The organism is Agarivorans sp. MS3-6 (assembly GCF_054112545.1).
On the sequence record NZ_CM134202.1, the window covers coordinates 3,402,672 to 4,055,000 of the forward strand.

596 protein-coding genes, 10 tRNA genes, 1 pseudogene and 1 other annotated feature (1 of these 608 cut by a window edge) are annotated in these 652,329 nt (G+C 44.5%); of the genes and pseudogenes, 370 read left to right on the forward strand and 237 right to left on the reverse strand.

What is annotated here, in order from left to right; genetic code table 11:
- Positions 1 to 161, reverse strand: partial view of a MotA/TolQ/ExbB proton channel family protein gene (locus tag ACVFI8_RS15660; protein ID WP_248712655.1) — the 5' portion only. The gene continues 580 nt to the left of window position 1, outside the view; only the first 161 of its 741 coding nucleotides appear in the window; its start codon is at positions 159 to 161; its stop codon lies off the left edge, out of view.
- A 4-nt stretch (positions 162 to 165) separates the two neighbouring features.
- On the reverse strand, positions 166 to 936 hold the full coding sequence (locus ACVFI8_RS15665) for a TonB family protein (RefSeq protein WP_457871871.1): 771 nt from the start codon (positions 934 to 936) through the stop codon (positions 166 to 168).
- A gap of 191 nt (positions 937 to 1,127) precedes the next feature.
- Between ACVFI8_RS15665 and hutX the strand changes: the two genes are divergently transcribed.
- Together hutX and ACVFI8_RS15675 are read left to right on the forward strand one after the other, a co-directional pair.
- Positions 1,128 to 1,646, forward strand: coding sequence for a heme utilization cystosolic carrier protein HutX (gene hutX / locus ACVFI8_RS15670; protein ID WP_457871872.1), 519 nt, complete (start codon positions 1,128 to 1,130; stop codon positions 1,644 to 1,646).
- Positions 1,643 to 2,155, forward strand: coding sequence for a pyridoxamine 5'-phosphate oxidase family protein (locus tag ACVFI8_RS15675; protein ID WP_248712652.1), 513 nt, complete (start codon positions 1,643 to 1,645; stop codon positions 2,153 to 2,155). Before hutX ends, ACVFI8_RS15675 begins: the two co-directional genes overlap by 4 nt.
- Before the next feature lie 366 nt (positions 2,156 to 2,521).
- Here the strand turns inward: ACVFI8_RS15675 and ACVFI8_RS15680 are convergent, their stop codons facing one another.
- Both ACVFI8_RS15680 and ACVFI8_RS15685 read right to left on the reverse strand, forming a co-directional pair.
- The gene (locus tag ACVFI8_RS15680; protein WP_457871874.1) at positions 2,522 to 4,153 is read right to left on the reverse strand and encodes a methyl-accepting chemotaxis protein; all 1,632 of its coding nucleotides are present in this window, start codon (positions 4,151 to 4,153) and stop codon (positions 2,522 to 2,524) included.
- Between the two features lie 249 nt (positions 4,154 to 4,402).
- Positions 4,403 to 5,437 carry a DUF2157 domain-containing protein gene (locus tag ACVFI8_RS15685; RefSeq protein ID WP_457871876.1) on the reverse strand — a complete coding sequence of 345 codons (1,035 nt, stop codon included), beginning with the start codon at positions 5,435 to 5,437 and terminating at the stop codon, positions 4,403 to 4,405.
- 172 nt (positions 5,438 to 5,609) lie between these two features.
- Between ACVFI8_RS15685 and ACVFI8_RS15690 the strand changes: the two genes are divergently transcribed.
- Entirely contained in the window at positions 5,610 to 6,368 is a 759-nt protein-coding gene (locus ACVFI8_RS15690; protein ID WP_248712649.1) for a hypothetical protein, read from the forward strand.
- Here ACVFI8_RS15690 and ACVFI8_RS15695 read toward each other — a convergent pair.
- Positions 6,365 to 7,261, reverse strand: a complete 897-nt coding sequence (locus ACVFI8_RS15695; protein ID WP_371923137.1) for a pyridoxal-phosphate dependent enzyme — start codon at positions 7,259 to 7,261, stop codon at positions 6,365 to 6,367. The genes ACVFI8_RS15690 and ACVFI8_RS15695 overlap by 4 nt on opposite strands.
- A 1,110-nt stretch (positions 7,262 to 8,371) precedes the next feature.
- Between ACVFI8_RS15695 and ACVFI8_RS15700 the strand changes: the two genes are divergently transcribed.
- The 3 genes from ACVFI8_RS15700 to ACVFI8_RS15710 all read left to right on the forward strand — a co-directional run bounded on the left by ACVFI8_RS15700 (position 8,372) and on the right by ACVFI8_RS15710 (position 12,372).
- Positions 8,372 to 8,932: a hypothetical protein gene (locus tag ACVFI8_RS15700; protein WP_248712647.1), complete on the forward strand. Its 561-nt coding sequence runs from the start codon at positions 8,372 to 8,374 to the stop codon at positions 8,930 to 8,932.
- Positions 8,933 to 9,041: 109 nt separating this feature from the next.
- Entirely contained in the window at positions 9,042 to 9,512 is a 471-nt protein-coding gene (locus ACVFI8_RS15705; protein WP_248712646.1) for a methyltransferase family protein, read from the forward strand.
- A 196-nt stretch (positions 9,513 to 9,708) separates the two neighbouring features.
- On the forward strand, positions 9,709 to 12,372 hold the full coding sequence (locus ACVFI8_RS15710; RefSeq protein WP_457871877.1) for a family 14 glycosylhydrolase: 2,664 nt from the start codon (positions 9,709 to 9,711) through the stop codon (positions 12,370 to 12,372).
- 19 nt (positions 12,373 to 12,391) lie between these two features.
- Here ACVFI8_RS15710 and ACVFI8_RS15715 read toward each other — a convergent pair whose 3' ends face one another.
- A complete protein-coding gene (locus ACVFI8_RS15715) occupies positions 12,392 to 12,886 on the reverse strand; it encodes a GNAT family N-acetyltransferase (protein ID WP_457871878.1) in 495 nt (164 codons plus the stop codon).
- Between the two features lie 238 nt (positions 12,887 to 13,124).
- On the opposite strand from ACVFI8_RS15715, the gene ACVFI8_RS15720 reads away from it, so the two are divergent.
- The 3 genes from ACVFI8_RS15720 to ACVFI8_RS15730 all read left to right on the forward strand — a co-directional run bounded on the left by ACVFI8_RS15720 (position 13,125) and on the right by ACVFI8_RS15730 (position 17,359).
- On the forward strand, positions 13,125 to 14,426 hold the full coding sequence (locus tag ACVFI8_RS15720) for an anaerobic C4-dicarboxylate transporter (protein WP_457871879.1): 1,302 nt from the start codon (positions 13,125 to 13,127) through the stop codon (positions 14,424 to 14,426).
- Between the two features lie 327 nt (positions 14,427 to 14,753).
- Entirely contained in the window at positions 14,754 to 16,643 is a 1,890-nt protein-coding gene (locus ACVFI8_RS15725; protein ID WP_248712642.1) for a DUF294 nucleotidyltransferase-like domain-containing protein, read from the forward strand.
- Positions 16,643 to 17,359, forward strand: coding sequence for a 3'-5' exonuclease (locus ACVFI8_RS15730; protein ID WP_248712641.1), 717 nt, complete (start codon positions 16,643 to 16,645; stop codon positions 17,357 to 17,359). Before ACVFI8_RS15725 ends, ACVFI8_RS15730 begins: the two co-directional genes overlap by 1 nt.
- An 81-nt stretch (positions 17,360 to 17,440) precedes the next feature.
- Here ACVFI8_RS15730 and ACVFI8_RS15735 read toward each other — a convergent pair whose 3' ends face one another.
- Positions 17,441 to 19,018: a BCCT family transporter gene (locus tag ACVFI8_RS15735; RefSeq protein ID WP_457871880.1), complete on the reverse strand. Its 1,578-nt coding sequence runs from the start codon at positions 19,016 to 19,018 to the stop codon at positions 17,441 to 17,443.
- A 321-nt stretch (positions 19,019 to 19,339) separates the two neighbouring features.
- A complete protein-coding gene (locus ACVFI8_RS15740) occupies positions 19,340 to 19,615 on the reverse strand; it encodes a DUF6471 domain-containing protein (protein WP_248712639.1) in 276 nt (91 codons plus the stop codon).
- 113 nt (positions 19,616 to 19,728) lie between these two features.
- Between ACVFI8_RS15740 and ACVFI8_RS15745 the strand changes: the two genes are divergently transcribed.
- The 13 genes from ACVFI8_RS15745 (at position 19,729) to edd (ending at position 32,991) form a co-directional block, all read left to right on the forward strand.
- Positions 19,729 to 20,133: a DUF2170 family protein gene (locus ACVFI8_RS15745; protein ID WP_248712638.1), complete on the forward strand. Its 405-nt coding sequence runs from the start codon at positions 19,729 to 19,731 to the stop codon at positions 20,131 to 20,133.
- On the forward strand, positions 20,130 to 20,825 hold the full coding sequence (locus ACVFI8_RS15750) for a PspA/IM30 family protein (RefSeq protein ID WP_248712637.1): 696 nt from the start codon (positions 20,130 to 20,132) through the stop codon (positions 20,823 to 20,825). The genes ACVFI8_RS15745 and ACVFI8_RS15750 overlap by 4 nt, the downstream gene beginning before the upstream one ends.
- Positions 20,826 to 20,900: 75 nt before the next feature.
- On the forward strand, positions 20,901 to 21,869 hold the full coding sequence (locus ACVFI8_RS15755; protein ID WP_248712636.1) for an ion channel: 969 nt from the start codon (positions 20,901 to 20,903) through the stop codon (positions 21,867 to 21,869).
- Between the two features lie 5 nt (positions 21,870 to 21,874).
- A complete protein-coding gene (locus ACVFI8_RS15760; RefSeq protein WP_248712635.1) occupies positions 21,875 to 22,522 on the forward strand; it encodes a YjfK family protein in 648 nt (215 codons plus the stop codon).
- Between the two features lie 11 nt (positions 22,523 to 22,533).
- On the forward strand, positions 22,534 to 22,947 hold the full coding sequence (locus ACVFI8_RS15765) for a DUF350 domain-containing protein (protein WP_248712634.1): 414 nt from the start codon (positions 22,534 to 22,536) through the stop codon (positions 22,945 to 22,947).
- 8 nt (positions 22,948 to 22,955) lie between these two features.
- On the forward strand, positions 22,956 to 23,555 hold the full coding sequence (locus tag ACVFI8_RS15770) for a DUF1190 domain-containing protein (protein WP_248712633.1): 600 nt from the start codon (positions 22,956 to 22,958) through the stop codon (positions 23,553 to 23,555).
- A gap of 2 nt (positions 23,556 to 23,557) precedes the next feature.
- Positions 23,558 to 24,724, forward strand: a complete 1,167-nt coding sequence (locus ACVFI8_RS15775; RefSeq protein WP_248712632.1) for a glutathionylspermidine synthase family protein — start codon at positions 23,558 to 23,560, stop codon at positions 24,722 to 24,724.
- 194 nt (positions 24,725 to 24,918) lie between these two features.
- The gene (locus ACVFI8_RS15780) at positions 24,919 to 25,683 is read left to right on the forward strand and encodes an exodeoxyribonuclease III (RefSeq protein WP_248712631.1); all 765 of its coding nucleotides are present in this window, start codon (positions 24,919 to 24,921) and stop codon (positions 25,681 to 25,683) included.
- Positions 25,684 to 25,869: 186 nt separating this feature from the next.
- A complete protein-coding gene (locus tag ACVFI8_RS15785; RefSeq protein ID WP_248712630.1) occupies positions 25,870 to 26,805 on the forward strand; it encodes a cation diffusion facilitator family transporter in 936 nt (311 codons plus the stop codon).
- Between the two features lie 333 nt (positions 26,806 to 27,138).
- Positions 27,139 to 28,140 (forward strand): LacI family DNA-binding transcriptional regulator, encoded by a 1,002-nt coding sequence (locus tag ACVFI8_RS15790; RefSeq protein ID WP_457871881.1) that lies wholly within the window; start codon positions 27,139 to 27,141, stop codon positions 28,138 to 28,140.
- A 47-nt stretch (positions 28,141 to 28,187) separates the two neighbouring features.
- A complete protein-coding gene (locus ACVFI8_RS15795; protein WP_457871882.1) occupies positions 28,188 to 30,626 on the forward strand; it encodes a GH36-type glycosyl hydrolase domain-containing protein in 2,439 nt (812 codons plus the stop codon).
- Position 30,627: 1 nt separating this feature from the next.
- Positions 30,628 to 31,176 (forward strand): gluconokinase, encoded by a 549-nt coding sequence (locus ACVFI8_RS15800; RefSeq protein WP_248712627.1) that lies wholly within the window; start codon positions 30,628 to 30,630, stop codon positions 31,174 to 31,176.
- A 3-nt stretch (positions 31,177 to 31,179) separates the two neighbouring features.
- Positions 31,180 to 32,991, forward strand: coding sequence for a phosphogluconate dehydratase (edd, locus tag ACVFI8_RS15805; RefSeq protein ID WP_457871883.1), 1,812 nt, complete (start codon positions 31,180 to 31,182; stop codon positions 32,989 to 32,991).
- A gap of 113 nt (positions 32,992 to 33,104) precedes the next feature.
- Here edd and ACVFI8_RS15810 read toward each other — a convergent pair whose 3' ends face one another.
- Both ACVFI8_RS15810 and ACVFI8_RS15815 read right to left on the reverse strand, forming a co-directional pair.
- Complete coding sequence (locus ACVFI8_RS15810; protein ID WP_248712625.1) at positions 33,105 to 34,529, reverse strand: peptidoglycan DD-metalloendopeptidase family protein; 1,425 nt, start codon at positions 34,527 to 34,529, stop codon at positions 33,105 to 33,107.
- A gap of 87 nt (positions 34,530 to 34,616) precedes the next feature.
- Complete coding sequence (locus tag ACVFI8_RS15815; protein ID WP_248712624.1) at positions 34,617 to 35,066, reverse strand: Fur family transcriptional regulator; 450 nt, start codon at positions 35,064 to 35,066, stop codon at positions 34,617 to 34,619.
- Positions 35,067 to 35,522: 456 nt separating this feature from the next.
- Here ACVFI8_RS15815 and ACVFI8_RS15820 point away from each other — a divergent pair.
- Positions 35,523 to 35,598 (forward strand) — tRNA-Phe (locus ACVFI8_RS15820).
- A 100-nt stretch (positions 35,599 to 35,698) separates the two neighbouring features.
- Here ACVFI8_RS15820 and ACVFI8_RS15825 read toward each other — a convergent pair.
- Positions 35,699 to 36,262: a helix-turn-helix domain-containing protein gene (locus ACVFI8_RS15825; protein ID WP_248712623.1), complete on the reverse strand. Its 564-nt coding sequence runs from the start codon at positions 36,260 to 36,262 to the stop codon at positions 35,699 to 35,701.
- A 104-nt stretch (positions 36,263 to 36,366) separates the two neighbouring features.
- On the opposite strand from ACVFI8_RS15825, the gene ACVFI8_RS15830 reads away from it, so the two are divergent.
- The 4 genes from ACVFI8_RS15830 to bfr (ACVFI8_RS15845) all read left to right on the forward strand — a co-directional run bounded on the left by ACVFI8_RS15830 (position 36,367) and on the right by bfr (ACVFI8_RS15845) (position 39,713).
- Complete coding sequence (locus ACVFI8_RS15830) at positions 36,367 to 37,560, forward strand: benzoate/H(+) symporter BenE family transporter (protein ID WP_457873831.1); 1,194 nt, start codon at positions 36,367 to 36,369, stop codon at positions 37,558 to 37,560.
- A gap of 76 nt (positions 37,561 to 37,636) precedes the next feature.
- Positions 37,637 to 38,323, forward strand: coding sequence for a monofunctional biosynthetic peptidoglycan transglycosylase (gene mtgA, locus ACVFI8_RS15835; protein WP_457871884.1), 687 nt, complete (start codon positions 37,637 to 37,639; stop codon positions 38,321 to 38,323).
- A 443-nt stretch (positions 38,324 to 38,766) separates the two neighbouring features.
- The gene (gene bfr, locus ACVFI8_RS15840) at positions 38,767 to 39,246 is read left to right on the forward strand and encodes a bacterioferritin (RefSeq protein WP_248712620.1); all 480 of its coding nucleotides are present in this window, start codon (positions 38,767 to 38,769) and stop codon (positions 39,244 to 39,246) included.
- Positions 39,246 to 39,713, forward strand: coding sequence for a bacterioferritin (gene bfr, locus ACVFI8_RS15845; protein ID WP_248712619.1), 468 nt, complete (start codon positions 39,246 to 39,248; stop codon positions 39,711 to 39,713). Before bfr (ACVFI8_RS15840) ends, bfr (ACVFI8_RS15845) begins: the two co-directional genes overlap by 1 nt.
- Positions 39,714 to 39,757: 44 nt before the next feature.
- Here bfr (ACVFI8_RS15845) and ACVFI8_RS15850 read toward each other — a convergent pair whose 3' ends face one another.
- Both ACVFI8_RS15850 and ACVFI8_RS15855 read right to left on the reverse strand, forming a co-directional pair.
- On the reverse strand, positions 39,758 to 40,429 hold the full coding sequence (locus ACVFI8_RS15850; RefSeq protein WP_457871885.1) for an HAD family hydrolase: 672 nt from the start codon (positions 40,427 to 40,429) through the stop codon (positions 39,758 to 39,760).
- A gap of 103 nt (positions 40,430 to 40,532) precedes the next feature.
- Positions 40,533 to 41,900, reverse strand: coding sequence for a pullulanase-associated domain-containing protein (locus ACVFI8_RS15855; RefSeq protein ID WP_457871887.1), 1,368 nt, complete (start codon positions 41,898 to 41,900; stop codon positions 40,533 to 40,535).
- A 226-nt stretch (positions 41,901 to 42,126) separates the two neighbouring features.
- Here ACVFI8_RS15855 and ACVFI8_RS15860 point away from each other — a divergent pair, with 226 nt between their 5' ends.
- The gene (locus ACVFI8_RS15860) at positions 42,127 to 43,170 is read left to right on the forward strand and encodes an NADP(H)-dependent aldo-keto reductase (protein WP_457871888.1); all 1,044 of its coding nucleotides are present in this window, start codon (positions 42,127 to 42,129) and stop codon (positions 43,168 to 43,170) included.
- 32 nt (positions 43,171 to 43,202) lie between these two features.
- Complete coding sequence (locus ACVFI8_RS15865; RefSeq protein ID WP_457871889.1) at positions 43,203 to 43,817, forward strand: uracil-DNA glycosylase family protein; 615 nt, start codon at positions 43,203 to 43,205, stop codon at positions 43,815 to 43,817.
- Here ACVFI8_RS15865 and ACVFI8_RS15870 read toward each other — a convergent pair.
- A complete protein-coding gene (locus tag ACVFI8_RS15870) occupies positions 43,814 to 44,644 on the reverse strand; it encodes an AraC family transcriptional regulator (protein ID WP_457871890.1) in 831 nt (276 codons plus the stop codon). The genes ACVFI8_RS15865 and ACVFI8_RS15870 overlap by 4 nt on opposite strands.
- A gap of 114 nt (positions 44,645 to 44,758) precedes the next feature.
- On the opposite strand from ACVFI8_RS15870, the gene ACVFI8_RS15875 reads away from it, so the two are divergent.
- A complete protein-coding gene (locus ACVFI8_RS15875) occupies positions 44,759 to 45,232 on the forward strand; it encodes a YHS domain-containing (seleno)protein (protein ID WP_457871891.1) in 474 nt (157 codons plus the stop codon).
- 36 nt (positions 45,233 to 45,268) lie between these two features.
- Here the strand turns inward: ACVFI8_RS15875 and ACVFI8_RS15880 are convergent, their stop codons facing one another.
- The gene (locus ACVFI8_RS15880) at positions 45,269 to 45,568 is read right to left on the reverse strand and encodes a 4a-hydroxytetrahydrobiopterin dehydratase (protein WP_248712612.1); all 300 of its coding nucleotides are present in this window, start codon (positions 45,566 to 45,568) and stop codon (positions 45,269 to 45,271) included.
- Positions 45,569 to 45,607: 39 nt separating this feature from the next.
- Positions 45,608 to 46,531 (reverse strand): hypothetical protein, encoded by a 924-nt coding sequence (locus tag ACVFI8_RS15885; protein WP_457871892.1) that lies wholly within the window; start codon positions 46,529 to 46,531, stop codon positions 45,608 to 45,610.
- A gap of 289 nt (positions 46,532 to 46,820) precedes the next feature.
- Here ACVFI8_RS15885 and ACVFI8_RS15890 point away from each other — a divergent pair, with 289 nt between their 5' ends.
- Together ACVFI8_RS15890 and ACVFI8_RS15895 are read left to right on the forward strand one after the other, a co-directional pair.
- Positions 46,821 to 49,019 carry a malate synthase G gene (locus ACVFI8_RS15890; RefSeq protein WP_457871893.1) on the forward strand — a complete coding sequence of 733 codons (2,199 nt, stop codon included), beginning with the start codon at positions 46,821 to 46,823 and terminating at the stop codon, positions 49,017 to 49,019.
- A 42-nt stretch (positions 49,020 to 49,061) separates the two neighbouring features.
- A complete protein-coding gene (locus tag ACVFI8_RS15895) occupies positions 49,062 to 49,685 on the forward strand; it encodes a hypothetical protein (protein ID WP_457871894.1) in 624 nt (207 codons plus the stop codon).
- Between the two features lie 45 nt (positions 49,686 to 49,730).
- Here the strand turns inward: ACVFI8_RS15895 and ACVFI8_RS15900 are convergent, their stop codons facing one another.
- The gene (locus tag ACVFI8_RS15900) at positions 49,731 to 50,855 is read right to left on the reverse strand and encodes a DUF481 domain-containing protein (RefSeq protein ID WP_457871895.1); all 1,125 of its coding nucleotides are present in this window, start codon (positions 50,853 to 50,855) and stop codon (positions 49,731 to 49,733) included.
- A gap of 164 nt (positions 50,856 to 51,019) precedes the next feature.
- Complete coding sequence (locus ACVFI8_RS15905; RefSeq protein WP_248712607.1) at positions 51,020 to 51,490, reverse strand: WbuC family cupin fold metalloprotein; 471 nt, start codon at positions 51,488 to 51,490, stop codon at positions 51,020 to 51,022.
- Positions 51,491 to 51,642: 152 nt separating this feature from the next.
- On the opposite strand from ACVFI8_RS15905, the gene ACVFI8_RS15910 reads away from it, so the two are divergent.
- A complete protein-coding gene (locus ACVFI8_RS15910; RefSeq protein ID WP_457871896.1) occupies positions 51,643 to 52,053 on the forward strand; it encodes a GFA family protein in 411 nt (136 codons plus the stop codon).
- Between the two features lie 7 nt (positions 52,054 to 52,060).
- On the opposite strand, the gene ACVFI8_RS15915 is transcribed toward ACVFI8_RS15910, so the two are convergent.
- Entirely contained in the window at positions 52,061 to 53,080 is a 1,020-nt protein-coding gene (locus ACVFI8_RS15915; protein ID WP_457871897.1) for a helix-turn-helix domain-containing protein, read from the reverse strand.
- A 237-nt stretch (positions 53,081 to 53,317) separates the two neighbouring features.
- On the opposite strand from ACVFI8_RS15915, the gene ACVFI8_RS15920 reads away from it, so the two are divergent.
- On the forward strand, positions 53,318 to 54,190 hold the full coding sequence (locus ACVFI8_RS15920) for an EamA family transporter (protein ID WP_457871899.1): 873 nt from the start codon (positions 53,318 to 53,320) through the stop codon (positions 54,188 to 54,190).
- Positions 54,191 to 54,267: 77 nt separating this feature from the next.
- Positions 54,268 to 54,471: a hypothetical protein gene (locus ACVFI8_RS15925; RefSeq protein WP_248712603.1), complete on the forward strand. Its 204-nt coding sequence runs from the start codon at positions 54,268 to 54,270 to the stop codon at positions 54,469 to 54,471.
- Here the strand turns inward: ACVFI8_RS15925 and ACVFI8_RS15930 are convergent.
- The 4 genes from ACVFI8_RS15930 to rsmC all read right to left on the reverse strand — a co-directional run bounded on the left by ACVFI8_RS15930 (position 54,468) and on the right by rsmC (position 58,774).
- Positions 54,468 to 54,746, reverse strand: coding sequence for a late competence development ComFB family protein (locus tag ACVFI8_RS15930; protein WP_248712602.1), 279 nt, complete (start codon positions 54,744 to 54,746; stop codon positions 54,468 to 54,470). The two genes, ACVFI8_RS15925 and ACVFI8_RS15930, sit on opposite strands and share 4 nt — an antisense overlap.
- 75 nt (positions 54,747 to 54,821) lie before the next feature.
- Entirely contained in the window at positions 54,822 to 56,294 is a 1,473-nt protein-coding gene (gene glgA, locus ACVFI8_RS15935) for a glycogen synthase GlgA (RefSeq protein ID WP_457871901.1), read from the reverse strand.
- A gap of 92 nt (positions 56,295 to 56,386) precedes the next feature.
- Positions 56,387 to 57,607 (reverse strand): glucose-1-phosphate adenylyltransferase, encoded by a 1,221-nt coding sequence (gene glgC, locus ACVFI8_RS15940; RefSeq protein ID WP_248712600.1) that lies wholly within the window; start codon positions 57,605 to 57,607, stop codon positions 56,387 to 56,389.
- Positions 57,608 to 57,742: 135 nt separating this feature from the next.
- Positions 57,743 to 58,774 (reverse strand): 16S rRNA (guanine(1207)-N(2))-methyltransferase RsmC, encoded by a 1,032-nt coding sequence (gene rsmC / locus ACVFI8_RS15945; protein ID WP_457871902.1) that lies wholly within the window; start codon positions 58,772 to 58,774, stop codon positions 57,743 to 57,745.
- A gap of 318 nt (positions 58,775 to 59,092) precedes the next feature.
- Between rsmC and dapA the strand changes: the two genes are divergently transcribed.
- A complete protein-coding gene (gene dapA / locus ACVFI8_RS15950) occupies positions 59,093 to 59,965 on the forward strand; it encodes a 4-hydroxy-tetrahydrodipicolinate synthase (protein ID WP_248712598.1) in 873 nt (290 codons plus the stop codon).
- 84 nt (positions 59,966 to 60,049) lie between these two features.
- Complete coding sequence (locus ACVFI8_RS15955) at positions 60,050 to 60,874, forward strand: diguanylate cyclase domain-containing protein (RefSeq protein ID WP_248712597.1); 825 nt, start codon at positions 60,050 to 60,052, stop codon at positions 60,872 to 60,874.
- A gap of 57 nt (positions 60,875 to 60,931) precedes the next feature.
- Here ACVFI8_RS15955 and ACVFI8_RS15960 read toward each other — a convergent pair whose 3' ends face one another.
- From ACVFI8_RS15960 to thiB, 5 genes are all read right to left on the reverse strand, one after another.
- Positions 60,932 to 62,437 (reverse strand): hypothetical protein, encoded by a 1,506-nt coding sequence (locus tag ACVFI8_RS15960; RefSeq protein WP_248712596.1) that lies wholly within the window; start codon positions 62,435 to 62,437, stop codon positions 60,932 to 60,934.
- A gap of 271 nt (positions 62,438 to 62,708) precedes the next feature.
- Positions 62,709 to 63,047 (reverse strand): hypothetical protein, encoded by a 339-nt coding sequence (locus tag ACVFI8_RS15965; RefSeq protein WP_248712595.1) that lies wholly within the window; start codon positions 63,045 to 63,047, stop codon positions 62,709 to 62,711.
- A 66-nt stretch (positions 63,048 to 63,113) separates the two neighbouring features.
- A complete protein-coding gene (thiQ, locus tag ACVFI8_RS15970) occupies positions 63,114 to 63,815 on the reverse strand; it encodes a thiamine ABC transporter ATP-binding protein (protein WP_248712594.1) in 702 nt (233 codons plus the stop codon).
- Entirely contained in the window at positions 63,809 to 65,371 is a 1,563-nt protein-coding gene (locus ACVFI8_RS15975) for an ABC transporter permease subunit (RefSeq protein WP_457871903.1), read from the reverse strand. Before ACVFI8_RS15975 ends, thiQ begins: the two co-directional genes overlap by 7 nt.
- Positions 65,372 to 65,381: 10 nt before the next feature.
- Positions 65,382 to 66,365, reverse strand: a complete 984-nt coding sequence (gene thiB, locus ACVFI8_RS15980; RefSeq protein ID WP_457871905.1) for a thiamine ABC transporter substrate binding subunit — start codon at positions 66,363 to 66,365, stop codon at positions 65,382 to 65,384.
- Positions 66,366 to 66,414: 49 nt separating this feature from the next.
- Between thiB and ACVFI8_RS15985 the strand changes: the two genes are divergently transcribed.
- The gene (locus tag ACVFI8_RS15985) at positions 66,415 to 67,227 is read left to right on the forward strand and encodes a phosphotransferase family protein (protein ID WP_457871906.1); all 813 of its coding nucleotides are present in this window, start codon (positions 66,415 to 66,417) and stop codon (positions 67,225 to 67,227) included.
- A gap of 41 nt (positions 67,228 to 67,268) precedes the next feature.
- On the opposite strand, the gene ACVFI8_RS15990 is transcribed toward ACVFI8_RS15985, so the two are convergent.
- Positions 67,269 to 68,111 carry a 23S rRNA (adenine(2030)-N(6))-methyltransferase RlmJ gene (locus tag ACVFI8_RS15990; protein WP_248712590.1) on the reverse strand — a complete coding sequence of 281 codons (843 nt, stop codon included), beginning with the start codon at positions 68,109 to 68,111 and terminating at the stop codon, positions 67,269 to 67,271.
- 109 nt (positions 68,112 to 68,220) lie between these two features.
- Positions 68,221 to 69,606 (reverse strand): aminotransferase-like domain-containing protein, encoded by a 1,386-nt coding sequence (locus ACVFI8_RS15995; protein WP_457871907.1) that lies wholly within the window; start codon positions 69,604 to 69,606, stop codon positions 68,221 to 68,223.
- Between the two features lie 112 nt (positions 69,607 to 69,718).
- Between ACVFI8_RS15995 and ACVFI8_RS16000 the strand changes: the two genes are divergently transcribed.
- From ACVFI8_RS16000 to ACVFI8_RS16010, 3 genes are all read left to right on the forward strand, one after another.
- Positions 69,719 to 70,312, forward strand: a complete 594-nt coding sequence (locus tag ACVFI8_RS16000; protein WP_248712588.1) for a LysE family translocator — start codon at positions 69,719 to 69,721, stop codon at positions 70,310 to 70,312.
- Positions 70,313 to 70,629: 317 nt separating this feature from the next.
- Positions 70,630 to 72,516 carry a DUF1800 domain-containing protein gene (locus ACVFI8_RS16005; protein ID WP_248712587.1) on the forward strand — a complete coding sequence of 629 codons (1,887 nt, stop codon included), beginning with the start codon at positions 70,630 to 70,632 and terminating at the stop codon, positions 72,514 to 72,516.
- 9 nt (positions 72,517 to 72,525) lie between these two features.
- Positions 72,526 to 73,872, forward strand: coding sequence for a DUF1501 domain-containing protein (locus tag ACVFI8_RS16010; protein WP_457871908.1), 1,347 nt, complete (start codon positions 72,526 to 72,528; stop codon positions 73,870 to 73,872).
- A gap of 68 nt (positions 73,873 to 73,940) precedes the next feature.
- Here the strand turns inward: ACVFI8_RS16010 and ACVFI8_RS16015 are convergent, their stop codons facing one another.
- Positions 73,941 to 75,158 carry a uracil-xanthine permease family protein gene (locus ACVFI8_RS16015; RefSeq protein ID WP_457871910.1) on the reverse strand — a complete coding sequence of 406 codons (1,218 nt, stop codon included), beginning with the start codon at positions 75,156 to 75,158 and terminating at the stop codon, positions 73,941 to 73,943.
- Positions 75,159 to 75,329: 171 nt separating this feature from the next.
- Between ACVFI8_RS16015 and ACVFI8_RS16020 the strand changes: the two genes are divergently transcribed.
- Together ACVFI8_RS16020 and ACVFI8_RS16025 are read left to right on the forward strand one after the other, a co-directional pair.
- A complete protein-coding gene (locus ACVFI8_RS16020) occupies positions 75,330 to 75,665 on the forward strand; it encodes a DUF2956 domain-containing protein (protein ID WP_248712584.1) in 336 nt (111 codons plus the stop codon).
- Between the two features lie 12 nt (positions 75,666 to 75,677).
- On the forward strand, positions 75,678 to 76,208 hold the full coding sequence (locus tag ACVFI8_RS16025; protein ID WP_248712583.1) for a GNAT family N-acetyltransferase: 531 nt from the start codon (positions 75,678 to 75,680) through the stop codon (positions 76,206 to 76,208).
- 65 nt (positions 76,209 to 76,273) lie between these two features.
- Here ACVFI8_RS16025 and ACVFI8_RS16030 read toward each other — a convergent pair whose 3' ends face one another.
- The 3 genes from ACVFI8_RS16030 to ACVFI8_RS16040 all read right to left on the reverse strand — a co-directional run bounded on the left by ACVFI8_RS16030 (position 76,274) and on the right by ACVFI8_RS16040 (position 78,446).
- A complete protein-coding gene (locus ACVFI8_RS16030) occupies positions 76,274 to 76,774 on the reverse strand; it encodes a hypothetical protein (protein ID WP_248712582.1) in 501 nt (166 codons plus the stop codon).
- A gap of 42 nt (positions 76,775 to 76,816) precedes the next feature.
- A complete protein-coding gene (locus ACVFI8_RS16035; RefSeq protein ID WP_248712581.1) occupies positions 76,817 to 77,530 on the reverse strand; it encodes a glycerophosphodiester phosphodiesterase family protein in 714 nt (237 codons plus the stop codon).
- Positions 77,531 to 77,612: 82 nt separating this feature from the next.
- Entirely contained in the window at positions 77,613 to 78,446 is an 834-nt protein-coding gene (locus ACVFI8_RS16040) for an ion transporter (protein WP_248712580.1), read from the reverse strand.
- Between the two features lie 187 nt (positions 78,447 to 78,633).
- Between ACVFI8_RS16040 and ACVFI8_RS16045 the strand changes: the two genes are divergently transcribed.
- Positions 78,634 to 79,224 (forward strand): NAD(P)H-dependent oxidoreductase, encoded by a 591-nt coding sequence (locus ACVFI8_RS16045; RefSeq protein WP_457871911.1) that lies wholly within the window; start codon positions 78,634 to 78,636, stop codon positions 79,222 to 79,224.
- On the opposite strand, the gene ACVFI8_RS16050 is transcribed toward ACVFI8_RS16045, so the two are convergent.
- Positions 79,221 to 80,105 (reverse strand): LysR family transcriptional regulator, encoded by an 885-nt coding sequence (locus ACVFI8_RS16050; protein ID WP_248712578.1) that lies wholly within the window; start codon positions 80,103 to 80,105, stop codon positions 79,221 to 79,223. The two genes, ACVFI8_RS16045 and ACVFI8_RS16050, sit on opposite strands and share 4 nt — an antisense overlap.
- A gap of 108 nt (positions 80,106 to 80,213) precedes the next feature.
- Between ACVFI8_RS16050 and ACVFI8_RS16055 the strand changes: the two genes are divergently transcribed.
- Positions 80,214 to 81,443 (forward strand): MFS transporter, encoded by a 1,230-nt coding sequence (locus ACVFI8_RS16055; protein WP_457871912.1) that lies wholly within the window; start codon positions 80,214 to 80,216, stop codon positions 81,441 to 81,443.
- A 101-nt stretch (positions 81,444 to 81,544) separates the two neighbouring features.
- Here ACVFI8_RS16055 and ACVFI8_RS16060 read toward each other — a convergent pair whose 3' ends face one another.
- The 7 genes from ACVFI8_RS16060 to ACVFI8_RS16090 all read right to left on the reverse strand — a co-directional run bounded on the left by ACVFI8_RS16060 (position 81,545) and on the right by ACVFI8_RS16090 (position 90,712).
- Positions 81,545 to 82,315, reverse strand: coding sequence for a class I SAM-dependent methyltransferase (locus tag ACVFI8_RS16060; RefSeq protein WP_457871913.1), 771 nt, complete (start codon positions 82,313 to 82,315; stop codon positions 81,545 to 81,547).
- A 35-nt stretch (positions 82,316 to 82,350) separates the two neighbouring features.
- Entirely contained in the window at positions 82,351 to 84,822 is a 2,472-nt protein-coding gene (locus ACVFI8_RS16065) for an EAL domain-containing protein (RefSeq protein ID WP_457871914.1), read from the reverse strand.
- A 532-nt stretch (positions 84,823 to 85,354) separates the two neighbouring features.
- Positions 85,355 to 86,569 (reverse strand): organoarsenical effux MFS transporter ArsJ, encoded by a 1,215-nt coding sequence (gene arsJ / locus ACVFI8_RS16070; protein WP_457871915.1) that lies wholly within the window; start codon positions 86,567 to 86,569, stop codon positions 85,355 to 85,357.
- Positions 86,570 to 86,576: 7 nt separating this feature from the next.
- Entirely contained in the window at positions 86,577 to 87,587 is a 1,011-nt protein-coding gene (locus ACVFI8_RS16075) for an ArsJ-associated glyceraldehyde-3-phosphate dehydrogenase (RefSeq protein ID WP_248712572.1), read from the reverse strand.
- 14 nt (positions 87,588 to 87,601) lie between these two features.
- The gene (locus ACVFI8_RS16080) at positions 87,602 to 88,096 is read right to left on the reverse strand and encodes a phosphatase domain-containing putative toxin (protein WP_248712571.1); all 495 of its coding nucleotides are present in this window, start codon (positions 88,094 to 88,096) and stop codon (positions 87,602 to 87,604) included.
- Between the two features lie 9 nt (positions 88,097 to 88,105).
- Positions 88,106 to 88,900, reverse strand: coding sequence for a metalloregulator ArsR/SmtB family transcription factor (locus ACVFI8_RS16085; protein WP_457871916.1), 795 nt, complete (start codon positions 88,898 to 88,900; stop codon positions 88,106 to 88,108).
- Between the two features lie 597 nt (positions 88,901 to 89,497).
- Positions 89,498 to 90,712: a serine hydrolase domain-containing protein gene (locus ACVFI8_RS16090; RefSeq protein WP_457871917.1), complete on the reverse strand. Its 1,215-nt coding sequence runs from the start codon at positions 90,710 to 90,712 to the stop codon at positions 89,498 to 89,500.
- Positions 90,713 to 90,876: 164 nt separating this feature from the next.
- Between ACVFI8_RS16090 and ACVFI8_RS16095 the strand changes: the two genes are divergently transcribed.
- The 9 genes from ACVFI8_RS16095 to ACVFI8_RS16135 all read left to right on the forward strand — a co-directional run bounded on the left by ACVFI8_RS16095 (position 90,877) and on the right by ACVFI8_RS16135 (position 102,870).
- Positions 90,877 to 91,782, forward strand: coding sequence for a LysR family transcriptional regulator (locus ACVFI8_RS16095; RefSeq protein WP_457871918.1), 906 nt, complete (start codon positions 90,877 to 90,879; stop codon positions 91,780 to 91,782).
- Positions 91,783 to 91,944: 162 nt separating this feature from the next.
- Positions 91,945 to 92,349 carry a YgiW/YdeI family stress tolerance OB fold protein gene (locus tag ACVFI8_RS16100; protein WP_457871920.1) on the forward strand — a complete coding sequence of 135 codons (405 nt, stop codon included), beginning with the start codon at positions 91,945 to 91,947 and terminating at the stop codon, positions 92,347 to 92,349.
- A 542-nt stretch (positions 92,350 to 92,891) separates the two neighbouring features.
- Entirely contained in the window at positions 92,892 to 94,499 is a 1,608-nt protein-coding gene (locus ACVFI8_RS16105) for a BCCT family transporter (RefSeq protein WP_457871921.1), read from the forward strand.
- 507 nt (positions 94,500 to 95,006) lie between these two features.
- A complete protein-coding gene (locus tag ACVFI8_RS16110) occupies positions 95,007 to 95,246 on the forward strand; it encodes a YdcH family protein (RefSeq protein WP_457871922.1) in 240 nt (79 codons plus the stop codon).
- 330 nt (positions 95,247 to 95,576) lie between these two features.
- Complete coding sequence (locus tag ACVFI8_RS16115) at positions 95,577 to 97,103, forward strand: sensor domain-containing diguanylate cyclase (RefSeq protein ID WP_248712565.1); 1,527 nt, start codon at positions 95,577 to 95,579, stop codon at positions 97,101 to 97,103.
- A gap of 195 nt (positions 97,104 to 97,298) precedes the next feature.
- On the forward strand, positions 97,299 to 98,069 hold the full coding sequence (locus ACVFI8_RS16120) for a ribonuclease H family protein (protein WP_248712564.1): 771 nt from the start codon (positions 97,299 to 97,301) through the stop codon (positions 98,067 to 98,069).
- A gap of 3 nt (positions 98,070 to 98,072) precedes the next feature.
- Positions 98,073 to 98,429 carry a hypothetical protein gene (locus tag ACVFI8_RS16125; RefSeq protein WP_457871923.1) on the forward strand — a complete coding sequence of 119 codons (357 nt, stop codon included), beginning with the start codon at positions 98,073 to 98,075 and terminating at the stop codon, positions 98,427 to 98,429.
- A gap of 441 nt (positions 98,430 to 98,870) precedes the next feature.
- The gene (locus tag ACVFI8_RS16130) at positions 98,871 to 101,549 is read left to right on the forward strand and encodes a nitrate reductase (protein ID WP_457871924.1); all 2,679 of its coding nucleotides are present in this window, start codon (positions 98,871 to 98,873) and stop codon (positions 101,547 to 101,549) included.
- A 70-nt stretch (positions 101,550 to 101,619) separates the two neighbouring features.
- Positions 101,620 to 102,870 (forward strand): EAL domain-containing protein, encoded by a 1,251-nt coding sequence (locus ACVFI8_RS16135; RefSeq protein WP_457871925.1) that lies wholly within the window; start codon positions 101,620 to 101,622, stop codon positions 102,868 to 102,870.
- 54 nt (positions 102,871 to 102,924) lie between these two features.
- On the opposite strand, the gene glgC (ACVFI8_RS16140) is transcribed toward ACVFI8_RS16135, so the two are convergent.
- The 6 genes from glgC (ACVFI8_RS16140) to ACVFI8_RS16165 all read right to left on the reverse strand — a co-directional run bounded on the left by glgC (ACVFI8_RS16140) (position 102,925) and on the right by ACVFI8_RS16165 (position 108,641).
- The gene (gene glgC / locus ACVFI8_RS16140) at positions 102,925 to 104,178 is read right to left on the reverse strand and encodes a glucose-1-phosphate adenylyltransferase (RefSeq protein ID WP_457871926.1); all 1,254 of its coding nucleotides are present in this window, start codon (positions 104,176 to 104,178) and stop codon (positions 102,925 to 102,927) included.
- 626 nt (positions 104,179 to 104,804) lie between these two features.
- The gene (locus tag ACVFI8_RS16145) at positions 104,805 to 105,260 is read right to left on the reverse strand and encodes a hypothetical protein (protein WP_248712559.1); all 456 of its coding nucleotides are present in this window, start codon (positions 105,258 to 105,260) and stop codon (positions 104,805 to 104,807) included.
- An 89-nt stretch (positions 105,261 to 105,349) separates the two neighbouring features.
- Positions 105,350 to 105,889, reverse strand: coding sequence for an acyl-CoA thioesterase (locus ACVFI8_RS16150; RefSeq protein ID WP_457871927.1), 540 nt, complete (start codon positions 105,887 to 105,889; stop codon positions 105,350 to 105,352).
- Positions 105,890 to 106,016: 127 nt separating this feature from the next.
- Positions 106,017 to 106,583, reverse strand: a complete 567-nt coding sequence (locus ACVFI8_RS16155) for a NapC/NirT family cytochrome c (RefSeq protein ID WP_457871928.1) — start codon at positions 106,581 to 106,583, stop codon at positions 106,017 to 106,019.
- A 49-nt stretch (positions 106,584 to 106,632) separates the two neighbouring features.
- A complete protein-coding gene (locus ACVFI8_RS16160) occupies positions 106,633 to 108,102 on the reverse strand; it encodes a multiheme c-type cytochrome (protein ID WP_248712556.1) in 1,470 nt (489 codons plus the stop codon).
- A 128-nt stretch (positions 108,103 to 108,230) separates the two neighbouring features.
- Positions 108,231 to 108,641 carry an NUDIX hydrolase gene (locus ACVFI8_RS16165; protein WP_457871929.1) on the reverse strand — a complete coding sequence of 137 codons (411 nt, stop codon included), beginning with the start codon at positions 108,639 to 108,641 and terminating at the stop codon, positions 108,231 to 108,233.
- Positions 108,642 to 109,055: 414 nt separating this feature from the next.
- On the opposite strand from ACVFI8_RS16165, the gene ACVFI8_RS16170 reads away from it, so the two are divergent.
- Together ACVFI8_RS16170 and ACVFI8_RS16175 are read left to right on the forward strand one after the other, a co-directional pair.
- A complete protein-coding gene (locus ACVFI8_RS16170) occupies positions 109,056 to 110,171 on the forward strand; it encodes a phosphoserine transaminase (RefSeq protein ID WP_248712554.1) in 1,116 nt (371 codons plus the stop codon).
- A 79-nt stretch (positions 110,172 to 110,250) separates the two neighbouring features.
- Complete coding sequence (locus tag ACVFI8_RS16175; RefSeq protein ID WP_457871930.1) at positions 110,251 to 111,429, forward strand: 3-phosphoglycerate dehydrogenase family protein; 1,179 nt, start codon at positions 110,251 to 110,253, stop codon at positions 111,427 to 111,429.
- Here ACVFI8_RS16175 and ACVFI8_RS16180 read toward each other — a convergent pair.
- A complete protein-coding gene (locus tag ACVFI8_RS16180; protein ID WP_457871931.1) occupies positions 111,426 to 112,097 on the reverse strand; it encodes a trimeric intracellular cation channel family protein in 672 nt (223 codons plus the stop codon). The two genes, ACVFI8_RS16175 and ACVFI8_RS16180, sit on opposite strands and share 4 nt — an antisense overlap.
- 97 nt (positions 112,098 to 112,194) lie before the next feature.
- Positions 112,195 to 112,899: an autoinducer binding domain-containing protein gene (locus ACVFI8_RS16185; RefSeq protein ID WP_248712551.1), complete on the reverse strand. Its 705-nt coding sequence runs from the start codon at positions 112,897 to 112,899 to the stop codon at positions 112,195 to 112,197.
- Positions 112,900 to 113,053: 154 nt separating this feature from the next.
- On the opposite strand from ACVFI8_RS16185, the gene ACVFI8_RS16190 reads away from it, so the two are divergent.
- The gene (locus ACVFI8_RS16190) at positions 113,054 to 113,500 is read left to right on the forward strand and encodes a DUF4902 domain-containing protein (RefSeq protein WP_248712550.1); all 447 of its coding nucleotides are present in this window, start codon (positions 113,054 to 113,056) and stop codon (positions 113,498 to 113,500) included.
- Here ACVFI8_RS16190 and ACVFI8_RS16195 read toward each other — a convergent pair.
- Together ACVFI8_RS16195 and ACVFI8_RS16200 are read right to left on the reverse strand one after the other, a co-directional pair.
- Complete coding sequence (locus ACVFI8_RS16195; protein ID WP_248712549.1) at positions 113,497 to 114,048, reverse strand: acyl-homoserine-lactone synthase; 552 nt, start codon at positions 114,046 to 114,048, stop codon at positions 113,497 to 113,499. The two genes, ACVFI8_RS16190 and ACVFI8_RS16195, sit on opposite strands and share 4 nt — an antisense overlap.
- A 208-nt stretch (positions 114,049 to 114,256) precedes the next feature.
- Positions 114,257 to 114,703, reverse strand: a complete 447-nt coding sequence (locus tag ACVFI8_RS16200; RefSeq protein WP_457871932.1) for a DUF6942 family protein — start codon at positions 114,701 to 114,703, stop codon at positions 114,257 to 114,259.
- Between the two features lie 141 nt (positions 114,704 to 114,844).
- Here ACVFI8_RS16200 and ACVFI8_RS16205 point away from each other — a divergent pair, with 141 nt between their 5' ends.
- Positions 114,845 to 116,578: a lysophospholipid acyltransferase family protein gene (locus tag ACVFI8_RS16205; RefSeq protein WP_457871934.1), complete on the forward strand. Its 1,734-nt coding sequence runs from the start codon at positions 114,845 to 114,847 to the stop codon at positions 116,576 to 116,578.
- Positions 116,579 to 116,800: 222 nt separating this feature from the next.
- Here the strand turns inward: ACVFI8_RS16205 and ACVFI8_RS16210 are convergent, their stop codons facing one another.
- On the reverse strand, positions 116,801 to 117,955 hold the full coding sequence (locus tag ACVFI8_RS16210; protein ID WP_457871935.1) for an aminotransferase-like domain-containing protein: 1,155 nt from the start codon (positions 117,953 to 117,955) through the stop codon (positions 116,801 to 116,803).
- A gap of 149 nt (positions 117,956 to 118,104) precedes the next feature.
- Between ACVFI8_RS16210 and ACVFI8_RS16215 the strand changes: the two genes are divergently transcribed.
- The 3 genes from ACVFI8_RS16215 to ACVFI8_RS16225 all read left to right on the forward strand — a co-directional run bounded on the left by ACVFI8_RS16215 (position 118,105) and on the right by ACVFI8_RS16225 (position 122,126).
- Complete coding sequence (locus ACVFI8_RS16215) at positions 118,105 to 118,998, forward strand: AraC family transcriptional regulator (RefSeq protein ID WP_457871936.1); 894 nt, start codon at positions 118,105 to 118,107, stop codon at positions 118,996 to 118,998.
- Between the two features lie 286 nt (positions 118,999 to 119,284).
- Positions 119,285 to 121,201: a methyl-accepting chemotaxis protein gene (locus ACVFI8_RS16220; protein WP_248712544.1), complete on the forward strand. Its 1,917-nt coding sequence runs from the start codon at positions 119,285 to 119,287 to the stop codon at positions 121,199 to 121,201.
- A gap of 88 nt (positions 121,202 to 121,289) precedes the next feature.
- Positions 121,290 to 122,126 carry a CvfB family protein gene (locus ACVFI8_RS16225; RefSeq protein WP_248712543.1) on the forward strand — a complete coding sequence of 279 codons (837 nt, stop codon included), beginning with the start codon at positions 121,290 to 121,292 and terminating at the stop codon, positions 122,124 to 122,126.
- A gap of 63 nt (positions 122,127 to 122,189) precedes the next feature.
- Here ACVFI8_RS16225 and ACVFI8_RS16230 read toward each other — a convergent pair whose 3' ends face one another.
- Complete coding sequence (locus tag ACVFI8_RS16230; protein WP_248712542.1) at positions 122,190 to 123,170, reverse strand: DUF4382 domain-containing protein; 981 nt, start codon at positions 123,168 to 123,170, stop codon at positions 122,190 to 122,192.
- A 334-nt stretch (positions 123,171 to 123,504) separates the two neighbouring features.
- Between ACVFI8_RS16230 and ACVFI8_RS16235 the strand changes: the two genes are divergently transcribed.
- Positions 123,505 to 124,413: a carbohydrate kinase family protein gene (locus ACVFI8_RS16235; protein WP_248712541.1), complete on the forward strand. Its 909-nt coding sequence runs from the start codon at positions 123,505 to 123,507 to the stop codon at positions 124,411 to 124,413.
- Positions 124,414 to 124,473: 60 nt separating this feature from the next.
- On the opposite strand, the gene ACVFI8_RS16240 is transcribed toward ACVFI8_RS16235, so the two are convergent.
- The 5 genes from ACVFI8_RS16240 to lhgO all read right to left on the reverse strand — a co-directional run bounded on the left by ACVFI8_RS16240 (position 124,474) and on the right by lhgO (position 128,641).
- Entirely contained in the window at positions 124,474 to 125,430 is a 957-nt protein-coding gene (locus ACVFI8_RS16240) for a YbgA family protein (RefSeq protein WP_248712540.1), read from the reverse strand.
- Between the two features lie 69 nt (positions 125,431 to 125,499).
- Positions 125,500 to 126,267, reverse strand: a complete 768-nt coding sequence (locus ACVFI8_RS16245; protein WP_248712539.1) for a S1/P1 nuclease — start codon at positions 126,265 to 126,267, stop codon at positions 125,500 to 125,502.
- Between the two features lie 57 nt (positions 126,268 to 126,324).
- The gene (locus tag ACVFI8_RS16250; RefSeq protein ID WP_248712538.1) at positions 126,325 to 126,798 is read right to left on the reverse strand and encodes a peroxiredoxin; all 474 of its coding nucleotides are present in this window, start codon (positions 126,796 to 126,798) and stop codon (positions 126,325 to 126,327) included.
- A gap of 413 nt (positions 126,799 to 127,211) precedes the next feature.
- On the reverse strand, positions 127,212 to 127,475 hold the full coding sequence (locus ACVFI8_RS16255) for a GTP-binding protein (RefSeq protein WP_248712536.1): 264 nt from the start codon (positions 127,473 to 127,475) through the stop codon (positions 127,212 to 127,214).
- Positions 127,445 to 128,641, reverse strand: coding sequence for an L-2-hydroxyglutarate oxidase (gene lhgO, locus ACVFI8_RS16260; RefSeq protein ID WP_248712535.1), 1,197 nt, complete (start codon positions 128,639 to 128,641; stop codon positions 127,445 to 127,447). The genes ACVFI8_RS16255 and lhgO overlap by 31 nt, the downstream gene beginning before the upstream one ends.
- A 151-nt stretch (positions 128,642 to 128,792) precedes the next feature.
- Between lhgO and ACVFI8_RS16265 the strand changes: the two genes are divergently transcribed.
- From ACVFI8_RS16265 to ACVFI8_RS16285, 5 genes are all read left to right on the forward strand, one after another.
- Complete coding sequence (locus ACVFI8_RS16265) at positions 128,793 to 129,551, forward strand: sulfite exporter TauE/SafE family protein (RefSeq protein WP_248712534.1); 759 nt, start codon at positions 128,793 to 128,795, stop codon at positions 129,549 to 129,551.
- 17 nt (positions 129,552 to 129,568) lie between these two features.
- A complete protein-coding gene (locus ACVFI8_RS16270; protein ID WP_248712533.1) occupies positions 129,569 to 130,111 on the forward strand; it encodes a lipocalin family protein in 543 nt (180 codons plus the stop codon).
- A 28-nt stretch (positions 130,112 to 130,139) separates the two neighbouring features.
- Entirely contained in the window at positions 130,140 to 130,877 is a 738-nt protein-coding gene (locus tag ACVFI8_RS16275; RefSeq protein ID WP_248712532.1) for a ferredoxin--NADP reductase, read from the forward strand.
- A 243-nt stretch (positions 130,878 to 131,120) separates the two neighbouring features.
- Positions 131,121 to 131,879, forward strand: coding sequence for an exosortase-dependent surface protein XDP1 (xdp1, locus tag ACVFI8_RS16280; RefSeq protein ID WP_248712531.1), 759 nt, complete (start codon positions 131,121 to 131,123; stop codon positions 131,877 to 131,879).
- A 141-nt stretch (positions 131,880 to 132,020) separates the two neighbouring features.
- A complete protein-coding gene (locus ACVFI8_RS16285) occupies positions 132,021 to 134,813 on the forward strand; it encodes a tetratricopeptide repeat protein (RefSeq protein ID WP_248712530.1) in 2,793 nt (930 codons plus the stop codon).
- 112 nt (positions 134,814 to 134,925) lie between these two features.
- On the opposite strand, the gene ettA is transcribed toward ACVFI8_RS16285, so the two are convergent.
- Entirely contained in the window at positions 134,926 to 136,590 is a 1,665-nt protein-coding gene (gene ettA / locus ACVFI8_RS16290; RefSeq protein WP_248712529.1) for an energy-dependent translational throttle protein EttA, read from the reverse strand.
- Between the two features lie 271 nt (positions 136,591 to 136,861).
- Between ettA and ACVFI8_RS16295 the strand changes: the two genes are divergently transcribed.
- Entirely contained in the window at positions 136,862 to 137,773 is a 912-nt protein-coding gene (locus ACVFI8_RS16295; protein WP_248712528.1) for a L,D-transpeptidase family protein, read from the forward strand.
- A gap of 44 nt (positions 137,774 to 137,817) precedes the next feature.
- Here ACVFI8_RS16295 and ACVFI8_RS16300 read toward each other — a convergent pair whose 3' ends face one another.
- Positions 137,818 to 138,081 (reverse strand): Lpp/OprI family alanine-zipper lipoprotein, encoded by a 264-nt coding sequence (locus ACVFI8_RS16300; RefSeq protein ID WP_248712527.1) that lies wholly within the window; start codon positions 138,079 to 138,081, stop codon positions 137,818 to 137,820.
- A 265-nt stretch (positions 138,082 to 138,346) separates the two neighbouring features.
- Positions 138,347 to 139,327, reverse strand: coding sequence for a ChaN family lipoprotein (locus ACVFI8_RS16305; RefSeq protein ID WP_248712526.1), 981 nt, complete (start codon positions 139,325 to 139,327; stop codon positions 138,347 to 138,349).
- A 305-nt stretch (positions 139,328 to 139,632) separates the two neighbouring features.
- On the opposite strand from ACVFI8_RS16305, the gene glyA reads away from it, so the two are divergent.
- A complete protein-coding gene (glyA, locus tag ACVFI8_RS16310) occupies positions 139,633 to 140,886 on the forward strand; it encodes a serine hydroxymethyltransferase (protein WP_248712525.1) in 1,254 nt (417 codons plus the stop codon).
- A gap of 338 nt (positions 140,887 to 141,224) precedes the next feature.
- Here glyA and ACVFI8_RS16315 read toward each other — a convergent pair whose 3' ends face one another.
- Entirely contained in the window at positions 141,225 to 141,557 is a 333-nt protein-coding gene (locus tag ACVFI8_RS16315; RefSeq protein ID WP_248712524.1) for a ribbon-helix-helix domain-containing protein, read from the reverse strand.
- A gap of 74 nt (positions 141,558 to 141,631) precedes the next feature.
- Positions 141,632 to 142,192 (reverse strand): DJ-1/PfpI family protein, encoded by a 561-nt coding sequence (locus ACVFI8_RS16320; protein ID WP_457871940.1) that lies wholly within the window; start codon positions 142,190 to 142,192, stop codon positions 141,632 to 141,634.
- A 342-nt stretch (positions 142,193 to 142,534) separates the two neighbouring features.
- Here ACVFI8_RS16320 and nrdR point away from each other — a divergent pair, with 342 nt between their 5' ends.
- The 14 genes from nrdR to ACVFI8_RS16390 all read left to right on the forward strand — a co-directional run bounded on the left by nrdR (position 142,535) and on the right by ACVFI8_RS16390 (position 156,068).
- The gene (nrdR, locus tag ACVFI8_RS16325) at positions 142,535 to 142,984 is read left to right on the forward strand and encodes a transcriptional regulator NrdR (RefSeq protein ID WP_248712522.1); all 450 of its coding nucleotides are present in this window, start codon (positions 142,535 to 142,537) and stop codon (positions 142,982 to 142,984) included.
- On the forward strand, positions 142,985 to 144,115 hold the full coding sequence (gene ribD, locus ACVFI8_RS16330; protein WP_248712521.1) for a bifunctional diaminohydroxyphosphoribosylaminopyrimidine deaminase/5-amino-6-(5-phosphoribosylamino)uracil reductase RibD: 1,131 nt from the start codon (positions 142,985 to 142,987) through the stop codon (positions 144,113 to 144,115).
- Complete coding sequence (locus ACVFI8_RS16335; protein ID WP_248712520.1) at positions 144,115 to 144,768, forward strand: riboflavin synthase; 654 nt, start codon at positions 144,115 to 144,117, stop codon at positions 144,766 to 144,768. Before ribD ends, ACVFI8_RS16335 begins: the two co-directional genes overlap by 1 nt.
- 66 nt (positions 144,769 to 144,834) lie before the next feature.
- Positions 144,835 to 145,947: a bifunctional 3,4-dihydroxy-2-butanone-4-phosphate synthase/GTP cyclohydrolase II gene (gene ribBA / locus ACVFI8_RS16340; protein WP_248712519.1), complete on the forward strand. Its 1,113-nt coding sequence runs from the start codon at positions 144,835 to 144,837 to the stop codon at positions 145,945 to 145,947.
- Between the two features lie 104 nt (positions 145,948 to 146,051).
- Positions 146,052 to 146,516 carry a 6,7-dimethyl-8-ribityllumazine synthase gene (ribH, locus tag ACVFI8_RS16345; RefSeq protein ID WP_248712518.1) on the forward strand — a complete coding sequence of 155 codons (465 nt, stop codon included), beginning with the start codon at positions 146,052 to 146,054 and terminating at the stop codon, positions 146,514 to 146,516.
- A gap of 21 nt (positions 146,517 to 146,537) precedes the next feature.
- Complete coding sequence (gene nusB, locus ACVFI8_RS16350; protein ID WP_248712517.1) at positions 146,538 to 146,954, forward strand: transcription antitermination factor NusB; 417 nt, start codon at positions 146,538 to 146,540, stop codon at positions 146,952 to 146,954.
- Positions 146,955 to 146,958: 4 nt separating this feature from the next.
- Entirely contained in the window at positions 146,959 to 147,936 is a 978-nt protein-coding gene (gene thiL, locus ACVFI8_RS16355) for a thiamine-phosphate kinase (protein WP_248712516.1), read from the forward strand.
- Positions 147,937 to 147,961: 25 nt separating this feature from the next.
- Complete coding sequence (locus ACVFI8_RS16360) at positions 147,962 to 148,441, forward strand: phosphatidylglycerophosphatase A family protein (RefSeq protein WP_248712515.1); 480 nt, start codon at positions 147,962 to 147,964, stop codon at positions 148,439 to 148,441.
- A gap of 390 nt (positions 148,442 to 148,831) precedes the next feature.
- Positions 148,832 to 150,427 (forward strand): ABC transporter substrate-binding protein, encoded by a 1,596-nt coding sequence (locus ACVFI8_RS16365; RefSeq protein ID WP_248712514.1) that lies wholly within the window; start codon positions 148,832 to 148,834, stop codon positions 150,425 to 150,427.
- Positions 150,428 to 150,485: 58 nt separating this feature from the next.
- On the forward strand, positions 150,486 to 151,496 hold the full coding sequence (locus ACVFI8_RS16370; protein WP_248712513.1) for an ABC transporter permease subunit: 1,011 nt from the start codon (positions 150,486 to 150,488) through the stop codon (positions 151,494 to 151,496).
- Positions 151,497 to 151,510: 14 nt separating this feature from the next.
- Positions 151,511 to 152,413, forward strand: coding sequence for a dipeptide ABC transporter permease DppC (gene dppC, locus ACVFI8_RS16375; protein WP_248712512.1), 903 nt, complete (start codon positions 151,511 to 151,513; stop codon positions 152,411 to 152,413).
- A 10-nt stretch (positions 152,414 to 152,423) separates the two neighbouring features.
- Entirely contained in the window at positions 152,424 to 153,404 is a 981-nt protein-coding gene (dppD, locus tag ACVFI8_RS16380; protein WP_248712511.1) for a dipeptide ABC transporter ATP-binding protein, read from the forward strand.
- The gene (locus tag ACVFI8_RS16385) at positions 153,401 to 154,435 is read left to right on the forward strand and encodes a peptide ABC transporter ATP-binding protein (RefSeq protein WP_248712510.1); all 1,035 of its coding nucleotides are present in this window, start codon (positions 153,401 to 153,403) and stop codon (positions 154,433 to 154,435) included. Before dppD ends, ACVFI8_RS16385 begins: the two co-directional genes overlap by 4 nt.
- Positions 154,436 to 154,538: 103 nt before the next feature.
- Complete coding sequence (locus ACVFI8_RS16390) at positions 154,539 to 156,068, forward strand: ABC transporter substrate-binding protein (RefSeq protein WP_248712509.1); 1,530 nt, start codon at positions 154,539 to 154,541, stop codon at positions 156,066 to 156,068.
- Between the two features lie 4 nt (positions 156,069 to 156,072).
- On the opposite strand, the gene dxs is transcribed toward ACVFI8_RS16390, so the two are convergent.
- From dxs to ACVFI8_RS16405, 3 genes are read right to left on the reverse strand one after another with little or no spacing between them, the layout of a single operon-like run.
- On the reverse strand, positions 156,073 to 157,944 hold the full coding sequence (gene dxs, locus ACVFI8_RS16395; RefSeq protein ID WP_248712508.1) for a 1-deoxy-D-xylulose-5-phosphate synthase: 1,872 nt from the start codon (positions 157,942 to 157,944) through the stop codon (positions 156,073 to 156,075).
- A gap of 34 nt (positions 157,945 to 157,978) precedes the next feature.
- Complete coding sequence (ispA, locus tag ACVFI8_RS16400) at positions 157,979 to 158,866, reverse strand: (2E,6E)-farnesyl diphosphate synthase (RefSeq protein ID WP_457871941.1); 888 nt, start codon at positions 158,864 to 158,866, stop codon at positions 157,979 to 157,981.
- Positions 158,863 to 159,084: an exodeoxyribonuclease VII small subunit gene (locus ACVFI8_RS16405; protein WP_248715646.1), complete on the reverse strand. Its 222-nt coding sequence runs from the start codon at positions 159,082 to 159,084 to the stop codon at positions 158,863 to 158,865. Before ACVFI8_RS16405 ends, ispA begins: the two co-directional genes overlap by 4 nt.
- A gap of 247 nt (positions 159,085 to 159,331) precedes the next feature.
- Here ACVFI8_RS16405 and pomA point away from each other — a divergent pair, with 247 nt between their 5' ends.
- The 4 genes from pomA (at position 159,332) to ACVFI8_RS16425 (ending at position 163,368) form a co-directional block, all read left to right on the forward strand.
- Entirely contained in the window at positions 159,332 to 160,096 is a 765-nt protein-coding gene (gene pomA, locus ACVFI8_RS16410) for a flagellar motor protein PomA (RefSeq protein WP_248712506.1), read from the forward strand.
- A 10-nt stretch (positions 160,097 to 160,106) separates the two neighbouring features.
- Entirely contained in the window at positions 160,107 to 161,018 is a 912-nt protein-coding gene (locus ACVFI8_RS16415; protein ID WP_248712505.1) for a flagellar motor protein MotB, read from the forward strand.
- 145 nt (positions 161,019 to 161,163) lie between these two features.
- Positions 161,164 to 162,624 carry a tRNA uracil 4-sulfurtransferase ThiI gene (gene thiI, locus ACVFI8_RS16420; protein WP_457871942.1) on the forward strand — a complete coding sequence of 487 codons (1,461 nt, stop codon included), beginning with the start codon at positions 161,164 to 161,166 and terminating at the stop codon, positions 162,622 to 162,624.
- A 240-nt stretch (positions 162,625 to 162,864) separates the two neighbouring features.
- The gene (locus ACVFI8_RS16425; RefSeq protein WP_248712503.1) at positions 162,865 to 163,368 is read left to right on the forward strand and encodes a glycine cleavage system transcriptional repressor; all 504 of its coding nucleotides are present in this window, start codon (positions 162,865 to 162,867) and stop codon (positions 163,366 to 163,368) included.
- Positions 163,369 to 163,410: 42 nt separating this feature from the next.
- On the opposite strand, the gene ACVFI8_RS16430 is transcribed toward ACVFI8_RS16425, so the two are convergent.
- Complete coding sequence (locus ACVFI8_RS16430; protein ID WP_248712502.1) at positions 163,411 to 163,815, reverse strand: CBS domain-containing protein; 405 nt, start codon at positions 163,813 to 163,815, stop codon at positions 163,411 to 163,413.
- 330 nt (positions 163,816 to 164,145) lie between these two features.
- Between ACVFI8_RS16430 and ACVFI8_RS16435 the strand changes: the two genes are divergently transcribed.
- Positions 164,146 to 166,854 carry a bifunctional acetate--CoA ligase family protein/GNAT family N-acetyltransferase gene (locus tag ACVFI8_RS16435; RefSeq protein WP_457871944.1) on the forward strand — a complete coding sequence of 903 codons (2,709 nt, stop codon included), beginning with the start codon at positions 164,146 to 164,148 and terminating at the stop codon, positions 166,852 to 166,854.
- Between the two features lie 45 nt (positions 166,855 to 166,899).
- Here ACVFI8_RS16435 and ACVFI8_RS16440 read toward each other — a convergent pair whose 3' ends face one another.
- From ACVFI8_RS16440 to ACVFI8_RS16450, 3 genes are all read right to left on the reverse strand, one after another.
- Positions 166,900 to 167,712 carry an N-acetyl-ornithine deacetylase gene (locus ACVFI8_RS16440; protein ID WP_248712500.1) on the reverse strand — a complete coding sequence of 271 codons (813 nt, stop codon included), beginning with the start codon at positions 167,710 to 167,712 and terminating at the stop codon, positions 166,900 to 166,902.
- A gap of 109 nt (positions 167,713 to 167,821) precedes the next feature.
- Positions 167,822 to 168,517, reverse strand: coding sequence for a type 2 periplasmic-binding domain-containing protein (locus ACVFI8_RS16445; protein ID WP_248712499.1), 696 nt, complete (start codon positions 168,515 to 168,517; stop codon positions 167,822 to 167,824).
- Positions 168,518 to 169,286: 769 nt separating this feature from the next.
- Complete coding sequence (locus ACVFI8_RS16450; protein WP_457871945.1) at positions 169,287 to 170,189, reverse strand: LysR family transcriptional regulator; 903 nt, start codon at positions 170,187 to 170,189, stop codon at positions 169,287 to 169,289.
- A 215-nt stretch (positions 170,190 to 170,404) separates the two neighbouring features.
- On the opposite strand from ACVFI8_RS16450, the gene ACVFI8_RS16455 reads away from it, so the two are divergent.
- The 11 genes from ACVFI8_RS16455 to ACVFI8_RS16505 all read left to right on the forward strand — a co-directional run bounded on the left by ACVFI8_RS16455 (position 170,405) and on the right by ACVFI8_RS16505 (position 185,581).
- Positions 170,405 to 171,193 (forward strand): (Fe-S)-binding protein, encoded by a 789-nt coding sequence (locus ACVFI8_RS16455; protein ID WP_248712497.1) that lies wholly within the window; start codon positions 170,405 to 170,407, stop codon positions 171,191 to 171,193.
- Positions 171,190 to 172,683: a LutB/LldF family L-lactate oxidation iron-sulfur protein gene (locus tag ACVFI8_RS16460; RefSeq protein ID WP_248712496.1), complete on the forward strand. Its 1,494-nt coding sequence runs from the start codon at positions 171,190 to 171,192 to the stop codon at positions 172,681 to 172,683. The genes ACVFI8_RS16455 and ACVFI8_RS16460 overlap by 4 nt, the downstream gene beginning before the upstream one ends.
- A 5-nt stretch (positions 172,684 to 172,688) precedes the next feature.
- Complete coding sequence (locus ACVFI8_RS16465) at positions 172,689 to 173,351, forward strand: LutC/YkgG family protein (RefSeq protein WP_457871947.1); 663 nt, start codon at positions 172,689 to 172,691, stop codon at positions 173,349 to 173,351.
- Between the two features lie 105 nt (positions 173,352 to 173,456).
- Positions 173,457 to 176,288, forward strand: a complete 2,832-nt coding sequence (locus ACVFI8_RS16470; protein ID WP_248712494.1) for an FAD-binding and (Fe-S)-binding domain-containing protein — start codon at positions 173,457 to 173,459, stop codon at positions 176,286 to 176,288.
- A 331-nt stretch (positions 176,289 to 176,619) separates the two neighbouring features.
- The gene (locus tag ACVFI8_RS16475; RefSeq protein ID WP_457871948.1) at positions 176,620 to 177,228 is read left to right on the forward strand and encodes a hypothetical protein; all 609 of its coding nucleotides are present in this window, start codon (positions 176,620 to 176,622) and stop codon (positions 177,226 to 177,228) included.
- Positions 177,229 to 177,796: 568 nt separating this feature from the next.
- Positions 177,797 to 178,192 carry a hypothetical protein gene (locus tag ACVFI8_RS16480; protein ID WP_248712492.1) on the forward strand — a complete coding sequence of 132 codons (396 nt, stop codon included), beginning with the start codon at positions 177,797 to 177,799 and terminating at the stop codon, positions 178,190 to 178,192.
- Positions 178,193 to 178,234: 42 nt separating this feature from the next.
- Positions 178,235 to 179,488 (forward strand): TolC family protein, encoded by a 1,254-nt coding sequence (locus tag ACVFI8_RS16485; protein ID WP_457871949.1) that lies wholly within the window; start codon positions 178,235 to 178,237, stop codon positions 179,486 to 179,488.
- 8 nt (positions 179,489 to 179,496) lie between these two features.
- Positions 179,497 to 181,134 carry an efflux RND transporter periplasmic adaptor subunit gene (locus ACVFI8_RS16490; RefSeq protein WP_457871950.1) on the forward strand — a complete coding sequence of 546 codons (1,638 nt, stop codon included), beginning with the start codon at positions 179,497 to 179,499 and terminating at the stop codon, positions 181,132 to 181,134.
- The gene (locus ACVFI8_RS16495) at positions 181,131 to 184,253 is read left to right on the forward strand and encodes an efflux RND transporter permease subunit (protein WP_457871951.1); all 3,123 of its coding nucleotides are present in this window, start codon (positions 181,131 to 181,133) and stop codon (positions 184,251 to 184,253) included. The genes ACVFI8_RS16490 and ACVFI8_RS16495 overlap by 4 nt, the downstream gene beginning before the upstream one ends.
- 58 nt (positions 184,254 to 184,311) lie before the next feature.
- On the forward strand, positions 184,312 to 184,857 hold the full coding sequence (locus ACVFI8_RS16500) for a copper resistance protein CopA (RefSeq protein WP_457871952.1): 546 nt from the start codon (positions 184,312 to 184,314) through the stop codon (positions 184,855 to 184,857).
- Positions 184,858 to 184,912: 55 nt separating this feature from the next.
- Complete coding sequence (locus ACVFI8_RS16505) at positions 184,913 to 185,581, forward strand: cytochrome b/b6 domain-containing protein (protein ID WP_457871953.1); 669 nt, start codon at positions 184,913 to 184,915, stop codon at positions 185,579 to 185,581.
- Between the two features lie 70 nt (positions 185,582 to 185,651).
- On the opposite strand, the gene ACVFI8_RS16510 is transcribed toward ACVFI8_RS16505, so the two are convergent.
- From ACVFI8_RS16510 to ACVFI8_RS16525, 4 genes are all read right to left on the reverse strand, one after another.
- Entirely contained in the window at positions 185,652 to 187,460 is a 1,809-nt protein-coding gene (locus ACVFI8_RS16510; RefSeq protein ID WP_457871954.1) for an ABC transporter ATP-binding protein/permease, read from the reverse strand.
- A 179-nt stretch (positions 187,461 to 187,639) separates the two neighbouring features.
- A complete protein-coding gene (locus ACVFI8_RS16515; protein WP_457871955.1) occupies positions 187,640 to 188,212 on the reverse strand; it encodes a hypothetical protein in 573 nt (190 codons plus the stop codon).
- A gap of 250 nt (positions 188,213 to 188,462) precedes the next feature.
- Positions 188,463 to 190,430, reverse strand: coding sequence for an alkyl/aryl-sulfatase (locus tag ACVFI8_RS16520; RefSeq protein WP_457871956.1), 1,968 nt, complete (start codon positions 190,428 to 190,430; stop codon positions 188,463 to 188,465).
- Positions 190,431 to 190,644: 214 nt separating this feature from the next.
- Positions 190,645 to 191,316, reverse strand: a complete 672-nt coding sequence (locus ACVFI8_RS16525; protein WP_457871957.1) for a hypothetical protein — start codon at positions 191,314 to 191,316, stop codon at positions 190,645 to 190,647.
- Between ACVFI8_RS16525 and ACVFI8_RS16530 the strand changes: the two genes are divergently transcribed.
- Positions 191,315 to 191,494 carry a hypothetical protein gene (locus tag ACVFI8_RS16530; RefSeq protein WP_457871959.1) on the forward strand — a complete coding sequence of 60 codons (180 nt, stop codon included), beginning with the start codon at positions 191,315 to 191,317 and terminating at the stop codon, positions 191,492 to 191,494. The genes ACVFI8_RS16525 and ACVFI8_RS16530 overlap by 2 nt on opposite strands.
- Positions 191,495 to 191,604: 110 nt before the next feature.
- On the opposite strand, the gene ACVFI8_RS16535 is transcribed toward ACVFI8_RS16530, so the two are convergent.
- Together ACVFI8_RS16535 and ACVFI8_RS16540 are read right to left on the reverse strand one after the other, a co-directional pair.
- Positions 191,605 to 192,162, reverse strand: a complete 558-nt coding sequence (locus ACVFI8_RS16535; protein ID WP_457871960.1) for a VC2662 family protein — start codon at positions 192,160 to 192,162, stop codon at positions 191,605 to 191,607.
- A 154-nt stretch (positions 192,163 to 192,316) separates the two neighbouring features.
- Positions 192,317 to 193,279, reverse strand: a complete 963-nt coding sequence (locus ACVFI8_RS16540) for an AraC family transcriptional regulator (RefSeq protein ID WP_457871961.1) — start codon at positions 193,277 to 193,279, stop codon at positions 192,317 to 192,319.
- A gap of 133 nt (positions 193,280 to 193,412) precedes the next feature.
- Between ACVFI8_RS16540 and ACVFI8_RS16545 the strand changes: the two genes are divergently transcribed.
- Positions 193,413 to 194,243, forward strand: a complete 831-nt coding sequence (locus ACVFI8_RS16545) for an SDR family oxidoreductase (protein ID WP_457871962.1) — start codon at positions 193,413 to 193,415, stop codon at positions 194,241 to 194,243.
- A gap of 185 nt (positions 194,244 to 194,428) precedes the next feature.
- Here ACVFI8_RS16545 and ACVFI8_RS16550 read toward each other — a convergent pair whose 3' ends face one another.
- Positions 194,429 to 195,313, reverse strand: a complete 885-nt coding sequence (locus ACVFI8_RS16550) for a LysR family transcriptional regulator (RefSeq protein WP_248712477.1) — start codon at positions 195,311 to 195,313, stop codon at positions 194,429 to 194,431.
- A 101-nt stretch (positions 195,314 to 195,414) separates the two neighbouring features.
- Between ACVFI8_RS16550 and ACVFI8_RS16555 the strand changes: the two genes are divergently transcribed.
- From ACVFI8_RS16555 to ACVFI8_RS16585, 7 genes are all read left to right on the forward strand, one after another.
- Entirely contained in the window at positions 195,415 to 195,693 is a 279-nt protein-coding gene (locus ACVFI8_RS16555) for an MATE family efflux transporter (protein ID WP_457871964.1), read from the forward strand.
- A gap of 3 nt (positions 195,694 to 195,696) precedes the next feature.
- Positions 195,697 to 195,918, forward strand: a complete 222-nt coding sequence (locus ACVFI8_RS16560; RefSeq protein WP_457871966.1) for a hypothetical protein — start codon at positions 195,697 to 195,699, stop codon at positions 195,916 to 195,918.
- Positions 195,919 to 195,969: 51 nt separating this feature from the next.
- The gene (locus ACVFI8_RS16565) at positions 195,970 to 196,215 is read left to right on the forward strand and encodes a hypothetical protein (protein ID WP_248712475.1); all 246 of its coding nucleotides are present in this window, start codon (positions 195,970 to 195,972) and stop codon (positions 196,213 to 196,215) included.
- Positions 196,216 to 196,734: 519 nt separating this feature from the next.
- Positions 196,735 to 197,253: a TetR/AcrR family transcriptional regulator gene (locus ACVFI8_RS16570; protein WP_248712474.1), complete on the forward strand. Its 519-nt coding sequence runs from the start codon at positions 196,735 to 196,737 to the stop codon at positions 197,251 to 197,253.
- Positions 197,250 to 198,293, forward strand: a complete 1,044-nt coding sequence (locus ACVFI8_RS16575; RefSeq protein ID WP_248712473.1) for an alcohol dehydrogenase family protein — start codon at positions 197,250 to 197,252, stop codon at positions 198,291 to 198,293. Before ACVFI8_RS16570 ends, ACVFI8_RS16575 begins: the two co-directional genes overlap by 4 nt.
- Before the next feature lie 331 nt (positions 198,294 to 198,624).
- The gene (locus ACVFI8_RS16580; protein ID WP_248712472.1) at positions 198,625 to 200,112 is read left to right on the forward strand and encodes an L-fucose/L-arabinose isomerase family protein; all 1,488 of its coding nucleotides are present in this window, start codon (positions 198,625 to 198,627) and stop codon (positions 200,110 to 200,112) included.
- Positions 200,113 to 200,271: 159 nt separating this feature from the next.
- On the forward strand, positions 200,272 to 201,432 hold the full coding sequence (locus ACVFI8_RS16585; protein ID WP_457871967.1) for a PQQ-dependent sugar dehydrogenase: 1,161 nt from the start codon (positions 200,272 to 200,274) through the stop codon (positions 201,430 to 201,432).
- Positions 201,433 to 201,657: 225 nt separating this feature from the next.
- Here ACVFI8_RS16585 and ACVFI8_RS16590 read toward each other — a convergent pair whose 3' ends face one another.
- Positions 201,658 to 201,906: a DUF3297 family protein gene (locus tag ACVFI8_RS16590; protein WP_248712470.1), complete on the reverse strand. Its 249-nt coding sequence runs from the start codon at positions 201,904 to 201,906 to the stop codon at positions 201,658 to 201,660.
- Between the two features lie 236 nt (positions 201,907 to 202,142).
- On the opposite strand from ACVFI8_RS16590, the gene ACVFI8_RS16595 reads away from it, so the two are divergent.
- Positions 202,143 to 202,451: a hypothetical protein gene (locus ACVFI8_RS16595; RefSeq protein WP_248712469.1), complete on the forward strand. Its 309-nt coding sequence runs from the start codon at positions 202,143 to 202,145 to the stop codon at positions 202,449 to 202,451.
- A 141-nt stretch (positions 202,452 to 202,592) separates the two neighbouring features.
- On the opposite strand, the gene ACVFI8_RS16600 is transcribed toward ACVFI8_RS16595, so the two are convergent.
- Positions 202,593 to 203,471 (reverse strand): NAD(P)-dependent oxidoreductase, encoded by an 879-nt coding sequence (locus ACVFI8_RS16600; protein ID WP_248712468.1) that lies wholly within the window; start codon positions 203,469 to 203,471, stop codon positions 202,593 to 202,595.
- Positions 203,472 to 203,836: 365 nt separating this feature from the next.
- Positions 203,837 to 204,421 (reverse strand): TetR/AcrR family transcriptional regulator, encoded by a 585-nt coding sequence (locus ACVFI8_RS16605; protein ID WP_248712467.1) that lies wholly within the window; start codon positions 204,419 to 204,421, stop codon positions 203,837 to 203,839.
- Positions 204,422 to 204,697: 276 nt separating this feature from the next.
- Here ACVFI8_RS16605 and ACVFI8_RS16610 point away from each other — a divergent pair, with 276 nt between their 5' ends.
- Genes ACVFI8_RS16610 through ACVFI8_RS16620 form a run of 3 tightly spaced genes read left to right on the forward strand, consistent with a single transcriptional unit; the run spans position 204,698 to position 206,784 of the window.
- Positions 204,698 to 205,312: a glutathione S-transferase family protein gene (locus ACVFI8_RS16610; protein ID WP_457871968.1), complete on the forward strand. Its 615-nt coding sequence runs from the start codon at positions 204,698 to 204,700 to the stop codon at positions 205,310 to 205,312.
- Positions 205,313 to 205,329: 17 nt separating this feature from the next.
- Positions 205,330 to 205,800: a nuclear transport factor 2 family protein gene (locus ACVFI8_RS16615; RefSeq protein ID WP_457871969.1), complete on the forward strand. Its 471-nt coding sequence runs from the start codon at positions 205,330 to 205,332 to the stop codon at positions 205,798 to 205,800.
- A gap of 30 nt (positions 205,801 to 205,830) precedes the next feature.
- On the forward strand, positions 205,831 to 206,784 hold the full coding sequence (locus ACVFI8_RS16620; RefSeq protein WP_248712464.1) for a pyridoxamine 5'-phosphate oxidase family protein: 954 nt from the start codon (positions 205,831 to 205,833) through the stop codon (positions 206,782 to 206,784).
- On the opposite strand, the gene ACVFI8_RS16625 is transcribed toward ACVFI8_RS16620, so the two are convergent.
- A complete protein-coding gene (locus ACVFI8_RS16625; protein ID WP_248712463.1) occupies positions 206,781 to 207,743 on the reverse strand; it encodes an integron integrase in 963 nt (320 codons plus the stop codon). The two genes, ACVFI8_RS16620 and ACVFI8_RS16625, sit on opposite strands and share 4 nt — an antisense overlap.
- 388 nt (positions 207,744 to 208,131) lie before the next feature.
- Positions 208,132 to 209,172: an IS110 family RNA-guided transposase gene (locus ACVFI8_RS16630; protein ID WP_457871970.1), complete on the reverse strand. Its 1,041-nt coding sequence runs from the start codon at positions 209,170 to 209,172 to the stop codon at positions 208,132 to 208,134.
- 116 nt (positions 209,173 to 209,288) lie between these two features.
- On the opposite strand from ACVFI8_RS16630, the gene ACVFI8_RS16635 reads away from it, so the two are divergent.
- From ACVFI8_RS16635 to ACVFI8_RS16650, 4 genes are all read left to right on the forward strand, one after another.
- The gene (locus ACVFI8_RS16635) at positions 209,289 to 209,714 is read left to right on the forward strand and encodes a hypothetical protein (RefSeq protein ID WP_457871971.1); all 426 of its coding nucleotides are present in this window, start codon (positions 209,289 to 209,291) and stop codon (positions 209,712 to 209,714) included.
- Positions 209,715 to 209,837: 123 nt separating this feature from the next.
- A complete protein-coding gene (locus tag ACVFI8_RS16640) occupies positions 209,838 to 210,107 on the forward strand; it encodes a hypothetical protein (RefSeq protein WP_457871972.1) in 270 nt (89 codons plus the stop codon).
- A 384-nt stretch (positions 210,108 to 210,491) separates the two neighbouring features.
- Entirely contained in the window at positions 210,492 to 210,848 is a 357-nt protein-coding gene (locus ACVFI8_RS16645; RefSeq protein ID WP_248712051.1) for a hypothetical protein, read from the forward strand.
- A gap of 102 nt (positions 210,849 to 210,950) precedes the next feature.
- Positions 210,951 to 211,997, forward strand: coding sequence for a transposase (locus tag ACVFI8_RS16650; RefSeq protein ID WP_457871973.1), 1,047 nt, complete (start codon positions 210,951 to 210,953; stop codon positions 211,995 to 211,997).
- 113 nt (positions 211,998 to 212,110) lie between these two features.
- On the opposite strand, the gene ACVFI8_RS16655 is transcribed toward ACVFI8_RS16650, so the two are convergent.
- Positions 212,111 to 212,305, reverse strand: a complete 195-nt coding sequence (locus ACVFI8_RS16655; RefSeq protein ID WP_457871974.1) for a hypothetical protein — start codon at positions 212,303 to 212,305, stop codon at positions 212,111 to 212,113.
- Between the two features lie 87 nt (positions 212,306 to 212,392).
- Here ACVFI8_RS16655 and ACVFI8_RS16660 point away from each other — a divergent pair, with 87 nt between their 5' ends.
- Both ACVFI8_RS16660 and ACVFI8_RS16665 read left to right on the forward strand, forming a co-directional pair.
- The gene (locus ACVFI8_RS16660; protein ID WP_457871975.1) at positions 212,393 to 213,052 is read left to right on the forward strand and encodes a hypothetical protein; all 660 of its coding nucleotides are present in this window, start codon (positions 212,393 to 212,395) and stop codon (positions 213,050 to 213,052) included.
- An 86-nt stretch (positions 213,053 to 213,138) separates the two neighbouring features.
- Positions 213,139 to 213,525, forward strand: coding sequence for a hypothetical protein (locus ACVFI8_RS16665; protein ID WP_457871976.1), 387 nt, complete (start codon positions 213,139 to 213,141; stop codon positions 213,523 to 213,525).
- A gap of 468 nt (positions 213,526 to 213,993) precedes the next feature.
- Here ACVFI8_RS16665 and ACVFI8_RS16670 read toward each other — a convergent pair whose 3' ends face one another.
- On the reverse strand, positions 213,994 to 214,293 hold the full coding sequence (locus tag ACVFI8_RS16670; protein ID WP_457871977.1) for a type II toxin-antitoxin system RelE/ParE family toxin: 300 nt from the start codon (positions 214,291 to 214,293) through the stop codon (positions 213,994 to 213,996).
- A complete protein-coding gene (locus ACVFI8_RS16675; RefSeq protein ID WP_017019247.1) occupies positions 214,290 to 214,532 on the reverse strand; it encodes a type II toxin-antitoxin system ParD family antitoxin in 243 nt (80 codons plus the stop codon). Before ACVFI8_RS16675 ends, ACVFI8_RS16670 begins: the two co-directional genes overlap by 4 nt.
- Before the next feature lie 440 nt (positions 214,533 to 214,972).
- Here ACVFI8_RS16675 and ACVFI8_RS16680 point away from each other — a divergent pair, with 440 nt between their 5' ends.
- From ACVFI8_RS16680 to ACVFI8_RS16705, 6 genes are all read left to right on the forward strand, one after another.
- The gene (locus ACVFI8_RS16680; protein ID WP_457871978.1) at positions 214,973 to 215,281 is read left to right on the forward strand and encodes a hypothetical protein; all 309 of its coding nucleotides are present in this window, start codon (positions 214,973 to 214,975) and stop codon (positions 215,279 to 215,281) included.
- A gap of 398 nt (positions 215,282 to 215,679) precedes the next feature.
- Complete coding sequence (locus ACVFI8_RS16685; protein ID WP_457871979.1) at positions 215,680 to 216,675, forward strand: branched-chain amino acid aminotransferase; 996 nt, start codon at positions 215,680 to 215,682, stop codon at positions 216,673 to 216,675.
- Positions 216,676 to 216,890: 215 nt separating this feature from the next.
- Positions 216,891 to 217,439: a histidine phosphatase family protein gene (locus ACVFI8_RS16690; protein ID WP_457871980.1), complete on the forward strand. Its 549-nt coding sequence runs from the start codon at positions 216,891 to 216,893 to the stop codon at positions 217,437 to 217,439.
- A 129-nt stretch (positions 217,440 to 217,568) separates the two neighbouring features.
- Positions 217,569 to 219,434, forward strand: coding sequence for a vWA domain-containing protein (locus ACVFI8_RS16695; protein WP_457871981.1), 1,866 nt, complete (start codon positions 217,569 to 217,571; stop codon positions 219,432 to 219,434).
- Entirely contained in the window at positions 219,418 to 219,996 is a 579-nt protein-coding gene (locus ACVFI8_RS16700) for a sigma-70 family RNA polymerase sigma factor (protein WP_248712447.1), read from the forward strand. Before ACVFI8_RS16695 ends, ACVFI8_RS16700 begins: the two co-directional genes overlap by 17 nt.
- Entirely contained in the window at positions 219,989 to 220,870 is an 882-nt protein-coding gene (locus tag ACVFI8_RS16705) for a hypothetical protein (protein WP_248712446.1), read from the forward strand. The genes ACVFI8_RS16700 and ACVFI8_RS16705 overlap by 8 nt, the downstream gene beginning before the upstream one ends.
- Before the next feature lie 58 nt (positions 220,871 to 220,928).
- On the opposite strand, the gene ACVFI8_RS16710 is transcribed toward ACVFI8_RS16705, so the two are convergent.
- The gene (locus ACVFI8_RS16710) at positions 220,929 to 221,660 is read right to left on the reverse strand and encodes a siderophore-interacting protein (RefSeq protein WP_248712445.1); all 732 of its coding nucleotides are present in this window, start codon (positions 221,658 to 221,660) and stop codon (positions 220,929 to 220,931) included.
- A gap of 93 nt (positions 221,661 to 221,753) precedes the next feature.
- On the opposite strand from ACVFI8_RS16710, the gene ACVFI8_RS16715 reads away from it, so the two are divergent.
- Positions 221,754 to 222,185, forward strand: a complete 432-nt coding sequence (locus tag ACVFI8_RS16715; RefSeq protein WP_248712444.1) for a MarR family winged helix-turn-helix transcriptional regulator — start codon at positions 221,754 to 221,756, stop codon at positions 222,183 to 222,185.
- Positions 222,186 to 222,212: 27 nt separating this feature from the next.
- On the opposite strand, the gene ACVFI8_RS16720 is transcribed toward ACVFI8_RS16715, so the two are convergent.
- A complete protein-coding gene (locus ACVFI8_RS16720) occupies positions 222,213 to 223,178 on the reverse strand; it encodes a magnesium transporter CorA family protein (protein ID WP_248712443.1) in 966 nt (321 codons plus the stop codon).
- A 33-nt stretch (positions 223,179 to 223,211) separates the two neighbouring features.
- Positions 223,212 to 223,862, reverse strand: coding sequence for a MarC family NAAT transporter (locus tag ACVFI8_RS16725; protein ID WP_457871982.1), 651 nt, complete (start codon positions 223,860 to 223,862; stop codon positions 223,212 to 223,214).
- A gap of 235 nt (positions 223,863 to 224,097) precedes the next feature.
- Between ACVFI8_RS16725 and secD (ACVFI8_RS16730) the strand changes: the two genes are divergently transcribed.
- Genes secD (ACVFI8_RS16730) through ACVFI8_RS16740 form a run of 3 tightly spaced genes read left to right on the forward strand, consistent with a single transcriptional unit; the run spans position 224,098 to position 226,975 of the window.
- Positions 224,098 to 225,921 carry a protein translocase subunit SecD gene (secD, locus tag ACVFI8_RS16730; RefSeq protein ID WP_457871983.1) on the forward strand — a complete coding sequence of 608 codons (1,824 nt, stop codon included), beginning with the start codon at positions 224,098 to 224,100 and terminating at the stop codon, positions 225,919 to 225,921.
- Positions 225,918 to 226,826 carry a protein translocase subunit SecF gene (gene secF / locus ACVFI8_RS16735; RefSeq protein ID WP_457871984.1) on the forward strand — a complete coding sequence of 303 codons (909 nt, stop codon included), beginning with the start codon at positions 225,918 to 225,920 and terminating at the stop codon, positions 226,824 to 226,826. Before secD (ACVFI8_RS16730) ends, secF (ACVFI8_RS16735) begins: the two co-directional genes overlap by 4 nt.
- A gap of 14 nt (positions 226,827 to 226,840) precedes the next feature.
- Positions 226,841 to 226,975 (forward strand): hypothetical protein, encoded by a 135-nt coding sequence (locus ACVFI8_RS16740; protein ID WP_256469280.1) that lies wholly within the window; start codon positions 226,841 to 226,843, stop codon positions 226,973 to 226,975.
- A gap of 233 nt (positions 226,976 to 227,208) precedes the next feature.
- Here the strand turns inward: ACVFI8_RS16740 and ACVFI8_RS16745 are convergent, their stop codons facing one another.
- From ACVFI8_RS16745 to ACVFI8_RS16770, 6 genes are all read right to left on the reverse strand, one after another.
- Positions 227,209 to 227,964 (reverse strand): DUF3943 domain-containing protein, encoded by a 756-nt coding sequence (locus ACVFI8_RS16745; RefSeq protein ID WP_016402904.1) that lies wholly within the window; start codon positions 227,962 to 227,964, stop codon positions 227,209 to 227,211.
- Positions 227,965 to 228,085: 121 nt separating this feature from the next.
- On the reverse strand, positions 228,086 to 229,021 hold the full coding sequence (locus ACVFI8_RS16750; protein ID WP_457871985.1) for a LysR family transcriptional regulator: 936 nt from the start codon (positions 229,019 to 229,021) through the stop codon (positions 228,086 to 228,088).
- 121 nt (positions 229,022 to 229,142) lie between these two features.
- Positions 229,143 to 229,796, reverse strand: coding sequence for a DedA family protein (locus tag ACVFI8_RS16755; protein ID WP_457871986.1), 654 nt, complete (start codon positions 229,794 to 229,796; stop codon positions 229,143 to 229,145).
- Positions 229,797 to 229,809: 13 nt separating this feature from the next.
- A complete protein-coding gene (locus ACVFI8_RS16760; RefSeq protein ID WP_457871988.1) occupies positions 229,810 to 230,901 on the reverse strand; it encodes a calcium:proton antiporter in 1,092 nt (363 codons plus the stop codon).
- Between the two features lie 111 nt (positions 230,902 to 231,012).
- Complete coding sequence (locus ACVFI8_RS16765) at positions 231,013 to 232,821, reverse strand: mechanosensitive ion channel family protein (RefSeq protein ID WP_457871990.1); 1,809 nt, start codon at positions 232,819 to 232,821, stop codon at positions 231,013 to 231,015.
- 59 nt (positions 232,822 to 232,880) lie between these two features.
- Positions 232,881 to 233,954, reverse strand: coding sequence for an alpha/beta hydrolase (locus ACVFI8_RS16770; RefSeq protein ID WP_248712435.1), 1,074 nt, complete (start codon positions 233,952 to 233,954; stop codon positions 232,881 to 232,883).
- A 253-nt stretch (positions 233,955 to 234,207) separates the two neighbouring features.
- On the opposite strand from ACVFI8_RS16770, the gene ACVFI8_RS16775 reads away from it, so the two are divergent.
- The 6 genes from ACVFI8_RS16775 to ACVFI8_RS16800 all read left to right on the forward strand — a co-directional run bounded on the left by ACVFI8_RS16775 (position 234,208) and on the right by ACVFI8_RS16800 (position 241,081).
- Positions 234,208 to 234,681, forward strand: coding sequence for a DUF302 domain-containing protein (locus ACVFI8_RS16775; RefSeq protein WP_248712434.1), 474 nt, complete (start codon positions 234,208 to 234,210; stop codon positions 234,679 to 234,681).
- 315 nt (positions 234,682 to 234,996) lie between these two features.
- The gene (locus ACVFI8_RS16780; RefSeq protein WP_248712433.1) at positions 234,997 to 237,033 is read left to right on the forward strand and encodes a methyl-accepting chemotaxis protein; all 2,037 of its coding nucleotides are present in this window, start codon (positions 234,997 to 234,999) and stop codon (positions 237,031 to 237,033) included.
- Between the two features lie 294 nt (positions 237,034 to 237,327).
- Positions 237,328 to 237,678, forward strand: a complete 351-nt coding sequence (locus ACVFI8_RS16785; protein WP_457871993.1) for a hypothetical protein — start codon at positions 237,328 to 237,330, stop codon at positions 237,676 to 237,678.
- Positions 237,679 to 237,714: 36 nt separating this feature from the next.
- On the forward strand, positions 237,715 to 239,796 hold the full coding sequence (locus ACVFI8_RS16790) for a protein-disulfide reductase DsbD family protein (RefSeq protein WP_457871995.1): 2,082 nt from the start codon (positions 237,715 to 237,717) through the stop codon (positions 239,794 to 239,796).
- A gap of 3 nt (positions 239,797 to 239,799) precedes the next feature.
- Positions 239,800 to 240,594: a DsbA family protein gene (locus ACVFI8_RS16795; protein WP_248712431.1), complete on the forward strand. Its 795-nt coding sequence runs from the start codon at positions 239,800 to 239,802 to the stop codon at positions 240,592 to 240,594.
- Positions 240,584 to 241,081, forward strand: coding sequence for a protein disulfide oxidoreductase (locus ACVFI8_RS16800; RefSeq protein WP_248712430.1), 498 nt, complete (start codon positions 240,584 to 240,586; stop codon positions 241,079 to 241,081). Before ACVFI8_RS16795 ends, ACVFI8_RS16800 begins: the two co-directional genes overlap by 11 nt.
- Positions 241,082 to 241,115: 34 nt before the next feature.
- Here the strand turns inward: ACVFI8_RS16800 and ACVFI8_RS16805 are convergent, their stop codons facing one another.
- From ACVFI8_RS16805 to ACVFI8_RS16815, 3 genes are all read right to left on the reverse strand, one after another.
- A complete protein-coding gene (locus tag ACVFI8_RS16805; protein WP_457871996.1) occupies positions 241,116 to 241,934 on the reverse strand; it encodes a substrate-binding periplasmic protein in 819 nt (272 codons plus the stop codon).
- A 90-nt stretch (positions 241,935 to 242,024) separates the two neighbouring features.
- Positions 242,025 to 242,558 (reverse strand): dihydrofolate reductase family protein, encoded by a 534-nt coding sequence (locus ACVFI8_RS16810; protein ID WP_457871997.1) that lies wholly within the window; start codon positions 242,556 to 242,558, stop codon positions 242,025 to 242,027.
- 44 nt (positions 242,559 to 242,602) lie between these two features.
- Complete coding sequence (locus ACVFI8_RS16815) at positions 242,603 to 243,235, reverse strand: glutathione S-transferase (protein ID WP_457871998.1); 633 nt, start codon at positions 243,233 to 243,235, stop codon at positions 242,603 to 242,605.
- A 416-nt stretch (positions 243,236 to 243,651) separates the two neighbouring features.
- On the opposite strand from ACVFI8_RS16815, the gene ACVFI8_RS16820 reads away from it, so the two are divergent.
- Complete coding sequence (locus ACVFI8_RS16820) at positions 243,652 to 243,981, forward strand: hypothetical protein (protein WP_457871999.1); 330 nt, start codon at positions 243,652 to 243,654, stop codon at positions 243,979 to 243,981.
- Positions 243,982 to 244,263: 282 nt separating this feature from the next.
- Here ACVFI8_RS16820 and ACVFI8_RS16825 read toward each other — a convergent pair whose 3' ends face one another.
- A complete protein-coding gene (locus ACVFI8_RS16825; protein WP_457872000.1) occupies positions 244,264 to 244,791 on the reverse strand; it encodes an isochorismatase family protein in 528 nt (175 codons plus the stop codon).
- A 374-nt stretch (positions 244,792 to 245,165) separates the two neighbouring features.
- On the opposite strand from ACVFI8_RS16825, the gene ACVFI8_RS16830 reads away from it, so the two are divergent.
- Positions 245,166 to 246,737, forward strand: coding sequence for an ankyrin repeat domain-containing protein (locus tag ACVFI8_RS16830; protein ID WP_457872001.1), 1,572 nt, complete (start codon positions 245,166 to 245,168; stop codon positions 246,735 to 246,737).
- Positions 246,738 to 246,884: 147 nt separating this feature from the next.
- Here the strand turns inward: ACVFI8_RS16830 and ACVFI8_RS16835 are convergent, their stop codons facing one another.
- Positions 246,885 to 248,345: a DUF3360 family protein gene (locus ACVFI8_RS16835; protein WP_457872002.1), complete on the reverse strand. Its 1,461-nt coding sequence runs from the start codon at positions 248,343 to 248,345 to the stop codon at positions 246,885 to 246,887.
- A 385-nt stretch (positions 248,346 to 248,730) separates the two neighbouring features.
- Between ACVFI8_RS16835 and ACVFI8_RS16840 the strand changes: the two genes are divergently transcribed.
- Positions 248,731 to 251,310, forward strand: coding sequence for a DUF294 nucleotidyltransferase-like domain-containing protein (locus ACVFI8_RS16840; RefSeq protein ID WP_457872003.1), 2,580 nt, complete (start codon positions 248,731 to 248,733; stop codon positions 251,308 to 251,310).
- A gap of 335 nt (positions 251,311 to 251,645) precedes the next feature.
- Here the strand turns inward: ACVFI8_RS16840 and ACVFI8_RS16845 are convergent, their stop codons facing one another.
- Entirely contained in the window at positions 251,646 to 252,521 is an 876-nt protein-coding gene (locus tag ACVFI8_RS16845; RefSeq protein WP_457872005.1) for a LysR family transcriptional regulator, read from the reverse strand.
- A gap of 129 nt (positions 252,522 to 252,650) precedes the next feature.
- Here ACVFI8_RS16845 and ACVFI8_RS16850 point away from each other — a divergent pair, with 129 nt between their 5' ends.
- On the forward strand, positions 252,651 to 253,721 hold the full coding sequence (locus ACVFI8_RS16850) for a linear amide C-N hydrolase (RefSeq protein WP_457872006.1): 1,071 nt from the start codon (positions 252,651 to 252,653) through the stop codon (positions 253,719 to 253,721).
- Between the two features lie 176 nt (positions 253,722 to 253,897).
- On the opposite strand, the gene ACVFI8_RS16855 is transcribed toward ACVFI8_RS16850, so the two are convergent.
- Positions 253,898 to 254,638, reverse strand: coding sequence for a substrate-binding periplasmic protein (locus ACVFI8_RS16855; RefSeq protein ID WP_457872007.1), 741 nt, complete (start codon positions 254,636 to 254,638; stop codon positions 253,898 to 253,900).
- A gap of 324 nt (positions 254,639 to 254,962) precedes the next feature.
- Between ACVFI8_RS16855 and ACVFI8_RS16860 the strand changes: the two genes are divergently transcribed.
- The 3 genes from ACVFI8_RS16860 to ACVFI8_RS16870 all read left to right on the forward strand — a co-directional run bounded on the left by ACVFI8_RS16860 (position 254,963) and on the right by ACVFI8_RS16870 (position 257,572).
- Complete coding sequence (locus tag ACVFI8_RS16860; RefSeq protein WP_457872008.1) at positions 254,963 to 255,502, forward strand: hypothetical protein; 540 nt, start codon at positions 254,963 to 254,965, stop codon at positions 255,500 to 255,502.
- 362 nt (positions 255,503 to 255,864) lie between these two features.
- Complete coding sequence (locus ACVFI8_RS16865; protein WP_457872009.1) at positions 255,865 to 256,719, forward strand: alpha/beta hydrolase family protein; 855 nt, start codon at positions 255,865 to 255,867, stop codon at positions 256,717 to 256,719.
- A 76-nt stretch (positions 256,720 to 256,795) separates the two neighbouring features.
- Positions 256,796 to 257,572: a phosphotransferase gene (locus ACVFI8_RS16870; RefSeq protein WP_457872010.1), complete on the forward strand. Its 777-nt coding sequence runs from the start codon at positions 256,796 to 256,798 to the stop codon at positions 257,570 to 257,572.
- A 51-nt stretch (positions 257,573 to 257,623) separates the two neighbouring features.
- Here the strand turns inward: ACVFI8_RS16870 and yjeH are convergent, their stop codons facing one another.
- A complete protein-coding gene (yjeH, locus tag ACVFI8_RS16875; RefSeq protein WP_248712417.1) occupies positions 257,624 to 258,886 on the reverse strand; it encodes an L-methionine/branched-chain amino acid transporter in 1,263 nt (420 codons plus the stop codon).
- A 202-nt stretch (positions 258,887 to 259,088) separates the two neighbouring features.
- Here yjeH and ACVFI8_RS16880 point away from each other — a divergent pair, with 202 nt between their 5' ends.
- On the forward strand, positions 259,089 to 259,751 hold the full coding sequence (locus ACVFI8_RS16880) for a YoaK family protein (protein WP_248712416.1): 663 nt from the start codon (positions 259,089 to 259,091) through the stop codon (positions 259,749 to 259,751).
- 8 nt (positions 259,752 to 259,759) lie between these two features.
- Here the strand turns inward: ACVFI8_RS16880 and ACVFI8_RS16885 are convergent, their stop codons facing one another.
- Entirely contained in the window at positions 259,760 to 260,635 is an 876-nt protein-coding gene (locus ACVFI8_RS16885; protein ID WP_248712415.1) for a LysR family transcriptional regulator, read from the reverse strand.
- Between the two features lie 135 nt (positions 260,636 to 260,770).
- Between ACVFI8_RS16885 and ACVFI8_RS16890 the strand changes: the two genes are divergently transcribed.
- From ACVFI8_RS16890 to ACVFI8_RS16905, 4 genes are all read left to right on the forward strand, one after another.
- Positions 260,771 to 261,187 (forward strand): DoxX family protein, encoded by a 417-nt coding sequence (locus ACVFI8_RS16890; RefSeq protein ID WP_248712414.1) that lies wholly within the window; start codon positions 260,771 to 260,773, stop codon positions 261,185 to 261,187.
- A gap of 40 nt (positions 261,188 to 261,227) precedes the next feature.
- On the forward strand, positions 261,228 to 262,220 hold the full coding sequence (locus tag ACVFI8_RS16895) for a glutathione S-transferase family protein (protein WP_457872011.1): 993 nt from the start codon (positions 261,228 to 261,230) through the stop codon (positions 262,218 to 262,220).
- Positions 262,217 to 262,987 carry a DODA-type extradiol aromatic ring-opening family dioxygenase gene (locus ACVFI8_RS16900; RefSeq protein WP_457872012.1) on the forward strand — a complete coding sequence of 257 codons (771 nt, stop codon included), beginning with the start codon at positions 262,217 to 262,219 and terminating at the stop codon, positions 262,985 to 262,987. Before ACVFI8_RS16895 ends, ACVFI8_RS16900 begins: the two co-directional genes overlap by 4 nt.
- A 117-nt stretch (positions 262,988 to 263,104) precedes the next feature.
- Positions 263,105 to 263,611 (forward strand): methylated-DNA--[protein]-cysteine S-methyltransferase, encoded by a 507-nt coding sequence (locus tag ACVFI8_RS16905; protein ID WP_457872013.1) that lies wholly within the window; start codon positions 263,105 to 263,107, stop codon positions 263,609 to 263,611.
- A 100-nt stretch (positions 263,612 to 263,711) separates the two neighbouring features.
- Here the strand turns inward: ACVFI8_RS16905 and ACVFI8_RS16910 are convergent, their stop codons facing one another.
- Positions 263,712 to 265,700, reverse strand: coding sequence for a methyl-accepting chemotaxis protein (locus ACVFI8_RS16910; protein ID WP_248712411.1), 1,989 nt, complete (start codon positions 265,698 to 265,700; stop codon positions 263,712 to 263,714).
- 416 nt (positions 265,701 to 266,116) lie between these two features.
- Here ACVFI8_RS16910 and ACVFI8_RS16915 point away from each other — a divergent pair, with 416 nt between their 5' ends.
- On the forward strand, positions 266,117 to 266,584 hold the full coding sequence (locus tag ACVFI8_RS16915; RefSeq protein ID WP_457872015.1) for a hypothetical protein: 468 nt from the start codon (positions 266,117 to 266,119) through the stop codon (positions 266,582 to 266,584).
- A 10-nt stretch (positions 266,585 to 266,594) separates the two neighbouring features.
- On the opposite strand, the gene ACVFI8_RS16920 is transcribed toward ACVFI8_RS16915, so the two are convergent.
- From ACVFI8_RS16920 to ACVFI8_RS16930, 3 genes are read right to left on the reverse strand one after another with little or no spacing between them, the layout of a single operon-like run.
- Entirely contained in the window at positions 266,595 to 267,308 is a 714-nt protein-coding gene (locus ACVFI8_RS16920) for a hypothetical protein (protein ID WP_457872016.1), read from the reverse strand.
- A 56-nt stretch (positions 267,309 to 267,364) separates the two neighbouring features.
- Complete coding sequence (locus tag ACVFI8_RS16925; protein WP_457872017.1) at positions 267,365 to 268,939, reverse strand: alkaline phosphatase; 1,575 nt, start codon at positions 268,937 to 268,939, stop codon at positions 267,365 to 267,367.
- Positions 268,940 to 268,943: 4 nt separating this feature from the next.
- Positions 268,944 to 270,476, reverse strand: a complete 1,533-nt coding sequence (locus ACVFI8_RS16930; RefSeq protein WP_457872019.1) for an alkaline phosphatase — start codon at positions 270,474 to 270,476, stop codon at positions 268,944 to 268,946.
- A gap of 564 nt (positions 270,477 to 271,040) precedes the next feature.
- Here ACVFI8_RS16930 and ACVFI8_RS16935 point away from each other — a divergent pair.
- From ACVFI8_RS16935 to ACVFI8_RS16945, 3 genes are read left to right on the forward strand one after another with little or no spacing between them, the layout of a single operon-like run.
- Positions 271,041 to 271,253: a hypothetical protein gene (locus ACVFI8_RS16935; protein WP_457872021.1), complete on the forward strand. Its 213-nt coding sequence runs from the start codon at positions 271,041 to 271,043 to the stop codon at positions 271,251 to 271,253.
- A gap of 38 nt (positions 271,254 to 271,291) precedes the next feature.
- Positions 271,292 to 272,134 (forward strand): signal peptidase I, encoded by an 843-nt coding sequence (lepB, locus tag ACVFI8_RS16940; protein ID WP_457872023.1) that lies wholly within the window; start codon positions 271,292 to 271,294, stop codon positions 272,132 to 272,134.
- Between the two features lie 27 nt (positions 272,135 to 272,161).
- Positions 272,162 to 272,653 carry an AAA family ATPase gene (locus tag ACVFI8_RS16945; protein WP_457872025.1) on the forward strand — a complete coding sequence of 164 codons (492 nt, stop codon included), beginning with the start codon at positions 272,162 to 272,164 and terminating at the stop codon, positions 272,651 to 272,653.
- A 5-nt stretch (positions 272,654 to 272,658) separates the two neighbouring features.
- Here the strand turns inward: ACVFI8_RS16945 and ACVFI8_RS16950 are convergent, their stop codons facing one another.
- The 3 genes from ACVFI8_RS16950 to ACVFI8_RS16960 all read right to left on the reverse strand — a co-directional run bounded on the left by ACVFI8_RS16950 (position 272,659) and on the right by ACVFI8_RS16960 (position 276,020).
- Positions 272,659 to 273,876: a carbohydrate porin gene (locus ACVFI8_RS16950; RefSeq protein ID WP_457872026.1), complete on the reverse strand. Its 1,218-nt coding sequence runs from the start codon at positions 273,874 to 273,876 to the stop codon at positions 272,659 to 272,661.
- Positions 273,877 to 273,950: 74 nt separating this feature from the next.
- Positions 273,951 to 274,577 (reverse strand): DUF3299 domain-containing protein, encoded by a 627-nt coding sequence (locus ACVFI8_RS16955; RefSeq protein WP_457872027.1) that lies wholly within the window; start codon positions 274,575 to 274,577, stop codon positions 273,951 to 273,953.
- A gap of 48 nt (positions 274,578 to 274,625) precedes the next feature.
- Entirely contained in the window at positions 274,626 to 276,020 is a 1,395-nt protein-coding gene (locus tag ACVFI8_RS16960) for an amidohydrolase family protein (protein ID WP_457872028.1), read from the reverse strand.
- Between the two features lie 223 nt (positions 276,021 to 276,243).
- Between ACVFI8_RS16960 and ACVFI8_RS16965 the strand changes: the two genes are divergently transcribed.
- The 12 genes from ACVFI8_RS16965 to pstB all read left to right on the forward strand — a co-directional run bounded on the left by ACVFI8_RS16965 (position 276,244) and on the right by pstB (position 286,421).
- A complete protein-coding gene (locus tag ACVFI8_RS16965; RefSeq protein ID WP_457872030.1) occupies positions 276,244 to 276,954 on the forward strand; it encodes a hypothetical protein in 711 nt (236 codons plus the stop codon).
- Position 276,955: 1 nt separating this feature from the next.
- A complete protein-coding gene (locus ACVFI8_RS16970; RefSeq protein ID WP_457872031.1) occupies positions 276,956 to 277,210 on the forward strand; it encodes a helix-turn-helix transcriptional regulator in 255 nt (84 codons plus the stop codon).
- Positions 277,200 to 278,489, forward strand: coding sequence for an ABC transporter substrate-binding protein (locus ACVFI8_RS16975; protein ID WP_457872032.1), 1,290 nt, complete (start codon positions 277,200 to 277,202; stop codon positions 278,487 to 278,489). The genes ACVFI8_RS16970 and ACVFI8_RS16975 overlap by 11 nt, the downstream gene beginning before the upstream one ends.
- 82 nt (positions 278,490 to 278,571) lie before the next feature.
- The gene (locus ACVFI8_RS16980; protein WP_248712401.1) at positions 278,572 to 279,195 is read left to right on the forward strand and encodes a helix-turn-helix transcriptional regulator; all 624 of its coding nucleotides are present in this window, start codon (positions 278,572 to 278,574) and stop codon (positions 279,193 to 279,195) included.
- On the forward strand, positions 279,192 to 279,647 hold the full coding sequence (locus ACVFI8_RS16985) for a hypothetical protein (protein ID WP_457872033.1): 456 nt from the start codon (positions 279,192 to 279,194) through the stop codon (positions 279,645 to 279,647). Before ACVFI8_RS16980 ends, ACVFI8_RS16985 begins: the two co-directional genes overlap by 4 nt.
- Before the next feature lie 30 nt (positions 279,648 to 279,677).
- The gene (locus ACVFI8_RS16990; RefSeq protein WP_248712399.1) at positions 279,678 to 280,217 is read left to right on the forward strand and encodes a DUF924 family protein; all 540 of its coding nucleotides are present in this window, start codon (positions 279,678 to 279,680) and stop codon (positions 280,215 to 280,217) included.
- A gap of 131 nt (positions 280,218 to 280,348) precedes the next feature.
- Positions 280,349 to 282,058 (forward strand): L,D-transpeptidase family protein, encoded by a 1,710-nt coding sequence (locus ACVFI8_RS16995; protein ID WP_457873832.1) that lies wholly within the window; start codon positions 280,349 to 280,351, stop codon positions 282,056 to 282,058.
- Positions 282,059 to 282,213: 155 nt separating this feature from the next.
- Positions 282,214 to 282,780 carry a DUF882 domain-containing protein gene (locus ACVFI8_RS17000; protein WP_457872034.1) on the forward strand — a complete coding sequence of 189 codons (567 nt, stop codon included), beginning with the start codon at positions 282,214 to 282,216 and terminating at the stop codon, positions 282,778 to 282,780.
- Between the two features lie 211 nt (positions 282,781 to 282,991).
- Entirely contained in the window at positions 282,992 to 283,807 is an 816-nt protein-coding gene (locus tag ACVFI8_RS17005; protein ID WP_248712397.1) for a phosphate ABC transporter substrate-binding protein, read from the forward strand.
- A 77-nt stretch (positions 283,808 to 283,884) separates the two neighbouring features.
- Entirely contained in the window at positions 283,885 to 284,820 is a 936-nt protein-coding gene (pstC, locus tag ACVFI8_RS17010; RefSeq protein WP_248712396.1) for a phosphate ABC transporter permease subunit PstC, read from the forward strand.
- Positions 284,820 to 285,662: a phosphate ABC transporter permease PstA gene (pstA, locus tag ACVFI8_RS17015; protein WP_248712395.1), complete on the forward strand. Its 843-nt coding sequence runs from the start codon at positions 284,820 to 284,822 to the stop codon at positions 285,660 to 285,662. Before pstC ends, pstA begins: the two co-directional genes overlap by 1 nt.
- Positions 285,663 to 285,671: 9 nt before the next feature.
- Entirely contained in the window at positions 285,672 to 286,421 is a 750-nt protein-coding gene (gene pstB / locus ACVFI8_RS17020; protein WP_248712394.1) for a phosphate ABC transporter ATP-binding protein PstB, read from the forward strand.
- Between the two features lie 67 nt (positions 286,422 to 286,488).
- On the opposite strand, the gene ACVFI8_RS17025 is transcribed toward pstB, so the two are convergent.
- Entirely contained in the window at positions 286,489 to 286,701 is a 213-nt protein-coding gene (locus ACVFI8_RS17025) for a DUF1289 domain-containing protein (RefSeq protein WP_248712393.1), read from the reverse strand.
- 40 nt (positions 286,702 to 286,741) lie between these two features.
- Positions 286,742 to 287,686: a tRNA-modifying protein YgfZ gene (ygfZ, locus tag ACVFI8_RS17030; RefSeq protein ID WP_457872035.1), complete on the reverse strand. Its 945-nt coding sequence runs from the start codon at positions 287,684 to 287,686 to the stop codon at positions 286,742 to 286,744.
- Positions 287,687 to 287,842: 156 nt separating this feature from the next.
- Here ygfZ and ACVFI8_RS17035 point away from each other — a divergent pair, with 156 nt between their 5' ends.
- On the forward strand, positions 287,843 to 288,088 hold the full coding sequence (locus ACVFI8_RS17035; RefSeq protein WP_248712391.1) for an FAD assembly factor SdhE: 246 nt from the start codon (positions 287,843 to 287,845) through the stop codon (positions 288,086 to 288,088).
- Positions 288,060 to 288,482 carry a hypothetical protein gene (locus tag ACVFI8_RS17040; RefSeq protein ID WP_457872036.1) on the forward strand — a complete coding sequence of 141 codons (423 nt, stop codon included), beginning with the start codon at positions 288,060 to 288,062 and terminating at the stop codon, positions 288,480 to 288,482. The genes ACVFI8_RS17035 and ACVFI8_RS17040 overlap by 29 nt, the downstream gene beginning before the upstream one ends.
- 67 nt (positions 288,483 to 288,549) lie before the next feature.
- Here the strand turns inward: ACVFI8_RS17040 and nadB are convergent, their stop codons facing one another.
- Positions 288,550 to 290,160, reverse strand: coding sequence for an L-aspartate oxidase (gene nadB, locus ACVFI8_RS17045; protein ID WP_457872037.1), 1,611 nt, complete (start codon positions 290,158 to 290,160; stop codon positions 288,550 to 288,552).
- 198 nt (positions 290,161 to 290,358) lie between these two features.
- Between nadB and rpoE the strand changes: the two genes are divergently transcribed.
- The 12 genes from rpoE to ACVFI8_RS17105 all read left to right on the forward strand — a co-directional run bounded on the left by rpoE (position 290,359) and on the right by ACVFI8_RS17105 (position 299,649).
- Positions 290,359 to 290,937: an RNA polymerase sigma factor RpoE gene (gene rpoE / locus ACVFI8_RS17050; RefSeq protein WP_248712388.1), complete on the forward strand. Its 579-nt coding sequence runs from the start codon at positions 290,359 to 290,361 to the stop codon at positions 290,935 to 290,937.
- Between the two features lie 23 nt (positions 290,938 to 290,960).
- Complete coding sequence (locus ACVFI8_RS17055; protein ID WP_248712387.1) at positions 290,961 to 291,497, forward strand: sigma-E factor negative regulatory protein; 537 nt, start codon at positions 290,961 to 290,963, stop codon at positions 291,495 to 291,497.
- A gap of 11 nt (positions 291,498 to 291,508) precedes the next feature.
- Positions 291,509 to 292,540, forward strand: a complete 1,032-nt coding sequence (locus ACVFI8_RS17060) for a MucB/RseB C-terminal domain-containing protein (protein WP_248712386.1) — start codon at positions 291,509 to 291,511, stop codon at positions 292,538 to 292,540.
- The gene (locus ACVFI8_RS17065; protein WP_457872038.1) at positions 292,518 to 292,973 is read left to right on the forward strand and encodes a SoxR reducing system RseC family protein; all 456 of its coding nucleotides are present in this window, start codon (positions 292,518 to 292,520) and stop codon (positions 292,971 to 292,973) included. The genes ACVFI8_RS17060 and ACVFI8_RS17065 overlap by 23 nt, the downstream gene beginning before the upstream one ends.
- Before the next feature lie 209 nt (positions 292,974 to 293,182).
- Positions 293,183 to 294,988, forward strand: coding sequence for a translation elongation factor 4 (lepA, locus tag ACVFI8_RS17070; RefSeq protein ID WP_371923074.1), 1,806 nt, complete (start codon positions 293,183 to 293,185; stop codon positions 294,986 to 294,988).
- Position 294,989: 1 nt separating this feature from the next.
- Positions 294,990 to 295,904 (forward strand): signal peptidase I, encoded by a 915-nt coding sequence (lepB, locus tag ACVFI8_RS17075; RefSeq protein ID WP_248712383.1) that lies wholly within the window; start codon positions 294,990 to 294,992, stop codon positions 295,902 to 295,904.
- 9 nt (positions 295,905 to 295,913) lie between these two features.
- On the forward strand, positions 295,914 to 296,588 hold the full coding sequence (gene rnc / locus ACVFI8_RS17080; RefSeq protein ID WP_248712382.1) for a ribonuclease III: 675 nt from the start codon (positions 295,914 to 295,916) through the stop codon (positions 296,586 to 296,588).
- A complete protein-coding gene (gene era, locus ACVFI8_RS17085; protein ID WP_248712381.1) occupies positions 296,585 to 297,484 on the forward strand; it encodes a GTPase Era in 900 nt (299 codons plus the stop codon). Before rnc ends, era begins: the two co-directional genes overlap by 4 nt.
- A gap of 3 nt (positions 297,485 to 297,487) precedes the next feature.
- The gene (recO, locus tag ACVFI8_RS17090) at positions 297,488 to 298,192 is read left to right on the forward strand and encodes a DNA repair protein RecO (protein WP_457872041.1); all 705 of its coding nucleotides are present in this window, start codon (positions 297,488 to 297,490) and stop codon (positions 298,190 to 298,192) included.
- A gap of 25 nt (positions 298,193 to 298,217) precedes the next feature.
- Positions 298,218 to 298,958 (forward strand): pyridoxine 5'-phosphate synthase, encoded by a 741-nt coding sequence (gene pdxJ, locus ACVFI8_RS17095; RefSeq protein WP_248712379.1) that lies wholly within the window; start codon positions 298,218 to 298,220, stop codon positions 298,956 to 298,958.
- A gap of 4 nt (positions 298,959 to 298,962) precedes the next feature.
- Entirely contained in the window at positions 298,963 to 299,337 is a 375-nt protein-coding gene (gene acpS, locus ACVFI8_RS17100; protein WP_457872042.1) for a holo-ACP synthase, read from the forward strand.
- Positions 299,338 to 299,352: 15 nt separating this feature from the next.
- A complete protein-coding gene (locus ACVFI8_RS17105; protein ID WP_248712377.1) occupies positions 299,353 to 299,649 on the forward strand; it encodes a hypothetical protein in 297 nt (98 codons plus the stop codon).
- An 88-nt stretch (positions 299,650 to 299,737) separates the two neighbouring features.
- On the opposite strand, the gene barA is transcribed toward ACVFI8_RS17105, so the two are convergent.
- Complete coding sequence (gene barA / locus ACVFI8_RS17110) at positions 299,738 to 302,515, reverse strand: two-component sensor histidine kinase BarA (RefSeq protein ID WP_457872043.1); 2,778 nt, start codon at positions 302,513 to 302,515, stop codon at positions 299,738 to 299,740.
- 94 nt (positions 302,516 to 302,609) lie between these two features.
- Here barA and rlmD point away from each other — a divergent pair, with 94 nt between their 5' ends.
- The 14 genes from rlmD (at position 302,610) to rpoS (ending at position 316,614) form a co-directional block, all read left to right on the forward strand.
- Positions 302,610 to 303,920 carry a 23S rRNA (uracil(1939)-C(5))-methyltransferase RlmD gene (gene rlmD, locus ACVFI8_RS17115; protein ID WP_457872044.1) on the forward strand — a complete coding sequence of 437 codons (1,311 nt, stop codon included), beginning with the start codon at positions 302,610 to 302,612 and terminating at the stop codon, positions 303,918 to 303,920.
- Positions 303,921 to 303,971: 51 nt separating this feature from the next.
- Positions 303,972 to 306,191: a GTP diphosphokinase gene (gene relA, locus ACVFI8_RS17120; protein ID WP_457872046.1), complete on the forward strand. Its 2,220-nt coding sequence runs from the start codon at positions 303,972 to 303,974 to the stop codon at positions 306,189 to 306,191.
- A gap of 22 nt (positions 306,192 to 306,213) precedes the next feature.
- Positions 306,214 to 307,026 carry a nucleoside triphosphate pyrophosphohydrolase gene (mazG, locus tag ACVFI8_RS17125; protein ID WP_457872047.1) on the forward strand — a complete coding sequence of 271 codons (813 nt, stop codon included), beginning with the start codon at positions 306,214 to 306,216 and terminating at the stop codon, positions 307,024 to 307,026.
- 134 nt (positions 307,027 to 307,160) lie between these two features.
- Positions 307,161 to 308,792: a CTP synthase gene (locus ACVFI8_RS17130; RefSeq protein WP_248712372.1), complete on the forward strand. Its 1,632-nt coding sequence runs from the start codon at positions 307,161 to 307,163 to the stop codon at positions 308,790 to 308,792.
- A 64-nt stretch (positions 308,793 to 308,856) separates the two neighbouring features.
- Positions 308,857 to 310,158, forward strand: coding sequence for a phosphopyruvate hydratase (gene eno / locus ACVFI8_RS17135; protein WP_248712371.1), 1,302 nt, complete (start codon positions 308,857 to 308,859; stop codon positions 310,156 to 310,158).
- A 142-nt stretch (positions 310,159 to 310,300) separates the two neighbouring features.
- Positions 310,301 to 310,585: a cell division protein FtsB gene (gene ftsB / locus ACVFI8_RS17140; RefSeq protein WP_248712370.1), complete on the forward strand. Its 285-nt coding sequence runs from the start codon at positions 310,301 to 310,303 to the stop codon at positions 310,583 to 310,585.
- Positions 310,586 to 310,611: 26 nt separating this feature from the next.
- Positions 310,612 to 311,316 (forward strand): 2-C-methyl-D-erythritol 4-phosphate cytidylyltransferase, encoded by a 705-nt coding sequence (gene ispD / locus ACVFI8_RS17145; RefSeq protein WP_248712369.1) that lies wholly within the window; start codon positions 310,612 to 310,614, stop codon positions 311,314 to 311,316.
- Complete coding sequence (ispF, locus tag ACVFI8_RS17150) at positions 311,313 to 311,792, forward strand: 2-C-methyl-D-erythritol 2,4-cyclodiphosphate synthase (protein WP_248712368.1); 480 nt, start codon at positions 311,313 to 311,315, stop codon at positions 311,790 to 311,792. The genes ispD and ispF overlap by 4 nt, the downstream gene beginning before the upstream one ends.
- A complete protein-coding gene (gene truD, locus ACVFI8_RS17155) occupies positions 311,793 to 312,848 on the forward strand; it encodes a tRNA pseudouridine(13) synthase TruD (protein WP_248712367.1) in 1,056 nt (351 codons plus the stop codon). It abuts the gene before it with no gap.
- Entirely contained in the window at positions 312,829 to 313,584 is a 756-nt protein-coding gene (surE, locus tag ACVFI8_RS17160) for a 5'/3'-nucleotidase SurE (protein ID WP_248712366.1), read from the forward strand. Before truD ends, surE begins: the two co-directional genes overlap by 20 nt.
- Positions 313,584 to 314,225 carry a protein-L-isoaspartate(D-aspartate) O-methyltransferase gene (locus tag ACVFI8_RS17165; protein WP_457872050.1) on the forward strand — a complete coding sequence of 214 codons (642 nt, stop codon included), beginning with the start codon at positions 313,584 to 313,586 and terminating at the stop codon, positions 314,223 to 314,225. Before surE ends, ACVFI8_RS17165 begins: the two co-directional genes overlap by 1 nt.
- Positions 314,222 to 314,800 carry a YqaA family protein gene (locus ACVFI8_RS17170; RefSeq protein ID WP_248712364.1) on the forward strand — a complete coding sequence of 193 codons (579 nt, stop codon included), beginning with the start codon at positions 314,222 to 314,224 and terminating at the stop codon, positions 314,798 to 314,800. Before ACVFI8_RS17165 ends, ACVFI8_RS17170 begins: the two co-directional genes overlap by 4 nt.
- 4 nt (positions 314,801 to 314,804) lie before the next feature.
- Positions 314,805 to 315,608 carry a peptidoglycan DD-metalloendopeptidase family protein gene (locus tag ACVFI8_RS17175; protein ID WP_457872051.1) on the forward strand — a complete coding sequence of 268 codons (804 nt, stop codon included), beginning with the start codon at positions 314,805 to 314,807 and terminating at the stop codon, positions 315,606 to 315,608.
- Between the two features lie 55 nt (positions 315,609 to 315,663).
- Positions 315,664 to 316,614 (forward strand): RNA polymerase sigma factor RpoS, encoded by a 951-nt coding sequence (gene rpoS, locus ACVFI8_RS17180; protein WP_248712362.1) that lies wholly within the window; start codon positions 315,664 to 315,666, stop codon positions 316,612 to 316,614.
- Positions 316,615 to 316,694: 80 nt separating this feature from the next.
- Here the strand turns inward: rpoS and mutS are convergent, their stop codons facing one another.
- On the reverse strand, positions 316,695 to 319,268 hold the full coding sequence (mutS, locus tag ACVFI8_RS17185) for a DNA mismatch repair protein MutS (RefSeq protein ID WP_457872052.1): 2,574 nt from the start codon (positions 319,266 to 319,268) through the stop codon (positions 316,695 to 316,697).
- A 168-nt stretch (positions 319,269 to 319,436) separates the two neighbouring features.
- Between mutS and recA the strand changes: the two genes are divergently transcribed.
- From recA to luxS, 22 genes are all read left to right on the forward strand, one after another.
- Entirely contained in the window at positions 319,437 to 320,489 is a 1,053-nt protein-coding gene (gene recA, locus ACVFI8_RS17190; protein WP_248712360.1) for a recombinase RecA, read from the forward strand.
- A 33-nt stretch (positions 320,490 to 320,522) separates the two neighbouring features.
- The gene (locus tag ACVFI8_RS17195; protein ID WP_457872053.1) at positions 320,523 to 320,972 is read left to right on the forward strand and encodes a regulatory protein RecX; all 450 of its coding nucleotides are present in this window, start codon (positions 320,523 to 320,525) and stop codon (positions 320,970 to 320,972) included.
- A gap of 141 nt (positions 320,973 to 321,113) precedes the next feature.
- A complete protein-coding gene (gene alaS / locus ACVFI8_RS17200) occupies positions 321,114 to 323,738 on the forward strand; it encodes an alanine--tRNA ligase (protein WP_457872054.1) in 2,625 nt (874 codons plus the stop codon).
- 37 nt (positions 323,739 to 323,775) lie between these two features.
- Positions 323,776 to 324,990 carry an aspartate kinase gene (locus tag ACVFI8_RS17205; protein ID WP_248712357.1) on the forward strand — a complete coding sequence of 405 codons (1,215 nt, stop codon included), beginning with the start codon at positions 323,776 to 323,778 and terminating at the stop codon, positions 324,988 to 324,990.
- A 108-nt stretch (positions 324,991 to 325,098) separates the two neighbouring features.
- Entirely contained in the window at positions 325,099 to 325,278 is a 180-nt protein-coding gene (csrA, locus tag ACVFI8_RS17210; RefSeq protein ID WP_137671596.1) for a carbon storage regulator CsrA, read from the forward strand.
- 278 nt (positions 325,279 to 325,556) lie between these two features.
- Positions 325,557 to 325,649, forward strand: a tRNA-Ser gene (locus ACVFI8_RS17215).
- An 11-nt stretch (positions 325,650 to 325,660) separates the two neighbouring features.
- Positions 325,661 to 325,737: transfer RNA gene (locus ACVFI8_RS17220), tRNA-Arg, on the forward strand.
- Positions 325,738 to 325,783: 46 nt separating this feature from the next.
- Positions 325,784 to 325,860 (forward strand) — tRNA-Arg (locus ACVFI8_RS17225).
- 53 nt (positions 325,861 to 325,913) lie between these two features.
- A tRNA-Arg gene (locus tag ACVFI8_RS17230) sits at positions 325,914 to 325,990 on the forward strand.
- 47 nt (positions 325,991 to 326,037) lie between these two features.
- Positions 326,038 to 326,114, forward strand: a tRNA-Arg gene (locus ACVFI8_RS17235).
- 46 nt (positions 326,115 to 326,160) lie between these two features.
- Positions 326,161 to 326,253 (forward strand) — tRNA-Ser (locus ACVFI8_RS17240).
- 11 nt (positions 326,254 to 326,264) lie between these two features.
- Positions 326,265 to 326,341, forward strand: a tRNA-Arg gene (locus ACVFI8_RS17245).
- Positions 326,342 to 326,395: 54 nt separating this feature from the next.
- Positions 326,396 to 326,472 (forward strand) — tRNA-Arg (locus tag ACVFI8_RS17250).
- Positions 326,473 to 326,822: 350 nt separating this feature from the next.
- The gene (locus ACVFI8_RS17255; protein ID WP_457872055.1) at positions 326,823 to 327,065 is read left to right on the forward strand and encodes an OadG family protein; all 243 of its coding nucleotides are present in this window, start codon (positions 326,823 to 326,825) and stop codon (positions 327,063 to 327,065) included.
- 19 nt (positions 327,066 to 327,084) lie between these two features.
- Positions 327,085 to 328,860 carry a sodium-extruding oxaloacetate decarboxylase subunit alpha gene (gene oadA / locus ACVFI8_RS17260; protein ID WP_248712355.1) on the forward strand — a complete coding sequence of 592 codons (1,776 nt, stop codon included), beginning with the start codon at positions 327,085 to 327,087 and terminating at the stop codon, positions 328,858 to 328,860.
- Between the two features lie 12 nt (positions 328,861 to 328,872).
- A complete protein-coding gene (locus ACVFI8_RS17265) occupies positions 328,873 to 330,006 on the forward strand; it encodes a sodium ion-translocating decarboxylase subunit beta (protein WP_248712354.1) in 1,134 nt (377 codons plus the stop codon).
- A gap of 481 nt (positions 330,007 to 330,487) precedes the next feature.
- The gene (locus ACVFI8_RS17270; RefSeq protein WP_457872056.1) at positions 330,488 to 331,093 is read left to right on the forward strand and encodes a beta-phosphoglucomutase family hydrolase; all 606 of its coding nucleotides are present in this window, start codon (positions 330,488 to 330,490) and stop codon (positions 331,091 to 331,093) included.
- A 9-nt stretch (positions 331,094 to 331,102) separates the two neighbouring features.
- On the forward strand, positions 331,103 to 331,534 hold the full coding sequence (locus ACVFI8_RS17275) for a YqaA family protein (RefSeq protein WP_457872058.1): 432 nt from the start codon (positions 331,103 to 331,105) through the stop codon (positions 331,532 to 331,534).
- A gap of 34 nt (positions 331,535 to 331,568) precedes the next feature.
- On the forward strand, positions 331,569 to 334,412 hold the full coding sequence (locus ACVFI8_RS17280) for a M16 family metallopeptidase (protein ID WP_457872060.1): 2,844 nt from the start codon (positions 331,569 to 331,571) through the stop codon (positions 334,410 to 334,412).
- Positions 334,413 to 334,498: 86 nt separating this feature from the next.
- Positions 334,499 to 336,076 carry a glutamate--cysteine ligase gene (gshA, locus tag ACVFI8_RS17285; protein ID WP_248712350.1) on the forward strand — a complete coding sequence of 526 codons (1,578 nt, stop codon included), beginning with the start codon at positions 334,499 to 334,501 and terminating at the stop codon, positions 336,074 to 336,076.
- A gap of 4 nt (positions 336,077 to 336,080) precedes the next feature.
- On the forward strand, positions 336,081 to 336,707 hold the full coding sequence (locus ACVFI8_RS17290) for a transglycosylase SLT domain-containing protein (protein ID WP_248715642.1): 627 nt from the start codon (positions 336,081 to 336,083) through the stop codon (positions 336,705 to 336,707).
- A 52-nt stretch (positions 336,708 to 336,759) separates the two neighbouring features.
- Complete coding sequence (luxS, locus tag ACVFI8_RS17295) at positions 336,760 to 337,269, forward strand: S-ribosylhomocysteine lyase (protein WP_248712349.1); 510 nt, start codon at positions 336,760 to 336,762, stop codon at positions 337,267 to 337,269.
- An 88-nt stretch (positions 337,270 to 337,357) separates the two neighbouring features.
- Here the strand turns inward: luxS and ACVFI8_RS17300 are convergent, their stop codons facing one another.
- Both ACVFI8_RS17300 and ACVFI8_RS17305 read right to left on the reverse strand, forming a co-directional pair.
- Positions 337,358 to 338,641 carry an HlyC/CorC family transporter gene (locus ACVFI8_RS17300; protein WP_248712348.1) on the reverse strand — a complete coding sequence of 428 codons (1,284 nt, stop codon included), beginning with the start codon at positions 338,639 to 338,641 and terminating at the stop codon, positions 337,358 to 337,360.
- A 72-nt stretch (positions 338,642 to 338,713) separates the two neighbouring features.
- Positions 338,714 to 339,505 carry a cytochrome C assembly family protein gene (locus ACVFI8_RS17305; RefSeq protein ID WP_457872063.1) on the reverse strand — a complete coding sequence of 264 codons (792 nt, stop codon included), beginning with the start codon at positions 339,503 to 339,505 and terminating at the stop codon, positions 338,714 to 338,716.
- A 143-nt stretch (positions 339,506 to 339,648) separates the two neighbouring features.
- On the opposite strand from ACVFI8_RS17305, the gene ffh reads away from it, so the two are divergent.
- On the forward strand, positions 339,649 to 341,049 hold the full coding sequence (gene ffh / locus ACVFI8_RS17310; RefSeq protein ID WP_248712346.1) for a signal recognition particle protein: 1,401 nt from the start codon (positions 339,649 to 339,651) through the stop codon (positions 341,047 to 341,049).
- Positions 341,050 to 341,139: 90 nt separating this feature from the next.
- On the opposite strand, the gene ACVFI8_RS17315 is transcribed toward ffh, so the two are convergent.
- From ACVFI8_RS17315 to hpf, 4 genes are all read right to left on the reverse strand, one after another.
- The gene (locus tag ACVFI8_RS17315) at positions 341,140 to 342,930 is read right to left on the reverse strand and encodes an alpha/beta fold hydrolase (RefSeq protein ID WP_457872064.1); all 1,791 of its coding nucleotides are present in this window, start codon (positions 342,928 to 342,930) and stop codon (positions 341,140 to 341,142) included.
- A gap of 113 nt (positions 342,931 to 343,043) precedes the next feature.
- Complete coding sequence (locus tag ACVFI8_RS17320; protein ID WP_248712344.1) at positions 343,044 to 343,481, reverse strand: hypothetical protein; 438 nt, start codon at positions 343,479 to 343,481, stop codon at positions 343,044 to 343,046.
- A 259-nt stretch (positions 343,482 to 343,740) separates the two neighbouring features.
- Positions 343,741 to 345,744: a 3-deoxy-7-phosphoheptulonate synthase gene (aroF, locus tag ACVFI8_RS17325; protein ID WP_248712343.1), complete on the reverse strand. Its 2,004-nt coding sequence runs from the start codon at positions 345,742 to 345,744 to the stop codon at positions 343,741 to 343,743.
- 16 nt (positions 345,745 to 345,760) lie between these two features.
- Positions 345,761 to 345,888 (reverse strand) — a sequence feature (Phe leader region).
- Positions 345,889 to 345,975: 87 nt separating this feature from the next.
- Positions 345,976 to 346,350 (reverse strand): ribosome hibernation-promoting factor, HPF/YfiA family, encoded by a 375-nt coding sequence (gene hpf, locus ACVFI8_RS17330; protein ID WP_248712342.1) that lies wholly within the window; start codon positions 346,348 to 346,350, stop codon positions 345,976 to 345,978.
- A gap of 488 nt (positions 346,351 to 346,838) precedes the next feature.
- Between hpf and ACVFI8_RS17335 the strand changes: the two genes are divergently transcribed.
- From ACVFI8_RS17335 to ACVFI8_RS17355, 5 genes are read left to right on the forward strand one after another with little or no spacing between them, the layout of a single operon-like run.
- A complete protein-coding gene (locus tag ACVFI8_RS17335; protein WP_457872067.1) occupies positions 346,839 to 348,611 on the forward strand; it encodes an extracellular solute-binding protein in 1,773 nt (590 codons plus the stop codon).
- A gap of 7 nt (positions 348,612 to 348,618) precedes the next feature.
- Entirely contained in the window at positions 348,619 to 349,713 is a 1,095-nt protein-coding gene (locus tag ACVFI8_RS17340; RefSeq protein ID WP_248712340.1) for a microcin C ABC transporter permease YejB, read from the forward strand.
- 1 nt (position 349,714) lies between these two features.
- Positions 349,715 to 350,767 (forward strand): ABC transporter permease, encoded by a 1,053-nt coding sequence (locus ACVFI8_RS17345; RefSeq protein ID WP_248712339.1) that lies wholly within the window; start codon positions 349,715 to 349,717, stop codon positions 350,765 to 350,767.
- 9 nt (positions 350,768 to 350,776) lie between these two features.
- Positions 350,777 to 352,348, forward strand: a complete 1,572-nt coding sequence (locus ACVFI8_RS17350) for an ABC transporter ATP-binding protein (protein WP_248712338.1) — start codon at positions 350,777 to 350,779, stop codon at positions 352,346 to 352,348.
- Between the two features lie 35 nt (positions 352,349 to 352,383).
- Complete coding sequence (locus tag ACVFI8_RS17355; protein WP_457872069.1) at positions 352,384 to 354,321, forward strand: transglycosylase SLT domain-containing protein; 1,938 nt, start codon at positions 352,384 to 352,386, stop codon at positions 354,319 to 354,321.
- On the opposite strand, the gene pdxH is transcribed toward ACVFI8_RS17355, so the two are convergent.
- The gene (pdxH, locus tag ACVFI8_RS17360; protein WP_457872071.1) at positions 354,322 to 354,975 is read right to left on the reverse strand and encodes a pyridoxamine 5'-phosphate oxidase; all 654 of its coding nucleotides are present in this window, start codon (positions 354,973 to 354,975) and stop codon (positions 354,322 to 354,324) included. It lies immediately after the preceding gene.
- 196 nt (positions 354,976 to 355,171) lie between these two features.
- On the opposite strand from pdxH, the gene ACVFI8_RS17365 reads away from it, so the two are divergent.
- The 6 genes from ACVFI8_RS17365 to ACVFI8_RS17390 all read left to right on the forward strand — a co-directional run bounded on the left by ACVFI8_RS17365 (position 355,172) and on the right by ACVFI8_RS17390 (position 361,319).
- Complete coding sequence (locus ACVFI8_RS17365; protein ID WP_248712335.1) at positions 355,172 to 356,191, forward strand: LacI family DNA-binding transcriptional regulator; 1,020 nt, start codon at positions 355,172 to 355,174, stop codon at positions 356,189 to 356,191.
- Between the two features lie 294 nt (positions 356,192 to 356,485).
- Complete coding sequence (locus ACVFI8_RS17370) at positions 356,486 to 357,319, forward strand: SDR family oxidoreductase (RefSeq protein ID WP_457872073.1); 834 nt, start codon at positions 356,486 to 356,488, stop codon at positions 357,317 to 357,319.
- The gene (gene ltaE / locus ACVFI8_RS17375) at positions 357,319 to 358,332 is read left to right on the forward strand and encodes a low-specificity L-threonine aldolase (protein WP_248712333.1); all 1,014 of its coding nucleotides are present in this window, start codon (positions 357,319 to 357,321) and stop codon (positions 358,330 to 358,332) included. Before ACVFI8_RS17370 ends, ltaE begins: the two co-directional genes overlap by 1 nt.
- A 15-nt stretch (positions 358,333 to 358,347) precedes the next feature.
- Positions 358,348 to 359,619: a CinA family nicotinamide mononucleotide deamidase-related protein gene (locus ACVFI8_RS17380; RefSeq protein WP_248712332.1), complete on the forward strand. Its 1,272-nt coding sequence runs from the start codon at positions 358,348 to 358,350 to the stop codon at positions 359,617 to 359,619.
- Between the two features lie 54 nt (positions 359,620 to 359,673).
- Positions 359,674 to 360,687, forward strand: coding sequence for a protein-methionine-sulfoxide reductase catalytic subunit MsrP (gene msrP, locus ACVFI8_RS17385; RefSeq protein ID WP_457872075.1), 1,014 nt, complete (start codon positions 359,674 to 359,676; stop codon positions 360,685 to 360,687).
- Between the two features lie 8 nt (positions 360,688 to 360,695).
- A complete protein-coding gene (locus ACVFI8_RS17390; RefSeq protein WP_457872077.1) occupies positions 360,696 to 361,319 on the forward strand; it encodes a sulfite oxidase heme-binding subunit YedZ in 624 nt (207 codons plus the stop codon).
- On the opposite strand, the gene ACVFI8_RS17395 is transcribed toward ACVFI8_RS17390, so the two are convergent.
- From ACVFI8_RS17395 to ACVFI8_RS17405, 3 genes are all read right to left on the reverse strand, one after another.
- A complete protein-coding gene (locus tag ACVFI8_RS17395; RefSeq protein ID WP_457872079.1) occupies positions 361,320 to 362,279 on the reverse strand; it encodes a sensor domain-containing diguanylate cyclase in 960 nt (319 codons plus the stop codon).
- A 161-nt stretch (positions 362,280 to 362,440) separates the two neighbouring features.
- Positions 362,441 to 362,896: a lactoylglutathione lyase gene (gene gloA, locus ACVFI8_RS17400; RefSeq protein WP_248712328.1), complete on the reverse strand. Its 456-nt coding sequence runs from the start codon at positions 362,894 to 362,896 to the stop codon at positions 362,441 to 362,443.
- Positions 362,897 to 362,951: 55 nt separating this feature from the next.
- Positions 362,952 to 364,826 (reverse strand): MOSC N-terminal beta barrel domain-containing protein, encoded by a 1,875-nt coding sequence (locus ACVFI8_RS17405; protein ID WP_457872081.1) that lies wholly within the window; start codon positions 364,824 to 364,826, stop codon positions 362,952 to 362,954.
- 165 nt (positions 364,827 to 364,991) lie between these two features.
- Here ACVFI8_RS17405 and dinB point away from each other — a divergent pair, with 165 nt between their 5' ends.
- Entirely contained in the window at positions 364,992 to 366,077 is a 1,086-nt protein-coding gene (dinB, locus tag ACVFI8_RS17410) for a DNA polymerase IV (RefSeq protein ID WP_457872083.1), read from the forward strand.
- Positions 366,078 to 366,087: 10 nt separating this feature from the next.
- Here dinB and ACVFI8_RS17415 read toward each other — a convergent pair whose 3' ends face one another.
- Complete coding sequence (locus tag ACVFI8_RS17415; RefSeq protein ID WP_248712326.1) at positions 366,088 to 367,551, reverse strand: aminoacyl-histidine dipeptidase; 1,464 nt, start codon at positions 367,549 to 367,551, stop codon at positions 366,088 to 366,090.
- Between the two features lie 403 nt (positions 367,552 to 367,954).
- On the opposite strand from ACVFI8_RS17415, the gene ACVFI8_RS17420 reads away from it, so the two are divergent.
- The 6 genes from ACVFI8_RS17420 to ACVFI8_RS17445 all read left to right on the forward strand — a co-directional run bounded on the left by ACVFI8_RS17420 (position 367,955) and on the right by ACVFI8_RS17445 (position 374,116).
- Positions 367,955 to 369,244, forward strand: a complete 1,290-nt coding sequence (locus ACVFI8_RS17420) for an NCS2 family permease (RefSeq protein WP_248712325.1) — start codon at positions 367,955 to 367,957, stop codon at positions 369,242 to 369,244.
- Positions 369,245 to 369,340: 96 nt separating this feature from the next.
- A complete protein-coding gene (locus tag ACVFI8_RS17425) occupies positions 369,341 to 370,570 on the forward strand; it encodes an alpha/beta hydrolase (protein ID WP_248712324.1) in 1,230 nt (409 codons plus the stop codon).
- Between the two features lie 74 nt (positions 370,571 to 370,644).
- On the forward strand, positions 370,645 to 371,040 hold the full coding sequence (gene crl, locus ACVFI8_RS17430) for a sigma factor-binding protein Crl (RefSeq protein ID WP_248712323.1): 396 nt from the start codon (positions 370,645 to 370,647) through the stop codon (positions 371,038 to 371,040).
- 106 nt (positions 371,041 to 371,146) lie between these two features.
- Complete coding sequence (gene proB / locus ACVFI8_RS17435) at positions 371,147 to 372,256, forward strand: glutamate 5-kinase (protein WP_457872086.1); 1,110 nt, start codon at positions 371,147 to 371,149, stop codon at positions 372,254 to 372,256.
- A gap of 9 nt (positions 372,257 to 372,265) precedes the next feature.
- A complete protein-coding gene (locus tag ACVFI8_RS17440; protein WP_457872088.1) occupies positions 372,266 to 373,519 on the forward strand; it encodes a glutamate-5-semialdehyde dehydrogenase in 1,254 nt (417 codons plus the stop codon).
- 69 nt (positions 373,520 to 373,588) lie between these two features.
- On the forward strand, positions 373,589 to 374,116 hold the full coding sequence (locus ACVFI8_RS17445) for a SixA phosphatase family protein (protein WP_457872090.1): 528 nt from the start codon (positions 373,589 to 373,591) through the stop codon (positions 374,114 to 374,116).
- 67 nt (positions 374,117 to 374,183) lie between these two features.
- On the opposite strand, the gene ACVFI8_RS17450 is transcribed toward ACVFI8_RS17445, so the two are convergent.
- Together ACVFI8_RS17450 and ACVFI8_RS17455 are read right to left on the reverse strand one after the other, a co-directional pair.
- The gene (locus tag ACVFI8_RS17450; protein ID WP_457872092.1) at positions 374,184 to 374,486 is read right to left on the reverse strand and encodes a hypothetical protein; all 303 of its coding nucleotides are present in this window, start codon (positions 374,484 to 374,486) and stop codon (positions 374,184 to 374,186) included.
- A 96-nt stretch (positions 374,487 to 374,582) separates the two neighbouring features.
- Positions 374,583 to 375,266 (reverse strand): hypothetical protein, encoded by a 684-nt coding sequence (locus ACVFI8_RS17455; protein WP_457872094.1) that lies wholly within the window; start codon positions 375,264 to 375,266, stop codon positions 374,583 to 374,585.
- A gap of 494 nt (positions 375,267 to 375,760) precedes the next feature.
- On the opposite strand from ACVFI8_RS17455, the gene ACVFI8_RS17460 reads away from it, so the two are divergent.
- The gene (locus ACVFI8_RS17460; protein ID WP_457872095.1) at positions 375,761 to 378,175 is read left to right on the forward strand and encodes a beta-mannosidase; all 2,415 of its coding nucleotides are present in this window, start codon (positions 375,761 to 375,763) and stop codon (positions 378,173 to 378,175) included.
- Here ACVFI8_RS17460 and ACVFI8_RS17465 read toward each other — a convergent pair.
- A complete protein-coding gene (locus ACVFI8_RS17465; protein WP_457872097.1) occupies positions 378,172 to 379,026 on the reverse strand; it encodes a LysR family transcriptional regulator in 855 nt (284 codons plus the stop codon). The two genes, ACVFI8_RS17460 and ACVFI8_RS17465, sit on opposite strands and share 4 nt — an antisense overlap.
- A gap of 133 nt (positions 379,027 to 379,159) precedes the next feature.
- Between ACVFI8_RS17465 and ACVFI8_RS17470 the strand changes: the two genes are divergently transcribed.
- Complete coding sequence (locus ACVFI8_RS17470; protein ID WP_457872099.1) at positions 379,160 to 379,882, forward strand: SDR family oxidoreductase; 723 nt, start codon at positions 379,160 to 379,162, stop codon at positions 379,880 to 379,882.
- A gap of 68 nt (positions 379,883 to 379,950) precedes the next feature.
- On the opposite strand, the gene ACVFI8_RS17475 is transcribed toward ACVFI8_RS17470, so the two are convergent.
- Together ACVFI8_RS17475 and exaC are read right to left on the reverse strand one after the other, a co-directional pair.
- Positions 379,951 to 381,291 carry a glycosyl hydrolase family 8 gene (locus ACVFI8_RS17475; protein WP_248712315.1) on the reverse strand — a complete coding sequence of 447 codons (1,341 nt, stop codon included), beginning with the start codon at positions 381,289 to 381,291 and terminating at the stop codon, positions 379,951 to 379,953.
- A 276-nt stretch (positions 381,292 to 381,567) separates the two neighbouring features.
- On the reverse strand, positions 381,568 to 383,088 hold the full coding sequence (exaC, locus tag ACVFI8_RS17480; RefSeq protein ID WP_248712314.1) for an acetaldehyde dehydrogenase ExaC: 1,521 nt from the start codon (positions 383,086 to 383,088) through the stop codon (positions 381,568 to 381,570).
- A gap of 244 nt (positions 383,089 to 383,332) precedes the next feature.
- Between exaC and ACVFI8_RS17485 the strand changes: the two genes are divergently transcribed.
- Positions 383,333 to 385,105 (forward strand): sigma-54-dependent Fis family transcriptional regulator, encoded by a 1,773-nt coding sequence (locus ACVFI8_RS17485; protein ID WP_248712313.1) that lies wholly within the window; start codon positions 383,333 to 383,335, stop codon positions 385,103 to 385,105.
- A 20-nt stretch (positions 385,106 to 385,125) separates the two neighbouring features.
- Here ACVFI8_RS17485 and ACVFI8_RS17490 read toward each other — a convergent pair whose 3' ends face one another.
- Both ACVFI8_RS17490 and ACVFI8_RS17495 read right to left on the reverse strand, forming a co-directional pair.
- Entirely contained in the window at positions 385,126 to 385,887 is a 762-nt protein-coding gene (locus tag ACVFI8_RS17490) for a substrate-binding periplasmic protein (protein WP_248712312.1), read from the reverse strand.
- Positions 385,888 to 386,108: 221 nt separating this feature from the next.
- Positions 386,109 to 386,192: transfer RNA gene (locus ACVFI8_RS17495), tRNA-Tyr, on the reverse strand.
- 167 nt (positions 386,193 to 386,359) lie between these two features.
- On the opposite strand from ACVFI8_RS17495, the gene ACVFI8_RS17500 reads away from it, so the two are divergent.
- Positions 386,360 to 386,890, forward strand: a complete 531-nt coding sequence (locus tag ACVFI8_RS17500) for a VC2046/SO_2500 family protein (RefSeq protein ID WP_248712311.1) — start codon at positions 386,360 to 386,362, stop codon at positions 386,888 to 386,890.
- Here the strand turns inward: ACVFI8_RS17500 and purU are convergent.
- The 3 genes from purU to ACVFI8_RS17515 form a co-directional block, all read right to left on the reverse strand.
- The gene (purU, locus tag ACVFI8_RS17505; RefSeq protein WP_248712310.1) at positions 386,887 to 387,723 is read right to left on the reverse strand and encodes a formyltetrahydrofolate deformylase; all 837 of its coding nucleotides are present in this window, start codon (positions 387,721 to 387,723) and stop codon (positions 386,887 to 386,889) included. The two genes, ACVFI8_RS17500 and purU, sit on opposite strands and share 4 nt — an antisense overlap.
- A 28-nt stretch (positions 387,724 to 387,751) precedes the next feature.
- The gene (locus tag ACVFI8_RS17510) at positions 387,752 to 388,213 is read right to left on the reverse strand and encodes a YchJ family protein (RefSeq protein WP_248712309.1); all 462 of its coding nucleotides are present in this window, start codon (positions 388,211 to 388,213) and stop codon (positions 387,752 to 387,754) included.
- 100 nt (positions 388,214 to 388,313) lie between these two features.
- A complete protein-coding gene (locus tag ACVFI8_RS17515; RefSeq protein WP_457872103.1) occupies positions 388,314 to 389,795 on the reverse strand; it encodes a DUF3369 domain-containing protein in 1,482 nt (493 codons plus the stop codon).
- 143 nt (positions 389,796 to 389,938) lie between these two features.
- Here ACVFI8_RS17515 and cobT point away from each other — a divergent pair, with 143 nt between their 5' ends.
- From cobT to ACVFI8_RS17535, 4 genes are read left to right on the forward strand one after another with little or no spacing between them, the layout of a single operon-like run.
- A complete protein-coding gene (gene cobT / locus ACVFI8_RS17520; protein WP_457872104.1) occupies positions 389,939 to 390,982 on the forward strand; it encodes a nicotinate-nucleotide--dimethylbenzimidazole phosphoribosyltransferase in 1,044 nt (347 codons plus the stop codon).
- The gene (locus tag ACVFI8_RS17525; RefSeq protein ID WP_457872105.1) at positions 390,966 to 391,766 is read left to right on the forward strand and encodes an adenosylcobinamide-GDP ribazoletransferase; all 801 of its coding nucleotides are present in this window, start codon (positions 390,966 to 390,968) and stop codon (positions 391,764 to 391,766) included. The genes cobT and ACVFI8_RS17525 overlap by 17 nt, the downstream gene beginning before the upstream one ends.
- Positions 391,767 to 391,768: 2 nt before the next feature.
- Positions 391,769 to 392,341 carry a histidine phosphatase family protein gene (locus tag ACVFI8_RS17530; protein WP_457872106.1) on the forward strand — a complete coding sequence of 191 codons (573 nt, stop codon included), beginning with the start codon at positions 391,769 to 391,771 and terminating at the stop codon, positions 392,339 to 392,341.
- Positions 392,322 to 392,774: a lysozyme inhibitor LprI family protein gene (locus tag ACVFI8_RS17535; RefSeq protein WP_457872107.1), complete on the forward strand. Its 453-nt coding sequence runs from the start codon at positions 392,322 to 392,324 to the stop codon at positions 392,772 to 392,774. The genes ACVFI8_RS17530 and ACVFI8_RS17535 overlap by 20 nt, the downstream gene beginning before the upstream one ends.
- Before the next feature lie 13 nt (positions 392,775 to 392,787).
- Here ACVFI8_RS17535 and ACVFI8_RS17540 read toward each other — a convergent pair whose 3' ends face one another.
- Positions 392,788 to 393,882: a ketoacyl-ACP synthase III gene (locus ACVFI8_RS17540; protein WP_248712303.1), complete on the reverse strand. Its 1,095-nt coding sequence runs from the start codon at positions 393,880 to 393,882 to the stop codon at positions 392,788 to 392,790.
- 256 nt (positions 393,883 to 394,138) lie between these two features.
- Between ACVFI8_RS17540 and ACVFI8_RS17545 the strand changes: the two genes are divergently transcribed.
- Positions 394,139 to 394,459 carry a hypothetical protein gene (locus ACVFI8_RS17545; protein WP_248712302.1) on the forward strand — a complete coding sequence of 107 codons (321 nt, stop codon included), beginning with the start codon at positions 394,139 to 394,141 and terminating at the stop codon, positions 394,457 to 394,459.
- 144 nt (positions 394,460 to 394,603) lie between these two features.
- On the opposite strand, the gene ACVFI8_RS17550 is transcribed toward ACVFI8_RS17545, so the two are convergent.
- The 8 genes from ACVFI8_RS17550 to ACVFI8_RS17585 all read right to left on the reverse strand — a co-directional run bounded on the left by ACVFI8_RS17550 (position 394,604) and on the right by ACVFI8_RS17585 (position 401,041).
- Positions 394,604 to 395,476 carry a type 2 periplasmic-binding domain-containing protein gene (locus ACVFI8_RS17550; protein ID WP_248712301.1) on the reverse strand — a complete coding sequence of 291 codons (873 nt, stop codon included), beginning with the start codon at positions 395,474 to 395,476 and terminating at the stop codon, positions 394,604 to 394,606.
- Positions 395,477 to 395,697: 221 nt separating this feature from the next.
- Positions 395,698 to 397,185 (reverse strand): carboxypeptidase M32, encoded by a 1,488-nt coding sequence (locus ACVFI8_RS17555; RefSeq protein ID WP_248712300.1) that lies wholly within the window; start codon positions 397,183 to 397,185, stop codon positions 395,698 to 395,700.
- A gap of 35 nt (positions 397,186 to 397,220) precedes the next feature.
- Entirely contained in the window at positions 397,221 to 397,799 is a 579-nt protein-coding gene (gene smrA / locus ACVFI8_RS17560) for a DNA endonuclease SmrA (protein WP_248712299.1), read from the reverse strand.
- 72 nt (positions 397,800 to 397,871) lie between these two features.
- Positions 397,872 to 398,015, reverse strand: coding sequence for a DUF3149 domain-containing protein (locus ACVFI8_RS17565; RefSeq protein WP_248712298.1), 144 nt, complete (start codon positions 398,013 to 398,015; stop codon positions 397,872 to 397,874).
- Positions 398,016 to 398,083: 68 nt separating this feature from the next.
- Positions 398,084 to 398,959: a TraB/GumN family protein gene (locus ACVFI8_RS17570; RefSeq protein ID WP_457872108.1), complete on the reverse strand. Its 876-nt coding sequence runs from the start codon at positions 398,957 to 398,959 to the stop codon at positions 398,084 to 398,086.
- A gap of 158 nt (positions 398,960 to 399,117) precedes the next feature.
- Complete coding sequence (locus tag ACVFI8_RS17575) at positions 399,118 to 399,951, reverse strand: SDR family oxidoreductase (protein ID WP_457872109.1); 834 nt, start codon at positions 399,949 to 399,951, stop codon at positions 399,118 to 399,120.
- Positions 399,948 to 400,613, reverse strand: coding sequence for a PilZ domain-containing protein (locus tag ACVFI8_RS17580; RefSeq protein WP_248712295.1), 666 nt, complete (start codon positions 400,611 to 400,613; stop codon positions 399,948 to 399,950). Before ACVFI8_RS17580 ends, ACVFI8_RS17575 begins: the two co-directional genes overlap by 4 nt.
- A gap of 209 nt (positions 400,614 to 400,822) precedes the next feature.
- Positions 400,823 to 401,041, reverse strand: a complete 219-nt coding sequence (locus tag ACVFI8_RS17585) for a DUF1127 domain-containing protein (protein ID WP_457872110.1) — start codon at positions 401,039 to 401,041, stop codon at positions 400,823 to 400,825.
- Positions 401,042 to 401,138: 97 nt separating this feature from the next.
- Between ACVFI8_RS17585 and ACVFI8_RS17590 the strand changes: the two genes are divergently transcribed.
- Complete coding sequence (locus ACVFI8_RS17590) at positions 401,139 to 402,077, forward strand: LysR substrate-binding domain-containing protein (RefSeq protein WP_457872111.1); 939 nt, start codon at positions 401,139 to 401,141, stop codon at positions 402,075 to 402,077.
- A 59-nt stretch (positions 402,078 to 402,136) separates the two neighbouring features.
- Here ACVFI8_RS17590 and ACVFI8_RS17595 read toward each other — a convergent pair whose 3' ends face one another.
- Together ACVFI8_RS17595 and adhE are read right to left on the reverse strand one after the other, a co-directional pair.
- Positions 402,137 to 402,877, reverse strand: a complete 741-nt coding sequence (locus tag ACVFI8_RS17595) for a DUF3108 domain-containing protein (RefSeq protein WP_248712292.1) — start codon at positions 402,875 to 402,877, stop codon at positions 402,137 to 402,139.
- Between the two features lie 126 nt (positions 402,878 to 403,003).
- Positions 403,004 to 405,667, reverse strand: coding sequence for a bifunctional acetaldehyde-CoA/alcohol dehydrogenase (adhE, locus tag ACVFI8_RS17600; protein WP_457872112.1), 2,664 nt, complete (start codon positions 405,665 to 405,667; stop codon positions 403,004 to 403,006).
- Between the two features lie 568 nt (positions 405,668 to 406,235).
- On the opposite strand from adhE, the gene ACVFI8_RS17605 reads away from it, so the two are divergent.
- From ACVFI8_RS17605 to ACVFI8_RS17645, 9 genes are all read left to right on the forward strand, one after another.
- Positions 406,236 to 407,864: an ABC transporter substrate-binding protein gene (locus ACVFI8_RS17605; protein WP_457872113.1), complete on the forward strand. Its 1,629-nt coding sequence runs from the start codon at positions 406,236 to 406,238 to the stop codon at positions 407,862 to 407,864.
- A 100-nt stretch (positions 407,865 to 407,964) separates the two neighbouring features.
- The gene (gene oppB / locus ACVFI8_RS17610) at positions 407,965 to 408,885 is read left to right on the forward strand and encodes an oligopeptide ABC transporter permease OppB (RefSeq protein ID WP_248712289.1); all 921 of its coding nucleotides are present in this window, start codon (positions 407,965 to 407,967) and stop codon (positions 408,883 to 408,885) included.
- A 9-nt stretch (positions 408,886 to 408,894) separates the two neighbouring features.
- Entirely contained in the window at positions 408,895 to 409,803 is a 909-nt protein-coding gene (gene oppC / locus ACVFI8_RS17615; RefSeq protein ID WP_248712288.1) for an oligopeptide ABC transporter permease OppC, read from the forward strand.
- Between the two features lie 15 nt (positions 409,804 to 409,818).
- Positions 409,819 to 410,793 carry an oligopeptide ABC transporter ATP-binding protein OppD gene (gene oppD / locus ACVFI8_RS17620; RefSeq protein ID WP_248712287.1) on the forward strand — a complete coding sequence of 325 codons (975 nt, stop codon included), beginning with the start codon at positions 409,819 to 409,821 and terminating at the stop codon, positions 410,791 to 410,793.
- 1 nt (position 410,794) lies between these two features.
- Positions 410,795 to 411,784, forward strand: coding sequence for a murein tripeptide/oligopeptide ABC transporter ATP binding protein OppF (gene oppF, locus ACVFI8_RS17625; protein ID WP_305883131.1), 990 nt, complete (start codon positions 410,795 to 410,797; stop codon positions 411,782 to 411,784).
- A gap of 1,001 nt (positions 411,785 to 412,785) precedes the next feature.
- Positions 412,786 to 413,187, forward strand: coding sequence for a hypothetical protein (locus ACVFI8_RS17630; protein WP_457872114.1), 402 nt, complete (start codon positions 412,786 to 412,788; stop codon positions 413,185 to 413,187).
- 95 nt (positions 413,188 to 413,282) lie between these two features.
- Complete coding sequence (locus ACVFI8_RS17635) at positions 413,283 to 413,573, forward strand: hypothetical protein (protein WP_457872115.1); 291 nt, start codon at positions 413,283 to 413,285, stop codon at positions 413,571 to 413,573.
- Positions 413,574 to 413,675: 102 nt separating this feature from the next.
- A complete protein-coding gene (locus ACVFI8_RS17640) occupies positions 413,676 to 414,479 on the forward strand; it encodes a hypothetical protein (protein WP_457872116.1) in 804 nt (267 codons plus the stop codon).
- 427 nt (positions 414,480 to 414,906) lie between these two features.
- Entirely contained in the window at positions 414,907 to 415,521 is a 615-nt protein-coding gene (locus ACVFI8_RS17645; RefSeq protein WP_457872117.1) for a hypothetical protein, read from the forward strand.
- 336 nt (positions 415,522 to 415,857) lie between these two features.
- Here the strand turns inward: ACVFI8_RS17645 and ACVFI8_RS17650 are convergent, their stop codons facing one another.
- On the reverse strand, positions 415,858 to 416,112 hold the full coding sequence (locus tag ACVFI8_RS17650; RefSeq protein WP_457872118.1) for a hypothetical protein: 255 nt from the start codon (positions 416,110 to 416,112) through the stop codon (positions 415,858 to 415,860).
- 134 nt (positions 416,113 to 416,246) lie between these two features.
- On the opposite strand from ACVFI8_RS17650, the gene ACVFI8_RS17655 reads away from it, so the two are divergent.
- Positions 416,247 to 416,672 (forward strand): hypothetical protein, encoded by a 426-nt coding sequence (locus ACVFI8_RS17655; RefSeq protein ID WP_248712281.1) that lies wholly within the window; start codon positions 416,247 to 416,249, stop codon positions 416,670 to 416,672.
- Positions 416,673 to 417,158: 486 nt separating this feature from the next.
- Here ACVFI8_RS17655 and ACVFI8_RS17660 read toward each other — a convergent pair whose 3' ends face one another.
- Together ACVFI8_RS17660 and ACVFI8_RS17665 are read right to left on the reverse strand one after the other, a co-directional pair.
- A complete protein-coding gene (locus ACVFI8_RS17660) occupies positions 417,159 to 418,142 on the reverse strand; it encodes a 3'(2'),5'-bisphosphate nucleotidase CysQ family protein (RefSeq protein WP_457872120.1) in 984 nt (327 codons plus the stop codon).
- Complete coding sequence (locus tag ACVFI8_RS17665) at positions 418,139 to 419,146, reverse strand: ecdysteroid 22-kinase family protein (protein WP_248712276.1); 1,008 nt, start codon at positions 419,144 to 419,146, stop codon at positions 418,139 to 418,141. The genes ACVFI8_RS17660 and ACVFI8_RS17665 overlap by 4 nt, the downstream gene beginning before the upstream one ends.
- A 272-nt stretch (positions 419,147 to 419,418) precedes the next feature.
- On the opposite strand from ACVFI8_RS17665, the gene ACVFI8_RS17670 reads away from it, so the two are divergent.
- Complete coding sequence (locus tag ACVFI8_RS17670) at positions 419,419 to 422,619, forward strand: diguanylate cyclase (protein WP_457872122.1); 3,201 nt, start codon at positions 419,419 to 419,421, stop codon at positions 422,617 to 422,619.
- A 119-nt stretch (positions 422,620 to 422,738) separates the two neighbouring features.
- Positions 422,739 to 423,749, forward strand: coding sequence for an MBL fold metallo-hydrolase (locus tag ACVFI8_RS17675; protein ID WP_457872123.1), 1,011 nt, complete (start codon positions 422,739 to 422,741; stop codon positions 423,747 to 423,749).
- Between the two features lie 189 nt (positions 423,750 to 423,938).
- Here the strand turns inward: ACVFI8_RS17675 and ACVFI8_RS17680 are convergent, their stop codons facing one another.
- Positions 423,939 to 425,318, reverse strand: coding sequence for a glycosyl hydrolase family 8 (locus ACVFI8_RS17680; protein WP_457872124.1), 1,380 nt, complete (start codon positions 425,316 to 425,318; stop codon positions 423,939 to 423,941).
- 384 nt (positions 425,319 to 425,702) lie between these two features.
- Between ACVFI8_RS17680 and ACVFI8_RS17685 the strand changes: the two genes are divergently transcribed.
- The 3 genes from ACVFI8_RS17685 (at position 425,703) to ACVFI8_RS17695 (ending at position 427,628) form a co-directional block, all read left to right on the forward strand.
- Positions 425,703 to 426,587 (forward strand): WYL domain-containing protein, encoded by an 885-nt coding sequence (locus tag ACVFI8_RS17685; RefSeq protein WP_248712272.1) that lies wholly within the window; start codon positions 425,703 to 425,705, stop codon positions 426,585 to 426,587.
- Positions 426,588 to 426,806 (forward strand): DUF6500 family protein, encoded by a 219-nt coding sequence (locus ACVFI8_RS17690; protein WP_248712271.1) that lies wholly within the window; start codon positions 426,588 to 426,590, stop codon positions 426,804 to 426,806.
- Between the two features lie 129 nt (positions 426,807 to 426,935).
- Positions 426,936 to 427,628: a cation transporter gene (locus ACVFI8_RS17695; RefSeq protein ID WP_248712270.1), complete on the forward strand. Its 693-nt coding sequence runs from the start codon at positions 426,936 to 426,938 to the stop codon at positions 427,626 to 427,628.
- 50 nt (positions 427,629 to 427,678) lie between these two features.
- Here the strand turns inward: ACVFI8_RS17695 and ACVFI8_RS17700 are convergent, their stop codons facing one another.
- Positions 427,679 to 428,056: a hypothetical protein gene (locus ACVFI8_RS17700; protein ID WP_248712269.1), complete on the reverse strand. Its 378-nt coding sequence runs from the start codon at positions 428,054 to 428,056 to the stop codon at positions 427,679 to 427,681.
- A 433-nt stretch (positions 428,057 to 428,489) separates the two neighbouring features.
- Positions 428,490 to 429,377: an NAD(P)-dependent oxidoreductase gene (locus ACVFI8_RS17705; RefSeq protein ID WP_248712268.1), complete on the reverse strand. Its 888-nt coding sequence runs from the start codon at positions 429,375 to 429,377 to the stop codon at positions 428,490 to 428,492.
- A 439-nt stretch (positions 429,378 to 429,816) separates the two neighbouring features.
- Between ACVFI8_RS17705 and ACVFI8_RS17710 the strand changes: the two genes are divergently transcribed.
- The 5 genes from ACVFI8_RS17710 (at position 429,817) to ACVFI8_RS17730 (ending at position 432,773) form a co-directional block, all read left to right on the forward strand.
- Positions 429,817 to 430,278 (forward strand): pyrimidine dimer DNA glycosylase/endonuclease V, encoded by a 462-nt coding sequence (locus ACVFI8_RS17710; protein ID WP_248712267.1) that lies wholly within the window; start codon positions 429,817 to 429,819, stop codon positions 430,276 to 430,278.
- A 188-nt stretch (positions 430,279 to 430,466) separates the two neighbouring features.
- Positions 430,467 to 430,808: a PBPRA1643 family SWIM/SEC-C metal-binding motif protein gene (locus ACVFI8_RS17715; RefSeq protein WP_248712266.1), complete on the forward strand. Its 342-nt coding sequence runs from the start codon at positions 430,467 to 430,469 to the stop codon at positions 430,806 to 430,808.
- Between the two features lie 31 nt (positions 430,809 to 430,839).
- Positions 430,840 to 431,124 carry a hypothetical protein gene (locus tag ACVFI8_RS17720; RefSeq protein WP_248712265.1) on the forward strand — a complete coding sequence of 95 codons (285 nt, stop codon included), beginning with the start codon at positions 430,840 to 430,842 and terminating at the stop codon, positions 431,122 to 431,124.
- 409 nt (positions 431,125 to 431,533) lie between these two features.
- Complete coding sequence (locus ACVFI8_RS17725) at positions 431,534 to 432,064, forward strand: serine O-acetyltransferase (RefSeq protein WP_248712264.1); 531 nt, start codon at positions 431,534 to 431,536, stop codon at positions 432,062 to 432,064.
- 334 nt (positions 432,065 to 432,398) lie between these two features.
- Positions 432,399 to 432,773 carry a PAS domain-containing protein gene (locus ACVFI8_RS17730; RefSeq protein ID WP_457872128.1) on the forward strand — a complete coding sequence of 125 codons (375 nt, stop codon included), beginning with the start codon at positions 432,399 to 432,401 and terminating at the stop codon, positions 432,771 to 432,773.
- A 191-nt stretch (positions 432,774 to 432,964) separates the two neighbouring features.
- On the opposite strand, the gene ACVFI8_RS17735 is transcribed toward ACVFI8_RS17730, so the two are convergent.
- Positions 432,965 to 433,333, reverse strand: a complete 369-nt coding sequence (locus ACVFI8_RS17735; RefSeq protein ID WP_457872129.1) for a winged helix-turn-helix transcriptional regulator — start codon at positions 433,331 to 433,333, stop codon at positions 432,965 to 432,967.
- A gap of 158 nt (positions 433,334 to 433,491) precedes the next feature.
- On the opposite strand from ACVFI8_RS17735, the gene ACVFI8_RS17740 reads away from it, so the two are divergent.
- Both ACVFI8_RS17740 and ACVFI8_RS17745 read left to right on the forward strand, forming a co-directional pair.
- Positions 433,492 to 434,166, forward strand: a complete 675-nt coding sequence (locus tag ACVFI8_RS17740; RefSeq protein ID WP_457872130.1) for a glutathione S-transferase family protein — start codon at positions 433,492 to 433,494, stop codon at positions 434,164 to 434,166.
- Between the two features lie 46 nt (positions 434,167 to 434,212).
- A complete protein-coding gene (locus tag ACVFI8_RS17745; protein ID WP_457872131.1) occupies positions 434,213 to 435,301 on the forward strand; it encodes an alkene reductase in 1,089 nt (362 codons plus the stop codon).
- A 93-nt stretch (positions 435,302 to 435,394) separates the two neighbouring features.
- On the opposite strand, the gene ACVFI8_RS17750 is transcribed toward ACVFI8_RS17745, so the two are convergent.
- Both ACVFI8_RS17750 and ACVFI8_RS17755 read right to left on the reverse strand, forming a co-directional pair.
- Positions 435,395 to 435,853: an invasion associated locus B family protein gene (locus ACVFI8_RS17750; protein WP_457872132.1), complete on the reverse strand. Its 459-nt coding sequence runs from the start codon at positions 435,851 to 435,853 to the stop codon at positions 435,395 to 435,397.
- Positions 435,854 to 435,914: 61 nt separating this feature from the next.
- A complete protein-coding gene (locus ACVFI8_RS17755) occupies positions 435,915 to 437,153 on the reverse strand; it encodes a nidogen-like domain-containing protein (protein ID WP_457872133.1) in 1,239 nt (412 codons plus the stop codon).
- Between the two features lie 293 nt (positions 437,154 to 437,446).
- On the opposite strand from ACVFI8_RS17755, the gene ACVFI8_RS17760 reads away from it, so the two are divergent.
- Entirely contained in the window at positions 437,447 to 438,013 is a 567-nt protein-coding gene (locus ACVFI8_RS17760) for an NUDIX domain-containing protein (protein WP_457873833.1), read from the forward strand.
- Positions 438,014 to 438,086: 73 nt separating this feature from the next.
- Here ACVFI8_RS17760 and ACVFI8_RS17765 read toward each other — a convergent pair whose 3' ends face one another.
- The 7 genes from ACVFI8_RS17765 to ACVFI8_RS17795 form a co-directional block, all read right to left on the reverse strand.
- Positions 438,087 to 438,587 (reverse strand): ureidoglycolate lyase, encoded by a 501-nt coding sequence (locus ACVFI8_RS17765; RefSeq protein ID WP_457872135.1) that lies wholly within the window; start codon positions 438,585 to 438,587, stop codon positions 438,087 to 438,089.
- Between the two features lie 7 nt (positions 438,588 to 438,594).
- Positions 438,595 to 439,599, reverse strand: a complete 1,005-nt coding sequence (gene alc / locus ACVFI8_RS17770; RefSeq protein WP_457872136.1) for an allantoicase — start codon at positions 439,597 to 439,599, stop codon at positions 438,595 to 438,597.
- A 156-nt stretch (positions 439,600 to 439,755) separates the two neighbouring features.
- Complete coding sequence (locus tag ACVFI8_RS17775; protein ID WP_248712255.1) at positions 439,756 to 440,580, reverse strand: MurR/RpiR family transcriptional regulator; 825 nt, start codon at positions 440,578 to 440,580, stop codon at positions 439,756 to 439,758.
- 46 nt (positions 440,581 to 440,626) lie between these two features.
- A complete protein-coding gene (locus ACVFI8_RS17780; RefSeq protein ID WP_455905859.1) occupies positions 440,627 to 441,349 on the reverse strand; it encodes an amino acid ABC transporter ATP-binding protein in 723 nt (240 codons plus the stop codon).
- Entirely contained in the window at positions 441,342 to 441,992 is a 651-nt protein-coding gene (locus ACVFI8_RS17785) for an amino acid ABC transporter permease (protein ID WP_248712253.1), read from the reverse strand. Before ACVFI8_RS17785 ends, ACVFI8_RS17780 begins: the two co-directional genes overlap by 8 nt.
- An 11-nt stretch (positions 441,993 to 442,003) precedes the next feature.
- Positions 442,004 to 442,672 (reverse strand): amino acid ABC transporter permease, encoded by a 669-nt coding sequence (locus ACVFI8_RS17790; RefSeq protein WP_248712252.1) that lies wholly within the window; start codon positions 442,670 to 442,672, stop codon positions 442,004 to 442,006.
- 57 nt (positions 442,673 to 442,729) lie between these two features.
- Positions 442,730 to 443,515 carry a transporter substrate-binding domain-containing protein gene (locus ACVFI8_RS17795; protein ID WP_248712251.1) on the reverse strand — a complete coding sequence of 262 codons (786 nt, stop codon included), beginning with the start codon at positions 443,513 to 443,515 and terminating at the stop codon, positions 442,730 to 442,732.
- A gap of 579 nt (positions 443,516 to 444,094) precedes the next feature.
- On the opposite strand from ACVFI8_RS17795, the gene ACVFI8_RS17800 reads away from it, so the two are divergent.
- From ACVFI8_RS17800 to ACVFI8_RS17820, 5 genes are all read left to right on the forward strand, one after another.
- Positions 444,095 to 444,820 carry a hypothetical protein gene (locus ACVFI8_RS17800; protein WP_457872137.1) on the forward strand — a complete coding sequence of 242 codons (726 nt, stop codon included), beginning with the start codon at positions 444,095 to 444,097 and terminating at the stop codon, positions 444,818 to 444,820.
- Between the two features lie 340 nt (positions 444,821 to 445,160).
- Positions 445,161 to 445,859 (forward strand): spondin domain-containing protein, encoded by a 699-nt coding sequence (locus ACVFI8_RS17805; RefSeq protein ID WP_248712249.1) that lies wholly within the window; start codon positions 445,161 to 445,163, stop codon positions 445,857 to 445,859.
- Between the two features lie 13 nt (positions 445,860 to 445,872).
- Positions 445,873 to 446,580 (forward strand): spondin domain-containing protein, encoded by a 708-nt coding sequence (locus ACVFI8_RS17810; RefSeq protein WP_248712248.1) that lies wholly within the window; start codon positions 445,873 to 445,875, stop codon positions 446,578 to 446,580.
- Between the two features lie 76 nt (positions 446,581 to 446,656).
- Positions 446,657 to 447,358 (forward strand): response regulator transcription factor, encoded by a 702-nt coding sequence (locus tag ACVFI8_RS17815; RefSeq protein ID WP_248712247.1) that lies wholly within the window; start codon positions 446,657 to 446,659, stop codon positions 447,356 to 447,358.
- Positions 447,348 to 448,841 (forward strand): sensor histidine kinase, encoded by a 1,494-nt coding sequence (locus ACVFI8_RS17820; RefSeq protein WP_248712246.1) that lies wholly within the window; start codon positions 447,348 to 447,350, stop codon positions 448,839 to 448,841. The genes ACVFI8_RS17815 and ACVFI8_RS17820 overlap by 11 nt, the downstream gene beginning before the upstream one ends.
- Positions 448,842 to 448,944: 103 nt before the next feature.
- On the opposite strand, the gene ACVFI8_RS17825 is transcribed toward ACVFI8_RS17820, so the two are convergent.
- Positions 448,945 to 450,495 carry a phospholipase effector Tle1 domain-containing protein gene (locus tag ACVFI8_RS17825; protein WP_248712245.1) on the reverse strand — a complete coding sequence of 517 codons (1,551 nt, stop codon included), beginning with the start codon at positions 450,493 to 450,495 and terminating at the stop codon, positions 448,945 to 448,947.
- 581 nt (positions 450,496 to 451,076) lie between these two features.
- Between ACVFI8_RS17825 and ACVFI8_RS17830 the strand changes: the two genes are divergently transcribed.
- From ACVFI8_RS17830 to ACVFI8_RS17840, 3 genes are read left to right on the forward strand one after another with little or no spacing between them, the layout of a single operon-like run.
- Positions 451,077 to 451,739 (forward strand): nucleotidyl cyclase domain-containing protein, encoded by a 663-nt coding sequence (locus ACVFI8_RS17830; RefSeq protein WP_248712244.1) that lies wholly within the window; start codon positions 451,077 to 451,079, stop codon positions 451,737 to 451,739.
- On the forward strand, positions 451,711 to 452,454 hold the full coding sequence (locus ACVFI8_RS17835; RefSeq protein WP_457872138.1) for a hypothetical protein: 744 nt from the start codon (positions 451,711 to 451,713) through the stop codon (positions 452,452 to 452,454). Before ACVFI8_RS17830 ends, ACVFI8_RS17835 begins: the two co-directional genes overlap by 29 nt.
- 42 nt (positions 452,455 to 452,496) lie before the next feature.
- Positions 452,497 to 454,458 carry a RecQ family ATP-dependent DNA helicase gene (locus tag ACVFI8_RS17840; protein ID WP_457872139.1) on the forward strand — a complete coding sequence of 654 codons (1,962 nt, stop codon included), beginning with the start codon at positions 452,497 to 452,499 and terminating at the stop codon, positions 454,456 to 454,458.
- Between the two features lie 39 nt (positions 454,459 to 454,497).
- Here the strand turns inward: ACVFI8_RS17840 and ACVFI8_RS17845 are convergent, their stop codons facing one another.
- Positions 454,498 to 454,890, reverse strand: a complete 393-nt coding sequence (locus tag ACVFI8_RS17845) for a ribosome recycling factor family protein (protein WP_457872141.1) — start codon at positions 454,888 to 454,890, stop codon at positions 454,498 to 454,500.
- Positions 454,891 to 455,340: 450 nt separating this feature from the next.
- Here ACVFI8_RS17845 and ACVFI8_RS17850 point away from each other — a divergent pair, with 450 nt between their 5' ends.
- Positions 455,341 to 455,721 (forward strand): STAS/SEC14 domain-containing protein, encoded by a 381-nt coding sequence (locus ACVFI8_RS17850; protein ID WP_457872143.1) that lies wholly within the window; start codon positions 455,341 to 455,343, stop codon positions 455,719 to 455,721.
- 88 nt (positions 455,722 to 455,809) lie between these two features.
- On the opposite strand, the gene ACVFI8_RS17855 is transcribed toward ACVFI8_RS17850, so the two are convergent.
- The 5 genes from ACVFI8_RS17855 to ACVFI8_RS17875 all read right to left on the reverse strand — a co-directional run bounded on the left by ACVFI8_RS17855 (position 455,810) and on the right by ACVFI8_RS17875 (position 460,310).
- A complete protein-coding gene (locus ACVFI8_RS17855) occupies positions 455,810 to 456,112 on the reverse strand; it encodes an AzlD domain-containing protein (RefSeq protein ID WP_248712239.1) in 303 nt (100 codons plus the stop codon).
- Entirely contained in the window at positions 456,109 to 456,831 is a 723-nt protein-coding gene (locus ACVFI8_RS17860) for an AzlC family ABC transporter permease (protein WP_248712238.1), read from the reverse strand. The genes ACVFI8_RS17855 and ACVFI8_RS17860 overlap by 4 nt, the downstream gene beginning before the upstream one ends.
- 37 nt (positions 456,832 to 456,868) lie before the next feature.
- The gene (locus ACVFI8_RS17865; RefSeq protein ID WP_457872144.1) at positions 456,869 to 457,693 is read right to left on the reverse strand and encodes an AraC family transcriptional regulator; all 825 of its coding nucleotides are present in this window, start codon (positions 457,691 to 457,693) and stop codon (positions 456,869 to 456,871) included.
- Positions 457,694 to 457,875: 182 nt separating this feature from the next.
- On the reverse strand, positions 457,876 to 459,588 hold the full coding sequence (locus ACVFI8_RS17870) for a cation:proton antiporter domain-containing protein (protein WP_457872145.1): 1,713 nt from the start codon (positions 459,586 to 459,588) through the stop codon (positions 457,876 to 457,878).
- A gap of 260 nt (positions 459,589 to 459,848) precedes the next feature.
- Entirely contained in the window at positions 459,849 to 460,310 is a 462-nt protein-coding gene (locus tag ACVFI8_RS17875) for a DUF2846 domain-containing protein (RefSeq protein WP_457872147.1), read from the reverse strand.
- Between the two features lie 281 nt (positions 460,311 to 460,591).
- Here ACVFI8_RS17875 and ACVFI8_RS17880 point away from each other — a divergent pair, with 281 nt between their 5' ends.
- On the forward strand, positions 460,592 to 461,089 hold the full coding sequence (locus ACVFI8_RS17880; RefSeq protein ID WP_457872148.1) for a fasciclin domain-containing protein: 498 nt from the start codon (positions 460,592 to 460,594) through the stop codon (positions 461,087 to 461,089).
- Between the two features lie 62 nt (positions 461,090 to 461,151).
- Here the strand turns inward: ACVFI8_RS17880 and nifJ are convergent, their stop codons facing one another.
- The 3 genes from nifJ to ACVFI8_RS17895 form a co-directional block, all read right to left on the reverse strand.
- Entirely contained in the window at positions 461,152 to 464,700 is a 3,549-nt protein-coding gene (nifJ, locus tag ACVFI8_RS17885) for a pyruvate:ferredoxin (flavodoxin) oxidoreductase (RefSeq protein ID WP_457872149.1), read from the reverse strand.
- Positions 464,697 to 466,391 (reverse strand): NAD(P)-binding protein, encoded by a 1,695-nt coding sequence (locus ACVFI8_RS17890; RefSeq protein WP_457872150.1) that lies wholly within the window; start codon positions 466,389 to 466,391, stop codon positions 464,697 to 464,699. Before ACVFI8_RS17890 ends, nifJ begins: the two co-directional genes overlap by 4 nt.
- Positions 466,392 to 466,759: 368 nt before the next feature.
- The gene (locus ACVFI8_RS17895; protein WP_457872151.1) at positions 466,760 to 469,168 is read right to left on the reverse strand and encodes a M48 family metallopeptidase; all 2,409 of its coding nucleotides are present in this window, start codon (positions 469,166 to 469,168) and stop codon (positions 466,760 to 466,762) included.
- A gap of 249 nt (positions 469,169 to 469,417) precedes the next feature.
- On the opposite strand from ACVFI8_RS17895, the gene ACVFI8_RS17900 reads away from it, so the two are divergent.
- The 6 genes from ACVFI8_RS17900 to ACVFI8_RS17925 all read left to right on the forward strand — a co-directional run bounded on the left by ACVFI8_RS17900 (position 469,418) and on the right by ACVFI8_RS17925 (position 473,548).
- A complete protein-coding gene (locus ACVFI8_RS17900; protein ID WP_248712230.1) occupies positions 469,418 to 469,801 on the forward strand; it encodes a VOC family protein in 384 nt (127 codons plus the stop codon).
- 103 nt (positions 469,802 to 469,904) lie between these two features.
- On the forward strand, positions 469,905 to 470,588 hold the full coding sequence (locus ACVFI8_RS17905) for a helix-turn-helix transcriptional regulator (protein WP_248712229.1): 684 nt from the start codon (positions 469,905 to 469,907) through the stop codon (positions 470,586 to 470,588).
- Between the two features lie 197 nt (positions 470,589 to 470,785).
- Positions 470,786 to 471,022 carry a hypothetical protein gene (locus tag ACVFI8_RS17910; RefSeq protein WP_248712228.1) on the forward strand — a complete coding sequence of 79 codons (237 nt, stop codon included), beginning with the start codon at positions 470,786 to 470,788 and terminating at the stop codon, positions 471,020 to 471,022.
- An 83-nt stretch (positions 471,023 to 471,105) separates the two neighbouring features.
- Positions 471,106 to 471,762, forward strand: coding sequence for a Bax inhibitor-1 family protein (locus tag ACVFI8_RS17915; protein ID WP_248712227.1), 657 nt, complete (start codon positions 471,106 to 471,108; stop codon positions 471,760 to 471,762).
- Positions 471,763 to 471,821: 59 nt separating this feature from the next.
- Entirely contained in the window at positions 471,822 to 472,568 is a 747-nt protein-coding gene (locus ACVFI8_RS17920) for an SDR family oxidoreductase (protein ID WP_248712226.1), read from the forward strand.
- Between the two features lie 56 nt (positions 472,569 to 472,624).
- Positions 472,625 to 473,548 (forward strand): arginase family protein, encoded by a 924-nt coding sequence (locus tag ACVFI8_RS17925; protein ID WP_457872154.1) that lies wholly within the window; start codon positions 472,625 to 472,627, stop codon positions 473,546 to 473,548.
- A 61-nt stretch (positions 473,549 to 473,609) separates the two neighbouring features.
- Here ACVFI8_RS17925 and ACVFI8_RS17930 read toward each other — a convergent pair whose 3' ends face one another.
- On the reverse strand, positions 473,610 to 474,179 hold the full coding sequence (locus ACVFI8_RS17930; RefSeq protein WP_457872155.1) for a lipid-binding SYLF domain-containing protein: 570 nt from the start codon (positions 474,177 to 474,179) through the stop codon (positions 473,610 to 473,612).
- A 164-nt stretch (positions 474,180 to 474,343) separates the two neighbouring features.
- Here ACVFI8_RS17930 and ACVFI8_RS17935 point away from each other — a divergent pair, with 164 nt between their 5' ends.
- From ACVFI8_RS17935 to ACVFI8_RS17955, 5 genes are all read left to right on the forward strand, one after another.
- On the forward strand, positions 474,344 to 475,342 hold the full coding sequence (locus ACVFI8_RS17935) for an AraC family transcriptional regulator ligand-binding domain-containing protein (RefSeq protein ID WP_457872156.1): 999 nt from the start codon (positions 474,344 to 474,346) through the stop codon (positions 475,340 to 475,342).
- A 216-nt stretch (positions 475,343 to 475,558) separates the two neighbouring features.
- Positions 475,559 to 476,206 carry a tetratricopeptide repeat protein gene (locus ACVFI8_RS17940; RefSeq protein ID WP_457872157.1) on the forward strand — a complete coding sequence of 216 codons (648 nt, stop codon included), beginning with the start codon at positions 475,559 to 475,561 and terminating at the stop codon, positions 476,204 to 476,206.
- A gap of 165 nt (positions 476,207 to 476,371) precedes the next feature.
- The gene (locus tag ACVFI8_RS17945) at positions 476,372 to 477,541 is read left to right on the forward strand and encodes a glycerophosphodiester phosphodiesterase family protein (protein WP_457872158.1); all 1,170 of its coding nucleotides are present in this window, start codon (positions 476,372 to 476,374) and stop codon (positions 477,539 to 477,541) included.
- A gap of 204 nt (positions 477,542 to 477,745) precedes the next feature.
- Positions 477,746 to 478,414: a tetratricopeptide repeat protein gene (locus ACVFI8_RS17950; protein WP_248712221.1), complete on the forward strand. Its 669-nt coding sequence runs from the start codon at positions 477,746 to 477,748 to the stop codon at positions 478,412 to 478,414.
- Between the two features lie 337 nt (positions 478,415 to 478,751).
- Complete coding sequence (locus ACVFI8_RS17955) at positions 478,752 to 479,711, forward strand: sensor domain-containing diguanylate cyclase (protein ID WP_248712220.1); 960 nt, start codon at positions 478,752 to 478,754, stop codon at positions 479,709 to 479,711.
- A 3-nt stretch (positions 479,712 to 479,714) separates the two neighbouring features.
- Here the strand turns inward: ACVFI8_RS17955 and ACVFI8_RS17960 are convergent, their stop codons facing one another.
- The 3 genes from ACVFI8_RS17960 to ACVFI8_RS17970 form a co-directional block, all read right to left on the reverse strand.
- Positions 479,715 to 480,242, reverse strand: a complete 528-nt coding sequence (locus tag ACVFI8_RS17960) for a hypothetical protein (protein WP_248712219.1) — start codon at positions 480,240 to 480,242, stop codon at positions 479,715 to 479,717.
- Positions 480,243 to 480,531: 289 nt separating this feature from the next.
- On the reverse strand, positions 480,532 to 481,815 hold the full coding sequence (locus tag ACVFI8_RS17965) for a hypothetical protein (protein WP_248712218.1): 1,284 nt from the start codon (positions 481,813 to 481,815) through the stop codon (positions 480,532 to 480,534).
- A 32-nt stretch (positions 481,816 to 481,847) separates the two neighbouring features.
- Positions 481,848 to 483,635, reverse strand: a complete 1,788-nt coding sequence (locus ACVFI8_RS17970; RefSeq protein ID WP_457872160.1) for a thrombospondin type 3 repeat-containing protein — start codon at positions 483,633 to 483,635, stop codon at positions 481,848 to 481,850.
- Between the two features lie 222 nt (positions 483,636 to 483,857).
- Between ACVFI8_RS17970 and ACVFI8_RS17975 the strand changes: the two genes are divergently transcribed.
- Positions 483,858 to 484,616, forward strand: a complete 759-nt coding sequence (locus ACVFI8_RS17975; RefSeq protein ID WP_248712216.1) for a helix-turn-helix transcriptional regulator — start codon at positions 483,858 to 483,860, stop codon at positions 484,614 to 484,616.
- 562 nt (positions 484,617 to 485,178) lie between these two features.
- On the opposite strand, the gene cspE is transcribed toward ACVFI8_RS17975, so the two are convergent.
- The 6 genes from cspE to ACVFI8_RS18005 all read right to left on the reverse strand — a co-directional run bounded on the left by cspE (position 485,179) and on the right by ACVFI8_RS18005 (position 495,082).
- Positions 485,179 to 485,391: a transcription antiterminator/RNA stability regulator CspE gene (gene cspE / locus ACVFI8_RS17980; RefSeq protein WP_248712215.1), complete on the reverse strand. Its 213-nt coding sequence runs from the start codon at positions 485,389 to 485,391 to the stop codon at positions 485,179 to 485,181.
- Positions 485,392 to 485,719: 328 nt separating this feature from the next.
- Positions 485,720 to 488,365 carry a polysaccharide lyase 6 family protein gene (locus ACVFI8_RS17985; protein ID WP_457872162.1) on the reverse strand — a complete coding sequence of 882 codons (2,646 nt, stop codon included), beginning with the start codon at positions 488,363 to 488,365 and terminating at the stop codon, positions 485,720 to 485,722.
- Between the two features lie 280 nt (positions 488,366 to 488,645).
- Entirely contained in the window at positions 488,646 to 490,142 is a 1,497-nt protein-coding gene (gene putP, locus ACVFI8_RS17990) for a sodium/proline symporter PutP (protein WP_248712213.1), read from the reverse strand.
- 48 nt (positions 490,143 to 490,190) lie between these two features.
- Positions 490,191 to 490,898: a hypothetical protein gene (locus ACVFI8_RS17995; RefSeq protein WP_457872163.1), complete on the reverse strand. Its 708-nt coding sequence runs from the start codon at positions 490,896 to 490,898 to the stop codon at positions 490,191 to 490,193.
- Between the two features lies 1 nt (position 490,899).
- Entirely contained in the window at positions 490,900 to 494,052 is a 3,153-nt protein-coding gene (putA, locus tag ACVFI8_RS18000) for a bifunctional proline dehydrogenase/L-glutamate gamma-semialdehyde dehydrogenase PutA (RefSeq protein WP_457872164.1), read from the reverse strand.
- 262 nt (positions 494,053 to 494,314) lie between these two features.
- Positions 494,315 to 495,082: a helix-turn-helix domain-containing protein gene (locus tag ACVFI8_RS18005; protein WP_457872165.1), complete on the reverse strand. Its 768-nt coding sequence runs from the start codon at positions 495,080 to 495,082 to the stop codon at positions 494,315 to 494,317.
- 247 nt (positions 495,083 to 495,329) lie between these two features.
- Here ACVFI8_RS18005 and ACVFI8_RS18010 point away from each other — a divergent pair, with 247 nt between their 5' ends.
- From ACVFI8_RS18010 to ACVFI8_RS18030, 5 genes are all read left to right on the forward strand, one after another.
- Positions 495,330 to 496,982 (forward strand): ABC transporter transmembrane domain-containing protein, encoded by a 1,653-nt coding sequence (locus ACVFI8_RS18010; protein ID WP_457872166.1) that lies wholly within the window; start codon positions 495,330 to 495,332, stop codon positions 496,980 to 496,982.
- Between the two features lies 1 nt (position 496,983).
- The gene (locus ACVFI8_RS18015) at positions 496,984 to 499,023 is read left to right on the forward strand and encodes an ATP-binding cassette domain-containing protein (protein ID WP_457872167.1); all 2,040 of its coding nucleotides are present in this window, start codon (positions 496,984 to 496,986) and stop codon (positions 499,021 to 499,023) included.
- Between the two features lie 4 nt (positions 499,024 to 499,027).
- Positions 499,028 to 500,353, forward strand: coding sequence for an HlyD family type I secretion periplasmic adaptor subunit (locus ACVFI8_RS18020; RefSeq protein WP_457872168.1), 1,326 nt, complete (start codon positions 499,028 to 499,030; stop codon positions 500,351 to 500,353).
- A 12-nt stretch (positions 500,354 to 500,365) separates the two neighbouring features.
- On the forward strand, positions 500,366 to 513,793 hold the full coding sequence (locus ACVFI8_RS18025) for a VCBS domain-containing protein (protein ID WP_457872169.1): 13,428 nt from the start codon (positions 500,366 to 500,368) through the stop codon (positions 513,791 to 513,793).
- A 189-nt stretch (positions 513,794 to 513,982) separates the two neighbouring features.
- A complete protein-coding gene (locus ACVFI8_RS18030; RefSeq protein ID WP_248712205.1) occupies positions 513,983 to 514,597 on the forward strand; it encodes a porin family protein in 615 nt (204 codons plus the stop codon).
- Here the strand turns inward: ACVFI8_RS18030 and ACVFI8_RS18035 are convergent.
- From ACVFI8_RS18035 to yidA, 17 genes are all read right to left on the reverse strand, one after another.
- Positions 514,570 to 515,802, reverse strand: coding sequence for an MFS transporter (locus tag ACVFI8_RS18035; RefSeq protein ID WP_457872170.1), 1,233 nt, complete (start codon positions 515,800 to 515,802; stop codon positions 514,570 to 514,572). The genes ACVFI8_RS18030 and ACVFI8_RS18035 overlap by 28 nt on opposite strands.
- Positions 515,802 to 516,455, reverse strand: coding sequence for a DapH/DapD/GlmU-related protein (locus tag ACVFI8_RS18040; RefSeq protein WP_457872171.1), 654 nt, complete (start codon positions 516,453 to 516,455; stop codon positions 515,802 to 515,804). Before ACVFI8_RS18040 ends, ACVFI8_RS18035 begins: the two co-directional genes overlap by 1 nt.
- A gap of 25 nt (positions 516,456 to 516,480) precedes the next feature.
- Entirely contained in the window at positions 516,481 to 517,233 is a 753-nt protein-coding gene (gene phnP / locus ACVFI8_RS18045; protein ID WP_457872172.1) for a phosphonate metabolism protein PhnP, read from the reverse strand.
- A complete protein-coding gene (gene phnN, locus ACVFI8_RS18050) occupies positions 517,230 to 517,838 on the reverse strand; it encodes a ribose 1,5-bisphosphokinase (RefSeq protein ID WP_248712201.1) in 609 nt (202 codons plus the stop codon). The genes phnP and phnN overlap by 4 nt, the downstream gene beginning before the upstream one ends.
- Positions 517,835 to 518,971 carry an alpha-D-ribose 1-methylphosphonate 5-triphosphate diphosphatase gene (phnM, locus tag ACVFI8_RS18055; RefSeq protein WP_248712200.1) on the reverse strand — a complete coding sequence of 379 codons (1,137 nt, stop codon included), beginning with the start codon at positions 518,969 to 518,971 and terminating at the stop codon, positions 517,835 to 517,837. The genes phnN and phnM overlap by 4 nt, the downstream gene beginning before the upstream one ends.
- 4 nt (positions 518,972 to 518,975) lie before the next feature.
- Positions 518,976 to 519,677: a phosphonate C-P lyase system protein PhnL gene (phnL, locus tag ACVFI8_RS18060; RefSeq protein WP_248712199.1), complete on the reverse strand. Its 702-nt coding sequence runs from the start codon at positions 519,675 to 519,677 to the stop codon at positions 518,976 to 518,978.
- Between the two features lie 26 nt (positions 519,678 to 519,703).
- Positions 519,704 to 520,558, reverse strand: a complete 855-nt coding sequence (gene phnK / locus ACVFI8_RS18065; protein WP_256469276.1) for a phosphonate C-P lyase system protein PhnK — start codon at positions 520,556 to 520,558, stop codon at positions 519,704 to 519,706.
- Positions 520,551 to 521,441, reverse strand: coding sequence for an alpha-D-ribose 1-methylphosphonate 5-phosphate C-P-lyase PhnJ (locus ACVFI8_RS18070; RefSeq protein WP_457872174.1), 891 nt, complete (start codon positions 521,439 to 521,441; stop codon positions 520,551 to 520,553). The genes phnK and ACVFI8_RS18070 overlap by 8 nt, the downstream gene beginning before the upstream one ends.
- A 2-nt stretch (positions 521,442 to 521,443) precedes the next feature.
- Positions 521,444 to 522,538, reverse strand: coding sequence for a carbon-phosphorus lyase complex subunit PhnI (locus tag ACVFI8_RS18075; protein ID WP_457872176.1), 1,095 nt, complete (start codon positions 522,536 to 522,538; stop codon positions 521,444 to 521,446).
- Positions 522,529 to 523,137: a phosphonate C-P lyase system protein PhnH gene (phnH, locus tag ACVFI8_RS18080; RefSeq protein WP_457872178.1), complete on the reverse strand. Its 609-nt coding sequence runs from the start codon at positions 523,135 to 523,137 to the stop codon at positions 522,529 to 522,531. The genes ACVFI8_RS18075 and phnH overlap by 10 nt, the downstream gene beginning before the upstream one ends.
- Positions 523,137 to 523,598, reverse strand: a complete 462-nt coding sequence (phnG, locus tag ACVFI8_RS18085; RefSeq protein ID WP_248712195.1) for a phosphonate C-P lyase system protein PhnG — start codon at positions 523,596 to 523,598, stop codon at positions 523,137 to 523,139. The genes phnH and phnG overlap by 1 nt, the downstream gene beginning before the upstream one ends.
- Positions 523,595 to 524,296 (reverse strand): phosphonate metabolism transcriptional regulator PhnF, encoded by a 702-nt coding sequence (phnF, locus tag ACVFI8_RS18090; RefSeq protein ID WP_248712194.1) that lies wholly within the window; start codon positions 524,294 to 524,296, stop codon positions 523,595 to 523,597. The genes phnG and phnF overlap by 4 nt, the downstream gene beginning before the upstream one ends.
- Before the next feature lie 9 nt (positions 524,297 to 524,305).
- Positions 524,306 to 525,094: a phosphonate ABC transporter, permease protein PhnE gene (gene phnE, locus ACVFI8_RS18095; RefSeq protein ID WP_248712193.1), complete on the reverse strand. Its 789-nt coding sequence runs from the start codon at positions 525,092 to 525,094 to the stop codon at positions 524,306 to 524,308.
- A gap of 69 nt (positions 525,095 to 525,163) precedes the next feature.
- A complete protein-coding gene (gene phnD / locus ACVFI8_RS18100) occupies positions 525,164 to 526,171 on the reverse strand; it encodes a phosphonate ABC transporter substrate-binding protein (protein WP_457872180.1) in 1,008 nt (335 codons plus the stop codon).
- Between the two features lie 27 nt (positions 526,172 to 526,198).
- Positions 526,199 to 527,023, reverse strand: coding sequence for a phosphonate ABC transporter ATP-binding protein (phnC, locus tag ACVFI8_RS18105; protein WP_457872182.1), 825 nt, complete (start codon positions 527,021 to 527,023; stop codon positions 526,199 to 526,201).
- Positions 527,024 to 527,304: 281 nt separating this feature from the next.
- Positions 527,305 to 527,892, reverse strand: a complete 588-nt coding sequence (locus tag ACVFI8_RS18110) for a sugar O-acetyltransferase (RefSeq protein ID WP_457872183.1) — start codon at positions 527,890 to 527,892, stop codon at positions 527,305 to 527,307.
- Between the two features lie 368 nt (positions 527,893 to 528,260).
- Positions 528,261 to 529,088, reverse strand: coding sequence for a sugar-phosphatase (gene yidA, locus ACVFI8_RS18115; protein WP_457872184.1), 828 nt, complete (start codon positions 529,086 to 529,088; stop codon positions 528,261 to 528,263).
- Positions 529,089 to 529,338: 250 nt separating this feature from the next.
- Here yidA and ACVFI8_RS18120 point away from each other — a divergent pair, with 250 nt between their 5' ends.
- A complete protein-coding gene (locus ACVFI8_RS18120) occupies positions 529,339 to 529,827 on the forward strand; it encodes a GNAT family N-acetyltransferase (protein ID WP_457872185.1) in 489 nt (162 codons plus the stop codon).
- Positions 529,828 to 529,981: 154 nt separating this feature from the next.
- On the opposite strand, the gene ACVFI8_RS18125 is transcribed toward ACVFI8_RS18120, so the two are convergent.
- Complete coding sequence (locus ACVFI8_RS18125; RefSeq protein ID WP_457872186.1) at positions 529,982 to 531,013, reverse strand: YcjF family protein; 1,032 nt, start codon at positions 531,011 to 531,013, stop codon at positions 529,982 to 529,984.
- Entirely contained in the window at positions 531,010 to 532,425 is a 1,416-nt protein-coding gene (locus ACVFI8_RS18130) for a YcjX family protein (RefSeq protein ID WP_457872187.1), read from the reverse strand. Before ACVFI8_RS18130 ends, ACVFI8_RS18125 begins: the two co-directional genes overlap by 4 nt.
- 682 nt (positions 532,426 to 533,107) lie before the next feature.
- On the opposite strand from ACVFI8_RS18130, the gene ACVFI8_RS18135 reads away from it, so the two are divergent.
- From ACVFI8_RS18135 to betA, 8 genes are all read left to right on the forward strand, one after another.
- A complete protein-coding gene (locus ACVFI8_RS18135) occupies positions 533,108 to 534,823 on the forward strand; it encodes a carbohydrate-binding module family 20 domain-containing protein (protein ID WP_248712185.1) in 1,716 nt (571 codons plus the stop codon).
- Positions 534,824 to 535,235: 412 nt separating this feature from the next.
- Positions 535,236 to 536,162, forward strand: a complete 927-nt coding sequence (locus ACVFI8_RS18140) for an RDD family protein (RefSeq protein ID WP_457872188.1) — start codon at positions 535,236 to 535,238, stop codon at positions 536,160 to 536,162.
- A 31-nt stretch (positions 536,163 to 536,193) separates the two neighbouring features.
- The gene (locus ACVFI8_RS18145; protein WP_457872189.1) at positions 536,194 to 536,451 is read left to right on the forward strand and encodes a hypothetical protein; all 258 of its coding nucleotides are present in this window, start codon (positions 536,194 to 536,196) and stop codon (positions 536,449 to 536,451) included.
- Between the two features lie 261 nt (positions 536,452 to 536,712).
- Positions 536,713 to 537,627, forward strand: a complete 915-nt coding sequence (locus ACVFI8_RS18150) for a hypothetical protein (protein ID WP_457872190.1) — start codon at positions 536,713 to 536,715, stop codon at positions 537,625 to 537,627.
- 384 nt (positions 537,628 to 538,011) lie between these two features.
- Entirely contained in the window at positions 538,012 to 538,323 is a 312-nt protein-coding gene (locus ACVFI8_RS18155; RefSeq protein ID WP_248712182.1) for a DUF1330 domain-containing protein, read from the forward strand.
- Positions 538,324 to 538,578: 255 nt separating this feature from the next.
- Positions 538,579 to 539,172, forward strand: a complete 594-nt coding sequence (betI, locus tag ACVFI8_RS18160; protein ID WP_457872191.1) for a transcriptional regulator BetI — start codon at positions 538,579 to 538,581, stop codon at positions 539,170 to 539,172.
- A gap of 47 nt (positions 539,173 to 539,219) precedes the next feature.
- Complete coding sequence (gene betB / locus ACVFI8_RS18165) at positions 539,220 to 540,674, forward strand: betaine-aldehyde dehydrogenase (RefSeq protein ID WP_457873834.1); 1,455 nt, start codon at positions 539,220 to 539,222, stop codon at positions 540,672 to 540,674.
- 72 nt (positions 540,675 to 540,746) lie between these two features.
- The gene (gene betA / locus ACVFI8_RS18170) at positions 540,747 to 542,444 is read left to right on the forward strand and encodes a choline dehydrogenase (protein ID WP_457872192.1); all 1,698 of its coding nucleotides are present in this window, start codon (positions 540,747 to 540,749) and stop codon (positions 542,442 to 542,444) included.
- 49 nt (positions 542,445 to 542,493) lie between these two features.
- Here the strand turns inward: betA and ACVFI8_RS18175 are convergent, their stop codons facing one another.
- Entirely contained in the window at positions 542,494 to 543,654 is a 1,161-nt protein-coding gene (locus ACVFI8_RS18175; RefSeq protein WP_457872193.1) for a 3-phenylpropionate MFS transporter, read from the reverse strand.
- 241 nt (positions 543,655 to 543,895) lie between these two features.
- On the opposite strand from ACVFI8_RS18175, the gene ACVFI8_RS18180 reads away from it, so the two are divergent.
- The 3 genes from ACVFI8_RS18180 (at position 543,896) to ACVFI8_RS18190 (ending at position 546,051) form a co-directional block, all read left to right on the forward strand.
- A complete protein-coding gene (locus ACVFI8_RS18180; RefSeq protein WP_457872194.1) occupies positions 543,896 to 544,612 on the forward strand; it encodes a substrate-binding periplasmic protein in 717 nt (238 codons plus the stop codon).
- A 100-nt stretch (positions 544,613 to 544,712) separates the two neighbouring features.
- Positions 544,713 to 545,579 (forward strand): bifunctional transcriptional activator/DNA repair enzyme AdaA, encoded by an 867-nt coding sequence (locus ACVFI8_RS18185; RefSeq protein ID WP_248712176.1) that lies wholly within the window; start codon positions 544,713 to 544,715, stop codon positions 545,577 to 545,579.
- Positions 545,572 to 546,051 carry a GNAT family N-acetyltransferase gene (locus ACVFI8_RS18190; protein ID WP_248712175.1) on the forward strand — a complete coding sequence of 160 codons (480 nt, stop codon included), beginning with the start codon at positions 545,572 to 545,574 and terminating at the stop codon, positions 546,049 to 546,051. The genes ACVFI8_RS18185 and ACVFI8_RS18190 overlap by 8 nt, the downstream gene beginning before the upstream one ends.
- Before the next feature lie 61 nt (positions 546,052 to 546,112).
- Here the strand turns inward: ACVFI8_RS18190 and ACVFI8_RS18195 are convergent, their stop codons facing one another.
- From ACVFI8_RS18195 to ACVFI8_RS18210, 4 genes are all read right to left on the reverse strand, one after another.
- On the reverse strand, positions 546,113 to 546,319 hold the full coding sequence (locus ACVFI8_RS18195; RefSeq protein ID WP_248712174.1) for a cold-shock protein: 207 nt from the start codon (positions 546,317 to 546,319) through the stop codon (positions 546,113 to 546,115).
- Between the two features lie 249 nt (positions 546,320 to 546,568).
- Complete coding sequence (locus ACVFI8_RS18200; RefSeq protein ID WP_457872195.1) at positions 546,569 to 547,228, reverse strand: tRNA-uridine aminocarboxypropyltransferase; 660 nt, start codon at positions 547,226 to 547,228, stop codon at positions 546,569 to 546,571.
- A gap of 92 nt (positions 547,229 to 547,320) precedes the next feature.
- Positions 547,321 to 547,686: a hypothetical protein gene (locus ACVFI8_RS18205; RefSeq protein ID WP_248712172.1), complete on the reverse strand. Its 366-nt coding sequence runs from the start codon at positions 547,684 to 547,686 to the stop codon at positions 547,321 to 547,323.
- Between the two features lie 178 nt (positions 547,687 to 547,864).
- The gene (locus ACVFI8_RS18210) at positions 547,865 to 549,475 is read right to left on the reverse strand and encodes a glycoside hydrolase family 43 protein (protein ID WP_457872198.1); all 1,611 of its coding nucleotides are present in this window, start codon (positions 549,473 to 549,475) and stop codon (positions 547,865 to 547,867) included.
- 91 nt (positions 549,476 to 549,566) lie between these two features.
- On the opposite strand from ACVFI8_RS18210, the gene ACVFI8_RS18215 reads away from it, so the two are divergent.
- Together ACVFI8_RS18215 and ACVFI8_RS18220 are read left to right on the forward strand one after the other, a co-directional pair.
- Positions 549,567 to 550,442, forward strand: a complete 876-nt coding sequence (locus ACVFI8_RS18215) for a helix-turn-helix transcriptional regulator (protein WP_457872200.1) — start codon at positions 549,567 to 549,569, stop codon at positions 550,440 to 550,442.
- 123 nt (positions 550,443 to 550,565) lie between these two features.
- Positions 550,566 to 552,002 carry a DUF2867 domain-containing protein gene (locus ACVFI8_RS18220; RefSeq protein ID WP_457872202.1) on the forward strand — a complete coding sequence of 479 codons (1,437 nt, stop codon included), beginning with the start codon at positions 550,566 to 550,568 and terminating at the stop codon, positions 552,000 to 552,002.
- Positions 552,003 to 552,109: 107 nt separating this feature from the next.
- Here ACVFI8_RS18220 and ACVFI8_RS18225 read toward each other — a convergent pair whose 3' ends face one another.
- Together ACVFI8_RS18225 and ACVFI8_RS18230 are read right to left on the reverse strand one after the other, a co-directional pair.
- Positions 552,110 to 553,162, reverse strand: coding sequence for an aldo/keto reductase (locus ACVFI8_RS18225; protein ID WP_457872203.1), 1,053 nt, complete (start codon positions 553,160 to 553,162; stop codon positions 552,110 to 552,112).
- 110 nt (positions 553,163 to 553,272) lie between these two features.
- Positions 553,273 to 554,619, reverse strand: a complete 1,347-nt coding sequence (locus ACVFI8_RS18230) for a hypothetical protein (RefSeq protein ID WP_457872205.1) — start codon at positions 554,617 to 554,619, stop codon at positions 553,273 to 553,275.
- A gap of 187 nt (positions 554,620 to 554,806) precedes the next feature.
- On the opposite strand from ACVFI8_RS18230, the gene ACVFI8_RS18235 reads away from it, so the two are divergent.
- The gene (locus ACVFI8_RS18235) at positions 554,807 to 557,164 is read left to right on the forward strand and encodes a helicase-related protein (protein WP_457872207.1); all 2,358 of its coding nucleotides are present in this window, start codon (positions 554,807 to 554,809) and stop codon (positions 557,162 to 557,164) included.
- A 19-nt stretch (positions 557,165 to 557,183) separates the two neighbouring features.
- Here ACVFI8_RS18235 and ACVFI8_RS18240 read toward each other — a convergent pair whose 3' ends face one another.
- Positions 557,184 to 557,720, reverse strand: a complete 537-nt coding sequence (locus ACVFI8_RS18240; protein WP_457872209.1) for a cytochrome b — start codon at positions 557,718 to 557,720, stop codon at positions 557,184 to 557,186.
- A gap of 206 nt (positions 557,721 to 557,926) precedes the next feature.
- Between ACVFI8_RS18240 and ACVFI8_RS18245 the strand changes: the two genes are divergently transcribed.
- The 9 genes from ACVFI8_RS18245 (at position 557,927) to ACVFI8_RS18285 (ending at position 565,805) form a co-directional block, all read left to right on the forward strand.
- Positions 557,927 to 558,589 carry a SanA/YdcF family protein gene (locus tag ACVFI8_RS18245; RefSeq protein WP_457872211.1) on the forward strand — a complete coding sequence of 221 codons (663 nt, stop codon included), beginning with the start codon at positions 557,927 to 557,929 and terminating at the stop codon, positions 558,587 to 558,589.
- Positions 558,590 to 558,594: 5 nt separating this feature from the next.
- The gene (locus ACVFI8_RS18250; protein ID WP_457872213.1) at positions 558,595 to 559,539 is read left to right on the forward strand and encodes a S1 family serine peptidase; all 945 of its coding nucleotides are present in this window, start codon (positions 558,595 to 558,597) and stop codon (positions 559,537 to 559,539) included.
- A 77-nt stretch (positions 559,540 to 559,616) separates the two neighbouring features.
- The gene (gene queA, locus ACVFI8_RS18255) at positions 559,617 to 560,663 is read left to right on the forward strand and encodes a tRNA preQ1(34) S-adenosylmethionine ribosyltransferase-isomerase QueA (protein ID WP_248712163.1); all 1,047 of its coding nucleotides are present in this window, start codon (positions 559,617 to 559,619) and stop codon (positions 560,661 to 560,663) included.
- Between the two features lie 41 nt (positions 560,664 to 560,704).
- Positions 560,705 to 561,829 (forward strand): tRNA guanosine(34) transglycosylase Tgt, encoded by a 1,125-nt coding sequence (gene tgt / locus ACVFI8_RS18260; RefSeq protein ID WP_248712162.1) that lies wholly within the window; start codon positions 560,705 to 560,707, stop codon positions 561,827 to 561,829.
- 103 nt (positions 561,830 to 561,932) lie between these two features.
- Positions 561,933 to 562,271, forward strand: coding sequence for a preprotein translocase subunit YajC (yajC, locus tag ACVFI8_RS18265; protein ID WP_248712161.1), 339 nt, complete (start codon positions 561,933 to 561,935; stop codon positions 562,269 to 562,271).
- Positions 562,272 to 562,298: 27 nt separating this feature from the next.
- Positions 562,299 to 564,152: a protein translocase subunit SecD gene (secD, locus tag ACVFI8_RS18270; protein WP_256469275.1), complete on the forward strand. Its 1,854-nt coding sequence runs from the start codon at positions 562,299 to 562,301 to the stop codon at positions 564,150 to 564,152.
- Positions 564,153 to 564,201: 49 nt separating this feature from the next.
- Positions 564,202 to 565,113: a protein translocase subunit SecF gene (gene secF, locus ACVFI8_RS18275; protein ID WP_248715636.1), complete on the forward strand. Its 912-nt coding sequence runs from the start codon at positions 564,202 to 564,204 to the stop codon at positions 565,111 to 565,113.
- A gap of 48 nt (positions 565,114 to 565,161) precedes the next feature.
- Positions 565,162 to 565,533: a rhodanese-like domain-containing protein gene (locus ACVFI8_RS18280; RefSeq protein WP_248712160.1), complete on the forward strand. Its 372-nt coding sequence runs from the start codon at positions 565,162 to 565,164 to the stop codon at positions 565,531 to 565,533.
- Positions 565,534 to 565,535: 2 nt separating this feature from the next.
- Positions 565,536 to 565,805: a hypothetical protein gene (locus ACVFI8_RS18285; RefSeq protein ID WP_457872218.1), complete on the forward strand. Its 270-nt coding sequence runs from the start codon at positions 565,536 to 565,538 to the stop codon at positions 565,803 to 565,805.
- Here ACVFI8_RS18285 and ACVFI8_RS18290 read toward each other — a convergent pair.
- Positions 565,802 to 566,338 carry a hypothetical protein gene (locus tag ACVFI8_RS18290; RefSeq protein ID WP_457872221.1) on the reverse strand — a complete coding sequence of 179 codons (537 nt, stop codon included), beginning with the start codon at positions 566,336 to 566,338 and terminating at the stop codon, positions 565,802 to 565,804. The genes ACVFI8_RS18285 and ACVFI8_RS18290 overlap by 4 nt on opposite strands.
- Before the next feature lie 456 nt (positions 566,339 to 566,794).
- Between ACVFI8_RS18290 and ACVFI8_RS18295 the strand changes: the two genes are divergently transcribed.
- Positions 566,795 to 567,163, forward strand: a complete 369-nt coding sequence (locus tag ACVFI8_RS18295) for a 2Fe-2S iron-sulfur cluster-binding protein (protein WP_248712157.1) — start codon at positions 566,795 to 566,797, stop codon at positions 567,161 to 567,163.
- Positions 567,164 to 567,330: 167 nt separating this feature from the next.
- Here the strand turns inward: ACVFI8_RS18295 and suhB are convergent, their stop codons facing one another.
- Positions 567,331 to 568,134: an inositol-1-monophosphatase gene (gene suhB, locus ACVFI8_RS18300; RefSeq protein ID WP_248712156.1), complete on the reverse strand. Its 804-nt coding sequence runs from the start codon at positions 568,132 to 568,134 to the stop codon at positions 567,331 to 567,333.
- Positions 568,135 to 568,305: 171 nt separating this feature from the next.
- Between suhB and trmJ the strand changes: the two genes are divergently transcribed.
- The 20 genes from trmJ (at position 568,306) to ACVFI8_RS18400 (ending at position 585,556) form a co-directional block, all read left to right on the forward strand.
- Positions 568,306 to 569,037, forward strand: coding sequence for a tRNA (cytosine(32)/uridine(32)-2'-O)-methyltransferase TrmJ (gene trmJ, locus ACVFI8_RS18305; RefSeq protein ID WP_248712155.1), 732 nt, complete (start codon positions 568,306 to 568,308; stop codon positions 569,035 to 569,037).
- An 88-nt stretch (positions 569,038 to 569,125) separates the two neighbouring features.
- The gene (iscR, locus tag ACVFI8_RS18310; RefSeq protein WP_248712154.1) at positions 569,126 to 569,599 is read left to right on the forward strand and encodes a Fe-S cluster assembly transcriptional regulator IscR; all 474 of its coding nucleotides are present in this window, start codon (positions 569,126 to 569,128) and stop codon (positions 569,597 to 569,599) included.
- A gap of 36 nt (positions 569,600 to 569,635) precedes the next feature.
- Positions 569,636 to 570,850, forward strand: coding sequence for an IscS subfamily cysteine desulfurase (locus ACVFI8_RS18315; RefSeq protein ID WP_248712153.1), 1,215 nt, complete (start codon positions 569,636 to 569,638; stop codon positions 570,848 to 570,850).
- A 31-nt stretch (positions 570,851 to 570,881) separates the two neighbouring features.
- Positions 570,882 to 571,265, forward strand: a complete 384-nt coding sequence (iscU, locus tag ACVFI8_RS18320) for a Fe-S cluster assembly scaffold IscU (RefSeq protein ID WP_248712152.1) — start codon at positions 570,882 to 570,884, stop codon at positions 571,263 to 571,265.
- Between the two features lie 18 nt (positions 571,266 to 571,283).
- Complete coding sequence (gene iscA / locus ACVFI8_RS18325) at positions 571,284 to 571,607, forward strand: iron-sulfur cluster assembly protein IscA (RefSeq protein ID WP_248712151.1); 324 nt, start codon at positions 571,284 to 571,286, stop codon at positions 571,605 to 571,607.
- 12 nt (positions 571,608 to 571,619) lie between these two features.
- The gene (gene hscB / locus ACVFI8_RS18330) at positions 571,620 to 572,138 is read left to right on the forward strand and encodes a co-chaperone HscB (protein WP_457872227.1); all 519 of its coding nucleotides are present in this window, start codon (positions 571,620 to 571,622) and stop codon (positions 572,136 to 572,138) included.
- Positions 572,139 to 572,143: 5 nt separating this feature from the next.
- Positions 572,144 to 573,997 carry a Fe-S protein assembly chaperone HscA gene (hscA, locus tag ACVFI8_RS18335; RefSeq protein ID WP_457872229.1) on the forward strand — a complete coding sequence of 618 codons (1,854 nt, stop codon included), beginning with the start codon at positions 572,144 to 572,146 and terminating at the stop codon, positions 573,995 to 573,997.
- 1 nt (position 573,998) lies between these two features.
- Positions 573,999 to 574,337, forward strand: a complete 339-nt coding sequence (gene fdx / locus ACVFI8_RS18340; RefSeq protein WP_137672809.1) for an ISC system 2Fe-2S type ferredoxin — start codon at positions 573,999 to 574,001, stop codon at positions 574,335 to 574,337.
- 11 nt (positions 574,338 to 574,348) lie between these two features.
- Positions 574,349 to 574,549, forward strand: coding sequence for a Fe-S cluster assembly protein IscX (gene iscX, locus ACVFI8_RS18345; protein WP_137672810.1), 201 nt, complete (start codon positions 574,349 to 574,351; stop codon positions 574,547 to 574,549).
- Positions 574,550 to 574,592: 43 nt separating this feature from the next.
- Positions 574,593 to 575,882 (forward strand): aminopeptidase PepB, encoded by a 1,290-nt coding sequence (gene pepB / locus ACVFI8_RS18350; RefSeq protein WP_457872230.1) that lies wholly within the window; start codon positions 574,593 to 574,595, stop codon positions 575,880 to 575,882.
- Between the two features lie 68 nt (positions 575,883 to 575,950).
- Positions 575,951 to 576,376 carry a nucleoside-diphosphate kinase gene (ndk, locus tag ACVFI8_RS18355; RefSeq protein WP_248712147.1) on the forward strand — a complete coding sequence of 142 codons (426 nt, stop codon included), beginning with the start codon at positions 575,951 to 575,953 and terminating at the stop codon, positions 576,374 to 576,376.
- Between the two features lie 157 nt (positions 576,377 to 576,533).
- A complete protein-coding gene (locus ACVFI8_RS18360) occupies positions 576,534 to 577,652 on the forward strand; it encodes a bifunctional tRNA (adenosine(37)-C2)-methyltransferase TrmG/ribosomal RNA large subunit methyltransferase RlmN (protein ID WP_248712146.1) in 1,119 nt (372 codons plus the stop codon).
- Positions 577,653 to 577,674: 22 nt separating this feature from the next.
- Positions 577,675 to 578,448: a type IV pilus biogenesis/stability protein PilW gene (gene pilW, locus ACVFI8_RS18365; protein ID WP_457872232.1), complete on the forward strand. Its 774-nt coding sequence runs from the start codon at positions 577,675 to 577,677 to the stop codon at positions 578,446 to 578,448.
- On the forward strand, positions 578,438 to 579,436 hold the full coding sequence (locus ACVFI8_RS18370) for a RodZ domain-containing protein (RefSeq protein WP_457872233.1): 999 nt from the start codon (positions 578,438 to 578,440) through the stop codon (positions 579,434 to 579,436). The genes pilW and ACVFI8_RS18370 overlap by 11 nt, the downstream gene beginning before the upstream one ends.
- A 25-nt stretch (positions 579,437 to 579,461) precedes the next feature.
- The gene (gene ispG, locus ACVFI8_RS18375; protein WP_248712143.1) at positions 579,462 to 580,553 is read left to right on the forward strand and encodes a flavodoxin-dependent (E)-4-hydroxy-3-methylbut-2-enyl-diphosphate synthase; all 1,092 of its coding nucleotides are present in this window, start codon (positions 579,462 to 579,464) and stop codon (positions 580,551 to 580,553) included.
- Between the two features lie 96 nt (positions 580,554 to 580,649).
- Positions 580,650 to 581,927 carry a histidine--tRNA ligase gene (gene hisS, locus ACVFI8_RS18380; RefSeq protein WP_457872234.1) on the forward strand — a complete coding sequence of 426 codons (1,278 nt, stop codon included), beginning with the start codon at positions 580,650 to 580,652 and terminating at the stop codon, positions 581,925 to 581,927.
- Between the two features lie 13 nt (positions 581,928 to 581,940).
- Positions 581,941 to 582,576, forward strand: a complete 636-nt coding sequence (locus tag ACVFI8_RS18385; RefSeq protein WP_248712141.1) for a YfgM family protein — start codon at positions 581,941 to 581,943, stop codon at positions 582,574 to 582,576.
- Complete coding sequence (gene bamB / locus ACVFI8_RS18390; RefSeq protein WP_248712140.1) at positions 582,569 to 583,759, forward strand: outer membrane protein assembly factor BamB; 1,191 nt, start codon at positions 582,569 to 582,571, stop codon at positions 583,757 to 583,759. Before ACVFI8_RS18385 ends, bamB begins: the two co-directional genes overlap by 8 nt.
- Before the next feature lie 84 nt (positions 583,760 to 583,843).
- Entirely contained in the window at positions 583,844 to 585,313 is a 1,470-nt protein-coding gene (gene der, locus ACVFI8_RS18395) for a ribosome biogenesis GTPase Der (protein ID WP_248712139.1), read from the forward strand.
- Positions 585,314 to 585,325: 12 nt separating this feature from the next.
- Positions 585,326 to 585,556, forward strand: a complete 231-nt coding sequence (locus ACVFI8_RS18400; protein WP_457872235.1) for a zinc ribbon domain-containing protein — start codon at positions 585,326 to 585,328, stop codon at positions 585,554 to 585,556.
- 41 nt (positions 585,557 to 585,597) lie between these two features.
- Here ACVFI8_RS18400 and ACVFI8_RS18405 read toward each other — a convergent pair whose 3' ends face one another.
- Together ACVFI8_RS18405 and xseA are read right to left on the reverse strand one after the other, a co-directional pair.
- A complete protein-coding gene (locus tag ACVFI8_RS18405; RefSeq protein WP_457872236.1) occupies positions 585,598 to 587,418 on the reverse strand; it encodes an alpha/beta fold hydrolase in 1,821 nt (606 codons plus the stop codon).
- Positions 587,419 to 587,628: 210 nt separating this feature from the next.
- Entirely contained in the window at positions 587,629 to 589,011 is a 1,383-nt protein-coding gene (xseA, locus tag ACVFI8_RS18410) for an exodeoxyribonuclease VII large subunit (RefSeq protein ID WP_457872237.1), read from the reverse strand.
- An 87-nt stretch (positions 589,012 to 589,098) separates the two neighbouring features.
- On the opposite strand from xseA, the gene guaB reads away from it, so the two are divergent.
- The 7 genes from guaB (at position 589,099) to ACVFI8_RS18445 (ending at position 596,104) form a co-directional block, all read left to right on the forward strand.
- Positions 589,099 to 590,559, forward strand: a complete 1,461-nt coding sequence (gene guaB, locus ACVFI8_RS18415) for an IMP dehydrogenase (RefSeq protein WP_457872238.1) — start codon at positions 589,099 to 589,101, stop codon at positions 590,557 to 590,559.
- A 72-nt stretch (positions 590,560 to 590,631) separates the two neighbouring features.
- Positions 590,632 to 592,212, forward strand: coding sequence for a glutamine-hydrolyzing GMP synthase (guaA, locus tag ACVFI8_RS18420; RefSeq protein WP_248712134.1), 1,581 nt, complete (start codon positions 590,632 to 590,634; stop codon positions 592,210 to 592,212).
- Positions 592,213 to 592,555: 343 nt separating this feature from the next.
- On the forward strand, positions 592,556 to 592,861 hold the full coding sequence (locus ACVFI8_RS18425; protein WP_457872239.1) for an aldo/keto reductase: 306 nt from the start codon (positions 592,556 to 592,558) through the stop codon (positions 592,859 to 592,861).
- A 17-nt stretch (positions 592,862 to 592,878) separates the two neighbouring features.
- On the forward strand, positions 592,879 to 593,103 hold the full coding sequence (locus ACVFI8_RS18430) for an aldo/keto reductase (RefSeq protein ID WP_457873835.1): 225 nt from the start codon (positions 592,879 to 592,881) through the stop codon (positions 593,101 to 593,103).
- Positions 593,104 to 593,208: 105 nt separating this feature from the next.
- Positions 593,209 to 594,396 (forward strand): MFS transporter, encoded by a 1,188-nt coding sequence (locus ACVFI8_RS18435; protein ID WP_457872241.1) that lies wholly within the window; start codon positions 593,209 to 593,211, stop codon positions 594,394 to 594,396.
- Between the two features lie 413 nt (positions 594,397 to 594,809).
- Positions 594,810 to 595,736 carry a transcriptional regulator GcvA gene (locus tag ACVFI8_RS18440; RefSeq protein WP_248712130.1) on the forward strand — a complete coding sequence of 309 codons (927 nt, stop codon included), beginning with the start codon at positions 594,810 to 594,812 and terminating at the stop codon, positions 595,734 to 595,736.
- Positions 595,733 to 596,104, forward strand: a complete 372-nt coding sequence (locus tag ACVFI8_RS18445) for a DUF423 domain-containing protein (protein ID WP_457872242.1) — start codon at positions 595,733 to 595,735, stop codon at positions 596,102 to 596,104. The genes ACVFI8_RS18440 and ACVFI8_RS18445 overlap by 4 nt, the downstream gene beginning before the upstream one ends.
- Before the next feature lie 139 nt (positions 596,105 to 596,243).
- Here ACVFI8_RS18445 and ACVFI8_RS18450 read toward each other — a convergent pair whose 3' ends face one another.
- Positions 596,244 to 597,251 carry an isocitrate dehydrogenase gene (locus ACVFI8_RS18450; protein ID WP_248712128.1) on the reverse strand — a complete coding sequence of 336 codons (1,008 nt, stop codon included), beginning with the start codon at positions 597,249 to 597,251 and terminating at the stop codon, positions 596,244 to 596,246.
- Positions 597,252 to 597,674: 423 nt separating this feature from the next.
- Between ACVFI8_RS18450 and ACVFI8_RS18455 the strand changes: the two genes are divergently transcribed.
- A complete protein-coding gene (locus ACVFI8_RS18455) occupies positions 597,675 to 598,499 on the forward strand; it encodes a LysR family transcriptional regulator (RefSeq protein WP_457872243.1) in 825 nt (274 codons plus the stop codon).
- Between the two features lie 39 nt (positions 598,500 to 598,538).
- On the opposite strand, the gene ACVFI8_RS18460 is transcribed toward ACVFI8_RS18455, so the two are convergent.
- From ACVFI8_RS18460 to queF, 7 genes are all read right to left on the reverse strand, one after another.
- Positions 598,539 to 599,570 carry an HlyD family secretion protein gene (locus ACVFI8_RS18460; RefSeq protein ID WP_248712126.1) on the reverse strand — a complete coding sequence of 344 codons (1,032 nt, stop codon included), beginning with the start codon at positions 599,568 to 599,570 and terminating at the stop codon, positions 598,539 to 598,541.
- A gap of 3 nt (positions 599,571 to 599,573) precedes the next feature.
- On the reverse strand, positions 599,574 to 600,080 hold the full coding sequence (locus ACVFI8_RS18465) for a magnesium transporter (protein WP_457872244.1): 507 nt from the start codon (positions 600,078 to 600,080) through the stop codon (positions 599,574 to 599,576).
- Positions 600,081 to 600,207: 127 nt separating this feature from the next.
- Positions 600,208 to 600,993, reverse strand: coding sequence for a flap endonuclease Xni (gene xni, locus ACVFI8_RS18470; RefSeq protein ID WP_457872246.1), 786 nt, complete (start codon positions 600,991 to 600,993; stop codon positions 600,208 to 600,210).
- Positions 600,994 to 601,027: 34 nt separating this feature from the next.
- Complete coding sequence (gene ppnN / locus ACVFI8_RS18475; RefSeq protein ID WP_457872248.1) at positions 601,028 to 602,386, reverse strand: nucleotide 5'-monophosphate nucleosidase PpnN; 1,359 nt, start codon at positions 602,384 to 602,386, stop codon at positions 601,028 to 601,030.
- A gap of 92 nt (positions 602,387 to 602,478) precedes the next feature.
- Positions 602,479 to 604,068, reverse strand: coding sequence for a GGDEF domain-containing protein (locus ACVFI8_RS18480; RefSeq protein WP_457872250.1), 1,590 nt, complete (start codon positions 604,066 to 604,068; stop codon positions 602,479 to 602,481).
- 113 nt (positions 604,069 to 604,181) lie between these two features.
- Positions 604,182 to 606,362 (reverse strand): tetratricopeptide repeat protein, encoded by a 2,181-nt coding sequence (locus ACVFI8_RS18485; RefSeq protein WP_457872252.1) that lies wholly within the window; start codon positions 606,360 to 606,362, stop codon positions 604,182 to 604,184.
- A 13-nt stretch (positions 606,363 to 606,375) separates the two neighbouring features.
- Entirely contained in the window at positions 606,376 to 607,239 is an 864-nt protein-coding gene (gene queF / locus ACVFI8_RS18490; RefSeq protein ID WP_248712120.1) for an NADPH-dependent 7-cyano-7-deazaguanine reductase QueF, read from the reverse strand.
- Between the two features lie 60 nt (positions 607,240 to 607,299).
- On the opposite strand from queF, the gene syd reads away from it, so the two are divergent.
- Positions 607,300 to 607,842 carry a SecY-interacting protein gene (gene syd, locus ACVFI8_RS18495; protein ID WP_248712119.1) on the forward strand — a complete coding sequence of 181 codons (543 nt, stop codon included), beginning with the start codon at positions 607,300 to 607,302 and terminating at the stop codon, positions 607,840 to 607,842.
- 7 nt (positions 607,843 to 607,849) lie between these two features.
- Here syd and ACVFI8_RS18500 read toward each other — a convergent pair whose 3' ends face one another.
- From ACVFI8_RS18500 to ACVFI8_RS18510, 3 genes are read right to left on the reverse strand one after another with little or no spacing between them, the layout of a single operon-like run.
- Positions 607,850 to 608,623, reverse strand: coding sequence for a Zn-ribbon-containing protein (locus ACVFI8_RS18500; RefSeq protein ID WP_457872255.1), 774 nt, complete (start codon positions 608,621 to 608,623; stop codon positions 607,850 to 607,852).
- Between the two features lie 2 nt (positions 608,624 to 608,625).
- Positions 608,626 to 608,913 (reverse strand): hypothetical protein, encoded by a 288-nt coding sequence (locus ACVFI8_RS18505; protein WP_457872257.1) that lies wholly within the window; start codon positions 608,911 to 608,913, stop codon positions 608,626 to 608,628.
- Positions 608,914 to 608,923: 10 nt separating this feature from the next.
- Positions 608,924 to 609,970, reverse strand: coding sequence for a DUF3549 family protein (locus ACVFI8_RS18510; protein ID WP_248712116.1), 1,047 nt, complete (start codon positions 609,968 to 609,970; stop codon positions 608,924 to 608,926).
- 128 nt (positions 609,971 to 610,098) lie between these two features.
- On the opposite strand from ACVFI8_RS18510, the gene ACVFI8_RS18515 reads away from it, so the two are divergent.
- The 4 genes from ACVFI8_RS18515 (at position 610,099) to ACVFI8_RS18530 (ending at position 614,059) form a co-directional block, all read left to right on the forward strand.
- Positions 610,099 to 610,416 (forward strand): YqcC family protein, encoded by a 318-nt coding sequence (locus ACVFI8_RS18515; RefSeq protein ID WP_248712115.1) that lies wholly within the window; start codon positions 610,099 to 610,101, stop codon positions 610,414 to 610,416.
- Complete coding sequence (truC, locus tag ACVFI8_RS18520) at positions 610,409 to 611,170, forward strand: tRNA pseudouridine(65) synthase TruC (protein WP_457872258.1); 762 nt, start codon at positions 610,409 to 610,411, stop codon at positions 611,168 to 611,170. Before ACVFI8_RS18515 ends, truC begins: the two co-directional genes overlap by 8 nt.
- A 420-nt stretch (positions 611,171 to 611,590) precedes the next feature.
- Positions 611,591 to 612,955 carry a carbohydrate porin gene (locus ACVFI8_RS18525; RefSeq protein WP_457872259.1) on the forward strand — a complete coding sequence of 455 codons (1,365 nt, stop codon included), beginning with the start codon at positions 611,591 to 611,593 and terminating at the stop codon, positions 612,953 to 612,955.
- A gap of 96 nt (positions 612,956 to 613,051) precedes the next feature.
- Positions 613,052 to 614,059 carry a MalM family protein gene (locus tag ACVFI8_RS18530; RefSeq protein ID WP_457872261.1) on the forward strand — a complete coding sequence of 336 codons (1,008 nt, stop codon included), beginning with the start codon at positions 613,052 to 613,054 and terminating at the stop codon, positions 614,057 to 614,059.
- 262 nt (positions 614,060 to 614,321) lie between these two features.
- Here ACVFI8_RS18530 and lamB read toward each other — a convergent pair whose 3' ends face one another.
- Positions 614,322 to 615,614 (reverse strand): maltoporin LamB, encoded by a 1,293-nt coding sequence (gene lamB, locus ACVFI8_RS18535; protein ID WP_457872262.1) that lies wholly within the window; start codon positions 615,612 to 615,614, stop codon positions 614,322 to 614,324.
- A 555-nt stretch (positions 615,615 to 616,169) separates the two neighbouring features.
- On the opposite strand from lamB, the gene ptsG reads away from it, so the two are divergent.
- Positions 616,170 to 617,603: a PTS glucose transporter subunit IIBC gene (gene ptsG / locus ACVFI8_RS18540; protein WP_248712110.1), complete on the forward strand. Its 1,434-nt coding sequence runs from the start codon at positions 616,170 to 616,172 to the stop codon at positions 617,601 to 617,603.
- A gap of 57 nt (positions 617,604 to 617,660) precedes the next feature.
- On the opposite strand, the gene ACVFI8_RS18545 is transcribed toward ptsG, so the two are convergent.
- From ACVFI8_RS18545 to map, 4 genes and pseudogenes are all read right to left on the reverse strand, one after another.
- Positions 617,661 to 618,038, reverse strand: a complete 378-nt coding sequence (locus ACVFI8_RS18545; protein ID WP_457872263.1) for a DUF3461 family protein — start codon at positions 618,036 to 618,038, stop codon at positions 617,661 to 617,663.
- Positions 618,039 to 618,239: 201 nt separating this feature from the next.
- Positions 618,240 to 619,277, reverse strand: coding sequence for a 2,3,4,5-tetrahydropyridine-2,6-dicarboxylate N-succinyltransferase (gene dapD / locus ACVFI8_RS18550; protein ID WP_248712108.1), 1,038 nt, complete (start codon positions 619,275 to 619,277; stop codon positions 618,240 to 618,242).
- Positions 619,278 to 619,312: 35 nt separating this feature from the next.
- Entirely contained in the window at positions 619,313 to 621,922 is a 2,610-nt protein-coding gene (glnD, locus tag ACVFI8_RS18555; RefSeq protein ID WP_248712107.1) for a bifunctional uridylyltransferase/uridylyl-removing protein GlnD, read from the reverse strand.
- A gap of 32 nt (positions 621,923 to 621,954) precedes the next feature.
- Positions 621,955 to 622,764 (reverse strand): annotated as a pseudogene (gene map, locus ACVFI8_RS18560) (type I methionyl aminopeptidase); the annotation flags it as partial.
- A 300-nt stretch (positions 622,765 to 623,064) separates the two neighbouring features.
- Here map and rpsB point away from each other — a divergent pair.
- From rpsB to tilS, 18 genes are all read left to right on the forward strand, one after another.
- Positions 623,065 to 623,799: a 30S ribosomal protein S2 gene (rpsB, locus tag ACVFI8_RS18565; RefSeq protein ID WP_248712105.1), complete on the forward strand. Its 735-nt coding sequence runs from the start codon at positions 623,065 to 623,067 to the stop codon at positions 623,797 to 623,799.
- Positions 623,800 to 623,896: 97 nt separating this feature from the next.
- The gene (gene tsf / locus ACVFI8_RS18570; RefSeq protein WP_248712104.1) at positions 623,897 to 624,745 is read left to right on the forward strand and encodes a translation elongation factor Ts; all 849 of its coding nucleotides are present in this window, start codon (positions 623,897 to 623,899) and stop codon (positions 624,743 to 624,745) included.
- A gap of 75 nt (positions 624,746 to 624,820) precedes the next feature.
- Positions 624,821 to 625,570 (forward strand): UMP kinase, encoded by a 750-nt coding sequence (gene pyrH / locus ACVFI8_RS18575; RefSeq protein WP_248712103.1) that lies wholly within the window; start codon positions 624,821 to 624,823, stop codon positions 625,568 to 625,570.
- An 11-nt stretch (positions 625,571 to 625,581) separates the two neighbouring features.
- The gene (gene frr / locus ACVFI8_RS18580) at positions 625,582 to 626,139 is read left to right on the forward strand and encodes a ribosome recycling factor (protein WP_248712102.1); all 558 of its coding nucleotides are present in this window, start codon (positions 625,582 to 625,584) and stop codon (positions 626,137 to 626,139) included.
- 68 nt (positions 626,140 to 626,207) lie between these two features.
- Complete coding sequence (locus ACVFI8_RS18585; protein ID WP_248712101.1) at positions 626,208 to 626,999, forward strand: isoprenyl transferase; 792 nt, start codon at positions 626,208 to 626,210, stop codon at positions 626,997 to 626,999.
- Positions 626,992 to 627,834, forward strand: a complete 843-nt coding sequence (locus tag ACVFI8_RS18590; protein WP_248712100.1) for a phosphatidate cytidylyltransferase — start codon at positions 626,992 to 626,994, stop codon at positions 627,832 to 627,834. Before ACVFI8_RS18585 ends, ACVFI8_RS18590 begins: the two co-directional genes overlap by 8 nt.
- Positions 627,835 to 627,840: 6 nt before the next feature.
- Complete coding sequence (ispC, locus tag ACVFI8_RS18595) at positions 627,841 to 629,043, forward strand: 1-deoxy-D-xylulose-5-phosphate reductoisomerase (RefSeq protein WP_457872267.1); 1,203 nt, start codon at positions 627,841 to 627,843, stop codon at positions 629,041 to 629,043.
- On the forward strand, positions 629,040 to 630,392 hold the full coding sequence (gene rseP, locus ACVFI8_RS18600; protein WP_457872268.1) for a sigma E protease regulator RseP: 1,353 nt from the start codon (positions 629,040 to 629,042) through the stop codon (positions 630,390 to 630,392). The genes ispC and rseP overlap by 4 nt, the downstream gene beginning before the upstream one ends.
- Before the next feature lie 26 nt (positions 630,393 to 630,418).
- Positions 630,419 to 632,848 (forward strand): outer membrane protein assembly factor BamA, encoded by a 2,430-nt coding sequence (bamA, locus tag ACVFI8_RS18605; RefSeq protein ID WP_248712097.1) that lies wholly within the window; start codon positions 630,419 to 630,421, stop codon positions 632,846 to 632,848.
- Between the two features lie 22 nt (positions 632,849 to 632,870).
- The gene (locus ACVFI8_RS18610; RefSeq protein ID WP_248712096.1) at positions 632,871 to 633,380 is read left to right on the forward strand and encodes an OmpH/Skp family outer membrane protein; all 510 of its coding nucleotides are present in this window, start codon (positions 632,871 to 632,873) and stop codon (positions 633,378 to 633,380) included.
- Between the two features lie 2 nt (positions 633,381 to 633,382).
- A complete protein-coding gene (gene lpxD / locus ACVFI8_RS18615) occupies positions 633,383 to 634,408 on the forward strand; it encodes a UDP-3-O-(3-hydroxymyristoyl)glucosamine N-acyltransferase (protein WP_457872270.1) in 1,026 nt (341 codons plus the stop codon).
- A gap of 14 nt (positions 634,409 to 634,422) precedes the next feature.
- Positions 634,423 to 634,878, forward strand: a complete 456-nt coding sequence (gene fabZ, locus ACVFI8_RS18620) for a 3-hydroxyacyl-ACP dehydratase FabZ (protein ID WP_248712094.1) — start codon at positions 634,423 to 634,425, stop codon at positions 634,876 to 634,878.
- Positions 634,879 to 634,890: 12 nt separating this feature from the next.
- Positions 634,891 to 635,679: an acyl-ACP--UDP-N-acetylglucosamine O-acyltransferase gene (lpxA, locus tag ACVFI8_RS18625; protein WP_457872273.1), complete on the forward strand. Its 789-nt coding sequence runs from the start codon at positions 634,891 to 634,893 to the stop codon at positions 635,677 to 635,679.
- Positions 635,679 to 636,821: a lipid-A-disaccharide synthase gene (gene lpxB / locus ACVFI8_RS18630; RefSeq protein ID WP_457872275.1), complete on the forward strand. Its 1,143-nt coding sequence runs from the start codon at positions 635,679 to 635,681 to the stop codon at positions 636,819 to 636,821. Before lpxA ends, lpxB begins: the two co-directional genes overlap by 1 nt.
- A 39-nt stretch (positions 636,822 to 636,860) precedes the next feature.
- Positions 636,861 to 637,457 (forward strand): ribonuclease HII, encoded by a 597-nt coding sequence (rnhB, locus tag ACVFI8_RS18635; RefSeq protein WP_457872277.1) that lies wholly within the window; start codon positions 636,861 to 636,863, stop codon positions 637,455 to 637,457.
- A gap of 62 nt (positions 637,458 to 637,519) precedes the next feature.
- Positions 637,520 to 640,945: a DNA polymerase III subunit alpha gene (gene dnaE, locus ACVFI8_RS18640; RefSeq protein ID WP_457872278.1), complete on the forward strand. Its 3,426-nt coding sequence runs from the start codon at positions 637,520 to 637,522 to the stop codon at positions 640,943 to 640,945.
- Positions 640,946 to 640,957: 12 nt separating this feature from the next.
- Positions 640,958 to 641,914, forward strand: a complete 957-nt coding sequence (gene accA / locus ACVFI8_RS18645) for an acetyl-CoA carboxylase carboxyl transferase subunit alpha (RefSeq protein ID WP_248712089.1) — start codon at positions 640,958 to 640,960, stop codon at positions 641,912 to 641,914.
- A gap of 57 nt (positions 641,915 to 641,971) precedes the next feature.
- Positions 641,972 to 643,297 carry a tRNA lysidine(34) synthetase TilS gene (gene tilS, locus ACVFI8_RS18650; RefSeq protein ID WP_457872279.1) on the forward strand — a complete coding sequence of 442 codons (1,326 nt, stop codon included), beginning with the start codon at positions 641,972 to 641,974 and terminating at the stop codon, positions 643,295 to 643,297.
- On the opposite strand, the gene ACVFI8_RS18655 is transcribed toward tilS, so the two are convergent.
- From ACVFI8_RS18655 to rcsF, 6 genes are all read right to left on the reverse strand, one after another.
- Positions 643,275 to 644,159 (reverse strand): GGDEF domain-containing protein, encoded by an 885-nt coding sequence (locus tag ACVFI8_RS18655; RefSeq protein ID WP_457872280.1) that lies wholly within the window; start codon positions 644,157 to 644,159, stop codon positions 643,275 to 643,277. The two genes, tilS and ACVFI8_RS18655, sit on opposite strands and share 23 nt — an antisense overlap.
- A gap of 81 nt (positions 644,160 to 644,240) precedes the next feature.
- Positions 644,241 to 645,386 (reverse strand): patatin-like phospholipase family protein, encoded by a 1,146-nt coding sequence (locus ACVFI8_RS18660; protein ID WP_457872281.1) that lies wholly within the window; start codon positions 645,384 to 645,386, stop codon positions 644,241 to 644,243.
- Positions 645,387 to 645,493: 107 nt separating this feature from the next.
- Entirely contained in the window at positions 645,494 to 647,194 is a 1,701-nt protein-coding gene (locus tag ACVFI8_RS18665) for a proline--tRNA ligase (protein WP_248712085.1), read from the reverse strand.
- A gap of 60 nt (positions 647,195 to 647,254) precedes the next feature.
- Positions 647,255 to 647,875: an acyltransferase gene (locus ACVFI8_RS18670; RefSeq protein ID WP_457872282.1), complete on the reverse strand. Its 621-nt coding sequence runs from the start codon at positions 647,873 to 647,875 to the stop codon at positions 647,255 to 647,257.
- Positions 647,868 to 648,584, reverse strand: a complete 717-nt coding sequence (gene tsaA / locus ACVFI8_RS18675) for a tRNA (N6-threonylcarbamoyladenosine(37)-N6)-methyltransferase TrmO (RefSeq protein WP_457872283.1) — start codon at positions 648,582 to 648,584, stop codon at positions 647,868 to 647,870. The genes ACVFI8_RS18670 and tsaA overlap by 8 nt, the downstream gene beginning before the upstream one ends.
- Before the next feature lie 5 nt (positions 648,585 to 648,589).
- Positions 648,590 to 648,967 (reverse strand): Rcs stress response system protein RcsF, encoded by a 378-nt coding sequence (rcsF, locus tag ACVFI8_RS18680; RefSeq protein WP_457872285.1) that lies wholly within the window; start codon positions 648,965 to 648,967, stop codon positions 648,590 to 648,592.
- Positions 648,968 to 649,399: 432 nt separating this feature from the next.
- Between rcsF and ACVFI8_RS18685 the strand changes: the two genes are divergently transcribed.
- The gene (locus ACVFI8_RS18685; protein WP_457872286.1) at positions 649,400 to 651,400 is read left to right on the forward strand and encodes a HAMP domain-containing methyl-accepting chemotaxis protein; all 2,001 of its coding nucleotides are present in this window, start codon (positions 649,400 to 649,402) and stop codon (positions 651,398 to 651,400) included.
- 37 nt (positions 651,401 to 651,437) lie between these two features.
- Entirely contained in the window at positions 651,438 to 651,998 is a 561-nt protein-coding gene (gene gmhB, locus ACVFI8_RS18690; protein WP_248712080.1) for a D-glycero-beta-D-manno-heptose 1,7-bisphosphate 7-phosphatase, read from the forward strand.
- The last annotated feature ends 331 nt before the right edge of the window (positions 651,999 to 652,329 follow it).

Below are 652,329 nucleotides of genomic sequence, written 5' to 3' on the forward strand. Positions count from 1 at the left end.
TGGTTAGAGATATGCACAACTGCTAGCGTTACGATGCGTTCGACAATAATTGCGCAAGCCAATATGGAGCAAAATACAATTGGCCAGCGTAAATCACCAAGTTGCTCGGCTGTAATAATGTTGCTTACAGCGGAAAGCTGCTCAGAAGATAAAATTTGCATAGGGTTAACTCAGTTTAAATTTAATGGGAATAAGCGCACGTGAAGCTTGCGCTTGGCCTTCTACGATCAGTGCTTTGAAACGCCATTTTTGCACTGCTTTGAGCGCGGCTTTATCAAGGCTTTTAACCCCTGAGCTGCTCGATATTTGCTGCTTGGTTTGCTGCCCTTTTTGGTCAATCCAAACTTCAACTAATACCGTTCCTTCTAAGCCTCGCTTTTTGGCTAGACGTGGGTAGATGGGAGCAGCAGGGGGCTGAGAAAATCTTGGTTGGCTATTCAGGCGAGGAACTTGCGATAAACCCTGTTCAGATTGAGGTTTGCTATCAAGTTGGCTTACTGATGCGTTTACAGCTTGCTCTTCAGTGATAGGCTGGCGCTTATCATCAGGCTTTGTTGCAGGCTTAATGGGGTCTGGCTGCGCCTTTTCTGTTTGTTGCGTTGGCGTCGATTGAGATTGGGCAAGCTGCGAGTCGCTGTTTGGTTGGTCAGTTGGCTTTTCACTGTTCTCTTCCTTCGATTTTTTTGGCGCTTCAGTCAACTTCTCAGAACGAGGCTTAGTGGCTGATTTTGTTTTAACAGCAGCCGTCTCAGGCTTAATTTCTGTGGGCTCAGGGCTAGCCGTTGCCACTGAAGTATTGATTGCCATTACTGCTATACTTGGTGCAGATGCCTGCCCCCCAGAGCTTGGGCTAAATACCTCGTGTTTAGGTTGCTTAGATATAACGTAGCCATGAATAGCGGCTGAAATCAGCACGGCCAAGCTAAGCTTCCTCATTCTTCACCCTTACACATTAATGCTAAAAACAGGCCTTAGAATAATCGTAAATCCAAACTTTGTAAATACAAATGATAATGATTTGCATTTGGTGTTTTGGTCGGTTAAGGTAATCTCAAGTTAAGTACTCCAACGCACTGCTGCGTTTAGGTAGATACGAAAAGAGTAACAATGATTGATAGGAGATTTTGATGGTGTTATCGCTGGCCGAGGTAATTGAGCAACACAGTGAACTTAGTGTGGCTCAGCTAGCTCAACAAGCTAAGTGCAGTGAAGCTGAAGTCGTTGCACACTTACCTGAACATTGGGCATGTTGGTTGCCACATGAGCAATTACAGTGGTTAATGTACGATTTACCTAGCTGGGGGCCGATGACGACCATCGTGCAAGTTGCTGGTTCGGTGTTTGAAATAAAAGACAACTTTCCATGTGGAAAGCCCGGCCACGGCTATTACAATCTAATGGATAAGCAAAGCCATCTTCATGGTCACCTTAAACTTGAAAATATCGCCAGTGTTGCTTTAGTGAGCAAGCCCTTGCGTGGGGTAGAAAGCTACTGTTTTCAGTTTTTTGATGATAATGGCGACACCATTTTTAAAATTTATTTAGGGCGGGACCGTAAACGCGTATTGTTGCCGAAACAAGTAGAGCGCTTTGAAGTTTTGAAACAGAATATGGCCCTAACGGAATTAGAGAACACATCGTTATGATTGATAAGAAGCAACGTTTAGCATCACGCCTTGGCCCTGAAATTGCCGAATTTATTGCTAGCCAACAAAGCATTTTAATTGCTTCTATTGGGGAAGATGGCTTTCCACATAGTTCTTATTCTCCTTTTGTTAGTTATCAGGGAGCATTTTACATTTTAATCAGTGATATATCTAAGCACGCAGATTACCTGCGTGCTCACGAAAAGGCCGCTGTGATGTTGATCGCTGATGAAGTTGATACTAAACAGATTTATGCGCGAAAGCGGCTAAGTTATGACGTTATCGCCAAGCAAGTTGATAGTGAACCTCGTGAACAAGTATTGGATTTGTTAGAGCAACGCCATGGCGAAATAGTGGGAAACTTACGCCAGTTAGCCGACTTTAGTTTATTTGCTTTATCACCCGTGAAAGGTCGCTATGTAAAAGGATTTGGTCAAGCTTTTGATATTCAGGGGCTTGATGATGTAGATTTTGTGCACTTGAAGGAAGGGCATAAAAAACGAGCCTAAGGGCTCAGGGTTTACACCCAATGGGGCTTAGCAGCCCTGGTACGTAAGTACTCTCTCCACACTCAGCGTAAGCTGAAACCTTGGGTCTTATTAGACTGTAGCTGCACTAGATTTAGTGCAGCTTTTTTTATGCTTTTTTTTGAGTCATTGGTTAGTCATACTCTCTTTGTATCAATACCGCGTAAGCATTAAGCTAGAAGTATATTAGATGGTGTCAGCACTAGGTTTAGTGCGGCTTTTTTATACTTTTTTTTGAGTCATTGGTTAGTCGTACTCTCTTTGCATCAATACCGCGTAAGCAGAAACCTTGGGTCTTATTAGACTGTAGCTGCACTAGATTCAGTGCAGCTTTTTTATACTGTTTATTTAGCCTGAAACTTTAAAACGACTGAGTTGTTGGTTAAGTGATTCAGCCTGCTCTAAAGCTCTTTGGGCGTTGGCTAAAGATTCGGTAGAGTTTTCTAAGTTAATTCTAGTTTTGTCCGCTAGCTCATTTAAGTTACGGTCAATGTCTTCGGTTACATGGCTTTGTTCTTCAGTAGAAGTCGCTGTAGATGCAGATACCTCGCTCACTCTAGAGGTGGATTCAAGGATTTGATTAAGTGCCGTTAAGGTTTGATTCGCTAAGTCTACCGTTCCCTCGGCGACAGTAGATCCTTTGTTGATTGCTTCAACAGCTTGAGTTACTCCACTTTGTAAAGCTTCAATCATTTTCTGAATATCTTCAGTTGATTGTTGGGTTTTACTGGCCAAACTTCTTACTTCGTCGGCCACCACCGCAAAACCACGGCCTTGCTCGCCTGCTCGGGCTGCTTCAATCGCGGCATTTAGCGCCAGTAAATTGGTTTGCTCGGCAATGCCTCGAATAACATCTAGCACTGAAGCAATGCGGTCAGAATCTTGAGATAAACTCTCAACAACATCTGAGGCATTTTGCACGGTATTTGAAAGTAAGGTGATGTGCTCTACGGATTTTTTAGTAACATTTTGCCCTTGTTCAGTTTGGCTATTCACAGTATTTACTTCTTCTGCAGCATGGTTGGCGTTATTAGCCACCTCGCGAATAGCGGCTGCCATTTCGGTCACCGCTGTGGCGATCATTTCGACCGATTGGTTTTGTTCCTTACTGACTTCTGTGGTTTGCTCTGATTTTTGACTGATGTTAATTATCGACTCACTGAGTTCATTAGACAGCTTATTAACATTGTTGATTAGGCCTTCTAGCAACTCGACAAACTGGTTGAAGCTGTTTGCTAACTCGCCTATTTCATCTTGTCGTTGTACTTCTAATCTTTGGGTTAAATCGCCGTCACCTTGTGAAATATCGTTTATTCGGGTGGTAATACGTGTAATCGAATCAACCAATATTTTAGGGCCATAATAGGCCAATAAAATAGATAGAATAACGGCTGTAATGGCTACAATACTCAGTGCATTAAGTTGATTATGTACCGTGGCTTTAGACTCTCGTTCAATGTCATTAGCTAATTGCTCAGCGGCTTCAGTCGCTGTGTTGTAAAGATCTCTTACGCTGTCGAAACTACTGAGGCTGAGCCCTTTACTTAATTCGATAGCTTGTTTGGTATTGTTTGCTTTAAGTAGGGTAAACACTTCTGAACTGTGCTTTTCCCACTGACTAAATCGCTGCCCAAAGCTATCGAGACCTTGGGTAGCGCTAGGATAAGCACTCAGCAAATCTTTAAATTTCTGCATCCGCTGCTGGGCTTGTTGGGCATTCTCTTGATAACTGGCCAAAAAGGCTGCTCGCTCTTCAGGTTTTGCTTCAATGGCCTCAAGTTCGGCAACCCTGGCTTGATAGAGGTCGCGATCAGCATTAAGTACCGAAGCTAATGCTGGTAATATGTTTTCTTCTACCGTAGCTAAACTGATAGAAGTACTTTTCCCTACGTTAAATCCGATCAGTGATACTGTTATTAGCAGTATTGCATTTACCGCAAATATCAGTGAATACCTAAATCTTAAACTCTTAACATTCATGTTTATAACCACTCACACATTTCATTATTAATGACATAAAAGTAAATAAAACAAAGTCATACCCTCGTAACTTGACTATAAGTTTAGATTGTTTTTTTTAGTTAGTGGGTTTTGTTAAGAGCTTTTCTTGTGAAAAAACGAATGGCTGAGTGGCTTTAACCCTAAAGAGGTAATCCATTTGGCAGTACTGAAAAATGGGAATGTTCAGCTAGCGTTGGAAACGTTTAAGGGCTAAAACTATGTCTAGAATTAGTGCGCTTTACTGGCTAACAGCTCCTGCAAAGCAAGCGGCAAGTAGGCACGAAGTTTACTGCTTAAACTAAGTTGGTGTTTCTGCCAGAGGATCCCAAGGTAAACGATGGCTAAACCGATAATGGTGAGAGAGATTGGAAACAACCAACTGTCTTGAAATACACTATCGGCTAAGTGGTACAAGTAGGCAAAGCTGCCAAAGGCGGCAAATACCACAAACACTTTACGGGCCAAAATTACCCCACAGAGCATCATTACTAAGTTTGTCACAAAGTAGCCAAGTTTAGCCAGTTCACTGTTTGAATCTTGCATCGTGAGGCCACACCAAAAAGTCAATACGCCAAACAGGTAAAGCCAAAAAGCGTAGTCACCACAGTGGCGGCTGCGAATATCCACCCAAAAAGCAATGAGTATCATAGCCAAGCCAAAATAGAGCGACACCAAGGCCCTAAATAGGTAATCGGGGCGATGCCCCGTTAGCATTGCCGCAATATCCATACTCATATACCAAAGGGTTACGGCGATAGGTAATATCATGAAAGGGTAGCGATAATGCCAGCTAAGGATCAGCCCCACCACTAAGGTGGCTACTTCCATGTAAATCCATTGCCACTGGATATAGCGATGGTAATCCTGATATTGGCTAGATGACGGCCACCAGCCCATAGCCTGTTGTAAGCCATATATCGCTAGCGGTGTTAAACAAATAACAAAGGTGGCGCAAAGGCCAGCAGGAATGACAAGCCCTTGATTTTTTAAGCGTTGGCACAGTATTAAGGCTAATACAGCATACCCCAAGCTAATACTAACGATTCCCCAACCACCAAAGCCTTCCCATGCAAGATTCATAAATAGTGTCATTGCGCCAATGGCAATTAAACCGCCGAAATAATACAGCAGATGGGTAAAGTTAAAACGCGGAGTATGGCTGTCTTGCTGCTGGAGAAACAGGTGCAAGCTATCGGCTTGTTGCTCACTAATAATGCCTGCTTGGGCGGCTTGCTTAAGAGCGTGTTGAGATATTCTAGCCATTGATTTACCAATCCTTTTCAACTTGGCTTTAGCTTGCCATTGTCGAGGCGTTAAAACCAAGTGTTTAGTCATAAAAATATCAGTGATGAAAAAATAGAACGGCCAAATTGAAATTGATAAAAGCCACTACACTTAAATAATGGTTAGTGATTAATCTGCAATTGGAGCCTTTATGAAGCGCTACTTATTACAGGTAATGATGACGGGTGTGTGGCTATTGGGGCATTCGGCGTCGGCCGAAGATCTGCTGGTGGGTAAAGTTTGTCCGGTGACTTATCAGCAACAAAACGTGGGTATACTGGTTTTCTCTAAAGCTTGGTACCACAGCGGTCGTCAGCAAGCTTCTTATATTGCCCGCGACAACGCGACAGGCGTTGGCATAGAAATACACCTATTCGCCAATACTGATGGAGAACTAGATTTAGATAATAAAGCACAATGCAGCCAATATCGGATCTTGCAAGTTCGCACCACAAATCGCCGTTTACTCGATGGTGAGCAGCGTTCACAAGTGGATGCTCCGAAGCAGTTACTGGAGCCATTTTATGATGCGGCACCGCTTGAGCATGGTTACGGGGTGCATGATACCCCAGAAGATAATCGAGATAAGCCTTGGCAGGGACGCCCTAAACGTTCATCTACCTTGGCCATTTACGACACGCCATTCGTGTCAGATGCCTTAGGTAAAGAAGGGCAAGATATTCAGGTTGAGTTTGAAACTTGCGTGGTCTGTCAGCGTGATGTGGGTTATGACAGCATTCTGTCTTGCGGGCGTTGGGGTTATGTTCGGGAGTTTTTAGATGAAAATACCGGCTGGGCAGAACCAGAGTTTAATGGAACCGAATGCCTAAATACGCCCACTGAAAGTTATCAAGAAACGGTCAATCTAGCTGAAGACTTCCAGTACAGCTATTGGTTAAATTGGCGCTAAGCACTTAACTGCGGATATTTTCGTTGGTAGCGCGCTAGCATACTCTGATTACCTAATAAGCCACCTTGGTGAATATACAGTGTTGGTGTGCTGTCAGTGTGGGCTCCAAGATAGCTCACTAAGCATTGCCAACCAATAGGATCATATAGTAAGTCAAACTCTATCGCCGTTTGCTGATTTAATGCTAGCCAAGTTTGGTAATGCTCTAGGTAGAGTTTGCCAAAGTGAAACTTTTTGGCGCGAGGCAATATTGTAGGGTGTGTGCTGATATCGCTATTTAGCAGACTAAATTGTAAACGTAAATAATCTTCATCGCCTACGCAGGTGCAGCTAAGCACATGAATGCTTGGGTTAAACTTACAAAAATATTCACTGAGGAATAACGCTGTGGTGCCGGTCCCTGCGGGAAGCATTACATTTAAGCGCGCAATACCGTGTTGTAACTGCCATTGTTCTATTTCTTGCGCCAGTAGCACCACACCTTCTCTGGCGTATTCACAGCGTCCGCCTTCTGGAACAAACAATTGCTGCTCGGTTAAACAGGGTTTAACCAATTGCTGCATAAAGTTATCAAGGTTGGCTATTTGTTTACCCAGTAAGTTTCGCACCTCAATAATACGAGCACCTAGCTCGATGGCTGCTTGATAATTACCGCTAGGGTTTTGTCGCAGCCAGCTAGGAATATGATCAACGTAAAACTCACACTGCCAATTCTTCAGCTTTGCTAAGGCCGCGAGTGAATACAATGAATTGGCCTGTGGCGAGCCACTGCTTACTACTTGAGTGACTTGCGGCTGTTCATTTACCAAGAAGTGATAGAACTTGCGTGCTTTATTGCCAGAAAAGCGTTTATCTAGCAGATCGTCTCTTTTTACGAACACGGGGTGTCCCATAAACTGGACTGATTCAATGGGGGAGGGGCTAAACACATTTTCACCATGTTATGGGTTAAAACAGCATTGCAGTCAGTGTACGTAGGCTCGCTTGCGCTTTAAAGTACAAATCGCTGCTGTTTAACAAGTTTTATGGGGCTGAAGCGACAAACGGTCGAGTATCTCAGAGAAATGTGAAATTACTGTGACGGATTTTTATCTGCCTAAAAGATCTTAACTTTGTTGAAGTGATCCGCCGGCGATCGCTTGCTCAGCCCAATGGTGACGGCAAAAAGATTCATTTTGTGGACTAGCTGATAGTCATCACAAATAAAAATAGATGCCTTTGTTGAATTTTCACTTGCCATTAAGAGTAACAACTGCCGCTAAACCCATAAGCGATATAATCAACTGATTTTGGCCGCTTTAACCAAACAGCTTTTCCCACAAAAACAGTGCACAAAGCTGTGGATAAAATTCGCTATGCTATTTGTACTGTGGCTTACAGCGTTATCAATTTCAGCGTCAATAATGTCACCCAAAATTAGTAAAAAATTCTTTTTTGTCGCTTCTCTGTCAACTAACGTTGACTTTTTTTGCTTCGTAAAAATAAGTACAAAATTCGAAAGTTGTTTGTATGCTTGTTTTGACAGTTAAGCCTTAAAATTTGATAGCCCAAAACACACCTTTGGCCCTTTTTGGCTTTAACTGACTGATTAAGAAGCGATACTACGCAAGTTAAAAACATAACAAGGCCTTAGTTTTTGTAAGTCGAAGAACGCATTTAGTGCATCATGGTTACTTAATACTCTTTTTATTAGCGCTTAGCGCTGTTCTACTAGTATGTTTTCCTTTGAAGAATAAGCTTTTTATTAGTTAGCGAATATTTTCTATTAATTCGATTGATTGGTTACACAGGCTCAGCAAATGTTAATAACTTGGTCTTTTGTGCATAAGTTTACCGAAAATGGCTATCTTCAGTGGTTTTTCGGATACCAGCAGAACTGCTGGGGCAGCGCTCGATCTTTGTTATAGGATCTTCTTTTTAACTTATGCTTCTTTGTGTTTGCTAGCGAGCAGATGTTGTTTGTTGCTTAACTCGGTTACATTATGTGGTTTAGAGGAGTGACAATGAAACACATTAAAAACCTGATTGCCCAAGGCAAGAGCAAACAAGAAATCTACGATTATGCGGTAGAGCAAGATTGGAATTTACGCCGAGTTACTCGAGTGTTAGCCAGCCAACCCGATAGCGAGGCACTTAACAAATATGCTAAACAAAAAGCACTATTGTTAGCGGTATTGCAGTTTATGGTGTTGAGTAAATTAGTATTTGGTTTAATGGCCGCAGAGCAAGTGAGTGTTCCTTTACTTATGGCCTTGTTGTTACCAGCGCTTATCCCTTTGCTGATTATATTTATGATTTTCAAAAATGCGCCAAATGGCTATTTGCTGTTAATGGTATTTGCAGGCTTTTCGGTTTATCAAAGTTTGCCTTATATTAATCAGTTAGAAGGCATCATAAATTTGCTACTAAGCGCGGTATTTGCAGGTTTTACTTACTATCTTAAAAGGCGTTTGTTTCCATTTCAAAATTTGTTTCACTCAGCCATTACCAGCCGCGGACATTACATTTTTCAAGTTGCGGAACCAAGCAACATTGACCCAGCAAAAGCTGAAGAGCATGATTAACTAAGGCTTGAGATTGTTTGGCTAATGTTTAACTTGCTGCAAGGTGAATAAACATTTTGGTTCTCGCATTGATGATTGCTTATCCTTTTTTCTCACACAAGGCTTCGTTATGCTAACACGCATGCAACTCTTAATTCCCCCTCCGGTTTGGTTAATGATGGCCATGGGCTTGGCTTATGTTTTTAGCTGGCTGAATCATCATTTTATCGCCATTTATTTTCCGCAGTGGCTGATAAGCTTACGCTGGGCTATTGTTACACTGGCATGTGGTATCGCCTCAATTAGCGTGTTTGGTTTTTTTAAGGCGCGAACCACTATTAACCCCCATCATCCTGAACGGAGTAAACACCTGTTGGTTGACGGCATTTATCGCTTTAGCCGTAATCCAATGTATTTAAGTTTGGTCATGTTGTTGTTAGCGTGGTGCTTGCATCTGCAAGCAATACTGAGTCTTTTCAGTATTGCCTGGTTTGTTTATGCTATTAACCAATACCAAATAAAGCCAGAAGAGGTAGCGCTTCGTGAACATTTTGGTGAAGCCTATCAGCAATACTGTGGCAAGGTTCGTCGCTGGCTATAAAGTGGTTTTCGGTTTTAGCGGGTTTTATCGTTGCCGCTTATCTCAGATCAACTTGGAAAATTGGCGACTTCGGTTACACTACAAATACACATAATGTGATCTATGTCTCCTTTTTGTCAGCTGAAAGGCTTTGCAGCCTTGCTGTTAAGCAGCGGACTAGGGATAACTAGCACAGTTTTTTTAGAGTAAGCTACTAATGGCTAATCCGATAACAGCGCGCAAAGCTTGGGTGAAGGGGTCTTTACCTCTGGCCGAATATGCCGCTTCTTGCACCGCAGCCCAGCTCCAGGGCTTATCTCCACAACTTCGTAACTTACGTCAAAATGGTGTTGACGCAATCGTTGTTCCTGTTCATTGGCGCTACATTGCTCCTTTTAGCGCAGAGCAATTAGAGGAAGAAGTTTATTGGTCTTCGTTGCAGCGTTTGTCTGCACATTTAGTCTCTCACGGCTTTAAGCTACAGTATCAATTGTTCTTTTCTTCTGATACTCAACAAGGCGTTGAGCAGCGTTTGCCCGATTGGTTTTGGGGTTCTATGCTGGCTAAGTTGCCCGCTGAGCAAAGTGCAGATGCGATTAAATATGTAAACCAATACGGCCGCGACAATACCCAAAGTCCCAGTATGTGGGCAGAAGCTGGCTTAATCGAAAGCTTTAGTCAGTGGATGCGCTGTTTTGCTGAGCATATGAGTGAGTTTGCTCCACGCTGTGAAGCTATTTTGCTGGGTCTTGGTCCGAACGGTGATGCCTGTTTACCATGGGGCGAACGCGATGGTCAGCCTATTTATCAAAGCTTTAGCCCTACCGCATTAGCGGCTTTAGCGGCCGACATGCAACAGCAATATGGCTCAGAGCAAGCTTGGCTAAGTTTGTGGGAGCTTGGTGGCGATACCCCCTGGCAGCAGCAACTTAGCGAAAATCTAAGTCGGTGTTATCAAGCTAAAACTAGCAATACTTGCTTCAAAGAATTCAACACTTGGTATGCCAAAAACTGGCAACGCTATGTGGGTAACATGTTGGAACAGGCGCAAGCTTGCTTTATTAACAGCTGGGCTGATAGTCAGTTATGTTTGAACCTTCCTTTACCTGAGTTAACTGCCAGCGACCATCCTTGGTTAGGTTGTTTAACGGGCGTAAATCCACAGCCATGGCTAGACCGCCCGCAATTGTTAGATTATCAGATTGAGCAATTAGAATTCTGGCATAAACAGGCTAATGGCCGTTTGCTGATTGTAGCCACTGGGGCAGAATCGAGCCATGCTACTCGGGTGAACCAGGCCTTGCTGACGGCTATACGTAAGTTAAAAATACCCGCTTTGGTACAAAATGCTCAGCCGCAAGCCCTGTCTAGTCACCCTGGTTGGGATCAGTTGTATCACTCGGTACTTCACGGTAGCGCTTTTCAAGGCTGGATCTTCAACGATATGTCGCAGCTCAACGAGCAAGCGATAGTTAAAGGGCGTTTGTCGCAACTTAACAAGTTTAAATATCAAGTCGCTGAAACCAAACAGCTTGGTAAAAAGCAATTTAGAGTGATGGGTCCGCTTCACCTTAAAGTGGCTAATCAAAAACAAATGCTCGACGAAGAGAATTGGAAGCAGTTTGAAGCCCAATTACGACAGTTACGTAGCATTGGAGTTACCGCCATTTCTACCGACATTTGGTGGGGATTAGTAGAAGGTGATAAACCCGGTAAGTTTGATTGGAGTTACTACGATAGAGTGGTGGCCTTGCTGAAACGCCTAGGTTTGCAATGGGTGCCGATTTTGTCTTTCCACCAAGCGGGCGGCAACGTGAATGACGACTTCATGCAAGCTATTCCGCTTTGGTTATGGGGCCGGTTGCTAGAAAGCAATGACCAGCTTAACTCGGTACAAGATTTACAGTACGTATCAGAAACGGGCGATGCTTCCATGGAGTATGTCTCGTTATGGGCTGATGAGTTTGTGATGCCCTATTACCAGCGCTTTATGGAAGCGTTTAAGCAGCACTACATAAACCAAGCCGGTTTAATGGACGAGATCAACGTCAGCTTAGGCCCTGCGGGTGAATTACGTTACCCAAGCTACAATTCGCATGATTGGGGTAATTACCCTAACCGCGGTACCTTGCAGTGTTACAGTCGTTTAGCTAAGCAGGATTGGTTAAATTATCTGAAGCAAAAGTACCATAGTATTGCCGCGCTAAATGGTAGCTTTGGTTTTACTTGGGAAAGCTTTGAACAGGCCGACATTCCTGATGCAGAATGGCTATTTAGTCATAAGCGTTATATCCATAACGCGTGGGCGAGGGAGTTTCTTACTTGGTATCACAAAGCCTTAGTGGCCCATGGCCGTCGTATTTTTGAAAACGCCTTAAGTGTGTTTGACGATGACGCGTTTGGCCAAGTGCCTATTGGTATTAAGATCCCAGGAATCCATTGGGTAGTGAGTGACCCTGAATTACCACGTGCAGCTGAAATTACCGCCGGCTTAATTGCTGTGCATCCTACGTTAAGCAGCACTAATCAGCAGGAATACTTGGGTTTACTTAAAGCCCTGTTGCCTGAAGGTAAGCAGTCTAGAGCTGCAATCCACTTTACTTGTTTGGAGATGATCAACAAAGACTACGAAGGCTACTCGCGTGCCGCTGACCTCGTTGATTGGATGGCAGATGCCGCCGATGAATGCCAAGTATCACTAATGGGTGAAAATGCCCTCGCTGGCGAGCTTTATGGCGAACAAGGATGGAAGCAAATGGCGCGAGCCTTAACGCGTGCGCCGGGTTACGATGGATTAACCTTATTGAGAATGCAAAACTTCTTTGACGACGAGCCCACGCCAATGCGTGAGTTAAGAAAGTTAATTAACCGCATTTCTTAATGCAGAGTTAGTAAACCAACTAAGCGCAGTAATTTAACTGCGCTTTTTTTGTGCTTAATTGTTGTTGAACAGCCGTAGCAGTTTTGGCAAAGCTGACGTAGTGCTTATGGTGAACGTAAGGCCCAAAAGGTGCGGTGAAGTGATAGCCGTGTTTTAAGTAAAACTGAACAGCTTGAGTATTACTTTTGCGGGTGGCTAAATTAATGTGCTGGTAACCCTTTATCAGCGCTAGTATCTCCAGTTCTTTTAACACCCATTTACCCACTCCGCGTTGATGCGAGTAAACCCGTTTAATTTCACAAGTACCTGGTTGTAGATAACGAAACCCTCCGCAGGCTATGGCTATCCCGTTACGCTTTGCTAATAAAAATATCGCTTTCTCATCGTTAAATTCGCTTTCGTTAAAGTATTCAAAGGCGGGTGTACCACTTAACGTTAATAGTGAAGCCGACAAGGCACCAATTAGTTTTTGGCTCTGTTTGCTATTAGGATCTGCTTGGCAAATTTCTATCATTATTTTGTCAAAAATTTAATCATTACATACAGATAATTAATGCTAGTCTTACTAACAAATATTGCATTTAAGTTAACGGCAGATGATATTTCCCTTACCAAATTATTGGTTATTAAGTCTGTTAAATTAATAAGATTTGGTGTTTAAGTCTGATTTTTCTTGTTTGTTTGATTTGATCATCTATTGGTTGGGTTGAGTTTGAAGTAAAGTGCGTCGCAATTAGAGCTTGGGAGGATTTATGATAACAATTGAGTTGCTGGTGGTATTAGCGGCCATATTTATAGGCGCACGTTTAGGCGGTATCGGTATTGGTTTTGCTGGTGGCTTAGGGGTATTAGTACTCACCTTAGGTTTAGGTATGGCTCCGGGCACTATTCCTATTGAAGTGATCCTGATTATTATGTCGGTGATAGCGGCGATTGCGGCTATGCAAGTTGCTGGTGGCTTACAGTACTTGGTGAACATTGCCGAGCGAGTGTTACGAAGCAACCCCAAGCAAGTCACCTTTTTAGCGCCAATTGTTACCTACATTATGACTTTATTTGCAGGTACCGGGCACACCGCATTTTCTACTTTGCCAGTCATTGCAGAAGTGGCAAAAGAGCAGGGTATTCGGCCATCTCGCCCGCTCAGTATTGCGGTAGTGGCCTCGCAAATTGCTATAACAGCTTCACCTATCTCTGCAGCCGTTGTACTGATGAGTGGCATGTTAGAAAGTAAAGGTGTGGGTTATATCAGCTTATTGATGATCTGTATTCCTGCTACGTTTATTGCCTGTATGATAGGTGCCTTTGTTGCTCAGTTTATGGGCAAAGAGCTAAAAGACGATCCTATTTATCAAGAACGCTTAGCGCATGGTTTAGTGAGCCGTCGTGATGCCACTAGTACAGAGTTACCTGCTGGGGCCAAGCGCTCAGTAATGATTTTTTTAGTTGCGATTGTGGCTGTGGTTTTCTATGCCACCGCCATTAGTGATGCGGTAGGGCTAATTGAGAATCCAAGCCTGCCTCGTAATGAAGCCATTATGGTGTTTATGTTAACCGCCGCCACCGCCATTGCGATGTTCTGTAAAGTAGATACCGGTGAAGTACTTAATGCCGCGACTTTTAAATCAGGCATGAGCGCCTGTATATGTGTATTAGGCGTAGCTTGGCTGGGCGACACCTTTGTATCGGGTCACATAGAAGAAATTAAATCGCTATCGGGAGGCTTGCTAGAAGGACATCCGTGGATGCTGGCGCTAATTCTATTCTTTGCCAGTATGCTGTTGTACTCGCAAGCTGCCACTACCGCTGCGTTAATGCCGTCGGCCTTTATGTTGGGCGTTAGCCCTGAGGCTGCCATTGCTTCGTTTGCGGCAGTAAGCGCGCTGTTTGTATTGCCTACCTACCCAACCTTGTTGGCGGCAGTTGAAATGGATGATACTGGCTCGACTCGCATTGGTAAGTGGGTATTTAATCACCCCTTCGTAGTGCCCGGTATTGTCACCATTGCTAGCTCGGTAATGATAGGCTTTGTCCTCGCTGAGATTATTTTGTAAAGCTCTCGATGTAAGCTTAGAGCGGCTAGCCAGATATCCGCGCCCATTACGGTTAATGCTTGTTTAGAATAAACATGCTTTAGCTATATTGGGCGCTTTGGGTTTGATGGTTTGGTTTTTCCTGTTTTGTGGCTAATTCTATTAGTTGAAAACAAGGCAATCGAACGTCCAACTAGACGCTATTTATCTTAGGTTTAGTCGGCGGCTTTTGGCGTGCAAATTGAACATTAATTATAGTGATTTGAGGGCCAAGCTAACTGCAACTCAGCCGCAGATGCCATATACTAACGGTTAACTATTTACGCTATCTTCAATATCGAGCGAATAATGAAAGTCGAGCTACTTGAGATTCGAAATTTCATCTGCCAATACCCGCCATTTGACAAGTTACCTGACGAAGCCTTAATCGAAGTGTCAAAAAGCGTCGAAATCTCATACTACCGCGCCGATAGCATGATCATTGAATTTGGCCATAAAATACATGATCTCTTTATGATCCGCAGTGGGGTCGTTGAGATATATCGTCGTACTGGTGAGCTTTATAACCGACTTGATCAAGGAGGCTTATTTGGGCAGATGGGACTATTAACTAACAATAAAGTCCGTTTTCCCGCTAAGTCTATTAAAGACACGCTGTTGTACTGCATACCGCAGCATATCTTTGAGGAGTTTTGTGAGCGCTATGATGTGTTTGCTGACTTTGTCGAAATTGAAGGGACTATTCGATTGCAGCAAGCAGTTGAAGAAAATAGCGACGATGCCAACTCACTCACCACCTCAAAGGTGAAAACTATACTCAGCGGCGAACCGGTGATGCTGGCATCTACCACGACTATTCAAGAAGTGGCCAAAATCATGTCTGAAGAAAATGTCTCGGCAGCGCTAATTAATAACCCTAATCTTGCTGATGAAGGGGGGGATAGCTTTGTGGGCATTATCACTCAGCGCGATTTATGCGCCAAAGTCATTGCGCAGGGTTTAGATGTTGATACCGAAGTGGTAGAGGTGATGTCTACCGAGCTTATCTCTTTAGATCATAACGCCTATATTTTTGAAGCCATGTTATTGATGCTTCGCTATAACGTGCACCACTTGCCCATTCTTAAGAATAAGCAACCCATCGGCTTGATTGAAGTTACCGATATCATTCGCTATGAATCTCAAAACAGCTTGTTAATAGTGAGCAGTATTTTTCAGCAAAACAGCATTGAAGATCTGATTTTATTATCGAGTCAACTTAAAGACTGCTTCGTGCGTATGGTTAACGAAGATGCTAATTCGCATATGGTGGGGCGGGCCATGTCGGAAATAGGCCGAAGTTTTAAGCAGCGTTTGCTTGAGTTAGCAGAAGAAAAATTAGGGCCGCCGCCGGTGCCTTATTGCTTCTTGGCATTAGGGTCTATGGCACGTGATGAGCAACTAATCGTAACCGATCAAGACAATGCCATTATTTTAAGTGACCAATATCAGGAGTCACAGCATGGTGACTATTTTAAACAGCTGGCTACTTATGTTTGTGATGGTTTAGCTGCTTGTGGTTACACCTATTGTACAGGCGATATCATGGCGACTAATCCTGAGTTTCGAAAAACCCAAAGCCAATGGGAAGAGTGTTTCTCTGATTGGATTGATAACCCCAATCCGCAGGCACTGCTTAATAGCTCGATTTTTTTCGATCTAAATGGTGTCTATGGCAGACCTAAATGGGCTGAACATTTAAATGCCTTCATCCTTAGAAAAGCCAAAAAGAACAATCGCTTTCTAGCTTGTCTTGCTAGAAATGCCTTAAACCGCACACCGCCACTCGGATTTTTTAAAGATTTTGTAATGGAAAAAGATGGTCGGCATAAAAATTCAATTAACTTGAAGCGACGTGGTACCGCGCCTTTAGCTGACCTTATTCGCGTGCATGCCTTGGCGATAGGTTCTCAATCGCAGAACTCCTTCGATCGCTTAGAAGACATTATTGAAGCGGGGATATTACCGCCATCAAAGGGTAAAGATCTTCAACATGCGATGGAGCTGATATCTTTAGTGCGTATTCGCCATCAAGCCTTAGACATAGAGAACGAACAAGAACCAGATAACAATATTGAGCCTGAAAATATGTCTGATTTTGAAAGGCGTAATTTGAAAGATGCTTTTCTAGTATTAAGTAGCGCGCAAAACTTTTTGAAGTTTCGCTATACGGCCAATAGTATGCAGCAGGGTAAATAATGCCCAATATCACTAATCAAGAAGTTTTAAATTGGCAAGCATTTTTAAAAATCAAGGCCTTGGAGAGCAAAGATAGCCGCTTACGTAAGTTTTATAATGTGGGCACTTACCAGGCGGAAACAAAGCTTAAGGATATTGATTTTGTCGCCTTAGATTTTGAAACGACCGGTCTAGATGCTAAAAAAAACAGCATAATTAGCATTGGCTTGGTGCCATTTACGCTACAACGAATAGCCTGTAGAGAGGCTAAACATTGGTTTGTCACCCCCCAAGACAAGCTCCAAGAAGACTCGATCGTCATTCATGGCATTACCCATTCTGATTTGCAGGGAGCGCCTAGTTTACTGCGTATTTTAGAGCAATTGTTGGATGAGTTAGCGGGTAAGGTTGTGGTGGTGCATTACCGCAGAATTGAGCGTGATTTTTTGCATGCCGCACTGCGTGGCTTGATTAACGAAGGCATCGTTTTTCCACTGGTAGATACCATGCAAATTGAGGCGGATATTCAAGCAGCTCGACCAAAAAAGATTATCGACTGGTTTAAAAAGCCTCAACCATTTTCAATTCGTCTTGCTAACAGCCGAGCGCGCTACAACTTGCCCATCTACCCTCCGCATGATGCGCTGACTGATGCCATTGCAACCGCTGAGTTGCTACAAGCACAGATCAATTACCATTTCAGCGCGGATACGCCAATTAACAAACTGTGGCTATAAGAGCGGCCGCTGCACAATATTGAAAATAAAAAAGCCGAGGACTCATCGTCACTCGGCTTTTATAGAGTAATGGTTAAGCGATTAACGCAACCGTTTTTCGGTACGTAAGCCCATTAGCAAGCTCACACACATCACCAGCAAAATAATGGTGAACGGTAAGGCCGTTGATATAGCGCCAGCTTGCAAGGCTTGAATGGCTTCGGTGCCACCCACCCATACTAGTGCCGCAGCAATTGCCCCTTCAATGGTCGCCCAGAATATACGCTGAGGAACCGGAGCATCAACTTTACCGCCTGATGTAATGCTATCAATCACTAATGAACCCGAGTCTGATGAGGTTACAAAGAACACCAATACCAACACAACGGCTAATAGTGACAAGATACTTCCCATTGGCAAGGCATCAAACATCTGGAACATAGCCAAGGGAACTTCTGTTAGGCCTTGCTCGCCTAAAGTGCCCACTTTGTTGACGATTTGGTCTATCGCAACGCCACCAAATACTGACATCCACAGTGTAGTAACAACCGTAGGTACGATTAAAACAGCGGTAACGAATTCACGAATAGTACGACCGCGTGAGATACGCGCTATGAACATACCAACAAAAGGTGACCATGAGATCCACCATGCCCAATAGAAAACAGTCCAGCCATGCATCCAAGCTTGGTCTTCACGACCGATCGGGTTACTCAGAGGAATAATGTTTTCAAGGTAGCCCATAATGGTCGTAGGCACGGTTCCCATTGATACTGCAAAGGTCACCAAGGCAACAAATACCACCAAGGCTAGTGCTAGCAGCATATTGATATTACTGATTACTTTTACGCCACCATCAATACCACGAACGACCGAAACCACCGCTAATAGGGTCACAAAAACTATGATGCCAATTTGCAGCAGTAAGCCGTTATCCATGCCAAATACATGGTGAAAGCCACTAGCGGCTTGTTGAGCCCCAAGCCCCAGAGAAGTAGCCAGACCAAATAAAGTGGCTAGCACCGCCAAAATATCCACAACATGCCCTGGCCAACCCCACGTGCGGTCACCCAGAATAGGGTAGAATACCGAACGCATTGAAAGTGGTAAGCCTTTGTTATAAGCAAAAAATGCCAGCGATAGCGACACAACACCGTAAATAGCCCATGGATGAAGGCCCCAATGAAACATGGTCGCACCCAGTGCGAGTTTGGCGGCTTCTGGTGTATTGGCGGTTACATTAAGTGGTGTTTCGTACCAACCTGTGAAATAAGCGACAGGCTCTGCAACACCCCAAAACATTAAGCCAATTCCCATACCTGCAGCAAAGAGCATGGCAATCCACGACATCATCGAATAATCGGTTTTGGCTTCATCGCCACCTAAGCGAATTTTTCCGTAGGGAGAGACAATCATGGCTAAGCAAAAAAGCACAAAAATGTTGGCTGACCACATAAACAAGCCGTCAAAGGCGCCAATGATTTGCCATTTGATCCCGTCTAAAGCGGCTTTTGAGACTTCCGGGTCAACCAGCAATATGGCAACTAAGAATACGCCTATCAAGGAAGCACTAATCCCAAAAACCGGGTTATGTACATCAAAACCCCACTTTTGAACGTTATCTTGTCCGACTGTGTAATCAGTATTATCGATACTATATTTATCTTTATTGGTATTCATTGGTCCTCGTTTAGAACAACTCCATAGGATTTTGTAAAGATAGTTTACATTATTAGACGATAATTTGCTGAGCACTCTGGAGGTAATAAGATCTCGTATTGCTGTTTAGCGCAAAGACAGCCGCTCATAGAGGTGGTTTTAGGCCCGATAGTGCCAAGAGTTTTTCGTTTTAATGCACTTTGAGATACCAGCGTCATAGGTCGATATTGTGCTGATTGCTCAATCACTAATGATATAGCGAACGATTAACGGTGATGGCTTCCACCAACTAAACATGCCGATGGGTTATAAGCTGCTGTGGATGAAGTAAACATCGTTTTACTATTTGTCTTTATTGGCGATGATGTCGCTCAGTGCCTGTGTTGGCATGTCTAAAATTTCTACTAATACAATAAATAAATCAGTGGGCAGGGTGCCTGCATACACCTTACTACGAAGATTACCTTCTTTCATTTCAATGTCTCGCTTGGCTAACTCATCCGACAAATATTTGTATTGAACCCCCTTTAATTGCATCGCCGATCGAATATATCGCTTAATACTGTCTTTATAAGGCTGCAAGGCTTGTCGATTTCTAATACTCTGTTCTGGGTTCATCGCTTTTTGACACTCATTCGACTGTAATCATATACAACGAATGTTAGTAAAACTTGACACAAGAGTCAAACCTGCTACATTTGTTAGCTATAACTAACACATAAGGAAACGTTATGTCGTGGAATTCAGCATCACTTGAATTACTTGCCCAGGCTCATCCTGATTGGACAGTAGATAATGACGGTGGTTGTTTGTGTATCACCAATGACGAAGGTATTGATGCCTTTGCTTACATTGGCGAGCAACAGATGCTTATTGAAGTTGTTTTATTTGGCTGCGATGCGGTAACAGACAGTGCCAAACTGAATGACTTGATTTTACGTACTCATCATTTACTGCCCTTGTCGGCGATTGGCATTAAGCACATTGGCGACAAAGATTACTACACCGCATTTGGTGCGCTTTCAACTAAGAGCCTCGATGCTGTAGTAATAGAAGAAATTGAAACCCTTTATTCGAATGTTAGTGAATTTATCGAATTGTATAGCGAATTTACCCAGTTGGAGACGTCAGTATGAGCTTAAAAAGAATTTGGAACGCACTTAGAGGCGCCACTAATGAAGGCCTAGAAGCTGTTGCTGATAGCCAGTCAATGCGTATTTTGGATCAAGAAATGCGTGATGCGAAAACAGAGTTAGAGGCTTGTGACCGAAACCTAACTACTATTATGGCTAAGCGCAAGTTAGCGCAAACCAAAGTAGAGAGCATTTCTGCTGACATTGATACTTACACTCAGCATGCCATTGCCGCGAGTGAAAAAGCTGATGAAGCTTTGGCCTTAGAATGTGCCGAGCGCGTGTCAAACTTAGAGGTGCAACTCGCTACCGAGCAAGAAATTTACAAGAGTTACTTAGGCACAGAAACGTCGCTTAAAACAAACATTGCTAAAGCGAAAGCCAGCGTTAAACGCTTAGGCATTCAAATTGATCAAGTAAAAGCGACAGAGTCTTTACAAAAAGCCCAAGTGGCAGGTTCTTCACACCATGTGGGTGCTAACTCTAAAGTGAAAACCGCCTTAGATAGCTTAGAGCGCATTAAAGAGAAGCAGGCTTTACGCAGTGCTGAGTTATCTGCCGCAGAAGAACTCGCCGCTGAAGATAGCGGTAGCAGCTTAGACGAGAAACTAAAGCAAGCGGGTATTGAGTCTGGCGGTCAATCTACTGGTAGTGATAAACTCAAGCAGATATTGGCCCAAAAACAGGCAAAATAAGTGCTGCTTTATAAAGTGCGCCGATTATTTTCGGCGCTTTTTTTTCGTGCTAATGGCACAGCAATAGCCCTCTCGGTGTTATTGTACGTTTTAATCTCATACTTCAGCTTATTGTTGGTAGGTGAGCACGCCTTAGTAAACAGTGAAACCTTTCTGTATTGGATGGTGGTGACTGCTTCTACCGTTGGTTACGGCGATTTTGGCCCTTCTACCCCTTTAGGGCGCTTAATTGTGAGTTTATGGGTGATACCTGTTGGCATCAGTATTTTTGCCATTGTTATCACCAAAGCCGGTTTTATTATCAACGATATTTATACTAAAGGAACACGAGGTCATCGCATGTTGAAGCTGACAAACCACACTGTCATTATAGGTTGGAACGGTGCTAGAACATTACGCTTAATTGAACTGCTAACCGCGGCAACTAACGGTTCTTCAGACTCGGTATTATTGTGTGTAGATAGTGATATCGAGAACCCCTTACCGGGTAAAGTTGAGTTTGCTCAAGTCGATTCTTATTCTCATGCCGAGACGATGGCGCGCACCAACATCACTGATGCGAGCCGTATCATTATTGATACCGACCAAGATGACGTCACCCTTACCAGTGCTTTATATTGTGCCAAACTCAATCCCAGTTGCCATAAAACTGCTTATCTACAAGATCAAACCATTGCTGATTTATTGCGTAGCCATTGTCCTAAAGTTGAAGTGATTCCTTCGGTATCAGTGGAGATGTTAGCGCGTTCAGCAATGGACCCTGGTTCTGCCCAAGTACACCAACAGTTGCTGGATACTACCCACGGTATGACGCAGTATTCGGTGCAGTATTTAGCCCTAGAACCGATTAAATTTGCCGATGCCTTTCACCATTTCAAAACTGATTTACAAGCTACTATCATAGGCCTGAAAGTGCTTGGCGACGCGCAACTACAACTCAACCCGAGTTTAGATTCCCAGTTAAACCAAGGCGACTCTTTGTATTATATTGCCGAGCGCCGCTTAACTGACGACGAGTGTTTTAATTTCAAGACAATTGGATAACAAGCATGTTTAAGTCTCTGTTTAAAAGAAATAAACCCGAACAAGATAAATACGCAGGTACGCCTAGCGTTATGGGCCTTAAGTTGGGCGGCAGTTTTGAGCTGGACGCCCTCGCACTGCGCTTGGTGATGGCAGACATGGTGGCGAGTAAAGTTGCAGAGACGCAAATTATTCAATCTGCTGGCATTGTTGATTTAGACGGTACCACGGTGTACCGCTTTTACACTGATGACGAAGGCTTTTTACAAGTGGTCGCTAATGGCGAAGGCGAAGCTGATGTGGTAGATGTTAAAATGTTCCATTACTACGACACCTTAGATATCGCTAACCAAAGCGAATGGGACCAGCTACTTAATACAAAAATTGGTGCAAGTACTTATCAGTTAGAAGGGCATACTTATCATCGAGTATGGACGTCTACCACTGATTACCATAATCCGGTGCATATGGAAGAAAAGACCTACCAAGACAATAGTGATTTTTCGACTACCGACCAATTCACCATGCTGTTTGAAAGAGAGTTGGCTAATGGAGAGATGGAATCACTGTTTTTGTCTGCCGAAGAAGTGCTAAATAATGATGCGCTGGAACGTTGTTTAGTAATAAGCACTGGCATGACTGTATCACCCACTCAAATTACTATTCACGGATAAAGGACCTGAAAATGGAATCGTCGGAATTACTCATCGCTGTTGCGAACTTTGCTATTTACTTCGCCGCATCAATTATTTTCTTAATGTTGTTTAAAGTTATTTACGTGCGTGTTACCCCTCATGATGAGTGGGAATTAATTAAAGAAGGTAAAAACACCAGTGCGGCTATTGCTTTTGGTGGCGCTGTATTAGGCTTTGCTTTGGCTTTGTCTGGTGCCGCCAGTAACTCAATTTCGTTTGTTGATTATGCCTTATGGGGTGTGATTGCGTTAGTGGCGCAAATTGCTGCATTTGTGATTGTTCGTTTTGTGTTTATTCCTGGCATTGTGTCGCGCATTGAAGCTAACGAAGTGAGCGCAGGCATTATGTTGGCCGCAACCAGTGTATCGGTAGGACTACTTAACGCAGCTTGCATGACCTACTAGGAGGCGCCATGAAACGTTCTAAGTTTATCAACTTGGCGGCGATGCGTAAGCTACCCGCAGCAAAGCCTTCGTTTTTAGTTAAACCCTTGGTCGTCGCTGTATCTGCCGCTATGTTGAGTGCCTGTTCAGAGCCTCAAGACGATGCGATAGTGATTGAGTCGGTCGATGACTGTGTGACTAAAACTACGCTTAATCAGCAGCAGTGTGTTGCGGTTTACCAAAACGCTGAAGCTGAAGCCGCGCGCACCGCGCCAAAATACAATAACCGCCAGGACTGTGAAGAGACCTTTGGTTATGAAGGCTGTCGCGCGAGTAGTAACGGTATATTCACACCGATTATGTATGGTTATCTGTTTGGTCGAATGATGGACACAAGTCGACCTTCATCGGTATACAAATATAACCAACGTGGTTCCTCTTACCGTGACTCAATTATTACCGCCGACGGTTCGGTGATTGGTAAAGCCGGTCAGAGAGGCTATAAAGTTAACCGTTCTGCTTATGACAGCAAACCTACCGTAACAAGAACGGTATCGCGAGGTGGGTTTGGCGCTAAAGCATCTGCTAAATCATCTTGGGGTGGTTCTAAATCTAGCTGGGGCGGTTAAACGTGCTGCGAGTTCCGATTCAAGAACGACTTAATTGGCAGCAACAAGCCAAAGAATACGGCTTTAACTACCACACCATGTACGGTGATAAGTACTGGGATGAGTCAGCTTATTATCAATTTACCCTAGAGCAAATAGAAACCGGAATTGAAGCGCCTACCGAAGAAATTCACCAAATGTGTCTTGAGGTAGTTGATAAGGTGGTGCACGACGAACAACTGATGCGCCGTTTTTGTATCCCCGAAAAACACTGGGACTTTGTGCGTCAATCGTGGGTAAACGGCGAGCCCTGTTTATATTCTCGTTTAGATTTTTGCTACGACGGTAAAGGTGACGCTAAGTTATACGAGAACAACGCTGATACCCCCACCTCGGTTTACGAGAGTGGCTTTTGGCAGTGGTTATGGTTAAAGGATAATGTTGACCAAGGCCGGCTGAACCCAGCTAGCGATCAGTTTAATAGCTTGCAAGAAAAGCTGATTAATCGCTTTAGTGATTTGCAGTATTTAACACCTGGTAGGCCGCTACATTTTGCCTGTTGTAAAGACACCGACGAAGACCGCGGTACCGTGCAATATATGGAAGATTGCGCCAAAGCCGCCGGTTTAGAGACCAATTTTGTTTTTGTAGAAGACATTGGTATTGATAAACAACAACGCTTTACCAACCTAAACGACGAAGTGATTAGCTGGATGTTTAAGCTCTATCCTTGGGAATTTATGTTTGACGAAGAATTTGGTGATAGTTTAGGCCAGCAAAATATTCGTTGGTTAGAGCCCGCTTGGAAAAGCATCATATCTAACAAAGCCTTGTTGCCAATGCTGTGGAAGATGTTCCCTAATCACCCTAATTTATTAGCGTCTTTTTTTGAAGACCAGTTATCACACGCTAACTTTAGTGCTGGCATTGTAAAGAAACCTATCTTCTCTCGCGAAGGTGCCAATATCTCGATATTACGGGGTGAGGATAAGATTGCTACTACCCACGGCCCTTACGGTGAAGAAGGTTATATCTACCAAGCTTTACATGAACTGCCTAAGTTTGGCGACAACTTCACCTTAATTGGTTCTTGGCTGGTCGACGACCAAGCCGCGGGTATCTCTATTCGTGAAGACAGTAGTTTAGTCACCCAAGATATGAGTCGATACCTGCCGCATATTATTTTGTAAGTTAACGCGAGTAGGCCGCTACATAAGGCGCGTATCTCACGCCTATTTGTTAAGTAGCCTACTAAGCAATCCACTAAGTTTTAAAGGTTTTTTACTGTGCTTTAAGCCTGCTACAATAGCGCTTATATTTAGCTCGTGACCAGCGCTTTAGGCTTGGACAGAGCACTACTAGTTACTATTTTAAGGAAGAGCGAATGCGCTTAGTATCGTGGAACGTGAATGGCATTAGAGCGGTAATGAAAAAAGAGTTTGTGGCCTCCTTAGACTCTATGCAAACTGATGTGTTGTGTTTACAAGAGACCAAAGCGCAAGACGACCAGGTCATGACAGCCTTAGCCGAGCTAGAGGGCTACCACATCTATAGTAATTCGGCAGTTAAGAAGGGTTACTCAGGCACCGCTATCTTAACTAAAGAAAAACCGATTAATGTTGAATACGATATGGGCATTGAAGAACACGACCAAGAAGGTCGAGTGATAGCCGCAGAATATCAGCAGTTTATTTTGGTGACGGTGTATACACCCAATTCAGGCAGTGAACTTAAGCGTTTAGCTTATCGCCAACAGTGGGACGCCGACTTTTTAGCCTACCTCAAAGGCCTAGAAGCCCGTAAACCAGTGCTGGTTTGCGGTGACTTAAACGTAGCCCATAAAGACATTGATTTGGCGCGACCTAAGCCTAACTACAACAAAAGTGCCGGCTATATGCAGGCCGAAATTGACGGTATTGATAACTTAACTGCAGCAGGCTTTGTTGATACCTTCCGCTTAGCGAAACAAGACCAAGTTAAATACAGCTGGTGGAGCTACCGAGCAGGAGCTAGGGGCCGTAACATTGGCTGGAGAATAGACTACTTCTTGGTAAGTGAAGCCTTTGCCAGCCAAGTCACTGATGCCGACATACTTAACGATATCATGGGGTCAGATCACTGCCCGGTTCAGGTTGATATCGCGCTATAAGTTCAGCGGGTTAGCGTTAGTTGAAAGTGAGCGGTGTTAATGTCGCTCAATTTTCTATTGGCTCTAATCCCGTTAATAGTAATAATTATCAATTAGTTAATCAGCTTAAGTGTTGCTTCATTGCTCGTATTTTTTGTCGAGAATCGGTAGACTGCGCAATTAACTTGCTTGATACCGGACATTATTATGGGACAGCTTGAAGTAAAAACTGTTCGTAAAGCCACATGGATAGGCTCTATTGCCAACGTGCTGTTGGCAATATTAAAAATTACGGTAGGTAAAATTACCGGAAGCCAAGCCTTAGTGGCTGATGGCGTGCACAGTTTCTCTGATTTAGTGACCGATGCAGCCATCTTATTAGGTTCTCGTTACTGGGCGGCCCCAGCAGACAAAGAACACCCCTATGGCCACGGTCGCTTTGAAACCCTAACCAATGTTTTCATTGGAGCCATATTAGTCATAGTGGGTTTAGGCATTGCTTGGGATTCAATTAATTCATTTTCTGAAGAAACCTCTAATCCTGGAGCATTAGCGTTATGGGCTGCAATTATTTCAATTGTAGTGAAGGAGGCTTTATATCGTTGGACCTTAGTTCAAGCTAAAAAGGTGAATAGCCGTGCGTTACATGCCAACGCTTGGCATCACCGTAGTGATGCTTTAAGCTCGTTACCGGTGGCTGTTGCAGTGCTGGCTAACTACTTTTTCCCGCACCTACATTACCTCGATCAAGTAGCTGCTTTGCTGGTGACGGCGATGATCTTAAAAGCCGCTTGGGAAATTATCTGGCCAGCGTTACAAGAGATCACCGAGAAAGAAGCCGACGAACAATTAGATCATAAGATTCAAAGCCGTGCCGCATTAATCCCAGATATTAAAGAAGTGCATGCTATCCGTAATCGTCGAGTAGGTAGCGCCATATTGGTGGATTTTCATCTGCTAGTAGACCCCCTTATGAGTGTGGAACAGGCCCATACTATTACAGAAGAATTTAAAGATCATTTAATGCAAGAACTCGACGAAGTCGTCGATGTCATCATTCACATTGAGCCGTTTAATTGTGCTGAACGTTTACTTAACCCTTGTTGTGATGAATGTGATGATGAAATGGCGCTAAGTAATTAATACGGTTCGAAACTAAGCAGGAAGCCTTGACGTCGTTTTCAGCGATTGTTCGGTGAAACCTTCTAAAGCAGATAAGAGAAGAGCGCTAAGGCGCTCTTTTTTTGTTTTACATTTACCCGCTAACTTAGTTTGAGTATGGATCGGCGAGCCAATTAAACCCTAAGGATTTTGATTATCGAAAACAGCCAACAGGATGAAACAAACCGAGCCCACATTTACTTTGTTTCATAGTTATTTGGAATCGGTTCCATTTTGGTTTTCCTTCGCTTGTTCCTCCTATTCAACTGCCGCAATCTACTCTCAATCAGCGAAAGCAAAAGAGGCTAGGAAGTTGTGGCTACAATCAAAGATGTCGCAAAATTAGCAGAGGTAGGGGTAGGCACGGTCTCTCGGTGCTTATCTGGCAATGGGGGCGTGTCGGACAAAGCGAAAACTAGAATTACTCAGGCGATGGCGCAACTAAACTACCGCCCAAATAGTATGGCGCGAGCGCTATCTACCCGTCGTTCAAACATTATTGGTGTGTGGTTGCCGTCTTTATCTGGGCCGTTCTACCACAAAATACTCCGCAGTATAGAGCAAGAGCTACGTAGTCACGGAAAGCACCTGATTTTAGCCAACGCAGAAGGGGCTAACAGCCAACAGGAGCGTCTTGAACATCTTAACTATCTAATTCATCGAGAATGCGATGGTGTATTAATGGTTTGCCCTGAAATTAGTGATGAAGCGCTGCTCAACGCGCAGGCGCACTATCCAGCCTTAGTGTTTATTAATCACCATGTGCAAGCCCTCGCGGGGCACTCTTTTAGTGTTGACCACTATGCGGGTGGGCGATTAGCGGCCGCAGCGTTATTAAGCTTGGGTCACCGTAATATTGCCTGCGTAAGTGGTCGGTTAAGCGCCCAAGATGGCTACCTTCGCCAGCAAGGGTTTTTAGATGAACTGGCGGAACAAGGCCAGCCTATAGCTGCCAACTTACTCATCGAAGGCAGTTTTGACTATCAGCGTTGCGCACACGCTATTCAGCACTTGTTAGACCAAGGTGAGACTTTTGATGCCCTATTTTGTGGCAACGACAAGGTGGCGTTAGTGGCTTTGTCGATGTTACAAGCCGCTGGAATCAAAGTTCCTCAACAGGTTTCTGTAGTCGGTTACGACGATGTCGATTTTGCTGCGTATACCACGCCAGCCCTGAGTACTGTTCGCATCCCCATCGAGGAAATGGCAAGCAGCGCCTGTAGGCAAATGCTTAATCAAGCTTACGGCTTAACTGGACAGATAAAGCAACATTTCAGGCCTGTTTTTGTAGAGCGGGCCAGCACTGCCAAGCGCTGATTGAATTAAGCCTGAAATGGCGCTATTAAAATAGTGAAGGACAATAAATGGCTAAATTTATAGAAAATGGGCAACGTTACCAGCTTGATGACCCATGCATCGCGCCTAACAGTGCAGGGTACTTATGGAATCGAAAAATGATGGTGCACATGAACTGCCGTGGTTTTGCAGTGAGCCAATATATGGATCCTGAACCACGAAAATATGCCCATGTGCCTAACCTAGCAGCGCAGAGCTTTATGCAGCCTGAACAGCCTTATTTTAGTCACCATCCTGGTCGTTTTTTCTATTTGCGAGATAATCAAAGCGGTGAAATGTTTTCAGCGCCGTATGAGCCGATGAAGGTTGCGCTAGATAAGTTTGCCTTTGAACCCGGTTTAGCCGATATCCGCTGGCACCTTGAAAAACTAGGCGTTGCGTTGGATATTTCCTTAAGTTTATCTGAGGAAGATGTGGTAGAGATTTGGCAAGTGAAGCTGAGTAACTTGACGAAACAGCCACGAGATCTGTCTCTCATTCCTTATTTTCCGGTTGGCTATGCTTCATGGATGAATATGGGCGGCCATTTTGATGCAGCTCTCAATGCTATTGTTTGTAGTAGCGTTACCCCATATCAAGTGGTAGCAGACTACTTCAAAAACCAACATTTTAAAGATATCACCTTCTTGGCTGCCGATCGCCAGCCCGATTTTTATGAAGTATCGCAAAGTGAGTTTGAAGGAGAGGGAGGCTTGCACAATCCTTCGGCACTGCAAGCAGGAAGAAATTTAGCCAATGGTGAAGCCCATTACGAGCTGCCAGCGGCGATTATGCAGTTTCATTATCCATTGGCTGCTAATCAGAGTCAGACGTTAAGGTTATTGTTTGGGCCAGCAAAAGATAAGGCCGAAATTAGTGCCCTTACTCAACGCTATTTATATCAACATGCTGGCGAGCAGCAGGCCTACCAAGCTTATATAGCCCAAGGGCAAGGCTGCCTAAATGTAGAAACGCCAGACCAACAGTTTAATCACTTTGTTAATCATTGGTTGCCTAGGCAAATCTTTTATCACGGCGACAGCAATAGGCTAACCACTGATCCGCAAACCCGCAATTATTTACAAGATGCGATGGGTATGGTGTATCTAAACCCTAGCGCTACCAAAGCGGCCATTATTACCGCACTGCAGCAGCAAAAGTTCAGCGGGGCGATGCCCGACGGTATATTGCTCACCGCAGATGCCGAGCTTAAATACATAAATAAGGTTCCGCACACTGACCATCCGGTGTGGCTGTCTATTGTAGTAAATGCTTACCTGCAAGAAACCGCTGACTATGCCTTTTTGCAATTACCCTTAGGCTGGGTTGATAAAGATGTGCAAAGCAGTGTATTTGAACACGTGAGCAAAGCCATGTTGTTTTTAAGTGACGCAAATGATGAACGCGGTTTACCCTATATTGCTCAGGGAGATTGGTGTGACCCCATGAACATGGTGGGTTATCAAGGTAAAGGCGTATCAGGTTGGTTAGCAGAGGCCATTTCTTATGCCTTACAGCTATGGGCTCCGATTTGTGAACAACAGCAACAGAGCGAATTAGCGACTAAATTGAGATTGCATGCCGAGCAGTTAAATAAACGGATTAATCACTACTTTTGGGATGGTGCGTGGTATGGGCGAGGCATTACCGATAATGGCCGTTTATTTGGCATTAACAGCGACAGCGAAGGCAAAATTTTTCTTAATGCTCAAAGTTGGGCCTTGCTATGTGGCGCGGCTAGCCAGCAGCAAAAGCAACTTATCCTACATGCTATTGACGAGCAGCTAGATACCCCTTATGGCGTAATGATGAGTGCGCCAGCCTTTACCACAATGCATGATGATATAGGTCGGGTCAGTCAAAAATGGCCTGGCAGCGCTGAAAATGGGTCGGTCTATAATCACGCAGCAGCATTCTATGCTGCCTCGTTATACGCCAGTGATGAAGCCGATAGAGCGTTTGATGTATTACGCAAAATGATCCCCAGTAATCATCAAGACGATCTAAAGAGGCGGGGGCAATTGCCGGTTTATCTGCCAAACTATTATCGCGGCGCATATTATCAATACCCACGAACAGCAGGCCGTTCAAGTCACTTATTTAATACCGGCACTGGAGCGTGGTTTTATCAGCAGACCATAGAGAAAATGTTTGGTTTAAAGGGGTGTGAACAAGGCTTAGGTATATGTCCGCAGCTACCGAGTCGCTGGCATCAAGTGAGTATTGTTCGCCACTTTCGAGGGGCGTTTTTTCATATCAACTATAGCCGTTCTAAGGCCTTGAGCGACAACACCATCAAGGTACAACAAACTTGGCCAAATGCAGCGCAAGGCGCTCATTTAGTCTTAAAACAAACAGAAAGGGGCGTAGTCGTTAGTGGGTTTATGCTGGCCGAACATTATTATTTAACAGTGCAGTTAGCAGCAGGTGGTGTCACTGACACAGCCCCAACCATGGCGGCTAAATGATATGAAAGCTAACGTCGCCAAGGTGTATATTGTCATGGGCGTTTCAGGCTCAGGCAAGTCAAGTATTGGTCAAGCTTTGGCAGAGCGCTTAGGCATAGCGTTTATTGACGGAGATGATTTACACCCCAGTGATAACATCAAAAAAATGTGCCGTGGTGAGCCGCTTAATGATAAAGACCGCCAGCCCTGGCTTAATCGTATTCGCCAGCAGGCTAGGCAATGTCTCGCTGAGCAACACAGTGTCGTGATTGTGTGTTCTGCCCTTAAAAAGCACTACCGAGATACCCTACGTCAAGCAGGTCATGAGGTAGTGTTCATTTTTCTAGATGGCTCTTTCCAGCTAATTAGCCAGCGTTTAGCGGGGCGTAGCGAGCACTTTATGCCCAGTGAATTACTGGCCAGTCAATTTGCTAGCTTAGAAGTGCCATCTACAACAGAAACTGATGTGCTTAGAACCGACATCAATGGCTCTGTTCGCCAAATAGTCAGTCGTTGTATTTCAGCTATTGCGCGGAGTGAGCAAGCCCATCAACCTTTGCCAAGAGCGTAACCAATGAATCCAATTATTCAACAAGTCACTCAAGATATTCGCCAACGTAGCCTTGCTTTGCGCCAAGCCTACGTCTCGAGAATGCAAGCTCAAGCTGAGCAAGGTAGCACTCGAGCTAGTCTCAGCTGCGGCAATTTGGCGCATGCTGTAGCAGCGTGCAACAGCGAGCAAAAAGGCCAGCTATTGGATTTTACTCGGGTAAACGTAGCTATTATTAGTGCTTATAACGATATGTTAAGTGCTCATCAACCTTATGCGAGCTATCCGCAACAAATTAAAGAAATACTCATTAAATTAGGGCATAGCGGGCAAGTAGCCGGAGGCGTGCCCGCCATGTGTGATGGGGTTACCCAAGGCCAAGAGGGTATGGATCTATCGCTGTACTCACGAGATCTTATTGCCCAAAGCACCGCTATTGGTTTAAGCCATCAAGGCTTTGATGCCTGCTTGCTACTTGGCGTATGTGACAAAATCGCGCCAGGTCAATTAATGGGGGCCTTAGCTTTTGGCCATTTACCTACGGCTTTTGTGCCTAGTGGGCCAATGCCTTCGGGGATCTCTAACCAAGAAAAAGTGGCTATGCGTCAACAGCACGCAGCGGGTGAGCTAGGCGACCAAGCCCTACAAGACATGGAGTGTAAAGCCTATCATGCGCCGGGAACATGTACTTTCTATGGTACGGCTAATACTAATCAGCTGGTGTTTGAAGCCATGGGGCTGATGTTGCCGGGTAGCGCCTTTGTTCCCACCAATTCTAATTTGCGTAATAAGCTAACCGATAAGCTCGCCAGCCACATGGTATCGATTGCTTTGGGAAGTGGCGATTATCGTCCTCTATATCGGATAGTCGATGAGAAGTGTTTAGTTAACGGGTTAGTGGCCTTAATGGCATCAGGGGGCAGTACTAACCATACGCTGCATATGATTGCGATAGCGCGCAGCGCAGGGATAATCCTAAATTGGGATGATTTTGCCAAACTGGCAAGCTGTGTGCCTCAATTAACCCGCATGTATCCCAATGGCCCGGCCGATATCAATGCTTTTGAACAAGCCGGAGCGGTTCCCTGCTTAATGCGTTTGCTCGCCCAGCGAAAGCTAATTCATATGGACGCCAGAACCATTTACGGCACGGTTAGCGACTACTTAAAGCAAGCTTGCTTGGAAGATAATCGCATAAGTTGGGTGCCAGTGCTCGCCTCTAAAGATCATGCAGTGATTGCCGCCGACGATCAGCAGTTTTCCAATAGCGGTGGTTTACAGGTATTAGCCGGTAACCTAGGACGGGCAGTGATTAAGACCAGTGCCTTAGAGGCCTCGCAGCGAGTGATTACAGCCTCTGCTCGGGTGTTTGATAGCCAGCATGATGTTGCAGAAGCTTATCAAAAAGGAGAGTTTAACCAAGATGTGGTGGTGGTGGTTCGTTATAACGGGCCATCGGCCAATGGAATGCCAGAGTTGCATAAACTCATGCCGGTATTGGCTAACTTACAAAACAAGGGTTTTAAAGTTGCATTAGTGACTGATGGTCGTCTGTCTGGAGCATCAGGGAAAATCCCTTCAGCTATTCATTTAAGCCCTGAAACGGCAAAGGGCGGCATATTGAGTAAGCTGCGAGACGGGGACATTATTCATTTAGATGCTAACCAAGGGATCTTAGATTGCAGGCTGACCGCGCAACAGCTACAACAACGAGAGTCGCAAGCTGATAGTAAACCAGACCAACATGTTGGCACTGGGCGTGAACTGTTTAGCCCATTTCGACGCTTAATTAGCAGTGCTGAAACAGGGGCCACGGTATTGTTTGACTCGTTTTAAGCTGAGGGAGGGCGGTTTATGGCAGCTAGATAGCTGAATGTTAGCTATCTAGCCCTTACAATCAATATAAAGCGATTTGGTTAAACGTACCGTTTTAAATAGTCCAGCTGGCCTTAACTAGACTCAATTAGCTGGTTCATATCAGTAATTAACTGATTGAAGGCGATACGGTCCTGCTTGTCGATAGCCGATGCCAACGGAATTTTAGCTTTCATCGGGTTGACTGCTCGACCATTGATGTGAAATTCATAATGTAAATGCGGACCGGTAGAACGGCCGGTATTGCCCGATTCGGCAATCACTTGACCACGAGTGACTCGCTGGCCTTTTCGCACTTTAAACTTGTTCAAATGTAAGTAACGAGAGCGGTACTTACCACCATGCTGAATCACGATATATTTGCCAGCGTAAGGGTGGTTTTCGATGCGAGTGATCACACCATCACCGGCCGCTAATACAGGGGTGCCAATAGCTACACCAAAATCAGTGCCGTTGTGTGGCGAAATTCGGCCAGTAATGGGGTGCTTCCGACGGGGATTAAAGGGCGAACTAACACGTTGCTTACGTTTTAATGGAATGCGCATAAAGGCGCGGGCTAAACTTTCGCCCTCTTTATCGTAATAGTTACCGTTACTAAATAGGTAAGCGCTATATTCGTTACCACGATTAAAAATACGCACCGCACTTATTTCACTTTGACCGGTGAGCGCCCCGTCAATGTACTGGCGATTTCTTACTACTTGAAAGACGTCACCAGCCCTAAAGTCTCTCGAAAAACGAATCTTGTCTTGAAACATTTGGGACACTTGGTCGACTTCGTTGGCATTTAATCCTGCTTTGCGTGCCGAGACGTAAAAGCTACCTTCAATGGTGCCGCTAATGGCTTGTTTTTGCCATTGACCTTCAATAGTGACGGTTTCATATTCAAAGCTGGTGGCATCCACTCTTTTAAACACGATTTGCTGAGCAGGGTTAAAGGCCAACTGTAAGGCTTGTAACTCTTGCTTATCGTGGTCAATGGTAAATGTAAGTTGGTGTCCAAGGCTTAAAGTATCTAACGCTAGCACCGATATATCGGCCTCTAGTACTTGATACATGGTGGTTTGATCAATGTTGAAGCGAGTGAAGATTTTGCCTAAGGTATCACCTTTTTTTATCGTGTAGCGGTAAGTTTGTACACTATTTTCTAATGCATTACTGGGTTCGGCCGCAGCCTGTGGGGCATCATTTTCTTTAGTGACGCTTGGCTCAGCGTGTTGTTTAAACTGTTCAGCACTGGGTTCTGTTTGGGTCGTTTTACTCGCTAATTCAATCGTCTTGCGAGAGCTTGGCGCTAACTCAAATACTTGGGTGTCATTATCTTGATTAAAGCTGTTTTGCGGAAGCTCAATCAATTGACGTGAGCTACTGGTTGTTGACTGCTGCGTTGGCCAAATACTGGCTATGGTGATGACAGCACCACAAGCCAATATAAGCTGCCAGTGTTTACTGGGTAGCTTGCTAGGTCGGCCAAACATTTGGGCTTTACTGTTGAACATACTATCTATTACCTATCACACACTGTCTTAATGCAGCTGTTGTTTTAGTGTTATTGGTGATGAACAGAGTCTTTTTGCAAGTTAATGTCATGGTGTTTGCCTGTGTTGGCAACCAGAACATAATCCTTGAAACTCGTAAGTTTGTGGATGCAAACTAAATCCCTGTTTACCCGCAAAGTTATCCAGTTCAGTTTTTAGTTGGTTGGATAAATCAAGTTGAGTCACTGATTTACAATCGGTACATATTAATAGCGGCTTAGGCCCAAAAGACGTATCTTGTTGGCTAACCAGATAGCGGCTGCTGGATTCTAAGTGCTGAATGAAATGATGCTGTAATAAAAACTCCAACGCACGGTAAACGGTAGGTGGTTTAGTTTTCGGTTGCTGTTTTTGCAGCTCGGCCAAAATGTCATAAGCGCTTAAGGGCTCATTACTGCGGTGTAGTAAGGCTAATACCGCCTCACGATTAGGCGTAAAGTTAAGCTTAAGTTCGCTACAGTAATCACTAACGTGTTGTATGTATTCTACTGTAGACATGAATTTCCGATTGAGAACAGTGAGTTGGATGTAAACCTTCAGCAGGTCTACAAATTTGAGCGTTACATTATAACAATGAGCTTAAGTTGGCAAGTCAGCTTTGTCATCTATATAGCAATTTGTGAGTGCTGGCTCACTATTTAAGCGCTTGTAAACAAATGACTATTTTCATTTCTGGTGTAAATTAGGGTTAAGCCTATAGCGAGTGTTAAATCCTTATTCACTGCCGTTGCCGTTCTATTCCACTAAAATTGATTTGCAGTCTTCTACACTGGCAAATTCTAACAGTAACAAGAACCGCGCTTTGAAAGCGCTGAGAGACGTGCGGGTGTATTGGTTTAGTTTTACTCAGATTGAGTGAATTTCACCTGCTTTGCTTGCTTTGTAAGCACTCAGTGCTAATTTTATAAAAATCGGTTGACTTGTTTGGGCTAAAAACGTTTAATAGCCGCCGTTGCCCGGATAGCTCAGTCGGTAGAGCAGAGGATTGAAAATCCTCGTGTCGGTGGTTCGATTCCGCCTCCGGGCACCACCTTTAAAAAGCCTGCATTTATGCAGGCTTTTTTCGTTTCAGGTTTTAAGCCTAGCCTATCCCTCACACCGTTATTGGCCTCGCCTTATCGTTGCAGTGATTAATTCACTGAGTAGTGGATCAGATCATTAAACACCACCGCTTGTTGACTGAGGTTGCGATAGCCATGTTCTTGGTCGCCGGCAAACCGTATTGCTTGTCCTTTGCTTAATGGTATCCACTGCCCTTTTATTAGCACTTCCATTTCACCGCTAATGACCACAATATGCTCGCTGACACCAGGTTCGTGGGCTTCAGATAAGCGCTCATAACCTGGTAATAAGGTTAACTCAAACATCTCAAAGCCATAATGGGGATCAAAGGGAAATAATGTGGCAACCAACATGCTGTCGCTGGCGGGCTGTTGGCGAAGCTGCTCGGCGCTTCTTACCTCTGAGTGTTGACTATCACTTAAGCTAGGCTCTATAAAATAAGATAGAGACGTATTAAACCCTCCGGCAATTTTCCATAAGGTTGCGATAGTTGGGCTCGACTCACCGCGTTCGATCTGGCCTAACATTGCTTTACTTACTCCCGTTTCTTGCGCCGCTTTGGTTAAGCTCCACTGTTTTTGTTGCCGTTTGGTTTTTAGCATTTGAGCGAGGTACTGATTGAGAGCTTGCACTTGAAGACCTTTGATTGACTAATATTTAATTCTTGTATGTTATAGCGCACAAGTGCTAGGCTTGTCCATGTTGTGCGTTATAGCGCACGGGTGGGTTAAAGGTAATTGAGCTTGTTAGGGAGGGCTTTAGCTTGCGACGTTTAATAAGTTTGTCACATATATCAGCGGGCTTCATTGCGGTTTTAGTTGGCTATAGCAGTTCTGCTGTAATTATCTTTCAAGCCGCTGCCGCAGTCGGTGCAAGTGAACAGCAAATCGCCTCGTGGTTATGGGCGCTTGGTTTAGGAATGGGGTGCAGTAGCATTGGCTTGTCACTTTATTATAAGCAGCCGGTTCTTACCGCTTGGTCAACACCAGGCGCGGCTTTATTGGTAACCAGTTTATCTGGTTTGTCGATAAACGAGGCAGTAGGGGCATTTTTATTTAGTTCGCTACTTATTACACTTTGTGGCTTAAGTGGTTTGGTAGACAAGCTAATCAAATGGATCCCTCAGTCTTTGGCGGCGGCAATGTTGGCGGGCGTGTTGTTGCAGTTTTGCTTACAGCTGTTTACGGCTCTTGAGAGCCAATTACTATTCGTTGGGCCCATGCTCGCGTGTTACTTGCTGGTTCGCTATGCCCTGCCACGTTACGTGATGCTGATTAGCTTAATGCTTGGTTGTAGTATCGCTTATGCCTTAGGTTTGTTGGATGGTAGCAAATTGAGTTTGGATTTAGCCCGCCCAGAATGGATTAGTCCGGTATTATCATTTCAAGCGATGGTTGGGGTCGGGTTACCATTATTTATCGTGACCATGGCTTCGCAAAATATGCCAGGCATTGCCGCGTTGCATGGCAATGGGTATCGGCCTCCAATCTCGCCACTTATCTCTTGGACCGGCATTACTGGGCTACTACTGGCTCCATTTGGCGGTTTCGCATTTAATTTGTCGGCCATAACGGCTGCAATATGTATGGGGAAAGACGCGGACGAAGACCCTAGCAGGCGTTATTGGGCTGCTGTTTGGGCCGGCGTTTTTTATGTTGCGGTCGGTTTATTGGGAGCAACTGTGGTGAGCGTATTCTCGGCTTTTCCTGAAGCATTAGTGATGGCGATAGCGGGCTTAGCTTTATTGAGCACGGTAGCCAATAGCTTGGCGACAGCTCTGGCTCAGCCTAATGGGCGAGATGCCGCTGTAATAACCTTTGTTGCTACAGCTTCTGGTTTTAGTATAGGAGGCATTGGTAGCGCCTTTTGGGGCTTGAGCTTGGGCTTATTGGTACATTATTTCGCCGCATATTTAGCGCGTTGTAAATGATTGAACGGCTTAATATCTTCATTTATTTAGTATAATTGGTTAACGTAGTGATACACGCTTAAAAATGGTTGCACAGATGCTAAAACGGCTGGGTAAAGGCTTGTTGTGGTTGTTTGTAGGTATAATGATTAGTGCTGAAATTATGGTTTTAGCACTGCGCTGGATAGACCCTCCTATTTGGGCATGGCGAATTCACCGCAGTATTTACCCTCCAAGTAGTTACCCTCAGCAAATTAACCATGATTGGCGGGGCATCGATGAGATCAGTCCAAATATGAGCTTGGCAGTAGTGGCTGCAGAAGACCAAAAGTTTCCCGTTCATTGGGGGATAGACTTCGCATCGATATGGCAAGCAGTGAAAGACAATCAGCAGGGCTCTAGGCTACGTGGCGCCAGTACCATCACCCAGCAAACCGCAAAGAATCTGTGGTTGTGGCCCAGTCAAAGCTATTGGCGTAAAGCACTAGAAGCGGGTTTCAGCTTAATGCTAGAACTTAACCTCAGTAAGTCTCGTATTTTGGAAGTTTACTTAAACATTGCCGAGTATGGGCCTGGTATTTATGGCGTAGAAGCCGCTAGTCAGCATTACTTTAAGCATTCGTCTAAACGATTAAGTCGTGAACAAGCGGCCAGTTTGGCGGCTTTATTGCCTAGTCCTTATCGCTATCAATTGTGGCCGCGTTCAGCCTATATCAATCAGCGCATTTTATGGATAAGCCAACAAATGCGCCAGTTAGGTGGTAACTATCTAGACTTGAAGTAATTCAATTAACATCAGCTAGAGAGCCGCTTGAAATAGCTGAACCGTATATTGTGCGGAGTGTTTCAAAACCAGTAATATCACAAATATGGATATAGCAATTAAGCCAGCTTTGGACAGGGTTTTTAAGAATTGAAATAGCATAATGACCTCACTTTTTGTTTAGCCATCCTTGGTGCTTATCTGTTTAAAATTATAAGTGATAGCGAACAGTAGAGAAACTGAAAAACTTGTTTTACATCAAACTGGCTTGCTGTTTTTTTGAACGTTTATTGATGGTGTGAGCCGCTTCAAAGTCATGATTATCGTCTTGTTTGGCGGTAAATAAAAATGATAACAATTATCACTATTGTTGCGTAAGTTGATGGAATGTAAATGTAATGTGTGTTTGCTGGTGCTTGGTATATACTCATTGATTAGATAATTGATGAGTAAGGAGCGTGCTAATGAAAGCTGAACCTACAATAATCGCCTTGTTAAATAAGGTGCTTACAAGCGAGTTAACCTCAATCAATCAATATTTTCTGCATGCCAGAATGTATCGCAACTGGGGCTTTGATGCGCTAAATGAAAAAAACTACAAAAAATCAATTAAGGATATGAAACAGGCCGACAAATTGATGGAGCGGATCCTGTTTTTGGAAAGTTTACCGCATGTACATATGCTGGGCAGCCTGCGTATCGGCGAGTCCACAGAAGAGATGCTGCAATGTGATATGGATTTTCAACTAGAGCAGTTGCCAATCCTCAAAGAGACGATAGCGGCTTGTGAAGCTGCCAGAGATTTTGTTAGCAGAGATTTAGTCGAAGATATTCTAAGTTATGAAGAAGATCACATAGATTGGATTGAAACCCAACAATATCAAATAGAAAAAATGGGTATAGAAAACTATTTAGCGGCGCAAATTACCGAAGGAGACGACTAATGAAGGGTGATAGTGAAGTCATAGATGCTCTTAATCGACTGTTAATGAACGAATTAACCGCGATGGATCAATACTTTATACACTCAAGAATGTATGAAGATTGGGGGATCAATAAACTTTATGAGCGCATTGATCATGAGTTTGATGATGAAAAAGGTCACGCATCATTACTTATTCAACGCATTCTTTTTTTAGAGGGAACTCCTGATTTGACTCAGCGAGAGCCACTGCGAGTAGGTAAAGATGTGCCAAGCATGTTAGAGAACGACTTAAAGGTAGAGTACGAGGTAGACGCTTTACTGAAAAGCACGATGGCTTTATGTGAAACTAAGCAAGACTACGTGACTCGGAATATGTTGCAAACATTGATCGACGATACCGAAATGGATCATGCTTATTGGTTAGAGCAACAGCTTGGAATGATCAAGAAAATTGGTTTAGAAAACTATATCCAAAGCCAGCTCTGATATCTAGTTAGGCCGACGGTGGATGCTGTCGGTTTTTGACAGTCTTAGTCTCGATGTTGGTGTGTCTGCCAATTTAGTATTGGCCAGCCTTTTTGTTTAGCTAAAAGACTAAGTTGAGGGCAAGGATTAACGGTGTAAGCTATGTCTACATGCTCTAGCATTGCTTGGTCGTTTATCGAATCGGAATAGAAATACAACGTAGTGTAGTGCTCGCGTTGTTCTGTTTGCCATTCTTGCAAGCGCATTACTTTGCCAGCTCTATAGCTGGCAATGCCTTCTATGTTAGCACTGTAGCGGTGATCATCCAGCACGAGATCAACACCAATACAGTGCTTAACTCCTAATAACTCAGCGGCAGCTTTTACGATGAAACTGACGGTAGCAGAGATAATTAAAATAGTTTTCTGCTGGGCCGTTAGCTGAGCTAATAATTGCTTGGCATCAGGATATATCAGCTGGCTTATATCTCGTTTAACAAACTCAATCACCAGCTTATCTATAAATGCTTTATCGAGGTGCTGTATGGGTTGCAGGCTAAATTGGATGTATTGCTGCAATTGCAATTCACCTAAGGCGTATAGCCTCATTAGCTCTGTATCTTTAGCGAGAAAACGGCTGTCTGTAATGAGACCTTTGTCCACTAGAAATTTGTGCCATAGCATTCCACTATCGCCAGCAATTAGGGTTTCATCTAAGTCGAATATATACAGTTCCAAAGCTTCCTCGGCTAAACGGCGTTACATGGCATGGACAGTTAATTAACACATTAAATCGTTTACAGCTAGGCAGAAAAAAGGCCAGCTTAGCTGGCCTTGATTGTTATGCAGTATCTTTCTTCAGATTTTCGGGTAAGCCGTCGGGTAGGGGGGCCCAACTGCGCTGTTGTGCTTCGCCATGAAGAACTTTGCGTAGTTTTTCATTCGCGGCTGCAGCGTAAATCTTCTCAGTTTTAATTTCTTCTTCTTTACGCTTGATGGCATCTTCCATATCAAACTGTAAATCTTTATAGCGCTTGCTTGTTGCTACGAAGACCAAACCAATCAATACCACTAGCACAGCGACTACGGCACCAAATAACCACCAAGCAATTCCTGACTGCTGAGGTTGACCGCTGCTTTCAGCTCGTTGTACTAACTCAACAATATGCGCACTCAACTTATTGTTTTGCTCACGCAGTTCGTCGCGTTGAGTTTGTAACTGGCTGAATTGTTCTTGCAGCTGTTTCTGTTGCCCAACATCGACATTGTTTTCAGTAATGGTTTTTTGTAGACCGAGCATTTGCTCATTAAGGCCTGCTAACTGCGTCTCTAATTGCTGATTGCGTTCAATCAGTTTTTGTTCCGCATTACTGCTACCAGCTTGCTCCACCTGGCTGTATAAGCTCTGGTTGGTTGCTGTTAGCGTTCTATTTTCATTACTAACTTTATCATTTAGTTGTAGTAAAGCTTGGTAATCAATCAGTTTACTATTTAAGTCATTCTGTAAACGCTGGTTGATTTTCTGCGTATCATTTAACGCAGATTGAAGTTTACTAATGGTTCGATTCTTCTTGTTTAAGTCGTCTTTGAGAACGGCTAAAGTTCGCTTCATTTCTGGGCTAGTCGTGCTTTTAGCTACCGCTTTTGGCTTAGGCTTAGGCTTCGCGACAGTTTTAGTTGCAGCAACCGTTGCGGTGGTAGCCGCTTTTGGCGCTTTTGGCACTGGCGGTGGCAATACCGCGCTAGCTTTTGTTGTGGTTGTTGCTTTTTTGGTTGTGCTTGCCGTATTGCTATATTTAGCGGGCAAAGACGTGTAGATCTTAGGGTCTTTCTCCACAATCCAAATGTTTAAGCCATGTTTACTTTTAATCCACTTCCACTCTTCAACACCCATATGGTGTGAAGCACCATTGGTAAGCGTGTAAGAAAATTGCTTAGCGTCGTTTCTTACTGGAATGGTAAATGCCACACCAAAGTCATCAAATTTGCTAGGCATTAATGGTGTATCGGGCGTAGTGCCCTTTCTTAAACGGAAATCGGTACGAGCGCCGACTTCTTTTCCGTTAACCATTTCTTCGCCAGCCCAAATGTGTAGGCCCCAACCATCGTAGTTGTTTGCTGTACTTTTGTAGTGCACGGTAACGTTAGCCGCAGTGGCAACTGTACTGATACACCAGAAAAGTAAAATAAATATGGATGCTCTTTGCACAATTACTCCATTAACTTGTTTAAGCTGCATGAAAGCATAATAACTAAAAAAACAGTAAAGAAGTAGCAAGTAGATCACCAATACAGTGTTAAATTTTAAAGAAAAATTGACACAGCTCCGATCTCTGAATCATTTCGGATAAAAATTGTACAATTTTTCATCTCTTTTAATTATGGGTTACGATGACTGATGATTCGCTTAGATTAAACCGATTGAGGAATAAGTAATGAAATATCGCCGTTTAGGACACTCTACTTTAGACGTCAGTGAAATTTGCTTAGGTACGATGACTTGGGGAGAGCAAAATACTCAGGCCGAGGCTTTTTCTCAACTTGATTTTGCGTTAGCTAACGGGGTTAATTTTGTTGATACCGCCGAAATGTATCCCGTTCCCCCTCAACAAACCACTCAAGGTGATACAGAAACCATACTCGGCCATTATATGAAGCAGCGTGATAATCGTGACGAGATTATCTTGGCGTCTAAAGTCGCGGCACCTTCTGGCAGTGATCGTGGCGGGTATATTCGTAGTGACATGACGTTAACTTGGAACAGCATTCATCAGGCGGTAGAAGATTCTTTGAATCGTTTACAGACCGACTATTTGGATTTATATCAGGTGCATTGGCCGGATAGGGCAACTAACTTTTTTGGTCAATTGAACTATTCACATAACGAGGATGCCGCTCAAACGCCGATTATTGAAACCTTAGAAGCATTAGCAGATTTGGTAAAAACCGGAAAAGTGCGCTACTTGGGAATATCTAATGAAACCCCTTGGGGAGCGATGCGTTACATTCAGTTGGCAGAAAAACACAATTTGCCAAAAATAGTGTCGGTACAAAACCCATATAATTTACTCAATCGTAGCTATGAAGTATCAATGGCTGAAATATCGCACCGTGAGAACCTACCGCTACTTGCTTACTCTCCCTTAGCGTTTGGTGCGTTGACGGGTAAGTATCTAAACGATCAATGGCCAGAAGGTGCTCGTTTAACCTTGTATAAACGTTTTGCCCGTTATGGCTCTGAGAGAGCCCAGAAAGCTATTCAAGCTTATGTTGATCTTGCTAAAGAGTTCGGACTTAGTCCTGCCCAACTGGCTTTAGCCTTTGTCAACCAGCGTAGCTTTGTTGCCTCTAATATTATTGGTGCTACCAACCTAGAGCAATTAAAAGAGAATATTCAAAGCAGTCAAGTAGTCATTTCTGATGATATGGAGCAACGTATGCAAGAGTTGGGTGACGAACACCGTATCCCTTGTCCGTAAAGAATGACTGTAAAACTGAAGCCAGAACGACGATGAATAAGGGCGCAGTCATTGACCCAATCCAGCCACTAACCGGGTTGTTAGCAGACATTCGAGCCTGTCGTTTATGCGCTAAGCAATTTGAACCTCGGCCGGTTATTCAGGCCTCGAAAGAGGCTCGCTTACTTATTATTGGTCAAGCACCGGGATTAAAAGTCCACCAAAGTGGAGTGCCATGGGATGATGTGAGTGGTAAACGCCTTCGAGAGTGGTTGGGCATTGATGAGGCAATCTTTTATAACCCGCAACATGTGGCGATTGTCCCCAGCGGGTTTTGTTACCCCGGTAAAGGCAAGCACGGGGATTTGCCTCCGCCCAAGATATGTTTTGCCACTTGGCATCAACAGGTCTTGGCTGCGTTGCCAGAAGTGAAGCTTACCTTGCTCATCGGTCAGTATGCGCAAGCTCTTTATCTACCTAATGCCACTCAACGCAAACTGACTGATAAAGTTGCGAATTTTGAACAGTTCAGCCAGCTGGGCATTTGGCCTCTACCTCATCCTTCGCCAAGAAATCGTCATTGGCTCGCTGCCAACCCTTGGTTTGAGCAAACCTTGTTACCCAAGCTAAAAATGGCGATTAGCGAGCTGCTGTTTAATAAGGCTTAATGTTCATTTAGTTGTTTTTCAAGCCATTGTTTGGGCGATAGTTCAATTCGACTCCGAAAGGCTCGGTTGAAACCCGATACGCTTTGGTAACCCACCGCCGTCGCTGTCCAAGCGATAGATTTACCACTTTTTAGTAGTTGCTGAGCATGGTTTATTTTCCAATCTACTAAGTAATCCCCTGGCGAGCTGCCAATCACTTTAGTAAAGGTTTCCATAAAACTGGTTCGTGACATGCCTGCTTGCTGGGCTAAGGACTCAATCGAATGAGGCGCCGCTGGACTAGCGTGTAGTAAGGCCAGCGCTAAAGAAAGTTTAGGGTGCATTAAACCAGCAATTATCCCTGTATCTGCTTGTTGTTGATTCAGATGATGACGCAGTAATAGGGTGATCAGAACTTCAACCAAGTGATCCATTATGACTAGCGCCCCTTCTTCTGGGGCGAACGCTTCAGCAAAGAGTAATTCGATGGTGCTAGACAATTGTGGCTGTTGCCCTAGCGCTAATACCAGTTGTGGAGGCAAGGCATTGGCTAAAGGGCTGCTAGTGTTGTTGCCATATCTTACGGTAGCGCACACCAGTTCAGCGGGTTGTTCATCATCGACTATCAGCCTATGTGCTAAGGGTTTAGGGAAAAAAATTAAACTTGGTTGGTCTACCGTTATTGTTTGTTTAGCATATTGAACTGATAGCTTTCCTTGTTTGAGCACATGAATATGACCCACCAACTCTTGGCTATTTTCAATGGTCGATAAACCACATAATTGACCAGAGTAAAAGACCCCTGCGGTTACCGAAAACTGTCGTAGCAAGGTGGATAAATGGTCCATCAATAACACTCCGTACTTTTCGCACCAACAAGCGGACGATTGTATCCCAATAGACCGGGCTAAGGCGTTAAATTTTCATCATCGCAGTTAGCGGTTACTTTATGGAGAAAGACAATGAACAAATTGAAAGCAGCTATTCGTTATACCACTCTTGTTACGGCCTTGGCGTTTAGTGGATTGAGTTTTGCCGCTGATGTCGGCATCAGCGTGGATAGTAATGACTTGGCGATTAAGGGGTATGATCCGGTAGCTTATTTTTCTAGCGGCCAGCCCACACAAGGCACGGCTGATTTTTCGGCAACTCACAATAACGCCATTTATCACTTTTCTTCTGCTAGCAATCGAGATGCATTTAAAGCAGAACCAGCCAAATACGCACCGCAATACGGTGGTTATTGCGCATTTGGCGTAGCCATGGAGAAAAAGTTTGAAACTGACCCAAATGCTTGGAAAATTGTCGACGGTAAACTTTACCTGAATCTAGATAAAAAAGTACAACAGCGCTGGTTGGAAAACACCCATGAATTGATTGTAGATGCTAACCAAAACTGGCCTGAAATAAAGCCGATTGATGCGGCTAAGTTATAGCTTTTAATTGCCACCGAAACAGAGCGCGTCGGTGGCTTAGTAGTATTGCTGGTAAAGCTCTTCTATTAGCTTAGCCAGTTTAAAGTCCCGTTCACTCACCCCGCCTAGTTCATGAGTCGTTAGGCTTATATCTACTTTGTTATAGCAATTGCTCCAATCTGGGTGGTGGTTTTGTTGCTCGGCGTAATCAGCCACTCTTCCCATAAATTCAAAAGCTTGAACAAAGTCTTTAAATTGGTAGTTGTTTGAAATGGCATTATCTTGGTATTGCCAGTTAGGTAAGTGTTTCAGAGCCCTCTGTATCGCTGGCTTACTAAGCACTTGTTGCTCTGCCATTGTCATCTCCAAAATGGTCGGTGTTCTATTGAGCCTAGGTTAGCTTGAGCGATATGCCAGTTTGACTAACATGGGCAATAGATAAATAGGCAACTGTATCGCCCCCATATAAATCATATATTCCGCCCCCAAAAAACTACCCGTAACGCTATAAGTGAGCAGTACATTGCGATTGGTAGCAGTGATAGCGCTAATTATTGCCAAGTCTTTTCCTTGTCGTAGATAAAGCCAAAAGCTACTAACAAATAGTAATGTGGATATGCTACTCGCAATTAGCAAATATTCTAATGCTAGGCTGGGACGGGCATTAAACACCTCTCGAAATGCCCCCATAAGGCCCAAAGGAAAGAAAAAAACCAATACGATGGTAAAAGGGCGAATTCGTATCAAGGCTTGCTCAATCAGTTTTGCCTTAATTAGCTTATGGCAAAGTAAGCTAACAATGATGGGAAGAAGGATAAAAATCGCTAAACGTTGACTGTATACCTGTAAATCCAGTGTTAGCTGCTCAGCGCCACTGAAGCGGCTAAAAATAAAGCCATTGAGCAGCAATATAAAAGGCATTAAAAGGGTCGACGCAATTGTCATCGCCATGCAGCGCTGCGCATCTAAACCTAAAGAACGCACAATGGCAGGGCTGGCGAATAAAGACCCGGTGGCGCAGGTAGCGGCTATTGCTAAATATAACTGGCTATTGATGTTTAGCAGCCAAACTAACAACATGACTAAAGCGGTAACCCCTAAAGTATGCCAAAGGGCGTATAGCCATACCGACACCTGGCACAAATCTTTTACTAAAGTCCCTATGTGTAGGCTGACAATGGTGAGCAACATTAAGCCAAACAATACGCTTGGTAAATAAGGCAGTAGCGCGTTTGAAAACTGAGGGAAGCTAAAACCGATGATGACACAGCTTGCCAGTAATTGAGTTGAATATCGAGAAATTAGCGCTAGCAAATCCATGCCTCTTTATGTAGTTAAATCATAGTATTAGATATTGAATTTTAGTATGTTGAGTTTGACGCTTCATACGACTTTAAACAAGTGTTTGAAAAATGTTATCAAAGAGTTGTATGATTGCAAATGCGACATTTGGCCAATGGTAAAGCCATACTGATATGTGGGATGCTAGCCTGACACCTATTTTGTATCTTTTTTGGGGTGCAAATTTATCTTAATACAGGGTTACATTAACTAAAACGCTAAGCATAAGCTAATGCTAAATAATAACTATAAATTAAGGGAACAATTGATGAGTAAGCTGACCAACAAGGAATCCAACTATCTACCACTAAAACACTTTCAAGTATCAAGTTTGCTGTACCAGTTTATAAATCAAGATGTATTGCCTGGTACGGGTGTCAATGAAGCGGCATTTTGGTCTGATTTAGAAAGCTATTTATTGCAGTTTACCCCTAACAATAAAATACTTTTGGCTAAGCGTGATGCATTGCAGGCTCAAATAGATCAATGGCACGCTCAACACCCTGCGCCATTTTCCGCCGATGTTTATCAGCAGTTTTTACGCAGTATCGGCTATCTTGTGGAGCAACCCACTCATGTTAGTTTAGACACTTCAAAAGTTGACCGAGAGTTGGCTTTATTAGCGGGGCCCCAATTGGTGGTGCCGGTAATGAACGCACGTTACGCCTTAAACGCCGCCAATGCGCGCTGGGGCAGCTTGTATGATGCTTTATATGGCACTGATGTACTTGACCAAAGCGGTGAGTTGGCACCAGGTGCAAGCTACAATCCCGCTCGTGGGGCCGCGGTGATCGCCTATGGGCGCGCATTCTTAGATGAACACTGTCCTCTGGCGCACGGTAGCCATACAGACGCCACAGACTACAGGGTGTTGTCTGGAGGTTTACTGGTTTGTTTAAAAGATGGCTCCAATACCACCCTAGTCGAAGCTTCTCATTTTGCTGGCTATCAAGGTGAAGCCGAGCAACCCAAGGTTATCTTACTTCAGCAGCATGGCTTGCATATTGAGATTCAGTTTGATGCTGAGCACCAAATTGGTTCACAGGATACCGCAAACATAAAAGACATTGTCTTAGAGTCAGCACTGACGACTATCATGGACTGTGAAGATTCTATTGCTGCGGTTGATGCTGCAGACAAAGTTGCGGTATATAAAAACTGGCTAGGTTTAATGTGCGGGAATCTAAGTGAATCGCTGACAAAAAATAATAAGACAATCACTCGCCAGTTAGCGCCAAATCGTCATTACATTAATGCCCAAGGGCATGGCTTTAGCTTAAGTGGCCGTTCTTTGATGTTTGTGCGTAATGTTGGCCACTTGATGACCAGTGATTTGATGCTTGATGCTGACGGCAATGAAGTTCCAGAAGGGCTGCTAGATGCAGTGTTTACCAGTTTAATAGCTAAGCACGACTTGCTCGGAAATAGCCCTTATCGCAATTCGCGAGAAGGCTCTATCTACATTGTGAAACCTAAGATGCATGGCCCAGAGGAAGTGGCTTTTAGTAACCAAGTTTTTTCTGCGGTGGAAGAGTTATTAGGTTTAGCCGCCAATACCATTAAACTAGGCATTATGGATGAAGAGCGCCGCACCAGTGTAAACCTAAGTGCGTGTATCGCTGAAGCGAATCAACGGGTGGTCTTCATTAATACGGGCTTTTTAGATAGAACCGGCGACGAAATCCATACCAGTATGTGTGCTGGCGCGATGGTGGCAAAAGGAGACATTAAAGAAAGCGCTTGGATTAAAGCCTATGAACTTAATAACGTAGAGGCCGGATTAGAGTGTGGTTTACTCGGTAAGGCACAAATAGGCAAAGGTATGTGGGCAATGCCGGAAATGATGGCTGCGATGATGCAGACTAAACAAGCGCATCCAAAAAGTGGCGCAAGTACAGCTTGGGTTCCTTCGCCTACCGCCGCTACCTTGCACGCCATACATTATCATCAAGTCGATGTATTTAGTATTCAGCAGCAACTAGTTGCACAATTGAACCAATCGAATAAGCAACGCTTGGCTGATTTACTCACCCCGCCTTTGGCGATAGAAACCACGTGGACAGAGCAACAGCTAATTGCCGAGTTGGATAACAACATTCAAGGTATTCTAGGTTACGTGGTGCGTTGGGTTGAGCAAGGAGTGGGTTGTTCAAAAGTCCCTGATATTAACGGCGTAGGTTTAATGGAAGACCGAGCAACTTTACGTATCTCTAGCCAGCATGTCGCCAACTGGCTGAAGCATGAGGTGGTGAGTGAAGCGTTAGTTAAGCAACGTTTTGAAGTGATTGCCGCTTTAGTTGACCAGCAGAACAGTGGTGACCCTCTATACCAAAATATGGCTGGTAATGTTGCCGATAGTTGCGCATACCAAGCCGCGCTCGATTTAGTCTTTAAAGGTTGTGAGCAACCAAGTGGTTACACTGAACCGCTGTTACATGCTTGGCGACGTAAGTTTAAAGCAAGCTAGTCCCTCAAAAAACGCCCTATAGAATGCCCCCAATATTTGTATATGCAATTATTGGGGGCGTTCAATTTATATATCATAGTGCTTGATTTTCCTGCACAAACGGCAGCGAATGTTCAATTTGGCTTACTAGGTTTAGCTACCGCTATATCAAACGGTAACGCAATGATTGTAAACAACAAGGTTGAAGACCCTGCATTAGACATCGCCCGTGAACTAGCGAATGGATTGAGTAATAGTTATCGCGTTAAAGTGATTGACGATGATTCACGAGTAGTAAACACGCCTGAATTACCCAATGTAATTAGCTTATACAGTGAATATGATTATATTTTGGATTTACGTACACTAAGCTGGAGTTCCATTTACTATCCTAGTGATTGGGATAACTACCGAGTGAGTTATCAAGTTCATGCGCGCTTAATTGACCGAGAAAAAGGCAATGTTATTGTAGAAGAAGTTTGTAACAATATGCCCGAGTATGAAGATACAGAAAAAGCGCCGTCTTACGCAGAGCTGGAAAAGGGTGATGCCTTAAAGCGAGAGTTAGCACGATCAGTGGAATATTGTGTCGAGCATATTAGAAATTTGGCGAAGCTGAGTAATACCACTAATGCTAATACTGTAAAAGTAGAAGATATTACGCCTACAGAAACCAAAACATTGTAATTTCTGGTTTGTTTTTCACATGGGGGGAGTAATTCTCCCCAAACATTAGAAGTCTAAGCCAATCCCAACGACAAGGCGGTAGTCGTTTTTAACGGGCGTAATGTCGTCAGCATCTGCTGTTGGCGAGTCGGTATAGTCCCAAATAAAGTCGATATCTAAATCTAAATCATCGGTAATATCAATAGCTAGATTAACCAAGTTGTGATGTTGATAACCACCGGTTTTTTGTTGTGATAAGGTCATTTGATAGTCGTGGGTTAACTCAATATCTTTAGTGATATCTATTTCGAAATTAGAGCCAAAAGATAAACCCAAGCTGCTTTCTTTATCAGAACTGCCAGAACTTACTTCTTGAAATCGCGTTTGTTGCCAAGATGGACCAATTGATAGCTCCCACTTTTTATCGTCATCATCCACCGCTATATAACCTACCTGTGAGGCCAGCTGGGACTGTAGCTTGATGTTTTTAAGCGGCGCATGGTAAAAGTCGGCCAAAATGGGGCGAAAAAACCAATCATGATGCTTGTATAAATCGTGAGACAAGGTGATGCGATGGTTACGTGCGGTGGTTTCACTGTTCGATTCAGAAATCACCCCAAGATAGGTAATGATCGTTCGATTTAATGCAGTTTTACGCTCGCTATTTAACTTACCATTGATTTCTAGGGTATTGGTATTACCACTCGCTATGTTGGCACTTAGGGTGGCTTTGTTTTCCCAGCGGTCGGCTTCGCTTTCGGCTACTCGATATACCGAAATTACATCGTAACGAGAGGCATGGTGCGTATCCTTGCCAACAATAGTAACTTTATCTTCATTCACCATTAAGCGGCCTCGTACCACGCCTAAACCCCGCAAGTTTACCTGATACCACTTTGCAGTGCGTAAGCGGTGGATGTCATCAATGTCTATGGTGAGATCATCGAGCTCGTCACTGTCGAACAATGCTTCCTTTTGGTATAGCTCTTCTAACTCTCCTTGAATCACTTCACCTGAATCTAGCTGGATCCAATCTTTATCTTCATCAAGATCGAGCGCACTGAAGTAGTCGTGCTGAAATTGCTCGCTGATCGACGGTATATTGTCCGGAAGGTCAGTTTGCTCGGTTTCTGCTCTCAATAAAGGGCTGAGAACGAAACTGAAGAGTAGCGGCAGAACAAAGGGGCGCATTAAATTTCCTGTACTCCATCAAGCAACATTGAGTTTAGTGCTTTGATAGTAGCGGCTTTTTATTGATTACGGAATATGCTGTTAAGCCAATTAGACTATTTGTTTGAAAAAGCTTTAGGCCGCATAGTCACCTAAAGCTCACTTTTTGTAATAGTTTTTGGTGACTATTTTACTTGGGCCTTACGCATCCATTCACGGTATTGATCGGCCTCTTCATCGCCTTCGGCGGGTGACCAAGGGGCAAAATCTTCCTTTGGAGTGGGGACGTAAGCGCCTTCTTTAATCTCTAAACCCACAGTTCCAGTTTGCATACAAGCATAACCATGCCAAGTGTTAGGTGGGATTTCAATCGCTCGGTTGGTGGCGGGTGACAAACTATGGCGCTGGGTAAGCTGGCCTTCATCATTAAAGATCAATAGATCTAATTGCCCTTTCAGGACCAAAAATAATTCCCACTTGTGGGCTTCGCTATGGCGATGTGGGCGCATGTAGGTATCTGGTTCGGTAGCGATGAATAGGCGCTGTACATTAGCGTCTAAGCTATCGTGCACATTGTGGTGGCTACGTTGGCGGGGCGCTGCTTTTGCATTGTCGCTAAAGGTCGAGAAATCCTTATCGCTAATGATTTTTAACATCGAAGCTATTCCTATCTAGAATGTTATTAGCGCTATATCTGGCGCTATAAATGAACTGACATAATGGTGGCACAATAAAGTTCACTCAACAATTGCTGATTTAAGGGGTAGAGTGAAGTATTAAGCCGATTGTTTACTGCTAGAGGAAAGTTATGACGATATATTCAGGGAAGTGCTTATGTGGCCAGATATCCTATCAAGTCACGCAATTGGAGCCGCGCATGGGGCATTGCCATTGCAGCATGTGTAGAAAGTTTCATGGCGCGGCATTTGCGACTTATGGCGAGGCGAAGGCTGAACACTTTAGCTGGTTGAGTGGTGTGGAAAAACTGCAACAATATAAAGCTCATAATGGCACCATTCGTCAATTTTGCGGGACTTGCGGTTCCAGTTTAACCTTCGCACCCGCCAATGACGATGGCCAGTTTATCGAATTTAGTTTAGCGACCCTAGACACTGATATTGCGCTAAAACCCGATGCACATATCTTTGTTGCCAATAAAGCAAATTGGAATGACATTTGTGACAACTTACCACAGTTTAAACAAGGCAGGGTGGAGTAGAGCCCCGCTAGTTAACGGGGGGGGTGTTTAAGCTTTGCAAGTATTGATGGGGAGTAATACCGCGTAAACGTTTAAAGGCGCGGCAGAAACTTTGTTGATTGCTGTATGCTAGGCGCTCTGAAATGTCTTCAATCTGATAACCTTTGAACAGATACTGGATGGCCTCATTACACAATACATAGCTAGTCATCGACGAAAAATTCCAGCCATGGGCTAATAAACGACGTTGTAATTGTTGCCGAGACATATCCAAACAGTCCGCTAAAAAGGCCACACTCGGTCTACCGTAATAGCGCGAGAAGTTAATCAGGGAATAGAGTGATTTTGCCATGTCGTGCGGTTGTGGAATATTCACTAATTCATCTAACTGGGCGTCATTTAAGCGCAATGGTGCTTGCTTTTGCCATTGGCTTTCATTGTTGGGCGCGATCACAGAGTTATTAAGCCACACTTCGGTTTGCGCTGTACCGACATTTACCTTACAACCAAAAAATGCTTCTAATCGAGATTTGTCCCTTGTAGGACCTGTTAAGTTAACTTGCAGTGGAACAAACTTGTCACCAAGATAATGGCGTAGCATGTTTACCATCATTAGGGCGACGCGAACACTGTCGTGCAAACGCCCTTGCTTGTGTACAAAAGGGTTAAGGTAACACCATTTAATAATATGACCCGATTGCAAACCGTGGAATGTACAACCTGACTGCAAACATGAGGTTCCATAGTTGATGCGACGAAAGGTGATCGCTAAATCAGGGGTATAATAAACCCAGTTGTTAAAGTGCTGAATATTCTCAAAGCGCAAGTAGGGAGATAACTTAAGCATAAATAGCGGGTCTTCGCTTAGCCGTTCAGCTAGCTCTAACCAGTGATTACACATAGTTTGAGGGACCAAGGACAGCGGTTCTTCCAGCAGTTTATCGGGGATCCCTAAGTCTTGACTGCTAATGCCGTATTCAGCCTTTAATCCATCAATGATCGGCTTGATAAAATTTAATCGAATAAACGAAATGTTAAAGTCTTTCATTACGTCTCACTTCTTACCTCTACAGTCTGAATCAATATTTGGGCTTTATGGATTCAAAGTGTCTATGTATGGCTATTGTAGGCTATCAACCAGGGTAATGGGTAAGATTTAATTGACGATCAAAGCCGAATGCTCAACGTTAAGGCGAGGGCGAGCTTTGACCCCGCCACCAACCAATAGTAGGCTGAAGCTTTGCGGAGAATGCTGAATCAAACGCTATGAGGTGATAGGGATTGTATGAAACCATTGGATGTGTTTTTCGCCTTGTTGGTGGCAACTATTTGGGGGGTAAATTTTTCGGTTATAAAATTTGGCTTAATGGAGTGGCCGCCGGTGTTATTTTCGGCGCTGCGTTTTGCCGTTGTTGCTATCCCAGCGGTGCTAATTGTTCCTTTCCCAAAAACAGCAGTGCGTAACGTACTGGCTGTTGGCGTTTTTCTTGGCGTGATAAAGTTTAGTTTGTTGTTTATCGCTATGAAGGTAGGAGCTTCCGCGGGCTTAGCCTCTCTATTGTTACAAGCACAGGTGATGTTCACCATTTTACTAAGCTATATATGGTTTAAGGAAAAAATCACCGTTTACCAGCTGCTAGGGATCATCATTGCCTGTGGTGGCTTCGCGTTATTTTTTAGCAACAGCTCGGAAAATTTAACGTTGCTTAGTATGCTCTTACTGCTACTTGCGGGGTTGTCTTGGGCGGTATCTAATCTTTTTATGAAACGAGCGGGTGGGGTTAATGTATTGCACTTTATGGTGTGGGTAAGCCTTGTTCCCCCCTTACCTTTGCTGCTGTTTTCTTATTTATTTGAATCAAAGCAACCAATAGCATTATTGCTGAACGCGCAATGGACTACTTGGTTGGCTTTGGCCTATGTCGGCTTTATTTCTACGCTGCTTGCGTTTGCTTTATGGGGGCGTTTGTTGACGAAATATAGTGCGGCAACAGTCACCCCTTTTGCTTTATTGGTTCCGGTGGTGGGAATGCTCACCGCCAGTTTGGCATTTAACGAACAACTAACGATTATAGAATGGATGGGAACCTGTTTCGTATTGTTGGGCCTAATCAGTTGTGTATTTGGAGCAAGCCTACGCACTTGGCTTGCGCGTTAGCCAATTCGCGTGATTAGCAATTGTAAGTAAAACCTTGAGGCTCTAAAGTGAGCATAAAAATAGCGTGGGATAATAAAATGTCAGGATTTAAAGAACTGAACAAGCGTAGTGCTAACTCGTTTCAGCAACAGCGCCAGGTGATTAAACAAGTACTAGCGGGTAAAACCAAATTGTGTGAAAGCTGTAAGCAACCTTTGTTTGTGGTTTTACCTAATCAAGAAAAAACACCCGGGGTCTATTGTGGCAAGGGCTGTACAGCGATTGAACTTGAAATATCTTAATCGCGGGGGCCTTTACGACGGTCCTGTTCGAGAAACTTAAGCCCTTCTTCAATCGCTACCTTAGTTTTTTCTACTAATAGCACCCGTTCTTCGTCACTAATTGCACTTAGTACATCAACGTCATGCCTGATGTAACGCGGTGGTAAGCGGTTAAGTACCAAGCAACATAAGTCTTGCAAGGTATCTAAATCACAGCGCTTTTGAATGTTTAAGGCATGTAGTTGTTCACCTACTAGGAACTCAGTAAAGTTATGAATTTCCTCTGATAAGCGCATGTAAATTCCTCAAATAAATGTATGTCTTCAGGTTACATAAGAATAGTCAGAGTCGCTAGACTCTGACAGATAATATTATTGTTGTTGAACCGGACTCACATTTAGCGCTTCATTATACAGCGCCTCGTATTGCCAAACAGACTCTTGCCAATGGAAGCGAGACTTCATTGCGCGGTGGCGCATTGCTTGAAATTCTTCGGGGTGCTCTAGATATAGCAACAATGCTCGGCGTAAGATATTGAGTAGATCTGCTGGCTCTGGATCATAGAAAATATGTCCGGTTGCTTGGCTTGGATCTTCATCATAATCGACAACCGTATCTTTTAAACCACCCACTCCGCGAACTATAGGTAAGGTCGCATAAGCCAAACTATACATTTGGTTTAAGCCGCAAGGCTCAAATAGAGAAGGCATCAGGAAGAAGTCTGCCCCTGCTTCAACTAAATGGGCTAGTTCATTACTGTAAGCGTGAATAAAGCGAAGCTTATCAGGCCATTGTTTTTCCAGCGCTTCTAGTTCGCCCACAATGCCACTATCACCGGTCCCAACAATCACAACTTGTACATTATGACGTAAAAACTGTTGTAGCGCTGGTAGCAATAAGTAGAACCCTTTCTGTTCCGTTAAACGGCATACCATCCCAAATATCGGCACATCAATCTGAGCAAGATTAGTTTTCACCTGCAAAGTATGACGACAGACCGCTTTGCCGCTGAGATCGCTGCTTGAATAATTGGTGGGTAATAAGTGATCAGTAGCGGGATCCCAATCAGAATAATCACAGCCGTTCAAAATGCCGACTAGGTCTGCTCTTCGCTGTTCGAAATAGTCACATAAACCGTGAGAGCCTAAGCGAGTGAGTAGCTCTTGTGCATAGTTAGGGCTAACAGCATTGATTTTGTCGGCGTAACGGATCCCTGCTTTCAGTAAGTTTAAGCAATTATAGCCATCCAATATTTGGTCAACTAGGCCATCAGCTAAACCTTCAAGAAGGTGAAACTGGTGTTTTTCAAAGATGCCTTGGAATGCGGCATTGTGGATAGTTAATACCGATTTACTATTACAAAAGAACGGGTGATGGGCATACTTTTGCTTGAGAAGATAAGGGATTAAAGCAGTGTGCCAGTCGTTACAATGAAAAATATCAGGCTTAAAGTCTAGTGCTTCAGCGACTTGAAAAACCGCCCTAGAGAAAAAAGAGAAACGTTCGCCATTATCATCATAGGCAAACTCGCCTTCGCTATATAATTGATCCCGTTCGAAATAAGCATGTTGCTGGATAAGATAAACGGGGACATCTTCAAGCATTAAACGATAAACAGAATATTCGATGTCATCATGATTAGTGTGTAAACGTAAGTCGAAGAGTTTTTCAGCTTCATCATGGCGCTTTAAGGTTTTATAGAAAGGCATGATAATTCTTACGTCTTGTCCATGTTCCTTTAGGGCAAGAGGTAAAGATTTAGCCACGTCAGCTAAACCGCCTGTTTTAGCAAGGCTTTCAACTTCAGAGGCTATAAATAATATCCTGACAGGATTGGCTGTCACAGAGAGCTCCTTAACTATTAAGGCACCTAGGGTGCCTTAAATAAGTTCATATTAGAGTAATTGCTTGTCTATTTACAAGGTGACTTGGTCAATTAAAAGCCAACTTTAGCGTTTTTCGGTATCACTACAATTCCTTCTGGAGATACCGTAAAACGTTTGCGATCTTCTTCTAAATTTTCTCCGATAATGGTTCCGGGGGCAATTTCAGCATTTTTGTCGATGATTGTTCGACGAATCTGACAGCCTTCGCCAATTCTACAATTAGCAATTAACACCGACTCGCTAATGACCGAGCCCGGGCGAACGTGGCTTCTGAAACCAAGTACACTGCGGTTAACCTCTGAACCTAAAACAAAACTACCCGCAGATATCAGAGATTGGCTGATACTTACTTTTTTGTCTCCTACATCCTTAAAGGTTGCTGGTGGCAATGGAGGGTAATGGGTGTGCAGTGGAAATTTAGGGTTGTATAGCGAAAATGGTGGCTCTTCATCTAATAAGTCCATGTGAGCCGCCCAATAGGCATCTAAGGTACCTACATCACGCCAATAGCCGCTAGTTGTCTCACCTGGTATGTCGTTTTGAGTAAAGTCGTAAGCGAATACATTACCCTTTGGGTAGAGCTTTGGAATGATGTCGTGGCCAAAATCATGCGTAGAATTGTCTTCTTTAGCATCATCGTAGAGTGATTCTAATAAGACTTTACGTTCAAATACGTAGTTGCCCATAGAGGCCAGTACATGGTCAGGGTCGCCAGGAATGGTTTTAGGGTTTACTTTAGGTTTTTCTTCAAAACCAATCATTCTCCCCTCTACGTCGACTTCGATGATACCAAATTGGTCGGCTTGCTCTTTAGGCACCTTAATGGCGGCTACAGTTAGGTCTGCTTCTTTACGGCGATGTTCATCTACCATTTGACGAACGTCCATCTTGTAGATGTGGTCGCTACCAAAAATACAAACGTGATCAGGCTCATTTATCTCAATAAATCGCGCATTTTGGTAAATGGCATCAGCGGTTCCGTCGTACCAGCGTTTACCCACTCGCATTTGAGCGGGAACCGCGTCAATAAAGCGGTCAGTAATGCCTGATAAGTGCCAAGCTTGGCGTAAATGGATATTTAGTGATTGCGATTTAAACTGAGTGAGAACATAAATTTTTAAAAAATCAGAGTTAACAAAGTTATTTAAGGCGAAGTCGATAAGCCGATAGCTCCCCCCAAAAGGAACCGCGGGTTTAGTGCGGCTATCTGTTAGCGGATAAAGGCGTGTGCCTTCTCCACCCGCGAGGATCATTGTAAGAATTCCAGCCATGGGACCTAGTACCTCTATTTAAATTTTAAGTTATGAAATCGTTTTCACGTAATCAGTCTAAGTTTCCAGATATTTGCTCTAATGTAAACAGCAGAATAGTCGTTTTAATAAATCCATAATGAAAATAGTGATTTTCTATATGCAACAACGCAAAATCTTGAATTTTTTGTTATCTAGCTTGCTTTCACAGCGAGAGAAGTGTTGCTTAATAATTGCTTCATACTGAAGAAAACTATTTGCCACTAACCATAATTCGCCGTTAGCGTTTAAATGCTGTTTTGCTTGAATAAGAAACGTTTCAGTTGTTTCATATTGCGTATCAATACCAGCATGGAATGGCGGGTTAGTAACGATAAAATCAAAGCGTTGACCCACCTCGCTTAATCCATCTGAAGCAAGTACTGTTCCATCTAGCGAGTTTGCTGCTAAAGTTGCTCGGCTGCTAGCTACAGCAAATGCACTAACATCGAGCAGCGTGATATCGATTTCATAACGAAGCGCCAAGCTTGCACCAATAACGCCCGCGCCGCACCCAAAGTCGAGCACCGAGCCTCGCATAGGCGGTAGTTGCTCAAGTAAAAGTTGGCTGCCGTCGTCTAGTTTCCCATGGTTAAATACGCCAGGCATAGATTTAACACTCAAGCTTTTATCGTCAGCGGGAATGGTGAACTCTGATTGCCATTGCTCGGCAACAAACGGAGGGGCCGCTTGGGTTAACTCTCCATGATAGAGCCCACAGCGGCGAGCACTATCAATTTTGTTCATCTTAACCCCAAATTCGGCAAGTAGTTTTTCACAACTCTTTACTCCGCCTCTATTCTCGCCAACCACAAAAATACTTGCGCCAATTTGCAGTTGCGGTAATAGCTGAGCAAATAGGTAGGCCGCTTCTTGTTTTGCTTTGGGCATAAACAACAGCAGGGCGTTGCTATCAGGGTTTATCACTGGGGTCGCTGAAAACTGACTAGTGAGCCTACGGTGTTGATTAGCTTGGTAGTAGCTGTATTGCCCATAGTGAGTACAGCATAGTTGTAAGGATTCAACCTGTTCTAATAGTGATAAAGGGTAGTTGTCGGCTAACTGACCTGCTACAACTAAGTGTTGTTGAGCAAATAAATTGTCATGACGGGCGAGTACTTGGCTGGTGGTATGTAGCGAGGTGTTCATAGTTAGGCTTTATCACGGTATTTAATGGTGGCAATAATAGGAAGTTTTCACAGAAAAGGCTATCTCATCGCAGTTACTATGGATTTATTTTTCAGGTTACTTGACTTTTAGTGCGTGCTAAGGAAACTAGCTAGTAAGATTTTCGTTGTTAAAGGACTGCACTGTGTTGCCACTTTCTTTAGAGTTAAAGAAGTATAAACGGCCCGAAATAAAAAACGGGTGGTTAATGGCTGGGTGTTATTAAAACGAAACAACATTTTTGAACCCGGCCACTGTGACCGGGTTTTTTTATTTTTGAAGTAAGTTGATGGAGCGGGCATGTTTAGAGGATCGATTGTAGCGCTAGTTACTCCCTTTACAGAAGGCGAGGTGGATTATGCGGCGATTCGCGAGTTAGTTGAATGGCATATTAATCAAGGGACTCACGGTATTGTACCAGTAGGTACGACTGGTGAAAGCCCCACTTTAAGCCATGACGAACATATCGCGGTGGTAAGAGCGGTAGTTGAACAAGCTAAGGGAAGAGTACCTGTTATCGCTGGCGCGGGGTCTAATAACCCGGTTGAAGCGATTGAATATACAAAGGCTGCTCAACAAGCTGGAGCCGACGCGACATTGCATGTGGCGGGTTATTATAACCGCCCAAATCAAGAAGGCCTTTACCAACACTTTAAGATGTTGCATGACGCGACCGATATTCCGATTGTTTTGTATAACATTCCACCTCGTGCGGTGGTGGATTTGAGCCCCGTGACCATCGCTAAGTTGGCTTTGTTACCCCGTATCGTCGGTGTGAAAGACGCTACCGGTGATTTATCACGACCGTTGTTTGAACGTCAATTAATCAGTGCTGACTTTTGTTGGTTAAGTGGTGAGGATGCAACCGCAGTCTCTTATAATTTGAGTGGTGGCCAAGGGTGTATTTCTGTCACCGCTAACGTTGCACCCAAGTTATGTTCGCAAATGCAACAAGCCACTTTAGATGGTGACTATGCGAAAGCGAGTGAGATTCAAGACAAGTTGATTCCTTTGCATCAGGCGATGTTTTTGGAGCCAAGCCCTGCCGGTGCTAAGTACGCCATGTCTTTGCTTAACAAATGTAAAGCCGAGTGCCGTTTACCCGTAACTGAGTTGTCTGACACCACCAAGAGCCGCATCCGCAAGGAAATGGAAACTCTTGAGTTGATATAGGCTTATCAAGCAACGTTAATTTAGGCTGAGCATGCTCAGCCTTTTTTGTGCCTGTTAAATAGCAAAACAATACGAGTAAGCGAAGTGAATAGCTTTGCTACACTCTATGTAAACACTGAAAAAGGACGTGGCGTGGCGGATGTAGATCTTGTGAGCTTTTTTCATAGTATTGTGGAAACGGATAGTGGTTATTGGTTGTTTCAGCCAAATGATGATCTCGTGACTGTACGTTACCCTTGGGTGGCCAATGAAACGGATAAAATGTCTTTAGAGCAATGGTTGCAGAAAATTGATATTCGGTGCCGGTCGGCTTTCCAGCAAGCGATGCATGCTAGCTTAAGCAATAACACGGCACTGGTTTGTCATTATTGCCATAGTGAAGATGAGTGGTTGCGCCTTCACGGTATGCCGGTTGAAATTCAGCAGCAACATTACTTGCTAGCCAGTGTATTACCCTTAACCATGCCGGTGATTAACGATGAGACTAAACTACGTGATCCGCAAAGTGGTTTGCTGTCTGCCCCTTTATTTCGTGAGTTGCTGATTCAAGCGATGCGTTTAAGCCAACGCAATCATGAACCCTTTGCCATTCTCACTTTGCATTACTCTAGCAATGACTCTTCGTTGGTGTGCGCTATTGTTGCCCAAGTTTTACAACAACAGTTGCGGCGTTCTGACAGTATCGCCCAATATAGTGATGGCGAGTTAATTGCTTTGTTATATGGGGCAAGCAGAGCCGCGGCCAACAGCGTGGCAGAAAAACTGACTTTACAGCTACAACAACAATTACAAGGCGTGTCTTTAGATAGTTTAAAAGTAGGGTGGGCCTACTATCCTGAGCATGGGGATAACGTAGATACTCTATTGGCTCATCGCTTAGATTCCGTAGAATTATTGTCGCCCTATTAATGTGTGGTTAAGCTTAAGCGTCGTCAGCGTTATCTGAGCGACGCTTAAGCTTAAGGCTTAACTTCCAGTTTTGGCATTGTGTGAGATGGTAGAGGTATTCTTTAGCATATTGAGATACAAATTATCTAGCTCCTCAGGGGTGACGACCAAACCGTTTGCATCACTAAATTCATTCACTATATTGCTTTCTGCAATGGTTTGGCTATCCATATAACTTGCCATGAAGTAATCACGCTTATCTGCTGATAATTCGCCATTAAGCAGGGCTAATTCAAGTCGGTCTACCGAACTAACTTGTAACTCTGAAGCGCTGCTTTGCAGTACCACTTGAGCAGCCTTAGGCTGGGCATAAATAGTTTGATAAAAAACGCGACTATCAGCATGAGACAGCAAACGTAGCTGGCTACGTTGCAAGGCAAAATGCTCGCTACTGAAGCTATTACCATTATCTAAGCAGTAGCTGGCCGCGGAGTACTCGCTAGAGCAATTGCTGCTTAAATTAACCGAATCGATGGATGCCAAATCAGGCAATTCAAGGCTTACAGCTGAGCTATCTGAGTCGATGGCCACAAAGCTGTCAAATTGCCATTGACTGTCTAATGTGCTTCCAGAAAAAAGCCCCACCCAGTGGCTGACTAAGCGGCTATTAGAGAAAATACTAAATTCGTCAACCTGCTCATATAAGGTTTGCCAGTGATAGCTATTGTTATTGTGGATGGCCAGTATTGCGCTACCGTCATCTAAACTAAGGTTAGATGCCGCTTGCCAATACATCGGTAGTAAGTCTTCACTAGTAAGCTCCACCGAGATGATATCGCCGCTATCTTCGGTATCATAAATATACTGTGGCTCAATAAACCCGTAATAGGCGAGGTCAGTATGCTGTTGATTTTCGCTAGCATAGAACGCCGTGACCAAGGTGTTTTTAGTGGCCGGTAAAGGTGAGCGTACAGGGACGTGTGCCGATATTTCACTGCCAGCGACTAACTCTGCCGAGTAACTGGTTTTATAGTAGCTAACACCGCTTAATTGCAATGCGCTTAAGGCCGCGGTGTCAGAGGTATCAACCGTTGTGCGGTAGTCTTTTCCTTTATAGCAATCACTGCCCGTTTGCGCACTACGCACACTAAACACCGAGTCGGATAATAAAGACTTTTCAACACTTAACATGTACACATCGGGTTGCCCGGTAAAGTCCCGGTCAAGTTCTTCTAAAGATACGTACCCTTCATCGGGTACTAAAGCACTATTAATGGTGACAATTCCCGTGCTGGGAACATCCGCGGCAGGGATGGTGTGTTCGTCAATGATAGTGCCATCAGCATTGTGAAATAGAATGTTGTAACCAGTATTCGCAACGGAGGCGGTCATCACTCGGCTGTCATCTGTCTCTGAGGTTCCATAGATAATACAGCCAGATTTCATCTCACTTTCTTTTTGCGTTTGTAACTGAATAATTTGCCACTTGTATTTTGGGGCACTGGGTGCTGATGAGTCACCACCACCGCCACATCCAGATAACAATAAAGTGGCTAAAAAAGTTGTAGAAATTGCCTTGTTCAAGAGTTAGTCCTTAAATCTATAAGTCAAAAAAATGCTGCATAAGGTCTTTTAGCAAATTTTGAACCCGATTAGTGGTTATTTGTAAATTAATAATTTATTTATGAGTTTTCTGCTGGTTTTTTGCGCTAAGTTGAGGGACTGGTGAAAAGAAGAGACTCAATGATTGATAGGCGTAAATGATCAGTGGGTTGTAGCGAAGGATGTTGGTGGAGGGGCGATGGCTAAACCAACGGGTTCTAGGTCCGATTTATTCTTGACTGTGGATAAGTGTTTAAGCTTTAGCTAACAGCTGTGGCCCGCGAGAACTTTTTTCATCCATATACTGAAAATACAAACGAATGTGAGTGGCCGCTTGATCAACACTTCTTCCCATCGCTTCGCGAATTTGCTTACGGTTAGCTTGCTTGGCATCGTCGCCATCACGCAATTGAGTTGCTGATTGGTTTGGCTGAACGTCATTACCGTTATACACCGCACTGCCTGGGCTAGACATTTGTCTACGCGCGGTATACTCGCTTAATGTTTGCCTAGGGGCGGTGTTTTCTATGCGGGTACGGGCGGCATAAGTAGACTCTAGCGAGGCCGCTTGTAAATTGTAATTAACTTGCATGATAAAGCCCCCTCTAAGCTTGAATAACAAGTATATCGGCCACTGTTACATGAGCTTTAGCCTTTCTCAGCTGCAGGCCAAGTAATGGGCTATATGACTATTGGCCGGGTAGTTCTGTAAGGTGTCTGTTTCAGCAAACTGCTGAGTTTTTCCTTGTTCGATAAAGGCTACACGCTTGGCAACTCTTGAGGCGTCTTGCCATTGGTGAGTGACCATTAACACCGCCAGCTGCCACTGTTCTGCTAACTGCTTAACTAACTCCAAGCACTCTAAACGCAGCATCGGATCGAGTGCGCTAAAAGGCTCGTCTAGTAATAAGATAGGTTGTTGCCTGACTAAGCAACGCGCTAATGCCGCTCGTTGTTGCTGACCACCTGACACTTGGTCTGGGCGTTTCTGAAGTAAATCGGCGATCCCCAAGCTGTCAGCCACTTCACTAATTTGCTGTTGTTGGTTTTTACTGGGTTTAAGGGAAGGGGCGATACCTAATGCAATATTTTGGGCAAGAGTAAGGTGGTGAAATAAATTGTGTTGCTGAAACAAACTGGTGACAGGGCGTTGAGCAATGGGTTGTTGTAATATGTTTTCCCCTTGCCAAATTAACTCGCCAGAAGTGGCGGGTACAAAACCAGCAATAAGCTCTAACAGCGTACTTTTACCACTACCACTCGCGCCTAAAAGGGCCACCACTTCTCCTGCCGCCACGTCTAACTGGTAATTAAACAGCTGTTGTTCACGCTGGCAGCTTAGTTGGTTTATCTTCAGCATGGGCTTCGTCCTATGGTACGATCGAGTAGATAGAAAATACTGGTGCATAACAGCAACATAATCAGTCCGGTTGCACTGGCTAGCGCATATTGATAAGTGCCCAATTGTTGATATAACAACAAGGGTAAAGTGACGACATCCACACTGCCTATCAAGGCGATGACACCCATATCCCCCAAAGATAATACCATCGATAAACCCAGGGCGAGACTCAGTGGTTTTCGCAGCAAGGGCCAAGCAATAAAACGTATTTGACTAGACATTGGCAATGCTAAGCTGAGGTTGAGTTTACGGTATTGCTTCACCAAGTCATTGAGCGCTGGTTTTAAACTACGAATAAAAAATGGCAGGCTCATCAAGGCATTGATTAGTGCGACTAGGGCTTGCGTATATTCAGCAATATCTGTTCGTCGAATTAGAAAGAAAAACAAGCCTGTAGTGATCACCATCGCTGGCGCAAGTAACATGACCGAGGCAAAGAGCTCTTGAATTCGATTGGTTTTACTGCGGCGCTGTTGGTTGAGGTTATGTGCGTAGTGGGCCAATAAGCAAAATCCCAACACCGTTACCCATAGTGTGCTTTGTAGGGCAATACTGAGTGACCAAGTAATACTGCTTTGCCATTGAGCCCAAGGCAGTTGGTGCCAATTGAGTGTAAATAGTGGGCTTAAAATCCCCAATGTTACTGATAGTATGAATAGATAATAGATGCTCAGAGCAACACGATAGAACATACAGAGGCCAGCAGAAGCGTTAATTTTTTCGATATAGGATTGCTTAAGGCGGGGCGCGTCTTCTTGTTCTCGGCCTAATAATAACCAACCTAAACTGGCGGCGATTATTAATTGCAACAGAGCACATTGCAAAGCAAATAAGGGGTCAAAGTCGTAGCGTAAAGCCTGATAAATTGCCACTTCTAAAGTGGTGCTACGAGGGCCACCGCCTAGCGCCAATACAATGGTGAAACTACCAAAGCAAAGTAAAAATACTAAGCCAAATAAACCCGCTAGACGAGAACGGAGTAGTGGCCACTCTACATTCCGCCAGCGCTGTAAATCACTGAAGCCTAGTTGTTTAGCTTGCCGCCAATAGCTGGCAGGAATATCGTTAAATTGCAGGTAGCAATAGCGGGCAATTAACGGCATGTTCAAGAAGCTATGTGCGATTAAAATCCCAGGTAATCCGTATATATTCCATGAAAATGGGCTTATCTGTTGCCAAAATCCATTTGAGCCAAAGCTGCCTACGCACCCTAGAACAACTAAAATAACCGGGCTAACAAAGCATAAATTGGCTATTCGTAATTGCCAGGCCAACGACTTGGGTTGCAAGTAAAACCACGCTCTAGCAATCAGCACCCCGCCTACGCACGCTAGCGCCGCAGACGCTAAGGCTTGCCAAAGACTAAAGCGTAAAACTCGCCATAAATAGGGGTCATTAAATGCTGCCCAGCTAAGCTGTTTAGCTTGTTCGGCTAAACCATAAAAAGCCACAGCCACAATCAAGGCGATTGTCGCTGTGGCGGCATAGCCTAATAGCGCTGCTAACTTGGGCATTATAAGTGGCTTATTGGCTTACTGCGTTCCGCCACTCTTTGGTCCATTGCTGACGTTGTTTACTGACTGTTTGATTGTCGATACTAAGAGGCTTTGGCATTATCAAGCTTGAAAATGCTTCAGGCAACTCTGCCTTTGGATTAACCGGTAGCATCCAATTGCTGGTGGCGATGATTTGTTGTGCTTCTTCACCAAGCAAAAACTGTAAAAATTGCTGAGATAATTCAACATTTTGACTGGTTGAGCTAATAGCCGCTACTTCTACTTGGCTCATATGCCCTTCGCTGAACTCAGCTGCTTGGTAGCGATTTTCTTGCTCTGCGACCATGTGATAGGCAGGGGAGGTGGTGTAGCTTAGTACTAAATCTGCTTCACCCTTTAAGAACATGCCGTAAGCTTCGCTCCAGCCTTTAGTCACTGTCACTGTTTTGGTTTTGAGCTTGTCCCACGCTTGAGTTGCTTGGTCACCGTATAAGGCTTTAATCCACAACATCAAGCCCTGACCTGGTGTGCTAGTTCGTGGATCCTGATACAAAATGGTGCCGTCAAAGTCGTTAATTAGCTCTTGCATAGAGCTTGGGGCTTTGGCTAATTTTTCAGTATTGTAGACAAAGGCGAAGTAGCCATAGTCAAACGGTACAAAGTTATTATCTTGCCAGTCAATGGCAAGCGGGGGCAGTGTTAATTGATGGGCTTGTACCGAACCAATAGCGTTGGCTTCAGGGATTAAGTTGGTATCTAAGCCTAGAATAATATCGGCTTTGTTGCGCTTACCTTCTAGTTTCAAGCGATTTAAAATAGCCACACCATCATCTAAACCTACCCACGAAATCGTGCAGTCACATTGGCGTTCAAAGGCTTTAGTTAGTGCTGGTCCAGGTCCCCAATCAGAAACAAAACTTTGGTAGGTATATACGGATAGTTCGGTTTTAGCTTGGCTATTAAAGCCTACTACACTCAATGCACAGCATGCTAGCCATAGCAGTTTTTTCATCTTACACTCCTTGATAATAATTTTTCTGTGACCACTTACGGAACTTAGTGTGCCGAGTTTTGCATTACCCGAACCAGTCTTAAGTTACCTAGAGTTACACCTTGGACCATTACTGAAAGCCGACCGTTTAAGCGGTGGCCACCAGCATTCTTGGTTACTTAAAACGCAAACCGAACTGTTAGTATTGCGTCTAAATCAGCATCAGCCTTGTTATGGCTTGGATTATCAACGCGAAAGAGAAGTATTACAACAGCTTAACTTAGTTCCTTGGGCGATCAAGTTACACCCATTGAGTAATAGTAGTCATTTTTTACTGTATTATTATCAACAAGGCGAGGTATTGAGCCTTAATCAATGGCGACAACCAGTGCTTTGGCAGCAGCTATTAATGATACTTCAGCAACTACCAAAAGCCGGTAAGGGCTTGCCACATTTTGATATGCTTGGTTACCTAACACAGTACGTTTGTGATGTGACAAACGCTCAAGCACAAGGCTGGCGACAGCGGGCCTTACGTTGGATAGAACAGCAAAATTGGCCAAGCGCTACGGCCTTTAATCATCATGACTTACACCTTGAAAATTTGCTCGTTACGCCCCAGCAAAAACTGTTGGTATTAGATTGGGAGTATGCGGCTACCTCTATGCTTGGCTGGGATGCAGCCAGCGTGTCGGTACGCTGTCCGGTGAGCATTGAGCAGCGCCAGCAATTGCTCGAGCTATCCGACCTAGGTCTTGAACAATTTGCATTATTAGAAAAAGGTGTGACATTGTTAGACTTGGCCTGGTATTGGCAATATCAGGCTGAACAGCCACTATTAATGCCGCGTTCTTTGGCTTGGTTAGAAAGTATCAAGGTATAGCGCGCATTCAAGTGTCAGCTTAAATGCGCTGCAGGCGGGCTTTATTCTTCTACTAGCACTTCGGCGCGCCAATTGCCTTCGCCGTTTTCACCTAAGGTTTCGGCTAAGTAAGGTAACACCTCTTGCATTTCTTTCATCAAGGTCCACGGTGGGTTGATAACAATCATGCCACTGGCAGTCATACCAAACTCATCGCTGTCGTGCTGAATACCTAATTCAAACAGTTGAATATTGGTCATGCCGCTACGGATTAAGGCTTTTTCGAGCTTATCGATGCGAAAGCGTTCAACGACCGGGTACCACAAGGCATAAGTACCAGAAGCAAAGCGTTTGTGAGACTCAACTAAAGTGCTTACCACGGTGCGATACTCGTCTTTCACTTCATAGGACGGATCAATTAATACTAAGCCTCGACGTTCTTTAGGGGGCATTAGTGCCACACAGCTTTGGTGGCCGTTTTCTTGGCGAATTTTACAGCGACGATCGCGTTGAAACAAACTACTTAAAGGCGCTTGCTCACTAGGGTGCAATTCGTGCAAAAATAGTCGGTCATCACGGCGCAGCATCATTTTAGCGATCCACGGTGAGCCCGGGTAATACTGGCGGGTTTTTTCTGGGTGCAGTTGGTTCACCAGTTTTAAATAGTTTTTTAGCAACTGCGGTAAATCTTCAGCGTCCCACAGTTTGCCAATGCCGTTTTCATACTCACTCTTTTTCTTAGCTTCAGGGCTATTTAAGCTATACGCACCGGCGCCTGCGTGAGTATCGATATAACAAAGAGGTTTATCTTTTTGAGTGAGATGAGTAAGAATTCGCTGTTGTACTAAATGCTTTAGTACGTCGGCAAAATTACCCGCGTGATAAGAGTGGCGATAGCTTAACAAAGTGTAGTCTCTGTATTGATAAGAAAGGGCATCAAACGAAAGCTGATGATAATGCGCTAGTCTAGGTACAGACTAGCGCAGATGCAAGTTTCTCACCCACTTTACTCGATTAGATGATTTGTGTGGGGATGCTGGGGCCGCTGTTTAGTAATATGGCCAGTTTAGCTAAGGCTTCATCTAATAAAAGGTTTGATTCCGCCTGGCCTAATGACAAACGAACAGCGTTAGGGCTCGCTTGGTTATCAACCACAAAGTGTTCAGCCGAGGCCACTTCTACGCCTTGCTGCCTAGCCGCTTCTACAAATTGGGCGCAGCGCCACCCAGAGGGGAGCTTCAACCAACAGTGTAAGCCGTCTGGTTGGTAGGTGTAATCTAAGCCCGCCATATGATGATGAAGCAACTGGGCCCGTTGGTTCACCCTGCGGCGCTGCTCGATAAGTGCTTGATCGGCATGGCCAGCTTGGATCCACTGAATGGCGATATCAACCAACAAGGGGCTAATATTCCACACACTTCCTCGAATCGCGCTGTTAAGTGCATCATTTAGGTGTTTTGGCGCGTGTAGATAAGCAAAACGTAAGCCCTTAAATGCTCCTTTAGAAAAACTATTTAGATAGATGACTTGCTCGGGAGCAATCTCAACCATTGACCTGGGGCGCTGATCTGGCAGTAAACCACATACGTCATCCTCAATAATGATCACTTGGTGTTGCTGACAAATCTCGATAATTTCTAGGCGCCGCTGCTCAGACATAATTGCGGTAGTGGGGTTTTGCAAAGTCGGGGTGAGGTAGAGGGCTTTGGGGTGAAACTTTTCAATATGATGCAACAGGTCGATTGGGCAGATCCCCTGTTGGTCTAGCTTCAGGCCCTTTAATTCAATCTTAAGCTGTTTGGCCAAGGTAATCAGACCGGGGTAACACAAAGATTCGCAAAGAACGCGCTCACCGACTAAATCCATAGCAATTAGACATAGGTGTAGGCCATGTTGTGCCCCATAGGAAAAAAACAACTGTTCAGGCTTAAAGTGAAAACCTTGTTGATTCGTCCAACTACACATCGCTTGGCGTTGGCTGATGATGTTTTGACTGAAGTCGTTATCTAGCAAGTCATCCAACTGTTCACCTGCTTGGCTATAGCCTTGCAGTAACTGACTTAAGTGCTGAGCCCTAGCTTGGGTAAACGCCGTATTTTGCCATAAGCCTATGTTTTGGTTATCCCCTTTTAGGCTTCCCCATTGCTGTTGGTAGTCAGGCATTTTTTTTACATAGCTTCCGCTACCGGTTCTAGATTCAATTAAGCCTTGCTGCTCGGCTTGGGTATAAGCTCGGCTTATGGTGCCCACGGTGACTTCAAGCCACTCGGCTAAATGCCGTTGAGGAGGCAGTTTTTCTCCGGGTAGCAGAGAGCTACTGGCGACTAACTCTCTTAGCTGCTCAACAATTTGAGCGGCTTTATTTCCTTCTTTATTCAACTTGTTCCAAATTGTCATCATGACAATAAACCTTTTGACGCCGTTGTAAGGCTATATTAGCGTGTAACTTAGATGTTTGGCAGTGTTTTTAACAGTTTTTACTATATTGTATCGATACAATTTTGGAGGGGATATGGATATTGCTTTGTTTTCATCAATGATTATATTTGCAGTGGTTATGGCTGGAACGCCAGGGCCAAATAATATGCTACTGACTTTTTCTGGCGCCAATTTTGGCTTTAAGCGCACTTTGCCGCAAATGGCGGGAATTCCGGTTGGCATTGCTTCGATGATCTTGCTGATGGCTTTAGGTTTAAACTGGGTATTTCAGCATTACCCGCTATTGCAGTGGGGGCTGAAAATTTTAGGTAGTGCTTATTTATTGTACTTGGCCTACCGTATATTAGGCCAATCTACATTGGCGAAGCAAAGCATGGCGAAACCTCTCAGCTTTTTAGAATCATTGGGCTTCCAGTATTTAAACCCCAAAGCATGGATGATGACTTCATCGGCAGTGGCTAGTTTTGCTATCCCCGGTGAACACTATTGGCCATCTATCGCAGGCTTGGTATTGTCATTTTTTCTCGTCAATCCGGTGACCGCGACGGTTTGGGTTAGTTTTGGTAAGTTTATCGCCCGCTGGTTAAGCTCTCCGGTCGCTAGGCAAAACTTTAACATAACTATGTCATGCCTCACCGCTGGTTGTGTGCTACTGCTATGGCTGTAATGGTATAAAATGGCTATTCTGACAAATTTAGTTACATGGTAGGTTTTACAGGCAGTTAAATTGACTAAAAGATGCCAAATACATTGGGTTAACTAATTATCAAAAAAAGGTAAATTAAAGAAAAGTATAGCTTTATTTTTGAAAGTGGTTGTTTTTATAAGTTTCAATCCAACTTTCTTTGATTTTATTAGCCTCTACGTTTTTAGCGTAAAGCTTCGGTAACACCGTAGCAGAATTATTTGTTATCAAATTGTTGATTTTAAAGCCAAGTATCCCGAGAATTCGTTTGTTTATCAATTAATGACATGGATGTGTTAATGCGAAGTATTGTTGGTATCACCTTGCTTTTATCATTGTTAGCTTGTGGTGGTGGCTCGGAATCAGTCTCGGACGAACCTCAAAACCCTAATGTGGATATTGAGTTGAGCCAAACTGCCCGTAAGGGCCAGCCCGTAACATTAAAAGCAAAAGCTTCTGGTGTGGGTACTATTAGTAAAGTGGAGTGGCGCCAAGTTGCAGGGCCAAGTATCAGCTTTAATCAAAGCGATAGCCTAGAGTTGGAAATAACCCCCGCCAGTAATAACGCTCTGGATGCTGATACCTATACTTTTGAAGTCGCCATTACTAATGAGCAAGACAACGTTACTCGCCAGCAATTGAGCTTTGAAGTGAAACAAGCAATGAGCTCAGCCCAAGCAGCCCGCTTGCTGCATCAAGCTACGCTAGGCCCTAAAGGCATTGAGATAGAACAAGCAATCGGTATTAGTGAGCAAGAATGGTTAGACGAGCAAATGCAATTGCCGATTACTTTTCATTCGCCGTTGGTAAAAAACTACCCCGATAGAGAGGAGCCTAATCAAATCAATCGAGTGGACGCTTGGTGGAAGGCATCACTCAATGCGCCTGATCAGTTGCGTCAACGGGTGGCTTTTGCCTTAAGCGAAATTTTGGTGGTATCAGATAGTAATAATGCGTTGCGTGGTGAACCAGAAGGTATGGCTCATTACCAAGATATTTTACTCGAGCACGCTTTTGGTAACTACCGAGAGTTACTAGAAGAAGTCACCTTATCGCCAGTCATGGGGACTTACTTAAGTCACTTAGGCAACGAAAAAGCCGATGAAGAGTTAAACATTCGCCCTGATGAAAACTACGCGCGTGAAGTGATGCAGTTATTCACTATTGGTTTAGCGGAATTAAATCTTGATGGCAGCCCCAAGCGCGATGGCGAAGGCAATACGATTGCCACTTACGGTCAACCACAAATTGAAGGCTTTGCTAGAGTATTTACCGGCTGGACATTTGGCGCGAGCGCCCGCTGGAACCGACCTAGCCGTAACTATACGATTCCGATGGAAGCCTACCCCGATTACCACTCGCAAAAAGACAAAACCTTATTAAGTGGAGAAGTCATCGCCGGCGGACAAAGCCCAGAAGACGATATGCAAGCAGCGTTAGATAATTTATTTAACCACCCTAACGTGGGGCCATTTATTGGTAAACAGCTTATCCAACGTTTAATTACCTCTAACCCTACGCCGCAATACGTGGCGCGTGTAGCCAGTGTATTTAACAACAATGGCCATGGTGTTCGCGGTGATTTGGCGGCAGTAGTTCGCGCTATTTTGTTAGACGACGAAGCCCGCCAAAACTCAGGGGTAATAAGCTACTACGGTAAAGTGCGAGAGCCTTTATTACGCACTGTTCAATTTTGGCGTGAGTTAGATGCGGCTAGCCCTAGTGGTTGGTATTTCACTTGGTCGTTAAACGACAGCCATGGCCAAAGCCCTTTAGGTTCGCCATCGGTTTTTAACTTTTTTAGACCCGATTACCAGCCTGCTGATTTATTGGATTTGGACATCGTGGCACCAGAGTTACAAATTGCCAACGATGCCGCGTTAATTGGTCAGTTTAATAATCAATACGGTAATTTTCTATGGAATATTAAAGAAGAAGTGTCTGATCCTAGTGACAATCGTATTTTGTTAAGTATGCAGGCGCACGCTAACATTCTTGAGTTACAAGGTTTAGAAGCCTTGCTCGATTACTACAATACTGTGTTTTATAGCGGGGCGATGAGTACTTCTCAACGACAAACGTTGCGCGAAGTACAAGATATATGGTCGTCATGGGGGATTAATCATCAAGTCGCATTTTTGTTATTTACCGTGTCGGTTTCTCCCGACTATGTTATTCAGCTTTAGGAGCCTGAGATGAATTATAAAAACAGGCGAGAGTTTCTGTCGCTGTGCCTAAAAGGCGGCGTGTCAATGGCGGCATTAACTAGCATGCAGCTAAAAGCGATGACCGGTATGGCGGCGCCAGCGGCGAGTACAGGTGACTTTAAAGCCTTAGTATGCATTTTCTTAAAGGGGGGCAACGATTCGTTTAACATGCTGATCCCTCAGCAAGGTGACCCTTTATCAGCGTATTTAAATAGCCGGCAGAATTTAGCGGTCTCCGATGCTATAAGTATTGACCCAACTACAGCAGTAGCTGGTGGGGTAGGCTTACACCCAGCTTTGGCTCCTATAGCCCCGCTTTTTACTAATCAAAACTTGGCTGTGGTATCGGGGGTGGGGAGTTTGCTTGCTCCTATTACCTTGGAGCAATACAAGCAAAAGAGCGCGGCTATTCCCAATAATTTGTTTTCCCACAACGATCAGCAAGCCACATGGATGCAAGGGCGTGAAAAAGAAAGCCTAAATTATGGTTGGGGTGGGCGCATATTAGAACTACTTAACCAGCATGATACTTTTGGTTCTAACATCTCTTTGTCGGGCAATAATCTTTGGCAAACAGGGCCTAACTCGGTGCCATTTGCTATGAATAAATCGGGTATTACTCGAGTCAGTGCTTACAACAGTACTTCGCAGCGAACCCAGGCGTTTAGGCAACAGTTAGAACAAATGTTTAGTGAAGCAAGTCATCCTTTGGCAAAAAGCTACAGTGACAAATTGGCTTCATCGGTGGGTAATACCGAGCAGCTTAACCAAGCCTTAGCGGGGGCCAATGAGTTTACCGATGTGTTTAGTGACACAGAGTTATCTAGTCAGTTACAAGCTGTAGCAAAAACCTTGTCGGTACAATCTCAGTTTGGGGTAGGGCGTCAGGTATTTTTTGTCGGCATGGGCGGCTTTGATACCCACGATGATCAAAATGTTAATCATCCAGCCTTGTTGCAGCAGCTATCGCAAGCGATGGCAGAGTTTGATGGTGCTATGACAACCTTAGGCTTATCTAACCAAGTGACTACCTTCACTATGTCTGATTTTGGCCGAACCTTAAGCTCGAATGGTGACGGTACCGACCATGGGTGGGCGGGCAACCAGCTAGTGATGGGCGGCGCAGTAAACGGTGGTGAGATATATGGTTCGGTTATCGAACAAGCGCTGGATAGCGCCTATGATGTTGGCGGTGGCCGGATGATACCGCAAGTGGCCAACGAGCAATACTTTGCTAGCTTAGCCAGTTGGTTTGGCCTAAGTGATAACGAAATTTTGGAGCTATTTCCAAGCCTGAGTAACTTTAACCAAACCCATTTATCAATGTTTAGTTAACTTGTTTCTCTACTCGTAATAAAAAGGGCCAGCAATATGCTGGCCCTGTTTAGTTATCAGTAATCAGCTTATGCCTCTGTCGCTTTTTCTTCTTGGGGTAATACCAAGTTAAGAATAATCGCTATAATGCCGCATAAACCAACACCTGTTAAGGTGTGCTCCCCTGAGCCAACAACCATATCTCCAATCCCAAATACTAGGGTGACTGAAACTATCACTAGGTTGCGTGGAATAGATAGGTCTACTTGCTTGCTAATCAGGGTGTTTAAACCAATGGCTGCAATAGCACCAAATAACAAACACATAATACCGCCCATTACCGGTACTGGAATAGACAATAGTAAGGCACCTGTTTTACCTACAAAGGCTAGGCCAATAGCAAATACCGCTGCCCAAGTCATAATCACAGGATTGTAAGTTTTCAATAAACTTACCGCGCCGGTTACTTCGCCATAACTCACTACGGGTGGTGCGCCAAAGCTGGCGGCGGTAATGGTGGCTAAGCCATCACCTAATAACGAGCGATGAATGCCCGGATTCTCTACAAAGTTTTTACCGGTAACGTTAGAGATAGCCAAAATATCACCAAAGTGTTCAATGGTAACAATCAAGCCGATAGGGGCAATAAACAAAATGGCTTGCCAATTAAACTCTGGCGTCACAAATTCAGGAATAGTAAACCAAGCGGCACTGGCTACCGAGCTAAAATCAACTAAACCAAAGAATAGGCTCAAAATGTAACCCACAGCCACACCGCTAATAATCGGCATTAATTTCAACATGCCTTTAGCAAAAATAGACACCACAATAGTGGTGAATAGTGAGGCTAAGGATATTAGCAAGGCTACATCTTGTTCTACTAATACTGCCGAGCCATCACCGGTTTTACCCAAGGCCATGTTTACGGCAACGTCTGCTAAACCTAAGCCAATTACCATAATAACGGGACCAACCACCACCGGCGGTAAAAAACGCTCAATCACTTTAACACCGCGCACCTTAACTATTGCACTGATTATGATGAACATAACACCTGCAGCCATCAAACCACTGAGTGTGGCAGGTAGGCCAAATTGTTGAATACCTAATATAATTGGGCCAATAAATGCAAATGAACTACCTAAAAAAATGGGGATTTGGCGACGGGTACAAAATTGAAAAATTAGCGTACCAATACCTGCACCAAGCAAAGCGAGGTTTGGACTAATCCCTGTAAGTAGTGGAACTAAAGTAGTAGCACCAAATGCAACAAGTAGCATTTGTGCCCCCAGTAGAGGGGTATTCATTGGTTTCTCTCCCTGAATAAAAAAATTTCTTTAGTGTACGCTTAAGCGTGATTCAAAAAAATGATCAAGATAGTTACTCTGTGAAAAACTCAGTGTTTTAATAGAGTTGTGTGAAATCTTGGACTTGGCTAGCAGTTTGGTTCAAAGTAATACAAAAACCTAGGAGCGCATGTGGCCAAAGCAAATAAATCTCAAATATCAAATGAAACTGTCGCAACCGCTGACAGTATCGCCAAAGCAACCCAGCGACCCGGACAAAGCAAAGAGCAAACGAAGCTTATTTCTGCGGGTATTCAAAAAGGGATTGAGCAATACAAAAAACAGCATAAAGCGAAGATGCGAGAAGCTGACAAACAACGTAAAAAACAATCTAAGGTGGCTGTTAGTGTGCCGCATGAGCCTCAAACAACATCGCTTGAGTCGCCTCAGCGTCAATGGCTACCATGGGCGTTACTGGGTTTATCTTGGTTGGGTTTTATTGGCTATATTTATGTGAATGCCAGTTAATAGGAGATATGAATGCGAGGCCAACAGGTATTAATCCGCCCTTATTTGCCTGAAGACGCAGCTGCGCATGCTCAGGCTGTACGTGAAACCGCAGAAAATGGACAGCGTTGGCTAGAGTGGATGGAAGAAGATTATCCAGAAGATGAGAGCCGTTCTTGGTTAGCCTTGAGCCAAGCGGCTATTGCTAAGAACATCGCTTTTGACATGGGCATTTTTGCCAACCAGGGCGGGGCGTTCTTGGGGGCCATTGCGATAAACCGAATTGAGTGGAATTATCGCTCGGCCAATCTTGGTTATTGGGTTAGAGAAAGCGCCAGTGGAGCAGGTATTGCTACTGAAGCGGTAAGCTTGATGGCCGATTATGCCTTTAATGCCTTGCAGTTAAATCGGTTAGAAATGGTGATTGCTGAGCACAATTTTGCAAGCCGTAGGGTGGCAGACAAAGCCAATGCCCAGTTTGAAGGTCTAGCAAGAGCGAGAGTCGTCGAATATGGTAAACCAGTGCATGCAGCTATTTATTCGCTAATACCTAGCGACTTATAAATTCTGTGTTATTTAGCTCTAATAATAGCCGTCCAACGAGACCACCTTTCGCCGGCAAAACTCGCCTAAGTGGTGTTGCTACTTTTTAGATTAATACGACTACGTTGATTGATAAACTTGAGCATCGACTTACCCAGTAACCATGGTAAGTCTTGGTTTACTGCTTGATAACCTAAATGGTTGGCGACATGATTGGTAAATTGGCTCCAACCTACATTGGCTAGTCGCCATGCAATACTTTTTTGCCTAGAAGCATCAATGAACAAGTGAACAATAGCACTAAAACGAGGTGACTCTAGGCTATCTAACCAAGAAAGGCGCAAGCTCTCGCGGGAGCTTAGATCTAAGTGCTGTATAAAATTTTCAGTTAACCTAAGATTCACAGCAGAAGTAATCGCTTGTAAGTTAGGAAAACAACTCGCTAATTGTTGATCGCTGATTTGGCAGTGAATCGCAATATTTTTCATTTCGATTTGCTGCCAATCACCCTCCAATAAAAACGCCAATACTTGGTCAAGTATTGTTTCTTTAAGCTGCTGTTCCGAGACGACACTTAAGTGGGACATTTTTCGCTTCCTGCGATAGAGCGGAAGCGTTGTCGCATCACTCTAAGCTAATAAAAAACGCTCTGGATAATCACTTATCACCATATCTAACCATGGCATCAAGGTGGTTATTTCTGAGGGCTCATTTACAGTGTATGTAGACAAACGATAACCCGCCAGTTTGATTTCTCTAGCTTGTAATACACTTAGCTTCTTATAATCGCAATGACAAGCAACGGCATCGATATCTTTCAACTGTTGTAACCAGTGTTCTGGAATGTCTGTATAGAGTTGCGCAAGGTCTATTTCTGGTGCTTGGTGATGCAAAAATAGCAATACTTGATGATCAAAGCTTGATATCAGTAAATTGTTAAGCGGAAAGCTGCAATGCGCCAGTTCAGCTAACACCGCCTCAACTAACTGCTGACGAGGTTGCTGGTGGTACTTTAACTCTAGATTTAGCTTTAAGCCGAGTCTTTTAGCGTGCAATAGATACTCGCGTAAACTAGGAATGTTTTGACCGCTAAACGACGGTGCAAACCATGCGCCTGCATCTAAGGTCTGTAACTGAGACAAGGTGTATTCGGTCGCTTTTCCACTGCCATTAGTGCAGCGCTCCAAGCTCTCGTCATGAAAAACAATCGCTTGATGGTCTTTACTTAGAAAAACATCAAACTCTACCCACTCCAAACCTAACTCAGCCGCTTTATCTAAGCCAGCCAGGGTGTTTTCGGGAGTGCTACCGGTTACGCCCCGGTGCCCTGCAATTATTGCCATGCTGATTCCTCTTCGTGCTCAGGCGCATGCCTTGTGCTAAGTTGATTTTAGCTTCGTAGCTTAATTGCAGTGTAATACAGTTTTATGACTCCTCCAATAAACTTGCTCCACAGTGTTTACAGTAGTCAGCATCGTGGTCGTGACCGGCTCTCTCACAATGCAAGCAGCGGTTGGCTTGTTGCTCTCTGCGCATCTCATTCGCTAGTTCGGCACCAACAATGCCCGTAGGGACGGTAATAATTGAAAAACCAGTAATCATTACCAAGGCTGCCAGTGCTTGGCCGAGCGGCGTTACGGGAGAAATGTCGCCATATCCCACCGTTGTGATGGTGACAATTGCCCAGTAAATACTTTTAGGAATACTGGTAAAGCCATTTTCAGGGCCTTCAATGGCGTACATGAGAGCGCCATAAATGGTGGTGGTTAAGCAAATACAGAATAAGAATACTAAGATCTTGCGTCTAGCCAGCATTAAGGCGCGCAGAAGTACATTGGCTTCGCTCATATACCGGACTAGTTTTAATACCCGTAAAATTCTTAGTATTCGTAGCAATCGAAATAGCAGCATCACTTGAGCTGGAGGGTAGATTAGCGCTAAGTAAGTGGGCAAAATAGCCAGTAAATCAACGACCCCATAAAAACTCTTTGCGTACTCTTTAGGGCTGGGAGAGCAGTACAACCTAGCTATGTATTCAAGGGTGAAGAACACCGTAAACACCACTTCAATCGTAATAAACCAAAAGTGATACTGCTGTTCTAAGGAGCCAACGGAGTTCAATATCACCACCAGTACACTGGTTAAAATGGCCACAATTAGCATTAAGTCGAAACGTTTCCCCGCGCTACTATTGTAACCAAATATGATTTCGTAAAGCTTTTTTTGCATGGGGCTTTGAGTGGGTTTTTCGCTAGACACTGGCTCGTCCTTGAGAGGGGGATAGCCTTAGTATATCGAGTTTATTTGAAATTGGCAGCGAGCAGTTTCGGATTACATGTCTACTAAATCGAAGGTTAGTGGCGAAAAATTGAGGTTTTTGTTCTAATTATTTGTTGGTAAATTCATCTCATCAAAATCAATAGTCATTAAATGGGATGTCATTCTTATGAGTACAGTATTAACGCTTAAGTCGAGCATATTGGGAGAATATTCCAGTTCATCTGCTTTAATCGATCAGTTATCAGAGCGCTATTTGCAGCAGGGTGCCAAGCTTATTGCTCGCGATTTAGCCGCTGAAGCTTTACCCGTGTTAACCGGAGAAATTGCCACAGCATTACGCGGTGGTGACCATTTAAACCAAGCCCAGCAGCAAGCACTTAGCTTGTCGAACCTTTTGGTCGAAGAGTTGCAAGCCGCTGATGTGTTGGTGCTTGCAGCACCCATGTATAACTTTTCCATTCCTACTCAGCTTAAAAACTGGTTAGATTTAGTGGCCCGTGCTGGTCTCACATTTAAATATACAGAACAAGGTCCGGTCGGCTTGGTCAATAATACCAAAGCGATTATTGTGACTACTCGCGGTGGTGTGCATAAAGATGCGGTTAGCGACACTCAAATTCCTCATCTAAAACTAGTTTTGGGATTTTTGGGCATTAGCGACGTTGAGGTGGTGTATGCAGAAGCTTTAAACATGGGGGAGCAGCAAGCTAAGCAACAGATGCAAGCCGCTAAAGAGCAATTAGCTGCCTTAGTTTAGCTGTCAGCTAATCTACAATTCTCTAGTACAAAATCTTTGAAACGTTGATTGGCGCGCGACATGTAAGCATCGCGTCGCCAAGCTAGCCCTAGTTCAAGAAAGAAGGGGGGATTAAAACTTAAAGAGTGCAACGCGTCTCCGGGCTGTACCACCATGCTAAGCAGTGTTGTGATGCCAAAATCTCTGGCGACAATTGATTTGATCAGTGGGATCAGGTTGGTTTGAAAAGACACTTGAGGGACTTGCTGTTGCTCGCGGCTAATTTGTTCAATCACCTTGTGATGGAAATACCCTTCGCGAAATAACACCAGCTCGTGATCCAAAAACTCTTTGTGGCTGATACTGGATTGTTTACTAAGTGGATTATCTTGGCTGCAACAGGCTAATAATTCGCCTTTATAGATAGGCTCACAATGCAATTCTGCGGGGACATCTTGAGTCACAACGATGCCTAAATCTAACTCCCCGCTCAGAAGTTTTTTTCTGACTAGTTCTGTGCCCGCATCCACTACTGACAAGTTAAGTTGTGGGTATTGGCTTTTAAAGCCCATCAATAAGGGAGGGAAAAAGTATGAGCCCATCATGCTTGGAATACCAATCGTGACCGTACCACTGTCTAAGCCTTTAAGTGACTGCATCGCCTGCTCAGCATCTTCGGCTTGCTTAAGGAGTTGAACAGCGTGTTGGTATAACACCTTGCCTTCGGCACTTACAATGATCTTACGTTCGTTACGCTGCAGTAATTGCATCGCCAATTGTTGCTCTAGTTTTTTTATGGTGGCGCTGATCGCTGGCTGAGCAATACCGAGGTGTTTAGCAGCCGCCGTAAAGCTGCCCAGTTGTACTACGCTAACAAACTGCCGTAACTGTCGAAGTTCCATCTCACTACTATTCATAAACAAAAGTTATGGTTACGATAATACTAATATATTTTATTTATTGGTAGTGTCGGCATAGCATGAGTACATCAAAGCTTAACGAGCGCCATAATGAAGTATCCGCAAAACAGTAAAGGTTTTTGGAAAGTTACCGCTGCCGTATCGGCAGCCTCTTTGGTGACATTTTTTAACCTCTATTTGGTTCAACCCTTGTTACCGATATTCGCCACTAAGTATCAAATATCGGCATTAGCCGCTAGCAGCGTCTTATCGGCTGCCATGTTAGGCATGGCGCTTGGCTTGTTGTTGTTGGCGTCATTATCTGATGCGATAGGCAGGCGTAAAATTTTGCTGAGTTCTATCATATTGGTGCCTTGTATTAGTTTAATTATCGGCTTAGCTCAGCCCGAGTCTTTTCACTATATTGTGGCCTTACGCTTTTTTCAGGGCCTTTTTTTAGCGGGCGTACCGGCTGTCGCTATTGCTTATTTAGCGGAGCAGTTAAATGCTAATGCCTTAATAAAATCAGTAGGCATTTTTATCGCTGCGAACTCCTTAGGAGGAATTGGTGGCCGTTTACTCGGAGGGTGGAGCGCTGATCTATTGGGGTCTTGGCAAATGGCCTTTGTATTAGTCGCAATGTTAAGTTTATTGATGGGTATTGCGGTGTGTTTTTTGTTACCCGCTGAAGCGCCTAAAGCCATTAGCCCTTGGCGTTTGCTGCACAGTTTAAGTCACTATAAACAGCATTTAGCTAATTCGCAGTTAGTCTGTGCTTACTTAGTGGGGGGCGTGGGTTTTGGCGTGTTTATCAATCAGTTTTCGTACCTGACTTTTATTTTGGCCGACGCGCCATACTCACTTCCTGCCAGCATAACCTCATTACTATTTTTAAGTTATTTAGGCGGTACTTTTACGGCATCTTCGGCGGGGCGTATTGCCCAACGCTACGGCGGTAAAAGCTGTATTTTGATCGGTTTGATGGTGATGGTTGCCGCCAGTGTTTTAAGCTTAAGTGGTCAACTTTGGGTGTTGCTACTGGCTATGGTGATTTCATCAATGGGGTTCTTCTTTAGCCATGCCCAAGCTAGCGCATGGGTAAACCAACATGCAACTAACGCTAAGGCAAGTGCTTCGGCCTTATATACCATTAGTTACTATGTCGGCGCCGCCAGCGGTGGGGCATTAATGCAGCCGTTCTATAGTGCTTGGGGCTGGGCGGGAATCGTCGCGTTTAGCGTAGCCGCCTTGTTAGTGGTTGCTTGTGGCGCATGGGTCTTTCTTAAACCTAACAATCGCGCCAATCAAACCGCTAAATGGGGGCACATTAATCCGCGCTAGCAAAAGAGGTATATGTAGATACTTTTTAAACAGCCTTAACTTTTTTGCCAAGTTTGAAAAGGCGCCGCCTCGGGCTGCGCCTTTATCTAGGCTGTTAGCCTCTAAGGTTTGCTAGCAATAATGCTGTAAACCAAAGGCGATGGATAATGCTCGTGCTCATAAACAAATTCACCAGACTTACGCTCTTTTAGATCTTCAAAGCAGTTGTAAGGGCTGTAATCGTATTCATCTAATTGTTCTAGATGTAATCCGGCTTTAATTAAGGCATTAACCACATCAGAGACGGGGTGTCCCCAAGTGAGCATGGGGCTTACTTCACCATCGTCGTTTTCGGTATAGGTACCTTCTTCGTCTAAATCGGCTTCTTCGCGGTGAAAATAACCATAGCCGCTTATTAAATCATGCACCGGGTGAAACTCGGCTAAACAGAGTTTACCGCCCGCTTTCAAACTGGCGGCGACCACTTGTGCCCAGCGGTTAATATCTGGCAACCAACATAGAGCACCATAAGAGGTAAATACCCAATCATGAATGGCTTGGGTATTCTCACCAAAATGATAAACATCGTCACAGATAAACTCTGCATTTAGCCCGGTTTTTTTAGCGAGTTCTTTGGCTTGTCTGATCGCTTCACTGGATAAATCTACCGCGGTAACCTCTGCGCCTAAACGAGCCCAAGACAGGCTGTCTAAACCAAAATGGCATTGTAAGTGTAAAAGTTTTTTACCTTTTACATCTCCCATTAATTCAAGCTCAATGGGCTTCAATGAGCTTGCGCCAGTTAAGAAGCTGGCAACATCATAAAATTCAGAATCTACATGTAGCTCGGTGCGTTTATCCCAAGCGGCTTTATTTAAGGCTAAATAATCCATCTGATTGACTTCTTTGGTATTTGATAGGGCGCAGTTTACGTGACTTTATCGTTGAGGTTGAAGTCTAATAAACTGTCTTGTTGTTTTAACAGCATATCTTGTAAAGCGATTATACCCAAACAGACACCGGTAGGCCCTGTTACTGCAATGGCGGTATAGGGGTTGCTGACAAATATTTTAAATAGCTGGTCAAACGGTGTGTCTAAATTTACTTGGGTATGATCTTTTTGCATAACTTGGTGTACGCGTTTGTTGAGTGTGACTAAATCTCTATTTTGCTCCCCTTTAGTATTTAAATAGGGGCTAATGGCTGCGTTCACATCTTTAAGGTGCAATACTCCTAAGCAACGGCTATTTTCTATCACTAATAAATACCTAGATAAGTATTGCTCGAACAAATCTAAGGTTTCTTTTAATTGTGCGTCAGGGCCAATTTTAGGAATATCTCGACGCATAACCATCTGTGCGTCAACCACCTTTTCTACATGGATACATTGACCCAATTGGAGATACTTTCTATCTCTCGAGTTTGCCAAGGTATCTGCCAGACTAATAGGTTTACTAAACAAATAACCTTGAAGCATGTCAACTTTAAGTTTAGATAATAACTGCAATTCTTTTTCTGTTTCTACCCCCTCTGCGATCACTTTACCGCCCATTTTATGGGTGAGTTTACACAGCATGTCAATCATTGAGTATTCGTTGGACTCTTCGCTTAAACCCGATACAAATGAACGATCTATTTTTACAATATTAACCGGTATTTGCCGTAGATAAGAGAAGGAAGAAAAGCCGGTACCGAAATCATCTAGCGCGATAGCAATGTTATGGGCTTTAAGCTTATCTAACCATTTAGAGTGGTAATAAGAATCGTCAAAATAAGCAGATTCGGTCAGTTCAAGGGTGATTAAGCTGAGGTCTGTATCGCTATCTTCAAAGATGTTTAAGGTGTCTTCCAAACAACAATGAGATAAGCGGTCATTTGCCACTGAGCGATTAATCGACATGCCCAGCTTGGCGCTGCGATAGTGTTTTTGCAGGATCGGTAAATCGTTCAAGGCTTGCCGCGTGACGGCAGCATCTATTTTGTCTATCCAATTATATTCTTCGGCAATCTCGATAAGCTCTTGCACACTGTAGGGAATGTCAGTATCAAGTTTTATTCTAAATAGCGCTTCAAATTTTACGATGCTTAAGCTGGGCAGTGCCACGATCGGTTGATAATAGACTTCTACTTTGTTGGCATTTAGCGCTTTGTTGAGCTCTGTGGCCAAAATAGATTTACGGCTAAAACGTTTGGAAAGCCTTCGGTCAAAGTAATACAGGGTCGACTCATTGCCTTGAGCATTGGCGATAAGAGCTTGGCTAGCATGGCTAAGCAATTGGGCTGGCGAAGAAGCATCAATTTGCAAAACAGAAGCGCCCGCATGGATGGTTGCAGACAAGCCGATATCTTCGTAACTGTTTTCACCCTCTAATGCCGCTATCGCTTGCTTTAAGGTGAGCTCAACATGCTCCATTTTTTTCGGCACCACCCAATAAGCCGCAAACATCTTTGGGTTCAAAATGCCTAAGTGACCGTGCGTGTTTAGCTGATGGAAACGCTGAGCCGTTAGCCATTGTTGTGTCATAACGCTGGTTTGTTGAGCTAGAGTCAGGCTAAACACTAAGCAAATGATGGTATCTTTATTGTTTAGCGCTTTGTAAGCCGTGGAGAGTTGATTGGTAAATGCCTGTTTATCCGGTACATGAACCTTGGTGGTACTGTCGGGATTATCTTCATCCCACAAATCAGCGCCGGTCTCTAAACGATGGCTAGATGAAACATAAACATGGCTTTTGTCGGGCAGGTCGATACGCTGAATGCGCGTTTCATGAGCATATACTTCGCCTTGTTTACTTTTAGCCAGTAACTCGCCCTTCCATATTTTATGCGCATCTACATGTTGCCAAAGCTTTCTATAAAATGACGTATTGTAACGGCCACTTTTCAAAATCGAGGCTGGGCGTCCCAATAACTCGTGCTCTGGGTAACCGGTATTGCGGCACATGGCGGCGTTAACCATTAATATAGAGTGGTTCTGGTCAGCGATTAAAAAGCCTTCATTTGATTTAGAAAATAAGCTTTTTAAAAATTCTAATTCTTGTTGTTTGGTAAGAAAAAACTGTTTTAACTCTATGGTACCGGTAACTTGGTGTTTACCTTTAGGCATTGCATGAATAATGATTTCTGCAATATAACGGTGGTTAAAAGTGTTTAATACCGCCGTTTGAGTGATGGATTCACCGGTGTCGATCACCTGTGTTATGTGCTTTTTTAGCAGCAGTAGCTGAGGTTTTTCAAAAGCGGCAAACAACTGAGACAAGGTAATGACCGATTGGTTTGGATAACCCAGCATTGCAATGAGCTGTTTAGGACACTGAAAACTGCTGCTATCAATGTTGATTGACCAAGCTTGTGGAGGAAAATCTTTGACTATTTGGAACAAGCTGTCATCGGTAACCATTGATAATACACCTTAATTTGACATATGAAGCAACAAAGCAATCGGTATTTAGTTTCATGTTAAAATATAACTAACAAGCTTGTTAGTTATATTGAGATATAGCAATTTATCCTAAATATCAGCAACTGCCCATTGTTTTTATCAAGCTCTCACACACGATGAGAGAGCGGGTTTAAACAAAAAACCGACCATATTGTCATTTAGATTTCAATTGTAGTGCTGGATAATTCAAGCCGTGCTTCAAGGTTGGTCATTTCACGCCTGCTAAAGCACTACTTTCCCCTCTAGCTTGCCGTACACTCTTTTAGTCTAGACCAATCAACAAGCAGCGATGCGCATTTAGTATTTTAGCCGAGGTTTTTTATTGCAAAACGATAAATTGAGCCCTGATACGAATGACGTTTGATACTTAATGTTCAACGTTCCTGTCATTACGGTGTCATGTGCATGGCGGCATTATCGTCGAGTATAGCTGCTCGCTTAGTTAGTTTGTAGGGTCAGCCATAGCGCTATGGCTGTTCGTTTTATATTTCTAGGTTTTTAGGGTTCGTTTGGGCAAACCGATACTAATCAAACTCGTGATGGCTAATAGGGTAAAGCTTACCCACAAACACGCCGCTATGCCGGCCATTTGAAATACCACGCCTGATAACAGGGTTCCAAGTAAACGCCCCATGGCATTGGCCATGTAATAAAAGCCCACATCCATTGACACGCCATCATCACTGGCATAACTCACCACTAAATAAGAGTGTAACGAGGAGTTCACCGCAAAGACCACACCAAACACTAACAAGCCTACAATAATGGTGGTTTGTGGTTGCCAAGCAAGTTGCACTAAATACGCTAAAACACCGGTCACAACACTGAGTAATACTGCCCAACTAAGCGCAGAGTTTCGCCCCGGCACCTTGCCTGTCTTACTGCCGGTGATACGTGGTGCAAAACCCTGAACCACTCCATAGGCGATGACCCAAATGGCCATAAAGCTACCTGTTTGAATGTGTGACCAATCTAGGCTAGCTGATAAATATACCGGCAGTGCTACTACAAACCATACATCGCGGGCGGCAAATAAAAATAATCGTGCTGCAGCCAGTATGTTGATTTGCCGGCTTTTAGAAAACAACTGAGAGAACGTGGGCTTGCTTTTAGCTTTGCCAAGATCTTTTGCTAGTAGCTGTAAACTCAGCATCAACACGATAAATAACACAGCCGCCATAGCCAGCATCGAATATTGAAAACCTATGGAATTAAGCAGTGCGCCACCTAGGAAAAAACCAAAGCCTTTTAATGCGTTTTTTGAGCCCGTGAGTATCGCCACCCACTTATACAAGCTGTGCTGTTGGTCTTGTTTTACTAAGCCTTTAATCGAGCTTTTGGCACTCATTTTATTAAGATCTTTGGCAATACCTGAGAGCGCCTGAGCGGCCATCACTAGAGGGATCGACAAATACTCAGAGGGCAGTCCCAATGCCAACAGAGCAATAATTTGCATCGCCAAGCCGATATTCATGGTGTGGTTTAGGCCAATCCGCGCCCCTAACCAACCACCAATCAGATTAGTCACTACCCCGAATAACTCGTAAAACAAAAACAGCATAGCAATCGCAATGGCCGAATAACCTAACTGGTAGAAGTACAACACAACCAGCATGCGCAGTGCGCCATCGGTAATGGTGAAGTTCCAATAGTTAAAGGTTACTAGCAAATACTGCTTGAGCTGTTGGGGTAGCGTCTTAATCATGAGTTATCTAGCCTTTATCTGCCAAACCAACGGTACGGATCAGCTCACTGGTACGGGTGGCGTAACCCATTTCGTTGTCGTACCAAGCGTAGATTTTAAGCATGCGTTTGCCGACCATCATGGTTGATTTTGCATCTACGATACTAGAGCGTTGGTCGCCTTTGTAATCAATCGATACTAGGGGCTTTTCTTCATAACCTAAAATGCCTTTAAGCTCACCTTCACTGGCTTGTTTAAACAAGCTGTTTACTTCTTCTACCGTGGTGTCACGTTCAAGGGTAAACACCATATCGGTGAGTGACGCATTGGCCAACGGCACGCGCACTGCATGACCATTTAGCTTGCCGTCTAGCTCAGGAAAGATATCGCATATCGCTTTAGCGCTGCCGGTAGTGGTAGGTATTAACGACATGCCACAGGCGCGGGCACGGCGTAAGTCTTTATGCGGCGCATCTAGTATGGTTTGGGTATTGGTTAGGTCATGAATAGTGGTCATACACCCAGACTCTATGCCTAAATGCTGTTGAATGACCTTAATGACAGGGGCTAAGCAGTTGGTGGTACACGACGCGGCAGTAACAATTTGATGCAAGTTTGGCTCAAAAATATCGTCGTTCACACCCACGACAATGTTAGCTACGCCGTCTTCTTTTACTGGCGCTGATACCACCACCCGTTTCACACCTTGGGCTAAGTAAGGGGCTAATAATGCTTTTGAACGATGCACGCCGGTAGATTCCAGCACGACGTCGCAGCCCGACCAATCTACGTTGTTTAAATCTTTTTCTTGAAAGCACTTAATGGTTTTATTGTTAATCACAATGCCTTCTGCATTGTGTTCAACGCTATGATTCCAGCGGCCTTGCACCGAATCAAACTCTAGCAAGTGCCCCAACGTTTCGGCGTTACCGGCGACATCATTGATGGTGACAAACTCTAACTCTGGCCAATCGTAAGCGGCACGTAGCGCTAAGCGACCAATGCGGCCAAAGCCGTTAATTCCTACTTTAATTGTCATGTTAACGGTTACTCTTATTTGGCGAATTTCTGAATATATTCAAGCTGTGCGGGCACAGTAAATGCGTTAGGGCGTACCGCCTTAATCTTGCTGATGGCGTCGTCTAATTCAAAGCCCAAAGCAAGCATGATACGTGCTGCCACCATCCCGGTTCGGCCGCTGCCGCCTTTACAATGCAGCGACAAACTTACACCGCTGTTAATGAGCTGTACAAAGCGGGGTAATACAATCAAAAAGTAATCTTCCCAGGCTTGGTCTGGCACGGTGTCGTCTTCTAGGGCTAAGTGGAACCACTGCATATCGTAAGTCACCGCGTGTTTAGGCAGGTCGCTCACTTGGTTATCAGCCATTTCTTGCTTGGTCATCATGGTTAGAAGGGCAGGGCTGTTTTTGTAACATAGCTGCTGTAAAGACGTAGATAAATCAACACCTTTAGTACCCGGGCAGGGGGTTAAAAGCAATTGAGCATTGTCGCTAACATCAACGGCAAAAATAGGATGTGAAGACATAGTGTTACCTTAATCTTGATTAATTAAACGGGTGAGTAATTCTGGGTTAGCCCATTCGCGGATACGCGATAAAGGCTGATTGATATAACTGGGGTTGGCCATACGTGTGGTAGACAGCGTTTGAGCCACCCATTCTGGCAACAGTGGATTTAAATGATAAAACACCTGCTGGCCTTGGCGAGTGGTAGACAACAGTTGGCATTCGCGTAATAGCGCTAAATGGCGCGATATCTTTGGCTGGCTTTCTTGTAAGGCAAAACACAGCTGATTAACACAAAGCCGCTGCTCATCTTCAATTAACATTAAAATCTGCAAGCGCGTATTGTCGCTAAATTGCTTAAAAACCTCGATAGGGGGTAATTGTAATGCGGCTGTGGGGTTGTGATTAAAACGGACAAACTCGGCTAAGCGTAATTCAAGCTCGCTAAATACTTGCTCAAATAAAGCGGTGCCGGGTTCGGCTGCTGGATCACTTAAGTTCCAATGTAAAATAGCGGCACCATTAGGCAGCAAGGTGCATTCTTGTTTAGCGCTATCACATAGGGTGATAATAAAATCAAATCGCGCCGGTTGGCCATGCTGTTGTTGTAACTGAAGATCAAGCTGGTGGATGGTTTTACTGCTTAAGCCATCAATTGATAAGCCATGTGTTTCTAAAAGTCGCAGGGTTCTTGGATCTATGCCTTTTGGCTGAGTACCGGCACTATAAGCCACAAAATGCTGCGCATAGCGTTGGTTTACCAAAGCCTCGGCTAACTGGGAGCGAGCAGCATTGGCAGTACATAGAAATAACACTGATAACATAATTGAAACTATATATATGAAAATTCATATATATGATATTTCGTATGTTTGTTTGGAGCAAGCCCTTACGCTAAATATTTTTCTGGTGTTTGTAAATTTTGCTTACAGTGTCATTTTCACAATCGGATGTAATTTTTGTAATTCAATAGCTTATCTATTCTCGATGGTTTCTCGCCATAATGGTGGGATTTGTTTGGCTTAGTTTTATTACTTTGACGTTGGTGAGCATACAAAGTGCACAACCTAGCTCATCTTTGCCTCATTAAGTATTCGAGTGTCTATATTGGCACTCGTAATGAATTTTCCCCATTTATCTTTAGGTGGAGCTGGTAAGGCCTGAAAATTCTAGACACTTTATAGTCTCTCAAGACATTGTTGCTTCCAGTCGTCACTCGAAACTGTTCAGGGTTGGGTTAGGTAACTCACTTTTGCACCGAAACGAGTTGCAAGCGGTATCAGAGCGCACAGTAGAATTCTGATTTTGGAATACGTAAGCTAATGGTGAGCAAAAGGCGAAACCTGCCCCTGAAGAACGGGCGATAGAGCTTCAATTATGACCATCGCCCAATGCGGGCGATGGTTTTTAACTAATCGATATTATTTAGCTCGTAGTTCATTAATGACGTCTACCGCATTGATTAGTTGCTTTTGTAGACTTGGTACATCTGTATTTGTGTACCAATCTGATAAGTACACTACAGAATAACCAGATTCTAAGTCAGCAAAACCCGTTTGGCCGAATGAACCATGTGAGTAGATGATGTTTTCAGCTTGCATTGTGTACGACTGCATGTCATACGTGGTAGGGCTTGCTGCCGCAAATACGTCTTTAATTAAAGGCGTAACATTAAGTACATCGTTAGATGAATCTTTTAATTCTGCGTAAAAAGATTTGCCCGCTTTACCTTGCGCAATATAGTTAGTGAACAAAGCATAATCGTATGCACTGGTGTTGATACCATATGCTGGTGATGTTGTGCCATCAGATGTTTTTGCGATTTGAATTTCATCATTACCACCGTAGCTATTGTGTAGCTCAGCAAGTAATTGCTCAAATGGCTTACCTTCGACTTTTGCGATAATAAGAGCCAGTGTGTCAGAGTTTTGGTCTGTGTAATCCCAGTTTGTGCCACGCTCGCTTTGTGTCGCTTTAGCGGCCTTGATTGCATTTAAGTGACCAATTGGCTCACCTGCGTTTTGTAGCCCTATCTCTTTTTCCCACTCGTAACCATTAGAGCCTGGTGTGTGGTAGTCGCTTAGTGGCTCGATGCCCGAGTTCATTGTAGCCATTTCGCTGATAGTGGCCTCGCCAATAATTGAACCTTCTAGCTCTGGCAAATACGTTTTCGCTTTTTCATCAAGAGAAACCTTGCCTGAATCAATCGCGTGGCTTAGTAAAACACCAACGTAAGACTTCGCTGCTGATTGCAAGTTATTTAACATGCCAGTCTTAAAGCCATTGTCGAAGTGCTCAGCTAGCACCTTACCATCTTTCATCACTACGAATGCTTTAACTTGTGTGTCGATCAGGTCTTTACGTAGTTCCGGTGAGATTTCAAATCCGCCTACTCGTTCAATTTTAACAGGGTTTACTGATGCAGGTAGTTTGTGTACGCCATAACGTAAAAACTGTTCAATGTGTGCCGATGCATATGTGTAATAAGGCCATTGTTGGAATCCATCGGCTGGGATTTCCGCTACTGTGTAGCCTTCATAAAACTTAGATAAAGGCACTTCATCTGCTGCCGATGCCGATGTGATAGAGCCTATAGTTGTCGCTAATAGAATTGTGGCTAAGATTGATTTTTTCATAATAAATGCTCTTCGTTTGTAAAGGCAACCTGATGTGGAGCCTCTGAATTAAGTTGTTTGTGTTGACGTGCTCTATAATCGCACCATAATGAGATAGCCCGCAGCACGAAATGACCCATATTTGGAGTGGTTGTATTGCTATGGGAAACCGAGAGGATGGAACAGTGCTAACATTTTCAAGTCACAACCTTGAGTGCTTTATCGCCGCTGCTGAAATGGGAACATTTAATAAAGCAGCTCGTAAGTTGGGCAAGTCTTCGTCTACAGTGAGTCGCTGGATAGGCGAACTTGAAGACGAGTTAGGGTATTTGCTTTTTGATCGTCAAAGTAATGGTTTAGTTGTTGTCCTAAGTGAAAAAGGCGAACTTTTACTTCCCAAAGCAAAGATTGCTATTGAATATCTGCAAAAATTTGAGAGCCTTGCGCTTTCCATACACAGTGACTCTACACCTCTTAAATTAGCGATCAGTTTTGGTGAGTTAATCGATGGGGAAGGTATTGCCGATGTGATTAGTCGGTTGAAAACATCGTGGCCAAACCTACAGATCTCGCTTAAAAATACGGATATGACTCATACTCAGTTGGCTCTTGATAACAAACTCGTCGATTTTGCACTGGGTATTGTCGCTGATTCCATTTACCCCAACGTGGGTGGAGCACTGGTTGGTGAAGAAAATACGGCTTTGATTGCGCATCCCAATAATCCCTTATGTGGTGAACCAAATATACAATTGGATATGTTATTGTCGCAAACGTCAATCTGGTCTTCTCCCTATGAACAAACCCATAAATACGATACAGCCTTATTCAAAAGCCTAGAGATGATTGAATGTTGTGATGCTAACACTGTGGTGTCATTGGTCAAAAGCGACCTAGGGATAGCATTGCTTCCGGAATACATCGTGCACCCAGCGATTCAATCGAAACAAGTGGTGTCGCTTAATTTTGATAAAAGAGAAATCGATCCGTCATTTCAGCTGATGCTGTACTACAGATTGGATTATCCCCACCGTGAAGTTATTGATGAGATCATTCTTGCCCTAAGGGATTGGTTTGGTTATACCAAGTAGCCACATTTATAGAATGGATTTATAGTATTTTCGCGTATTGTATTCGTTTTTCGAATGCTTTCTAGTTACACATTTTGTTACAGACTCATTAGCATAGACCTAAATCAAGACGTACTAGATATGGAATTACTTCGTATCTATTTAAATTAAATAAGGTTTATCATGAAAAATAAATTATTGCTTTCAAGTGTGTTAACTCTAGTAACGCTAACCAGTGCTGGATCATTTGCGCAGGGTGGGTTCTCTTCGGGTCAGGCGAATGCGTCTAATCAGTCATCATCGGTTGGTTTTAACGGCAATATTGCTAATCCGGATACGGTTAAGGCTGCGTCTGAAGCAAGAGACGATGCTTATGTGACTCTTACTGGCAACATCACAGAACAAATTGGTCATGAGCTATATACGTTTAGTGATGAGACGGGCCAAATTGTTGTGGAAATAGAAAACGAAGATTGGCACGGTATTATTGTGACAGCAGATACTAAACTTATTGTTCAAGGTGAAGTAGACCAAGGTTGGACAACAGTAAAAGTCGACGTAGACCGCATCAGAGTAGTAACTCAGTAGTTACCTTCTTTGAATCTATCGATTTCAACGTTGAATTGTTGTGGATACGTAAATTGTCCACAACTTTGCATGCTATTTTTAATAGCTGACATTATTTGAGTTCACTCAGCCCCTATAAAGTTTTTAACAAGTTTTGTCCAAATGTGAGTTACGGTTTTAGGCCAACACCGTTGTTCCACAACATGATTTACAGCCAAGACGAGATAGCATTAGTTAGGATAGATTTAAGCCCCATTTTTTAGTTACAGAATGTGTCTAACCCCGCTACAACATATCAATCAGTTCTCTTGATTAGGCTACCGATGACTTCGCAATGCCTTACCGTTATTCCTTTTTGGCAAACAGAGAACTTCGATAGCGACTGGCTAACATCAATTAAGGGATCTCCATTTGGTGATAGAATGCGCCGCTTGCGGTTGAGCAAAGGCCATGAATCACTTATATCATGTATGTTTTTATGGCGTGGCTAGTCAATCAAGTTGTCATTGGATATGGAGTTGGTCGTACTATTCGTTAATTCGAATATGTGAACATCATAATTTATGGGTTTAAAATCAAAAAAGTACAGTATTGAATCTACTGACTATCAAGTGGGTCAAGATAACATCAGTAAATGGGGGATGGATGTCCATAACACTGTTTTTGTCGTCTCACTTGGCTTGTCTATTCTTTTCATTGTTACCCTTCTAGCATTACCGCCAGCAGATGCAAAAGCAGCCATTGATTTCATTAAGGGTGCTGCGCTGTCTAAGTTTGACTTCCTCTTTATGTGGGGAGCCAACATCTTGTTAGTTGTTGCCATTATTTTAGCGTTTTCACCTTTAGGTAAAATTCGCTTAGGAGGGGATCAGGCAACTCCTGATTATTCCAAAACATCTTGGATAGCAATGCTCTTTGCTGCAGGCATGGGCATTGGGCTGATTTTTTGGGGCGTTGCCGAGCCAACGGCATTCTTTACCAACTGGTTTGGTACGCCACTAAATGCTGAACCTTATACCGAGGCTGGTCGTGAACTGGCGTTAGGGGCAACTGTCTTCCACTGGGGCTTACACGCATGGGCCATCTATGGCATGACAGCCCTTAGCCTTGCCTACTTTGTTTACAACAAAGGCTTACCACTCTCTATGCGCTCTGTGTTTTACCCTTTGTTGGGTGACCGAGTTTGGGGTAAAACGGGCGACCTAATTGACGTATTAACAGTATTGGTTACTTTGTTTGGCCTAGCGACCTCTCTTGGTTTAGGGGGCGCCCAAGCGGCTAGCGGTATCAGCCATGTTTTCGGAATCGAAAATAACCTCTATCTTCAGCAAGCCATTATTGTGTTGATTATGGGCTTAGCAATTGTTTCTGTTATACGAGGCATGGATGGAGGCGTTAAGTTTTTAAGTAACCTGAATATGGTGATTGCGTTTGTATTCCTTGGTCTGATTGCTGTTTTTAATTTCACCACCGTGTTGGATTCTTTGGTTACCGCTGTAACGGGTTATGTGAAAAACATTCTTCCGTTAAGCCAAACTTCTGGCCGTGATGATACCGCTTGGTTGCACGGTTGGACGGTGTTCTATTGGGCATGGTGGGTTGCGTATGCACCTCTGTTTGGTATGTTCGTTGCTCGCATATCTAAAGGGCGTACCGTTCGCGAGTTTCTTCTTTGTGTATTGCTTATTCCAACATTGGTAACAACGGCTTGGATGTCTGTATTCGGTGGCGTTGCGATTCAACAGGTGATCGATAAGGTGGGGCAACTAGGCCTTGATCAAGGCATTGCCGATGTCTCTCTAAGCTTATTCTATATGTTAGATGCGTACCCCTTAGGGAATGTTCTTTCTGTTATTGCTGTAGTACTGATTGTTGTTTTCTTTGTGACAACCTTAGACTCGGGTTCTATCGTTATTGATGGCATGACCGCGGGGGGTAAGTTAGAAGTACCGGTCAAACAGAAAGTCGTTTGGGCTGTTATCTCTGGTGCTATCGCAATGCTTATGTTGTGGATTGGCGGTACTGAATCTGTTCAAACTCTGCAATCCATTACCATTATTGCTGCACTGCCGTTTACCATTATTCTTTTGTTGGGCTGTGTTAGCCTGATGAAAGGTTTAATGACAGAAGTTGATAAACCCCAAGTATCAACTAACCAAGTTAATGAATGACGCTAGTTAGTCGTTAACGCAATAACTAGACTTACAAAAAAACTCTCTGGTACCTTGTGCTAGGGAGTTTTTTGTTTTTAAGGGGAGAGTATTTGAGCCACTGATGGTCACAATTTTTTCTCTAAATCTGCAAGATACTGATTTAGTTGGCGCGCGTTACTGTGCTGGGTATGTGTGGTTTTTCAAGGGCTCATAGCTAGGGCAAAGGCATCGGTTACTTTTTCTCTTTGGAGGCCTGCAAGTAAAGTTAAATACTGTACAGGGCTTTGTCCAAAAGTGAGGTAAAGGCGCTAAAGTGTTTTTTAGTGTCTAGCATTCACCCTGATTTTCATCTGCAGTTCAGCAGTATTAGCAAGATTGTCATAGGCCGCTCAACTTGCTTGCCATTAGCGTTATTAACCAATAAAAAGCGGTGTTTTTTCTACCTTTTGCTAACGTTAAATAGCAAACAGGTGGTAATAGCCACTTTACTATTGCTTATTGTAAGTTCAATTTGAAGGAGTTTTTATGTTAGGTGAAGATCATTCTTTAGCGAAAGAGTTTCCTGATTTTCTTGATACCATTACCTCATTGGTAAAGCGCGACGAGGCTTTTGCTAAAGATACTAAACGCTACAATGCGTTAGATAAAGAAATCCGAGTATTGGAGTTAAATGGCGCACCAATCGATGATGAAGCTATGCATCAGCTCAAGCATGATCGCTCGGTATTGAAAGACTCTTTGTATCAACGTTTGAAAAAAGCCTAACTACTTTTCTAAGGCCTAGAGTACGACCATCGATGGGGGGCTGTTTCAGCTCTGCCTGATGGTTTGGTCGTGTTCGGCGTTAGCGATTATTTCTTTTGCAGGGCGGGCTTTCTCAGTAGATTGGTTATTTGGTGAGTGATATATTATTTGCCAAGTTGAAGACTATCCCAGAAAAGCAGCTGAGTGTTATTAAGTCACTCGGTGGGGTCTTATTGTTGCAAAATTTGCCACCTCCCAAGTTTATGAGCAAGCCTTCGGTATCTATTCGCTTATAGTTCTGCATTTAGCGGTGTATTAAATAAATGGAATTAACATGGTAGTAAGATATATATGCTAGATAACCGAACGCTATTGGTGGTAACTGCTCTTATCTCTCTGGGGGCTGCCGTAGCATTGATCGCGCTATGGCGAGCACAGTCTCGTGCTAACGGGGCCGGCTTTTGGGCATTGGGAATGTCTTGTATTGCCGCCGGCAGTATCTTGATTTCCGGGCGCGGTAGCATTCCCGATTTTATTTCTTTGGTTATGGCCAATTCATTTTACGTGCTGGGGTTTCTGCTGCTATTGCGCGGCTTACGTGTCTTTACTGGGCGGCCTCCCATCGTGTTATTAGACTTTGGGCTTTTGCCATTGGTTGCAGCTCTGTTTTACTATTTTAATTACATTGAACCCAATCTAAATATTAGAATTGCAGTACTTTCAGCGGCCTTTGTTGTGATTTGCGCTGCGATAGTGTTTACCTTATTGCGTGAGAAAAATGTACCTTGGCGCTCTGCTGGGGTCGCCGTCGCCATTGTTTTTGCTTCATTTGGTATTATTCACGGCGGGCGGGGAATCGTTGCTTTGTTGTCCTCGCCAGGACAATCTTTTATGCATGCCAGTATGTCTTCCTCCATCGTGTTTCTTGGCGGTATCTTCATCATCGGTGGGATTGCAATAAGCTTAATATTACTGACTTATGCGGTCCTTGAGTCTGAATTACGTATTTTTTCCCAAGCGGTGAAGCAATCCGCATCATCGATAATTATTACCGATAGTGACGGGGCTATAGACTACGTGAATCCTGCCGCAACAGAAAAATCCGGCTATCTTGCAAAAGAACTTATCGGCCAAAACCCGCGTATTTTGCAATCGGGTGAAATGGCTGCTGAAGATTACGCAGTGTTGTGGAGTTCCATCTCGGCGGGTGATACTTGGCGGGGAGAGTTTCATAACCGTAAAAAGAACGGCGAACTATTTTGGGAGATAGCCTCAATAGCACCGGTTACAACACGCAATGGTAAAATTAGCCATTTTGTGGCGGTGAAAGAAGATATTACGGCGCTAAAAGACGCTAAAAAACGTATTCATCACTTGGCTTATCATGACGCACTCACCGGTCTACCGACTCGCAAGCTGTCTATGGACCGTATGGAAAGCGCCTTAGCCCTCGCGCGCCGCAATAACACTATGGTGGCGGTGTTATTTGTTGACCTCGATGGGTTCAAAGCGGTTAACGATACGCTTGGCCATGATGCTGGGGATCAGGTTTTAAAGATGACTACCGAACGCTTGTGTGCCTGCGTTCGAGAGGTTGATACGGTTGCACGCATCGGCGGAGATGAATTTTTGGTGATACTGAGTAGCGTTATTGAGCGTGATGCTATTGCTATTGTTACCGAAAGAATGATTCACGCCGTCGCTACCCCATTTACTATCGACTCGGTGGACGTGTGTATTAGTGCCAGCATTGGTATAGCCTTATACCCAGAGCATAGTGATAACCCTCAACAACTGGTTAAATTGGCTGATCGCGCAATGTACGCCATAAAACATCGCGGCAAAAACAATTATGCCTTCCTCGAAAGCAGTGCGTAGTGAGTGTGACTGGGGTGATACCAAGTTGCTTTAGACTTCACCATCGATGATTGGCTGCTAGGTTAAAATAAGCAGGCTTAATTTGATTGAGCCTAGCGGCGCAACACCCAATAACTTGCCGCTTTAACTAACTTTCTCTTCATGATTAAGCGCCAGCTGGTTATATTAGCAAGCAAATATAAGAGAGAGTTCAGCATGGCTAAAAAGTACTACGTAGTTTGGCAAGGTCGTGAGACAGGCATTTTTACCGATTGGCCAACCTGTAAACGCCACATCGATAAGTTTGCGGGTGCACGTTATAAATCGTTTCCCACCTTAGCTGAGGCCGAAGCCGCTTTTGGTGGCAATGCGAGTAGCACGGTTAAAGCTGGAGCCACTGCCATTGCGCGTAAGCGCTCCTCTGGGCAAACCGTTAAGACCTATACGGCTGCAGAGGTAAATAAGTTAGCAGCGGAAGTGAAAATATTTACCGACGGTGGTTGTGAACCCAACCCTGGTAAAGCTGGGTCAGGCCTTGCGCTATATAGAGACAATCAAGTCGCTGAGTTATGGTATGGCTTGTATAACCCTAATGGCACCAATAATACCGCCGAGTTACATGCGCTAAATCAGGCGATGATTATGGCTGAAAAAGAGTTGGCTAAAGGCTTAAGAGTGGCTATTTTGTGTGACTCTAAATACTCGATTCAGTGTGTAACCCAGTGGGCTGCGGGTTGGAAGAAAAAGGGCTGGAAAAAGGCCAGTGGTGAGATTAAAAATCTTGAGTTGATTCAAGAAATGTTCGAGCGCTATGATGCACTCAAAGGCAAGCTGCAAGTATTGCATGTTAATGGCCATGTAGGGGTAGAGGGCAACGAACTTGCAGACCGAATGTCGATACATGCCATTGCAGAAAAGAACCCTGCATTTTGTGCTTATCCTCAACCTTTAGACCTTAAGGCTATCTTAGCTTTACGCGCGGGTTAGTGAATGAAAAATATCGATAAACAAGCCTCTGCTAGCGAGCAGCGATTAGTGAGCCTAACGGATATCGCCAACGTCGCGCATTTTCGAATTCAGCAAGATTTTGAAGATATAGACCCGGTCATTGGTATTAACCGTAGTATGCGTAAAAATGGTGTGCCAGCCGACTTAATGACGATAGATTGCCTAAAAACAGGCAAGCGCATTTTAGTGGTTTTACATGACCATAGCCCTGAGTTTATTTCTTACCAGTTTACCTTTAACCATCAAGATCCAGCCGGTGAGTTTAAAGAGATTTCTCAGGCTGCGGTTAATCAAGCAATACTTTACGACTGGATTAAGTGTTACTTCTCTGGGTCTTAAACTGAATGTGCGCCAAATAACTTACTCAGCCAGCGTGGTGAATAATCACGCTGGCTTTTTTCATTCTCTCTGTGGATAACAATCTTTTAGTCAATTCCTATAACACAAGGTTACAAGCTGGGGGGCTTTCGTTATCCCAGGTGTACGACCGACACGCTTATTTGCCGTAATAGCCCTGGTATTTGTTTTAATTACTGCGACTTTAGCCACACTCATATCGGGGCTTTAGGTTCAAATTCGGGATCTGTTGCACCAACAGAGGGCGGCGTTGGGCTTGATGCTATATTGTAGCCTAAATTATGGGCTAAATAGTGGCTTTTTCTACTCCTTAAGTAATAGGTTTTTGCCCTGTTTTTATTGGTTCGTCTCTTGCTATGTACTCACTATAAATGCGGGCGAAATAGATCGACTCGCCTAGAAATTCGGTGAGGAGTATATAGCGTGTCTCAACAACAATCTCAGCAATGGATCAAAACCACCTGCCCCTATTGTGGTACGGGCTGTGGCGTAGAAGCTAAAGTAGCCAGTGATGGAAAAGTGACCGTAAGAGGCGATGCAGCGCATCCTGCCAATAGCGGCTTGTTGTGCTCAAAAGGCTCCGCGTTAGGTGAAACAGTGATTAAAGAAGGGCGCCTCCAACACGCTTATATTAAGGGCCATAAAGAGCCTTTAAACAAAGCCTTGAGCTTTGTTGCTGCAAGATTAAGCCACATCATTGCCGAACACGGTCCTGAGTCGGTGGCTTTCTATGTGTCAGGCCAACTGTTAACCGAAGACTATTATGTCGCGAATAAGCTGATTAAAGGCTTTATCGGCAGCTCAAATATCGATTCTAATTCACGCTTATGTATGTCTTCAGCGGTGGCTGGGCATAAGCGCGCCTTTGGTGAAGATGTTGTTCCGGGGAGTTACGACGATCTAGAACATGCTGAGCTAGTCACCCTTGTAGGCTCCAATTTAGCTTGGTGTCACCCGATTGTTTACCAACGCTTAAAGCGCGCCAAGGTGGCAAACCCTCATTTAAAAGTCGTGGTGATTGACCCTCGCCGCACCGACAGTTGCGACATCGCCGATTTACATTTGCCTCTGAACGGTGGTACTGACGTAGCTTTGTTTAATGGTTTACTCGCCTACTTAAGTGAGCATGGCAAGTTAAACACTGACTACATCAAACACTCTACTGAAGGCCTTGAAGCGGCGCTGCAGAGCGCGGTTGAAGACGCGGGTGATTTGCCCGCGTTAGCCCAAACCTGTGGTTTAGAGCCAGAAGCCTTAATACGGTTCTTCCAATTATTTGCCGATAATCAGCGTTGTGTCACTGTATTTAGCCAAGGGGTAAACCAAAGTAGCCAAGGTGTAGACAAGGTAAATGCGATTATTAACAATCACTTAGCTACTGGAAAGATCGGCAAGTTAGGCGCTAGCGCATTTTCTATTACCGGTCAGCCTAACGCTATGGGAGGGCGTGAAGTGGGTGCCTTGTCTAATTTGTTGGCAGGGCATCTAGACTATGTTCCGGAGCATTTAGCGGCATTGTCACAGTTTTGGCAAACCGAGCAGCTAAGCCAAAAGCCAGGGTATAAGGCGGTGGAGCTATTTGAAAAAATTGGCAGTGGTGAGATAAAAGCGGTGTGGATCATGGGGACTAACCCTGCGGTAAGTTTGCCCGAATCTGCCAAAGTGAGAGAAGCATTATTGGCATGTCCCTTGGTGGTTGTGTCAGATTGTATTGCTGAAACCGATACAACGCGTTACGCCGACGTATTGTTACCCGCAGCAGCTTGGGGAGAGCGCGATGGTACGGTAACTAACTCTGAACGGATGATCTCGCGCCAGCGAGCGTTTGTAAGTGCCGAAGGTGATACCAAGCCTGATTGGTATCTGCTGAGCCAAGTGGCAAAAAACATGGGGTTTGCCAGCGCATTTGATTATCAAAGTTCTGCTGACATATTTAGTGAGCATGCTGCGTTATCGGGCTTACTCAGTGACACCGGGGAGCGCCTTTTTAACATTAGCGGTTTAAGTGGTAAAGACCAGCAAGGTTTTGATCAATTGAGCCCGCAGCGCTGGCCAATTGCTTTGGAGACGAACACTGATAACAAAAGCTTATTTAGTGAGGGGCGTTTTTCTACTGCTTCTGGTAAAGCCCAGCTGATTGCCGTTACAAATCAATCGTTACAGCCGCCTAGCCAAGCCTTTCCCTTAGTACTGAATACCGGCCGTGTGCGCGACCAATGGCATACAATGACTCGAACCGGCTTGGCGCCGCAGTTAAGTAGCCATACTTCAGAACCCTTATTAGAGATCCATCCACAAGACGCGGCCAATCAAGGGCTATGTGATGGTGAGGTGGTAACTGTAAATAGCCAAGTGGGCGAGCTAAAAGTTCGCTTAAGTATTAGTGAGGGGCAAAAAGTGGGTTACCTATTTATGCCTATTCACTGGAATACGCAGTACTCCAGTGATGGACTGGTAAGTAACCTTGTGGCTAGTTCAGTAGACCCTATCTCTGGGCAACCCGAGAGCAAATATACCCCGGTAAAAATCAGCGCCTGGGAATATGCCAGCGAAGCGGTATTGCTGACGGCTAACGCCTTATCCACTCAACAATGCCAAGCGTTACCGGTTGATTATTGGGTGAAACAAGGTTTGGGTGACGGCTATTTGTACCGCATTGCCGACACGTCTGAACCAGCAATGTTGGCCAGTAAATTAAAAGCACTCTTGTTATCGCAAGCCAAGTTACAAAGTTTGGATTTTGCCGATCAGGTTAAGCAGCATTATCGTTCTGCGCTAGTGGTGGAAGGGGAGTTGTTTTCTAGCTTTACGGCAGCAGCAAAAGGTCAGCTGGATTCTAGCTCTTGGTTAGAGTCTCTGTTACAGCAGCCTATGTCGGACAATATTCGTCGAGGTGTATTGGCGGGAACGAGCCCAGCTCCCGATTTGGGTAAGATCGTATGTTCTTGCCATCAGGTTCGTCAACAAACCATCAGCGAGGTGATTGCTGAGCATGATTGCGACAGTGCAGAGCAAGTAGGCCGCCACTGTAAAGCGGGCACAAATTGTGGGTCATGTGTTCCAGAAATTAAGCGCATGATTAAAACGGTTAGCATTGAGTAGTTAATTACTCAATGCTTGGCGCGCTTTGTGCTTATTATTCACCTTTCGTTGATTAACTGCAGTGAACATAATGGGTTTTGATAAACAACATCATAAAGTTGTTAGTATTGAGTCGGCAATTAATCTCGCTAATCAACCAGCTTTAGAGCCACTCAATTACTTTCCGCATTTTCAGCCCATCGTTTTTTTGCCTTCAGGGCAAATAGCGGGTTATGAAGCGCTAGCAAGAACCCATCAGCAACATAGCAAGGTAGTGAGTGCTGGCGAGCTGTTTTCTAACCATCGTTATTCGCTCAGTGAGCGACGCAACATTGACCGTGTTGTTCGTAAACAAGCCTTGGAGCAGTTTGCCGCGGCTGAGCAGGAAGGCTTTCTCACGCTCAATATTGTGCCTGATTGGGTGGATATGTTGAGCAGCAAAATATGCACCCCAACCATAGCCATGATTGACGAAATTGGTATTGATCCCGCCAAGGTGGTGATAGAAATTACTGAGGCGAGCGGTAATATTGATAACCTACAGCGCGTGGTTAAAGCCTATCATCAGGCTGGCTTGAAAGTGGCGATTGATGACTTTGGTGCGGGCGCTTCGCAACTGGACCGAATTATTGCTTTAGAGCCTGATATTATTAAATTGGACATGCGTTTATTTAAAAATGCTACCAAAGGAGGCTTACCGGCAGATGTGGTGTTATCTGTTGCAGAGTTGGTGCAGCGGGTGGGCTGCGAACTGATTTGCGAGGGCGTAGAAACAGAGCAAGAGTTTCATTTTGGGGTAGAGTGTGGCGCGAGATATATGCAGGGCTGGTTATTTCATAAAGCCGAGGAACGTTTTTTACCAGCTCAAGATAGCCAAGCTAAGGTAAAGCAGTTGCTTGCTAGTTATTTGCAACGTAAAAGTCATCGAACCCTAGAGACGGTAAAACACAATGTTAACGTAAAAACGAGCGTGTTAGCCTTAAAACATTTAATTCAAAATGTTCAATCGGTGGCCAGTTTAGCTGCACAATTGGTCAATGTCGGTATCTTGAGATATTTCCTTTGTAAAATAGACGGCACCCAAGTATCGCCAAATTTTGATGTGACCGAGCAAGGCATTATTGAAGATAACCAATTTGTGGGTGCAAATTGGAGTTTTCGACCATATTTCCATGCGCTAATTGCGTTAGATTCAGTGAAACCACAACAGCTAATTTTGTCGAAAATCTATCGTGATTCAAGTAGTAAAGAAATGTGTAAAACCTTCAGTACCTACATAAGTAAAGACGTGGTGCTGTTGGTGGACTGCAAGGTGAAAGATGACACGCTATTTGTTGATTGAAATGTTTTTAGAAAGTGAGAGCTAGCAAGCAGAGTGCTTGCTAGCGTTAATCATTTAGTCAAACATCTCACAAGAAATTAACGTGACACCACCTTTTGAGACGGTAAAGCGGCGACGATCTTCCTCTTCATCGAATCCAATTATAGTACCATCGGGCACAATACAATCTTCAGCGATAATGGCGCGTTTTATCTTACAGTTTTTGCCAACCACTGCGCCGTTAAGGGCTATTACTTCATCTAATTCTGAATGGTCTTCAATTCTAACGTCCAGCGATAGCAGTGAGCGGTTGACTCGGGCTCCAGATACTACTGCGCCAGCAGACAATACGGAATCTGTAGCGTAGCCGCGGCGGTCATCGTCATTAAAAACAAATTTGGCCCCGGGACGTTGTTTTTGATCGGTAATGATCGGCCATTCTCGGTCGTATAAATCCAACTCGGGATTAGGGTCTACCAAATCCATGTTTGCCGCGAAGTACTCGTCAATGTCACCTACATCGCGCCAGTAGGCATTGCGGCCAGGGTGACCTTGATCCGCAAATACATAGCCGTAAACTTTGCGGTCTTTTAACATACTAGGGATAACATTGTGACCAAAGTCATGTGAGTAGCCCGGTTGTAATAGACCTTCGCGCAACACTTTATCAAGAATATCGATGTTGAAAATATAGATGCCCATAGAGACTAAGGCTAGCTCTGGGTTGTTAGGGTCAGATTTTGGATGCTCCGGTTTTTCTTCAAAATCTACTATTTTTCCTTCAGGGTCTAAACCCATTACCCCAAATGATGAAGCTTGAGAAAGCGGTTTGCGGATACAGGCAACGGTAACATCTGCGTCGTTTTCTGCATGGAAGTTGATCATCCGTGAGTAATCCATCTTGTAGATATGGTCACCCCCGAGAATTAGCACTCGGTCAGTGCTGTCGTTGTTAATGATGTCTAGGTTTTGGTAAACAGCATCGGCGGTGCCTCGGTACCAGTTTTCGCCAGTACGCTGTTGTGCAGGAATGATTGATACTCGTTCATTGAGGGCAGGATTAAGAATTTGCCAGCCTGACTGAAGGTGCATAATTAAGTCATGGGCCATGTATTGGGTTAGCACCCCAATGTTACGCACCCCAGAATTGATACAGTTTGATAAAGTAAAATCAATGATTCGGTATTTACCACCAAAAGATACGGCGGGTTTAGCCACTTTGTTAGTGAGTTCTTTAAGGCGAGTGCCTTTGCCACCGGCTAGCACTAGCCCAACTGTACGTCTCACTAATCTGTTACTAGAAACATGGGAATAGCGGTTTTCTGACATTTCGAATACTTCCTCATAGGCGAAAATAGAGTTTTCATGATAACGTTTTCAGGCTTAGATTATTAGCTACTCATTACAGTTTTGCTTTATTTAAGTCGATAATTTTATCAAAAAAAAGTATTTTTTATCAAATGGTGATCTTTGGCTTGTTTTTAAAATTATGGCGCAGTGTGGTTCTACCACTTAATTAATTATTTTTGGAGTTGTAATAAATATAAATTAATTAACATTAAACTAACTATTATATCAATTGTAGGTTTTGTGCTTGTGTAATTCATTGTAATCTTGGAAAAACACCAGAGGACCCATTGTTATATTTGTTCTTTCATAATACTTATTTGGCTCGGCTATAAATACTATTCGAAAAGGTGGGCTTGTTCAGCGTTAAATTGCATTAACCCCACATTAAATTGATCTCTTAGCGTCTTATGGTGAAACCCTAAGACTCGAGGCGAAGGTGGAAGTACGTCATGAAATGTCACTTGAGGCCTTATCGTGCCTTGAGGCCATGCCGTTTGGTTTAGATAATGAAATGTACGCTTGCCCGTAATGATGACATCAAGCTGGCTCCGGTTTAATCTTATTAGCGGTGCAAGTTGGTTTGCTACCTCAGTATCAGCATCATTCTAGGCTGCGACTTTAGCCTGCACATTGCCAAGAAACGTTTTGGTATTTTGACATCCCATAAGCTTAAATTGACTGAGAGCGCTGATGTTGTCTATTGCTAATTGTCTATTATTAACGCTGATGGCGATGTTTTGATAAAAAATAACCGGCTCAGATAAGTAAGCGTGCTCACCATTATTAGGCGAACTAACGATGGCATCAACAGCACTTAGTATTATCATTCTCTCTACACGACACTTTGAGTTTATAAGTTCATTGATTTTATAACTATAATTTTCAATTGCTTGCTGAATAATATCTAGTTGAATACCCGATACAGAACTTTTTATTATGAAGGTAGGTGTGGATTGACTGGTCGCTAAAGTGACGCCTTTAGCGACAGCTGAGCTTGGATAACTGGTGCTGACTATTTGCAGTATACTTAAAGGGCATCTAATAAATAATAATGGGCTCATAGTGAGTTGATAAGTTAAGCTTACTCGCAAGCATGGCAGCTAAGCTTAACTTTTCATTATGCGTTTGTACCGCGGTAAAAACAGCCTACCTATATGGGGGCAGACTCTTCTTTTTTAGTCGATAGTAACTGCTTCCAATGAATCACTCGCATCGGCAGTTCTGGAGAGGGTTTATGGTAATCAACGAGTGAAAGTAGATTTGTCATAGCGACTGGTTTTTTGTTTTTGATAAATACTCCTCGCACTAAAATACTGGCATACAGCGTACCGTGACCGATAAAGCGATGCTCAAAATACCAATACTTTTCATCCCAACCCAGTAATTTACTGTGTAACTCGATTTTGCTCATCGGCTTGATAGGTCGTATATACGTTACTGATTGCGCATTAACTACGCCTAACCAGCGTTTTTCAAACGCTACTGAGCCAAGCTTGGTTTTTAACATCATGTCGATCCGTCCTAAATCACCAAAACTAAAGTAGCGGGAGTTGGTGAGGTGCATATTGGCATCGCAGTCTAGAGGCAACGCTCGCAGTGTAATAAGGAAGTCATCGGTGGGATCTTGATGAGTTTTGCTGCCAAACCAATGGCGGATAAACATGCTTAATAGCCGGAAATAATGATTCATAATTTACTTGAATGAGCTTTTACAAATTTTTAACACGACAGGTCTGATGAGTAAAGCGGTAAACAAAAAAAGTCTTCTCGGTGAATCACCTAGAAGACTTTGTAAGCACTTAATTAACTTTATATAACTATTTTATAACGATACGTTTGTGCGTTAAACCTTGGTGGCAATCTATACACGTTTCCCCGCGTTCCGCGATCTGTTGATGGTTTAGGCGGGCTCGTTGTGGTTGCTTAGTTAAATCGAAATTATCTCCCTGATGGCAATAACGGCAATTAGCCGAATCATTGGCTTGCATGTCGTGCCAAACGGTTTCAGCCAAAGCCGGACGGTGTTGTTCAAAATTTTCTTTAGTGATGGTGCCAAGCATCATGTAGTAAATATCTGCCGTAGCCGCAATTTTTACTTTTAACATTTCAAAGTACGGGTGGGGGACATGGCAGTCTGCACAGGTGGCGGCAATATTACTTCCGTCTCCATAGTGGCTTGACGCCTTGTACTCTTGAACAATGGTATCCATTTTTAGGTGGCAGCTAAAACAAAACTCGTTGGTACTCGATAGCACTAAGCTACCTTGCACCGTAGCTAAGCCCAGCACCAGAATAAACACGCCAATCGGGATCCCAATGATGAGCGGCTTTTTAAGCCAAGCCCAAAGCCGTTGCCACCGAGTTGCCTGCTGTTTATCTGTCATATCAGCATCCTCTTAAAAAAGGTGGGAGCATCGCTGCTCCCCCTAGTGGCTATTTGCTTTCGCTTAAGTAGCGAGCTTTAAAGGAGGCTTGCGCTTCTTTGCGGGCTTTCTTCACCTCTTCTGGCTCATTGCCGCTAAACCAAGCATGCTCTGGTCGCTCGAGTATTTCTGCCAATATTGCACGGGCTTTTTCAGCACCTTCGGTATTGCCTGCGTGTTCAGCTTTTTCTACTACTTCTAAGAACTGAGGCACTAATTCAATATAGAAGCGCTCTGCGACTTCGAACATACCATGCCACTGCACGTAGTCTGGCGCTTGCATCGCTGCACCGTGGCGAGCACGACGACCTTCATGGTGCCATAAGTAGAACCAAGTCCATTCTATCTCTTCATCGAAGGCGGTTTCGGTCAGCATTTTCTCACTCTTCAACACATCCATTAGGTCTTTACCTGGACGAGCAAACTTCTCATTGTATAAGTTAACTAAAGAGTCGAACTGCTGATAGAAGTTATCGATCATTGATTTAGTATGACAAGATTCACATACGTTCATCATATCGGCGCGACGAGCTTCCCAAGATTTCACTTCTTTGCCTTGGGCTTTCGCTTTTGCATCAATTTTTTCAGAAATTGCGGGACGTAATGTCCAAGATATCCGGTCCCCTACATCGTGACTAACGGGAAGTTCGCGAGTGGCCGACATATGGCACGTGGCACAAGTAGGGGCCGCATCATAATCTTCACCAACAATCCATTTAGCGGAGTCTAAGTTCATACGGTTCACATTAGCGTAGAAGTTAATGCCGTGTTTTGACTCTTCATAGATTTCTTTTTGTGGATGGTCTGGGCCTAAGTGACACTTACCACAAGCTTCTGGTCGGCGAGCTTGTTCCATGGAGAACTCGTGGCGTTGGTGACACGCGGTACATGCGCCTAACGATCCATCTGGGTTGATCCTACCAATACCGGTATTAGGCCAAGTGGTTGGGTCCAAATCTCCATTTTCTAATACTTTTACTTCTGAACCATGACACTGCCAACAGCCATTTACTGCAGCAGGTGATTGACCATTAAAGGTAAGGGCGCCTTCTACGACTTCTGCAAGAAAGTTGTCTAAAGAACCGATGATTTGGGCCGCTTTAGCATGGTGGCTTTTAGCAAACTCATCAACTTCTTGGGTGTGGCAACTAGAGCAATCTTTAGGGGAGACTATCACCGCAATCGTGTGGCCTTCGTGGGTGATTGCGTCTTTGTCTTCGGGATTGGCTTGGTGGCATTCGTAACAACCTACGTTGGCTCCGTAGTGTTTAGAACGTCCCCATTGGGCGTAAATAGACGGGTTTTTGTCTTTATGGCAGCCTGCACACTCAGCGCTTTCTTGGCTAAGTTGTTTAAAGGGTTTTAACACCAAAGCTTTAGGTTCGGCATTACTGCTAAATGACAACACCAAACACAAGGCTGCTGCCATAGTGAGGATGGCGGTAATAATACGACTCGAACGACGGGGATGATGATCCATATTTGTACCCTCGGTTGCTTCCTGCTAGAAGTTCTTGTTGTTTGCTTTTTGAGCAAATTAACCATAGTAAAGTTATGGTTAAAAGGTGACGATCTAAATCAATTTAATGTGAATGATTTGTAAACTATTTAGCAGGGTGATTTGACGAGGTCTTTAAGTGCTTGATTTACTGAAGTAAATGCGATTGTATCAAAAGGAAGGTTTTTTAAAGAATGCCACTGATAAGCAGCCACGTCATCTTGGGCCTGCAATAACGGTTTACGGTTTAGCGTGCAGATAAAGAAGCAATCACAAGTATGGTAAAGCACATCGTTATAGCGATATTGATTTGCATAGGAGCCGAAGTAGCGGATCTGTTGGTTATCGAGGGTCAAACCTAACTCTTCATGTAACTCTCTGTGTAAACCTTGCTCTAAGCTCTCACCATACTCAATAAAGCCGCCTGGTAGATCCCAGCATCCTTTTCTTGGCTTAATAGCTCGTTCAACCAGTAGCAATTGTTGGTCGCAAATGACTAAGGCACCAGCGGTTGAAGCCATATTATGAAAATAGCTAAATTTACATTGTTGGCAGGCCCATTGTTTAATATCGACGTGCTTTAAGCTAGCTTTGGCGCATTGGGGACAATAACGAAAAGAAGACAGGGTAAACTCACAGCTATGGTCTGTTTATATCACCTAATATTAACGCGCTTTAGCTACTGGCGAAAGTGCCCGGTCATCGCTTTAGTTTGAAATGAGGTAGTTTGGCTCATTTCCAGTTATAAGCACGGTTTTAGCTATTTATTGTGATGTTTATGCCTCAGTCTTTGTTTATTTTACGTTGATAATATTGAAGTTTTTTCTGAAGTGTAAAGTTGGTGCTAGGTCATTTTATAGGCAGAGACTCTGGCTTATACTGCCTTCAACTTAGTTTCTAATTTGCCTAATGGCACTCACCTACAAGGATAGTCAATGAAACCGCAGTTAAAACCCAATTGCCCAAATTTTTCTTCTGGGCCTTGTGCTAAAAGACCGGGTTATCAACTTAGCCAACTTAATATTGAGGCTTTGGGACGTTCACACCGCAGTAAAATTGGTAAGGCGCAATTAGCTGAAGCCATTGAGTTAACACATAAACTACTCGATCTCCCCGAAGGTTATCGAGTTGGTATTGTGCCAGGCTCAGATACCGGGGCAATGGAAATGGTGATGTGGTCACTATTAGGGCCAAAAGCGGTAGATATTTTTTCTTGGGAGTCGTTTGGCAAGGGCTGGTTTACCGATGTGACTAAGCAGCTTAAGTTGGAACAGGTTAATCATTACAGTAGTGATTACGGTTTGTTACCTGATATGACTCAAGCTAAGCCTGAAAATGACTGTATTTTCACTTGGAACGGCACAACATCAGGTGTGGCTGTTCCCAATGGCGATTGGATTGATCCGCAGCGCAGCGGCTTAACCATTTGTGATGCTACCTCTGCAGTATTTGCCATGGCTTTACCATGGGAGAAACTGGATGTTGTTACTTATAGCTGGCAAAAAGCCTTAGGCGGAGAAGGCGCTCACGGTGTGATCATTCTTAGCCCTCGTGCAGTGCAACGATTAGAGAGTTATCAGCCAAGTTGGCCAATGCCTAAAGTATTTAGATTAACCCAAGGAGGGAAACTCATTGAAGGTATATTCAAAGGCGAAACGATTAACACGCCGTCGATGTTATGTGTGGCGGACTATGTTGACGCCCTCCAATGGGTTGAATCGTTGGGAGGAGTCTCGGCAAGCATCAGCAAGTCTCAACAAAACCTCGAAGTCATAAAGCAGTTTGTCGATGATAACTCGTGGATTAGCTTTTTAGCTCAACAGTCTGACACCTTATCAAATACCAGTGTTTGCCTCACGTTGGATGCCAGCGTCGAACAGGTAAAAGCCATTATAGCCTTGCTTGACCAAGAGCAGGTCGCTTTTGATATTGGCGCCTATAGAGACGCGCCTGCTGGTTTGCGCATTTGGTGCGGGGCAACCGTTGAACAAGAAGATTTAAGCCGATTTATGCCATGGCTTGCGTGGGCTTATCGTCAGGTGTGTTTATAAATTTGAATTAATAAGTGAATCATTTTCGTGCTGCAGTTTGTCACGAAAACATCGAGTTTGTTGTTTAGGGAGAAACTGTATGCCGAATATTCGGACCATTAACAATATTCACCAACAAGGTTTAGCGTGTTTTGCTGAACACTATAAAGTTGCCGAAGGGCAAACTGCGCCTGATGCGATTATGTTGCGCAGTGCCAACTTACATGATTATGACTTCCCCACTGAAGTAAAAGCCTTAGCACGTTGTGGTGCTGGGGTTAACAATATTCCAATTCAACGCTGCACCGAGCAGGGTATCGTTGTGTTTAATACACCTGGCGCAAATGCCAATGCAGTAAAAGAGCTAGTATTAGGTGGAATGCTACTCAGCGCTAGAAATATCGCCTCAGGGCTTAGCTTTATTGGTGAGTTATCGCCAGAGCTTGATGCCAAAGCGTTGCAATTGATGGTTGAAGGTGAAAAGAAACGCTTTGTTGGCTCTGAGCTAACAGGCAAAACTTTAGGGGTAATAGGGCTAGGGGCGATTGGTGCCGAAGTGGCTCATGCCGCGTTAGCCTTGGGTATGAAAGTGGTGGGATTTGACCCCGCCCTCAGTGTCCAAGCTGCTTGGCGTTTATCTTCTGAGGTTGAATGTGCTGATGAGTTAAAAGACTTATTAGCGCTTAGCGACTACGTGACCTTGCATGTACCTGCTAATAAGCATACCCAAGGTTTGATCAATAGTGAGAATTTAACTGCCATTAAGCAAGGTGCGGTATTACTGAACTTTGCTCGCGGAACGATTGTAGATGAAGACGCCATACTGACCGCTTTATCGCAACAACAGCTGGCGCAATACGTGACTGACTTTCCTAGTTTAGCCTTACTCAATCATTCAAAGGTGTTGATGTTGCCGCATTTAGGCGCCAGTACTAATGAGGCTGAACAAAACTGTGCCGTGATGGCCGCAAGGCAGCTGATAGATTTCCTTGAAAACGGCAATATTCACAATTCAGTGAACTTCCCTAATATCAAGCTGAGTCGAACAGAGGGCTTTAGGCTCGCATTCGCCAATGAGAATGTACCTAAAGTTTTAAGCAATGTACTTGCCTTGCTTTCAGACATGGATATTAATGTTATCGACATGCTTAACAAAAGCCGTAACGATGTTGCTTATACCCTTATGGATATAGCAACGCCGGCTACTCAGAGTTTGCTAGATGCCATCGCTGGGGTTGAGCACGTATTTCATGTAAATGCGATTGGTGAGCATATTTAAGGCTTGTTGTTTTGTTTACGAATTTCCCGGTTTTGCAGTTTAGTTAGGGTGAAGCCGGGGAATCTAAGATCTAATTCTATCGCCAATATTCTCAGCAAGAAAGCGGCCCCGCTAGACAGTAGAATATTATGTATTTCACTACACCCCAGATAAGCGAGTGTCACATAACTTACGCTACCCAATAGGCAAGCGGTGACATATATTTCAGGTTCAAAAATGACCAGCTTGGTTTGTAACATTTGGTCGCGGATCGCCGAACCTAAAGTAGAACTAATCACCCCCATTAAAATTGCCACTAAAGGCGCCACCCCATAGCTTAAGGCTTTACTGGTGCCCAATACTGCAAATAAAGCGATACCGGCGGCATCCATCCATAATAATATCCGGTCAATTTTAATCACCCAATGGGCAAAGAAATAGGTCATGACGGAGGCCACAATACAGACGCTAAGATAGCTAGGGTCGGCGATCCAAAAAATTTGCTCAGTGCGTAACAACAAATCTCGAATGGTTCCGCCACCAATACCGGTTACGATGCCGACAAATACAAAAGCCAGTATATCTAGTTCGCGTTTAGCGGCGGCGAGGGCTCCGGTTAACGCAAACACAAAAACGGCGATTAAACCAAACTGGTAAAGGGTGGCGTGAAAATCCAGATCTAGAGTCATTTTTGTGCATTAAAAAACAATGGTGATTGCGGCATAGTATAGTGCTAGTGACGCAGGGAGGTGTTGATATTTAGCAGATTTTATTCGCTATGTTGGGCTAAATTAGACCCATTAACGCAGCCTTAACTGTAGCTGCTGTTTTGTTGACTACGTCTAACTTGCGCATGGCTTGACTAATATGAAAGTTCACCGTGCGGGCGGCAATGCCCAATATGGTTGCAATTTCTTCGGCTGTTTTACCGTCGGCGGTCCATTTCAGCATCTCTAATTCACGAACACTTAATTCAGGTATCTCTAGTTTTTCAGCGGTAATTCTCGAGGCTAGTCCATGATGAGCCACTTGAGTTAACCACAATAATTGATATCGATAGCGGACTAATTCCGCGGGCGTGAGCATTTCAGAGGAACGCGCCAGTGTCAGCATACCTACGGTCCCGTTAGCTTGCCTAGAAGATTGAGCCCAACCGTATTCTAAACCAAACGCACGAGCATCTTCCATCAATTCAGGAGTATGAGCGAACACTTGGTCGCTCCAAACTATCGGCAGCTGTGACGTCATACCATGATGTACAGTGGGGTCGACCTCTAAATAGTTTTTTTCTTGATAGGTATGTTGCCAAATAGTGGGGTAATTATTAAGCATCTCCGTTCGTGGGGCAGATAATGGGTAGGGAACGCGTAAGCCATAAGCACAGAAATCGAAACCTAATGCATTAGTTATTTTGGATAGTTCGAGAAAAAAGGCGTCGCTAGAACCTTTAGTATCAAGTAAGCAGAACTGTTCTTCTAACCAAGCTTCCATCAGCGAGTTATCTTTTCCTAAATATGCAAAAATTGCGCATAATCATGTTTGTAGTTGTTATCTAGTATAGCGCAACTGTTAATGTTGACAATTGAAGCTTAAACACCAAAATGATTTGATGAGGGAGAGTTCAAATAAATAAAACAAAAAGACTATGAAAACACAGGCAAGTGTACAGAATACAATCAAATCATCGCGCTATCAGGTTGTGCCTAGTAGTGATGGTTTGGTTAGATTATCGATTGAGCAGCTCAATGTGCTCGCGTTTAGCCATATTATTTCTGGCTTAGATAACATCAGTGCGGAAGAATTTAATAGTGAACAGGCTATTTTTAGTGGCTATACCGAATGGCTATATGAAAATGTGTGTGCTATCACTCTTGGTTGGGATTGGCACTGGCAATGGAAGAATGGCCAGATGCAATGCCAAGTAAAAGGTTTTCCACGTAGTAACATCCAGCTGCAAGAAGATGGTTTTGATGTTAGCCCGCGTTGTAACGATGAGTTATTGCTTCAAGCCATTGGTGATATGGTTTGGCAGGCAACTACAGCGGAAGCGATAAAGAGTCGCTACCGCAAGTCGCCAATGAGCATGGATTAAGTTATATCAATGTAACAGGCAAATAAGGCATAACCGTTTACTACTTTAGGCGGGCCTGCACGATGGTAACGAAAGCCAGCATTACGCAGCATTCGTTCTATCCCCAATGGCGATACCGAAATTAAGCGTTTGGCACCGTGTCGTTTGGCGCATTCTATCGAGGCCGTTAACAATGCCAGCGCTTCACTTGACATCATTTGAGTAGGTGCTTGATTGGGGTTGTCGAAATCGACGGCGGCAAATCGCGACAATTCCCAAATGTCTGTTCGTTTTGGGCATGCTAAGCCATTTAATAACTCCGGAAAGACTTCTTCGAGTAAATAGGGTTGGGTAGTGGGGAGTAATCGTGCGCAACCACTAATGTTGTTTTGGGTATTTTTACCTATCACGTAAACTGTGTCGTCGCGGTCAAATTGATCTTGCTCGATACCGTTAGGGGTGTCTAATTCCCAGCCTAGCATCTCCACAAACACTTTATGACGGTAGTGATTTAGGTGCTGAAATGTTGAGCTGGTAAGTTGGTCTGCAACGCCGTTAATAAAGTCCATGAGCATCTATCCCTTAAAGTGATGATGCTATGAGTACAATCCAGCTTGCTTATTATTTAAACTGTCAAACTTAACAGCTAGCTAATAGACGCAATTTCGGCTATGGTTTTGTTTTTGTTGGATTTATCAATTAACAGCAAGCTTAATTTGGTCTTTTAAATGCGGGCTAATTAAGTTTATATATTTCAGTTGGCTAGGCTTTATTGGCTCAGTGTGGGTACAGTAACTGCCGGCAATCAGCGACTAAACTATTTGGAAATTGTCGGTAATCTAGGTAAGGCGTAAAAAGTCGGTTATTTGAAAAATAAATCCTTTTTCTTTGATGTATTGCACTGTCTTCTTGGAAGTATGCGCCAAATCGTTGCCAATTACTCTTTCCTGCGATGATGTGTTTACTGGCTGTCGCTAGTAATTCTTGGTTAAAACTAATCTGTTGTTCCGCTAATAAGTGCCTATGCAGGTAGCTTCTCCAGTCATCATCTGGGGCTGTTAATTTAGCGAATAGAGAGAGGATTTTTCGCCAATTATTATTATTGCTAAGTAATATTGCTTGGCTTAATTCAGCCCCTCTTAAATGCTGATAGTCATTCGGTAGCGTCGGCTTGTCACAGTTTAAATACAATACTACCTGAGGTTTTTTACTGCCTATTTGCATTAATAGTCCCTATCATTTTTCTTTGTGGGTCTAGCGCGTAGCTGCACTCTTTAATGAAGCATTGTCATGCTTTTGCCATAAAAATGTTGCCACTTTGTCATGTTCTACTTCTAGCCTAACGGCGAATATAGGGAGAGCACAATGATTTCAGCGCAGCAGGTACTTAATCAACATTACCCCAGTTTATCTCAGCATCCGCGACGTTATTCAATAGTTAAATGGTTTTTCAGCAAAGTTTTATTTGAAGACGAATTTCAGGCGTTTGGGGAGCAACATCCGCATTTGAAAGGCGTGGCATTTATTGACCAAGTATTTGCTGAATTGAACATTAGTTATCGGGTCAGTCAAAATGAACGAGAGCGGATCCCTAGTGAAGGGCGGGTAGTGATTATTGCTAATCATCCTATTGGATCTGTTGACGGTTTAGCGTTGCTGCACTTGGTTAGTCAGGTTCGCAAAGACGTTAAAATTGTCGCCAATGAAGTGCTCTCTGCCATTAAGCCTTTAGAGGATTTGCTATTGCCCGTTGATAACATGCGCGGTAATAGTCAGCGCAAACAGCTGATGGCAATTAAAGATCAGCTAGATAATGAAGGGGCGGTGATTATATTTCCGGCTGGTGAAGTATCGCGCTTGAAAGGCCATAAAATTCAAGACGGCAAGTGGTCTAAAGGTTTTGTGAGTATTGCAATTAAAGCGAATACACCTTTGTTACCTATTTGTGTAAAAGCCAAAAACAGCAAGTTGTTTTATTTCTGTTCCTTTGTTTATCGGCCCTTGTCTACTTTATTGTTAGTTAAGGAGCTATTTTTTCATCGGGATAAGGTATTTTCTATGGTGGTTGGCGAGCAAATACCCGTGAAAAGCTTTGGCCTAAGTGGTTTAGAACGCTCAACTCAAGCTCAGTTGTTAAAAAAGCACCTCTATAGAATTGGCAATAACAAGAAGGGACTATTTCAAACAGAAGCCGCTATCGCACATCCGGAGCAACGCCTAGCGCTTAAAAAAGCCATAAAGCAATTAGAACATATTGGTGAAACACCTGACGGTAAACAGATTTGCCTTTGTTATGGTAACTCTCAACCAGTGATCCTATCGGAATTAGGCCGGTTACGAGAGTTGTCTTTTCGAGCGGTAGGAGAAGGTACCGGTAGACGCACTGATACCGACAAATTTGATGCTAATTATATCCACTTGATCTTGTGGGACACCGAACACTTAGAAATTGCCGGTGCCTATCGATTTACTGATACAAAACGTTTAATCGAAGAGCATGGTATTGATGCGCTTTATAGCCAGTCATTATTTGAATATGATATTGATAGCTGTGATTTTTTACAATCGGGCATTGAGTTAGGTCGTAGCTTTGTTCAGCCTAAATACTGGGGTAAACGAAGCCTCGATTACTTGTGGTTAGGTATCGGCGCTTTTTTAGCGCGCAACCCACAATATCGTTATTTGTTTGGTCCGGTGAGCATCAGTGCTGCTATGCCTGAAGCGGGACGAGACTTACTGATTCATTTCTATCAAACTTACTTTCCCGCCACCAAGCGTTTTGCCTGCTCTCGTCAGCCTTATCAATTGGCTAAACAGAATACATGCAGTATCAATATGAGGTTTACCGGTGAGGACTATAAAACGGATTTTGCCCAACTGAAAAGCGCCTTGGCTACCATGGGAACAGCGGTCCCTACTTTGTATAAGCAATACACCGAGTTGTGCCTTGTAGGTGGTGTGCAGTTTATCGACTTCAATGTCGACCCCGAGTTTAATCAATGTATTGATGGTTTGGTATTAGTCGATCTACAGCAACTTAAAGAGAAGAAAAAGGCGCGTTATATTGATGTTCACCTTGGTGATCAAGATTCGCCATAACATGAGTAGGCGGCTGTTTGGCCGCGTTGTTTTGCGAGGTGTCGCTTTGCAAAGCGTCCAAAATAGAGTGTTTGGTGCCTTCGCGAATAAGCTGGCTAGGTACATTGCATCGCAACGCTGAGCCCATCAGCTGAACTGACTATTATTAGGTGCTGAGATAATGCTCATCCCAGCAAACAATTATAAATCTTCAGCGACAGACCAAAAATACTGCGCTTGATGTTAGGTGTTTATTTGTTGCATCACCTTAGCCAAACCAATCACTGCTTGCTCTAATTGCTTGGGCTCTAGCGAGGTAAAGTTTAACCGAATAGCTTGGTAATCTACTTTTAGCTTGGCGGGCCAAAACTCATCACCGGGCACTACTGCTACCTTTTGTTCGAGTGCGGCAGCTGCAATTTGATAAGCTTGGTGGTGTTTTAAGCGACACCAAATAAACATGCCTCCTTGCGGTATTTCGAAGTCTAGGTAGTGGGCTAAATGTTTGTCTAAAGCGGCTACTAAGGCATCGCGTCGTAAACAATAGTGAGCGGTTAGTTGTTCAAGGTGCCGCGTAAAGTCTGGGTGGCTAACTGTCGACAGTAACATTTTTTGCATGGGTAAAGCCGAGTGTAAATCGCTGGCTTGTTTTACTTTTTTCAAGGGGCCTAATAAGTCTTTTGACGCCATCACATAACCCACTCGCAGGCTAGGAGTCGCAATTTTTGAGAATGAACCAAGGAAGAAGGCTTCGCCTGCGCACAGCTCAGTAACGGTAGGTAGGGATTCTCCTTCAAAGCGTAACTCGCGATAAGGAGCATCTTCGACAAAAGCCACGTTATATTTGGCTAACAGCTCTGCCACCGCTTTGCGTTTGCTTAAGCTCCAGCTGCGGCCGCTGGGGTTTTGAAAATCAGGTACTGCGTAAAATAGCTTAATGGGTGTCGATGCCAATACTTTTTCTAAATCGTCTACATCTGGACCATCTTGCTCACTGCGCACCGCCAGTGTTTGCGCTTCAGCCAAGTCGAAAATTTGTAACGCACCTAAATAGCTGGGCGTTTCACATAGCACTCGGTCCCCAGGGTTTAAATAGCAACGAGCGATTAAATCTAAGGCTTGTTGTGAACCACTGGTGACAATGACGTCTTCAGCGAGTGCTTGGTGGTTAAGCAGCCACTCGCGTAGTTCTGTTAATCCCTCTGTCGCACCGTATTGGTAGATACTCGGTTGCTTAGCAAGCTCAATGGCTGCTTGTTCTAACATTGCTAGCGGGAAGCGACTCGCATCTGGTAGACCGCCTGCTAACGACAGCATACCCGGTTGTTGAATCACTTTTAGTATATTGCGAATGTAAGACTCTTTGGTCTGTTGTACCCGTTTACTTGGCTGTAGCATATATTGCTCTTTGTTGTTGGTATCAGGTGTCGGTAAGGCCTTATGATTACAGAACTGAGGGGCATTAAGCGTTAGTATTAATGTGCAAATACTTGTCCACTTGTGCTATTTTTTGTGAGTTGCGAGGCTAATAGCTTGGAGAGATCGTTATGTCATTGAATACCGATGTAAATCGACAAAGTCGTATCAATGATGTGCTGTATCATATTCATCAATCCATTGCCGAGCCGATGAATGCCAAACAGCTTGCTAATATTGCCGCTTATTCTCCGTTTCATTTCCATCGCTGCTTTAAGTGGGTGACCGGTGAAAATGTTAATGACTATATTAAGCGGACCCGTCTGGAGCGTTGCGCTAACCTATTAATTTTTTCGCCTCAGCTTACAGTGCAAGATGCTGCCCTTAAATGCGGTTTTCAATCGCCTTCGTCTTTTTCTCAAGCATTTAAAAAACTCTTCGGTCGCTCTCCAAAACAATGGCGTGCTGGTGGCTATGATGATTATAGTCGGGCGAACTATCAGCAGAGTTGGACTGAAGAGCTTAGGCTGCGGATGCGCCAAGCCGAACAACTCAGCTTGCCTGAGATATCTATACAGCGCTTAGAGGCGCAAACGGTTGCCTATGTCAGGCATCAGGGGTATGACCGCAGCATTCGTCAAGCTTATGAAAAACTGCAAGTATGGGCTGATGGTCAAGGTGTGGAATGGCGCCAAGATAAGTTGTTAGGTTTATACCACTCTAACCCTGATATTGTGCCAGCACCGCTTTGTCATTATGTTGCTTGCCTTGCGCTTGAACAGACTATTTTACGAAGAGGGCCGGTGAGTTGCTTAACCATTCCAGGGGGAATGCATGCAACGCTTCAGTTATCGGGTCAGTATGGCGATTTACTGCCTATTTTGCATAAATTTTATGTTGAATGGTTGCCCAAAAGTGGTTACCGCTTGGGGGATACGCCTGCTTTTGTACATTATCAACGGTGCCAATTTCTCGATCAAAATGAGTTATTCGACTTACAACTATGTGTGCCGATAATACTGTGATTTAGGGCTGTTGAGTGTTCTAAAGCAGTTGGTAGTTTATCTGTTCTCACATAGTCTGCACATTGTAGTCGCTTTATTTAAGACCTTGACAGAAGCTAAAGTAAGAAATAAGTATAAACATTTGTTTTGTATATATTTTATTCTTATTTTCCTTCTTGGTGTAACTGTCATTGTCATGTTCTTGTCATGTTTCGCTAATAAAATCTTCGCCCAATTTAGAGCCTAATAAGGCTCTCGTTAGGGATAACAGCAGATGCCTATTTAATGATCTGCTATTGGAGTTTTTATGCGAGTATCACGATTCTCGAGGTTATCAGCATTTTCATTGCTGGCAATAAGTGCTGTGCTCATTGTGGCTTTGTATTTTTCTTTAGTTAAAATATCTGCGTCTAATCAGCAATTACAAAACTACCAATCCCTTAATTCCCAGTTCAATAGTCAACTGGTGGGCAAAGTAAATAACTACCTCAATACGGGAAACACTTTACAGTTAAGTGAAGCCGAGACCTTGTTATTAGAGTTGATTCAACGCGCTGAGCAGCAACAGCTTAGCGAGCTTTCTATGTTACTTAATGCGTTACTTACTGCGCTGCAAGAACGTTATTTAGCATTAGGTAAACTTAGTGGCAACGAACAAGGCTTATTGATTAATGCAGAGCGAGAAATGTTGGGGTGGGCCGATAGCACCGTAGATTACGGACTTAACGCCAACGGCAGTGATGCGGTCGCTTACATTCGACATGGCAGCGAGTTAATGAATGCCTTAGTCAGTTTGTCGATGCAACGCAGCCGTTATTTTTCTAGCCCTAGTGAGGTGAGTCAGTCAGCTTACAACGATGCGTTTAGTCAAGTACGTCAATACGTAGAAGCGATTAACGGTTTGCCGCTGCTGGGAATAATGCGTCGTGTTGAAGTTGATGAGTTTGCCCTTGGAGAGCAAGAAGCTGCCAGCGATTTAGCGGAAGAGCTAAAAAGTGAGTTGCTGAGCTTAAGCTTGCGTTATCCTCGAGAGCTGCAATCAACCAATGTGCTTATCGAAAAACGAATGAAGCTACGCAGTGCACTGACTGCCGATATAGAGCAGCTTACTCAACAAATATTATTCGCAGAACAAGGCGTTATTCGCTTACGTGACAGAGTAATGGATGGTGTGGAGTTTACTTTGTATAGCGTAGCGGGTTTAATTTTGTTGATTGCGCTAGTGATGCAGTTGGTCATGCAAAGTACCGTACTTAAACCGCTACGCGAGCTGCGCAATGGTTTTGCCTTGTTAGTTGAAAACGGCAGTATCGAGCGTTTAAATGTTCGTAGAAAAAACACTGAAATTGGCGAAATAGCCACTTTCTTTAATCAATTGTTAAGTAAACAAGAAAGCTTGGAAGAACTAAAAAACCAACAGCTTTCAGTCGTGTCTCGTTCGCTTGATTCGGTTTCCGAGCAAGTTAGGCAAGTTTATCGAAATTCAGAACAAACCGATTTACAGGTCTCTGAGTCGCAATTGCTAATGGAGCAATTACGCGATCTTACCGAGCAATTAAACCAAGTGTCTAGCGATGTTGAACACAACGCCAACGCCACTAAAAATGCGATGAATGAATCACAGCAAGATGTAGAGCAAGTGATAAGTGCCAGCATACGCACTCGCACCGCGGTGGTTGAAGGGCGCCAATCTTTAGCTACACTAGTGACCGCCGTGACCGATGTTAGTGCTATTTTGAACGTGATTCGCGGCATTGCCGAGCAAACTAATTTATTGGCCTTGAACGCTGCTATCGAATCGGCGCGAGCAGGGGAGCATGGTCGTGGCTTCGCTGTAGTGGCTGATGAAGTAAGAACCTTATCGATGCGCACCCAAACGTCACTTGAAGAAATCACCGGTATCCTTAACCAACTCAAACAATCGTCGGATAGTTTAGAGTCAAACATTGGCGGTATCCAAGAAGCCAGTGAGCACCAGCAGTTAATTTCCTCAAAGTTAATGGAAACCACTAGCCAAGTAAGAGAGCAGGCGAAAACTTCTGCGCAAGTTGCTCATCAGGCTAGCAAGTATATTCGCGAGCAAACTGAGCACGTAGGCAGCTTTACTTCTAAAATGAATACGGTGAAAACGCAGGTGGAGTCGGCCTATAAATTAGCCACTAAAATTGAGTCAGACGTGAGCCTACAGGTATCTACTATTGTGAATACACTGAAACCGGCTTAGCTAATAAAGCTAAGTGTTTATGGCTCTTTGCATGTTATACTTGCACATTGGCTCGCTGAGAGTCTGTTGAATCAGAAAGAGAATGAAAATGCTAGAAATTGGACGCCTTAATCAATTGGCTGTTATCGAAATAGCTGACATAGGTGCCTACCTCGATGGTGGCGAATTTGGCGATGTGCTGTTGCCGTCTAGAGAAATTGAAGCGGCCTTGTCCCTCGGTGATGAGCTGCAAGTTTTTGTCTATCGAGATAATGAGCGCAACTTAATTGCCACCCTCAAAAAGCCCTTAGTTCAAGTTGGCGAGTGCGCTAACTTGCAAGTTAAAGATATTAACGATGTGGGTATCTTCCTAGATTGGGGGCTAGATAAAGATCTGTTTTTGCCTTTTGCTGAGCAACAACAGCCTATGGAAGTCGATCGCCATTATGTGGTGTATGTTTATCTTGATAACGAACAACGGATTGCAGCCAGCAATAAATTGGATCGTTATATTGATAAATCTGATCATAACTACCAGCGTGGCGAAAAAGTTGATTTGTTGGTGGCAGGGCGCACCGAGCTAGGTTACAAAGTGGTGGTGAATAACCAACACTGGGGCGTGTTGTATTATGATCAAGTATTTAAACGGGTTCGTGCTGGATATGCATGTACTGGATATATTCAAAAAGTACGTGAAGACCAAAAGCTGGATTTAAGCCTTGAGCCGATCGGCGTGCAAAAATCTATTGATATTGGTGATGCTATTTTAGCTAAGCTAAAAGACGAGCAAGGTTATTTAGCCTTAAGTGATAAAAGTTCTCCTCAGGCTATTTCTGCAATTTTTGGCGTGAGTAAAGGAAGCTTTAAAAAGGCTATTGGTCGTCTTTACAAAGAAGGCCTAATTACCATCAGCAAAACCGGAATCGTGCTAAGCGAAAAAGACTAAATTTTTTTACTGCTGTGTTTAAAAAGCCTGCTTTGAAGCAGGCTTTTTTGTTACCAAGGGCTGCTAAATCGCTTCTACAAAATGGTATTCTGTATCTAGACCTTCAGTTACGGTTATTGTTTCCGCTTGCCCTATTGGGTCAGCGATGATGATCTCGTCATATAGCTCAGGGTCATCGTTCTGCGCACTACAACTGAATGCCACGACATACTCTCCTGCGGGTAAATGTGCAAAGCTATAGAGATAGTCATTTGAATCGTCATCTAAGCTCACCATTTTTGACGCATAGGGGGCACGCACCAATTCTGAAACATCAGTATCTATCTCAGGATCAAATTCATCACCGAGTATTTCTAACTCACCTATTGGCGCGGTATATAAATAAACAACATTGCCTTGATCTGCTAAACACTCGCCAGCAGAAAACAAGTTAGGGTCTACAGTGCCGCTAATTGAGCCAATGGTTGTATTATCAATAATGGTGACGCCATGTGGTTTTAAATTATAACTCTGTCCATTGGCGGTACTCACCAATGATTTACGCAGGTTAAAGTCGATGGTGTAGGCTTGAGTGCCTTCAGTAGTAACGGTAAAGCTTCCTAAGCGTAGCTTATTACTGGGTGTTTTAAGTGGAATGACGGCATTTGAATCTTCAAGCACATTACAAAATTCGCTGCTACCATTTTGGTTTTGTGGGCATTCATAAGTGTTTAGGATTAACTCGTTGTATTCTCCCACTGGCAGTTCAGCCTCACTGAGTACCAATAAGCTATCGCCGTTTTGGTAGTCTAATAAGTTAATGCTTAGTGGGTCGCCATTTTCATCTTCGAGCGGCAATTCTATATCATCTTGTCCGGTGCGCAGTAAGGTCATGGAGGCGTAGCTAACATTCACTTCTTGTGCGCTATCAACCGGGGCGTCGGCAATTGAAAATGAAACCTTGGCCGTGCTTGGAGGGGTAATATCAGAGCCTCCATCTCCGCCACAAGCGAGTAATCCAGTAATGGTTGACGCAACTAGTGACACTCTAAAAAAATTATTCATTGTTGATGCTCTACCTAAAATTTAAAAATTGAGAGGTCTAGATTTTTTATTTATTTTGCTTCGCCTGTAAGTATAGTTTTTTTGCGAGCAAGTGCATTTTAACACAGTAAACACTGAAATTATTGAGTGTGGATGAGGAAATAGAGTATAGAGCAGGGCATGAACAAGACGACAAAAGATAAACCTAATCATAGGTTTGGGCGAGCAGGTACGGTTAAGTATTTATCATGGGTAAGGCAGCTGCATATCTCCTGCGGCTGGCGCCAAATAAGCTTGTTCCACCATTGAGTTATGATAGTTTACTCAAACCTTATTCGTTTAGCTGATTATTGTTATGTCTAATATTCTTGTGGCTGGTTTGGTAAATATTGAAACCACCCTGAAAATAGAGGGATTTCCACAGCATTATTATCCCGTTACTTATCCATTTGATGGTATTCAAAGCAGTGTTTCTGGGGTTGGTTTTAATGTGGCCAAAGCCTTGGCCACATTAGGTAATCAAGTGGATCTTCTATCTCTAATTGGCGCTGATATGGCCGGTGACCAAATTCGGCACGCGGTTGCCCAGCTAAAGGGAGTTGATGCCCATTTTGATGTGTCTATGCAACAAAGCCCTCAGTCTGTCATTTTGTATGACGAGCAAGGGCGTCGGCAAATTCATGTTGACTTAAAAGATATTCAGCAGCGTGTTTATTCTGCATTGGCGTTTGATAAGGCGCTAGCCTTAAGTAAGGCGGTCGTGCTGTGTAATATTAACTTCTCTCGCCCTATGTTAAGCAAAGCTAAAAAGGCAGGTAAGTTAATCGCTACAGATGTGCATACTTTGGCTGATATCAATGATGACTATAATCAGCAATTTTTGTCGTCAGCCGACATCGTGTTTCTCAGTGATGAGCAGGTAAAAGGCGACTACCATAGCGTTATTTGGCAGATAGCAGAGCGTTATCAAAACCAAGTGATTGTAATGGGCTTAGGCAGTCAAGGTGCGCTGTTATATACCAAACAATCTGCAGAGGTTTGTCATTTTCCGGCGATGAATACGCGTAGTATCGTAAATACCATTGGCGCGGGAGATGCGTTGTTTTCTTGTTTTCTTCATTATTATTTAAAAGATAACAATGCTCATTCAGCCTTACAGCGCGCCATGTTGTTTGCTTCTTATAAAATAGGAGAGGCCGGAGCAGCTCAGGGCTTTTTGAATCAAACTGAGCTGGATAAACTCGCAGTACAATATTTGCAGTAATAATCACGAGATTAAAAAGGCAGTGCTAGCTTTAAGGCTAAGCCAGCACTGCCATGTTAGTTACAAGCTATAGCGTAATCTTAGTTTCTCAGGGTGAGGTGCTAAGTAGGCTTGCATCGCGATATATTTTTTTGGATGCTCGCGTTGGTAATGCTGGATTAAGCTAATAGGTACCAAAAGCGGGAGCAAACCTTGGCGGTATTGATCAATTCGGTCACTAAGCTCTTCTCGCTGTTGGGCGCTGAGGTCGCGTTTAAAGTAACCTTGTAAATGTTGCAGTACGTTACAGTGGTTTTTACGGCTGCAGTTGTGTTTCAAAATAGTCATAAAACCTTCAATGTATTCTGCAAAGCCATGTTGATTATTGTTACGTAAACCCGCCACAACAGGGCCTAGTTCACGGTACTTTTCAGGGTTGTGAGCCATCAATAAGTACTTGAATTTTGCATGGAAAGCTTGCACTTTTGCTACCGAAAAACCTTCATGTTCTAGGGTTTTCCACTCATGGTAAGCAAACACGCGGTTAACAAAGTTCTCGCGCAGCACTGGGTCGTTAAGTCGGCCGTCTTCTTCAATGGGTAACAAAGGGTAGGCTTGCATTAATTTTGCGGTAAACACGCCAACGCCAGATTTTTCAGCGTTGTTCTTGGCTGGAGAGTAAACACTGACACGTTCCATGCCACAGCTAGGTGATTTTGCGCATACAACATATCCGCTCAAGTGACCCAGTTGCGGTAAGCGTCGATCTGCGTAGTTGTTCATTTTTTCAGTGACATCAAAGCTACCGTCACTCGCTTGAATGCTTATGATATCTTCATTCTGTACTAAACGAATGGTTTTGCGCGGCGTACCCATCCCTATCGCCATTTCCGGACAAGTGGGTTCGAAATCAAAATATTCGGCCAATTCTATGCGGCAGAAACGTGATTGTTTGTGGCCGCCATCGTAACGAACTTCTTCACCTAATAAGCAGCTGCTAATACCGACTGATATATTGTCACTTGAAAATTTGTTCATAATGGCATCTCTTAATCATAATATTGAGTATAACGTTGCTCTGGCTAAAGCGATCATCCGGGATTAAAATTATTGCTTAAATGAGGGATCAAACAGTTGGTTTAGCTTGTTAGCCAAACGATAACCGGCTTTAACTATTTGTTCTTCTACCACAGGGCGATTTTTGTTGGCGTAACTATCAGCCAAGTTTTTAGTCGTATATTGATAGCTTAAGGGCACCAGCTGACGGGTTTGGTTTAGCCATTGCGGGTAACTTTCTTCAACCTTTGCTTGCGGGTAATCCCGGATCAATTGCTTGGCATATTGGGCAACTGACATTGCGTTTCTGTCGAGTAACTGTGAGTCCCATACCCGATGCAAATTAGAGGTCTTGCCGTACCATTTCACTCGGACTGTATTGCCGCCGCGATCTTTGGCGTAAGCCACATGTAAAGGTTGGTGAAGGTCTGCGACAAAATGAATATAAAACTTCAGGGCTTGTTGGCGCTTTTGGGGTGGCAGTGTAGTTTGGCTTAGTTGTTGTTCAAATAGTTGTAGTTGGCTCAGAATATCGCCTTTGCTGCTACGCTGGGCTTGTTGTAAGCTTTTGCCTTTTGGAATATTGATGTAATGCCAAGGGCCGGTGTGTTTCCAAGCATCGTTTTTCCTGACTTGGTCAGCCCACGTGGAGGCGTTTATCATTGATTTGCCGTTTAAAAGCATTGCGACCTGTTTGTTTGTTTCAGGGCTAAGTTGTTGCTGAGCAATATAAGCAACCAATTGATGCCCTAATACACCAAAAGCCCAGCTCTCAAAGCTCAGTGAAAATAAACTTAAGGCGATAACTAAATGGCGCAATCAGAACTCCTTTCTAACGAAGAAAGCGACGCTGTCGCCTGCTACTGATCCTTGTGTTTATAACAAATCTAAAACTGTCTCAGCCTTACTGACTTCAAAGCTTTTTGGCGGTTCAACATTGACCGAGGTAACGGTTAGATCATCAATTATCATCGCGTAACGCTGAGAGCGTAACCCGCCAAAGCTAGCGGTGTCCATGGCTAAGCCTAAGGCTTTGGTTAAGCTGCCATCTCCATCGCCTAACATCATAATGTTTTTAGCATTTTGAGCTTTACCCCAGGCATTCATTACAAAGGCATCATTGACTGAGACGCAGGCAATGATGTCGACGCCCTTGTCTTTAATTTGCTCGGCTAAACGAATAAAGCCCGGTAAATGGGCTTCTGAGCAAGTTGGGGTAAATGCGCCAGGTACCGCAAACAACACGACTTTTTTACCTGCAAATAGCTCATGAGTGGAATGATTTTGCATGCCGTCTTTATTTAGCTCTGCTAAGTCTGCTTCCGGTATGGTTTGTCCTACTTCTATCATGTGGTACTCCATTAATCGTTGATGCTTCGCAATGGTTAGCTAAGCACTAAACAGTCGCGTGAGCGAGTGGTTAAAGTGAATGATAGCCGCAACAGCCCAGTAGTTGAGAACTTAAGGGTTGCTCGCGTACAGCCAGTGTAGAGATCAGCTTAATACGATTGTCTGCTCCGCGAGTGATGCTAATTAAGCTAACAAGGCGGCTTGGTTAACGCGATAAGCTGACAGGAACTGCCAAGCCAGCCAGTCATAATCCCATCTTGGGTATGTTGTTTACTAAAAACGGCTTCAAGCCCACCGCTTGATTTAATTGTAGATTGTTCAGCAGGGATTAGCTGGGGAGTATTCAGGTAATCTGAACAGAGAGAGGTGTTTTTCATAGAGCTTAATAATCGCTTAGGGTCTAGAACACCGCGCTAGCTGCTAACCTGCGGCTTGTTTTGCTCGCCATGCACGAGCAAGCAATCATTTAAGGCATGTAGGTCTGTATCTTGATGCAGGCCTGTTTTAGTTGCCACAATCATATCTGCCATCGCTAATTGAGCCTGAAGGTTTTGATGTTCTTTATAACCTGAGTCAACAAGCTCTTGGGCGCTAACCAATGTGGCGCTAGCGCCTAGCTGAATGGCTCCTTGGCTGGCGAATTGCTCTAGTGGTTTTTTGTGTCTATCTTGTCGCAAATGTAAGCGCCAATAGGAAATGCCGACGTGGCCGCTGGAGATGGCGCGTTACATACATGGAGGCTACGAGGGCTTTGTGCAAACAAAAAGTCATGCACTAAACTGCCGTCATTCAATACGGCTTGCGCTCTAATCCCCGCAGGATAGGGGCTTAGGTCATGAATGGTTAAGCTAGGGCAATATTTTCTTACCCGTTGTAAGTAACCCGATTTAAATAAAGAGTCTTTAGTTTCGGCTAGTCCACTACGAAAGTGCTGTTTGGCCACTTTCCAGAAACCCGAAAATGTTAACATTTCTTGGGTATCTGCAAGGTTAAATGAACCCTTGTTGTAGCCCTCTCTCGACCAACCTTGCACTGCGTTAGGCCCAACAGTGACTGAACCATCAATCATTTTAGTCAGGTGGACCCCGAGAAAAGGCAGTTCAGGGTCGGGGATGGGATAAATGAGATGTTTAATTATTTGGTTATGCCGGGCTGCAAGTTGGTAGTATTCGCCACGGTAAGGAATAATTTGAAAATCAATATCTAGCTGTAACATTCGGCATAAGCGGTCAGCCATTAAGCCACCACAAGCGATAAGGTATTGGCTTTCTATTGTTTTATGCTGGGTGCTGATCGTGATTTTTTGACTATCTTCTGCTAGATCTACCACTTGATGTGAGAGTAGGATTTCACCGCCTAGTTGGGTAAATAAATCAGCAATTTTAGTGCAAATTTGTTGGTAATTTACAATGCCCGTTTCTTCAACCTTTATCGCCCCTAAGCCTGTGATGTTTGGCTCTATGTCATTGAGCTGTTGCGCATTTAGTTGCTGAATTTTGATGCCGTTGTCAATGCAACGTTGACTTAAGGCGTCCATGCGTTGTAGCTCTTTGGTGTTGCTTGCTACTAATAGCTTTCCGCATTGTTGGTAGGCAATATCATACTGCTGGCAGAATGCAATGGTTTGCTTTAAGCCTTGCTTGCAAAATTGCGCTTTTAAGCTGCCGGGCTGGTAATAAACACCAGCATGAATCACGCCGCTATTATGGCCCGTTTGGTGAAACGCTAATTGCGCTTCTTTTTCAATCAGCAGTATTTTGGCCTTAGGGTGCCGTTGTTGAAGCTGCCAAGCCGTTGATAAACCGACAATACCACCGCCAATAATCGTATAGTCATAACTCAAATTTCTGCACCCTTGGTTTGTTTAATTTGCTTAATCTGAACCATTGTTGCACAAAAAGAACAGTTGTTAGACTAAAGATAACAAATGCCTACTGAATTAACGATGAGTCAATGCTAAGGTCTGTTTAATCAATGATTTCAATGAGTATCCTATGGATTTTAGTCTTTGGCATGGAGCCTTATTGCTGACGGTTGGTGTGCTTGCGGGGGGGATTAATACCTTAGCGGGGGGAGGCTCTAATTTGACCTTACCTGCGTTAATGGTCATGGGGATGCCCGCAGAGCTGGCTAATGCAACCAATCGTGTTGGTATCTTCTTACAGTGTTTAACCGGTGTAGTGGGGTTTAACAAGCACGGTAAATTAGATACCCAAGATGTCGCTCCCATTTTATGGCCAACTTTAGTAGGGGGCTTGCTGGGGGCTGTCGCGGCGTCGTATGCGCCGTCTTGGATAATTAAATATTTATTGTTAGGCGCTATGCTTGGAATGGCGGCCCTTATGTTAGTAAAACCTGGGGTGGTTGCACCTGAGGCCGGCACGGTTGCCAAAAAAGTGAAAGATACGCCGTCGGCTAAATGGAGCTTAGGCTTGGCCGGGTTTTATGGTGGTTTTGTTCAAGCTGGGGTTGGCTTTATTTTGGTTGCAGCACTCGCTGGCAGTTTACGCTACGATTTAGTTAGGGCAAATGCGCTAAAACTGGTGTGCACCTTAGCGTTTACGAGTATTGCTTTGGTGGTGTTTATAGCGAGGGGGCAAGTGCTATGGTTGCCAGGTCTTGTACTAGCGGTAGGTTATATTATTGGGGCTCACTATGCGGTAAAGTTTGCCATTAATGCAGCGGCTAGCACGCTAAAGTGGTTTCTATTTGTTATGACCCTAATTGGTTGTATCGCGGCCTTATGGCTTTGAGTTATGGGACAATATAAATGATTAAATCAATGTTCATCTCTAGCGTTATTTTGATTTTGTCGGCTTGTAGTGGTAAGCCCGAAGGTATCGAACCCGTCAGCAATTTTAATCTAGATCGTTATTTAGGGACGTGGTATGAAATTGCCCGTTTAGATCACTCTTTTGAACGTGGCTTAAGCCATGTATCTGCCAGTTATACGCTGCGGGGTGATAGCCAGGTTACGGTATTGAATAAGGGCTTTTCGGCCCAAGAAAATCAGTGGTTTGAAGCTGAAGGTATCGCCCACTTTGTTGAGACACCTGATATTGCACATCTTAAAGTTTCATTTTTTAGGCCTTTCTATGGTGCTTATGTGGTGTTCGTTTTAGATGAGCTTGACTATCAATATGCATTGGTAGCCGGCCCGAGTAGAGAGTATTTATGGTTGTTAGCTCGAACACCTGAAATAGAGCATCAAACGCTAAGTGATTTGCTTCAACAGGCTAAAGCGGCGGGATATGACACCAGTAAACTGATTTTTGTTGACCATCAAAGTGAAACCATCGCAGTACATGAATGATTTGACACCTTAGTGATTAGGAGCTTTTATGTGGACAGAGGGCAAGGTTATACAACGTATAGATTGGAACGAAGAGCTATTTAGCCTGCGTATCCAAGCTGATATTTCTCCATTTACCGCAGGCCAATTTATTAAGCTGTCTGAAATGCGCGACGGTAAGCGAGTTGCTCGAGCCTACTCTTTGGTAAATCCTCCCAATACTGACTACCTTGAAATACTGGCGATTAAAGTAGAGGAGGGGTTACTTTCACCTAATCTTCATTGTTTAGCTGTTGGCGACACGATTGAAGTATCCACGACTGCTGCTGGGTTTATGGTGTTAGATGAAGTGCCAGCAGGCAAACACTTATGGCTTATTGGTACTGGCACTGGCATTGGGCCTTATTTCTCTATGCTTGAAACCCCTCAGCCTTGGCAACGTTTTGACAAAATCATCTTGGTTTACGGTGTCAGACAGGCCAAAGATTTGGCTTACCAAACATTGGTGAATGATTACCTGCAGCGCTACTCGAAACAGTTTGTTTATCAGCCTATGGTCACGCGTGAAGATCATGCCGGTGGAATAAGAAGCCGAATCCCAGAGGCCATAGAAAATGGCCTATTAGAGCAGCAAGTTGGCCTAACATTAGATCCTACCACCTCGCAGGTGATCATGTGTGGCAACCCAGCAATGATCACCGATGCGCAAGCCATACTGGAGCAAAAGGGGCTAAGTAAAAACTTACGTCGTAAACCAGGCCAAATTACTGTTGAACGTTACTGGTAGTGTGATTATTGAACAGTAATGTTAGTATAAGCGAAACACTTTTAAGCGTATTTACGGGTTTTTAACAGCTAGGTGTTTTTAAAAGCTACGTTTTTTGTCAGTATTCTTTACAGTCAACGTTTTTTTTTGAATTGTTTGTTTTTAAGTTGTTGTATATAAAGGTTTATTTTTGTTGGCTTGATATTTGCTTTGTTAGCGGTAAGTTAATCTTTTTATCTACAGAATGCTAAATTTGGAGGCGTTGTGTTTAAACAAATTTTATTAGTAGCCAGCTGTGCCATATCTTTATCGGCTTTTTCAGCAGAGCAAGTCTGGGACTTTGATGATGGTGTATTGAGCGGTGGCAATTCAAACGGTTACGGTAACACGATGACCCTTGATGGCTTGAGCATTAAAGGTTGGTCTGATACACGTCGACCTAACGACTCGCAGATTCTTTCTACTAAGCTTACCTACGATGATCGTTGGGGTTTGATGTCTCAAAATAGAGATGAGGGCAACAGCACTCCTGGTCATTCAATTGACAGCTATGGCAACGATTTTGACATGGTATTGTTAACTTTTGACGAAGCGGTCAATTTAGCTGGGTTTACTCTGGGGTGGGCTCAAGAGGATTACGTAGATCGTAACAATCAAGGTTCAAGCCATGCTGATGTTTCTGTTTTAGCTTATTCGGGTGACAACGCACCAGCACTTCATAGGAAGACTTGGGCAGATTTAGCCGGTTTAGGTTGGACTACTGAAGCTGAAGTCAGCAATGCTGATGCTTATGCTTACCAATCAATTACTACTAGTGCTTCATCTAAGTACTGGTTAATTGGCGCTTATAATCCAATATTTGGCGACTTAAATTGGTCTAGTAACAATGATGGCTTCAAGTTAGCTGGAGTAAGTGGAAACTCTGTACAGCCTGCTACCAGTGTGCCCGAACCAGGAACCGTGCTGCTGTTTGCTGCAGGCCTGTTTGGCTTAGCCTTACGCAGTAAGAAGCGCCAAGCTTAAAATTAAACTTCCCTGTTTAAACAAAAATACGAAATACTCTGTGTTTCGTATTTTTTTGTCTTTTTTTTACCTGCGGTTCATTAGATACTGTTGCGAGGTTAATTGATTAACCTCTGATGTAACAAGGAATCAAAGTTGATAATGAATAAAATCGTAATCGCACTCGCCCTAATAACCTTTAGCCAGCTTACTTTAGCCAATGAACAAATTAATGAATATGAATTAGCGGTAAAAGCTTATCACCTGGGGGATGAAAACGAGTCGTTTATTCACTTAAAAAACGCCCTGAAAGCAGACCCAGAACACCTATCATCCAAGCTATTACTTGCTAAAGTTTATTTCAATGCCAACAATCTTGCTTCGGCAGAAAAACAATTAAAGGACGCCTTAAACTTAGGGGCGGATATTAACTTAGTGTTGCCGCTGTTAGGTAACGCTTTGTTGTTACAAGGTAAGTCTTCAGAGTTACTCGGCTACGAAGAACGTGTCAACGAGTTCTCGCAAGCAACGCTATTTGAATGGAAGCTATTACGAGGTCGCATTTATCTACTTAACTCTCAAGTCGTCTTAGCGCGAAATGAGTTTGAACAAGCTATAAAGATATTGCCAAATAAACCAAATGCTATGAACACCTTAGCTACTTTGTTCCTGCGCCAAAAAGAATATGTACTGGCTGAGCAATGGGTTGAACGTTCTTTGTTAATTGATAAGCTTAATGAGCGTACTTGGTTGCTAAAGGGGGAGCTTGCAGCGAGTCAAGGCCAGTTGAGTGAGGCTTTGGCTAGCTATGAAAAAGCTTATAAGTTAGATCCTAACGATCCTAAAATTTTGCGCAGTCTGGTAATGATTCATTTGAAAAGTAATCAGATAGAGAAAGCCAAGCACTATCTAAAGAAAGTTCAAGAACAAACGCCTAACGACCCTACCGCCATTCTTATCAGTGCCACCTTATTGGCAGATGAACAACAGTCTGAACTCGCCGAGCAAACCCTCGCTGAGTTATCCCAAAAGGTCTCTGCGACGGAAAAAGGCGAGCTTACAGACACTACAACCCTATTATTCATCCAAGGCGCATCAGAATTTATTTTACAAAATGATGAGAAAGCTAAACAGTATTTAAGTCAATACTTACAACAAAAGCCAAGCGACTTAGGCGCTACGCGCATGTTGGCTAAAGTTTATCTGCGTTCAGGCGAACCTTATAAGTTGCAGTTGTTACTGCAAGATAACTTCGAATACATCATTCGTGACTTAGGCTTATCAGTTCAGTTGGTATATTTGTATATTGATGCGGGTCGCTTACGTGCAGCTGAACAAGCTTTTGACCAAGTTCGTGCCTATCATAGTGACTCAAATTATGTGGTGATTTTAGAGGCGGAGCTAGCTCGAGCAAATAGTGAATCTGAGCGTGCCTTATCCTTGCTGCAAAGCCTACCTTATAGCGAGGCAGATGCGCCGATAAAGTGGTTGCAGCTGAAAGGCGAGTTGGCCTTAGAAGTTGATGACTTTACGGAAGCTGAAAAAGTTGTTGAAGCACTCATTAGTCGAAACATTCAAACCAGTAATACCCAAAATCTGATTGCTGCTTACTATCTTAAAACACAACAGTTAGATCTAGCATTGCGCTATTTGGATGATGTATTAGCGCTCAGCCCTGAAAATATAGGGGCTCGTTTCAATAAAGCCGTTATTTTAAAAAACCAAGCTAAACCAGAGCAAGCCCTGTTGCTATTGGAACAAGTTTTAAAGACGCAAAATAATCATACACCTAGCCGCGTTCTAGCTGCGCGTACTCATATCCAACAACAGCAGTTTCCTGAGGCCTTAGCTCAATTGGATAAAGTGTTGCTTTATCAACAAGACAATAGAGTAGCGAGAGAGCTAAAACTAGATATTTATATGCAAACTCAGCAGTGGAGTTTAGCTTTAGGTGAAGTTGAAAAACTTAATCGAGAGTACATTCTCAATGAGCAATACTTATCTGCCTACGCAGAGGTATTAATTCGTTTAGAGCGTTATCAAGACGCTGAGAAACCGCTGGGTTTATTAGATAGTATGTGGAAAGCGCAACCCGCTAAGTTGGTTGTTTTAGCGCAGCTCCAAATTCAAGCCAAACAATTAGCCGCAGCAAAAAGCAGTTTAATCAAATCTCATCAGCTTGACCCTGAGCAAATGGCTACCTTGGTGTTACTGACCAAGGTAGAGTTGGCTCAACAGCAAATAGAAGAGGCCGAGACAACGGTAGCCAATCTAGAAGAGCTTTTTGGTGAAAGCAGCGAGCTACACGTTTTAAAAGGCGATATTCTGTTGCGTAAAAGCGTCAAGCTACAAGCACAAAAAGAATACCGTGAAGCGCTTAGGCAAAATGCCTTTAATCGCGAAGCGGTGATTAAGCTCTACCAGCTTGCTAAGCAAGATATTGAGACCGAGGTATTTCTTCAGCAACTAGAAGGCATTGTAGATGATAGCCCTGAAAAAGCTTGGCATCGTCGTCTATTGGCCGACAGTTATCTGCAGCAGCAAAACTATGCCAAAGCCCAGCGACACTATGAGGCTTTGCGATTGATCCCCGCGTTATACAACGAACCTGGCATTTTGAATAATTTGGCTAATATCTACGCCGCCAGTGATTTAGATAAAGCGCACGAGGTTATTGCTTTGGCTGTAAACCAAGGGGTTAAAAACGCTGCGGTGCTGGATACCATTGGCTGGATTGAAGTTAAGCGAGGCAATTTAGACCAAGGCTTAATACACCTGCGCGAAGCGTATACTATGGATTCATCTGATGCGGCTATTCGCTATCATATCGCTTTTGTCTTGGCTAAGTTAGGCCGTAATGCTGAGGCCAAACAGGAAGTTAAAGCCGCCTTAGAGCTAGACCAACAATTTTCTGAATACCAAGATGCTAAAGCACTATTGGATAGTTTAAGTTAGTGGTTTTTTGAGCAGACATAAAAAAGGTCACCTTAGGGTGACCTTTTGCTTATTACGCTGTACTCATTAGCAAATACAAACGACTTGATTTAAGCCATTTGATTTAAGCAATCTAGCTAATACGCTTGTATTTAATGCGATGAGGTTGTGCTGCTGCTTCACCAATGGTTTCTTTAAGCCAAGCTTCATACTCGGTGTAATTACCAGCATGGAAGTTAACTTGTCCTTCATCGCGGTAATCAAGAATATGAGTAGCGATTCGGTCTAAGAACCAACGGTCATGCGAGATAACCATGGCGCAACCAGCAAATTCTAGTAGTGCGTTCTCTAGCGCTCGCAGTGTTTCTACATCAAGGTCGTTGGTTGGTTCATCCAGTAGTAGCACGTTTCCGCCGGCTTGTAACAGTTTTGCTAAATGCAAACGGCCACGTTCACCACCCGATAGCTCACCTACACGTTTTTGTTGATCAGAGCCTTTAAAGTTAAAGCGGCCCACATAAGCGCGACTAGGGATCTCAACATTACCAATTCTTAGTATGTCAGAACCGCCAGACACTTCTTGCCAAACAGTTGCCTTGTCGTCCATATCATCACGGAACTGGTCGACACTGGCTATTTGAACGGAATCGCCTACCTCAACGGTTCCTGAGTCAGCCTGTTCTGCACCGGTTATCATCTTGAATAACGTTGATTTACCGGCGCCGTTTGGTCCAATAATACCGACTATCGCACCCTTAGGAATGCTGAAAGATAAGTCGTTAATCAACACTCGGCCGTCATAGGCTTTGCTGAGGTTATTAACGTCAATGACTTTATCCCCTAAGCGTTGCGCCGCAGGAATAAATAGCTCGTTAGTTTCATTACGGCTTTGGAAGCTTTGGGTGTTTAACTCTTCAAAACGAGCCATACGAGATTTGCTCTTACTTTGGCGACCTTTAGCATTTGAGCGAACCCATTCCAATTCTTTTTGAATTGACTTCATACGGGCTTTTTCTTGTGATGCTTCTTGGCTTAGGCGGTCTTCTTTTTGTTCTAACCAAGAAGAGTAGTTTCCTTCCCATGGAATACCTTCACCACGGTCAAGTTCTAAGATCCAACCTGCCACATTATCTAAGAAGTAACGGTCGTGAGTTACTGCTACTACGGTTCCTTCGTAATCATGTAAGAAACGCTCTAGCCATCCTACTGATTCCGCATCCAAGTGGTTGGTCGGTTCGTCGAGTAACAACATGTCAGGTTTCTCAAGCAATAAACGACATAATGCAACACGGCGTCGTTCACCACCAGATAGCTTCTCTATTTTTGCATCCCAATCTGGTAGTCGAAGCGCATCGGCGGCCCGCTCTAATTGATTCTCTAAACTATGGGCATCGTGAGTGGCTAGAATAGCTTCAAGTTCACCTTGCTCTTGAGCTAGGGCATCAAAATCTGCATCGGGCTCTGCGTAGGCGGCATAAACTTCATCAAGGCGAGTTTGGGCATTTTTAACAACAGCTACCGCTTCTTCTACAACTTCACGCACCGTTTTATCAAGGTCCATTTTAGGCTCTTGAGCTAAATAACCAATTTTGGTACCAGGGTTGGCGCGTGCTTCCCCTTCAATCTCGGTATCAATACCCGCCATAATGCGGAGTAAGGTGGATTTACCTGAGCCATTTAAACCCAACACACCAATTTTGGCACCAGGGAAAAAACTTAATGAGATATTTTTTAGAATATGCTTTTTAGGCGGTACGATTTTACCAACACGGTTCATCGTATATATGAATTGGGCCATTCGCCGTTCCTCTAGATTTTTCATTTGTTGTCGATGTGTTTAACGTTTACACCGATTCAGCAACTATTATTCTTCAGGCTTATGATACTGGCTTCGCCAAGGGATGCCAGTGTTTGCTCGCGCTTAATCGCTTTAGTTGTTTGATATAAGCGCTGTTCTGCAGCGATTTATATAAAAAATCCGTCGAGTTGCTTTGTGAGCACCAGCACTTTGTCGAAATAAGTCCCATTTAGTGTTATGTTGCGATTTCATTTATAGGATAAAGTTATTCATGAAAAGATTGTTTGTTGCCTGTTTCGTCTTATGTTTGTCATGGTCTGTTTCTGCGTTAACTTACGATTTACCCGCTGAGGGTAATCGCTTAATGGGGGGTAACCAATGGCATATCGTGCGCAAAGGAGAGACTATTGCGCATATCGCTGAACGTTATGAAGTGGGCTTTTTGGCAGTGATGGCAGCCAACAAAGGCGTCGACCCTTTCTTGCCTGAAGCAGGTACCGAATTACTGATACCTACGCAAATCTTATTACCCGATGTTGAGCGTAAAGGGGTAGTGGTTAACTTAGCCGAACTGCGTCTGTATTACTTTCGCCCTGATACTAATGTCGTTGATGTATTTCCGATCGGGATTGGTCGTATAGGCCGTGAAACCCCTGAAATGAGCACGCATATAAGCCAAAAAAGAGAGCAACCAACCTGGACGCCCACTCAGAATATTCGTAATGAATACCTAGCTAAAGGCATTACTTTGCCGGCGGTGGTTCAAGCGGGGCCAGAAAATCCCTTAGGTGAATATGCGCTTCGTTTGGCTTATGGCAATGGCGAGTACTTGATACACGGTACAAACAAAGAGTTTGGGGTAGGGTTACGGGTAAGTTCTGGTTGTATTCGTTTGTTTCCGCATGATATTGAATACTTGTTTTCTCAGGTCAATGTGCGAACACCGGTGCGAATTATTGATCAATCCATCAAACACTCAACCGAAACGAATGGTGAATACCTATTAGAAGTTCATCAGCCTTTAAACCGTTCACAAGAAGATATTTCGCAAGCGACGTCGCTAAAACTAAGTCGTGATGATATTAAGTTTATTACCCAAGCGGGAATTGATTCGTCAGTGGTAAATCAAGCCTTGAAAAATCAGCAGGGTATTGCATTGGCTGTGGGTGAAAAGCAGGGATAAAAAAAGGTGATACTGAGTATCACCTTTAAACCGTCGATTCTAACTTACTTAGTGTAAGAAGAAGCGATGTTGTCAATACGTTCGTTAGCACGCATTGCTTCTGCTTTCGCTTGGTCAGCACTCATTTGAGCTGACTTGATGTCACCACTCAAAGAGCTTTGCTCTGCACGAAGAGCTGCAACTTCGTTAGACAATGCGTCTACTTTATCGCTTAATGATTGTACGTTGTTTTCTAGAGCGGTAGTGTTAGAACAACCCGCTAGTAAAATAGTAGAAGCAATAGCGCCTGCAACTAAAAGCTTATTCATGGTAAGTCCGTCCTTTTTATTCAATTCTAACGACCGATGTCAGATCGTTGATTCGTTTAAGCAAAGCCATTCACTACAATGAGTGAGCCGCTGGTATGATTATGGCTCAATATTAGCAAGCTGCAAGCGTTTGTTGCTAAATCCGAAAAAAAATCATGGTAAATACAGGGATTTAAGAGTTACTGGCAATATATCATTAACAATTCATGCAATTTTATACTGTTGTTAGTGTTAGTTTCATTAGTTAATTTACGATACATAAGTTCTACTTTTTGCAGCTATTAATTTTATTTTTATTTATAGCACTGTATTCCGCCATTTGATGCTCTTGCTGCTGATAGCGAATAGGTAGTTGTTTTACCACAATGAGATAATCACCCTTGAGGGCCTTTTGCTGCTCATCTAACTGCGCAAACTCTGCTTGGTCAATCGCTACAATGGATGAAATCGTTTGATTGTTTAATCGTTGCTTGATTCGCGAGTAAGTGCCTTGCTGCATATCGACATGAAAATTTCCGGCAATGTGCATGACTTGTTTACTTGCGCCGTGGGCGAGTTCAGTGACGACTGATTCTGCCATCGTTTCATCCCACGCCAACATGGCTAAAAAATGGTTGTCTGCTTGCGCTTGGTCGCCATGGTGGCCATTGCCAAATAGCCGCTCTTTATAATCAGGGTCATCGCGAGTAAATGTTTCAGCTAGCATTGCGCGCTCGGCTGTTGGTAAGGTGTCAATATAAGTTTGACCTTGTTGACCAATGCAAGACACTAGCTTTTTGGGAGCATTGGCGGCGACAACCCTTAACTCATGTTGCTTGGCAAACTCGACCAAAGGTCGATAATCAGACGGGTAGTTAGGCCATGCGTTAGTTTGCTTAATTAACCAGGCTTCACCAATTTCGTTCGCGAGGTAGCGGTTCACTATGGCTTGTTGGCTGCGGTCAAATTGTTCCATCGACAAGCTTAAGTCATGCTGTTGCGCGTACAGGGATTGAAATAGTCGCAATTGGGCTAAATGGATAGCCGGCTGGCTATGAAACTCACCAAACAACACCACCGACGAGTTTGTTAGCAAATGGGCAAGTTGGTCGGTATTGTCAATCGTTTGCTGGTTTGTTGGATCATAGATGATGTAGTCATAGTAAGTATCCAACGCTGCGAGATGTTGTGCTTGCTTGGTCGGTGCTGAGCTACAGGCCGCTAATGAAGTAAAGATAATAATTAAGCTAATAAGGCGAATAAACATAAAAATCCAAAGTTACAAATGCATATGATAATCATTATCACTTAAGTTCTATTCAACCGCAAAGTAATAACAAGGTTAACGTGAATTTATTTCATAAAGCTCAAAGCAAACGGTTAGAAAATTGTAAAATTTCAGCGTTAAGCTCACTATGCGAATTCAAACTAGCGTAAAGGTTTATGTTAAGTTTATTCGATAAAACTAAACCTGTAGCAAAAAGTTTTACTGTGATCTGAAAAGGACTCAGGTTAGAATGCGCCTTCGAAAAATCACCCACCAACATGTAACAAAAGAGTCAGGAGATACTGATGTTAAAGCGTGATATGAATATCGCCGATTACGATGCCGAACTATGGCAAGCCATTACTAAAGAAGAAGTTCGTCAAGAAGAGCATATCGAATTGATTGCTTCTGAGAACTATGCCAGTCCACGAGTAATGGAAGCGCAAGGCTCTTACCTTACTAACAAGTACGCTGAGGGATACCCTGGTAAGCGTTACTATGGTGGTTGTGAGTACGTAGACCAAGCTGAAGTGTTGGCTATTGAACGAGCGAAACAACTGTTCGGTGCTGACTATGCTAACGTGCAACCGCATGCAGGCTCACAAGCTAACTCAGCAGTATTTATGGCGCTGTTAAAAGCTGGCGATACTGTGTTAGGTATGAGCTTAGCTCACGGTGGCCACTTAACCCACGGTGCCAGTGTAAGCTTCTCGGGCAAAATCTATAACGCCGTTCAATACGGAATTAATCCTGAAACTGGCGAACTAGATTACGCAGAAGTTGAGCGTTTAGCTAGAGAACACAAACCTCAAATGATTATTGCTGGCTTTTCAGCGTACTCAGGAGTGGTTGATTGGCAGCGTTTCCGTGATATTGCCGACGAAGTAGGTGCTTACCTATTTGTAGACATGGCCCACGTCGCTGGTCTTGTAGCTGCAGGTTTATACCCGAACCCTGTGCCAATCGCTGACGTAGTAACTACCACTACGCATAAAACCTTAGCCGGCCCACGTGGTGGTCTAATACTAGCTCGCGCCAACGAAGCAATAGAGAAGAAACTGAACTCTGCTGTATTCCCTGGCGGCCAAGGTGGTCCTTTGATGCACGTTATTGCCGCTAAAGCAGTAGCCTTCAAAGAAGCGATGGAGCCTGAGTTTAAGCAATACCAGCAACAAGTGCTAGATAATGCCAAGGCAATGGTTGCGGTACTTCAAGAGCGTGGTTACAAGATTGTATCTAACGGTACAGAAAACCACTTATTCTTGGTTGATCTCATTGATAAAGACATTACTGGTAAAGAAGCTGATGCAGCTTTGGGTCGCGCTAACATTACAGTGAACAAGAACTCGGTACCTAACGATCCTCGTTCACCGTTTGTTACTAGTGGACTGCGTATTGGTACTCCTGCGATTACTCGTCGAGGTCTTGATGTTGCGGCTTCTAAAGAGTTAGCCGGCTGGATCTGTGATGTACTCGATAATCTACAAGATGAAGCTGTGATTGAACGTGTAAAAGGCCAAGTGTTAGCACTTTGCCAGCGTTTCCCGGTCTACGCTTAAGTAAGCATGTAAACGTCAGGGATTGACGAGATAAAAGAAAGGAGGCTTTATGCCTCCTTTTTTGTATTTGTTTGTTAGTAAAACTACGGATTATTAAGACTAAATGTGAATAGGAACACAAACCAAGGAGGGATAGGCTGGGTTTTAGCCTGAGAATTAGACAGTTGGTACTGAAATTGCTCAGTTTTTAAGACCTAATTGATAAGTCAAATTACCAGCACCGTGGGTAATTTAAAATGAGAGATAAACACAATGGATATGAATCCAATTCAGACCGCAAAACGATTGATGATCATACAATTTGTCATCTGGGGTGGCTTTATGCTGCTAATTGTTACTTAAACGTAGTTATTGGCAATGGATTTGCCCATTTTGGGTTGCTTAGGCTTAGCTTTATTCAGCACTAATCGCTCACCTTGGTTTAAATAAGTGGTGCAGGCCACTCGTAGCAGCGACGTGAAATTGCCTACTTTTTCGTCACGCTGTAAAACTTCATGGTAAATTTGCGTCAAGAATGCCGCTAAGCTCAGATCGGCTTCGTTTGCTATTTGCTCGAGTAGCTGCCAAAAAATCGCTTCCAATCGAATGCTTGTGACCACGCCGTCAAGCCTAACTGAACGCGCTTTAAGCTCAAATAAGGCCGTTTCTGTCCCTGAATATATTTCACACATCGATGATATAACCATGATTAAGACTAGCCTCAATCATGGTCCATAATGGTAAATATTGCAGTGTCACTTTAGTCTTAATTTAACAATTTGTTAAACTGTGCAAGCCAAGCGGGGTGGGCTGGCCAAGCTGGAGCGGTCACAAGATTTTTATCACTGATAGCTTGGTTGACTTCAATGTCTGCGAACGCCCCTCCTGCAGCGGTCACTTCTGGCGCACAAGCTGGGTAGGCTGATATCTGTCTTCCGGCAGCGATACCCGCGGCGGTGAGTAACTGGGCGCCATGGCAAACAGCAGCAATGGGCTTATTGTTAGCGTCAAAGCTCTTTATAAGAGATAGCACTTTGGCGTTGAGACGCAGGTATTCAGGGGCTCGGCCCCCGGGTAATAGTATGGCATCAAAATCTACTTCTTCAATATCATCAAAATTACCGTTAAGGGTAAAGTTGTGGCCGGGTTTTTCGGTGTAGGTTTGATCGCCTTCAAAATCGTGAATCGCGGTTTTGATTTGCTCACCAGCTTTTTTGTCAGGGCAAACTGCAGTAACTTCGTGACCGACCATTTGTAAAGCCTGAAAAGGCACCATTAACTCATAGTCTTCAACAAAGTCACCCGCGATAATTAATACCTTACTCATAACTCACCTTTAACGTTTTGTTAACATTGGTGCTCATGATAGTTCTTCTATTTATCAGCGGGTAGTAAGGGAGTACTACTATGCTCAGCTTTGTCTTACGAATCTATCTAGCGCTTTTATTTTCAGTGGCTTAGCTATCTCTTGGATTGCTAAGGTGGGCCAGAGAAAGGCCAGAGTTGAGAGCTAGCTCAAAGTTTTACTCAACATAAATCACCGTGCTTATTGAGCTAACTCCCCTTGGGTTTCTATTATCCCCTAGTAAGCAAGTCTTTATCTCAGCTAGCCTGTACCTTCTGTAACTAACCAGATAAAATCGAGCTAGGCTTAAAAAAGGTAATATTTATGTACTGTCCATTTTGCTCTGCTCACGAAACCAAAGTCATTGACTCTAGATTGGTAGCCGATGGCCATCAAGTGAGACGACGTAGAGAGTGCTTGGAATGCCATGAACGCTTTACCTCATTCGAAGTCGCTGAATTGGTGATGCCAAGAGTGATTAAAGGTAATGGAATAAGAGAACCTTTTAACGAAGAAAAAATGCGCGCTGGCATGATGCGAGCATTAGAGAAACGTCCGGTTAGTGTTGACGAAGTAGAGCAAGCAGTAAACAAGATTAAATCACAGTTACGCGCCACAGGTGAGCGCGAAGTAGAAACCAAGTTTATCGGTAACATAGTGATGGAGCAGCTTATCATGTTAGACAAAGTCGCTTATGTGCGTTTTGCTTCGGTGTATCACTCATTTGAAGACATCAAAGAATTCAGTGAAGAAATTGCGAAGCTGGAAAAATAGGTGAATTTTTCAGTGGCTGATAGCCAGTTTATGGCACGCGCAATTAGCCTCGCCAAACGAGGTTGCTATACCACGGCTCCTAATCCTAACGTCGGTTGTGTATTGGTGAAAAACGGCCAAGTAATTGGCGAGGGGTATCACCAAAAAGCTGGTGAGGGGCACGCTGAAGTCAAGGCGGTAGCGAATGCCAAAGCACGTGGCCATAGCCTACAAGGGGCTAGCTGTTACGTTACACTTGAGCCTTGTAGCCATGTGGGGCGAACACCGGCTTGCGCAACGATGCTCGTTGAATTGCAAGTTGCTGAAGTCATTATTGCCATGGTAGACCCTAATCCTCAAGTGGCTGGGCGTGGTATTAAACGCTTAGAACACGCAGGGGTAAAGGTTCGTACAGGGCTAATGGAACAAGCTGCGCGATCGCTAAACCCCGGCTTCTTAAGTCGAATTGAGCGCAAACGGCCGTTTGTTCGTTTGAAGTTGGCCGGTTCTATTGATGCTAAAACGGCATTGGCGAACGGTGAAAGCAAATGGATCACATCGGCCTATTCGCGCAGCGATGTGCAGCGTGAAAGAGCGCGTAGCCATGCAATTTTATCTACAGCCGCCACGGTATTGCGAGATAATGCCAGTTTAAATGTACGCCATGTCGAATTGGGCAGTTTAAGGCAGCAACTGGCAGCTAAAGATTTACGTCAGCCATTGCGGATTATTGTTGATCGCCAACAGCGCCTTTCTGCTGCGCCTAAAACACTTAATATATTTCAACACCCTCAATCTCTATGGGTTGCAGGCTTAGCATTACAGCCTGAACTTACAGCGGCTAAACAGCTCACCTTTAATGAAGAGGGTGGTTTGCTGAGTTTGTTAGAACAATTGGCCGAGGCAGAGATAAATGACTTATGGGTTGAAGCGGGGTCACAGTTTGCTGCGGCACTCATTAAGGCTGATGTCGTTGACCAATTAATCTGTTATCAAGCGGGTTTGTTAATGGGGGCCGATGCCAATAGCTTAGTTGAGCTAAAGGGCTTTACTAAAATGAGCGAGCTAAAATCTTGGATGTGCCTTGAAACTCGACAAGTTGGCCCTGATATTAAGACTATCTGGATCCCGCAATCACAGGGTGTGCAATAATGTTTACTGGAATCATCGAAGCCCTAGGCAAAATTAGCAGTATTGAAAAGCGTCGCGGCGATGTGCGTTTAAATATTGCCTGCGGGCACTTGGATATGGCTGATGTTAGGCTGGGCGACAGTATCGCGGTAAACGGTATTTGTTTAACCGTCGTTGAGTATGGCAGTGACTTCTTTTGTGCCGATGTCTCCACCGAAACGCTTAGCCTCACCTCTTTAGCCAAATGTAAGCAAGGCGATAAAGTTAATCTGGAAAAAGCGATGTTAGCCACTAATCGTTTTGGTGGGCATATTGTGAGTGGTCACGTTGATGGCTTGGCTGAGGTGGTAAATATATCTCCCAGCGCTCGAGCGATTAATATATGGCTTAAAGTACCTAGCGAGTTGGCGCGTTACATTGCTCATAAAGGTTCAGTAACGGTTGATGGGATTAGCTTAACGGTAAACGAAGTGCAGCAACAGCAGCTGCGTTTAACCATTATTCCCCATACCGCAGAGCAAACCACTATCTCTCAGTGGGCGCCAGGGCAAAAAATCAATCTAGAAGTGGATGTTATTGCTCGTTATGTTGAACGCTTGATTGGCTATGCGGAAGAAAATAAAGAATCTACAATTAGTACTGCTTTTTTGGCGCAGCATGGCTTTATGCGATAGGCGCAGCCAGCAGTAATAAGCATATATAATAATGAATAATACCCCTCAAGGTAAGAAAGGTTTGCTATGTCACTAAGCAGTATTGAAGAAATTATTGAAGATTTACGCCATGGAAAAATGGTGGTGTTAATGGATGATGAAGATCGTGAAAATGAAGGCGATCTGATTATGGCTGCTGATATGGTTACGCCTGAAGCGATTAATTTTATGGCAACTTACGGTCGTGGCTTAATTTGTTTACCGATGACCAAACAACGCTGTCAGCAACTCAAATTGCCATTAATGGTTGACGTAAATACCGAGCAATTTGCCACCAATTTCACGGTATCAATTGAAGCTTCTCAAGGTGTGACTACCGGCATTTCTGCTGCGGATCGCTCTCGTACCGTGCAAGCTGCAGTAGCGCGTGATGCAAAACCTGCCGATATCGTGATGCCGGGCCATATCTTTCCATTGATGGCACAAGAGGGGGGAGTATTAACTCGCGCCGGTCATACCGAGGCGGGTACCGATCTAGCGCGCCTCGCTGGCCGTGAACCCGCCGCAGTGATTGTGGAAATATTAAATCAAGATGGCACCATGGCTCGTCGTCCAGATTTAGAAGTGTTCTGCAAAGAACATGGCCTAAAAATGGGAACGATTGCTGACTTAATTGAATACCGTAACAATAATGAAACCACCATTGAGCGGGTCGCAGAATGTAATATGCCAACGCGCCACGGAGAGTTTAAACTGATTACTTACCGTGACACCATTGATGAAAAAGTGCATTTTGTTATGCAAGCTGGCGAAATTACCCCGCAAGACCCCACTTTAGTAAGGGTGCATCTTCATAACACCTTTAGTGATTTATTGGGCAGTGATCGCGCGGGTAAAATGAGCTGGCCTTTAGATAAAGCCTTAGAGAAAATTGCTAAAGAAAATGGCGTATTGGTTTTATTAAGCACTGATGACAATGCGGAAAACTTAGTTGAGCAAGTTAAAGCCTTTGCCTTACAAGATAAAGGTGAAACACCTAATCAGAAAAAGGTGAAAAGTGCTTCTCGTACCGTGGGTGTAGGGTCTCAGATTTTGGCTGATTTGGGGGTAAGCAAAATGCGTTTGCTGAGCTCTCCAAAACGCTACCATGCACTATCAGGTTTTGGTCTCGAAGTGCTTGAGTACATCGATCAACAATAACTCAGCGTATTTGTAACGAAATAAGATAATTTCATGTCTACCAAGTTAGTTGTGCTAGAATAGCGCGATTTTTTTGATGGACTCAAAGAAAAGGCAACAGTTTTATGAAAGTAATTGAAGCAAACCTAGCGACTCCAAACGCTAAAGTAGCCATTGTTATTGCTCGTTTTAATAGCTTTATTAACGAAAGTTTATTATCTGGAGCAGTGGATACACTTACCCGCCAAGGTGGAGTAAGTGATGACAATATCACGGTTGTACGTGTGCCAGGCGCGGTAGAAATTCCGCTAGCTGCAAAACGTATCGCCGCGACTAAAAAATACGATGCTATTATTGCTTTAGGCACCGTTATTCGTGGTGGTACTTACCATTTCGAATTAGTGGCCAACGAATGCCATAAAGGTTTAGCCCAAGTAATGATGGAGTATGACATTCCCGTTACTTTTGGTGTATTAACCACTGAGTCTATAGAGCAGGCGATTGAACGCGCCGGCACTAAAATGGGTAATAAAGGTACCGAAGCCGCCCTAAGTGCTTTAGAAATGATCAACTTAGTTGATCAGATATAAGAATAATTTGAGGATATCTCTGTGAAACCAGCCGCACGTCGTAAAGCTAGGCAATTTGCCACCCAGGCAATTTATCAATGGCAGGTGACCAAGGACAGCGTTGCTAACATCGAACATCAGTTCTTAACTGAACAGGACATGAGTAAAGCCGATGTACCGTACTTTTCTGATTTAATTTCAGGAGTAGTGGCTAACCATGAAAAACTTGATAAGGCGATGAGTTCTTCGCTGTCACGCAAGTTGGAAGAGTTAGATATTGTTGAACATGCAATTTTATTGATTGGTGTTTATGAGTTACTGATGGTGACAGATGTCCCACCTAAAGTTGTGATAAATGAAGCCATTGAATTAGCAAAATCATTTGCAGCAGAAGATAGCCATAAGTTTGTAAATGGCGTACTAGACAAGGTACTTCGCTTACAACAGTTCAAGTCGTAATTCTATGTCGTCTCAGTCACCGCTTGGTGAGTTTGATATCATTGAAAAGTACTTCCAGCAACGCAAATCACGCCAAGATGTTATTCTTGGCATTGGTGATGACGCTGCGCTGGTGATGCCCCCTGAAAATAGTCATCTCGCCATTTCTACTGACACCTTAGTTGAAGGCGTACACTTTTTTAAAGATATCCCACCTCGAGCTTTAGGGCATAAGGCCTTAGCTGTTAATCTGAGTGATATGGCGGCAATGGGGGCTGAACCTCGTTGGGCTACCTTAGCCATCACGCTGCCGGATGCAAATGAACAGTGGTTAGCGCAATTTTGCCGCGGTTTCTTTGATTTAGCTGAATACTTTAACGTTGACCTTATTGGCGGTGATACTACCAAGGGGCCGTTGAGTATTACAGTGACTGTGCATGGCGCCGTGCCTAGCGGTAAAGCTTTGCGCCGTAATGGTGCTAAGCCAGGTGATTGGCTATATGTCACTGGTAGTGTGGGTGATTCGGGCCTTGCCCTTGCACACTTACAAAATAAGCTACAGCTTAATCCACAGCAGTTAGAGTTAAGCTTAAAGCAACACTACTATCCTCAGCCGCGCGTTCTAGCCGGTTATGGACTTAGAGATATCGCCAGCTCAACCATCGATATATCAGATGGTTTATATAACGACTTGCAACACATTCTGAAGCAGAGTAACTGCAGTGCTACCTTAAAGCTTGATCAGCTCCCTATATCTGAAACCATGTGTGAAGCGGTTAGCGTTGACCAATGTTTTGCTTTTGCACTGAATGGTGGGGAAGACTACGAGTTGTGCTTTACTGTACCAGAGTCTAATAAAGGGTCGTTAGATACTTCACTATCCTACAGTGGTGTGCCTTATACGTGTATTGGCCAGTTAGCCCCCGGTAAAGGCGAGATCAAGTTGCTCTATCAAGACAAACCTTACCAGATAGAACATGCTGGTTGGGATCACTTTGTATAAACCTAAAAAGTAGAGAAAACCATTAATGGATAAGGCTTTAGCTAAGCTAAACTTACGTAATCCGCTTCACCTTTGTGCCGTTGGCTTTGGTAGCGGCTTAGCCCCTAAAGCGCCGGGTACTTTTGGTACTGTGGCTGCAATTCCGCTTTATTTACTTCTTTCAGGTTTACCTCTCTGGCAATACATTACGGTGCTATTCGTTTCTTTCGTATTTGGTGTATGGTGCTGCCAAAAAGCCAGTGACGCCATGGGCGTTCATGACCATGGTGGAATTGTTTGGGATGAGTTTGTTGGCTATTGGATAACCATGCTGGCGGTGCCACTTTCACCACTCAATGTATTGCTTGGATTTGTATTATTTCGATTTTTTGATGTATTAAAGCCTTGGCCGATCAAAATTTTAGATAAAAAAGTTCATGGTGGCTTCGGTATAATGATAGATGACGTATTAGCAGGGGTGTTTGCAGCAATTTGTTTGCAAGTTGTGCTGTTTGTTTTCGCCTAATTAATCATTCTCACCAATTTTCCTTTTTCTAATCCCTCAATTGTAGTTGATTCTGCTTATGTAAACATTACATAAGCTTATTCCTTTTTGCATAAATATGACCTTATAGCGAATCTCTAATCACTTTGACTGTGGCAGCTTCATTTTGTGTTATAAAATCCTGTCTATGCTATTTACACTGGCAGATAAAAATACTAGTTTATAACGGGCAAAAAGCGGATAAGACCTGATTTGATCTAACTCAGCTCACAAATTCACCTTTAATGGGGGTGTTTTTAAGAACAGGGTCTAGATTTATCAACAACAACAATTATTAGTCTATTCGCAAACACACCGAAAATGCAGTCATAACGGTTGCATACATGACAAGATGTCACACGGAGAACGATAATGAAAAAAGGATTAGCGAAGCTGTCTTTTGCACTAGTTGCAAGTGCGATTGCGGTAAGCGCACAGGCTAAAACACAAACATTTGTCTTTTGTTCAGAAGGCAGCCCAGAAGGTTTCAACCCTAGCTTATACACAGCTGGAACCACATTTGATGCGTCTTCTAAGACCATATTTAACCGTTTGGTTGAGTTTGAAGTAGGTACAACTAACGTTGTTCCAGGCTTAGCTGAGTCTTGGGAAGTTTCTGAAGATGGTCTAGAGTATACTTTTCACTTGCGCAAAGGCGTAAAATTCCATACTCAGAAAAAAGGCTTTAAACCAAGCCGTGACTTCAATGCTGACGACGTAGTATTCACCTTTGAACGTCAAGACGATCCAGAGCATCCATACCATAAAGTGTCAGGTGGTTCTTACGAGTACTACAGTGGCATGGGCATGAACGATCTTGTGAAAGAAATCGTTAAAGTTGACGATTACACCGTTAAGTTTGTGTTAAGCAAGCCTGAAGCACCATTTATCGCCAATATGGCGATGGATTTTGCATCGGTATTTTCAGCCGAACAAGCCGACGCAATGCTAGCGGCGGGTACGCCTGAGAAATTAGACCTTGACCCAGTGGGTACCGGTCCTTTCCAAAAAGTACAATACCAAAAAGACTCAATCATTCGTTACGTAGGTAATGCTGATTACTGGCAAGGCGCTCCAGCCATTGACCGTTTGGTATTCTCAATTACGCCTGATGCTTCAGTACGTTACGCTAAGCTTAAAGCTGGCGAATGTCATGTAATGCCTTATCCAAACCCTGCTGATGTTGAGCAAATGCAGAAAGACCCAGACATCAACTTATTAAGCCAAGAAGGTTTGAACGTTGGTTACCTCGCATTCAATACCCAAAAAGCGCCGTTTGATAACGTTAAAGTGCGCCAAGCGCTTAGCCTAGCGGTTAACAAGCAAGCGATTATTGATGCGGTATTCCAGGGTAGCGGTAAAATCGCTAAGAACCCAATCCCACCAACAATGTGGTCTTACAACGAAAAAGTTGTTGATTACTCTTACGATCCGGTAAAAGCCAAAGCATTATTAGCGGAAGCGGGTATTACTGACCTTAAGACCAATATTTGGGCAATGCCAGTTCAACGTCCTTATAACCCTAACGCGCGTCGTATGGCTGAAGTGATTCAAGCTGATTGGGCGAAAGTCGGTGTGACAGCTGAGATCGTTAGCTACGAATGGGGTGAATACCTTAAGCGTTCTAAGCAAGGCGAACACGATACGGTATTGCTAGGTTGGACCGGTGATAATGGTGACCCAGATAACTTCCTAAGTGTATTACTAGGTTGTGATGCTGTTGGTGGCGGTAACCGTGCAATGTGGTGTCATAAACCATTCAATGACGTGATCATGAAAGCTAAGCAGATTTCTGTTCAAGCAGATCGTACACCGCTATACGAAGAAGCGCAGATGATTTTCAAAGAGCAAGCTCCTTGGATCACTATCGCTCACTCAGTGGCTTACAAGCCACTTCGTAAAGAAGTTCAAGGCTTTAAGATTGACCCTCTAGGCGGTCACCACTTCTATGGCGTGTCGCTAAAATAGTAATCCTTAAGGGGCTGGCAACAGCCCCTTTCCTTCCTTCAGACACAGAGCTGTAGTTATGTTTCAATTTATTATAAAAAAATTGATGTTGGTAATACCCACCTTCATCGGCATTACTCTTTTAACCTTTACGCTAATTCGCCTAATTCCTGGTGATCCAATTGAAGTCATGGCGGGAGAAAGAGGCGTGTCACCTGAGCGTCATGCTGCCTTGCGTGCCGAATTAGGCTTAGATCAACCCTTGTTGGTCCAATACTTTGATTATGTGAAAAATATTGCGAGTGGAGATCTTGGTCGTTCATTAATCACCAAGACACCTGTAACCGAAGAATTTATGACGCTATTTCCAGCCACGGTGGAATTGGCATCTTGCGCGGCATTATTTGCTATTTTGGTCGGGCTGCCCTGCGGCATTATCGCGGCGGTGAAACGAGGGTCCATATTTGACCACTCGGTAATGACCTTTTCTTTAACCGGCTATTCGATGCCCATATTCTGGTGGGCACTACTGTTAATGTTAGTGTTTTCAGTTCACCTAGGGATCACGCCCGTCTCCGGTAGGCTAGATGTTACTTATTGGATCGATGAAGTTACCGGCTTTATGTTAATCGATACCTTGTTATCAGGTGAAGAGGGCGCATTTGCCTCAGCACTGCATCACCTGGTGTTACCTAGTATTGTATTGGGCACTATTCCAATGGCAGTGATTGCCCGTATGACACGCTCTTCAATGCTAGAAGTGTTAGGTGAAGATTACATTCGTACTGCCCGTTCAAAAGGTATGGCGCCAATGCGAGTGATTGTGGTGCACGCTTTGCGTAATGCGCTTATCCCGGTGATTACGGTGATTGGCTTGCAGGTGGGGATTCTACTTTCAGGTGCCATTTTAACCGAAACCATTTTCGCTTGGCCTGGTATTGGTAAATGGCTTATCGAATCGATTGGTCGTCGCGATTATCCTGTAGTACAAGGTGGTATTTTAATTGTCGCCACCATCATTATTGTAGTTAATTTGCTAGTAGACATTATGTACGGCGTGGTTAACCCACGGATCCGTCATAGCAAATAACGGAGCATATTTTAATGTCAGAACAAACAACTAGCCCTGCTACTACAGGGCCACAAGTGCAAACCCCGCTGCAAGAATTTTGGGGTTACTTTAGCCAAAATACCGGCGCTGTGATTGGCTTGGTTTTCATTATTTGTATTTTAATCATCGCAATATTTGCCAGTGTGATTGCTCCGCATTCACCGGTTGAGCAATATCGTGATGCGCTATTATTACCTCCCGCTTGGCTAGATGGCGGAAATAGTTCTTACCTACTAGGTACCGATGATGTAGGCCGTGATATTTTGTCTCGTCTGATTCACGGCGCACAATTATCACTATTTATTGGTGTTCTCGTCGTGACCCTTTCTCTAGGCTTAGGCGTCATGTTTGGCTTAATCGCAGGCTTTTTTAGGGGCACCATTGAAACCGTGATTATGCGAGCGGTTGATATTATGCTGGCGATGCCAAGCCTGCTATTGGCGATTGCGATTGTGGCTATCTTGGGCCCAAGTATTTTTAATGCTGCGATGGCGATTGCCATTGTATCGTTGCCTCACTATGTGCGCTTAACGCGAGCCTCTACCATTGCCGAGCTAAACAAAGACTACGTAATATCTTCACGAGTGGCTGGTGCGGGTTCACTGCGTTTAATGTTTATTACTATTTTACCTAACTGTTTAGCCCCGTTAATTGTGCAAGCTACTTTAGGTTTTTCTAACGCTATTTTGGATATGGCTGCTTTAGGCTTCTTAGGTTTGGGCGCACAGCCGCCACAACCTGAGTGGGGAAGCATGTTGGCTGATGCCTTACAGTTTGTACAGCGCGCGTGGTGGGTGGTTACCTTCCCTGGCCTAGTCATTCTGTTAACCGTATTAGCCTTTAACTTAATGGGCGATGGCTTGCGTGATGCCCTCGATCCTAAGCTAAAGCAGTAGGAGATTAGTCGTGTCTTTATTAGAAGTTAATAACCTCACTGTTGAATTTGGTGATGGAGAGAATCCTTTTCGCGCGGTAGACCAAGTGGGTTACAGCGTAGAGAAAGGTGAAATTGTTGGCATCGTGGGTGAGTCCGGTTCCGGTAAGAGTGTCAGCTCTTTATCGATTATGGGCTTGATTGATTACCCAGGAAAGGTCACCGCTGATACGCTTAAGTTTGAAGGCCAAGATTTGTTGGCGATGTCAGAGAATAAGCGACGCGCTATCACTGGCGCTGAAATCGCGATGATCTTCCAAGAGCCTATGTCTAGCCTTAACCCTTGCTACACGGTTGAGTATCAAATCAGTGAAGCTTTAAAAATTCACCAAAGTGGTAATAAAAAGTGGCGTCGTCAGCGGGTTATCGAATTGTTAGACCAAGTGGGTATTCCTGACCCAGAGTCTCGCTTGAAAACCTATCCACACCAATTGTCTGGCGGCATGAGCCAGCGGGTGATGATAGCAATGGCGATTGCTTGTGATCCTAAATTGCTGATTGCCGATGAACCAACCACTGCCTTAGATGTGACCATTCAAGCGCAGATTGTGGACCTATTGCTCGATCTACAAAAGCAAAAAAACATGGGCTTGGTATTAATTACTCACGATTTGGCGTTAGTCGCTGAGTCTGCTCACCGAGTGATTGTTATGTATGCGGGTCAAGTGGTTGAATCTGGCCCGGCAGAAGAAATTTTCTCTAAACCTAAACACCCTTACACCCAAGCGTTACTGCGTTCACTGCCAGAGTCGTCGCTAGGTAAAGCGCGTTTAGATGCGTTGCCAGGTGTGGTACCAGGTGCATTTGACCGCCCAGTAGGCTGCTTGCTTAACCCTCGCTGCCCTTATGCAACAGAACGTTGCCGTAATGAGCGACCAAGCATGCAAGGCGAGGGCGTACGTCAAGTTCGTTGTTTTACGCCGCTAGATGACGCAGGGAGACCAAGCGCATGAGTGACACGATAATGAAAGCCGCAGCGCTAGACTCTCAGAAGGCTGAACCGCAACAGCAAGAGTCTGTGTTGTCGGTCAACGGGGTAACTAAACACTACCACGTGAAAGCCGGTATGTTTAAACCAGATGCTACGGTTAAAGCCTTAGATGGAGTGAGTTTTAAGCTTGAAAAAGGTAAAACCTTAGCGGTAGTGGGTGAGTCTGGTTGTGGTAAATCAACCCTTGCACGGGTACTGACCATGATTGAAACCCCCACTGCAGGAGAACTGTGTTTTGATGGAAAAGACATTCTTAGTCTAGGTAAAGATGCTGCCAAAGCTTTGCGCCAAAAAATCCAAATTATCTTCCAAAATCCCTATGGTTCGCTTAACCCTCGTAAGAAGGTAGGCACTATTTTAGAAGAGCCTTTGGTGATTAACAGCGACATGAGCAAAGCAGAGCGCAAGCAAAAAGCCTTAGCCATGTTAAGCAAAGTAGGGTTACGCCCTGAACATTATGATCGCTATCCACATATGTTCTCTGGCGGTCAGCGTCAGCGTATCGCCATTGCTCGCGGTTTAATGCTCGACCCTAAGGTTGTGGTTGCCGATGAACCTGTATCGGCCTTAGACGTGTCTGTGCAAGCTCAGGTGCTTAACTTAATGATGGATCTGCAAGAAGAAATGGGCTTAAGCTACATTTTTATCTCGCATGATTTATCGGTTGTAGAGCACATTGCTGACGAAGTGATGGTGATGTATCTCGGTAAAGCGGTTGAATATGCGTCTTGCGAAGAGTTGTTTACTAACCCTAAACACCCATACACCCAAGCCTTGTTGTCGAGTACACCACGTTTAGACCCCGCTCACCGCCGTGAGAAAATTAAGCTAGAAGGTGAGTTACCTTCACCGCTTAATCCGCCTAAAGGTTGTGCTTTCCATGCGCGTTGCCGTTACGCTAATGAGCGTTGCACGCAAGAACAGCCGGTATTGCTTAGTGCTGGGAATGCGCAAGTGGCATGTTTTGCCTTAGAAGAGGGGCGAATAGCCTAAGTACTTTGAAAATCAGTAAAAAGCGGGCTTGTCCCGCTTTTTTTATTGCTTCATCCCGTGTAACTTAGCTGAATTACCGAAAAGAGGAACTAAGGCGTTGCTATTGCTAGCTCTAGATACAGCGAAACTGAGATGGATGGTGCTCACCCTATTGCTTGGTGGCGTTAGCTGTTTGACATTCGCAGAGGCAAAATCGTTGGTCTGGGGTACTGCTTTTCAAACTAAGCCCAGTGTGATTGTTGATGAGCTTGATGCCAGTAGTAACTTTGTTAATCATTTACTGTTTGACCCCTTGTTTCTGTTTGACCAAAACGGCCAGGCTGGTGCGCGTTTAGTGGCTAGGTGGAAGATTATCTCGCCAACGCAAATTCAGTTTGAACTCAAATCGGGGATTAGCTTCCATTCGGGGAATCCACTAACAGCCGAAGATGTCGCGTGGACCTTTGATAAAATTAGCCAGCAATCGCACTTAAAAAGCCTATTCGCGCCGATAAAAAGCTTAAGGGCTATCAATCAACTCACCTTTGAAGTGAAAACATATCGCCCATTCTCACAATTGATTCAGCGTTTGAGCTATATATTCCCAGCGGATAAACAGCATTACCTTGCCTCTGATGATAGCGATGAAGTCACCGGTATTTCCGGTACTGGGCCGTTCAAGCTTGAGCGTTATGTACCAGGGATAGTCACCGAATTTTCTATCAACAAGGCGTATTGGCGAAAATCCCGGAGCAATATCACGCAGATAAAAGTGGTGCCGATTAAGCAATCTGAAATGCGTATGGCTAGCTTGTTCTCGCGAGATGTAGACGTGGTTGATCATGTGCCACAAAGCTATGTCGAATTACTCAGTAAAGACCAACAGTTATCGGTTATTCAAACAGAAGGGTTAAAGTGGTTAGCGATAGAGCTTAATCGAGGGCATCCTGCCTTAGCCAATAGAGTGGTACGCCAAGCGCTTAATTTGGCTATTGATAATGCTCGGCTGGCAGAAGTATTGGGTTCTTACACCTTAGTGTCTACCCAGTTAAGCATTCCCGGCCAGCCTGGTTATAATCCGCAGTTATTACCGCGTTATAATTTGTTACTGGCGCACCAATTGTTACAGCAAGCTGGCTATGACAAAGGTTTTAGCATCACCATGGCGGTGCCAAAGTTGCTATTTGAAGACCAAGCCAAAGTGGTTTCGCAACTGGTTACCATGCTAGACAGAGTTAATATCACGCTTAAGCCGCAGTGGTTAGACGAAGCGCAGTATCAACAAGCAATAGACAGTTGTGCCAGTGATTTAGTGTTAACCCGACGCCAAAGTGATGCTGGTAACGTATTAAGCATTGCCCGCGCTATCTATCTACAAGAGACTGACGGTGGCGCACCGTCCAGCACAACCTCATGCGCTGCTTACCAAAATGAGAACGTTGAGCAGTTGATTCTTGCGGCAGAGCAAGAGCTTGACGAGGTAAACCGGGCTGAAATCATTCAGCGCTTAGAACTGCAACTCTATCAAGAAGCGGTATTTGTCCCGCTGTATTGGCAGAGAAAAATATGGGCATTAAATCAGCGGATCAATCTCAAGAGTATTAATCGCGCCAATCCATTTCCATTGTTTGAACACTTAAAAGTGCTTGATTAGCGGTTTAGCTTTTTTGGCAGAAACGGTCTATTTTATTCTGAATACCGGCACTATCTAAACCTAACAATTGGTATATTTCATCTTGGCTGCCTTGCTCCACAAAGTGGTCGGGGAGGCCAATGTTAAGTACCTTAACGTGGTTCAGCTGCTGGGCGAACAAAAATTCATTCACCGCCGAGCCCGCGCCGCCTAATATGGCATTTTCTTCTAGGGTTACTAGCACATCATGGGTGGCGACTACATCGCGAATACAGGCCTCATCAAGTGGTTTAACAAAGCGCATATCCACCAGGCTTGCGTCTAAATGTTCGGCTACCGGAGCGGCTTTGCATAATAGGCTTCCAAAGTTGAGAATAGCGATTTTTTTACCTTCACGTAATACCCGTGCCTTGCCTATTTCCATCGCGGTCATGTCAGTATTAATTGGCGTATTGTCAGCACCACCACGCGGATAACGCACCGCAGCCGGCCCTTGGTGAAGGTGACCAGTATAAAGCATTTGGCGACATTCATCTTCATTGGCTGGCGCCATAATCACTAGGTTTGGCACCGTGCGTAAATAACTTAAATCAAAGGCCCCTTGATGGGTAGGACCATCTGCGCCAACAATGCCAGCGCGGTCTATAGCAAACAGTACCGGCAAGTTTTGAATGGCCACGTCATGAATAACTTGGTCGTAAGCTCGCTGTAAAAAGGTGCTGTAAATAGCCACTACTGGCTGGTAACCCGCAATGGCGAGACCAGCGGCAAAAGTAACCGCATGCTGTTCGGCAATCGCTACATCAAAGTATTGCTCAGGAAATTCTTTAGAGAAACGCACCATGCCAGAGCCTTCGCGCATCGCTGGGGTAATCCCCATCAACTTACTGTCTTGGGCCGCCATATCGCATAGCCAATCACCAAACACTTTAGAAAAGGTTGGTGCCGCGCCTTTACTTTTGGGCAGATTATTTTGGCTAGGATCAAATTTTGGGACACCGTGATAACCGATAGGATCTTGCTCAGCGGGTAAATACCCTTTACCTTTCTTGGTCATCACATGAAGGATTTGTGGGCCTTTAAGATCACGCATGTTAGTTAATGTGCGTACTAAGCCCTTCACATCGTGGCCGTCAATTGGGCCTATGTAATTAAAACCAAATTCTTCAAACAAGGTGCCAGGTACCACCATACCTTTAAGGTGCTCTTCGGCACGCCGAGCCAGTTCTTTAATCGGTGGCATACCGCTTAAGACTTTCTTGCTACCTTCTCGCAATGATGAGTAAAGCGAGCCAGATAAGATATTAGCTAATGAATTGTTTAGTGCGCCAACGTTCTCTGAAATCGACATCTCATTGTCGTTGAGAATCACTAGCATGTCGTTATGAATTGCTCCAGCGTGGTTCAGTGCCTCAAAGGCCATACCGGCGGTCATGGCTCCATCACCTATTACGGCAATCACCTTACGGCCTTGCTGTTCTTTCTCGGCGGCGATTGCCATGCCTAATGCGGCACCGATAGAGGTGCTAGAGTGGCCAACACTTAATACATCGTAGTCACTTTCGCCACGCCACGGGAAGGGGTGTAAACCTTTAAATTGGCGAATGGTCGACATTTGTTCGCGACGACCAGTTAAAATTTTGTGTGGATAAGCTTGATGCCCCACATCCCAGACCAGTTTGTCAAAAGGAGTGTTGTAAACATAATGTAAGGCTACGGTTAGCTCTACCGCCCCCAAGCCCGAGGCTAAATGACCGCTCGACTGGCTGACACTGTTTAGCAGATATTGGCGAAGCTCATCACAAAGCTCAGGAAGCTGCTGCTGCTCTAGTTGGCGCAGTTGCGGAGGCAAATCAGCCTTAGCAAGTGTAGGGTAATCTTTAATATTCAGTGTCATATCAGATGCTTATCATTATTCTTATTGTTGACGACTAGTTGTTTCGATGTACGACATAATCAGCTAATAAGGCGAGTAACTCACCATTGTAAGGCAAACTCTCTAAAGCTTGAAGCGCTTCTTTACCAAGATTTTCCGCTTTATCTAGTGCGCCATCCAAGCCAAGTAAACTAGGATAGGTACTTTTGTTTAAGGCTTCGTCTGAACCTTGCGGTTTACCTAAGGTATCGGTATCGCTAATGATGTCTAAAATGTCATCTCGTACTTGAAAAGCTAAACCTAGCGCATCGGCATAACGCGCTAAAGCCTGTTGGTGATCATCGTGCGAAATGTTGGCGCAAATAGCACCTAACATTACCGCAGCCTTAATTAAGGCTCCTGTTTTATGTCGATGAACCGTTTCTAATTGCGCCAAGCTAATCTGTTGGTTGGTTGCCGCTATATCTAGGGCTTGGCCACCACACATGCCATTGTAACCAGCGGCTTGGCTTAACACTCGCAACATCGCCACTTTTTGTGCATCGCTGACGGGAGCCTCGGCAATTAAGCTATAAGCCAAACCTTGCAGGGCATCACCAGCCAATATGGCGGTGGCTTCATCAAAGGCGATGTGGCAAGTGGCTTGGCCTCTGCGCAGGTCATCGTCGTCCATGGCGGGTAAATCATCATGAATTAACGAGTACGCGTGGATACACTCAACCGCGGCTGCAGCGACATTTAGCGCCTCGCTCGGTGCACCGTTTAGTTGCCCAGTTAAATAAACCAGCAGTGGGCGAACCCGTTTGCCGCCAAGCAATAAGCCGTGACGCATAGCGGCTAATAGGCGCGGGTCATTAACCTCTTGCTGTTCTAAAACGTGTTCGAGGTAAGTATTAATCTGCGATTGATAGTCAGCAATTGTGCTGGCTAGGCATGAATTCACTCAGCTGGCTCCTGCTCTAGTGGTTCTAAGGTATCGCCATTTGGGCCTTGGCGAAGAATATCCACTTGCTGTTGGGCTTGTTGCAACTTGGCTTGACCGGCATTGGCCAGGCTAATCCCGCGCTCAAATTGTTTGAGTGAGTCTTCTAGGCTTAATTCGCCCTGTTCAAGTTGTTGAACAATATCCTCAAGTTCGTCTAACGTTTCTTCAAACTTCATTTTTTCTGGTTTTTTTGCAACCACAGCCAAGGCCTCTCTGATGCTTCTGCTGGCGCAAAGTTACCTTAGCCACATAAGTAGGTCAAACTTGGGGCTCAAGTATTTTTATTTTGGTCGATAAATATATAAGAGCTAGCTGTGTCAAGATATTGATATGGGAACACAAATTACCTTCGATTCTGTTTTGGGAGTAGACTAGTATTAGTTTAATTAGAATCTCTAGGCTACAGGTTAAAAGGAATAGGCAGTGGACTTAGCAACGCTGATTGGGATTATCGGCGCCTTCGCATTTGTAATAATGGCGATGGTGATGGGGGGAGGGATCGAGATTTTTATCGATATCCCTTCGGTATTGATCGTTTTTTGTGGTTCGTTATTTGTTGTATTAATGAAATACAACCTTGGCCAGTTTTTAGGCGCAGTGAAAATTGCGGTTAAGGCCTTTGTATTTAAAGTAGACAAACCCGATGACTTAATTGAGCGTTCTGTGGAAATGGCTGACGCCGCCCGTAAAGGGGGGTTTTTAGCTTTAGAAGAAGCCGAGATCAGCAATCCATTTATGCAAAAAGGCATAGATATGTTGGTTGATGGCCATGATGCAGATGTGGTGCGCTCAACCATGGAGAAAGACATACTGCTTACCGCCGAACGGCATGAATTTGGCGCGGGTATTTTTAAAGCCATCGGTGATGTTGCGCCTGCTATGGGCATGATTGGTACGCTGATTGGTCTCGTGGCGATGTTGTCCAACATGGATGACCCAAAATCCATTGGGCCTGCCATGGCGGTAGCTTTGTTAACCACCTTGTATGGCGCTATCTTAGCTAACATGGTGGCCATTCCTATTAGTGAAAAACTGCAACTTCGAGCCGACGAAGAAAAGCTGAATCGTAGTTTGATACTCGATGCAGTATTAGGCATCCAAGATGGACAAAATCCGAGAGTGATTGAAGGGGTATTGAAAAACTACATTCCTGAAGGTAAACGCTCCTTGGGCACCACCGAAGAATAGGTAACGCACTATGGAAGAACCTTGCAAGTGTCCACCTGAAGGCTTACCCGCATGGATGGGCACATTCGCTGACTTAATGTCTTTGTTGATGTGCTTTTTTGTATTGTTGTTGGCCTTCTCAGAAATGGACGTGATGAAGTTTAAGCAAATTGCTGGCTCCATGAAATACGCCTTTGGCGTACAAAACCTGCTAGAAGTGAAAGACATCCCTAAAGGGACTTCGGTGATCGCTCAGGAGTTTCGCCCTGGCCGTCCAGAGCCAACCCCAATTGAAACCATCATGCAGCAAACCATCGACATGACGCAGGCCAAGCTTGAGTTTCATGATGGTGAAGAAGCCGATGCCGGCGGCCAACAAAAAGCAGCGGGTCAACAAACGGGTGGGCGAGCGTCTGCGACCCAAGCGCAGTCGGCCCAAAGCCAAGCTGAACAGCAAAGCCAACAAAATCAAACCGCCAAACGGATTGCTCAGCAGTTACGTGATCAAATTGAAGATGGGGCAATTGAAGTTGAGTCTCTAGGCCAGCAAATTATTATTCGAGTGCGCGAGAAAGGCGCTTTTCCTTCGGGATCTGCATTTTTACAACCTAAGTTTCGACCGGTAATTCGCCGAGTGGGTGAGGTGATAAAAGATATTCCCGGCATTGTTACCGTATCGGGGCATACCGACAACCAGCAAGCCGAGTCAGAGCTATACCGGTCTAACTGGGATCTCTCTAGCCAGCGGGCCGTGTCAGTGGCGCATGAGCTGATCAAAGTGAAGGGCTTTGCTGAAGAACGATTAATCGTGAGCGGCTTGGCTGATACTCAGCCTTTGTTGAAAAATAATACCTTGGAAAATCGCCGCCGTAACCGTCGAGTTGAAATAGGTATTATGCAAGGTAAGGCTGCTCAATCTGGAGAAATTCAAGTCTCCGAGTAGCTCAGCATTGAGCCGTAACCCTGCGGGTTGCGGCCACTATTTATCTATCACTTCACTTCGGTCCCCTCTGGTCTATAAACTAAATTGGCTCACTACGCTTTCTCGCGGTATAATTCGCGCCCAAATTTGTCGAGGCCGCTGAGTTATGAAGTTTATTGTTAAATTGTTCCCTGAAATTGCTATGAAGAGTAAGCCGGTGCGCAAACGCTTTAGCAAGATCCTTCAAAGCAATATTCGTAACGTAATCAGTCCCATCGATGAAACTATTCGGGTTCGTTTAGATTGGGACCGAATGGTAGTCACCTCACGTAATGACTCTGCAGAAAACCGCCAAGCGGTTATAGAAGCCTTATCTTCAACCCCCGGCATTGTGCATTTCTTAGAAGTGACTCAGCAAACTTTCACTGATCTGCATAATATTTATGAGCTCACTCATGATGTTTGGAAAGATCGACTAAAAGATAAAACCTTCTGTGTGCGGGTTAAGCGTAATGGCAAACATGATTTCTCATCCATTGAAGTTGAGCGTTATGTGGGGGGCGGCTTAAACCAACACTGTGAAAGTAACGGGGTTAAATTAAAGAACCCAGACGTTACGGTTAAGTTAGAAATCACCGATGATGTGATGTACTTAGTGCAAGCTAAACACCAGGGGCTAGGCGGATTCCCGATTGCGACTCAAGAAAGCGTATTGTCATTAATCTCTGGTGGATTTGATTCGGGTGTATCCAGTTATCAGTTAATCAAACGTGGCGCAAAGGTGCACTACTGTTTCTTTAACCTCGGCGGTCGAGCCCATGAGTTAGGTGTTAAGCAAGTCGCACATCACCTTTGGAAACGCTTTGGTTCTTCGCATCGAGTTAAGTTTGTAGCGGTAGACTTTGATCCGGTGGTAAACGAAATTCTAGAGAAAGTCGATAACGGCCAAATGGGAGTGGTGCTTAAGCGAATGATGATGCGAGCCGCATCCAAGGTTGCCCAGCAATTAGATATTCCTGCATTAGTGACTGGAGAGGCTGTCGGGCAAGTATCGAGTCAGACCTTGGTCAATTTAAGCATGATTGATCGGGTTTCTGAAACCTTGATTCTACGCCCCCTAATTGCCACTGATAAACAAGACATCATCGACATATCTAAGCGTATTGGTACCGGTGACTTTGCTGAAACTATGCCAGAGTATTGTGGGGTTATTTCCAATAAACCTACAGTTAAAGCGGTCGAATCGAAATTATTGATTGAAGAAGAAAAATTCGATTTTGCTATCTTGGATAGAGTGGTTGAAGAGTCGCGAATTACTGATATTCGAGATATCGCCAAGCAAACTGATGAACAGGTTCATCAAGTTGATATCGCAGAGTTAGAAGACGATAAAGAAGCGGTTGTGTTAGATATACGCTCTCCTGAAGAGCAAGAACTTAAGCCGTTCGCCATGGAGAATGTAGCGGTTAAACATATCCCATTCTTTAAACTTGCCACCCAATTTGGCGACCTCGATCAAACCAAACACTACATGCTGTATTGTGACCGTGGAGTGATGAGTAAGTTGCAAGCGCTATACTTGCAAGATGCGGGCTTCACTAATGTGGGTGTGTATAGCAGTAAATAATGCTTATTTAGCCGCTTAATGTCGGTGGGTCGGGGTTATTATCAGTCATAAATCCAGCGAATTCGCTGGATTTACTGTCTAAAAACAACAAAAAAGTCATTAAAAAATATAGTTTTTTGTACTTATTCAGCATTTCTTAAGGCTTTTAACAAAAGCCATAGTAAATTTCGGGCTTGCTCACACCCTTAGTCTCCATTTGGTATAAACTTAAAGTAGGTTTACAGCGTAAGGGGTCGATGTATGAGCGCTCTATTTTTGGTCACCGTTGTTGGTGAAGATAAACCCGGTAGATTAAATAGTTTGGCTGATTTAACTCACTCACATCAAGGTAAGTGGCTTAGCAGTCGAGTGATTAACTTAGACGGGCAATTTGCCTGCATTTTTAAAGTCCAAATTCCTCAGAAAAATGAACAAGCCTTAAGGGATGATCTGGCCAATCTGCCTGATTTACAATTGAGCTTCCATGATTGCAAACCGGCACATTTAGTGAAATCAGCTGAAGTGAAATTAGTGATTGGCGCAGAAGATCGCCCTGGTTTAATTAATGATATCACTCGTCTATTGGTTGAACATGGTGTCAATGTCACTAAGCTAGAATGCCATCGAATGAGTGTGCCTGATGCCGGTGAAAATGTATTTACCGCTGAGCTAGACTTGATGATTCCAGACAGTGAGAACACCGCGGGGATTATTGCAGAAATTGAAGCCCTGCAACCTCAAATGGTGGTAAACCAACCTCATTAAACTGCAATGGGCAGCGAGCTGCCCATTTTACTGGCTTGCTATTTAGCGTAAATTGAATTCTTTTACGGCATTTAAAATACTACGGATACTGTATTGGCCGATAAATTTGCCATTTTGCACCACTGGCATCCTGCGGCGTTTGTCGTTAATCAGCTTTTCGGCTACTGCCAAAATATCCATCTCAGGACCAACGCTGTCCACTTCTTCGGTCATGAACTCTTTTACCATGCCACCAATTTCGCCATGGTAAGTCCCTTTCAAGATAGCTTGTAAACAATCGATTTCAGAGATGACACCTACGACTTCTCGTTGATCATTTAGCACGGTTGCTCCAGATACTTTTGCTGTCAGCATAATATCAATGGCATCAAATAATGAGGTGCTGGGTTTAACCGTAACCGGATTTTTAGTCATATGGTTAATGGCTTGAATAGAGCTTAAGGCCATGCCTTCTTCCTTAAAGTATGCTGAGTATTTTTAAGATATGAATAAAAAAACGCTTTTTGTCCAGAGCTTTGTATGAAAAAGCGGTTCAACTTAAAAAAACTAGATGAGGTTTATGTTTATTGTAGTTGTTATGTTGCAAAGCAGCCTTCTATTTGTGTTGATAATGTATGCTGGTCCAAGCTTTAGTGAAGATTACAGGCGAATGATTCATTTTTACTAGGCTGGTGGATAAATTTGCTGCAAATTCTGTGAACTATTAGTGGTTTAGTCTACTATTTTTGACGTTACACTAATTCTATCTGGGCTAAATAAGCGACTGAGAATTCTCTAATGAGCCAACGAAAGCTGCACGACCTCTTTTCTCCAAAATCCATTGCTGTTATTGGTGCGTCAAATCGGCCTTTGCGTCCCGGCAACGTGGTCATGAAAAATTTAATGAGCGCGGGTTTTAACGGGCCAGTTATGCCTGTAACGCCGAAATATAAAGCCGTGTTAGGGGTATTGGCTTACCCCAGCATTGAGAAGCTTCCTCAGCGTCCCGATCTCGCGGTAGTGTGTGTTAATGCTAAACGATTACCAGAGGTGGTTGAGAAGTTAGGCCAATTTGGTTGTAAAACTGTGGTCATTACTGCGGGTGGGTTAGACGACGAGTTAGATGATAAAGGGCAGCCTATTGTTGAGCAGCTCACTCAGATTGTGCAACGCTATGGCATGCGAATTCTAGGCCCCAATAGCTTAGGGCTAATATTACCCCAGATTGGCCTTAATGCCTCTTTTGCTCATGCCGACGCTCAGCCGGGTAAAATTGCTTTTGTGTCTCAGTCTGCCGCAGTGTGCACTACCGTATTAGACTGGGCTAATAATAAAGGCATTGGATTCTCGTCATTTATTTCTCTAGGGGATGCTCTAGATATCGATTTCGGTGAACTGTTAGATTACTTATCGCGGGATGCTAAAACCCAGGTAATCATGCTTTACATTGATTCGGTAAAAGATACTCAGCGCTTTATGTCGGCAGCCAGAGCGGCCTCGCGCAATAAAGCCATTTTGGTGATTAAGTCAGGGCGTAGTAGCTTAGGTGCGCAAGCTGCATCACTACATACTGGCGGCCTTGTCGGTAATGATGCGGTGTATGACGCTGCTTTCAAACGTGCCGGTATGCTGCGGGTAAAAGACTTACATGAATTGTTCGCCGCGGTGGAAACTCTCACCTATGCTAATCCATTGCGTGGGGAGCGCTTAGCCATTATTAGCAACGGTGGTGGTCCAGCAGTATTAGCGGTTGATGCGCTGATGGAGCGAGGTGGCAAGCTGGCTACCTTTTCGCCGCAAACCTTGGCGCAACTTGCCGAAGTATTGCCTTCGACTTGGTCTGGGCAAAACCCCTTAGATATAGTCGGGGACGCCGACCCAAGCCGTTACGCTAAAGCCTTAGATATTGTCGCTTCCAGTGGCGAGGCAGACGCGCTGTTACTGATGCATGCTCCCTCAGCATTAGCGGGTGCCGAGGATACCGCCAACGCCTTAATCGAGGTGATAAAGCATGACAGTAAAGCCAGGCGTCTTAATATCCTCACTAACTGGATGGGGGAGGCAACCGCTTACCCCGGGCGTGTCGCTTTCACCAAAGCGGGTATTCCAACTTACCGAACGCCTGAAGGCGCGGTGGGGGCGTTTATGCACATGGTTGAATTTCGCCGCAATCAAAAGCTATTGTCTGAAACGCCAAGCACTACCGATGAAGCCGCGGTTGATCAAAATGCTAAACTCATCTTGCAGCAAGCGCTGGAACGACACACTTACGTATTAGAAACCCACGAAGCCAAGCCCTTGTTACAAGCCTATGGTTTGCAAACGATTGACACTTGGTTAGTGCATGACGTTGAAGAGGCCATTTCTTGCGTTAACCAGATTGGTTACCCTGTCGCATTAAAGGTTCAGTCTCCTGATATTTTGCATAAATCGGATGTGCATGGTGTCAGTCTAAATATTAATAATCAGCAAGAGTTGGTTATTGCCGCTGAATCAATGTTAGCGCGGGTACAGCAAGCGTACCCACAAGCTAAGGTCGAAGGGATGATTTTGCAGCGCATGGCGCTGACCGCCGGGGCGCAAGAGTTGCGAGTCGCGGTAATTAACGACCCGGTATTTGGCCCTGCCATCTTTTTAGGTGAGGGGGGATCTGAGTGGGATGAAACTAAAGATGCAGCGGTGGCGCTACCGCCACTCAATATGGGCTTAGCGCGTTACTTGGTAATATCAGCACTTAAAGCCCAAAAAATTAGAGACCGCAGGCTACCCAATGGCCTAAAAATGGAAGCGCTTTGCAGCATGTTAACCCGCATATCCAATTTAATCATTGATTGCCCAGAGATCGCGAGGCTAGATTTAAACCCAGTTTTAGCGGCGGGCGACAATATCACTTTACTGGATGTAAATATGCGGCTGCAAGCGGTGGATGCTCGAGGTGCACAGCGATTGGCTATCCGCCCTTATCCCAAAGAACTAGAAGAATACTGTCAGACTAAAAGTGGTAACAGGGTATTACTCAGGCCGATTTTACCTGAAGATGAACCTAACCATTTGGCCTTTGATTCATCACTTACCGAAGAAGACCGTTATAAACGCTATTTTGGGGCTCGCGGCCAAATGACCCATGAAGAAATGGCCTTATTGACTCAAATTGATTATGCACGAGAAATGGCCTTTATCGCGGTAGACGAGCTAGCCGAAGATGACCGCGCTATCTTAGGGGTGGTGCGGGCCAGTATCGACCCTGATAATCTAGAAGCCGAATTTGCTATGGTGGTAAGAAGTGACTTGCAAGGCCAAGGCTTGGGCAAACAGCTGCTGCAAAAGCTCATCCGTTACTATCAGTCGATGGGTACGCAAACCTTAAGTGGCATTACCATGATCCAAAACCGTGGCATGGCAGGTTTAGCTAAACACCTTGGTTTTAGGGTGAAGTTTGAGCTAGAAGACGGAGTGATTGAAATGCACTTAGAACTACAAAATAAAGACCAGGACGAAGCCAACTAAGGCTTAGCTACTTAACTAAAATGTTAGCCAAGTAGCTAGATACGGCTAATAGCTCAATGCTACAAATTGTTGCATCACCGCACAGTTCGCATTGATGCGTTGGTCAAAGTCCTCTAAAGCTGGGGTTTCACTGCAGGCCCCTTGCTTGGCTCCTAATCTCACTAAGCAAGATTCAAACGAAGTATCGTAGTGGTTATGAATCAAGCCATCCTCTAGTGGGCAACCATCAATGCTATTGTCGGCGGCTAACTTAAAGTATTTGGCTAAGCTGTCGCGCAGGCCATAACTAAAGGTAGCGGCTGCTTGTTGGGGCTCAAAAGAATACACGTAACAACAGTGCTGCAAGACATCTTCATGGCAAGTTAAAATACCATCGCCACTGAGTTGTTTCAGTAAATCTTGTTGTGCTAGCAACAACACGCCTTCTGCAGAGGTGCCTTCGCCTGCGAAAGCTTTCCCTGCTTCAAATTCAAAACCTCGGTTAGGGTTTTCACCATACTGGTTAAAACGATGACCAGCTTTAAAACCGGTAGGGTTAACCAATGGCAATAGGCTTAAATTTACTTGTTTAAATACCTCACTGTTTAACGCCGACAGAAACTTCAGCATACCCCAAGGGCCGGCAGCTTCTTCGCCATGGAAGCCCGCACTAATTAAAATATTAGGTAATGTTGCTTGTGGTTCAGGCGATTGGTATAAATCGAGAGGGTAAGCCTCTATATGACCGAGAGTGTGTTTTAGCATACCTAAACGTTGCATTTGCTGACCGAGTAAGCTGTAAAACGCATCAATGTCGTTACTAGCGTAGCCAAACTGGGCAGACTGCCAGTGAAATTGTTGGAAAGAAGAACGGCTCAAATCTAAGCTCCTGCGCGATGTTAGCGAGTGAAAGGCTAACACTACCAGCAGTTTCGCCTAGGCTCTAGCCCTTTTAATCATGAGGCAAGATATGAAAGTTGGGGCGCGGTTAATCATCGTGTTCGGGGTGTAGGCTAATTACTCGATTTAATTCTTGTTCAAATAAACTAACGATGGCTTGATGCTTTTTATGTAAGTAGAGGTGACTTTGAATCTCTATATAGGGGGCATCGAGGCAGTGTTTTATGAGTAAACGTTGCTCTTCTGATAATAAAAAATGCACCGCGTCGTGGGTCGCTGCAAAATAGTCAGCTCTGCCTCGGCTGAGCATTTCTACCATCAATTCAGTAGACGGCACTTTACTGTAACCTACCTCTGAGAGTTGATAAAAAATGTCGAAATAAGGAATGCCATGGGTACCCACGGGTTGCAGGTTTTTAAGTTGAGCGGGGTCGCTAATACATTGTTGGTTAATATGTACCCACACCCATAACTTTGCGGTTTCTATAGGCACATTTACTTTTATCATCTGTGGAGATTCGCGTGAGGGGATATCGTAAGGAAAAGCCTCTGCATCTAGCTCTCCCATTATCGCCAAATGATGGGCGCGGGCTTCGGGCAACTCTATTACTTGTAGCGTAATATCTAAGTTGGCCGCAGCTTCATGCAGATAGTCTAACCATGGCTCTTCTTCGCTGTTGTCCATATCTAGATCTATCGAGCCGACCTTGAATGTAGCGGCAGCGTTAAGGCTACAGCTGAAAAACAATAATGCTAAGTTGGCTAGTGATAAATATTGTTTCACTGAAATCATCATTTCAACGGTTTTTTGTAAGTATAGAAGTCTATTGGTCTGAGGATGTAATTATTTTCAATAATCTTACCGCTTTTCAACTACTAAAAATATTCAGCGATGCGCAAATACTGGCTACGAATGTGCTCAATCAGTCGCTTTATTTTCTTCTGTTGTTGGCGGGCGAAGGAGTAAACCGCATAAATACCTAGTACTTTAGCGGCTGGACTACTACTACTTCTTGTAAGCGCTAGGCGGCTAAATCTTCAAGCACTAAAAATATTCAGCGATGTGCAAATACTGGCTACGAATGTGCTCAATCAGTCGCTTTATTTTCTTCGGTTGTTGGCGGGCGAAGGAGTAAACCGCATAAATACCTAGTGCTTTAGCGGCTGGACTACTAATACTTCTTGTAAGCGCTAGGCGGCCAAATCTTCAAGCGCTAAAAATATTCAGCGATGTGCAAATACTGGCTACGAATGTGCTCAATCAGTCGCTTTATTTTCTTCGGTTGTTGGCGGGCGAAGGAGTAAACCGCATAAATACCTAGTGCTTTAGCGGCTGGCCTACTACTACTTCTTGTAAGCGCCCGGCGGCCAAATATTCAAGCACTAAAAATATTCAGCGATGCGCAAATACTGGCTACGAATGTGCTCAATCAGTAGCTTTATTTTCTTCGGTTGTTGGCGGGCGAAGGAGTAAACCGCATAAATACCTAGTGCTTTAGCGGCTTGGCCTACTAATATTTCTTGTCAGCGCTAGGCGGCCAAATCTTCAAGCACTAAAAATATTCAGCGATGCGCAAATACTGGCTACGAATGTGCTCAATCAGTAGCTTTATTTTCTTCGGTTGTTGGCGGGTGAAGGGGTAAACAGCATAAATACCTAGTACTTTCGCGGCTTGGCCTACTAATACTTCTTGTAAGCGTCCGGCGGCCAAATCTTCATGCACTAAGCAACGAGGCACGTAAATAATACCGTGACCGGCAATGGCTGCTTTACGCAAAGCCCGCGCATTATTGGTGCTAAAACCGCTATTGACGCGAACGGCTTGAGTTTTGTTGTGCTCGTGAAATAACCACTCTTCGGCGCCCCCCTCTTGGTAGCTATAACTTAAACAGCAATGTTTCGGTAGCTCTTCTGCTGTCCAAGGTGTTCCTCGCTTAAGTAAATAGCGAGGACTGGCGACGACGACCCAATGTGAGTCGATGATATGGCGAGCAATCAGTGATGAGTCGGGCAGGCTACCGGTACGGATAGCCATATCAAAACCGTCTTCAAGTAAATCGACAAAGCGGTTATCCATCGACATTTCAATGCTAATTTCTGGGTGAGCCTCACTAAAGCCTGCTAGGGCTTCGGCCAATAATAGTTCGCCTGAAATAGTGGGTACGCTGATCCTGATTTTGCCACTTAAGCTTTCTCCGTATTCAACTACTTCTGCAAAGGCTTCTTGGGCGCTCAGTGAAATATTTTTGGCTTGAGCAAATAGGGCTTGGCCAGCCTCGGTTAACGAGAGTTTTCGGGTGGTGCGGTATAAAAGTTGTACTGCTAGCTCTTTCTCTAAGCGGGCAACCCGTTTACTCACTACCGAGTTCGTGAGTTCGCGTTGTTCTGCGACGCGACTAAAGGAGCCTTGTTCAACCACATCAGCAAATAAAATCAGGTCATCTACATTTGGCATCTTTTGGAAATAATCTATTTCTTTATTTCTATATATGGATAAATTACCAAGGTGTAAGCTAAATGTTAAATAAAAGTTTAATTTTTACATCAAGGGTGTGCTGGGTTTCACGCTATGCACTAAGGTCTGATTCCAGCTTTACGCCACTTGACTAGAATGAACAGACTAAAGCATAGCGCTGTAGCAATTAATCGCTCAAGAGCCAGAGGTAAGGAATGACCCAAACAGGATTACGGATCTATCCAAGTAAACCCAACAAGGTGTATTTTTATGCCACCTGTTTATTAGACGTTCTCGACCCTGATGGCGGTATGGCGGCTGTTGAGTTAATTGAGCGCGAAGGCATAGAAATCATCTGGGTCGAAAAACAAAGTTGCTGTGGCCAACCCGCCTATACTTCAGGCTATCAAGACCAAGCAAAAACCGTGGCGCTAAGCCAAATAGCCTTGTTCCCTGAGGATCACCCTATTGTGGTGATGTCGGGCTCTTGCGCCGGCATGATGTTTAAACACTACCCCTCTCTATTTGCCGATGACCCTAGGCTGCATGCTCGGGCTCAAGCGTTTAGCGAGCGGGTGTATGAGTTTAGTGAGTTTTTACTAAGGGTGTGCCGAGCCACTTTACAAGATAAAGGCGAGCCTACCTCGGTGGTATTACATACCTCTTGCAGCGGTCGCCGAGAAATGGGTATTCATGTCAGCTCACAGGCTTTGCTTGCGCAGCTCAATAATGTGGAAATTAAAAACGCCGCCTACGAAACCGAATGTTGTGGTTTTGGTGGCAGCTTTGCGCTGCGCCATGCCGATATCAGCCAAGCTATGGTTGAAGACAAGGCCACTCACTTGAGCCAATCATCGGCCAAGCAACTGGTCAGTGCCGACTGGGGCTGCTTGGCCAATATTAACGGCCACTTGGCTTATCGTGGCGAAGCCGCTTCGTTTCAAGGTAAGCATTTAGCCAGCTTTTTGTGGCAACGCACCGCTGATGAAAGGGGCGAGCAATGAGCGTTCAACACTATCAAGCCAAGCAGTTTAAAAGCCAAGCTCGCGAAGCCTTAGCCGATCAACAGTTGCGCGATAACTTTCGTGGCGCAATGGACTACCTCCAACAAAAGCGTAAAGATGCCTTTAACGATCCCGATGAACTTGCCCAGCTGCGCTTACATGCCGAGAATATTCGCCAGCGTTGCTTAGCTAAACTACCCGAGTTATTGGAACAGTTAGAGCGTCACTGTGAGGCCAACGGGATTAAGGTGCATTGGGCTGAAGACGCCGCTCAAGCCCAACAACTCATTGCGGGCTTAATTCAGCAAGCGGGTGGCCAAAAAGTGGTGAAAGGCAAGTCGATGGTGACTGAAGAGATCGCTTTGAATCAGCATCTTGAAAGCTTAGGCATTGAATGTGTTGAAAGTGACATGGGCGAGTACATTGTACAGCTAGCAGAAGAAACTCCCTCGCATATCATTATGCCGGCGATTCACAAGAACAAGCAGCAAGTGGCCGATATATTTCAGCAACATATTAAAGACTTTAACTACACCTTATCGGTCGACAAGCTGATTCAAACTGGCCGCGAAGTATTGCGCAGCAAGTTTCAACAAGCCGATGTGGGCATTTCTGGGGTTAATTTTGCGGTGGCCGAAACGGGCACTTTGTGTTTGGTTGAAAACGAAGGCAATGGCCGAATGACCACCACCGTGCCGCCGTTGCATATTGCGGTAACGGGTATCGAAAAAGTGGTGGAGTTTCTCAGTGACGTGCCGCCGTTATTTAGCATACTTACCCGTTCCGCGACCGGCCAACATATTACCACGTACTTTAATATGATCTCTGGGCCTCGCCGCGCACCAGAGCGAGACGGCCCCCAACAAGTGCATTTGGTGTTGCTTGATAATGGTCGTTCGCAAGCTTACGCCGACGAGGCCCTACGTAAAACCCTGCAGTGTATTCGCTGCGGAGCGTGTATGAATCACTGCCCAGTATATACGCGGGTTGGGGGGCATGCCTACGGCACCACGTATCCTGGCCCCATTGGTAAAATTATCTCGCCACACTTGCAAGGTTTAGCCAATACCAGTGACTTAGTCACCGCCTCTAGCTTATGTGGGGCTTGTGAAGAAGTATGCCCGGTGAACATTCCCATCCCCAGTTTATTGCAGCGCTTACGCCGCGATGCCAAATTACCCACCGAAGCTGGCCAGCCTTCACTCAAAGGCCAAGCCAGTGCCGCCAGTGTTGTTGAGCATACTGCCTGGCGCGCTTGGGCATGGTTAAGCACTCACTCGGCCATTTACAACGTTTGTACCTCGCTTGTTTTAAGCTTAGCTAAGTTTATCCCCATACCAATGGGGGCGTGGACACGTTGCCGAGGCAAACCTGCCTTGGCCGAGCAGAGCTTCCATCAAGCAATGAAACAGCGTCAACAACAGGCTAACAAACAGCCTATCAGTCAATCAGCAGACCAAAGCAGTGCCAGCAATAAGGGATCAAATTAATGGTGATGACGGATTCTATGGCTAAAAGCCATATTATGGCGCGCTTAAAAGGGGTGAGTGCCTTAGCGCCTCAGGCCTCTACAGGCAGCCATCAACCGTGGCAAGCTCAATCAACTGAACAGCGGCTACAGCGCTTTAGTCAGTGTTTAGAGGCGGCGCACGCCGATGTACTTAGCATTACCAGCAGCAGTCAGCTTAGTGCTTGTTTAATTGAGTTAGCCGAGCAACATAACTGGAAAACCGCCATGCGTGGCAGCGGCGGAGAGTGGGCAGAGCTGTTTGAACTCGCACTGGCCGGGCGAGTGCCGCTTAGCCAGTTTACACAAAGCTTTGAGTGGCACAAACAAGCCCTGTTTAACCAAACTAGCGTAACGTTAACCGGCTGCGACGCGGCCATTGCCGATACTGGTACGGTGGTACTTAAACCGAGTGAAGCCGAACCCCGCAGCTTGTCGTTAATTGCGCCCTGTCATGTGGCGGTGATTAAAGCCAGTCAAATTATTGATAACTTCCCGCAATTAATTGAGCAGCAACAATGGTCACAAGGTTTACCCAGCAATGTGCTGCTTATTTCAGGGCCATCAAAAACGGCTGATATTCAACAAACCTTAGCCTACGGAGCCCATGGCCCCAGTCAGCTAATTATTATTGTGGTAATCAGCGAATAGCCCTGTGAAGCAAGCAGTGCTTTGTAAGGTATTCACTTTAGTTTTGCTGGCCGAGGAACATCTTCCCGGCCAGCAACTTTTTATAAATAGATTCAGGAATAAACCATGACTCAAACAACTAGCCCTGTATTAGAAGGATCTTACCAACAACTGTTTGAGCGCCTAGCCGAGCACTTTGAGCCCACGCAGCTGATCACCAGCGCTGCGCAAACGCTGGCTTATGGCACCGACGCCAGTTTTTATCGGCTTATTCCAAAGTTGGTGGTTAAGGTGAATCACCTAGAGCAGTTACAAGTGGTCATGGCCAATTGCGCCCAACTAGCCTTGCCTTATACCTTTCGCGCCGCAGGTACCAGTTTGTCGGGGCAGGCAATCAGCGATTCAGTACTGATTTTACTCAGTGATGATTGGCGCCAGCATGAAATATTGGATAATGGCGAAAAAATCAGCCTACAGCCTGGCGTCATCGGCGCAGATGCCAACCGTTACTTAGCACCGTTTCAACGCAAAATCGGCCCCGATCCGGCCTCCATCAATGCCTGTAAAATCGGCGGTATTGCCGCCAATAATGCCTCGGGTATGTGCTGTGGCACGGCGCAAAATTCATATCACACTATGGCTTCTATCACGGTGGTGTTTTCTGATGGTTCGGTATTAAATACTGGCGACCCACATAGCGTAGCAGCCTTTAAGCGCAGCCACGCTGGCTTGCTAGAAGGGTTGTTAGCGCTGGCGAAAAACACCCAACAAAACCAAGCTTTAGCCGACAAAATCCGCCATAAATACCGCTTGAAAAATACCACTGGTTACAGCCTTAACGCGTTGGTGGACTTTAGCGACCCTTTCGATATTTTGCAGCACCTAATGATAGGCTCTGAAGGCACGTTGGCTTTTATTGCTGAGCTTACCTATAACACCGTTATCGAGCATCCACACAAGGCGTCAACGCTGCTGGTATTTGCCGACAGCGATACTGCCTGTAAAGCGGTGCAGGTGTTAGCCGACCAACCCGTTGCGGCAGTGGAGTTAATGGATGGCCTCGCGTTAGCGTCGGTAGCCAATAAGCCGGGCATGCCAGACTTTATAGCCAGTTTAGATAAACATGCATGCGCTTTGTTAGTGGAAACGCGCAGTAGCCAAACCGATGAACTCAACCAGCTTTGTGAGCAAGTGATGGGCAGCTTGCAGAGTTTCTCTCGCATCGGTGAGGTAGCATTTACCACTAAATCCAATGAAACCGCCGCGTTGTGGGCGATTCGTAAAGGCATGTTCCCAGCAGTAGGGGCGGTGCGCGAAACTGGCACAACGGTGATTATTGAAGATGTTGCCTTTCCGGTAGCGCGCTTAGCTAATGGGGTCTGCGAGTTGCAACAACTATTCATTGAGCACGGCTACACCGAGGCGATTATCTTTGGCCATGCCTTGGCGGGCAACTTACATTTTGTATTCACACAAGGCTTTGATGACCCGGCAGAAGTGGCGCGTTATGGCCGCTTTATGGATGCTGTAAGCCAGTTGGTGGCGGTTAAATACCAAGGTTCGCTAAAGGCGGAACATGGTACGGGGCGCAATATGGCACCGTTTGTAGAGCTAGAGTGGGGCGCCGAAGGTTTAGCCTTAATGCAACAAATTAAGCAGCTGTTCGACCCCCAAAATTTGCTGAACCCTGGGGTTATCCTCAATAGCGATAGCCAAGTGCATTTAGCCAATTTAAAACCCATGCCAGCCGCCAATGAGTTGGTAGATAAGTGTATTGAATGTGGCTTTTGTGAACCCGTTTGCCCCTCTCGTAGCTTAAGTCTTAGCCCGCGGCAACGTATAGTATTGTATCGCGAGTTAAGTGAATTGCGCCGCAGTGGCAGTGATGCCCCGCGCCTGGCTGAGTTAGAAAAAGACTTTAAATATCTAGGCATAGATACCTGTGCTGCGGTAGGTTTATGTGCCGACCGTTGCCCGGTGGGCATTAATACCGGTGACTTAGTGCGGCAATTACGCGAGCAACAATATGCGAAGTACCAAAACATCGCCCGTTGGACAGCCGAACATTTTTCCAGTGTAGCAACCATGACCCGTCTAGGTTTAGGCACCGCCGAGCTGGGGCAAAAAGTACTGGGGTCGGGCGCGGTAAGCGCAATCAGTAAAGGTATTACCAACATATCGGCAGGCAAGGTGCCCACTTGGAATCCCGCTTATCCTACACGCGCCAAATACCAGCCACCACAAGCCCGTTTTCATAAACAAAAAGTGGTATATATACCGTCTTGTGCGGCGCGAACTATGGGGCCGCAAGCCGGCGCTATCGACCCTCGGCCACTGGTAGAGGTGACCTGCAGCGTGTTAGAAAAAGCCGGCTTTGAAGTGATAATGGCCGATAAGGGCGATGATTTATGTTGTGGCATGCCCTATCACAGCAAAGGCATGTTAGAGATTGCTGCCGACAAATCACAGCAGCTAGAAACGCTTATTTGGCAACTGAGCGAACAGGGCCGCTGGCCAGTGTTAATGGACACTAGCCCCTGCGCTAAACGCAGCAAAGAGCAGTTTAGCCAGCCCCTCGATATATATGAGCCAATAGGTTTTATTCACCAACACGCACTTAACAAGCTAGAGATAGCCAAGCTTAGTGAACCTGTAATGCTTCACCTTACCTGTAGTTCGCGCCGCATGGACATGCACGATCCGCTGCTCGATATTGCTAAACATTGTGCTGAGCAAGCCATATTACCTGAGCACATATACTGCTGCGGTTGGGCTGGCGATAAAGGCTTTACCACCCCAGAGCTAAATAAAGCCGCCTTAGCGCCCCTAAAAGCCCAAGTGCCAGAGGGCTGCACCCGTGGTTACAGCAATAGCCGAACCTGCGAAATTGGTTTGTCGCATCACAGTGGGGTGGTGTATCAATCGATATTGTACTTAGTGGATGAAGTGAGCGTGTAAGGCTTAGTAGCATCATATCACTGCGCATACCTAGTAAATATGAGTGTTATGCTCGCAACTTTAGTTTGGCAACAAGTTCTGCGGTAAGCAAAGCTTGTTGCTAACTTGGAAGTGGACAGAACTTTCTTAGTATAATTACTTAAATTAGATAAATACGGATAACTTTTGGTATAGGAAAGCCGTTCAATGAAGTGTCCAGTTTGGCTGGATAAGATCAAACTAAAGAGCATTGCTTAGTGCAGTGTTTAGTTTAGTATTAGGGATCATTATTTCCGGACGCTATGAAAAGAAACATCGCTAAAAGATTTATCGAGAATTATAGAGAAAATTAATGAAACACTTTTTTTATCTATTAGTCATGCTCTTGACTCTGAGTTGTATACAAGCACAAGCACAAGCACAAGCAGAACCAGAAAAAGAGACTAGTTTTCAATATAATGTGTTGAGGGTTCCAATAGAATTTAATAAAGAAAACTACTCTCAATCAAGGATACTAGCGGACTCATTAGTAAGTAACTATCCTCTTGAGCCATTATCCTACTTTTGGTGCGGAGCGGTTTACACGAATGAAGGGGAAACCCCCACTACAGGAAAGTTGTTTGATAAAGGAACCGCATGTTATAAAAAAGCTCTTGAAATAGCTCCAGATTTTACCGATGTGTGGACAATTCTTATATCAACATATGCTGAATCAAATAGACATCCTGAGGCTATTTACACGTTTGAACAATTTTGGGATGAGTACAACCTACCTAATGATGGCAACTCTCTTTGGGACGCAGTATTCTTTGTCGAAAAATCATATATTGAGGAAGGGAAGCAAAAGACGCTTTACCAAATTTATTCACAAATAATCGACTTAGGTATCGAAGATGAAGAATTACAAACTCGCTTTTTAAAGCTAAAGGAAAGTATGGAAGGCGAGTCAATTATTAAATAACCGAAATAAAAGGACATATATGGTCACTCAGGGTGAGATCGCGAAGATATTTTGAACAGTCCAGTTCAATTTGACCCTCAGTTCGAGCAGTGATCTTATACTATCTTTTTCGGGAGTTACTCTGTGAACATGAGTGCATTCTATGAGCATTTTTGCGCTCTGACTGGCGTTGTTGCGTAAAAAGAATCGAACCTTCTAGCCTTTTCGCGATCTGATCGCTAAACCGTAATAATCAGGTCACTACCTGACAACCCAAAAAATAATTGGGTGCCTCTTGCTTCCATTAGTTTTCGTATCGCTAAACTTATAGCTCACAATATATGCTTCGTGGAACGAAACACACAAAGGGGCATAAATGCGTTATCCATTATTGATTATGCTTAAATTGTAGCTCTACCAAGCGTTGGTATAAGTCGCAGCTTTTCATTAACGACAAGTGATCGCCGGTGTCGACTAAACGGCTTTGATCCAATACCGCAATTTGGTGGGGATGCTGAATGGTGGAAAGGCTTGCTCGTGTACCTTAAACACTTTACTATCAATGCAAATCTTGCATCAGTTAGTTATTTTGCGCATATTTTTTCTGATTAGTTTATTGATTGCCAATCTTATCTCTACGCCAACCATGGCGATGGGAGAGGCATTCATGTCTACTATGATGATGCACCACAGCGCAATCAATACTGCCCACGATTGTCATTCGGCAGCTAGCGCTAAACAGCAAACTCAAGACCATCAATCAATGGACCATGCTCGCGTGGCGGTTGATGTTTGCGACAACAATGCCGCCGCCGAGCAATGTAAAATCCAATGCGAATTATCCGCCTGTAGTGCCACCCCTTTTGGTTTAACTACCCACTTTCCGCTACCTGCGTTCGCCAACGATGCTCCCGCTTTTAGCTATCTTCGTTTTTTCCCTACTAAACACCAAGAGTCGCTTTACCGACCTCCGCTTATTAGTTGATTTATACAAAATAAATCCGTAAATCACTAGTAAGGAATTTTTATGATACCCCGTTATATTGCAGGGTTGTTGATGCTATTTGTAATCGATGCATCAGCACAATCACTGCGGCTACAAGACGCTGAGCAGATAGCATTGCGGCTTGATCCCGCCGCCGAAATGTTTCAGCAGCAACAGCAACAGTTTGCAGCGCAAGCCATTGCTCAATCGCAGTTGGCCGACCCCATGTTAAAGCTTGGCTTGGGTAACTTGCCTATCGATAGCTTCGCTCTAGATCAAGATCCCATGACTCAAGTTAGTCTAGGTCTTGCCCAACAATTTAGCCGAGGAGATACCCTAAGCCTCAACGCTAATAGCTTTAATCAACGTAGTGAACAGAGCATACAGCTCGCCCAAAATCGCCAGCTGGAGCTTAGTCGTAACATCCGCAATATTTGGTTTGAGATACGTTTTGCTCATCAAGCCCAGCAATTGATTAAGCAAAATCAACGTTTGTTCAAACAGAATGTTGAACATGTACGAAGCCAATTTGAGTTAGGTTACAAACAAAGCCAAGATCTGATTCAAGCAGAGCTACAACTTAATAAATTTGATGAACAAATTGCCGCTTTTTATCAGCAAGAACAAGCTTTGCGCGGCCGTTTAGCCTCTTGGTTAGGTGCCCAAGCCTTCGATGCGTTTTCAGAGCAGCTACCTCATTGGGACGACAGTGTCAGTTACGCGATGAATGGCACTATCGAGCATTACTCTTTGCTGGGTTTACATCCTAAAGTACAGGCCGCACAAAAGAGTATTGACGTCGCCGAGAATCAAATAGCCATTGCCAACCAAGCCTATAAACCGGCGTTTAAAGTGGAAGTGGGCTATGGACATCGCCGTGCTACTGAAATGGATGGCTCACGTCGCAGCGATTTGCTCAGTGGGTTTGTCACTATGGATGTGCCTTTGTTCACTGATAAACGCCAGGACCAAGGGGTGATTGCAGCACAGCGCGGTAAGGGCATTAAACGAGCAGAAAAAGACATACTCATGACCACCATGAACGGCATGCTCAATGGTGCGGTCGCCCGTTACAGTAATACCCATTCACGTATCCAACGTTACCAAACCACGCTATTGGAACAAGCCAAGCAAAATACCGCAGCAGTACTACAAGGCTACCAGTCAAATACCCTTAACTTTGAACAAGTGATTAAAGCGTATATGGATGAATTGGCTTTAAGCCTAGAGTACCAGCAATTAACCAGTATCAAGTACAAGGCCTTGGCCGACGTGCGTTATTACCAAGCGAAATAGGAATGTTCATGAACAAATTTGTATTAGGTATTCTCTGTTTGTCGCTTGGACTTGCGGGGGGGTACAGCCTTAGCCAATCAAAGCTACTCGGTGGCGTGCATGATTCAGAGCAGTCGCAAAACCAAACGGATGGCCAAGCACAGCCGCTGTATTGGGTGGCACCTATGGACCCCAATTATCGCCGAGACAAACCCGGTTTATCACCCATGGGCATGGACTTAGTGCCGGTTTACGAAGAGTCTTCAAGCTCCGACGCGCCAGGGATGGTAAGCATATCTCCTCGCGTAGAAAACAACCTTGGGGTTCGCACCCAAGTTGTCAGCTTAGAAAAATTCAGCCCTCAAGTTAAGGCTGTAGGTAGCTTGAGCTTTAATCAAGACACACTGTGGCAAATGAACAGCCGTATCTCAGGCTGGGTGGAGAAGTTGTATGTAAAAGCAGAAGGTGAACGGGTAACGAAAGGCCAAAAACTGTTGTCGCTGTATTCGCCAGAGTTACTCAAGGCGCAAGATGATTTACTCAACGCTTTTCGTTTAGGCAATAAAAACCTTATTCATGCCACTAAACAGCGCTTACAAGTGTTGGGGGTCAGCCAAGCGCAAATAAAACAACTAGAAAAAACCAAGAAAGTGAGCCAGTTTATCGACTTGTATGCACCAGACACCGGCTATGTATCAAAGCTTGGCGTGCGTGAAGGCGCGTTTATTTCGCCGGCAACCCAACTTATTGAAGCTGGCACTTTACACGATATTTGGCTTATTGCTGAACTGTATGAGTCTCAAGCTAATCTGGTGAGGGTAGGCGATAAAGCCGTTATGCAAGCCGGAAGCTTTGCTGGTGAGCAGTGGCAAGGCCAAGTCGATTATATTTACCCAGTATTAGATGCTAGTACGCGTACTTTACAAGTACGCATCAAGTTTGCCAATCACGATGAACGCCTAAAACCCAACATGTACGCGCAAGTTACTCTACAGGCAGAAGATGGCGACTACAGCTTATTAATACCCCGTGAGGCGGTGATACATGGTGGTGACTTTAGCCGGGTAGTGATGGCGCGCGGTGATGGAAAATACCAATCAGTTAAGGTGAAGCTAGGCCGAGAAAGTGGTGGCAAGGTAGAGATACTGGCAGGCTTACGCAAAGGTGATAAAGTGGTTACTAGTGCTCATTTCTTACTGGATTCAGAATCCAGTTTACGTGCTGATTTTAGCCGAATGGGGCCGCCCGATAGGCAGCCTACTAGCACTACCATGGTTGCTAAAGTTGTGGCGATTAAAGCGCAAGCTTTAACGCTTTCTCATCCGCCAATCCCCGAGTGGAATTGGCCCGCGATGGTGATGGATTTCCCCATAGACCCCGCAATCATCCCTAGCCAACTGCAGGTTGGTCAAGGCCTTAGTGTTGAAGTAGAAAAGCAAGGTAATCAATATCCAATTGTGGCCTTAGAAGTGGTTGAACTCGCTGAAAATGAGATGCCGGATATGAATAGCTCTGACGATCACAGCCAAATGGATCATAGCAGTATGAACCACGCTGCAAGCGGCGCTGAAGAAACCGCAACGGCCAGCGATTCCAACAACGACGATGAATTTGATTGGTTAGATTTAGAGAGTGACGATCTCAGTGATGCAGGAGACGCACAATGATTAGACGCGTCATTGAATGGTCTATAGCCAATCGAGCGATGGTGCTATTGCTCACCTTAGTGGTGGTTATTTATGGGGGATTTGCCATTAAAAATACCCCCATTGATGCCATTCCTGATCTGTCAGATGTGCAGGTCATTATTAAAACCAGCTATCCGGGGCAAGCCCCTCAGGTGGTTGAAGATCAAGTCACTTATCCGCTAACGACTGCGATGTTGTCGGTACCCAATGCCAAAACGGTGCGCGGCTACTCCTTCTTTGGCGATTCATACGTGTACATTATTTTTGAAGACGGTACCGATATTTACTGGGCGCGCTCGCGGGTATTGGAGTATTTATCCCAAGTTACCCCTAACTTACCAGCCAGCGCTAAACCTGCGCTAGGGCCAGATGCTACAGGTGTGGGGTGGATCTTTTCTTACGCCTTAACCGATCGTAGTGGCAATCATGATTTAAGCCAATTAAGGAGCTTGCAAGATTGGTTCTTAAAGTACGAACTGCAAACTGTACCGGGCGTATCTGAAGTAGCGACCGTTGGCGGCATGGTTAAGCAGTATCAAGTGCAAATAGACCCAGACAAGTTACGCACTTATCAACTGCCGCTCTCAGCGATCACCCAGGCGATAAAGCAAGGTAACCAAGAAGCCGGTGCCAGTGTTATTGAAATGGGTGAAGCTGAATACATGGTGCGCACCAGTGGCTACATTTCTTCTATTGAAGATTTAGCCAATTTGCCCTTAAAGCTAAACGCTAACGGCACGCCAATACTACTGGGTGAAGTGGCGCATATCCAGCTTGGCCCACAAATGCGCCGAGGGCTCACCGAGCTAGACGGCGAAGGCGAGGTGGTGGGTGGTGTTGTGGTGATGCGCTTTGGCGAAAATGCTCGCGACGTTATTGCGGCAGTGAAACAAAAGCTCAGTGAGCTGCAACGCTCATTGCCAGAAGGTGTTGAGATTGTCACCACCTATGATCGCTCAGGTTTAATTGAGCGTGCGGTCGACAACCTGCAAGAGAAGCTTCTCGAAGAGTTTATTGTAGTGGTACTGGTTTGTGCTGCGTTTTTGTTCCATATACGTAGTTCTTTAGTGGTATTACTCAGCTTGCCGGTGGGTATTATCATCGCCTTTATTGTGATGCGCTGGCAGGGGATTAACGCCAACATTATGTCTTTAGGCGGTATTGCCATTGCCATTGGCGCAATGGTAGATGGCGCAATTGTGATGATAGAAAATGTGCACAAACACATGGAACGCACCCCGCTTACCAATAAAAACCGTTGGCAAGTGATTGGCAAGGCTGCAACAGAAGTGGGCCCTGCGCTGTTTTTCTCACTCCTTATTATCACTTTCAGCTTTGTACCTGTGTTTGTGCTAGAGGGGCAAGAAGGGAAGATGTTCTCGCCACTGGCCTATACCAAAACCTATGCCATGGCCGCTTCTGCGGGATTAGCGATTACGTTAGTGCCGGTATTAATGGGCTACTTTATTCGCGGTAAGGTGATTGCCGAAAATAAAAACCCTTTAAACCGTTTACTGATCGCTAGCTATAAGCCCTTACTGAGTTTGAGCTTAAAAGCACCCGTATTAGTGGTGGTCATCGCCGTGGCTTTAGTTGGTGTGGGTTTATATCCAGTAAATAAAATTGGTAGCGAATTTATCCCTCCCTTAGACGAAGGGGACTTAATGTACATGCCAACCACTTACCCCGGTATAAGCATTGGTAAAGCGCGCGAATTACTCCAGCAAACCAATAAGCTGATTAAAACGCTACCTGAGGTGGAACGAGTTTGGGGCAAAGTAGGGCGCGCTGAAACGGCCACTGACCCTGCACCTCTCACCATGATAGAAACCTTTATCACTTTAAAAGACAAGGCCCAATGGCGTGCAGGAGTTACTAGCGAAAGCCTGCGTCAAGAGCTTGATGCTTTAGTACAATTTCCGGGTTTAACCAACGCTTGGGTAATGCCGATTAAAACCCGTATCGATATGCTTGCGACCGGGATTAAAACACCGATTGGTATCAAAGTTGCTGGCGAGAAACTGGCAGTGATTGAAAATATCGGCAAGCAGATAGAGCTTATTTTACAACAGGTTCCCGGCACGGCCTCCGCTTATGCTGAGCGAGTCGCAGGAGGACGTTACGTGAAAGTAGATATAGACCGACAACGCGCCGCCCGCTATGGCTTAAACATTGCTGAAGTACAAGCTGTTGTTACGACCGCCGTAGGAGGGATGAATGTTACTCAAACCATTGAAGGCCTAGAGCGTTACCCGGTCAATATTCGTTACCCGCAGCGCTATCGCGACAGCGTAGAGCAAATGAAATTATTGCCACTGGTGTCGGCGAATGGCCTGCGCTTAACCCTTAACGATGTTGCCCGCGTTTATGTGGAAGATGGCCCCCCGATGATAAAAACTGAAAATGCCCGCCCCAATGGTTGGATTTTTGTTGATATTGATGGCCGTGATTTAGGCTCTTACGTAGCCGAAGCACAACAAGCAGTCGCTGAACAATTGGTGCTTCCAGCCGGGTATTCAATTAGTTGGTCGGGTCAATATGAATATATGGAGCGCGCAGCTGAAACCTTGCGGTTGGTGATTCCTGCTACCTTGGCAATTATTGTATTGCTGTTGTATATGGCGTTTCGACGGGTAGGTGAAGTGTTATTAATACTCGGCACCTTACCCTTGGCGATGATCGGCGGTATTTGGTTAATGTATTTATTAGGATACAACTTCTCTATCGCGGTAGGTGTTGGCTTTATCGCCCTCGCCGGCGTGGCAGTAGAAATTGGTGTGATCATGTTAGTTTACTTAAACCAATCATTGCTAGCCACCTTAGAAGAGCATGCTCAAATCACCAAGCAGCAATTGCGCGAGGCCATTATCAATGGTGCCGGATTACGAGTGCGACCGGTAATGATGACAGTCGCCACGGTGATCATCGGTTTAATACCCATTATGAAGGGTGAAGGTACGGGCTCTGAAGTGATGCAACGTATTGCCGCCCCAATGATAGGGGGGATGGCCTCTGCGCTGGTACTCACCTTACTGGTATTGCCAGCGGTGTACTACCTCTGGAAACGATTCAGCCTGCGTAAATTAATGCTCAATTAACTATTAACTCTATACATTAAGGGCATACGCAAACGCCTTGCCCAATAAGGAAAATGCCATGAAAAAACTATTATTAGCGATACCCGTTTCTTTAAGCCTTATCTTCTCGGTACCGGTCTTAGCACATTCTAAGCACTGTCAAGACAGCGAACTGGGCAGTGTAATGAAAGATATGAAAGACGACTTAAAAGCCTATGTAGATGCAGTAAAAGCAGATGATCAAACACTGATGCAACAGCAAATCGAAAAGTTACTTAGCTCTGTAGCAAAAGCCAAGCAGCAGATCCCAATGAAGCTAAAAGGCGATGATATGGACCACTCCGCCATGGGGCATGACATGAGCGACAAGAGTGATATGGACCACTCCGCGATGGGGCATGACATGAGCGACATGGACCATAGCCAAATGGAAAACATGGCAGGAATGGATCATCAAACCCATATGCAACATACAGCGTATTTAGATGGGATAGAGCAGCTCAATGGCTACTTTGTACAGCTGCAGCAAGCTAACAATAAAAAAGAGATAAAAGCGGCCCTTAAGCGTATTAAGCAACATACCAAAGACAGCCACAAAAAATTTCGTTTAGACTGTGACAAATAAAGCCTAGCGCGTTACCGCTAATAGGCCTTGAGTATTCACTGAGTATGGAGCAGCCATGAGTAAGGTGCATAAAGTAAAAGTATGGGACGGCTTTGTGCGTTTTTATCATTGGCTGCAAGTGCTGTTGTTGGGGGGGCTTTGGTGGAGCGCAGAGCAAGCTGAAACAGAATGGCATATGGCCTTAGGGCTAATTTTTCTCTGTTTGCTGGTCACGCGGATTATTTGGGGGTTAATAGGCAGTAGCAATGCCCGTTTTAGTCAATTTGTCTCTCACCCTAAGCAGGTGTTCGCCGAGTGTAAGCAAGAACTTCGCGGTAAACCGGCGGAACACTTAGGTCACTCTGCGCTGGGTGGGTATATGATTGTTGCCTTGATGGGGGTATTGCTACTACAAGCTATTAGTGGCCTGTTTATTAGTGACGACGTATTGGCTGAGGGCCCGTTATATCAATATATATCTGAAACCATGGCGAATAAAATCAGATCTATTCATCATGCTAACGTTGAACTGTTGCTGATATTGGTTGCTATACATGTGTTGGTCATACTCGGTTTTACCCTCAAAAAACGCCGCCTAATTAGCGCGATGATAAGCGGTTACCGCTTAACTACGTTAAATAAACAAGCGTTAACTCGCAGCGGTTGGTTAGGTTTTGTGTTGTATTTGGCCTTGCTGGCGCTAATGTTTAGGCAAAATCCAGAATACTTCGAGTACTTATTTTAGCCAGAGCAATGCACGGTTGGCTCCGTTCGCTGTAACTGATAGCTTCCTAAACTTAAGCCCTCTTAAGCCTTTATTGATTATGCTTAAATTGCAGCTCTACCAAGCGCTGGTATAAGTCGCAGCTTTTCATTAACGACAAGTGGTCGCCGGTGTCGACTAAACGGCCTTGATCCAATACCGCAATTTGGTCGGCATGCTGAATGGTGGAAAGGCGGTGAGCAATAATTAAGGTGGTACGGTTACGCATTAACTCTTGTAAGGCTTGCTGCACATGGTGTTCACTCTCGCTGTCTAATGCGCTGGTGGCTTCATCGAGTAGTAATATACTGGGATCTTTTAGTATGGCTCTGGCGATAGCAATCCGCTGGCGTTGGCCACCAGAAAGCCTTACTCCTCGTTCTCCAAGGTGGCTGTTGTAACCCTCGGGTAAGTTCATTATAAACTCATGGGCATGTGCTTTTTTGGCGGCCTCAATCACTTGTTGGTCGCTGGCTTGGGGGGTGCCATAACGAATATTGTGGTAAACATCACTGCTAAAAAGTGCTGGCTGCTGTGGCACCAATGCCATTTGTTGGCGAAGCGCTGTTGGGTCTAGCTGACGAATATCTACCCCACCCAGTGTCACCATACCGGATTGAGGGTCGTAAAAGCGTTGCAGTAGTTCAAACAGGGTTGTTTTTCCTGCGCCAGAGGGGCCAACCAGTGCGACGACTTTACCTTGTTCGGCGGTTAAACTTAGCTGCTCGGTGGCCGCTTGGTCTGGCCGAGAGGGGTAGTGGAAAGACACATTATTAAACGCAACTTCGGCCACTAGCCCAGCGGTTGAGGTAATGTTTTGGCTAGGCGCTACAATATGGCTGTTTACTTGAAGTATTTCAATGAGCCTTTCGGTTGCCCCGGCGGCGCGTTGCAATTCGCCTAATACCTCTGAAATAGTCGCCAGAGACGATGCCACCATAATGGCATAGAAGACAAACGCGGCTAAATCACCGGCAGACATTACCCCGTTGATTACATCGCTGCCACCTACCCAAAGCATTCCGGCAATAGCACTGAATACAATAACAATCACGCCTGAGATTAAAATGGCCCGTTGTTTTACCCGCTGGCGACCTATCTCAAAGGCCTTTTCTACTTCGTTAGAGAACAACGTGCGTTCTTGCGCTTCGTTACTGTAACTTTGTACGGTTTTTATGTGCTCTATAGCTTCGCCTGCGTAGCTCCCTACATCGGCCATAGAATCTTGGCTTTGGCGTGACAGCGCTCTAACCCGGCGTCCGTATATTAATATAGGCACTAGGATAAACGGCACCGAGGCTAATACTATAAGGGTGAGTTTTATGTTGGTGGCAAACAGCATGATGATGGCACCGATACACATTAATGCACTGCGCATCGCCATAGAAAATGAAGAGCCAATAATGCTTTGTAGCAAGGTGGTATCGGTAGTGATGCGAGACATAATTTCGCCACTGCCGTTGGTTTCAAAATAGCTGGGGTGCAAGGTAATTACGTGGTTAAACACCGCCAGCCGTATATCGGCACTCACGCGTTCACCCACCGAAGACACTAAGTAAAACCGAAAAAATGTGCCGATGGAAATAAACACCGTTAGCGCAAGAATAAACTTAATCGCACTTCCCAACTGTTGTAGCGATTGTTGGGCAAAGCCTTCATCAATTAATATACGCACCCCGTACCCCACCGACAGGGTGAGCGACGCGGTAAAAATTAGCGCCAGCAGTGCCGCTGCTACTCGGCCCTTGTAAGGGCGAATAAATCGGACTAATTCAAACAAAATACGCAGGTTTTTGCCTTTTGCTGTGGCGTTAGTATCGCTTGTTTGAGTGCTTGCACTTGCGGTGGTTCGGGTTTGCATGGCTACGCCTTTATATTGCCCAGATACATTAGGGAGATGGTTGCCATTGAGTCTTACACTGCGAGTTAGGCAGCCTAGCTTCAATCAGTGGTCTTATTCTATAGCAATGGGAGCCATTGCCCAGAATAACAAGTCTTGGCTAAACCCTGTGGAAGGGATAATAATATGCGAAATGTTTTCTAAGATCTTTTATTTGCTGTGTTGGCTAAGCCGTTTACCCTTTTAGTCCTTTTTACATCAGCGATTTTTCGATAAACCTTTAACTGACAATGATCGCACCTGGTTTCTAAACCTATGTACAAGGGGTGCTGACAAAAGTGGCATTTATGTTCTGTAAGGGGGGCTAATGCTTCTCGCTGTTGCTTATTTGTTGGCGTAGATTTGTGCTTAAATAGCCAAATGACACAAGCCATGCTCATCGCACAGGCAAGGCCACGCAGCCACCATGCGTAGTGATTGTATTGTAGCGCTTCGGGCTGAAATAATAGGCCAGTTACCGCTAAGGAAAACAGGGTGATGAGTAGCTTAGAAAGTAAATTGGAGCGATAGCGGCCGCTGGTTTCGTTATTACATTCGCTACACAGCCAGAGGTGTCGCTTACCTAGAGGAATGACCGGTAACCAGAATACCCCTAGCCACGCTTGATATGACCATAGTTCGGCGATTACCGATTTCTCGCAAAAATTGCAGTAATCAATGCTATAAGCAATGCGTTTAGCTTTTCTTTTTTTTATTCCTAGGTGTAAATACATGGTGCTGAACATCCATTAGGTGCTTTTATTCGTGGCCTATCATTCCCTTACTGTTTATTGAGTGGTGTAGGCTCTGCCTATTATTACTGATTTACGGGCAGGTAAATAGAGTGAAGTAACTGTTTTTATAGATGGTTTTTACTCACCGCCAATTAATGTTGCTGAAGGTGCCTTATTGGTTAAACCAAGGTAAATAGAAGATGCCTAAGGCAATGGCGACTGCCTTAGGCGATTAAATACCGCTTTATTGTTACGGCGTAACAATATTAAACCAGAAATTGAACTCATCTAGCATGGCCAAGAAGCCATCAAACACCGCTTTGTCGCCGTGTAGTTTGATATCACCATTGGCGATGGCGTCGTCAAAGCTAAGCTGTTTAAGCTGAATATTGTTCATGGTTTGCATGCTTAAACTCAGGCTCACATCGGCTTTAGCCGCTTGTTTTTGGGTGTGGTTAAGCACTGCGTTTTCTACGGTTAAACTGTGGTGGCTGTCGATATCGGTAAAGTCGATATTAATGGTGAACTGCTTGCCAGCCGCTTTGTCGGCAATTAAGCGCACCGCTAAATAATCAAACAGCATATCTGGAGTCATTGCTCTGATGGTGTCTGGGGTGGCAGTTTGGGTGCCGCCCGCACTCGGCACACCGTTGCGCAACTCATAAGCTCCTTGCAAGTAAACAGAGCGCCACGGGCCCGATTCAGCTTGGTAACCAAGCTGCTCGTAAGCGTCGGCTAATAGTTCTTTGGCGGCTTGGCTTTCAGGGTTGGCAAATACTGCGTGTTTCATCACTTCTGCAACCCAGCGGTATTCTCCTTTATCAAAAGATCCCTGAGCTTTTTCTAATACCTGCGCATCCCCCCCCATAAATTCAACGTATTTTTTAGCCACCATCTCTTGGGGTAAGTTATTCAGATCAGATGGATTGCCGTTGTACCAGCCCATGTAGCGTTGGTACACCGCGCGGCTATTGTGGCGTAAGGTGCCGTAGTAACCGCGAGTTGGCCAGTTGTTTTCAAGCTCTGGGGGCAGGGTGAGCATTTCGGAAATTTCTTCACCGTTGTAACCTTGGTTCATTAAACGAACCGATTGATCGTGGGTAAATTTGTAAATATCTCGCTGTTTTTTGAAATAAGGCACAATGTTGTCGTTGCCCCACACCGGCCAGTGGTGGCTTTGAAACTTAACTTCAACCGTATCTCCCCAGCGCTCGATGGTTTCGTTTAGGAAGCTTGACCACTTAAGCGCATCACGCACTTGGGCGCCACGTAAGGTTAAAATGTTGTGCATGGTATTGGTGGTGTTTTCAGCCATCCAGAGGGCATTCCATTCACCAAACCAAGTATTCATTTCTGCTGGAGCCTCGGTGCCAGGAGTCATTTGAAACTCCATGGTTACTCCATCAATGGTGATCTCTTCACCGGTTTTGGTGACCTCGTGGGTAGGCAGCAATAAACCCGCTAACCCGGTAGAGGTGGTCATACCTAAGCCGCCATTTACGCCGCCCTTGGCATTGCGTGGTAGCAGCGCGCCATACATGTAAACCGCGCGGCGACCCATGGCATTACCGGCAATCACATTTTCTGATACCGCGTGTTCGGTAAAGTGTTCCGGCGCTAAGATTTGAACCTTACCTGCTGCGACCTCTTCTTTGGTGGTTAAGCCTGTGGCACCGCCGTAGTGGTCAATGTGGCTATGGCTATAAATAATCGCGACTACTGGGCGTTCGCCCAGTTTTTGGTTAACTAAATCTAGTGCTGCTTTGGCCGTTTCGGGCGAGATAAGGGGGTCAAATACTATCCAGCCGGTATCGCCTTTTACAAAGGTGATGTTAGATAAATCGTAAGAGCGTACTTGGTAAATATTCGGGGTAACTTCAAATAAGCCGTATTGGATCACCAGTTGGGCGTTTCGCCAAAGGCTGGGATTAACTGTGTCGGGGGCGGCTTTATCAACACTAATAAATTGTTTGTATTGTTCCAAATCCCACACTACCGTGCCGTCGGCAGATTTAATGGTGAGCGTATCTGGTTGGGCGATAAAGCCACGTTGAGCGTTTTCAAAGTCTTCGGTGTCATTAAAAGGTAGGGCTTCTAGTACGGCCGCATTGGCTTTCTTGGTGAAATCGGAAGCAGGTTTTGCTTCGGTTGCCGCTAATACTGGTAGCGCCAGCGCCCATGCTAGCGCACTGACAAAAGATACTATTAATCGTCGCATTGTGCCTTCCTTGGTGGTTGGGGGATAAATGGGTTTGAATAAGCGCGAATGCTAGCCTTCATTACGCTAAGCGATGGTTGTTGCAAGTAGGTCTGTTTATTAAGTGCTTCAATAGATACAAGTCATTGAGTATTGTTGTTGATAACTAGACCCGCAAGTTTTTATGAGAGATTAATACGCTTACAATTATTAAGCGTTTAACTTAATGTGTCACCTAAGCAAAGGCGCTAAGCTGTTGTTTGCGCCACGTTACCAGCAGCAATATCAACATAAACAAACCGGCTGACACGGGCTCACTCACACGGCTGGCTTCGGCCACGATTAATACAGGGGTTATGTCTATCCAAAAACTGCTATCGTCACTTTGTACCAGTGGACTACGGAAAATCCGTGTTACTTCGGGTTCGGTAATTAGCGTGCGATTATTCAAACCTGGGTTCATTAAATAGCTACCCGCTAAGTGAGGTAAACCTAAGTTATGACCCAGTTCATGTGCCAATAACTCCCCTCCATAACGCCCCGCCGCAAATGAAGACTCCACCACAAAATCATTGCCAAAATACTCACCACAACCAACGATACTTCTAGAAGTAAAGTTGCCACAGGCGCTAATGGTGTCGATATAAAAGAAGTTAACCACATTGGCAGGCCCTAAATGTTGGTTAAATAGTTGGCTAACTTCAGCACCCGTGGTGATATCTAATAGTTCAGGAAAAACTAACTCAGTGGCTGTGCCAATTCTTATATCAATAATTCTGTTGCCAAAACTAGCTTGAGAGTAGATATCGTCTAGCGCGGCTTCATTGGTGGTGATAAATGCGGCATAAATAGAAGGGGCAATCAGTAATAAACAGCTACATAGAATCCCTCTTACGAAAGTACTCATGCTTTGTGCCTTATTATTGTTTGGCTTGTCATTAACTGTAGCAGAGCGCTGGGGAAAAGTGGTTGGATCAGATGTGTGTATCGGGGTTGTCAGTGTTATTTATGATGATTCGCCAAGTCATGATGAGGCTTCAGATGGGCGTTTGCTGCGCTATGTCTTGGTGTTGCTCATCCATTGATTGCCGCTGATGTAGGCGGGCTATATTTAAACACTTAGCAATGAGCGTGGTTAATGGTCTTGGCTATTAAGCCACGCTCATAGTGTTTTACTCTATATATCTAACTGAGCTTATTTAGCAAAGTTAAAGATAGGGAAACATTTGAAAAAGCCGTTATCTGCGCAATTAATTAAACCAATTTGCACACCATCAATTTCTTTCGTCATGTTAAATACACCTAACTGGAAGTTAGATTTATCTGAAATACTGGCGAAGCCTAGATCAGCTTTGGTGTAGCCTTCTGAGTAGTTTACTGCACTCCAGTTTAAGCCATTCACGTCATTAGTAATGTTTACTGCGGCCAAGTTAACACCTGTTGTAGTGCCGGTGTTCCAGTTAAATAAACCTAAAGAAGCGCCTTTCATCTCTTCTGTTACTTTCGCGCCGCCAAAAAATAAACCAAAGTTAATGCCGGTAGTACGTTTAGTTTCAGACATGCCTAGCACTGAAAAATCTACCCCTTTCACTTCATCTACTTGTCCATGCAGAACCGACAAACGAACGCCTTCTACTGCATCCGATTTAGGGGCGTTGTAACCATTAATGGTTGAGAACATAACGGGAGAGCTTGCCAAAACAGGGGCCGATACTAGGGTGCTTAGGGCGATGGCTGCGATAATTTTTTTCAAAGGAAAAGTTCCATTTTTGACATAGCGATTTCAAATAAGGCCATGTATTAGTGTGTTAAATTTTGCGCAGTATACCCCAGAACCTACGAATTGAAAGATGAGACTGCTTATATTAAGTATTCGTAGCATACCTGCGCGGCATAAACGAGCGCTGTTAATTCAGCGCTACTTTGCCGGGAGGTACGCCTATTACCCGTTTAAAAGCGCGTGAAAAAGCCGCTTCAGATTGATAACCCAGAGCGTCGGCTAACTCAATTAAGGGGACGCGTTGGTGTTTTAGTTTTTGCTGGGCCAACTGCATACGCCATTGTGTAAGGTAATTCTTAACGCTATTTCCCATTAGTTGGCTAAACCTTGCTGAAAAGCCAGAACGCGACATACCACATTGTTGCGCGAGGGTGTCTACTGTCCAGGCTTTGTCTGGCTGGTGGTGAATCGCCTGCAGGGCAAGGCCAATCTGTTTATCGCGCAATGCGCCAAGCCAGCCTTGGTTGGCTTGAGGCGAGTGCTCTAACCAGTGGCGAATTAACTGAATCACCAAAATATCGGCAAGGTGGGTAATAATGGTTTCGCCACCCGGTTTGAGTTGTTGAGCTTCAGAGGTGATCAGCGCCAAGCTGCTATTTAGCCAGGTTTGCTTAGTGCTTTCTAGTTCGTCTAAGATCAACAAAGGCGGCAGTTGTTGAATCAGTTGCATTGCCGCTACCTGGTCAAAACCTACTACCCCACAGGTGACTTCTGTGCTTTCACCTTCGCCGCTAATCTCAAGTGTTTCATAGCGCTCGCTAACTCGTTTAACGCCCGCCTCAAACAGTGGGGTAGCCGCTAAACCTAGCTCGCTACTCATGCTATGGCCATGACCATGCGGCACCAGCACTAAGCTGCCCTGGGTGAGTAATACCGGTGTTTCATTATCAAGGCTTAACCAGCATTGGCCTTTATTAACGATATGAAACATCATTTTTCCGGGTAATACCGGCATCGCTAAAGACCAACGACCAAAAAGGCGAGAGCGACAATATAAGCTACCGTCTACTCGAAGTTGATGCAAAATCTCCCCTAAGGGATCGTTCGCCTCGGGAAAGTGGGGCTGAGTAACACGTTGTGGGTCAATCATAGGCGTAAACGGCCGATATAGACGAATAGTTAAAAATTGTAGTCAAAGTGGTATTAAACATCTAGTTTATTTCGCCAATACTAAGCTCGTGGATAAGCACCCACTTTTGTTAACTATTGCTAGGAGCAAACTAATGACTACATCTACCACCTTAATTGTTGGCGCAAACGGTAAAACCGGTAGCCGAGTAAACACGTTATTAAAAAATGCAGGTATGGCGACGCGCGGGGTATCACGTTCAAGCCAACTTTCTTTTGACTGGCTCAACCCTGAGACTTGGCTAAAGGCCATGCAAGGCTGTGACTCAGCCTACGTGACCTACCAACCTGATTTGGCCGTACCCGCCGCCCAAGCCGCGATCAGTGAATTTATCAAGCTGGCCAAGCAAGCAGGCATTCGCCACATTGTATTACTATCGGGGCGTGGTGAAGAAGGCGCTCAACGCGCTGAGCAGCAGCTAATTGATAGCGGCTTAAGCTGGAATGTTGTGCGCGCCAGTTGGTTCGCCCAAAATTTTAGCGAAGGCTTTCTAATCGAGTCTGTGAACAGTGGCCACGTTGCCTTGCCGCGAGCTGACGTGTTAGAGCCTTTTGTTGATGTTGATGATATTGCAGAAGTGGCAGTCGCGTGTTTAAGCACTCCTGCATTACACAATCGTTTATTTGAAGTGACCGGGCCAGAGTTGTTGAGTTTACGAGAATGTGTGGCGCTGATAGCTAAGGCCAAGCAAAGCCCCATAGAATTCACCGAATTAACCGTGCAGCAATTTGTTGGAGCCTTAAAACAACAGCAATTTCCAGAAGATATGTTGTGGCTTATGAGCGAGTTGTTTACTGAAGTGATGGACGGTAGAAATAGCCATTTATGCCAGGGCGTAGAGCAAGCACTTGGCCGAGCACCAAGGTCTTTTGTCGATTATGTGAAAACGGCGGCTTTACAAGGGGCTTGGGGGGCAAACAAATAGTGCTCACTTAGCGCAAATATTGGCGTGGCTGGTTTAGGTCAATGTCAGTGAGCTCTTAGCAAGGCAACAGCACAAAAGGTTGAGTTAGACGCGGTAATTCATACTAGTAACACATGAGTTACCGCAAGCGCTTAAGTCACGCTCTTTAAGTTGGTCATTGAGTGGCAGCGGGGGCTGATATGCCATTAGCTATCATTACTGATTAGTTTAAGCAGCTCAGCGACTAACCAGGTGCTAAGTTTGCTATCTGGGCTATCGCAGCGCTTTACTATGCCTATTTCAAACTTCATATTTGCCAATAACGAATCACAGTGAACCACTTGAATGGCGCCTTCAATCCAGTCATTTTGGGCAATATGTTGCGGTACGATTGCCCAGCCTTGGTTTTTTGCGACTAATTCACTGATTAAATAGAAACTATCTACGTACCAGTGGCTTGGGCTTATTGGTGTAGAGCTGCCAAGGCCTTCACGGTTGCATTGAACAAGTTGTCGATACTTTTGCAAATGCTGATAACTAATTGACGTTAACTTGGTTAAAGGGTGCTGCATGCCAACAATCAGCACCAACTCAACGTAACCTAAAGAGCTAAACATTACATTATCGGGTAGGGCTTTTTGGCTAAGCATTAAACCAATATCTAGTTGTTTATTTTCTATCGCCGCTGAAATATCGTCTTGAGTGCCGTTGGTTACAGTAAGTTGTAAATAGGGGAACTGTTCGCCTATTCGCATAAACATTGAGTGAATGGCTTCAATGGGGATAGCTTCATCAATGGCAATTTTTAAGGAGATGGGCTCTTTATTCGCAGCGGTTAAAGCACGTGATTGTAGTCGGTGACATTGTTCTAGTACTAGCTGCGCTTCCGGCAGCATTTGTTGGCCAAGAGGCGTAAGCACTGGCAGCTTGGCACTTCGGTCATAAAGCTCGAAGCCTAAATCTGCCTCTAAGTTAGCAATAGCAGTACTCACCCGTGATTGCGCTTTGCCTAGTTTGCGAGCCGCGGCTGAAAATGAGCCCAATTGGGCTGCGCTGACAAAGGCTTGTAGCTGATCAATACTCCAATTCATGGCCATCCCTACTTATTATCTATCCGGTATGCGGATACAAGCTAATTATTAAGTATCTCAAAATCAAATATAATTGTCGTTCTTAATTCTGAGTGAATGGTATGTCGCCATCTATTTCAATCTCTTGCGAACAATCAGTTAGTGCCACTTTTTGGCGTTTCGCTATTCCGTCGGTAGCAGCAATGCTAGTGAGTGGTTTATATCAAGTTATTGATGGGATTTTTGTTGGCCGCTATGTCGGCACTGAGGGGCTTGCTGGCATTAATATGTCTATGCCTATTTTGGCGATAGTGATAGGCGTAGGTTTAATGATTGGCATGGGGGGTGGCAGCCTACTGTCTATGTATCGAGGTGAGAAAAATATCACTGCGAGCAAATAGAGTTTGGCTTCAGCCTTACTACTGGTGGTGTTATTTGGCGTGTTACTCAGCTTGTTGCCACAATTTATGGGGATAGAAGGGATTTGGGTGTCAGTACCTTTATCCAACCTCGTGCTCGCTGCTGTGGTTTTACCGATGTTGTATTTAAATCTACGAGATATTAAGGCCAAGGCAGAGGTATGGGTGCCCATAAGCAGTGCGCCTGAAGTCACTCGTGTCACATAGCAATGAGCAAAGACATTATTAAGTAATTAGTTTAAAAAGGAACCCTTACAAATGACTGGGAAAAGTCTTGCCAATTATGAACAAGAGTTAAAATGGTTGGCGTTGGTATTAGGTATAATTAGCACAGTTGCAGCGGTACAAGACTGGTATCCACTTACAATATTTGTAAGCCTGCCATTTTGTTTGATATGGATTTATTGTGCTTGGCTGCATACCGAGCGGCAGCTTAAATACATTAATATCATCTTTTCTATTTTGTATGTGTACGGAATTATTCGTTACTTAGTTGTTGGCTAAATCACTCACATCTCATCATTTGCGGTGATCTTTTACAGGGGCGAGTTAGCTTTATTGCGGTGTTGCCCTGCTAAAAAGTGAATACCATTTAAAAATATTCTGATTTATATCAAATGCTAGCTTGGTTATTTAAGTAGTCTCTTGAGAGTTTTGAGTCTCAAGGAATAGAGCATGAGTAAATGTGGGCAGTGCCGCCAATTCACCCGAACAGCAGCCAATCAAAAAGATCTGTGTGGCGCGTGGGAACAACCTACTATCGCGACACGAGTTGCTTGTGACTTTTTCTCGCCTAAAAAACCGCTTAGGCATTTACAGGACAATAATATTACCACTAGGTAATGGGGTTGTTCAGGTTTCGTGCTTCTTTGCTTATCACTCCCTCTCAGTCAATTGTGCTTGTCATGACAATTAACAGCCTGATTTTTACTATATGTAGCAGACAGGAACTGTCCGATTGACCTAGGTAGAATGTTTATTCTACAATGCGGGTAGAGTAAACGTTCTACCTGGGTGAAGTTAATGATTCAACAGCAAATATCTGCGCGTTTAGAAAAAGCTTTCAGCATGTTTGGCTTTACCGAGCCAAACGTTGCCAAGCTTAGAGCCGCCTCTGGCGTGAGTTTAAGAACACTTTATCGTTATTACCCTTCAAAAGAGGCGATGGTAATTGCTGCGCTGCAGCACCGCCATCGTCGTTATATGGGCTTGCTAATACCTGAGCAGGCAGAGGCGGGGCCTTCCGCTATTATGACTATTTTTAAGCAGCTTGAAACGTGGATGAGTGTGGATGCGCCGCATGGTTGTATGTCTATGAGCGCGCTGGCCGCTTACCCCAAAAATCAGCAAATTATTGATGCGGTTAAACAGCATAAGCAAGAAATACAGACTCTATTGCTTGAGTTAAGTGGTTGCGAACAATTAGCCTTACAGCTATTTGTGTTACACGAAGGGGTCGCGATGTCTTGGCCTATTATTGGCAAACAAAGTACCCAAAGCGCTCAACTCACCGTGCAACAACTTTTAGGTAAACAGCGATGACGTCTCTCCCTACCACTATGCGTGGCGTGCAGCTAACCGGCCATGGCGATATTGATAAATTACGAATCGCGAGGGATATTCCGATACCTCCTTTAGGGGCTGGCGATGTACTGGTAAAAGTCGCTGCCGCCGGAGTAAACAATACCGACATTAATACCCGTATTGGCTGGTATTCAAAAAGTGATGCCGCTGATGATGCTAGTTGGTCTAGTGAAGCACTTTGTTTTCCGCGTATTCAAGGGGCTGATGTCTGCGGTTATATTGCAGCGGTAGGTGAACGGGTAAACAACAATAGGATCGGCGAACGGGTACTGATTGAACCGTGTTTAACCGAAGTAAACGGCAGCCAACTAGAGCAAGCTTGGTATTTTGGCTCAGAGTGTGATGGCGGCTTTGCTGAATATACCAAGGTAGCATCGCGCCATGCCTACAAGGTAACCAGTGACTTGTCTGATACTGAGCTGGCCTCGTTTCCGTGCTCGTATTCAACCGCCGAAAATCTACTCACTCGATCAGCGGTTAAAGCCGGCGAGCGAGTGCTTATTACTGGCGCATCGGGTGGGGTAGGTTCAGCGGCTATTCAATTGGCTAAAGCTCGCGGTGCTTATGTATTGGCGGTCACTAGCCAAGACAAACAGCAAATGATTAGTGAGCTAGGTGTAGATGAAGTATTGCTTAGAGAAAACAAGCTCAGTGAGAGTGTGCCAGCCAACAGCGTCGATGTTGTGATTGATTTAGTCGCTGGCAAGCAATTTCCGCAGTTACTAGAGGTGCTTCGTTCTAAAGGCCGTTATGCGGTATCGGGCGCGATTGGCGGAGCCATGGTAGAGCTAGATGTAAGAACACTTTACTTAAAAGACCTGAGTTTTTTTGGCTGTACTGTCATTGAGCCGCAAGTATTTGGTAATTTGGTACGGCTTATTGAGCAACAACAAGTACGTCCTTTACTCGCTCATACCTTTCCTTTAGAAGACATTGCGCTGGCGCAAGCTACCTTCTTAGAGAAAAAATACTTGGGCAAAATAGTGCTCAAAATATAGCTGGCTTGAAGCTCAAAATAATCTGCTCATCAAGCCTAGGCGTTAAACATAGCCCTGTAAATTGTCGCGGTGAATTGGTCAGCGCGACAATTTAGCCTTTAGCTGGCACACAGCAGAATCACAGCTTTATATTTCATTAGCCTTTCATGAATTTCGTAATTGGCTTTAGTTAACTGTTTTTCATGCTAACGAATATTGGTTTTTCCATGTAGCAAACACACAAGCCAGATCTTTGTTGATCGGGGTCAATTCACCTGTTACTGACTTCTCGCGCACACTGTAGATATTAAAAAACCAAGGTCTAAAGACCTAAGCACCCGTGGAGCGAGTGATGATTAATATCCCACAAGTAAAATTAGGTATTGTTGCGGTTAGCCGTGACTGTTTCCCACTGTCGTTGTCTGAACAGCGCCGTAAAGCGGTGGCTGCAGCTTGTGTTGAAAAAGACATTGAAGTGTATCAACTACAAACCATTATCGAGAATGAAAATGATGTTGTGACAGCCCTGGCCGAAGCGGAGAAATTAGGTATTAACTCGCTGGTTATCTATTTAGGTAACTTTGGCCCGGAAGGCCCATTAAGCATTATGGCGCAGCGCTTTGCTGGCCCAACCATGTTTGCAGCGGCGGCAGAAGAAGCAACCGCAGGTCTTAAAGATGCGCGTGGTGATGCCTATTGTGGTGTGTTAAACGCCTCGTACAGTGCCGGTTTACGTAATCTAGCGGTACATATTCCTGAGTACCCAGTAGGCACAGCAACAGACGTTGCTAACATGATTGGTGATTTTGTGCCGGTTGCACGTACTATTTTGGGTTTAAAAGGGCTTAAGATTTTTTCTTTTGGCCCTCGTCCACAAGATTTTGTCGCTTGTAACGCACCGATTAAAGCGCTGTTTGATCTAGGCGTAGAAATCATGGAAAACAGCGAGCTAGACCTGTTAGATATTTACCAAGCTGCTGAAGGCCATGCTGATATCCCCAAAATTGTTGCTGAAATGGAAACCGAGCTGGGCGATAACAACCCCTACCCAGATTTGTTACCTAAACTGGCACAGTATGAAGCAGCGTTGCTGGATTTTCACACGGCCAATATGGGCGCGTCTACCTTTGGCGTATTTGCTAACAAGTGCTGGCCGTCGTTCGAAAAATTCTTTGGTTTTGTGCCGTGTTACGTTAACGCACGTTTAGCCCAACGCGGGATCCCTGTTGCCTGTGAAGTCGACATTTATGGGGCATTGTCGGAGTACATGATCACTTGTGCCACCAATCACCCTGCCACCTTGTTAGATATTAACAACACTGTGCCGCAAGACATGGTTGAGGCAAACGCGTCAGTGATGGGTAACTATACCGCTAAAGATTTATTCATGGGCTTTCACTGTGGCAACACCGCACCAAGCTGCATGAAGAACTCGCAACTGCGTTTCCAAAAAATCATGCACAGTTTAATGGAGCCAGGTAAAGAGCCTGACATTACTCGCGGTACTTTAGAAGGCCAAATTAAACCCGGTGAAGTAACGCTATTCCGCTTGCAATCGACCGCGGATACCAAGCTACGTGCTTATGTTGCGCAAGGCGATATTCTCGATATCGACCCACAATCATTTGGCGCAATTGCTGCCTTTGGTATCCCTGAAATGCAGCGTTTCTACCGCCATGTATTAGTAGAAAAACGCTACCCGCACCACGCTGGTATTGCCTTTGGTCATGTGGCTAAAACGCTATATCAAACGCTTAACTTGTTGGGTGTCACCGATATTGATTACAACCAACCTGCCCAAGAGCGTTACCCGAACGAAATACCCAGTGTGTTTTTGTAAACACTTAAATCAGTAATGCTGCAATAAAAAAGCCGACTTTTGTCGGTTTTTTTGTGAGTAGTTAATAAGGCATTGTCTCTATTTCTGTTTTGCGTTAGATCTATAGCTAAGCGATAAGTTCAACGGCTTAGCTAACACAATTGTTATAGGAAGTGTGTAATGCAAAACTCATCTATTTTTAGCCTTTTATGTAAAGTTGCGCTGTGTTGCTTATGGGCTGTTACTGGGTCCACTTCGGCTAATCAACAATCGCAACTATTCACTAGCAAAGACTACACGCTGCAAGTAGATAAGCTCGCTCAATTACCCGGTGCACCATGGGCTGTGGCGTGGCTAAACGCGTCCACTTTACTGGTTACCTTACGTCACGGTGAGTTACTCAGTGTTGACCTCAATAACATTCAATCAGGCCAGCAAGCGTGGCAAACTATTTCAGGTTTACCTGACATTTGGGCGCAAGGTCAGGGCGGCTTGTTAGATGTGGTTAAGGGCCCTGATAACTGGTTTTACTTTACCTACAGCAAACCACAAGACGGCAGTGGGGTCACCACCCTCGCCAAAGCAAACATTCAGCTAAATGAACTTGGCCAAGCGAAAATGAATTCTTGGCAGGATGTATTGGTCACTGACTCTGCTAGCTCTACTAACCGTCATTATGGTAGCCGCATAGCGTTTGATGCCCAGCAACATATCTATTTCTCTGTTGGCGACCGAGGTGATAGAGATAACGGCCAAAATACTCAGAATCATGCCGCGACGATATTGCGTTTAAATCTAGACGGTAGCGTGCCTAGTAATAATCCATTTGTGGGTAACAGCAAAGTAGCCGACGCCATTTATAGTTATGGCCATCGCAACCCGCAAGGCTTAGCGTTTGACCCCAAGCTCAATCGCTTGTGGGCAATAGAGCATGGACCACGTGGTGGCGACGAGCTTAATTTAATTGAAGCTGGGGCCAATTACGGCTGGCCGCTTACCTCGCACGGTAAGGAGTATTGGGGGCCGCTAAAGGTGGGTGACGCTGAAACCATGCCGGGCATAAACTCGCCACACAAAGTGTATGTTCCGTCTATTGCCCCCGGTTCGTTGCTCCGATATTCAGGGACTGCTTTTCCGGCTTGGCAGGGAGATTTATTCAGTGGCGCCTTAAAGCTGCAGCACCTTAACCGCATCGTCATGAGCCCGCAAGGCATGCCAGTGGGAGAAGAGCGTTTGTTAGAAGGCTTGGGCGAGCGTATTAGAGCATTAACGGTTGACCCACAGGGAAATATTATCTTCACTGCCGACAGTGGCAATTTATACAAAATGCGCCCCAAGTAATGGTTGCCCCTAGAGCATCAAAGCGCAGTAGTTAGGGAGCGCTGCGTAAGAGTCTTTTAGTAAAAAAGAACATCACCAACCCGGTGTTAGTCTGTAATAGCGCGAAGATGGGGAGAAGAAGACATCTAGCGCGAAGCAAAAATAACCAAGGCTTTTTTGCTTCGCTTGCTGATACTTTACTATGCTCAGTTAGGCTCTAAGAGGAAGCCAGAAGCACTACAGTACTTAGCAGTAATAGGCTTCAACTGTGCCTTTTAAGGTTATCAAAAGCGGTTGACCGCGACGGTCTAAGGCTTTAGGTGAAGGGATCTTAACCCAACCTTCACTGATACAATATTCTTCTACATCGGTGCGCTCTTTACCGTTCAAGCGAATACCAATGTCGTGTTCGAAAATTTCTGCCACATGATGTGGGCTGCGGGGATTACCTGAGAGGCGATCCGGTAAAGCGGGTTGCGAGTTCGTGTCGGTCATGTTGCTGGCCTGAATTTATAAAAAGTGCGCCATTGTAGATAATATATGGCTAGCGCTCAACAACTGCAGCAGAGTTTAGTGGCCATTACTTAATGGTAAAGAGGGTTGTCTAACAGTACCTAGATTATTGCGTCGGCCTTATAAAAATGAGCCTACACATTAACGCTAGCTGGTTTATTATGAAGGTACCTTAGACAGTTTAGTGTTTTGAACATGCTAATAAATAGAAGGTGTTAATGGAGCAATGGTTAAAGCAAAAAGTGGCGTCGTTTGAATTGAAGGTTTTTAGCGCTGCCGAGCAGAAAAAACCAATACACACCTATCGGGGAACAGGGCGTCAATGGCACCAGTATTTATCATTATCTGTGGCGACCAGTTTTGAGTCTGCCAATGCTGATTTGAGTGGTATATGGAAAGAGCTGATCACAAACAAAAGTGCAGAATTTAAAGCTAAGGTCGAGTTTCTAGAGTGCATCATAAAATGGGACGACACAATGCTAATGAAGTGGCCGTACTTGGTACACATAAAGGTGAAATACCGCTAAGTAAGGGTTTCTACCTAAACATAAAAGCGTTTTCCGACGAGCACGTTACTTATAAAGATTAAGTGAGCGCTGTTGAAACGCCACCCTACTGCAGTGAGACTGGTTAAGCAGCCTAAACACCACAGTAAGGCAGTACTCGAATTACTTCTCTAATTTAAGGAAGTAGTCGAAGATTTCAGGCACATTACCGTTACCTAAGCCAGCATCAAGTGCAGCGCTAAGGTTAGATGAAGAGCCTTCAGCAATCTTAGATTGAGTACCTAGGTCTTCAACCATTTGTAAGAAGTAGCCTAAATCTTTATTGGCATTAGCAATTGAGAAACCTAGGTCACTTACGCCGTCTACTGCGTAGTTTTTACAAAACTGCATGAACGGTGAGTTAGACGGGCCAGTAGACATAATGTTGAACAGTTGTTGACGATCTACGCCTGCAAGTTCAGCTACGGCAAAGGCTTGTGACATAGCACAAACGGTAGTCATACCCATGAAGTTGTTAATCAACTTAGTAGTGTGACCGGCACCCAGAGCGCCCAAATAGAATACATTCTCGCCTTGCTGATCAAGAACCGGCTTCACCTTGTCGAAGGTAGCTTGGTCGCCAGAAGCCATGATATTCAGTAAGCCATCTTTAGCGTGTGCAGGAGTACGGCCTAGTGGCGCGTCGATCATGCCTGCGCCTTTCGCTGCAAGGTCTGCACCGATTTTGCGAGTAGATGCTGGGATAGAGGTGCCAAAATCAACCAATACCGCGCCTTCTTTAATACCCGCTAAAATACCGTTGTCGCCATATACTAGCTTTTCAACAACAGCTGAAGTGGTAAGACAAAGCATAATAATGTCACTGGCTGCTGCCAATTCAGCAGGTGAAGAAGCTTCGGTTGCGCCACGAGCAACAACAGCCGCAACGGCTTCTTTGTCGAGATCCATTACAATCGGCTCGTAGCCTTTCTTTTGTAAGTTTTCAACCATGTTGCCGCCCATAAGGCCAAGGCCGATGAAACCGATGACTGGTTTTGACATACCTAACTCCTAAAATACTATTGTATGATTATATTGCCGAGCATAATATAAGACTGCTTATATTTATGCAATCGATGATTGAGAGAGAGAAGCGTGAAAGTTCAGAAATGATAACTAGGTCAGCTTTAGCTAAAGGGCTAAGTGATGTTGAGTTAACCCTTTTACGCTTGAGAGCACTTAGATAACGCTGGCTTTTTGTCTGTATTTTAAAGTGCTTAGGACTCATTATTTAGAGACTAATACTATTACAAATAGACAAATAGACAAATAGACAAATAGACAGCTGGTTAAGGTGCGAACGGTGTCATAAGCCCTCTATAGCCTGGTTGGCATCGTCGCCTTTGCACTTTGGCTTAAAGCGGCCGTTAGGCTGCCTTTGCAAAGGGTGCGAGTAACACTTGTGCCACAGCTTTAGCATGCATCGCCGAGTCGTAATCGTTTGTGGTATGCGCACCTACAATCGCGCCGTCGGCCAAAATGGCCAGTTGCTTGGCGGTGGCGTGGCTATCGCTTAACTTTAGCTTAACCAACTGTTGCTCTATGAGTTTTATCACCAAGTTTTTGTGCTCCGTGCAGGCTAGGTGAACCGGGTCGTCGTGGCGCGGGTATTCTGCCGAAGCATTAATAAACATGCAGCCAAAAAACGCATCTGAATTTATCCAATCTGCCAAGGCATCAAAAAACGCCATGATGCGAGTAAGCGCAGGTGGGCAGTCTTGTGCGGGTGCTAAGCGTTCAATGTTATTGGCGAGTAATGCTAAAAGCTGCTGATCACGGCGATTAAGGCAGGCAACAATCAGTGCTTCTTTCGAGGCAAAGTGATTGTACAAGGTTTTTTTTGCCACGCCCGATGTCGCCAAAATAGTGTCGATGCCAGTGGCTCGAAAACCGTGTTGGTAAAACAACTGTTGTGCGGTGTCGATAAGGTGATCGCGTTTACTGCTAGCCATAACTTTTCCTATTAGTTCTCACAAAGTATACCGCTCTGTCTCCTTTGCTCGCAAACATTGTTTTTCCTTTTCAATTGAAAAGTTATTTTCTTATTAATAAACAAGTGGTTAATTGCAATGTAAACCTTCATTAAGCCATTATCGATAATTAAATGTTGACGTAGACAGACTTGTCTCCTAAATTGATCACCAGGTAGACAGACCTGTATACTTATTTCGAGGGATTCAATAACAGGGCTGTTAAACGGATTACTTAATCATTAGCAAGGACATCTCATGTTAACACTTTACGATTTCGAACTATCGGGTCACGCCCACCGTGCCCGCTTAATGCTAGGTTTATTACAGCTCCCTTATGACAAGGTTATAGTGAATTTAGCCCAAGGCGAGCATAAGCAGCCAGCGTTTCGCGCGATAAACCCCTTCACCCAAGTCCCCGTATTAGAAGACGATGGCTTAGTGATTCGCGACTCCATCGCTATTATTACGCACTTGGCCAATAACTATGGCCCCAGCTGGAACCCGCAATCTCGAGATCTACAGGCGCAAATTCAACAGTGGTTAGCCTTAGCTGCCCGTAATTTGGCCGAAGGCCCAGCGCGTGCTCGCCTAATTACCGTGTTTGGCGCTAAGTTTGACCAAGCCGCGACGATTGACGCTAGCCACAGCATGTTGGCGGTCATCGATGTATTGCTTGAAGGAAAACAGTGGATGGTCGGCGAGCGTGCGACTATTGCCGACGTGGCTTGTTACTCCTACATTGCCCACGCACCCGAGGGCAAAGTTGAATTGGATAGTTACAATAATATTCTTCGTTGGTTGAACAACGTAGAGCAGCTAGACGGTTTTGTGGCTATGCAGGCCACACCACTAAAAGTTGAAGCGCTTTAATCTCTTAAGGAATACTCATGACAGAAGCTCGATTACCACTGCCGCCATTTAACGCAGAGACGGCCGCGCAAAAAGTACGCATGGCTGAAGATGGTTGGAACTCTCGTAACCCCGAAAAAGTCGCGTTGGCCTATACCCTAGATAGCCAATGGCGTAACCGTGACCAGTTTGTAAATGGTCGTGACAACATCCAGGCTTTTCTGCAAGCAAAGTGGAATAAAGAACAACAATATCGCTTGATCAAGGAACTGTGGGCTTACACCGATAATCGCATTGCAGTGCGCTTTGCTTATGAGTGGCAAAACCAAGCTGGCCAGTGGTTTCGTTCTTATGGTAATGAAAACTGGCAATTTGATGATAAGGGGTTGATGCAAAGCCGTCATGCCAGCATTAACGATTTGGCGATTAGTGAAGAAGAACGCTTATTTCATTGGCCGCAAGGGCGTAGGCCTGACGATCACCCAAGCTTAAGTGATTTGGGTTTATAGCAAAAGCTCACGGCAACAAGGGAGGTGTTTATGGCTGTTTTTCATCAAGGTGAACTAAGCGTGCAGCAACGGGTAGGTGTAGCGGATATTGCCAAAGCCATCGGCGATAAAGCGATTCGCGCCTACATGCCCGAGCAGCACCGCACGTTTTTTAGCCAGCAGCCCTTGTTGTATGCCGGCGTGCTAGACAACCAAGGCCACCCCTGGGCCACCCCTATTTTGGGCGAGCAAGGTTTTGTAAGCTCGCCCAATTCCACCACCTTATCTATAGAAGCCAGAGCACTTATCGAATACGCGCAAGTCGCTCAGTTGTCGGTGGGTGATAGCATAGGCTTGTTGGGCTTGGAACTGACTACTCGGCGGCGTAATCGAGTAAATGGTTTAGTGGCTTATACAAGTGAACAAGCACTGCGTTTTGAGGTACAGCAAAGCTTTGGCAATTGTCCCAAGTACATTCAAAAGCGCGAGTTAAAGCCAAGTGTTTTTAACCAAGCTTTTGTGCCAAAGGCTGCAGACTTTCGCGAGCTGGCAGTAAGTGATGTAGTGCTTGAGCAGGTGTTAAGGCATTGCGACACCTTTTTTATCGCCTCTAGAGCTGCTGCGTTAAATCGTGGAGATAGCGATGGCGTGGATATCTCTCACCGTGGCGGTAAACCGGGCTTTATCCATGTGCATAAGGGAAGTAACGGTAAAATGCCAAGCCTAGTGTTCCCCGATTTTTCGGGTAACAATTTATTCAACACCCTCGGCAATATAGTGGCCGACCCAAGAGTGGGTTTGTACATACCAGACTTTGAAACCGGCTGTAGTTTTTGGATTAAAGGTAAGGCCTCAATCATTTGGGATGTGTCGCAGCTAAAACCTTACCCGGGAGCACAACGTTTTGTGCAAGTCAGCATTGAGCAAGGCCTAAGCTTAACCACGCCTACCTTAGTACAACATTCAGATATAGAGTTTTCACCAGCTTTGCATAATTTGTCTTAAACCATGTCTAGTGGGCTAGCCACGCCATCGGCCCCCATATTAAGTACATGGGTATAAATCTGAGTGGTTCTAATATCACTGTGACCTAGCTGGGCTTGAATGGTGCGAATATCTGTACCTCGTTGCAATAAATGCGTAGCAAAAGAGTGGCGCAGGGTATGGCAAGTGATGGGTTTACGAATGTGAGTTTTTATTCTGGCAGCCTTAAGCGCTTTTTGAATACCGCTTGGGTCTAGATGATGGCGGCGAATGCAGCCATCGTTGGGATCTCTACTTAAAGAGTGCGAAGGAAACAAATAATGCCAAGCAAAGTCGTGTGGGGCCGCCGGGTACTTCTTAGCAAGAGCATAAGGTAAATATACGCCGGCATATTCGTTTTTTAGCTTGTCACTCTGATAGTACTGATAGGCAACAGTAATTTGCTTTTGTATTGCCGCAACCAGTGACTTTGCCAGTGTCACACGCCTATGCTTACCTCCTTTGGCGTCCCATACTTCAATACCGAAATAGTCAAAATCAATATCTTTAATACGTAAACGTAACATTTCGGTTTTTCGCAGGCCGCTACCATACATGAGTTGAGCCATTAATACGTGTGGTGGGGAAAGCGCATCTATTAATGCGGTAACCTCGTGGCGAGTGAGTACAACAGGCAGTTTGGCTTGACGCTTGCTATGGCGAAAGTCTAATTGAAGTGATAAAGGCTTATTAACAAGCTCTTTATAAAGAAAGACCAAAGCGTTTAGTGCCACTGCTTGGCTTTGCGGAGCCAAGTTCCTTTGATTGGCTAAGTGGCTGAGGAATTGCTCAACTTCATGATTATGTAAGTCGCTAGGGTGTTTTTTGTGATGAAATAAAATAAAGCGTTTTATCCACTGTCGGTAGCTACGAATAGTGGATTCTCTAAAGCGCTTAGTTCGCATTTTTTCTTCTATATAGCTGAGATAGGGCGAGCTCATAGCAATCCTTGTTACTGTTTTTTTATACAGTGTTGTTGCAATTCCTACTTTCTGCAAGTGATTGCATACTTTCATGCTGATGTTTTTGTTATTTTTCGAGCTAGGTGGCTGATACAGCTTAGGAAAGGTGATAACCTTGTTTTTATCAAATGTATGATAAGAGGAAAAATTCCTTGTTTAAACAAGGAAATTTTCCTATTAATAAGCTTATGTAGACTCCCTCCTGTCAACCCCACATGGCTAGATCATTGCTGACTTATGTACGAGCTCTATAAATGGCTCAAAGATAATTACGCGTATCGAGTGTCAAATCTGTTAGGCGAGATTAAATCTCTCAGCTTATTACTGACTGTCTCGACTCTGATTAAGCAATGTGTTGTTGATTTTACTAGGCAACGAGTGCTTTAACTCGATAATCAGTTCCCTTGGTGAGTATTGAATAGGCAGTTCTAACTGTTTTATTGGCTAGCGCTACGGCTGCGCATTTCTTTCCTCTACGAGCGACGAGAGCTTGTATCCATGCGTCTTTTTCTGTGCGTGGTGTTCTTTTGCAAACATTATTTATATACGTAAATGCACCAGTAACGAGTTGGCTACGTAGCGTGCTTTTTCTTACATGTTTATTAATTGCCCCCAGCTTGGTTTTCCCTCCAGAGGAGTGCTGGACAGGGGTTAACCCGATACAGGCAGCGACATCTTTTCCTGACTTAAATATGTGGTCATCAGCTAAATCAATAGCGCTATATAAATTGATGGCATTAATTATCCCTACGCCTTCAAGCCTCATTAGTTTTTTGCATTCAGGTATGCGGTCGACTAAGGCGGTGAGAGCGTCATCGTAGTGTTCAATTGTTCTAATGACTGCTTGATAAAGTAGCCAAGCACTATGCAAAGCATCGCGTAAAGGTGCTGTAAACATATTGTCGGCATCTTCGAGCGCACTGGCTACAGCAGATTTTAAGCCGCCCATTCTAGGAGAAGGTCGGATATTGAATTCAAGCAATAAGCCAAGAAGTTGGTTATTCATGGCGGTTTTTTGCTTAATCGTTTGCTCACGCAATCGTAAAACGGTTTGCAATTGCTGTTGTTCAGGGGTTTTACCATGTACAAATTTTACGTTAGGTAGCATGGCTGCATGCACAATGGCCAAGGCATCATTCTTATCAGTTTTGTGGCTTTGCCGAACCGCAGATACCAGGCGTGGGCTAATCAAGCGAGCATCATGACCTAGAGACTCCGCTCTTTGTTTCCAATAATTAGAAGTCGAACATGCTTCAAAAACAACCGTAGATGGCTTCGTTTTGACTAACCAAGTGGCAAATTGAGACGGTGTCATTTCTTTGTTAGAAAGCACCTGTTGGCGAGCAACAACACAAACTTGAATGGCGTTTTTTGCCAAATCGACACCAATAACGGTAGAATGAAGCATATATTGACTCCTAACATATTAATCTTGACTCTAAAGCGTAGCAGAGAGCGGAGGGAGTCTAATTATCTGTTAGCTTGCTGTTCTACATTTACGTTTACCAATATATAAGGGTTAATATGAGTAAAGTGCATGTGAAAAATGGTTTTGAATATAAATGTTCTCGAAGTAATTATAATGGCAGTTGGATGATCTCTTGGCATTATAGACCTGTAGGCGAGCCAATTTTTCTGACTTATTCATGTAATGATAAATTTAAAACCTTAAAAGTAGATGTTGAGAAACATTTATCTGCACCTATTGAAGCAGAATCAGAATATAAAAACCGCATTTCGAGAGCCTGTGATATTGAATACGCTGAAGCACGTTTGATTGAAGCAAGACAGCGCTTTGATAAAGTAAATTCTCCTGATTTCGATCTTCGTGGTAACAACCCTAATAGAGAGCGAAACGCCAGACGAGATGCAGATTCGGGATTAAGAAGTGCAGAATCTGCCGTTGAAATAGCGAAAGAATATAGGAAAATTTTAAACCTAGCTTCTTAGCAGTACAAGCTAACAAGTCAATTTAAACGGAACTAAAACAGTTAGTTAGGTTTCGCTTCGCTACACATTATAACCAACTATTTTAGTCCGCTTAATGTGGGCGTTATGTAAAAAGGAGAGTGTGTGTCATCTAAACAAAAAGTACATCAGTTGTTTGATGAAATGTCAGATGAGGTCCATGATTTTATTAAGTCTTCTGAGTCAGGTTTTAGCGAAGGCTGGGTTCCTGCTACATTTATCAAAGACCAGCTGGAACTAACGAAGTCAGCATACCCTCAGGGTAATGATATTGATAATAAAACTGGATGGTTGTTTGCACGTCATTTGCAAGACAAAGGTAAGCTATTATATAAAAAGGTTGGTAATCGAGCTTTTTATAAGTCCGGTAGCTAGTAGATTAGTGTATTTAGGCCGATAGGGGTAATAGGTGGAGGGGGTGAAATCCCTATAGCGGTTGTTGGCTCTGTAGTCTTTCTGTTGTTTTTGTTGCGTTACGTAAGTATTAGATTGATTCCTTCGGATCAAGACAGCACTAAGGAGGTGTCTATGGTAAAAACATTAAAAGCTCGTTCTCGTATTTTTTTAAGCTCAGTAGTTGAAAGTTTATGGGCTACAGGAGTCGGGGCCGTTGCAGGACACCTATCGACCTAAGTACATTAATTACATAACAAAAAATTGCACGCGGACTCCGGTAAGCTGTCACCTTTTTTGTTCCAAAAAAGTCGCCAACTTAACTACGCCAGTGAACTTGGCGTTATAACCCTTTGAGTACGATAGATGCCTTTTGCTTATGTTGAATTTATGCCAATTACCAGTGTTGTATTCATGCTGGTTTTTACTGTCGTGTGGAGGGTTAATCATTCAAATTTAGTTAATGCAGTGACAGCATTAGTTTCTGTTTTCATGGCCGCCTATGGTTCATTTTTGTCGTGGACTTTGGGTGAAAACTCTTCCATGGCTGATATGGCGATAGGTCTATTGCATGTGGTAAATCTATCCAGCCTGTTGTGGTTTGGTTATGCATTTTTAGTTAGTTTTAAGCAAAAAAATTATGTGGTAGCTTTGTTAAATATTTTCTACTCGCTTAGTTTGATCCTTCATAGCTTCTTCTGGGAAGTACTGATGAGTATTTGAGAACAGGGTTATAACAGTAATAACAGTAAATAATGGACACCCAAAAATTTGACGATTTAATTTCTCTCTTCTAGGCTTAATTTCACTAGAAGGGGGATAGCTATGACTCGCGCTCGTGACCAACAAATTTGTTTAGACAGCACGCCTTATTATCACTGCATTTGTCGCTGTGTTCGACGCGCCTATTTGTGTGGGGAAGACCGGGAAACAGGGGCAAGCTTTGAGCATCGAAAACAATGGATAGTGGATAAGTTTACTCAACTAGCCCAAGTGTTCTCGGTTGAGGTTTGTGCCTATGCAGTAATGAGCAATCACTACCACTTGGTATTACGAGTCAACCAAAAGCAGGCAGAGCAGTGGAGTTATCGCGAGATAAATACCCGATGGAAGCAATTGTTTGCAGGCCATAATGTGGTAGAGCAATACCTTAGTGACCCACAAGCCAAAGATGAAAACTACCCTAAGTCTATAGAAAAACTGGAAGACTGGCGTAAACGCTTATTTGATATCTCTTGGTTTATGCGCTGCCTAAACGAGCACATAGCTCGCCAAGCGAATAAAGAAGAACAATGCAAGGGCCGATTTTGGGAAGGCCGTTTTAAATCTCAAGCCTTATTAGATGAAGCCGCCGTGCTGGCTTGTATGGCCTATGTAGATTTAAACCCAGTCAGAGCCCAAATGGCTAATACCCCTGAAGAGTCTGACTTTACCAGTGTGCAACTGCGCATGCAGGCGCTAAAAACCGCTAAATCAGAAGAAAACCTACAACCCTCAACGGTGTTACCTTTTTCCGGTTATAAAGCCCATGGTGACCCCAGCCCCGGTTTACCCTTTAACCTTTATGAATATCTAGAGTTAGTAGACTGGACAGGCCGTTGTGTACGCGCCGATAAACGCGGGGCAATACCCGCGAATATATTACCAATAATGACACGGCTTAACATTAACCAGAAAGACTGGCTAAGTGTGGTGAAAGACTTTAACCGCCACTTTATTAGCGCGGCTGGCTCAAATAAACATCTGCAACAACATGCTAGCCAAACAGGCCGGCACTGGTGCGCCACTCATAGTAAATTACAACTCTGCGACAGCTCGCGTAGCCCACATAAAACCTACCAACGCATCTCTTCAGCTCAATTGAGGGCTTAGCGGTGGCTGCATCTTGCCACTTAAAGCCCAACGATCTTATCGCATGTTTCTTTAGTTGCTTTACGCCTCAAAAAATCTAACAAGCACCCAAAACTTTGGCTTAAGGGTTATTATTAATCAACAAGATAAATTGGATGTCCTGTTATTTTTACTTCAAAAACAACCGTAGATGGCTTCGTTTTGACTAACCAAGTGGCAAATTGAGACGGTGTCATTTCTTTGTTAGAAAGCACCTGTTGGCGAGCAACAACACAAACTTGAATGGCGTTTTTTGCCAAATCGACACCAATAACGGTAGAATGAAGCATATATTGACTCCTAACATATTAATCTTGACTCTAAAGCGTAGCAGAGAGCGGAGGGAGTCTAATTATCTGTTATAACTTAGGCGAGCAATGAAGATATTCAAAGTTGTTTTAAAGGTTGTTGGAAGGGTATTTATTCTCTTGATTTTGGCAATTGCCGCTTTAGAAATATATGCATCAATAGACAAGCAAGACACTTTCTTCCTTAAAAATGCCCAATTCAGCAACTTTGACTACCTGACAAACTTAGACAAAAAATTACAAAGCAAAGATGACCTTTCGACACTGAGAGAGGAAATGAATGTATATGTTCATAGGCTTTCTAAAGGGGATGGTTTTATTTTGGCTTATAGGTGGTACACAAACGGAAACACCATGACTATAGACGACGAAGGGTTCAAGAAAATAACCATTTGGATCCCGGGGCTTCCGACGTCTTTCCCTGCTAATTATGAGTTTATTTCAGGGCAAAATATTAAAGCTGCGTACACTTCAGGCGGTTCAGCTTGGCCTAGGGCTGCTTGTTCTGGATATATCGAGTCTGGGCTAATGTCACTAAATAAATCAGGTGCTTCTTATACTGTCAAAATCAAAGGTAAAGTTTATCCAGCTGGCTCTAGTTCGTTTGGAGACTACTGCAAGGAGCAAGAGATTGATTATGAATTTTCGGCATCTGAGCTTAAATTTTCCAAGTTATCCCCATGGCTTGGGCTCGAAGGAGATCATCCGTATGCTGAAACCTATAGGTAAAACAGTTATAACAAGCACCTGCAAAGGAAACCAAAGGCTAGCGCCTTTGGTTTCCTTTGAGGTGAGCGTTATACGTATAGGTGAAAATGTCAGACTATAGATGGGGCTGTTTAGCTTGTGGTCAAGGTAACTCAGCAAATGAAAAGTATTGTGAATTTTGTGGGGCAAGCTCAACGGCAACAAGTTGGGAGCTAGATGCTCATGAATTTGCTATGAATCACCTTAAAAATAACGAGGGAGAATCTAAATGTAGCTCCTGTAGTTGTTCGTCGCATAGAGTTAAATTTAGCGAAGAGCCTTTTGAATATTTTGAATCTCGTCAGAGACCTTTAATCAGAGCTATGTTTGTCATCTCAACATGTACTTCTTGTGATCTCGAAATTAAAACCGAATATGCGGTGCCAACATTTCGTAAATTGTATCGCTGGATTGCTGGTAAGGATATAGAGAGTGAGTGGTGGCTTAAAAGGTAAAATACGTATAACACATATGAGCCTCCGGGTAGTCAATAGGCGAGCCTAACTTATTTGACTGCTCTTGCAGTCAAACTAAAATCAATCAACAAATGCATCTACTTCGTCTGTCAGTTAGCTGTCAAATCGTCGTTTACAGCAAACACATATAGAGGCTCTCTTAGTGCGATCTTATCGCTGCCTGGGCTATCCAGTCCTTTGGAGTGTCAGGGGCACTAGACATTTATCGGTTAACCCTAAGATGGCACTATTCAAGGCAGAGGTGCTTATGGCACAGTTAGTGTCAGGCTCATTTAAGGTGTAAACGACTTTGTTGATTGTATTCATTAATGCACGCCAATAAGGTGTCTAATTAAGTCAATCTAGCTTAAATAGCATGTGGCATAGCGATGATGGAGAGAAAACGGGGTGCGCGTCTACTATATTGAATTTCCGAGGAATTATGAGGGGATTCGCTAGAACGCGGCGTTATGCGCCAAAAATAGGGGAGATGTCCATACTTTTGTGCAGAATTCTCATTATCAGTATTTGTTGGCTACCTGTTTGTTTGTAAAATATTACGTGGCTACCTTGGGGGAATTTTCGATAACCATTTCTAATTTCATCACAGCCTTTACCTATATCGGGATTTTCCGCTAACAACCAAAAAGAATCATCAAACTGTTTAAGGTAAATATTTCGCTGCTCTTTTCCCCAACGACGAGCCGTAAATATAGCTACATCCTTAAGATCGTTTTTTGCTGAAATCGTTAATGTAAATGGCTTCATTTTGAATTTTCGCTATCAAGTTCATTAATAAATGAATCTAGATCGTAATCAGCGACTCCGCTTTCTTCTCCTTCAATAAGAGAGTTACGTAATGTATGCAATTTTGTTTCTTGTGTTTCCAATAAACGTAACGCAGATCGAATAACCTCACTGGTTGAGCCGTATCTTCCGGATTGAATTTGTGAGCTAATAAAGCCTTCAAAATGATCACCTAAAGTAATACTTGTGTTTTTAGCCATTGTCTTAACCTTAAAATACCAAATAGTATGGTGATTATGGTATAAAGTTCAAATTAGTCAAGTCACGCATAACGAATAAGAATAGGTGTCGCGCAGCCGACACCTTATTCGGGTGTTGAACAAGCCCGGTGCTCCCTTCTATAGTAAATAACGGTGTTGATGTTGGCGGGGCCAAGGCCTTGTTAGTTTTCGCAAGGCGAGTTTGGCTAAGACGGGGGGAACGGCGTTAAGCCCTTACCCGTCTGGCGTAGTGCTAAGTTGTTATTTTTGTGTGTTTTCATCCTCATGTTAAGCCCTGCCATTATCCTTATACTGTTCGCCTTTCGGCTAGCTCGTCGTTTAAAAGGACAAAAACAGTTGGCTTTTGCTCCTTCGTTGCCATTTTAGCCAACAATTTTTTGCCTGTTATTTGGGCGTTACGCATCTTTGGGAATTGTGTTATGAATGAAGCAGACTGGAAAATCTTCAAGCTTATTAAAGATAAAGCCATAGAGAAGTTCTGCGATGATTCGCTTTTAGAATGCAGTGAGCAGATTAACAAATCTGGAGAGAGCGCTCACAATAAGTATCTAGCGCTTTATCGACTTGTTAATGAAAGAGATAAGCAAATGGCTCAGTTATTTGATGCTCACAGTAGGTCGAAAGCATCTATGCAGCTTATGGCAATTAGAGGCCAAGGCTTAGCAGAAGAAGACTTGCTTAAACAGCTTTCACAAGCGTTTTTGGCGCAAACAGATCCTAAAAAGTAAGATTGGTAATGCATATCCAGACAATTTACCCCGCACTACGGCTCTTGCCCTGAGTAATACAAATGAGTGCATCTCTATCGGATGGTTTTTGCCTTTAAGCTCACCATCCTTCCCTGAAAATTAGCCTCTAGTCCTGTTAAAGTGTTGCTCTAGCCAAATTTATTACAGAATATTTGCAGATTGAGGGTTTCTTAAGCTTGATCGCAGTGGCATAAGACCACATACTCTTTTACCATTCAGCGGATCCAGTTTATGGAAAAATTGGCATTGGTCGTTCAAGCATCTCGGTTTTATAAAGCGTGAACTCGTTCAACACCTCCAGTTTTCTACTTCGCTATACCCACAATCAATATAAAGATAAGGGCTTTATAAGGCCTCAACATAAGTAGGAACACAACATGGCAGCATTTGGCACGGTTTTTATGCCACAAATGGCAATAGCTAAATATGAAGACCAACAATGGACTGACAGCGACATTGTTTCGTCAGACAGCATTAGCTTGCACCCCGGCGCTCACGTACTTCATTACTCGAGCACTTGTTTTGAAGGGCTTAAGGCTTTTCGCCATGAAGATGGTAGCGTGTGTATCTTCCGTATGGACGCCAACATAAAACGTATGGCGCAATCGGCTGACCTACTGAGTTTGCCAGCTTTCAAACCCGAGTTACTTGAGCAAATGGTTACCGAACTGGTAAACAAATTTGCTGACCAAGTACCCGCTGCTCCTGGTTCTATGTACATTCGACCTACCTTTATTGGTACTGAGCCAGCGATTGGTAAAGCGGCCGCTGCGACTAACTCAGCATTGCTGTATGTATTGTTATCGCCAGTCGGTGATTACTTTGCCGCGGGTGCCAAACCTTTGCGTTTATTATTAGAAGAGAATGGCATGCGCTGTTCTCCGCATATGGGCATGGTTAAATCAGGCGGTAATTACGCCAGCGCACTCGGGCCCATTAGCAAGGCTCGTACCGAAGTAGATGCCGACCAAGTATTGTTCTGCCCTGGTGGCGATGTACAAGAAACGGGCGCGGCTAACTTTATTTTGATTGATGGCGACGAAGTGATCACCAAAGCGTTAGACAGTAGCTTTTTACACGGTGTAACCCGCGACTCTATTCTTACCTTGGCACGTGACCTTGGTTTAACCGTAAGCGAGCGCCAACTTACGGTAGCAGAGCTACTAGAGCGTGCTGCTAAACCAGGTTGTGAAGCGGCTCTATCGGGTACCGCTGCGGTACTGACTCCAGTAGGTACGTTAATTCACAACGGTGAAGAGTATACCGTTGGCAATGGTGAAGCCGGTGAAACTACCTTGAAACTACGCCAAGCCTTAAATGATATACAGTGGGGCAAAGCGGCAGACAGCCACGCTTGGTTAACCAAAGTTTAAATCTTTACGCTAACTGCATTAGTGTTTGAGAATGATTAAATCAGCCCGCTAGATGCGGGCTGATTTTTTTTGCAAGATACACTTTTTTGTATCACTACCGCTGAGCCTGAAATTCGGGCTTAGCGGTATGTCAATTTGGGCCACAAAGCGCATCGCTTAGTTGGCCTTTAGCTTAACCAGTAGACGTATTTAGATGACTAGTGGAAATGGTATTTATGGAAATACTCTTGGTTCGACATGGGAGACCTTCAGCCGCCGTTTATCCGCGTGTAAATGCCAGTGGCTTTGTTCGTTGGGTGCGGCGTTACCATCACTCTGGGATCGCTAGCGATAGCTTTCCCAAAGCGCAGCGACTTAGTGATTACTCTGACTACTATGTTGTTTCAAGTGACTTAAAAAGGGCGATGGAATCAACCCTGATCTTTTTGAATCAGCGGCCTACAGAAACCTCAAAAATATACCGTGAAATGGAAATTCCACGTTATAAGCTCCCTTTGGTGCTAACCGCGTCTCATTGGTTGTATCTAAATCGTCTGCTGTGGACGCTAGGCTTTAAAGGTCCGTTTGAGTCTTATAGCGAGGCGAAATACAGAGCGCAAGAAGCGGCGCATCAGCTAGTGAGTTTAGCGGAAACGCATAACAAGGTGATGTTGTTTAGCCATGGCTATCTCAATTTTCATATTCGCCGCTACTTGTGCAAAGCGGGTTGGCAGTTAACTGAGAAAAGTAGTCAGCATTGGGGAATTACCCGATTACAGCGCTAGCCATCGCGCTTTTAATGCGCTTTAGGCCTTCGTTTTAAAAAAGGCTAAAAATAATGACATTTTTTTAGCCTCGTTTTTTGATTGGCTGCGATTACCTCGTTGAGATTGACTTAAACAAGGTATTCAATAATGAAAAATTCGACTTATATTGCTTCTGGTTTTGTTTATTCACCGATTGCTCGCTCGGTAGCTATAGGCTTAGCGCTTTCTACATTGGTCGCTTGTGGCTACACCGGTACCAGTGAGCAAACCCAAGCCGAGCAGCCGCATAAGCAAACGCGCCCAGTGCAGCGCCCTCAGCAAGATGCGTCAATTCAAGCGGTGCATCCTATCGCAAGGCTTGAGCAAGAAAGTGCAGTGGCAGCCCATCGAAGCAATGCGAAAGTGGCCAAAATGTCGCAAATGGCGGTGAGCCAATATCACAATAACGATGCCTATTATCATCAAGCGACTAATACTGAAAATTACCAAAAGCTGAGTGACTTATCGGTGGTGTCGGTCGCAGAGCAGCCGGTGTCTACTTTTAGTGCCGATGTAGATACCGCCAGTTATGCCAATATGCGTCGCTTTATAAATAATGGCCGGCTGCCACCCAAAGATGCGGTGCGAGTAGAAGAGCTCATTAACTACTTCTCTTACGATTACGCTAGCCAAGTTGGAGATAGCTTAAACGCCGATAAGCCGATTGCGGTGAATACTCTACTTACGGCTTCACCCTGGAACAGCAATAATCAGTTGATTAGAATTGGTGTGAGTGCGTATCAACCGGACATGAACATTCGCCCGGCGGCTAATGTAGTGTTTTTGGTGGATGTATCAGGTTCGATGCAGTCACAAGAGAAACTGCCATTATTGAAGCAATCAATGTTGTTAATGCTTAATCAGCTAAAAGCAAATGACAGTGTCGCCATTGTGACCTATGCCAGCGGAACAGGCATTGCCTTGCCAGCCACAAAAGTGAGCGACAAACATAGCATTGAAAATGCCATCAACAATTTGCGGGCTGGCGGCTCTACTAATGGTTCTGCAGGCATTGAGTTAGCTTATAACCAAGCGCAGCAAGGCTTCATTGAGGGCGGGATTAACCACGTTTACTTAATGTCAGACGGTGACATGAATGTAGGCATTACCGACATAGACGCGCTAAAACACCGGATTAGTCAAAAGCGTAAAGCAGGCGTGCAGTTCTCTACGATAGGGTTTGGCCAAGGTAACTATAACGACCACTTAATGGAGCAGCTAGCAGACAACGGTAATGGTGTAGCGGGTTACATTGATACCCTGCACGAAGCGCAAAAACTACTGGTTGACCAACTTGGCAGCAGCTTGCATACCGTGGCTCATGATGTGAAATTTCAGGTAGAGTTTAACCCGAATATGGTGTCAGAATATCGCCTGTTAGGCTATGAGAATCGCCAATTGGCGCGTGCCGATTTCAATAACGACAAGAAAGATGCTGGCGATATGGGCGCTGGGCACAGTGTCACCGCCATTTATGAAATTACCCCGGTAGGTAAGCCCGGTTTGATTGACCCTCTGGTATTTCAACAAGCTAAACAAAACAAAATGGCTCAGCGGCCAGTAAATGAAGCCTTAGTAGAAGTACGAGTGCGCTATAAAAAAGCCCAGTCGGAGGCCTCGGCTAAATATACTCAGCGTGTGCATAACAACGATTTTGTTAGTTTGGCGAACATTAACACTGATGATAGCTTTGCCATCGCAGTAGCGGCTTTTGGCCAAAAGCTTCGTGGTAACGAACAATTAGATGATCTGTCTTATTCCTCAATTATTGATTGGGCAAACGCAGGAAAAGGCCAAGATCAGTTTGGTTATCGTGCAGAGTTTGTTAAGTTAGCCAGATTAACGAATACCTTAGCTCAGCAATCTAACTCGGCCTTGCCTGTTCAATTGCCAGAGCCTGAGTATGCGGTGCAACCATTACCGGTCACCTTACCAGCAAGGATTGATAACCAAACTCATGAGCTTAGTCAGTGATGAACAACTGATGCTTGATTACGGTCAACGTGGTGACAGTGCCGCGTTTGACCGTTTGTATCAGCGTTATCGACAACCCTTGTTTGCGTTTATCTGCCAGAAAATGCCAGAAGCTGCATGTAATGAAGTATTTCAAGAGGTGTGGGAGTCTATCATCAGCCAAGCGAGTGCTTATCAGCTTCCAAGTGAAAAAAATCGAGATAACTCGGCTTCAACCACTCGGCATTTTCGTGGCTATTTGTATACGATTGCACGGCGAAGAGTGGCTGATTATTGGCGCTCAAAAGACCGCCATGAAGATCATCCTGAACAAGATGTTGACCAGCTGCATTCCCGATCTACGCCTGAACTAGAGCATCAACAAGCTGTCGATCAGCAAGCCATCTTAGGCTGTGTATCGTTATTGCCAGCCAAACAGCAAGACGTATTTATGTTGAAGCAGTCTGGCTTAGCGGTAGCCGAAATGAGCCAAGTATTAGATGCCTCCTTTGATGCTATAAAAAGTCGTATTCGAGTTGCTTACCAACAGCTACGCGATTGCTTGGAGAAACACCATGGTTGATGACCCTAACAAGCATCATTCAAATGATGAACAGCCTAGCGAACAGCAACTTGATCAAGCCTATCAACAGGCGACGGCCAAGTTTGAGCCCTCAGCACTGCTAGATAAACGCATTCAACGCTTGGCAAAACAACAGGCCGAGCACATCCTAGATGAAAACCACAAAACCAAGCGTTCTTACTCTTGGGCGAGCGCTCCTTGGTGGGCTAATGCAGCATCATTGGCGTGTGTGGGCGTGTTAGGCTGGTGGCTGTTTAGTGAAACGATGGTGCCGCCCAGTGAAATGAGCTATCAAAGTAATGTGCAGTTAATGAGTCCGCCCATACAGCGTGATGAACTCGCGGTCGAAGAGCTTGAGCAGCAAAAGCAAGAGCTAGCTGAAAAGCTATTACGTAAGCGAGAGGTGGATACCCAAGCTTTTGAGCAAGAGCGAAGACAGTTAGCCAAACAGAAGGCAATGCAACAACCAACTATGCAGGCTGAAACAATACAAAGGCAAACTGAGCTTGCTGCTAAGTCTGCTGAGCAGCATTATGCTCTTGAGGAGCTGCCAGCTACATTTTCATCTTTGCCGAGTGATGAGATGTCTGATGCTGTTGCTATTGCCGCAAGCGATGCTGTTCTGCAGTGTGTGGAGCAGGCGCTAAGCGCTTACTCATTTGAGCAGTTGGAATTACAACTCGCCCAAACCTTGCCAGAAGATGCCAAGCAAGCACTTACGCTGCCACCACGCTGGTTAAGCTGGCAACAAATACAATGGAAGTTAGTGACTGTTGAAAGTGGCTGGCTGATAGTGGGGGATGGGCTCGACGTTGATTCATCACGTATCTACCGCTTGCCAAGTACCTTAGAAGAAAGCTGTAAATCGCCCTAAGCGCTAGTCATTGATTTACAGGCTCAGTGAATAACTTCAATAGAGTAAAAGGAAGCGGCTACAAAGGAGCCGCTTTTTTTTGTGCGCCAAAGCGATCAGCATCTACGCCTTGTTTCCAATAACCTACTGCAAAGGTATTTAGGCGATCAAAACCTAGGTGTTGCTGCAACATTGGCCGTAAAGAGCGGATCTGTGAGGCTTCTAAGCCCATAAATATATGACTATCGCTAGCCATTCCTGCGGCGATTGTTTGCACTTGCTCTGCAAAGCTAATACTTGCTTCATCTTCAATATACCAGTGGGTGTTCTCCGCAGCGTGATAGTCTAGTTCTATAATGTCGGCACGAGTGGGAACGGCGATTATTACTCTAATGTCGGCTTTGGGGGCAAGCCTTGGCACATAGCCATTAATGGCGTTTACCGAGGTAATATCCCCCAGTAGCAGATAACTGTGATGATTAAACTGGCTCAGCTTTAGTTGCCCAGGACCAGCAATGCTTAAGTGCTCACCTAGCTTTGCTTGGCTCGCCCAGTTAGTTGCTGGCCCGCTGTGCCGATTTATTACAAAATCTAAAGCAAGCTCTTGGCTCGCCGAGTTAAACCAACGAATGGTGTAGGAGCGCATTTTAGGTTTTGAATTATCGCTGTTTGGCAATATCACCTTCACATGTGCCCCTTCCTTAGATTCAGGAAAGCGTTTAAGACTGCTGCCTTTCACTACAATCCGCAGTAGGTGAGGAGAGAGTGGGATAAGCTGTGATACCTGAACGGGATACATTTTTGGCTTCATCGTTACTCCTAATGACTTGTACATTGTTTAATAGGTTGATAAAATCAACTATATTTTTAAAGGTAGACTTAGTCAACTATTATTTGAGGTCTTATGAAACAGCAATCAATTTCTGATTCGGTTTTTGCTCTGGTTCAAGCATATCGAATCGCTATGCGCTCTGGCTTAAAAGCCCAACAACTAGGCTTAAATGCAATGCATGTGAGTTGTTTAAGTTTTATTGCCGCGAGTCACCATTGCACGGCTAACGACATTGTTAATCACTTTTCTCGCGATAAAGCGCAAATCGCCCGTTTGCTAAAAGAAATGATTGAAAAAGATTGGCTGAGAAAAACCGCCAACCCAGAAGACAAACGCAGCCAGCTTTTGTCTCTCACCAACGAGGGACAAGCGCTGGCAAGCTTAATTAAAGAGACCCAAAGCAAAGTGCAAAGCCAAATGTGTCAAAACCTGAGCGATCAGCAAATTGAGGAATTTGAGAAGCTAGCAAAGCTTATGGTGAATAACCTAAACCAAGTGACTTAAGCTGCACTTTGTTGACCAAGTACCGCCTTAGATCCATTTCTTCACTTTAAAAATGGCAAAGAATGATGCGGCAATCACTGCCATGCCACTTAAGGTGAAGTAGTAACCATAGGTGAACGCGAGCTCAGGCATGTTCTCAAAGTTCATGCCGTAGATCCCAGCGATAAAACCTAAGGGAACAAAGATGGCGGTAATCATGGTGAGTACTTTCATGGTGTTGTTTAGGTCGTGAGTGCTAATGGAAATATGTCCGTCTAATAAGTCGCCACACAGTTCGTAATACATTTTAGACAAACCATATATGCGCTTACTACGCTCATATAGTTTTAGCCATTCATGTTGGTCTTTGGTTGATTTTGTCGAAAAGTACGCCAGTTCATCGGAGCTTAGGCGATCAACAACATTTTGATTAAACTCTAAAACGCGATTAAGTTTGCGGAAATGGTATCGATAATTAAGCAGCTTTTTCAGGCTGTTAACTTTATCACCGGCGAACAGTTCATCTTCTACTCGTTCGATTTCTTGGTCAAAATCTAATAATCTATGTAAGTAGTTTTTCACTACGTTTTGCATCAGAGCTACTGCCAAGTGCTCGGTAGTTTTGCTGTTCTCTTGGCTTAAGCTAGCTTGCAGTATTTCAATGGCTTGCGAGGGCTGCGGGTGTAGGCTAACAATTATTTGTCTTTTACAAATTATACCAATGTTTTGTGCGCGTAGTTCATAGTCATCGGCTAGGCTAATTGCTTCTTTAAACAAGATTAAGGTACTGTCTGGAAATGCTTCGGCTCTGGCTGTTTGTTTTTGTTGGAAGTAGCTGGCAACCGCCAACTCATGACAACCAAGGTGAACTAACTGCTGTTGCAGCTCCTTAGATACTTCACCCGAAATATCTATCCACAAAAATTCATCTACGTCTGGGTTAAAGCTGGTGACTAGCTCAAGACCAGCTTGTTTATACACACCGGCCGTTTTTTTAATTACTTTTATACTCATTGACTATCTCTTTATTTGGTAGGCGATTATGGCTTACAGTGCCAGCTCCATGGTTTGATAAACTTCGGTAAGACCGTTTACACAAAACTGAGTACCCATACATACCAGTAAAAAACCCATTATTCGTGTGAAGGCGTCGATGCCATTTTTGCCAAGCAACTTAAGTGTTGGATAAGCCATGCTTAACACCACCCATGCCACAATAGCGACACCAATAAAGCCAGCTACGCTACCTAAATAGACGCTAAATTTGTCAATATCTTCTGGCAAACTAGCTATTTCAGACGCACCACTAATCACTAGCGCCATGGTTCCTGGCCCACACATAGAGGGAATGGTGAGCGGAACAAAAGCAATAGAATCTTGCGTCGAGAGTTCTACTGTTATGGGGGGGGCTGGGAATAGCATCTTAAAGCCAATTGCACCAATAATAAGTCCACCGCCTAAACGTAAACTAGGCATCGAAATACTAAATAATTCCAGTATTGAGGAGCCGATAAAAAAAGTGACAGTAAGCGCTATAAACAAAAATAAACTGGCCAACCTGGCTTGTTGGCTTAAGTACGCCTTGCCATGCCCTTTGCTTAAGCCAAGTAACAATGTGGCAGCCATAGGCGGGTTTATCATGGGTAATAGGGCCAGCATGGTTAAGCCAGCTACGGTAAAAACAGTTTCTACCTGCATTTAAATTTCTCTGTTTTGTTGCTTCAATTTTTAAGCTGTTAAGAGGGGATAATGGCTGGCATTGTTGTTTAGTTATGCAAATAAGGCGATGTATTTGAGTGATTCGTTTTTGTTCACCTTTGAGGCAACGTCTCGACGCCAAAAGCAACATTGATGAATCACTGAAATACCTCTTCAATCCGGCTCGTTAGCGATAAATTGGCCGCATATCTACTTCCTAATCTTTGAGATTTAAATGCGCAAACAGACAAGAGCCCTTAATCGCTGCTCCTTGTGGCACTACTTGGGCATCGCAATTAGCCTTGGCTTTTTGGTGCTAAATGCCTTACCCAATATTTATGTCGAACGGCCAGTGATTAAAGTCAGTACTAATCCGCAAGTGGCGCCTAGCGAGCTAGTGGGTACTCAGCTTTACCAGTGGTTGAATGAGGAAGGTATAGAGATAAGTTTTGCTGAAGTGAGTGATAGCCAGGCTACGCTCACTCTGGCCAATACCAGCGAGCAGCAGCACGCTCAAGTAGTATTAAGCAAGCATCTCGGAGAGCATGCTGAAGTAGTTATTGCTATGCAGTCTAGTGGGCCAGCATGGTTAGCGCGCTTAGGTTTATCACCTTTGCAACTTGGCTTGGATTTACGTGGTGGTGTGCAATTCTTACTAGAAGTTGATACTCAACAAGCCATTAACGAGTCTTTGGCACAGCAACGAGGTGCACTAAATACGCTACTACGAGAACAAGGTGCGCGTGGCGCACGAGTGTTAAGTAATGAGCAGCAACAACTTGAACTAAGTTTCCCTGCTAGAGTGGCAGAGCAGACAATAGCAGCACTTAATGCCTTTCAAAGAAACTTCCCTGAGCATGAAGTAAGGCAGCAACAAGCGGGTTTGTTCACCATTAACCTAGCTGGCAATCAAGATTTTCATCAAGCGCTGATGATGCAAAATTTGCAAACCTTGAGAGATCGCGTAGCAGCCCTTGGCATCACCGAGGCTGTAGTGCAGCGCCAAGGGCATAACTTTATAAGAATTGAACTGCCTGGCGTACAAGACCCGGCACAAGCAAAACGCGTTATTGGTGCTACAGCAACCATTAGCTTTCATTCACTTAGTGCTAACGGCGATGTCCATCAAAACGCTTCTGGCGACCCCATCGGCATCAATGCTAGGCCAATTTTAACCGGCCAAAGTATCAGCAATGCTAGCGCTCAGTTTAGTGAGTTTGGCATGCCTGAAGTGTTGATTAACTTAGACAGTGCTGGTGGTAACCGGATGTCTGATTTTAGCCGACAAAATATTGGCCAGCCAATGGCCACGCTTTATACCGAATACTTAGAAAATGACGCTGGAGTATTGGAGCGGCATAGCAAAGTTATTAGCGTTGCTACCATTCAGGCGCATTTAGGCTCGCGCTTTACAATTACCGGTATGGACAGCGTACAGGCCACCCAAGAGCTTGCCTTGCTACTTAAAGCAGGCAGCTTGTCGGCACCTATTTCTATTGTAGAAGAGCGGCTATTGGGCCCTAGTTTAGGTGAGCAGAATATTACTAATGGTTTTGCGGCTCTTGCTCTTGGGATGGGCTTAATGCTGGCCTTTATGTTGGTGTGGTATCGAGGCTTGGGCTTAATTGCCAACATCGCATTAGTGCTTAACTTGGTTTGCTTAATCGGTTTGCTTTCTTTGGTGCCGGGGGCCGTACTCACTTTGCCGGGCATTGCTGGCTTAGTGCTTACTATTGGTATGGCAACCGATACTAATGTACTTATTTTTGAACGGATAAAGGAAGAAAGGCGCCGTGGCTTAAGTGAAGAAATGGCGGTGCATTATGGCTACAAAAATGCTTTTAGCACTATTTTTGACGCCAACTTTACCTCACTGATTATTGCAGCAATTTTGTTTTCGGTAGGTTTTGGCCCGATTAAAGGCTTTGCGATTACCTTCGGCCTTGGCTTGTTAACCAGCATGTTTACCGGCGTGTATGTGTCGCGCTCTTTGGTTAATTTACAACTTGCTTGGCGCCGAAAAGCTGCGCTAAGACAACTACAGGAGCTTGCATCATGAAAGCTTGGATAAACCGTTTTTCGCTTACGGCTTTGCGCCAAGGGGCTTTGAACTTGTCGGTGGTTTTGGTACTGGCTTCTGTCGTGGGGTTGGTCACAAAAGGGATTAATTTTGGCGTCGACTTTACTGGCGGAGTAGTGACCGAATTAGCTACTCATTACCCGCCGGAGCAAGAGCAAATGGCCGAGCAGTTAGATCTATTATTGGTAGATGGCTATTCAATGAGTCATTCTGGCGCCAATCATTGGATTGTTCGGCAGGGTATAGAGATGAGTGAGGTGGTTACTGCCAATTGGCACAGCCAGTTACCTGATGCTTGGCAAGTAGAGTTGTTGGGTAGCTCGATTATTGGTCCGCAGGTGGGCAGCGAGTTGTTTGAAATGGGCGGATTGGCCATTTTTGCTTCATTGCTGGCGATGATGATCTATTTGTCGTTCCGCTTTGAGTGGCGACTAGCCTTAGCGTCGGTGATTGCGCTTTTTCACGATGTATTGCTGGTATTAGGTTTGTTTGCCTGGTTACAGATTGAATTCGACCTAACGGTAATGGCTGCTGTTCTGGCGGTGATTGGCTACTCCCTGAATGACTCGATAGTGATTGGCGACAGGATAAGAGAGTACTTACGGGCCAGCAGCAAAATAGAACTCGATACCCAAATTAACCGTGCTTTGGTGTCGACAATGACCCGCACTTTGGTGACATCTGGTACTACTTTGTTAACCGTTGCTTGTATTTGGTTATTGGCTGGCGCTCCGCTACAAGCTTTTGCTACCGCCTTATTTAGCGGGATTGTTATAGGCACCTTTTCCTCGGTAGGCATTGGTGCCACCTTGCCAAAAGTATTGGGCTTACAAGCGTCTGACTATCAGCTTATAGAGCCAACTAGAAATGGCCGAGTTGGCTAAAGATTGGAGGATAAATGATGAAACAAAGCTATTTTATTGCCTTTATGTTGTTACTTTTTATTGTGTTACCAAGACTGACGCATTCTTTAGTCAATCCTGACCCTAGCCTAGGTAATGAGTTGAGCATTGAGCTAATTCAAGAAAGCTAGTTTTAACTAGGCTTAGATTCTTTCATTAACGGCACCCTTTGGGTGTCATTTTTTGTTGGGTATTACTTAGCTGTAGTACGCCTAATTGAAAGTAAAGCGAGCTGGTTTAAATGAGTGAGAAAGTAATGGTATTGGCAAGCAATGAGGCCGAGTTTATTTAGGATTTATTACCAAAGGGAAGGTGGAAAAAAGTGAACTCAAGTCGTCCGTGACTGTTAGATGGCTAGTGTTAATTAGTAATGAAAATGTAGGGTGAAGCCGTAGTAGGATTCTTTAGCGCGAACCTCACTTGGCGTTTGCACTGGATTGCTGGTGTTAAAAGTAATACCTGTTTTTATGGTGTCATTCCCGGTAACTCGGTTAATCCCCTTACCAATACTTTCTACTGGGTCCAGTAAAAACAAGGAGGCGTTCCCCAACCTAGTAGAACCCATTACCTCACCGCCACCGGCGCGAATGCGCTGCTCGGTTTGATAGGCCCATTCACCATATAACCAGCCACCGATGGGAGTAACAATTAGATCTTGAATAGATGGTACTTCGGCAAAGGCCTCAATGCCATATTCCCAGTAAAAAGTGCTCATGAGGGTGGTGTAGAGAAAGGAGTTGAACTGGTCGTAACCGCTTTTTCGGGCTACTTGATAATACACCCCGCCAAAGTAAGGGTGGCCAATGTAATTTATTGCCCAATGGTCGTCGTCCCATACCGGACCTTGTCTTACATTGTCCCACCATTTCTGCGCCATGTTGCCGCGGCCTATTTCTGATTTATCCCAGTTGGTCACGGACTCTGGCATTAGGTATAAAGCACCAATTACGCCTGCTCCAAGCCCAAACATTAACTTAGTTTGTGACCATAGGCGCTCTTGGTCTTCGCCGTTTGCAGCGTTAAATAAGGTAACTTCAGGAAATAGATTACTTGAACTGCTTTCGGCAAAACTAGTGGTGCTAAATGTTAAGGCAAGGGCCGCCGCAACAGGCTTTATCATGGTTTCTCCTCTTAATAAAAAGAAGAGAATTTTAGTGACTAAGTCATAAAGCTCACCGGTATATCAAAAATTCACATGTGCATTTCATAGCGCTTGGCTGCGGTGTTTGCTGAAAAAATACTTAGCTCTCGGGTTGCTCAAAATTATTAAAACAGCTGCTAAGTATTTGATGGATTAGTTGGCTAAGTGGCGAACCGCGTCGGGTCTGCAAGTAGTTCCCTACAATTGATATCTCGCGTTGGCTATGAGGAGTATTACTGGGGAGTGGATAGCATTTTAGCTTAGGGTTATTGTAAGTGATAAAGCTGCTAGAGAAAGTTATGGCGTCTGAGCGTTTAAGTTTTTCGGTGATTAACTCAATTTCATGAGTATCTAAGATAACCTTAGCTGAGTAGCTTTTTGCTGCGTAATACTCATGTAAAGCTGAGTGCTTTGAGCCTTGATTTTCTGGAGCCATACGTACAATAGGCAAGTGGTGAATATCGGCAAGTTCTGAGCTTTGGCTGAGTACAGGGTGAGCTTCTCTTGCAACAATCGCTAATTTAACGTTTTTTAAAGTATGGGAGTATACCTCTTGCGGTAAGCTGAGTTCGCCGATTTGCAGAATGTAGTCTAGCTTGGCATTGAGCAGGTAATTTAAGCTATTTGAGTTAACAAAAACTAGCTTAAATTGTGCTTTAGGCAGAGCCTTTTCTAAAGCCTGATAGATCTCAGAGCCAAATACTTCTAGCAAAATTGGAGTGAGGGCTATGCTTACCTCTTCATCAAACTCCAAAGGATTAAAGTTTTGGTAAGTTTGAATAACTTTACTGATAGGCAGCAGCATGTCATCGGCGGCTTCTGCTAACTTTTCTGCTAACTCCGAGGGCTCTATACCGTGGGCTTTTCTTATCACTAATTGCTCGCCGAAGATTTCTTTTAGCTTGGCTAAACCTCGGCTGACACTGGGCTGAGAAATGCCTAAAACTTTGGCTGCTTGGTGGGTATTCTTGGTTTCTACAACTACCTTGAGCAATTTTATGAGATTTAAATCAAGATCGGCCAGTTGTTTATCCATGTTTACCCTGCTGGTTACAAAAATGTTAGCGCAATAGGGTGATAGTAAACACGAATAGCCAGCTTAGCAATGCTAGTGCAATAGGAAGAAGAGGAAAGCAATCCCTTGCTATCAATAGTTTTTACAAAGACTTAATCCGCTTACCTCGGCTGCTTAGGCGATACAGTATACCCACAATCGCCACTAACATAAGCACTAGGCTACTGAGGATAAAAATCCGAGTGAGTAGATGTTGGTAAGCATATACTAAAGGGTTAATGGTGATCCACTTGCCTACTAGTAGCAGTAGGCAAACCCACATTAAGGCACTGGTAAGGCTCATCAATACAGTTTTTGAAGATTTAAACTCTGCTGCTCCCATTAGCATTGGCGTAACAACGCGTACAAAAGGAATAAAGCGAGAAACCAGCAGGGCGATAAAACCAAAGCGCCTTAACAAGGTGTTTGCCCGCTGCATGGTATCGCTAGGAACTGCTCGCTTAGCATGGCTCATTAGCTTGGTTTTTTGCAAGTAACGGCCTTGTAAGTAAGCGATGCAGGTTCCCAAACCCGCTCCTAAACTCAGTAATGCAAAGGTGCTGGTAAAATCTAGTATGCCTAAACCGATAAGGGTTCCAGCAAATAGCACTAAGCTATCGCCGGGTAGTGGCAGAAATACAAAGCTAGATTCAATAAACAAGATCATGAACAGCAAAAACAATAACCAGTTTGTTGAGCTCATATCTCGTAATGATTCAAAGTCGCTGTTATAAATCATCGACAATAATTCAAGCATTTAGCACCTCTTCTTATACAAAAATCAGTACTAGGTACATGGTGAACAGTATTAAGTGAGAAACGCCATTAAGCACGTTGGTTTTAGCGCTCACCACACTCACAGAAGTGGCCAATAAGGTGGCAATAAGCAGGGTAGTATCAATTGCCCCTAAGCCTAGGGTAATGGGTTCTGCCATCAAGCTTGAGATCACTAATACCGTTGGCACGGTGAGTGCTATGCTGGCCAACACTGAACCAAAAAATAGGTTCATGGCACGCTGTAATTGGTTTTTCATGATGGCTTTAACCCCACCAAGGCCCTCTGGCGCTAGCACTAATAGCGCTACAATTAATCCGCCTAGTGCCGCTGGCGCACCTAGATTGCTAATGCCATGGTCGATAGGCATTGCTAAGTTTTTGGCTAGCAAAATAATCACTGCTAGATAGCCCACGAGTAGTAAGAAGTGATAGAGATTGCTCTTTAGTAGGCCGTGTGCTTCGTGTTCGTCTTCATTTTTAGCATCAACAAAGAAGTAGCTATGACTTTTAGTTTGGGTGTAGAGGAAAACAGCATACAAGGCTATCGACACGACAACCAGTGCGATGGTGAAAATGAGCGGCATTGCACCCGCGCTGTTAGTGGGAATAAAGTTAGGCAAAATTAAACACAATACCGACAGTGGAATAATGGCCACCATATAGGAGGTAATGCCTTCACGGCTAAAGGTTTGAGTATGGTAACGCAGCCCGCCTAATACTAAACCAATACCGAGTAAACCATTAAGTACTGCCATAATCACCGCAAACATGGTGTCTCTGGCGAGTACCGGGTTAGCATCTCCGGTTAACATCACCGATGAAATCATCACAACTTCAAGAATAATCACCGAGAGAGTCAGTAATAGGGTGCCATAGGGGTCACCTAGTTTTATGGCTAAGGCATCTGAGTGACGAACTACCGCAAAGATAGCTGCCAATACAATACCGAACAGTACAAGTGTAGTGAACGAGTAAGCGACAATGCCGCTAGTGGGGGCTAGAAAGCTGTCGCCACCTAGCTTAAGAAAAACAACAAGTAGCATCCCCAAAATTAGTATGTGTTCGCGTTTCAAGAAAGCTGTCATGGTGTTGTTCCAAATAGAAGTTAAGGATAAATATTTGACTTCTATTTTGCCTATATGGGGCAATGAGTATATGTATTTCAGCAATTCATATACTCGTCTTTGCCTACATATTTAGTTGAATTGGCTGTCTTTTCTTACTGCCGATGTGGGGACAGGAAAGATAGAGGTGTCTTTAATTTCATAACGGTAGCTGTAACTAAAGTTAGGGAAGGGGAAGCTTTCCTCTTCATGCCACTTTTGCACGGTTTGTTGTGCTTTAAGAACTTGTTCTGCTTCAATAGTTTTAAGCTTACCGGCATATTGGTGCTGAGTTGAAAAGGCCAGTTTTGCGCCAACTTGATCAACAGCTTTGTACAGCATAAATAATAAATCTTCTTGTAATGCCATAAACTCATCGTGATCGCGGCAGCGAATGTACAGTACGATCGAGACTTTAAGTGAATAGCTTCCTAGCCCCATAAATCTAACGCGAGTTGGCTCTTCTTCTACTTTGGGGTGACGCAAAAAATCACGCCGTAAATTCACCAGTAATACTTGCAGTTGCTCTACACTTATTTCGGGTCGAAGTCTAAGTACGTGCTCCATACGCCGTTTATCTCGCCTTTCTAAATTATCGATTTCCATGTTGGCAAATTCAGAGTTAGGTATGGTAATGACTGAGCGCTCTAAAGTCCTAATTCGAGTAGCTCGCAAGCCAATATTTTCGATAACGCCGTAAAGGTTTTTGTCTCCATAGCGACATAGCTCGCCGATTTTTATACCGCCATCGGCGTACAAAGTTAAACCATTGATTAAGTTTTCAAGCAATGGACGAATAGCTAAGGCAATGGCTAAACCACCCACACCTAAGCCCGCCAATATGGGAGAAATCGATACCCCCATAAACTCCAGTGCGTAGAGGCCAAGCAGTACAATGGTAATGCCACCTAGTAATTTTGCCAGTACCAGAATAAGTGAAGAGTCTGGAGAGGTTTCTTGATATTTTTTGGTGGAAATGACTATCGCGAAATAGATAAAAACTGACAACACAAACCATGCTATAAACACGAACTGAACGATAAGTATTAAGCTTGAGCTAAGCTGATACACTATTCCGTATAGCCAAATCCCATCATCTATTATTTTACTAAAGAGCATCATCCACAGGATGTTAAAGATTAGCGCTAGTTGCTTGCCAAATTGCCAATGACGCTCTGTATCATCAAATCGGGCATTCCACCATTTGCCAAACAAAATACTTAGTTTGGTGACTTTTATACTAATTAACGATAAGCCTAGCAGCATCATCCATTGCCATGCTGGAAGCCCTGCGAATAGCTCTTGGCTCCACATAGGGAGGGCCGATATAACACTACGCGATATGAGTGGGCCTGGGTTCAAAATGAACTCTTCATAGAGGTCGTGATGATTGGAGACTTGTTGTTCGCTAATGGTAAACAAGTAGTACTGATGTGATAAGCGGTTCACCGACAAGGCGGAAAATAAATATTGACCTGCTCTTACTCCCTCAAGTTGTTTTTCTATGACTAGGTCAGTACCGCCAATACGCCAGCGAGAATTTAGCCCGCCCTCATCAACGGGCAAGGGCGTAAATTTTGTAGATTCATTTAATTCAAGGCGGTTAAGTATTTCCCTCAATAGTACGATTTTCTCCATCACTACCACGTTGCGATTACGATTGGCAGTGCTGGATAAGTCGAGAGTTTTACTGGCTTGATAAAAGGCTAGTTGCCCTTCTAGTGAGTTGAACTGTTCGGTTCGCCAAGCGCTAATGACTTGTTTCGAGCTGTTGAGAAAACTGTCTACAGTTTGCTGAGGTGATGACAAATCGATACTACGTTGCGTTGGGTTCTGTTGTTCAGTTGCCATTGCCGAAAATGAAAGGCCTATTAAAGCAAAAAACAATATTAAGCGTGTCATATTAAGCAATGTCCTTTGTAACAGGTAATGGCGAGCCCCTTACGGGGCTCGATAGCTATTTAGTTAAGGTGTGTATTAAAAAAGGCGTTTAGTTCGGCTAACGCATCATCTGATTCGGGCAAATTGTGAGCTAGCCCGAGTAAGTAGTCGGCGTGAGACTGCCCGTCATAGATATGCAAATCGGCGCTGACTCCGGCCGCACGAAGCGCGCGGTGCATGCGAACGGTATCGCTAAGCAGTAAATCACGAGTGCCTGAAATTAGCAGCGTTGGTGGAAAGTTGTTTAGCTCTCCATACACGGGAGATATCAAAGGGTTTTCCAAGTTGTTGTTAGCGGCATACAAGTCGAAAGTACTTTGAAGCAGACCTGCGCGGCGACCTAGAGGATCTAGCCCTTCTAGGGTTAACCAACTATCGCTGGTGTGTGCAAGATCGGTAGCGGGAGTGCCAGCAAAGAGTGCTCCAGGCATAGGTAGCCCTTGTTCTTTCAGCCGCAAAGTGGTGGTTAGGGTTAAATTACCGCCGGCCGAGGTACCAAATATTACGGTTTTGCTGGCTTCTTGCTTACTGGTGATATCTTTCCATACTGCAACTGCATCGTCGATGGCTGCCGGAAAGGGATGAAGAGGCGGTTTACGGTAATCTACCGAGATCACTTTTACACCTAGGCCGTTTGCCATCCATATTGCTTCACGTAGGGCTGCTTCTTCGCCACCAAAGACAAATGCTCCGCTATGCAAATGCATAAAGTAGTGGTCGGCATAGCGTGGATTAATGGTTGCAGGGGTCACCACAAAGGTCTCTACGCCTGCAATGGAGTTTTTCTCAACACTTACGTCGAGCTCTTTAGCCGCTTTTAATGCAAGCTGGGCAGGTTCTTTATTCGCGAACTTTACAGCCTTTAGCCATTCCTCTGTAGATTCAGGCGTGGCTGGCATTGCTTCACCCACTTGGCGCTTATCAATCACTGACTCTAGCGTGCTAGAAATACCAACCGGATTAGGGATGTTGTGGTGGTGAATGGCAGCGCTAAGCTGCGCACTTAGCGTGCTAGCCAAAATGCTCGGGCTCGCCACTAATAAGCCAATGCCTGCTGCGAGTAGTGTGCGTTTAAATGTTTTTGATTTGATCATTGCGTGCACTCCAGTCGTGACTTTATGGCTGGCCTTTGCATTGTCCAGCAGTTATGGGCAGGAGAATAGAGCGAATACCTAATGAATTGGGGAATTATAGAAATTCATTTTTGTTGTTTTGCTAGCTCCAACCTGCATTAAAGGCATACTTGTAGAAATGCAAGCTTAATAATGCACTAGACTTGTTGATGAGTTGCAATACAGCTAAAGGGTTGTTTTGTAGTTGTTTACCAATTAATGAGGATGAAAGCGCATGAGGAAATTTGAGCAAGCGGCAAAATTGAGAACAATAACTTTTTTGCTTATGTGTTGTAGCGTATTCGCAGCAGATGCTAGTAGCGATGGTGTAATCAGTGTCGCTAGCCAACATAATGTGGCGCAAACGGCTGAACGTATGTTGCAGATCCTTGAGAAAAAAGGCATGACCGTTTTTAATCATGTGAAACATTCGCAAGGTGCGGCTAAGGTAGATATTGAGCTGAGAGATACCGAGTTGCTGATTTTTGGCAATCCTAAAGTAGGTTCACCACTCATGAAATGCCAACAGCTGATCGCGCTAGATTTACCGCAAAAAGCCTTAATCTGGCAAGATGAAGCTGGCAAGGTGTGGATTTCTTATAACGACCCTGAGTATTTGGCCAAGCGTCATCAAATGAATGGCTGTGAGCCGGTATTAGCTAAAGTGGCTGGCGCCTTAGCTGGTATATCTAAAGCCGCGGCAAACTAAGCGGCGTTAGTTGGTGTTATCTCTTGTTAAATAAGCAAGCCTAATGAGGCTTGCTTGGTACGTTTTTTTGCCTACCTTTGCACCTTTTTTCGTAAATTCATCAACAAATTATCAGTGCTTTTTGTGACACTTATCGCGGACTAAAATATTGAAGAAACCGCCATAAAGTGCCTGTGCTGGGCCATTGTTGATATAAAACAAACAAATCTCCTATCCGCTAAATCGGTCGTTTACTTCACTAATCGAATTATTTAGATTACTTTTATAGATATCTTGTTGACTTTTTAGTCAGCCCGTTTGTTAAAAGGAGTTAACATGATTAACGGATTTAGGAATAAAAGTATTTCGCTGCAACTACAGCTGATCATTGGGCTGGTCGTTTTGCTGGGTTTAGCGGCTATGGCGAGTTTGGTTTATAACAAAGCATCAAAAGCCTTGTTTGAACAAGCGATGGTAAATCATGAATCTAAGGTTCAAGCCGTGGCTTCATTGGTGGCGGGTCAGTTTGCTTCTTACCTAGAGCGGGCGCATGACTTAGAAGCTTCATTTCGTAATGGCTACGTAAATGGCTTGGCAGTGGCTAACCGTGAAGTAGATTTTCAGCAATTTAAAGTAAAAGACCTGCATGTGCGAGGCGCGTCACTCGTGGGTAATAGCCGCTACGTAGACCGATTTACCCAAGATACTAGCGCAGTGGCGACGTTGTTTAGTGCGTCTGGTGATGATTTTGTACGGGTGGCCACCTCGCTAAAAGATAACCAAGGCGAACGGGCTGTTGGTACGCGTTTAGGCACCAATCACCCAGGATATAGCACGCTAATCAGTGGTAAACCTTATCATGCTAAGGTGTCACTGTTTGGCAAAGAGTACCTCACCTATTATTACCCGCTTAAAAATGAACAAGGTAAAGTCGCCGCTTTAAGTTTCATTGGTGTGCCCATCGACAGCGTCACTACAGAGATTTTTAGTAATCTTTCGCAAATTAAATGGGGTGATACTGGTTACACCATCGTGGTAGATAACAACCCTAACAATTTACTTGGAGACTACCTGCTTCACCCGCAAATTGAAGCGGGAAATTCGATTATCGATCGCACAGACTTTAATGGCGATAAACCTTTTGCCGTGCTATTTGAACAAAGCAGCGGCAGGCTGATATATCCTTATCAGTATCAAGGCACAGTGGGTGACAAATACTTAGTATTTGCAGATGTACCCGGCTGGAACTGGAAGGTATTAGGCGGCACCTTTGTTAGTGAGGTCACCAAAGCTAGCCACGACTTGCTGGTTATTATTCTGCTGGTATCGGTCTCTCTGGCGGTTTTTGTCGTGATTGCACTGAGCCTATTTGTTCGCCGTATGACCAAACCTATTGAAGAGTTAAGCGCTAATATGCAGCGTATGGGGGCCGGGGAGGTCAGCGTTAAAATTGCCCAGGGTAACCACCAATCTAACAATGAAGTGCAGCGCCTTACCGCGGGTGTTAATCAAATGGCGAGCAAGCTTAATGTATTGGTGGGCAATATTCGCGCTACCAGTGAAGACTTACAGGGCAAATCTACCAGTGTATATTCAGATGCAGAAAGCAGTTTGGTGCAGTTAGATAACCAGCAGGCTCAGGTGGACCAAGTGGCTGCCGCCATTGAAGAAATGTCATCTTCGGCGGCGTCAGTCGCGGAGCAAGTAGAAGATATTGCCAATAGCGTAAGGGCTGCTGATACCAATAGTCAGCAAGGGGCAGAGTTGGTTGAGCGAATGGTGAGCGAGATCGATTTACTTAATCAGCAATTGCATTCTTCTGCTGAAGCCATTGAGTTAGTGGGCAAAGAGAGCAACAACATCCAAGATGTGACTAAGATGATCAATGACATTGCTGATCAAACTAACTTATTGGCACTGAATGCCGCTATTGAAGCAGCGCGAGCTGGCGAGCAAGGGCGTGGTTTTGCGGTGGTAGCCGATGAGGTAAGAACCCTCGCTCAGCGCACTCAAGAGTCGGTTAAAGAGGTTGAAGATATAATCGGTAAATTACAAAGCAGCACCAATAATGCTGTTACCTTGATGGGCGAGAGTAAAAAACGCGGCGAGTTTTTCACCGAGCACGCCGCTAAAACCGGCGAAGCGCTAAACGGAATTACCCAGCAAGTGGCAACGATAGCGAGTCAATCTGAAACCATCGCCGCCACTACCGAGCAGCAGTCGCAAGTGTCCCAAGAAATTGCCGCTAATGCATCGCAAATTAGCTCTCTCACCAACGATAGCCGGGATACCGCCGCGCAAACCGCCAGCAGTGCGACCCATTTGCAAAGCTTGTCTTTAGAGCTTCGTCAACAAATGGCGCAGTTTAGCTAAGTGCTTATCACTCGAGTAAGTACTGCTTGCTCGAGTGACTTCCTCTTTCAATACTTACAGGTCTAACGCTGATACCTGCATGAGCTAGCCTGGCGCTGAAAAAGGTCTGTGTAGGCAGGTGCTTAAGCTCATCGCTAATGGCATTATTTAACATCTCTCCTATCTCTAAATAAGCAGGAAATTTAATGCGTGGTTTCCTGTTCTAATCTCATTAAGCGCAATAATCTACGGGTTTTGCTTGTAATCAATCAGTGGTATCAGTAAAAAGTAGTCATTACATCGTTAACCCAAATTATGTTGTTTAAACAAAGCCAATATAAAGCCCGAGTGAGTTTACTGCTATTAGCCGCGTTGCTAGCTGTGTGCGTGGCTAAAAATGTTGGGCTTAACTTTGCTTGCCCCAATGCGCACCTTGTTAGCAATGACCCGCTAAGCAGCCAATTGCACAGCAATGAGAGTTGTCAGTTTGCCGAACATTTATTAAAGCAACATGTGCAAACCCTAGAACAGCTGTTTGTGGTGGTTTTATTTTTGTCGTTAAGTTGGGTAAGCGTGCTTTGCGTTACTTGCTACCGACCATTGGTTAAACCCAGTATTCCGCCGCCGCGGCGACTGTATCTTAGAGAGTGTCATTTTCGAGAGTAAAAACTAACGCATTTTTCGCGTTTACTTTTTTAATTTTTGGAGATGATATTGAACACATTACTACGAATAGCGCTGCTATTTAGCTTATGTTTATCTAGTTTGGCTTTTGGTCAAAGTAGCGGATGGTTAAGCTCGCCACAGCACCCGCCTGCCCAAGTGCGGCTAATGTTAACCGGAGAACTAGACACCGACAGCAAGCGTTTACCAGCAGTGCTGCAGGTGAAACTCGCTGATGACTGGAAAACCTATTGGCGCTCACCCGGTGAGGGAGGGATCGCCCCCAGCATTAGTTGGCAAGGCTCTACTAACTTTGAATCTGCCGAGTGGTTTTGGCCAGTGCCAGAGCGTTTCTCGCTACTCGGCTTGCAAACCTATGGGTACCAGCAGAATGTCGATTTTCCGCTACTGCTCACCCTTAACTCATTAACCGAAGCTACCACGCTGCGAGGCGTACTCACCTTATCCACGTGTACCAATGTTTGTGTGCTCACCGATTACCCGTTTTCGCTGGCTTTTACACCAACCAAGCTGCGAGTAGACAGCGAAGCGATGTACTTCTACAACAAAGCGAAAGTGGCGGTACCACTAGTGCTTAATGGCAGTGCTAGCGAGTTTATATGGGATGCAAGCCAACAGCGTCTGCAAGTAAACCTTGTTAGTGATGCGCCGTGGCAGCAGCCCCAAGTAGTGGTAGATGGTGACCCCGATACCACCTTCAAGTTACTGAACTTGGAGTCTCAGTCAGATGGTTTAAGCGCGCTTTTTAGCGCTGAAAATTGGCTAGGTGAACCACAGCTGTTGAATAAAACACTGAGCTTAACGGTTTTTGATAAACAGCAGGCTTTTGAATATCAAGCAGAGGTACGTGCAGGCTCGGTAGTGCTTGAGTCGGTATCTTGGCTTAAATTATTGGTGTTTGCCTTATTGGGCGGCTTAATTCTTAATATTATGCCCTGTGTATTGCCGGTGCTTGGCATGAAACTTAGCTCGGTTATTGCCGCGCCTCATCAACAGCAAGGGACAATCCGTAGGCAGTTTATGGCCTCTGCTGCCGGCATTGTTGTGTCGTTTTGGCTATTAGCTGGCTTCGTCTTGCTGCTGAAGTTTAGTGGCCAGGCGGTGGGCTGGGGCGTGCAGTTTCAGCAGCCTTGGTTTATTGCCTTTATGGTCTTAGTGACCAGCTTGTTTGCCTTTAACATGTTGGGTGCGTTTGAAATAAGCCTACCTTCAACTTGGCAAACCCGGCTAGCAAGCATCGGTGGAAATGGCTATGTAGGGCACTTTCTACAAGGCATGTTTGCTACCTTGTTAGCAACACCATGTAGTGCGCCGTTTTTGGGTACCGCTGTGGCTTTTGCGTTAGGGGCTGACAGCGCAAGCTTAGTGGTTGTGTTTACCGCCTTGGCGATAGGCATGGCCTTGCCTTGGTTATTAGTGGCTGCATTTCCTAAGCTTGCTCAAGTCTTGCCTAAACCGGGTAAATGGATGGGCTTGGTGAAACTGATATTTTCACTGATGTTATTAGCCACCAGTTTATGGCTAGTAAGCTTGCTGGCTAATTTTGTGGCGATGCCAATAGTGTTGAGTTTGATAGCAGTATTGGTGCTGTTATTCATCTTGTTTGTAGCCAAGCAACACGGCGCTAAAGTATTGCTGATAAGCCTAAGCGCTATGGTGTTATTGGGCGGGGGAATCGCTTTAATAGGCGCAATGACCAGTGAACAATGGGCTAAGGCTTTACCTACCGATCTAGTATGGCAGCCGCTTCAGCATAGCAATATTCAGCAGCAAGTCGCTCAGGGCAAAGTGGTGTTTGTTGATGTGACAGCAGATTGGTGTATTACTTGTAAAGCCAACAAAGTGGGAGTGACCTTACAAGATCCTACTTATAGTTTGTTAAAGCAGCCGTCTACCCTATTAGTTAAAGGTGATTGGACAAAGCCCTCCGCGGTGGTGAGCGAGTTTTTACAAAGCTATCAGCGCTTTGGCGTACCATTTAATATTGTATACGGCCCCGCTGCCCCAGAGGGCATAGCGCTTCCCGTAATCTTAAGCCACCAAGCGATAGAGCAAGCCTTTGCTCAAGCCGCTGGTGCCGCTGGTCTCATTCAGGAATAAATAATGATTAACACGACGATTCAATACACGGTTCATCGTTTTCGCCCTTGGCTGTTTAGTCTGTTACTTATCGGCATGTTTAGCCCTTACGGGCATGCTGAAACGTCCAGTTTTAGCGACCAACAGCGCGCCGAACTAAAAGTGCTGATCCGAGATGCCATGGTGCAAGATCCTGAGATTTTGCGTGACGCCATTATAGCTTTTCAAGCCTACCAAGAGCTGCAACAGCAACTAGGCGTAAGCGGAGTAATCAAACAGCAAGCCAATAACTTGTTTACTAACTCAAATGACCCATGGATGGGCAGTGATAACCCGACAATTACCCTTGCTTATTTTACCGATTTTAACTGTCCATACTGTAAGCGGGTAGAGCCTTCATTAGCGAAGTTAGTGGAAGAGTTTCCGCAGCTACGGGTGGTGATTAAAATGGTACCTCTCTTGGGGCCTAGCTCTGAAGAAGCGTCGTTATTTGCGCAAACCATATGGTTAGAGCAGCCGCAGAAATTTATGGACTTGCATACTAAATTGATGGCTAGCCCAAGCCGTTTAACGAGTGAGTCAATTGCCAACGTCGCTAAGCTTACTGGCAATCAACAATGGTTAACGGCCGCTAAGCAGAACCCACAAGCTAAACAAATCTTAGATGACAATCTGCAGTTAATGACCCAGTTGAACATTGGTGGTACACCAAGCTTGGTATTTAGCGACAGCTTGATCCCTGGTTTAGTGCCTTATGAGCAAATTAAGCAACAGATTGAGCTTGAGTTAAAAGGCTTGGAGGCGGCAAATGAAGAGTAAACTTTGGAGCGGCTTAAAACAGCTATTGTCCATGCTGTTTTTTGTTACTGTGGTGAGTATTGGCGTTGATTTGTGGCGTTCTCAAGATGTGCCAGAGGGCGAGCTGCCGCAGTTAAGCGCGCTGAGCGTAGCGGGAGAACACATAGATTTACAAGCCTTAAGTAAAGACCAACCGGTGCTCCTGTACTTTTGGGGCTCGTGGTGTGGGGTATGTAACTTTGTGAGCCCCGCAGTAAACACGTTGTCTAAGCATTTTAATGTGGTCACTGTCGCGCTGCGCTCGGGCGAGCAGGCAAAAATGCAAGCTTACTTAAACCATCATAACTATCAGTTTAATGTAGTGAACGACCCACAATCGAAACTGGGTGCACAGTGGGGCATTTCGGTAACGCCTACTTTAATGGTCATAAAAAACGGCGAGTTAAAACACTATACCGCTGGGTTTACTACCTTACCCGGTATGTGGTGGCGAATGTTAATGGCCTAAGCGTATAGCTATAAGTTGTTACTCAACGCCGCAGCTAATTAGCTGCGGCGTTGCTGTTTTTAGGTGCGGAGAAATCATGAGTAATTAACTCTGCTTGATCAATGATATCTTGATAAGTGCCCGATTCTTTTAGCTTTTTTAAGCCACGGTTAAATGCGGCTAACAGTTGCTCGCTACGAGACGGCTGGTGTTTAGAAAAAATAACATGGGTGTAGGTTTGTTGGATGGGCTTAGGGTGGTGAGTGAACAAAGCCGCTTGTTCTGCCGAGAAGTGTTGCTTGATCAGTTGATGACCCACGTGCACGTCGGAGGGAAACAAACGGATCCGATTTATTAGCATTTTCTTCAGGTTTAATAAATCTGAAGAAACATATTCTACATCTATTTCACCTTTCTCTGCCGCTAAATCAAATTCATAGCCATAGGTGTATTGTTCACTCGCGCCTATTTTAAGCCCCTTGAAATCACTCACAGTTTGCCAATCAAAAGGGGCGCTTTTTAAATGAAAAATAACCTTATTGTGCCAAAATACAGGATCACTAAATAATACTTGCTGGCCTTTAGCCGGCGTTTTAGCCCACGTTAATGAGCCATCGGCTTGGCCCTGTTCTACATACATGTAAGCTCTTGCCCAGGGTAAAAACTCATATTGTACTTGATAGCCTTCAAGAGCAAAGGCTTGGCGAACTATCTCAGAGTAAAAGCCTTGATGCGGTAAAGATTGCGAGGTAAAGGGGGGCCATTCTCCGTTAGTAAGGGTAATGATTTCACTACTTTGGGCAGAGTTAGCCACCGCACTTAAACTGATAAGTGCAGCAAAATAAAGCCTGCGATAGCAATATTTAATAGCCAAACTGAGTCCTTACTAAGCAAGATTAGTGAAGCCCATTGGCACTAATTAAAACATCAATTGCCTACCATTTGTAGTTTATTTTTTAACCAGTTATTGTTCGCGAATATAGTGGCTTTGCACGAGTTGGTCTAACAGCACGCTGGTTGATTGATGTTTAAACGCTTTGCTCATCGGTAAATCACCAAAGAGCGGCGCTCCGCCACCTAGCAATATAGGGAAGCGAGTCAGTATCATTTCATCGATTAAGTCATTAGCTAAAAATTGCTGAATAGTCAGGCCTCCATCAATATACAAGTTGTTATAACCTTGTTGGTTGAGTTGTTTGACTAATTGCTTTAGTTCGCCGTTTATTAGTGTTACATCGCCAGTAAAGCCTTCTGGTAGGCTTGTAAGGCTATTGCTTAAAACCATAACGGGTTTGCTGTAAGGCCAATCACAATCAAAACTCATTACCTTTTCAAAGGAATGTCGGCCCATCACGAGGGCATCAATTGAGTCGATGAACGGCTGATAACCGAGATCTAAACCTTGGGGGTTGGGCACACTGTCTAGCCAGTCTAAGCCCTGATCCTTATCAGCGATAAAACCATCTAAGCTAACGGCAATAAAAACGAAATTAGGCATAGGCTCTCCAGTCAAATTGACTATGTTTGTAAAAATAGCTGTTATTAAGGAAAGCGTATTTCTTGCTGGCTGTCTAACCACGTTGGGTATTTTTGCATGATTGAGCGAAACAATGCCGAATCAATAAAGTGTTTTAGCCATGCTTGTAAATAAGGGTAAGGCGCTTGCTCAAACCACCTAAGATCTACTGAGGCAAACTGACGAATAAACGGCAAAATGGCCATGTCGGCAAGGCTTTGTTGCTCGCCCATTAAACAGCGTGTTTGGCTTAGCTGTTGTTCAATTTTTTGTAAAAATACTTCGCCTTGTTGGCGGTAATCTTGGGGGCTTTGCTCTGGAAAACGTACCGCATATTTGTATTTATCTAATAAAGGTTTGAACTGCTTATCGTTTTGCTCAATCCATTGCAACATGCTTGGATAATCTGGCGCTAACCAAGCTTGCGGGTCGGCTTGTTGTAAGGCCCACAGCATAATATCAACGCTCTCATCAATCACGTTGCCTGATTCAAGCTGCAGCACCGGCACGGTGCCTTTAGGTGAAATGTCTAGCATCTCACTGGGTTTATGTTTCAGGATGATTTCTCGCAGCAGTACAGGGGTATTACTCACCGCAATGGCGAGTCGAGCACGCATGGCGTAGGGGCAACGACGAAAGGAATAAAGTGTAGTAGGCATAATGGTTATAAGTCATCGATTTATGCAGACCATACCCAGTTCCAGGTTTTCTCGCAAGGCTTTGCTTATACCCGCTTGCTAATAATTGATACTAGGCAGTGGCTTAATTATTGGCCTTATGAGCGCAGAGCGACTCATTGAACGTTCTCTTGATGAACAGGCGTTCGCCGCTTTGCAGCAATCTGGTCATGCGATGCGAGAAAGCTTGAGCCGGATTGGGTTTTAAGTATTTAAGGCCAATTTCTTTGTTTTTTTGTGTGGCACCACATTACAAGCTGTTGATAATCATTTGATTTAATATTATTTTTTGTATTCTAGAAATAAAGGAATAAGAGAACTTGAATATCGAGTTCTCTTTTATTTTGCGCTCGTAAACTAGATTGCTTGCGTATCAATTGATTGAACTAGGAAATACTATGAAATTCGTTTTTGCGTTTATTACGCTTTTATTTGTCTCTTTTTCTTCAAATGCAGATTACACGGCAAACGTTAGCTCTACTGTACAGTGGGTAAAGATTTACAATAACAGTACCGTGTATTTTAAATTAAATGACCACCCTGTTACGCCATGTGATTATGATTATTTCATTTTAGATACGCTGATGAATGAAGCTGAAACAGAGCGTTTCTTTACTATGTTGTTATCTGCTAAAACGACCAACGCTCCGGTATTAGTAGGGTACGGCACCGCGCCAGAAGATTGCCGTAGTGGCCGTTCTTTGGCATATGCTCTTACCCATTACTAAGTTAACTTAGCTTAGCGAAAAGGGAGGCTTAGGCCTCCTTACATTGACCATGAATAAACCCCCTATGAAACCACTCTAAGTCATGTAGCTTTCGCTTTAAGATTACACTTTCACCCAAAAAACACTCATTAGTTATATTTTTCAGCTCACCTTTTAAATACCTTTATTGTTGATATAAGCGAGCAATAGCTTGTCTTCTGAGGGCACTCATTGGCTTATTGAGCCTTCATTTTATTTTTATCATAGAGTTGCTTGAGAGGGTTTTAATGCGGTCGCTAAACGTTAAAGTAAAGCGACCGCCTCTGCGCAGCTCAGTAGTTGGGGAGGGTTGGGAGCAATTAATTGTGGCCAGTTCCAATTAAAATGCTTAATCAGCTGCTCGGCGCTGGCGTGTGGCCTATCGGCGGTGGTGTGGGCATCGGCAATCACCGTGCTGGCTAAGCCTTGGGCAATGCTGCCTTTAATGGTCGAGTCTACGCAAAAATCGGTAGCGCAGCCGCAAATAGCTATGTGCTCTACCTTTAGTTTGGCTAATTGTAGGCTGAGGTCGGTATTGATAAAGGCATCGCAGCAGGTTTTGGCGATCACCAAATCGGTGTGCTCAAGGCATATTTGCGGGATGAACTGCCAGCCATGGCTGTTTGGTAAAAAATCGGCAGCGTCTTGGTGCTGAATATGAATAACAGGCAGCTGCTTTTGCCTAAAAGACCATGCCAGTTGGTTAATATGCTTGATGACTTGATCTGCTGCAAAGCGCTTAGCGCCTTCAAAGCAGGCATTTTGCATATCTATAATGAGTAAAGCCTGCAAATGTCTCTCCTTGATGACTTATCATCTGTAATGCCGTTAAAAATACCGCAATTACTGTTAGGGCACTAGTACTGCATCCCCCTCTTTTACCCCAAGCTAGGGTTCTTTAGTTCATACAGCTCGGAGTAAGGGTTTCGAGGTTTGCTCTAAGGCTTACAGAAGGCTAAAGCCAAAGCACTTTGTATCAACGACCAGCAAACGCTGTTTATGGTTGATTGATGTTTTGCTGAGGATTTTTAGCCGTTCTTTGTAGGCAAATCAATGTGAAGGCGGTGAAAATCATTAATCTAGCAGGCAAGTGTATTGAATAGCAGTGATCTTGATTGAACGGTGGTGTCAATTGAGAAAGGAAAGCAACGAGGTAGATTTAAACAATGGATGGTTTAGCAACAGTGGTTCGTAAATTTCTAGTGGTTGTATCGTTGGCACTGTTTTGCCACAACGCGTTGGCCCTAACTCCAGAGCTAATCAGCGACAAAAGTGCCCGTTGGGAGTTTAACCAAAATACCAATGATCAAGGTATTACCAGCCTATGGACCCAAACCTTAATCGACGGCAGCATCATGGCGGTGTATTACGATGAGCGTGCGGCCAAGCTAAAGTTTGACTACAAAGAATGGCAAGAGTGGGTGGTGCATATTGGTGAGATCACCGTTGATGGCCGTATGTTGGCGGCTTACAGCCATTGTTACATAGAGGGTTCACCCGCCTGCAAAACCAGCGGCAATTCGTTTGAATTGTTTATGGACAGCGAATCTTTAGAACAGCTTAAAAAAGGCACAGAGTTAAGAACAACCCTTAAATTTAAAGACGGCCAGCTACGTACCTTTGTGGTTGCGCTAAACGGCACCCGCTCCGCCTTAGATAAACTGCAGAGCGCTTGGAAGAAAGCCGGCACCACTGACCTCATGTTTGCATTATTGCGGCGTGACCACCGCAAAGTAAAAGCGCTACTTAATTCAAAACAAGACGTAAACGTCATGGACAGAGCGGGGCGAAGCGCCCTATCTATTGTGCTTCCTGGCCGGTACTACGACGATGAAATCAGTGCTGACGACAAAAAACTGATCCGCTTACTGGTAAAACATGGCGCCGAAATCAATGTGATTGGTCGCAGTGCCACTCTTCATGAACATATTAAAGGCAATGCGTCGCTTGAATTTATCGCCTTTCTATTGGAGCTGGGGGCTGACCCAAACTTCAAAAGCGCAGAAGGTGACCGCCCCATTCTGGCGATAGATAACCACGATAACTTTAAAGCGCTGTATAAACTGCTAGTGGCAAATGGCGCTAATAAATTTGCCACAGGGGCCGACGGCAGCAACCTATTGCATGCGGTGTCTGTTGGGCTTAGTTGGTCTGATGATAATTCAGATAAAATTGAATTTCTTGTTGAGCAAGGCTTTAAGGTTAATGCAAAAGACGACAGTGGCATGACCCCGCTAATTTATGCAGTAATGGGGGGCAATATCGAACATGCCAAGCTGCTCGTTAAAAAAGGCGCCAATACCAACCCCACACTTAACAATGGCAGCAAAGTACAAGACGAGTTTGCAGATACGATATCTCGAGCAGAAGCGAAAGGAAATTGGGAGCACGCGCAAAAGTATAAAAACGCTCTCGAATACTTGCAAAGTGCCGAAGTGGTTCGCATTGCCTTTAAAAATAAAACCGGTTCAATGGTGCAGGTAGCGATACGCTATAAAAATAGTGATGATGAGTGGGTCACTAAAGAGTGGTACAACATTGAAGCTGGTGAAACCAATACTATTGCCCGCACCAATAACCGCGTGTTTTATTACTTTGCCATGACTGACGATGGCGAGTGGAGAGGCACCGATAACTATTACTATGTGCAAGGGTTTGATGAAAAAAAGGGCTTTCGTGAAAAGACCGCACCTAAAAAGTATCGCGGCGATACTTATACGGTATTCTTAAATGATTAATGAGTATGTCGACTCACTGAGCGAGACGTTTTAAGGCTAATACAGTAACACCAGTCTGCGCGTTGCAAACCATCAAACAACAAGCCCTAGTTGAATAGAAAAGCCTAGGCCAGCGTAAAGCGGCCTAGGCTTTGTTGTTACAAGCGTTTATGGATTGATGAGTGCCGGAATACCCGGCAACTGGCCAACCGCTGCCAATGAGCCGACACAGATGACAAATGCCGCACCTGGGATCAGGTATTTGTCTTTAAACGACAGCTCTTTAGCGCGTTCGTGGTCACCAATTAAGCCCATGTTATCAAGCAGCATGGTGCTGGCCCAACCAAACACAGGATTTACAAAAGCACAGGCAAAAATACATATACCAGCACTTAACGAGTCTTTATGCTTATGAATCATTTGCATGCCAGCTTCTAATAAAGGTAAGAATACCCCCACAATTAGCGCAACACGTAGAACCGGCTCCCACATGGCTAAATCCATTGGGTAACCTAGCACTGATGCCAATACACAAAGAAAACCGGTAAGCAAAGCGCCACCAGGAATCGGGCGTTTAGCAATGGCGGCAGGGATCATATAGGTTCCCCATGATGACGCCAGATTACCGCCACCTAATAGCGCACCAACACCTTGGCGAACCGAGGCGCCCATCATGGTATCGTCTACGTCCATTAAAACGCCTTTGGCTTCTTTGGGGTAGTTAAGCTCTTGGAATACTCGGTGACCCAAATAGTCAGGTGACCACATGGCCACTGCGAGTAAAGCAAATGGTGTTACTGCAATAAAATGGCTCAAGGTTGGCCAGCCTAGTTGCCAACCGGTATCTTCACCCCACCAGTAAAAAGGGCTAAAGTGCGGCAGGCCCGGCTCTGTAGTAAAGGCAAAATCGGCCCCTAAAACATAAGCCACAATACCTGCAATGGCAGAACAAAGTGGAATCGCCAACCAGCGTTTATTCACTTTAGCCAAATAGGCGTAAATCAACACTGTAACGCCAATGACCGCAAACGAGATAAACCCCTGATCGCTGGCCGATGCCCAGCTCTCGGTTTTATTGATTTGCCCAATCAAGCCAACAGCGCCTAGGTAAATCAGTAAGCCCCCTCTAACACCCACCCCGGTAAGGGTCATTAACTTAGAGCCCCCCTTGGTAAAGGCGAGTAATAAGCCGAACACACACACCATTAACCCCAAGGCGAGCGGGTGCCCTCCTGCCGCTGCAATTAGCGGAATTAGCGGAATCATTGGCCCGTGAGTACCGGCGAGGTTGGCGTTAGGGTTTAAAATGGCCGAAAACAAGATAACAAATAGCGCACCGGCAATGAGCAGCTCGTAACGTACGTTTTCAGCAACAAATTCGGCGGAAAGGCCAAACTGAGCCGCAAATGCTGCCACCATGGCGGTAACCATAACCACTTTACCGATGGTTGCGGCAAGGGCGGGTACCCAATCTTCTATCTCAATACTGTAGTCACGAAATGGCAAGTGAATGCCCCAGCGACGAAAGCTCATGATTTTTAGATCGTGATTAAGAAACTCCTCCCTACTGTCAAACTCCTGGGCCTTGCGGCGCATATCGCGGTAAAATTTTTGTTTACTTTTAGACATCTAAGCACTTCCTGTGTGTATTTACGGGGTTTACACTGCGCGGTAGCACCCACTTAAGCTCTGTATGCTCACCTTCGGCAAACACGAGACGACATCCCAGACGTTACAGAGCACCTTTAAACAAGCAGCGTTCAAAGAGGGGTCATGGCAGTTTGATTTTCCCGTAAAGGGTAAAAGGTGCAATTTGCACCCGAATATAGAATCCCTTTAGATTTTTGTGAGTGTAAAAGAGCTTAAAAGAGTTAATTTTGATTTAGATAGGGTTATTGGTCGTTGTTCTTTGTTTTTGTATAGGCTTTGATGGTATTTATGATATCGCGCACCTTAAACTAACAGCGGTGACTCTGAAAGTTACTCTGTAAAATCAACCCTATAGTCGACTGATATGAAAATTTCTGAACATGCTGATCGCACCGAAACATTATTTGGCCTAAGAGCCGAAGAAATCCATAAATGGATAGATGGATTTTTTGATCATGATGGCTTTGACCATTATATGCGCATGGGCAAGATAGCCAGTTACGACCCTTACGACCATCGCCGCTTTCGCCATTGCAAAGAAGCGCTAGAAGAGGCCTACCAAGAATTTGGCGAAAAATACTCACGTCAGCAAATAAAAAATGTAGTGGAAACCCACATTAAAGACGATTACGACGGCTACCTACCCAGCAGAACTGATTTTGAAAATGGTACCTTCACCGCTAAGTACCACGACGCCCAACACAGCGAAGAAATGGGCTCCATCCTCAGTGCCCAAGAGATGGAAGACTACTTTAACGGCATGGCGGATCGCAGTACCCCCGGTAACAGCTTTGTTAGCAGCTTTGGTTTTCGTATTGTTATCCCAACATTGCTGGCTATTTTACTGTTTATCACCGCCATTGTTTTTGTGATTGTCCCGCAGGTAGAAGGGTCGATGATGAGCCAAAAAAAGCTGATGATTAAAGAGCTAACCTCATCGGCGGTAAGCATTGTAGAGCGATATATTCAATTGCAGGAAAGCGGCGAGCTAAGCCTAGAACAAGCCCAAAGCAAAGCCGCAGAAGAAGTAAAAGCAATGCGTTACGGCGAACAAAACAAAGACTACTTCTTTATTACCGACATGCATCCACGCATGATCATGCACCCCTACAGGCAAGACCTAAAGGGCAGGGATCTTACCCGCTACACCGACAGTGAAAACAAAAGTGGTAAGCTGATTTTTGTTGAGTTCACTCAACTGGTAAAAGACCAGCAAGAAGGCTATCTAGAATACCTATGGCAGTGGAAAGATGACCCAAACAAAACCGCCCCCAAGCTGAGTTATGTTTATGGGGTAGCACAATGGCAATGGATCATTGGTACAGGGGTGTACTTTAATGACGTGCAAAAAGAAATAGACAAACTAGAGCAAGCCCTGTTCACCACCTTTATGCTAATCACCCTAGGGCTGGTGGCCATCATGTCTTATATCATTGGTCAAAGTAGAACCATTGAAAATAGAAAAAAGCGGGCCGAGGTGGCGCTTCATGAAGCTAAAGATAGATACCGAGCACTGGTTGAATCATCCAATGAAGGTTACATGCTTGAAGCCGATGGCGAAGTGCTTTATGCCAACAATCGGCTGCACCGTATGGTGGGCTATTCAGACTCTGAACTAAAAGCAGACAGCATTTGGAACATGCTGTTTCCTGCTTGTGCACAAAATGCCCGTGTTTTAGCGCACCTAATACAGCTATTTAAGCACCAGGCCGAAGCCAGTGAGTTTGAAGCGCAACTGCTTACCAAAAGTGGAAAACAGCTCGATATAATTCTTAGTACCTCAAAAATATTCCTCTCAGAAAAAAGCGGGCATGTTATTTCGTTTCGCCCGATTACCCGAAAAATCTATGGCGGGAGTGTTGGGCTAGTGAAAAAAGTCACCGACTATCAACTGCTCACCAGCCGCATTGTTGAGCAAATAGCGCAAAGTAATACTCAAGGCCATGTGGTTGAATCGCTAAACCAAATGCCAGAGCTTATCCGTGAAATGATTGATGCGGGTTCTCGGCCAGATAACCTGCGTCGCGCCATTGGCAGCGCTTATGATGCCGCCATTTACCGATTTATTGATCTCAGTATTGAAGAGCTAGGAGAGCCGCCGGTGCCTTTTTCGTTTATTTCTTTTGGCAGTAACGCCCGTCACGACATGACGCTGTTTTCTGATCAAGATAACGCCATCGTGTTTGAAGCCCCAGAACCAGAGCGACGCAAGTCAACCCAGCGCTATTTTTTGCATCTGGCTGAAAGAGTATGCGGCTTGTTAAATCAGGCGGGGTACAGTTATTGTGAAGGGCTAATCATGGCCACCAATCACCGTTGGTGTTTAACCGTAGAAGAATGGCAAAACAACTTTGAAGGCTGGATCAATAGTGCCACTCCCAGCACAATTTTAGAGCTAAATGTGTTTTTTGATATTCGCTCAACCTATGGCAAAAAAGCCTTGGTTGACCAGATCCAGCAGCACATTAATCAGCTTACCCGCCAGCATCCCTCATTTTTAAGCACTTATGCCAAAAACTGCCTGTCTTACAAGGTTCCGTTAAATAGTTTTAAGCAGATCAAAACCGAAAGGCACGACGGTGAAGCCTCAATCAATCTTAAAGCGTGCCTGCGGCCAATGGAAATTTTTTGTCGCATCTATGCGCTTAAACACGATATCCGTGAATCAAACACCATGGTAAGGCTTAAAAAGTTGGCGGCGGTAAAAGAAATCGACCCGCAAAGTTTTAAAGAAATGGTGTATATTTTTGATCACATTTGGCATCTGCGCTTCATGAACCAAATAGTAGAATACACCGACCTTCGCGAAGTGAACGACGTACTGGCCATTAACAGCTTAACCGAGCTAGAGCAGCAAAATTTAAAAAACGTGCTGATGAAAATATCGCTATTTCATAACAAAATTAACCAAGACTTTTTTGGCAGCTCTGCGGGTAAGCTGTGATAGCGCTGGCTAGTAAACCACAATCAATGCCGTGCTTAACTAATTGACGATATAGCCAAAACCCACAAGGCCCTGCTTCATACAACTACACAAAGATGAGTAGCCAATCCTTTGTGTTTTTTGATAAGTTTGTTGATAGAACGAATAGTGGTGGGGATGATGCCATGGAACACAGGCTCATCTCTCGAATTATCAACACAATAAGCGTGTATCAAGCGAAGTAAAAGAGTACTAATAAGCCACCTATAATAATATCACTGTAAATTATAAAGTTAGTAATGGGTGGCTTGATTAGGCTTGGGCAAGCCCCTCCATCTTATGGTAAGTCGATTATGCTAATGGCTCGGTAAAGCCTGTACCGCTTCGATAAACATTTGCATGGCAGGGTTAATGGCTTTTTCTTTCTTCCACACCAGTTCTGCATTCCAATTTGAAAAGGATTCATTGGGAGCTTGATTGATAACAACTTCGCCACCTGCAAGCGCATCTTCGCAAACAAACTTAGGTAAATGTGCCCAACCTACACCCGCTTTAACTAAACTTAATAATTGAGTTGCGTTATTACATAACATAAAGCGGTGACTGATTACGTCGGCATCACGCATACCTATATCCTGTAAAAAAGAATAACTTAATTGTAGTTTATCGCGTAAATCCCTTGGTTGCGCCGGGTTAGGTAATTCCCAACTGGCTGGCACAACTCTAATCACTTCAAAGCTATAAGCATTGGCGTGGGTAATTTCAGTAGGAACGTTAATCGTTGATAGCATGATGCCAATATCAGCTTTACCCGACAATATCCAACCTCTGATCTGTAAGGTATCACCATTTAACACTTTTAAACTGAGATAGGGGTAGGCTTGTAGCAGAGCTGATATCTGATTGTCTAATGCAGACTCCACTAAGCTAGTATCGATGGCGATCGTGAGCCTTTCTGGGATCCCCTGCAATAAGCTATCAACCTTAGCGTCAAAATGACTGGCCTCAGATAGCATCGATTTAGCAAAGTTATATAACTGCTCACCATGCTCTGTGACTTCTAGTGAACGTGGATGGCGCACAAATAACGTGAGTCCAGTATCAATTTCTAAATTATTAACCTGCTCTCGTAATGTCGAAACATGTTTACCGATATGACGTGCAGCCTGGGCGACACCTCCTTGCTCAACGGTAGCAACAAATGCGTGCAGTTGCTCTAGTGACACAGCCATAGTCAACTCCTTTATTAGAGAGGGTTAATACCTACTCTTAGCCACTTTGAGATTAGCAGTTTTAATCGATAATGAATACATCAAAGAGCAACACACTCTTAATTGTCACTAACCTTATTGGGGCTACTTATGAAAAACTTCAAACTAAATAAAATCGCACTTGTTGCAATTACAGCAATCTCAATGGTTGGCATGGCACAAACAGCCAATGCATGTTCACGCATCATCCTTGATACACCACATGGTATGTCAACGGTTCGTTCACTTGACTGGGGTCAACAGCTGGGTAATACCACTCAAGTTAACCCAGTCGGCATTGAGCGCAGCACTGAAACACCTAGCTATAAGCATGCGATGCAGTGGACCACTAATTATCATGCGGTTGCACAAATGGAATACGATGTTTTTGGCGGAGTGACTTCTGACGCGATAAACTCACAGGGCCTTGCTGCATCATTGCTTTATATGGCTGATAGCGCAGCCTTCATCGAAGACTACCAAGACACAGGTGCGCCAGCGGTTAGTTTCATTGATGTGATTACATACATTACAGAAACTTATGCTACGACTGAACAAGCTGTCACCGCGTTCAATAACAACGAATGGCAAATAGCGTGGAAAGATGGCTTACATGGCACCGAGCATGGTTTGCATATCTCTATTCACGATAAGTCTGGCGATATTGCTTTATTACAGCTAAACAAAGGCGGAAAGATGGTTGTGCATCGCGGTGATGAAAAATCAGATTTGCGTGTTATGGCAAACTCTCCATTACAACAAGATCACCGTGACTATGTTGCTAAGGTTGATTTAGCTGACTTAACGGCTAAAAAAGTGCCTACATCAATTAGCTCGCTAGACCGTAACTTACGTGGCTTATTCCACACGACACACGTAAAATTTGAGGAAGGTAAAACTTGGCCACAAACTCGCGGTAAGCTATTAAGTACCTTCAACGCGGGTAACTTAGTTCCTCAAGATTTGATTGACCCAACTAACGGCGAGACTTACGCATCTTGGACTCAGTTTGTTTATAACCATGAAAACGGTGACTTCTTGTTTACCAATTACGACACTCGCGAGCAGATTGGCTATAACTTTAACGACACTTTGTCTTTCTCTGAAACAATGTGTGCAGATACCGTTAAGCAGGCATCAGAAGGTAAAAGCACGGTTACATTTTCACCTTGTTCTAAGTAGGTTAGGTAGGTTGTAACAACCCACCAATTAGGAAATAGCAAAAGCCCTTGGCCTTATAGCCAGGGGTTTTTTATTGATATATATAGGATAAAAGGGGTCAGAGTCTGGGGATCCCTCAAACTCTGCCCCCTTTTATTACTCACAGAGTAAGACGGTAAACTCGCTAAGGTTGAGACTTATTGCTGACCAGTATCATTTGCTTCAAGCTGAAAATACTGTTCTATCCATAGTGTTTCATCGAGCGTAATTTTTCTGGCGGCTTGGTAGAGTTGCGTGAATGGCTCTTGTTTGTGGCTAAGTTTTGACAAGCCTAAGTAGATATCATTAACCCCAAACGCTGTGGGCAGGGGCTCAACATTGTAAACGCGGCTTTCCCGCATCAGCCACTCAACCATCCTTTCAGGTGCGACAAAGCCATCTAAGCGCTTACGAGAAACAGCCTGCAATAATAGCGTTAATGAGGTCCGTTCTTTAACTAAAAAAACGCCTTGTTGCTCACCTTGGTGAAACAAAGGGTGGGTTTTAGCATTGTTAAGTTTGCCTAACGTTAATCCTGACAAAGACTCAAGCTCCCCATTAAACTCAAAATTACGTTCTGCATTGGCGAACAAGGAAAACCTGAATTGATTAATGGGCTCAGTGGGGTAGTGCAACCAAGCTTGGCGCTCTTTGGTTTTAACTACGGGCCAAATGGCATCAATTTCTCCATGTTCTACTCTTGATTGGGCTCTTGCCCAATTACTCAGCGAAAACTCTACCCGAACTCCACTTTGCTTAGCTGCTTCCTTGATGGTTTCAACAAAGATACCAGTCAAGGAACCATCGGGTTGTTTGATGATGTAGGGCGGTACCACAAAACTAGCTATGGTTAATGTTTCTGAGTTCTGTTCTGCTAAGAGAGTTGTTGAATAACTCAAGACTAGCAACATAAAACCAATGAAAACTGAACTGTATCTCAATATCCTACCTAACTTGTTACGTTTGGGCTCCTAGCAAGTGTAGCCAAATAAAGAGGGGGAGAAGGCAATTTAAGTTAAATAAAGGAATAAAAGGGTCAGAGTCTGAGGAAGCCCCACGAAATTATTCATGCTTTCCAGCCTCGCTTTAAATAGGGCTAGTGCTTAACATTTGTAGTGTATCTAAGGCGTGGCGCCAATGCCCTTTTATTATTTTTCAGCAGTTCATATACTCTCAAGCAGATGACATTACAGGAGTCGCTGGAAAGGCGGTAGGTAACTAAGTTGAAACTATTGATATTATCTTTTTTGTTAATGTTTTCTCGAGCAGCATATTCTGATATTGAGAATCAATTTATAGATTCTCAAATTGGAAGTATATTTTTGCCAGTGAATGAGAAAAACTACTTTTGCGATTATATTGATAACTTAAACTTCTGGTTCATAGATGGTTACCATTACAGCTTTACTTGGTATGACTCTAGTAGGGCTGATTGGTCTGAAGTCTGGCCTTTTTTAAAGAGTCCTCATAAAAGAGTAGAGGGGGATAATGCAGAAGAATTGGAAAAATTGAGAGAAATTTTTTTCAGTTTGGGTAAGCCAATACTTATGGATAGCAGCCCTTCTCATTTGTTTTTTACCTTTGAAGGTGCGGAGAGTTTTTTCGTGTCGAAGTCATTGCAACACATCAACGGAAGTTATTTGGTGATCAATAAGAGAAAGTCAAATGTATACAGCCAAGAACGATGTGAATATATTGATATTGATTCCATTATTGGGCGGATAGTCGAGTTGAAAATTGAGAGGGTTGGAAAAATAAAATAATAACGAACGGCTGGGTCACTTTAACTTGCCTACACTGAATTAAATTGATTGGTTTGGGTAATAAAATGGCTCGAAAACTTCGTGTTTCTTATCCTGATGTGGCGGAGCACACCATTCAGTGAGGCAATAATCGCCAAGTTATTTTTGCCAGTGATGAAGATATGCAAGCCTATGTTGCTTGGTTGAAGCAATAGGCCAAGCAGTATCAAGTGGCTATTCACTCTTGGGTGTAAATGACCAATCATGTTCATTTACTCTGCACACCTTCTACTGTCACTGGTATTTCAAAAATGATGCCATCGCTAGGGCATATGTATGTGTTGCACTTTAATCAATATCTTACATATCGGAGATAAAATTCAATGGCACGTACAGAACAAAGAGTGATAGCCACTAAGAATGGGCATACCGTGTCTTCTACCTTTTATTTCCCTGATATTGAAATGAAAGGTGCCATTCTTATTGTGCCGGCAATGGGCGTTACACAAGCGTTTTATGCGCCATTTGCGGCATGGTTAACCACTCATGGCTATATGGTTGCAACGTTTGATTATTCTGGAACGGGCTTATCTCAAACGGGTCATTTAAGGGATGCAAGAGTCACCATTACTGATTGGGCGGATTTTGATTGCACAGCAATGGTCGAGGCAATGTCGAACAAGGCAAATGGCACACCACTCTATTGGATTGGGCATAGCCTTGGTGGGCAGCTTATTGGCATGATCTCTAATCTCCACCTTGTGACTAAAGCCTTTAGTATTGCCAGCGGAAGTGGTTACTGGCTTGATAATGTGCCTTCGTTAAAATGGCGTGTATGGTGGCTTTGGTTTTTTGTTGTTCCATTAACGACCCGAATTTACGGGTACTTTCCTGGCAAACGATTGCGTAAGGTAGGGGATTTACCCAGCGGAGTCATTAATCAATGGCGTAAATGGTGTCTGAACCCTCATTACATGGTGGGTGCTGAAGGCCAAAAGACACGTGATAAATATCGATTAGTCTCTACACCCATTTATTCTTTCTCTTTTACCGATGATGAATTGATGTCCAAAAAGAACATCGACTCTTTGAATAGTTTTTATCCGGCCTCAACAATACAAGTAAATCGTATTACGCCCGAAGAGATAGGAACACAACGCATTGGGCATTTTGGTTTTTTTAAAGCGAAGTTTGAGCAAAGTTTGTGGGCATCTCATTTGTTGCCAGAACTACACTAGTCTCATTATTGGCTATATCGGGCAAGTGACTCGTTCGCTTTTTCCGCTGGGTTGGCCTTAGTTGTAAGGAATAAACATGAACGCGCTAAGTGGTGGCAGGGCGTCTGCCATTTATCTAGAGAATGATGTGGTTTATCGGCCTCTCAATGTATGGAGTTCTACTATTCATAAGTTGTTGGCCCATTTAGAGCATGTTGGTGTCACTGAGGCTCCAACATTCATTGGTATTGATGGCCCCAACGAGAAGCTGAGCTTGGTTAAAGGTAAAACATATAACTACCCTTTAACGGGGGCCATTGCCTCTTTAGAGGCTGTAGTGTCTGCCGCTAAACTGCTACGAAAAATTCATGACGCATCGGCCTCATTTCTCATCCACCATGACCCCGCTGAGCTTGTTTGGATGCTTCAAGCCAAACAACCTTATGAGGTGATTTGTCATGGTGACTTTGCCCCATACAATGTGGCGCTATCGGGTAATAAGGTGGTAGGGGTATTTGATTTTGATACCGCTCATCCCGCACCACGGATATGGGATTTAGCCTACTCGACGTATTGTTGGTCACCTTTCAAAACACAAGAAAACGACAAACTGGGTAGCATTGAAGAACAAATAATGAGGGCCAAACTGTTTTGTGACAGCTATGGCGCGTCTCTCGCACAGCGGGAGCAACTTCCTGAAGCGATGATGCAGCGTTTGAATGCCTTGGTTGATTTTATGCGCCAAGAAGCGAACAAAGGTAATCAACAATTTATTGCGAATATTGAACAGCTGCATCATGTGGCGTATTTAAATGATATTGAGTATATCAATAGTCACCAGCAGCAACTGCGGCGAGCACTGTGCAACTTATGAGGCCTTAATCTCCCTTTGAGGGGATCTCTTTCACACCTTTACAGGGCGGGTTTAAGCAACTGTTTTGTGGCTAATAAGTGCTAGCCTTCGCCATTTAAATACCAATAAAGCCAGCAAAAATACGCCAATGCATACCAGCGCACTGCTACCAATAAACACGAGAATAAGGCTACAAAAAAGGGCTGAGAATAACGCAGCAATGCGGGCGCGGCCCTTCAGTAGTTTTACCCCAGCAAGGGCGGCGGCGAGGTATATCACCACAAACAGGCCGTTGGCATACTCTAATAAATAAGCGAATGAAAAATCCCAGTAATCGCGCGCTAGCAATACCATGGCGATAGCGCTTATTACGATACAGGTGGCGACAATAGGCGAGCCATTGTTGCTCTGTTTTCTTAAAATGTGGTTTGGCCCTTTGGCCTCGGCGGTACTGTAGAGCATATTAGCAAAGCTTATTAGATATAAATTTACCGCACAAAAACAGCCTGCAAACCCAACCGCGGCCACCAAGCTGGCCGCCCAGGTGCCACTGGATAAGGCGGCTATATGGGTAATAGACAATAAGTTTTGTTGCTCATCGCCGTAGGCGTTCATCACCACGACCGCGTAACTCACCAGCACATAAACCAGCGCGGCGCAGCCCACGCCAAGTAGCACCGATTTAGCAAAATCACGCTCTGGATCTTTAAACTGTTTGGCCACATGGCAAATCGCCTCTATGCCCACAAAACACCAAAACATGATTGCCATTGATTGGCCAATAGCACTCAATGAAAAGTGGGTGCTTTGCAGCTGCTCCACAGGAAAAGGGGTGGTGCTTATTACTTTAAAACACACCCATAAAATGGTGCTTATTAGCGCTAGGCTCAGTATGGCTTGCACGCTGGCTGAGGTTTCGATGCGGGCTAGGTTCATTACAAATACTAAAGCTAGCATGGCCAATTCGATATACAGCAGGGGGAGGCCAAGCCCACCAAAAATTTGGGCGAAGTAGCTAGCGCCAGCAATAAATACCACTGGTGGGCCAATTGGGGCAATAGACAAATACACCCAGCCAATGGCTTTTGCGGCGTCTTCGCCAAAGGCTTGTTGTACATAATGGGCGGTGCCACTTTCGTGCGGGTAGCGTTTGCCCAGTGCGCCAAAGGTAAACACCACGGGTAGCATGGCAATAATCATTAGCAGCCAAGCTAATAGGGAATACACGCCAGAGGCACTTGCGGCGAGGGCTGGGATAATCAGTACGCTAGAACCTAATAATGCCGATACCAGCAAACTTGCGCCCTGAATGACAGATAAACGTCCTTGTGCCACTTTTACACCCTTGGATCTGCATGCGAACTTAAGGCGCCTAATTTAACAAAGTTTTTCATTAATAACGATGCTTAAGTACACGCTTTTAACGCCATGATGGCGGGGCTATTTGATGAATGCTTGCTTCGGCACGGCGAGTTTATTTGATAAACTCTAGGCTGACTTATGGCTTTAATGCCACCTCGTCTTTTAAGGAAGCTTTGTGATTTCTAAATTGCCCCGTTGGGTAGAATATGGAACGTTTTTGCTGGCGTTGATTGCTGGCTTTGTTAACGCGGTGGGTTTGTTAGGCTTTAAGCACCAATCTGTCTCTCATTTATCGGGTACGGCCACCTTGCTGGGTACTGGCGCTATAAGTTCCAGCTTGAGCGATGTATTTCACTTGTTTGGCGTGCTGCTGAGTTTTTTAATTGGCGCCATCATATCAGGCTATTCATTACGCGGCGGGGCGCTAAAGTTAGGGCGTAACTACAGCGGTATATTGTGTTTAGAAGCCGCTTTTCTATGTGGTGCAAGCTACTTGTTAAGCCATGATTCTTTTTATGGGATCTATTTAGCGTCGGCGGCGTGTGGGCTGCAAAACGCGCTGGCCACCACCTATAGCGGTGCGGTTGTGCGAACCACCCATGTTACCGGTATATTTACCGACTTGGGCATTATGCTGGGATCTGCGCTGAGGGGCGATCCCTTTGATAAAAGGCGCGCCTTATTATTTGTGCTGATTGTGCTGGGCTTTATCGCAGGCGGCACCTTGGGGGCTTATGGATATGCCCACTTGGCATTTTTGTCTTTGTTTATTCCGGCTGGCGTGTGTTTGTCGTTGGCGCTGCTCTACTCAATCTATAGTGCCAAGGTTAGCCATTAAACCGCTGGCTAACAGTGCTGCTTTAAATGGGCAATAAAAGCACTGATTTTTTTAGTGAGATATTGGCGATGTGGGTAAATCACATAAACCCCAACATCGCCACTGCTGTAATCGTCTAGCAAGCTAACTAAGCTTCCCTTGGCGAGCTGCTGCTGTACTGCAAACTCTGGCGATAAACACACCCCTAGGCCCTGCTCTGCGGCAGCGGCGGCAGCCAAAGCACTATTTACGCTTAGTATGGCGTTCACCTTAATGCTGTGCTCTTTGCCTTGATGGCTGAACTGCCATTTGTTCCCGCCACGACGGTTACTATCTACAATACAGGGCCGCTTAGCTAACTGCTCTAGGGATGAGATAGGCTGGTGACTAAGATACTGAGGGCTAGCTACTAGTACTTGCTTAAAGCGAGTAACCTGCCTAGCAATCAGGTTGGAGTCTTCTAGTTGGCCGATGCGAATAGCAAGATCAAAGCCATCTTCAACAATATCTACGTAACGGTCGTTTAGTACCAGCTCTACCTTTAGCTGGGGGTGAGCTTGCATAAAGCTTGGCAATACACTCATTAAATTGAGCTCGGCAAAGGTTTGCGGGGCACTAATCCGTAAACGTCCCGACAATTGGTCATTTTGCTGCTGACTCAATTGGTTTAAGTCATCCACTTGTTCAAGAATAATCCGAGCTCGTTGATAGGCCTCTTTGCCTGATTCGGTGACCGATAAGGCGCGGGTGGTGCGGCTAATTAAGCGGCTGTTGAGTTGCGCTTCTAGCTGATTAACTTGCCGGCTTACGATGGCCTTAGTTTTTCCTAAATGTTTAGCCGCTAACGTAAAACTGCCGTGTTCGACTACCGCAACAAAACTTGTGTAGAGTGCCAGCTGATTCATGCTTATGTCCTATTGTTTACTTTTGGTAAACAATATGTCGATAGTTTTGGGTATTGTTTACACATTAATTCGAGACGATACTTTTTGCAAGCCAGCAAACTTGTTAGGCGCTAATCATTTTCAAGGAGAGTCATCATGAATCAGCAATCCCAATACGCCGCCACCTTATTACGACTTAGTCTGGCACTCATGTTTTTAGCCCACGCGTGGTTAAAGTTAGTGGTGTTTACCCCAGCAGGCACCGCTCAGTTTTTTAGCTCACTGGGTTTGCCCGGCGCTTTAGCTTACCTAACCATTGCAGCGGAATTACTCGGCGGCATAGCACTGCTAGTGGGCTTTAAAACTCGCTTAGTTGCAGCAGGCCTGATACCTGTGCTGTTGGGAGCCTTGTTCATGGTGCATGCTGGTAATGGTTGGTCTTTTTCAAACCAAGGCGGTGGTTGGGAGTACCCACTCTTTTTAGTGATGGCCTCGTTGGTACAAATTTTGTTGGGTGATGGCGCGTTTGCCTTTAAACCTAAAGCGATCTTTACCAAGGCGGTTGCCGCTTAATTGTTGATAATTCACCAGCCCTAATCTGAGCCTAGGAGTCATGATGTTAGTGAATGGTATTTGGCAAGCCGCCTGGAACCCTTATCAAAAAACCGGAGAGAACGGCGACTTTATTCGTCAAACTTCAAGCTTTCGCCATTGGGTAACGGTAGATGGAAGTGCTGGTCGCACTGGTAGTGCGGGCTTTAAAGCTGAGGCGGGGCGTTACCATCTTTATGTGGCGCTTATCTGCCCTTGGGCCAGCCGAGCACTGCTGGTGCGTAAGCTGAAAAAGCTGGAAAAGGTCATTAGCATTAGCATTGTGGACCCACGTTTAACGGATCAAGGCTGGCGCTTTGTGACTAAAGAACAGGGCGGTTTGGCTGGGGCCACTGAAGATCACCTCCATCATAGCCAGTTTATTCACCAGCTATATACCAAGGCCGACCCAGCTGTATCGGGCAGAGCGACCGTGCCGGTGCTGTGGGATAAACACACCAATACTATTGTGAATAATGAATCAGCCGACATCATTGAAATGCTTAACAGTGCCTTTGACCAATGGGGGGATGCCAGTGTTAACTTGCGCCCAGCCAGCTTAATTGAGCCATTAAACCAGCTTAACCCGTGGTTATACGAGCAGGTCAATAATGCGGTTTATCAGGCTGGTTTTGCCCAAAGCCAAGCGGCCTATGAGGAAGCGGTAACTAAGCTATTTTCTGCCTTAGAAGAATTAGAACAACGCTTTGCCGATGGTAGGGCTTATCTGCTGGGCGATAGCTTAAGCGAAGCAGATATTAGGTTGTTTGTTACTTTAGTGCGCTTTGATGCGGCCTATGTAGGCGCGTTCAAATGTAACCTAAAACAGATTGCAGACTTACCATTTCTTAACCGCTACTTACGGCGTATTTATCAGCTAGAAGGGGTTGCCGATACCGTGAGTATTGAGCACATTAAACAAGGCTATTATTCAGTAAAAGCGCTTAACCCAAATGGAGTGGTGCCAGTAGGCCCTGAACTGGCGTTTTTAAAGCCAAGTAAGGAGGCGTTATGAGCCAGCTTGCACCGGTTCTATTTTTGTCTCATGGCTCACCGATGCGGGTATTAGAGCAAAGCCCAGCGAAGCAGTTTTTGCAAGATTTACCCGCGCAACTAAGCCCGCCAAAAGCCATAGTGATTGTGTCACCACACTGGGAAACCGAAGGCGTGGCCTTCACCCAGCAAGAGCGACTCGACACCATTTATGATTTTTGGGGCTTTCCTGCAGCGTTGCAGCAAATCACTTACCCTGCGGCTAGCCCAAGTTGGTTACATCAGTTGCTTAAGCAAACCTTGCCGCAGGCTGAGCCATTAAATCGGGGCTTAGACCACGGTGCGTGGTCGGTCTTACATTTGATGTACCCTCAGTTAGAAGTGCCTGTAGTGGGCTTAAGTTTACCCACCAATGCCAGCTTGGCGGAGCTATTGGCGCTGGGCGAACAACTGAAAGTGTTGCGCCAACAAGGCATCATGCTCATCACCACCGGTATGGCTACTCATAATTTGGCCGAGCTGGCATATAATGGCGAGCCAGAAGCGTGGGCTAGCGAGTTTATAGAATGGCTGCAATACATGGTGCAGCAGCATAATTTAACGGCCTTATTACGCTATCGCGAATTTGCCCCCGGCGCGCAGCGCTCGCATCCACGCGACGAACACCTGAGGCCACTGTTTGTTGCTCTGGGTGCCAGTGGCGCGCAGCCAGCAACGCTTATTCATGACTCGTGGGAGTTGAAAAACGGCAATAACTCGAGTTGGGCGTGGGGAATGCCAAATGAATAACCGCCGCATGGTTTTCGGCGGTGAGCGTTAAGTTTAATGTGACGGTTTGTGGCACAATCATTTTATCTCAGCTTATTGAACGTAAGCTTGTTTGACAGATTATTCTGAGGGCCGACGATGAACATCAATATTCAGTATTTTAAGCATCCCTACGCTGAATTTGTGCTGGGCTCTTATGCTGGTCAGCTGTGCTTGTGTGATTTTCGCTACCGGACAAAGCGCGAATCTGTCGATAAGCGAATTAAAGTGGGCCTTAAGGCTGAATTTGTTGAGCAAAAAGACGATGTCTTAGAGCAAGCCAAGCAGCAGTTAGAAGAGTATTTTTTGGGGGAACGGCGCGAGTTTGACCTTCCATTGTTAATGGTGGGTAGTGATTTTCAGCAATCAATATGGCAAGCACTGCAGGGCGTTAGCTATGGTGAAACGGCCAGCTACCTCGACTTAGCCGTGATGATAGGCAATAAAAACGCGGTGAGGGCAGTAGGCACTGCCAATGGCGCTAACGCGTTGGCTATTATCATCCCCTGCCATCGTATTATTGGTAGCCAAGGTGAGCTAGTGGGTTATGGGGGTGGGTTGCCCTTGAAAAAGCGCCTGTTAACGTTAGAACAAAACCTGTTTTAATGGCCGCCAGCTCAGGATTGAAAATAGGCATTAAAAAACGCGACTTTTTGGGTCGCGTTTTTTGTATCTAAGCCTTAAATTGCCATGTGTCACTCGTCGCTTAAGCCAACTTAAAGCCCGATAGCGCGTTTAGCTGTTGCTGAGATTGCTGTTGTAAAGATTCACTCACTTGCTGAGTTTGCAAGGCATCACTGCTAGCGAGTTCACTAAGCGCTACAATTTTTTCTACATTATTCGCCACTTGCACAGCAACTTTATGTTTATCTTGGGCATTGTTGGCAATCGCTTCACTGCGCTCTTGCACCGCACTTAATAATTGGGCCACTTGTTCAAGTTGTTGAGAGCTTTGCTTGGCTTCGTCAATACAGCTGCCTACCATGCTTTCGCCTTGTACCATCATGTCCATGGCCTGCTGAGCGCGGCCTTGCAATTGTTCTATCATGCTGAGAATTTCTAAGGTAGCTTCGCGGCTACGAGTGGCTAAGCCGCGCACTTCATCGGCCACTACTGCAAAGCCACGGCCTTGCTCGCCAGCCCGTGCTGCTTCAATGGCAGCGTTTAACGCAAGTAGGTTAGTTTGCTCGGCAATGCCTTGGATAACATCAACAATACGGTTGATATCATCACTTTGTTGTTTCAGTTCGCTTACCTGTTGGCTGGCTTGAGTGACGGTGGTTTGTAGCTGGCTGGTGGTGCTTAAAGTAGATTGTGCCGCTTGATGGCTTTGCCCCGTTAGCTGATTGACTTGGCCTATGTCGTCTCGACTTTGTTGGGCTTGCTCTGCGACTTCACTTACGCCCACTTCCATTTGGCTAACTGCCACCGCGACGTGATGGCTTTGGTCTTGTTGTTCTTGAATGATTTTGTGGGAATGCTCGCTGGTGCTTAGGCCTGTTTCTGCGCTCGCCGCTAGTTGTTTAGCATTGTCACTCATTTGGCTTACTACTTGGTTCATTTGCACACTTAAGTGATTTAACTGCGTCGCTATTTGGCCAAATTCATCGTGAGATTGGCTGTTATCTTTAGCACTGAAATCACCATCGACCATGCGTTTAATTTGGCTAAGGGTTTGGCCAAGGGGAATGCGAATTTGTCGGCTTACGTTCCACGCCACTAATACGGTGACCAATACTGAAACTAACAACACCACCACGGTTTGAATCATCGCGCTACTGGCGCTGTCTTGTGCTTGTTGGTGAGCCGCCGCAATAATGGCGCTAAGCTGACTTGAGATACTGTCTAGTTGCTCTAAGGCTTGATCAGTTTGTTGATTGAGCTGCACCAGCTGTTGGTTTTGGCGAGTGATCACTGCTTGTTGATTTTTCAGGTTATCAAACAAACCGTTATTGGCAAAGGCTTGAGTGAGCAGTGCAAAATAACTGGCCAGTTCTTCGGCACTGTCGGGGTCTAGCTTAATGAGTTGCTGGTTTTTTTCTTGTAGCGATTTGTAATAGCTGTTGATGACACTGAATTGTGAAGCGAATTGCGCTTCGTTTTGTGCGTAAAATAGTTTTTCTAAAGATGCTGAAAAAGCGCCCACATCTGCCTGCATGCCGGTAACCACCCACTCTGCGTTTTCTTCAACCATTTCTACCAAAAACTCGGTATCGTCTTGGAAGCCCGCCCACTGTTTGGTGAAGTTTTGACGCTGGCTTGCCAATATTGCTTGCGCCTGCAGCGCCTGGGTACTGAGCGATAGCTGAGCTTGGCTAGTGGTATTAATCGCGCTGACTTGCTGGTCTAGCGTGGTGAGCCCGTTGATGATTTCAGGAAAGGGGCTCGCCAGTTGCGATAGCGAATTGATGCGTTGGCTATAGCTAGAAAATAGGCTGGCTACCTCTTGTTCTAGCGCTTGAGACTGCTGATCATTTTGGCTACTACTGTGTAACCCTACTTTACGGGCTGAGTTTAATAATAAGCCTGACAGCTGATTAACTTGTTCGGCCATGGGGGCAAGCCTGCTCACCGTTTGATCTAACTGGCTTTCCAGTTGTCGCATATTTAGCTGGCCAATTAAGGCTACTACTAGTAGCAACGCAAGCAGCACCGCAAAGCCTAGCCGCGTTCTGCTTACAACTTGAAGTTTCATTTTACTTTTCCCTGTTGTTGGTTTGCTTTCCCTAGACATTTGGTTTTTATATGGCGCAGCTTCTTAGCTGTGCTTGCTTTTTAAGCTATTGATTTATATCTAAAGTTAACCGCTTTGTTATTTATATAATTATCACAAATAGTGGGTGTTTGGCCAGATATAAAATGGTAAATCTAATTAAATGTAGTGGATAAGTTTACACTTTTTGTTTGTTATGGTGTGTAAATCTTGTCGCTATGCTTTGCATTAAGACCGGTATTTTTGGCGACTGAGTTGTAAACCAGCTTGTTGCGAAGCTCTAACCTTGCCGTATCTGGTACTTCTGCTGTTGGCTACTATAGTTAACCACAAAGCACTTAATAGAAATGTGTTTAATTAGAATACCTTAATAGCGATATCTTCAGGGTTAAGGAACAATGATGAAGAGATTACAGATTGCTCTACTGGGTTTAGTACTGCCTTGTTATGCCTTTGCTAACACTTGTTCAAGTGAGGGTTTTGAACAAGCCACCAAGGCGAATGCGCAAATGTTGACTGATATGCAGCTATTGTCTGGTCAATATGTTGCGGTGTGCTCTTGGAATTACACCATGTCTAATGCTGAAATATGTCGCTTGTTTACCGACAAGTTGAGCCAGCTTGATGACCTGAATGATCAACCATTACAGAGCGTATTAGCTTCAGCCGAGAAGGCTGCTGATCGCTGGTACAGTGTACATGAGCAATGCGCCAGCGACGGCAACAGAAAAAATTCGAGTGCGGCATTTTCTGCCTATGAAAATAGTTTTAGTCATTACGAACAGTTCGCTAAGGAAGTGGAAACGACCTACAACCTGACATGCCGCACTCAGATTGTAGATAGCATCGACAAATACTGTCAGTAGCCTGTATCGCTTAGTGGGCGTGGTTAGCGTGTATTTGATTTCCGTTGGCGTCGTATACACCTGATGCGCCATGTTCAATAAAGCCTTGGCGGATCATTTTGGCGAGAAAGGGGTCACTCTCACTGTCGCCAACATCGGCGTAATCAATTGACGGGTATTTCATCCACTTGGCGAGTTGCTGCTCTATTTCGTGACTACCTTGGTTAATACTCTCGAGCTTCATCTCAAGGCTTTTATAACCTTGTTTGGTGAGTAGGCGTTGCGGTAATTGATACTCTGGCAGCCATTCTAGTTCTATGTAAGTGTCACCCATTTTGCCTTGGTAATACTCGATGGTTTGGCCATCTTGTTGGCGTGAATCGACCTTGTTTAGCGCCGCCAACCACTTGACGGGTACCAACTGTTCAATACTTTGCCAAGAGCGATTGATATTTAGGCTGCTTAAGTCACTGGCAGGGTAATAAACGGTGCGTTGGTCAGCGGTAAAAAACCGATAAAAATGATGACGCCCGTTATTGCGCTTTTGCCACATTTCTGCGGTGTTTTTCTGTGGGTAAACCGTCATTACGTGGTCTGCCGCTCGAGTAAAAGTAAAGCGGCTAGTGCTACGCTCGAAACCTTGTTTGGCGGTTCTTGAGTATTCTGCTGAAACCTGAGGTAGGGCAAATACACTACTGCTAATAAAAGCCAACAATACACTGAGTAACCCGTTTTTTAGAAACATTTTAGATCCTTAAAAGGGGGCAACGCCCCCTTGTTTTGCACATTACTTAAATCATGCTATTGCGCTGCATTGGCGCGCTCTAGCAAGTTGCCTGCGTAGTTCATGATGTGGAATATTTCGTTTTGCTCTAGGGTGCTACGAACTAAACTAGATGCGGGGCCTTTGGCGTAAACCGGAACATCTTCACCGGCATGGGTTTCACTGCCAGTAGGCACAATGGCTTGCTGTTGAAAATCGACACCTTGTACTGCTACTTCAGTGAGGTCTACACGTTCACCATCTGCAAAGCTGGCGCTTGCACCAGGGCCATTGGTGTAACCAAGTGTGGTATAGGGTTTATCGTCTGCTGCGGTTTGTAGGCTACCATCTTGGTTTTCTACTAAACCCAAAATCGGATTACCACGGCGGGGGTAGCCAGCAATGGTAAATACGTGAGAGTGGTCAGCGGTAACAATGATAAGGGTATCGTCATCACTTGTAAGCTTATCAGCCATGGCAACGGCGTCTGAAAAGGCCAGTGTATCTTTTAGTGCTCGGTGAGCATTGCCGCCGTGGTGGGCGTGGTCGATACGGCCTGCTTCAACCATTAAGAAAAAGCCGTCTTCGTTGTCTTGCATCACTTCAATGGCTTTTTCGGTCATTTCGGCTAACGAAGGCTCGCTGTCTGCACCATATTTAACCCGATCTGCTTCGTAATCCATATGTGAGCTGTTAAATAAACCCAGTAGTTTAGAGGTGTTACTTGGATCTACAGCAACAAACTCATCGCGGTTGGTCACGTAACTGCCTGTTGGGTTTGTGGTTTGCCACACTTGTGTTAAGTCTTGATCGGCGCGACGCCCACCTGTTTCAGGCAAGGTGAAGTTACGTTGTCCGCCCCCTAACACTACATCTAATCCGCCACCAATATCGTAATTTATCATTTGCTGGGCAATGTCTAGGCAACCAGCGGCTGTTTCAGTGTCATTCTCCCAGCCTCGCTCCGGTACTCTTGAATATGTGGCGGCGGGGGTTGCGTGGGTAATACGCGCGGTAGAGATTACCCCAGCTTTCATGCCGGCCATTTTAGCTAGGTCTAGTGCGGTGGTAAGCTCTTTGCCTTTTGAGCTGTCGCAATCACTGCGGTTAGCCGTTTCAGCAATGTTAATGCCGCCCGCGAAGGACTTCACACCAGTCATCATTGCGGTCATAGTACCGGCAGAATCTGGCGTTTGGGCATCAGTGTTATAGGTTTTAGCAAGGCCTGTAAAGGGGAAGTGCTCAAAGCTAAGCTTGTGCTCTTCGCCGCCATTGGGGTTAGTTATTTGGCCTTCTAAAATGCGCGCGGCTGTTACGGTAGACATGCCCATGCCGTCACCCACAAACAAAATTACATTTTTGGCTTTACCTTTGCCTGTGCTTAGCGCTGTGGCAGCGGTGTCTTTTTGCCAAGCGCTGTTGGCTGAGGCGACAGAATCTACACCCGCATTGTACCAGCTGTTAATAGCGGCAGGGTTGCCACTTTGATTGACGGGTGCTGTCCACTCGCCACGTTTTGTCGTAGCCACTTGCTTGTCATCATCATTGCTGCAAGCACTTAATGTTAAGGCTGCGCTTACCGCCATTGATAAGGCTAAATAATTAAGTTTCATGGTTTTACTCCTTACCAACGTATGCATTGCCACCCAAGCTGGCTGCTTGGTTAATGGCGTGGAAAATAACACTTTGTTCAATCGCACCTTGAATCAGGTAAGACTGCGGGCCCATGGCAAATACTGCGACATCTTCCCCGGCGTGGGTTTCGCTACTCGTGGGCACGAGGGCTTGTTGTTGATAATCAATAGCGCTGGTGTTTAGCGCGCTTAAGTCGCCACGAACGCCAGCATCAAAGCTTGCGCCAACACCAGGGCCGTTGGCGTAACCTAGGGTGGTATATGGCTTATCATCGTTAGCAAGGCTGGGTTCATCTGACCCTACGCCAACCACTAAGCCAAGAATGGGATTGCCCCGTTTAGGGTAGCCAGCCATAGTAAATACATGAGAGTGGTCGGCGGTGACGATGATTAAGGTATCATCTAACTCACCAGCCTCGGTGAGTGTTTCAATCGCACTGGTTACTGCGTTTGAGTACTCGATAGTATCTTGCAGAGAACGGGCTGCATTGCCGCCGTGGTGAGCGTGGTCAATACGACCTGATTCAACCACCAAGAAGAAGCCTTGCTGATCTTGTTGGCTGTTGGCATTGAGTAATACTTCAATGGCTTTTTCGGTCATGGCACTCAACGAAGGTTCATCGGCGTCGTCACGATCTGCTTCATATTCCATGTGTGAGCTGTTAAATAAGCCCAGCACTTTGCTCGTTGTATGGGTATCAATGGCGTTGAAACCTTCACTGTTCCAAACATATTGCCCCTTACTGTTAAAGCTTTGCCAGTCTTCGATAAGGTTGTTGCCATCGGTGCGACGCCCATTGCTGCCTTCTGGGCCTTCTACGCTATCGGGGATGAAGTTGCGACGACCCCCACCCATTATCACGTTAATGTCGGCCGCTTGATGGATCAGTTGGTAAGCAATATCTGAGACTTTTCCTTCACATTCTTCGGGGACTGACGCTTCCCAGTTACGGTCTGAAATATGGGCGTAAGTTGCCGCTGGCGTGGCGTGAGTAATGCGTGCGGTAGAGACAACCCCGGTTGCTTTGTTTTGCAAAGTGGCGAGCTCTAATGCGGTAAGTAGGCGTTCGTTGCTGACTTCACAATCACCGCGGTTGATATTGTCTGATACTCCAATCATGCCCGCTTTCGTTTTAGCGCCACTCATCATCGCTGTCATGGTGCCGGCAGAATCAGGTGTTTGCTGATCGGTATTGTAGGTTTTAGCTAGGGCGGTGTGTGGGAAGGTTTCAAAGCTAAGGTAGTTTTCTTCCCCCCCCTGATTGTCAACCTTACTTTGTCCTTCAAGAATTCGCGCCGCTGTTTGAGTTGAAATACCCATACCGTCACCCACAAAGACAATTACGTTTTTGGCTGTGGTGCTTGCGGTAGAGGTGGTCGCTCTGTCACTTACTACGGTCGCAGCTTGGCTGTACCAAGCGCTATTTGTTTGATATTCGGGAAGAGCGGCAGCATGAGAAGCGCTGGCAAGAATTACGCTGATAGCAGCGGCACTTGCAGTGACCATCCTTTTCATTTGTTTTTCCTTTAGAGTCATATTTAAGAGTATCGTTGTGCGATAGCCCGTGAATACTGACGCCTAAATATGACGAAAATATAACAATTAAATGAAACAATTAGTGCAGCTAAGGCTACTAATTTGTGCGGGCTTATCAGCGAACAATTAGAGATGGACTCGGTGGGTTTAACGGCAACAAACGTGACTAGCTGACACCTTGGTTTCGATTTTCTTTACATTCTGCGGGAGTATTGGCGGGAAGACCTTTTGTGGTGATGGCAGTAAAGGTTGATTTAATTGAGTGTTTTGTAGTTAACTGAAGGCCATTAGTTAACTGCGCTGCTATCAGAGGCATAGAATCGCCAGCTAAAGTCATTGAAAATCAAATATAAGAAAGCCATTTTTGTTAAAGATAGCAGTGGTGTTTTTTTCTTACACTAATGTAACGGCAAAGCATGCGGCTGCGCAGTTTAAACCTTTTCCGATGCCTCCAGTCACTTATGGTGCGAACAGTTATGGGCAGCAAAATGTGCAGCAGGCATTACCTGTAAAAGCGCGATGAATGGTGACTAAACAAGCACCTTGCAGTATTTGGTCACGTTCGCCAATCAACATGGCATGCTGTGGGTGGGTTTAGATACCGCTAGCGGTTATGGCGAACATGAGCGCTATCGCTTGGGGTGCCAGTTGGGCGTTGTTGCGCAATCGGATGATGGTGAAGTTCACACCCGTGACTTGGCAACGGCTCATTATCTTGGGGCTAGAGTGACAATGGTAGTTACTCACTCCTTATAAATATTGGGCGTAAGTCATTATGGAGGGAAGATAAAAGCATGGAATGGAAGCCGAAGATCTGGATAGTTATTGTATTGGGTACTGTTACCCAACCTTTGGTATTTCTTTACCTGAATAAGGGAAAGCTGTTTTTCTTATATGCGGCGTTAACAGCGTTTACTGGTGTTACCGATTGGTATTATGGCTCACATTGGGGACTGTCATTTGTCCTTATCTGTCCGGCTCATGGTTGTTGGATAGCTAAGTATTCTAAACGTGTATTAGTCCGCTCTTGGTATTCTCGATGGTGGGGATTAGTGGCGGTTAATATGCTGGTGTTGTCTTCAATTACCTTGTGCCGAGCATTTGTTATTGAGCCTTTTACTATCCCGTCGGCGTCGATGAGCCCTAGCTTGACGGTTGGAGACTTTATTGTTGTAAAAAAAGCAGGATATGGAACCTATGGCGCTTTTGGCTTAAGCTTCTTAAACGGCGATATTGATGACTCAGCGCTGATGCGAAGAGGTAATATCTACGTCTTTTATCCACCAAATATACAGAACCCTTTTGTATTCAGGTTGATGGGGCTTCCTGGTGACACTGTTTCTATTAATGGCAGTGATATTATAATTAATGGCACTCCTTTAGAAACCACGCTGATTGCTAGCTCTTTTGAATCAAGAGTGTATGAGGAAACTCAAGGAAATTATTCATATTCTATTAAACGAAATTTGGGTAACCGTCTTCCGGTAGAACGGGAATTTACAGTGCCCGACAAAAGCTACTTTTTTGTGGGTGATAACCGCGATAATGCCTACGATAGTCGATTTTTTGGTGTGGTAACGAGTGATAGAATCATTGGTGAGGTTGCTTATGTTATGAAACCAACTAAGCCCTTGTGAAATCTCCCCTATTTGAAGAGATATAATATGCAAACCGTTGGAGAATTAGTCTTTTTTTGTGGAAAAATGGGCGCGGGTAAGTCGACCTATGCGAAGCAGTTGGCTGATCAACATCGGGCGGTGTTAATCAGTGAAGATGAATGGTTGGCAGTGCTTTATCCGCAGCAGATAGCCAGTTTTGAAGACTATTTACGATACTCGGCCTTACTCAAAAAACTGATTAAACCGCATGTTCAACACATATTACGTAGTGGCGCTGATGTGGTGATGGATTATCCCGCTAATACTCGAAAACAGCGCGCTTGGTTTAAGCAGTTATTGTCTGAAGTGAAGGCTTCTCATCAATTAATTTATTTGAAGGCCGACGATGATTTGTGTTTAAGCCGTATTGCGCAACGCGCCATTGAGCAGCCACAGCGCGCAGCATTCGATAAGCCTGAAGTATTTCATCATGTTACTCAGTACTTTGAAGTACCCAACTCAGATGAAGGCTTATGTGTAGAGACAAAGTCTACTTAACCCGTTTAATACAGCACTCTTACACGTAAGCCCAGCACCCAAGTGCTGCTGACAGCTTGGTTCAGGGCGGGGTTTTTGATGTATTGGATATCTGGGGTTAAGGCAATATAGGGATTAAGCGTGTAGTGATAATAAAGTTCGCTGGTCATTTGTTTTGATAAACCTGACCCAAATAACTCATCGTTTGGTTCTGCCCAGTTCACCGCAAACCCAAGGCTATTTTTTTCTCCGGCCAAGCCAAAATGACCTAAGCCCAGGGTGATAGATTTGGATACCAGACTGGCATCGCCTTTAGAGTAGCCGCCTCGTAAAAATGGCATAAAGCCTTTATCAAGCATATAGCTGGCGGAAAAGTTAAGGCCTTTGCTGTTATTTACGCTGTGGCGAGTACCGCCGTCTAAATGCCAAGCGGTAACATGCACGTTATCTAAGTAGATGCGTTGCTGCGAGCTTGTCCAACCTAGCTCTAGGCTAGTGAAATACTGATGTTTGTTGACGAAGTTTTCAAAGCCTTTGAAGGGTTTTCCTGAGTCTGCATTGGCGTCGGTAATGCCTACGATACTATAAAACTGCGAGCTGAAAAGGTGACCAAGGGCTAGGCCTAGGGTACCGTCATCAGGTAAACCGATAGCTGCTCCACCAGTACTGAAAGCTAAGTTGGTGAAACCTGTCCAAGGGCTTGCAAGAGCATAGGTATCAAGGTAATCGGTGGTGTCTAAAAAACCAACTATCAGTGAAGTGTTACCGTCATTAAATTTTTGTTTCCAAAACAAGTTTGTTAAACGCAAACCTTGGTCGCTATAAGCTGGGCCTATCATGCCTGCCATGCCTATATTGCCTAAACCCATGTCTTTGGGAGCGGTATTGGTATATTTGTGGCGATGCTCAATCTTCCAAACAAGGCTTCCTTGATTGATGGCTCCTCGCTGGTAGGCATCCCATGAGCCATAAAAACGCGCAACGCCCGATGCTGCAGTGCTGTCTGTACTGGGGAAAGTATCGCTAGCCTTAATGCCTAATGCTTGATAATCCACTGCCATAGTGATGCCATGATTGTCTTGCAGTTGCTGGCGAGCTTCTGTAATACCCGTGTGTAAGTCATCGCTTAAGGTATTGTCTACGCTGCTGGGGCTACCAAAGTTACTGCTGGCCACGCTGGATAGGCTAAATGCTGAAAGCAGTATAAGTGACCCATAAGATAAGCAAATATTGTGGCGATTCATATGACTTCCTTGTCGCTGAGTATTACTGGGAGCTATGGGGATAAATTGATTCATTTTAGGTGCCAACTGTGCACCTATTCGTAATAGTTTTCGATAAGCTTAGCTTGCATAGAGTAACCCATAGTTAATGCGGTTTTTCCGTCCACTAAATACACTTCATCGGTTTGTTTGTCGGTTTTAATTACGCCCTCTACCCACACTGGGTATTGAATATTCTCAATCTCAAAACCTTCTGGGTAAAACAGTCTTACAATTTGATTGGCTGGAGGTGGTGGTAAGTGAATACACGCTCCTGCATAAGGAACCAGTAAAAATTCAATGCCTTTTACACCATCAAATTCTATGGGGACAATAAAGCCAGGCATACGTACTGTATTGCCATTAATTTCAGTATTAAGGGTTTCAGCGGCTACTTGGGCTTGCGCCATATATTGAGCGCGAGCGTTCAAGGCTTCTTCTGCGTTGATACCTTGTTGTTTTAGCGTAGCAATGGCGTTTAACACCGTTTCTTGAGATTGGGCATTGTCATCATTTTGTAGTTGGATGACTAAGGCGAGCAGTTGCCGTTGCTGATCGTTGATGCTGGGCAATGTTATCTCGGGTTGTTCAATTTCAGGTTTGAGTTGCTGCCATTCTATGACTCGTATTTGAGCATGGCTGGCAAAGGTAACCCAGAACAGAACAATTAAAAAATACTTCATATTTTCCTCACCATTATGGTAGCCACAAGGGCTACCTTAATGGGCTCGTTATAAGCTGTTTTTGTAGATTTTCCCGTCTTTCATTATTATGCGCATGGTGCTGATTTCCTCACGCGCTGGCGCATCAAACCATTTTTCGTTGGCACCAAGTACCGAAAGATCTTCTAGCGGGTTGCCATCTACTAGTAGTAAGTCGGCATAGGCACCTTCTTCTACAACGCCTAGCTTACCATTGAAGTAAGGATCTAATACTTCACCTGATAGCTTAACAATTTCGCCGTTTACTGAGGTCATTGAAAGTAGGGTGTAGTAGTTGCCAAAAAATTTACCACTTAGGTAAATAGAGTGATCGGCTTGCTGTTCACAGGCTGCCACACCGCCTACACAATCAACATGAAAGCCAAGTTTAGGTTTGTATTTGTTGACATTGTCTATGTAATCTTTGAAGGCTGCTTGGGCGGTTTTGGCTTTACGCGCCGATGCGGGGTTAGAGTTAATCGCCTCAATTTCACCTAGGTAAGGTGAAAACGCCGTCATGTTTGTGGTCATGTAAGCGCCTTTCTTTTTCATCGCCTTTGCTACATCGCCATCAAACATAAAGGCGTGCTCTAAGGTTTTAACCCCAGCGTCTAGATTACGCATTAGTGATACTTTACTGTAAGCGTGCGACATGGCATAAGAGCCGTAAGCATCGGCCACTTCAACGGCGGCTTTAAGTTCGTCCAATGAATACGCATTTAGTTGCCAAGGGTCAAACGATGAGGCAACACCACCGGATGACATTAGTTTAATTTGAGTCGCGCCCTGCATATAATTTTGACGCGCGCAGGTTTTTATTGCCCCAATGCTATCGGCTGTACAGCTCATGCCTAAGCGAGCCCCGCTTGATTGGGGACCATTGAAGGTTTCGTTGGGGGTATTGAAATTGCGAAAGTCAGCATGTGAACCGGTTGGGCCAATAAATGCACCTGATGGGTAGATGCGTGGGCCAATTAGCTCACCATTATCAATGGTTTTTTTAAGCCCTGCCCCCATACCCCCAGCGTCTCGCCAAGTGGTAAAACCTGACATTAAGGCTGACCTGGCTCGCGCTGCAGAACGTGCGGCTAGCTCTTCCCAGTTGCGATTGTTTTCTATATCGGGCAGCGAAGTGCCGTTCATTTGTAAGTGGCCGTGTCCCTCAATTAAACCGGGCATTAAGGTTCGGCCTTCGCCTTCTATCTCCATGGCTCCATCACTACTAATGGCCTCAGCTGAAATGGTTTTAATGAGATTGCCTTCGACCAGTACATGCTGATTTTCCAGCAATTTATCGTCAGTACCATTAAAAATATTTACGTTTTTAAACAGTATTTTACTGGTGTTTTCAGCCTGAAGGCTAAAGCTTATTAGCAGGCTTAAAACAGCGCAGCCGGCGAATTTTCGTTTCTGTCCCTGAATCATCGTAAACTCCTGAAATTAACACTTTTCAATACAGATAGCATAGCTAGGTTTGAAATATGAACGTGACCATTTCGCGACAAATAAGTGAATAATATGTTAATCACTTTGTGGCCGCTTATCTGTCTGCTATAACTGTAGGTAATATTAAATCAATTTTCTTGAGGTTTTTTAGAGCGTCTTGTTTGTGAATAACGCCTTAACACCCACATGCAGCAGCCATTTCTTGTCGAGTTTTTTAACTCAACTAGACAGAGAGCGGCTTCCTTATCATTTGTTACTTACTCAATGCCAATTACCTTCAGCGGATAGTGTTGCGGCTAATCAAGGGCTGGTGCCAACTCGCTTGGTATGCAAGTTTATTGAATGTGTTGTTAAACGGTATGACTTTGTTCATTTGGCCGACACCGCATCTCAGTTTACTCAACTAGATGATCTGGGGGAATTAGGGACGCGGGTTCAGCGGCAGTTGAATTTGAAGCAGTCTTTACAAACCTTATGTGAAGAGTTACCTAAGTTTAGTTCTGGTTGTCGTTTTTGGTTAAGTATTCCAGAGCATGGTCGTTGGGCTTGGATCTGCCGTTCGGGTTACAGCCACCAACAAATAGCGGCTGAACAAACTCAACTGGAAGTGTTTGCCTTGAAATGCTTGGCATTGGTGGTTCAATCTGCGCTTGGGAAGCAGTGGTACCCGCACGCGATATATGTAAAAAGTGCGCAGACTGAGGTTTTTCAGCAGTGTTTAGCTTTTGCTCGTAGTGAGGTTCATCCGGGGCACAATTATACGGCAATGGCTATAGACAAACAGTTTCTAGCGACTGCTATGCCGCCACTAAAACCCCAAAAAAATGAATCTCTGAAGATTGCTGAACCAGGGCAATCTAAGTGTTACCTTAGAAGGTATGCTGCGCTCATACCTACCTCAGCCAGCGCATAATATGAACTACTTTGCCAAGCTATTAATGATGCACCCACGTAGCGTGCAGCGAGAGTTAAAACAACAGGGAAGTAGCTTTCAAGCAATTAAAGAAAAAGTGTTTTTGCAGATTGCTGTTCAGTTGTTAAGTGATAAAAGTTTAAGTGTTAACGATGTAGCCTTTGAATTGTCTTATTTAAATAGCACGCATTTTGTTCGTGCCTTTAAACGGTTAACAGGCTTAACTCCTGGGGAGTATCGACGCAATGTGGAGTAGTTCGAAGCTAAGAATATTTAGAGCTATATTGTGCGGCGTGCTTTTTTGCCATGTGTTGGGTGTGAACGCTGATGTTGCTCAAGCTGAAGGAAACGCTGAAACGCTTTCGTTAACACTGGTATTAATGCCGAGTAGCGGTAAACAGCGCCAAGCGTATAAGCAGTTAATTGAACGTTTTGCTCTTCGTTACCCGCAAGTTGATGTAGACACCGTGGTGTATGAGAATGAGTATTATAAAGCAAATATTGAAGACATCCTTAGTAATAATGATGGTGAAGGTGATTTGTTTTTTTGGTTTGGTGGTGAGCGTTTACGCCGTTTAGCCAAGCATCAGTTGCTACTTGATATGTCAACTTGGTGGCAGCAAGGGCAATGGGAACGCCAGTTTTCTGTGCCGCTTAAGCAAGCTGCGCAGTTTGAACAAGCCTATTACGCGCTTCCTATCAATTACTATCAATGGGGGTTTTACTATCGCGAGTCTACCATGCGTTATTATCCCAATACCTTTGATAGCTGGCCGAACATGCTAAATACCTGCAAGCAGTTGGCCGCCAAGGGGCAGCATTTGGTTACCATAGGGACTAAAGAGTCGTGGCCAGTGGCCGCATGGTTTGATTATCTTAATTTGCGCATTAACGGCCTGGCTTTTCACCACGCTTTATTAGCCGGAGAAATACCTTTTAGCGATGCTAGGATCAAACAGGTATTTAATTATTGGCAGCAAGCGATTGACGCCCAGTGCTTTGTGCCAGATAGTCAGCAATGGGGGTGGAAGCAAGCTCTTCCGGCTTTGTATCGCGGTAAAGCGGCCTCAACATTAATGGGGAACTTTTTTATTGCCACTGTCCCAGATAGGGTGAAAAACGACCTGAAGTTTGCGGCTTTCCCGCCTCTAATCAGTACGAATAAGCGTTATGAAGAAGCCCCCATAGACGTAATTGTTGCGCATCAACACGCTAAAAATAACCCTGCTGCATATTGGTTTTTAGACTTCTTAGTGAGTGACGGTGCATTGGTTGAACTGAACCAGCAACTAGGGAAAATTAACCCATTACAGGGCCATACAATGAGTGAAGATCGCTTTATTGCGGAAGGAGAAGCCTTGCTGGCCGATGCACATGGCATTACGCAGTTTTTCGACAGAGACAGCCCAAAGGCTTTTGCCCTTCCAGCAATGGACATAATGGTCGAATTTTTAGACCAACAAATTTCAATGTCGCAAGCTTTGCAGCGCTTAGAGACACTTCGTGTCAAGGTATTCGAACCATCGCAGCGCTAGCTATTGGTATTTATAAAGCCTCAGCTTTACAAAGCTATAGGCAATGACAATAATGAGACTATTCAAGTCTCAGGAATTGCCAATGAAAACCACAGACAACATCTTGTATCGTATTAAAAGTCAGGGGACTCAAACGGTGAAGATGTTAGCCGAGCAATTGGCCATTACCACCATGGGGGTTCGGCAGCACTTACAATGCCTTGAAAAAGAGGGCTTAATCGAGCACTTCGATAAGAAAGTTAAGGTTGGCAGGCCGACTCGTTATTGGCAGCTTACCGATAAAGGCCATGGTCGTTTTCCTGATTGCCATAGCGATTTGAGCGTTCAGTTATTAGGGGCGGTAAAGCAAGTGTTTGGCGATGAAGGTATGGATCAATTGATCAGCCATCGTGAGCAGCAAAGTTTTGCTACTTACCAGCAAACCTTAGCCGGTTGCACTGATATCGGTGAAAAGCTCGAGCTACTTAGTCATAAACGCAGTCATGAGGGGTACATGGCTAGTTGGCAACAACAACAGCAAGATTATTTATTTGTAGAAGATCATTGCCCGATTTGCGTAGCGGCTACCGAGTGCCAAGGATTATGCCGTTCTGAACTAGACATGTTGCAAAAACTGTTTGTTGAGTGCGAAGTAGAAAGGACCGAACATATTGTTGCTGGTTCGCGCCGGTGCGCTTATACATTAAGGCCTTTAAATAAATCATGAACAAAGCTTTGGTTTTTAGCTCTTTGCGTATCGCGGCATTGCTAACGTTGTTATTTAGCCCTCAGCTTATCGCTTGCGAGTTATCCAGCATTCCGGCTAAACAACAACAGCATGGCTGTGGCTGTAACTATTATTTTCCCGCTAAGGCTCCGCTTCGTCCTGCTATTGTGTTGCAAACGCAACTTGATGGTACTCAAGCAATGATGATGCGAGAAGGTGCTTTAATTGAGCTATGGGGGGCCCAGCCTAAGCCATTTTTGATAGAGCCAGGAACCACCAGTATGCAGGCTTATCGTTATCAAAATACCGCGATTAAAGTGGAAAACACCGAACGACCAGGTTGTACTTTTGGGCAACAAGGTTGTGAAGTTATTGGTTATTTGAGTCAGATATCGATGGCTGATAACTACCAACAATGCCAGTGGCTGATACAAGGCGATTGTGGCTGTTAACCCTTAACCCTTAACCCTAGGTAGCGTTAAATGACATTTCAACATGTATTAGATTTTTGGTTTGAAGAACTATCACCGCAGCAATGGTTTAGTGTGGATGATCAGGTCGACCGGCTGATTTCTGAGCGTTTTGAGGGTTTACTTAAGCAAGCCTGTGCCGGAGAGCTATTTACTTGGCGTGATACTGCTAAAGGCAGTTTGGCTGAAGTGATTGTATTAGATCAGTTCTCAAGGAATATTTATCGAGGTTCGTCAGCAGCGTTTTCCCAAGATGGTTTGGCCTTAGCGTTAGCGCAAACAGCGCTTGAAAAACAGTTTGATCGCCAACTAAGCCTAAATGAACGAGGCTTTATGTATATGCCGTATATGCATAGTGAGTCTTTACTTATTCACCAACAAGCAGAGCGCCTATTTAACCAACCGGGCCTAGAAAATAATTACCAGTTTGAACTTAAACACAAAATTATTATTGAGCAGTTTGGTCGCTACCCTCATCGTAATGCTTTATTAGGTAGGCCATCTAGTCAAGCTGAGCTGGAATTTTTGGCAGGCCCTAACTCATCTTTCTAAATGTTCTCAATGGCTTAGTTTAATTATTGTCAACGCGACATGAAAAATGCACGTATTTTTATGCTGTAACCCCAAGCGAGAAACTATGCTTAAAGGGTGTTGTATCTAATTTAGGTGTGCCAGTGAGTCCTATGTTGTTAGGCATTATAAGTGCTTTGTTTTGTATTAATGTTGCTGCTGCAGTAGATATACTGGGGCCTAGCGAACAGCCAAGTAATGTTTTTAAACAAGCGAATAGCCAACCAAGATCGGTTCAAGTCAACAGCCAACAGCCTACGGCTGAAGCGACTGAATTAGCAGTCGGTGAGCGCTTATTAAGCCGACTAAATTGGCCTAATAATACGTCGCGCTTAGTGACAAATGTTGATGACTATCAGGTTATTTACCCTGAGTTGCAGCGATCAATACAGCAATTTCATCCTCAGCCACTTTGGTATGGATATGCGAAAGCGCGTAATGCCCGTGACCAAATACAATGGCTGTTATTAGAGTTGAGTTTAGCGGGTGGACCGGATGCATTAGCGTCTTGGTTGTCACAAATCAATGCTATCGACAGCAGTAACCCACAGTGGGATCGCCTTTATACGGATGCTTTTTTAGGTTTAATGGCATTTTACCAACAGTTAATCGGCTTAGATTACGCTCAGAGCATGGCCTTAAGTCATATTAACCAGCTTTCTTTGCAATTACTCATTGATGAACCATGGTTAGCCAACTTAAGTCATGAGCGGGTTTACCAGCAACTCGCAGGTTTGCGTGGTGATCTAGATATAGAGCGGTTGCGCTTTCGCCAGCAAATGTTGCATTGGTTGAATGTGGAAAAGAATCGTGTGCCAAGCGAAGCAATAGACTTTGGGCCGTTAATTCGCTTAGGTTCTAATGATTTTAGAGTGCCTAAAGTGAGGCAACGCTTATTAGAGTTTGATCCGCGCAATCATTTTTTGGAAGTTGATTTACCCTTGATGGACACTGAAACAGTGGCGGCATTAAAACGTTTCCAGTTACAGCATGGTTTAAAAACGGATGGAATAGTGGGTAAAGATACCCTGTATTGGCTTAATTTTAAGCCCATTGACCGCTCTAAAATGTTGGCTAAAAACCTCTTAAGAGAGCAGTTGTTGAAAGGGTACATGCAGGCGTCTGCGCAGCAGCGAATAGTGGTTAATGTTCCAGCTTATCAAATGAGTTATATCAATCAAGGCAGTGAATTGTTTCAGTCTAAGGTTGTGGTGGGCCGAGCCTCGCGGGCCACCCCTTTGTTGGTTAGTGAAATTAGCAGTGTGGTGATAAACCCCTATTGGAACGTGCCCAGAACTATTGTGCGTAAAGATATCATTCCTAAGCTTCGTCAAGATCCCAGTTATGTTGAGCGCAAACGTTTTGAGTTGTTTGATTATGACGGGCAAGCGATACCCAGCGAACAAGTTGACTGGACTCTGGTTAAGGATACTGGTGCGTTTCCTTATCGAATGCGGCAACGTCCGGGGCCTGGCAATGCTTTAGGTGGTTACAAGTTCCATTTCGACAATCAGTTTGCAGTGTATTTACACGATACTTCTTCACCTGAGCTTTTTTCTGAATTTCAACGTGATTTTAGCTCTGGCTGCGTAAGAGTAGAAGCGGCAGAAGTATTAGCGGAGCAATTGCTAAAACAAGCGGGTTATAGTGAGTCGTATAAACAGAGGATTGTGGCTAAAGGGAAGCCTAAGTGGGTTAGGTTACGCCAAAAAGTACCTGTTTATTTGGTTTACTTCACATCTTGGTTTGATGAAACCGGTGGTCTTCATTATAGAAAAGATATTTACAATTTTGACCCTAGTGTTAAACAACTCTCTAGCTAAAAAATTACTCTTTTAAACAGTTGCTTAAGTTATTTCTATGTAGCATTTTTGCTAGTTGATAAGTTTCACTTTTAGCGTATTGTTTGCTTTTCACCCATTTCGTCGGTATTTTACACCAAATTGATTGTTTTTTGATCCATTTGAGGTGAGTGTAAATGTTAGACCGAAAGCTAAAAAGGCGTTCGTTGTTGTTGGGATTAGGCGCTGGATTTATCGGTCTTGGAATACCCAAAACTTATGCAAGTTCAAGTATATCTAGAGATATACCGGGTAGTCGAATTCTTAGTTTAAACAATTTGCATACCAGTGAGAGTTGCGAGGTGTGTTTTTGGAAGGATGGACAGTTTCAAGACAAGGAAGTGAAACAGTTAGATACCTTATTACGTGATTTTAGACGTAACGAGTCGATCGAAATGGATAGAGCCTTGTATATGCAAATGGCTTTACTGCAAGACCGCTTAGGTGGAGAGGTTCTCTTTCAGGTAATCTCCGGTTATCGCTCTCCTGCTACCAATGAAATGTTACGTGGTAACGGATCTGGCGTGGCTAAGAAAAGTTTCCATATGACTGGCCAAGCCATTGATATAAAAGTGAAAGGTGTATCTTTAGCTAAAGTACATAAAGAAGCTTTAGCGCTTGGGCTTGGCGGCGTTGGCTACTACCCAAGTAGTGGCTTTATTCACATTGATACTGGTCATGTGCGTAGTTGGCGTGGTTCATAGTTAACTAATACGCAGAGAAAGGATTCTTTGCGTGTGTATTTTTTAGTGCGTTAGCCTGCTTTTATATTTGTTTGCCAATTATTTGTCTGCTTTATCATGTAAAAACCTCCTTAAAATATCTCATTGTAATCTTAGTGTCATATTTGCTTGTTTCAATGCGTCTCGACTTAGACAAGTTGTTTGTCATTATTCAATCGCATAGAGAAGTATTATGAGAATTAAGTTCATTTCCGCCTTAAGTGCTGCATCAATGCTATTTGCAGCCAATGCATTTGCTAGTAATACCGTTACCGTTTCAGGTTCCACCTCCGTATCAGGAATAATGGAGGTATTGGCTGAGAAATACCAAGCCACTCAAAAAGACGTTGTTGAAGTACAAAGTACCGGATCATCTGCGGGTATTCGTGCAGCAAAAGAAGGCACGAGCATGATTGGTATGTCTTCGCGTGAGGTCAAAGATGGTGAGTTGAACGCTGACACTAAAGAATTAGTGATGGCAATGGATGGCATTGCTGTTGCGGTAAATACTGCAAACCAAGTCAGTGACCTTACTATCGAGCAAGTTAAAAAAATCTACATGGGTGAGATTAACAATTGGAAAGAGGTCGGCGGTGCTGACCAGCCCATCGTTGCGGTGACTCGTGAAGTAGGTTCTGGTACCCGCGGTGCATTTGAAGACATCATGGGTTTAACCCAAAAAATAAATGGCATCACTGTTACAGCTATCTCGCCTCGTGCCCAAGTTGCCAGTGGCAATGGCGCTATCAAGACACTAGTGGCCAATAATCCTTTCGCTATTGGATTTATTTCTCTGGGTTCAGTTGATGAATCGCTTACTGCCGTAGCCATTGAAGGTGCCGCAGCCACTAAAGCTAATATTCAAGCTGGTTCTTACGGGATTGCTCGTCCATTTGTGTTGCTAGTAAACAGCCAGCCTGCACCTGAAGCACAACAGTTTGTTGACTTCATTATGGGACCTGATGGCCAAACTATCGTAGCTGAAGAAGGCTACATCGAAGTTAACTAAGCTCTCCTTCGAGAATTATTGAAAGAGGCGTCACAGAGCGCCTCTTTGCCGCGTGTTGATTTTGGAATAAATATAGAATGAATCAAGCAATAGCTGCCCCTGCTCACGAGTTTGAGTTGAAGAATAGCCAACTATTAGATGCTTTGAGCCAGTCGGCCCATCGCGTTGATTGGGCTGGCAGGTTTTTTAATTTTTTGTTTTTGCTTAGTGCCCTTATTGGTGTGCTATCGGTAGTCACTATTGGTTACTTTTTAGTGCAAGAAGGTTTACCGGCCATTCAGTTTGCCGGCTTAGGCAATTTTTTATTGGGCACAGCTTGGTACCCACCGGCTTTATACGGAATTGGTGCGATGATCGTTGCATCGGTCGTTTCAGCCTTAGGGGCGGTGATCATCGGTGTACCGGTGGCGTTGCTGACTGCGATTTTTTTGGCAGAAGTGGCACCCAAATGGTTAGCGAATGTGATTCGACCAGCCGTTGAGTTATTGGCGGGTATTCCTTCAGTGGTATATGGCTTTTTTGGCTTGGTGATTATTGTGCCAGCCATAGAGAGCACCTTTAATATCCCCGCAGGAAGCACAGTCTTAGCGGCTATTATTGTGTTGGCGGTAATGATTCTACCTACGGTAATTACGATTACTGAAACCTCAATTAGAGCCATACCCAAGACATATAAAGAAGGCTCTTACGCCTTAGGCGCTTCGCCAATGTTCACTATTTTTAAGGTGATGTTACCTGCTGCTCGTTCTGGCATTTTGGCCGGTATTGTACTTGGCGTGGCCCGCGCTGTAGGTGAAACCATGGCAATTATTATGGTGATGGGTAATTCACCCGCAATGCCGGGTTCGTTGTTAGATTCGGCGCGTTCATTAACCGCCAATATAGCCTTGGAAATGTCTTATGCAACAGGCATTCATGCTAGCTCACTTTACTCAACCGGTATCGTATTACTGATTTTTGTCATGCTGCTGAATGCAACATTATTAGTGCTTAATCGTAAGAGGGTTAAATAATGCGTCGTCGTATTGAAGACTTGGCTGCCATAAGCCTTATTTGGGGTGGGGCTGGGATGACAATCTTGTTCTTAGTATGGATGTTATGGCACATATTGAGTAACGGCCTTAGCCATGTAAGTTGGGAGTTTATTAGCTCAGCTTACACCACCGTAGGGGAAGTATCGGGCATTTTCTCGATGATTGTTTCTACCTTGTACATGGTGGTGTTATCGATTTCGATTGCCGCGCCTATTGGCATCATGACGGCGTTGTATTTAACCGAATATGCCAAGCCTGGCAGCAAACTGGTGAAGGTAATTCGCTTTTGTACTGAATCATTAGCCGGGATACCGTCAATTATTTATGGCCTATTTGGTATGACCTTCTTTGTGGTTACCTTAGGTTTAGGTTTCTCTATTTTGTCTGGCGCGCTGACCTTAGCCATTTTAATCTTGCCAGTTATTATTCGCACCACCGAAGAAGCCTTGATCGCGGTGCCACAAGCTTATCGTGAAGCCTCTTACGGCTTGGGAAGCTCGCGTATTTACACCATTTGGCGTGTCATTTTACCTTCTGCGATGCCGGGTATTGTCACCGCCGTTATTTTAAGTACTGGCCGCATCATTGGTGAGTCGGCACCGGTGTTTTTAACCGCTGGTATGGTGACGAGGATCCCTGAGTCGGTATTAGATTCAGGGCGAACCTTAACGGTCCACTTGTATAAACTTACCCAAGAATTGTTCACTGTGAATGAATGGAATCAGGCTTATGCTACAGCCACCGTGTTAATTTTTTTGGTGCTAGCCATTAACTTGCTAACGAAATTGATCGCCAGTCGATTCAACAAAGCTTCTTACTAAGAGATTGATATGAATAAGTTTGATGTTAAACAGCTTAATTTACATTACGGTGATACCCACGCATTAAAAGGGATCAATTTACCTATTCCAGAGAGAAAGGTAACAGCCTTGATTGGCCCATCCGGCTGCGGTAAATCTACTTTGTTACGTACTTTGAATCGTATGAACGATTTAATTGAAAATGTGCATATTGATGGGGATGTTATGCTCGAAGGTAAAGATATTTACCAAGACCGTAATGTTGCCGCTTTGCGCATGAAAGTGGGCATGGTATTTCAAAAAGCCAATCCCTTCCCGATGAGCATTTATGAAAACGTAGCCTATGGATTACGTGCTCAAGGGATCCGCAATAAACAAATCCTCGATGATACCGTTGAATCGGCCTTACGCAGTGCTGCGCTGTGGGATGAGGTGGCAGATCGCTTGAATAGCCCTGCTTTTGGTTTGTCGGGTGGGCAGCAGCAACGTTTATGTATTGCCCGTACGATTGCGATTCAACCTGATGTTATTTTGATGGATGAACCCACTAGCGCACTGGATCCCATCGCTACCCATAAAATTGAAGAATTGATGGATGAATTACGCAAAAAATTCACCATTGTGATTGTGACTCACTCGATGGCACAGGCGAAACGTATTTCGGATAAAACGGCATTTTTCTGGATGGGGGAGTTAGTAGAACACGGTGACACCGCACAAATTTTTAGTGCTCCGCAAGATGAACGTACACGTGGTTATGTGAATGGTGACTTTGGTTAGCTAGTCATTGGATTAAGAAAACAGCGCGGCTTTTGCCACGCTGTTTTCTTATTTATACCTTGTAGGGTTAACGGGAGCATTTTGTGGCGCTAAAGTGCCAAGGCTTCAGTTGGCTTTTGCGTTGCTCACAACGTTGCAAAATGGCATTTTTGCCATCTTCATCCAAGGTGGTCCAGGCACAAATTTCTTCTAAATGACGGAAACAACCTACACATACGTCATCACCGTCTAAGGTACACTGACGAATGCAAGGAGAGTCGCTAATGTTTGAGTTACTCATATTCCTGCTGGTTCCTATCATTAGACCACACTAAAAACCGCTAATCTTGCAGGCTATAGGGTAGCTGGGCGATGGTATATAAGCTTTGCTCATCTCCGGCTAAACGAAATTTGGCTTCAGTATCGGTATCGTTATTTAAGACTGCTAACAGTTCTATATAGCCAGGCTCTAACTGCACCGCTTGTAACACCGTGCCTTTACCACGCCAGTTCTCGCCCATTTGCTGTTCAAGGCGATCGCCTGCTTTAGGTACGGTTGAGCCATGGCCGGCTAAGCGCAAAGATGCGCGTTTGTTGGCGCCTCTATATTTGGCCCTAGCAATGGTCTCTTGGCCTGTATAGCAGCCCTTAGAAAAGCTAATGGCGTCAAGGTACTGTAAGTTTAATGCTTGCGGAATAAATTGCTGAGTGGTGGCCTGCTCTAGAGTCGGAAGGCCCGAAACGATTTGTAGCGCACGCCATAACTCATTAGCGTCTAAGTCACTTGCTGGGGCGTCTGCTCCCCAGTTTTCTGACTCGGTTATCACCAAGTAGCGACGCTTTGGACCGTCAATATGTATACAAACACCTTGCTCTATCAGGCCGCCGTGGCTGGCGATATCATCGCCAAATTTGGCGGCGATGTAATGAGGGGCTTCGCTTCCCATTACCGCAATAGTGTGCAAAGAGGATTCTGTCTCTATGTTTACCTTAGAAAATACCGCGTATTTTTTCATCTGGTTGAGTTGTGACTCGGCCAGGGATTTTGGTTGTAGGTAGAGGTAGTCATTTTGAAGACGCAGTAAGCGTAATACAGACCACATTTTACCGGTAGGGTCACAGTGTGCAGCCAAGGTTTGTTGGCCTGGCGCTAAGCTATTTACATCACAGCTCAACTGGCCTTGCAGGTAGCTCTGTGCATCGTCACCACTGACTCTGACAAGGTGCCATTGATCAAGAGGTTGAACTAAAAGTGGAGGTAGGGTGCATAATGTTTGTTGAGACATAGTCGACTTCCATTGAGAGCTAGGTCAAGCTTATTAAGATGTAATTTTGTTGCTGAAATGGTATCTTCGAAGACACGCTTTCATCAACTTATAACTGGATAATTTATTAGGCGATAGCCGTATTTACCAGTGTAACTCATGTAAACAAGGAACAACATGCAGGAAAATAAATCACGTTTAAAATGGGCCTGTCGTCGAGGTATGTTAGAGCTTGACGTGTTATTTATGCCCTTTGTAGATGAAGCTTATGATGATTTAGGTGATGAACAAAAACTAACGTTTAAACGTTTACTGGCGTGTGACGACCCGGATTTATTCTCTTGGTTTATGGGTCACAAACAATGCGAAGATAAGCAACTAGCTGATATGGTTGATGTCATTCTTAAACGCGTCAAAGTATAAATTTGCGGCGACTCGCTCTCGCACTTATCTAGCGCTTATTGCGAGCTGTGCGACCTTACAGCTAGTGTTGCTATGGTGTTTTCCACAATTGCTGCCTTTATCGGCGTTTTGCTTGGTCGCGATTGCAAGCCTGTTGTGGCACTGGAGGCACTATCAGCCAGAGATGTGTTTTAGTGCCGAACAATTAGCCTTTAAGCATGCAGACGAGTGGCTAGCGTATCGGTGGTTGGCTAATTCTCGAGTGGCTTTGGGCTGTTGCTTGGTGGTCGCCACTCGGCAAGATAAGCTCGCTATTAAAGTCATTTTTGCGGATAGCATCAGTGACGATGTTTATCGCAAACTCTGCTTCATTATTAATTTTCCTAAACAAGCTAGCGACCTTGAATCAACCTAAAAATGCTTTGCTAGGATCAATAGACGCAGAAGCAATACTACTTTACTAGCATTGCTTCTTGGTTGGCTTACAGCTCGTTATCTTCTAAGTAGAAGGTATTAGGGTCTAAAATGGTAGGCTTAATGGTCTCAAGCTTTTCTGGATAATCTAAGTTGTAATGTAATCCACGGCTTTCATGGCGGCGCATCGCGCAACCTACAATCAGTTCAGCCACCTGCAATAAGTTACGTAACTCTAGCAAGTTATTGCCTACTTTAAAGTTTGAGTAATACTCAAAAATCTCTTGTTGCAATAATTGAATGCGGCGCATAGCCCGCTCTAGGCGTTTGTTTGTTCTAACAATTCCCACGTAATCCCACATGAATAGTCTTAACTCGTGCCAGTTGTGATTAATAATCACTTCTTCATCTGAGTCACTCACTTGACTGTCATCCCATGGTTCTATTTCAGCCGTTAGCTGAACATCGTTTAAATGCCGCTTAATGTGTTCGCTAGCAGCATGCGCAAATACCACACACTCAAGTAGAGAGTTGCTCGCCATACGATTGGCACCGTGTAAGCCGGTATAGGCCACTTCACCTATGGCGTAAAGATTGGTTAGATCGGTTTGGCCTTCAAGGTTGGTGACAACACCACCACAAGTATAATGCGCAGCCGGTACCACAGGGATAGGCTGGGTGCGAATATCGATACCTAGCTCTAAACAACGCTTTAAAATGGTAGGGAAGTGCAGCTCGATAAATTCATCATCGCGGTGACTGATATCGAGGTATACACAATCGGCTCCTAGGCGTTTCATTTCGTAATCAATAGCGCGGGCGACGACATCTCGAGGTGCTAATTCTTCCCTAGAATCGAAATCGGGCATAAAGCGGCTACCATCAGGGCGTTTTAATAAAGCACCTTCGCCTCGCAGCGCTTCGGTTAATAGGAAATTACGCGCTTCTGGGTGGAACAAGCAAGTGGGGTGAAATTGGTTAAACTCCATATTTGCCACGCGACAACCCGCTCGCCAGGCCATCGCGATACCGTCGCCACTGCTGACATCAGGGTTACTGGTGTATTGGTATACTTTACTCGCGCCACCTGTCGCCATTGCCACAAATTTTGCTTTTACTACTTCTACTCGTTCTTTATTTCGGTTCCAGACGTAGGCGCCCACGACTTTTTCTTTGCCTGCTTGCTCTTGGGTTATCAGGTCTACCGCATTAAAACGCTCTAATATGGTGATGTTTGGGTGGCTTAATACCGCTCTTACCAAGGTTCGTTGAACGGCTTTTCCGGTAGCGTCTGCGGCATGCAAAATTCGTCTACGGCTGTGCCCACCTTCTCGAGTAAGATGATACTGAGACTCGCCATTTTTGGCGGTTTCTTGATCGAAGGGAACCCCTAGATTAATCAGCCAATCGATACATTTTTTGCTGTTTTCTGCAGTAAATTTAACCGCGGCTTCATCACATAAGCCATCTCCGGCGATAAGAGTATCATTGACATGTTCTTCTACACTGTCATTCTTATCAAATACAGCGGCTATCCCTCCTTGGGCATAATAAGTTGAACCTTCTTTTAGAGGTCCTTTGCTCAAGACGTGGACTTTGGCATAATCGGCGAGGTTTAATGCCATGGTTAAGCCTGCAGCGCCACTGCCTATTATTAGAACATCGCTAGTGTATTCCATAGATGCGCTCTTATATGATGTTTAAAAAGATTTGAGTATATAATAGTTTAACTGAAACTTACTCAAGTTTGCACTGTCTCACAGAGGCGCAAAATTTTATTTAGTTAAAAGAGAACTTTTTTGAAAACAAGTAGTCTGAAGAGATGTGCCGCAAAAAAAGTTACCAAAACTTCCTATTTAAGGAGACGGTAGCTTCAGATGTCAGAGCAATGGACAGATCAAGCGTTGGTTGAACGAACGCAGCGCGGTGATAAAGCAGCATTTAACTTGTTGGTGCAAAAATACCAACACAAGGTCGCTAACCTAATATCACGTTATATCGTGAATCATGGTGATGTTCCTGATGTAACGCAAGACGCGTTTATCAAGGCTTATCGTGCTTTACCTAACTTTCGCGGAGAAAGTGCGTTTTATACTTGGTTGTATCGTATAGCGGTTAATACAGCTAAAAATCATATTGTTGCCCAAGGGCGTAGGCCCCCAGCAAACGATGTAGATGCAGATGAAGCTGAGTTTTATGATGGTGGAGAAGCACTAAAAGAAGCTGACACGCCAGAAACTTTGCTGTTATCAGAAGAAATAAAAGAGGTAGTCTTTGCTACAATAGAAGGACTACCCGATGATTTGCGTACTGCAATAACGCTTCGTGAAATAGATGGTCTAAGTTACGAAGAAATTGCAAGTGTTATGGATTGTCCTGTTGGAACCGTGAGATCACGGATATTCCGAGCAAGGGATGCAATTGAAAAACGGATCCAGCCGCTGTTAAGCAGGTAACTTTTTGGGGATTGATAACGAATATGGCAAATAAAGAGCAGCTATCAGCATTGGTTGATAATGAATTAACTGATGCAGCTTTGTTAGAACTGTTAGCCAATGAGCCGGAGCATTCCGAACAGTGGAGTAATTACCACTTGATTGGTGACGTCCTTCGCGGTGAAACGCCTAAATATATTGACTTAGATATCGCGGGCAATATCGCTCAAGCGCTTGAACAAGAGCCAGCAATTGTTGCGCCTAAACCCCAAGTGACAGAAACTAAAGCCCCCTCTGGTAAAGTGGTTAGTTTCTTTAAATACGCGGGTCAATATGCCATTGCTGCTTCGGTTGCCGTTGCGGCGATTGTTGGTGTGCAACAATACTCGTACAACGATGGTGATGCGACGCAGCCATTGCCGGTATTTAGTACAGTACCTGTTGGCGGTTCGGTTGCCCCGGTAAGCTTGCAGTCTAATCCTTTACCTCGGGAGTTAACTGAGGCTGAAGTGATAGAGCAACGTAAGCGCATCAGTGCGTACCTTCAGGATCATCGTTTTCAGCAGCGAATTGTAGAGTAAAAATATAAGCTATGCGTTTTAACCAATTTTGGATGCCAGTAATTGTATTACTGGCATCTTTTTCTGTTTTTGCCGAGGATACAGAAACGTCTGTATCTTCTTCTATTCCTCAAACCCAAACCGCCTTAAACCTACTTAAAGAATATCAGCAGTCATTTCATCAACGTAATTTTGAGTTAGCGTCAATCACTGTGCGCCAAGGTCATATAGAGCCAAAGCGATTAATTCACGGCGTGGTTGATGGTCTTGAGCTTGCGCACCGGGTTTATTTGAACGGCCCTGCGAATGAAGCCGTTTACCGAGATGGCTCAGTGGCTTTTTTTGAGCCGGGACAAACCCCTTATAGTTTGGCGTCAACCCGTTTGCCGGGCATGTTCGGTAATTTAGCTGCGGTAGATATAGACAGTTTAACGGCTAATTACGATTTGGTCATTGCTGGAAAAAGTAGGGTGGCAGGTCGCCCTGCTCAAGTCATGCGAATTGTGCCAAAATCAGCTGATCTTTACGGTTTGTATTTTTGGATTGATTATAGTTCTCAGCTTCCTTTGCGGCTTGATATTGTTGATCAAAATGGCGAGTTGGTTGAACAGCACATGGCGGTCACTCTGGCAGAATTTGAACATCCTACAGAATGGATGAAAGAGTTAGCCAGTCTTGAATTACCCAGTAAAGTAGCAGGAAAAGACGCGGTTCATGATGTGACTCATGATATTAATTGGCGTCTAGGTTGGCAACCGAGTGGAATGCAAGTTGCTCAAAAAGAACAACATTCGCTGGCAATTTTGTCTGAATCAGTAGACTACATAAAGCTCAGTGATGGTTTATTTGATATCTCTGTTTACGCCAATGTCATTGGCCAAACCAATCCTTTACGTGAGCAGTTAGTCCGTCAAGGGGCCACCAGTTTACATACCGTAGTAAGAAAAGGCGTTGAGATTACCGTGGTGGGTGAAATCCCTCCGGAAACGGCCTCTAAAATTGCGGACTCGGTGAAGATTGGCCCTTATTTGGAGACCCCAAGTGAGCCAACACAACAACCCTAAATTGATTATTGAAACCGCTAAAGTTGTTGGTTTTCATCAAGGCCAAGCGTTGGTTGAGTGCGTGAGTAAAAGCGCTTGTGGCAGTTGCGGTAGCGCTGAGCATTGTGGAAATAGCGCAATAGCAAAAGCGTTCCCAACGAGAACGCATCAGTTAAGTGTCGAAATCACTGAAGAAGTCAAAGTCGGGGATAGTATTGAATTGGGCTTAAACTCAAAAAATATGCTCAATAGCGCCTTGTTGGTTTATTTACTGCCCTTGTTACTGTTGATGGCCGGCGCTGGAATGGGTAAAGCCACTCAAGTAAGTGAAGGGGTCGTGATCATCACTTCACTATGCGGCTTGTTGATTGGCTTTGTGATGGTCAAGCTCTATACAAAACGTTTTATGGGGCACGCCAGTTATAAGCCTAAGATGATTCGACGAAGCCAATAATTGTCAGCATTTGTTATGCGAATCATCCCAGCGCCCTTCTTTTAGGGCGTTTTTTGTTTTTACGCTAATAACAGAGTGCTGAAAATATAGCGCATTTTTTTTGGTTCTTGGCGGATTGTGGTAGTATCCGCGTCAACGATATAATGCACGATTGCTGCATTTTTAAGAAAGGCGAAATGAAATTTTGTCGCCATTGATTTTACAAAGGTATGCCCTTGATAAATAAGAATATTCGTAACTTTTCGATTATTGCCCATATTGACCATGGTAAATCGACGTTATCAGATCGACTTATCCAGCATTGTGGTGGCTTGAGCGCGCGCGAAATGGAAGCGCAGGTTTTAGACTCTATGGATTTAGAGCGTGAACGCGGAATTACCATTAAAGCACAAAGTGTCACCTTAGATTACACCGCAAATGACGGTGAAACCTATCAGCTTAACTTTATTGATACTCCAGGACACGTTGACTTCACTTATGAAGTTTCACGTTCTTTGGCGGCTTGTGAGGGTGCTTTACTGGTTGTTGACGCGGCGCAAGGTGTAGAAGCGCAAACCTTGGCCAACTGTTATACCGCCATGGAAATGGAGCTGGAAGTCATTCCAGTGCTCAACAAAATTGATTTACCGCAAGCTGACCCTGACCGAGTCGCAGAAGAAATTGAAGATATCGTAGGGATTGATGCCACCGACGCTACCGTATGTTCGGCTAAAACGGGCTTAGGCATCGGCGATGTACTCGAAACTATTGTTCGAGATATTCCGCCACCAGTTGGTAACAGCGAAGGCCCATTGCAAGCACTGATTATCGACTCTTGGTTTGATAATTACCAAGGTGTTGTCTCTTTGGTTCGAGTCACCAATGGTGAGTTGAAAGCTGGCGAAAGAATGGTCGTTATGTCTACGGGGCAATCCCATGTAGTTAACGAAGTAGGGATTTTCACTCCTAAACAAACCAGTACAGGCATCCTAAGAACCGGTGAAGTGGGCTATATTGTCGCCGGTATTAAAGACATTTTAGGCGCGCCGGTAGGTGATACATTAACCACCTTAAAAAATGGTTCTACCGAAGCCTTACCGGGCTTTAAAAAAGTGAAACCACAGGTTTATGCTGGTTTGTTCCCTACCAGTTCTGATGATTACGAAAACTTCCGTGATGCCTTAGGTAAACTAAGCCTAAACGACGCTTCATTGTTTTATGAGCCAGAAAACTCAACCGCACTAGGTTTTGGTTTCCGTTGTGGTTTCTTGGGCATGCTGCACATGGAAATCATTCAGGAACGTTTGGAGCGTGAATACGATCTTGATTTGATTACTACGGCACCGACCGTGGTGTATCAGGTTGAAATGAACAACGGTGACGAGTTATTTGTAGATAGCCCCGCCAAATTGCCGCCTACCAATAACATTGCCGAAATTCGTGAGCCGATCGCTGAAGTTAATATATTGGTGCCCCAAGAGTATTTGGGTAACGTGATTACCTTGTGTGTAGAAAAACGTGGTATGCAAATCAATATGGCTTATCACGGCAAGCAAGTCGCTTTAACCTATGAAATCCCAATGGCCGAAGTGGTGTTAGATTTCTTTGATAAGCTAAAATCAACCAGCCGTGGTTACGCTTCGCTGGATTACAACTTCAAGCACTTCCAAGCTGCCAATATGGTGCGAGTTGATATTATGATTAATGGCGATAGAGTAGACGCTCTTGCGCTAATTACCCATAAAGATCATTCGGAATCACGTGGCCGCCAAGTGGTTGATAAGATGAAAGAGCTTATTCCTCGTCAGATGTTTGATATTGCTATTCAAGCCTCAATTGGCATGCATATTATTGCTCGTTCAACGGTTAAACAGTTACGTAAAAACGTTATCGCTAAGTGTTATGGCGGCGATGTGAGCCGTAAGAAGAAACTACTAGCGAAGCAAAAAGCGGGTAAGAAACGGATGAAGCAGGTGGGTAACGTAGAAGTTCCCCAAGAAGCATTCTTAGCTGTTCTACATATTGGAAAGGACTAACATGGCTACACTATTTCCGCTGATTTTGGTTATCGCTACCTTTATAACTGGAATCATTTGGGCTTTAGATAAATTTCGTTGGGAAAAGCAGCGTGAGCTTAAACTGCAAGAAGCTCGCAGTGCTGCTGGTGGAAGTTTACCTAGTGACGCAGAAGAGAAAATTACCGCGCCTGCAAGCTGGATAGAAAATGGACGCTCGGTGTTTCCGGTCATTGCGATTGTAATGATTTTGCGTTCGTTTATTTACGAGCCTTTCCAGATTCCATCAGGTTCAATGATGCCCACCCTATTGGTTGGTGACTTTATCTTGGTGGAAAAATTTGCTTATGGTTTAAAAGATCCGGTTACACGCAGTACTATCGTTGAAACTGGATCGCCTGAACGGGGTGATATTGCGGTATTCAAATACCCGCTGGACACCCGGGTAGACTACATTAAGCGGATTGTTGGTTTACCAGGTGACCGCGTTATTTACCGCAACAAACAATTGTTTATCGAGCCAAAGTGCCATGATGAGCCCTGTAGCAAAATGGCGGCTGTTCCTCTAAGTATTGGTGAGCAAGGGAAGTTTTGGGATGGGGTGATTCCTTTACAAAATTATACTGAGCAGTTAGCTGATTTTGAACATGAAATATTGGTTAACCCAGCAAGACCAGAAAGAGTATCAAGTTATTATCCCCAATCGGGCACCGCTCAAGATGAATGGATAGTGCCGGCCGGCCATTATTTGGCTTTAGGTGATAACCGCGACAACAGTATGGATGGTCGGTTTTGGGGCTTTGTGTCTGATGACAACTTAGTGGGTAAAGCCGTAGCTATATGGATTAGCTTTGAATTTGAGCGCGCCGAAGATTCAATATTGCCAGGATGGATACCAACGGGTGTTCGATTCAATCGCGTTGGCGCGATTAAGTAAAGGTAGATAATGAATAGTTCAAATCCTGAACGCTTACAACGAGCGATCGGTTATCAATTTAAAGATGAGAGTTTGTTACACCTAGCACTCACTCATCGCAGTGCTGGCGGCGTTCATAATGAACGGTTGGAGTTTTTAGGTGATGCGGTACTAAGCTGGGTGATTGCTGATGAGCTTTATCGTCGTTTTCCTCATGTATCAGAGGGTGATTTAAGCCCGATGCGCTCTACTTTAGTAAAGGGCAAAACCCTCGCGGAATTAGCGCGAGCCTTCGAGCTAGGCGATTATATCAAGTTAGGCCCTGGTGAGCTGAAAAGTGGCGGTTTTCGTCGCGAATCTATTTTAGCCGATGCTGTTGAAGCAATTATTGGCGCAGTGTATTTGGACAGAGGTGCCGACCAAGCGCAGCAGTTACTGCTTACTTGGTATAACGAGCGCTTAGAAAACATTGAGCCAGGACTGAGCCAAAAAGATCCTAAAACCCGTTTACAAGAAATTTTGCAATCGCGTAAACAAGTACTGCCTGATTACCAAGTCGTCGAAATAAAAGGCGAGGCACATAATCAACAATTTACGGTTAGCTGTAAGGTGGAAGGTTTAGACCAACCCGTTATCGGCACTAGCACTAGCAGGCGTAAAGCAGAGCAAGTAGCTGCTGAACTTGTTTTGGAGCGTTTAGTATGAATTATGATACCCGCTGTGGTTTTGTGGCGATTGTTGGTCGACCCAATGTCGGTAAATCTACCTTACTGAATAACCTATTAGGTCAAAAGGTGAGTATCACTTCGAAAAAGCCACAAACGACTCGACATCGAATTCTGGGGATCGACACCGCTGGTATTTATCAGACTATTTTTGTTGATACGCCTGGCTTGCACGTTGAAGAGCAACGAGCGATTAACCGTTTAATGAACCGCGCAGCCACCAGTTCTCTGGGTGATGTATCGATGGTTATTTTTGTGGTTGAAGGCACTAAGTGGACAACTGATGATGAAATGGTGTTGGGTAAACTGCGCCACCTAAAAGTACCGGTTGTGCTGGCGATTAATAAAGTGGATAACGTTCAAGATAAAGAAGAGTTATTCCCGCACATGCAGTTAATGAGTGAAAAATTTGATTTTTCACACATTTTGCCTATTTCTGCCAAGCAAGGTAAGAACATAGAACAATTGCGCGGCTGGGCTCAACAAACACTGCCTGAAAATGTGCACTTTTTTCCAGAAGATTATATTACTGATCGTTCATCTCGCTTTATGGCGGCTGAAATTGTCCGTGAAAAGCTGATGCGCTTTACCGGTCAAGAGTTGCCTTATTCTACTACCGTAGAAATAGAGCAGTTTAAGATGCAAGAGAATGGTGTATATCAGATTAACGCGCTGATTTTGGTTGAGCGACCTAGTCAAAAACGAATGATTATTGGTAATAAAGGCGAGAAGCTAAAAACCATTGGCAAAGAAGCGCGCTTAGATATGGAAAAATTGTTCGACAATAAAGTGTTTCTGGAAATGTGGGTGAAAGTGAAGTCTGGCTGGGCTGATGATGAGCGAGCCTTACGCAGTTTAGGTTACGGAGACGAGTAAAACTTGTCTGCTCAGCCGATGACTCCGGCTTTTGTTATCCATACGCGTCCATATCGCGAAACCAGCTTATTGGTTCAGTTGTTTACCTTTGAAGCTGGCAAGGTGAGTGTGGTCGCCAGAGGGGCAAGAGCCAAGCGCTCCCGCTTGAAAGGCATTTTGCAACCCGGTGTTCCGTTGCTGGTTGAGCTTTCAGGGAAAGGGTCATTGCTTAACCTAAAACAAGCTGAAGCGAGTAGTTTAGCTTTTCCTTTGTTTGGCGAGCATTTGTATAGTGCCTTGTACCTTAATGAGTTGCTATACCATTTGTTAGACGAGAATACCGCCTATCCTTGCTTGTACCAGAAATACCAACAAAGTTTAGTCGCGCTAGCCAAGCAGCAACCCTTAGAGGTCTGTTTGCGAGAGTTTGAGTTAAGTCTATTAACTGAACTAGGGTTTGCCTTAAGTGAACCAGAGAGGCTTGCTGAAGGCCAACATTATCAGTATCGTTTAGATCAAGGTTTTGTAAGCTCTGCTCAGTTGGCTAATGCTAGTTTTAGTCGAGAAGATATTTTGATGCTGTTAAGTTTTGATGAAACCAACACAGCACACTTAGTATGCGCCAAACGATTCTGTAGAATTGCCATTGCTCAATTGTTAAATGGTAGAGAGTTAACGAGTCGCGCATTATTTAAACAAATTAAAGTTACCAATAGAACGGTTAAATAACCGTATTGTTGAAAAAGGAAATCTCGTGAGTGAAATTTTATTAGGCGTTAATGTTGACCATATTGCTACTTTACGCCAAGCGCGCGGCACTACTTATCCTGACCCAGTGTTAGCGGCAGGTATTGCAGAAATAGCCGGCGCTGATGGCATTACTATTCATTTAAGAGAAGATCGCCGCCATATTGTAGACCGTGACGTAGCCATAATGAGTCAGACTGTGCAAACCCGACTTAATTTGGAAATGGCCGTCACTGATGAAATGGTCGACATTGCCTGTGAGCACAAACCTCACTTTGTTTGTTTGGTGCCTGAAAAACGCGAAGAACTGACCACTGAAGGCGGTTTAGATGTCGTGGCTAATTTGGATAAAATCACCGCCGCGGTAACTAAACTGAAAGACGCAGGGATTCTAGTATCACTATTCATTGATGCTGATGATGACCAAATAGATGCTTCATTGGCTTCAGGTGCTCCGTTTATTGAGCTGCATACTGGCCATTACGCAGATGCAGAAAACGAGTTAGCCCAACAAAGTGAATTGAAAAAAATTGCCGCAGCGGCAAGTTATGCTAGTGATAAAGGACTTAAGGTCAACGCTGGGCATGGCTTACACTACCATAATGTACAACCTATTGCGGCAATGCCTGAAGTTATCGAGCTAAATATTGGCCATGCGATTATCGCGCGTGCGGTGTTGGTAGGAATGAATCAGGCCGTCAGTGAAATGAAAGCATTGATGGTACAAGCGCGTAAAGCTGAAGGCTAGATTAATGGCCATTGTAGGTTTAGGGACAGACATTGTGCAGGTAGCTAGAATTGCTGAAAGTAAGCAGTTCTCTGGCTTAGCGAAGAGGGTCCTTACACCTACAGAAATGCAGCGTTTTGAAGGGCATAGCTCAGCAGCGCGATTTTTAGCTAAACGTTTTGCTGCTAAAGAAGCAGCAGCCAAAGCCCTAGGCACGGGTATCGCTAAGGGCGTAGGCTTTCAGCAAATTGAAGTAAGCAATGACCCCTTAGGTAAACCCATATTGATATTCAGCGGTGCTGCATTAGCCTTAGCTGAACAGCTTGGTGTTAGTAAGCAGTTTATAAGTATTAGTGACGAGCGTGACTATGCCGTAGCAACGGTAATTTTAGAGCGCTGAAGTAGGAGAATTGAAGTGATTGAGCGTTATAGAGTACAGCTAGATTTATTTGGCTTAATGAAACTGCTTGCTTTAGTAGGTTTTGGTGTGGGTGTAATTGCAGGTTTAGCCTTGTTAATCTACACCATCATGAATGGCGGGAATTTAATACAGGCATTGCTGCCGATGATTATTTCTCCCTTTAGTAACGCTTTTGTAACGGCCATCTTTGGCTTGATTAGCTACCCGTTTTATAACTGGTATTGTAAGCGTAATCGAGGCCAAGTATTGACGGGTCGGTTCTTGATGGACGAAGCCCCTAAAAACGATTAATAGCGTTTGCACCGAATAAAAAAGCCGCTCCATTCTATGGAGCGGCTTTTTTATGGTGTGGCCATTAGCGCTTGTTGAACTGTATAGGCTAATTGAGCTGCTCAAATAACTGCTTGCTGGCCTTTTTCACTTTCGCGATTTCGTCGGACAGCTCTAACAGCTCAGGCTCTACAAGGTCTACATTTGCATGCTGGTTTAATGTTTCCTCAATAGTGGCCGTTAGCGCCACTAAGTGTTTACAACCACTATAGGCACAGCCCCCGCGGAAACGGTGTATCAAGCTAAGGAACGTTGCGCACTCTAGCGCTTTGTTGAGGACCTGATCGATACCCTGTTGCATCTCTGGAAAGCTGTCTAACAACATTTTTAGCATATCAATGGCAAGCGCTTGATTGTTGTTGGTTCGGTTTAAAGCAAGCTGCCACGATAAGCTGTCACTTTCAAACTGAATATTGTTAGAAGGGCTTAGCGCGGGATGGGATGGATCAAGCACCAGTGTTTCAGCGTTAGGTTGCCAACGGTGAATGATTTGTTCTAACGACGATTCATCGATCGGTTTGGCGAGGTAGTCATCAATGCCTTGGCTGAGTAATTGTTGTTTCTCTCCGCTTAAGGCATGAGCAGTAACGGCAATGATAGGCGTTTGTTGATTATGACTTTGCTCGCGGATTTTTTGGCTCGCACTAATGCCATCTAAAATAGGCATTTGAATATCCATTAATATTAAATCATACGCTTTAGATTCTGCCCGAGTAATCGCTTCTAAGCCGTTAGTGCAGGTATCTACTTCTGTCACTAACTCGTTAAGCATGGCTGAAATAAGTTTGAGGTTAGCGGCATTGTCATCAACCGCTAAGATCTTAAGAACGAGCTTGTCTCGTTGAACGGCATTACTTGGAGTAGATAGTTGAGTGTTTTCGGTACGTTCGCCCACTAAGGCCTGAGCCAATTTACGGTGATTGACCGGCTTAGTTAAGCAATGGTAAGCACCTGCATTTAATACTTGCTGGTGAATATCAGGATCACTGGAGTTGATCAGTACTATCACATTTCGGTTTTCATTGGCCGCTTGTTGTATTTTGCTTAATAAGGGGTTTAAATTTTGCCAATCACTATGGCCAATAATTAAGTGGCTTGGATTTTGATTTAATGCCTCTGACCACTGTTGGTTATCACGAGCGCTGAATAATTGCATCTGCCACTGTTGGCTTAAACCTTCTATGACTTCTCTGCTAACGGCATGAGGCTCGTACAGCACTACCGAGAGTTGATTTAACGCTTGCAGCGGTAATGGTGCTCCCAGCACCATATCTGCTAACTCTAAGTGGATGTTGAAGGCAAATTCTGCGCCTTGTTCAGACTCAGAGTTGAGCTTAATATCGCCGCCCATTTGTTGCACCAGTTTTTGGGTGATCACTAAACCTAAGCCGGTTCCACCATATTCACGGTTTATACTGGTATCCGCTTGTTTGAAGGCTTGGAATAGTTGTGATTGCTGTTCTTTAGATATACCAATTCCAGTATCTTGAACCAAGGCATGAAGAATGACTTGCTGCCCTTGCTGTTTTACCAAACCAATTTTTACAGTTATTTGTCCTGTATGGGTAAACTTTATCGCATTGCCCAATAAGTTGGTAAATACCTGTTGCAAGCGCAGCGGGTCGCCACGTAAGCCTTCAGGTACATTAGGTTCTATCAATAGATTGAGTTCAAGATTTTTATCCTGAGCGCTAGGACCGAGTAGGGTGACTACGTCGTTAATGGTATCGCGGAAGTTGAACTCAATTCTGTCGAGTTTTAATTTGCCGGCTTCTAGCTTGGAAAAGTCTAAAATGTCATTAATGATTGCTAATAAATTATTGGCAGATTTTTCAATAGTTAACAAATAGTCAGCTTGATTATTGTTGAGTTGAGTTTTGAGTAACTGGCGAGCGAAACCAATGACACCGTTTAACGGGGTGCGTAGCTCATGACTCATGTTAGCCAAAAACTCTGATTTTGCTTTGGCGCCTTGCTGAGCTTCTTTTTTGGCAATGTCTAATTCAATGTTTTGAATTTCAATTTGCTCTAGGGTTTCGCGCAAGTCACTGGTGGCTTGGTCAATACTTTGGTGCATCTCTTCATGGTATTCAGCCAGCGATTTAGCCATAGAGTTGATACCGTGTTTTAACAGCCCTAATTCACCGGTATAACTGCCCTCAACTCGCGCATCTAAACGGCCTTGGCGGATCCTATCTACGATACTGACCATATTGGTAATCGGTTGGGTTACTTGTTTACTCAGCTGGAAGGCAAATAACACACTAATCAGCACACCAAACAATACAATGAACAGTGCAACCGTGGTATCTCTAAACTGTAATAACAAGGCTCGGTCTTTGTTATATTGCATAGAAATGTAACCCAGTAATTCGGGTTTACCATCGCTGAATGCAGCAAAGCTACCCTCGGCTTCTGCCCAAATCGGCGCCCTCAAAATGATTCGGTTCGGATAGATTTCTACTTGGGTAGATTGCGGTAGCGGCAGTTCAGGATCACTTTGTAACAGGCGGATATTACGATGGTAGTTACTGGTAACAAAAAGCTGGTTATTTTGGTCATAGACCGCAATACTTTTTATTAGGGGCGACATCTTGCGATGAGTCACGCTAATCAGCGATTTAACTTTTTCTCTGTTATACCTGCTGAGGCCAACTTCACTGGCTATTGCCAAAGGCTCGATGACATTGACCCCTTGCTCAATAACAAAGTTATCTAGTTGTTGGTTACGATTAAACGTAAAATAGCTGGCCAGCAAGATGCCCACAAATAAAGTGGGTATGATGGTGAGAATATATACACGGGCGCGTAAGCCATACTTGGTCATAAACGTTTCTTATGGGAAAATGACATGGTTCCAATTGCTTATGATGACATAAGCCCACCCTTTTTTGTATTCACTGGTTAAATAAGTCCCCCCTATGGCTCAATTTTTTAAAGCAAAACCAAAATCTATTCGCCTTAAGGCGATTACCGACTGCACGGTTACTCAGTTAGACCATCATTTGCACGGGGTTGTGAAGGCCGGGCGTGAGACTTATTTTGTGGCTGATACCTTACCCGGGGAACAAATCAAGATTCAACCCGCGGGTAAATCAGGGCCGGCTAAACTGCTGAAACGTTTAACTGATGCTGAGCAGCGCATTGCCCCTCGTTGTCAATTTTACCGCGACTGCGGTGGGTGTAGCGTCCAGCATTTGACCGCGCAAGATCAACGTTCATTTAAACAAACAGCGGTCGCTTCACTCATTAGTCGATTGTCGGCTTATGAAGATTTGCCTGAAGTAGAGCAGGAGGCAGATCAAGAATGGCACTACCGCAGGGTGAGCCGTTTAAGTACTTGGTTTGACAATAAACAGGGGTGGTTAGTGGGCTTTAGGCAAAAAGCCAGTAAGCAGCTCACGCCGATCAGCGAGTGCATGGTACTCACTGAGCGCTTATCGTGTTTGATTGTGCCTCTACAACACGCATTACGTAGTTGGCCTAAAGTTGTGGGTTTGGGTCACATTGACTTAATAGACTGTGAACCGATGGTGGTGTGTCGCATACGGCTAACCAAAGCGCTAGCGAGCAAATGGGTGGCAAGTCTAAGCGCCCTGGCGGAGCAATTAAATATTGCCCTATTGTTGGTGGAAGCTGACAAACAGCAATGGTTACGTGGCGAGCAGGCATTTTATCAATTGGATGAGCAGCAACTTAAGTTGGCGTTTACGCCGGGTGACTTCATTCAAGTGAACGCATCGATGAATCAAAAAATGGTCAATAAAGCGATTGAATGGCTTGAACTTGGTTCTGAAGATGTGGTGCTTGACCTTTACTCGGGCATTGGCAATTTTAGTTTGGCTATGGCTCAACATTCCAAGCAAGTTATTGCCGTGGAGGGCGTTGCGCAGATGAGCGAACAGCTGCTAAGCAACGCCAAGCTTAACGGCTTAACCAATATATTGGCTTATACTGGCGATTTAGAGGATCCCGAAACCGCCAAGCATTGGAAAAATGTTAAAGTGAGCAAAGTATTATTAGACCCCGCTAGGGCAGGAGCAAAGCTGGCCATTTCTGAGGTTGCAAAGCTTAGCCCAAGCACCTTAGTATATGTGTCTTGTAATCCGGCGACTTTAGCTAGAGATGCTAAAGTATTAAATCAAGCAGGGTATAAACTGGTCAAACTCGCACTCATTGACATGTTTGCTCATACCGAGCATGTAGAAACAATGGCGCTGTTTACGCGGTAACAGCGTGAAACCGGTTTGACTGGCACTAAAAATTAACGGAAGAGAAGTCGTATGGTTTCGGTTAGAGAAACACATCTCAATCAACAATTATTATTTGATGAAAATCAATGGGTTGCCAGTTTAGATGTGGCGAGTGATGAGCAGCGAAAGTTGTTCGAAGTCAGTAATTTCTTCCGCGAACTCGATGCCGATAAACAACAAATCCATTCTTGCCTAAATAAAGGTAAGGAAATGGTAGAGATTTTAGTCACTCTCAATATGGACTTACCAACCCTTAAAGCTGCTTTATTATTTCCCTTTGTAGAGTCGGGTTTAATTGCTAAAGATAAGCTCGCTCAGCAGTTTTCTGAAGAGGTCGTAAAACTACAGTTTGACGCGGCGCAAATGGACGCGATGAAAGTGTTGCGTACTGGGCAAAACAAAAGCTTGTCAGCAGGTCAAATTGACAATGTAAGACGTATGCTATTGGCGATGGTAGGAGATGTTCGGGCTATCGTAATTAAGCTTGCAGAACGAATTTGTTTCCTGCGCGAAGTTAAAAATGAAAGTGAAGATATTCGCGTGCTGGCGGCGAAAGAAAGCCAAGACATTTATGCGCCATTAGCGAACCGCTTAGGGATTGGCCAATTAAAGTGGGAGTTAGAAGACTTTACTTTTCGCTACCTGCACCCAGATACCTACAAGCTGATTGCCAAACAGTTAGATGAGAAAAGGATTGCCAGAACAGACTACATAGAAGACTTTGTTAACAAGCTTCAGCAAGATATTAGCGCGGCAAATATTAAAGCTGAAGTTTATGGCAGACCTAAGCATATCTATAGTATCTGGCGAAAAATGCAAAAGAAGGATTTATCCTTCGATAAACTGTTTGATGTAAGAGCGATTCGTATTGTTGCTGAAAAACTTCAAGATTGTTATGCAATACTTGGGGTGGTTCATACATCTTGGCATCATATTCCCAGCGAATTTGATGATTATGTCGCTAATCCAAAACCTAATGGTTATCAGTCAATCCATACTGTGGTGGTAGGCCCTGAAGGGAAAACTATCGAAGTGCAAATCCGCACTAAGCAGATGCACGAAGAATCTGAGTTGGGGGTGGCCGCGCACTGGAAGTACAAAGAAGGCGGCAGTGGCGGTAGAACTGACTTTGAAGACAAAATTGCTTGGTTACGCAAGTTACTCGCATGGCAAGATGATATTGCCGAGAATGGCTCTATGCTTGAAGAGCTTCGCTCGCAAGTGTTTGATGACCGCGTTTATGTATTTACCCCGAGCGGCGAAGTGATCGACCTGCCCGCCGGTTCTACTCCCTTAGATTTTGCTTATTACGTGCATAGCCAAGTGGGGCATCGTTGTATTGGTGCTAAAATTGGCGGGCGTATTGTGCCGTTTACCTATCAATTAAGTACCGGCGAGCAAGTTGAAATTATAACCCAAAAAGAATCCAGTCCCAGTCGCGATTGGCTTAACCCAAATTTGGGCTATGTGAAGTCATCACGAGCGCGTACCAAAATTGCCACTTGGTTCAAGAAACAAGATAAAGATAAAAACCAAGTTGTAGGTAAAGACTTACTTGAAGCCGAGCTAAGTAAACATGGCTTTAAAATGAGTGATGTTGAAAGCTGTGTTGAACGTTTTAATGTGAAGACATTAGATGATTTACTGGCTGCCATTGGGGCTGGCGATGTGCGCTTAAATCAATTGGTGCACTACTTACAAGCAACCCTAAATAAACCTACGGCTGAAGAGCTTGATCGACAAGCTTTAGAAACAATCACCAAAAAAGCCGAACATCACGGTCAAAAGAAAAAACGCGCTAAAGATGCCATCGTTGTTGATGGTGTGGGTAACCTAATGACCCATATTGCGCGTTGTTGTCAGCCTATTCCAGGTGATTCAATTAAGGGCTTTATTACCCAAGGTAGAGGGATTTCAATCCACAGTGTTGATTGTGAGCAGTTAGCTGAGTTGGTCAGCCGCACACCTGAACGAGTGATAGACGCAGTGTGGGGTGGAAAGGATTCGGGAGGCTACAACTTAACGATTCGAATCGTTGCGAATGATCGAAGTGGTTTGCTGCGTGACATCACTACAGTATTAGCCAATGACAAAGTGAATGTGCAGGGCATGCAAAGTAACTCCGATACCAAGAGTCAAACCGCGACCATCGATATGGATATCGAGATATATAACTTAGAAACCCTGTCTCGGGTATTGTCAAAGATTAATCAGCTCAATCACATTATTGAAGCGCGTCGTTTACGTTAAGCTTAGGGATACTAACAGCCATATGCTGCAACCGCCTTATACAATTGATACCTTGTTGACCATAATGGCAAGGTTACGCGATCCAGAAGGGGGATGCCCTTGGGATCTAAAGCAAAGTTGGCAATCTATCGTTCCCTATACTGTCGAAGAAACCTATGAAGTGGTAGAAGAGATCAATCTGGCTTTAGAGACGGGGAATTTCAACGAGGTTAAGCTCGAACTGGGCGATTTATTGTTTCAAGTGGTTTATTACGCTCAATTTGCACATGAACAAGGCGATTTTCAGTTTGCTGATGTGGTTGAAGGAATATGTGAAAAGCTGATCCGCCGTCATCCGCATGTGTTTGCTGAGCAAGCCTTTAGCAATGAAGCTGCCGTAAAGGCTAACTGGGAAGCAGAAAAAGCCAAAGAACGCGCGAGCAAAGCAAAAACTAAGCTCAGTGTATTAGATGATGTTCCGATGGCTTTGCCGGCCTTGAGCCGCGCGCAGAAGCTACAGCAACGCTGTGCCAGTGTGGGTTTTGACTGGCCAAGTGTCGAACCGGTGCTTGACAAGGTTCAAGAAGAACTGGAAGAAGTTCAACAAGCGATTAGTTCAAAAAAACAACAGGATATTGCCGAGGAAATTGGTGATTTGTTGTTTACTTGCGTAAATTTAGCCCGAGCTTGTGAATTTGATGCCGAAGACTTACTGCGCCAAGCCAATCAAAAATTTAGTCGTAGATTCCGCTCTGTAGAGGACCTAGCAAGGCTTGATGGTAAAAAGCTGGAACAAATGAGCCTCCAAGAAATGGATTCTTTGTGGGATAAAGTGAAAGAAAATTACAAAAATTGATTTACAACAAAAACACGAAAACTTAGTCTTGTTAGAGTGACATTGATTGTGGTGTTAAAGAGGCTTTGCTATACTATGCCCCCGTCCAAGTATCGCAGATACGCCCTTAACACATCCAACTTCTCAGGTTCGACATGACAACAAAATACATTTTCGTCACTGGTGGCGTAGTATCCTCTTTGGGTAAAGGTATTGCCGCTGCATCACTGGCTGCCATTCTTGAAGCTCGTGGTCTTAAAGTGACCATTATGAAGCTTGACCCTTACATTAATGTAGATCCAGGTACCATGAGTCCGATCCAACACGGTGAAGTGTTTGTGACAGAGGATGGTGCAGAAACAGATCTCGATTTAGGTCATTACGAGCGCTTTATTCGTAACAAAATGACCAAACGTAATAACTTCACTACTGGTCGGGTTTATGAAGATGTATTGCGTAAAGAACGTCGTGGAGACTATTTAGGCGCTACCATTCAGGTTATTCCGCACATTACTAACGCCATTAAAGAGCGCATTGTAGCTGGTGGTGAAGGTGTTGATGTAGCGATTGTAGAAATCGGTGGCACCGTAGGTGACATTGAATCTCAGCCTTTCTTAGAAGCTATTCGTCAGTTAGGTACAGAAATTGGCCGCGAGCGCGCCATGTACATGCACCTTACTTTAGTGCCTTATTTGGGCGCTGCTGGTGAAGTTAAAACGAAGCCGACACAGCACTCAGTGAAAGAGCTTCGTTCGATTGGTATTCAGCCTGACATTCTAATTTGTCGTAGTGACCGTGCTATTCCGGCTAATGAACGCGCTAAAATTGCTTTGTTCACTAATGTGCCTGACCGAGCGGTTATCTCGCTGAAAGACGTAGATAGTATTTATAAAATTCCTGCGCTATTAAAATCACAAGGTTTAGATAACTTAGTGACCGAGCGCTTTGGCATTGACTGCCCTGAAGCCGATTTATGCGAATGGGAACAAGTAATATATGAAGAAGCTAATCCTACCAATGAAGTGATCATTGGCATGGTAGGCAAATATGTTGAACTGCCAGATGCTTACAAATCGGTTAATGAAGCACTTAAACATGCTGGGTTGAAAAACCGTTTGAGTGTGAAAATTCAATACGTAGACTCTCAAGATCTTGAAGTAAAAGGTACTGATGTACTAAAAGACTTAGATGCGATTTTGGTCCCTGGCGGTTTTGGTGAGCGTGGCGTTGAAGGTAAAATTTTAGCCGCACAGTTCGCTCGAGAAAACAAAGTGCCTTATTTAGGTATTTGTTTGGGCATGCAAGTGGCGTTAATTGAATACGCACGTAACGTTGCCGGTTTAACTGATGCGCATTCTTCAGAGTTTAACCCAGAGTCTTCAGCGCCTGTTGTCGGCTTAATTACCGAGTGGATCGACGAAGACGGTAAAGTAGAAGTGCGTGATAGCAAGTCTGATCTTGGCGGCACTATGCGTTTAGGTTCGCAACTATGCCACCTAACTAAAGGCTCTAAAGTTGCTGATTTATATGGCAGTGTAGAAATTTACGAACGACACAGGCACCGTTACGAGGTGAATAACACCTTGTTACCTAAGATTACCAAGAAAGGTCTTAAGGTTACTGGCCTGTCGTCAGACAAGAAATTAGTGGAAATTATTGAGAACCCTGATCATCCTTGGTTTGTGGCGGCTCAATTCCACCCAGAATTTACGTCAACGCCCCGCGACGGACACCCGTTGTTTGCTGGTTTTATTAAAGCAGCTGGCGAATTTAATAAAGCTCGCTAGTATCTATTAGCGGGTCGTAATTTTAGAAAGTTTGTAGTTTGTTTATTTATAGAGGAAATTAGTAATGTCTAATATCGTAAAAGTACTTGGTCGTGAAATCATGGATTCACGCGGTAACCCAACTGTAGAAGCTGAAGTTCATCTTGCTGATGGTTCTTTCGGTATGGCTGCTGCTCCTTCTGGCGCATCAACTGGTTCTCGTGAAGCATTAGAATTACGTGATGGCGATAAAGCTCGTTACTTAGGCAAAGGTGTATTAAAAGCTGTTGCTGCTGTAAACGGCCCAATCGCAGAAGCATTAGTAGGTAAAGATGCTTTAGCCCAAGCTGAACTTGACCAAATCATGATCGACCTAGATGGCACAGAAAACAAAGCTAAATTTGGCGCAAACGCTATCTTAGCTGTTTCTTTAGCTGCTGCTAAAGCTGCTGCTGATTCTAAAAATGTACCACTATACGCTCACATTGCTGACTTAAATGGTACTTCTGGTGTTTACTCTATGCCTCTTCCAATGATGAACATCATCAACGGTGGTGAGCACGCAGATAACAGCGTAGACATCCAAGAATTTATGATTCAACCTGTTGGCGCTGCAAACTTCCGTGAAGGCCTACGTATGGGTGCTGAAGTATTCCATAGCCTAGCTAAAGTACTTAAAGCTGACGGTCACTCAACAGCTGTTGGTGATGAAGGTGGTTTCGCGCCAAACCTAGAGTCAAACGAAGCTGCACTTGCTGCAATTAAAGTTGCTGTTGCAAACGCAGGTTACGAGCTAGGTAAAGACATCACTTTAGCGATGGATTGTGCTGCATCTGAGTTTTACGACAAAGAAGCAAACATCTACGACCTTAAAGGTGAAGGCAAGAAATTCACGTCTGAAGAATTCAACTTCTTCTTACAAGAACTTACTCAACAATACCCAATTGTTTCTATCGAAGATGGTCTCGACGAGTCAGATTGGGATGGTTTCGCACACCAAACCAAACTAATGGGTGATAAAATCCAATTGGTTGGTGACGATTTGTTCGTAACTAACACTAAGATCCTTAAGCGTGGTATCGACAACGGCATCGCTAACTCTATCCTAATTAAATTCAACCAAATCGGTTCTTTAACTGAAACTTTGGCTGCAATTAAAATGGCTAAAGACGCTGGCTTCACTGTTGTTATCTCTCACCGTTCAGGCGAGACTGAAGATGCAACTATTGCTGACCTAGCTGTTGGTACTGCTGCTGGCCAAATCAAAACGGGTTCATTGAGCCGCTCTGACCGTGTAGCTAAGTACAACCAACTTCTTCGCATTGAAGAAGCTCTAGGTTCAAAAGCACCATACAACGGTCTTAAAGAAGTTAAAGGTCAAGCTTAATTCATAAATTAGCTTAATCTACACTTTAAATCCCCAAGCACTTAGTGCTTGGGGATTTTTTTTGCCAAGGATTTGGATAAATCGCTTAGTGCTTATGGAGTAACATTCGGCTTTGTGGGATTATCTCTGTCAGGGAGGAGCCATGCGTTCGTTTAAAATTCTACTAATACTGATTGTTTTGCTTTTGCAGTACCAGCTGTGGTTCGGCAAAAACTCAATAAATGACTATTTTTCTTTGCAGGATCAGGTAGCTAAGCAGCAGTTGGCGAATCAACAATTGGCCCAGCGAAACGGTGTATTACAGGCTGAGATTGGTGATTTACGTAATGGCCTAGACGCAGCAGAAGAACACGCAAGAAACGAATTAGGAATGATTAAACAAGGTGAAACCTTCTATCGCATCATTCCTTCCTCTGACACTGAATAATGGTTGGCCTCGAGTATTAATAATTAATGAGTTCTCACAGTAAGCAATATACTGCTTTGCTCCCAGCGGCAGGTATTGGCAGCCGCATGCAAGCAGATATTCCTAAGCAATATTTATACTTAGCGGGCAAAACAATTCTTGAAACGACGGCGTTGGCATTTTTGTCCCACCCTAGAATTGCGCAAGTAGTCGTGGTTTTGCATCCCGATGACCAGTGGTTTAGCGCCCTGGAGATAGCCCATTCTGGTCGAGTAAGCGTTGTGCAAGGCGGTGACGAGCGCGCCGACTCGGTATTAGCGGGTTTGCAAACTATAACCGACGATTGGGTGCTAGTGCATGATGCGGCGAGACCGTGTATCACCCATGATGATATCAGTACACTTATCGAGACGGTTGAACAAACCAATCATGGTGGCATTTTAGCTTGTCAGGTTCGCGATACAATGAAGCGAGGGGCTGCAGGTAAAGTTGAGCATACGGTATCCAGAGAGCAGCTTTGGCATGCCTTAACGCCACAGATGTTTCAAGTGCAAACCCTAAGGCAGAATATTTGTGATGCCTTGGCGGCAGGTGCCAGTATCACCGATGAAGCGTCGGCCATGGAATGGGCTGACCACACAGTGAATTTAGTGGAAGGCCGTAGCGACAATATAAAAGTCACTTGTCCTGAAGACTTGGCGTTAGCTAGGTGGTACTTAAGCCAACAACAAAATAACGAGGTAGTAGGATGAGCATTCGCATTGGGCACGGTTTTGATGTGCATAAATTTGGCGGTCAGGGACCGTTAGTCGTCGCGGGTGTGGCGATTCCTTATGAGCAAGGTTTTATCGCTCACTCTGATGGTGATGTGGCTTTACACGCCCTGTGTGATGCGCTACTGGGTGCTTTGGCTTTAGGCGATATTGGTCATCATTTTCCCGACAATGATCAAGCCTATGCAGGAATTGATTCTCGTATTTTACTGCGACAAGTTATGGCGCAAGTTAGTCAACGTGGTTACCAGTTAGGCAACGTGGATTTAACCATCGTCGCTCAAGCGCCGAAAATGGCTCCTCATATCGAAAAAATGCGGCTAAATATTGCTGAAGATTTAGCGGCCGATATTGGTCAAGTGAATGTTAAAGCTACCACCACCGAAAAGCTGGGTTTTGAAGGACGAAAAGAAGGTATTTCTAGCCATGCTGTCGTTCTACTGGAGGCTTGCTAAATGAGCGACTATTCAACAATCATCTCTGAGCTGAATTATTTGCACGGTAAACCCTGTTGCACAGGGGAGTTAAAGCAACAGGCGGTCGACTTTCGAGTTGATGAAGTGTTGCCGTTTGAATTTAGCGGTGACGGTGAACACATGATGGTGAAAATTGAAAAAACCGGCGAGAACACCGCTTGGGTCGCAAAAATGTTGGCTGAAGCCTGCGAAGCGAGTCCAAAGGTGGTGAGTTATGCGGGTTTAAAAGATCGCCACGCGGTTACCACCCAATGGTTTAGCATTCAGTTACCAGGGAAGGCTAATATTCAGTTAGCCGAAAATTTGGGTGAAGGGGTAAAAGTAATCGCTACTGCTCGGCATAACCGAAAACTAAAACGTGGCGCCTTATCGGGTAATCATTTTGTTATTCGCCTTCGTAATGTATCTGATATTGAGCAAGCTTTACAGCGAGCTGAGCACGTAGCCAACGAAGGTGTCCCCAACTATTTTGGTTCGCAACGTTTTGGTCGCGGTGCTAGCAACATAGATAACGCGTTAGCTATGTTTGCAGGCAGACGTGTTAAAAGTCGAGAAAAGCGCAGCATGTATTTGTCAGCAGCTCGTAGCTTGGTGTTTAACCAAGCCATTAGTCAGCGGATAGAGCAGCAGTTGTTTAAGCAGGTGCTTGATGGTGATGTGATGAAGTTTGCTACTAGTAATGCCTATTTTGTGGCAGAGCAAGCTGACCAAGCCATTCTAGAACGTTTTGAACAAGCAGAAATTGAATTATCAGCTCCAATGGTCGGTAAGGGCGAGTTGGCCTGCCTAGATAAGGCATTGGCATTTGAAACATCTGTGTTGGCAAGCTATCCGGAGATTGTCAGCGGATTGTCCGAGGCGGGACTGAAAATGGAACGTCGTGCTTTAGCACTTAAGCCACAGCAATTTAGCTATCATGCCGACGCGAACGACCTCGTGCTTAGCTTCTTTTTAACGGCGGGTAACTACGCCACCAGTATTCTACGCGAAATTGTAAATTGTGAAGGCGAAAGTAATGACCATATTAGTGAGTAATGATGATGGCGTGCATGCGCCTGGCATCATTTGCTTGGCTGCCGCATTAAAAACCTTAGCGCCAGTACTAACGGTGGCGCCCGATCGAAACTGTAGCGGTGCTAGCAGTTCATTGACCCTAGAAAACCCGCTTCGTATCGTCTATTTGGATGAGCAAACTATTTCGGTGAAAGGTACGCCAACTGATTGTGTGCACCTTGCGATTAACGAACTGGTTGATGAATTGCCAGAGATTGTTGTCGCCGGGATTAATGCCGGCGCCAATTTAGGGGATGATGTGCTTTATTCGGGTACTGTTGCTGCCGCTATGGAGGGGCGTAACTTAGGCCTGCCAGCTATTGCTGTTTCCCTAGTGGGTCACGAGGGTAAGCATTATGATAGCGCCGCGAGTGTTACCTTGAAGTTATTAGAGCAACTTAGGGAGCACGCGCTACCGAGTAATCAAATACTTAATGTGAACGTACCCGATTTACCCTTGGCCGAGATTAAAGGTTTTAAAGTGACACGGCTTGGTAGCCGTCATCGCGCTGAAGTTATGGTCAAGCAAAAGGACCCGCGGGGACATGACATTTATTGGTTGGGACCACCTGGCGAGATGCAAGATGCCGGGGAAGGAACTGACTTTGCAGCTGTTGCTAAAGGGTACGTATCCATCACTCCTTTAACAATTGATATGACAGCTCACAGCTTTATTGGCAAACTAGACTCTTGGGTCAAGGATTGGGAGGCAGAGTAATGCAAATTGGCGAAAGCCCTAATAGTTTGAAATTGGTAAGTCAATTACGTCAGCACGGGATTCAAAATTCTGCGGTATTGAATGCGATTGCAAAACTACCGCGGCAGTATTTCATCGACGAAGCACTGGCTCATCAAGCTTGGGATAATACGGCTTTGCCTATTGGGCAGGGGCAGACGCTTTCTCAGCCCTACATCGTTGCCAAAATGACCGAGCTTCTGCTGCAAACGCAACCTAAAAAAGTGTTGGAAATTGGTACCGGGTCTGGCTACCAAACGGCGGTGTTAGCTTCCTTGGTGGATCAGGTGTATTCAGTTGAGCGGATTAAAACCCTGCAGTTTCAAGCAAAAAGGCGTTTGAAGTTACTGGATTTACATAATGTTGCTACCAAGCACGGTGATGGGTGGCAAGGCTGGGCAAGTAAGGGGCCGTTTGATGCGATTTTGGTTACGGCCGCTGCCAGCGCTGTTCCTTCCGCCTTAATCGAGCAGTTAAGTGTTGGCGGGAGAATGATCATCCCCGTTGGCGAGCAACAACAGCAACAAGCTCTTATTCTTATCGAAAAACAAGCACAGGGTTTTACTCAACAACATTTAGAGCCAGTGCGTTTTGTTCCTTTAATTAATGGTGAATTAGCGTGAAAATTTTTAGTGCCTTATACGACAAAGTGATGACCTGGTCAGAGCATCGCCATGCCGTACGTTACCTCTCTGGGATGAGTTTCATTGAGTCTATCTTTTGGCCGATACCGGTAGATGTGATGTTAGCGCCAATGGCCTTATCCCGTCCTAACAAAGCTTGGCACTTTGCTATGTTAGCCACTATTTTCTCAGTATTGGGCGCAATGCTTGGATACGCTTTAGGCCAGTTTTTTTATGAACCCGTGGTAGAGCCACTGATTAATTCGTTTGGTTATCAGCACAAAATGGAAGTAGCCTTTGAATGGTTTGAACGTTGGGGAGTATTGGTTGTTTTTGTCGCTAGCTTCACACCTATTCCCTATAAAGTTTTTACCCTAACCGCTGGAATACTCAATATGGCTTTTATTCCATTTGTGCTTATTTCTTTGGTTGGCCGAGGTCTACGTTTTTACCTTGTGGCAGGTTTAATGAAGTGGGGCGGTGCTAAAATGGAAGCGCAGTTGCGCAAATACGTTGAAATCCTAGGGTGGTTAGTCATCGTGCTAGCAGTGGTAGCTTATTTACTATTACGCTAACTAGATGATATACCTGCGTTATATAACGTTTTTATTAATGCTTAGCTTACTACATGGATGTAGTCGAGAGGGGGGCCCCGCCCCGGTTACTGACGCAGGTACCTATAACCAAAAAAACCGTGGGGTTATCAGTTCTGCCAGTTATAAAGTTAAAAAAGGTGAGACTTTATATTCGATTGCTTGGCGTGCAGGGCTTGACCCCGAAGATCTGGCAAAAAGAAATAATATCTCAGCGCCCTACACAATCTTTGTTGGTCAAACTATTAAATTGAAGACGACTGGAGTTAAGTCCGGTCAGAATGTTACAAACAAGCATAAAACTGCGAAGGTGCAAGTTAAAGATGTTAAGAAATCGTCAAAAAAACTTGAATCAACGTCAACAAAGGCATACGCTGAAACCTCACCTAAGGTTGTTGCCAAGCAACACACTGGCCCAGTAAAAGGCTGGGTTTGGCCAACTAAAGGTAAGGTTATCAAAGGCTTTTCAAATCAAGCTAATGGTAATAAAGGCATAGATATTCGCGGTAGTCATGGTCAAAAGATTATCGCGTCAGCTCCTGGTAGAGTGGTATATGCGGGGAGTGCCTTAAGAGGTTACGGGAAACTTATAATAATAAAACACAATGACGACTACTTGAGTGCTTATGCCCACAACAGTCGATTACGTGTAAAAGAAAAACAGCAAGTAGCAGTAGGACAACATATCGCCGATATGGGCGATACAGGAACAACCGACACGCGATTACATTTTGAAATCCGTTTCAAAGGAAAGTCAGTAGATCCAAGTAAGTATCTACCGGCACTCTAGCCTAGATTGCACACAATAATAATAGCAATCAGGTCTTGTTCAGGGAGGTTATGCTATGACCCAAGTAAAAACTGCTGTAAAACTAAAAAGTGTTTCAACGAACAGCGCAACTAAAGCTAAAGTTGATAAAAGCGCTAGTAAAGACGATATCATGCAAGCCGATGTATCAAAGAGCTTGGATGCCACCCAACTATATCTTGGCGAGATTGGTTTTTCGCCCTTGCTCACCGCAGACGAAGAAGTGCTTTATGCTCGCCGCGCCCTTAGAGGGGATGATGCTGCTCGCAAAAGAATGATTGAAAGCAATCTACGCTTAGTGGTTAAAATTGCAAGACGTTACAACAATCGAGGCTTAGCACTGTTAGATTTAATCGAGGAAGGGAACCTTGGTTTAATTCGAGCAGTTGAAAAGTTTGACCCAGAGCGAGGCTTTCGTTTCTCTACTTATGCCACTTGGTGGATCCGCCAAACTATTGAACGAGCGATTATGAATCAAACTCGTACTATTCGTTTGCCTATCCATGTGGTTAAAGAATTGAATGTTTACCTCCGTACTGCGCGTGAATTAGCTCACCGCTTGGATCATGAACCTACCGCAGAAGAAATTGCAGAAACATTAGACCGCCCAGTTGAAGACGTGACTAAAATGCTGCGTTTAAACGAACGGATTAGTTCTGTGGATACGCCTATAGGTGGGGATAATGACAAGGCGCTATTAGACATTATTTCTGATGAAAACGAGCATGGACCCGAGCATAGAACTCAAGACGATGATATGAAAAATAGCATTGTTGAGTGGTTGGGAGAGCTAAATAGTAAGCAGCGTGAAGTGTTGGCTCGTCGTTTTGGCTTATTAGGATATGAGGCTTCAACCTTAGAAGATGTAGGCCGTGAAATTGGACTTACCCGTGAGCGAGTAAGACAAATCCAAGTCGAAGCGTTGCGTCGCCTTCGAGACATATTGTCTTTACAAGACCTATCTATCGACGCTTTATTTAAAGTGTAATAGTTAAACAAGCAAAAAAGGAAGCCTAGGCTTCCTTTTTTATTATCTAAAATCAGCTATCAGCTATCAGCTATCAGCTATCAGCTATTAGCTTGGAGCTTTAAATTAAATAATAAATCTAATGCTGCTTTAGGTGACAAGTCATTGGGATCCAAGTGTTTAAGTTGTGTCAGCACCGGGTGTTCAGTCTCTTGCATTAAGTCCATCGCTAATTGAGCGCTTAGGTCGCCGTCTGCGTCAATCCCTTTAGCGGGAGTGGGAGCATTGGCTTCGAGTTGTTTTAGCTTACTTTTAGCTTGAGTAATTACCGATTTTGGTATGCCAGCCAGTGCAGCAACTTGTAGGCCATAACTTTTACTGGCCGCCCCATCTTGTACTTGATGCATAAAGGCAATAGTGTCTTGATGCTCAACAGCATCTAAGTGCACATTTGCCACTCCTTGTAGCAGTTCTGGTAGTTGGGTCAACTCAAAATAGTGAGTAGCAAACAAGGTTTGAGATTCAAGCTTGTTGAGCGCTTTGGCTACCGCCCAAGCGAGCGACATTCCGTCATAGGTGCTGGTTCCACGACCTATTTCATCCATCAGAACGAGGCTATGTGGCGTCGCATTGTGTAAAATATTGGCGGTTTCAGTCATCTCTACCATGAAGGTTGAGCGGCCACTGGCTAAATCGTCTGAGGCACCAATTCGGGTAAATATTTTGTCGATAGGGCCCAGCTCAACGGCTTCTGCAGGCACAAAACTTCCCATATAGGCCATTAAGCAAATCAGGGCCGTTTGGCGCATATACGTTGACTTACCGCCCATGTTCGGACCGGTTACTATCAACAGTTGGCGCTGCTGGTTCAATTTAACGGGGTTAGCGATAAAAGGCGTGTCGTTGACGTGTTCAACAACGGGGTGACGACCACCTTCAATATTAATACCGGCTTGGTCAGTAAAGCTTGGTCGCACGTAATTTAAGGTTTCGGCACGTTCAGCTAAACAACACAGCACGTCTAGTTGTGCAATGGCCTGTGCGCTGCGCTGCATTTGACTCAAGCTGGGTAATAATAAATCGAGCAGTTGGTCATATAGTTGTTTTTCAAGTGCTAGCGCTTTACCTTGGCTAGAGAGTACTTTTTCTTCGTGCTCTTTTAGCTCAGCGATAATATAGCGTTCCATATTTTTCAGCGTTTGCCTGCGAATATAGTGCTCTGGCACTTGCTCTGAATGTAGTCGGCTAACTTCAATATAAAAGCCATGCACTTTGTTGTAGCCAATCTTTAGATTAGCAATGCCCGTTTGTTCCCGCTCGCGTTGCTCGATGCCTTTCAAGAATTGGGTGGCTCCGTCACTTAAGTTGCGCCACTCATCAAGCTCCTGATTGTAACCCTCTGCAATCACGCCACCATCACGTATTAAAACCGGAGGGTTATCGATAATTGCCCGTTCTAATAGGCTTAGTGTTTCAGGAAACTCGCCAATACTTTTAGCGATTGAACCGAGCGCGCTGCAATGAGCTAAGTCGCTTTGCAGGTCTGGCAGAAGACTAAATGCGTTACGTAAGCGTGCTAAATCACGGGGGCGGGCAGAGCGTAGTGCTAAGCGAGCCAGTATGCGTTCTATATCACCAATGGATTTGAGAATGCTTTGGATTGGCGTATACAAATCTGCGGCCAATATTTCTGCAATACAATCTTGGCGGTCAATCACTTGTTGTTGGTTACTTAAAGGTTGGTGTAACCAGCGGTTCAGTAAGCGGCTTCCCATAGACGTTGAGCTATGGTCGAGAATTGAGCTAAGGGTGTTTTCAAAGCCTCCCGCTAGATTGCGCGTGAGCTCGAGGTTTTTACGGCTGGCGGCATCAAGTTGAATGAACTGGTTTTGGCTCTCGACGATAATGGCATTAATGTGGGGCAGCGCGGTACGTTGAGTATCTTGTACGTATTGCATCAAACAACCGGCAGCGGCGAGGGCCAATGGGTACTCACTTACGCCAAAACCATCTAAATGACGGGTACCAAACTGCTGATTCAAGGCTTTTTGGGCGCTGGCTAAATCATATTCCCATTCGCCTCGACGACGTAAACCTTTGTAGCTTTGCAGGGCAGGGAAGAACTCAAAATCATCTGGGTATAGCAATTCTGCAGGATTTAGACGTTGCAGCTCGGCTTGTAGCTGTTGCTCACCAATAAATTGGTTAATGACAAAGCGACCACTGGCTATATCTAAGTAGGCTAAACCAATTTGTTGCTGTTGGTTGATCACGCTCACCAGCAGATTGTCTTGTTTTTCTTCTAATAAAGCCTCGTCGCTGACGGTACCAGGGGTGATGATTCGCACAACCTTACGTTCAACCGGCCCTTTACTGGTTGCGGGGTCACCTATTTGTTCGCAAATGGCAACAGATTCGCCTAATTGGACCAAGCGAGATAAATAGTTCTCAGCTGCGTGATATGGAATACCTGCCATAGGGATAGGCGTACCCGCCGATTGACCACGCTTGGTCAACGATATGTCCATTAACTCTGAGGCGCGTTTGGCGTCATCGTAAAACAGTTCGTAAAAATCACCCATTCTATAGAACAATAGAATCTCAGGATGCTGGGCCTTTAACGTTAAGTATTGGCGCATCATAGGAGTGTGCTTTTCTAGATTAGTTTCAGTCATTAGGCTTATCGAATTGTTTAGTAATGGTTAAACGAAGCAGCAAGGATAAAAGCTGGCAGCCGAATAGGCAAAACTCTTTTATTAATTTTTTGGAATAAACTTGATACTGTATGAATACCCAGTATACTACTGGTCATTAAGATAGTTAAAAGCACCTACGAGGGCGATATGGATCAGAACAAACAAAAGGCATTAGCTGCGGCCCTAGGCCAAATTGAAAAACAATTTGGTAAAGGCTCAATCATGAAGCTCGGCGATAACCGTACCATGGATATTGAAACGATTTCTACTGGTTCTTTGTCGATTGATATTGCCTTAGGCGCTGGCGGCTTGCCTATGGGGCGAGTTGTAGAGATCTATGGCCCAGAAAGTTCAGGTAAAACCACCTTAACTTTAGAAGCCATCGCTCAAGCACAAAAAGTAGGTAAAGTTTGTGCCTTTGTTGATGCTGAGCACGCCTTAGACCCTATTTACGCCAAAAAATTGGGTGTTGATGTTGACAACCTTTTGGTGTCACAGCCTGATACTGGGGAGCAAGCCTTAGAAATTACCGATATGTTAGCTCGCTCTGGTGCCGTAGATATGATCGTTATTGACTCGGTAGCAGCACTGACTCCTAAAGCCGAAATTGAAGGCGACATGGGCGATAGTCACGTAGGTTTGCAAGCGCGTTTAATGTCACAAGCACTACGTAAGCTTACCGGTACCTTAAAGCAAACTAACTGTATGTGTATCTTCATTAACCAAATTCGTATGAAGATCGGGGTTATGTTTGGTAACCCAGAAACCACCTCTGGTGGTAATGCATTGAAATTTTACGCGTCAGTTCGCTTGGATATTCGCCGCATTGGCGCCGTGAAGAGCGGTGATGAAGTAGTGGGTAATGAAACACGCGTTAAAGTGGTTAAAAACAAGATTGCTGCGCCATTCAAACAGGCTGAATTCCAAATCATGTACGGTGAAGGTTTTAACCGTTATGGTGAGCTGGTTGACCTTGGTGTAAGAGAAAAACTGGTTGATAAAGCCGGCGCTTGGTTCTCCTATAAAGGTAAAAAAATTGGTCAAGGTAAGGCTAATGCTTCTACTTACTTAAAGGAGCACCCAGAAATGGCTCAAGAAATTGAAATGACTATACGTAAGAATTTGCTGACGCCTGAAGTGGTAGAAGAAACGATAGATGCAGCCACCACTGAAGACGCACCAGTGAATACTGAAGCGTAATTAGAGAGGGGAGCCGAGAGGCTCCTTTTTGTTATGACCAATCGCAGTGCGCTTAATAGTGTAATTGACCTTTTATCCCGACGCTCATATAGCCAACAGCAGCTGTTACTAAAGCTACAGCAAAAAGGCTACCCTGAGAGCGAAATTGCAGATGCGCTTGAATACGCTCTGCAAAATGCGTGGCTTGATGATAGAAATTACGCCATGCAGTTAGTCCGTTCCCGCTTGGAAAGAGGCTATGGACGTAATTATCTGCAACAATACTTAATGGCTAAGGGGATTAAAAAAGACATAGCCAGTGAAGTGTTAGCGCTTCCCGACTGGGACTGGTATCAAGCCCTCTGCTTAAGCTTTGAGCGTAAATACAAGCAAGGTCTTCCTAGTGAACGCAGTTTGCAACAAAAATGTACTGCCTACCTTTATCGCCGCGGTTTTGAATTTGATTTGATCAATATTCTGTATAGCGAGCTCAAACATCAATAACTGTTGAACACTTTGCCTGCATGGATCTGCGTGCTATATTATCGCGATTAATTAGAGTTTCACCTTTTTAAGCGCTTGTCGACGAGTAATCCTCATTTTACCGCTAAGTCGAGTTGCTACAAACCCCCAGGAAAGAGTTTCATGAAGATGACTTCAGCTGAAGTAAGAGATGCATTTTTAAGCTTCTTTAACAGCAAAAATCACCAAATCGTTGCTAGTAGTTCGTTAGTTCCCCACGACGATCCCACGTTACTATTTACCAATGCGGGTATGAATCAATTCAAAGATGTATTTCTTGGCATTGATAAGCGCAATTACACCAGGGCCACTACGTCACAACGCTGTGTTCGTGCCGGTGGTAAACACAACGATTTAGAAAATGTAGGCTATACCGCTCGCCACCATACTTTCTTTGAAATGTTGGGTAACTTTAGCTTTGGAGATTATTTCAAAGAAGAGGCGATTAGCTATGCGTGGGAGTTTTTGACCGAGGTGGTTAAGCTTCCTAAAGATAAGCTGTTAGTCACCATCTATGAAACTGACGACGAAGCGTTTGCACTGTGGGCCAACAAAATTGGTGTACCAGAAGACCGCATCATTCGGATCGGTGACAAGTCGCCTGAGAAAAAGTTTGAGTCAGATAACTTTTGGCAAATGGGTGACACCGGGCCGTGTGGTCCGTGTACCGAAATATTCTATGATCATGGTGAGCATATTTGGGGCGGTCCTCCAGGGTCTCCAGAAGAAGACGGCGACCGTTTCATTGAAATTTGGAACGTGGTATTCATGCAGTTTAATCGCCAAGCTGACGGTACCATGGAAGCTCTGCCAAATCCTTCGGTAGATACTGGCATGGGTCTTGAGCGTATTGCGGCTATTTTGCAAGGTGTTCATTCAAACTACGAAATCGATATCTTTCAAAATCTGATCGCTGCGGCTGCCAAAATCATTGGTACTAGCGACCTAGAAAACAAGTCTTTGCGGGTTATTGCTGATCACATCCGTTCTTGTGGTTTCTTGATAGCCGATGGCGTCATGCCGGCTAATGAAGGCCGTGGTTATGTATTACGTCGTATTATTCGTCGTGCTGTTCGCCATGGTAATAAGCTTGGAGCAACTGAAGGGTTCTTCTACAAGTTATTCCCCGCTCTTATTCAAGAGATGGGCGAAGCTTACCCAGAGTTGAAAACGCAACAACCCGTTATTGAGCGAGTTTTGAAGCTAGAAGAAGAGCAATTCGCTAAAACTTTAGACCGTGGCTTACTGATTCTTGATGAAGCGTTAAACGAACTAAAAGGCTCAGTAATTCCTGGCGATTTAGTATTTAAGTTATACGATACCTACGGTTTCCCTGCCGATTTAACCGCAGACATCGCTCGCGAACGCGAACTGAGTGTTGATGAAGCTGAGTTTGAAGCAGCTATGCACGCTCAGCGACAGCGAGCCAAAAAGGCCAGCAATTTTGGTACTGATTACAACGATAATTTGATCATCGATAGCGAAACCGAATTTTTAGGTTACCAGCACTTAGATGCAGAAGTTCAAATTGTCGATATCTATAAAGATGGCGAATCTCAGCAGTCACTTGCTGGTGGAGATCAAGCCATCATTGTGTTGGATAAAACGCCGTTTTATGCCGAATCGGGCGGCCAGGCAGGTGATGCCGGCGAGTTAATGTACGAGGGTGGCAGCTTTGTGGTTGAAGATACCATCAAAGTAGGCAAAGCCTTTGTGCATAAGGGGTATGTGCAGGGTGGTGACTTATGCTTGAATAAAGTGGTTACTGCTAAAGTTGATTCACGTCGTCGTTGGAATACCGCGCTAAACCACTCTGTGACGCATATATTGCACGCAGCATTACGTCAAACCTTGGGTGAGCATGTTACCCAGAAAGGTTCGTTGGTAGAGGCGCAACGTTTACGTTTCGATTTCTCGCACTTTGAAGCCATATCGATGAATTCTATCCGTCAAGTTGAACATCTTGTTAACCAGCAGATCCGTCGTAATTTACCAGTGATTACCAAGGTAATGAACTTGGATGAAGCTAAACAAGCCGGTGCGATGGCTTTGTTTGGTGAGAAGTATGATGATGACGTGCGTGTTGTGAGTATGGGCGATTTTTCTACCGAACTATGTGGTGGTACTCATGTAAACCATACCGGTGATATCGGATTTTTCAAGATTACCAGCGAAGCGGGTATCGCAGCAGGGGTTCGCCGTATTGAAGCAGTAACTGGACAATTCGCTATCGACCTCATACACCGTATTGCCGAAGAAATGGAAAAGGCCGCCAATTTAGTGAAAGGCGACCAGTTCAGTATCGGCGAAAAAGTGATGCAGTTAGTCGACCGGAATAAGATGCTTGAAAAAGACGTTGCTCAACTTAAAGCCAAGCTTGCCAGTGCAGCCAGTAATGATGTGTTAGATCAAATACAAACCATCAACGGTGTGAAAGTATTGGTTGGCTTCCTCGATGGCGTTGAAGGTAAAGCACTCCGCAGCAGTGTCGATGAGCTGAAAGTTAAACTGGAAAGTGGCGTGGTGTTATTAGGCGCGGTAAACGACGGTAAAGTAAGTCTGATTGCCGGTGTAACCAAAGATTTAACCAGTCGCGTTAAAGCGGGTGAGATGGTGAATATTGCGGCTCAGTGTGTCGGCGGAAAAGGTGGCGGTCGCCCTGATATGGCGCAAGCTGGCGGCAATAACCCAGATGGGTTACCTAACGCGCTCGAGCAGGTAAAGCAGTGGTTAACAGAGAAGCTTTAAGCAATAAGCATTAAGTGTTAAGGAAAAAGGAAAGCAAGTGGCACTAATTGTTCAGAAATATGGCGGTACCTCGGTAGGGACGATTGAACGTATTCAAGCAGTCGCAGATCGTGTTATCCGCAGTAAAGAAGCAGGGGATGACGTTGTGGTCGTTCTCTCTGCAATGTCTGGTGAAACTAACCGTTTGTTAGGTTTAGCGCAAGAAATTGACGAGAACGCCAGTGAGCGCGAAAAAGATGTGTTGGTATCTACTGGCGAGCAGGTAACGATTGCCTTGCTAAGTATCGCGTTACAGAAGAAAAACTGTGATGCGGTGTCAATGACTGGTGACCAAATTCGTATGCATACCGATAATTCACATGGTAAGGCTCGCATCACCAGTATTGATGACCAAAACATCCAAGCGCATTTAAAGCAAAACAAAGTAGTGGTTATAGCGGGTTTTCAAGGTCGTAGCCCTGAAAACCATATCACTACCTTAGGGCGTGGTGGTTCTGATACCACAGCAGTGGCGATTGCAGCGGCGCTTAAAGCGGACGAATGCCAAATTTACACTGATGTAGATGGTGTTTATACGACTGATCCGCGGGTTGAACCTAAAGCCCGCCGCTTAGAAAGCATTACTTTTGAAGAAATGCTTGAAATGGCCAGCTTAGGGGCTAAGGTCTTACAGATCCGTGCCGTAGAGTTTGCGGGTAAGTACAATGTTCCACTACGTGTATTATCGAGTTTCACAGAAGGTAATGGCACTTTAATTAGTTATGAGGTTAATAAAATGGAGTCACCGGTTATTTCAGGCATCGCGTTCAATCGTGATGAGGCGAGTTTAACAATTTTGGGTGTGCCTGATAAACCGTCTGTCGCTGCATCTATTTTAGCCCCTATTGGTGACGCTAACATCGACGTGGATATGATCATCCAAAACTCGATGGGTGATAACACCGCAGACTTTACTTTTACCGTGCACCGTAACGACTATAAGAAAGCTAAAGAATTACTGGAAGCCACGTCTGAGCGTTTAGGTGCACGTGAAGTGCAAGGTAAAGATTCGTTAGCTAAAATATCAATTGTAGGCGTAGGGATGATGAATCACCCTGGTGTCGCAAAAACGATGTTTGAAACTTTGGGTGAAGAAGGCATTAATATGCAACTTATTTCTACTTCTGAAATCAAAGTATCGGTCGTGGTTGATGAAAAGTATTTAGAGCTTGCAGTGCGTGCTTTGCATAGTGCTTACAACCTAGAGCAATAATAATGACTCTGCGACCGAAACAAGCTAGTCTATACGCTGAATACTAAAAAAATAATAGCTTTCTAAAGTCGCTAGAGAACAAGAATACGAATTTAAAGGAGATAGTTAATGCTAATTTTGACTCGCCGTGTAGGCGAAACGTTGATGATTGGGGACGAAGTTACTGTTACAGTATTAGGCGTGAAAGGAAACCAAGTACGTATTGGTGTTAACGCACCTAAAGAAGTTTCTGTGCACCGTGAAGAAATTTACATGCGCATTCAAGCTGAGAAAAATGCTAGCGCCTAGTTTCATATCGCTATAGCAAGATTTTACAAAAGGAAGCCTCTTGCTTCCTTTTGTTGTTTATGAAGTCTGTAAGACTTTTGTTGCTCTGTTCTTGCAGCCTATGATCACTATTTTGCTGGTTTTTATTTATTCGGTGCTCATGCAGTGTATGCTGTATTTTCGTACTTATTATGACTAAAAATACAGTCATCTGTTCGAAAGCTGAACGAACAAATGAAAAGTGACAAAAAAGGTTTGACTATATTTTCGGAAGCAGTAATATCTGCATCCGAAATCGCGGTGAGGTGGCCGAGTGGCCGAAGGCGCTCCCCTGCTAAGGGAGTATAGGGTTTGTAGCCCTATCGAGGGTTCGAATCCCTCCCTCACCGCCATCGATTTCAACGCGCGTGTAGCTCAGCTGGATAGAGTACCTGGCTACGAACCAGGCGGTCGGAGGTTCGAATCCTTCCACGCGCGCCATATTAAAAAGGTGAAGCATCGCTTCACTGTTTACAAAGTGTTTTGTGCGCGTGTAGCTCAGCTGGATAGAGTACCTGGCTACGAACCAGGCGGTCGGAGGTTCGAATCCTTCCACGCGCGCCATTATTTAAAAAGCTCATAGTTAATGTGAGCTTTTTTTATTGAGTGTTACCTGTGCGCGTGTAGCTCAGCTGGATAGAGTACCTGGCTACGAACCAGGCGGTCGGAGGTTCGAATCCTTCCACGCGCGCCATATATTTAAGGGAATGATTCGTCATTCTTGTTACAACAAGTTTTTGCGCGCGTGTAGCTCAGCTGGATAGAGTACCTGGCTACGAACCAGGCGGTCGGAGGTTCGAATCCTTCCACGCGCGCCATTCTTCTTAAATTTGCAGCAATGCAGGTTTTCTGAAGCGAAGTCGAGGTGAGGTGGCCGAGTGGCCGAAGGCGCTCCCCTGCTAAGGGAGTATAGGGTTTGTAGCCCTATCGAGGGTTCGAATCCCTCCCTCACCGCCATCGATTTCAACGCGCGTGTAGCTCAGCTGGATAGAGTACCTGGCTACGAACCAGGCGGTCGGAGGTTCGAATCCTTCCACGCGCGCCATTTTTTATTTGAAGCTTTGCCTATTGTCATCTAGGCTTGTGTCATACCCAATACGCGCGTGTAGCTCAGCTGGATAGAGTACCTGGCTACGAACCAGGCGGTCGGAGGTTCGAATCCTTCCACGCGCGCCATTTTTCTGCTTCTCATTCAATGCCATCTAACGGCAATCCAATATTCACTCCTTATTCATCTTCAATTTCTAACTCTTGTGATCTCAATGGCTACTTTTGGCTTCGCTAAACTGCTAAATTACATATAGATGTTTGTTGACTGAGCTGTGTTAACGGTCTGTTAATTGATTGTTGCGCGCCGGATCTTTCGCTATATACAGGCTAATGTCCCGGCTTATTGCAGTTTTTGTCATTGATAATATAAAATTAACAACCCTATAGTTTTGAATATTTATTCAAAATTCCAGTTTGATTTTTATTGGTTAGCATGTAATTCTTACGCCAATCTTAAAGGACGTGGATTAAATATTATGACGGATATGACTGCGCTGTTAATAGAAGCGGCTTCATTGATGGGGATCGGGATGGTCTCTGTATTCGCTTTTCTATCATTGCTAATTGTTGCGGTAATGGGCTTAGCTAAACTTGCCCCACCAATCGCAGAATTACCTGAATCTAGTCAATCTTCAACTACTTCGACCCAACCAGCCAATAATGCGACTGTTTTAGCAGCTATCACAGCTGCTGTTCAACAGTACCGGAAGGCCCAATAACTAAAGAGGATTTAACGCAATGTCTAAACCACTTGCATTAACCGATGTTGTATTGCGCGATGCGCATCAATCATTGTTAGCAACCCGCCTTCGTATCGAAGATATGTTGCCTATTGCTGAGCAACTCGACCAAATTGGTTACTGGTCTTTAGAAACATGGGGTGGAGCAACTTTTGATGCATGTATTCGTTACTTGGGCGAAGATCCTTGGGAACGTTTACGTGAGCTTAAAAAAGCGATGCCAAACACTAAACAGCAAATGCTATTACGCGGTCAAAACTTATTAGGTTACCGCCATTATGCTGACGATGTGGTAGAGCGTTTTGTTGAGCGTGCAGTAAAAAATGGGATGGATGTATTCCGTATTTTTGATGCAATGAATGATCCTCGCAATTTCCAAACAGCGGTTAAAGCAGCGTTAGATTGCGGTGCTCATGCTCAAGGCACCATTTCTTATACGACTAGCCCGATACATACTACTGATAACTGGGTAGACCTTGCCAAGCGTTTAGAAGACCTTGGGTGTCACTCAATTGCTATCAAAGATATGTCTGGTCTATTAAAACCTTACGAAGCTGAAACCTTAATTAAGCGCCTTAAGGCTGAAACTGATGTAGAGATTGCTTTGCACTGTCATGCGACTACCGGCTTGAGTTTACCCACTCATATAAAAGCCATTGAAGCAGGCGTTGATATCATCGATACCGCCATTTCGTCAATGAGCTGTACTTATGGTCATAGCCCTACAGAAACCATCGTAGCGATGTTAGAAGGTACAGAGCGTGACACAGGCTTAGATCTAGGTAAGCTTGAGTCTATTGCCGCTTACTTCCGTGAAGTTCGTAAGAAGTACGTTAAGTTTGAAGGTAGTTTAAAGGGGATCGATTCGCGTATTCTTATCGCGCAGGTGCCTGGCGGCATGTTAACCAACATGGAAGGTCAACTGAAAGAACAAGGCGCGGCCGATAAGCTTGACGAAGTATTAGCTGAGATCCCTAAAGTACGTAAAGATTTAGGTTACATTCCGTTAGTAACGCCTACCTCGCAAATTGTTGGCAGCCAAGCGGTACTTAACGTTCTCACTGGTGAGCGCTATAAAACGATTACCAAAGAGACTGCCGGTATATTAAGCGGTCACTATGGTAAAGCACCGGGCGAGCTGAACGCTGAATTACAGGCTAAAGTGTTAAACGGTGAAGAAGCAATTACTTGTCGACCGGCAGACCTTCTAGAAGCTGAAATGGAGCGTTTAGAAGCTGAAATTAAGCAACATGCCAAAGATAAAGGCTTTAAGTTGGCTGATGCGGTCATTGACGATGCGCTAACGTATGCTCTGTTCCCGCAAATTGGTTTGAAGTTCTTAGACAATCGCGGTAACCCTGAAGCCTTTGAACCGGTACCAAGTGCCGATGATCTTAAACCTGCAGCTGCGGTTAAGCCGGGTGCAGTAGAAACCTACTCGGTACGAGTAGACGGTCAATTGTATACGGTAGATGTTGGGCCTGAAGGCTCAATTGACGGCGTAGCGCCAGCGGCTAATGCAGCACCTGCCGCAGCCCCAGCTAAATCAGCGGGTGGCAAAGGAGAGGCTGTACCGGCTCCTCTAGCGGGTAACATCTTCAAGGTACTGGCTAAGCCAGGCGCTAGCGTACAAGAAGGTGATGTATTGCTGATAATGGAAGCAATGAAAATGGAAACCGAAATTCGTTCCGCTAAAACCGGAGTTATTGATGAGGTTCTGGTTAAAGAAGGTGATGCGGTTGCGGTAGGTGAAGTCCTACTTAGCATCGCGTAAAGGAGCCGAAACGTGGAAGGATTAAAGAAGCTTTGGCTTGAAACAGGCATCGCTAATTTCGAGGTGGGTCAGTTGGTGATGATGGCCGTTGGCCTGTTATTACTCTATTTGGCAATTGTTAGAAAGTTTGAGCCGTTGTTATTGCTACCAATTGGCTTTGGTGCAGTTCTCGCAAACATACCCAATGCGGGCTTCAATGATGAAGGCGGTTTGCTTTACTACATTTACCATGTGGGTATCGAAACGGGGGTGTTCCCACTACTGATCTTCATGGGGGTTGGTGCACTAACTGACTTTGGTGCGCTTATTGCGAACCCCAGAATGTTGCTATTGGGAGCTGCTGCGCAGTTTGGTATTTTCGCCACACTATTTGGTGCGATTGCGCTTAATGTGATTCCTGGTTTTAATTTCACCTTAGCCGATGCTTCTGCTATCGCCATTATTGGTGGAGCGGATGGCCCTACAGCCATTTTCTTGGCGTCGAAATTAGCGCCAGACTTGCTCGGTGCAATTGCCGTAGCGGCATACTCATACATGGCGTTGGTGCCGATTATTCAGCCTCCAATTATGAAAGCTCTTACCAGCAAAGAAGAGCGCGAAATTCAGATGGAGCAACTTCGTCCAGTAAGCATGCGTGAGAAAATCATTTTCCCTATCGCTGTGCTTGGCCTCACCATCTTATTCTTACCCGCAGCTACCCCACTAGTTGGGATGTTTTGTTTAGGAAACTTGATGCGTGAAAGTGGGGTGGTTGACCGTTTGAGCAAAACTGCACAAAATGAGTTGATTAACATTGTCACCATTTTCCTCGGTTTGGCGGTGGGTTCTAAGTTGTCTGCTGACAAGTTCTTAACCGTAGAAACTTTGGGTATTCTTGGTTTGGGCGCGGTGGCTTTTGCGATTGGTACTGCCTCTGGCGTATTGATGGCGAAATTAATGAGTCGAATGAGTGGTGGTAAGATTAATCCATTGATTGGCGCTGCTGGTGTATCGGCGGTTCCTATGGCTGCTCGTGTGGTAAACAAAGTTGGACTTGAAGCTAACCCTCATAACTTCCTGCTAATGCACGCTATGGGGCCAAACGTGGCTGGTGTGCTTGGTAGTGCGGTTGCTGCCGGTGTGCTGCTTTCGTTAGTGGGTGGCTAATTGCCGCAATGACATCACTTAAAAAGCTTGCTTCGGCAAGCTTTTTTTTTTGCTTTAATGAGTAAGCCAAATCATTAAACTGAAAAAACCAATGAGTAAGCTACTCACGCCAATTATCCAATAATAGCCTTTTCTCCCTTGCTTAAAACTTAAACCAAAATGGAATAAAAATAGTGTCCAAAGCAAAGTGAGTAACAAAGGAATTAAGAAGAAACGAACCATAGTATTTCCACTGTCCACTTAAGTAATTGAGCTATTGGTAGTTTACCTGCTGAAGCAAATGTTGCGAAGCGCTTTAAGCGGCTTCTGCGTTAACCTTCAAAGAACAATCAAGCAACCCCCCAGTATTCGTGATCAGAGTTGAATGAGGTTTTAATATAAGTTTAGCTCAAACCAAATTTAGTAAACTATTGTTTATGGTTATTGGTATGATGCTGGCTGAATCGGCAGTTGTTTAGCCCTAGTAATCAAAGAGTACTCAATGAATATCCAACAATACCAAAACTACCAAGCCTTTATTTTTGATATGGACGGAACGCTCATCGACTCTATGAAGCAACACCAATCTGCTTGGGAGTTTGCTTTACAGTTATTCAATATTCCGTATACCGCCGAACAAATGTTAGCCATGAGTGGCATGCCAACGGGGCTATCGGTTGAAAAACTGCTGGCGGATGCCCATATCAGTAATGTTGATGTTGCTGCGGTGGTTGAAACTAAAGAACAGCATTACCACCAATTAGTGAATAATGAAGTGCTCGCCACGCCTTTGATTGAGGTGTTTGAGTACTACCTCGGTAAAAAGCCAATGGCGGTAGGTACTGGTGCGAGTCAGCAACAGGCCCAATTGCTGTTAGCTAAGCTGGGGATTGCCGACAAGTTTAAGGCGATTGTTGGGGCTGATTTAGTCGCAGAGCATAAACCGGCACCCGATACCTTTTTGAAGTGTGCCGAATTAATGCAGGTGCCGCCGCAAGCTTGCTTAGTATTCGAAGATGCTGACGCTGGAGTCGCTGCTGCGCAGGCGGCCGGCATGGACGTCATCGATGTAAGAGATTTGTGGCCAGCGAACTATTTTGTTGAGTAGGCCGTTCTATTGTTAGTCTTACTGTTTGTTAGTGCATTTGTGTCGGCCACGTTGTTGCCGGGCAGCTCCGAAGTATTATTACTCAGCTTAGCGACGCAAGTGCCAGAGCAATGGTTGAGTTTGTTGGTGGTGGCCAGTGTCGGAAACACCATTGGCGGTTTAGTCACTTTTGCGATGGGCTGGGGCGCATTTAATTACGGCAATCGACGGTTCACGTGGTTACCTAATATTAGTGAACAAACCAAAGCAAAGCCTTGGTTGAGTCAATACGGTGCTTGGAGCTTATTAATGAGTTGGGCCCCGGTGATTGGCGACGCATTGTGCTTTATTGCTGGCGCTGCCAAGCTTTCCGTTTGGCAATGTACGTTGGCGATGTTGATTGGAAAAACGATTCGTTACACTCTGCTATTGCTGATCGGCAGCTCGATAGCCAGTATTTAATTGCCATTATTTTAGATAGAGAGAGGTCAGTATAGTGCTTAGATGGTTAAGTGTGCTTAGCATTTTGAGCTTAGTGGGGTGTACCCAGGTAGATTCCAAGCAAGATACCCTGCTACCAAAAGGCATTGAGCTAATTGAGGCATCACAGGCCAATAATAGTGACATTCAAATTGCGTATAAAAAATACCGTTTAGCCAATGGCTTAACCGTATTGTTATATCAAGACGATAATGCGCCACTAGCGCATGTAGATGTGACTTATCATGTAGGTTCTAATCGTGAAGAACCCGGCAAATCTGGCTTTGCTCATTTCTTTGAACACATGATGTTTCAAGGCTCTAAACACGTCGGTGACCAAGAACATTTTCGCATTATTAACGAAGCCGGTGGAACCATGAATGGCTCTACCTCTAAAGATCGTACTAACTATTATCAAACCGTGCCGGCAAACCAACTGGAAAAAGTACTGTGGTTAGAAGCGGACCGGATGGGCTTTCTATTGGATGCCGTAAGCCAGAAGAAATTTGAAATTCAACGTGACACAGTAAAAAATGAACGCGCTCAGCGAGTTGATAATGCCCCTTACGGTTTGTTGTCGGAGCGGGTTGATGAAGCCTTGTATCCGCGTGATCACCCCTATTCATGGCAACCAATTGGTTACGTCGAAGACCTTAATCGGGTGGATGTTAATGACCTAAAAGCGTTTTTCTTGCGGTGGTATGGACCTAATAATGCAGTATTAAGCATTGGCGGTGATATCGATGAACAGCAAACGCTTGCCTGGATTAACCAATACTTTGGCAGTATTGCTAGCGGTCCTGACGTTCCTCCTATCGAGCCGCAACCAGCACAGCTAAACGAAACGCGTTATATCTCTCTAGAAGACAGAGTGCACATTCCGCTGCTTTACATTAGCTACCCAACCGTATACGCAGGCGCTGAAGACGAGGTCGCCTTGGATATGTTCTCCGAAATTTTGGGTGGGGGAAAAAGCTCTTTGCTATACCAATCTTTAGTAGAAAGCGGCAAGGCTTTATCGGCTGGTAGCTCTCACTATTGCCGAGAGATGGCCTGTACCTTGTCGATTTATGTAAGAGCCAACCCACAAGCAGGTTTAACCTTGGCGCAGCTGCAAAGTGAGGTTGACCAAGCGATTAATGATTTTGCGGCTAGAGGGGTAAACGCTGACGATTTACAACGGGTGCGTGCTTCACTCAAAGCGTCAACCATTTATAGCTTAGAAAGTGTCTCTGATGTGGTGACCCAACTGGCGTTTGGCGAAACGTTCTTTGGCCAACCTTTATATATCAGCCAAGTGCTAGAACAGTTCAAAAATGTAGACGATAAACATGTACAGCAGGCCTATCAACACTACATATTGAATAAACCTAGGGTAGTCATGAGTGTGGTGCCGAAAGGGCAAACTCAGCTTGTTGCTGGGCGAGACAATTATCAACCAGAACCGAGGGTGCTGCCAGAGTATCAACATCTTGATGACCAGCAGCTGGCGTTGCGTGAAGTGCATGATAAGTTTGATAGAAGTGTTGAGCCTGCGTCAGGCCCCGCTGTGACGGTTAAACTGCCCGAGTTATGGCAAACCACGCTAAGTAATGGCTTACAAATATTAGCGACCTCAGAGCAGCATACGCCGACCGTTACACTGCAGTTTAGAATGCCCGGTGGCAGCATATCAGAACCTGTAGGTAAAGAAGGTTTAGCTAAATTGACTGCCCAAATGCTGATGCAAAGCACCCAGCAATCCAAAGCCGCCGATTTAGCCGATCAGCTTGAAGAACTAGGGGCATCGGTGAGTTTTAGCGGTGGTTTGTATAGCCAGAACATTAACCTGAACTCGTTAACTGAAACTTTGCCTCAGGCTTTAGATATTTTACAACAACGCTTACTTACCCCAGCGTTTGATCAACAAGAATTTGCCCGCGAAAAAGCGCGTCATTTACAAAGTATTGAACAAAAGTTTAATCAACCCAGTTGGTTGGCCAGTATCGCTAGCCAACGTTTATTTTTTGGTGAAGGTAGCCGGTTAGCAACCTCGAGTGCTGGTAGCCGAGATAGTGTAGCGTCCATCACTCTTGACGATGTTAAACAGTTTTGGTTAGGTCATTATCAACCCAATGGTAGCCAACTGGTAGCGGTGAGCAATTTAGGCCAAACAGAGCTAGAGTTGGCACTTGAAGTGCTTCAGCAATGGCAAGGCCAGGCCAGCCAAATAGCTTCTTTGGCAACGAAACCATCCGCGACGAGTAATACTATTTACCTGTTAGATAAACCCGGTGCTGTGCAGTCGGTTATTCGTATAGGTCGCTCAGCGATGCCTTACGATGCAACCGGTGAATACTTTAAAGCGAATTTGATGAACTTTAACTTTGGTGGCAATTTTAATAGTCGCATCAATATCAATTTACGTGAAGATAAGGGTTACACCTACGGCGTAAGTAGTGGCTTTGGTGGTTTTAAAGACAGTGGAAGCTTTGTGATTTCTACCGACGTGCGTCAAGACGCTACCGCGCCAGCGATTAAAGAATTACTCTCAGAGTTAGCGGCATACTCAAAGAGCGGCCCAAGCGAACAAGAGCTGGCTTATATGCGCAGTGCGGTTTCGCAGCAAGAGGCACTAGCTTATGCCACCCCTTCGCAAAAGGCCTCATTTCTGATGCAAATGTTGGCCTTTGATTTAGGGCCTGAATTTGTCGCCACCCAGAACCACATTACTGCCAGTATTAGCCAAGCAGAGTTACAGCAACTCGCCGCTAAGTATTTTTCGCCTGAGCAAATGATTGTGGTTGTGGTGGGGGATAAACAGCAGCTGTTACCAGAATTAAAGAAAATAGGTATGCCAGTTCAAGAACTTGCATTGTAAAAGCACTTACGCCGATGGTGGCAAAAAGCCAGTGAACTCGCTATGCTTTGCCCCATTACGCGTTATAACAACATAGTGAGTTCAACTTGACTCAACAATTTACGACTCGGCTGACGCAATTAAGCGCAGCATTAGCAGATACCGGTGTGCTAGGCATAAAGCGCGGTATTGAACGTGAAGCATTACGTATTTGTGAGCAGGGGAAGTTAGCGCCTAATGGCCATCCTAAAGCTCTTGGGGCAGCCTTAACTCACCCCTTAATTACGACTGATTACGCCGAAACCTTACTCGAGTTTATTACGCCAGTTTCTGATAGCGTAGAACAGGTGTTATCAAGGCTTACGGATATTCACCATGAAACGCTGAAACAACTTGATGGTCAGCGCTTATGGCCCTTAAGTATGCCTTGTTATATCGGCAACGACCGAGATATTGTCTTGGCTGATTATGGTCAATCAAATATTGGTAAAATGAAACATGCCTACCGCCAAGGCTTACATCACCGCTATGGCAGTGCCATGCAGGTTATTTCTGGGGTTCATTATAATTTTTCATTACCTCTAGAGTTTTGGCAAACCCTGCAGCAGGTTGAAGGTGATACACAAGTTCTATCAGCGTATATCTCGCAGCGTTATATGGGGCTAATCCGTAACTTTTACCGTTTCGGTTGGATAGTGGCATATTTGTATGGTGCTTCACCGGCCTTATGTGGTTCGTTTATGAACGCTGGCGAAAGCGAATTAGCGTTTGAGAGTATGGGCCGTGGCACCTTATACCTCCCTTACGCTACCTCATTACGTTTAAGTGATTTGGGTTATACCAGTTCGGCGCAAAACGCGTTATACGTTAACTACAATAGCGTTAGTGAATATGTGAAAAGTGTTCGCAAAGCCGTTAGTAGTCACTCAGATGAGTTTGCTAAAATTGGCGTTAAAGTGGATGGTGAGTACCGCCAGTTAAATGCCAATATATTACAAATTGAAAATGAGCTTTACGCACCGATCCGCGCGAAACGCGTGGCCAAGCCTGGGCAAACTCCCTCACAAGCTTTAGCAGAAGATGGCATTGAGTACATTGAAATTCGTGCCTTGGATGTTAACCCGTATAGTGCTGTCGGTGTCACGGAGTCACAAGTGCGGGTTATTGATAGTTTGTTACTCGCCTGTGTATTAATGGATTCGCCAGAAATGGATCAAGCTGAGTTGCAGCAATGCCGAAATAACTTTAACTCGGTGGCGATTCAGGGGCGTAATCCTGAGTTAGCGCTTAGCATTGGGCAAAGTACCAAGCGGCTACCTGAACACATCGACACGCTGCTCGCTCAGATGGCGCAAGCTGCCGAATTACTCGATATTCAACGCGAGAGTCGTGATTTTTCTGATGCCTTAGACGAAGTATTCGCTGATGTTGTCAACGACAATACTTATTCTTCTCGCTTTTTGCGGTTATTAAAAGAGCAAGCCGAAGACAACAGTGGCTTAGGCTTGCAATGGGCTGCACAGTATCGCGATGAGATGCTTGGTCATTCGAGTATTAACTGGCAAGCTCATGACTTTAGCGCGATGGCTGAGCAAAGCTTTATTGATCAACAAGCAATAGAAGCCAGTGATGACCTCGATTTTGATCACTTTTTAGCGAAGTATTTTGAGAATGCCAATAAATAGGGAAATGATTGTTGTTAGGGTTGCCAGGGTAGTGTTGTTAGTTTCTGGTTTAGCTATTTTGGCTGGATGCAGTAGCGCACCGCCACAAGACCCTGAAAACTTGTGTAGTATTTTTGAAGAAAAGCGAGATTGGTATAAATCGGCCAAAAAAATGAACAAGAAATGGGGAACACCGGTGCATGTTCCCATGGCGATGATGTATCAAGAATCAAGCTTTAAACATAATGCTCGGCCACCTATGCAATATTGGTTAGGTTTTATTCCGGTAGGGCGAGCAAGCAGCGCTTATGGCTATAGCCAAGCTAAAACCATGACCTGGGATGATTATGTCAAAGAGACCGGTAACTCTTGGTCTTCACGCACCAATTTTGATGATGCTATCGATTTTATGGGTTGGTTTACCACCAAAACACACACCATAAACGGTGTTTCTAAATGGGACGCGCGTAATCAGTACCTCAACTACCACGAAGGGTGGGGCGGCTATAAGCGCGGTACGTATCGACAAAAACAATGGTTAGTGAAAGTTGCTGGTACCGTAGACCAACGTTCTAAACGTTATGCGGCACAGTATAATAAGTGTAAAGACGATCTAGATAGTAGCTGGCTTTGGCGGCTATTTTTTGGTTGAATACATCCAATTATGTAAGCCCAGTTCCGCTGGGAGATGAAGAGAGAAAATCATGCCTTTATTAGATAGTTTTACCGTTGATCACACGCGCATGCACGCACCTGCGGTTCGAGTAGCCAAAACCATGTCTACGCCGAGCAAAGATACCATTACTGTTTTTGATTTACGTTACTGCGTACCTAACGAAGAAATATTGTCAGAGAAAGGGATCCATACCCTAGAGCACTTATATGCTGGCTTTATGCGTCAGCATTTAAACTCTGCCGATGTAGAAATCATTGATATTTCACCAATGGGCTGTCGTACCGGCTTTTACATGAGCTTAATTGGTAGCCCTAACGAACAGCAAGTAGCAGAAGCATGGTTAGCGTCGATGCATGACGTATTGGCTGTCGCTAATCAAAGCGACATCCCTGAGCTGAATGAGTACCAATGTGGCACTTACTCTATGCACTCGCTGGATGAAGCCAAAAGTATTGCTAAGAACATCATTGATCGCGGTATCAGCGTAAACCAAAATGACCAACTGGGTTTGTCTGATGAGATCTTAGGTAAGCTGTAAACAGACTGCTTAAGGTAAAAAACCAGCAGTATGCTGGTTTTTTTATCGCTGCAATAAAGCACCTTGCGGTTCAGCGGTTTTTCACCCCTTATTGCTTTTCTTTAGGCTTGGTGTAAAACGCCGGCATCACTCGAGCGAGGCTCACTGTATTGTTCTCAGTTTCCACAATTTCGATGGGGTAGCCCGCGAGGCGAAGACAGAGATTGGCGTCTGGAATGTCTTCCAAATGCTCTACGATCAGCCCATTAAGCGTTTTAGGACCATCGGTGGGCAGCTTCCAGGTCATTTCCTTATTCAGGTCTCGAACGTTTACCGTGCCTTCAACTAAATAACTACCGTCAATTTGTGGGTGAATTTCATCGCTCAGTGCGGGCGCGATACTGGTGGTGAAATCACCAACGATTTCTTCCAGAATATCTTCTAGGGTGACTAAGCCTTGAATATCGCCATATTCGTCCACGATTAAACCAATGCGTTCTTTGCGGCGTTGAAACTTTAATAGTTGAACGTTAAGCGGAGTGCCTTCAGGAATGAAGTAAATTTCTTTAACTGCTCGTAGCATGGAGGTCTTATCAAACTGCTCACGCGAAAGCAGGCGTAAAGCGTCACGCGAATGAACAAAACCCACCGAATCGTCAATGGTATCGCGGAACAACAAAATTTTAGTGTGAGTGCTTTGGGTTAGTTGGCGTAGAATACTTTCCCAATCGTCGTTGATGTCGATAGCCGCAATTTCATTTCGCGGGATCATGATGTCGTCTACCGTCACTTTCTCAAGATCGAGAATACTTAACAACATATCTTGGTGGCGCTTGGGTATCATCGTGCCCGCTTCGTCTACAACCGTGCGTAACTCATCTGAGTTTAAGGCCTCTCCATCTTTGTTTTCAGGGTTTACGCCCAGCAGGCGAAGTAAGCCATTGGTAACCCCATTAGTGGCCCATATCACTGGAAACAATAGCTTCATCAACGGGCGTAACAACAATGATGCAGGAAACGCTATTTTTTCAGGATAGAGCGCGGCCATGGTTTTTGGTGTGACTTCGGCAAAAATAAGAATCACAAAAGTAAGGGCAAGAGTAGCAATAGCGACACCTACATCACCAAATAAACGTAATCCAATAATCGTTGCGATAGCCGAGGCAAAGATGTTCACTAGATTGTTACCGATAAGAATCAGGCCAATTAAGCGATCTGGGCGTTGCAGTAGTTTGTCGACTCGTTTGGCTGCATTGTGCTTCGTATTAACTAGATGTCGCAGACGGTAGCGATTAAGCGACATCATGCCAGTTTCAGAGCTAGAAAAAAATGCAGAGCAAATAATGAGGAACACGAGCAGTAATAATAAGCTACTCGTAGAGATGTCGTCCAAGCAGGAGAATCCTTGATTAGTATAAGCCCTCTAATTTATATGTTGGCTCAAAGGGCTGTCAAGGTGAGTTTGCTAGCTAAGGATAATTTCCTTAACAAAGCGTGAACCAAAATAAGCTAAAGACAGCAATATCGACGCAATTACCGTCATTATTACCACTATCTTGCCTCGCCAGCCCCGATAGTGGTGACCCCACAATAAACCCGCGTAGATCAGCCAAGCAACAGAGCTAAAGATAGCTTTATGGCCTCTACCGCCAGTAAAAAAGTCGGTCAAGAAAAAGAAACCACTGAGCAGTGAAACACTCAGTAAGATGACACCAACTCGAATCAACACAAATAGTTGTTTCTCAATACTCATTAACGAAGGCATTGCCGGGTGAATAGCACCGGGTTTATGCCGTTTTAAGGTCCAGTCTAAATAAGCCATTTGCAGCGCATAAAGACTCGCTATCATCAATACCGTAAAAGCAGCTAAGGCGACACTGATGTGGATTAATACTTCGGGTTTAAGCTCCAGATGAATAATGTAATCGCTGGGGATCATTACCGCTAGCAGCATGGTGATAATCGAGAACAGATAAACCACAGGGAGAATAAACCACAACTTAAAATGTTGGGTCAAAGAGGTGACAGTGATGGCGATCAGCAAGCTCACTAAACCTGCCACATTAAAAATACTTAAATCTTGCCCTTGGGCTAAAAATAAATGTTCAGCAACCCAAACGCCATGCAGTACAATGGCGCAGCCTGCGCTGAGCCATAACCATTTATTCGGGCCACTTTGTTTGTTTACTAAACCCGTAATACAAACATAGGCGGCTAACAGATAAAATATGGTGGTAGGAAGTACCAATACATTCATGATTTTAAGTTAACTAACTGATTGTTGGACATTCAGTATACTCGGCCTAATCAGCTAGAGCTAGAATTAGCTTTTAGAATCTCGTTGCTAAGGTATAATGTGCCGGCTGAACTATGCTCGCTATATGATCAACAGGAAATAGCATGTTTGAAAACTTATCTGATCGACTCTCGAAAACATTAAAGAATATTAGTGGCCGTGGCCGCTTAACTGAAGACAACATCAAAGATACGCTACGTGAAGTTCGTATGGCTTTGTTAGAAGCCGACGTAGCCTTGCCGGTGGTTCGTGAGTTTGTCAAAAAAGTAAAAGAACGTGCGCTGGGCCAAGAAGTCAATAAAAGCCTTAGTCCTGGTCAAGTATTCGTTAAAATTGTCCAGCAAGAGCTTGAAGCGGCTATGGGCGACTCTAACGAAAGCCTAAATTTAGCGACTCAGCCTCCGGCGGTGGTAATGATGGCTGGCCTGCAAGGGGCTGGTAAAACTACTTCTGTAGCCAAACTCGCTAAGTTCTTAAAAGAGCGTGAAAAGAAAAAAGTGATGGTAGTGAGCGCCGATATTTATCGCCCCGCTGCAATCAAACAGCTTGAGACCTTAGCGACTGAAGTTGATGCCATTTTTTACCCGAGTAATGAAAACCAAAATCCAGTCGATATTGTCAACGGTGCTATTGCAGAAGCGCGTAAGCAATTTGCCGATGTATTATTAGTGGATACTGCGGGTCGTTTGCATGTTGACGAAGACATGATGAGCGAGATAAAGGCCTTACATGAAGCAGTCACGCCGGTAGAAACCTTATTCGTGGTTGACGCCATGACGGGGCAAGATGCTGCAAACACCGCTCAAGCCTTTAACGAAGCGCTGCCATTAACCGGTATTATCTTGACTAAAACCGATGGTGACGCACGTGGTGGTGCTGCACTATCGATTCGTCATATTACTGGCAAGCCGATTAAATTTATGGGTGTGGGTGAAAAAACCGACGCGTTAGAACCGTTCCACCCTGATCGTATTGCATCTCGTATTTTGGGTATGGGAGATGTTCTCTCTTTAATTGAGGAAGTAGAGCGTAAGGTTGATAAAGACCAAGCTCAAAAGCTAGCCAAAAAAGTTCAAAAAGGTAAGGGCTTCGATTTAGAAGATTTCCGTGAACAGCTAGTACAAATGAAAAGTATGGGCGGCATGATGGGCATGATGGATAAATTGCCTGGTATGGGCCAAGTTCCTGACAATGTTAAAGATCAAATGAATGATAAGCTAACCAATCAAATGGAAGCGATCATCAATTCAATGACGCCTGGTGAACGCAAACGTCCTGAAATTATTAAAGGCTCGCGTAAGCGTCGTATTGCGATGGGGTCAGGTACTCAGATTCAAGATGTGAATAAGTTGCTTAAACAATTTACTCAGATGCAAAAAATGATGAAAAAAATGTCGGGTAAAGGTGGCATGCGTAAGATGATGAGCCAAATGAAAGGCATGATGCCTCCGGGTGGAATGGGCGGTATGGGTGGAATGGGCGGTGGTGGCCGCGGTCGTTTCTAACTATATTTCAGGTCATTTAATTCTCAAAGCCCAGTAGAAAACTGGGCTTTGTTGTTTTAGAACGCGGCTATCAGCATAAAAGGGGGGCGCTTAAGCTAGACAGGTTTGGGGTCGTTTAGCACTGCGCTTTATATTGTTTAGCACTTGCTCCCAGCAGTGATAGATAAGCAAATGACCATGTGCTGGTAATTCATGCAGTTTTGCATTGGGTAGGGCGCTACAAAGTAAGCGAGCTAGTTGAATCGGCACATGCTGATCTTGAGCCCCATGCCAAATACTGATGGGGGAGTTTATCTCAGACAGATTCAGCGACCAGTCTTGGCTGAGTAAAGATAATTCATTGGCAAATGCTGATGGTCCTTGTCGCATTGCCTCCCTAAAAGCTAATAGAAAGTTGCTGGTTACTTCCGGTTCAGAAAGGGCCGCAGCATCACTTTCGCATAAAAATGGATAGACCTGATCGAAGTAGCGCTCAGGGTCACTCATTACATTACGAGCAAGAAAGGTTAGCAAGGGGTGCATTATATTCGGTGCATTTAAGCCAATATAGGCAAGCAGCTTGTTGCTTGCTTTTACCCCGTGCAAAAGTTTTATGGGTTGGTAAGGGGTCACGCTGCTAATCAGCGTAGTATGAATCACCCGATCAGGTGCTAATGCTGCTAACGCCAAGGCAAAAGGCCCTCCTCCGCAAAAACCGGCAACACAAAACCGATCTAACTTTAGATGGTCAGCCAGACGTAAGCTATCTTTAGCAGACTGTTGTAAACTCGGCTTATAATTTGTGCTGGCTAAACCAAAACCTGCTCTGTCAGCGGTGATGAGCCTTACCCCTTGTTCGAATACTGTATTTTTATTTGGGTGTTGTTGTAAGCGAGAGCCAGTGCTGGGGTGAAACATTAACACGGGTAAGTCAGAGCTTAAGCCCACATCGCTATAGGCATGTTGGCGGTCATCTAAGCGCAGTTGCTGATGGTAACATGGCGCACTAAGGTGCTGTTGTTGCAATAAGCTGGGCGTTAACTGAGGTTTAGCAGTTTTGGTGCTACCATGGGTTAAAGCCAGTTTTATTAGCTCACTTTGTCGGTGGCAAGCGGTTTTAGCAAAGATAGCCTTTAGTTGAGTTCGCACCGTATTGATTGAAATGGTGTTGTTGCTAGCTATCTGACTGAGGGTGCGCTCCTTTAGAAGTTGAGCCATGATGCGTACTTCAGCCGGCGTTAATCTATAACGTGCAGCGAAACTGTCTAAATCAACCTCCACTAAAGCTTCTGCGCAAGCGATTAACACCAGAACCTGGCCACCTTGCTGCCATACATCAACCACTCGAGATAAATTTAAGCTAATGCTGTTTGGTTGGAAGCTTTCTCCCACCTGTAAGCTTATCGAGCTATGTTTAGGGTTTGGAGCGCACAGTTGCTCCATTGCTTGGTTAAATTGGCGTTGAACTTGCCGTTGCGCCATGACGACTTTGGCATCACTGACTTTTAACGACGTGGTTTTTTCAAGCGTATTACGTGCTTGCTGGTTGGTTTGCAGTACTTGCCCTGTTGATGAAAGCAACAAGGCCGGAAGAGGGAGTTGTTCAAACAGCTTGTTTTGCAAAAGCTGCTGGTCTTGGCCCTTCGCGATTTGTTGGCAAATGTGAGCACTGCGCTCAAGGTGTGCGACTAGTTCGTCTAACACTTTGTTTTGGGATGGCACCACACAAGTACTTAGTTGTCCTTCGCTCCCCAACATGGCGTGTTCGCCAGTAAGTTGTTGAGCCTGTAGAGGAAGGTATTCTACCAGCTGCTCCAATAGCTCCGGCCATTGAGCAGGGTTTAAGGAGGTATCGTAAATTTTGCCTATTAGAGTTTCGGGTAACGGTTCCGTGTTACGCATAACGTCATTGTTATCCAATTAAAATGACAAGCAGATTGTAAAATAACGTTAACGGCATGAGGGCGAAAAATAAAGCGAAAGCGGTGCCTAATCGGCATAGATTAGCATCTAGATCAATTGCTGCTGAGTGTTTGGCCGCCTTGGTTTATCATCTCTAAATGTACTAAGGTCGACAAAGGGCTTATTTCTGTTTGTCCTGCGGGGGCCGACATCAAGTATGAATGGCTTATCGTTTTATTCGGTAAGTGTTGATCGATGGTTTGGCCTGCAATCGCCATCACCACTATTGGGGATTTGCTGTACTCAGGGTAAGCGGTGATATTGAGCGAAGCTTTGCCAAATTTATTTGACGTTGCGCTAGGTTCGTCAAGGTCGCAAATAAAATTGTTGTTGCGGTCTAGCCAGACTTGAGCATTTTCGAGTTTGCCATCAATGGCTATGATTTCCAGTTTTGATGGGATGGTTGGCTGCTCAAGCTGTTCACGTTGGTCAGTACTAACCAGTATCGCCCCCCCTAGGGCGAGAGCCAAAGGATATAAGATGTTCATCATCGTCCCTTTATTAGTCATTATCTAAAGACGTCAAACCCATTGAACTAATATATAAAATCGTCCGTTTTGCTACATCACCCATATAGGTGAAAAGTAAGCGAATGGTTAAATAATGTGGCTTTAATCAGTTTTCGGGGGGGAAGGTATCAATGATAGTCGCTGGGTGGTGGGTAGGGCTGTCTTAGGGGGAAAGATTCGCGGCCTCGGTGAAATACCAAGGCCGCGTATTTAGCGGTAGTTTTCTGTTAACTCACCAGCTTTAATAAAGCGCTGACATTAGTTGTTGTAACTGATTAAAGTCGAGAGATTTATCCGCGTCTACACTGGCGTCGCTAGGTGAAGGGTGGGCGCAAAGCACGATACCGTCAGCACCTAACAATTTGGCCGCTTTAGCCATTGGGGCTACCGCACTTAAATCTTCAACGGCTTCGCCTGGATTCACTACAATAGGTAGGTGGGTGCGTTGACGAAGTAAGCTAATAGCACCTAGATCCAAAGTAAGCTTGTTTTTACCTTCTAGAGTTCTCACTCCGGCTTCACATAAAATGACTTGCTGATTACCTTGCGCCAAAATGTAGTCTGCGGCATGCAGCCACTCATCTATCGAAGCCATATTGTTGCGCTCTAGCAGAATAGGGCGCGTTGATTTACCTAACTCTTTTAATAGGTTGAAGTTCTTCATATGGCGAGAGCGAACATGCAAAATATCAGCTTTAGCAGCTAACATGACTACTTGGTCTACCGCACTGACTTCGGTCATTGTGGGTAACTTGTATTTTTTACCCGCAACGTTTAGGTAATTTAACCCTTCTTCACCTAAACCTTTGAAGCTATAAGGAGAACTGCGAGGCTTGAAGCAACCTGCGGCTAATACAGCCGCACCACTTTCTTTAGCTGCGCCCGCACAATGGAGTATCTGTTGCTCTGACTCAACCGCGCCTGGTCCCGTGAAGGTAATAAATCCACCATCACCTATTTTTACATCACCAACACGGACTACGGTGTTACTTGATTTATGAGAACGACTTGATAGGGCTCCATCAGCTTGCACGGTATTGATTAAGCTAGGCGCTTCATTGCCGGTCATCTGCTGATGGGCTAACGCTTCGAGCGGAATTAAGGTGGGGTCTACATTTTCACTTGGGTAGCAACCTAAGACTTTGATATAGCGAGTTAAACGGGTTAACTCGGCCAAAGCAGATTGCATTTGCGCAGATTTCACATTGGCGGATACGTCAACATAAAACATCTCTTCCCAAGGATTACCCTGTACTGGGCGAGATTCTAGCTTACTCATGTTGATATCATGCTCTCGCAATACCAATAACGCTTCAACCAACGAGCCTGCCTGTTGTGCAGTAGACATGATAAAGGTCGTGCGAGCTGGCACTTGTTCAGCAACATCGACCGGTTTACGAGATACCACAATGAAACGAGTATAGTTTTGTTGCTGATTGGCAATGTTTGTTTTTAGCGCCTGTAGGCCATACATTTCGCCGCCGACCTGACTACCAATCGCACCAACCGTTAAGTCGTCGCCGCTGGCGACCACTTCCATTGCTTTTGATGAACTATCAACAAAATCAACTCGAGTGCTTGCTAAAGTTCGTAGGTAAGCACTGCATTGCGCGTAAGGTTGAGGGTGCGCATACAAGGTCGTGATGTGTTCTAAATTAGCGTTAGGGTGTGCTAAAACACAGTGGTCGATAGCTATCGATAACTCACCCACAATAGACAAACTGGTATGCTGCATGACGTCGTAAACTTCATTAATACTGCCAGAGCTAGTATTTTCAATCGGCAACATACCGTAATCAGCTTGGCCAGATTCAACGGTATCTACAATGTCTTGGAAGCCACTACAGCCAAACTCAACAATTTGTTTTTTGTAACGAGAGAAGTATTGATGGGTGGCAATATTACTGTATGACCCTTTATTACCCAAGAATGCGACACGTACCGCCGGCGTATGTTTATCAGGGTTAGTAATACCTTGCAGAAAGGCTTGTTGAGAGAGCACCGAGTCTTCAATAATTGTGTGGTAAAGCTGCGTTACATAGTGCGCATCTAAGCCTAATTCGCGGCCTTTATTGATCAGCTTTACCAGCAATAGCTGCTCGCGCTCTTGGTCGCGAATAGCTTTGGGGTTTTCTATTTTGCTTTTAGCCACTTCAACGCTGAGTTGGCGACGCTCAGTGAGTAAAGATAATAGCGATTGATCGAGCTCTGTTATTTTTGTTCGGATCTGCTCTAAGTCTGCCATGTTGTATTCCCTGTCTATAAAAAAAGCCTCCTAAGAAGGAGGCTTTATGAATTCTGTGTGTTTTCTTTTTTACACCAATTCCGTCCGCCTCCCTATAAGGGTGGAATAAAAAAGAAACCAAACAAAAATCGGGTGTTGAATATTTTCATGCGATCAGACTAAAAAGCAATCATGTTAAAGTCAAGTAATACCAAGAGATTAATCCTTGGTATTACTTTTATTAACTAAGCCTTATGCGGCTTGTTCATCCTCTGGATTAGGCTCGCCGTCATCAATTTCGGCAGGCTCTCTTAAGAAATCTTTCCCTGAACGGCTAGAGCGGTGGGCATTAGGCTTGTCTTGGAAACGGTGCAGTTGTCGCTCCAATTTCTGTCCTAAGTTATTAATCGCCACACTCAGGTCTTGGTGCTCATCGCTGGCAAACAGTTGTCCGTTTGGCAGGTTAATCTTCGCTTCTACTTTTACCTTCTTGTTGTCGGTGGTAATGATCACTTTTGGTGAGATGAGCGGAATTTGATTTTTTTCCAATTTTTCAAAGCGCGCGGCAATGTGCTCACGAATGGTTGGGGTAATAGAAATATTCTTGCTGGTAATATCAATAATCATAAGCCTCCCAAAGACTCTGTAGTAATTATTTCAAGTTCAGAATACGATCTCTAAAAATAAAAAACCAGTTCTAGATCACTTTTTTATAAGCCTTAAAGTTTCCTCAAGCTTGAATGTGACTATCTAGCGAAAAGTAGGATAAATAACACAATAATGCTTGAATCCGAGGGCTTTATTCGGCACATTTGAAAAGATAACAAGGCAAGTTACTGGGTCACCTCGACCGCGAACTAAATCGCCATTCGCCTTTGCTGCGTCTGTTAATCTTCTCTGTGTTGTTTATTTCTTCACTCTTTTTGGTTGTCTCTTCTATATTAGTTCATTTATCAGCCAAACTTATCATTAGCCATGCCACTGAGTCATTTATTCGGTGATTTCAGTGTAAATTTGCTCAATAGCGCTTTATCTTTTAGTTTCGAGTCGGTTATAACTAGTAGGTATATAAGTAAGTTAATGATTCGATTCATTCAAATAAGGAAGCGCTCATTATGAAACGGCTGTTATCGGCAATTTGTCTTTTGGTTTTTGGCTCCGCTCATGCCGAAGAATTTAGTCGCTCCCATGCCTTGGTGATGCATGGTGAACCAGCTTTAGCGGCAGATTTTACTCAGCTCCCTTATGTTAATGCTGATGCGCCAAAGCAAGGAACGATTACCCACGAAGCGCAAGGTACCTTTGATACTTTTAATGCTTTTATCGTAAAGGGGAATCCGGCCGCTGGGATAGGGCAAATATACGATACGTTATTAACCGCAAATGACGATGAAGCCTTTGCTCAATATGGCTTGTTAGCCGAGAGTATAGACTTAGCAGACGATCGCTCTTGGGTACGCTTCAACTTACGTCCTGAGGCGCGTTTTCATGATGGTCAGCCGGTGACCGCCGAAGATGTTGTTTTCACTTTTAATTTGTTGATGGAAAAAGGTGCGCCATTCTATCGGGCTTATTACGGCAGTATCAAAGAGGCCGTAGCCGAATCTACATTGAGTGTTCGTTTTAGTTTTGTCGATGGTACCAACCGAGAGTTACCGCTCATCTTGGGGCAATTACCGATTTTTCCAAAACACTTTTGGCAGCAACACGATTTTGCTAAAGCCGACCTCACCATCCCCTTAGGTTCGGGACCTTACCAAATAGACAAATTTGATACCGGACGCTCAGTCAGTTATGCCTTAGTGAAAGATTATTGGGCCAAAGACCTACCGGTTAACCGCGGCCGTTATAACATCGCTAGCGTCAAATATGAGTACTACCGCGACTCCTCAGTGGCTTTAGAGGCGTTTAAGTCAGGACGAATAGATTACCGAATAGAAACCAGCGCTAAAGATTGGGCTACTGCTTATACCGGGCCGATGTTTGACAAGGGCCAAGTCCATACCGATACCCTAAAAAATGAAAACCCACAGGGCATGCAGGGTTTCGTATTTAATACTCGTCGCCAGCTATTTAAGCAGCCAGATGTGCGCAAGGCGATTGGCTTATTGTTTGATTTTGAGTGGACTAACGAGCAATTGTTTTATGGCGCCTATAAACGTACTGATAGTTATTTTGCAGCGTCAGAACTTGCTGCCACTGGCTTGCCTCAAGCGGGTGAACTCGCCTTACTTGAAAGGTTTAAAGAACAGCTTCCAGAGCAACTATTTACAGAACCGTTTAGCTTAGATAAAACCCGTGGTGACGGTAATATTCGCCCGCAAATGCGTGAAGCCTTAGCCTTGCTAAAAGGAGAAGGGTGGACCTTAAGTAAAGGTAAGTTAGTCGATAGCAACGGCAAGCAAATGCATATTGAATTTTTACTTTACCAAAAAAGTTTTGAGCGGATTGTTTTACCTTATACCCGTAATCTTCAAAAAATAGGTATCAGTACCGAAGTACGCGTGGTTGATGTATCTCAATATGTAAATCGAGTGCAACAATTTGACTTTGATATGGTGGTAGGCAGCTTTGGTCAATCATCCTCACCGGGTAATGAACAACGTGACTTTTGGGGGAGTAAAGCCGCTGAGCATGTCGGGTCGCGTAATATCATCGGGGTGAACAGTCCGGTAGTCGATAAGTTGATTGAAGCAGTGATTGCCGCCGAAGACCGCCAAGCGCTAATTGATGCTACTCGGGCTTTAGACCGAGTATTACTGTGGTCGTATTATGTTGTGCCTCAGTGGCACTTAAATGCTTGGCGTGTCGCTTATTGGGATAAACTCAAACGACCAGAGCGTAATCCTAAATTCGCTTTAGGGTTAGATAGCTGGTGGGTAGAATAAAACCTCAATGACTAGCTACATTTTTCGTCGTTTATTACTGATGATCCCTACTTTGCTAGGGATCATGACGCTCAACTTTTTAATCATTCAATCTGCGCCTGGTGGGCCAGTTGAACAAGCGATAGCCAAAATTCAAGGTATTGATACCTCGGCCACGCGACGGGTTGATTCTGGGGTCGATACTGAAATCATTCAAAGTAATACTGGTGCAGGTGGTTCTAGCCAATATCGCGGTGCTCAGGGCTTACCTGAAGAGTTAGTGAAAGAACTAGAGCAATTGTACGGTTTTGATAAGCCATTACACGAGCGTTACTTTGAAATGCTGGGTAATTATTTGCGCTTTGACTTTGGCGATAGTTTTTATCGCGACAGTAGCGTGGTGGAGTTAATTCTAGAAAAAATGCCGGTGTCTATTTCGCTAGGTTTATGGACTACCTTACTGGTGTATGGCATTTCGATTCCTTTGGGGATCCGCAAAGCGGTGCGTCACGGCAGTCGCTTTGATGTGTGGAGTTCAACCTTAGTGACTGTGGGGTTTGCTATTCCTAACTTTTTGTTTGCTATTATGCTGATTGTTTTATTTGCTGGTGGCAGTTACTGGGATTGGTTTCCGCTGCGCGGTTTAACATCGGCCAATTGGGAAGAGCTAAGCCTATTGGGTAAAGTAGGTGATTACTTCTGGCATTTAGCATTACCGGTAACCGCTATGGTCATTAGCAGTTTTGCTACCCTTACCATGCTCACCAAAAACTCCTTTTTAGATGAGATAAATAAGCAATACGTACTGACCGCGCGAGCCAAGGGCTTAAGTGAAAATCGCGTGTTATATGGCCATGTTTTTCGCAATGCCATGCTGCTGGTTATTTCTAGTTTACCGGCGACCTTGATCAGTATCTTCTTAACCGGTTCTTTCATGATTGAAGTAATATTCTCCTTAGATGGCCTAGGCTTATTAGGCTTTGAAGCGGTGGTAAATCGCGATTATCCGGTCGTATTTGGCACCTTGTATATGTCTACTTTGATTGGTCTTATCTTGAAGCTGATTAGTGATATCACCTATACCATGATTGATCCTCGAATTAACTTTGAGGGGAGGCATTAGCATGGGGCTGGTTGCACAGTGGAAACGGGCTAAAGCCAGTCCGATTAACCAACGCCGCTGGACGCAGTTCAAGGCCAATCGTCGCGGATATTGGAGCTTCTGGCTGTTTCTATTACTGTTTATCGGTAGCTTATTTGCAGAATTTGTGGCCAACGACAAGCCAGTATTAATTCGCTATCAACAGCAATGGATGATGCCCATTATTACCGAATACAGCGAGCAACAGTTCGGCGGCGATTTAGACATTGAAGCTGATTATTCTGATCCATATATTCAAGAACTTATCGAGCAACAAGGAGGCTGGATGTTGTGGCCGCCAGTGCGCTTCTCGTTTGACACTATTAACTATAACCTAAACGTACCATCGCCTTCACCACCAAGTTCTATCAACTGGCTAGGTACCGATGACCAAGGCCGCGATGTATTTGCACGGTTGTTGTATGGCTTTCGTTTATCGGTACTTTTTGCCATGGTGTTAGCGGTGAGTAGCTCAGTGATTGGGGTCGCGGTCGGTGCTATGCAAGGGTATTTTGGTGGGCGAGTGGATTTATTGGGCCAACGCTTTATTGAAATATGGTCTGGTATGCCGCAGATGTTTTTACTGATTATCTTGTCCAGCTTGGTACAGCCAAGCTTTTGGTGGCTACTGGGCATACTATTGCTGTTTAGTTGGATGAGTTTGGTGGATGTGGTGAGAGCCGAGTTTCTTCGGGGCCGAAATTTGGAGTATGTGAAAGCTGCTCGCGCCTTAGGAGTTGGTGACCGCGCTATTATGGCCAGACACATTTTACCCAACGCTATGATCGCCACCCTTACCTTCATGCCGTTTATTTTTATTGGCGGGCTCACCGCCTTAACCGGGCTTGATTATTTGGGGTTTGGTTTACCGCCAGGTTCCCCTTCACTGGGTGAAATGGTCGCACAAGGTAAAAACAACCTGCAGGCTCCTTGGTTGGGTATCACGGCATTTTTCTCTATGTCGATAATATTAATTTTGCTGGTGTTTATTGGTGAAGCCACTCGTGATGCTTTTGATCCACGGAAACGAATTTAGGTAGCTGAAATGAATAAGTTATTAGAAGTTAAGCAGCTATCGGTGTGTTTTGGCTTGCCTGAGCCGGTGGTAAAACAAGTGAGTTTTGATGTTTATAATGGCGAGACGCTTGCGCTAGTAGGGGAAAGCGGCTCGGGGAAATCGGTCACGGCGCTATCTGTGTTGTCGTTACTGGGGGAAAATGCTGAGGTAAGTGGTGATATTTTACTCCAGCAACAGTCGGTATTGCATCAGCCTGTTAAATTGTTACAAGCCTTACGTGGCGACCAAATCGCGATGATTTTTCAAGAGCCGCTTACCTCCTTAAATCCTTTACATTCGGTAGAAAAACAGATCAGTGAAGTATTGTGTGTACATCGCGGCATGCACAAGCAACAAGCCAGAGAGCGAGTGCTGGAGCTACTGGACTTGGTTGGCATTGTTGAACCCGACAAACGGCTCGCGAGTTTTCCGCATCAATTGTCAGGGGGGCAGCGACAGCGCGTAATGATCGCTATGGCCTTAGCTACCGAGCCTAAATTACTGATAGCTGATGAGCCAACTACTGCATTAGATGTCACTATTCAGCAGCAGATTTTAGAATTGTTAAAGGAGCTTCAGCAGAAGCTAGGCATGGCGATCCTGTTAATTACCCATGATTTGAATGTGGTACGTGGGTATGCAAGTCGGGTTGCAGTGATGAAGGCAGGGGAGTTGGTGGAAGTTAATAACTGCCAAGCGCTATTCGCCGCCCCGCAACATGCTTATACCAAGATGTTATTGGATTCTGAGCCGGTCCGCGGTCAGCTTCCACAGGCAAAACAAGAAATGTTGTTAGAGGTAAAAAAGCTCAAGGTGTGGTTTCCGATTAAACGTGGTTTTCTGCAACGTACGGTTGATCATATCAAAGCGGTAAACGGCATTGACTTTCACTTAAAACGCGGCGAAACCTTAGGCATCGTTGGTGAAAGTGGCTCGGGTAAAAGCACGCTTGCCCAAGCAGTATTAAGGCTCACTGATAGTGAAGGGAGTATTGCCTTCAAACAAGAGTTCATTGAACACTATAGCGTTAAAAAAATGCGCCCCTTACGTCGTTTTATGCAAATTGTGTTTCAAGACCCATTCTCTAGCTTAAGCCCTCGGATGTCGGTGTTACAAATTGTTGGTGAGGGCTTAAATCTACATTTCGATTTGGATGAGAAGCAACTAAAACAACGCGTCACCGAAGCCTTACAAGATGTTGGTTTAACGCCTGAGATTATGCATCGTTATCCTCATGAGTTTTCTGGTGGCCAGCGTCAGCGGATTTCTTTGGCTAGAGCGTTGGTATTAAAACCAGAAATACTGATCCTTGACGAACCCACCTCGGCATTAGACTGTACGGTACAGAAACAACTCTTAGACCTGCTGCGAAATTTGCAATTAAAATATAACCTTAGCTACTTATTTATCAGCCACGACTTAGCGGTAATTCGTGCGTTAAGCCATCGCGTAATGGTCATGCAGCAGGGTGAATTAGTAGAACAAGGGGAAACGGAGCAACTTTTTTCGCAGCCTAAGCAAGAATATACTCGCCGATTAATCAATGCTGCGTTAATCTGAATATCAGTAGTCCAATAGATCAGGCGCCATCGCTAATGTTTCATCGATTATGGCATGTTTTTGTTTGTTTAATCTGTGGGGGAAGTTTGAGCTTAGCTCAAGCTGCTGACTTAAGTTCTCAGCAACAAGCTTATAACGATATAAGAAAGTTGCAGCGTGCAGAGAAATGGCCCCAAGCAGATAAGCAAATGAGCAAACTCAGCAATTACGCTCTGTCTGATTATCTCCAGTATTACCAGCTGCGTGGTCAAATCAATAACTTACCTGTATCGCAGGTTGAGCAATTTATTGGCGCTAATCCCCAGTCATATTTAAGTAATGCCATTCAGCGACGTTTCATGTATGAATTAGCCAGACGAAAACAATGGCGAAGCTTGCTAGATTTTTATCCTCAAATCCCTAGTAGTGTCGATTTACAGTGTCATCATTATTACGCAAAACACCAAACCGGCGATGTGGCAGAGGCATGGAAAGGGGCTGAGAGCTTATGGCTATATGGTCGCTCTAGGCCGAAAGCCTGTGATGCTTTATTTGAGCGTTGGCAGAAAGCCGGCAATCTTAGTGATCAATTGCGCTGGCAACGCATGCTACTCAGCTTTCAAGCCAATCAGCCCAGCTTACTTAAGTATCTGGCTAAGCCACTATCTGGTGATAAGAAAAAAGATGGGCAATTATTGGCGAATGCTTATCGCTCACCGATGCAGGTGCTTAGCTCTGGTCAGCTTAATATAAAGCAGCCTAGCCGCCACCAAGCTATCGCCTTACTGGCCATTAGAAAGTTGGCTCGCAGCGACTTAGATTCTGCCGTTGAGCACTTAGAGCGCTGGTCTAAACCCTTAAGTCAATCGAGTGATTTGTATACCAGTGTTGAGCGATATTTAATTCGCCGCGTTATTAGCGAACCCACAGATCCTTTACTTAAGTGGGCTGACAGACAATTAAGACTAAATCCTGATAAAGCCACGATCGAACGGCGTATTCGTTTGGCGATTGCTGAGCAACAGTGGGCGCAGATAAGCCAATGGATCGCTCGGCTTCCTAGTGCGAGTCAGCAACAAGAGCGCTGGACATACTGGCAGGCACGCTCACTTATCGCAATGGGACAAACAAACTTAGCCACTCCGACACTAGAACGTTTATCTGAAGAAAGAAGTTATCATGGTTTTCTGGCTGCGCAATTTTTGCAAAAGCCTTATCAGTTAGCCGAGCAAAGCCACCAAACCAGTGCCGATACCTTGATTGAATTAAACAAGCATCCGGTGGTTCTCAAAGTGAAAGAGTTATTAGCCCTTGAAGAGTATTATTCTGCGAGAACCGAGTGGGATACTATGCTGCGTCGCTCTAGTTTATTACGCCAGCTCGACCTAGGAGTATTGGCGTTAAACAATGATTGGCAAGATTTAGCAGTACAAGCAGCCATTGTGGCTAAACAATGGGACCAACTGGAAATGCGCTTTCCGTTAAGCTTTGATAAAGAGTTTGAATACTTTGCGCATAAACGCCAAGTGGAAGCTAGCTTATTGTATGCCTTAGCTCGCCAAGAAAGTGCCATGTATCCGCTGGCTCAAAGCCCAGTAGGCGCGCGCGGTTTAATGCAGTTAATGCCCGCTACTGCTAAAGAAACGGCAAAGAAAATTGGTTTTAAATATAAATCGCGTAGTCAATTGTTTAAACCTGAAGACAATATTCGTTTAGGTAGTGCTTATTTCGATGGTTTAATGGATCGCTATAGTGGTAACCGTATTTTAGCCGCTGCGGCTTATAATGCGGGCCCACACCGAGTAAGCCGTTGGCTGACTGAAAGAGGCGATGTACCAGCAGATGTTTGGGTAGAATCGATACCTTTTAAAGAAACTCGCCACTATGTGCAAAGTGTCTTGGCTTATCAAGTTGTTTACCAACATAGGCGTAAGCAACAGCTTACGCCGTTTCTTACACCTCAAGAGCTGAATTACCCTTATGGTCGCCCTTAATTAAGGGCTAAGGCGATCAGCTTTCCAGCCTTTGGCGTCACAGGTGTAACGAAAACGATCGTGCAGACGGTCGGCTTTGCCTTGCCAGAATTCGATACTATCGGGAATAACTCGATAGCCACCCCAAAAATCGGGTAGCGGAACGTCTTTATTGGAAAATTTTTGTTTGTAGTGCTCTACTCGCTGCTCTAACAAGCTACGTTGCGCAATCACTTGGCTCTGCTGGCTGGCCCAAGCGCCAATTTGACTACCACGCCCACGGGTATGAAAGTATTGGCTTGATTCTTCATGGCTAACACGTTCAACTCGGCCTTCAATTCTTACTTGGCGTTGCAGTATGTTCCAGTGGAAGGTTAAACAAGCCACTGGGTTTAAATCTAGCTCTTGGCCTTTCCTACTGGTGTAATTGGTATAAAAAACAAAGCCTTTTTCGTCAAAGTCTTTCAGTAGAACAACCCGTGCAGAGGGCCTGCCATCGGCTCCGATAGACGAAATAGTCATCGACTCTGGAAGTACAATGCCTGATTTTTCAGCTTGTTTAAACCAATCTCCAAATAGGGTGAAAGGATCTTCATTACCTTTAGGTTCAGGCAGTGACAGTAACACTCCTTGGCCTAAGGTTAAGGCGCAACGCAACTTACTAATGAGTGACATAATCAATTTGCTTAATTAGTTGATGCAACGAACAAAAATTGTCGATAGCAGTAAAAATGAATACAAAAATTTAGATCATAGTTTACACTCTGTAGCACGGTTTCACTATCAAGTTTTGCTCCGTCTTGGTATAGTTTTGCCAAGATCGTGTTTCAGGTTTTGTTCTGTTTTTACAGATGATAAGAGGGTAAGTAATTTGGCCACAATTAAAGATGTTTCTCAGTTGGCGAATGTGTCGATTTCAACAGTATCTCGAGTAATTAATAACACTGCTCAGGTCGCACCGGAGAAACGAGAGGCCGTTGTTAGAGCAATGGAAGAACTTCATTATCGCCCTAACAGTTTTGCTCAAGCGCTGGTCAGTAAGCGTTCAGATTGTATTGGTTTAATTGTAGGTGATTTAGGCGGTGGTCCTTTCTTTGTGCAAATGATGAAAGGAATTGAAGAGATCGTCGATGCTTCTGATCGATACACCATTGTTATGTCGGGTCACCATAGCGCTGAAAAAGAACGTCATGCTATTGATATTTTGCTGCAGCGCCAATGTGACGCCGTGATTATCCACTCAATGGCCTTAAGTGATGATGAACTAAGAGAAGTGGCTGACTGTGATACGCCATTTATCTTTATCAATCGCTTAATTCCAGGTTTGGAACATCGCTGTGTATATTTAGATAATCATGAAGGATGTTATAAAGCGACTTCATTTTTATTAGAGAAAGGCCATAAAGATATCGCCTTCATTACCACTGATGATTTGTCATTTTCTGATGGTGTTGAACGTTTGTCTGGCTATCGCTTTGCCATGGAAGAAACCTCAGGTCCGCTTAATGAGCAGCTTATTGCTCGTGCTTATCCCGACGAAGTGGGGGGCAGTCAAGCTGTTGATAAGTTGTTAGAGCGTGGCGTTGAGTTTAGCGCAATTGTAGGATACAACGATTCTATGGTTGCTGGCGCACTGTCAGCACTACGTGATAAAGGGTTTGATATTCCAGGACAAATTTCCGTAGTGGGTTATGACGATAACCACTATGCACGCTTTGTCCACCCGAAGCTAACCACGGTGCGTTACCCCATTGAAGACATGGGTAAGCGAGCAGCGCAGTTGGCTGTAGATATTTTGGATACCAAGGGTCAAGAAATAGGGCCTAATATAATGGACTTGAAATTCCATCCTGAATTGATCGTTCGTGATTCTGCTGCCAATAAATCGTGATCTAATTCAAGTAATTACTATCTAGGCTGCTTGCAGCCTTTTTTTGACTTGTCTTGAAACCGTTTTCTGGTATCGTTTTCACATCGAGTGCAACTGTTAGCCGCATTTGAAGATTGAGTTTGAGATGACTTGATTGAAACTTTCCCGCTGTAATAAGGTTGTTAGATTTATTTAGCTTTTTCTAAATATCGACAACTTTAAAAAACTTGCTGTTACGACCTAATTTATTAGGTCGTTTTTTTTGCCTACGATTCACTGCATAATAGCCTTAATACTCTTTAACAGGGAAAGTACGTGATAAAGCGAATTAGTATTGTTGGCTGTGGCTGGTTAGGGTTACCGCTGGCAAAGAGCTTATTGCAAGATGGCTACCATGTGCTCGGCTCTAGGCGTGAGCTCAACGCGCTAGCAGAGCTAAGCGATCAGGGGATAGAAGCCTACCAATTGGATCTCATTCCACATATTTTTTCCAACGACATTCGCGCATTACTTAAGTGTGATTTGTTGCTTATAAACATTCCTCCTGGCCGAAAAACCAATACAGCAGAATTTCACATTGCTCAAATAAAGGCTTTATTACTGGCTGCTAAACAGCAGCAAGTAAAAAAAATACTCTTTATATCATCGACTTCGGTGTATGGTGCTCAACAAGGGGTGGTTGATGAAGTCACTACGCGACATGCCGAAAGTACTTCAGGAAAAGCCTTGAAACACATTGAAGATGAATTACTAAATAGCCGTGATTTTCAAGCCAGTGTTTTGCGTTTTTCTGGCTTAGTTGGCGGTCATCGTAAACCGGGCCGCTTTTTGTCCGGTAAAACCGTCAGCGGCCCGTTAAGCCCCATTAACATTATTCACCGCAGCGATTGTATTGGACTGATTAGCCAACTCATTAAGCGAGATGTTTGGGGCGAACAATTTAATGCCAGTGCTGATCTGCACCCCAGCAAGCAAGTATTTTATAGTTTGGCTGCCGAACAGCTTGGGCTGGCGCCGCCAAACTTTGTAGAAGGCGCTAGCAGCACTAAAGTGATTACCAATCAAAAAATAAAAGCGAGTTTAGCTTATCAATTTCACTATCCTGATCCGATGAAATGGTTGCAGGCTAATATTCAAGAGGCAGAGTAATGAGCGATTTTAGAAGTGATACCGTCACCCAGCCAACCCCAGCAATGCGCGAGCTAATGAGCAAAGCGGCAGTGGGGGATGACGTCTATGGTGATGACCCAACGGTCAATCGCTTACAAAGCTATGCAGCTGAGCGAATGGGGAAACAGGCGGCGCTATTTTGCAGTTCGGGTACCCAAGCAAACTTATTGGCCATCATGGCGCATTGCCAGCGCGGTGACGAGTATATTTGTGGTCAAAATGCTCACAACTACAAATATGAAGGCGGGGGCGCTGCGGTATTGGGCAGTGTGCAACCGCAGCCCGTAGAAAACAACGCAGATGGTAGCTTGTGCTTAAATAAGGTGAAAGCCGCGATTAAAGCAGACGACTTTCATTTTGCTAAGACCCACTTACTATCCTTAGAAAACACCATTGGTGGTAAAGTTCTGCCGATGGACTATGTTGCTAGTCTTCGCCCCTTTGTCGAGGAGCATCAATTAGCATTGCATTTGGATGGCGCTCGAATTTTCAACGCAATTGTAAAAACCGGTCAAGACGAACGTCACTTAGTCGATCCCTTTGATAGCTTTACTATTTGTTTATCTAAAGGCTTAGGTGCGCCGATTGGTTCTTTGTTGTTAGGCAGTGAAGAACTTATCGCTAAGGCAACGCGCATTCGTAAAATGCTCGGTGGTGGTATGCGCCAAGCAGGAATTATTGCCGCGGCGGGCCACTATGTCTTAGAAAACAATGTGGCACGTTTAGCGGATGATCACGCCAATGCTCGGTATTTAGCCGAGCAATTGGCTAGCATTGAAGAGCTTGAATGTGATGCCAGCGCGGTGCAAACCAATATTGTTTATGCCAGCTGTCGAAAGCAGCAATCAGTGGCCTTGGCTGCCGAGCTAGCAGAGCAAGGCATTTTAATGACAGCCGGTTCGCCAATGCGCTTTGTTACCCATTTAAATGTAAACCAACAAGACATTCAGCGCTTGGTGGTTGCAGTTAAAAAATTCTATGCAAGTCACTAACCTTAGGAGGCAATCATGAAAATTGAGATGCTAAGTACTGGCGATGAAGTCCTTCAAGGCGACATTGCCGATACGAATGCCGCCTGGTGTGGTCAAGTCTTAAATGAAATGGGTTTAGGCTTTAGTCGTCGACAAACGGTAGCTGATCAGCTTGATGATATTGTAGATGCGCTCAAGCAAGCGGCTCAACGCAGTGACTGGGTGCTGGTAAATGGCGGTTTAGGGCCAACCTCTGATGATTTAAGTGCCGAAGCAGCAGCCAGCCTTACCGGAAAACCTTTGCAGTTGAATACTGCGTGGTTAGCACAGTTACAGCAGTGGTATCAGTCACAAAATATAGTGATGCCTGAGAGTAACCTCAAGCAAGCTATGCTGCCTGAAGGGGCTGAATTAGTGGACAACCCAATCGGTACCGCATGTGGCTTCATTGTTGAGCATGCTGGCGCCAAGCTACTGTTTACCCCCGGTGTGCCTAGTGAATTTAAAAAAATGGTTATGCAGCAGTGGCTACCTCAATTACAAGCCTTAAACCCGGAATCTAATGGCGAAGTGAAACGTTTTTATACCTTTGGCTTGTCAGAATCTTCTCTGAGTGACCGTTTTGATCAACTAGAATTACCTAAAGGTGCACGCCTAGGCTACCGCTCCGCGAGACCTTCAATTGAAGTGAAGCTGTTCTACCCATCTAAAACGCAGCAGTTTGATCGACTGATTGAAAAAATACGTACCGAGTTAGCGGAGCACGTATTTACTGAAGATCAAGCCAATTGGGCTTTGCACTTACAGCAGATGATGATCGCCGCTGGCAAAAAACTGGTATTAGCTGAATCGTGCACCGGGGGGATGTTGGCCTCTGAGTTGGTGGCTGTGGCGGGGAGCTCTGCTTATGTTGAGCGTGGCTTTGTTACCTACAGCAATTTGGCCAAGCAGCAAAGTATTGGTGTTGCTGGATCTGTTATCGAACAGTTTGGCGCGGTTTCCATTGAGACTAGTCAGGCCATGGCCTTAGGTGCGCTCAAACATAGTGATGCAGATATCGCTTTATCAGTCACTGGCATTGCAGGGCCTAGCGGTGGCAGTGACGAGAAACCTGTGGGCACCGTGTGCTTTACCCTTGCGGAGGGCGAGCACTGCATTAGTCAGCAATTATTAATGAGTAACCGTTCTCGTTCTGTTGTTCGAGTCATGTCCACTGCAGTTGCCATGGATATGTTACGTCGCCATCTTACCGGTGTACCAGTCGTAGGCGAATATCAACACCTCAAGCGGATCGCTAGTAGAAATTAGCCAGTCACGAAATTAATTTGGCACTAGTGTGGTCTGTTACAAAAAGGAGATGCTATGTGGTTGAAATTTAAACGTGAATGGGAAGAGCCGGAATCAGCGGTGACTCCTGAGAACTTATTCAAGCAACGCCGTAATATTATCAAAGGCTTAGGGGTAGCAGGGGCAGGCAGTGTACTGTCTACTGCTAGCCATGCTGCGTCATGGTTTGGTAGTGACGATGACGAAGATAATAACGCTGCGATTGTACGTAGGGCATTGCAAAAAACTGATATACCTCCCTTACACAGTGATGCTTTAACCCCCGAATCTAAAGCTATTTCTCATAATAACTTTTATGAATTTGGTACTGCTAAAGACGACCCTGCAAAAAATAGTCGTCAGTTTAAAGCCTCACCGTGGAGTATTACCATTGATGGCGAAGTAGAAAAGCCGGTGACTTTAGATCTTGATGACGTGATGGCCAAAATGGCATTGGAGCAACGTATCTATCGTTTACGCTGTGTTGAAGCTTGGTCGATGGTGATTCCATGGGTAGGGTTTAGCTTGGCAGATCTGCTCAAGTCAGTTAAACCTTTGTCATCGGCTAAATACGTCGCTTTTGAAACTCTCTACGACCCTCAGCAAATGCCCGGTCAAAAAAATCGATTTTTAGGGGGCGGTATTAGCTACCCCTATGTAGAAGGTTTGCGCTTAGATGAAGCGATGAACCCGCTGTCCTTCATGGCTGTAGGCATGTATGGCAAAACCTTACCGGCACAAAATGGTGCTCCGCTGCGTTTAGTTGTGCCGTGGAAATATGGTTTTAAGAGCATTAAGTCGATAGTGCGGATTCATTTTTCCGCCACTCAACCTCCTACCACTTGGAATCTTTTAGGCCCTCACGAGTATGGTTTCTATGCCAATGTTAATCCGCAAGTGGATCACCCTCGTTGGAGTCAAGCTTCAGAGCGTAGAATTGACGATGCGGGCTTGTTGGGGCGCAAGCGTATCGATACTCAAATGTTTAATGGCTACGGTGAACAGGTGGCGCATTTGTATAAAGATATGGACTTAAGGCGCTTTTATTAGGGGGGCATGTGAACAAGTCGATAAATAGATGGTTAGCTAGCCACCAATGGCAAACGCGTACAGTTTTACATCTACTGTTATTAAGTCCGCTGATTTATTGCATATTGGCGGTGATTAATAATTGGTGGGGCGGGGATCCAGTGCAGGCTATCATCCACTATTTAGCAAATAGTGCGCTAAATATACTGATCATTACCTTATGTTTAGCGCCGCTGTCTAAGCGCTTTAAGCTACCAAGCTTATTGGCTTTTCGGCGATTAATTGGTTTATATGTCTTTGTTTATGCCTTGCTGCATTTAGCCGCTTACCTTTTAATAGACCTGGGCTTAGATTGGTCACTGTTTTGGCAAGAAACCCTCAAGCGCCCTTACATCTGGTTAGGAATGCTGAGCTTCGTATTATTATTCGCGATGAGTATCACTTCGTTTAAGACACTACAGCAAAAGCTGGGGCGTCGTTGGTTGCAACTACACGGTTTTATCTACCCTATTTCAATATTAGTGGTGATTCACTTTTGGTGGTCGTTAAAATCAGGGTGGATAGAGCCCGTTATCTATTTAGTGATAGTTGCTGGGTTGTTCTCATTGCGTAAAACGCCAATACAACGGTGGTTGCAAAGCTTTGCAAAGTAACTAATTGTCAGTGCCCCATAAACAATAATTGTTCTTTCCATCGTGTTTTACTCGATACATGGCTTGGTCGGCGCGATGCAGTATTTCGCCAAACTCTTCATTGTGACGGTGAAAGCTGCACATTCCAATGCTTAAGGTTACCGAGACTTCAATATGGTTGTATTTGAAAGGCAGGCTAAAGCTTGCTAACAATTGTTTGCAAAGTTGTTCTAACTTTTTAGGGTCGCTAAAGGGAATTAATAAGGCAAACTCATCCCCACCAATACGGCCTGTTTGGCCTTGCTCAGGGCAATTACTTTGGATTTGTTCAGCGCAAGCTTTAAGGATCCTATCGCCGGCTGTGTGCCCGTATTTGTCGTTTATCGGTTTGAATTTATCCAAATCTATAAACATTAAGGTACCACCTTGATTACCTATAGACTGGCAGTAGTTATCAAACTCGCCCTCAAATGCGTGTCGGTTTAGTAAACCGGTTAGGGTATCTTGGTGGGCCAACTTAGATAAGCGATGCTGGTCAATACGCAATTGGGTAACGTCGATATGGGTTCCAATAACCCTTAGCGGATTGTTATTGGTATCGTATTCTCGAATCGTGCCGCGATCTTTTATCCAGCGGGTGCTGCCGTCTTGGTGAATCATGCGGTATTCAATCGCGTATTCATCGTTGTCACCCTGAATCATCGAGTCAAATGCGCTAATGGCTAACTCTCTATCTTCAGGATGAAGGTTAGACTTCCAGTTTTCGTATAATGCTTCTTGTTTACTCGGCGATATACCGCAGATCTCTCCATATTCAGCGTTATATAGGCTGAGCTTTCCACTGGGAACATCTTGCTCCCAAAGCACTAGGCCACTATCGTCTAGGGAGATTTTAAGCAGATTTTTAGCTTCGTTTAATTGGGCTTTCAATTGCCGATTTTGCTCACGCAATTCGGCGATAATCTTGTCGCTTTCATCCATAAATACGGCTTAGATTTTTGTTATACAATTGTTAGTAGCTTATCAAAAAAAACTCGCGGTTTCCTACCCTAGTTTGAACGTTCGTTCCATATAATAAGGCGAAACACTTTATTATCGTGTATCGCCTTGTTTACAACGTTACTGTAAGGGTCAGCCGAGGCTTACCAAGAGCCGACGCTAGGCATAGATGCCCAAGGTTCTTGTGGTGCTAAAGATTTTCCTTGTTGCAGTAACTCAACTGAGATCCCATCAGGTGAAACGATAAATGCCATGTGGCCATCACGGGGTGGGCGATTAATGGTTACTCCCGCATTTTGTAGCTTTTCACATAAGCCGTAGATGTCCTCTACCGCCAAGGCTATATGGCCAAAATTGCGCCCACCGCTGTAGCTTTCTTGATTGCCATCTTCGTCTGGCCAGTTATAAGTTAGCTCTAGGCAAGGTGCGTCTTCAGCTTTGACGCGTGCTAGATCTTCATCTGCTGCCAAATAGATCAAAGAGAAACGACCTTGCTCACTCTCATAGCGGCGTGCTTCAGACATGCCTAACAAGTTACAATAAAAATTCAGTGAGTCATCGAGATCTTTCACTCGTACCATGGTGTGAAGAAACTTCATTTGGGTATTCCTATTAGTTAAAAATAATGACTAATTATGGTTGCTAACTAAGTATTTAATCTTGAGTAATACACACGTCGCTAGAGGGAACACAGCTACAGCTTAAAATATAGCCTTGCTGCTTCTCTTCTTCGGTTAAGCCGCTGTCTTCAAGTACATTTACTTCACCGCTTTGTAGCATTACCTTGCAGCTACCACAAAATCCTCCGCGGCATGAATAACTGAGGTTCAGGCCCGCTTGTTCGGCTTGTTCTAATAGGTTTTGTTGATTATTCCCTTCAAGGTAAGTATCCCAACTATCAAATAAGATGTTGACGGTTTTGGCTTCTATCGCTTCATGGTGTTGCTGGCCAAAACTCTCTTCGAAGTAATCTGATTCGTGCACCCCTAAGGCTAACAGTTGTTCTTTAGCACTTTGCATAAAGGCTTGTGGACCACAAACAAAAACCGCTCGTTGTTCTAAATCTTCGATATCCATTAGCATGCCGCGATTTAATCTACCTTGGTAACCTTGCCTGTGGCTGCTCGCTTGTTGAGTTAGGGTATAACGTAGGCTGCATTTTTCCAGTTGTTGATTAATCAGCGCTAACTCTTGTTCAGCAATCAGATCTTGTTCGGTGTGGGCGCTATGTAAAAACACGATGTCTTTTTCAATGTTCATATCGCTTAAGTAGCGAAGCATAGACAGCATTGGAGTCACACCGCTGCCCGCCGAGAGCAGCAATAGCTTTTGGTTCCGAGTTTGCTCTAAATGAAAATCTCCGCTAGGCGCATGGGCGTTTAAGTTCATACCTGGCTTAAGATTGTCGTGTAGCCAGTTAGATGCTTGGCCATTCACCACTCGTTTTACGGTGATAGCCAAACGCTGTGGGCGGCTTGGTGAGCTAGACAAGGTATAATTACGACGCACGGGTTTACCGTTTATCTCAAATTCAAAACCTAAGTATTGGCCTGGTTTATATTCACTCGTTAAGTGTTTAGGAAGCTCAAAAACAAAGGTCTTTACATCGTGAGTGTCTAGTTTTACTGCTAAACATTTTAAGCTAACCGCTTCACCTTGCTGCCATTGGTGTTGGCTGGTTGCTGGCGCTGCGCGTTTCTCTGCATTATCAGGGTAAACGTCTGCCTTGCGGGTTTCTAATATTTCAATGGTATCGTAAAGGCTAATTTTGCCACTGTTTAGGGCCACCACATTTTGACCAAAATAAACATTGCCGTCTTCACCTTGGCGGTATTTAGCGAAAGTACTTAGTGGTTCTTTGTTCGGATGAAATTGGCCTGTAGCTTGGTCAAGCGTGGTGAAAACGCAGCGTGAACAGGGGTTTTGTACCTCAAACTCCACGTCGCCAATGCGGAAGCGCTTCCAACCGTCTTCAGCAAAAGCCTCGGTATTTTTAACCACTAAGTTAGGGCGAAATTGCGCCATGCTATGGTGAGCGCTAGAACGCAAATTTAGATCCTCTAAAGAGGCTTCTGAAATGAGCAATAACGGGTAGCCGTCGGCAAACGATACTTGGCTATCTTTGTGTTTCACTTTGCGTGTGGATTGTTCACCAAAAAACACCAAGTGGCAATGCTCACCGAGATACTCACTAAACCAATTATCGTAGCTGTTATGGCAGTGCTGTGCTTGCACGCTGTCTTTCCAAATCATTACGGTGCGGTAATTATCAGAAAAATCAGCATAGCGTAAGTCTAAGGCAGGCATATTTGGTGCGCGTAAATGCAAACCTGAGCGATTAAGTGCACTATGAATTTGAGCCAGTTTAGGGTGAGTTCGCGCTGTGATTTGAACGCCGTCAGGCTGACAGACAACAAAACGCCTATCAAAGGCTAAACCATGTTCTTCAACATAAGCATGATTTAGGTGGATCCCCGCAGTAGATTTGATCGGGTAAATACTCAGTTGACTAACACGTGCATCACTCACAGCTAAGACTTCCTTAATCGAAATTCGTTTTTCAATATTACTCAAGCTGTTGCATTCAAGCTACAGCTAATTAGCGTATTAAGCAGTGAATATTGTTGTTCTCTAGCTTGGCATTTTTCGATATCAACTTTACACTGTCTGTATGTACAGTAAAGGTGTGCCACATTGACAGCATTCGCATCAACTCAGCGCAAGATTATTCACGTAGACATGGATTGTTTCTATGCCGCTGTGGAAATGCGCGACCAGCCAGAGTTAAGCAACGTTCCGCTTGCTGTGGGGGGGATGCGAAGTGGTCGCGGAGTGCTTACTACCTGTAATTATCTTGCGCGACAATATGGTATTCGCTCTGCGATGCCCACCCACAAAGCCTTGCAATTGTGCCCTAAGTTAGTTTTGGTGCCACCACGTATGGCGGCTTATCAGGAAGCAAGCAAACAAGTACAAGCTATTTTTCATGATTACGCTGACGCAATAGAGCCATTATCGCTAGATGAAGCCTATTTAGATGTGAGCAATAGTGAGGCTTGCCATGGTTCTGCCACGCTTATTGCCGAGCAAATCAGACGAGACATTGTTAACAAAACCGGCTTAACGGCTTCTGCAGGCGTTGCGCCGATTAAATTCTTGGCCAAAATTGCTTCCGATATGAACAAACCAAATGGTTTGTTTGTGATTAAGCCTGAGCAAGTGAGCGAGTTTATAGAAACCCTTGCGCTCGAAAAAATATCGGGGGTGGGCAAAGTCAGCATTGAGAAGCTACACCATCAAGGCCTTTATACTGGTGGTGACATTCGCCGTGCAGAGCGAGATAAGCTGAAACAACTTTTTGGCAAATTTGGCGATATGCTGTGGATGCGCTGCCAAGGCGTAGACGACCGTGAAGTGAGTAATGATCGTAAACGGAAATCGGTAGCAGTAGAGCGTACTTTTGCACAAGACGAGGGTAACCCAGCTGTTTTAATTGAGCGTTTATTGGCTCTACTGCCAGAGCTAAAAAGGCGCAGTGAAAATCACCTAAAACAAGCCAAAATGAATAAACTTGGGGTGAAAGTTAAATTTGCTGATTTTCAGCAAACCACGAAAGAGCAGCAATGCCAGCATATTGATGAGTCAACCTTGCTTGAATTATTTGAAGAGGCGCTAGCGAGAGGAAAGGGTAAAGCAGTGCGTTTGATTGGTTTACATATTGGTTTAGCCCATGAACAACAAAACCAGTCACCACAACTGGTTTTGCCGTTTGAGCCATAAAAGGCTGTGTTTAAGCCTTAGCTGGGATGTTGTTTAATACTGAAAGTAATAGCTGCCAGTATTTTTCTACTGCGGCAATTTCTACTTTCTCATCGGGGCTATGCGGGAACTTAATGGTAGGGCCAAATGAAGCCATGTCCCAATTAGGATAAGCGCTTTTGAATAAACCACACTCTAAACCTGCGTGTATCACCATTACATTAGGGCATTTGCCAAACAACTCTTGGTAGCTTTGTTGGACCACTGTTTTCATTACTGAGTCGTTTTCTGGCTTCCAGCCAGGATAAGCCCCAGAGAATGTTACTGTGGCAGACGTTAGGCTAAACAGTGAGGCAAGGCTTGCTTCTACCTGAAGACGACTTGAATCTATCAATGAGCGCACCAGGATCTTAATATCAATGCTCTCTTCTGACTGGCTAATTACCCCTAAGTTGAGCGAGGTTTCAACTACACCGACAACGGTTTGGCTCATGCTTACTACGCCATTGGTACAAGCATTTAGACTGGCGATGATTTGTTGTGATAGTTGATTGGTCAAGCTTTGACTTGGTCTATCAATGGCTTCACAGCTAAGCGCTAAGTCTGTTTCTACCAAGCCGAACTCATTGATGAGCTGTTCACGTTGTTCGGCCATGAACGCGGATAAATCGGCTTGTTGTTCGGCCTTGTAAACTAATGTGCAGCTTGCTTCGCGAGGAATGGCGTTACGTAAGCTACCGCCTTGAATTTCACACAATGTAGGTGCAAAACCTTGCTGTTGCATAGCGGCTACAATACGCACCATTAATTTGTTAGCGTTAGCGCGGCCGGTATCAATGTCGCAACCAGAGTGGCCACCTTTTAAACCCTTCAGTTGCAGTTTAATGGCGAGCTGTTGAGGAGTCGTTGCTTGGTATTCAGTGGCGAAGCTGGCACTAGTATCACCGCCGCCAGCACAGCCCATGTAAACTTCACCTTCTTGCTCAGAGTCGGTATTAATCAGTAGTTGACCCTCTAATACGCCGGCTTGCAATCCGAAGGCGCCGGTCATTCCTGCTTCTTCATCGATGGTGAACAGTGCTTCAATCGGGCCATGAGCAATATCACTGCTGGTTAATACGGCTAAGATAGATGCGCCACCAATACCATTATCAGCGCCCAAGGTGGTGCCTTCTGCTGTTACCCATTCGCCATCAATGTAGGGGCGGATCGGGTCTTTAGTAAAATCGTGCTGAGTATCATTATTTGCCTGCGGCACCATATCAAGGTGAGCTTGCAAGATAACGCCTTGTTTGTCTTCCATGCCTGCGGTGGCAGGTTTTTTGATGATCACGTTACCAGTGGCATCTTGAAAATGCTCAAGCTTGTGCTCGGCTGCTAGGGCCATAACCCAATCAATCATTGCTTGTTCATGTTTAGATGGGTGAGGTATCGAACAGATTGTTTCGAAATGCTGCCACAAACTCTGTGGTTGAAGAGAAGATAGTGTAGACACAATGCCACCTTATAAACTGTATTTGTAGAATCAATGCAACTGTATCAGCTCAAAATCGTGAATATAAGCCTATTTAATCGGTTTTACGCAGAATATTTGTTTAGAAACAAGTATTCACTCACTTTACACCCCGTGGCTCCTTGAGCCCTAGCATGATAGTGCCTTCCAATAAAACAAGAGCGTTGGTAGAAAAACCAAATATGTGTTCAATTTTAGTCAATGTTAACGTTGTGAGTTGGTATTTTTAGTTTATTTTGCTGATCTAGCGCAGTTTGGCGTCAACATACTGTGGCATCTTGATTGGGCCGCGAATATAATGCCCGCGATCGTTACTGCCATCACAAAAGGAAATTTTGGCAGTGGCCTACATTACCTAGAGTTTGTCCAAGGAACATACACCACCATGTTAGAAAAATTATTTAAACTAAAGGCTCATGGCACGAATGTGCGAACTGAAGTTGTAGCAGGTATGACAACCTTCTTAACCATGGCCTACATTATATTTGTTAACCCTAGCATGTTAGCTGCTGCAGGCATGGACCAAGGAGCAGTGTTTGTTGCGACTTGTTTAGCCGCTGCAGTGGGTTGTTTCATCATGGGCTTTTATGCCAACTACCCTATTGCTCAAGCCCCAGGCATGGGATTAAACGCATTTTTCACCTACGGTGTTGTGCTTGGCATGGGCCATACTTGGCAAATCGCCTTGGGTGCGGTGTTCTTATCGGGGGTTATCTTCATTTGTTTGAGCTTATTTAAGGTTCGCGAATGGATTATCAACTCTATCCCACAAACTTTGCGTGTCGGTATTGCTGCTGGTATTGGTTTGTTCCTAGGGTTTATTGCATTGAAAAACGCCGGGATTGTGGTCGATAATCCAGCAACATTGGTTAGCCTAGGACACCAAAACCCACACCAGATGATTTTAGCCGCGCTAGGTTTCTTCTTAATCATTGGCCTTGAATACCGCAAAGTAAAAGGCGGTGTACTGATTTCAATTTTGGCCATCACGGTTTTATCTATCGTACTGGGCTACACCCAATACGGCGGCATCATCTCTATGCCTCCAAACCCTGCGCCGACGTTCCTACAGTTGGATATCATGGGTGCATTAGATGTCACAATGATCAGCGTTATCTTTGCCTTCTTGTTTGTCGACTTGTTTGACACCGCTGGTACCCTAACTGCAGTGGCTCAACGCGGTAATTTACTTGACGAAAAAGGCCGTTTACCTAATTTGAAAAAAGCTTTATTAGCCGATTCAAGCGCAACCATTGCAGGCTCATTATTGGGGACTTCAAGCACCACTTCTTACATTGAAAGTGGCGCTGGCGTAGAAGTGGGTGGCCGCACGGGTCTTACCGCTGTGGTAGTGGGTTTGTTATTTGTGTTGGCGTTGTTGTTCTCGCCATTGGCAGGAATGATCCCCGCCTATGCAACCGCTGGCGCGCTATTTTATGTGTGTACGCTAATGTTATCTGGCCTAGTCAATGTTGATTGGACCGACTTAACTGAAGCTGCGCCAGCAGCAATTGTGGCTATTTTAATGCCGCTGTCTTTTTCAATTGCCGACGGTATTGCTTTAGGCTTTATTTCTTATGCGGCCATTAAGCTGTTAGCGGGTCGCCATAAAGATGTTCCGCTAAGTGTTTGGGTTTTAGCTGTTGTATTTGTACTTAAGTTTGCTTTCTTCTAAAGCCAGTTAAATCGCTAAACTACCAAGGCCGTCACCGTGTGACGGCCTTTTTTTATGGTATATTTTGCTCACTGATAAATATTTAGGCTTATTGTTGTGAAAGAAAATCTATCTGAAGTGTTGTTTAAGCCGCGGATAAATGTGGTTGAGACCTCGTGTGTTTCCAACTCTTTAGCTGCCCAGTCTACCGCTGATGGTCAAGAGGATGGGCGTAACTGGTATCGCTTGTTACGCAGAGAATACTGGGCGTGGCTAGGTTTAGATCCGATTGAAACAGAGCAACTATTTGCCAATATAGCGATGAGTGATAAACCTCGCACCAGTGAGTTGCTCGATACCGTGGCAGGCTACCAGCCTGGCAACTGGAATTACGAGTGGACTCAGCGCGCTGTTCGTCATCAAACCAAGGCAAAAAAGGCTGGCGACGAGGGGGACAAAGACTTAGCGTATAAAGAGTTCTTGAATGCCAGCTATAGTGCCACTATTGCCGCTTATCCTCATTTCAAAGGTGATGATATCGCTGCCACAGCTCAAGCGTTAGCGCATGGTAATTTTGTATCCGCTATGGAGCACAGTGATTACGTCTGTAAAACCATCGAAATCCCTATTGATGGTAAAAAAGTGTCCTGCTATTTGCACTTACCCGATACCGACTCGGTGAAACCAGTGGTACTAGTTAGCGGTGGTTTAGATACCATTCAAACCGAGCTATATCCCCTGTTCGAACGTTTTCTCGCCCCTGCTGGTATTGCGATGTTGTGCATTGATTTGCCTGGGGCTGGCCATTGTATTAATTGGAAGTTACAGCAGGACAGCAGCCGCATTCATCTCGCGGTATTAGATTACCTCCCCGAGGTGCCTTGGGTTGATCACGCTCGAGTCGCCATGCTCGGTTATCGCTTTGCCGGAAATGTTGCCGCTCGCTTAGCGTTTATTGCGCCTGAGAGATTGCGAGCGGTGGTTACGATTGGTTCTCCGGTCGATCGTTTGTTTAGTGACATCCAACGTTTTCAATCGTTACCGCAGATGTATAAAGACTGCTTAGCTAACCGAAGTGGGGTGAATGCAGCCAACACCGAAAGCTTATTTTATCGTTGTTTGCCTTTATCGTTAAAAACCCAAGGAATACTGGGAGGCCCTAAAACTCAATTACCGATGTTTGTCGTAGGGCGAAAAAATGACCCCATTTGCCCCGAAGCTGATGTTTCTTTACTAAATATGGCATCGCCTTATGGTGAAGTTGAAATGTTAAGAGAAGTCGATTCCTTACAAAACTACAACCAAATCTTCACCAAGGTCACGCTATGGCTACAAAAGCAATTGTGATTTTATTTAATTGTGTTCATTATGGGTAAACGAAACGTTACTTAAACATTAATCACTATGGAGAGATTAAGCGCATGGAAGTGACTTGGCCAAGCCATGGAAAGTTAAATACTAAATTTACCGCCATAGGGCCGTATTTTCGTAAAGAACATAGCAGTACAGAGATGTATTTTTTTGACTGTCTAGCCACCTGTGTTAGTTCAAAGCCAGCCGCTGAAGAACGTGAATTTTATGGCTGGTGGCTCGAGCTGCGAGTTAATGAAAGTAGTTTTGAATATCATTATTGGTATGGGCTATACGATAAACAAGGCGAATGGCAGGAAGGTGCTATTCCTCGGAAACATCAAAAAGATGTTCAACAGTCTCTAGATGTGTTCTACCAAAAGCTGGTAGATGCGCTCGACAAACTAGAGTTGAATGTTAGTGCTGCTCCGTCTTTATCCCCCAATTTGGCTCTTCCGGCAGCTTAAGCCCAAGAGTTCCGCAAAAAAAATGGCGCACAGGCTCTGTGCGTCAGATTATTATCAGGTAGAATACTCGCTTTGCGTTTTAGCCGAGTTGGAATAGAAAACAAGCATGTCGAAGCAAACCATTGTAGTTAAGTTGGGCACCAGTGTGCTGACGGGTGGCACCTCTAAACTTGATCGCGCCCATATGATTGAGTTGGTGCGGCAGTGTTCGTTGTTGCGAAAAGCAGGCCATCAGCTGATTGTGGTTACTTCTGGCGCGATAGCGGCGGGGCGCGAACACTTGTCACTGTCTCACGCAAATATTGCTCCTACTATCGCTAATAAACAAATGTTGGCTGCCGTTGGCCAAAGTCGTTTAATTCAAACGTGGGAAAGCCTATTTGGCATTTATGATCTTCATGTCGGGCAAATGCTATTAACTCGTGCTGATTTAGAAGACCGCGAACGCTTTCTAAATGCTAAAGACATGCTTAAAGCCTTGTTAAATCATGGCATCGTACCGATCATTAATGAAAACGATGCCGTGGCTACTGCAGAAATAAAAGTCGGCGATAACGATAATTTATCAGCATTAGCCGCTATTTTAGGCGAAGCGAACAAACTATTATTACTCACCGATCAGCCCGGTTTATTTACTGCTGATCCACGCAGCAACCCAGAGGCGAAGCTCATCGAAGAAGTGGCGGAAATTAATGCTTCAATTCGCGCTTTAGCAGGAGATAGTGTGGGGGGCTTAGGTACCGGTGGTATGGCTACTAAGCTGCAAGCCGCTGAAATTGCTGGCCGAGCCGGCATTGAAGTAGTGATTGCCGCAGGTCACAGTGAAAATGTTATTACCCGTTTAATTGAAGGGCAAAGTGTAGGCACGCGGTTCCCTGCTACCAATACACCGCTAGAAAACCGTAAACAATGGATTTTAGCTGGGCCGCCTCCACACGGAGAATTGGTATTAGACGACGGCGCTTGTAAAGCCGTAGTAGAACGAGGCTCTAGCCTGTTACCAAAAGGGATTATTGCCATTAAAGGCGAGTTTAATCGGGGTGACGCAGTGCGCTTGGTGAATGCTCAAGGGCTGGAGATTGCTCGTGGTATTTGCCGCTATCAAGCCACCGACATGAATTTAATTAAAGGCCTGCATTCAGAGCAAATAGATAAGACTCTGGGCTATGGCTACGGATCAGTTGCGGTTCACCGTGACGATTTAGTATTGAAATAGGAATATCTAATGAGTTTACAACAACTAGGTCAACAGGCTAAACAAGCCAGCTTTGATTTGGCCACCTTAAGTACTAGCCAAAAAAACGCAGCCTTGGCGGCCATTGCTGATCAGCTTGAAGCTCAGCAAGAAAGCATTTTGGCGGCTAACAAAATTGATTTAGACGCAGCTCGCCAATCGGGTTTATCTGACGCTCTACTCGATCGCTTAATGCTAAACAGTGAGCGACTAGCAGGTATTGCTAGCGATGTTCGCAACGTTATTTCGCTGAACGATCCTATCGGTAGCGAAATGGATTGCCGCGTATTAGAAAATGGCCTGCGCTTATCGCGCCGCCGTGTGCCGCTTGGCGTAGTAGGGGTTATTTATGAAGCCCGCCCTAACGTAACTATTGATATCGCAGCGCTATGTTTAAAGACCGGCAACGCCAGTATTTTGCGTGGCGGTAAAGAGACCTTCCACTCAAACATGGCCTTGGTTGAGGTGATTCAATCAGCACTTAAACAAAGTGGGTTACCAGCAGCGGCTGTGCAATACATCGCCAAACCAGACCGTGAGCTGGTGGCCGAATTATTACGTTTAGACGAATATGTAGATATGATTATTCCTCGTGGTGGCGCTGGTTTGCACAAAATGTGTCAAGAGAACAGTACCATCCCTGTGATCATTGGCGGCTTTGGTATTAGCCATATTTATGTAGATAACTCGGTTGATTTGGCTGCTGCTCTCAATGTTATTGAGAATTCAAAAGTTCAGCGACCATCGGCATGTAATGCCTTAGACAGCCTGTTAGTTGACCAAAACGTAGCTGCCGAGTTGCTGCCAATGTTGGCCGATTGCATGAACAATTCATCGGTTAAGTTAGTGGCTACCGAAAATGCCATGGCTGGCTTAGCAAATGCCAAAGATTTGCAAGCGGCAGGCGACGGTGACTTTGATACCGAATGGCTAAGCTACACCTTGGGCGTAAAAGTGGTGGCAGATGTAGAAGAAGCGATTGCTCACATGCGTACCCATAACGCTAGCCACTCAGATGCGATATTGTCGAATAACTTAAATGCCGTAGAGCGTTTTGTGAATGCTGCGGGTTCTGCCGCGGTATATGTAAATGCCTCTACTCGCTTTACCGACGGTGCCCAGTTTGGTTTAGGTGCCGAAGTAGCTGTATCTACCCAAAAATTGCATGCTCGCGGGCCAATGGGTTTAGAAGAGTTAACCTCTTACAAGTGGATAGGTATTGGCGACATGTTAGCTCGCCCTTAAGCAACTATTCACTTATGCTAAAAGCCTGCTTTGCAGGCTTTTTTGTTTTTGGGGTACAGGAGTAAGCGTATGTCTCGCCAACTTTGGTTAATTCGCCATGCTAAATCCAGTTGGGACGACCCAAGCTTAAGTGATAAACAACGCCCCTTAGCAGAGCGCGGCCATAAAGCCGCACAGCTTATGGCAAGCCACTACGCTAGCCAGTTTTCTCAGCTTGAATTAGTACATTACTCACCAGCACTGCGTGCCCAACAAACCTGTGAATATTGGCTAGCACAGCGCAGCCAATACCTTAAAGGCAGAGAAGTAGAAGTTGACCTTCAAACTTATTGTGAAAACAGCCTATATACTTTTCGCTGGGCAGATTTGCTGGTACATATTCAAAGCTTACCTAAGCAAATAAACAAAATTGCGCTAGTAGGGCATAACCCAGCCTTTGAAGACCTCGTTAACTACCTAACGGGTGAAGACTTAATTAAGTTCCCTACCGCGAGCCTAGCGGTGATTGAAGCTGAGTTAGATTGGCAGGACTGGAGCGAGCAGAGTGCCTGTTTACGACTGTTTGATACGCCCAAGAAGTTGGCGAGGAGCTTGTAAATAACGGCCTAATCCAAAGGCGCTTTGAATTAGCCTAAGTTAGGTATAATAAGAGTTTATAGCCTTGCTAAGTAACAGGCTTAGGCGGGCCACTTCTACCGGCTGAATAATACCCCTCGTTTAGTAAATTAATGACATGTTGTACTGCCCACTCTAATTCGTCCTGGTTACACCAATACTCAGCAATTTTTCCAAACTCACTATAGGAAGATTGATTGAAACCGTCTTCAATGTCGTTGAACCAAACAATCGACGATCCAATTATTGCAACGACCCAAAAGCCACCACCAAGTGCGCCGTAAGTATCTTCTACCCATTTGTGAGGGTGAATTTTGATAATCTCCCAGACCTTAGATTGCTCAGCAGTCATACGATCACATGCGGAATTTATTCTATCCCAAAGATCTACTTCTGTTATTGGTTTCCAGCTCATAGTATTTGATGCTTAATGCCTTGTCAGCTTACTTTAACGCATGCCAAACTTAGTTATGTCAAATTGTTGCGCAAAAGTAATACCATGTCTAATAGGACAAATACCATCATTATGCGCCCTTTTAAGTGGTTCGTGATCCATCATATCAATTAGGCTTAAACCACTTTCATCTTTTACTATGCCACTTCCTTCTACAGTGCAAGCATTATGGACAAACGCTTGATACCATTCATCCCAAGTATATTCCGCTTCATCAAGTTGTTGCATGATTGAATCGAAATCTTGATTAGCTTGACTTGAATTAATTTCGTCTATAATCGGAGCTACAGCTTTAACAGCCAACTCAACAATAACGTCATCAGTTTCAGTGAGTTTATAGAGACGCCCATTAACATCTAATTCATTAATTAAGTTACTGAATATTATTAAACAAGCATTTTGTAGCTCTAATGAACTTTCAGATTTACTATTCCCAGTTGAAATTATTGCAACAGAAACTGTGAAAATGGCAACTGATAATTTATGTGGTCGAGTACCAAATCTACCGCCCAACAAGTCTGGTTTAAGATCCCAAGCTTGCTGAACCATTTTATTCGCAAGGTCCTTTACTGACAACGTAGTATCTAGGAATCCAGATTCAATTTGAATTTGCAATAAATTTTCAACAACTACAGCTGCTTCAGCTTTTTTGAAATTGTCTTTTATACCTTTGAACATATAACCCGCCTCATAAACTTAAGGAAAAGTACAAATACGACATTGATAGTATTGTGTTCAAGTGAAAACTTCTCTGATATGAATCATTTGAAGTACTGTAAACTAACAACTTATTAAGAGGGGGAATTCCTCGTTTAAACAAGGGCTTTCCTCTTTTTATTCATTTGATAAAAGCCAGATTATTACCTTTTCTCAACTTCATCAGCTACCTAGTTAGAAAATTAACAAAAACATCAGCATGGAAGAATGCACGCAGCTGTGGAAAGAAGGAATTGCAGTTTACATATATAAGGGCAGTATTTTTACCAATGAATGCGACAGGTAAAGAAGCAGAGAAAGGCTAGTTAGTTAGGTTAGCGCTCTTGAAACTCTATCAGCCAGTATCGGTAATATTTGATACCTTCCACAAAGCATTTCTCTATCACTTGTTCCTGGTATCTGCACTACGTAGGCTGCATATAAACCCTATGTTGTAATGCTTAGTGAGTGCTTAAATGACGCAGATAATCCTAAACCAACCATGGCTGTTAAGTTCTGCTGATTACCCAGAGATTAAGGTAGCTTGCCAGATTCCCGGTGATAACCATTCGGTATTACTTGAGGCGGGTTTAATTGGCGATCCTTACCAAGCCCGTAATGAAGCAGATGTTCAGTGGGTGGGTGAGGCTAATTGGACGCTATCTACTCGCTTTGAGTTAAGCGCTTCGCAGCTCGACAGCGACTTTATCGATTTACAACTAGGGCGTGTAGATACCCTTGCCGATATCTATATTAACCAGCAGTTAGTCGCGCAATGCGACAATATGTTTCGTTTATGGTCTTTCAATATTAAGCCTTATTTAAAGGCTGGTAGTAACCAGCTACAAGTGCGGTTTTCCCGTTCTGATTTAGCCGCAAAGCAACGAGCAAGTACTTTACCCTTTGCCGTCCCATCTTCCATGGGCAACAACCAAATTCCTTATATGAACAGTTTACGCAAGTCGCAGTGCCACGCTGGCTGGGATTGGGGGATTTGCTTGATGGTGAATGGTATCTACGATCCAGTGGCAATTAAGTTCACTAACCAAGCTCGATTGTTAGCTGTGCAGGTTGAGCAGCAGTGGCATGACAACAGTGTGGATGTGCTGGTTAAGGTTAGTCATGACTCATCTTGCCACTCACCAATTGATATTCAATTTGCAGAGCAAGAGATGCTAATACAGCCCTCAACTGAATCAACCATTACGGAGGCGCGATTCCACATTGCGGAGCCACAGCTATGGTGGCCAGCTGGTTATGGTGAGCAGCCTTTGTATTTGCTGCAAGTTACGTTAGCTGAGCAGCGCATTGAGAAGAAAATTGGCTTGCGAAAACTAGAGCTAGATACGCGAGTCGATAGCCATGGTTCAGCGATGACCTTTGTGATTAACGATTGCCCCATTACCGCCAAAGGCGCTAACTGGATCCCGCTTGATGCGATGCCATTTAGGCAAACAGCAGAGCGTTATCGCCAGCTATTAACTGATGCTAAAACCGCCAATATGAATATGTTACGGGTTTGGGGCGGCGGCCAATACGAGGCTGACGAGTTTTATAAACTGTGTGATGAGTTAGGCTTAATGGTGTGGCAAGACATGATGTTTGCTTGCTCATTGTATCCATCTACCGATGACTTTATGGCCAATGTGCAGCTAGAGTTAAGCGACCAAATTCAACGTTTACGTGACCATAGCTGCATTGTGCTGTGGTGTGGCGACAACGAAGTGATTGGCGCAATTAATTGGTATCCAGAATCCAAAGCTAATCGAGAGCGCTATGTGGTGAATTACGACAGGCTTAATCGTGCTATTCAACAGACGGTAGAACAGCATGATGCTAGCCGGGTATTTTGGCCTAGTTCGCCCTGTAATGGCGCATTAGATTATGGTGATGCGTGGCATGACGACAGTAAAGGCGATATGCACTTCTGGGATGTTTGGCATTCGGGTAAATCTTTCTCTGCTTACCAACAAATTAAGCCTCGTTTTTGCTCTGAGTTTGGCTATCAATCTTGGCCTTCATTGGCCGAGGTGAAAAGTTTTGTGCCCAAAGATGACTGGAATATTTGCTCGCCCACTTTTGAGGCTCATCAAAAGAACCCTAGTGGTAATAGCATTATTACCGAGATGTTTACGCGGATGTTCCGCTTTCCGGCAAACTTTGAACAAATGCTTTATTTGAGCCAAGTGCAACAAGCATTGGCGATAAAAACGGCCTGTGATTATTGGCGAGCCAATAGCCCCCAATGCAGAGGCATGCTGTATTGGCAGCTTAATGATAATTGGCCCGTGAGCTCGTGGTCGAGTATTGAATATAGCGGTCGTTGGAAGCAGCTTCATTACCATGCGAAGCGTTTTTTTGCTCCTCAATACCCTAGCTTTATTGAGGATGAGCTGGGTTTGGAACTGCGAATAATTAACGACAGCCCCAAAACCAAGTCTATTAAGGTGTACCTTCAGCGAGTGAACTGGCAAGGCAAGGTGGAATTTAGCGAGCAGTTGGCCTTAAGCCTTGAGCCAGATGCCAATGTGTCAGCGTGGCAATGTGCTAAAGCGCAACTTGATGAGTGGCGTACGCAAGGCTTTTTGATTGTTTCACTCACATGTGAGGGTTCTCGCGTTCAAAATACTTGGGTAGGGGATAACTACAAAAACTTACCTTTAGCTAAGGCTAAAGTCTCTTGCGCGGTGGATGAAAGTACTAGAACCATTATTTTGTTAGCAGATAAGCCGGCGTTTTTTGTTCATTTAGAAAGTGATGCTCCGGGTCGCTTTTCTGATTCAAGCATTACTTTGTTGGCTAATCAGCCGCAAACTATCAAATATTTGGGTGATGACTTTGCATCAATGGTGAGTAGTTTGCGGGTTTATCATCTGGCGGATAGCTATTAGCTCGTTTTGTCATGGCTTGACCATGTGTTTGCCGCATCAATTAATGCGGCCAGCGCAGGTTTAGCACTGGCACTGGCTTTAATACACAAGCCAATGCTGCGATACATGCGCGGCGCTAGTAACTTAACTTGTTGTAAATCGGCTGAGGTTTCTAATACGCCTGTAGGCAAGAATGAGATGCCTATACCGGCGCTGACCAGGTGTTTTACTTGGGTTTTATGTTGGGCTTTGGCTACTAGGTTTACTGCAAAACCTTGTGAGGCCAGTAGGCTCAAGGTTTGCTGGTGAGCTTCGCAGGCCACACATTCAATAAAGTCGTAGTTGTTTAGCGCGGCAATCTCTACTTGCTGCTGCTTGGCGAGTTCGTGCTGCTGAGGCACACACAATACGTAATCTTCATCCCACAGTGGAATGAACAATTCATCTTCCTGCTTTAATACATCAAGGCTTAACCGAGCTTGCGCTTGAGTATCTTGAACGTCCAATAATTCAAATTTAAACAAGGGCTGTTGTTGCTTACAGTGAGCAATGAACTTAGCCAACAAGCTGGGGCTAATATCGTGAAAGTTAGCTAGCTTTAGCGGCAAACTAGCAGGGAGATTGGCAAATAAGCTAGACATTTTATTCAACTGGCCCAGCGCTTGAACAGCTAAAGGGTATAGGTGGTGGGCTTGGTCGGTTAAATCAACCCCGCGCTTATGGCGAATAAATAGTTGAACCTCTAGTTCAGACTCAAGTTGCTTAATCGCCGAAGATAGCGATGGCTGAGAGACATAACAACGCTCGGCAGCGGCTGTCATCGAGCGCTCTTCAAAAACAGCCACAAAACATTTAAGTAAACGCACATCCATAACTATTACCTATGATAACCAGAGGAAAACGGTATTTTACACCTATATATAGCAGAACTATAGTGAGCGCCAATAAAGCAGCAGGCGCAAATGTAGCGTCTTGTGGTGGGTTATTTATGTATTGGAGAATCTTATGTCTAAGCCTTTAGTTGTTATTACTGGTGCCAGTTCTGGAATTGGCGAAGCATGTGCAAAAACCTTGTCGGCTGCGGGTCACCCGCTGTTATTGGTAGCGCGTCGTATTGAGCGATTAGAAGCGCTAAACCTGCCAAATACCCTTTGTCGTAAAGTAGATGTCACTGAACTTGCCGACTTTGAGCAAGCAATTAAAGATGCCGAAGCCTTGTATGGCCCAGTAGATATGTTGTTAAACAATGCCGGAGTCATGCTATTGGGAGCGGCTCACGAGCAAGCTCCTAGCGAGTGGAAAACCATGTTGGACGTAAACGTTATGGGCTTACTTAATGGTATTCACTTGGTATTAGCAGGCATGAAGCAGCGCCAGCAAGGCACTATTATCAACGTGAGTTCAATTGCTGGGCGTAAAACCTTTCCTAGTCATGCTGCGTATTGCGGTACTAAGTTTTCGGTACACGCGATCAGTGAGAACATTCGTGAAGAAGTCGCTGGTGATAATGTGCGGGTAACCGTCATTGCCCCTGGTGCAGTAGAAACTGAATTACTTAGCCATACCACTAGCCAAGAAATTAAAGACGGCTACGAAGTATGGAAAGAAGAAATGGGCGGCGTATTAAATACCCAAAACATTGCAGACGCTGTAGCTTACGCTTATGGCCAGCCGCAAAACGTGTGTATTCGTGAAGTGGTGCTAGCAGCCACTGGTCAACCTGCTTAGGCATGAAGGTAGCAAATATAAAAGAGAGCCTAGGCTCTCTTTTATATTATGTAGGGCTGAATGATGGCTTAATGGGTGGCGTCAGTGGGTCCGTAAATTTGGTATTCGCCGGCCATTTGTAATACCGAGAACATGTGCAATAAACCGTCATAATAGCGCCATTTACCGGTTGGCGTCGCTTGCTTCCATAAGCGCTGCGTAAAGTCTTTAGCATCTTGGCTATCAGTGATCATTGCCGCGGTACCATTCATGGCATTTTGACCAGAACTGCCCCATTCAGAAACGATTTTTCCATCCATTTCATGTACCGCATAGTTTTGACCTTTACGTTTGTATTCGTCAGCGTAAAAGCTAATCATTCGGTCGGCTAACTCTTGCTGTCTTGGGTCTGCATTAAACCAGTGATGGTCCATGGCTATGTTGCCAATAACACGAAAGGCGTCGTAACCTGATTTGTGGCTAATGTCGTTAAATGAGGTTTTTTGAGGTGTTCCATCAAATGCTGCATACTCAGAGTACAAACCGGTTTCTGGGTGAGACGCATTGTATAAGTAGTCGCGGCTAACTTTGGCTGCGTCAGCCCACAGTTGATTATCTTCATCAGCCCAACGTGCAAAGAGTTCATAAAAGGCTGCGACGTGATAAGAAGGGTCAGTATATAGGCCTAAGCTTTTCTCAGTGACAAATAGTATCTGTTTTGCTTCACGGTTGAACATGGGCACTTGAGAGTTGGTTTCTTGCTTGTTCACCATCGCTTGCAGAATCACATTCGCTTCATCTTTGTATTGAAAAACACCATCGCCAGCGCCCCAGCGGTGTTCAGCAAACATTAGCGCCATGGCAAAATAAAGCTCACCATCGGGTGCAGGGTTGTTATCTTTGCGGGTAAAAGGGGCTTTAGCTTCTAGATGCCAAGCAAAGTAGTCTTGGTACCACCCGTCTTGATGTTGCATGTAAGTTTTAGAAAACTTCCATAGTTTATTGAACATGGCCTGATCGTCCATTTGTACGGCGATCATCATGCCGTAAGACATGCCTTCAGAGCGAATGTCGTTACTGCCAATGTCTTTAATAAAGCCCATATCTTCCCCTACAGGAAAAAATACCGCTTTGCCGCCTTCATCTCGCGAGTCAGAGTAAAACAACTGCTGGTAAGTATCGTTAACTTTTTTGGTGACTTGCTCAGGCGTAGCGATGCCTAACTCAACAAAGGCATTGCGGTATTCTCCGCTGTAAAAAGCACCCGGCGCGGTGCTTGTTGCCTTGCTAGGCTTTGCCATGTCTACTGAGTTGTTTGCGGTACTGTCTGCAGAAGAGGCACATGATGCTAAACCTAAAGGTAATGCACAAAAGGCAAGGGCTCTCACCGTATTTACAAGTGCACTACTGTTAGTACTGAAAATATTCATTGTCATAATCACCTTAGTTAGCTTTTTCTCTGAATTTGAAGCTTGTTACGAGACCCGTTGGAATGGTACGACCTCGCATAACCGTTTTAGGCTAGATGAACCAAGAAGGGGCTCATACTGTGATTTTAGGTAATTCACTGTGAAATCTAGATAATTTGCGCAATATCGCATAACGCTAGTTACGTTTTTTAACTCAGATGATTGTAGTGGGGTATTTGCGTTGTTATAAAACAAAGAGAGGCCTCCCTCTCTTTATTTAGTGATGAGTTGGTAGGCTTAAAAGAAGCCTAATGGATTGATATCGTAACTCACTAATAAATTTTTAGTGTTTTGATAGTGGGATATAGCCACTTTATGAGTTTCACGACCAATCCCCGAGCGCTTATAACCACCAAAGGCTGCATGAGCGGGGTAGGCGTGGTAGCAGTTAATCCAAACTCGCCCCGCTTGAATATTGCGGCCCATACGCTGTGCTAAGTTCATATCGCGGGTCCATACACCCGCTCCCAAGCCATATTCACTATCGTTGGCTATTTGTAGCGCTTCAGCTTCATCTTTAAAGGTAGTCACAGAAATCACTGGTCCGAATATTTCCTCTTGGAATATTCGCATGTCATTGGTGCCTTTTAGAATTGTCGGGCTAACGTAGTAACCGTTATTGTGCTCTCCGCTTAAGTTGGCGGTAATCCCTCCTGTTAATAACTCAGCCCCTTCGTTTTTGCCAATTGCTAAGTAGCTCATAATTCTATCGAGCTGCTCTTTCGATACTTGTGCGCCGACTTGGGTGTCGGTGTCTAGAGGGTCTCCTTGTTTAATGGTTTTTACTCGCTCTAAAACCCGCAGCATAAATTTGTCGTAAATAGATTCTTGAATAAGGGCGCGAGAGGGACAAGTACATACTTCGCCTTGATTGAAAAAGGCCAGTAGTAAACCTTCAATGGTTTTGTCTAAGTACTCATCTTCATGCTCCATAACATCGGCAAAAATAACGTTAGGCGATTTACCACCCAGCTCTACCGTAGAAGGGATTAATGAATCCGCTGCACATTTCAATATATGTTGGCCAATCTCAGTGGAGCCAGTAAAGGCAAGTTTAGCTATTCGCGGGCTAATGGCTAACGCTTGGCCTGCCTCTTCACCAAAACCATTCACTACATTAATCACCCCTTTGGGCACTAAATCTTCAATCAGCTCCATTAATACCAATATTGAAGCGGGAGTTTGCTCGGCAGGTTTTAGCACCACACAATTGCCAGCAGCTAAGGCTGGACCTAACTTCCAGGCGGCCATCAGTAATGGGAAGTTCCAAGGGATGATTTGGCCCACAACACCTAAGGGCTCAGGGAAGTGATAACTGACCGTTGTTGCATCAAGATCAGCTGCGCCACCTTCTTGGGCGCGTATACAGCCCGCAAAATAACGGAAGTGGTCAACCACTAGAGGTAAATCAGCGTTTAAGGTTTCTCGAATAGCTTTACCGTTTTCCCAAGCCTCAGCAACGGCTAAATACTCGAGGTTTTGCTCAATTCTATCGGCAATGCGCAGTAACATATTGGAGCGCTCGGCTACTGAAGTATTGCCCCAGCTTTCTCGGGCTGCGTGAGCGGCATCAAGTGCTAGGCCAATATCGTGAGCGTCTGATCTTGCCACTTTACAATACACCTCACCGTTCACCGGTGAGCGGTTGTCAAAGTATTGCTTGTTTTGTGGCGCAACCCATTCGCCACCAATAAAGTTGTCGTATTGCTCTTTAAAAGTAATGAGTGAACCTGCTTTACCTGGTTGTGTGTAAACCATAGTTGAGTTCCTTTTCTAGTTGTTATTAAAATGTTTCATTGTTGGCGTGTGTGTTACACGCTAGACTCCTATATAGCAAGGCTTGCACCAAGTTGGGTTGGCTTATTGTTAATGAAATGTAAAGCTATGATTGTTAAGACAAACAGATTTTTGGGGTGTGGATGTCTTCGAGTAAGTGCTCGTGGCGGAGTGTCACACTGTTATATTTTGGCACAGTAGATGTGTTACATATTGGAACAGTACTATGACCGCTCGTGCGTTACTTTCTACTACTCTTGATGCTTCTTGGTCACGCAGTCAAAGCGCTGGCTTATCAGAATGGCACTCTCCAGAAGAGTTACGTTTAGACAAAAGCCAACTGCAGCAACGATTACATAAACATCGCGGCCTTATTGAGCTGGTTGACCGCTATGCGTTTCCCTTATTTGAGCAATTGATGGCTCATCGCTCTAGCAGGTTGATTTTGTCTGATATCGACGGTTTTGTGATTGATTTCTGGGGCGCAGAAAAGTACGCCGACAAATTAGCCAATATTGCCTTAGAAACAGGGGTTAATTGGTCTGAAAACTACAAAGGTACTAACGCAATAGGGACAGCTATTGCAATGCAGCAGCCAGTATCGGTGATTGGTGAACAGCATTTTATTAAGCATCATCGTTTTATGAGTTGCAGCGCCAGCCCCATTTTTTCACCTAAGGGAGAAATGGTCGCAGTGTTAGATATTACCAGCGAACAACATCGGCATAATCAGCAAACAATGTTGTTGATTAGCAGTCTTGCTCAACAAGTGGAAACGGCCATGTTATGCCAGCTTCCAGATAGCCATTACCGTATTGATGTTGCGCCACAAGCGCATTTACTTGATTCGGGTTGGCAGGGCATTGTGGTCGCGGACAGTGAGGGCAAAATTTTGGGTCATAACCCGATGGCTCAACAACTCATAAAAAGAATGAAGATTGGAGAAAGCATTGATTTTCACCTAGGTGAACAGTGGCACCAAAGTGCATCCAATAAGCAGACAAAGCTGCATTTACAGACCAAAGCATTAAAACCTGCCCATTCGGTTGTGTCATCGGTGAAAAACGCCAGCAACCCTAGCTTATTGGCCGCAGATGATGCGCGAATGCAAAAAGCTTGGTGGCATGCCAATAAAGTTATCGCTAAGTCGATCCCTTTACTGATCTTGGGAGAAACAGGTGTAGGTAAAGAGCAGTTTGTTAAGCGCTTACATAAGTATAGTGGGCGTTCTCAGCAGGTTCTCCAGGCGGTAAATTGTGCTGCGCTGCCTACTGACTTACTAGAAGCTGAATTGTTTGGCTATCAGGCTGGTGCGTTTACTGGGGCTAATCCAAAAGGGTATTTGGGCAAAATTCGTCAAGCGGATGGTGGCTTTTTATTTCTAGATGAAATTGGAGAAATGCCTCTGGCTGCCCAATCCCGTTTATTACGCGTATTGCAAGAAAGAGAAGTGGTGCCAGTGGGCGGGAACCAATGCTATCCGGTGAATATTCAAGTGGTGGCCGCCACCCATGTTGATCTTCAGCGACAAGTTAAAAATGGGCTATTTAGAGAAGACCTCTATTACCGATTAAATGGTCTACAAATAGTGCTTCCGGCTTTACGGGAGCGTTCAGATATTAATGCCTTGGTATCAGAGCTACACAGTAAATATAGCGTAGCGCAAACGATATGCAGTGAACTCAATGCCTTATTACTTGGCTATGACTGGCCAGGAAACCTGCGAGAGTTAGATAACTTTATGCAAGTAGCTTGTTTAATGTCTGAACATAAAAATGTTTTGCAGTGGGATGATTTACCTGAGTCACTCCAGCTGAAATTAAGTGCAATGACGAAGCCATCGCAGCCCGATAATTCCAATATTAAGCAATGCATTGATGATAATATTGCGCGGGTATATCAGCACTGTAAGGGGAATATTAGCAAAAGTGCAGAACAGCTTGGTATTAGTCGAACCACCTTGTACCGAAAATTAAAAAAGCTTCAGCTGATACGCTAGGCTAGGTACAAATAAGCGGTTTAACGTTGCTGTTCAGCATTAGGTAGGTACTTCTCAATAATATCTTGCAGTTCGCCGCTGTCTCGCATTTTATTAACGATGTCGCTAACTTGAGCAACAATTTGATCGCCATTCTCAATATGTGGTGCGATAGAAATGGTGATCATAGATTGCTTTTCACTGATAAGCATTGGCTCGGATAAGGCGATATCTTCATCTGCTGCCATCACTAAGGTGGCATATAAGTTACCGGCAAAGGCATCTATTCTGCCCGCTTTGAGCATTTGTATACCTTGGTAGTAATCCTTTACGGCGATAAGTTTTATGCTGTTATTAAGCACTAAGTCGTGAAATTTTTCACCGTACACTTTGCTGGCACCGCGCACCGTAGCCACTCTTTTATCAATAATGCTATCCCAGTTTAACGGTGAGTTTTGCAAGGTTACCACTGCTGTTTCAAAGGTTCCGACAGACGTGGGTTGATAGATGTGCGGTTTGAAGTTTGCACTAGGGAAGAGGCAGGCGATGATGACTTCATTTTGGTTGTTATTGAGTATGCGAGCCATTCTCGGGTAGGGAACAAGATTAATATCTATTGGGTTTTGGCCTAACTCTTCAGCGACACGACGTAAGATATCAGCATAGTATCCGGTTATACCATCATCACTTTGATAAGCTGCGGGGGTGAAATTAATCGAGTAATAACTGAACGTTTCAGCTTCTGCTTTGGCTCCGACACTAAAGACGATTAACAATAGCGATACTATTAGCCTGTTTCTCATGTATTCTCCAGCTGGTATTTCTCAATTACTCACACTTAATATTAATCGATAATAGAAAAATCACCCTACCTAATAAGGGGTGGGCTGCTTGTTATGCCTGTGAAGGCTATGAATACGGGTCTGGTGAGGATGGCTTAGATAAGTTACGGCGATTATTATTTAAGATGCTTGGGCGAGCAGGTATAAAAAAAGACACCCTAAGGTGTCTTTTTTTAACAATATGGTGGAGGGAGGTGGATTCGAACCACCGAAGCTTTCGCGACAGATTTACAATCTGTTCCCTTTGGCCACTCGGGAACCCCTCCTACTTGTGGAGCGGGATATTACCAGAACTTGTGGGGCTGTAAAGTAAAAAAAGAGACATTTTTACCTTAAGTAGACTGTTTGCTTATAATCTGCGCATTTGCTCGGTATTTACTAAAGATTTACCGCGAGTACCCGATAACGGTATTAGGATTAGAAAGGGGCAAGCATGTTAGTTGAGCAAATTAGAAGTAACAGCTTATGTGATGAGTTACAGCTAGGTGATAGTTTAAACCGTTGTACCAACCATGGTGAACATGCTCGCTTTCATTTGCTATTAAGTATGCTGAGCCCAAACGTTTGCGATCAAGCGCAGTTCTCATTACAGAAAAAAGCCCACGAGCAAGTTCAACAGGATCTTCGTACTAAGTTTCAATTACATCCAAACCGCCCATTAGCAGCGCAAGCTGATGAATTTGATATTCAGGCTAATTGGAGTAAGCATTTACATAGTGGGGCTGTTGAAGCTATTCGTTTAGAGCAAGCCTTACATGGTTACGCAGCTTACGCTGACGATAGCGTAGACGGTATCTCTGAAGAAGTGATGAACAACGTCGATCTATTAACGCGCTTAAAGCACGGAGTAGGTAGCAAGCCATTACAGGCAATACCCGATGTTGAGGTGAAAGGCGCTGATATGTATCACGTACTAAGTGACTTCGATTATTCGAAGCCACTTAAGGTGCAGCACTTTAATTAGCGAAACACCACGGTACGATTGCCGTAAACAAATACTTTTTCATCTAATACTTGCTGTAGAGCTTTACTTAATACCGCTTTTTCGACATCACGACCAGCCTTGGCCATTTCTTCTGCCGTGTAACTATGGTCAACATGAATAACATGTTGTTCAACGATAGGGCCTTCATCTAAATCATTATTCACAAAGTGGGCGGTGGCCCCAATGATTTTCACTCCACGATCATAAGCTTGCTGGTAAGGCTTTGCGCCAATGAAGGCTGGCAGGAATGAATGATGAATGTTTAAGATTTTATTGTTAAAGGCTTCAACAAAAGTTGGCGTTAAAATACGCATGTATTTAGCCAATACCACATAATCTGGTTGGTATTGCTGAACGGTTTCTATCACCAGTTGTTCATGCTGTTCACGGCTAAGGTCTACGTGACTAATATGATGGAAAGGAATGTCGAATTTTTCTGTTAGCGCGCGCAGGCTGTCGTAGTTGCCTACTACAGCGGCAATCTCTACATCCATATCGCCATATACAGCCTTCATCAGTAAGTCACCCAAACAATGCGCTTCTTTGGTTACCATGATGACAATACGCTTACGGCCGGCACTTTCTAGGCGGCGACTGCTATCTTGTGGTAAGGCACTATCAAGATCTGCTAGTAGTGTCTTATCGTTAAAGTAGCCTTCTAATACCGTGCGCATAAAAAAGCGGCGGGCGTCATTATCAACAAATTCGTTGTTCTTGATAATGTTGAGTTGGTGCTTGGCACAGATGTTAGTAATGCTTGAAATCAAGCCTTTTTCATCTGGGCATTCAGTTAAAAGGATTTTTCTTTCCATTGTATTTTCGATTTATTCAGTTTTAAAGTTAGGATTTGTTACAGCACTGTTTTAGCTTTTTCCCACTGCCACAAGGGCAAGAGGAATTGCGGGCCAAAGGCTTTGGCGAAAATTCACCATCGGTATAAAACCAACAATTATCCGCTTTGATAAAATTAGAGCGCTCGTGCAATATTTGTAGCTGTCCATTTTCGCGGTAATAGGCTTTAAATTCCACTATTCCGCCTAGCGCGTTGCTAAAGTCACAGCTAAGTATAATTTGTAGCTTCTCCCACTGATTGACGTCATCTTGGTTAAATGCGGTTGGCATTGTTCCTTGACGAAAATCGGGGTGATGAGTCTGCCAAAGATAATTTGCATCACTAAGAGTGAAGGCCGTATAACGAGAGCGCATAAGCTGCTCACAGCTAGCTGGCGTGGATAATCCACTAATATAAGGCTGGCAGCACTGATGATAATCACTACCGCTGCCGCAGGGGCAAAGTAACACCGGAAGACCTCAAATTTGACTAAGGGCGAAGTGTAACAAGAAGCAAGCAATAACACAGCTGAAAATTGGTTACAGTTTACACATTGCTTGATTTAACGCGCTAAATGCCGAGGACCTGTAAAGCAAACAGAACTAATTTAGGGTCAAATTTAACCGCAGAAGCCTGTTTCAGTTTTTCGGCCAGCTCTGCTGGCTGCTGGTGCTGCAGAGCAAATGCTGCTAAACCCGTGATGCGCGCATAGGGATGGATGCGCTCTCCTGCTAAACCAAGCGGTTTGCCACTGCCATCCCAATGCTCACGGCATTGATTGGCAATGATGACGCTCGCATCAATGGCACGCTGAACATGAGGATCTTGCAATTTTTCTGGTAGCCCGCAGTGTTCTTCGATGCGTTGCCATATATCTCTATTCAGAATATTACAATTGAGCAGTAGATCGGGTAAGCCAACATTTGCTAAGTCATAGAACCACGCTGAGGCCTTTAAGTCGATGATTTGCTCTGCCGTTAATGCTAGACATGGCGCCAGTTGTTCGCACAAGCTTTGCATTGCCAGCTGTTCATCACAAGGCCGTTGTTTAGCTTGCATCATACTTTGATAAAGCATCTCGACCAGCTGTAACTGACCATAGGCGAGTTGTTTCTGTAAGTGACGGTTTTCTAAGCGTACCGAGGTATTTTGTAAATAATACTCTAAAGGCTCAAACTGCGGCGGAGTGGTGTGTGGCCAACCTTCAATGTAAAACAGTAAAGGCTCACTTTGAGGGTTGGCTAAAAAAAACAGCGCGTTAGTGTCGCCGTAACTATGCTGCTGGCTTTGTTGAGCTTGGCTTATTAGCGCCTGAAGACGATTGGGTAACTCTTTTAAGTGACGGGTATCTTTTAGATAATCGAGTTTACCAATGCTATCTAATACGCATAAGCGGTCTCTATATGAACTGATCGCAAGGCCATGAATTAGCGCTGGCTTGGTGCCGGTCTCGGCGGCTAGTTTACGCAGTTCATGTAGGGTGGTGTGAGCCAGTATTTGTTCATTTTCACCCGTTGCCATTTGATGAGAGGAGTTAATCACCGCGCGTAGCTTGTTGTGTTGTGAATGTAATTCGGAGATCTCTTGATAGGCACGCAGTGAAGCACACATTAAGGTATCTAAATTGACATCACTTAACTCAGTTTTGTTTTTATAGTCACTGACATCATAACGGCGAATTACTTCGCGAATAGGGGCTAAGCCGGGTTGTCCGGTGCGTAAAATAAGGCGAATTTGATGGTTGTTTAGTCGTTGACGAATATCATCTATAAGCAGTAAGCCTGCGTCATCGCTCTCCATTACCACATCTACCAAAGCAATTGCCACATCAGCGTGATTGCTGAGCAATTCAAAGGCTTCTGCGGCGTTATAGGCATCTATAAAACTGAGTTTACGTTGTTGATAAGAAAAATTGTTTAGAACCAATTTAGTCACGGTATGCATCTCACTGTCATCATCTACGATGAGGACTTTCCATGGCTCTAACTCTGGTTCATCAACATCAAGTTCGTTATCGTCATCCAAAATGAACAGTTCGGCATTACTACTCATTTATACTCTCCAATCTTACCCGATGAATGCTCTATTATTCAGTATAGGAAAGCTCAACGTTTGTAACAGGATATTTATGTTAATTATGCCAAGCAAACAGGCTAAGCTAGTGGCATCATATTTTTGTCGCTAGGAAGTTGATTTTGCATCATAAATTTATTATCGAACCGTTAGATTCAGGTTTGGCTGAGGCCCTTAACAATAAAATTGATAGTAAAACTAAGCCTCAAGGGGCTTTAGGGCAACTAGAAGCACTCGCTTGCCAAATTGGCCAAATTCAAGCGACTTTAGAGCCAGAGATTCGTAAACCTAAGATGATTGTATTTGCGGCTGACCATGGCATCGCAATGGAGGGGGTGAGCGCCTTTCCACAAGCGGTTACTGCGCAAATGGTGGAAAACTTTGTGTCTGGCGGGGCAGCGGTAAATGTATTTTGTCGCCAGCATAATTTGGCCTTTGAAATTGTTGATGTTGGTGTCGCTCAATTAATCTCTGAAGAGGGGGTTGTGTGTTGCAAAGTTGCTGCAGGCAGTAACAGCTTTTTAGATGGCGATGCGATGACTCAAAGCCAATGCTTACAAGCGATAGATGTTGGCGTAGAGCGAGTGGCTCAGGCCGCTAGAGATGGCTCTAATCTATTAGCATTTGGTGAGATGGGTATTGCCAATACCGCCAGTGCTGCGGCCCTAATGGCGGGGTGCTTAAAGCTAGATGTGGCGCAGTGTGTCGGCCGAGGTACAGGTCTAGATGATCAAGGTCTACAGCATAAAACACGTGTGCTAGAACAAGCCTTAGAGCGACATAGGGGCGATTTTGACTCACTACAATGGCTGGCTAAAGTGGGTGGGTTTGAAATCGCAGCGATGGTAGGCGCATTCTTAGAAGCGGCACATCGGCGAATGGTGATATTAGTCGACGGATTTATTTGCTCAACGGCTGCGCTAGTGGCCTCGCAAATAAACCCCTTAGCTAAACAATATATGGTGTTTTGCCATCAAAGCGCAGAGCAAGCGCATCAGGATTTGTTAAAGAGCATGGAAGTAAAAGCACTCTTAGATTTATCATTACGCTTAGGCGAAGGAAGTGGGGCGGTATTAGCTTATCCCTTAGTATGTTCGGCCACCGCTTTCTTAAAAGAGATGGCTTCGTTTGATTCAGCAGGAGTCAGTCGTGAAAGCGAGCAGTAGGCTCAAGCAAGAGTTAAATTTATTTTTTAATGCGCTCAGCTTTTTTAGCCGTGTTCCAGTACCAGCATGGGTGGAATATAGTGCGACAAGCTTAAGTCATTGTGTGCGTTATTTTCCCTTAGTTGGTTGGTTTATAGGCTTACTCAGTGGGCTGGTTATTATTGGTTTAATGCCTGTTTTCGGCGCGCCCTTAGCGGTTTTATTGTCTATGGTGATTAGCTGTTGGGCCACAGGCGCATTTCATGAAGATGGCTTTGCCGATTGCTGCGATGGCTTTGGTGGGGGATATAGCCCCGAGCAAATTTTGATGATCATGAAAGATTCTCGTTTAGGTACCTATGGCGTGTTGGGCTTATGTTGCATATTGGCCATTAAGTTCACTGCGCTATTAGGCTTAAGCCAGTCGTTCAGCGCGGTTAACTTACTCTTTACGGTATTTTTAGCCCATACTTTGAGTCGTTTTAGTGCGGTATTATTGGTTTGGCGGCTTAATTACATAAGAGAGCCTAGCGAGCCCAGCAAAGCCAAAGCGGTGGCGCAAAACCTTGCCATAAAAGATGTATTATTGGCTTCTGTATGGGTGGTGGTGCCCGCGTTGATGATTCAGCTTAATGCTTTACTGGTAGCGCTGGTGAGCACGATAGTGATTACTATTTTATGGGCTCGTTACCTTAAGCTTAAATTAGGTGGATATACCGGTGACACGCTTGGTGCTCAACAGCAGTTAAACGAAGTGGGTATTTACTTATCTATAACTGTTGCTGTTAACTTGGCTTGGCTCTAAGTATGGCTAAAGTATTATTGGTTCGGCATAGCCCACCGCTGATTGAAGCCAATCACTGTTATGGCCAACTGGATGTCGTAGCTGACCCCGTCCAGTTGCAAGCTTGCATCGAACGTTTATCGATAAAACTGACGCCATATAAGCCTTTTACTGTGCTGTCTAGCCCTCTAAAGCGGTGTAGCCAACTCGCCGAAGGACTCGTTGACCAGGTGACATTTGATGGGGCTTTAAAAGAGCTTGATTTTGGCGCTTGGGAAGGGCGCAGTTGGAATGATGTGCCCCAACAAGCCTTGCAAGCTTGGGCTGACAATCTGCTTGATTATCGACTTGGTGAGTTTGGCGAAACGGTCAATGAGTTTAATCAACGTGTCAGCAGGTTTTGGCAGCTATGCCAAAACTTACCGCTAGATTCCTGCTTGGTTTGTGTCACTCATGCGGGGGTTATTCGTACTATTATTGGACTGGTGGAAAACCTCGATATTGAGCAAGTGATGTCGTTACCGATTAATATGGGCTCGGTAACTTGTCTGAAAATTCAACCCTCAGGAGTGAAAATTGAATACCAAAACTGTTAGCCTTTTGCTGAGTATTTCTGTTGGTTTTAGTTTGCCAGGGTACGCGACCCAAAATGACACCGGCATAGTGGCTGGAAAAACAGTCCAAGCCAATAAACCTAAAGTGGACATTGTCGGTAAGTGTTGGCAGCGAGAAACTCGGCCTGAAGTGAATAAGTGCTTGGAAAACAGCCTTGCTCAATTAGACCATCTCGTTCGGCAACGTTTGGTGGTGTTAAATCAACAGGCCTCAGAGTTAGAGTTTATTAGTGAAGGCGCTAAAGGGGTGGTTGATGCGCTAAATAATGCCAAACTAGAATACAGTTCTTTTAGACTCGCTTTATGTGATTGGGAACGCTTAATGATGGCTGGTGGCAGTGGTGCAGGCAGTCAATATTTAAGTTGTGAAATACAGCTGACTCAACACTGGTTGAGCCGGCTGCATCAATGGTAAGCCATCAGGCCTATTAAGCTTCAGCTTGACGGGCTTGTTTACAGCCTTCAATCGCAGGTGCAATAATTTCTAACGCGCTTTTATCACATGGGCTTAGGCTTGCATCAGATTGTTGTAATGGGGTAACCCGTTTACCCCAACGTATTGCTGCTGCACCCCAAGTCAACCCTGCACCAAAGGCAGCGAGTAAAACATTATCTCCTGGTTTAATTCGGCCTTGTTCTAAGGCTTCACATAGCGCTACCGGAACTGTCGCCGCTGAAGTATTACCGTATTTTTCGATATTCACCATAATGTTTTCGTAAGGGGCATTGATACGTTTAGCCAAGGCATCAATAATCCTTAAATTGGCTTGATGCGGTACGATGAAGTTAACTTCATCGTTGGCGATATTGGCTTGCGCTAATACGTTAGTCGCAGCTTCGCCCATACCTTTAACGGCTCGTTTGAAGATTTCAGGGCCTTCAAACTGGAAGTTATACAGTGTATCAACCCCTGAAAAACGTTTGCGATTGGTGCCGAAATCAGAAATTGACAGAATTTCACGTTTTTCACTATCACAACCTAATTTAGCCGCTAGAAAGCCTACTTTGTCAGCGTCATGATTGGCTTCCAGTATTACCGCGCCTGCGCCATCACCAAACAATACTGCAGTATCGCGTTTGGTCCAATCAAGTAGTTGGGTTAATCGTTCAGCACCAATTAACAAGATGCGCTGCATTGCTCCGGTCTGAATAAGTGCAGAAGCTGTTTGCATGCCGTAGACAAAGCCACTACATGCAGCGTTCATATCAAATACAGCGGCATTATCAGCTTTAAGCAGTTGTTGTACACGGCTGGCGCTACTGGGCACTGACGTACCGGGAGTACAGGTACACAAAATAATCGCATCGAGTTGATCCACGCTAAGGCCTGCCGCCGCTAAGGCATGCAAGCCGGCTGTTGCAGCCATTTCAGCGATATCAACGTGTGAGACACAACGCTCTTTAATTCCGGTTCGGCTACTGATCCACTCATCAGATGTGTCGAGAAAAGTACTTAAATCGTGGTTAGTTAGGCGTGTTGTAGGCATACATTTGCCCCAACCGGTAATTTCAGCATTATGCATAGTTAGCTTATAACTCTGTTTTATTGAAGATGAAGGATTATGCCTTATGCTTGGCAAATAACCAAACCAGAACAATATTTAGACTTAAAAGTGAAGTTTAAGAGGTTTTGTTTGAAAATTCAGTTTTAACTGGTATTAGTCATACTTATTGTGCGATAATTGCACCGAATTGATGGACTCGACCTGAAAATTTCAAGGTCAACTTATGTAACAGGGATGCTCAATAACTCTCTGGTTTATGTAAATAGGGTCTGTTATGACAGCGCACAATCACCATTCTACAATATCGTCGCCAAACGCGACTAATTTTGAAACGTCAGGTTTTAACGAAAATACACGTTTTTTTGAGCTTACTATTGATTTGTATGCCGACTCTTTAAGTTTGTTGGCTTTTGGTGGTGATGTTATTGGTAATCTGCCTCCTACAAAGCTCGTTGCCGTAAATGGTGAAGTAGACGACTTAAAAGGTTTCTTCTCCGCGATGTTTGTTTGGACTTTTTCACATATTAGAGAGCTTGACGCACCATCGCCAGTTGAGCCACAAGATTGGCTGCTATTAGATGCCAATGAGTTTTGAACGAATACTCTGCTCAAGTTTAATCACCGCTACCCCTGATAAAGACATTTAGCCAGTTGGTAAACACCTTGGCTGACTTCAAGGCCTGTGATGCTGTATTGAGCTGAACAACGCGCCTTAGGCTAAGTGCTTTAGATAGTATTGCTAGTAATCGAGAGGGTCTACCCAAAGTTGCTGGTTGTCGTATATGGGCTGAGCGCTAAGTTGGTCATTTTCAATTTTAAATATCGTTTTATTTTTAAGATCTGAACGTCGTATATTATCAGCGTGGTAACGATTAAATAAGGCGGTAAACTCACCGTTATTATGTAGTTGCCAAAGACCCTTCTCTATACGCTGGCGTAACCTTGGTTCACTGGGTGACACAAAGAGAAACACCGGTAAAGGTAGATGCAGCGCTTTGGTTTGTTCAATGATCATATTCGGGTATATAGATGCTCTTTCTTCATATTCATAATAAATCTCATTAATACCACGAATGAAATAATCAAAGCGTTGATGATTTAACATGCCAAATAAGCCTTCGTATGAACTGCTAGTCACCACTGTAAAGTCTTGCTTTTTCAGTACTTTGGTTGTTGTCCACTGAAGGCCTAGCCCAGCTCTTAGCTGTTTCAGTTGCTCTAGTGAGTCTAGTTGTTCAAATCGGTGTGCGTTTTCATTATGAATAAGTAGGCGCCGATAACCGAGTAAGCCTTTTAAGATAGGGAAATAAATCGGCTCTATGCTTCTTTCCCATACCTGAGAGCTAGGAGCTGAATAGATATTGATAAGCTTACCCTCATGTAGCTCTTGCAAGGCTCTTTTGCGCCTTAACAGCACTGGGGAAAAAACAATTTCATACTCGCCATATTCAGCGCGAGTGGCTTCTAATGCGGCGGTAACCACTTGCAGCGGATAAGCATCTCGTTTGTCTAATTCAGAATGGGCTTGATTATATCTGACGATGTCTACAGCCATGGCGCTCAATGGCTGTAAGATTATGCAGAACAACAAGATATAGATATATCTACTCATTAAGCGTCTCATTAAAGTGGCTATTTAATATTCTCAGTGAGTTAAATCACAATAAGTATAGCTGACATTTTTGCTGTTTTTTTTCTTCGGTTGATGAATCAATTGTCGTCACAGAGAAATGCTTGATTGGGCGGTGTGCATCGTTGGCAGTGTTAAATGCGTGGGGGATAGCTTATAACTCGGTGCTTGGCGGCCAAAACCAAGCACCAAATTTGTCATGCTTATAGGTATCTTGTATGTAAATGTTGTTCAAAGTAGCGAGTATTTAAGGTTTCCCCTGTGGCACGACGGACCAGCTCATCGGTGTCATGAATACTGGCTTGTGACCAAACATTTTGACGTAGCCAACTAAATACTTGTGAATAGTCTCCTGCTGCCACGGCGGCCGGGGTCTCGGGGTGCGACTTTACTAGAGCTGCATGAAATTGCGCAGCATACATAGCGCCGAGTGAATAAGAAGGGAAGTAACCAATTAACCCAGCTGGCCAGTGCACATCTTGCATACAACCGTGTTGGTAATTCCCCTTGGTAGATAGCCCTAAATACTGTTGCATTTTTTGATCCCAAAGCTCGGGAATATCTGCCACGCATATATCACGATTAATCAAATCTCGCTCTAATTCGTAACGTAGCATGATGTGAGCTGGGTAGGTCAGTTCATCGGCATCTACTCGGATATAACCCGGTTTTACAGTTAAGTAGTGCTGTTTTAGCTCATCTAACTGCATCGGCTGTTTTTGGCATAAATGGGTGTTAACCAGCGGAAGTAATTGTTCTACAAAGGCTTGGCTGCGCCCCAACTGCATTTCAAAGAACAAGCTTTGGCTTTCATGGATCCCCATAGAACGGGCTTGGCCAAGCGGTAAGTTGATATAATCTAGGGGTAAATTTTGCTCATAACGGGCGTGACCCGTTTCATGCACTATGCCCATCAGTGAACGCGTGAAATCTTCCTCTTCATAACGGGTAGTAATGCGAACATCACTGGGTACGCCACCGCAGAACGGATGTGCACTGACATCTAAACGACCGTGGTTAAAATCAAATTGCAGTTTTTCCATTATCGCCATACCAAGCTGCTTTTGCTGCTCGGTAGGGAAAGGCCCGTTAAGCTGTAAAGTAGGCCAAGAAGCCTGCTTATCAACTACTTTTTGTATCAGTTGAGGGAGCCAAGCTTGCAGTTCGCCAAAGACCTTATCTAGGCGATGCATTTGCATGCCAGGTTCATACAAATCGAGCATAGCATCGTAGGGTTTAAGGCCGGTTTTATCTGCTCTAATCTGCGCTTCTTCAATGGCGAGTTGCATCACCGCTTGCAGGTTCACTTGAAAAGACTTCCAATCGTTCGCGCCACGTTGATCACGCCATGCATGTTCACAATGGGCTGTGGCCAATGATTTAGCCTTGACCAAGTCTGCAGGTAAAGCGGTATCGTTGTACCAGCTTCGCTCCATCTCGCGTAATGAGGCTTGCTGTAAGGGAGTCAAGTCTTCTAACTTAGCGGCGCTCAACCAATCTTGCATTTCTGGGCGAGTGGATTTTTCATGCATCAATACCGCTAACTCAGCTAAGGCATCAGCGCGAGCCTGATTCCCCCCGTTGGGCATCATGGTGGCTTGATCCCAGCCACATATCGAATTTAAGTGAGATAACTTAGACAGGTGCTGAAAGTGGTCGCTAAGTTGTTGGTAAGCGCTTTGCTTAGTCATGCTAGATCCTTGTTCGAATACTTAATCGAAAATTCTTATTGGGCGAGGCGTCTTGCATGACGCTCGCGATTATCAAGCTTTTGCTGTTCGCTTTTCTTAAGCAGCACGTAAATCGCACCGGTTCCGCCGTGCATTGCTTGCGCGCTATGAATAGCTAATACCGCATCAATTTGCGGTAGCCACTGGCTTACATAGCTTTTGAGTAAAGCGGGTGGTTGGCTGTTGTGACCTTTACCGGTAATGATTAAGGCACTACGAATATTGAGTTGCTGACACTGCTGAATAAAGCTAACTATTTCGTTGCGCGCTTGTTCTAAACGAAATTTATGCAGATCTAGTTTGGCTTGGATTTCGTATTTTCCCAGCCTGAGTTTTTTATGCACTCCGTACTGCAAACCAGATTTTTTAAAATCAACCACATCATCTGGGTGCAATAAGACCACATTCTCCAGTGACAAATAGTCTTGGCTTGTGGCTGCAGCTTGCTGAGCCGCCTGCTGACGAGCCTGTTTCGCCGCTTCGTTTAAGCTGCTCGCGCTAGTGCTTACCGCATCTTGCTTTAAAGGTTTAATTCCAGCGACTTCTTGCTGAAACAGATCAAATTCATTAGACATAAAGAAACTCCTAAACAACGAAGTTCCTTCTTTATAGATGAGAGCAGCCAGCGGTGCAACCGCTGCGTTTGCTTATTTTTGTGGGGGCTCGCTTTGACGAATTTTTTTCAAGAAGTAATACGTATAAAAACCCATCAAGCCAATCGTAATTGCAATCACTGTAATAGACATTAAACCAATGCTGTTGCCAAATAATAAGTCGAGCCATAGATCCATAGCTAATACTCCATATCGCGGGGTAGAATTAGCATAATTTACTCAATAAATAATCAAATTGATGTTGGTCAATTTGTCATCGGATCAACTTCACGTATTAAATAACCTTGTTGCGTTAAGGAGCTTAGCAGGCCTTGTTCACCGTAAAGGTGCATGGCTCCTACCACCACAAAACTGGTGGCTTCAAATTGGGTAAGTTGCTTCATCCAAGCGCGGTTGCGCGCAAATAAAATCTTATCTAACACCATGTCGGCATCATGCTGAAACATGGGGTCATCGCTGAGTAAGGCAAATAGCTGTTGGTTATCGCCATTGTTCCAATGGTTGACGAGTTGTTTAAATAGGGCTGGCACTTGCTCAAAATCGTCCAGTGTTTGCTCCAATAAAGGCACTTGTATTGAAGCTAGACTGCTCAGCGCGTCTATTTGTTGTTGAAAACTTTCTAGCTCTACTATCGGCGTTTTGCTTGCTTCAGCCCGTTCTATAAAATGTAAGTCTAAGCCAAGTTGAGGTTCAAAATCTAAGCTTTGCATTTGCAGTTGGCTAATAATTATCGCCACGTACCAGGCCTGCATATTGTCAAACATGGCCGCCGATATACCCAATTGTTGGCTGCGCTTAGCTAATAACTGTTGATATTTAGGGCTTAAGTCTTGGCTAAGGGATCGCTGTTCAGGCTGTTGGCTATGGGCCTTTAATGCTTGCTGATCTTGTAGACTAATATTGGTGACGTCGGTTTCGATAATCAGTCGTTGGCTTTGCTTAAAGGCATCGATAAAAGTGGCCGGAAGAGGATAGAAATCTTCAGTGCCTAGATGAATTGAGCCAAATAAATACAGCTTTTTTTGACCTTGCTCAGCGAGCCACAAAGAAGGTTCTGCTTGTAAGTTACTGCTAGATAGAATTAATAAAAGTGAGCTTAAACGGCTGATCCAAGGTTTCATAGCTGATCCGCTAAGGTAAAAGTACGCTTACTTTAGCACGTCATTTACTTCTATCCATCGCTGCATTGGGTTTTATCGTTAAGGATGTCACTACTACGCCAGTGTGCCGGTAAACGATAAGAAGCGTTTTGACCGTATGTTAGCCGCCGATATCGGGTTTAGCTTTTTCTTAAAATTATATCGAGTAAAGCTACTGGCAAAATACGTCGTAAGATGGCAAATAAGTGGGTAGGGAAGGTGACATAATAGCGGGCCTTTGGCTTAGGCGCTTCAAGGGCATGAATAAGCGCCTTAAAAACAGCGCTGGGTGGTAAGGTAAATTGGCTGCTAGGTCCTTCTTGCTCAAGACGGTCTATGGTCAGTTGGTAGGCAAGTTGATGACGCGTATTATCACTATCAATATGTTGTTCAAAGGCCGCTTTGGCGTTTTTCCTAAACAAACTAGTAATAGGCCCTGGTTCAATTAAACAGACTTTAACAGGGGTATCAGCCAGCTCTAACCGCAAGGTGTCGGTATAGCCCTCTATGGCAAACTTGCTGGCGTTATATGCTCCACGATATTTCATGGCGACCAAACCCAATACAGAGCTGTTTTGAATGATGCGTCCAGCTTGTTGTTCTAGCATATGGGCAATGGCTAAGCGGCTGAGATGGTGCCAGCCAAAAAAATTGCTTTCAAATTGTTGGCGTAAGGCATCTGTTGGTAGATCTTCAAGCGCGCCTGGTTGGCCATAGGCGCCATTGTTGAACAGCTGGTCTATTTTTCCCCCTGTTAGCTGTAAGGCTTGATTCCAACCTGATTCGATAGACGATTGCTGGGCTAAATCGATCTGTACACAGCTTAAGCCCAAGCGCTTCAAGCGCTCTACGTCGGCAGCCTTTCTGCAGGACGCAATTACTTGGTAACCGCGAGCGTGCAGTTGCTGAGCGCAGTATAAACCGATGCCACTGCTACAGCCGGTAATCAGGATCGTTGAGCGGGTTTGTTTCAAGCGCTCGCCTGTTTTTTCTCAAAAGCCTTATCAACCAATTGGTATTCAATTTGTTCAGAGACAACTTGATAGTCTTGAATAAACTGGCAGCCTAAAGCAAATTCATCCCGTTCATTAGGGGTGTTTTTAATCTGACAAGTTAACAGTACCGGTTCTTCACGTTTAGGAAAACGGGTTTGTAGCTGAAGATTTTTATCTTTAAGCACATTGATATTAAATTTGTGCGCTGCCGTTGGGACAAATTTGCAACCGCGCTCAGAAATATCCTTTAGAACCCCCCGAATGACATGTTTAGAATCCAAGTGTAAGGTAGCCGGTTGATAGCATTCATAACGGTCAAACTTACGCAGCGGCATGCTCATTACATTGAGGGGGTATTGTAAAATCATCCACCGAGCGGGCTCGTTAATCAGTGTCACAATTTCAGAACGGAAAGCAATCAATTTGCCGTCCCAATGAAAGCGAGCGTTCACTTCACAGCCTTCGCTGATAATGTTTATTCCCGAGCTTTGATCACCACCATTAAGACGGCAAATAATGTAGCTCTTTTTGTCTACGCCTATCCAGTAACCCTTGAAATCGGCAGCCTTTTTAAAGCGGGTGGTAATGCTTAAGTTTATACCGCAATTAGGCGGTACTTTGTGAAACTGTACTTGATCCATAGACGTAAAACATCAAATCCATTGGTGCGGTAGCAAAGGGGAGATCACCCAAACGGTGATCTAGTGCGGTGATTCTAGCGGAAAATAAATGAAAAAAACATATTAGAAGGCAGTTTAAAGGGCTTCAGCGGGCTGTATAGCCGCGACTAAAGTAGAGTTAGGTTGATAAAACAAAGCATTACATTTTTATCAACCTCAAGCATTCCACATTAAACTTTCCAAAAAGGCTTACTCGCTTCGTGCAGCGCATCATTGCGATTAATGCCAATGTCTTTAAGCAAATAGTCAGGGAGTGACGCGAGATGCTTGCGGGTTTTTCTACGTAGCAGCATGGCGTTTAAGCTTTTGATATAGCGACTTAAGTTTAGCCTGATTAAACTTAAGTGAGCGGACGTGAGCTTGGTGTTGTAGTGGTTTAGTGTTCTCATAACTTAACTCCTTTTATCGGTTGACGGTTAAAAGTTACGCGATTTTAGGCTAAGCTGACAAACGACTAAAATTGACTTACGGTTAAGGAATACTTAAGTGAAGGATCGTTTGCCTCCGCTACAAGGCTTATATTATTTTTATTTAGCCGCGGAAATGGGCAGCTTTAAAGCGGCTGCCGCTAAACTGTATGTTACTGCTGCCGCGATGAGTCAACAGATCCGCCAGCTCGAAGACCGTTTAGATGTGCGCTTATTTGAACGGCAACATCGCAAGGTCGTGCTCACGGCCGAAGGTACCACCTTGTACCACTATGCAAAACAAGCCTTCCTTAGCTTGCAGGACGGGGTAAGACAAATAAGCCAAGACCCTGACCCAAGTCGCTTATCGTTGTCGGTGCTGCCATCATTTGCTCAACATTGGCTGGTGCCGCGCTTAGGTGATTTTAGCCAACAGTTTCCCGATTTATCGGTAATGTTGATGCCAAAAAACGCATTGATTGATTTTAGCCAAGACAAAGTTGACTTATGTGTACGTTATGGCCTGGGCGATTATCAAGGTTTGCGCTCTGTTAAGCTGATGGATGATCATCTCTATCCGGTGTGTCATCCCCTTTATCTACAGCAGCATCCGGTTGAATCGCTAAACGACTTGCGTAAACATACCGTGATTGATGATGCGAGACCTGATATGAATTGGCAGTACTGGCTAGAGCTCGCTGGGTTTGATTCTAGTGTGGCTAAGGCCAACTTACTTTATCAAGGTGCTCATGTGGTGATTGAGGGCGCGCTGGCAGTGCAAGGCATCGCTTTAGTACGGCACAGCTTAGCGTGGAAGTATATACAGCAAGGCATGTTGGTTAAGTTGGGTGATGTAGAGGTAAGGCCGCGATATGGCTATTACTTGGTCGCGCCAGAGCCCTATTTCAAACGGGACAAAATTCAGCAGTTTAGTACTTGGATCCATCAGCAAGCAGAACAATTTTGGCAGCAAAGCCAAGAGCAGCAAGATAGTAGTCGCATTGTTGTGGCAGAGTAGGCCAAGTACATACTTGGCCATACATGCGAGTTGCTATAAGCGGACGAACGTCGCTAGGTTCAAAAAGCTTTAGCGGTTTGATTGGCTGGAATAGCCGGTTCTACAGGGCCTTTGATATCGATGCGGGTGGCTTCTAAGGTTGCCCAGCTTTTGCCATTACGAATGATTTCAGCTTTGACTAAGTGGTAATCAAGCTCAGGGGCAAGCCATAACCAAGTACTCCGCCCTTCGCGTTTCTTTTGCTCCACTTTTAAGGCGTAGAAACTCCCTAAGATAGTGTCTACCGTTTCTTCACCTACCACGGTAAAGCGGTAGTTATCCACTTCATCAATCACATTGTAATGGTAATCCATATCGGTAGAACCATTTTTTAAGTCGTTTTGTAATTGAATAGAGAATCCGGCGGCATCCATTAATTGATGCACGTCTTCAGGAGCCTCAAAATGATGGCGTTTACCATCTATCTCAACAATTAAGCCGCCTTTTCGGTCAGGGTGCCCAGTGGCGTGAGTCGTAGAGAATAAGCTACTCTGTTTAAGCACAAAACCTTTGGTTTGCACATCCCCCTCGTGGTAGGTGAAACGAGAGGTATCATCGTACTTTAACCCCCCAGCGAGGGCGGTGCCGATGCTCTTAATTTGAAAGGTATCATTGCCTAAATCGATTAACTGACGATAACCTTTAGCAATAGGTATTCCCTTAAAGTCTGCACGATACTCTGCCTCAAAGGGTAACACCTCCGCCAAACTGGTACCGCTAAACAACAAAGCCGAAAGCGCAATAGCTTTTGTATACCGCATAACATTTACCCTCAACACATCTTCAACTAATTATAGCCGCCATAGTATGACAAAGCTTAGCGCTAAATTGAAAATAAAAAAAAGGCCCCGTAAACGGAGCCTTATGTTTTAGCGCTTAGCTAGCGATTAAGCTTTAGCTTTAGTCGCTTTTTTAGCAGGTGCTTTTTTAGCTTCAGCTGCTTCACGTTCTTCGGCTTCAACATACGGGCGACCGTAGTATGAATCGATAAGAACTTGCTTCAACTCGCTGATTAATGGGTAACGTGGGTTTGCGCCAGTACATTGGTCATCAAACGCGTCAACCGCTAATTCATCAACTTTAGCTAAGAACTCAGCTTCTGGTACACCAGCCGCTTGAATTGATAGTGGAATATCAATTTCAACTTTAAGTTCGTCTAACCAAGTTAGCAATGCGTTTAGCTTGTCTTCAGTGTTACCTTCACGGAAACCTAAGTGCTCAGCAACTTCAGCGTAACGAGCACGTGCTTTCGGACGGTCGTACTGAGAAAACGCAGTTTGTTTAGTTGGTGTATTCGTTGCGTTGTAACGAATTACGTTAGTTAGCAATAATGCGTTAGCTAAACCGTGTGGTACGTGGAACTCTGCACCCAATTTGTGCGCCATAGAGTGACACACACCTAGGAAAGAGTTAGCAAACGCGATACCAGCGATAGTGGCAGCATTGTGAACTTTCTCACGAGCAACTGGGTCAGCTTTACCATTTTTGTAAGAGCTTGGTAGGTATTCTTTAAGCATTTTAAGCGCTTGAAGAGCCTGACCGTCTGAGTATTCGTTAGCGAGTACAGAAACATAAGCTTCCATAGCGTGAGTAACCGCATCGTAACCACCAAAGGCACATAGTGACTTAGGCATATCCATTACTAGGTTAGCGTCAACAACCGCCATGTTAGGTGTTAGTTCGTAATCAGCTAATGGGTATTTTTGGCCAGTAGCATCGTCAGTTACAACAGCGAACGGTGTCACTTCAGAACCCGTACCAGAAGTAGTAGTAATACATACTAACTCAGCTTTAGAACCCATTTTAGGGAACTTGTAAATACGTTTACGGATGTCCATAAAGCGCATTGACAGGTCTTCGAAATCAGTTTCTGGGTGCTCGTACATTACCCACATGATTTTCGCAGCGTCCATAGGTGAACCACCACCAACCGCGAGAATAACGTCAGGCTGGTAGCTGTGACATGCATCAGCACCTTTCTTAACGATAGTTAGCGTAGGATCAGCTTCTACTTCGTGGAAAATCTCAACTTCCATGCCTTTATCTTTAAGGATAGCGCGTAGGTCGTCAATGTAACCATTGTTGAATAAGAAACGGTCAGTCACGATAAGTGCGCGTTTCTTGCCATCTAGGTCATCCATAGCGATTGGTAATGAACCACGACGGAAGTAAATTGATTTAGGAAGTTTGTGCCACAACATATTCTCAGCTCGCTTAGCAACAATTTTCTTGTTGATTAAGTGTTTTGGCCCCACGTTTTCAGAAATCGCGTTACCACCCCATGAACCACAACCTAGCGTTAATGAAGGTGCTAGTTCGAAGTTGTAAAGGTCACCAATACCACCGTGTGAAGAAGGCGTATTAATAAGAATACGTGCAGTCTTCATTTTGTCACCGAAGTAAGCAATACGATCTGCATTTGCGTCTTGGTCAGTGTAAAGCACTGAAGTATGACCAACACCGCCGATGTCTAACACGATACCTGCTTGGCGAACTGCGTCTTCAAAGTCTTTCGCTTTGAACACACCTAGCGTAGGAGATAGTTTCTCATGAGCGAACTCATCATCGTAAGATGCTTCTAGGCCTTCACCGATAAGGATCTTAGTTGATTTAGGTACAGTAACACCCGCTAGCTCAGCAATTTTGTATGCTGGTTGGCCAACGATTTTAGCGTTAAGTGCGCCATTGATAAGCAATACTTTACGTACTTTATCAGCGTCAGACTTGCTTAGTACCGCTGCGCCGTATTTAGCGAAACGCGCCATTACTTCGTCGTACTTTGATTCAACGATAATTGCAGCTTGCTCAGAAGCACAAATTACGCCGTTATCAAAAGTCTTAGACATTAAGATAGAAGAAACCGCACGTTTAACGTCAGCTGTTTCGTCAATCACTACAGGCGTGTTACCAGCACCAACACCAATCGCAGGCTTACCTGATGAGTAAGCAGCTTTAACCATGCCTGGACCACCAGTTGCAAGGATAAGAGAAATGTCTTCGTGCTTCATTAATGCATTAGACAATTCAACAGAAGGAGTATCAATCCAACCAATGATGTCTTTAGGCGCGCCAGCTTTAATCGCTGCGTCTAGTACTAGCTTCGCGGCGAAGTTAGTAGAGTTTTTAGCGCGTGGGTGTGGCGAGAAAATACAACCGTTACGCGTTTTCAAGCTGATTAACGCTTTGAAAATTGCAGTAGAGGTTGGGTTAGTGGTTGGTACGATTGCACAAACGATACCAACTGGCTCAGCGATAGTAATAGTACCGCCTTCGTCGTTGCGGTCAATAACACCACAAGTTGGTTCGTCTTTATATTTGTTGTAAATGAACTCAGAAGCGAAGTGGTTTTTAATCACTTTGTCTTCCATGATACCCATGCCTGACTCTTCAGCGGCCATGCGGGCTAGTTCAATACGTGCTGTAGAAGCTGCGAGTGACGCTGCGCGGAAAATTTTATCCACTTGTGCTTGGTCGAATGTTGCGAATTCAGCTTGCGCTGCCTTCACTCGAGCAACCATTGCGTTTAACTCATCTATATTACCTACAGGCATCCTGTTCTCCTCATTTAAACTAAAACTAATTAGTAAACCGTTACTGACTATCAAAAACTGAATCTTGAAGACTATTAATAGCCGCTTTAGTGGTTTAGTAATTAACTTTCACTAGCGATTATAATAGCCCTTTAGTGGTACCACTTGATCCAGATCATGTGTTGCTAAGTTACAAATGTAAAAAAATCACTAAATAATTACAGTAATATTTAGTGATTAATACAAAATTTAACCAAATGATGTAAATTTTTTACCAATGCGTATTTGTATTACAAGAAAAGGCATATTTTATATTTAGTCTATCATTTAATGATAAATGCTAATGGTTGTTAGAGGTTAGCTTAACTTAGTGAAATAACAAAAAAAACTGTTAATTGCTTGAGCATAATCGGTTATTTGACCCGATGTTTTGCAACTTTATATTTGTTGTTTTTTCAATTCGAGTGTAGCATCTGGCGTTGATGTGTATTTTATTAGAATATTGTACTGATTTAATATTCATGTAAAGTGAATGGAAATTTCACAAGCGGGCTAAGCATTGGTTCGATGTGTCAATATGGAGATGAAAATGAAAACTGCTCAAACCCTCATTAGTAGCGTAGTTAGCGCTGTAATTTTAGGTTCTTTTGCTACAGCTACCCTTGCTGCTGATGTTCCGGCGGGTACTAAACTTGCGCCAGTTCAAGAATTGGTTCGCGGTAACGGCACAGAGCCTGCCTCTCTGGACCCTCACAAAACTGAAGGTGTACCAGAATCTAACGTGATTCGTGAGTTATTAGAAGGCCTAGTAAACCAAGATGGCGATGGCAACCTAGTTCCAGGCATAGCAGAATCATGGGAAACTGAAGACAACAAAACTTTCGTTTTTCACCTACGTAAAGATGCGCGTTGGTCAAACGGCGATAAATTGACCGCTCACGATTTTGAATATAGTTTCAAACGTGCCGTTGACCCAAAAACGGCAGCGCCTTACTCGTGGTATCTAGAAATGACGACCATGGTAAACGCAGCAGACATCATCGATGGTAAAAAAGATGCCTCCGAGTTAGCGGTTACAGCTTTAGATGACTACACCCTAGAAATTAAACTTGAGCAAGCGTTGCCATACTTTGTAGCAATGACCTCTCACACGACCTTGAAGCCGGTTCACCGCGCAACGGTAGAAAAATTTGGCGACAAATGGACACTACCCGCTAACTTCGTGGGTAACGGTGCTTATAAAGTGGCCGAGTGGGTAGTGAACGAAAAGATCGTAATGACGCGTAACGAAAACTACTGGGATAACGAGAATACCGTTATCAATAAAGTGACCTACTTACCGATTGAAAACCAAGTTACCGATATGAACCGCTTCTTAGCCGGTGAAATCGACATGACTTATGAAATGGCTAACGAGCACTTTAAGCGTATGCAAAAAGAGCAGCCAGACTCGTTGAAAGTAACCCCTTACTTATGTTCTTACTACTACGGCTTTAATAACAAGAAAGCACCATTTGATGATGTGCGTGTGCGTAAAGCCCTTTCTTATGCCATCGATCGCGATGCGGTAGCTAAGTTTATCGTAGGTAAAGGTGAACTACCGGCTTATAACTTCGCGCATCAAAAAGTAGCTGGCCTACAAGTTGATACGCCAGATTACGCAACTTGGACACAAAAAGAGCGTAATGCTAAAGCGGTAGAGCTGTTAGCTGAACTGGGTTATGGCAAAGACAAACCTCTTGAGTTTACCTTGTTGTACAACACCAGTGAAAACCATAAGAAAATCGCTATTGCGGTTTCTTCAATGTGGAAGAAAACGCTGGGTGTTAAAGTTAACCTAGAAAACCAAGAGTGGAAAACCTTCCTCGATAACCGTCGCAACGGCAACTACGACGTAACACGTGCTGGCTGGTGTGGTGATTACAACGAAGCGTCAACCTTCTTGTCACTGATGCAAAGCAATAACGGTAATAACGACCAATTCTACAATAGCCCTGCTTATGATGGCTTTATGAATGGCGCTATGGCGGCGGTTGATGATGCAGTTCGTGGTGACAACTACCGTCAAGCTGAAGCGCAGCTTGCACAAGATATGCCTTTGGCACCTATCTATCACTATGTAAATGCGCGTTTGGTTAAGCCTACCGTTGGTGGCTACCCAATGAACAACGCTGAAGACAAAATTTACACCAAAGACCTATACATCATTGCTAAGTAATTGATGTTTGTTAAATAAGGCACCTTTTAATCGAGGTGCCTTATTTTGTTGTTACTAAGCTTACTTAAGTAACGGCAACCAAGAGAAGCTGGAAAATAGTATGATTAAGTTCATCTTAAAACGAATGCTAGAAGCAATTCCAACCTTGTTGGTATTGATTACTATCACCTTTTTTATGATGCGTTTTGCCCCAGGAAGTCCTTTCTCAGGTGAACGCTCACTACCGCCTGAAGTGCTGGCCAATATTGAAGCTAAATACGGTTTAGATAAGCCGGTATTAGAACAGTATTTCACTTACTTAGGCAATTTGGCGCAAGGCGATCTAGGCCCGTCATTTAAATATAAAGACTACACCGTGAATGAACTGGTCGCTCAGGCTTTGCCGGTGTCAGCTAAAATTGGCTCAATTGCCTTTATCTTCACGGTATTAATGGGGGTATCGGTAGGTACCTTAGCGGCCCTAAAACAAAATACATGGATGGACTTTACCATTATGTCCACGGCAATGGCCGGGGTGGTGATGCCTTCCTTTGTATTAGCCCCCACGCTGGTGTATATCTTCGCCATTAAGTTGCAATGGCTGCCCGCCGGTGGTTGGAATGGAGGCCAGTGGCAATACATCATTTTGCCGATGCTAGGTATGTCACTACTTTATGTCGCGTCTTTTGCGCGGATTATGCGCGGCAGCATGATTGAAGTATTAAGTTCTAATTTTATTCGAACGGCCAAAGCCAAAGGGTTGCCTTATGGCTACATTGTTACTCGCCACGCGCTGCGCCCTGCGCTGTTGCCTGTTGTGTCTTATATGGGGCCGGCATTTGTGGGCATTATTACTGGTTCGGTAGTGATTGAAACCATTTTTGGTTTACCGGGCTTTGGTAAGTTGTTTGTGAATGGCGCACTTAACCGAGATTATTCATTAGTGTTGGGCTTAACCATTCTTATTGGTTCATTCACCATCATTTTCAACGCGATTGTAGACATACTTTATGCCTTCATCGACCCGAAAATTCGCTACTAGGAGGCTGCCATGTTAAATAATCAACAGAACAGCGAAGCGCTTAGCGAGTTTGCTGATAAGTTAGAAATTGAAGGCCGCAGCTTGTGGCAAGATGCTCGCATGCGTTTTATGCGTAACCGTGCTGCCATGGTGAGCTTAGGCATACTGGTCTTCATTACCTTATTGGTTGTGTTTGGCTCTTACCTAAGTGAATTTGCCTATGACGATACCGATTGGGGTGCCATGCACCAAGGACCGTCTATTGAAACTGGCCACTACTTTGGTACTGATTCACTGGGCCGTGATATGTTTGTACGTACCTTATTAGGGGGGCAAATATCATTGCTAGTTGGTGTGATGGGGGCATTTGTAGCCGTACTTATTGGTACGCTATATGGTGCAACGTCAGGCTTTTTGGGTGGAACCGTTGACCGCGTAATGATGCGCTTGCTGGAAATCCTTTACGGCATTCCTTTCATGTTTTTCGTGATTTTGTTAGTGACCTTTTTTGGGCGCAATATCTTCTTAGTGTTTGTGGCCATTGGTGCGGTGTCTTGGTTAGACATGGCACGTATTGTACGCGGTCAAACACTTAGCCTGAAGAACAAAGAGTTTATTGAAGCTGCCGAAGTGTGCGGTGTGTCAAAATGGAAAATCATCACTCGCCACATTGTCCCTAATGTATTGGGCATTGTTGCGGTTTACGCCACTTTATTAGTGCCACAAATGATTCTTACCGAATCGTTTTTAAGCTTTTTGGGCTTAGGGGTGCAAGAGCCAATGACATCTTGGGGCGCATTGCTGCAAGACGGTTCTCAAACCATGGAAATTGCTATTTGGCAGTTACTATACCCAGCAGCATTTATGGTGGTAACACTATTTAGTTTTAACTATGTAGGCGACGGTTTACGTGATGCCTTAGATCCGAAAGATCGGTAGGGCAAGGGTACAACAATGAGTTTATTAGACGTTAAAGACCTTCGGGTAGAGTTTTCTACTCCTGAAGGCAGTGTAACTGCAGTGAATGATTTAACCTTTTCACTGAACGCAGGCCAAACCTTAGGCATTGTAGGCGAGTCAGGTTCGGGTAAAAGCCAAACCGCTTTTGCTTTAATGGGGCTGCTGGCAAAAAACGGTACCATTACTGGCGAAGCCTTGTTTAACGGTCAGCAAGTGCTTAACTTGCCAGAAAAAGCGCTAAATACGATTCGTGCTGAGAAAATCTCGATGATTTTCCAAGACCCAATGACTTCGCTTAATCCCTATATGAAAGTGGGTGAGCAGCTTAAAGAAGTATTGCGTTTGCATAAAGGCATGACTAACCGTGAAGCCCATGTTGAAGCAGTACGCATGTTAGATGCGGTAAAAATGCCCGAAGCCGAAAAGCGTATGGCTATGTACCCGCATGAGTTTTCTGGTGGTATGCGCCAACGGGTAATGATTGCTATGGCCTTATTGTGCCGCCCGCAATTGCTCATCGCCGACGAACCAACAACGGCATTAGACGTTACAGTACAAGCACAAATCATGACCTTATTAAACGAGCTAAAAAGCGAATTTAATACCGCCATTATTATGATTACCCATGACTTAGGTGTTGTCGCGGGTATTTGTGACAAGGTGTTAGTTATGTACGCAGGCCGTACCATGGAATATGGCACCGCGCGCGATGTATTTTATAAGCCAAGCCATCCTTATACCGAAGGTTTGTTAAAAGCGATCCCTCGCTTAGATACGGAAGGCGCAATATTGCCCACCATTCCGGGCAACCCGCCTAACTTGTTAAAATTGCCACAGGGCTGTCCGTTCCAAGAACGTTGCCACAGAGTGAGTGATATTTGTCGCCAACAAAGCCCGGCGCTTAGCACCTTTGGTAGTGATCGACAACGCGCCTGTCATGACGACTTCCATTTACCGGGAGGTCAATAATATGAATGACAAACCATTATTACTTGACGTGGTAGACCTAAAAGTTTACTTCAAAATTAAAAACGCCAAGTCTTTACCATGGACACCCGCAGCCACGCTAAAGGCGGTTGACGGTGTCTCGCTAAAGCTATACCAAGGAGAAACCTTGGGCGTAGTGGGTGAGTCTGGTTGTGGTAAATCTACCTTTGCTCGTGCAGTCATTGGCTTAGTGCCAGCTGAAGCCGGTAAAGTAGTATGGCTAGGCCAAGACCTAACCAAGCTGCCACACAAAGAGTTACGTGAGAAGCGCAAACAAATCCAGATGATCTTTCAAGATCCTTTGGCCTCACTTAACCCACGTATGACCATTGGCGATATTATTGCCGAGCCGCTAGAAACCTTTTACCCCAAGCTGAGTAAAGCCGAGGTAAAGCAGCAGGTAAAAGAAATGATGACCAAGGTAGGTTTGCTGCCTAACGTTATCAACCGTTACCCGCACGAGTTCTCTGGTGGCCAGTGTCAGCGTATTGGTATTGCTCGCGCGTTAATACTTAAGCCAAAAATGATCATTTGTGATGAGCCAGTATCGGCTTTAGATGTATCTATTCAGGCACAAGTGGTTAACTTGCTTAAAGAGCTACAAGCAGAAATGGGGCTAAGCCTTATTTTTATTGCCCATGACTTATCGGTAGTTAAGCACATTTCTGATCGTGTATTGGTGATGTACTTAGGTAATTCGGTTGAGTTGGCGACCTCGAAGGCGTTATTCGAAAACCCGACTCACCCCTACACCAAAGCGCTGATGTCTGCTGTACCGGTGCCAGACCCCGATCTAGAACGCAATAAAACCATTCAGCTGCTAGAAGGTGATTTACCCTCGCCAATTAGCCCGCCGTCGGGCTGTGTATTTCGCACCCGCTGTCCAATGGCTACCGAGCAATGTGCCAATGTGAAACCGCAGCTAGAAGGTTCAGACGAGCACGCGGTAAGTTGTATACACACTTCGGTGTAAGAGTTTTTTGCCCACTAACAAGCCAGACAATCGTCTGGCTTTTTTTTCAAAAATGTAAATGTACGGCGCAGAGCTAAGCAGCACTGGCTTCTCTGCTCAAACACATTTTGTCCCATTGTTTGCTTGGCATGTAGTTTAATAACAGCTTAAACACCCGCCATCACCCTTAGCAAAGCTAATCGTTTTACTCAGTGCTTCTGCCATACATGCGGAAAACTGAACGTTTAGGGCTGCACACTTTTTCACTGTGATTATCTACAGACCCAACATTTCTCAAGCTACTTGTGTCAAAAAGGTCTACAAAATTTGAACACTGACTATTGATAAAATTAAAAGAAAACCTCAAAGTAGACAATAAGTTAAAGAGAGAGCATCGCCAGACTGGCGACTTTGCGCTAGGTCACACTTTCTATGATAGGAAGCGTGCTCATTGAATGGGATAGGAAGCACGTGCTTCCTACTTAGCGTTATATGGCTCAGGAGAGTCAATGAAAGTCACAGTGCTACTAATGATTTCGGTAATGACTTGCTCGTGTACAGAGTTAAAAAATGATCGTTGTTTGGATCAAGGTGGCAGTTTTAACTATGACAAGTGCGAGTGTGACTATGAGAAAAGCCATAAATTCAAGGAATATCACCAATGTTAAAGAAAGCTTGGGTGATTGTTGGGTGCACTCTTGGTTTTATTGCGGCATTTGTCGTCATGTATATTTCGTGGCAACACAACTCTCAGTGTGAAATCCACTGTGAGGGTGTAATCAACTGGAGTTACTGGTTGTTGCTCGGTGGAGTAAGTTTTGCTCAGGTGTTTTTGTTCGTTGCATGTGTCGTTTGGCTTGTGCGTATAGTCAGAGCCATATAACAATCACATCAAGTCGCCCCCTGAAAAGCGGGGGCTGGGACATCAAAACTACGCGGCGGTTAGTTTGGTGCTCCGCCCAAGTTTAACAAACCACCGCTAAATTTTGCTGCCTCTTACGCGGGCGTTACATGGACTAAGAATGTACATCATCATTTCAAAAGACTTTAGAGAGTTTGTCGCAGGTATCTTTGCGGTGGAGTCTCATGCGAATGACTTCCGACAGAAGATTTCTGAGGGGGAACTTTCGAAACTTAAATTTGAAGACGTCCCACTGAGTTACCCTCTTTATATCTCGGAGGACCACGAGGGGTTTTCATATCATTCAGAGGAAAGCGCAAAGGAGCTAATGGCAGACTTTACGCAAGAAATGCATAAACGTGACGAAGAATGGTGTTATACGAACTTATATCGCGCAAGTGAGGATTTCATGCCCAAAATGCCAGGGAAAAACTATATGGGTCTTATTCCGCACCATCATGTAGACAATAATACTCTGAAAAGCATCAAGGAAAATGGATTTAACTCGCTATGGGATCTATGAAACCAAAAACATGTAACAAGCGCAGGCTGTCGGAACACCTTTCCGCTGCGCTCCAAGTCATCCGCAGCTGCGGGCGTTAGAGCTCAATTAACCCTATGCAATACAAAAAGAAAATCGTGCTGCACTGCCCAAATGGCTACAAGCAAGAGCTGGGTGGCATGGTGGAAGACTTCATAGCACGTGGTGTCTCCTTTGTCGGTGTTGTTGGTAAGGATTGTTCACTAGTCGAAGACATCATTGACGAATTGGTTGTTGGTGACGGTTCTGATGAACGTCGCTACATTCTTACATCGTGCCATGAGGGCGAGTCCGTCGAAGATGCAATTGAATTTGCCAATAGCCTTACATCAGAGTTCGAAGGCGAATCTCAGCTTGTTGAGCTCTAACAAACAAATTAATCAAGTACTCCTCGCGGGGACTGGTGCCACGACGCGGCGGAGCCGCTGGCCATTGCCCGTGCTTACGGCGTTAGCCCTCAGAAGGAAACCATGCACAATCTAAACATAGTAATCATTTCGATAGTCCTTACGCTTTTCCTTTCTTCTTGCAGCCAAGAGGAATTGAGTGAAAGGTTTATCCCAAAAGAAGAGTCCAGCTTTGCTGAAGATTACTTATCGAAGTTACGAGGTAGAGACTTTACGTACGTCAAAAGCATCTTGAGTCCAGAACTAGAAGCTCAAGTTACCGATGAGCTACTAGAGGAAATAGCGGGATATTTCAGGCAAGGTGAACCATTGTCAGTAAAAATAATTGGTTCGCAGGTCAATGTGTTTAAGGGGCAATGGCAAGGTAACTTCACATTCGAATATAAGTTCGAGAGCGGTTGGAATCTCGCCAATACTGCACTGAAGAAAACTGATAGCGGTTATCAAGTTATAGGCCTAAACGTATACCAAACTGAAACATCTCAAAAAGAGCTCAACGCTTTTGGTTTGTCTTCAAAGTCAGGAATGCAGTATTTTGTGCTGTGTGCAGCTGTTTTAGTACCGCTCTTTATTTTATTCACTCTAATTGTATGTATGCGTACGCCTATTGAACGAAAAAAGTGGTTATGGGTTATCTTTATTCTACTAGGGTTTGGCGCAATAGAGGTTCATTGGACAAATGGCGCGTATGCTTTTCAATTAGTAAGTGTTCAGTTGTTCGGTGCATCTGCAATAGCTAGCGGCCTAGCAGCACCGTGGGTTTTGTCTGCTTCAGTCCCACTAGGAGCTATAGTGTTTTGGCTATGTCGAAAATCACTGTTCGAAAGGGCTAACAAGTCAAGGCAGCAGAACGCCAGCGATGCTTGAGGCGTTAAATGTCACAGGAATCCGAAAGTATGAAGGAATATGACGTTTGGGTTGATTCAGAGTCAGTGACACTATCTACAGTTGAAGGAATCAAGTGGTAACAGGATAAAGAACTGCTCGGTAGGGATGCAAAGTTATTACACAAGTTCACAGCGTGTACTCCCGAAGAGGCACATGCAATTTATCATTTGAGAATGGGTTTTGAGCCTTATAAGCCTATGGGCGAACCCGTTCTGTGTCCTAAGGGGGGCGAGTCATATTTTTATCCAAAAAGTTCCGGTGTTTGTCCAAATTGTGGTGAAATATGTTGACCAAAACATTTAACAACTCAATGTTGCAGAACGCCAAATGCTGGGCCAAAATCCGCCCATTGTTAGTCTTCAGCAAATTGTGGCGTTAGGTCTCACTGTTACCAACAAGGATGTACATGTATAAATTTATAATAGTTTTAACAAGCTTTTTGCTAATCAGTTGCGCAAATACTCAAGACTCAAGTTTTAGGCCTCAAACTATCGAGACAAAAGGAACTTATGTTCATAGTGTTACTTCCACGGAGTACCCTGAAATTCTGGCTGGCTTTAAACTTGTTTCTGTAACTCAATATAATAAAACTGGAACTGATATTGGTGTTGCTTACAATTACTTTTCAGATACAACACCTGTCGCACTAACTGTTTATAGCTACCCTGCACCAGACTTTATTTCAATTGGTTCACCAGATGACGTTGTCGAGGGTATGAGATTTCAACTGTTTATGAACAGGTTTAATGGCACAAAAAACTATATCCTAAAGAACAAAAGTAATGCTGAATTAACGTCTGAAGGTCCATTTGACTTGTCACAAGACAACTTACAGCCTCCAGGTATGGTTGCTGAGTTTAAATATTCTGAACGGTTTGCTGGCGAGTTTATGGATTTACGCTCTTCCTTGTATCTGTTTCAAGTTGGTGAGTCACTATATAAATATCGAATTACGTACCCTGAAACTGTAAATGTCGATTCACAAATAAGTGAGTTTATGAATCAACTTGAACTTAAATAAAGACCTAACAAATAAAAATAGGTGTCGCGCAGCCGGCACCTTATTCGGGTGTTGAACAAGCCCTATGCTCCCTTCTATAGTAAATAACGGTGTTGATGTTGGCGGGGCCAAGGCCTTGTTAGTTTTCGCAAGGCGAGTTTGGCTAAGACGGGGTGAATGGCGTTAAGCCCTTACCCGTCTGGCGTAGTGCTAAGTTGTTATTGTGTGTGTGTTTTCATCCTCATGGTAAGCCCTGTCATTATCCTTATACTGTTCGCCTTTCGGCTAGCTCGTTCGGCTAAGGTCTGTGCAGTGCATGGGTGTTGGCTACAAAGGCATAGCTGAGTAGCGATATTGTTATTGTTGTCGGCTTGGAGCGCGATAAGTATTGCAGCAACAGCAGCTCAATGTAAAAAGCCCAGCGTCATAAACCACACAAAGATGACTAGCCAAGCCTTTGTATTTTTTGATAAGTTTGTTGATAAAACGAATATGGATGAGGATAGTGCTATGAAAATCTGGCTCATCTCTCCAATTATCAACACAATAAGCGACATCAGTAGCCTCTTTGTGAATATCTAGTCCTATTAAAAACGTGCTAGATGTAGACATGTTTATCTCCTGTTCTGTTATGACTTTGCATCTAACTGTGTGGCTTTAGTTTGACTAACCCACGGTAAACGCAGGAGGTCGACACTTTCACCTGGGGATCATTATGTCTAACTGCATTATTACTGGATTAAGCATTGGAAAGTATCCTAATTGAAACTACACATGAGATTTCTGGAAAGACTGCTTTGATTGAACAGTCAGATAAAAGCACTTGGCTATATCTGTGCAGTAGTAAAGGAATAGAAAGAGATGCTTTTGTTTTCTCCTCAATACAACCAAACGAAGTGCTTGATCGCACAGAAATCGAATCAGGTAAACCGCCAACCCTTATAAATAAGTTTGCGTCCCCTAATTCGGTCATACGTATAACTTCTAGCGATCAGTTTGAACTCAATTGGGCACCTAGTGGAGATTCAGTTGCTGTAATGTTCTTAGGAGAGGCAGTAGCGATGATTGTCGCAAATGAACCTAAGAGCTTTTCTAAGGCACTAGTTGGAACAAGTGGTTTTGGTCGTGAGTGGAATGAGGCAATATACAAAGAGTGCTTTGCCCACAGTTAACAAGCACGGGTTGCGGATTCGTGACCTCACCGCAACCGAAAGACGTCAATAGGCAAAATGGATATTCATAAACCTTATCAGACACGAAGAAATCAGCCTGAGGATTTTCGAGTTAGATATAAGTTTCTAAGAAAGGATGACGGTTCGTATTTTCAACGTCCATTCCAGGGAATACGCTGTGATTTCTCCTAGGAAAACGATGATGTTGCTGAAACTGGCATCTATATGATTTGGCCTGAATTCGAAGACTCGTTTCTTACTAAACGGCTTTTCGCACGGCACCGGAGACAGTCCCTTATCATCAATAATTTTAGTCCACTTCAGTAGCGGCAGTTCTGACTATTTGATACATCCTTTGATTCGAAACACCTTTGCATCAGTGACCACCCAATAGATTTATGTGTCTAAAATTTGTTAAGCCTTTAATCATCTACGCGAGTGTTTGCTGCGGCTCTCCTGCTTATTTAGCGGGTGATGAGCGTAGACTTACACATCACTAAACTGTCGATTTAGGTCAAGCTTTAAGATGTGTTTAGCCAGTTGCGAGTTGCTGGCATACAGCACACCACGATGATTCATAAAGCTATTACCCTGCCGATTTAGTGCTAGCGTTTGGCCAAAACTATCACTCACCCATGCATGGCTCCCTAAGGCGATACAGGCGGTGGCGGCAAAGTCCCAAATACTGCCGCCCCCGTCGGCGCGTTTAGCTAATTTTAGGTAAATGGCATCACTATCTTCTAGTACCGAGCAAGCGTTTACTACCGCGCCAGCACCGCTGATGACTTGGAATTTGTCATACGCTAGCTGTGTGGCAAGTGCACTGAGTTGCGCTTTTAAGGAGTTAAAATAATCGAGGTTTACGCTGCTTCTATCACAGTAAAAAAGCAGCTGTGAAGGCTTGTTATCTGCTGGCGCTGTCATCAAGCCTTGCTGTGTAACATGTTGTTGCAGTTTACCGCCTTGGTGTTGTTTAAAGCTCTGATAATTGTGGAGTTCGGGGTTAAAATAAGCGTGGTATAAAATACCGCTAAAGGGTAAATACACCACGCCTATCAGTGGCTGGCCCTGTTGGTTAACCAGGCCGATAGATACCGCATAGCCTTCGCTTCCTTCGATGAAGGGTAAAGTGCCATCTAATGGGTCAATCGCCCAAAAAGCTTGGCGAGTCAGCCTGGGGTGATTGTCTAGCCTAGTTTGTTGGGTGTTCTCTTCAGCCAATATCGCCAGTTGGTATTGCTCAACGGTGCTGTTTAACTGAGACAGAATAAGTTTTTCACAGTGAATATCTACTTCGGTAACCACTTGGGCGCTGAGGCTTAGGCTTGATGATTTATGGCTTACCTTGAGTTGCTCGCGCGGGTAGTGAGCAATGTAGTGACCAGCTTGTTGGGCTGCATTTATCGCAAGCGCGCTTAAGTGCTTAATGCTTGCTGTTGAGAACGGGCAGATAACGGGTAGGTTATTCATTGGCGTTGCTCTGCCAAGTAGTGTAACGCTAGCTGAGTTTGTTGCTCGCTGTAGTCATTTAGCTTCCAATGTCCAGGGCTCCAGCCTTTTAAAAAACGCTGAAAATCGGCCCAGGCTAAGGGGTAGCGAGCACGCCACTGTTGCTCGAGTACCGCAAAATCGAAGCCTGTTAGTGAGGCGCTGGTTTGGTAGTGCTTAATGGCCTGCTGTAGCTCTGCGAAATAGATATCCAGTATTTCATCCTGCTGGTCAAAGCACTGTTGCTGGCTTAGACAACTGCCCATAAACAACGCCAGATCTTGCATGCCACAACCCTTACCCACATATTGAAAGTCAACCGCAGCAACGCGGGTGGCTGGCGCATTAAAGCAGAAATTTGCCAGCTTAGCATCACCATGAATAAGGCAATGGTAGTGGCTATTATGCAGGGCTTGGTCAATCGCCTTCGCGGCGTGTTTCAGTGGTTCATTTGCCATGGCGGTATGTTCATCAGGGCGAGTGGCGAGGTGCCAGTAACCACCTTGTGGCCAAAGATGTTGGCCATTACTTTGTAAAAAACGACCATGAAAATTAGCCAGCCAACCAATACATACCAAGGCCTGTTGATAACTGACGTGTTGTTTAACTTGAGTAAAGCCTTGGTTATGCAAATCTTCTAGCACTAACCATTGTGCTTCTGGGCTACTGTTTAGGTCTATCAGTGATGGAACAGGGCAGCGTTTATCGCAGTGTTTTGCATAGTGTTGATACCAAGCCGATTCAACCTGATAAGAATGCACTTTACGCTGATGAGATAAGGGCGTATTCCAGCCGCGTGGATGGTCAGCCTCGCGAGGGTAGCTAATACTTTTTACAATTAAGCTTGGGTGTATGGCCTGGTTAAAATGAATGCGTAACAACTCACCATAACCGCCCCATAGCGTTTGGATTAAATGGCAGTGTTCAAGCTGTGTTGCTTGGTTGAGTTGGCAAAGTTTGTGTTGTTGTTCTGTTGTTAAAGGCATGAAGTGTATTCGCAATAAATCCTGTAGTAATGTTACGCCAAGTTGATGTGATAAAACGTCATTCTTCTTATTATTTTTACCATTTAATTACGGCGGTGTGTTCGTATAATATACAAGCTTGTATTTGTCGAACAATAATATTGACCAACTTATCAAATTTTGTTTTTATAATTCAATATCAATGAGTTTATGTGACCATTTCGGCATAGAATTTTCGGCAAATCTTTTATCATATGGCCGTACAAATTTTGCCTAGGAGGGCGATTGTAGCCATGCCCCAAGCAGATAGCTTTTCTAAACGATTAATGCTCGATTGGCAAAGAGCGCTTCACGGTGAAGCGAGTTTTAGCTTTTACCAATGTTCTGATGCTGAAAATTTAGCCCGGTGCGCTTCAGATTTTGCCAATCAGCACGCCGTTCCTCTCTATATGATCTCGCTTAACAACCTGAGTGCTTATTCACCTTATGGTGCGTTGTTTTCTCTATTAGCGAGTCGTTTTGCCGAGTCTGACTACTCCGCTGAAGACTTATCTCAACACGTCACAGATTATGTTCCTCTGCAGAAAAACATATGCTCAATGCTGAAGGGCGACAGCTATCAGCGTAGCGAGATGTTGCTAGTTGATGACTTATATTTTGAGCAGCAATCTATAGAGAAGGCGGTCCTTGGCTTAGTACGCCTATTACTTAAAGATCCTTGTGTCGTGGTTCTTACTGGTTGGCACTTTGCGTCAGCATCGGCCATTAAGCTGTTTAAATCTTTAGTCACCAGTAAACTTAATATCCCGCTAATGGCAATGATATCGGTTGATACCCAATATGCTTTAGCGAACCGACAAGATGACGAGGCATGGGAAGCTTTTCTAGACTGGTTAGACGACACCACCTTGTTACATGCTGTGCCGCCGAGCCAAGCCCCGTTGATGGTTGATTGGCAATACCGAGATTGTGTAAAAAGCGCCCAGACTTTAGTGGCCGAAAACAAGGCGTTTATGGCTTGGCCTGAAGCCGAAGCCGCTGCACGTTTAACCTTAGAAAGTAGTGACTTAGATATTTCGGTAAAGGCAAGCTTGCAGCTATCGCTGTCTGAGGCTTTGTTATATCAGGGCGAACTCAACGCTGCGGTCTCTGAGCTGGAGTTATTGCAAGTGTTTCAAGAGTCCTTGAACACGACTTATAACAAAGTACATTTATTAAACTTACTCAGCGTTACTTTGGTGCAGCAACAAAGCTTTGAAGAAGCCATGCAATGCTCTGAAGCGGCCTTAGAGTTAGCCGGGCAGGCGTCTAATGGGCACCTATTGGCCCAATCTTTGTTTGTTAATTTTTACGCCCACGACAAATCATCAACGCCACTACAATTAGACGAGTTTGAGTATCTAGATAAAGAGTTACAACTCTATGAAATGAATTGCTCACGACTGTACGCCTTACGCAATTATTACACCTATTTACGTTTTTACGACCAGTTAGATTCTAGTGTGGCTTTGTCGTTCACCCAAGAAGCGGTGGCTTTGGCGCGTCGAATTGGCCATCGCCAAGGCATTGCAGCGAGCTATCACAGTAAAGGTATTATTTACTCCTACATTAGCCGTTACCACGGCACCTTTCGTTGCTTTGGTGTTAGCTCACGCATTCGTGAAGAATTAGGCGAAGCCAGTGAGCGGGTGAGAATGTACAACGGCACTGGCTATTTCAATACCTTGTTAGAAAAATACCCTGAAGCACAGCTGCAGTATTTAGCCGCCTATAATATTGCCCGCCATACCGGTGATTACTCTGAAATTGTGGTTACGCTATACAATTTTGCTTGGTTGTATTTTTGTACCCGTGATTATCAGCAAGCCTGTGATGTGCTTGAACAATTAGTGAGAATATGTCGAATTAGGCAAATGACTCACTTTCCATTTCGTAACTTGTACGATGTATTTAGTTTAAAGGGCTTTTGCCATTCTAAACTCGGTGAGCCAGCCCGTGCGCAGCAGTGTTTAGAGCGAATGCATGGCCTACCGTTTAAGCCCTCGGGCACTGGTGAGTTTTTAAAAGCCTTGTTACAAGGGACGTTGGATGCAGCAAATGGGCGCTTACAAGACGCGCAGCAAATTTTTGAACAAGCGCCAGCCTTATTGGGTGAAGTGGTAGATATGGACAGCCGCTTGTTGCCGCAATGCAATACCGAGCTATTAGAAGTTTATAGCCGTCAAGGTAAGTGGCAAGACTGTGAGCACCTATTAAATAACAGCTTAGCCATGTGTGAAGTATTGATTTTGCCGCGATTTACTGAAATTTTCAGTGGTATAAAGCAGACCATCGACCAGCGTAAAGCCTTTTACGCCAAAGATATCGGTAAGTATCAGTTAGCGCCTGTGCAACTAAATTTGCAGGATTTAGTGCGTAATGCCAAGCAAGATACTCAACTGCGGCAGGTGCAACAACGTTTGCGCGAGATGCAGCTAATTAGCCGTATGCAGTCTTTACCTGAGCGCTTTGAAAGCACCATGGACTTGGCTATAGAAAGCCTTAAATTGGTATGCGGTAACTTCACTGTGCAAGTTGGCATGATTCACCACCTCACCGCAGAAGGGTGGGAAGAGTGGGCCAATGTCGGCAAGGTTTTGGCTAATGAGCAAACCCAACAATATTTAGCACACATTAAAGACAACCATACTATTTGGGTAAAAAACAATTTTTGCTCTAAAGGTGAAGATGGTAAGCGTGCTACCTATAACTCGGTGGCTTGTTTACCGATATTTGTTGATGAGCATTTATACGGTGCGTTAACGCTGTGTAATTTTAATAGTAATCGCTATTTTGACCGCCAAGATCAAGATACGCTTAGTTTAATTGGCCGCCAGTTAGGTAGCCAATTACAACAGCTTAAACACCGTGAAAACCTACTAAAAATGTCGACGACAGACTCGTTAACCGGCCTGTTTAATCGCCAAGCTTTGTTAGCGCGCTTAGACCAAGAATTAGGGCAGTTTGAACAAAAAAATGGCACTTATCATTGTTCACTGGCTTATATCGATTTGGATAACTTTAAAATTGTAAACGACCTACTCGGTCATGATGTTGGCGATAAGGTGTTGGTAGAATTTGCTAATTTGTTGGTTCACACTATGCGCGCTGGTGATATTGTTGCGCGCTGGGGCGGCGATGAGTTTGTGGTGGTATTTCCAAGCGCTAATCATGCCCAGGCCAAGAACACTGCAGAGCGCTTATTAGTTAATTTACAAAACAAAAACTACTTTAAGGCTGAGTTAGCTACTTGGGCTGACAAGCCTGAATTGGTTGATAGCCTACCCAATTTAAGTTGTTCTATCGGTATTACTGATTGCGGTGGCGTGGCTTACGCTGACTTAAATGAAGACTGGTTACTGAAACAGGCCGACCGTGCCTTATACAGAGCAAAAGCGGAAGGGAAAGGCCGCGTTAGCGTGATGAGCTTAAGCCAAGAGTATGAACTAGATTAAACCATTAGTTAGATTGGAGTCTAAGCGTTAGCCTGTGGCTAGCGCTTTTTTATTGCAATGACTAGGCCTTTCACCCTAGAGTGGCATTTAGTGTTAAGCAATATCAAAGGATGCTGTGAGTGAAGTTATTGGTTTTATTGTTAGTGGTTGTCAGCGCGGGCTTTATTGCCGCCTGCAGTTCGCCAGATAAAGTGTATCAAAATAACCATATTGCACCGATTGAAAAAAATCCTTTTAAGTTTTTCTATGTTCGCTTTTTTGGTGAGCAAGAATGGGCAGATCAAGCCGCTCAAGCTTATCAAGTGCCTCGCCAAGCCGTCGACACCCAATTAATTAACAATAATGATGACGTAGGCAAAGTGACGTGGTTAGGTCATTCTAGCTTCTTGGTACAGCTCAAAGGTGTCAACTTTTTAACTGACCCGGTGTTCAGTGAGCAGGTTTCTCCTTTTAGTTTTGCCGGGCCGAAGCGTTTAGTCCCTTTTACTTTTAAACCCGAAGATCTACCCACCATCGATTTTGTTGTTATTTCACATAACCACTACGACCACTTAGATAAAGCGGCCATTAAGCACCTAGGTAATTCCACCCATTATTTTGTACCTCAAGGCCTAGGGGCATGGTTTGAAAGCATGGGGGTAGCTAGCAGTAATATCAGTGAGCTTGCTTGGTGGGATTCAGAGCAATTTGCGAATGTTCAAATAACGGCAACGCCCAGCCAGCATTGGTCTGCGCGGGGGTTATTTGACCGCAATAAAACCCATTGGGCTAGTTGGTTGATAGAGCTAGAAGGCAAGCGCTTATGGTTTGCAGGAGATACCGGTTATAACCCCTACGATTTTAAAGAGATTGGCCAATGGGCCGATGGCATTGATCTCTCTTTTATTCCGATTGGAGCCTATGCCCCTCGCGATTTCATGAAAGACCAGCATGTGAATGTTTCTGAAGCGATGAAAATACATCAAGATGTGCGCTCAAAACTGTCGATAGGCATGCACTGGGGAACGTACCCCTTAACTGCCGAACCTGTGATGGAGCCTGCCGAGCGTTTAGAAGCCTTAAATAAGCAGCAAACCTCAAACGATGACTTTGTTAGCATGGCGATTGGCGAAACCATGTTGCTTGATTAAGTTTGCGCTTAGGTTTATGCCCGCTTAGCTGCGGTAAGCCCTCGTTTCAGGCTTACCGCAGGCTTTTGCTGTTAGCACTTAGCACTTAGCACTTAGCACTTAGCACTTAGCACTTAGCACTTAACTTTTGGCTTACAGCTTAAGTTTTCTCGCTAGTATTTTATGGCGTATAGCGTCGTGTTGGTTGCATTAATTGGCCGCTGGTTTGTAGGTATTGCCTGTTAATGTAAGGGCATATAGTGCTGACAAAGCCATACCGTAGTAATCGTTGTTCGCATTTTCGTAGCCGTTTGCACCAATATTCCACGGTAAACTGCCGTTTAGGGTTTCGTTTACCCAGTGGTTGGTGTAGTTATTGGCATTCGCTGGGTACCAGTCGTAGAGCATAGCCGCCACCGCAAAACCACCTGAAAACGAGCGACCGTTATAGCCAGCGCTATTGCCACTGGATTGGCTGATATCGGCTTCAATGCCACTAATGTCTCCGTTATTGGCATTGTTAACCAAATCGTTAATTAAACGGCGAGTCCAGTTTCGCGATGCGTCGGTGCCATACCAAGCGTAATCCATGGTTACGCGCCAAGGGATCCTCGAGGCGTCTGAACCATAATTGGTACTTCTGCCGGTAACGGCGCTGCCATTTAATTTCATCCAGTCGGGTACAAAGGTTTTATCGCCATTGGGACCGGCTTTTTGTTTGTCTAATAACCTGCTATATAAATCCCGTGCGGCCGAATTCCAGCGGTCATTGGTATTTTTAACACTGCTATCTAATGCTGCGACTTCAGCAAAGAAACGGAAAAAGGCAGGGATAGAATACGAAGCATCTATTTCATCAGTACAGGGGTTGAAGTTAGATTTTTGATAAGGCTTCACCACCCAGGTACCGCCATCATCAGCGCACCAATGTAACCAGTTGTCGTGAAGTTCATTAACGATGTGAATGGCTTCAGCGCGGTAATCAATGCCGGTTCCGCTCCATTTATCTGCGGCCACAAAGAGCGCCATGGCGATATCAATGTCGCCGTCTGTAGCAGGGCCGCCGCCACCGGCGCCAAAGCAAGTTTGGTTTTGGCCAACGATGCCATAACATATTTGATTAGTTACTGGCGATGCGTTATCCCACACCAACCAAGGCATTAAGTCGGCATTGTTATCGTCTAAGGTCTTTTTGTAAAAACGGTAAAGCTTATCAAAGCGGGCTTTGTCATTACCATAGGCGGTAATTAACATACCGTAGCCCATGCCTTCTGATGCGGTAGCGTAGGCATCTTTACTGACATTTCCACTGCCATCACGCAGTGCACCGCCAGAACCCCATTTCACTCTCGCTTTGTCACTGCCAACATTTACGATGTAGTTATTGACGAAGCGATTGTAAATGGTATTGAGTTCTGATGCGCTGATAGCGGCGTTGTCGGGGAGTAAAATGCCCCCCCAATATCCAGAGCTTTGTAAGTTCTGCTTACTTAGGGCCGCGTTCGCGGAAAAGCTGGTACTGTTTAGCATTAGTGCGGTGCCGATGATGGCACAGCTAAGTAGTGGGCGCGTAGTCGAAAAAACTGTCATTGTTCATCCTTACCATTGATCATTGTTGTTTTTGTTGGCGCTAGCAGAAATAGTGTATATTTTGTGCTGAAGAAAAAGTGAGCAGGGCTGGCGTGAACTTTACTGAATGTGATCTAGGTGTGTGATTTGTGTTCATGGTTTTTTGCTAAGTTGTTGATAAAAAAGAGATGGAATGTTTCATGGCGTTTGTTTTTTTTGAGAGATGGGGCGTTTAGCTGAAAAAAATAGCTTACGTCACTGTTAAAAAAAATTAGTGAAATAGTGGGAGGTTGACGCTGATTTCAGTGAGCTTCAAACTAATTAACATACCTAATCAAAATGATTGCCTCCTTGGCGAGTGCTTGCTAGTATTTTTGCTTTCTGGATGAACAAAGGCGCGAATAGATGGAACTAAATGAGTTAAGTCACGGACAACGCAGTAGGCTCGCTTTTATTGATTTTAGTTTGGAATATTTTGGAGAGGTGAGTCGCGCTGATTTAATCAGTCGCTTCAAAACGGGCTTAGCGGCTGCCACCCGCGACTTAGCAAGCTACAAACAATTTGCGCCAAACAATGCCTTACTCGATCATAAAGCGCGTCGTTATTTGCGACGAGATCAGTTCAGCCCTTTATTTTCGCATAACCCCGAGGCAATCTTAACCGGCTTATCGCATGGCTTTGGTGATGGTTTATCTTTTCCTTTAGAGCCTAGTGCGACCTGTTTTGACGCAGTGCGGTTGGTTCACCCAAAGGCTGAATATATTGCAGCCATCATGCGCGCTATTCATCACCGAGTACCGTTGTTGTGTCAGTATTGGTCTATATCTTCAGGTGAAAGCACGCGAGAAATAGTGCCACACAGCTTAGTGAATAACGGCCACCGTTGGCACGTTCGTGCGTATGACCGCGTTAGTGGTAGTTTTAGAGATTTTGTGTGTACCCGTTTTACGCAATTAACGGTATTAGATCAGCCTATCTCAACCCTTGAAGCACGAGACTATGATAAGCAATGGAACCAAATCATAGAGTTAAATCTTATCGCTCATCCTAGTTTGGCTCACCGGCAGGCGATTGAGTTAGATTATGCAATGGAAGAGGGGAGCTTAACACTGGAAGTGAGGGCCGCTTTGGCGGGATATTTATTACGTCAGTGGAATGTAGATTGTTCAGCTGAACACGCTTTAAGTGGCGGCGAGTATCAATTAGCCTTAAGAGATTGCTCTGTTTTAGCCGGTGTAGAGGGCTTAGCCATTGCCCCTGGTTGGCAATCGCTAAAACAGGAATGCTAAATGAGAGCAAGTTTAAGGCAGCACATGCTTGCGGTGTGTGACAAGAAAATCGCCGCGAAAGGTGAAACGGTGGGTTTATCGTTTTATGCTTTTTTTGCCAACAAGAATGATAACCCAGAGTTACTTATGGAAGCCGCTAGCTGGTGGATCTCTACTCATCAGCTCGATCATTTTGAAAAAGCGCACAAAATTAAGGCCTTAATATTAGACAACCAATAAGTGTGCAGTGGCGTTGATTGGTGTTTCACGCTAGCGCTACCATCATGTGTTATAACGTTAGTGTTTAAACCCTTGAATGTGGAACTTTACATCACTAGAATGGCGACTGTTTTTTAATCTGTAGAGGTTATGGCGGTAAAGTTCGCCATATCTAGTGATATGTTTGGTTTTTTAGAAAAAGAGAAGGCGTTGTTAAGCTTCTCAAGTTGCTCGTCGCTGTTATTTGCACTGCTAGGCATTAGTTTAGGTATTTGGGCTAGCTCGTTAGTGATTGTGTTTGACGGCGCTTATTCATTGGTTAGCTTATTACTTACCTTAATATCTTTAGGTTCTTTGGCCTTAAAGAAACACCCTTTTTTTAACAGTAATCCTCATTCGGCTGCGATGATTGAACCTGCAGTCGTGGCGTTCAAAGGGTTTGCTATTAGCTTAATGTGTGGGTTTTCTTTTGTGTCTGCACTAGTTGCAATACGCCAGGGCGGTAGAGAAGTTGATACAGGCTTGGCGCTGGTGTTTGGGTTTATTAATGTGGTGGGCTGCGTATTAACCTATTGGGTACTCAGCCGTAGCGCTAAGCAATCGGCTTTATTAGATGCCGAAGCGAAACAGTGGTTGATGGACTGTGTAATTAGTGCGGCGGTGATGATTGGTTTTGTTATTGCTGTCATGCTCAACAAATTTGGCTTTGCTGATTGGGCGGTATATGCCGACCCTGTGATGGTGGTTGTTGCTTCGATGTATTTTATTTGGGTGCCATTGAAAATGACCTCTAAGGCTTTAAAGCAATTAAACCAAATTCACTGTGTTGAAGTGAGCTACTAAGTTAAGCTAGATATCACTATTGGCGGCCGCCAATAGTGATATCTGCAAGCTTAGCCTGCGTAGCAGCTATCCCAGTCGCCGTAGTTGGCATCGCCCGCTAAAATCTGTAATTCAGTGTCACCCAGTACACTTACAATCGCTTCTTTAGCGGTTTCAATCACGCTTTCAAGTTCTGCTTGCTCAGTAAAAAAGTTAATTGCAACGTGGTATTGCTCATTAAAATAGGCAATGAATAAATCCCAACCTTGCTGCTGTTGAGTGTTCACTAAGGCAGCATCAACCTCATCAAATTTTTCAATATCAGCAACAAAGCGGATCTCGGCACAGGTTTGTGCGAACGGACCTATCGCCATCTTTTTCAAGTGGCGAGCTTTGTGATGACTTTTTACTTCAGGTTTTGCCAATTCTGGCACGGTGATAAGGGTCATAATGATACCTAATAATATGTATTAAAGAGTGGCGAAGCGACAATAATTAACAGGCCGTTACGCTTGCCCGCGAGCTTAGTCTAGCTTGAGATTTGGCGCAAGTGAAAGCTGACGCTAGCCCTCGGCGTATCAGTGCTATTGGCTATCTGTATAGTAATGCTTACAGGCATCTAACTTGGATTGCTCATACTTTGGCTGGGATGAGTTAGTATAAGGGGGTACTAGCAAATTTGTTGTCAGTTTGAGCCGCTGAAGCTAGTCAAGATGACCTCAGCCCTACATGGATGAAGGCAACGAAATTACTTCCCTTCTTTGTCATTTATCAGTGCTAGATTGTCGCGCTCCATTTCATAATTTTTTTTGAGCTAAACATCACGTTCTCGCGTGACTCCAACCTAAGGCCTAGGGCCTTAGGTTTTTTTTTGCCAAATGATTAACCATTTTCATTATCAAATTGTTTGATCAACACCGAGGTATCACTGCGAGAATAGCCACGTTGCTGCAGCTTGGCGTACTCGGCATCCACTTGCTTGGCCAACGGCAGCTCAACCTTCAATTTTTCGGCCTCTTTAAAACAAATCGCTAAATCTTTGCGCATCCAATCGATGGCAAAGCCAAAATCGAATTGATTATCAGCCATACTGCTTGCGCGGTTCGCTAACTGCCAGCTACCCGCTGCGCCGTGCTGCAAAACATCTATAACGGTATTAATGTCTAGTTTGGCGGCTTTGGCTAACTGCAAACCTTCGGATAAACCTTGTAAAATCCCGGTAATACATAGTTGATTGACCATCTTGCAGGTTTGGCCATAACCGGCTGAGCCAACCAGGTTTATTGCCTTGGCGTAGCTGTTAAGCACCGGCTCCACTTGGTGTAAGGTCGTTTGCTCACCGCCAACCATAATGGTTAAACAAGCGTTGATCGCGCCCGCTTCTCCACCTGAAACCGGCGCATCTAAAAAGTGTAATTGTAATGCTTTAGCGGCGCTGTCTAGCTCGCGAGCCAGTTCAGCAGAGGCGGTAGTGTGGTCTACCAATAGGGTGCCGGGTTTAGCCGCCGACATAATGCCATTCACTCCAAGGTAGATTTGTTTCACGTCTTGATCGTTACCTACACAGGTAAGAACAACATCAGCCATCGCTGCCGCCTCAGCAGGGGTGTTAGCTTGAACGCCGCTGTATTTATCTAACCATGCTTTCGCAGTGGCGTCGGTGCGGTTGTATACCACCACCTTATAACCCTGAGTACTTAAATGACCCGCCATAGGAAACCCCATGGTACCTAGGCCAATAAATGCGATCGTTTGAGGGGCTGTGCTCATGCTGTTGTTCCTTTAGCTTATTGTTTATAGCAATTCCATGAATAATCTAAGCATTATTACAGATTAAAACGGATGCAAACAGGGTGATACATTTTGTCAATAGAGTAAGAAGCGACGGTAACTTATGGCGAAATTTCGCCATTTTCCTCGCTGATAGATGAACCTCATTACTCATTGAATGGGGTGACAGGCTACGTTGCGCTAACCATTGGCTAATGATAGTTGCATTGAATATCCTAATTTTCAATGGATTATCAATATTGAACCACAATGTTCACGGTTCGACGCCGCTGCGGCTATGACGACGTGTTGTTTGAGCTAATTAGTGGTGGTGTAACAAGTAAATAGTCAGAACATCAATCTTTTTAGCGGAGTACTGCGTATCTATATTCAACTACAGCAACCTATGGGCGGCGCTGAAAGGGATAATCGTTAACTTATGAACATATTTGTACTCGACTTAGATATTGAACGTTGCGCTCAATACCATTGCGATCAGCACGTAGTAAAAATGATACTCGAAAGCGTGCAGATGCTATGTACAGCATTAAATAAAAAAGGCTTTACTACGCCCTACAAGTCAACACACCTTAACCACCCCTGTGTGTTGTGGGTAGAGCAGTCATACGAGAATTTTATTTGGCTTAAACAGCTGACGCTAGCCCTTAATCGTGAGTATCGTTACCGCTATAACAAAACCGTTGATCACAAATCGATGGCGGTTTTGGCCCAGATTGACGATTTACGATTTATGAATCACGGTTTAACCGAGTTTGCTCAAGCCATGCCTAATGAATACAAAATTACCGGGGATGCGATTAGTGCTTATCGGCAATTTTATCGAGCAGAAAAAATGGGCTTTGCTAAGTGGAGTAAAAGGCCCATGCCGGCTTGGCTATAGACCTTGGTTTATGGGTATTTAACTCAGCGGATAGTGGCACTTACGCTTCGTCAAATACATAGTTCAGGTAGTGTTTGTTAAAGCGGCTACCCCATAACAGTGGTAAGCATGCTAAACTCAAGGTCTTTAACGGTGACCAGCATTTTGCTGGTCACCGTTTGTCATTTTATAGCTGTTTGGAATACCTAATGTCAGATAAGTTCTTTTTTAAAGGTCGCCAAGATGCGCGCGAGAATCATATTCAGTATGGTTATGAAACCAAGGCGCGCTTAAAAACCGGCAGTAAGAAGTCTCCTCTGTCATTAGTGGTAACGAGTGAGGCCCGTAAGCAAGAGGTAGACGCTATGGTAGCCGAAGCGCAGTTATATGCTGAAGTCATGGTTGATAGCAGTGAAGATGCGGTTGAATCGATCACTGAGCTTACAGTGCTGCTTGATAAGAGACAGCCGATTAAACTCGATAAGGTGCCTGCACGTAATGAGCCTTGTCATTGCGGTAGTACTAAAAAGTATAAGAAGTGTTGCGGGTAAAACGCGTTTTTATTTCTTGTAGAGGCCAATTATGAATTTAGATAAATCGACAAAACGTATCGCAAAAAGAGTTAAAAAAGGATTTCAGGGCTACCCGCTCATTTCACTTAGCTATTTTGGCGAAGCAACAACTAGGGCCAGTGAAGTTGTGATGGGCTTTGTTTCAGAAGAAGGTGTTGCCGCTCAAGAGCAAAAGTTTGCCAGTAAGGGCGATGCCAGAAACGACGAGGCTATTCAAACGGCATTACTAAAAGTTATTGAGCGCGCTGAGGCTAAAACCGTGATAGAAATTGCCGGTGTAAGCCTTATCAAATAAGCGTCATCAACCGAAGGTCGTCATCGAGGCTAAAGTCCTGGCATTGGTATTTGGTCTCTTTAGCTATTTTCTGCTCACTTACGCCTGCTAAACTTGATACGCAGACCTTATTCATCGCTGTCATTGCTGATGCCATTGGGTGTACAGCCTTGAGGCTTCAGCCATCTCTTGTACATTCGCTCAATGGAACAGAACCCTTGTTTTGTATAATGTGAGCCTCTGAAATGTGCGCTAGACGCGTTCCTAAGTAAATGAAATTCATGATATATTTATGTCTAACTTTTATCATTTTAACCTGTTGTGATGAACAGTGTTAGCTTGATAATTCACTCAGTGTTAAGCATGAGGATTACTCCTTGTCGAAGCATATTGTGTGGCTTGATTATATTTGCCCTAGGAGTAACAGCGATTGGAAGAATTACATGACGATTATTTAGTTTATGTAGATGAACATGAGATTGAGTGTTTTTCGAAGATTAAGCGCTTAATTTGGTTAATGTTTAAAACAACGTTTATTGTCGTTCTATTTTATCGGCTATCTAATCACAAGGTAAAGTTAGTCAAATACAGTGCCATCCCGATATATAAAATTATACGTATCTTATCTGGCGTGCAAATCCCTAGAGCGGCAAAAATAGGTAAAGGATTATTTTTACCTCATTTCGGCACCATTGTGCTAAATAGAAAAGCTGTCTACGGGGAATATTTGACCATTTTTCATGGTGTCACAGTTGGAGCAAAAGGCGGTGCCAGCCAAGATATCAAAAGCCCAACAATCGGTAATCATGTGCGCTTGTCTGCGGGGGCAATTTTGTTGGGGAATATAACGATTGGTGACAACGTAACAGTAGGAGCTGGTGCCGTTGTGGTTAAAAACGTACCAGCAGACAGTGTAGTAGTGGGCAACCCTGCCAGAATAATTAACGAAAACATCTGTTAGTTAACCGCATTGTTATCTTTGTTAATGTTTTTGCTGTCACCGAGTTTTGGCTAACAACATGTGAGTGTTGGCAGCAGCAATACAGGCCGAGGTAATTACTCAGGTGGCTTTGCTGGCTGCATCTCGCGATAAAGTGTGGTGAAGCCATTTTTGAGGCCTATATTAGTGTTATTAAGCCTTAATGCACTGTGCATTCTGGTTTGTAAGTACATCAAAAAATTTAACTTCGTATGATAGAAAAGTGGAATAAACCCTATACTTTAAGTGGGAATGTAAGTCATGCCAGCAGTGGCTGGTTATAAGCTATAGGCTGCATCAATAATGTAAGGGGAATATGGGCATCGACAAATTACAGTTAATCAATACAAGAACCCATTGCATGGACCTATCCAGCGATCAAAGTATTGTCCACTCCTTAGACTTGAGTGGCACGATTATAGATGTTAGCCCTGGTTGGTTAAAAGCAACAGGCTATGAGAGAGCAGAAGTAATAGGAAAACACTTTGTCGAGTTTCTTGATATGGAATCTTTGATCAAAGTACAAAAGAATTTTCCGTGTCTTAAAGATTACGGTTTTGTTGATAATGTACAGTTACATATCGTGCGCAAAGATCATGTGGTTATTTCAGTAAAACTAACAGGGACGTCTAAGTACAATGCTAAAGGAATATTTGAAAGGACATTTTGTGAAATGAAATGCGAAAGCTAAGCAGCACAATTACAGTGTTTAGCTTTAATCATTGCATTGGTAAATCCGCGAGAACAGTGTACCTACAACTTAGGCTATTGCGACTAATGAGTTCAAGCTACAAATTGTATATTTAGCTCGTAATAAACAATCGTGAACTTAACTCATTTGGTGCTGTATGCAGCAAGCTGTTTAGTGATCGAGCTGACTATCTATTCGTGAGCTTGCTGATATTGAGTTCCCCATGCACATAACAAATCTAAGGCTGGGTTTAATTGCTCTGCCAATTCAGTCGGGGTGTATTCTACGCGTGGCGGCACCTCAGCAAATACTTCTCGTTTAATCAGCTTATCTTTTTCTAAGTCGCGCAGTTGCTGAGTTAAGGTTTTTTGAGTGATTTTGGGGATCATTCGCTTTAGTTCACCGAAGCGTAGAGTCTTCCCGCGAAGTTGATACAAGATAATAACCTTCCATTTTCCACCAATCACCTCAATGGCAGTCGATACGGGGCAGTCGTGTTGCTGCGCTGTTTCAGAAAGTTCTGATTTTTTTTCTAGGCTCGAAGCCACTGAATTCAACATTAGGCACCTCTAGGAAACTAAATATCTAATATGTGCGTACTTGTAGTTCGCAGCAAGCGTTCTTATAGTTACCTAAAGATACTATGTTTCGTTTGGATACAGAAGTTGTATTTTTTGACCAGATGAGAGTTTGTTTCACAACAACAAGGAAAAGCTTCATGCACGAAACCTATCAAGCTAATCAAACCATCGAGTTAATTAGTTTTAAGCTGTGCCCATTTGTGCAGCGCTCGGTAATCACCTTGCTGCACAAAGGCATTGATTTTGATATCCAATATATTGATCTAGCCAACAAGCCCGATTGGTTTTTAGCCTTGTCGCCCTTGGGAAAAGTACCAGTATTAAAATATGGTGAAGAAGTATTATTTGAATCAGCAGTAATTAACGAGTTTCTAGATGAAATAACCAGCGGCTCGTTAATGCCTAGCGACCCCCTACAAAAAGCCAAAGACAGAGCATGGATCGAATACTCCAGCCAAGTACTGATGGCGCAATACCAAGTGAGCTTAGCTAAAACACCAGCCGATTTTGATACCCGCTTACTCGGGTTAAATGACAAACTAAGCCGTTTAGAATCGCTTACCAGTGAACACGCTTACTTTAACGGAGCTAATTTAGCTTTAGTCGATACCGCTTTAGCGCCCTTGTTTACTCGATTTGCCGCGATTAAGCAGCTATTTGCTAAGGATTTGTTAGCTGACTTTCCTCGCTTAAAGGCCTTGGGTGAGCGCTTGCTCGCATTGCCTGCGGTGCAAAAATCAGTAGTAGAAGACTTTAACCAACTGTATGCCGAATACTTGCGCAAGGGTGAAAGTGTATTAGTCAACGCCTAAACCAAGCAGCAGAATCACACCTAATTAACGATTCAAAGGATCAACTATGTCACTAGAACACTTATTTTCACCGACAAACTTGGCAGAAATAGCACTAAAGCATCGCGTGGTAATGGCTCCGCTAACACGATCTCGCTCTGCTCAACCGGGTGATGTACCGCAGCAGTTAAACGTGGATTATTACAGCCAGCGAGCCAGTGCGGGCCTAATTATCACCGAAGCCACTCAAGTTTCTCCGCAAGGTAAAGGTTACGCTTTTACCCCAGGGATCCACAGCGAGAAACAAATCGCGGGTTGGAAAACTATCACCGATGCAGTGCACGCTAAAGGCGCTAAAATTGTCTTACAGCTTTGGCATGTTGGTCGTATCTCTCACTCCAGCCTTCAGTTAGATGGTGAGCTGCCAGTGGCTCCGTCTGCGATCGCGCCTGAGGGCCAAGCTTTTACCGAACAAGGTTTTGTTGACTTTGAAACCCCTCGCGCCTTAGCAACGAGTGAAATGCCATCTATTGTTGAGCAGTTTACTCAAGCGGCTATCAATGCCAAACAAGCCGGTTTTGATGGTGTAGAAGTGCATGCGGCAAATGGTTATTTACTTGATCAGTTCTTAAAAGAGGGAAGTAATCAACGCACCGATAGTTACGGTGGCAGTATTGAAAACCGAGCTCGCCTAACCCTTGAAGTCACCCAAGCAGTAGCCGAAGTATGGGGCAGTGGTCGAGTCGGTGTGCGAATTTCACCTACCGGCACCTTCAACTCGATGTCTGAGAGTGAGCCACAAGCCTTGTTCAATTACTTAACCGAACAGTTAAGCGCTATGAACGTATCTTATCTACATGTGGTTGAAAACTTTGGTGGTGCGAGTAGCGAAGGTTTTAGCTTTGCGCAGCTGCGCAGCCGTTTTGCCGGCGCCTACATGGCCAATGGCGGCTATACGGCCGACAGTGCAGAACAAGCTATTTCAGAGGGTAAGGCCGATGTCGTGTCTTTTGGGGCTCCATTTATCGCTAACCCAGATTTACCCGAGCGGTTTAAGCAGGGCGCTACGCTTAATGAACTCGACCAAAACACCTTATACGGTGGCGGTGCCGAAGGGTATACCGATTACCCGAGCTTAGCCGCTGCCACGTCTTAGTACTTTTCATTTTTTGCGAAAAAGCATGAGCAATAAATGTTTCTGACAGTCCACATTCCCTGTGGTGTTTGGCCTCGCATGCGAGGCCTTTTTTTAGTGTATTGACGAGTAAGCTTGTTTAAACCCGGTGAGAATAACCGGAAAAGCGGTTTGCTGTTGGTTGCTTTTAAGCAAGTAGGCCACAGACATTACTTTACCATTTTGCAAGTCATTGATGAGTTGCTGGTCAGCAATAACGTTTACTTCACATAACTTTTTATCACAGTTAGTAATAGGTAAATGTAAGGGCTTTTGCTCATCAAATTTTAAGCCAATACCTTTAGTTGGATCGGCTTGAGCACTGATCCGTATTTTTAAAACGGCTTGTTCTTGGTAATTGAAGTAACTCACGCCAGCAATCACGTTGGCTGAATTATCTTGTTTCTTCATTATCATTTGGGTGATAACGCAAGGCTTACCAGCAGGACATTTTACCGTCCAGGCTTCAAAGTCTTTAGCAAATGCTGAGTATGAAAGGAAAAAGGTGAGTAGGGCTAAGGTTATTTTTTTCATGTGGTTATCCGTAACAACAAAAAAGGGAGCGAAAGGCTCCCTTTTCTTTAAGGCCGAGAGTTTACGCTGCGATTAGCGTCTCAGGCATTGTGTTTGAGCGCTTGCGCGAACCTAACAATAACACTATTGCCAATAAAGCCAATAGCCAAGTGCTTGGCTCTGGAACTGATGATCCTGGTCCAGGCACAAATTCAACAATAGGTAATTGACGCATAGATACTGCACCCGTATCGGTAAAGGTTAAGCCTGTAACAAACGCTAAGGTATTGGTTGGGTCAACTTCGTTAGCGATATCAATGCCAGTAACACGGAAGCGGTCAACACCACCTAGGCCAAAATCATATGCGTCGCCAGCGGCTACGTTAGCGACTTGGTCCCAATCTAGGCCATTCCATAACCAAATGTAGAACATGTCATCATCAAAACCAGCAGGTAATACTACTGTTTGAATGTTTGGACCTTGGTCAACAATGTAGTCGTAACCTACGGCTACGTCTGGGTCAATAAACACCAATTCGTCAGCTTGTACATTAAAATCAAACTCCCAACCACCATCTACTACTACTGGCATAATTGGGTTCTCAGGTGTTGCACCGGGTAAGGCGCCTTCACGGATAGCAAAACGCCATACGCCATCTTCACCAGTATTTGAGCTAGATACTAGGTCTAGAATATCTTCACTAAAAGAGCCAGGCAGTGCAAAGAAGTTCTGGCCATCACCTGCATCATAACCCGCTTGAGCAGGCGTTCCGCCTAAGCCATTTTCGCCGCCTGATGCACTTCCGGTGGTCCACTGTAGTTGGTCGTAACGAAACTCAACATCGAAGTTACCCGCGCCAGTATCTGAGCGGTTAATCAACACTGCTTGGAAGGTATTGGTTTTGTCAGCAGAGTTACTGAAATAACCAACGCTGTCCCAAGTTACTGCCACTACGCCATCTGCGGGGCTACCCACATATACTTCACCGCAGCCATCACAGCGGGTATCAACATCGGCCCAAAAAGGCGCAATCATTGGCTGTTGAGCAATAGGAAATGGCTGTGGTGTAAAACCACCGAGACCACTTTCAAAGGTGATGTTACCGTTATTGTTGATGAAAAAATTATTATAAGTATTACCAAAATAATTAATTTCAAACGGTAAATCTAGGCTGTTAGTAGAACCGTCGTCATTGGGTTGCATGGCAAGTTCGCCGTAGCCAGCGTCTCCGCCGAAGCCATTTAGCAACGTCGCATTAGCCGCGAAAGAGCCCATTAATAGGCTGGCAGCGGTGATGACCGCCAAAGAAGTCTTTTGCACAAGTATATTCCTTCAAATGTGTTACAAAATGTTTAGTTAAGCGTTTGTTTTATAGTTCTTTTTCGCGTTTATATAAGCATAAAGCGTGCCTTTCTAATAAAGTGTTGTTTTTCAATGGTTTAGGTTTTTATGGGTGAGGTGCAATCAAAAAACTGTAAAATTTATCGACACAACTAACTATAAATAAAACATTCATTTGTAGTGCTGGTTTTTTAGCCAGCAGACGCGTAAGTTGCTTGTTGGCTAAATAGTTGATAAATTCGCCAACCATTTTTGTTTCAGCCTTGGTATTTATGCGTTTACTTAACTCAACCGTTCACCCTGATTTAGGCCTAGTCAAAGGCAAAGGCTTAGAGCGGATTGCTGCTCGAGCCATTGTGTTGCGCGGAGAAGAGATATTGTTGATGTATACCGAGCGTTATCATGATTACACCTTACCCGGCGGTGGGGTTGACCAAGGTGAAGACTTAATCACAGGTTTAAAGCGGGAGCTAAGCGAAGAAACCGGTGCCTTAAATATTCGCAATATTGAGGCATTTGGCCGCTACGAAGAATACCGCCCTTGGCATAAAGACAATGCCGACTATTTACATATGATGTCGTATTGCTACCTATGCAATATAGACCATCAGCTGGGTAACAATGCCTTAGAAGAACATGAGATTAACAATGGTATGAAGCCTGTTTGGCTAAATATCCATGCAGCTATTCAGCACAATCTAGACACCATGGCAAATAACCCTAAGGCGGGCATGTCTGTGGAGCGAGAAACCTTTTTATTACAACGGGTGGTCGCAGAATGTTTAAGCGGTGAGCCTGAGGTGTATCAGGCATCTATAGGTGTTATGTTAAGCGCTTAACTTCAATATAGCGTCAGTTGTTAGGCTTGGCTTTTGCTAATCAACTAACATTTGCGGCAGTGTACCGCTACTGTTAGTTGATTAAGTGTAACTGAATAGCTTGCTCTAATTGCTGCTCTACGCAATTGGCTTCTTTACCACTGCGGTCTATCACTAAAAAATCACTGCTGCTCTCAAGACTTATTAAGGGGTGATGCCACACCCCGCTATGGTAATTAACGCCTTGATGTCCTTGCGCCAAAAATGCCCGAATATTTTGCTGTTGCAGCTGACCTGCCTCAGCCACTACCACAACGTAAGGCCGAGCGGACAAGGGCATAAATAGTTGGCTGCCATAGGGGTGATGTTCCATCATCTCTATGGTTAAAGGTAAACTGAACGCTTGGCCCCTAAAGATGGAGGCAATCATTTTGCTTTGGCTACCGCTGCACTGCAAATCGGCTAAGTCATGATAGCGCTCTGTGCTGCCTCCATTTATAGTGAAATGCTTAGCGCCTTCGGTTTGGACTACGTCGCCAAATGCGCTAAAGGCGCTTTGGCTAAGAGGCTCAATATTTAGCTTAATTATGTCCATGTGTTGGCTACGCTTTTCCCCAGAGTCTGACGCGGCTAATACCGCCATCGGGGAATATATTAACCCGAATATGGGTAATGCTGCCCAGATCATTGACCAGCTTAAAGTAATGGTCGTGATCAGCGCTTAAGGCTTGTGGCGTTAATAGCTCTTGCCAAAACATGCTTTGGCTAATCAAACTTAAATCATTTGGGTCGCTAATATTGGCAGCTTGAATAGACACCTTATCAGGGAAATTACCTTTAAAGTGGGTCGTGGCAATCTCTATTTCTTCTACGCTGCCAGCTTGCCCCAAGGCGATAATACACCAATCGTTGCCGGGTTCACGGCGGCGGCGGGTTTCCCAGCCATCCCCCATATTTACCCCTTTACCTGGTGCTAATAAGTTGCTTGGGGTGCCGTAGTGAGCATCATTAAAACCGACTACGCGACCGCCGTTAACTAAGGCCACTAAGTCGATTTTTTCGCCTTTGTTAAGGTCTGCCTTTGGTAAGCCAAATACCCTTAATCTGGCAATGCCACCATCGGGGAAAATGTTCACCCTGATATGGGTAATGGTTTGATCGGTAGTGACTTCAAAAAACTGGCTGCTGTCTCCGGCCAAAGCGCTAGCGGGTAACAAAGCTTGCCATTGGGTGTTGGCATCGGGTAACGACTGTTCACTGTTACACACCTCTAAACTGACCGCCGGTGCAAAGTTACCGGTAAAAAAGCTAGTGTCTATTTGAATCCCTTTCACGGAGCCCTTAACACCAAGTTTTACGATGCTCCAATCGTGGTCCGCATCTCTGCGACGACGGCTTTCCCATCCGTCCATCCACTTACCGTTATCGTCATACTTATCAGGGTAAAACTCAGCGGGTAAATGATTAAGCATGCGATCGGCAGACGCAAAGAAATCATCGCTAACGGCGACTACTTTGCTGCCTAAACGGTGATCGGCTAGGTTGATAAATTGCTGAGTGAATGCCGGAGCATTGGGGCTAGCTTGGGCAATAATTACTTGGCTCATAGTTATCCTTACTGGTTCAAGTCTGTTTATGTTTAGTGCCCAAATGCGCCGATTATTGAGGCGTTTGATTGCCTCTTTGATTTGCTGAGTCAATCGTTTCATTCTGGCATGTAACTTGTCTATCCAAAGCGCCGCTTTAGTTAGACGGGTATTTATTTAATGTGATTCTAATTCGTCTAAGTGTTGGTAAGTTTCGCTTACCTGATTGCTATGGGTTTGTGCTGTGTGGGCCAAATAATCATAGACCTTGTTACTTAAATGAGCGAGTAAGCTCATTGGCGCGGCGTAGCTGTCTAAGGCTAAATGGTTGCTCATTGGGCATACCAATAATTGGCTCACTTGCGACGCATAACATTGGCCGCTTTGGTCGGTAATCAATAAACAATTAAAGCCTTGTAGTTGCTCGATTAAGGCGGCAAATATTTTTGGGCGACGGCGGATCCCAATCACAATCACTAAGTCTTCGGCGCTCAGCTGTAGCAGTTCTTCGCCAATGCTTTGCCCCGGCACTGGTAACAGGTTTACTTGAGAGCGGCACTGCATTAGTTGTTGGCGAAAATGCATGGCCAGCGGGTAGCTATTGCGATAACCAATAATGGTAATGCGTTTAGCCTCGCTAATTTGTTGTACTAAAGCCGCGCAATCTAATTGTTCCAGTTGCTTAAATACTTGCGCAATAGCTGCTATGTCGCCTTGCTGGCTTGAGTCACTGGGTTCACTGGTCAGCAAAGGCTGACCCCACTCTCGTTCTTGGCGTAATTCGTCACACACTTGCTGGTGGTCTTGGTAACCTAACTGGCGAAAGAAACGACTCACGCTGGCTTTAGATACTTGGCACGCACCGGCAATTTCAGAGGTAGACTGTATCAGTACTTTATCGGGGTGATGCTGCAGGTAGTCGGCCACTAAGCGCGCTTTGGTAGAAAGTTGCGGATAGTTTTCAACAATACGCTGATTAAACGCACACACCAATTTACTCATAACTCTGTTGATCCTTTGCTTAGTCGTTATCTATCTCTGGTGACGCTTACAATACCGCCGATATAAAGCTTTGCAGTTCAGCGGTTTGTGGCTGGGCAAATACTTGTTTGCTATCGCCCGTTTCCCACACCTTTCCTTGGTGCATAAATACTACTCTGTCACCTACGTCTCGTGCAAAGTTCATTTCGTGGGTGACCAAAATTAGCGTCATACCTTCTGCGGCAAGTTGCTCTAACACCTTTAACACTTCGCCCACTAACTCGGGGTCAAGTGCTGAGGTAATCTCATCACATAACAACACCTTTGGCGACATAGCCAACGAGCGGGCGATGGCAACACGCTGTTGTTGGCCGCCCGACATGCTGGTGGGGTATTGGTCAAATTTGTCGGCTAAGCCTACTTTTTCTAATACCGCTTCAGCTAAGGCTCGGCATTCTTCGGCTGTTTTCTTAAGCACCAATTTAGGGGCCAGCATAATGTTTTCACCGGCGGTCATATGGGGAAAGAGATTGAAGTTTTGAAACACCATTCCCACACTGCGACTCAGTTGGCGCAGTTGTTTTTCGTCTTCACTTACTGCCTGCTTATCTACAATGATAGCGCCACCTTGAAACGGCTCTAGCCCGTTTATGCAGCGTAACAAGGTGCTTTTACCCGAGCCGCTTCGACCAATAATAGAGATCACTTCTCCGGCGTTTACTTTAAGGTCAACCCCTTTTAACACATGGTGTTGGCCATAATACTTATGAATTTTTTCAATACTAACCAGCGACATTGAGTTTTTTCTCCAGATACTTGCTGTACAGCGATAGCGGGAAACACAGTAAGAAATAAAGCCCAGCGACTAAGGCAAATACTTTAAATGGTTGAAAAGTTGCGTTATTCAGCATGGTGCCTGCTTTGGTGAGCTCAATAAACCCAATAATCGAGGTGAGGGCAGTGCCCTTAACCACTTGCACCGAAAAGCCAACGGTCGGGGCAATGGCTACTTTTAACGCTTGCGGCAAAATGATGTAACGCATAGTTTGAACAAAGCTTAAACCAACGGTTCTGGCAGCTTCCCATTGCCCTTTAGGTAAAGATTCAATACAACCACGCCAAATTTCACATAAAAAGGCGCTGGTGAAGAGGGTTAAGCCTATAATTGCCGCCGTCCAAGCACTGACATCTATGCCCAATAACGACAAGCCAAAGAAGGTTAAGAACAGCTGCATTAACAAGGGGGTGCCTTGAAACAACTCAACGTAGCCTTTCACCAATACGCCTAGCAGTGGATTGCGATTTAAGCGCATAAAGGTTAACAGCAAGGCCACTAAACCACCGCTGGCAAAAGCGATAAGTGATAACAGTATTGTCCAGCGCGCGGCCAGCAGTAAGTTGCGCAGTATGTCCCAATCGGTAAATTGCATCATAATTGGGGCTCCTATAAGCTCGGGTTTCTAAACATGCGGCGTGCACCTAACTCAAAAAGTTGGCGCATGGCCACCGCCAGTAGCAAATAAATGAGGGTGACGACTAAATAAGACTCAAAGCTTAAAAAGTTACGCGACTGAATAAAGTTGGCGGAAAAGGTCAGCTCTTCTACCGATATTTGCGACACCACTGCCGAGCCCAACATCACAATGATGCATTGGCTAACAAGGGCTGGGTAAATGCGCTGAAAGGCAGTAGGTAACACAACTCGACTAAATATTTGCCAATAACTCAGGCCCAAGGTTCGCCCTGCTTCCCATTGGCCTTTAGGCGTGGCCTCAATGCCTGCGCGGATAATTTCGGTGAGATAAGCACCTAAGTTAATCACCATGGCCAAGCAACCTGCCTGCCATGCACTAAGCTTCATCCCAAGCGCCGGTAAGCCAAAAAATATAAAAAACAATTGCACAATAAATGGGGTGTTTCTAATTAACTCTACATAGCTACTAATGAGCCAGCGCAACCAGCGTTTTTGGCTTATTCGACCGGCAGCGCCTGCAGTACCTAGCAGTATTCCACCAAAGGTAGAATATAAGGTTAATTCAGCAGTCGTTAGCAAACCTTTACCTAACTCTGGTAGGTAAGGTAGCAAGCCTGAAAAATCCAGTTGATAACTCATTAGTGTCTCCAAGTTATACCAATTCTATTTATCGTGGTCGTTGATTAGTGGAATGGATTACAGGCCTGCTGGTAGTGAGGTTTTAAACCAAGCCAGTGAAAGCTTTTCTAAGTCGCCATCGCTTTTTGCTTTAGCAATTAGGTCATTCACTTTAGCCACCAAAGCCTCTTCACCTTTTAATACACCGACATAACACGGTGAATTTTTCAGCATAAACTTAGCGGCAGGTTTACGGGTAGGCACGCGTTTAGCGATTTCGGTTGCGACTAAGTTGCCGGTGGCAATGAGCTCAACTTGACCCGACAAATAAGCCGATAGGGTGGTGTTGTTATCTTCAAAACGCTTAATAGTGGTAGATTCATCAACCAATTTGCTCAGTTCGATATCTTCTACGGCCCCACGGGTTACCCCAATGGTTTTACCGGCTAGCTCAGCTGCGCTGGCCACTTTAATTTCTTCTGCGCCAAATACCCCAAGAAAGAACGGTGCGTAAGCATCACTAAAGTCGATAGCTTTTTCACGTTCAGCATTTTTACCCAAGCTAGAAATGACCAAATCAACCTTACGGGTTTGCAGGTAAGGGATGCGGTTGGCACTGGTTACTGGCACTAATTCAAGCTTTACACCTAGCTCTTTAGCAAGGTAGCTGGCCATATCTATGTCGTAGCCTTGTGGTTGCAAGTCACTACCTACCGACCCAAAAGGTGGGAAATCTTGTGGTACAGCAACCTTCAGTACGCCGCGCTCCATCACCGTTGCTAATTGGTCGGCTTGGGCAATGGTGCTGGCAAACATACTCAGTACTAATACGGTACTGGCGATGAGTGATTTTAGTTTAAACATAATGCTTCCTTAGCGATTGTTGTTGAAACGAATGAAACGATTGAATCTATAGGTTCTCATTTGCAACAATTGAGCCCACAAGGAGTTAGCATGAGCACTTTATTTATTTTATTTAAATAACAGTGGTTTATAGAGCTATCTAGGTGCTTGGTTGGGGGGAGCCAGCGCTCAAGGGTGTTGAAACACCCCTTTTTTGGTGCGAAATCCACCAACTATTGCTGTTGATTGGTGCACAAAATACCTCTAAAGAGGTGTTTTTGGCGGTATTTAGGTGAAGATCTTGAGGTAAAGTAAAGGAAGAGTGTGATTTGATTTAAGTTAGGTTGATCTAGCCTCCTTAGCATTACGTAGTCATATTAAGCAAAAATAACCAAGTGTTTTAGACGCCATTTTGTGGGAATAAATAAGGCTACAGGCTCAACGCCCAACTAAATTACGTCTTGCTCATGGCTAAGTGGATATTTCTATACACCAGTAGTGCAACATTCATTGAGTCATTTTTTGTTTAAATGTTTAAGCAACCTTATAGTGTCTTAAATATCCCAAGCAAATTCATCACAGCCTAAACGTGGAGAAAGGATGATGTGTAGATTTACAGCTCGGCTATCCCTTATCGGTTTGCCTATTTTACTCAGCCAGATAGTGGCTTGTGCGCCCACTAGTCAAACGGTGTATTTAACCCCCGAAGTTAAAGGTACCGTTGTGCTGTTTACCCCCGGCGAGCAACCCGCGTTTAGCCCCCTAGATAAGGTCACTATTTACCATTCTTCGGCGCCGGTAAATTCGGTACTGTCAAACGAGCAAGGTAGCTATCAGCTTGCCGCTACCAGTAAAGTACAAACAAGCTTTATGAAAGGAGGCCACTCTTTTAATTACTACCCTGTGGTGATCAATAAAGGAGAGTTGAGTTACTCGGCACTGATCAAGGCCTCGACGAAGATGTTTGATCTAGAAAGTGTTCGCTTACATTCTGTTATCGTTAAAGATGAGTTAGAAGGCAAACCGCTGTTGGCGGAGTCAGGCCCCAATGCCCTCAAATATTGTAACTTGGACCACGCTAAACAACTGCGCCGAGAAGTCGCGGTTAATCAGCTGTTAAAGCAATCTTACTCACAAGCCAACCAGTTAGACTCATCTGTGAGTGACTACATTCAAGACCAGCAGCAACAAGGCTTGATGTGGGTTGAAAAGCTAAGACGTTCTTGCAATTGGGAGGACGAATCTGGATACCCACGGTACCGCGATATGAAAGATGCTAGAGACTATTTCGCTGAATCTGAAGCGATACTGATGAGCGAAGCCTAAGCCAAATTATTCGCTGTGACTTTCCTAAACGCTGCTGAGTTATCTCAGCGGCGTTTTTTTATAAAGCACAAATCTCAATAGAGTTATGAGCCTCAACGCTAATGCCCAAGCGGCATTTAGTCAGTTCCCTCCTTGCTCCCTGTTACGGTTAGAACATATCTTTAAGCGTCATATTGCTAATTTTTACTTCTCTTAATAAAATTAATTTTGGTTTTATATTGTTGTTTTTTAACGATTAATCTCACCGTGATGAAAATGTGATAACTCTGTGAATTGGCTGAGACATCTACTGCTTATGCTTGTTGTGACTGTTTAATAAGGACCGCAAAAGGAGCGAACCATGGATCTCAAGTCATCTTTGTTGGCAATGCCGTTGATTGCCGTAAGTACCTTAAGCCAAGCTGCAATGGTAGACGTTAAAATCACTAACCTAACCCAAGGCATTTATTACACCCCGTTATTAGTTACCGCGCATACTGCCGACAACCATCTATTTGAAGTCGGCCAAGCATCTTCCACAGCTTTACAAGCGATGGCAGAGGGTGGTGACATCTCAGGCTTAGTGAGTATCGCCAATAGTATTTCAGCGGTGTCAGCAGAAAACCCAGCCGCCGGCTTATTAGCGCCAACCGATTACACCATGGTGACAGACATGGACACCGGCACCAATACCCACTTAAGCATCGTGGCGATGATGCTACCCACCAACGATGGTTTTGTCGGAGTAGATAGCTGGGAGATCCCTAGCGCTGCAGGGACCTATACCTTCTACATGAATGGCTATGATGCGGGTACCGAAGCCAACGACGAAATCGTTAATGGTGGCGGCGCACCGGGTGCTCCTGGTATTCCTGCTAACCCAGGTATGAATGGTGGCACTGGCGCAAGTGGAGTCACCAGCTCTTCAGCTAATACCAATATTCATATTCACCCAGGTAATGTGGGTGACCGAGATACAGCGGGTGGCATTAGTGATGTAGACAGCCGTATTCACCGTTGGTTAAACCCTGTGGCTAAAGTGGTTGTAACCGTTAAGTAATTAAGGAGGATCTATGGCTATCTTAAGATTAACCAAAAGAGCCTTGGCCGTAGCGGTATTGGCGGCAGGACTAAGTGCATGCGGCAGTGATGACGACACCATTGTTATTCAACCGGCAGATATTCTTGAATACGAAGTCACCGTATACAACGATACCTCAGCGCAACCCTTCTCACCGGTAATGGTGGGGATCCACAGTGCTACTTTAAGCTTATGGACGGTAGGTTTATCGGCGAGCGTACCTTTAGAAACTATGGCTGAAAGTGGCAACACCGCTGATTTAGCCGCCATGTTCACCGATGACCGTGTGGCGGTAACAGGGGCTGGTGTATTAATGCCGGGCAATGCCGAAACCATCATGATTAGCGCGTCAGAAAGCGTTGATATGAAGTTGTCGGTAGCCAGTATGTTGGTCAATACCAACGATGCCTTTACGGGTCTAAATGCAATGGATATTTCGGGTTTAATGGTCGGCGACAGTATGAGCTATGCTTTACCTGCGTATGATGCGGGCACCGAAGAGAATAGCGAAGCCATGGGCTCTATTCCTGGGCCTGCCGACAGTGGTGAAGGCTTTAATGCTGCACGAGACGATGTATTGAATAAAGTTTCGCGTCATCCCGGTCTAGTTACTCAAGCAGATGATTCAGAATCAGTTTTGATGGCTGAACATCGAATTGCAGGCCAAGTAGGTCGGTTAGTTATTACCCGTACCAACTAATACTGTTAGCTAAATATGCCCGTACCATGGTGCGGGCCTAGCTATTAGTGGCGGCTACTCAGCACAAGGAGCCTTTATGTCATCACGGATCTTGGTTATCGAAGACGACCACGATATTAATAATCTGATCAGCATGAACCTAAGCGATATGTTGTATCAGGTAGATAGTTGTGAAAATGGTAGCCAAGGTTTTGCCAAGGCTAGCCAAGATGATTACGACTTAATTGTGCTTGATTTAATGTTGCCTGGTATGGATGGCTTAGATATTTGTCGACAATTACGCGCTCAAAAGCTGAATACTCCGATATTAATGCTTACCGCCAGAGACTCGGAAGCCGACCGGGTGGTTGGCCTAGAAATGGGGGCCGACGATTATTTAACTAAACCTTTTAGTGTGCGCGAACTGCAAGCCAGAGTGAAAGCGATGCTGCGCCGAGTAGACATGTTGTTGCAAAGCCAGCAGCCAGCGCAACACAGTGTTATGCAGTTGCAAGATTTGAAGATTGATGTGGCTCGTCGCCAAGTATCAATTAGCGACCAAGCGGTTGAGCTTACCTCTACCGAGTTTGATTTGCTGTTTCATCTGGCTAAATCGCCGGGGCTAGTTTTTAGTCGCACCCAGTTGCTAGACCAAGTTTGGGGCTATAAACACAGTGGCTACGAACATACCGTGAACTCGCATATTAATCGCTTGCGTACTAAGTTAGAAAGCGATCCCTCTGATCCAAAGTACGTACTCACTGTGTGGGGTGTGGGGTATAAGTTTAATGATGTTTAAGTTGATTAGTTCGTTCTACAGCAAATTAATGTTGGCGGTAGTGGTGTGCTTTATTCTTGCCGGTGGGTTGTTACTGGGTTTGGCCCATCAAAGCTCTCAGCAATACCAAAATGAAATCGAACAGAAATTGCACCTGCAACTAGCCGAACACTTAGTACACGATAGCCAATTGTTTAAAGACGGTGAGTTAGACCCTAAAGGAATTAAACAAGCCTTTCACTCGATGATGATCCTTGGTCCAAGCTTTGAGTTTTATATTCTCGATACCGCCGGTAAGGTGGTCACTTATTCAGCCGATCCCAGTAAAATTAAACGTGAACAAGTCGATTTAACGCCGATACGCCAATTTATTACGGGTGATAGCGTGATGCCAATTATTGGCGATGATCCGCGTTCAAGCTCTCGCCGCAAGATTTTTTCGGTGGCAGAAATACATGAAGGGGCACAAGTTAAAGGCTATTTGTACATCATTATCGGTGGCGAGATTTACGACAGTGTGGCCGAGCTTTTACAAAGTAGCCACATAATGAAGTTAAGCCTGTTGGGTTTATTGTTTATCTTAGGGTTTAGCCTGTTAGTGGTGTTTCTCATTTTTGGTTTACTCACTAAACCGCTGCGTCGCTTAGCCAAAGATATTGATCAGTTTCAGCATGTTGGTTTAGAGAAAAGCTCTAACATTGCGGGGCACTGGCAAAATAATTCGCATGACGAAGTACAAAAGCTAGGGGCGGCGTTTAGTGATATGGCCACCACCATTAAGGGGCAATATCAAAAGGTTAAAGATACCGACCAATTACGCCGCGAGCTTATTTCTTATGTTTCTCATGATTTACGCACGCCGCTGGCATCCTTGCAGGGTTACCTTGAAACTTGGCAGCTTAAGCACCGTGATTTATCACCCGAAGAGGGCGAACAACTGATAAAAGTGGCGCTAAGCAGTGCTCGCAAAACCTCTAGCTTGGTAGAGCAATTATTTGAATTAGCCCATTTAGATAGTGACTCTGCGACCATCAATGAAGAGCCAGTAGCCATTGCCGAATTAGCGCAAGACGTGATTCAAAAACTCGCACTTGCAGCCCAGAAAAAACAGGTACTTATGCGGGTTGAGCCGCAAGACCCCTCATTATTGGCGTGTGCCGATATTCAAAAAATTGAGCGGGTATTCACTAATCTACTGGAAAACTCGATTCGCCATTGTAGTGAAGGCGATGAAATCAAGGTCGTGATTAGCCCAGTAGCGCACACTGAAAAACTGCAGATTAGCGTGAGTGATACAGGCACTGGCATTCCGGCTGATGATTTACCCTATATTTTTGATGCCCACTATCGAGCTGCTAATCGAGCTAAAGATCGCAGCTCACATGGCGGCTTAGGTTTAGCCATTGCCAAACGTATTGTGCAGTTGCACCGGTCTAGCATTAGCGTGAAATCTACCTTAGGCGAGGGCACTCGCTTTAGCTTTGATTTAGATAAGCCTATGTAGTTAATCTCAGCCTATATGGCTTGAGGCGACCAATATCCTTATGGATATTGGTCGCAGGGCTTATTGTTCAAGTAACGTTTACGCCATGTTTAACCATGATTAACTATTGCTTTACGACGCTAACCAGTAAATGGCCACTGTTATTGCTGTAAAAGCCATCTAGGTCATTAGCAAATAAACACAATTCTCCGGTGTCGCTGGCGGTATAAATCGTTTCATTGCCTATCACAAAGGCTTTGCTATCGTCTTCGTCAATATTGCCACACAAGGTGAACCACTGGGCCTTATCAGCCACAACACGTTTACGATGTTCCATCGAGGCGATGGGTATATTTTTAAAGAAGCTAAAGTGTTGTTTGGCTCTATCCCAGCCTTCACCGTCTAACTCTTTAATGGTGGAGTCGTTCCAGCGGGGGCCTTCCAGCACTTTTATTCGGTACTTATGGCCGCGTTCAACCAATACGCCACTATGGTTATTTTTACGGTGTGCGACGACTCGCGTGGTAATCGGTGTTTTTGCCATCACTAAGTTGGAGTAAAAACCTAACTCATGCACTGCAACACCGGTTGCCAAATTGGGGTTGCTCAGCCAAGGGCTAAACACTAAGTAGTGATCAACATTTTTTAATGAGTTGGGTCGATACTCTCTCATCCCTGCAATACGCTGGGCAACCGACAGGTGTACTTTAGGCGCTAACTCGGCCACTACTTTATCGTGTTGAATCACACAGCAACGACGATCATTATGCAGAAAGATGCTCGCTATATTTTGCTCTTGTTGGTGGTTAACACCAAACGGGCAAGGGTCTATTAGCAAGTCATCAAGGCCAATAGGCGCAGGTTTACCGGGGGGCAATAATGACCCATATTCAATTTGGCTTGGCGCTTTCAAGCTTATAGCTAAGTAGTCTAATTGCTCTATCCAATCCTTGGCGTAACACAAAGTAATGTCAGACAAGCCATCAAAGTTATAGCCACCGCCTACATCACTATGCGCACCACTAAACCATACCTCTTCTACTCGGTTCTCGTGGTTCATTAAGGTGGGTTGAAAGGCATCGCGTTTATCGTCGAGAGAGACTAAATGTAAGGCTTGTTTTACGGTGCTAGGCAGGGTGAAGCCGTCTTCAAATACCACTTTAGATTTGGGGCGATCATCTTGTTTAGTGTTCGGCAAGCCTATAGACGCTACCGTATCAAACACCAACTCTACGACGATTTTATCGCTGTCTTTTAAGTAGCCTTTATCCAGTAATACTTTAGCAAAGCGCCTCGCTAATGCTGCCCCACGGGAAAAACCAGTCAGCACCAGGTATTGGTGTTTGTCTGGATTATAGTGTTGCTTAAAGTCGTTAAGCGCGGCATTAATAATGGTTTTTACATCGCCTTTAGAGGGAGACAGGCCCTTGTTGATGAGCCGTTTGAAAAAGCCGCCTCGCGTGCCTACACCTTGATAGTAGAAAGAGTAACTGTCGTTTCCTAAGTTGGTTTTGCCGTTTTGTTTGGTTAGCTTACCACCTAGCATTAGGTGTAGTTTTAACACATTAGTAATACTGCAATCTTCAATCTCTTGTTTATAACCTTGGATGGCTTGGTCACCGTCTTCAGGTTCGTTACAGGTGCCATCAAAGTGAAAAAATAACAGTTTGTTCATGATGCTCTCCTTAACTTTTTTACTTATGTAGAGGGGAATAGCGGTATCAGTGCTTTGCTGGCTGGCCGAGCCCAGCGGTAAAGCGTGTTGTGAGTGAAACCTTGAACCCACCCGCAGTGTGGGTTTAGAGGGGGAGCAGTCAAGCGGCTAATAGCCGTGAAGATGATCGTTGAAACTATCGGGCAACTGCCATCAGTGCGGCAGTTTCTGGCCGACTTTTTAGCCAATAGTCGCTGCAGTTTGATTGCTTGATTCATCGCGAAGCTCAAGGTTGATTAAATCACGGTATTTTAGTGGCAAAGCACTGACTAGAGCGTAGTACAGCTAAAATTGCGGGGTGATTTAGCCCTTAAAAACCTTAGTGACAGTGTCCGCTGGCGTTTACATTGCGCTTATTGGGCTATGTGGCGCGAGGATATTATTGATGACGCATGTTGAAGATTTAGCGTGGCTCGGCAGTTTAGTTCGTCAGATATTGATATATTTATTGTTAGAGAAACGGTTACACTTAACATTGTAACCAAAATAGGTTACATTTTAAAGTGTAACTAAATTTGGTTACTTTATGTGGGGGGCTAATTATGCAGCAAGTCGCAGTGCTTACCGGTGACTTGGTCGGTTCTAGTGAGCTAGACAGCCAACACTTTGCTACGCTAATACACGCCTTAAGCCGAACCTTGGCGGATCAAAGTGAACGCTACCAATGTCGCTATGAAATATTTCGTGGTGATGCATTTCAGTTGGTACTCACTAACCCAACTGTGGCGGTAGAGTGTGCGCTCAATATTCGTTTGGCACTTCGGTCTGTGCAAAGTCATGGTAAAAGCTATGATGCGCGTATTGGTATCGGCATTGGTGTGATTGACCCTTTGGCTGAGCTTATTTCACGCTCAAATGGCGAGGCTTTTGTGTTGTCTGGGCGAGGCTTAGATAGTTTAAAAAGGCACTATTTAGGGATTTTTAGTGATCGCCCTGTATTTAGTCAGCGCATGGATCTGCTCACCAAGTTTGCCGATTTACAAATTCAACAGCTCACCACCAAACAAGCGAATGCGCTGGCCCTATATTGGCATTTGCCAGAGCCTAGCCATGCCGCTCTCGCTAAGCAGCTTAATAGCTCGCGGGTTAATGCCACTAAGCTACTTAACCAGAGCCAGTATCAGCTGTTAGAAGAATATAAACAGTATTTTAAACAACTTATGGAAGAGTTTTACTATGGAACAACTGGCCCAGTATGCCCTTAGCGTTGGCGTAGCTTACCTAGTACTTGAGTTTTATTGTTTGCCCTTGCAGTGGTCGGTAAGTATTCGCCGTGCAAAATTGGCTACACCGCGTTTATATTGGCGGGCGCTAATCATTAGCCTTACATTTGCCGCTATTGCTTGGTTTTTTGTCGGCGCTAGCAGCCAATTGCTGGTGGCCAGTATCGCCTTACTATTTGCCTCGTTTTTAATTAAGCTACTGAGTACCTATTTACCCGACACTGCGCGTTACTTTATTGGCAGCCAGTTGGCGCAAGTGCTGGTGTTTTTGCTGCTGGTGGTAGACCTTAGCCACGCTTGGCACATCGTTGAGCCGCTTCGTCAGCAGCTTATGCAGCCTAAGGTGATGGTGGTTGGGTTGGCGTATCTGATCATTTTAACTCCAACATCTAAGATACTTGCTTTAGTATTGCAGCGTTGGAGCCCTGTTACCCAGCAACCCGCACAAAACTTGCCTATGGCGGGTCAAGCAATTGGTATGGTTGAGCGTAGTTTGGTACTTACTTGTGTGCTGTTGCATCAATTTTCCGCAATAGGTTTTATAGTGGCGGCTAAATCGATTTTTCGGTTTGGCGATTTAACCGGCCAATCAGACCGACAACTGACCGAATACGTAATGTTAGGCACCTTATTAAGTGTGGCTATTAGCGTACTTACCGGCTTGGCTGCCCATGCTTTGTATCATGCGCTTGCATAAGCCTTATTTTATTATTCGCCACCACCCAATGAGACCATATCAATGAGCGATGCTTTATTAACCCAGTTAAGCCAAACCTTTGGCTTTACCAGCTTTCGTCATGGGCAAGCACCAGTGGTTGAACGTTTACTGGCGCAACGCTCCTGCTTAGCGATATTTCCCACCGGTTCGGGTAAGTCTTTGTGTTATCAGTTTACCGCCTTGCAATTGCCACACCTAACCTTGGTGGTTTCGCCCTTATTGGCCTTAATTAAAGACCAACTAGAGTTTTTGCAGTCTAAAGGGATTGCTGCTGCTAGTTTAGATTCCACCCTAAGTGCTGAGCAAAGCAAGCAGGTGATGAGCGACGTACGTAGCGGCAAAACTAAAATATTGATGGTCTCGGTAGAGCGTTTTAAAAATGAGCGATTTCGGCAATTTATTCAGTCAGTACCGATGTCGATGTTAGTGGTTGATGAGGCCCACTGTATTTCAGAATGGGGGCATAACTTTCGCCCCGATTATTTAAAGCTTCCTCAATATCGCCAAGAGCTAAACATTCCCCTCGTGTTGTTGCTAACGGCCACCGCCACTAAAAAAGTAAAATTAGATATGGCCGAGCGTTTTGCCATTGGTGAAAGCGACATTGTGCAAACGGGGTTTTATCGGTCAAATTTAGATTTAACTGTAGAGGCCTGTAGCAGCGCGCAAAGAAATCAGCGGCTAGCTAACTTCATTGGCCAACAGGTTGGCGCAGGCATTGTTTATGTCACCTTACAGCACACCGCCGAAGAGGTCGCTGCGTACTTGCAAAGCCAAGGGCTGAACGCGGTGGCGTATCATGCGGGCTTTGCCAATGAGCAGCGTCAACAAACCCAAAATGATTTTATGAACGACAAAGTGCAAGTGGTAGTGGCTACCATTGCCTTTGGGATGGGCGTAGACAAAAGCAATATTCGTTTTGTGGTTCATTATGACTTACCCAAATCGATTGAAAACTACAGCCAAGAAATCGGTCGAGCAGGGCGCGATGGCAATCGATCAAACTGCTTAACCTTAGCCAATTTAGATGGCTTAACAACCGTAGAAAACTTTGTATATGGGGATACGCCAGAGCAAAGTAGCATTGAAACACTGTTAGCTAATATACAAAGCGAAAGCCAAACCGTACGGCAAGTTGACCAATGGGAAGTACAAATAAACAGCCTGTCTAGCTTAACCAATATTCGCCAATTGCCACTTAAAACCTTGTTAGTACAATTAGAAATACAAGGCTTAATTAAGCCACTGTATGCTTATTATGCCGACTTTAGATTCAAATTCTTACAAGACAAAAATGCAGTGTTAGCGCGCTTCACTGGGGAGCGTTTAGCCTTTATTCAAGCCATATTTAGCCATACACAGATGAAGAAGGTGTGGGGAACTCTTGATTTTAATGGTCTATACCATAGCTACCAAGCCGAGCGGTCACGGGTGGTTGCTGCCTTAGAATATTTGGCTGAACAAGGCTTGATTGAATTAGAAACTAAGAAAATCACCGAAGTATATCAAGTAGAGACAGCAGGCATCGCCGATGCAAGCTTGGCTGAGCGCTTATCTAATTACTTTAATGACAACCAACAAAAAGAGATTAAACGTATTGCGCAGCTGGTGCGTTTTTTCGAATTAGACTCATGTTTAAGTTACCAATTGTCGCGTTACTTTGATGATCACAACGCCCCTCAGCAATGTGGCTACTGCAGCGTATGCCGCGGGCAAGCGGCTAAACTTAGCTATTCTAATCGCCCTATTGAGATCAATGATAGCCAAATATTAAGTGATTTACAGGCGCTAAAAGCGCAATGTGGGGGCAGCAAAATGCTGAGTCTGAGCCCAATTATGGCGTGCCGCTTCTTAACCGGGATTACTAGCCCTTGGTCAACCAAACTAAAGTTACGCCAATTGGCGGGTTTTGGCCGTTGCGAACAACTCCCTTATGCTAATACCCTGCAGCAAGTGCAGCGTTTGTGGGGGCAATTAAGCTAGGGGCTAATGCAAAAAGTAGCGTGTTGAATGGCTGTACGTTTACAGCGAGTCACTATCAAAGCGTGCTTTCCTAGCCTCGGCTAAGGTGCAGTCGGTGATATGTATCAATTCAGCGAGGGTAATATTAGGGCTTTGGTCAATGAGTCGCTTAAGCCTCTCTTGTTTTGGCTCTTGTTGTTCTTGGTAGGCCTTTAGGTGTTCTTCAAGTTTTAGGTATAGGTAAGCCATGGCTTCTATGTCTAGCGCTTTAAGCTTGTTATTCAAGCTGATAATGGCCGGCTCTTCGCCGATCAGTTGCCAGTTTCTTGAGCGGCGAACACGCTTTATTAAACAGCCGCATTCTAGGGCCATTTGCTTTGCTATTTTAGTATTGTCGCCACCAATTCGACGAATCAAAGAGGGCAGTGGAATAGTTAAGTGCTTGTCGCTCATTCGCAGAATAGTGCACGCTCTTTGCTAAAACATCAAATACTAAGGCCTATTTGCGCTTCGCGATGGCCTCTACTTTGCCATGCTTCATGAAACGTTCCGCACGCGGGGTGCAGCGGGGGCAGGAGAACGGTAGCTCAAGCTGGAATTCAGCTGGCGCTTTGCAGATAAAGGCGGCGTTGTTGCCTAAATCATATTGAACCTTTCATGCGGGCGCCCTGATCGGCTTCCTATCTCTAAAAATGCGACCTAGCGAAAAGCGGCAGGTCGGTTGATGCTCTTTCTTTAACTTGTTGTCTACTTTGATGTTTTCTTTCAATTTTATCAATAGTCAGCGCTTACCTTTTATCTCAGGCTTTGACAAAAGACAAGCTTTGGATAAATACAGTGATTAAATGTGTCAATCTCTACCATACTGGTAGAGCAAGTTTAGCGTTAACAAGGAAGCATACAATGAGCATTCGTCGACATGGTATAACTGTAGGTATAGAGCGTGTAGAAACGCGTTTACTTGTGTCATTTCGAGCTTATGGCAAACTCACTCATCAAGACTACCAAGCAATTACTCCAATGCTTGAATCTGCCTTGGCCGAGGTGGATCACCCCCGTATTCGTGGCTTTTTTGATGCCAGCGAATTGGAAGGTTGGGAGCTACGAGCCGCTTGGGATGATTTAAAGTTAGGTTTAAAACATGGTAAAAGCTTTGAGAAAATCGCCATTCTGGGCAATCAGCAGTGGTTAGAATGGGCCTCCAAAATAGGCCAATGGTTTATCGCCGGCGAAGTGAAAATATTTGAACAAGAGCAAGATGCATTGGTTTGGCTAGAGCAGTGAAAAAGTAACCAAATAGTTAATGCTAGCGCTAGCGCAGTTTACGCTGGCCTTTTACCTTGCAGAGTAAACGGCCATTTTTCAGTGTGGGCTACTTAATAAGAAAGAATACCGCCATGCTCAGTACCGTGGTAATAAGAGCGTTGCGGGTGAATACCGCTAACACCGTGGCTAATATCGCCGCCAATAAATAAGGGTTAGTTAAGCCTACTGCCAGCTCACCTTCGCGCACAAATACAATAGGTGCAAAAATAGCGGTAAGCACAGCGGGTGCCGAATAGCTTAAAAATTGCAGTGCGGTCTTACTTAAACGTAAGGGAATTTTAGGCTCTAAAAACAAATAGCGGCTGGCAAATACAATGGCTGCCATGGCAAAAATACTCAACCAAATCATTGCGCCTCTCCTCGCCATTTGGCGTAAGCGGTGGCTAAACCCATTGCCAATAGCGCCGACACCAATAAGCCGCCGGGTATGGCAAACAACTCGCATACTACCGAGCTTACCAAGGCAATTAACACACATAACAAGCCTGAAGCCTGTTTTATATTGGGCACCACAATGGCAATAAAAGTGGCGGCTATGGCAAAATCTAGGCCCCAACTGTCGAGGTTTTCAATGCTTGCGCCCGCCACAATACCCACCGCCGAGGCAATGTTCCAACCGATATAAAAACTTAAGCCTCCGCCTAACGCATACCAAGGATCAAATTTTTTACCTTTGTCTTTATTGGCAATAGCGAACAACTCATCGGTCAGTAAATAGCCCAACAGTAAACGCCATTTTAAGGGTAATGGGCTTATTTTAGGGCGCATGGCCATGCTATATAAAAAGTGCCGTGAAGTGATTAATACCGTTGTGAGCAATATGCTCAGTAAACTAGCGCCTAACTTAAACATTCCAGTCGCCACTAACTGGGCGGAACCGGCGAATAAAATTGCCGACATAGCTTGGCTTTGCCATGGGCTTAAACCTGCTTCTACTGCGTATGATCCTGCTAAGATCCCCCAAGGGATTACTGCAATGGTAAGGGGCAATACGGCGAGAGTGCCCTTGGCAAAGGCTTTACCTTTGCTCGACCAAGATAAGTGGTGAATAGTGTCTGTTGGGGTCACAATGGTCCTTGAGTGAATGCTGGTAAGTGATGCTGGCCTAAGCCTGAAATTCTTTGGCGTAGCGGCCAGGCGTAATACCTAAGGCACGTTTGAAATGGCGACTTAAATGGCTTTGGTCATGAAAGCCACAATCTAGTGCTACGTCTAGCTGTTTTTGACCTTGGCGCAACAAGCGTTTAGCCAACCGTATTCGGGCTTGAATTTGATAAGCGTGCGGTGGAATACCGTACAATTTGACAAAACATTTTGCTAAGTAACAAGGGCTAAGATTAACCAGGTTAGCCAGCTCGGTGAGTGATATATCGGCTTCAGGTTGTTCATCTAAAAACTGTTTGACCAAACTCAGGCTGTTTTTGGCAAAGCCGAGGGAAGGGCTGGCAGTGCGGCTTTTACTGTGCCGAGCCATTAATAAGCTAAGGCTAGAATAGACCATACTTTCGCGTAACAAGCGGTTGCTTGATTGCTCAAGGATTGCCATGGTATTACGCAGCGAGTTTGCTAGCACCGCATCTTGTACCACTGCTTGGTTAAAGTAGGGCGCGCCTTGCTGCTTAATGCCTAAGTCTTGGCTTAGCTGTTCAAACTGCTCGGGTGTAGGGTACATAGCTTGATACGACCAGCCGCCCTCAGAGGCTGAACAGCCGGTATGTACTTCGTCGGCGTTAACCAAAATAATGCTATTTTGCGGGGCGATATGGTTGCCGCCAGTACGGTAAAACTGTTGTGCGCCAGTTTTAATTACGCCAATGGTGTAGCCCTCGTGGCTGTGGCGCGAGAAGTGTTGCTTCTCATAGCGGGCATTTAATATCTCTATACCGCCAAGCTCTTCGGCAAGCTGATATCGTGCTTGTTCTATTGCCATATTGCTTACCTCCGTGTTAACGCTATTGATGGCTCATCATAACGTAGTTTACCCCTAAGGTTTTGTACAAAATTGGCTTTTGGTCGTTTTGTTTAATCAGCCTTTAAGGTGGTTTTCTCGCCGCTTGCGGGCTGACAAACTCATTTATAGCACCTATAAATGACCACTCGCTATTTACCAAGTTATGACTGGTGGCTTTTAAAGCTTAGGTAGTCGCTCGCAAATAGATCTGACCTTAGGTCATCGATAAGTTGAAAAACCTGTTCTTCTTCAAGGCCAAAATTTAACAGCAGATCGCGGCCCCTCAATAAGGTACTTTCGATGTAGACAGAACCGGCGTATTGAACGCCGTGCTCTTTTAAGAAAAACTCATCGGCTCTGGATTTGGTTCGCGCGTAAGTTTCTAAAGAGGGGTATTTAGATAACATTAAACAAATCTTTCGCAAAGAGCCGGAATGGTCCACAGACACAAATACCGCTTTGGCTTGCTGTAGCTTTGCTCGCTCTTGAATACTGGGTTGCATTATGTCGCCATAGTGCACGTTTAAGTCTAGCTTTTTGCCGTTTTCAACGCAGCTAAATTCTGAATCAAAAGCGATGTAGGGGATTTGCGCCCTTTTAGCCAGCCTTGCCATTAGCCGGCCCACTTCATCAAGCCCAATGATGACTAATTGGCTATCATCGCTTTCAAGCGGTTTGCTCGATACAGCTTGTGTAGACTGCTCTTTTTGCAGTACCCGCTTAGCGAGATGATTACCCAATTTGTATATCCAAGGGGTAAGTACCATGCTGATGCTGGCAACCATAATCCCTAGTGCGGCATAAGCGCTATTTAGCACATTTAAACTTGCGGCAAGCCCTAGCAATACAAAGGCAAATTCTCCCACTTGGCCTAAGGCAAAAGCCGTCTTTATACTGGTGGCGTTGGTTTGGCTGTCACACCGAGCCAGCGTATAAAACACCAATAATTTAAGGCTAATCACTAGTATCAGCAAAATAACTAAGTCTTGGTAGTTGCTTAACACTAAATCGAGGTTTATCGACATGCCAACTGAGATAAAAAGCAAGCCCATTAAAATGCCTTTAAAAGGATTAATGATGTTTTCTACCGTAAAACGAAAACTAGAGTTAGATAAGCAAATCCCCAGTAAAAAAGCCCCTAAAGTAGCCGAAAGCCCAACTTCATCTACGATCCATACGGTGGCAAAAATAGACACAAAAAGGCATAACATGAAGCCTTCTTTACTATGCGCTTTGGCACTTAAGCGTAGCCCAATTGGTAGTAAATATAGCCCAATAGCTACAATGGACAGAACCACGAGAACCAGCAGCAGAGTGCTTAATAGCGCACCGTTTGATGCAGGGTTAGATTGATGGGCAAGAATAGGAAATATAGCCATGATGGGCACAATGCTGATGTCTTGCCCCATTAAATTAGTGAAGATGTTTTTGCCGTGAGAAGTATTGAGTTCATTGTTCTCTTTAAGCATGGTCATCACTACTGCGGTAGATGATTGACCAAAAATCAAACCCAGAGTAAAGCCTGTTTCCCAAGCAAAGCCTAAAATGTAACCCAATAATGAGAACACACTCGCGGTGACTAAAACTTGCCCCAAGCCTTGAATTATAAGGCTTCTCTTCATTCCCCATAGGTCGATAGGTTTAATTTCTAAACCGATAGTAAACAGGAATAATACTACGCCAAAGTCGGCAATTTGCTGAAGTAGTTCAACGTTCGTGGCGGCTACCAAGCCGGGGGTATAAGGCCCTAAGGCGATGCCGGCGATAATAAAACCTACCACTGTACCTAAACGGAGTGTTGAGGAAATCGCGATACATAAGGTGACCGTGGCGAGAACAAGCGTAGCAAATGGGAAAAAACTATCAGCTTCCATGAAAGACCTTTTTTGGGCTGCGCTAACTAACTGCTAGGGTAAACATTGTATTAGTTTAGGCGGAATAATCTACTCAAGCTTATGGTGGGATAAGACAGCAAAATAACGCATCGCGCTCACAGGTGGCTAAGCTATGGGGATGACAACAGAAAGTAAGCGAATGTGAAGCGAAAGACTAAATCAAAGGGAGCCTTAGGCGCTATAAACGTAATGACCACACTGACCATTTATGCTATCAGTGTGGTAATGATTGCTAGGGGTTAAACGCTACACTTGCCTTTTGAGGCTAGCTTTAGTTTTGATACTTCCTTTTTCCCTGTCTCTTCATCAACTTGCTCTAATCCAGCACCGCCAACTAACACGCCAAATTTGATATATTGTTCGACGAAGTAAGATTTACCTCCCTCAGTATCAAGGAGTAAATCATTAGGTGAAAACTCTGATTCAGTAGAAATTTTATGCTCGGTATTTGCTGCCACTTCATGATAGAAGAAGATGCCAGGCGCGGTTTCTCCGATACATTGGTCATCAATTAGTACATCTTTCTTCAGTGCCGCTCCCGCCATGGTGTTTCTTCGATAGACATAGATTACAGCGGTGTCCTCTGCGGGCTGACTAAAGGATAAAGCGGCTTGGTTTTTTTCACTCGACTCCATGGGTACTGAAGAACAGCCAGATAAAAAGACGACAGTGATAGCCGCAGCCAATAACGAGTTTTTCATTTAGTTTCCTTTTTACTCACCCAAGTCACTTACTTTGTGAAGGTGCTCAACATTGTTAATGTTGTTTTGCTTAATAGAGGTTAAGTATCTGATTGTAAATCGATATTTAATTTTTACAATGATGTTGTTTCACATTTTTATGATATATAAATTTTAATAAAAAAGAGAAAACCCTAAAAACCGTATGTTTAGTGACTCGTTTTTGGGTGATCGAAAACTCAGGGCTCTTCGTTAATATTTGCGACCCAGCAAATTTAATTATGTCTTGAGAGGAAATTATAATGTTTAAGAAAATCGCAACAGTATTGTCTATCGTGGTGGCGAGTTTAGCGTTCAGTTCTTTGTCTCATGCAAACCATCATGGTATGAAAAAAGACATCGTAGATGTTGCTGCCGAAAATGGTTCTTTTACCACCTTAGTGGCTGCAGTTAAAGCCGCGGGTTTAGTGGACACCCTCAAAGGTGAAGGACCGTTTACAGTGTTTGCACCAACAGACGAAGCCTTTGCCAAACTGCCCGAAGGCACTGTAGAAATGTTATTGCAGCCTGAAAATAAAGATAAATTGGTTGCTGTGCTTACTTATCACGTAGTGGTTGGAAAAGTGATGGCTGCCGATGTAGTTAACATTACCAGTGCCGCAACGGTCCAAGGGCAAGAAGTCATGGTGAAGGTTGATAATGGTAGCGTGATGATTAACGATGCCAAAGTAGTGATGGCCGATGTGAAAGCCAAAAATGGCGTGATTCACGTAGTAGATACGGTGTTACTACCTCAGTAAAAAAAAAGATATGTAAGGGTGTGGCTTTAAAGTCACACCCTTTTTTTGTTTAGGCCCCACGATTAGCTATCGCGGCGGGCATCTGGGTGATAATGGCTGGCGTCTCGATTAGCCATTTCTTCATAACTAGCCCATTTTTGTTGTGCCACTTGCTCTGCAATCTTAATTAAACGCTCGGCTTCTTGTGGGTTACTCTTGGCTAATATTTGGTAGCGGTTTTCTTGCTCACGGTAGTGTCTTAGCGGCAGGCTTGGCCTTAAGCTGTCTAAGGTAAAGGGGTTTTGTCCAGCTTTACGCAGTATCGGGTTATAGCGAATAAGGGGCCAGTGACCACTTAATACGGCATTTTGCTGTTGCTCTAGTCCTTTTTGCATGTCTATGCCATGGGCAATGCAATGTGAATAGGCAATGATTAATGAGGGGCCAGGGTAGGCTTCGGCTTCGCGAAAGGCCAATAGGCTTTGCTGAGGATCCGCCCCTAGGGCAATTCTTGCTACATATACATTGCCATAGGCGATGGCTTGCATAGCGACATCTTTTTTAGCCATAGTTTTACCGCCCGCAGCAAATTTGGCGACAGCGCCAAGCGGCGTAGATTTACTCATTTGTCCGCCAGTGTTGGAGTAAACTTCAGTATCCATCACCAAAATATTCACGTCTCGACCAGAGGCGAGTACATGGTCTAAGCCTCCAAAACCAATGTCGTAGGCCCAGCCATCCCCGCCCACTATCCATACCGAGCGGCGCAACAAATAGTCCAGCACCGACAGCAGCGGCTGGGCGTGTTCTTGGGCTTGAAGTTGCCGTTTAATCTTATTCAGCCGTTGCCGCTGTGCTCTTAATTGGCTCTCAAATTGTTGTGGGGCTTGCAGCACTTGTTCTACTTGCTCCTCTCCAATTTTAGTTTGCCACTGGCTTAACAGTTGCTTTGCTTGTCCCTGTTGTTGATCGGCACTAAGGCGCAGGCCTAAGCCAAATTCGGCGTTGTCTTCAAACAATGAGTTTGCCCACGCGGGGCCTTGTCCTTCGGCGTTTTTCGACCATGGGGTAGTGGGTAGATTGCCGCCATAAATAGATGAGCAACCGGTTGCGTTGGCCACTAACATTCGGTCGCCAAAGAGTTGGGTGGCTAATTTAAGATAGGGCGTTTCTCCACAGCCACGGCAAGCCCCAGAAAACTCAAACAAAGGTTCTAAGAACTGCACACCATGTACCGTAGAAAAATCAACTTTACTGCGGTCGTTAACTGGTAAGCTTTCAAAAAAGGCTAAGTTATCGCGCAGTGGCTGTTGTTGGCTGGGTTTATCTAGCATATTTAGCGCGCGCTGTTGCTGGTTACGCACTGGGCAGGCTTCAAAGCAGAGCCCGCAGCCGGTGCAGTCATCAGCATATAATTGCAAGGTGTAGCGGGTATCGGGGTAACCTCTTGCTGATAACGGGGCTGACTCAAAGCTACTGGGGGCTTGCTCCAAATACGCTTGATGGTAGAAGCGTGAGCGCAGCGCCGCGTGGGGACATACCATTACACAGTTACCACATTGAATGCAGGTTTCGCTATCCCATTGAGGAAGAGACGCTGCAATATTACGTTTTTCATATTGGCTAGATCCACTGGGCCAAGTGCCGTCGTCAGGCAGCTGTGATACCGGTATTTGATCACCCAAACCGCGGATCATTTTGGCCGTCACCGATTTAATAAAGGCGGGGGCATCGGCGCTTACTGCTGCGGCTAAACCCAACTCAGAGTCGGCTTCACCAATGGTGACTTGCCGCATTGCCGCGATGCTGGCATCGACCACTGCATGGTTGGCAGCCACCATGTTGTCGCCTTTGTTATGGTAACTTTTGCTGATGGCTTGTTTCATCGCGCTAAAGGCTTTTTCTAGCGGCATGATATGCGCTAAACCAAAAAAGCAGGCCTGCATAATGGTATTGATCCGCTGTCCCATACCGCCCGCTTTTGCGACGGCCGAGGCATCTATCGCATAGACTTTCAAAGCCTTATCAACAATGCTGCGTTGGGTATCATAGGTTAATGATTGCCACAATTGTTGGTCGTTCAGCGGGGTATTAATCAGCAATATGCCCTTGGGTTTTAGCTTATTTGCTAGCGCTATTTGCTGCAAAAACTGCGGCTGATGCACCGCCAGTAGCTCTGCTTGCTCTACCAAATAGGGGGCGTCGATTGCTTGCTGAGCAAAACGCAGGTGAGAAATAGTGGTAGAGCCGGACTTTTTAGAATCGTAAACAAAGTAACCCTGTGCGTGATAGTCCGCTTGTTGGTTAACAATTTTAATGGTGTTCTTGTTTGCGCCTACGGTGCCATCAGATCCTAAGCCATAAAATAGTGCGCTTTTTACGCCATCTTCGGGTAACACAAAGCTAGCGTCATAACTTAAACTTAAATTACTGAGGTCATCATTTATCCCCACGGTAAAACGCGTTTTGGTGTCGTTTTTGCTGAGTTCGTTAAATATCGCATCGACCATAGCGGGAGTAAACTCTTTACTGGATAAACCATAGCGGCCGCCAATGATATTAATGTGACGACGAGTGGGGTTGCCGTGAATAACTGACTCTACATCTAGTTGTAATGGCTCTGCATAAGCACCCGGTTCTTTGGTTCTATCTAACACGGCGATATGTTGTACCGATGCCGGTAACACAGCTAATAAGTGTTTGGCACTAAATGGACGGTATAAACGCACCGTGATCACGCCAATTTTTTCACCCTGTTGGCAGCGATAATCGACCAACTTTTTAACCGTAATACTGGCAGAGCCCATCACCACGATGACTCGTTCAGCATCGGTAGCGCCGTTGTAGTCAAACGGTTGGTAGTGTCGACCAGATATTTTGGCCAGTGCTAGCATGCTTTGGCTTACGATGTCTGGGGTGGCTTGATAGTAAAGATTGACACTTTCGCGCGCTTGGAAGTACACATCGGGGTTTTGCGCAGTACCGCGAATTTTAGGTCGCTCTGGCGATAGCGCTCGCTCGCGGTGTTGCCACACCCAGTTATCATCAACCAACTCTCGGATATCTTCTGCAAACAAGGCGTTAATTTTGTTTACTTCATGCGATGTTCTGAAACCATCAAAAAAGTGCAGGAAGGGAACTCGGCTACGCAGGCTAGCAATATGCGCCACTACTGCCATATCTTGCGCTTCTTGTACTGATGCTGAAGCCAACAAAGCAAAGCCCGTTGCTCTGACCGCCATAACATCTTGATGGTCGCCAAATATCGACAAGCCTTGTGCCGCTAATGAGCGGGCCGCAACGTGAAATACGGTTGGGCTTAATTCACCGGCAATTTTGTACATATTGGGAATCATTAACATTAGGCCTTGAGAGGCGGTAAAGGTGGTCGCTAAGGCGCCACCCTGTAATGCCCCGTGCACGGTTCCGGCTGCGCCTCCTTCACTTTGCATTTCAAAGATTTCGGGAACTTGCCCCCATAAATTGACCAAACCTTGGTTGGCCCATTCATCGGCTAGTTCGGCCATGGTGGAGGAGGGGGTAATTGGGTAGATGGCGCACACTTCACTGAATAAGTAGGCGATGCGGGCTGCCGCTTCGTTGCCGTCTAGGGTTAGCATGCTAGTTGTCATTGTTGGTTCTCCACTACATCAGTCATGGTCATTGCACCACAGGGACATTGATTCACGCAGGCTTCACAACCGGTGCAGGTTTGGTAATCAATGGCATAACCTAAGCCCTTACCTTGTTTGCTAATGGAACGTTGTGGGCAGGCGCCATAACAGCTGTCACATTCAAAACAATTACCGCAGGAGTAACAGCGTTGTGCTTCAAAGTGGGCTTGTTCGGCGTTAAGGCCTTGGGTGACTTCACTAAAATCATCAACCCGTTGCTGGGCCGCCAATTGGTGTTCGGCTGATGCTGGCGCATCAATTTGATACCAAAGGTGTAGTTTATCGGCTTTGATAATTTCAGGCTTATGCTTAGATGGTTGATTTTTTAGAGAATTTTCTTGTTCAAACTGACCTTGTTCCGATAACTTTTGCCCGGACAAACCTGGCTCGGTCAACCAATGATTAATGCAGCGGGCGGCTTTTTTACCGTGCCCCGTTGCCATGGTAACGGTACGCTGTGAGGGCACCATGTCGCCACCGGCAAAAATCCCTTCTGCGCCAGTCATCATCTGCGCGTTCACTACCACTACACCATCGTGATAGCGGATTTCAGCAATGTTATCTAGCAAGCTAGCATCTACCTCTTGCCCTATGGCTAAAATTAGGCTGTCGGCCTCTAGGGTTTCAAGCTTACCTGTGGGTTGGGGACGCCCTTGTTCATCCAATTCCATCTTTTCTACGGTGATTTGCTGGTTTGAGAAGTCTTTAATGGTGCGTAGCCAATTAATTTGCACGCCTTCTTCAATCGCTTCATAGGCTTCAAATTGATGAGCGGGCATATTAGCTAAATCACGGCGGTAGATGATTATCGGTTCTGCGCCGAGGCGCTTCGCGCTGCGGGCAGCATCCATGGCGGTATTACCACCACCATAAATGGCGACTCTGCGGCCTAAGTTTAGTGGGGTGCCTTGTTCAATGGCTTCTAGGTAGCTGACTGCATCTATAATTTTACTGGCTTGTTGGGCAGGAATATCAGTCTTTTTGCTTAGGTGGGCTCCAATAGCGACAAAAGCGGCATCAAATCCGCCTTGCTGTTTTTCTTCCAGTAGATTGTTTACATTGTGATTAAGAGTAATGGTTACGCCCATTCTGACTAAACGATAAATTTCGCCGTCTAGAATATCTCTTGGTAAGCGATAGGCTGGAATACCAAAGCGCAGCATACCTCCGGCGCTGCTGCCTGCATCTCTAATTTCTACGCTATGGCCTAGACGACATAAATGGTAAGCGGCGGATAAACCGCTGGGGCCTGCACCCACTACCAGTACTTTTTTGCCCGAACTCGGTTTATCGTGCTCTGGTACCCACCCTTCTTGTAAGGCTAAATCACCTAAGTAGCGCTCGATAGCATGCACTGATACGGCTTGGTCTACTTCGCTGCGGTTACAGGCCGTTTCGCAAGGGTGATAACACACTCGCCCGTGCACGGCGGGGAAGGGATTGTCCTTAACCAGAATTTTCCATGCTTGTTTAAACTCGCCCTGTTGCGCCAAAGATAACCAGGCTTGGATATTTTCACCCGCAGGGCAAGCTGCATTACAAGGGGGAAGCAAGGATTGATAGATTGGCAGGTGACCAGCAATGGCGCCAGTACCGTGACTTTGGGTAAGGTCGGGGGGGGTAGACAGATCAACCGGTTTTGCTTTCATAGCGCGTCCTTAATCTTTGGGCATAGCTTGGCTGTGAGTAAATGCGCTGGCGCGCGATTCACAGTCAAAGCGTTGTTATGCCAAGGTGTTTGGAGCTTAGCGGTTCAGCACCCAAACCAAATCATAAGAAAAGCAAACTACTAAAAATTTAGCATTGTTGCTCAATTTGCTGGGCGATTTAGATCAATGTTTAACCACTTATGTTAACTTGAGATCACAGTTATGAGAGCGACACCTTCCAACTATAATGGCGCGGGTGTGGCGCTGTATACAGCCAAAGTACTATCAATAGTTTTAGGCATTGGCAGCGTTTTTTGGGGTTATCTAAGTGGTCATCATTGGCGGTTCATCGCTCTAGCGGCCGGTGATTAGCTCATCACCAAGCTGTCGGATGAGGATGTCGCTACTAAGGGCCGATGGTTTTGTGGTTGTGCTTCTATACATAGTTTACTCAGTTCAGCGCATAGCCAATAGTACTGGTACTTGGTGGCGTTAATGCTTTGCTCGGCGATGAACAAATATTGCGATACAGGTGTGCTTGGCGAGTAATCTAATGTGCCGCCACTCCAGCTTTCGATAAACTCTGCGAGATTAGGGTATTTGGGATTGGCTAAGAGGATGTTTTTAGCCTCTTTAGACAAATGGTTCACTTCTAGGGCGCAACGCTTAGTTTGTTCAAACAGTCTTGATTGAATTTTTGATTGCCATTCTTCCTCTACATTTAATAGGGTTTCTAAAATAAAGTGATAGCGCTCTAGGTTGTTAATGATAGGTTCTAGTTTGACCATGCCCTGCAAGGCACTTAATAGGCTATCAAGCCGGGTCGCTTGCTGGTGAGGCATAAATGAACGCGACAGAAAAACACGATGATGCAATAGCTTATCAAAGTGCTTCAACTCGTTTTGCATCTGCTTAATGCTAGCGGTTGATTGGCTAATGAGATTGGTAATGTCAATGCGGCTATTAGCGGCTAAATCAAAGTCTTTTGGGTCTACATTAAGGTTTGCCTCATAGTAAACTTTTACCAGCGAACTTAGCCTTAAGGTGTCTAACTGCTTAAAGTATTTATCTTCTTGCGCTTTAATCAGAGCGTGTTGGCTGTCTATTTGTTTTATACAGTCTGCTAAATCATTAGGTTTATTATCCACCAAGGTTGAAAGATGGAAAAAGCGGCCACTGTATATGTCACCAAAAAACGCTTTTAAGTGCTCAGCTGTTTGCTGTTTATGCTGTTCATTTTCAATCAGTTGGTCGTTGTTAACCATATAATTGCTGGGTTTTTTGATCCCTTGGCTAGTGTAGAAAAAGGCACTGACAGACTCACATAACGTGTCTATTTCTGTGATTAACTGGTCTGCTGGCAACTCACAACTAAAAATACCTTTGTCGTTACGCCGAGTGACAAATTTAATTCTATCTAAATCTGTTGGGTGGCTATCCCATGGGGTACTTTCTCCCCGATTGATTTGCTGTTCAATTTTACTGAGCTGCTCAGCGCTGGTTTGTTTGGCTAGATTAGCAATGGCTAAGGGGATATTTATCAGCAATTTGTTGTCGTTCCAAGCGAGCTTATTGATGTCTGCTATTTTTTGACTCGCTAGCGCGAGTTTGCGGAGTTCAATGGCTGTTTTTGCAAATTGCTCACTGCCAACAAAACGGCTCTCATAGCTGTCAGCATCAAACTCCATCGCTCTAGACATATATTGAGTTAAGCGGAAGTTAAGTTTAAATAGCGCACTAAAAATGAAACGAGTAAGGCCAATAGAGGTTTGGGCAGCAAAGATGGCTATATTCATCATCAATGGCATGTGCTCTTGTTCAGCCCATTTCTCTAGCCTTATGTCCCATTCGTCTGGCTCGTAAGCTCTGCTTTGAAACCAAGTATTTACAGTATGTACAATATAGCGAGTTTGCATCGCTTGAGATTGAGCGAAATGGCCAAACTCATGCGCCAAAATACCGCTGAGTTGCCGCATGTTCATACCGGTAAGTAAGGGCAAGCCTATGGTTAAACGTAGTTGGCCTCTTCGTAAACTGAGTAAACCATCGAGGCCGCCCGCAGAGGCGTTTACTTCAGTATCTAAGCAAATCTCGGCGGGTCGAGGTACCGATAATTTATCGCACATTACATAAACCAAGTTAAAAAGAGCGGGGGCTCTTTTGGCTTGTAGGCGATAACGTTTAGGTTCTTGATAACGCGCAAATAAGGGTTTTAGTAAGAATAGGAAAAGTACACTAACGATGAAATAGGGAACGATGAGTAGTAGTTTGCTGAAAAGCCCTCCTGACATATCGCCGATGTTGTTTACTAATACTGAAAAGTAAAAGATAGAAAAGGTAATTAAACCCAACAACATGGCCAAATAGATAAGCGGCGTAATCATTGTTACGAGCACGGTGCATATCATTCCGAAACGATATTCGCGGCTAACACTTGAACGTGGAAAGTCCCCGTTTAGCAGTTTCACAAAATCAGCTTTTAGTTTTGGGGATGGTTTATGCGCGTTGTTCGTGGCTTGCTCTTGATGGTCGATAGGGCGAGTTTGTGGAGTGGCCACTTCTCTGATCGCTACGCGCAAGCCATATTCGGTAAACACCTCGGATAAGCCTCTAGCTAAACTTAAAGACAGGTTTTCTTTAAGTACGTTTCCTTCTTGAAGATATTTTTGGGCAGCCGAAGGGGTAATATCTAAGGCCTTACAGAGTGTATCTACCAAGTGGTGGTCACGACTATTGCTATTCTGTGCTCCTAAACTCACTAATTCATACTTAGCCACTAACATTTCCTTATGTCATTAGTGATGTTTTTATCGCTAGGATTCTTGCAAATAAACCGCATTTATTCAAAGGTTTATCATTTTATTTGTGCCTCATAGCGCAAACAAAAAATATTAAATGTGGTGGTTTTATGGTGGTTTGAAGCGCGTGCTGAAAACCTACTGACAGTATGCTGTCAGTAGGGGGGCTTTATAGTGATTCTACCTACCAGCCAAGGGGGCTTAAGTAGGATTAGCAAGGAGATAGTTATGTTAGCTGTAGCACCGTTAGTATGGGGCGAAATTGCCGTCAGTGATATGGACCGCGCCCTCGCGTTTTACGCAGAGCACTTTAACTTACACTTTCGTCGCGAGAATATGGGCGATATGGACATGGCGATACTAGAAACGGAAGATCCAGAAGCCGCCAGCATTGGCTTATGTAAACATGAAATGATGAAGCCTAGCCTAGATGGCAGCACGGTATATTTGCACTTAAGTGAAAAACTCAGTCCCTTAGTCAATAAGATCAGCGATGCGGGGGTGCAAATGTTGTTACCCCTTACCGCCATTAAAGACGGCGAGCATGGGTACATTGCGTTATTTGTTGACAGTGAAGGCAATAAAGTGGGTTTGTGGTCTAAATTTCAGTAGACGTTGTTATCGAATAGCGATAAACAAATGCGGCGTAATATTTAGCTAGCCCAGCGTGTTGTGCTGGGCTAGTGTTGCTACTGTAGATAATTTAGGGAATAGCATGAGACGGGCAGACAGGCTTTTTCAAATAGTACAAATTCTGCGGATGCGGCGTTTAACTACTGCCCAAGATTTAGCCGAGCGCTTAGAAGTGTCTACTCGGACCATTTACCGCGACATTCAAGATTTATGCTTAAGCGGTATTCCAATAGAAGGAGAAGCGGGGGTCGGCTATTTGCTGCGCCAAGAAGTTAACGTACCCCCATTAATGTTTAACGAACAAGAACTTGAAGCGATACAAATAGGGATGCGTATGGTGCAAACCTGGGCAGGCAAAGAGATATCGTCAGCGGCTAAACAAGCGATGATAAAAGTTGAAGCGGTCTTACCTAAACGCTTACAAGCCTACCAATCACTAATGTTTGCTCCCGATTTTTACATCGACAGAGATGAATTCAAATATCTCGACGCTTTACGTATTGCCGCCCAGCAGCGCGAGTACTTGGAAGTGGCCTATCAAGATGCCAAAGCGGATTGCAGCAAACGGGTTATTCGACCACTGGCCATTTACTTCTGGCGCGGCACTTGGACATTATTGGCGTGGTGTGAACTTCGTGATGACTTCCGCAATTTTCGAGTAGACCGAATTACTCAGCTCACTCATCTAGAGCGGGTGTTTAGCCATACACCTGGTAAAGAGTTAGACGACTTTGTTGAAAAAATGGAGCAGCAAAAAGGCGAATAGCGCCAAACATCATTGACTTGGAGATTATTGCGCTTAGTCACTATTTTTAACAAAACTATCAATTTAATTTCCATCTTGCTGAATCATCGATAAACTACTGATGAATATAACAACATTGCCAGCAAAGCAATGACTACCCCAATCATCAGCCTCTTCAAACCTCTGGCTGTATGAGTTTGAGCAAATGGAGTTGAAACATGGCTAAACAATTTTGCACTCAGTGCAGCCAAGATACTGAACATAAAGAGATCATTAAACAGAAACCGTCTAAGTATGGCAGCAGTAAAATGGAGCAGTTTAAAGCCTTTATGGAAGGCTTTTTTGGCGGAACAGCCAGTGCGGTAGGGGCTTCACTCGATTTGATGGATAGATATGTAGAGTGCCAACAATGCGGGTATCGCACACTTGAAAATCATGGTGATGAGTTTCAGTGAGACTCAATGTAACTTGTTTGCGGCTAGTCAGCGGTAGACTGAATGATAAATATTTTTTAAGTCATTAATATAGGGATATAACAATGGAAGTAGGTGTATTTGAGCGCACAGAAACCACCGATAAACTAATCAGTGCTTCACTTTACAATTTTGTCATTGGGGCTACTTTGGTGTGGGGTTTTTTTGTCAATTGGCTAATGGTATTAAATATTCCCGCTGAATCCATCGCGGCGGTCAATCCTATTATCTTTTTTGTGGGCTACTTGGCGTCATGTTTCTTTGGCATCTACCTATTTAGCAAATCTGACAATCCTTTAGTGAGTTTTATTGGCTACAACTTTGTGGTTGTGCCGTTCGGTTTGATCATTAACCTGGTGGTGAGTCGCTACAATCCAGATATCGTGTTAGAAGCGATACGAGTGACCGGATTGGTGACCTTTGTGATGATGTTACTTGGGTCGATGTATCCTGCGTTTTTTAAAAAAATCAGTGGTGCTTTAACCATCGCCTTATTATGTGTGATTGTGGTGGAGTTGGTCGAGATCTTCATTTTTAATACTCACCACGGTATTTTGGATTGGATCGTCGCGTTAATTTTCTGTGGTTATATTGGTTATGATTGGGCAAGAGCAAATGCGATACCTAAAACCTATGATAACGCGGTAGACAGCGCTGCTGCCTTATATATGGATATCATTAATCTGTTTTTACGTATATTGCGTATTTTAGGCAGAAGGTAGTCTTCTTGAATATTCCGTCTAGTGCGCTTGATTCACTGATCTAATAGAGGAATATCTTGATGAACAAGGTAGCAATAGTTACCGGTGCGGGCAGAGGTATAGGGGCTGCAACGGCTATTCAATTGGCTAAACAAGGCTATTCGCTATGTATTAATTATCTGGCGGATGAGCAATCAGCCTTGGCGGTGGTATCGCAAATTGAAGGAGCTGGCGGTAAGGCCATAGCGGTCAGGGCGGATGTATCAGAAGAGGAGCAAGTACTCAGGCTTTTTCAGATCGTAGATCAACAGCTAGGGGCTATAGATTTGCTAATTAATAACGCCGGGGTGCTATTTGCTCAAACGGATATTGAGGCCATGACCGCTGAAAGAATTAACCGAACATTAAAAACCAATGTTACAGGCTATTTCCTTTGCTGTCGCGAGGCGGTTAAGCGCATGTCTTATAAACATCGAGGCAAGGGCGGGGTGATTGTTAATGTGTCTTCGGCTGCTTCACGGATTGGTTCTGCCCATGAATATATCGATTATGCTGCTTCAAAAGGGGCTGTTGATACCTTAACAATTGGCTTAGCGATGGAAGTGGCAGAGCAGGGCATTCGAGTCAACGGCGTAAGACCAGGCTTAATCTATACCCAAATGCATGCGAGTGGTGGTGAACCTAATCGGGTAGACCGCCTAAAAGCGCAGCTACCCTTAAAGCGCGGCGGTACCCCTGAGGATGTAGCCGAAGCGATTGTTTGGTTATCATCTGACAAATCTAGCTATACGACAGGGGCCTTTATTGATGTTTCGGGCGGCAGGTAAGCTATGACTTATCATCTCCTCTTTTTGCCCACCATTGTTTGTCATAAAGGAAAATTATGAAAAGAAGCTTTGATGTTATCGGGGCGCCATTTAACCACTTGGCTTGTGTTACCACCAAGCAAAATAGTGTCGATGGACTTCGCTCTGGTGGCAGGCAGTCATGGCTAGGGCTTAGCCAATGGATCGCGCTAAGAAACCAGAACTGGGCTTGCGACATTGAAGATTGTGGGGATGTAGCGGTTGATTCTGCGGTATTAGCCTTACTGGAGTCTGGCGCTAAACTCGAAGCGCTCAACCAATATTGTTGTGCTTTAAGTGCTAGGCTGATGAAGAGTTATCATGCTGGCCGCACTCCTATAACTATTGGTGGAGATCACTCGATTGCGGTTGCCACGCTGCAAGCTACCATGGATTATTATCAGAAGCAGCGGGGTAAAAAGGTGGCGGTAATCTGGGTTGATGCCCATGCAGACTGCAATAATAGCCTAGATAGTCATCTACATGGCAAACCTTTAGCTATGTTAATGAACCAATATTCCCATCATGGCTGGTCTATTGACTCTGCGCTCGCAGTAAAACCAGAAAATGTTTTTTATATCGGTGTACGAGACTTAATGCCTAACGAATACCAACTGATTAGTGATTTAAAAATGACTAACTATGATATTAGCCACATCGATAATTTGGGTATTAATGCAGTTATTCAAAAGCTTATGGCTCAGTTAGAGACTGACTTTGACCATATATATTTGTCTTTTGATTACGATGTATTAGATGGCAGTATTTTTCGAGCATGTGCTACCCCCAATGTTGGAGGTTTGAGTGCCCGTGAGGCCTTACATCTTGTTTCTGCTTTATCTTCAAGTCATAAATTTGTCGGGGCTGATTTTGTTGAATACTTGCCTGAACTTGATCATAACGGCGTATCTCAAGAACTTATGGTGAAGCTAATAGATGCAGTGTGGGGCTTTAGAACTTAACAAAGCTTGGCATATCAATCTGCCAAGCTGAGTATTGCTTTCCAAGGTGACTACTTGCTTGTTAGCCTTGGTTTAAGTCTTTATCTTTCCAAAACTTTGTTCCTTTAATTGTTGCCTCTAAAGATAGGCCTGCTTCGGTCATTTGATATATTTCAACGTCACCTATAGCGCCTTCTGATTCAGCTGAGCCACCTTTGTCACCCGCTTTTGCTGAAGCGTCGGCTTGTGCGCCAAATAACCAACCAGACTCTACGAACTTGTCGTAAGATTCGCGGGTTTTAAAAACCATGAGCGCTCTAAAATCTTTAACGCCGGCACCAAAACCTACGCCAGCTTCGCCCATCTTCATATAGGTGCGTTTGCCTGAGACATTATCTATAGCTACCCCATGACCGCCGCCTGCTGAGATAACAAACAGGTTGATGCCAGCGTTACTGAATACAGCATAACCAACTGAGCCACTAATTTTACCGGCTAGTTCAGCATTTTCTTTTTTAAAGTCGGCCAAGCTCTGCTGCACCATTTGGTCTGATTCGGCGCGTTCTTCTGCCGCACTTTTTGCTAATGCAGGGAAACTAATAGTGATGTTTAGCAGGGCGATAGCGAAAATTGCAGTTAATGATTTTGTCATTGGTTTTCCTAAGTAGGTGCTGCATTACAAGGCAGCATAATCAACAATGTGAAATACAACTCGGCCTTTCAACTTGTTGCTATTTTAAGCTTTACAGCTAATAAAATTGACATTTTACGAATAAGCGTGACACTTAGTGTATCTGTCCTCGGATTGGATTTGTTTTGCAACAGTACCTATTTCAGTTAGCTGCGCTTAAATCGATAGTTGAATTAGCAGAGCAGCAAGGTTTAGATAAACACCGCTTATTAGCTGCTGCAGATATCTCTCCCAGTGTGCTACGCCGCGATAGCGGATTAGTGAATCAATTGAACATTGCCAAATTTTTCACTGTGGTGGATCACTACGGTGAACAACCTTTAGGCAGCGCTCGTTGCGGTTTAACCCTAGCGTTGAGAAAGCAAGGCGCAGTGGCTGTAGCAATACAACATATGCCAAATTTAGCAGCGATGGTACTTATGCTTCAGGCCTTTTTAAATGCGCAATCTAGCGGCACATGTTTAAGCTTGAGTGAGCAAGGCGATCTAGTGCGGGTAGAGTTTTCATTAAAGTTTGCCGATCAATTAAATTGTGATGCTATGTATAGGGCTATGCTGTGTAATTTGTTTTCTACCTTTAAGCAATTACTTGGTGACTCATGGCACCCCAGAGAGCTGTGGTTGGACCATCCCTTTAGTCACGCCAATGAGCTGTCTGACTTACTTAAATGCCCGTTAAAAACCCAAATGCCCAGCAATGGAATTGTGTTTGATAAGCGCTGGTCACATGTTACTGGTGCTCAAGTATTTCCTATAAGCCGTGAGTTAAGTAAGCAAAATGCGGCAGCCATAGATCGTTTAGACAATATCGAAGACTTAATTTACCAACTGTTACCGGCGCTTATTTATGACGGCCGTACCAGCATAGAGCAAGTCGCAGAGTTATTTGGGGTACAAGTGCGGGTGCTACAAAAGCGCTTAAAAGCGAAAGACACCCGCTATTCGAGTTTGTTAGAGGACGCTAGGAAAACCATGGCAATTGATTATTTGCTCGATAGCCAACTATCAATTAGTGATATTTCATTGCAGTTAGGCTATCGAGAACCCGCCATATTTATTCGCTGTTTTAAGAAGTGGTTTAAGCAAACACCATTGCAGTGGCGTAAAATTGCAAGGGCCAATTAAGTTTAGTTATTTTTGTATTATGTTTTTTAATAATTACCAATTTGGTGCATAAAGCTAGCGTTTATCGCTTTATTTTGGTGAGTGTTGTCGTCTAAATTCTGCTTGTTGCTTGAAATGCATGGTTTTTATATTTGGCACGTTAAATGCGAAGCTGATCACAAAAAGGGTGTTTTGAACTTAAATACCCCCCTAATCAGTAGCCAAAGGACAAACATCATGAAAACGTTTATTACTTGGTTTGTGGCATGCTCGAGTTTAATCTTGAGTGTTGTTTTTCAAGTACAAGCAAACACCGAACTAAGCGCTAGTAATTCATCGTTAAATGGTTGGTGTGCCAGTCTTAGAAAGCAGCAAATTTGTTTGAATTTACATCTACAATTGGCTGAGAATGGCCGCGCAGATTCGGCTTATTGGGTTGCTAAGGCAAATGCTAGAGGCACCTTTGAAGACGCTGACTTCACTAAAGCAGCTGATTACTATCAGTTGGCGAGCAATCAACAACACCCTGATGCAAGTCGAGAATTGGGTTTATTGCATTACCATGGAGTGATTGGCCAACGTGACTTTGTTAAAGCGCAGGGCCTATTTGAACAAGCCGTTGCGCAAGGCAACGCTGAAGGAATATGGGCACTGGCAAGGATGTATCATTATGGTCGTGGCGTAGAGCAAAGCTACCAAAAGGCTTTTGAACTATTTACTTTAGCAGCAGAGCTGGGCTCTAAACCTGCGGCGAGTACCTTAGCTTATTACTACAAAGTGGGCTTGGCGACCGAGGTCAACCCCCGTTTGGCTAGCTATTGGGGTAATAAAGCCCGTGTTAAACGCCTAGTGACATGGAATCGCTCTATTCCCGATTATCGCTAAACCGATACCGCGTTCAAACAAGCCAGCATCGATTGATGCTGGCTTGTTGGGTATTAACGCTAGACATAAATTAAACATCAATTGTTCATCACATTGCAACCTTGGCCACTTTAACTAGAGAGCGAGTAATTTAGCTCGATAAATTAAAGATAAGGATGCTTGCCAATGAAATTCACCCGCTTGGTTTTGTTACTATGCCCGCTTGTTCTGCTCAGTGCCTGTAATGACGATAACACTGTGCTTGAGACTAAGTCTGCAGCAATTTCATCAATTCAACTAGGCCCTCGCCCTGCTTATCTGGTTGACCAGTTGGCTGAGGGTGAACTAAAAGACACGCTAAGCGCCTGTGTTGAAGATATGACCAGTTATAAGGTGAGTGATTTTTCTATTGGTCACCGCGGTGCGCCGTTAATGTTTCCTGAGCATACTCGTGAAAGTTATGTCGCGGCCGCCCGCATGGGGGCGGGGGTGCTTGAATGTGATGTAGCCTTTACCAAAGATGCTGAGTTGGTTTGCCGTCATTCACACGCAGATTTACACACCACTACCAACGTTTTAGCTGTGCCTGAGTTAGCTGCCAAATGCTCGTTACCATTTACTCCTGCTGATAGTGTGAATGGTGTAGATGCGACGGCAGAATGCCGCACTTCAGATTTCACCTTGGCTGAATATAAGTCTTTACAAGGTAAGATGGATGCCAGTAACTCAGCCGCTACTACTGTGGAAGAGTATATGAATGCTACGCCTAGTTTTCGCACTGATCTTTACGCCGATAGTGGTACTTTGCTGTCGCACAAAGAAAGTATCGCTTTATTTAAAGAGCTAGGTGTGAAAATGGCGCCAGAGCTAAAAACACCTGATGCTAAAGATCTCGCTGTGGCGGGTATCACCCAACAACAGTTTGCCCAAAAAATGATAGATGAATACATCGACGCTGGTGTTGAGCCAAGCCAAGTATACGCCCAGTCATTTTCGATTGACGATGTAGAGTATTGGATTGCCAATAACCCCGAATTTGGTGAGCAAGCAGTATACTTAATTTACTTGCTTGATGGTGTACCTAGCCCTACAGAGATTGCAGCAAAAGGGATTAACATTGTGGCTCCTATCTACACAGCCTTACTTGAGCAGCAAAATGGAGTAGTAGTAGCGAGCGATTACGCCAAGCAGCTTAAAGCCGAAGGTTTAGACTTAATTACTTGGACAATCGAGCGCCGTTACACTGATTACCCTGAGTTTGAAGTGTTAAATGTACTCAAAAAAGAGCTAGAATTAGTGGGTGTGTTTTCTGACTGGCCTGCTACGGTCACCTTCTTTGATAACTGCGTTAAATAACCACTATATGCATAAACATGTTACTGCTAATGCTGATTAGCAGTAACTTTGTGATCTTGATAGCACTATTTTCAATTTTCCCTGCTAAGTTGATTCATCGCAATGAAGTAATTATTCACTATTTTCCATAGGCCTTAGTGTGGTAGCTTTGCGCCGGTTGTCTTTTTTGGTCATTAGGCAACGGTTAACAAAGGAAAATAAATAATGAAAAAATCACTCTATTGCTTAGTGGGTATTAGTGCATCGATGTTAGTCGCTTGCAGCAATACCAACGACGCACCTGTAAACTCATCCGAAACCTCTGCGATTGTGTGTTCTGGCTCTTGTGGCCAAGAGCAGTTTGATCTTGCCCAACAACTTCATACTGGTGATGGGGTAGAGCAGAATTATGATGCAGCTTTAGCCGCTTACTTAAAGGCTGCTAATTTAGGCAACGTACCTGCAATGACTCAAGCCGCGGTGTTATATAGCGAAGGCTTAACAAACCAAGGCGTTAACAAAGAAGCAGCGCTTCAGTGGTTAACCATGGCGGCTAAGCAACAAGATGGCGAAGCCCAGTTTTTATTGGCTGAGCATTATTGGAGCGAGCAAGATTATGGTCAGGCAGAGTTTTGGTATAATCAAGCTGCCTTGAATAAGCATAAAGAAGCGGCTTATCTGTTAGGTCTTTACTATTTTGAAGGCACTAACATGGAAGAAGACCCTGAGCAGGCTTATGTCTGGATGTCGATTGCGGCGTTGTTAGGTCACAGTAATGCACCTGGAGATCGTGATTTTCTAATTGGAGAAGAACTCGATATGACCCAAAAGAAAGCTGCTTGGGCAGAAGTCGCTAGACTCATCGAAACGATGGGCATTGAAGTGCCTTGGTAGGGGATGGTTAGTGTCATATTGACAATACTGACTGGTTAAAAATACGGTGAGTGAACCGGGAACTTGGTAAGTTTGTGTACTAAGTAACCTGGTTTACTCGTTGTTATCTACTGATTGCCCCCGCTGGTTAACACTTCTGCTATACATTTATTTGCACTGCTTCGCTAATGAGTACTTCAGCGCTAAAGCCTGCTGTTATACTTATCTTTAATGAACCTTAAACTTGCCATTTTCCAACTTGAGATAGATACTAAAACTAATTGATAATTAAGATTAAATTAATGGATGTTGTTGTTATTCGTTTATCCATTCATGATTTCCAATTAAGAAGCATAGTATGCAAGCACCAGATACACCGGTTAACGAAGCGAGTAGGCTACAAACACTTAAACAATTAGATGTTTTAGATACTCAGCCAGAAGAACGTTTTGATCGTATTACTCGTATGGCAAAGCGCTTATTTAAGGTGCCTATTGCCTTAGTCAGCTTGGTTGATGAAAATCGCCAGTGGTTTAAATCCTGCTTTGGCGTTGATGCCACTGAAACGCCACGCGATATTTCATTTTGCGGGCATGCCATATTAGATAATACTACCTTCCAAATTCGCGATGCGCTTGAAGATAAGCGCTTTGCAGATAACCCATTAGTCACTGGTTACCCCTATATTCGCTTCTATGCTGGCCATCCTTTAAAGGCACCCAATGGCGATAAGTTAGGCACTTTATGCATCATCGATACTGAACCGAAAAGTCTCGACGCTGATGATTTATTAGCGCTGAGCGATTTAGCCGCAATGGTTGAACAAGAGTTAGCCGTTTTGCACTTAGCGGGTACCGATGAGCTAACCGCTATCTCGAATCGTCGTGGTTTTATGCAACTGGCCAAATACTCATTTGCTATGTGTAAACGACAGCAGCTTCCCTTGGCCTTGGCTTATTTCGACTTAGATGCGTTTAAGCCGATTAATGATCAATATGGGCATGCTGAAGGCGATAAAGCCCTAAAGTTGGTGGCAGAACAGATGCGACTTTCGTTGCGAGATTCTGATTTATTTGGTCGCTTAGGTGGAGATGAGTTTGCGGTATTGTTTACCAATACCCGTTTAGATCAAGCCAAAGAGGTGTTAGCTCGTTTTGCTGACGAGTTAAGCCAAACAGTGGCTGAGTTGAATGTAGAGTATTCTTTAAATTTTAGCTATGGCCTAGTGGATGTAGATTTTGAGCAGCAGTCATCGATGGACTGTGTTATCGAAGACGCTGATCAAATAATGTATCAGCATAAAAAGAGTAAGCGCTAAGATTTAGTATTTAATTAAGTGTAATCGCCGCCATGGGGGGAGCAGCTTCTGGTTGTCGAAAATAATGTAGGGCGCGTATCGCTGCATACACATTTTGGCAGCAGAGCGATAACAGGGCGGTGTGTTAATTATTAATAGCAACTGGCCGGGCAATAAGGCTTGTTGGTAATTAATTAAAGTGTGGTTTTCTTGGTTGAAGGCCACCATACCGGCTAGCCAAGCAGTAACGAGGCTCAGTAGCACTCCAATAATAACAATACTCAATATGTTTAGAGAAATTAAGCCGCTTAACCATAGCCCTGCGATACAAATTGCTGTTGCAATCAATCCAAATAGGGCACCTAACAAACATTTTCTTACTATATCTGCTTGTTCAATAAAGGCTGTAGCATGCAATTGATGGGTGCTTACTTGCGCCTCGATATGAGACACAAATTTTATTTGTTTCAGGTCTAAGCCTAGTTCAAGCAAACATTTCTGTATCGCTTGTGCTGGCTGGTGGCTGTTTAGTAAATAATGAAGCTGGTGCATGCGTTGCTCCAGTTAAATTTAACCCATACATATCTTAACGTAGTCGCTGATTGATAGGATCACTTCGCCATTGAGTTATTTTGTATCAGCTTTGTGAGTGACTTGGCTGATTACAGACGCATATGCTTGTAATTTCAGCGCTAGAACGGCGTGTCCAAAGGCCGCGTTTCCGTAAATCAGAAGTGCTCTACAATTCAGGTTGTATTGTTTGTTCATTTTGCTCACTACATTAAGGCTAAGCCAGTGGGCTTAGCCTTTTTAAGATTACCGTTTACTGCTCGCTTAACGCTTATGGGCAATCATAAGGAAAGCCTTGTTGATCGGTAAAAGACCAAGCTTCAACATTAATATGGTTAAAGTTATTACACATATCTGCCAACGGATAGGCCATTTCCAAATAACTGAAACTTCCCACATCGGCGCTACCACTCAGAGTGAAGCTATCTTGTGACAGAATGCTAGTTTTACGGGTAAATAGGCTGCCAGTGATAACCATGTTGGCGCTATCAATACTACTGTCCATGGCGTAAACGTTAGTAAGGTAACTGTTTTCAGCCCATAGTGCTGATTTGCCTCTTAGTTCTAAATCAGTTATTGGTGAACCTTGGGTTCCTAATACGTCAACATCAACGCTGCCTCCAGTTTCAATATTCACTTTGCTTGTGATGACGGTAGCGCCTATCAGTGATGAGCCCGCACCTACGTAGACTAAAGGACCGCTAAGCTGGTTCTCTACTGCGAGAGCAGCATTGGCAAACAAATCTACTTCATTAGTGACACTTAAATCGTAAACTTGTCCACCCGTTCCGGTGCCCATGTTTAAAGTATCGAGGCTGAGCGTGCCTTGACCTAAGTTTTTAAATCCTGAGGCATTTAATACTGTCATTTGAGCGCTACTAAGATTGGTGTATTCCATACTACTGGCAGTGTCTAATACAATGTCTTGGGCTTTTCCTATTGGTGAGAAGAAAAATAAACGAGAAGATAAGCTTGCTACGAAGCGCTGTCCTTCTACGCTGTCGTTATACACGATGGAAGAAGTTCCGGTAGACAAAAACTCACTGTTTACTGGGTAGCTATTATTTTCGAAGTAAACCGCGCTGCCAGAGTCGATAAAGGCAACACGATCGTCGTTAGCCTTACCTAAGATGTTAACCCCTTTGACGACCACATCTTGCTTACCAACGACTTTAATCATGCCTGCCACTTCGCCACCCTGCAGCATAATGCTGTCGCGGGTGATTTGCAGTTCGCCGTTGTCATCGGCCGCGCAGGTACCGCTTAAGTTCAAGGTTATCCAACGTTGGCTGCTATCGGGCTCAGCAAAGTAATCAAGCAAGGCATCATCATCATCACTACAGTTGATCGCTATTTCGCTAAAACCGTTGTTAGGAGAAGATGAAAGGCTTAAGTTTTTGAGATACAAAAAGTTATCGTTCATTTCACTGGCTTTGATCGTTCCGCCAGCTTGAAAGGTGACAAGTTCGCTTGGTTCAGCAGCGGCCAAGGCGAAGCTGCTGTTAAAAAATAAAGCGCTGGCAATGATGGTAAGTGTGGTGTTTAGTTTATTCATTATTTGTTCCTTAAATTTTGAATTATTCTCGACTACTGCCATAGGGCTTGGTCAAATTTGGCACTATCAAAACTAGCTACTTCGGGCTCTACGCTGTCACAGACATCTCCAATACCATCGCCATCAGTATCAAGCTGGTTGGCGTTGGCCTGTTGCGGGCAGTTGTCGCTATTGTCTCCAACACCGTCATTATCAGCGTCGGTGCTTTCATTGGCATCGTTAGGGAAGGCATCCGCGTTGTCACCTATGCCGTCGTCATCACTATCTTTGGTTTCGCTGGCGTCATTAGGGAAGGCATCCGCGTTGTCACCTATGCCGTCGTCATCACTATCTTTGGTTTCGCTGGCGTCATTGGGGAAGGCATCAGCGTTGTCACCGACTTGGTCACCATCACTGTCTTTGGTTTCGCTAGGGTCATTGGGGAAGGCGTCTGCGTTGTCACCGACTAAATCACCATCGCTGTCTTTGGTTTCGCTGGCGTCATTGGGGAAGGCATCAGCGTTGTCACCGACTAAATCACCATCACTGTCTTTGGTTTCGCTAGGGTCACTGGGGAAGGCGTCTGCGTTGTCACCCAATTGGTCACCATCACTGTCTTTGGTTTCGCTAGGGTCATTGGGGAAGGCGTCTGCGTTGTCACCCAATTGGTCACCATCGCTGTCTTTGGTTTCGCTAGGGTCGTTAGGGAAGGCATCAGCGTTGTCACCCAATTGGTCACCATCACTGTCTTTGGTTTCGCTAGGGTCATTGGGGAAGGCATCAGCGTTGTCACCGACTTGGTCACCATCGCTGTCTTTGGTTTCGCTGGCGTCATTGGGGAAGGCATCAGCGTTGTCACCGACTTGGTCACCATCGCTGTCTTTAGTTTCGCTGGCGTCATTGGGGAAGGCATCAGCGTTGTCACCGACTTGGTCACCATCGCTGTCTTTGGTTTCGCTGGCGTCATTGGGGAAGGCATCAGCGTTGTCACCGACTTGGTCACCATCACTGTCTTTGGTTTCGCTAGGGTCATTAGGGAAGGCATCAGCATTGTCGCCTACTTCATCACCATCACTATCGGCGCTTTCATCAGCGTTATGCGGGAAGGCATCTTCGTTATCATTTACTCCATCATTGTCGTCATCCTCGTCGTCGGTAACTTTAATAATTTGTCCATCTTGCACAATGACCGTTTCATCCTCAGCCACATCAGCCAGTATGTCTTTAACATCGTTAAACTGTTCGGCGACGGCCTCTGGCTGGGCTGCTTCTGCTGCGCTAGCAGGCATGAGTTCAGCGGCTACCAGCAAGCCAGCTAATTGGGCAAGATCTGCTTGTTGATTGGCGATAAAGTCACCGAGTAGCACGGTATCTTCTTCTAGCCCTAGATCATTGGCTATTGTTTGACTCGCTTGACTTAGGCTTAAGCTTTCATCGTTGCGCATCGTGATATGCACAAGTGTAGAAAGGGGCGTTACTTCGGTTTGGCCAGCCGGAGCAGACATCATGTAACTGCTAGTAATTGCAGTATCGGGTTGATCTTCATCGATAGTTTGTCCAGCAATTGCTCGTACCACCACAGGGATGTCGTCAAGATTGCTTACGCCGGTAATATTGAGTTCTGCTGTACCGCCAGGGCCACTTATGGCACTAGGTTCTCCATCGTCTTTTACAAAATTTTGATTTAAATCGAGCCATATTTCAGCTTGCTGTAAATAGCCGTCGATAGCGGTAACTTCAAGTGTAAGCGGACCTACTGGCTGCTCGGGATCGCTCCCACCACAAGCACTCAGGCCTACCGCCATCCCAACCGCTAAGGCGAGAGGATGAAATTTTTTCATAATTGTCCCTTTACGAAGTAAGTTTGCCAAAGCAGGAAGCTTGGCGATTACAGGGTAGGACATACTCACAGAGCGTTTCATCCCCCATATAGGTGATGAAAACCTTAAAAAAACATAAAACTTGATTCAGATCAGTTGCCTAGGGAAATGACTACGCGGAAGCGGGTACATAGTTAAGAGGCTTGTGCTTTAATGGTATGTACACTGTATTAGGGATGGGAAATGTTAAAAGCGTCTTTAATTCAATCACCATTAATTGAGCATCGTCATCGAGCGGTGTTCTGTGTTAACTCACTGAGTGGGCTGGCTGACGCTTTATTAAAGAAAGTGGCGATTGAAGGTGTAGTGCTGTTGGTGTTGGATCAGACTGGCTTACCTATTTTTAACTACAGTAGGGGCTTTACTGAACAGCAGTTACTGTGTTATCAGCAGCATCGCGCTGATGATGTTTATATAAACGACTACTTACAACAGCCTTCATTGTGGGGCTCTCTCCAATACTTGCAGCAACGTTTGCCTCTGAGAAAGATTGATAACCCGGTATTTCTTGAGGTGATTTATCCCTCAGTGAGTTTTAATCATACCCTTTCTGGTTTTCGCTCCTTGGCTTATGGTCACCGCTTGCTATTGAGTTGTCATCGAGAACATCGGTTTTCGGTCAACGAGCAATACGATATGCAAAGTCTTTTTTCATTGTTGACGGATTGGGCAAACCAGCAATTGAGTCTTTACCATATGCAGCAAAGTTTGCTTAGATGCCGTGATGTTAATGTCGCAATGGAAGCGCTCACCGAGACCGAATGGCAAGTGTTACTGCTGCTTATCGAGGGCTACGATGGGGCCGAAATAGCTTGCTTGCGGAATAAGTCGAAAGAAACAATACGTAGTCAGATTAAGTCTTTATTGCGTAAAACGGGCTCACGTAATCAAAATCAACTGATCGCTCGTTACTTTACCGAACCTCATTTATTTCAAGGTTAATCAGGATATTATAGTGTTTTTATTTGATAGCAGATAGCAGATAGCGACTAGAGAGCGAGAGTTGTGTCTAAGTTGTTGCTTATGATGAGGAGGATTTTCATCAGTTTATTTAGATCTTAACTCTCACTGAGAGGGTCTGCACTTATAGGGTTAAGTTAATGAGGCAAAAACCATATCGCAGATGTATTGCTGGTTGTTAAAAAAGTAATGTTAATGGGTTAAAGCTTGTTTTTGTTATTTGGCTTTGTAGCTTTCTTTACGATTATGCTGAAACCAAAATCTTTTACGACCTGTTGAACGAGCCATAATTGTCCTTATTGTTAATATCAGCGAGAAGACACCACAATATTGGGTACTTAAAGTGTGAGTTTAAGTGCTGATGCTTACGCTAAATGAATGTATTTATATGATATAACGAAGAGAATAAGAATCGCAGCGACATATACTAGAAGTAGATGTTTGAAATGGTTATATTTTCGCAGATACGGTATAAATGTGGTTAGTGAAAAATACGAGTAAGTAACGCAAATGGTGATTACACCATTTGCGCCTACTTTTGAAATTAAAGCGCTGTTACGTTAGCCGCTTGAGGACCTTTTTGGCCCTGCTCTACTTCAAAAGATACTTTTTGGCCTTCAGCTAAAGTTTTGAAACCTTCAGAAGCGATAGCACGGAAGTGAACAAATACGTCTGCACCGCCATTGTCTTGAGTAATGAAACCAAAACCTTTATCTTCGTTAAACCATTTTACTAGACCAGTTGTTTTATTAGACATTTTTGTGTCCCTTATATATTAATTAATAAATATTTCGCGATAATGCGATGCGCTCAAGCTTGAATTATTTAATGTGACGATAAAGCTAAGGGAAACACTAAGGATAACAACAATAACGAAGAGATTCTGAGGCTTTACTTTTACTTTTGGTTCACTAATAACTCTGAATTACAGAGCGAGATAGATACTACCTTAGTACTTCAAATTGTAAAGGTTTATTTTTAATTAACTTAACATTTAGCAAGCCACTGAATAGAGCAGCCGGTAATGGCTGCTCTGGGAGTAAAGCAAAAGGTGTAATGCGTGTTACTTGTGCCTAGTGAAGCGATTAATCTTCTCTGCTCATTAAGCGAACATCATCAAACAAACCTTCGCTGTTTGAGCTTGGGGTAGCCAAGTAAGTTAAGCTAAATTCATCGAGACGTACTTCCAACTCATCATCGGTGAATTGCTCACTGGCGTAGATTTCAGGATCGCTATTGCTGGTATCTATTTGCATAAACGCGAACACTTCAAGTGTGGTGTTGTCTGCTGAATTAAACGCTAACTCCACTTGTTTAAAGCAGGTTTTGACCGAACCTTGTGGAGCGTCATCCAAATCGCTAACATGAGAAAATGCTTCAGCGATTATTATGCCCGAGTCATCTTTTACCCCATAATGTAGGGTACTTAATGAGTCATCACCTTTGTTATCACAGTAGTAAAGTGAGTAGGACATGTTGGTATTGCTGGGTATATTAGCAACGGTTTGTGATAGGCCTGGGGTCGCGGTGAAGTCGTGGTTGCTGGCCGATGCCTTGAAACGAACTCGGGCAGAACCGCTAGATGATGAGCCTGTGTCAGTAAAGGCTGAATCCCCCGAGCTACCTACATCGCCTAAGCCCTCTGAATCACCTTCATGCTGCACCCAAACATTACTACTGCCACTATTGCTGCGAAATTCGCCTAAGTTGCCGTCTTCCAGATCGGTGGCCGTAGTCACGTGCTCAGGCAAGCTTAATATTAGCGTGCCGCTAGTACTATCACCAGAATTAAACTCGGCGCTTACCCAAGTATAATCACTGCTTGATTCCACACCTGATAGTTTTACCAAGTCGCCAATGGCCAGTTGATAACTGCCTTTAACGAAGGCTGATACAACATATGGCGTGTCGGTGCTTAAAGCTATGCTTTGACTCAAGCTACTCGCACCAGTTAATTTTGCGCTAGCACCACGTGAAAATGCATCAGTACCCGTTACTATTTCAGCGCCGCTGGTGGTCCAGTTAGCTAAGCCCTCATCAAACGCTGGGTTGTCTACATCAACTTCAAGCATAATGGCTTCAGGTTTGTTAAGACGATAGCTATTTGGACCTACATCAGCGTAATTAAGCGCTTGTAAGGCAACCTCGCTATCTAGTGCTTCATCAGCCCCAGCGCTGCTGACACCAGAACGAGTTTGACCGTCCATGTCGATACTCGGTGCGCTAAAATCACCGTTGTCGTAATCGCTTACTGCACTGATATCCGGTGTAGAATCTGAAGGGCGATACAAATTATCACTGCCGATTGCTAAGTTTGCACTATAGAATTCTATGCCTTCGGTACCCAGTGAGACTTGGTCATCATCAGAGAACGTTTGTCCATAAAAAATATTACCGGCTAGGCTTGAGTCGGGCATTATGCCGTTTTCTGCCTGAACGATGACAGGCCCAATTCCATGGTCAATCAGGTTATTGACTAAGTACACTTCTTTAGGCTGGTTCGATTTATTGCCACCATCAATATTTAAACTGTTAACGCTGTCTACGATGGTGTTATTGGCGATGTATACATTTTCAACTTGTTGGTAGCCGTTATCACCATCACCTGCACCGTCATAACCGAGTAAAACAATCCCCCCATGGTGGCTGGTGTTTTTATAACGGGCACTTTCAATATAGTTATTGGTAATGGTGTGGCCGTCATCAACAATTCTTAATCCTCCTGCAAAAGGGTAATCTTCACTAAGAATAAAGTTATTGCTGATGGTATTGGTATTACCATGACGGTTGGTTAATGAGCCGTAACTATTGCGAATAGTATTGTAAGCGATGACGTTGTTAGAGCCTTTGTTAGAAATAACTTCAGCTTCACCTTGGATCCGTTCGAAAACGTTTCGAACAATAAATGAGTTACCAGGGTAGTGGTGGGTGGCACTTAAGCCTGTTCTTATGGCTTCATAATCATTGTCGCTACTGCTAGCGTACATCTTATTGTCGGCAGGTGGGCGGTTAGCAATGTAGTTATTATAGACCACGATACCTTGAGCGAGTTCTGCTAGTTGAGTCTCTTCATCCCATGATTCATCTACCCAGCGGTTGAATGAAATCATGGGGTTAGCCACAGTTTTGCCACTAATAACGCTGTGATCTAACCAAATATCTTTACCATAAATATGTACTAAAATACCGTAATCATCTTGGGCTACAGCATTCAAAATGCTGATTTCGCTGATGCGACAATCAGAACACAAATCGTTAGTGCCAAAGCGAGTGGCAATTAAGTTACTGCCATATTCTACACCATCAAAAATAAGTCCTTGCAGCTGGCTGTAGCTACCGCCCATGTTAATTGCGACTTCACCGCCTTTTAAAATAGCTTTCCCTGGGTTTTCTGCAGCAATTTTAATGGGCTTATCTGCGGTGCCAGAGCCTCCAAATGTGACTTGGAAATCGCCGCTGTATTCACCATCTGCTAGGCAAAGCGTGGTACCTGCGTCCATTTCTGTAGACGTAGCGTCTGCGAGGCCTGATAGTGAATCGAATACTTGGCTACAGTTGATATCTTCAGTGCTTAAAACACCGTCAGGCAAACCGAAGCTAGGCTCACCTGAAGGATCCACTGGGTCTACAGGGTCTACAGGGTCAATAGGATTTGTTGTATCTGTACTACTGCTATTACATCCAACGAGAATTAAACCCAAAACTAGGGCTAGGCAGGTTTTACGGTACATAGAATGTCCTTTTCATTGTTAAATTTTTCAAGCGATACATAAAACAGGGATATCTTACGTAAAAAACTGCGTAAAAAAGTGATCGTATTAATATAATTTAATAATACATATTAAGGGCGGGGAATTTAGGGGTATTTGTGGTTTCGATCAAACTAGGGCGAGACTTTCGTAGCTGATTTACTCTTGAGTATCATTTGTTTTTTTAGCTAAATGTAGAGGTGTTTAATGGTCATAAAGAGCAGTATCAAATAGGCGATACTGCTCTTTTGTATTACATGTATTAGTCTAGGCTAACTAATTGCTCTTCGTATTTATCATGTGTTTTTTGAACTGATGCTTCGGCACCGCCCGTGGCTTTACTGACAACAATAATGGCAATGCTTGCCAAGATGAAACCGGGAACAATTTCGTAAATGTCGAACAAACCCCCACTGAGTTGCTTCCAAACTACGACGGTGACTCCGCCTAACACCACCCCAGCCAAGGCCCCATTGCGATTCATATCTTTCCAGAACAAACTGAGCAATAAAGCAGGGCCAAAGGCTGCGCCAAAACCTGCCCAAGCATAAGACACTAAACCCAGCACCGAGCTTTCGGGGTTCATGGCCAATACCAGTGCCACAATCGATAAGGCCACCACCGCAAACCGTCCGATACGTACTATTTCTTGCTGGCTCGCTTGTGGACGGAAAACTTGTTTGTAAAAGTCTTCGGCAAGTGCTGACGATGAAACTAATAGTTGCGAATCGGCGGTGCTCATAATGGCGGCTAAGATCGCAGCCAGCAGGATACCAGCAATCACCGGGTGGAAGATGGCATTAACCAATAACATAAAAATGGTTTCGCCATCTTTTATGTTGCCACCTAAGTGAGAGTCAACGTATACCGTGCCCACCAAACCAATAAGTAATGCGCCTGCCATAGATAGGGCGGTCCAACTAACAGCAATGCGACGAGCAGTACCGATGTCTTTGTTGCTACGGGTGGCCTGAAAACGCGCCAGAATATGTGGTTGACCAAAATACCCCAAGCCCCAAGCCACCAAGGATATGATTGCAATTGCACTTAAAGGTTCGCCTTTAACATCGGTCCATAGGTTTAAAAGCTCAGGGTTTTTCAGCGTAAGGGCTTGGCTTAAATCGCCAAAAGAACCTTCCATTGCCGCAATTGGTACAATCATTAGCGCGGCTGACATTAACAAACCTTGCACTAAATCGGTCCATGATACTGCCAAGAAACCACCAAATAAGGTATATGAGACCACACATACGGTGCCTACTATGACAGCTGTGCTGTAGTCTAAACCGAATACAGTTTCGAATAATTTACCGCCAGCGACTAAGCCTGAACTGGTATAAAACAAGAAAAATAACAAGATGAAAAAGGCCGAAATTGACTGCAGTAGTTTTGATTTGTCTTCAAAACGGCGTGCCAAAAACTCAGGGATGGTAAGCGCGTTATCCACCACTATAGAGTAGGTGCGTAGGCGTTTGGCACAAATCAGCCAGTTTAACCAGGTACCGACTAGCAGACCGCCCGCTAGCCAAAATGATTCAATGCCGGCTGCGTAGGCGTAACCAGGTAAACCGAGCAGCAACCAGCCACTCATGTCTGATGCGCCAGCAGATAAGGCGGCTGGCCATGGACCTAATGTGCGCCCACCTAAGAAGTAGTCTTCTGAACTGGAGGTGCGTTTATAGGCATAAATGCCAATTGATAGCATAACGATGAGATAGGCTATAAATGTGGCACTGATAGCAAAGCTATTTTCAATCATTCCTTTTTCCTTTTTTTGCTACTTTGAGCATTTTGGGTTTTATCGGTGTTAATCGCCGCTGCCTAGCTCTAGCAGACTAGCGTTACCGCCAACGGCGGTAATATTTATGGTTCGAGTGCGTTCAGTAATAAACCGCAAACAAAATGTCGCTTCACTCAAATGAGCAAAATTGAGTAAATCGGTTTCGTATACTAGCTGAGCTAGTTGTCCATCTCGCTCGGCCAATAACTGGTTATAGTGCTGGCAAGTTGCTTGGCTAGCCGCCAATGCAATGCCTGCAAGTTGGGGCTGCATGGCTAGTTGCTCACTGGCGTCAGCATCCAATTGGATAGCCACTCGGTCAGGGCAGCCTGCTCTTAACAGCTCACAGAGCAATATATCGAGGTCGGCCTTGGCACTTGGCGCAACACTGCAAATAATGGTATTGCCTGCCACTAGTGCGGCACTTATTAGCCCTGCAATGGCTACCGTATTTGCGGTTTCATCGGCGTGTATTAAAAAGCTACCTCGTCCAACACAATACAGCTCGTTAGTCTCGCCCGTTGGCCCTTGCAGTTGATGCTGCTTAGCGATAATCCTTGATGCTTGTTGGCATTGAAAGCGGATCATACTGGCACTTGCTGCAAAGTGCTCTGCGCGTTTTACTATTCGTTGTGCCCATCGTTCAAGAAGTTGGGCTCGTTGCGTAACACTTTGCTGCTGCCAATCTTCTAATAAGGAAAGGCTTTGGCTTAGTACTTCCATTGGCATAGTCATTTTATTGCACCTCGCTGGCTAGTTTTGGGGTGACGACAGCAATGGCGAAGCGATATAAATAATGGGGCCCGCCTGCTTTAGGGCCTGTGCCTGAAAGGCCTTGTCCACCAAAGGGTTGTACGCCAACTACCGCACCTACCTGGTCACGATTGATGTAGCAATTACCGACACGAGCACGCCGCTCAATGTGTTGATAAGTGCTTTCATTACGACTATGCACGCCTAAGGTTAACCCAAATCCACTTTGATTAATTTGATCAATCACCCTATCAAGTTGATTTGCTTGGTATTTAATCACATGAAGGATGGGGCCAAAGTGTTCTTGGTCGAGTTGCTCAATGCTGTTTATCTCAAATGCACTGGGTGCCACATAGGTTCCGCTGTTACATGAGGGCGATAACTCCACTTGATAAATCGGCTGGGCATGCTGTTGTAACCATTCGACATGGGCCAGTAATTTTTGCTGGGCGGCTAAATCAATCACTGGGCCAACATCAGTACTCAAACGTTCAGGGTTACCAATGCTTAGCTCTGCCATTGCGCCTTGAATAAGCTGCAGTATTCGCTCGGCAATATCTTGTTGTACATACAACACTCTTAAGGCTGAGCAACGCTGACCCGCTGATGCAAACGCTGAGCGAATAACATCTCGGACTACCTGCTCGGGTAGCGCGGTGCTATCAACTATCATGGCATTCTGCCCACCAGTTTCGGCAATAAATGGCACTGGCATAGCATCGCGTTTGGCTAGCAAACGATTTATTTTTTGCGCTGTAGGGGTAGATCCAGTAAAGGCCACACCAGCAATCCGAGGATCTGCGCTTAAGGCTTCGCCGAGCTGCGCTCCGCTGCCTAATACAAGTTGAATAGCATTGCTAGGTAAGCCTGTTTCCAGCAGCAGCTCAATGCAACGTGTGGCAATTAATGAGCTTTGTTCGGCAGGTTTCGCGACTACCGTATTACCGGCAACCAGCGCTGCTGATATTTGGCCAATAAAAATGGCTAAAGGGAAGTTCCATGGGCTAATGCATACAAATACGCCGCGCCCCCTGTATTGGGTCGCTTGAGGGTGGCCGTTAAAACTTAACTGCTCAGTGGCTTGACCAAAATTCGTAATGGCTTGCTGCGAGTAATAACGTAAAAAATCTACAGCTTCACGGATTTCATCAATACTATCTAAAACCGTTTTACCCGCTTCTCGGTGGCATAGGGCAACCAGCTCGTGGCGATGTTGTTCTAGTTTATCGGCCAGTGCTAGCAAGTACGCAGCACGTTGGTTTACGTCGGTATCACGCCAGCTAGGGTAGGCTTGCTCAGCAAAGCTAATGGCTTGTTTAGCTTGCTCGGCGTTAGCCCATTGCACGGTGCCCACCCTGAGTTGAGTATCATAAGGGGCATGGATTTGATGTAGCTCCCCACACTGTGCTTGGCCACCAATAATTGCTTGAGCATGCCAAAGGTGTTGCCCCAAAAATTGACTCACTTGCTGCTCAAAGGGCAGCCATTCGCTTTCAATATCGCTAGCGACACCCATTGAATTAAGGCGCTGTTCGCCGAATAAATGTGGAGGCGTAACAATCCGTGGATTGTGTAGGCAAGGGCGGGTGCGTAATTGATTAACTGGGTGTAGCGTTAAATCAGTCACCGGGCATCGAGCATCAACCAAGCGATGAACAAAGGAGCTATTGGCGCCATTTTCTAATAAACGACGTACTAAGTAAGGCAATAGATCTTGATGACTACCCACTGGTGCGTAAATTCGAATATCGGTATCTAACAACTCTTTTACATGGTGATACAAGGCATCGCCCATACCGTGCAAACGCTGGAATTCGTAATCATTATGGTTAGCCATCGCGGCGATTGCGGCTATGGTTTGCGCATTGTGGCTGGCAAATTGCGGAATGATCAGGCCACGAATGTGTTCACTTAACAGCAAGCGTGCACAAGCCAAATAACTGACGTCAGTGGCTTCTTTTCGAGTATATACAGGGTAGGCGTGGTGGCCATGTTGCTGAGCCAATTTAAGCTCGGTATCCCAGTAAGCGCCTTTTACGAGACGCATTGGAATGATATCGCCTTGTTTTTTTGCTAAGGCCGCTAACCACGCTATAACTGGCAAAGCCCGTTTGGAATAAGCTTGTACCACTAAGCCAAATTTGCCCCAGCCCTTAAGTGCAGAATGCTGATATAACTTAGCAAACAGTTTCAGCGAAATTTCTAAGCGGTCGGCTTCTTCAGCATCAATGGTAATTGCAACATCTTGTTGGCGAGCATGAACTAATAGTGCGAGTAAGGTGTTAAACATTTCATTGATTACCCGCGCTTGATTGGCTGCTTCATAGCGAGGGTGTAAGGCTGACAATTTAATTGATACCGATGGCGCAAGACTTGCGTTAGATGCTTGTGGCTTATCAGTGGCGACTTGGCTAATAGCTTGGTGGTAATCGTTATAATACTTAAGCGCATCTTCAGCGGTAAGTGCCGATTCACCCAGCATATCAAATGAATAGCTAAAGCCTCGGCTGCGTGGTGTCTCGCCATTTTTCAGCGCTTCTTGAATATTGCGACCTAAGACAAATTGATGACCCATTATCTTCATTGCTTGGTGCATCGCTTGGCGAATTACGGGCTCAGAAAATTTGTTGACCAGTCGATTTAGCAACTTACTTGGCTGGCCCGCTTCTGGTTGATCTAAGCTAACCACTTTACCGGTTAGCATTAAGCCCCACGTCGAAGCATTAACAAATAACGAGTCAGAGTTTTTAAGGTGAGACTTCCAATCGGCCACGCTCATTTTGTCACGAATTAAGGCATCTGCCGTGGCGGCATCCGGCACACGCATTAAAGCTTCGGCCAAGCACATTAGTAAGATGCCTTCGCGGGTATCTAAGCTGTATTCCAACAGCAGGGCATCAATCATTTGTACCGCATTTTTGTCGGCTCGCACTCGTTCAATTAGCTGAGTAGCTAAACCCGTAGATTGGCTGAGTTCTGTTTCGCTGGGTTCAGCTAAAGGTAATAACTGATTTAGCCAAGTCGATTCGTCAATGCAATAAAGTGGCGAGATATACCGCCAAAGCTGTTCCTGTGGCTGATCAATAAAGCTAGCTTGCGTCATGAAATGAGCGTCGAGTTGCGGGGTGTTCAGCATGCTATGTCCTCGTTTTTCATCCTCTGCTAGGGGACAGTGGATGTTACGGCTTTGTTATTAAGTGACCGATTGTAGAGTGCTTTACCTTTGGCGTATTTCGAAAAGCTCCGAAGTTTTTTAGAAACTCTCTGCCGATTAACACTTGTTCAAGCAAAGATTTAACAATCGACCGAATAATGACTTAGGTCGCTAAGCTACAGTAAGTGTAGTAAGTAACAGCAGTGAACAGGGGGATACAAATTATTGGTGCAGCTTATGGGTATTAACTGTTATTGCGTTTATAGCGCGCGGGAGACTGACCGAAAAAGGCACTAAAAGCGCTAGTAAAGCTACTTTGACTGGCAAAGCCACAGCTGTCGGAAATTTGCTGTAGGCTCAGCTTTTCCTCGCTAAGTAACTGTTTGGCCAATTCAAAGCGTTTACGTAATACGTATTGGTGAGGGGTTATGCCATTTTGTTGGCCAAATAAACGGTAAAATTGGCTTTCGGCCAAGTAAACTGCACCCGCCAATTGCGCGACACTGATTTTTTGATGCAGGTGCTGATGAATGTAACGATCAATGCTATCCATTTGTAAGCGCAGCGTTCGTTGCGGTTTTGCTTGCGCTTGCGCCAACTGGTTTTGCAGCACACACACCAACGTATGGGCACAGGCTTCACCCAATAGTTGCTCTTGCGGCTGGCTTAGGATCTCATGACACAATGCCCCGATGAGTATTTGAGATTGATTAGTAAGTTGAAAATAAGCTTTTCTTTCAAATAGTTGATTTACTTTATCTTGAAGGCCTTGTTCGGTGTTTAGCGGCAAGTTGACCACTAAAATTTGGTTGCGCCCTAAACCAGTAAAGGCATGCTCGGAGCACGCTGGCACCAGACAGCCTTGGCCTGGGCCCACTAAATTACCTTGGCCTTGAATGTCGAATTCGGTTTGCCCCTGCAGCCCGATCACCACCTGATAGTAGTTGTGACTATGGTGGTGTGATTGGCTAGGTAACGCTAATACTTGAGCTAAGCTGGATGATGGATTCATATCTTTTTGATTAGCAATAACAAATAGATTTAAATGACAATATAACAGTCACGCTTGAAGTCTTGAGCTGGTAGAGAGCTTGTTAATAGTGAATTATTTTACATGGTGTGTCAATTTTGTTAATAAAAGTTTGCAGGGCGTCTGGCTGTCAGTAACAAAAAAAACTCTAAAACAGAAAATATCAGATTATTTGCTAGGCTTATCAATAACTCATGGAGTGATTTATTGACGAAAGGAAGCAAGCTAAATGAGGTATGCCTTAAGCCTACTGTTTCAAAATCGGTCAGCAATTGATGTATTGCTTTCTTCTACCTTTATTAACCTACTTTCTTTAGCCTTACCTTTTGCTATGTTGCAAATTTACGACCGTATTTTGCCTAATCAAGGTTATGGTACTGCGAGTATCTTAATGTTGGGAGTGGCGGTAGCTATTCTGTTGGAGTTGGTATTACGCTATGTTCGTAGTTGGTTGCTAGCTTCTGCCGCGGCTAACTTCGAATTACATACTACTATTTCTGCGGTGAAAGCCTTGTTAGCCGCCAGCTACGGGCCAGTGGCTAAATTAGGCAGAGGTGGCATATTTAATGGCTTGAGCTCGATTGCTGGAATGCGAGACCTCTATTCTGGTCAAGCTGCTTTAGCGGTAATCGATTTTCCTTTTGTTATCATTTTTTTAGCCTTAGTTGCCTATATTGGCGGAACTTTGGTGTTTATACCTATTGCTGTTTGGGGCTTAATTAGCTTGGTTGTTGTGCTGATAGGAAAGCAATTAGCACAAGCAACCGAAGATTTAGCCCTCAGTGAAGCCGAACGCTCTCGTTTATTAATCAATGTGCTTTCTGGTTTAACTACGACTAAAGCTTTGGCTTTGGAAAATGGTATTTCTGCTTATTACCGCGAAATAAATTTCAAGCGTTTACAAAATCAACAGCGGGTAGATTGGTTATCCGCAAAATTACAGGAGCTAATTCAAGGTGCATCGCAAGGCACTACCTTGGTATTGGTATTGCTTGGCTGTTTATTAGTGCTAGACGGAGAGCTTACCACGGGGGGACTGGCAGCATGCTCCATTTTAGCCGGGAGGGCGGTTGCCCCTTTAAGTGCCATTATCAGTTTACGCTCTCGAATGGTAACGGCTAAGTCGGCTATGTCGCAGGTTAAGCAACTTATTGACTTAGAGAACGAGCAGTTTACCGGAGAGCATCATTATCAGCAAAAACTGCCTAGTGGACCAATCGAGTTTTCGAAATTATCGGCGCAGTCCTCTGGGGCTTTGTTAAAAGCATGCCAATTCACCATACCAGCAAAAAGCCTCGTTGCGATTCAATCAAACCCTCTGACTAATGCCAGCTTAATGCTTAGCTTACTGGCGGGGTTTCATCAGGCTAGCGAAGGAGAGCTGAGTATTGCCGGCGTTGAGCTGAGGCTGCATGATAGTGATGAGTATCGACAGTCTGTGGTTTATTTGGCGCCTTGGCCAACCTTGTTTGCCGGTAGTTTACTCGAAAATATGACCCTGTTTAGGCCTGAACTAGAAGCAAAGGCAATGGTGGTGGCAGATGAGCTTGGTTTAAGTGCCGCTATCGCTTTATTGCCAGCAGGTTACCAAACTCGGGTTGGCGATAGTGGTAATCAAATGCTTAATAAAGGCGCCATTAAGTTAATCGCATTAGTCCGAGCGCTCGCTCAACAACCCTCTATTTTGTTACTTGATGAACCGATGTTATCACTAGATGCCGATGCTCAGCAGCGGTTATTGGCGCTGTTGAATAAGGAAAAGCAGGCGATGACCGTACTTATCGCCTCCCATTTTGAGGATGTGAAGCAACACTGTGATGTGCTGGTGAGTATCGATAAAAATGGTGCGGTGAGTGCGGTTGCACAAGCTGGGGGGGCTTAATATGAATAATCAAGTGAATGATTTGAAACCTCTTCTTGTTCAGCTGTTACAGCAGTTGGGTTTATACTCTCAAGCCAACAATGTGGCTGAAGACCCCCGTCAACAACACATAGATGTAGTGGCTTTTGTTGAGTCGCTTAAAAAGTATCACATTGGCTATTCAGTGCATCGGCATATCCCTTCATTGGTCGCTCAAGCCGCTCACCCTTTTGTTCTGATATCTGAGCGACAAGCACCGATGCTGTTGCGTCGTCATGGCGAAGTGTTAGAGCAGTTTGAACAGCAGTGGCAGCCATGTGATTCAAGCATATTAAGTGATGATGTCCATTTAATTATGATTGAACAATTACCGCTGCAAGGTTCGTCGGCTAAAGCTTTTGCCGCGCAACTCAGTAAACGCAGTAAGTGGTATAGGCCGGTATTTTGGCTGAGTTTGTTGTCTAGCCTTACAGGTTTGGCGGTGCCTTTATTTACCATGGCCGTTTACGACAGAGTGATTGGCGGGCAGACCCCCGAAGTATTACCCAGTATCGCGCTGGGAGCAGCATTGGCCTTAAGTATTTTAGTGGCGGCTCGGTTAATTCGCGCCAAAGTGATGTCGTCGGCCAGTAACCGTATGGCTAGAGACCTATCAGAACTCACCTTCCAGCGCTTGTTAAGTATGCCTTTAACGGTGTTATCGCGAGTGGGTATTTCTAATCATATTGCTCGAATGCGCAACGCTGAAAAAGTAAGAACGGTGCTATCGGGGCCTGCGGCAGGAGGGTTAATTGATTTACCGTTTACTATTATAGCCTTGGCAGCGATTACCTTGCTAAGTGGGTGGTTAGTCCTGGTGCCTCTGGTTATGTTGGTGGTGTTTTATTTGGTGATGCGGTTGATGCGGGGGTATATACAAAGTGCTTCTCCTGCGGTATCCAGTGAATACCAAAACGTACTCAACGAATTATCTAAAAACCTATTGCAGTTAAAAGCTGCTGGCCACGTTGATGCTTGGACGACTAAATTTGCGCGACTGTGCCGGGAAAATAGCCGACAAAACTTCCGCTATGCAGCCCGCAATGGACTGATGGCGGCAGTGGCACATGCTTTGAGCTTAAGCACTGCCTTGGTTACCGTTTTTTGTGGCATTTTTTTGGTATTGAACCAAAGCATTTCGGCTGGCGCGTTAATTGCTTGTGTCATGTTAATTTGGCGCATTACTGGCCCCGCACAACTGGCCTTTAGCTCTTCACAAAAGTTCACCTTGTTACAAAACGCTGCCGAACAGTTTGACCGTTTCATGCAGGTTCAAACTGAAAATAGTGCATTGCGGCTAGACGTAGCAGATACCAATAAGCCACCTAGCTTGTCTTTTCAGCATCTTACTCTGCGATATACCGCAGAGATGGAACCCGCTTTGTCAGGTGTGGCGGCTGATATCGAAAGCGGAGAGTTAGTGGCGATAATTGGCCCTAATGGCTGCGGTAAAACCTCTTTGTTGCTATCGGCAATAGGAGTGATTGAAGCACAAGCTGGTTATGTTGCGTTAAACGGTAAGAATATTCGCCAATATGACCCAGAGTTATTACGAAGCTGGGTGGGATTTTGTCCCGCTGAACCTGACTTGTTCCCAGGTACTTTAGCTGAAAACTTAAGAGTGGCGCGAGCTGACGCCAGCGACCAACAACTGATTGATGCTTTGATAGCTGCTGGTGGTCAAGCCTTGTTTGATTCGTTAGATCAGCAACTGGATACGCAGATTGTTGGCGGGGATAGCGCAATGCTATCGGCAGTGGAAGGCAGCTATATCAGTTTAGCTAGATCATTGTTAAAGCAATCCACGTTCTTAGTTATGGACGAACCCTTAGCCAATCGAAACCCTCATGCTAGGCTGCAATTTATTTCTACGTTAAAAGCCTTAAAGGGGAAAGCCACCGTATTATTTAGTAGCCACGACCAAGAGTTAATTAAACTGGCCGATAAAGTCATTATTTTAGATAAAGGTGCTGCGGTATACGTTGGCCCAATCCCTCAACAAAATGCCGAAGCGGAGCAGTAATATTATGGATAAACGTCAATTGGCTAATCGAGTTTGGCCCGAGCATGAATTTACTGACGCAATTGAAGCGCCAACCGAGCGAAAACTGATCCGTCGTATCGGCTTATTTATAGCGTTTTCAGTGTTGGCTGTGCTGCTATGGTCGATTTTTACCACCGTTGAAGAAATTGCTAAAGCAAAAGGTCAAGTGGTCCCCCTCGGGCATAGGCAAGTGATTCAAAGCCAGCTCGGTGGAACATTAGCCTCGGTTAGTGTTGAAGAAGGTGATGTTGTTAAAAAAGGCGATATATTAGCTAATTTTGTGGCTATTGATAGCCAATCATTGGAACAAGAGTTATCCAGTAAGCAAGCTAACTTAGAGCTGAGAATGGAGCGTTACAATGCCTTTGTTGAGCAACGTGCTGCTGATTTCTCTGCTTTTGAAAGCGAATACCCTAAATTACTTAAGCAGCATATTTCGGCTCTAAAACGGATGAACGATGAGCTAGCCGCAACATCAGCGCTCAGTGAATCAGAAATCGCTAAATCTAAAGCGGAGCTAGCTGCGATAGAAAATGAAGTCCCGGCTTTGAAAGACCAAATTTCGGCCTCCCGCAAAACCATCAATATGATGAAGTCTCCTAGTGGTATTCAAGTGGTCTCTAAACTCCAAGTACTTGAAGCGCAACAAAAGTTAGATTCATATGTCCGCGAGCTTAAGTCTTTAGAGGGTAAGGAAGAAGTATTAAGCAAAAATCTCACAAATTTAACTAAGCAACTAGAGCAAAAAAACGCGGCTTTGTTTAATCAAGTGGGCGAAAAACGTGCTGATGCCCAAGCTGAATTATTGGGTATTGAGGCTCGCTTAAGATCTTCAGATTCTCAAGTATCTCAAACTACGGTATTAGCGCCAGTTGATGGCATTGTTCAATCGATACCCACTACGTCTTCAGGCAGTGTTGTTGCCCCTGGTGGGACAGTGGCGGTAATAGTACCCACCACCAAAGAAGCATTAATTGAAGCGAAGCTTTCGCCACGTGACATTGGCTTTGTTAGTGAAGGGCAAACTGCAAGAATCAAAATAGATGCCTTTGATTACAGCCGATACGGTGCTTTAGACGGCGTGGTGCAGAGGATTTCGCCCTCTACTGACACTGATGAGAAAGGCGGTGTTTTTTATAAGGTTAAAATCAGTATTGAGAAGCCCTATTTTAACGATGATCCTGAGCGTTTTGGATTGATTCCGGGTATGACCGGCGAGGTAGATATTGTTACCGGTGATAAGACGGTATTCCAGTATTTGTGGAAACCGGTGTTTACCAACATCACGACAGCCTTTGGCGAACGTTAATCGAGGCAAATTATGACTCAAGACAAGCATGATAAATCATCGCGAAATGCTGATGAGAAGCGCGCTAAAAACAGCGCTGCCAAACCCGCTGACAAAGACAAAGGAATACAAAAAGCCAAGCGTATCGATGAAGATGTAGCAAGGCTTAAGGCAAAAGAGTTACGTGATGTAAAAACAGTAGGCTTAAGTAATCAAGATTTAGTTGCTGATAAATCAACTCATCAGCTATTGGCCGGTGCCGAGCAAGCTGATAGAGATCTTACGCTATTAGATGAGCCGCAAGCTGAAGATGCTCAGCCAGACCATGTTGCTGCCGAGCAACATACTCCCATCGAACAAATTGATGCTGATAATTCAGAACTGTCAGCTGGAGCCGCGCTTGATCTTAAGGCTACTGCTGCAGAACATGCCCTAGGTAGTTCACCCCGCATTGGTCAAGGTGGGGGACTAAAGCCACTTGGCACTAATCAATGGTATTCACCTCATTCTTTCTTAAGCAATAGTGAGCTGGCCTCTAGTCTTCACAACGCTGAGTTCAAGCCTGTGCCTCATCACTTGCAAGCAAGTTTAGCTGTTAAGCAAATTGCTCAAGTCAAGCATTTTCAAAGTGGCGCAGCCCAGCCAATAGCCATGCATGCTGAAGGAAAGCAACAACAAAGTGGAATAGTAAAAGAAGACCAAACTAGCACCGTATCGGGTGAGTTACATATTGCGGGTTTAGGATCTGCAAGCGCTACTTGGTCAGTAGAATCGGGAAGTGGTAAGTACGGTCAGTTAGTGGTTGATCCAGATACAGGTCAATGGCGTTATGTGTTGAATAACTCTTGCGTTGATACCAATGCACTGGCTGAAGGGGAGCACCATACCGAGCAATTTCTCGTATTTGCCACTAACAATAATCATCAGCATGTAAAGATGTTGGTGTCGATTGAAGTTGAAGGCAGTAACGACTTACCGGTGATATCGGGTTTACATCATGCCAGCGTTGCAGAGATGGATAAATTAGCTAAAGTTGACGGGCAGTTGCTGGCGACTGATCCTGACCATAACGAACATTTGCAATGGGCATTGGCTAACCCGCACGGCCAGTTTGGCAGTTTAAGCATCAACGCTACCACTGGAGAGTGGCAATATCTTTTGGATAATAAATCTGCTGCGACCTTAGCCTTAACTGAAGGGCAACAAGTCGTAGAGCATTTTGTTGCAACAGTCACCGATAGCTCTGGTCAAGCAGTGAAACATGACGTTAGCGTATTGGTGACGGGCAGTAATGAGCAGGCCGCGATTAGCGGCAGCTTTAGTGGGATAGTCACAGAAGATAAAAATGTTCAAGCGGGAGAGCTACATTGTGCAGGGCTGCTGCAGATACAAGATCCCGATGCTCAACAAGCGTCATTTATTAGTGAGCAATTACAAGGGCAGTTTGGCCAATTTCAAATAGATACTGATGGCTACTGGACCTACTCAGCCGCCAATTCTTCAGCTGTCATTCAAGGCTTAAAAACCAGTGAGTCTCTCACTGACACTATGTTAGTACATAGCGTGGATGGCACAGAGAAAAAAATCACGATTACGATTAATGGCACCGACGATAAAGCTGTTATTTCAAATGCTCATTTAAGTTCTTCTACAGGCTTGGATAAAGGTGCACCGTCACCAGATGGAGAAACCTACGCCTCTATCACTGAAGATATCAATGTATCCCATGGCAACTTAACTGCTGATGGCGCATTAACTATTACGGATGTAGACAATGGCCAAGCCCAGTTCAGCGCGGAAACCCTGCAAGGCCAGTTTGGTACTCTATCAATCAATGAATTAGGTCACTGGACTTACACTGCGGATAACTCTCAAGCGACTATTCAAGGTCTAAAAACCGGTGAAGCCTTAACTGATACATTATTGGTGCATAGCGTTGACGGTACCGAGCAAAAAATCACCGTCACGATTAACGGTACTGATGATAAAGCCGTTATTGGTGGTACTTCCACTGCTAGCCTGACCGAAGATAAATATGTTCATAGTGGCATCTCATCACAAGAGCTTCGAGTCGATGGCGCATTAACTATTACGGATGTTGACAGTGGTCAAGCGCAGTTCGGCGCTGAAACGCTGCAAGGTCAATTCGGCACACTGACCATCAATAATTTAGGTCATTGGACCTATACCGCCGATAACTCGCAGCCGACTATTCAGGGTTTAAAAACAGGTGAGTCAGTTACCGATACTGTATTTGTTCACTCGGTTGATGGCACAGAGCAAAAAATTACCGTCACGATTAATGGTACTGACGATAAAGCCATTATTGCTGGTACTTCAACAGCCAGTTTAACCGAAGATAAAGACGTTCATAGCGGTGTCTCATCACAAGAGCTTCGAGTCGATGGGTTGCTGACGGTAACCGATCCCGATGCAGGGCAAAGCCAATTTGCGGCCACCTCATTACAAGGGCAGTTTGGTACTCTATCAATCAATGAATTAGGCCATTGGACCTATACCGCCGATAACTCTCAGCCGAGTATTCAAGGGCTTAAAACAGGTGAATCAGTAACTGACACTCTAGTTGTTCACAGCGTTGATGGCACTGAGCAAAAAATCACTGTCACCATTAACGGCACTGACGATAAAGCCATTATTGGTGGCACTTCAACGGCCAATTTAACCGAAGATAAAGACGTTCATGGTGGTCAACTTCGTGTTGATGGTGCGTTGACTATCACTGATGCCGATGCAGGCCAAAACCAATTCGCTGCCACCTCATTACAAGGGCAGTTTGGTACTCTATCAATCAATGAATTAGGCCATTGGACCTATACCGCCGATAACTCTCAGCCGAGTATTCAAGGGCTTAAAACAGGTGAATCAGTAACTGACACTGTGCTTGTACATTCTGTTGATGGCACAGAGCAAAAAATTACAGTCACCATTAATGGTACCGATGACAAAGCCGTGATTGCTGGCACATCAACAGCCAATTTAACCGAAGATAAAGATGTTCACTCTGGCCAACTTCGAATAGATGGCGCACTAACAGTGACTGATGTCGACAACGGTCAAGCCCAATTTTCAGCAGAATCCTTACAAGGCCAATTCGGCACGTTATCGATTAACAATTTAGGCCACTGGACCTATACCGCCGATAACTCTCAGCCGAGTATTCAAGGGCTTAAAACAGGCGAATCTGTCACCGATGCAGTGTTAGTTCACTCGATTGACGGCACAGAGCAAAAAATCACTGTCACTATTAACGGTACTGACGATAAAGCTCAAATCGCAGGCGCTTCAACTGCAAACATCACTGAAGATAAAGACGTTCGTCAGGGGCAACTTCGTGTTGATGGTGCACTCAATGTTACCGATAGTGACAATGGCCAAGCCCAGTTCAGCGCGGAAACTCTGAAAGGTCAGTTTGGTACTCTAACCATCAATGAATTAGGTCATTGGACCTACACCGCCGAAAATTCGCAAGCGACAATTCAAGGGCTGAAAACCGGTGAAGCCTTAACTGACACTCTAGTTGTCCACAGCGTTGATGGCACTGAGCAAAAAATCACTGTCACCATTAACGGTACTGACGATAAAGCCGTGATTGCGGGCACTGCAACGGCCAGCCTCACCGAAGATAAAGACGTTCACTCGGGATTATTAAGGGTTGATGGTGCGTTAACCATTACTGATAGTGATAACGGCCAAGCCCAGTTCAGCGCAGAAACCCTTCAAGGTCAATTCGGTACGCTGACTATCAATAATCTCGGCCATTGGACCTACACCGCGGATAACTCACAAGCCACAATTCAAGGTCTAAAAACGGGTGAGTCGGTAACTGACACGCTGCTGGTTCACTCTGTTGATGGCACTGAACAACAAGTCACCGTCACCATTAACGGTACTGACGATAAAGCCGTGATTGCGGGCTCTGCAACGGCCAGCCTCACCGAAGATAAAGAGGTACATGCGGGACAATTACGCGCTGATGGCGCATTAACAGTAACAGATCTTGATAACGGCCAAGCGCAATTTCAAGCCGAAAGCTTACAAGGTCAGTACGGTACTTTAACGCTGAATAACCTTGGTCATTGGACCTACACCGCGGATAACTCACAAGCCACAATTCAAGGTCTAAAAACGGGTGAGTCGGTAACTGACACGCTGCTGGTTCACTCTGTTGATGGCGCTGAACAACAAGTCACCGTCACCATTAACGGTACTGACGATAAAGCCGTGATTGCGGGCTCTGCAACGGCCAGCCTCACCGAAGATAAAGAGGTACATGCGGGACAATTGCGCGCTGATGGCGCATTAACGGTAACAGATCTTGATAACGGCCAAGCGCAATTTCAAGCCGAAAGCTTACAAGGTCAGTACGGTACATTAACCCTGAATAACCTAGGTCACTGGACTTATATCGCAGATAATTCAAAGCCAACAATTCAAGGCCTTCAATCAGGCGAATCATTAACAGATTCGTTAGTGGTTCATTCGGTTGATGGTACCTCTCAACAAATATCAGTCACTATTAACGGCAGTGATGATAAAGCGGTCATAGCTGGCACTTCAACCGCTAATTTAACCGAAGATAAAGAGGTACATGCGGGACAATTACGCGTTGATGGCGCATTAACAGTAACAGATCTTGATAACGGCCAAGCGCAATTTCAAGCCGAAAGCTTACAAGGTCAGTACGGTACTTTAACGCTGAATAATCTTGGTCATTGGACTTATACCGCAGATAATTCAAAACCGGTTATTCAAGGTCTTCAAACAGGAGAGTCATTAACAGATACGTTAGTGGTTCATTCGGTTGATGGTACGTCACAACAAATATCAATCACAATTAACGGTAGCAATGACAAACCAATTGTAACGGCTTGGACTCAGTTAGCATCAGGAACAGAAGATAAACCTGTTACGATTAAAACCGCGGATTTACTAAAACATGCAACTGATGTAGACGCCACAGATATTCTTCAAGTCGATAATCTACATGCAACTAATGGCCATCTTACTGACAATAAAGATGGTAGTTATACTTTTACACCAGACAAAGACTTTAATGGTGAAGTTCGTTTAACTTATAATGTCATCGATGGGCATGGCGGTAGTGTAGGTACTCAAGCCAAATTTGATCTAGCAGCTGCTCCAGACCAAGCTGTTATTACTGACGCTCAGACAGACGATAACCTAAGAGGTGTGACAGAAGATAGAGGTTATATAGATACTCATTACAAATTACATTATAACGGTCAATTAAATATTCATGATCCTGATGTAGGTCAGGACCACTTTGATCCTAATATAGGCCCGCAAACTTATGAGGGTATCGGATATGACACGAAATTAGGTGGTCATGTAGTGCTAACACCAGATGGTCACTACACCTACACCTTAGATAATCGTAAAGTTCAAAACCTTGCTGAAGGTGAAGTAAAGCAGGACTCGGTCGTAATTCGATCTGCAGATGGCACGGCTCACACTATTGAACTTTCGGTTCATGGTACCAATGATAGGCCGACTATAGCAGCGCAATCACATTCCTTAATAGAAGGCGGTGCCATCCTACATGGGAAAATGGTTGGTCAAGATGTTGACACAGGTGCAGTACTGCAATATTCAGCACCAAAAATTGATGGTCTTATATTTAACTCTGATGGAAGTTATAGCTTCGACCCGAGTAATTCAAGTTATCAGTCATTGTCTGCTGGCACAACGAAAACTCTGACAATACCCGTTACTATCACTGACGAACATAATGCCCATTCCACCCAAAACCTTTCTATTATCATCACCGGAGTAAATAATGCAGCCGTCATTGGTGGCGTTGATACAGGGGATGTAAATGAGGCTACTGCAGGTCGAGATATGTCACCTGATTATGCGCAATCGGGTATGAGTCTTTTGGGGCGCAGCCCGCTTTATGCAAATGGTGCAATGACAATTACTGATCTTGATGCAGGTGAAGAAACCTTTAACTCTCGTGGTCTTGGATATAATTACACCGGTAAATACGGTGATTTAATGTTAAGAGAAGACGGAAGTTGGTCTTATTATGCAGACGCCGGAAACATAGGGATTAAAGGAGGACGTTCTACGTCTAGAGGCACCGAAATTGATCACCTTGGTGATGGTCAAACGCTCACAGACACAATCACTGTATATTCTAAAGATGGTACAGCTCACGATATAGTTATTACTATTCATGGCAGCAATGACCGCCCTTATTGCTCATCAGAAGTGACCCTCAATGTTGGCTCTGAAGATACTCGTCAAACTATCACTGCCGCGCAACTACTATCGAATACTGTTGATGTAGACCGCAATGATGCTGGTTTACTCACTATTGAAAACTTACATGTAGATCACGGCTCTATAGCCATTAATCCTGATGGCAGCTATTTATTCACACCAGAAAAAGACTACAACGGTGCAGTTAAATTTAACTATGACATCAAAGATGGGCATGGCGGTATCACCCATACTCAGGCGAAATTGACCTTAACAGCCTCACAAGATGCAGCAACATTTACCGGTGATAGCACTGGCGATGTACATGAAGGGCATACTTTTACTGCTGTTGATGGAACGGTCAGTAATGGGTCTGTTGGGGATCGCTCTCCAGATCATCAACATGGCAATATTGGCAAACTTTGGAATGATGAAATCCATACCGACGGCCACCTTAATATCAACGATGCTGATAGCGGTGAAGCTCATGCTCAAACGGGTATTTATCATGGTAATTTTGGCCAAGTCATATTACAAACAAATGGCGATTGGAGCTATTACGCTTCAATTGGGCAAGATGCAACGGGCAGAACAATCGATAAGCTCGGTCAGGGGCAAAGTCTAACCGATACAGTAACAATCAAGTCAAGTGATGGCACTCCACACAATATCGTTATCACTATTCATGGTAGTAATGACCGTCCTTATTGCTCGTCAGAAGTACAGTTAAATGCCGGAACAGAAGACACTCGCCAAACCATTACCGTAGCGCAGTTACTTACCAATACTGTTGATGTTGATAACAATGATATCGGCTTGCTCACGATTGAAAATCTACACCCCGATCATGGCTCTATTGCGACTAATTCCGATGGCAGTTTCAGCTTTACCCCTGAAAAAGACTACAACGGCCAAGTGCACTTCACCTATGACGTGAAAGATGGCCATGGCGGCATCACGCATACTAGCGCATCGACCACTCTTTCTGCGGTTAATGATAATCCAGATAATGTACCAGTCATCGATTCTGTAACCGAAGATACTGATAGCCACCATGCAATTAACTTACTCGGGGGGGCCACCGATGTTGATGGCGATGTGTTATCGATTAGCCAGATACAGGCTTCATTTGAAGGCAGCAGCGGAGCACTGCCGCAAGGTGTAACTGTAGCCAGCGATGGCCATTCGCTTATCATTGATAGTCATGCCCAAGTATTTCAGCACCTCGGCGTTGGTGAGAAGGCCGATATCGTGGTGCATTACATGATTGATGATAATCATGGTGGGCAAACGTCCGCTGTCGCCACAATCACTATGGTCGGCGCAGATGATAAAGCCACACTGGCTGCTAACGTTATTCAGATGACTGAAACACAAGCGCTTGATAGCGCGCAACACGGCTATGGTGGCAGGTTACAGTTAGTGGACCCAGATACTGGTGACAATACCCAGTTTGTATTTAGTGGGCAATACATAGGACAAGGGTATGCCCCAGGTGATCTGACTGTTTGGCCTGATGGTTCATACCAATTTAGATTACAAGGCGCATTAAATCGTCACGCTGATGATCTCGTCGCGGGCTTGCACGCTGGCGAGTCGAAACAATTTCCTTATGAAATAAAAACCAGTGACGGTCAAACACTGACCATTATGGTCAAAGTGACCGGCGAAGATAGTAATGCGCAAATCCATGTCTCTATGCCGAATATGTTACCAGCCTCACAACAAGTCACTGAAGAACACTTTGTGCCTGCCAGTGCAACTAACCTCTATGCCGGCGGGCGCTTACAGGTGGTTGATCCAGACCACGACCAATCTTATCTGCAAGCTGAAACTATCAATACCGCACACCACGGCCAGTTCAACATTAGCGCTGATGGAGGCTGGAACTACACCATTGATAATTCCATCGATGAAGTACAAAAGCTAGGCGCTGGGGAATCGTTCACAGAGACCCATACCGTTCATTCTCTCGATGGCACCGCCAGTCAATTACTTACCGTCACAGTTCAAGGCACCAACGATGCACCAGTGGTTTCTGCTGCCGTTAAACTTGCCCCCGGCATTGAAGATACAGATGTTCGATTAAGTAAGTCTGAGCTACTGGCTAATACGACAGATGTTGATCATAACGATATCGGTCAATTGGATGTTGCCAATTTAGTGGCTGATCATGGAACGGTTATCGATAATAAAGACGGTACATTCAGCTTCGTGCCGGAAAAAGACTACAACGGTGCAGTGCAATTTAACTATGACATCAAAGATGCACATGGTGGTATCACCCATACTCAGGCTGGGCTGACCTTAACAGCCTCACAAGATGCCGCAACATTTAGCGGTGATAGCACGGGCGATGTACATGAAGGGCATACTTTTACTGCTGCCGATGGAACAGTCACTAATGGCTCTGTGGGGGACCGCTCGCCCGATCATCAACATGGCAATATTGGCAAGCTTTGGAATGATCAAATCCATACCGACGGCCACCTTAATATCAACGATGCCGATAGCGGTGAAGCTCATGCTCAAACGGGTATTTATCATGGTAATTTTGGCCAAGTCATATTACAAACAAATGGCGATTGGAGCTATTACGCTTCAATAGGCCAAGATGCAACAGGCAGAACAATCGATAAACTCGGTCAGGGGCAAAGCTTAACCGATACAGTCACAATCACGTCAGCGGACGGTACCACTCATGACATTGTGATCACTATCCACGGCGATAATGACCGTCCCTACTGCTCATCTCTGGTAACACTTAATTCAGGGACAGAAGATAAGCAAATAACCCTAACCGCTGCAGATTTACTGGCTAACACCATTGATGTCGATGCCAATGATGCAGGCAAGCTCAGCATTGATAATTTGCATGCAGATCACGGTTCTATTTTGAATCATGCCGATGGCTCCTTCACTTTTACCCCAGAGAAAGACTACAACGGCGCGGTGCACTTTAGCTATGACGTTAAAGATGCACACGGTGGAGTCACCCACACTGGGGCTACTACCAGTTTAGTTGCGATAGACGACCATACGGTATTTGGTGGAATTACAACCGCTTCTGCCAAGGAAGATGTGGACTCCGGGAGGAGTTCTTATGGCTATTTTGGTGGTAACAGTTACTCAATGACTCAGTGGCATCAACTGACGATTACCGACACTGACAGTAAGGTCGATCAGGTTGACATTGAATTTGGCGGGAAAACGGTTAGTTGGCAAGTTGGCACGCCTCTCGATATTCAAACCGACTATGGCAAGTTTGAGCTACAGACTTATGCCTTCGGTAGTCATAAAGGGGAGTTGGTGTGGCTGTATAACGGAGATAATAACAACCCGTCGATTCAAGGTTTAAAAGAAGGAGAATCTTTACACGAAAGTATTACTTTAGTTGCCCCTGATGGCACTCGTCAGTCCTTATCTGTTGAAATTAAAGGCACCGAAGATCACGTTGTCATCGATGCGCCCAATCATCTTGGCGATGTGATTGAGCATCAATCAACAGGCGCACAAGTCAGCGGTCAACTACACGCACATGATACTGACACACATGACTCTGTAAGTTGGACTGTCACCCAAACTGCTGGTAAATATGGTGAGCTTTCAGTTGATACCGATGGTCACTGGCACTACGTGGTAGATGAAGCAAAAGCAGGTGCTTTGGGGCAAGGTGATGAGTGGAGCGAGCATTTCACCATTGAAGCGCTATCAACTGATGGGAGCAAAATCAGTAAAACAGTTTCAGTCGCTGTGCGTGGTAGTAATGATGCACCGACCGTTACAAGTGGCCTAGTACTTAGCCAAGGCAGAGAAGACACACAAGTTGTGCTTACTCAACATGATTTACTCGCTTATGCCAGCGACGTCGACAGTAATGATCGCGGCTGGCTGCGAGCGCATAACTTAACAGCCGATAATGGGACAATCAGCACCAATGCCGATGGCAGCTTCACCTTTACTCCTGACAAAGATTACAACGGGGATGTACAATTTACCTATGATGTGACAGACCGCCACGGTGGCGTTACTGCGACGAGTGCAACAATGAATCTAGCCGCCATTGCTGATGCAGCCACTATTTCAGGGGCTACGCAAGGAGTGGTTTTTGAAGATCATGGTGTGTTTGCAAACAACAATAACAATACGACAATCGAAGTCAGCGGTCACATTTTTGTGAATGATCCCGATGCGGGGGAACAAGGCTTTCGATATGGTACAGGCACTAAAATTGATGACCCCTTTAATGGCCATTTACACATTAGTGAAAATGGCACCTGGGTCTATGACGTTGACAACATTAAGCTGCAACATCTAGCAGCTAATGAAGAGGTTTTAGTTACCCATAGAGTTTATAGCAAAGATGGTACCCCGCAGGATATTGTGATTAAAATTACGGGTACTAATGATAATGCGCTTATAAACGGTAAAGTTAGCGCAGTATCACAAGGTACTCTTACTGAAGATTCAAAAGAGCATACAATTTCAGGAACACTGACATTAACAGATGTCGACACTGGCGAAGATAAGTTTGCCACAATCAGCCAGTTGGCGGGGCAGTATGGTTATCTGTCGATGGATCGTCAAGGCAATTGGTCTTATACCTTAGACAATTCACTCGCTACCACTAATGGCTTGGTTGCGGGGCAAGTTGTGACCGAAAGCTTTACCGTGACTTCACCGGACGGCACAGCAAGTCATACCATCAATGTGCAAATTCATGGCCATGATGACACGCCGAGCTTGAGCGTTAATGAAGGTGGCGCTGCCAAATCTCTGGATTTACTCGGTGGGCTTAGCAGTGGCACTGTGAGCCACATGCAATTTTCGACCGACGGCGTTCATTACACTAATCAGGTACCCGATGGCTTTATGCTAGCCAGCGATGGCCATACCTTGCAGGTCGACCCTGCCCACAATAGCTACAACCATTTAGCCAATGGCATCGCCTTAAAAGTTGACATTAAGTATGAGCTACAACAAGGGGCTGGTCGCAATGCGCTAACATCGCAGCAGCAAGCTCAAGTCGTCGTTACTGGCACCAGCGACCGTCCAATCCTCCATAGTTTTAACTCTCATTCTCAGCAGAACAGCGGCCCCGTTACTGGCAATTTACTGCAGGGGGCTACAGATATTGATGATGGCGCACACTTAGTGCTTCATGATGTGCAATTTCAAGATCCAACCACACACCAATACGTGACGGTTCAAGCAGGGCAAGCTCACAATATTACCGGTGTTGGGCTTATTGCGATTTCAGCCAATGGCGATTATAGCTTTACCCCTAACAGTCAATTTAGTGGGCAAGTACCTAATCTTATCTATCGCGTGACGGACACAAATGGAGATTATGCAGACAATAGTCAAAACAACTTAGATATTCATATAGACCCTTACCAAGCTCCGATCATTATTGCGCCGTTAACGGTAGCACTGGCAAATGATACCGGTAGCTCAGCTACAGATTTAGTCACTCAAGATGGGACGCTCAGCATCTCAGGCCAAACAGCGGGAATGCAGGTAGAGTATTCTATTGACGGCGGCAAAAATTGGAGTACTCAATTTTCGCCAATTGAAGGGGTGAATCAGCTACAAGTAAGACAGACTGACAGCGCAGGGCACGCATCAACAGCCAGCAGTATTGCTTTTACGCTAGACACGCACATAGCAGCGCCACACATCAGCCTTGACCCTATCACTGCTGATGATGTGCTTAATCAGGCAGAAATCAGTGGTAACTTGCCGATTACTGGAACTGTGGGCAGAGACGTTAATGTAGGCGATACTGTTACCCTTAAGCTGGGAACGCTCATATTTAAAGGCGTTGTTGATGCACAACATCGATTCTCAATCGATGTGCCTGCTAGTCAAATGAACGCACACACCGACATCAGTGCAACCGTCACCACAACAGATGCAGCCGGTAATAGCGCTAGTGCGACAGATAATCATCACTACAGCACTGATACCATTGCAAGCATACGGGTTAACCCCATCACTAGCGACAATATCATTGAAGCCAGTGAGCACCACCAAGCGATTGATATCGCTGGCACCGTGTCTGGGGTTGAAGATGGACAAGTGGTTACAGTCTCCATTGGCGGTCATCACTACCAAGCTGTTGTGGCTCATGGCGCCTGGAGTACTTCCTTAACCGCAGTAGAGGTGCAAGCACTGCCGGGAGGCACGGTTGATGTTACCGCCTCGGTTCACGATCTTGCTGGTAACTTAGCATCCATACACAGTCCTTTATTCGTTGGAGATAGTGCTAATCCAGTACCGAGCTTGAGCTTTAAAGCGCCACCGACACCTACAGGCGGTGGCAGTATTGGCTCGCACATATCTGGCGATTTGGTCGTCCCCCCGTTAATACAACAACTCACCCCTAATTTACCCAGCGGAGGTTGGGCAATTACAGATGGTAAGGGTCATACCTCAACCAGCCTACATGGCCAATATGGCACCTTAACTATCGACCCTGATACCGGTCACGTTGATTATGTTTATAGTCAAGCGCCAACCCCAGGCAACAAGGCTGCTGGAGGCAGCCATTGGGCTGGGCAAACTACTTCAGAAGAGCATCATGATGTATTTCAAGTTGTTTATCATGATGCGCATGCGTCAAATGTTGATGTCAAAGTTAATCTAGATGTGACTTATGTTCATGGACATAGCGGTCATAATCAAACGTCTACTCACCTTGTTGCTATGACCGTCACACCTGACACGTCTGTGGCTATGCCACCTGCAGCGGACATGCACGACGCACCTGACGACATAATGACTTTTAGCGCAAGCATCACTGAAGATGAACCTTCATTTGATGAGGCGGTATCGCATATTGGCGGTGCCGATGAAAATACCGTCACTCAGCCGATACATGCTGGTCCGCTTAATCAGTCGGAGGCAAGCTCGCCCATCGACCACTATGTACAAATGGTTGGCATAAGCCATGCTGACATTACACCTGCATCCGAGTCACCATTAACGACAGATTTACCTGATATGGCGGCTACATTGGTTGACCCAGATGCAGACATGTTTGATACCCAGCACGCAGATGCCTTTGAAAATCCGTTGGATGATGATAAATCCGAGCAGCACAATCTTGATGAACATGTGATGCATGATGACAACATGGCTCAGCATGAGGTTAACCAAGACAATGATGATGATTTATTGCATCAAGCATTAAACGATATGCATAATCAGTGGTAAACCCGATTAGCTTTGTGTGTAAAATATACAGCGTAATGTTGACCTTACGCTAATATAATGCAATTTATGCTTTTGTAGTTTAATAATCCGAATCAGCGGTTTTTATTAGGTTTTTCTCTTGGCCTAAATGGCAGCTCATGGCAGAATGCCGCCTTATCTCTTCGATGTTATTTAGTTAAAGGACTCACCATGAAATTTCGCCTAGCTGTTGGCGCTGCTGTTTTCGCTTCTGTTGCTTTACCTGTTCAAGCTGATCTTATTGGTCTTACTCTTGCGAGTCACATAGCGCAAACCGATACCGACCCTAAAGCGTCTTCTGCGTGGCAGGGTGATATGGAGTTGCGTTTAAAGCACTTCGTGCCGCTCATTCCTAATGTTGCTATTGGCGTAAATAAACGTAAGCAAGGCGATGCGGCAGATGGTTCAAGTTACCAAGCGGAGTTGTACTACAACCTATTTGATACCGCAGGCTTATACTTAGACTTAGGCGCCGGTTATGAAAGCTGGGACAGTGCTGATAGCTTTTTAGCTGGTTCTGATGATGGCGAGCAAATCTATGCAGTTGGCCGAGTGGCATGGCGCTTCCCCGGCACTGGTTTGGGCGTAGAAAGTGATTTGAAATGGTCGGTGACTAACGAAGATTACAAAGCCAACCGATTCCGCGCGGGTCTTAACTATGAATTAGCAGATTTGGTCGTTAGCTCTATCGAACTCTCTGGTGGCTACCAATATGAAGATATTTCTACGCATAGCTACAATACCAGTAACAATGGCGCTTACTTAGGATTAGCGGTTAATTTCTGATAGTTAGTCGTATTGACGGCTTGTTGTAAGCAACAAGCCGTCATCGCCAGCAAGCCTAACAAAGCGCTGATACTGACCAAGGCAAAAATGGCTTGCTGTTGGCGTATCTGCCAAACAAAGGCGCCTAAAAAGGGTGCACACGCACTAGCCAGTAAATAGGGCACAGCCAAGTATCCAGATATAGCGCCAAAGTTTTCTCTTCCTAATAATTGTTTCGTGAGTACTGGCCGCATAATGCTGGTGACCCCATAAGCGGCGCCTTGCAGAACGACAAAAAACCAAATCCAATGTGGCCAGTGCCCTAATAGCCACAATAGGCAGGCCGCCGTAAACATGCTAAAGAAACACAGCATCGCAATGACCTGGTTAGTCAGGTGCTTATCTAGGCTCATTATGACTATTCTGCCAAGCACTTGCATTGGCCCTATTATCGACATCACCCATACCGCATTAATGGGGGTAAAGTGGAGAGCATACATGCTGGGGAGCAGGTAATTTACCACCACGGTGTGGTTTAAAGCGCTCAGTGAAAACGCACTAGCAATTAGCCAAAAGCTCAGTGTTTTTAGGCTGGAAAGCGCAGTTGTCGGCAGGTTTTTATTTGTGGGCTCTATTGTTGAGTAATGGGCATTTTGTAGCGTATTTGCGCTAAACCACAGCAGCGGAACCGCCACTAAAATGATCATTAAACCCAAAATGCTGGTGGTCGACTGCCAGCCCACTTGAGCGACTAAATAAAAGCAAACGGGAAAGCTTAAGGTGCCAGCAAAACCCGCATATAAGGTCACTTTAGTGATAGCCGATTTAGCCTTAGCCCCGGTGTAACGCGTTAAAAAAGCAAAACAGGGTTCATATAAACAACCAGCACTGGCTGTGCCAATCAAAGCCCAGCATAAATAAAACTGCCAAAGCTGTTGAATCTGACCTAACATCACTAGCCCTAAGCCGCCAACAATAGCGCTCAGTACTAACACTTTATTGCCTCTGCCTTGGTCAATCAAACGGCCTATAAGTGGTGAGCAACAAGCCGATACCACCAGCGCCAAAGTAAAGGCTAAGGATAGCTCGGCCAACGATCCACTTAACTGCTTTTGCCAAGTGAGCAATAGTGCCGGAAAACTATAATAAAGACTGGCCCACAGCAGGGTTTGAGCGATGGCCATACCATGAATGGCAAAGGCCACTTTATGATTGCTTGTTGGCATTAAGCCGATTCTGCCGCAGCATGGTTTTCATAGTGTTCTAAAAAGCTTAAGCAATCTTGCTGAAATAGCGGTAAGGCTTTGGCCAGTTGTTGGTGAGACCAATTCCACCACGCCAGTTTATCTAAACGCTGGCCCACATCAGCTTGTTCAAAACGCGGGCGCAATATCTTGGCGGGGTTGCCAACAACAATATGCCACGCAGGTACATCTTTAGTCACGATACTGCCAGAGCCGACAATGGCGCCATTACCAATGTTGACTCCGGGCATTATAATCGCGCCATGGCCTATCCATACATCGTGACCAATGGTGACTTTATTGTCGGCGCGCCATACAAATACTTGCTCGTCAACGCTGCTCGCCAAACCATACTTTTGTGGGCGGTAGCTAAAGTGATGAAGACTAGCGCGCCACCAAGGGTGATTGCTGGGGTTGATGCGCACACTTGAGGCAATTGAGACAAATTTTCCCACTTCACAAAGGGCTATATCCACATCATTTTGCGCGTAGCTGTAATCGCCAAATTCTACGTTGTCCAATAAACAGCGCTCACCAATTTCAGTCCAAGCGCCTAATTGGCTGCAGCTTACTGAAGAGCTTTCAGCTACCGAGGGCGCAGAGTGTAAGTTATTTCCTGGGGCAATAATGGCCATCTTAGTCTCCTTTAAATGGTCGTCGTTAAAGGCTGATTTCCAAGCCGTCATAAGCCACGCTCACGTTGCTGTTAAGGCAATCGGGATTTTGCATTAGGTAAAGGTCTAATTCATGGCCGATGTGGGTGAGTATCCAATCGCTATCTGGAAGGGCACTCGCGAGAGCCAAGACATCATTGAGATTGTTATGGTTACCAGAACGATGAGAGGGGGGAACACTGCAATCTATCACCAGATACTTAGGGGGATTGCGCAGTAGTTGTTGCCAGCTTTGTTCAGGAATACCTAAAGTGTCGGTGAGATAAGCTATTCGGCCTTGTTCACTGCTAAACAAATACCCTAAAGTAGGCTTTGAGTGGTTTAGGCTTAGCGGGGTAATGCTAATACCCGCTAACTTGAACGCTTGATTCGCTTGATTAGGCGGCAGAAATTGCAACAAACCGGGGTGTTTAAATAAATCATCACACCCGTCGGGATCGTCAGGTTGATAAACAGGGATCGGGTCAGCAACTCCCCAGCGTAACTCAAATAACGCTTGTACATGATCCATGTGATAGTGCGTCAGCAGGATGGCATCAATCGAGCCGGCTGGAAAACGGCTTTGCAGCTGAGGGTGATTGGCATCAATCAATAATTGTTGGCCATTAACCTCTAACACTGCCGAACACAAATGTCTGGCTTTAGCGGGGTCAAGGGTGGCCTGCTGACAAGCCGCACATTCGCAGCCATATAAGGGGCAAGCCTGTACGTTACCGGTACCTAATAAGGTTAGCTTCATTGGATATATAACTCGGTGGTTTCGGCTTCAATATATTTGAGCAGCTTGCTCACGGTGCTGTCTAGATTGCGGTTGTTGGCTAAACGCCAGCATTGTTTTGGCAGGTTGGTTTGGTATTGCTCATTGCGGCGTAAGCGGGCCTCAATGTCGAGCTGGCTCTCTCGCCCTCGCAGGCGTAAACGCTCGGCCAGAACTTCAGGACTGACCTCTAAGGCTATAACCCGTAAGCGCTCGCCAAATAGATCTTCAGCTAAATCAATGTGTTGGCGAGAGCCATTAAATAACACTGAAAAGCCCATGCTCAGCCAGCTATTTACTTCGTTACCCACTGCATAATGAAAGCCATTCGCTTGCCAGTCCATGGCAAACAAACCGCTATCTTTACGCTGAATAAACTCTGGCACACTCAGCGCTATATGAGTTTCGCCACTGCCATCAACAGGGCGAGTGATATAGCGTTGAGCTATTAGCACATTACTGTCGGTTTGCAGCTGGTTGCGTAATGAGTTGATAATGCTGTCTTTGCCTGAGCCTGACGGCCCAACCAAATAGAACAGTTTGGCTTCGCTGGCTGCTTCCTTGTCATGGTTACTGGGAAATATCAAAATACTCGCTCTCCTTCGCGCCAAACTTGTTGCACCTGAAGGCGATCGTCGCTGGGTTTAGCCAACACTAAATCGGCTCGCTTACCCTCAAAAATGCTGCCTCTATCGTCCATTCCAAGAGTATTGGCTGGAGTAAGGCTTACCATTTGAATTGCCTGACAAAGATCGTAGTTGTTATCTTCCATATTGGCCACTTGGTAGGCTGCATCGAGCAAACTAGCGGGGTAATAGTCAGAAGATAGAATATCTAACACGCCTTCGCGAGCAAGCTCTGCTGCGGCAACGTTACCCGAGTGAGAGCCTCCGCGCACAATATTAGGCCCGCCCATCATCACTTGCAGGCCAACTTCGTGTGAGGCTTTGGCGGCCGCCACCGTGGTAGGAAACTCGGCCACCGAGCAACCTAAAGCGGCCGACTCAACAGCATGCGCTAGCGTGGCGTCGTCGTGGCTAGCTAAAGCAATACCGCGTTCACGCGCCGAGGCCGCAATGTGTTTACGGTTGGCATCAGACCATAGCGCTGAAGCCGCTGTTTGTTCGGCTTCAAAGCTGGCCATTTCTTGTTCGTTCAGCCCATATTTTCCCATGTAGTAGGTGCGATATTTTTCGCTATCAACAAACTGGCGCTGACCGGGGGTGTGGTCCATTAATGACACCATGGCTACGGGACCTTGCTCCACCAAAGTCTCAAAAATATTGGCGGTATCAGCATTGGGCAATTCACAGCGTAAGTGTAGTAGATGTTCGGCTCTATTTAGGCCCCGCTGTTGGCTGTTTACAATGGTGTGTAACATCCGCTCTAGGTTGGCTAAACGGGTGCCGTGGTCATTAATATAACCAAGGGCAATGGCATCTAACACGGTCGTAATGCCACTCGATACCATTAAAGCATCGTGACTAGCCATGGCCGAACCACCCGGCCAGCTAACCTTGGGGCGAGGGGTGAAAAATTTTTCTAAATTATCGGTATGCAATTCAATTAAGCCTGGTAATAGATAGGCCCCATCACCATTAATGGCACTGCAATGCGAACTTTGGGTATCACTTAGCGCTACAATACGGCCTTCGCGCACTTCTAACGATCCCTTCACAATTTCGTGCTCTAGAATCATATTTACATTGGTGATAATCATGGTCTTATCCTGCTAGCTGAGACGGGTTTTGCATATTGTGTAAGCGGTCGGCGACTAAATCGCGTACCCATATATCGTGGAAGATACCTACAATGGCGGCGCCGCGTTGCTTAGCGGCTAAAATGAGCTCAACCACTTGTTGGGCATTTTGCTTATCTAAAGACGCGGTAGGTTCATCGAGCAACAAAATCGGGTAATCTAGGGCAAAGCCACGGGCAATGTTTACTCGTTGTTGCTCACCACCCGAGAAGGTAGCAGGGGCTAAGCCCCAGAGGCTTTCAGGAACATTCAATTGACTTAACAATGCTTGCGCTTTGGGTTTGGCGAATTGTTCGCTAATGCCATTTTCTAGCATTGGCTGCATGACAATATCTAAGGCTGATAAGCGTGGGATCACCCGCAAAAATTGGCTTACCCAACCAATGGTGGCTCTACGTAAGGCAATAATGTCACGTGGCTGCGCCTTGGCCATATCTAACCATTGCTCGCCTTGGCGGATCAGTAGTTCACCGTGGTCTATCTGGTAGTTACCGTATAGCGAGCGCAGTAAGCTGGATTTACCCGAGCCAGAGCAGCCGTTTAATACTAAGCATTCCCCAGCAAATATTTCTACATTTTGCTGGCGTAAAACCGGCAAACGCGCAGCCCCCTGATTATGCAATACAAAGGTTTTGTCGATGTCTTTAGCAATCATGAGTGGTGTCATGATGATTCCTTAAATGAGCGAGGCGGTTATTGTTGAAGAACGGATGAAACTAAAAGTTGGGTATAGGCATGGCTTGGGTCGTCTAACACGCGGTCGGTTAAACCGCTCTCAACGATCTGGCCTTGTTTCATCACAATAATTCGATGCGCTAGTAGGCGTGCTACGGCTAAATCATGCGTAACAATAACCACTGCAAGTTGCAGTTCGGTGACTAAGTTACGAATTAAATCTAATAAGCGTGCTTGTACCGATACGTCTAAGCCGCCCGTGGGCTCATCCATAAAGACCAATTTGGGGTGAGTGACCAAATTTCGGGCTATTTGCAGCCGCTGCTGCATTCCACCAGAAAAAGTTAATGGCATGTCGTCAATGCGGCTCGGGTCTATTTCTACCGCATTAAGCCAAGTTAGCGCTTCTTGGCGAATCTCAGCATAGTTGCGCCAGCCTACCTCCATTAAGCGCTCACCAATATTGCCGCCAGCCGACACACGCGGGCGCAGACCATCTAAGGGGTGTTGATGTACTATGCCAAAGTTTTCTCTGATTAAGCGGCGTCGCTCAGCTTCGCTAATCTGATACAGCTCGGCTGTGTGGTTTGGCTCAGCTTGAAAATTAACGCTACCAGTTTGAGGGTTTAAGCGACCAGACAGGGTTTTGAGCAGGGTGGTTTTACCCGACCCCGATTCGCCGACAATCGCTAACACTTCACCTGGGAATAGTTCTAGGTCTACCGCTTCAAAGCCTTTGCCTGGTGCGTAAAGCATGCTTAAGTTTTGCGCTTGTAATAGCGCTTGGTCTTGCCTTAGTGCATCGCTAAGCACAGTAGCTTGTGGGCTGTCATCAAGCCGAGATGTTGGCTTAATAGTGGCTAGATTAGTCATGGCTAGCTCCTTGGGCTGTAGACTGCCGCGTTTGGCAGAAGTCGGTATCTGAACAAATAAACATGTGCTGCCCTTGGTCATCGATTAACACCTCATCAAGGAAGGTATCGTGGCTACCACATAGGCTGCAGGGCTCATTCCATTGCTGAATACTAAATGGGTGATCTTCAAAGTCGAGGCTGTATACATCGGTATAGGGGGGAATGCAGTAAATACGTTTTTCGCGTCCTGCGCCAAAAATCATCAGTGCTTCCGATTGATGTAATTTGGGGTTATCAAACTTAGGGATCGGCGAAGGGTCCATCAAGTAGCGACCATGCACTTTTACTGGATAGGCATAACTGGTAGCAATATAGCCATACTTAACGATGTCTTCATAAAGCTTCACCTGCATAGACCCGTATTCTTCTAGGGCGTGCATTTTCTTAGTTTCAGTTTCGCGAGGCTCAATAAAGCGCAAAGGCTCGGGAATCGGCACCTGAAAAACCAAAATTTGCTCATTGTTTAAGGGCTGCTCAGGAATGCGGTGACGGGTTTGAATCACACTGGCGCTTTCAGTTTTCTCGGTGGTGGCAATGTCACACACTTTGCTAAAAAACTGGCGAATAGATACCGCATTGGTGGTGTCATCTGCGCCTTGGTCTATGACTTTAAGCACATCATTTTGACCCAAGATCGATGCGCTTAGCATGATCCCACCGGTTCCCCAGCCATAAGGCATTGGCATCTCTCGTCCACCAAAGGGCACTTGGTAACCAGGAATGGCCACCCCTTTTAAAATGGCACGGCGGATCATTCGTTTGGTTTGTTCATCTAAATAAGCAAAATTGTATTGTTGGTCATTGTGGCTTAGTGCGGCCGCTTGTTGGCTAAAGCTGGTCATGGCTACTCTCCTTGCTGGCGCATTTTGCGCAGCAGCTCTAATTCAGACTGAAAATCAACGTAGTGCGGCAATTTGAGGTGCGACACAAAGCCAGCGGCTTCTACATTGTCGGCGTGGGCCAATACAAACTCTTCGTCTTGGGCGGGGCCTACTGCGGGCTCGTTGTAGCGATCGCTTTGTAGTGAGCGATCAAGTAACGCAACGGCCATGGCTTTACGTTCGCTAAAGCCAAATGCCAAACCGTAGCCGCGGGTGAAGTGAGGTTCTTCACCTTCGGGGCTAACAAAGCCATTCACCATCTCACATTCGGTTAAGCAAATGCTGCCAATTTCTATGCTAAAACCGAGATCTTCTGGGCAAATCTCTATAGCCACTTCGCCGCTGCGAATTTCTCCTGCAAAGGGGTGGTTGCGCCCATAACCGCGCTGTGTAGAGTAGGCGAGCGATAGTAAAAAACCTTCATCTCCACGGCTCAGTTGTTGTAATCGAGCAGCGCGAGAGCAGGGATAACTAATCGCTTGTTGAGTGATATCGGCGGGCTCTTCAGCGCCATCTTGTTCTGGCTTGGCTAAACCTTGCTGTTCTAACAAAGAAAACACTTTGGTAAACGGCGCGTTATCGCTAGGTAATGTATTAGGTGGTTCAGTAGAGCAGGTATCTACCTTAGCTATTGTTTGTTCAGTTTGCTGCTCGGCCAGTAGCGAAAAGTCGAGCAGGCGGTGGCTATAATCATAAGTGGGGCCAAGTTGTTGGCCACCGGGTAAATCTTTATAGGTGGCCGAGATTCGACGCTGCACTTGCATCTTGTTGGTATCTAAAGGCTGGCAAGTGACCAGCAAGGGTAAAGTCGTGCGGTAGGCGCGCAGCAAAAATATCGCTTCAATTTGGTCGCCGCTAGCCTGTTTGATCGCCAGAGCGGCCAGTTCGCGGTCATAAATGCCGCCTTCGGTCATCACTCGCTCTACCGCCAAGCTTAGCTGCTGGCTAATTTGATCAACATTGAGTTCAGCGATACCACTATCGCCACGGCGGCGTTGATGTTGCAACTTATGCGCGGCGGCAATGGCTTTTTCGCCGCCTTTAACTGCTACATACATTTGATTAACTCCAGCTTGGTAGTGCGGCTGATAGCCACGAGAGATTGCTGATGGCAAAACATAAAATCCAGCCCTAAGGGGTAACGGCGACTGGGCTTTAGCAGGTAATCAATTAGGCTTTCGCTAAGCTGGCCTAGTTGTATTTCTAGACGTTGTTTAATTCCGGGTCCGCTTATCCGAAATACAGGGCCGGTATTAAAGCCCTCGGTTTGTACCAACAAGGTTGCACCATGTTCTGGGCTGCTATCGCACCCTGCTTTCAGTGCTTGTAAATTTACGCTTTGTTGGCCGCAAATAACCGCAAAGTCAGCCTGTTCAAGCGGCGTAGCGGCAATACTGTTATGAAACGCTAAGTTGTGTACTGCATGCTCAATACTATGTTCACTTGTTGTTGCCAACGCAGGGCTTAGGTACACCGCTGTTTGCTGGTCACATAGGCTCATAATGACTTGGCTGCTAGCGGCATTTAGCGGCGCAAAACCAGAGTGATGCGCTAACCGCACAAGGGTACCCGGCTCACTCAGTGCTTTTAATACTTCGCGAAAACACTGCTGGGCTTGATGTACGCTATGGTCAAAACCGGCTTCAATTTGTTGCATTAGTCTTCCCCCCTTACCACTGTGAAGAAATCCACTTTTGATTCAGCTGCTTGTTCGGCGGTTTGGCGTAGTGCCTGAAGCTGCAATTCAGCCAAGGGTTGAATCACTGTTTCTTGTAGGCCGGGGGCATACTCGCTGCTTTGCATTAAGGCATCGATGATGGCTGAAAGCAGTGCGTGTTGTTTCGCTCGCCCTCGTAAATAGCCATAACCCAAGGTGCCGTTCTCTAAACGCACAGTTGCGCGGGTAATGGTGGTATCACCCAAATTAAAACGTTCACCACTTCCCCCCACGCGGCCTTGTAGTCGTGCTAGGCCGACTTCTGGTTGGCGAATCACCTCGCATTGCGGATCTAGATTTAGCTGTTGCCAGCGGCGCGATAGCTCTGGATATGGGGCCTGGGCTAACACTGCCATCCAGTGCTGGCGGGCGGCCACGTTTACGGTTGTTGCGGTCGTCATAGTGGGTGCTCCAAGCTGAGCTCTACCAGTTCAGCTCTAATGTGAGAAATAGAAAATTCAAAAGGGACTTTTTGTTGATCTACGTTCACCGTTTGTAGGGTAAGCAGTGGGTTGCTGGCATCAATTTGCAAACAAGCGCAGTCTTGCTTATTGGGGCGTTGCGCACTCACCACGGTTTGCTGGCGGCGCAGCTCAATGTGGCAATGCTCGGCTAAAAAATGATGTAATGAACCTTGCTGATAACGGCTTAACACACTGTCGTGTTCGCCTACTCGCAGGTGATGAAACACAATGCTAATAGGCACTTGGTCGATAAAACGTAGCGTTTTCAGTTGAATGATCGGGCTGGCCAATTCTACGGCCAAGCCCTTGGCCACCTGAGTGTTGGCGTTAGTGCGCAGCAAGCTAAGTACTCGGCTATTGGGCTTTGCGCCAGCGTTAAGCAAGTTATCGGTAAACTTAGCGCCGGAATGCAGCGGATAGCGCACCGGTTTAGTGAGCACCATTACGCCTTTACCTTGTTGGCGTAATAACCAGCCTTTTAGCACTAGCTCGTCGATAGCCCGACGCAGAGTATGGCGGTTTACTTGGTAGCGTTCAGCTAAGCGCTGTTCTGGCGGCAAGTACTGTCCAGCCTGATAAGCATGGCTAATTTCTTTTTCTAAGCTCAAGGCTATTTCTTGATAACGCGGCATCATTCAGCTCTCTTAGATAAACAGTTTTCTAACGCGTTGTGAGGCAACATCTAGCAGACTTACTGTGGCCACAATGATGATCATTACGGCACAGGTTTGTGGGAACATAAATCCGCGGATGCTCTCCCACAAAATGACTCCGATACCGCCTGCGCCTACCATGCCAACTACGGTGGCCGAGCGAACATTGGATTCAAAGCGATACAAAGAGAAGGAAATCCATAGCGGTAATACCTGAGGAATAACCCCGTAGACAATTTCTTCAAGTTTATTGGCGCCAGTTGCTCGCACACCTTCAACCTGGCCAGGGTCAATGGCTTCTACGGCTTCAGAGAACAGCTTGGCAAGCACCCCGGTAGTATGAATAAACAAGGCCATTACTCCCGCAAAGGGGCCAAGACCCACGGTGACCACAAACAACATGGCAAACACCATTTCGTTAATCGCACGAGCGGCATCCATTAGGCGACGCATAGGTTGATATATCCAAGCTGGAACCACGTTTTCGGCGCACATTAAGCCAAAAGGAACCGATAAGATAATCGAGAAAATGGTGCCCCAAATGGCTATATGCAGGGTGATTAGCATTTCTTCGAGGTAGTAGCTAATGTCGCTAAAATCAGGCGGAAAGAAATCACTGGCTAACTCGGCCATATTGCCAGCATCGTTGTAGATCTTCATTGGTGCAATTTCAGCGCCTTGCCAACTCCAGCTTAGGGCGGCGATGGCAAGGCCCCAAAAAAATAAGCTTAACCAAGCAGGTTTGCTAGCGGGGTTAAGGATTTCGGCTTCGGTATTCATGGTTATTTCTCAACATGTCTAGATAAGTTGCACTAACAAAAACTGGGCCTAAGCCCAGCTTTATGCATGTTAGTTAGCCATCGCCGTAATCGCGCTTTGTTTACGGTTAAGGTCGGCGAGTTGTGCGTCAATTACCGCTAGCTCGGCCGCTTTTTCAGCCTTAGACATTTGGCTGTCGTTTTCTGTGTTGATGCGGTTTTTGAACAATACCAATTGGCGTATAGGCAATAGTTGCAGGTCACTAGACGCTTTGAAAGGGGCCCACTGCAGTGCTTCTAATACGGCAAGTTCTTTTGCGTCGCCCGTTGTGCCGTACTCCATAAAGAAGTCGTATAGTTCGCCTTTAACACTTTCTGGTAGGTTTTTACGCCAAACGATAGGGTCTGAAGGAATAAGAGGAGACTTCCAAATTACTTTAAGCTTTGCGAATTTTTTTGGCGCGGTAATTTCTAAACGATCCATGTTTTCGGTGTTACCGGTCGCTACGTCAACTTGCTTGGCTGCAGCGGCTAAGGCGTTGGCTTCGTGACCTGAGTTCATGCTGCGTTTAAAATCAGACACTGAAATGTTGTTTTGGGCAAATACGTAGTACGAAGGTACTAAGAAGCCAGAAGTAGAGTTTGGATCGCCGTTACCAAACGTCAGCTCGCCACGTTTAGCAATAACGTCATCTAGACTGTTTAGCGGGCTGTCTTTATGCGTCACTAGTACACTCCAGTAACCAGGATTGCCGGTAACGTCTACGGTTTGAGCGAAGATTTCGCCGCCAGCGCGGTCTACTGCTTCCATGGCTGACTTGTTGCCATACCAAGCAATGTCTACTTTGTCAAAACGCATCCCTTGAATGATGCCAGCGTAGTCAGGGGCGAAGAAGGCCTTAACTTTAAAACCTGTTTTTTGTTCCATCGCTTCTAAAAATGGTGTCCAAGTGGTTTTTAAATTTTGCTGAGATTCAGTAGAAATAATCCCAAAATTGATGGTGTCCATCGCTTTTTCAGCAGCTGTTACCATGGTTGAACTCACTGCTGCGGCAACGACTGCCGTAGCAAAGGCTGTCTGCTTGATTAGCTTTAACATGCCATCTATCTCCTTTATAAAGTGGGGTTAGGCCATCTGTGGCCATAGTTGTTGTACTGCAAGGTCATTTTCTTCGCTGGTATTAAGCTCGGCTTTAGAACCATATAAAGCCGCCAGTGTGGCTTCATCGAGTTGTTCACTTGAACCGTCGTAAAAAACTTCGCCAAGCTTTAAGGCCACAACGCGTGGGCAATAACGTCTGGCGTAGTCAACTTGATGTAAGGTCACCACAACTGCGATGCCTTCTTGTTGATTGATGTCGGTGAGAATTTCCATCACGATGCGTGATGATTCTGGATCCAACGAGGCGATGGGTTCATCGGCTAAAATGATTTTGGCTTGTTGCATTAAAGCGCGAGCAATTGCCACTCGTTGCTGCTGGCCACCAGATAGGGTAGACACACGTTGCAGGGCAAATTGCTCTAGGCCTACACGTTTAAGAGCCGCTAAAGCTTGGCGTTTTTGCTCAAAGGTAAAGCGACCGGTAAGGCTGCGCCAGCTAGGGGTAACACTTAAGGCGCCAATTAACACATTGTGTAATACACTTAATCGGTTCACTAGATTGAACTGCTGAAAGATATAACCCATTTGGCTGCGACTTTGGCGTATGCCTTTACAAAACTTACCATTTCGCTGCACCGGCAAACCAAGGACTTCGATGTAACCTTTGCTGTTTTTATCGCTGTTTACTAGACCGTTCAAGTGGCGAAGTAAGGTAGATTTACCCGAGCCAGACGGCCCCAGTAATGCCACCATCTCGCCTTGCTCAACACTTAAGTCGACACTCTTTAAGGCATGGTTGTCTTCAAAGTGTTTATTCAATTGTTTTACTGCAATTACTTGATTGCTCATCACAAAATCCTGCGGTTGTTTTGAACAATAATTTAGGCTTGGAATATGACAATTAGCTTATCTAGACATGTCAGTTCAGTGACTTATTTATGGCAGTTTGATGACTAAATTATCGACAGAAAGAACAATAAACGCGCGTTTTATTTTGTAGGGTAGATAGTTGAAGGGTAAGCAAGGGTGAGGGAGAAGAGTTGCAGGGTCGAAAGATTTTAGTTTTAGCAATCTCTAGGTGTTGCTCAGTTGACACCTAGAGATTTTTTTTACTAAGGCTCGCTAGTTGTTCATACCTTGTTGAATGCTATACGGTCTTTTTCAGTAATCGCTCTCATTGTTTTACACGGGCTGCCCACGGCAATAACGCCAGCAGGAATGTCGTTAACAACCACACTGCCAGCGCCTATAATGCTGCCCTTGCCAATAGTGACGCCAGCACATACCGTAGCGTTAGCGCCAATCCATACCTCATCTTCAATGGTGATGGGGGCTGACGTGGTGATGCCTTGGATACGTTCCTTGGGGTCGATAGCGTGGCCGGCACAACTAATAACAACGCCTGGTGCAATACAAACACCAGCACCGATATTTACTGGCGAGGTATCGAGAATAACGCAGTTGTAATTAACAATGGCCATGCCATGAAAGTGGATGTTGAAGCCATAGTCACAACGAAAGGTCGCTTCAATAAAAGCCATCTTGTTATAGGTGCCAAACAGCTTTGATAATATTTCAGCCTTTTTAGCGCTATCACTGGGTGGAGCTTGATTAAATTCCCAGCACAATTGTTTGGCTGGCAGTTGTAGCTCGATATCGGAATACTCAAACTGCGATGTATAAGCTTCGGCCTTGGTTAGTTTTTCTAAAAAGCTCACTGTTATTCCCGTTATTTGGTTGTTCGTCAGGACGTCGCGTTTGCAGGTACACTAAGAGAGAGTGGTTTTTAACACTACCTGAAAGGCCTTTCTTGGCTGATTGTATAGTATGGTTTCGAATATATGTAAGGAATATTTTAAGATTTGTCGTCTCTCGTCGAATATCAATCTGTTGATGTTGCTTTGTGGTTGTACTTGGCTTCAGCTAAGCTGAACGGCAGGGAATCGTCATAAGCCATGCATAAAAAATGGCTATGATTGAATCCTATGGTGAATGTAACGCTGAAGGAATAAGGCGAATTAAAGGATAAATTAGCAGCTAATGGCTAGCTGCTAACTGGGTGCGATGACTTACTAAGCGTTATTGCTTAGTTTGCAACGGTGCTTAATGCTGCCAGCACGTTTTCTTCAATGGCTACGGCTACGCCATCTTCAAGATTAGTGGGGGCAATGTAGTTGGCCATGGCTTTAATTTCTTCATCGGCATTGCCCATGGCGACCGCTAAACCGGCATATTGCAACATGTGGCGATCGTTATCGGCATCACCGGCACACATAACTTGTGAAGCGTCTAAACCTAGAATTTTGGCCAGTTGTTCAACCCCGACACCTTTGTTGCTGTTGATGTGCAGAAACTCTAAAAAGAACGGGGCACTGCGAACCACCGTGTACTGCTCTCGTAACTCGGCGGGTAAGTTGGCAATGGCCTTGTCTAGCACGCTCTCTTCGGCAACAAACATAATCTTAGTTAGTGCGTCGTTTGCCTCTAAGTTGGCAAAGTCTACTTCGCTAACCTCCATACCATTGATAGATGATTCAATGTCTGTCCATGGGTTGTGCTGCTGAGTAATCAAGCCATGTTGGGCTGAAAAGGCATGCACAAAAACACCGAGCTGTTTAGCTATTTTAGCCAAGTGGGTACCATCACTACCTAGCAAGGTGGTTTTGTGAATAATTTCACCGCTCCCCACACGCTGTACCAAAGAGCCATTGTATGAAATGACAAAGTCTTGGTCGCTGGTAAGCTCTAATTGCTCTAGGTAAGCACTAAGGCCTTGCAATGGGCGACCCGAAGCCAGCACTACTTTAACACCAGCTTGTTTGGCATCTTGAATAGCTTGGTGAGTGCGGGGGGTAATTTTTTTCTCGTCATTGAGAAGTGTGCCGTCCATATCTAGGGCGATAAGTTTAATCATATTTGGGCAGGCCTTAATTGACAGTATTGGTGGCTGAAGTAGCCAGCGAGCGTGATGAGTAATTTGAAGCGGCGATTTTACAGCAAAAATGTGACATTGGCGCAATTTAAATCAATCTACTGCAAGATTTTTGCTGAAGCTAAATTCACCAATGGTGGGTTTGCGCTTAGTTGCTGAAGCTATCGTGATTTCGTGAGAGCATAGTGAACGGCTTGGGTTTGGCAACAGCGTTTGGTAATAGGAAATATTAGTGTTTTATAAAGTAGACAGTGCGACCGATATTGAGCAAGTCGCCGCGTTAGCCCGTGAAATTTGGCTAGAGCATTACACGCCCATCATTGGCGTTGAGCAGGTTGAATACATGCTCGAGACCTTTCATTCTGCTCAGCGAGTGGCTGAACAAATCGAGGCCGAGCAGTATCACTATTATTTCATTCAGCAGGCAGGAATAAATGTCGGATACATTGGCGTACAACGTAATGAGCAGCAACTTTTTCTGAGTAAAATTTATGTGCACTCAGCATACCGAGGACAAGGCTTTGCCAAGCAAGCCATGGCATTTATTCAAGACTTAGCGCGAGGTTTTGCCCTTAAACGTATCGAATTAACGGTGAACCGACACAACCATGGCACGATTGCCGCTTATCAAAAAATGGGGTTTGTTAAAGTCGCTGAGCAGTGCAGTGATATTGGCCAAGGCTACGTAATGGACGATTGGGTGATGGCTTTATCGCTGTAAGATATCGCTCCGACGATAGCTGCCCCAAACATTGCCTCTAGTTTGTTTAGCAAGCCCACAAGCACAGCAAATTATTGTTAAGTGTGTGCGGGCTTTAAAACTAAAAACGGTGATGAAGCCGTTGTTATTGAGGTAGTTTTATCTTTCGATGTTATTAGGTGCTGAGTTTTTGTTTTACCTTCTCAAGCAGCATGCCTTTTAGCTGTTTGGTTTTTGGCTTGTTATTCAAGGTCCAGGGTACTGGACGGCATTGTTCCATGGTTTTAAAGCCAAGCCGGGCGGTTAACAGGCCTGCACCAATACCTTGGGCGGCTTTGCCAGATAGTTTAGCGGTAAGCTCTGCCCCTAATAAATCGCTGCCAACATCGGTAATTACTTCACTGGCGGCGGCATAAATCATATTGGCGAACACCTTTTTAATCAGCCTAATTCGGCTTAGATAACCTAGCTCGATACCATAGATCTTGGCGACGGCTTCAATCATCTTTATGTTGCGCCAAAAAATAATCAGCATATCCACCATGGCCAGCGGGCTTATTGCAACTAGCACCGCTGCTTCGCCAGCCCATTTGCTAATGGCTTGTTTGGCGCGGTTATCTAGCGGCGTAAGCACGGTTTCGCTGTATAAGCTTACGATTTCTTGGCTGCTATGGCTGTCATTTAACCAATTTTTCCACGTGAGGTATTCTTGGCTATCATTTAGGCCCTGTAATGTGGCCAGTTTTTCACAATATGCTTTTGCCTTGCGGCTGTCGCCATCGTTTACGGCATCAGCTTGTAGCCAGTGTTCGCCTAGTTGGTGTTCTTTTTGGTAATGCTTTAAGCGGCGCAACTTTCGCAGTTCTTTTACCGCTATGGCCAATAGGCCAGCAACAATGCTGGCTAGTATTGCACTGTAAATGGCCGCTCTTATCGGTGAGGCTTGCCATAATTCGGCAAGGCTTAAGGCCATTTCAGTAATGGCTACAACAATTGCTGCGCTAAACCCATATTTAAGCCATGGGCTGGTTTTTTTGGGGCTTAAGTCGATGTCGAGAGCTTCATCGCTGGTGGGCTCTGGATCTTCTTGCCAAGCTTCGTTGCTCATCACTTGTTTCGCCGCCAATGCTTGTTCGCTAGGTTTGGTATTGGCTTTAAGCTCTGGATCGGCATTAAGCACTTGGCGCTGTTTAATCGGGGCTGTCATTTAAATTTATCTCCTAGCAAAAACTCAATGGCTTGGTCGATGCGGATATGTGGTAAGGCACTATAAGGGTTAGCTTGCGGTGGCTGAAAAGGACTAAATTCGAAACCTTGCTGCTGCCAAAAATCTTGTTTAGGCAAGCTGCTTGGCACCTCTCCAGGGAACAGGGTAGTTGGCTGCTGGTTGTTAGCATCACTTTGCAATATGCCCTTTAAAGCGTTAATAGATTCGCCATTTAGTTGAGCCTTACCGGTTTGAGTGGCTTTAATCGACGCCAGTGCTACGGTGCTGGTGTTTATACCTTCAAATTTAACGTGGCGTTTGCCCTCGGCCACCACTTCGCTTAGCAAACTCACTAAATGGCTATGTTGCTCTGGCGTAACATGGTCAGCCTTGGTTGCGGCAAATAGCAGTTTGTCGATGTTAGGTGAAAACAAACGGCGTAAGATGCCAGATTGCCCATAATTAAAGCTGTGCAGTATTTGGTTTACCGCTAACTGCATGTCACTAAAACTGTCGTGGCCGCTGTTTAGCGGGGTGAGGCAGTCTACTAACACGATTTGACGGTCAAATTTAACAAAGTGTTGCTGGTAAAACTGCTTAACTACATGCTCTTTGTAGTATTCAAAACGCTGATTTAACAGTGTTAGGGTGCTGTCTTTTTTATTCGTTTTAGCGGCCGCTAGCGCTGGCGAAATGGGGAAAAAAGCCAATACTGGGGCACCAGCTAATTCACCCGGCAATACAAAGCGGCCTGGTTGAATATGATGCATACCTAATTCACGTTTACATTGATGTAAGTACTCGGTGTAGGCCTTGGCAATCTCGGCTATTTGAAGTTCGTTGGCGCTTTGCTGAATATCAAGCTGTTGGGCCAAACTTTGCCAGTGTTCGGCAAGCTGCGCTTTGCGAGAATCTTTCAAACTGAGCGCGATATGCTCACACCACTGAGCGTAATTCATATTTAATAGCGGTAAATCTAACAACCACTCGCCAGGATAATCAACAATGTCTAGGTTGAGCGTGGCGCTATGGTTTAGTTTGCGCCATAACAGCGATTGCGGCGTATAACGCAGTTTTAAGCGTATTTCGCTCACCCCATGGGTGGGCGAAGGCCAGCAAGGTGGTTGGCTTTGCAGCGCGTCTATACCTCCTTGGTAGTCAAAACTGGCTAAGTGTAAATGCGGCTGTGGGATGCGTTTAGCGCCTAAAAAGCGATGTTCTCGCGCTAATTGCCATAACGGTAGTTGGTGGTTTTCGGCACCCAATAATAGCTGATTAACTAAAGAAGTAATAAACGCCGTTTTACCCGCACCACTTAAGCCTGTAACGGCCAAGCGCAGATGCTGGTTGATGCTTAATTTAGCCAAATCATCAGCTTTACGTTTAATACTTGATAATCGGGAATGATTCATGGATGCAGCAACAGCCTTATTTAGTGTGACGAGTAATCAATATCGGGGCGAATAGCGCTTGATTCAAGTTTAGGCGATGCCGCCCAGGTTTTTTCAATGAATTGCGTAAGACTCAATGTAGCAAATATTGGTATGCGACAAGATTAAATTTTGTTCATTTAGCGGGTTACGCGAGCCAGTAACATGGCGTTGCCAAATAGCAGCCTCCATTCCACTAAGGTCAAATGAGTGGTGAAACCCCCCCCGTTTAAAAGCCGGTTTAATGATTTAAGCGGGTGCTTGTTACCACAGAATATAGCGACCATGTAAAATTATACTGGGCTTTGTTTTGCCCAGTGGCAATGTCAACCAGATATAAGGTTTATCAGACTGTTAGCTCACACTTTAGAACATTTGTTTTATAGTCGATTGACACTGAGTTATTAGTTAGTAGATTACATAAAGTTGATGTTTTTTTGATCAGTATCGGTTTCAAGCAAGCATCAACAAAAAGAGTGACACACTCTACATTGATCACAAGGGCTGGTGATATTGCGCTGGAACGGTGGGGATCTCCACAATACAGAGTTATGTATTGATGCTCTCATTGTTTTGCAACTATAAATTAAAAGTAGACGTGCATTTTACCGATGGGTCTTTGTGTTCATTCAATATAGTAATCAAGGGAAAGGATATACTAATAATGAAACATAAGACAAAAGCGAATGCTATAAATACGTGCCTACTCGGCACCTCATTAGCCATGTTTTCACAACTGGCTAGTGCCGATGTGATCTTGCATGCATTTGATTGGCGGTATTCAGAAGTGGCAGCAAAAGCGGCTGAAATCGCAGAGATTGGCTACAAGAATGTATTGGTGGCTCCGCCGCTAAAATCTGATAGTAGCAACTCGCAATGGTGGGCGCGTTATCAGCCCCAAGATTATCGCGTGATTGATAATAATCGCGGTAATAAAGAAGACTTTCAAAACATGATTAATGCTTTGAATGCTCATGGTGTTAAAACCTATGCAGATATTGTTATTAATCAAATGGCCAATGAGCGCGGCAATTCTACTTACTTCCCCGGCTATGAAACTCTCAACGACTATTCGAACAACAGCGATTACTGGAACCGCCAAAAACTGTTTGGTGATTTGAGCAATGATTTATTTACACCAGGTGATTTTCACGCGGGTTTCTGTATTACTAACTGGACCAATGTTTGGGAGTCTATGAACGGCCGTATTTGTGGGGGCAATGGTGATCCAGGATTACCAGATTTAGATCCTAGTAACTATGTTCGTGAGCAGCAACGCAATTACGTTCAAGCAATCAAAAACATGGGGGTCAGCGGTTTTCGTATTGATGCTGCCAAACACATGACCACGTGGCATATTAACCAAGTTTTTGACGCTTCAATCAAACAAGACATGTACCTATTTGGTGAAATTATCACTGGTGCGGGAGCGGGTAATGCCGATTATGATACCTTCTTAGAACCGTATTTACGTGAAACATCACACAGTGCTTATGACTTCCCGTTATTAAAAACACTGCGTGATGCCTTTGATAGTAACGGTAGCCTAACGGCTTTAGCCAACCCTAAATCTTGGGGCGGCGCTATTGATGGCATTCGTGCATTAACCTTTACTATCACCCATGATATTCCAAGTAATGACGGCTTCCGCTATCAGATAATGAGTGAAGGCAATGAACACCTTGCTTACGCTTATATCCTTGGGCGTCAAGAAGGTGTACCGATGGTATTTAGTGATAACACCGGTGTTGATAATGGCCGTTGGGTAGATGACTACAAACAAGATAACTTGAAAGCAATGGTTAAATTCCATAATGGCGTTCAAGGTGCCGATGAAGAGGTATTGTATGCTGATCAGTGTGCTTTAGTTTTCCGTCGTGGTCAGGCTGGCCTAGTGGGAATTAACAAGTGTGGTTATAGCAAAGACATCAGTATTGATGCGGCTAATTTAAATCATGACAAAAGTTATGCTGATGTATTTACCGGAGCAAGCTTCCAAGTTAGCAGTAACAACTACACCATTAACGTTCCAGCTAGCTCAGCAAGAATGTGGTTAGTAGACTCGGTGATTATTGACCCAACCGACAATGTGAACGTGAGCTTCACCTGTAATAATGGTTATACCAACATGGGTGATAGTGTTTATGCTGTAGGTAACAATAGCGCATTGGGGAATTGGCAAGCAGCTAATGCCGTATTACTCAATCCAAGCAGCTACCCCACATGGACCGCGACTATCCAGCTACCTAAATCGACAGATATAGAATGGAAATGTATTATTCGAAACGAAAGCAACCCTAGCAATGTGATTCAGTGGCAATCGGGTGGCAACAACTCGGTTAATACTGGAACCGGCACATCAACCACGGGGAGTTTTTAATTTTCCCTAGGCTAAACAACACCAATAAACATACTTAACACGAGAGTATTTCAGCCTTTAGGTAGTAATACTAATCGGTTAAGCGTAATTAATTGGTGAACAATGGTTTATTGATATCAACATCCGAGTGTCATTAATTGCACTCGGATTTTTTATAGGCTTTGTATGCTGCTTGTTGTACTTGCCATACTGCGTTATCAAACTGCTATACAAAAAGTTGAACACCGACTATTGATAAAATTAAAATAAAACATCAAAGTAGACAATCAGTTAAAGGAAGAGTGCTCGAAGAAGAACAGGTTTCGCTAGGCCACGCTTTTGAGCCTTCAGGCATGCTCATTGAATGGAATAGAAAGCACCTGCTTACTACTTAGTGTTAAATTGTTTTAAATATCATAGTAAGGACTTTAGTTTGGAAGAAGTACAAGGCAAATGGATTTGCGGATTTTGGAGAAGAATCGGAGCATTATTGATTGACTCAGTGATCTTAGGCGTTTTTGGTCTGATTTTAGGTTGGTTTCTTGAAGATACTTTTGTTCAGCTTGGTGGCTGGGGAAGATTAATTGGTTTTGTCATTTCGATTTCTTATTTTGGGGTTATGAATAGCGCCTTAGTAGATGGCCAAACAATCGGGAAAATAATACTAAACATTATGGTTGTAGATTCATCAGGCTCAACAATAAGCCTAGCTCGTTCATTTTTGAGGTATAGCTTTCTGGCAGTTCCATTCTCACTAAATGGTGCGCAAATTACCAATGAGACATTACTATCGTATTTGAAATATCCCTTGTCATTTATCATCTTTGGCGGTTTTCTTTCTATTTTATATTTATATGTTTTCAACCGAGCAACTCGCCAGTCATTACATGATTTAGCCGTGGGAACTTATGTTGTAAATGTCGGGGTGGACAGTGAGGACTTACCGTCAGTATGGAAGCCTCATTTAGCTATAGTTACAGGTTTATTCATCACTGCCACCCTTGTACCAGCATTTACCTCAAATTTAGTCACATCTGATCCTTATAAAGGTCTCTTGGTCACTCAAGAGGCAATAAATAGCAACGAATTAGTAAAGTACGCTAGTGTTACTGATGGGTTAACGACTTTTTTCTCATCTGATTCAGGTGGTACAACTACCACCTATGTAAATGCACAGGTTTTTCTCTATGAAAATAATGTGGATGATTTTGATATGGCAAAGCAACTAGCTAAAACAATAGTTGAAACATACCCCGACTCGATTAACAAGAACTTGATTCAAGTTACGCTCACCTATGGATATGATATTGGCATAGCGTCAAAGTGGTATCTCCACAATCACCGCTTCCACCCTGAATAGTTCCATATTTTTGATAGACCAAAATGATGAGATGAAAATACCTCGTGCAGCCATTCGGAAAATAACGTTTCGCTATGTATGGAATGCTATTCACGGCTATTTAGACGATAAACGACTCCATGTCGTCGCAGCACCCGGCGCAGTAAAAGCAACATTAGGTCTAGAAGTCTTAAGAGTATTAGAAATACATATCTTAGTGCTCTCGCCAACGCGAATTATTCGAGACCAATGGATAGAAATGCTTAAAGACTGCCCAGCCACTGAACTTTGGAGTAAATATGTCTTTTGAAAAAATCATCGGATTAGAAGTTATTAATGATGAGCAATACCAATAATATCGTAAAAATATGATGCCAATATTTTATTCATTTGATGGCAGTTTTGGTTATGATTTTAGAATTGCAGAACTATTGAAATCAAAAACGGATGACAGCATAAATCGTGTGTTCACCTTTGAGTTTCCCGATAAGCTCAAATGTCTTGCCTTTTGATTGGGCTTTGGGCTCATAAACTTGCCACAAAATATGGGCGTTAGCTTTAAGAAATGATTATGAATAAATATTTGGATAAAGGTAAAAGCTTCTTAAACACAGCAAGCTGTAAGCTTTCAAGTGAAGTTAGCTCTGGTTTAGGCTTTATTAAAGGCGCCATAGGTGATCTTCCGGTATTGATGTCTCTTGAGCGTTCTTCAAAATATGATTTGAAGTATGATGAGAAGCACTATTTTGTGATTCCTTTCAAGACGTCTGAAGTAGGTTTTTCTTTGCATACGATGCGCTATCTTCCAGATTCGGTCCCAGAGATTAACGATTTACCTAAGCGTCGGGTATTTCATTTTCCAAACCCTTATTATGAGGGGTGTTTACGCGAGCATATGCTTAATGGTGCTCGCGAGTTAGTCACTGAGCAGTCAGGTGGCGTGCCCAATTCCTTAGCAAAGCTCGCTGATGATATTGATGCTCTAGATAATAAGTTAACTTACGGCATGCTGTTTGTAGGGGGGTTAGCTGCGATTTTCAATCCTGTTGTTGGAGTGGGTATCGCTGCTAAAGCCTTACTCCCTAGCGCTACAGTGCTACTCACAAAGTATGGACTAAGGCCAGTAGGCGAGAAGTTTAGTCAGTCTCAGCTTAGTAAACAGATCAAACAGGCAGAGCGTAAAGTGTTAAAGCAGTTCGCAGAGTCTAGTACCATAAAAGTGATAAATCCGATCCTTCAAGAGCTGGAGATTGCTTTACGCACTGACGCTGAAGAGCATGACCCTTTGACTGACCCTAATATGGCATCAGGCAGTATTCCCGAGTTAAATGGTGAGCATTGGCGTGAGCTAACTGAGCGTGCAGTTTATCATGTATACAAAGATACCTACGAGACCCCGTCCAGACATAAAGCTGCGTCTCTTGGCCCCGAAGATATACGCTGGTTTGACGTACTATTTGCCTGTGTGAAAGCTGAAAAAAAGTAAGCTAATCACCCTAGCTATTTTTGCTAATTCTTCACAAAAAATGGCGAAGATGCATATATGTAGTTGTTGCGGTTTTGGAGAAGAATTGGAGCATTATTGATTGACTCGTTGTTCTTAGGTATTTTGGGCCTTGTTTTAGTTTTTCTCTTGAAGGTACCTTTGTTCAGTCAGGTAATTTGCGTAGCGTAAACTTTAACAAAGTAATTCGTCGGGCGCTGTCGTTATCTGACTCAGTAGGCGCTTTAGTCAAACTAGATAAGGTGTGTACTTACCATTTAATGGGTAAAAAGCCTCGGTAATACATAACTGAAATGAAAGCCATCGGCGTCAAGTTAACGTGCAAGAGCTTGAGTTACGTCGCCGCCACTGAACTTTGGAGTAAATATGTCTTTTGAAAGAATCATCGGGTTAGACGTTATTAATGATGAGCAATACCAACAATACCGTAAAAATATGATGCCAATACTTCATTCATTTGGTGGCAGTTTTGGTTACGATTTTAAAATTGCAGAAGTCTTGAAATCAAAAACGGATGACAGCATAAATCGTGTGTTCACCATTGAGTTTCCTGATAAGCAAACGATGGAACGCTTTTTTAATGATTCCGCTTATCTTGCTGTCAAAAAACAGTACTTTCAAGATTCGGTAAAGTCGGTAACCACCATCGCTATGCATGAAAAAATATCTGATCAATAAATAAACAAGCGCCGAGCAACCCTTGGCTTCAGGGCATTTTTATACTCCCCACTATCGCTCATAATGTATCCTCAAGTGGAGTGGTATCGGCTCCCTATTTCCCCCCGCTCAAAACGTCTTGTTTAAACCCAATTTACTGGCAACTCGGCTGGCTTAAAAGGCTTTAGCTCATTGACTAAGTTTTGACTTTTTTCAAGAGTCGTGTAAATTTATTTTTAATTGAACGTTCAATTAAGAAACATTTGAGTAACCGTTATGCCTAAAGTTGGAATGCCTGAAATACGCCGCCCGCAATTGGTAGACGCCACAATGGCGGTGATAAATGAAGTGGGTTTGTCAGGGGCGAGCGTCACCTTGATCAGTAAAAAGGCCGGGGTGTCGTCAGGGATTATTCATCATTACTTTGGTGGCAAACATGGTTTATTAGAAGAAACCATGCGCACTGTATTGCGACAATTATCTACGGCGTCTATCGAGCATCTTCGCGCTGTTGACCCGAACAATGTTACTGCGCGAGTAAAGGCGATTGTTGCGGCCAATTTTGATGGCTATCAAGTTGAAGGCAAAGTGGTTAAAACGTGGTTGGCGTTTTGGGCGCAGGCTATGCACGACGGCTCATTACATCGTTTGCAACGGGTTAATGAGCGGCGCTTATTGTCTCACCTGCGCTACGAGCTCAAACAAGTGTTGCCAGCTGATCAAGCGCTGTTTGTAGCGCAGGGCATTGCCGCGTTAATCGATGGCATTTGGCTGCGAGGCGCACTTAACCCTGATGGGATCTCTGCTGAAAAGGCCCAAGCGCTCATCGCAGACTATCTAGAAAAGCAACTCGCTCCTTACTTGAGCTAAGGTTTAGCTATCCATACTCCACCAATTATCAAGGCATTTTGATGAACATGAAGTCTCTTTACATCCATGGCAAAGCAACTGAGTCCTCGTCAGTAGAAAGCTTTATCACCCTTAACCCTGCAAACGGTGAAGTGCTGGCCGAGCTGGGGCAGGCATCTTCAGAAGATGTAGACCGTGCTGTAGCGTCAGCCCAACAGGGTTTTAAAGTGTGGTCTTTGATGAGTGGTATAGAGCGTGGGCGCATTATGATGCGCGCCGTGGCCATACTGCGAGAGCGAAATGATGAACTGGCCGCACTAGAGGTGAAAGATACCGGCAAGCCTATTCAAGAAGCGATTGAAGTAGATATTGCTTCGGGAGCGGATGTGATTGAATACTACGCGGGGCTGGCTGCTGCGATTCAAGGGCAACAACAAGATTTAGGGCACGGACAATTTTTTTATACTCGGCGTGAGCCGTTGGGTGTATGCGCGGGGATTGGCGCTTGGAATTACCCGATTCAGATTGCCATGTGGAAATCAGCCCCCGCCTTGGCCGCTGGTAACGCCATGGTGTTTAAGCCGTCAGAAGAAACACCATTGTCGGTATTAAAGCTAGCTGAAATTTTTACCGAAGCAGGCGTGCCCGATGGTGTTTTTAATGTGGTGCAAGGTGATTATCGAGTTGGACAAATGCTATCTCGCCACCCCGATATTGCTAAGGTGTCTTTCACTGGTGAGTCTGGCACTGGCAAGAAGGTCATGGCCGATGCGGCCGCTACACTAAAAGACATAACCATGGAATTAGGCGGTAAATCACCGCTGATAGTATTTGAGGATGCCAAATTAGATAACGCGGTATCGGGGGCTATGTTGGCGAATTTTTATACCCAAGGTGAAGTATGTACTAACGGTACCCGGGTGTTTGTACAGGACGCTATTTATGATGAGTTTGTGGAACAACTGGCGCTCCGCACTAGCAAATTGAAGGTTGGAGACCCGAATGATATGGCGACCCAAATTGGCGCGCTTATCTCTGCTGAGCATATGGAAAAGGTGTTAGGTTTTATAGACGCAGGCAAAGCGTCTGGTGCGCGGCTGGTGTGCGGCGGCGAGCGCGCAACAGCGAATGGGCTAGATAAAGGCTACTTTGTACAGCCAACTATTTTTGCAGATTGTAGTGACGACATGCCGCAAGTTCAGGATGAAATATTTGGCCCTGTTATGTCGGTTCTGCGCTTTAGTGATGAAGATGAGGTGATTACACGCGCCAACGCAACTCAGTACGGTTTAGCGGCTGGATTGTTTACCCAAAACCTTTCGCGTGCTCATCGAGTTATCGCCCAAATAGAAGCGGGCATTTGTTGGGTAAATACTTGGGGCGGCTCGCCAGCAGAAATGCCTGTTGGTGGCTATAAACAATCGGGTATTGGCCGAGAAAACGGTATTGAAACATTGAATCACTACACACAAAACAAGAGTGTGATGATTGAGCTAGGTGACCTTGAATGCCCTTATGAATAACCGTAACCATCAGAGATTTTAGCGAGTGCCAATATACGAGTTTTCAGCTTCTTCGCTGAACAAGGACGCAACATGAACACCACTTATGACTACATTATCGTTGGCGCAGGCTCTGCTGGCTGTGTATTGGCCGACCGCTTAAGCGCCTCAGGCGAACACTCGGTATTGCTACTGGAAGCGGGGGGCAGTGACCGAAGTATTTTTATTCAAATGCCCACGGCGCTGTCGTATCCGATGAACAGTGATAAGTATGCTTGGCAGTTTGAGACTCAGCCTGAAGCCGGGATCGATAGCCGCCGTTTACATTGCCCACGAGGTCGAGTATTAGGGGGAAGTTCTTCCATTAATGGCATGGTGTATGTACGTGGTCATGCCTGCGATTTTGATGAGTGGGTCGAGCATGGTGCAGCAGGCTGGAGCTATCAAGAGTGCTTGCCGTATTTTCGCCGCGCTGAATCGTGGATAGGCGGTGAAGATGCCTACCGAGGAGGCGATGGCCCCCTTGCGACCTGCAGCGGTAATAACATGACACTTAACCCTCTTTACCAAGCCTTTATTGAGGCGGGGCAACAGGCGGGTTACCCCACAACCGATGACTACAATGGCTATCAACAAGAGGGCTTTGGCCCAATGCATATGACCGTAGACAAAGGTGTACGAGCATCCAGCTCAAACGCTTACCTACGTGCTGCTATGAAGCGCCAAAACCTTACCCTTAAACAAGGTGTTGTAAGCCGTAAAGTGTTGTTGAAAAATAAGCAGGCGATAGGCGTAGAAATAGAGATTAGTGGGCGTATTCAATCGATTTACGCTGAACGCGAAGTCGTGCTGACGGCAGGTTCGGTGGGGTCTCCACAACTGTTGCAGTTGTCGGGTATCGGCCCTAAAGCAGTGTTAGCCAAGGCTGGCATTGCGCTAGAGCATGACTTACCCGGTGTGGGGGAAAACCTGCAAGACCACCTAGAGGTGTATTTTCAATATGCTTGTCACCAGCCGATTACGCTTAACAGTAAACTAGGGCTGATTAGCAAAGGCTTGATCGGAGCCCGCTGGATACTACGAAAAGATGGATTAGGGGCCAGTAACCACTTTGAGTCTTGTGCCTTTATTCGTTCGCGCGCCGGATTGAAATGGCCCAATATTCAATATCATTTTTTGCCTGCGGCCATGCGTTACGACGGCCAAGCGGCTTTTGATGGGCATGGTTTTCAGGTGCATGTTGGGCCAAATAAACCACAAAGCCGCGGCCGCATATGGGTGACGTCGGCAGATCCACAGGCAAAGCCCAATATTGAATTCAACTACATTAGCACTGAGCAAGATAAACAAGACTGGCGTGATTGTATTCGTTTAACTCGAGAAATATTGGCTCAAGCCGCTATGGATAGCTACCGAGGGAAAGAAATTCAACCTAGTGTTGATGTTAACAGTGATGAAGAGATAGACCGATGGGTTAGGCAAAATGTAGAAAGCGCCTACCACCCATCTTGTAGCTGTAAAATGGGAGCTGATAACGATCCCATGGCTGTAGTTAACAGCCACTGTCAGGTTTATGGGATCCGTGCTCTGCGTGTTGTGGACTCATCAATATTTCCCACTATTCCAAATGGAAATCTTAATGCGCCAACTATTATGGTTGCCGAAAAGGCCGCCGATGCCATTTTGGGAATTGCCCCCCTTGCGCCATCACATTCAGCCACTTGGATAGCACCTCATTGGCAAACCAAGCAGCGAGAGGGAAGTGCAGACCGGCCAAGTTTCCCTGAGTAATACCGCTAATATAGCAATTGCTGCCTTAAACTTTGGCTTAAACGCCGCCTTAAGCACTACGCCTGGCAGCTCGACCATTGATAAGTAGCAACGGAATCGCTAAGGCTGATAAACTGGCCATCATTAAGAAAATACCAGCACCTAATGGTTCATATAAAGCACTGCTGATAAAGGTAAGCAAAGCGGTGCCCATGTTTAAGGCGATGGCAGAATACAAAGCCTGCAAGGGAATAGCTTGTGATTTTGGCGCTTCGCTGGCGATGTATTTAATCGCGGCGAGTTGAGTTAGTGCAAAGGTTAGCGCATGTAATCCTTGCGACAGCATCATTAATGATAAAAACTCGGTGCTACCAAATACACCCCAACGGATTACGCCCCCCACTGCAGCAAGTAAAAACATCTGGTTGGCATTCCAGTTTTTAAACCACTTGCTACCAAAAATAAGAATCGCCATTTCTAGTGCAACACCAATTGACCACAAATAGCCAATGGTAGATTCGGCATAGCCAATGCTTTTCCAATACAGGGTGCTATAGGCGTAATAGGCGGCGTGAGAGCCTTGGATTAACGCCGTTACCGCGATAAATTTTAGCGCGTGTTTTTGTTTTAGCACGGCCCATAAACGGTTGTTTATCGGCTCGCCGTCGTGTTCTTCATCGACCAGTGGTGCCGCAGGCGTTAATAAACTTAAGCCCCACATAAGCACCAATGACCCTAAGGTGGCGTAAAGAATAAGAGAGTGAGAAAAATACGTAAGGCCAATGCCCAATAAGGTTGAAGAAACAATGAAGGCGATAGAGCCGAATACCCGTACGCGACCGTAGTCGAGTTTCAACTGGCTAACCCATTTGGTGGCTACGGCATCACCCAAGGGGATCAGCGTTGCAATAAAGAAGTTAGCGGCCAGAGTAAGAAGGGTTAGCCAAAAGTAACCATTTAACCAGCATAGGCTGGCAACCACTAAGATGCTGGCAAAACTCACCCAGCGGATCCCTGGTAGCAAGTGTTTCGCTGATTTTATTCGTGGCATGAGCAACACATTACCCAGAAAACGGGCTAACATGCCAAAACCTAGCAATAGGCCTATTTGACTCGGGTCTAAACCTTCGCTTTCTAACCAGAGCGCCCAAAAAGGCAAAAATATGCCCCAGGCAAAAAATAAGCCTGAGAAATATAAACTAATCCAACTAGCCGCTTTGGGTTTAAACACGTTACCGAACCTTATACTGCATTTTGCCAGTATTATAGCGCTTATCGCTAAACAAAATAGCAGCATTTTTTGGCGGTTTACTAGTAAATTCCGTTTCGTTTGTTCACTCGGCCTTAAATGGTTTTAGCGGAGTGTCTCTGCTGGCGAGAGGCCAATTTTTTTGTAAACTAACATCGATTACTTGGTCTAGAATTTAAGTGAGGTATTAGCTGGTTGGGCAGTTTATTTGTAAAGGGGTTATGTGTTTAAAAATTTAAGCTTGGCTGTGGTTTTACTTACCGCTAGCAGTGCACTTAAGGCGACGGAATCGGTTCACTTTGCTGCCATAGAGCATTTGTTTGAGCAAAAGGTAGGAATAGCGGTATTAAATACGGTATATAACAAACTGGGCATAAGCCTAAAGGTATCTAGTCTGCCAGCTAAACGAGCGCAGTCTGCGGCGGTTAACGGTTTAGTTGACGGCGAAGTCATGCGAGTTTGGAGTTACGGTGAACAAACCGCCAATATGATCAGAGTTCCCACACCTTACTATTCGTTAGAGTCGACGGCGTTTTATCTAAGCACAAAGAAGGCTTCTGTGGCGACGTTATCTGATCTGTCTAACTGTAAAGTCGCTATTGTACGGGGGGTGAAACATAGTGCTGATCTTACCGCCACCTCAGATAAAGTTGTTGAACTAGACTCTACCGATAAAGCGTTGGGTTTTATGCTTAAACAGCGTGCCGATTTGGTATTAACCAATAAGCTTGATGGAATCGTTGCCCTACAGCGTATGGGAGTGGAAAAGCAAGTAAGTTATTCGCGCCCTTTAGCGTTTTTTCCTTTATATCACTACATTCACGAAAGCCGAGCAGAGTTGGTGCCTTTGGTTGATGAGGAGCTTAAAAAGCTGATTGCCTCCGGTGAAGTCGCGCAAATCATTCTGCAAACAGAGCTACAACTGCAGCAAGCCAATTAGATTGCCCCATGGTTTCCCATTTTTGTTACTTTGCCATTATCGGGTCGAGCTGGAGTGGGTATTCAGTTAAAGTGTCTGGCAAAGCAAATAAGGAGTGACAATGGAGCAGCGGTCTTTGCAATCTCAGCGAGAGTATCAACAAATCAGCCAAGCCATGGCCTATTTGATTGATCACCAAGAGCAACAGCCTGAGTTAGCCGATTTGGCTAAAATCGTTGGTTTTAGTGAATCACATATGCAGCGCTTGTTTAGCCAATGGGTAGGTGTATCGCCTAAACGTTTTTTGCAATATCTTACTTTGCAAAAGGCGCGTGAGCAGTTAGCTGAGACGAGCTCAGTGATAGAGCTGGCTTACGATTTGGGCTTATCGAGTGGTGGCCGCCTTTACGATTTATTTGTTAATGTTGAAGCGGTCACTCCTGGCGAGGCTAAAACCCTAGGCCAAGGCTTGAACATTGTTTATGGCTGGGGGATCACTCCTTTTGGTTGGGCTTTTGTAGCCAGCACTGAGCGTGGCATTTGCCAGTTGAGCTTTTGTGAGGCGGATGCCGATAATACGCCTTTGCAAGAGCTTGTTAAGGCATGGCCAAAGGCCAATTTAGAGGTCAATAATATGCGTAGCCAAAGTCTATTAACGCGGGTGTTTACTCCGTATCAGGATAAACAAAAACCCTTGTCGTTATGGCTTAAGGGGACTAATTTTCAGTTGCAGGTGTGGCAGGCTTTATTAAAACTACCTTTTGCTAGGCTGTGCTCTTATCAACACTTAGCCCAGCAAGTCAGCACTGCTAATGCAACCCGCGCGGTGGCGAGTGCAGTGGCTAAAAACCCTATTGCTTTTATTATTCCTTGTCATAGAGTGATCCGTAGCAATGGCGCCTTAGGCGGTTACCGATGGGGTGTAGACCGTAAACACTTAATGATGGGCCGCGAGGCTGCACTTAAGGAACAAGTATTGAATGACTGAGTTAGTTAGATTACAAGCCTTGTCACACGCGCATATATCTCCCTTAATGGCCTTGCGAGTTGCCGATCAGCAACAACATTTTGTTAAGCCCATTGCTCAAATATTAAAAGAGTTAAGCGCTGGCCAAAGCGCGCATGTCATGTTGGTCGAACAGACGGTGGTGGGGTTCTTTGTCATAGATAGCGACTATCCTTATCAAGATGTATTTGCGCTTTCAGCAGGCTGCTTATTGCGTTCTTTTTTTGTAGGGAAAAACGATCAAGGTAAAGGTTATGGCTTTGCTGCAGGGGCGCAGCTAAAACGGTATTTGGCGACATTAAATGTTCAACAGCAACAACTCGCATTAACAGTAAATTGCCGTAATAAGGCTGCTCAGGCTTTGTATTTAGCTTGCGGTTTTGAAGACAGTGGAGTGTTGTATCAAGGAGGACCAGCGGGGCCACAACATATCTATTTTATGGATTTAGCTTAGCGTAGAACAGGGGGAAGATAGGAAGCACAACCAATCCCATGGTTATGCTTCTTGAAGTTATTTATACAACTTCTACGTTGGCCGCTTGTGGGCCTTTTTGACCGTCTTCAACGTCAAATGCTACTTTCTGGCCTTCTTCAAGTGATTTAAATCCACCACCAAGAATCGCACGGAAGTGTACAAACACATCTGCGCCAGACTCTTGAGAAATAAAACCGAACCCTTTCTTTTCGTTAAACCACTTAACGGTACCAGTGCTTTTAGACATTGTGTCTCCTGAACAATTGAAATAATACTCTATTTTTTAGTTTGCTTGCCTTTGCAGAGCTTCATAATTTGTATAAATTATGCCCTGTCTTATCAAGCGGGAAACATCATAACAACAACTTACGTATTTGGCATAGTCTCAAATAATAGCAAAATGGCTTTTGCTTGATAACGTTTTCAACGGCGTGAGCTAACTCACGAAAGTGTTAGCTAAAATGTCGGGCAAATGGCATATAACTGGTGAAAAAGCCTACTGATGATTTCTTCCTGCGAGAGTTTGTTGAGTAAAAGCCTTAAAGCGCTGTTCTAACAGTTTGGCATTATTGTGTTCACCGTTCATCGCTAAAAGCTGAGCCGCCACCTCGGCTGTGGCCCACTGTCCTTTTACCGGGCTAGAGCGCAAGCCATAACGTGAAGCTTGCTCGGGGTTAATCGAGATCACCGGAAATTGATCTAACCAAGGGCTTTGATGGAACATTTTTCGCGCTTCTCGCCAGCTGCCATCCAGCATAATAAACAAGGGTTTTTGGCCTTGCGGGGGGGCAATGTCATGATGAACACGCTGCGGCTCACTGAAATGGGCAGGGAAAACCACGTAAGGCTGCCATTGTTGTTGGTGACATAAGTTTAGTAAGGCTTGGCAAGGTTCGGTTCGTTGCCAAATAAATGCATGGGTATCAGGAATGATGTCGGCGATAAAACGGCCCGTATTGCTTGGGCGCAACACTTCCATATTGTGCATTAATAAGGCAAAACCACAGTGACTGGTTTGCAGAATAGCTTGATCGCAGAAACAATGCTGTTGTGGCATTTGGCATGTTTCGCAACGGACTCGGCGCGCGCCTCTGCCTTTAAATGTGGTCGTTGCAGCGGCTTTTCGCTCGGCATAAAGAGATAAAAAACGATTCACTAGAATAGATGCCTGCATAAAAAGAGGCCGATTATAGCTGAGGCTGTTGCTTAACTCTATGGCGAGTATTGTCGAGCATGAAGCCAGCGTTTTTAACGAAACAAATATTGTCTTGGGTAACCAAAGTAGCGGCGAATTCGGTGGTGTTGAAATAGCAGAGCGCTAATAAAGTGGAATAGCGCGACGAGACCAAGAATCACTGCCATGCGCATCCATGGTTGGTCATAAGCGCTACGCAGCACATATATCTCGGCCAGCGTGTTTATCCATTCAGCAGTGAGCAGTAGCATAGCTAATTGGTTGAAACGTAAGCACATTGGATGGCGAATAAGTACGCTAAAAAAGCCCATGATACAAAGGCTAACGTAGATGTGTTGTTGGGCATGGTAGAAGTGAGCAGCACTTAGCAGAAAGCAAAAGCAAGATGGTGCGAGTAACAAACGGATTTTTGAAGTCATATTTTGCTGCTAAATGGTTAAAAATAATGCAGTGAGTGTGGCGTTCTATTGCTAGCAAGATACTGATTTAAATCAATTTAGAGATTCAAAATTGATGTGGAAGAGAAAAAGTAAGAGTTAGATCGCACTAGCCAAGTAGCTTGGCCAGTGCGCTGCTTTTGTTGCTAACCAGCTTGCGTCAATCTAGAACTTTGTATTCAAAGTAGTCAAAATCAGCGGAAATATGCTTGCCAGTTAAGTCGCAGGCAAATAAACCTAGCAAACTACCGGTGAAACGAAAGATGTCACCGCTGCCTTCATCAGATAAAAAGGTCGCGTTAAGGGTAGGGCCAATTTTTTGCCAGTTGCTACCATCTAATGAGTAGCTGAATTGATACCATTGCGTGTCCAGTTCTAGGCGCATATAAATGCGCTGGCAAGTGCCAACGAGTATTTCGTCGGTGTATTCTTGATATTCATCGTTGATATCACCCACTAGTTGCACGGTTTGTTGGCCCGCATCGTTGGCTGAGGTTTTTAAGAAGTAATGACCGCCACGCGAATAGTAGGCCACTAAACCGGCCATTTGTCTTGGCGATTTGGGCTCAAATTCTACTGCGGTTTCGCTGATGCAATTAAATGCGGTTAAACGCTGGGCTAATAGGCTTTGATTGTAGCGAGAGTATAGGTAATCTCGGCCAACCAAGCGCGCATAACCTAGACGCTGAGTTAAAGAGAACCACGATTCGTCAAAGGGGTCTTTTAATGACTGGTATTTAACTGCCAGCTTGGCATGCTCAAAATCATCTCGACTGGCTTCTTCAGCCCAAGGGTGAGCGGCTAATTTAGGCGCCTGAATTTCAATGCGAGGTGTGGTCCCCCCCACCACATATGGCCAGTTGTCACGCCACTCTACATTTTGTAATGCTGTTTCACGCCCTAAGGTACAGCGACCTTGGCCGTATTTTAGAGTATTCGCTTGATTGTCGGGATCGGCGATGGGGCGGCCGCATAAGTGCGATAGGAACCACTCATTGTTTTGGGTTTCAACTAAGAAGCCATGGCCCGCACGTTGTAATTCGGCATCATCTTGATGGCGAGACGTAAGAATAGGGTTATGTGGGTGAACCTCGTACGGTCCCCACACATTTTTGGCTCGACAAACGGTCACTGCATGGTCGTAAGACGTTCCGCCTTCTGCGGTAATTAGGTAGTACCAACCGTCTTTTTTTAGAATTTGTGGGCCCTCGGTACAGCCCAGCTTAGTGCCTTCAAAAATAATTTTGTCATCACCTACTAACTGACCTTTCTCTGGGTCAAACTCTTGTAAAATAATACCCCCAAAGAAATCAGTGTTTTTACGGCCATCCCACACCATATTTAGCATATATTTTTTGCCATCGTCGTCATGAAATAACGAGGGATCAAAGCCGTAATTGCCAATTGAAACCGGTTTGCTCCACGGGCCTTTGATGTCTTCAGCGCTGACCACATACGCAGGGGTAGACATCCACGTACCGCCTCGGCAAGAGTGAACATTAGAGAAGCAACACCAAAACTTGCCATCGGCGTAGCTTAGAGCCGGCGCATATACGCCTTCAGAGTTATCCATACCGCGCATATCAAGATGCTCTGCGGTGTTAAGAACATGGCCAATGATTTTCCAGTTAACCATGTCTTTTGAATGGTGAATCATAATGCCTGGAAACCATTCAAAGGTTGAGGTAGCGATATAGTAGTCGTCGCCAACGCGGATAATAGATGGATCAGGTCTAAAGCCTGTAAGAATAGGGTTAGTTATAGTCGCCATAATCACTCCCGAAGTTAGTGCTGTTAATTTATTGCTTTAATGCCGGCTAATATGTAATGTTTAGACTGTTTTATATTAAATTATTGCTATTATGGCCGCGCACGCTCTCAGTTTTGAAAACATCCATCTTCCGCAAGGTAAGCCTTACTACCTTAGGCGTTTTCATATCATTGAAGAGCCTAAGTTAGTTATTCCTACCCATTTCCATATGTTGGGTGAAATTATGCTGTTTAAGAAAATAGCAGGGCAGGTAGGAATAAATGGGCAGACCGTAGAATTAAGTGACAATGCCTTGGTATTTATTCCTTCGTTGGGCATGCATGAAATGGAAATGGAAGGGCTTGAACGCGAGTTTAGTTTGCTGCAGTTTGAACACTATTTGTTTAGTGAGCTCAACCTACTAGATATTAGCTCGCAATTAGAACAAGCCTTGGTGATTCAATTAAACGAGCAACAAGCCAGTTTTTTGCATAGCCAATTTGCATGGTTACAAAGTGTTGATGAAGACAGCGAAGGGCGAAACCTAGCTTACAGTTTATTGCGAACCATTTTCTTGTTTTTGGCTCATCAGCGACAAGGCGCGCTATTTAACTCAGAGCAAGCTTCGGTAGCGCTTCGAGAAAACAAGGGTTTGTCTAAAATAATTCCTTTGTTACATCACTTAGAGAACCAGCAAACCCTTAATTTAAGCTTGCAGCAGGCTGCGGATATATGCGGTATGTCTAAGTATCATTTCTCTCGGGTATTTAAGTCTTTATTTGACCAAAACTACAAAGATTACATTCTTAAACGCAAGATCAATACGGCGGTGGCAATGCTTAGTGACAGTAAACAGAGTATTACGCAAATTGCCTATGCGTGTGAGTTTTCAGATAGCGCCTATTTTTGTGCCAAATTTAAGCAGGTAATGGGGGTGTCACCAGGCAAGTTTCGCCAATCAACCGAAACGGTATTGTCTTTCTCTTAAGAAATTAGCGGCGAATCGTTTTTAAACGCTTATTCATTTAGTTACTTAGTCACGCGGCGTAGCCAAAATCGTCTACTCTAGAGAAGACGATTAGCGTTATTCAAATGAAAGGGAAGGATCGCGATGCGAATATTAGTGATTGGCGCTTTGGGTACCATTGGTCGAAAGTTAGTACCCGCCTTGGTTGAGGCAGGCCATGAGGTTATTGTTTCTTCTCGCGACCCGCAAAAACAAGTACCTTGGCCAGAGCTAGCTTGCCCTCGTTTCACTTTAGATTTATTGGACGCAAAGTCATTACCTGACGCCTTGGTCGGTATTGAGCTGGTGTATTACTTAATGCATGGCATGAGTGATGGACAAGCTCATAGTGAATTAGAGGCTGTAGCGGCGAAAAATTTGGCTAATGCGGCCAGTGACGCAGGCGTTTCTCGGATTATTTATATGGGCAGCTTAGTGTCGGCTCAGCCTAAGTCTGAGCACATGCTAGCGCGTATCGCGACCGGTGAAGCCCTAGCAGCCAGCGGAGTAGCAGTCACTGAATTACGCGCTGGAATTATTATCGCACCGGGCTCGGCTGCCTTTGAAGTGATGCGCGATTTAGTCGGCCACATGCCGCTGGCTTTAGTCCCCAAGGCAATCGATACCCAAGCGCCGCCTATTGCTCTAGTTAACGTGCTTTACTATTTGGTCAAACTAGCCGATATGCCCGAAACCGCCGGTATGGTGTTAGATGCGGCTGGGCCAGAGTGGTTAAGTTATAAAGACTTGATGCTCAAAATTGCTAAACATTTAAACAAGTCGATAAAAATTATAGTGTTACCCGGCTTGCCAATTGGTTTAGCCTGCCAGGTGCTAGGGGTGATTACTTCGGTGCCTCAAAGTTTGGCTAAAGCGCTAATCGCCGGGTTAGCAGAACAATTGCAAGCTAAGCCTGATGAATTACGAGCATTGATCCCCCAGTCATTAATTGGCCTCGACCAAGCTATAGAAATGCTGCTAACAGAAGAGCAAGTGCACACTTACCCTAAGCGCTGGCAAGATGGGGTACCTACCTTTCGTAACTTTTCTTCCTTGCATGGCTTTTATGCCAAGGCCGCCAAGAGAACCGTGACGTTAGCAGCTTCTCCTGCAGCCATTTGGCAAGTGATTAACTTATTGGGTGGCAAACATCGATACTTTTATTTAAATAGCCTTTGGGCAATGCGCGAGTGGATGGACTTTGCCCTTGGCGGTAGCGGGCGCAATCATGGCAGAAGTGATGATGAAACGTTAAAAGTCGGTGATCGGGTTGATTCGTGGACCATTTTGAGTGCCGAAGAAAACGATTGTTTGGTGATGCGTTTTGGCATGAAGGCCCCTGGCGGTGGAGGTATGCAAATTAGCATTGAGCCGATAAATGAAAACAACAGCAAGTTAGAAGTCGCGCTGTACTGGCATCCGGCAGGTTTTTGGGGTTTAGTCTATTGGTATTTCTTTGCGCCGTGGCATGGCTGGTTGCTTTACGGTATGACTAAAAACATGGGGCGCTTGGCCGAAAAGCTACAACAACAGTTGTCTTAATAATAAGCCACCTGGTAGGTGGCTTTTGTATATGTTTAGGCTTGCTTAGTTAGCTGTTCTGGTAATAAAAAGCCCCTCAAGTAAGGCGCTCTTTAATGACAGGCTATTTAATAAGGTGCCGGGTAACGTTTAAAGACTTCGGCAATATCAGCTAAGGCTCGGCTGCTCAGAGGCTTGGCAAACGCCGCGATATCTTCTTCCAGTTGAGACATAGATGTCGCGCCAATAATGGTAGAGCTTACCCCGTTGACTTGGTCACACCATGCTAGTGCCAGTTGCGCGGGAGTATAACCGTACTGAGCTGCAATTTCGGCGTAGCCTGCCACCGCTTCATGGGCTAGTTTGGTATCGCGGAAAATGCCGTTACGTTGCATAAAGGTCCAACGGCTGCCAGCCGGAATCGCGCCATTGGCGTATTTTCCACTTAACATGCCACTGGCCAAGGGAGACCATGGCAGGTAGGCGATGTTTTCCTGTACACAGTGCTCAATTAAATATGACCAGTCTTTAGCATGCAGTAAACTAAATTCATTTTGTATCGACACCATGCGCGGCAAATTATGTTGTTCACTCAATTTTAAATAGGTGCTAATTCCCCAAGTGGTGTCGTCGGACAAACCGCAGTGGCGAATTTTTCCTGCTTCAACACAGCGCTGTAAGCCTTGCAAAATATCTAACATTTGCGCTTGATGATCGGCGGCATCTAATTCAGTTGGCTGTATTTGGTTTGGCCAATGTTTGCCAAAATGTGGCGTTGGCCGATTTGGCCAGTGGAGCTGATATAAATCGATATAGTCGGTTTGTAATCTTTGTAGTGAAGCATCAACCGCTGCAACGACCGCATCGCCATTAATTGGCCCACCATTACGTACCCATGGTAAACCAGCACCGGCAATTTTGGTGGCGAGTATTACGTCTTTACGCTGTTGTTTATTGGCCGCTAGCCAGTTACCAATAATGCTTTCAGTTTTACCGTAGGTTTCTGCTGAAGGCGGCACGGCATACATTTCTGCGGTATCAATAAAGTTAACCCCTTGGCTAAGGGCATAGTCAATTTGTTGATTAGCATCGCTTTGGTTGTTTTGTAGGCCCCACGTCATGCTGCCTAAGCACACCCGTGACACCGACAAATTACTACTTCCGAGTTTTGAAAATTTCATATAAATTCCGTTAAACAACGTTTGCGAACAGGGCCTTAGCTTATGCTAAGCCCCCTTAAGTATGCAAATATTGCTTAGCAAAATACTGGTAAATTGCCAGCAATAGCTAATTAATAACTAGATTGCGCGTCAGCTAAAGGCCAGCCATTACACAACTCGTGCCCAAATGTATCAGTGATAGTAGCCCTATAAAATGGCTTAGTTAACACGCCTTCTTGAAATGATATCCTCAACCAAAGTCCTTCTAAACTTACGCGATATAAGCTGGGGGAAAGGGGTAAATCATCCGAATCGGTAACGTAGACATTTATTTGTTGAACATCTGTTAGCAAGGGCATAACTGCTATTTTTGCTACCTGTTCGGGGTCAGAAATAATCAGTGGTTTGGAAAGGCTTTGAATACAAAATGGGCTATCAAGCCCAACAGCTGAAGTAAAATAACCAGAGTAGTACTCTGCTTCGAATTTACTTAAGTCTCGGTTTTGAGCCGTGAAACTTAATTTTCTGTCGTGGTTCTCTGGAAATACGGGATAGATTACTGACGCTTCGCGGACATAAGGGCCGTAGTTTTCAACGTCTGCGCTTATTGTGTAACTGGGCTGATAGTTTTCAACGGCGTAATCTGTAGTCTCTTCTAATTGCATATTAATCACTGAATCTAGATTGTCAGTCAATTCGTATTCACCTGCTATTACGCGATTACGTATCCGAGTAATTGGCGTAACAGTGCTAATGGTGACGTGATTAATCCCTTTGTAATCAGCCGTTGTCAGTTGTCCATTATAACTCGCGGTATATTGACCTATACGATAGTCTAGTTGTCTTTGAATACTTAGCTCGTCAAAAGTTACAGTATCTGGAAGCTCGGACGATTCAGTGTTTAACACTAGAGGCGAGGTGAAAGTGATGTCAGTAGTAGAATTATACTCATTACTACTATATTGACTTATTTCAGCGCTATAACTGGTATGGTTATTGATGAGCTTACGGCTAGAGTATGAAAAACCTAAATTGTTAGCATTAAGTTGCCCGGTAAAGTCTAACAAGAAGCCATTGGAGCTTATCTTGTCCAGTTTAAGAGAAACATCTCCGGTCACACTAAATAGGAAGTCTCTATTTGTATGGAATAGGCACCCGTTGAAAGATACGCTAAAAATATCATTGGTTAGTGATAGCTGCATACTGGGATTATCGGTTGATTTATCCCCCGGCCAACAATTGATGCTAGTAAGGTCTGGGTCTTCCACTTTTTTTTGTAAGGCAGCAATGACCGTGTCTATGATAAAAAAATGGGAGTTTGCCTCGTTAAGAGAGGTTCCGGTAAGCACATGGCTTGCCCATACACTTTCGCTCACTTGCTCTGTTGAGAGTTTATCTGTTGAGTTATTACAAGCACTAAGGCTTAAGGTGGCTGCAACAAGTAAACTATTGATTGCGATTTTATGGTGAGATGACATAACTTTCCCTGTTAATATTTTTTATTTCAATGCCTTATTATTATTTTCAGCATTTTATAAAGTTAATTGTCATTTGTCTATTTAGGCCCTCAGCTTATTCACTTTTATGTGAATAAGCTGGCGATTTTGCTTTGCTGAGTAACAATAAAAATCTATCATCGAGCTTATTTATCTGTTGCTAGCTTAAATGTCCTCTGAACATGTCTTACCCATCGATGCTATTCAGGCCGACTTTGTTGAAAAGTTGGCACGCACTCACCTCGTGGTTGAAGCCGCTACTGGGTCGGGTAAATCGACGCGTTTACCGCGCTGGGCTGCTGGCTTAGGAAAAGTGCTGGTGGTGCAGCCTAGGCGTATAGCTTGTGAGGCGTTGGCCAGTTATGTGGCCGAGCAAGTTAATCTTGTGGGCGAACCCTACCGAGTGGGCTATTCAATCCGTTTTCATTCTACGGTAAGGGATAACACCAACATTGCCTTTGTTACGCCAGGTATTGCTTTACGCTGGTTAGCTGAAAACCAACTGAGTGAATACGCGGTGATTATCATTGATGAATTTCATGAGCGTCGCTGGGATTCAGACTTATTATTGGCTTTAGTGAAACAAACCACGATTAGAGTGGTGGTTACTTCAGCCACCTTAGAAGGGACTAAGCTATGTGAATACTTAGCCGCTCAGCCGCTTAAAGCGGCAGGGCGTGAGTACCCTGTGAGCCTAAGTTATGAAGCGCGAGAGTCCCATCATCTCCCCGATATACAGCGCATTTGCGATGCGGTGCAAAGCGCGGTCAATAAAGCCATGGCTAAAGATGATGGCGATATCTTGGTATTCTTACCGGGGCGAGGAGAAATTCAACGCTGCCAAGCCAGTTTGGAACATGTAGACGCTGAAGTATTAGCGTTACACGCCACTATTAGTGCTGAGCAGCGCCGTTATATCTTGGATGACTCGACCAAGCATGCTAAACGGCGGGTAATTTTGGCGACCAACGTGGCCGAAACCAGCTTAACCATTCCACGTATTAGCAGTGTGATCGATTCCGGCCTAGAGCGGCGCACTAAACAACGTGCTGGCCGTACTGTATTAAGTTTAGAGCGCATTTCACGCGCCAGTGCAGAGCAACGGCGTGGGCGTGCGGGTCGGGTTAGAGCGGGGCATTGTTATCGTCTATGGGGAGAGTTTGCGCCCTTAGAGGCGGTAACCCCGCCACAGATGCAGCGTGAAGAATTACTAGAGCCAATGTTATTTGCCGCCAGTTGTCAGTGCGCGTTGGCGCAGCTGTCTTTTTTAGAGCGGCTGCCTGAAAAATCATTGGCAATAGCGACAGAGCGTTTAACTAGCATGCAAGCTTTGGCCAGCCCAGAACGTTTATCTGATCACGGTAAGCGGCTACTTACTTTGCCCATTGATAGCTATTTTGCTCATCTCGTTAATTTGATGCCAGAGGCCGCAGAACGAGAGGCCATGTTAGATCTTGCTGCCGCTTTAAGTATTAATAAGGCGATTTTTCAACGGCCAAAATCGGAGCATGCTTTAAAGCGCCTTAATCAATGGCAACCGCAGCACTGCGATATGAGCATGTTGTTAGATTTAGTGCGGGGCAGAGCTTGGCCTGAAGAGCTAAATATTAATCAAGAGGCCTTAGCGCAAGCTCAAGAGCTAGCCGAGCAACTGCGTAGCGTGATGGCCTTGACTGATCTGTTTGAAGCCACACCCTATAATCGTAATGCACTCATTTCGGCGATCTTGAGCGGGGCTAAAGAGTTAGTGTATCTACGCCGAGAAAAACGCACAGACGCTATGGGGAACGGTATTGCCGAATTACAACTTGGTCGAGATACGCTGTTGGCTGATGAGCAAGTTGCTGCGATAGCTTTTGATGTATTTAGCATGCCCGGACGCGGAATTAAGCAACTGATCAATATTGGTTTGTGCTTAGCGCCGGTGACCAATCAGCAGCTGGTAGATCACAAATTTGGCGAACTTGCCCCTGCCGGAAATATTGATCATCAGGGCGAGCAGCCTATGCAGCGCGTATACGCTGGTAGAGTGATTGGCACTGAATTGTTGGCGGCTAACCCTGAGCAGTACCGGCGTGGTTTAGCAATGCGCTTACTGGCAAATAGGCAAGCGAGGTTTAAGCAATTAACTCTGCAGCAAGACATAGATGCTTGGAACCTATGGACTAGCCTTGGTGAAAAACATGGGGGCGGTGAGGGGGAACCCGTTGAAGCCTTGACTTGGGTCTGTGAACATCTATGTGAGCTTGGGGTTGAAAATGCTGAAGATTTAACCCTAATAGAGCCTAGTGATATGCATTTTTCAGGGATACCTGAATGGCATCGAGACGATTTTCAGCAGCGTTTTCCGCAGCATTTAGTGTTAGCCGAATTAAAACTGGATGTTGAGTATCTTGGGCGTTCTAAGCAAGTGATTGTTCACTATCATTCGGGGACAAGAAAAGGCGGGCCAAAGCGCTGGGAATTGCCGAGCTGGAGTGGCTGGCGGGTCTTTTATAAAAAGGCCAGTAAACGGCTGGCCTTATAACCATTAGCTCGCGTAGATGCTATTTTGAGGTGATTCGTTTTAAGGTATCGTCTTTCACTATGAAGTGATGGTAAAGGGCTGCAGCAATATGCCCAACCAGAACAACGTAAAGCGCCTTACTGCCATAGTGGTGGATCAGGCCGGTTATTTCATTTAAACCTTCACTTTTTTCGCTGAAGCCAGAAATAACAAACCAATCAAAAAAGTTAATGTCATGCCCGCCAGACACAGACATTAAAGCACCTGATATTGGCATTACTAGCATCAGCAGGTACAAAGCAATGTGACCTAGGTGAGCTAATTTAAGCTTAAAGCCTTCGGCTATCGGCGCTGGAACCTGACTTACCCTGTGCCAAACAATTCGGGCGAAAACCGACACTAAGGCGAGGACACCTAACGCTTTGTGCAGGGCAAAAAGTTCGAATTTCTCAGGGCTTCTAGGAAGGTAATCCATATATAAAGCGATAGCGATTAAGGCAATAAATAGCCCAGCCATCAACCAGTGAATCAGTTTACTCACTAAACCAAATTGGGTTTCATTGTTTTTTATAATCATTACGCAATACCATTAATTTTTATGCGGATAAATGTAATAGTTTAGTGGGTATTGTAAATCGACTTTACATAATTTTACGAAATGCAGCCAGCATGGATAAAGCGTTTTAATTTCACTTGTTTAGTGTGTTCGCTATTGCTAATTTGGTTGCGATAGGTGGCTATGCTAGCATGGGCCATTAGGGGTAATTGGACGGAGGTTAAGCATTGAAACGATTCCTTAGCGTAGTGTTGCTGATGGTTATCGTCGTGGTGCTTTGCCTCGTGGCCATCGACCGTTACATCTCTCAGCAAGTCTCTGGCCAATGGTATCGAGATATGGACCGCGTGCCCGCACAACCGGTTGCATTGGTACTGGGTACCAGCAAATATGTAGGTAAACGTCTTAATGCCTATTACCAATTTCGGGTTGAAGCGGCAGCAAAGCTTTATCATACGGGTAAGGTAAACGGGCTAATACTCAGTGGTGATAACGCCACACGATACTATAATGAACCCATTACTATGTTAAACGATATATTACGCTTGAACGTACCTCGTGAGCATATTGCTTTAGATTATGCAGGCTTTAGAACCTTTGACTCGGTGGTTCGCGCAAAAGCGGTGTTTGGGCAGCAAGCTTTAGTGATTGTTTCTCAACAGTTTCACGTAGAACGGGCTTTATATATCGCGAATCAATATGGCATTGAAGCCTATGGTTATGTGGTTGATGATGCCCCATCTGAGTTTCATTGGCGAGTGCGGTTACGCGAAGTGCTGGCTCGGGCTAAAGCCCTGATTGATTTACATGTTCTCAACGCTCAACCGCATTTTTTGGGTGACCCTGAGCCGGTGCGTTTACGCGATCCAGAGTTAGATCTGAGTACCTAAGTATCATGGCGATAAAACAGTTTTTTGTAGGCTTAGCCTTAGTAGTGTCATATTTTACCCATGCCCAAACAGACTTGTCGGTTAGCCCGCGGGTGGTCGGCGGAGATGATGCTGCCGAGAATTACCCTTGGATGGCCCAGGTCTTTGTTGGCCATTCTCGATGCGGCGGGGTACAAATCGCTGATAATTGGGTGCTCACCGCTGCACATTGTACCTATCAAACTGATAGTGAAGACAAATACATCGACCCGTCCCAAGTGAGTGTGGTGCTAGGTGTTCAACAACGGGTAACAAGTAGCCATTCAAGAGCTATTTCGGTGAGTGAGATTTACCAACATCCGCTATATGTTAGCCCCAGCAGTTTTGGCGCTGCTTACGATTATGATGTGAGTTTGTTACGTTTAGCTTCTGCTCAACCCATTAGCGCGCCAGTACTTAATGCCAATCAAGTGAAGGATGCGGTTAATATTGGAGGATTAATGTCGCTGCTCGGTTTTGGCCGTATTAATACTGATCCGCTAAATTCTGTATACCCTGAGGTTCTGCAACAAGGCGCTTTGCGCTTGTATGACGCTGAAAAATGCGCCGAAGCTTGGCCAAGCTCTACGGTCACTGAGCGTATGTTTTGTGCCTATGGCACCAATCAAGATGCTTGCTCTGGAGATAGTGGCGGCCCGGTAATTATTAATGAGCCAAACGGTGTTCGTTTACTAGGCTTGGTGAGTTGGGGATCGATTGCTTGTAAAAATAAGCCCGGTGTTTATACCGATATTGGTAAAGTGTGTCTTTGGATTACTGATACTGCCAGTTTGGCGGGGGATAGTCGTCTTGAATGTACCCAAGCTGAGCCGCGGGCTTCTGGTGGTGGAGCTAGTTTTTGGTTGATACTGATAGGCTTGCCATTGCTATTGTTGCGTAGAAAGTTATCAAACGTGCATTTGCGGCGCTAATCCTTGCTATTACTGGACGCAATCTCTAAAATTGCCGGCTTGTAAATTAATCAAAATCCCACAGAGTTATTAGTCCCATGCGTGTTGCCGATTTTTCTTTTATTCTTCCTGATGAGCTGATTGCTCGATATCCAAAACAGCAGCGCCGGGATAGCCGTTTACTGTATTTGAATGGTAATTCTGGAGAGCTTAAACATCAGCAATTCCCCGATTTGCTTGAGCATATTAAACCAAACGATTTACTGGTATTTAATAATACTCGAGTTATTCCTGCACGCTTGTTTGGCCAAAAAGTCACTGGCGGTAAGCTGGAAGTGTTGATTGAACGAGTATTAGATGATCATCGAGTTTTAGCTCATGTTCGCTGTTCTAAATCACCTAAGCCCGGTACAGAGTTGCGCTTAGCTGATGCTTTTGATGCAACCATGCTGGCGCGTCATGATGCATTGTTCGAATTACGCTTTGACGACAGCCGCACAGTCTTAGAGCTGCTTGAAGCCTATGGACACATGCCGCTGCCCCCGTATATTGACCGCCCTGACGAAGATGCGGATAAAGAGCGCTATCAAACTGTGTATAACGAAAGGCCAGGTGCGGTGGCGGCGCCTACTGCTGGTTTGCATTTTGACGATGCCTTGATGCAGCAGATTCAAGACAAGGGTGCCGATACGGCATTTGTTACTTTGCATGTGGGGGCGGGCACTTTTCAACCTGTTAAAGTGGATTCAGTCGACGAGCATGTTATGCACTCTGAATATGCCGAAGTCAGCCAAGAGGTCGTGTCTAAAATAGCGAAAGCCAAGGCTGCTGGTGGCCGTGTGATTGCGGTGGGTACCACCTCTGTTCGCTCGTTAGAAAGTGCGGCAAAAGATGCTAAAGCTAAAGGCCAAGCACTACAAGCGTATGCCGCTGAAACCGATATTTTTATCTATCCTGGGTATCAGTTTGAATTAGTTGACGCAATGGTGACCAATTTTCACTTACCAGAGTCAACCCTTATTATGTTGGTGTCGGCATTTGCCGGCAAAGACAATGTTACTGGCGCTTATCAAGCTGCTATCGACAATCAATACCGCTTCTTTAGTTACGGTGATGCGATGTTCATCACTCGTAAAGACGCATAACTTAACTACAGTCGGACTGTTTTTCCGATCTGAGGTGACACATGAAATATCAATTATTAGCAACCGATGGCAAGGCTCGACGTGGCCGTTTGGTGTTTGAGCGCGGCAGTGTAGAAACGCCGGCGTTTATGCCAGTAGGCACTTACGGTACCGTAAAAGGCATGACGCCGGAAGAAGTGAGCGCCACGGGCGCTGAAATATTACTAGGCAATACCTTCCACTTGTGGCTGCGCCCTGGTCAAGAGGTGATGAAGGCGCATGGCGATTTGCACGATTTTATGAACTGGCAGGGTCCAATTTTAACCGACTCTGGCGGTTTTCAGGTTTTCAGCTTAGGTGATATTCGCGATATTACCGAAGAAGGTGTGCATTTCCGTAATCCAGTGAATGGAGACAAAATATTCTTAACCCCTGAAAAATCAATGGAAATTCAAAATGATTTGGGTTCGGATATCGTCATGATATTTGATGAGTGTACCCCCTATCCTGCTACAGAAGCTGAAGCGGATAAGTCGATGCGTATGTCTTTACGTTGGGCTGCTCGCTCACGCCAACGTCACGATGAGCTGGAAAACAACAACGCGCTATTTGGTATTATTCAAGGCGGTGTTTACGAACATCTACGCGATGTATCTTTAGAAGGCTTAACAAAAATAGGCTTTGACGGTTATGCTATCGGTGGTTTAGCGGTGGGTGAGCCTAAAGAAGATATGCATCGCATTCTTGATTATGTTGCACACAAGGTACCAGAAGATAAACCTCGTTATCTGATGGGCGTAGGTAAACCTGAAGATTTGGTCGAAGGTGTGCGCCGTGGTGTTGACATGTTTGATTGTGTAATGCCAACCCGTAACGCACGTAATGGTCATCTTTTTACCAGTGAAGGTGTGGTTAAAATTCGCAATGCACGTCACCGAGAAGACACTAATACGCTAGATAAAGAGTGTGATTGTTATACCTGTCAAAATTATTCTCGTTCCTACTTGCATCATTTAGACAAGTGTAATGAAATCCTTGGCGCTCGTTTGAATACCATTCATAACTTGCGTTACTACCAGCGAGTGATGGAAGCCATACGCGAGGCTATTGCTGCTGGTAAGTTAGACGAATTTGTAGCAGATTTTTACGCCAAATTGGGACGAGATGTCCCACCGTTGGTGGAATAATACCCGATTGACCAAGTAACACCTTGTTTTTGCTCGGTCAGTCTCCATTTAATAAGACAGTAGTGTCTTTTTTCGTAAATTTAAATTTTTAATGAGGGTAACAATGAGCTTATTTATTTCTCCAGCATATGCCGAAGGCGGCGCAGCATCACCAGCCGGTGGCGGTATGGAACTGATTTTTATGATGGTTATCTTTGCGGTAATCTTCTACTTCATGATTTACCGTCCGCAATCTAAGCGTGTTAAAGAACATAAAAACCTTATGTCTTCATTGTCTAAAGGTGATGAAGTGCTAACAACGGGTGGTTTGGTCGGGAAAATCATTAAGATTTCTGAAGAGAACGACTACTTCCAGTTAAGCCTAAGTGATGACACTACCGTTACACTTAAAAAGGACTTTGTTTCAGCGGTATTGCCAAAGGGCACGCTGAAGTCTTTATAGTTACACTAGGTCACTAGGGATAAGATTTTGTTAAACAGAAACCCTTGGTGGAAGAATATGATGGTAATCGGTTTGATTGCCATCGGTTTTCTTTACGCCATGCCAAACTTATACGGTGAGGATCCAGCCGTACAAGTATCCGGCACTCGGGGCGCTCAGGTTGAGCTTGCCCAATTGGATGAGATTAGAAACTACCTTACCGAACAGTCTATCGACTTTCGCTCGGTTGGCTTTGAAGATGGTTTAGCTTTAGTGCGTTTACGCAATGATGCCGACCAGCTTAAAGTTAAAACGATGCTGAATGATCTACTCGGCGATAATTTTGTAGTGGCTTTAAACCTAGCCCCTGCAACCCCTGGTTGGTTAGATGCTATTGGCGCAGCGCCGCTTAAACTTGGCTTAGACTTACGCGGTGGTGTGCACTTCTTGATGGAAGTGGACATGGACGCGGCGATAAGCAAAGCGCAAGAGGGCATGATTCAAGATTTTCGTAGTGACCTTCGCGAAGAAAAATTACGTTACGCTGGTGTTCGCTCGCAAGGTGACGCCGTGGTGGTTCGTTTCCGTGATGAAGCAACCCTTGATAAAGCGATTAGCTTTTTAGACCGTAAATATAACGAGTATCAATTTAGTGATGTTAGCCAAGGCGATCAATTTCGCTTAAGCGCTAAGATGACTGAAGCGAAGCTAAAAGAAACACGCGAATATGCCTTGCAGCAAAATATCACCATTATCCGTAACCGAGTTAACGAACTAGGTGTTGCCGAGCCACAGGTTCAGCGTCAAGGTTCAGAGCGTATTGTTGTTCAGTTACCGGGTGTTCAAGACACAGCGCGCGCTAAAGAAATTTTAGGCGCTACTGCTACTCTAGAATTCAGAATGGTAAATACTGACGCTGATTTACGTGATGCGGCCTCAGGTCGTGTGCCTCCGGGCTCACAACTGGCTAAGCGAGTTGATGGCTCACCAGTGGTGTTACGTAATCAAGTTATCTTGACCGGTGACCACATTGTGGGTGCACAATCGGGATTTGATGAATACAGCCGTCCGCAGGTTAATATCAGCCTTGATAGCCAAGGTGGTAGTAAAATGGCTGCCTTTACCAAAGACAATGTGGGCCAATCGATGGCAACCTTGTTTATTGAGTATAAGCCTACTGGCAAGAAAGATGCTGAAGGTAAAAGCCAGTTAGAACGCCAAGAAGAAGTGATTAACGTAGCCACTATTCAGTCACGACTGGGTCGCAGCTTCCGCATTACTGGTATTGATTCTCCTTCTGAAGCGCAAAACTTAGCCTTACTATTGCGTGCTGGTGCTTTGATCGCGCCGATTCAAATTGTTGAAGAACGTACCGTGGGCCCAAGCTTAGGCCAAGACAACATCGACAAAGGCTTTATGGCTATCGTAGTGGGTTTGTTGTCACTGCTGGTGTTTATGCCTCTGTACTACCGTAAGTTTGGTTTAATCGCTAACTTAGCGCTTATTGCTAACGTAGGTATGATTATCGGCTTTATGTCAATGATACCTGGGGCTACTTTAACCTTGCCTGGTATGGCGGGTATTGTACTGACCGTGGGTATGGCCGTTGACGCCAACGTGTTGATTTTTGAGCGTATTCGTGAAGAGCTAAAAGACGGTAGAAGCCCTCAGCAAGCGATTCACCACGGTTATAGCAACGCGCTTTCAACCATTTCTGATGCTAACATCACCACCTTCATTACCGCGTTAATTTTGTTTGCGATTGGTACGGGTGCTGTAAAAGGCTTTGCGGTAACGCTAGCTATTGGTATTGCCACCTCGATGTTTACCGCTATTGTTGGCACCCGCGTGGTTGTTAACCTTGTTTGGGGCGGTAAGAAAATAGACAAGTTGTCTATCTAGGAGCAACGACGTGTTTTATTTATTTAAACCTAAAGGCACTGTGCCTTTTATGTCGCACCGTAAACCATTTATTTGGTTTACTATTTTGCTGATGGTGGCTTCGGTTGCAAGCTTAGCGATTAACAAAATTAATTGGGGCTTGGACTTTACTGGCGGTACTTTGATTGAGGTGGAGTTTTCACAAGCTGCCGACCTTAATCAAGTTCGTGATGTTATGGCCAATAATGAGTACCCGGATATTGTAGCGCAATATTTTGGCTCACAAACTCAAGTTCTGCTGCGCATGATGCCGCGTGAAGGTGTTGATAGCCAACACCTTGGCGATAGCATTATGGGTTTGTTGCGTTCAGAAGTTGATGCTAACGTTGAAATGCGCCGTATCGAATACGTAGGGCCTACTGTAGGTAAGGAGCTTGCCGAGCAAGGTGGCTTAGCCATTATTGCTGCACTAGGTTGTATTTTACTCTATGTGGCTATGCGTTTTGAGTGGCGGATGGCGCTAGGTGCTGTATTGGCCTTAGCACACGATGTCATTGCAACCTTGGGTTTGTTCTCATTCTTGCAGTTAGAGTTTGACCTAACGGTTATTGCCGCACTATTAACGGTGGTGGGTTACTCCTTGAACGATACAATTGTTGTATCAGATAGGATCCGTGAAAACTTCCGTAAGTTGCGTAAAGGCGACCCTGAAGAGATCATTGATGTGTCGCTAACCCAGACCCTGAATCGAACAATTGTCACCTCGTTAACAACAATTATGGTGCTCATATCGTTGTTCGTATTAGGTGGTGAGCTGATCCATAACTTTGCTACGGCATTATTGTTTGGTGTGTTCATTGGTACTCACTCTTCCATCTATGTTGCTAGTACGCTGGCATTGTATTTAGGCATTAAGAAAGAAGACTTTATGCCCAAAGAGATCGAAGAAAAAGAAGGTGCTGACCAAGACCCTATCGCATAACTATCTAAACCCGCTTCGGCGGGTTTTTTACTATTAAGGAAGAGATACATGGCCCATAATCCGCGTTTTCTGGCTTTAGTTGATGATTGCCGTAGCCGTATTAAAGAATGTGATGTTCACCAAGTTAAGCAATGGTTAGACCAAGGGCTTGATTTCAAGCTGATTGATAACCGCGAACAAGATGAATGGCAAAAAAGCCGTATTCCTGGTGCTCAATATATGGGGCGCGGCGTGTTAGAGCGTGATGCTGAAACAGCCATTCCGGACCTTGACAGTATGATAGTGATTTATTGTGGAGGTGGTTTTCGCTCAGCGCTGAGTGCTGATAACTTAGTGAAGATGGGGTATACCAATGTTATCTCTATGGATGGCGGGATTAGAGGCTGGACACTTGCTAACTATCCATTAGAGGAAGCATAAAGGTGACAGAAGCTAATCCAGTAATGATCTATTCATTTGATATAGGTGAAAAAAGCCATTATTTTTTACAGCAAAGCGAGGCTGAACTAGCCTTTGAAAACGCAGAGTTGGCCGGCGAGCACCCTGAGTGGCGTGAGGCCAGCGAGTTAACCGAATTGTTGGCAATAAAAGATGCCTTATTAGGAACGTTTGTTAAACGCATTGCTTTTCTAGAGTTACAGTTAGAGCGCGCCGAAATGGACGCTGATAGCTTTGACCTAGGCGCTGACTAGTTTTCCATCTCCCAGCCTAGCTCTTGGTTAAACTTATCTAACATAGGTTTAACCAAGTCTATATCACTTTGTGGTACCGCTTCTAATTGGTTAATCCACAAGTCGCTCACTTCAAACATCGACATCATTTCTTGTTTTTGCTGCTTCGTTAAATCTGGATTATCCAGCAGCTGTTGCTTCATGGTTTTGTATTGTTGTATTTGTGCTTCGTTGCCGTCGGCGCTAGCTGCCATAGCGGCGAATACAACTTGCTCGGTTGTTTTAGCCCATGTATCTATGGTTAGGTTGTTGCTTGCCAAAATGTTGCTGACTTCGGCGTTCATTTTACTATGCTTGAGTTGACTCGCCATTTCTTCAGCAAACTGACTAGGGTTGCTGATGTCTTGAAAGGTATTGTCTTGTTCAATTTTCTCTATTATGGGCTGTAACTGCTTACTTGCGGTAAACCAGGCATTTAGTTGCTGCTGGGTGAGCTGATTGGCTAAGCTATGTTGGCAATATAAAACGAGTAAAAATACCCAGATGCTTCGCATGTGTTTTCTCTCTTGTGTGTGGTTCAAAAGCGGTAAGTAAGCACTATTCGATTTATGACATCGTTATCAACTATAGTTGAAAATTGTCGTATTTAAAGCAAATTGTCTGCTAAGCACTAATTTGAACTTTGGTGGTTTAGCACTGATAGCGCGGTGACTTTTAAATCTCTTGCCTTAGCTTAACGCAACTATTTGTTTATTATGCGTATTGTTTTCTTTGTGTCGCAAGGCCAACGCGTGATTTACCGCATCATTTAAAGGGCGGGGGTTGATGGTGCTGGCTTAGCACTTGCAATGCGGGTAAGCAATTTGACTATTTGTGTGTTAGTGACTGCTAGCCAACTTGCCGCTGGTTAAATCTATAGTTTGACGCTTGATAGCATCATGCTGGTTAGGTTTTAACTGAACATAGTGACAGTCAAATTGAATACTTATCATTACATAAAGGAAAACAATATGGCTACCGTATATTTCTCTTCCCCGGTTATGCGCAAAAACAAAAAAGTAACCGCGGTTGCAGGTAAACGTGATGCGTTGTTAGGCTTAGCTGAAGACAATGGCGTGAAGATCCCCCATGAATGTAAAGACGGCCGTTGTGGCTCATGTTTAGTTGAAGTCACGCATTTAGATGGTGAACGCGTAAAAGGCGCAATGCTTACCGATAAGGAACGTGAAGGGCTAAAAAGTATCGGCAAGCTTTCGGATAAAGATGCTGAAAGAGCGTCTATTAGTGACTTGCCGCCAAAGTATCGTTTAGCTTGTCAGGCGATAGTCACTGACGAAGATTTATTGGTTAATTTCACTGGCGAGCCGGGTGGTGCCTAAGATATTGGCCGGGTAGGTTAGTCTTTTAGGTTTAGTTATGATTGAAGGCTAATGCTCATTCAATTAAAGATGCTTAGCTTGTTTATAGAATGGGTATCATTTATCGATAAAAAAACCAGCAGTGAAGGCTGCTGGTTCTATTATCGTTAACAATTAAAGCTGAGTAACTAGCCTTTAATTGCGTCCGTTAGGTGTGGGCGAATCGTTGAAAGCATGTGCTTTAATACTTTTGGATTAGCACATACAACATTACCACTTTGGTAGAAGTCGGTATTACCTGCTACGTCAGTGACAATGGCACCCGCTTCACGCACTAGTAACTCGCCAGCTGCGATTTCCCAAGGTTTTAAATTGAGTCGGAAGAAGCCATCGTAACGCCCTGCGGCCACGTAGGCGATATCTAAAGCTGGGCTGCCACTGCTGCGAATGTCATCACACTCAGCGAAGATAGCACCAAACATAGCGGTGTAGCTTTCGGTGTAGTGTTTACGTCGGTACGGGAATCCACTTGCGATTAAGGTACCTTCTAGGTCTTTCGCTTTATTGACGCGCAAACGGTAGCCGTCTAATTGGGCGCTTTTACCACGAGAAGCGGCAAATAGCTCGTTACGTAGTGGATCGTAAACGACAGCGTGTTCGGTTTTACCGCGAACGCGTAAGGCGATTGAAATAGCAAAGTGAGGAATACCTTTGATAAAATTGGTGGTTCCATCCAGTGGGTTAACTACCCATTGATATTCGTCATCCGTGCCTTTGCTTAAACCTATTTTTTCAGAAACAAACGAGTGTTCTGGGAACGCGTTACGAATCGTATCGATAATGCTTTTTTCAGAAGCCGATGTCACATTCGTTACGTAGTCGTTTGCGCCTTTAGCGGTCGCTTCAACCTTGTCTAACTGTTCGTAAGCTTGAGTTACGACTTTACCTGCGTTTCGCGCAGCGCGAACCGCTATGTTTAGCATAGCATGCATGAATTACCACCAATTTGTAGAAAGAACATTTAATAACCGCCGGATTATAGTGAATACTCAATTTAAACTCAATTTATTATAGACAGTGTATTAAAAATTTTTCCAATCTAGATGCTAGTCGGGTCGCTATGTTACAATCTTGCGCATCAAAACTAGGGTGAAATTCAACAGATGTTAGATAATGTTCGAGTAGTGCTTGTTGGCACTAGTCACAGTGGCAACATTGGCTCAGCAGCCAGAGCAATGAAAACCATGGGCCTACGCCATTTATACTTGGTGGCACCAGAAGCGGAGATAGATGGGAAGTCAGTTGCTCTATCGGCAGGGGCGTCGGATGTATTAGGCGGTACCACAATTGTTGATGATTTAGCTGAAGCTATTGCTGATTGTCAGTTGGTGGTTGGCGCCAGTGCTCGCTCGCGCACCTTAGATTGGCCAATGCTAGACGGCCGCGAAGCAGGCGTTAAATTAGCTAGCGAAGCCAAAACGGCTAATGTAGCTATTGTTTTTGGGCGTGAGAACAGCGGGTTAAACAACGCTGAGCTTCAGCAGTGCCACTTTCATGTTTGTGTTCCGGCTAATCCTGAGTACAGCTCTCTAAATTTAGCGATGGCTGTGCAGTTGATTAGTTATGAAGTGCGTATGGCGCATTTAGATCTAGAAAATACCCATCCTGAGAATGTCGTCGAAGACTACCCGCACGCTGATGATTTAGAGCGTTTTTACCAACATTTTGAGCAAAGCATTGCTGACAGCGGATTTATAATTAAACCTCATCCGGGCAAAGTTATGGAGAAAGTACGCCGTATGTTTAATCGAATTCGCATGGAAAAACAAGAGCTTAACGTTATGCGTGGGATCTTAACTGCGTTTGATAAGCATATCGAAAAAAGCGAAAAATAATCCTGAGTAAGTTACAAGGTTTTATACTTGACTAAAATAGTCGGATATGGAAAGATTGTGGGCAAGTTCACGCAATAAATGGTTGAATATGCGCTTAACTTCTAAAGGACGATACGCGGTTACAGCGATGCTGGATGTGGCACTTCATATGGAAGACGGTCCGGTTTCATTAGCTGATATATCTGAGCGACAAGGTATTTCACTGTCGTACTTAGAGCAGCTTTTCTCAAAATTACGCAAACATGGCTTAGTAAGCAGTGTTCGCGGCCCTGGCGGTGGTTACCGGCTAGGTATGGATGCTGACGATATCGCTGTGGGTATGGTTATTCATGCGGTTGACGAGTCGATAGATGCAACACGTTGTCACGGTACCGCAAATTGTCAAGGCGGTAAGCCTTGCCTGACCCACTCGCTGTGGAATGACTTGAGCGAACGTATTGCCGATTTTCTCGACAATATAAGTTTGGGCGGACTGATGCGTGAGCGACAAATAGTGAATGTTGCTCAAGGACAAGATCAGCTTAAAAAACTCGACTCAAACACGATACAAATTAGTTTATGATGCTCGCTTAGCGCAGAGTAGTAATGGAGAGCTTTAATGAAATTGCCAATTTATCTGGATTATTCAGCCACTACACCGGTTGACCCTCGTGTAGCTGAAAAGATGATGCAATACCTAAGTGTCGACGGTATATATGGAAACCCGGCTTCTCGCTCGCACCGTTTTGGGTGGCAAGCAGAAGAAGCTGTTGATGTGGCTCGTAATCAAATTGCCGAGTTAGTAAATGCTGACCCACGAGAGATCGTATTTACTTCAGGTGCGACTGAATCAAACAATTTAGCAATCAAAGGCGCTGCCCATTTTTACAATAAACGCGGTAAGCACATTATTACCTGTAAAACTGAGCACAAAGCTGTATTAGACACTTGCCGCCAGTTAGAGCGTGAAGGCTTTGAAGTGACTTACCTCGAGCCAGAAAGTAACGGTGTAATTAGCTTAGACAAGTTAACAGAGGCAATGCGCGAAGATACCGTGCTGGTTAGTATCATGCACGTGAATAACGAAATTGGCGTGATTCAAGATATCAATGCTATCGGAGAATTATGTCGCTCACGTAAAGTTTTATTTCATGTCGATGCTGCGCAAAGTGCAGGTAAAATCGACATTGATTTACACGCTTTGCCAGTAGATATGATGTCGTTTTCAGCACATAAAATGTATGGTCCAAAAGGTATTGGAGCTCTGTATGTTCAACGTAAACCCCGTATTCGCTTAGAAGCGCAAATGCATGGTGGTGGACATGAACGCGGCATGCGCTCTGGCACTCTGCCTACCCACCAAATTGTTGGTATGGGTGAGGCCTTTGCGATAGCTAAACAAGACATGGCTAAAGACAACGAACATGTTCACGCATTACGTGACCGTTTCTGGGCTGGCATAAAAGATATTGAAGAAACTTACGTTAATGGTGATTTTGACCAGCGTGTTGTAGGCAACCTAAATGTGAGTTTTGCATATGTTGAAGGTGAATCGTTGATTATGGCACTGAAAGATTTAGCCGTATCATCTGGCTCTGCCTGTACCTCTGCCAGCTTAGAACCTTCGTATGTTCTACGTGCTCTAGGGCTTGAAGATGAATTAGCACATAGCTCTATTCGTTTCTCATTTGGTCGTTTTACTACTGAAGAAGAAATTGATTATGCAGTTAAAGTTATTAATGAAGGAATAGGGCGCCTCCGCGAAATGTCTCCACTGTGGGACATGTTTAAAGACGGAGTTGACCTAAGTCAGGTCGAGTGGGCTCATCACTAAGCACTATATTTAACGGATTTGGAGAAGTATCATGGCTTACAGCGAAAAAGTAATTGATCACTATGAAAACCCACGTAATGTTGGGGCGTTTGAAGACAAAGAAGATAGTCATATCGGTACCGGTATGGTTGGCGCGCCAGCGTGTGGCGATGTAATGAAGTTACAACTAAAAGTTAGCGACAGCGGTATTATTGAAGATGCCCGTTTTAAGACTTATGGTTGTGGTTCAGCTATCGCTTCTAGCTCACTAGTGACAGAATGGGTAAAAGGCAAAAGTTTAGATGAAGCAGAATCGTTGAAAAACACTGATATTGCTGAAGAGCTGGCTTTACCTCCGGTGAAAATTCACTGTTCAATCTTAGCTGAAGACGCAATCAAAGCAGCGATTGCAGATTATAAGAAGAAAAACGCGTAGTAGTTTTAAGGATCCGTTATGGCTGTATCACTGACCGAATCAGCAGCAACCCATGTTAGCCAATTCTTAGGTAATCGTGGCTCAGGCTCTGGAGTACGCTTAGGTGTTAGAACCTCTGGCTGCTCCGGAATGGCTTATATTCTTGAGTTTGTTGACCAGCTCGCTGAGGATGACAAAGTGTTTGAAAGTCACGGTGTAAATATCATTGTTGACGAAAAAAGCTTACTTTATATCGATGGAACTCAGTTGGATTTTGTTAAAGAAGGTCTAAACGAAGGCTTTGTATTTAATAACCCTAATGTATCCGGAGAGTGCGGTTGCGGAGAGAGTTTTAGCGTCTAAATGGAACACGCTATGAATTATTTTGAATTATTCTCTCTAAGCACAACATATCAGCTAGACCTTCAAGGTTTAGCTGTTTCTTATAGAGAGTTACAACAGAAATACCATCCGGATAATTTCGCTGCTGATGCAACTGAAAATCAAGTTCAGGTTATGCAAAAAGCCGCGCAAATAAATGATGCCTACCAAACATTGAAAGATCCTTTGTCTCGCGCTCAATACTTACTGAGTCTGCAGGGCATTGAGCTAGGTGGCGAACAGCAGACGATTAATGACATTGAGTTTTTGATGAGTCAAATGGCGCTTAGGGAGCAGTTGGCGGAAATAGAAAACGCTGCTGATCCTGAACAAGCTATTGATGACTTTTCCAAACAACTCAAGCAACAGCGAAGTGACTTGAGCTCAAGCTTTGAAAAAGCCTACAATGAGCAAAACTTTACCTTTGCTGCCGATCAAGTTCGTAAGCTTAAATTTTATGCACGTTTGCAACAGCAGTTGCTTCAACTCGAAGAGAAAATCTTAGATTATTAATCTATATGGCATTACTACAAATTGCAGAGCCTGGGCAATCGGCTGTTCCTCACCAACATAAATTAGCAGTAGGTATCGATTTAGGTACTACTAATTCTCTTGTAGCTACTGTGCGCAGCGGAAAATCTGTTACTTTAGCCGACCATAGTGGCAATACCTTATTACCTTCGGTTGTGCGTTATCACGATAAAGGTATTGATGTTGGCCTCGCCGCTCGAGCACAGGCAGTTACAGATCCACATAATACCATTACGTCAGTGAAACGTTTGTTGGGCAAGGCGAGCTCAGATATAGATACTTCGACCTTACCTTATCTTTTTGCGGATAGCAGCTCTCCGCAAATCCAAACGGTTAGCGGTATTGTGAATCCTATTCAGGTGTCCGCAGAGATCCTTAAAAGCCTTGCCAAGCGTGCTAGCGAGTCGTTGCAGGGTGAGCCTGACGGCGTAGTGATTACTGTACCGGCCTATTTCGATGATGCCCAGCGACAAGGTACTAAAGACGCCGCTCAGTTAGCGGGCTTACATGTATTACGTCTGCTCAACGAACCTACCGCTGCCGCGATTGCTTACGGGCTAGACAGCGGTGATGAAGGCGTTATTGCTATTTATGATTTAGGGGGTGGTACTTTTGATATTTCAATTTTGCGTTTATCAAAAGGTGTATTCCAAGTATTAGCCACTGGCGGAGATTCTGCTTTAGGTGGCGATGATTTCGATGACGCTTTAGTTGAATGGATCGCTGAGCAGGCCAAAATTACCGGTCAGCGATCTGCGCAATTGCAGCGCGAGTTGTCACGCGTCGCTAATCAAATTAAGGTGAGTTTATCTGATCAACAACAAGCCGAAGTTAGCCTAGCCACTGATGGCGTAAACTGGCAGGGGGCGATTACCCGTGATCAATTTGATGAGCTCATTGCAGCGTTAGTTAAGCGTACGATTCGCGCGTGTCGTAGAGCCTTACGTGACGCCGAGGTTGAGCTTGAAGATGTTGGTAATGTGGTTATGGTTGGCGGGTCTACGCGGGTGCCTAAAGTACGTGCCGATGTGGCCAGCTTTTTCGGTAAGCAACCTTTAACTAACATCGACCCAGACCAAGTGGTGGCCTTAGGCGCTGCTATTCAGGCTGATACATTAGTGGGTAACAAAAAAGACGGCGAGTTGTTGCTACTTGATGTCACACCGTTGTCTTTGGGTATTGAAACCATGGGCGGCTTGGTTGAAAAAGTTATTCCGCGCAATACCACTATTCCGGTTGCTCGCGCACAAGAATTTACAACCTTTAAAGATGGCCAAACAGCCATGGCTATTCACGCGGTTCAGGGCGAGCGAGAGTTAGTGGATGATTGTCGCTCATTGGCTAAGTTTGCGCTGAAAGGGATCCCTCCCTTAGCTGCTGGTGCAGCGCATATTCGGGTGACCTTTCAAGTTGATGCCGATGGTTTGCTGTCTGTTACCGCGATGGAAAAATCAACCGGTGTTCAATCGTCGGTGGAAGTTAAACCGTCTTATGGTTTAGCCGACGAAGAAGTGGCCAGAATGCTTAAAGACTCTATCACCAACGCTAAACATGATGTCAGCATGCGGATGTTACGCGAGCAACAGGTGGAAGCCGCGCGTTTCATAGAAGATATGAGTGCAGCCCTCGCTGAAAGTGGATCTCGCTTGTTAGACGAAACAGAGCGTCAGCAAATAGAGCTAGCGATGCAAGCGTTGGCGACAGTAGCGGCTGCTGATAAGGTGCCTGCCATTGAGCAAGCCATTAAGCAACTCGATAGTATTAGTCAAGACTTCGCTGCAAGGCGAATGGATGATTCGATTAAACAGGCTTTAACCGGCCAGCAAGTAGATAGGATTTAAGATGCCTAAAGTGATTTTCTTACCCAACGAAGACTTATGTCCCGAAGGGTCTGTAGTAGAAGCAAAAGAAGGTGAAAGCGTACTAGATATCGCACTGCGTGAGGGTATCGATATTGAACATGCCTGCGAAAAATCATGCGCCTGCACCACTTGCCACGTGATTGTTCGAGAAGGTTTTGATTCTTTAGAAGAAAGCGACGAGCTCGAAGATGACATGTTAGACAAGGCTTGGGGCTTAGAGCCTGAATCTCGACTTGGTTGTCAGGCTTTAGTAGCCGATGAAGATTTAGTGGTAGAAATCCCTAAATACACGATTAATATGGTGTCTGAACAACATTAAGGAAACTTGCTATGGGGTTGCGTTGGATAGATGTAGAGCAAATTGCGATAGAACTGGCCGAGCAATTCCCTGAGCAGGACCCAAAACAAGTTCGGTTTACCGATTTACACCAATGGGTTTGTCAATTGGACGATTTTGAAGATGAACCCCAACATAGCAATGAGCGCATTTTGGAAGCAATTATTTTAGCCTGGATGGATGAACTAGACTAAATTCCAGTGGCTTGTTGTCAATGAGTAACATGAGGAAGTATTGATGACCGCCGTTATGGACCTAGTATTATGTGCAAAACCCGCTGCTGCTCAATGGGGCGACAACGCCCTGATCAGCTTTGAAGCGAATCAAGTTAATGTGCATGTTACTTCGCAAGGCGCATCCCGCCTACAAGATATTCAAAAAGCCGCGCGTAAATTAGATTCTCAAGGCTTAAAGCACCTTTCTTTTATTGGTGATAGTTGGGACTTAGAAGCCTGCTGGGCTTTTTATCAAGGCTATTACAATGCCAAGCAAGACAATCAACTTGATGTAGTGGTGCTTAGCGACGCAGACTTACAGCGTTTTAATGCGCTTAAAATTTCAGCTGATTGGACCCGCAAAACGATAAATTTGGGTCCCGCTGAAATCTACCCGCAAAGTCTCTGTGAGTCAGCAGCAAGCTTTTTAAACGCTTTAGCGCCCGATTGTGTATCCCATACCATTATTTCGGGGGATGACTTATTAGCCGAGGGTTGGGTTGGTACTTATCAAGTGGGTAAGGGCAGTAGCCGAGCGCCGGCGATGTTGCAGCTTGACTTTAACCCCTCTGGTAAGCCTGACGAACCAATAGCCTTCGCGTTAGTGGGCAAAGGTATTACGTTTGATTCTGGTGGTTATAGCATCAAACCCTCTGATGGCATGTCAATTATGAAAAGCGATATGGGAGGCGCGGCAACGGTAACGGGGGGCTTGGGTTTGGCGATTGCCAATGGCCTGAATAAGCGCGTTAAGCTGTTTTTATGTTGCGCTGAAAATATGGTTTCTGGCGAAGCTTACAAGCTTGGTGATGTTATTACCTACAAAAATGGTGTTTCTGTAGAAGTATTAAATACCGATGCTGAAGGGCGCTTGGTGCTGGCCGATGGTTTAATTGCCGCTAGTGAAGTTAAGCCTGACAAAATTATCGATGCCGCTACTCTTACCGGTGCGGCCAAAATGGCTTTAGGGCGCGATTACAACGCCGTATTTGGGTTTGATGATGAGATGGTGCATCAGGCCCTTCAGGCCGCTAAAGCTGAATACGAAAAAGCGTGGCCGTTGCCACTTGAGCCTTTTCATAAGGGGCAAATTGGTTCTGCGTTTGCAGATATAGCCAATATTTCATCTGGCGAAGGGATGGCCGGGGCTTCAACCGCAGCAGCTTTTTTAGCGCACTTTGTTGAAAATGCGGAACAAAATTGGTTACATTTTGATTTATCTGGTTCATATCAAAAATCAGCCAACGCACTTTGGGCAACGGGTGCGAAAGGTCATGGTATTCGCACCATTTCTAGGTTGTTAAGCGAGTAGAGCTAACTTATTATTCGATAACGATATCAATTGATTGGTATTAATTATTTATACAATGGAGCGAGTAAATGGCGTTAGAACGGACTTTTTCTATACTTAAACCTGATGTTGTGGCCAAAGATGCCATTGGTGCAGTTTATGCCCGTATGGAATCTGCAGGTTTACGGTTGGTCGCAGCTAAAATGTTGCATTTAACACAAGAGCAAGCTGCCGGTTTTTATGCCGAGCATGATGGAAAACCTTTTTATGCTCCGTTAATTGAATTCATGACATCGGGTCCAATAATGGTACAAGTGTTGGAAGGTGAAAATGCCGTTCAGCGCTATCGGGATCTACTTGGCGCGACTAATCCAGCGGAAGCTGCTGCCGGTACCTTGCGTCATGATTTTGGTACGGCTATGCCGCCTAATGGTACTCATGGCTCAGATTCCCCCGAATCTGCCGCAAGAGAAATAGCCTATTTCTTTGATGACAATGAAATTTGTCCAAGATAGAACCAAAGGGGCTTAGGCCCCTTTTTACATTGCTGAATAAAAGGTATTACATCAATAGCTGCCAAATGGCCCTGAATACCGAGTTTAACTGGTATTTTGCCGTCATAATTTGTACAATTCGGCGCTTTTTTTAAATGGTCAGTCGTGGAGTTAAGCGATGAGTGAAACAAAAACAAATTTACTTGATTTTAACCGAGATGGATTACGTCAGTTTTTCGCAGAGATCGGAGAAAAACCATTTCGTGCTGATCAAGTAATGAAGTGGATTTATCACTTTGGTGTAGACGACTTCGATCAAATGAATAATATTAATAAAGTATTGCGTGAGAAGCTTAAAAAGGTTGCTGAAGTAAAAGCACCAGAGATAAGCACCGAACAGCGCAGTGCTGATGGCACGATTAAATGGGCCATGTTAGTTGCTGGTCAAGAAATTGAAACGGTATACATCCCTGAAGGAGACCGTGCGACGTTATGCGTGTCTTCTCAAGTGGGCTGCGCCTTGGAGTGTACTTTCTGCTCTACTGGTCAGCAGGGGTTCAATCGCAACCTAAAAGTATCTGATATTATTGGTCAAGTGTGGCGCGCAGCTCAAGTTATTGGCCATAAAGGCATTGAGGGCAAGCGACCTATTACCAATGTGGTAATGATGGGGATGGGTGAGCCTTTGCTTAATCTCAATAACTTGGTGCCTGCTTTAGAACTCATGTTAGATGACAACGGGTATGGATTAAGTAAGCGAAGAGTCACGGTGAGTACTTCTGGTGTAGTGCCAGCCCTTGATAAACTGGGTGACCAAATAGACGTGGCGTTGGCAATTTCTTTGCACGCTTCAAACGACAAGCTGCGTAGTGAAATTATGCCAATCAATGATAAATACAACATTGAATCGTTTTTAGCGGCGGTTAAGCGCTATATCGACAAATCGAATGCCAACCGCGGTAAGGTAACCGTAGAGTATGTTTTACTAAATGGTGTAAACGACTCAATGGAACAAGCGCATGAGTTAGCCGAAGTTTTACGCGATACACCATGTAAAATTAACTTGATCCCATTTAATCCTTACCCCGGCTCACCCTTTACCAAGCCTAGCAATAGTAGGGTTGATCGTTTTTGTAAGGTGTTGATGGAATATGGCTCAACAGTAGTGGTTCGTAAAACCCGCGGTGATGATATAGATGCAGCTTGTGGTCAGTTAGCAGGTGATGTCGTAGACAGAACCAAAAGAACAATGAGAAAACGGATGCAACAGCAAGAAATTTCAGTCACAATTCAATAACTAACCTTATCGAAGGACGGATATGAAACGCTGGTTGTACTTGTTTTTGGTAGTGCTTTCTGTGACAGGTTGTGTCACAGAAACCCGAGTGAATGGCCAAGAAGTAAACAATAAAGATAAACAACTTGATAAAGATGCTGCGGCCAAAACTCGCATTAGTTTGGCCTTGCGCTATCTAGAAGCTGGTGATGCAGAGCAAGCAAAACGAAACCTTGAATTGTCTCAAGAACTCGCCCCTAACCTCGTTGACGTATATATTGCTCAAGCACACTTCTACCAGCAGGTAAGACAGCCTGATAGAGCCTTAGACGCTTATAAAAAAGCTAAGTCAATCGCGCCAAACAATGGCGATGTGTTGAATAACTATGGCGTTATGTTGTGTAAACAGAAGCACTATGAAGAAGCCGATGCCTTGTTTAACCAGGCCTTGGCTAACCCTGAATACGTTCAAGTAGCGGGTACTAATGAAAATGCTGGCCTGTGTGCGTTGACCGCTGGGCATCTGGATAAAGCGCTTGAATACTTCAGTAGTGCTTTGGCTTATAACATTCGTAGACCGGCTTCTTTGCTTGGTGCCAGTGAGGTTTATCTCCAGCAAAATAAACCCGAGCAAGCCAGATTATACTTACAACGTTATGATAGTATGTCAGAAACAACGGCTAAAAGTGCTTTTGCTTGGATCAGAGTAGAAAGTGCCGCTGACAATTTCGCCGAAGAGGCCCGCTGGGGACTAACTTTGCAACAACAATTCCCTAAATCAGAAGAAACTAAACGATATATGGCCAATGACTACTAAAATTGAATTAGAGCCTACTGAGCTCAGTGAAGATATTGAAGTTGTAAGTCCTGGCCAGATGCTTCAGGAAGCACGAGTCGCCGCGAACCTGAGCCAGAATCAGGTTGCAGAGAGGCTGAAACTGCGCCTGCAAGTGGTGGTAGACATTGAGGCAGACAGTTTTGATGGTGGCTTGTCGGTAACTTTTATCAAAGGCTATTTGCGTGGTTACGCTCGACTAGTCAACGTGTCTGAAGAGTTAATTCTGTCTAGTTACGCACACTTAAATGACGCCCAAGAACAGCGTACTGAAATGCAGAGTTTTTCTGGCCGGTTTAAGCAAGAGACACATGATAGCCGATTAATGAAGTTTACCTATTTTGTCGCCTTTGGGATTGTTGTTTTATTGGTTATTTGGTGGTGGCAAGAGAAAAACCAACAAGAAGAATTTGCTCCTCAAACTAGCAGTAATGCCGTCACCGATGTTCAACCTTCAGAGCCAGTAGCTGAAGTGAACCTAACCGCTGACTTATCAAGTTCTGAGGCTGAGTCTGTCGTTGCAGTTGACGCGCTTGAGCCGACGGTTGTTAACGAAGACAGCAATGCGCCTCTAGACCTTCCATCGAATGCTGATTCAGCAGCGATTGCCGATTTACCGAGCCAAGCCAGCGAGCTTGATGCCCCCGCTGAAACGGTTGCTGAGCCCCTCGCCGAAGTCATAGTAGAAACACCAGCCGAAGTCATTGTAGAAACACCAACGGAAGTGGCTGATTTACCGCTTAGCATGAGTTTTGAAAAAGAGTGCTGGGTAGAAATCCGTGATGCAACAGGTAAGCGATTAGTCGCGGCGATTAAGAAGGCGGGTGACAAACTATCAGTAACCGGCCCGGCCCCGTATAGTATCGTGCTAGGCACTTCTGTTGGGGTTAGCGTCAATTATGGCCAAGATAAAATAGACTTATCGTCATTTAAAAACGGTAAAGTTGTCCGTATGAAGATACCTAATTAACTAAATTTAAGACGTCGCGATTATTATGAACCAGCCAAGCCCAATTAAACGCCGTAAATCTAAGCAAATAATGGTGGGTAATGTTCCTGTCGGTGGTGATGCACCTATTTCCGTCCAGTCAATGACAAACACTCGCACCACTGATGTAGAGGCTACCGTTGATCAAATCAACCGTATCGCTGCAGTGGGTGGAGATATTGTGCGTGTATCAGTACCAACGATGGATGCAGCCGAAGCATTTAGACTCATAAAACAACAAGTGAATATTCCGCTTATTGCCGATATCCATTTTGATTACAGAATTGCCTTAAAAGTCGCTGAGTACGGTGCTGACTGTCTCCGAATTAATCCCGGTAATATTGGTAACGAGCAACGTATTCGCGCAGTTGTTGACGCAGCTAGAGACCGAAATATTCCTATTCGTATAGGCGTGAATGGCGGTTCTTTAGAAAAAGACTTACAAGAAAAGTATGGCGAACCCACCCCTGAAGCATTAGTTGAATCTGCGATGCGCCATGTAGATATTTTAGATAGGCTGAACTTCGACCAGTTTAAAGTGAGTGTGAAAGCTTCGGATGTATTTCTTGCGGTAGGTGCTTACCAAGGGCTTGCTTCTCGTATTGACCAGCCTCTTCACCTTGGAATTACCGAAGCTGGCGGCTTACGCAGTGGCTCGGTAAAATCTGCAGTGGGCTTAGGGATGCTGTTATCGCAAGGTATTGGCGATACTATTCGGGTATCGCTGGCTGCTGATCCAGTTGAAGAAATAAAGGTTGGTTTTGATATCCTCAAATCTCTACGAATTCGTTCTCGTGGGATTAACTTTATCGCTTGCCCAAGCTGTTCACGCCAAGAATTTGATGTGATTGCAACGGTGAATGCCTTAGAGCAGCGCTTAGAAGACATCGTAGAACCCATGGATGTATCGATTATTGGTTGTGTCGTCAATGGTCCCGGTGAAGCGTTGATATCAGATTTAGGCATTACAGGCAGTCAAAATAAAAGTGGTTTCTACCAAGATGGCGTCCGTCAAAAAGAACGTTTTGATAACGACAACTTAGTTGATGCGCTAGAAGCAAAAATACGTTCAAGAATAGCTGTGAAAAACATCAGCTGATAGCTTAACAGTAATAGATTAAATTTACCTAGATGGCTAAAGACCCTATAATCATGGGTCTTTAGTAGTTATTGACCTGTTTTATTCGAGATTATTGTGGCAAAACAAATACAAGCAATACGTGGCATGAATGATTGCTTGCCAAGTGATACACCCGCTTGGCAGAAAGTGGAATCGGTTATTCGCGAGGTCGTCGCCGCTTATGCTTATAACGAAATTCGAATGCCTGTTGTAGAAAGCACTAACCTGTTTAAGCGCTCTATCGGCGAAGTTACCGATATTGTGGAAAAAGAGATGTACACTTTTGAAGACCGCAATGGGGATAGCTTAACGCTGCGACCAGAGGGGACAGCATGTTGTGTTCGCGCGGGTAATCAAGCTGGCCTGCTATATAATCAAGAGCAGCGCTTGTGGTACATGGGACCAATGTTCCGCCATGAGCGTCCCCAAAAAGGCCGTTATCGTCAGTTTCACCAGCTAGGCATTGAGGCATTTGGTATGGCTAGTGCTGATATTGATGCTGAAGTTATTTTGTTGTCTGCACGATTTTGGAAGGCTTTTGGCCTTGAAAAACATGTGACTTTGCAACTCAATAGTTTGGGTTCAAATGAGGCCCGAGCTAATTATCGCGAAGCCTTAATTGCTTACCTTGAAGGACATAAAGACGCCTTAGATGAAGAATCTAAACGCCGAATGTATGATAACCCGCTACGGGTATTAGATAGTAAAAACCCTGAAGTACAAGCCGCTTTGGCTGACGCGCCAAGTTTAGCCGACTACCTTGATCAAGACAGTAAAACTCATTTCGAACAACTGTGTGCTTTGTTGGATAATGCAGGCATCGGCTATGAGCTTAACCCGCGCTTAGTGCGTGGGCTTGATTACTATAATCGCACAGTATTTGAGTGGGTCACGGATAGTTTAGGCTCACAGGGCACTGTTTGTGCTGGCGGCCGTTATGATGGCTTGGTTGAGCAATTGGGGGGCAAACCTACACCAGCCGTTGGTTTTGCCATGGGTATGGAACGCTTGGTATTGTTACTTGAAACTCTGGATTTGTTGGGTGAATTACCATCAACTGCCGATGTTTATGTGATCAATGCTGGAGAAGGGACACTTGGGGCGGCGTTTTCATTAGCTGAACAATTAAGAGATGCGTTACCCTCGGTGCGGACCATGAGTCACTGTGGTGGTGGTAACTTTAAAAAGCAATTTAAGCGGGCCGATAAATCGGGCGCTAAAGTAGCATTAATCATCGGCGAAGATGAGTTAGCTAACCAACAAGTTACCGTGAAGTACTTACGACAAGATATTCAACAGCAATGCGTGGCTCAAGATGAGTTAGTTGCCTTGCTTAATACCGTATTAGATTAGTTAAGGAGACACAGTGGACATTTATTCTACTGAGGAACAGCAAGTTCAAGCCATTAAAGATTGGTGGAAGAAAAACGGAACATCAGTGATTGGCGGTTCAGTTTTGGGTTTAGCCGCAGTGTTTGGTTGGCGCTATTTTGGTGAGTATCAAGTTGCTCAGCAAGAGGCCGCTTCTGATGCTTATCAGCAAGTTGTGACTCAAGTGGCGGGAAACACCGCAGAGCTCGCTCCATTAGCCAATTATGTTGCGGCTAATCAGGGCGACAAAAACTATTCGGTGTTTGCATCACTACTTTTAGCTAAAGAATTAGTGGCTAAAGAAGATTTTACACAAGCGCAAACCCAGCTGAACTTAGCTTTAGAGGGCGCACCTGAAGAGCTGAAAGGCTTAATTTATACACGCTTAGCCCGGGTACAAGCTCAGCAAGCGGCTTTTACAGATGCTTTAGCGAGTTTAGCTTTAGTTAGTGAGCCAGCGTTAACGGCGACGGTTGAGATAATTAAAGGGGATATTTATCTCCAGCAAGGCGACACCGATTTGGCGCGCCAAGCTTATCAAGCTGCTGTTGCGGCGGGTGCTAGTGAAGTTGACCCAAGTGTAAATATGAAACTGAACGATTTAACACAAGTAGAGGCTACTAATGGCTAAAGCGTGGCGTGGTGCTAGCTTAGCTTGTTTGCTGCTTGGTTTATCGGCGTGCTCTTTATTCAACACTGAAGAAGATGTTGTGCAAATGGCACCGGTCCCAGAGTTTGCTAATCAGTTCACCGTTGCTACGCAGTGGGAGTCTCGGGTTGGTAAAGGGGTTGAGCAGTTCTTTTCCGCTTTAACACCGGTCGTGGCCTATGACAGTATATTTGCCGCTGCTCGTTTTGGCGAAGTTAGCGCATACGGTTTAGCAGGAAAGCGCCTTTGGGTAACTGATTTATCGAAAGTTGAAAGTAACAATCAGTTTTCTGGAAATACGCCAAATGCTCGTATTTCAGGTGGTTTAACTGCTGCTTATAAACGAATTTACCTTGGCACTGAAAATGCTGACGTATTTGCGCTAGATGCTGAAAGCGGCGATATAGTATGGCAAGCCAAGGTTGCGGGTGAAGTTATCTCAACCCCTGCGGTTGAAGACAGCGTCGTGGTTATAATGACCAGCAATGGCCATTTAGTGGCTCTTGATGCGCACAGTGGTGAAGTTAAGTGGGACTCGAAAATTGATCAGCCTGCTTTGTCTTTACGCAGTAAAGCGCCGCCAATTATTTCTAATGGCGCTATTATCCTAGGTCGCAGTGACGGTAAGATTGGTCTTTATTTGCTCGAGAACGGGCAATTATTGTTTGAAACCAAACTGGCGCAACCTAAAGGTTCAACTGAAATTGACCGCATAGTTGATGTTGATAGTAAACCTGTCTTAGTGGGGTCACAATTATATGCCGTGGCCTATAATGGTAACTTGGTTTCAGTTAACTTACGTACCGGTGAAGAAGAGTGGAAACGCAGTTATTCCGCTTACCAGAATTTAGCCGGAGCAGGCTTAAATCTGTATGTAACCGATGCTAGCGATAATGTTTACGGCTTAGAGCGCAGTAATGGCGTTGAAAGTTGGACGCAAACAGCCTTATCGTATCGAATCGTGACCGCACCGGCGGTAGACGGCGGCTATATATTGGTCGGCGATAGCGAGGGTTACTTATACTGGTTAAACCGTGATAACGGCGAATTCGTCAGTAAAATGTTGGTAGATAAAAGCGGCTTATATGTTGCACCTGTGGTAACCTCCGACAAAATTATCATACAAGCACGAAATGGTAAGCTAATTGCGCTAGATCGCAGTTAAGTTTGTTATAATCGTGTATGAAAGGCTCATGGTTAATTAACCATGAGCCTTTGTCATGTCATATATTCATAAAAAGAGGCCCTTATGCTTCCTGTTGTTGCCCTAGTGGGACGTCCAAACGTTGGCAAATCTACATTATTTAATCGCCTTACACGGAGTAGGGATGCACTGGTTGCCGATTTCCCCGGATTAACTCGTGATCGCAAATATGGCCAAGCTAAAGTTGCCGAGCAGGAGTTCATTGTTATCGATACCGGCGGTATTGATGGCGATGAAGAAGGGATCGATGCAATGATGGCTCAACAATCGTTACAAGCGATTGAAGAAGCTGATGCTGTGCTCTTTTTAGTGGATGCGCGTTCGGGCATGACCGTGGCCGATGAGGCGATTGCCCACCACTTACGTAAGCAAGAAAAGAAAATTTTCTTGGTGGCTAATAAAACCGATGGCATCGACGCAGATGCCGCGTGTGGCGAGTTTTATGCGCTGGCATTAGGCGAAGTTCATCATATTGCCGCCGCTCATGGGCGTGGCGTAAATCTGTTACTTGAAGAGGCATTACGTCCGTTTGTCACTGAGCAATTAGAGAATCAAAGTGAAGAACCCGATTCTGAACTCGATGAACAGCGCGAGCTGAGTGAATCTGAGCTTGATAAGTTAGCCCAGCAGTTTGCAGACTTACCGATTAAACTGGCGATTGTTGGCCGGCCGAATGTGGGTAAGTCTACACTCACCAATCGTATTCTTGGCGAAGACCGTGTGGTGGTATACGACATGCCTGGAACCACCCGCGACAGCATCTATATTCCGATGCAGCGTGAGGATCAAGATTATATTTTGATTGACACTGCTGGGGTGCGTAAGCGCGGGAAAGTGACCGAAACGGTAGAAAAATTCTCTGTAATTAAAACCTTAAAAGCGATCGAAGATGCCAACGTTGTGATGTTGGTGATTGATGCTAAAGACGGTATTTCAGATCAAGATCTAAGTTTGCTAGGTTTTGTTCTTAATGCGGGTCGCGCATTGGTACTGGCTGTTAATAAGTGGGACGGCTTAGATAATGATCATAAAGAGCGAATAAAAACTGAATTAGACCGCCGTTTAGGTTTTATCGACTTTGCTCGCGTTCATTTCATCTCAGCCTTACACGGTACAGGTGTCGGTCATCTCTACGAATCGGTTCAAGAGGCTTATAGCAGCGCGACCAAGCGCGTGTCTACGTCATTACTGACTCGTATCATGCAAATGGCTCAAGATGACCACCAACCGCCGCTAGTGCGGGGGCGTCGGGTTAAGTTACGTTATGCTCATGCCGGTGGCTATAATCCGCCGCGCGTAGTGATTCATGGTAATCAAGTTAACTCGTTACCTGATTCATACAAACGCTATTTGATGAACTACTACCGTAAAGCATTGGAAATAATGGGGACACCGATCCGAGTCGAATTTAAAGAAGGTGAGAACCCATTCTCTGATAAGAAGTCAAAATTGACTATTGCGCAAGAACGTCGCCGTAAAAAAATGCAAAGTGTCAGTAAGTACAAAAAGAAATAACTGGAGTTAGCTATGAGTATTGAAATTGCTTGCCCTGAATGTGATGGCGAATTACAACACGAGCTTGATCATTGGGTATGTGGCGCTTGTCATCATAAATTTTTGCAACGGGTGCACTGTGACAAGTGTGATGTAGAATTAGAGGAACTGAAGGCGTGCGGTGCGGTGGATTATTTCTGTAATAGCTGTAACGAACTTAAATCGAAGCGTGCGGTTATTCGCCGCTTTGAAGCCATCAGTTAATAAGTACTAGGTGGCCTATGGCCACCTAGTACTTTTGCAGGCTAACGTTTGGCGATAGCCTCTAAGATATTAGGCCATTGCCGATAGATCATATAGTGGCCTTGATCAGGGTACACGGTGATGCTGGCATTTGCTGCTCGTTCGACAAAGCGCTCTGCTAACACCAATGGTATATGCTTGTCTTGCTCACCATGAAATAGCTGAGTGCTAAGCTTAACGTCTTCAATGTTGAACCCCCAAGGGGCCATGACTTGACGGACTTCATCAGAAAATGCGTTACCGCCCTGAGTTTTTGATTCCTTCAAGTAGCGGCCAAACTTATCTTTGAATTGCGGGCTTTCAAACAATTCAACGTCGGTGCCTTCCAAATCACGCGCCAACACTTTAAACAACTTATTCGGGTCTTTATGCAGGCCCTTGTCTAATATATTGGTGAATAAACGATGCATGCTTGGAAAGTCGCGGGCTAGCTTCATGTGCATTCGGTAGAGCTTTGCTGTGGCCTGATAATCGCTGTCGAAGGTGAGAGCGTCGCCGGAGCTGATGATTGTTAAGTGACTAATTTTTTCTGGTATCGTCGCGGCGCAACAAGCGGCGTACACCCCGCCCGTGGCATAACCAACCAGTTCCACTTTATCTAGATTCAAATGGGTTAACAGTGCGTTTAGATCTTCAGCCCATTTTAAAAAACTGTAGCCTTCGCAATAATCTGATCCGCCAAACCCCGGACGATCGACAGAAATTAAACGCAAACCTAATTGCTTAGCGATATCAATTTGGTCGAAAAAATTTTCTAGTCGACAACCTAAAATACTGTGGCAATAGACTAACGCTTTACCATTAGGGTCGCCGTATTCTTGATAACAAAGCACTCGTTGATCCGCTAAGGTGAAGTATTTAGCGTCGCTATTTTGTATTTCAGAAAACCCAAAATGGCGACTATTTTGCGATAACATTCCCCAAGGTCCTGTTAACACTAAGCTAGCTAACTCACTTTGACTACTAACCCCTGTTTTTTTGAATACCGATTTTAATTGTGTTCTGACGGTATTGTAACTAACAAAGATTTTATCAGCGATATCGGGAGGCGACATGCCTTGAGCGATGTAATTGACTATACGCGCTTCTTTAGGGGTAAGGTGGTAGCCGTCGGCGAAGGCGCCTAGATCAAGCTCTACGTCGGGACGAGAAGGTGAAATAAATACCACCACGCTGGCATTTCGCTCTAGGGTGGGGTTTTGTAAGTGATTTACGGGGCTTAAAATCACCATGGTTTGAACTTCAGTTTCGCCATCAATTTGTATTGGTAAACCACGGCTGCTTGATTCATTTGGTCCCAATGAAGAGAGTTCTTCAATGTATTTTTTGAGTAATCGAGTTGACTCGCTCTGTTGGGTGACCAAATTTTTATCTTTTTGATATAAGCCTTGGCCTAATTGAAGGGTTTCTTCTGCTAATTCGTTAGTCAGCAACACTTCACTTTGAGCGTTTACTAAAATTACCCCCACCGGTATGTGATCGAGTAAAGAGTTAAGTGAGTGATTTTTTTCTTCAAGTTGATAAATGCGCTTGGCAATATTGAGGGCTTGGTTAAAGTGCTCTAATAACAGCTGATTGCGCTGCGAGTATTGGCTCTCGACAATTGATAGTTGTGGAGAGACGGCGTCTAGCATTTGGCTTAATTTTGCTGACGAAGGGTCGTTACTTTCAGAACGCTGTAGTTCTGGCATCATGTAGAGGTGCTCAAGCAAGTCTGGCCAATATTCAGGTTCTGCTGCTGCTCGGTATATCATACCGATTAGCTGTTCCCTATTATCGACGCTGGTTAGCTCACGCTCCTTGTTGCTATCCGGTAAGTTCATAGTATTGCTGCTAATTTTGTTTATTTAATGGCTAGTTAATTACCAAGAATATGCGCCGCGCCTCTAGTTGGGCTTGGTCGTCACTTGTTCTGAACTGCAAACTAACTAGGTATTCGTTTAGTCTGGGTAATACTAAGTTAATTTTCTTTAAAAACCCATTTATTTTGATGGGTCACTCATTAGATGTGAGCTGAGTGTTTAAAACAACAATTACTGGTGGTTTACGGTCGCTGTTAGGTTGCCATCTGAAAACTTCACGTTTATCACATCGCCTGCTTTTAGCTGCGACGCTTGTTTGACTAGCTGTTGTTGGTGAGTAACTAAGCTGAAACCTCTGTCTAAGACCTTCAAAGGGCTTAAGTTATCTAATTGGCGGCAAGCCCCTGCTAACAGATGTTGGTGCTGATTCAGTGTTGTTTGGCTGGCACTAATAAGGCGTCTTGTTTGCTCATCTATTCGCTGCTGCTGCTGAGTGATCTTTCTCTCCAATAAAGCGTGTTTTAAACGCTGCTTGAGTCCGGATTGACGCTCTCGGCCTTGTAACTGCTGCTGAGAAATGGCAAACCTTAAACGGTGTTCAAGTTCATCAAAACGCTGCTGTTGTTGCTCTAATAAGTGCAGTGGGGATAAGGTTGTGAGTGTGTTCTCAAGTTGGACTAAGCGAATCTGCTGACGCCTAAATTCATGCAATGAGAGCTGTACTAACTGTTGCTTGAAGTGAGTGATGCCTTGAGCAATGTGAGTGGCTTGTTGGCTTATCATTTCTGCAGCTGCTGACGGGGTGGCGGCTCGAACATCAGCCACTAAATCGCTAATGCTATCATCCACTTCATGACCGACGGCGGATATTACGGGAATATGTGAGTCGAAAATGGCTCTGGCTAGCACTTCATCATTAAACGCCCAAAGATCTTCTTTAGAACCGCCTCCTCGACCGACGACCAGTAAGTCGACTTCTTGACGTTGATTGGCGATTTGTATCATTTTTATAAGCTGCGGGACAGCAAGTTCACCTTGAACTGATGCAGGATAAACTATCACCCGAATAGCTGGCGCTCGGCGAGCAAGTACCGACAAAATATCTTGCAGCGCGGCCCCGGATGCAGAGCTGATAATGCCAATGCTACTGGGGTATGCTGGAAGTGCTTGCTTTTCGGCTTCAGCAAATAAGCCTTCGCCGGCTAGCTTCATTTTGAGCTGTTCGTAAGCCTGTTGCATGGCGCCATCCCCTGCGGGGTGTATAGCTTCAACAATCAGTTGATAGTCACCACGTGGTTCGTACATGGTGATTTTTGCCTTGAGTAATACTTGCATGCCGCTTTCGGGTTTAAATACTACTTTACGGTTACTGTTTTTAAACATGGCACAGCGAACTTGCGCAGAATGGTCTTTTAAACTGAAGTACCAGTGTCCCGAAAATGGTGTTGAAAAATTAGAGATTTCACCTTCTAACCAAACAGTACCTAGAGAATGCTCTAACAATCGTCTAACTTGCTGGTTTAATTGACTTACACTGAGGATATTTGCGGCTATTTGATTGGTTTGCATCAGTGCACTCGAGGCTAATTTGAAAATAATGTAAGAAAATAACATTTTTCAATTTACCTTGGCCAGCTTTATACCTATAATCCGACCGCAATATTTTATCCCTTTATTAACTGTATTTAGGCGAATGTTGCTATGTTGAGAATTTCCAAAGAAGCCTTAACCTTCGATGATGTACTACTACTTCCTGCCCACTCAGAAGTACTTCCAAATACCGCCAATTTGGCGACTCGTCTAACGAAAGATATCTCTTTAAGTATTCCAATGGTGTCTGCAGCCATGGATACCGTCACTGAAGCGAATTTTGCTATTGCCTTAGCCCAAGAAGGCGGCATTGGTTTTATTCACAAAAATATGAGCATTGAACAGCAAGCTGCCGAAGTTCGTAAAGTGAAGAAGTTTGAAGCAGGTATCGTACTAGAACCTATCACGGTTACACCTGAGTTAACGCTGGGTCAAATTGCAGAGCTTCGCCAAATTCATGGCTTTGCTGGCTTCCCTGTCGTCACAGAAGCAAATGATTTGGTGGGTATTGTTACCGGTCGTGATTTGCGTTTTGAAACAGATTTTACTAAAACGGTTTCTCAGGTGATGACACCTAAAGAACGTTTGGTAACGACTACTGACACATCACGTGATGTAGTAGAAAAGGCAATGCACGAACACCGCATTGAAAAGATGTTGGTGGTTGATGAAGCCTTCAAACTCACCGGTATGATTACGGTAAAAGATTTCAAGAAAGCCGAGCGTAAGCCAAACGCTTGTAAAGATAGTTTTGGTCGTTTACGTGTTGGCGCTGCTGTCGGTGCTGGCGCAGGTAACGAAGAGCGTGTAGACGCCTTGGTTGAAGCTGGCGTAGATGTATTATTAATTGACTCGTCTCATGGTCATTCGCAAGGCGTATTGGATCGTATTAAAGCCACTCACGAAAAATACCCAGAGCTACCTATTGTTGGCGGTAACGTTGCAACAGGCGCTGGTGCTATAGCTTTGGCAGATGCCGGTGTAAGTGCGGTTAAAGTAGGTATTGGCCCAGGTTCAATTTGTACAACACGTATCGTAACGGGTGTGGGTGTGCCACAGATTACTGCAGTAGCTGATGCTGTAGAAGCGCTGAAAGGTCGTGATATTCCGGTTATCGCAGACGGTGGTATTCGCTTCTCTGGTGATATTGCAAAAGCTTTAGTTGCAGGCGCGTCTTGTGTAATGGTAGGCAGCATGTTTGCTGGTACGGAAGAAGCGCCAGGCGAAATAGAGCTTTACCAAGGCCGTTCGTTCAAATCATACCGTGGCATGGGCTCATTAGGCGCCATGTCTCAAGGTTCATCTGATCGTTACTTCCAAACCGACAATGCGGCAGACAAATTAGTACCAGAAGGTATTGAAGGTCGCGTAGCTTATAAAGGCCCAGTTAAAGCCATTATTCACCAGCAAATGGGCGGTTTACGGTCATGTATGGGCTTAACCGGTTGCGCTACTATTAGCGAATTAAACACTAAAGCTGAATTTGTTCGGGTGACGAGTGCTGGTATGGGCGAAAGCCACGTACATGACGTAACCATTACGAAAGAAGCTCCGAACTACCGTATGGGTTAAGCCAAAACCGTTTTACTTCTACTAAGCGCCGAAAGGCGCTTAGTTCTATTAGCCAAATTAAAGTAAGTGATTATGAGCAGAGATATCCACGAACATCGTATTCTAATTTTAGATTTTGGATCACAATACACCCAACTTATCGCGCGTCGTATTCGCGAAATTGGTGTTTATTGTGAGTTGTGGAGCTGGGATGTAGACGAAGCTGACATTCGCGAGTTTGCCCCAAACGGCATTATTTTAGCCGGTGGCCCAGAAAGTGTTACTGAAAACAATTCGCCGCGTGCGCCTGAATATGTATTTAGCGCTGGTGTGCCTGTATTAGGTATTTGTTATGGCATGCAAACCATGTCTGAGCAATTAGGCGGAGCGGTTATACAAGGAGAGGGCGAGCGCGAATTTGGCTATGCTCAAGTAGAAGTTGTAGCTGCCTCCCCATTATTTAAAGCGATTGAAGATGCCGTTGCATCAAACGGCAATGCGCTGCTTGATGTTTGGATGAGCCACGGTGATAAAGTGTCGGCTATTCCAGACGGTTTCACCACTGTTGCACAAACACCAAGTTGTGAGTTTGCCGCAATGATGAATCAAGACAAACAATTCTACGGGGTGCAATTCCACCCAGAAGTCACCCATACGCGCCAAGGCTTGCGTATGTTAGAGCACTTTGTTAAAGACATTTGTGCTTGTGATGCATTGTGGACTTCGGAATCTATTATCGAAAATGCTGTTGCTCAAATTAAGCAACAAGTAGGCGATGATGAAGTGATTCTTGGCCTAAGTGGTGGTGTAGACTCTTCTGTAGTAGCGATGCTTATTCAGCGCGCTATTGGCGATAAGTTGACCTGTGTATTTGTAGATAATGGTTTGCTTCGTTTAAACGAAGGCCAGCAAGTTATGGATATGTTTGGTAACCACTTTGGTTTAAATATTGTTCATGTCAATGCTGAGCATCGCTTCTTGGATGCGATGGCTGGTGAGAGCGATCCTGAGAAGAAACGTAAAATTATTGGGCACGTTTTTATTGACGTGTTTGATGAAGAGTCTAAAAAGCTGAAAAATGCTAAGTGGCTTGCACAAGGCACTATCTACCCAGATGTTATTGAATCAGCGGCTTCTAAAACCGGTAAAGCTCATGTGATTAAGTCTCACCATAACGTGGGCGGTTTGCCTGATGATATGGAGATGGGCTTAGTAGAGCCTTTACGTGAGTTGTTTAAAGACGAAGTACGTAAAATTGGTTTAGAGCTAGGCTTGCCTTACGATATGCTCTACCGCCACCCATTCCCTGGACCTGGTTTAGGTGTCCGTGTATTGGGTGAAGTGAAGAAAGAGTACTGTGACTTGTTACGTCGTGCAGACGCTATCTTCATTGAAGAGTTACACAAACATGACTTGTATAACAAAGTAAGCCAAGCGTTTACAGTGTTCTTACCAGTACGTTCGGTAGGCGTTATGGGGGATGCTCGTAAATATGATTGGGTGGTTTCGCTACGTGCGGTAGAAACTATCGACTTCATGACGGCCCACTGGGCACACTTGCCTTACGATTTCTTAGGGCATGTGAGTAACAGAATTATTAACGAAATTGATGGTATTTCTCGTGTGGTATACGATATTTCAGGTAAACCGCCAGCAACCATTGAATGGGAATAAAATTCTCACTCTAAACTAGGCGCCTACAGGGCGCCTTTTTTGTGCTAACGACTTAAACAGCTAATCGGTAAGCATCAGCGAAAACAAATACAAATACAAAGTATCTCCTAGAAATACTCTAAGATAACTGTTCAATCACATGGCGCATATTGAGCGTATTTTCGTATAGAAGCTGACAATTTGCCAAGCGCAATTGATTGTCAGTATATTTTTGCGAGCGGTTACCGATCATTTGAGTGTGTAGTTACTTAACCAAAGAAAATAAATTCCCAGAGCGTTTCCAAGTTGGTTGCCTTGATATTTTATTATTACATAACCCCAAAAAAGAGGTCTAATACCACAGTTGAAAGGCGTTTTAGACAGCTTAGCTAAGCGAGGTCTTATCGGTTCTTTTGGTGTAAGTGCTAGTACCCTTGATGTTTTAAAATTTGCCTCTGAAACCGACTTTGGACATTATTCTGAGTGGAGTTACTCAGTATTCGAAAGGCGTTTTGAGACTGATTTTGCTAAGATATTGAGGCAACGTAAACAATGCTTTATTGGTCGCTCCCCACTTTTTAGAGGTTTAATAACTGAAAGTTTTCTTAGGGATGGCCCCGCTAATTATTTTTCTGATGTGCGCTCACAACTACCTCAAAAAACTTATTAACGTGGTGCCATAAACAAATCTCAAAAATAGCACCTATTGCCGACTCAATGGACTTATCTGTTAGCGAATTAGCCATTGCCTATGCGTACAGCAACGATGACTTATTCTGTACCATTCCTGGTGTTAGCAAAACAGAACATGTCAAGTCTATATATAAAATACTCAACTTAAATCACACTGCGATGCAAGCCATTAAAAATATCGATTTAGGTGATGAATTGTGTTTTCCTAAGTTTCTTTGATTTCAGTTGTTAAATGCAAACTGCATAAGATGGCGTCTATTTGACACTATTTAGATACCTATTTCTTCAGTAAATGATTAGTGTTGAAACTACAGGATAGCGTTGTTGAACATATTTGTATGGATACTGGCAATCTGCCAAGCCTTGCTAACTACCGGTAATATATTACTGGTAGCCGTAACGGGCTTAATTGGTCAAGAGATAGCGCCGTCTGCGGTTTGGACGACTTTCCCGGTTGCTATGCAGTTTCTGGGTTTGATGTTGGCGACGATTCCTGCCTCGTTGATTATGGGAGTTACTGGACGGAAGAAGGGCTTTGTTCTTGGTAATTTGATTGGTATTTCCGGTGCAATCTTAGCCATTTTCGCCCTTACTCAGCAAAGTTTCTCATTGTTCTGCTGCGCTACCTTCTTACTCGGTATAGGTATTGGGTTTGGCATGCTGTATCGCTTTGCTGCGGTGGAATTATGTAGCCAAGGCCAACAAGCTCGAGCTATTTCTGCCATTATGGCTGGTGGCGTTATCGCCGCTATTATAGGCCCAAGTTTAGCTATCTATAGCCAAGACTGGTGGCCGCAGCAGCCCTTTATTGGTGCTTTTTTAGCTTTGCTGATTTTATACATTATGGCCTTATTGTTGTTGCTAACTATTCGCTTTAAAGAGGCACGCTTAGCAGAGCAAAATCACTTAGCGGCTAGGCCATTAATCGAAGTGATAACATCGGCAAGCTTTGTGGTAGCGGTGATGGCGGCTGTCGTCAGTTACTTTGTGATGAACCTTTTGATGACTGCAACACCGTTGGCAATGCATCACCACGGTTTTGGCTTTGCACAATCAGCGAGTGTGATTGAGTGGCATGTACTAGGCATGTTTGCGCCTTCATTCTTTACTGGTCGGCTAATATTGCGCATTGGTTTGTTCCCTACCATGTTGTTGGGTTTGTTGTTAATGTTTGGCTGTGTAATGGTCAATTTATTGGGAACCAGTTTCAAGCATTTTGTTGTTGCTTTAACTTTGCTGGGTATTGGTTGGAACTTTATGTTCATTGGTGCCACCCAGATGTTAACTCAGTCATATCAGCTTAGTGAAAAAGCGAAAGCACAGGCAGTTAATGAATTTTTGGTATTTTCGATGGTGGCGATTTCTGCTTTATCAGCAGGCTGGCTAGAACAAATCTTGGGTTGGCAAGTGGTTAACTACAGTGCGCTACCGATGTTGGGCATGGGCTTGGTCTGCTTGGTGTATTATCAGTATCAACATAAAAAGCAACTATCTAGTGAAGTTAATTTGTAGCGAGTTATTTTGTGCTGGGAATCAAAGATTATTTTTTTTAATGATTAAGTTTTAGCAGTATCGAAAGTGAATGCTGTTGCTATTTTGACTATTGCTCTTATCTTTATGATTTTTAGTTAAAAAAAAGCCACTGCTAAAGCAGTGGCTTGAAATTCTTTTTGACAGACAGGGTCAAAATAAGAAACAGGGAAGTCAGCAAAAGGCTGACAAATGCAAACACAACATAGCAATCAAAGTAATTACAAATCCGGTAACTACTTAAAGAGGCCTGACATAACACCTTGATATACGGCGCTGTGTCAGACCCCTTCGCTTGATTGCGTGTGCATAGTAATCTGCAACTGGTTGTTCAACAACAGATAATTTATAATGCCCATAGATTAGAAAAACTTATCCGTTAATAGGATGTAAATATGGCGCGTCGTTTGCCACCACTGAATGCCCTTAAGGCTTTTGAAGCTGCTGCGAGACACTTAAGTTTTACTCGCGCCGCAGAAGAGCTATTTGTGACTCAGGCCGCAGTAAGTCACCAAATTAAAGCCTTAGAAGAATTCTTAGGCTTGAAACTTTTTCGTAGAAAAAACAGGTCATTACTGTTAACAGAAGAAGGCCAAGGTTATTTTTTAGATATTAAAGATATTTTTATTTCTCTCACTGAGGCAACAGATCGTTTGTTAGCGCGTGGCGCTAAAGGGACGATAACAGTGAGTTTACAACCTAGCTTTGCTATTCAATGGCTAGTGCCACGTTTGTCTCAATTTAGTGAGATGCATCCAGATATTGATGTGCGAATTAAAGCTGTCGATCTCTATGAAGGCTCATTAACCGAAGATGTAGACGTCGCTATTTATTATGGGCGAGGTAATTGGTCAGGTTTACGGGCTGATAAGCTTCATACTGAATATCTGGTACCAGTATGCGCGCCAAGTCTACTTGTTGGGGATAAAGCCCTAACCAAGCCTGAAGATTTACAACACCATACCTTGTTACACGATACCGCTCGTCGTGATTGGAAAGCGTGGTTTAAACTGGTGGGTTTACGTCAAATGAATGTTAACCATGGGCCGATTTTCTCCCACTCTACTATGGTGTTACAAGCGGCTGTTTATGGTCAAGGTGTGGCTTTAGGTCACAGTGTATTAGCCAAACCTGAAATTGAAGCTGGGCGTCTGATATGTCCGTTTGAGCAAGTATTGTTAAGTAAAAACGCCTATTACATGGTGTATAAACCTAGCCAAGCAGAGCAAGGAAAATTAGTCGCGTTTCGAGAATGGATGATTTCTCTAGTAGAACAAGAGCAACAAGAGTTTGTTAATGAAGGGTTGATTGAGACAGAATGAACAGTATTCGTAGCTTTAATTGGCCAATGCGCCTATTTGTTGGGCTTACTGGCGCTTTTGTTGTGGTTATGGGAGCAGGTGCCGCGCATGGTTTTAGCCGCTTCTTAGGAGAGGCGCAACTTTCTTGGATAGAAACCGGCGTGACTTATCAGCTGATCCATTTAGTGGCTGCTCTCGCGATATTCAATCAGCACCGACTCTGCGCCATCTTGTGGTTGGTGGGTAGTTGGATGTTTGCTGGTAGCTTATATGGTTTAGCTTTCTGGGGGGCGACGTTTTTGGGGCCTGTTACACCGTTAGGCGGAGTAGTGATGATTCTTGGCTGGCTATGTTTGGTTTTGCCCTCGAAGAATTCATGTAGTCGGTAATAGCTATCTTAGTCACCATAGGGTCAGATTTAAGTAGCAACAATGCTTAGATGTTAGGGGCATATATATAGCTGTACTGTATAGGGCGGCAATTAAAAAGGCAGCTAAGATAAGCTGCCTTTTAGTGTTTTTAGCCGCTTTACAAACGGTCTAAAATCGCTTGAGTAAATTCTTTAGTGCCTGCTGTGCCGCCTAAATCTCGAGTGGTTCTATCTCCACTTGATATTACGTCTTTAACAGCACTTAAAATGTTGTTAGCTTGTTCTTCCATACCTAAGTATTCAAGCATTTGAATACTGGCTAAGATGACCGACGTCGGGTTAGCAATATCTTGCCCTGCAATGTCAGGTGCGCTACCGTGTACCGCTTCAAATATTGCCGCTCGTTCACCAATATTGGCACCAGGAGCCATACCTAAACCGCCCACTAAGCCAGCACATAAGTCTGACAAAATATCACCAAATAAGTTAGTGGTAACCATTACGTCAAAACGTTCTGGATACATCACTAGATTCATACAAGCCGCATCTACAATCATTTCTTCAGATTCAATATCTGGGTATTGCTTAGCGATTTCACGCGCAACCTCGAGAAAGAGTCCCGATGTTGATTTCATGATATTAGCTTTGTGGATAGTGGTGACTTTTTTGCGATCTTCTCGACGCGCTAATTCGTAAGCGAATTTTACGATACGCTCAGCACCATCACGCGTAATAATACTCATGGCTTCCGCACTGTCGCCGTCTTCACTGCGTTTTTGGCCAACGCCTGAATACATACCTTCGGTGTTTTCGCGAACGGTAATGATATCGATGTTTTCATAACGGGCTTTGGTTCCAACGAAGGAACGCACAGGGCGGATATTTGCGTAAAGATCAAAGTGCTTACGCATTGATACATTAATAGAGGTAAAGCCGGTACCAACTGGAGTGGTTAACGGGCCTTTAAGAGCAATACCGTTCTGTTCTATTAGCTGCAGTGATTTTTCAGGTAGTAAGCTACCATCGCTTTCCAAAGCAGCGAGGCCTGCGTTGGCAAAATCATACTCGAAATTACAACCGGCCTTGTCCATAATTGCGATTGCGCTTTCGATAATACTAGGTCCAATACCATCTCCAGGTATGACGGTGATTCGTCTTGTTGACATATATCTTCCTAATTCGTAGGCATTTTTATTATATAAGGGGAGGAGGTAACACTCCGTGTTATTACCCAACGCATGTATGGTTTGGGCAACACAGAGTTTACATTTATTTAACTCAATACTCAAAAGGATTTCGCTTAGACTAAGGTATTAGCTGACGCTAATGTGAAGCTTTGAATGCTGGTTTTTTTGGGCGGATGATATCGCTGGTTGTTTAGTTAGAGTTCTTATGTAGCCCATTTTGGGGGCTTAGACGCTACCAAATAGCGAATGACGTGATAAGCTGTTTTGCAAAATGGCGGATTGCCGAGTTTGTTTGTTACTGAGATAGGTAAATTGCAGATGTTAACGGTGCCACGAATAGTTTCGTCAAATAGGCTTTTTGAGGTAGTTTTAACGCATTGTTATGGGATAAGCAGAGTTTAAATGAAAGATTTAAATGCGTTACATGTTTTTTTGGCATTAATGCAAACACGCTCAGCCACCAAAGCTGCACTTAAGTTAGGGCGGTCGCAGTCCTATGTATCTAAAGTGCTTGCCCAACTAAGAGAAGAGCTCGACGACCCTTTGTTTGTAAGACATGCCGGTTATTTACAAGCTACCAGTTATGCCGAGTCTATTACGCCTAAATTAACGCGCGCTCTAGTGGATTTAGATATTGCGCTAGAACCTGATGAGTTTGACCCTTCTAGCTTAAGTAAAATTACCCTACACATCGTTGAGCCTTACTTAATTACCTTGGGTAAAAACATCATCGATGCGATTAGAGCGCAAACCCAAGCAGTCATTGAACTAAGGCAATGGGGCGCAAACAGTGAATCACTTATTCTGCTTGAAGATGTGGACTTAGGCATACATATTATCAATGATAAACCGAAATCTTTTTATCAGAAGAGAATTCACTCAGGAGCGGGGTTCTTTTGTGGCAACCAAACGGGTGAATACGTTAAATTTATTATTTCTGGGGTGAACGAACATCAGGATCATTTTAAAAAACTTGATCCTACTATCAAGGCCGGCATTATCGTTGATAGCCACATACTGATGGATCAACTGATGGACACCTGCTTCACTCTTAAGTACGAACCCTATTATGAAAAAAGCCAGCAGCACCCTTTGAATCTTGATGTGGCTTTGATTATCAAGGCTTCACTGCGTTATTCAGCTAAAACCCAATGGTTATCAGAACTGATCACATCAATTATTGAGGCTCATACTCATGATTTACTGCACTCTAAGGTTGGCAACTAAGCTAGCGTTAACCACGTTAGCTTAGTATTGTTACCGGGCTTAGATCGCAGACAGGTAGGACTTAAAGGCTTTTAACCTGACTGTTGCGCCACCGATAATGTCCATAAAGCCAAGAGCGGGGTGTGGCTTATTTGCTGAAACCCAACCTGAACCTGTTGCGCCAATCGGTACATTATATCCTTCAGGCTCATCAAACTCGATGATGATGGTGCGCCCATGAGAGCCCATGTTGTTACCAACGTGCCGACGAACTTGCTGTGAGCCGTTTATCACAGAGACTCGAGCTTCACCGGTACCGGTGGTTAAGCTGTGTACTCGGCCGCGAAATATTTCCCCTGGGTAGGCGTTAACATAGAATTCGGCAAATTGACCTACCTCTATGCCGCGATAAGTTTGGTCTGCAATACGCATTTCAACAAATTTTTTGTTGGTGTCGTATAAGTGCATGTTACCGACACGCGTTCCATTTACGATGTTAGTAATTGATAACTGACCATCAAAGGGGGCTCTGATTTCACGACGTTCATGTTGCCAATTGGCGGTGGTAATTTGCGCATCTAAGTTTAATATTTGCGCTTTAACCGACATAACATTGGCTTCAGTTTGTTCAATTTTGGTTCTTAGATCGTCCCGCTGATACTCTTGAGCATACTCACTCAAATTTTCTAAACGTTGTAGGTTCTTCTTATCGTTATCAACTTGATAAATAAGCGCTAGAATTTCCGCTTGGGCTGCTTTCTTCTGCGCTTGTAGGCTCACGACCTGGGACGCGGTATCTTCCGTTTTAAGGGTATAAATCAGGTCTCCCTTTTTCACTAATTGGTTATGTTCTACGAATACCTGTTCAACTTCTTGGCCAATCAGCGGGCTTAATACAGCATGTGGGGCCTTCACTGTTGTGCTGTCGGTAAGATCGGCGGGTGACCAAAACCGGTGAGCAGTAAAGAGGGCCGCTGCTAGCAAAACTCCGATGCTTACCGTTAGTACTGCGTTACGCAGGGTCCACTGAATAACACCCGTTTTGACTAGGATCCAACAGATTAAAATATAGGGGAGCATTATTTCTTTCATGGTTTATTCCTCAACTCGCTTAGTCATCGCGCGTCCGTTACGTATGATGTTGGATAGCTCTCTTGCTAATACATCCCACCGAGCAAAAGCGATAATAATGGCTAACACCCACCATGTTTTATCGATGAATAGACCACATAAGGAGAGTGCAAAAATAATCTGAGTATGGGCGCTCGACATTTTTGCGGCTTTATGGACAGCCACTTCGTGCAAACACCAAAATAAGTAGGCTAGATACACAAGAATCGCGACGGTAACAAAAAATACAAAACCCATGAATATTTCGGAATCAAGCAACTTTAATATGGAGGGGTAGCCTTGAGAAAAATAGCTTTCGGGCAATTGCTTACCGTGGATAGTAGCAAGTTTTGAAAGTAATAGAGAAGAACCCACTAGCACGCATAGTGCTATGACTAGCTTAGAGATATAACTAAGGGTTGCTTTTGCGGACCATGCCGATTTTTCTCGCAGCGATCTGCTGGATTCTGTTGGAGTCGAATTATTAGACATCTAGCGTTTGCCTTCAATTAATATGATCGGCTCAAGCTTATATAAAACGATACATTTTTTTGGAATATCCAATATTCCCTATAGCTTACGCAGGTTTTTAGGGAGGAGTCGTGGATGAGGCGAGGGCTTAGCTTTGTTGGGTAACGGCCTGATAGCGAAGTTGTTTTAGTGAAAAGCCTAATTTTAAATCGGTTTTAAGGCTGAGCAGTTGCTGAGCAAGCAGCAACTTGTCACTGTTTGCTTGAACTTTAGCTACCAGCTTATTTGGTTTGGTTTCCGCTAAAATATCTGCCGTACTGGCGTAATTCTCTAACAGTGTTTGAGCACCTTTGTTTCCAATTCCCGGCACTCCGCTCACGTTAACACCGCTAATCCCAACAAGAGCCCAATAATCGGTGAGTTGGTTTATTTTTATTCCAAACTTATCTTCGACCATATTCACCGACACATACTCGCGTTTAAAGTAGTCGTATAGATATACGCCAGCGGTTAACAAAGAATAATAGCCGCGATCGGTAGAAACGATAGTGACGGGGTAGTGTGCCGTAGCCGCTTTACTGGCTATAGTTGCACAGATATCGTCAGCCTCTTCGTTGGCGGCAGAAACAGAATCGATGCCTATATCTAGAAGGTGGTCTTTTAGCGCCTCTAATTGCTTAGCCAAGGCTTCTGGCATTGGGGACCGATTCTGCTTGTAGGCGGGGAATAAATTCTCCCGCCAAGTCGATTTTTCTCCATCAAATACCGCAATGATATGGGAAGGTTTTAAACTTGATATTATCCGTTTACAGGCGCTTAACAAGGCCTGTTCGGTGGCTTTTTCTAAGGAAGCGTTAGGTGTTCTTTGTTGCTGCACAGCGTAAATCCGGCGGATTAAATTTAGTGCATCAATAATCACCAATTGTTTAGGCACTAAGTATTCCTTTCACTGTAATAGCCATCAACATTTAAGACTGACTGATCTTATAACAAGGTTCATAATGTGAGCCTGGTAGTTTCATTCTATGTTGGCTAACGAAGTCTTGTAATAATTTATCCATCATTTTCATTATTTTAGGGTCTCCGTCAATAATGAATGGCCCGTGCTGTTCAATCTCCTTGATGCCTTCATCTTTCACGTTACCACTTACAATTGCTGAAAAGGCTCTTCGCAGATTTGCAGCCAGCTGCTGTGGTGGCTGGTCGAAGTGTAGGTTCAACGTTTTTACATTTTCGTGTAAGGGTAAAAAGGGTTGCTGAAAATCGCTGTCGATCTTCAAACTCCAGTTGAAAGAATAGGCATCACCAATGGCTCGACGGTAGTCTTTTACCTTAGGCATCATTTGTTTGATAACTTGTGCAGCTGCAGCGGCATCGTCAATGATTATTTGATAGCGCTGTTGAGCCTCAGGCCCTAAGGTTTCGCCTATAAACCTATCGATACTTCTAAAGTACTCTTCACTAGATTTAGGGCCTGTTAACACAATAGGTAGCGGTTGGCGCGCATTTTCGGGATGAAGCATTATACCAAGTATGTATAACAATTCTTCTGCAGTGCCTGCCCCTCCGGGGAAAATAACAATGGCGTGTCCGGTTCGCACAAACGCTTCTAATCGTTTCTCTATGTCCGGTAAAATAACCAATTCGTTTACGATTGGGTTGGGTGGCTCAGCGGCGATAATACTCGGTTCTGTTAGGCCTATGTAGCGGCCATCATTAACACGTTGTTTGGCATGGCCAACGGCAGCACCTTTCATTGGTCCTTCCATGGCACCTGGTCCACAGCCGGTGCAAATATTAAGTTCTCGTAAGCCCAGCTGGCTGCCGACTTCCCGAGTATATTGGTATTCTATTTCGTTTATCGAATGACCACCCCAGCACACAACCAGGTTTGGCTCTGCTTTAGGGTGAATAACCCTAGCATTACGCAGCATTGAGAAGACTAAATTTGTGATGTGAGAAGATTGGCTTAAATCTAAGTTAGATTGCTTTTTGAGTTGATTCGAGACGTACAATATATCACGCAAAACACTAAATAAGTGCTCTTGTATTCCGCGAATAATAGCACCATCAACAAACGCTTCTTCTGGGGCGTTGGCTAATTCTAACTTTACCCCACGCTCACGACTTAATACATTGATTTCAAAACTCTGGTAGCGTTCAAGCATTTCGCGGCTACTGTCAGTTTTACTGCCAGAATTGAGTACTGCTAAGCTACAGTTTCTATAGAGAAGGTAAATATCTTTTGAAGCGCTTAAGGTGAGTTGGTCTACTTCTAACTGAGACAACAAGTTCATGCTGCCTACGGGATTTATATGGGTAATCATCAACACCTCACTGATTAAAAGCTATTTGCTTATTACAGTATAGCGTGAGGTGTGATGTAAGCGATGACTTATTTTACAAATTGCTCAACTAACTAGCTGATTATGTTAACTTTGTCTCTACCACTGCTCTTAGACTCGTAGAGTGCTTGGTCAGCACGCTCAAAGGCGTCCAAGGGCTTGTCGCTTTCTTTAAATAAAGTCGCACCAATGGAAACCGTTATCGATACTTGCTGGTCTTTAAACCTGAACGGCAATGTTTTGATTTGTTCCCTGATATTATCTAAAGGTACCATGACGGCATCAGGAGAAATATTTGGCATTAGCAGTACAAACTCTTCACCGCCAAAACGCGCTAAAAAGTCGGTGTCACGAAGGTTGTTTTGCAAAGCCCTAGCAATCACTTTTAGGGCTTTATCGCCAGCCATATGACCAAATTTGTCATTAATGGACTTAAAATGGTCAATGTCGATAATCGCCATACCCAGGTTGTAGCCATAGCGTTTCCAGCGTTTATATTCTAGCTCTAAACGCTCGTCTAAAGCGGCCCGGTTATAAACCTGAGTAAGGCTATCTATAAACAACTTATGCTTATGTGCGTTTAAGCGTTTCTTGTATTCATGGGTTTCTTCACGTACCAAGCGTAGTTTCAGTTCCACGCCGTTTAGTTGCTCTAGCAAGTCCGTAGTACGTTCTTCTAGCTGTTCTTTCTCTTTAAAGACATCGGCAATTTGAATCAGGCGGCTTTGTATAGAGCTTTTAAGGGTATCTAAATCATTACTGGAGCGAACTTCAGCACCTAATTCCAAAAGTTTACTTTTAAGCTGACCATCGCTTTGTTTTTGTTCTTTATAAACCAATTTTGACTGAGTTAACGAGTCGTTAAACTGGTCATGAACGCCTCCTAAGCTTTCATTTAAAGAGTACAAAAACTCTTGAGAGGCTTTACGTTCTTCACGACTGCCCTCTATGACCAGTTGTATGACTTTAATACATAGGCTAGGTAGTTCTTCTGGCTCTATACCAACCAGCAAGTCGGAGCGAACTTGGCCTAACTTAGTACCCACGTCACCAGAATAATCTAGTTCTGTTATTAGGCGTTGTAAATCGTCGCATATTCGCTTGTGTAAGCGATGATTTAATATACTTTCTTTAGGCTTTAATACGGCGTTGTCACCCGATGTTGGTGCGGCGCCCAAAATAGGTTTATTGAGTAGTGCTTGATAATAATAATTAAGTAGCTGCTCTAAACGCTGTTGGTTATCGTTATGCGTATAGGCTGGATCTTGCTCTAAGAAATCAGTGAGCTTACGACGCAACTGCGGGGGAAGGCCATTGATTCGCTTGAGTGACTCGCCCGATGTTTTGATTATACGTTGATTGTGCGCGAGTAATGTTTTTAAGGTATCACTGTGTTGCTTAAACAACCCATCTAATTCATTTTGGTATTGAGAAATAGCCGACAAATCATCATTTTTTTCAACTTCTTCTATGAGTTGTTGAAGTTTTTGATCGAGTTGCTCGTCTAGACCATAACAAATTTTCGATAGGCGCGAAATTAGCTGGCTTACTGCTTTTTTATCCATTCTAACCTTTGCATCTATACCTGAAGCATTCTTATTGGAATTGTCTAAGTTATTTCTCACCAATGCGAGTCGCTTCTTAATTGTGATGATATCGCTCATCGTAGAAATTAATACTTCCTAGCATGCCTAACAACAAGATTTAGCATACCATGAGATCTGCGATAACGACAGACGCTGAACTAGCAAATATTATAGTTAATGTTTGCCAATCTTTACCAGTTAATTAGGTTTTTATCAGCAGAGGCATTAACTTTTACTAAGCCCTTCGTTATTGCTTGTTTTACATCTTGAGTGACATTGGTACAGAAAAATGCCGCGTGGGAGCCACTCATTGCTGTTAACTCTACCCACTGGTTTGTTTGGGTATGAGCATAAAGCTGTTGTGCGCCTTCTAAGGCTAACCATACAACTTCTGTCATTCCTTTATCGTCAATGGCATCTTTAGCTTTAGTTAAAAATGGTGAAACACAGGTTCCGATTGCAATCTTTATTTCTATTTTCAACTGTTGAGCACATTTTTGTGTGTGTAACATCAACTGTTCGCAAAGTTGTTGTGGTGAACGTTGGTGTTGCTCAATGCGCAGTAACATTTGCTGGTCGTTGACATGACCTAGTTGATAGTTCTCTTCAATGCTTAACATTAATGCGTCAACAAAATCTTTAATCAGTATTCGTCGCTGCTCAAAACCGAGGGTGTGCTGTGATTCTGTCTTTAGGAGCTCAATCGATAACAGTAATAATATTGAGGTGCTATTTGCTGATGGCGCAGGCACAGAAGGGAGGCCATTTAAAGGCGCATCACAGTGGGCAAGTTGCTGCCAGCCGGTAACTGGGTGCTGGTTTAACTGCTGCGTCAGTCCGTTAACCGAGGCATTTCTTAATAACAATTTTTGTCTGGTGACTAGAAATAGAAACAGTAGCATTATGCCAAACACACACACTAAAACGAGGATCAGCTGTTGAAAACTACTTTGCTGCTGGGCAATCGCTTTTTCTCTGGTTAGATCTGATAGGCGTTGTGCTTGCTCAATATATTGGTAGTGTTGTTTGAATTGTTCGCGCTTTAGTTCGTTTCTGATCTGTTGATACTGCTGATTTAAACTGTGGTAAATCTTAAATTGTTCAAGCGCTAAGGCGTAATTACCATTTTTTTCATAGGCTTGGGTGAGCAATTTATACACCTTACTATGGCTACTGGTTAGCCCCATAGTATTGGCTAAAGCTTCAGCTTTCTCTAATTGTAAGATAGCTAAGCCATTTTCTTGATTACTAATGTGTAACTCGCCCAACAACAACAAGCTTCTTAATACTTCATTCGGTTTGTGAATACTGTTAAAGAGCTGCCGAGCAATTTGCAGGTGAACTAAAGCTGGGGTGTAATCAGAAAACTCCATATATGTTTGCCCCAAGCGAAGTTCTATTTGAGCAAGTAGTGGAATATTCCCATTTGATTTTGCGATGTCTTTTGCATTTAAGTAGTGCACCAAAGCCGCATCAATGTCTCCTGATAGCTCGGCCATATTTGCCAAGGTGGCGATCTCTTCTGCTTGTAGGTCTGGATTACCTAACTCAACAGCATGGGCTATCGCATCTTGTTGAAACTGTTCTGCAATGGCTAGTTCACCTTGGTCCAAATAAACTTTAGCGATATTGGCTTTTACTTTACTACTTAGAAACAGAGATTCGCTAGTGGGTTTAGCTAGATCATCCAAATCGGCTTCACTTAAGTGATTAAGAGCGAGTTCAGGTTGATTATTGGTGAGGTAGTAATTTGCAAGTAAGGCTTCTGACCAAGCCCGCAAGGTTACCGATTTACTGGTATAAGCTTCTTCTTTTGCTTTTAATAAATAGTTTTTTGCCTCATTACTTTTTCCTTGGTTCTGCATGAAACGTGCGATGACTTTCTGCAATTGAAAGCGCATATTGGGCAATGGAAAGATTTTAAGTTTCTCTAAATTAACACTGGCCAGTTCGATAAACGACTCCGCCTCAGAGCTACGGTTAGGGTCTTCACTTAATATTAATGCGGCTACGATATAGGCTTGCGTTAAATGAGCTTGATGTTGTTGCTCTTGGGCGAGTCCGATAGCAAGGTTGATGTAGTGTTGAGCTAAATCGATGTTATCTATTCGATAAGCACACAGTGCGCCTATTTGATTACTCAACAAGGTAATGTTTTTTGTTTCAATTGTTTGATGGACTAAACTTTTTTGTTGTTCAAGTTTTTGTTCTATTTGCTTTAAACAAACACGAGGGTTAACAATTAGTTGTTGGCGTAATGGTTCTAGTTCTTTTGGCACGTGAACAAAACCGTACTCATAGGCAGAGGCACTCAGAGAATGAAAACAAGTAACTAGCGCCAAAATACGCCAAATATAGTTTGTGTAGTTCAACTTGATTCCCACTCTATTGACGCAATAAGCGCCAGTTTCCTAATTTGCCTAAGGCATTGGGGTCGTTACTGCGCATAGGGTTGATGTCTAAACCCCCTCTACGTGTATAACGCGCATAAACGGTTAGATAGTTGGGTTTGCAATAAAGGTTAATATCGGAAAATATCCGCTCTACACACTGCTCATGAAATTCATTGTGCTGGCGAAATGATACCAAATATCTCAATAGTGCTTCTTGACTAATTTTAGGGCCTTGGTAGTCAATATAGACGCTTGCCCAATCTGGTTGATTAGTCACGAGGCAGTTTGACTTGAGTAAATGGCTGTTAAGCGTCTCTGTCACTGGCGCTTCAATATCAGCGGCATTCTCTAATAAAGATGGAGTGAGCTGGTAATTTGAAATAGAAATATCTTGAGCGTCAATATTGCTTCCCGGTAGCGGGCTTGTGTCTATTAGGCTATTGATATCGAATAGTTGAACGCTAACTTCGCCCTCAGCGCAAGCACTTAAATCTTTGCTAAGTGTTTTTTCAATCGCGGCAACATCAGAAAAATGGCTTTGATTGAAGCTATTCAAATACAGTTTGAAAGATTTTGACTCAATTAAACAGCGCGAGCTCGCGGCCACTTTTACCTCCGCTACAGCGACAATCGGTAAGCCTTTTTCATTTAACCAAGAAAGCTCGTAGAGGTTCCATAAATCATAGCCTTGAAAGGGCAGGGGCTGCTTTTCATCCACATTAATTTGCTGACGGTTTAATGACCTTGGTACGCCTTGCAGCAATTCAGGAGAGTATTGGCTTATATAGTCAGTAGGTTTACCGAGGCTTAAGCTATTAATGAGCTGTTCAGAGGTACTTAAAGGCTTCTTTTTCATGGTGTTGTTACGTCTAATTAGTTAGGCTTAGTCTATCTCAATTCTAATCGAAACACATCTATGAGCAGCCTGATATCAAAGCCTTTAGCTACAATTTTTTCTGAGTTTGAGCGCCAATGGCAAAATACTGCCTATCCGCAAGTTGACTACGATGCGAAGTGGTTGTCTCCTTGCATTATCGGTGAGCCCTTATCACAAGTGGTATCTTGGCACCCTGTAATCCGAGATATTGCTGGTGATTTCTCTGGCATAGAAGCAGCATTAGAGCTCCAGATCCACCCTAGTATCAAAGCGTTTTATGGTGACTATTTCTCAGAAATACTTGCGGTCGATTTTCAAGACAACACCATTGAACTGGTGCAAGCCTGGAACGATCAAGATTTTGATATGTTACTAGAAAACATCATTGGCCATGTTTTAATGCAACGTCGTTTGAAACAAGCTGAAACGGTCTTCATTGCCAGTACTGAAGATGAAATGCAGGTGGTCAGTATTAACAATAACTCTGGCGAAATAGTGCTTGAGCAATTAGGTAAAGGTGTTGACCGTGTGCTGGCTAGCACATTGGAAGAGTTCTTAGCGCAGCTCAGCTTAGCTAAGTAAGCACGAGTTAACGCTTAAAATCCCATGATATATTCGATACTAGGCGGCAGCTGTCGCATTTAAAATCAAATATTTCGTGTTCGGTTTCTTGCAAAAGCCAAACTTGATTGCACTTTGGGCAACAACGGGCTTTTTCAGTCGCTAGGCTTTCACCGCCTACACGGTATAAATACAGATAACTGGGCACTTTTGTTAGATACTCTAGCCGTTTACATAAATCACTACCGCGCTGATAGAGTCGGCTAGTGATATTACTCATTTCTTGCAATGCCGAATATTCAAGTATGCTGCCATTCATTTGTAATTGATCGCAGGCAGACCAATCTTCTTGCCACTTTATCAGTTGTTTTTGGTCACCGTTGGCTATCGCGGGTAAATGATAAAGGGGGACTGGGGTAAAGTGGTCGCCGCAGCGCACCGGCGAGCAACTCTGCAAATAGTTGGTATATAAAACCAGCCAACTGGGAGATTCACACTGGTCGCTATCATCAGAGTTTATGTCTCTGCCAAGGCTTTTTACCTTCGGGCTTAGTAAGCCTACATCACTTAAGGCCAGTTTAGCGCGCTTAACTTGGGAGCTTTGGTAGCGTTCTAACAAGCTATCCGCTTCGGGGCAGACAACTCTGGTTGCAAAAGTCGCCTCCTTTAATACCACTGGGAATTCTCTACCAATAATTTGACCATTGTAGCGCCAGCAGTCGAGCACTTGATTAATGGCTTTTTCAGCTTGGCTAATGGTGGTGTCGGCGTAACACTCAAATTCAACAAGGCTTAAATACATGGTTAGTCTTTGGCTTCTAATTGGCTTAGGCGTCTAAGTAACAAAGCAACTTGGCTTTCTAAGTCATCCACTCGCTTTTCTAGAGAGGGCGATTTGGATGGGCTAAGCGTTGGCTGCAGCGGGCTAAGTGTCTCAATGATACTCGGATCGCGTTTATAAGCATTGAGCGCTTCGATAACGATAGGCATAGGCTGGCGAGTGCTAAGCCTACCTTTTACCAGTGCTAGGGTTGGCTGCTTATTATCGTCGATGAGTGACTTGATGGCTAAAAGAACAACTTGTTTCGACATACTGATTTCCTCAATGATGACGTGGCGAGTGGTACAGCTGCAATAGTGTCTCAATGGCGGCTTGCAGTGTCGCTGAATTGGTCGGCTCTCTTAGTTGTGCTAATACAAAACTACGGAGTGTTGGAATAAACACTAAGTCAGCAAAAATTTGTTGGAACAACTCAGGGTCTTGCTGCTTGGCGATAGCTTCCAAAAATATCTTGAGTATTTTTGGGTCTTCTAGCTGTTGCCATAAACGGCCGGCGATGGCGATAAAGCTATGAATAGAAGTGGCGTTTTTTAATTGGGCTAGTAGAGCTTTGTTAACCAAAGGCTTAACGCTTGAGCCAGATAAAGCCCGTAAATAAAGACTAGCAAGTTCTTCGTTGTCGGCAAGGTGTTGAGCATGAAGCTTGGCAAGGCAATGGCTAAGTTGTTGGTCAATTCTACTGTGCTCCAGTAACTCCAAGGTTTTATTGGCTACCTCTAAGGGTAAGTGCTCAAAAGCGTCGGCTAAAAGCGTACTATTTTCGTCCCTATCTAAGCGAGCAACAACATCTGCGAGGCCTTGTAAGGCGAGTTCTTGCCAATCAGCCCAATTGCCATCGCAGCTTAAGTAACGGCGAACTCTTAGGTAATGCTCCGACGGTGCTAATTGACTATCTTTTTTATACAGTGCGTTAAAGAAAGCGAGCTTTTCTTCGATAGGCTTGTAGATGTATTGGTTGTTAGCCAAAGCGTGTTGTTGGTCTTCAGTTGGAGTGCGATTTAGCTCTTGCCCCATGGCTTCTACTACCAGTTGAATAAACTGATCACGAGCACCTAAGTTGATAAAACCTTGCTCATCAACCGGCAGTTGCAAAAACCATATATACGGTGTAGTTGATTGATTTTTTTGCCAAAAACATACTGCAAAGCGAGCGTGTTGTTGGATGGGCGCAGGGTAGGGCCGTTGCGCTGTCTCAATCTGATAAAAATCTTGATTGGTGATGTGATGTATTTGTCGGCCCATTTCATAAACGCGCAATTCACTGCCCGACAGCTGAAGGATTTCACTTAAGGTAGTTATTTTGTCCATATTCTTTGCTTCAGTCATCAATTTGGCCGTCAGTATCCACATTTATAGGGGCGAGGGCAATAATAGTCAGGCATGCCACTGCTCGCTTAGCAATGATATAATCCCCCCTTTTTCAAAGATTCCGCTTAATGAGTAAACCAATCTTGCAACTATTAGATGAACTGGAACAATGTTTACGTAACAACGCAGTCTGGCAAAGCGCGCCTTTGGCCCCTGAGGCATTAGAGAGTACCTTACCTTTTAGTGTCGGTAGCCTGAGCCTACCCCAATGGTTACAGTTTATTTTTCTGCCACGAATACGCATTTTGATTACTGAAGGTAAGCCCTTGCCTCAAACCCTTGAGATTAGCCCCTATGCTGAAGAGGCATTAAGAGATGCTGATTTTGATACCCAGCCACTGTTGGCCATATTGACGGCACTTGACGAGAGCTTTACAAATGACTGAATTAACTGAATTGAGCGAAGAACTTATCGAAGTTATTCCTGATGAGCTAGACATATTGTTTCAAGACGAACATTACGTCGCCATTTATAAACCAGCGGGTTTATTGGTGCATCGTAGTTGGATAGCCAAAGAAGCCACTCAATTTGCCATGCAAATTTTACGGGATCAGCTGGGGCACTACGTTTATCCAGTGCATCGTTTAGATAGACCCACTAGCGGAGTGTTAGTGATGGCCACTTCTTCAGAAGCGGCCAGAAAACTGTCTGAGCTATTCTCTACACATACCATCTATAAGCAATATTTAGCGGTAGTAAGAGGCTATATAGAAGGAGTGCATGATCTAGATTACCCGCTTAAAGAAAAACTCGATAAGATGGTCGATGCTAAAGCACAGCAAGATAAACCCGCTCAGTCGGCGTTTACTCAGTATAAAGGACTACAACTGGCGGAGTTAGACTACCCCTCAGGAAAGTTTGCTACATCACGTTATAGCTTGCTTAGCTTAGAACCCAAAACTGGAAGAAAACACCAATTGCGTCGGCATATGCATCACTTAAGTCATCATATTATTGGTGATACCACCTATGGTGACGGAAAACACAACCGCTTGTTTAAACAATTGGGTCACCCAGGTTTATGGTTAATATCTAAGCAACTTGGCTTTGTTCAACCCTACACACAACAGCAAATTCTTATCGATTGCCCCCTTCCGCAGCGCTGGAAAAGCCTATTTCAATTAATGTCTTGGAATTAGTTCCCTTTTTGTTGGTGATCAAGATCACATTTTTGGTATAGGAATTGAACTTTGAAAAGGCTTTCATTGCCGTGTAAAAAAATTACATTTTTAGCATCGTAACCTTAAATATTAGCCTAGTTTTTGGTTTTTTTTGGTAATTCACCTACTGAAAGGGTTTTCTTTGTGATTGAGAGCGTTTTCATGGTCTTTCTTGTGGTGTTGGTGAGTTGTGATCTAGAACAAGTTTTACTGTTGAAAAGCAGGGGTTTCAAGCGATTTTCATAACAACCAAACTGTGAGCCAGTTCAAGGTTGAACTGAACTTAGCTACCTATAATCCTCCTCAGTTAGCGGATATAAGCACGAATATAAATGCACCGCTGGCTCTTACTAAATAAAGGTAAGGGACTTGGTAGTTCTAAAGGAAAAGGAAAGGATTATGAAACTGAAAACACTTGCTATTGCAATTACAGCTGCAACAGTATCTTCAAGTGCATTCGCTCTTGATTTTAACGGTTACTTCCGTGCTGGTTTTGGCATGAATGCTGACGGTGGTTCACAGCGCTGTTACGGTACTGGCGGTCCAAACGCTCACGTAGTAGGTCGTTTGGGTGATGAGTGTGATACTTACGCTGAGCTATCTTTTAGCCAAAACGTTGTAGAACGTCCTACCGGCGAAAAATTCTCTGTTCATACTTTGTTAGCTTTCGGTACGTACGAAGATTGGCAAGGCGGTACTGATACCCGTGGTAACTCTTGGCAGGGTGTAACTGATGGAGCTTCTGAAAACGGTTCTCCTTGGTCTGGCCAACGTATGTCATTCCGTGAAGCTTATGCTAAATATGCAATGGCTAGCGGCACTGAAATTTGGGCGGGTAACCGTTACTACGGCCGTAAAGACGTTCACGTAAACGATTGGTACTACGTAAACGGTTCTGGTTACGGTTTTGGTGTTGATAAAATCGATGTGGGCTTAGGTAACATTGCTGTTGCTGTTCGTCATACTAAATGGCATGACGTATCTGGCGGCGCTGACGCTAACAACACTATGGCATCTACCCCTATTCTTGATCTTCGTTGGAATAACGTAGGTATTGGTCTAGGTTCTTTAGATATCATCGGTATGGTTGGCAAAGCTAACTTAAGCGATGCACAAGAAGCTGGCGTTAATGACGGTAACTGGAACAACAAAACTGGTTTCAGTGGTACTGTTGAGTGGAACTTAGGTTACGCTGGTGGCTTCAACAAAGTTGTTGCACAATACAACACTGAAGGTTTCGCTTGGGCTGGTTACGGTATGAATAACCACTTAGGTGATTCATACAACATCGGTGGATACGACAACGGCGGTGATGCTCAACTTGGCCGTAAATCTTGGCGCTTAATCGACCACGGTGTATACGCGTTTAGCCGTAATGTAGATATGGGCTACTCAGTGTTCTACTCTAAAGTAGAAGATGACTGTTGTGATGCAGGACCTGGTGAGCGTTACGGTGCTACATTACGTCCTCGTTACTTGTGGAACGATACTATGAGCACCCAAATCGAAATTGGTTACTACAACCAACAAGACCCATGGGAAAGCGTAAGCTCTACAATTAACAAAGTTACTTTAGCGCAAGCTTGGTCACCTCTTAAAGAAAAAGGCGGTTTCTGGGCTCGTCCTGAAATCCGTGTTTTCGTAACTAAGTACGGCGGCGACAAGCGCAGCGATGGTACTGGTGAAGACGGCGGCTGGATGGGCGTTCGCGTAGTAGAAAACAACGATACTTTCTACGGCGCACAAGTTGAAGCTTGGTGGTAAGCCATATAAATTTAGTTAAATAAATTTGTATGCTAGTCAAGGCCCTCAAAATGCATTATTTTGGGGGTCTTTTTATTTGGTTCGATGGAGATTGAAGTGCGGAAAAAAATAGGTGTTGTTTTAGGCGCGACATTGTTAGGGCTTACGGCATGTAGCTCCGGTGACTTATTAGATATGAGTAGCGATACACGTCATTTGTTCGGAAATGCCAAACAAGCAATCGTCAGCCTAGAGGGCGCTCCTGTATGTTGTGAGCAGCTAAGCCAATTATCTTATCAAGCTGTGACTTTTGATTACGTAGCTGAAGAAGGGATCGACACCAACCGACAAGCCTTTGCTTTTAATTCAGGAAAAAGCTTCGTTCTGGCTTACAAACTTCCTATATTAAATACCAATGTGCCGGTCAAAATTGAAAGTATTATAGGCGAAACACTATTCGCCCCATCAGTGGCTCTTCTTGATGAAAATTTCCAAGTGACGCGAGTTATTCCGGCTAATGCATTCAAATATAAAGAGTTAAAAGGTTTTAGCGGTAATATGTTGAGCGGGACTTTTAGGGTAAGCACTGAACAAAGAAGTGACCGAGTTCGAGAGGCTTACATGGTGGTATATACCACTGACCAATCACTGTTTGAAAGTACCCAGATTGTTCATCCTGAGCGTTCGCGAGCAAAGGCACAAGCTAAAGCTGATCCCGGTTTACCCGATCCGTTTATACCGCATTCACCTCTAGGGCTGGTTAACGTCACTTTCAACCCCGACTTATCTAAAGGTATTTTTGCTGATGAAGCATGGTTTGGTGGAAAGAATTCGGAGCTTCAGCCTGCATCAGTAGAACCTGTGGCTGTTCAAGGATCCAATACTGTTCAAGGATCAAATGCTGTTGGGGCAGCGGTTGTCGCAAGTTCTGTAGAGCCAGCGAAGAAATCTAATAACCTAAAGAAGGCGATGCTGCCTGAGACAGAAGCATTTTATAATAAGCTGATTGAAGATATGATTAAGCAAGGTGAAATTGATAAAGCCCTTAAGTTAGTTGAAGAAGCCGAGTATGCAGGCTCTCGCTCAGCAAGAAACGTATTTATTGACGCGATAAAAAATAACTAGATTTGCAGATTTTCATTGTTTAAGAAGCCAGTCGTAGACTGGTTTTTTTATGCGTGTAACGAATAGGCTCATGGTGCGCTTAGGTGGTCGTGTAAGCTGATTCTTAGGGTTATAGCATGTTGTACGTGCGTGGCTAGCGGGTTTCACCTTGAGTTGTTGTCGGTGATTTAATCGGTCTTAATAGGGAGGTTTATTGGGGTGGGAGTGATAATAAAAAAAGCCCTCAGAGAGAGCTTTAAATAGGCATGTTAATGTGTCTAGCTTACCACCAAGCTTCCGCTTGGAAGCCAAATGTTACTTCATCTTTCGAGCTGGTATCAGCGATATTTTTATCTGATTTAGCATAAGTAGCAAAGGCGCGTAAAGCGGGGCGAGCGAATACATTAGGGCCCGCTTGCCACTGTTGAGCAATGGTTACTTTGGCCAGTTTATTGTCTTCGTCGCCATTGATAGCTTTAGCTGCATCTTGGAATTCAACTACATCGTAGCCTAGGTCTAGGATAGTAGATAAGTTATTGCTCCAGTTGTACTGAGGACGAACACCAACAGTGAACAAGGTAGAGCCTTTGTTATCATCTTTGTCGTAGTTTTCGTAGTTAACTACGTAAGACAGGGCTGCTGACTCGCCTAAATCAACCACACCCCAGTTCATTAAGCGGTACCAGCTGCCTTCATTGCTGTCGGTGCGGTAAGCCGGATCATCACCTTCGTTAGCCATATTTTCGTAGCCAAATCCGCGAAGTTGACCACTTGCGCCAATACCTGCCATAGCATCTGTTGCATAAGATACAGAGAACTTGTTAAAGCCACCAAAGAAATCACCTTGAGTGTGCTCAGCCATAACAAACACGCCGCTGTCTTTTTGGTTTTCGATGTTGAAATCTTGGTCAGCCGCTTCAGAGTACATGCCGTAAATACCTACTAAGCTCAATTCGCCGTTTGAGTTAGTAGAGATACCGTCTAGGCGTAAATCTAAGTTGTTACCAGAGAAATCAGCCATAGTTTGGCCAGAGCCGGCAACGTTTGCATCAAATAATGCTTCAGAGGTATTGCGTACCCAAGCCGCAGATAGCTTAGCAAAGCCTACGTCGATGTTTTCAATACCGGCACCTGCCCCTGCGTTGGCTAGGTAGTAGTAATCGATTTGGTGTACGTCACGACGTTGATAAAAACGCTTACCAGCCCAAAGGTTTGAATCTTCGAAAGATTCAACCATGTTTTGGCCTGATACATACATTTCACGCACTGCTGATGGGCTTTCTTCCCAATCATTTCGTTGATCTACAGAATGAGCAAGTAGGGTATGTACACCCATTGCTTTGTTGCCTTCTTCATAGAGTGGAGCAGACAATGCAATTTCTGCATAAGTTTCACATTCGTTACCCAAGCGGTGCTTGTACGGAGAACCGTTCGCTTGGAAGCACATTTGCTCGCCACCAGAGCCGGTTGCGCCAATACCAGAGCGCATGTAACCATGAAATTCAGGCGTTGCTGCTATTGCTTGAGTTGACATCGCTGCAGATGCGATGGCGATTGAAAGTGTTTTTAGTTTCATTACATAAACCTTATGTGTATTAAGTTCCAAATATGGACATAAATAAGCACCCTGTTCTGTAAAATCCAATTCCTATGGAACATTATGTCGATCGCATTGTCTCAGTAGATTTCGGTTTTGTCTTGTGAACTGAATCACACTAATGGCGTGAAAACCGTTTCATGTTCTTTTATTTTTTGTTTTGGCGGTTTTTTGTGCTTTGTTTTATTTATTTTGTGGTTTTTTATTTTAAAGTCGGATGGTTTGGACAGAGTGGCTATCAGTAGATACAAATTATTGCAAAAGCCCTCTTAGTAGAGCTGATTTGTTACCAATAGACAGCAACGTATCTGGGGGGATATAGCTTGTTACAAAGTGTTACAAAAAGAGGGGTTTAACATGTGCTGAATCGCATTTTTATCCAGCTAGTAGGCATAAACTATGCCTAGAAATCGTAATACGGCCAAGTTTGCGGTTACTTCATAATAATTAAAGAAAATGCGTTATTAATTAGCCTTTTTGATATTTTTGGCTAAGGCTATATTCAGTACACTAACAGCCCTCTAGGAGCTTACTATGTTTAATAATTTATTTGCGCAAGCGCAAAAGGTAGGTAAAGCACTGATGCTACCCGTATCCGTGCTGCCAGTTGCTGGTATTTTACTTGGGGTCGGCGCAGCTGACTTCAGTTGGATACCCTCTATTGTTTCACAATTAATGATGAATGCGGGTGACGCAGTATTCGGTAACATGGCGCTTCTTTTCGCCGTTGGTGTTGCTTTAGGTTTTACCAATAATGATGGTGTTGCGGCGCTAGCATCTATTGTTGGTTTCACCATCATGGAAAAAACACTGGTTGTTATGGCACCAGTCATGGGCGTAGAAAGCATCAATACTGGAGTACTTGGCGGTATTTTAGCGGGTGGTGTAGCTGGTTGGGCGTTTAATCGCTTCTTTAGAATTCAGTTACCTTCTTACTTAGGCTTCTTCGCTGGTAAGCGGAGTGTACCTATTATTACCGGTTTCTTGACCATTTTCTTAGGTGTGTTACTTGCCTTTATTTGGCCTCCTATTGGTAATGGCATCGCAGTATTCTCCCACTGGGCAGCAGAACAAAACCCAACCTTAGCCTTTGGTATTTACGGCATTGTTGAGCGTTCATTGATTCCATTTGGTCTTCACCATGTTTGGAACGTACCTTTCTTCTTCGAAGCGGGCCAATGTACTAATGCTGCTGGTGATGTGGTTAACGGCGTACTAACTTGTTACTTACAAGCCGACGAAGCTTCACGAGCTGCGGGTAATGGCTTTGGTCAATTAGCTGGCGGTTACATGTTCAAAATGTACGGACTACCTGCTGCTGCTATTGCTATTTGGCACGCGGCTAAACCTGAAAACCGCGCTAAAGTTGGCGGTATTATGATTTCAGCTGCGCTGACTTCATTCCTAACAGGTATTACCGAACCAATTGAATTTGCATTCTTATTCGTAGCGCCAATTCTTTACGTTATCCACGCGCTACTAGCTGGTTTAGCTTTTGTAATCACTAACTCGTTAGGCATGGTACATGGTACTTCGTTCTCACACGGTTTGATTGATTTCATCGTATTGTCTGGCAACTCTCAGAAAATGTGGCTGTTCCCAATAATTGGTTTGGGCTATGCGGCTATTTACTACACAGTATTCCGTGTAGTTATCGCGAAACTAGATTTGAAAACGCCAGGTCGTGAAGACGAAGACAGTTCAGCGGGTGCTGCAGTACTTAATGAAAGCGAAATGTCTAAAAACTTGGTTGATGCATTTGGTGGAAAAGACAACATCGTTAGTTTAGATGCTTGTATTACACGTCTGCGTATTCAAGTTAAATCTATCGAATCTGTTGACCAACCTCAGCTTAAAGCTTTGGGAGCAGCAGGGGTGGTGATTGCTGGTCAAGGTGTTCAAGCTATCTTTGGTACTAAGTCAGATAACTTAAAAACCGACATGGAAGCTTATTTGCAAACCATTTAAGGTATTTTAAATACTAAAAAAGGAGGCTGAGGCCTCCTTTTTTGTTGGTTGAGTTGTTTAAAGCCGTTCTAGTTTAGCCTCTATTTCCGCAATTTTGTTTACCACTACTTTTTCAAGATGCTTTAATTCGGCCAATACTTGTTGTTTGGTATCTTTTTCTTGTTGTTCACGCCGCGTTATTTTATCTAATTCTTCCACGATGAAACGTAAGTTAGTATTGATCTCTGATACGTCTTTATAAGTACCACGACCCCCGTCAACCAGCACCGTTTTCTTTTGGCGAGGATACTTGAACTTTACGCTTCGCGTTAGAAAGTCGCCTTTTTCCTTGTGGAAGTAGATTTTGAGTGTGTCAGAGTTGGCTTCTTGACGGAGGCTGTAGCGTTCAATGTCTGATGGATTGGTGATCCCAATGCTTTTTAGGTTTTTGTACATAGACTTTCCTTCATAACGAAACGTTTAACTAATGCTGGAACAGTTATCACCGCAATACGCTGCGTAGCCTGTTAATAGCAGCATAGCTTATTCATTATGGAAGCGTTGTGAAATAGGAAGGTTTTTATCGCTGAGGAGGTATTTTTTAGATGTTTTGAGATATTTAGCCAAGTGAGTTACTCACTTGGCTAATGCCTTTAATTAGTTATGAGCGTGTAGCTCTTCATTCAACTCAATAGCAGACTTGTTTGTTAAGCACTCAATTGCACCATTCACACTATTACGTCGGAATAATAAATCAGGTTTACCTGCTAAGTCGCGGGCTTTAACGGTACCAGCGGCTTGTTTATTCTCATCAATAAGCACCACTTTAGTGCCTGCTGTGATGTATAAGCCTGACTCTATGATACAGCGGTCACCAAGTGGAATACCGGTACCTGCATTAGCACCGATTAACGACTCTTCACCTACCGAGATGATGATGTTGCCACCGCCTGATAGCGTCCCCATTGTTGAGCAGCCACCCCCTAAGTCAGAACCTTTGCCTACAAATACACCCGCTGAAATGCGACCTTCAATCATACTGGTGCCAGCGGTTCCCGCATTAAAGTTACAGAAACCTTCATGCATTATGGTGGTACCTTCGCCGATGTATGCGCCTAAACGCACTCGAGACGTAGCGGCAATTCGAACGCCGCTCGGTACTACGTAATCGGCCATTTTAGGGAATTTGTCTACCGAGGTAACTTGCAAAAGTTCGCCTTTAGCACGTGCTTCTAGTTGGCGAGCAGGTAATTCAGCTAAGTCAATGGCGCCCTGATTTGTCCACGCCACGTTAGGTAATACTGAAAAGATACCGCTTAAGTCAGTACCGTGAGGTTTCACCAAGCGGTGCGATAATAAGTGTAGCTTTAAGTATGCTTCAGGGGTTGATTCTGCGGCATTGTCTTCATTTAGTAAGCAGAGTACTCGTGGTTGTTCACTACCTACTAAGGCCTGAAGAGCGGTTACTTGTTGCTTAAGGTCTAAAGCGATGGCGTTGGCGATTAAAATATTAAGACTGGCATCGTCCAATTCGATATTCTGTTTGCCATTGGCGTAATCTAAGCCTTTGGTTAAGTGAGTGACTTCTGCATGACTTGGGTTTAACACAGGAGCGGGGAAAAAAACTTCTAGCCATTGGCCATTTGCGTTCTTACTTCCCACACCAATGGCGTAACTAAAAAAGTCTTTAGACATGGTTGTCTCCAAATAGTGGTTGAGCTTGCTATATATTATTGTTTGAGTGCTTGTTCCAGAATACTTTTAAGCTGTTGCTTTTGTTCCGGACTTAGTTTTTCTCGTTCACAATTACTTATGCTAAAGAAATCTTCGGCTTTTTCACCAATAGTAGATACTTTAGCAGCATGAATTGTGTAGTTGAATGATTGAAATACGGCGCTTATTCTAGCCAATAAGCCGGGTTTGTCCAAGGAGACTATCTCGATCAGCGTTCTATTCCCTTTGGTGGGCAAGAATTCTACTCTTGGTGCAATAGAAAACTGCTGAACTTGCCGTGGCACCCGTCGTTGTTTTAAATCTATAGGAACTGCTACATGCAGCTTGGTTGCTAAGGTTTGTTGTAACAGAATGCCGCGCTCTAATGATAGGGGTTCGCCATCTCGGTCTAGCACGACAAAAGTGTCGAGTACATAGCCGTCTCGGCTAGACATTATTTGGGCATCATGAATGGTGAGGTTTTTTTGGTCAAGCTCAGCTGCGACAGATGCAAACAGATGTGGAATATCTGGGCAGTGGATGAATATTTCCGTGCCTCCACGCGTGGCACGACGGCTCACTAATACAAGGGCTTCCTCATCACTGTGCCCCCACAGGTTGTCAGTGTGCCAAGCAATTTGTTGTGGAGTGTGACGCAAGAAGTAATCGACTCTAAATCGTTGCCATAAACCACGTACTTGTTCTTCTGAATAGCCTTTAAGCTCTAAGCATTTGATTGCTTTTAACTGCTTGTCTCTAATTACTCCACGGATATCAACCGGGTTTTCTAAACCACGGCGTAAGGCTTTTTGAGTGGAGTTATATAATTCACTTAATAATGTGCGCTTCCAGCTATTCCAAGTGTCATCGTTCGTGGCGCAAATATCCGCTACCGTTAAGCACAACAGCAAATCTAGATGGCGTTGGTCACGCACAACTTTGGCAAATTCGGAGATGACTTCAGGGTCATAAATATCCCGCTTTTGCGCAATAACCGACATTAATAGGTGATGTTTGACTAACCACGCTACGGTTCTGGCCGAGGGCTTACTGTAGCCATGAGCCAGACAGAACTCTTCAGCATCAACCGCGCCCAGGGTAGAATGGTCGCCTTTACGCCCTTTAGCTATGTCATGAAATATCGCTGCCAATACCAACAGGTCTGGACGCTCTAAGCGAGGATATATTTCACAGCAAAGCGGATGGGTATCCTTGGTTTTGCTGTCGTTAAATGAATGAATTTTGGTAATTAGTCGATGGGTATGCTCATCAACAGTAAATGCATGAAAAAGATCAAACTGCATTTGCCCTACAATCCGGCTCCAGGCGGGAAAGTAGGTAGATAATACCCCGTAACGATGCATTAAGGTCAAGGGTAAACCCGTAACATTGGGGTGTTTCATTAAACGCCGGAAGTTACGACGACATTCGGGGATGTCTTGTAGCCAGTGAGTTAGGCGGCGTCTTGCTTCACGCAATTGGCGTAGAGTAGCGGAATAAATTCCGGTAATCTTTGGGTTGTCAGCAATATGCAAAAACATCACTAAGATCTGTTCGGGATGTTGCAGAAACAATGAGGCATGGTTACTGTCGATGAGGTTGCCACGTAACATGAAGTTTTCGTCAACCGACTGTACGTCCATCGCGGTATTACCGAGAATAGCTTCATCAAACAATTGTAGTAGCATTTCATTTAGCTCTGAAATGCGACGAATGGTTTGAAAAAAGTGCTTCATTAGGCGCTCAACAGGCGCGTTGTGGTCACCCGCGTAACCTAAAGATTGTGCTACCGCTAATTGGCGGTCAAACAATAAGCGATCGTCACTTTTTGTCAGATGAATATGTAATGCAAAACGTACCCGCCATAAAAAATCGCGGCAATCTTGGAGTTCTCGGCACTCGGCTTGAGTCAAAAAATTCTGCTTAGTCAATTCCTCTAAATCGCTACTGCCAAAGTGTCGACCCGCAACCCAACAGATGGTCTGAATATCTCTTAGGCCGCCAGGATTGGCTTTAATGTCTGGTTCAAGCGAGTAGGCATTACCTTTATATTGGCGATGGCGACTTTGTTGTTCGTCCTTTTTCGCGCGAAAAAATGCTTCACTTGGCCAAAAACTATCGGCACATACCGCTAAACACAACTCGGTATAAATATCTTTATTGCCAACCAATAAGCGTGACTCTTGGAGGTTGGTGGCAATAGTAATGTCTTGTAAGCCCAGCTCTAAACACTCAGCCAGCGTTCTTACACTTTGCCCTACATCAAGACGTATATCCCATAATAGAGTGATAAAAGCACTGACTTTGTCAGCGGCTTCTTTCGCAATTGTTTCTCGGCTTACTATTAAAATATCAATATCAGAGCGGGGATGAAGCTCTCCTCGACCATATCCACCCACAGCGAGAAGCGACAGATCTTGATATACGTTGAGGCCGAAATGTTGCCACAAGCTTTTTAACAAAAGGTCCATTTGGCTTGAGCGCAGTTGAACTAGCTCTACAACATGAACGCCTAGATTAAACTGATCGGTTAAATATTCCTGAAGCTGATCTAAGTAACTTTTACAGCTTTTTAATGATATGTCGTCAACTTTTGGTTGCGGCGGTGATGCGAGTGTCGTTTCCATGACTTAGCCTCAATAGCGTGTTCTTGTTATATTTAGTGCTTAATGATTCGAGGTAGGTCTTCTTCTTCACGTAATGTGAGTACTTCTACGCCATTTTCAGTGACCAATAAAGTATGTTCCCATTGAGCTGAATTCTTTCCGTCTAAGGTCGTTGCAGTCCAACCGTCGTCTGAATCTACGCGATTGCCTTTTTTGCCTTGGTTAATCATGGGCTCAATGGTGAAACACATTCCTGCTCGAAGAACGGTTCGGTCATTATTGCGATAATGCATTATTTGCGGTTCTTCATGGAAACCTTCACCAATACCGTGGCCACAAAAATTGTCCACAATACCGTAACGGTAGTTGCCTTTTTTTAAGTACTTTTGAATGGCGTTACCAATGTCACTGACTTTATTCCCAGGCTTCACCACTTTAATCGCTTGGTATAGGGCTTGTTGGGTTACACGACAGAGAAGCTTATCGGCTGGGCTGGTATTACCTACCATAAACATTTTCGAGGTATCGCCATGGTAGCCATCTTTAATTACCGTAATATCAATGTTCACTACATCGCCGTCTTGCAAGATATGAGTGGCGGATGGAATACCGTGACAAACCACATCGTTTACCGAGGTGCAGATCGATTTAGGGAAGCCGTGATAATTTAGCGGAGCAGGGATAGCTTGCTGTTCATTCACTATATAGTCATGACAGCGCTGGTCCAGCTCTTCTGTACTGACGCCTACTTTTACGTATGGCGCTATCATCGTTAATACATCGGCAGCCAAGCGACCGGCAATGCGCATTTTTTCGATTTGTTCTGGGGTTTTTATTACTATGCTCATGGGACTAATAGTTGAGTATTTAACTTGGTTATGGCGCTAGTTTACCGTAAGGCAGCGAGGAGTTGTAGTAGAAGCTAAAATTAGCTAAAACTTGGCGCTAAGCTTTAACAATATTATGATTTATGGTATAAAGCGCGCCGTGAGTAATTACTCTGGTTTTCGAATTAGGGTGTATGCTGACACTAATTGAATATTTATAGTTTAAATATTTTTAATCACACACACACATCGGCACGTTTTCCGGGGTGCTGAACGCTTGCGTTTGGTCGGTAAAATGGGATGTGTGGAGGCCTAACCCCATATGAGGAAATTATAATGGCAAACGTTTCAATGCGCGATATGCTTCAAGCAGGCGTACACTTTGGTCACCAAACCCGTTACTGGAACCCAAAAATGAAGCCTTTCATTTTTGGTGCTCGTAACAAAGTTCATATCATTAACTTAGAAAAAACTGTACCTATGTTTAATGATGCAATGTCTGTTCTTAAGAAAGTTGCATCTAAGAAAGGTAAAGTTCTTTTCGTTGGTACTAAACGTGCTGCTGGTGAAGTTATCAAAACTGAAGCGCTTCGTTCTGATCAATTCTACGTTAACCACCGTTGGTTAGGTGGTATGTTGACTAACTGGAAAACAGTACGTCAATCTATCAAGCGTCTTAAAGATCTAGAAGCTCAAAGCCAAGACGGTACTTTTGAAAAGTTGACCAAGAAAGAGGCGTTAATGCGCACTCGCGAAATGGAAAAACTTGAAAAAAGCCTTGGCGGTATCAAAAACATGGGCGGTTTACCTGACGTATTGTTTGTGATTGATGCTGAACACGAGCATATCGCTATTCGCGAAGCAAACAACCTAGGCATTCCTGTAATCTCTGTAGTTGATACAAACTCTTCACCTGATGGTGTTGATTACATCATTCCTGGTAACGACGATGCTATCCGTGCAATTAAATTGTACTTAGGCGCAGCTGCTGATACGGTACTTCAAGGTCGTCAAGACGACATCGTAGTACAAGCTGAAGAAGATGGTTTCGTAGAGGAAGCTGCTGAGTAATTGATGCATAAGCATTGATACTGAGTAAGCTTGATGAATAGCAGGGGGCAAGCTTGTCCCCTGAGTTTTATCCGATAATTAATCGAGGATCAAACAAATGGCAATTACTGCTGCCCTAGTAAAAGAACTGCGCGACCGCACTGGCGCAGGCATGATGGATTGTAAAAAAGCGTTGACTGAAACTGATGGTGACATCGAGTTAGCGATTGATAATATGCGTAAAAGTGGCGCTGCTAAAGCGGCTAAAAAAGCAGGTAACATTGCTGCTGATGGTGCAATTATCATTAAAGAAGGCGCTGGTTTTGCTGCCTTGTTAGAAGTGAACTGTCAAACAGATTTCGTGGCTAAAGATGCTAACTTTACCGCTTTTGCTGAAAAAGTTGCTGAAGCTGCTGCTGCAGAAAAAACTGACATCGACACTTTGAAAGCTAATTTCGAAGAAGCGCGCGTTCAGTTAGTGGCTAAAATCGGTGAAAATATCTCAATTCGTCGCGTTGAATACTTAGACGGCGCTTCAATTGCTTCATACCGTCACGGTGAGCGTATTGGTGTTGCTGTAACTGGTGAAGCTGACGCTGAGACACTTAAGCACGTTGCTATGCACGTTGCTGCTTCTAAGCCAGAGTTTTTATCTCCTGACGACGTTCCAGCTGATGTTGTTGAAAAAGAGAAAAAACTTCAAATCGAAATCGCGATGAATGAAGGCAAGCCTGCTGAAATCGCTGAGAAGATGGTTACTGGCCGCATGAAGAAATTCACCGGTGAAATCTCGTTAACTGGTCAAGCGTTCATTATGGAACCTAAGAAAACTGTTGGTGCAATCTTGAAAGAGAAAGGCGCTACGGTTGCTGGTTTTGTTCGCTTAGAAGTTGGCGAAGGTATCGAGAAAAAAGAAGAAGACTTTGCTGCAGAAGTTGCTGCACAAATCGCCGCAGCTAAAAAGTAATTTTAGTTGTTCTTCAGGTTGCGGTATCATGCCGCAACCTTCTTGTATTGTAATTATTGAGAGAATATCATCGCTATGAGCACCAATCCTAAACCTGCATACCGCCGCATTCTTTTAAAACTTTCAGGTGAAGCCCTCATGGGTGACGAAGGTTTTGGTATTGACCCTAAAGTACTCGACCGTATGGCTCTTGAAATAAAAGAGTTGGTTGAACTAGGGATCCAAGTTGGCTTAGTTATTGGTGGTGGCAATCTGTTTCGAGGCGAAGGCCTAGCGAAAGCAGGTATGAACCGCGTAGTTGGCGATCACATGGGTATGCTCGCAACCGTAATGAACGGCTTGGCGATGCGTGATGCGCTGCACCGAAATTTTGTAAATGCTCGTCTTATGTCAGCTATCGAGCTGAACGGCGTGTGTGATTCTTATAACTGGGCTGATGCTATCAGCAATCTAAAAGCCGGGAAAGTAGTCATCTTTTCTGCCGGTACGGGTAATCCGTTTTTTACTACAGACTCTGCTGCATGTTTGCGTGGCATCGAGATTGAGGCGGAAGCAGTGCTAAAAGGGACAAAAGTTGATGGTGTATATACTGCCGACCCAGTAAAAGACCCTAGTGCAACGCTATACAGCGAACTAGATTACAACGAAGTATTAGATAAAGAATTAAAAGTGATGGACCTTGCGGCCTTTACACTTGCTCGTGACCATAACCTGCCAATTCGTGTGTTTAACATGAATAAAGCAGGTAGCTTGAAAAATGTTGTTATGGGTTATGACGAAGGAACCACAATTCATCATTTATCGAATAAAGCTGAAACAGAGTAGGGAAAGTTATCGTGATTAATGCAATTAAAGAAGATGCTCAAACTCGCATGAGCAAAAGTATTGAGTCGCTTAAGACTCAAATGTCTAAAGTAAGAACGGGTAGAGCCCATACCAGTCTATTAGATGGCATCATGGTGCCTTATTACGGTGTCGATACTCCGCTCAAACAAGTTGGTAACGTATCTACTGAAGATTCAAGAACGCTAACCGTAACAGTCTTTGACGCCAGTTTAATTAGTGCTGTAGAAAAAGCGATCATGAGTTCAGATTTAGGTCTTAACCCCTCTTCAGCTGGCACCTTAATTCGTATACCGTTGCCAATGCTTACCGAAGAACGCCGCCGCGACTTGATCAAAATCGTTCGTGCTGAAGCAGAGCAGGCGCGTGTAGCAATTCGAAACATTCGTCGTGATGCTAATGGTGACATTAAAGATTTACTTAAAGAAAAAGAAATCGGTGAAGACGACGATAGAAAAGCACAAGACGACATTCAAAAAATCACTGACGCTTCGGTTAAGTTAGTTGATGCTGCACTCGCGGTAAAAGAAGCTGAGTTGCTGGAAGTTTAAACGTTATTTGAGTTAAAAATAGCCGTGTCTTGTTACACGGTTTTTTTTTGTAAGTACGAGTAGTAAGTATGACTTTACCCAAAGAACTGCAATTAGCAATGAAAGAGGCAATGCCTAAACACGTTGCTATTATCATGGACGGCAATGGCCGTTGGGCTCAGCAACGCGGTAAGCTTCGGATGTTCGGCCATCAAGCCGGTGTTAAAGCCGTTCGTCGCTCAGTGAGCTTCGCCACGCAACTTGAAATTAAGTCTCTTACTTTATTTGCTTTCAGCAGTGAAAATTGGCGCCGGCCAGAAGACGAAGTGTCAAGCTTAATGAATTTGTTTTTAACCGTTTTGCAACGCGAAGTTAAAAAACTGAAAAACAATAATGTACAACTAAGAATAATTGGTGATACTTCTCGTTTCAGTGAAAAACTGCAAAAACGTATCATTCAAGCTGAGCAGGATACAGCAGCTAACGACGGCCTAATTCTTAATATTGCTGCTAATTACGGCGGTAGGTGGGATATATTAAATGCTACTCAGCAAATGGCGCAAAAAGTTGCCTCTGGCAGTTTACGAGCTGAAGATATAACTGAGCAGCATATTTCTGATGTTATGGCTTGTGATACTGTTGGTGACGTTGACCTGTTGATTCGTACTGGCGGTGATCACCGTATTAGCAATTTTTTATTGTGGCAAACAGCTTACTCTGAATTGTGTTTTTGTGATGTATTATGGCCAGACTTTGACGAGCAAGCTTTTGGTGATGCAGTGGCTACCTTTGTTAGTCGTGAACGGCGATTCGGCTGTACCGGAGAACAAGTACAGGAACTGCTGAAAGACAATCAATATAATGAGGACAGTTTTGCTTAAGCAACGAATAATAACCGCGCTGGTATTAGCGCCACTCGCGCTTGCTGCCATTTTCAAACTGCCACTATTAGCGTTGGCATTGGTGTTTGCTGTAGTGCTATTACTAGCTGCAAGGGAGTGGGCTCGAATCGTTTCCGATGTACCAAAAATACGCGCCGCTTTCTTTGTCGTATTTACCTTGGTATTTGGTCTCAGCCTTTGGCAAATTCCTCTAGAGGGCGTCAGTCACTCAGTTTGGTTTAGTGTCCTGTTATCGATAGCCGCCGCCTGTTGGTTAGGAAGTATTGCATTGCTTTTTACTTATCCAAAATCAGCCACAATTTGGGGTAAATTAACTACTTTCAAAATCGTCTCTGGACTCATTATCCTTTTGCCTTTTTTCTGGTCGCTGGTATTTCTTCGCAATATCGATCAGAGCAACCCTTTGGTGGGTGGAGCGTGGGTTGTTTACGTCATGCTGCTGGTTTGGGCTGCTGATACTGGCGCTTATTTTGCCGGCAAGCGTTTTGGTAAAAGAAAACTGGCAAAAAATGTTAGCCCTAAAAAAACCATTGAAGGATTGCTCGGCGGGTTTGCTGTGGCAAGTTTGGTCACTATCGCCGCGTTGCTGTTGTTAGACATCCCTGAAGGGAAGGTGCTGATATTATTGCTTGCTAGTTGTTGTACCGTGTTGGCTTCAGTCGTTGGCGATTTGGTTGAAAGTATGTTCAAGCGTCAAGCCGGTATTAAAGATAGTGGTACTTTATTGCCTGGGCATGGCGGTTTGCTAGACCGAATTGATAGTCTTACCGCCGCAATGCCGGTATTTGCGTTCTTCTTCCTACACTGGATGTAAGCGAGTATGAGTAAGAACCTTGTCATTCTGGGCGCTACGGGTTCAATAGGCTGTAGCACTTTAAAAGTATTACGCGAAAACCCCAATAGTTATTTTTTGTATGGTGTGACCGGCGGTAAAAATGTAGCTGCTATGGTGGATATCTGCCGAGAGTTTGCGCCTAAATATGCAGTAATGGCTGACGATGAGAGTAATCAACAATTGCGCCGTATGGTGCACGATTTGGCGTTATCGTGTGAGGTGCTCAATGATCAAAATGCCATTGCTCAACTAGCTGTTGAGCCTGAGGTTGAGTTAGTGATGGCCGCTATCGTTGGTGCTGCCGGCTTACTCCCTACTTTAGCGGCAGTAAAGGCCGGCAAAACCGTATTGCTCGCTAATAAAGAAGCATTGGTTATGAGTGGCGCTATTTTTATGGACGCTGCTCGCCAAAGTGGTGCCCGAATCCTTCCTGTAGATAGTGAACACAACGCTATTTTTCAATGTATGCCTGATAATATTCAACAGTCTCTTGGGCATTGTGACTTAGCTGATTCGGGAATCAGTAAAATCTTGTTAACCGGTTCTGGTGGACCATTTCGTTATAGTGATGTAGCGAGTTTATCTGCGGTTACGCCTGCGCAAGCTTGTGCTCACCCTAATTGGTCGATGGGCAAAAAAATCTCGGTTGATTCAGCCACTATGATGAATAAGGGGCTGGAATATATCGAAGCCAAACGTCTCTTTAATACTCAGCCTAAGCAAATTGATGTCATCATTCATCCCCAATCTATTATTCACTCTATGGTTCAATACTGCGATGGGTCAGTCTTAGCCCAAATGGGAGAACCTGATATGGCCACTCCTATCGCTCACGTGATGGCTTATCCAAACCGACAAGTATCAGGGGTTCAGCCGCTCGACTTTTTTTCTATTGGCGAGTTAAGTTTCATTCCCCCTGACTATGCGCGTTACCCTTGTCTAAAGCTTGCTGTTGATGCATGTTATGACAGTCAAACGGCGACCACCTGTTTGAATGCCGCTAATGAAATAGCTGTTGCTGCCTTTTTGTCAGGGCGTATAAAATTTACCCAAATTGCAGAAGTAGTAGCCAGTTGTTTAGATAAACTGAGTTATATCGGTTTGGAAACTGAACTTTCAGTTTTACTCGAGGTCGACAAGAGGGCGCGAATGCATGCCGATGCAGCAGTTAAAAGGATCTTTGCATGAACGAAATCATTTGGAATACCACATTTTTTGTTATTGCTTTGGGCATCTTAGTGACTGTCCACGAGTTTGGTCATTTTTGGGTAGCCAGACGGTGTGGTGTAAAAGTTGAACGATTTTCTATTGGTTTTGGTAAAGCCTTATGGCGTAAAACTGCAAAAGACGGCACCGAGTATGTAGTCGCGTTAATCCCTTTGGGGGGGTACGTAAAAATGCTCGACGAGCGAGTCGCTCAAGTAGCCCCAGAGTTGCGCGCTCAAGCATTTAATAACAAAAGCTTAAGCCAGCGAAGTGCAGTAGTCGCTGCAGGCCCGATGGCTAACTTTCTATTGGCAATAATGGCTTTTTGGCTGATGTTTGTGATTGGTGTCCCAGCGGTTAAACCTGTTTTAGGGGAAATGGCGCCATCAACTGTCGCTAGCCAAAGTGGTTTAGTGGCAGGCCAAGAAATAATAGAAATTGCCGGTGAAAGAACCTTAGATTGGGAAAGTGTAAACTTCGTCCTAGTGAGTCAGTTAGGTAGTGACTCTATTGAAATGACGGTGAAAGATGCGCAAACCTCTTTGTTATCCACCGTCAAACTAGATACCCGCGACTGGCAGTTAGATAGTGAGCAGCAAAGCCCGATTTTAAGTTTAGGATTAAGGCCATTTTCACCCGCGGTTTCACTCACTGTGTCACAGGTGGTTGATGGTAAGCCGGCAGACATCGCCGGTTTACAAAAAGGCGACCGTTTATTGGCTGTAGATGGGAACACACTCAACCAATGGCAAGACTTTGTCGATGTTGTGCAGGCTAAACCTGAGCAAGATATGGAAATAGAAGTCTTAAGAGATGGTCAAACTCAGCGTTTGACATTGGTTCCAGAATCTAGGGTTTATCAAGGTCATGCCAGTGGTTATGTTGGCCTTGCACCTGAAATTGCCGAGTACCCTGAAGAATATAGAATCGATTTACACTACGGCTTTGTTGAATCTATAGGCAAATCATTAGAACGAACTTGGCATTTAAGCAAATTGACTGTTTCTATGATAGGTAAATTGGTGACAGGGGTAGTTTCTTTAGATAACCTTAGCGGTCCAATATCCATCGCTAAAGGCGCAGGTGCAACAGCCGATTATGGCTTAGTCTATTTTTTAGGCTTTATCGCGTTAGTTAGTATTAATTTGGGCATTATAAACTTATTTCCATTGCCGGTCTTAGACGGTGGTCATTTAGTCTTTTTTGCTGTTGAAGCAGTAACGGGCAAACCTGTCTCAGAGCGAGTGCAAGAGATAGGATTTAGGATTGGTGCAGTATTAGTTATGGCTCTAATGACATTAGCCGTATTTAATGACTTTATGCGCTTATAACAATTAATAGGACGTTTTATTTTCTTATGTTCAAAATGCAGTTGGTAGTTGGACTTTTTCTGGCTTGTCTCGCAGGGTCTTCTTTTGCTGAAAGTAAAACAGCGTTCACTGTGGCTGATATTCGTATCGAGGGCCTACAAAGAGTTTCTCTGGGTGCAGCATTATTACAGATCCCGCTTCGAGTGGGAGATGATGTAGACAGCGGCCAAATTAGCACCAGCATTAAACGTTTGTACAAAAGTGGCAACTTCGAAGATGTTCAAGTGTACCGTGATGGTGATGCCTTGGTGTTTAAAGTTCTTGAACGACCCACAGTAAGCAGTATCGAGTATTCAGGCAATAAGGATATTAAAACCGAGCAACTTGAAGAGTCGCTGCGCTCCTCAGGGATTAAAATAGGTGAGCCGTTAGACAAGACTAATCTACGAAACATTGAAAAAAGCTTAGAAGATTTTTATTACAGTGTGGGTAAATATAGCGCACGAGTGACATCGATTGTCACGCCGTTACCGCGTAATCGAGTCGATTTAAAGTTTAACTTCCAAGAAGGTCTATCAGCCGAAATTCAACAGATAAATGTTATTGGTAATCAACAGTTTTCGTCTGGTGAGTTAATTAAACGTATGACCCTCACCGATCGTGCCCCATGGTGGAATGTATTAGCCGATCAGAAGTATCAAAAGCAAAAACTAGCGGGCGACTTGGAGACCATCAATAGCTTTTACTATGATCGTGGTTATATTCGCTTTAAAGTCGATTCAACTCAGGTAGCGCTAACGCCAGATAAAAAAGGCATCTACATTACAATCAATGTTGACGAAGGCGACATTTATCGCGTGGAAAAAGTTGAGTTAGCGGGCAACTTACTCGATAAGAGTGCAGAGCTGAATGGGCTTGTCAGTATTAAGTCTGGCGATGTTTACAGTGGCGCCGAAGTGACCAAGACAGAAGAAATTCTTTCCAAGTTTCTAGGTCGCTACGGTTATGCGTACCCGCAAGTTAGTGTGTTCCCCGTGATTAATGATGAAGACAAAACGGTGGTTCTAAATGTTAACGTTGATCCTGGTAGCCGTGTGTATGTTCGAAGAATCAATGTTAGCGGTAATACCATTACCAAAGATGAAGTGTTGCGCCGAGAAATGCGCCAAATGGAAGGCACTTGGTTATCCAGTCGCTTGGTCGAGCAGTCTCGCTCTCGTTTAAGTCGACTTGGCTTTTTTGAAACCGTCGATGTCGAGACCGTCAAAATACCGGGGTCGCAAGACCAAGTAGACATAAATTTTGTGGTAAAAGAGCAACCTTCAGGCTCGTTTAATGCAGGGGTTGGCTTTGGTACAGAGTCTGGCTTAAGTTTATCGGCAGGGGTACAGCAAGATAACTTTTTAGGCTCGGGCAATCGGGCCGGTATTAACGTTAGTACCAACAAATACTCTAAAAACTTTGATGTGAATTTTAACGACCCTTATTTCACTAAAGATGGCGTCAGTTTTGGTGGACGTTTTTATTACACGGATTTTGAAGCCTCAAAGGCAGATATTGTTGATTATAACAACGAAACCATTGGCCTACGTGGCACGCTAGGTTTTCCAGTTAATGAATATAACCGTTTAAGCGCAAGTCTAGGTTTAGAACAAAATAAGATTTCTCAATTAAATGCTTACGCACAAATTCAGCAATTTTGGGATATTTACTCACCACACCGTAATGACGATGGCTCATTAACTTTTCAGTCCTTAGATACGACGTTTGGTTGGACGAGAAACTCGTTAAACAATGGCTCGATGCCAACGGCGGGTTCTTCGCAAAAATTCGATACAAAGATCACCGTACCGGGTTCGGATGTACAGTATTTTAAAATGAGTTTTGACACCCGCCATTTCTTCCCTATTACCACTAACCATGATTGGGCTTTTACTGTTCGTGGTAAGTTGGGTTATGGTAATGGTTACGGACAAATTGAGGGCAATGATCAAATCTTGCCGTTTTTTGAGAATTTTTATGCCGGTGGCTATTCAACGTTACGTGGCTTCCGTTCTAACACCGTAGGACCTCGAGCTCTTTATATTGTTGATGCTAATGGTAGTTCTTATGTGACAGCATCAGATGACTCTGTAGGTGGTAATGCCTTAGCGGTGGGCAGCGCCGAGCTTATTTTCCCCACTCCGTTTTTAGATGAAGCGTATATTCGACAGGTCCGTACAACTGCATTCGTAGATTTCGGTACAGTATGGGATACCGAGTTTGATTTTGAACAATATAACCAAATGCAATGTATTAGCCGTTGTGACCGTTTCGGGGATTATTCTTCCCCAGATAGGATTCGAGTATCAGTGGGGGTTGCTATTCAATGGCTTTCGCCAATGGGTCCACTGGTGTTCTCATTTGCTAAACCAATAAAAAGCTACGAAGGAGATCGTTCCGAGACTTTCTCATTCAATATTGGCCAAACATTTTAATTCTTGATTTAGGAGAAAACTTTTGAAAAAACTAATTGCTTCTGTTGCCCTAGCTGCAACCATTATGGCACCGAGCTTTGCTGTATTAGCTGAGACTAAAATTGCTGTTATTAATATTGCTGAAGTTTTTCAGCAACTACCACAACGCGATACTTTACAGAAAACCCTGAAAGATGAATTTGAAGTGAGAGTCCAAGAAGTGCGTGGTTTGGAAGCTGAAATGCAACGTTTGTTCGACAAACGTGAAAAAGATGGTGAGTTGCTTGGTCAACAAGAAGTGACCAAAATAACCCGTCAGCTCGAGACTATGCAAGCTGAGTACAAGTTAAAGCGTAAAAACTTAGAAGAAGATCAACGTCGCCGTGGTGCTGAAGAACAGCAGAAATTGATGGTTAAAGTTCAGGACGCTGTGGTTGAAGTATCTAAATCTCAAGGCTACGATTTAGTATTACCTTTAGACGCTACGGCTTATGCATCAGAGGCTCTCGATATTACTAAGTTAGTGGTTCAACAAGTTAGTAAGAGTAAGTAATTATGTCTTTAAGTCTTGGCCAAATTGCAGAGCAACTTGGCCTTACTATTAAAGGTGACACTGAGCAAACGATTAAACGTATCGCTCCGTTTGAACACGCTGCTGATCAAGAAATTAGCTTTTTAACAAATGCTAAATACAAGCCTTTGTTAGCGGCTTGTAAGGCTAGCGCACTGATTTTAAACAAAGCGGACGCGGCGCTTTTTAGTGGTAATGTGCTAATTAGTGAAGACCCTTATGTCAGCTATGCTTTGTTAGCGCAATTGTTAGATACAACACCTCGTTGTGCTAATGGCATCGCTGAAAGCGCCGTTATCGGTAAAGACGTTGTTCTAGGTAGTGGTGTCGCTATTGGCCCCAATGCGGTAATCGAAGATGGTGTTAAGCTAGGTGATGGGGTTCAAATAGGAGCAGGTTGTTTCATTGGTAAACAAGCCGTTATTGGCGACAGCACTAAACTTTGGGCTAATTGCAGCATTTATCACCGGGTAGAAATTGGTGCTCGTTGTTTAATACAAAGTAATACCGTGATTGGTTGTGATGGTTTTGGCTATGCTAATAAGCAGGGCCAGTGGATAAAAATTCCTCAAGTTGGCTCGGTGATTATCGGCGATAATGTCGAAATAGGCGCATCAGTGTCAATAGACCGCGGTGCCTTAGATAATACAGTTATAGAGTCAAATGTGATCATTGATAATCAGGTACACATTGCTCACAACGTAACTATTGGCGGTGGTACAGCCATCGCTGGGACAACAGGTATTGCCGGAAGTACTAAAATAGGACGTTACTGCATAATTGGCGGTGGCGTGGCTATCAATGGGCATATTAGTATCTGCGATCAGGTCACTCTAACGGGCAACTCAATGGTGACTAAATCTATCACTGAGGCAGGGGTGTTCTCATCGGGTATGCCGATTCAAGCCAATCGAAAGTGGCGTAAATCCATGGCTCGGCTCTCTCAAATTGATGAGATGCACAAAAGAATTGTTAGCTTGGAGCGAAATAAAAGCTCCGTTCAGGATTAACCTAGGAACACATTTTGACTAAAGAACTTAATCGCTTAGAAATTCAAGATATTATGGAATTGTTGCCACATAGGTACCCGTTCCTATTAGTTGACCGTGTACTAGATTTTGAAATAGGCAAAACCTTACATGCGGTAAAAAACGTGACCTTTAACGAACCTTTTTTTACTGGGCACTTTCCACAACAACCGGTATTTCCTGGTGTTCTCATTCTGGAAGCTTTGGCGCAATGTACCGGTATTTTGGCATTTAAATCAACCACTAAACCTAGCGAGAATGAATTGTATTTTTTCGCGGGTATTGATAATGCGCGCTTTAAGAAACCAGTAGGTCCAGGTGATGTTTTACACCTAGAGGTAGAATTATTGCGAGATCGTCGCGGGGTTGGCAAGTTCAACTGTGTTGCCAAAGTAGAAGATGAAATAGTCTGTAGTGCCGAAATTATGTGCGCCCGCAGAGCCTATAAGTAGGTGGAAAACGTTATGATTGATAGCTCGGCTAGTATACACCCCACAGCGATCATTGAAGGTAATGTTAGCATTGGTGCCAACACTACCGTAGGCGCTTTTACTATTATTCGCGGTGAAGTTCAAATAGGTGAAAATTGTCAAATTGCTTCACATGTCGTTATTAAAGGTCACTCTAAAATTGGCAACAATAATCGCATCTATCAGTTTGCGTCGGTGGGTGAGGATTGTCAGGATCTTAAATATGCTGGCGAAGAAACCTATTTGGAAATTGGCGATAACAACACTATCCGAGAAAGCGTAACCATTCATCGTGGAACCGCTCAAGATAACAGCGTAACCAAAATAGGCAATAACTGTTTATTTATGATTAACGCTCATGTAGCTCATGACTGTGTAGTGGGTAACGGTTGTATTTTTGCTAATAATGCTACTTTAGCAGGCCACGTTACTATTGGAGATAATGTTATCTTTGGTGGTCAAGCGGCTATTCATCAGTTCGGTAAAGTCGGTTCTTATGCCTTTATCGGCGGCTGTGCCGCGGTTAATAAAGATGTCCCCCCTTATGTGATGGCAGTGGGTAACTACGCTCGTCCGGTTGCTGTTAACACCGAAGGCTTGTTACGCCGGGGTTTTAGTAAAGATGCGATTAAGGCGATTCGTCAAGCTTACAAGACTCTATATCGCAGTGGTAACACCTTGGATGAGGCCTTGACTCAAATTGAGTTGTCAGCTGAGCAGTTTCCTGAAGTTAAATTATTCGCTGACTTTTTGAAAGAGAATGGTAGGGGTATTGTTCGCTAATGGTGCAAGCCAATTTGCATATTGCCATCGTCGCCGGGGAAGTCTCCGGCGATATTTTAGGTGCAGGTTTAATCACCGCTCTTAAACAACACTATCCGAACGCTCGGTTTTCAGGTATTGCTGGCCCTTTGATGCAAGAGCAAGGCTGTGAAGCGTTGTTCGATATGGAAGAGCTTTCGGTAATGGGCTTAGTTGAAGTATTAGGCCGGTTGCCAAGGATCCTCAAGATACGCAAGCAGATCCTACAACACTACTTGAATTCCCCTCCTGATGTTTATATTGGTATCGATGCTCCTGACTTCAACTTGGGGGTTGAGCATAAGTTGCATGCTAATGGGATCAAAACAGTCCATTATGTTAGCCCTTCAGTGTGGGCTTGGAAGCAAAAGCGGGTGTTCAAAATTAAAGAAGGCTGCAACAAAATATTGGTCTTTTTGCCTTTTGAAAAGGCCTTCTATGATCGCTTTGAGGTTCCTTGTGAATTTGTGGGTCATACTTTGGCAGATCAAGTACCGATGGTTAATCCACAATTGCCAGCCATCGAACTGCTGGGCTTAAATGCCAAGCAAAAAGTATTGGCGATTCTTCCTGGCAGCCGACACGCGGAAGTAGGCTTATTAAGCCCTGTATTTTTAGAGTCTGCAAGGCAGTTAGTTAAGCGTTTTCCCGGTTTACAATTAGTGGCGCCACTGGTTAATCAACGCCGCCGAGAACAATTTGAGGCTTTAATTCAAGAGCATGCACCTGAGCTGGATATAAAAATCGTAGATGGACATGCTCGAGCAGTGATGACCGCCGCCGACGCTATTTTACTTGCTTCTGGCACTGCAACTCTCGAGGCAATGTTAGTAAAACGTCCGATGGTTGTTGCATACCGCTTCAAGCCGCTTACATATCGTATCGCCAAAATGATCGTGAACGCTAAGTTTGCCGCGTTACCCAATTTATTGGCTGATGAGATGATTGTTAAAGAGTATGTACAAGAAGATTGTACTAGCGATAATATTGTAGCTGAAATTAGTCGCCTGCTGAGAAGTGACAACAGCAAGTTGCTCGAACAGTTCTCTCTCTTGCATCAGCAGATCCGTTGTAATGCTGACCAAAAGGCCGCTCAGGCTGTTATCGATGTAATAAATAGCTAGTTATTCACTAGTCATATTTGTCCTTCATTGGAGTTAGTGATGACACAGTTTATCTACCCCTCTGGTTTTTGTTTATTCGCTGGTGTTGATGAAGTCGGTCGTGGTCCACTGGTGGGCGATGTAGTTACCGCCGCGGTAATATTGGACCCCAATAAACCCATTAGTGGTTTGAACGACTCTAAAAAGCTTTCGGAGAAAAAACGTATTGTTTTAGCCGAACAAATTAAGAGCAATGCATTGTGTTGGGCGCTGGGCCGAGCCAATCCGCAAGAGATTGATCAATTAAATATATTGCATGCCACCATGCTGGCAATGTCTCGGGCTGTCGAAGCATTAAGTATTGTTCCAGACTTCGCCCTGATTGATGGCAATCGTGAGCCAAGCTTATCGATACCTTGTCAAGCTATAGTCAAAGGCGATGGCTTGGTCGCTGAGATAAGTGCCGCCTCAATTATCGCTAAAGTTGCCCGTGACCAGGAAATGGCAGAGCTTGACCGTCGTCACCCCGCTTACCAATTTGCGAAACATAAAGGTTATCCAACCGCAGTGCATTTAGAAATGTTAGCTAAGCATGGGCCTATCGCCGAGCATCGCCGTAGCTTTAAACCGGTTCAACGTGTTTTGGGAGAACTTTAACTTTGTCAGAGCCTTCTCAATCTCCTGCGTTTATCCATTTAAGGGTTCATTCGGACTTTTCAATGATCGATGGTCTGAAGAAAGTTAAACCTATTATTGCCAAAGCCGCAGAGCTAAATATGCCAGCTATTGCTCTCACCGATCAGACTAACTTTTGTGGTTTAGTAAAGTTTTATGGCGAAGCGCATAACCGAGGTATAAAACCGATTATTGGCTGTGACTTCTTCGTCAAGTCTGAAGAGTTTGCTGATGACCACTTTCGTTTAACCCTGTTAGCCGTTGATAATCAAGGCTATCAAAATATAACTATGCTGATATCACGCGCATACTTACGGGGCCAGCTGCAAGGTAGACCGGTTATTGATAAGCAGTGGTTAAGCGAACATGCCGAAGGGGTGATCGTATTATCCGGCGCGCGCCATGGTGATGTAGGTAAAGCTTTACTCAAGGGAAATGCAGTATTAGTTGAACGCTGCCTACGCTTTTATCAACAGTATTTCGCCGATAATTATTTTTTGGAATTGATACGCACCGGTCGCCCTGACGAAGAAAATTATTTACATATGGCAGTTGAACTAGCTGCTCAGCAACAACTCCCTGTTGTCGCAACTAATGAAGTCGTCTTTTTGGAAGAAGACCAATTTCAACCTCATGAAGTGAGAGTGGCTATTCATGATGGTTTTGGCATGGATGACAATCGCCGGCCTAAAAAATATAGTGCTCAGCAATACTTACGTAGCGAACAAGAAATGCAGAACTTGTTTGCAGATATCCCTGAAGCGTTACAAAACTCAGTAGAAATTGCCAAGCGGTGTAATGTTACCGTTCGCTTGGGAGAATACTTCTTACCCGACTTCCCCACAGATGGGCTGCCAATTGAAGAGTTTTTTTGTAAGGTATCCTGGGATGGCCTAGAAGAGCGTTTGGAGTTTCTATTTCCTGATCCCGAAGAGCGCGCGAAGCGACGGCCTGAATATGATGAACGTCTACAAATTGAGCTAGATGTTATCAACCAAATGGGTTTCCCAGGGTACTTCCTAATCGTAATGGAATTTATTCAGTGGAGTAAAGATAATAATATTCCGGTGGGGCCCGGTCGCGGCTCAGGTGCAGGGTCGTTGGTAGCGTATGCACAAAAAATTACAGACCTCGATCCGCTTGAATACGACTTACTGTTTGAACGCTTTTTGAACCCAGAGCGGGTTTCCATGCCCGATTTCGACGTCGACTTTTGCATGGATCGCCGAGACGAGGTGATTGACCACGTCGCAGAGCTGTATGGTCGCGATGCGGTATCACAAATCATCACTTTTGGTACCATGGCCGCTAAAGCGGTGGTTCGGGATGTGGGTAGGGTGCTTGGGCAGCCTTATGGTTTTGTTGACCGTATATCAAAATTGATCCCTCCTGATCCAGGCATGACCTTGGAAAAAGCCTTTGAGGCCGAACCGCGATTACCTGAACTTTACGATAGTGATCAAGAAGTTCGCGAACTGATCGATATGGCTAGGATACTTGAAGGGGTTACCCGTAATGCTGGTAAACACGCGGGAGGGGTGGTTATATCGCCCACTACTATTACTGACTTTGCTCCCTTGTATTGTGATGCAGAGGGTAAAAACCCTGTTACTCAGTTTGATAAAAATGATGTGGAGTACGCCGGTCTTGTTAAGTTCGACTTCCTTGGCTTACGTACCTTAACCATTATCCAATGGGCACTGGATATGTTAAATCCGGTGCTTGCGGCCAAAGGTGAACCGCCGATTGATATTGCGGCTATTTCAACCACCGATCAAAAATCTTTCAGGCTATTACAAGATTGTAAAACCACCGCTGTATTCCAGCTGGAATCGCGCGGCATGAAAGATCTGATTAAGCGGCTTAAGCCAGATTGTTTTGAAGACATGATTGCATTAGTTGCTTTGTTCCGTCCAGGTCCTTTGCAATCAGGTATGGTAGATAACTTTATTGAACGTAAGCACGGCCGCGAGGCGGTGTCTTACCCAGATGAAAAATGGCAACACGATAGCCTACAGCCTATTCTTGAACCTACTTACGGGATCATTCTTTATCAAGAGCAAGTGATGCAAATTGCTCAGGTCCTAGCGGGTTATACTCTTGGCGGTGCAGACATGTTACGCCGCGCAATGGGTAAGAAGAAACCTGAAGAAATGGCCAAGCAGCGTGCGGTATTTGAAGAAGGTGCTATCAAAAATAATGTCGACGGTGAGTTGGCTATGAAGATTTTTGATTTAGTTGAAAAATTTGCAGGCTACGGTTTTAACAAATCCCACTCAGCCGCCTATGCATTAGTATCTTATCAAACGCTGTGGATGAAGACTCATTACCCTGCGTATTTTATGGCTGCGGTAATGTCTGCCGATATGGATAACACCGATAAGATTGTTACCTTGGTTGACGAATGTAGCAACATGAAGTTGAAGCTTGTTCCGCCTGATGTTAACGCAGGGTTGTTCAAGTTCTCGGTGAATTCTGATGAAGAAATTGTTTACGGTATTGGTGCCATCAAAGGCGTCGGAGAGGGGCCTATTGACGCTATTTTAGCGGCAAGAAAATCTGGCCCATTTATCGATTTGTTTGATTTTTGCTGTCGTTTAGATCTTAAAAAAATCAATCGCCGAGTGATCGAAAAGCTCATCATGGCTGGCGCTATGGATAAGTTGGGTCCTCACCGAGCTGCACTGATGGCTACTTTACCTTCAGCGATGCAAGCGGCCTCTCAGCAGGCTCAAGCTTCGGCTCGTGGGCAAGAAGACTTATTTGGCGTATTGTCAGTAGAGGATGACACTCGGCCAAGTTTTGTTGAGCAAGACAAATGGACTGAAAAAGTCTGGCTAGAGGGAGAGAAAGAAACGCTAGGCCTATATTTAACGGGTCACCCAGTAAACCGCTATTTAAAAGAGTTTCGTCATTATACAACGGGCCGCTTAGTAGATATTCGCCCAACTGGTCGGGACACTACCTCTACCGTAGCTGGTTTAGTATTGTCTACCCGCGTAATGATGACTAAGCGGGGTGCTAAGATGGGTATTATCCAATTGGATGATAGAAGTGCCCGTCTAGATATCATGTTTTTTAGTGAAGCCTTTGATACTTACCAAGAACTACTTGAAAAAGATCGCATGTTGGTCATTCAAGGGCAGGTCAGCGTTGATGATTTCTCTGGAGGCATTAAAATGACTGCTCGAGAGGTTATGGACTTATCGACAGCGCGTGAACGTTGGTTAAAGAAGCTACGCTTGAGTATGTGTCGAGACCAGCTTGACGAATTATTTTGGCAACGATTTTATAAGGTTATAGAGCCATATCGTGCCGGTACCTGTCCAGTGACGATAAGTTATGAAGGCGATCATGCCAGTGGCATGTTAAGCTTAGGTACAGATTGGCGAATTACGCCAAGTGAAGATTTAATAGAGGCGTTGACCCAATTGTTGGGACAACAGCAAGTCACCCTAGAATTTAATTAAGAATAAGTTTATATGAATCCGAATTTTCTAGAGTTTGAGCAGCCTATTGCTGAGCTGCAAGCGCAAATTGAAGAGTTGTGCATCGTAAATGAAGAATCTGGTGTAGATGTTGATTTGCAAGACGAAATTTCTCGTTTGCAAGAAAAGCAAAATGATTTAACAAAAAAAATATTCTCAGATTTAGGTGCTTGGCAAGTAGCCCAATTAGCTCGACACCCTAATCGTCCTTATATGCTCGACTATATCGAACATATCTTTACAGATTTTGATGAATTAGCGGGTGATAGAGCCTACGCGAACGACGAAGCTATTATCGGTGGTATGGCCCGTTTAGACGGCAAACCCGTCATGCTTATCGGTCAGCAAAAAGGGCGCGAAACTAAAGAGAAAATTCGCCGTAACTTTGGCATGCCAAAGCCTGAAGGTTACCGCAAAGCACTGCGTTTAATGGAAATGGCCGAACGTTTTAACATGCCAATTATTACCTTCATTGATACCCCTGGTGCCTACCCCGGGGTAGGTGCAGAGGAACGTGGTCAGAGTGAAGCTATTGCTAAAAATTTATTGGTGATGGCTGGCCTAAAGGTGCCGACTATCTGCACGGTGATTGGTGAAGGTGGCTCTGGTGGCGCTTTAGCTATTGGTGTCGGTGATCGCGTAAACATGCTTCAATACAGTACCTATTCGGTTATTTCTCCAGAAGGCTGTGCTTCTATTCTTTGGAAAAGTGCTGATAAAGCACCCACCGCCGCTGATGCTATGGGGATCACCTCTGCTCGCCTAAAAGAGCTTGATTTGATTAACGATATCGTTGCTGAACCATTGGGTGGAGCACATCGCGACATACCTGAAATGGCTCGCAACCTCAAAGTAAAATTACTCAATGACTTAGAGTCATTAAGTGCTTTAGATGTTGATACTTTGCTCGAACAGCGTTACCAACGACTAATGTCTTACGGTTACTGCTAATTTCTAAGCATGCATTGAGCTGGAACGTTTCTCAATGCATGTTTAATAGGCCTGACAGTGTCCCTTACTTTTACTTTTGATAAGCACTTTAAACACTTAAGCCCAGCGGTTAGAAAATTGGTGGTCGCCTATAGCGGCGGCTTGGATTCTAGTGTTTTACTTTCTCTAAGTGCAGCCTACGCAAAAAGAAATCCACATATAAGCGTCATTGCTGTTCATGTTAATCATGGTCTTCAACAACAAGCTAATTCTTGGCAGGAACACTGTCGCCAGCAGGCCTCGTTGCTTGAGGTTCGTTTTTATAGTGAAGCCTTAAATATCAAACTCGATGCTAGACAAAGCCTAGAAGCCGTTGCACGAGAGGCCCGCTACGCTGCGCTGACTAAATATATCGTCAGTAAAGACAGCCTGCTACTCACCGGCCACCATGCCGATGATCAGTTCGAAACCTTTATGTTGGCCCTAAAGCGCGGTAGCGGAGTGAATGGTTTAGCGGCAATGCCATTGCAAAGGCCCTTTGCTCAAGGCTCATTATTTCGCCCCTTGTTGGCGTTTAGTCGCGCTGAATTAGAAGATTATGCACAATCTCATCAATTGACTTGGATAGACGACCCGAGTAACGAGTCTATGGATTATGACCGCAATTTCTTGCGTCACCAAGTTATGACGACTTTAAGCCTGCGCTGGCCTCAGATACTCAAAACGACTCAGCGTAGTGTGCAACACTTACAAGAAGCTAATCAGCTAGCGACTGAGATTGCCGAAAGTGATTATTCTCAGGTGGGCGAGAATGGCGCATTAAGCTGTTCAGCTTTGCATGACTTAAGTGAGGCTAGACGCAATAACCTATTACGTCACTGGTTTACAATCCATGATTGGTTGTACCCGAGCCAGGCTCAGTTAGGTCAAATAGTTAGTCAGTCTCTAGCTAAACAAGACGCAAAGGTTTCTGTAAAGCTCAGTGAAGGAGAGGTTCGCCGGTTTAAAGGGCGTCTTTATTTAGTAGCTAAGCAATGCTTAATTGAAAGCTCGCACCATCAACCTTGGAACATGAATAGTACCCAACATTTGTTGTTGGAAAATCACAGCAAAATAAGTTGGTATCAGGGCGGCAATTTATTGCCACCTAAACTGGGCGAAGTGGTTACGCTACGATTTCGTTCACAACTTACCGTGAGTGACTTTGTCGCCGCTGAACATAATGGGCGTAGGAGTATTAAGAAGTTACTACAAGAAGCGCAATTGCCATCTTGGCAGCGTAATCGCATTCCCTTTGTATTTTACGATGATTGTTTAGTCGCTATTGGCGACTTATATACCAACGCTAGCTTGCAGGCTGATAATAACCAAGGCATTAGGTTTAGTTGGACGCCAGCTTGTTAGCGTAAAGCCGCTCATCAGCTAATTGTATTAGCTGGGCGCTATTTCGACCTGGCTCCCAGGTACATACTCCGACACTAGCGGATACTTCGTATTGGGCCAATAAAGGCGTATTTGCCAGTTCATTATTCAGTCTAGCTACCACTTTTTGGGCTGAGTATTCGGTGGCTGGACGAAGTAACATGGCAAATTCATCTCCCCCAATTCGAAAAGCTTGGTCGCCACTGCGAATTACTGATTTTAGTATGTCGGCAAAACCAATTAAAACCTGATCACCGACAGGGTGACCGAGCGTATCATTAACTTGTTTAAATTTGTTTAAATCTAGTAACATCAACACCAAACCACCATGTTGCTGCTGACATTGGCGCGTTTGTTGTTCTATAGACGTATGTAACGATTCGTCAAAATGCGCCCTATTACCAATACCAGTGAGGTAATCATTTCTCACTCTTTCTTGCAAACGAGAAATTTGCAAAGCATGTTTTAGCGGTGCTTGTAACAACTGGCTTAATTGACGTAATTGTTGAATTTCGTTGCGTTGAAAAGGCGTATCGCGGGTAAACGTTACGATCCCTAAAGGGCGTTTTTTGTCATTGAGTGAAAAACTACGGTAGTAACGTTGCCCTTCAAACAAGCTTACTTCTTGCTGAATGCCATCGCTAACTAAACGTAATGCCGAAAACTCTACGTAACTACTTGCCGCGGCGGCAAAGTTTTGCAGTAGATCTTCCAATAACAGGCTTTCTTGAAGCGCTTCAATAATACTGAGTTTCTGTAATGGGTTTAACTCAGCACTATTAGAAAATTGTGATATTTTTCTTGGGTTTACAATATCATTTTGTGCTAATTGTAGTGAATCCATAATTACTTTACTCTCGATAATATCTTGCTATATTGCGTCAAATAACGCCGCTATCTAAGATAAAGCAATTTTTAGGCCATATTACTTTTCTAAAAAAGCCAAAATATTGTCAATTTGTTTTAAGCCGTCTTGGTATCCATGACTTATTAAGCAGTTTGTGTAAGCTTTCTCAAACATTAAAAAGCTGGTAATAGCTGAAGGTTTGTCGCGTTTAATGCCTAAGGTGATAAGCATCATTCTCACACTAAAAGGCAAGTGGGAATAATAATCATGTGACAGTTGCTCGAAATCTAATTGGGGTTTAATACTGAGGGTTGCCACAGGCCGTAAGTCTAATTGCTGCTGCTGTTGTTCAGTTAATAAATCTAGAGTGCGGTTTATTCGCTCTAGGCGTTCAAGATCAGAGTTTAGAGTATCGGAAAACACCGAATCTAATAAATGACCTGCAATGGTAGCACTGTTGGGGGCGGGAGCATCTATGCCTGAGGAAGGGTGGCGCTGTTGTTCTAGGTGAATAGCCAGTATTTTATCGGCCCCTAAATGAATCGCTGGGCTAAGCGGGCACAATTGATGAATTGAACCGTCACCATAAAAATCTTTTCCTACTTTGGCCGCAGGAAAGATTAAAGGTATCGCCGTTGAAGCCAGTAAATGGGTAGTATGAATTTGGGTTTTTTGTCCTAGTCGCCGCGCCCTTTGCCAGTTTTGTTGCTTTTCGTCAGCCTGAAAAAAAGACAATGAATTTCCATCTTGATAGTTAGAAGCGGTAACAGAGAGCGCATGCAGGTATTGGTTTGCGATGTTTTTATCGATACGTTTATAGTTGAGGTAGGCATCTAATAAATCTTGTAAAGGCTCGTTGTTAAGTAGCGAAAAGCCCTGCTGTTGGTTGTAGTCGGCATGTAAACTTTTACACACGATTGAGGAGAGCTGCTTGGCGATGGCTAAACCGTCGGTTTTAAATACCTGCTTACATTCGAAGTTTCGCCAAATATACTCAAGTTTTTTAACGCCAAGGCGAAAGCACGAAGCATACACCGATAATGCAGTAGCATTAATCGCTCCGGCCGAAGTTCCGCAAATAATCGAAAACGGACTAGCGTGATTTCTTGGGTATTGTTCAGCAATTGCTTTTAGTACACCAACTTGATAGGCGGCACGAGCGCCGCCACCGGTGAGTACGAGCGCCACTTTCTGGTTGGATTTAACGGTAGCCTTTTGATTCATAATTATATGTTAGCACAGCGATAGCGGGGAGCTTGCTAAAGCAATCACACATCTAAGACAAAAAAAGCTGGCCTAAGCCAGCTTTTAGTCACAGTGAAAGTGCTTTTCTAGAACTGTTCGAAGATATCTTCAACGGCTACTTCTGTCTTTTCTCCAGTGCGACGGTTTTTGTACTCGATAACACCTTTATCTAAACTGCGATCACCAATCACAATCACGTGAGGTATACCGATCAGTTCGATGTCTGCAAACATTACACCTGGGCGCTCTTTGCGATCATCGAATAATACATCGATGCCTCGTTGCTTCGCTTCTTCATAAAGTTTGTTAGCTACTTCTTGTACTCGATGAGATTTATGCATATTCATTGGTACAATAGCTAGCTTAAATGGCGCGATAGCTTCTGGCCATGTGATGCCATATTTATCATTATTTTGCTCAATGGCTGCAGCCACGATGCGAGAGACACCAACACCATAACAGCCCATCGTTAGAACTTGGTTTTTACCTTGTTCATTAAGTACTGAGGCATTCATTGATTTTGCGTAGCTATCTCCAAGTTGGAAGATGTGACCTACCTCAATACCGCGTTTAATAGCTAAAGTGCCTGAGCCACAAGGACTTGGGTCACCCTCCACTATGTTACGTAAGTCTGCGACTTCACCAAGAGGTAAGTCTCGCAGCCAATTGATACCAAACAGGTGTTTGTCATCAACGTTGGCACCGGCACCAAAATCACTACAGTGAGCTGCACTTCGATCGACAATGATCGGCATCGGCAAGTTTACAGGGCCTAATGATCCGGGGCCAGCCCCCACTGCTTGGCGAATTTCTTCTTCGCTCGCAAATTCTAAAGGCGCGGCAACAAGCGCCAGTTTCTCCGCTTTGATTTCGTTTAACTCGTGGTCACCGCGAAGAATTAAGGCAATCAGTTTATGCCCTGACTCTTCATCAGCTTTAACAATGAGTGTTTTAACTGTCTGTTCAATTTTAAGGTCAAACTGCTCGACCAACTCGGCGATGGTTTTCGCATTGGGTGTGGCTACCTCATGCATTTCTTGGCTAGGTGCAGTGCGTTCACCGACTGGCGCTAGCGCTTCAGCTTTTTCAATGTTTGCTGCGTAATCACTGCCATCGGAAAATGCGATAGCATCTTCACCCGATTCAGCCAGAACATGGAACTCGTGGGAGACTGCGCCTCCAATACTGCCGGTATCGGCGAGTACGGGGCGATATTCCAGACCCAAACGTTCAAATATTCGGCAGTAAGCGGCGTGCATTTCGTCGTAGGTTTCTTGCAAACACTCATCAGAAAGATGGAATGAGTAGGCATCTTTCATTAAAAACTCGCGTGAGCGCATTACGCCAAAACGTGGTCGCACTTCATCACGAAACTTTGCCTGAATTTGGAAAAGATTGAGTGGTAATTGCTTATAGCTATTTATTTCTTTACGCACTAATTCAGTCACCACCTCCTCGTGGGTAGGACCGAGTACGAAATCTCGCGAATGGCGATCTTTAAAACGTAGTAGCTCTGGGCCAAATTTATCCCAACGGCCCGTTTCTTCCCAAAGGTCAGAAGGTTGTACGGTTGGCATGTGGATCTCAATTGAGCCACTGGCATTCATTTCTTCTCGAACAATTTGTTCGACTTTAGACAGCACTCTTAAACCATTGGGTAGCCAAGTATATAAACCTGAGGCGAGCTTACGGATCATCCCGGCTCGTAACATTAATTGGTGAGAGATAATCTCAGCATCACTTGGAGTTTCTTTCTGAGTTGCCAGAAGATATTTGCTAGAACGCATATCTAACCTTTCATATTCGCTAATAAATTGCGGCGATTGTAACAGGCTAACAATACTCTGTCAGGCCTTGTCACGACGGTCGCCGATGATTTTTGCTGGGTTGCCAGCCATAATCGCCCAGTCAGTAACACTTTTGGTGACAACTGAGCCCATTCCAATCACTGCATGGTCACCAATGGTGACTCCGTCAACGATGCAAGCGTTGGCGCCTATCCAAACGTCTTCACCAATATACACACCTTTGGAGCTATTATTTTGTTTCCAAATGGGTGTGTCGGGATGCATGCCATGATTGAACGCATATATTTTTACGCCGTTAGCAATTCGAGTGTTATTACCGATAACTATGCCATTTTTTCCTCCGTCAATTGAACAGCTATGGTTTATAGCGACATCATGGCCAATAGTAATCGGGCCATGGAGGAAGCTTTGCGCTGCAATAAACGAGTTATTACCTATTGTTATATCGCGTCCGGGTTCGGCAAACAATTGAGCGTCGGGTGCGACAAAACAATTATTCTTAAATACGATGGTTTCTAGTTCAGTTAGGGTTTGCTGTAATTCTTGTTGCCATGGCTGAGCCCAAACGAGATGTTTGGCTTTCAGTCGGTAATAAAGCCAGGGCATCCAAGCAAGTCTTTTCTTATGCTGCTGTTGGTAATCTAATTGTTTTTCAGACATGGCTAAGCGACATTATGTGGAGTTGAGGCCTTGTAGCGCCAGAATTAATCACTTGCCATCTAATATTTAAGTCGTATAGGTGAACGCCATATATTTTATCATCCGGCTTATTTCGTTTATAAGCCGGTCGGGGGTCTTGAGCTAATACCTGCTCAATAACTTGTTGTTGGTTTTTGCTTATGCCTAAGAGATTGCAGTGTTCTTCTGCATCTTCATGCCAGTTAATCTGCAGTGCTGGTGTTGGCTCGCTCTGGGCATAGCCAGCCAGAGCATTTGGTTCACTATCTGAATATGGCAGGTAGGGTTTAACATCATAAATGGGGGTGCCATCTACCAAATCGCCCCCCTTAAAATGTAGCTCAAGGCAGCTTTTTTCCCGCACCACATGGCTCAATTGCATCAATGATAACCCGAGGTTATTTGGGCGAAAGCTAGAACGAGAAGCTAACACGCCTACTTTTTGATTTCCGCCTAAGCGAGGAGGGCGCACTTTCGCTTTCCAGCCTGCATCGCTATTTTGATGAAAAGCGAAGATCAACCAAAAATGACTGAACTGTTCAATATCAGCTAGCATATCTGGGTTATTATAAGGGGCCGTAAATACGAGTGTACTCGTGGTGGCGGAAACCAAGCCTGGCTGCCTAGGCACTGAGAACTTCTCAGCGTAAGGTGAGCGAATATATCCCAAAGGTTCAATGCTTAGTGTCATAACAACTAAATCTTATATGCCTTTGCAAAACAACTTAGCATGGCAAGGCAAGCCACAGGCTCAGCGATGGGATAGCATTGTTGGATTACTACCGCGTTTGCACCCAGCAAAGCTGCTTGCTCTCGTAGGCTATTGCGGGCATCTACTTCTTGTGGTGGAGCGTGGTTAGCTTTTTCTTGGCAGCTTACACCTTCAACAATACCCAAGTATTCAGCGCTGAGAGGATCAATTTGGTCAGATGGGTAAACTGACACATCGGCTGCTGGGATGTAGTTATCGAAATTCTCTTTATCAAGGTTACTATTAAAAGAATAATTGCCGCTACATGCGCTTACGAGTACGGAGAGTGACAAGCAAAGAACCAATCTAGAAAAAAAATGCATAGTAATCCTGTTTGCGATGGCATTTAGCTGTTTAAGGCTAGACAAATAGCCAGATCCTAATTAGTACCGACTATAACAATTCAGCCTGCTAGCTAACAATGCAAAACAATATCTTTTTGTTTCGCTACTATAATTAAACACTCAAGAGGGTCTGGCTGGCAGTTTTCCCTCTTGTTTAGACACTTCTGGCGCATTTCCAAGTGCTATATGCTGCAAGTCGCCAAGGTGTTATTGATAAGGAAAACTCAGTGAAAGCGTTTGTATCTATGATTTAGCCTATTTTTGGCAATTATCACTGGAAATGCTTTCCCAAATGAGTTTATATCTTGTGTCGGTATTTATGATTATAAAGGAAGTGGTTCACTAACTATCGTTGTGCGTTGACCTAATGTCGACCATGACATTTAGCCGAACCGATTAAAGGAGTTAACGGTGTCTATTTCAAATAAACTATTAGCGGCGTTTAGTTTTGTTGCCGTATTAATGGTTATTTCCGCGTCAATTGTATTTCTTCAGCTGTCTAGCATTACGCAGAAAGAGCAGCAGATCGTTGAAGTTAGTGTCCCTGTTGTTTCAAAAAGTAAAGAAATTGAGCGGCAACTCCAGCTTTCTGTCAGCGCTGTACGAGCGTATTTAATTCACGGTTCAGATCCTCAACGGGCTGAACATTTTCAAGCGGTATTTGACAAGGCTTGGAGCGAAATTGCTATTAATATAGAGCAAATAGCGCTATTAACTCAAGCTAGCATGCCTGAACAAACGATCGTTGATTTTGAAAAATTAAAGCAATTACAACAACAGATTATTGAGATTTCTAATAGCGAAGACAACTTGCCTGCTCATGCTTTATTACTGTTTGATATAGCCCCGCTAGCTGAAGAAGCGATGAATCAAGTATCCAGCGCCGTGGCTGAAGAGATTTCAAAACCGGGCTTATACAGCCCTAAAAAGCGCGTGCGTTTGCTGGCAGATATGAGCGAAGCTCGCAATCAACTGGCAAATGCTTTAACCAGCCTGAGAAGTTTTATTATAACTGGCGATTCGTATGAGCAAGAAAAATACGCCGAATATTTTTCTCGTCATAAACTGCTCGTCGCGGATGTTGAAGCCGCGGCTAATTTGTTTACTGAAGAGCAAGCCCGTCTTTGGCAACAGTTTGTCGAGCTTGTCGATATTTTCGTTCCATTAGTCGATGAGTTATTTGTTATACGAGCAGCTGAAGATTGGAATATTGCCAATCATCGTATGGCCAATGAAGTGGTTCCTTTAGTGGGCGATATTGAACAGCAATTACTACAGTGGAACATACAGCAACAACAGTTGTTGGAACAAAATCAGCGAGAGCTTAAGTCATTAGGCCAACATATCGTCGTGGTCGTATTTGGTGGAGCCCTTGTGGCAGCGTTATTGGGAGGTCTAGTCGTTTTTTGGCTTAGTCAAAGAATAAAAACAAGTTTAGCCTCTGTAAATTTACGCGCGATGCAAATAGCCGAAGGTGACTTAGCTAATCAGCCATTAGTCGTTAAAGGAAAAGACGAAATTGCCCAGTTAACGGGTTCTATCAATGCTATGTCAGAACAATTGAAATCGCTGATAGCTGAAGTTAACCAAACAGCCAGTGACGTGAGTAGCAATAGTCATCGTATTTACGAAAAAAGTGATGCGATTAGTCACGCTCTAAATGAACAGCGTCTAAAAGTTGATTCTGCCGCAACCGCGATTGAACAAATGTCGGTTGCGGCAAGAGAAATCGCGCAAAACACATCCCAGGCCGCTGATCACGCGCGAGATTGTGGTGATGTAGCAGAACAAGGTGGAAAAGTCGTCACTGATACCATCGCTATTATGCAAAACATAGAGAGTTCTGTTGGCGACAGCAATCAACATATCACCAAGCTAAACCTTGCGGGCGCCGAGGTAGAGAAAATCACAGATGTTATTGCAGGTATTGCCGAACAAACCAACCTATTGGCCTTAAATGCTGCGATAGAAGCCGCGCGTGCTGGTGAGCAAGGCAGAGGGTTTGCTGTTGTAGCCGATGAAGTGAGAAGTCTAGCGAGTCGCACTAGTCAATCTACAGAAGAGATCAGCCGCATTATTAATCAAATTCGTAGTCTAACTGAAGCGGCCAACCAAAGCATGAATCAAAGTACCGAGTTGGTGACCAATGGAAGGCGTGTGGTTCATAGTGCTGGGGATGCGCTTAATCAAGTTATCGATACTACCCAAGGTGTCACTGAAATGGTTACCGCTATTGCAACGGCAACAGAAGAGCAATCTGCTGTTGCGGCTGATGTTGCTATGACCCTAGAAACCATAGCCTTAATCGCTCAAGATTCTGTCGATGGAGCTCAAGCTAGTTTAGTGGATACGCAACAGCTAGAAGAGAAATCTGAACAATTGAAACAACAAATACAACGTTTTGTATTGTAGAATTACCCTTTGGCTCCTAATGATAAGTAAACAATAAATGAAACAACCCGCAATTTTTCTAGACCGCGACGGTGTGATCAATCATGACTCAGGCTATGTCTCAAAAGTTGATGACTTTGAATTCATTGATGGTGCTATTGAGGCTATGCAGCAATTAAAAAAAGCGGGTTGGTTATTGGTTGTAATTACTAACCAAGCTGGTATTGCTAGAGGCTACTTCACTGAACAAGAGTTTATGTCATTAACAGAGTGGATGGATTGGTCGTTGGCGGACCGTGGGGTTGACTTAGATGGTATCTACTTCTGCCCGCATCATAAGGACTATGGCAACGAAACGTATCGGCAAGATTGTGACTGTCGTAAACCCAAGCCTGGGATGATTTTAGATGCCACTGACGAACTAAACATAGATTTAACTCAATCTTGGATAGTGGGAGATAAAGGCTCAGACCTGCAAGCGGGCAATAACGCGGGTATTCCAAACCGCATCTTTGTGAAGGGGAACTACCCTGTTAACCAACAGCAGTCTCAACTTGCAACATATACGGTTTCTTCATTAAAAGAAGCCGCTGAATATATCCTAAAAAGTTCCCGTTAAGGTGTATTCATCTAAATTGTCTTTCTAGCTAGTGGGATTTGGCTTCTTTTCGGCTATCGATTAGCCGTTTCATCAGTATTTATCGTTTTTTTGCTGGAAAAATGTTCAGTTGGTAAGTTTTTTGCTGATTTTCTTCAAAAAACGCTTGCACTGAAAACGCGGATCCCTATAATGCGACTCCACTGACACGGCACGCAGCGCTACAAAGCGAAGCGCATAGCAAGTCAGGGTTGGTAAGGCCTGAGGCTCTACTAGCGGCGGTTAAACGCGTCATCTTCTCCCAAGAAAATTTCTTCGGAAAAGAATGAAAAAAGCGGTTGACAGTCACAGA

Coding starts and splice junctions, on each gene's coding strand:
- ACVFI8_RS15665 (WP_457871871.1), bottom strand. CDS start 936: ATGAGGAAGCTTAGCTTGGCCGTGCTGATTTCAGCCGCTATTCATGGC.
- hutX (WP_457871872.1), top strand. CDS start 1,128: ATGGTGTTATCGCTGGCCGAGGTAATTGAGCAACACAGTGAACTTAGT.
- ACVFI8_RS15675 (WP_248712652.1), top strand. CDS start 1,643: ATGATTGATAAGAAGCAACGTTTAGCATCACGCCTTGGCCCTGAAATT.
- ACVFI8_RS15680 (WP_457871874.1), bottom strand. CDS start 4,153: ATGAATGTTAAGAGTTTAAGATTTAGGTATTCACTGATATTTGCGGTA.
- ACVFI8_RS15685 (WP_457871876.1), bottom strand. CDS start 5,437: ATGGCTAGAATATCTCAACACGCTCTTAAGCAAGCCGCCCAAGCAGGC.
- ACVFI8_RS15690 (WP_248712649.1), top strand. CDS start 5,610: ATGAAGCGCTACTTATTACAGGTAATGATGACGGGTGTGTGGCTATTG.
- ACVFI8_RS15695 (WP_371923137.1), bottom strand. CDS start 7,261: ATGGGACACCCCGTGTTCGTAAAAAGAGACGATCTGCTAGATAAACGC.
- ACVFI8_RS15700 (WP_248712647.1), top strand. CDS start 8,372: ATGAAACACATTAAAAACCTGATTGCCCAAGGCAAGAGCAAACAAGAA.
- ACVFI8_RS15705 (WP_248712646.1), top strand. CDS start 9,042: ATGCTAACACGCATGCAACTCTTAATTCCCCCTCCGGTTTGGTTAATG.
- ACVFI8_RS15710 (WP_457871877.1), top strand. CDS start 9,709: ATGGCTAATCCGATAACAGCGCGCAAAGCTTGGGTGAAGGGGTCTTTA.
- ACVFI8_RS15715 (WP_457871878.1), bottom strand. CDS start 12,886: ATGATAGAAATTTGCCAAGCAGATCCTAATAGCAAACAGAGCCAAAAA.
- ACVFI8_RS15720 (WP_457871879.1), top strand. CDS start 13,125: ATGATAACAATTGAGTTGCTGGTGGTATTAGCGGCCATATTTATAGGC.
- ACVFI8_RS15725 (WP_248712642.1), top strand. CDS start 14,754: ATGAAAGTCGAGCTACTTGAGATTCGAAATTTCATCTGCCAATACCCG.
- ACVFI8_RS15730 (WP_248712641.1), top strand. CDS start 16,643: ATGCCCAATATCACTAATCAAGAAGTTTTAAATTGGCAAGCATTTTTA.
- ACVFI8_RS15735 (WP_457871880.1), bottom strand. CDS start 19,018: ATGAATACCAATAAAGATAAATATAGTATCGATAATACTGATTACACA.
- ACVFI8_RS15740 (WP_248712639.1), bottom strand. CDS start 19,615: ATGAACCCAGAACAGAGTATTAGAAATCGACAAGCCTTGCAGCCTTAT.
- ACVFI8_RS15745 (WP_248712638.1), top strand. CDS start 19,729: ATGTCGTGGAATTCAGCATCACTTGAATTACTTGCCCAGGCTCATCCT.
- ACVFI8_RS15750 (WP_248712637.1), top strand. CDS start 20,130: ATGAGCTTAAAAAGAATTTGGAACGCACTTAGAGGCGCCACTAATGAA.
- ACVFI8_RS15760 (WP_248712635.1), top strand. CDS start 21,875: ATGTTTAAGTCTCTGTTTAAAAGAAATAAACCCGAACAAGATAAATAC.
- ACVFI8_RS15765 (WP_248712634.1), top strand. CDS start 22,534: ATGGAATCGTCGGAATTACTCATCGCTGTTGCGAACTTTGCTATTTAC.
- ACVFI8_RS15770 (WP_248712633.1), top strand. CDS start 22,956: ATGAAACGTTCTAAGTTTATCAACTTGGCGGCGATGCGTAAGCTACCC.
- ACVFI8_RS15780 (WP_248712631.1), top strand. CDS start 24,919: ATGCGCTTAGTATCGTGGAACGTGAATGGCATTAGAGCGGTAATGAAA.
- ACVFI8_RS15785 (WP_248712630.1), top strand. CDS start 25,870: ATGGGACAGCTTGAAGTAAAAACTGTTCGTAAAGCCACATGGATAGGC.
- ACVFI8_RS15795 (WP_457871882.1), top strand. CDS start 28,188: ATGGCTAAATTTATAGAAAATGGGCAACGTTACCAGCTTGATGACCCA.
- ACVFI8_RS15800 (WP_248712627.1), top strand. CDS start 30,628: ATGAAAGCTAACGTCGCCAAGGTGTATATTGTCATGGGCGTTTCAGGC.
- edd (WP_457871883.1), top strand. CDS start 31,180: ATGAATCCAATTATTCAACAAGTCACTCAAGATATTCGCCAACGTAGC.
- ACVFI8_RS15810 (WP_248712625.1), bottom strand. CDS start 34,529: ATGTTCAACAGTAAAGCCCAAATGTTTGGCCGACCTAGCAAGCTACCC.
- ACVFI8_RS15815 (WP_248712624.1), bottom strand. CDS start 35,066: ATGTCTACAGTAGAATACATACAACACGTTAGTGATTACTGTAGCGAA.
- mtgA (WP_457871884.1), top strand. CDS start 37,637: ATGCTAAAACGGCTGGGTAAAGGCTTGTTGTGGTTGTTTGTAGGTATA.
- bfr (WP_248712620.1), top strand. CDS start 38,767: ATGAAAGCTGAACCTACAATAATCGCCTTGTTAAATAAGGTGCTTACA.
- bfr (WP_248712619.1), top strand. CDS start 39,246: ATGAAGGGTGATAGTGAAGTCATAGATGCTCTTAATCGACTGTTAATG.
- ACVFI8_RS15860 (WP_457871888.1), top strand. CDS start 42,127: ATGAAATATCGCCGTTTAGGACACTCTACTTTAGACGTCAGTGAAATT.
- ACVFI8_RS15865 (WP_457871889.1), top strand. CDS start 43,203: ATGAATAAGGGCGCAGTCATTGACCCAATCCAGCCACTAACCGGGTTG.
- ACVFI8_RS15870 (WP_457871890.1), bottom strand. CDS start 44,644: ATGGACCATTTATCCACCTTGCTACGACAGTTTTCGGTAACCGCAGGG.
- ACVFI8_RS15875 (WP_457871891.1), top strand. CDS start 44,759: ATGAACAAATTGAAAGCAGCTATTCGTTATACCACTCTTGTTACGGCC.
- ACVFI8_RS15880 (WP_248712612.1), bottom strand. CDS start 45,568: ATGGCAGAGCAACAAGTGCTTAGTAAGCCAGCGATACAGAGGGCTCTG.
- ACVFI8_RS15885 (WP_457871892.1), bottom strand. CDS start 46,531: ATGGATTTGCTAGCGCTAATTTCTCGATATTCAACTCAATTACTGGCA.
- ACVFI8_RS15890 (WP_457871893.1), top strand. CDS start 46,821: ATGAGTAAGCTGACCAACAAGGAATCCAACTATCTACCACTAAAACAC.
- ACVFI8_RS15895 (WP_457871894.1), top strand. CDS start 49,062: ATGCAATTATTGGGGGCGTTCAATTTATATATCATAGTGCTTGATTTT.
- ACVFI8_RS15900 (WP_457871895.1), bottom strand. CDS start 50,855: ATGCGCCCCTTTGTTCTGCCGCTACTCTTCAGTTTCGTTCTCAGCCCT.
- ACVFI8_RS15905 (WP_248712607.1), bottom strand. CDS start 51,490: ATGTTAAAAATCATTAGCGATAAGGATTTCTCGACCTTTAGCGACAAT.
- ACVFI8_RS15910 (WP_457871896.1), top strand. CDS start 51,643: ATGACGATATATTCAGGGAAGTGCTTATGTGGCCAGATATCCTATCAA.
- ACVFI8_RS15915 (WP_457871897.1), bottom strand. CDS start 53,080: ATGAAAGACTTTAACATTTCGTTTATTCGATTAAATTTTATCAAGCCG.
- ACVFI8_RS15920 (WP_457871899.1), top strand. CDS start 53,318: ATGAAACCATTGGATGTGTTTTTCGCCTTGTTGGTGGCAACTATTTGG.
- ACVFI8_RS15925 (WP_248712603.1), top strand. CDS start 54,268: ATGTCAGGATTTAAAGAACTGAACAAGCGTAGTGCTAACTCGTTTCAG.
- ACVFI8_RS15930 (WP_248712602.1), bottom strand. CDS start 54,746: ATGCGCTTATCAGAGGAAATTCATAACTTTACTGAGTTCCTAGTAGGT.
- glgC (WP_248712600.1), bottom strand. CDS start 57,607: ATGGCTGGAATTCTTACAATGATCCTCGCGGGTGGAGAAGGCACACGC.
- rsmC (WP_457871902.1), bottom strand. CDS start 58,774: ATGAACACCTCGCTACATACCACCAGCCAAGTACTCGCCCGTCATGAC.
- dapA (WP_248712598.1), top strand. CDS start 59,093: ATGTTTAGAGGATCGATTGTAGCGCTAGTTACTCCCTTTACAGAAGGC.
- ACVFI8_RS15965 (WP_248712595.1), bottom strand. CDS start 63,047: ATGCAAGTTAATTACAATTTACAAGCGGCCTCGCTAGAGTCTACTTAT.
- thiQ (WP_248712594.1), bottom strand. CDS start 63,815: ATGCTGAAGATAAACCAACTAAGCTGCCAGCGTGAACAACAGCTGTTT.
- ACVFI8_RS15975 (WP_457871903.1), bottom strand. CDS start 65,371: ATGCCCAAGTTAGCAGCGCTATTAGGCTATGCCGCCACAGCGACAATC.
- thiB (WP_457871905.1), bottom strand. CDS start 66,365: ATGAAAAAACTGCTATGGCTAGCATGCTGTGCATTGAGTGTAGTAGGC.
- ACVFI8_RS15995 (WP_457871907.1), bottom strand. CDS start 69,606: ATGATGACAATTTGGAACAAGTTGAATAAAGAAGGAAATAAAGCCGCT.
- ACVFI8_RS16000 (WP_248712588.1), top strand. CDS start 69,719: ATGGATATTGCTTTGTTTTCATCAATGATTATATTTGCAGTGGTTATG.
- ACVFI8_RS16005 (WP_248712587.1), top strand. CDS start 70,630: ATGCGAAGTATTGTTGGTATCACCTTGCTTTTATCATTGTTAGCTTGT.
- ACVFI8_RS16010 (WP_457871908.1), top strand. CDS start 72,526: ATGAATTATAAAAACAGGCGAGAGTTTCTGTCGCTGTGCCTAAAAGGC.
- ACVFI8_RS16015 (WP_457871910.1), bottom strand. CDS start 75,158: ATGAATACCCCTCTACTGGGGGCACAAATGCTACTTGTTGCATTTGGT.
- ACVFI8_RS16025 (WP_248712583.1), top strand. CDS start 75,678: ATGCGAGGCCAACAGGTATTAATCCGCCCTTATTTGCCTGAAGACGCA.
- ACVFI8_RS16030 (WP_248712582.1), bottom strand. CDS start 76,774: ATGTCCCACTTAAGTGTCGTCTCGGAACAGCAGCTTAAAGAAACAATA.
- ACVFI8_RS16035 (WP_248712581.1), bottom strand. CDS start 77,530: ATGGCAATAATTGCAGGGCACCGGGGCGTAACCGGTAGCACTCCCGAA.
- ACVFI8_RS16045 (WP_457871911.1), top strand. CDS start 78,634: ATGAGTACAGTATTAACGCTTAAGTCGAGCATATTGGGAGAATATTCC.
- ACVFI8_RS16050 (WP_248712578.1), bottom strand. CDS start 80,105: ATGGAACTTCGACAGTTACGGCAGTTTGTTAGCGTAGTACAACTGGGC.
- ACVFI8_RS16055 (WP_457871912.1), top strand. CDS start 80,214: ATGAAGTATCCGCAAAACAGTAAAGGTTTTTGGAAAGTTACCGCTGCC.
- ACVFI8_RS16060 (WP_457871913.1), bottom strand. CDS start 82,315: ATGGATTATTTAGCCTTAAATAAAGCCGCTTGGGATAAACGCACCGAG.
- ACVFI8_RS16065 (WP_457871914.1), bottom strand. CDS start 84,822: ATGGTTACCGATGACAGCTTGTTCCAAATAGTCAAAGATTTTCCTCCA.
- arsJ (WP_457871915.1), bottom strand. CDS start 86,569: ATGATTAAGACGCTACCCCAACAGCTCAAGCAGTATTTGCTAGTAACC.
- ACVFI8_RS16075 (WP_248712572.1), bottom strand. CDS start 87,587: ATGACAATTAAAGTAGGAATTAACGGCTTTGGCCGCATTGGTCGCTTA.
- ACVFI8_RS16080 (WP_248712571.1), bottom strand. CDS start 88,096: ATGTCTTCACATCCTATTTTTGCCGTTGATGTTAGCGACAATGCTCAA.
- ACVFI8_RS16085 (WP_457871916.1), bottom strand. CDS start 88,900: ATGTTATCAGTGTTATTTCTATGTACTGCCAATGCTGCTCGCTCCCAG.
- ACVFI8_RS16090 (WP_457871917.1), bottom strand. CDS start 90,712: ATGAAAAAATCAATCTTAGCCACAATTCTATTAGCGACAACTATAGGC.
- ACVFI8_RS16100 (WP_457871920.1), top strand. CDS start 91,945: ATGAAAAATAAATTATTGCTTTCAAGTGTGTTAACTCTAGTAACGCTA.
- ACVFI8_RS16105 (WP_457871921.1), top strand. CDS start 92,892: ATGGGTTTAAAATCAAAAAAGTACAGTATTGAATCTACTGACTATCAA.
- ACVFI8_RS16110 (WP_457871922.1), top strand. CDS start 95,007: ATGTTAGGTGAAGATCATTCTTTAGCGAAAGAGTTTCCTGATTTTCTT.
- ACVFI8_RS16115 (WP_248712565.1), top strand. CDS start 95,577: ATGCTAGATAACCGAACGCTATTGGTGGTAACTGCTCTTATCTCTCTG.
- ACVFI8_RS16120 (WP_248712564.1), top strand. CDS start 97,299: ATGGCTAAAAAGTACTACGTAGTTTGGCAAGGTCGTGAGACAGGCATT.
- ACVFI8_RS16125 (WP_457871923.1), top strand. CDS start 98,073: ATGAAAAATATCGATAAACAAGCCTCTGCTAGCGAGCAGCGATTAGTG.
- ACVFI8_RS16135 (WP_457871925.1), top strand. CDS start 101,620: ATGGGTTTTGATAAACAACATCATAAAGTTGTTAGTATTGAGTCGGCA.
- glgC (WP_457871926.1), bottom strand. CDS start 104,178: ATGTCAGAAAACCGCTATTCCCATGTTTCTAGTAACAGATTAGTGAGA.
- ACVFI8_RS16145 (WP_248712559.1), bottom strand. CDS start 105,260: ATGAGCCCATTATTATTTATTAGATGCCCTTTAAGTATACTGCAAATA.
- ACVFI8_RS16150 (WP_457871927.1), bottom strand. CDS start 105,889: ATGAATCATTATTTCCGGCTATTAAGCATGTTTATCCGCCATTGGTTT.
- ACVFI8_RS16155 (WP_457871928.1), bottom strand. CDS start 106,583: ATGACAGATAAACAGCAGGCAACTCGGTGGCAACGGCTTTGGGCTTGG.
- ACVFI8_RS16160 (WP_248712556.1), bottom strand. CDS start 108,102: ATGGATCATCATCCCCGTCGTTCGAGTCGTATTATTACCGCCATCCTC.
- ACVFI8_RS16165 (WP_457871929.1), bottom strand. CDS start 108,641: ATGGCTTCAACCGCTGGTGCCTTAGTCATTTGCGACCAACAATTGCTA.
- ACVFI8_RS16170 (WP_248712554.1), top strand. CDS start 109,056: ATGAAACCGCAGTTAAAACCCAATTGCCCAAATTTTTCTTCTGGGCCT.
- ACVFI8_RS16175 (WP_457871930.1), top strand. CDS start 110,251: ATGCCGAATATTCGGACCATTAACAATATTCACCAACAAGGTTTAGCG.
- ACVFI8_RS16180 (WP_457871931.1), bottom strand. CDS start 112,097: ATGACTCTAGATCTGGATTTTCACGCCACCCTTTACCAGTTTGGTTTA.
- ACVFI8_RS16185 (WP_248712551.1), bottom strand. CDS start 112,899: ATGGAAGCTTGGTTAGAAGAACAGTTCTGCTTACTTGATACTAAAGGT.
- ACVFI8_RS16190 (WP_248712550.1), top strand. CDS start 113,054: ATGAAAACACAGGCAAGTGTACAGAATACAATCAAATCATCGCGCTAT.
- ACVFI8_RS16195 (WP_248712549.1), bottom strand. CDS start 114,048: ATGGACTTTATTAACGGCGTTGCAGACCAACTTACCAGCTCAACATTT.
- ACVFI8_RS16200 (WP_457871932.1), bottom strand. CDS start 114,703: ATGCAAATAGGCAGTAAAAAACCTCAGGTAGTATTGTATTTAAACTGT.
- ACVFI8_RS16205 (WP_457871934.1), top strand. CDS start 114,845: ATGATTTCAGCGCAGCAGGTACTTAATCAACATTACCCCAGTTTATCT.
- ACVFI8_RS16210 (WP_457871935.1), bottom strand. CDS start 117,955: ATGCTACAGCCAAGTAAACGGGTACAACAGACCAAAGAGTCTTACATT.
- ACVFI8_RS16215 (WP_457871936.1), top strand. CDS start 118,105: ATGTCATTGAATACCGATGTAAATCGACAAAGTCGTATCAATGATGTG.
- ACVFI8_RS16220 (WP_248712544.1), top strand. CDS start 119,285: ATGCGAGTATCACGATTCTCGAGGTTATCAGCATTTTCATTGCTGGCA.
- ACVFI8_RS16225 (WP_248712543.1), top strand. CDS start 121,290: ATGCTAGAAATTGGACGCCTTAATCAATTGGCTGTTATCGAAATAGCT.
- ACVFI8_RS16230 (WP_248712542.1), bottom strand. CDS start 123,170: ATGAATAATTTTTTTAGAGTGTCACTAGTTGCGTCAACCATTACTGGA.
- ACVFI8_RS16235 (WP_248712541.1), top strand. CDS start 123,505: ATGTCTAATATTCTTGTGGCTGGTTTGGTAAATATTGAAACCACCCTG.
- ACVFI8_RS16240 (WP_248712540.1), bottom strand. CDS start 125,430: ATGAACAAATTTTCAAGTGACAATATATCAGTCGGTATTAGCAGCTGC.
- ACVFI8_RS16250 (WP_248712538.1), bottom strand. CDS start 126,798: ATGATAGAAGTAGGACAAACCATACCGGAAGCAGACTTAGCAGAGCTA.
- ACVFI8_RS16265 (WP_248712534.1), top strand. CDS start 128,793: ATGGATTTTAGTCTTTGGCATGGAGCCTTATTGCTGACGGTTGGTGTG.
- ACVFI8_RS16270 (WP_248712533.1), top strand. CDS start 129,569: ATGATTAAATCAATGTTCATCTCTAGCGTTATTTTGATTTTGTCGGCT.
- ACVFI8_RS16275 (WP_248712532.1), top strand. CDS start 130,140: ATGTGGACAGAGGGCAAGGTTATACAACGTATAGATTGGAACGAAGAG.
- ACVFI8_RS16285 (WP_248712530.1), top strand. CDS start 132,021: ATGAATAAAATCGTAATCGCACTCGCCCTAATAACCTTTAGCCAGCTT.
- ettA (WP_248712529.1), bottom strand. CDS start 136,590: ATGGCCCAATTCATATATACGATGAACCGTGTTGGTAAAATCGTACCG.
- ACVFI8_RS16295 (WP_248712528.1), top strand. CDS start 136,862: ATGAAAAGATTGTTTGTTGCCTGTTTCGTCTTATGTTTGTCATGGTCT.
- ACVFI8_RS16300 (WP_248712527.1), bottom strand. CDS start 138,081: ATGAATAAGCTTTTAGTTGCAGGCGCTATTGCTTCTACTATTTTACTA.
- ACVFI8_RS16305 (WP_248712526.1), bottom strand. CDS start 139,327: ATGTTTATTCGCCTTATTAGCTTAATTATTATCTTTACTTCATTAGCG.
- glyA (WP_248712525.1), top strand. CDS start 139,633: ATGTTAAAGCGTGATATGAATATCGCCGATTACGATGCCGAACTATGG.
- ACVFI8_RS16315 (WP_248712524.1), bottom strand. CDS start 141,557: ATGTGTGAAATATATTCAGGGACAGAAACGGCCTTATTTGAGCTTAAA.
- ACVFI8_RS16320 (WP_457871940.1), bottom strand. CDS start 142,192: ATGAGTAAGGTATTAATTATCGCGGGTGACTTTGTTGAAGACTATGAG.
- nrdR (WP_248712522.1), top strand. CDS start 142,535: ATGTACTGTCCATTTTGCTCTGCTCACGAAACCAAAGTCATTGACTCT.
- ACVFI8_RS16335 (WP_248712520.1), top strand. CDS start 144,115: ATGTTTACTGGAATCATCGAAGCCCTAGGCAAAATTAGCAGTATTGAA.
- ribBA (WP_248712519.1), top strand. CDS start 144,835: ATGTCACTAAGCAGTATTGAAGAAATTATTGAAGATTTACGCCATGGA.
- ribH (WP_248712518.1), top strand. CDS start 146,052: ATGAAAGTAATTGAAGCAAACCTAGCGACTCCAAACGCTAAAGTAGCC.
- thiL (WP_248712516.1), top strand. CDS start 146,959: ATGTCGTCTCAGTCACCGCTTGGTGAGTTTGATATCATTGAAAAGTAC.
- ACVFI8_RS16360 (WP_248712515.1), top strand. CDS start 147,962: ATGGATAAGGCTTTAGCTAAGCTAAACTTACGTAATCCGCTTCACCTT.
- ACVFI8_RS16365 (WP_248712514.1), top strand. CDS start 148,832: ATGAAAAAAGGATTAGCGAAGCTGTCTTTTGCACTAGTTGCAAGTGCG.
- ACVFI8_RS16370 (WP_248712513.1), top strand. CDS start 150,486: ATGTTTCAATTTATTATAAAAAAATTGATGTTGGTAATACCCACCTTC.
- dppC (WP_248712512.1), top strand. CDS start 151,511: ATGTCAGAACAAACAACTAGCCCTGCTACTACAGGGCCACAAGTGCAA.
- ACVFI8_RS16385 (WP_248712510.1), top strand. CDS start 153,401: ATGAGTGACACGATAATGAAAGCCGCAGCGCTAGACTCTCAGAAGGCT.
- dxs (WP_248712508.1), bottom strand. CDS start 157,944: ATGACACTGAATATTAAAGATTACCCTACACTTGCTAAGGCTGATTTG.
- ACVFI8_RS16405 (WP_248715646.1), bottom strand. CDS start 159,084: ATGAAGTTTGAAGAAACGTTAGACGAACTTGAGGATATTGTTCAACAA.
- ACVFI8_RS16415 (WP_248712505.1), top strand. CDS start 160,107: ATGGAAGAACCTTGCAAGTGTCCACCTGAAGGCTTACCCGCATGGATG.
- thiI (WP_457871942.1), top strand. CDS start 161,164: ATGAAGTTTATTGTTAAATTGTTCCCTGAAATTGCTATGAAGAGTAAG.
- ACVFI8_RS16425 (WP_248712503.1), top strand. CDS start 162,865: ATGAGCGCTCTATTTTTGGTCACCGTTGTTGGTGAAGATAAACCCGGT.
- ACVFI8_RS16430 (WP_248712502.1), bottom strand. CDS start 163,815: ATGGCCTTAAGCTCTATTCAAGCCATTAACCATATGACTAAAAATCCG.
- ACVFI8_RS16435 (WP_457871944.1), top strand. CDS start 164,146: ATGAGCCAACGAAAGCTGCACGACCTCTTTTCTCCAAAATCCATTGCT.
- ACVFI8_RS16450 (WP_457871945.1), bottom strand. CDS start 170,189: ATGCCAAATGTAGATGACCTGATTTTATTTGCTGATGTGGTTGAACAA.
- ACVFI8_RS16455 (WP_248712497.1), top strand. CDS start 170,405: ATGACCCAAACAGGATTACGGATCTATCCAAGTAAACCCAACAAGGTG.
- ACVFI8_RS16460 (WP_248712496.1), top strand. CDS start 171,190: ATGAGCGTTCAACACTATCAAGCCAAGCAGTTTAAAAGCCAAGCTCGC.
- ACVFI8_RS16465 (WP_457871947.1), top strand. CDS start 172,689: ATGACGGATTCTATGGCTAAAAGCCATATTATGGCGCGCTTAAAAGGG.
- ACVFI8_RS16470 (WP_248712494.1), top strand. CDS start 173,457: ATGACTCAAACAACTAGCCCTGTATTAGAAGGATCTTACCAACAACTG.
- ACVFI8_RS16475 (WP_457871948.1), top strand. CDS start 176,620: ATGAAACACTTTTTTTATCTATTAGTCATGCTCTTGACTCTGAGTTGT.
- ACVFI8_RS16485 (WP_457871949.1), top strand. CDS start 178,235: ATGATACCCCGTTATATTGCAGGGTTGTTGATGCTATTTGTAATCGAT.
- ACVFI8_RS16490 (WP_457871950.1), top strand. CDS start 179,497: ATGAACAAATTTGTATTAGGTATTCTCTGTTTGTCGCTTGGACTTGCG.
- ACVFI8_RS16495 (WP_457871951.1), top strand. CDS start 181,131: ATGATTAGACGCGTCATTGAATGGTCTATAGCCAATCGAGCGATGGTG.
- ACVFI8_RS16500 (WP_457871952.1), top strand. CDS start 184,312: ATGAAAAAACTATTATTAGCGATACCCGTTTCTTTAAGCCTTATCTTC.
- ACVFI8_RS16505 (WP_457871953.1), top strand. CDS start 184,913: ATGAGTAAGGTGCATAAAGTAAAAGTATGGGACGGCTTTGTGCGTTTT.
- ACVFI8_RS16510 (WP_457871954.1), bottom strand. CDS start 187,460: ATGCAAACCCGAACCACCGCAAGTGCAAGCACTCAAACAAGCGATACT.
- ACVFI8_RS16515 (WP_457871955.1), bottom strand. CDS start 188,212: ATGTATTTACACCTAGGAATAAAAAAAAGAAAAGCTAAACGCATTGCT.
- ACVFI8_RS16520 (WP_457871956.1), bottom strand. CDS start 190,430: ATGCGACGATTAATAGTATCTTTTGTCAGTGCGCTAGCATGGGCGCTG.
- ACVFI8_RS16530 (WP_457871959.1), top strand. CDS start 191,315: ATGCTTTGTGCCTTATTATTGTTTGGCTTGTCATTAACTGTAGCAGAG.
- ACVFI8_RS16525 (WP_457871957.1), bottom strand. CDS start 191,316: ATGAGTACTTTCGTAAGAGGGATTCTATGTAGCTGTTTATTACTGATT.
- ACVFI8_RS16540 (WP_457871961.1), bottom strand. CDS start 193,279: ATGATTGACCCACAACGTGTTACTCAGCCCCACTTTCCCGAGGCGAAC.
- ACVFI8_RS16545 (WP_457871962.1), top strand. CDS start 193,413: ATGACTACATCTACCACCTTAATTGTTGGCGCAAACGGTAAAACCGGT.
- ACVFI8_RS16550 (WP_248712477.1), bottom strand. CDS start 195,313: ATGAATTGGAGTATTGATCAGCTACAAGCCTTTGTCAGCGCAGCCCAA.
- ACVFI8_RS16555 (WP_457871964.1), top strand. CDS start 195,415: ATGTCGCCATCTATTTCAATCTCTTGCGAACAATCAGTTAGTGCCACT.
- ACVFI8_RS16565 (WP_248712475.1), top strand. CDS start 195,970: ATGACTGGGAAAAGTCTTGCCAATTATGAACAAGAGTTAAAATGGTTG.
- ACVFI8_RS16570 (WP_248712474.1), top strand. CDS start 196,735: ATGATTCAACAGCAAATATCTGCGCGTTTAGAAAAAGCTTTCAGCATG.
- ACVFI8_RS16575 (WP_248712473.1), top strand. CDS start 197,250: ATGACGTCTCTCCCTACCACTATGCGTGGCGTGCAGCTAACCGGCCAT.
- ACVFI8_RS16580 (WP_248712472.1), top strand. CDS start 198,625: ATGATTAATATCCCACAAGTAAAATTAGGTATTGTTGCGGTTAGCCGT.
- ACVFI8_RS16585 (WP_457871967.1), top strand. CDS start 200,272: ATGCAAAACTCATCTATTTTTAGCCTTTTATGTAAAGTTGCGCTGTGT.
- ACVFI8_RS16590 (WP_248712470.1), bottom strand. CDS start 201,906: ATGACCGACACGAACTCGCAACCCGCTTTACCGGATCGCCTCTCAGGT.
- ACVFI8_RS16595 (WP_248712469.1), top strand. CDS start 202,143: ATGGAGCAATGGTTAAAGCAAAAAGTGGCGTCGTTTGAATTGAAGGTT.
- ACVFI8_RS16600 (WP_248712468.1), bottom strand. CDS start 203,471: ATGTCAAAACCAGTCATCGGTTTCATCGGCCTTGGCCTTATGGGCGGC.
- ACVFI8_RS16605 (WP_248712467.1), bottom strand. CDS start 204,421: ATGGCTAGCAGTAAACGCGATCACCTTATCGACACCGCACAACAGTTG.
- ACVFI8_RS16610 (WP_457871968.1), top strand. CDS start 204,698: ATGTTAACACTTTACGATTTCGAACTATCGGGTCACGCCCACCGTGCC.
- ACVFI8_RS16615 (WP_457871969.1), top strand. CDS start 205,330: ATGACAGAAGCTCGATTACCACTGCCGCCATTTAACGCAGAGACGGCC.
- ACVFI8_RS16620 (WP_248712464.1), top strand. CDS start 205,831: ATGGCTGTTTTTCATCAAGGTGAACTAAGCGTGCAGCAACGGGTAGGT.
- ACVFI8_RS16625 (WP_248712463.1), bottom strand. CDS start 207,743: ATGAGCTCGCCCTATCTCAGCTATATAGAAGAAAAAATGCGAACTAAG.
- ACVFI8_RS16630 (WP_457871970.1), bottom strand. CDS start 209,172: ATGCTTCATTCTACCGTTATTGGTGTCGATTTGGCAAAAAACGCCATT.
- ACVFI8_RS16635 (WP_457871971.1), top strand. CDS start 209,289: ATGAGTAAAGTGCATGTGAAAAATGGTTTTGAATATAAATGTTCTCGA.
- ACVFI8_RS16645 (WP_248712051.1), top strand. CDS start 210,492: ATGCCTTTTGCTTATGTTGAATTTATGCCAATTACCAGTGTTGTATTC.
- ACVFI8_RS16650 (WP_457871973.1), top strand. CDS start 210,951: ATGACTCGCGCTCGTGACCAACAAATTTGTTTAGACAGCACGCCTTAT.
- ACVFI8_RS16655 (WP_457871974.1), bottom strand. CDS start 212,305: ATGCTTCATTCTACCGTTATTGGTGTCGATTTGGCAAAAAACGCCATT.
- ACVFI8_RS16660 (WP_457871975.1), top strand. CDS start 212,393: ATGAAGATATTCAAAGTTGTTTTAAAGGTTGTTGGAAGGGTATTTATT.
- ACVFI8_RS16665 (WP_457871976.1), top strand. CDS start 213,139: ATGTCAGACTATAGATGGGGCTGTTTAGCTTGTGGTCAAGGTAACTCA.
- ACVFI8_RS16670 (WP_457871977.1), bottom strand. CDS start 214,293: ATGAAGCCATTTACATTAACGATTTCAGCAAAAAACGATCTTAAGGAT.
- ACVFI8_RS16675 (WP_017019247.1), bottom strand. CDS start 214,532: ATGGCTAAAAACACAAGTATTACTTTAGGTGATCATTTTGAAGGCTTT.
- ACVFI8_RS16680 (WP_457871978.1), top strand. CDS start 214,973: ATGAATGAAGCAGACTGGAAAATCTTCAAGCTTATTAAAGATAAAGCC.
- ACVFI8_RS16685 (WP_457871979.1), top strand. CDS start 215,680: ATGGCAGCATTTGGCACGGTTTTTATGCCACAAATGGCAATAGCTAAA.
- ACVFI8_RS16690 (WP_457871980.1), top strand. CDS start 216,891: ATGGAAATACTCTTGGTTCGACATGGGAGACCTTCAGCCGCCGTTTAT.
- ACVFI8_RS16695 (WP_457871981.1), top strand. CDS start 217,569: ATGAAAAATTCGACTTATATTGCTTCTGGTTTTGTTTATTCACCGATT.
- ACVFI8_RS16700 (WP_248712447.1), top strand. CDS start 219,418: ATGAGCTTAGTCAGTGATGAACAACTGATGCTTGATTACGGTCAACGT.
- ACVFI8_RS16705 (WP_248712446.1), top strand. CDS start 219,989: ATGGTTGATGACCCTAACAAGCATCATTCAAATGATGAACAGCCTAGC.
- ACVFI8_RS16710 (WP_248712445.1), bottom strand. CDS start 221,660: ATGAAGCCAAAAATGTATCCCGTTCAGGTATCACAGCTTATCCCACTC.
- ACVFI8_RS16715 (WP_248712444.1), top strand. CDS start 221,754: ATGAAACAGCAATCAATTTCTGATTCGGTTTTTGCTCTGGTTCAAGCA.
- ACVFI8_RS16720 (WP_248712443.1), bottom strand. CDS start 223,178: ATGAGTATAAAAGTAATTAAAAAAACGGCCGGTGTGTATAAACAAGCT.
- ACVFI8_RS16725 (WP_457871982.1), bottom strand. CDS start 223,862: ATGCAGGTAGAAACTGTTTTTACCGTAGCTGGCTTAACCATGCTGGCC.
- secD (WP_457871983.1), top strand. CDS start 224,098: ATGCGCAAACAGACAAGAGCCCTTAATCGCTGCTCCTTGTGGCACTAC.
- secF (WP_457871984.1), top strand. CDS start 225,918: ATGAAAGCTTGGATAAACCGTTTTTCGCTTACGGCTTTGCGCCAAGGG.
- ACVFI8_RS16740 (WP_256469280.1), top strand. CDS start 226,841: ATGATGAAACAAAGCTATTTTATTGCCTTTATGTTGTTACTTTTTATT.
- ACVFI8_RS16745 (WP_016402904.1), bottom strand. CDS start 227,964: ATGATAAAGCCTGTTGCGGCGGCCCTTGCCTTAACATTTAGCACCACT.
- ACVFI8_RS16750 (WP_457871985.1), bottom strand. CDS start 229,021: ATGGATAAACAACTGGCCGATCTTGATTTAAATCTCATAAAATTGCTC.
- ACVFI8_RS16755 (WP_457871986.1), bottom strand. CDS start 229,796: ATGCTTGAATTATTGTCGATGATTTATAACAGCGACTTTGAATCATTA.
- ACVFI8_RS16760 (WP_457871988.1), bottom strand. CDS start 230,901: ATGACAGCTTTCTTGAAACGCGAACACATACTAATTTTGGGGATGCTA.
- ACVFI8_RS16765 (WP_457871990.1), bottom strand. CDS start 232,821: ATGACACGCTTAATATTGTTTTTTGCTTTAATAGGCCTTTCATTTTCG.
- ACVFI8_RS16770 (WP_248712435.1), bottom strand. CDS start 233,954: ATGATCAAATCAAAAACATTTAAACGCACACTACTCGCAGCAGGCATT.
- ACVFI8_RS16775 (WP_248712434.1), top strand. CDS start 234,208: ATGAGGAAATTTGAGCAAGCGGCAAAATTGAGAACAATAACTTTTTTG.
- ACVFI8_RS16780 (WP_248712433.1), top strand. CDS start 234,997: ATGATTAACGGATTTAGGAATAAAAGTATTTCGCTGCAACTACAGCTG.
- ACVFI8_RS16785 (WP_457871993.1), top strand. CDS start 237,328: ATGTTGTTTAAACAAAGCCAATATAAAGCCCGAGTGAGTTTACTGCTA.
- ACVFI8_RS16795 (WP_248712431.1), top strand. CDS start 239,800: ATGATTAACACGACGATTCAATACACGGTTCATCGTTTTCGCCCTTGG.
- ACVFI8_RS16800 (WP_248712430.1), top strand. CDS start 240,584: ATGAAGAGTAAACTTTGGAGCGGCTTAAAACAGCTATTGTCCATGCTG.
- ACVFI8_RS16810 (WP_457871997.1), bottom strand. CDS start 242,558: ATGCCTAATTTCGTTTTTATTGCCGTTAGCTTAGATGGTTTTATCGCT.
- ACVFI8_RS16815 (WP_457871998.1), bottom strand. CDS start 243,235: ATGCCTACTACACTTTATTCCTTTCGTCGTTGCCCCTACGCCATGCGT.
- ACVFI8_RS16820 (WP_457871999.1), top strand. CDS start 243,652: ATGAAATTCGTTTTTGCGTTTATTACGCTTTTATTTGTCTCTTTTTCT.
- ACVFI8_RS16830 (WP_457872001.1), top strand. CDS start 245,166: ATGGATGGTTTAGCAACAGTGGTTCGTAAATTTCTAGTGGTTGTATCG.
- ACVFI8_RS16835 (WP_457872002.1), bottom strand. CDS start 248,345: ATGTCTAAAAGTAAACAAAAATTTTACCGCGATATGCGCCGCAAGGCC.
- ACVFI8_RS16840 (WP_457872003.1), top strand. CDS start 248,731: ATGAAAATTTCTGAACATGCTGATCGCACCGAAACATTATTTGGCCTA.
- ACVFI8_RS16845 (WP_457872005.1), bottom strand. CDS start 252,521: ATGGCTGTGTCACTAGAGCAACTGCACGCATTTGTTGCTACCGTTGAG.
- ACVFI8_RS16850 (WP_457872006.1), top strand. CDS start 252,651: ATGAAAAACTTCAAACTAAATAAAATCGCACTTGTTGCAATTACAGCA.
- ACVFI8_RS16865 (WP_457872009.1), top strand. CDS start 255,865: ATGGCACGTACAGAACAAAGAGTGATAGCCACTAAGAATGGGCATACC.
- ACVFI8_RS16870 (WP_457872010.1), top strand. CDS start 256,796: ATGAACGCGCTAAGTGGTGGCAGGGCGTCTGCCATTTATCTAGAGAAT.
- ACVFI8_RS16885 (WP_248712415.1), bottom strand. CDS start 260,635: ATGAATCAGCTGGCACTCTACACAAGTTTTGTTGCGGTAGTCGAACAC.
- ACVFI8_RS16890 (WP_248712414.1), top strand. CDS start 260,771: ATGAATCAGCAATCCCAATACGCCGCCACCTTATTACGACTTAGTCTG.
- ACVFI8_RS16895 (WP_457872011.1), top strand. CDS start 261,228: ATGATGTTAGTGAATGGTATTTGGCAAGCCGCCTGGAACCCTTATCAA.
- ACVFI8_RS16900 (WP_457872012.1), top strand. CDS start 262,217: ATGAGCCAGCTTGCACCGGTTCTATTTTTGTCTCATGGCTCACCGATG.
- ACVFI8_RS16905 (WP_457872013.1), top strand. CDS start 263,105: ATGAACATCAATATTCAGTATTTTAAGCATCCCTACGCTGAATTTGTG.
- ACVFI8_RS16910 (WP_248712411.1), bottom strand. CDS start 265,700: ATGAAACTTCAAGTTGTAAGCAGAACGCGGCTAGGCTTTGCGGTGCTG.
- ACVFI8_RS16915 (WP_457872015.1), top strand. CDS start 266,117: ATGATGAAGAGATTACAGATTGCTCTACTGGGTTTAGTACTGCCTTGT.
- ACVFI8_RS16920 (WP_457872016.1), bottom strand. CDS start 267,308: ATGTTTCTAAAAAACGGGTTACTCAGTGTATTGTTGGCTTTTATTAGC.
- ACVFI8_RS16925 (WP_457872017.1), bottom strand. CDS start 268,939: ATGAAACTTAATTATTTAGCCTTATCAATGGCGGTAAGCGCAGCCTTA.
- ACVFI8_RS16930 (WP_457872019.1), bottom strand. CDS start 270,476: ATGAAAAGGATGGTCACTGCAAGTGCCGCTGCTATCAGCGTAATTCTT.
- lepB (WP_457872023.1), top strand. CDS start 271,292: ATGGAATGGAAGCCGAAGATCTGGATAGTTATTGTATTGGGTACTGTT.
- ACVFI8_RS16945 (WP_457872025.1), top strand. CDS start 272,162: ATGCAAACCGTTGGAGAATTAGTCTTTTTTTGTGGAAAAATGGGCGCG.
- ACVFI8_RS16950 (WP_457872026.1), bottom strand. CDS start 273,876: ATGAATCGCCACAATATTTGCTTATCTTATGGGTCACTTATACTGCTT.
- ACVFI8_RS16955 (WP_457872027.1), bottom strand. CDS start 274,577: ATGAAGTATTTTTTAATTGTTCTGTTCTGGGTTACCTTTGCCAGCCAT.
- ACVFI8_RS16960 (WP_457872028.1), bottom strand. CDS start 276,020: ATGATTCAGGGACAGAAACGAAAATTCGCCGGCTGCGCTGTTTTAAGC.
- ACVFI8_RS16970 (WP_457872031.1), top strand. CDS start 276,956: ATGAACTACTTTGCCAAGCTATTAATGATGCACCCACGTAGCGTGCAG.
- ACVFI8_RS16975 (WP_457872032.1), top strand. CDS start 277,200: ATGTGGAGTAGTTCGAAGCTAAGAATATTTAGAGCTATATTGTGCGGC.
- ACVFI8_RS16980 (WP_248712401.1), top strand. CDS start 278,572: ATGAAAACCACAGACAACATCTTGTATCGTATTAAAAGTCAGGGGACT.
- ACVFI8_RS16985 (WP_457872033.1), top strand. CDS start 279,192: ATGAACAAAGCTTTGGTTTTTAGCTCTTTGCGTATCGCGGCATTGCTA.
- ACVFI8_RS16990 (WP_248712399.1), top strand. CDS start 279,678: ATGACATTTCAACATGTATTAGATTTTTGGTTTGAAGAACTATCACCG.
- ACVFI8_RS16995 (WP_457873832.1), top strand. CDS start 280,349: ATGTTGTTAGGCATTATAAGTGCTTTGTTTTGTATTAATGTTGCTGCT.
- ACVFI8_RS17000 (WP_457872034.1), top strand. CDS start 282,214: ATGTTAGACCGAAAGCTAAAAAGGCGTTCGTTGTTGTTGGGATTAGGC.
- ACVFI8_RS17005 (WP_248712397.1), top strand. CDS start 282,992: ATGAGAATTAAGTTCATTTCCGCCTTAAGTGCTGCATCAATGCTATTT.
- pstC (WP_248712396.1), top strand. CDS start 283,885: ATGAATCAAGCAATAGCTGCCCCTGCTCACGAGTTTGAGTTGAAGAAT.
- pstA (WP_248712395.1), top strand. CDS start 284,820: ATGCGTCGTCGTATTGAAGACTTGGCTGCCATAAGCCTTATTTGGGGT.
- pstB (WP_248712394.1), top strand. CDS start 285,672: ATGAATAAGTTTGATGTTAAACAGCTTAATTTACATTACGGTGATACC.
- ACVFI8_RS17025 (WP_248712393.1), bottom strand. CDS start 286,701: ATGAGTAACTCAAACATTAGCGACTCTCCTTGCATTCGTCAGTGTACC.
- ygfZ (WP_457872035.1), bottom strand. CDS start 287,686: ATGTCTCAACAAACATTATGCACCCTACCTCCACTTTTAGTTCAACCT.
- ACVFI8_RS17035 (WP_248712391.1), top strand. CDS start 287,843: ATGCAGGAAAATAAATCACGTTTAAAATGGGCCTGTCGTCGAGGTATG.
- ACVFI8_RS17040 (WP_457872036.1), top strand. CDS start 288,060: ATGTCATTCTTAAACGCGTCAAAGTATAAATTTGCGGCGACTCGCTCT.
- nadB (WP_457872037.1), bottom strand. CDS start 290,160: ATGGAATACACTAGCGATGTTCTAATAATAGGCAGTGGCGCTGCAGGC.
- rpoE (WP_248712388.1), top strand. CDS start 290,359: ATGTCAGAGCAATGGACAGATCAAGCGTTGGTTGAACGAACGCAGCGC.
- ACVFI8_RS17055 (WP_248712387.1), top strand. CDS start 290,961: ATGGCAAATAAAGAGCAGCTATCAGCATTGGTTGATAATGAATTAACT.
- ACVFI8_RS17060 (WP_248712386.1), top strand. CDS start 291,509: ATGCGTTTTAACCAATTTTGGATGCCAGTAATTGTATTACTGGCATCT.
- lepA (WP_371923074.1), top strand. CDS start 293,183: ATGCCCTTGATAAATAAGAATATTCGTAACTTTTCGATTATTGCCCAT.
- lepB (WP_248712383.1), top strand. CDS start 294,990: ATGGCTACACTATTTCCGCTGATTTTGGTTATCGCTACCTTTATAACT.
- rnc (WP_248712382.1), top strand. CDS start 295,914: ATGAATAGTTCAAATCCTGAACGCTTACAACGAGCGATCGGTTATCAA.
- era (WP_248712381.1), top strand. CDS start 296,585: ATGAATTATGATACCCGCTGTGGTTTTGTGGCGATTGTTGGTCGACCC.
- acpS (WP_457872042.1), top strand. CDS start 298,963: ATGGCCATTGTAGGTTTAGGGACAGACATTGTGCAGGTAGCTAGAATT.
- barA (WP_457872043.1), bottom strand. CDS start 302,515: ATGACCAAGTATGGCTTACGCGCCCGTGTATATATTCTCACCATCATA.
- rlmD (WP_457872044.1), top strand. CDS start 302,610: ATGGCTCAATTTTTTAAAGCAAAACCAAAATCTATTCGCCTTAAGGCG.
- relA (WP_457872046.1), top strand. CDS start 303,972: ATGGTTTCGGTTAGAGAAACACATCTCAATCAACAATTATTATTTGAT.
- mazG (WP_457872047.1), top strand. CDS start 306,214: ATGCTGCAACCGCCTTATACAATTGATACCTTGTTGACCATAATGGCA.
- ACVFI8_RS17130 (WP_248712372.1), top strand. CDS start 307,161: ATGACAACAAAATACATTTTCGTCACTGGTGGCGTAGTATCCTCTTTG.
- eno (WP_248712371.1), top strand. CDS start 308,857: ATGTCTAATATCGTAAAAGTACTTGGTCGTGAAATCATGGATTCACGC.
- ftsB (WP_248712370.1), top strand. CDS start 310,301: ATGCGTTCGTTTAAAATTCTACTAATACTGATTGTTTTGCTTTTGCAG.
- ispD (WP_248712369.1), top strand. CDS start 310,612: ATGAGTTCTCACAGTAAGCAATATACTGCTTTGCTCCCAGCGGCAGGT.
- ispF (WP_248712368.1), top strand. CDS start 311,313: ATGAGCATTCGCATTGGGCACGGTTTTGATGTGCATAAATTTGGCGGT.
- truD (WP_248712367.1), top strand. CDS start 311,793: ATGAGCGACTATTCAACAATCATCTCTGAGCTGAATTATTTGCACGGT.
- surE (WP_248712366.1), top strand. CDS start 312,829: ATGACCATATTAGTGAGTAATGATGATGGCGTGCATGCGCCTGGCATC.
- ACVFI8_RS17165 (WP_457872050.1), top strand. CDS start 313,584: ATGCAAATTGGCGAAAGCCCTAATAGTTTGAAATTGGTAAGTCAATTA.
- ACVFI8_RS17175 (WP_457872051.1), top strand. CDS start 314,805: ATGATATACCTGCGTTATATAACGTTTTTATTAATGCTTAGCTTACTA.
- rpoS (WP_248712362.1), top strand. CDS start 315,664: ATGACCCAAGTAAAAACTGCTGTAAAACTAAAAAGTGTTTCAACGAAC.
- mutS (WP_457872052.1), bottom strand. CDS start 319,268: ATGACTGAAACTAATCTAGAAAAGCACACTCCTATGATGCGCCAATAC.
- recA (WP_248712360.1), top strand. CDS start 319,437: ATGGATCAGAACAAACAAAAGGCATTAGCTGCGGCCCTAGGCCAAATT.
- ACVFI8_RS17195 (WP_457872053.1), top strand. CDS start 320,523: ATGACCAATCGCAGTGCGCTTAATAGTGTAATTGACCTTTTATCCCGA.
- alaS (WP_457872054.1), top strand. CDS start 321,114: ATGAAGATGACTTCAGCTGAAGTAAGAGATGCATTTTTAAGCTTCTTT.
- csrA (WP_137671596.1), top strand. CDS start 325,099: ATGCTAATTTTGACTCGCCGTGTAGGCGAAACGTTGATGATTGGGGAC.
- ACVFI8_RS17255 (WP_457872055.1), top strand. CDS start 326,823: ATGACGGATATGACTGCGCTGTTAATAGAAGCGGCTTCATTGATGGGG.
- oadA (WP_248712355.1), top strand. CDS start 327,085: ATGTCTAAACCACTTGCATTAACCGATGTTGTATTGCGCGATGCGCAT.
- ACVFI8_RS17270 (WP_457872056.1), top strand. CDS start 330,488: ATGAATATCCAACAATACCAAAACTACCAAGCCTTTATTTTTGATATG.
- ACVFI8_RS17290 (WP_248715642.1), top strand. CDS start 336,081: ATGATTGTTGTTAGGGTTGCCAGGGTAGTGTTGTTAGTTTCTGGTTTA.
- luxS (WP_248712349.1), top strand. CDS start 336,760: ATGCCTTTATTAGATAGTTTTACCGTTGATCACACGCGCATGCACGCA.
- ACVFI8_RS17305 (WP_457872063.1), bottom strand. CDS start 339,505: ATGAATGTATTGGTACTTCCTACCACCATATTTTATCTGTTAGCCGCC.
- ffh (WP_248712346.1), top strand. CDS start 339,649: ATGTTTGAAAACTTATCTGATCGACTCTCGAAAACATTAAAGAATATT.
- ACVFI8_RS17315 (WP_457872064.1), bottom strand. CDS start 342,930: ATGCGTAACACGGAACCGTTACCCGAAACTCTAATAGGCAAAATTTAC.
- ACVFI8_RS17320 (WP_248712344.1), bottom strand. CDS start 343,481: ATGATGAACATCTTATATCCTTTGGCTCTCGCCCTAGGGGGGGCGATA.
- aroF (WP_248712343.1), bottom strand. CDS start 345,744: ATGGCAGACTTAGAGCAGATCCGAACAAAAATAACAGAGCTCGATCAA.
- hpf (WP_248712342.1), bottom strand. CDS start 346,350: ATGATTATTGATATTACCAGCAAGAATATTTCTATTACCCCAACCATT.
- ACVFI8_RS17335 (WP_457872067.1), top strand. CDS start 346,839: ATGAAACGGCTGTTATCGGCAATTTGTCTTTTGGTTTTTGGCTCCGCT.
- ACVFI8_RS17340 (WP_248712340.1), top strand. CDS start 348,619: ATGACTAGCTACATTTTTCGTCGTTTATTACTGATGATCCCTACTTTG.
- ACVFI8_RS17345 (WP_248712339.1), top strand. CDS start 349,715: ATGGGGCTGGTTGCACAGTGGAAACGGGCTAAAGCCAGTCCGATTAAC.
- ACVFI8_RS17350 (WP_248712338.1), top strand. CDS start 350,777: ATGAATAAGTTATTAGAAGTTAAGCAGCTATCGGTGTGTTTTGGCTTG.
- ACVFI8_RS17355 (WP_457872069.1), top strand. CDS start 352,384: ATGTTTCATCGATTATGGCATGTTTTTGTTTGTTTAATCTGTGGGGGA.
- pdxH (WP_457872071.1), bottom strand. CDS start 354,975: ATGTCACTCATTAGTAAGTTGCGTTGCGCCTTAACCTTAGGCCAAGGA.
- ltaE (WP_248712333.1), top strand. CDS start 357,319: ATGAGCGATTTTAGAAGTGATACCGTCACCCAGCCAACCCCAGCAATG.
- ACVFI8_RS17380 (WP_248712332.1), top strand. CDS start 358,348: ATGAAAATTGAGATGCTAAGTACTGGCGATGAAGTCCTTCAAGGCGAC.
- msrP (WP_457872075.1), top strand. CDS start 359,674: ATGTGGTTGAAATTTAAACGTGAATGGGAAGAGCCGGAATCAGCGGTG.
- ACVFI8_RS17395 (WP_457872079.1), bottom strand. CDS start 362,279: ATGGATGAAAGCGACAAGATTATCGCCGAATTGCGTGAGCAAAATCGG.
- gloA (WP_248712328.1), bottom strand. CDS start 362,896: ATGAAGTTTCTTCACACCATGGTACGAGTGAAAGATCTCGATGACTCA.
- ACVFI8_RS17420 (WP_248712325.1), top strand. CDS start 367,955: ATGTTAGAAAAATTATTTAAACTAAAGGCTCATGGCACGAATGTGCGA.
- crl (WP_248712323.1), top strand. CDS start 370,645: ATGGAAGTGACTTGGCCAAGCCATGGAAAGTTAAATACTAAATTTACC.
- proB (WP_457872086.1), top strand. CDS start 371,147: ATGTCGAAGCAAACCATTGTAGTTAAGTTGGGCACCAGTGTGCTGACG.
- ACVFI8_RS17440 (WP_457872088.1), top strand. CDS start 372,266: ATGAGTTTACAACAACTAGGTCAACAGGCTAAACAAGCCAGCTTTGAT.
- ACVFI8_RS17445 (WP_457872090.1), top strand. CDS start 373,589: ATGTCTCGCCAACTTTGGTTAATTCGCCATGCTAAATCCAGTTGGGAC.
- ACVFI8_RS17450 (WP_457872092.1), bottom strand. CDS start 374,486: ATGACTGCTGAGCAATCTAAGGTCTGGGAGATTATCAAAATTCACCCT.
- ACVFI8_RS17455 (WP_457872094.1), bottom strand. CDS start 375,266: ATGTTCAAAGGTATAAAAGACAATTTCAAAAAAGCTGAAGCAGCTGTA.
- ACVFI8_RS17460 (WP_457872095.1), top strand. CDS start 375,761: ATGACGCAGATAATCCTAAACCAACCATGGCTGTTAAGTTCTGCTGAT.
- ACVFI8_RS17465 (WP_457872097.1), bottom strand. CDS start 379,026: ATGGATGTGCGTTTACTTAAATGTTTTGTGGCTGTTTTTGAAGAGCGC.
- ACVFI8_RS17470 (WP_457872099.1), top strand. CDS start 379,160: ATGTCTAAGCCTTTAGTTGTTATTACTGGTGCCAGTTCTGGAATTGGC.
- ACVFI8_RS17475 (WP_248712315.1), bottom strand. CDS start 381,291: ATGAATATTTTCAGTACTAACAGTAGTGCACTTGTAAATACGGTGAGA.
- exaC (WP_248712314.1), bottom strand. CDS start 383,088: ATGGTTTACACACAACCAGGTAAAGCAGGTTCACTCATTACTTTTAAA.
- ACVFI8_RS17485 (WP_248712313.1), top strand. CDS start 383,333: ATGACCGCTCGTGCGTTACTTTCTACTACTCTTGATGCTTCTTGGTCA.
- ACVFI8_RS17490 (WP_248712312.1), bottom strand. CDS start 385,887: ATGAGAAACAGGCTAATAGTATCGCTATTGTTAATCGTCTTTAGTGTC.
- ACVFI8_RS17500 (WP_248712311.1), top strand. CDS start 386,360: ATGTTAGTTGAGCAAATTAGAAGTAACAGCTTATGTGATGAGTTACAG.
- purU (WP_248712310.1), bottom strand. CDS start 387,723: ATGGAAAGAAAAATCCTTTTAACTGAATGCCCAGATGAAAAAGGCTTG.
- ACVFI8_RS17515 (WP_457872103.1), bottom strand. CDS start 389,795: ATGAGTAGTAATGCCGAACTGTTCATTTTGGATGACGATAACGAACTT.
- ACVFI8_RS17530 (WP_457872106.1), top strand. CDS start 391,769: ATGGCTAAAGTATTATTGGTTCGGCATAGCCCACCGCTGATTGAAGCC.
- ACVFI8_RS17540 (WP_248712303.1), bottom strand. CDS start 393,882: ATGCATAATGCTGAAATTACCGGTTGGGGCAAATGTATGCCTACAACA.
- ACVFI8_RS17545 (WP_248712302.1), top strand. CDS start 394,139: ATGACAGCGCACAATCACCATTCTACAATATCGTCGCCAAACGCGACT.
- ACVFI8_RS17550 (WP_248712301.1), bottom strand. CDS start 395,476: ATGAGTAGATATATCTATATCTTGTTGTTCTGCATAATCTTACAGCCA.
- ACVFI8_RS17555 (WP_248712300.1), bottom strand. CDS start 397,185: ATGACTAAGCAAAGCGCTTACCAACAACTTAGCGACCACTTTCAGCAC.
- smrA (WP_248712299.1), bottom strand. CDS start 397,799: ATGTCTAATGAATTTGATCTGTTTCAGCAAGAAGTCGCTGGAATTAAA.
- ACVFI8_RS17565 (WP_248712298.1), bottom strand. CDS start 398,015: ATGGATCTATGGCTCGACTTATTATTTGGCAACAGCATTGGTTTAATG.
- ACVFI8_RS17570 (WP_457872108.1), bottom strand. CDS start 398,959: ATGAAACCTTGGATCAGCCGTTTAAGCTCACTTTTATTAATTCTATCT.
- ACVFI8_RS17580 (WP_248712295.1), bottom strand. CDS start 400,613: ATGGATCAAGTACAGTTTCACAAAGTACCGCCTAATTGCGGTATAAAC.
- ACVFI8_RS17585 (WP_457872110.1), bottom strand. CDS start 401,041: ATGAGAACACTAAACCACTACAACACCAAGCTCACGTCCGCTCACTTA.
- ACVFI8_RS17595 (WP_248712292.1), bottom strand. CDS start 402,877: ATGCGGTATACAAAAGCTATTGCGCTTTCGGCTTTGTTGTTTAGCGGT.
- adhE (WP_457872112.1), bottom strand. CDS start 405,667: ATGCCTGTAGGTAATATAGATGAGTTAAACGCAATGGTTGCTCGAGTG.
- ACVFI8_RS17605 (WP_457872113.1), top strand. CDS start 406,236: ATGAAAACTGCTCAAACCCTCATTAGTAGCGTAGTTAGCGCTGTAATT.
- oppB (WP_248712289.1), top strand. CDS start 407,965: ATGATTAAGTTCATCTTAAAACGAATGCTAGAAGCAATTCCAACCTTG.
- oppC (WP_248712288.1), top strand. CDS start 408,895: ATGTTAAATAATCAACAGAACAGCGAAGCGCTTAGCGAGTTTGCTGAT.
- oppD (WP_248712287.1), top strand. CDS start 409,819: ATGAGTTTATTAGACGTTAAAGACCTTCGGGTAGAGTTTTCTACTCCT.
- oppF (WP_305883131.1), top strand. CDS start 410,795: ATGAATGACAAACCATTATTACTTGACGTGGTAGACCTAAAAGTTTAC.
- ACVFI8_RS17630 (WP_457872114.1), top strand. CDS start 412,786: ATGTACATCATCATTTCAAAAGACTTTAGAGAGTTTGTCGCAGGTATC.
- ACVFI8_RS17635 (WP_457872115.1), top strand. CDS start 413,283: ATGCAATACAAAAAGAAAATCGTGCTGCACTGCCCAAATGGCTACAAG.
- ACVFI8_RS17640 (WP_457872116.1), top strand. CDS start 413,676: ATGCACAATCTAAACATAGTAATCATTTCGATAGTCCTTACGCTTTTC.
- ACVFI8_RS17645 (WP_457872117.1), top strand. CDS start 414,907: ATGTATAAATTTATAATAGTTTTAACAAGCTTTTTGCTAATCAGTTGC.
- ACVFI8_RS17650 (WP_457872118.1), bottom strand. CDS start 416,112: ATGTCTACATCTAGCACGTTTTTAATAGGACTAGATATTCACAAAGAG.
- ACVFI8_RS17660 (WP_457872120.1), bottom strand. CDS start 418,142: ATGAATAACCTACCCGTTATCTGCCCGTTCTCAACAGCAAGCATTAAG.
- ACVFI8_RS17665 (WP_248712276.1), bottom strand. CDS start 419,146: ATGCCTTTAACAACAGAACAACAACACAAACTTTGCCAACTCAACCAA.
- ACVFI8_RS17670 (WP_457872122.1), top strand. CDS start 419,419: ATGCCCCAAGCAGATAGCTTTTCTAAACGATTAATGCTCGATTGGCAA.
- ACVFI8_RS17680 (WP_457872124.1), bottom strand. CDS start 425,318: ATGACAGTTTTTTCGACTACGCGCCCACTACTTAGCTGTGCCATCATC.
- ACVFI8_RS17685 (WP_248712272.1), top strand. CDS start 425,703: ATGGAACTAAATGAGTTAAGTCACGGACAACGCAGTAGGCTCGCTTTT.
- ACVFI8_RS17690 (WP_248712271.1), top strand. CDS start 426,588: ATGAGAGCAAGTTTAAGGCAGCACATGCTTGCGGTGTGTGACAAGAAA.
- ACVFI8_RS17695 (WP_248712270.1), top strand. CDS start 426,936: ATGGCGGTAAAGTTCGCCATATCTAGTGATATGTTTGGTTTTTTAGAA.
- ACVFI8_RS17700 (WP_248712269.1), bottom strand. CDS start 428,056: ATGACCCTTATCACCGTGCCAGAATTGGCAAAACCTGAAGTAAAAAGT.
- ACVFI8_RS17705 (WP_248712268.1), bottom strand. CDS start 429,377: ATGAGCACAGCCCCTCAAACGATCGCATTTATTGGCCTAGGTACCATG.
- ACVFI8_RS17710 (WP_248712267.1), top strand. CDS start 429,817: ATGAACATATTTGTACTCGACTTAGATATTGAACGTTGCGCTCAATAC.
- ACVFI8_RS17715 (WP_248712266.1), top strand. CDS start 430,467: ATGTCAGATAAGTTCTTTTTTAAAGGTCGCCAAGATGCGCGCGAGAAT.
- ACVFI8_RS17720 (WP_248712265.1), top strand. CDS start 430,840: ATGAATTTAGATAAATCGACAAAACGTATCGCAAAAAGAGTTAAAAAA.
- ACVFI8_RS17730 (WP_457872128.1), top strand. CDS start 432,399: ATGGGCATCGACAAATTACAGTTAATCAATACAAGAACCCATTGCATG.
- ACVFI8_RS17735 (WP_457872129.1), bottom strand. CDS start 433,333: ATGTTGAATTCAGTGGCTTCGAGCCTAGAAAAAAAATCAGAACTTTCT.
- ACVFI8_RS17740 (WP_457872130.1), top strand. CDS start 433,492: ATGCACGAAACCTATCAAGCTAATCAAACCATCGAGTTAATTAGTTTT.
- ACVFI8_RS17745 (WP_457872131.1), top strand. CDS start 434,213: ATGTCACTAGAACACTTATTTTCACCGACAAACTTGGCAGAAATAGCA.
- ACVFI8_RS17750 (WP_457872132.1), bottom strand. CDS start 435,853: ATGAAAAAAATAACCTTAGCCCTACTCACCTTTTTCCTTTCATACTCA.
- ACVFI8_RS17760 (WP_457873833.1), top strand. CDS start 437,447: ATGCGTTTACTTAACTCAACCGTTCACCCTGATTTAGGCCTAGTCAAA.
- ACVFI8_RS17765 (WP_457872135.1), bottom strand. CDS start 438,587: ATGGACATAATTAAGCTAAATATTGAGCCTCTTAGCCAAAGCGCCTTT.
- alc (WP_457872136.1), bottom strand. CDS start 439,599: ATGAGCCAAGTAATTATTGCCCAAGCTAGCCCCAATGCTCCGGCATTC.
- ACVFI8_RS17775 (WP_248712255.1), bottom strand. CDS start 440,580: ATGAGTAAATTGGTGTGTGCGTTTAATCAGCGTATTGTTGAAAACTAT.
- ACVFI8_RS17785 (WP_248712253.1), bottom strand. CDS start 441,992: ATGATGCAATTTACCGATTGGGACATACTGCGCAACTTACTGCTGGCC.
- ACVFI8_RS17790 (WP_248712252.1), bottom strand. CDS start 442,672: ATGAGTTATCAACTGGATTTTTCAGGCTTGCTACCTTACCTACCAGAG.
- ACVFI8_RS17795 (WP_248712251.1), bottom strand. CDS start 443,515: ATGTTTAAACTAAAATCACTCATCGCCAGTACCGTATTAGTACTGAGT.
- ACVFI8_RS17800 (WP_457872137.1), top strand. CDS start 444,095: ATGATGTGTAGATTTACAGCTCGGCTATCCCTTATCGGTTTGCCTATT.
- ACVFI8_RS17805 (WP_248712249.1), top strand. CDS start 445,161: ATGGATCTCAAGTCATCTTTGTTGGCAATGCCGTTGATTGCCGTAAGT.
- ACVFI8_RS17810 (WP_248712248.1), top strand. CDS start 445,873: ATGGCTATCTTAAGATTAACCAAAAGAGCCTTGGCCGTAGCGGTATTG.
- ACVFI8_RS17815 (WP_248712247.1), top strand. CDS start 446,657: ATGTCATCACGGATCTTGGTTATCGAAGACGACCACGATATTAATAAT.
- ACVFI8_RS17820 (WP_248712246.1), top strand. CDS start 447,348: ATGATGTTTAAGTTGATTAGTTCGTTCTACAGCAAATTAATGTTGGCG.
- ACVFI8_RS17825 (WP_248712245.1), bottom strand. CDS start 450,495: ATGAACAAACTGTTATTTTTTCACTTTGATGGCACCTGTAACGAACCT.
- ACVFI8_RS17830 (WP_248712244.1), top strand. CDS start 451,077: ATGCAGCAAGTCGCAGTGCTTACCGGTGACTTGGTCGGTTCTAGTGAG.
- ACVFI8_RS17835 (WP_457872138.1), top strand. CDS start 451,711: ATGGAACAACTGGCCCAGTATGCCCTTAGCGTTGGCGTAGCTTACCTA.
- ACVFI8_RS17840 (WP_457872139.1), top strand. CDS start 452,497: ATGAGCGATGCTTTATTAACCCAGTTAAGCCAAACCTTTGGCTTTACC.
- ACVFI8_RS17845 (WP_457872141.1), bottom strand. CDS start 454,890: ATGAGCGACAAGCACTTAACTATTCCACTGCCCTCTTTGATTCGTCGA.
- ACVFI8_RS17850 (WP_457872143.1), top strand. CDS start 455,341: ATGAGCATTCGTCGACATGGTATAACTGTAGGTATAGAGCGTGTAGAA.
- ACVFI8_RS17855 (WP_248712239.1), bottom strand. CDS start 456,112: ATGATTTGGTTGAGTATTTTTGCCATGGCAGCCATTGTATTTGCCAGC.
- ACVFI8_RS17865 (WP_457872144.1), bottom strand. CDS start 457,693: ATGGCAATAGAACAAGCACGATATCAGCTTGCCGAAGAGCTTGGCGGT.
- ACVFI8_RS17870 (WP_457872145.1), bottom strand. CDS start 459,588: ATGGAAGCTGATAGTTTTTTCCCATTTGCTACGCTTGTTCTCGCCACG.
- ACVFI8_RS17875 (WP_457872147.1), bottom strand. CDS start 460,310: ATGAAAAACTCGTTATTGGCTGCGGCTATCACTGTCGTCTTTTTATCT.
- ACVFI8_RS17880 (WP_457872148.1), top strand. CDS start 460,592: ATGTTTAAGAAAATCGCAACAGTATTGTCTATCGTGGTGGCGAGTTTA.
- nifJ (WP_457872149.1), bottom strand. CDS start 464,700: ATGACAACTAGCATGCTAACCCTAGACGGCAACGAAGCGGCAGCCCGC.
- ACVFI8_RS17890 (WP_457872150.1), bottom strand. CDS start 466,391: ATGAAAGCAAAACCGGTTGATCTGTCTACCCCCCCCGACCTTACCCAA.
- ACVFI8_RS17900 (WP_248712230.1), top strand. CDS start 469,418: ATGTTAGCTGTAGCACCGTTAGTATGGGGCGAAATTGCCGTCAGTGAT.
- ACVFI8_RS17905 (WP_248712229.1), top strand. CDS start 469,905: ATGAGACGGGCAGACAGGCTTTTTCAAATAGTACAAATTCTGCGGATG.
- ACVFI8_RS17910 (WP_248712228.1), top strand. CDS start 470,786: ATGGCTAAACAATTTTGCACTCAGTGCAGCCAAGATACTGAACATAAA.
- ACVFI8_RS17915 (WP_248712227.1), top strand. CDS start 471,106: ATGGAAGTAGGTGTATTTGAGCGCACAGAAACCACCGATAAACTAATC.
- ACVFI8_RS17920 (WP_248712226.1), top strand. CDS start 471,822: ATGAACAAGGTAGCAATAGTTACCGGTGCGGGCAGAGGTATAGGGGCT.
- ACVFI8_RS17925 (WP_457872154.1), top strand. CDS start 472,625: ATGAAAAGAAGCTTTGATGTTATCGGGGCGCCATTTAACCACTTGGCT.
- ACVFI8_RS17930 (WP_457872155.1), bottom strand. CDS start 474,179: ATGACAAAATCATTAACTGCAATTTTCGCTATCGCCCTGCTAAACATC.
- ACVFI8_RS17940 (WP_457872157.1), top strand. CDS start 475,559: ATGAAAACGTTTATTACTTGGTTTGTGGCATGCTCGAGTTTAATCTTG.
- ACVFI8_RS17945 (WP_457872158.1), top strand. CDS start 476,372: ATGAAATTCACCCGCTTGGTTTTGTTACTATGCCCGCTTGTTCTGCTC.
- ACVFI8_RS17950 (WP_248712221.1), top strand. CDS start 477,746: ATGAAAAAATCACTCTATTGCTTAGTGGGTATTAGTGCATCGATGTTA.
- ACVFI8_RS17955 (WP_248712220.1), top strand. CDS start 478,752: ATGCAAGCACCAGATACACCGGTTAACGAAGCGAGTAGGCTACAAACA.
- ACVFI8_RS17960 (WP_248712219.1), bottom strand. CDS start 480,242: ATGCACCAGCTTCATTATTTACTAAACAGCCACCAGCCAGCACAAGCG.
- ACVFI8_RS17965 (WP_248712218.1), bottom strand. CDS start 481,815: ATGAATAAACTAAACACCACACTTACCATCATTGCCAGCGCTTTATTT.
- ACVFI8_RS17970 (WP_457872160.1), bottom strand. CDS start 483,635: ATGAAAAAATTTCATCCTCTCGCCTTAGCGGTTGGGATGGCGGTAGGC.
- ACVFI8_RS17975 (WP_248712216.1), top strand. CDS start 483,858: ATGTTAAAAGCGTCTTTAATTCAATCACCATTAATTGAGCATCGTCAT.
- cspE (WP_248712215.1), bottom strand. CDS start 485,391: ATGTCTAATAAAACAACTGGTCTAGTAAAATGGTTTAACGAAGATAAA.
- ACVFI8_RS17985 (WP_457872162.1), bottom strand. CDS start 488,365: ATGTACCGTAAAACCTGCCTAGCCCTAGTTTTGGGTTTAATTCTCGTT.
- putP (WP_248712213.1), bottom strand. CDS start 490,142: ATGATTGAAAATAGCTTTGCTATCAGTGCCACATTTATAGCCTATCTC.
- ACVFI8_RS17995 (WP_457872163.1), bottom strand. CDS start 490,898: ATGACTATGCCAATGGAAGTACTAAGCCAAAGCCTTTCCTTATTAGAA.
- putA (WP_457872164.1), bottom strand. CDS start 494,052: ATGCTGAACACCCCGCAACTCGACGCTCATTTCATGACGCAAGCTAGC.
- ACVFI8_RS18005 (WP_457872165.1), bottom strand. CDS start 495,082: ATGAATCCATCATCCAGCTTAGCTCAAGTATTAGCGTTACCTAGCCAA.
- ACVFI8_RS18010 (WP_457872166.1), top strand. CDS start 495,330: ATGAGGTATGCCTTAAGCCTACTGTTTCAAAATCGGTCAGCAATTGAT.
- ACVFI8_RS18015 (WP_457872167.1), top strand. CDS start 496,984: ATGAATAATCAAGTGAATGATTTGAAACCTCTTCTTGTTCAGCTGTTA.
- ACVFI8_RS18020 (WP_457872168.1), top strand. CDS start 499,028: ATGGATAAACGTCAATTGGCTAATCGAGTTTGGCCCGAGCATGAATTT.
- ACVFI8_RS18025 (WP_457872169.1), top strand. CDS start 500,366: ATGACTCAAGACAAGCATGATAAATCATCGCGAAATGCTGATGAGAAG.
- ACVFI8_RS18030 (WP_248712205.1), top strand. CDS start 513,983: ATGAAATTTCGCCTAGCTGTTGGCGCTGCTGTTTTCGCTTCTGTTGCT.
- ACVFI8_RS18035 (WP_457872170.1), bottom strand. CDS start 515,802: ATGCCAACAAGCAATCATAAAGTGGCCTTTGCCATTCATGGTATGGCC.
- ACVFI8_RS18040 (WP_457872171.1), bottom strand. CDS start 516,455: ATGGCCATTATTGCCCCAGGAAATAACTTACACTCTGCGCCCTCGGTA.
- phnP (WP_457872172.1), bottom strand. CDS start 517,233: ATGAAGCTAACCTTATTAGGTACCGGTAACGTACAGGCTTGCCCCTTA.
- phnM (WP_248712200.1), bottom strand. CDS start 518,971: ATGATTATCACCAATGTAAATATGATTCTAGAGCACGAAATTGTGAAG.
- phnL (WP_248712199.1), bottom strand. CDS start 519,677: ATGACACCACTCATGATTGCTAAAGACATCGACAAAACCTTTGTATTG.
- phnK (WP_256469276.1), bottom strand. CDS start 520,558: ATGACTAATCTAGCCACTATTAAGCCAACATCTCGGCTTGATGACAGC.
- ACVFI8_RS18070 (WP_457872174.1), bottom strand. CDS start 521,441: ATGACCAGCTTTAGCCAACAAGCGGCCGCACTAAGCCACAATGACCAA.
- ACVFI8_RS18075 (WP_457872176.1), bottom strand. CDS start 522,538: ATGTATGTAGCAGTTAAAGGCGGCGAAAAAGCCATTGCCGCCGCGCAT.
- phnH (WP_457872178.1), bottom strand. CDS start 523,137: ATGCAACAAATTGAAGCCGGTTTTGACCATAGCGTACATCAAGCCCAG.
- phnG (WP_248712195.1), bottom strand. CDS start 523,598: ATGACGACCGCAACAACCGTAAACGTGGCCGCCCGCCAGCACTGGATG.
- phnF (WP_248712194.1), bottom strand. CDS start 524,296: ATGATGCCGCGTTATCAAGAAATAGCCTTGAGCTTAGAAAAAGAAATT.
- phnE (WP_248712193.1), bottom strand. CDS start 525,094: ATGAATACCGAAGCCGAAATCCTTAACCCCGCTAGCAAACCTGCTTGG.
- phnD (WP_457872180.1), bottom strand. CDS start 526,171: ATGTTAAAGCTAATCAAGCAGACAGCCTTTGCTACGGCAGTCGTTGCC.
- phnC (WP_457872182.1), bottom strand. CDS start 527,023: ATGAGCAATCAAGTAATTGCAGTAAAACAATTGAATAAACACTTTGAA.
- yidA (WP_457872184.1), bottom strand. CDS start 529,088: ATGATTAAACTTATCGCCCTAGATATGGACGGCACACTTCTCAATGAC.
- ACVFI8_RS18125 (WP_457872186.1), bottom strand. CDS start 531,013: ATGACAGCCCCGATTAAACAGCGCCAAGTGCTTAATGCCGATCCAGAG.
- ACVFI8_RS18130 (WP_457872187.1), bottom strand. CDS start 532,425: ATGAATCATTCCCGATTATCAAGTATTAAACGTAAAGCTGATGATTTG.
- ACVFI8_RS18135 (WP_248712185.1), top strand. CDS start 533,108: ATGAAACATAAGACAAAAGCGAATGCTATAAATACGTGCCTACTCGGC.
- ACVFI8_RS18145 (WP_457872189.1), top strand. CDS start 536,194: ATGAAAATACCTCGTGCAGCCATTCGGAAAATAACGTTTCGCTATGTA.
- ACVFI8_RS18150 (WP_457872190.1), top strand. CDS start 536,713: ATGAATAAATATTTGGATAAAGGTAAAAGCTTCTTAAACACAGCAAGC.
- ACVFI8_RS18155 (WP_248712182.1), top strand. CDS start 538,012: ATGTCTTTTGAAAGAATCATCGGGTTAGACGTTATTAATGATGAGCAA.
- betI (WP_457872191.1), top strand. CDS start 538,579: ATGCCTAAAGTTGGAATGCCTGAAATACGCCGCCCGCAATTGGTAGAC.
- betB (WP_457873834.1), top strand. CDS start 539,220: ATGAAGTCTCTTTACATCCATGGCAAAGCAACTGAGTCCTCGTCAGTA.
- betA (WP_457872192.1), top strand. CDS start 540,747: ATGAACACCACTTATGACTACATTATCGTTGGCGCAGGCTCTGCTGGC.
- ACVFI8_RS18185 (WP_248712176.1), top strand. CDS start 544,713: ATGGAGCAGCGGTCTTTGCAATCTCAGCGAGAGTATCAACAAATCAGC.
- ACVFI8_RS18190 (WP_248712175.1), top strand. CDS start 545,572: ATGACTGAGTTAGTTAGATTACAAGCCTTGTCACACGCGCATATATCT.
- ACVFI8_RS18195 (WP_248712174.1), bottom strand. CDS start 546,319: ATGTCTAAAAGCACTGGTACCGTTAAGTGGTTTAACGAAAAGAAAGGG.
- ACVFI8_RS18205 (WP_248712172.1), bottom strand. CDS start 547,686: ATGACTTCAAAAATCCGTTTGTTACTCGCACCATCTTGCTTTTGCTTT.
- ACVFI8_RS18210 (WP_457872198.1), bottom strand. CDS start 549,475: ATGGCGACTATAACTAACCCTATTCTTACAGGCTTTAGACCTGATCCA.
- ACVFI8_RS18215 (WP_457872200.1), top strand. CDS start 549,567: ATGGCCGCGCACGCTCTCAGTTTTGAAAACATCCATCTTCCGCAAGGT.
- ACVFI8_RS18220 (WP_457872202.1), top strand. CDS start 550,566: ATGCGAATATTAGTGATTGGCGCTTTGGGTACCATTGGTCGAAAGTTA.
- ACVFI8_RS18225 (WP_457872203.1), bottom strand. CDS start 553,162: ATGAAATTTTCAAAACTCGGAAGTAGTAATTTGTCGGTGTCACGGGTG.
- ACVFI8_RS18230 (WP_457872205.1), bottom strand. CDS start 554,619: ATGTCATCTCACCATAAAATCGCAATCAATAGTTTACTTGTTGCAGCC.
- ACVFI8_RS18235 (WP_457872207.1), top strand. CDS start 554,807: ATGTCCTCTGAACATGTCTTACCCATCGATGCTATTCAGGCCGACTTT.
- ACVFI8_RS18240 (WP_457872209.1), bottom strand. CDS start 557,720: ATGATTATAAAAAACAATGAAACCCAATTTGGTTTAGTGAGTAAACTG.
- ACVFI8_RS18250 (WP_457872213.1), top strand. CDS start 558,595: ATGGCGATAAAACAGTTTTTTGTAGGCTTAGCCTTAGTAGTGTCATAT.
- queA (WP_248712163.1), top strand. CDS start 559,617: ATGCGTGTTGCCGATTTTTCTTTTATTCTTCCTGATGAGCTGATTGCT.
- tgt (WP_248712162.1), top strand. CDS start 560,705: ATGAAATATCAATTATTAGCAACCGATGGCAAGGCTCGACGTGGCCGT.
- yajC (WP_248712161.1), top strand. CDS start 561,933: ATGAGCTTATTTATTTCTCCAGCATATGCCGAAGGCGGCGCAGCATCA.
- secF (WP_248715636.1), top strand. CDS start 564,202: ATGTCGCACCGTAAACCATTTATTTGGTTTACTATTTTGCTGATGGTG.
- ACVFI8_RS18280 (WP_248712160.1), top strand. CDS start 565,162: ATGGCCCATAATCCGCGTTTTCTGGCTTTAGTTGATGATTGCCGTAGC.
- ACVFI8_RS18290 (WP_457872221.1), bottom strand. CDS start 566,338: ATGCGAAGCATCTGGGTATTTTTACTCGTTTTATATTGCCAACATAGC.
- ACVFI8_RS18295 (WP_248712157.1), top strand. CDS start 566,795: ATGGCTACCGTATATTTCTCTTCCCCGGTTATGCGCAAAAACAAAAAA.
- suhB (WP_248712156.1), bottom strand. CDS start 568,134: ATGCATGCTATGCTAAACATAGCGGTTCGCGCTGCGCGAAACGCAGGT.
- trmJ (WP_248712155.1), top strand. CDS start 568,306: ATGTTAGATAATGTTCGAGTAGTGCTTGTTGGCACTAGTCACAGTGGC.
- iscR (WP_248712154.1), top strand. CDS start 569,126: ATGCGCTTAACTTCTAAAGGACGATACGCGGTTACAGCGATGCTGGAT.
- ACVFI8_RS18315 (WP_248712153.1), top strand. CDS start 569,636: ATGAAATTGCCAATTTATCTGGATTATTCAGCCACTACACCGGTTGAC.
- iscU (WP_248712152.1), top strand. CDS start 570,882: ATGGCTTACAGCGAAAAAGTAATTGATCACTATGAAAACCCACGTAAT.
- iscA (WP_248712151.1), top strand. CDS start 571,284: ATGGCTGTATCACTGACCGAATCAGCAGCAACCCATGTTAGCCAATTC.
- hscB (WP_457872227.1), top strand. CDS start 571,620: ATGAATTATTTTGAATTATTCTCTCTAAGCACAACATATCAGCTAGAC.
- hscA (WP_457872229.1), top strand. CDS start 572,144: ATGGCATTACTACAAATTGCAGAGCCTGGGCAATCGGCTGTTCCTCAC.
- fdx (WP_137672809.1), top strand. CDS start 573,999: ATGCCTAAAGTGATTTTCTTACCCAACGAAGACTTATGTCCCGAAGGG.
- iscX (WP_137672810.1), top strand. CDS start 574,349: ATGGGGTTGCGTTGGATAGATGTAGAGCAAATTGCGATAGAACTGGCC.
- pepB (WP_457872230.1), top strand. CDS start 574,593: ATGACCGCCGTTATGGACCTAGTATTATGTGCAAAACCCGCTGCTGCT.
- ndk (WP_248712147.1), top strand. CDS start 575,951: ATGGCGTTAGAACGGACTTTTTCTATACTTAAACCTGATGTTGTGGCC.
- ACVFI8_RS18360 (WP_248712146.1), top strand. CDS start 576,534: ATGAGTGAAACAAAAACAAATTTACTTGATTTTAACCGAGATGGATTA.
- pilW (WP_457872232.1), top strand. CDS start 577,675: ATGAAACGCTGGTTGTACTTGTTTTTGGTAGTGCTTTCTGTGACAGGT.
- ACVFI8_RS18370 (WP_457872233.1), top strand. CDS start 578,438: ATGACTACTAAAATTGAATTAGAGCCTACTGAGCTCAGTGAAGATATT.
- ispG (WP_248712143.1), top strand. CDS start 579,462: ATGAACCAGCCAAGCCCAATTAAACGCCGTAAATCTAAGCAAATAATG.
- bamB (WP_248712140.1), top strand. CDS start 582,569: ATGGCTAAAGCGTGGCGTGGTGCTAGCTTAGCTTGTTTGCTGCTTGGT.
- der (WP_248712139.1), top strand. CDS start 583,844: ATGCTTCCTGTTGTTGCCCTAGTGGGACGTCCAAACGTTGGCAAATCT.
- ACVFI8_RS18400 (WP_457872235.1), top strand. CDS start 585,326: ATGAGTATTGAAATTGCTTGCCCTGAATGTGATGGCGAATTACAACAC.
- ACVFI8_RS18405 (WP_457872236.1), bottom strand. CDS start 587,418: ATGAACTTACCGGATAGCAACAAGGAGCGTGAGCTAACCAGCGTCGAT.
- xseA (WP_457872237.1), bottom strand. CDS start 589,011: ATGTTATTTTCTTACATTATTTTCAAATTAGCCTCGAGTGCACTGATG.
- guaB (WP_457872238.1), top strand. CDS start 589,099: ATGTTGAGAATTTCCAAAGAAGCCTTAACCTTCGATGATGTACTACTA.
- guaA (WP_248712134.1), top strand. CDS start 590,632: ATGAGCAGAGATATCCACGAACATCGTATTCTAATTTTAGATTTTGGA.
- ACVFI8_RS18440 (WP_248712130.1), top strand. CDS start 594,810: ATGGCGCGTCGTTTGCCACCACTGAATGCCCTTAAGGCTTTTGAAGCT.
- ACVFI8_RS18445 (WP_457872242.1), top strand. CDS start 595,733: ATGAACAGTATTCGTAGCTTTAATTGGCCAATGCGCCTATTTGTTGGG.
- ACVFI8_RS18450 (WP_248712128.1), bottom strand. CDS start 597,251: ATGTCAACAAGACGAATCACCGTCATACCTGGAGATGGTATTGGACCT.
- ACVFI8_RS18455 (WP_457872243.1), top strand. CDS start 597,675: ATGAAAGATTTAAATGCGTTACATGTTTTTTTGGCATTAATGCAAACA.
- ACVFI8_RS18460 (WP_248712126.1), bottom strand. CDS start 599,570: ATGAAAGAAATAATGCTCCCCTATATTTTAATCTGTTGGATCCTAGTC.
- ACVFI8_RS18465 (WP_457872244.1), bottom strand. CDS start 600,080: ATGTCTAATAATTCGACTCCAACAGAATCCAGCAGATCGCTGCGAGAA.
- ppnN (WP_457872248.1), bottom strand. CDS start 602,386: ATGATTACCCATATAAATCCCGTAGGCAGCATGAACTTGTTGTCTCAG.
- ACVFI8_RS18480 (WP_457872250.1), bottom strand. CDS start 604,068: ATGAGCGATATCATCACAATTAAGAAGCGACTCGCATTGGTGAGAAAT.
- queF (WP_248712120.1), bottom strand. CDS start 607,239: ATGAAAAAGAAGCCTTTAAGTACCTCTGAACAGCTCATTAATAGCTTA.
- syd (WP_248712119.1), top strand. CDS start 607,300: ATGAGCAGCCTGATATCAAAGCCTTTAGCTACAATTTTTTCTGAGTTT.
- ACVFI8_RS18500 (WP_457872255.1), bottom strand. CDS start 608,623: ATGTATTTAAGCCTTGTTGAATTTGAGTGTTACGCCGACACCACCATT.
- ACVFI8_RS18505 (WP_457872257.1), bottom strand. CDS start 608,913: ATGTCGAAACAAGTTGTTCTTTTAGCCATCAAGTCACTCATCGACGAT.
- ACVFI8_RS18510 (WP_248712116.1), bottom strand. CDS start 609,970: ATGGACAAAATAACTACCTTAAGTGAAATCCTTCAGCTGTCGGGCAGT.
- ACVFI8_RS18515 (WP_248712115.1), top strand. CDS start 610,099: ATGAGTAAACCAATCTTGCAACTATTAGATGAACTGGAACAATGTTTA.
- truC (WP_457872258.1), top strand. CDS start 610,409: ATGACTGAATTAACTGAATTGAGCGAAGAACTTATCGAAGTTATTCCT.
- ACVFI8_RS18525 (WP_457872259.1), top strand. CDS start 611,591: ATGAAACTGAAAACACTTGCTATTGCAATTACAGCTGCAACAGTATCT.
- lamB (WP_457872262.1), bottom strand. CDS start 615,614: ATGAAACTAAAAACACTTTCAATCGCCATCGCATCTGCAGCGATGTCA.
- ptsG (WP_248712110.1), top strand. CDS start 616,170: ATGTTTAATAATTTATTTGCGCAAGCGCAAAAGGTAGGTAAAGCACTG.
- ACVFI8_RS18545 (WP_457872263.1), bottom strand. CDS start 618,038: ATGTACAAAAACCTAAAAAGCATTGGGATCACCAATCCATCAGACATT.
- dapD (WP_248712108.1), bottom strand. CDS start 619,277: ATGTCTAAAGACTTTTTTAGTTACGCCATTGGTGTGGGAAGTAAGAAC.
- glnD (WP_248712107.1), bottom strand. CDS start 621,922: ATGGAAACGACACTCGCATCACCGCCGCAACCAAAAGTTGACGACATA.
- rpsB (WP_248712105.1), top strand. CDS start 623,065: ATGGCAAACGTTTCAATGCGCGATATGCTTCAAGCAGGCGTACACTTT.
- tsf (WP_248712104.1), top strand. CDS start 623,897: ATGGCAATTACTGCTGCCCTAGTAAAAGAACTGCGCGACCGCACTGGC.
- pyrH (WP_248712103.1), top strand. CDS start 624,821: ATGAGCACCAATCCTAAACCTGCATACCGCCGCATTCTTTTAAAACTT.
- ACVFI8_RS18585 (WP_248712101.1), top strand. CDS start 626,208: ATGACTTTACCCAAAGAACTGCAATTAGCAATGAAAGAGGCAATGCCT.
- ispC (WP_457872267.1), top strand. CDS start 627,841: ATGAGTAAGAACCTTGTCATTCTGGGCGCTACGGGTTCAATAGGCTGT.
- rseP (WP_457872268.1), top strand. CDS start 629,040: ATGAACGAAATCATTTGGAATACCACATTTTTTGTTATTGCTTTGGGC.
- bamA (WP_248712097.1), top strand. CDS start 630,419: ATGTTCAAAATGCAGTTGGTAGTTGGACTTTTTCTGGCTTGTCTCGCA.
- lpxD (WP_457872270.1), top strand. CDS start 633,383: ATGTCTTTAAGTCTTGGCCAAATTGCAGAGCAACTTGGCCTTACTATT.
- lpxA (WP_457872273.1), top strand. CDS start 634,891: ATGATTGATAGCTCGGCTAGTATACACCCCACAGCGATCATTGAAGGT.
- lpxB (WP_457872275.1), top strand. CDS start 635,679: ATGGTGCAAGCCAATTTGCATATTGCCATCGTCGCCGGGGAAGTCTCC.
- rnhB (WP_457872277.1), top strand. CDS start 636,861: ATGACACAGTTTATCTACCCCTCTGGTTTTTGTTTATTCGCTGGTGTT.
- dnaE (WP_457872278.1), top strand. CDS start 637,520: ATGATCGATGGTCTGAAGAAAGTTAAACCTATTATTGCCAAAGCCGCA.
- accA (WP_248712089.1), top strand. CDS start 640,958: ATGAATCCGAATTTTCTAGAGTTTGAGCAGCCTATTGCTGAGCTGCAA.
- ACVFI8_RS18655 (WP_457872280.1), bottom strand. CDS start 644,159: ATGGATTCACTACAATTAGCACAAAATGATATTGTAAACCCAAGAAAA.
- ACVFI8_RS18660 (WP_457872281.1), bottom strand. CDS start 645,386: ATGAATCAAAAGGCTACCGTTAAATCCAACCAGAAAGTGGCGCTCGTA.
- ACVFI8_RS18665 (WP_248712085.1), bottom strand. CDS start 647,194: ATGCGTTCTAGCAAATATCTTCTGGCAACTCAGAAAGAAACTCCAAGT.
- ACVFI8_RS18670 (WP_457872282.1), bottom strand. CDS start 647,875: ATGTCTGAAAAACAATTAGATTACCAACAGCAGCATAAGAAAAGACTT.
- tsaA (WP_457872283.1), bottom strand. CDS start 648,584: ATGACACTAAGCATTGAACCTTTGGGATATATTCGCTCACCTTACGCT.
- rcsF (WP_457872285.1), bottom strand. CDS start 648,967: ATGCATTTTTTTTCTAGATTGGTTCTTTGCTTGTCACTCTCCGTACTC.
- gmhB (WP_248712080.1), top strand. CDS start 651,438: ATGAAACAACCCGCAATTTTTCTAGACCGCGACGGTGTGATCAATCAT.